The sequence below is a fragment of the Actinomadura terrae genome (genome assembly GCF_022751215.1).
Classification (GTDB): domain Bacteria; phylum Actinomycetota; class Actinomycetes; order Streptosporangiales; family Streptosporangiaceae; genus Spirillospora; species Spirillospora terrae.
Genome location: NZ_JAICDG010000002.1, coordinates 568,643 through 1,484,427 on the forward strand (window position 1 = coordinate 568,643; position 915,785 = coordinate 1,484,427).

The 915,785-nt window shown below is 71.7% G+C and carries 804 protein-coding genes, 2 tRNA genes, 1 other RNA gene, 4 pseudogenes, 3 CRISPR repeat arrays and 3 riboswitches (1 of these 817 cut by a window edge); of the genes and pseudogenes, 483 read left to right on the forward strand and 328 right to left on the reverse strand.

What is annotated here, in order from left to right; all coding sequences use genetic code 11:
* The 3 genes from K2F47_RS12830 to K2F47_RS12840 form a co-directional block, all read left to right on the forward strand.
* A protein-coding gene (locus K2F47_RS12830; RefSeq protein ID WP_308198428.1) for an ATP-binding protein crosses the window boundary here: on the forward strand, positions 1-813 show its 3' portion. Its footprint begins 375 nt before the window's first position; only the last 813 of its 1,188 coding nucleotides appear in the window; its start codon lies beyond the left edge, outside the window; the stop codon is at positions 811-813.
* Positions 810-1,451, forward strand: a complete 642-nt coding sequence (locus K2F47_RS12835) for a LuxR C-terminal-related transcriptional regulator (RefSeq protein WP_308198406.1) — start codon at positions 810-812, stop codon at positions 1,449-1,451. Before K2F47_RS12830 ends, K2F47_RS12835 begins: the two co-directional genes overlap by 4 nt.
* 228 nt (positions 1,452-1,679) lie before the next feature.
* Positions 1,680-2,399, forward strand: a complete 720-nt coding sequence (locus K2F47_RS12840) for a DUF4190 domain-containing protein (RefSeq protein WP_242903073.1) — start codon at positions 1,680-1,682, stop codon at positions 2,397-2,399.
* An 88-nt stretch (positions 2,400-2,487) separates the two neighbouring features.
* Here the strand turns inward: K2F47_RS12840 and K2F47_RS12845 are convergent, their stop codons facing one another.
* From K2F47_RS12845 to K2F47_RS12855, 3 genes are all read right to left on the reverse strand, one after another.
* A complete protein-coding gene (locus tag K2F47_RS12845; RefSeq protein ID WP_242903074.1) occupies positions 2,488-3,669 on the reverse strand; it encodes an FAD-dependent monooxygenase in 1,182 nt (393 codons plus the stop codon).
* A gap of 120 nt (positions 3,670-3,789) precedes the next feature.
* A complete protein-coding gene (locus K2F47_RS12850; protein ID WP_242903075.1) occupies positions 3,790-4,680 on the reverse strand; it encodes a serine hydrolase in 891 nt (296 codons plus the stop codon).
* Between the two features lie 202 nt (positions 4,681-4,882).
* Positions 4,883-5,563, reverse strand: coding sequence for a PIG-L deacetylase family protein (locus tag K2F47_RS12855; RefSeq protein WP_242905941.1), 681 nt, complete (start codon positions 5,561-5,563; stop codon positions 4,883-4,885).
* 169 nt (positions 5,564-5,732) lie between these two features.
* On the opposite strand from K2F47_RS12855, the gene dhaK reads away from it, so the two are divergent.
* From dhaK to pcrA, 4 genes are all read left to right on the forward strand, one after another.
* Entirely contained in the window at positions 5,733-6,728 is a 996-nt protein-coding gene (dhaK, locus tag K2F47_RS12860) for a dihydroxyacetone kinase subunit DhaK (RefSeq protein WP_242903076.1), read from the forward strand.
* Positions 6,725-7,357 (forward strand): dihydroxyacetone kinase subunit DhaL, encoded by a 633-nt coding sequence (dhaL, locus tag K2F47_RS12865; RefSeq protein WP_242903077.1) that lies wholly within the window; start codon positions 6,725-6,727, stop codon positions 7,355-7,357. Before dhaK ends, dhaL begins: the two co-directional genes overlap by 4 nt.
* Positions 7,354-7,758: a dihydroxyacetone kinase phosphoryl donor subunit DhaM gene (dhaM, locus tag K2F47_RS12870; RefSeq protein ID WP_242903078.1), complete on the forward strand. Its 405-nt coding sequence runs from the start codon at positions 7,354-7,356 to the stop codon at positions 7,756-7,758. The genes dhaL and dhaM overlap by 4 nt, the downstream gene beginning before the upstream one ends.
* Before the next feature lie 105 nt (positions 7,759-7,863).
* Positions 7,864-10,170 carry a DNA helicase PcrA gene (pcrA, locus tag K2F47_RS12875; protein ID WP_242903079.1) on the forward strand — a complete coding sequence of 769 codons (2,307 nt, stop codon included), beginning with the start codon at positions 7,864-7,866 and terminating at the stop codon, positions 10,168-10,170.
* Here the strand turns inward: pcrA and K2F47_RS12880 are convergent.
* A complete protein-coding gene (locus K2F47_RS12880; RefSeq protein WP_242903080.1) occupies positions 10,146-11,054 on the reverse strand; it encodes an Lrp/AsnC family transcriptional regulator in 909 nt (302 codons plus the stop codon). The two genes, pcrA and K2F47_RS12880, sit on opposite strands and share 25 nt — an antisense overlap.
* Before the next feature lie 4 nt (positions 11,055-11,058).
* On the reverse strand, positions 11,059-11,562 hold the full coding sequence (locus tag K2F47_RS12885) for a MaoC family dehydratase (RefSeq protein ID WP_242903081.1): 504 nt from the start codon (positions 11,560-11,562) through the stop codon (positions 11,059-11,061).
* A gap of 78 nt (positions 11,563-11,640) precedes the next feature.
* Between K2F47_RS12885 and K2F47_RS12890 the strand changes: the two genes are divergently transcribed.
* Positions 11,641-13,698, forward strand: a complete 2,058-nt coding sequence (locus K2F47_RS12890; RefSeq protein ID WP_242903082.1) for a serine/threonine-protein kinase — start codon at positions 11,641-11,643, stop codon at positions 13,696-13,698.
* An 83-nt stretch (positions 13,699-13,781) separates the two neighbouring features.
* Positions 13,782-14,549 (forward strand): TSUP family transporter, encoded by a 768-nt coding sequence (locus tag K2F47_RS12895; RefSeq protein ID WP_242903083.1) that lies wholly within the window; start codon positions 13,782-13,784, stop codon positions 14,547-14,549.
* Positions 14,550-14,561: 12 nt separating this feature from the next.
* Here K2F47_RS12895 and K2F47_RS12900 read toward each other — a convergent pair whose 3' ends face one another.
* The gene (locus tag K2F47_RS12900) at positions 14,562-16,058 is read right to left on the reverse strand and encodes a glycoside hydrolase family 15 protein (RefSeq protein ID WP_242903084.1); all 1,497 of its coding nucleotides are present in this window, start codon (positions 16,056-16,058) and stop codon (positions 14,562-14,564) included.
* Between the two features lie 455 nt (positions 16,059-16,513).
* On the opposite strand from K2F47_RS12900, the gene sucC reads away from it, so the two are divergent.
* From sucC to K2F47_RS12915, 3 genes are all read left to right on the forward strand, one after another.
* On the forward strand, positions 16,514-17,692 hold the full coding sequence (sucC, locus tag K2F47_RS12905) for an ADP-forming succinate--CoA ligase subunit beta (RefSeq protein WP_242903085.1): 1,179 nt from the start codon (positions 16,514-16,516) through the stop codon (positions 17,690-17,692).
* Positions 17,692-18,579: a succinate--CoA ligase subunit alpha gene (gene sucD / locus K2F47_RS12910; RefSeq protein WP_214618589.1), complete on the forward strand. Its 888-nt coding sequence runs from the start codon at positions 17,692-17,694 to the stop codon at positions 18,577-18,579. Before sucC ends, sucD begins: the two co-directional genes overlap by 1 nt.
* Positions 18,580-18,724: 145 nt before the next feature.
* Positions 18,725-20,779 carry a cell division protein PerM gene (locus K2F47_RS12915; RefSeq protein ID WP_242903086.1) on the forward strand — a complete coding sequence of 685 codons (2,055 nt, stop codon included), beginning with the start codon at positions 18,725-18,727 and terminating at the stop codon, positions 20,777-20,779.
* Positions 20,780-20,786: 7 nt separating this feature from the next.
* Here K2F47_RS12915 and K2F47_RS12920 read toward each other — a convergent pair whose 3' ends face one another.
* A complete protein-coding gene (locus K2F47_RS12920; protein WP_242903087.1) occupies positions 20,787-21,227 on the reverse strand; it encodes a hypothetical protein in 441 nt (146 codons plus the stop codon).
* Between the two features lie 87 nt (positions 21,228-21,314).
* Between K2F47_RS12920 and purN the strand changes: the two genes are divergently transcribed.
* The 3 genes from purN to K2F47_RS12935 all read left to right on the forward strand — a co-directional run bounded on the left by purN (position 21,315) and on the right by K2F47_RS12935 (position 24,019).
* The gene (purN, locus tag K2F47_RS12925) at positions 21,315-21,977 is read left to right on the forward strand and encodes a phosphoribosylglycinamide formyltransferase (protein ID WP_242905943.1); all 663 of its coding nucleotides are present in this window, start codon (positions 21,315-21,317) and stop codon (positions 21,975-21,977) included.
* Complete coding sequence (gene purH, locus K2F47_RS12930) at positions 21,958-23,520, forward strand: bifunctional phosphoribosylaminoimidazolecarboxamide formyltransferase/IMP cyclohydrolase (RefSeq protein ID WP_242903088.1); 1,563 nt, start codon at positions 21,958-21,960, stop codon at positions 23,518-23,520. The genes purN and purH overlap by 20 nt, the downstream gene beginning before the upstream one ends.
* Positions 23,521-23,839: 319 nt before the next feature.
* Complete coding sequence (locus K2F47_RS12935) at positions 23,840-24,019, forward strand: hypothetical protein (protein WP_242903089.1); 180 nt, start codon at positions 23,840-23,842, stop codon at positions 24,017-24,019.
* A gap of 5 nt (positions 24,020-24,024) precedes the next feature.
* Here the strand turns inward: K2F47_RS12935 and K2F47_RS12940 are convergent, their stop codons facing one another.
* Positions 24,025-24,618, reverse strand: coding sequence for a GNAT family N-acetyltransferase (locus K2F47_RS12940; RefSeq protein ID WP_242903090.1), 594 nt, complete (start codon positions 24,616-24,618; stop codon positions 24,025-24,027).
* Positions 24,619-24,699: 81 nt separating this feature from the next.
* Positions 24,700-24,784: riboswitch (ZMP/ZTP riboswitch) on the forward strand.
* A gap of 28 nt (positions 24,785-24,812) precedes the next feature.
* Between K2F47_RS12940 and K2F47_RS12945 the strand changes: the two genes are divergently transcribed.
* Positions 24,813-25,661 carry a bifunctional methylenetetrahydrofolate dehydrogenase/methenyltetrahydrofolate cyclohydrolase gene (locus K2F47_RS12945; RefSeq protein WP_242903091.1) on the forward strand — a complete coding sequence of 283 codons (849 nt, stop codon included), beginning with the start codon at positions 24,813-24,815 and terminating at the stop codon, positions 25,659-25,661.
* A 470-nt stretch (positions 25,662-26,131) separates the two neighbouring features.
* Here K2F47_RS12945 and K2F47_RS12950 read toward each other — a convergent pair whose 3' ends face one another.
* Entirely contained in the window at positions 26,132-26,866 is a 735-nt protein-coding gene (locus K2F47_RS12950; RefSeq protein WP_242903092.1) for an FHA domain-containing protein, read from the reverse strand.
* A gap of 272 nt (positions 26,867-27,138) precedes the next feature.
* On the opposite strand from K2F47_RS12950, the gene K2F47_RS12955 reads away from it, so the two are divergent.
* The 6 genes from K2F47_RS12955 (at position 27,139) to K2F47_RS12980 (ending at position 36,625) form a co-directional block, all read left to right on the forward strand.
* Complete coding sequence (locus K2F47_RS12955; protein WP_242903093.1) at positions 27,139-27,567, forward strand: DUF3017 domain-containing protein; 429 nt, start codon at positions 27,139-27,141, stop codon at positions 27,565-27,567.
* A 127-nt stretch (positions 27,568-27,694) separates the two neighbouring features.
* On the forward strand, positions 27,695-28,912 hold the full coding sequence (locus K2F47_RS12960) for an NADP-dependent isocitrate dehydrogenase (protein WP_242903094.1): 1,218 nt from the start codon (positions 27,695-27,697) through the stop codon (positions 28,910-28,912).
* A 346-nt stretch (positions 28,913-29,258) separates the two neighbouring features.
* The gene (locus K2F47_RS12965; protein ID WP_242903095.1) at positions 29,259-30,248 is read left to right on the forward strand and encodes a malate dehydrogenase; all 990 of its coding nucleotides are present in this window, start codon (positions 29,259-29,261) and stop codon (positions 30,246-30,248) included.
* Positions 30,249-30,497: 249 nt separating this feature from the next.
* Positions 30,498-31,967: an amidohydrolase family protein gene (locus tag K2F47_RS12970; RefSeq protein WP_242903096.1), complete on the forward strand. Its 1,470-nt coding sequence runs from the start codon at positions 30,498-30,500 to the stop codon at positions 31,965-31,967.
* A 192-nt stretch (positions 31,968-32,159) separates the two neighbouring features.
* On the forward strand, positions 32,160-33,929 hold the full coding sequence (locus K2F47_RS12975) for an HSP90 family protein (RefSeq protein ID WP_242903097.1): 1,770 nt from the start codon (positions 32,160-32,162) through the stop codon (positions 33,927-33,929).
* Positions 33,926-36,625: a hypothetical protein gene (locus tag K2F47_RS12980; RefSeq protein ID WP_242903098.1), complete on the forward strand. Its 2,700-nt coding sequence runs from the start codon at positions 33,926-33,928 to the stop codon at positions 36,623-36,625. The genes K2F47_RS12975 and K2F47_RS12980 overlap by 4 nt, the downstream gene beginning before the upstream one ends.
* Before the next feature lie 241 nt (positions 36,626-36,866).
* Here K2F47_RS12980 and galK read toward each other — a convergent pair whose 3' ends face one another.
* Both galK and galE read right to left on the reverse strand, forming a co-directional pair.
* Positions 36,867-38,006: a galactokinase gene (gene galK, locus K2F47_RS12985; RefSeq protein ID WP_242905946.1), complete on the reverse strand. Its 1,140-nt coding sequence runs from the start codon at positions 38,004-38,006 to the stop codon at positions 36,867-36,869.
* Positions 38,003-38,956: a UDP-glucose 4-epimerase GalE gene (gene galE, locus K2F47_RS12990; protein WP_242903099.1), complete on the reverse strand. Its 954-nt coding sequence runs from the start codon at positions 38,954-38,956 to the stop codon at positions 38,003-38,005. Before galE ends, galK begins: the two co-directional genes overlap by 4 nt.
* Positions 38,957-39,285: 329 nt before the next feature.
* Between galE and trpS the strand changes: the two genes are divergently transcribed.
* The 3 genes from trpS to K2F47_RS13005 all read left to right on the forward strand — a co-directional run bounded on the left by trpS (position 39,286) and on the right by K2F47_RS13005 (position 42,073).
* Positions 39,286-40,365: a tryptophan--tRNA ligase gene (gene trpS, locus K2F47_RS12995; protein ID WP_242905948.1), complete on the forward strand. Its 1,080-nt coding sequence runs from the start codon at positions 39,286-39,288 to the stop codon at positions 40,363-40,365.
* Positions 40,331-40,948 carry a 2'-5' RNA ligase family protein gene (locus tag K2F47_RS13000; protein ID WP_242903100.1) on the forward strand — a complete coding sequence of 206 codons (618 nt, stop codon included), beginning with the start codon at positions 40,331-40,333 and terminating at the stop codon, positions 40,946-40,948. Before trpS ends, K2F47_RS13000 begins: the two co-directional genes overlap by 35 nt.
* A gap of 90 nt (positions 40,949-41,038) precedes the next feature.
* Entirely contained in the window at positions 41,039-42,073 is a 1,035-nt protein-coding gene (locus K2F47_RS13005) for a YihY/virulence factor BrkB family protein (protein WP_242903101.1), read from the forward strand.
* Positions 42,074-42,088: 15 nt separating this feature from the next.
* On the opposite strand, the gene K2F47_RS13010 is transcribed toward K2F47_RS13005, so the two are convergent.
* Positions 42,089-43,297: a D-alanyl-D-alanine carboxypeptidase family protein gene (locus tag K2F47_RS13010; protein WP_242903102.1), complete on the reverse strand. Its 1,209-nt coding sequence runs from the start codon at positions 43,295-43,297 to the stop codon at positions 42,089-42,091.
* 494 nt (positions 43,298-43,791) lie between these two features.
* On the opposite strand from K2F47_RS13010, the gene K2F47_RS13015 reads away from it, so the two are divergent.
* The 12 genes from K2F47_RS13015 (at position 43,792) to K2F47_RS13070 (ending at position 58,252) form a co-directional block, all read left to right on the forward strand.
* On the forward strand, positions 43,792-44,958 hold the full coding sequence (locus K2F47_RS13015) for a glutamate--cysteine ligase (RefSeq protein ID WP_242903103.1): 1,167 nt from the start codon (positions 43,792-43,794) through the stop codon (positions 44,956-44,958).
* Positions 44,959-45,319: 361 nt separating this feature from the next.
* Positions 45,320-46,708: an amidohydrolase gene (locus tag K2F47_RS13020; protein ID WP_242903104.1), complete on the forward strand. Its 1,389-nt coding sequence runs from the start codon at positions 45,320-45,322 to the stop codon at positions 46,706-46,708.
* A gap of 208 nt (positions 46,709-46,916) precedes the next feature.
* Positions 46,917-47,987, forward strand: coding sequence for a BMP family lipoprotein (locus K2F47_RS13025; protein ID WP_242903105.1), 1,071 nt, complete (start codon positions 46,917-46,919; stop codon positions 47,985-47,987).
* Positions 47,988-48,063: 76 nt separating this feature from the next.
* Entirely contained in the window at positions 48,064-49,602 is a 1,539-nt protein-coding gene (locus tag K2F47_RS13030; protein ID WP_242903106.1) for an ABC transporter ATP-binding protein, read from the forward strand.
* Positions 49,599-50,933, forward strand: a complete 1,335-nt coding sequence (locus K2F47_RS13035) for an ABC transporter permease (RefSeq protein WP_242903107.1) — start codon at positions 49,599-49,601, stop codon at positions 50,931-50,933. The genes K2F47_RS13030 and K2F47_RS13035 overlap by 4 nt, the downstream gene beginning before the upstream one ends.
* On the forward strand, positions 50,930-52,279 hold the full coding sequence (locus K2F47_RS13040) for an ABC transporter permease (protein WP_242903108.1): 1,350 nt from the start codon (positions 50,930-50,932) through the stop codon (positions 52,277-52,279). The genes K2F47_RS13035 and K2F47_RS13040 overlap by 4 nt, the downstream gene beginning before the upstream one ends.
* A 32-nt stretch (positions 52,280-52,311) precedes the next feature.
* Positions 52,312-52,719 (forward strand): cytidine deaminase, encoded by a 408-nt coding sequence (locus K2F47_RS13045; RefSeq protein WP_242903109.1) that lies wholly within the window; start codon positions 52,312-52,314, stop codon positions 52,717-52,719.
* A 9-nt stretch (positions 52,720-52,728) separates the two neighbouring features.
* Positions 52,729-54,006, forward strand: a complete 1,278-nt coding sequence (locus K2F47_RS13050; RefSeq protein WP_242903110.1) for a thymidine phosphorylase — start codon at positions 52,729-52,731, stop codon at positions 54,004-54,006.
* Positions 54,007-54,095: 89 nt separating this feature from the next.
* Entirely contained in the window at positions 54,096-55,961 is a 1,866-nt protein-coding gene (locus K2F47_RS13055; protein WP_242903111.1) for a Xaa-Pro dipeptidyl-peptidase, read from the forward strand.
* 841 nt (positions 55,962-56,802) lie between these two features.
* Positions 56,803-57,621 carry a helix-turn-helix domain-containing protein gene (locus K2F47_RS13060; protein WP_242903112.1) on the forward strand — a complete coding sequence of 273 codons (819 nt, stop codon included), beginning with the start codon at positions 56,803-56,805 and terminating at the stop codon, positions 57,619-57,621.
* A complete protein-coding gene (locus tag K2F47_RS13065; RefSeq protein ID WP_308198407.1) occupies positions 57,543-57,830 on the forward strand; it encodes a DUF397 domain-containing protein in 288 nt (95 codons plus the stop codon). The genes K2F47_RS13060 and K2F47_RS13065 overlap by 79 nt, the downstream gene beginning before the upstream one ends.
* A gap of 152 nt (positions 57,831-57,982) precedes the next feature.
* Entirely contained in the window at positions 57,983-58,252 is a 270-nt protein-coding gene (locus tag K2F47_RS13070; RefSeq protein WP_242903113.1) for a DUF397 domain-containing protein, read from the forward strand.
* Between the two features lie 305 nt (positions 58,253-58,557).
* A CRISPR array of direct repeats spans positions 58,558-58,844; the repeat unit is 26 nt; unit sequence GTTGCGAACCCTCGCAGGGGCGATGA.
* A gap of 213 nt (positions 58,845-59,057) precedes the next feature.
* Here the strand turns inward: K2F47_RS13070 and tgmC (K2F47_RS13075) are convergent.
* Genes tgmC (K2F47_RS13075) through K2F47_RS13085 form a run of 3 tightly spaced genes read right to left on the reverse strand, consistent with a single transcriptional unit; the run spans position 59,058 to position 61,590 of the window.
* Positions 59,058-60,275 (reverse strand): ATP-grasp peptide maturase system methyltransferase, encoded by a 1,218-nt coding sequence (gene tgmC / locus K2F47_RS13075; RefSeq protein ID WP_242903114.1) that lies wholly within the window; start codon positions 60,273-60,275, stop codon positions 59,058-59,060.
* 5 nt (positions 60,276-60,280) lie between these two features.
* Positions 60,281-61,225 carry an ATP-grasp ribosomal peptide maturase gene (tgmB, locus tag K2F47_RS13080; protein WP_242903115.1) on the reverse strand — a complete coding sequence of 315 codons (945 nt, stop codon included), beginning with the start codon at positions 61,223-61,225 and terminating at the stop codon, positions 60,281-60,283.
* 23 nt (positions 61,226-61,248) lie between these two features.
* On the reverse strand, positions 61,249-61,590 hold the full coding sequence (locus K2F47_RS13085) for a putative ATP-grasp-modified RiPP (RefSeq protein ID WP_308198408.1): 342 nt from the start codon (positions 61,588-61,590) through the stop codon (positions 61,249-61,251).
* 125 nt (positions 61,591-61,715) lie between these two features.
* On the opposite strand from K2F47_RS13085, the gene tgmC (K2F47_RS13090) reads away from it, so the two are divergent.
* Complete coding sequence (gene tgmC, locus K2F47_RS13090) at positions 61,716-62,933, forward strand: ATP-grasp peptide maturase system methyltransferase (RefSeq protein ID WP_242903117.1); 1,218 nt, start codon at positions 61,716-61,718, stop codon at positions 62,931-62,933.
* Between the two features lie 105 nt (positions 62,934-63,038).
* Positions 63,039-63,593: direct repeats of the CRISPR family, unit length 30 nt; unit sequence GTTGCGAACCCTCGTAGGGGCGATGAGGGC.
* Positions 63,594-64,045: 452 nt separating this feature from the next.
* On the forward strand, positions 64,046-65,671 hold the full coding sequence (gene abc-f / locus K2F47_RS13095) for a ribosomal protection-like ABC-F family protein (RefSeq protein ID WP_242903118.1): 1,626 nt from the start codon (positions 64,046-64,048) through the stop codon (positions 65,669-65,671).
* A gap of 626 nt (positions 65,672-66,297) precedes the next feature.
* Here the strand turns inward: abc-f and K2F47_RS13100 are convergent.
* Both K2F47_RS13100 and K2F47_RS13105 read right to left on the reverse strand, forming a co-directional pair.
* Entirely contained in the window at positions 66,298-66,834 is a 537-nt protein-coding gene (locus K2F47_RS13100) for an NUDIX hydrolase (RefSeq protein ID WP_242903119.1), read from the reverse strand.
* Between the two features lie 155 nt (positions 66,835-66,989).
* The gene (locus tag K2F47_RS13105) at positions 66,990-67,172 is read right to left on the reverse strand and encodes a hypothetical protein (RefSeq protein ID WP_242903120.1); all 183 of its coding nucleotides are present in this window, start codon (positions 67,170-67,172) and stop codon (positions 66,990-66,992) included.
* A gap of 628 nt (positions 67,173-67,800) precedes the next feature.
* Here K2F47_RS13105 and K2F47_RS13110 point away from each other — a divergent pair.
* The 5 genes from K2F47_RS13110 (at position 67,801) to K2F47_RS13130 (ending at position 72,250) form a co-directional block, all read left to right on the forward strand.
* Entirely contained in the window at positions 67,801-68,571 is a 771-nt protein-coding gene (locus tag K2F47_RS13110) for a CPBP family intramembrane glutamic endopeptidase (RefSeq protein ID WP_242903121.1), read from the forward strand.
* A 15-nt stretch (positions 68,572-68,586) separates the two neighbouring features.
* On the forward strand, positions 68,587-69,819 hold the full coding sequence (locus tag K2F47_RS13115) for a sensor histidine kinase (RefSeq protein ID WP_242903122.1): 1,233 nt from the start codon (positions 68,587-68,589) through the stop codon (positions 69,817-69,819).
* Between the two features lie 5 nt (positions 69,820-69,824).
* Entirely contained in the window at positions 69,825-70,517 is a 693-nt protein-coding gene (locus K2F47_RS13120; RefSeq protein ID WP_242903123.1) for a response regulator, read from the forward strand.
* A 340-nt stretch (positions 70,518-70,857) separates the two neighbouring features.
* Positions 70,858-71,373, forward strand: coding sequence for a hypothetical protein (locus K2F47_RS13125; protein WP_242903124.1), 516 nt, complete (start codon positions 70,858-70,860; stop codon positions 71,371-71,373).
* 406 nt (positions 71,374-71,779) lie between these two features.
* The gene (locus K2F47_RS13130) at positions 71,780-72,250 is read left to right on the forward strand and encodes an HAD domain-containing protein (protein WP_242903125.1); all 471 of its coding nucleotides are present in this window, start codon (positions 71,780-71,782) and stop codon (positions 72,248-72,250) included.
* Positions 72,251-72,767: 517 nt separating this feature from the next.
* Here K2F47_RS13130 and K2F47_RS13135 read toward each other — a convergent pair.
* The 3 genes from K2F47_RS13135 to K2F47_RS41710 form a co-directional block, all read right to left on the reverse strand.
* The gene (locus K2F47_RS13135; RefSeq protein WP_242903126.1) at positions 72,768-74,876 is read right to left on the reverse strand and encodes a DUF6973 domain-containing protein; all 2,109 of its coding nucleotides are present in this window, start codon (positions 74,874-74,876) and stop codon (positions 72,768-72,770) included.
* An 80-nt stretch (positions 74,877-74,956) separates the two neighbouring features.
* On the reverse strand, positions 74,957-76,189 hold the full coding sequence (locus K2F47_RS13140; protein WP_242903127.1) for a glycosyl hydrolase family 18 protein: 1,233 nt from the start codon (positions 76,187-76,189) through the stop codon (positions 74,957-74,959).
* Between the two features lie 16 nt (positions 76,190-76,205).
* The gene (locus K2F47_RS41710; protein ID WP_372490847.1) at positions 76,206-76,460 is read right to left on the reverse strand and encodes a hypothetical protein; all 255 of its coding nucleotides are present in this window, start codon (positions 76,458-76,460) and stop codon (positions 76,206-76,208) included.
* A gap of 378 nt (positions 76,461-76,838) precedes the next feature.
* Between K2F47_RS41710 and K2F47_RS13145 the strand changes: the two genes are divergently transcribed.
* The 4 genes from K2F47_RS13145 to K2F47_RS13160 all read left to right on the forward strand — a co-directional run bounded on the left by K2F47_RS13145 (position 76,839) and on the right by K2F47_RS13160 (position 80,193).
* Positions 76,839-77,441: a hypothetical protein gene (locus K2F47_RS13145; protein ID WP_242903128.1), complete on the forward strand. Its 603-nt coding sequence runs from the start codon at positions 76,839-76,841 to the stop codon at positions 77,439-77,441.
* Positions 77,438-77,812 (forward strand): winged helix-turn-helix domain-containing protein, encoded by a 375-nt coding sequence (locus K2F47_RS13150; protein WP_242903129.1) that lies wholly within the window; start codon positions 77,438-77,440, stop codon positions 77,810-77,812. The genes K2F47_RS13145 and K2F47_RS13150 overlap by 4 nt, the downstream gene beginning before the upstream one ends.
* Before the next feature lie 119 nt (positions 77,813-77,931).
* Complete coding sequence (locus K2F47_RS13155) at positions 77,932-79,296, forward strand: glycoside hydrolase family 15 protein (RefSeq protein ID WP_242903130.1); 1,365 nt, start codon at positions 77,932-77,934, stop codon at positions 79,294-79,296.
* A gap of 552 nt (positions 79,297-79,848) precedes the next feature.
* The gene (locus tag K2F47_RS13160; RefSeq protein ID WP_242903131.1) at positions 79,849-80,193 is read left to right on the forward strand and encodes a hypothetical protein; all 345 of its coding nucleotides are present in this window, start codon (positions 79,849-79,851) and stop codon (positions 80,191-80,193) included.
* Positions 80,194-80,426: 233 nt separating this feature from the next.
* Here the strand turns inward: K2F47_RS13160 and K2F47_RS13165 are convergent, their stop codons facing one another.
* The 5 genes from K2F47_RS13165 to K2F47_RS13185 form a co-directional block, all read right to left on the reverse strand.
* A complete protein-coding gene (locus tag K2F47_RS13165) occupies positions 80,427-81,566 on the reverse strand; it encodes a methyltransferase domain-containing protein (RefSeq protein WP_242903132.1) in 1,140 nt (379 codons plus the stop codon).
* 243 nt (positions 81,567-81,809) lie between these two features.
* Entirely contained in the window at positions 81,810-82,175 is a 366-nt protein-coding gene (locus tag K2F47_RS13170; protein WP_242903133.1) for an Mth938-like domain-containing protein, read from the reverse strand.
* A gap of 166 nt (positions 82,176-82,341) precedes the next feature.
* Positions 82,342-82,782, reverse strand: a complete 441-nt coding sequence (locus K2F47_RS13175) for a VOC family protein (protein ID WP_242903134.1) — start codon at positions 82,780-82,782, stop codon at positions 82,342-82,344.
* A gap of 201 nt (positions 82,783-82,983) precedes the next feature.
* Positions 82,984-84,405 carry a caspase, EACC1-associated type gene (locus K2F47_RS13180; protein ID WP_242903135.1) on the reverse strand — a complete coding sequence of 474 codons (1,422 nt, stop codon included), beginning with the start codon at positions 84,403-84,405 and terminating at the stop codon, positions 82,984-82,986.
* Entirely contained in the window at positions 84,389-84,745 is a 357-nt protein-coding gene (locus K2F47_RS13185; protein WP_242903136.1) for an effector-associated constant component EACC1, read from the reverse strand. Before K2F47_RS13185 ends, K2F47_RS13180 begins: the two co-directional genes overlap by 17 nt.
* A gap of 228 nt (positions 84,746-84,973) precedes the next feature.
* Between K2F47_RS13185 and K2F47_RS13190 the strand changes: the two genes are divergently transcribed.
* On the forward strand, positions 84,974-85,390 hold the full coding sequence (locus K2F47_RS13190; RefSeq protein WP_242903137.1) for an arsenate reductase ArsC: 417 nt from the start codon (positions 84,974-84,976) through the stop codon (positions 85,388-85,390).
* A gap of 82 nt (positions 85,391-85,472) precedes the next feature.
* Here the strand turns inward: K2F47_RS13190 and K2F47_RS13195 are convergent, their stop codons facing one another.
* Together K2F47_RS13195 and K2F47_RS13200 are read right to left on the reverse strand one after the other, a co-directional pair.
* A complete protein-coding gene (locus K2F47_RS13195; RefSeq protein ID WP_242903138.1) occupies positions 85,473-86,048 on the reverse strand; it encodes a dihydrofolate reductase family protein in 576 nt (191 codons plus the stop codon).
* Positions 86,049-86,103: 55 nt separating this feature from the next.
* A complete protein-coding gene (locus K2F47_RS13200) occupies positions 86,104-87,135 on the reverse strand; it encodes an RNA polymerase subunit sigma-70 (protein WP_308198429.1) in 1,032 nt (343 codons plus the stop codon).
* Between the two features lie 30 nt (positions 87,136-87,165).
* Between K2F47_RS13200 and K2F47_RS13205 the strand changes: the two genes are divergently transcribed.
* Positions 87,166-87,510 carry an avidin-fold protein gene (locus K2F47_RS13205; protein WP_242903140.1) on the forward strand — a complete coding sequence of 115 codons (345 nt, stop codon included), beginning with the start codon at positions 87,166-87,168 and terminating at the stop codon, positions 87,508-87,510.
* A gap of 91 nt (positions 87,511-87,601) precedes the next feature.
* On the opposite strand, the gene K2F47_RS13210 is transcribed toward K2F47_RS13205, so the two are convergent.
* Positions 87,602-87,922: a helix-turn-helix transcriptional regulator gene (locus K2F47_RS13210; protein WP_242903141.1), complete on the reverse strand. Its 321-nt coding sequence runs from the start codon at positions 87,920-87,922 to the stop codon at positions 87,602-87,604.
* 283 nt (positions 87,923-88,205) lie between these two features.
* On the opposite strand from K2F47_RS13210, the gene K2F47_RS13215 reads away from it, so the two are divergent.
* The 4 genes from K2F47_RS13215 (at position 88,206) to K2F47_RS13230 (ending at position 90,432) form a co-directional block, all read left to right on the forward strand.
* Positions 88,206-88,535 (forward strand): STAS domain-containing protein, encoded by a 330-nt coding sequence (locus K2F47_RS13215; RefSeq protein ID WP_242903142.1) that lies wholly within the window; start codon positions 88,206-88,208, stop codon positions 88,533-88,535.
* Between the two features lie 152 nt (positions 88,536-88,687).
* Positions 88,688-89,545 carry a S1 family peptidase gene (locus K2F47_RS13220; RefSeq protein WP_242903143.1) on the forward strand — a complete coding sequence of 286 codons (858 nt, stop codon included), beginning with the start codon at positions 88,688-88,690 and terminating at the stop codon, positions 89,543-89,545.
* Between the two features lie 89 nt (positions 89,546-89,634).
* Positions 89,635-90,009: a bleomycin resistance protein gene (locus K2F47_RS13225; RefSeq protein WP_242903144.1), complete on the forward strand. Its 375-nt coding sequence runs from the start codon at positions 89,635-89,637 to the stop codon at positions 90,007-90,009.
* Positions 90,010-90,075: 66 nt separating this feature from the next.
* A complete protein-coding gene (locus K2F47_RS13230) occupies positions 90,076-90,432 on the forward strand; it encodes a cupin domain-containing protein (protein WP_242903145.1) in 357 nt (118 codons plus the stop codon).
* Between the two features lie 85 nt (positions 90,433-90,517).
* Here K2F47_RS13230 and K2F47_RS13235 read toward each other — a convergent pair whose 3' ends face one another.
* Positions 90,518-91,582 (reverse strand): S1 family peptidase, encoded by a 1,065-nt coding sequence (locus K2F47_RS13235; RefSeq protein WP_242903146.1) that lies wholly within the window; start codon positions 91,580-91,582, stop codon positions 90,518-90,520.
* 882 nt (positions 91,583-92,464) lie between these two features.
* Here K2F47_RS13235 and K2F47_RS13240 point away from each other — a divergent pair.
* From K2F47_RS13240 to K2F47_RS13265, 6 genes are all read left to right on the forward strand, one after another.
* Positions 92,465-92,629 carry a hypothetical protein gene (locus K2F47_RS13240; protein WP_242903147.1) on the forward strand — a complete coding sequence of 55 codons (165 nt, stop codon included), beginning with the start codon at positions 92,465-92,467 and terminating at the stop codon, positions 92,627-92,629.
* 130 nt (positions 92,630-92,759) lie between these two features.
* Positions 92,760-95,939, forward strand: a complete 3,180-nt coding sequence (locus tag K2F47_RS13245) for a lantibiotic dehydratase (protein ID WP_242903148.1) — start codon at positions 92,760-92,762, stop codon at positions 95,937-95,939.
* Between the two features lie 39 nt (positions 95,940-95,978).
* A complete protein-coding gene (locus K2F47_RS13250; protein WP_242903149.1) occupies positions 95,979-97,295 on the forward strand; it encodes a lanthionine synthetase C family protein in 1,317 nt (438 codons plus the stop codon).
* Between the two features lie 45 nt (positions 97,296-97,340).
* Positions 97,341-97,904: a flavoprotein gene (locus K2F47_RS13255; protein ID WP_242903150.1), complete on the forward strand. Its 564-nt coding sequence runs from the start codon at positions 97,341-97,343 to the stop codon at positions 97,902-97,904.
* Between the two features lie 23 nt (positions 97,905-97,927).
* The gene (locus tag K2F47_RS13260) at positions 97,928-98,428 is read left to right on the forward strand and encodes a GtrA family protein (RefSeq protein ID WP_242903151.1); all 501 of its coding nucleotides are present in this window, start codon (positions 97,928-97,930) and stop codon (positions 98,426-98,428) included.
* Between the two features lie 78 nt (positions 98,429-98,506).
* Positions 98,507-99,592: an adenosine deaminase gene (locus tag K2F47_RS13265; RefSeq protein ID WP_242903152.1), complete on the forward strand. Its 1,086-nt coding sequence runs from the start codon at positions 98,507-98,509 to the stop codon at positions 99,590-99,592.
* Here the strand turns inward: K2F47_RS13265 and K2F47_RS13270 are convergent, their stop codons facing one another.
* Genes K2F47_RS13270 through eccCa form a run of 3 tightly spaced genes read right to left on the reverse strand, consistent with a single transcriptional unit; the run spans position 99,593 to position 105,005 of the window.
* Positions 99,593-100,642, reverse strand: coding sequence for a DUF6177 family protein (locus K2F47_RS13270; protein ID WP_242903153.1), 1,050 nt, complete (start codon positions 100,640-100,642; stop codon positions 99,593-99,595).
* Positions 100,639-101,013, reverse strand: a complete 375-nt coding sequence (locus K2F47_RS13275; protein ID WP_242903154.1) for a hypothetical protein — start codon at positions 101,011-101,013, stop codon at positions 100,639-100,641. Before K2F47_RS13275 ends, K2F47_RS13270 begins: the two co-directional genes overlap by 4 nt.
* A complete protein-coding gene (gene eccCa / locus K2F47_RS13280) occupies positions 101,010-105,005 on the reverse strand; it encodes a type VII secretion protein EccCa (protein WP_242903155.1) in 3,996 nt (1,331 codons plus the stop codon). The genes K2F47_RS13275 and eccCa overlap by 4 nt, the downstream gene beginning before the upstream one ends.
* Before the next feature lie 98 nt (positions 105,006-105,103).
* Between eccCa and K2F47_RS13285 the strand changes: the two genes are divergently transcribed.
* On the forward strand, positions 105,104-105,985 hold the full coding sequence (locus tag K2F47_RS13285) for a hypothetical protein (protein WP_242903156.1): 882 nt from the start codon (positions 105,104-105,106) through the stop codon (positions 105,983-105,985).
* Here the strand turns inward: K2F47_RS13285 and K2F47_RS41345 are convergent.
* The 5 genes from K2F47_RS41345 to K2F47_RS13310 all read right to left on the reverse strand — a co-directional run bounded on the left by K2F47_RS41345 (position 105,975) and on the right by K2F47_RS13310 (position 110,420).
* Complete coding sequence (locus K2F47_RS41345) at positions 105,975-107,141, reverse strand: nucleotide-binding protein (protein ID WP_242903157.1); 1,167 nt, start codon at positions 107,139-107,141, stop codon at positions 105,975-105,977. The two genes, K2F47_RS13285 and K2F47_RS41345, sit on opposite strands and share 11 nt — an antisense overlap.
* 10 nt (positions 107,142-107,151) lie before the next feature.
* On the reverse strand, positions 107,152-108,477 hold the full coding sequence (locus K2F47_RS13295) for an EsaB/YukD family protein (protein WP_242903158.1): 1,326 nt from the start codon (positions 108,475-108,477) through the stop codon (positions 107,152-107,154).
* Between the two features lie 61 nt (positions 108,478-108,538).
* The gene (locus K2F47_RS13300; protein ID WP_242903159.1) at positions 108,539-109,480 is read right to left on the reverse strand and encodes a TNT domain-containing protein; all 942 of its coding nucleotides are present in this window, start codon (positions 109,478-109,480) and stop codon (positions 108,539-108,541) included.
* 230 nt (positions 109,481-109,710) lie between these two features.
* Complete coding sequence (locus tag K2F47_RS13305; RefSeq protein WP_242903160.1) at positions 109,711-110,016, reverse strand: pore-forming ESAT-6 family protein; 306 nt, start codon at positions 110,014-110,016, stop codon at positions 109,711-109,713.
* Positions 110,017-110,084: 68 nt separating this feature from the next.
* Complete coding sequence (locus K2F47_RS13310) at positions 110,085-110,420, reverse strand: hypothetical protein (protein ID WP_242903161.1); 336 nt, start codon at positions 110,418-110,420, stop codon at positions 110,085-110,087.
* 283 nt (positions 110,421-110,703) lie between these two features.
* On the opposite strand from K2F47_RS13310, the gene K2F47_RS13315 reads away from it, so the two are divergent.
* The 6 genes from K2F47_RS13315 to K2F47_RS13340 all read left to right on the forward strand — a co-directional run bounded on the left by K2F47_RS13315 (position 110,704) and on the right by K2F47_RS13340 (position 116,240).
* Positions 110,704-111,015 (forward strand): hypothetical protein, encoded by a 312-nt coding sequence (locus K2F47_RS13315; protein ID WP_242903162.1) that lies wholly within the window; start codon positions 110,704-110,706, stop codon positions 111,013-111,015.
* Positions 111,012-111,365 carry a DUF6507 family protein gene (locus K2F47_RS13320; protein WP_242903163.1) on the forward strand — a complete coding sequence of 118 codons (354 nt, stop codon included), beginning with the start codon at positions 111,012-111,014 and terminating at the stop codon, positions 111,363-111,365. Before K2F47_RS13315 ends, K2F47_RS13320 begins: the two co-directional genes overlap by 4 nt.
* Positions 111,366-111,511: 146 nt before the next feature.
* Positions 111,512-113,899 (forward strand): collagen-like domain-containing protein, encoded by a 2,388-nt coding sequence (locus K2F47_RS13325; RefSeq protein ID WP_242903164.1) that lies wholly within the window; start codon positions 111,512-111,514, stop codon positions 113,897-113,899.
* A gap of 36 nt (positions 113,900-113,935) precedes the next feature.
* Positions 113,936-114,580 (forward strand): hypothetical protein, encoded by a 645-nt coding sequence (locus tag K2F47_RS13330; RefSeq protein ID WP_242903165.1) that lies wholly within the window; start codon positions 113,936-113,938, stop codon positions 114,578-114,580.
* A 19-nt stretch (positions 114,581-114,599) separates the two neighbouring features.
* On the forward strand, positions 114,600-115,550 hold the full coding sequence (locus K2F47_RS13335; RefSeq protein WP_242903166.1) for a hypothetical protein: 951 nt from the start codon (positions 114,600-114,602) through the stop codon (positions 115,548-115,550).
* 27 nt (positions 115,551-115,577) lie between these two features.
* On the forward strand, positions 115,578-116,240 hold the full coding sequence (locus tag K2F47_RS13340; protein WP_242903167.1) for a PH domain-containing protein: 663 nt from the start codon (positions 115,578-115,580) through the stop codon (positions 116,238-116,240).
* On the opposite strand, the gene K2F47_RS13345 is transcribed toward K2F47_RS13340, so the two are convergent.
* The 3 genes from K2F47_RS13345 to K2F47_RS13355 are packed head-to-tail and all read right to left on the reverse strand — an operon-like array spanning position 116,237 to position 119,166.
* Complete coding sequence (locus K2F47_RS13345) at positions 116,237-117,880, reverse strand: phospho-sugar mutase (RefSeq protein ID WP_372490848.1); 1,644 nt, start codon at positions 117,878-117,880, stop codon at positions 116,237-116,239. The two genes, K2F47_RS13340 and K2F47_RS13345, sit on opposite strands and share 4 nt — an antisense overlap.
* Complete coding sequence (locus tag K2F47_RS13350) at positions 117,877-118,677, reverse strand: purine-nucleoside phosphorylase (RefSeq protein ID WP_242903168.1); 801 nt, start codon at positions 118,675-118,677, stop codon at positions 117,877-117,879. Before K2F47_RS13350 ends, K2F47_RS13345 begins: the two co-directional genes overlap by 4 nt.
* Before the next feature lie 36 nt (positions 118,678-118,713).
* On the reverse strand, positions 118,714-119,166 hold the full coding sequence (locus tag K2F47_RS13355) for a gamma-glutamylcyclotransferase family protein (RefSeq protein WP_242903169.1): 453 nt from the start codon (positions 119,164-119,166) through the stop codon (positions 118,714-118,716).
* Between the two features lie 127 nt (positions 119,167-119,293).
* On the opposite strand from K2F47_RS13355, the gene K2F47_RS13360 reads away from it, so the two are divergent.
* Positions 119,294-120,679 carry an NAD(P)H-quinone dehydrogenase gene (locus tag K2F47_RS13360; RefSeq protein WP_242903170.1) on the forward strand — a complete coding sequence of 462 codons (1,386 nt, stop codon included), beginning with the start codon at positions 119,294-119,296 and terminating at the stop codon, positions 120,677-120,679.
* Between the two features lie 13 nt (positions 120,680-120,692).
* Here the strand turns inward: K2F47_RS13360 and K2F47_RS13365 are convergent, their stop codons facing one another.
* The 3 genes from K2F47_RS13365 to K2F47_RS13375 form a co-directional block, all read right to left on the reverse strand.
* Complete coding sequence (locus tag K2F47_RS13365) at positions 120,693-121,010, reverse strand: DUF5313 family protein (RefSeq protein ID WP_242903171.1); 318 nt, start codon at positions 121,008-121,010, stop codon at positions 120,693-120,695.
* Positions 121,010-122,359: a hypothetical protein gene (locus K2F47_RS13370; protein ID WP_242903172.1), complete on the reverse strand. Its 1,350-nt coding sequence runs from the start codon at positions 122,357-122,359 to the stop codon at positions 121,010-121,012. The genes K2F47_RS13365 and K2F47_RS13370 overlap by 1 nt, the downstream gene beginning before the upstream one ends.
* Before the next feature lie 138 nt (positions 122,360-122,497).
* Positions 122,498-124,270, reverse strand: a complete 1,773-nt coding sequence (locus K2F47_RS13375) for an acetyl/propionyl/methylcrotonyl-CoA carboxylase subunit alpha (protein WP_242903173.1) — start codon at positions 124,268-124,270, stop codon at positions 122,498-122,500.
* Positions 124,271-124,474: 204 nt separating this feature from the next.
* On the opposite strand from K2F47_RS13375, the gene K2F47_RS13380 reads away from it, so the two are divergent.
* The 7 genes from K2F47_RS13380 to K2F47_RS13410 all read left to right on the forward strand — a co-directional run bounded on the left by K2F47_RS13380 (position 124,475) and on the right by K2F47_RS13410 (position 130,177).
* A complete protein-coding gene (locus tag K2F47_RS13380; protein WP_242903174.1) occupies positions 124,475-125,509 on the forward strand; it encodes an SPFH domain-containing protein in 1,035 nt (344 codons plus the stop codon).
* A 7-nt stretch (positions 125,510-125,516) separates the two neighbouring features.
* Complete coding sequence (locus tag K2F47_RS13385) at positions 125,517-125,846, forward strand: hypothetical protein (protein ID WP_242903175.1); 330 nt, start codon at positions 125,517-125,519, stop codon at positions 125,844-125,846.
* 171 nt (positions 125,847-126,017) lie between these two features.
* Positions 126,018-126,560, forward strand: coding sequence for a hypothetical protein (locus K2F47_RS13390; protein WP_242903176.1), 543 nt, complete (start codon positions 126,018-126,020; stop codon positions 126,558-126,560).
* A 291-nt stretch (positions 126,561-126,851) separates the two neighbouring features.
* A complete protein-coding gene (locus K2F47_RS13395; RefSeq protein ID WP_214618355.1) occupies positions 126,852-127,124 on the forward strand; it encodes a WXG100 family type VII secretion target in 273 nt (90 codons plus the stop codon).
* 76 nt (positions 127,125-127,200) lie between these two features.
* The gene (locus tag K2F47_RS13400; RefSeq protein WP_242903177.1) at positions 127,201-127,434 is read left to right on the forward strand and encodes a hypothetical protein; all 234 of its coding nucleotides are present in this window, start codon (positions 127,201-127,203) and stop codon (positions 127,432-127,434) included.
* On the forward strand, positions 127,431-129,596 hold the full coding sequence (locus K2F47_RS13405; protein ID WP_242903178.1) for a hypothetical protein: 2,166 nt from the start codon (positions 127,431-127,433) through the stop codon (positions 129,594-129,596). The genes K2F47_RS13400 and K2F47_RS13405 overlap by 4 nt, the downstream gene beginning before the upstream one ends.
* 329 nt (positions 129,597-129,925) lie before the next feature.
* Complete coding sequence (locus tag K2F47_RS13410; RefSeq protein WP_242903179.1) at positions 129,926-130,177, forward strand: hypothetical protein; 252 nt, start codon at positions 129,926-129,928, stop codon at positions 130,175-130,177.
* 287 nt (positions 130,178-130,464) lie between these two features.
* Here K2F47_RS13410 and K2F47_RS13415 read toward each other — a convergent pair whose 3' ends face one another.
* On the reverse strand, positions 130,465-134,895 hold the full coding sequence (locus tag K2F47_RS13415) for an FtsK/SpoIIIE domain-containing protein (RefSeq protein ID WP_242903180.1): 4,431 nt from the start codon (positions 134,893-134,895) through the stop codon (positions 130,465-130,467).
* Positions 134,896-135,284: 389 nt separating this feature from the next.
* On the opposite strand from K2F47_RS13415, the gene K2F47_RS13420 reads away from it, so the two are divergent.
* From K2F47_RS13420 to K2F47_RS13465, 10 genes are read left to right on the forward strand one after another with little or no spacing between them, the layout of a single operon-like run.
* The gene (locus K2F47_RS13420) at positions 135,285-136,181 is read left to right on the forward strand and encodes a CpaB family protein (RefSeq protein WP_242903181.1); all 897 of its coding nucleotides are present in this window, start codon (positions 135,285-135,287) and stop codon (positions 136,179-136,181) included.
* A 2-nt stretch (positions 136,182-136,183) separates the two neighbouring features.
* Positions 136,184-137,146 carry a hypothetical protein gene (locus tag K2F47_RS13425; protein ID WP_242903182.1) on the forward strand — a complete coding sequence of 321 codons (963 nt, stop codon included), beginning with the start codon at positions 136,184-136,186 and terminating at the stop codon, positions 137,144-137,146.
* Entirely contained in the window at positions 137,147-138,445 is a 1,299-nt protein-coding gene (locus K2F47_RS13430) for a TadA family conjugal transfer-associated ATPase (protein WP_242903183.1), read from the forward strand.
* A gap of 46 nt (positions 138,446-138,491) precedes the next feature.
* Positions 138,492-139,475 (forward strand): type II secretion system F family protein, encoded by a 984-nt coding sequence (locus tag K2F47_RS13435; RefSeq protein WP_242903184.1) that lies wholly within the window; start codon positions 138,492-138,494, stop codon positions 139,473-139,475.
* Positions 139,472-140,389: a type II secretion system F family protein gene (locus K2F47_RS13440; protein ID WP_242903185.1), complete on the forward strand. Its 918-nt coding sequence runs from the start codon at positions 139,472-139,474 to the stop codon at positions 140,387-140,389. Before K2F47_RS13435 ends, K2F47_RS13440 begins: the two co-directional genes overlap by 4 nt.
* A 38-nt stretch (positions 140,390-140,427) precedes the next feature.
* Positions 140,428-140,649: a hypothetical protein gene (locus K2F47_RS13445; RefSeq protein ID WP_242903186.1), complete on the forward strand. Its 222-nt coding sequence runs from the start codon at positions 140,428-140,430 to the stop codon at positions 140,647-140,649.
* A 23-nt stretch (positions 140,650-140,672) separates the two neighbouring features.
* Complete coding sequence (locus tag K2F47_RS13450; protein ID WP_242903187.1) at positions 140,673-141,113, forward strand: TadE/TadG family type IV pilus assembly protein; 441 nt, start codon at positions 140,673-140,675, stop codon at positions 141,111-141,113.
* Positions 141,110-141,583: a TadE family protein gene (locus K2F47_RS13455; RefSeq protein ID WP_242903188.1), complete on the forward strand. Its 474-nt coding sequence runs from the start codon at positions 141,110-141,112 to the stop codon at positions 141,581-141,583. The genes K2F47_RS13450 and K2F47_RS13455 overlap by 4 nt, the downstream gene beginning before the upstream one ends.
* Positions 141,580-142,050 (forward strand): TadE/TadG family type IV pilus assembly protein, encoded by a 471-nt coding sequence (locus K2F47_RS13460; protein WP_242903189.1) that lies wholly within the window; start codon positions 141,580-141,582, stop codon positions 142,048-142,050. The genes K2F47_RS13455 and K2F47_RS13460 overlap by 4 nt, the downstream gene beginning before the upstream one ends.
* Positions 142,010-145,120, forward strand: coding sequence for a BTAD domain-containing putative transcriptional regulator (locus K2F47_RS13465; protein WP_242903190.1), 3,111 nt, complete (start codon positions 142,010-142,012; stop codon positions 145,118-145,120). The genes K2F47_RS13460 and K2F47_RS13465 overlap by 41 nt, the downstream gene beginning before the upstream one ends.
* Before the next feature lie 3 nt (positions 145,121-145,123).
* Here K2F47_RS13465 and K2F47_RS13470 read toward each other — a convergent pair whose 3' ends face one another.
* From K2F47_RS13470 to K2F47_RS13485, 4 genes are all read right to left on the reverse strand, one after another.
* On the reverse strand, positions 145,124-146,314 hold the full coding sequence (locus K2F47_RS13470; protein WP_242903191.1) for a YncE family protein: 1,191 nt from the start codon (positions 146,312-146,314) through the stop codon (positions 145,124-145,126).
* Positions 146,315-146,424: 110 nt separating this feature from the next.
* A complete protein-coding gene (locus K2F47_RS13475) occupies positions 146,425-147,501 on the reverse strand; it encodes an NYN domain-containing protein (protein ID WP_242903192.1) in 1,077 nt (358 codons plus the stop codon).
* 138 nt (positions 147,502-147,639) lie between these two features.
* Positions 147,640-147,918: an acyl-CoA carboxylase subunit epsilon gene (locus K2F47_RS13480; RefSeq protein WP_242903193.1), complete on the reverse strand. Its 279-nt coding sequence runs from the start codon at positions 147,916-147,918 to the stop codon at positions 147,640-147,642.
* Positions 147,899-149,491, reverse strand: coding sequence for an acyl-CoA carboxylase subunit beta (locus K2F47_RS13485; RefSeq protein ID WP_242903194.1), 1,593 nt, complete (start codon positions 149,489-149,491; stop codon positions 147,899-147,901). The genes K2F47_RS13480 and K2F47_RS13485 overlap by 20 nt, the downstream gene beginning before the upstream one ends.
* 122 nt (positions 149,492-149,613) lie before the next feature.
* Between K2F47_RS13485 and K2F47_RS13490 the strand changes: the two genes are divergently transcribed.
* On the forward strand, positions 149,614-152,208 hold the full coding sequence (locus tag K2F47_RS13490) for a phosphoenolpyruvate carboxylase (RefSeq protein ID WP_242905953.1): 2,595 nt from the start codon (positions 149,614-149,616) through the stop codon (positions 152,206-152,208).
* A complete protein-coding gene (locus tag K2F47_RS13495) occupies positions 152,208-152,651 on the forward strand; it encodes a GNAT family N-acetyltransferase (protein ID WP_242903195.1) in 444 nt (147 codons plus the stop codon). Before K2F47_RS13490 ends, K2F47_RS13495 begins: the two co-directional genes overlap by 1 nt.
* Here K2F47_RS13495 and K2F47_RS13500 read toward each other — a convergent pair.
* Positions 152,648-153,418: an enoyl-CoA hydratase/isomerase family protein gene (locus tag K2F47_RS13500; RefSeq protein ID WP_242903196.1), complete on the reverse strand. Its 771-nt coding sequence runs from the start codon at positions 153,416-153,418 to the stop codon at positions 152,648-152,650. The genes K2F47_RS13495 and K2F47_RS13500 overlap by 4 nt on opposite strands.
* A gap of 170 nt (positions 153,419-153,588) precedes the next feature.
* Here K2F47_RS13500 and K2F47_RS13505 point away from each other — a divergent pair, with 170 nt between their 5' ends.
* Positions 153,589-154,431, forward strand: coding sequence for a biotin--[acetyl-CoA-carboxylase] ligase (locus tag K2F47_RS13505; RefSeq protein ID WP_242903197.1), 843 nt, complete (start codon positions 153,589-153,591; stop codon positions 154,429-154,431).
* Between the two features lie 107 nt (positions 154,432-154,538).
* Positions 154,539-155,549: an adenylate/guanylate cyclase domain-containing protein gene (locus K2F47_RS13510; RefSeq protein ID WP_242903198.1), complete on the forward strand. Its 1,011-nt coding sequence runs from the start codon at positions 154,539-154,541 to the stop codon at positions 155,547-155,549.
* A 58-nt stretch (positions 155,550-155,607) separates the two neighbouring features.
* On the opposite strand, the gene bfr is transcribed toward K2F47_RS13510, so the two are convergent.
* Both bfr and K2F47_RS13520 read right to left on the reverse strand, forming a co-directional pair.
* Positions 155,608-156,102, reverse strand: coding sequence for a bacterioferritin (gene bfr, locus K2F47_RS13515; protein ID WP_242903199.1), 495 nt, complete (start codon positions 156,100-156,102; stop codon positions 155,608-155,610).
* 107 nt (positions 156,103-156,209) lie between these two features.
* The gene (locus K2F47_RS13520; protein WP_242903200.1) at positions 156,210-156,524 is read right to left on the reverse strand and encodes a (2Fe-2S)-binding protein; all 315 of its coding nucleotides are present in this window, start codon (positions 156,522-156,524) and stop codon (positions 156,210-156,212) included.
* 339 nt (positions 156,525-156,863) lie between these two features.
* Between K2F47_RS13520 and treY the strand changes: the two genes are divergently transcribed.
* From treY to K2F47_RS13540, 4 genes are all read left to right on the forward strand, one after another.
* Positions 156,864-159,128 carry a malto-oligosyltrehalose synthase gene (treY, locus tag K2F47_RS13525; RefSeq protein ID WP_242903201.1) on the forward strand — a complete coding sequence of 755 codons (2,265 nt, stop codon included), beginning with the start codon at positions 156,864-156,866 and terminating at the stop codon, positions 159,126-159,128.
* Positions 159,125-160,867: a malto-oligosyltrehalose trehalohydrolase gene (gene treZ / locus K2F47_RS13530; protein WP_242903202.1), complete on the forward strand. Its 1,743-nt coding sequence runs from the start codon at positions 159,125-159,127 to the stop codon at positions 160,865-160,867. Before treY ends, treZ begins: the two co-directional genes overlap by 4 nt.
* A gap of 174 nt (positions 160,868-161,041) precedes the next feature.
* Positions 161,042-161,713, forward strand: a complete 672-nt coding sequence (locus K2F47_RS13535; protein WP_026402549.1) for a response regulator transcription factor — start codon at positions 161,042-161,044, stop codon at positions 161,711-161,713.
* Positions 161,714-161,809: 96 nt separating this feature from the next.
* Complete coding sequence (locus K2F47_RS13540; RefSeq protein WP_242903203.1) at positions 161,810-163,087, forward strand: ATP-binding protein; 1,278 nt, start codon at positions 161,810-161,812, stop codon at positions 163,085-163,087.
* A 183-nt stretch (positions 163,088-163,270) separates the two neighbouring features.
* Here the strand turns inward: K2F47_RS13540 and K2F47_RS13545 are convergent, their stop codons facing one another.
* Complete coding sequence (locus K2F47_RS13545; RefSeq protein WP_242903204.1) at positions 163,271-163,888, reverse strand: GtrA family protein; 618 nt, start codon at positions 163,886-163,888, stop codon at positions 163,271-163,273.
* A gap of 377 nt (positions 163,889-164,265) precedes the next feature.
* On the opposite strand from K2F47_RS13545, the gene K2F47_RS13550 reads away from it, so the two are divergent.
* Together K2F47_RS13550 and purE are read left to right on the forward strand one after the other, a co-directional pair.
* Complete coding sequence (locus K2F47_RS13550; RefSeq protein ID WP_242905955.1) at positions 164,266-165,399, forward strand: 5-(carboxyamino)imidazole ribonucleotide synthase; 1,134 nt, start codon at positions 164,266-164,268, stop codon at positions 165,397-165,399.
* A complete protein-coding gene (purE, locus tag K2F47_RS13555; RefSeq protein ID WP_242903205.1) occupies positions 165,396-165,884 on the forward strand; it encodes a 5-(carboxyamino)imidazole ribonucleotide mutase in 489 nt (162 codons plus the stop codon). Before K2F47_RS13550 ends, purE begins: the two co-directional genes overlap by 4 nt.
* 7 nt (positions 165,885-165,891) lie before the next feature.
* On the opposite strand, the gene K2F47_RS13560 is transcribed toward purE, so the two are convergent.
* The 5 genes from K2F47_RS13560 to K2F47_RS13580 all read right to left on the reverse strand — a co-directional run bounded on the left by K2F47_RS13560 (position 165,892) and on the right by K2F47_RS13580 (position 171,195).
* The gene (locus tag K2F47_RS13560; protein ID WP_242903206.1) at positions 165,892-166,302 is read right to left on the reverse strand and encodes a CoA-binding protein; all 411 of its coding nucleotides are present in this window, start codon (positions 166,300-166,302) and stop codon (positions 165,892-165,894) included.
* Positions 166,303-166,511: 209 nt separating this feature from the next.
* Positions 166,512-167,846: a UDP-glucose dehydrogenase family protein gene (locus K2F47_RS13565; protein ID WP_272496897.1), complete on the reverse strand. Its 1,335-nt coding sequence runs from the start codon at positions 167,844-167,846 to the stop codon at positions 166,512-166,514.
* A gap of 205 nt (positions 167,847-168,051) precedes the next feature.
* A complete protein-coding gene (locus tag K2F47_RS13570; RefSeq protein ID WP_242903207.1) occupies positions 168,052-168,558 on the reverse strand; it encodes a hypothetical protein in 507 nt (168 codons plus the stop codon).
* Between the two features lie 99 nt (positions 168,559-168,657).
* Positions 168,658-169,446: a thioesterase family protein gene (locus tag K2F47_RS13575; protein ID WP_242903208.1), complete on the reverse strand. Its 789-nt coding sequence runs from the start codon at positions 169,444-169,446 to the stop codon at positions 168,658-168,660.
* Between the two features lie 63 nt (positions 169,447-169,509).
* Complete coding sequence (locus K2F47_RS13580) at positions 169,510-171,195, reverse strand: LCP family protein (RefSeq protein ID WP_242903209.1); 1,686 nt, start codon at positions 171,193-171,195, stop codon at positions 169,510-169,512.
* 250 nt (positions 171,196-171,445) lie between these two features.
* Between K2F47_RS13580 and K2F47_RS13585 the strand changes: the two genes are divergently transcribed.
* Both K2F47_RS13585 and K2F47_RS13590 read left to right on the forward strand, forming a co-directional pair.
* Positions 171,446-172,534: a glycosyltransferase family 2 protein gene (locus K2F47_RS13585; RefSeq protein WP_242903210.1), complete on the forward strand. Its 1,089-nt coding sequence runs from the start codon at positions 171,446-171,448 to the stop codon at positions 172,532-172,534.
* A gap of 66 nt (positions 172,535-172,600) precedes the next feature.
* On the forward strand, positions 172,601-173,464 hold the full coding sequence (locus K2F47_RS13590) for a hypothetical protein (RefSeq protein WP_242903211.1): 864 nt from the start codon (positions 172,601-172,603) through the stop codon (positions 173,462-173,464).
* A gap of 18 nt (positions 173,465-173,482) precedes the next feature.
* Here K2F47_RS13590 and K2F47_RS13595 read toward each other — a convergent pair whose 3' ends face one another.
* Together K2F47_RS13595 and ispD are read right to left on the reverse strand one after the other, a co-directional pair.
* A complete protein-coding gene (locus tag K2F47_RS13595; RefSeq protein ID WP_242903212.1) occupies positions 173,483-174,235 on the reverse strand; it encodes a glycerophosphodiester phosphodiesterase in 753 nt (250 codons plus the stop codon).
* Positions 174,232-174,933 (reverse strand): 2-C-methyl-D-erythritol 4-phosphate cytidylyltransferase, encoded by a 702-nt coding sequence (gene ispD / locus K2F47_RS13600; RefSeq protein WP_242903213.1) that lies wholly within the window; start codon positions 174,931-174,933, stop codon positions 174,232-174,234. The genes K2F47_RS13595 and ispD overlap by 4 nt, the downstream gene beginning before the upstream one ends.
* Before the next feature lie 316 nt (positions 174,934-175,249).
* Between ispD and K2F47_RS13605 the strand changes: the two genes are divergently transcribed.
* The 4 genes from K2F47_RS13605 to K2F47_RS13620 all read left to right on the forward strand — a co-directional run bounded on the left by K2F47_RS13605 (position 175,250) and on the right by K2F47_RS13620 (position 178,892).
* Positions 175,250-175,993, forward strand: a complete 744-nt coding sequence (locus K2F47_RS13605) for a phosphocholine cytidylyltransferase family protein (RefSeq protein WP_242903214.1) — start codon at positions 175,250-175,252, stop codon at positions 175,991-175,993.
* A gap of 91 nt (positions 175,994-176,084) precedes the next feature.
* Positions 176,085-177,158 (forward strand): iron-containing alcohol dehydrogenase family protein, encoded by a 1,074-nt coding sequence (locus tag K2F47_RS13610; protein ID WP_242903215.1) that lies wholly within the window; start codon positions 176,085-176,087, stop codon positions 177,156-177,158.
* A complete protein-coding gene (locus K2F47_RS13615; RefSeq protein ID WP_242903216.1) occupies positions 177,148-178,014 on the forward strand; it encodes a CDP-alcohol phosphatidyltransferase family protein in 867 nt (288 codons plus the stop codon). Before K2F47_RS13610 ends, K2F47_RS13615 begins: the two co-directional genes overlap by 11 nt.
* A 23-nt stretch (positions 178,015-178,037) precedes the next feature.
* Entirely contained in the window at positions 178,038-178,892 is an 855-nt protein-coding gene (locus tag K2F47_RS13620) for a glycosyltransferase family 2 protein (RefSeq protein ID WP_242905960.1), read from the forward strand.
* Here K2F47_RS13620 and K2F47_RS13625 read toward each other — a convergent pair.
* The 4 genes from K2F47_RS13625 to K2F47_RS41350 form a co-directional block, all read right to left on the reverse strand.
* Positions 178,885-179,526, reverse strand: a complete 642-nt coding sequence (locus K2F47_RS13625) for a TetR/AcrR family transcriptional regulator (protein ID WP_242903217.1) — start codon at positions 179,524-179,526, stop codon at positions 178,885-178,887. The two genes, K2F47_RS13620 and K2F47_RS13625, sit on opposite strands and share 8 nt — an antisense overlap.
* Before the next feature lie 331 nt (positions 179,527-179,857).
* Entirely contained in the window at positions 179,858-182,338 is a 2,481-nt protein-coding gene (locus K2F47_RS13630) for a HelD family protein (protein ID WP_242903218.1), read from the reverse strand.
* Between the two features lie 139 nt (positions 182,339-182,477).
* Positions 182,478-182,960, reverse strand: coding sequence for an SRPBCC family protein (locus K2F47_RS13635; RefSeq protein WP_242903219.1), 483 nt, complete (start codon positions 182,958-182,960; stop codon positions 182,478-182,480).
* Positions 182,961-182,993: 33 nt separating this feature from the next.
* Complete coding sequence (locus tag K2F47_RS41350; protein ID WP_242903220.1) at positions 182,994-183,599, reverse strand: HD domain-containing protein; 606 nt, start codon at positions 183,597-183,599, stop codon at positions 182,994-182,996.
* 135 nt (positions 183,600-183,734) lie between these two features.
* On the opposite strand from K2F47_RS41350, the gene K2F47_RS13645 reads away from it, so the two are divergent.
* Positions 183,735-185,747, forward strand: a complete 2,013-nt coding sequence (locus K2F47_RS13645) for a PQQ-binding-like beta-propeller repeat protein (RefSeq protein ID WP_242903221.1) — start codon at positions 183,735-183,737, stop codon at positions 185,745-185,747.
* Positions 185,748-185,757: 10 nt separating this feature from the next.
* Here K2F47_RS13645 and K2F47_RS13650 read toward each other — a convergent pair whose 3' ends face one another.
* The 3 genes from K2F47_RS13650 to K2F47_RS13660 all read right to left on the reverse strand — a co-directional run bounded on the left by K2F47_RS13650 (position 185,758) and on the right by K2F47_RS13660 (position 189,817).
* Complete coding sequence (locus tag K2F47_RS13650; protein WP_242903222.1) at positions 185,758-186,891, reverse strand: glycosyltransferase family 4 protein; 1,134 nt, start codon at positions 186,889-186,891, stop codon at positions 185,758-185,760.
* A 187-nt stretch (positions 186,892-187,078) separates the two neighbouring features.
* Complete coding sequence (locus K2F47_RS13655; protein ID WP_242903223.1) at positions 187,079-188,341, reverse strand: nucleotide sugar dehydrogenase; 1,263 nt, start codon at positions 188,339-188,341, stop codon at positions 187,079-187,081.
* A 21-nt stretch (positions 188,342-188,362) separates the two neighbouring features.
* Positions 188,363-189,817, reverse strand: coding sequence for a glycosyltransferase family 4 protein (locus K2F47_RS13660; RefSeq protein WP_242903224.1), 1,455 nt, complete (start codon positions 189,815-189,817; stop codon positions 188,363-188,365).
* Positions 189,818-189,841: 24 nt separating this feature from the next.
* Between K2F47_RS13660 and wecB the strand changes: the two genes are divergently transcribed.
* From wecB to K2F47_RS13675, 3 genes are read left to right on the forward strand one after another with little or no spacing between them, the layout of a single operon-like run.
* Positions 189,842-190,945 carry a non-hydrolyzing UDP-N-acetylglucosamine 2-epimerase gene (gene wecB / locus K2F47_RS13665; RefSeq protein ID WP_372490849.1) on the forward strand — a complete coding sequence of 368 codons (1,104 nt, stop codon included), beginning with the start codon at positions 189,842-189,844 and terminating at the stop codon, positions 190,943-190,945.
* Positions 190,938-191,618 carry a hypothetical protein gene (locus K2F47_RS13670; RefSeq protein ID WP_242903225.1) on the forward strand — a complete coding sequence of 227 codons (681 nt, stop codon included), beginning with the start codon at positions 190,938-190,940 and terminating at the stop codon, positions 191,616-191,618. The genes wecB and K2F47_RS13670 overlap by 8 nt, the downstream gene beginning before the upstream one ends.
* Before the next feature lie 11 nt (positions 191,619-191,629).
* On the forward strand, positions 191,630-193,915 hold the full coding sequence (locus K2F47_RS13675) for a glycosyltransferase (protein ID WP_242903226.1): 2,286 nt from the start codon (positions 191,630-191,632) through the stop codon (positions 193,913-193,915).
* A gap of 85 nt (positions 193,916-194,000) precedes the next feature.
* On the opposite strand, the gene K2F47_RS13680 is transcribed toward K2F47_RS13675, so the two are convergent.
* A complete protein-coding gene (locus K2F47_RS13680) occupies positions 194,001-195,026 on the reverse strand; it encodes a CDP-alcohol phosphatidyltransferase family protein (protein ID WP_242903227.1) in 1,026 nt (341 codons plus the stop codon).
* Positions 195,027-195,249: 223 nt separating this feature from the next.
* Between K2F47_RS13680 and K2F47_RS13685 the strand changes: the two genes are divergently transcribed.
* The gene (locus K2F47_RS13685) at positions 195,250-196,869 is read left to right on the forward strand and encodes a hypothetical protein (protein ID WP_242903228.1); all 1,620 of its coding nucleotides are present in this window, start codon (positions 195,250-195,252) and stop codon (positions 196,867-196,869) included.
* On the opposite strand, the gene K2F47_RS13690 is transcribed toward K2F47_RS13685, so the two are convergent.
* The 7 genes from K2F47_RS13690 to K2F47_RS13720 all read right to left on the reverse strand — a co-directional run bounded on the left by K2F47_RS13690 (position 196,856) and on the right by K2F47_RS13720 (position 209,580).
* Positions 196,856-198,829, reverse strand: coding sequence for a glycosyltransferase family 2 protein (locus K2F47_RS13690; protein ID WP_242903229.1), 1,974 nt, complete (start codon positions 198,827-198,829; stop codon positions 196,856-196,858). The two genes, K2F47_RS13685 and K2F47_RS13690, sit on opposite strands and share 14 nt — an antisense overlap.
* Positions 198,830-198,838: 9 nt before the next feature.
* On the reverse strand, positions 198,839-202,246 hold the full coding sequence (locus tag K2F47_RS13695; RefSeq protein WP_242903230.1) for a CDP-glycerol glycerophosphotransferase family protein: 3,408 nt from the start codon (positions 202,244-202,246) through the stop codon (positions 198,839-198,841).
* A gap of 124 nt (positions 202,247-202,370) precedes the next feature.
* Positions 202,371-204,584 carry a bifunctional glycosyltransferase/CDP-glycerol:glycerophosphate glycerophosphotransferase gene (locus K2F47_RS13700; protein WP_242903231.1) on the reverse strand — a complete coding sequence of 738 codons (2,214 nt, stop codon included), beginning with the start codon at positions 204,582-204,584 and terminating at the stop codon, positions 202,371-202,373.
* 59 nt (positions 204,585-204,643) lie between these two features.
* A complete protein-coding gene (locus tag K2F47_RS13705) occupies positions 204,644-205,729 on the reverse strand; it encodes an acyltransferase family protein (RefSeq protein WP_242903232.1) in 1,086 nt (361 codons plus the stop codon).
* A 135-nt stretch (positions 205,730-205,864) separates the two neighbouring features.
* Complete coding sequence (locus K2F47_RS13710) at positions 205,865-207,040, reverse strand: acyltransferase family protein (protein WP_242903233.1); 1,176 nt, start codon at positions 207,038-207,040, stop codon at positions 205,865-205,867.
* A 40-nt stretch (positions 207,041-207,080) separates the two neighbouring features.
* The gene (locus K2F47_RS13715; protein ID WP_242903234.1) at positions 207,081-208,502 is read right to left on the reverse strand and encodes an LCP family protein; all 1,422 of its coding nucleotides are present in this window, start codon (positions 208,500-208,502) and stop codon (positions 207,081-207,083) included.
* A gap of 157 nt (positions 208,503-208,659) precedes the next feature.
* A complete protein-coding gene (locus K2F47_RS13720) occupies positions 208,660-209,580 on the reverse strand; it encodes a TIGR03089 family protein (RefSeq protein WP_242903235.1) in 921 nt (306 codons plus the stop codon).
* Positions 209,581-209,733: 153 nt separating this feature from the next.
* Here K2F47_RS13720 and K2F47_RS13725 point away from each other — a divergent pair, with 153 nt between their 5' ends.
* The 3 genes from K2F47_RS13725 to K2F47_RS13735 are packed head-to-tail and all read left to right on the forward strand — an operon-like array spanning position 209,734 to position 214,072.
* Positions 209,734-211,821 (forward strand): hypothetical protein, encoded by a 2,088-nt coding sequence (locus tag K2F47_RS13725; RefSeq protein WP_242903236.1) that lies wholly within the window; start codon positions 209,734-209,736, stop codon positions 211,819-211,821.
* 39 nt (positions 211,822-211,860) lie between these two features.
* Positions 211,861-212,895 carry a glycosyltransferase family 2 protein gene (locus K2F47_RS13730; RefSeq protein ID WP_372490850.1) on the forward strand — a complete coding sequence of 345 codons (1,035 nt, stop codon included), beginning with the start codon at positions 211,861-211,863 and terminating at the stop codon, positions 212,893-212,895.
* 4 nt (positions 212,896-212,899) lie between these two features.
* Positions 212,900-214,072: a glycosyltransferase family 4 protein gene (locus K2F47_RS13735; RefSeq protein WP_242903238.1), complete on the forward strand. Its 1,173-nt coding sequence runs from the start codon at positions 212,900-212,902 to the stop codon at positions 214,070-214,072.
* On the opposite strand, the gene trxA is transcribed toward K2F47_RS13735, so the two are convergent.
* Positions 214,047-214,370 (reverse strand): thioredoxin, encoded by a 324-nt coding sequence (trxA, locus tag K2F47_RS13740; RefSeq protein ID WP_214618389.1) that lies wholly within the window; start codon positions 214,368-214,370, stop codon positions 214,047-214,049. The genes K2F47_RS13735 and trxA overlap by 26 nt on opposite strands.
* The gene (locus K2F47_RS13745) at positions 214,367-215,401 is read right to left on the reverse strand and encodes a lysylphosphatidylglycerol synthase transmembrane domain-containing protein (RefSeq protein WP_242905964.1); all 1,035 of its coding nucleotides are present in this window, start codon (positions 215,399-215,401) and stop codon (positions 214,367-214,369) included. Before K2F47_RS13745 ends, trxA begins: the two co-directional genes overlap by 4 nt.
* Before the next feature lie 65 nt (positions 215,402-215,466).
* Between K2F47_RS13745 and K2F47_RS13750 the strand changes: the two genes are divergently transcribed.
* The 5 genes from K2F47_RS13750 to K2F47_RS13770 all read left to right on the forward strand — a co-directional run bounded on the left by K2F47_RS13750 (position 215,467) and on the right by K2F47_RS13770 (position 220,847).
* Positions 215,467-216,177, forward strand: coding sequence for a class I SAM-dependent methyltransferase (locus tag K2F47_RS13750; protein ID WP_242903239.1), 711 nt, complete (start codon positions 215,467-215,469; stop codon positions 216,175-216,177).
* 131 nt (positions 216,178-216,308) lie between these two features.
* On the forward strand, positions 216,309-217,466 hold the full coding sequence (locus K2F47_RS13755; protein ID WP_242903240.1) for a glycosyltransferase family 4 protein: 1,158 nt from the start codon (positions 216,309-216,311) through the stop codon (positions 217,464-217,466).
* Positions 217,467-217,514: 48 nt separating this feature from the next.
* On the forward strand, positions 217,515-218,582 hold the full coding sequence (manB, locus tag K2F47_RS13760) for a mannose-1-phosphate guanylyltransferase (RefSeq protein ID WP_242903241.1): 1,068 nt from the start codon (positions 217,515-217,517) through the stop codon (positions 218,580-218,582).
* Positions 218,575-219,582: a DNA-3-methyladenine glycosylase family protein gene (locus K2F47_RS13765; protein ID WP_242903242.1), complete on the forward strand. Its 1,008-nt coding sequence runs from the start codon at positions 218,575-218,577 to the stop codon at positions 219,580-219,582. Before manB ends, K2F47_RS13765 begins: the two co-directional genes overlap by 8 nt.
* A gap of 308 nt (positions 219,583-219,890) precedes the next feature.
* Positions 219,891-220,847 (forward strand): LysR family transcriptional regulator, encoded by a 957-nt coding sequence (locus tag K2F47_RS13770; protein WP_242903243.1) that lies wholly within the window; start codon positions 219,891-219,893, stop codon positions 220,845-220,847.
* On the opposite strand, the gene K2F47_RS13775 is transcribed toward K2F47_RS13770, so the two are convergent.
* The 3 genes from K2F47_RS13775 to cofD form a co-directional block, all read right to left on the reverse strand.
* Entirely contained in the window at positions 220,831-223,380 is a 2,550-nt protein-coding gene (locus K2F47_RS13775; RefSeq protein WP_242903244.1) for a bifunctional FO biosynthesis protein CofGH, read from the reverse strand. The two genes, K2F47_RS13770 and K2F47_RS13775, sit on opposite strands and share 17 nt — an antisense overlap.
* A 257-nt stretch (positions 223,381-223,637) precedes the next feature.
* Positions 223,638-224,924 (reverse strand): coenzyme F420-0:L-glutamate ligase, encoded by a 1,287-nt coding sequence (locus tag K2F47_RS13780; protein ID WP_242903245.1) that lies wholly within the window; start codon positions 224,922-224,924, stop codon positions 223,638-223,640.
* Entirely contained in the window at positions 224,924-225,877 is a 954-nt protein-coding gene (gene cofD, locus K2F47_RS13785) for a 2-phospho-L-lactate transferase (RefSeq protein WP_242903246.1), read from the reverse strand. Before cofD ends, K2F47_RS13780 begins: the two co-directional genes overlap by 1 nt.
* A gap of 179 nt (positions 225,878-226,056) precedes the next feature.
* Between cofD and K2F47_RS13790 the strand changes: the two genes are divergently transcribed.
* From K2F47_RS13790 to K2F47_RS13805, 4 genes are all read left to right on the forward strand, one after another.
* A complete protein-coding gene (locus K2F47_RS13790; RefSeq protein WP_242903247.1) occupies positions 226,057-227,046 on the forward strand; it encodes a hypothetical protein in 990 nt (329 codons plus the stop codon).
* Positions 227,047-227,247: 201 nt separating this feature from the next.
* On the forward strand, positions 227,248-227,511 hold the full coding sequence (locus K2F47_RS13795; protein WP_021594342.1) for a WhiB family transcriptional regulator: 264 nt from the start codon (positions 227,248-227,250) through the stop codon (positions 227,509-227,511).
* 273 nt (positions 227,512-227,784) lie between these two features.
* A complete protein-coding gene (locus tag K2F47_RS13800) occupies positions 227,785-231,024 on the forward strand; it encodes a glycosyltransferase family 2 protein (RefSeq protein WP_242903248.1) in 3,240 nt (1,079 codons plus the stop codon).
* The gene (locus K2F47_RS13805; RefSeq protein ID WP_242903249.1) at positions 231,021-232,475 is read left to right on the forward strand and encodes a DUF5719 family protein; all 1,455 of its coding nucleotides are present in this window, start codon (positions 231,021-231,023) and stop codon (positions 232,473-232,475) included. Before K2F47_RS13800 ends, K2F47_RS13805 begins: the two co-directional genes overlap by 4 nt.
* On the opposite strand, the gene K2F47_RS13810 is transcribed toward K2F47_RS13805, so the two are convergent.
* Positions 232,476-232,919 (reverse strand): metallopeptidase family protein, encoded by a 444-nt coding sequence (locus tag K2F47_RS13810; RefSeq protein WP_242903250.1) that lies wholly within the window; start codon positions 232,917-232,919, stop codon positions 232,476-232,478.
* Between the two features lie 196 nt (positions 232,920-233,115).
* Here K2F47_RS13810 and K2F47_RS13815 point away from each other — a divergent pair, with 196 nt between their 5' ends.
* The 10 genes from K2F47_RS13815 to K2F47_RS13860 all read left to right on the forward strand — a co-directional run bounded on the left by K2F47_RS13815 (position 233,116) and on the right by K2F47_RS13860 (position 243,683).
* Positions 233,116-234,870, forward strand: a complete 1,755-nt coding sequence (locus K2F47_RS13815; protein WP_242903251.1) for a substrate-binding and VWA domain-containing protein — start codon at positions 233,116-233,118, stop codon at positions 234,868-234,870.
* Positions 234,858-236,111 (forward strand): sensor histidine kinase, encoded by a 1,254-nt coding sequence (locus K2F47_RS13820; RefSeq protein ID WP_242903252.1) that lies wholly within the window; start codon positions 234,858-234,860, stop codon positions 236,109-236,111. The genes K2F47_RS13815 and K2F47_RS13820 overlap by 13 nt, the downstream gene beginning before the upstream one ends.
* Positions 236,112-236,131: 20 nt before the next feature.
* On the forward strand, positions 236,132-236,794 hold the full coding sequence (locus tag K2F47_RS13825) for a response regulator (RefSeq protein WP_242903253.1): 663 nt from the start codon (positions 236,132-236,134) through the stop codon (positions 236,792-236,794).
* Between the two features lie 141 nt (positions 236,795-236,935).
* Positions 236,936-237,313 carry a DUF3499 domain-containing protein gene (locus tag K2F47_RS13830; RefSeq protein WP_190860159.1) on the forward strand — a complete coding sequence of 126 codons (378 nt, stop codon included), beginning with the start codon at positions 236,936-236,938 and terminating at the stop codon, positions 237,311-237,313.
* A gap of 105 nt (positions 237,314-237,418) precedes the next feature.
* Positions 237,419-238,774 carry a phosphomannomutase/phosphoglucomutase gene (locus K2F47_RS13835; protein WP_242903254.1) on the forward strand — a complete coding sequence of 452 codons (1,356 nt, stop codon included), beginning with the start codon at positions 237,419-237,421 and terminating at the stop codon, positions 238,772-238,774.
* 8 nt (positions 238,775-238,782) lie between these two features.
* Entirely contained in the window at positions 238,783-238,965 is a 183-nt protein-coding gene (locus K2F47_RS13840) for a Trm112 family protein (RefSeq protein ID WP_242903255.1), read from the forward strand.
* Complete coding sequence (locus K2F47_RS13845) at positions 238,962-240,107, forward strand: SIS domain-containing protein (protein ID WP_242903256.1); 1,146 nt, start codon at positions 238,962-238,964, stop codon at positions 240,105-240,107. Before K2F47_RS13840 ends, K2F47_RS13845 begins: the two co-directional genes overlap by 4 nt.
* Positions 240,108-241,088 carry a cation diffusion facilitator family transporter gene (locus K2F47_RS13850; protein ID WP_242903257.1) on the forward strand — a complete coding sequence of 327 codons (981 nt, stop codon included), beginning with the start codon at positions 240,108-240,110 and terminating at the stop codon, positions 241,086-241,088. It abuts the gene before it with no gap.
* A gap of 372 nt (positions 241,089-241,460) precedes the next feature.
* Complete coding sequence (locus K2F47_RS41355; protein ID WP_242903258.1) at positions 241,461-242,996, forward strand: sensor histidine kinase; 1,536 nt, start codon at positions 241,461-241,463, stop codon at positions 242,994-242,996.
* 12 nt (positions 242,997-243,008) lie between these two features.
* Positions 243,009-243,683: a response regulator transcription factor gene (locus tag K2F47_RS13860; RefSeq protein WP_242903259.1), complete on the forward strand. Its 675-nt coding sequence runs from the start codon at positions 243,009-243,011 to the stop codon at positions 243,681-243,683.
* On the opposite strand, the gene K2F47_RS13865 is transcribed toward K2F47_RS13860, so the two are convergent.
* Positions 243,684-244,049 carry a MerR family DNA-binding transcriptional regulator gene (locus tag K2F47_RS13865; RefSeq protein ID WP_242903260.1) on the reverse strand — a complete coding sequence of 122 codons (366 nt, stop codon included), beginning with the start codon at positions 244,047-244,049 and terminating at the stop codon, positions 243,684-243,686. It abuts the gene before it with no gap.
* A 123-nt stretch (positions 244,050-244,172) separates the two neighbouring features.
* Between K2F47_RS13865 and ahcY (K2F47_RS13870) the strand changes: the two genes are divergently transcribed.
* The 4 genes from ahcY (K2F47_RS13870) to K2F47_RS13885 all read left to right on the forward strand — a co-directional run bounded on the left by ahcY (K2F47_RS13870) (position 244,173) and on the right by K2F47_RS13885 (position 249,226).
* Entirely contained in the window at positions 244,173-245,603 is a 1,431-nt protein-coding gene (gene ahcY, locus K2F47_RS13870) for an adenosylhomocysteinase (protein ID WP_242903261.1), read from the forward strand.
* 254 nt (positions 245,604-245,857) lie between these two features.
* Positions 245,858-247,114 (forward strand): adenosylhomocysteinase, encoded by a 1,257-nt coding sequence (gene ahcY / locus K2F47_RS13875; RefSeq protein WP_242903262.1) that lies wholly within the window; start codon positions 245,858-245,860, stop codon positions 247,112-247,114.
* A gap of 6 nt (positions 247,115-247,120) precedes the next feature.
* Positions 247,121-247,702: a hypothetical protein gene (locus K2F47_RS13880; protein WP_242903263.1), complete on the forward strand. Its 582-nt coding sequence runs from the start codon at positions 247,121-247,123 to the stop codon at positions 247,700-247,702.
* A 276-nt stretch (positions 247,703-247,978) separates the two neighbouring features.
* Positions 247,979-249,226, forward strand: coding sequence for a M14 family metallopeptidase (locus K2F47_RS13885; RefSeq protein WP_242903264.1), 1,248 nt, complete (start codon positions 247,979-247,981; stop codon positions 249,224-249,226).
* 302 nt (positions 249,227-249,528) lie between these two features.
* Here K2F47_RS13885 and K2F47_RS13890 read toward each other — a convergent pair whose 3' ends face one another.
* A complete protein-coding gene (locus tag K2F47_RS13890; protein WP_242903265.1) occupies positions 249,529-250,554 on the reverse strand; it encodes an RDD family protein in 1,026 nt (341 codons plus the stop codon).
* A gap of 70 nt (positions 250,555-250,624) precedes the next feature.
* On the opposite strand from K2F47_RS13890, the gene K2F47_RS13895 reads away from it, so the two are divergent.
* A complete protein-coding gene (locus K2F47_RS13895; RefSeq protein ID WP_242903266.1) occupies positions 250,625-251,620 on the forward strand; it encodes a stage II sporulation protein M in 996 nt (331 codons plus the stop codon).
* A 6-nt stretch (positions 251,621-251,626) separates the two neighbouring features.
* Here the strand turns inward: K2F47_RS13895 and K2F47_RS13900 are convergent, their stop codons facing one another.
* The 5 genes from K2F47_RS13900 to K2F47_RS13920 all read right to left on the reverse strand — a co-directional run bounded on the left by K2F47_RS13900 (position 251,627) and on the right by K2F47_RS13920 (position 257,556).
* On the reverse strand, positions 251,627-252,919 hold the full coding sequence (locus K2F47_RS13900; protein WP_242903267.1) for a DUF58 domain-containing protein: 1,293 nt from the start codon (positions 252,917-252,919) through the stop codon (positions 251,627-251,629).
* On the reverse strand, positions 252,919-253,887 hold the full coding sequence (locus K2F47_RS13905; protein WP_242905967.1) for an AAA family ATPase: 969 nt from the start codon (positions 253,885-253,887) through the stop codon (positions 252,919-252,921). The genes K2F47_RS13900 and K2F47_RS13905 overlap by 1 nt, the downstream gene beginning before the upstream one ends.
* A 152-nt stretch (positions 253,888-254,039) precedes the next feature.
* A complete protein-coding gene (locus K2F47_RS13910) occupies positions 254,040-255,227 on the reverse strand; it encodes a DUF4350 domain-containing protein (RefSeq protein ID WP_242903268.1) in 1,188 nt (395 codons plus the stop codon).
* Positions 255,221-255,898: a DUF4129 domain-containing protein gene (locus tag K2F47_RS13915; protein ID WP_242903269.1), complete on the reverse strand. Its 678-nt coding sequence runs from the start codon at positions 255,896-255,898 to the stop codon at positions 255,221-255,223. The genes K2F47_RS13910 and K2F47_RS13915 overlap by 7 nt, the downstream gene beginning before the upstream one ends.
* A complete protein-coding gene (locus K2F47_RS13920) occupies positions 255,895-257,556 on the reverse strand; it encodes an ICP22 family protein (protein WP_242903270.1) in 1,662 nt (553 codons plus the stop codon). Before K2F47_RS13920 ends, K2F47_RS13915 begins: the two co-directional genes overlap by 4 nt.
* 422 nt (positions 257,557-257,978) lie before the next feature.
* Between K2F47_RS13920 and mtrA the strand changes: the two genes are divergently transcribed.
* The 5 genes from mtrA (at position 257,979) to hpf (ending at position 265,628) form a co-directional block, all read left to right on the forward strand.
* Positions 257,979-258,656 carry an MtrAB system response regulator MtrA gene (mtrA, locus tag K2F47_RS13925; RefSeq protein WP_021598338.1) on the forward strand — a complete coding sequence of 226 codons (678 nt, stop codon included), beginning with the start codon at positions 257,979-257,981 and terminating at the stop codon, positions 258,654-258,656.
* A gap of 147 nt (positions 258,657-258,803) precedes the next feature.
* Positions 258,804-260,588: an MtrAB system histidine kinase MtrB gene (mtrB, locus tag K2F47_RS13930; protein WP_242903271.1), complete on the forward strand. Its 1,785-nt coding sequence runs from the start codon at positions 258,804-258,806 to the stop codon at positions 260,586-260,588.
* A complete protein-coding gene (locus K2F47_RS13935) occupies positions 260,585-262,363 on the forward strand; it encodes an LpqB family beta-propeller domain-containing protein (protein ID WP_242903272.1) in 1,779 nt (592 codons plus the stop codon). The genes mtrB and K2F47_RS13935 overlap by 4 nt, the downstream gene beginning before the upstream one ends.
* Before the next feature lie 477 nt (positions 262,364-262,840).
* Positions 262,841-263,149, forward strand: a complete 309-nt coding sequence (locus K2F47_RS41360) for a ComF family protein (RefSeq protein ID WP_242903273.1) — start codon at positions 262,841-262,843, stop codon at positions 263,147-263,149.
* A gap of 1,846 nt (positions 263,150-264,995) precedes the next feature.
* Positions 264,996-265,628, forward strand: a complete 633-nt coding sequence (gene hpf, locus K2F47_RS13945) for a ribosome hibernation-promoting factor, HPF/YfiA family (RefSeq protein WP_242903274.1) — start codon at positions 264,996-264,998, stop codon at positions 265,626-265,628.
* Between the two features lie 346 nt (positions 265,629-265,974).
* Here the strand turns inward: hpf and K2F47_RS13950 are convergent, their stop codons facing one another.
* Positions 265,975-266,394: an ester cyclase gene (locus K2F47_RS13950; RefSeq protein ID WP_242903275.1), complete on the reverse strand. Its 420-nt coding sequence runs from the start codon at positions 266,392-266,394 to the stop codon at positions 265,975-265,977.
* A gap of 125 nt (positions 266,395-266,519) precedes the next feature.
* Here K2F47_RS13950 and K2F47_RS13955 point away from each other — a divergent pair, with 125 nt between their 5' ends.
* The 6 genes from K2F47_RS13955 to K2F47_RS13980 all read left to right on the forward strand — a co-directional run bounded on the left by K2F47_RS13955 (position 266,520) and on the right by K2F47_RS13980 (position 273,203).
* Positions 266,520-267,146: a TetR/AcrR family transcriptional regulator gene (locus K2F47_RS13955; protein WP_242903276.1), complete on the forward strand. Its 627-nt coding sequence runs from the start codon at positions 266,520-266,522 to the stop codon at positions 267,144-267,146.
* 572 nt (positions 267,147-267,718) lie between these two features.
* Positions 267,719-268,333 (forward strand): class I SAM-dependent methyltransferase, encoded by a 615-nt coding sequence (locus K2F47_RS13960; protein WP_242903277.1) that lies wholly within the window; start codon positions 267,719-267,721, stop codon positions 268,331-268,333.
* 107 nt (positions 268,334-268,440) lie between these two features.
* Complete coding sequence (locus tag K2F47_RS13965; protein WP_242903278.1) at positions 268,441-268,923, forward strand: nuclear transport factor 2 family protein; 483 nt, start codon at positions 268,441-268,443, stop codon at positions 268,921-268,923.
* Between the two features lie 1,000 nt (positions 268,924-269,923).
* Positions 269,924-270,691 carry a response regulator gene (locus tag K2F47_RS13970; RefSeq protein ID WP_443611971.1) on the forward strand — a complete coding sequence of 256 codons (768 nt, stop codon included), beginning with the start codon at positions 269,924-269,926 and terminating at the stop codon, positions 270,689-270,691.
* 234 nt (positions 270,692-270,925) lie between these two features.
* The gene (locus K2F47_RS13975; protein WP_242903279.1) at positions 270,926-271,954 is read left to right on the forward strand and encodes a maleylpyruvate isomerase family mycothiol-dependent enzyme; all 1,029 of its coding nucleotides are present in this window, start codon (positions 270,926-270,928) and stop codon (positions 271,952-271,954) included.
* A gap of 52 nt (positions 271,955-272,006) precedes the next feature.
* Positions 272,007-273,203 (forward strand): winged helix-turn-helix domain-containing protein, encoded by a 1,197-nt coding sequence (locus K2F47_RS13980; RefSeq protein ID WP_242903280.1) that lies wholly within the window; start codon positions 272,007-272,009, stop codon positions 273,201-273,203.
* A 167-nt stretch (positions 273,204-273,370) separates the two neighbouring features.
* Here K2F47_RS13980 and K2F47_RS13985 read toward each other — a convergent pair whose 3' ends face one another.
* Positions 273,371-273,799 carry an HGxxPAAW family protein gene (locus tag K2F47_RS13985; protein ID WP_242903281.1) on the reverse strand — a complete coding sequence of 143 codons (429 nt, stop codon included), beginning with the start codon at positions 273,797-273,799 and terminating at the stop codon, positions 273,371-273,373.
* 263 nt (positions 273,800-274,062) lie between these two features.
* On the opposite strand from K2F47_RS13985, the gene secA reads away from it, so the two are divergent.
* Positions 274,063-276,960: a preprotein translocase subunit SecA gene (gene secA, locus K2F47_RS13990; RefSeq protein WP_242903282.1), complete on the forward strand. Its 2,898-nt coding sequence runs from the start codon at positions 274,063-274,065 to the stop codon at positions 276,958-276,960.
* Between the two features lie 66 nt (positions 276,961-277,026).
* Here the strand turns inward: secA and K2F47_RS13995 are convergent, their stop codons facing one another.
* The 4 genes from K2F47_RS13995 to K2F47_RS14010 all read right to left on the reverse strand — a co-directional run bounded on the left by K2F47_RS13995 (position 277,027) and on the right by K2F47_RS14010 (position 281,956).
* Entirely contained in the window at positions 277,027-277,761 is a 735-nt protein-coding gene (locus tag K2F47_RS13995; protein WP_242903283.1) for an Rv3235 family protein, read from the reverse strand.
* Between the two features lie 203 nt (positions 277,762-277,964).
* Entirely contained in the window at positions 277,965-279,341 is a 1,377-nt protein-coding gene (locus K2F47_RS14000) for a PTS transporter subunit EIIC (protein WP_242903284.1), read from the reverse strand.
* Between the two features lie 21 nt (positions 279,342-279,362).
* On the reverse strand, positions 279,363-280,103 hold the full coding sequence (locus K2F47_RS14005) for a GntR family transcriptional regulator (protein ID WP_242903285.1): 741 nt from the start codon (positions 280,101-280,103) through the stop codon (positions 279,363-279,365).
* A 536-nt stretch (positions 280,104-280,639) separates the two neighbouring features.
* Complete coding sequence (locus K2F47_RS14010; RefSeq protein ID WP_242903286.1) at positions 280,640-281,956, reverse strand: PTS transporter subunit EIIC; 1,317 nt, start codon at positions 281,954-281,956, stop codon at positions 280,640-280,642.
* 266 nt (positions 281,957-282,222) lie between these two features.
* Between K2F47_RS14010 and nagA the strand changes: the two genes are divergently transcribed.
* The 7 genes from nagA to ptsP all read left to right on the forward strand — a co-directional run bounded on the left by nagA (position 282,223) and on the right by ptsP (position 287,886).
* Positions 282,223-283,284, forward strand: a complete 1,062-nt coding sequence (nagA, locus tag K2F47_RS14015; protein WP_242903287.1) for an N-acetylglucosamine-6-phosphate deacetylase — start codon at positions 282,223-282,225, stop codon at positions 283,282-283,284.
* Positions 283,281-284,321, forward strand: a complete 1,041-nt coding sequence (locus K2F47_RS14020) for an SIS domain-containing protein (RefSeq protein ID WP_242903288.1) — start codon at positions 283,281-283,283, stop codon at positions 284,319-284,321. Before nagA ends, K2F47_RS14020 begins: the two co-directional genes overlap by 4 nt.
* Before the next feature lie 99 nt (positions 284,322-284,420).
* Positions 284,421-284,654 carry a PTS sugar transporter subunit IIB gene (locus tag K2F47_RS14025; RefSeq protein WP_156215729.1) on the forward strand — a complete coding sequence of 78 codons (234 nt, stop codon included), beginning with the start codon at positions 284,421-284,423 and terminating at the stop codon, positions 284,652-284,654.
* A gap of 14 nt (positions 284,655-284,668) precedes the next feature.
* A complete protein-coding gene (locus K2F47_RS14030; protein WP_242903289.1) occupies positions 284,669-285,118 on the forward strand; it encodes a PTS sugar transporter subunit IIA in 450 nt (149 codons plus the stop codon).
* Positions 285,109-285,777, forward strand: a complete 669-nt coding sequence (locus tag K2F47_RS14035) for an HAD family hydrolase (RefSeq protein ID WP_242903290.1) — start codon at positions 285,109-285,111, stop codon at positions 285,775-285,777. The genes K2F47_RS14030 and K2F47_RS14035 overlap by 10 nt, the downstream gene beginning before the upstream one ends.
* A gap of 128 nt (positions 285,778-285,905) precedes the next feature.
* The gene (locus K2F47_RS14040) at positions 285,906-286,178 is read left to right on the forward strand and encodes an HPr family phosphocarrier protein (protein WP_242903291.1); all 273 of its coding nucleotides are present in this window, start codon (positions 285,906-285,908) and stop codon (positions 286,176-286,178) included.
* Positions 286,171-287,886, forward strand: a complete 1,716-nt coding sequence (ptsP, locus tag K2F47_RS14045; RefSeq protein WP_242903292.1) for a phosphoenolpyruvate--protein phosphotransferase — start codon at positions 286,171-286,173, stop codon at positions 287,884-287,886. Before K2F47_RS14040 ends, ptsP begins: the two co-directional genes overlap by 8 nt.
* On the opposite strand, the gene K2F47_RS14050 is transcribed toward ptsP, so the two are convergent.
* The 3 genes from K2F47_RS14050 to K2F47_RS14060 form a co-directional block, all read right to left on the reverse strand.
* Positions 287,874-288,383 carry a hypothetical protein gene (locus tag K2F47_RS14050; RefSeq protein WP_242903293.1) on the reverse strand — a complete coding sequence of 170 codons (510 nt, stop codon included), beginning with the start codon at positions 288,381-288,383 and terminating at the stop codon, positions 287,874-287,876. The two genes, ptsP and K2F47_RS14050, sit on opposite strands and share 13 nt — an antisense overlap.
* 175 nt (positions 288,384-288,558) lie before the next feature.
* Positions 288,559-290,166 carry a glycoside hydrolase family 3 protein gene (locus tag K2F47_RS14055; protein ID WP_242903294.1) on the reverse strand — a complete coding sequence of 536 codons (1,608 nt, stop codon included), beginning with the start codon at positions 290,164-290,166 and terminating at the stop codon, positions 288,559-288,561.
* 445 nt (positions 290,167-290,611) lie between these two features.
* Complete coding sequence (locus tag K2F47_RS14060) at positions 290,612-291,832, reverse strand: N-acetylglucosamine kinase (RefSeq protein ID WP_308198413.1); 1,221 nt, start codon at positions 291,830-291,832, stop codon at positions 290,612-290,614.
* Between the two features lie 61 nt (positions 291,833-291,893).
* Here K2F47_RS14060 and K2F47_RS14065 point away from each other — a divergent pair, with 61 nt between their 5' ends.
* From K2F47_RS14065 to K2F47_RS14095, 7 genes are all read left to right on the forward strand, one after another.
* Entirely contained in the window at positions 291,894-292,856 is a 963-nt protein-coding gene (locus K2F47_RS14065; protein ID WP_242903295.1) for a MurR/RpiR family transcriptional regulator, read from the forward strand.
* Entirely contained in the window at positions 292,853-293,749 is an 897-nt protein-coding gene (locus tag K2F47_RS14070) for an N-acetylmuramic acid 6-phosphate etherase (RefSeq protein WP_308198414.1), read from the forward strand. The genes K2F47_RS14065 and K2F47_RS14070 overlap by 4 nt, the downstream gene beginning before the upstream one ends.
* Positions 293,750-294,020: 271 nt before the next feature.
* Positions 294,021-294,656, forward strand: coding sequence for an HAD family hydrolase (locus K2F47_RS14075; protein ID WP_242903296.1), 636 nt, complete (start codon positions 294,021-294,023; stop codon positions 294,654-294,656).
* Positions 294,657-294,673: 17 nt separating this feature from the next.
* The gene (locus tag K2F47_RS14080; RefSeq protein WP_242903297.1) at positions 294,674-295,165 is read left to right on the forward strand and encodes a DUF6912 family protein; all 492 of its coding nucleotides are present in this window, start codon (positions 294,674-294,676) and stop codon (positions 295,163-295,165) included.
* A 1,399-nt stretch (positions 295,166-296,564) separates the two neighbouring features.
* Entirely contained in the window at positions 296,565-298,196 is a 1,632-nt protein-coding gene (gene pruA / locus K2F47_RS14085) for an L-glutamate gamma-semialdehyde dehydrogenase (RefSeq protein WP_242903298.1), read from the forward strand.
* A 453-nt stretch (positions 298,197-298,649) separates the two neighbouring features.
* Positions 298,650-299,360 carry an HAD family hydrolase gene (locus K2F47_RS14090; RefSeq protein WP_242903299.1) on the forward strand — a complete coding sequence of 237 codons (711 nt, stop codon included), beginning with the start codon at positions 298,650-298,652 and terminating at the stop codon, positions 299,358-299,360.
* Between the two features lie 387 nt (positions 299,361-299,747).
* Positions 299,748-301,736, forward strand: coding sequence for an acetoacetate--CoA ligase (locus tag K2F47_RS14095; RefSeq protein WP_242903300.1), 1,989 nt, complete (start codon positions 299,748-299,750; stop codon positions 301,734-301,736).
* 104 nt (positions 301,737-301,840) lie between these two features.
* Here K2F47_RS14095 and K2F47_RS14100 read toward each other — a convergent pair whose 3' ends face one another.
* On the reverse strand, positions 301,841-302,434 hold the full coding sequence (locus K2F47_RS14100) for a hypothetical protein (RefSeq protein WP_242903301.1): 594 nt from the start codon (positions 302,432-302,434) through the stop codon (positions 301,841-301,843).
* Between the two features lie 241 nt (positions 302,435-302,675).
* Here K2F47_RS14100 and K2F47_RS14105 point away from each other — a divergent pair, with 241 nt between their 5' ends.
* The 3 genes from K2F47_RS14105 (at position 302,676) to K2F47_RS14115 (ending at position 313,584) form a co-directional block, all read left to right on the forward strand.
* Complete coding sequence (locus tag K2F47_RS14105; RefSeq protein ID WP_242903302.1) at positions 302,676-304,199, forward strand: serine/threonine protein kinase; 1,524 nt, start codon at positions 302,676-302,678, stop codon at positions 304,197-304,199.
* 1,490 nt (positions 304,200-305,689) lie between these two features.
* A complete protein-coding gene (locus K2F47_RS14110) occupies positions 305,690-310,573 on the forward strand; it encodes an NAD-glutamate dehydrogenase (protein ID WP_242903303.1) in 4,884 nt (1,627 codons plus the stop codon).
* A gap of 2,000 nt (positions 310,574-312,573) precedes the next feature.
* The gene (locus K2F47_RS14115) at positions 312,574-313,584 is read left to right on the forward strand and encodes a DUF8094 domain-containing protein (RefSeq protein ID WP_242903304.1); all 1,011 of its coding nucleotides are present in this window, start codon (positions 312,574-312,576) and stop codon (positions 313,582-313,584) included.
* A gap of 505 nt (positions 313,585-314,089) precedes the next feature.
* Here the strand turns inward: K2F47_RS14115 and prfB are convergent.
* Positions 314,090-315,199, reverse strand: coding sequence for a peptide chain release factor 2 (gene prfB, locus K2F47_RS14120; RefSeq protein WP_242903305.1), 1,110 nt, complete (start codon positions 315,197-315,199; stop codon positions 314,090-314,092).
* A gap of 126 nt (positions 315,200-315,325) precedes the next feature.
* On the opposite strand from prfB, the gene K2F47_RS14125 reads away from it, so the two are divergent.
* Positions 315,326-316,378, forward strand: coding sequence for a DUF8094 domain-containing protein (locus K2F47_RS14125; protein WP_242903306.1), 1,053 nt, complete (start codon positions 315,326-315,328; stop codon positions 316,376-316,378).
* Between the two features lie 117 nt (positions 316,379-316,495).
* Here K2F47_RS14125 and K2F47_RS14130 read toward each other — a convergent pair whose 3' ends face one another.
* The gene (locus K2F47_RS14130; RefSeq protein WP_242903307.1) at positions 316,496-316,678 is read right to left on the reverse strand and encodes a hypothetical protein; all 183 of its coding nucleotides are present in this window, start codon (positions 316,676-316,678) and stop codon (positions 316,496-316,498) included.
* 454 nt (positions 316,679-317,132) lie between these two features.
* Here K2F47_RS14130 and ftsE point away from each other — a divergent pair, with 454 nt between their 5' ends.
* The 5 genes from ftsE (at position 317,133) to ssrA (ending at position 322,272) form a co-directional block, all read left to right on the forward strand.
* On the forward strand, positions 317,133-317,822 hold the full coding sequence (gene ftsE, locus K2F47_RS14135; protein ID WP_067453578.1) for a cell division ATP-binding protein FtsE: 690 nt from the start codon (positions 317,133-317,135) through the stop codon (positions 317,820-317,822).
* A gap of 162 nt (positions 317,823-317,984) precedes the next feature.
* Positions 317,985-318,890: a permease-like cell division protein FtsX gene (gene ftsX, locus K2F47_RS14140; protein WP_242903308.1), complete on the forward strand. Its 906-nt coding sequence runs from the start codon at positions 317,985-317,987 to the stop codon at positions 318,888-318,890.
* Positions 318,891-319,106: 216 nt separating this feature from the next.
* Positions 319,107-319,580 (forward strand): SsrA-binding protein SmpB, encoded by a 474-nt coding sequence (gene smpB, locus K2F47_RS14145; RefSeq protein WP_242903309.1) that lies wholly within the window; start codon positions 319,107-319,109, stop codon positions 319,578-319,580.
* A gap of 30 nt (positions 319,581-319,610) precedes the next feature.
* The gene (locus K2F47_RS14150; protein ID WP_242903310.1) at positions 319,611-321,590 is read left to right on the forward strand and encodes a penicillin-binding transpeptidase domain-containing protein; all 1,980 of its coding nucleotides are present in this window, start codon (positions 319,611-319,613) and stop codon (positions 321,588-321,590) included.
* A 308-nt stretch (positions 321,591-321,898) separates the two neighbouring features.
* Positions 321,899-322,272, forward strand: a transfer-messenger RNA (tmRNA) gene (gene ssrA, locus K2F47_RS14155).
* A 364-nt stretch (positions 322,273-322,636) separates the two neighbouring features.
* Here the strand turns inward: ssrA and K2F47_RS14160 are convergent.
* The 8 genes from K2F47_RS14160 to K2F47_RS14195 form a co-directional block, all read right to left on the reverse strand.
* A complete protein-coding gene (locus K2F47_RS14160; RefSeq protein ID WP_242903311.1) occupies positions 322,637-323,188 on the reverse strand; it encodes an EF-hand domain-containing protein in 552 nt (183 codons plus the stop codon).
* A gap of 288 nt (positions 323,189-323,476) precedes the next feature.
* Complete coding sequence (locus tag K2F47_RS14165) at positions 323,477-323,950, reverse strand: TetR/AcrR family transcriptional regulator (protein WP_242903312.1); 474 nt, start codon at positions 323,948-323,950, stop codon at positions 323,477-323,479.
* 45 nt (positions 323,951-323,995) lie between these two features.
* Positions 323,996-324,385, reverse strand: coding sequence for a carboxymuconolactone decarboxylase family protein (locus K2F47_RS14170; RefSeq protein WP_242903313.1), 390 nt, complete (start codon positions 324,383-324,385; stop codon positions 323,996-323,998).
* 21 nt (positions 324,386-324,406) lie between these two features.
* Positions 324,407-325,240 (reverse strand): tryptophan 2,3-dioxygenase, encoded by an 834-nt coding sequence (locus K2F47_RS14175; protein WP_242903314.1) that lies wholly within the window; start codon positions 325,238-325,240, stop codon positions 324,407-324,409.
* Positions 325,234-326,535 (reverse strand): pyridoxal phosphate-dependent aminotransferase, encoded by a 1,302-nt coding sequence (locus K2F47_RS14180; protein ID WP_242903315.1) that lies wholly within the window; start codon positions 326,533-326,535, stop codon positions 325,234-325,236. Before K2F47_RS14180 ends, K2F47_RS14175 begins: the two co-directional genes overlap by 7 nt.
* Before the next feature lie 78 nt (positions 326,536-326,613).
* The gene (locus tag K2F47_RS14185; RefSeq protein WP_242903316.1) at positions 326,614-328,098 is read right to left on the reverse strand and encodes an amidase family protein; all 1,485 of its coding nucleotides are present in this window, start codon (positions 328,096-328,098) and stop codon (positions 326,614-326,616) included.
* Positions 328,099-329,023: 925 nt separating this feature from the next.
* Positions 329,024-329,647 carry a DUF4360 domain-containing protein gene (locus K2F47_RS14190; protein ID WP_242903317.1) on the reverse strand — a complete coding sequence of 208 codons (624 nt, stop codon included), beginning with the start codon at positions 329,645-329,647 and terminating at the stop codon, positions 329,024-329,026.
* Between the two features lie 83 nt (positions 329,648-329,730).
* Positions 329,731-330,645: a LysR family transcriptional regulator gene (locus K2F47_RS14195; protein WP_242903318.1), complete on the reverse strand. Its 915-nt coding sequence runs from the start codon at positions 330,643-330,645 to the stop codon at positions 329,731-329,733.
* Between the two features lie 106 nt (positions 330,646-330,751).
* Between K2F47_RS14195 and K2F47_RS14200 the strand changes: the two genes are divergently transcribed.
* From K2F47_RS14200 to K2F47_RS14215, 4 genes are all read left to right on the forward strand, one after another.
* Entirely contained in the window at positions 330,752-331,162 is a 411-nt protein-coding gene (locus K2F47_RS14200; protein ID WP_242903319.1) for a hypothetical protein, read from the forward strand.
* Positions 331,155-332,750, forward strand: a complete 1,596-nt coding sequence (locus tag K2F47_RS14205; RefSeq protein WP_242903320.1) for a multicopper oxidase family protein — start codon at positions 331,155-331,157, stop codon at positions 332,748-332,750. The genes K2F47_RS14200 and K2F47_RS14205 overlap by 8 nt, the downstream gene beginning before the upstream one ends.
* A 320-nt stretch (positions 332,751-333,070) precedes the next feature.
* Positions 333,071-333,382: a hypothetical protein gene (locus tag K2F47_RS14210; RefSeq protein ID WP_242903321.1), complete on the forward strand. Its 312-nt coding sequence runs from the start codon at positions 333,071-333,073 to the stop codon at positions 333,380-333,382.
* Between the two features lie 175 nt (positions 333,383-333,557).
* The gene (locus K2F47_RS14215) at positions 333,558-334,592 is read left to right on the forward strand and encodes a LacI family DNA-binding transcriptional regulator (protein ID WP_242903322.1); all 1,035 of its coding nucleotides are present in this window, start codon (positions 333,558-333,560) and stop codon (positions 334,590-334,592) included.
* A gap of 80 nt (positions 334,593-334,672) precedes the next feature.
* Here K2F47_RS14215 and K2F47_RS14220 read toward each other — a convergent pair whose 3' ends face one another.
* A complete protein-coding gene (locus K2F47_RS14220) occupies positions 334,673-335,137 on the reverse strand; it encodes a cupin domain-containing protein (protein ID WP_242903323.1) in 465 nt (154 codons plus the stop codon).
* 227 nt (positions 335,138-335,364) lie between these two features.
* On the opposite strand from K2F47_RS14220, the gene K2F47_RS14225 reads away from it, so the two are divergent.
* Genes K2F47_RS14225 through K2F47_RS41365 form a run of 4 tightly spaced genes read left to right on the forward strand, consistent with a single transcriptional unit; the run spans position 335,365 to position 340,654 of the window.
* Positions 335,365-336,921: an ABC transporter substrate-binding protein gene (locus K2F47_RS14225; RefSeq protein WP_242903324.1), complete on the forward strand. Its 1,557-nt coding sequence runs from the start codon at positions 335,365-335,367 to the stop codon at positions 336,919-336,921.
* A gap of 43 nt (positions 336,922-336,964) precedes the next feature.
* On the forward strand, positions 336,965-337,966 hold the full coding sequence (locus K2F47_RS14230; RefSeq protein WP_242903325.1) for an ABC transporter permease: 1,002 nt from the start codon (positions 336,965-336,967) through the stop codon (positions 337,964-337,966).
* An 11-nt stretch (positions 337,967-337,977) separates the two neighbouring features.
* A complete protein-coding gene (locus K2F47_RS14235) occupies positions 337,978-338,877 on the forward strand; it encodes an ABC transporter permease (RefSeq protein ID WP_242903326.1) in 900 nt (299 codons plus the stop codon).
* Position 338,878: 1 nt separating this feature from the next.
* On the forward strand, positions 338,879-340,654 hold the full coding sequence (locus tag K2F47_RS41365) for an ABC transporter ATP-binding protein (RefSeq protein ID WP_242903327.1): 1,776 nt from the start codon (positions 338,879-338,881) through the stop codon (positions 340,652-340,654).
* 43 nt (positions 340,655-340,697) lie between these two features.
* Here the strand turns inward: K2F47_RS41365 and K2F47_RS14245 are convergent, their stop codons facing one another.
* Positions 340,698-341,102, reverse strand: coding sequence for a nitroreductase family deazaflavin-dependent oxidoreductase (locus tag K2F47_RS14245; RefSeq protein WP_242903328.1), 405 nt, complete (start codon positions 341,100-341,102; stop codon positions 340,698-340,700).
* Between the two features lie 129 nt (positions 341,103-341,231).
* Between K2F47_RS14245 and K2F47_RS14250 the strand changes: the two genes are divergently transcribed.
* The 11 genes and pseudogenes from K2F47_RS14250 to K2F47_RS41910 all read left to right on the forward strand — a co-directional run.
* The gene (locus K2F47_RS14250) at positions 341,232-341,864 is read left to right on the forward strand and encodes a Crp/Fnr family transcriptional regulator (protein WP_242903329.1); all 633 of its coding nucleotides are present in this window, start codon (positions 341,232-341,234) and stop codon (positions 341,862-341,864) included.
* A 69-nt stretch (positions 341,865-341,933) separates the two neighbouring features.
* Complete coding sequence (locus K2F47_RS14255; protein WP_242903330.1) at positions 341,934-342,677, forward strand: hypothetical protein; 744 nt, start codon at positions 341,934-341,936, stop codon at positions 342,675-342,677.
* The gene (locus K2F47_RS14260) at positions 342,674-344,860 is read left to right on the forward strand and encodes a hypothetical protein (protein ID WP_242903331.1); all 2,187 of its coding nucleotides are present in this window, start codon (positions 342,674-342,676) and stop codon (positions 344,858-344,860) included. Before K2F47_RS14255 ends, K2F47_RS14260 begins: the two co-directional genes overlap by 4 nt.
* Before the next feature lie 47 nt (positions 344,861-344,907).
* Positions 344,908-345,777, forward strand: a complete 870-nt coding sequence (locus K2F47_RS14265) for an SDR family NAD(P)-dependent oxidoreductase (protein ID WP_242903332.1) — start codon at positions 344,908-344,910, stop codon at positions 345,775-345,777.
* Between the two features lie 23 nt (positions 345,778-345,800).
* Positions 345,801-346,610, forward strand: coding sequence for an EI24 domain-containing protein (locus tag K2F47_RS14270; protein ID WP_242903333.1), 810 nt, complete (start codon positions 345,801-345,803; stop codon positions 346,608-346,610).
* Between the two features lie 66 nt (positions 346,611-346,676).
* Positions 346,677-348,173, forward strand: coding sequence for a flagellar basal body-associated FliL family protein (locus K2F47_RS14275; RefSeq protein ID WP_242903334.1), 1,497 nt, complete (start codon positions 346,677-346,679; stop codon positions 348,171-348,173).
* 41 nt (positions 348,174-348,214) lie between these two features.
* A complete protein-coding gene (locus K2F47_RS14280; RefSeq protein WP_242903335.1) occupies positions 348,215-350,035 on the forward strand; it encodes an MmpA family trehalose lipid delivery protein in 1,821 nt (606 codons plus the stop codon).
* Positions 350,032-350,166: a hypothetical protein gene (locus tag K2F47_RS40660; protein WP_272496907.1), complete on the forward strand. Its 135-nt coding sequence runs from the start codon at positions 350,032-350,034 to the stop codon at positions 350,164-350,166. Before K2F47_RS14280 ends, K2F47_RS40660 begins: the two co-directional genes overlap by 4 nt.
* Positions 350,167-350,179: 13 nt before the next feature.
* Positions 350,180-351,028, forward strand: coding sequence for a glycosyltransferase (locus tag K2F47_RS14285; RefSeq protein ID WP_242903336.1), 849 nt, complete (start codon positions 350,180-350,182; stop codon positions 351,026-351,028).
* Positions 351,025-352,386, forward strand: a complete 1,362-nt coding sequence (locus K2F47_RS14290) for a glycosyltransferase family 4 protein (protein WP_242903337.1) — start codon at positions 351,025-351,027, stop codon at positions 352,384-352,386. The genes K2F47_RS14285 and K2F47_RS14290 overlap by 4 nt, the downstream gene beginning before the upstream one ends.
* A gap of 10 nt (positions 352,387-352,396) precedes the next feature.
* Positions 352,397-355,471 (forward strand): annotated as a pseudogene (locus tag K2F47_RS41910) (alpha-(1->3)-arabinofuranosyltransferase domain-containing protein); the annotation flags it as partial.
* Between the two features lie 991 nt (positions 355,472-356,462).
* Here the strand turns inward: K2F47_RS41910 and K2F47_RS14300 are convergent.
* Positions 356,463-357,641, reverse strand: coding sequence for an acyltransferase family protein (locus tag K2F47_RS14300; protein ID WP_242903338.1), 1,179 nt, complete (start codon positions 357,639-357,641; stop codon positions 356,463-356,465).
* 275 nt (positions 357,642-357,916) lie between these two features.
* Between K2F47_RS14300 and pgfA the strand changes: the two genes are divergently transcribed.
* Positions 357,917-358,906, forward strand: coding sequence for a cell envelope lipid trafficking protein PgfA (pgfA, locus tag K2F47_RS14305; RefSeq protein ID WP_242903339.1), 990 nt, complete (start codon positions 357,917-357,919; stop codon positions 358,904-358,906).
* 35 nt (positions 358,907-358,941) lie between these two features.
* Here pgfA and K2F47_RS14310 read toward each other — a convergent pair whose 3' ends face one another.
* Positions 358,942-359,310: a hypothetical protein gene (locus K2F47_RS14310; RefSeq protein ID WP_242903340.1), complete on the reverse strand. Its 369-nt coding sequence runs from the start codon at positions 359,308-359,310 to the stop codon at positions 358,942-358,944.
* Positions 359,311-359,651: 341 nt separating this feature from the next.
* Between K2F47_RS14310 and K2F47_RS14315 the strand changes: the two genes are divergently transcribed.
* The 3 genes from K2F47_RS14315 (at position 359,652) to K2F47_RS14325 (ending at position 362,557) form a co-directional block, all read left to right on the forward strand.
* Positions 359,652-360,122 (forward strand): MarR family winged helix-turn-helix transcriptional regulator, encoded by a 471-nt coding sequence (locus tag K2F47_RS14315; protein WP_242903341.1) that lies wholly within the window; start codon positions 359,652-359,654, stop codon positions 360,120-360,122.
* 268 nt (positions 360,123-360,390) lie between these two features.
* Positions 360,391-360,762 carry a DoxX family protein gene (locus tag K2F47_RS14320; RefSeq protein ID WP_242903342.1) on the forward strand — a complete coding sequence of 124 codons (372 nt, stop codon included), beginning with the start codon at positions 360,391-360,393 and terminating at the stop codon, positions 360,760-360,762.
* Between the two features lie 151 nt (positions 360,763-360,913).
* Positions 360,914-362,557: a serine/threonine-protein kinase gene (locus K2F47_RS14325; protein ID WP_242903343.1), complete on the forward strand. Its 1,644-nt coding sequence runs from the start codon at positions 360,914-360,916 to the stop codon at positions 362,555-362,557.
* Here K2F47_RS14325 and K2F47_RS14330 read toward each other — a convergent pair.
* Positions 362,487-363,755 carry an MFS transporter gene (locus K2F47_RS14330; RefSeq protein ID WP_242903344.1) on the reverse strand — a complete coding sequence of 423 codons (1,269 nt, stop codon included), beginning with the start codon at positions 363,753-363,755 and terminating at the stop codon, positions 362,487-362,489. The two genes, K2F47_RS14325 and K2F47_RS14330, sit on opposite strands and share 71 nt — an antisense overlap.
* Before the next feature lie 80 nt (positions 363,756-363,835).
* On the opposite strand from K2F47_RS14330, the gene K2F47_RS14335 reads away from it, so the two are divergent.
* The 3 genes from K2F47_RS14335 to K2F47_RS14345 all read left to right on the forward strand — a co-directional run bounded on the left by K2F47_RS14335 (position 363,836) and on the right by K2F47_RS14345 (position 365,940).
* Positions 363,836-364,726: a LysR family transcriptional regulator gene (locus K2F47_RS14335; protein WP_242903345.1), complete on the forward strand. Its 891-nt coding sequence runs from the start codon at positions 363,836-363,838 to the stop codon at positions 364,724-364,726.
* 15 nt (positions 364,727-364,741) lie between these two features.
* Positions 364,742-365,509, forward strand: a complete 768-nt coding sequence (locus K2F47_RS14340; protein ID WP_242903346.1) for an SDR family oxidoreductase — start codon at positions 364,742-364,744, stop codon at positions 365,507-365,509.
* Positions 365,510-365,649: 140 nt separating this feature from the next.
* The gene (locus tag K2F47_RS14345) at positions 365,650-365,940 is read left to right on the forward strand and encodes a Fe-S cluster assembly protein HesB (protein WP_214618467.1); all 291 of its coding nucleotides are present in this window, start codon (positions 365,650-365,652) and stop codon (positions 365,938-365,940) included.
* Positions 365,941-366,019: 79 nt separating this feature from the next.
* Here K2F47_RS14345 and K2F47_RS14350 read toward each other — a convergent pair whose 3' ends face one another.
* Complete coding sequence (locus tag K2F47_RS14350) at positions 366,020-366,160, reverse strand: hypothetical protein (RefSeq protein ID WP_242903347.1); 141 nt, start codon at positions 366,158-366,160, stop codon at positions 366,020-366,022.
* Positions 366,161-366,193: 33 nt separating this feature from the next.
* Here K2F47_RS14350 and K2F47_RS14355 point away from each other — a divergent pair, with 33 nt between their 5' ends.
* The 6 genes from K2F47_RS14355 to K2F47_RS14380 all read left to right on the forward strand — a co-directional run bounded on the left by K2F47_RS14355 (position 366,194) and on the right by K2F47_RS14380 (position 372,972).
* Positions 366,194-366,844, forward strand: coding sequence for an MBL fold metallo-hydrolase (locus tag K2F47_RS14355; protein WP_242905970.1), 651 nt, complete (start codon positions 366,194-366,196; stop codon positions 366,842-366,844).
* Complete coding sequence (locus K2F47_RS14360) at positions 366,841-367,500, forward strand: HAD family hydrolase (protein WP_242903348.1); 660 nt, start codon at positions 366,841-366,843, stop codon at positions 367,498-367,500. Before K2F47_RS14355 ends, K2F47_RS14360 begins: the two co-directional genes overlap by 4 nt.
* 151 nt (positions 367,501-367,651) lie before the next feature.
* The gene (locus tag K2F47_RS14365; protein ID WP_242903349.1) at positions 367,652-367,855 is read left to right on the forward strand and encodes a PspC domain-containing protein; all 204 of its coding nucleotides are present in this window, start codon (positions 367,652-367,654) and stop codon (positions 367,853-367,855) included.
* Between the two features lie 123 nt (positions 367,856-367,978).
* Entirely contained in the window at positions 367,979-371,209 is a 3,231-nt protein-coding gene (locus K2F47_RS14370) for a DEAD/DEAH box helicase family protein (protein ID WP_242903350.1), read from the forward strand.
* Between the two features lie 61 nt (positions 371,210-371,270).
* Positions 371,271-372,365: a winged helix DNA-binding domain-containing protein gene (locus K2F47_RS14375; RefSeq protein WP_242903351.1), complete on the forward strand. Its 1,095-nt coding sequence runs from the start codon at positions 371,271-371,273 to the stop codon at positions 372,363-372,365.
* A 55-nt stretch (positions 372,366-372,420) separates the two neighbouring features.
* A complete protein-coding gene (locus tag K2F47_RS14380) occupies positions 372,421-372,972 on the forward strand; it encodes a hypothetical protein (RefSeq protein WP_242903352.1) in 552 nt (183 codons plus the stop codon).
* Here the strand turns inward: K2F47_RS14380 and lysX are convergent.
* On the reverse strand, positions 372,969-376,256 hold the full coding sequence (lysX, locus tag K2F47_RS14385) for a bifunctional lysylphosphatidylglycerol synthetase/lysine--tRNA ligase LysX (protein WP_242903353.1): 3,288 nt from the start codon (positions 376,254-376,256) through the stop codon (positions 372,969-372,971). The two genes, K2F47_RS14380 and lysX, sit on opposite strands and share 4 nt — an antisense overlap.
* Before the next feature lie 185 nt (positions 376,257-376,441).
* Here lysX and K2F47_RS14390 point away from each other — a divergent pair, with 185 nt between their 5' ends.
* From K2F47_RS14390 to K2F47_RS14400, 3 genes are read left to right on the forward strand one after another with little or no spacing between them, the layout of a single operon-like run.
* On the forward strand, positions 376,442-378,436 hold the full coding sequence (locus K2F47_RS14390; RefSeq protein WP_242903354.1) for a serine/threonine-protein kinase: 1,995 nt from the start codon (positions 376,442-376,444) through the stop codon (positions 378,434-378,436).
* 54 nt (positions 378,437-378,490) lie between these two features.
* On the forward strand, positions 378,491-380,227 hold the full coding sequence (locus tag K2F47_RS14395) for a serine/threonine-protein kinase (protein ID WP_242903355.1): 1,737 nt from the start codon (positions 378,491-378,493) through the stop codon (positions 380,225-380,227).
* A gap of 22 nt (positions 380,228-380,249) precedes the next feature.
* Entirely contained in the window at positions 380,250-381,578 is a 1,329-nt protein-coding gene (locus K2F47_RS14400; RefSeq protein ID WP_242903356.1) for a serine/threonine-protein kinase, read from the forward strand.
* A 21-nt stretch (positions 381,579-381,599) separates the two neighbouring features.
* Here K2F47_RS14400 and K2F47_RS14405 read toward each other — a convergent pair whose 3' ends face one another.
* From K2F47_RS14405 to K2F47_RS14430, 6 genes are all read right to left on the reverse strand, one after another.
* The gene (locus K2F47_RS14405) at positions 381,600-382,205 is read right to left on the reverse strand and encodes a response regulator (protein WP_242903357.1); all 606 of its coding nucleotides are present in this window, start codon (positions 382,203-382,205) and stop codon (positions 381,600-381,602) included.
* 103 nt (positions 382,206-382,308) lie between these two features.
* Complete coding sequence (locus tag K2F47_RS14410; protein ID WP_242903358.1) at positions 382,309-382,974, reverse strand: response regulator; 666 nt, start codon at positions 382,972-382,974, stop codon at positions 382,309-382,311.
* A complete protein-coding gene (locus K2F47_RS14415; protein ID WP_242903359.1) occupies positions 382,971-384,269 on the reverse strand; it encodes a sensor histidine kinase in 1,299 nt (432 codons plus the stop codon). The genes K2F47_RS14410 and K2F47_RS14415 overlap by 4 nt, the downstream gene beginning before the upstream one ends.
* An 87-nt stretch (positions 384,270-384,356) precedes the next feature.
* Positions 384,357-385,625: an alpha/beta hydrolase gene (locus tag K2F47_RS14420; RefSeq protein ID WP_242903360.1), complete on the reverse strand. Its 1,269-nt coding sequence runs from the start codon at positions 385,623-385,625 to the stop codon at positions 384,357-384,359.
* A 1-nt stretch (position 385,626) separates the two neighbouring features.
* Complete coding sequence (locus K2F47_RS14425) at positions 385,627-386,769, reverse strand: alpha/beta hydrolase (protein WP_242903361.1); 1,143 nt, start codon at positions 386,767-386,769, stop codon at positions 385,627-385,629.
* Positions 386,770-386,968: 199 nt separating this feature from the next.
* A complete protein-coding gene (locus K2F47_RS14430; RefSeq protein WP_242903362.1) occupies positions 386,969-387,877 on the reverse strand; it encodes a cytochrome P450 in 909 nt (302 codons plus the stop codon).
* 174 nt (positions 387,878-388,051) lie between these two features.
* Here K2F47_RS14430 and K2F47_RS14435 point away from each other — a divergent pair, with 174 nt between their 5' ends.
* Complete coding sequence (locus K2F47_RS14435) at positions 388,052-388,189, forward strand: hypothetical protein (protein ID WP_242903363.1); 138 nt, start codon at positions 388,052-388,054, stop codon at positions 388,187-388,189.
* Positions 388,190-388,198: 9 nt separating this feature from the next.
* On the opposite strand, the gene K2F47_RS14440 is transcribed toward K2F47_RS14435, so the two are convergent.
* Positions 388,199-388,573 carry a hypothetical protein gene (locus tag K2F47_RS14440; protein WP_242903364.1) on the reverse strand — a complete coding sequence of 125 codons (375 nt, stop codon included), beginning with the start codon at positions 388,571-388,573 and terminating at the stop codon, positions 388,199-388,201.
* Positions 388,552-389,019 (reverse strand): ATP-binding protein, encoded by a 468-nt coding sequence (locus tag K2F47_RS14445; protein ID WP_242903365.1) that lies wholly within the window; start codon positions 389,017-389,019, stop codon positions 388,552-388,554. Before K2F47_RS14445 ends, K2F47_RS14440 begins: the two co-directional genes overlap by 22 nt.
* Before the next feature lie 137 nt (positions 389,020-389,156).
* On the opposite strand from K2F47_RS14445, the gene K2F47_RS14450 reads away from it, so the two are divergent.
* The 5 genes from K2F47_RS14450 to K2F47_RS14470 all read left to right on the forward strand — a co-directional run bounded on the left by K2F47_RS14450 (position 389,157) and on the right by K2F47_RS14470 (position 391,568).
* Positions 389,157-389,963, forward strand: a complete 807-nt coding sequence (locus K2F47_RS14450; RefSeq protein ID WP_242903366.1) for a helix-turn-helix domain-containing protein — start codon at positions 389,157-389,159, stop codon at positions 389,961-389,963.
* The gene (locus K2F47_RS14455; RefSeq protein WP_242903367.1) at positions 389,954-390,139 is read left to right on the forward strand and encodes a DUF397 domain-containing protein; all 186 of its coding nucleotides are present in this window, start codon (positions 389,954-389,956) and stop codon (positions 390,137-390,139) included. Before K2F47_RS14450 ends, K2F47_RS14455 begins: the two co-directional genes overlap by 10 nt.
* Positions 390,139-390,324 carry a DUF397 domain-containing protein gene (locus K2F47_RS14460; RefSeq protein ID WP_242903368.1) on the forward strand — a complete coding sequence of 62 codons (186 nt, stop codon included), beginning with the start codon at positions 390,139-390,141 and terminating at the stop codon, positions 390,322-390,324. The genes K2F47_RS14455 and K2F47_RS14460 overlap by 1 nt, the downstream gene beginning before the upstream one ends.
* Before the next feature lie 515 nt (positions 390,325-390,839).
* The gene (locus K2F47_RS14465) at positions 390,840-391,373 is read left to right on the forward strand and encodes a hypothetical protein (protein WP_242903369.1); all 534 of its coding nucleotides are present in this window, start codon (positions 390,840-390,842) and stop codon (positions 391,371-391,373) included.
* 87 nt (positions 391,374-391,460) lie between these two features.
* Positions 391,461-391,568: a DUF397 domain-containing protein gene (locus K2F47_RS14470; RefSeq protein WP_242903370.1), complete on the forward strand. Its 108-nt coding sequence runs from the start codon at positions 391,461-391,463 to the stop codon at positions 391,566-391,568.
* 16 nt (positions 391,569-391,584) lie between these two features.
* Here K2F47_RS14470 and K2F47_RS14475 read toward each other — a convergent pair whose 3' ends face one another.
* Positions 391,585-392,403 (reverse strand): hypothetical protein, encoded by an 819-nt coding sequence (locus K2F47_RS14475; RefSeq protein ID WP_242903371.1) that lies wholly within the window; start codon positions 392,401-392,403, stop codon positions 391,585-391,587.
* 489 nt (positions 392,404-392,892) lie between these two features.
* Between K2F47_RS14475 and K2F47_RS41370 the strand changes: the two genes are divergently transcribed.
* Complete coding sequence (locus tag K2F47_RS41370) at positions 392,893-393,693, forward strand: DUF192 domain-containing protein (RefSeq protein ID WP_242903372.1); 801 nt, start codon at positions 392,893-392,895, stop codon at positions 393,691-393,693.
* Positions 393,694-393,753: 60 nt separating this feature from the next.
* Here the strand turns inward: K2F47_RS41370 and K2F47_RS14485 are convergent, their stop codons facing one another.
* On the reverse strand, positions 393,754-394,593 hold the full coding sequence (locus K2F47_RS14485) for a GNAT family N-acetyltransferase (protein WP_242903373.1): 840 nt from the start codon (positions 394,591-394,593) through the stop codon (positions 393,754-393,756).
* Between the two features lie 285 nt (positions 394,594-394,878).
* Between K2F47_RS14485 and K2F47_RS14490 the strand changes: the two genes are divergently transcribed.
* On the forward strand, positions 394,879-395,244 hold the full coding sequence (locus K2F47_RS14490) for a hypothetical protein (protein ID WP_242903374.1): 366 nt from the start codon (positions 394,879-394,881) through the stop codon (positions 395,242-395,244).
* Positions 395,245-395,454: 210 nt separating this feature from the next.
* On the opposite strand, the gene K2F47_RS14495 is transcribed toward K2F47_RS14490, so the two are convergent.
* Positions 395,455-395,892: a winged helix-turn-helix transcriptional regulator gene (locus K2F47_RS14495; RefSeq protein WP_242903375.1), complete on the reverse strand. Its 438-nt coding sequence runs from the start codon at positions 395,890-395,892 to the stop codon at positions 395,455-395,457.
* A gap of 83 nt (positions 395,893-395,975) precedes the next feature.
* Between K2F47_RS14495 and K2F47_RS14500 the strand changes: the two genes are divergently transcribed.
* The 3 genes from K2F47_RS14500 (at position 395,976) to K2F47_RS14510 (ending at position 398,478) form a co-directional block, all read left to right on the forward strand.
* On the forward strand, positions 395,976-397,373 hold the full coding sequence (locus K2F47_RS14500) for an FAD-dependent monooxygenase (protein ID WP_242903376.1): 1,398 nt from the start codon (positions 395,976-395,978) through the stop codon (positions 397,371-397,373).
* 315 nt (positions 397,374-397,688) lie between these two features.
* Positions 397,689-397,913, forward strand: a complete 225-nt coding sequence (locus K2F47_RS14505) for a phospholipase D-like domain-containing protein (RefSeq protein ID WP_242903377.1) — start codon at positions 397,689-397,691, stop codon at positions 397,911-397,913.
* Between the two features lie 25 nt (positions 397,914-397,938).
* The gene (locus K2F47_RS14510; protein ID WP_242905971.1) at positions 397,939-398,478 is read left to right on the forward strand and encodes a GNAT family N-acetyltransferase; all 540 of its coding nucleotides are present in this window, start codon (positions 397,939-397,941) and stop codon (positions 398,476-398,478) included.
* 75 nt (positions 398,479-398,553) lie between these two features.
* On the opposite strand, the gene K2F47_RS14515 is transcribed toward K2F47_RS14510, so the two are convergent.
* Complete coding sequence (locus K2F47_RS14515) at positions 398,554-399,711, reverse strand: serine hydrolase domain-containing protein (protein WP_242903378.1); 1,158 nt, start codon at positions 399,709-399,711, stop codon at positions 398,554-398,556.
* 148 nt (positions 399,712-399,859) lie between these two features.
* On the opposite strand from K2F47_RS14515, the gene K2F47_RS14520 reads away from it, so the two are divergent.
* Together K2F47_RS14520 and K2F47_RS14525 are read left to right on the forward strand one after the other, a co-directional pair.
* Positions 399,860-400,489, forward strand: coding sequence for a LysE family translocator (locus tag K2F47_RS14520; protein ID WP_242903379.1), 630 nt, complete (start codon positions 399,860-399,862; stop codon positions 400,487-400,489).
* A gap of 65 nt (positions 400,490-400,554) precedes the next feature.
* A complete protein-coding gene (locus K2F47_RS14525) occupies positions 400,555-401,163 on the forward strand; it encodes a TetR/AcrR family transcriptional regulator (RefSeq protein WP_242903380.1) in 609 nt (202 codons plus the stop codon).
* 18 nt (positions 401,164-401,181) lie between these two features.
* Here K2F47_RS14525 and K2F47_RS41375 read toward each other — a convergent pair whose 3' ends face one another.
* Complete coding sequence (locus tag K2F47_RS41375; protein ID WP_242903381.1) at positions 401,182-403,011, reverse strand: D-alanyl-D-alanine carboxypeptidase family protein; 1,830 nt, start codon at positions 403,009-403,011, stop codon at positions 401,182-401,184.
* Positions 403,012-403,252: 241 nt separating this feature from the next.
* Here K2F47_RS41375 and K2F47_RS14535 point away from each other — a divergent pair, with 241 nt between their 5' ends.
* The 3 genes from K2F47_RS14535 (at position 403,253) to K2F47_RS14545 (ending at position 405,412) form a co-directional block, all read left to right on the forward strand.
* Positions 403,253-403,861, forward strand: a complete 609-nt coding sequence (locus tag K2F47_RS14535) for an RNA polymerase sigma factor (RefSeq protein ID WP_242903382.1) — start codon at positions 403,253-403,255, stop codon at positions 403,859-403,861.
* A gap of 2 nt (positions 403,862-403,863) precedes the next feature.
* Positions 403,864-404,910, forward strand: a complete 1,047-nt coding sequence (locus tag K2F47_RS14540) for an LCP family protein (RefSeq protein ID WP_242903383.1) — start codon at positions 403,864-403,866, stop codon at positions 404,908-404,910.
* An 82-nt stretch (positions 404,911-404,992) separates the two neighbouring features.
* The gene (locus K2F47_RS14545; protein WP_242903384.1) at positions 404,993-405,412 is read left to right on the forward strand and encodes a CBS domain-containing protein; all 420 of its coding nucleotides are present in this window, start codon (positions 404,993-404,995) and stop codon (positions 405,410-405,412) included.
* Positions 405,413-405,524: 112 nt separating this feature from the next.
* Here K2F47_RS14545 and K2F47_RS14550 read toward each other — a convergent pair whose 3' ends face one another.
* Positions 405,525-406,685, reverse strand: a complete 1,161-nt coding sequence (locus K2F47_RS14550) for an aminotransferase class V-fold PLP-dependent enzyme (RefSeq protein WP_242903385.1) — start codon at positions 406,683-406,685, stop codon at positions 405,525-405,527.
* Between the two features lie 139 nt (positions 406,686-406,824).
* On the opposite strand from K2F47_RS14550, the gene K2F47_RS14555 reads away from it, so the two are divergent.
* Positions 406,825-408,705 (forward strand): ABC transporter ATP-binding protein, encoded by a 1,881-nt coding sequence (locus K2F47_RS14555; RefSeq protein WP_242903386.1) that lies wholly within the window; start codon positions 406,825-406,827, stop codon positions 408,703-408,705.
* Positions 408,706-408,980: 275 nt separating this feature from the next.
* On the opposite strand, the gene K2F47_RS14560 is transcribed toward K2F47_RS14555, so the two are convergent.
* Both K2F47_RS14560 and K2F47_RS14565 read right to left on the reverse strand, forming a co-directional pair.
* Complete coding sequence (locus K2F47_RS14560) at positions 408,981-410,027, reverse strand: CU044_5270 family protein (protein WP_242903387.1); 1,047 nt, start codon at positions 410,025-410,027, stop codon at positions 408,981-408,983.
* Complete coding sequence (locus K2F47_RS14565) at positions 410,024-410,614, reverse strand: RNA polymerase sigma factor (RefSeq protein ID WP_242903388.1); 591 nt, start codon at positions 410,612-410,614, stop codon at positions 410,024-410,026. The genes K2F47_RS14560 and K2F47_RS14565 overlap by 4 nt, the downstream gene beginning before the upstream one ends.
* Before the next feature lie 429 nt (positions 410,615-411,043).
* Between K2F47_RS14565 and K2F47_RS14570 the strand changes: the two genes are divergently transcribed.
* Positions 411,044-411,349 (forward strand): hypothetical protein, encoded by a 306-nt coding sequence (locus tag K2F47_RS14570; protein ID WP_242903389.1) that lies wholly within the window; start codon positions 411,044-411,046, stop codon positions 411,347-411,349.
* Between the two features lie 65 nt (positions 411,350-411,414).
* Here K2F47_RS14570 and K2F47_RS14575 read toward each other — a convergent pair whose 3' ends face one another.
* From K2F47_RS14575 to K2F47_RS14585, 3 genes are read right to left on the reverse strand one after another with little or no spacing between them, the layout of a single operon-like run.
* Entirely contained in the window at positions 411,415-411,831 is a 417-nt protein-coding gene (locus K2F47_RS14575) for an SRPBCC family protein (protein WP_242903390.1), read from the reverse strand.
* Complete coding sequence (locus K2F47_RS14580) at positions 411,828-412,142, reverse strand: ArsR/SmtB family transcription factor (RefSeq protein ID WP_242903391.1); 315 nt, start codon at positions 412,140-412,142, stop codon at positions 411,828-411,830. Before K2F47_RS14580 ends, K2F47_RS14575 begins: the two co-directional genes overlap by 4 nt.
* Positions 412,143-412,144: 2 nt before the next feature.
* Positions 412,145-412,297, reverse strand: a complete 153-nt coding sequence (locus K2F47_RS14585) for a VOC family protein (RefSeq protein WP_242903392.1) — start codon at positions 412,295-412,297, stop codon at positions 412,145-412,147.
* 126 nt (positions 412,298-412,423) lie between these two features.
* Here K2F47_RS14585 and K2F47_RS14590 point away from each other — a divergent pair, with 126 nt between their 5' ends.
* The gene (locus K2F47_RS14590; protein ID WP_242903393.1) at positions 412,424-413,350 is read left to right on the forward strand and encodes an NADP-dependent oxidoreductase; all 927 of its coding nucleotides are present in this window, start codon (positions 412,424-412,426) and stop codon (positions 413,348-413,350) included.
* 3 nt (positions 413,351-413,353) lie between these two features.
* On the opposite strand, the gene K2F47_RS14595 is transcribed toward K2F47_RS14590, so the two are convergent.
* The 4 genes from K2F47_RS14595 to K2F47_RS14610 are packed head-to-tail and all read right to left on the reverse strand — an operon-like array spanning position 413,354 to position 417,307.
* Positions 413,354-414,241, reverse strand: coding sequence for an ROK family protein (locus tag K2F47_RS14595; protein ID WP_242903394.1), 888 nt, complete (start codon positions 414,239-414,241; stop codon positions 413,354-413,356).
* The gene (locus tag K2F47_RS14600) at positions 414,238-415,110 is read right to left on the reverse strand and encodes a carbohydrate ABC transporter permease (RefSeq protein ID WP_242903395.1); all 873 of its coding nucleotides are present in this window, start codon (positions 415,108-415,110) and stop codon (positions 414,238-414,240) included. Before K2F47_RS14600 ends, K2F47_RS14595 begins: the two co-directional genes overlap by 4 nt.
* Complete coding sequence (locus tag K2F47_RS14605; protein ID WP_242903396.1) at positions 415,107-416,054, reverse strand: carbohydrate ABC transporter permease; 948 nt, start codon at positions 416,052-416,054, stop codon at positions 415,107-415,109. Before K2F47_RS14605 ends, K2F47_RS14600 begins: the two co-directional genes overlap by 4 nt.
* Positions 416,055-416,056: 2 nt before the next feature.
* Complete coding sequence (locus tag K2F47_RS14610) at positions 416,057-417,307, reverse strand: extracellular solute-binding protein (RefSeq protein WP_242903397.1); 1,251 nt, start codon at positions 417,305-417,307, stop codon at positions 416,057-416,059.
* A gap of 522 nt (positions 417,308-417,829) precedes the next feature.
* Between K2F47_RS14610 and K2F47_RS41380 the strand changes: the two genes are divergently transcribed.
* From K2F47_RS41380 to K2F47_RS14625, 3 genes are all read left to right on the forward strand, one after another.
* Entirely contained in the window at positions 417,830-419,797 is a 1,968-nt protein-coding gene (locus K2F47_RS41380; protein WP_242903398.1) for a sensor histidine kinase, read from the forward strand.
* A 75-nt stretch (positions 419,798-419,872) separates the two neighbouring features.
* Positions 419,873-420,493, forward strand: coding sequence for an RNA polymerase sigma factor (locus K2F47_RS14620; protein ID WP_242903399.1), 621 nt, complete (start codon positions 419,873-419,875; stop codon positions 420,491-420,493).
* Positions 420,490-421,494, forward strand: coding sequence for a CU044_5270 family protein (locus tag K2F47_RS14625; RefSeq protein WP_242903400.1), 1,005 nt, complete (start codon positions 420,490-420,492; stop codon positions 421,492-421,494). Before K2F47_RS14620 ends, K2F47_RS14625 begins: the two co-directional genes overlap by 4 nt.
* Here the strand turns inward: K2F47_RS14625 and K2F47_RS14630 are convergent.
* The gene (locus K2F47_RS14630) at positions 421,491-422,096 is read right to left on the reverse strand and encodes a response regulator transcription factor (protein WP_242903401.1); all 606 of its coding nucleotides are present in this window, start codon (positions 422,094-422,096) and stop codon (positions 421,491-421,493) included. The two genes, K2F47_RS14625 and K2F47_RS14630, sit on opposite strands and share 4 nt — an antisense overlap.
* 107 nt (positions 422,097-422,203) lie before the next feature.
* Between K2F47_RS14630 and K2F47_RS14635 the strand changes: the two genes are divergently transcribed.
* Complete coding sequence (locus K2F47_RS14635) at positions 422,204-422,935, forward strand: ABC transporter ATP-binding protein (RefSeq protein ID WP_242903402.1); 732 nt, start codon at positions 422,204-422,206, stop codon at positions 422,933-422,935.
* Positions 422,932-425,331 (forward strand): FtsX-like permease family protein, encoded by a 2,400-nt coding sequence (locus tag K2F47_RS14640; RefSeq protein ID WP_242903403.1) that lies wholly within the window; start codon positions 422,932-422,934, stop codon positions 425,329-425,331. Before K2F47_RS14635 ends, K2F47_RS14640 begins: the two co-directional genes overlap by 4 nt.
* On the opposite strand, the gene K2F47_RS14645 is transcribed toward K2F47_RS14640, so the two are convergent.
* From K2F47_RS14645 to bla (K2F47_RS14660), 4 genes are all read right to left on the reverse strand, one after another.
* Entirely contained in the window at positions 425,220-425,705 is a 486-nt protein-coding gene (locus K2F47_RS14645) for a DUF6463 family protein (RefSeq protein ID WP_242903404.1), read from the reverse strand. The genes K2F47_RS14640 and K2F47_RS14645 overlap by 112 nt on opposite strands.
* 57 nt (positions 425,706-425,762) lie before the next feature.
* On the reverse strand, positions 425,763-427,838 hold the full coding sequence (locus K2F47_RS14650) for a sensor histidine kinase (protein ID WP_242903405.1): 2,076 nt from the start codon (positions 427,836-427,838) through the stop codon (positions 425,763-425,765).
* 1 nt (position 427,839) lies between these two features.
* The gene (locus tag K2F47_RS14655; protein WP_242903406.1) at positions 427,840-428,520 is read right to left on the reverse strand and encodes a response regulator transcription factor; all 681 of its coding nucleotides are present in this window, start codon (positions 428,518-428,520) and stop codon (positions 427,840-427,842) included.
* A gap of 161 nt (positions 428,521-428,681) precedes the next feature.
* Complete coding sequence (bla, locus tag K2F47_RS14660; protein WP_242903407.1) at positions 428,682-429,671, reverse strand: class A beta-lactamase; 990 nt, start codon at positions 429,669-429,671, stop codon at positions 428,682-428,684.
* 190 nt (positions 429,672-429,861) lie between these two features.
* Between bla (K2F47_RS14660) and K2F47_RS14665 the strand changes: the two genes are divergently transcribed.
* Entirely contained in the window at positions 429,862-432,048 is a 2,187-nt protein-coding gene (locus tag K2F47_RS14665) for an MMPL family transporter (RefSeq protein ID WP_242903408.1), read from the forward strand.
* A gap of 69 nt (positions 432,049-432,117) precedes the next feature.
* Here K2F47_RS14665 and K2F47_RS14670 read toward each other — a convergent pair whose 3' ends face one another.
* On the reverse strand, positions 432,118-434,907 hold the full coding sequence (locus K2F47_RS14670; protein WP_242903409.1) for an AAA family ATPase: 2,790 nt from the start codon (positions 434,905-434,907) through the stop codon (positions 432,118-432,120).
* 352 nt (positions 434,908-435,259) lie between these two features.
* On the opposite strand from K2F47_RS14670, the gene K2F47_RS14675 reads away from it, so the two are divergent.
* Positions 435,260-435,841: a TetR/AcrR family transcriptional regulator gene (locus K2F47_RS14675; protein ID WP_242903410.1), complete on the forward strand. Its 582-nt coding sequence runs from the start codon at positions 435,260-435,262 to the stop codon at positions 435,839-435,841.
* Positions 435,842-436,011: 170 nt separating this feature from the next.
* Positions 436,012-436,986, forward strand: coding sequence for a hypothetical protein (locus K2F47_RS14680; protein ID WP_242903411.1), 975 nt, complete (start codon positions 436,012-436,014; stop codon positions 436,984-436,986).
* Between the two features lie 72 nt (positions 436,987-437,058).
* Here K2F47_RS14680 and K2F47_RS14685 read toward each other — a convergent pair whose 3' ends face one another.
* Positions 437,059-437,781, reverse strand: a complete 723-nt coding sequence (locus K2F47_RS14685; RefSeq protein WP_242903412.1) for an SDR family oxidoreductase — start codon at positions 437,779-437,781, stop codon at positions 437,059-437,061.
* A 20-nt stretch (positions 437,782-437,801) separates the two neighbouring features.
* On the reverse strand, positions 437,802-438,785 hold the full coding sequence (locus K2F47_RS14690) for an aldo/keto reductase (RefSeq protein WP_242903413.1): 984 nt from the start codon (positions 438,783-438,785) through the stop codon (positions 437,802-437,804).
* Positions 438,786-438,948: 163 nt separating this feature from the next.
* Here K2F47_RS14690 and K2F47_RS14695 point away from each other — a divergent pair, with 163 nt between their 5' ends.
* Complete coding sequence (locus tag K2F47_RS14695) at positions 438,949-440,145, forward strand: MFS transporter (RefSeq protein WP_242903414.1); 1,197 nt, start codon at positions 438,949-438,951, stop codon at positions 440,143-440,145.
* A 1,434-nt stretch (positions 440,146-441,579) separates the two neighbouring features.
* Positions 441,580-441,946: a CRISPR direct-repeat array (repeat unit 30 nt; unit sequence GTTGCGAACCCTCGAAGGGGCGATGGAGAC).
* 256 nt (positions 441,947-442,202) lie between these two features.
* Here the strand turns inward: K2F47_RS14695 and K2F47_RS14700 are convergent.
* The 4 genes from K2F47_RS14700 to K2F47_RS14715 form a co-directional block, all read right to left on the reverse strand.
* Positions 442,203-443,678 (reverse strand): HNH endonuclease signature motif containing protein, encoded by a 1,476-nt coding sequence (locus tag K2F47_RS14700; RefSeq protein WP_242903415.1) that lies wholly within the window; start codon positions 443,676-443,678, stop codon positions 442,203-442,205.
* Positions 443,679-444,636: 958 nt separating this feature from the next.
* Entirely contained in the window at positions 444,637-445,794 is a 1,158-nt protein-coding gene (locus tag K2F47_RS14705; protein WP_242903416.1) for a serine hydrolase domain-containing protein, read from the reverse strand.
* A gap of 202 nt (positions 445,795-445,996) precedes the next feature.
* Entirely contained in the window at positions 445,997-446,746 is a 750-nt protein-coding gene (locus K2F47_RS14710; RefSeq protein WP_242903417.1) for a protein-L-isoaspartate O-methyltransferase family protein, read from the reverse strand.
* Between the two features lie 315 nt (positions 446,747-447,061).
* Positions 447,062-448,336 carry a cytochrome P450 gene (locus tag K2F47_RS14715; RefSeq protein ID WP_242903418.1) on the reverse strand — a complete coding sequence of 425 codons (1,275 nt, stop codon included), beginning with the start codon at positions 448,334-448,336 and terminating at the stop codon, positions 447,062-447,064.
* Between the two features lie 145 nt (positions 448,337-448,481).
* On the opposite strand from K2F47_RS14715, the gene K2F47_RS14720 reads away from it, so the two are divergent.
* Genes K2F47_RS14720 through K2F47_RS14740 form a run of 5 tightly spaced genes read left to right on the forward strand, consistent with a single transcriptional unit; the run spans position 448,482 to position 456,010 of the window.
* Positions 448,482-449,372, forward strand: a complete 891-nt coding sequence (locus K2F47_RS14720; RefSeq protein WP_242903419.1) for a TauD/TfdA dioxygenase family protein — start codon at positions 448,482-448,484, stop codon at positions 449,370-449,372.
* The gene (locus K2F47_RS14725; RefSeq protein ID WP_242903420.1) at positions 449,373-452,291 is read left to right on the forward strand and encodes a type I polyketide synthase; all 2,919 of its coding nucleotides are present in this window, start codon (positions 449,373-449,375) and stop codon (positions 452,289-452,291) included.
* A 55-nt stretch (positions 452,292-452,346) separates the two neighbouring features.
* Complete coding sequence (locus K2F47_RS14730) at positions 452,347-454,287, forward strand: non-ribosomal peptide synthetase (protein ID WP_242903421.1); 1,941 nt, start codon at positions 452,347-452,349, stop codon at positions 454,285-454,287.
* Entirely contained in the window at positions 454,284-455,024 is a 741-nt protein-coding gene (locus K2F47_RS14735; protein ID WP_242903422.1) for a thioesterase II family protein, read from the forward strand. The genes K2F47_RS14730 and K2F47_RS14735 overlap by 4 nt, the downstream gene beginning before the upstream one ends.
* Positions 455,021-456,010, forward strand: coding sequence for an alpha/beta hydrolase (locus tag K2F47_RS14740; RefSeq protein ID WP_242903423.1), 990 nt, complete (start codon positions 455,021-455,023; stop codon positions 456,008-456,010). Before K2F47_RS14735 ends, K2F47_RS14740 begins: the two co-directional genes overlap by 4 nt.
* A gap of 1,316 nt (positions 456,011-457,326) precedes the next feature.
* On the opposite strand, the gene K2F47_RS14745 is transcribed toward K2F47_RS14740, so the two are convergent.
* Complete coding sequence (locus K2F47_RS14745) at positions 457,327-458,391, reverse strand: hypothetical protein (RefSeq protein ID WP_242903424.1); 1,065 nt, start codon at positions 458,389-458,391, stop codon at positions 457,327-457,329.
* Between the two features lie 1,112 nt (positions 458,392-459,503).
* Complete coding sequence (locus K2F47_RS14750) at positions 459,504-460,757, reverse strand: ATP-grasp domain-containing protein (RefSeq protein WP_242903425.1); 1,254 nt, start codon at positions 460,755-460,757, stop codon at positions 459,504-459,506.
* A gap of 88 nt (positions 460,758-460,845) precedes the next feature.
* Between K2F47_RS14750 and K2F47_RS14755 the strand changes: the two genes are divergently transcribed.
* On the forward strand, positions 460,846-462,084 hold the full coding sequence (locus tag K2F47_RS14755) for a glycosyltransferase family 4 protein (RefSeq protein WP_242903427.1): 1,239 nt from the start codon (positions 460,846-460,848) through the stop codon (positions 462,082-462,084).
* Positions 462,085-462,143: 59 nt separating this feature from the next.
* Here K2F47_RS14755 and K2F47_RS41385 read toward each other — a convergent pair whose 3' ends face one another.
* Entirely contained in the window at positions 462,144-463,244 is a 1,101-nt protein-coding gene (locus tag K2F47_RS41385; RefSeq protein WP_242903429.1) for a helix-turn-helix domain-containing protein, read from the reverse strand.
* A 398-nt stretch (positions 463,245-463,642) separates the two neighbouring features.
* On the opposite strand from K2F47_RS41385, the gene K2F47_RS14765 reads away from it, so the two are divergent.
* The 5 genes from K2F47_RS14765 (at position 463,643) to K2F47_RS14785 (ending at position 469,589) form a co-directional block, all read left to right on the forward strand.
* Positions 463,643-465,217, forward strand: coding sequence for an ROK family transcriptional regulator (locus K2F47_RS14765; RefSeq protein WP_242903431.1), 1,575 nt, complete (start codon positions 463,643-463,645; stop codon positions 465,215-465,217).
* A 675-nt stretch (positions 465,218-465,892) separates the two neighbouring features.
* The gene (locus K2F47_RS14770; protein ID WP_242903433.1) at positions 465,893-466,192 is read left to right on the forward strand and encodes a hypothetical protein; all 300 of its coding nucleotides are present in this window, start codon (positions 465,893-465,895) and stop codon (positions 466,190-466,192) included.
* A 240-nt stretch (positions 466,193-466,432) separates the two neighbouring features.
* Positions 466,433-467,239, forward strand: a complete 807-nt coding sequence (locus K2F47_RS14775) for a phytanoyl-CoA dioxygenase family protein (RefSeq protein WP_242903435.1) — start codon at positions 466,433-466,435, stop codon at positions 467,237-467,239.
* A gap of 41 nt (positions 467,240-467,280) precedes the next feature.
* Positions 467,281-468,339, forward strand: coding sequence for a polysaccharide deacetylase family protein (locus tag K2F47_RS14780; RefSeq protein ID WP_242903437.1), 1,059 nt, complete (start codon positions 467,281-467,283; stop codon positions 468,337-468,339).
* Positions 468,333-469,589, forward strand: coding sequence for a D-arabinono-1,4-lactone oxidase (locus tag K2F47_RS14785; RefSeq protein WP_242903439.1), 1,257 nt, complete (start codon positions 468,333-468,335; stop codon positions 469,587-469,589). The genes K2F47_RS14780 and K2F47_RS14785 overlap by 7 nt, the downstream gene beginning before the upstream one ends.
* Before the next feature lie 51 nt (positions 469,590-469,640).
* Here K2F47_RS14785 and K2F47_RS14790 read toward each other — a convergent pair whose 3' ends face one another.
* Together K2F47_RS14790 and K2F47_RS14795 are read right to left on the reverse strand one after the other, a co-directional pair.
* The gene (locus K2F47_RS14790) at positions 469,641-470,681 is read right to left on the reverse strand and encodes a polysaccharide deacetylase family protein (RefSeq protein ID WP_242903440.1); all 1,041 of its coding nucleotides are present in this window, start codon (positions 470,679-470,681) and stop codon (positions 469,641-469,643) included.
* Positions 470,682-470,817: 136 nt separating this feature from the next.
* Complete coding sequence (locus K2F47_RS14795) at positions 470,818-472,032, reverse strand: glycosyltransferase family A protein (RefSeq protein ID WP_242903442.1); 1,215 nt, start codon at positions 472,030-472,032, stop codon at positions 470,818-470,820.
* A 244-nt stretch (positions 472,033-472,276) separates the two neighbouring features.
* Between K2F47_RS14795 and K2F47_RS14800 the strand changes: the two genes are divergently transcribed.
* A complete protein-coding gene (locus K2F47_RS14800; protein ID WP_242903444.1) occupies positions 472,277-474,187 on the forward strand; it encodes a glycosyltransferase in 1,911 nt (636 codons plus the stop codon).
* 18 nt (positions 474,188-474,205) lie between these two features.
* Here K2F47_RS14800 and K2F47_RS14805 read toward each other — a convergent pair whose 3' ends face one another.
* Positions 474,206-475,114, reverse strand: a complete 909-nt coding sequence (locus K2F47_RS14805) for an aminoglycoside phosphotransferase family protein (protein WP_242903446.1) — start codon at positions 475,112-475,114, stop codon at positions 474,206-474,208.
* A gap of 218 nt (positions 475,115-475,332) precedes the next feature.
* Here K2F47_RS14805 and K2F47_RS14810 point away from each other — a divergent pair, with 218 nt between their 5' ends.
* The 4 genes from K2F47_RS14810 to K2F47_RS14825 are packed head-to-tail and all read left to right on the forward strand — an operon-like array spanning position 475,333 to position 481,184.
* A complete protein-coding gene (locus K2F47_RS14810) occupies positions 475,333-478,395 on the forward strand; it encodes a non-ribosomal peptide synthetase (protein WP_242903448.1) in 3,063 nt (1,020 codons plus the stop codon).
* Positions 478,392-479,432, forward strand: a complete 1,041-nt coding sequence (locus K2F47_RS14815) for an ABC transporter ATP-binding protein (RefSeq protein ID WP_242903450.1) — start codon at positions 478,392-478,394, stop codon at positions 479,430-479,432. Before K2F47_RS14810 ends, K2F47_RS14815 begins: the two co-directional genes overlap by 4 nt.
* 53 nt (positions 479,433-479,485) lie before the next feature.
* Positions 479,486-480,283 (forward strand): ABC transporter permease, encoded by a 798-nt coding sequence (locus K2F47_RS14820; RefSeq protein WP_242903452.1) that lies wholly within the window; start codon positions 479,486-479,488, stop codon positions 480,281-480,283.
* A gap of 1 nt (position 480,284) precedes the next feature.
* On the forward strand, positions 480,285-481,184 hold the full coding sequence (locus tag K2F47_RS14825; protein WP_242903453.1) for an ABC transporter permease: 900 nt from the start codon (positions 480,285-480,287) through the stop codon (positions 481,182-481,184).
* On the opposite strand, the gene K2F47_RS14830 is transcribed toward K2F47_RS14825, so the two are convergent.
* Positions 481,174-482,445, reverse strand: a complete 1,272-nt coding sequence (locus tag K2F47_RS14830) for a helix-turn-helix domain-containing protein (protein ID WP_272496909.1) — start codon at positions 482,443-482,445, stop codon at positions 481,174-481,176. The two genes, K2F47_RS14825 and K2F47_RS14830, sit on opposite strands and share 11 nt — an antisense overlap.
* A gap of 321 nt (positions 482,446-482,766) precedes the next feature.
* Here K2F47_RS14830 and K2F47_RS14835 point away from each other — a divergent pair, with 321 nt between their 5' ends.
* From K2F47_RS14835 to K2F47_RS14895, 13 genes are all read left to right on the forward strand, one after another.
* Entirely contained in the window at positions 482,767-484,767 is a 2,001-nt protein-coding gene (locus tag K2F47_RS14835; RefSeq protein ID WP_242903457.1) for an elongation factor G, read from the forward strand.
* A gap of 222 nt (positions 484,768-484,989) precedes the next feature.
* Positions 484,990-485,685, forward strand: coding sequence for an HAD family hydrolase (locus K2F47_RS14840; RefSeq protein ID WP_242903459.1), 696 nt, complete (start codon positions 484,990-484,992; stop codon positions 485,683-485,685).
* Between the two features lie 34 nt (positions 485,686-485,719).
* A complete protein-coding gene (locus tag K2F47_RS14845) occupies positions 485,720-486,883 on the forward strand; it encodes a hypothetical protein (RefSeq protein ID WP_242903460.1) in 1,164 nt (387 codons plus the stop codon).
* The gene (locus K2F47_RS14850) at positions 486,880-487,548 is read left to right on the forward strand and encodes a hypothetical protein (protein WP_242903462.1); all 669 of its coding nucleotides are present in this window, start codon (positions 486,880-486,882) and stop codon (positions 487,546-487,548) included. The genes K2F47_RS14845 and K2F47_RS14850 overlap by 4 nt, the downstream gene beginning before the upstream one ends.
* A gap of 59 nt (positions 487,549-487,607) precedes the next feature.
* Positions 487,608-488,567: a diiron oxygenase gene (locus K2F47_RS14855; RefSeq protein WP_242903464.1), complete on the forward strand. Its 960-nt coding sequence runs from the start codon at positions 487,608-487,610 to the stop codon at positions 488,565-488,567.
* Positions 488,564-489,091, forward strand: coding sequence for a dCTP deaminase (gene dcd / locus K2F47_RS14860; RefSeq protein ID WP_242903466.1), 528 nt, complete (start codon positions 488,564-488,566; stop codon positions 489,089-489,091). The genes K2F47_RS14855 and dcd overlap by 4 nt, the downstream gene beginning before the upstream one ends.
* Positions 489,088-489,612: a dCTP deaminase gene (locus K2F47_RS14865; RefSeq protein ID WP_242903468.1), complete on the forward strand. Its 525-nt coding sequence runs from the start codon at positions 489,088-489,090 to the stop codon at positions 489,610-489,612. The genes dcd and K2F47_RS14865 overlap by 4 nt, the downstream gene beginning before the upstream one ends.
* Positions 489,609-490,682, forward strand: a complete 1,074-nt coding sequence (locus K2F47_RS14870) for a glycosyltransferase family 4 protein (protein ID WP_242903470.1) — start codon at positions 489,609-489,611, stop codon at positions 490,680-490,682. Before K2F47_RS14865 ends, K2F47_RS14870 begins: the two co-directional genes overlap by 4 nt.
* Positions 490,679-491,089 carry an HIT family protein gene (locus K2F47_RS14875; protein WP_242903472.1) on the forward strand — a complete coding sequence of 137 codons (411 nt, stop codon included), beginning with the start codon at positions 490,679-490,681 and terminating at the stop codon, positions 491,087-491,089. The genes K2F47_RS14870 and K2F47_RS14875 overlap by 4 nt, the downstream gene beginning before the upstream one ends.
* Before the next feature lie 134 nt (positions 491,090-491,223).
* Positions 491,224-492,078, forward strand: a complete 855-nt coding sequence (locus K2F47_RS14880) for a glycosyltransferase family 2 protein (RefSeq protein ID WP_242903474.1) — start codon at positions 491,224-491,226, stop codon at positions 492,076-492,078.
* Positions 492,079-492,101: 23 nt separating this feature from the next.
* The gene (locus K2F47_RS14885) at positions 492,102-493,229 is read left to right on the forward strand and encodes a glycosyltransferase family 2 protein (protein WP_242903476.1); all 1,128 of its coding nucleotides are present in this window, start codon (positions 492,102-492,104) and stop codon (positions 493,227-493,229) included.
* A 16-nt stretch (positions 493,230-493,245) separates the two neighbouring features.
* Positions 493,246-494,223: a UDP-glucuronic acid decarboxylase family protein gene (locus K2F47_RS14890; RefSeq protein ID WP_242903478.1), complete on the forward strand. Its 978-nt coding sequence runs from the start codon at positions 493,246-493,248 to the stop codon at positions 494,221-494,223.
* A gap of 16 nt (positions 494,224-494,239) precedes the next feature.
* The gene (locus tag K2F47_RS14895; RefSeq protein ID WP_242903479.1) at positions 494,240-495,112 is read left to right on the forward strand and encodes an alpha/beta fold hydrolase; all 873 of its coding nucleotides are present in this window, start codon (positions 494,240-494,242) and stop codon (positions 495,110-495,112) included.
* Here K2F47_RS14895 and bla (K2F47_RS14900) read toward each other — a convergent pair.
* Positions 495,105-496,010, reverse strand: coding sequence for a class A beta-lactamase (gene bla, locus K2F47_RS14900; protein ID WP_272496910.1), 906 nt, complete (start codon positions 496,008-496,010; stop codon positions 495,105-495,107). The genes K2F47_RS14895 and bla (K2F47_RS14900) overlap by 8 nt on opposite strands.
* Positions 496,011-496,205: 195 nt before the next feature.
* Between bla (K2F47_RS14900) and K2F47_RS14905 the strand changes: the two genes are divergently transcribed.
* Positions 496,206-497,441 (forward strand): MFS transporter, encoded by a 1,236-nt coding sequence (locus K2F47_RS14905; protein WP_242903482.1) that lies wholly within the window; start codon positions 496,206-496,208, stop codon positions 497,439-497,441.
* 102 nt (positions 497,442-497,543) lie between these two features.
* On the opposite strand, the gene K2F47_RS14910 is transcribed toward K2F47_RS14905, so the two are convergent.
* Positions 497,544-498,818: an amidohydrolase family protein gene (locus K2F47_RS14910; protein ID WP_242903484.1), complete on the reverse strand. Its 1,275-nt coding sequence runs from the start codon at positions 498,816-498,818 to the stop codon at positions 497,544-497,546.
* 80 nt (positions 498,819-498,898) lie between these two features.
* The gene (locus tag K2F47_RS14915) at positions 498,899-499,522 is read right to left on the reverse strand and encodes a hypothetical protein (RefSeq protein WP_242903486.1); all 624 of its coding nucleotides are present in this window, start codon (positions 499,520-499,522) and stop codon (positions 498,899-498,901) included.
* A 267-nt stretch (positions 499,523-499,789) separates the two neighbouring features.
* Here K2F47_RS14915 and K2F47_RS14920 point away from each other — a divergent pair, with 267 nt between their 5' ends.
* The 3 genes from K2F47_RS14920 to K2F47_RS14930 all read left to right on the forward strand — a co-directional run bounded on the left by K2F47_RS14920 (position 499,790) and on the right by K2F47_RS14930 (position 502,509).
* Positions 499,790-500,989, forward strand: a complete 1,200-nt coding sequence (locus K2F47_RS14920) for a DUF5753 domain-containing protein (protein ID WP_242903488.1) — start codon at positions 499,790-499,792, stop codon at positions 500,987-500,989.
* An 85-nt stretch (positions 500,990-501,074) separates the two neighbouring features.
* Positions 501,075-501,896, forward strand: coding sequence for an SAM-dependent methyltransferase (locus K2F47_RS14925; protein ID WP_242905972.1), 822 nt, complete (start codon positions 501,075-501,077; stop codon positions 501,894-501,896).
* An 88-nt stretch (positions 501,897-501,984) separates the two neighbouring features.
* Positions 501,985-502,509, forward strand: a complete 525-nt coding sequence (locus tag K2F47_RS14930; protein ID WP_242903490.1) for a pyridoxamine 5'-phosphate oxidase family protein — start codon at positions 501,985-501,987, stop codon at positions 502,507-502,509.
* A 1-nt stretch (position 502,510) separates the two neighbouring features.
* Here the strand turns inward: K2F47_RS14930 and K2F47_RS14935 are convergent, their stop codons facing one another.
* On the reverse strand, positions 502,511-503,647 hold the full coding sequence (locus K2F47_RS14935) for a 2Fe-2S iron-sulfur cluster-binding protein (protein ID WP_242903492.1): 1,137 nt from the start codon (positions 503,645-503,647) through the stop codon (positions 502,511-502,513).
* Positions 503,648-503,664: 17 nt separating this feature from the next.
* Positions 503,665-505,146: a phytoene desaturase family protein gene (locus K2F47_RS14940; RefSeq protein WP_242903493.1), complete on the reverse strand. Its 1,482-nt coding sequence runs from the start codon at positions 505,144-505,146 to the stop codon at positions 503,665-503,667.
* A gap of 172 nt (positions 505,147-505,318) precedes the next feature.
* Here K2F47_RS14940 and fabG point away from each other — a divergent pair, with 172 nt between their 5' ends.
* The 16 genes from fabG (at position 505,319) to K2F47_RS15020 (ending at position 560,070) form a co-directional block, all read left to right on the forward strand.
* Positions 505,319-506,074, forward strand: a complete 756-nt coding sequence (gene fabG / locus K2F47_RS14945) for a 3-oxoacyl-ACP reductase FabG (protein WP_242903495.1) — start codon at positions 505,319-505,321, stop codon at positions 506,072-506,074.
* Between the two features lie 42 nt (positions 506,075-506,116).
* Entirely contained in the window at positions 506,117-506,368 is a 252-nt protein-coding gene (locus K2F47_RS14950) for an acyl carrier protein (RefSeq protein ID WP_156215879.1), read from the forward strand.
* A 2-nt stretch (positions 506,369-506,370) separates the two neighbouring features.
* Complete coding sequence (locus K2F47_RS14955; protein WP_242905973.1) at positions 506,371-507,567, forward strand: beta-ketoacyl-[acyl-carrier-protein] synthase family protein; 1,197 nt, start codon at positions 506,371-506,373, stop codon at positions 507,565-507,567.
* The gene (locus K2F47_RS14960) at positions 507,564-508,595 is read left to right on the forward strand and encodes a beta-ketoacyl synthase N-terminal-like domain-containing protein (protein ID WP_242903497.1); all 1,032 of its coding nucleotides are present in this window, start codon (positions 507,564-507,566) and stop codon (positions 508,593-508,595) included. Before K2F47_RS14955 ends, K2F47_RS14960 begins: the two co-directional genes overlap by 4 nt.
* Before the next feature lie 227 nt (positions 508,596-508,822).
* Entirely contained in the window at positions 508,823-519,520 is a 10,698-nt protein-coding gene (locus tag K2F47_RS14965; protein WP_242903499.1) for a non-ribosomal peptide synthetase, read from the forward strand.
* Positions 519,521-519,527: 7 nt separating this feature from the next.
* Positions 519,528-530,321: a non-ribosomal peptide synthetase gene (locus K2F47_RS14970; protein ID WP_242903501.1), complete on the forward strand. Its 10,794-nt coding sequence runs from the start codon at positions 519,528-519,530 to the stop codon at positions 530,319-530,321.
* Positions 530,318-542,854: a non-ribosomal peptide synthetase gene (locus K2F47_RS14975; protein ID WP_242903502.1), complete on the forward strand. Its 12,537-nt coding sequence runs from the start codon at positions 530,318-530,320 to the stop codon at positions 542,852-542,854. Before K2F47_RS14970 ends, K2F47_RS14975 begins: the two co-directional genes overlap by 4 nt.
* The gene (locus K2F47_RS14980; protein ID WP_242903504.1) at positions 542,854-553,098 is read left to right on the forward strand and encodes a non-ribosomal peptide synthetase; all 10,245 of its coding nucleotides are present in this window, start codon (positions 542,854-542,856) and stop codon (positions 553,096-553,098) included. Before K2F47_RS14975 ends, K2F47_RS14980 begins: the two co-directional genes overlap by 1 nt.
* 23 nt (positions 553,099-553,121) lie before the next feature.
* On the forward strand, positions 553,122-553,880 hold the full coding sequence (locus K2F47_RS14985; RefSeq protein WP_242903506.1) for a sulfotransferase-like domain-containing protein: 759 nt from the start codon (positions 553,122-553,124) through the stop codon (positions 553,878-553,880).
* A 97-nt stretch (positions 553,881-553,977) separates the two neighbouring features.
* Entirely contained in the window at positions 553,978-554,190 is a 213-nt protein-coding gene (locus tag K2F47_RS14990; RefSeq protein WP_242903508.1) for an MbtH family protein, read from the forward strand.
* Between the two features lie 43 nt (positions 554,191-554,233).
* Positions 554,234-555,022 (forward strand): phytanoyl-CoA dioxygenase family protein, encoded by a 789-nt coding sequence (locus K2F47_RS14995; RefSeq protein ID WP_242903510.1) that lies wholly within the window; start codon positions 554,234-554,236, stop codon positions 555,020-555,022.
* Positions 555,023-555,030: 8 nt separating this feature from the next.
* Positions 555,031-555,837: an alpha/beta fold hydrolase gene (locus K2F47_RS15000; protein ID WP_242903512.1), complete on the forward strand. Its 807-nt coding sequence runs from the start codon at positions 555,031-555,033 to the stop codon at positions 555,835-555,837.
* Between the two features lie 39 nt (positions 555,838-555,876).
* A complete protein-coding gene (locus tag K2F47_RS15005) occupies positions 555,877-556,812 on the forward strand; it encodes a TauD/TfdA family dioxygenase (protein WP_242903514.1) in 936 nt (311 codons plus the stop codon).
* A gap of 26 nt (positions 556,813-556,838) precedes the next feature.
* Positions 556,839-557,882, forward strand: a complete 1,044-nt coding sequence (locus K2F47_RS15010) for a MupA/Atu3671 family FMN-dependent luciferase-like monooxygenase (protein WP_242903515.1) — start codon at positions 556,839-556,841, stop codon at positions 557,880-557,882.
* Positions 557,879-559,564, forward strand: coding sequence for an MFS transporter (locus K2F47_RS15015; RefSeq protein ID WP_242903517.1), 1,686 nt, complete (start codon positions 557,879-557,881; stop codon positions 559,562-559,564). The genes K2F47_RS15010 and K2F47_RS15015 overlap by 4 nt, the downstream gene beginning before the upstream one ends.
* Entirely contained in the window at positions 559,561-560,070 is a 510-nt protein-coding gene (locus tag K2F47_RS15020; RefSeq protein ID WP_242903519.1) for a flavin reductase family protein, read from the forward strand. The genes K2F47_RS15015 and K2F47_RS15020 overlap by 4 nt, the downstream gene beginning before the upstream one ends.
* A gap of 54 nt (positions 560,071-560,124) precedes the next feature.
* Here the strand turns inward: K2F47_RS15020 and K2F47_RS15025 are convergent, their stop codons facing one another.
* Together K2F47_RS15025 and K2F47_RS15030 are read right to left on the reverse strand one after the other, a co-directional pair.
* Positions 560,125-561,981, reverse strand: coding sequence for an AfsR/SARP family transcriptional regulator (locus K2F47_RS15025; RefSeq protein ID WP_242903521.1), 1,857 nt, complete (start codon positions 561,979-561,981; stop codon positions 560,125-560,127).
* A 625-nt stretch (positions 561,982-562,606) separates the two neighbouring features.
* Entirely contained in the window at positions 562,607-565,744 is a 3,138-nt protein-coding gene (locus tag K2F47_RS15030; protein WP_242903523.1) for an AfsR/SARP family transcriptional regulator, read from the reverse strand.
* Positions 565,745-565,828: 84 nt separating this feature from the next.
* Here K2F47_RS15030 and K2F47_RS15035 point away from each other — a divergent pair, with 84 nt between their 5' ends.
* From K2F47_RS15035 to K2F47_RS15045, 3 genes are all read left to right on the forward strand, one after another.
* Positions 565,829-567,055 (forward strand): MFS transporter, encoded by a 1,227-nt coding sequence (locus K2F47_RS15035; protein ID WP_242903525.1) that lies wholly within the window; start codon positions 565,829-565,831, stop codon positions 567,053-567,055.
* A gap of 349 nt (positions 567,056-567,404) precedes the next feature.
* Positions 567,405-568,187, forward strand: coding sequence for an ABC transporter ATP-binding protein (locus K2F47_RS15040; RefSeq protein WP_242903527.1), 783 nt, complete (start codon positions 567,405-567,407; stop codon positions 568,185-568,187).
* A 4-nt stretch (positions 568,188-568,191) separates the two neighbouring features.
* Positions 568,192-570,690 (forward strand): ABC transporter permease, encoded by a 2,499-nt coding sequence (locus K2F47_RS15045; RefSeq protein ID WP_242903529.1) that lies wholly within the window; start codon positions 568,192-568,194, stop codon positions 570,688-570,690.
* A 55-nt stretch (positions 570,691-570,745) separates the two neighbouring features.
* On the opposite strand, the gene K2F47_RS15050 is transcribed toward K2F47_RS15045, so the two are convergent.
* Positions 570,746-573,124: a beta-glucosidase gene (locus K2F47_RS15050; protein WP_242903531.1), complete on the reverse strand. Its 2,379-nt coding sequence runs from the start codon at positions 573,122-573,124 to the stop codon at positions 570,746-570,748.
* A gap of 33 nt (positions 573,125-573,157) precedes the next feature.
* A complete protein-coding gene (locus K2F47_RS15055) occupies positions 573,158-574,246 on the reverse strand; it encodes a glycosyltransferase family 2 protein (RefSeq protein WP_242903533.1) in 1,089 nt (362 codons plus the stop codon).
* Between the two features lie 226 nt (positions 574,247-574,472).
* Between K2F47_RS15055 and K2F47_RS15060 the strand changes: the two genes are divergently transcribed.
* The 3 genes from K2F47_RS15060 (at position 574,473) to K2F47_RS15070 (ending at position 579,405) form a co-directional block, all read left to right on the forward strand.
* Positions 574,473-575,294 carry an isoprenoid biosynthesis enzyme family protein gene (locus K2F47_RS15060; RefSeq protein WP_242903535.1) on the forward strand — a complete coding sequence of 274 codons (822 nt, stop codon included), beginning with the start codon at positions 574,473-574,475 and terminating at the stop codon, positions 575,292-575,294.
* A gap of 300 nt (positions 575,295-575,594) precedes the next feature.
* Entirely contained in the window at positions 575,595-576,911 is a 1,317-nt protein-coding gene (locus K2F47_RS15065; RefSeq protein WP_242903537.1) for a cytochrome P450, read from the forward strand.
* A 97-nt stretch (positions 576,912-577,008) separates the two neighbouring features.
* Complete coding sequence (locus K2F47_RS15070; RefSeq protein ID WP_242903538.1) at positions 577,009-579,405, forward strand: nitrate- and nitrite sensing domain-containing protein; 2,397 nt, start codon at positions 577,009-577,011, stop codon at positions 579,403-579,405.
* 36 nt (positions 579,406-579,441) lie between these two features.
* On the opposite strand, the gene K2F47_RS41715 is transcribed toward K2F47_RS15070, so the two are convergent.
* Positions 579,442-579,693: an alpha/beta hydrolase gene (locus K2F47_RS41715; RefSeq protein ID WP_372490851.1), complete on the reverse strand. Its 252-nt coding sequence runs from the start codon at positions 579,691-579,693 to the stop codon at positions 579,442-579,444.
* 335 nt (positions 579,694-580,028) lie between these two features.
* Here K2F47_RS41715 and K2F47_RS15075 point away from each other — a divergent pair, with 335 nt between their 5' ends.
* The 3 genes from K2F47_RS15075 (at position 580,029) to K2F47_RS15085 (ending at position 582,158) form a co-directional block, all read left to right on the forward strand.
* A complete protein-coding gene (locus tag K2F47_RS15075) occupies positions 580,029-580,415 on the forward strand; it encodes a hypothetical protein (protein ID WP_242903540.1) in 387 nt (128 codons plus the stop codon).
* Between the two features lie 125 nt (positions 580,416-580,540).
* Positions 580,541-581,227, forward strand: a complete 687-nt coding sequence (locus K2F47_RS15080) for a S1 family peptidase (RefSeq protein WP_242903542.1) — start codon at positions 580,541-580,543, stop codon at positions 581,225-581,227.
* Between the two features lie 121 nt (positions 581,228-581,348).
* Positions 581,349-582,158, forward strand: coding sequence for an SAM-dependent methyltransferase (locus K2F47_RS15085; protein WP_242903544.1), 810 nt, complete (start codon positions 581,349-581,351; stop codon positions 582,156-582,158).
* Between the two features lie 61 nt (positions 582,159-582,219).
* Here K2F47_RS15085 and K2F47_RS15090 read toward each other — a convergent pair whose 3' ends face one another.
* Together K2F47_RS15090 and K2F47_RS15095 are read right to left on the reverse strand one after the other, a co-directional pair.
* A complete protein-coding gene (locus K2F47_RS15090; RefSeq protein WP_242903545.1) occupies positions 582,220-583,053 on the reverse strand; it encodes an ABC transporter permease in 834 nt (277 codons plus the stop codon).
* A complete protein-coding gene (locus K2F47_RS15095) occupies positions 583,050-584,015 on the reverse strand; it encodes an ATP-binding cassette domain-containing protein (RefSeq protein ID WP_242903547.1) in 966 nt (321 codons plus the stop codon). Before K2F47_RS15095 ends, K2F47_RS15090 begins: the two co-directional genes overlap by 4 nt.
* Positions 584,016-584,142: 127 nt before the next feature.
* Here K2F47_RS15095 and K2F47_RS15100 point away from each other — a divergent pair, with 127 nt between their 5' ends.
* The 3 genes from K2F47_RS15100 to K2F47_RS15110 are packed head-to-tail and all read left to right on the forward strand — an operon-like array spanning position 584,143 to position 585,647.
* Positions 584,143-584,895: a TetR/AcrR family transcriptional regulator gene (locus K2F47_RS15100; RefSeq protein WP_242903549.1), complete on the forward strand. Its 753-nt coding sequence runs from the start codon at positions 584,143-584,145 to the stop codon at positions 584,893-584,895.
* 31 nt (positions 584,896-584,926) lie between these two features.
* The gene (locus tag K2F47_RS15105; protein WP_242903551.1) at positions 584,927-585,130 is read left to right on the forward strand and encodes a hypothetical protein; all 204 of its coding nucleotides are present in this window, start codon (positions 584,927-584,929) and stop codon (positions 585,128-585,130) included.
* 7 nt (positions 585,131-585,137) lie between these two features.
* On the forward strand, positions 585,138-585,647 hold the full coding sequence (locus K2F47_RS15110; protein WP_242903553.1) for a Clp protease N-terminal domain-containing protein: 510 nt from the start codon (positions 585,138-585,140) through the stop codon (positions 585,645-585,647).
* Between the two features lie 57 nt (positions 585,648-585,704).
* Here the strand turns inward: K2F47_RS15110 and K2F47_RS15115 are convergent, their stop codons facing one another.
* Positions 585,705-587,117: an MFS transporter gene (locus K2F47_RS15115; RefSeq protein ID WP_242903554.1), complete on the reverse strand. Its 1,413-nt coding sequence runs from the start codon at positions 587,115-587,117 to the stop codon at positions 585,705-585,707.
* 157 nt (positions 587,118-587,274) lie between these two features.
* Here K2F47_RS15115 and K2F47_RS15120 point away from each other — a divergent pair, with 157 nt between their 5' ends.
* Both K2F47_RS15120 and K2F47_RS15125 read left to right on the forward strand, forming a co-directional pair.
* Positions 587,275-588,138: a helix-turn-helix domain-containing protein gene (locus tag K2F47_RS15120; RefSeq protein ID WP_242903556.1), complete on the forward strand. Its 864-nt coding sequence runs from the start codon at positions 587,275-587,277 to the stop codon at positions 588,136-588,138.
* A gap of 123 nt (positions 588,139-588,261) precedes the next feature.
* Positions 588,262-589,443, forward strand: a complete 1,182-nt coding sequence (locus K2F47_RS15125; RefSeq protein ID WP_242903558.1) for a zinc-dependent alcohol dehydrogenase — start codon at positions 588,262-588,264, stop codon at positions 589,441-589,443.
* A gap of 124 nt (positions 589,444-589,567) precedes the next feature.
* Here the strand turns inward: K2F47_RS15125 and K2F47_RS15130 are convergent, their stop codons facing one another.
* Entirely contained in the window at positions 589,568-590,932 is a 1,365-nt protein-coding gene (locus K2F47_RS15130; protein WP_242903560.1) for a carbohydrate-binding protein, read from the reverse strand.
* Positions 590,933-591,307: 375 nt separating this feature from the next.
* On the opposite strand from K2F47_RS15130, the gene K2F47_RS41390 reads away from it, so the two are divergent.
* The 3 genes from K2F47_RS41390 (at position 591,308) to K2F47_RS15145 (ending at position 595,920) form a co-directional block, all read left to right on the forward strand.
* The gene (locus K2F47_RS41390) at positions 591,308-592,273 is read left to right on the forward strand and encodes a helix-turn-helix transcriptional regulator (RefSeq protein WP_242903562.1); all 966 of its coding nucleotides are present in this window, start codon (positions 591,308-591,310) and stop codon (positions 592,271-592,273) included.
* On the forward strand, positions 592,274-593,695 hold the full coding sequence (locus tag K2F47_RS15140; protein WP_242903564.1) for an MFS transporter: 1,422 nt from the start codon (positions 592,274-592,276) through the stop codon (positions 593,693-593,695).
* A 425-nt stretch (positions 593,696-594,120) separates the two neighbouring features.
* Entirely contained in the window at positions 594,121-595,920 is a 1,800-nt protein-coding gene (locus K2F47_RS15145) for a thiamine pyrophosphate-requiring protein (RefSeq protein ID WP_242905974.1), read from the forward strand.
* An 18-nt stretch (positions 595,921-595,938) separates the two neighbouring features.
* Here K2F47_RS15145 and K2F47_RS15150 read toward each other — a convergent pair whose 3' ends face one another.
* From K2F47_RS15150 to K2F47_RS15165, 4 genes are read right to left on the reverse strand one after another with little or no spacing between them, the layout of a single operon-like run.
* Positions 595,939-596,853, reverse strand: a complete 915-nt coding sequence (locus K2F47_RS15150; RefSeq protein ID WP_242903565.1) for an SDR family oxidoreductase — start codon at positions 596,851-596,853, stop codon at positions 595,939-595,941.
* Positions 596,854-596,912: 59 nt separating this feature from the next.
* On the reverse strand, positions 596,913-598,595 hold the full coding sequence (locus K2F47_RS15155; RefSeq protein WP_242903567.1) for a glycoside hydrolase family 15 protein: 1,683 nt from the start codon (positions 598,593-598,595) through the stop codon (positions 596,913-596,915).
* Positions 598,592-599,668: an enolase C-terminal domain-like protein gene (locus tag K2F47_RS15160; protein WP_242903569.1), complete on the reverse strand. Its 1,077-nt coding sequence runs from the start codon at positions 599,666-599,668 to the stop codon at positions 598,592-598,594. Before K2F47_RS15160 ends, K2F47_RS15155 begins: the two co-directional genes overlap by 4 nt.
* Complete coding sequence (locus tag K2F47_RS15165; protein WP_242903570.1) at positions 599,665-602,277, reverse strand: FAD-binding and (Fe-S)-binding domain-containing protein; 2,613 nt, start codon at positions 602,275-602,277, stop codon at positions 599,665-599,667. Before K2F47_RS15165 ends, K2F47_RS15160 begins: the two co-directional genes overlap by 4 nt.
* 197 nt (positions 602,278-602,474) lie before the next feature.
* Between K2F47_RS15165 and gvpJ the strand changes: the two genes are divergently transcribed.
* Genes gvpJ through K2F47_RS15205 form a run of 8 tightly spaced genes read left to right on the forward strand, consistent with a single transcriptional unit; the run spans position 602,475 to position 605,908 of the window.
* Positions 602,475-602,912, forward strand: coding sequence for a gas vesicle protein GvpJ (gene gvpJ, locus K2F47_RS15170; protein ID WP_242903572.1), 438 nt, complete (start codon positions 602,475-602,477; stop codon positions 602,910-602,912).
* Positions 602,909-603,655, forward strand: a complete 747-nt coding sequence (locus K2F47_RS15175; protein WP_242903574.1) for a GvpL/GvpF family gas vesicle protein — start codon at positions 602,909-602,911, stop codon at positions 603,653-603,655. Before gvpJ ends, K2F47_RS15175 begins: the two co-directional genes overlap by 4 nt.
* Before the next feature lie 3 nt (positions 603,656-603,658).
* Positions 603,659-603,919: a gas vesicle protein GvpG gene (locus K2F47_RS15180; RefSeq protein WP_242903575.1), complete on the forward strand. Its 261-nt coding sequence runs from the start codon at positions 603,659-603,661 to the stop codon at positions 603,917-603,919.
* Between the two features lie 3 nt (positions 603,920-603,922).
* Positions 603,923-604,186, forward strand: a complete 264-nt coding sequence (gvpO, locus tag K2F47_RS15185; RefSeq protein WP_242903577.1) for a gas vesicle protein GvpO — start codon at positions 603,923-603,925, stop codon at positions 604,184-604,186.
* Between the two features lie 6 nt (positions 604,187-604,192).
* Positions 604,193-604,609, forward strand: a complete 417-nt coding sequence (locus K2F47_RS15190) for a gas vesicle protein (protein ID WP_443611972.1) — start codon at positions 604,193-604,195, stop codon at positions 604,607-604,609.
* Positions 604,606-605,385: a GvpL/GvpF family gas vesicle protein gene (locus K2F47_RS15195; protein ID WP_242903580.1), complete on the forward strand. Its 780-nt coding sequence runs from the start codon at positions 604,606-604,608 to the stop codon at positions 605,383-605,385. Before K2F47_RS15190 ends, K2F47_RS15195 begins: the two co-directional genes overlap by 4 nt.
* The gene (locus K2F47_RS15200; RefSeq protein ID WP_242903581.1) at positions 605,382-605,618 is read left to right on the forward strand and encodes a gas vesicle protein; all 237 of its coding nucleotides are present in this window, start codon (positions 605,382-605,384) and stop codon (positions 605,616-605,618) included. The genes K2F47_RS15195 and K2F47_RS15200 overlap by 4 nt, the downstream gene beginning before the upstream one ends.
* A complete protein-coding gene (locus K2F47_RS15205) occupies positions 605,615-605,908 on the forward strand; it encodes a gas vesicle protein K (protein ID WP_242903583.1) in 294 nt (97 codons plus the stop codon). Before K2F47_RS15200 ends, K2F47_RS15205 begins: the two co-directional genes overlap by 4 nt.
* On the opposite strand, the gene K2F47_RS15210 is transcribed toward K2F47_RS15205, so the two are convergent.
* From K2F47_RS15210 to K2F47_RS15245, 8 genes are all read right to left on the reverse strand, one after another.
* Positions 605,862-607,649 carry a complex I subunit 5 family protein gene (locus K2F47_RS15210; RefSeq protein WP_242903584.1) on the reverse strand — a complete coding sequence of 596 codons (1,788 nt, stop codon included), beginning with the start codon at positions 607,647-607,649 and terminating at the stop codon, positions 605,862-605,864. The two genes, K2F47_RS15205 and K2F47_RS15210, sit on opposite strands and share 47 nt — an antisense overlap.
* Positions 607,650-607,668: 19 nt before the next feature.
* Positions 607,669-608,022 (reverse strand): sodium:proton antiporter, encoded by a 354-nt coding sequence (locus K2F47_RS15215; RefSeq protein ID WP_242903585.1) that lies wholly within the window; start codon positions 608,020-608,022, stop codon positions 607,669-607,671.
* Positions 608,019-608,738, reverse strand: coding sequence for an MnhB domain-containing protein (locus K2F47_RS15220; RefSeq protein ID WP_242903587.1), 720 nt, complete (start codon positions 608,736-608,738; stop codon positions 608,019-608,021). The genes K2F47_RS15215 and K2F47_RS15220 overlap by 4 nt, the downstream gene beginning before the upstream one ends.
* Entirely contained in the window at positions 608,735-609,019 is a 285-nt protein-coding gene (locus tag K2F47_RS15225; protein WP_242903588.1) for a Na(+)/H(+) antiporter subunit B, read from the reverse strand. Before K2F47_RS15225 ends, K2F47_RS15220 begins: the two co-directional genes overlap by 4 nt.
* On the reverse strand, positions 609,012-609,317 hold the full coding sequence (locus tag K2F47_RS15230; RefSeq protein ID WP_242903590.1) for a monovalent cation/H(+) antiporter subunit G: 306 nt from the start codon (positions 609,315-609,317) through the stop codon (positions 609,012-609,014). The genes K2F47_RS15225 and K2F47_RS15230 overlap by 8 nt, the downstream gene beginning before the upstream one ends.
* Positions 609,314-609,541 carry a monovalent cation/H+ antiporter complex subunit F gene (locus K2F47_RS15235; protein ID WP_242903591.1) on the reverse strand — a complete coding sequence of 76 codons (228 nt, stop codon included), beginning with the start codon at positions 609,539-609,541 and terminating at the stop codon, positions 609,314-609,316. The genes K2F47_RS15230 and K2F47_RS15235 overlap by 4 nt, the downstream gene beginning before the upstream one ends.
* Positions 609,542-609,566: 25 nt before the next feature.
* Positions 609,567-609,887, reverse strand: coding sequence for a hypothetical protein (locus K2F47_RS15240; RefSeq protein ID WP_242903593.1), 321 nt, complete (start codon positions 609,885-609,887; stop codon positions 609,567-609,569).
* 79 nt (positions 609,888-609,966) lie between these two features.
* A complete protein-coding gene (locus K2F47_RS15245; protein ID WP_242903595.1) occupies positions 609,967-610,749 on the reverse strand; it encodes a SigB/SigF/SigG family RNA polymerase sigma factor in 783 nt (260 codons plus the stop codon).
* Positions 610,750-610,926: 177 nt separating this feature from the next.
* Between K2F47_RS15245 and K2F47_RS15250 the strand changes: the two genes are divergently transcribed.
* The 3 genes from K2F47_RS15250 to K2F47_RS15260 all read left to right on the forward strand — a co-directional run bounded on the left by K2F47_RS15250 (position 610,927) and on the right by K2F47_RS15260 (position 613,149).
* On the forward strand, positions 610,927-611,385 hold the full coding sequence (locus K2F47_RS15250) for a cupin domain-containing protein (RefSeq protein ID WP_242903596.1): 459 nt from the start codon (positions 610,927-610,929) through the stop codon (positions 611,383-611,385).
* A 67-nt stretch (positions 611,386-611,452) separates the two neighbouring features.
* On the forward strand, positions 611,453-612,583 hold the full coding sequence (locus K2F47_RS15255; protein ID WP_242903598.1) for an FAD-dependent oxidoreductase: 1,131 nt from the start codon (positions 611,453-611,455) through the stop codon (positions 612,581-612,583).
* A gap of 65 nt (positions 612,584-612,648) precedes the next feature.
* Positions 612,649-613,149, forward strand: coding sequence for a DinB family protein (locus tag K2F47_RS15260; RefSeq protein WP_242903600.1), 501 nt, complete (start codon positions 612,649-612,651; stop codon positions 613,147-613,149).
* A gap of 12 nt (positions 613,150-613,161) precedes the next feature.
* Here the strand turns inward: K2F47_RS15260 and K2F47_RS15265 are convergent, their stop codons facing one another.
* The 3 genes from K2F47_RS15265 to K2F47_RS15275 all read right to left on the reverse strand — a co-directional run bounded on the left by K2F47_RS15265 (position 613,162) and on the right by K2F47_RS15275 (position 616,575).
* Entirely contained in the window at positions 613,162-614,517 is a 1,356-nt protein-coding gene (locus K2F47_RS15265) for a tetratricopeptide repeat protein (RefSeq protein ID WP_242903602.1), read from the reverse strand.
* A 179-nt stretch (positions 614,518-614,696) separates the two neighbouring features.
* Complete coding sequence (locus K2F47_RS15270; protein WP_242903604.1) at positions 614,697-615,818, reverse strand: sensor histidine kinase; 1,122 nt, start codon at positions 615,816-615,818, stop codon at positions 614,697-614,699.
* A 370-nt stretch (positions 615,819-616,188) separates the two neighbouring features.
* A complete protein-coding gene (locus tag K2F47_RS15275; RefSeq protein WP_242905976.1) occupies positions 616,189-616,575 on the reverse strand; it encodes a BlaI/MecI/CopY family transcriptional regulator in 387 nt (128 codons plus the stop codon).
* Between the two features lie 92 nt (positions 616,576-616,667).
* Between K2F47_RS15275 and K2F47_RS15280 the strand changes: the two genes are divergently transcribed.
* Positions 616,668-617,288 (forward strand): phosphatase PAP2 family protein, encoded by a 621-nt coding sequence (locus K2F47_RS15280; protein WP_242903606.1) that lies wholly within the window; start codon positions 616,668-616,670, stop codon positions 617,286-617,288.
* A gap of 14 nt (positions 617,289-617,302) precedes the next feature.
* On the opposite strand, the gene K2F47_RS15285 is transcribed toward K2F47_RS15280, so the two are convergent.
* The gene (locus tag K2F47_RS15285; protein ID WP_242903607.1) at positions 617,303-618,370 is read right to left on the reverse strand and encodes an SDR family oxidoreductase; all 1,068 of its coding nucleotides are present in this window, start codon (positions 618,368-618,370) and stop codon (positions 617,303-617,305) included.
* 162 nt (positions 618,371-618,532) lie between these two features.
* Here K2F47_RS15285 and K2F47_RS15290 point away from each other — a divergent pair, with 162 nt between their 5' ends.
* Entirely contained in the window at positions 618,533-619,462 is a 930-nt protein-coding gene (locus tag K2F47_RS15290) for a helix-turn-helix transcriptional regulator (protein WP_242903609.1), read from the forward strand.
* Here K2F47_RS15290 and K2F47_RS15295 read toward each other — a convergent pair.
* Complete coding sequence (locus tag K2F47_RS15295) at positions 619,402-620,847, reverse strand: MFS transporter (RefSeq protein WP_242903611.1); 1,446 nt, start codon at positions 620,845-620,847, stop codon at positions 619,402-619,404. The two genes, K2F47_RS15290 and K2F47_RS15295, sit on opposite strands and share 61 nt — an antisense overlap.
* A 33-nt stretch (positions 620,848-620,880) precedes the next feature.
* Between K2F47_RS15295 and K2F47_RS15300 the strand changes: the two genes are divergently transcribed.
* Entirely contained in the window at positions 620,881-621,852 is a 972-nt protein-coding gene (locus tag K2F47_RS15300) for a helix-turn-helix transcriptional regulator (RefSeq protein WP_242903613.1), read from the forward strand.
* 27 nt (positions 621,853-621,879) lie between these two features.
* Here K2F47_RS15300 and K2F47_RS15305 read toward each other — a convergent pair whose 3' ends face one another.
* The 5 genes from K2F47_RS15305 to K2F47_RS15325 form a co-directional block, all read right to left on the reverse strand.
* Positions 621,880-622,761, reverse strand: coding sequence for a serine protein kinase RIO (locus K2F47_RS15305; RefSeq protein ID WP_242903615.1), 882 nt, complete (start codon positions 622,759-622,761; stop codon positions 621,880-621,882).
* A 210-nt stretch (positions 622,762-622,971) separates the two neighbouring features.
* Entirely contained in the window at positions 622,972-623,496 is a 525-nt protein-coding gene (locus K2F47_RS15310) for an AMIN-like domain-containing (lipo)protein (protein WP_242903617.1), read from the reverse strand.
* 255 nt (positions 623,497-623,751) lie between these two features.
* Positions 623,752-624,687: a hypothetical protein gene (locus K2F47_RS15315; protein WP_242903619.1), complete on the reverse strand. Its 936-nt coding sequence runs from the start codon at positions 624,685-624,687 to the stop codon at positions 623,752-623,754.
* 321 nt (positions 624,688-625,008) lie between these two features.
* Positions 625,009-625,167 carry a hypothetical protein gene (locus K2F47_RS15320; protein WP_242903621.1) on the reverse strand — a complete coding sequence of 53 codons (159 nt, stop codon included), beginning with the start codon at positions 625,165-625,167 and terminating at the stop codon, positions 625,009-625,011.
* Between the two features lie 301 nt (positions 625,168-625,468).
* Positions 625,469-626,107, reverse strand: a complete 639-nt coding sequence (locus K2F47_RS15325; RefSeq protein WP_242903623.1) for a TetR/AcrR family transcriptional regulator — start codon at positions 626,105-626,107, stop codon at positions 625,469-625,471.
* Between the two features lie 119 nt (positions 626,108-626,226).
* Here K2F47_RS15325 and K2F47_RS15330 point away from each other — a divergent pair, with 119 nt between their 5' ends.
* A complete protein-coding gene (locus K2F47_RS15330; RefSeq protein WP_242903625.1) occupies positions 626,227-627,015 on the forward strand; it encodes an SDR family oxidoreductase in 789 nt (262 codons plus the stop codon).
* Positions 627,016-627,111: 96 nt separating this feature from the next.
* Here the strand turns inward: K2F47_RS15330 and K2F47_RS15335 are convergent, their stop codons facing one another.
* Positions 627,112-627,303 carry an FxLD family lanthipeptide gene (locus tag K2F47_RS15335; RefSeq protein WP_242903627.1) on the reverse strand — a complete coding sequence of 64 codons (192 nt, stop codon included), beginning with the start codon at positions 627,301-627,303 and terminating at the stop codon, positions 627,112-627,114.
* 162 nt (positions 627,304-627,465) lie between these two features.
* Between K2F47_RS15335 and K2F47_RS41925 the strand changes: the two are divergent.
* Together K2F47_RS41925 and K2F47_RS41930 are read left to right on the forward strand one after the other, a co-directional pair.
* Positions 627,466-627,582: pseudogene (locus tag K2F47_RS41925) on the forward strand (hypothetical protein); the annotation flags it as partial.
* A 29-nt stretch (positions 627,583-627,611) separates the two neighbouring features.
* On the forward strand, positions 627,612-627,791 hold the full coding sequence (locus tag K2F47_RS41930; RefSeq protein ID WP_504912730.1) for a hypothetical protein: 180 nt from the start codon (positions 627,612-627,614) through the stop codon (positions 627,789-627,791).
* A 158-nt stretch (positions 627,792-627,949) separates the two neighbouring features.
* Here K2F47_RS41930 and K2F47_RS15340 read toward each other — a convergent pair whose 3' ends face one another.
* Positions 627,950-628,918 carry a TetR family transcriptional regulator C-terminal domain-containing protein gene (locus tag K2F47_RS15340; RefSeq protein WP_242903629.1) on the reverse strand — a complete coding sequence of 323 codons (969 nt, stop codon included), beginning with the start codon at positions 628,916-628,918 and terminating at the stop codon, positions 627,950-627,952.
* Between the two features lie 256 nt (positions 628,919-629,174).
* On the opposite strand from K2F47_RS15340, the gene K2F47_RS15345 reads away from it, so the two are divergent.
* The 3 genes from K2F47_RS15345 to K2F47_RS15355 all read left to right on the forward strand — a co-directional run bounded on the left by K2F47_RS15345 (position 629,175) and on the right by K2F47_RS15355 (position 630,911).
* Positions 629,175-629,687: a hypothetical protein gene (locus K2F47_RS15345; protein WP_242903631.1), complete on the forward strand. Its 513-nt coding sequence runs from the start codon at positions 629,175-629,177 to the stop codon at positions 629,685-629,687.
* Positions 629,688-629,803: 116 nt separating this feature from the next.
* Positions 629,804-630,271 carry a hypothetical protein gene (locus K2F47_RS15350; protein WP_242903633.1) on the forward strand — a complete coding sequence of 156 codons (468 nt, stop codon included), beginning with the start codon at positions 629,804-629,806 and terminating at the stop codon, positions 630,269-630,271.
* 238 nt (positions 630,272-630,509) lie between these two features.
* Complete coding sequence (locus K2F47_RS15355) at positions 630,510-630,911, forward strand: DUF2637 domain-containing protein (protein WP_308198416.1); 402 nt, start codon at positions 630,510-630,512, stop codon at positions 630,909-630,911.
* Between the two features lie 385 nt (positions 630,912-631,296).
* Here K2F47_RS15355 and K2F47_RS15360 read toward each other — a convergent pair whose 3' ends face one another.
* The 4 genes from K2F47_RS15360 to K2F47_RS15375 form a co-directional block, all read right to left on the reverse strand.
* Positions 631,297-632,103 (reverse strand): class I SAM-dependent methyltransferase, encoded by an 807-nt coding sequence (locus K2F47_RS15360; RefSeq protein WP_242903635.1) that lies wholly within the window; start codon positions 632,101-632,103, stop codon positions 631,297-631,299.
* Entirely contained in the window at positions 632,100-633,356 is a 1,257-nt protein-coding gene (locus tag K2F47_RS15365) for a radical SAM protein (protein WP_242903637.1), read from the reverse strand. Before K2F47_RS15365 ends, K2F47_RS15360 begins: the two co-directional genes overlap by 4 nt.
* Positions 633,353-633,508: a hypothetical protein gene (locus K2F47_RS15370; protein WP_242903639.1), complete on the reverse strand. Its 156-nt coding sequence runs from the start codon at positions 633,506-633,508 to the stop codon at positions 633,353-633,355. The genes K2F47_RS15365 and K2F47_RS15370 overlap by 4 nt, the downstream gene beginning before the upstream one ends.
* A 1,038-nt stretch (positions 633,509-634,546) precedes the next feature.
* On the reverse strand, positions 634,547-635,104 hold the full coding sequence (locus tag K2F47_RS15375) for a hypothetical protein (protein ID WP_242903641.1): 558 nt from the start codon (positions 635,102-635,104) through the stop codon (positions 634,547-634,549).
* Positions 635,105-635,757: 653 nt separating this feature from the next.
* On the opposite strand from K2F47_RS15375, the gene K2F47_RS15380 reads away from it, so the two are divergent.
* Entirely contained in the window at positions 635,758-636,330 is a 573-nt protein-coding gene (locus K2F47_RS15380) for a DUF3558 family protein (RefSeq protein ID WP_242903643.1), read from the forward strand.
* Positions 636,331-637,078: 748 nt separating this feature from the next.
* On the forward strand, positions 637,079-637,420 hold the full coding sequence (locus tag K2F47_RS15385) for a hypothetical protein (protein WP_242903645.1): 342 nt from the start codon (positions 637,079-637,081) through the stop codon (positions 637,418-637,420).
* A gap of 99 nt (positions 637,421-637,519) precedes the next feature.
* Here the strand turns inward: K2F47_RS15385 and K2F47_RS15390 are convergent, their stop codons facing one another.
* Positions 637,520-638,674 carry a hypothetical protein gene (locus K2F47_RS15390; RefSeq protein ID WP_242903647.1) on the reverse strand — a complete coding sequence of 385 codons (1,155 nt, stop codon included), beginning with the start codon at positions 638,672-638,674 and terminating at the stop codon, positions 637,520-637,522.
* Between the two features lie 809 nt (positions 638,675-639,483).
* Here K2F47_RS15390 and K2F47_RS15395 point away from each other — a divergent pair.
* Positions 639,484-639,867 (forward strand): HNH endonuclease family protein, encoded by a 384-nt coding sequence (locus K2F47_RS15395; protein WP_242903649.1) that lies wholly within the window; start codon positions 639,484-639,486, stop codon positions 639,865-639,867.
* Positions 639,868-640,408: 541 nt separating this feature from the next.
* Here K2F47_RS15395 and K2F47_RS40700 read toward each other — a convergent pair.
* Positions 640,409-641,704 (reverse strand): DUF2201 family putative metallopeptidase, encoded by a 1,296-nt coding sequence (locus K2F47_RS40700; protein ID WP_272496913.1) that lies wholly within the window; start codon positions 641,702-641,704, stop codon positions 640,409-640,411.
* 136 nt (positions 641,705-641,840) lie between these two features.
* Here K2F47_RS40700 and K2F47_RS15405 point away from each other — a divergent pair, with 136 nt between their 5' ends.
* The 6 genes from K2F47_RS15405 (at position 641,841) to K2F47_RS15430 (ending at position 646,059) form a co-directional block, all read left to right on the forward strand.
* Positions 641,841-642,701: a DUF4129 domain-containing protein gene (locus tag K2F47_RS15405; protein ID WP_242903652.1), complete on the forward strand. Its 861-nt coding sequence runs from the start codon at positions 641,841-641,843 to the stop codon at positions 642,699-642,701.
* The gene (locus K2F47_RS15410; RefSeq protein WP_242903654.1) at positions 642,698-643,159 is read left to right on the forward strand and encodes a hypothetical protein; all 462 of its coding nucleotides are present in this window, start codon (positions 642,698-642,700) and stop codon (positions 643,157-643,159) included. The genes K2F47_RS15405 and K2F47_RS15410 overlap by 4 nt, the downstream gene beginning before the upstream one ends.
* A 2-nt stretch (positions 643,160-643,161) precedes the next feature.
* Positions 643,162-644,121, forward strand: coding sequence for an AAA family ATPase (locus K2F47_RS15415; protein ID WP_242903656.1), 960 nt, complete (start codon positions 643,162-643,164; stop codon positions 644,119-644,121).
* Positions 644,118-645,338: a DUF58 domain-containing protein gene (locus tag K2F47_RS15420; RefSeq protein WP_242903658.1), complete on the forward strand. Its 1,221-nt coding sequence runs from the start codon at positions 644,118-644,120 to the stop codon at positions 645,336-645,338. The genes K2F47_RS15415 and K2F47_RS15420 overlap by 4 nt, the downstream gene beginning before the upstream one ends.
* Positions 645,335-645,601: a hypothetical protein gene (locus K2F47_RS15425; protein ID WP_214618047.1), complete on the forward strand. Its 267-nt coding sequence runs from the start codon at positions 645,335-645,337 to the stop codon at positions 645,599-645,601. Before K2F47_RS15420 ends, K2F47_RS15425 begins: the two co-directional genes overlap by 4 nt.
* Before the next feature lie 176 nt (positions 645,602-645,777).
* Entirely contained in the window at positions 645,778-646,059 is a 282-nt protein-coding gene (locus K2F47_RS15430; RefSeq protein WP_242903660.1) for a hypothetical protein, read from the forward strand.
* Positions 646,060-646,138: 79 nt separating this feature from the next.
* Here the strand turns inward: K2F47_RS15430 and K2F47_RS15435 are convergent, their stop codons facing one another.
* Together K2F47_RS15435 and K2F47_RS15440 are read right to left on the reverse strand one after the other, a co-directional pair.
* On the reverse strand, positions 646,139-646,645 hold the full coding sequence (locus K2F47_RS15435) for an SRPBCC family protein (protein ID WP_242903662.1): 507 nt from the start codon (positions 646,643-646,645) through the stop codon (positions 646,139-646,141).
* Positions 646,642-646,965, reverse strand: coding sequence for an ArsR/SmtB family transcription factor (locus tag K2F47_RS15440; protein WP_242903664.1), 324 nt, complete (start codon positions 646,963-646,965; stop codon positions 646,642-646,644). Before K2F47_RS15440 ends, K2F47_RS15435 begins: the two co-directional genes overlap by 4 nt.
* 924 nt (positions 646,966-647,889) lie before the next feature.
* Here K2F47_RS15440 and K2F47_RS15445 point away from each other — a divergent pair.
* The 3 genes from K2F47_RS15445 to K2F47_RS15455 all read left to right on the forward strand — a co-directional run bounded on the left by K2F47_RS15445 (position 647,890) and on the right by K2F47_RS15455 (position 649,294).
* Positions 647,890-648,138 (forward strand): hypothetical protein, encoded by a 249-nt coding sequence (locus tag K2F47_RS15445; RefSeq protein WP_242903666.1) that lies wholly within the window; start codon positions 647,890-647,892, stop codon positions 648,136-648,138.
* A 413-nt stretch (positions 648,139-648,551) separates the two neighbouring features.
* Positions 648,552-648,899, forward strand: coding sequence for a MarR family transcriptional regulator (locus tag K2F47_RS15450; RefSeq protein ID WP_242903668.1), 348 nt, complete (start codon positions 648,552-648,554; stop codon positions 648,897-648,899).
* A complete protein-coding gene (locus K2F47_RS15455) occupies positions 648,896-649,294 on the forward strand; it encodes an STAS domain-containing protein (protein ID WP_242903669.1) in 399 nt (132 codons plus the stop codon). Before K2F47_RS15450 ends, K2F47_RS15455 begins: the two co-directional genes overlap by 4 nt.
* 218 nt (positions 649,295-649,512) lie before the next feature.
* Here K2F47_RS15455 and K2F47_RS15460 read toward each other — a convergent pair whose 3' ends face one another.
* The 5 genes from K2F47_RS15460 to K2F47_RS15480 are packed head-to-tail and all read right to left on the reverse strand — an operon-like array spanning position 649,513 to position 654,245.
* The gene (locus tag K2F47_RS15460; RefSeq protein WP_242903671.1) at positions 649,513-651,327 is read right to left on the reverse strand and encodes a PP2C family protein-serine/threonine phosphatase; all 1,815 of its coding nucleotides are present in this window, start codon (positions 651,325-651,327) and stop codon (positions 649,513-649,515) included.
* Positions 651,324-652,409, reverse strand: coding sequence for an ATP-binding protein (locus K2F47_RS15465; protein ID WP_242903672.1), 1,086 nt, complete (start codon positions 652,407-652,409; stop codon positions 651,324-651,326). Before K2F47_RS15465 ends, K2F47_RS15460 begins: the two co-directional genes overlap by 4 nt.
* Complete coding sequence (locus K2F47_RS15470) at positions 652,406-652,954, reverse strand: ATP-binding protein (protein WP_308198417.1); 549 nt, start codon at positions 652,952-652,954, stop codon at positions 652,406-652,408. Before K2F47_RS15470 ends, K2F47_RS15465 begins: the two co-directional genes overlap by 4 nt.
* Entirely contained in the window at positions 652,951-653,349 is a 399-nt protein-coding gene (locus K2F47_RS15475; RefSeq protein WP_242903674.1) for an STAS domain-containing protein, read from the reverse strand. The genes K2F47_RS15470 and K2F47_RS15475 overlap by 4 nt, the downstream gene beginning before the upstream one ends.
* Positions 653,350-653,354: 5 nt before the next feature.
* Entirely contained in the window at positions 653,355-654,245 is an 891-nt protein-coding gene (locus K2F47_RS15480) for an STAS domain-containing protein (RefSeq protein ID WP_242903676.1), read from the reverse strand.
* A 207-nt stretch (positions 654,246-654,452) separates the two neighbouring features.
* On the opposite strand from K2F47_RS15480, the gene K2F47_RS15485 reads away from it, so the two are divergent.
* Complete coding sequence (locus K2F47_RS15485; RefSeq protein WP_242903678.1) at positions 654,453-654,893, forward strand: MarR family winged helix-turn-helix transcriptional regulator; 441 nt, start codon at positions 654,453-654,455, stop codon at positions 654,891-654,893.
* A 432-nt stretch (positions 654,894-655,325) separates the two neighbouring features.
* Here the strand turns inward: K2F47_RS15485 and K2F47_RS15490 are convergent, their stop codons facing one another.
* On the reverse strand, positions 655,326-655,817 hold the full coding sequence (locus tag K2F47_RS15490; protein ID WP_242903680.1) for a MarR family winged helix-turn-helix transcriptional regulator: 492 nt from the start codon (positions 655,815-655,817) through the stop codon (positions 655,326-655,328).
* 104 nt (positions 655,818-655,921) lie between these two features.
* Between K2F47_RS15490 and K2F47_RS15495 the strand changes: the two genes are divergently transcribed.
* Both K2F47_RS15495 and K2F47_RS15500 read left to right on the forward strand, forming a co-directional pair.
* A complete protein-coding gene (locus K2F47_RS15495) occupies positions 655,922-657,091 on the forward strand; it encodes a PP2C family protein-serine/threonine phosphatase (RefSeq protein WP_242903682.1) in 1,170 nt (389 codons plus the stop codon).
* A gap of 306 nt (positions 657,092-657,397) precedes the next feature.
* Positions 657,398-658,006 carry a hypothetical protein gene (locus tag K2F47_RS15500; RefSeq protein WP_242903683.1) on the forward strand — a complete coding sequence of 203 codons (609 nt, stop codon included), beginning with the start codon at positions 657,398-657,400 and terminating at the stop codon, positions 658,004-658,006.
* A 14-nt stretch (positions 658,007-658,020) separates the two neighbouring features.
* Here K2F47_RS15500 and K2F47_RS15505 read toward each other — a convergent pair whose 3' ends face one another.
* From K2F47_RS15505 to K2F47_RS15580, 16 genes are all read right to left on the reverse strand, one after another.
* Positions 658,021-659,424, reverse strand: a complete 1,404-nt coding sequence (locus K2F47_RS15505) for a tyrosine-type recombinase/integrase (RefSeq protein WP_242903685.1) — start codon at positions 659,422-659,424, stop codon at positions 658,021-658,023.
* Positions 659,421-659,621, reverse strand: a complete 201-nt coding sequence (locus K2F47_RS15510) for a helix-turn-helix transcriptional regulator (protein ID WP_242903686.1) — start codon at positions 659,619-659,621, stop codon at positions 659,421-659,423. Before K2F47_RS15510 ends, K2F47_RS15505 begins: the two co-directional genes overlap by 4 nt.
* 77 nt (positions 659,622-659,698) lie before the next feature.
* The gene (locus K2F47_RS15515) at positions 659,699-659,848 is read right to left on the reverse strand and encodes a hypothetical protein (RefSeq protein ID WP_242903688.1); all 150 of its coding nucleotides are present in this window, start codon (positions 659,846-659,848) and stop codon (positions 659,699-659,701) included.
* A complete protein-coding gene (locus K2F47_RS15520) occupies positions 659,845-660,168 on the reverse strand; it encodes a pyrophosphohydrolase domain-containing protein (RefSeq protein WP_242903689.1) in 324 nt (107 codons plus the stop codon). Before K2F47_RS15520 ends, K2F47_RS15515 begins: the two co-directional genes overlap by 4 nt.
* Before the next feature lie 260 nt (positions 660,169-660,428).
* A complete protein-coding gene (locus K2F47_RS15525) occupies positions 660,429-662,810 on the reverse strand; it encodes a DNA translocase FtsK (protein WP_242903691.1) in 2,382 nt (793 codons plus the stop codon).
* Positions 662,810-663,187 (reverse strand): hypothetical protein, encoded by a 378-nt coding sequence (locus K2F47_RS15530; RefSeq protein WP_242903692.1) that lies wholly within the window; start codon positions 663,185-663,187, stop codon positions 662,810-662,812. The genes K2F47_RS15525 and K2F47_RS15530 overlap by 1 nt, the downstream gene beginning before the upstream one ends.
* A 77-nt stretch (positions 663,188-663,264) precedes the next feature.
* Positions 663,265-663,645 (reverse strand): hypothetical protein, encoded by a 381-nt coding sequence (locus K2F47_RS15535; RefSeq protein WP_242903693.1) that lies wholly within the window; start codon positions 663,643-663,645, stop codon positions 663,265-663,267.
* Positions 663,645-663,971 (reverse strand): hypothetical protein, encoded by a 327-nt coding sequence (locus K2F47_RS15540; RefSeq protein ID WP_242903695.1) that lies wholly within the window; start codon positions 663,969-663,971, stop codon positions 663,645-663,647. Before K2F47_RS15540 ends, K2F47_RS15535 begins: the two co-directional genes overlap by 1 nt.
* On the reverse strand, positions 663,968-664,171 hold the full coding sequence (locus tag K2F47_RS15545) for a hypothetical protein (protein ID WP_242903696.1): 204 nt from the start codon (positions 664,169-664,171) through the stop codon (positions 663,968-663,970). Before K2F47_RS15545 ends, K2F47_RS15540 begins: the two co-directional genes overlap by 4 nt.
* A complete protein-coding gene (locus tag K2F47_RS15550) occupies positions 664,168-664,962 on the reverse strand; it encodes a hypothetical protein (RefSeq protein WP_242903697.1) in 795 nt (264 codons plus the stop codon). The genes K2F47_RS15545 and K2F47_RS15550 overlap by 4 nt, the downstream gene beginning before the upstream one ends.
* A gap of 230 nt (positions 664,963-665,192) precedes the next feature.
* A complete protein-coding gene (locus K2F47_RS15555) occupies positions 665,193-665,639 on the reverse strand; it encodes an ATP-binding protein (RefSeq protein WP_242903699.1) in 447 nt (148 codons plus the stop codon).
* Positions 665,636-666,085: a hypothetical protein gene (locus K2F47_RS15560; RefSeq protein WP_242903701.1), complete on the reverse strand. Its 450-nt coding sequence runs from the start codon at positions 666,083-666,085 to the stop codon at positions 665,636-665,638. The genes K2F47_RS15555 and K2F47_RS15560 overlap by 4 nt, the downstream gene beginning before the upstream one ends.
* Positions 666,082-666,351: a hypothetical protein gene (locus K2F47_RS15565; RefSeq protein WP_242903703.1), complete on the reverse strand. Its 270-nt coding sequence runs from the start codon at positions 666,349-666,351 to the stop codon at positions 666,082-666,084. Before K2F47_RS15565 ends, K2F47_RS15560 begins: the two co-directional genes overlap by 4 nt.
* Positions 666,351-667,463 (reverse strand): hypothetical protein, encoded by a 1,113-nt coding sequence (locus K2F47_RS15570; RefSeq protein ID WP_242903705.1) that lies wholly within the window; start codon positions 667,461-667,463, stop codon positions 666,351-666,353. The genes K2F47_RS15565 and K2F47_RS15570 overlap by 1 nt, the downstream gene beginning before the upstream one ends.
* A complete protein-coding gene (locus tag K2F47_RS15575; RefSeq protein WP_242903707.1) occupies positions 667,460-668,080 on the reverse strand; it encodes a hypothetical protein in 621 nt (206 codons plus the stop codon). Before K2F47_RS15575 ends, K2F47_RS15570 begins: the two co-directional genes overlap by 4 nt.
* Positions 668,080-668,304 carry a BldC family transcriptional regulator gene (locus K2F47_RS15580; protein ID WP_242905978.1) on the reverse strand — a complete coding sequence of 75 codons (225 nt, stop codon included), beginning with the start codon at positions 668,302-668,304 and terminating at the stop codon, positions 668,080-668,082. Before K2F47_RS15580 ends, K2F47_RS15575 begins: the two co-directional genes overlap by 1 nt.
* Positions 668,305-668,568: 264 nt before the next feature.
* Between K2F47_RS15580 and K2F47_RS15585 the strand changes: the two genes are divergently transcribed.
* The 5 genes from K2F47_RS15585 (at position 668,569) to K2F47_RS15605 (ending at position 672,590) form a co-directional block, all read left to right on the forward strand.
* The gene (locus K2F47_RS15585; RefSeq protein WP_242903709.1) at positions 668,569-669,312 is read left to right on the forward strand and encodes a GntR family transcriptional regulator; all 744 of its coding nucleotides are present in this window, start codon (positions 668,569-668,571) and stop codon (positions 669,310-669,312) included.
* A gap of 10 nt (positions 669,313-669,322) precedes the next feature.
* Positions 669,323-670,159 (forward strand): phosphoribosylaminoimidazolesuccinocarboxamide synthase, encoded by an 837-nt coding sequence (locus K2F47_RS15590; RefSeq protein ID WP_242903711.1) that lies wholly within the window; start codon positions 669,323-669,325, stop codon positions 670,157-670,159.
* Positions 670,160-670,161: 2 nt separating this feature from the next.
* Positions 670,162-670,389, forward strand: a complete 228-nt coding sequence (locus K2F47_RS15595) for a hypothetical protein (protein WP_242903713.1) — start codon at positions 670,162-670,164, stop codon at positions 670,387-670,389.
* A 477-nt stretch (positions 670,390-670,866) separates the two neighbouring features.
* Positions 670,867-671,424, forward strand: a complete 558-nt coding sequence (locus K2F47_RS15600; protein WP_242903715.1) for a DUF4365 domain-containing protein — start codon at positions 670,867-670,869, stop codon at positions 671,422-671,424.
* Positions 671,421-672,590, forward strand: a complete 1,170-nt coding sequence (locus K2F47_RS15605) for a hypothetical protein (RefSeq protein ID WP_242903716.1) — start codon at positions 671,421-671,423, stop codon at positions 672,588-672,590. Before K2F47_RS15600 ends, K2F47_RS15605 begins: the two co-directional genes overlap by 4 nt.
* 160 nt (positions 672,591-672,750) lie before the next feature.
* Here the strand turns inward: K2F47_RS15605 and K2F47_RS15610 are convergent, their stop codons facing one another.
* Both K2F47_RS15610 and K2F47_RS15615 read right to left on the reverse strand, forming a co-directional pair.
* Positions 672,751-674,250 carry a winged helix-turn-helix domain-containing protein gene (locus tag K2F47_RS15610; RefSeq protein ID WP_242903718.1) on the reverse strand — a complete coding sequence of 500 codons (1,500 nt, stop codon included), beginning with the start codon at positions 674,248-674,250 and terminating at the stop codon, positions 672,751-672,753.
* A gap of 146 nt (positions 674,251-674,396) precedes the next feature.
* A tRNA-Arg gene (locus tag K2F47_RS15615) sits at positions 674,397-674,468 on the reverse strand.
* A 130-nt stretch (positions 674,469-674,598) separates the two neighbouring features.
* Between K2F47_RS15615 and K2F47_RS15620 the strand changes: the two genes are divergently transcribed.
* The 13 genes from K2F47_RS15620 to K2F47_RS15675 all read left to right on the forward strand — a co-directional run bounded on the left by K2F47_RS15620 (position 674,599) and on the right by K2F47_RS15675 (position 689,107).
* Positions 674,599-674,961 (forward strand): response regulator transcription factor, encoded by a 363-nt coding sequence (locus tag K2F47_RS15620; RefSeq protein WP_242905979.1) that lies wholly within the window; start codon positions 674,599-674,601, stop codon positions 674,959-674,961.
* A 357-nt stretch (positions 674,962-675,318) separates the two neighbouring features.
* Positions 675,319-675,678, forward strand: a complete 360-nt coding sequence (locus K2F47_RS41720) for a DALR anticodon-binding domain-containing protein (RefSeq protein WP_372490869.1) — start codon at positions 675,319-675,321, stop codon at positions 675,676-675,678.
* Complete coding sequence (lysA, locus tag K2F47_RS15625) at positions 675,675-677,063, forward strand: diaminopimelate decarboxylase (RefSeq protein WP_242903720.1); 1,389 nt, start codon at positions 675,675-675,677, stop codon at positions 677,061-677,063. The genes K2F47_RS41720 and lysA overlap by 4 nt, the downstream gene beginning before the upstream one ends.
* Positions 677,064-677,086: 23 nt before the next feature.
* Positions 677,087-678,373: a homoserine dehydrogenase gene (locus K2F47_RS15630; RefSeq protein ID WP_242905980.1), complete on the forward strand. Its 1,287-nt coding sequence runs from the start codon at positions 677,087-677,089 to the stop codon at positions 678,371-678,373.
* Positions 678,374-678,431: 58 nt separating this feature from the next.
* Positions 678,432-679,499 (forward strand): threonine synthase, encoded by a 1,068-nt coding sequence (gene thrC / locus K2F47_RS15635; RefSeq protein ID WP_242903722.1) that lies wholly within the window; start codon positions 678,432-678,434, stop codon positions 679,497-679,499.
* A gap of 168 nt (positions 679,500-679,667) precedes the next feature.
* Positions 679,668-680,621 carry a homoserine kinase gene (gene thrB, locus K2F47_RS15640; RefSeq protein WP_242903724.1) on the forward strand — a complete coding sequence of 318 codons (954 nt, stop codon included), beginning with the start codon at positions 679,668-679,670 and terminating at the stop codon, positions 680,619-680,621.
* A 454-nt stretch (positions 680,622-681,075) separates the two neighbouring features.
* On the forward strand, positions 681,076-683,247 hold the full coding sequence (rho, locus tag K2F47_RS15645) for a transcription termination factor Rho (protein WP_242903726.1): 2,172 nt from the start codon (positions 681,076-681,078) through the stop codon (positions 683,245-683,247).
* Positions 683,248-683,491: 244 nt separating this feature from the next.
* A complete protein-coding gene (locus K2F47_RS15650) occupies positions 683,492-684,892 on the forward strand; it encodes a sensor histidine kinase (protein ID WP_242903728.1) in 1,401 nt (466 codons plus the stop codon).
* 105 nt (positions 684,893-684,997) lie between these two features.
* Entirely contained in the window at positions 684,998-685,651 is a 654-nt protein-coding gene (locus K2F47_RS15655; RefSeq protein WP_242903730.1) for a response regulator transcription factor, read from the forward strand.
* Positions 685,652-685,907: 256 nt separating this feature from the next.
* Positions 685,908-686,126 carry a 50S ribosomal protein L31 gene (gene rpmE / locus K2F47_RS15660; RefSeq protein WP_021598595.1) on the forward strand — a complete coding sequence of 73 codons (219 nt, stop codon included), beginning with the start codon at positions 685,908-685,910 and terminating at the stop codon, positions 686,124-686,126.
* A 123-nt stretch (positions 686,127-686,249) separates the two neighbouring features.
* A complete protein-coding gene (gene prfA / locus K2F47_RS15665) occupies positions 686,250-687,311 on the forward strand; it encodes a peptide chain release factor 1 (RefSeq protein WP_242903732.1) in 1,062 nt (353 codons plus the stop codon).
* Entirely contained in the window at positions 687,308-688,168 is an 861-nt protein-coding gene (gene prmC / locus K2F47_RS15670) for a peptide chain release factor N(5)-glutamine methyltransferase (protein WP_242884629.1), read from the forward strand. The genes prfA and prmC overlap by 4 nt, the downstream gene beginning before the upstream one ends.
* A gap of 87 nt (positions 688,169-688,255) precedes the next feature.
* Entirely contained in the window at positions 688,256-689,107 is an 852-nt protein-coding gene (locus K2F47_RS15675; RefSeq protein ID WP_372490852.1) for an L-threonylcarbamoyladenylate synthase, read from the forward strand.
* A gap of 250 nt (positions 689,108-689,357) precedes the next feature.
* Here K2F47_RS15675 and K2F47_RS15680 read toward each other — a convergent pair whose 3' ends face one another.
* From K2F47_RS15680 to K2F47_RS15705, 6 genes are all read right to left on the reverse strand, one after another.
* Positions 689,358-690,167, reverse strand: coding sequence for a hypothetical protein (locus K2F47_RS15680; protein ID WP_242903736.1), 810 nt, complete (start codon positions 690,165-690,167; stop codon positions 689,358-689,360).
* A gap of 65 nt (positions 690,168-690,232) precedes the next feature.
* Positions 690,233-691,165, reverse strand: coding sequence for an ABC transporter ATP-binding protein (locus tag K2F47_RS15685; protein ID WP_242903737.1), 933 nt, complete (start codon positions 691,163-691,165; stop codon positions 690,233-690,235).
* 152 nt (positions 691,166-691,317) lie between these two features.
* A complete protein-coding gene (locus K2F47_RS15690; protein WP_242903739.1) occupies positions 691,318-691,782 on the reverse strand; it encodes a hypothetical protein in 465 nt (154 codons plus the stop codon).
* 194 nt (positions 691,783-691,976) lie between these two features.
* A complete protein-coding gene (locus tag K2F47_RS15695) occupies positions 691,977-692,306 on the reverse strand; it encodes a hypothetical protein (RefSeq protein WP_242903740.1) in 330 nt (109 codons plus the stop codon).
* Between the two features lie 109 nt (positions 692,307-692,415).
* A complete protein-coding gene (locus K2F47_RS15700) occupies positions 692,416-693,087 on the reverse strand; it encodes a response regulator (RefSeq protein ID WP_242903742.1) in 672 nt (223 codons plus the stop codon).
* Complete coding sequence (locus tag K2F47_RS15705; protein WP_242903743.1) at positions 693,084-695,021, reverse strand: sensor histidine kinase; 1,938 nt, start codon at positions 695,019-695,021, stop codon at positions 693,084-693,086. The genes K2F47_RS15700 and K2F47_RS15705 overlap by 4 nt, the downstream gene beginning before the upstream one ends.
* A gap of 436 nt (positions 695,022-695,457) precedes the next feature.
* Between K2F47_RS15705 and K2F47_RS41725 the strand changes: the two genes are divergently transcribed.
* Both K2F47_RS41725 and K2F47_RS15710 read left to right on the forward strand, forming a co-directional pair.
* Entirely contained in the window at positions 695,458-695,655 is a 198-nt protein-coding gene (locus K2F47_RS41725) for a BTAD domain-containing putative transcriptional regulator (protein ID WP_372490870.1), read from the forward strand.
* Between the two features lie 104 nt (positions 695,656-695,759).
* Entirely contained in the window at positions 695,760-696,254 is a 495-nt protein-coding gene (locus K2F47_RS15710) for an RNA polymerase sigma factor (RefSeq protein ID WP_272496914.1), read from the forward strand.
* Positions 696,255-696,433: 179 nt separating this feature from the next.
* Here the strand turns inward: K2F47_RS15710 and K2F47_RS15715 are convergent, their stop codons facing one another.
* Together K2F47_RS15715 and K2F47_RS15720 are read right to left on the reverse strand one after the other, a co-directional pair.
* Positions 696,434-696,883, reverse strand: coding sequence for a hypothetical protein (locus K2F47_RS15715; RefSeq protein ID WP_242903746.1), 450 nt, complete (start codon positions 696,881-696,883; stop codon positions 696,434-696,436).
* Positions 696,884-697,091: 208 nt separating this feature from the next.
* Complete coding sequence (locus K2F47_RS15720) at positions 697,092-699,068, reverse strand: sensor histidine kinase (RefSeq protein WP_242903747.1); 1,977 nt, start codon at positions 699,066-699,068, stop codon at positions 697,092-697,094.
* Between the two features lie 120 nt (positions 699,069-699,188).
* Here K2F47_RS15720 and K2F47_RS15725 point away from each other — a divergent pair, with 120 nt between their 5' ends.
* From K2F47_RS15725 to K2F47_RS15790, 14 genes are all read left to right on the forward strand, one after another.
* Positions 699,189-700,205, forward strand: a complete 1,017-nt coding sequence (locus K2F47_RS15725; protein WP_242903749.1) for a DUF2207 domain-containing protein — start codon at positions 699,189-699,191, stop codon at positions 700,203-700,205.
* A 97-nt stretch (positions 700,206-700,302) separates the two neighbouring features.
* Positions 700,303-701,481, forward strand: a complete 1,179-nt coding sequence (locus K2F47_RS15730; protein WP_242903751.1) for a glycosyltransferase family 4 protein — start codon at positions 700,303-700,305, stop codon at positions 701,479-701,481.
* Positions 701,482-701,916: 435 nt separating this feature from the next.
* Entirely contained in the window at positions 701,917-702,336 is a 420-nt protein-coding gene (locus K2F47_RS15735) for a Cg1360 family ATP-synthase-associated protein (RefSeq protein ID WP_242903752.1), read from the forward strand.
* 108 nt (positions 702,337-702,444) lie between these two features.
* Positions 702,445-702,669: an AtpZ/AtpI family protein gene (locus tag K2F47_RS15740; protein WP_242903754.1), complete on the forward strand. Its 225-nt coding sequence runs from the start codon at positions 702,445-702,447 to the stop codon at positions 702,667-702,669.
* Positions 702,670-702,730: 61 nt separating this feature from the next.
* Entirely contained in the window at positions 702,731-703,525 is a 795-nt protein-coding gene (gene atpB / locus K2F47_RS15745) for a F0F1 ATP synthase subunit A (protein WP_242903756.1), read from the forward strand.
* A gap of 100 nt (positions 703,526-703,625) precedes the next feature.
* Positions 703,626-703,859 (forward strand): ATP synthase F0 subunit C, encoded by a 234-nt coding sequence (atpE, locus tag K2F47_RS15750; protein ID WP_242903758.1) that lies wholly within the window; start codon positions 703,626-703,628, stop codon positions 703,857-703,859.
* Between the two features lie 34 nt (positions 703,860-703,893).
* The gene (locus K2F47_RS15755; RefSeq protein WP_242903759.1) at positions 703,894-704,451 is read left to right on the forward strand and encodes a F0F1 ATP synthase subunit B; all 558 of its coding nucleotides are present in this window, start codon (positions 703,894-703,896) and stop codon (positions 704,449-704,451) included.
* Positions 704,448-705,275, forward strand: a complete 828-nt coding sequence (locus tag K2F47_RS15760) for a F0F1 ATP synthase subunit delta (RefSeq protein ID WP_242903761.1) — start codon at positions 704,448-704,450, stop codon at positions 705,273-705,275. Before K2F47_RS15755 ends, K2F47_RS15760 begins: the two co-directional genes overlap by 4 nt.
* Positions 705,276-705,315: 40 nt before the next feature.
* Positions 705,316-706,953, forward strand: coding sequence for a F0F1 ATP synthase subunit alpha (gene atpA / locus K2F47_RS15765; RefSeq protein ID WP_242903763.1), 1,638 nt, complete (start codon positions 705,316-705,318; stop codon positions 706,951-706,953).
* A gap of 6 nt (positions 706,954-706,959) precedes the next feature.
* Entirely contained in the window at positions 706,960-707,856 is an 897-nt protein-coding gene (locus K2F47_RS15770) for a F0F1 ATP synthase subunit gamma (RefSeq protein WP_242903764.1), read from the forward strand.
* A 2-nt stretch (positions 707,857-707,858) separates the two neighbouring features.
* Complete coding sequence (gene atpD / locus K2F47_RS15775; protein ID WP_242903766.1) at positions 707,859-709,289, forward strand: F0F1 ATP synthase subunit beta; 1,431 nt, start codon at positions 707,859-707,861, stop codon at positions 709,287-709,289.
* 76 nt (positions 709,290-709,365) lie between these two features.
* Entirely contained in the window at positions 709,366-709,746 is a 381-nt protein-coding gene (locus K2F47_RS15780) for a F0F1 ATP synthase subunit epsilon (RefSeq protein WP_242903768.1), read from the forward strand.
* 23 nt (positions 709,747-709,769) lie between these two features.
* A complete protein-coding gene (locus K2F47_RS15785; protein WP_242903770.1) occupies positions 709,770-710,237 on the forward strand; it encodes a DUF2550 domain-containing protein in 468 nt (155 codons plus the stop codon).
* A gap of 125 nt (positions 710,238-710,362) precedes the next feature.
* Positions 710,363-711,871: a M28 family peptidase gene (locus K2F47_RS15790; protein ID WP_242903772.1), complete on the forward strand. Its 1,509-nt coding sequence runs from the start codon at positions 710,363-710,365 to the stop codon at positions 711,869-711,871.
* Here the strand turns inward: K2F47_RS15790 and K2F47_RS15795 are convergent.
* On the reverse strand, positions 711,861-712,796 hold the full coding sequence (locus K2F47_RS15795) for a LysR family transcriptional regulator (protein WP_242903774.1): 936 nt from the start codon (positions 712,794-712,796) through the stop codon (positions 711,861-711,863). The two genes, K2F47_RS15790 and K2F47_RS15795, sit on opposite strands and share 11 nt — an antisense overlap.
* 117 nt (positions 712,797-712,913) lie before the next feature.
* On the opposite strand from K2F47_RS15795, the gene dnaE reads away from it, so the two are divergent.
* Positions 712,914-716,465 (forward strand): DNA polymerase III subunit alpha, encoded by a 3,552-nt coding sequence (gene dnaE, locus K2F47_RS15800; RefSeq protein WP_242903776.1) that lies wholly within the window; start codon positions 712,914-712,916, stop codon positions 716,463-716,465.
* A 15-nt stretch (positions 716,466-716,480) separates the two neighbouring features.
* On the opposite strand, the gene K2F47_RS15805 is transcribed toward dnaE, so the two are convergent.
* The gene (locus tag K2F47_RS15805; RefSeq protein WP_242903778.1) at positions 716,481-716,978 is read right to left on the reverse strand and encodes a tautomerase family protein; all 498 of its coding nucleotides are present in this window, start codon (positions 716,976-716,978) and stop codon (positions 716,481-716,483) included.
* Positions 716,979-717,071: 93 nt separating this feature from the next.
* Here K2F47_RS15805 and K2F47_RS15810 point away from each other — a divergent pair, with 93 nt between their 5' ends.
* Positions 717,072-717,563 (forward strand): winged helix-turn-helix transcriptional regulator, encoded by a 492-nt coding sequence (locus K2F47_RS15810; protein WP_242903780.1) that lies wholly within the window; start codon positions 717,072-717,074, stop codon positions 717,561-717,563.
* 14 nt (positions 717,564-717,577) lie between these two features.
* Here K2F47_RS15810 and K2F47_RS15815 read toward each other — a convergent pair whose 3' ends face one another.
* From K2F47_RS15815 to K2F47_RS15835, 5 genes are all read right to left on the reverse strand, one after another.
* Entirely contained in the window at positions 717,578-717,961 is a 384-nt protein-coding gene (locus tag K2F47_RS15815) for a DoxX family protein (RefSeq protein ID WP_242903781.1), read from the reverse strand.
* Positions 717,962-718,027: 66 nt separating this feature from the next.
* A complete protein-coding gene (locus K2F47_RS15820; RefSeq protein ID WP_242903783.1) occupies positions 718,028-718,948 on the reverse strand; it encodes an RNA polymerase sigma-70 factor in 921 nt (306 codons plus the stop codon).
* A gap of 6 nt (positions 718,949-718,954) precedes the next feature.
* Entirely contained in the window at positions 718,955-719,899 is a 945-nt protein-coding gene (locus K2F47_RS15825; protein WP_242903785.1) for an NAD-dependent epimerase/dehydratase family protein, read from the reverse strand.
* Between the two features lie 211 nt (positions 719,900-720,110).
* The gene (locus K2F47_RS15830; RefSeq protein WP_242903787.1) at positions 720,111-720,380 is read right to left on the reverse strand and encodes a DUF397 domain-containing protein; all 270 of its coding nucleotides are present in this window, start codon (positions 720,378-720,380) and stop codon (positions 720,111-720,113) included.
* The gene (locus tag K2F47_RS15835; protein ID WP_242903789.1) at positions 720,377-721,207 is read right to left on the reverse strand and encodes a helix-turn-helix domain-containing protein; all 831 of its coding nucleotides are present in this window, start codon (positions 721,205-721,207) and stop codon (positions 720,377-720,379) included. The genes K2F47_RS15830 and K2F47_RS15835 overlap by 4 nt, the downstream gene beginning before the upstream one ends.
* 122 nt (positions 721,208-721,329) lie before the next feature.
* On the opposite strand from K2F47_RS15835, the gene K2F47_RS15840 reads away from it, so the two are divergent.
* The 3 genes and pseudogenes from K2F47_RS15840 to K2F47_RS15850 form a co-directional block, all read left to right on the forward strand.
* Entirely contained in the window at positions 721,330-721,572 is a 243-nt protein-coding gene (locus K2F47_RS15840; RefSeq protein WP_242903791.1) for a hypothetical protein, read from the forward strand.
* Positions 721,573-721,604: 32 nt separating this feature from the next.
* Positions 721,605-722,036: an ATP-binding protein gene (locus tag K2F47_RS15845; RefSeq protein WP_242903793.1), complete on the forward strand. Its 432-nt coding sequence runs from the start codon at positions 721,605-721,607 to the stop codon at positions 722,034-722,036.
* Between the two features lie 102 nt (positions 722,037-722,138).
* Positions 722,139-722,339: pseudogene (locus tag K2F47_RS15850) on the forward strand (BldC family transcriptional regulator); the annotation flags it as partial.
* Positions 722,340-722,351: 12 nt separating this feature from the next.
* Here the strand turns inward: K2F47_RS15850 and K2F47_RS15855 are convergent.
* The gene (locus K2F47_RS15855; RefSeq protein ID WP_242903795.1) at positions 722,352-722,708 is read right to left on the reverse strand and encodes an NUDIX domain-containing protein; all 357 of its coding nucleotides are present in this window, start codon (positions 722,706-722,708) and stop codon (positions 722,352-722,354) included.
* A 33-nt stretch (positions 722,709-722,741) separates the two neighbouring features.
* The gene (gene arsM / locus K2F47_RS15860; RefSeq protein WP_242903796.1) at positions 722,742-723,551 is read right to left on the reverse strand and encodes an arsenite methyltransferase; all 810 of its coding nucleotides are present in this window, start codon (positions 723,549-723,551) and stop codon (positions 722,742-722,744) included.
* Between the two features lie 112 nt (positions 723,552-723,663).
* On the opposite strand from arsM, the gene K2F47_RS15865 reads away from it, so the two are divergent.
* From K2F47_RS15865 to K2F47_RS15875, 3 genes are read left to right on the forward strand one after another with little or no spacing between them, the layout of a single operon-like run.
* Entirely contained in the window at positions 723,664-724,059 is a 396-nt protein-coding gene (locus tag K2F47_RS15865) for an ArsR/SmtB family transcription factor (RefSeq protein ID WP_242903798.1), read from the forward strand.
* Positions 724,056-725,189: an ACR3 family arsenite efflux transporter gene (gene arsB / locus K2F47_RS15870; protein ID WP_372490853.1), complete on the forward strand. Its 1,134-nt coding sequence runs from the start codon at positions 724,056-724,058 to the stop codon at positions 725,187-725,189. The genes K2F47_RS15865 and arsB overlap by 4 nt, the downstream gene beginning before the upstream one ends.
* Positions 725,182-725,583, forward strand: a complete 402-nt coding sequence (locus tag K2F47_RS15875) for an arsenate reductase ArsC (protein ID WP_242903800.1) — start codon at positions 725,182-725,184, stop codon at positions 725,581-725,583. The genes arsB and K2F47_RS15875 overlap by 8 nt, the downstream gene beginning before the upstream one ends.
* Before the next feature lie 56 nt (positions 725,584-725,639).
* Here K2F47_RS15875 and K2F47_RS15880 read toward each other — a convergent pair whose 3' ends face one another.
* Complete coding sequence (locus K2F47_RS15880) at positions 725,640-726,566, reverse strand: DUF4097 family beta strand repeat-containing protein (protein WP_242903802.1); 927 nt, start codon at positions 726,564-726,566, stop codon at positions 725,640-725,642.
* A 118-nt stretch (positions 726,567-726,684) separates the two neighbouring features.
* Entirely contained in the window at positions 726,685-727,278 is a 594-nt protein-coding gene (locus tag K2F47_RS15885; RefSeq protein ID WP_242903804.1) for a cob(I)yrinic acid a,c-diamide adenosyltransferase, read from the reverse strand.
* Positions 727,279-727,350: 72 nt separating this feature from the next.
* Between K2F47_RS15885 and K2F47_RS41395 the strand changes: the two genes are divergently transcribed.
* Positions 727,351-728,967: a GMC family oxidoreductase gene (locus K2F47_RS41395; protein WP_242903805.1), complete on the forward strand. Its 1,617-nt coding sequence runs from the start codon at positions 727,351-727,353 to the stop codon at positions 728,965-728,967.
* 339 nt (positions 728,968-729,306) lie between these two features.
* Here the strand turns inward: K2F47_RS41395 and K2F47_RS15895 are convergent, their stop codons facing one another.
* Together K2F47_RS15895 and K2F47_RS15900 are read right to left on the reverse strand one after the other, a co-directional pair.
* Complete coding sequence (locus K2F47_RS15895) at positions 729,307-730,806, reverse strand: aldehyde dehydrogenase family protein (RefSeq protein ID WP_242903807.1); 1,500 nt, start codon at positions 730,804-730,806, stop codon at positions 729,307-729,309.
* 164 nt (positions 730,807-730,970) lie between these two features.
* Positions 730,971-731,792 carry an SDR family oxidoreductase gene (locus K2F47_RS15900; protein ID WP_242903809.1) on the reverse strand — a complete coding sequence of 274 codons (822 nt, stop codon included), beginning with the start codon at positions 731,790-731,792 and terminating at the stop codon, positions 730,971-730,973.
* Between the two features lie 134 nt (positions 731,793-731,926).
* Here K2F47_RS15900 and K2F47_RS15905 point away from each other — a divergent pair, with 134 nt between their 5' ends.
* Positions 731,927-732,595: a TetR/AcrR family transcriptional regulator gene (locus K2F47_RS15905; RefSeq protein WP_242903811.1), complete on the forward strand. Its 669-nt coding sequence runs from the start codon at positions 731,927-731,929 to the stop codon at positions 732,593-732,595.
* 164 nt (positions 732,596-732,759) lie between these two features.
* Entirely contained in the window at positions 732,760-733,257 is a 498-nt protein-coding gene (locus K2F47_RS15910) for a DUF11 domain-containing protein (RefSeq protein WP_242903813.1), read from the forward strand.
* Positions 733,258-733,370: 113 nt separating this feature from the next.
* On the opposite strand, the gene K2F47_RS15915 is transcribed toward K2F47_RS15910, so the two are convergent.
* The 3 genes from K2F47_RS15915 to nucS all read right to left on the reverse strand — a co-directional run bounded on the left by K2F47_RS15915 (position 733,371) and on the right by nucS (position 735,534).
* Positions 733,371-734,159 (reverse strand): site-2 protease family protein, encoded by a 789-nt coding sequence (locus K2F47_RS15915; RefSeq protein ID WP_242903815.1) that lies wholly within the window; start codon positions 734,157-734,159, stop codon positions 733,371-733,373.
* A gap of 88 nt (positions 734,160-734,247) precedes the next feature.
* Positions 734,248-734,655 (reverse strand): DUF3224 domain-containing protein, encoded by a 408-nt coding sequence (locus K2F47_RS15920; RefSeq protein ID WP_242903817.1) that lies wholly within the window; start codon positions 734,653-734,655, stop codon positions 734,248-734,250.
* Positions 734,656-734,853: 198 nt separating this feature from the next.
* Complete coding sequence (gene nucS / locus K2F47_RS15925) at positions 734,854-735,534, reverse strand: endonuclease NucS (RefSeq protein WP_242903819.1); 681 nt, start codon at positions 735,532-735,534, stop codon at positions 734,854-734,856.
* A 224-nt stretch (positions 735,535-735,758) separates the two neighbouring features.
* Here nucS and K2F47_RS15930 point away from each other — a divergent pair, with 224 nt between their 5' ends.
* Positions 735,759-735,974: a hypothetical protein gene (locus K2F47_RS15930; RefSeq protein WP_242903821.1), complete on the forward strand. Its 216-nt coding sequence runs from the start codon at positions 735,759-735,761 to the stop codon at positions 735,972-735,974.
* A 15-nt stretch (positions 735,975-735,989) separates the two neighbouring features.
* Here the strand turns inward: K2F47_RS15930 and K2F47_RS15935 are convergent, their stop codons facing one another.
* Positions 735,990-736,976, reverse strand: a complete 987-nt coding sequence (locus K2F47_RS15935; RefSeq protein WP_242903823.1) for an LLM class flavin-dependent oxidoreductase — start codon at positions 736,974-736,976, stop codon at positions 735,990-735,992.
* Positions 736,977-737,032: 56 nt separating this feature from the next.
* Between K2F47_RS15935 and K2F47_RS15940 the strand changes: the two genes are divergently transcribed.
* Genes K2F47_RS15940 through K2F47_RS15950 form a run of 3 tightly spaced genes read left to right on the forward strand, consistent with a single transcriptional unit; the run spans position 737,033 to position 739,718 of the window.
* Complete coding sequence (locus K2F47_RS15940; RefSeq protein WP_242903825.1) at positions 737,033-738,592, forward strand: 3-hydroxyacyl-CoA dehydrogenase family protein; 1,560 nt, start codon at positions 737,033-737,035, stop codon at positions 738,590-738,592.
* Positions 738,593-738,636: 44 nt separating this feature from the next.
* On the forward strand, positions 738,637-738,948 hold the full coding sequence (locus K2F47_RS15945; protein WP_242903827.1) for an Rv1322 family protein: 312 nt from the start codon (positions 738,637-738,639) through the stop codon (positions 738,946-738,948).
* A 53-nt stretch (positions 738,949-739,001) separates the two neighbouring features.
* The gene (locus tag K2F47_RS15950; RefSeq protein WP_242903829.1) at positions 739,002-739,718 is read left to right on the forward strand and encodes an alpha/beta hydrolase; all 717 of its coding nucleotides are present in this window, start codon (positions 739,002-739,004) and stop codon (positions 739,716-739,718) included.
* Between the two features lie 10 nt (positions 739,719-739,728).
* On the opposite strand, the gene K2F47_RS15955 is transcribed toward K2F47_RS15950, so the two are convergent.
* The 3 genes from K2F47_RS15955 to mce form a co-directional block, all read right to left on the reverse strand.
* Entirely contained in the window at positions 739,729-741,192 is a 1,464-nt protein-coding gene (locus tag K2F47_RS15955) for an AI-2E family transporter (RefSeq protein ID WP_242903831.1), read from the reverse strand.
* A 174-nt stretch (positions 741,193-741,366) separates the two neighbouring features.
* A complete protein-coding gene (locus K2F47_RS15960; RefSeq protein ID WP_242903833.1) occupies positions 741,367-742,683 on the reverse strand; it encodes a DivIVA domain-containing protein in 1,317 nt (438 codons plus the stop codon).
* 317 nt (positions 742,684-743,000) lie between these two features.
* The gene (gene mce / locus K2F47_RS15965) at positions 743,001-743,423 is read right to left on the reverse strand and encodes a methylmalonyl-CoA epimerase (protein WP_242903835.1); all 423 of its coding nucleotides are present in this window, start codon (positions 743,421-743,423) and stop codon (positions 743,001-743,003) included.
* A gap of 125 nt (positions 743,424-743,548) precedes the next feature.
* Between mce and K2F47_RS15970 the strand changes: the two genes are divergently transcribed.
* On the forward strand, positions 743,549-744,739 hold the full coding sequence (locus K2F47_RS15970) for an acetyl-CoA C-acetyltransferase (protein ID WP_242903837.1): 1,191 nt from the start codon (positions 743,549-743,551) through the stop codon (positions 744,737-744,739).
* A gap of 10 nt (positions 744,740-744,749) precedes the next feature.
* On the opposite strand, the gene K2F47_RS15975 is transcribed toward K2F47_RS15970, so the two are convergent.
* Positions 744,750-745,445 (reverse strand): DUF4230 domain-containing protein, encoded by a 696-nt coding sequence (locus K2F47_RS15975; protein ID WP_242903839.1) that lies wholly within the window; start codon positions 745,443-745,445, stop codon positions 744,750-744,752.
* 125 nt (positions 745,446-745,570) lie between these two features.
* Here K2F47_RS15975 and K2F47_RS15980 point away from each other — a divergent pair, with 125 nt between their 5' ends.
* A complete protein-coding gene (locus K2F47_RS15980; protein ID WP_242903840.1) occupies positions 745,571-745,873 on the forward strand; it encodes a DUF3817 domain-containing protein in 303 nt (100 codons plus the stop codon).
* Positions 745,874-745,876: 3 nt separating this feature from the next.
* On the opposite strand, the gene K2F47_RS15985 is transcribed toward K2F47_RS15980, so the two are convergent.
* A complete protein-coding gene (locus K2F47_RS15985; protein WP_242903842.1) occupies positions 745,877-747,217 on the reverse strand; it encodes a hypothetical protein in 1,341 nt (446 codons plus the stop codon).
* Positions 747,210-748,061: an ATP-binding cassette domain-containing protein gene (locus tag K2F47_RS15990; protein ID WP_242905982.1), complete on the reverse strand. Its 852-nt coding sequence runs from the start codon at positions 748,059-748,061 to the stop codon at positions 747,210-747,212. The genes K2F47_RS15985 and K2F47_RS15990 overlap by 8 nt, the downstream gene beginning before the upstream one ends.
* Positions 748,062-748,497: 436 nt before the next feature.
* Between K2F47_RS15990 and K2F47_RS15995 the strand changes: the two genes are divergently transcribed.
* The 3 genes from K2F47_RS15995 (at position 748,498) to K2F47_RS16005 (ending at position 751,661) form a co-directional block, all read left to right on the forward strand.
* A complete protein-coding gene (locus tag K2F47_RS15995; RefSeq protein ID WP_242903844.1) occupies positions 748,498-749,457 on the forward strand; it encodes a tetratricopeptide repeat protein in 960 nt (319 codons plus the stop codon).
* Positions 749,458-749,512: 55 nt separating this feature from the next.
* A complete protein-coding gene (locus K2F47_RS16000) occupies positions 749,513-750,157 on the forward strand; it encodes a cytidylate kinase-like family protein (RefSeq protein ID WP_242903846.1) in 645 nt (214 codons plus the stop codon).
* A 100-nt stretch (positions 750,158-750,257) separates the two neighbouring features.
* Entirely contained in the window at positions 750,258-751,661 is a 1,404-nt protein-coding gene (locus tag K2F47_RS16005) for an NAD-dependent malic enzyme (protein ID WP_242903848.1), read from the forward strand.
* Positions 751,662-751,934: 273 nt separating this feature from the next.
* Here K2F47_RS16005 and K2F47_RS16010 read toward each other — a convergent pair whose 3' ends face one another.
* Complete coding sequence (locus K2F47_RS16010) at positions 751,935-752,573, reverse strand: hypothetical protein (RefSeq protein WP_242903850.1); 639 nt, start codon at positions 752,571-752,573, stop codon at positions 751,935-751,937.
* Positions 752,574-752,765: 192 nt separating this feature from the next.
* Here K2F47_RS16010 and K2F47_RS16015 point away from each other — a divergent pair, with 192 nt between their 5' ends.
* The 7 genes from K2F47_RS16015 to K2F47_RS16045 all read left to right on the forward strand — a co-directional run bounded on the left by K2F47_RS16015 (position 752,766) and on the right by K2F47_RS16045 (position 758,802).
* The gene (locus tag K2F47_RS16015; RefSeq protein WP_242903852.1) at positions 752,766-753,341 is read left to right on the forward strand and encodes a YqgE/AlgH family protein; all 576 of its coding nucleotides are present in this window, start codon (positions 752,766-752,768) and stop codon (positions 753,339-753,341) included.
* A 10-nt stretch (positions 753,342-753,351) separates the two neighbouring features.
* Positions 753,352-753,612 carry a DUF3039 domain-containing protein gene (locus K2F47_RS16020; protein ID WP_214617220.1) on the forward strand — a complete coding sequence of 87 codons (261 nt, stop codon included), beginning with the start codon at positions 753,352-753,354 and terminating at the stop codon, positions 753,610-753,612.
* Positions 753,613-753,946: 334 nt separating this feature from the next.
* Positions 753,947-754,837, forward strand: coding sequence for a zinc metalloprotease (locus K2F47_RS16025; protein WP_242903853.1), 891 nt, complete (start codon positions 753,947-753,949; stop codon positions 754,835-754,837).
* A 26-nt stretch (positions 754,838-754,863) separates the two neighbouring features.
* Positions 754,864-756,606, forward strand: a complete 1,743-nt coding sequence (locus tag K2F47_RS16030) for a DEAD/DEAH box helicase (protein ID WP_242905984.1) — start codon at positions 754,864-754,866, stop codon at positions 756,604-756,606.
* Between the two features lie 723 nt (positions 756,607-757,329).
* A complete protein-coding gene (locus K2F47_RS16035) occupies positions 757,330-757,650 on the forward strand; it encodes an Imm21 family immunity protein (RefSeq protein WP_242903854.1) in 321 nt (106 codons plus the stop codon).
* A gap of 167 nt (positions 757,651-757,817) precedes the next feature.
* Positions 757,818-758,270 (forward strand): SUKH-3 domain-containing protein, encoded by a 453-nt coding sequence (locus K2F47_RS16040; protein ID WP_242903855.1) that lies wholly within the window; start codon positions 757,818-757,820, stop codon positions 758,268-758,270.
* A 52-nt stretch (positions 758,271-758,322) separates the two neighbouring features.
* Complete coding sequence (locus K2F47_RS16045) at positions 758,323-758,802, forward strand: SMI1/KNR4 family protein (RefSeq protein ID WP_242903856.1); 480 nt, start codon at positions 758,323-758,325, stop codon at positions 758,800-758,802.
* A 37-nt stretch (positions 758,803-758,839) separates the two neighbouring features.
* Here K2F47_RS16045 and K2F47_RS16050 read toward each other — a convergent pair whose 3' ends face one another.
* Genes K2F47_RS16050 through K2F47_RS16060 form a run of 3 tightly spaced genes read right to left on the reverse strand, consistent with a single transcriptional unit; the run spans position 758,840 to position 761,308 of the window.
* Positions 758,840-759,355 (reverse strand): gluconokinase, encoded by a 516-nt coding sequence (locus K2F47_RS16050; RefSeq protein WP_242903857.1) that lies wholly within the window; start codon positions 759,353-759,355, stop codon positions 758,840-758,842.
* A 2-nt stretch (positions 759,356-759,357) separates the two neighbouring features.
* Positions 759,358-759,936 carry an isochorismatase family protein gene (locus K2F47_RS16055; RefSeq protein ID WP_242903858.1) on the reverse strand — a complete coding sequence of 193 codons (579 nt, stop codon included), beginning with the start codon at positions 759,934-759,936 and terminating at the stop codon, positions 759,358-759,360.
* A 19-nt stretch (positions 759,937-759,955) separates the two neighbouring features.
* Entirely contained in the window at positions 759,956-761,308 is a 1,353-nt protein-coding gene (locus K2F47_RS16060) for a nicotinate phosphoribosyltransferase (RefSeq protein WP_242903859.1), read from the reverse strand.
* 95 nt (positions 761,309-761,403) lie between these two features.
* Between K2F47_RS16060 and clpS the strand changes: the two genes are divergently transcribed.
* The 14 genes from clpS (at position 761,404) to rdgB (ending at position 771,414) form a co-directional block, all read left to right on the forward strand.
* Complete coding sequence (clpS, locus tag K2F47_RS16065; protein ID WP_242903860.1) at positions 761,404-761,700, forward strand: ATP-dependent Clp protease adapter ClpS; 297 nt, start codon at positions 761,404-761,406, stop codon at positions 761,698-761,700.
* 10 nt (positions 761,701-761,710) lie between these two features.
* Positions 761,711-762,253 (forward strand): DUF2017 domain-containing protein, encoded by a 543-nt coding sequence (locus tag K2F47_RS16070; RefSeq protein WP_242903861.1) that lies wholly within the window; start codon positions 761,711-761,713, stop codon positions 762,251-762,253.
* 156 nt (positions 762,254-762,409) lie between these two features.
* Positions 762,410-763,303 (forward strand): MEDS and STAS domain-containing protein, encoded by an 894-nt coding sequence (locus K2F47_RS16075; protein WP_242903862.1) that lies wholly within the window; start codon positions 762,410-762,412, stop codon positions 763,301-763,303.
* A 55-nt stretch (positions 763,304-763,358) separates the two neighbouring features.
* The gene (locus tag K2F47_RS16080; RefSeq protein WP_242903863.1) at positions 763,359-764,180 is read left to right on the forward strand and encodes an MEDS domain-containing protein; all 822 of its coding nucleotides are present in this window, start codon (positions 763,359-763,361) and stop codon (positions 764,178-764,180) included.
* Complete coding sequence (locus tag K2F47_RS16085) at positions 764,177-765,181, forward strand: anti-sigma factor RsbA family regulatory protein (protein WP_242903864.1); 1,005 nt, start codon at positions 764,177-764,179, stop codon at positions 765,179-765,181. The genes K2F47_RS16080 and K2F47_RS16085 overlap by 4 nt, the downstream gene beginning before the upstream one ends.
* A 58-nt stretch (positions 765,182-765,239) precedes the next feature.
* Positions 765,240-765,668 carry a M67 family metallopeptidase gene (locus tag K2F47_RS16090; RefSeq protein ID WP_242903865.1) on the forward strand — a complete coding sequence of 143 codons (429 nt, stop codon included), beginning with the start codon at positions 765,240-765,242 and terminating at the stop codon, positions 765,666-765,668.
* Between the two features lie 117 nt (positions 765,669-765,785).
* Positions 765,786-765,914 (forward strand): hypothetical protein, encoded by a 129-nt coding sequence (locus tag K2F47_RS40715; protein ID WP_272496916.1) that lies wholly within the window; start codon positions 765,786-765,788, stop codon positions 765,912-765,914.
* Between the two features lie 132 nt (positions 765,915-766,046).
* A complete protein-coding gene (locus K2F47_RS16095) occupies positions 766,047-766,319 on the forward strand; it encodes a MoaD/ThiS family protein (RefSeq protein WP_242903866.1) in 273 nt (90 codons plus the stop codon).
* Positions 766,320-766,340: 21 nt separating this feature from the next.
* Positions 766,341-767,288: a PLP-dependent cysteine synthase family protein gene (locus tag K2F47_RS16100; protein WP_242903867.1), complete on the forward strand. Its 948-nt coding sequence runs from the start codon at positions 766,341-766,343 to the stop codon at positions 767,286-767,288.
* 122 nt (positions 767,289-767,410) lie between these two features.
* Positions 767,411-768,199: a thioesterase family protein gene (locus K2F47_RS16105; protein ID WP_242903869.1), complete on the forward strand. Its 789-nt coding sequence runs from the start codon at positions 767,411-767,413 to the stop codon at positions 768,197-768,199.
* Positions 768,200-768,385: 186 nt separating this feature from the next.
* Positions 768,386-769,252 carry a glutamate racemase gene (gene murI, locus K2F47_RS16110; protein WP_242903871.1) on the forward strand — a complete coding sequence of 289 codons (867 nt, stop codon included), beginning with the start codon at positions 768,386-768,388 and terminating at the stop codon, positions 769,250-769,252.
* Between the two features lie 30 nt (positions 769,253-769,282).
* Positions 769,283-770,032 carry an MBL fold metallo-hydrolase gene (locus K2F47_RS16115; protein ID WP_242903873.1) on the forward strand — a complete coding sequence of 250 codons (750 nt, stop codon included), beginning with the start codon at positions 769,283-769,285 and terminating at the stop codon, positions 770,030-770,032.
* 57 nt (positions 770,033-770,089) lie between these two features.
* The gene (gene rph, locus K2F47_RS16120) at positions 770,090-770,809 is read left to right on the forward strand and encodes a ribonuclease PH (RefSeq protein WP_242903875.1); all 720 of its coding nucleotides are present in this window, start codon (positions 770,090-770,092) and stop codon (positions 770,807-770,809) included.
* Entirely contained in the window at positions 770,806-771,414 is a 609-nt protein-coding gene (gene rdgB, locus K2F47_RS16125) for an RdgB/HAM1 family non-canonical purine NTP pyrophosphatase (RefSeq protein ID WP_242903877.1), read from the forward strand. Before rph ends, rdgB begins: the two co-directional genes overlap by 4 nt.
* 115 nt (positions 771,415-771,529) lie before the next feature.
* On the opposite strand, the gene K2F47_RS40720 is transcribed toward rdgB, so the two are convergent.
* A complete protein-coding gene (locus K2F47_RS40720; RefSeq protein ID WP_272496917.1) occupies positions 771,530-772,240 on the reverse strand; it encodes a hypothetical protein in 711 nt (236 codons plus the stop codon).
* A gap of 1 nt (position 772,241) precedes the next feature.
* On the opposite strand from K2F47_RS40720, the gene K2F47_RS16135 reads away from it, so the two are divergent.
* Both K2F47_RS16135 and K2F47_RS16140 read left to right on the forward strand, forming a co-directional pair.
* A complete protein-coding gene (locus tag K2F47_RS16135) occupies positions 772,242-772,760 on the forward strand; it encodes a SigE family RNA polymerase sigma factor (RefSeq protein WP_242903879.1) in 519 nt (172 codons plus the stop codon).
* Positions 772,750-773,268, forward strand: a complete 519-nt coding sequence (locus tag K2F47_RS16140; protein ID WP_242903881.1) for a hypothetical protein — start codon at positions 772,750-772,752, stop codon at positions 773,266-773,268. Before K2F47_RS16135 ends, K2F47_RS16140 begins: the two co-directional genes overlap by 11 nt.
* A gap of 2 nt (positions 773,269-773,270) precedes the next feature.
* Here the strand turns inward: K2F47_RS16140 and K2F47_RS16145 are convergent, their stop codons facing one another.
* The 5 genes from K2F47_RS16145 to K2F47_RS16165 all read right to left on the reverse strand — a co-directional run bounded on the left by K2F47_RS16145 (position 773,271) and on the right by K2F47_RS16165 (position 777,948).
* Positions 773,271-774,122 carry an MEDS domain-containing protein gene (locus tag K2F47_RS16145; RefSeq protein WP_242903883.1) on the reverse strand — a complete coding sequence of 284 codons (852 nt, stop codon included), beginning with the start codon at positions 774,120-774,122 and terminating at the stop codon, positions 773,271-773,273.
* A 90-nt stretch (positions 774,123-774,212) separates the two neighbouring features.
* A complete protein-coding gene (locus K2F47_RS16150; RefSeq protein ID WP_242903885.1) occupies positions 774,213-775,130 on the reverse strand; it encodes an anti-sigma factor RsbA family regulatory protein in 918 nt (305 codons plus the stop codon).
* Positions 775,131-775,149: 19 nt separating this feature from the next.
* Entirely contained in the window at positions 775,150-776,136 is a 987-nt protein-coding gene (locus K2F47_RS16155; RefSeq protein ID WP_242903887.1) for an MEDS and STAS domain-containing protein, read from the reverse strand.
* An 80-nt stretch (positions 776,137-776,216) separates the two neighbouring features.
* A complete protein-coding gene (locus K2F47_RS16160; RefSeq protein WP_242903889.1) occupies positions 776,217-777,209 on the reverse strand; it encodes an anti-sigma factor RsbA family regulatory protein in 993 nt (330 codons plus the stop codon).
* Positions 777,210-777,318: 109 nt separating this feature from the next.
* Positions 777,319-777,948 carry a TetR/AcrR family transcriptional regulator gene (locus K2F47_RS16165; protein WP_242905985.1) on the reverse strand — a complete coding sequence of 210 codons (630 nt, stop codon included), beginning with the start codon at positions 777,946-777,948 and terminating at the stop codon, positions 777,319-777,321.
* Between the two features lie 76 nt (positions 777,949-778,024).
* Between K2F47_RS16165 and K2F47_RS16170 the strand changes: the two genes are divergently transcribed.
* Complete coding sequence (locus K2F47_RS16170; RefSeq protein WP_242903890.1) at positions 778,025-779,569, forward strand: MFS transporter; 1,545 nt, start codon at positions 778,025-778,027, stop codon at positions 779,567-779,569.
* Positions 779,570-779,617: 48 nt separating this feature from the next.
* A tRNA-Leu gene (locus tag K2F47_RS16175) sits at positions 779,618-779,701 on the forward strand.
* Positions 779,702-779,714: 13 nt separating this feature from the next.
* Here the strand turns inward: K2F47_RS16175 and bcp are convergent.
* Positions 779,715-780,182, reverse strand: coding sequence for a thioredoxin-dependent thiol peroxidase (gene bcp, locus K2F47_RS16180; protein ID WP_242903892.1), 468 nt, complete (start codon positions 780,180-780,182; stop codon positions 779,715-779,717).
* 177 nt (positions 780,183-780,359) lie between these two features.
* On the opposite strand from bcp, the gene K2F47_RS16185 reads away from it, so the two are divergent.
* Entirely contained in the window at positions 780,360-780,671 is a 312-nt protein-coding gene (locus K2F47_RS16185) for a DUF3618 domain-containing protein (RefSeq protein WP_242903894.1), read from the forward strand.
* A 70-nt stretch (positions 780,672-780,741) separates the two neighbouring features.
* On the opposite strand, the gene K2F47_RS16190 is transcribed toward K2F47_RS16185, so the two are convergent.
* From K2F47_RS16190 to K2F47_RS16205, 4 genes are read right to left on the reverse strand one after another with little or no spacing between them, the layout of a single operon-like run.
* Positions 780,742-781,413, reverse strand: a complete 672-nt coding sequence (locus tag K2F47_RS16190; RefSeq protein ID WP_242903896.1) for an SIMPL domain-containing protein — start codon at positions 781,411-781,413, stop codon at positions 780,742-780,744.
* A gap of 39 nt (positions 781,414-781,452) precedes the next feature.
* The gene (locus K2F47_RS16195; RefSeq protein WP_242905987.1) at positions 781,453-782,637 is read right to left on the reverse strand and encodes an amino acid deaminase/aldolase; all 1,185 of its coding nucleotides are present in this window, start codon (positions 782,635-782,637) and stop codon (positions 781,453-781,455) included.
* A 59-nt stretch (positions 782,638-782,696) separates the two neighbouring features.
* Positions 782,697-783,017 carry a DMT family transporter gene (locus K2F47_RS16200; RefSeq protein ID WP_242903898.1) on the reverse strand — a complete coding sequence of 107 codons (321 nt, stop codon included), beginning with the start codon at positions 783,015-783,017 and terminating at the stop codon, positions 782,697-782,699.
* Positions 783,017-783,664, reverse strand: coding sequence for an FMN-dependent NADH-azoreductase (locus K2F47_RS16205; protein ID WP_242903900.1), 648 nt, complete (start codon positions 783,662-783,664; stop codon positions 783,017-783,019). The genes K2F47_RS16200 and K2F47_RS16205 overlap by 1 nt, the downstream gene beginning before the upstream one ends.
* Positions 783,665-783,772: 108 nt before the next feature.
* Between K2F47_RS16205 and K2F47_RS16210 the strand changes: the two genes are divergently transcribed.
* The 5 genes from K2F47_RS16210 (at position 783,773) to K2F47_RS16230 (ending at position 787,733) form a co-directional block, all read left to right on the forward strand.
* Positions 783,773-784,399 carry a TetR/AcrR family transcriptional regulator gene (locus K2F47_RS16210; RefSeq protein ID WP_242903902.1) on the forward strand — a complete coding sequence of 209 codons (627 nt, stop codon included), beginning with the start codon at positions 783,773-783,775 and terminating at the stop codon, positions 784,397-784,399.
* Positions 784,400-784,410: 11 nt separating this feature from the next.
* Positions 784,411-785,286, forward strand: a complete 876-nt coding sequence (gene purU / locus K2F47_RS16215) for a formyltetrahydrofolate deformylase (RefSeq protein WP_242903904.1) — start codon at positions 784,411-784,413, stop codon at positions 785,284-785,286.
* Positions 785,287-785,393: 107 nt separating this feature from the next.
* Positions 785,394-786,392, forward strand: coding sequence for a right-handed parallel beta-helix repeat-containing protein (locus K2F47_RS16220; protein ID WP_242903906.1), 999 nt, complete (start codon positions 785,394-785,396; stop codon positions 786,390-786,392).
* Between the two features lie 161 nt (positions 786,393-786,553).
* The gene (locus tag K2F47_RS16225; protein ID WP_242903907.1) at positions 786,554-787,168 is read left to right on the forward strand and encodes a DUF6286 domain-containing protein; all 615 of its coding nucleotides are present in this window, start codon (positions 786,554-786,556) and stop codon (positions 787,166-787,168) included.
* A 1-nt stretch (position 787,169) separates the two neighbouring features.
* Positions 787,170-787,733, forward strand: a complete 564-nt coding sequence (locus K2F47_RS16230; protein ID WP_242903909.1) for a hypothetical protein — start codon at positions 787,170-787,172, stop codon at positions 787,731-787,733.
* Here the strand turns inward: K2F47_RS16230 and K2F47_RS16235 are convergent.
* Positions 787,730-788,233 (reverse strand): DUF3592 domain-containing protein, encoded by a 504-nt coding sequence (locus tag K2F47_RS16235; RefSeq protein ID WP_242903911.1) that lies wholly within the window; start codon positions 788,231-788,233, stop codon positions 787,730-787,732. The genes K2F47_RS16230 and K2F47_RS16235 overlap by 4 nt on opposite strands.
* A gap of 157 nt (positions 788,234-788,390) precedes the next feature.
* Positions 788,391-789,767, reverse strand: coding sequence for a cation:dicarboxylate symporter family transporter (locus K2F47_RS16240; RefSeq protein WP_242903913.1), 1,377 nt, complete (start codon positions 789,765-789,767; stop codon positions 788,391-788,393).
* Between the two features lie 217 nt (positions 789,768-789,984).
* Here K2F47_RS16240 and K2F47_RS16245 point away from each other — a divergent pair, with 217 nt between their 5' ends.
* The 11 genes from K2F47_RS16245 (at position 789,985) to K2F47_RS16295 (ending at position 796,685) form a co-directional block, all read left to right on the forward strand.
* A complete protein-coding gene (locus tag K2F47_RS16245) occupies positions 789,985-791,589 on the forward strand; it encodes a sensor histidine kinase (protein WP_242903915.1) in 1,605 nt (534 codons plus the stop codon).
* Positions 791,586-792,257 (forward strand): response regulator transcription factor, encoded by a 672-nt coding sequence (locus tag K2F47_RS16250; protein WP_242903917.1) that lies wholly within the window; start codon positions 791,586-791,588, stop codon positions 792,255-792,257. The genes K2F47_RS16245 and K2F47_RS16250 overlap by 4 nt, the downstream gene beginning before the upstream one ends.
* A 61-nt stretch (positions 792,258-792,318) precedes the next feature.
* Positions 792,319-792,513: a hypothetical protein gene (locus K2F47_RS16255; RefSeq protein WP_242903919.1), complete on the forward strand. Its 195-nt coding sequence runs from the start codon at positions 792,319-792,321 to the stop codon at positions 792,511-792,513.
* Positions 792,514-792,704: 191 nt separating this feature from the next.
* Positions 792,705-793,139, forward strand: a complete 435-nt coding sequence (locus K2F47_RS16260; protein WP_242903921.1) for an Asp23/Gls24 family envelope stress response protein — start codon at positions 792,705-792,707, stop codon at positions 793,137-793,139.
* Positions 793,136-793,417, forward strand: a complete 282-nt coding sequence (locus tag K2F47_RS16265; RefSeq protein ID WP_242903923.1) for a hypothetical protein — start codon at positions 793,136-793,138, stop codon at positions 793,415-793,417. The genes K2F47_RS16260 and K2F47_RS16265 overlap by 4 nt, the downstream gene beginning before the upstream one ends.
* A 5-nt stretch (positions 793,418-793,422) precedes the next feature.
* Positions 793,423-793,620, forward strand: coding sequence for a hypothetical protein (locus K2F47_RS16270; RefSeq protein WP_242903925.1), 198 nt, complete (start codon positions 793,423-793,425; stop codon positions 793,618-793,620).
* The gene (locus K2F47_RS16275) at positions 793,617-794,018 is read left to right on the forward strand and encodes an Asp23/Gls24 family envelope stress response protein (protein WP_242903926.1); all 402 of its coding nucleotides are present in this window, start codon (positions 793,617-793,619) and stop codon (positions 794,016-794,018) included. The genes K2F47_RS16270 and K2F47_RS16275 overlap by 4 nt, the downstream gene beginning before the upstream one ends.
* 13 nt (positions 794,019-794,031) lie before the next feature.
* Positions 794,032-794,598 (forward strand): DUF6286 domain-containing protein, encoded by a 567-nt coding sequence (locus K2F47_RS16280; protein ID WP_242903928.1) that lies wholly within the window; start codon positions 794,032-794,034, stop codon positions 794,596-794,598.
* Positions 794,598-795,164 carry an alkaline shock response membrane anchor protein AmaP gene (gene amaP / locus K2F47_RS16285; RefSeq protein ID WP_242903929.1) on the forward strand — a complete coding sequence of 189 codons (567 nt, stop codon included), beginning with the start codon at positions 794,598-794,600 and terminating at the stop codon, positions 795,162-795,164. Before K2F47_RS16280 ends, amaP begins: the two co-directional genes overlap by 1 nt.
* A 589-nt stretch (positions 795,165-795,753) precedes the next feature.
* Positions 795,754-796,056 (forward strand): hypothetical protein, encoded by a 303-nt coding sequence (locus K2F47_RS16290; RefSeq protein WP_242903931.1) that lies wholly within the window; start codon positions 795,754-795,756, stop codon positions 796,054-796,056.
* Between the two features lie 182 nt (positions 796,057-796,238).
* The gene (locus K2F47_RS16295; RefSeq protein ID WP_242903932.1) at positions 796,239-796,685 is read left to right on the forward strand and encodes a winged helix-turn-helix transcriptional regulator; all 447 of its coding nucleotides are present in this window, start codon (positions 796,239-796,241) and stop codon (positions 796,683-796,685) included.
* 307 nt (positions 796,686-796,992) lie between these two features.
* On the opposite strand, the gene K2F47_RS16300 is transcribed toward K2F47_RS16295, so the two are convergent.
* Positions 796,993-798,195 (reverse strand): tyrosine-type recombinase/integrase, encoded by a 1,203-nt coding sequence (locus K2F47_RS16300; protein WP_242903934.1) that lies wholly within the window; start codon positions 798,193-798,195, stop codon positions 796,993-796,995.
* A gap of 289 nt (positions 798,196-798,484) precedes the next feature.
* Here K2F47_RS16300 and K2F47_RS16305 point away from each other — a divergent pair, with 289 nt between their 5' ends.
* Complete coding sequence (locus K2F47_RS16305) at positions 798,485-799,978, forward strand: hypothetical protein (protein WP_214617194.1); 1,494 nt, start codon at positions 798,485-798,487, stop codon at positions 799,976-799,978.
* Between the two features lie 86 nt (positions 799,979-800,064).
* On the opposite strand, the gene K2F47_RS41730 is transcribed toward K2F47_RS16305, so the two are convergent.
* The 8 genes from K2F47_RS41730 to gcvT form a co-directional block, all read right to left on the reverse strand.
* Positions 800,065-800,292 carry a DUF397 domain-containing protein gene (locus K2F47_RS41730; RefSeq protein WP_372490855.1) on the reverse strand — a complete coding sequence of 76 codons (228 nt, stop codon included), beginning with the start codon at positions 800,290-800,292 and terminating at the stop codon, positions 800,065-800,067.
* A 225-nt stretch (positions 800,293-800,517) separates the two neighbouring features.
* Positions 800,518-800,799: a hypothetical protein gene (locus tag K2F47_RS16310; RefSeq protein ID WP_214617192.1), complete on the reverse strand. Its 282-nt coding sequence runs from the start codon at positions 800,797-800,799 to the stop codon at positions 800,518-800,520.
* A 34-nt stretch (positions 800,800-800,833) separates the two neighbouring features.
* The gene (locus tag K2F47_RS16315; RefSeq protein WP_214617191.1) at positions 800,834-801,688 is read right to left on the reverse strand and encodes a helix-turn-helix domain-containing protein; all 855 of its coding nucleotides are present in this window, start codon (positions 801,686-801,688) and stop codon (positions 800,834-800,836) included.
* A 2-nt stretch (positions 801,689-801,690) separates the two neighbouring features.
* On the reverse strand, positions 801,691-802,206 hold the full coding sequence (locus K2F47_RS16320) for a DUF6879 family protein (protein WP_242903935.1): 516 nt from the start codon (positions 802,204-802,206) through the stop codon (positions 801,691-801,693).
* A 656-nt stretch (positions 802,207-802,862) separates the two neighbouring features.
* The gene (locus K2F47_RS16325; RefSeq protein ID WP_242903937.1) at positions 802,863-804,236 is read right to left on the reverse strand and encodes an L-serine ammonia-lyase; all 1,374 of its coding nucleotides are present in this window, start codon (positions 804,234-804,236) and stop codon (positions 802,863-802,865) included.
* Between the two features lie 53 nt (positions 804,237-804,289).
* Complete coding sequence (glyA, locus tag K2F47_RS16330) at positions 804,290-805,561, reverse strand: serine hydroxymethyltransferase (RefSeq protein ID WP_308198418.1); 1,272 nt, start codon at positions 805,559-805,561, stop codon at positions 804,290-804,292.
* 3 nt (positions 805,562-805,564) lie between these two features.
* Complete coding sequence (gene gcvH, locus K2F47_RS16335) at positions 805,565-805,969, reverse strand: glycine cleavage system protein GcvH (protein ID WP_242903938.1); 405 nt, start codon at positions 805,967-805,969, stop codon at positions 805,565-805,567.
* A gap of 21 nt (positions 805,970-805,990) precedes the next feature.
* Entirely contained in the window at positions 805,991-807,094 is a 1,104-nt protein-coding gene (gene gcvT, locus K2F47_RS16340) for a glycine cleavage system aminomethyltransferase GcvT (RefSeq protein ID WP_242903940.1), read from the reverse strand.
* Positions 807,095-807,168: 74 nt separating this feature from the next.
* A riboswitch (glycine riboswitch) is annotated at positions 807,169-807,259 on the reverse strand.
* Between the two features lie 4 nt (positions 807,260-807,263).
* Positions 807,264-807,359, reverse strand: a riboswitch (glycine riboswitch).
* Positions 807,360-807,554: 195 nt separating this feature from the next.
* Between gcvT and K2F47_RS16345 the strand changes: the two genes are divergently transcribed.
* Positions 807,555-808,853 carry a M50 family metallopeptidase gene (locus K2F47_RS16345; protein WP_242903942.1) on the forward strand — a complete coding sequence of 433 codons (1,299 nt, stop codon included), beginning with the start codon at positions 807,555-807,557 and terminating at the stop codon, positions 808,851-808,853.
* Positions 808,854-808,862: 9 nt separating this feature from the next.
* On the opposite strand, the gene cds1 is transcribed toward K2F47_RS16345, so the two are convergent.
* Positions 808,863-809,966: an L-cysteine desulfhydrase Cds1 gene (gene cds1, locus K2F47_RS16350; RefSeq protein ID WP_242903944.1), complete on the reverse strand. Its 1,104-nt coding sequence runs from the start codon at positions 809,964-809,966 to the stop codon at positions 808,863-808,865.
* A gap of 101 nt (positions 809,967-810,067) precedes the next feature.
* Between cds1 and K2F47_RS16355 the strand changes: the two genes are divergently transcribed.
* Positions 810,068-810,982 carry a hypothetical protein gene (locus K2F47_RS16355; protein ID WP_242903945.1) on the forward strand — a complete coding sequence of 305 codons (915 nt, stop codon included), beginning with the start codon at positions 810,068-810,070 and terminating at the stop codon, positions 810,980-810,982.
* A 12-nt stretch (positions 810,983-810,994) separates the two neighbouring features.
* On the opposite strand, the gene K2F47_RS16360 is transcribed toward K2F47_RS16355, so the two are convergent.
* Positions 810,995-812,533: an ATP-dependent DNA ligase gene (locus K2F47_RS16360; protein WP_242903947.1), complete on the reverse strand. Its 1,539-nt coding sequence runs from the start codon at positions 812,531-812,533 to the stop codon at positions 810,995-810,997.
* 117 nt (positions 812,534-812,650) lie between these two features.
* Between K2F47_RS16360 and K2F47_RS16365 the strand changes: the two genes are divergently transcribed.
* Positions 812,651-813,430 carry a hypothetical protein gene (locus K2F47_RS16365; RefSeq protein ID WP_242903949.1) on the forward strand — a complete coding sequence of 260 codons (780 nt, stop codon included), beginning with the start codon at positions 812,651-812,653 and terminating at the stop codon, positions 813,428-813,430.
* Positions 813,431-813,820: 390 nt separating this feature from the next.
* On the opposite strand, the gene K2F47_RS16370 is transcribed toward K2F47_RS16365, so the two are convergent.
* Positions 813,821-814,684 (reverse strand): SDR family NAD(P)-dependent oxidoreductase, encoded by an 864-nt coding sequence (locus K2F47_RS16370; RefSeq protein WP_242903951.1) that lies wholly within the window; start codon positions 814,682-814,684, stop codon positions 813,821-813,823.
* A gap of 89 nt (positions 814,685-814,773) precedes the next feature.
* The gene (locus tag K2F47_RS16375; RefSeq protein WP_242903953.1) at positions 814,774-815,406 is read right to left on the reverse strand and encodes a TetR/AcrR family transcriptional regulator; all 633 of its coding nucleotides are present in this window, start codon (positions 815,404-815,406) and stop codon (positions 814,774-814,776) included.
* Positions 815,407-815,488: 82 nt separating this feature from the next.
* Here K2F47_RS16375 and K2F47_RS16380 point away from each other — a divergent pair, with 82 nt between their 5' ends.
* Positions 815,489-816,958, forward strand: coding sequence for a flavin-containing monooxygenase (locus tag K2F47_RS16380; RefSeq protein WP_242903955.1), 1,470 nt, complete (start codon positions 815,489-815,491; stop codon positions 816,956-816,958).
* A gap of 11 nt (positions 816,959-816,969) precedes the next feature.
* Here the strand turns inward: K2F47_RS16380 and K2F47_RS16385 are convergent, their stop codons facing one another.
* Positions 816,970-817,617 carry a TetR/AcrR family transcriptional regulator gene (locus tag K2F47_RS16385; RefSeq protein WP_242903957.1) on the reverse strand — a complete coding sequence of 216 codons (648 nt, stop codon included), beginning with the start codon at positions 817,615-817,617 and terminating at the stop codon, positions 816,970-816,972.
* 433 nt (positions 817,618-818,050) lie between these two features.
* Positions 818,051-818,623, reverse strand: a complete 573-nt coding sequence (locus tag K2F47_RS16390; protein WP_242903959.1) for a hypothetical protein — start codon at positions 818,621-818,623, stop codon at positions 818,051-818,053.
* On the opposite strand from K2F47_RS16390, the gene K2F47_RS16395 reads away from it, so the two are divergent.
* Positions 818,604-818,924: a hypothetical protein gene (locus tag K2F47_RS16395; protein WP_242903961.1), complete on the forward strand. Its 321-nt coding sequence runs from the start codon at positions 818,604-818,606 to the stop codon at positions 818,922-818,924. The genes K2F47_RS16390 and K2F47_RS16395 overlap by 20 nt on opposite strands.
* Before the next feature lie 24 nt (positions 818,925-818,948).
* Here the strand turns inward: K2F47_RS16395 and K2F47_RS16400 are convergent, their stop codons facing one another.
* Positions 818,949-819,596 carry a TetR/AcrR family transcriptional regulator gene (locus K2F47_RS16400; protein WP_242903962.1) on the reverse strand — a complete coding sequence of 216 codons (648 nt, stop codon included), beginning with the start codon at positions 819,594-819,596 and terminating at the stop codon, positions 818,949-818,951.
* A 40-nt stretch (positions 819,597-819,636) separates the two neighbouring features.
* Positions 819,637-820,491: an aggregation-promoting factor C-terminal-like domain-containing protein gene (locus tag K2F47_RS16405; protein ID WP_242903964.1), complete on the reverse strand. Its 855-nt coding sequence runs from the start codon at positions 820,489-820,491 to the stop codon at positions 819,637-819,639.
* 175 nt (positions 820,492-820,666) lie between these two features.
* On the opposite strand from K2F47_RS16405, the gene K2F47_RS16410 reads away from it, so the two are divergent.
* A complete protein-coding gene (locus K2F47_RS16410) occupies positions 820,667-821,200 on the forward strand; it encodes a MarR family winged helix-turn-helix transcriptional regulator (RefSeq protein WP_242903966.1) in 534 nt (177 codons plus the stop codon).
* Positions 821,201-821,219: 19 nt separating this feature from the next.
* Here the strand turns inward: K2F47_RS16410 and rpsD are convergent, their stop codons facing one another.
* Entirely contained in the window at positions 821,220-821,825 is a 606-nt protein-coding gene (gene rpsD, locus K2F47_RS16415) for a 30S ribosomal protein S4 (RefSeq protein ID WP_242903968.1), read from the reverse strand.
* A gap of 67 nt (positions 821,826-821,892) precedes the next feature.
* Here rpsD and K2F47_RS16420 point away from each other — a divergent pair, with 67 nt between their 5' ends.
* A complete protein-coding gene (locus tag K2F47_RS16420) occupies positions 821,893-822,729 on the forward strand; it encodes a DUF2470 domain-containing protein (RefSeq protein ID WP_242903970.1) in 837 nt (278 codons plus the stop codon).
* Positions 822,730-823,029: 300 nt separating this feature from the next.
* Here the strand turns inward: K2F47_RS16420 and K2F47_RS16425 are convergent, their stop codons facing one another.
* Together K2F47_RS16425 and K2F47_RS16430 are read right to left on the reverse strand one after the other, a co-directional pair.
* Positions 823,030-824,181: a DUF5925 domain-containing protein gene (locus K2F47_RS16425; RefSeq protein ID WP_242903972.1), complete on the reverse strand. Its 1,152-nt coding sequence runs from the start codon at positions 824,179-824,181 to the stop codon at positions 823,030-823,032.
* A gap of 67 nt (positions 824,182-824,248) precedes the next feature.
* Positions 824,249-825,019, reverse strand: a complete 771-nt coding sequence (locus tag K2F47_RS16430; RefSeq protein ID WP_242903973.1) for a lysophospholipid acyltransferase family protein — start codon at positions 825,017-825,019, stop codon at positions 824,249-824,251.
* A gap of 138 nt (positions 825,020-825,157) precedes the next feature.
* Between K2F47_RS16430 and K2F47_RS16435 the strand changes: the two genes are divergently transcribed.
* Positions 825,158-826,027, forward strand: a complete 870-nt coding sequence (locus tag K2F47_RS16435) for a hypothetical protein (RefSeq protein WP_242903975.1) — start codon at positions 825,158-825,160, stop codon at positions 826,025-826,027.
* Between the two features lie 13 nt (positions 826,028-826,040).
* Here the strand turns inward: K2F47_RS16435 and K2F47_RS16440 are convergent, their stop codons facing one another.
* The 4 genes from K2F47_RS16440 to lpdA all read right to left on the reverse strand — a co-directional run bounded on the left by K2F47_RS16440 (position 826,041) and on the right by lpdA (position 830,369).
* Positions 826,041-826,718, reverse strand: a complete 678-nt coding sequence (locus tag K2F47_RS16440; RefSeq protein ID WP_242903977.1) for a uracil-DNA glycosylase — start codon at positions 826,716-826,718, stop codon at positions 826,041-826,043.
* Positions 826,719-826,811: 93 nt separating this feature from the next.
* Positions 826,812-827,849, reverse strand: a complete 1,038-nt coding sequence (locus tag K2F47_RS16445) for a hypothetical protein (RefSeq protein WP_242903978.1) — start codon at positions 827,847-827,849, stop codon at positions 826,812-826,814.
* A gap of 10 nt (positions 827,850-827,859) precedes the next feature.
* Positions 827,860-828,774 (reverse strand): dimethylargininase, encoded by a 915-nt coding sequence (gene ddaH / locus K2F47_RS16450; RefSeq protein WP_372490856.1) that lies wholly within the window; start codon positions 828,772-828,774, stop codon positions 827,860-827,862.
* 191 nt (positions 828,775-828,965) lie between these two features.
* A complete protein-coding gene (gene lpdA / locus K2F47_RS16455) occupies positions 828,966-830,369 on the reverse strand; it encodes a dihydrolipoyl dehydrogenase (protein WP_242903980.1) in 1,404 nt (467 codons plus the stop codon).
* Between the two features lie 333 nt (positions 830,370-830,702).
* Between lpdA and K2F47_RS16460 the strand changes: the two genes are divergently transcribed.
* From K2F47_RS16460 to K2F47_RS16495, 8 genes are all read left to right on the forward strand, one after another.
* Positions 830,703-831,200 carry a hypothetical protein gene (locus tag K2F47_RS16460; RefSeq protein WP_242903982.1) on the forward strand — a complete coding sequence of 166 codons (498 nt, stop codon included), beginning with the start codon at positions 830,703-830,705 and terminating at the stop codon, positions 831,198-831,200.
* Positions 831,201-831,275: 75 nt separating this feature from the next.
* A complete protein-coding gene (locus K2F47_RS16465) occupies positions 831,276-832,658 on the forward strand; it encodes an MFS transporter (RefSeq protein WP_242903984.1) in 1,383 nt (460 codons plus the stop codon).
* Positions 832,659-832,957: 299 nt separating this feature from the next.
* The gene (locus tag K2F47_RS16470) at positions 832,958-834,367 is read left to right on the forward strand and encodes a family 2B encapsulin nanocompartment shell protein (RefSeq protein ID WP_242903986.1); all 1,410 of its coding nucleotides are present in this window, start codon (positions 832,958-832,960) and stop codon (positions 834,365-834,367) included.
* Positions 834,367-836,592, forward strand: coding sequence for a terpene synthase family protein (locus K2F47_RS16475; RefSeq protein ID WP_242903988.1), 2,226 nt, complete (start codon positions 834,367-834,369; stop codon positions 836,590-836,592). Before K2F47_RS16470 ends, K2F47_RS16475 begins: the two co-directional genes overlap by 1 nt.
* On the forward strand, positions 836,589-837,959 hold the full coding sequence (locus K2F47_RS16480; RefSeq protein WP_242903990.1) for a family 2B encapsulin nanocompartment shell protein: 1,371 nt from the start codon (positions 836,589-836,591) through the stop codon (positions 837,957-837,959). The genes K2F47_RS16475 and K2F47_RS16480 overlap by 4 nt, the downstream gene beginning before the upstream one ends.
* Positions 837,960-837,978: 19 nt before the next feature.
* Positions 837,979-839,028 (forward strand): family 2 encapsulin nanocompartment cargo protein polyprenyl transferase, encoded by a 1,050-nt coding sequence (locus K2F47_RS16485; RefSeq protein ID WP_242903992.1) that lies wholly within the window; start codon positions 837,979-837,981, stop codon positions 839,026-839,028.
* 20 nt (positions 839,029-839,048) lie between these two features.
* On the forward strand, positions 839,049-840,428 hold the full coding sequence (locus K2F47_RS16490) for a serine/threonine-protein kinase (protein ID WP_242903994.1): 1,380 nt from the start codon (positions 839,049-839,051) through the stop codon (positions 840,426-840,428).
* Positions 840,429-840,468: 40 nt separating this feature from the next.
* Complete coding sequence (locus K2F47_RS16495) at positions 840,469-841,365, forward strand: S66 peptidase family protein (protein WP_242903996.1); 897 nt, start codon at positions 840,469-840,471, stop codon at positions 841,363-841,365.
* Between the two features lie 108 nt (positions 841,366-841,473).
* Here the strand turns inward: K2F47_RS16495 and K2F47_RS16500 are convergent, their stop codons facing one another.
* Positions 841,474-841,851 carry a hypothetical protein gene (locus K2F47_RS16500; protein ID WP_242903998.1) on the reverse strand — a complete coding sequence of 126 codons (378 nt, stop codon included), beginning with the start codon at positions 841,849-841,851 and terminating at the stop codon, positions 841,474-841,476.
* A 151-nt stretch (positions 841,852-842,002) separates the two neighbouring features.
* Here K2F47_RS16500 and K2F47_RS16505 point away from each other — a divergent pair, with 151 nt between their 5' ends.
* The gene (locus K2F47_RS16505; protein WP_242904000.1) at positions 842,003-842,545 is read left to right on the forward strand and encodes a hypothetical protein; all 543 of its coding nucleotides are present in this window, start codon (positions 842,003-842,005) and stop codon (positions 842,543-842,545) included.
* On the opposite strand, the gene K2F47_RS16510 is transcribed toward K2F47_RS16505, so the two are convergent.
* From K2F47_RS16510 to K2F47_RS16525, 4 genes are all read right to left on the reverse strand, one after another.
* Positions 842,509-843,234, reverse strand: coding sequence for a class I SAM-dependent methyltransferase (locus K2F47_RS16510; protein ID WP_242904002.1), 726 nt, complete (start codon positions 843,232-843,234; stop codon positions 842,509-842,511). The two genes, K2F47_RS16505 and K2F47_RS16510, sit on opposite strands and share 37 nt — an antisense overlap.
* 307 nt (positions 843,235-843,541) lie before the next feature.
* Positions 843,542-844,402: a helix-turn-helix domain-containing protein gene (locus tag K2F47_RS16515; RefSeq protein ID WP_242904004.1), complete on the reverse strand. Its 861-nt coding sequence runs from the start codon at positions 844,400-844,402 to the stop codon at positions 843,542-843,544.
* Between the two features lie 316 nt (positions 844,403-844,718).
* Complete coding sequence (locus K2F47_RS16520) at positions 844,719-846,470, reverse strand: glycoside hydrolase family 3 protein (RefSeq protein ID WP_242904006.1); 1,752 nt, start codon at positions 846,468-846,470, stop codon at positions 844,719-844,721.
* 111 nt (positions 846,471-846,581) lie between these two features.
* The gene (locus K2F47_RS16525; RefSeq protein WP_242905992.1) at positions 846,582-847,769 is read right to left on the reverse strand and encodes an ABC transporter substrate-binding protein; all 1,188 of its coding nucleotides are present in this window, start codon (positions 847,767-847,769) and stop codon (positions 846,582-846,584) included.
* A gap of 202 nt (positions 847,770-847,971) precedes the next feature.
* Between K2F47_RS16525 and K2F47_RS16530 the strand changes: the two genes are divergently transcribed.
* The 4 genes from K2F47_RS16530 to galT are packed head-to-tail and all read left to right on the forward strand — an operon-like array spanning position 847,972 to position 852,564.
* A complete protein-coding gene (locus K2F47_RS16530; protein ID WP_242904013.1) occupies positions 847,972-850,494 on the forward strand; it encodes a sensor histidine kinase in 2,523 nt (840 codons plus the stop codon).
* Between the two features lie 6 nt (positions 850,495-850,500).
* On the forward strand, positions 850,501-850,878 hold the full coding sequence (locus K2F47_RS16535; protein ID WP_242904015.1) for a DUF742 domain-containing protein: 378 nt from the start codon (positions 850,501-850,503) through the stop codon (positions 850,876-850,878).
* On the forward strand, positions 850,859-851,473 hold the full coding sequence (locus tag K2F47_RS16540; protein ID WP_242904017.1) for a GTP-binding protein: 615 nt from the start codon (positions 850,859-850,861) through the stop codon (positions 851,471-851,473). Before K2F47_RS16535 ends, K2F47_RS16540 begins: the two co-directional genes overlap by 20 nt.
* A 32-nt stretch (positions 851,474-851,505) precedes the next feature.
* The gene (galT, locus tag K2F47_RS16545; RefSeq protein ID WP_242904019.1) at positions 851,506-852,564 is read left to right on the forward strand and encodes a galactose-1-phosphate uridylyltransferase; all 1,059 of its coding nucleotides are present in this window, start codon (positions 851,506-851,508) and stop codon (positions 852,562-852,564) included.
* Here galT and K2F47_RS16550 read toward each other — a convergent pair.
* Positions 852,561-852,998 carry a hypothetical protein gene (locus tag K2F47_RS16550; RefSeq protein WP_242904021.1) on the reverse strand — a complete coding sequence of 146 codons (438 nt, stop codon included), beginning with the start codon at positions 852,996-852,998 and terminating at the stop codon, positions 852,561-852,563. The two genes, galT and K2F47_RS16550, sit on opposite strands and share 4 nt — an antisense overlap.
* 93 nt (positions 852,999-853,091) lie before the next feature.
* On the opposite strand from K2F47_RS16550, the gene K2F47_RS16555 reads away from it, so the two are divergent.
* Complete coding sequence (locus tag K2F47_RS16555; protein WP_242904023.1) at positions 853,092-854,003, forward strand: WD40 repeat domain-containing protein; 912 nt, start codon at positions 853,092-853,094, stop codon at positions 854,001-854,003.
* Positions 854,004-854,294: 291 nt separating this feature from the next.
* On the opposite strand, the gene K2F47_RS16560 is transcribed toward K2F47_RS16555, so the two are convergent.
* Positions 854,295-854,438 carry a hypothetical protein gene (locus K2F47_RS16560; protein WP_242904025.1) on the reverse strand — a complete coding sequence of 48 codons (144 nt, stop codon included), beginning with the start codon at positions 854,436-854,438 and terminating at the stop codon, positions 854,295-854,297.
* Positions 854,439-854,655: 217 nt separating this feature from the next.
* Between K2F47_RS16560 and K2F47_RS16565 the strand changes: the two genes are divergently transcribed.
* Entirely contained in the window at positions 854,656-855,189 is a 534-nt protein-coding gene (locus K2F47_RS16565; RefSeq protein WP_242904027.1) for a hypothetical protein, read from the forward strand.
* A gap of 84 nt (positions 855,190-855,273) precedes the next feature.
* Entirely contained in the window at positions 855,274-855,804 is a 531-nt protein-coding gene (ybiA, locus tag K2F47_RS16570) for a riboflavin biosynthesis intermediates N-glycosidase (protein ID WP_308198419.1), read from the forward strand.
* Here the strand turns inward: ybiA and K2F47_RS16575 are convergent.
* Positions 855,801-857,972 carry a terpene synthase family protein gene (locus K2F47_RS16575; protein WP_242904034.1) on the reverse strand — a complete coding sequence of 724 codons (2,172 nt, stop codon included), beginning with the start codon at positions 857,970-857,972 and terminating at the stop codon, positions 855,801-855,803. The two genes, ybiA and K2F47_RS16575, sit on opposite strands and share 4 nt — an antisense overlap.
* 150 nt (positions 857,973-858,122) lie before the next feature.
* Here K2F47_RS16575 and K2F47_RS16580 point away from each other — a divergent pair, with 150 nt between their 5' ends.
* The 5 genes from K2F47_RS16580 to K2F47_RS16600 all read left to right on the forward strand — a co-directional run bounded on the left by K2F47_RS16580 (position 858,123) and on the right by K2F47_RS16600 (position 862,742).
* On the forward strand, positions 858,123-858,515 hold the full coding sequence (locus tag K2F47_RS16580; RefSeq protein WP_242904036.1) for a phage holin family protein: 393 nt from the start codon (positions 858,123-858,125) through the stop codon (positions 858,513-858,515).
* 116 nt (positions 858,516-858,631) lie between these two features.
* Complete coding sequence (locus K2F47_RS16585) at positions 858,632-859,144, forward strand: 2Fe-2S iron-sulfur cluster-binding protein (protein WP_242904038.1); 513 nt, start codon at positions 858,632-858,634, stop codon at positions 859,142-859,144.
* The gene (locus K2F47_RS16590; RefSeq protein WP_242904039.1) at positions 859,141-860,115 is read left to right on the forward strand and encodes an FAD binding domain-containing protein; all 975 of its coding nucleotides are present in this window, start codon (positions 859,141-859,143) and stop codon (positions 860,113-860,115) included. Before K2F47_RS16585 ends, K2F47_RS16590 begins: the two co-directional genes overlap by 4 nt.
* Positions 860,112-862,169, forward strand: coding sequence for a xanthine dehydrogenase family protein molybdopterin-binding subunit (locus K2F47_RS16595; protein WP_242904041.1), 2,058 nt, complete (start codon positions 860,112-860,114; stop codon positions 862,167-862,169). The genes K2F47_RS16590 and K2F47_RS16595 overlap by 4 nt, the downstream gene beginning before the upstream one ends.
* Before the next feature lie 111 nt (positions 862,170-862,280).
* Positions 862,281-862,742: an STAS domain-containing protein gene (locus K2F47_RS16600; protein ID WP_242904043.1), complete on the forward strand. Its 462-nt coding sequence runs from the start codon at positions 862,281-862,283 to the stop codon at positions 862,740-862,742.
* A gap of 9 nt (positions 862,743-862,751) precedes the next feature.
* On the opposite strand, the gene K2F47_RS16605 is transcribed toward K2F47_RS16600, so the two are convergent.
* On the reverse strand, positions 862,752-863,258 hold the full coding sequence (locus tag K2F47_RS16605) for a nuclear transport factor 2 family protein (protein ID WP_242904045.1): 507 nt from the start codon (positions 863,256-863,258) through the stop codon (positions 862,752-862,754).
* Positions 863,259-863,345: 87 nt separating this feature from the next.
* On the opposite strand from K2F47_RS16605, the gene K2F47_RS16610 reads away from it, so the two are divergent.
* The 3 genes from K2F47_RS16610 (at position 863,346) to K2F47_RS16620 (ending at position 867,046) form a co-directional block, all read left to right on the forward strand.
* The gene (locus K2F47_RS16610; protein WP_242904054.1) at positions 863,346-864,458 is read left to right on the forward strand and encodes an ADP-ribosylglycohydrolase family protein; all 1,113 of its coding nucleotides are present in this window, start codon (positions 863,346-863,348) and stop codon (positions 864,456-864,458) included.
* A 7-nt stretch (positions 864,459-864,465) separates the two neighbouring features.
* Complete coding sequence (locus K2F47_RS16615; RefSeq protein WP_242904061.1) at positions 864,466-865,872, forward strand: SPFH domain-containing protein; 1,407 nt, start codon at positions 864,466-864,468, stop codon at positions 865,870-865,872.
* A gap of 193 nt (positions 865,873-866,065) precedes the next feature.
* Positions 866,066-867,046, forward strand: a complete 981-nt coding sequence (locus K2F47_RS16620; RefSeq protein ID WP_242904063.1) for a LysR family transcriptional regulator — start codon at positions 866,066-866,068, stop codon at positions 867,044-867,046.
* 136 nt (positions 867,047-867,182) lie between these two features.
* On the opposite strand, the gene K2F47_RS16625 is transcribed toward K2F47_RS16620, so the two are convergent.
* The 4 genes from K2F47_RS16625 to K2F47_RS16640 form a co-directional block, all read right to left on the reverse strand.
* The gene (locus tag K2F47_RS16625; protein ID WP_242904065.1) at positions 867,183-867,989 is read right to left on the reverse strand and encodes a hypothetical protein; all 807 of its coding nucleotides are present in this window, start codon (positions 867,987-867,989) and stop codon (positions 867,183-867,185) included.
* The gene (locus tag K2F47_RS16630; protein WP_242904074.1) at positions 867,989-868,501 is read right to left on the reverse strand and encodes a papain-like cysteine protease family protein; all 513 of its coding nucleotides are present in this window, start codon (positions 868,499-868,501) and stop codon (positions 867,989-867,991) included. The genes K2F47_RS16625 and K2F47_RS16630 overlap by 1 nt, the downstream gene beginning before the upstream one ends.
* 274 nt (positions 868,502-868,775) lie before the next feature.
* Positions 868,776-870,032, reverse strand: a complete 1,257-nt coding sequence (locus K2F47_RS16635; RefSeq protein WP_242904076.1) for a sensor histidine kinase — start codon at positions 870,030-870,032, stop codon at positions 868,776-868,778.
* On the reverse strand, positions 870,032-870,703 hold the full coding sequence (locus K2F47_RS16640) for a response regulator transcription factor (RefSeq protein WP_242904084.1): 672 nt from the start codon (positions 870,701-870,703) through the stop codon (positions 870,032-870,034). The genes K2F47_RS16635 and K2F47_RS16640 overlap by 1 nt, the downstream gene beginning before the upstream one ends.
* A gap of 170 nt (positions 870,704-870,873) precedes the next feature.
* Here K2F47_RS16640 and K2F47_RS16645 point away from each other — a divergent pair, with 170 nt between their 5' ends.
* From K2F47_RS16645 to K2F47_RS16660, 4 genes are read left to right on the forward strand one after another with little or no spacing between them, the layout of a single operon-like run.
* Positions 870,874-871,419, forward strand: a complete 546-nt coding sequence (locus K2F47_RS16645; protein ID WP_242904086.1) for a hypothetical protein — start codon at positions 870,874-870,876, stop codon at positions 871,417-871,419.
* On the forward strand, positions 871,416-872,489 hold the full coding sequence (locus tag K2F47_RS16650; RefSeq protein WP_242904101.1) for a peptidoglycan-binding protein: 1,074 nt from the start codon (positions 871,416-871,418) through the stop codon (positions 872,487-872,489). The genes K2F47_RS16645 and K2F47_RS16650 overlap by 4 nt, the downstream gene beginning before the upstream one ends.
* The gene (locus tag K2F47_RS16655; RefSeq protein ID WP_242904103.1) at positions 872,486-873,163 is read left to right on the forward strand and encodes an ABC transporter ATP-binding protein; all 678 of its coding nucleotides are present in this window, start codon (positions 872,486-872,488) and stop codon (positions 873,161-873,163) included. The genes K2F47_RS16650 and K2F47_RS16655 overlap by 4 nt, the downstream gene beginning before the upstream one ends.
* 5 nt (positions 873,164-873,168) lie before the next feature.
* Positions 873,169-874,380: an ABC transporter permease gene (locus tag K2F47_RS16660; protein WP_372490871.1), complete on the forward strand. Its 1,212-nt coding sequence runs from the start codon at positions 873,169-873,171 to the stop codon at positions 874,378-874,380.
* Between the two features lie 70 nt (positions 874,381-874,450).
* Here K2F47_RS16660 and K2F47_RS16665 read toward each other — a convergent pair whose 3' ends face one another.
* From K2F47_RS16665 to K2F47_RS16675, 3 genes are all read right to left on the reverse strand, one after another.
* Positions 874,451-876,274: a choline/carnitine O-acyltransferase gene (locus K2F47_RS16665; protein ID WP_242904107.1), complete on the reverse strand. Its 1,824-nt coding sequence runs from the start codon at positions 876,272-876,274 to the stop codon at positions 874,451-874,453.
* A gap of 82 nt (positions 876,275-876,356) precedes the next feature.
* Positions 876,357-877,163 carry a class I SAM-dependent methyltransferase gene (locus K2F47_RS16670; RefSeq protein ID WP_242904109.1) on the reverse strand — a complete coding sequence of 269 codons (807 nt, stop codon included), beginning with the start codon at positions 877,161-877,163 and terminating at the stop codon, positions 876,357-876,359.
* 13 nt (positions 877,164-877,176) lie between these two features.
* Entirely contained in the window at positions 877,177-878,013 is an 837-nt protein-coding gene (locus K2F47_RS16675) for a HalD/BesD family halogenase (RefSeq protein WP_242904111.1), read from the reverse strand.
* A 352-nt stretch (positions 878,014-878,365) separates the two neighbouring features.
* Here K2F47_RS16675 and K2F47_RS16680 point away from each other — a divergent pair, with 352 nt between their 5' ends.
* Together K2F47_RS16680 and K2F47_RS16685 are read left to right on the forward strand one after the other, a co-directional pair.
* A complete protein-coding gene (locus K2F47_RS16680) occupies positions 878,366-880,156 on the forward strand; it encodes a serine/threonine-protein kinase (protein WP_242904113.1) in 1,791 nt (596 codons plus the stop codon).
* A gap of 79 nt (positions 880,157-880,235) precedes the next feature.
* Complete coding sequence (locus tag K2F47_RS16685; RefSeq protein ID WP_242904115.1) at positions 880,236-881,477, forward strand: PP2C family protein-serine/threonine phosphatase; 1,242 nt, start codon at positions 880,236-880,238, stop codon at positions 881,475-881,477.
* 98 nt (positions 881,478-881,575) lie between these two features.
* Here K2F47_RS16685 and K2F47_RS16690 read toward each other — a convergent pair whose 3' ends face one another.
* The 3 genes from K2F47_RS16690 to K2F47_RS16700 form a co-directional block, all read right to left on the reverse strand.
* Positions 881,576-882,922, reverse strand: a complete 1,347-nt coding sequence (locus K2F47_RS16690) for a hypothetical protein (RefSeq protein ID WP_242904124.1) — start codon at positions 882,920-882,922, stop codon at positions 881,576-881,578.
* Positions 882,919-883,182 (reverse strand): hypothetical protein, encoded by a 264-nt coding sequence (locus tag K2F47_RS16695; RefSeq protein ID WP_242904126.1) that lies wholly within the window; start codon positions 883,180-883,182, stop codon positions 882,919-882,921. Before K2F47_RS16695 ends, K2F47_RS16690 begins: the two co-directional genes overlap by 4 nt.
* Before the next feature lie 100 nt (positions 883,183-883,282).
* A complete protein-coding gene (locus K2F47_RS16700) occupies positions 883,283-883,582 on the reverse strand; it encodes a hypothetical protein (protein ID WP_242904128.1) in 300 nt (99 codons plus the stop codon).
* 273 nt (positions 883,583-883,855) lie between these two features.
* Between K2F47_RS16700 and K2F47_RS16705 the strand changes: the two genes are divergently transcribed.
* Both K2F47_RS16705 and K2F47_RS16710 read left to right on the forward strand, forming a co-directional pair.
* Entirely contained in the window at positions 883,856-884,392 is a 537-nt protein-coding gene (locus K2F47_RS16705; protein WP_242904130.1) for a DUF892 family protein, read from the forward strand.
* A gap of 51 nt (positions 884,393-884,443) precedes the next feature.
* The gene (locus tag K2F47_RS16710) at positions 884,444-885,412 is read left to right on the forward strand and encodes a TIGR03557 family F420-dependent LLM class oxidoreductase (protein ID WP_242904137.1); all 969 of its coding nucleotides are present in this window, start codon (positions 884,444-884,446) and stop codon (positions 885,410-885,412) included.
* A gap of 11 nt (positions 885,413-885,423) precedes the next feature.
* Here the strand turns inward: K2F47_RS16710 and K2F47_RS16715 are convergent, their stop codons facing one another.
* Together K2F47_RS16715 and K2F47_RS16720 are read right to left on the reverse strand one after the other, a co-directional pair.
* Positions 885,424-885,699 carry a MerR family transcriptional regulator gene (locus K2F47_RS16715; protein ID WP_242905996.1) on the reverse strand — a complete coding sequence of 92 codons (276 nt, stop codon included), beginning with the start codon at positions 885,697-885,699 and terminating at the stop codon, positions 885,424-885,426.
* A gap of 718 nt (positions 885,700-886,417) precedes the next feature.
* On the reverse strand, positions 886,418-887,215 hold the full coding sequence (locus K2F47_RS16720; RefSeq protein ID WP_242904140.1) for a nuclease-related domain-containing protein: 798 nt from the start codon (positions 887,213-887,215) through the stop codon (positions 886,418-886,420).
* A 142-nt stretch (positions 887,216-887,357) separates the two neighbouring features.
* On the opposite strand from K2F47_RS16720, the gene K2F47_RS16725 reads away from it, so the two are divergent.
* From K2F47_RS16725 to fxsT, 6 genes are all read left to right on the forward strand, one after another.
* Positions 887,358-887,903, forward strand: coding sequence for a hypothetical protein (locus K2F47_RS16725; RefSeq protein ID WP_242904142.1), 546 nt, complete (start codon positions 887,358-887,360; stop codon positions 887,901-887,903).
* A gap of 106 nt (positions 887,904-888,009) precedes the next feature.
* Entirely contained in the window at positions 888,010-888,837 is an 828-nt protein-coding gene (locus K2F47_RS16730; protein ID WP_242904150.1) for a VOC family protein, read from the forward strand.
* A 375-nt stretch (positions 888,838-889,212) separates the two neighbouring features.
* Positions 889,213-889,392, forward strand: coding sequence for a hypothetical protein (locus K2F47_RS16735; RefSeq protein ID WP_242904152.1), 180 nt, complete (start codon positions 889,213-889,215; stop codon positions 889,390-889,392).
* 17 nt (positions 889,393-889,409) lie between these two features.
* Positions 889,410-891,659 (forward strand): FxsB family cyclophane-forming radical SAM/SPASM peptide maturase, encoded by a 2,250-nt coding sequence (locus K2F47_RS41400; protein WP_242904159.1) that lies wholly within the window; start codon positions 889,410-889,412, stop codon positions 891,657-891,659.
* A gap of 140 nt (positions 891,660-891,799) precedes the next feature.
* Positions 891,800-892,996, forward strand: coding sequence for a TIR-like protein FxsC (locus K2F47_RS16745; RefSeq protein WP_242904174.1), 1,197 nt, complete (start codon positions 891,800-891,802; stop codon positions 892,994-892,996).
* 13 nt (positions 892,997-893,009) lie between these two features.
* Positions 893,010-896,939 carry an FxSxx-COOH system tetratricopeptide repeat protein gene (fxsT, locus tag K2F47_RS16750; protein ID WP_242904182.1) on the forward strand — a complete coding sequence of 1,310 codons (3,930 nt, stop codon included), beginning with the start codon at positions 893,010-893,012 and terminating at the stop codon, positions 896,937-896,939.
* Here fxsT and K2F47_RS16755 read toward each other — a convergent pair.
* Entirely contained in the window at positions 896,908-897,837 is a 930-nt protein-coding gene (locus K2F47_RS16755; protein WP_242904184.1) for an alpha/beta fold hydrolase, read from the reverse strand. The genes fxsT and K2F47_RS16755 overlap by 32 nt on opposite strands.
* Before the next feature lie 235 nt (positions 897,838-898,072).
* Here K2F47_RS16755 and fusA point away from each other — a divergent pair.
* Positions 898,073-900,092 (forward strand): annotated as a pseudogene (gene fusA / locus K2F47_RS16760) (elongation factor G).
* Positions 900,093-900,149: 57 nt separating this feature from the next.
* On the opposite strand, the gene K2F47_RS16765 reads toward fusA, so the two are convergent.
* Complete coding sequence (locus K2F47_RS16765; protein ID WP_242904186.1) at positions 900,150-900,980, reverse strand: helix-turn-helix domain-containing protein; 831 nt, start codon at positions 900,978-900,980, stop codon at positions 900,150-900,152.
* 55 nt (positions 900,981-901,035) lie between these two features.
* The gene (locus K2F47_RS16770; RefSeq protein ID WP_242904187.1) at positions 901,036-901,818 is read right to left on the reverse strand and encodes an ABC transporter ATP-binding protein; all 783 of its coding nucleotides are present in this window, start codon (positions 901,816-901,818) and stop codon (positions 901,036-901,038) included.
* Positions 901,819-902,029: 211 nt separating this feature from the next.
* Here K2F47_RS16770 and K2F47_RS16775 point away from each other — a divergent pair, with 211 nt between their 5' ends.
* The 4 genes from K2F47_RS16775 to K2F47_RS16790 all read left to right on the forward strand — a co-directional run bounded on the left by K2F47_RS16775 (position 902,030) and on the right by K2F47_RS16790 (position 907,272).
* Positions 902,030-902,737 carry a response regulator gene (locus K2F47_RS16775; protein WP_242904189.1) on the forward strand — a complete coding sequence of 236 codons (708 nt, stop codon included), beginning with the start codon at positions 902,030-902,032 and terminating at the stop codon, positions 902,735-902,737.
* A 165-nt stretch (positions 902,738-902,902) separates the two neighbouring features.
* Positions 902,903-904,510, forward strand: coding sequence for a carboxylesterase/lipase family protein (locus K2F47_RS16780; RefSeq protein ID WP_242904191.1), 1,608 nt, complete (start codon positions 902,903-902,905; stop codon positions 904,508-904,510).
* A gap of 89 nt (positions 904,511-904,599) precedes the next feature.
* On the forward strand, positions 904,600-905,523 hold the full coding sequence (locus tag K2F47_RS16785; RefSeq protein WP_242904193.1) for a LytR/AlgR family response regulator transcription factor: 924 nt from the start codon (positions 904,600-904,602) through the stop codon (positions 905,521-905,523).
* A 159-nt stretch (positions 905,524-905,682) separates the two neighbouring features.
* Positions 905,683-907,272 (forward strand): outer membrane protein assembly factor BamB family protein, encoded by a 1,590-nt coding sequence (locus tag K2F47_RS16790; protein ID WP_242904195.1) that lies wholly within the window; start codon positions 905,683-905,685, stop codon positions 907,270-907,272.
* Positions 907,273-907,352: 80 nt separating this feature from the next.
* Here the strand turns inward: K2F47_RS16790 and K2F47_RS16795 are convergent, their stop codons facing one another.
* From K2F47_RS16795 to K2F47_RS16810, 4 genes are all read right to left on the reverse strand, one after another.
* A complete protein-coding gene (locus K2F47_RS16795; RefSeq protein ID WP_242904203.1) occupies positions 907,353-908,006 on the reverse strand; it encodes an ArsR/SmtB family transcription factor in 654 nt (217 codons plus the stop codon).
* On the reverse strand, positions 908,006-908,521 hold the full coding sequence (locus tag K2F47_RS16800) for a cupin domain-containing protein (RefSeq protein WP_242904205.1): 516 nt from the start codon (positions 908,519-908,521) through the stop codon (positions 908,006-908,008). Before K2F47_RS16800 ends, K2F47_RS16795 begins: the two co-directional genes overlap by 1 nt.
* Positions 908,522-908,606: 85 nt before the next feature.
* Positions 908,607-909,422, reverse strand: coding sequence for an SAM-dependent methyltransferase (locus K2F47_RS16805; RefSeq protein WP_242904207.1), 816 nt, complete (start codon positions 909,420-909,422; stop codon positions 908,607-908,609).
* 88 nt (positions 909,423-909,510) lie between these two features.
* Positions 909,511-910,245 carry a TetR/AcrR family transcriptional regulator C-terminal domain-containing protein gene (locus tag K2F47_RS16810; RefSeq protein ID WP_242904219.1) on the reverse strand — a complete coding sequence of 245 codons (735 nt, stop codon included), beginning with the start codon at positions 910,243-910,245 and terminating at the stop codon, positions 909,511-909,513.
* Between the two features lie 129 nt (positions 910,246-910,374).
* Between K2F47_RS16810 and K2F47_RS16815 the strand changes: the two genes are divergently transcribed.
* The gene (locus K2F47_RS16815; protein ID WP_242904220.1) at positions 910,375-911,892 is read left to right on the forward strand and encodes an MFS transporter; all 1,518 of its coding nucleotides are present in this window, start codon (positions 910,375-910,377) and stop codon (positions 911,890-911,892) included.
* 22 nt (positions 911,893-911,914) lie between these two features.
* Here the strand turns inward: K2F47_RS16815 and K2F47_RS16820 are convergent, their stop codons facing one another.
* Complete coding sequence (locus K2F47_RS16820; protein WP_242904237.1) at positions 911,915-912,883, reverse strand: DUF5954 family protein; 969 nt, start codon at positions 912,881-912,883, stop codon at positions 911,915-911,917.
* A gap of 215 nt (positions 912,884-913,098) precedes the next feature.
* Between K2F47_RS16820 and K2F47_RS16825 the strand changes: the two genes are divergently transcribed.
* A complete protein-coding gene (locus K2F47_RS16825; RefSeq protein ID WP_242904239.1) occupies positions 913,099-914,103 on the forward strand; it encodes a glycosyltransferase family 2 protein in 1,005 nt (334 codons plus the stop codon).
* Between the two features lie 161 nt (positions 914,104-914,264).
* On the opposite strand, the gene K2F47_RS16830 is transcribed toward K2F47_RS16825, so the two are convergent.
* Positions 914,265-915,098: a glycosyltransferase family 2 protein gene (locus K2F47_RS16830; RefSeq protein ID WP_242904241.1), complete on the reverse strand. Its 834-nt coding sequence runs from the start codon at positions 915,096-915,098 to the stop codon at positions 914,265-914,267.
* A gap of 44 nt (positions 915,099-915,142) precedes the next feature.
* Between K2F47_RS16830 and K2F47_RS16835 the strand changes: the two genes are divergently transcribed.
* Positions 915,143-915,754 carry an acyltransferase gene (locus K2F47_RS16835; protein ID WP_242904243.1) on the forward strand — a complete coding sequence of 204 codons (612 nt, stop codon included), beginning with the start codon at positions 915,143-915,145 and terminating at the stop codon, positions 915,752-915,754.
* Positions 915,755-915,785: the final 31 nt, after the last annotated feature.

Sequence of the window (915,785 nt, forward strand, 5' to 3'; positions counted from 1 at the left end):
GCGATCCTGTGGCAGCAGGCCGACCGCGACCAGCGGCAGCGCTGGGTGCTGCCGCTGCGCCAGCGGTGGCTGCGCAGCCTGCTCGGCCTGCTGCTGGTCGTCGGCGGCATCGGCGGGTTCGTCGCGCAGAAGGTGGACGCGGGGCAGGCGCGCTCGGTCGTCATCGCCATGCTGATCATCCTCACCGGCGTCGCGGTGATCGTCACGCCGTGGGTGGTGCGGCTCTGGCAGGACCTGGACGCGGAACGGCACGAGCGCATCCGCTCCCAGGAGCGCGCGGAACTCGCCGCGCACATCCACGACTCGGTGCTGCACACGCTGACGCTCATCCAGCGGAACGCGGCCGATCCCCGCGAGGTGCAGCGGCTCGCGCGGTCCCAGGAGCGGACGCTGCGGACGTGGCTCTACCAGCCGCGCGCCGACCCCGACCAGACCTTCGCGGCCGCGATAAGGGAGGCGGCGGGCGAGGTCGAGGACGACCACGGCGTGCCGATCGAGGTCGTCTGCGTCGGCGACACCGCCCTGGACGAGCGGCTCGGCTCGGCGCTCCAGGCCGCGCGGGAGGCGATGGTGAACGCCGCCAAGTACGCGGAGGCGCCGTCGGTGTCGGTGTACGCGGAGGTCGAGGGGGACGAGATCGCGATCTTCGTCCGCGACCGGGGCAAGGGTTTCGACCTCGACCAGGTCCCGGAGGACCGGATGGGCGTCCGGGGGTCCATCATCGGACGTATGGAGCGCAACGGCGGCAAGGCGACCGTGCGGACCGCGCCGGGCGAGGGCACCGAAGTGCGTTTGGAGATCAGGAAATCGTGAGCGAGGCGTTGAGGCGGGTCGTGCTGGTCGACGACCACCAGATGTTCCGGACCGGCGTGAAGGCGGAGCTCGGCGGCGGCGTGGAGATCGTCGGGGAGGCGGGCGACGTCGACGAGGCGGTCACCGTGATCAAGGCCGTCCAGCCGGACGTGGTGCTGCTGGACGTACACCTGCCCGGCGGCGGCGGGATCGAGGTGCTGCGCCGCCTGCACGGGAGCGTCGCGTCCAAGTTCCTCGCCCTGTCGGTGTCGGACGCGGCGGAGGACGTGATCGGCGTCGTCCGGGGCGGCGCGCGCGGCTATGTGACCAAGACCATCTCCGGGGTGGAGCTGACCGACGCGATCGGCCGCGTCGCGGACGGCGACGCGGTGTTCTCGCCCCGGCTCGCGGGCTTCGTGCTGGACGCGTTCGCCGCGACCGACGTCCCCGCCGTCGACCCGGAGCTCGACCAGATCACCCAGCGGGAACGCGACGTGCTGCGGCTGATCGCGCGCGGCTACGCCTACAAGGAGATCGCCAAGGAGCTGTTCATCTCCGTGAAGACGGTGGAGACGCACGTCAGCAGCGTGTTGCGCAAGCTCCAGCTCTCCAACCGGCACGAGCTGTCGCGCTGGGCCGCCGCCCGCCGCCTCGTCTGACCCGCCGCCCCGTCCGAAACGCCCGTCTCGCGTTTCGCCAGGATGCAACGGTTCGGGTGCGACTGTGAACAAATCGTAATGTTCCTACCTTCGGCTTAAAGATCGTGCGGTGCCGGAGGTATGGGACAGTCGCTCCTCATGACGTATCCCCCCGAACCCGGACATCCGGGAATCGATCCGCCCCCGCCGTCCCCTTATCCCATGCCGGGCCCGCCCGGGGCGCCTGTCATGCCCGGTGGGCCCGGCGGGCCCGGCGGGCCCGGCATGGGACCCGGCTTCGGACAGCAGCGCGACGACGACAAGACCAACGGCATGGCCATCGCCGCGTTCGTCACCGGCCTGCTCGGCTGCCTCGGCGTGCTCGGCCTCATCCTCGGCCTCATCGCCCGCCACCAGATCAAGGAGCGGGGCGGCAAGGGCGGCGGTCTCGCCACGGCGGGCATCGCCCTGTCGTCACTCTGGGTGGCGTTCGGCCTGATAGCGACGGTGTACTCCGTCACCAGCGGCGGGTCCGACGGTGATGACAAGGGCGGCGCCAAGCCCACGGTGACCTCGACCAAGCCGAAGAAGGTCGACGCCAGGAAGATGAAGGTCGGCGACTGCATCAACGACAACAGCGGCGCCGCCACCACCACGGCCTCGGAGGGCCCGGTGGAGGTGGAGAGCGTCAAGATCGTGCCGTGCGCCGGCCCGCACGACGGCGAGGTGCTCGCCACCTTCAAGCTCGGCGGGCTGTTCCCGAGCGAGAACGAGATGAGCCGGAAGGCGTCGGCCGGCTGCAAGCGGCTGATGGCTCCCCGGCTGCGCCGCGAGCCCGCCGCCCGCAGCCTCGCGACGTCCTACTACTACCCGACGGCCGAGTCGTGGACGCGCGGCGACCGCGCGGTTACCTGCGTCGCGGTGCACGCGACCGAGGGCAGGAAGCTCACCCGTCCGATCCACCGCTGACGGACGCGTACCTCCCGCACGCTGGGCGGCCGGCCCGCCGCCCGGTCCAGGGACACGCCCCCGCAGCATCCCCGACCGGCGGGACCCCTCAGTAGGACTTGAGCTTGTAGGAGTTGGCGACGGCCGCGAGGTCGATCAGCTGCTCCTCGCCCGGCCCCTCGGGCGCCTCCCCAGCCGCGAGCTTGGCGAGTTCCGCGTCCATGTCCTGCATTCCCCTCTCCCCGAGCGCCTGGTTCGCCGTCACGTAGCCGCGCAGCTCGTCCTCGTAGGCGGCGAACGCCTTGACGTGGTCGCCGCCCGCGGCCTTCAGCTCCCCGGCCAGCACGTACGCGCCGACCATGGCCATGCTGGTGCCCTGCCCGGACGCGGGGGACCCGCAGTACCCGGCGTCGCCGACCAGCGCGACCCGTCCCCGCGACCAGGCGTCCAGATGGACCTGGGCCAGCGAGTCGAAGTGGAAGTCGGGCGCGTCCGCCATCGTGTCGAGCAGCCGCCGCACGTCGCCGTCCGCACCCGCGTACCGCTCCATGAGCAGCCGCTGGTGCGCGGGCACGTCGCGATGGTCGTAGTCGACCGGGTCGGGGGAGTTGAAGCCCATGTAGACGCGCAGCTCGGAGTTCTCGCGGGCGCTCATCATCATCGCGCCGTAGGTCCCGTTGTCCGGCGCGTAGATGACCGTCTGCCAGTGGTCGAGGTCGAAGATGTTCGGCGCCGTCCACACCGCGAGGTAGCCGCCGAGGTAGCGCAGCGGGGTCGGGTCGTCGAAGGCGAGCCGGCGCGTGTTGGAGTGCAGCCCGTCCGCGCCGACGACCAGGTCGAACGTGCGGGTCGTCCCGCTCTCGAAGCCGACGCGCACCCCGTCGCCGTCCTGGTCGAGGGTCGCGATCGAGTCGCCGTAGCGGCGCTCGACCCGGTCGCCGGACGCGGCGTCCAGCAACCCTGCGAGGTCGTCCCGCAGGATCTCGACGTCGGGGCCGGCGATCTCGCCGCCGCTCACGGTGAACGCGGTCGTCCGGTAGAGCTCCTTCCCCGAACGGTCGACCACCGACATCCCGCGCAACGCGGTGTTGTTCCGCCGCAGGTCGTCGAGTATCCCCATCCGCTCTGCGACGTCGAGCGCGGACCCCCGCACGTCGATCGCCTGCCCGCCCGGCCTCAGCCCGGGCGCCACCTCCACCACCGTGACCTCGAACCCGTGCCGGTCGAGCCAGTACGCCGTGGCCGTCCCCGCGATGCTCGCGCCGGAGACCAGAACCGTCGTTTTCCGCATCAGGCACCCCTCATCTCGTTGTGCCTGAAGGGTCGCCGCCCGCGCTGAGACCGCACTGACAACGCGGCGTCGGGGACGGTCACGCCCCTGACGCCGCGCTGATATCCCGAGCTGAGCGGCTCAGCGCCGCATCGTGGACACGACGAGATCGGCGACGTGCTCGACCGTGTCCACGCCCGACTCCATGGTCGGGTTCTCGCGGCTGCACACCGCGACGAGGAAGTCGTGGTCCGGGCCGGTGATGCGGCCGATGCTGTTGACCGCCCAGCCGTGCCCCTGCCGGTGGACGGGGGTCCAGCCGTTCTTCAGCGCCACCCGCTCGCCCGGCCGCGCCGCCGCGCTCACGCCCCACGCCTGCTCGCGGATGACCGAGCCCATGAGGCCCAGCACGTATCCGCGGCCGGACGCGCCGAGCGGGCTGCCGGGGGAGGCCAGCGTCGTGAGCAGGCGGACCTGGTCGGCCGGGCTGGTGAGGGAGGAGCCCCACGACGACTGGAACGGCGTGGTCTGCGTCAGGCCGAGGCGCCGGTTCCACCTGCCGATGCCCGAGCGGTCGCCGGACCGCGCGTACAGGGCGTCGGCGGCGGTGTTGTCGCTCTCCCTGATCATCTGCCCGGCGAGGTCCCGCTCGTCCGCCGACAGGTTGCGGCGTTGCTGCTGCCGCTGCATCAGCAGCCCGGTCAGGATGTCGACCTTCATGATGCTCGCGGACACGAACCGGCCGCTCTCGTTCTCCCCGAACGAGCGCCCGGTGCGCAGGTCGGTCGCCATCACGCCCGCCTTGCCCGGACGCGTCGCCGCGTAGGCGCGCACGCTCCGGCGCAGCGCGGCGGTGTCGAGCGGCCGACGCGCGGCGACGGCGCCGGCGTCGCGTTCAAGGGGCGCGGTGGCCCCGGCCTGGACGCCCTTGCGCTCCGGTCCGTCCGAGAAGATCCAGTGGGCCGTGAGCCCGGCCCCTGCGGTGAGCGCCGCGCCCGCCGCGACCGCGGGCATGATGAGCTGGCGTCGCATCGATCCCCCGATTCGCGCGACGGCGGCGGCCCCCCCGAGCCGCCATGATCACTGGCGGCCCTACCCGGGGTGCTCGAACGCTCACCTTGCGGCGTTACACCCGTACGGACTCTTTGTCGTCCATTACCGGCTTGCGGGGAACCGACCGCCCAATCCGGAAGCGGCGCCGGGCCGGTCGGCGGAGGGGATCAGGCGAAGAGGATCAGGCCGTTTCGACGACCTGGAAGGGCTCGGCGTACCGTCCCTCGGGCAGGCCCGCCGCCGCTGCCGCCGCGCCCATCCAGCCGCGCAGCATCTCCTGGAGCCCGTCGCCCATGTGGGCGGTCTGGCTGGCGTGCGCCCGCAGCGCGTTCAGCTTGCGCTCGAACTGGTCGGTGATGTCGACGTGGTGGTTCGCAGCCGAGCCGCCCGCGAGCCACACCTCGCGCACCGTCCACGCCTCCAGGCCCTCGGCACGCAGTTCGGGGAAGGCGTAGGGGTTGCGCGCGTCGGGGTAGACGGCGTCCAGCGCGGCGGAGCCGACGGCCCGGTGGTCGGGGTGGCTCGGGTAGATCCGCTCGTAGTTGCGCTCCGGCGTCGGCATGACGACCCGGTCGGGCCGGACCTGCCGGATCACCCGGGCGATGTCGCGGCGCAGGTCGAGCGTCGCCTCGACCCGCCCGTCGGGGTAGCCGAGGAACCGGACGTCGCCGACGCCGACGCACTTGGCCGCCGCGCGCTGCTCCTCGCGCCGCAGCGCCGCCATCTCCGGCCGGGTGAGCCCGTCGTCGAACCCGCCCGCGTCGCCGTCGGTGACCATGAGGTAGACGACCTCGATGCCCCGGTCGGTCCAGTTCGCCACCGATCCCGCCACGCCGAAGTCGACATCGTCGGGATGCGCCATCACGGCGAGGATCCGCTGCACCTCGCCGTCGTCCAGAACGTTGGTCACCGTTCAACCCTATGCGGCGATCAAGGTTGCTCGCCCCCGCCAGAGTGCGGTCGTGCGCCGGTTCCGGCATTGATCGCGATTGGGCCTGGGACGCGGCGCGCTGCCGGGGTAGAGCTGAGACATGCGCAAACTCATCAACGCCCCGGCGGACGTCGTCTCCGACGCGCTGCGCGGACTCGCCGCGGCCCACCCCTCGCTGCGGGTCGACGCGGCGAGCGGGACGGTCCGCCGCGCGGACGCGCCGCGTCCGGGGAAGGTCGGCCTGGTCTCGGGCGGCGGTTCGGGCCACGAGCCGCTGCACGCCGGGTTCGTCGGGTACGGGATGCTGGACGCGGCGTGCGCGGGCGAGGTGTTCACCTCCCCGGTGCCCGACCAGATCATCGCCGCGACCATGGCGGTGAACGGCGGCGCGGGCGTCCTGCACGTCGTGAAGAACTACACCGGCGACGTCCTCAACTTCCGGATGGCGGCGGAGCTGGCCGAGGACGAGGACATCGAGGTCGCCTCCGTCGTCGTGAACGACGACGTGGCCGTCGAGGACTCCACCTTCACCGCCGGGCGGCGCGGCACCGGCGCGACGCTGTTCGTGGAGAAGATCGCGGGCGCGCTCGCCGAGGAGGGCGCGGACCTCGGCGCGGTCGCCGCCGTGGCGCGCGAGGTGAACGAGCGCAGCCGGTCGTTCGGCGTCGCGCTGTCGCCGTGCACGGTGCCCGCCGCCGGGGAGCCCACCTTCGAGCTGGGCCCGGACGAGATGGAGCTCGGCATCGGCATCCACGGCGAGCCCGGCCGCGAGCGGGTCAAGGCGGGGACGGCCGCCGAGATCGTCGACGCCTCGCTCAGCGCGATCGACGCCGACCTGCCGGTGGCGGGCGCCGAGCTGCTCGTGCTGGTGAACGGGATGGGCGGGACGCCGCTGATCGAGCAGTACGTCGCCTACGCGGCGGCGGCGGAATGGCTGGAGGGGCACGGCGCGAGCGTCGTCCGGCCGCTGGTCGGGCCGTTCGTCACGAGCCTGGAGATGGCGGGCTGCATGATCAGCGTGTGCCGGCTGACGCCCGAGCTGACCCGGCTCTGGGACGCGCCCGTGCAGACCCCGGCGCTGAGGTGGGGACGGTGAACGCCGCCGCCCTCGCGGCCTGGATCCAGCACGCCGCTCACCTCGTCTCCGCCGACGCCGAGCACCTGACCCGGTTGGACGCGGCCGTCGGCGACGGCGACCACGGCCTCAACCTCGACCGCGGGTTCGGCGCCGCGGCCGAGGCCGTCGATGCGCTGTCCGACGACGTGACGCCCGGAAAGGTGCTGATCACGGCTGGTCGCGCGATCGTGTCCAAGACCGGCGGCGCGTCCGGCCCCCTCTACGGGACGGCGCTGCGCCGCGCGGGCAAGGCCCTCGCCGACCGGACGGACGTCGACGCCGCCGCCCTCGGGTCCGCGCTCGCCGCCGCCTTGGAGGGCGTGCAGGAGTTGGGCGAGGCCGCCGAGGGCGACAAGACGATGGTGGACGCGCTGATCCCGGCCGTCTCCGCATACGAGGGCGCGCTCGCGGGCGGCGCCGACCTCGCGTCCTGCGTGCGCGCGGCCGCCGACGGAGCGGCGAAGGGCGCCGAGGCGACCGTCCCGCTCCAGGCGCGCAAGGGACGTGCCAGCTACCTCGGCGAACGCAGCGTCGGCCACATGGACCCGGGCGCCGCGTCCACCGCGCTCATCCTGCGGGCGCTCGCCGACGTCACCGTGGAGGGATGACGCGCATGGTCGGAATCGTGCTGATCTCGCACAGCCCCGCGCTCGCCGAGGGCGCCGCCGAACTCGCCCGCGCGATGGGCGTCGGCAAGGCCGTCGTCGAGCCCGCCGGGGGAGATGTGGACGGCGGGCTCGGCACCAGCATCGAGTTGGTCGAGGCCGCGGTGGCTCGCGCCGACGCCGGTGACGGCGTGCTGCTGCTGGCCGACCTCGGCAGCTCCGTGCTGACCGCGCGGACCTTCATCGAGGACGCCGAGGACGCGGGAGACGTCGCCGTGTTCCTCGCCGACGCGCCGCTGGTCGAGGGGGCGGTGGCGGCCGCGTCGATGGCCGCGACCGGCGCCGACCTCGCCGCCGTCCGCGACGCCGCCGAGTCCGCCCGCGACCACCGCAAGCTGCGCTGATTCCGTCGGGGGCCGCGCCCGTTACCCCGGGAAGGCCCTCGGGAAACGCGCTGGTACCGGTGAGGGCGCCGAAAACGTCCGCGCCGCGCCGTACACTCGCACGTGATGTCGAAGACCGAATCCCAGCCCCTGCTCGACGGCCTCAACCCGCAGCAGCGCGCCGCCGTCGTGCACTCCGGCGGCCCCCTGCTGATCGTCGCGGGCGCCGGTTCGGGCAAGACCCGCGTGCTCACCCACCGCATCGCCCACCTGCTCGGCGAGCGGGACGTGCATCCCGGCCAGATCCTGGCGATCACGTTCACCAACAAGGCCGCGGCCGAGATGAAGGAGCGCGTGGACGCCCTCGTCGGCCCGCGCTCGCGCGCCATGTGGGTGATGACGTTCCACTCCGCCTGCGTCCGGATCCTGCGCCGCGAGGCCAAGCGGCTCGGCTTCCCGACGAGCTTCTCGATCTACGACCAGGCCGACGCGAACCGGCTGATGGCACTGGTCTGCCGGGAGCTCGACCTCGACCCGAAGCGGTATCCGCCGAAGTCGTTCAGCGCCCAGGTCTCGAACCTGAAGAACGAGCTGATCGACTACGAGACGTTCAAGAACCGCGCGTCCACCCACATGGAGCAGACGCTCGCCGAGGCCTACGAGATGTACCAGGCGCGCCTCCAGCAGGCCGGCGCGATGGACTTCGACGACCTGATCATGATGACGGTCAACCTGCTCCAGGTGTTCCCCGAGGCCGCCGAGCACTACCGGCGCCGCTTCCGGCACGTGCTGGTGGACGAGTACCAGGACACCAACCACGCCCAGTACGAACTGGTGCGTGAGCTGACCGCGCCTATCGCGGTTGCCGGGGGGTCTGGGGGGTCGTCCCCCCAGGAAGGGCACGAGGGCGTCGGGGCGGCGGAGCTGTGCGTGGTCGGCGACGCCGACCAGTCGATCTACGCGTTCCGGGGCGCGACGATCCGCAACATCCTGGAGTTCGAGCGCGACTACCCCGAGGCCACCACGATCCTGCTGGAGCAGAACTACCGCTCGACGCAGACGATCCTGTCGGCGGCGAACGCGGTCATCGAGCGCAACGCCGACCGCAAACCCAAGAAGCTCTGGTCCGACCAGGGCGCGGGCCACAAGATCACCGGCTATGTGGCCGACAACGAGCACGACGAGGCCGCGTTCGTCGCCCACGAGGTCGACAAGCTCACCGACGCCGGTGACGCGCGGCCCGGCGACGTCGCCGTGTTCTACCGCACCAACGCGCAGTCCCGTGTCTTCGAAGAAGTGTTCATCCGCGTCGGGCTGCCCTACAAGGTCGTCGGCGGCGTCCGCTTCTACGAGCGCAAGGAGATCCGCGACCTCCTCGCCTACCTGCGCGTGCTCGCCAACCCCGAGGACACGGTGTCGCTGCGCCGCGTCCTGAACGTGCCCAAGCGCGGCATCGGCGACCGCGCCGAGGCGTGCGTGGAGGCGCACGCGTCCCGCGAGCGCGTCTCGTTCTGGCAGGCGCTCCGCCGTCCCGAGGACGTGCCGGGCATGGCGACCCGCTCGATCAACTCCGTCCGCGAGTTCGTCGCGCTGCTGGACGAGCTGCGCGAGGCCGCCGAGACCGCGACCCCCGCCGACCTGATCGGCCAGATCCTGCACAAGAGCGGCTACCTCGCCGAACTCCAGAACTCCAAGGACCCGCAGGACGAGACCCGCGTCGAGAACCTCCAGGAGCTGGAGGCCGTCGCGCGCGAGTTCGAGGAGCGCCTCGACGGCGAGTCCGCCGAGGGCCGGCTGCCCGACTTCCTGGAGCAGGTCGCGCTCGTCGCCGACGCCGACTCCATCCCCGGCGGCGCCAAGGGCGGGCCCGTCCCGCCGGGCGAGCAGCCCGAGGAGACCGACCACGGCGTCGTCACGCTCATGACCCTGCACACGGCGAAGGGCCTGGAGTTCCCCGTCGTCTTCCTCACCGGCATGGAGGACGGCGTCTTCCCGCACCTGCGCGCCATGAGCAACCCCAAGGAACTCGAAGAGGAGCGCCGCCTCGCCTACGTGGGCATCACCCGCGCCCGGCAGCGCCTCTACCTCTCCCGCGCCGCGATGCGCAGTTCGTGGGGCGCGCCGCAGGTGAACCCGGCGTCGCGCTTCCTCGGCGAGGTCCCGAACACGCTCGTCGAGTGGGAGCGCGAGGCGTCCTCGACCTCGTCCTCGGCGATGTCGCGGATGGCGGCCCGCCCGGGCACGCGGTCCCCGGGCAACCGCGACGTCCCGTCCCTGACGGCGGGCGACAAGGTCACCCACGACTCGTTCGGCCTCGGCACGGTCGTGTCCGTGGACGGCGCGGGCGAGAAGGCCGCCGCCAGCGTCGACTTCGGCGGCGAGTACGGCGTCAAGCGCCTCGTGCTGCGCTACGCCCCCGTGGAGAAGCTCTGACGCTCTGCTCGCGCAGGGCCGGGTAGCGGCCCGGAGCGTTTCAGCGTGCGGAGCACCGGCGCGGTCTCCAGCGACCGGATTCCCTCCAGGGGGCCGAGCCGCCGCGTGAGGTAGCGGTGCAGGTCGGCGTACCCGGCGCAGAGCGCCTGCGCGACCAGGTTGGTGGGGCCGGTCGTCGTCGCGACGACGGCCATCTCCTCGTGCCCGGCGACGGCCGTGGCGACCTCGTCCAGCCGCGCCGGGACGACCGACATCCACAGCAGCGCCTGCGTCCGCGCGCCGAGCAGCCGCGACTCGACCTCCACGTCGAAGTAGACCGATCCCCTGGCGCGCAGGGCGGCGAGGCGCCGCGCGGCGGTGGCCCGCGACCAGCCGGTCGCCTCCGCGAGGTCGGCGAGCCCGGCGCGCCCGTCCCGGCCGAGGACGTCGAGCAGGGCCCGGTCGGCGGAGGTCGGCGGCCGGTCGTCGGAGGTGTCGAAGGACGGCCGGAGCCGCTCCCGCTGCCGCTCGTCGAGGGCCCGGGTGAGGCCGCGCCAGGCCGTGGGCCCGCCGAGGTAGGTGTGCAGGAGCGCGTGCGCGGACACGCCGGTGATGCCGCCCCGGCGGGGGACGTCGCGCAGCAGCATCGCGTGCGCGAGCTCCGCCTCGTCCGGCATGTGGACGATCGCGAAGATCTCCGTCCCGCCGGAGGTCAGCTTCACCCACGACGTGTCGGACCGGCGCGCGAGCGAATGCGCGAGCGCCTGCGTCGCGGACGGCACGCACGTCAGCCGGACCATCCACAGTGTCTCCGCCCCGCCGTGCCGGTTCAGGAGCCCGACCACGCGCAGCCCCGCCTCGGCCCGCAGCCGCCGGTAGCGGCGCGCGACCGTCTGCGTGGACACCTCCTCATGCGCCGTTGACCGTGGGACGGCGGCCCACGAGGTTCATCGGGTGGACGTCCAGCACGACCCGGTCGTCCTGGTTGAGCAGCTCGACCCGGGTGCGGACGAGGCCGCGGTTGGGCTTGGAGCGGGACGGGCGCGCCTCGATGATGGTCACCCGCATCCGCAGCTCGTCGCCCGGACGGACGGGAGCGGGCCAGCGCAGCTCGTCCACCCCGGGCGAGGCGAGGCTGGCGACGCTCGACAGGAAGTGGACCGCGAACAGCCGCATCATGATCGAGCTGGTGTGCCAGCCGCTGGCGATGATCCCCTGGAACGGCCCCGTCTCGGCGTAGCCGGTGTCGATGTGGATGGGCTGCGGATCGAACCGCCGGGCGAACTCCAGGATGTCCGACTCGGTCACGCTTACATACCCGTACTCATAGGTCGCGCCCGGCTCGTAGTCCTCGAAGTAGCGGTCCCCGGTGGGCGCCGCGAAGTCCTCCCCGAGCGCACGAGTGATCGTCATGCGACCCAGCATGGCCGAGCGGCGGGGGCGAACGGGAATCCCCTCCCGACCCGTCGCGCAAGGTGACATCGTGGTCGCATGACGGAGTCGCGGGTCGGCGAATACGTGCTGCGCGGCGTGCTCGGGCAGGGCGGGCAGGGGGTCGTCCACCTGGCGGAGGACGGATGCGGCCGGAAGGTCGTCGTCAAGGTCCTGCACGCGCACATGGCGGGGGACGAGCGCGAGCAGCGCCGTTTCGTCAACGAGGTGCGGGCGATCCGGCGGGTCGCGGAGTTCTGCACCGTCCGCGTGCTGGACGTCGGCGTGACGGACGGGCGGCCCTACATCGTCAGCGAGTACGTCGAGGCCGAGTCCCTCCAGGACGCGGTCCGCCGGGACGGGCCGCGCGAGGGCGCCGCGCTGCACCGGCTGGCGGTCGGGACGGCCGCCGCGCTCGCGGCCATCCACAACGCGCGGGTCGTCCACCGCGACTTCAAGCCGCACAACGTGCTGCTCGCGTCCGACGGGCCGCGTGTCATCGACTTCGGCATCGCGCACGCGCTGGAGTCGGCGACGACGACCACGACCGGCCGCATCGGGACCCTCGCCTACATGTCCCCCGAGCAGATCACGGGGCCGGTCGCCGGGGCGCCCTCCGACGTGTTCTCCTGGGCCGGGACCATGGTCTTCGCCGCGACGGGACGCCCTCCGTTCGGGCAGGGGCACCCCGGGGCGGTCATGCACGGCATCCTCGACCGCGCCGCCGACCTGGGCGGTGTGCCCGTCTCGTTCCGCGGCCTGCTCGACCGCTGCCTCGCCAAGGACCCGGCGGTCCGTCCGACCGCGAAGGAGCTGCTCGGGCGCCTGCTCGACGAGGACCTCGCGCGGACCGAGGACGAGACCGACCTCGGACGGCTCCTCCACGAGGCCATGGCCCACGCCCAGCCCCCGTGGCCCACGGCCGCCGCGACCGCGCCGGACAGACCCGTCCCCAAGCCGCCCCCGCCGGAACTGCCCGCCCCGCCCGCGCGGACGAGCCGCCGGGCCGCGCTCGCTGGTCTCGGCGGGCTGGTGGCGGCGTCGGTGCTCCTGCCGCAGGGCGAGCGGGCCGACTCCCGGAGCGCCGCCCGGGTGTTCTGGAAGCCGCTCGGCGGCCCCGTTCTTGCCTCGGACACGGCGGTCCTGGCCGTGTCGCTGCTGCCCGTCCCGGGCGGGCAGGTGGTCCTCAGCACGCACACCGACGGCATCGGACGCCTGTGGGAGCCGGTCACGGGACGGCACGTGCGCGACCTCGCCGACGAGGACTCCACCACCCAGGTCGCCCGGGAGGCGGCCCGGATGATGTTCTCGGTGTCGGCGGGCGGCGCGTCGCGGGTGCTGAGCGCCTACCTCGACACCCCGCCCCGGCTCTGGGACGTGGGGACCGGCCACCGCCTGCGCACCCCGTTCGTGAACAGCGGCAACTGGACGGGCGGCGGCTGGCGCGGCGGCGAGGCCCTCATCGGGCTCACGACGCTGGACGGCCGTCCCACCGCCTACTTCACCTCCGAGCTGAGGTCCTCGTCCGCGCCGGTCACGATCGCGGCCCGCGACCTGATGAGCGCGCAGACCGTCCAGAAGGCGTGGGCGATCCCGCGCGCCGAGTCCGCCGACATCGTGGACGTCGAGATCGCGGGGCCGTCGCTGCTGCTCGTCCATCTGGACGGGGACGTGGTCGAGCCGTGGGACGCCTCGTCCAGGAGGCCCGTCGGGGGGCAGGTGAGCACCAAGGCGGGCGGGGCGAGCCCCGAGCGGTCGGTGCTCGCCCGGGTGCTCGGCCGGTTCATGCTGCTGTGCGCCTACGAGGACGGGACGATCCGCCGCTGGGACACCACCGAGGACCGCCAGTGGCCGCCGCTCACCGGGCACCGGGCCGCGGTGACCGCGCTGTGGACGGGACGGCTCGCGGGCCGGCAGGTGGCGATCTCGGGCGACGGGGACGCGGTCGTCCGGCTGTGGGACCTCCAGACGGGAGCGGCCTGGGGCGACCCGCTGGCCAGCGGCCTCGGGAAGGTGAACGCGGTGACGGGCGGGGCGGCCGGCGGGCGGCCCATCGTGGTCGCGGCGGGGGAGAACGGCATGCTCCGGCAGTGGGCCGTGGACCCGCGCGCCGCCTGATCCGCACGGCGAGCTCTGGGGTCGCCGGAGGATAGAGTCATCTGCGTCTCCCCTGTGACTCCTTACCTCCCCCGGAGCGCCCCGTGCACGTCGAGCAGGTGTTGTTGCTGTTGCTGGCCGCCACGGCGGCGGGCTGGGTGGACGCCGTGGTGGGCGGCGGCGGGCTGATCCAGCTGCCCGCGCTGCTGGTGCTCAACCCGGGGCAGCCGGTCGCGACGGCGCTCGCCACCAACAAGCTGGGGTCGATCGCGGGCACCTCGTCCGCCGCCGTGGCCTACCTGCGCAAGGCCAAGCCCGACCTGCGGGTCGGGCTCGCCGCGGCGGGACTGGCGGTGTGCTGCGCGGCGGGCGGGGCCGTGTGCGCGGCGGCGATCTCCTCGGAGGTGCTGACGCCGGTCATCATGGTCGTCCTGCTCGCGGTCGCGGCGATCGTGGTGCTCAAGCCCGATCTCGGCCGGACGCCCCGGCTGGTGCTGCGGACGCGGCGCCGCGTCGCGGCGGCGGTGTTGGTCCCGGGCGTGCTGATCGCCTTCTACGACGGGCTCGTGGGGCCCGGCACCGGAACGTTCCTGGTGATCGTGTTCACCACCCTGCTCGGCCTGGACTTCGTCAACGCCTCGGCCACCTCGAAGATCATCAACACCGGGACGAACCTGGGCGCGCTCGTGGTGTTCGCCGTCCAGGGGCATGTGCTGTGGGCGATCGGGCTGGCCATGGCCGTCTGCAACATCGTCGGCGCGCAGGCCGGGGCGCGGATGGCGATCAGCAGGGGAGCGGGGTTCGTGCGCGTCGTGCTGCTGTGCGTGGTCTCCGCGCTCGTCGTCAAACTCGGCTACGAACGCTTCGCCTGACTGCGACGTGCCTCACCCGGCGGGCGGGACGGGCAGCGGATGCTTCAGCGCGGACAGACTGAGCACGACCAGCGACGCCGTCCAGCCGAGGGGCGCGACGCTCGCCGGGGCGCCGCGTTCGCCGACCTTCTCGGGCAGGGCGCCGAGCGAGGTGCGGTGCGCGGTGAGCCAGTCCAGGCGTCCGAGCGCCGAGTCGACCCGGCCCGTGCTGGCGGCGTTGAGGGCGAACAGCGCGGTCTCGGGCGTCCAGGCGACGAGCTTGTTGCCGCCCCAGCGCTCGCCCGGCAGGACGCCGCCGTTCGGCAGCTCCTGCCGGAACCCGGCGTTCTCGACCGCCGCCGCCACCCGCGGGTCGGGCGGCGCGAACGGCGGCGCGACGAAGGTGACCGAGGTGTCCATCAGGCCGCCGCGGACCGGCGAGCGCGGATACCCGTAGGGCGCGAACTGCCGGTTCAGCGCGGCCGTGAGCCGTTTGGCCGCGGCCCGCCACTGGGTTGCCTTGGCCCGGCCGCCGTAGCCGTCGGCGAGCGCCGCCGCCGCGCGCAGCCCGGCGAGCACGGGCCCGACGACGCCGAGCGTCGGGCGGCGCGGGTCCTGCTCGCGGTCGTGGTCACGTTCCCAGTAGTCGGACGAGGCGGGCGGCAGGCCCTCGGCGTCCAGCGAGTGCGCGAGCTGGTCGGCGGCGCGCTGCACCATCGGCCACAACTCCGGCAGCTCGCCGTTGTCGGGCGACTGCACCCGGTAGAACCAGCTCGCCCACAGCACCCAGCCGAGCGAGTCGAGCTGCGGGTCGCGGCCGTCGGCGACCGCCGTCCCGTCGGGGTTGTAGCGGGCGGCCCACAGCCCGTTCTCGTGCTGGACGTCGGCCAGGAACCGCAGGACGCGGCGCGCCTCCGGCATGTGGCCGGTCACGGTGAACGCGGCGGCGGCGAACGCCGAGTCGCGCGGCCAGCAGTACCGCCACTGCCCGTACCAGGACGCGAGCGACGCCCCGTTCGGACGGGTGAGCAGCCGCAGGTCGAGCAGCGCGCGCGAGGCCATGTCGCGGTACTGGTCGCCGTAGCGGCTCCGCTCGTTCCAGCCGTCGCCGGGGACCGCCCCGTCGGCGAGCCAGGCGCGGTCGGAGCGGACGGCGGCGGCCACCTCCGGATCGTCCGGCGGGACGATCACCGAGGTCTCCGAACCGGAGGGGACGAGGCGCACCCGCCCGTCCGCCAGCCGGACGGCCGAGCTGCCCTCCAGATACGTGGCCCCCTTCGCCTCCGACACCGGCAGCGGGACGCCGATCACCGGCCAGCCGCTGCCGCCCACCAGCCCGGGACCGGCCCAGCCGGGGCCCGGGCGGGCGGGGATCGTGGAGCCGGTGGTCGCCACGAGGCCGGCCGCGACCAGCAGCGCGGCCGCGCGCCTGAAGCGCCGGACACCGCGCGGCGCCGGGTACGTCCGGCGCGGCGCTGCCTGCGGCGCCGGGCGTATCCGGTACGGCGCCGGGCGCCGCCCGTCGGCCATGGCGGTCCGTCCCCTTTCGGCGAGGTCTGGGTGCGCTCGCGGACGGTGCGGAGCACGCGATCCGGGCACGTTAATGCCTGAGCGCGAATAAGTACATCAAACTATGTCTATTGGTTCATCCCTCTCAGGGGCCACTCCGCTTCCCCTCCCTGGTTCGACACTCCCCGTTGAGCCGCGCCGAAACCTGGGCCGTCCCGACCGGCCGCCACCCCGCCGAGCTGCGCCTTCACCAACCTCAGGAACACCGCGAAACCCCTGTGTTCACCCGGTCGAGGCCCTCCCGTTCACTCCACGTGGCCGACACGGGACGGTGGAACCGACCCGGCGGCATGACCATGGACGCGGGTTGACTAGGCTGCATCGACGGAGCGGACCGCAGAGTGCCGGCCGCACGGAGAACCGTGTACCCCCACTCGTGTGGTCATCAGGCTGTCGATCCGTATAAAGGACGCCTCGTGGACCTGTTCGAACATCAGGCGAAGGAACTCTTCGCCGAGTACGGGGTACCGGTGCCCACCGGCAAGGTCGCCCATACCCCCCAGGAAGCCCGGGCGATCGCGGCGGAGCTGTTCGCCGCGGGAAGCTCGAAGGTCGTGGTCAAGGCCCAGGTCAAGACCGGTGGCCGGGGCAAGGCCGGCGGCGTGAAGCTGGCCGACACGGCCGACGAGGCGCAAGCGCTCGCCGGCCAGATCCTCGGCATGGACATCAAGGGCCACACGGTCCACAAGGTCCTGATCGAGGAAGGGAGCGCGATCGAGCAGGAGTACTACTTCTCGTTCCTGCTCGACCGCGCCAACCGCACGTTCCTGTCGATCTGCTCGGTCGAGGGCGGGGTGGAGATCGAGGAGGTGCCGCACGACCGGCTCGGCCTCGTCCCGATCTCGCCGCTGGACGGCGTCGACCGGGCCAAGGCCCGCGAGATCGCCGAGCAGGGCCGGCTGCCGGAGGAGGCCCGCGAGGGCGCCGCCGAGCTGATCGAGCGGCTGTGGGCCGTGTTCGTCGACGAGGACGCGACGCTCGTCGAGGTCAACCCGCTGATCCTCACCAAGGGCGGCGAGGTCAAGGCCCTCGACGGCAAGGTCTCCCTCGACGACAACGCCGCCTTCCGCCAGGAGCACGACAAGCTGGAGGACAAGGCCGCGGCCGACCCGCTGGAGGCGGCGGCCAAGGCCAAGGACCTCAACTACGTCAAGCTGGACGGCACCGTCGGCATCATCGGCAACGGCGCGGGCCTCGTCATGTCCACGCTGGACGTCGTCTCCTACGCCGGCGAGGAGTTCGGCGGGCAGCGCCCCGCGAACTTCCTCGACATCGGCGGCGGCGCGTCCGCCGAGGTCATGGCCGACAGCCTGGAGATCGTGCTGTCCGACGCCGCCGTCAAGTCGGTGTTCGTCAACGTCTTCGGCGGCATCACGGCCTGCGACGCCGTCGCCAACGGCATCGTGACGGCCTACAAGCTGCTGGCCGACCGCGGCGAGACCGTCAACCGGCCGCTGGTCGTCCGGCTGGACGGCAACAACGCCGAACTCGGCCGCAAGATCCTCAACGACGCCGGGCTGCCCGGCGTCCAGCAGGTCGACACCATGGACGACGCGGCCAGGCGCGCCGCCGAACTCGCAGCGGCAGGTGCATGATGGCCATCTGGCTCACCGAGAACAGCAAGATCATCGTTCAGGGCATCACGGGGTCGGAGGGCACCAAGCACGGCCGCCGCATGCTCGCCTCGGGCGCGCAGGTCGTGGGCGGCGTGAACGCCCGCAAGGCCGGGCAGACCGTCGACTTCGACGGCACCGTCCTGCCGGTGTTCGGCACCGTCGCCGAGGCCATGGAGCGCACCGGCGCCGACGTCTCGGTCGTGTTCGTCCCGCCGAAGTTCACCAAGGACGCCGTCGTCGAGGCCGTGGACGCGGGCATCCCGCTCTGCGTCGTGATCACCGAGGGCATCCCGGTCCACGACACCGCCTACTTCTGGGCGTACGCGGAGTCCAAGGGCAACAGGACCCGGGTGATCGGGCCGAACTGCCCCGGCATCGCGTCCCCCGGCAAGTCCAACGCGGGCATCATCCCGGCCGACATCACCTCGCCCGGCCGCATCGGGCTCGTGTCCAAGTCGGGCACGCTGACCTACCAGATGATGTACGAGCTGCGCGACATCGGCTTCTCCACCTGCGTCGGCATCGGCGGCGACCCGGTCATCGGCAGCACCCACATCGACGCCCTCAAGGCGTTCCAGGACGACCCCGAGACCGACGCGATCGTCATGATCGGTGAGATCGGGGGCGACGCCGAGGAGCGCGCCGCCGCCTACATCGAGCAGCACGTGACCAAGCCGGTCGTCGGCTACGTCGCCGGGTTCACCGCCCCCGAGGGCAAGACGATGGGCCACGCGGGCGCGATCGTGTCCGGCTCCGCCGGCACCGCGCAGGCGAAGAAGGACGCCCTGGAGAAGGTCGGCGTCCGCGTCGGCAAGACCCCGAGCGAGGCGGCCGTGCTGATGCGGGAGATCATGAAGAACCTCTGATCACCCGATCCACCGCCGAAAGACGCCCGAGCCGCCCGTCCGCGGCCCGGGCGTCTTTCGTTGCCGTCACCCGACCCGGACGACAAAGGCGACACGCCGGGCGAGGGACCCGCCCGCGCGGCGACGTGATGCCAGCATGGACCGCGTGAGCGACGTGAGCCCGGGACGGCGCAGGGCGGAACCGCCGAAAGCGGGTCGGACTCCCGAGGCGGGACGCGGCCTCGGCGGACGCGCTCCCGAGCCCCGCCGCGCCCCCTCCAGCGGACGCGCCCCCGACGGCCGGCGCAGCCCCGACGCGGTGCGCGGTCCCGCCGACCGCGGTCCCGAGGCGGGACGCGCTTCCGAAGCAGGGCGCGGTCCCGAAGCCGGGCGGAGTCCCGGCGGACGCGGCCCTGAGGCGGGGCACGGGCCAGAGGCCGGACGCGGTCACGGCGGGCGCGGTTCCGAGAAACAGGGGCCCGGGGGGCGGGGCGGGCGGCCGCCGGTCCAGCCCGGCGCGGCGGGGCGTCCGCTCGCGGTGGCGGGGCTCGTGGCGGCGTTGTGGTGCGTCGGCATCGGGCTCGCCGTGCTCACCACGATCACGCTGATCGGCTGGATCGCCGCGCCGAAGACCGCGCTCGGCCACGGCATGTCCGGCGTGTTCCGGACCGTCGTCAACTTCTGGCTCGTGTCCCACCACGCGGGCTTCTCCGGCTCCCACGGACGGGTGGGCCTGCTGCCGCTCGGGCTGCTCGTGCTGCCCGGGGCGCTGCTGCACCGGGGCGGCGCCTGGATGATCCGCGGACTCGGCCTGCCGGAGCGCCCCCGCGTCGCCGTCGTGCGCGTCGCCCTCGCGCTCGCCGTCCCGTACGCGGCGCTGGCCGGGCTGCTGGCGCTCGCGGCCTCCTCGTCCGCCGTGCGGCCCTCGGCCTGGCAGGCGCTGGTCGCCTGCTTCCTCGTCGCGACCATCGCGGGCGGGCTCGGCGCGGCCCGCGCGGTCGTCGCGGCGCAGGTCGCGGCGGCGGACAAGGCCGAGCGGCTCAGGTCCGGGCTCGGCGCGCTGCTGCGGCTGCTGCCCGACCGCCCCCGCTCGCTGGTGATCGGCGTGGCGGGCTCGCTTAGCGTGCTGTGCGCGTCCGGGGCGCTGCTGGTCGGCGGGTCCCTCGCGACCCACATGTCGGACGCGGACGGCCTGTACGACGTCCTCGCCCCCGGCATCGTCGGCGGGGTCCTGCTGCTCGTGGTCGAGTTGGCCTACCTGCCCAACGCGGTGATCTGGGGCATGGCGTACGCGATCGGCCCCGGCTTCTCCGTCGGGGCGGGCACGAGCGTCTCGGCCACCGGCGTCTTCCTGGACTCGGTGCCCGCGTTCCCGCCGCTGGCCGCGCTGCCCGAGCCGGGCCCGGCCCCGGCGGTGTCGCTGCTGGCGCTCGCCGCGCCGTTCGTCGCGGGCGGGGTCGGCGGCGTGCTGACGGTCCGGTCGCTGCCGACCTCGACGTCCGAGGGCGCGCCGCTGTGGGGCTTCGTCTCCGGGGCGCTGACCGGCGCCGTCCTCGCGCTGCTCGCGGCCCTGTCGGGCGGCCCCCTCGGCGGCGGACGGATGGAGACCGTCGGCCCCTCGTTCTGGCAGGTCGGGCTGATGGCGGCCCTGGAGGTCGGGATCTCCGCCGCGATCGCGGCGTGGCTGGCGAACTGGATCGTCCTGCGCCGCCGGGCCGGTGCCGACGCCGACGTGGTGCGGCGCCCGAAGAAGAAGCGCAAGGCCGAGCCGCCTCCCGCCGAGAAGCGCCCCGCCAGGCAGCGCCCCGCCGTGCCGGTGGCGGCCGAACCCGAGCCCCCAGCGGTAATGCCGGTACCGGCCACCGTCCCGGACGTCCCGTCCGCGCCGCCGCCGTCGCCCTACGCGCCCGGCCCGCTGGAGTTCGAGGAGGCCGAACCGGTCCTCGCGCCCCGCCGCAGGGCCCGCGCCCGGAGCCGGGACCGCGACCCGCTGCCCGACCTCGCCGAGGAGACCCGTCCCGCGCCGACGCCCCCACCAAGCGACGGGACGGTCGTCCTGGAAGGCCATCTGGACGACGAACCCCCGCCGCCGCCCGAACGCGCACCCGACCCCGAGCCGGTCGCCGCCGAACCCGTCCCGCCGCCGCGCGAGGACCCCGAACGCACCGAGAACCGCGGCGGCGCGATCTACGTCCTGCGGGAGGAACCGCCGGGGGAGTGACCCGCGGTCACAGGTCGAAGCCGAAGTCCTCCATCGTCCCCTTGGGCAGGTGCAGCTTCCGGTCCATCTTCGGGTAGTAGTGCTCGCGGCACGCGTCCTTGTCGGCGATGGTGTTGGAGCCGTTCACGCACTTCTGGTAGCCCCCCACCTCCGGCGCCAGATACGCCGCGCTCACGACCGCCAGCAGCGAGACCGCCAGCCCGATCGAGCCGAGCACGATCCCCGCCGTGGCGCCCGGCGCGACCCCGCTCGCCCGCCGCGCCAGCCGCTGCGCCTTGATCCCCACCACCAGCGACGCGATACCGAGCGCGAACCCCAGCGGAAAGAAGAAGAACGCGGTCAGCAGGGCGAGGCCGCCGAGCCACAGGGCCCGCATGCCGGTCCGCTCGACGGGAGGCTGCCCGGCCGGTGCCGCGCCGCCGCTCCCTTGTCCCTGCCGGTCGCTCACGTCCGATTCCTCCCGTGGATTCCTGGGCGTCGAGCGAGGCCGATAGGCTTCGTGCGAACCGAACCGTCCCACGTCCGCCAGGGAGTCATGGTGCCCGCCCGGCTCGTCGTCCTCGTCTCCGGCGCGGGGACCAACCTACAAGCGCTGCTCGACGCGTGCGCGGACCCAGCCTACGGCGCCCGCGTGGTGGCCGTGGGCGCGGACCGGTCCGGCACCGGCGGCATCGAGCGCGCCGAACGCGCCGGCCTCCCCACCTTCACCCGCGCGATCCCCGACTTCGCCTCCCGCGACGCCTGGGACGAGGCGCTCACCAGCGCGATCGCCGCGTACGAGCCCGACCTCGTCGTCTCCGCCGGGTTCATGAAGATCCTCGGGCCGCGCTTCCTCGCGAGCTTCGGCGGACGCACCGTCAACACCCACCCCGCGCTCCTGCCGTCCTTCCCCGGCGCCCACGCCGTACGGGAAGCCCTGGCGTACGGCGTGAAGGTGACGGGCTGTACGGTGCATTTCGTCGACGAAGGTGTGGACACCGGCCCCGTCATCGCCCAGGAGACCGTCCAGGTGCGGCGAGACGACGACGAGGAGTCCCTGCACCAGCGGATCAAGCGGGTGGAGCGCCGCCTCCTGGTCGACGTCGTCGGACGGCTCGCCCGCGACGGCTGGACGGCGGAGGGCCGCCGGGTTTCGATGAAGAGCAGTGATTCGTCCGAATACGAGGGGAGCTCGGCCGGTGAGTCGGGTGGCGATTAGGCGCGCGCTGATCAGCGTGTACGACAAGACCGGGCTGGAAGAACTCGCCCGGGGCCTGCACGAGGCCGGGGTCGAGCTCGTCTCGACGGGCTCGACGGCGGGGCGGATCGCCGCCGCCGGGGTCCCGGTCATGAAGGTGGAGAAGCTCACCGGGTTCCCCGAGTGCCTGGACGGGCGGGTCAAGACCCTGCACCCCAAGGTCCACGCGGGCCTGCTCGCCGACCGGCGCAAGGACGACCACCTCCAGCAGCTCGACGACCTTTCCGTCGAACCCTTCGACCTCGCCGTCGTCAACCTGTACCCGTTCGCCGAGACCGTCCGCTCCGGCGCGACGCCCGACGAGTGCGTCGAGCAGATCGACATCGGCGGCCCCACGATGGTCCGCGCCGCCGCGAAGAACCACGCGTCGGTCGCGGTCGTCGTCGACCCGTCCGCCTACGGCACCGTCCTGGACGCCGTCCGCGCCGGCGGCTTCACGCTGGAGGAGCGCCGCCGCCTCGCCGCCCAGGCGTTCGCGCACACCGCGTCCTACGACGTGGCGGTCGCGTCCTGGTTCGCCGGCGAGTACGCCCCCGACGAGACCGCCACCGAGACCCGCTGGCCCGACTTCCTCGGCGCCACCTGGCAGCGCGCGAACGTCCTGCGCTACGGCGAGAACCCGCACCAGCGCGCCGCCCTGTTCACCGACGGCTCCGGCGGCGGCCTGGCCGGGGCCAAGCAGCTCCACGGCAAGGAGATGTCCTACAACAACTACGTGGACGCCGACGCCGCCCGCCGCGCCGCCTACGACTTCGACGCCCCCGCCGTCGCGATCATCAAGCACGCCAACCCGTGCGGCATCGCCGTCGGCACCGACCTCGCCGAGGCCCACCGCAAGGCCCACGCCTGCGACCCCCTCTCGGCCTTCGGGGGCGTCATCGCCGTCAACGGCCCCGTCACCGCCGACCTCGCCGCGCAGATCGCCGAGATCTTCACCGAGGTCCTCGTCGCCCCCGACTTCGACGACGCCGCCGTCGAGATCCTCACCCGCAAGAAGAACATCCGCCTCCTGCGCTGCCCGAAGGCCCCCGCGAACGCCACCGAGTACCGGCGCATCGACGGCGGCGTCCTCCTCCAGGACGTCGACCACCTCGACGCCCCCGGCGACGACCCGTCCGCCTGGGAGCTCAAGGTCGGCGCCCCCGCCGACGAGGCCACCCTCCGCGACCTCGCCTTCGCCTGGCGCGCCGTCCGCGCGGTGAAGTCCAACGCGATCCTCCTCGCCGCCGACGGCGCCACCGTCGGCGTCGGCATGGGCCAGGTCAACCGCGTCGACTCCGCCAAACTCGCCGTCACCCGCGCCGGAACCGACCGCGCCGCCACCGCCGTGGGCGCCTCCGACGCCTTCTTCCCCTTCCCCGACGGCCTGGAAGTCCTCACCGCCGCTGGCGTCCGCGCCATCGTCGAACCCGGCGGCTCCGTCAACGACGACAAGGTCATAGCCGCCGCCGAAAAAACCGGCACAACCCTCTACTTCACCCACACCAGGCACTTTTTTCATTAGGCACCCTCGGCGTCGGGCCTGGGGGCCCTCCTTCAACGGGCGCTTGTGCGATCGCTGCATCGCTCCGACCTCGCCTGGCGGCTCGCTTCGCGATCAGTTTCTTGCTTCGCTCGAAACTGCCTTCGGACGCGATCGCAACGTTCCCGTCGGTTGACGGCTTGGGCTAGAACGGCCGGTGGCTGAGGCCTAGTACTGCGGGTGGGGCTGCGCCCCACCCGCACAGCCTGGTCTCTTTACGTTTTTTCGTTGGTAGCCTCTGGCTGGCCGCGCCCCTGAACCCTCCCTCTGACCCCTTTGGGGCGTCGCTGCTGGAGGTGCGATGGACGTGGTGGTGGGCCTGTTCGCCGGGTCGGTCATCCAGGCCGACGGCCTGTTGATGGAGTCCCGGCAGGTGATCGGGTTGATCGCCGCATTCCTGGCAGCGATGCTCGCGGCGCAGCTCGGGTGGCACGGCACCGATCGGCTCATCGCCTGGCGCCAGCGTCCCGACGAGGACTGAGCGGCTCAGCGCAGCCGGGCGCGGAGGGCGGCCCTCGCCTCCGGCCAGTCGTCGTCGGTCATGCCGTAGACGGCGGTGTCGCGGACCGAACCGTCCGCGCGGATGCGGTGCTTGCGGTGGACGCCCTCGAACGACGCGCCGAGACGCTCCAGCGCCCGCCGCGACCGCTCGTTGGACACGTGGGTGTGCCAGCCCACGCGGATCGCGCGCAGCTCGTCGAACGCGCGGCCGAGCAGCAGGAGCTTGGCCTCGGTGTTGAGGCCCGTCCGCTGCCAGCGGGCGCCGAGCCAGGTGTGGCCGATGCACAGTCCGCGGTGGGACGGCAGGACCTCGTAGTACGAGGTCTCTCCCGCGATCTCCCCGGTCGCGACGTCGATCTGGGCCCACGGCAGCCGGACGCCGCGCTCGCAGTCCGCGAGCGCCTTCCCGATCGCCGCCCGCGTCTCCTCGACGCTCCGGGGCTGGGCGCCGTTCTGCCACGTCCAGATCGAGGGGTCCTTGGACGCCTCGAAGAGGCCCTCGGCGTGCTCGGCGGACAGGGGCTCCAACCGCACATAACGTCCGCTCAGAACCGGTCGGTCGTACCAGGAACTGCTCATCCGCCCACGCTAGGACGCGCGCCGCGGCCTCCGGCAGGGCCACTTGAAAGCTATTTCGGCGGGCCACTCGGCGGATAGGATGGCGGTCGACGTGACTGGCGCGGGCAAGGTGGATCACCACCGGGGAGCGAACACAGTCCGGACACCGCGCGCCTGGGTGGACGGGGCCCTGGCGACACAGCGCGGAGGAACACATGACGGCACAGATTCTGGACGGTAAGGCCACCGCCGCCGAGATCCGCTCGAACCTCAAGACCCGCGTGGAGGCGCTCCGCGACCGCGGTATCTCCGTCGGCCTCGGGACGGTGCTGGTCGGCGACGACCCGGGGAGCCACTCCTACGTCAACATGAAGCACCGCGACTGCGCCGAGGTCGGCATCGAGAGCATCCGCCGCGACCTCCCCGCCACCGCCACGCAGGACGAGGTGGAGCAGGCCGTCGCCGAGCTGAACGCCGACCCCGCCTGCACCGGCTACATCGTCCAGCTCCCGCTGCCCAAGGGCCTGGACGAGCAGCGCGTGCTGGAGCGCATCGACCCCCTCAAGGACGCCGACGGCCTGCACCCGGTCAGCCTCGGACGCCTCGTCCTGATGCAGCCGGGCCCGCTGCCCTGCACGCCGAAGGGCATCGTCGAACTACTGCGCCGCTTCGACGTCCCGCTGAGGGGCGCCGAGGTCACCGTCGTCGGACGCGGCATCACCGTCGGCCGCTCCCTCGGCCTGCTGCTGACCCGCCGCAGCGAGAACGCGACCGTCACGCTCTGCCACACCGCGACCCGCGACCTGGCCGCCCACACCCGCAAGGCCGACATCGTGGTCGCCGCCGCCGGCGTCCCCGGCCTGATCACGGCCGACATGGTCAAGCCCGGCGCCGCCGTCCTGGACGTGGGCGTCTCCCGCGTCGACGGCAAACTCGCCGGAGACGTCGCAGCCGACGTCAAGGACGTAGCAGGCTGGGTCGCCCCCAACCCCGGCGGCGTAGGCCCCATGACCAGGGCAATGCTCCTGGCCAACGTAGTAGAGGCGGCAGAAGCCACCGCCTGACCCCGGCCCCGCTGTCGCCCGTAGGCTCAGCTCCCGTTGACCGAACGTTGCGACCGCCAGACCTGGTTCTAAGCCCACCCCGCGCCTACGCGCGGTGTCGTCCGTAGGCTCAGGTCGCGGCGGCCGACGGGTTCCGATCGCGTCCGAGGGCAGCGGCGAGCGAAGCAAGCACTTGATCGCGATCGTCCAGCCCCAACCGCACCCCGCGCCGACGCGAGCGGTGTCGTTCGTAAGCTCAGCCGACAGCGACCGAAACGTTGCGATCGCGTCCGAAGGCAGGTTCGAGCCTGCGAGAACCTGATCGCGAAGCGAGCCGCCAGGCGAGTTCGGAGCGATGCCAGCGATCGCCGCGTTGTCCGTGGAAGGAAGGCGCTCTAGCGCCTGACGCCGAGGGCAACGCAATAAATACAACCGAACACGGTCGCCCTCTTGGGTGCGCTGCCTGTTGAGGGCGACCGTGTCGGCTTGGTTCAACTCGCTCTGCGACCGGCGGCGTGGGCCGGGCGGCCCGGTGCGGTGACGTGTCCGGAGGTGTGCCCCGGGGGGCCGGGTCTGCGCGGCTCGGCGCCCCGGACCCCGTTCGTCGCCCGGCCGTCCATGGGGCGGCCCTGCTGGGGGACGTGCACCGGGGGCAGCGGTCGGACAAGGCCCATTGCGATGACCTCGTTCGCCAGCCGGGTCCGGCGGTTGGCCCCTTCGGGGATCCGGAACTTCTGGTAGAGCCGCAGCAGATGCTGCTTGACGGCCGCCTCGGTGACCACCAGTTCGCCCGCGATGTCGCGGGCGGTGGCGGGTGCCACGAACGCCTCGTCCGAGAGGGCGGGGCGGCAGAGCGCGGTCAGCACGTCGACCTCGCGGCGGGTGAGCTCGGGAGCGACGGCACGCCGCAGCTCGACGTCCGGGTCGACCTCCTCACGGGGGATGCCCCCCATCCGGCAGCGCGCCGTGCCGAAGCTCACGACGTCGCCGTCCTCCAGGACACGGCGGGCGATGGGCCGGCCGTTGACTCGTGTTCCGTTGCGGGACAGGCCCATGTCGACCACGTACACATACGGGCCGCGTCGGACGATCTCTGCGTGCAAACGGGACACACTCGGATCGTCGAGGCGGATGTCGACTCCTCTCCCTCTCCCGACCGTCGTAACGTCGGGGCGCAGCGGCACCACCAGCCCGCTGTCCTCGATCCGCATGAACGGCCCCTCCACGGCAGTCCTCCCAGCTAGTTAGCGACCCCTGTCCGACGGGTTACCCGGGCGCGTCACCGTCACACCCTCCTACTGGTGAGTAGCACCGACGGCACAAGGCATTCAGGGCCCACGGGCACCCCGTGCGCCCCATCCGTTTCCATCGCCGGGCGGCGGTCCGGGACGCGTCCCGCGCCCGGTGAGCTCGGGAGTTGTCCACAAGCGTGCGGACGGTGTCGTGTCGCGCGCCGAATGGCATTACCGTGAAGGTTCACGAAGGGGGCGGACAGGTCATGAGCACGGAGGTGCACCGGCGCAGACGGCGGGCGCCGCGCCGCAGGGGGGCCGCGCCGCACTGGCTCGGGCGGTTGCCGTACCTGCTCGTCCTCAGCGGTGTCGCGGGCGGTCTCGCGCTGTGCGCCGTGGACCACTTCCGCAAGGGGTCGGGGCTGATGGCCGCCGCGCTGCTGCTCGGCGCGCTCGCCCGGCTGCTGCTGCCGGAGTCGCAGCTCGGGCTGCTGGCCGTCCGCAGCCGCTCGGTCGACTGCTGGACGCTCGTGATCCTCGGTGAGATGGTCGCGTTCGTGGCGTTGAGCATCCCCCCGATGGACAAGACCGGTCTGGTCCTCGCCGGGGCGTTCGGCGTTCTGATCGCCGCGGCGATGGTGGTGCGTGGCCTGCGGTTGCTGATCTCGGGACGGCGGGAGACCCCACCGGGTTGACCCCGTCCGCGCGAGGCGGGAAGCGCCAGGTCCGGGCCAGGTCTCGACCTGGTCACAGCCTCGGCTAGCCTAGCCGGGCGAACCTTACAAGGACTGCTGGCCGGTGTAGGAAAGGGACAGCAACAGCATGCCCAAGATCAAAGTAGCGGCCCCCGTCGTCGAGCTCGACGGCGACGAAATGACGCGGATCATCTGGAAATTCATCAAGGACCAGTTGATCCTGCCTTACCTGGACGTCGACCTGAAGTACTACGACCTGGGGATCGAGTACCGTGACGCCACGGACGACCAGGTCACCGTTGACGCCGCCAATGCCATCAAGCAGTACGGCGTGGGCGTCAAGTGCGCCACGATCACTCCCGACGAGGCGCGCGTCGAGGAGTTCGGCCTGAAGAAGATGTGGCGGTCCCCGAACGGGACGATCCGCAACATCCTCGGCGGTGTGATCTTCCGTGAGCCGATCGTCGCGTCCAACATCCCGCGGCTGGTCCCGGGCTGGACCAAGCCGATCATCATCGGCCGGCACGCGCACGGCGACCAGTACAAGGCCACCGACTTCGTCGTTCCCGGGCCGGGCAAGGTGACGATCACCTACACCCCCGAGGACGACTCCGAGCCGATGGAGTTCGAGATCGCGAACTTCCCCGGCGGCGGCGTCGCGATGGGCATGTACAACTACGACGACTCCATCAGGGACTTCGCCCGGACGAGCATGCGGTACGCGCTCAACCGGGAGATGCCGCTGTACATGTCGACGAAGAACACGATCCTGAAGGCCTACGACGGCCGGTTCAAGGACCTGTTCCAGGAGATCTTCGAGGCCGAGTTCAAGTCCGAGTTCGAGGCCAAGGGCCTGACCTACGAGCACCGGCTGATCGACGACATGGTCGCCGCCGCGCTCAAGTGGGAGGGCGGCTTCGTCTGGGCGGCCAAGAACTACGACGGCGACGTCCAGTCCGACACCCTCGCGCAGGGCTTCGGCTCCCTCGGCCTGATGACGTCCGTGCTGATGACGCCCGACGGCAAGACCGTCGAGGCCGAGGCCGCGCACGGCACGGTGACCCGCCACTACCGGCAGCACCAGCAGGGCAAGCCGACCTCGACCAACCCGATCGCGTCGATCTTCGCCTGGACGCGGGGCCTGGAGCACCGCGGCAAGCTGGACAACAACTCCCAGCTCATCGGCTTCGCCAAGGCCCTCGAAGCGGTCTGCGTCGAGACCGTCGAGGCCGGTCAGATGACCAAGGACCTGGCCCTGCTCGTCGGACCCGAGACCCAGTGGCTGACCACGCAGGAGTTCCTCGAGGCCCTCGACACCAACCTTCAAAAGAAGATCAACGGCTGAGAGACGCTTCAACTGTTAGTGTTCGAGTTGTGACTCCCCGCACATGTGGGGGTGGTCCCGACCTTGCCTTGCTGGTTGGGGGCGACACAGAGTGCTCCCCGTGCATGCGGGGGTGAGTGTTCGCGAAGGCCGTCCCGGGTTCGTCCTGGGGCGGCTTTCGCGCGTTTTCAGACCCGTCCGGGCACCTGGCCGTCGGCCGGGACGGGCCGCGCGATAGCCTGGCCTCGCAACTGTCTCGACGGCGAGAGATACCCGCGGCGGCGCGGCTCTCCGGCGGTCGGGTTGGAAGGATCTCGCAGGATGGCCGCCTGAGCCCCGTCAGGTTCCTCAGCAGGAGAAGAAGGTAATGACGCGCACCCCAGTCACCGTCACCGTCACCGGCGCCGCGGGCCAGATCGGCTACGCGCTGCTGTTCCGCATCGCGTCCGGCCAGTTGCTCGGCGCGGACGTCCCCGTCCGGCTGCGGCTGCTGGAGATCCCGCAGGCGGTGAAGGCCGCCGAGGGTACCGCGATGGAGCTGGACGACTGCGCGTTCCCGCTGGTGTCCGGCATCGACATCCACGACGACGCGACCAAGGCGTTCGAGGGCGCGAACGTGGCGCTGCTGGTCGGCGCCCGGCCGCGGACGAAGGGCATGGAGCGCGGCGACCTGCTGGAGGCCAACGGCGGCATCTTCAAGCCGCAGGGCGAGGCGATCAACGCGGGCGCGGCCGACGACATCAAGGTCCTGGTGGTCGGCAACCCGGCGAACACCAACGCGCTGATCGCGCGGTCGCACGCGCCGGACGTCCCGGCCGAGCGGTTCACGGCGATGACCCGCCTCGACCACAACCGCGCGCTCGCGCAGCTGTCGAAGAAGGCGGGGGTGTCGGTCGCCGAGATCCGCCGGATGACGATCTGGGGCAACCACTCCGCGACCCAGTACCCCGACGTCTTCCACGCCGAGATCGCGGGCAAGAACGCCGCCGAGACGGTCAACGACCAGGCCTGGCTGGAGAACGACTTCATCCCGACCGTCGCCAAGCGCGGCGCGGCGATCATCGAGGCGCGCGGCGCGTCGTCGGCGGCGTCGGCCGCGTCCGCGGCGATCGACCACGTGCACACGTGGGTGAACGGCACCGCCGAGGGCGACTGGACGTCGATGGCGGTCGTGTCGGACGGCTCCTACGGCGTCCCCGAGGGCCTGATCTCGTCCTTCCCCGTGACCACGAAGGACGGCGAGTGGTCGATCGTCCCGGGCCTGGAGATCGACGACTTCTCCCGGGCGCGCATCGACGCGTCGGTGAACGAGCTGTCGGAGGAGCGCGACGCCGTCCGCAAGCTGGGCCTCATCTGACCCCGGTTCTTCTTTTCGAGCCCCGGACCCGGGAGGGTTCGGGGCTCGACCGCGTCCAGCCCCCATCGGCCTTTTCGGTTGTCGTCGACCCGCGTTGACCAGCCAATTCCCTCCCGTGTCGAAAATTTCGCCGATTCGGCCCCGTTCTTTCTCGACCTCAGAGCAGTAGGCTCAAGTTCGGGTAGATCATCGTTTGCGGCCACTCCACTGTCATCGCTTATGAACACCTGATGAGAGTGGGGTATTTCAATGTCCGGTCAACAGAACGGCGGCGAGCGGGGATTCGACCAGGCACCGCCGGAGGACGGCGGCGTCCGAGGACGGCGCTACGTCATCCGCGGCGGAGCGGTGATGTCGATGGACCCGGGGGTGGGCGACTTCGAGGTCGGCGACGTCCTGGTGGAGGGCAAGAGGATCGTCGCGGTCGGCCGAAACGTCGACGCCACCGGCGCTAGTGTGATCGACGCGCGCGGCCGCATCGTCATGCCGGGGTTCGTCGACACGCACCACCATTTGTTCGAGACGGCGGAGCGCGCGTTTCTCGCCAACGCGCTGCTGCTGGACGACCGGTCTGGTTCACCGAGCGCGAATCCGAACTACGTCGACCACATTCTCGGCAAGTTCCGGCCCGGCTACCGGCCCCAGGACGTGTACATCAACGACCTTTTCGCGCGGTTGTCGCAGCTCGACGCGGGTGTCACCACCGTCCTCGACGTGTCGCAGATCCATCACACGCCGGAGCACAGCGACGCCGCGGTCCGGGCGTTCGTCGACGCCGGGGCACGGACTGCGTTCGGCTATTTCGAGGGCGTCGACGGCGCCGGATACCGGTATCCGGAGGACGCCCGCCGCATCAGGAGCCGCTGGTTCTCCTCCGACGACCAGCTGGTCAGCATGGTGATGGGCGGCGAGGTCTACCTCGGCGCGGAGGCGTACCGGGCGTCCTGGAGGCTCGCCCGCGAACTGGGAATCAGAATCGCGGCGCATTCGGTCGGCGCGTTCGGGATGCGGCCGATCTTCGACGCCCTCGCCGATGGAACCGCCGGGGTCGAGGTCGGGCCCGACAATCTCTTCTTCCACATGACCGGGATGACCGATGAGATCTGGAAGAGCTTCCGGGAGGCCGGAGCCCAGGTCTCGATCGCCTTTCCGATCGAGATGGTCATGCGAATCGGCACCCCGCCGATCCTCGAGATGCAGGAGTTCGGCATGGAGCCCTCGCTGAGCTCCGATGTCGAGACGACGATGGCCGCGGATCCGTTCACGCTGATGCGTTCGGCGATGACCATGCAGCGCATGCTCGTCAACCAGGCGGTCCTCGATCAGGGTTCCCCGGTGCCGCCGAACAACTGGCCGACGCCTGTGGAGGGCACTCCGGAGCTCCTCACCGTACGCGACGTGCTGCGGTTCGCGACCGTGAACGGCGCCGAGCACCTGGGGCTCGCCGCGAAGACGGGCACGCTGACGCCCGGCAAGGAGGCCGACATCGTCCTGCTCGACGCCACCGCGCTCAACGTGGCGCCGCTCAACAACGTGCCGGGCGCGGTCGTCACGCTGATGGACCGCTCGAACGTGGAAACCGTGATCGTCGCGGGCAAGGTCCGCAAGTGGCGGGGACGGCTGCTCGACGCGGACCTCGACCGGCTGCGGCGTGAGCTTGAGGCGTCGCGGGACCACCTCTTCGAGGCGGCGGGCGTCCGCCGGGACCTGTTCGGATAGCGCTCAGCGCAGCCCGGAGGAGGCCGACGCCGTCCGCGGGCTCGACCCCTTCCGGCGCAGCGCGCACCTGAGCCCCGGGCGTGGATGTCCCTTGTCCGCCCGGGGCTCACGCATGTGGAAAACTCAGTCAAGATGCCGGTATCGGCCGCTATGGTGTGATCCGCTCTTATCGGTGATCGTGGAGGCGGCGGGGTGGCAGAACAGGCATTCCAGGTCGATCTGCGCGGAGTGGTGGATCTGCTGAGCCGCCATCTCTACGCGAGTCCCCGGGTGTACTTGCGGGAGCTGCTCCAGAACGCGGTGGACGCGATCACCGCGCGGGGCGACGGCGACGGCCGGGTCGTGATCGAGACCGGCGGCGGGACGCTGCGGGTGCACGACGACGGGATCGGGCTGACCGAGGCCGAGGTCCACACGCTGCTGGCCACGATCGGCCGCTCGTCCAAGCGCGACGAGCTGGGGTTCGCGCGGCACGACTTCCTCGGCCAGTTCGGGATCGGGCTGCTGTCGGCGTTCCTCGTCGCGGACGAGATCGAGGTCGTCACGCGGTCGGCGCGGGGCGGCCCGGCGGTCCGCTGGACGGGCCTGTCCGGCGGAAGCTACCGGGTCGAGCCCGCCGAGCGCGACGAGCCCGGGACCACGGTGACGTTGCGTGCCCGGCAGGGGTCGGCGGAACTGCTGAGCCCGCAGGTCGTGGCCGAACTGGCGCGCTCCTACGGGTCGCTGCTGCCGGTCGAGCTGGTGGTGGACGGTGTCCGCGTCACCGGCGCGGGCCCCGCGTGGCAGGCCGCGCAGCGGGACCCGGCGAGTCGGCGCCGCGCGCTGGAGCAGTACTGCGAGGAGCTGTACGGGTTCACGCCGTTCGACGTGGTCGACCTCGACGTCCCGGAGGCGGGGCTCACCGGCGTCGCGTTCGTCCTGCCGCATCCGGTCGCGCCGACCGCGCGCGCCGCGCACCGCGTCTACCTGAAGCGGATGCTGCTGGCGGAGGGCGTGGAGGGGCTGCTGCCCGAGTGGGCGTTCTTCGCGCGCTGCGTCGTGGACGCGGGGGAGCTGCGCCCGACCGCGAGCCGCGAGGCCCTCTACGAGGACGAGCTGCTCGACTCGGTGCGGGCGGGCCTCGGCGACGCGCTGCGCCAGTGGCTGGTGCGGCTCGCCGAGACCGATCCGCCGAGGCTGCGCGGGTTCCTGCGGCTGCACCAGCTCGGCGTGAAGGCGATGGCGCTGCACGACGACGACATGCTGCGGATCGTGGACCGCTGGCTCGACTACGAGACGTCCGCCGGGCCGATGACGCTGGCGGAGTTCCGGCGGCGGCACCCCGAGGGCCGGTTCACGCCGAGCGTGGACGAGTTCCGGCGGCTGTCGGCGGTCGCGGCGGCGCAGGGCGTCGGGCTGGTCAACGGCGGCTACGTCCACGACACCGAGATCATCGAGCGGCTGCCGGACATCGACCCCGACATCCGCCTCACCCGCCTCGACACCGCCGAGCTGACCACCACGTTCGGGGTGCTCGACCCGGCCGCGGAGCTGGCGCTGCGCCCGTTCATGGCGGCGGCGCAGCGGGCGGTGGAGCGGCTCGGCTGCGAGGTCGTGCTGCGCGACTTCGACCCGGCCTCGCTGCCCACGCTGTATCTGACCAGCCGCGACGCGCAGTTCCAGGAGGAGCTGTCGCGGGCGCGGGACGAGGCGGGCGAGCTGTGGGCCGACGTGCTCGGCGCGGTCGGCGCGACGGCCGCGCCGGAGCGTCCGAGGCTCGTCCTCAACCACCGCAACCCGCTGACCAGGCGGGTGACGGCGCTCGCCGAGGACGGCCTGATCGAACTGGCCGTGCAGGGCCTCTACGGGCAGGCGCTGCTGCTCGGCCACCATCCGCTGCGGCCCGCCGACACGGCGGTGCTGAACCGATCCTTCATCGGCCTGCTGGAGTGGGCCGTCCACGCCCCGGAGGCCCCCCAATGAGCATCGACGAGGTCTACGCGTTGATGACGCGGTCCGAAGAGCTGCCCTACGGGGAGGCGCGGACCGTCCTGGTGGAGGACGCGCTGCGCCGCGCCGAGGCGGCGGACGACGACGTGCTGGCGTTCCAGGTGCGGATCCGGCTGACCAACGCCTACCGCTACGGCGGCGAGCCCGCGAAGGCGTTCGCGACGTTCAGCCGGACGCTCGCCGACCACGACCGCGACCCGTCCCGCTTCGACGAGCTGCGCGGGCTGCTGTGGCAGATGAAGGGGATCGTGAACTCGCTCACCGAGTTCCCCGAGGTCCCCCTCGACCGGACGTACGCGGTCCTGGACGACATGGAGCGGCGCTACAAGACGGCCGGATACAGCCTCCAGGCCGTCTACCACTACCGGAACCTGGTGGCGCGGCACGTCGGCGACCCCGCCGCCGAGGACTGGTACGAGCGCTGGCGGGGCGCGGCGCGCGACGACCTGTCGGACTGCGCGGGCTGCGACCCGTCCGGGATGGTGAACCACCTCGTCCGGTACGGGCGGCACGAGGAGGCGTTCGCGGTCGCCGCGCCGGTGCTGGACGCGGAGCTGACCTGCAACGAGCAGCCGCAGGGCATCCAGACCGCGATGCTGCCGGTCTACCTGCGGACGGGCCGGATCGAGGAGGCGCGCGACGCGCACCGCCGCGCCTACCGGGCGCACCGGCCGCAGCTCGCCGACCTCAGCGACATCGCCGAGCACGTGGCGTTCTGCGCGACCACCGGGAACGAGGCGCGCGCCCTGGAGATCGTCGCGCGGCACCTGGGCTGGCTCGACCGGGCGCCGAGCCCGTACGCGGAGATGCGGTTCGCGGCGGCGGCCGCGCTGGCGCTGCGCCGGATCCTGGACGCGGGGCACACCGACATGACGATCCGGCGCCTCGCGTCGGGCGACCGTCCGGCGGCCGACGTCCCGCTCCGCGACCTGCACGTGGAGCTGACCGCCCGCGCGACCGACCTCGCGGCGCGGTTCGACGCCCGCAACGGCACGTCCTGCCAGGGCGAGCAGGTGCGGGAGGTGCTGGAGGCGGAGCCGCTGGTCGACTTCCTGCCGCTGGGCGAGCACCACCGCCGCAGGCCCGCCGCGCCGCCGGTACCGGACGCCCCGCACGACGACCTCGCCGCCATCGACGATCTCGACGCGCTGCTGGACGAGGCCGAGCGCTCCCGCCGCGCGGGCGACCTGCCCCGCGCGATCGCGGCCTGGGAGCGGTTCGACGCCGTCGCGGTGGACCCCGCGCCCGGTCAGCGCGGCCGTCGCGTGAACGGACGCGCCATGGAACTGGCCGCGGACGGCGACCTCAAGGCCGCGATCGAGCACTGGCACCAGGCGATCGAGCTGTACGGCGAGGCGGGCGACGACGTCCGCCGCGCGCTGGCGCTCAGCCGCGTCGGCGCGGCGCGCATCCAGGAGGGTGACGAGGCCGGGCTGGACGACCTGGTCGCCGCCGCCGACCACCTCGCCGGGAGGCCCGGGGACGAGAGCGGCGGCCTCGAATCGGCCGCGGCGCTGATCCGGCTCGCGGGCGGCTGCCTGGAGCTCGAACGTCCCGCCGAGGCCATCGCGGCCCTGGACCGCATCGAGATCACGGCCGAGGGCGGGACGGCGGCGGAGGCGCGCGCCGAGACCGCCCTGCTGCGCGGCGGCGCGCTCGCGATGACCGGCGACCTCGACGCCGCGCTCCCCACCCTGCGCGGCGGCATCGAGACCGCCCGCACGCTGGGCGACACCGACATGCTGCCGCGCCTGACGCTGACCTACCTGCGGGCGCGGGCCCATCTGGCGCGCGTCCTGGCGGGCGAGGGGCAGGAGCCCGCGCCCCCCGGCGAGGAGGAGTTCGCGCTGCTCGGCGAGGCGCTCGAACGGCTGCCCGCCGCGTCCACGCTGGCCACGCCCCTGCACACCGAGCGCGGCCTGGCGCTGATGGAGGCGGGCCGTCCCGCCGACTCCGTCGCCGACCTCGCCGAGGCCGTCGCGGGCTGGACGGCGATGGGCGCGCACGAGCAGGCCGTCCGGCTGCGGGTGGACCTCGCCGCCGGGTACCTCGCGGCGGGCCGCCACCTGGAGGCGGCGGAGGTCGCGGAGGAGGCCCTTCCCGAACTCGGCGGCCTCGACGAGCGGCGCTGCCGCCTGATCCTCGGGCACGCGCAGAAGGAGATGCTGGAGGCGGAGGGCGCGGCGACGTTCCTGTCGCTGGCCGAGGACGCCGCGAAGGAGGAGGACCACGGCACGGCGGCGCACTTCCTCGCGGAGTCCGCCGAGATCCTCACCGCGCTCGACCGGGACGCGCTCGCCGCCGAGCGGTTCGCGCGGGCCGCCGAGGCGTCCGGCGCGGCGGGCGACCCCTACGGCCTCGTGCGGGGCCGCCGCCGCGCCGCGATGTGCCTGCTGTGGAGCGGGCAGTCGGAGGAGGCCGCCGCCGCGATCGAGTCGGCCCGCGACGCGCTGCCCGGCCTGCCCGCCGACAACGAGCCCGCCCGGATCTGGGAGACGGCGCTCGTCGCCTTCGACCAGGCCCGCATCCTCGCCCAGAGCGGCCGGCTCGCGGAGGCGGAGTCGCACGCGTCCGCCGCCGCCGACGGCTTCACGACCCTCGGCGAGACGGACGCGGCCCAGTCCGCGACCCAGCTGCTCGCCGACCTCAAATCCGCCCGTCCTGACTAAGTTCGGCCCAAGGCACTCGCCGGGCGGCTGTGTTCATGAAGTCCCGGCCCACATCCCTCGCCTGGCGGGTGTGTTCATGAAGTCCCGGCCCAAGGCACTCGCCTGGCGGCTCGTGCCTTGACCGTGCCTTTGGCGGGCGCGGAATCGCTTCGCGATCTTCGCGGTGGGGCCTCGCCTCCGGCTTCGGCCCCACCGCTCAGTTACGCGCCCGCGTGACGGCTGAGCTCGCTGGGGGCCGTGGTCAGGCGCTGCGGCGCGCGCCGGGGGACGGGGCCGCTTCGAGGAACGCGGGTGGCGGCCAGCCGCGCTTCGCGTAGGTCGCGGCGATCCCGTCGCGGACGCGGGCGGCCCGGTCGGTCGCGGTCAGGACGATCACCGAGCCGCCGAACCCGCCGCCGACCATGCGGCCGCCGCGCGCGCCCGCGCGCAGCGCGGCGTCCACGGCCGCGTCGGCCTCGGGCCAGGAGATCTCGAACTGGTCCCGCAGCGACATGTGCGAGGCGTTGAGCATCGCGCCGAGCTCGGCGACGGCCCCGGCGCGCAGCAGCCCGACCGTCGCCTCGACGCGGTGGTTCTCGGTGACCACGTGCTGGACGCGGCGCCGCAGTACCGGATCGCGCAGCGAGCCGAGGGCGCCCGCGAGGTCGGTCACGTCCCGCAGGGCGGCGACGCCGAGCTTCGCCGCCGCCTTCTCGCACTCGGCGCGGCGCTGCCCGTAGCCGCCCGTGGCCAGGTTCCGGTTCGCGCGGGTGTCGACGACCAGCAGCGTCAGCCCGGCGTCGGCCGTCGCGAACGGCACCTTCGACGACAGGCCGCTGCGGCAGTCGAGCATCAGCGCGTGACCGGCCGTGCACAGCAGCGACGCGGCCTGGTCCATCAGCCCGCAGGGCACGCCGACCTGCTCGTTCTCGGCCCGCTGCACGAGCCGGGCCAGCTCGGCGCGCTCGATCTCCACCCCGTGCAGGTCGCAGAGGGCGAGCGCGGTCGCGCACTCCAGCGCGGCCGACGACGACAGCCCGGCACCCTGCGGCAGGTCCGAGTCGATCAGCAGGGACGCGCCGCCCGTTCCGTGTTCGCGCAGGACGCGGGCCACGCCCACCGGATAGGCGGCCCAGGCCCGATCAGGCGGCCAGCCCTCCGAGTCGACCGTCCCACCGTCCACGGACGCGCGTACGATCCCGCCCCCGGCCTGCCGGGAGGCGACCTCGACCACGCCGTCGTCGCGCCGCGCGGCGGTCACCGAGACCCCCTGCGGCAGCGCGAACGGCAGCACGAACCCGTCGTTGTAGTCGGTGTGCTCCCCGATGAGGTTGACCCGCCCGGGAGCGTGCCAAACCCCCTCCGGGGAGCGCCCGAAGAGCTCAGCGAAAGCCTCGGTCATCGCGAGCGGAGGAAGGTCCACGCGTCGGCGACCATGGTCTCCAGGTCCCGCTCCACCTTCCAGCCGAGCCGCGACCTGATCTTCTCCGAGGACGCGACGAGCACGGCCGGGTCGCCGGGACGGCGCGGGGCGACCTCGACGGGGATCTCCCGTCCGGTGACCTCGCGGCAGACCTCCAGGACCTCGCGGACCGAGTTGCCGGTGCCGCTGCCCAGGTTGAAGATCTCGTGGGTGCCGGGCGCGCAGGCGTCCAGCGCCAGCAGGTGCGCGCGGCCGAGGTCGGCGACGTGGATGTAGTCGCGGACGCAGGTGCCGTCGGGGGTCGGGTAGTCCTCGCCGAACAGGCGCACCGCGTCCCGCTCGCCCTGCGCGGTCTTCAGCACGTTCGGGATCAGGTGGGTCTCGATGTCGTGCCGCTCGCCCTGCCGCCCGTAGGCGCCCGCCACGTTGAAGTAGCGCAGCGAGACCGCGCCGATGCCGTGCAGCCGCGCGTACTCGGTGAGCGTGGTGTCGATCGCCAGCTTGGACGCGCCGTAGGGGTTGGTCGGACGGGTCGGGTCGGTCTCCAGGATCGGCGTCGACTCCGGCTCCCCGTACACCGCCGCCGTCGAGGAGAACACGATGCGGGGGACGCCCGCCAACCGCATCGCCTCCAGCAGCGCCAGCGACTCGCCGAGGTTCTTGTTCCAGTACAGGCCGGGCTTCTCCACCGACTCCCCGACCAGCGACTTGGCCGCGAAGTGCAGCACGGCGTCGAACCCGGCGCCGCCGAGCACCTCCGCCGCCGTGTCCCGCAGCGTCCCGCGCACCAGCCGGGCGCCCTCGGGGACGGCGTCCTCGTGCCCGGTGGACAGGTCGTCCAGCACGACGACCTCGTGCCCGGCCTCCAGGAGCAGGGCGGAGACGACGCCGCCGATGTACCCGGCGCCTCCGGTGACGAGCAGCTTCACGAGCGACCTCCAGTGGACGGCTGAACAGACGGCGCTGAACAGACGGCTATCGAACGGCTTTCGAACTGCGGCTTGTCGAACCGCGGCGGGGGTGCCGTCCAGGCTATCCGCAACCGGGATCGGGGAAGGCTCAACCGCGGGACTGGGGCCGTCCGGGCCCCAGAGCCGACATAGGCGGTGAATATGATGTGCGGGACGCGCAGGCGCGGCGACGCTGCAGACCGTGCCGTCGACGCGCGCCCCCGCCCGCGACCCCGCGGGCGGTCGCCCCGCATGAGGCGCCGGCCCGCGAGGGGCCCGGCGGCACCTGAGAGAATCGGTCCGTGGACATGTCCGTAGCTTCCAACCCCACCGGCGGAGCCTCCTCCGAGAGCGGCTCCGCGCTTCCCCGCGTCTTCTCGGGGATCCAGCCCACCGCCGACTCCTTCCACCTCGGCAACTACCTGGGCGCGCTGCGGCAGTGGGTCGCGATGCAGGACACGCACGACGCGTTCTACTGCGTGGTCGACCTCCACGCGATCACGATCGAGCACGACCCGGCCGTGCTGCGCCGCCGGACGAAGGTCGCCGCCGCGCAGCTGCTGGCGATGGGCGTCGACCCCGACCGCGCCACCGTGTTCGTGCAGAGCCACGTCCCCGAGCACGCCGAGCTGGCGTGGGTCCTCGGCTGCCTCACCGGCTTCGGCGAGGCCGGGCGGATGACCCAGTTCAAGGACAAGTCGTCCAAGCAGGGCTCGGCGGGCACCAGCGTCGGCCTGTTCACCTACCCGGTCCTCCAGGCCGCCGACATCCTGCTCTACAGCCCCGAGCCGGGCCCGGACGCCCGCGCGCTGCGCGTCCCGGTCGGCGAGGACCAGCGCCAGCACCTGGAGCTGACCCGCACGCTCGCCGGACGCTTCAACCACCGCTTCGGCGAGACGTTCGTCGCGCCCGAGGCGTTCATCCCCAAGGACGCCGCGAAGATCACCGATCTTCAGGAGCCGACCGCGAAGATGAGCAAGTCGGCGTCCTCGCCGCAGGGCATCGTGGACGTCCTGGAGGACCCGGGCCCGATGCGCAAGAAGATCATGCGCGCGGTCACCGACACCGGCTCCGAGGTCGTCTACGACGAGGAGAAGAAGGCGGGCGTCACCAACCTGCTGCGGATCTACTCCGCGCTGGAGGGCACGTCCGTCGCCGACCTGGAGGCCCGGTACGCGGGCGCGGGCTACGGCCAGTTCAAGAAGGACCTCGCGCAGGTCGTCCTCGACACCTTCACACCGATCAGGGAGCGCACGCACCAGCTCCTGGACGACGAGGAGCGGCTCGAACGGCTCCTCGCGCACGGCGCGGACCGCGCCTCGGCGGTCGCCGCGCGCACGATGGAGATCGTCCGTGACCGGGTGGGATTCGTGGGACGTGGTCGCTGAGCGGGCGGACGCGGGAGGCCGCGGGACGGGCCGGCGCCCGCCCGGCGTCCGCGTGATCGGGGTGGCGATTCCGATCCCGGACCCCCACGGCGCGCTGCTCCAGCGCAAGCGCGCCTCGTTCGGCGATCCGCTCGCGGGCGCGATCCCGACCCACATCACCCTGCTGCCGCCGACCGAGGTGGACGCGGCGGCGCTCGCGGCCGTCGAGGCGCACCTGCGGCAGGTCGCGCGCACCGAGCACCCGTTCCGCATCCGGTTGCGTGGCAGCGGAACGTTCCGTCCCGTCTCACCGGTCGTGTTCGTGGCACTGGCCGAGGGGATCGGCGGCTGTGAGCGGCTTCAGGCGCGTGTTCTGTCGGGGCCGCTCAGCCGTCCGCTCGACTACCCGTACCACCCGCACGTGACGATCGCCCACCACCTCCCCGACGACGTCATGGACCAAGCTTTCAAGGACCTCGCCGGATACGCCGCCGACTTCGACGTCTGGGGCTTCTCCCTGTACGTGCACGGCGCCGACGGCGTGTGGCGCCCGCAGCACGACTACGAGTTCGGCGCGCAGGCACCCCCGGACGCCGCGTCCTGAGCTCGGACGACCCTGCTCCGGGCAACGGAATGTTCAACCCGTGATTACCCTGCGCTGCATCGGTCGGTCGGATGTGGGTAGGTTGCGTCCATGCGCCAGGTGATCACCAAGGTCAGGCAAGGGACGGAGACCTGGTTCCAGGCACGCCTGAGCGCGGGACGCGAACTGCTGCGCCGCTGGCGCGCGCGCTCGAAGTGGTTCGACCACATGGGCCGCGCGTTCGAGCGCTACACCGACCGGCGCGGGGAGCGGCTCGCGGCCGTCCTCACCTACCACGCGTTCCTGTCCTTCTTCCCGCTGCTCGCGCTCGCGTACTCGCTGCTCGGCTACCTCGTCGGCGTCAGCACGCAGGCGCGGGACTACTTCGTGAAGGCGGTCAACTCGCTGCTGCCCGGCCTGTCCGACGAGCTCCAGGTGGAGCAGATCGCCCAGTCCAAGACGGCCGTCGGCCTCGTCGGCCTGGCCGCGCTGCTGTTCACCGGCCTCGGCTGGGTCGACGTGCTGCGCGAGTCCCTGCGCGACATCTGGGACAACAAGCCGACCGGCGGCGGCAACTTCGCCACCAAGCGGCTGTGGGACCTCGCCGTCCTGGTGTTCCTCGGCGTGACGCTGATCTGCGGCATCGCGGTCTCGACCGTCACCACCTCGGCGACGCACACCGTCCTGTCGTGGGTCGGGTTGCAGGACGTCACCGGCGCCGGGACGAGCCTGCGGCTGCTGTCGCTGGTCGTCGCGATGGCCTTCGACACCGTGATCTTCCTGGTGCTGTTCACCCGGCTCTCGGGCACCCGCGCGCCCTGGCGGCGGATCGCCCGCGGGGCCCTGTTCGGCGCGGTCGGCTTCGAGCTGCTCAAGCAGCTGGCGACGCTGCTGATCGGCCGCACGACGCAGAACCCCGTCTACGCCTCGTTCGCCGTCCTGGTCGGGCTGATGATCTGGATGAACGTCGTGTCGCGGTTCGTGCTGTTCGTCGCCGCCTGGACGGCCACGCGCCGCGTCGTGCTGAGCGCCGACGAGGGCAACCCGGAGCGCACCGACCCTGGCGCCGCCGAGCCCCGGGAGAAGGCCGCCGAACCCCGGGAGAAGATCGACCCGATCCAGAACCGCCCGGCGACCGCCCGCTGAGCCCCGCGGCGGAGGCTACGGGTTCGGGTCCTCGAAGGACGGCTCGCCGGACGCTCCCGACGCGCCCGTCCGCGCGGCGGGCGGCGGCCCGTACCGGTACCGCCGACGCCGCCGCAGCACCGCCGTCAGCACCCCGATCGCGAGCGTGGCGCCGACCGCTCCGCCGCCCACGAGCAGCCACATCCGGGTCGAGTTGTCCGAGGCCAGCGGGGCGTCGGGCAGCAGGCCCCCCGAGTCGTCCTTGCCGGGGGCGGGCGCGTCGCCGGGCGGCACCAGCGTGCCCACCGGCTTGGTCTTCCCGCGCGCCGCGAACCCCCAGTCCAGCAGCTTGACCGCGTACGGCGAGGGCGGCTGGTCGGCCCGCATCAGCGAAATGATGATCGTGTGCCCGCCGCGCCGGGCGGCGGCCACGTAGGTCTGCCTGGCCGCGACCGTGTAGCCGTTCTTGCCGCCCAGCAGGCCGTCGTATCCGTACCGCTCGCCCGGCAGCAGCTTGTTGTGCGTGTGGATCGGGTACCCGCCGACCTTCTTGCCCTTCTTGCGCTCGTTCTTGGTGGGCGGCGCGGGGAACTGGAAGTCGATCGCCTGGACGTAGCGCCGGTAGTCGGCGCTCTTCAGCCCCTCGCGCAGGATCAGCGCCAGGTCGTAGGCGGAGGTGTGCTGGGTCCGCACGTCCAGCCCGAGGTCCTTGTCGAGGCCGTTCGGCGACCCGGCGAGCGTGTCGCGGGCGTTGATCCGCTTCGCCTCGCCGTTCATGTCGGCGATGGTCTTCTTCAGCCCGCCGTCGGCCTCGGCGAGCGTCACCGCCGCGTCGTTGGCGGACATCATCATCAGCGCGTGGAACAGGTCCGACACCTTGTACGCCATCTTCGGCGTCATCCCGACCTTGGTGCCCTCCACGTCGCACGCCTTCTGCGAGGGCCGGACGAGCCGGTCGGGGTCCAGGCGCGGGACGAGCGTCAGCGCGGTCAGCGTCTTCAGCGTGCTCGCCGGCAGGTACTGGCCGTGCGGGTCCTTGGCCGCGAGCACCTCGCCGGTGTCGCCGTCCGCGATCAGGTAGGAGGACGCCTTGATCCGCGGCAGCGCCGGGACGCCCGCGAGCTGGTTCACGACGACGCCGCGTCCCGCGAGCTGCGGCCCTCCCACCGGGTCCGCCGGGGGCGCCGCGAGCGCGGGCGGCGCGGTGAGGGTTGCCGCCAGGAGCGGCACGGCGATCACCGTCACGGCGCGGCGCGTACCGGCCCGCGACGCCTGTAGGTCTGGTAGCAAGCTCCCGCCGCTCCTAGCTTCCGCAGCTCCGCGGCTGCCCCCAACGCCCATGACTCCCCCGAAGACTAGGCGACGCATCCGGAGGAGGGGTACCCGGACCGGAAGACACCATCCTCGGACGATTCGGAACTCACCGAACGTAGGGGACACCCGTCATCCGTTACAGTCTGTCATGCACGGTATTTTGGGACGGGCTGACTAGTTCGATCTAGTGGTGTCGCGGACGAGTTCGATGACCGAAAAGTGTGGCCAGGTCTTGTTCGCCGCCCGCCCGTACGAGTCAATTGGTCCACAAAGGGCATGGAGACCCGGCGAGGCGGCGGGCGCGGGCGCCATCATGGAACGAACACGTGACCTGGACCGGCGTTTGTCCAGGCTTAGGGACCCGCTGGCTGAATTGCGCCACGTGCCACGCAACGACCTGCAAGGATTGTGGACGGAGGTTGGCCGTGGCCATTGACTTCAACGCATCGAACGGGGCGACGCTCGGAGTCGAGTGGGAGCTCCAGCTGGTCGATGCGGAGACCAGGCACCTGCGGCAGGACGCCCGCGAGGTGCTCGCCGCCCTGCCCGTCCTCGGCGAGATCGCCGGGCTCCCGAAGATCCGGCACGAGCTGATGGAATCGACCGTCGAGATCGTCACCGACGTCTGCCACACCGTGGGGGAGGCCAAGAACGACCTCGCGGGCACGCTGGCGGCCCTGCGCGGCGCCGCCGCCGAACGCGACCTGACGCTCGCCTGCACGGGCACCCACCCGATCAGCGACTGGCGGGACGCGGTGATGGCGCCGATGGGCCGCTACGCCCAGCTCATCGAGGAGATGCAGTGGCTCGCCCGCCGCATCCAGACGTTCGGCGTGCACGTCCACGTGGGCGTCTCCGACGGCGCCAAGGCGATCCCGATCGTGAACGCGCTGTCGGCCTACCTGCCGCACTTCCTGGCGCTGACCGCCTCCAGCCCGTTCTGGAGCGGCAGCGACACCGGACTGGCCTCGTGCCGCGCCGTCGTCTTCGGTCAGCTTCCGACTGCCGGACCACCCCACTTGCTGGACGACTGGGCCGCGTTCGAGGATTACATGGACACGCTGCTGAGGGCGGGAACGATCCGCAGCATCAAGGAGGTCTGGTGGGACATCCGTCCACATCCGGACTTCGGCACCGTCGAGATCCGCATGTTCGACGGTATCCCCACGATGCGCGAGGTGGGCATGGCCGCGGCGCTGTGCCAGAGCCTGGTCACGCTCTTCGACCAGCAGCTCGACCGGGGTTACACGCTGCCCCGGCCCGCCGCCTGGGTGGTCCGCGACAACAAGTGGAGGGCGACCAGATACGGACTCGACGCCATCGTCATCACCGATGACACTGGGGGTACCGCACCACTCCGCGACGACATCTACGAGCTGATCCGCGAACTGGAGCCGGTGGCCGACCGCCTCGGCTGCGCGGAGGAGCTCAAGGTGGCGGGGGAAGTGCTCGAACACGGGGCGCCGTACGAACGGCAGCGCGCGATCCGCGCCGAGGGCGGCACGTTGGAGCACATCGTCGACGCGGCGATCATCGAGCTCGCGGAGGACAGGTTCGTCACACTGGGGGAGGTCGCACATGCCGGGACCTGAGGAACCGGCCGGCGCAGGAGAGAAACCAGGGGGCGCCCGGCCCCGGCGACCCGGCCCCCGGCCGGGAGATCGGGCCGTTCCGGGGGGTCGTCCCCCCGCGGAGGGCCGGTCCGGGCCCGACGCCGGCTCCGGGGGCGGGGCCGACAACGGCTCGGACACCGGATCGGACGCGCAGTCCGGCGCGGGAACCGGTGCACCACGGGCGGACGACCCGGCTCCGCGCACGAACAAACCGGTCCCGCACGCGAACAAGAACGTGGGCGCCGGTGAATACCAGTACGAAAACGAAGGCGAGAACAGCACCACCGACCAGACCACCGGGCGGACGCCTCTCGGCTCCGCCCTCGCGCAGGGGGCGCACATGACACATCCGGGACACGGGGTGATGCCCGGTCTTGAACCTCCCACCGCCCCGGGCCCCGAGGGCTCGCAGGACGACGACGCCGGGATACCCGCCGTGTCCGGCGCCCCAGGGGCGCCGGCCGGGGCGGGCGGCGCCGCGTCCGTCCTCGGCGGCGCGGCGCTGCAACCGCAGCTCGACGCGTTCCTCACCGGTCACGAGGACGCGCTGATCTCCTTCCGCCGCGACCTGCACGCCCACCCCGAGCTGGGCTACGCCGAGCACCGCACGACCCGGCGGATCGCCGAGCGGCTGCGCGCCGCCGGGCTCGAACCGCGAATCCTCCCGCGCGGCACCGGCCTGTTCTGCGACATCGGCCCCGCCGACGGCACGACCGTCGCGCTGCGCGCCGACATCGACGCCCTCCCCCTCCACGACGAGAAGGAGCACGCTCCCTACCGCTCCACGGTCCCCGGCATCGCCCACGCGTGCGGCCACGACGCCCACACCACGATGGTGCTGGGCGCGGGCCTGTTCCTCGCGCAGCAGGCGGAGGCGGGGCTGCTGCCCGGCCGGGTCCGGCTGCTGTTCCAGCCCGCCGAGGAGACGCCGGGCGGGGCGCTGGACGTGATGGCGGCCGGCGGCATCGCGGGCGTCGACCGCGCGTTCGCGCTGCACTGCGACCCGCGCATCGAGGTCGGCCAGCTCGGCCTGCGCACCGGGCCGATCACCGCCGCGTGCGACAAGGTGTATGTGAAGGTCACCGGGCCCGGCGGGCACACCGCCCGGCCGCACCTGACCGCCGACCTCGTGTACGCGCTCGCCAAGATCGTCACTGAGCTCCCGTCGGCGCTGTCGCGGCGGGTCGACCCGCGCTCCAGCCTGTCGCTGGTGTGGGGGCGGATCTCGGCCGGGTCGGTCGCGAACGCGATCCCCGACGACGGGATCGCCGAGGGCACCGTCCGCTGCCTGGACGACGACGCCTGGCACCGCGCGCCGGAGATGATGAAGGCGCTGCTCCAGTCGGTCGCCGCCGCCTACGACGTGGAGGCGTCGCTGGAGTACGTCCGGGGCGTCCCGCCGACGGTGAACGAGGCGACCAGTGTGCAGATGTTCCGCGACGCCGCCGCGCAGGTGCTCGACGAGGACGGCGTCGTGCCGACCCCGCAGAGCCTCGGCGGCGAGGATTTCGGCTGGTACCTGGAGTCGATCCCCGGGGCGCTGGCGCGGCTCGGCGTCCGCACGCCCGGCTCGCCCGGCGAGTACGACCTGCACCGCGGCGACTTCGACATCGACGAGCGCTGCCTGGCCGTCGGCGTCCGGGTGCTGGCCGCGACCGCGCTGACCGCGTTGTGGGAGGCCGGACGCCCCGGCGACGCCGAACCGATCGAGGGCGCGGCCCTGGCCTAGCCGTCCCGCCGCACCGCGCGGCGACCCACCCCCGGGACGACCGCCGTCCCGGGGGCTTCTGACCTGTGGCGATATGCCTACGCGTTGGTAACGGACCTGTTGCGAAACGGTGCACACAGGGAGCAATCAGCCAACGGCCAGGTAGCGTCCGATCGATTTCGGTCGCCGGACCGGCCGACCGTGGGTGGGGAACGGAAGGAGCGCTACCGTGCGCCGTGGTTTGAAGCGCCGTGGTTTGAAGATCTCGCTCGCCACCGTGACGGCCGCGGCGCTGTCTCTCGGCGCCGCCGGATGCGGCGGCAAGAAGGCCGGGGAGAGCAACGACGGCGACGGCAAGAAGACGCTCAAGATCGGGCTCGCGTTCGACATCGGCGGCCGCGGCGACCAGTCGTTCAACGACTCGGCGGCGGCCGGCCTGGACAGGGCCAAGAAGGACCTGAACGTCACCACCGAGGAGATCTCCGCCAAGCCCGACGAGCCCGACGCCGACAAGGAGTCGCGGCTGCGGCTGCTCGCCAACAAGGGCTACAACCCGGTCATCGGCGTCGGCTTCTCCTACACCTCGTCGCTGATCAAGGTCGCGAAGGACTTCCCGAAGACGAAGTTCCTCGTCGTGGACGCCGACCAGTGCAAGGTGTCCGGCGCGAACGTCAAGGGCGCCTGCTTCTCCGAGGAGCAGGGATCGTTCCTCGTCGGCGCCGCCGCCGCGCTGAAGTCCAAGACGGGCACGATCGGGTTCATCGGCGGCGTGAACGTGCCGCTGATCAACAAGTTCGAGGCCGGGTACACCGCGGGCGCCAAGAAGGCCAGGCCGGGGATCAAGGTGCTGCCCGCCAAGTACCTGACCCAGCCGCCGAACTTCGACGGGTTCAAGAACCCGGCGCTCGGCAACGAGGCCGCCAAGGGCCAGCTCGACGCGAACGCCGACGTGATCTACCACGCGGCGGGCGGCGCGGGCATCGGCGTGATCAAGACCGTCGCGGCGGCGAAGAAGTGGGCGATCGGCGTCGACTCCGACCAGTACAACCTGCCCGCCGTGGCCGGGGCGAAGGAGTTCATCCTCACCTCCATGGTCAAGCACGTGGACCTCGCCGTGTTCGACTTCGTCGAGAGCGTCGCCAAGAACACCTTCCAGCCCGGGACGAAGACCTACGACCTCAGCAACGACGGCGTGGGCTACGCGACGTCCGGCGGCAAGGTCGACGACATCAAGGCCAAGCTGGACGCGCTGAAGGCCGACATCGTCGCCCGCAAGATCACCGTCCCGACGAAGCCGTAGCGATCGGCCCGGGCCCGCGCGCCGCCGCGCGCGGGCCCGGTGATCCGGTGACGTCCGAGGCAGGAGGGGGGAACTCGTGTCCGACCAGGTGGCGGCCGTCCGGCTGACATCGATCACCAAGCGGTTCCCCGGCGTGGTCGCCAACCGCGACATCAACCTCACGATCGAGCGCGGCGAGGTGCACGCGCTCTGCGGTGAGAACGGCGCCGGGAAGTCCACGCTGATGAAGATCCTCTACGGGATGCAGCGGCCGGACGAGGGCGGCATCGAGGTCGACGGGGAGAAGGTCGCGTTCCGCTCGCCGGCGGACGCGATCGCCCGCGGCATCGGCATGGTTCACCAGCACTTCAAGCTGGCCGACAACCTGACCGTGCTGGAGAACGTGATCCTCGGCGCCGAACCCCGCGGCAAGGGCCGGCGGCGCGGCCGGATCGACTTCGCCGCCGCCCGCGAGAAGATCCGCGAGATGTCGCGCGCCTACGGGCTGCGCGTCGACCCCGACGTGCTCGTCGAGACCCTCGGCGTCGGCGAGCGGCAGCGCGTCGAGATCCTCAAGGTGCTCTACCGGGGCGCCCGCGTGCTGATCCTGGACGAGCCGACCGCCGTGCTCGTCCCGCAGGAGGTCGAGGAGCTGTTCGGCAACCTCCGCGACCTGCGCGCCGAGGGCCTGACCGTGCTGTTCATCTCGCACAAGCTGGACGAGGTGCTGTCGGTCGCCGACACCATCTCGGTCATCAGGCGCGGCACCACGGTCGCGACCCGGCTCGACCCGGCGCGGGTCACCTCCCGGCGGCTCGCCGAGTTGATGGTGGGCTCGGAGCTTCCCACCCCGGAGCTCCGCGAATCCACCGTCACCGACGAGGTCCAGCTGGAGCTCGCCGGGCTGACCGTCCTGACCCCCGGCGGCCGTCCCGTGGTCGACGAGGTGTCGCTGCGCATCCGGCGCGGCGAGATCGTCGGGCTCGCCGGGGTCGAGGGCAACGGGCAGAGCGAGCTGATCGAGGCGATCATGGGCATCCGGCACGCGGACGCCGGGACGATCACCTACGGCGGCGACGACGTCACCAACTGGACGACCCGCCGCCGCCGCGAGGCGGGCATCGCCTACATCCCCGAGGACCGGCACCGGCACGGGCTCGTCCTGGAGGGGACGCTCTGGGAGAACCGGATGCTCGGCCACCAGACGCGGCGCCCGAACGTCCGCGGCCCGTGGATCGACCGGCGCGGCGCGCGCCGCGACACGACCCGGATCGTCCGCGAGTACGACGTCCGGACGCCGGACATCGACGTGCCCGCCGCCGCGCTGTCGGGCGGCAACCAGCAGAAGCTGATCGTCGGACGCGAGATGTCGGGCGAGCCGCGGCTGCTGATCGCCGCGCACCCCACCCGCGGCATCGACGTCGGCGCGCAGGCCGCCATCTGGGACCACCTGCGGCAGGCCCGCGCGGACGGGCTCGCCGTGCTGCTGATCAGCGCCGATCTTGAGGAACTCATCGGAATGTCCGACACCCTGCACGTGATCCTGCGGGGCCGGCTCGTCGCGGAGGTCGACCCGCGGGAGGTCACCCCGCAGGCGCTCGGCTCCGCCATGACCGCCGCGGGAGACCCGTCGTGACCGCCCCCGACGACAAGCCCCCGAACGCCGCCGACAAAACCCCGGACGCCGCAGGCGAGACGCCAGAACCCCCTGCCAACTCCCCGGGCGCCGCAGACGAGACGCAGGAGTCCACCGACAAGGCCCCGAAGCCGTCCGAAAGCGGCCCAAAGGACGGCGGGCCGGAGACGGTCCCCGCGTGGAAGGCCGTCCTGCAAGGGCTGGGCCCGCGCGGGCTGGCGCTGAAGATCGGCGCGCCCGTCGTCGCGCTGCTGATCTCGCTGGCGATCACGGCGGCGCTGCTGCGGATCACCGGCGCCGACCCGGTCAGCTCGATCCAGAGCATGATCGACTACGGCACCACCGAGAACTCGATCGTCGACATCCTCAACCGCGCGACCCGCTACTACCTGTCGGCGGTCGCGGTCGCGATCGGCTTCCGGATGGCGCTGCTCAACATCGGCGTGGACGGCCAGTACCGGCTCGCGGCGTTCCTCGCGGCGGCGCTCGGCGGCGCGCTGACGCTGCCCGCCCCGTTCGGCCAGATGCTGGTGATCATCGCGGCGATGCTGATCGGCGGGCTGTGGGCCGCGATCGCGGGCATCCTGAAGGTCACCCGCGGGGTCAGCGAAGTGCTCTCCACGATCATGCTGAACGCGATCGCGACCGGCCTGATCGCCTACCTGCTGAACGACAAGCGGCTCGCCGAGGTCCGGCCGGGCAGCAACAACGTCGCGACCCCGAAGATCCCCTCCGACGGACGGGTCGGCCCGCTGAACGGGTTCCTGTCCTCGATCGGCCTCGACCTGCCCGGCCACGTGTACGGGCTGCTGCCGCTCGCGATCGTCGTCGGGATCGTGTTCTGGATCGTGATCAACCGCACCCGGTTCGGCTTCGACCTGAAGGTGTCGGGGCTCTCGCCCTCGGCCGCGCGGGCGAGCGGCGTCAGCGCCCGCCGGATGGTCGTGATCACGATGATCGCGTCCGGTGCCGTCGCGGGCCTCATCGGCATGCCCGAGCTGCTCGGCGCGTCGTATGAGTACTCGCTGAACTTCCCCGCCGGGCTCGGCTTCACCGGGATCACGGTGGCGCTGCTCGGCCGCAACCATCCGGTCGGCATCGCGCTCGCCGCGCTGCTGTTCGCCTTCCTCGACCAGACCTCCGACGTCCTCCAGGAGGTCGACGTGCCGAAGGAGATCGTCGGGGTGATGCAGGGCGTGGTCGTGCTGACCGTCGTCATCGTCTACGAGCTGATGCGCCGCTGGGAGATCAGGCTCCAGCAGCGGACCGTCGCCGACGAGCTGGCCACCGGCCACGACCTGGCCCGCGAGTCCGCTGGGAGCGCCTCATGACCGCGACCGAAGCCGTCGCCAAGGTGAAGGGCGCGGCCCCGGCGCGCCTGCGCTGGCCGCACTACCTGCTGATCGCGGCCGGGCTGCTGGTGCTGCTCTCGCTCGTCCGGGTGCTGGACGACGCCGACGACGTCACCTCCAGCGGGACGGTCAGCGCCGCCCTCCGGCTCGCCGTCCCGATCTTCCTCGCCGGGCTCGGCGGGCTGTGGTCGGAGCGTTCCGGCGTGATCAACATCGGCCTCGAAGGCATGATGATCCTCGGGACGTGGACGGGCGCGTGGGCCGGATACCAGTGGGGCCCGTGGGTCGGCGTCCTGTTCGGCGTCCTCGGCGGGATGCTCGGCGGCCTGCTGCACGCGATCGCGACCGTGACGTTCGGCGTCGACCACATCGTGTCCGGCGTCGCGATCAACATCCTCGGCCTCGGCCTCACCCAGTTCCTCGCCGGGCTGATCTTCAACACCGGGCACGCGAAGTCGCTCGGCGGCGGCCCCCGGCAGTCCCCGCCGATCGACCCGATCGGGACGCTGACGCTGCCGGTCCTGTCCGGCGGCGACATCGGCGGCTGGCACAGCCCCGACTGGCTCGGCTCGCTGGAGCGCCACCACTGGTTCCTCGTCTCGGACGTCGCAGGCATCCTGCGCGGCCTGACCAGCGGCATGTCGCTGCTGACGCTGGTGGCGATCCTGCTGGTCCCGGCGAGCTTCCTCGTCCTGTGGAAGACGGCGTTCGGGCTGCGCATCCGCTCCTGCGGCGAGGACCCCTACGCCGCCGAGTCGCTCGGCGTGCACGTCTACCGGATGAAGTACGCCGCCGTCATGATCTCGGGCGGCTGCTCCGGCCTCGCGGGCGCGTTCCTGGTCACCGTCGCCGCCCCGCTCTACCAGGACGGCCAGACCGGCGGCCGCGGCTTCATCGGCCTGGCCGCCATGATCTTCGGCAACTGGCGCCCGGGCGGCCTCGCCGCCGGTTCGCTGCTGTTCGGCTACACCGACGCGATGAACGTGCGCGGCGGCGGCCAGTCCGTGCACGCGCTGCTGCTGTTCGTCGCCGTCCTGCTGGTGGCGGTGGCGGCGTGGCAGGCCGTCCGCGCGAACCGGATCCGCCCGCAGGTCACCACCGACCTCGCCCGCCGCGAGGCCCGCAACGCGACGATCGGCGCCGCCCTGGCGCTGGCCGCGGCGGCGGGCCTGCTGGTGTGGTTCCTGCTCAGCGACCGCGTCCCGGGCGAGCTGGTGTCGTTCACGCCGCACCTGACGACGCTCCTCGTCCTGGCCCTGGCGAGCCAGCGCCTCCGCATGCCCGCCGCCGACGGCCTGCGGTACCGCCGGGGCGAGGCACGTTAGGACCGGGGCTCCGAGACGGGGATCATGGACGTATGACGGACATCGACTGGCCCGCCCTACGCGACGCCGCATGGGTGGCGATGGAACGGGCCTACGCCCCGTACTCGAAGTTCCCCGTCGGCGCCGCCGCGCTCGTGGACGACGGACGCGTGATCACCGGCTGCAACGTCGAGAACGCCTCGTACGGCCTCGTCCTGTGCGCAGAATGCGCCATCGTGTCGGCGCTCTACGGCCCGGGCAAGTCGGAGAACCCTCGCCTCGTAGCGGTCGCGGTCGTCGACCGCAACGGCGACCCGCTGATGCCGTGCGGACGCTGCCGCCAGCTCCTCTGGGAGCACGGCGGCGCGGACATGCTGCTGGAGACGGCGCGCGGCGTCCTGACCATGAGGGAAGTCCTGCCGGACGCGTTCGGCCCCGAAGACCTGACCACCCGCACCTGAGAGGATTCTGTGGACGCCATCGATGTCATCCGCGCTAAGCGGGACGGCGCGGAGCTGACCCCCGAGCAGATCGACTTCGCGGTCGACGCCTACACGCGCGGCGCGATCGCCGACGAGCAGATGTCGGCGCTCGCGATGGCGATCCTGCTGAACGGGATGACCCGTCCCGAGGTCGCCCGCTGGACGGAGGCGATGATCCGCTCCGGTGAGCGGATGGACTGGTCGGCGCTCGACCGTCCGACCACCGACAAGCACTCCACCGGCGGCGTCGGCGACAAGATCACCCTGCCGCTCGCGCCCCTCGTCGCGGCGTGTGGCGCGGCCGTCCCGCAGCTCTCAGGACGCGGCCTGGGCCACACCGGCGGCACCCTGGACAAGCTGGAGTCGATCCCCGGCTGGCGGGCGTCGCTCTCCAACGACGAGATGCTGGACGTCCTTTCTGAAGCGGGCGCGGTGGTCTGCGCCGCCGGAACCGGCCTCGCCCCCGCCGACCGCAAGCTCTACGCGCTCCGCGACGTCACCGGCACCGTCGAGTCGATCCCGCTGATCGCGTCCTCGATCATGTCCAAGAAGATCGCGGAGGGGACGGGCGCGCTCGTCCTGGACGTCAAGGTCGGCTCCGGCGCGTTCATGAAGACCGCCGCCGACGCCCGCGAACTCGCCGAGACCATGGTCGCGATCGGCACCGACAACGGCCTGCGGACGGTCGCGCTGCTGACCGCGATGGACCGCCCACTAGGAAACGCGGTCGGCAACGCGGTAGAAGTCGCCGAATCCGTCGAGGTGCTGGCGGGCGGCGGCCCGTCCGACGTGGTCGAACTGACCGTCACCCTGGCCCGCGAGATGCTGTCCGCCGCCGGAATCACCGACCGCGACCCGGCCGACGCTCTCGCCGACGGCACCGCCATGGACGTCTGGCGCCGGATGATCATCGCCCAGGGCGGCGACCCCGACGCCCCGCTGCCGTCCGCCGCCGAGTCGCACCAGGTGCTCGCCCCGTCCTCCGGCGTCCTGACCAGGCTGGACGCCTACGGAGTCGGCGTCGCGGCCTGGCGCCTGGGCGCGGGCCGGGCCCGCAAGGAGGACCCGGTCTCCTTCGGCGCGGGCGTCATCTGCCACGCCAAGCCGGGCGAGAAAGTGACACAGGGTCAACCCCTTCTCACCTTGCACGCCGACGACGCGTCCCGTTTCGACCGCGCCCTGGAGTCGCTGGACGGCGCCTACGAGATCGGCTCCGCCGACAGCGTCACCGACCTCCCACCCCTGGTGATCGACCGGATCTCCTGAACTGGCAGGTTTGTTAACTATCACCGTTGACGCGCGTCGCGCCCCCTCGGAAGGCTGATCAGGTTTCGTTCAGCTTCAGAGGAGCAACGGTGCGACTCTCACTACTCTCCGTGGCGGCGGTCGCGGGCGCCACCGGCCTCATCGCCGGCACGATGCCCGCGTTCGCCGACACCGGACGTCCCGACGCGGGGCGTCCCCACATCGTCGTCAAGGACGGCAAGACCCAGCCGGTGTTCTCCTACCAGGACGCCGTGCGCGAGAAGGTCTTCGTCGAGACGAACGTGGACAGCGACAACGACGGCAAGCGCGACCGCGTCTCCGTCTACGTCACCCGTCCCAAGGAGACGAACGGCGGCCTGAAGGTCGCCTCGATCATCGAGGGCAGCCCGTACTACGGCGGACTCCAGGACACCCCCTACCACCCGGCCGACGTCACCGACTACCCGCGGCTCGCCGCGTGGAACGTCCCAACCGCCCCGCCGGGACCGCCGAACTACGCCTTCCCGTACTACGACAACTACTTCGTCTCCCGCGGCTACGCCGTCCTGTCCGCCGACACCCTCGGCACCGGCGACTCCGACGGCTGCCCCACCGCCGTCGGCCCCAACGAGGCCGAGGGCATGACGCAGGTCATCAAGTGGCTGACGGGCAAGGCCACCGCGTACGACGCGTCCGGCAAGAAGATCCGCGCGGACTGGTCGACCGGCGACGTCGCGATGGCGGGCAAGTCCTACGACGGCACGCTCCCGCTGGCCGCCGCCGCGACCGGCGTCCGCGGCCTGAAGACGGTCGTGTCGATCTCCGGCGTCTCCAACTGGTACGACGAGTACCGCGCGAACGGCGGCGTCGTCGCCCCCGACGGCTACAACGGCGAGGACCTCGACCTGCACGCGAAGGTCGTCCTGTCCCGCAAGAACCCGGGCATCTGCGAGCCGGTCATCCGCAAGCTCGAAAAGGGCATGGACCGCGTCACCGGCGACTACAACCGCACCTGGGACCTGCGGAACTTCGCCAAGCGCGCGCCCAACTTCAAGGCCAGCGTCTTCATGGTGGGCGGCCTCGCGGACTGGAACGTCAAGCCCATTCAGATGTCCGGCCTCTGGGAAGGACTGAAGAAGGCGCACGTCAACCGCAAACTGTGGATCCACCAGGCGGCCCACGACGAGCCCCTGGACGTCCGCAAGGGCGAATGGCTGGAGGCTCTGAACCTCTGGTTCGGGCACGAACTGTACGGCGTCCGCAACGACATCATGCGCCAGCCCCGCGTCGACCTGGAGCGCACGCCGGGCCAGTGGGAGACGCACCGCGACTGGCCCGACGCGTCGGCCCGTCCGGTGAAGCTGGGCCTGTCGTCCGGTGTCCTGGGCGAGCGCGGCCACGGCACTGAGTCTTGGGTGGACGCGCCATCCCGTACGGCGGAGGAGTTGGCGGCGAACGAGGACAAGCAGGACCCGAACCGCCTGATGTACCTCACGCCCAAGCTGGAGAAGGCCACCAAGCTCAGCGGCACCGCGAAGCTCAAGGTGCGGGCCTCGGTCGACGGCAAGTCCCCGTACCTGTCGGCGCTTCTGGTCGACTACGGCACGGACTCGCGCATCTCCGGCTTCGGCCCCACCTCGGGCACCTGGTGCTACGGCGACTCCATCCCCGGCAACCAGGGCTGCCGCACGAACCGCGGCTACACCACGGCCGTCACCCCGTTCAAGATCGTGACGCGTGGCTGGATGGACGTCCGGAACCGGCACAGCGCCTCGGTGACCGAGCCCATCAAGGCGGGCAAGGACTACACGTTCTCCTGGACGATGCAGCCGTACGACTACGTCTTCAAGCCGGGCCACCGCATCGGCCTGGTGCTCCTGGCGACCGACCACGCCTACACCCTCCGCTACCCGGCGGGGACGAAGGTCGAGGTAGACCTGCACGACTCCTCCCTGACCCTCCCCTTGACGAAGTAGCAGCGCGTTGAAGGCCCCGCCGCCCGCTTGGGCGGCGGGGCCTTTCCTTTGGGAATTCCCGTCAAGTCCGAGCCAGTTCCCGGACGACGAGCGCCACGGCATACGCAACGTCGCTAACCGGAGTGATCCGCCGCCCGTCACCCCAGGTGAACCACCAGGCGCCCTCGAAGAAGTCGCATCCGACCTCAATGAGCCGCTGCGGCCGCCCGCGCCACACCACGCTCAATGCCGCCGGTTCCCCACGCCGCTCAACGACCCCGCACGTCAGCTCAGGACGTGCATCCAGGACGGTTCGCAGCGCGCCCAGATGCGCCTGCCGTTCACTCAGGGGGACGGGATACGCCTGCCAGCTCACACCCATGACACACCCATGCCGGTTCACCTCACAGTTGTCGGTAAGAAGCGGCGCGGCCGGTGGATCCGGGGGGCGGGACCACCGACCGCGCCGCGCTTCATCCAGACCCACCCGCGCGCTGACGCGCCCGCTGAGCCTGCTGATCGAGGGCCTCACGCAACAGCGACGCAGAAGGATGCATGAGCGTCGGCTCCACACCCGCCCTCGGGTCGTGCAGGCTGGCGACCCACTCCCCGAGCCGACCGTCCTGTCGCACGGCCCGCCAGATCCGCCACCCACCGAAGTCGCCCCGCAGTGACTCCAGCTCCCGCTCGTCCCGCGCTCGCCCGTCCATCACCCGACCCCCTGCCCGCTCACCTGCCCGATTCGTGCGACAACCTTCACACGCTCGACTACGTTGGGGAATCGACCGTGCACCACCAGCGACGTACCAGAGGCAAGATCGATCGCACCCGGCGTCCGGGTGCAGGCCCCCCGGAGGTCGAGATGCCAGCGCAGTCCGAGCCCTACGAAGCCCCCGCCATCGTCACGTTCGCGAAGGAACTCGAATGGCGCCGGACGCAGGCCGGGCTCAGCAAGAAGGAACTCGCCGAAAAGCTCGGCTTCGCCGACTCCTACGTGGGCCAAGTCGAGCTGCGCAAGAACCTGCCCTCCGAAGAGTTCGCTGCCGCCCTCGACACGTTCTTCAACGCGGACGGCCTGTTCGTCCGCCTACTGGAACGCATCAACGAGACCAAGCACCAGGCGATCCTGCCGCCCGGCTTCACCGAGTATCTCGGCTACGAGCGCAGGGCTAGCCACCTCCGGATCCTCAGTGCCAACCTGGTCAGCGGACTTTTTCAGACCGAGGCGTACTCCACAACGGTGATCAGTACGCTGATGGGGTCAGCTACGCCAAGGGTTGTAGCCGAGCGCATGGAGCGGAAGTCAATCTTCGATCGAGAAGACCCGCCGCACACGTTCCTTACCTTCGACGAGAGCGTAATCCGCAGGACCGTGGGTTCCAAGGATGTCATGCTTGAGCAACTCGGACTTCTTCTTGAGGTTGGAAGGCGCGAAAGAACGCAACTTCAAATCGTCCCATACGATGCGGGATTTCATGTCGGGCTGACGGGCAGTTTTATCATCCTAGGGTTTGAGGACGAGCCCGATATCGCCTACATAGAGGCCGCTGGAGAGGGCGTGCTTTTGAAGCGGCGCGACAAGGTCGCGTTCAAAGCCCTAACATGGGACTTGATCCAGGGCCGCACGCTCTCCACCGAGGAGTCGTTGGCCATGATTCAAGACGCGATGGAGAAGCTTTGAGCATTTCAGACGTGTCAGGTACCCGGTGGCGCAAGAGCACCCGCAGCGGGCCTGAAGGTGGTGAGTGCGTGGAGATTGCGGACGCGACGTCCGCGATCATGGTCCGCGACTCCAAAGACCCGCACGGCCCTCACCTCGCCTTCACCATCACCGCCTGGCAGACGTTCACCAACAACGTCAAAGCAGGGCGCCTGGACGTAGAAGGCTAGCCGTCCCGCCACCAAAGTGCCGCCTCCTTGGCGGCGCTCGACTGTGCTTCTCTGGGAAGAGGGTCGGTGATGGACGCTTGGTAGAAAATCCACCAGTTCGCTCGCTGGCCCTAAATGAACCATCTCCCCCGGAAAGGCGTGGCGGCGAAGTCATGAATACCTCGAATGTTTCAAGTATCCGATGGCGTAAGAGTGGTCGCAGCGCTCACCAGGGCGGCGAGTGCGTAGAGGTTGGCCAGTGGCGCAAGAGTAGCCACAGCGGGCCTCACGGCGGCGAGTGTGTGGAAATCGCTGACGCCAGCGCCGCGATCATCGTCCGAGACTCCAAGAACCCGAACGGTCCTCGCCTGGCCCTCACCCCCGTCGCCTGGCAGATGTTCACCAACAACGTCAAAGCAGGACGCTTGGACGTAGAAAGCTAGCCACCCCGCCGCCAAAGCGCCGCCTCCTTAGCGGCGCCTGGCTGTGCTTCTCTGGGAAGGGCCGGTGACCGGCGCTTGGTAGGAAATCAAGCAGTCCGTTCACCGGCCCTACGAATGTGCTTTTCCAGAACTAAAATCCTCGCCATGAGGGATTTAGCTCAGAGCCATCCGCGACTTGTCGTAAACCCTTCAGGGGTGATGAGTGTCCCTGGGCGATCTGGGAGAGCCGCTACGGCGCCACGTTGCGAACCTCGCAGGGGCGATGAGGACGACCTGCTGTTCTCCGAACCACCGACGATGACCGTGTTGCGAACCCTCGCAGGGGCGATGAGGACCGCCGGGTTCGGCGGCGTGCTCATCCGCATCGGGTTGCGAACCCTCGCAGGGGCGATGACGCCCTGATGCCCGAGATCCTCGTCCGCTACCACGGCTCGTAGTTGCGAACCCTCCGAGGGGCGATGAGCGACGAGTCAGCTCCGGAACTATGACGCCTTCGCCGGGGTTGCGAACCCTCGCAGGGGCGATGAGGACCGCGCGATCGCGCGGCCCGCGCGGGCTGCGGCCACGTTGCGAACCCTCGCAGGGGCGATGAGGACCCCACGGTAAAGCCACAGGCCTTTGAAGGGAAGCGCGGCCTGTGGGACGGGGATTTTTCAGCGATCCGCCGGTTGTGTCGTCGGGCCCGGTGTGTCGCTGAACAACGTTGCCTACGAGCTCGGCCGCTCACAGAGTGCAAGTCTCGCAGGGGTGATGAGGACCAGCCGAGTGGCCCACGCGGTGAAGTCGTGCGGCGCTCTCGCGGAGGTCACGCGAGTGTGAACGTCAGCCCTGGTACGCCCGGGTGGGCGATGGTCTGGCGCCCGTTGTCGATGTGCATGCGGAAGGTTTCGGGGCCGGGCCGGCCTGCCCGGTCCCAGGTGTCCCATGCCGCTTCGACCGCGTCCCACAGCCGTAGCGGCCCGGCCTGGCGGACGCACCAGTCCTCACCGCCCGAAGTGCCATCGGGGGTGAGGGTGGCGGCCGACCCGGTTGTGACGTTGATCAGGTGGACGGTGTCGCCCTCGGGGTCGGTGAGCTGCTGGGCGTTCGGGGCCGCGAGTTGGGCGAGGAACCGTGCGAAGAACGCTTCGTCGCTCGCCTCGTCCAAGCGACCAGGGCCGTAGCGGGCCGGATGGCCTGGGGTGTCGCGGGTGAGCGCGTCCCAGTCGGTGGGATTGCCGGGCGCGGGACGTTCCTGGGCGCGGGCGGCCATGAAGGAGATGGTGCCGGGCAGTAGCGGTCCCTCGGCGGTGCCGTCCTCGCGGGTGGTGAGCAGGACGCGGGCATAGCCGTACAGCCACCCCGAAAGGGTGGCCAAGATCTTGGCGCCGGGCCGGGCCTGGGCGAGCCACGCGGCCGGGACGGTCCGGACTGAGCACGCCGCCACGATGCGGTCGTAGGGGGCGTGCGGCCAGTACCCGTGCAGGCCGTCGGCGACCGCCAGCCGCACCGCGTACCCGCTGCCATACAGTGCGTCAGCGGCCTGGCGCAGCCGGTGGTCGTCCACCTCGATCGAGGTTATTTCGCCGTGCTCGCCGAGCCGTTCGCAGGCCAGCGCGGTCGAATAGCCGGTGCCCGTGCCGATCTCCAGCACGTGGTGCCCCTCGTGCAGGTCGGCGTCCAGCCACATCCGCAGTACCAGCGAGGGCAGCGTGGACGAGGACGTCGGGGCGCCCCCGGTTCGCGGGGCAGGATGGTCCCAGTCGGGTTCCGTCCCGTCGAACTGGGTGATCAAGGTGGTGTCGGTGTAGGCGGCTGCAAGCCACCGGCCGGGGTCGGTGTACTCGGTGATCGGTTCCCAGACCGTCAGCCCGTGCTCGTCCCGCCGTCCGGTGTCGGCGTAGAAGCCCGGCACAAACCGATGGCGCGGCACCCTCTCCACCGCGTGCCGCCAGCGGGCGTCCGCCAGTAGCCCTTGCGCGGCCAGTTCGCGGACGAGTTCTCGCCGCAGCGAGGCGGCGTCGGCGGACACATCAAAGGACACAGTCCTCATCCTGCCTGCAAGAGCGAGGCGAACGCATCGGCGATGGCATCGGCGTCGGGAAGAAAACCCCATTGCCCGTTCGGATTGCACTCGATGAAGGTGAGATGTCCGGTCCGCCGGTCGATAGCGAAATCGAAGCAGCCGAAAAGCAGACCGAACCGCTCAAGGTAGGCGTGGAGTTGTTCGCGCAGACCTTCGGGTGGGTCGAGCGGCGTGTAGGTCAACTGCTCCCAGTCGCCTGCTCGCCAGTCCAGCGGCGCACCCGGCGCCTCGATCATCGAAGCGAACACGCGGGGGCCGACCACGGTGATCCTTGCGTCGGCGACCTTGTCGATCTCCTGTTGGAACAGATGAGCGGTCACGTTGACGGACTTGTCCAGGTCGGTGGCGGCGATGCGCTGGGTCCAGATGGCACCGGTGTGACCGTCGGCGGGCGGGACACCGCGCAGACTCTTGTACACCACTGGGCCGTGATCGGCCGCGAACTCACGGGCGGCGCGAAGGTCGTTGGTGATCAGTGTCGCCGGTATCGTGAAGCCCAGGTCGGCGGCGACCTGTAGCTGCGCTGGCTTGTACTCGGCCCGCGCGGTCGCCGAGGGCGCGTTCACATGCACGATGGGCAGGTGGAACAGCACGCCTGCCAGCCCATGCTGAGCCTCGCGCCGGGCGAAGTCGCGGACGCGTCCTTCCAGATGGTCAAACCGCCACGGACTCGGTCGCCGGTGATAGACCGACCGGACCCGGCCGAGATCCAGGACGCGGCAGGGAGCCCGCAACTCCCCGCCCCACCGGTCCTCGTCCGCGCCGATGCGGGCGGCGAAGACGAGCCCGCCGCCGGTCATGGGGTCGATGTCGGCCGGGTCGACCCGTACGACCGGCACATCCCGTTGCCCCAGCTCCGCGATCACCAGGTCGGCGGTCACGTCCTCCAGGCTGGTGAGCACCAGCACGGCAGGTTGCTCTGTCACCGAAGCTAGTCCGAGGCGTAGTCGGTGGTGTTGTCGTCTTGAACCTGTTCCTGTGGTCCGTTCCCATCGCCGCCACCGGACTTGGACGCAGTCCCGAAGGTCTTGCTGGTGCCATGCTTGCCCATCCCCACGATCTGCCCCGCAGCGTCGTAGAACCGCGCGCACTGGGTGGTCGGGTCCAGCTCAACCCGCGAGTAGGGCAGCGGCTCCATCGGAAGCCGGTCGCTCATCCGTCCCCACCCCCATGGTGCTCCTGCCCCGTCCGGGCAGCCCGCTTCGTTCCTCATTCTGATCTCCTTCCGCCGCCGGGGATCTGGGCCGGGGAGTCGCCTCCCCTCCGTCCTCATCCGATGTCATACGGTGACGCTCTCCGTGAAGGTATGGCTGGACGGTGAGAAGTATGAACTCCCGACCGTCCTGCCAAGCCTGCTCGCGCATCCCGGCCGTTCCGAGAGGCGACGAGGAGACTCCCGTGAGTGATGACGTGACCGCCGCCGACCCGCCGGACGCCGTCCAGCTTCGCCGCGCCCTGGCCGACCAACTGGAGACCACCGGGGATCTGCGGAGCCCGGCGTGGCGGCAGGCAGTGGAACGGGTCCCCCGCGAGGGTTTCCTGGGCGAGCGAGTTTATGACCGCCACGACACCCCGTCCGGCACCCTCCGGGACCCCCTCACCTCCGCCCGCGTCGGCGAAGCCAGGTGGCTGGAGTTGGCCTACGAGGACACCACCTGGGTCACCCAGCTCGACCGCACCACCATGAGCGGCCACCCCTCCAGCAACGCGATCCAGGGCGTGCCGACCTCTTCTTCGACGCTGCCGGGCCTGGTGGTGCGGATGCTGGAGGAACTGGACGTCCAGGACGGGCACCGGCTGCTGGAGATCGGAACCGGCACCGGCTACTCCACCGCGCTGGCCTGCCACCGGCTCGGCGACGACCGCGTGACCTCCGTCGAGGTAGACCCCGACATCGCCGCCCGCGCCGCCACCGCACTCACGGCCGCAGGTCACCGGCCCACCCTGATCATCGGTGACGGACTCGCCGAGCACCCCCCGGACGCCCCCTATGACCGGATCATCGCGGCCTGCTCAGTCCGCACGATCCCCACCGCATGGATCACCCAGAGCGCTTCCGGCGCGCGGATCCTGACCACAGTCTCGGGCTGGCTATACGGCTTTGGACTGCTGGCACTTCAAGTGACCGGAAATGGCTACGCCGAAGGCCGGTTCCTGCCGGACACCGTTTCGTTCATGCCCGCCCGCACACACGCCGCACCGCCCCCGCCCACCAACCTCCCGGCACCCCATGGCGACACCCGGCCCGCCACCTACCCCGCGAGCATCCTGGATGAGTGGATGGGCCGGTTCCTAGCCCAGCTCGCCGCCCCAAACGCTCAACGCCTCCACCTGCCCGGCGACGCTTCCACCCCGTCCAGCGATCTCCTCATCGACCAGACCACCAACTCACACGCCTGGCTCACCAGCGCCGACGCAGGTTGCCTCGTTCAGCAAAACGGCCCCGTCCACCTATGGGACAAGATCGAGCACGCCTACCACCTGTGGAATCAGGCTGGAAAGCCCACCCAGGACCAGTTCACCGTGCACATCACCCCGCACGCCCAGACCGTCCGACTAGACACTCCAGACGGCCGATCAGCCTCATGGCCGCTGCCCCCCGCCCCGGAAACATGACCCTCCAGAATCAACAGGTCATAGGTGCCGAGGCGCGGCGTCCTACATCCCTCGCAGGGGCGACGAGGACCCGCCCGGCTGGGCCGGGAACGCGGGCCATCTGTTGTTGCGAACCCTCGCAGGGGCGATGAGGACCCGGTGCGCAGCTCGACGGCGCACATGACACGCACGTTGCGAACCCTCGTAGGGGCGATGAGGGCCTGAAGATCCAGCTACGACGACTGCGCGAAGAACTGCGTTGCGAACCCTCGTAAGGGCGATGAGGGCGTGGAGCCGGGGGCGAAGTAGGCGCAGTACTGGCACCAGTTGCGAACCCTCGTAGGGGCGATGAGGGCCCGGCGACGACACCGAGGACTGGCAGGCCAAGTAGTTGCGAACCCTCGCAGGGGCGATGAGGGCCCAGGCAACGGCGGACATGTGGCCGAACTTCGCGTGGTTGCGAACCCTCGTAGGGGCGATGAGGGCCCTGACCTGGGGCTGTTCGTGGCGTTCGACAACTCGTTGCGAACCCTCGTAGGGGCGATGAGGGCACGCGATGCAGCTGGCCCTGGACTACCGCCTCCAGTGTTGCGAACCCTCGTAGGGGCGATGAGGGCACTTCGGGTTCGTGCACGCGGCCGGTTACATGATGTTGCGAACCCTCGTAGGGGCGATGAGGGCCCCACGGTAAAGCCACAGGTCTGTGAAGGGAAGTGCGGCCTGTTGGACGCGTAGTTTTCAGCGATCCGCCGGTTGTGTCGTCGGGCCCGGTGTGTCGCTGAAATCGTGGCCTAGGAGCCCGGCCGTTCACAAGTTACAGGCTCCAGGGACGATGAGCCACCGAGATTGACGCCGATGCGAAACGGTTCGCCACTCCACGTGCCCGGACAGTCGCGAAGCAGGGGCGGTGTCGTGGGTGTCGTCCGGGGGTTGTCGCAGGACGATCTTTCTGGTAACTGTGGCTGCATGGGAACTCTGTGATCGTCGCAGCTGACGCGCACCTTTAGGCGTAGAGCCGCCGCTCCGCCGCGCGTCGCCGTGCTTTAGCCGGGCCGTCCGGGTCTCCCTTGACCTTGCTTGCCTCGGCGCGCGGTTGCGACCTTCCCTGTTGCAGCGATTCTTCGGAGGCGCTCTTGCGCACCGCCCAATTCGTCCTGTCCGACATCACCCTGCGTTTCGACGATCACGTCGTCCTCGACCGCGTCTCCCTCACGATCAAGCCTGGCGAGCGGGTCGGCGTGATCGGTGAGAACGGCGCGGGGAAGACGACCCTGCTCAGGCTCATCGCGGGCCGCGAACGTCCCGGCAATGGCACCGCGCGGATCACGGCGCCCGGCGGCGTCGGGTACCTGCCCCAGACGATCGAAGCGTCGTCCTCGGCGACGGTCCAGGCCGCCATCGACCTGGCGCTGGCCGACCTGCGTGACCTGGAGGCCCGGATGCGCCGGGCCGAGGCGGCGCTCGGCACGGCCACCCCCGATCAGGTCGCCCAGTACGGCGACCTGGTGGCGGAGTTCGAGGCCCGGGGCGGCTACGAGGCCGACACCCGCGTCGAGATCGCGGCTCGCGCCCTCGGCGTCCCGGGCCTGGACCGCGCCCGTCCGCTCGGCACCCTGTCCGGCGGCGAGCGCTCGCGGCTGATGTTGGCCGCGACCCTCGCCGCGTCCCCGGAACTGCTTTTGCTGGACGAGCCCACCAACGACCTCGACGACGCCGCCGTCCACTGGCTGGAGGACCACCTGCGTCATCACCGCGGAACCGTGGTCGCCGTGACGCACGACCGCACGTTCCTCGACCGGGTGACGTCGACCATCCTTGAGGTGGACGAGCGGACCGTCCGCCGGTACGGCGACGGCTACACCGGCTACCTGGCCGCCAAGGCCGCGGACCGGAGGCGACGGCGGCACGAGTACGAGGCCTGGCGGGACGAGAAGCGCAGGCAGGACAAACTGGCCGACACGAACATCGACCGCCTCTCCGCCATCCCCCGCAAGGCTCCGGCCGCCTTCAGCGGCGCGGGCGCCTTCCGGGCCAGGTCCCGTGCGCACGGCGCGATGAGCCGGATCAGGAACGCTCGGCAGCGCGTTCGGGAACTGGCCGAGAACCCGCTCACGCCCCCGCCGGACCCGCTGCGGTTCGACACGACCCCGGCGGGCGGAACCGTCGCGCCCGGCCCGGCGGCCGAACTGGCCGGCGTCGACGTTCCCGACCGGCTCCACGTCGAGTCGCTGCGCATCGAGCGAGGTGAACGCGTACTGGTCACCGGTCCGAACGGCGCGGGCAAGACAACGCTGATGCGGGTCCTCGCGGGCGACCTGACGCCTTCCGCCGGACGTGTCCAGCGCTGCGCGGACGTCGGCTACCTGCGTCAGGAGGAATCGGAGGCCGTCGGCGGCACGCTCCTGCGGGCTTTTGCCGCAGGCCGTCCGGGCGAGACGGAGGAGCATGCCGCCGAACTGCTCTCCCTGGGGCTCTTCCGCCCGGCCGACCTGACCAGGCCCGTCCGCCATCTATCGGCAGGTCAGCGCCGCAGACTGGAGCTCGCCCGCCTGATCACCGGATCGGCGGGCCTGATCCTGCTGGACGAGCCCACCAATCACCTCTCACCCCTGCTGGTAGACGAACTGGAGGAGGCCTTGGCGGACTACACCGGCGCCCTGGTCATCGTCACGCACGACCGCCGCATGCGGGCGGCGTTCGGCGGACGCCGCCTGGAACTCGACCGAGGAACTCTGCACGAACGGGAAAAGGCCGCCTGAATCCGGGAGGATCTTCGGTCAGGAGGTCGAGGGAAGATGGGGCGATGGGTCGGCGGAGTTGGTGAGGATCTCGGGCACCTCTTCTCCGCCACCACCCGGCCGGGGAGCTTCGCGAGCCGCGCGCGGTCGGACGTCCGTCAGCACCTCGATCCGGCGGCGGGTCTTGCTCTAGAACTCGTCTGCCACGCGGGCACCCCGGCTGGTCAGGGCGATCCCCACCCGCCCGGCCGTCTCCTGATCCAGTTTCGGAGTCCGCAGATCAAGGCCCTGGACGAGGCGTGCGGGACCGTGACGTCGACGACGACGGCCAGGCACTCGAGGTGCTCCATGAGCTGCCTGGCCCCGACCTGCGGTGGTGGGGACGGCGCCCCCGTGTCTCACCGCAGCCCTCGGGCGATCGCTTCGCTTGACCGTGTCGCGGACGTGAACCAGTGCCCATAAAGGTTGCGGGGCCGTCCGACGCCCACGAGGACGCGCCCCGCCCGTCACCACACCGGCGAGCCCCGAGTGCTGCTCAGCCTTCGTTAATCCAACACGGCAGTTCGCTGCGCAGGGGAGCGGCGCGTCCGCCAAGATTTCGCTGAGCTGCAAGACGGCTTACTGAGAACGAGCTGCACCCAATGAAATCACCGGTGGGTGAGATCACTCATGCCCGACTGTTGGAAGGGTGGGCTTATGACGATGGGGGCGGCGGCCGGGCCGTCCGGCCAGAGCCATAGGGCGCCTGCGGTGGTGCGGTCGTTCAGGTAAGCGATGGTCGGATCTTTTCGGGGGCTGAACCGGTGTGCCGCAAGCCGGGCGACAGCCTCCTCCAACGGGATCCAGGCGGCCTCCAGCACCAGCCCGTCGGGGTCGGCGACGTCGATCCTGCCTTCGGGCTGTCCGGTGGCGAACGCGAAAACCGTCCACTCACCGTCCCAGCCGGGCTCACCGGTGACGGTGTACTGGGCGATGAAGGCGAGGGCGGCGGGGCCGGCCACCGTCAGTCCGGTCTCCTCGCGTACCTCCCGAACAAGTGCCCGATGTACGAGCTCACCGGGCTCGGCCATGCCTCCCGGCAGGACCCACTGCGGGGGTTCGCCAGGATGCTGCTCACGGACCATGAGCACTTGGCCGTCCTGTTCGACGATCGCGGAAACGATGATCCCTGAGGTCATCGGCATGGTTGCAAACTCTCCAGGGGCAATGAGCGACGCCGGGTGGCGAGCACCGCGCCGAGGTCGCGAGTGTTGCGAACCCTCCGAGGGGCGATCAGGACCCGTGGTACCTCGCCTTGCGATGCCCGTGGCAGGGACGCCGAATGCTTGTGCGGTCGGGTTCAGGCAGGTGCGGTGACCTCTGCCTGGCAGGCGAGGCACATGAGTGTGTGCTCCACCACGTGGCCCTGCTCGAACCGTTGACCCAACTCGACGGCGTACTCGTCGCACTCGGGGCACGTCCAAGGGCCGGACTCGCCCTGCTTCGCCGAACGAATGACGTGATTCCACTCATCGTCGCGCATTGCGGGAGCCTACCGCTCTCCGGGGCGTCGGCTCAGGGTGAGATGCCGGCTCCCATGAGCGGCGGCCTTGTGCACGTCGATCTGGTGGAGGTCCCCGCGAGGATAGGACGGTTCCGGTGGAGTTGTCCGGGTCCGCCGAAGTCGCCGCGCACCCGACGACCTCCTCACGGTGTCGGAGCTGTTACGGCTCTGCCGCGACCAGTCAGACATCCACGCCGTGCGGCGACTGGTGCCCTGCTCACGGTGTCGCCTTAGCCGTCCTGACCGGACCGCTGGCGAACTCCCACGCCTGGCCGCCGACGCCGGCCGCCACCATCACCGCCCTGCTCAGCCGCCGTCCAGTTCCAGCGCGACTTGCAGGATGAACTCACCATTTTCGGGACGCATCCCCCGCGAGAGCTACCGGAGCTGTCCATGTGCGGGTGATTTGCGGACGGCGCCGAATTTCTAGCGTGGTTGCAGGTCGCACAGCCTGTGCGACCGCTACAGGGAGGCCACGATGAGTACAACGTCCACCGCACGGCAGGCCGGAGGCCCCGGCCCGGACACGAGCCCCGATGGTCACGACGCTCGCGGCGGCCGTCTCCACCGGATCTTCCGCTCTCCGCTCGGCTGGATGCTGACGGGAATGGTCGGCGTCGGCTTGGTCTCGGGCCTGACCGCCACGGGGCCCGGTCCGGTTCCGGCGCTGGGCGCGGTGGCCGCGGTGGTCGTGTACTCGCTGGTCATACGCCGTGTCGCGGGATATTCGACGCCGGAGATCGCCCGGCGGGGAGCCGGCCGGGAGGCGCTGCTGGGCGGCGCGATCGGCCTGGGCTTCGTTCTGGTGTCCGTCTCGCTGATCACGGCGTTCGGGGGCTACTCGTTCTCCTGGGCGGGCGATGGCTTCATGGCGGTCGTCTGGTCCGCGGTCATGGTGCAGATCGGCGCCGCGGTCACCGAGGAGCTGATGTTCCGCGGTCTCGCGCTCCAGGCCCTGGAGCAGCTGTGGGGCAGCCGGGCCGCCATCGTGATCACCGGACTGTTCTTCGGCATCGTCCATCTCGGCGCTCCGGGAGCCAATGCGTGGAGTGCGCTGTCAATCGCCCTGGAGGCAGGCGTGATGCTCGGCGCCGCGTTCCTGTGGCGGCGTAACATCTGGTTCGTCGCGGGTCTGCACTTCGCCTGGAACACCACCGAGCAGCTGTTCGGAATCCCGGTCTCCGGGCACACCTCCGAGGGCCTGTTCACCGTCGACGTGCATGGGTCCGCCGTGCTGACCGGCGGTGGCTTCGGTCTGGAGGCGGCGCTGGTGTCCGTCGTCATCGGTGTGCTGCTCGCCGTCCGGATGTTCGCCCTCGCCCGCCGCGGCGGCCGTCTGCTGCCCCGTCGATCCGCACGACACACCCAGGCCGGCTGACCGGAGGAAACGGTAGTGATATCCCCTCAGGCGCCCTGGAGCCGTACGCTGCTCCGGGCGCCGCTCAACTGGTGGGAGGAGCGGGACGCCCTCCTCAAGGACGGCGTTTTCGCGCTGGTGCTGGCCCTGCTGGCCTTCGTGCCCACCCTGTCCGACATCGGCGGGCAGATCGGGGATCTGCCCGAGCGGCCGGCGAGCGCGCTGAGCGTCGGGCTGATCCTGGCCCAGACCCTGCCGCTGGCGGCCCGCCGGCGGTGGCCCGCGGGCTGTCTGATTGTCATCGCGACCGCGTTCGCCGCCTACCAGGCGCTGGGCTTTCCGACGACGTTCGCGAGTCTGGGGCTCTATCTGGCCCTGTACTCGGCCGGGGCCCACCAGGTCCGCTTCCGCCATGGTCTGGCGGGCGTGGTGAGTGCGGGCTATGCCGTGCTGGCCCTCGTCCTGAACCGCCTCGGCTCACCACAGAGCATTGCGGACTATCTCGCGTTCTATCTGATTCTGGCCGTGTTCTGGCTGGTGGGGAGCACTGTGCGCACACGGCGGACGGAAGAGGCGCAGCGGCGGCGGCTGGCCGCCGAAGTGGCCACGGCCACAGAGCGGGCACGGATCGCCAGCGAACTGCACGACGTGGTCACCCATCATGTGACGGCCATGGTGGTCCAGGCGGACGCGACACAGTTCCTGCTCACCTCCGCGCCCGACAGAGCCGGCGAGGGACTCTCGGCCATCAGCGACACCGGCCGCCGGGCGCTGACAGAGCTGCGTTACCTGCTCAACGTGCTGGAGGCGACCGGCGAGTCGGCGTCCGCGGACCCGGCGCGCGCGGACCAGGCACCCACCCTGGGACGGCTGGGGGACCTGGTCGAACAGGCCCGCAGGTCGGGGCAGCCGGTCGAGTTCAGCGAGCGGGGCGAGCGGCGAGCGCAGTCCGTGGACGTGGAACTGGCCGCGTACCGGGTGGTGCAGGAGGCGCTCACCAATGCGATGAAGTACGCCGCCGGCCAGACGACACAGGTCCTGGTCCGGCACGGTGAGGAGCGCATCGAGATCAAGGTGACCACCGACGGGCCCGCCGCCTCCCCGGCAGCCGCACCTGCCGTCCGGGAGTCGGACCTCGCAGGTGGGCGTGGACTGGCGGGGCTGCGTGCACGGGCGCGGATGGTCGATGGTGAACTGGAGGCCGGACCCCGGCCCGAAGGCGGGTTCGAGGTCCGCGCCACCATTCCGTCCAAGCCCGCATCGGAGTGACCCCCGTGAGCGATGCGCCGCCACCGATCCGTGTGCTCGTCTGCGACGATCAGGCACTGGTGCGCACCGGCTACGTCACCATCTTCTCCGCCCAGCCCGACATGGAGGTCGTCGGAGAGGCCGAGAACGGGCACGAGGCGGTCCAGGCCGCGGAACGCCTGCGTCCCGATGTGGTGGTGATGGACATTCGGATGCCCCTGCTCGGTGGCATCCAGGCGACCCGGCAGCTGGCCGGTCCGGACGCCGAGGCACCACCGAAGGTGCTGGTCGTCACCACCTTCAACGTTGACGCCTACGTCTACGACGCGCTGCGTGCCGGGGCCAGCGGCTTCCTCCTCAAGGACGCGCCCCCGGCGGAGCTGGTCAACGGCATTCGGACGGTCGCCAGGGGCGAGGCCCTGCTGGCCCCCGCCGTCACCCGCCACCTCATCGGCCACTTCGCCGAACACCTGCGTCCGGCCGATACTGCCCGGCCGGCCAGGGAGAACGTGGTACGGGCCCTGACCCCGCGCGAGCTGGAGGTGCTCCAGCAGATCGCTGAGGGGCTGTCGAACGCGGAGATCGCCGCGGAGCTCTTCATCACCCCCGAGACGGTCAAGACCTACGTGTCGAGGATTCTGGCCAAGCTCGGCCTGCGCGACCGAGTCCAGGCCGTCGTCCTCGCCTACCGGATCGGACTGGTGTCCTCCACCGGCTGAACCCACGCGCCCGTCGACCTGGACACCGAGACGGGCACGACCCACGCCGACTGGCCGGGCTCCTGTGGCCGGACGGCGCGACCGGGCTGACCGGCGCCTCATACGGTCCTCGCAAGGAAAGCTGACACTGGCGAACCACACGAACTCTCCGCTCAGCGTCGCCGAACACCGCTCGCGGACATCCGGCCAACGCGGCTGCCAGGTCAAGTCCATGAGACGTTGTGAACCCTGGTAAGGGCGACCTGCCGTCCGCCCTGGTCGCCGTCGTGACCGAGACGGGCCCGCCGTTCTGACCAGTTTGGACGGCCATAGGCCTCATAATGGATGTCCGATAAACGGGATGATCCTGCGCTGCGATTATTTTCCTCGTGCCGGGAACACCATCGCCATGTCCATCCATCAACAGCAGTATTCGGAAAGCAGCACCGCCCCTGCGGGTGCGTCGATGCCCCGCGCCATCGACATGGCATCGAAGTTGATGGTCCTCGGCGCAGTGGTATCCGTCGCCAACACGATCATTGCACTGGCCGCTCCGGGCGTGACCCACACCAGCACCACGAACAACGATCACACGCACAGCGCCGCCGTCTATGGCCCGGCCGCCGTTATCGGCGGCCTCCTCGGACTCGCGTTCTGGCTGTTGATGGCCCGGCTTGTCCGCCGCGGCCGCAAAAGCGCGCGGATCGTGTCGACGATCCTCATGGTCCTCGGAATCCTCGGCGTGTCCCTCGATATCGCCGGTGCGGCGCCGCCATGGTTCAAGGTCCTCGCCGTCATCCCCCCTCTGATCGGGGCCGTGTCGGTCGCCCTACTGTGGCGCCGCGATTCATCGGCCTTCTTCGACCGGACGCGTTGACCCTGCGACGCCGTCGGACGGCGCCCTCGCAAAGGGTGACGTCCTGACCTCGTCTCGCTTCCACGCGGTCGCGGGTACCGCGCCGACAAGTGCCCTAGCACCCGGTTTTCCTCATTCGCGTCCCTTACCTGGCCCTTCAGGTAAGGGACGCGAATGAGGACCGAAAGCGTCCACGCCGATCGCACGGTCACCATGGGCCTGTGGCGAACCCGCGCAGAGACGATGAGGTCCGTAGACAAAACCACACTCAGGCTGGCAAACGCGCGCCGTCATCAGCAACGGAGACCTGAACGCCTACTGGGCCTACCACCTGGCTCGCGAGCACCATCGCGTTCACCACGCCTACGACCAAGCCAAGTACGGCCTCACCGCCCCACCGCCGGAAACAGCGCACCATACTGGACTCGTGCCCCGCCCCGTCCTCCTGCTCGATGTCGACGGCGTCCTGAATCCCTACGGCACCACCGAGTGCCCGGCGGGGTTCATCGAACACGACCTGTTCCCCGGGGAAGACCCCGTCCGCCTCTGCCCGGCACACGGAGAATGGATCGACCAGCTCCAGCAGGTCTTCGACATCGCGTGGGCCACGGGCTGGAACGACGAGGCCAACCGCCTGCTGGCTCCGCTCCTGGGCATCCAGACGCTCCCGGTGGCCACCATGCCACCGATCCCCTTCCAGCCCCGCGACAAAGTACCGGCGATCGCCCGGTTCGTCGGGCGACGCCCCGCCGTCTGGATCGACGACCTGCACACGCCAGAAGCCTGGACATGGAGCACCACCCGCCGACAGCCCACCCTCCTCATCCCCGTCAGCCCCACCACGGGCCTGACCCGACAAGCAGTCAACCGGGCACTGACCTGGGCGAAGCAGGCTTAACACTGCTCCCTTCGGGAGAGCCGCACCTGGAGCGGTCAGCTTCACCGCCGAGCAGCTTGCCAGTTGCGCAGCTGATCTCGACAAGATTCGCGACGGTCTCGTACGGCAGCCGCCAATGCCCAACTGACCAGCGCGTATTCGCGGCCAAGTCGAGTGCGTTGGTAGAACCAGCGTGATCGCGCTCGGTGGCGCCGTTGCCGGTCGCGCCGGTGGGTGCCCCCGAAGGCGGCTGAACGATCGGTCCCGACGGCCACCGCCGTGACCTGTGCGCGGGTTCCGCGTACCAATGGATTGCGCGAAGCCCCGCGCCGGATCGACCGCCCAGCCGGCCTCGGTGCACATCACCGCTGTGGACGCCCGCGGACTTCGGCTCCATCGAGCCTGTCGTCAGCGCGGCGCTCGCGCACACCGGCCGGGCCGCCACCTGGTGGTCGAAACGCGTCACTCCTGCGCTCGTTGCACGACGCCGTACAGCACCGTGCGATCAGCGCCTGTGGGCGAGTGCGGGCGAGCCGGATCAGGTCGGGTCCCCTTCCAGATCGGTTCGCTTCTGCAACTCTCCGCGTGCCCACATCCGGCGGGCGGCGTCGAAGCACTGATACGGCGCGTTCACCTGGTCGGCGAGTTGCTGGCCCTTGGTGTTGTTGATTTCGTCGGCCTTGTTGTCCGCCTCGGTGCCCGGCCTCGCCTCTTCGTGTGCGTTGCCGAGCTGGGTGGCGAAGTCCGCGCCGAACGCCTTCTTCAGGTAGCACTGCCACAGCGCGTGGCGGACCGCGTTCTGCTCCTCGGCGTCCGTCATATGCCTGACTTCGAAATAGACGAGGGCGTAGACGAACAGGACCCGGTCCACGGGGACGTTCGAGCCCCGCACGACGTTGTACTCCTCCTCGGAGAAGTTCTTCCCGAACCATTCCACGTATTCTGCGAGCTGGGTGAAAGGATAACCTATGGTTTGCAGGCGGTTCGCCAGGTCGACCAGCCTCTGCGCCAGTTTCGTGATGAATTCATGGTAGATCCGCGTGACCATCGAAGGCGGACCCGACGGGGACGAGTCCCACATGAACTTCGAAACCCAGGCTGCGTCCTCGGGTTTCAGCCCCCCGTACATCGCCGCCGTCAACCCCGCCACGGTCGCCGGCTGTGGGGAGTTGTGCAGCTTGTACCACACTGCCGCCAGGAGACCTATTCCGGCGGCGAACAGCAGAGTGGTGGTGGCGATGAACCGCCGGTTCAGTTGTGCCGTCGAATCCATTGTGGGGTACACGTCCTGGGACGGAACGGTGTTACACACACACCAGAATCCTACCCCGGCGGGTACCTCCATGGTCATGGTCCAGTCGCCTGGCATGGGGTTCCTGATGACGAGGCACTGAATCGACGAACCCGACATGATCACCAGTTGGTTGTCGTCCTGGATGTCGTGGTCGTACACGGTTCCGTCAGGGCCGGTGGTCGTCATCACCGCGCCGACCGGGAATTCGGCGTTGTCGACACTCCTGGTGAGGACAACGTAGAGATACGGTGCCCCCTCCTCGACGGTCAACGCGTGGCTCGAAGTGTGCCTCTGGTCGGGGCCGTCGGTGTTGCCGCATTGACAGTAGGCGTATGAATTCCTGCCGTGCAGGTCGAACCAGGTGGAGCGGATGGCCGGCAGCGTCAGAGTCGAATAGAAGAGCCCGTTGGATGACGACTGGTGGGTCTCCACTGCCGACTGCGCGTTGCACGTGACCTTCGGGGCCTCGCCGTCGGTGTAATGCTGACTCACCTCGTCCTTCCATGTGATCAGGTCCACGTCGATTTGACCGGTGCCGCGGTACCAGAGCGTGGTGCCTGCCTGGGACTGGTGTACTTCTACGACCAGCCCGTCGTTGGTGATGGCGACGGAGGGGGTAATTCCTTGGTCGTATTCGATGCTTCCGCCCCAGTCGATTCTGTCGCCGTTGACCTTGCCGACGTGGTACCAGAGTGTGCTGGCGCCTTGTGACTGGTGTACTTCTACGACCACCCCGTCATTGGTGATGGCGACGGAGGGGGTGACTCCTTGGTCGTATTCGATGCTTCCGCCCCAGTCGATTCTGTCGCCGTTGACCTTGCCGACGTGGTACCAGAGCGTGTTGGCGCCTTGTGACTGGTGTACTTCTACGACCACCCCGTCGTCGGTGATGGCGACGGAGGGGGTAATTCCTTGGTCGTATTCGATGCTTCCGCCCCAGTCGATCCTGTCCCCATTGACCCTGCCAACGTGATACCAGAGCGTGTTGCTGGCCTGGGACCGGTGTACTTCCACGACCACCCCGTCATTGGTGACGGCGACGGAGGGGGTGACTCCTTGGTCGTACTCGATGCTTCCGCCCCAGTCGATCTCGTCGCCGTTGACCTTGCCGACGTGATACCAGAGCGTGTTGCTGGCCTGGGACCGGTGTACTTCCACAAGCACGTTTCCGGCATTCAGGGCGACGGCCGGTGATGTGCCGGTGTCGTAGCGGGCGGCGTCACCGAAGTTCTGATCTCCGACGGGCGAGCCCCCGTCAACGCCCGGGAGCATCGGCCTTGAGCCTGGATCATCCAGGATTCGCTTGATTGCAGTGTGCAACGGAAAACTGCTTATGGCCTCGGTCATGGCCATACCTCGCAATCTCTGATTGCCGCGATGAAGGAGAGATGGAACTCAACCAACTCGACCCGCGCGATGCGAAAATGGAGGTGCTAGAACTTGTCCAGGTCGATCGCCCATGTCATTGTTCCGCCCAACCCCATTTTGATCACGTAACTGACCTTGTAGCCGAGCGACCTCTCATCGTCGTAACTGACGAACAGGCCGGTCTCGGTGCTGTAGGCGTAGGGGGTCAGGGTCGGTTCGTCCCACCGCTGAACGTCGAGTTCCCCACTCGCAATCTTGTCGAGGATCTCGTAGTAGGCGAGAATGCCGGGAGTAGCGGTGGCCGGCCCGGCCGGCCCTGCGCTGCTGAATGGCTTCCCGTAGCCGTCGGCGTCCTGGGTGACAACATAGGTCCGCCCGTAGGTCGGCATCCCCAGCACGATCTTCTCCCGGGGAATGCTTGCTTTGAGGTAGGATTCCACCGTGTCCTTGACGTCAAAAGTTCCGCCGGGTGAAGAATCCTGCAGGAGAGGCGCGTTGGCGCCCGTTCCGGCCTGCGGATCGTCAAATGCCCCATGGTAGTCGTATGCCATGACGTTGAACCAGTCCAAGAACGGGGCGCATTGAGCCAGCCATTGGAAGAACGCGTCGCCGGTTCTGCTGCCTTTGGGGACGGCGGCGGAGGCCATCGTGATGAGGAAATCCTGCCCGGCCGCCTGGCGAAGTTCACTCAGTAGCGCGAGGCAGTTGTCGTAGTCGGCGTCCTGACCGCCGCGTGCCGGGTCCCCCGGGTATTCCCAGTCGATGTCGATACCGTCGAAACCGTAACGTCCGGCATAGTCGATCACAGAATCGATGAACTGCGCCCTGCCACCCGGGTCGGCTGCCATCGCACTGAACAGCTTGCAGGTGAAAGGACCGTAGGGGTGTGCCGTCCCGGCCGTCTCGGGTGTGTCGTCGCACGAGTTGAAGCTCCAGCCGCCGATCGCCAGCAGCGTTTTCAGGCTGGGGTTCTGCTGCTTCAGTTCCTGCATCGCAGGGTACAGGACCTGCTGATCATTCCATTCCACGGGTTGGATCGTGTAGTCGCCCGTATAGCGTTGCTCTCCGGTTCGTGTCGGCGAGGGGTCGACGCTCCAACTGACGAACCCGATCATTCCAAAGGCAAAATTGACATGCGTGAACAGAGACGGATCGATCTGATCGGGAGTGAATTTGCCTCCGCCCTGACGATACTGTGCCCAGTTGCCAAAATACCCCACAGACCTGTAAGCCATTTCGGTTCCCCTCTCCGACTCTTCTGCTTTCGATCCCTGTTCTTCCAGATCCTGTTTCCGCAAGGGGCGCAGCCGCCGGTCAGCGGATCGGGGCTGGGACCGTACTGGCCGGCGGGCTGACAGCGGTGTCGGTGATGCCGTAGCGGTTCCCGCTGTCGAGAGGATCGCGCCGTCGCAGAGCGCCCCTGGCCAGAAGGTCGCCGCTAAGACTGGAGCGTTCCTGCGGAGAGCCGTCGCACCATTCGACGCTGTCAGGCCCGGTCACAGCCGCGATGTCGTTGACCCACCGGAGCAAGGCCTGATGAGTGACGGGGGAGCGTCGTCGGGGGGTCATCGGAACCTGGCCTCTCGTTCGGTTACGCGCCTGGTGCCGATCGGCATGTCAGTGCTGTCGAACCAGCAGGCGAACTGTCCACCCGGAGTCACTTCCTGGTTGACAGCATCGGTCTTGCCCAGGGTGCGCCACGCACCGTGATTGAGTCGATCCCCTCTGCTGGAAGGGCGAAGGTACAGCTAGCACTACCAACCGGAAACAGCATGGGGGTAGCTCCGGCGGGTGACTGCGTCGATCAGGTTTGGAGGGTGTGTTCCTCCTGATAGCGGGCCGTATCGGCAGCGCGTTCCCTGGGTCCGTCCGTGTAGGGATGCTTGCTGTCGTTCACTCTGCGATATAGAGTTCTCTGAAACGTAGACAACTCTAAGAAGTAAGGTGATGGCTGAGGGACCAGAGAGCTCGACGCAGACGGCACTTCAGGAAGTGGTCGAGGGCACCGAGCGGCTGCGGCGGCGGGTGCGCGGCGACCGGCATGCGTCTTCGGTGCCGCTGCTGATCTTCGGCGCGCTGACCCTTGTCGGCGCCGTGCGGGTGAGCGCCGCCGACTCGTGGGACGCCTACTGGTTGCTGGCCGGGCCGAGCGGGTTCCTCGGGACCTGGTGGTGGTACTCGCGGCAGGAGGCCCAGACCGGGGTCGGCCGGGGGCGCGGGTCCTACCTGCCGCTGGGTGTCGCGGTGCTGCTCGCCCTGCTTGTCCTGCCGCTGGGGTTCGTCGCGCCGATCCAGGCGGTCGCGCTCGGTCTTGTCGTCATCTCGATCCGGCAGCGCAACGCCTATCTCGGCCTGTGGGCAGTGATATTCGGAATCATCGGTTGGCTGGAAGGGCACTCCTACCTCACCAACAAATTCGATGAGCGCACCTACTCATCCGGGTACGACTTCGGCTACCTCGACCACTCGGGCCACGCGGTATTCGCGCTGACCGGTCTGGCCCTCCTCGCCGGCGGCGGGGCCGCGCTGTGGAAGGAGAGCCGTCCGTGACCGGGGCCAGTAGCGAGACCAGCGTCGATGCCGGTGAGGAGGGCGGCGGTCATCCGACCACGACGCTCAACGATGTCGTTCACCAGCGGGTCAGGCTCGGCATCCTCACCGTCCTACAGGAGACGCAGCGCGCCGATTTCGGCTATTTGAAGTCGGCTTTGGAGCTCACCGACGGGAACCTCGGGCGCCACATCGAGATCCTCGAAAAACAAGGTCTGGTGGCGACCACCAAGGGCTACCAGGGGCGACGGCCGCGCACCTGGGTCGAGATCACGGCCGACGGCCGGCGGGCGCTGGCGGTGGAGATGAAAGCGCTCAAGCGGCTCCTCACGCGGTTCGAGAACAGTGAGGAATCCGCCGGGAGCGACTGAATCCGGCCGCTCTTTCGTAGGCCGTGTTGGGAGCGTCCAACGAAGCATGCGCAGTTGGGGCGGCGTAAGCATGCCTGCAATTCCTGCCTTTCTTCCCTCTTTTGCTAGGATGAGTTACCTTGACCTTTCGCAAGTCATCCATGGGCGGGACCCGCCGCATGAAGACGCTCTACCCGCTCGTCGCCGCGGCTCTGGTCGTGACCGGTGTCGTCGTCACCTTCGATGAGCGGCCGGATCCGCCAGAACTGCTCGGCGGAGGGATCGCCGTCGGCCGGGACGGCAAGGCGATCGCGATACCGCCCGGGAGGCGCGGCCGCTACGTCCCGCATACGAGCTTCTTTGTTCCTGCCGACCCGCATCTGCTCAGTACATACGCCGTGCCGGCTGCGGGAGAGGCGCAGCGATCACTCGACTGGCTGAAGAAGGGGAACGTTCCCGGTTCCTCGGCCCCGTACGGTGAGATGGTCGAACGCGCCCTGCTCGACCTGCGGTTACTGACCAGCGACAACGGTGCGAGGGTCGCGGCCCTGCAACCGAAATGGCGTTATGTGTGGCCCCGTGACGCTAGCTTCACCGTGGCGGCCCTCAGTGTGACGCGGCATCATTTCGAGGCCCGGCAGATTCTGGACTTCTTGCGCAGGATCCACCCTGGCCAGGGAATTTGGCAGGCACGGTATCTGCCCGACGGATCCGGAAAGGTGCCGGACGACCGAGGTGAACAGATCGATGGTTCCGGGTGGGTGCCCTGGGCCGTCTGGGTGTGGTTCACCTCGAACACGGATCGGCGGAATGCGGCCCAGGCTCTGCAAGAGCTATGGCCCACCGTCGCCAGTTCCGCCGACGCGGCCGCACGCTCGCTGGGAAAGGAAGGCCTTCCCCCGGCGTCGGCGGACTACTGGGAGAAACGCGAGCGAAGGACCACCCTCGGGACTGCCGCACCGCTCCTGCTCGGCCTGCGGGCCGCGACCGACCTCGCCAGAAAGACCGGCCGGAATGCCGACGCCGGACGCTGGTCGCAGGCCGCGCGTCGGCTCGACGCCGCGATCACGAGCACGTTCGGAAGATCCGGTTATCCCCGGACCGCACCGGACGGCGGGGCGGACACAGCCGTCACCTTCCTCGCCCCGCCCTTCGCTCCGCACGACCCCGGCGTCGACCACGCCGTCGCCGAGGCCGCCGGGAAGCTCGCGCTGGCGAACGGCGGCATGAAGCCCGGTTCGGCCTGGAAACGCGATGGCATCGCCTGGACCGCCGAGACCGCGTTCTTCGCCCTGGCCGAGGCCTCCTCAGGTCGCGGGCAGCAGGCCCGGGGCCGGCTCGCGTGGCTGGCCGCGCACCGGACACCGCTGGGGGCACTGCCGGAGAAGGTCGACCCGGCAGGAAAGCCGGTCTCGGTCGCCCCCTTGAGCTGGAGCGCCGCGATGGTCGTGCTCGCCGCGGCCGCGCTGGAATCCAGCCTCGGTCTCGCCCCGCCCAGACAATGAACCTGGTCCCGGCGCCGGCACGATCATCACGAGTCGTAGCCTGATTCGTCGGTCGCGCGCGGACCAACGACAGACGACCCCGACGCCGGCCTTGGCGGTCATGGGGCTTGGCGGGAATTGAATGGCCATTGGCGTTAGCGAGCCGTCGCGGCTCGGACCATCGTCACTGGCCGTTCTGGTACTGAGCAGGCCCGGTCTGATGCGGTCGTGGTCCAGGGCTTCTTCGGTCTGATGGTAGTCGTTTCCGGGGCGTAGTTCCAGGCTGGGGAGTTGTTCGGTGATCCCTAGCGCGGTGCGGAGGGTGCGCGGCGGCATTTAGGGGGAGTCCGCGCTCCTGTTTCGGACGGGGAGAAGTCTCTTGGAGCTGGGGGTGCCCTGGCTTTGCAGTTTGTCCAGGCAGTGGAGGGAGTCGCCGGGGAGGGCGTGCCCGCGGGGAGCGAGTTTGGCGACTGCCCGGCAAGAATCCTGCATCCACACCGTTTATAGCTCTCCGTAGTCACCCATGCGCTAATTGCTACATCCGTTGACCCCCCGCACTTCGAGGAGCTTCAGATGAAGAAGATCGTCGCGCTAGTGGTGCCCCCGGCCCTCCTGGCGATCGGGCTGGCCACCGGCGTCGGCTCCGCCGGCGCCGCCCCCGTCGCGAGGCTGGACCTCTTCTCCGAGGACGACTTCTTGGGCAAGATCCACCACGTCACCGCCAAAGAGGACTGCGTGCCGCTCTCCCGGATGTTCGAGACCAAATCGGCCAAAAACACCTCCACCTACGATGCGGAGCTGTACGAGAACGCGACCTGCTCCGGGGCGAGCAAAGCGGAGGTCCCCGTCAATGGCGCAATCCCCAACCTGACTACCGCCATCAAGGTGCAGTCGGTCTACTTCACCTATCCCGACTAGTGAACAACCCCGAGCCTCACAGCCAGGGCGGGCGGCTGGATGACCTGACCCTCTGGCGCTGAAGGCAGAAGGCCCCTCTCCCGGAAGGCATCTGGGAGAGGGGCCTCAGGGATGTGCGGGCCTACTGCTGGCCAACAGTTGCTAACCCTCATGGGGGCCATAGGTGCTCACACGAGGTTTTCGTTTATGCACATTCGGGGGCGGTGGCCGTGCAAACGGCGTGTTCGTGGGCGTCAGGGAGTAATGATGTTGGACGGTTCGTCCCGCCAGGCCACCTGACGGTCGGGGCCCACGGTCATTCCGAAAGCGGCCTGGTCGGGGCGGCCCCATTCCACCCACCGCATGTACGCGCCGGCGACCTCGTCCCACAGGCGCCGCGGACCGGCCTGCCAGACCTGGTGCTCGCCGTCGCCCTGCCGGACCCGCGCCCAGGACGTGGCCGCCGTGTCCGCCAGCTCCAGCTCGATCACGCCGTCGCGAATGCGAGGGGCGCCCATGACGTCCGGGAGCGCGGCGGTGATCGCCACGTCCGCGCCGTGGCTGCCCGTTACCTCGCCGGGGTCGAGATGGGTGACGGTCGCCTCCGCGTCCGTGATGTCGTCGGGGATTCGCAGGGTGCTGCGCTGGCCCCGGAGGATCATGTAGTTGGCGCCGCCGACGAGCCGGCCGGACGCGCGGCCGTCGCCGGTGACGGTCAGCAGCGCCTTGTGGCCCCCGCCGTACTCCGGCATCCACGGGAGGACGAGGCGTCCGCCGGGCCGGGTCTGCTCGACCCAGCTGTAGGGGACGCGGTCGACGCCGCAGGTGACGTGGACGCCGTCGAACGGCGCATGGTCGGGGGCGCCGAACGTGCCGTCGGCGGTGATGACGTGCGGATCGAACCCGGCCATGGCCAGGGTCTCGCGAGCGGTGGCGGCGAGGCCGGCGTCGACCTCCACGGTGGTGACGTACGCGCCGAGCGCCGCGAGGAGCGCCGCCGTCCAGCCGGTGCCGGTGCCGATCTCCAGGAGCCGGTCACCGGGTCGGACGCGGAGCAGTTCCAGGAACGCGACGACGACGCCCGGCGAGGAGAGCGAGGACGTGGCCTCGGCAACGCCGCGGGCCGGGTCGCCGGCTCCGTCGTCTACCTGGGTGACGATGGACCCGTCGCTGTACACCGCGTCCCACCAGCCGCTCGGATCGGTGTCGCGGTCGATGCCGCGGCGGGGGCCGGGCCCGTCCGCCGCGTACCAGCCGCGGGTCGGCGCGAACAAGTGCCGGGGGGCGGCGTGCAGGGCGTCGCGGAGGCGGGGGCTGGTGAGGTGGCCGTCGACCTGGAGCGCGTCGGCGAGGGCCTCGGTTCGCGCGCCCGGGTCGGTGGTGTGGACGGTCATTCGCCCTTGCCCTTGCCGGGCTTGCCCTTTTCGTCCTTCTCGGCTGGTGGGATCGGCACACCCGGGCGGTGGGCGTCGCCTTCGCTCTTGTCGCCGTGCCTGCCCATGGAGGGTTCCCTTCGCGGCGGGGTCATGGTCGGCCTGATGTCCAGCAGACCAGGGACGTCACCAACCGTACTAGTCACATGACCGAGAGTGGCCAGTTACCGACGAAGCAGCTTGATCGGCTTTGGGCTGGGGCGGTCAGCACGTTGAATGGAAGAGGCCGCCGACGAGTTCGGTCTCCGCCAGTTCGTTGTAGAGCTGGACGGCGGCGGTCGTTTCCTCCATGCGCACTTCGATCCCTTGGGCTTCTAGGAGCTTCAGCGTCTCGGGCATGGTGTTCAGGCGCAGCTTCATGCCGCGGCTGAGCACGACCACCGTGCAGCCGTGGTCGAGGAGTTCTTGGACGTCGGCGGGCTGGATGCCCGGCTCATGCCGGGTGCCGTGTTCGGACCAGTCCCAGGGGCGGCCACCGCCTGGATACAGCGTGAAGTCCTTGCCCGGCGCCAGACCCTCGACCTCCATGCGGCCCCAGGACACATGGGTGATCCGAGGTGACCTGTCCATGCGTTTCCTTCCGTTCCGAATCGGCTCGGGACCCCATTACCGGCGACGAGATGCGGCGGGCCGCGGGTGGCTGCACGTCGATTTCGAGCCCTAACGCGACGCTTTTACGTTGACGCGTGCGGCTTTCGGCCTACGAAGGGGATCGGTGTAGCGCTGAAGGGCTCGGTCAGCTGAGCGGTTCGGCCAGGCCGACGACGATGCCCTCGGGGCCGCGGACGTAGCAGAGCAGGTAGGCGTCCTCGAATCGGACGATCTCGCCGACCAGTTCGGCGCCGTGGGACTGGAGACGGGCGACCACGTCATTGATGTCGTCGACGGCGAACATGACGCGGCGGATGCCCAGGGTGTTCGTGGGCGCGGGCTGCGGCTCCGGTCTGATGGGCGCCGGTTGGTGGAAGCGCGCGAGCTCGATTCCGCTGCTGCCGTCCGGGGTGCGCAGCATGGCGATGTCCTGCCGGACGTCGTCGAGCCCGATGACACGTTCCACCCACCGCCCCTCAAGCGGGCCCTTGCCCTGGAGCTCCAGGCCGAGTTCGACGAAGAACGCGATAACGGCTTCTAGGTCTTCGACGACGATGAGTACGTTGTCCATCCGCTGGATCGCCATGGGCCGAGCGTAGTGGACCCCGGTGACGAAACCTCCGCGCCGCGGTCATCGCCTGCGTGACAGCCAGGCCACCACCGTCCCCACCAGGATGAGGATTATTGCGGCGACAGCGGCGATGATGACTACTAGGAACTGCATGGAAATTTCCTTTGCGAGAGGCCCCGGAATCGATTCTCCGGGAGGGGGGTGGGCAATGCCGCGTCAGGGCCGGTTCGACTGAATCCATGGCGTCCCCGTTGTCGCCAGCTCTTCCAGTTCGCGGCCGTCTTGCAGTTGGTCGAGATAGCAGATGCGAATCCATCCGGACGTGCGGTCCTCCCATGGCGGGCGCCGAGAGGAATGACCCAGTCGTCGTGCCTGGTGAGGGGGCGGGGTCCAGGGGGCCTGCTTTTTCCACAGCATCAGGGTCGGGCGGGGGCGGGGCCCTCCCGTATTCGCCACTTCCAGTGCGCCGATCTCGTCCCAGCTATAGTCCGCTCGGCGCCTTCCCCACACGATGGAGACTCCTTCGGGGCGGATGCTCAGGTGACGAGGACCGGCCAGTTCGACCAACGTCATAACGAACTGGGCCATGATGAAGATGAGAAGTGCCAGAAGGGTTCCGAGCAGGATCCCGAACGTGATCAGGTCGACCGGTGAGGCGTCCACCGGGAGAAGCAGCGAGCACAGGATCGTGAGAACCACGAAGGAAATGTGCAGGGAGCCGAGTCGGGAGGTCACCACTTTGGCGGCCCGGATTCGGCTGGTGAAGACCGGTGGATATTGTCCAGGGGACGCTTTGACCGGCGGAGCCGCTGGGGACGGGGTGTCAAGAGTTGTCGGGCTTGACGTCGGCTCTGTGGCGTCGTTCGAAAGCCGGGGCGACCGGCCGTAGGCGGTGTTGCGGGCCAGGCCGAAGTGGTGGACGGTGTCGGTCCCGCGCTGGTTGGGACGGGGCAGCCCGCGGCGGTGCAGGCGGTGGGCCAGGCGGCCGTACAGGGTGTGGAAGGTGAGGAGTTCGGGCCCGTCCGGTAGGCCTTCGCCGATCAGGTCCAGCAATTCCTGGGTGAAGGACGTTCCGGTGGTGTGCTGCTGATTGAGCGGGACGACATGGGCCGGGCCTTCCGCGGCGGTCAGCGTGTACACGCCCTCGATGCTGGTGCAGTCGGCGACGGTGTCCAGGCCGCTCAGAGCGCTGATGGCCCGGCCTGAGTAGCAGCAGTCGAGGATGACGACCGAGACGCGCGCCGGGCTCGTGCTCAGCGCGCGTTGGACGTGGTGGAATTCGACGCCGGTCAGGTCGGGGTCGGAGCTGGTGGTGTCGGTCAGCGTGAGCGTGAGGTTTCCGCGTTCGCTGATGACGCCGTGGCCGACGTAGTAGAGCAGGAAGGTCCCGGTGGTGCTCTCGGTCATGCGCCGGATGCGCTGCACCAGCCACGCGGCGCCCTGGGGATCGGCGATGGTGGTGACCTGGTCGCGCGGCCAGCCGCCGCGGGCCGGGTCGGTGAGCATCTCGTACATGCCCGCCAGACTGTTGGCGGCGGCGGGCACGCCAGTGAACTCCGCGTCGTGGAAACGGGAGGTGCCGATCAGAAGGGCGCGGGAGTCGGCCAGATCGGTTCGCGGCTCAGTCGGAGGCGCCATGGTGATGCCGCAGCAGTTCCGCGATGAGACGTGGCGCCTCGGCTGCGTCCGCCGTCTCCAGTTCCAGTCGCTCTCCGTCCTCGGTGGTGAGGGTGAACTTCACCTTCGGGCGGCGGCTTCGGATCCAGGCCGGAAGGGTCTGGGCCAGCACGGCGGACACGCCGCCGGACCCGACCGCGACCATCACCGCGTCCAGCGTCCCGCCCAGTTCTTCTGCTCCCGGCGCCCGCCGCCGGACGCGGACGTGCCCGGCCAGCCGCCGGTCGGCGCGCAACCATTCCAGGAGCCGGGCGTGTTCACCGGCCTCGTCGCCGCCGGTGACCTCGATCTGAAGGTCCATTTATCTCCGACCCCGCCGCCCCGCCCCGCGCTCGTCAGCCTTCTTGATACGCCGTTCGCAGCATCTCAGGGAAGGCGGGTGCGGTGCAGGGAATTGGCCACGGAGCGCCAAGATCCGGTTTCTCGGCTCGCGAGGGCCGCCGGGCTTGGGCTTGGACGGCTCGTCCCGGGCCGGTCTATCTTGTCCTCGCCCGCCGAGGTCGTTTCGCATGCGAAGGGGTCCTTGCCCATGGCGTCCGGTAAGCCCAGCGTTCTTTTCGTGTGCGTCCACAATGCGGGGCGCTCCCAGATGGCCGCCGCGTTCCTCGCCCATTTGGCGGGGGACGCCGTGGAGGTGCGCTCGGCGGGGTCGGCCCCGGCGGGGGAGGTGAACCCGGTCGTCGTGGACGCGATGTCCGAGGTCGGCATCGACGTTTCCGCCGAAACTCCCAAGATCCTCACGGTGGACGCCGTTCAGGCCAGCGACGTGTGCGTCACCATGGGCTGCGGCGACTCCTGCCCCGTCTTCCCTGGTAAGCGCTACCTCGATTGGCCCGTGGCCGACCCCGCGGGGCAGGGGATCGAGGCTGTTCGGCCCGTTCGGGACGAGATCGAGAGGCGCGTCCGGGGCCTGATCGAGGAACTCGGCGTTCAGGGGCTCGCGTGAACCGGCGACGACCGGGAGGTCGGTGGGGCGGACCGGCGGCGATTCCGGTCCGTCGCACCGCGTCCAGGCGTTGTTCCAGCGGTCACCCGGCCAGCGGACGAGCGAGTGGTGCCCTCGTGTAGCGCGTGAGGACGGCGGCGCCGATCTGTTCCGACGACGCGCACGCGAGGTGCGTGGTCGGGCCGTCGACGGGGAAGAGGTGCTCGCCGGTGCCGAGGATCGTTGGGAAGACCAGCAGCCGGTACTCCTCGACCAGGTCCGCGGCCATCAGTGCCCGCCCGATGCTCAGGCTGCCGGCGACGATCACGTCGCGCCGCTCGCGCTTCACGGCGTCGATGAGGTCACCGTCGACGAGTCGCGAGTTCTCCCAGGCCGACGTGTCGGGCAGCGAGCGGGAGGCGACGAGTTTCGGGACGGCGTTCATGCGTTGGGAGAACGGGTCGTCGCGTCCCGGCCAGAGCTGCGCGAACGAGTGCCAGGTCTTGCGTCCCAGCAGCAGGACCCCGTCGTCCAGCGTGCTTCCGAGGCGGAACTTGTCGCCGTCCGCCGTGCCCGGGCCGTGCCGGAACGCCCAGCCGCCGGTCGGTGTCCCGTCGGCGCCGTCCGGGTCGGTGACGATTCCGTCCAGGGTGGTGAACGCGATGACGATGGTGCTCACGATGGTGTCCCTCCGGTTGATGCTCGCCCGTACATACCGGTGGCGTCGGCCGGACTCATCGCGACTCGGTGGAAGAAATCCTCTCGGGCAGGGCGAACGCCCGGAACACGTCCGGATCGGAGAACACGACGTTGCGCGCGAGCCGGCCGTGGACGACTGTGAAGACCTGCAAGGTGTGCATGCGAAGTTCGCCGTCGGGTGCCGGCGCGTATGCGGCGAGCGCTGGTTGGCCGTTGGCGGTCAGTTGCCGCATGGCCCAGCCGGGGCCCCACATCTCGAACACGCGGTCCATGAACAGGCCGTAGTCGCGGCTGCCCCGGTACCAGAGCGGCACCGGCGGCATCTCCATGACGGCGTCGTCGGTGAGGAGCCGCACGAGCGCCGGGACGTCGGCCGCCTCGAACGCGCGCGCGTACCGCTGAATCACCTCTTGGACGTCGGGATCGTCCGGCTCGGCGACCTCGTCCATGTCCCCCACGTCCGTGAGCGCGGCGCGGGCCCGTTGGAGCGTGCTGTTGACGGCCGGGACCGTGGTCTCCAACTGCGCGGCGACCTCCGCCGCGCGAAATTCCAGGACGTCGCGCAGGACGAGCACGGCCCGCTGGCGTGGGGGGAGTACCTGGAGCGCCGCCACCAGCGCGATCCGCAGGTCGGCCCGCATGTCCGTGTCGAACCGCGCGTCGGGGAACGGCTGGAGCCAGGGGACGTCGAGCGCCGGTGCGAGCGGCGCCCCGGGGTCGTCGCTCGGGGCTCCGAGCCCGGACGGCAGGGGACGCCGCGCGCGTCCCTCCAGCGCGGTCAAACACACATTGGTGGCGATCCGGTACAACCAGGTGCGGACGGAGGCGCGCGCGGCGTCGTAGCGGTCGCGGGCCTTCCACGCACGCAGCATGGTCTCCTGGACGAGGTCCTCCGCTTCGTGAAAGGAGCCCGTCATCCGATAGCAGTGCGCCACCAACTCGCCCCGGTAGGGCTCGAAGTCCATTCGCCCATCATCGCCTACCCGATGGTGCCGGACGGCGCGAGGGTTCGGCGGCGTCGCAGGTGAGGGCGGTCGGCTCGGCCCCGCCGCGCGCTGGGCGACGATGCCGCGGGCCCGGCGGGTACCGTGATGATCATGGGAACTGCTTCCTCACTGGACGGGCGGCGCTTCCGGGCCGTCCAGGACACCGTCGGCGGCGAGGTCGGCACCGAGACCGAGTTCACCTACCACGAGGACGGCGGCGAGGTCTGGGCCGAGTACGGCGGCGGTGGCGTCCGGCGGGGATTCCTGGTCGGGACCCGCGAAGGCGACCGGCTCGACTTCCGCTACAGCCAGCTCAACTCCGAGGGCGGGACGTCCAGCGGCCACTGCGTCACGGCGATCACCACCCTGCCGGACGGGCGGATCCGCCTCGACGAGACCTGGGAGTGGGAGTCGCGCCCCGGCTCGGGCACCAGCGCCGTCGAGGAACTGCGCTGACCCGCCGCGCCGAGTAGGCACACCGGAGCACCCCGACGCGCCAAATGCCGCGGACGCCCTCGCCGGGCGAGGGCGTCCTGCGTGGGCCCTCTCAGGCGAGGGCGGCGGCGTCCTGTCCGGCGAACAGTTCGATCAGTGCCTCCACGTCGTGGTCGGCCTCGGTCGGGTGCCGGAAGGGTTGATGCGCGTTGACGGTGTAGCTGTTGCGGCGTCCGATCCGGGTGCGGGTGATGTACCCCGCCTCCTCCAGGTCGTTGATGATGAGTTGAGCCGCGCGTTCGGTGATCCCGATCTCCTGTGCCACGTCCCGTACGCGTGCGTCGGGATCGCGGGCCAGATGGATCAGCACCCGTGCATGGTTGGTCAGGAACGTCCATGGCTTGGCGTTCGGCCGACTCGGCGTCGTCTCCATCCGTTCACCCCTCGTCCAGTACGCATCCTTGCACCCCGAGGGGGCAGCGGGGGATGCTCCCCGACGGGCGCGAGGTGTGGGTCACAGACATCATACGAGATTGATTTGACGAATAATATTTCAGGTATTAACTTTGCCCTGTTCGTCGTTGTCCTGTGTCTGTGACCGCTAGGAGAGTTCCGTGCTGGTGCGATCCAACGAGCCGCAGCTCGCGAGTTCCGGCCCGCCCCCGACAGGGGCGTCGCCGGACGGCCCCGCTCGTCCCGGACGAGGGGAGTTGAGGATGGAGACCTGCCACGAGGGCCGGTACACCGTCCTTACGCTGACGGGAAGCCTGGTGGCGGACACGGTGGTGACCGCCGAGGCCCGCGTCCTGACGACGATCGTCCTCGCGGAGGCGCCGCTGGCCCTCGTGCTGGACCTCTCCAAGCTGGAGATGGTCGACCTCCACGGCGCCCACCTGCTGAGCAAGGCCCAGTTCGCGGTCCGCGCCGCGCGCGGGACTCTGCACCTGATCGCGCCGCCCGGAGCCCCGGCCCGCGGCGCGCTGAGCCGGTACCTGCTCGGGTCCACGGTGGAGCGGCGAGAGGATCTCAAGCTGCTGACCGGCTGAGACGCGCCCCTGGTACAGGCTGCTGTACCGCGATTCGGCCCGCTGGCCGGATCGCCGCGCGGAGTCCGGGTCCCTAGCGTCGGGACGAACGATCATCTCGTCGCGCGGGGGCCGGGCGAGTCCTTCCCGGCCTCCGCCTCCCAGGAGGACCCGTGAAGTCCAGACCCTTCGCCGGAGGGGCGGCAGCCCGTCCCCTCCGGCTGGCCATGACCGCGCTCGCCGCGACCCTGCTGTGGTTCGGCGTATCGGCACCGTCCGCGCTCGCCTCGCCGGCTCCGCCCGGCGCGTCCACCATGATCATTGGCGGTTCGGACGCCACCGAGCCCTACTCGTTCATGGTCTCCGTCCAGGACGCGGGCGGGCACTTCTGCGGGGGCAGCCTGATCACCGGCGACTGGGTGGTCACGGCCCGGCACTGCGTCGAGGGCAGGAATCCCGCGGATCTACAGCTGCGCATCGGGAGCCTTCGCAAGGACGAGGGCGGGACGGTCCGCGGGGTCGAGCGCTTCGTCACCCACCCCGAGAGCGACACCGCGACCCACGACATCGCGCTCGTCAGGCTCGACCAGCCGGTCGCGGACGCGCCGGTTCCGGTGGACGTCCGGCAGCCCGCAGGCACCCCGGCCCGGCTGCTGGGATGGGGATGCACCCTCCCCGGCCAGGTCTGCGGCGAGGAGGGCAGGCCGGCGGTGCTCCAGCAGCTCGACTCGGCCGTCCGCGAGCCGACCGCCTGCACGAACCAGGTGACGCCCCTCGACCCGGCCTCCGAGGTCTGCACCGGCAACCCCGAGACCCAGGCGGGCCCCTGCTTCGGTGACTCCGGCGGACCGCTGCTGCGCCGGGACGGCACCGGCTGGAAGCTCATCGGCGCGTTCAGCCGCGTCGAGATCAAGCCCCCGGACCCGGGCCAGCCCAACGAGCCCCCGAACTGCCGCAGCGGAATGGGCATCTACACCGACGTCCCCGCCCACCGGGAATGGATCGACGGCGTCATTTCGTCGACGTCCTGAAACACCCACGCCCCGGCGCGGCGACCGACCCCGCGCCGGGGCGTTCGCGTGCCGGGAGCGCTGTCGGAGGCACGGCATAGCGTTGCGGTATGGAAGAACACGCGGTGCCCATCCTGCCCAGCCGGGACCTGGACGAGACGCGGGAGTTCTACGCGCGGCTGGGATTCGAGACGCACGGATCGTGGCTGGACGCCGGTTACCTCATGGTGGCGCGCGGGGACGTGCAGCTGCATTTCTGGCACCACCCCGAGGTCGATCCGCTGACCACCGCCGGCGCCTGTTATGTGTACGTCGAGGACGCGGACGCCCTTCATCGCGCGTGGGACGAGATCGGCGTCCCCACCGAGGAGGCCACCGGCAGCCGGCTCGTCCCGCCGCAGGACACCGACTACGGCATGCGCGAGTTCGCGCTCGTGGACCGCAGCGGCAACCTGCTGCGCGTCGGCAGCTCCGCGACCGCTTGATGGGACGTGTTGACGCAGGTCAACCCTGGTGCGAGCGTGGAAGGTGATGGTGAAAGGGGGACCATCATGTTGGAGATCAAGAGCATCGACAAGCCCGACGAGCGGCGCGACTTCCCGAAGGGGCATCTGGAGGTCCTCCAGATGACCGGCCTGGTGTTCGCCCGCGCGACGTTCGAGCCCGGCTGGCGCTGGACGGAGTCGCTCCGGGACATCGCGGGCACCGACCTGTGCGAGGTGCACCACAACGGGTACATCGTCCAGGGCCGATTGCGCGTCCGCATGCGGGACGGCGGCGAACAGGAGGGCGGCCCCGGCGACGCGTTCGTGGTCACGCCCGGGCACGACGCCTGGGTCGTCGGCGACGAGGCGTGCGTCGTGTTCGACTTCGCCGGGGGCATGGACGAGTACGCGAAGGCCGACTGAGCGCGCCGGGGCCCTGAACGCCGGGGCCCTGAACGCCGTGGCCTGAGCGCGGGGCTCCCGGGCCTCCGGGAGCCCCGCGTCCGGCCTACTTGAGCGTGAGGTTCTGCGACTGGAGCGCCTCGTCCAGCGGCTGGAAGTACGACTGGTAGTTGGCGCGGCAGGCACCGGTGGTGCCGCCGGAGACGATGCCGACGGCGACCGTGCCGGCCTGCAACGAGCCGCCGCTGTCGCCCGGCTGGGTGCAGGCGGTGGTCTCGATCAGGCCCGAGACCGTGCCCTCCTGGTAGTTGACCGTGCGGTCATAGCCGCGGATCGTCCCGGACGTCGTATTGGTGGTCGAGCCCTTCTTCTGGATCTGGGAGCCGACCGCCGGGCGCCCGACCGAGGTGAGCTGGGCGTTGTCGTTCTTGAGCGACCCGTTGGTCACCCGGATCGTCCCGTAGTCGTCGCCCGGGAATCTGCTGGCCTCCCGGGTGCCGAGGGTCTGGCCGTCCTTGGTCGTCCAGTCCGCGCTGATCCGCGTGCAGTGCCCGGCGGTGACGACGAACTCCGCGCCGCCGCCGACGGCGATCGCCGACACCGAGCAGCGCGAGCCGCCGGTGATGATCGCGTCGCCGGGCCCGACCATCGGACGCGGCGCCGCCGCCACCCGGCGGACCCGGACGATCTCGCCCAGCGCCCGCGCGCGTTTCACGAACGCCCTGGTCGCGGCGTCGTTGTCGGCGCGGGGCACATCGACGACGACGCTGTTGGAGACGACGTCGACGCCCCAGGCCAGCCCGGTCGTCCCCGGGGTGCCCGCGAGCCGGTCGAGCCTGGCCTTGGCGCCGGTCAGCTGCCGGATGCCGTGGGCGACGACGCGCGCCCGCGCTCCGGCTGCCGTGACCTGCCGCGCGGCGGCCGCGTCGGTGACGTTGACGACGAGGTTGCCCGCGCCGTCGAGGTAGGAGCCCGCCTGCCGGGCGCCGAGCCGTCCGGTGATCTGGTCGGCGAGCGCGGTCTGCCGGATCTGGACGTCCCGGTTCTGGACGTCCTGGACGGGATCCGTCCGGGCCGATGCCTGAACGGTCCCGAACGCCGGGAGCGTGATCAACGCCGCGGCACTCAGCAGGGGGATCGTCGCGCGTTTGAGGCGCATTCCACGGTTCACGTTCGTCCACCTTTCGCCGCCGGTGGGGCCGCTAGCACTCCGGCGGCAGTTCGGGGGTTGCGGGGGGCGTCCGGGTCACGGGAACTCTCCGGCACGAGCCTCATGACCGGCCGTCTGTGACAGGAAGGTACTTCGCGAAGCTGTCGGTAACCAGATTCCAGCCGCAACTGAAATTTCAGCCCGCCCTGAATATCAGTCAACCGCCGCAAGATCACAACGACTTCCATCGAAAAGCGATCGGGCTGCCGTGCTCGTCGGTTGGCCTCGTGCGGTGTACAAGGCGGTAGTTCCTGCTCCTGATGTTCGCCGTAAAAATCGATGCGCCGAAGCCACGACGCTCTGTTCAAACGCGGCCCCTGTCTCGGGCGCCTACGTTCCCCTTGATATCGGTCTTTGTTGCGATTCGGGTGCCGGCGGAGATTGGGTCAGGCCGCTGCTGTGCCAGGCGAGGTGTTTTATCGACAACGACTTCGAGTGACTTTTCGCGTTCCTCAAGTTCGGGTGACGTTGTGGTGTAGATCACAACTTCTTGGAATCTGGCTTCGACGTGCTGCTCGTCGCCGAAGGCGGCTGAACGTCGATTGTAGGGAAAGTGTGCGGAAGAGTGACCATGATCGCGGAGGTCATGTTTGCGGAACGAATCAACCGTTCATCGCCAGTCAAGTAGGGTTCGGCTCGTGGCGGGCATCTCTGCGTGCCATAAAATCGCTCCTAAGCGGCCCTCAAGCTGGGGTCATTACATATGGTAAAAACGTGATTGGAGCACATCCACGATGCGGTGCGGCTGGCAAAGCGGTGTTGACCGGGTTTCGTGCTTATCGTTAACCTATAGTTGCTTCGCGGGGCAATTCGGTCATGACATCCCACAGAGGAGACACTGCCGTGCCTTTCAACGAGAACTCGATCGCTGAGCTGGATGAACTCACCGCCGACGAACTCACCGAGATTCTGGACCTCGACGTTCAGATCGACTCGGTCACCGATGCCCCCGCCCCGCAGCTGTGCGGCTTCACCCAGGCCTCTCAGCTCTGCACCTTCACCTGCTGAGGGCCTTAGCCGGCTGAGGTGAACCCAGCGGAGGTCCTCGGTGCGCGGTCTGTGCCCAGCACCGGGGACCTCCGCTTCCGGGCCGTTGACAAGGTCGCAGCGGAATGGGCCTTGGGAAGGAAGTGCGCAGGTGGCTGATCCGCCGATCATTGCGCCGGAAACCCTCGAATGCGCGGACTTCGCGCTTCTTCGGACCCCCGCGTATCCGCGTTCGGAAGCCGACCGGACCCTGGTGGACATTGTCCCGGGCCGCTCCGACGAGCGCGCCCTCTTGACCGGGCTGATCACCCGGCTGGTCGCCGACCAGCGACTGATGGAGGCCGTCGCCTTCTCAAGTCCCCCACTGTTTCAAGAAGCACGGGCCATCGCGAGCGGTGGAGGCGGCGAGCGCAAACTCTCGACGATACGGCGTGTCACTTACTCGCTTTCCAGCTATCTGCTGAGGATGTCGACCCGGGCGACTCCCTTCGGGCTGCTGGCGGGCGCGACGGTCGCTCACTTCGGTTCGAGGCCCAAGGCCGAGTATCGCGCGAACGACCGAAAGCATCCGCAGGTCGACCTCGCGTGGCTGCGAGACGTCCTGACCGGGCTGCGCGACGATCCTCGGGTTCTGGCCGGCCTGCCGGTCCAGGCGAACAAAGCGGTCCGGTTCAAGGGCGGGCGGATCATCCTGCCCTACCTGCCTCCGGCGGCCAGTGACGATCCCGCCGACCACAAGACCGGAAGCCTGTCGCTCAGGCTGACACCGGTCACCGCCGAAATCGTTTCGCAGGCGGCGGCAGAGGTGAAGTCGACCACCCTGGTGCAGCGTGTCGCTGAGAACCTGGGTGTGCAGCCGAAGATCGTGCTTGCGGTGGTTCGGCAGCTCATCGGCAACGAGATCCTGCTGACCGGGCTCCAGCCGTCACTGGTGGCGGCCGATGTGCTCGGCGAGGCCCTGGGGCGGCTCGAACACGTCCCAGATCATCCGGTCGTACGGTCGCTGCGCCAGCTGCATGACGCCCTGGTGCGCTATGCCGACGAACCGGACGAGAAGAGACTGGCGCTGCTTCAGCGGATGATCGAGCAGGCTGGTGAGCTGTCCCCGGCCGCGCACAAGCTACGGGTCGACCTCGAGATCGATGCGGATGTCACCCTGCCCTCCATAGTCGCCACCGAGTTGGCGGAGGCCGTCCGCGTCCTGTGCCGGGTCATGCCCGTGTACATCGGAGTGCCGGCTCTGCGCGGATTTCACCTGGCGTTCCTGGAGCGCTACGGCACCGACCGGCTGGTCCCGGTCAAGGACCTGCTCGACCCCGACATCGGGCTCGGTGCCCCCGCGGAATACCAGTGCCCGCCCAGCTCGCGCGATGATCCCGCCTTCACGCCCGACACGGCCACGCGGGACCAGGTGGTCGCCGAAATGGTCGCGGATGCGATCCGGACGGGTGCGCGCGAGGTGGAGTTGACGGATGAACTGGTCGAAAGGCTGGCCAGTCCGGAATCTGGTGCCCTGCCCGCCTCTCTCGACTTCTACGCTCATCTGGTCGCGCCCTCGTTGGAGGCAATGAGCACCGGGGACTTTCGGCTGGTGGCGAGCCCCGCACCAGGCGCACAACGGGGTGGGACGTCTTTTGGCCGGTTCCTGCACATGCTCGGGACGCAGGCGGGCCCGGTGATGGAGTTCGGCCGCGAGGTGCCGCTCGGGAACGGGGCGCCGCTTCCGGCGGACCTCGTCTACCACACACGCTTTCCGCGTGCTCTCAACGTGGTGCAGGCACCCCCCAGGTTCGACCATCGGATCACGCTCGGGGAAATCGACGCCAACGGTCCAGTGGAGGAGGTGGATCTAGATGACTTGGAAGTCGGCGCCGACATGAAAGGCCTGTTCCTGTACTCGAGGAGGAGGCGGCGCCGGGTCGTTCCCTCGGCCAACCATGTCCTCAACCCCGATCGCCAGGCCGCCAACCTCGCCAGGTTCCTGTCCGATGTCGGTTACGAGGGAACCCGCGTATGGACGGCATGGAACTGGGGAGAGTTGGACCGCTTTCCCTTCCTTCCCCGGCTTCGGTATCGGCGCACCGTGCTCTATCCAGCCACCTGGCGGATAAATGACCCGAGGATCACCGATTCCAGCGAGCATTTCGACATTTGGCGGCAGGCGCTCCTCGAATGGCGCAAGAACTGGGGGGTGCCCGACCGGGTTCAGCTCTGGTCCATCGGCGACCACCGGATCGTCCTTGACCTGACCAATGCATTTCACCTGCAGATCCTGCGGCGCGAGATCGGTCGAAGCTCCGAACTGGTGGTACGTGAGGTTCTCGCGGGTGAGGACTATCCCGACGGCTGGCTCACCGGACCCGGCGGCGGCTATGTCTGCGAGCTTGTCGTGCCGATGGTAAATACAACGATGAAGCGTCGCGAGCGTGCGCGCAGGACAGGCCCTTTGCCATCTCAGAACGCCGCGCCGCCACGCTGGGAGCGTGCGCTGAGTCACCTGCCCGGGTCCGACTGGCTCTGCGCGAACATATATTGCTCACCCGAGGCACAAAGCGCTCTGGTGGCCGGGCCGCTGAAGAAGATATGCCACACGGTGTCGAGTCGCGGTTGGGCTGATCGTTGGTTCTTTCTGCGGTACCGGGACCGGGCGGACCATGTGCGACTACGGTTTCACGGGGCTCGTGAAACAGTGACCGGACCGCTGCTTTCACAGTTTCACGAGTGGATGGCCGACCTGCATGCCGACGGTCAGATCGGGTGGCTCTCGTTGGAGTCGTACGAACCTGAGATCGAGCGGTACGGCGGGGTTCGTGCGATGAAGGCGGCCGAAGAGTACTTCACAGCCGACAGCGAGCTCGCGATGAATTTCGCCGCGCTTTTGCGCGGCCGTGCCCTGCCTCTCGATGAGACACTGTTGTGTGCCATCGGAATCGCGGATCTGGTCACCCGGTTCCGGCAGTCCCTCGAACAGTCGGCCCCACTCGCCCAGGACCCCGAGTACCGCCGTGCTTTCACTGACCGGCGCAGAGAGGCGGTGAAGCTGATCGATCCGGTCGCGAAGTGGACGGGGCTTCGAGCGACTCCGGAGGGCGAGCATGTGGTCGCGCTTTTGCGGGCGCGGTCTTCGGCACTGTGCTGCTACGCGACCACGATCAGGGAGTTGACCGCCGCCGGCCAGTGCAGTAACTCGCCTGAGAAGATCCTGGACAGCCTCGTCCACATGTTCTGCAATCGCGTCATGGGGATCGGCCAGGACCGTGAGCGGCGCGCGGTCGCCGTGGCGTTGGGAGCGCTCCAGGCCAACCTCGACAAGCGCCGCTTCATGGGCTGAGACATGTCGAGCCCATCTGAGAGTGCCATATACGAAGTCGTGCTGGAAACGGCAAAGCGGCTTCGAGACCCGCGTTCTGTCGCCACCATCATGCAGCGCGCGGCCAATGCGGACCCTCTGACGGCCGCCTCACTGTGGGAGCCGTGCACCCTCTCGCGCGGTTTTCCTGGTACCGCTGTCCTGTTCGGCTGGCTGTCCAGAATCGACGACCGATGGAGAAAGGTCGCCCATGAGCACTTGGAGGCCTCCGTGGGGGCGCTGCGCGCGGCCCCGTCCTTAGGGCTTTACTACGGAACCGGCGCAGTGGCATTCGCGGCACGGACGGCCGCGGTGCAGCCGGGGGACTACGCGACCCTCGTGCAGCGGCTGGAGGCCGCAGTCGCCCGTGACGTTCTTCGGCGACTCACAGCGATGGACGAGAGGGGTCCCTCGCTTGCCACTACGAGCCCATGGCAGGGTTACGACGTCATTACCGGAATGGCAGGGGTCGGGCGCCTTCTCCTGGAAGGGGCTGTTCGGCAAGACCATGATCACCTTCTCGCTGTGACGCAAATCTGCCATTACCTGGTCGGCCTGACGCGAAACGTGGCGGTGGAGGGGCATCAGGTACCCGGATGGTGGGTGCCGCACGCGCCGGGGGTGACACCTGGCGACGGCCACTTCAGTCCCGGCATGGCCCATGGTGTGGCGGGTCCGCTGGCGTTCCTGGCTCTCGCGCTCAAGCGTGGCATCGAGGTGGCGGGCCACCGGGAGGCCGTTGACCGGGTGGCCTCATGGTTGTGCGCTCGGCGCATCATTCACCAGGGTCGAACCTCTTGGCCGCTGCGGCTGAGCCTGACCGAGGAGCTGTCCGGCGCGGTCAACGAGGCCACTGCCACCCGCGCTGCCTGGTGCTACGGAACCGCCGGCACCGCGCTCGCTCTCTATTGGGCCGGTCGCGCGCTTGGACGGGGCGATTTCACGGATATCGCGGTGCAGGCACTACTGGCCGCTCTCCGGAGCTCTCCAAAGACGTGGAATCTTGAGGGCGTGTCGCTCTGTCATGGGCTGGCCGGACTTCTTGTGATCTCGTTGAGAATCTCCTTGGAGGCCGACCGCGAGGAGCTTCGGAACGCGGTGGGCGAGCTCCTGCCGAGGCTGCTCGACAGTTTTGACGAGGAGGCGCCGTTCGGTTATCGGCATCAGATGGCCGGCGTGAACCAGCCCTGGTCGGTGGATCGGCCGACTGCGGATGTGAACATCTGCGGTGTTCTCGAAGGGGCCGCGGGCGTCGCGCTCACGTTGCTCGGCTGGGTGATGCCGTCGATGTTGAAAGACGAGCCCCTTCCCTGGGACGCCGTATTGCTAGCCGGATAGGAGGCATGAGTCATCGCACCGGAACCCGAGCCCGTCGTCGACAGGATGCTGATCGGTATTACCGGATCCATCGGACTCCTGGCCATGCCGATGTACCTTAACGCTTTTCGCCTGTTCGTCGCCCGTGAGATCGATTTGATCGTCACCCGCAGTGCCGAGCGAATGATTCCTCGTTCCACGTGGGCGATACTCGGCAACAGCGTCACCTGTGAGAGCGACCCGCCGGCTCCAGAGCACGTGTCACTGCCGGCGGGAGCGGACCTGTTCCTCGTCGCCCCTGCCACGGCCAACGTGCTCGGCGCGGCGGCGCACGGGCTGGGGCCGTCCGTGCTGACCAGCGCCGTCCTGGCCAGCCCTGGTCCGGTGGTCTTCGTGCCCAACATGAACCGTGTGATGTGGGAGAAGCCCGCGGTGCAGCGGAACATCCGCGTCCTGCGTGAGGACGGGCACCAGGTGGTCGAACCGAATCACGGGTTCGCGTTCGAGGTCGCGACCCGGCGATTCGAGCGGCACTACACCCTTCCCGCTCCCGAGGAGTTGACCAGCACGTTGCGTGCGATCATCGCGGAGCGGGGCGATGGATCTCGGCGAAATGCCCACATGGGCTGAACGATCCCGTATAGCATTGCGGCATGACGATCGCCAACGCCGTGCTGGAGAAGATGCCCGAACAAGTGCGGCCAATTCTGATAAAACGGCGGGTATTGCTTAAGTTTGGCATAACCGGCGGACTTTGTTATGTTGTCACGACCATTATTTACTATGCTCTCAAGCTCACGTTACTGGAGAACAAGCCGGTGACGGCCCTCTTGGTCGCCACCGCCGTCGCCACCGTACTGTCCTATATTTTGCAGCGGCAGTGGGCGTTTCGAGTGACCGGCTCTCGGCGCCGTTTCGGTGAATTTCTGTTGTTCGTCCTGATCAATGCCATCTCAATGGGGATCAATGCGATACCGCTCTATGCGGCGCGGTACTGGTTCGGCTTGGAGCAGCCCCATGTGAGTCAGCAGGTGCAGGAGGTCTCGGACTTCCTGAGTGGAATGATTCTCGGCACGCTGTTGGCGATGCTGTTTCGGTGGTGGGCCTATCGCCGGTTCGTGTTCGGAGGCCGGGTTCTGGCGCAAGGAGCCTGAGGGCGCCTGATGTCCCGCGCAGGCTGTTCGGGGAGATCTGAGCAGGTGGAACGGCGATCGGGGCGGTAGTTTCTAGGGATGAGCGATCGGCCCACACTCGATGAGATCCGGCGCGCGCCCAAGGTGCTGCTGCATGACCATCTGGACGGCGGGGTCCGTCCGGCGACCATCGTGGATCTCGCACGGGAGAGCGGGTACGGGGCGCTGCCCACCGACGACGCGGAGAACCTGCGGCTCTGGTTCGAGGAGGCGGCCGACTCGGGGTCGCTGGAACGGTATCTGGAGACGTTCGACCACACGGTCGGGGTCATGCAGTCGGCGGAGGCGCTCACGCGGGTGGCCTACGAGTGCGCCGAGGATCTGGCGAAGGACGGGATCGTCTACGCGGAGGTCCGGTACGCGCCCGAGCAGCACGTCACGGGCGGGCTGACGCTGGAGCAGGTCGTCGAGGCCGTGCTGGAGGGGTTCGCGCGGGGGCGGCGCGACCACGGCATCCGGGTCGGGGCGCTGGTCACGGCGATGCGGCACCAGGCGCGGAGCAAGGAGATCGCGGAGCTGGCCGTCCGGTACCGGGACGCGGGGGTCGTCGGGTTCGACATCGCGGGCGCCGAGGCCGGGTACCCGCCGACCCGGCACCTGGACGCGTTCGAGTACCTCCAGCGGGAGAACGCGCACTTCACGATCCACGCGGGCGAGGGGTTCGGGCTGCCGTCGATCTGGCAGGCGATCCAGTGGTGCGGCGCCGACCGGCTCGGGCACGGGGTGCGGATCATCGACGACATCGACGTGGACGGCGGAGAGCCGAAGCTCGGACGGCTCGCCGACTACGTCCGGGACAAGCGGATCCCGCTGGAGCTGTGCCCCACGTCCAACATCCAGACCGGAGCCGCGCGGTCGATCGCGGAGCATCCGATCGGGCTGCTGCGGCGGCTGAGCTTCCGGGTCACGGTGAACACCGACAACCGGCTGATGAGCGGGACGTCGCTGTCGGAGGAGTTCGCGAAGCTCTCCGAGGCGTTCGGGTACGGCTGGGACGACCTCCAGTGGTTCACGGTGAACGCGATGAAGTCGGCGTTCGCGCCGTTCACCGAGCGGCTGGAGCTGATCAACGGGGTGATCAAGCCGGGGTTCGCGCAGCTCAAGTGGAGCCGTCCGCCGGCGTGATCAGGAGGTCTGCCAGCGGCCGGTGCCGGGCACGGGCGTCGTGAGGTGCTCCATCAGCGCCCGGTACCGCGCCCAGGCGCCGATGCCGTCGCCGGAGCCGTCGCCGTCCAGCGGGAACCACAGGCCGGGGGAGGCGGCGTCGCCGATCCGGCGGCCGGGCGTCTCGGCCGACAGCGCGTGCTCGATCCCGATCTCCGCGACGCCCTCCGGGCCGACGCCCATGGCCAGCGGGGTCGGGACGCCGAGCGCGCGGCTCGGGTAGGTGAGGTCGGGGAGCGCGGGCGTCCACTGGGCGTTGAGGGTCTTCAGGATGCCCGTCCGGGCGTACTGGTCCGCGAGCTTCTCCAACTCGGCGAGCGGCGGTTCGCGGTCGGCGGGGCAGGCGAGGGCGAACGCGATCACCTCCTTCACCCCCGAGGTCACCCGGGAGACCTGCACGGTCCCGCCGAAGGGCGGGACGTCGCCGCCGTGCGGGCCCATGAACACCAGCAGCGTCGAGGCGGGGGAGCGGCGCCGGCACAGCGCGGTCAGGTCCGGCGGCGACCACCGCGACAGCGCGGGCTCGGCCGTCCCCCAGCAGCGGGGGGCGGCGCCGGCGAGGGCGCGGCCCAGGTCCTCGATCACGGACCCGAGCAGCAGGCCGGACGCGGCGTCGTGGACGACGCTCAGGCTCACGATCAGGTGGTGGCCGAGGCCGTCGGACGGAACCTCCTGGAGGAACGTCGCGGACGGCCCCTCCTTCGCCTTCTCGGACGCGACGAACGCCGCGCCGTCCCACTCCAGCGGGAAACCGGTGAAGCCGTCGTAGTAGCCGTCGCCCGGTTCCTGCACGACCCACCGCGCCTGCGGCGTGCCCAGCATCATCCGGAGCGGGAAGGTGATCCGGGCGTCGTGCGGGGTGAGGACCTGGAACGCCTGGTCGACGCTCGCGCACTTCTCGATCGCGTCGGTCAGCCAGGACGACAGCGGCACGAGCGGGCGGTCCTGGATGGCGACCGCGCTCCTCGTCGTGACGATGTCGAGCGCCGCATGCGTGTTCGTCGTGGTCACCGCGTCTCCTCAGGGGCGTTCGAGGGCCAGACGGCGCCGCCCAGCCGCTCCACCATCGCGTCCGCGAACCGGTGCGCGATGCCCGGCGCCCTCGGGTCGCCGCCCGACGCGCGCACCTCCACCCACCAGTACGGGACGGTCAGCCCCGCGTCCACGGGGCCGCCGAGCACGCGCCCGACCTCTCCCTCCACGTCGACGCGCTGCGCCGACTCGATGCTGACCAGCGGCGATCCCGCGTCGTCGCGGAGCAGGATGAGGGCGCCGTCGCCGCCGCCGCGCACCCGCAGGGTCTCGCCCGCGGCGACCATGCTGTCGACGATCGCGCGCACGTCGGGCGCCCGCTGCGTCAGCACCACCATGTCGTAGGTCATCGCGCCTCCTCCCGTACCGGGGCCTCGGCCAGCGCGGTCTGGACGAGCCGCGCGCTCTCCCCTCGCCGTATCCACTGCGCGCGCCCCGGCGGCAGCGACTCCGCGTAGACGCGGGGGAACAGCTGCCCCTCCGACCGGTCCCCGGACATCACCAGCGCGCCCGTGCCGCTCTCCCGCACCGCCTGGAGGAGCGGGTCGTAGAGCCCCCGGGACGACCCGGCGACGCGGCGCGCCACGACGAAGTGCAGGCCGATGTCGCGGCCGCTCGGCACGAACGGCACGAACGGGGCGAGCGGCTGCTGGCCCGCCGTGGTCAGCAGGTCGTAGTCGTCCGCGAGCACGACGATCCGGGGCCCCTTCACCCCGGCGCCGTCGGGGACGGCGGACGGGTCCTCCGGCATGCGCTCCTTCAACTCCTTGGCGACCCCGCCCGCGAGCCCCGCGCAGATCCTCGGCGTCGGGGCGTAGCCGCCGACGTAGGCCTCGGGCGCCACGTCGCGCAGCGAGCGGCGCGGGTCCATCACCGCGAACACGACCTGCTCGGGCGTGTACCGGGCGACGAGCTGCTGGACGATCAGCCGCATCAGGTTGGTCTTGCCGGAGCCGCCGTCGCCGAGCACGACGAGGTTCTGGTCGACGTCGAACAGGTCGAGCAGCAGCGGTTCGAGCGCGCGCTCCTCGACCCCGAGCGGCACCAGCCGGGGCTCGCGCTCCGGATCGGGCAGCTCGGACACCGGGAGCCGGTGCGGCAGCACCCGCACGGGCGGCGTGGACTCGCCCGTCCAGGCATTGCGCACCGCCCCGACCGCCGCCTCGGCGGCAGTGCCCAGTTCGGTCGGGTCGGGGACGGCGCCGAGCGCGGGCACCGCGACATGGCCGAACAGCCCGGCGTCGGTGAGCGCGCGACCCGGCAGCTCGGCGCTGATCGTCTCGGCGAGCTTGCGGGCGACCGTCGAGTCCGACGGGTCGTTCAGCCGCAGCTCGACGCGCTGCCCGAACGTGGACTGCGCGGCGATCCGCACGTCGTTCCACCGCAGCATGCCCGCGACGATGTGGATGCCGTAGCCGCCGCCGCGCTGGAGCAGGTCGGAGACCATGTCGTCGATCTCCTCGAAGTCGCCACGGATCGCGCCGAACCCGTCCACGACCAGGACGACGTCGGCGCACGACAGTTCTGGCACGCTCCCGGCCGCGTGCATCTGCCGCAGCCGCTGGATCCCGTCGATGCCGTGCTGCCGGAACACCTCCATGCGGTGCTCCAGCATCCCGTGGACCTCCTCGACCGTCCGGCGGATGCGCTCCAGGTCGGTGCGTCCCGCGACGCCGCCCACGTTGGGCAGGCCGGACAGCACCTGGAGGCCGCCGCCGACCAGGTCGAGCCCGTACACCGCGACCTGGCGCGGCGTGTGCGTCAGCGCCAGCGACAGCACGAACGTGCGCAGCAGCGTGGTCTTGCCGGTCTGCGGACCGCCGATGATCGCGACATGCCCGCCCGCCGCCGTCAGGTCGAGGTTCCACACGCCCTGCCACTGGCGGCGCGCGTCGTCCAGCAGCCCGATCGGCACCCGCAGCGGGCCCGCCTGGGCGGGCAGCCGCATGCCCTGCTCGGTGATCCGGACGGGCCCGGTGACCGCGTCCAGCGTGGTCATGGCGGGCAGCGGCGGCAGCCAGATCATCTGCACCGGACGGCCGTGCCGGGCGAGCTGGCCCACGAGCACGTCGAGCATGGTCGGGCCGGTGGTCCGCTCCGGCAGCTCGGCCTCGTCGTCGGGCGCGTTCCGCACCGGCCCGTCGAGCGGCCCGGCCAGGTTGTAGGCGGTGAACGGACGCACCGGAAGCCGGTCGGCGCCCTCGGCCGGTGCCGCCACCGCGCCCCGGTACGGGCCCGACACGTAGCCGCCCTTGAACCGCAGGTAGATGCTGGTGTCGACCTTGAGGTAGCCGAAGCCGGGCAGCGCCGGGAGGTGGAACGCGTCGGGCGAGTCCAGGACGGTGCGGCTCTCCTCCTCGGAGAACGTCCGCAGCCCGATCCGGTACGACAGGTAGGTCTCCAGGCCGCGCAGCTTGCCGCTCTCGATGCGCTGGCTCGACAGCAGCAGGTGGACGCCGATGCTGCGCCCGATCCGGCCGATCGACAGGAACAGCTCGATGAAGTCCGGACGCGCGGTGAGCAGCTCGCCGAACTCGTCGATGATCACGAGCAGGTGCGGCAGCGGCGGCAGGTCGGGACGCTGCCCGCGCAGGTGGTTGTAGTCGCCGATGTTGGCGATGTTGCCCGCGTCGCGCAGCACCTGCTGCCGCCGCTGCACCTCGCCCGACAGGCTCGCGTAGACCCGCTCGATCAGCCCGGCGTCGTCCTCCAGGTTCGTGATGACGCCCGCGACGTGCGGGAGCCCGTCGAACGGCGCGAACGTCGCGCCGCCCTTGTAGTCGACCAGGACCATGCTCGCCTGCTCGGGCCCGTGCGTGGCCGCGAGCGCGAGCACCAGCGTGCGCAGCAGCTCGCTCTTGCCCGAGCCGGTCGCGCCGACGCACAGCCCGTGCGGGCCCATGCCGAGGCTGGCCGCCTCCTTCAGGTCGAGGATCACCGGGCGGCCCGCGTCGTCCAGCCCGACCGGGACGCGCAGGAACGCGCGCTCGCCGCGCGGCGCCCACAGCCGCGCCACGTCGAGGTCGCCGGGGTCCGGGACGCCCAGCAGCCCGGCGAAGTCGACCTCGCCGCCCTGCCCGGCGGTCTCGTCCACCGACTCCCGGGACAGCCGCAGCGGCGCGACCATCCGCACCAGGCCCTCCAGCATCGCCGCCGGGACGTCGTCGACCGTGCCGCTCATCTCCACCGGCTCGGGGCCGCGCAGGTCCTCGACGCGGACCCGGTCGCCCTCGACCGTGATCCGCACGCCGACGTCGCCGGGCTCGTGCGTCCGGTCCGCCAGCAGGTGGACGACCGTCGCGGCCAGGTCGGCGACCGGGACGCTCTCGTCCGGCCGGACGAGTTCGGCGGCCACCTCGCCGTGCGTGTCCTGGAACACCACCAGGCGGCGCAGCATCCTGAACGAGTCGCGCCGGTTCAGCCCGCGCCGCACCTCGGCGGCGTAGTCGCTGCGCCGCCGCAGCTCGTCGGCCAGCAGCGCCGCCAGCTTCAGCGGCGACGAGGCGATCAGCCGGATCGGCACCCCGCCGTCGCGGCGGTGCTGGTCGTGCACGTGCGGCAGCCACTTGAGCCAGTCCCAGTCGGCCGAGCCGCCGCCGTAGGCCGCGCCGATCGCGACGTCCTCGGGCGCGTGGAACGCGACGAGCTGGACGACCATGGCGCGCACCAGCCGCAGCACGTCCGGCCGGGAGCCGATCACGCTGACGTCGCCCGCCATGTCCAGCGGCAGCGTGAGCGGCATGTCCGGCGCGGTACGGAAGCGCTCCAGCACCGCGCGCGCCTCCGAGGACATGAACGGGTCCGTCGGGTTGAGCGCCGTGCCCTGCTCGCCCAGCTCCAGCGAGTGCCCGGGCATCAGACCGGTGCCGACCCTGACCCGCAGGAAGTCCTCGTGCGTGCGGCGCCGCTCCCACAGCCGCGACGGGTCGCGGACGACGTCGTACAGCGCCTCGGGCGGCGGGTCGAGCACGCGCGCCAGCGTCCGGTGCGCGCGCTCCTCCGCCGACAGCTCCTCCCGCAGCTCCTCCAGGAACTCCAGGTAGCGCTCGCGCTGGTTCTTGCGCTGCCGGGTGACCTGGCCCTTCCGGGAGAGCAACAGCGCGCCGCCGCCGAGGACCGCCACGACCAGCAGCACCGCGCCGAACGCCATGAACGCCGGGTTCCGCATGACCGTCATGATCGTCAGCGAGCCCATCATGCCGACCATGGGCAGGATCGTCATGAGCTGGTTGCCGGTCCCGCCCGCCTCGGGGAGAGTGGGAGGAGCCTCGACCTGCCGGGGCTCCGCGTCGGTCCTGGGGTAGACGGTCCGTGCGGGGCGGTGCACCAACCGGGTCGTCACGCCTGCCCACCCCTTCATGTCGAGCGATTGCCGTCCACCCTAATGTCGGACGGGGACAACGGTACGAAGATCAACTTATCGGGAGTATCGGGAGCGGGATGGACGAGCTGTTCGAGGTGTCGGCCGACGTGCACGCCCTCATCCAGGACCTGCTGCCCGTCATCAACCCCTCGGCCCGGTTCCAACCCGAATTGGCGCAGGTCGTGCTTCCCGTCGGACGGTTCGAGCCCAGTGCCACCACCTGGACGATCCTGGAGCGCTGCGCGCGGGCCGACCGCGTCGCCTGGCCCAGGCTCGTGGAGGAGTGGCTGGTCCATGTGAGCGATCGCGCGGCGCTGGCGATCGGCGACATCGAGCTTCTGGGGGACGTTCGCAAACGGCTGCGGATCCGCATGGTGCCCAAGCTCACCGAGTCCGAGCGGCAGGGGCTGGCGACCGTCTCCGCCGGAAGGCACTTCGACGCCGTGATCATGATCGACCATCCGGAGTACGGGGGGCCGCTCACCCTGGCCAGGGCCTCGCTGCTCGGCCTCACCGATCTCGGCGAGCTCGCCGTGCCGAACACCTACCAGGTGGAGTTGGCCGACGTCGACGTCCACGACCAGCCCCTCACGCTGACCGAGTCGATCCGTGTGATCCACAAGCCCGGCAGCCGGTACGTCTCCGCGCTGATGGCCGAGCTGCGTCATTTCCTCCCCGACGTGGGGAAGGCGGGCGCGCTGGTCGCCGTTCCGACGCACAGCACGATCCTCGCGTATCCGATCGTCTCGGCGGCCATGGGCGAGGTGTTCGGCCCGTTCCGCGAGCTGACGAAGGAGATGTACGCCGCGTCCGACGACCCCACGTCGCCGGACGTGTTCTGGTGGCGCCACGACCAACCGCTCGTCAAGCTCGACCCGGAAGCGGGCGCCCCGCCGGAGCTGGACCCGTCGCCGTCGCCCGCGCGCAAGCGCAGGTCGCGGTTCGGGTTCAGACGGTGAGGGCCAGCCGGAGCGCTTCGGCGGCGATGGCGATCGCGGTCAGGCGGGTGGCGTAGGCGAGCCGTGCGTGGTCGAGCGTCGTCCCGACGGCCAGCTGCCGGTCGAAGCCCAGCCTGATCGTGTTCACGCCGACCTCGGCGAGGATTCCGGCGGCGCGGTCCACGTCCACGGTCCCCGCCTTGTGCGGGGTGTGCGAGGTGAACACGACCAGCGTGCGCGGGAGCAGCGCCCGCAGGTCGCCCGAGCCCATCCAGTCCAGGACGCGTCCGACAGCCGCCGCGCCGTCCACGGTGGCGGGCGCGACGAGGATCTGCGCGTGCGCGGCCGCCAGAACGGCCCGGTGCAGCGGGGTCCGGGTCCCCGCGCCGTTGTCGGCGACCGTGACCCCGAAGAACCGGCTGAGCTGGACGCCCGCGGACTGGTAGCGGCCCGCGTCCACGAGCCCGCGGCCCGCGCCGACCGTCCCGTAGGTGGTCGGCAGCGCCCACAGCCGCTCGCCCAGCGGCACCAGGAACTGCCGCACCTGCTCGAACGAGGCGGTGCTGAGGTCCGCGCCCGCGAGATCGGCGACCGGATGCTCGTTGCGGACGCCCAGCCGGAGCGGCAGCGAGCCCATCTCCGGGTCGAGGTCCAGGGCCAGGACCCGGTCGTCGCGGTGGCGCGCGAACGCCGTCGTGACCAGCGCCGACACCGTGCTCTTGCCCGAGCCCTCGCGCACCCCCATCACCGCGATCCGCCTGCCGGTCGTCACCGGATGCGCGATCCACCGGCCGTGCTCGGTGACCTCGCGCACGTCGTCGGCGGACCGGAACGGATGCAGCGCCCCCCGCAGGACGCGCCGCATGACCGAGTCACCGTGCACCGGCCCCTGGACGAGCGTCTCCGGCGCCGTGGGCACGACCAAAGGCGCAGGCCGAGGCGGCGGCGCAGGGCTCGCCTGCGGCGGCGGGGGTGGGGGTGCCGGGTTCGCTCGGGGCGGGGGTTGGTCGGGGCGGGTGACCGAGAGGTCGGACGGCTGCCCGAACGCGGGCGGCGGCGACGTCGGCGGGGGAGGGGGAGGGGGCTGCGCCTGCGGGGCGTGCCGGTGCAGCTTGGGGGCGTCGACGACCGTCAGGTCAGGATCGGGCGGGGGCACGTCCCTGTCCTGGTCAGCCACCCGAGTCCTTTCAGAAGGTTTCCAGGAGCCGTTCGAAGGTTCCGAAGGTGCCGACGGCGACCGGGACGATGGCCACGACCGCGACCCCCTCGACCCGGTTCATGATCCGGCGCAGCCGCGCGCGCACGTGCTCGGGCTGCTCGGAGGTGAGCACCGCGACCGGGATCGACAGGCCCAGCAGGAGCATACCCAGCACGGCGGCGATCCCCCAGGTGACATGGTGCGTCCACTGGTAGGCGAGCGCGACGACGATCGCGAGTCCCGAGGCGAACAGCGCGGTCTTCTGGAGGATCAGCGGGAACATGCGGGCGCGGCTGCTCACGACGACGGCGAGCAGGCCCGCGAGCCCGGCCGTCCACGGGTCGAAGTCGGCGGCCGCGCCGATCCCGGCGACGGCGGCGGCGATCGCCACCGACAGGGTCGCGACGACCATGCTGCGGTGCGCGCCGTCCAGGGCCCGCATGACGTCGCCGCGCGCGACGACGCCGCCCGCACCGCGCCGGTCGTCCAGCGAGGTCAGCCCCGACAGCGAGAGCGCCACCCGCAGCAACGCGCTGAGCAGGACGACGCAGCTCAGCGCGAGGACGGCCCCCACGCGCCCGCCGTCCAGGCCGAACCCGGCGCCGATCATCCCGGCGGCGGTCAGCGCGACGGCCAGCCCGCCGCCGACGAGCCCGCCCCGGCCGAGCGGCGAGCCGAGCCCGAGCAGCAGGACGACACCGGCGGCGATCAGCCCGAAGCCGCCCCACCGCGCCCAGATCTCCCAGTCGTGCAGGTCGGCGGCGCGCCAGAGCGCGGGCGCGGCGGTGGCACCGCCCGCGAGGACCATCGCGGTCCCGAGGCGCTCCTGCCCGGCGAGCCCGAACACCAGGCCGCCGAGCGCCAGGAACGCCGCGATCCCGCCGACGGCGGCGGGCCCCGCGTCGCCGCTGACGCGTTCCAGCACGGCGATCGCGATGGCGAGCGTCAGCCCGACGAGGGCACCGGTCGCGTTCCAGCGGACCGCCGCCGGGCTCCACCGCCAGAGCCGTCCGTCGAGCGTGTCGCCGACGACCTCCGGCACCTCGTGGACGACGGGCGCGGGGATCGGCTCGTCCGCCAGCACGAGCCGCAGGACGGCGCCGTCCGGGACCTGCCGCTCGGCGAGCGAGGCGCCGGGGCTCAGCACCTCGCCGGTCGCGGTGACGAGGTGCCGGAGCCGGGGCGGGCTCTGCGGCGGGTCGCCGAGGAGTTCGAGCACCTCGGGCATCAGCGCGCCGATCGGCTCCTGGGCGGGGAGCACCATGTCCACCTTGCGGTGCTCACCGACAAGTGTGACCCGGCTCCACGCGGACATCGCACCCCTCCGTCGTCGGTCCGTCCGGCGGAAACGGACGGTTGATCCAGCTGGCCCCGGTCTATCGCGGTATGGCCGTGCCGGAGACCCGCTCAAGGTAGCCGCTCCGCAACAGCCAGCGGATCGTGGGGAGCGCGGGAGGTCGGGGGAACAGCCCCGCGTTCACGGTGAACCGGATGCCGCCGCCCGGGCTGCGCGCGGTCGGCGCGGACAGCGAGGCGGCGACCTGGAACGGCCGCACCACGCGGTAGCGCAGGTAGTTCGACGGGACGCCCGGGATCGTGCCCGTGCGCGCGGCCGGCGGAAGGCCGCGCTGCGCGAACGGCATGCCGAACGGGAACAGCAGCGAGCCGCTCTCCTGCCCGAACTGGTCCACGAACCGGCCCTGCGTCAGCAGGTAGGTGACGGCCGCGCCGCCGCCCATGTTGATCTTGGCGCGGGCGTCGGTCGCGAGCGCGCCGCCCTGCCGCACCGCGTCCGGCTCGGTCTGCGGCGTGAGGACGTGCGGCGGCGTCTCCTTGAGCGCCAGCTCCCCGTACAGCCAGCGGCTGGCCTCGTCCTCGGTCGGGAACTCGGCGGCGACGGTGCCCTGCTCGTACTCGACGATCCCGCCGGTGAAGCCGTCCTTGCTGCGCGCGATCATGTAGTAGCTGGACGTCCGGGACGCGGCCGGACGCGCCTGCCCCGGCAGCACGTAGAGGGTGCTCGGGACACCGGCGGTGCCGAGCGCGGCCCGCAACTGCCCGAAGTTGACCTGCGTGCCGACCCAGTCGGCCGGGACCGGCGCCGTCCCACCGGCGGGCGCGAGCGCCTCCTGCGCCTTCGCCCGCTCCTGCTCGTCCAGCCGCGAGCGCAGGAACGACCAGCCGACCGTCCCCGCGCACAGCACCGCCGCGACGCACAGCCCGGCGAGGATCTTCCCGACGTTCTCGTCGAAGGTGCGGCGCGTGCGCTGCGGCCCGAACAGCAGCGCGTCCCGGAGCCGCCGGCGCCGCACCGCCACCGACTCCAGCAGTTGGGTGTCGTAGTCGCGTGCCAGCGCGCGCCCCCCTTCAACCTCCCGGAACCGCTCGCCGCGGTACCGCTCGCCTGTACCCCGCCGGCGTGCGCCGGAAGGGACGCCCCGATACGGGACGCCCCTTCCGCCACCTGCCGGTCTTCACGCCGCGACGCCCGCTCCCGGACGGGCCGGAGCCGCCCCCCGGGCGGGCCCGTCCCTCGGACGGGCCGGACTCAGATCGCCTGGACGGCGGCGCTGGCCTTGCTCAGCGCGGTCTGGGCGTGCTCGTCGTTGCTCTCCAGCGTCGCCTTGACGAGGCGGATGATCTCACGCACCTCGTTGGCGGCGGTGTGCCACTTGATCTCCTTGGCGTGGTACTCGTGGTCCACGCCGGTGGCCTCGAAGTCGGCCATGGCGGTCTTGACGTCGGTGTCGCGCGTGCCGATCAGCGCCTCGAGACGCGACACGATCGTCTGGATGTTGGCCTGGGCCTCGCCGGAGGCCCCGGTGTCGTAGCTGCGGCGCCCGTTGGCTCCCACGTTGGTGTCCTTCCTGTCCTGGCGGTCCTGTGCGGTCGCGGTCCTCGCCGTCGCCTGCCGGAGGCGGGTCAGGCGGTCCGGAACTTGGCGCCGTCGAAGTTGGCCGAGGCCATCTGCCGACCGGCCTCCTCGGCCATCTGCTGGTCACCGGTGGAGAACGCCTTCTCCATCCCGATCTGACCGACGTTCACGCTGTTCAGGCCGACCTTCAGGTCGGCGGTGATCTGGTCGGAGCGGGCCTTGAAGCTGTCGAAGGCCGCCTTGCCCGCGCCGTTGAACTTGCCCGACAGCGGCTCCGCGGCCGCGATCAGCTGCTTGACCAGCCCCGCCAGCTCCTCGCCCGAGGTGCCGGTGTTCCTGGCCAGGGTGACCAGCGTCTCCTGCCCGTGGTCCCAACGTCCCATGGTGTCTCACCTGCCAGTTTGGTCGCCGTGCGCCGACGCGCCGATGAAGTGGATCTTCGACGATAGTTCGTCGCGACCCCCGGCGCCACCGGCCCGATATGAGACCGGCGTCTCCTTAGAGTAGGACGCGGCAATGACAGGGGTGGTTCCTTTCAGGCGTGCGTTCCTACTGGCGCGAAGTGGCTTTACATGTGTCCGACCCCATGGTCATCATGAGGAACCGGCATGGCAGGCTTGACGGGAAGTCGGTAGGAAAAGCATCTCCCCCGAAGCGGCGAGGTTCATGAAGTTCGAGGTGGTGGAGCCCCCCGAGGCGCCCAGGTCCGAGGTCGTGGTGGAAGCCCCCGAGGCGGCCCCCGCGACGGCGGTGGACGCCGGGGACGCGGTCGCCGGACTGGCCGCGGTGGCCGAGCGGCTGAGCGCCGACGTCGCCGCCGAATCCGCGCGGATCGACGCCTCGCTCGCCGAACTCGCGCAGGTCATAGCGGATTCGCGGGGTGTGGCGGAACAGGGCCCGGTGGCCGGGCCGCCCGGCAATTTCCGGGCCGATCGGTTCCGGTCCGCCGATGGCGAGGAAAGGGAACGGGGCGTATGACTGCGTACGACATCGACGGTCCCGGTGTGGGCGGCGTCGTGGGGAAGATCGGCGGCTATGTCGCCGGTGAGGGCGGAAAAGGCGAAGGTGGCCTGGTCAAACAGCTCTCCGATTTCGGCAAGCACGTCAGCGAGGCGGGGACGGCGGCGGCCAGCCAGCCGATCGGGACCGCGCTGAAGGAGTACGTGGAGCACACCACCCCCGGGCTCAAGGGCATGGTCACCAAGACGGCGGCCTGCATCGAGGGCGCGGTGAAGGCGGTCAAGGCCTACAACCAGGCCGACTACGAGATGGTCCAGGAAGCCCAGAAGGGGGCCGACGCGGCGCCGGCCCCCAAGATCGGCAAATAGCCTGGTTCAATGTGATTTATCTCACATGGACCTGGACGCTCGACGCGGCGTCCAACATGTCGTAATGATCTTGAAGGCCAGTAGGTGAGGGCCGGTGCCGGTTTCGGGGCGCGGTCGCGAGTGCGAGGGGTGCGACGTTGAGCGGTGTGATCGATCCGAGCGCGATCCCCATCCCCAAGGCGAACGTCGAGGGTGTCGAGTCGGCGGGCCGGGCGCTCAAGACCGACGGGACGACGATCTCGGGGACCGGCCACGACATCGACTCGGGCTGGCAGGCCCTGGACCCGCACTACAACGCGCCCGAGGAGCACCTGCTCCTGGCCGCCACCCATCCGGTGGCCGCCAACGGCGACGCGTTCAAGGGCGAGGTCACCACGGTCGGCGACGCGCTGATCTCCTTCGCCGGTGAGATCCGTCCGATCATCAACCGCCTCCAGACGCTCAAGACCAACGCGCAGACGTTCCGCAACAAGATCGCCGGCGACGACGACTGGCGCAAGGACGGCGACAAGGTCGACGAGCACAACAAGCTCAACAACGACGTCCTCGCCGCGGTCGCCCAGTACCAGGCCGCCGAGCGGACCTGCGCCAACAAGATCACCGGCATCTTCGGCGGGACGAAGTTCGTCCCCGCCGACGGCAAGCCGGGCAACGGCGAGAAGGGATACGGGCTCGGCAAGGCGCCCGAGAACGTCGAGACCCCCTGGGCCAAGCCCCAGGAAGAGGACAAGCCCTGGTACGAGGACGCCTGGAACGCCGCCTGGGACTACGGCAAGGGCCTCGTCACCGGCATCGCCGACCTCGTCGGCCTGCACGGTAAGAACGGCTGGATCTGGGAGGGCGACTCCCATTTCTGGGACAACCTGGGCGACGCCTGGATGGGCAAGCTCGAAGAGATCGCCGGCCTGGTCGGCCTGCACGGCGAGAACGGCTGGGTGTGGGAGAAGGACTCCCACTTCTGGTCGAACCTGGGCAACAACTGGAAGGAGGTCGCCCACTCCATCGTCCCCTGGCGCGAGTGGGGCGACCGGCCCGGCTACGTGATCACCACCACCGCCATCAACGTCGCGACCGTCGGCGTCGGCGCGATCGCGAAGAAGCTGCTGGGACGCAGGGGCGGCGGAAGGCACGGCGACGGCGACGGCGGCGAGAGCCGTCCCGGCGACCGCGACGGCGACGGCAGGATCGACGGCGACGCCGACCTGCCGAACAACGGCCGCGACCCCGACCTCGACGCCACGGCCCGCGAACTCCAGCAGCAAATGAACGATCTCAATGTCGATCCCAGCGATGTGAATCAGCTCCAGCGCACTTTGGACGACGCGGAGTCTCTCCCGGACCGCGAGCCCGCCCACGTAGGCGGCAACGACGACCCGCCCGGTTCGGGCGGCGACCACGGCGACAACGGCCCCGGCAAGCCCGAGGGCGAGGGCAAGCCGGACACCGGCGACGGCAAGCCTGACGGCGACGGCAAGCCGGATGGCGAGGATCAGCCGAACGGTGAGGGCAAGCCCGACGGCAATGGCAAGCCCGATGACGACACTCCCAACGGTGACGGTAAGCCCGATGGCGAGGACCAGCCGAACGGCGAGGGCAAGCCCGATGGCAACGGCGACGGTGCCCCCGACGGGGACGGCAAGCCGGACGGTCACGGTGATCAGAACGGCCCGAACGACCCGCCGAAGGACCCGCCCGGCGACAACGACCCGGGCGACGGCGATTCCGACCCCGACCCCGAGCATGAAAAGAAGATCAAGAAGGCCGACAAGCTCGAGGAGTCCCTGCACAAGGGTGGGCTGTCCGATGAGGACATCGAGCGGCTGCGCGGCGACAACCCGCGCGACGGCGACCAGTGGCAGCGGCTCGCCAAGGCGCTGGAGCAGCAGTTCGGCAAGAAGGCGCTCAAGGCGAACCCCGACCTGCATTCGGACGCGCTCCGCTTCGCGATGGACGGAGCACACAATCCGCGCGAAGTCGCTTACCGCTACGAGTACTACAAAGCGCATTATGACGAGACGCGGGCGCAGATCGAGCGGGAGATCGACGACGGCACGATCGAGCGGAACAACAGGAGCAACGACCAGATTGCCGCCGAGCGCTTCCGTGACGTCGATGTTCGGGCCGAGCTGGAGCATGATCACAGACAGGTCAGGGAGGCCCGGCCGAACCCGGATGAGGCGCGCATCGATCCGGAGCTCTCCGGGGACGCTAGGCTCGGCGCGATACGCCAGCACGCTGGGCAGATCGGCATGGGCCACGAAACGTCCACGGCCTACCACGTGCGCAAGCACTACAGCGAACTGCCGCCGGGGGAGCGAACCGGGGGCGGCCTCGTGCGGGACTTCCTCAACAGTGCGGAGCGCACTGTTCGAGAGGGGAGGATGGCCGATCGCAGGGTCGAGGCCGATGGCACGGAGCGCATGCTGTTCCACCGCAAGGTCGGGGACCAGACAATGGAGGCCCTGGTCCTCCTGCGCCCGGACGGAAAGCTCATCATGCTCACCTACGGCGCGGAGAAGATCGGACACCTGTAGTCTCCGCGGTCAAGCCATGAGTGGACGGTCGCAGGCGTGATTGACAGTGCGTGGCAGGATCGGCTCGACACGATGCGCGAACGCGCGGAGTGGCTTGAGGCAGTGGGCCCCGGCGGCGGGGACGACGTGGGCAGGGCTGTGATGAAGGCTCTGCTGGAGGTCTACGACCGCTTGGCGAAATGGGGCGCGGCCGACCCGGCCGAGGCGGAGGCGCTCCGGGCCCGCGTCCGACGCCCCGACCTCGCCGACGACCTGCGTGGCGAGCGTGCGCAGACCGCGCTGTCGGTCTATGCCAGCGAGGGCGAAAGGTACGCTTTGCGGGGGCGTAACGACGGCTACCGGCAGGCATGCGAATTCCGCTCGGCGATCAAGCTGCTGACGGATGACTACGACGAGGTGGTCGTCGATCCGTTCGCCCAAGAGGCGTTGGATGATTTCGACGAAGAACTCCGCGACGTGGCCGACGACGCCACTCCGGTGCACCGGAACCAGGTTCCCTCCTGGGCTCCCCGGTCGCACTGGTGGTGGTGGAAACCCGATCACATCGACATGAGCATGCGTGAGTACCGCGAGCGCCTCTTCACGGGCGACCTTGAGGAGTACGAGAGCAAGGCGCCGGGCGCGGCCGACTGGCTGCGGTGCGGGGACAAGGAATGCTGGTGCTTCACCGCGCCAGGCTGAGGAAGTACGGGGCGGACACATGGCGAACGAGCAGAGCTCCGGCGGAGCGGCGGCAGGAGCGCCGCGTATCGATCCGGGGGAGCTGAACAGGCGGCTGCATGCCGATGTCGCCGAGATCGAGGCGATGGGCCGCACCGGCGCGCGGGTCGACCTGGCGGCCGGGGACGCGAGCGTTCCCGCGCAGGTGCGGGAACAGGCGGCGCGGATCGGGTTCGAGTCGCCCGTCGATGCCGCCGCGCAGTCGTTGCGGCACATCACCGAGCTTCCGGCGGCCGAGCGGGGAAGCGGCTCGCCGATCGTCCCGTATCACACCGCCGCAGGGCGGACCATCAGCGAAGGAGAGCTGGTCGCCCACACCACCAGCGCGGGCGCGCGGCAGGTGGTGTTCCGGCGTGCGGCCGCGGTCGCGGCCGATGTCACGGTGACGTTGGAGGCGGCTGTCCGCGTGACGGCCGACGGGTTCGCCTGGCTGGACTCGTTCGGTTGGCCCGTTGTCGAGACCGACGTCCCGGTCCACGCATTCGCCGGTTCTCGTGCCGACTATCTCGGTGCGGCGGTCACCGGGTTGCGTCAGGGCGGCCCGTTCGATCAGGTCATGCTCATGGTGTTCGCCACCGCGCTCGGAGATTTCGGCGACGGTGGTGACGACGCGCGGCGGGGAGAGTTGGCGGGGCTCGTCGGGGAGCGTCCAGGGCAGCTGGCGGCCTATGTGTCGCAGGCCGAGACGTACGCGGAGTCCGTCCGGGCGAACGGGCCGTACGGCGCGTGCCTGTACCGGTCGGCATTGGAGAGCCTGTTCGAGAACTACCTGGGCAGCGCCGCACTCGACCTGGTCGATCAAGAGGACCTCGACGACCTCGATGAGGAACTCCGCGAGGGGATCCCCGAGGCCGACTCGCTGGCCCCCGAGGCGATTCCGGCCGGGACGCCCGTCCATCACTGGTGGTGGAACCTCGCGGTCCGGGTCTGACCGCGTGGGCCCTGGCATGATCGGGCCATGACCATTCGTTCCACCGGCGGGCGCATCGCCGCGTTCGCCTGGTTCGCGTTCGCCGTGCTGAACCTGCTGGATCTGGCGTTCAACATCACCGGCAAGGGCGATCCGCACTACACGGTGACGACGGGGACCATCGCGGCGCTGCTGCTGCTGGGCTGCGCGCTCGCCTACGTCCTCGGGCTGCGTCCGGCGATCATCGGGGACGAGGAGCGGGGCGTCGTCATCCGCAACCCGCTGCGGGACGTGCGGGTGCCGTGGCGCGCCGTCCGGGAGATCGAGGGGACGCACGCGGTGACGGTCCGGTTCGCCGGGCCGGACGGGGCGGAGCTGAAGGCGCGGGCGTGGGTGCACCAGACCTCGCCGCGCGCCCAGGCGAAGGCGGAGGCGCGGGCCCGGCGGGACGAGGCGCACGCGAAGGTGCCCACCGCGAAGCTCAAGGGCCGCACGCCCGCCGCCTACGCCGCGCAGCGGCTCAACGAGATCGGTGACCGGAGCCGTCCGCGGACGCGCTCGGGCGCGCCGGACAAGGCGGCGGCCGCGCGTGCGGCCGAGGAGGCGAGCCCCGCGCGGGGCGCCGTCACCTGGTCGGTTCCGGCGTTGGCGTCGCTGACCGTCCCGCTGCTGCTGCTCGTGGCGCTGGGGGTCGCCTCCGTGCTCAACTAGAGGCCCAGGGCGATCGATAGATCGGCCTTGAGGGCTTCGAGGTCGGCCGCGGCTTGGGCGCGGGGCGCGTCCGCCGGGAGGACGACCTCCAGATAGCACTTGAGCTTGGGCTCCGTCCCGGACGGCCGGACGACGATCCGCGCCCCTCCGTCGAGCCGGAACCGGAGGCCGTCGGTGGGCGGCAGCCCGCCCTCGCCCCGGGCCAGGTCGTCGGACGCGACGACCGCGCGTCCGCCCAGCTCGGTCGGGGGCGCAGCGCGCAGCCGGGCCATCGCTCCGGCGATCAGCGACAGGTCCTCGACGCGGACCGACAGCTGCGCGGTCGCGTGCAGCCCGTACCGGCGGGCCTGGTCGTCGAGGAGGTCGAGCAGCGTGCGGCCGTCGCGTTTCGCCTCGGCGGCGAGGGCGGCGACCGCGAGGGCCGCGCCGATGCCGTCCTTGTCGTTGACGAGGACGCCCCGGTCATCGCCGACGCAGTGGCCGAGGGCCTCCTCGTAGCCGAACACGAGCCGGTCGCCGGGCCGCGCCGCCTTCATGATCCACTTGAAGCCGGTGAGCGACTCGGCGAACCGGACGCCGTGCGCGGCGGCGATGTCGGCCAGCAGCGAGGACGACACGATCGTCGTCACGACCAGCCGATCGTCGCCGGTGGTGTGCCGCAGGACGTGCTCGGCGAGCAGGCCGCCGACCTCGTCGCCGGTGAGGGGCCGCCAGCCGTCCGGCGTGGGCACCGCGACCGAGCAGCGGTCGGCGTCCGGGTCGTTGGCGATCACCAGGTCGGCGCCGCGCGCGGCGGCGAGCGCGAGCGCCAGGTCGAGCGCGCCCGGTTCCTCCGGGTTCGGAAACGCGACGGTCGGGAAGTCGGGATCGGGGTCGGCCTGTTCCGGGACGACGACCGGCGCCGGGAAACCGGCCCGCTCGAACGCCTGGAGCAGCACGTCGCGTCCGACGCCGTGCATCGGCGTGTAGACGACGGAGATATCGCGCGCGTCGCCGAGGCGCAGGCTCGTGACCGCGTCCAGGTACAACTCGGTGTCGTGGTGGACGGGCCAGCGGTCGCCGAGGGGGAGGGCGTCGACGCGTCCGACGGCGTCGATCGCGGCGGAGATCTCGGTGTCCTGCGGCGGGACGATCTGCGCGCCGTCGCCCCAGTACACCTTGTAGCCGTTGTCGCGCGGCGGGTTGTGGCTCGCGGTCACCATGACGCCCGCGACGACGTCGTCGAACGCCTGCGTGAAGTGCGCGAGGACGGGCGTCGGGACCGGCTCGGCGAACACCTCGGGCCGCAGCCCCGCCCCGGCGAGGACGGCCGCGGTGTCGTCGGCGAACCGCCGGGAGCCGTGCCGGGCGTCGAACCCGACGATCACCCGGCCGCCGCGCGGCAGGCACGCCGCGAGCCCGGCGGCGGCGCGCATCACGGTCACCCGGTTCATCCGGTTGGGCCCGGCGCCCAGCTCGCCGCGCAGCCCGGCCGTGCCGAACTCCAGCCGCGCGCCGAACCGGTCGGCGAGGGCCTGCTCGTCGCCCGCGTCGAGGATCGCGCGCAGTTCCTCACGGGTCGCGGGGTCGGGGTCCTGCGCGAGCCACAGCTCCGCCTGGGCTCGAAGCTCGCTCATGGCTTGCGCACGGGGCTCGCTCATAGCTTGGACAGGACGGTGCGGAGGAGCGCGCCCATGCGCCCGGCGGACGCGCGGCCCGCCTCCAGGACCTCCTCGTGGTCCAGCGGCTCGTCCGACAGGCCCGCCGCGATGTTGGTGACGAGCGAGATGCCGAGCACGTCCGCGCCGCCCTCGCGGGCCGCGACCGTCTCCAGGACGGTGGACATCCCGACGATGTCGGCGCCCAGCGTCCGCAGCATCCGTACCTCGGCGGGCGTCTCGTAGGTCGGGCCGCGCAGCGCCGCGTAGACGCCCTCCGGCAGCGACGGGTCGACCTCCTTGGCGAGGGCCCGCAGCCGTCCCGAGTACGCCTCGGTCAGGTCGAGGAAGGACGCCCCGGTCATCGGGTTCGCGCCGGACAGGTTCAGATGGTCGGAGATCAGGACGGGGTCGCCGACGCGCTGGTGCTCGGGCCGCAGCCCGCCCGCCGCGTTCGTCAGCACGATCGTCTTGACGCCCGCGGCGAGGGCCGTCCGGACGCCGTGCACGACCGCGGCCGGGCCGCGTCCCTCGTACAGGTGGGTGCGGCCGAGGAAGACCAGCGTGCGGGGCCCGCCGCACTCCACGACGCGGATCTTGCCCGCGTGGCCCTCCACGGCGGGCGGCGCGAAGCCGGGCAGGTCGGTGACGGGGACCTCGGTGACCGGGTCGCCGAGCGCGTCGGCGGCCGGGACCCAGCCCGAGCCCATCACCAGGGCGACGTCGAAGGAGTCGGTGGACGTGCGGGCCCGGAGGGCGTCCGCCGCGTCCCGTGCCAGTGCGAATGCATCGTTGCTCACAAATGACAGACTATCGCCAAAAATGCCACACTCCGGTCAGTCGCCCAGCGAGGCGCAGGGACGGGTCCGCAGGTCCTTGACGTAGTCGTCGGGCGCGCCGGCCTTCTCCGCCGCGTCCGCGAGGATGCCCACGTACCGGGCGGACGGCAGGCCGCCCTCGTAGTCGTCCAGGACGTACATCCAGCACAGGACGTCGCCGTCGAGCGTGTGCACCCGGGCCCTGACCTTGCGGTACACCTCCAAGGACGCGCCCTCCCAGGCGTCCAGCTCCTTCTCGTCCCACGGGGGCACGTCGTAGATGACGACGAAGACCTGCTCGAACCGGTCCTCGACGACGGTCGCGAGCGCGCCGTCCCAGCCCTTGTCCTGGCCGCCGAAGGTCAACCGCCACCCGGTCAGCCACCCGGTGCCGCGCATCGGGGAATGCGGAGCCCGGGTCGCCATCTGCTCGGGGTCCATGTTTGATGCGTACGCCGCGTACAGAGCCACGTTGGCCAAGCGTACGCCACGGGCCCGCGCGCCGCCGGGTGTCGCGGCCGGGCGGTACGCAGGGTAAAGGCGCCCGGTTCAGGGGTCTCGGACGGTTCACTCCCGTACATAGGAAACAATGGGAAATGTGACCCGCATCGTGATCATCGGAGGAGGGCCGGGCGGCTACGAGGCCGCGCTCGTCGCGGCGCAGCTCGGCGCGGACGTGACCGTCGTCGAGCGCGACGGCCCCGGCGGGGCGTGCGTGCTCACCGACTGCGTGCCCTCCAAGACGCTCATCGCCACCTCCACCCGCATGGCGGTCATGTCGGAGTCGGCGGGGCTCGGCCTGCGCTTCAACGGCGGCCCCGACGGCGTCGTCGGCGGCCTGGAGGCCGACATCGCGACGGTCAACAAGCGCGTGAAGGACCTCGCGCGGGCCCAGTCGTTCGACGTCGCCGAGCGGCTCGCCTACGAGGAGGTCAAGATCGTCCGGGGCGAGGCGCGGCTGGTCGAGCCGCATGTCGTCGCGGTCGGCGAGCGCCGCATCCAGGCCGACATCGTGTTGCTGGCGACCGGCGCCACCCCGCGCGTGCTGCCCGGCGCCGAGCCGGACGGTGAACGCGTCCTCAACTGGCGCCAGCTCTACGACCTGCCCGAACTTCCCAAGGAACTGATCGTCGTCGGGTCCGGTGTGACCGGCGCCGAGCTGGCCGGGGCCTACCTCTCGCTCGGGTCGAAGGTCACGCTGGTGTCCTCGCGCGACCGGATCCTGCCCACCGAGGACGCCGACGCCGCGTCCGTCCTCCAGGACGTCTTCCTGCGCCGCGGGATGAACGTGATGTCACGTTCCAGGGCGGCGGGCGTCGAGCGCTCGGGCGACGGCGTGATCGTCACGCTGGAGGACGGCACCAAGGTCGAGGGCACGCACTGCCTCATGACGGTCGGCATGGTTCCCAACACCGGCGGCATCGGCCTTGAGGAGGTCGGCGTCCGCTGCGACTCGCGCGGGTTCGTCGAGGTCGACAAGGTGTCGCGGACGTCCGTCCCGCACATCTACGCCTCCGGCGACTGCACCGGCGTGCTGATGCTCGCCTCCGTCGCGGGCATGCAGGGCCGCATCGCCATGTGGCACGCGCTCGGCGAGGCCGTCCAGCCGCTCAAGCTCGGCTGGGTCGCCTCCAACATCTTCACCGACCCCGAGGTCGCCTCGGTCGGCGTGACGCAGCGGATGGTCGACACCGGCGAGGTCAACGCCCGCACCGTCATGCTGCCGCTGTTCACCAACGCGCGCGCCAAGATGCAGGGCTTCGAGGACGGGTTCGTCAAGCTGTTCTGCCGCCCGGCCACGGGCATCGTGCTCGGCGGCGTCATCGTGGCGCCGCGCGCGAGCGAGCTGATCCTCGGCGTGTCGGTCGCCGTCCAGCAGCACCTCACGGTCGAACAGGTCGCCCACACGTTCGCGGTGTACCCGTCGCTGTCGGGCAGCATCACCGAGGCGTCTCGCCGCCTGATGTCCGAGAAGGCGTACTAGCCGCCGATCCCGGTCAGCGGTCCGGCGGGGAGAGGCCGTGGCGGCGCAGGCGGGCGCGGCGCAGGTCGTTGGAGCCGATCGCCACCGCGAGCACGCTGCTCACCAGCGCCAGCAGCGGGACGCCGATCCGCGTCCACAGGGGGCCGGGCAGCAGCGCGAGTCCGGCGCAGATCGGGAGCATCACGGCCAGGTGCCGCAGCAGGAGACGCGTCCGCCAGCCCGCGTCGGTGAGGTCGTGCCTGACCCAGTCGCGGTTGCCCGGCGGGAGCCGGAAGCCCAGCGCGTACCCGGCCTGGCGGAGCGGGCCCGGGTCTCCTGGAAGGCGGCTCATCAGAACCCGCCGAAGTCTCCGCCCCCGCCGAAGTCCCCGCTGCCGAAGTCCCAGCCGCCGCCGACGTCGCCCCCGTCACCGCCGAACCCGCCGTCGCCCGGAGCGCCCGGGACACCGCCGAAGCCGCCGCCGAACCCGCCGCCCATCATCGAGCCGAGCATGGTGCCGACCATCATGCCGCTGAGCAGGTCGAACCCGCCGTATCCGGCGTAGTAGCCACCGGCATAGGGCGCGTAGGCGGGGCCCGCGTCCCAGTACGGCCGCCGTCCGTCCCCGTACGGCACCATGCGGATGTCGGGGTCCGTCCCGTGCAGGACGGCTTCCGCGTCCGCTTCGCACGCCGGGACGGAACGCGCCGTCCCGCCCGGGGGCGCCCATGTCACGTCCTGGACGGACGGCCCGTGCTGCGGGTTGAAGAAGCACGGCGGCCGCCGCTCGGGGACGGGCTCGCTCGCGAGACGCGCGCGCGTGGCCGTCATGTAGTAGCGGCCGTCCTCCAGCGCCTCCGTGACATGCTTCATGTCCTCGGGCCGGGCCGCGCGTGCGGTGGCCGCCTTGGCGCCGTCGTAGGAGTTCATGGCGCGCTCGTAGTCGGACCGGGTGTCGGGGTCGAGCTTTGGGTCCATGACGTCGAGGTCGAGCCGGGCGATGTCCTCGCCGAGGAGCGTCACGTCCTCCTCGACGCCGCGCTTCAGCTCGGCCATGCGCCGGGCGTCGCGCTCGCGGCCCCGCTTGCGAACCACCAGGAACGCGCCCACCGCGCCCGCCACCACCAGGAGCAGCACGCCGAGCGTCACGAACCCGGCGATCGCGCTGGAGCGCGCCTTGTCGTCGGCCTTGTTCTCGGCGAGGTCGCCGAACCGGATCAGCCGGTCCTTCAGCGGGACGCCGTTGGTGCGGGTGACGACCTGGTTGATCTCCTTGCTGTTGAGCTTCTTGGAGATCGCGCCCATGTTCCTGCCGTCGGCGGTGACGGCCACGTACGTCTGGCCCTTGCCGACGCGGTTCGCCACGGCCTTCAGCATCGGGCCCACCTGGGCCTTGGTGATGTCGTCGCGGACGACGACCGCGCGGATGTCGGCGTCGCGGTCGCGCCCCAGCGCCGCCTTGACCTCGTTCTGGTCGGCGGCCGAGAGCGCGTTCCCGGCGCCGCTGGTCACGTACAGGCGCGAGTCGATGAGGCCGTTGGCGATCTGCCCGACCGTGTCGTCCGCGCGAACGGTACTCGCCGGTGCGGCGGCCCGCGCCGGAGTGGCGGCCCGCGCCGGTGCGGCGAGGCCGAGCGCCAGCAGGACGGCGACGATGACGGTCGCGAACAGGCCGCGGCGGGCCCGCGTCTCGGAGCTCATGATGTCGATCAGCCCCCTCTACCTGCTACGACGTCCGGGCACGGCGACTCGTTCCCAAAGCACACCCTGCACCCTGCCCAGCAGGGCGTCCGGGAACCGTCGCGAGCCGGTCGTGAGGCGACCGGGACCGGTCGCGGGTCAGGAGTCCTTGATCTCGCAGATGACCGCGCCGCTGGAGACCGTCTGGCCGACCTCGGCGGACAGGCCGGTGATCGTTCCCGCCTTGTGCGCGGTGAGGGGCTGCTCCATCTTCATCGCCTCCAGGACGACGACGGTGTCCCCGGCGGCGACCGTCGAGCCGTCCTCGACGACGAGCTTGACGATCGTCCCCTGCATGGGGCTGACCAGCGAGTCGCCGGACGCCTGGACGCCGCCGCCCTTCGCGCCCCCGCGCCGCCTCGGCGCCGTCGCGGCCCGTCCGGGCGCCGCGGCCCCGGCCGAAGCGCCGAGCCCCGCCGGAAGGACGACCTCGATACGGCGTCCGCCGACCTCGACGGTGACGCGCTCGCGCTCGCCCGCGTCCTCCGCCTCGGCGGCGGGCGCCGCGTAGGGGGCGATCTGGTTGTCGAACTCGGTCTCGATCCACCGGGTGTGGACGGTGAACGGCGTGTCGTCGTCGGCGGGCACGAAGGCCGGGTCGTCCAGCACCGCGCGGTGGAAGGGCAGCACGGTCGGCATGCCGTCGATGACGAACTCGGCCAGCGCGCGCCGCGCCCGCTCGACCGCCTGCCGCCGCGTCGCGCCCGTCACGATCAGCTTGGCGATCAGCGAGTCGAACTCCTGCGGGACGGTCTGCCCCGCGCCGTAGCCGGTGTCCAGCCGGACGCCGGGGCCGGTCGGCGGCTCCCAGGCGGTCAGCGTGCCGACGGCGGGCAGGAAGCCACGTCCGGCGTCCTCGGCGTTCAGCCGGAACTCGATCGAGTGCCCGCGCAGCTCGGGGTCGCCGTAGCCGAGCTCCGCGCCGTCCGCGACCCGGAACATCTCGCGGACGAGGTCCACGCCCGCGACCTCCTCGGTCACCGGGTGCTCGACCTGGAGCCGCGTGTTGACCTCCAGGAAGGAGATCGTGCCGTCCTGCCCGACGAGGAACTCGCACGTCCCCGCGCCGACGTAGCCGGCCTCCTTCAGGATCGCCTTGGACGAGCGGTACAGCAGGTCCATCTGCGCGTCGGACAGGTAGGGCGCCGGCGCCTCCTCGACGAGCTTCTGGTGCCGCCGCTGGAGCGAGCAGTCGCGGGTGGAGACCACCACCACGTTGCCGTGCTGGTCGGCGATGCACTGCGTCTCGACGTGGCGCGGCTTGTCGAGGTAGCGCTCGACGAAGCACTCGCCGCGCCCGAACGCCGCGACCGCCTCGCGGACGGCCGACTCGTACAGCTCGGGGACCTCGTCCAGGTTGCGGGCGACCTTCAGGCCGCGCCCGCCGCCGCCGTAGGCCGCCTTGATCGCGATCGGCAGCCCGTGCTCGCGGGCGAACTCGACGACCTCGTCCGCGCCCGAGACCGGGTCGGTCGTGCCCGCGACCAGCGGCGCGCCGACCTTCTGCGCGATGTGCCGCGCCTGCACCTTGTCGCCGAGCGCCACGATCGCGGACGGCGGCGGGCCGATCCACGTCAGCCCCGCGTCCAGCACCGCCGTGGCGAAGTCGGCGTTCTCGGCCAGGAAGCCGTAGCCGGGGTGGACGGCGTCCGCACCCGACTCGGCCGCGATCCGCAGCAGCTTGCCGATGTCCAGGTAGCTTTCGGCGGCGCCGCGCCCGTCGAGGGCGAACGCCTCGTCGGCGACCCGAACGTGCAGCGCGTCCAGGTCCGGCTCGGCATACACCGCGACACTGGCCAGACCGGCGTCGCGGCACGCACGGGCTATACGGACCGCGATCTCACCGCGGTTGGCGATCAGGACCTTGCGCACGTGGGTCTCCTCCCTAACCTCGCACGGCAGTCTAGATAACCGCACCGTACGGATTTCGGAACCCCCTCTTTATTGCTGTTTTCGCTCACGAATGAAGTACCTGGCCCATACCCGCCCGGAACCCGTGGATCCGCGACAGACTCCCGTCCGTCTGATCAACGAACCGGCGGCCGGACGGCCGCGGGCCGGAGAGGAGCCGAGAACGTGGCCAAGAGTGAGTCGAGGGGCGCGGCGCTGCGGGCGCCGAGCAGGCGCAACGCCATCATCATCGCCGTGGTCCTGGTCGTGGTCGCGTGGCCTACGCTGAGCGCCCTGCTCGGCGGCTTCGAGCGGACGAGCGGCGGCGAGATCGCCGTCGTCCGCAACGGCGGGTTCTTCGACAACAACCGCATCCGCCAGGTCATCGACCCCGGCTCGGGCCGGACGTGGGTCGGCCTCTACTCCAAGGTCCACAAGTACCCGGCGCAGCAGCGCTTCTACACGATCACCTCCGACGCCCGGAAGGGCGATGAGTCGGGCGTGGACGTGGTCACCGTCCCGAGCGCCGACGGCGTCAACATGGGCATCGAGGGCACCCTCTACTTCACCCTCAACCAGGACCACCAGGCCCTCAAGGCGTTCGACGACAAGTACGGCACCCGCAAGTTCCGCAGCACGGACGGCAAGGGCTACTCGCCCTACGACGGCGACAAGGGCTGGTCGGCGTTCCTCGACCAAGTCGTCCGCCCGGTGATAGACAACGACCTGCGCAGCCAGGTCAACAGCTTCCGCTGCGCCGAACTGGTCTCGTCCTGCGCGCTGGTCCAGAACACCTCCACCAACGCCCCGGCGCGCCCGCAGCAGCCCGCCCAGCCGGGGCAGCCCGCGCAGCAGCCGCAGAGCAACAACGCCAACATCGCCAAGGTCCAGAACTCGATCAACACCAGCCTCGCCGCCGACCTGGACAGCACGCTCGGCGGCAAGTACGTCACCAACATCCACTTCAACCTCGTCCGCGTCACGCTGCCGGAGAAGGTGCAGGACGCCGTCGACCGCGCCCAGGCCGCGTTCGCCCAGGTCAGCGAGGCCCAGGCCAAGGTCGCGACGGCCAAGGCGGAGGCCGCCGCCAACAAGGCCCGCCAGGACGGCTACAACAAGTGCCCGACCTGCGCGAGGATCGAGGAGCTGAAGGCCCTCCCGCAGGGCATCACGGTCTACGCGCCCGGCAACCCGAACGGCTCGCTCCTTCCCCGGAGGTGACACGTCCGTGCGGTTCCTCATCATCCTGGCGATGCTCGCGGTGGCGGCCGTCGTGGTCGTCCTGCTGCTGTACGCGTTCGGCGGCCTGTCCTCCGACGGCCGGCGCCGGCGGGAGCCGACCGCCCGCTGGGAGCCCCACACCGAGTCCTCGGACGGCGTCACGACCGTCCTCGTCCGCCGGGTGACCCGCGACGCGTCCGGCGCCCTGGTGGCCGAACTGGGCCGCCAGACCGTCGCCGCCATCCCCGACGGCGACACCGACTGGGAGACCCGCTACCACGAGGCCATGGCCCAGGCCCGCTCCCGAGTGGCCGCCCTGGAGATCGAGTCCACCTGACCCCGGCCGCGCCCCGCCTGCCCGGGGCGCGGCCCCGGGGTGTCTCGCGGGGGACGGCCGGGTGGTCGGGGGGTGTGTCGGTACGGCGTCGCGGGCGGTGTCTCGACGGGGCCGGGCCGGTGTATCTTCGCCTCGGACTCGGCGGGGGAGGAACCAGCGGAGGGGAGGCCGATGGTGCGCGCGTGGACCCGGAGCGGCCTGGCGGTCGTCCTGGCCGGCTGCGTGCTGCTGCCGGGCTCGTCCGCCGTCCGGGAGCCCTCCCCGCGGGTGGACGCCGACACGACCCGGCAGCTGACCGCCGCCGCCCGCGTCCTGCTGGTGCGCCGGTCGGAGGCCCTCGTCCAGCGGCGGCACCGTGACCGGCGCACCCCGACCGAGGTGCTCGGCGTGCGGATCTCCCCGGGCGTGGCGCGGGTGCAGGAGCGTGCCGTCCGCGAGCTGGAGAACCGCAACCGCGCGCCGGTCGAGGGCGGCCCCGCCTACACCGGCGCCCGCACCCGGTTGGAGGAGGGCAAGGCCATCCGGACGGGCGACCGCATCACGCTGGAGGCGGTCGAGCACACCGAGGTCCGCTACGACACGGGCACGCTGGTCCAATCGGTCCGGCGCGGATTCGAGTTCCGGACACACGGCGAGCAGATCACACTGGTCGGCGAACGCGTCCTCGACCCCGCCGCGCACCCGGTCAACGACCCGGAACCCCCGGCCCGCTGATGTTACTTTCTGGCCAATGAACTGTTTCCCTGGGAAAAGGTCATCCAACGCGATCTGAAAAGACCTTGACGGACGGTAATGATGCACGTCACGAGATTGCGTAGCGTCACGCCCGAGTCGCGTAAACGCCCTTCTGCCCGGGGGCGGTGACCACAACCGGACAAGGCTGTAAGGTAGGAATGTGGCTGTTTAGGTAGGCCTGCGGGTGGATTTACGTGATCGAGTGGGCGTAGGCTGGCGCCATTCTTGATGGCACGGCAGGCAAATCGGTGGGCGACGAAAGGTCGAGCAGTGAGCGGTGACAGGCGCGGCGCCAACATCGGCGAACTGGAGGAGCTGTCCCGGATCTTCAGCAAGCACTCCCGCAATCTCGACGCGCTGATCAAGGATCTGAACGGACGCACGGTCAGTAGCTCCCAGGCCTGGTGGGGCCCCGGCGCCGACCGGTTCCGCTCCGCCTGGGCCGAGGCCAAGACCGCCTTCGACAAGATGGCGCTCGCCCTGGAACAGGGCGGCCAGGACATCAAGAAGGCCCAGCAGAACATCGAGGCCGCCACCCGCTGACGCCCGCCCCCCAAGACCGCGGGTCCCGGCCCATCCCCCCGAGGCCGGGGCCCGCACCATTCCCTGGAGGACGGGCGTGAACCAGGCCGAGGTCACCCGGCTACAGTTCCTTCTGAGTCATGTCCGGACGCTGTCCGACCAGCACTGGCACACCTTCACCGCGTCCCGCCGCGCCATGGACGACCGCGCCTGGGTCGGCGGCACGTCCCCCCGCGCGTTCGCCGCCAAGCTGGAACGCAACGACGCCGCCCTGCGCGCCGCATTACAGAAGGCGCTCCGGCTCGTCGAGGACGAACTCCGCCGCGCATGACCGCGGACGGCTGGCTCGGACCCGACGCCTGCGGCGTCAAGCTCACCGAGTTCGAACGCATGACCCAGGACATGAGCAGGGCCGCGCCCGCGCTCCGGCAACTCGCCGACGACCTCTGGCAGGCCCTGAACGGCGCCGGGGTCAGCACGGCCCCCGCGATGGAGATCAAGCGCATCGCCGCCTGGACCGAGGACGCCGCGTCCGACCTGCGCAAGCGCAACATGCTCGTGCACGACCTCGACCGGCAGCACCTCGCCTTCACCGTCTGCCGCGCCGACGGCACCTACCTGCGGCTCCCCGACCGCTACACCGACCAGATCGGCTACGCCGAGGGCCGCCGCGCCGCCGAAATGTTCCGCCGCGCCGTGTCCGGCGACGCCGCCGCCCGGACGGACCTGCGCCGCCTCCAGCCGCCCGACATCACCCCCCTGTTCGCCAAGGGCCTCCTCGAATCGATCAGCGCCGAGGAACTCCTCAAGCTCCCGATGCAGCTCGCCCTGAAACTCTCCGGCGACATCACCCAGCACCGCTCCGGCACCGACGCCAACGCCGCCGACACCCGCGCGATCCTCGCCCTCCTCGGCCGCGCCGTCGCGCTCGGCACCGACGGCCAGGGCAAGGGCTACATGGGCGAGGAGTACCTCCTCGCCCTCCGCCGCGCCGGCCGCACCACCTTCCCCCCGCGCGCCACACTGCCGAACGGCGTCGCGGGCTACGAGTCCCTCGCCACCCTGATCGCCTCGACGGACACCCGCTTCTCGTTCCACTTCATCAACGTCGTCGGCAACGACATGATCGCCTACGACAGCGGCATCCGGAAACGCCTGGGCCAGCTCCCCCTCCCCGACCTCGGCGCCCGGTACCGCCTGGGCAACGCCCTCGACCCGTCCACCACCGGGGTCAAAGAGGACGACCGCAAGACCGACTTCCTCTCCCCCCTCCTCGCGGCCGCCGCCGCGAGCGGCCCGGAGGCGGCCCAGGCCCTCCTCACCCACAACTGGTTCGGCCCCCAGCAGCTGGGCGCCGTGCCCGGCATCAAGGCCACCAACCTCGAATACCTCCTGCACGACCGCCGCGCCATCTGGGGCGAGTCCGACCACGGCGCGGCCCTCGGCAAGACCATCGAAACCGCGGCCACCGGCCAGGACCGCGAGTCGTCCCGCCTCGCCTTCGCGATCGCCAAGATCCTCGCGGACGACGCCCGTCCGAACTACCCGGTCAAGGACGGCAAGGTGACCGTCGGCGACAAATCCCCGTTCGCCGCCCTCAAGAGCGGCAACCTGGCCGACGCCATAGCCCGTCCGCACCACTACGACGAACTCTCCGGCCTCCGCCCCAACATGGCCAAGGTCCTCGTCGCCCACATGGACCGCCTGCACGACCTCGTCCGCCTGGCCAACTATGACGAGCGCCCCGGCTCCACCGGCCTGACCGGCGACGACCTCGACTACCTCCTCCTGGACATCACCCGCGACGCCCAGGCCTACGAAACCCTGATCATGGGCCAGCTCGCCCATTCCAAAATCACCATCGACCGCACCGTCGCCCGCAATGGCGACCTCTCCAACGCCATCATCGGCGAAGGCCGCATGTTCGGCCACCTCCTGGAAGCCCGCCACCAGTCCGTGGGCGCGGAAGAGGCCCGCCTGGCCGAAGACCTGGAACGTATGCGCAAATACGTCAGCTACGGCATGGGCCTGGTCCCCCTGGGCACCGACCTGGTCGCCTCGAAATCCCCCCTGGGCGGCAAGGCCTACGCCGCCGCCTCCACCCAGGCCACCACCCAAATGACCAACTGGCTAGCAAAACGCCTAGCCGACAAAGACAAACCTACCATAACAGCCCCCACCACCGAAACCGAAAATATAGAACGCCTCCTCAATCAGATGATCACCTCGTCCCTGATATCCCACGGCCGCCTCGATGGTCCGAAAATCGCGGGAAGGTCATTTGCTGAAGGAGGGAATCCGCCCAAAGTCCGTCCGCTTGAGGAACTCGGTTTGAATGAAATGGAGAAGCTTCTTCGATGGGCCGACGACGAGAAAAGGCTTTCGGATATTAATGACGCTGCAATGAATTCGATTTACAATGGCGCCATCAAGACTGCCGGCCATTATCGAGACAAAGGCGGACATAATATCGGTCCTTCAATCGAAAGATAATCTCCATGCGACCATTGTTGGTGAGTACTTGCGTCGCGGCCGGGTTGTTTGTCGCTGGATGTGATTCGAGTTCTCCGAAGGAGATGCCAACTCTCGACCTGCGTCCTGTGGCAGATAACGCTCCATATCTATGTGATTTGGTACCCGAAAAAGCATTTCGAGCCGTCACTGGGTTGAGTGACGTACTCGATGGTGACTGGTCTGGGCCGTCGACGAAGAATGGGATCTGCCTTGCGCGCGCGAAAGGGCGCGAGGCGCCCTTGGGGGTAGACTGGGCTTTTGATGGCGGCGATAGGGTCCTTGAGGCTCAGCGCGAAAGGTGGTCGAAGGTGGCCACCCATCCGCTTCCGGCCGATTTGGGGAGCGGTCTGGCGGTGATTAATCCGAGTTTGGGTTCCGTTCCGCGGCCTAATTATGTTATCAGCCAGTTCTTGTGCGGAAAAAGACGGCCCTGGATGAGTATTGACTTCGCGTTGGTGGCGCGGGGGCGGGACGCCGTGCGCGACATGATGGATTTCATGCGCATCGCTGAAAAGCGGTTCAGGGAGATCCACAAATGCACGCCGCCCCTCGCGGGGTGACAAGGCGGTTCGTTTTCGGCCGGAGGAGTGGGCGAGAGGCTCATCTCCCCTGTTGGCTGAGCTGAGTAGAAATCCGCCCGTAGTCATCCCTGGTTCGGGCGTCGTTCGGCGTCCGAATTATGTGATCGCGGCCTTCTCGTGTGAGAAGAAGCGGGCATGGATCAGTATTGATTTCGCGCCGGTGGTGCGGGGGCGGGATGCTGTGCGGGATATGGTGGATTTCATGCGGATTGCGGAGAGGCGGTTCGGGGAGATTCATAAGTGCACGCCCCGGCCCTCGTGAGGGGTTAGTCGGCGGGTGGGAGGGCTACTTGGATTTGGGTTGTCCGGCCGCCGGTGACGAATAGGCCGCGGCCGGTGAGGCCCACCAGGGGGGCGTTTCGGGGGAGGCGGAGGTTGAAGAGTTCGCCGTCGTCCGGGGACTCGATGGACAGGAGGACGCCGGAGCGGGAGCGGCGGGTGTCGGAGAGGAAGCCTCGGTAGCCGCGGGCCAGGTCGGCGGTGGTGCCGCCGATGACGACGGCGTGGTCGCCGTCGCGGGCGGTGCGCAGGACGTCGCAGAGGGCGTCGTCCAGGGCGGTCTCGTCGAGGAGTTCGGCGTCGTCGACGATGACGGCGTAGCGGTGTTCGTCGCCGATGGCCTTTTCCAGGTCGTCGGGTTCGGATTGGGTGGTGAGGACGCCCAGGACGCCGGGGCGGCCCTGGAGGAAGCGCAGGGGGGAGCGGCGGGGGGTGATGAGGACCACGGGGACCAGGCCGCCGCCGACCGCGGGGTCCAGGAGGGAGTGGACGATCGTGCGGAGGGTCGTGGAGCGGCCGGAGCGGGGCGGGCCTGCCACGGCGAAGCCCGGGCCCTCGTTCAGGAGGTCGATGCCCACGGGGGCGAGGGTGTCGCCGCCTACGCCGACCAGGGCCCAGAGGGGTGAGGGGGCGAGGAAGTCGGTGTCCAGGGCCATGGCCTCGCGGTAGGTGACGCGGACGGGGAGCTCGTCCACGCGGAGGGGGCGCTGGCGGCGGGGGAGGCGGCCGTAGCGGGTGACGGAGGCGCGGGCGATGTCCTGGAGGGCGGCGACCTGGGACGTGCCGGACGGGTCGTCCGAGAGCAGGCCGATCTGGGATTCGCGGAGCGGTGCGCCCGGGACGGTCGCCTCCAGGGCGCGGCCCGGGGGCATCGCGGCGGGTACCTGCTTCTCCTGGAGGCCCGCGTAGCCGTAGTCGTTCGGGTCGGACATGCGCAGGACGAGGCGGCGGTCGAAGACGGTGGAGATCTGCCCGCCGAGGCCGGAGCGGTCGCCGGTGAAGACGGCGCGCAGGCCGACGGCGGCGCCCTCGCGGAGGAGGCGGAGGGTCTGGTCGACGAGGCGGCCGTAGTCGTAGTGCTCGAACGCGCCGAGGAAGCCCTCCCAGCGGTCCAGGAGCAGGATCATCCAGGGGAGGCGGTCGGTGGCGGCGACGGCGGCGCGCTGTTCGGCGAGGGAGGCGAAGCCCGCTCCGGCGAGGAGTTGCTGGCGGCGGGCGACCTCGGCGGACAGGGCGGTGAGCAGGCGTTCGCAGCGGTCGAGCTGGTCGCGGCTGACGACGGCGCCGCAGTGCGGGAGGGAGATCAGGGGGAGGAGCGCGCCGGCGCCGCAGTCGATCGCGTACAGGTGGGCGTCGAACGGGGAGCACGCGCCGGCGAGGGCGCCGGCGATGGTGCGCAGGGCGGTGGAGCGTCCTGATTGTGCGGAGCCGGCGAGGTAGAGGTGGCCGCCGGTGGCGAGGTCGAGGGCGAGTTCCTCGCGGGACTGGACGGCGGGCAGGTCGGTGATGCCGAACGGGATCGGCGGGACGTCCGCGACCGAGCCCCCGGCGGCGATGCGGGGCGTCAGCCGGACCTGGTCGGGCAGCGGGTTGAGCCAGGGGGACGGCTGCCGGGCGATCCCGGCGCGCCGGGCGGCCTCGTCGATCGCCTCGACGAGGAGGGCGAGGTCGGTGGCGAGGTCGTCGGGTGCCTCGCGGGGTGCGGGGAGGGGGCGGCCGAGCTGCTGCCAGGGGAGCGGCAGCGTCGTGGTGCGGCGGTCGGTGGCGCCGGGGCGGCGGCCGCCGATCCGGGCGGACTGGACGGCGTGCAGCGAGCCGCCGGAGCGGACGTAGCAGCGGCCGGGCGTGGATTTCGAGATCTGCGCGGCCTCGGGGGAGTCCAGGACGTCGGTCGACTCGTCCGGGTCGGTGACGCGCAGCGCGACGCGCAGGTTGGTGTTGGCGCGGATGTCGGCGGTCACGACCCCGGCGGGGCGCTGGGTCGCGAGGATCAGGTGGACGCCGAGGGACCGGCCGCGGCGTCCGATGTCGACCAGGCCGGTGACGAAGTCGGGCAGGTCGGTGACCATGGCGGCGAACTCGTCGATGACGAGGACGAGGCGCGGCATCGGGGGCAGCCCGGGGTTGGCGGGGCGCAGGTCGTTGTAGTCGTCGACGTCCTTGGCGCCGTGGGCGAGCAGGACCTCCTCGCGGCGCCGCAGCTCGGCGGACAGGGATTCGAGGGCGCGTTCGGTGGCGTGGCCGTCCAGGTCGGTGACCATGCCGACGGTGTGCGGGAGGCGGGCGCAGTCCTTGAACGCGGCGCCGCCCTTGTAGTCGATGAGCACGAACGTCATCTCGTCCGGACGGTTCGCCACGGCCAGCGACGCGATGAGGGTCTGGAGCAGCTCGGACTTGCCCGCGCCGGTGGTCCCGGCGATGAGCCCGTGCGGGCCGTCGGCGCGCAGGTCGACGCGGTAGGGCTGGTGGGGGCGGCCGGTGCGGCTGCCCGCGCCGATGCCGATGGGGACGCGGGTGGTGCGGCCGCGGGTGCGCGTCCAGGTGCGCAGGATGTGGTCGGCGGTGGGCTCGGGCATTTCGAGGAGGTCCAGGAGCCGCACGTTGGACGGGATGGCCTCCTCGGCGTCCTCGCGGGAGACGTCGCGGACGGGGGCGAGCGCCCGTGCGACGCGATCCGTCCAGGACGGGGAGACCTGGTCGGCGAGCACGGGCCCGAGGACGTCCAGCCCCTGGCCGCGCAGGTGGAGGTAGGACGGGTACTGCGGGTCCCAGGCGGCGACGGCGGCGCACTCCTCGGGCAGGAGGCGTTCCTCGTCGTCCACGCATATGGCGTAGAGGCCGAACTCGGGGCCGCGCGAGAGCAGCATGGGCATGCCCGGGACGCGGCGGAGCGTGCGCGCCCCGTCCAGGACGATGAGGATGGTGTACGGGACGGCGTCGGCGGCCTTCCCCTGCCCGAAGAACTGCCCCCCGGCCTGCGCGGCGCGCCGCCGCTCGGTCACCCGGATCGCGAGTTCGGTGACGCGGTGCGCGACCGACTCGGGGTCGGTGCCGACGAGCGCGACGCAGTCCTCGCCCTCGCGCGGCGCGCAGTGCGGCAGCCAGCGCACCCAGTTCCATTCCTCGCCCGCCTCCGCGTCGGCGGACAGCACGACGACGGCCAGGTCGCGGGGGCTGTGCAGGGCGGCGGCCTGCGCGACGATCCAGCGGGCCAGCGCGCGCGAGGCGGAGCGCGGGCCGGTGAGCCCGAGCACGCCGAGTTCGGCGAGCGGCAGCGCGACCGGCACCTGCCGCGCGACCGGGACCGGGACGTCGCCGGTCAGCTCGATCCGCGCGGGCAGGTCGGCGAGGCCGAGCCGCAGGTGCAGGGCGTCGGGGTCGTCGCGGCGGCGCTCCCACAGGCGCCGCCGGGGGCCGGTCGCGGTCAGCAGCACCTCGGCGGGGTCGGGGTACAGGGCGCGGCGCTCGGCCTGGTCCTCGCGCCACAGCCGGTCCAGCTTTCCGTCGAATTCGCCCGCTTTGCGCTGGTACTCCTTCAACGCCTTCTTGTACGACTTGCGCCCGTGCATGCGGTCGCCGATCCACTCGCCGACCGTCATGGCGGGCCAGGCCAGCGCGAACAGCGCCCACCACCACTGGCCCATCGCGAACGCCATGACCAGCCCGAACACCGAGAACAGCACCGCGCCGAACAGCCGGAGCCGCTCGCGCGGGTTGCGCTCGGGGCGCTCGGGCACCTCCAGCGACCGCAGGTGGTGGCCCGGGTTCAGCCGGGGCGGACGGTTGAACGCCAGCCCGCCCTCGGGCAGCGGTTCCAGGTGCGTGTCGGGCGCGGCGCTCGGCATCAGCGCGAGGACGCTGGAGCCGACGGACAGCAGGCCCCCGAAGGGCCAGCGCGCCGGTTCGGTCAGCGGCTCGCCGTCCAGGGCCGCCCGGGTCATCGCGGACGGCTCGACCCGCACGTCCTCGACCCCGACCGTGATCCGCAGCGACCGCGCGGGCACGGACGGGTCGTCCAGCCGGACGTCCACGTCGTCGCCGAAGCCGATCGTGGCGACGCCGAGCCCGAGCCGGTGCACCGACCCCGCCGCCGGACCGCCGACGACCCGCACCTCCACGAGCCCGGACGGCTCGTCCCGCACGGTGGCGGCGGCACCGCGCCGCTCGACCGCGACGACCGCGCCGTCGCGCAGTTCCTTGACGGCGAGGGCCTGCGGGTCGAGCATCCGCCCGTCCATCCACAGCGCCTGCCGCTCCGTCTCCGCCCGCTGCGCCTCCTTGGAGAAGCGGGGCACCAGGCGGTCGTCGAGCGAGGCCGACAGCGACCGCGCGACCCCGTCCACGGTGGCGCCGGAGTCCACGGTGATCACGACGTCCCGGGGCCCGCCGCCGGTCAGCGCCGTGAACGAGATCCGCATCCGAGCCCTCCTTGCGCGCGGCCCTCCGCGCGTCCTCCACGCCGCCGCGCAACAGCTTAATTACCCGGCCTCCGGCAGGGTGCCGACTCGCGCCGGGTCGCCGCGCCGAGACGTCGCGCGGGACGTCGCGAGAGTGTGCCGCCGCGTGGCGTCCGATTGATCCTGAATGTGGTCAGTGACTCGTGTGACTGGTGGTAAGTCACGAAGTGACCGGGGGAATCGCAGGTCACGGCGGTGCGCTCCGGTGGGCGGCCGCTTCACCTCATCGAATCCATTGACGTGGCGTCGTCGGCACCGCAAGCATGGATCGCTCGGTGGTGCGGAGACCTCGCGGCGCGAGGGCCCGCGAGCCGGCGAAGCGGTGCGGGAAGGAGCTCGGTGGCGAGCGCATGAAGTCCAACCAGTCGACCGTCTCGGCGAGCCCGCCGGGCGGCACAGCGGGGCTGGGCCGGTCCGGACTCGGGACCTCGGGCGGGCAGCGGCTCCCCTCGTCCCCGCGCGAGCGCAAGCCGGCGCTCGCCGCGCTCGCGGTGCTGCTCATCCTCGGCGGCGCGCTCGCCAGCGCCTACCTCGTGATGGCGAGCGGGCAGCGGGTGTCGGCGATCCGGATCGCGCAGCCGGTCGCGGCCGGGCAGCGCATCCCGCCGGGCGCGCTGGAGGAGGCCCAGGTCGGCGACACCGGCATCCAGTACATCAACTGGTCGGAGCGCCAGAACGTGGGCCGCTACTTCGCGGCCGTCCCGCTGGTGAAGGGCGCGCTGCTGACCAACTCCATGATCAGCCGGGGCGACGACGCGGCGAAGGGCCGGGTCGTCGTCGGGCTCGCGCTCAAGCCGGGCCAGCTGCCCGCGCGCAACGTCGAGACCGGCAGGCGGGTGACGCTGTACGCGGTCGGCGGCGGGACGAGCGGCGGCCCCCGCGCCGGAACCGTGCTGTCCGCGGACGCGATCGTCGTCGGCGTCGGACGCGGCGGCGGCGACCGGTTGCGCTCCGACCAGACGTCGGTGGACGTCGCCGTCCTGCCCGCCGACGCGCCGCTGCTCACCCAGGCCGCGTCCGCCGGGACGGTCGCGCTCGCCCTCGTCCCGGAGGGGACGAAGGTCGCGCAGCCGCCCGCCGGGAAACAGCCGCCTCCCGCCACCGAGGACGCCCCGCCGCAGCAGCCCGGCGGAACGCAGTCGCAGAACCCGCAGAACCCGCAGAATCCCGGAACGCAGAATCCGGGAACCCAGAACCCCGGAACCCAGGGGCCCGGCGCGCGGTCCCCTGCCACAGGCGGGAACTGACCGTGGCCCTCATCGCGCTCGCGGCCGACAAGGGGGCGCCGGGCGTCACCACCGCCGCCGTGGCCCTCGGCGCCGTGTGGCCGCGTCCCGTGCTCGTCGCCGAGTGCGACCAGGCGGGCGGCGACCTCGTGTACCGGCTGCCCGCGGCCGCGCCGTCCGGCTCGTCCAAGGGCGACCAGGACCGCGACGGCGGCATGCTGAACCCGTCGCGCGGGCTGCTCAGCCTCGCCGCGACCGCCCGGCGCGGGCTGCGTCCCGAGCAGGTCGCCGAGCACTGCCAGCGGCTCGTCGGAGGCCTGGACGTGCTGGTCGGCCTCACCAACGCCGAGCAGGCGCAGGCCATGACGTGGCTGTGGGGCCCGCTCGGCCGCGCCTTCGCCGGCCTCGCCCCCGTCGACGTGATCGTCGACTGCGGACGGCTCGGCGCCGCCACGCCGCTCACCGACCTGCTGCGCGAGGCCGACCTCGTCGTCCTGCTGACGCGCGCGACGCTGGAGCAGGTCGCGCACCTGCGCGAACGCGTCGCCGCGCTGTCGGAGGACCTGCGCGGCGGCCCGCCGCTCGGCGTGCTCGTGCTCGCCGACCCGAGAGACTTCCGCGGCTCGATCGCCGAGGTCGACCGCATCGTCGCCGGTGCGCGCGGCCGGACGCCGGTGGACGCGGGCGCCGAGCCCGCCGGTCCGCCGCCGCCGACCGTCACCGTCCTCGGCGGGCTGGCGCTCGATCCCAAGGGCGCCGAGCTGCTGTCGGGACGCTGGGGCGGCCGGCTGGACCGTTCGCTGCTGATCCGCTCCGCCCGCGAGGTCGCCGGCGACCTGGTCGGACGGCTCCAGCCCGCGCCCGCCGCGCCCTACGGCCCCGCCCCGGGACGTCCCGCCGAATCCCCTGGCGTGCACGGCGTCCCCGCCGGGTACGCGGGCGAGCAGGTCCCCGCGGGCGGGCACCACGAGAAGGGGGAGCGGTAGATGGACCACGGTCTCGTCAAGCGGCTCCGCCAGGAGGTCGGCGACCGCCTCGCCCAGCAGCGCCGCCTCGACGCCGCGCACGGCATGCCGCCGATGACCGGCGAGGACGAGCGGCAGTTCGCCCGCGCGCTGATCGGGCAGGTGCTGGAGGAGTTCGCGCGCGGCGAGATCACCTCGGGTCGCCGCCCGCCGAACGCCGAGGAGGAGGAGGCGCTCGCGGCGGGCGTGCACGCGGCGCTGTTCGGCGTCGGCCGGCTCCAGCCGCTGCTGGAGGACCCCGAGATCGAGAACATCGACGTCAACGGCTGCGACCGGGTGTTCATCGGGTACGCCGACGGGCGCGAGGTGATGGGCGAGCCGGTCGCCGAGAGCGACGAGGAGCTGGTCGAGCTGATCCAGATCCTCGCCGCCTACAGCGGACTGTCCTCGCGGCCGTTCGACACCGCGAACCCGCAGCTCGACCTGCGGCTGCCCGACGGGTCGCGGCTCTCGGCGGTGATGGACGTGACGGTCCGCCCGGCGCTGTCGATCCGGCGCGCCCGCCTCGGCAAGGTGTTCCTCGCCGACCTGGTCGGCAACGGGACGTTCAGCCCCGAGCTCGGCCAGTTCTTCCGCGCCGCCGTGCACGCCCGCAAGAACATCATGATCGCGGGCGCGACCAACGCGGGGAAGACGACGCTGCTGCGCGCGGTCGCCAACGAGATCCCGGCGCACGAGCGGCTCATCACGGTCGAGCGGGCGCTGGAGCTCGGCCTGGACGCCTTCCCCGAGCTGCACCCGAACTGCGTGGCGTTCGAGCAGCGGCTGCCGAACTCCGAGGGGCAGGGCGCGATCTCGATGGCGGAGCTGGTGCGCCGGTCGCTGCGCATGAACCCGTCCCGGGTGATCGTCGGCGAGGTGCTCGGCGACGAGATCGTCACGATGCTGAACGCGATGACGCAGGGCAACGACGGCTCGCTGTCGACGATCCACGCGAACTCCTCCGTCGAGGTGTTCAACCGCGTCGCCACCTACGCGATCCAGTCTGAGGAGCGGCTGCCGGTCGAGGCGACGCACATGCTGATCGCGGGCGCGATCGACTTCGTCGTGTTCATCCAGAAGCACAACGACTACGCCACCGGCGGCCGGCTGCGCCGCTTCGTCGCGAGCGTCCGGGAGGTCACCGGCGTGGACGGGCGGGTGCTGTCGTCGGAGGTGTTCGCGCTCGGGCCCGAGGGGTACGCCGTCCCGGCCGCGCCGATCGCCTGCGCCGCCGAGCTGGCCGAGTTCGGCTACGACCCGTCCGGGGGTGCCTGGTGAGGGCGCCTCACGGCGCGGGCGGCCGCGCGGGGATCGGAGGCCGGTGATGGACACGCCGGACGTGCTGCTCGCCATCGTCGCGGGCTCGGTGGCCGGCGGCGGGATCGTGCTGCTGGTCCTGGCGCTGCGCGGCCTGCCGGTGCGGTCCCGCCCGGTGCGGGGGCGCAGCCGCGAGGAGCTCGTCCGCACGCTGACCACCCGGACGGCCGTCGCGGTCATCACCGGCGTGACCGTGCTGGTCGTGACCCGCTGGCCGATCGCCGCCGCCGGGACGGGCGTGCTCGTCCTCGGCTGGGACGGCCTCGCGGGCGGCGCCGCCGAGGAGCGCCGGGGCATGGCGCGGCTGGAGGCGCTCGCCGCGTGGACCGAGTCGCTGCGCGACACGATCGCGGGCGCGGTCGGGCTCGAACAGGCCATCCCCGCCTCGCAGCGTGCCGCCGCCCCTGCCATCGCGCAGCCGCTGCGCGGCCTCGTGGACCGGCTGCACACCCGCGTCCCGATGCCGGACGCGCTGCGCCGGTTCGCCGACGACCTCAACGACCCGTCCGCCGACCTCGTGATCGCGGCGCTGGTGCTGAACGCGAAGCTGCGCGGCCCCGGCCTGCGCGACATGCTCGGCGCGCTCGCGAACTCCGCCCGCGCCGAGCTGGACATGCGCCGCCGCGTCGAGGCCGACCGCCGCTCGACCCGGCGCAGCGTCCGCATCGTCGTCGGCGTCTCGGTCGGGACGGCGCTCGGCCTGGCCGTGTTCAACCACTCCTACGTCGAGCCGTACGACGACGTCCTCGGGCAGCTCGTCCTGTGCGTGGTCGTCGCGCTGTACGCGGCGGCGTTCCTGTGGCTGCGGCGGCTGGCGAAGTACGAGCTGCCCGGACGGTTCCTCAGCGAGCCCCGCAAGGCCCAGCCGGGCGTGCCCGGCGAGGTGCCGAGCACGGTCGCGGGCTGGCAGGGCGCCGCGTCCACGACCGGCTCGCAGGAACTCCCCCTACGCGGCCGCCACACCATGGACGCGGGCGGAGGCGCCTCATGACCGGGGCGATGATCGCTGGAGCGCTCGTCGGCGGCGGGCTCTATCTGCTGGTGCGGGCGTTGTTCCCGGCGCGGCCCGGGCTCGCCGCGCGGATGGCCGCGCTGGACGCGGCGCGGCGCCGCGACATGGAGGAGGCGCAGGCCGGGCGCCTGTCCCCGACGCTGGAGCGGGTCGGCGGGACGCGCGCGAAGGTCGGCCGCGAGCTGGTCCGGTTCTGCGAGGCGCGCGGCTGGAAGCTCCGCTCGATCCGCGCCGACCTCGCGATCACCGAGCGGTCGCTGGAGGGGTTCCTCGCGACCAAGTTCCTGCTGCCCTCGGCGGCGCTGCTGTTCATCCCGTTGCTCGTCGCGTGGTTCACGCTGCTCGGGCTCGGCACGTCCGTGCAGGTGCCCGCGTGGGTGGGGCTGCTGTTCGCGGTCGTGTTCTTCTTCCTCCCCGACATGCAGCTCCGCCAGGAGGCGCAGACCCGCCGGCAGGACTTCCGGCATGTCGTCGGAGCCTTCCTCGACCTCGTCTCGATGAACCTCGCGGGCGGGCGCGGCGTCCCCGAGGCGCTGATGACCGCCTCGAACGTCGGCGAGGGCTGGGCGATGCACCGCATCCGCGACGCGCTCGGCAACGCCCGCATCACCGGCCAGACCCCCTGGCAGGCGCTCGGCCGGCTCGGCGACGAGCTCGACGTCGCCGAGCTGCGCGACCTCGCCGGGGCGCTCGCGCTCGTCGCCGACGACGGCGCGCAGATCCGCAAGTCGCTGGCCGCGCGCGCCGCGTCCATGCGCAGCCGCGAGCTGTCGGACCTGGAGGGCAAGGCCGGCGAGCGGTCCCAGTCGATGCTGGTCGCGCAGCTGTTCCTGTGCGCCGGATTCCTAGTCTTCCTGGCCTACCCGGCCCTGATGCGGGTGCTCGTCTCATGACGCCCGCGCCAACCCCGCGACCTCCTGGAGGTGCCACGATGAGTCCGCTCAACCCCCTGAACGACCCGTCCGTCGTCTACCTGAGAGCCGTGCTCGGCGCCCGGCTGGCGCGGCTGCGCGCCCGGGAGGAGCGCGGGCGCGGCGCGTCCGCGATCGAATGGGCGATCATCACCGCGATCCTCGCGCTGATCGCGATCACGATCGGCGCGGTGATCCAGAAGAAGATCACGGAGAAGGCCGACAGCATCAAGACGGGCTGACCGGCGTGCGGCCCCGCACGCGCGTGTTGCGTGAGTTGCGGCGGCGGATCCGGTCCGACGCCGGGGTGTCGTCGATGGAATGGGCGCTGCTCACGCCGATCCTCATCTTCGTGATGCTCGCCGTCGTGCAGTTCGCGATGGTCTACCACGCGCGGCACGTCGCGCTCGCCGCCGCGCAGTCGGGCGCCCGCGTCGCCCGCACGCAGCCGGTCGGCGCGGGCTGGCAGGACGCGGCGTCCCGGCAGGCCGAGGGCGACGTCCGCAAGGTTGGCCCGAACCTGCTCGGCGGCCTCCAGGTGCGGACCGGCGAGGAGAACGACGAGCGCTGGGTCGAGGTGAGCGGCGAGGCGGTCCGGGTGATCCCGTTCATGACGTTCCACGTGTCGCAGCGCTCGCGCGGCCCGATCGAGTGCTTCCGCCCGGACGTCGGCGACGGCGTCGCCTGCCAGGAGTCCCCGCGATGATCCGCCTGCCCCGGGCCGTCCGCGAGCGCGGCTCGATGTCGCTGGAGATGGTGCTGGTCACGCCGCTGTTCGTCGCGTTCCTGCTGTTCCTCGCGGGCGCCGGACGGATGGTGGACGCGCAGAGCCAGGTGGACGGCGCCGCGCGGGACGGAGCGCGCGCCGCCTCCATCGCCCGCAGCGCGCCCTCCGCGGCGGACCTCGCGGAGGAGGCGGCCCGGGCGGGCCTGCGCGGCCACGACTGGTGCTCGGGCGGGCCCTCCATCAGCACCAACGTGAACGATTGGCGGCCCGGCGGGCGCGTCGAGGTCACGATCATCTGCAACGTCGATCTCGGCGACCTGTCGTTCATCGGGCTCCCCGGCTCCAAGCGCCTCCAGGGACGGGCTCTCGCCCCCATCGACACCTACACGTTCCGGGGCGGCGACGACGGCGACGGCAACGACGATGACGGTGGGGTCGATCCCGGATGATGCGCGCGTTGCGCCGCCGGCTCGCCGCGTCGCGCCATCGGCTCGCCGCGTCGGGACGCGAGCGCGGGTCCGTCGCGATGTACGTCGTGCTGTTCACCCCGGTCGTGTTCATGCTCGCCGGCCTGCTCGTGGACGGCGGGCTCGCGATCCACGCCCGGCAGCGCGCCGCCGACATGGCCGAGCAGGCGGCCCGCGCGGGCGCCAACGAGATCGACACCGAGGCGCTCCGCGACACGGGCAGGCCCGTCCTCGCGCCGGACCGGGCCCGCACCGCCGCCTGCGACCTGCTGGACGCCTACCGCGACCAGGTCGCCGCGTCCCGCTGCGACGCGACCGAACAGCAGGTGTCGGTGACCGTCGAGATCCGGGTGGAACCCCAGTTCCTCGGCATCATCCCCGGGTTCGGTGCGTTCCAGATGTCCTCCAGTGCCACGGCCCATCCCGTCACGGGAGGCGACGACCGATGAGTCGCGTGTCTACGATTGGGACGGCGACGTCCAGGGACCGGCGAACGGCGGCGACGCGATGGTGACAGGGCAGGGGCGGAGGACGCCCCAACGGACGGCACCCCCGCAGGGGCGGCACCGCAGCGCGGGCGACGTCGCGGCGGGCATCGGCGCGATCCTCGCGCTGGCCGCGCTGATCGGGGGCGTCCCGTACGCGCTGCTGACGTTCTTCGCCTCGGCGCTCCCCGACGGGATGCCGACCGCGTCCGACCTCACGCAGCGGCTCGGGCCCGGCGCGCTGATCACGGTGCTGGTCGTGCTGGTGTGGCTCGCCTGGCTCCAGCTCACGCTGTGCGTGATCGTCGAGGTCTACGCGGGAATCCGCGGCGTCGGCGTCCCCGCGCGGGTGCCGCTCGCGGGCGGGACGCAGTCGCTCGTCCACCGGCTCGTGGTGACGGCGCTGCTGCTGTTCACCGCGACGTCGGTCATCATGCCCGCGTTCTCGGGCGGCGGCCTGACGCAGCAGCGCGCGGCGGCGGCCGCGCAACCGCAGGCTCAGCCGCAGGCCCAGGAGTACCACCAGGTCCCGGACGCGGCGGAGCGCCCGGCGGCCGCGCCCGACGAGGTCGCCGAGCCGCTCGCCGCGAGCCCCACGGGCAACCGGACCACCAAGATCTACCGGGTGCAGCCGCCCGAGGGCCGCCACCACGAGAGCCTCTGGGAGATCGCGGAGAAGTGCCTCGGCGACGGCCGCCGCTACCAGGAGATCCACGATCTCAACAAGAACCGCGTCCAGCCGGACGGCAGCAAGCTCACGCACGCCAGCCTGATCCGCCCGGGGTGGGTGCTGGAGATGCCGGCGGACGCCAGGGGCGCGAAGGTCATCCCCGCCCAGGACCTGAACGACTACTACCGTTACGGGCACGCCGTCCCCGACAAGGAGCCCGCCAAGCCCGCCCCGGCCAAGCCCGCTCCGCCCCGGCAGGCCCCGTCCAAACCGGCGCAGCCTCCCACATCACACGCCCCGGCTCCGCAGACTCCGGCGCAGCAAGCCCCCGCCCAGCAGGCCCCCGCTCAGCAGCACGCCGATCCGCAGCGCGTCCCGCCCGCGGGCGGCGGCGCGGACGGCCCGTCCGGCGAGATGACCGGCGGCGCCGAAAGCGGCGGCGCGTCGGTCCCCGGCCGGAACACCTCCGCGCAGGAGCACGACAGGTCGATCGACCTCGGCTGGCCGCACGGGCTCGCGGCGGCCTCGCTGCTGGCCGCCGGGCTGCTGACCGTGCTCGGACGGCGGCGCCGCGTCCAGATGTGGAACCGCGCGTTCGGGCACATGGTCGTCCGGCCGGAGGGGGCGGCGGCGGAGGTCGAGCGCGCGCTGCGGCTCGGCGCCGACGCGTCCGCCGCGCGGCTCCTCGACCTCGGGCTGCGGCACCTGTCGAAGTCCATGGCCGCCGGGGGCCGCGCGCTGCCCACCGTCTACGGCGTGCACCTCGGCGTCGAGAGCCTGGACCTGTGGATCGCGCCCGCCGACCCCAATCCGCCCGCGCCCTGGCAGGCGTTCGACGACGGCCAGGTGTGGCGGCTGCGCGCGGTCGACCTGGACGCCGTCGAGGCGTCCGACCCCGCCGGAGCGGGCGACGTCCTCGCCCCCTATCCCGGGCTCGTGTCGATCGGCACGAACGACAACGGCCGCATCCTCGTCGACCTGGAGGCCGCGCACGGCCTGATCGCGCTGCGCGGGCCCGCCGACACCCGCCGCGCCGCGCTCGCCGCGATCGCGCTGGAACTGGCCACCAACCGCTGGTCCGACCACATGCGGATCACGCTCGTCGGGTTCGGGACGGAGTTCGGCGAGGGCATGGCGGAGATCGCGCCCGACCGGATCCGCGCCGTCCCGAACCTCGCGGACGCGATGCCGGAGCTGGAGGGCCGCACCGAGGAGGTGCGGCAGGCGCTCGCCGCCTCGGGCGTCGACTCCGTCCTCACCGGGCGGTGTCGGGGCGTGTTCGGCGAGGCGTGGATGCCGCACTACCTGATCATGGCGGACCCGCCGACCGAGCAGGAGGCCGACCGGCTGGTCGCGCTGGCCCGCACCGGTACCCGGATGGCGGCGGGCTACATCGTCCCCGGCGAGGTGCAGGGCGCCACCTGGACGTGGGACATCGACGCCGCCGGACGCCTGCACGCCGGCGTCCTCGGCTTCCAGGTCGCGGCGCAGCTGGTCCCGGAGGAGCATTACCACGCCGTGTTCGAGCTGTTCCGGACCGCCGGGCGGCTCGACGCGGTGCCGCTGCCCGAACCGGCCGGGGGCGAGGAGCCGCCCGCCGAGCAGCAGTCCTCGGCGCAGGTCCGGCTGCTCGGCCCGATCGAGGTCGAGGCGCCGGGCCCGATGGACGAGGACCGCCGCGCCCTGTGCACCGAGATCCTCGTCTACCTCGCCGCGCACCCGAACGGCGTGCACCCGACGGTGCTGTCCGGCGCGATCTGGCCGCGCGGGGTGACCGCCGCCGTCCGCGACGCGAGCGTGGCGCGCGTGTCGGACTGGCTCGGCCGCGACACGCGCGGCCGCCCGAACCTGTACTACGACGACCGGGGGCGGATCAAGCTCGGCTCGGAGGTCCGGGTCGACCTCGCGGTGTTCCGGTGGCTGGTGTGGCGGTCGGCGGCCGAGCCCGCCTCCGAGGCGGCCTACATGTCCTACGCGCTGGACCTCGTGCGCGGCCCGCTGCTCGCCGACCGGCCGCGCGGCCGCTACTCCTGGCTGGCCTCGCACGACCTGGAGTACGAGGCGGCGGCGCGGGTCGTGGACGTCGCGCACCGGCTCGTCGTGCTGCGGCTGGACGAGGGCGACCCGCACGGCGCGGTCGCCGCCGCGCGCGCCGGGCTGCGGCTCGCACCCGACGACGAGGGCCTGTGGCGCGACCTGCTCCGCGCGACTCACGCGTCCGGCGACGTCACGCAGATCGGGGTCATCGTGGACGAGATGCGCTCCCGCATCGCCCACGACCCCATGTTCGGGCAGCTCCAGCCCGAGACGGAGGCGCTGGTCGAGGAGCTGCTCCCGGGCTGGCACCGCGTCGGCTCCCGCTGACGGTCAGCGGTACAGGCCGGTGCCGCCCAGCGAGTACCGCCCGGGCTGCGGGTGGACGATCAGCCCCGACGGGTGCCCGCCCACCCGCACCTCGCGGAGCGTCCGTCCCGTCCGGGTGGAGACGGCGTAGACCATTCCGGCGGCGTCGGCGAGCCACAGCTGCGACCCGTCCGCCGAGATCCCGCCCGGTGCCGGGGAGCCGCCGCGCGGCAGCCGCCAGCGGACCGCGGCGCCGCGTCCGGTGAGGTCGAGCGCGGTCAGCGTGCCGTCGCCGACGACGAACAGCCGCCGCGCGTCCCGGTCGACCGCGAGGCCCCGCGCGCCCGGCGCCGTCGGCACGAACCCGGGCGGCCCGACCGTCGGCTGGGCGGCGATCACCCATACCCCGCCCCGGACCGGGTCGGCGACGTAGAAGCGCGAGCCGTCGGGCGAGAGCCGCAGGTCGCCGGGGTGCGCGCCGGCCGGAAGCCGGACCGTCCCGGTGATCCGCCGCCGCGCGACGTCCACGCGCAGGAGCCGTCCGGCCCGGCCGCAGCTCGCGAGGAGCGTCGTCCCGTCCGGGGTGAAGTCGGCGTGTCCGGCCGCGCAGGGCAGCGGCACCGAGACGCGCGGGCGCATCGTGCGCGGGTCGCGGACGTCGAGCCGGCGCGCCCGCCCGGCGAGGACGAGCGCGTCCCGCCCGTCCGGGGTGAAGTAGAGCCCGGCGGGTTCGGTGGCGGGGACCGGGCGGCCCAGCCTGCCGCTGCGCGGCGCGACCGGCGTCAGCGTCCCGTGCGCGAGGTCGATCGCCCACAGCCGCCGCAGGTCGAAGGACGGGACGAGCCGCGTCGTGGCCGGGCCCGCGCCGAACCGCCGGACGATCCGCGCCGTCGCCGGGTCGATGACGTCGATCTCCGGGCCGTTCGCGACGTACAGCCGTATGGGCGCCTGCCGCACCGGCGTGGTCGTTCCCGGGCCGGGCGGGCTGCCGCCGGGCGGGGGCGAGGGCAGGGGCACCCGCGGATCCGGAACCCCGGACGCCGCGGACGCCTTCGGCGGGACGTAGGGCGCGGCCCCGCCGATGGCCACCACCGGGGCGTCCGCCGTCGCTTCGCCGGGCGGGTAGAACGGGACGGGCGACTCGCAACCGGCAAGTGCCGTGGCCACGCCCAGCACGCCCGCGGCAAGCGCGGCGGCAGGTGATCGTCGTCGCATGCGCGGTCCCCCTTCCCGGCGGGGACTGTACCGGCGCGCGACTGCGTGTGTCCGAGTAATCGCGAGACGTGTCGGCGGGCGGTACCTCGGCCGCGGCGACACCCGGGGGATCAGTCGGACTTGCCGATCCCGATGCCGAACTCGCGGTAGACGCGCTCCCAGAAGCCGTCCCGCAGCCAGGTACGGGCCTCCTGGTAGGGCCGCAGCGACCCGCCGAGCTCCTTCTCCGCCTCGATCAGCAGCTCCTTGTCGATGACGGGCGGCAGGATCGGCCCGGGCAGCAGGTCGCGGATGTTGTCGCGGCCCCGCTCGAAGATCCACTTCTGGGCGACATGCTCGCCGATCTCCAGCATGTGGTCGCGGTCGGGGCCGAGCTTGCCGTCGGACGTGGCGGCGCTGGCGTTGTTCATCGACGCGGCGACGGTGGCGGGCGTCGCGTGCCCGGCCCCCACCGGGACGGGCGTGCGCGCGGCGGCGGGCGCCGGGGACGGCTTGATCGCCGGGGGCCGCCCCGCGAACACCTGGGACGGCGACGGGACGGCGGGCGTGGCGCGCTGCGCGGCGGCGGCGTCGGCGGCGTCCCGGACTGCGGCGGCGGTGCCGGGCGCGGGGACGGGCAGCACCTTGGCCTTGGTGAAGTAGGGGCGCAGGAAGTCGGCGGGCAGCACCTCGACCGTGTCGGACTCCCACACCAGCCACTCGGCCTGGTTCGAGCCGTGCGTCGGCTCGACGCCCCACAGGTGCACGCGGACGCCGTAGCGCTGCGCGGCCTCCACGGCGGGCAGCATGTCCTCGTCGCCGGCGAGCAGCACCGCGTCGGTGATCGCGCGGTGCCGGGCGAGGGCCTCCAGGTCGGCGCGGAGCTGGGCGTCCACGCCCTTCTGCTGGCCCTGCGCGTTCAGGTTGCCGAGCCGCAGCTTCACCAGCGGCAGGTTGGCGATGACGCGCTGGTCGACGGTCGGCTGCCGCTTGGGCGCCGCGTCGAACCAGTAGACGCGGAGCAGCTCGCCGAGCAGCTTGTCGTCGGCATGGCTGGTCAGCGCCTTGATCAGCTTCTCGGCGGCGACCCGGTACTCGCGCCGGGAACCGCAGCCGAGCAACAGGGCCCCGGAGGCCGCGTAGAGGTACCCCGCGTCGACGAATACGGCGTATCGCGCGGGCTGTGGGACGAACTCCGAGGTGGCCATGGCCTTCCACCTTATTCGTGCCGGAGCCCTCACCGGGCGCGAACCACGGTTACATCTCCCTAGGTGCCGTCACACCGCGTGCCCGTGAGGTGCCGAGATCCCCCTTGTCGTCCCCTCGCCGTCCCCCCGGGGCAGTGCTCAGCGCGGTAGCGCGGCGGCCTTCCAGGCGCCGGGGCCGCGCGGCGGGAGCGCCCCGGCCGCCGTCCCCCGGACGAGCCGGGAGCGGTCGGCCCAGCGGGAGGGGCGCGGCGTGTCGGCGCCCTCGCGCGCGTCGGCGGCGGCCCGGGCCCGGGCGGTCAGCACGGCGACGAGCGCCGCGACCTCCTCGGCGGACGGCTCGCCCCGGACGATCTGGAGAAACGGCCTGTCGTCGCTCACCGAAACCCCCTGAAGACGGTCACAACGGGATGTTTCCATGCTTCTTGGGCGGCAGCGTCCGGCGCTTCTCCCGGAGTGCCCGCAGTGCCCGCACGACCTGCCCGCGCGTCTCGGACGGCTTGATCACGTTGTCGACATAACCGCGCTCGGCTGCGATGTAGGGGTTGGCGAGGGTGTCCTCGTACTCGGTGATCAGCTCGGCGCGGCGGGCGTCGGGGTCCTCGGCGGCTGCCAGTTCGCGCCGGTACAGGATGTTGACCGCGCCCTGCGCGCCCATCACGGCGATCTGCGCGGTCGGCCACGCGAGGTTGACGTCGGCGCCGAGGTGCTTGGAGCCCATGACGTCGTAGGCGCCGCCGTAGGCCTTCCGCGTGATCACCGTGACCAGCGGGACGGTCGCCTCGGCGTAGGCGTACAGCAGCTTCGCGCCGCGCCGGATGATCCCGTTCCACTCCTGGTCGGTGCCGGGCAGGAAGCCGGGCACGTCCACGAACGTCAGCACGGGGACGTTGAACGCGTCGCACGTCCGGACGAACCGGGCGGCCTTCTCCGAGGCGTCGATGTCGAGCGTCCCGGCGAACTGCATCGGCTGGTTCGCGACCACGCCGACCGAGTGGCCCTCGACCCGTCCGAACCCGACGATGATGTTGGGCGCGAACTGCTCCTGGACCTCCAGGAACTCGCCGTCGTCCAGCACGTGCTCGATGGCGGTGTGCATGTCGTAGGGCTGGTTCGGCGAGTCGGGGATGAGCGTGTCGAGTTCCTCGTCCAGCTCCGACGGGTCGGCCTCGGCGTCGAAGACGGGCACGTCGGAGAGGTTGTTGGACGGCAGGTAGGACAGCAGGGCCTTGACGTACTCGATCGCGTCGGCCTCGTCCGAGCCCTGGTAGTGCGCCACCCCGGACCGGGAGTTGTGCGAGTGCGCGCCGCCCAGCTCCTCCATGCTCACCTCCTCGCCGGTGACCGTCCTGATCACGTCGGGGCCGGTGATGAACATGTGCGAGGTCTTGTCGACCATGACGATGAAGTCGGTGATCGCGGGGGAGTACACGGCGCCGCCCGCGCACGGCCCGAGGACCAGGGAGATCTGCGGGATCACGCCGGACGCGTGCACGTTCCGCTTGAAGATCTCCGCGTACAGGCCGAGCGCGACCACGCCCTCCTGGATCCGCGCGCCGCCGGAGTCGTTGATGCCGATGACCGGGCAGCCGACCTTCACCGCGTGGTCCATGACCTTGCAGATCTTCTCGCCGAACACCTCGCCGAGCGAGCCGCCGGAGACCGTGAAGTCCTGGCTGAACACCGCGACCGGACGCCCGTCGACCGTGCCGTGCCCGGTGACCACGCCGTCGCCGTAGGGGCGGTCCTTTTCCATCCCGAAGTTGGTGGAGCGGTGCCGCGCCATCTCGTCGAACTCGACGAACGAGCCCTCGTCCAGCAGCGCGGCGACCCGTTCCCGGGCGGTCATCTTGCCCTTGGCGTGCTGCTTCTCGACGGCGCGCGCGGACCCCGCGTGCACCGCCTGGGACCGCCGCCGCTCCAGGTCCGCGATCTTGCCCGCGGTCGTGTGGACGTCGGGGGCCGCCGAGGGCTCAGGGGCTTGCATCGCCATGCGCGCCAGGGTAACGGCACCTGAGACCGCGACAGGTCCCCGGGGGTCCGGCGGGACCGGCCGGGCGGGCCGCTCACTACGCTGGGCGGGTGGCTAAGACACGTGACATCCTCCGCCAGGACATGCCGGAACCGCTGCGCCGCGACGTCCGGCTGCTGGGCGCGATGCTCGGCGACGGACTCGTCGAGTACGGCGGCCGGGAGCTGCTGGACGACGTCGAGCGGCTGCGCCGGGCCGTGATCGCCGCCCGCCGGGGCGAGACGGGCATCGAGGAGGTCGCCGCACTCGTCGACGGCTGGACGCTGGAACGTGCCGAGCAGGTGGCGCGCGCGTTCACCGTGTACTTCCACCTCACCAACCTGGCCGAGGAGCACCACCGCATCCGGACCCTGCGGGAACGTGACACCGGCGGCGCCGTCCCCGGCTCGGTCGCCGCCGCCGTGGAGGAGATCCGCGGCTCGTCCGCCGACGGGCGGCTCGCCGAGGTCATCGACGGGCTGGAGTTCCGTCCGGTCTTCACCGCGCACCCGACCGAGGCCCGCCGCCGCGCCGTCGTCACCGCGATCCAGCGGATCAGCGACCTGCTCGCCGGGCTGAACGCGGGCCCCGGCGCGGGCGAGCGCGAGGAGGCCGAGCGGCGGCTCCGCGAGGAGATCGACGTGCTCTGGCGGACGGCGCTGCGCCGGGGGACCCAGATGGACCCGCTGGACGAGGTCCGTACCGCGATGGCCGCGTTCGACGAGACGATCTTCCGCGTCGTCCCGGAGGTGTACCGGTCCCTGGACCGCGCGCTGGACGGCGACGGCACCGGCACCCGCCCCCCGAAGGCCCGCTCCTACCTGCGGTTCGGCAGCTGGATCGGCGGCGACCGCGACGGCAACCCGTACGTGACCGCGCAGGTCACCCGGGACGCGGTCATGATCCAGTCCGAGCACGTGCTGCGCGCCCTTGAGGCCGCGTGCGCCCGGGTGGGACGGGAGCTGACCGTCCACGAGGTCACGACCCCGGCCTCGCCCGCCCTCCGCGAGGCCCTCGCCGCCGCGCGCACCGCCCAGCCCGCCCGGATCGATGAGATGACCAAGCGGTCACCGGGTGAGCCGCACCGCCAGTTCCTGCTCTACGTCGCGACGCGCGTCGCCGCGACCCGCGTCCGCGACGCCGACCTCGCCTACGCCTCCCCCGACGACCTGCTCGCCGACCTGCGGATCGTCCAGGACTCCCTGGCCGAAGCCGGGGCGAACCGCCAGGCGTACGGGCGCGTCCAGCAGCTGATCTGGCAGGTCGAGACGTTCGGGTTCCACCTGGCCGAGCTGGAGATCCGCCAGCACTCCGAGCTGCACGCGAAGGCCGTCGCCGAGCTGAACGCCGGGGGCGACCAGAGCGAGACGACCCAGGAGATCATCGAAACGCTCCGCGTCGTCGCGTGGATCCAGGGGCGCTTCGGCGTCCAGGCCTGCCACCGCTACATCGTGTCGTTCACCCGCTCCGCCGAGGACATCGCGAACGTCCACGCGCTCGCCGCCTCGCTCGGCGACGGCGCGCCCGTCCTCGACGTGATCCCGCTGTTCGAGACCGGCGAGGACCTGGAGCGCGCCCCGCACGTCCTCGAAGGCATGCTGGAGATCCCGGCCGTCCAACGGCGGCTGGAGGAGACGGGCCGCCGCCTGGAGGTCATGCTCGGCTACTCCGACTCCGCCAAGCAGCTCGGCCCGGCCAGCGCCACCCTCCGCCTCTACGACACGCAGGAGGCGCTCACCTCGTGGGCGGCGCACCACGACGTGAAGCTGACCCTCTTCCACGGCCGCGGCGGCTCCCTCGGACGCGGTGGCGGCCCCGCCAACCGCGCGATCCTCGCGCAGGCGCCCGGCTCGGTCGCGGGCCGCTTCAAGGTCACCGAGCAGGGCGAGGTCATCTTCGCCCGCTACGGCCACCCGCAGATCGCGCGCCGCCACGTCGAGCAGGTCACGAGCGCGGTGCTGCTCGCCTCCACGGGCGCCGTCCAGGACCGCGCCCGCGACGCCGCCGCCCGCTTCCGCCCGCTCGCCGACAAGATCGGCGAGGCGGCGAAGGCGTCGTTCCGGGCGCTGATCGAGTCCGAGGGCTTCGCGGCCTGGTTCGCGCGGGTGAGCCCGCTGGAGGAGATCGCCGAACTGCGCATCGGCTCCCGTCCCGCCCGCCGCAAGGCCGCCCGCGGCCTGGAGGACCTGCGCGCGATCCCCTGGGTGTTCGCGTGGACGCAGACCCGCGTCAACCTCCCCGGCTGGTACGGGCTCGGCAGCGGCCTCGCCGCCGTCTCGGGCGGCGGCCGCGACCTCACCGAACTTCGCGATGCCTACGAGGCGTGGCCGCTGTTCAACACGCTGCTGGACAACGCCGAGATGAGCCTCGCCAAGTCCGACCGCGCGATCGCCGAACGCTACCTGGCCCTCGGCGAGCGCCCGGAGCTGTCGGAGGCCGTGCTGGCCGAGTACGACCGCACGCGCTCGCTCGTCCTGGCGGTCACCGGCCACGACCGCCTGCTGGAGAACCGCCGCGTGCTGTCGCTCGCCGTCGGACTGCGCAACCCCTATGTGGACGCGCTGTCGCTGCTGCAACTGCGCGCCCTGTCCGCGCTCCGCTCGGGCGACGTCACCGACGAGGCCGAACGCGCCCACCTGGAGAACCTGCTCCTCCTCTCGGTGAACGGCGTGGCCGCCGGACTCCAGAACACCGGCTGATGGCGACGGTCAGAGCAGCCGCCCAGCACGACCGCGCCCGCGTGGAGCGGATCGTCGAGGCCGCCTACGCACCCTGGGTCGAGGTCATCGGCGCGCGCCCGCTGCCGATGGACGCCGACTACACGGCGCTGATCGGCGCGGGGCACGTCTTCGTCACCGGCGACGGGCCCGACGGGCTAATCGTCCTCGTCCCCGAGGACGGGGCGCTGCTGGTGGAGAACGTCGCCGTCGCGCCCGACCGGCACGGCCGGGGGATCGGCCGCCGCCTGCTCGCCTTCGCCGAGGACCACGCCCGCACCCTCGGACTGCCCGGGCTGCGCCTCTACACCAACGAGCTGATGACCAGGAACATCGCCCTGTACGAGTCGCTCGGCTACGTCCGTACCGGACGCGAGGACATCGGCGGCCGCCACATCGTCCACCTGGCCAAGACGCTGGCCTAGGACCAGTTCGGCGTCCGCTTCTCGTTGAACGCCGCGATGCCCTCCCGCCGGTCGGGGGAGCCCGCCGCCGTCCGCCAGGCGTTCTCCTCCAGGTCGAGCGCGGCGTCGAGGCCCACGCCCCCGCCGAGGCGCATGGCCCGCTTCGCGGCCCGGACGGCGGTCGGCGAGTTCCGCGCGATCTGCCCGGCGATCGCGAGCGCCTCCTCGCGCGCCGTCCCGGCGGCCACCCGGCGGTCGGCGAGCCCGTACGCCACGGCCTCGTCGATCTTCACCCGCCGTCCGGTGAACACCAGGTCGGCCGCCCTGCCGGGGCCGAGCCGGCGCAGCGCGAGCTGCGTCCCGCCCCCGCCCGGCACGAGCCCCACGCCCACCTCGGGCAGCCCGAACACGGCGGTCTCGTCCGCGACGATCATGTCCGCCGACAGCGCGAACTCGCACCCGCCGCCGAGCGCGTACCCGTGCACCGCCGCGATCACCGGCTGCGGCAGCCCGAGCACCCCGCCGAACGCGGCCCGGAACACCGGCCGCTGCGCGAAGATCTCCGCGTCGGTCATCCCGTTGCGCTCCTTGAGGTCGGCCCCCACGCAGAACGCCTTCTCACCCGCCGCCGAAAGCACCACGGCCCGCGCGGACGGATCGTCCCCGACCTCCCGGCAGACCGCCGCCAGCCGCCGCGCCATGGCCGTGGACAGGGCGTTCAACGCCTCCGCCCGATCCAGCACGATCTCCACCACATGCCCGTCCCGCACAACGCTCACACCGTCCATAAACCGCACCCTAATCGCACCGCAGACAGGACCACCGGACGCAGAGACCCCAGCCACCACCCCAGCCCGCGACGACCTGAAACCGTCGCGATCGCGCGCATTGCCCGTTGAAGGAAGGCGCTCTGCGCCTGACGCCGAGGGCAATGCAGGGAACACGGCAGTATGAACCCATGAGTTCTTACGGGGATCTTGAGCGGCCGCCGTTGCACGAGGGGGCGTTGCGGGGGGCGCTCGTCCGGCCGGGCGGGCTGTGGCGGGATGTGCGGGTGGTGCCGGAGACGGGGTCGACGAACGCCGATCTCGCGGCGGCGGCCGGGGACGGGGCGCCGGAGGGGACGGTGCTGGTCACCGAGGTCCAGACGGCGGGGCGTGGACGGCTCGGGCGGGGCTGGACGGCGCCGCCGAGGTCGGGGCTGATGTTCTCGGTGCTGCTGCGGCCGGAGGTGCCCGCCTCGTCGCTGGGGTGGGCGCCGCTGCTGGCCGGGGTCGCGGTGGTGACGGCCGTGCGGCGGATGACGGCGTTCTCCGAGTCGTCGGGCGAGGGCGGCGACGTGGCGGTGGACGCGCGGCTGAAGTGGCCGAACGACCTGCTGGTGGGGCAGCGGAAGCTGGCCGGAATCCTGGTGGAGAAGGTCGGGGACGCGCTCGTCGTGGGGGTCGGGCTGAACGTGGGGCTGCGGGAGGCGGAGCTGCCGGTGCCGACGGCGACGTCCCTGGCGATCGAGGGCGCGCCGCTGAGCGACCGGGCGCCGCTGCTGCGGTCCATTCTGCGCGGGTTCGAGACCTGGTACCGGGAGTGGACGGCGCTCGGCGGCGACCCGGAGACCAGCGGCCTGCGCACCGCCTACAAGGACCTGTGCGTGACGCTCGGACGGGACGTCCGGGTCGAGCTGCCCGGGGGCGAGGCGCTGAGCGGGACGGCGCGCGACATCGACGGGTCCGGCCGCCTCGTGGTGGACGGCCCGCGCGGGGAGACGACGGTCAGCGCGGGGGACGTCGTCCACGTTCGGTGAACATTGGTGGAAGCACCCGACAGCCTCCGGATCTGCACGGATATATCGTGGTGCCGGGCCATATCGTCGCAGGCGGGGCCCATGCCGGTGGACTGAGGGGCGGGCGGATGGCAGCGGGATTGCCGGATCCGAAGGAGATCGAAGAGCTCCTGCTCGGTGGCGAGCTGCGCTACACGCGGGTCGACGCCGTCCGGCTGTCGGGGGTCACCCGGGAGTTCTCCGGCCGGCTGTGGCGGGCGTTCGGCTACCCGTCGATGCCCGACGACGCCGTCGCCTACACCGAGGGCGACATCTCGGCGCTGTGCCGCATCCGGGAGCTGATGGACGACGGCGTCCTGGACGAGAACGGCGTGATCCGGCTCGTCCGGGCGTTCGGGCAGACGATGACGCGGCTCGCGGAGTGGCAGGTCAACCTGCTGCGGGAGATGCTCGCGCCGGGACCGGGGGAGCAGGCGTCCGAGAGCGCGCTGAACACGATCGTGGACATCGCCGAGCGGCACATCGGCGAGTTCGAGCCGCTGGTCGTGCACGCGTGGCGGCGGCAGCTCGCGGCGGCGGGGACGCGGGCGATGGCGGCGGCGGCCACCCGGGACGGTGATCCCTCCGGCCGTCCGATGACCACGGTCGGGTTCGCCGACATGGTGTCGTTCACGCAGGTCAGCCGGGAGCTGGAGGAGATCGAGCTGGCCCGGGTCGTGGAGTGGTTCGAGGAGACCGCCGCCGACATCATCGCGACCTGCGGCGGGCGGCTGGTCAAGACGCTCGGCGACGAGGTGCTGTTCAGCGCGGAGACGCCGCGGGTCGGCGCGGAGATCGCGTTGACGGTCGCGGCGGCCATCCAGGACGAGACGGAGGTGCCCGACGTCCGGGTCGGAGTGGCCTACGGGCCCGTCCTGCCGCTGATGGGGGACGTGTTCGGCACGACGGTGAACCTCGCGGCGCGGCTGACGTCGCTGGCCCGGCCGGGCTCGGTGATGATCGACGCGGAGCTGGCGGCGCGGCTGGAGCAGGAGCCGGCGTACGAGGTGACGCGGATCGTCCGGCGCCCGGTGCGGGGGCTCGGGATCATCCAGCCGTACGTCCTGCGGCGCAATCCGAAACCGCCCGATACGGCCTGAGCCTCCTTGCGGTGGGGCGACGCGAAGTCACGCGTGCCCCACCGGACGGGGCGGCGCTCTAGACGGGGCTGGGGTTCTCGCCCGGCGCGTCGGTGAGGCGCTGGAGGTAGTTCTGCTCGCCGAGGGCTCGGACGAGCCCGATCTCGGTCTCCAGGTAGTCGATGTGCTGCTCCTCGTCGGCGAGGATGTCCTCGAAGATCCGCGCCGAGGTGACGTCGCCGCGCGAGCGCATCAGGTCGATGCCGGGACGCAGCCGGGCGACGGCCTCCAGTTCGACCTGGAGGTCGGCTTCGAGCTGCTCGAAGACGGTCTGGCCGATCCGCAGCGTGCCGAGCTTCTGATAGTTGGGGAGCCCTTCCAGGAACAGGATCCGGTCGGTGAGCCGCTCGGCGTGCCGCATCTCGTCGATGGACTCGTCCCGGGTGTGCTTCGCGATCCGCGTGTAGCCCCAGTTCTCCTGCATCTTGGAGTGCAGGAAGTACTGGTTGATGGCGGTCAGCTCGGCGGTGAGCTGCTCGTTCAGCAGCGCGATGATGTCCTTGTCGCCTTCCATATCGCCCCATGCTTCCACGCCGCACCACCGGTGGACAGCAGTGACCCCCGCACGGCGTGTGTCCGCCCCGGTTTCGGACGGGCCGTGCGGGTGCCGGGAGACCGGTCTCAGGCGGCTGTGGGAGGCGCCGCTCCCTTCCTGTCCCTCTCCGATTCGGGCGCGATCGCTTCCGCCGGGATCTGCTCCGGCGCGGTCGGCTCGGGGACGGCGGTGAGGGGGTGCGGGCCGCCGGTGAGGGCGTCCGCCAGCTCGCTCGCGGTGCGGAACTCGCTGACCATGGCGTGGATACGCTTGGTGCAGGAGCCGCAACCGGGCTTCATGCCGCAGGCCGCTTTGACATCCTTGGCCGAGTTGCAGGCGCCGCTCGCCATGCAGCCGTACACGTCGTCCTCCGTGACGGCGTTGCAGATGCAGACGTACATGCGGTGGGGGAACCTCTCGTGCGGGCCATCAGGCGATCCTGTGGGCCCCTGACCTGCGGCGTTAGGGCCCCCTCAATAAGGTTAGGCTCCCCTAAGGTAACTCACGCTTGTCCGTTCTGGCCAGTGCCGTCCCGACCGGTGTGAGCCACCCCTCACGGGGAAGGGTTCCGAGGCGGTGGAGGGGAGTGTGGAAAAGTGACTCGGCTCTGCCGCGCCCTGCTCCGCGACGCCCCCGTCGCCGCGGAGCCCGCCCCCGAGGAACCGCGCCCAGACGATCCGCTCCCCAAGACCCCGCCCCCGCACCGTTCGCTCCCCGATCCGGAACCCCCAGAGGAAATCGTGTCCGAGGAACACACGGCCGAAGAGGCCGTCGCGGCCGAGGAACATTTCGCCGCGCCCCCGTCCGGAACGTACCGGCTCCAGCTCCGTGGCACGCCGGACGGTCATTTCGGCTTTGCCGAGGCCGCCGCGCTGGCCCCCTATCTCGCGGCGCTCGGCGTGTCGCACGTGTACCTGTCGCCGGTGTCGCAGGCGGCGCCCGGCTCCACGCACGGCTACGACGTGCTCGACCACACGCGGCTGTCGGAGGAACTCGGCGGGCCCGAGGCGTTCGGCGCGATGGCCGCCCGCTTCCGCGCGCACGGGCTGCGCCTGCTCGTGGACGTCGTCCCCAACCACATGGCGTTCCCGGGGCGCCGCGAGGCGGGCCCGCAGCTCGCCGACGTGCTCGCGCGGGGGCCCGACTCCCGCTACGCGGCGTGGTTCGACATCGACTGGGACGCGGGCGGCGGACGCCTCGTCCCGCCCGAGGAGGGGGAGCCGAACTTCCGCCGGTTCTTCGACATCTCCGGCCTGATCGGGCTCCGCCAGGAGGAGCCGGAGGTGTTCGAGCGGACGCACCGGCTCCTGCTCGGCCTCATCGAGGACGGCCTGGTCGACGGGCTGCGCGTCGACCACCCCGACGGGCTCGCCGACCCGCGCGGCTACCTGCGGCGGCTGGCCGAGGCCGCGCCGGAGGGCTGGCTCCTCGTCGAGAAGGTCACCGAGGGGGAGGAGCGGCTCCCGGCGGACTGGCCCTGCGCGGGCACCACCGGCTACGACTCGCTCGGGATGGTCGGCGGCCTGTTCGTCGACCCGGACGGGGAGAAGCCGCTCACCGACCTGTACGCGTCGCTGACCGGCGGCCCGGACGGGTTCGCGGACGTGGCGCGCGGCGGCCGCATGTACGCCGCCAGGCACGTCCTGAAGCCCGAGATCGGCCGGCTCGTGCGCGTCCTGCGCCGGGTCGCCGGGACGGGCCGCCCGGGCCTGGAGCGGGCGCTGGTCGAGCTGCTCGTCGCGATGCCCGTCTACCGCGCCTACGTCGTCCCGGGCGAGGACGCGCCCCAGCAGGCCGTGGACGTCCTGGAGGAGGCCGCCCACCGCGCCCGCCTCCACCTCCCCCGGGAACTCCACAGCGACCTGGAGACGCTCGTCGACATGGCACTGGGACGCGGCGAGGTCACCGACGCCGAGTTCATCGTCCGGTTCCAGCAGACGACGGCGCCGCTGGCGGCCAAGGGCGTGGAGGACACCGCGTTCTACCGGTGGAGCCGCATGGCCGCGCTGAACGAGGTGGGCGGCGACCCCGGGCGCTTCTCCGTCGGCCAGACCGATTTCCACTCGCACTGCATACGGCTCGCCCGGGACTGGCCGTTGACGATGACGACGCTGTCCACGCACGACACGAAGCGCGAGGAGGACGTGCGCGCGTGGCTGGCCGTCCTGGCCGAGCTGCCGGGGGAGTGGGCCGAGGCCGTCGGCCGGTGGTGGAACTGGTGGGGGCCGGGCGCGTCGCCCATGGAACCCGACCTGGAGTACCTGTTCTGGCAGACGCTCGTCGGCGCCTGGCCGCTCACCCCCGACCGCCTGACCGAGTACCTCTTGAAGGCGATGCGCGAGGCGAAGACGACCACCTCCTGGACCGCCCAGGACCCCGCCTACGAGGAGGCCGTCCTCATGTACGCGCGGCGCGTCCTGGCCGACCCCGACCTCGTCACCGACATGACGTCGTTCGTGCGGCGGCTCGCCCCCTACGCGCGGGTGAACACGCTCGGGCAGAAGCTCGTGCAGCTCGCGATGCCGGGCGTCCCGGACGTCTACCAGGGCTGCGAGCTGACCGGGCTCGCGCTCGTCGACCCCGACAACCGGCGGCCGGTCGACTACGGGCGGCGCCGCGAGAAGCTGCACCGCCTCGACACCGGGCGGCGGCCGAAGGAGGTGGACGACGAGAAGCTCCTGGTCACCTCGCGGACGCTGCGGCTGCGCCGGTCCCGGCCGGAGTGGTTCGGCCCCGGCTCGCGGCACGAGCCCGTCGCCGCGCGCGGGCCCGCCGCCGACCACGTCGTCGCGTTCGCCCGGGGCGAGGCCGTCGTGGTCGCGACCCGCCTGCCGGTCGGCCTGGAGCGGCGCGGCGGCTGGACCGGGACGACGCTGGACGTCGGCAGCGTGGGCTGGCGCGACGTCCTGACCGGCGCCACGCTGTGGGGCCCGGAACTGGACGCCGCGCACCTGTTCGCGCACCTGCCCGTGGCGCTCCTCGTCCCCCGGGCGATCGACCGATGAGATTTGAAGTGTGGGCGCCGGCGGCCGGGCGCGTCGCCGTGGCGGTCGCCGGTGTCCCGCACCCGATGAGCGCCGTGGACGGCCGTCCCGGCTGGTGGTCCGCCGACGTTCCGTTCGCGGGGCACGGCACCGACTACGGCTTTCTCCTGGACGACGCCGAGGAGGTGTTGCCGGATCCGCGCTCCGTGTGGCAACCGCATGGCGTCCACGATCTGAGCCGCGTCTACGACCATGACCGTTTCGCATGGACCGACCATCGCTGGCATGGACGCCCTCTCCCCGGCAGCGTCCTCTACGAACTGCACGTGGGAACGTTCACCCCCGAAGGCACCTTCGACGCGGCAGCCGAGCGCCTGGGCCACCTCGCCGCCCTGGGGATAGACGCCGTCGAGCTGCTGCCCGTCGCGTCCTTCCCCGGGCGGCACGGCTGGGGATACGACGGCGTTCACCTGTGGGCGTCCCATGAGCCCTACGGCGGCCCCGACGGATTGAAGCGCTTCGTCGACGCCGCGCACGCGCACGGCATCGCCGTCGTCCTGGACGTCGTCTACAACCACCTCGGCCCGGACGGGAACCGCCTGGCGTCCTACGGGCCGTACTTCACCTCGGCCCACACCACGCCCTGGGGCGAGGCGGTGAACTTCGACCAGGACGGCTCGGACGACGTGCGCGCATACGTCGTGGAGAACGCGCTGATGTGGCTGCGCGACTTCCATATGGACGGGCTCCGCCTGGACGCCGTCCACGCCATCAGCGACCACAGCGCCGTCCACGTCCTGGAGGAGATGACACGCGAGGTGGACGCGCTTTCCGCGCACCTGGGACGGGAACTGTTCCTCATAGCCGAATCCGACCTGAACGACCCGCGTCTGGTGACGTCCAGAGAAGCGGGCGGTTACGGCCTCGACGCCCAATGGAATGACGATTTCCACCACGCGCTGCACGCGGCGTTGACCGGAGAACGGCAGGGCTACTACTGCGACTTCGGCTCCATGGAAACCCTGAAGAAGGCCCTCACGAAGGTCTTCGTCCACGACGGGACGATGTCGTCCTATCGAGGTCGGCACCACGGCCGCCCCGTGGACCTCCACACCACACCAGCGCACCGGTTCGTGGCCTTCCTCCAGAACCACGACCAGGTGGGCAACCGCGCGACCGGCGACCGGATCGGCGCCTCGCTCTCCCCGGACCTCCTCAAGATCGGCGCGGCCCTGCTGCTGCTCGCGCCGTTCACGCCGATGATCTTCATGGGCGAGGAGTGGGGCGCGTCCACGCCCTGGTGCTACTTCACCGACCACCGCGACCCGGACCTCGCCCGCGCGGTGAGCGAGGGGCGGCGCCGCGAGTTCGCCCGGCACGGCTGGACGGGCGACGTCCCCGATCCACAGGCTGTGGAAACCTTCCGCCGTTCGGTGCTCGACTGGGCCGAGACCGCCGCGCACCCGCACGACGACCTGCTCGAATGGCACCGCGCGCTGATCGCGCTCCGCCGCGCGCGCCCGGAGCTGAACGAACCCGTCGCGCCCGCCGTCGAGACCGGCGACGGCTGGCTGACGATGCGGCGCGGCGGCGTCCACCTCGCCGCGAACCTGGGCGAGCGGCCGGCCCGCCTGAGCGTCCCCGACCGGCGGCTGCTGCTCGCCTCGAACCCGGCGATCGACCTTCAACCGGACGTCAACGGCGATTCCCGGACCGCCACCCTGGCCCTTCCCGGCACCTGCGTCGCGGTACTCGGCTGACCGCACGGCGCCACCACGGCGACCACGCGCCACGCGGTCGGCGGGCGACTTGGCGCCAACATCCCGGTTGAGCCGCGAATAGTGGTGTTCGAGGATGTACTACGAGTGGCAAACCGCAGGTCAAGAGCGCGGCGGCGACCGGGCAATGTTCAAGAATGGTCATACGATCGGTCCATGACCTCAGTACTGCTCGCCGAGGACGACACGTCCATCTCCGAGCCTCTCGCCCGCGCGCTCCGCCGCGAGGGGTACACCGTCGAAGTCAGCCCGGACGGACCGCAGGCCCTGGAGCGGGCGCTCGGCGGCGGTGTGGACCTCATCGTCCTGGACCTGGGCCTGCCCGAGCTGGACGGACTCGAAGTGGCCCGCCGGGTGCGTGCCGAGGGGCATGGCGTCCCCATACTGATCCTGACCGCCCGCGCCGACGAGGTCGACACCGTCGTCGGCCTGGACGCGGGCGCCGACGACTACGTGACCAAGCCGTTCCGGCTGGCCGAACTGCTCGCCCGGGTGCGGGCGCTGCTGCGCCGCGGCAGCACCGAGACCCCGATCGTCCAGGGGGTGCGGATCGACGCCGAGTCGCGCCGCGCCTGGATGGGCGAGCAGGAGCTCCAGCTCACCACCAAGGAGTTCGACCTGCTGCGCGTCCTCGTCCGCGACGCGGGCAAGGTCGTGACCCGCGAACAGATCATGCGCGAGGTGTGGGACACCAACTGGTGGGGTTCCACCAAGACGCTCGACATGCACATTTCCTGGCTGCGCCGCAAGCTCGGCGACGACGCCGGCAGCCCCCGCTACATCACGACGGTGCGGGGCGTCGGCTTCCGGTTCGAGCGCGGCGACTAGTCCCCGCCGCCACGGCCGGCGGCGGCACCCCGGGCCTTCCCGAGAGGCCCGGGGCGGTCTTCGCGCGGCCGTGGCCACACCCTCCAAGGAGCCCTGATGAGGCGCCGACTCCTGCTGTCGACGCTCGCGGTGGCGGTCGTCGCGATACTGCTGCTCGGCATCCCCCTCGCCTTCGCCACCCACAAGCTCATCTACGAGGAGGCCGGGCAGGCGCTGGACCGGGAGGCCGTCGCCATCGTCGGCGGCGTCGGTTACAGCCTCCAGACCCGCCAGCCCCTCACCGGCGACAAGATCGCCCAGGAGTATCCCGGCCGTGACATCGTCATAACGCTGCCGGACGGCCGGACGATCGTCGCGGGCGGCCGTCCGCGCCCGTCCGAGCGGATGCTGACGGCCTCGGCCTCCGGCGGGAACGTGCGGGTGCGCGTGTACCGTCCCGCCGCCGAGGTGCAGGACGAGTCGCTGCGGCTGCTGGCGCTGATCGGCAGCCTCGCGCTGTTCGGCGTCGCGGTCACGGTCGGGCTGGCGATGTTCCAGGCCCGCAAGCTGACGCTGCCGCTGATCGACCTCGCCGAGACCGCCGACCGGCTCGGCACCGGCAACGCGCGCCCGCGCCGCCGCCGCTACGGCATCCCCGAGGTCGACCGCGTCGCCGAGGTGCTGGACCGCAGCGCCGTCCGGATCGCCGACCTGCTGGCCGCCAGCCGCGAGTTCGCCTCCGACGCCAGCCACCAGCTCCGGACCCCGCTGACCGCGCTGTCGATGCGGCTGGAGGAGATGATCGACGCGGCCGACTATCCCGACGTCGTCCGGGAGGAGGGCGTCGCGGCGGTCGCGCAGGCCGAGCGGCTCGTCGCGGTCGTCGAGCAGCTGCTCGCCCGCGCCCGCCACGACCGCACCGGCGGCGCCGTCGCGTCCGCGGTCGACGACATCATCGCCCAGCAGGTCGAGGAGTGGCGGCCGATCTTCCGCCGGGACGGCCGCGACGTGCGGATGACCGGCGAGCAGGGCCTCGTCGGCGTCACCAACCCCGAGGGCCTCTCCCAGATCGTCGCGACGCTGCTGGACAACTCGCTCATGCACGGCTCCGGCACCGTCACGATCAACACCAAGCCCGCCGCCGGGTCGGTGGTCGTCGAGGTCGGCGACGAGGGCACCGGGATCGCGCCCGAACTCGAACCCCGGATCTTCGAGCGCAGCGTCAGCGGCGGCAAGGGCACCGGGCTCGGGCTCTACCTCGCCCGCTCGCTGGCCGCCGTGGACGGGGGACGGCTGGAACTCGTCCAGGCCCGTCCGGCGGTCTTCGGGGTGTTCCTCCGCGAGGCCACCGACGCGCGGCTCGCGTCCGAACGCGTGGTCATCGGCCCCGCCTGAAAGCCCGCGCCGTGGGCCCAGGGGCGTGATTTCGACATGCCTCAGCGGTCACGCGGGCGCGTTGGCTGAGCGGTGGGGCGACGCCGGAGGCGAGCCCCGCCGGGAAGATCGCGAAGCGATTTCGCGCCCGCCAAAGGCACGGTCACGTCCCGAGCCGCTAGGCGAGGGGCGTGGGCCGGGACTTTAGTTACCCTGCGTGACCTGGGCGTAGTCCTCGGCGGGGTGGGCGTCGAGCGGGTGCCCGAGCCGGGGGGACGCGGCGTCCGGGGAGCCCGCCCGATGCGCGCCGGGCCGCGCGTCCGGCACACCGTCCTGAGAGGGGTCGTGCGGCGCCTCGGGCAGCCCGGAGGCCGGGTCGACCTGCGGCGCGCTCGTCGGCAGGAAAACCCACTTCTTGTACGACCAGAAGCGGAACAGCGTGGCGAATCCGGTGCCGATCACCAGCGAGACGTTGTAGGGCAGCGCGCCCGACAGCCCCAGCACGTAGCGGGTGAAGCCGATGAACAGCTCCGTGATCACCAGGCCGATCCCGTTGAGCGCGAAGAACAGCACGTACTCGCGGGTCAGGCCGGTGCGGTCGCGGTGCCGGAACGTCCAGTAGCGGTTCGCCAGGTAGGAGAACGTGGTGGCGACGATCGTGGCGATGCCGTTGGAGGTCAGCGGGCCCATGTCGAGGCCGGTGTGCAGGAAGTTGCCGAGCCCGACAGTGATCACGAACGCGATGGCGCCCACGCTGCCGAACTTCGCGAGCTCGCGCACCAGGTGCGCGAACCGCCGTTGGAGATTGGCGACCAGGCTCACGAAACGGAACCGTCCCTTCCGGACTCGGACTTCGGCCAGGGGAGCGGCGGCGCGTCCCCAGAACGGGCGCCGCTCCCACCGCGGAGGTATGACGAGGATAGACGCACGGGACCCCAGTGGCGTCGGAACATGAACGTTTCAGGCCGTCCGTGCGGTTCCCTCCCCGTTGGCAGGACGTCCACACACGTTCGACGCGGGGGATGGGCGATTCGTTCGCTCCGGCCGCCGGATAGCCTTCTGGCGTGACATCTCCAGCTCAGCGCCGCGCGCGGGAAGCCGCCCCGGAGGCACCGGGGGAACCGCCGGGGGAAGCACGGCCCGCCACGGGCCGGGACGAGGCACCCCGAACCGTCGCGCGGACGACACCCGTCGTCGGGATGGCGGGCGGCGGGCAGCTCGCCCGGATGACGCAGCAGGCGGCGATCGCGCTGGGCGTGCCGCTGCGCGTGCTGGCCGGGAGGGCCGACGACTCGGCCGCCAAGGTCGTCGCGGACGTCCGCACCGGCGACGATCGGTCGCTGGGCGACCTGCGCGCCTTCGCCGAGGGCTGCACGGTCGTCACGTTCGACCACGAGCACGTGCCGGGGCCGCACATCGAGGAGCTGGAGAGGTCGGGCGTGGCGTGCCGTCCCGGCTCGGCGACGTTGTCCTTCGCGCAGAACAAGCTCGCCATGCGGAACCGGCTCAGCGAGCTCGGCGTGCCCTGCCCCGCATACGCGCACGTCCCGTCCTCGGCGCCGCTGGCGTTCCTGGAGTCCTGGGCCCGCGAGCAGGGGTGGCCGCTCGTCCTCAAGGCCACCAGCGGCGGCTACGACGGCAAGGGCGTCTGGGTCGTCGAGAACCTCGACCGCGACGCGGCGGCGCTCGTCCGGCGCCTGCTGGACGAGGGCGTCGACCTCATGGTCGAGCAGCATGTCGCGTTCCGGCGGGAGCTCGCCGCGCTCGTCGCCCGCTCGCCCTACGGGCAGGGCGCCGCGTACCCGATCGTGGAGACCGTCCAGGAGGGCGGGATCTGCACCGAAGTGATCTCGCCAGCGCCCGGCCTCTCCGGCGACCTCGCCGCCGAGGCGCAGCACCTCGCCCTCGACATCGCCGGACGGCTGGACGTCACCGGCCTGCTCGCGGTCGAGCTGTTCGAGACCGACGGCGGCCTGCTGGTCAACGAGCTGGCCATGCGCCCGCACAACTCCGGGCACTGGACGATCGAGGGCGCCCGCACCTCCCAGTTCGAGCAGCATCTGCGCGCCGTCCTCGACCTGCCGCTCGGCTCGACCGAACCGACCGCGCCGTACACGGTGATGGCGAACGTCCTCGGCGGCGACGCCCCGGACGTGTTCGAGCGCTACTTCCACGTGATGGCCCACGACCCGGCCGTCAAGGTGCACCTGTACGGCAAGGACGTGCGGCCCGGCCGCAAGATCGGTCATGTCACGGCGCTCGGCGCCGATCTGGACGAGGTCCGCGAGCGCGCGCGCCACGCGGCCGACTACCTGCGCTGGGGGAAGCGATGACGCTGGTGGGCGTGGTCATGGGCAGCGACTCCGACTGGCCGGTCATGCAGGCCGCCGCGGAGGCGCTGGAGGAGTTCGGCGTCCCCTACGAGGCCGACGTCGTCTCCGCGCACCGCATGCCGCACGACATGATCGCCTACGGCGAGCAGGCCGCCGACCGCGGCCTCGCCGTGATCATCGCCGGCGCGGGCGGCGCCGCGCACCTGCCGGGCATGCTCGCCTCGGTGACGCCGCTGCCGGTGATCGGCGTCCCCGTCCCGCTGAAGTACCTGGACGGCATGGACTCGCTGCTCTCGATCGTCCAGATGCCCGCCGGCGTCCCGGTCGCCACGGTCGCGGTAGGCGCCGCACGCAACGCCGGCCTCCTGGCCGTCCGCATCCTCGCCGCCACCGACAAGCAGCTCCAGGCGAAGATGAGGGCCTTCCAGCAGGACCTCTACGCCCAGGCCAAGGCCAAGGGCGCCCGCCTACAGGCCCAACGCTGAGCGGGCCTCAGCGGCGGCGGGACCACTCGATCGCGGGGCAGCGGTTCATGACGACGTCCAGGCCCGCGTCCTCCGCTCGTTGGGCGGCGGCCTCGTCCACCACGTCGAGCGGCAGCCACACGGCCTTCGCCCCCACGGCGACGGCCTCGTCCACGACCGCGCCCGCGAACTCGGCGCGCCGGTAGACGCCCACGACGTCGATGTCCCCGGGGACATCCGCCAGCGACGTGTACCCCTGCTCACCGAGGACGTCCGCTCCGTCCGGGTGCACGGGGACGATCTGCTTTCCGCGCCCCTGGAGCAGCCGCGCCTGGTTGTAGACCTCGCGCGCCGGATTGGGGCCCAGGCCCACGAAGGCCCAGACCTTGGTGTCGCTCAACAGCCGCTCGATGACGTCCGACTCAGCAAAATGCCCCATACCTCGCACAACACCCCCCACCCCGAGGGCGTTCCCGCCAGGCCAGGGCACCCAACGACCGCAGCCGTCACGCGGGCGCGCTAGCTGAGCGGTGGGGCCGAAGCCGAAGGCGAGGCCCCGCCGCGAAGATCGCGAAGCGATCCGCGCCCGCAAAGGCACGGTCACGGCCGCGAGCCGCCAGGCGAGCGGCCGTGGGCCGGGACTTAAAATTAAGGTCTGCCGAGGGCGCGGTAGTTCCAGCCGGCGGCGCGCCAGCGTTCGGGGTCCAGGGCGTTGCGGCCGTCGACGATGTTGCGTTCGCTGACCGCCTCGGCCAGCGCGTCCGGTTCCATGTCGCGGAACTCGGCCCACTCGGTCAGCAGCAGGACGACGTGCGCGCCGGCCGCCGCCGCCAGCGCCGACTCGCCGAAGTCCAGGGACGGGTGGGCGCGGCGGGCGTTGGGCATGGCCTGCGGGTCGTAGACGGTGACCTTGCCGCCCTGCGCGCGGATGGAGGCGGCCACGTCCAGCGCGGGGGAGTCGCGGACGTCGTCGGAGTTCGGCTTGAACGCGGCGCCGAGGACGCCGACGGTCCGGCCGATGAACGAGCCGCCGAGCTGCTGGCGGGCGAGGTCCACCATGCGGATGCGGCGGCGGATGTTGATCTCGTCCACCTCGCGGAGGAACGTGAGCGCCTGGTCGGCGCCGAGCTCGCCCGCGCGGGCCATGAACGCGCGGATGTCCTTGGGCAGGCAGCCGCCGCCGAAGCCGAGGCCGGGGCCGAGGAACCGGCCGCCGATCCGGTCGTCGAAGGAGAGCGCCTGTGAGAGCTTCGTCACATCGGCGTGCGCGGCCTCGCAGACCTCGGCCATCGCGTTGATGAAGGAGATCTTGGTGGCGAGGAACGCGTTCGCCGACACCTTCACGAGCTCGGCGGTCGGGAAGTCGGCGACCACGAGCGGGGTGCCCGCCGCCAGCGTGTTCGCGTAGACCTCGCGCAGCACCTTCTCGGCGTGCTCGGCGGCGCCCTGCTCGGCGGGGAGGCCGATCACGATCCGGTCGGGGCTCAGCGTGTCGTTGACCGCGAACCCCTCGCGCAGGAACTCGGGGTTCCAGGCCAGCACGGCGTCGCCGCCGACGGGCGCGAGCCGCGCCAGGGCGGCCCCGAGCCGCGCGGCCGTCCCGACCGGGACCGTGGACTTGCCGACGACCAGGCAGGGCCGGTGCAGCAGCGGCGCCAGCGCGTCGACCGCCGCGTCCACGTAGGTCAGGTCGGCGGCGTACTCGCCCGACTTCTGCGGGGTGCCGACGCAGAGGAAGTGCACGTCGCCGAACTCGGCGGCCTCCGCGTAGGACGTGGTGAAGCACAGCCGCCCGCTCTCCAGGCCCCGGCGCAGCACCGGTTCCAGGCCGGGCTCGAAGAAGGGCAGGTCACCGGCCGCGAGCCGGGCGACCTTCCGCTCGTCGGTGTCCAGGCCGAGGACCTCGAAGCCGAGGTCCGCCATACAGGCGGCGTGCGTGGCGCCGAGGTAACCGGTTCCGATGACCGTCAGCCGGTGGGCCAAGGCGGGCTCCTCTCGGTTCGCCGCCGCCGCGGGGTCTCCGCGGGAGGGGATGGCGGGCGGCGTGGGCGGGGGGTTCGTACACGATGCGCGTGTCCGAAATCCTACGGGGTACGGGCGCGGACGTGCTGGCGGTGGGTGACCGCCCGTTCACGTGGGCGCGCCCCCGTCCGGCACCGGACGGGGGCGCGGCCATGCCTCCCGGGCGTCAGTCGTGGGAGACCTGCAAGATGACCCTGCCGTTCGGGCCCTGGCGCGAGTTCAGCCTGACGTGGTTGAACACCGAGGTCATGCCGGTGGTGCTCGATCCGGTCAGCATGTGCGTGGCGCTCGTCTTCGAGCCCTTGTTCCGCACGGTGAAGGTGACCTGGCTCCCCCTGATCCTGACGCCGATCGAGTCGGCGCCGTACCTGCCGTCCAGCGGGATCTCCTGGCCGTCGCCGACCTCCACCTCGCAGGAGGCGTCCAGACAGGCGCCGAGGTCGGTGCCGTCCTTGGCCGCGGACGCGGGCTTCGGCTTGGCTTTCGGCTTGGCCTTGGGCTTGGCCGGGCCCGCCTCCGGCGAGTCCGGTTCGGGCTGGGCGGCCGGCGCGTCCACCACGGGATGGCCCCCGGGGGTCGGCGCGGCCGCGGCGAGATGGACGTCGCTGCCGCAGCCCGTGAGGGCCAGCGCGGCGGCGGATGTGGTGAGCAGGACGAGAACCCTTGCCGACATGCTGTGTGTCTCCTGACGGTCGCACGTGACTTCGCTCTGCCTGCCTATCATCACGGAGAGTAATCACTCAAGGATGGCCAGGTCAGGGCGGGTCGCGGCTCAGACCGGAGGAAGCTCGTCTACCAGGAGGGTTTGCAGGACGCGCCCGATGTCGCCGTCGCGGTCGGCGAGCGTGGCCTCGCAGAGCGCGCTGCCCCGCGCGCTGGTGTGCAGCGCGGCGTCCATGCACAGCCACTCGCCGACCGGGTCGCGGTGCAGCGCGACGGTCAGGTCGGTGTTGATGATCAGCCACTTGGCGAGGTCGAGCTGGCTGCCGACGCCGGACGCGCTGTCGGCCAGCACGAGCGCCCGGACGAGCGGCCTGTCGGCCTCGCCCGCGACCAGCGGGACGCGCTGCCGCGCCCAGACGGTGCCGGGCCCGGGGCGTCCGAGGGCGCCCTTGACGACGCGCCATTCCATCGCCGACAGGTAGCCGTCCAGATGGGCGCTCTCCCACGCCTCCAGCGGCGGGGTCGTGTCCGGCATGGGAGGCGGCGCGGGCGTGTGCCGCACCGAGGGGAGGCGTTCCGGCGCGGCGAGGATGCGCCAGGCGGTGGCACGTGCCACCGGCCGTCCGGCGTGCGTCATCTCCGCTTCGAGCAGCGTCACCCGCCGTCCCGGACGGACGACCCGCGCCGTCACCGCCACCTCCGCCACCGGAACCGGCCCGAGGATCTCCAGCGTCACCCGCGCCACCCGTGTGCCGGGCACCGGTTCGTGTCGTTCGAGGACGCGTCCGAACAGGCCCGCGACCGGCCCGGCGTGCTGCGCGTCCGGCGACCAGGGGCCCGCCGTCGCCGGGGTGCTCGCGAACAGCCCGCCGCCGAGCGGCCGGTAGAACGCCTCCACAGGACCTCCCTCGCTGCTAGAACCGCATTCTAGGCAGGTCCGGGTGCGGAGGGCGCCGTGCCGTCAGTCGCAGAGCTTCTGGGTCGCCGTGCCGGTCTCCACCGACGGGTCGCCCGACGAGCCGCCGGACGGGGACGGGCTCGCCGACGCGCCGGTCACCTTGACCTTCTTCACGCCGTCCCAGTCGGCGCCGACCAGCACCTGGAGGCGGCTCCCGAGCGTGGAGACCTTCTTCAGCCGCGCCCCCGGGATCGCGGCGGCGAGGGTCTTGGCCGAGTCCTCGCGGGACGGGCCGTACTGGATCTGCGTCGTCTGGAGCCCGCGCCGCGCCACGCCCGGCACGACCGTCGCGTGGAAGCCGGCCTTGTTCAGCTGCCCGCCCGCGCGGGTCGCGAGCCCCCGCGTGCCGATCGCGTTGAGGACGCGCACCTGGATCTCCTCCGGCGGCACGGTCAGCTCCTCGCCCGGCTGCTTCGTCGTCGGGGTCGTGCTGGGCTTCGGCTTCGGGGTCTCCTTGGCCAGCGCCTTGTCGCGCCGGATGCGGGTGAACAGGTCCCGCGCGCGGCGCTCGTCCCACTGGACGGTGGACTGCGGGGTCGGCGCGTTCCACAGCACCGCGTTGTAGTCGGGGTTGGCCAGCGGCACCTTCGCGAACGTCAGCCGGTCGGTCGAGAGGTCCTTCATCTGGTTGGCGAGCTTCGGCAGGTTCTTGGCGAGCTTCGGGTCGACGCGCAGCGACTTCAGCGCCGCGTTCAGGAACCGCGTCGACTTCACCGGGTCGCTCAGCGTCTTGGACGAGAGCGCCTGCTTCATCATCTGCGCCATGAACTGCTGCTGCCGGTCGATGCGCCCGAGGTCGCTGCCGCCGGTCAGCGTGTAGCGGGCGCGGGCGAACCCGAGCGCCTTCAGGCCGTCCACGTGCGACTTGCCCGCCGGGAGCTTCAGCCCGCTCTTGGCGTCGTCGATCGGCTGCTCGGCGCAGATGTCCACGCCGCCGAGCGCGTCCACCATGTTGACGAAGCCGTAGAAGTTGACCTCGACGTAGTGGTCGATGGACACGCCGGTGGCCCGCTTGATCGTGTCCACGGTCAGGTCGGGTCCGCCGAACTGGTACGCCCAGGTCAGCTTGCCCGGACGGGACGGGACCCGCGTCCCCTTCGCGCCCTCCGAGCCGTTCGAGTCGTGCGCGGGGATCGTGACGTAGGAGTCGCGCGGCAGGTTCACGATCGACACGTCGTCGTGGTCGCGGGAGATGTGCAGCAGCATCATCGTGTCGGACCGCTCGCCCGGTTCGTGCCCGAGCTTGGCCGCCCGCTGCTGCTCGCGGGTCAGGCCCTCGCGCCGGTCGACGCCCGCCACGAGGATCGTCATCGCGCCCTTCGGCGCGTCCTTGCCCTTGCCGAGCCCGCCGACCGACACCTTGTCGATCGCGCCGGTCACGTAGTTCTGGAACGCCCACGCGCCGCCGGCGGTCAGCAGCACGAACGCCGACATCGTCCCGGTGACCATCAGGAACCGGCGCTGCCGCCGGGCGCTCACCGCCGCGCGCGGGCTGAGTCCCGGCCCCGGACGGCGCGGCCCGCGGCCCTCCACCGGCACCCTCGGGGCGGGCATGCCCTCGATGGTCACGCCCTCGATGTCGCCGTCGTCGCCGGACGCCGCACCCTCCGCCGCACCCCCCGGCCGGGGCCGGAAGTAGTGTTCCAGCGGGTCGGAGTCGCCCCGACCTGAGTCGTGCCCGTCTGCCATGCGGCCGCCGCCTCCCCAGGGACATCCCGTCCAGCGCGTATCGACGCGAGTGCTCCCCACTCTAAAGTGGGAGACACCCGTCCGATGGCTACCTGGAGCTCGTGTCCTTGCAGTAACGTGGCGCCGACTTGACCACACCCGGCGGCCCGCACGTGATCCTGGGTGGCGTGGGCCGCGTCAGGCAAGCCAGCGAGAGAGAGGAAGGGGGGCCTCCTCCGGCCGGTAGGTCGAGGTGCGTCCGCGAGCCCATATGAACCCGTCTCCCCACGCCAAGCAGGCCCAGCAGACCGGAGCGCGGCCGGAACCGGAGCCGCAGCCGCGTGCCGCCGCCGGTGAGCGCACGTGGCCGGCCGTGTCGGTGGTGATGCCGGTGCTCAACGAGCAGCGCCACCTGACCGACGCCGTCCGGCGCATCCTCACCCAGGACTATCCCGGCGAGCTGGAGCTCGTGCTGGCGATCGGCCCCTCGCGCGACCGTACCGAGGAGATCGCGCGCGGGCTGGCCGGGGAGGACGCCCGCATCGTCGTGGTCGCGAACCCGACCGGGCGGACGCCGCAGGGCCTCAACATCGCGATCAAGGCCTCGCAGTACTCGATCATCGTCCGGGTGGACGGGCACTCGCTGCTGCCGGCCGACTACGTCCGCGCGGCGGTCGAGACGATGGAGGAGTCCGGCGCCGACAACGTGGGCGGGATCATGGCCGCCGAGGGCGTCACCCCGTTCGAGAAGGCCGTCGCGCGCGCGATGACCTCCAAGCTCGGCGTCGGCAACGCCCGCTTCCACACCGGCGGCGAGGCGGGCGAGGTCGAGACCGTCTACCTCGGGACGTTCCGCCGCAGCGCCCTGGAGCGGGTCGGCGGCTACGACGAGACCTTCACCCGCGCGCAGGACTGGGAGATGAACCACCGCATCCGGCAGAGCGGCGGGCGGATCTTCTTCACCCCCCGGATGCGCGTCACCTACCGCCCCCGGCCCAACCTGCGGGCCCTCGCCAAGCAGTACTTCCACACCGGACGCTGGCGCCGCGTCGTCGGCCGCGAGCACCAGGGCACGCTGAACCTGCGCTACCTCGCGCCGCCGATCGCCGTGCTGGCGATCACCGCGGGCGTGGTCGCGGGCGCGGCGGGCTTCTGGCCGGGCTGGATCCTGCCCGGCGGCTACGCGGCGGCGATGGTCGCGGGCGCCGCCGTCGAGGGGCGCGGGCTGCCGGTGTCGGCGTGGATCCGGCTTCCGCTGGTCTTCGCGACCATGCACCTCACGTGGGGTGTCGGCTTCCTCACCAGCCCGCCCGGTCTCGGCCAGCCGACTCCGGCCAAACCCGGAGAAGCCGTCCGATAGCGGGCACACCTCACCTCCCCTGAACCCCCGTGCGCTCAGGTACGTCTGAGGGTTAGGTTGGCGGTCATGCCGCCAACCCACGAGGAGGTGGGCATGTCCAACGGCGCACGTCACGCGATCGGCGTCTTGATCGGACTGATCGTCACTCCGCTGGTGGCAGCGGCCCTGATGTACGGGACCCAGAAGCTCGGCATGAGCGTCCGGGTCTCGATCGCGAACTACCGCTCCGAGGGCGGGAGCGACAAGTGGGTCGGGGCGGCGCTGCTGATCGCGGCCGCGGCCGCCCTCGGCGTGTCGGCGGGGTCGCGGCTCTCGCCGCTCGCCTCGCTCGTCCCCGGCCTCGCCTTCGCCTCCGTCGGCGCGCTGTGGGTCCTGGCGCCCAGTTGGGCGGCGGAGCACACCTTGCGCGACTCCCTTCCCGACCGGCTCGCGATGGGGTACCTGACGCTGGCGCCCTACGGCGGCTTCCTGATCATCGGGACGCTGCTGATCGCGGCGTCCCTCGCACCGTCCCGCTGGGCGGCGAGGAGCACCGCCGGTGCGGCGGCGCGCTTCGGCGGGCCGCCGCCCGCGCCGATGGGCCCGCCCCCGGCACGTCCGATGTCCGCCCCGATGGGCAACCAGATGGCGCCTCCGCCTCCGCTGGGCGCGCCGCCCGCGCCGGGCCACGCGGCTCCTCCAGGACGTCTCGCGCAGGACCCGGCGCCGTGGCAGTCGCCGAGCGGCCCCTACGGCCATCCCGCCCCCGGGGCCTCGGGGGCGCCGGGCAACTCGCCCAGCCCGTTCGCGCCGCCGCCCGTCCAGCCGCCGCAGTCGCAGCCGCCGAAGCCGTCGTCGTCGCAGGAGGGTTCCGGCGAGGGCGTCGGCGAGTGGACGCAGATGTACGGCGGCGACGACCTGCGCGGCGAGGGCAGGGATCGACCGTCCTGAGCCGGCGTTCGCAGAGGCTCAGCGCACGGCGGCGAGCACTCCCGGGACGTCGTTGACGACCATCGCGTCGACCCCGGCGGCCTTGTAGTCGGGCGCGCGCTCGGCGGACGGGCACCAGACGACGACGTCCAGCCCGGCCTTGTGGGCCTGCTCGACGCAGCGCTCCAGCGGGCGCAGCCGCGTGTCGGGATGCTCGAACCCGCACGACCCGGTGTGCGGCGCGACGGCCTGGAGCCCGAGGCCCGCCGCCGCCGGGACGGCGTGCCACAGCGGGAACCGCAGCCAGGTCAGCAGCCCCAGCGGGACGCCCGGCAGCTCGTCGCGCAGGAACACCAGCAGCGACGGGTCGAACGAGGTCACCAGCAGCCGGCGGCGCCGCGCCTCGCGCCGCAGCACGGGCAGCAGCAGCGCGCCGGTACGCCGGGACGGGTCGTCGGTCGCGTCCTCCAGGACGGTCTTGACGTCGACGTCCACGGCGACCTCGGCGGGCAGCCCGTCGAAGATCTCCTCCAGCGTCGGGAGCCCGGTGGCGGCGGCGGGCAGGTCGATCACGTGGTCGCCGTCCGCGGTCGTCGGGTCGTGCCGCAGGACGAGCCGGTCGTCGGCGGTGCGGGTCACGTCGATCTCGACCCACGGCGCCCCCGCCTCGGCGGCCGCGAGCATCGAGGCCAGCGTGTTCTCCGCGACCGGCGGGCCGCCGCCGGGCGGGGTGAGCGTGCCCGAGCCGAGGCCGCGATGCCCGATGACGGCGGGCGCGTGCTCGAAGATCACAGGGACTCTCCCGTGGCGAGGTGTTCGGCGATCACCACGTCCAGCGGACGGGTGACCTTGAGGTTGCGCTCGCTGCCCGCCACGACCCGGATCGGCACGTCCGGCAGGTAGCGGTGGACGATGCCGCAGTCGTCGGTCGCGCGCAGCCCCGGGTCGGCCAGCGCCAGCTCGTAGCCCTTGCGGATCGTGCCGAGCCGGAACCCCTGCGGCGTCTGGAACCGCACGGTCGTGTCGCGCGGCGGCATCGAGGCGACGAGCCCGTCCTCGACCACGACGATCGTGTCGGACGAGGGGACGCCCACCGCGACCGCCTCGTGCCCGTCCAGCGCGTCCAGCACCCGGTCGATCACGTCGGCGTCCACGAACGGGCGGGCGGCGTCGTGGAACAGCACCCGTGTGTCGTCGGCGCGGCCGTCCAGCAGGCGGAGCGCGGCGACCGACGAGGCGGTGCGGGTGTCGCCGCCCTCGACGACCGCGCTCACGCGGCGGAACGGCGCCGCGATCGCCGCCGCCTCCCGCAGATGCGCCGCCGCCATCACGACGACGACCTCGTCCACCGCCGGATGCGCGTCGAACGCGGCGATCGCGCGCGCGAGGATCGTGCGCCCGCCGACCTCGACCAGCTGCTTGGGGCGCCCCGCGCCCAGCCGGGCGCCGATCCCCCCGGCGAGTACCACCGCCACCGTCCGCGTCGCCATCTCACCCCGTTCGTCACGACCCGAAGTCATTCAAGCACTACGCTCAGCGCCCGCGTGCCACGGACCGGACCGCCCGGACGCGCGGGATCGAGTATGGTTACCTCGCCGTGTTGGGGTTTGCGCAGGGGAACTCGGCGCCCCTGTCCGCGCGCTGGTCGCGATCCGCGCGCCGGACCACCACGACACCGCGTACCGCTCCCGCCCGGGGCCGGGCGCGGGGCGGGTCCTTCATGCCGGGCTCGGCCGACAGGGCCGAACGCTCCCGGAGGGCCGGACGCGGCGCTGGTGTGACCGTCGACCTGGAGGAAGTAGAAGCATGATCGGCATGGTGCTGGCCGCCGGCGCGGGCCGGAGGCTGCGGCCCTACACCGACACCCTCCCCAAGGCGCTGGTCCCCGTGATCGAGTCCGCCGACGGCGCGACGACGATCCTCGACATCGCGCTCGGCAACCTCGCCGAGGTCGGCCTGACCGAGGTCGTCATCGTCGTCGGCTACCGCGCGTCGGCCGTCGAGGAGCGCAAGGCCGCCCTTGAGAAGCGGTACGGCGTGTCCATCACGCTCGTCCACAACGACAAGGCCGAGGAGTGGAACAACGCCTACTCCATGTGGCTGGCTCGGGAGTACTTCTCCAGGGGCGTCCTCATGGTGAACGGCGACACGGTCCACCCGGTCGGGGTCGAGAAGACACTATTGTCCGCTCGTGGGCCCGACATCCTCCTGGCCGTGGACAGTGTGAAAACACTGGCCGACGAGGAGATGAAGGTGATCCTCGACGACACGGGCCACCTGCGGACCATCACCAAACTGATGGACCCCTCCACCGCCGACGGCGAGTACATCGGCGCGACGCTGATCGAGCCCGCCGCCGCGCAGGCCCTGGCCGACGCGCTGAAGGCCACCTGGGAGCGCGACCCCGACCTTTACTACGAGGACGGCTACCAGGAGTTCGTCAACCGGGGCGGCCGCGTCGCCGTCGCGCCGATCGGCGAGGTCGACTGGGTCGAGGTCGACAACCACGACGACCTGGAGAAGGCCCGCCTGATCGCCAAGGGCTACTGAGCCCGGCCCTGCCCGGCCCGGCCTTGGCCCGTCCGGCTCCGAGCGACCGGACCGAGCGAGCGACACAACGATCGAACGATCGAGGAGGCCCATGCCCCTGCTGACGCGGATGCTGACCGCACCGCTGTCCATCGACGTGCGGCGCGGGGCCGTCGCGGCGTTGGGCGACCTGTTGGCCGACCGGAGGATCGTCACCGAGGGACGGGTGGCGATCGCGGTCGGCCCCGGCCAGGGCGACCACATCGCCGAGCACGTCCGCCCGTCGCTCACGGCGTGCGAGGTGTTCCAGGTCGAGGGCGGCACCGTGGAGGCGGCCGTCAGCCTCGGCTCCAAGCTGCGCGCCGGATCCTACGAGGCCGTCGTCGGCATCGGCGGCGGCCGCACGATCGACGCGACCAAGTACGCGGCGACGCTGTCGGGCATCCCCATGGTGTCGGTCGCGACCAACCTGTCCCACGACGGGATCTGCTCGCCGGTCGCCTCGCTCGTCCACGACAAGGGCAAGGGCTCGTTCGGCGTCGTGATGCCGCTGGCGATGATCGTCGACCTCGACTACGTGCGGGCCGCGCCGGAGCGCCTCGTCCGCGCCGGGATCGGGGACGTGGTGAGCAACTTCTCCGCCGTCGAGGACTGGCTGCTCGCCGCGCAGGAGGTCGGCGAGCGCATCGACCGGATGGCGCTCACCGTCGCCCGCACCGCCGCCGAGGCGCTGCTGCACCAGCCCGACTCGATCGAGTCGGACCAGTTCCTGACCGTCCTCGCCGAGGGGCTCGTGCTGTCGGGGATGGCGATGTCGTTCGCGGGGGACTCCCGGCCCGCCAGCGGCGGCGACCACGAGATCCTGCACGCCATCGACCAGCTGTACCCGGGCACGGCCAACCACGGCGAGCTGGCGGGCATCGGCGCGGCGTTCTGCTACCACCTGCGCGCGACCCGGCTCGGCGAGGGGGAGCGGCGGCTGGAGCAGATCCTCGCCTGCCTCGGCCGGCACGGGCTGCCCCGGTTCCCCGGCGACGTCGGCCTGTCGGTCGAGCAGTTCGCCGAGGCCGTCCAGTACGCCCCGCAGACCCGGCCCGGCCGCTACACGATCTTGGAACATCTCGGCCTCGACTCCGGCGCGACCCTCAAGGCGGTGGAAGAGTATGTCCAGGCCCATGGAGGCTGAGGCCCCCGATCACCAGGCCCCCACCGGTGTGCCGGACGGCGGCGACCACCGGCCCGATCGCCGCCGCGCGAGCGTCGCCGACATCCGCCGGTACGGGCAGCCGCCCGGCCTGAAGGACCGGCGCAACGAGGAGCACTGGGCGGGCCGCCTCTACATGCGCGACCTGTCCCCCTACTTCGCGTGGATCGCGCTGCGCCTCGGGTTCAGCCCGAACCAGCTCACCTACCTGATGATGCTCAGCGGCATCGTCGCGGGCGTCGTGGTGTCGCTGCCCGCCTCCGGCACCGCCGCGCTGTGGACGGCGCTCGGCGGCGCCGTCCTCATCCAGGTCTACCTGCTGCTCGACTGCGTGGACGGCGAGGTCGCCCGCTACCTGCGCCGGACGTCGGTCGCCGGGGTGTTCCTCGACCGCATCGGCCACTACCTCTCCGAGGTGTCCCTGCTCATCGGGCTCGGGTTCGCCGCGCAGGGCGGCTGGAAGAACGGCGGCTGGGCCGAGCTCGGGCTCGTCGCCGCGCTCGGCGCCGCGCTGATCAAGGCGGAGACCGACAACGTCGTCGTCGCGCGCGCCAAGTCGGGGCTGGCCGCCGACCCGTCCGGCGGCGACCGGGCGCTGCGGCCGCGCTCCACCGGCATCGCCCTGGCCCGGCAGGCCGCGTCCATGCTGCGCTTCCACCGGATCATCGGCGCGGTCGAGCTGTCGCTGCTGATCCTCGCCGCCGCCGCGCTGGACGCCGTGCTCGGCACCGACACCCCCGCGGCGATCCGCGTCCTGATGGTCGCCGTCGCCGCCGTCGCCGTATTGCAGACCCTGCTGCACCTGGTCAGCATCCTGGCCTCCCGGAGACTGAAGTGAAGATCAGCGTCGTCGTCCTCACGATGGGCAACCGCCCGGAGGAACTGGCCCGCGCCGTGCGGAGCGCGCTCGACCAGGAGCACGTGGACGTGGAGGTCGTCCTCGTCGGCAACGGCGCCGATCCCGTCGGCGCGGCCGCGGGCGCGGCGCCCTTCGACGACGAGCGCGTCCGGACGCTGAGCCTGCCGAAGAACGTCGGCATCCCTGCCGGGCGCAACCGGGGCGTCGAGGCGTCGTCCGGCGACGTCGTCCTGTTCCTGGACGACGACGGCTGGTACCGCTCCACCCGCCTCGGCACCTACCTGCGCGACCGCTTCTCCGCCGAACCCGACCTCGGCGTGGTCTCCTTCCGCGTCCGCGACCCCGAGGGCGGACGCGGCGAGCGGCGCCACGTCCCCCGGCTGCGCGCGGGCGACCCGGAGCGCTCGTCGCCCGTCACGACGTTCCTCGGCGGCGCCTGCGCGATCCGCCGCGCCGCCTTCGACGCGGGCGGCGGCCTCCCCGAGGACTTCTTCTACGCCCACGAGGAGACCGACCTCGCCTGGCAGATCCTCGACGCCGGGTACCGGATCGTGTACGACGCGTCCGCGGTGATGTTCCACCCCGCCGTCCTGCCGACCCGGCACGACATGTTCTACCGCTACAACGCCCGCAACCGCGTCTGGCTGGCCCGCCGCAACCTCCCGTGGCTGCTCGCGCTGACCTACCTCGCGGTGTGGGTGGGGATGACGCTGCTGCGCGAGCGCAGGCCGAGCGCCCTCAAGCCGTGGTTCAAGGGGTTCGCCGAAGGCTGGCGCAAGCCGGCTGGGCCGCGCCGTCCCATCTCGTGGCGCACCGCCTGGCGCATGACCCGGACCGGACGCCCGCCGATCATCTAGCGGTCGTGATGGCCGCGAGGATCAGGTGGGTCAGCTCGGCGACGACGTCGTCGAGGGGGATGTCCCGGCCGCGCGCCGACCAGTGGTGCACGAGGTTGTCGACGGCCCCGATGATCGCGATGACGGTCAGGTCGTAGTCGCGGTCGGCGGCCTCGCCGCGCGTGACCGCCTCCCGGACGATCGCCAGGATCGCGTCGGCCCACTGCGCCCGCCACCGGGCGCGGTGCCGCTCCAGGTTGGCGCTGACGCCGATGACCTCGACGAACGCGATGCGGGCCCAGCGCGGGTCGCTCGCGGTGACGGCGACGAACGCGCGGACGGTGCGCTCGGCCAAGGCGGGCAGGCCCGCGCCCGCCGCCTCCCGGTACGCCTCGACGAGGGCGTCCCGCGCGCGTTCGTTGATGTCGTGGTGCAGGGCGGTGAGCAGCTCCTCGCGGCCGGAGAACTCCTCATAGAAGTTGCGGGTGGACACGCTCGCCGTCGCGCACAGCCGCTCGATCGACGTGGCCGCGTAGCCGCGCGTCCCGAACAGCTCCAGGCCCGCGGCCAGCAGGCGCTCCCGCCGTTCGGCGCGGCGCTCCTGCGCCGAACGGCCGCCGTAGCTTCGCCGGGGGGCGGGATTTCGGCCGCTCATGGATCTCCGTCCACAGATAGGCGGGGGCTCGCTCGCGCGTCAGCCTAACTCGTGGTGTTCGCTGAAGTCCTGACCCACATTCCTCGCCTGGCCGCTCGGAACGTGACCATGCCTTTCGGGGGTGCGGCCGCGCGACGCGATCTTCGTGGTGGGACGGTCGAGGCCGCTGCGCGAGGCGTCCAGGGCGCTTTCAAAGTGGCCTCAGCCGTCACGCGGGCGCGCTAACTGAGCGGTGGGGCCGAAGCCGGAGGCGAGGCCCCACCGCGAAGATCGCGAAGCGATCCGCGCCCGCAAAGGCGCGGCCGTGGGCCGGGACTTAAATAAACACTGCCTAGGTCGTGAGGGTTCGCTGCCAGGCCTCGTCGGTCGTCAGGACGGTCAGGCGTTGGGTCGCGCGGGAGACCGCCACGTACAGCACGCGCAGGCCGCGCGGGGACTGGTCGGCGACGGTCTCGGGGGCGACGATCACGGCGGCGTCGAACTCCAGGCCCTTGGCCTCCAGGACGTCGAGCACCTGCACGCGTTCGGGCAGCCCGGCGCCGAGGCGGTCGCGGGCGGCGGCGTCCCACGGGGTGGTCTCGGGGAGGGCCGGGCCGTCCAGGGTCAGCTGGGCGTCCGCCTCGTCCAGCGCCATCGGGACGATCAGCCCGATCGTGCCCTCGACCTGGTCGAGCAGCTCCTCCACGGCCGCGCGCGCGGCGGCGGCGAGGCCGTCCTCCGGGACGACGCGGACGACCGGCTCGATCCCCGACGTGCGGACCGCCCGCGCCGGACGCGCCTCGGGCAGCGCGACCGCGAGCACCCGCGCGGACACGGCGGCGATCTCCGTGGAGTTGCGGTAGTTCGTGGTCAGCTCGTACTCGTGCCGGGCCCGGCGGGGGGCGGGCTTGGGGCGCGGCTTGCCCCGGCGCGACCGGCCCCGCTTGGGCGTAGGCTGCTCGCCGCCGAGCGCGGCCTCCATCGCCTGCCGCGCGGCGTCCAGGTCCTCCCAGGCGCTCTGGGCCGGGTCCTCCACGATGGTCCAGCTGGCCTGGCGGCCCCGGCGGCCGAGCATCCGCCACTGCATGGGGGAAAGGTCCTGCGCCTCGTCCACGACGATGTGCGCGTACTCCGGGCGCTCCTCGACCACGCCGTCGTCGACGCGCCGCGACCGCTCCAGCCGCTCCATCGACGTGGACAGCTCCTGCATCTCCGGCTCCCACGTCTCGTCCGCGACCTCCTCGCCGGTGAGGATGTTCACGCCGTCCACGACGAACGGGTCGCCCTCGGCGGGGGCGCGGCGCCGGGACGGGCGGGGCGGCGGGCCGAGCAGCGCGTCGATCTCGTCGAGGAGCGCGACGTCCTGGTAGCTGAGCGGGGCGCCGTCCCCGGCCCAGGACGCGGCGAGCGCCGTCAGGTCGACGCGGTCGAGGTCGCGGCCGGCGGCGTGCCGCAGCCGGTTCGGGTCGCCGAGGGAGCGCAGCACGTCCAGCGGGCGGCGGATCGGCCACCAGGCGACGAGGAAGTCGGTGAACGCGCGCTGCTCGCGGACCCGCGCGTCGAACTGCGCGCGCTTGCCGCCGTTGCCGTTACCCGAGCCCGAGCCGTTGCCGTTGGGGTGGCCGGGATCGTCGTCGAGCGAGGCCAGGCCGTCGGCCGCGAGGATCGCGTTCCACAGCCCGGCCTCCGCGCCCTCGGCCGCCTCGGCGGCCTCGGGCCCGCCGAGGTCGTTGAACCGCTCCCACAGGGCGTCGAGCAGCGCGTCGGCGGCGCGGCCGCGCGCGGCGTTGACCGACCCCCGGCTGCGCCGGTGGACCTCGCCGCGGATCCGGTCGAGCCGGCCCCGGTCCAGCGCGACGACGACGCCCTTGAACACCACGCGCAGCTCGTTCGGCGCGCCGGGGGCCTGGTCGGTGATGGCGCGGCGCAGCACCGCCGCCATCGGCTCGCCGCCCTTCAGCCGGGCCAGCCGGGGCGAGTCGTGGACGGTCGCGGTCACGCCGTCGACCAGGTCGCCGAGCGAGCGCAGCGTCGCCGACCCCTCGCCGAGCGAGGGCAGCACGCGCTCGATGTAGGCGGTGAAGCGGCGGTTCGGGCCGATCACCAGCACGCCGCGCGAGCCGAACCGGCGGCGGTGCCGGAACAGCAGGTAGGCCACCCGGTGCAGCGCGACGGCGGTCTTGCCGGTGCCGGGGGCGCCGCGCACGAGCACGGTGCCGTCGGCGGGCGCGCGGATCACCTCGTCCTGCTCGCGCTGGATCGTCGCGACGATGTCGCGCATCGCGCCCTCGCGGGTGCGGGCGAGCGAGGCGAGGAACGCGCCGTCGCCGACGACCGTCAGGTCCTCGGCGGCGGCCGGGTCGAGCAGGTCGTCCTCCAGGTCGACGACGGTGTGCCCGCGCGAGTGCAGGACGCGGCGCCGGACGACGCCGCGCGGGTCCTCGGGGGTGGCGCGGTAGAAGTCCTCGGCGGCGGGTGCGCGCCAGTCGATGACGAGCGAGTCGTGGTCGCGGGTCCGCACGCCGATGCGCCCGACGTAGCGGATCTCGCGGGAGGCGAGGTCGAGGCGGCCGAAGACCAGCCCGTCGTCGGCGATGTCGAGGGCCTGGGCGCGCAGCGCGGCCTGGTGGACCATCGCGTCCCGGTCGACGAGCGAGCCCTTGGTGCCGGCGAGCGACTGCCGGTAGCCCTCGCGGATCATGGCCTGGGCGTCCGCGCGCATCTCCTCCAGCCGCGCGTACGCGAGGTCGACGTAGCGCTGCTCGGTGGCGATCTCTTGGTCCTTGACGGTGCCGCCGGTACTGGACGACCGCCCGGTGACCTGGGACGACATGCAGGCTGCTCCTCGGATCCGCTGCCGGGGATGGCCCCCGGCGCCCCGGCGGGGCGAAGGAGACAGCTTATTCGCTCCCTCCGACGTTGAGCGTGGACCGGGCATCCGGCCCGTTCCGGGCCGCCCTCCGACCTGGCGCCTACCCCGCGATGCCCGTCCTGATGCGGTCGAGGGTGGCGCGCATGCCCGCCCGGTTGACCTCGGCCCGCCGCTCGGCCGGGACGCCGGTGAACACCTTTCCGAGCAGCGACACGAACGCGGCGCCGCGTCCGCCGCGCCGCAGGTCCTCCCAGTACTCGGCCAGGCGGGTGGAGCCGCCGCCGATGTCCTCGACCCGGTAGCCCCACAGCGCCACCGGCATCCCGAAGCTCGACACGCGGAACGCGAACGCCTGCCCCGGGACGGCGGCCGTCACCCGGCAGCTGGTGAACCAGAGCCGCCAGCCGATCCGGTTGAACCCGACGAACCGCAGCCCCGGCACGACCGCGCGGCCCCGCACCCAGACCGCGACGACCTCGGGGCTCCACTCGCGCATCCGGCGGGGGTCGGCGACCGCCGCGTAGACCTCCCTCGGGCCCGCGCCGATCGCGACGCTCTCCTCGACCACCCATTCGCGTTCCATGTCCGGCATCATCCCGCGAATGCGACCGCCCGGTCACCTCAGGTGGGCGAACTCCTCGCGCCACGTCGCGTACCACGCCGCGAACCACGGCTCGCCCTCGGCGAGCGGCAGGATGTAGGTCACGGTCTCGGCGTAGTAGCGGCGCTGGAAGTCGGGCGGCATCTGGTAGAGGCGCTGGACGTTGCTCGCCCGGTCGGCCAGCTTCACCACGACCGCCTCGCGTGGGGCGTCCCGCAGCCGCCGCAGGTAGGCGGACTTCGCGGCGCGCTTGGCCTGCCGTCCGGCGCCCGCGACGGGCGGCTTGGTGACCCAGTCGACCAGCTCCGCCACCTCGTCGCCGAACTCGGCCTCGACGTCGGTGAGGGTGGCGGCTGTGTCCTCGACGACGTCGTGCAGGAGCGCCGCGGCGAGGATCGCGGGATCGGTCTCGCCCGCGCCGCGCACCAGCACCTCCAGCGCCTCCAGCAGGTGCTCCACGTACGGGACGCCCGTCGGCCGCGTCTGGTCGCCGTGCCAGCGCTGGGCGGCGACGGCGGCCCGCTCCAGCCGGACGAGGTCGATACCGGACGCTGTGAGATCAGCCGCCGCGAGGGCGGTGCGCGCCTCGTCCCACGTCCGCCAGTGGGCGTAGACCTCCACGGTTCCTCCCCTTCTGCCCGGGCCGTGTCGCGCATGCGCCCGGCACACGGCATGGTTGGACACGTCTTCCCGCACCTTATGGGGAGCACGGAAGGACACGGAAAGAGCACAGCAGGGGAAGGAGGCGGCGCGGTCGTGGTCGGGAGCCGGCAGCGGCCCGGCGGCCGGGCCGGGCCCGCGAGCAGGATCAGGCTCGCGCTCGGCCTCGTCGCCGGCGCGGTGGCGATCGCGGTGTGCACCGTGCTCACCGACCGGTTCGTCCTGCACGCCGAGTGGTGGCAGGTGCGGCACACCGTCACCGCCGAGCCGGTCGCCCCGCAGAGCGCGATCGGCCCGCCGCCCGGCCCGCTCACCGCGAGCTGGGAGCGCACGATCCCGATGCACCACGGCCCGGTCGCCGGATACGACAGCGTCGCCTACGACGTCGCGCAGGGCCAGGTGGTCGTGGCCTCGGGCGACGGCCTGGAGGTGCGGGACGCGCGGACCGGCGAGGGCCGCTGGAGCTACCGCCGGTCCGGCTGGACGCTGCTCGGCTGGGCCTCCACCCGGTCCCGGCTGATCGCCTACTTCGAGCGGGACGGGCATCGCGGCGAGCGGCTGTTCGCGGGGTTCGACGCGCTGTCGGGCGGGCTGCTGTGGCGCCGCGAGGGCGAGCGGCCCGCCGCCGCGTCCCGGACGACGCTGCGCTTCCCCGCCGGGGCCGGGGTCGTGCTCGCGACCGACGAGGAGCGCAGGACGGTGTCGGGCCGGTCCGCCGAGACCGGCGCGCGGGTGTGGGAGCGGCGGCTGCCGGGGCGCTGCCGGCTGTTCGAGGGGGCCGCGCACCCGTCCGACGCCCGGGAGAAGCTCGCCGCGCTCGCCCTGGACTGCCCCGGCCGCAGCCGGTTGCTGGCGCTCGATCCGGCGACCGGCCGGATCGTCTTCGACCAGCCGCTCGGCTCTCCGGAGTCGCCCGAGGTGGCGATGCTCGACGGCGTGACGCTGGCCTCGGACGGGACGGCGCTGCGCGCGTTCGGCCCCAAGGGAGCCCTGCTCGCCGCCTGGAAGGGCGACACCGTGTGCGGCGACGAGATGTGCCCCGCCGTGATCGCGGACGGGCGGCTCGTCGTCGTCCACCATCCGGAGGGCGAGCGCAAGCCCCGCCGCGACGAGGGCGCGGAGGGCGAGGACGACCGGCCGACCGACGACGAGGAGGCCGACCAGGAGCGCTACGGGGACTCGGCGGCGCGTATGGAGGCGGTGGACGTCTCGTCCGGGCGGTCGGTGTGGCGGCGCGACGCCCCCGCGTACGCGGCGCTCGCGCAGGCGGGCGACCGGATCTACGCGCTGCGCCCCCGGCTGTCGGAGGCGCTGCTCCCGGCGGGCATCGACATCGTCTCGCCGGGCACGGGGGCCGGCACGACGGCGCCCGCGCCGCTCGCGGTCGATCCCGACCTGCCGGGCGTGCGGCCGTGGATGGCGGCGGCGGGCGGGCTGCTCTACGTCGCCTACGCCGAGTCCCCGCCGCGTCCGAAGGGGCGGGCGCGGCTGGCGGCGCTGCGCGGCGGGGCCACCGGTGCCGGCCCGGCCGAGCTGGGCGGCGTCCCGGAGGCGGACTGGCCGGACGCCTGCGAGCTGCTGAGCGGACCCGACCTCGCCACCGAGCACCTGGACTCCTACGTCCGGCGGCCGACCCGCGCCCGCGTCGGATCGGTGAAGATCCCGAACCCGGTGTCGTGCACCTACGAGCCGCCCGAGCCCGGGCATCCCAAGAAGAAAGATTCCGGCAAAAAAGACAAAAAGGTCAAGAAGCCGAAAAAGAGCACCGAACCCTCGCCCAGCGGCACGCGGAGCAGCGGCAAAGCGTCCGCCGGCCCGAGCGGGACCCCCGACCCCGCGAAGGAGCCGATCATCCGCGGGCTGACCGTGAGCATCCGCTGGGTCGCGCCGGACGAGGGCACGGCCGGGCGGCTGCTGGACGCCCTCTGCTCCACGCAGGCGCAGGTGCGCCAGCGCCGCGACCTCGGCGACGAGGCGTACCAGCTCGGCCAGACCACCGGGCCGATCGCGCTGCGCGTCGGCCGCGTGATCGTGGTCGTCGACACCGACCGCCCGCCGGGCGCCGCCGCCCGCGTCGCCTACCGCTTGCAGCACCACGCCCGGCCCTGATCGGGAGCGGTCAGAACTCGCTGATGGGCGCCGGGTCGCTGCTCGGACGGAGCGCGGGGGAGCGCCCCGCCCACGTTTCGAGCTGGGCGACGAACCGCTCGGCCTGGATGGGCCAGTGGAAGCGCGCGCGGGCCGTCTCGTAGCCGCGCTTGCCCATGCCGGTGCGCATCTCCGGGTCGTCCCGGAGGCGACGGACGGCCTCGGCGGCGGCGGCCGGGTCCGCGAACGGGACCACCAGCCCGCAGCCGGACGGCTCGACGATCTCCACGGCGGGCGGGTTCGGCGTGCAGACCACCGGGACGCCGCGCGCCATGTACTCCACGATCTTGGTCGGCATCGAGTGCCGGTAGTTCGGCTCGTCGTGCAGCAGCGCGAGCCCGGCCATCGCGCCCTCGGCGATGCGCAGCGCCCGGTCGTTCGGGACGAACCCGTACCAGCGCAGCAGGTTCTCGCGCTGCGCGTCGCGGAGCGCGGCGCGGACGTCGGCGTCGGCGGACCCGATCAGCTCGACCATGATCCCCTCGGGGGCCAGCAGCCGGGCCATCTCGATCATGTCGAAGGCGCCCCGGGCGGCCGACAGGTGCCCGACATAGACGACGCGGCGGCCGTCCGGCGCCCCGGGCGGCAGGTCGGAGACGTAGGTGGTGTTGGGCACCACCGGGTGCTCCTCGCGGAACCGCTCCCGGTAGCCGTCCTCGGCGAGCAGCAGCCGGTGCCGCCGCTCGCTGCGCCGCTCCAGCCGCCGCACGGCCGGGCGCAGCACGGGCCGCACCGGGCGCGGGACCCAGCCCTTGGCGGTGAGCGCGGCCGCGGTGTCCTCGTGGACGTCCCAGACGACCGTCCGCGCGCGCACCGAGCGCGGCATCGAGACGAGCAGCTCCGGGTCGTGCAGCAGGATCAGGTCGGCGTAGGCCGCGTGCTCGGCGAGCGCGCGATGGGCCGCGCGCAGGGCCCGGACGCGCCGCCGCCCCGTCGCCCGGGGCACGTCGACCGGACTGACCTCGCGCCACGGTGTCACGTTGCATGCCCGAAATGGCGCAATATATGTGACCTCGTGGCCGGCGTCCAGCAGCGCGCGTATCTGCCGGTGCAGAATGCGCGCATCCTCCGGGTGATGCACGATCGTGCAGACACAGACCCGCATTCCACTCACTCCGCAACGTGCCGAATTATCGCCTTGTGGCCGAGTCTTCGGCGGCGATGGAAATGGCTGATGAATCCCCGTCGTCCAGAAGGTGGCCAACGCCGGGCAGATCACCCTCGGTGGGGAACGGTCCCGTTCCCTCCGGTTTCCTGTGGGGGGACGACCCCCCACACCCCCCGGAACCCCCTTAAAGCAGCTCGACGGTTTCGCTCCGCAGGTCCCTGGTACGCCCGCGCGTGTCGAACAGCAGCCGGGAGTGCCGGGCCAGCGTCGCCGCGTCGTAGGCGGTGTGGTCGGCCAGGACGATCACCAGGTCCGCCGCCGCGAGCGCCGATGGCAGGTCCGCCCCCGCGTTGCGGACCTCGGCGCCCTCGACCTGCCACTCGTTCACGAACGGGTCGTGGAAGCTGAGGTCGGCGCCGAGGCGGGCCAGGCGGCGGGCGACGGGGCGGGCCGGGGATTCGCGCTGGTCGGCGATGTCGGCCTTGTAGGTGACGCCCAGCAGCAGCACCTTGGCGTCCTTGAGGGCCCGCCCTTCGCGGTTCAGCAGCTGCTGGGCCCGCTCGACGATGTACCGGGGCATCCGGTCGTTGATCTCCTGCGCGAGTTCCACGAACCGGAACGGGTAGCCCAGCGAGCGCACCTTGTACGACAGGTAGTTGGGGTCGATCGGGATGCAGTGGCCGCCCACGCCGGGGCCGGGGCGGAAGGCCTGGAAGCCGAACGGCTTGGTGGCGGCGCAGTCGATTGCGTCCCACAGGTCGATGCCCAGCTCGTTGCAGAACACGGCCATCTCGTTGACGAGCGCGATGTTGACGTGCCGGTAGGTGTTCTCCAGCAGCTTGGCCATCTCGGCCTCGCGGGTGCCCTTGGCCTCCACCACCTGATCGACGAACTTGCCGTAGAAGGCGGCGGCGGCCGAGGCGCACGCCGGGGTCAGCCCGCCGACGATCTTGGGCGTGTTCCGCACCCCGTAGACCGGGTTGCCCGGGTCGATCCGCTCGGGCGAGAAGGCCAGATGGAACTCCTCGCCCGCGATCAGGCCGGACTTCTCCAGGATGGGGCGGACGACCTCGTCGGTGGTGCCGGGGTAGGTGGTGGACTCCAGCACCACCAGCATGCCGGGCTCCAGGTGCCGGGCGACGGTCTCGGCGGCGCCGCGGACGGCGGTCAGGTCCGGCCCGCCCTCGGTCGAGAGCGGGGTCGGAACGCAGATCACCACCGTCCGCGCGCCGTCGAGGATGTCCTCGTGCAGGCTGGGCGTGAATCCGGCCTCGTTCATCTGCTCGACCTCTTCGGCCGAGACGTCGTCGATGTGCGACAGGCCCGCCTTCAGCCCGGCGACCACGCGTGCGTCGCGGTCCAGGCCGCCGACTTCGAGACCGGCCCGGCAGGCCTCCCGCACCAGCGGCAGCCCCACGTAGCCGAGTCCGATGACCACCAGATCCATGCCCGGCTCCCTTCGCGAGTTCTATGTGATGGCGTACGCCTCCCGGTAGCAGGCCGCCACGGCCCGCCACGTGCGTTCCGCCCTCACCCACTCCCGAGCCGACTGCCCGATTTTCCGGCGTCTCTCAGGAGCGTAAATGAGCTCATCCAGCGAAATAGCCCATGCTTCCGGGTCTTCCGGAGTTGTTAACGTGCCCGTTACGCCCGGTTCCACGATTTCGCGCAGAGCCTTGACATCACTTGCTATTACTGGGATTCCCCCGGCCATCGCCTCGATCGGCTTCAGGGGCGTGACCAATTGGCAGACCCGGTCGGCCCGTCGGGGGACCGCGAACACATCGAGGACGGCGTGGTGGCGACGAACGGCATCCATCGGCACGCGTCCGGTGAACACGGCGTGGACGCCGTGCCCGGCCGCGCGCCGTTCGAGCGCGCCGCGCTCGGGGCCGTCGCCGACCAGCAGCAGCGTGACGGGCGTGCCCCGCTCGCGCAGCAGCGCCGCCGCGTCGATCAGCGTGTCGATGCCCTCGTAGCCGTAGAACGACGAGGTCAGGCCGACGACCGGGGCGTCCGCCGGGATGCCGAGGGAGACGCGCAGGTCGGCGGCGTCGGGCAGCGGTTGCAGGAAGGCCTCGTCCACGCCGTTCGGCACCGTGAAGATCTTCTCGGCGGGGACGCCGCGCGAGGCGATCTCGGCGCGCATCGCCTGCCCGAGCGTGACGACCGCGTCGGCCTCGACCATCCGCCGCGTCTCCAGCTCCCGGGTGAGCCGGTAGAACTCGTCCGTCTCCCGGTGGGAGGGGTCGCGCGAGAGCCAGGAGTCCTCCAGGAACCCGCGCACCTCGTAGACGACGGGCAGATCGTGCCGCCGCCCGAGCTCCAGCGCGACGGCCGCGTTCAGGTGGTTGCTGACCGCGTGCAGCACGTCCGGGCGCAGCTCGCGGACGAGGCGTCCGGCCAGGTCGGCGCCCTTGTGCACCGCGCGGACCGGATTGGACGGCGGCAGCCAGGGGATCAGCCGGTGGTAGGGGACGCCGTCGACCTCCACGCGGGGCCGGGTGTCGCCGATGCCCTGGCTGAGCGGGTAGCCGAGCCGCGTCGCGACGTGGACCTCGGTGCCCAGCTCCCGCTGGGCGAGGGCGAGCCGGTGCGTGCGTACGGTGTAGCCGGCGTTCGTGCGCGGCAGGGCGTTGGTGACGAACTGGAGAACGCGCGTCCCCTCCGGGGAGGCGGCTTCAGGAGCGACGGGGGCGGGACGGGGCGGCGGCGTATGGGCCAGCAGCGCGCGCAGTTCGCTGGTCTCGCGTTGCAGGCCCCGGGGACGCGGGACGGCCAGGCGGGAGCGCCGCAGCCGCCCGCCGAGCGGGCCGGGCACGACCCGCGCCAGCAGCCGGACGGCGAGCCGGGGCGCCCGCCCCGGGTCGTCGCGCAGCTGCCGCCAGGTGAGTCCCAGCAGGTAGACGGGTTTTCTGAGCACGGCGGGCGAGCGTAGGCAACCCCGATGAACAGAAGGGAAATTGTGTTGGCACCCATCGTGCACGTCCTCGGGGCGCGGCCGAACTTCGTCAAGGCCGCGCCGGTGATCGCGGCCCTGCGCGCCGCCGGCGCCGAGCAGGCGGTGGTCCACACCGGCCAGCACTACGACGAGCGGATGTCGGAGATCTTCTTCGTGGAGCTGGGGCTTCCGGAGCCCGACGTGAACCTCGGCGTGGGCTCGGGCGGGCACGCCGAGCAGACGGCGGCGCTCATGATCGGGCTTGAGCGGGAGTTCACGAGCCGTTCACCCGCGCTCGTCATCGTGTACGGCGACGTGAACTCGACGATCGCCGCCGCCCTGGTCGCGGCCAAGCTGCACATCCCGGTCGCCCATGTGGAGGCCGGGCTGCGCAGCTTCGACATGACGATGCCCGAAGAGGTCAACCGGCGCCTCACCGACCAGCTCTCCGACCTGTGCCTGGTCACCAGCCCCGAGGCGATCGGGCACCTCGCCAACGAGGGCGTCCCGGTCGGGCGCGCGCACCTGGTGGGCAACCCCATGATCGACACGCTGCTGGCCAACCTGGACAGCTTCGACACCGGGAAGGTCCGCGCGGCCCACGACCTGCCCGAGCGCTACGTCCTGGCGACGATGCACCGACCCGCGAACGTGGACGCGCCCGAGACCGCCGCCGCACTCGTCAAGCACCTGCACGGCGTCGCCGACCTCGCCGACGTCGTGATCCCCGTCCACCCGCGCGGGCGCGCGAACCTGATCGCCGCCGGGCTGGACAAGCACCCGCGCGTCCACGTCCTGGAGCCGCTCGGCTACATCGACTTCATCGCGGCCGTGCGCGGCGCCGCCGCCGTCGTCACCGACTCCGGCGGCCTCCAGGAGGAGACCACGATCCTCGGCGTGCCGTGCCTGACCGTCCGGCCCAACACCGAGCGGCCCATCACGATCACGCACGGCACCAACCGCCTCGTGACGTTCGAGGAACTGGTCCCCGCCGCGCGCAAGGCGCTGGAGAGCGAAGGCAAGGACGCCGGGGACCGCAAGCCCCCGCTGTGGGACGGCCACGCCGGCCCCCGCATCGCAGATGTGATCATGGAGTTCCTCGGTGAGTGACGCCAAGGCCAACCGGCAGGTCGCGCGGCTGCGGGCCGTGCTCCGCGAGCGCGAGTCCCGGGTCGAGGAGCTGGAGCGGCGCCTCGCCGCGCTGGAGACCTCGACGACCCTCCAGTTCGGACGGCTCGTCGCGGGCGCCGCGCGCAACCCGAGGCGGCGCGGCGTGCGGCTGCCGAAGGAGCTGTACCGGCTCTGGCGCAAGCGGAACGTCCCGGTCTCGGAGTCCGGCAACGCCGACGGCGAGCGGATCACGCTCGACCGGATCGACCGTCCCGAGGACCGGCTGCTGATCGCGGCTCCGCACGAGGGCCTGGTCATCGCGGGCGTGCTCGGCGCGCGCGCGGCGGCCGTGCTCGCCGAACACGCGAAGGTGATCCGGCTGTACCCGCACGACGCCTCGATCGTGCTCGACAGCGCCGACGTCGACATGCTCGTCGTGGACGCGGCGGCGGGCGAGCCCGGCGGCCCCTGGGCCTACCTCGGCGTCCCCGGCATGTACGACCGGGACCGCGCGCTGAACGACATCCGCGAACTCGCCGTCGCCCGCGACCTCCCGCTCGTCCTGTGGGGCGAGGCGCCACCCGCCACGCTGTCCTGCCTGCACTGGGACGCCACCGTCACCGCACCCGGCCGGCTCGCCGACCTGCTCGCCGAACACGCCCCGGCCCGTTGAAAGGAACTTCTGTGCGACCACGCGCCCTCGTCTACGGCGACGTCGATCTCAACCTGATCGACGGCTCGGCGATCTGGGCCCAGGGCATGGTCCAGGCGCTGGCCCGCGCCGGCTGCGCGGTGACCTTGGTGCTCAAGGCCCCCGTGCGGACCGGCCGGCTCGTCGACCCGCTGCGCGCGCTCCCCGAGGTCACCGTGCGCAGCCCGCACGCCGAGGGCATGGTCTCCTTCGAGGGCGGCATGCCCGCCAAGGCCGCCGCCGCGATCCTCGCCCAGGTCGACGAGGAGGACCCCTTCGACCTCATCGTCGTGCGGGGCCGCCGCCTCGCGGGCAAGCTGTCGGCCGGTCCGCTCGCCGGACGGATGTGGACGTACCTGACCGACGTCCCCCAGTCGGCCGGGGAGTTCGACGGCTCGTCCAAGGGCGAGCTGCGCCGGATCGCCGACGCCTCCCGGGTGCTGCTCTGCCAGACCGAGGAGCTGCGCGGCTTCCTGGAGAGCGCCGTCCCCGCGACGGCGGGCAAGAGCGTGCTGTTCCCGCCCGTCGTCGTCCTGCCCGAGGGCCTCGCGGTCCGGCCGGACGGCGCGCCCGACGGCCGCGCGCTCAAGCTCGCCTACACCGGCAAGTTCGCGCCGCGCTGGAACACCTACGAGATGACCTCGCTGCCGCGCCTGCTCGCGATGCGGGGCGTGGACGCCGAGCTGCACATGGTCGGCGACAAGATCCACGACGACCCGCAGGACCCGGGCTTCGCGACCCGGATGCGGACGGCGCTGGAGAGCGGCCAGGGCGTGATCTGGCACGGCGGCCACCCGCGCGCCGAGGCGATGCGGCTGACGGCGGCCTGCGACGTCGGGCTGTCGTGGCGGCACCCCGAGATGGACGCGAGCCTGGAGCTGTCCACGAAGGTGCTGGAGTGCGGGACGCTCGGCGTCCCCGTCGTGCTCAACCGCACGCCGATGCACGAGCGGCTGTTCGGCGCCGACTACCCGCTGTTCGCCGCCACCGAGACCGACGTGCTCGACGCGCTGACGCTGATCGGCAAGAACCCCGACGTGTTCACGCTGGCCGTGGAGCGGTGCCGCGCCGCCGCCGCCGAGTTCACGCTGGACGCGGCGGCGGAGCGGCTGCGCGGCCACCTCGCCCGGACGTTCCCCGAGCCGTCCCCGCACGTGCTCGCGGCGGCCGCCGAGCACGAGCGCACCAGCGTGCGGGCGAGCGACATGGTCAGCGGCGCCACTCCTCCAGCGCCCTCGGGCGGGGACGGGCAGCGGCGGCTGCGCGTCGGCGTCGCGGGCCACGACCTCAAGTTCTTCAGCAGGTTGCTGGACTACCTGGAGTCGCGTCCCGACATGGAGGTCCGCGTCGACCACTGGGCGGCGCTCAAGGTCCACGACGAGGAGCGCAGCCAGGAGCTGGTCGACTGGGCCGACGTCATCGTCTGCGAGTGGTGCGGCCCGAACGCGATCTGGTTCGCGCAGCGCAAGCGGCCGGGGCAGCGGCTCGTCGTCCGGCTGCACCGGTTCGAGCTGTACGCGCGCTGGCCGCAGCACCTCGACATCGACGCGGTCGACGAGATCATCTGCGTCAGCCCGCACTACGCCGACCTCACCCGCGAGATCACCGGCTGGCCCGCGTCCAAGGTCACCACGATCCCCAACTGGGTGGACGACCAGCAGCTCGACCGCGCCAAGCTGCCCGGCGCGCAGCACCATCTCGGGATGATCGGCATCGCGCCGTCCCGCAAGCGGCTCGACCTGGCGCTGGACGCGCTGGAGGAGCTGCGCCGCGACGACCCCCGCTTCACCCTCTTCATCAAGAGCAAGCTCCCCTGGGAGTACTGGTGGATCTGGCAGAAGGAGGAGGAGCGCGCGCACTACGAGAAGGTGTTCCGCCGGATCCGCCGCTCGCCGCTGCTGGCGGGCGGGGTCGTGTTCGACTCCTACGGCCGTGACGTGGCATCCTGGCTGCGGCGCATCGGGTTCGTGCTCTCGACCAGCGACGACGAGAGCTTCCACCTCGCGCCCGCCGAGGGCATGGCCGCGGGCGCGGTGCCGGTGCTGCTGAACTGGCCGGGCGCCGACACGATCTACGACCAGCGCTGGATCCACGCCGACCCGTCGGCGATGGCCGCCTCGATCGCCTCGACCGTGTCGCTCGGCCGCTGGGAGCAGGACCGGCTGCTCGCGCGCGACCAGGTCCGCGCCGCGTACGGGCTGGACGAGGTGTGCCGCCAGTGGACGGACATGCTCGCCACCACCGGCGCCCCGGCGGCCCGCCCGGCTCGCACCGCCTGACCCCGCCGTAACTCGTCTGGGGACGAGCAAAGTCCCCGTGGAGCCGCGCTCCACGGGGACTTTGCTCGTTCGGAACCAGGGAGGATCAGCCGGAGCTGCTGACACCCGCCTGCACCGTCTCGCGGTACTCGGCGGGCAGCTGCGCCCGGTAGCCCTCGATCGCGTCGTTCAGCTTGGCGAGGCTGCGGCTGTAGTCGCGGCTCGCCAGCCAGAACTTGTAGATGATGACGAGCTCGAAGGCGAGCAGGCCGGCCCCGCTCACCGCCACCACCGGGATCACCGCGCCGGGCACGATCGCGGCGACGATCGGCGCGACGATGAACACGCCCATCTGGAACTCGATGCCGCTGATCAGGTGCGGGCGGATGCGGCCCGCCATCAGCGCGTTGCGGATGCGCGCGTACCAGGGGAACTTCCGCTCGAAGCCCTGCTGCATCACGGCCATCGCGGGGTCGTCGGCGACGACCCGGTTCTCCATGTCGGCCTCGGGGTCCTCGCCGAGCGCGCCCTCGGCCGAGCGCAGGTCCGCGCCGACCTCGGCGGTGTCGACGACCTCGCCGTTGGCGCGGCGCGCGGCCAGCTCCAGCTCGGCGGCCTCCTCGCGCGCGGCGTTCAGCGTGACCCGCATCTGCGAGCGGACCTTGTAGATCTCCAGCGCGTCCATGTAGCGGAGCATGTCGAGGAAGACGACCGCGACGGCCGTCCACACGTAGGCGACGTTGCCGGTGGCGGCGTACTGCCCGGCCATCAGCGCGATCGCGCAGGCCAGCACCCGCACCCGGTCGAAGATGTAGTCGAGCCAGGCGCCGAACACCGAGCCGGTGCCCTTGAGCCGCGCGATCTTGCCGTCCATGCAGTCGAGCGTGAACGACAGGTGGTACAGCAGCGCGCCGAGCAGCAGCCACGGCCAGGACGCGACCGTGAAGCAGGCGCCCGCCGCCAGCCCGAGGACGAGGGCGCCCACGGTGAGCTGGTTGGGCGTCACGCGGGTGCGGTTGGCGGTGAAGCGCACCAGCCGGGCCGCGAGCGGATCGACCAGCAGGACCGTCCACCACGCGTCACGCGCCTTGTACGTCCGTTGCCGAACGTCGTCGAGCGTGAAGTTCGCCATGGATCGCTGTCCTTTCTGTCGCGCCCGGCGATTACCGTTTCATGCCGGGGCGCTCTGGGCCGGTGCCGATCGTATCCGCTGTCCGGATACGGACCCGGCCATTGTCGCCGAGTCGTGATCCACTGGTTGCCGCAAGTACCGGAACCCGATGCTCGCTTGACGAAGTCTTGCGTTAGAGGGCCGGTGGCGCGCTCGGGCATCCGGCCGTGGGTAGGCTTTCGGAGTGCGAGAGAAAGCCGGTCTGGCGGGCCGTTCCGCCCTGGCCCACCTGCCCTTCGTGTGCGTACTCGCGGTAGCGGTGTGGATACGGGTGGTCGCGGTCAAGGGCTATCCGGCGCCGATGTGGTTCGGCGACTCGCCCGGATATCTGCGGGCGGCGATCGAGCTGCGGCCCGGCGAGACGCGCCCGAGCGGCTATCCCCTCACGCTGTGGCTGATCAAGCCGTTCCACAGTTTCACGCTGATGGTGTCGGTGCAGCACGTGATCGGCGTCCTGACCGGCGTGCTGGTCTACGTGCTGGTGTGGCGCGCGGCGCGGGCGGCCTGGCCGCTCGGCCCGGACGGGGAGGCCGGACGCTGGGCCTGGCGCCGCCACGTCCCCGGGCTCATCGCCGCGCCGCTGACGTTGCCGGTGCTGCTGCCCGTCCACCAGGTCGCGCTTGAGCACATGCTCATGTCCGACTCGCTGTTCACGTTCCTGCTGCTCGCGGCCGTGACGGCGGCGCTGTGGCGGCGCCGCTCGACCTGGTGGCTCGGCGCCCTGGCCGGGTTCTTCGCCGCGTCCGCCGCGCTGACGCGGTCGGCGGGGCTGCCGCTGGTCGCGGTGATCCTCGTCGCGATGCTGCTGCGCCGCGCGGGCTGGCGCGCGTGCGCGGCGACGGTCGTCACGTTCGTCCTGCCGATCATGGGTTATATGGCGTGGTTCCACGCGGAGTACGGGCAGTACGGGCTGGCCAAGGCGAGCGGGGTGTGGCTGTACGGGCGCACCGCCGACTTCGCCGACTGCCGCGTCATCAAGCCGCGTCCCGAACTCGCCATCATGTGCCCGAAGCACAGCGACCCGCGCATCTCGCCCGCGTTCGCCTCGATGTGGACGCACGACTCGGCGTTCCACGACATCCCCGGCTGGATCACCGGCCCGACCGCCAACGACCTGGCCAGCGAGTTCGCCTGGGACGCGATCAAGGCCCAGCCCGGCGACTACGCCCGTGTCGTCGTCCGCGACACCTTCCGGTCGTTCGAGTGGGAGCGCAAGCCCTACCCCACCCCGTGGACGTGGCGGCAGTACGAGTTCCCCGAGGGCGAGGCGTGGGCCGAGAAGCAGGCGGTGGTCGCCGCGCGGTACGACCCGGGCGGCGGCGGGGAGCCGAGGGTCGTCGAGCCCTGGGCCGCGAAGATGCGCGGCTACCAGGACACCATGGTCATGCCCGGCACCTTCCTCGGCCTCCTGCTGCTCGCCGCGCTCGTCGCGGCGCTGCCCTACGTCCGCTCGGGCGGGCGGTGGCGGGTGCTCGGGCCCGTCCGGCACTGGGGGACGGGCGCGCTGCTGCCGTGGGCGACGAGCCTCGCGCTGCTGGTGATCCCGGCCGCGACCGCCGACTTCGACTACCGGTACGTGCTGCCCGCCGTCCCGTTCGCGTGCGTGGCGCTCGGGCTGGCGCTGCTGCCGCCGCCGCGCCGCCCGGCCCCGGCCGCCGCCCCGGCCGCCGCCCCGGTCGACCCCGGGCAGTCCGAGGAGCCCGATTCCGAGGAGCCCGATTCCGAGGAGCCGGAGGAGCCCGAATCGGAGAAGGCCGAGGAGCCGGAGGAGGCCGAGCCGGAGAGCGCGGCTACCTCCGGGTGAGACGGCGCCCCGCCGAGCGGGCCAGCGCCGTGACCTTCCCCCGGACGATGTGGACGGCTAGGTTCCCGCCGCCCGTCCGGTAGAACGAGGCGCGGCGCAGCCCCAGCGCCGCGCACGGCACGGGCGCGACCTTCGGCTGCCCCGCCTGCACGGGCACGCGCATCCGGGCGGTCTCACCGCCGACCGTGAACTCCAGCTGGACGTCCCAGCGCCCGACGGCCAGCCCGCGCAGGTCGGTGACGGCGGTGAACTCCAGCCGCTCCGCGCCCGGCAGCAGGCGGACCTCGGCGTCCTTCGTGCCGTCTCCGCCGCGCGCCTCCAGCCGGACGGCCACGCCGATGTGCGCCGCCGACCCAGGCGAGATCGGCACCGACCCCCGGACGAGCAGCCGCGGTATGCCGTCCCAGCCGACCGCCTCGACCCGCAGCAGCTTCTCCAGCGCGGCGGGGCCCGGCGCGACGGTCAGCGACAGGTTGTCATAGCCCTGGGTGAAGAACGGTGTGACGGACGCGCCCACCCCTTCCCCCGAGGCGTGGAACCGGCCCTTCGGGGCGGTGACGTCCTCGGCGCGGTCGGCGCCGAGCCGTCCCTCCTTGACCAGCCGGTCGTGTGTCACCTCGACGTGCAGGTCCCACGTCCCCGCGGGCAGCGGCGCTCCCGAGGCCGCCGTCGCCGGGTCGAGGTCCACGGTGAAGGTGTCGCCGTCCGCCGCGCAGGGCACCCGGTGCTCGCCGCCGGACTTCTTGTCGCGCAGCAGCAGCCCGACCGTCCGGTCGCCGGTGTCGAGCCTGCCGAGGGCCGCCGTCCCGGCCACGCGGAGCAGGTCGCCCTCCCAGCCGAGCGCGGTCAGGCTCCGCAGGACGCGCAGCCGGTCGGTGATGTCGAAGTAGGTGTCGGGGACGGACGCGCCCGGCTCCCGGAACCCCGGGTAGGCGACGTACGCGCGGGTCTTGTCGACCAGCAGCGGGACGGGCTCGGAATCGGTCACCCGCTCGACGATCCGCATCAGCAGCTCCCGGCGCCCGCTCCGCACGCTGTGCGCGAGGACGCGGTAGCGGGGCCGCATGCGCATCATGACCGCGGGGGTCAGGAAGTCCTCGCAGAGGCGGCGCATGCCGTCCATGACCTGGTCGACGACGTCCTCGGGGGCGGTGAGGAGACGGCGGTCGAGCCCGTACAGCACCTCCAGCTCGAAGTGCCGGACGAGCATCCGGTCGCGCGCCGGGCCGGGCCCCCGGTGCGCCATGACCTGCTCCAGCATCGAGCGGGCGACGTCGCCGTAGAACACCTCGGGCCAGCCGCCGCCCGCCTGCATGATGCTGCTGCCGTCCTCGCGCTCCACGAGGTAGTAGCAGTCGTGGTCGGCCACGACCGACACCCCGGAGGAGTGCAGGAACGCGTGCGCGGTGAAGACCTTGTCCTCCGCCGCGAGGATGCCCTCGGGGAACCGGATCCCGTGCCGGTCCAGCAGCTCGCGCCGGAACAGCTTGTGGGTGGTCAGCGAGGCGCCGAAGACGTCGGTGTCCGGGTCGTCCACGCTCACGCGGGCGATGTTCTTGGTGAACCGCGCGACGCCCCGCCCGATGCCGACGTAGCGGCCGACGACGACGTCCGTGCCCTGCTCCTCGGCCACCGCGCACATGCGCTCCAGGGCCTCGGGGCCGAGCCGGTCGTCGGCGTCCAGGAAGAACAGGTACCGGCCCTGGGCGCGCTCGATGCCGGCGTTGCGCGGCGCGCCGGGGCCGCCCGAGTTCGGCTGCCGGACGACGGTGAGCCCCGGCCGCGCCGCGGCGAGCCGGTCCAGCTCGTCACCGCTCCCGTCGGTGGAGCCGTCGTCCACCGCGACCACCTCGACCAGGCCGGGGTCGAGGGTCTGCTCGAACACCGACCCCAGCGCCTCGCCGAGGGTGGCACGGCAGTTGTAAACGGGCACGATCACACTGACCAAGGGGGGATTCACGGAAGGACCTCACGGTGTCGGGTCGAAGATCCGGTCGACGGTGCGGGCGGCGGCGCGGCCGTCGTCCAGGGGGCAGAACCGGGCCACGAAGTCCTCGTACCGCTTGCGGTGGCCCTCCGTGGCGGACTCGACGTCGCGGATCGCCTCGATCAGGTCGTCGGAGGTCTCCACGAGCGGTCCCGGCGACTCGGCCTCGAAGTCGAAGTAGAAGCCGCGCAGCCGGTCCCGGTAGTCCGCCAGGTCGTAGGTGAAGAACAGCATGGGGCGGCCGGTGTTGGCGTAGTCGAACATCACCGAGGAGTAGTCGCTGATCATCATGTCGGCGATCAGGTACAGCTCCGTGATGTCGGGGTACAGCGAGACGTCGCGGACGAAGCCGGACTCGTCCTCGGGGACGCCGTCCACGACGTTCGTGTGCAGCCGGACGAGCAGCACGTGGTCGTCGCCGAGCGCCTCCCGCGCGCGCTCCAGGTCGATGCGCATGTCGAAGCGGTAGCGGCCCTTGCTGTAGTACTGGTCGTCGCGCCAGGTCGGCGCGTACAGCACGACCTTCTTGCCCTCGGGGATGCCGAGCCGGGCCCGGACGTCCTTGGCGACGACCTCCGCCTCGGGGCTGTGCATCAGGTCGTTGCGCGGGTACCCGGCCTCGATGATCTCGCCCTTGAACGCGAACGCGCGGCGGAAGATCTCCGTGCTGAACGGGTTCGGCGACAGCAGGTGGCTCCACTCGGGGACGGTCGGGCCGGTGGTCTTCGTCTGGAGCGCGTGCTTCATGCCGGGCGCGTAGGCGAAGTGCACCTCCTTGATGTCCCTGCCGATCTTCTTCAGCGGCGTCCCGTGCCAGGTCTGGAGGACGATCTGGTCGGGGTGCCGCTGGAACCACTCGCCGAGCCGGTGGTTGGTGATGATGTAGCGGGAGGTCGTCACCGCCTCCTGCCACTCCTTGCCGTTCAGCCGCACCGCCTGGAGCGTGTCGGGCAGCTCGACCTGCGCGTCGTTGACGACCCAGAGCTGCTCCAGATCCGAGCCGCGCCGCACCAGCTCCTGGTGGATCGCCTTCGGGCTGTCGGAGTACTGCCGCCCGCTGAAGCAGGAGAACACCACGGCGTCGCGCAGGCCGTCCCGGTCGACGCGGCGGCGCGCCTCCTCGCGGATCTTCGGGCCCGCGTTCTTCTCCTCGCTGGAGACGTCGCCGGTCACCGCGACGACGAGCCGCCCGTCGCTGGACTCCAGGTCGTACTCGCGGCGGGCCACCTCCAGCGCCCCCGGCAGGCCCTTCTGCGCCGCGCGGGTGAGCCGCACGGTCAGCGCCCGCTCCCGGCCCCCGGCCGGGCGGAACAGCACGTCCCAGCGGCCCGGACGCAGCGGCAGCACGCCCGCGACGCTCGGCACCGCCGCCACCGGCACCTCGGCGCGCAGCGTCCCGGCCTCGCCGGGGACGAGGTCGAACGCGAACTCCTTGCGGCGCGCCCGGCCCCGGATCACGACCTGCCCGCCGCTGTGCGCGGCGTGCGTCGCGGTGAGCACGAGCGTCCCGTCCGGGCGCCACGCGCATTCGCTGACGATCAGCCGGGTCGTGGTCAGCCGCACCCGCAGGTACCCGCTCGGGCCGCGCCCGGCGTTCACCTCCAGCGCGCCGAACGGCCGCTCGGCGTCGTCGATGCCCTCGGCGAGGACGAGCGGGCGGCCGTCCGCCGACACCGTCCAGTCGCGGGTGTCGTCGATCGCCTCTGGAGGGATCGGTACGTCCGCCAGGGCGGCTGGATCGATGCGGGCGCGGTGCGTCCCGTCCTCGTCCACGACGGGGACCGCGACCGTCGTGTCGCCGAGCCGCAGCGTCAGCTCGGCGGGCGGACGCTCCGCCGCCGCGACGTCGACGACCAGCGCGTCGCCGTCCCAGCGCAGCCCGCTCGCGCGCACCCGCACCTTCTCGACCTTGACCCGCAGCTCGCCGTCCACGATCAGCGGGACGATCCGCACGTCGCCCGCGACGTACCGGTAGGGCGGGTTCGCACCGGTGCCCGACCCGCCGCCGCGCAGCGGGCCCTGCCGGAACACGCCCGCGTTCAGCACCGACGCCCGCACGTCCCAGGTGCCCTCGACCCACTGGCCGTGGTCGCGGAGCTTCCCGGCGTCGATCGAGAACTCAAAGCCCGACCAGCCGCCGGACTTCTTGCCCGGCTTCGGCGTCTGCTTGGCCCGCGCGGTGATCTTCCGGCGGCCCGAGCGCAGCGTGACGGCCTTCAGCGACGTCCAGCGGCGCCGCGAGCTGACCGAGTTGATGTAGGCCTCGCCGGTGACGGTGAGGCGGTCGCCCTCCCACGCCACCGCGTGGACGCGGCCGCGCAGCTTGACCTCGCCGCGCGCCCGGTACACGTCGCGGGGGACGTCGAGCGAGCCGTCCTTCCAGTACGGGTACACGACATAGCGGCGCAGCGGGTCGCGGACGATCGACGGCGAGGACTTGCCCCGCTCGTACCGCACGACCTTCACCAGCTCGCCCGTGTGCCCCGTTGAGGCGAGGTGCCACTTCAGCCGGACCAGCGCGGACGCCTCGGCGAACACCTTCGGCGAGATCCCCGCCGCGTACGCCGCGGCCTGCGCGACGACCTGCTCGCGCTCCTCGTCGGGCAGGTCGGGCAGCACGTCCAGGAACACGCGCAGGTCGGTGTTGACGGTCGCGAGCTGGAGGCGCCGCGCCTCCTTGGCGTCGGCGTGGGCGGTGAGCCAGCCCGTCGCGAGCGTGACCGCGCCGAACCCGTCCGCGATGTCCTGCGCGACCGTCGTGGACCCGTACCGGGGGTGCCGCCGCCGCAGCACCACCTCGGACAGCACGTCGATCCCCTTCGCCAGGTGCAGCGCCTGGACGGTCGCCGCGAGGTCGTCGTAGCGGCCGATGTCGGGGAACTCCAGCCCCGCCGACGTCCAGAACGACCGGCGGACGAGCTTGCCGGTGATCTGCCGGTTCAGGATCAGCTCGGGACGGCGCCGCAGGTCGGTGCCCGACGCGGGGGCGGCGGGCGTCGAGCGCGGCTGCCACGACCACACCTGGCCCGTCCGCCTCCGCACGGCCTCCGAGCCGAGCGCGAGGTCCGACCCGGACCTCTCCAGCGAGGTCGCGAGCAGTTCGAGGCCGTCCGGGGGCAGCTCGTCGCCGCCGTCCACGAACAGCAGGTACTCCCCGCCCGCCTCGGCTGCGCCGCGGCCGCGCGCCGCGCCCCGGCTGAGCGCGCCCTCCCGGACGAGCCGGAACCGCTCGTCCGGCAGCTCGACCCCGGCGGCGCCCCCGGCGCCGTCGTCCATGACGAGGACCTCGATCTCGCCGTAGGACTGCGCCGCGAGCGACTCCAGGGTGCCGGGGAGCAGCTCCCCGGCGCCGTGCGTGAGGACGATGACGCTGATCCGGCTACTGGACAAGCGACCCACTCCTTCAACCACCTAAGGACCCGGCGCCCCGCGCCGGGTCGTGAGACGACGTTTTCTGCGCGGCGGGCCCCGTGGGTGCCGGTGCCCGCCGGTGGTGCTGGAGCGGGGAGGTCGATCACTGCGGAGGGTTCGGGACCTTCTCGCCCAGGAACAGCCGGCGGACGGCGCGCTCGGCCGCGTGACCGTCGTCCCAGGGGCAGAACCGGGTCCGGAAGCCCTCCCGGGCCTTCTGCGCCGTGTCGCTCCACGCCGCCCGGGAGACGAACGCGTCGACCAGCTCGCCCTCCGTCGTGGCGACGACGCCCGGCGGGGTGGCGGTGAGGTCGAAGTTGACCCCGCGGGTCAGCTTGTAGGTCTCCCAGTCGTTGGCGTAGATCACGATCGGCTTGTCGAGGTTGGCGTAGTCGAACATGATCGAGGAGTAGTCGGTGAGCAGCGCGTCCGAGGCGATCGCGAGGTCCTCGACCGACCGGTGCCCGGACACGTCGATGACGCGGCCCTCCGGCCACCCCATGTCCGCCGCCATGTTCTTCAGCTTGTAGTAGTAGTGCGCGCGCACCAGCAGCACGTAGCCCTCGCCGAGCTGCTCCACGACCCGTCCGATGTCGAACATCGGCGTGTAGCGGCGCTGGTACTCGCGGTGCGTCGGCGCATACAGGATCGCGGTCCTGCCCTCGGGCACGCCCAGCTCGTCGCGCAGCCGCAGCCGCTCCTCGTCGGTGGCCCGCACCAGCCGGTCGTTGCGCGGGTACCCGATCTCCAGCATCTCGTAGTTGCACGGGAAACCGCGCTCCCACGCCTCGCTGGACAGCGGGTTGGACGAGACCAGGTAGTCCCAGCGGTCCGAGCGCTCGATCAGCGCCTTGAAGTCCATCTCCTTGGCGCCGACCGGATACTCCATCTGGTCGAGGCCCATCTTCTTCAGCGGCGTCCCGTGCTGCGTCATCAGGTGCACCTGGCCGGGGCGCTTGACGTAGTGGTCCGGGAAGTTGACGTTGTTGACGAAGTACTTCGCGCGGGCGATCGTCCGGTAGTAGTCGGCCGATCCGGCGAGGACGTAGTCGACGCCCTCCGGGATGTTCTTGCGGTTGGCCGCCTTCACCACCCACACGCCGTGGATGTGCGGTGCCAGTTCCTTCATCTTCTCGTAGATCGCCGCCGGGTTGCAGGAGTACCCGCGGTACCAGTAGGCGCCGAACACGGCCAGGTTCTCGTCGACGGCCAGGTGGCGCTGCATCTGGTAGAAGCGGTCCTTGGCCATCGCCTTGGAGGCCAGCACACCGCGCTTGCGGAGGTTGTTGGCCTTGCGGGCGGGCTTCTTGGCCTTGGCCTTCACCGAGCCCGGGCCGAGCCGCTGGAAGCCCCGGTAGTCGTTCTTCTGGATCAGCCGGTGCTTCTCCGCCAGGTGCGGCTTGTCGTCCGGCGGGACGTGCCCCTCCGGCCGGTACCGGTTGTAGGTCTTGGACATCTCGGCGAAGAACCGCTCGTTCTCCGACGGGTGCACCCGGTCGCCCCGTTCGATGATCACCAGCAGGTGCCAGATCGTCCGGTCGAACATCAGCTGCCGGAACTGGTCGGCCTCCGGGCCCATCTCGTCCATGAAGGCGAAGATGCGGTCGTACTGCGCGAACGCGTCGAAGTGCTTGGCGCCGGTCGTCCTCGTGATCGCGCCCCGGCGGCGCTGCCGGTAGATGTAGCAGACCCGGTCGAGCAGGCTGAGCCGCTCGGCCGCCATCAGGATCGGGTAGGTGACGTTGACGTCCTCGTAGTAGCCGCCGCTGAAGCGCAGCCCGAGGTCGATCAGGAACTGGCGGCGGATCGCCTTGTTCCACGCCGTCATCATCATCTCAAGGACGCTCGGACGCTCGGCCAGCGTGAACACGTCCGGCGCCGGCGGCTCGCGGAACAGGTCGTTGATGATGCTGCGCTTGACCTTGCCGTTCCAGTACGAGCGCGCGTAGTCGAAGACCAGGACGTCCGGGCGGGTCTCGGCGAGCCGCTCGCAGATCGCGCGGACGGCGCCCTCGGTGGCGTGGTCGTCGCTGTCGAAGAACCAGACGTAGTCGCCGGTCGCCGCGTCGAACCCGGTGTTGCGCGCCTGCCCGAGCCCGACGTTCTCGGTGAGGTGCAGGACGCGGACCCGGGAGTCGCGTTCGGCGTACTCGTCGAGGATCTCCCCGCATGCGTCCGGCGAGGCGTCGTCGACCGCGATCACTTCCAGGTTCGGAAGATCGGGATCGAGGATCGAGTCCATGCACTGCCGGATGTACCCCTGCACCTTGTGCACGGGCACGATGATGCTCAGAGAGATGTCATTACCACTGCTCACGGAACGCCAATCAACTTCTCGGTGAAATCTGGATCATACCCGCACACGGTAGTAAGAGCTTATGTCCGGGGATGCGAGGGCTTGAGCAGCCATCGGGCCTTGGGCTCCACTGCCCAGCGGGTGGCCCGCTGCACCGGGGCGGTGGCGAGCACCACTCCGAGTGCCAGCGCGGCCAGCGTGACCCCGACCAGGCCGAGCGGGTTGTGCAGGGCGGGCTTGGCCAGAAAGCCGGTGTAGTCGAAGGTCTTCACGACGAGGCCGTGCAGGAGGTAGACGTACATCGTCCGCGTCCCCATCGTCGTGTACCAGGCGTGGCCGCGCGGGATCGCGGCGAGGAACGCGGCGCCGAGGACGAGCGCCAGCACGACGGCGAGGACCCGCCAGCCCATGCCCTCGGGCGTGGAGTAGCCCATGTCCTCGTAGCCCATCGTCCACCAGATGAAGCCCTTGTCGATCTTCGGGACGACCGTGCCGCGCTCCCAGACGTAGGCGATCGGCAGCGCCGCCGCCAGCACGCCGAGGCCCGCCCAGCGCGCCCACGGGCGGCGCAGCACCTGCACGTGCCGGGGTTCGACGGTCAGGCCGAGGACGAAGAACGGCAGCAGCCCGGCCGTCCGGCTGAGCGTGGAGTCGGCGGTGAACGTCCACGTGCCCGCGACCAGCGCCAGCCCCAGCGACACCGTCACCGGGTGGCGCAGGTGCCCCCACAGCGGCGCGCTCAGCCGCCAGAACACCATCGCGACCAGGAACCACATCAGGAAATGCGGACGGAAAAGCGAGCTCAACCGGAAATCGGCGTCGTTGATGAGCGTGAGCTGCAACCGGTAAAGCACGATGAAAATCACATAGGGCACGACCAAGCTGGGGAAGATATTCCGGAACTTGTCCGTGGAGCGCATGAACCCGCGCGAGAAGTAGCCGGAGACGAACACGAACACCGGCATGTGGAATCCATACAGCACCATGTACGCGGCGTGGGCGGACTGGCTGTCCCCGAACTCGGCCCAGACGTGCCCGACGACGACGAGCAGGGCCGTGAAGAACTTGGCGTTGTCGAAGTAGGCGTCGCGGGGGCGTGGCTGCGGCACGGGCCCGCCGGCGGGTTCGCCGGCCGGAGGACGCGCCTGGGGGAGGGTTTCCGTCATGTCTCCGAAAGATTCACTTGGCACGGGATTCACTTGGCACGCGACGAACGTTCACGTGAGGGGATGCCGACTCTAGTGCCCCGCCGGAGGGCGCGGAGGGCGATGCGGCAGACTGCCGCGCGGGCGGCGATCACGTCAGCCCCGGGCGCGGGGCCGCCGCAGCGGCGTGAACACCCAGGTCATCTTGGGTTCCAGCGCCCAGCTCATGCAGCGCACGACCGGCCGCGTGCACAGGCAGGTGCCGACGACCACGGCGCCCGCGACGACCGCGACGACGCCCGCCGGGGTGTGCATCCAGTCCGCGCCCCACCAGCCGGTGAAGTTCAGCAGCCGCGTCACGAACCCGTGCAGCAGGTAGGCGTACAGGGTCGCGGCGCCGAGCGCGGTGAACCAGTACCGCCGCCGGGGGACGATCGCGAGGAACGCCGCGACCAGCACGATCGCGCAGCAGAACATGCCGAGCCGCATCACCGTCCCGGCGAAGTTGCCGACGCCGAGCTCGAAGTGCGCGTGCTTCCAGAAGATCCAGTCCCGCGACATGCGGTTCATGACGAGGTAGGAGCAGCCGAGCCCGACCGCGAGGACGGCGAACCCGATCGGCCGCGCGATCGGCCGCTTCAGCAGCTCGAAGTGCGCGGGCTTCAGGTTGAGCCCGAGGACGTAGAACGGCAGCAGCCCGAACACCCGGTGGATGTCGAAGGTCCCCCCGAGGTCGCTCATGTACGACAGCAGCGAGAACGTCAGCGCGACCGCCAGCGGCCACCGGATCTGCTGCCAGACCGGGGTGGACAGCCGCCACAGGAACAGCGCGCACAGGAACCAGGTGAGGTAGTACGGGTTGAGGAGGCTGATCTCCAGCTTGTTGTCGCCCGCCAGCCAGTCGTAGATGGAGTAGGCGAACTCGAACACCACGTACGGCACGCCGACGTTGGTGATGAGCTTGCGCGCCTTGCCGCCGGAGAACGTCCAGTTCCGCGAGAAGTAGCCGGTGATCACGATGAACAGCGGCATGTGGAACATGTAGATGAAGATGTACAGGCCCTTGGCCATCGGGACGTTCTGGAGGTTGGCCAGCGAGTGCCCGGCAACCACCAGCAGGATCGCGAGGTACTTGGCGTTGTCGAAGAACGGGTCGCGGGGCCTGCGCGCCGCGGCGGCCGGGCCCGCGGCGGCGCCGGCCTGCCCCGGGGCGGCGGGCGGCCCGTGCTCGGCGGCGGGCGCCGCCGCCGGGTCCGGGATCGCGGCGCCGGGCACCGAGGACCAGGGCTGATCGGGTCGCTCGACCGTTCCGGGCGCGGTGGTGTGCGTCATGGCTGCGTCACGGGCCGCACTGCGAACTGGGCTGCGCGGCTCAGGCTCCCTTGCAGATGTCGTCGCTTGCCTTGATCTCGCCGTTCTGCTTGGGGATTCCCCCCTTGGGGTTCTTCAGGACCGTCCAGTTGGAGCCGACGACCAGGTCCACGACGCCCGGCTTGGCGCCGGACGTGCGGGCCGTCGGCTGCGGCTTGCTCGGGATCATCCCGACGAGCGTCTGCGACTGCCGGTCGGCACCCGCACCGTACATGACCTTGGTGGTCGCCGTCGTGGGGGCGTTGCCGCCGACGGTGACCTTGAAGCCCTGCGACTCCAGGTCCTCGGCGACCCGCCGCGCCTGCCCCGCGATGCCGCTGGCGTTGAACACCCGCACCTGCACCTGGCTCGGCGGGATCTTGGCGCTGCCCTGCTTGGGCTCCTCGGGGACCGTCTTGTCGTTGCGGATCGTCGCGAAGAACGGCTGCGCGTCGGCGGTCATCGCCACCCGGTTCGGGTCGACCGGGTCGGGCCCCGACGGGACGGTGACGAAGCGCAGCTTGCCCGAGCTCATCCCCTGCATGCCCTGGCCGATCTTCATCATGACCTGCGGGGTGAGCTCCTTGTCGGTGGTGAGCGACTTCGTGGCCGCGTTCATCAGCGACAGCATCCGGGCGGGGTTGCTCAGCACGCCCGCGCTCATCGCCTTGTTCGCCAGCGCGCCCATGAACTTCTGCTGCCGCTTGATGCGGTCGGTGTCGGAGCCGTCCCCGAGGCCGTGCCGGACGCGGACGTAGGCGAGCGCCGTCTCACCCTTGATCGTGTGCTTGCCGCGCTTCAGGTTGAGCTTGGACAGCGGGTCGTTGACGTCCTTGGTCAGGCAGATCGGGACGCCGCCGACCGCGTTGGTGATCGACTTGAAGCCGTTGAAGTCCACCTGCATGAAGTGGTCGATGCGGATGTTGGACAGGCTCTCGATCGTCTTCATCACGCACGCGGCGCCGCCGTTGGTGAACGCCGAGTTGATCTGGGCGCGGGGCGAGGCGGGGATCGTCCGGCCGTCCCTGGTCCTGCAGGACGGCATCCGGACCATCAGGTCGCGCGGGAAGCTGATGCCCATCGCCTGGCCGCCGCCGGGCGACAGGTGCAGCAGGATCATCGTGTCCGAGCGCGGCGGCTCGTTCTTCATCGCGCGGCCGTACTTGGAGTTGGCCCCCGCCCGGGTGTCGGACCCGAGGAGCAGGATGTTCATCGCGCTGTTGAGCTTCTTCGGGCGGTTGGGGCCGAGCTGGGCGTTCACGTCCTCGTGGGAGATGTTCCCGAACGCCTTGCGGTACAGGCCGTAGGCGGTGAGCGACCCGACCACCATGACCGCCGACAGTCCGATGCACACCCAGCCGAGGATGCGCCAACCGCGTCGAGGCGACGCCTGCTGCGGATCGGCGTCGTCGACGTACTCCATGTACATCGGGTTGCTGTTCATCGGCTCCGTGGTCCGGGGGCGGGCCCGCTTTCCGGGGTTCGGTCGGCGTTGTGAGTCGTGGCGTGAACGGTGGTGGTGTGACGGTGGTGGTGGTGCGTGAACGTGTGAGTCGTGATCAGGGCGGCTGTGGTCGTGGTTGGAGCAAGGAGAGCGTAGGTCAGGCGAGCAGGCGCGGGGACCCGGATGCGTCTTTCCATCCGGGGAGCCCGGCCACCGCCGTCACATGCTCCAGCGTGACCCGCCGATCTAGGACGGCTTTGTCAAAGTTTCGTTGAATTATGACGGAAGCACCTGAGGCTAGTGGTGCGAGCAGGGACGCAAGTACCCCGTCCAGTGTGGTGAAGGACATGTCAACCAGGATCCGGCTCCGCGCGTCCAACTCCCATTTCCCGGCGGCCGCGCGGGCTCGCGCGACGATGTCCGCCCCGGTCAGTGTGGTCTTTGTCACATCGGAGCCGGGCAGCGGGGACGGCACCGTGAGCGTGGGAAGTTCGGGCGACACGCCTGGGTCGGGCACGAACCGGTCACCGTGGGCGCGGACCTCGACGGCGTAGTCGGTCACCCCGGACGGGCAGGCCGCGAGCGGGCCGCCCAGCGCGTGCAGCGACAGGCCCACGATCTCGTCCGCGTCGCTGTAGGCGCCGCCGTACGCCCCGCCGCTGAGCACGTCGTCGAGCACCTCCTCGGCCGCCGCCAGGATGTACGGCGCGGAGGTGCCGTCCGGTTCGACCGCCTCGCCGACCGCCGCACCCACCGCCTCGCCGGCCGCCTCCGGGTCGACGGGTTCGGCGACGAGCCCCGCCGACCAGCAGGCCATCAGCCACACGGCGGTCTGCCAGTGCGGCGGCAGCGCGAGCACCACCCGCGTGCCGGGTTCGGCGGCCAGCCCGTCCACCAGGAAGTTCGCGGTCTTGGCGACCCAGTTGTCGAACGTGCGCGCCGACAGCTCGACCCGCTCGCCCGAGGCGTCGTCGTAGAAGGTCACGAAGGGGCGGGACGGGTCGTCCGCGACGCGGGCGCGCAGCAGGTCGGCCGGTGCCGCTCCGCCGCCGGGGCCACCGCCGGCACGTGTGCTCATGGGGTGAGCGTAGAGCGCCGCACGTCGCGGCACCTCCCGGGGACGCGACTTAGCACGCGTCGGGAGTGCGTCCCGACATGCGTCCTGAGCAGGCGTCTGGTATGGCGCGGTCGCCCGCCGGAAGGTGGGCTCGGACCGCTACGCTCCGCTCCGATGAACTCCCACCGCATGGGCCTGAGCGCGGGCCGGCTGCTCACACGGGTCACCGTGGCGCCGGCGCTGCTGCTGGTGGCGTGGCTGGCGGTCTCGCTGCCGCTGCTGCTGGCGGGCGCGTTCCGGCCGGGCCCGGCGATCGCCCTGTTCGTGCCGGTCGCGGGGCTGGCGCTGTGGCAGGGGCTGCGGTCCCGCCCGCGCATGGGCAGGGAGGACGACGCGGATGTCCTGGACACTCCCGACCCGGGCGGGCTCGGCTCGGTGTCGTGGTGGACGACCGGCGCCGTCCTCGCGGTGACGGGAGCGTTCCTGGTCCTCCAGGTGGCGATGTGCTCCGAGCAGATCATCGTGCGCCGCGACCCGGCCTCGTACGTGCAGTTCGCGTCCTGGCTGACCGGGCACGGCTCGCTGCCGATCCCGCGCATGGAGGGGGCGTTCGGCGGGGACGACCGGGCGCTGGCGTACGCGGGCCCCGCGTTCTACGAGTACCACGGCTCGATCGTCCCGCAGTTCATGGCCGGGCTGCCGATCGTGCTCGCGCTCGGCGGCTGGATCGGCGGCACGCAGGGCATGCTGCTGATGGCGCCGCTGCTCGGCGCGTGCTGCGTGCTCGCGTTCGCGGGGCTGGTCGCGCGGCTGGTCGGGCCCCGCTGGGCGCCCGCGGGCGCGCTGCTGCTCGCGCTGACGCTGCCGATGCTGTGGGCCTCGCGCTCGACGCTCAGCGAACTGCCCGCACTCGTGCTGCTGCTCGGCGGGCTCGCGCTGCTGCACGACGTCCGGACCGAGGAGGCGCGGTCGGCGCGGGCCAAGGCGTTCCTCGCCGGGCTCGCGCTCGGGCTGGTCGTGCTCGTCCGCATCGACGGGCTGCGGGACGTGCTGCCGGTGGCGGCGTTCGCCGGGCTGCTCGTCGCGCGGGGCCGCCGCACCGGCTACCCGCTGGCCGCCGGGCTCGCGCTCGGCGCGGGCGGCGGGCTGGTCGAGGGGTTCGTGCTGTCCCGGCCCTACCTGCGCTACCTGCACACCTCGCTCTACCCGCTGCTGGTGCTCACCGCCGCCGTGGCGGTGGCGACCGGCGCCATGGTGCTGCTCCTGCGCTGGGAGCGCACCGGGTCCCGGCTGCGCGCGTTCGCGGCGGCCGCCGGGCGCGGGCGGCTGCCGGACGCCGCCGCCGTGCTCACCGTCCTCGTGATGCTGGCGTTCGCCGTCCGGCCGCTGGTGCAGACCGTCCGGCGCGTCCCGACCAACCCCGACGACAAGCTCAACGCCTACTTCATCGAGCAGGTCCAGCGGATCAACGGCATGGCGCTGGACGGCACCCGGCAGTACTCGGAGCTGTCGCTGTACTGGATGGTCTGGTACATCGGCGTGCCCGCGCTGCTGTTCGCCACGTTCGGCGCGGCGCTGCTGGCGCGGCGGCTGATGCGCGGCCGCTCGCCGGAATGGCTGCTGCCCTACGCGGTCATCGTCTGGACGACCGCGCAGGTGCTGCTGCGGCCCGGCATCACCCCCGACCACCCGTGGGCGTCCCGGCGGCTGCTCGGCCTCGCGATCCCCGGGCTGCTGCTGTTCACCGTGTTCACGATGGCCTGGATGGCGCGCCGGGTGCGGCGCCTCGGGTACGGGCCGCGCGTCGTCCGCCCGGTGGCGGCGGTCCTCGTGCTGCTGGCGCTGGTGCCGATCGTCATGACGTCCGGCAAGATCATGATCTCCCGCACCGACCAGCACGAGCGCGCCGCCGTCGACGGGCTGTGCGACAGGCTCGGTCCCGGCCGCTCGGTCGTGGTCATCGAGCGCGCCACCGCCGACCGCTTCCTCCAGGTGATCCGCAGCATGTGCGGGCTGCCCGCCGCGCGGACCGTCTCGTCGGCGCGACCCGCCGACGTACGGCGCGTCATCGGCCGCGTGTACGCCGCCGGCCGGCGTCCGGTGATCATGGGGGCGGAGCCGGGCCAGGTCGCCCGGTACGGCCAGGCGACACGCGCGCTCGCGCTGTCCACCCGGCAGGACGGCCGGACGCTGACCGGCCCGCCCGGCAGCACCTGGGGCCTCACCGTCGAGGTGTGGATCGCCGAGCCGCCCCGCCCGTAAGGCCGCCGCGCCCCGCGCGGGCGAGTATTCTCGCCCTGCGTGAGTACCCAGCCCGCCATGTCAACGTCCCAGCCCGCCGCACCGACGACCGAGCAGGCCGCCATGCCGGCTGAAACGGTGACGGAACCAGCGGTGCCGGCGCCCGATCCCGCGCTCGACTTCGAGCTCGCCGACCTGCCGCCCGAGCCCGTCCACGTCACGATCGTCCTGCCCTGCTACAACGAGCAGGACCACGTGATCGACGAGGTCGAGCGGATCACGGAGGCGATGGACGGCAGCGGAAAATCGTATGAACTCCTCGCGGTCGACGACTGCTCGACCGACGAGACGCTCGCCCGCCTCCGGGAGGCCGCGCCCCGCTTCCCGAACATGCGGATCATGGCGTTCCAGCACAACAGCGGGTCGGGCACCGTCCGGCGGATCGGGTCGCAGCAGGCCCGCGGCGAGATCGTCGTGTGGACCGACGCCGACATGTCCTACCCGAACGAGCGGATCCCCGAGCTGGTCGAGGCGCTGGACTCCGACCCCTCGATCGACCAGGTCGTCGGCGCGCGCACCAGCGAGGAGGGCACGCACAAGGCGCTGCGCGTCCCGGCCAAGTGGTTCATCCGCAAGGTCGCCGAGCGGCTCACCAACACCAAGATCCCCGACCTCAACTCCGGGCTGCGCGCGTTCCGCCGCGAGGTCTCGCTGCCCTACCTGCGGCTGCTGCCGCCCGGGTTCTCCTGCGTCACGACGATCACGATCGCGTTCCTGTCGAACCAGCACCCGGTGCGGTACATGCCGATCAACTACGCCAAGCGGGCCGGGAAGTCGAAGTTCCACTTCACCAAGGACGCCTACCGCTACATCCTCCAGGTGCTGCGGATGGTCATGTACTTCAACCCGCTCAAGGTGCTGATGCCGCTCGCGCTCTGGCTGATCGTGATCGGGCTGCTCAAGGGCGTGTTCGACATGGTCGTGCACTTCGGCTACTTCGCCAACAACACCATCATGATCTTCGTGACGGGATTGATCATCGCCTCGCTGGCGCTGCTGGCCGACCTCATCGTCCGCTCGCGCGGCGACGTCTAGCGGTATGGCCAGCGAGACGGGCAGGGCCTCGCTGCGGATCGCCGTCGTCGGCCCCGCGTTCCCGTTCAAGGGCGGCGGCGCCCACCACACGACCGAGCTGGCGCACCGGCTGTCGGCCGCCGGCCACGAGGTCGTGATCGAGTCGTGGCGCGCCCAGTACCCGGGGTTCCTGTATCCGGGGCAGCAGACGATCTCCGAGCCCGAGGGCGACCCGTTCCCGGGGACGCGGCGCCGGCTCGACTGGCGCCGTCCGGACGGCTGGTGGCGCACCGGCCGCTCGCTGCGCGACCGCGACCTGGTGGTGCTGGCGGTGCTGAGCCCCGTCCAGGTGCCGTCGTATTTGGGGATCTTGAGTGGGCTGCGGCGGAACACGCCCGTGGTGGCGCTGTGCCACAACGTGCTGCCGCATGAGCGCAAGCCGTACGACGTGCCGCTGATGAAGCGGCTGCTGCGTCGGGTGGACGGCGTGCTCGTCCACAGCGAGGCGCAGGCCGATCTGGCGCGGGGCCTGACGAAGCGTCCCGTCCGGGTGGCGGAGATGCCCGCGCACCTTCCGGCGGCCGCCAAGGCAGCGCCGCCGGACGGGAAGGTCCGCCGCAGGCTGCTGTTCTTCGGGATCGTCCGTCCCTACAAGGGCCTGGACGTCCTGCTCCGCGCGCTCGCCGCCGGGCCGGTCTCTTGCGGGGGGACGACCCCCCGCACCCCCCGGAGCGGCCTGGACGGCGTCGCGCTGACGGTCGCGGGCGAGTTCTGGGGCGGGCTGGACGAGACCCGCGCGCTGATCGCGGAACTGGGGCTCACCGACCGCGTCGAGCTACGTCCCGGCTACGTGCCCGCCGCCGACGTGCCGGGGCTGTTCGCCGCCGCGGACGCGCTCGTTCTGCCCTACCGGACGGCGACCGCGTCGCAGAACGTGTGGATGGCGCATGAGTACGGCCTGCCGGTGATCGCCACCGACGTGGGCGGGTTCGGCGAGCAGGTCCGCGACGGGGAGGACGGCATCGTCTGCGCCCCGGACGACGTCCCCGCCCTCACCCGCGCGCTCGAACGCTTCTACGCGCCGGGGGAGCCGGAGCGGTTGCGCTCCGGCGTCCGCCCGGTCGACCACGGCCCGGTGTGGGCCGCCTATCTCGACGTACTGACCGGCGCGATCAGAGGTGCGGTTCGAGGACCTTGAGCAGCGCGCGCTTCGGCTTGGCGCCGACGATCTGCTCGACGACCTCGCCGTTCTTGTAGAGCAGCAGGGTCGGCAGGCCCATCACGCCGTACTCCTGCGGCGTCTTCGGGTTGGCGTCGTAGTCGATCTTCGCGATCCGGATCTTGCCGTCCTGCTCCTGCGCGATCTGCTCCAGGATCGGAGCGATCATGCGGCAGGGACCGCACCAGTCGGCCCAGAAGTCGACCAGTACCGGAGTGTCGCTCTTGAGGACCTCTTCGGTGAACGTCGCGTCGGTCACGGTGATCGGGGCCGTCACGGTCCCTCCTTCGTTTGCGGTGTACCCCTGACAAGCGCCTCAGGGGCGGGTTCATTCCCGGGTTCGCCGGGCTGACCAGGCAGGCCAGGCTCGCCCGGCTCGGACGGTTCGGGCGACAGCGGCGCCGGGTCCCCGGGGCCCCGCCCCAGCAGCAGGGCGGCGCCCGCGTTCAGCAGGTCGGCGATCGTCAGCAGGACGCGGGAGGCGATCGCGACCACGACCGGTGCGCCCGCGGGCAGCACCGGCGTCAGCACGACGGTCAGCGCGGCCTCCCGGGCGCCGATCCCGCCGGGCGCGATGAAGACCAGGAACCCCGCGACGAACGCGAGCGCGTAGGCGCCGGTGGCGAGGAACGGCAGTCCCGCGCCGTCACCGCCCACCGCCACGCACAGCATCCACGTGTGGACGCCGAACAGCACCCACCCGAGCACCGTCCAGCCGACGGCGCGCAGCGTCACGCCGAGGCTGACCGGCTGCTCCAGCGGCGGCCGCCGGATGAGCTTCAGCATCGTGTCGAGGCACCACGTCACGATCTTCGGGTGCAGGGCCGCGAGCATGACGGGCGCGAGCGGGAACAGCCACCAGTACTTCTCGCGCGCGGCGGCGGAGGTCAGCGGCAGCGTCGCGGCCGCGACGGCGAGCCCGCAGGCCGTGGACGAGGCGACCGCCAGCAGCGTCGAGCCGAAGCTCCGCTCGGCGGGCACCTTGTGCTCGCGCGCCATCTCGATCTGGGTGACCAGCGCCCACACCTTGCCCGGCACGTACTTGCCGAGCTGGGAGATCGCGGAGATCCGGAACGCGGGGCGCAGCGCCAGCGGCGAGCCGAGCCCGGCGAGGAAGGTGCGCCAGCCGAGCATCCACGTGAACAGGCCCGCGAGGCCCACGGCGAGCGACCCGGCGAGCGTCGCCCAGGACATCTCCCGGAACGCCCGCGTCGTCGCGTCCCACTGGTCGACCACGCTGTAGGCGCAGAAGGCGAGCGCGAGCAGGACGAGCAGCACGCGGAGGGCCCGCATTGCGACGGCCTTCATCTTCACCCGCCCAGGGTAGGCGAACGTGACCTCCCTGCCACGCTCTCGCCCTACAGTTGGATGCGATGAAAATCTCGGATGTGGTCGCCTTCATGGGGCACCAGGTGCATGTGTGCCGCTACCGCGAGGCGGGGACGCTCCTGTCGTGGATGGGACGCGACCTGCGCGGTCGGCGTGTCCTCGACGTCGCCGGGGGCGACGGCTACTGGGCCGGGCAGGCCCGCCGGCGCGGCGCGGAGGCCGTCTCGATCGACCTCGCGCGCGGCAAGATGGTCTACGGCCGGACGCTCGCGAACGCGCCCGCGCTGATCGAGTGCGACGCGCTGCGGCTGCCGTTCGGCGACGCCTCGTTCGACGCGATCCTGTCGGTCTGCGCGATCGAGCACTTCGACGACGGCGGCAGATCGCTGGACGAGATGGCCCGGGTGCTCAAGCCGGGCGGTGAGATATTCATGTCCGCCGACGTGCTGAGCCGCGCCGACGCGTGGCCGAAGCTGCGCGACGCGCACAAGGCGAAGTACCACGTCCAGCACACCTACACCCACGGCAGCCTCGGGAAGCTGATGGACGAGCGGGGCCTGGACCTCGTCCGCCACTCCTACCAGTTCCGGACGGCGGCGACCGAGCGGCTCTACCTGTCGCTGTCCACCTACGGCGGCAAGGTCGGCTTCAACGCGGCCGCGCCGCTGGCCCCGCTGGTCGCGCTGGCCGACCGGTCGGCGCCGAACGAGCGCGGCAGCATCGTCCTGATCCACGCGCGCAAACGTCCCGTTTAGGTAAACCCGGGCGCGCGTGCCACAGGTCGCGCGAATCCGTCCCCGGCGGGGCGTAGGCTCGTCAGTAAAGAGTGATCTACGCCACTGCGGCCCCGGATCGCTGACCCGGGGCCGGGATGGGGGAGTGGACCGTGGCGCCTCGGATCCTGCTGGACACAACGGCCGTGCCCGCCGACAGGGGAGGGCTCGGCCGGTACGTCGACGGACTGCTGACGGCCCTGCACGCGCAGGGCGCCGATCTCGCCGTCGCCTGCCAGCGCGCCGACCAGGAGCGGTACGAACGGCTCGTGCCGGGCACCCGCATCGTCTCCGGGCCGCCAGGCCTCGCGCACCGCGCGACCCGGCTGGCCTGGGAGCAGACGGGCCTGCCGCACGTCGCCGCGAGCGTCGGCGCGGACGTGCTCCACCTGCCGACCTACACGATGCCGGTGAGCGCGAGCCTGCCCACCGTCGTGACGATCCACGACGTGACGCTGTTCGCCGAGCCGGAGAAGCACGACCCGGTCCGGACGACCTACATCAAGTCCGCGACCCGCACCGCCGCGCGGCGCGCGACCCGGCTGATCGCGCCGTCCCGGGCGACGCGCGACGAGCTGGTCCGCCTGCTCGGCGCCGACCCCGCGCACATCGACGTGGCCTACCACGGCGTCGACCACGAGGTGTTCCACCGTCCGACCGAGCCCGAGACCAAGCAGGTGTCCGACCGGCTCGGCCTGCACGGACGCCCCTACATCGCCTATCTCGGGGCGCTGGAGCCGCGCAAGAACGTCCCGAACCTGATCCGCGGCTGGGCGCGGGCCTGCGCCGGGCTGCCCGACCCGCCCGCGCTGGTGCTGGCGGGCGGCGGCGGGTGGGACGACGCGGTCGACGCGGCGATCGCGGCGGTCCCGCCGCAGCTCCGCGTGCTGCGCCCGGGCTACCTGTCGTGGTCGTCGCTGCCGGGCTTCTTCGGCGGCGCGCTGCTGGTGGCGCTGCCGAGCCTCGGCGAGGGGTTCGGGCTGCCGGTGCTGGAGGCGATGTCGTGCGGGGCGCCCGTGCTGACGACGCGGCGCGGCCCGCTGCCGGAGGTCGGCGGCGAGGCGGTCGCCTACACGACGCCCGACCCCGACGGGATCGCGTCGGCGCTGGCCAAGCTCATCGCCGATCCGGGCCGCCGCGCGAGCCTGGCCGAGGCCGCGCACGCCCGCTCGCACGAGTTCAGCTGGGCGGAGTCGGCCCGCGCGCACATCGCGTCCTACGGCAAGGCGGTGGAGGAGCACCGGGCGTCCCAGGGGTCGCGCACCCACTAGCCTGGCTCGCGTTACAGCCGCGAGCCAGGGCTTTGAGAAGGGACCTCCGTGGAAGCGATCCTGCTGGTGGGAGGGCAGGGCACCCGCCTGCGCCCGCTGACGATCTCCACTCCGAAGCCGCTGCTGCCGACGGCGGGCGTCGCCTTCCTCGCGCACCAGCTCGCCCGCGCGCACGCGGCCGGGGTCGACCGGATCGTGTTCGCCACCTCCTACCGGGCGGAGATGTTCGAGGCGGCCTTCGGCACCCACGCCTACGGCGTCGACCTGGCCTACGTCAGCGAGCACGAGCCGCTCGGCACCGGCGGCGCGATCCGCAACGCGGCGAAGGCGCTCACCGCCAAGCCCGACGACCCCGTGCTGATCCTCAACGGCGACATCCTGTCCGGGCACGACGTCCAGGTGCAGGTCGCGGTGCACGAGCGGGCGGAGGCGGCGGTGACGCTGCACCTCACCGAGGTCCCCGACCCGTCGCGGTTCGGCTGCGTCCCCACCGACGACACCGGACGGGTGACCGCCTTCCTGGAGAAGACCTCCCATCCCGTCACGAACCAGATCAACGCGGGCTGCTACGTGTTCCGCCGCTCCGCGATCGACACGATCGCCGAGGACGAGGTCGTCTCGGTGGAGCGCGAGACGTTCCCGTCGCTGATCGCGTCCGGCGCGGTCGTGATGGGCTACGTCGAGTCGGGCTACTGGCTGGACGTCGGGACGCCCGAGGCGTTCGTCCGCGGGTCCTGCGACCTCGTGCTCGGCAAGCTGGCCTCGCCCGCGATGCCCGGCGAGCCGGGCGAGCGGCTCACGCTGACCGGCGCGAACGTGTCCCCCGGCGCCGTCGTGCGCGGCGGCACCACGGTCGGCCGCGGCGCGGTCGTCGAGGCGGGCGCGACCGTCCTCGGCAGCGTCCTGCTGGACGACGCGTTCGTCGCCGAGGGCGCGACCGTGCGCGGTTCGGTGCTGAGCCGGGGCGCCCGGGTCGGGCCGGGCGCCGTCCTCGACGACGTGATCCTCGGCGACGGCGCGGTGGTCGGCCCGGGCAACGAGCTGCGCGGCGGCCTGCGCGTCTGGCCCGGGATCGAGCTGCCGCCGACGGCCGTCCGGTTCTCCACCGATGCCTGAACGCACGGCGCCTCCTGAGAGCACGGCGCCTCCTGAACGCACGGTGCCTCCCGAGGGCCTGGCGCCCGCGCGGGCCGGGGAGCCGACCGCTGGGCGGCTCCCCGAGCACGGATCGCAGCGGCGGGAGTGGCGCCCGCCGTGGCCGCTCGACCTGTCAGCCGTCCTCGCGCCGCATCGGCGCGGACCGCATGATCCGGCGTTCCAGGTCGACCGGAACGGTGCGACCTGGAGAACATCCCACACTCCGGACGGCGCGGGAACCATCCGCCTATTCCATAGCGGAGACGTCGTCTACTGCACGGCGTGGGGCCCGGGCGCCGGATGGCTGCTCGACGGGGTCCCCGCCCTGCTCGGGGAGGGTGACGCGCCGGAGGGGCTCCGCGCGCACCACGACATCGTCCGGGAGCAGATGGCGCGCCGTCCCGGGCTGCGCATCGGCCGGACGAACCGCGTCTTCGAGGCGCTCGTGGCCGCCGTCATGGAGCAGAAGGTGCTCAGCGAGGAGGCGTACCGCGCCTGGGGCTACCTGCTGCGCCGGTTCGGGGAGCCCGCGCCGGGAGCGCCCCCCGAGCTGCGCATGCGCGTCCCGCCGCCGCCCGCCGTCTGGGCCCGCGTCCCCTCCTGGGAATGGCACCGTTCGGGTCTGGAGGCCGTCCGCGCCCGCACGATCATCACCGCCGCGCGCGTCGCCGCCCGCCTGGAGGCCGACCCGGCCGAGGCCCGGCTGCGGACGCTGCCGGGCGTCGGCGTCTGGACCGCCGCCGAGACCCGCCAGCGCGCGGTGGGCGATCCCGACGCCGTCTCCGTGGGCGACTACCACGTGCCCGGGATGGTGGGCTGGGCGCTGATCGGCCGCAAGGTCGACGACGCCGGGATGCTCGAACTGCTGGAGCCGTACGCCGGGCACCGGTACCGGGTCACCCGGCTGCTGGAATCGTCCGGCAGGCGTCCGCCGAGGCGCGGCCCCCGGCTGCCGGTGCGGGACTATCGCTCCTTCTGAACCTGCGGGCGTAGGTGTCGCGGCGGCGCAGCCAGAATGCGTTGGGCGTCCAGTCGAGGCCGTCCCTGCTGTCGGCCCCGAAGAGGGGCCCGAGCACGGCCGCGGCGACGATGAGGCCTAGCATGATCAACATGTTCGTTCCTTGGGATCGCGTATGACCCCCTGAACCAGGGGTTCGGACGTTCCCGCGCGGGGCGACCGGGGGATCGGGGTCGCCGTCCCTTTCCTGTCGCATGTTCAGTCTGACTCGGTCCACCGTTCAGGTCCAGCGACCATTTCTGGACGAATTGTGTAAGAATCTCTTCACTATGCTGGACTTGGGCAGGTTGCGGGTGTTGCGGGAGTTGAAGCTGCGCGGCACCGTCGGGGCGGTCGCCGAGGCGCTCGGGTACAGCCCGTCGGCGGTCTCCCAGCAGCTCGCCCAGCTCCAGAAGGACGTGGGCGTCCGGCTGGTCGAGCGCGCCGGGCGGCGGCTGCGGCTCACCGAGGCGGGCGACGTGCTCGCCGGGCACGCCGAGGCGCTGCTCGCGGGCGCGCACCGGGCCGAGGAGGCGGCGCTGGCCGCCAGCGGACGCGTCGCGGGCGTCGTGCGGGTCGTCGGGTTCCAGACGGCGCTGGTGCACGTCCTCGCGCCCGCGCTGCCGGGGCTCACCGAGCGCTACCCCGAGCTGGTCGTGGACGTGCTGGAGGAGGAGTTCGGCCGGGTGCTCCAGGCGCTCGTCCTCCAGGAGATCGACGTGGTGCTCACCGACGAGTACTCGCACCTGCCCCGGCCGCGCCGTCCGGAGCTGAGCTCGGAAGTGCTGATCACCGAGAAGATGCGGGTCGCGCTGCCCGAGGCGCACCCGCTCGCCCAGGACCCCGGCCCGCTGCGGATGGCCGAGCTGGCGGAGACCCCGTGGGCGACCGGCCATGTCGGCACCAACCACGCCGACGTGATGGAGCGGACGTGCGTGGAGTTCGGCGGGTTCCGCCCGAACGTCCGCTACCGCTCCAACGACATGCTGGTCATCTTCGCGATGATCGCGCGGGGCGGGGCGGCGTGCCTGGCGCCCGACCTCGCGCTGGCGGAGCTGGAGGAGGGCATCGTCGTCCGCGACATCGCCGACGCCCGGGTGGACCGCCGTATGGTGCTGTGGACACGGACCGGCGCGGACGTCCGGCCGTCCGTCCGCGCCGTCCTGGACGCGCTGCGCCGCTCCGCCGACGAGCTGGCGGCGGGGCGGTCCACCCTCTTCCGCGGCCTCCCTAGCGCAGCGGAGTGAGGGGGAGGCGGCCGAAGGCGCCGATGCCGTCGGTGCGGCGGGCCGCCTCGACGCGCTCGGCCGGGACCTCGCCGTAGAGGGTCGTGCGCTGCCGCGCGGGACGGCCCGCGCGCGCCGCGATCGCCTCCAGTTCGCTGATGGCCTTGAACGAGCCGTTCTCCGACCCCGCCATGCGGCTGATCGTCTCCTCCATCAGCGTCCCGCCGAGGTCGTTGACCCCGCCCTGGAGGACGCGCGTGCACAGCTCGTCGCCGAGCTTCACCCAGGACGTCTGGATGTTGGAGATCGCGCCGTGCAGCAGGACGCGGGCCAGCGCGTGCACCGCGACGTTCTCCCGCGCCGTCGGCCCCGGGCGCGCCAGCCCCGCGAGGTAGATCGGCGAGTTGTGGTGCACGAACGGCAGCAGCACGAACTCGCTGAACCCGCCCGTCCGCTCCTGGATGGACCGCAGCAGTTTGATGTGCGCGACCCAGTGCGCCGGGGTGTCCACGTGCCCGTACATCATCGTGGACGTCGTCGGCATCCCGAGCTCGTGCGCGGTCGTGACGACCTCGACCCACTGGTCGGTGGGCAGCTTGCCCTTGGTCAGCACCCAGCGGACGTCGTCGTCGAGGATCTCGGCGGCGGTCCCGGGCAGCGAGTCGACCCCCGCCTCGCGCGCGGCCTGGAGCCACTCGCGGATCGACATGTCCGTGCGGGACGCGCCGTTGACGACCTCCATCGGACTGTAGGAGTGCAGGTGGATCTCCGGCGCCCGGCGCTTCACCTGCCGCGCGAGGTCGAAGTAGGCGGTGCCGGGCAGGTCGGGGTGGATGCCGCCCTGCATGCACACCTCGGTCGCGCCCGCCTCCCACGCCTCGTCCACCCGGTCGCCGACCTGCTGGAGTGACAGAGTGTAGGCGTCCGCGTCCGTGCGGCGCTGGGCGAACGCGCAGAAACGGCAGCCGGTGTAGCAGACGTTGGTGAAGTTGATGTTCCGCGTGACGACGTAGGTGACCTCGTCGCCGGACGCGTCGCGCCGCAGGTCGTCGGCCAGCCTCGTGAGCGCGTCGAGCTCGGGGCCCTCGGCGTGCAGGAGGGCGAGGGCCTCGTCGTCCGACAGCCCGGCGGGGTCCTTCTCGGCGGCGGCCAGCGCGGCCTTCACGTCGGCGTCGAAGCGGGCCGGGACCGCCATCCGCTCCTTGAGCGCGTCCCAGTCGCCGTAGACCTCGTCGAAGTCGTCGCGGCGGTCGGTCGTCCGGCCGGCGGTGTCGATCTCGGTGTGCAGGTCGGTCCGGCCGGACGCCGCGAAGCCGCCGTCGGGCTCCTGCCACGGCCGCCCCTCCAGCACGGCGTCCTCGCGCGCCAGGCCCGTCGCCGGGTCGGCGAGCGCCGCGACGTGCCCGGCCAGCCGCGGATCGAGCCACGGCTCCCCGCGCCGCACGTACTCGGGGTAGATCGTGAGCCGCTCCCGCAGCGCGAATCCCGCCTGCGCGGTCCGCTCGGCCAGCTCCTCGATCTGCGGCCACGGCCGCTCCGGGTTCACGTGGTCGGGCGTCAGCGGCGACACCCCGCCCCAGTCGTCGATCCCCGCCCGCAGCATCAGCGCGAACTGGTCGGCGACGAGGTTCGGCGGCGCCTGCACCCGCGCCTTCGGCCCGAGCACGAGCCGCGTCACCGCGATCGTCGCGGCCAGCTCCTCCAGTTCGGCGTCGGGGGTGTCGCGCATCTTCGTGTCGGGCTTCGCGCGGAAGTTCTGGACGATCACCTCCTGGATCGCCCCGTACTCGCGCATCGTCCGCCGGATCTCGAAGATCGCGTCCGCGCGCTCCGCCACGGTCTCGCCGATGCCGATGAGGATGCCGGTGGTGAACGGGACGTTCGTCCGCCCGGCGTCCTCCAGCACCCGCAGCCGCACGGCCGGGTCCTTGTCCGGCGACCCGAAGTGCGGCCCGCCCCGCTCGCTGAACAGCCGCGTCGCCGTCGTCTCCAGCATCATCCCCATGGACGGCGCGACCGGCTTGAGCCGCTGGAAGTCGCGCCACGTCAGCACGCCCGGGTTCAGGTGCGGCAGCAGCCCGGTCTCCTCCAGCACCCGGATCGCCATCGCCCGCACATAGGACAGCGTGTCGTCGTACCCGTGCGCGTCCAGCCACTCGCGCGCGGGACGCCACCGGTCCTCGGGCCGGTCCCCGAGCGTGAACAGCGCCTCCTTGCACCCCATCGCCGCGCCCTGCCGCGCGATCTCCAGCACCTCGTCCGGGCCCAGGTAGGGCGAGTCGAGCCGGTGCGGGACGGTCGCGAACGTGCAGTACCCGCACCGGTCGCGGCAGAGCCGGGTCAGGGGGATGAAGACCTTCCGGCTGTAGGTGATGACGCCGGGCCGCCCGGCGGCCTCCAGCCCGGCGTCCCGCGTCCGGGCGGCGTGGTCGAGCAGATCGTCGAGCTGCGCCCCGCGGGCGCCGAGCAGCGTCGTGGCCTCGGATCGGTCCAGCGTCTTGCCGTCACGCGCGCGGGCCAGGGCCCGCCGCACGGAGTTCTCAATGGCCTCCATGCGGGCACTCTATGCCAATCGTCATATTTTTTGGCGTCACCCTCGGCGGTCGGCGCTGGCGCGCCTCCCTTCAACGGGCGATGCGGCGATCGCTGGCATCGCTCCGAACTCGCCTGGCGGCTCGCTTCGCGATCAGGTTCTCGCAGGCTCGAACCTGCCTTCGGACGCGATCGCAACGCTGGGGTCGTTGACGGCTGAGGTTACGGACGGCGGCTTGCTGCTGGTGCAGCCGTTGGCGCTGGCTAGGTATTCCCGGGTCAGCGGAGTTCGATGAAGGTGTCGGGGGAGCGCGGGGGGCGCTCGCGGGGCGGGGCGGCGGGGTGGCCGAGGCCGACGGCGCCCATCGGGTCCCAGGTGCCGGGGAGGTCCAGGGCCTCGCGGACGACGTCGCGGCAGAACAACGTGCTCGACACCCAGCAGGAGCCGAGGCCCTCCACCGCCAGCGCGACCAGCAGGTTCTCCACGGCGGCACCGGCGGCGACCACGAACATCTCGCGTTCGGCCTGCGCGCGGCGCTCGTCGGGGTAGTCGTGCGAGCCGTCCATGACCAGGCAGGGGACGACCAGGTAGGGGGCGCGGCGCAGCACGTCACCGCGGCGCAGCCGCTTGGCGACCGACTCCTCGGTGAAGCCGTCGCGGCGCAGGTCGGCCTCCCAGGCGTCGCGCATCGCGTCCAGCAGCCGGACGCGCGACTCCGCCGACTCCAGCAGCACGAACCGCCACGGCGTCGTGTGGTGGGGGGCGGGCGCGGTGATCGCGGCGGCGACCGCGCGGCGCACCGCCGCCGGGTCGACCGGGTCGGCGGTGAACTCGCGGATCGTCCGGCGCGCGTGCAGCACCTCGGTCGAGCCGTAGCGGAACATGTCCTCGTCGGGCGGGCGGACCAGGACCCGCGCGCCGGGCCCGTCCTCGTCCGTGACCAGCGCGGACAGCCCCCGGACGACGGCGATCGGCACCCCGTCCAGCTTGCCCTTGACCAGCTCGCCCGCCGCCGCGATCTCGTCGGCGACCGCGGTGATGGTGGTTTCGAGGCGGTTGCCGTGCGTGTCGTCGCTTCCGCGCAGGTCGCTGATCGGCTCCAGGCCCGCGACGCCGATCGCGACGTCGGTGAGCCCGTTGCGCCACGGCCGCCCGAACGTGTCGGACACGATGACGGCGACGTCCACCCCGTGCAGCTCGCGCACCCGCGCGCGAATCCGCCGCGCGGACGCGTCGGAGTCCTCCGGCAGCAGCAGCACCGTGCCGGGCGCGGTGTTGGACGCGTCCACCCCGGCGGCGGCCAGCACCAGGCCCTGCCGGGTCTCCACGATCCGCGTCTCGCCGCGCGCGTGCGTGCGCCGCGCCACGACCCGCACGGTCTCGGCGTCGATCGCCTTCTCCCGGTCGTCGGCGACCAGGACCCGGCCCTCCGCCTTGCTCACGATCTTGGACGTGACGACCAGCACGTCGCCGTCCTCGACCGTTCCGGCGGGGAGCAGCGCCGCGATGTCGTCTCCCTCGGCCACCTCGGGCAGCCCCGGGACGCCGAACACGTTGAGGTTCATCAGGCGTCCTCCACCCGCTTCAGTTCGACGGCGAGGTCGAGTGCCGCTTGGGCGATCGCGGACGTGGCGTCGGCGTCGCTCATCAGCAGCGGGCGCGCGCGCACTTCGATGCCCTCGACCCGCACGTCCGCGTCGGCGTCGTCGACGAGCCAGCCGTCCAGCAGGCCGAGGCCGTAGTGCTCGGCCACCGCCTGCGCGGACGTCTCCACGCCGATCGCGGTCAGGCACGCGTCGGCCATCCCGCGCACCGGCGCGCCGCCGATGATCGGGGACACGCCGACGACGGTCTTCGCGGCGACCGCGTCCCGGATGCCGGGGATGGCGAGGATCGTCCCGATGCTCACCACCGGGTTGGACGGCGGGAACAGCACGACGTCCGCCTCCTCGATCGCGGCGACCACGCCCGGCGCGGGCTTCGCCTCGTCCGCGCCGACCGGGGCGATCGACACCGCCGGGGCGGACGCGCGCATCCGCACCCACCACTCCTGGAAGTGGACCGCGTGCCGGCCCCGCTCGGGGTCGTCGACCACCACGTGGGTCTCGACCTGGTCGTCGGTCATCGGGATCAGCCGGACGCCCGGCCGCCACCGGTCGCACAGCGCCTCGGTCACCGCCGACAGCGGGTACCCGGCCGCGAGCATCTGCGTCCGGACGATGTGGGTCGCGAAGTCGCGGTCGCCGAGCCCGAACCAGGACGGCCCGACCCCGTAGGCGGCGAGCTCCTCCTTGACCGCGAACGTCTCGGCGGCGCGTCCCCAGCCCTGTTCCTCGTTGATGCCGCCGCCGAGCGTGTACATCACCGTGTCCAGGTCGGGACAGACCCGCAGCCCGAACAGGGAGATGTCGTCCCCGGTGTTGCCGATGACGGTGATCTCCGCCTCCGGGGCCGCCGCGCGCAGCCCCCGCAGGAAGCGGGCCCCGCCGATGCCGCCCGCCAGCGCCACGATCTTCATGCGGTCAGCCTAGGCCGCCCGGCCGCGCGCCCCGGACACCGGTGACCGGAACCGGCGCCGGGCCGGGCGGCCGGGGCCGGTTCAACACCTCGCGGGGGACCGCGAGGACGCAGACGCGGATGGGCGTCATGTGCAAAGCTTTGCGTGTCATCCGATTGCCTCGATCTGGAGATGTTCCCGTGAACAAGGAAGCCGTCCAGCGCCTGCGCGAACCGGCCGCCTGGGTATTGCTCGCCGCGGCGGGTCTGCATTTGCTGGCAGGCATCATCCTGCTCCTCGGCGGCGACGGTGAATTCAGCTACCGCGCGCTGAACGAGACGGGCGGCGGTGTCTTCACCCAGTTCGCCGTGGTCGCGCTCGTCGTGCTCGCCGTCCTGCTGGTGACCTGGGGCGACGCCCCGACGCCGCAGGCCAGGAACATCACGATGGGCGGGCTCGGCGTGCTCGGCGGCGTCGCGTTGTTCGGCGTCATCTGCTGGCTCGGCGGGATGCTCGCCAACTCCCAGATCGCGGAGGCGGTGACCAAACTCTCCTACTTCCTCATCGGCGCCGGAAAACTCGCGGTCGTCGGCCTCGGTGCGTGGCTCGTGTTCACGATCTACCAGGGGATGCAGCCGCCCCGCCCGCAGGGCCAGCCGCAGATGCCGCAGGGCTACGGCGGCGGCGAATTCGGCTACCAGCAGGGCCCGCCCGGGCAGCAGCAGGGCTACGGCCAGGTCGGGCAGCAGGGTTACGGCCAGCAGCAGTACCAGCAATACCAGCAGTACCAGCAGGGCGCCGAGGGGCAGCAGGCCGCGCAGCCCGGGCAGCAGGGCTACGGCCAGCAGGCCGGGCAGCCCGGCTACGGGCAGCAGGGCTACGAGCAGCCGCAGTACGGCCAGCCGGGGCAGTCGCCCCAGCCCGGGCAGGACTACCAGCAGTACGGCGCCCAGGGCGGCTACCAGGCCGGTCAGCAGCCCGCCGCGCAGCCGGGGCAGCAGCCCGGCCAGCCGCCGGGGCAGCCGGGTCAGGGCGCCGAGCAGGAGGAGATGGGCGAGTGGACCCGCGCCTACGGAGGTAGCGGGCAGGAGCAGGGTCCGCAGGGCACCCAGGGCATGCCGCCGCAACCGGGCGAGCAGGGTGAGCAGGACGGTGGCGACTGGTACCGGGACAACCGACCCCCGCAGTGAGGCCCCGATTAACTGATCTTCATCCAAAGGCCGACCAGCACGTCCGGACATAACCCGCTATGCCTCCCCGGAAACTCGTTGCGCTTGACGGGGCGGGCACTACACGCGTGTAATTTCGTAGGTGTAGTTTCAATGCCTTCTCGGGGGAACAGCTCAGGGGAGGGCGTTGACCAGGGGGCTCCACGGGCAGGGAGGTGCGCTGTGAGCGAGGTAGTCATTCCGCTGGCGCACGGCACAGACGGTGAAGAGTTGGGCTGGCAGGAGCGCGCCCTGTGCGCGCAGACGGACCCGGAGGCGTTTTTTCCGGAGAAGGGCGGCTCCACTCGCGAGGCCAAGAAGGTGTGCCGGGCATGCGAGGTGCGAACGGAGTGCTTGGAGTACGCGCTACAGCACGATGAACGCTTCGGTATTTGGGGAGGGCTCTCCGAACGCGAACGCCGGAAGCTGAAGCGCCAGGCCGTGTGAGCACGGTCTGAGCGCCGTCTGAGCAACGTCCGAGCGCTGGACGAGCGTCGCCCGCGCGGGTCCGGCGGGCGGCGGCACCGAAGGGGAGCGGTGCGTCCGGCGCACAGACTGCGTCCGGCGCGAAGACTGCGTCCGGCGTAAAGACAGGGTCCGCTTTCCTCCGATCTCGGGGGATCCGGAGCGTGCTCACGCGACCACGCGTACAGTTGTCAGCCGTGTCGGCCCCCGGGTCGGCACGGCTGCTGATTGTCGTCCCACAGATCGCGCGGATCGTTGTCGCCCACTCTCGATCGCCACGTCGTCACGGCGGTCCTCGTCGCCCACGACGGCGCGCGCTGGCTGCCCGAGACGCTCAAGGCGCTGCTGACCCAGGCGCGGCCGGTGCAGCGCCTCGTCGCGGTGGACACCGGGAGCCGCGACCGCGGCCCCGCCGTGCTCGCCGAGGTGATCGGCGAGGGCCGGGTCCTCACGCTGCCCCGCACCACCGGCTACGGCGAGGCCGTCGCCGAGGCGCTGCGGCAGGACGCCGCGTCCGCCCCCGTCCCCGACGACGACCCCGGCTCGCCCCGCACCGAGTGGGTGTGGCTGCTGCACGACGACTCGGCGCCCGCGCACGACGCGCTCGCGCGGCTGCTGCGCACGGCCGACTCCGACCCCGGTATCGCGGTGCTCGGGCCCAAGGTCCGCGACTTCCACGACCGGCGCGTGCTGCGCGAGGTGGGCGTCGCGATGGACGCCGCCGGACGCCGCGCCACCGGCATCGACCGGCACGAGTTCGACCAGGGCCAGCACGACGGCGTCCGGGACGTGCTCGCGGTCGGCAGCGCGGGGATGCTCGTGCGCCGCGACGTGTGGAACCGGCTCGGCGGGTTCGACCTCGACTACGGGATGTTCCGCGACGACGTCGACTTCTGCTGGCGCGCCCACGCGGCCGGGCACCGCGTCGTCGTCGCCACCGACGCCGTCGTGTACCACGCGGAGGCGGCGCGGCGCGGCGTCCGCGAGGTCGGCATGACGGCGACGGCGCCGAGCCGCCTCGACCGCCGCAACGCGATGCGCACGCTGCTGGCGAACAAGCCGTTCGGCGCGATGGTGCGGGCGCTGGTCCGCAACGTGTGGGCGTCGCTGCTGCACGCGCTCGCGCTGCTGCTGACCAAGCGTCCGGACGCGGCGCGCCAGGAGCTCGGCGCGCTCGGCGACGTGCTGCGCGCCCCCGGACGGCTGCGGCGTGCCCGGGCCGCGCGCGCCGAGGGGCGCAAACGCGTGTACCGCAGCATCCGCCGGTTCCAGCCCCGGTGGGTCGTGGCGCGCCGCGCGGTCGAGGCCGTGTCGGAGTTCCTCGCCGCCCACGAGCGCGGCCGGGAGGAACGCGACGACGACCTCGCGCCCGACGAGCCCGGCCTGCTCCGGCGGCTCGTCGCGCGGCCGGGGGTGGCGCTCGTGCTCGCGCTCACCGCCGTCACGATCGCGGCCGAGCGCACGCTGCTCACGGCGGGCGGACGGCTCGGCGGCGGCGCGCTCGTCCCGGCGTGGGGCGGCGCGGGCGACCTGTGGGCGCAGTACGTCTCCGGCTGGCATCCGTCCGGGCTGGGCAGCGACGCCGGGAGCCCGCCGTATGTGGGCGTGCTCGCGGCGCTCTCGACCGTGCTGTTCGGCAAGCCGTGGCTGGCCGTGTCGGTGCTGCTGCTCGGCAGCGTGCCGCTCGCCGGGCTCACCGCCTACCGCGCGTCCCGCGTGCTGGTGCTGGCGCCGCCCGTGACCGGACGGCGCGCGCGGGCGAACCGCCGCCGGATTCCCGTCTCGGCCGTCCGGGTGTGGTTCGCCGCCGTGTACGCGCTGCTGCCCGCCGCGACCGGCGCCGTCGCGGGCGGGCGGCTCGGCACCGCGGTCGTGCTCGTGCTGCTGCCGCTGATCGCCGTGCGGGTCGCGCGGATGTACGGGCTGCCGCGCCCCGCCCCCGACCCTCGGACGCGGCGCAAGCGCGCGGCCCGCGCCGCGTGGGCGGTCGCGCTGCTGCTCGCGGTCGCGACGGCGTTCGTCCCGCTGGTGTGGCCGCTGGCGCTCGCGGGCGGCGGGCTGCTGTGGGCGCTGTTCGACCGTCCCGGACGGGTCGGACGCCGCAACCTCGCCATCGCGCTCGGCGTCCCGCCGCTGCTGCTCGGCCCGTGGACGGTCGGCCTGCTGCTGCATCCGTCCCGGTTCCTGCTGGAAGCGGGCCTGCACCGGGGAACGGCGCCCGCCGGTGCCGCCGACCTGCTCGCGCTGAGCCCCGGCGGGCCGGGCACGTCCGCGCGGTGGGCGCTGGCCGGGCTGCTGGCGGTCGCGGTGTGCGCGCTGCCGCTGCGGGCGCGGCGCAGCGCCGTCCTCGCCGGGTGGCTGCTGGCCCTGTTCGGGCTGCTGGTCGCGATCGTGACGAGCGCCGCCACCGTCACCAAGGGCACCGACAGCGGCTCGGCCTGGCCGGGCGTCGCGCTGGTCTTCGCGGGCGCCGGGGTGCTGCTCGCCGCGACCGCCGCCGTCCAGCGCGCCACCGAGGCCCTCGCGGGCACCCACCTGATCTACAAGGCGGGCGGCGCGGTCGTGCTGGCCGCCGCGCTGACCGCGCCGGTGCTGGCCGCCGCGCTGTGGATCGCGGGCGGCGCGGGCGGCCCCCTCGGCAGGACCGACCCGGACGTCATCCCGGCGTTCGTCCAGGCCCCGGGCGGTCCGCGCACGCTCGTGCTGCGCGGCGACGGCTCGGGAGGCGTGTCCTACACCGTCCTGCGCGGCGCACGGCCCATGCTCGGCGAGGCCGAGACGCCTACCGGCGGCGCGGCCAAGCGGCGGCTGGACGACCTCGTCTCCGGGCTCGCCGGGGGCCGCGAGGGCGACGAGGGGCCCGCGCTGACCCGGATGGGCATCCAGTACGTGCTGGTCCCGCGTCCCGCGTCCGACCAGGTCACCAGGGTCCTGGACGCCGCGCCCGAGCTCTCCCGCCTCAGCCGCACCGGCACGTTCGCGGTGTGGCGGCTCCAGGCGAACACCGCGCGCCTCATGCTGCTGGACGGATCGTCGACCACCCCGCTCCCGGCGGGCCGGACCGCCGCCCGCGTTCGCATTCCGGCGGGCAACGGCACCCGCACGCTGCTGCTGGCCGAACCGGCGGACGGCGGCTGGCATGCCACGCTCGACGGCCGCGACCTCAAGGCAAAGACCGTGGACGGCTGGGCCCAGGGCTATGACGTCCCCGCCGCCGGGGGCGACTTCGCGCTGACGCGCGGTATGACGCTGCGGCATGCGTGGGTCGCCGTCCAGGGGGTGGCCGTGCTGGTCGTCGCGGTTCTGGCGCTGCCGGGCGCGCAACCTGGCACGCTCCTGCCGACCGGGGAACGCTCCCGGGGCCGCCGCGCCCGGCGTGCCCGGCGCGGTCGCCGCGCCGCGCCGCCGACCGAGACGCTGGCCCTGCCCGAGCCGCGCGAGCCGCGCGAGAGTGCCGATGACGATGACGCGCTGGCCGAGGAGCACAGCCCATGAGAACCATGCTCCTCGTCCTCAGGTTCCGGTATGCGACGGCCGCGCTCGTGCTCGTCGCCGTCGCGGCCCTGTACGGCGCGGCGACGCTGTCGCGTCCCGCGGCGGGCAGCGCGGACGCGCGAGGCGTTCGCACGCCGGTCACCTCGGCCGTCGCGGTCTGCCCGGGGCACGAGGGCGGGCGGCTGAGCGTCCAGTCGGCGAAGGGCGGCCCCTCCGGCGGACGGATCGACACGTCCCCGACCCGCGGCGGCGCCCCGCTCGCGTCGATGACCACGGCCGGTCAGAGCTGGACGAAGGACACCGACGAAGGCGAGAACTCCTACACGGTCCGGGCGAGCGGCGGCATCGCGGCGGGGCTGGAGGCCGAGCAGACCACGCACTGGGACGGCGGGCCCGACCGGGGCCTCGCCGGGACGCGTTGCGCCGCGCCCGGCACCGACCTGTGGTTCCTCGGCCCGGGCCCGGCCGACGCCGACGCGCTCGACCTGTACCTGACCAACGTCGACTCCCAGCCCGCGTCCGTGGACCTCACGGCGCTGTCGGAGGCGGGCCCGCTGGACACCACCGACGGCCGCGCCACCCCCGTCGCCCCCTACACGACCGCGGTCGTGCCGATCGGCGGGTCGCCCGAGGGGCTCGGTGACATCGTCAAGACCGCGCACGACCTGGCGCTGCGCGTCCACACCACCGGTGGACGGGTCGCCGCGTCGCTGCGCGTCCGGATCGGGGAGAAGAAGGGCATCGAGTGGCTGCCGCTGTCGCCCGCGCCGTCCGCGTCGCAGGTCGTCCCGGGGGTACCGGGCGGGTCGGGGGAGCGGCGGCTGGTGCTCGCGGTGCCCGGTGACGCGGACGCGCGGGTCAGGGTCCGCGTGGTCACCCCCGACGGCGAGTTCACGCCGCGCGGGCAGGACGTCGTGGACGCCCCCGCCAACACCGTGACGCCCGTCGATCTCGGGCTGTCGAGCAAGCCGGCGGCGGTGCGGGTGGTCGCCGACCGCCCGGTCGTCGCCGCGTTCGCGGCCGAGCGCGGCGGCGACGTCGGCTACGGCGCCGCGACCGCGCCGCTCGGAACGCCCGACGGGCCGGGCCGGCTGACCTCGGGCGTCGTCGCCGACAACCGCTTCGAGTCAGTGCTGACGCTGACGGCGCTGTCGGGCGCCTCGTCCGTGCAGGTCACCACAGTCGGGGGACAGGGGCCGGGGCCGTCGCGCGAGGTCGCGATCCCGGCTGGACGGACGGTCGAGACGACTCTCACGCCCCCGCCCGGCGGCGATGGCGGCTTCGGCGCCCTGATCACGCTCAAGCCGGGTTCCGCGCCCGTCTACGCGGCGCGGATGATGTCCACGGGCAAGGGGGACGGGTTCCTGTTCACCGTCCTGCCGATCGTCCCGGCCGCCACCACGCAGTGGCTCCCGAGAGCAGCCGACACCCAGGGCACGCTGGTTCCCTAGTCAGTCGTCGGGGGAGTCGTAGCTCGGGTCGACGGACTCGGGGGAGAGCCCGAGCAGGTCGGCGATCTCCTCCACGAGCAGGTCGCGGACCAGCCGGCCGAGCTCCTGCTCGCCGCCCGCGCGGGCCTCCACGGGACGCCGGTAGACGACGATGCGCACGGGCGCCCCGCCCCGGCCGCGACGCTCCGGCCCGGCGAGGGTCTGGCCGAGCGGCACCGGGCCGTCGAACCAGGGCTCGACCTCGGGGACGTCCTCGACCGTGAACTCCACCCGCGCGAGCTCCCGGCCCCAGCGCCGGCCGAGGCGCCGCACCTCGTCGGCGACGAGGTCGTCGAACCGCTCCGCCCGGGATCGCGAGACGGGCGCCTGCGGGGGCGTCAGAGGGCCACGGAGGCCGCGACCGTGCCGATCGCGGCGCCGCACGCCTGCCACACGGGATCGCACCCGTCCAGACTACCCCGCCGGGCGCGGGCCGCCCCTTCCGGTCACGGACAGGTTCCTGGACCCGTAACTCCCAGTCCGGAACTCCCCCATAAAAGGGTGCCTTTATGTGGTTGTGTAGTTAAAAGAGTGGTTACAGTGGCGTCGCGGTCGCTTGCGGGCCCCGCGCGGCCGAGGGTGCATGAAGGGCCGACTACCCGTGCTTCCACCGTCCTCCGGGTCCCCCGCGCGGCGCGCCCGGCGCAGCCGCGACCGGCTCACGGTCGCCGCCGCGGTCGCCCTGATCATGGGGTTGATGCTCGGCGGCGGGGGCTGGGCGCTGGCGATGCGCGGCACCGGCTGTGACGGCCCCGGCCAGTGGCTCTCGGTCACGGCCGATCCCGCGCTCGCGCCCGCCGCGCTCGCCGCCGCCGACCGCTTCAACGCCGCCCGCCGGGAGGCCGGGGACTGCGCGGCGGTGAAGGTCGCCGCCGCCGACTCGGGGGAGATCGCCGGGGTCTTCCGCGACGGGCGCGGCACGCCGGACGTGTGGATTCCCGACTCCTCGCTGTGGCCCGACCTCGTCGGGAAGGCGCGCGCGGGACGGGCCCCGTCCGTGGCGTCCTCCCCGGTCGTGTTCGCGATGCCGAACGTCGCCGCGAACCGGCACCACCTGGAGCTGGAGCGCCGGTCATGGGGCGCGTTCCTGCCGGAGGGCGGCGGGACGTCCCCGGACGCCGCGTTCCGGCTCCAGCTGCCCGACCCCGCCCGGACCGGCACGGGCATGGCCGCGCTGCTCGCGCTCCAGGCGTCCTCCGGCGCGGGACGGGGCGCTCTGGGCCGGTTCACCACCATGCTCAGAACGGCCAAGACCCTCCCCTACGGCAAGGGCGTGGACGCGGCGTTCGACGACGCCGACACCTCGGTCGTCGCGGTCTCCGAGCAGGTCGTGTGGCGGCACAACCGGTTCGCGCGGAATGCGGGGCGGCGCGTCGCGACGATCTACCCGTCCGCCGGGACGCCCTATCTGGACTTCCCCTTCGTCGTCACCACCGCCGACGCGGGGCGCCGCCGCGTCGCGGAGCGGTTCCTCGCCGAGCTGCGTACCGCGAGGGCCGTGGCGGACCTGCGGCAGATCGGGCTGCGCGGCTCCGGCGGCGCGGACGGCTCCGCCAACGCCGCGCCGGTGGCGGGCACCGAGCCGATCGGCGGCACGCGGACGAGCCGGGACGCCCCGCGCGCGCTCCCGGTGGCGCGTCCGGGCGCGGCGGCCGAGATCCAGGAGACGTGGCGCAAGCTCGGGCAGGGGCTGAACGTCCTGGCCCTGGTCGACCCGTCCGGGCGGGCGTCCGAGCCCATGCCGCCGAGCGGCTCGCGCAAGCGGGGACAGCCCGAGGGGACGCGGCTCGACGCTATGCGGAAGGCGCTGTCCACCGGGTTCACCCTCGTCCCGGACAACTCGTCCTTCGGGCTGTGGACGCTCTCCGGCACCACCCTGGACGCTCCGTACCGGAAGGTGCTGCCCATGCGCGAGCTGGGCGCCCGCACGCCGGACGCCCGCAACCAGCGCCTCCGCCTACAGGAGGCCGTTTCCGGCGTGCGCGCGCGCCCAGGACGGCAACCCGGACTGTTCGACGCCATCGACGCGGCCTATTCCGAAGTGGAGCGCAACTACCGAAGCAACGAACTCAACATCGTGCTCGTTCTCACCGCTGGAGGCCCACACGGCCCACACGGCAAGGAACGGGAAGGGGTCGAACGGACGGTGCGGCGCCTGCGGGGAGCCTTCGACGCGAAGCGGCCGGTGAGCGTCGTCGTGCTCGGCTTCGGCGCCGACGCCGATCCGGCGCTGCGCGAGGTCGCGGCCGCCACCGACGGCGGCACCTACAAGATCGACAACCCGGGAACGGTGATGCGGCTCTTCCTGCGCACGGACCAGCTCCGCGTCTGCGACCACCCGCGATGTCCGGACTGATCACCGTCGCCCGGCCGGACGACCGGACCGTGCGGACCCGGCTCGCGGTGACGTTCCGCCTGCTCCTGCTGCTGCGCGGGCTGCTGCTCGCGATGGCGGTCGTGCTGCTCGCCGAGGACGCCCTCGGCCCCCGCCTCGCCGCCGGGGTCGCCGTGCTCGGCGTCGAGACCGTGATCGCCGGTGCCGCGTGGCGCCGGGTGCTGCCCGCCGTCCAGCGGATGCCGCTGCTGTGCTGCCTGGACGCGCTGCTCGTGTTCGCCGTCCTCGCCGAGGGCGGCGTGTTCGGGCCGTTCTTCCTGTTCACGGTGATGACCGCCGCGATCGCGGGCGTCCTGTACACCTGGGGCCCGGTACTGCTGGTCTGCGCGACGCAGATCGCGCTGTCGTTCGTCGCGATGGCCGCCGCCGCGCCCGCCGACCGGCACTCCCCGGGGCTGCTCATCGCCCTGCCCGTCTTCTACCCGCTCGCCGCCTGCGCCGGGGTCGCGCTGCGGGCCCTGTTCGACCAGTACGCCGAGTCCGAGGCCGTCCGCCGCCGCGCCGAGGCCGCCGTCGCCGCGGCCGAGGAGCGCACCCGCCTCGCCCGCGAGATGCACGACTCGCTCGCCAAGACCCTCCAGGGCATCACGTTGTCGGTGGCTGCCCTGCCCGTCTGGATCCGCGAGTGCCCCGACCGGGCCGAACGCGACGCCCAGGACATCCTCGCCGCGCTCCAGGTCGCCGCCCGCGAGGCGCGCGGGCTGATCGCCGACCTGCGCGAGGAGGCGTACGGGATGCCGCTGCCCTCGGCCGTCCTGCACGTCGCCGCCGGATGGAGCCACGCGAGCACCGTCCCGTCCCGCGTCGAGACGCAGGGCTGGTTCGCCGACGACATCCCGGTCGCCGTCCGATACGAGATCATCTCCGTGTTGAAGGAGGCGCTGACCAACGTGGAACGCCATGCCCGCGCGGGCCAGGTGGAGATCCGGCTGCTGTCGGCCCCCGACGCGCTGTACCTGACCGTCCGCGACGACGGCGCCGGGTTCGCCGCGCCCGCCGGGGGACGGCTCGACCTGCTCGCCCGCGACGGCCACTACGGGCTGGTCGGCATGGCGGAGCGGGCCCGACGGGTCGGCGGGCGGCTCGCGCTGCGCTCCGACCCCGGCGCGGGCACGACGGTCACGATCGTCGTCCCGCACGCCCCGGGCGCGGGCCGGGGCGGCGCGCCGGACGTCGCGGACGCCGAACGGCGCGCCTCGTGACCGCCCCGGTCGGTGCGCGCGTGCGGGCGCTCGTAGTCGACGACAACCCGGTGGTCCGCGCGGGCCTCGCGACGCTCCTGCGGGCCGGGGACGTCGACGTGGTCGGCGAGGCCGTGGACGGCGCGCACGCGCTGGAGGAGGCCGAGCGGCTGCGTCCCGACATCGTCCTGCTGGACGTGCGGATGCCCGGCGTGGACGGCGTCACCGCCGCCGGGCCGCTCAGCGCCCTGGCGAAGGTGCTCATGCTGTCCTACGACACCGACTCCGACGTGATCGGCCAGGCCATCCGCAACGGCGCGACGGGCTACCTCGTGCACGGCGCGTTCAGTGTGGACGAGCTGCTCAACGCCGTCCACGACACCGTCGCGGGCCGCTCCTCGCCCCTCTCGCCCCCGGCCTCCCGCGCCGTGGTGGAGGCGCTGCGCGGCGGCGAGATCCCCCCGCCTCCGCCACAACCCGCGCCGCCCCCGCCGCCCGTTCCCGTCGTCGACAACTGCGGGCTGTCGCCGCGCGAGGCCGAGGTGATGGACCTGATCGCCCAGGGCCACTCCAACGGCGAGATCGCCGCGCGGCTCGTCGTGTCCGAGTACACGGTCAAGAACCACGTGAACCGCATCTTCGCCAAGCTCGGCGTCCGCACCCGGGGCGCCGCGATGGCCCGCTGGCTCGGCACCGCGCGCTGAACGCCGACCACCCCCTACCCCGCACGGTACGACATGACAAGCTCACGGTATGTAGTTGTTACCTCGGAAATCGACCGGTAACGGCGACACGTGCGGCGGGGTGGTGGCGGACGCGCCGGAGGGGAGGTACCGTCGGCCATCGTGAGCCCCGTCCGCACTTGCTCCCGCACCGCCTGCAAGGCGCCAGCAGTCTTCACGCTCACGTACGTCTACCGCGACTCCACCGCGGTCCTGGGGCCGCTCGCCACGTACGCCGAGCCCCACTGCTACGACCTGTGCGCCGAGCATTCCGAGCGGCTCACCGCCCCGATGGGGTGGGAGCTGGTGCGGCTCCCCGTCGAGGAGGAGACCGAGCCCAGCGCCGACGACCTGGAGGCCCTCGCCGACGCCGTCCGCGAGGCCGCCAGGCCCGCCCCCGCCCCGGGCCAGGAGCCCGTCGGCCAGGGGACCGAGGTCGGCCGCCGCGGGCACCTGCGGGTGCTGCGCTCCGAGCCCGCGGGCACGCAGCCCCAGGAGTGAGACCCCAAGCCGGAGACCGGGCCGGAGGCGGGGCCGGTCGCGCCCTCGGTTCCCGGTAGGCTCGGGAAGATCCCCCTCGCGACAACACTCGGACAGGGAGCAGGAGTGGGCGACCTCGCCAAGATCTTCAAGGCGTATGACATCCGGGGCGTCGTACCCGACGAACTGGACGCCGAGACCGCCGAGGCGATCGGCGCGGCCTTCGTCCGCGTGACGAGCGCGGCCGCGGTCGTCACCGCCCACGACATGCGGGCCTCCTCGGTGCCGCTCGCCGAGGCGTTCGCGCGCGGCGCGACGTCCCAGGGCGCGGACGTGGTCGAGGCCGGGCTCGGCTCCACCGACCTCCTCTACTACGCCAGCGGCAGCCTCGAACTGCCCGGCGCGATGTTCACCGCGAGCCACAACCCGGCCAGGTACAACGGGCTGAAGCTGTGCCGCTCCGGCGCGCGCCCGGTCGGCCGCGACACCGGCCTCACCGAGATCCGCGAGCTGGTGGAGAAGGGCGTGCCCGCGCACGACGGCCCCGCCGGGTCCGTGACGCGCCGCGACCTGCTCCAGGGCTACGCCGACCACCTCAAGACCCTCGTCGACCTGTCGGCGATCCGCCCGCTCAAGGTCGTCGTGGACGCGGGCAACGGCATGGGCGGGCATACCGTCCCGTCGGTGTTCGCGGGCCTGCCGATCGACCTCGTGCCGCTCTACTTCGAGCTGGACGGCACCTTCCCCAACCACGAGGCCAACCCGATCGAGCCGGAGAACCTCCGCGACCTGCAAGCGAAGGTCCGGGAGACCGGCGCCGACCTCGGGCTCGCCTTCGACGGCGACGCCGACCGCTGCTTCGTCGTGGACGAGCGCGGCGAGATCGTCTCGCCGTCCGCGATCACGGCGCTGGTCGCGACCCGGGAGCTGGCCAAGCACCCTGGCTCCTCGATCGTGCACAACCTGATCACCTCCAAGGCCGTGCCCGAGATCGTCGCCGAGAGCGGCGGCACCCCCGTCCGGACGCGGGTCGGCCACTCCTTCATCAAGCAGACGATGGCCGAGACCGGCGCGGTGTTCGGCGGCGAGCACTCCGCGCACTTCTACTTCCGCGACTTCTGGTTCGCCGACTCCGGCATGCTCGCGGCGCTGCACGTGCTCGCCGCGCTCGGCGGGCAGGACGGGCCGCTGTCGGAGCTGCTCGGCGAGTACACCCGCTACGCCGCGTCCGGCGAGATCAACAGCGAGGTCTCCGACCAGGCGGCCGCCACCGGCCGCGTGCGGGCCGCGTTCGCGGCGCGACCGGGAGTTACCATCGACGAACTCGACGGCCTCACCGTCGCGGACGAGTCCGCGGGCTGGTGGTTCAACCTCCGCCCGTCCAACACCGAGCCGCTGCTCCGGCTGAACGCCGAGGCCGCCGACGACCGGGCCGTGACGGCCATCCGCGACGAGGTGCTGGCCATCGTGAGGGAGAAGTGACGCCGCACATGAGCATGAAGATCGACTCCTGGCTGCTGGAGATCCTCGCCTGCCCGAACTGCGGCGGCGGTCTGCGCGCCGACGAGCCGGCGGACGAGCTGGTGTGCACCGGCTCCTGCGGCTACGCCTACCCGGTCCGCGACGACATCCCCGTCCTCCTCGTCGACGAGGCGCGGACGCCCGCCCCGTGAGCCCGGCCCGGCTGGAGGGGGCCGAGGAGATCGAGGCCGCCGACCCCGGCGGGATGCTGCGGCAGGTGGCCTCCTCGGCCGCGCAGGTCAGGGAGGCGCGCCGCGCGGCGGCGGAGGCGGGCGTCGACGGCCTCGCCGAGGACGGCCGCCCCCGCGCGATCGTCGTCGCCGGCATGGGCGGCTCGGGCATCTCCGGGGACGTGCTGGCCGCCGTGTGCGGCATCGGCTGCCCCGTCCCGATGACGACCGTGCGCGGCTACCGGCTGCCCGGCTGGGTGGGCGCCGCCGACCTCGTCATCGCCGTGTCGTGCTCGGGCGCCACCGAGGAGACGCTCGCGCTCGCCGCCGAGGCCGCCCGGCGCGGCTGCCGGCTGCTGTTCGTCGGCGCCTCGGGTTCGCCGCTCGCCGACCTGGCCGAGCAGACCCGCGCGTTGTTCGTCCCGGTCCGGTCGGTGGGGCAGCCGCGCTCGACGCTGTGGGGGCTGACGGTCCCGCTGCTGCTCGCGGCCCGCACGCTCGGCCTCACCGACCTCCCCGACGCCGTCCTGGAGTCCACCGCGACCCTCCTGGAGGACGTCGCGCACCGCTGCCGTCCGGCGAGCGAGCCGTTCGTCAACCCCGCCAAGCGGGTCGCGCTCGACCTCGCGGGCGACGTGCCGCTGGTGTGGGGCTCCTCCGCGCTGGCGGGCGCCGCCGCGTACCGGCTGACCTGCCAGCTCAACGAGAACGCCAAGTACCCGGCGGTGTTCGGGGAGATCCCCGAGGCCGACCACAACCAGGTGATGGCCTTCGACGGCTTCTTCGCCCGCACCGCGTCGCTCGCGCCGGACCCCGGCTCCCTCGACCCCGAGGACTTCTTCCGCGACCGCGCCGACGACCCCGAGCACGGCCTCCACCTGGTCATGCTGAGCGACGCCGACGAGCACCCGCAGGTGCGCAAGCGGCGCGAGGCGTCGGTCGCGATGGCGCGCGACCGGGGCGTCGCGGTCACCGAGCTCGGCGCCGAGGGCGCGCATCCGCTGGAGCGGATCGCGTCGCTGATCGCGCTCGGCGACTATGTCACGGTTTACTTGGCCATCGCACTGGGCGTCGACCCCACACCGGTGCCCGCCATTCAAGAGCTCAAAGCGAGGATTGCGTAGATGAGTGCTGAGGGTGGAACGAAGGCCATCGTCGCCGCGTTGGCCGCCAACCTCGGGATCGCCGCGTCGAAGTTCGTCGCGTTCGTGTTCACGAGTTCGTCGTCGATGCTCGCCGAGTCGATCCACTCGGTGGCCGACTCGGGGAACCAGGCGCTGCTGCTGCTCGGCCGCAAGCGGTCCGAACGCGACCGGACGCCGAAACACCCCTTCGGCTACGGCCGGGAACGGTACTTCTACGCGTTCGTCGTGGCGGTCGTGCTGTTCACCGTCGGCTCGGCGTTCTCGCTGTACGAGGGCTACCACAAGATCTCCCACCCGGAGGACGTGAAGTCGCCGGTGTGGGCGTTCGCCGTCCTGATCATCGCGATCGGGTTGGAGGGCTTCTCGTTCCGCACGGCGATCAAGGAGTCGAACGGCGTGCGCGGCGACCAGTCGTGGTGGGCGTTCATCCGCCGCGCCAAGGCGCCCGAGCTGCCCGTCGTCCTGCTGGAGGACCTCGCCGCGCTCGTCGGCCTCGTGCTCGCGCTGGCGGGCGTGTCGATGGCCGTGGCCACCGGCGACGGCGTCTGGGACGGCGTCGGCACGGTCGCGATCGGCGTGCTGCTCGGCGTGGTGGCGACGATCCTCGCGATCGAGACCAAGAGCCTGCTGATCGGCGAGGGCGCCGACCCCGAGCAGGAGGAGCGGATCATCGCGGCGCTGGAGTCGGTGGACGAGGTCGACCACGTCATCCACATGCGGACCGAGTACGTCGGCCCCGAGGAGCTGCTGATCGCCGCGAAGATCGCCGTCTACCACGACGACACGGCGGCGGAGGTGGCGCGCGGCATCGACGCGGCCGAGGCGAAGGTCCGGGCGCTGATCCCGGAGGCGCAGCTCATCTACCTGGAGCCCGCGCTGGACGAGGCGTCCCGCAAGAATCCCGCCCCCGCGAAGAACACCGGGAACGCTTCGTCGGAGACGCCCACGACGTCCTCCTGAAGGGGACGCAGGGGAATAGCCAACGGGAATCCCTCGCCGGGCGGCCGACGACGTGCCGGTCGACCCCAGCCCAGGCAAGACCGGCGAGTGCCTCCGAGGAGGCGGTACCACGGCCGTCCGGCGAGGTGCTTCCCATGCTCCCCGCCCGGACCCCTGAGCCGGGCGGTTCTGGTGTGACCGCGGCAGCCCCACCGAACCCCCTACGTCGGCGGCGCCGCCTTCGCGGTCACGATTAAGACACTACGTTCGCGCAGGTCCCCAGGGCGTCCGCCAAAAGGAGGGAAACGGGGTCGTCCTCCAGGGGGATGGGGCCTCGTCGCATAGCCCCGCATGGTGAGGTGTCCTCCTCCCCCCAGCGGTCAGTATGGAGGGGTGACCAGCGACGACCACACCGACAAGGCCCGGCCGGCGCCCGATCCCGCGGGGTTCGGCCCCGCCATCGCGCATCACGCGTGGCGGCTGTCCGGCCGGATCGTGGCGGGCGTGGGGCAGCTCCTCCTCTGGATACTCACCGGGCTCGGCAGGCTGCTGCGCCCGGTGGCGGCCCGCCTCACCGGCCGCCTGACGGGCGCCTCACGTCCCGCACCCGGCGGCGCGACCGCGCCGCTGCCGCGGTGGCTCGACACCTGGGGCGAGATCACCGGCTCCTGGTACTTCGCGCCGCTGACGGGCCTCGCCCTCACCATCGCCGCGCTGGCGGAGCTGGCGCCGAGCGAGGGGACGCCGCTGAGCCTCGCGGGCGGCTTCGCGGTCGCCTCGACGCTCCCGCTCGTCTGGCGCCGCGAGTACCTGCGCCCGGTCGCGGCGGTGGCGCTCGGCGCGTTCGCCGCCGGGCTGCTCACCGGGCAGGTGCTGCTGATCACCACGACGTTCGGCGCGCTCTACACGCTGTTCGCGCTCGGCCGGCAGCTGCCCCGGCAGTCGGCGGGCGTGCTCGTGGTGGGCTCGGTCGCGACCGTCGCCGTCGTGTACCTCGCGACCTCGACGCTGGACGACGTCCCCTGGCCGGCCCCGATCATCGCCGTGATCGCCGCGATCGGCCTCGGCGACGCGCGCCGCGTCGTGGAGACCGCCGGTCGCACCGAGGCCGAGGCCGAGGAGCGCACCAACGAGACCCTCACCCGGCTCATCGCCGTCCAGCGGGAGCAGGCGGTGATGCGCGAGCGCGCCAGCATCGCCCGCGAGCTGCACGACGTCGTCGCGCACTCCGTCTCCATGATCGCCGTGCAGGCGGAGACCGCCCCGTACACGATGCAGGACCTCTCGCCCGAGGCCCGCGCCGGCTACACCGAGATCGCCAAGACGGCGCGGGAGGCGCTGGTGGAGATGCGGCGGCTGCTCAGTGTGCTGCGCGCCGACGCCAAGCCCGAGCCCGACGCGGCCAACACCCCGCAGCCCCGCCTCGACCGGCTGCCCGACCTGATCGACCAGCATCGCGGCGCGGGCGGCGCGGTCGACCTCGCCGTCCACGGCGACCCGCGCACGCTGTCGACGACCGTGGAGCTGTCGGCGTACCGGATCGTCCAGGAGGCGCTGACGAACGCGCGCCGCCACGCGCCGGGGGCTGAGGTGCGCGTGGATCTGACGTTCCTGCCCGACCGGCTGGCCGTCCGCGTCCGCGACGACGGCGCGTCCGCGCGGACGATGGTGCTGAACCGCGACGCCGTCGGCGCGCCGGGCGATGATCCGGCGGGTCCGACCCGGTTCGACACCACGTCAGAGCCGATCTCCGAACCGGCGGCCGGATCCGGAGGCGGACATGGCCTCGTCGGCATGCGCGAACGTGCGACCATGCTGGGCGGACGGTTCTCCGCCGGTCCCGCCACCGAGGGCGGGTTCCTGGTGGAGGCCGAGCTTCCGCTCAACAGGGAGGAGTCGGCCGATGGGGGACGACGCGCGCGCGGATAGGGACCTGCTGCGGTGATCAAGGTACTGATCGTCGACGACCAGACGATCGTGCGGGCGGGGTTCGCCGCGCTGCTCGCCTCCCAGGACGACATCACGGTCATCGGCGAGGCGGGCGACGGGCGCGAGGCGGTCCGGCTGGCCGAGCGCAACCGTCCCGACGTCGTCGTCATGGACATCCGCATGCCCGGCATGGACGGCATCGAGGCCACCCGCCGCATCCTCGCGCTGCCCGGCGCCGAGAGCGTGCGGGTCCTGGTGCTGACCACCTTCGACGTGGACGAGTACGTCTACGAGGCGCTCGCCGTCGGCGCCAGCGGCTTCCTGCTGAAGGACGCGACCGCCGACGAGCTGGTCTCGGCCGTGCGCGTCGTGGCGCGCGGCGACTCGCTGCTCGCCCCGCAGGTCACCGGGCGGCTGATCCGCGAGTTCACCAAGCAGCGGCGCGGCCGTCCGCAGGCGCCCTCCGAGCTGGCCACGCTGACGGCCCGGGAGAGCGAGGTGCTCGTGCTCATCGCGGGCGGCCTGTCCAACGGTGAGATCGCGCAGCGCCTCGTGGTCAGCGAGCACACCGTCAAGACCCACGTGGCCCGCGTGTTCACCAAGCTCGGCCTGCGCGACCGCGCCCAGGCCGTGATGCTCGCCTACGAGTCCGGCGTCGTCGTCCCGGGCGAGAGCACCTCCAGCTGACTAACGGCGGCGGAGCAGGCGGAGCGCCTTCTCCTTCTCGAAGTCGAGCGCGCGGGTGGGCGGCGCCGAGAGCCGTCCGATGCGCTCGCCGAGCTCGCGGACGTGCGCCTGCACCTGCGGCTCGGCCAGCACGCGCAGCCCGAACGCCAGCTCCGCCGGGCCGATGTCGTAGCGCTTCTCCAGCGCCAGGGCGAGCGCCACCGCCCGCAGTTCCGCGTCCCCGAACCGCCGGTGGCCGTTCCCACGTCGGGCGACCCCGCCTGGCAGCGCCGATTCGCGCGTCGCGGGCAGCAGTCCGAGCGTCTCCCGGTAGCGGAGCATGCGGGGCGAGGTACCGAGCCGCCGGGCGGCCTCCGTGATGCGCATGAGCTGATTCTGACAAATCTGTGTCAGAAAGTCGCCCCCGGCGATGCCGAACCGGTCCCGCCCGCCATAGACTCGCGGCCGGACGCCAACACGGGCAGACGCGGACCAAGGAGCAACGTAAGCATGGACTACAAGGTCGCCGACCTTTCGCTGGCCGACTTCGGGCGCCGGGAGATCCGGCTCGCCGAGCACGAGATGCCCGGCCTGATGGCCGTGCGCAACGAGTACTCCAGCGCCCAGCCGCTGCGCGGCGCCAAGATCATGGGCTCGCTGCACATGACGATCCAGACGGCCGTGCTGATCGAGACCCTCGTGGAGCTCGGCGCCGACGTCCGCTGGGTGTCCTGCAACATCTTCTCCACCCAGGACCACGCCGCCGCGGCCGTCGTCGTCGGCAAGGCGGGCACGACCGAGAAGCCGCAGGGCGTACCGGTCTTCGCCTGGAAGGGCGAGACGCTCGAAGAGTACTGGTGGTGCACCGACCAGGCCCTGCGCTGGCCCGACGGCTCCGGCCCGAACATGATCCTGGACGACGGCGGCGACGCGACCCTGCTCGTCCACAAGGGCGCCGAGTACGAGAAGGCCGGCGCTGTCCCGACCGCCACCGAGGACGACCCCGAGGAGTGGGGCATCATCCTCGACACGCTCCGCCGCACGATCGCCGAGAAGCCCGGCCGCTGGACGGAGACCGCCGCCGAGATCAAGGGCGTCACCGAGGAGACCACCACCGGCGTCCACCGCCTCTACGAGATGGCCAAGGCCGGCACGCTCGCCTTCCCGGCCATCAACGTCAACGACTCGGTCACCAAGTCCAAGTTCGACAACAAGTACGGCTGCCGCCACTCGGTCATCGACGGCCTGAACCGCGCCACCGACGTCCTCATCGGCGGCAAGGTCGCCGTCGTCTGCGGCTACGGCGACGTCGGCAAGGGCTGCGCCGAGGCCCTCAAGGGCCAGGGCGCCCGCGTGATCGTCACCGAGATCGACCCGATCTGCGCGCTCCAGGCCGCGATGGACGGCTTCCAGGTCACCACCCTCGACGACGCCGTCGAGATCGCCGACATCTTCGTCACCACCACCGGCAACTTCAACATCATCACCGCCGCGCACATGGGCCGGATGAAGCACCAGGCGATCGTGTCCAACATCGGGCACTTCGACAACGAGATCGACATGGCCGGCCTCGCCAAGATCGACGGCATCGAGAAGATCGAGATCAAGCCGCAGGTCGCCGAGTGGCGCTTCCCCGACGGCCACTCCATCATCGTCCTCGCCGAGGGCCGCCTGATGAACCTCGGCTGCGCGACGGGCCACCCGTCCTTCGTCATGTCGAACTCCTTCACCAACCAGGTCATCGCGCAGATCGAGCTGTTCACGAAGACCGAGGAGTACCCGATCGGCGTGTACGTCCTGCCGAAGCACCTCGACGAGAAGGTCGCCCGCCTCCACCTCGACGCCCTCGGCGTCAAGCTCACCGAACTCACCAAGGAGCAGGCCGCCTACATCGGCGTCCACGTCGAAGGCCCCTACAAGCCCGACCACTACAGGTACTGAGTTGTTTGTATTGCCCTTGGCGTCGGTCGCTAGCGCTCCCTCCTTCAACGGGCAATACGCCGATCGCTGGCATCGCTCCGAACTCGCCTGGCGGCTCGCTGCGCGATCAGTTTCTTGCTTCGCTCGAAACTGGCTTCGCACGCGATCGTCGGGTGGGGGTCGCCGCGGGGCTGGGGCGTAGGCTCAGGTGGTCGCAGTGATTTACTGCCGGACGGGGGTTTCCCCGTCCGGCAGTTAGGGTTCGGAAGGGTTGTATGAGCGACGTCTCGGACGTGTCGCTTGCCTATCAGGGGGGCAGGCGGATCGAGTGGGCTGACCGGAGCATGCCCGTGTTGCGGCAGATCCGGGAGCGATTCGCCGCCGAGCGGCCGCTGGAGGGGTGGCGGGTGGCGGCGTGCATGCATGTCACCACCGAGACGGCGTGTCTGATCCGCACCCTTCAGGCGGGGGGCGCGAGTGTGGCGCTCGCCGCGTCCAATCCCCTTTCCACGCAGGACGACGTGGCCGCCGCGCTCGTGCAGGACGACGGCGCCGAGGTGTTCGCGCGCGCCGGGATCGACCGCGAGGGGTACTACGCCCATATCCACCAGGTGTTGGAGACCCGGCCCGATCTCGTCCTGGACGACGGCTGCGACCTCGTCAACACCTTGCACAGCGACCGGACGGATCTGCTCGACACCGTCAAGGCGGGATGCGAGCAGACCACGACGGGCGTCATACGGCTGCACCAGATGGCGCGCGAGGGCGCGCTGAAGTTCCCCGTCGTCGCGGTGAACGACACCGACACCAAGCACATGTTCGACAACCGGTACGGGACGGGCCAGTCCACGCTGGACGGCATCATCCGGGCCACCAACACCCTGCTCGCGGGCAAGACCATCGTGATCGCGGGCTTCGGGTACTGCGGGCGGGGGCTCGCCGAGCGGGCGCGCGGGCTCGGTGCCCGCGTGGTGATCACCGAGATCGACCCGGTCAAGGCGCTGGACGCGGCGCTCCAGGGGTTCGCCGTCCAGCCGATGGCGGAGGCCGCGCCGAACGGGGACGTGTTCATCACCGTCACCGGCAACCGGGACGTGGTGAACGCCGAGCACCTCGCCTCGATGAAGGACGGCGCGATCCTCGCCAACTCCGGGCACTTCGACGTGGAGATCGACGTCCGCGCGCTGGAGGAGCTGGCCGTGGAGGTGCACCACGGCGTCCGTCCGCAGGCCGACGAGTACGTGCTGGCCGACGGGCGGCGGCTGGTGCTGCTGGCCGAGGGGCGGCTGGTCAACCTCGCGGCGGCCGAGGGGCACCCCGCCGCCGTCATGGACATGTCGTTCGCCGACCAGGCGCTGACCTGCGCGTGGCTGGCGACCGCGCACGAGAAGCTGACCCCGGCCGTCCACGAGGTGCCGCGGGAGATCGACACCGAGGTCGCCCGGCTCAAGCTCGCGTCGATGTCGATCTCCATCGACCTGCTCACGCCCGAGCAGGAGGAGTACCTCCACTCGTGGCGGACGGGCTCCTGACGGCCCGTGCCGACCGGAACCTACGTCCATCTTGAGGACGACCTGGAGGAGCGCTTCCAGTGCGCGCCGGGGCCCGGCGGCTGGCGGTACACCTCGACGCGCTCCGACGGCGTCCGGACCGACCTCGTCGTCGACAGCCGGTGGCGGCAGATCCGGGTCGAGGTCGTCACCCCCACGTGGTGGGTGCGCGGCGGCGTGACCGGGCCCGAGGTCGCCTGGGTGCGCGGGGCCACGGAGTACGGGCACACGGAGTACGGCGAGCGGGCGTCCGGGTTCCTGACCGACTCGCCCGGCTTCCTCGTCGCGATCGCGCGCTCGCTCCAGACCGCCGGGCAGGACGCGGCGGACGTCCGGCTCGTGCGCCTCTCGGGCCCCTCGCTCGCGGCGCTCACCGCGACCTGGCGGTGGCGGCTCGCGGGCACCTCGTCCCATGGGACCGAGACCGGCCCGCTGCCCGTCGCGGAGTACGAAATCACCGACCTGGCCACCGGAGAACGCACCGCGTTCCATCTGGCCGGGGACGTCGTGCTGGCCGCACCGGGAATCGATCTGACCGAACTGGAATCGGTTCCGAACTTCCTGGGCTAGCGGGCTTTCAACAGGGCTGAAATTTCACATCCCGTTTGATTGGCGCTGGATCGCGCCCCAGATACGGGCTCCTGACCTGTGTATTTGTCATCTGGACCCGCGCTGCGTTGGTGAAAGTGTGCCCATTGTAAATCGGGCGTGCAGCGGTCATCGTGACGACACCGCATGCGTTCGTGACCCTCCTGAGGAGCCCCCGCCGCGTGCCCAGGCACGCAGATCCGAATGGCAGGTTACCCGTCAATGGTGAATTCCAGCAGACAGCGTTGTCTACTGGCGGTGCTCGCCGCCGGCGCCCTCGCCGTGGGCGTCCCGAGCACGGCCGGGGCGACCGCGCCGCGCCCGGCCGGGCCCGCCGCGCAGCCCCCGGCCGAGACGTCCAGCCAGTACATCGTCACCGGTGCGCGCACCGGCGCACAGCGCACCCAGGTCGCCCGGACCGGCGCGGCCATCGATCTCCTCCGCGCGGACGGCGTGCAGGTGAGCGCGATCCCGTCGGAGGTCGCCGCGATCCGCAGGCTCGGGTTCACGGTGAGCGCGCCGCTCCCGAAGCCCTCGCCGCAGCCGACGAAGTCCGCGGCCTCCTACCACACCTTCGCCGAGACGCAGCAGGAGGTCGACGCGGTCGCCGCCGCCCACCCGCAGATCACGCGCAAGTTCGTCGCGGGCAAGTCCGCCCAGGGCCGCGACATCTTCGGTCTCAAGATCAGCGACAACGTGGCCACCGACGAGAACGAGCCCGAGATGCTCGTCATCGCCAACATCCACGCCCGCGAGCGGCTCACCGCCGAGCAGGCCCTGGACTACATCGGCCAGCTGACCGGCGGCTACGGCACCGACAAGCGCATCACCGACCTCGTGAACGCGCGCGAGATCTACGTGCTGCCGATGGTCAACCCCGACGGCCAGGTCTACGACATGACCAGCGACACCCAGCCGGGCCGGATGTGGCGCAAGAACCGGGTGGGGTCGGGCACCGACCTGAACCGCAACTTCGCCTACAAGTGGGGTTGCTGCGGCGGGTCGTCCACCAATCCGTCGAGCGAGACCTACCGCGGCACCGGCCCCGAGTCGGCTCCCGAGACCAAGGTCATCGCGAACTTCGTGCGCAGCCGCGTCGTCGGCGGCAAGCAGCAGCTCAAGATGTTCCTCACCATCCACTCGGTGGCGGAACTCGTGCTTTGGCCGTTCGGCTACACCACGAACAACACCGTCCCCGGCTCGATGGACGTCGACGACGAGGCCGCCCACCGCACGATCGGGCGCGAGCTCGCAGGGACGAACGGGTTCACGCCCGAGCAGTCCAGTGACCTGTACATCACCGATGGCACGACCGACGACTGGACGTGGGGCGAGTACCGCATCTTCTCCTACACGTTCGAGCTCGGCGGCGGGAGCTTCTACCCGCCCCCGTCGGCCATCGACAGTGAGGTGCGGCGCAGCCGCGAGGCGTTGCTGCGCCTGACCGCCTATGCCGACTGCCCCTACCGGGCCATCGGCAAGGAGGACAAGTACTGCGCGGCCTGATCGGACGCCTGCCGCGTGGCCCCAAACGGCCCCTGGACCGGTCGCAGTGCCGGTTCCAGGGGTCGTTTCAGGGGGCGCGGGCGTCCCGTCCGGCTTCTTCCGAGTGGGTGAGAGGTGAGGGTGGTGTGCCGGCGTAACGGGTGCCGGGGGACACGATCCAGGTGGGACCGGTCCTTCCGGTGCGGTGCCGCCGCGCCACGGCCCGGTTCCCCGTGGTGCAGGAGATCGTGGTGGACGTCCCGGCGCCGCTCCGGCGGCCCCGCCGGGGTCAGGCGGATCTGGTCGGGCTGCCCCTACCGCCGCTAGGGATACCGCGGCGGCGCCGGATACTGACCGGGCGGTGGGCCCTGAGGCGGGCCTTGCGGGCCCTGGGGCAGGACGTGCTGGTAGGGGCCCGCGCCGTAGTTGGACGGCGGGAGGAAGCGCGGCTGGCCCGGCCCGGGAGCGCTGAACGGCGGCGGCATCGGAGGCCCCTGCGGGACGGGCGCGACCGGCGGCCCCCCGGCCATCGCCATCGCGGGGACCGGCGCCGGGGCCGCGGCGGGGTCGGTCTGGCCGAGGCGGCGCAGCCGGGCGGCGCGGCGCTGGGCGAGGCGCCACTCCTCGCGGCGGCGGCGCTCGGCGAGGATCGCCGACAGCAGGATCTCCGGGCGGACGCGCCCCGGCGGCGGCGGGCTCACCGCCGCGGCCACCTGGTCGGCGATGCGCTGGCCCAGCGAGTCCCGGACGTCCGGGCGCAGCTCCCAGAACCGCGACAGGTACTGCCGCGCCGTCATCGCGAGCTCGTCGGACAGCATCGACAGCTCCAGCGTCCGCGCCCACCCCGCGAGCTGCGGCGGCATCACCGCGACCGGCCCGAACACCGACGAGGGCACCCGCTCCTGGATGACGATCGTCCCGGCGAACAGGTCGCCGAGCCGCTTGCCGCGCTTGCTGCACAGCGACGCGATCAGCGCGGGCGCGCTGTAGAGCGTCCAGAACTCGATGAACCCGGCCAGCGCCCGCACGAGCGCCTGCCGGAACCGGATCGGCCCGCCGTCGTCGGCGACGACGCGCAGCCCGGCCGCCAGCTTGCCGAGCGTCCGGCCGCGCGACAGCGTCTCGAACGCGCACGGGTAGCCGACGATCACCGCCACCACGGCCGCCAGGCTGAGGCCCGTCGTCCACGCGTCGTCGGCGGCCGCCGTCGCCATCGACACGCCCACGATCAGGACGTTCATGATCACGAACTGGAACAGCAGGTCGAGCAGCACGGCGCAGCCACGGCTGGCCAGCCGCGCGACCCTGATGTCGAGCGCGACGGCCTCGCCGGTGACGAGTTCGGCCATGTCCTGTTCCTCCAATGCCGGGGCACGTCTATTTTGCCGGTTCGGCGGCGCGAGGCGTTAGTCTCCCGGGGTGGACGTCGACGCCTATGTGGCCGCGCACAACGCCGACTGGCTGCGCCTCGAACGGTTGATCAACCGGGGCCGCAGGCTCTCCGGCACGGAGATCGACGAGCTGGTCGAGCTCTACCAGCGCACCGCCACGCACCTGTCGGTGGTGCGCTCCAGCTCGCCCGACCCGCAGCTCGTCGGACGGCTGTCGTCCCTGGTCGCGCGCGGTCGCGCGGCCGTGGCGGGCGCTCAAGCACCGCTCTGGCGGGACGTCTCCCGGTTCGCGACCGTGTCGTTCCCGGCCGCGGCGTACCGGATGCGATGGTGGTGGCTCGGCAACGCCGTCCTCGGCAACCTGCTCGCGCTCGCGCTCGCGATCTGGATCGTGCACAGCCCCGAGGTGCAGTCGAGCATCGCGACGCCCGCCGAGATCCGCGAGATCGTCGACCACGACTTCGCCAACTACTACACCGAGCACTCGGCGGCCTCGTTCGCCTTCAAGGTGTGGATCAACAACGCGTGGGTGTCGGCGGTCGCGCTGATCTTCGGGATCATGCTGGGCATTCCCACCCTGTTCGTGCTGCTGATGAACCAGGTCAACCTCGGGGTGATGGCCGGGCTGATGTTCGCCTCCGGCAAGGGCTCGATCTTCTTCGGACTGATCCTGCCGCACGGCCTGCTGGAGCTGACCGCCGTCTACCTCGCCTGCGCGGGCGGCCTGAAGATGGGCTGGACGGTCGTCGACCCCGGCCGCCGCACCCGCGGGCAGGCCCTCGCCGAGGAGGGCCGCGCGGCGGTCAGCGTCGCGATGGGCCTCGTCGTGGTGCTGCTGGTGTCCGGCCTCATCGAGGGGTTCGTGACGGGCTGGGTCCATGTGACGTGGCTCCGCATCGGCATCGGTGTCGTCGCCGAGGCCGCGTTCCTCAGCTACGTGATCATCCTCGGCCGCCGCGCCACCCGCCAGGGCGAGACGGGCGACGCCGACCTCACCCCCGACCTCGTCCCCGTCTCCGGCTGACCCGGGTCAGAGGCGGCCGGCGGCCTTGAGGGCCAGGTAGGCGTCGGCGAGCGCGGGGGCGATCTCGTCGGGCGGCGCGTCCACCACCTCGACTCCGTGGGCGCGCAGCTCGGCGGTGAGGCGGCGGCGGTCCGCACGGGCGCGCTCGGCGGCGGCCGCGTCGTACACGGACGCGAGGTCGCCGCGTCCGGCCGCCATCTCGCCGACCCGCGGGTCCGCGACGGCGGCGATCATGACCAGGTGCCGGGCGGTGAGCTGCGGCAGCAGCGGCAGCAGCCCCTCCTCGATCGCGGCGGTGTTCAGGTCGGTCAGCAGCACGACCAGGCAGCGCTGCCGGACCCGCGCCATCAGCGTCGAGACCATCCCCGCCGCGTCGCACTCGAGCAGCTCCGGCTCCAGGGGCGCCATCGCGTGCACCATCGCGGGCAGCAGGTCGGTGCGGGACGCGCCCTCCACGCGGGTGCGGACGCGCCGGTCGTAGGCGAGCAGGTCGACGCGGTCGCCGGCGCGGGAGGCGAGGGCGCCGAGCAGCAGCGCCGCGTCCATCGAGCAGTCCAGCCGGGGGATGTCGCCGACGCGTCCCGCGGACGTGCGGCCGGTGTCAAGCACCAGGTAGATGCGCCGGTCCCGCTCGGGACGCCACGTCCGCACGACGACGTCGCCGCGCCGCGCGGTGGCCCGCCAGTCGATGGACCGGACGTCGTCGCCGTCCACGTACTCGCGCAGCGAGTCGAACTCGGTGCCCTGGCCGCGGATCAGCGCCACGTGCGCGCCGGTCAGCTCCCGCAGCCGCGCCAGCTTGGCGGGCAGGTGACGGCGCGAGGGGAACGCGGGGAGCGCCCGCACCGTCCACGGCGCGGGACGGGAGAGCTGCCGCGCCGCGAGCCCGAGCGGGCCCACCGACCGCACCACGACCGTGATCGCGCGCCGGTCGCCGCGCCGCGTCGGGGTCAGCTCCATCTCCACGCGACGGCGTTCCCCGGCGGGCACGTCCACCCGGACGGTACGGGGCGTGGCGCCCGCGCTCGGCGGCCACACGTCCCGCAGCCGGGCCTTGAGACGGCGCCTGCCGAGGTTCTCGACCGTCAGCGTGACGTTGGCGGTCTGGCCGAGCCTGACGCTGGTGTCGCCGGTCCGGTGGAAGCGCAGCGCCCGCACGTTGCCCGCGAGCGCGAGGTCGGCGACGACGCCGAGCAGCAGGACGCCCCACAGCGCGAGCAGCGTCCACCAGCTCGGCACCAGCAGCGGGACGAGCGCGCCGAGCAGCGCCAGCAGCCCCAGGCGTCCGGTCAGCGCCATCAGCGCGGCGCGGGGACGTGGGCGAGGATGCCCTCCAGCACGCCGTCGGCGGTCGCGCCCTCCAGCTCCGCCTCGGGACGCAGCTGCACCCGGTGCCGGAGCGTGGGCCTGGCCAGCGCCTTCACGTCGTCCGGCATCACGTAGTCGCGGCCGGACAGCCAGGCCCAGGCGCGCGCCGTCGCCAGCAGCGCCGTCGCCCCGCGCGGGGACACCCCGAGCTGGAGCGAGGGGGACTGGCGGGTCGCGCGGCACAGGTCCACGACATAGGCGGCGACGATCGGGTCCAGCAGGACGGCGCGCACCGCCGCCCGCCCCGCCGCCAGCTCGGCCGCGCCCGCGACGGGCTGCACCGCCGACAGGTCGCGCGGGTCGAACCCCGAGGCGTGCCGTTGCAGCATCGCGATCTCCTCGTCCCGGGTGGGGACGGGCACGGTCAGCTTCACCAGGAACCGGTCGAGCTGCGCCTCGGGCAGGGGATAGGTGCCCTCGTACTCGATCGGATTCTGCGTCGCGCACACCACGAACGGGTCGGGCAGCGGACGCGCCGTCCCCTCCACGGAGACCTGCCGCTCCTCCATCGCCTCCAGCAGCGACGCCTGGGTCTTGGGCGGCGTCCGGTTGATCTCGTCCGCGAGCAGGAGGTTGGTGAAGACCGGCCCCTCGCGGAACTCGAACTCCGCCGTGCGGTTGTCGTAGACCAGCGAACCGGTCACGTCGCCGGGCATCAGGTCGGGCGTGAACTGGACGCGCTTGAAGTCCAGGTCGAGGGCGCGCGAGAGCGTCTTGATGAGCAGCGTCTTGGCCGTCCCGGGGACGCCCTCCAGCAGCACGTGGCCGCGGCAGAGCAACGCGATGACGAGACCGGTCACCACGGAGTCCTGCCCGACGACGGTCTTGGCCACCTCCTTGCGCAGCGCCGTGAGCGCCGCGCGGGCGGTCTCGGACTCCCGCCGGAGCTCCTCGGGCAGCCGCTCGGCTCCCGGCGGCGTGTCCACGGGCACGCCTTGCCCGGCCCCGCCGGGGCCTTGCCCGCCGCCGGGGCCTTGGCCGGGCGAGCCCTGACCGGCCGCGCCGGACTCCGGGCCGGGCCCGTCGCCCTTCCCGAGCTCAACAGGGTGGTTCACGACTGTCGTACCTGCCTTTCCAGGTCGTCGAGGACGTCGGTGAGAGCGATCAGCCCGGCGTCGTCCACGGGCTCAGGACCGTACAGCGCCGAGCCCACGTACGCCTCCTCGCGGCCGGTGCGGAGCGCGACGGCGGCGACGATCTCCCGCGCGGCCGCCGGGTCCTGCGCGCTGCCGCGCGGCAGGCCCAGCAGCGGGACGATGCGCTCGCGGGCCCCCGAGCGCAGCGCGTCGGCGGCCCGGTCGCGGGCGCGGGCCGCCCGGTACAGCCGGGCCCGCCCCTCGACCGTCTCGGCGGAGCGCACCGCGACCGGCAGCGCCTCGGCCACCACCGGCCCGAGCCGCCGTGCCCGCCACGCCGCCACCACCAGCACGGTCAGGATCAGTTCGAGGAAGAACAGCCAGACGCCGAACGGGACCATGTCGGAGACCGTCTTGTCCCCGGCGTCGGAGCCCGCCGGGGGCTTGTCCGGGATCAGCCAAATGATCGAGGGCGGCAGCCCGATCACGTTCAGGGCCAGCGCCGCGTTCCCGTCCTCGGCGAGATGCTCGTTGGTGAGGAAGCCGGACGAACCGATCACCGTCACCGACCGGTTGCCCGCCATGGTGGCGACCAGCCGAGGGGAACCGGCCGCCTTGTAGCAGCCGACGCCGTCCTCCGGGTCGTCGTAGGTCTGGGAGTCGCCGAACCTCACCCGTCCGGCGACCTTCGCGTAGGGCATGGGGCAGTCCGGGTCGGCGCTCTCCTCGAAGCTCGGCCCGGCCGTGGTGATCCCGGGGGCCAGCGCCGCCAGGACGTCGCGCCCGGGCGCGAGCAGCAGCAGGTCGCCCGGCGCGGAGCGGAGCCGCTCGATGTCGTCGTCGGTGAGCCGCTCGCTGCGGGTCACCACCACCATGCTCAGGGGCACGGCCGCGTCGGCCGCCTCACTCGCGTGCCTGGCCACCGTCACCTGCCTCCCGCGCTGCTTGAGCAGCTCGGCGAGCGCGCGGGTGCCGTCCTGCTTGGCCGACGTCGGGTCCAGCTGCTCGTTCGAGCCGGACGGCCGCAGCGCCGCCAGCACGACCGCGATCACGGCCATGGCCAGCAACGCCGCGACGACGCCCCGCGCCGACCGCCAGCGCCGCCGCGCGACCTGCCCGGCGGACGGTTCCGCGGGCGCCTGGACCGGTGCCTGGGTCACCATCGCGGGCCCCCCTCCTCACCCGTCACGGCCGGGACGAGGTCGTCGTCCTCCAGTGGTTTCGGACGCGTCTCCTGCAACCGCTCGTCCAGGCCCTTGAGCCGCGCGTATCCCTCCGACGTGCCGGGCCGGTCGCCGTACCAGACGTCGTCGAAGACCCGCACGCCGCCGCGCAGCTCCTCGGCGAGCTGCGGCAGGGCCTCGCCCGCCTCGGCCGCCAGCTCGTCGGCCGTCCGTCCGGGACGCGGCGACACCACGGCCCGCTCCTCCAGGTCACGGGCGACGGCGCGGAGCCGCTCCCGGATCGCCTCGGCCCACTGCCCGGCGGCGGCGTGCGCCTCAGCCGCGTCCCGGTGGTCGAGCGCGGTGGACGGCTCGTCCTCCAGCAGCGCGTCCCCCCGCGACCGCGGGTTCCGCCGCCCCCACATCAGCCACGCGACCAGCGCGATCGCCACCGCCAGGATCAGGATGATGACCGCGACCGACACCCACCCGCTCCCGTTCCCCTGCGCGTTCGGCGCGGCCGCCCGCTGCAACAGGTCACCCAGCCAGTCGGTGAACCTCTCCCACTCCCGCTCCAACCAGGACGGCTTGTCCCGCTGATAGACCTGCTTGTCCAACTCCCGCCGCGCCATCTCGCGCGCCTCGTCCCGCCCAACCGGATCGAACCTCAAGCCCCAACCCCCCCTTCGCCCCCACCCCAAGGCTCCACCCCACCACCGGACGCGCCCCCGGGCCCGTTCCCGCGTGCAGGCGGAAAGTCGTCTTCAGAAGCGGGAGCTGTTCCAGAGCCAGCCGAGGTTCCGGGCCCAAACCCCACTCCCGGCGCAGGCGGAAAGTCAGCTTCGTACGCAGAATCCGGCCCGGACGCGCCCCCGGGCCCAACCTCAGCTCCAGACGCAGCCGGAAACCCACCCCCAGACGCGGGGTTCGCCCCGCTACCGGACGCGGCCTCGGGCCCAAACTCAGTTCCGGATGCAGCCGAGAACCCATCCCCGGGCGCGGGGTTCGCCGCGCTACCAGACGCGGCCCCGGGCCCGAGGCCGGTTCCGGGCGGGGGCGGGAAGTCGGCCCTGGGCGCGGGATTCGTCCCGGCGCCCGGCGAAGCCCCCAGACCGAGGCCGGTTCCGGGTGCGGGCGGGAACTCACCCCCAGGCGCGGGGTTTGGTTGGTAGGCCGAGCCTGTCCAGGGGGTGGGGGGTGCGGCGGGCGCTGGGGCGGGTGGGGGTTCTGGTCGCAGGTGGGGGGCGGACGGGGGGCCCATGCCCGGCGTGGTCGGCGGGGGCGTCGTGAAGCCCGCTCCGGGGGGTGGGGGCGTGCGGGTGGGGCGCCACAGGTCGATGAAGCCCTCGCCGCCCTCGCCGCCCTCGCCGTCGCCGGCCAGGGCCGCGGCGGAGCGGCCGCGGGTGCGCAGGTCGAGGTCGAGGCCCTCGCGGCGCATGCGCCGGTCGATGTACAGCAAGGCGATCACCCCCGCGTCGAAGGGCAGGACGACGGACCAGCTCACGATCCGCCCGAGCGTGTCGACGGCCAGCGCCGCGACGGCGGCGCCGCCCTCCGGCTTGGTGCCGAAGAACACCAGTTCCACGATCAGGAACGGGATTCGCAGGGCGAAGAACCCCATGAACACCGTCACCAGCAGCGCGAGCAGGAGCGTCCCGCAGCTGCGCAGCCAGCGGCCCTTGGACAGGGTCCTGGCCCGGCCGAGCGCCCCGCCGACGCCCTGCCGCTCCAGCACCACCGCCGGAACCGCCTGGACGAGCATGATGTACAGCCACACCATCAGCCCGACCCCGACCGGGATTCCGAAGAGCCCGGTCAGCACGATCAGCGCCGGATGCGCGCCCGCCGCCAGCAGCAGGAGGAACGGCACCGCGGGCAGCAGCAGCGCGAGCAGCGGCACCGCCATCACCACGCCGGCGGTGGCGGCCAGCCGACCCAGCCGCGGCCGGACGTCCCGCCACGCCCGTCCCGGCTCGACCGGCAGGCCGAGCAGCTCGCGCCCGAGGATCGGCGCCATCATCCCGGCCATCAGCAGGATCCCGTACGCCGACAGCACCAGCCCCGCGAGCCCGAGCGTGACCTGTGCGCCGATCGAGTCCAGCAGCACGTCCGGCGTGACCTCGCCGCGCGCCTCGTCCCCGATGAAGAAGTACGCGGCGACCGACCCGGCCACCTGAACCACCGTACTGATGGCCACCGACATTCCGAGCGTCGTCCGCGGCCGCCGCCTGATCCCGGCGATCGCGCCGTCCAGCATCTCCGAGATGGACATGGGGCGGAACGGGACGGCGCCGTCCACGTCGTCGTCCCAGCCGTCCGGTCCCGGCATCTTGGCTCCCTGCGATCTCTGACGGGGGTCCCGGCTCGCCCGCGTCCCCGGTCCGGGCGCTGGCCCCGGTCTCGGGCCCGGGCGGTGGCCCCGGTCTCGCCGCGGCCGCCGGTCAGGTCATCCTGTCACGGGCGAGCCGCCGTAAACGCCGCTCGGCGGTGATCGGCGGCCCGGGTTACGACAAGTCGGACCAATACGGCCCAACCCGTCAACCGGGTGTCCGTCTCGGGAGTCCCCTTTACAATCCGTCCCTTGGATAAGGGACGGATAAGACGTGGCGTGCTCGGACACGGTCCGGGAGGAGTCATGTACGACGCAAACGCGGGTAACCTTGCACGCCAAGGCATATCTCTCCCTGGCGAGGTGGGGCCGGAGCGTCTCACCCCACTCCACCGAACCCCGACTTTGTGACGATGAGGGCCATGAGAGGACGTGTACTGGTCGTCGACGACGATCTCGCGCTCGCCGAGATGCTCGGCATCGTGCTGAGAGGCGAGGGTTTCGAGCCCTCGTTCGTCCACGATGGCGACAAGGCACTGGAGGCGTTCCGGGAGACCCGGCCTGACCTGGTGCTGCTCGACCTGATGCTGCCGGGGGCCGACGGCATCGACGTCTGCCGCCAGATCCGCGCGGAGTCCGGCGTCCCGATCGTGATGCTGACCGCCAAGAGCGACACCGTGGACGTCGTGCTCGGGCTGGAGTCCGGCGCCGACGACTACATCGTCAAGCCCTTCAAGCCCAAGGAGCTGGTGGCCCGCGTACGCGCGCGTCTGCGACGCACCGACGAACCCGCCCCCGAGACCCTCCAGATAGGCGACATCACCATCGACGTCGCCGGGCACTCCGTGAAACGGGGCGACCGGCACATCCCGCTCACGCCGCTCGAGTTCGACCTCCTGGTCGCCCTGGCCCGCAAACCGCGCCAGGTGTTCACCCGCGAGGTCCTGCTCGAACAGGTGTGGGGCTACCGCCACGCCGCCGACACGCGCCTGGTCAACGTGCACGTGCAGCGGCTCCGAGCCAAGATCGAGAAGGATCCGGAGCGTCCCGAGATCGTCGTCACCGTCCGCGGCGTCGGCTACAAGGCCGGTCCCGCCTGACCGTCCGGATCCTCCCGTCCCCCGGAACGGCGCGCTGATGACGACCCGACTCCGCCCCGCGAACATCCCACCCGCAACCGCCGGTGGGGCGCTGAGCGACGCCGTTTCCGACCGTGGACGGCGCGCTGACGCGGGCCGGGTGCGGACATGAGCGGCCCGGGCGGGACGAACGGCCAGGGCGGCGCGAACGGCCGGGGCGCCCCGGACGGCACCGCTGCGCAGAACGACGCCACCGCACAGGGCGGGGCGAGCGCGCACGCGGGGGCGAGCGTGCAGGGCCGTGCGAGCAGGAGGAGCGGCCTGGGGAGGCGGTTCAAGCGGTTCGTCCGGCGCGGGCTGAGCGGCGTGCGGCGCGTCGTGCGTGGGACGGCCCGGCGCGGTTACAAACGGTGGCGTCGCTCCATTCAGGTACGGATCGTCACGTCCACGCTCTGCATCTCGGCGATCGTCGTGGCGATCCTCGGCATGTTCCTCATGCAGCAGGTGTCGTCCGCGCTCATGGACGGGAAGGTCAAGGCGGCCCGTCTCCAACTGGACGAGGGCCTGGCCCAGGTGCAGCGCGACAGGGCGGGCGCCTCCGCCGAGAACGGAAACTGGCTGAGTTCCACGGTCGACCGGCTGAAAGCCCGTAGCGGACCGTCCGGCCTCTATGAGGTCTACATACGCGACACGACGGAACAGTACGTCGGCGGATACGCGACCAACGACCTGCGTGAGGAGAGCATCCCCAGGCGGCTGCAAGAGGAATTGCAGCACGCACCGGCCGGTTCACGTGCCTACACCTACGGCAAGCTCACCTATGTCGACCACCGTCCGTCCGAGCGCGGGCTCATCGTCGGCGGCCGGACGGGCCAGTTCGAGCTTTACTACCTGTTCCCGCTGGAGCAGGAGCAGCACACCCTCACCAACGTGGGCCGTTCCATGGCGGGAGTGGGGATCGTCCTGGTGCTCCTCCTGGCGGCGATCGCCTCACTGGTCACCCGGCAGGTCGTCATCCCCGTCCGGCTGGCCGCGCAGGGAGCGCAACGTCTCGCGGCCGGACGCCTCGAAGAGCGGATGAGGGTCCGCGGCGAGGACGACCTTGCGCGCCTCGCCCGCTCCTTCAACGACATGGCCGCCAACCTCCAGGAGAAGATCGGCGAACTGGAGGACCTCTCCCAGGTTCAGCGCCAGTTCGTCTCGGACGTCTCCCACGAACTCCGCACGCCCCTGACCACCATCAGGATCGCGGCCGACATGCTCTACGAGAACCGCGACACGTTCGACGATCCCGCCGTCGGACGCTCGGCGGAGCTGTTGCAGAGCCAGCTGGAACGGTTCGAGTCCCTCCTGGCCGACCTCCTGGAAATCAGCCGTCACGACGCGGGCGCCGCCACACTCGACGCGGAGTCGCTCGACATGCGCGACCTCGTCCTGCGCACCGTGGGCGACATCCAGGAGCTGGCCGAGCGCAAGGGCAGCAAAGTCGTCCTGCAACTTCCCGGCGAGCCTTGCATGGCGGAGGTGGATCGGCGCAGGGTAGAGCGCATCATGCGGAACCTGCTCGTCAACGCCGTCGAACACGGCGAGGGCGAGGACATCGTGGTCTCCGTGGGCGCCGACCGCGACGCCGTGGCCGTCGCCGTACGCGACCACGGTGTCGGCCTCAAACCGGGGGAGGGGCAGATGGTCTTCGACCGTTTCTGGCGGGCCGACCCCGCGCGCGCCCGCACGACGGGCGGCACGGGCCTGGGCCTGTCCATCTCCCGCGAGGACGCCCAACTCCATGGCGGCTGGCTCCAGGCGTGGGGCGAACCTGGAGCCGGATCCCAGTTCCGCCTGTCGCTGCCCCGCGTCGCCGGTGCGGAACTGCGCGGCTCCCCGCTGCCGCTCGTCCCGCCGGGCGCGGGTGACGCGCGTCCCCTCTTCGCGGAACTGGAGGCGGGCGATTGACCGTACGTGTGTGCAGGCTGCTGGCCCTCGCGGCCTTCGTCCTGGGTGCTTCCGCATGCGCGAACGTCCCCACCGGCGGACAGGTCGTGACGGGCAAGCCCGCCGAGCGCGCCGAGCGCGTGGACGACCCGTACGTGCGGCTGATCCCCGTCGGCCCGCGTCCGGAGTGGGGACCGGAGCAGATCGTCTCGGGCTTCCTCGCCGCGTCCGCCGGATTCGACGACGACCACAGGGTCGCCAAGGAGTACCTCGGCGGCCAGCTCTCCTGGAAACCCGGCCCGCGCCCCTACGTGACCGTCCTCCAGAGTCGCATCCCCGACCCGCATGTGGACAAGGCGTCCAGCGGCCAGGCGACCGTCAAGGTGACCGCGGAGCAACTGGGGACGATCAGCTCCGACGGCCAGTACACCGCCGCCCCGAAGGACCTTGAGGCCACCTTCCAACTCGCCAAGAACGCGCAGGGGAGATGGCGCATCACGAACCTCCCCGGCGAGGAGAAATCCGGGCTGCTACTGACCAAGAACGACGTGGAGCGCACCATGCGCCCCGTCAACCTGTACTTCTTCGCCCCGGACAAGCGCACCCTCGTCCCCAACGGCATCTTCCTGCCGGTCGTGGCCAGGCAGACGCTTCCGGCGCGCCTCGTCCAGGCGCTCCTGACCGGACCCACGTCCTGGCTCAACGGCGCCGTCGAAAGCGCCTTCCCCACCGGGACGCGGCTTCGCGGCCTCAGCATCGAGAAGGACGTCGCCACCGTCGACCTCAGCGGCGAGGCCGCCGGAGCCAGCGTCGAACGCATGTCGGCCCAGCTCGCCTGGACGCTGCGCCAACTCTCGGGCATCCAGTACTTCCGGCTCAGGATCGACGGCGACTCCGTCAGCCCCCAGAACAGCGACGCGACGCAACCCGTGAGCGGCTGGGCGGGCAACTCCCCGGACGGACGGGACCTCACAGGGCAGACCCACCAGAACGCCTACGTCACGGGCGTGCCGGGCTTCCTAGGCACCCTCGTACGCGACCACGCCCAACCCGTGGTCACCGGCCCCGCCGGCCACCTCTCCCACCCCGCCGTCGCACCCGACTACCAGGAGCTGGCCGGTCTGAGCAGCAAGGGCGACCAGCTCCTCACCGCCGCCCCCGTCACGGGCTCACCCTCCGCCCGCCTGCTACTGACCGCCCATCGCGGCGCACGCTTCACCGCCCCCTCCTGGAGCAGCGACGGCACCCTCTGGGCGGTGGAGAGCAAGGCGAACCAGTCCTGGCTCTGGGTACGCGCACGCGGCGAACGCCCCGTCCTCGCCGCGCACTGGGGCCTCGGAGGCCGAGAGGTCCTCGCCTTCCGCGTCGCCCGCGACGGTGTCCGCGCGGCCGTCATCGTCCGTATCGACGGCCGTCCACAGGTCCAGATCGGCCGCATAGCCCACGCCCCGGACGGCTCCCTGGACGTCGGCTCGTTCCTGCCCGTCAGCTCCGAACTCCAGGACGCGATCGATCTGGCCTGGCGCGACTACGGCAACCTGGCCGTCCTAGGACGCGCGAAACGCGACAACCTTTCCCTCCCCTACATCATGCCGGTCAGCGGCAGCGCCATCACGCCCCTGGGCGTGGGCGCCCTGGGCGAACCCCGCACGATCGCCGCCGCCCCCGGCGAACCCGTCCTGATCGGCACGCGCTCGAACGGCCGGGACCAGGTCTGCCGCCAACGCTCGGCGGACAAGTCATTCCGTGAATGGATCTGCCCCACCGCAGCCCGAGACCCGAACTACCCCAACTAGCCCCAAACCTCACAACACCCCAGGTCAGAGACCCCCAGCCGACAGTTATCCACAATTGCGCCAAGGGGTTACGGCCAAAGGTCCCAAGCCGTCATCGTCGTGGACATGAACTTCCTCCACGACTTGATCGACCTGCTCCTCCCGCAACTCTGCGCGGGCTGCGGCGAAGAGCCCGCCCTTCTGTGCAACACCTGCGCGGCACCCCTCCTAAGCACCCCTCGCCAACTCTCGGCTCCGCCCGGCGTCCCGCCCACCTGGACGATCGCGCACTACGAGGGCCCCGTCCAAACAACCTTGGTGAACTACAAGGAACGAGGCCGCACCCCCCTGGCCGACCCTTTAGGCCGGGCACTGGCTAACGCGATCGAGGCCGCCCACAAGCCCCCCGCACCCTCAGGCCGCCAACTGATCGTGGTCCCAGTGCCCTCAAACCGAGGCACCACCCGCCGCCGAGGCCACGACCCCCTGGGCGGAGTGGTGGACGCGGCTCTCCACCACCTCCGCGCACACGGCGTGAACGCGACCAAGACCCCCGCGCTGCGGCAGCGCCGCCGAGTGGACGACCAGGCGGGCCTCAACGCAACGGAGCGCGCGGCGAACCTGGCCGGAGCCCTGGAGGTCAACCCCCGGACCGACATGACCGGACGCCGCGTCCTGCTGGCCGACGACGTGATCACCACCGGAGCCTCACTGGCCGAGTCCGCACGAGCCCTGCGGGCAGCCGGAGCCGAGGTGACCGCCGCCGCCACAGTCGCAGCCACCCCCCTCCGCAGACCAAGACGCTAAAACCCGCGACCGAGCCCCCAGCCGTCGGCTGCCTTCACACCCAGCTCAACCCAAGGCAGCAGGCCCCTGCGACCAAGCCCCCAACCACCAGCCACACCCACCCCTCGAAAGCAGACCAAAGTGGTGACCCCCCAGGACCGAGCCCTCACAAGCAGCCGCGTCTACGCTCCCAGACCAAACCAGGGCGCAAGGTCCACTCAGCACCAAGTCCCGCCCGTCGACCGCCCCCACGCCCACAGGCAGACCAAGAGGAGGGCGCCTAGAGACCGAGCCCCCGGCGGGCGGCCGCGCCTACGGCCACGAGCAGACCAAGATGGCGGCCCACCCGGGACCAGGCCCTCAGTGGGCGGCAGTGCCCATGCCTACGGGCAGACCAACATGGAGGCAGCCTAGGGACCGACTCCCCGGCGCGCGGCTGTGCCTACGGCCGCGGGGCAGACCAAGGTGGCGAGTCCCTCGGGACCAAGCCCTCGGGGGCGGCAGGGTCGACCCCTCGTGCAAGCCAGGGTGACGGGTCCCCCAGAACCGAGTGCCGGATGGACGGCCGCGGCCGCGCCTCCGGACAGATCAAGATGGCGGCCCCACACGAGACTGAATCCCCGCCGGGTGGCCGTGCCCAGGCCTACGGGCAACCCAACATGGCGGGCACCTCGGGACCGCGTCCGGGTGGACGACCGCAGCCGCGCCTCCAAACAGACCAACATGACGGCACCTCGGGATGCGTCCCCGGCGGGCGGCTACAGCTACGCCTCCGAACCGACCAAGGTAAGGGCCCGGGAACCGATTGTCGGAGGGGCGGCGGCGTCCGCGCCTTCGCAGCAGGCCAAAGGTGGCGGCCGCCGGAGCCAACTGCCAGCCAAGCTAGGAGGAGCAGACCCGTAAACGGTAGAAGTCCCTCCAAGCCGCCCATAGCTCGTTGAGCAGGTTCGAAGCCTACACAACCGCAGGACACGACCGACCGCAGAACACGGCCAGGTGCAGAACACGGCCAAGTGCAGAACACGGCCAGGTGCGGGATGGGGCCGGGCGCGGGACGGGGGCGGACAAGACAGGGCCGGCGCAGGACGGGGGCAGGCGGAGAGGGGCCCGGCGGAGCGGGGACTGTAGCGCCTCTTCAGGGGCGACCGGCTGCGCAGCCAGCATGACCGCTTCAGCACACTTCAAACATCGACGCTCTCATCCCAACTGCCCATCACCATCCGTAGTTGTTCTGTCCCCCCGTGCCAACATCGCCATCGCAACGGAGGTAACAGACGTCACAATGCGGCCACAAAAGGAAGGGAGATCGCGAAACTCACTAGATCGCCAGTTTGGACTGACCTGCGGACGGGCCGGGTGCGCAGCCCCGGCGTACGGGGGGTTCCGGCCGTCCAAAGGGTCCTCGACGGACCCGCCGAGACCGCGCTGCGGCGGTCGTCGATGACGGTCAGTGAGTTTTTCCTCGGCCCACCCCCCTGACATTCGAGGCGGAAGGGGTTAGCGTTCCTGACATGGCACCCGCCCGGGTCCGTGGTTGCGTTGGATCGCAGTGCTCATCAGGAGCACGGCAGACGATCCGGCTAGCCGATGCCAGGCGCAGGCGAAACGGCCCACGTAAGGCGACTTCTCGTCGACCGATCACGGTGCGCCTTAGAGGTAAGTCCTGCCCCGTCGAGGGATCCGATATCCCCCGAACCGGGAGAAGGGCAGTAGTGGCGAGAGCGCCGCGAGCCCCTCAGCAGGCGGATGTGGGGACGAAGACCAGGTCGGCCGGGCGGGTGCGACCCACCGTCCTGTGGAACCCGGCCGGAGCCGCCATGGCTTCCGGCGCGGGTAGGTATCGCAATCGGGAGAAGGGGGGTCCCGCGTGGACATCATCGTGAGGGGCCGGCACACCGACATCAACGACAGGTTCCGCCGGCACGCCGACACCAAACTGGCCAAGATCGAGCGGCTGAACCAGAAGGTCATCCGCGTGGACGTGGAGGTGTCCGAGGAACGTAACCCGCGACAGGCCGATCAGCGCGAACGAGTAGAACTGACGATCCGCTCCCGGGGCCCGGTGATCCGTGCCGAGGCCGCCGCCGACGACCGCTACGGTGCCCTCGACCTGGCCCTCGACAAGCTCGAATCGCGGCTGCGCCGAGACAGCGAGCGACGCAAGGCCCACGGCGGTAAGGCCCGCGCCAAGCTCACCCCCGCGGAGCCGCTTCCCGAACCCCTACCTGAGCGGGCGCCCGAGGCCCCGGCCGCGGAGGCCGCCCCCGCACCCTCGGAGGACGAGCACCTCGTCCCGATCCCCATGGAGGGCGACGGCCCCATCGTCGTCCGCGAGAAGTTCCACGAGGCCGAGCCGATGGGCATCGAGCAGGCCCTCTTCGAGATGGAACTCGTCGGCCACGACTTCTACCTGTACCGGGACAAGGCCACAGGCCATCCGTCGGTCGTCTACCGGCGGCGAGGCTGGGACTACGGAGTCATCAGGCTCGTCGAGGAGTAACGCCCCGCCCACCCACACATTGACCCCGAAACCGTCCAACCGCCGACCCACACACCATCACCCACGGCGCGGGCCGCGTGAAACAGACCGACCCGGCCCGCGCCGATAGGTGCAATGCGTTGGGGTCGAGCAGAGGGTCGTCCTGCCCCGCTCATCCGTGTCTGGAGCGAGTGAGCGGGGTGGGCACCCCCCATAGCTGCGTGAGGGCCGAGCTGGTGCGCGCCGTCGGGTGCAACGCGTTGGCTTGCAAGAGTCGAGCACCGGCGGTGTCGGTGTGGGGAGGGCGACGATCTCATTGGTCGCAGGGGCGGCCGCTTAGGAGCCTGGGCGGTGCTGCTGGGGTGGATCAGCCACCCGTTGATCGGCGCGCTCGCGAGCCAGTGGCGGTCGTCGGTGAACGGTCAGAGGCGAGGGTAGGGGCCTCGGTGATCCCCCAGGCCTCCGCGAGCCGACCGTTGTCGATGCGGAAGATCTCGATCAGCATTGGCGGCTGCGTGTCGCCGTCCGCGGCCGCCACGCCCTCGACGGACGAGCGAATGGCGACCTTGTCACCGTCGACCAGGATGTCGTCGGCGACGACGCGCATGTCAGGAAACTGGGCGACGACCTCACGCCAGGCGGCCCTGCCCGCGTCGAACCCGGTGGCGCCGAGAGAGTGGTTGGCGAAGTCGGGGGTGAACAGATCGGCTGCCTGGTCGAACTGTCGGGTGTTGAAGCACTCCTGCATCCGCAGCACCAGAGCGCTTGCTTCCTCACGTGTGGTCATCGCAGTGCTCTCCGCGTGGCTGGTGGGCCGGTCATGGTGAACGACGCGTGTGCCAATAACGGGGCGTCGCCCCGATTATCGCGGGGTCAGCATACGGGGCGGCGCCCCGGTTATGCTAGGGCGCGATGTCCAGCCGACCGTCTGAGCGCGCTGCGGCCGAGTCCGCGATGGCTCCCGGGAATGACCGGGAGTTGCGAGCCGATGCGCGCCGCAATCGCGAGCGGGTGCTGCGGACCGCGCAACAGTTGTTCGCGGCCGAGGGCCTTGGCATCTCGCTCGACGAGATAGCTCGCCGCGCGGGTGTGGGGCCGGGCACCGTCCACCGGCACTTCCCCACCAAACAGGCGCTGTACCTTGCTGTCGCGATCGATCAGCTCAGGCAGTTGGTCGCGGAAGGGGAGGCCCTCGCTCGTACGGACGATCCCGCTGCGCTGTTCACTTTCCTGGCTTCGATGATGGCTTCGGGCGCGGAGAACGCAGCGGTGAAGAGCGCGCTCGCGGCCGCCGAGTTCGACTTGCGCAGCGCCGCCCCGAGCGTTGCGGCAGACCTCACGCGCCAGGTCGCGGGCCTGCTCGATCGCGCGCATTCCGCCGGTGTCGTGCGCCACGACCTCGCTGTCGATGAGGTGATGGCACTCGTTGCCGGTGCCTTCGCTGCGATCCGTCACGCCGACGTGGAGAACAACCGCGCACGCTCGGCCCACATCGCTCAGATCATCGTCGACGGTCTACGGCCCCAGCCGCGACTGTAGGCGGTCAAGACTCAGGACGTTGCTGAGACCCGTGAGCACAGCGGTCCGATGATCGAGGGGGTTGCGCACGCTCATCGACGAACCGTGCCGCTGAACGCGACGAATCCCGAGGGCTTGTGGGCGAAGCCCGATGGCTTGCGGACGCTGAGGGCTTGCGGACCCCGAGGGGTGCGGACGAACCCTGATGGCTTGCGGATGTAGCCCGAGGGGCTGCGGCGTTACCGGTTGGTTGGCCTTTTCTGGCATGCGTGAGGTGGAAGACGACGGCCTGCTGGATCGCCCTGGCCGGGTGGGGTGTGTCGGCGTGTGTGTGCTGGCAGCCGTTCACTTTCGCTGAGGGGTTGAACGGTGACCGCGGCCTCACCTGGCGGGGCCGTTGTCGAACGGTTCGGTGAGTGCCGGGGCATGGTGGGTGTGGCGCTAGGGCGACGTTGCTGGTTCGTGTGCTGGGGAGCGCCGCGTGTGTCAGGTGCAGGGGTGATGGGAGGGCGGACGATCGCGCTGCGACTGGGTGTGTGGGACGTTCTTGAGAGGTAGGGCGTGGGGCTGTGGCGTGCCCCTACGGTGATTGGATGCGCCGATCTGACCTGTCGCCGTATTGGAACACCAACGTTGCTCGTCATCCGGGCATATTGCGTGCTGTCCCGGAGGGGTGCGGGGACGCGCTGGACGTTGGTTGCGGGGACGGGTTGCTCGTGCGCAAGTTGGTCGGCAAGGCGAAACGCGTCACCGGGGTCGACAGTTCATCGATGATGATCGAGCGCGCACGGGAGCTCGCCGCGGGGGAGCCGGACGTCTCGTTTCTTGAGGGCGACTTCCTCACCCTCGATCTTCCGGTTGAGGGCTATGACTTCGTCTGCTCGGTGTCCACGATCCATCACATGGACTTCGAGGCGGCTCTGACCCGGATGCGTGAGTTGCTGCGTCCTGGCGGCACGCTCGTGGTGGTCGGCCTGGCCCGCGAGAGGAGTCCGGGGGAGTGGGCGACGGCGGTCGCGGCCGCTCCTGCCGTGCGGGTTATCAAGGTGCTGCGCCGTGCGCACGGTCCGGAGGGAATGCCGGTCGCTGATCCGCAGATGAGCTACGGGCAGGTGCGGGCCGCGGCGCGGCGGCTGCTGCCCGGCATGCGCTATCGCCGGCACATGCTCCGCCGATACTCGCTGACTTGGGGAAAGCCCGCTCCCTAGCCGATGTGCCTCTAGGACTCCGTCTTCTGGGGGCGGTCGGCTGTGGGCTGCAACCGGGGTCGGTCAGGCGGGGTTACGGGTGTGACGGCTGGTGAGAGGAGCGGGCGATGGTCGGGGGAAAGACCGTGTCAGAGGACGCGTGGGCGGTGATGGAGAAGTTCTATGCGGCCGAGGCGGCGTATGTGGCCGCAGGTGGATACGGCAAGGCCAGTTACGAGGAGGCTGCGGCTTGTCTGGATCCCGAGGTGGTGCTGCACCAGGCTCCGGGCCTGCCGTTCACGGGGACTGGGACGTGGCAGGGCCGAGAAGGCATGGAGCGCTTTCTGGCCCGCTTCAGCGAGGTCTGGGAATCGATGGAGTTCCTGGAGCAGGAGCACTGGGGCGAAGGCGACACGGTGTTGGTGCGTAATCGGGTGCGGTTCCGGGCTCGGGCCACCGGCCGGGAGGTCGAGACGTTGATCCTGCAACAGATCAGGGTCCGGGACGGCCGCATGCTCGAATGCCGTCCCTTCTACTGGGATCCCGCCGCCATCGTCGAGGCGTGTGGCTGGACGATGCGGCAGGGAGAAGGCGAGCTTTCCGCGAGGTGAGCATTCGGCTGCGGTCCCGGGCGTTCAGAACGGTTTCTGGTGGGTTTGGCGGGAGCCGAACAAGGGAGTAGGACTCCGGTTTCGGAGGGTGAATTCAAGGCGTTCGTGGTGGGTGCGGATGCCTCGGTCGCCATGGTGCAGGGCCTTGGTTGTGCGCTTCTTCGGAACGATGCACACCTGGTGTGTGGTGGAGTGGTAGCTGATGGTTAGTAGGGGTGTGTCCCCGTCTGCGCTGTTCTGGGGTTAGTGCTGCTCAGCGGCTTGTGTAGAGGGCCTCCGGCCTGCTCTGGAACCTTTTCGGAGGCGTAGCAGTTCACTCGTGGACCGGGTGTAGTCCCCGAGGTTGTGCGGGGTCGGCCCGTGATCAAGTTTCTTGGGGGGTGTCGCCCATGACGCCCGGAGGTGCCGGAAAACAGTTTCCCGATTCCTGCCCGCTTCGTGAGAGTCCATAGGGTTCGAAGTCGCTGAGGCGCCTGGAGTTCTGGCCGGGGAGGCGAGGTCGATTTGGGTGAGCCGACATCGGCCATTCAGGTGTCGCCGGGGATGAGGCCGGCTCCGCCCTTCCGGGGTGGACGGAGCGGGTGCGGCGGGCCGGTCGCCAGGGCATCCGTCCCGGCGCGTGTGAGGGGCGCCGGGGCGGGACGGGGCGAAGCGTACGAACCCGACCCAACCGGCGGGGACGGGCCCAGCGGCACGCGGGCGTGGCCGGGCGCCGGGCGCCGGGCTTGGAAAACCCGGAAGATTCCAGGGCGCGTCAGGGGGTGTGGTCGTCCCGCAAGTAGAAGACACTTGGATCAGCGAACCGTACAAGCCGGGGCAACCCCGGAGCCGGTGTGTCGTCCGGGAGTGATTCCGGGGACGCGGCGGTCCGGGCGACCCCCAAGTGCAAGAAATTGGACGACCCGGGGCCGTAAGGTGCCGGAACCGGGCTTGTCCAGGCCGGGTACAGATCATTGACAGCGAAGGGGGGAAGCGGCGTCTCCTCCACGCCGCGACTCAGGTGAGCGAGAAACCCGAGGCTCGCGGCGCCGCGGCCGTACCCCGTCAGGCCGGCGCCGGTGCGACGCCCGCCGCCCGCGAGGCGGCGGATCCGGCCGGGGCCGCCGACCCGATCCGGGTGCTCATCGTCGATGACCACGCGCTGTTCCGCAGGGGGCTGGAGATGGTCCTCCAGGGCGAGGACGACATAGAGGTCATCGGCGAGGGCGGCGACGGGCACGAGGCGGTCGAGATGGCCGGCGACCTGCTGCCGGACGTCGTGCTGATGGACATTCGGATGCCCCGGCGCAGCGGCATCGAGGCGTGCACGGCCATCAAGGACGCGGCGCCCAGCGCGAAGATCGTCATGCTGACCATCAGCGACGAGGAGGAGGACCTCTTCGAGGCGATCAAGGCGGGGGCCAGCGGCTACCTGCTCAAGGAGATCTCGATCGACGAGGTGCCGCAGGCGGTCCGCGCCGTCCACGGCGGGCAGTCGTTGATCAGCCCGTCGATGGCGTCCAAGCTGATCACCGAGTTCGCCGCGCTCGCCAAGCGCAGCGAGGAGCGCACGCAGCAGGTGCCGGCGCCGCGTCTCACCGAGCGTGAGATGGAGGTGCTGCGGCTGGTCGCGCGCGGGCTCGGCAACCGGGAGATCGCCCGGGAGCTGTTCATCTCCGAGAACACCGTGAAGAACCACGTCCGCAACATCTTGGAGAAGCTCCAGTTGCACTCGCGGATGGAGGCGGTCGTCTACGCCGTCCGGGAGAAACTTCTGGAGATCACCTAGGAGCTGTATCCGGCGGCACCCCGTTTCGGACGAGGCGCCACCGGCCGCTCCGGCGAGGACGTTCGGGCGCCGGTGGCGGGGCTTCCCGAACGTTGACGTGCTGGCCTATTTCCAGGAGCGCACGTACGGTCGGATGGCGGCCTAGCTGGGTCTGGCGGAGGGCACCGCGAGATCGCGCATCAGGACGGCCCCGCGCCGCGTCGCCGACGCGCGGGCGGAGGAGGTGGTCACGCCATGATTCCCATGCACGAGCACGTCGCGTCACTGCTCGGCGCCTGGGCGTTGGGCGCGTGCTCGGACGATGAGACGCGGCTCGTCATGGACCACGTCCCGCACTGTCCCGCCTGCATGGAGGAGAGCCTCCTGCTCGGCGGCGTCGCGGGGCTTCTCGACGGTGTTCGCCCCGGGCCCTCCCTACGGGAGCGGACTCTCGCCGGCGCGCGCGCTCGGCGGCGGCCGGTGGCGCCGTCCGTCCCGTCCTTTGCGGCGCCCTATGCGGCCCTGGTGTCGATGCTGGACGCGCTGCTGGCCGAACTGTCGCCCGGCGCGTGGTCCACCAACGTCATCTACGACTGGACCGTCCAGGACGTCGTCGCTCACCTGTCCGCCACCGACTCCCTTCTGGCGGATCAGCTGAACACGCAGGCGGGTGCCCCCGGATTGGCACGTGCCGAACCTGCGCAGGGCGCAGCCGAATGGGACGTGGACGCGCGCACGGCCCTGGTCATCGACCAGCAGCGCGGACGGCCCCACGAGGAGACGCGGGCGTCCTGGCGCACCCAGGCGGAAGCGTTGTGCGCGCGCCTGGACGAGCGATCCGGCTCCGGCATGGTGACTCTCAAGTTCCCGATGCGGACAGCCGTCGCGGTGGTCGGCCGCGCGTTCGAGACGTGGATCCACGCCCGCGACATCGCCTCGGCGACCGGGCACTCGCTGCCCGCGCCGCTGCCCGATCATCTGCACGCCATCGCGGGCCTGGGCGTCCGTGCGCTCCCCGCCGCGCTCGCCCTGCGCGAGGGTCGGGCCGCGGACGGCGAGAGCGTCCACGTCGATCTGAGCGGCCCTGGCGGGGGAACCTGGGAGCTGCCCCTCGGCCCGTCCGCCCCCGACCGGCCGACCGTGACCCTCGCCCTCGATGCGATGGACTTCTGCCTCCTCGCCGCGGAACGTCTCCGACCAGGCGAGATACGGGCCGAACTGGGCGGGGACGTACCGCTCGGCCGCCGCCTCCTCGCCGCCGCGTCCGCCTTCGCGGGCCCCTGACCTGGCGACCGGCATTCCCCTTTTGTCGGTGTCGTGCCCTAGCATCGCGGACGTGGACGAGGTAGAGCTCAGCGCGGACGAGGCACGGCGGCTGCAACTGCGCGCCCAGGGGTTCCTGGGGGCGCGGCCCAAGGGCGGTGTGCCCGCCATGCTGGAGAGGCTGGGGGCTGTCCAACTGGACACGATCTCGGTACTGGCACGGTCCCATGAGCTGGTGCCCTATGCCCGGCTTGGTGCGGTAGGTCGGAACGCAGTCGAAACCGCCTATTGGGGGAACGGCACGTATAGGGCGTTCGAGTATTGGGCCCACGCCGCGTCCGTAATACCGATGGCCGACTGGCCGCTGTTCGAGTTCCGCCGCCGCGCCTACCGGAGCCGGGGATGGCGCTGGCACAAGGTGCCGGAGGGCGTCTGCGACGAGATCCGGGCACGCCTCCGGTCGGACGGGCCGCTCACCACCAAGGAACTGGGCGGCGCCAAGGCCAGCTCCGAGTGGTGGGACTGGAGCGACCACAAAATCGGCATCGAGTGGCTGCTCGACATAGGCGAGGTCGTCTGCGTGGAGCGGGTGGGCTGGCGGCGCGTGTACGACTTGGCGGAGCGTGCCGTCCCGGAGCATCTCCGCACGCAGGAACCGGACGACGACGCCTGCCTGACCGCCCTCGTCGCACGCGCGGGCAAGGCCCTCGGCGTGGCGACACGCGGTGACCTCGCCGACTACTACCGCGTCCGGCAGGACCAGGTGGACCAGGTCATCGAGGCGACGGGCCTCGTCAGGGCGTCCGTGAGGGGATGGGCGCAACCCGCATGGGCCGACCCCGAGGCGCTGGACGTCCCGCCGAAAGGCAGGCACGTCACGACGCTGCTCTCGCCCTTCGACTCCCTCGTGTGGGACCGGGCCCGCGCCTCACGCGTGTTCGGTTTCGACCACCGGTTGGAGGCGTACGTCCCCAAGGCCAAGCGCGTGCACGGCTACTTCGCCATGCCCCTGCTCGCGGGAGGACGCCTCCTCGGACGCGTCGACCCCGCCAGGGACGGACGCACGCTCATCGCCCGCCAGGTCACCTTCGAGCCCTGGGCGGTCAGGACGGCGCCGCGCGCGGAGACGGCCGCGGCCGCGCTGGCCACGGCCCTCTGGCGCGCCGCCTCATGGGTCGGATGCGACGACGTCCGGGTCGAGCGGATCGTCCCGGACGGCGTCGACCGAGCCCTCCTCGACGCGGCCCTCAAGTCCGCCGCCACCGGCTAGCGGCCGCCCCGAACTGGAACGCGCCACCAAACGGCGGCCACCCCTGACTGGAACGCGCCACCGAGCTGGAACGCGCCGAAGCCGCTCAGCCGTGAGGCGTGTACGACGGGCCGCCCAGTAGCCGTCCTTGGCTGGAACGCGTCCCAGTTGGGATGTGCCGGGGGTGCCTAACCGTGTGGGGTCTGCTGCGGGTCCGTGGCGACGGGACGGTCGAGGGCCTCGCCCTGCTCGCCGCCGCGCCGCTTCTCGGTACGCGAGCCGAACAGCGAGTAGTCGACGATCTCGGGAATCACGCGCGGCGCGTCGACCACGACGTCCGAGAACAAGTGGACGACCCCGCTCACGATCATGCCGACGACGATGATCGCGACGCCCACCCAGAACATGATCCAGGCCGGACCCAGGCAGATCGCGAGGCCGCCGACGACGAACCCCGCGAAGATGATCGCGACCGCGACCCACGAACTCGGCCGACCCGCGTGCGAACCATGCGAGCCGTGCGACCCGTGCGAACCCGCGTCCGACGAGCCACGCGACTCTCCCCCGGACGCGCCGGACGCGCCCACCGGTTCCCTGGCGTAAGATTCCTGTGACACTCTGCCACCAGACCGGCGCGCTCCGTGCGACTCGGACCCCTGAGACCCGTACGAGTCTCCTGTCTGCGCTTCTTCGGACACCACGCCTCCCCTTCCGTGCCGTTGGAGACCTATCCGGTACCCGAACGGTCAAACGGAACGTTCTGTGGATTGCGTTGCGGAGTGACCTAGACCATTCTGGATCTCGCCTACGATGGGCATCGTACGTGTGGTGTGCGCGCCGCCAGGAGCGGTGACCCACGATCTGCAAGGAGTCTTCGAGAGTGCCGCCAGTCATCGACAAGATCCTTCGTGCGGGCGAGGGAAAAATCCTGCGCAAGCTCAAGAAGCTCGCGGATCAGGTCAACTCGATCGAGGACGACTTCCTCGAGATGAGCGACGCCGAGTTGCGCGAGCTGACCGACAAGTACCGGGAGCGTCTCGCCGACGGCGAGACCCTCGACGACCTGCTCCCCGAAGCCTTCGCGACCGCCCGCGAGGCCGCCAAGCGCGTCCTCGGTCAGCGCCACTACGACGTCCAGATCATGGGCGGTGCCGCGCTGCACCTGGGCAACATCGCGGAGATGAAGACCGGTGAGGGCAAGACCCTGACCTGCGTCCTCCCGGCGTACCTGAACGCCCTTGAGGGCGACGGCGTGCACGTGGTCACGGTGAACGACTACCTGGCCAAGCGCGACGCCGAGTGGATGGGCCGCGTCCACCAGTTCCTCGGCCTCGAGGTCGGCGTCATCCTCCCGCAGATGACCCCGGACGAGCGCCGGGCCGCCTACAACGCCGACATCACCTACGGCACCAACAACGAGTTCGGCTTCGACTACCTGCGCGACAACATGGCCTGGAGCCTGGAGGAGTGCGTCCAGCGCGGCCACAACTTCGCGATCGTGGACGAGGTCGACTCCATCCTGATCGACGAGGCCAGGACCCCGCTGATCATCTCGGGCCCGGCCGAGCAGAACTCCAAGTGGTACTCGGAGTTCGCGAAGATCGTCCCGCGGCTGAAGCGGGCCGAGCTGGTGAGCACCGCGGGCCAGGTCGACGAGTACGGCCCCGGCGACTACGAGGTCAACGAGAAGAAGCGCACGGTCGGCATCACCGAGGCCGGGGTCGAGAAGGTCGAGGACTACCTCGGCATCGACAACCTCTACGACTCGGTCAACACGCCGCTGGTGAGCTTCCTCAACAACGCGCTGAAGGCCAAGGAGCTGTACAAGCGCGACAAGGACTACGTCGTCATGAACGGCGAGGTCCTGATCGTTGACGAGTTCACCGGGCGCATCCTGCACGGCCGCCGCTACAACGAGGGCATGCACCAGGCCATCGAGGCCAAGGAGGGCGTGTCGATCAAGGACGAGAACCAGACGCTCGCCACGATCACCCTCCAGAACTACTTCCGCCTCTACAACAAGCTGTCCGGCATGACCGGTACGGCCGACACCGAGGCGGCGGAGTTCAACAAGACCTACAAGATCGGCGTCGTCCCGATCCCGACGAACAAGCCGATGATCCGCGACGACGTCGCCGACGTCGTCTACAAGACCGAGCAGGCCAAGTTCGAGGCCGTCGTCGACGACATCGCCGAGCGGCACGAGAAGGGCCAGCCGGTCCTGGTCGGCACCACGTCGGTGGAGAAGTCCGAGAAGCTGAGCAAGATGCTCAAGCGGCGCGGTATCCCGCACCAGGTGCTGAACGCCAAGCACCACGAGCAGGAGTCGGCGATCGTCGCCGAGGCGGGCCGCAAGGGCGGCGTCACCGTCGCGACGAACATGGCCGGCCGCGGCACCGACATCATGCTCGGCGGCAACCCCGACTTCCGCGCCGACCTCGAACTGCACCAGCGCGGCCTGTCCCCGCTGGAGACGCCCGAGGAGTACGAGGAGGCCTGGCCCGAGGCCCTGGAGAAGGCCAAGGAGGCCGTCAAGGGCGAGCACGAGGAGGTCGTCGAGGCCGGCGGGCTCTACGTCCTCGCCACCGAGCGGCACGAGTCGCGGCGCATCGACAACCAGCTGCGCGGCCGCTCCGGCCGCCAGGGCGACCCGGGCGAGTCGCGGTTCTACCTCTCGCTTGAGGACGACCTGATGCGGCTGTTCAACTCGGCCCGCGTCGAATCGATCATGACCCGGCTGAACATCCCGGACGACACGCCGATCGAGTCCAAGATCGTCTCCAACGCGATCCGCTCGGCGCAGACCCAGGTCGAGCAGCAGAACTTCGAGATGCGCAAGAACGTCTTGAAGTACGACGAGGTCCTCAACCGGCAGCGCAAGGTCATCTACGCCGAGCGTCGCAAGGTGCTGGAGGGCGAGGACCTGCACGTCCAGGTCCGCCGGATGATCGACGAGGTCGTGCACGGCTACGTCGCGGGCGCCACCGGCGAGGGCTTCGCCGAGGACTGGGACCTCGACAAGCTCTGGAAGGCGTTCAAGCAGCTCTACCCGATCTCGATCACTGTGGACGAGCTGGTCGAGGACGCCGCCGACGGCGACATCTCCGGCCTGGACGCCGAGACGCTCGCCGCGAAGATCCGCGACGACGCGCAGGAGGCCTACGAGAAGCGCGAGGAGGAGCTCGGCTCCAACGTCATGCGGGAGCTGGAGCGCCGCGTCGTGCTGTCGGTCCTCGACCGCAAGTGGCGCGAGCACCTCTACGAGATGGACTACCTCCAGGAAGGCATCGGCCTGCGGGCCATGGCGCAGCGCGACCCGCTGGTGGAGTACCAGCGCGAGGGCTACGACATGTTCAACGCGATGCTGGACGGCATCAAGGAGGAGTCGGTCGGCTACCTGTTCAACCTCGAGGTCGAGATCGAGGAGCAGCCCGAGGCCCCGGCGGTCGGCGCCGCGCCCGTGTCCGTCGCCAAGTCGGCCCCCGCCGACGTGAGCGAGGACGCCGTCGACGACGAGGAGGCCGAGGAGACCGACGACGTCCCCGTGGACCAGCTCCCCGTCGACGAGGCCCCGGCGATCAAGGCCAAGGGCCTCGACAAGCCGAGCCGTCCGTCCAAGCTGGAGTACTCGGCCCCGACCGTCGACGGTGAGGGCGGCGTCGAGCACCACAGCGAGGAGACCGAGGACAAGTACGCGGGCGTCGGACGCAACGACCCGTGCCCCTGTGGCTCGAAGAAGAAGTTCAAGCGCTGCCACGGCGACCCGCGCAACAACTGACACCTGCACGCGAGCGGCCTCCCGGACCAGGTCCGGGAGGCCGCTCCCTTTCGCGGGGACGCCGCGTCAGGGCCCGGTGGTCTCCACGGCGGTGCAGCGCCAGCGCCCCCGCACCAGCTCAAGCCGGAGCGCGAGCGCCCGCACCCGCCCCGCCACCACGACCACGGCCCCCACCTCCGCGACGTCCGGCGCGGGCCGCTGCAACCAACTGGACAAAACCCGCCCCGGCACAACCCGCCCCGTCTGGTGGGCGCCCGGCGGGACGGTGCTTCCAGAGGAGGCGGCGCGCTGTGGGGCGGTGCCGCGTCCGGGGGTGGCGGGGCGTGAGGGGACGGCGCGTCCGCGGGGTGGGTAGAGGCGTTCCAGTTCCTGGCAGACGGCCGGTACCGCCACCTGGGAGAGCTGGTGGCCGGGGCGTGCTCCGGACAGGACGTCCACGATGATGCGTACCGTCGCCTCGGCGCGTGCGCGCAGTTCGGTCTGCACGGTCTCGCCCGGCTGGACGAGGCGGAGCGGACGCGGCGGACGCGCATGCGACGGCGTCTGGTTCAGCGCGAGGGCGCCGTCCGTCTCCGGGGCCTCGGACGGCCTCCATCCGGAAGGGGCGCCAGAGGCGCGTCCCGCCGTGAAAGAGGCGGCCGGTACCTCAGGCAGGGGCCGTGCCGCGCCGGTTCCGCCACGTCCAGATGAGGCCGTGCTGGACGGCCGCGCGCCGTCGTCCCCCCACCGGGCGGACGACAGGACGGGCGTGTAGCGGACGATGCGAACGACGGACACCGGCTGGACGGGGCGTCGGCCCACGGGTACCTCCTCGAATCGGGTTCGAGAAAAGGAGTCCTGAGCGGCCGAAAAAATACATGCTGACCACATGCGGCCAATTCCGCATCCCCAAATATCCGCGGATATCCAGGAGAAAAGGGCGGCGGCGGGGCGGTGGAGCGCCCCGCCGCCGCGTGGAGGGAGAGTCCCGGACGGGGTGTGGGGAGGTTCCGGGGCTCTCGGGGTCAGCCGGAGGCGGGGGAGTCCTGGGACGATCTGCGGCCGGAGCCGCGCGCGGGTTTGGCGCCCGCGGCCAGTTCCGGGTTGGAGCTCGGATCGGCGGCCACCGACTCCTCGCCCTCGGGTTCTCGTCCCGGCGTGGCGAAGTTGAATCTCACGATGAGGAACTTGAACACGAAGTAGTAGACGAAGAAGTACAGGACCCCCAGGCCGATGATCAGCGGCAGGCCCTTGGTGTTGTCCTTGGACGCGTTCAGCAGCATGTCGATGCCGCCCGCCGAGAAGCCGAAGCCCATCTGGGCGCCGACGGCCTCCATCAGGGCCATGGAGAGGCCGGTCAGCACGACGTGCACCGCGTACAGGACGGGCGCGACGAACATGAACGCGAACTCGATCGGCTCGGTGACGCCGGTGACGAAGGCGGTGAGCGCGGCGGAGATCATGATGCCGCCGACGGCGGGGCGGCGGTGCGGGGGCGCCGCGCGCCAGATGGCGAGGGCGGCGCCGGGCAGGCCGAACATCAGGACGGGGAAGAACCCGGCGGTGAAGCCGCCCGCGTGCGGGTCGCCGGCCAGGTAGCGGTTGATCTCGCCGTGCACGACGCTGCCGTCCGGGCCCTTGTAGTCGCCGAACACGTACCAGATCAGGGAGTTCGGGATGTGGTGCAGGCCGAAGGGGAGCAGGAGCCGGTTGACGACGCCGTAGACGCCCGCGCCGAGCGCGCCCGCGCCGGTGATCCAGTCGCCGAAGTCGGTCAGCCAGTTGCCGAAGACGGGCCAGATGAAGCCGATCACGACGCCGAGGCCGAGCGACGCGACCGCGGTGATGATCGGGACGAACCGGCGGCCGCCGAAGAACGCCAGGTAGGTGGGCAGTTTCACGCGGCTGAAGCGCTGGTAGAGCAACGCGGCGACGACGCCGATCAGGATGCCCCCGAGGACGTCGGTCGGGTTCTTCGCGCCGAAGTCGATGACCTGCTTGGTCGCGCCGTCCTGGACCTTGGTGATCAGCACGCCGTCCTTGAGGTCGGCGGAGTGCGAGAACATGATCTTGGTGACCTGGTCGAAGACGAGGTACCCGGCGAGGGCGGCGAGGGCGGTGGAGCCGTCGGACTTCTTCGCGAACCCGATGGCGACGCCGACCGCGAACAGCAGCGGCAGGTGGTCGAACAGGGCCTGCCCCGCGCCGCCGACGACCTCGGCGACACGCGTCCAGCCGAGCCCGTCCGCGCCCAGCATGTCCTTCTGGCCGAGCCGGAAGAGCAGGGCCGCGGCGGGCAGGACGGCGATCGGCAGCATGAGGCTGCGGCCGATCCGCTGGAGCACCGCGAGGATGCTCGACCCTCGGCGCGGCGCGCCCGCGTCCACGGTTGTCGAAGTCATCGGGGGTTCCTCCTCAGGGGGTTAGGAGTGCGGCGGGGGGTTTCCGAGGGCCGTGTGGATCTGGTAGCGGTCCGCCCTGTAGGTCGAGACGCCGAGCTCGGCGCAGATGCCGCCGGTGTAGGAGCGGCGTTGCAGCATCAGGACGGCGCTGCCGCGGGGGATCTGGAGGTTCCGGGCGTCGGCGGCGTCGGCGAGGCCGGCGTCGATGGTCTGGTCGCCCGCGTCGAAGACCAGGCCGTACACCGCCTCCAGGACGCCGTAGAGGGAGCGGTCGGCGAGTCGCCGGTCGAGCAGGTCGGGGGCGAGCGAGGCGAGGATATGGGCACGTTCCAGAGCCATCGGCTCGCCGTCGGCGGTCCGCAGCCGCTCGATGATGTGGATCTCGGTGCCCGGCTCGACCTCGAAGATGCGGGCGAGGCGGGCGTCGGCGGGGACCGTCCTGCGGTCGAGGTCCACGGCGCCGGGCCGCAGCCCGCGGCTGAGCATGTCCTCGGTGAAGGAGACGAGCCGCAGCGGCATCTCGATCTTGGGACGGGCGACGAACGTGCCCTTGCCGGGGACGCGGTAGAGCCGCCCCTCGGAGACGAGCTGGTCGACGCCCTGGCGGACGGTCATGCGCGACAGCTCGTACCGGACGCACAGTTCGCGCTCGGACGGGATCGGTGCGTCGACGGGCAGCTCGGCGCTCTCGATCAGGTCCAGCAGGATGGCGCGGAGCTGGAAGTACTTCGGTACCGGGCTGTGCGGATCGATGGCTGTCACGGGGGAGTCCTCGATGGCCGGGGCCGGAGCGACGGGGTCGGCGGGCGGGCGGACGGATGGTCTCGGACGGGCGGCGGCTCGAGCGGGCGGCGAACCGGGACGGTCGGCTCGGGGTGGCCCGAGCCCGGGGATTCGTCCCCCCGGACGCGTCCCCCGAACGTGCTGAACCGTTCCAACGCCCGCGAACGTCCCCGAAAGGCCTCCGGACCACCGGGACGCGCGTAGGCGACACGCGCGGGTGACGCACGCACGCGACGCGTCCGGGCGCGACCGGTCCGGCGGTGGCCGGTGGTGAACGCGACCGGGTCGGTGCGACCGGCAGGGGGTTGCCGGGACGGCCGCACAAAGGGCGTGACCAGGTCGGACGTCGTCCGGGGCGCAATGCTACGGAGGGGACAGGGGTTTTAGTTGTGATTTGGCTTGGTTCGTACTGGTCTAGGCCGGACTAGACCACATTCGGGAAAGACATGTCAATGCACAGATCCGTAACGAGCAGGTCACGGCTCCATCCTCTCAAGATCGAATGAATGCGCAGGTCAGGTGGCCGGTTCGGCACCCTCTCCGGCGCCCGCTTCGGGCGGTCCGTCCTCCTCCCGTTCGCGGCCGGGTGTGGGCAGGTCGAACTTCTTGATCACGAACATGAACACCGTGTAGTAGAGGAAGAAGTAGACCACTCCCAGCGCCACGACCAGCCACAAATGCCGTGTGTTGTCCTTGGTGGCGTTCAGCAGCATGTCGATCAGCCCGGCGGAGAAACTGAAGCCGAGCTGCGCGTCCGCCGCCGCCAGAACGTACATCGAGATACCCGTGAGCAGGACATGGATCACATACAGCAGCGGCGCGACGAACATGAACGAGAACTCGATCGGCTCGGTGACCCCGCAGACGAACGCGGTGAGCGCCGCCGAGATCATCAGGCCGCCGACCGCGCCGCGCCGGTGCGGCGCCGCCGAGCGCCAGATCGCCATCGCGGCGCCGGGCAGGCCGAACATCAGCACGGGGAAGAACCCGGCGAGGAACTTGCCCGCGTGCGGGTCGCCCGCGAGGTAGCGGTTGATCTCGCCGTGCACGACGCCGTCCGGCCCCTTGTAGGTGCCGAACACGAACCAGATCAGCGAGTTCAGGATGTGGTGCAGGCCGAACGGGAGCAGCAGCCGGTTCGCGACGCCGTAGATCCCGGCGCCGACCGCGCCGAGCCCGGTGAGCCAGTCGCCGAAGTCGTCGATCCAGCCGCCGACCGTCGGCCACACGAAGCCGAAGACGACGCCGAGCACCAGCGCCGCCCCGGCCGAGATGATCGGGACGAACCGCCGCCCGCCGAAGAACGCCAGCCACGACACCAGCTTCACGCGGTAGAAGCGCTGGTAGAGCAGGGCGACCATGAGGCCGACGACGATGCCGCCGAGCACCTGGGTCGGGTTCTTCAGCCCGTACCCGATCGTCTCCTGGAGCGAGCCGTCCTCCTGGCGGACCATCTCCACGACCGTGCCCTTGAGCTCGCTGGTGTGCGAGAACATCACCTTGGAGACGCGGTCGAACACGAGGTAGGCGGCGACGGCGGCGAGCGCGGTGGACCCGTCGGACTTCTTGGCGAACCCGATCGCCACGCCGACCGCGAACAGCAGCGCGAGGTTGTCGAGCAGCGCGCCGCCCGCCGCCGCGAAGACCTCGGCGACCCGGTTCCAGCCGAGGCCGTCGACGCCGAGCAGGTCGTCCTGGCCGAGGCGCAGCAGGATTCCCGCCGCGGGCAGGACGGCGATCGGCAGCATGAGGCTGCGGCCGATCCGTTGCAGCACCCCGAACGTGGCGGACCACGCCCCCCGCATTCCTCCGGCCTCGGTCGTGGCACTCATGAGCGGATGACCCTCCCCCGAGAGGCCCGATCCCGGACGAGTTCGGGCCGACGTCTTCAGCTCGCTTCACTAGGTGAGATAAGGTGCGTACTGGTCTAGTCCGGACTAGACCAGTACGCCCCGGCGGCGACGTTCCGCGATCGTCGCGTCACAGAGAGCGCGCTCCAATGGCATCACTACTGATCAGCGCTGAGCACATGATCACTACCCCCGAGGGTGGTCCTACCCGCGTACTCTCCCCGGGATTCGTCCGAGCGGAGAACGGCGTGATCACCGAGGTCGGGGAGGGCCGCCCGCCCGGCGTGCCCGACGCCGACCTCGGCGAGGGCCTGCTCGCCCCCGGGCTCGTCGATCTCCAGGTGAACGGGTTCTTCGGCTACGACATGGTCGACGCCGATGTGGACCAGTGGCGCACGGTCGTCTCCCGCCTCCCCGAGACCGGCGTGACCGCGTTCATGCCGACGTTCATCACCGCCCCCGTCCAGGTGCAGGCACAGGCGCTGCTGCGCACCCGCGACCTGCTGCCCGACCTCGCGTCCGGCACCAAGGTCCTCGGCGTCCACCTCGAAGGGCCGTTCCTGTCGGAGAAGCGGAAGGGCGCGCACAACGCCGCGTACCTGACCGACCCGACGCCCGAGGCGATCGCGACGCTGCTGGAGACCGGCCTGGTCAAACTCGTCACGCTGGCGCCCGAACGCGACGGCGCGCTGGAGGCGATCCGCACGCTGGACGCGGCCGGGGTGCTGGTCAGCGTCGGGCACAGCGACGCCTCCGCCGCCCAGACCGCGGCCGCCGCCGACGCGGGCGCCCGCATGGTCACCCACATCTTCAACGCGCAGAGCGGCGTCGGGCACCGCGACCCGGGCGTCGCGACGCAGGCGCTGATCGACCGGCGGCTGCACCCCGGGCTGATCCTCGACCTGCACCACGTCTCCCCGGAGGCGGCGAAGCTCGTCTTCCAGGCGGCGGGCGGACGGGTGCTGCTCGTCACCGACGCCGCCTCCTCCGCCGGGATGCCGCCCGGCACATACGAACTCGGCGGCGAGCCGATCACGATGCCCGAGCAGGGGCCGCCGCTGCGCGCGGACGGTACGCTCGCCGGGTCCGGCCTCCGGCTGGACGAGGCGCTCGGCAACGCCGCCGCCCTCGGCATCGACACCGCGACGGCCGTGGACGCGGCGACCCGCGTCCCCGCCGACCTGGTGGGCCGGGCCGACATCGGCCGCATCGCGCCGGGCGCGGCGGCCGACCTGGTCTGGCTCGGCCCCGACCACCGCGCGCATGCGACCTGGATCAACGGGCAGAAAGTCTTCGGAGGGGGATCATGACCAGTCAGATGCGCGCCGAGATCGGCCAGCAGCCCGACGCGCTCGCCCGGACGGTGGGCGCGCTGCTGCCGCGGCTGCCCGAGATCGCGGAGCTCGCCCGCGAGACCCGGCAGGTGCTGTTCATCGCGCGCGGCTCGTCCGACAACGCCGCCGTGTACGGGCGCTACCTGGTCGAGGCGCACACCGGACGGCTGTCCACGCTGGCCGCGCCCTCGATCGCCACGACCTACAAGCGGCGCGTCGACCTGACCGGCGTGCTCGCCGTGGCGATCAGCCAGTCCGGCAAGACCGAGGAGATCGTCGAGACGCTCGACTGGGCCGCCGCGGGCGGCGCCCGGACCGTCGCCGTCACCAACGGCGCCGGGTCCCCGCTGGCCGAGGCCGCGGAGGTCGCGCTGCTCACCGAGGCGGGCGACGAGATCGCCGTCCCGGCCACCAAGACCTACACCACGCAGCTCGCCGCGCTGTCGGTGCTGGCGCTCGGGCTCGGCGCCGACGTCCCGGTCGACGACCTGCGGCGCGTCCCGGACGAGGTGGCGCGGCTGATCGCGCTGACCGAGGCGTCCCCGGCGCTGGAGCAGATCGTCGAGGCGCTGGCGCAGGTCCCGGGCGCGGTCGTGTCCGGACGCGGCATCGCGTTCGGCACCGCGCTGGAGCTCGCTCTCAAGATCAAGGAGGCGTGCTACCTGCACGCGATGGGCCTGTCCTACGCCGACCTGCTGCACGGCCCCATCGCCGTCGTCGACGACCAGACGCCCGCGCTGCTGGTCGCCGCCGACTCGGGACCGACGCTGCCCGGCACGATCGCGCTGGCCCGCCGGGTCGAGGGCGCGGGCGCGCACGCGTTCGGCGTCGGCGGCGGCTCCGGGCTCGCCGAGGCGTGCACGGCCGCGCTGCCCGGCCCGGGCCTGCCCGAGTGGGTCGCGCCGCTGGGGCTGATCGTCCCCGGCCAGATCCTGGTCGAGAACCTGGCCCGGCGGCTCGGCATCGACCCCGACGTCCCGCGCGGGCTGAACAAGGTCACGCAGACCGACTGAGCCGCGCCGGCGGCCCCGGCACGTCCCCGGGGTCGCCGACCAGGCCGCCCACCTGGCAACTTGGAACGAGCCAGCCACCCCGAACGAAACGAGAGAGCAATGGACAAGGCCGAGGCCATCGTCGCCGCGCTGGGCGGCGCCGACAACATCGTGGAGATCGAGCCGTGCGCGACCCGGTTGCGCACCGAGGTCAGCGACGCCGGACGGGTCGACGAGGCCGGCCTGAAGCGGGCTGGCGCGTTCGGCGTCATGCGCAGCGGCACCGTCGTCCAGGTCGTGGTCGGCCCCGAGGCCGACACCATCGCCAGCGACATCGAGGACATCCTCGAGTGAGAGGAGCGCTCACGATGACCCGAGTGCTGTCGCCCGTCACCGGCCGCGCCGTCGGCCTCGCGGGCGTCCCCGACCAGGTGTTCGCGCAGGCCATGGTCGGCCCGGGCACCGCCGTCGACCCCGAGCGCGGGCCCGGCTACGCGATCGCGCCGGTCACCGGCAAGATCGTCAAGCTGCACCCGCACGCCTACGTCGTCGTGGACTCCGAGAACCACGGGGTGCTGGTCCACCTCGGCATCGACACCGTCCAGCTCAAGGGCGCCGGGTTCGAGCTGCTCGCCACGCAGGGCGAGGCGGTCACCGCCGGGCAGCCGCTGGTCCGCTGGGACCCCGCCGTCATCGAGGCGGGCGGCCGGTCGCCGATCTGCGCGGTCGTGGCGCTGGACGCGGGCGACGGCGCGCTCACCGACGTCGTCGAGTCGGGCGAGGTGACGAAGGGGGCCGAGCTGTTCACATGGAGCTGATCCCCCTGCGCGCCGCCGTGTTCGACCTCGACGGCACGCTCATCGACACCGAGCCCCGCAACCGCGTCATGTGGGGGCTCCTGTTCGAGGCGCACGGCGTCCCCTACGACGACGACCTGATCACCTCGTTCGCGGGACGGCGCGGGCTGGAGGTGCTCCAGGAGCTGGAGCACCGGTTCTCCGGGCCGACCGCCGAGGAACTGCTCAAGGAGGCGCTCTCCTACGGCAAGCGGCCGGACATGCCCGCCGACGTGCCGGTGCCCGGCGCCGTCGAGCTGATCAGGGCGCTCGCCACCGCGGACGTCCCGCTCGCCGTCGTCACCTCCGGGCGGCGCGGCTACGCCGAGGGGCTGCTGGATGGGCTCGGCGTCCGCGACCTGCTCGACATCGTCGTGACCGCCGGCGACGTCGTCAACGGCAAGCCCCACCCCGAGGGCTACCTGGCCGCCACCCGCGACCTCGGCGTCCCGCCGGAGGAGGCGATCGGGTTCGAGGACGCCCCGGCGGGCATCGCGGCCGTGAAGGCCGCGGGCATGACCTGCGTCGGCATCACCACCTCGCAGCCGGTGGAGGCGCTGGCCGAGGCCGACCACCTGGTGGCCGACCTCAAGGAACTGGACGTCGCGCCGGGCCCCGCGCTGCGGGTGCCCGGCCGGTGACGTCCGTGGCAGCGGCGGCCCGGGCCACCCGGGCGCGGGCCCGGTTTTCCGGGCTCGAAGGCCGACAGTGATGGCCGTGACCGGCGGCCAGCGACGGCCGTGACAGACGGCCCTTTGAGGAGCATTCCGTGACTGAACGCACTATCAAGATCATGTCCAGGGTGGGGCTGCACGCGCGGCCGGCCGCGCTGTTCGTCCAGACCGCCGCCAAGGCGCCGGGCGAGGTCACCGTGGCCAAGCGCGGCGCCGGACCCGTCAACGCCAAGAGCATCCTCGCCGTCCTCGGCCTGGACGCGCGGCACGGCGAGGAGATCGTCATCGCCGCCGACGGCGAGGACGCGGACGAGCTGCTCGACACGCTGGAGGCCCTGCTGTCGACGCCGGAGCCCGAAGGTGTCTGAGCACCACGGGCCCGGTGCCGAGTCGCCGCGGGGCGAGGGCGGCGAGGTGCTGCGCGGGGTGGGCGTCAGCCCGGGGGCCGGGGCGGGCCCCGTGCTGACGATCGCGGGCGCCGTCCCCGAGCCGCCCGCCGGTTCCCGGCACGGCGGCGACGCGGGCGCCGAACGCGACGCCGCGCTCGCCGCGCTGGAGGCCGTGGCCGCCGACCTGGAGGATCGCGGCGCACGCGCCGCCGAGGCGGGCAACACCGACGGGCGCGACGTGCTGAACGCGCAGGCGCTGATGGCCCGCGACCCGGGCCTCGCCGACGGTGTCGGCGCCAAGGTCGAGGAGGGCGTCGCCGCCGCGCGCGCCGTGTTCGAGGCGTTCGGCGTCTATCGGGAGCTGCTCGCCGGGGCCGGCGAGTACATGGCGGCGCGCGTCACCGACCTCGACGACATCCGCGACCGGGCCATCGCCCGGCTGCTCGGCCTGCCGGTGCCCGGCGTCCCCGAGTCCGCCGAGCCGTTCGTGCTGGTCGCCCGTGACCTGGCGCCCGCCGACACGGCCGTCCTCGACCCCGCCCAGGTGGTCGCGTTCGTGACCGAGGAGGGCGGCCCGACCAGCCACACCGCGATCATCGCCCGCACCATGGGCGTGCCCGCCGTCGTGGCGCTGCCCGGCGCGACCGCGCTGACCGACGGCACCCGCGTCCTCGTGGACGGCGCCGCCGGGACCGTCGCGGTCGACCCGTCCGACGCCGAGGTCGAGGCGGCGCGCGCCGCGTCCGCCGCCCGCGCGTCCGCGCTGGCCGAGTTCACCGGTCCCGGCGCCACCAAGGACGGGCACGCCGTCCCGCTGCTGGCCAACATCGGCGGCCCGCAGGACGTCGCGTCCGCGCTGGCGGCCGGTGCCGAGGGCGTCGGCCTCTACCGCACCGAGTTCCTGTTCCTGGATCGGTCCAAACCGCCGTCCGACGCCGAGCAGGAAGAGGCGTACCGGAAGGTGCTGGAGGCGTTCCCCGAGGGCCGCGTCGTCGTCCGGACGCTGGACGCCGGAGCCGACAAGCCCCTCGCCTTCCTCCCGCCTCCCGGCGACGAGCCGAACCCGGCGCTCGGCGAACGCGGCCTGCGGATGATGCGCCGCCATCCGGACGTGCTCACCGCCCAACTGTCCGCGCTCGCGCGCGCCGCCGCGGGACTGACCGTGAAACTCCAGGTCATGGCCCCGATGGTGACCGACGTCGACGAGGCCGCCGGGTTCGCCGCCGCGTGCCGGAACGCGGGCATCGAGCATCCCGGCATCATGATCGAGGTCCCCGCCGCCGCGCTGCGCGCCCGCGACCTCTCGCCGGAGGTCGGGTTCTTCAGCATCGGCACCAACGACCTCACCCAGTACGCCCTGGCCGCCGACCGCCAGATCGGCGGCCTCGCGCACCTCCAGGACCCGTGGCACCCGGCCGTCCTCGACCTGGTCGCCCCGGCGGCGGACGCCGGAGTCCCCTGCGGCGTCTGCGGCGAGGCCGCCGCCGACCCCGCCCTCGCCTGCGTCCTCGTCGGCCTCGGCGTGACCTCGCTGTCGATGAGCGCGCCGTCCCTGCCGCTAGTACGTGCGACCCTCGCCCAGCACACCCTGGACGAATGCCGTGAAGCGGCCCGCGCCGCCCGCGCCGCGCGGACCCCCGCGCAGGCCCGGGAGGCGGCCCTGGCGGTCCTGGGTCAGGAGGGCTGATCCCGATCGGCGATGAGCCAGCGCCCGCCGGTCCTGCGGAGGGTGAAGCTCGCGGCGAGCACCCCACCCCGACCGGCGGGCGCACCGCGCCACTTCAGATCCTCGAAGCGGACGGTGACCTCGCCCGCCCCGGGCCCCGCCGCACCGGTCGGCACCGTGACCCCGCGAAGCGCCGCCAGATCCTGAGGACGCAGCTTCGCCCGCGCTCGCCCCAACCCGGCGCGGCAGCCCCCCGTCCTGCCGAAGGTCGCGCGCTCGTACCCGGGCCCCAGGTACGCGCAGACCGCGACATTCCCCTTGGCCACACCCCGCAGAAACCGATACAGGACGAGCCGCGCCGGCAACGTCTCCTCCCCGTCCGCGCCGCCGGTATCGCCCAGCCGCGAATCGGCCGGCTCAGGCGTCAACGGCGGCATCGCGACCCCGCCGTCCCCACCGCCGCACGCGGCCAGCGCGGGCAACAGCACCACAACGGCGAGCGACGGCCGAACCCGCACGGCAACCTCCTGGGGGGACAAGGCGCCCGATCTTCCCAGCCCACCCAACCCCCCGTCCACAACCCCACCGCCCCACCCCCACCCCCGCCCGCGCTGCCTCGTTGGTTGGCATACCGGGCCTCGCGGGGACGTCCGTGCGAGTCATTCCTGCGCAGGGACGGTGTGCCTCGCGTGGCTAGTAGCTGAGGCCGTGTCCGACGGGCTTGCCTCCTGCGGGGACCGGCAGGCGGCCCACCGGTTTCACCCTGCCCGTCAGCACCTTCGCCAGTGCCTCGATCGCGACGGGCTGCGAGGAGTAGACGGCCAGCGTCGCCGCCGCGCCGCGCGCCGCGTCCAGGTCGTAGGGGCGGCCGAGCGCGGCCACCACGACCGGCTTCGACCCGAGCGACCTCACCCGGGACGCCGTCGCCGAACCGGCGTTGAGGGTGGTCAGGACGGTGACGTCCGCCGACCCCGGTGGAGCCGTCCGGACGCCCTGCCGCCGGAGCGCCGCACTCAGCGCGGCGCTGTCCGGGCCGGACACGCCGACCGTCCTCCCCTTGAGCGGCAGCAGCTTCCCCTCGTTGCGGACGAGGGTCACCGCGTGCTCGGCGACCGTCCGCGCCGCCGCCCTGTGCGCGGACGTGCCGATCGTCGCGTCCGCCTTCGCCGGGTCAACGCGCGTCCCCTGGAACAGGCCGCGCTTCTGCTTGAGCCGCAGGATTCGCGCGACCGACTCGTCCAGGCGCCGCTCGGGAATCCTGCCCGCGCGCACCGCCTTGAGCACCGCGTTGTAGGCGCGCGGCAGGTCCGGCGGCATGAGCAGCTGGTCGGCGCCCGCCGCGATGGCCCGCACCGGCACGACCGCGTCGCCGTAGGCGCGGCGCGCGCCCGCCATCTCCAGCGAGTCCGTCACGATCACGCCCTGATAGCCGAGCGTCCCGCGCAGCAGCCCGGTCAGCACCGCCGGGGAAAGCGTGGACGGGTCGCCGGACCGGTCGAGTTTCGGTACCACGATGTGCGCCGTCATGATCGCGTCCACGCCGGACGCGATCGCGGCCCTGAACGGCGGCGCGTCCAGGCGCTCCCACGTCCGCCGCGAATGGGTGATGACCGGCAGCCCGGTATGGCTGTCGGTCGCGGTGTCGCCGTGCCCGGGGAAGTGCTTGGCCGTCGCGGCGACCCCCGCGTCCTGGTAGCCGCCGATCGCCTCGGTCAGCATCGCCGACACCCTCGCCGGATCGGACCCGAACGAGCGCAGCCCGATCACCGGATTGCGCGGGTTGACGTTCACGTCGGCGTCGGGCGCGTAGTCCTGGTTGATCCCGATCGCCCGAAGCTCCGTGCCCGTGACCCGCGCCTGGACCCGCGCGTCGGCCGGACGTCCCGTCGCGCCGAGCGCCATGTTCCCGGGGAACCGCGTGATGAACGGCGTCCGGGACACGATGCCCTGCTCCTCGTCCACGCCCAGCAGCAGCGGCACCTTCGACGCCTTCTGCAACGCGTTCGACTGCGCCGCCGCCCGGCTCGGCGTGCCCATGTTCTCCGGAAAGTAGATGAGCCCGCCGACGTGGTAACGCCTGACGATCGAGATCCCGTCGGCGCGGCTGGAGAACCGGGTCACGAAGAGCTGCCCGACCTTCTCGGCCAAGCTCATCTTCGCGACATGACCGGGCACCCACGCGTCCGGCGCACGACTTACGGACATTCCGCCGGACGCCTTGGGCCGGGCACTCTTCTCACCGCCCTTGGTGTCACCGTCCCCGCAGCCCGCCAGCGGCACGGCCAACACCGCCGCCGCCACGAGCGCGAATGGACGTGAAACACGCACTGACCAGGCCCCCCGCCATGGTCGACAGCTCGCCTCCGGACGCCCGCGACGCTAACGCCTCCCCGACCCCCTGTCGACCCACCACCACCTCGTGTCTCACCATCGCGCCTCGCGCACCCCACGCCTGGCCAGCCCTTACCGGCACGGCCACGCAACCGCGGGCCACCAGCGTCGCCCGAACCGGACGAAACGGAGCAGCGGACATCCACCGGCCGCCTTCGATCGGTCCCAAGCAACACGGCGCCATCAGGACAGCGCAACAAGACCCCACGTCCCCCTGGCCACAGCCCCGATCACGATGGACCCCGTGGTCGCGATCGCTCGCGGATCTTCTGGGGTCCATCGTGATGGAGTCTGGACGGCCGTGGCGCCGTCCTCGCCTCGGGCGGGCCCTACCGGGTCGCCGGCCAGGGGCGGCTCAGCCGGGCAGCGGGTGGCCGAGTCGGCGCAACGCCAGCCCGGCGGCGCCCACGGCCCCGTCTCCCGCGCTGCGGGGTGCCTCGGCGAACCGGTCGCGCAGTCCGGTCCGGACGGCCTCGGCGACCGGGCCCTCGCGCAGCACCGAGCCGTGCATCACGACCGGGGCGCAGGGGTCGGAGAGGGCCGGGCGCACCGCGTCGACGTCGCGGAGGAGCCATTCGGCCGCCTCCTCGGTGATGCGCCTGGCCACGGGATCACCGGCGGCAGCGGCCGCCGCGACCACCGGGCCGAGCCGCCCGAGGGCCGCGGGCGGACGGCCGTAGACCTCCTTGATGATCGCCTGGGCGAGCTGCGGGTTCGGCGGCGTCCCGGACATCTCCGGATGGTGCGGGCCGTCCGGGTCGCCGGAACGTCCGGGCGGCCCGGGCCCACCGACGTCGTGCCGTGGGACGGACGACTCGGGGATCAGCACGGCGGTGCTCGTGCCGCCCCCGGCGGGGGAGGGGAACGCGGAGGCGAGCGGGACCTGCTGCGGCAGCGCCGAGGCGGCGCCCGGCGGCCCCGGCGCGGCGCCGGCCATCGCCAGCTCCCGCCGCGGCCGGGGCCGCCGCCGTGCCGAGTCGATCTCCGCGACCACCGTCGGGCCGAGCAGCGCCCGGGGGACCGAGTCGGTGAGCAGCGTCGGGGAGCCGCGGCCGTCGTAGGCCGCGAGCGCGGCCCTGACCGCCTCCTTCCCGAGCCACACCGCCGAACCCTCGTCCCCGACGAGCCAGCCGTAGCCGTCGGCGCGCTGCACGATCGTCCCGTCACTGATCACCGCCGCCCCGGCGCCGGTGCCGGAGAACACCACGATCCCCTTGGGCTCGCTGGTTCCGGCGGCGAACGCCACGGCGATGTCGGTGACCACCGCGGGGGAGCCGCGCAGCCCGACGGCCTGCCACGCCTGCCGCGCCGCCGCGACGGCGGCGGGACGGCCGGCCGAACCGGCACCGGCGATGCCGAAGACGCCGGTGAGGATGCGGGTCCGGTCGAGATCACCCAGCGCCTCCCGCAGGGCGGTGGTCAGCGCCCCCACGGTGTCGCCTCCGGAGTTGGGGTTGGCCCCTGGGCCGGTGCCGGAACCGGCCAGGGCTCCCCCGAGCGTCAGTACGACACAGCGGGTCTTCGTGCCACCCGCGTCTATACCGACCACGTAAGGACCGGCCAAATGGGTCAACACATGGCGACCGTAGCCTTTTCTACCGTTGACGTGACATCCTGGCAGTAAGAAAATTCCTTACATGAGGAAACCCATCGGCCCCGAGAGCGGGGGCACAGGGGAGGCCGGTACGTCCAGGGAAGACGCGGCGTCCAAGGACCAGACGCCGCTGAGCACCGTAGTGCGGGTGCGCTCGCTGCTGCCCTCGCTGCCTCCCGCGGAGCGACGTGTCGCTCAACGCGTCATCGACGACCCGGAAGGGGTCGCCAACTCCACCATCACCGAACTCGCCCAGACCTGCGGCACCTCGGAGACCACGGTCATCAGGTTCTGCCGGGCGATCGGGTTCCATGGTTATCCAGAGCTCCGACTGACCCTCGCCACCGAGGCGGGCCGCGCGCAGAGCGCCAGCGGGGGCCGGGTCATCGGCAGCGACATCAGTCCCGACGACTCCCTCGAACAGATCGTGGAGAAGGTGACCTTCGCCGACGCGCGAGCCGTGGAGGAGACCGCCTCGCAGCTCGACATCAAGATGCTCGAACAGGTCGTCGACGCCGTCGTCGCCGCCGACCGGGTCGACGTCTACGGCGTGGGAGCGAGCGCCTTCGTCGCGGCCGACTTCCAGCAGAAACTGCACCGGATCGGCCGGGTCTGCTCGGCGTGGTCGGACGCCCACATCATGCTCACCAGCGCCGCGGTCCTCGGCGCCGGGGACGTCGCCATCGGGATCTCGCACACGGGCGCGACGGTGGAGACCATCGACGCGCTGCAGGTCGCCAGGAACAACGGAGTGAGGACCGTGGCGCTGACCAATTTCCCGAAGTCCCCGATAGCGGAGGTGGCGGACCTGATCCTGACGACGGCGGCGCGGGAGACCACCTTCCGCTCCGGCGCCACCGCCAGCCGACTGGCGCAGCTGACCGTGGTCGACTGCGTGTTCGTCGGTGTGGCGCAGCGCACCTACGGGTCTACCCGCAAGGCCCTGGAAGCCACGTTCGAGGCGGTCCGCGGCCGGACCGTGCGACCCGACCGGAGGCGTCGGTGATCGATTGCGAGCTCCCCACCGAGGGCAGGAACCCCCGAACCCTCGACGTCGACATGCTGCCGACCCTGGAGGTGCTGCGCCTGATCAACACTGAGGACGCGACGGTTCCGATGGTCGTCGCGTCCGTCCTGCCCGAGGTCGCCCGGCTGGTCGACCTCGCGGTGGACTCTCTACGCGCCGGCGGGCGCGTGCACTACTTCGGCGCCGGGACGTCCGGTCGGCTCGCGGTGATCGACGCCGCCGAGCTGCCCCCGACGTTCGGCATCTGGGGCCGCGTCGTCGCCCATCACGCCGGCGGGCCCGGCGCGCTGTCCCAGGCGATATCCGACGTCGAGGACGACGTCGAACTCGGCGCCCGCGACGCCCGCGACGTCCAGCCGGGCGACATCGCCATCGGCATCGCCGCGTCCGGCCGCACCCCCTACGTCGTGGGCGCCCTGCGCGCGTCGGCGGCCGTCGGCGCGCGCACCGCCCTGATCAGCTGCAACCCGCACACACCGTACGGCGACGAAGTGGAGGTGCACATCGGCCTCGCCACCGGCCCCGAGGTGATCACCGGCTCGACCCGGATGAAGGCCGGGACGGCGACCAAACTCGTCCTCAACTCCTTCTCCACCACCCTCATGGTCAGGCTCGGCCGCACCTACTCCAACCTGATGGTCAGCGTGAACGCGCTGAACGCCAAACTGCGCGCCCGCCTGGTCCGCATCCTCACCGAGGCGACGGGCATGGACGCCCGCACCTGCGAGAACGCTCTCACCGAGGCCCACGGCAACACCCGCGTCGCCCTGGTCTCACTGCTCGGCGAGGTCCCAGCCGCCCGAGCGACGATCGTCCTGGAAGAGACCGACGGCGGCGTCAGGGAGGCGCTGCAAAGACTGAGATCCGCCTAAGGCGCCCCGTGATCATGCGATCGCCCCCGCACCGATCGCATGATCACGGCCGCCCCACCCACCCCCAATCCCCCCACCGCGCCACAAGGAGTAGGCGTGGCGCGACTTGGTGTGCGCCATTCGAGGTATGGCGAGCGCAATCAGCCGCCTAGCTCAGGGTCGTCACGTGTAGCCATGGAGGAACGGATGCCGCGCCTCGGGGCGTCTCATAGCCGAGGGCCTCCCTGAACAGGATTCGGTCGTTCGTTAGCGGATCGCTTACCATCGGGCCGTGACCGTCAAAGCTGTGATCACCGATTGGGGCGGTGTCCTCACATCCCCGCTGAATGAGGCGGTCGCCACGTGGCTGGCAGCCGACCGTATCGACGTCGAGCGCTACGGCGCGGTGATGCAGGCCTGGGTGACGCAGGCCTATGAGGGCTCCGGCCAGAATCCGATCCACGGGCTTGAGGACGGCTCGCTCGCTCCGGAGGAGTTCGAGCGACTCCTCGCCGCCGAACTGCACACCGTGGACGGCGGCCCGGTCACCGCCACCGGCTTGATCGCCCGCATGTTCGGCGCGTTCGCTCCCGTCGAGCCCATGTACGCGGCGCTCCGCACGGCCCGCACCGCCGGTGCCCGGACGGCGCTGCTGTCCAACTCATGGGGCAATGACTACCCGCGCGACCTCTTCGCCGACCTTTTCGACGCGGTCGTCATCTCCTCCGAGGTCGGCATGCGCAAACCTGACGAGCGGATCTTCCAGCACGCGCTCGAACTGCTCGGCCTGGACGCCGCCGAATGCGTCTTCATCGACGACATTGAGTACAACATTCGTGCGGCCAAGGCCCTTGGCATGCTCGGAATCCACCACACCTCCACGGACGCCACGATCGCCGAACTGCGCGATCTCGACCTCCTCCCATGACAGACTGACTGATCGTCATGCGCGTCTACCTGCCTTCCACGCTCACCCTCCTCGCCGCCGTCCAGGCCGCCCGGGAGATCGGCCCCGCGCCACTCGCCGCCCACGCCGTCACGCCTGCCCTCCGCGAGTGGTACGCGGAAGGCGACCTTGAGGAGATGGAGTACGCGGCCATGACCGCCGCCGCCCGCGCCTCACTGCGCCTGCTCGCCGCCGATCCAGCCGCTCCCCGGCGTCGCCTGGTGCTTGCCGCCGAGGTCGCCGACCAGGCGGTCCACTGGTCCCGCGACACCGCCGACCGTTCCCTGGTCGAGATCACCTCCACAGTCCCATGGAAGAAGATCGCGTCCGCCCACGTGGACGACCTCTCGGCCATTCCCGACGTCACTGCCGCCTCCGAGGCACTCTCCGCAGCCGACAACGGCGACGACGACGCCCTCTTCACCGTAGACAGCGCCGAAGGCCATGAACTCCTCTGGTACGCCACCCAGGAACTTCCCCACCTCCTCTGACTCAGAAGTCGCCGTACCACATCCTCGAATCGCCCTCCTTTGCGTCCTCAGAGGCTGTGGCCCCGCACCCCGCGTGCGTCAGCTGCCGACAACCGCACGAACGCCGATGGATTGAGCATTACGTCACGTGTGCGTGCTCCTAGGCGTCCGAGCCCTCGGTCCTGGCAGTAGGGCCGAGGCTTTCGTGCGGATTGCGGGCGCTGAGGGCGAAGCCGTGCTCCTGAACTCGCTGCCTGGCCGTGGCACCGAGTTCGTCCGGCGTGGGTTTCACGGCCGAGGGCGTGGCACCCGCCTGGTCAGACAGCGCCGGACTGGCCGGCGGCGCCGGACTTAGCAGTTGGAAGGCGAGGCGCTAGGGGTGCAAGACGCGGTGCCGTGGCCGAGCCGCAGCACCCGTCGAGCCGCAGCACCCGTCGAGCCGCAGCACCCGTCGAGCCGCAGCACCCGTCGAGCCGCAGCACCCGTCGAGCCGCAGCACCCGTCGAGCCGCAGCACCCGTCGAGCCGCAGCACCCGTCGATGCGATTCGGAGAGTCTTCTCGTGCTCCGCTCCCTTCGTGCTCCTTCCATGCGTCCTAACTGCTTCTAGGGCGAGCCTGCCTCTGTTTGTGGGCCGCGGTGGCTGGCCCGGTTGATGGCCGGGCATGCTGGTGGACGATCCCTGTCCACGGCTTCCCCCGGAGCGGTGCCCTGGTGTTGTTTGCGTCAATGTCGCTAGTTGGGTTCAAGTGGACGCTTGATCCAGACATTTCTGGACGACGGTTGCGCTGGTCGCACGCCCGGGGAGCACATCGTGTCCGTACCTTTACGGCGGACCTATGCCCTGCTGGCAACCGGTCACTGTTGCAGGCGTCAGGCTGACTGGCACCCTTCCCAGCATGGCCGGGACGGGCGTGACGGTGCACGTCCGACGTCCAGCGGGCCGGGGTAGCAGGTATGCCCCGCGAGTCGTCGCTGAGCAGACGGACGGAACGATCACGAAGCTGGCGCCTTCCTCGAGGAGGGGATTCGACCAGGCCACACCTTCCCGAGCATGGCCGGGACGGGTATGGCGGTGTACGTCTGACGGCCAGGGGGCCGGGAACGCAAGCGTGCCCCGCGAGTCGTCGTCGAGCGGACGGACGGAACTACCACGAAGCCGGCGCCTTCCTGGAGCAGGGGATTCGCCCAGCCCGTAACGGGTGGCGAGGGGCCGGTGGGCCGCGGGTTCTGGCTGCTGTTGCCTTCCGAGCTTTGGTGCGTGGAGGTGATGGAAAGGGGGCGGGCGCGTGCCAGTGGTGTCCTGACTCGTGCGGCCGGACGGGTGCGGCGAGGGACTGTCGGGTCGGTATTCGGTGGCGGACGGACGGGTAGGTCACCGCACGTTGACAACGCTGTCGGATTCGTAGGGGAGCGACCAGATGGATGCCGTCACCAATGTGCCGGAACCGGTGAACGAGCCGGTCAAGGGCTATGCGCCGGGCAGTGCCGAGCGGGCCGCGGTCGAAGCCAAGATCAAGGAGCTCGGCGGCGAGCAGGTCGAGCTGACGATGACGCTCGGGGGCGAGCAGCGCATGGGCGCCGGACCGCCGATCGACGTCGTCGAGCCCCATAACCACGGTCACATCCTCGGCCGGATGGGCAACGCCACCGACGCGGACGTGGCCGAGGCGATCGCGGCGGCGCGCACTGCGGCGGCGGGCTGGCGGGCGATGCATCCGGACGATCGTGCCGCGATCTTCCTGCGTGCGGCGGACCTGCTCGCGGGCCCGTGGCGGTCCACACTGAACGCCGCGACGATCCTCGGCCAGTCCAAGTCCGTGCAGCAGGCGGAGATCGACTCGGCCTGTGAGCTGATCGACTTCCTGCGGTTCAATGTGGCCTACGCGCAGGAGATCCGCGAGAAGCAGCCGAACTCCACGCCGGGTGTCTGGAACCGGATGGAGTACCGTCCGCTGGAGGGGTTCGTCCTCGCCATCACTCCTTTCAACTTCAGTGCGATCGCCGGTAACCTGCCGACCTCGCCCGCGCTGATGGGCAACGTCGTCGTCTGGAAGCCGTCCCCGACCCAGCAACTCGCCGCGCACTACACGATGCGGCTGCTGGAAGCCGCCGGACTGCCGCCCGGAGTGATCAACCTGGTGACCGGCGACGGGCAGGCGGTCTCCAACGTGGCACTCCGGCACCCCGAGCTCACCGGACTCCATTTCACCGGCTCGCCGCCCACCTTCCAGGCTCTGTGGCGGACGATCGGGGAGAGCATCGCGGGATACAAGCACTACCCCCGCATCGTGGGCGAGACCGGGGGCAAGGACTTCATCGTCGCGCACCCGTCCGCTGACCCTGCCGTGCTGAGAACCGCCCTGATCCGCGGCTCCTTCGAATACCAGGGGCAGAAGTGCTCCGCCGCCTCCCGCGCGTACATCCCCCGCTCCATCTGGGACGGGATGCGCGACGACTTCTGTGACGAGGTCAACGCGCTCACCATGGGCAACGTGGCCGAGGACCTCTCGGTCTTCATGGGGGCGGTGATCGACGACCGTGCGTTCGCCAAGCATCGCCGCGCTATCGAGCGGGCGCGCGACATCGACACCGTGCGGCTCCTCGTGGGCGGCGAGCTCGACGATTCGCAGGGCTACTTCGTCAGGCCGACCGTTCTGGAGTCGTCCGACCCGACCGACGAGATCTTCACCACCGAGTACTTCGGACCGATCCTCGGCGTCCACGTCTACGACGACAACGACTATGACTCCGTGCTCACGCAGATGGAGAGCGTCTCCGAGTACGGCCTGACCGGCGCGATCATCGCCCAGGACCGTGCCGCGATCGCCGCGGCCACCGAAAGCCTGCGCTTCGCGGCGGGGAACTTCTACATCAACGACAAGCCCACCGGGGCGGTCGTCAGCCAGCAGCCATTCGGCGGTGCCCGGGCGTCCGGTACGAATGACAAGGCCGGTTCCGTCTTCAACCTCCTTCGATGGACGAGCGTCCGCTCCATCAAGGAGACCTTCGTCCCGCCGACCGATTACCGCTATCCGTACATGGGACGCTAGGCGGCGTATTAAAGCTCCGATCTGGGCCGCTCGCCTGGCGATTCGGGCGGTGGTCGTGCCCTTGCGGGCGCGGCATCGCTTTACGATCTTCCCGGCGAGGCTCGCCCCTGGCGTCGCCTCACCGTTTAGATCGCGCGCCCGCGTGAACGCTGAGGCCACCTCGAACACCCCCTGGTGTGGTGAGGAGGTTGGGGGGACGGTCTGGTGCCGGGTGTGATGGCGCCGTTGGGCTGGAGAGCGGCATGCGGCTGGTCATGATCGGTTCGGGCAGGGTGGTTGCAACGCCGTTGGTCAGGTGCCGGGGTGCGAAGGTCGTTGGACCCAGAGGGGGAGTCGCCGCTCTGCCGGGGTTGGTTGCACTCGGAGGGCGCGAGGGCCGACGATAAGCTCGCCGCACGCCGCGGGTGCCGAACGGTGCTCACGGACGCTCCTCCAACCGGTCATGGGAACGGGATGTCGACGCTGAACCGTCTGGTGTTGTGGAACATCGATCACACTCTGGTCGACGTCGGGCGGGTCACTCGGGAGGCCTACGCCGAGGCGTTCCAGCGGACGATCGGACGACCCCTCATCCGGCTCGCTCCCACCCCCGGCCGGACGGAATCGGAGATCATCTTCGAGACGCTGGCGTTCAACGACGTCGTCACCACCGATGATCATCTGCCCGCGTTCGTAGCTGCGCTCGCCGAGGCGTTCGCGACCCGCCGCGCCGAGCTGCGCACTCACGGCCGCGTGCTCGCGGGCGCCCAGGAGGCCGTTGCCGCGCTGGCCCATGTTCCGGGCGTGGTGCAGTCCGTCCTGACCGGCGCCGTCCAGCCGAACGCCGTGCTGAAGGTGACCGAGCTGGGGCTGGCCGAGCACCTCGACCTCGACTCCGGGGGCTACGAGAACGGTGTCTACAGCAAGGCCGCGTTGCTCGAACTGGCCCGCACGCGGGCAGGTGAGCGCCACGGGACGCGTTACCCCGAGTCCGCGACCGTCTACATCGCCGACTCCCCGCGTGACGTCCAGGCCGCCCACATCGCCGGGTCGCCGATCATCGCCGTCGCCACCGGGAGCGCCACCGAAGCCGAGCTGCGCGCGGCCGGGGCCGATCATGTTCTGGCGACCCTCGCCGACACCCACGCGGTCGTGAGCGCGGTCGCCGACCTGACACGTCTCTGACCGGCGGGCCAGACGACCGGAGCTCGACGGCGCGGCGTTCGCCGCTCGCGGGGCCGAGGCTTGGCCTCTTTCGTGATCGCCTGCGGTTCGTTTCGTGTGCGGTGGTCGGCATGGTCGGTGTCCCTTCCGCTGCGGCTGGGGGAGGAACCGGTGCTTGACCGGCCCGTTCGTGGCCCCTCCGACTTCCTCTCTTAAGTGTCGGGTGCCTCGACCGGCAGCGGAACTGGAATGGGATTCTGTGGAAAACCTGGGCTCAAGGACTTCGACGAGGAGGGGCCGGAAGCGGCGGCGCGGAGCGGCTGACGTGCGGAGGAGGCAGGCGGACACCCCAAGATCAGGGAGGTTGCGCGGGGTGCGCGGCGGGGCCGATATTGGGGGTGTCGCGCGATGGGGCGTGGCGAGGAAGGGAGAGAGATGTCCCGTGACCATGAGGTTTCCGAGGGCTCGCCGTTGTGGGAGCCGTCGGAGGAGGTCATCGCGAATGCGCGGGTGACCCACTTCGTCCACTGGCTGTGGGATCGGGGCGTTCACACGGAGTCCTACGACGATCTCTGGCGATGGTCGGTCACGGAGGTCGACGCGTTCTGGGACGCGGTGTGGTCGTACTTCGACGTCGTCGGCCAGAGGGGCGACGGCCCGGTGCGCGCGGGCGGCCCGCTGCCCGTGGACGGATTGAAGTGGTTCCCCGGCGCGACGCTCAACTACGCGGCCAACTCCCTACGCCGAGCCTCGGAGGAGCCGGACCAGGTCGCGGTCGTCTTCCGGTCGGAGGCGGGCGGGCACCGGGTGCTCACCTACCGCGAGTTGGCGCTTCACGTAGCGGAGGTCCGTGCGGGGCTTGCGGACTTGGGCGTCGGCAAGGGGGACCGGGTCGCCGCCTACATCCCGAACATCCCCGAGGCGCTGATCTGCTTCCTGGCGACGGCGTCGCTGGGAGCGATCTGGTCGTCCTGCTCTCCGGACTTCGGCGCGTCCTCGGTGATCGACCGGTTCGCGCAGATCGAGCCGAAGGTGCTCATCGCCGTGGACGGCTACGCCTACAACGGCAAGCGGTTCGACCGGCAGGCCACGGTCGCCGAGATCGAGGCGGAGCTGCCGAGCCTCGCCGCCACAGTCCTGATCCCTTACCTCGATCCGGCCGTCACCCCGGACGGACTGCGGGTCGGTATGCATTATCGCGACCTGCCCCGCCCCGACAATAACGGGCTGGAGTTCGAGGACGTTCCATTCGACCATCCGCTGTGGGTGGTCTATTCGTCCGGGACGACAGGGCTTCCCAAGCCGATCGTGCATGGGCATGGTGGGGTCGTCCTGGAGCACCTCAAGGCGCTTTCGTTCCACCAGGACATCGGCCCGGAAGACGTCTTCTTCTGGTACACCACGACCGGCTGGATGATGTGGAACTACCTCATCGGCGGCCTGCTGGTGGGGTCCACCATCGTCATGTACGACGGCGCTCCGCTCGACCTATGGTCGCTTGCCGCCGACAGCGGCGTCACGTATATGGGAGTGGGCGCGCCCTACATCACCGCGTCCGCGAAGGAGGGGCGACGTCCCGGACGGGACGTCGACCTCTCCCGTTTGCGCGGTATCGGTTCCACGGGCTCACCGCTACCCCCCGAGGGGTTCGCCTGGGTGTACGACTCCGTCGGCAAGGATCTGCTCCTCGGGTCGATGTCCGGCGGCACCGACCTCTGTACCGCCTTTGTGGGGCCGTCGCCCCTGCTGCCTCTGCGCGCAGGCGTTATCCAGTGCCGCTGTCTGGGCGCCAAGATCGAGGCGTACGGTGACGAGGGCAAACCGGTCGTGGACGAGGTCGGGGAACTGGTCATCACCGAGCCCATGCCGTCCATGCCCGTCGGATTCTGGAACGACGCGGACGGCGAGCGTTACCGCGAATCCTATTTCGGGATGTATCCAGGTACCTGGCGCCATGGCGACTGGATCAAGGTTCTGCCGGACGGCGGTTGCGTCATCTACGGTCGCTCCGACTCCACCCTCAATCGGGGTGGGGTTCGGATGGGCACTTCCGACTTCTATCGTGTGGTCGAGGCGTTCGACGAGATCGCCGACAGCCTGGTCATCGACACCGGACGGCTGGGGCAGGAAGGCCGCCTTCTGCTGTACGTCCAACTCGCTCCGGGCGCGTCCCTTGGCGATGAGCTCGTGAGCAGGCTCAAGCGACAGATCCGGTCCGCGCTGTCGCCCCGTCATGTCCCGGACGAGATTCACGAGGTCCCCGGTATTCCGCGCACGCTGTCGGGTAAGAAGCTGGAGGTTCCCGTCCGGAAGATACTCCAGGGCACCCCGGTCGATAAGGCCGCGAACCGCGACTCCATGGCCAACCCGGAGGTTCTCGAGCACTTCACTCCGTGAGGGGGCGGGTCGTTCCGAATCCCTGGCGCCGATCGGGCGTCGATGAATCCGGGTTTCGGTTTTGTAGGGCCCTGTAATCGGGTGTTGGAAAGGCCGGGCTGGGATTATCCGCGTTTGGCTGCATAGGACTCGATATCGCGGCGGCGATAGAACCGCCGGACTCGTCCGCCACCCAACTGTTCCACGCGGGCCGGTTCGGGCCAGCCCGCCGGTGGGCGCTTCGGATAGACGGTGACGCTCGTCTGCGCGAGCCCGAGGATTCGGGCGGCCTCGGCGAGGGTGACCAGATCGTCAGGTGCGTCCTCGGATGGGCGTTCGATGTGGGACGTGTACCAAACGGCCCACTCCTCCTCGTTCCAGTACAGGGCCTTACCTGCGCGATGGGCGACGTCGGGGTGGCCGTTCGACTCGCGGTCCGCCCACAACTGCTTGAGCCGGTGGCGGCTGACGCCATGCCGGGCGGCGAGTTCGTCCCGGCCGGCCAGCCCCGGCGGGACGGTGGCGGAGCCCCGCGAGGCGTACCAACGGTCCCAGGTGTCGGCGTCCCACACGAGTTGTGATCCGACTGTCCCGGTCGGCTCCGGATGGCCGTTGCGGTCGCGCTCGCGGAACCACTTCTCCAGTGTGCTGCGCCCCAGCCCGTGCGCGACCATCAAGTCGGCGCGCGTATAGACGGGACGTCCGTCGAGTGTGGTCACCGGCACAGTCTCACCTACGCGAACCGAGGTTTGTGCGGTGTCGTGCCGGGGACGGCGGTATTAGGCTGCTCTTCGAGCCCAAATGTGTCCGATCGGGTGCGGGGCGTCAGAACGCGCCGTAAGGTCGCAGGCGGGTGAACTTTTTTGGGGTTTGGGGCGTCATACAGGCGGTGCGCTGGCCTGCGAAAATAGGTCTGTGGCCCGTTTCGGTCCGTCGAGATGGAGAGGGACGGTTTCACGTATGGAGGTTGGGGCGCTGCGATCCGGTGACCCGGAGCGGCTTGGCTCGTACGCCCTGACAGGCCGGGTCGGCGAGGGCGGCCAGGGCACCGTCTTCCTTGGTGAGGACGAGAACGGGCGTCAGGTGGCGGTCAAGCTCCTGCACGCCGAACTGACGTCCGATGACAAGGCGCGCGCCCGTTTCCTACGGGAACTCGAAGTCGCCAAGCAGGTGGCGCCGTTCTGCACGGCCCAGGTCATCGACGCGGACGCGACGGGCGACCGCCCCTACATCGTCAGCGAGTACGTCCCGGGCCCCTCCCTCAACCAGTACGTCACGCAGGACGGCCCGCTCAGCGGCGCGGCCCTGGACAGGCTCGCGATCGCCACGGCGACGGCGCTCGCCGCGATCCACCAGGCGAAGATCATCCATCGCGACTTCAAGCCGCACAACGTCCTGATCGGCCCGGACGGCCCCCGCGTCATCGACTTCGGCGTTGCACGTGCCATCAGCGGCTCGACCACGCTGACCAGCCGGGTCATCGGCACCCCGTCCTATATGGCGCCCGAGCAGATTCAGGGCGAGGACGTCGGCACCGCCGCCGACGTCTTCTGCTGGGCGGCCACGCTGGTGTTCGCGGCCACCGGTGAGCCGCCGTTCGGCCAGGACACGATCCCCGCGGTGATCAACCGCATCCTGCACGAGGAACCGGACCTCGGTGACCTCAGCGGCCCGCTGCGCGATCTCGTCATCGCCTGCCTGCGGAAGGACCCGGCCGGGCGTCCGTTCGCGCGGCAGGTTCTGATGCGGCTGCTCGGCCACGAGGACGCCGCTCCGGTGCCCGACTTCGCCCCTCCGGTAAGCGACACCGACGAGACGGCGATGCTCGCCGCAGGTAGCGTGCTGGCCTCGGAGGGCGCCGACGACCATTCCCACGCGGCCGGCGGCCTGCCACCCGCCGATTTCTCGCCCGCCGCCCAGGCCGGCGCCGGAGCGTTCGACTCCGCCGGACGAGCCGTCCCGGACGCGACCCAGGGCGTCGCCGGACGGCTGCCGACCCCCGCCGAATGGGCCGCCGGCAACACCCTGCCGCCTCAGCTCGCGCCAGAGAAGCGCGGCCTCCGGAAGGCCGTCGCCGGTTCGGGACGCTCGGCCGCGCTCGCCGGTGCCGCCGCGCTGGTGCTGGCGGTCGTGGTGGTCTCGGCGGTGCTCGCGCTGAGCTCGGGCGACAAGGGCAAGGCGGGACAGAAGGTGAGCGACCCCAGCGCCCCGCCCAAGACGAGCGAGGTCGCGCCCAGCCCGACCGCGCCAAGGACCCATGCGCCGATCGAGGAGGCGCCCGAGAGCCCGTCCAGCCCGACTCCGTCGTCGAGCCCGTCGCCGAGCGATACTCCGCTTCCGTCCGACACCCCGACGCCGTCCGACACGCCGTCGTCCCCGACACCGACGCACACGACGGAGAGCCCGGACCCCACCCCCGGCACCCCGACCAGCACGCCCACCACCCCCACCACTCCAGCGGGCAAGAACGCTCCTCGCAGCTAGCTCGGTTCTCCGTCGGTCGGCGCGCGGTCGCGGTGGGCACACGGCTCGTGCGCCCTGCCGCTGGTCGATGACTGAGCAGGTTGCCTCCTTCGAGTGCGTCCCATGGGCCCCGCCTGCGGTTTCCCGCTCGCGGTCGCTGGGGCCCCGACGGTGGACGCCGCGCCGCTCGCGCCCGCCGCGTCCGCGGTCCGCAGCCGAGCCGAGTAGGAGAGGCGCCCTCCAGCACCCGGCGGGCCCCGCCTAGGACGTGGTTCACAGCGCCCGCAACGGTCACGTGAGCGCGTCACCAGCCCACATGGGGCAAAGCCGAAGGTGAATCCCACGGCCCCACCGGCCCCAGGCCGCGGAGCGATCCCCAGCTCGCCTCAGCCACAACCCAGCTGCGAGGCGAGGATCGCGCGCCAGGACCTCGGAAACACAGTCGCAAGGCGTGGGCGGCGAACCGTGCCTCTGCCAGGCGCAGCTCATGACCTACGGGCTCCACGAGGTGCAGGCCTTCATAGGCACGCTGCCTTCGCATCGGCGTACTCCTGACATTTGGACGGTGCTGGGGTCTGGCGCCCGAGCTGTGTTCCGCGCGGCGCGGCTCTGGCCGAGCCTCGGGTCGGGGGCGCCGGGCGGGTGCTCGGGCTGTTCCCCCTGCGCGGCGCGGGTTTGGTCGGCCTTCACGTTGGAGGCACGGGCGCCCGGGCGATCGGGCTGGTGCCCTGCGTGGCGCGAGTTGGTCCGCCCTCCGAGCCGGGGCAGGGGTGGGCCGGGTGTGCGAGCTGCTCTGCGGCATGGCGCAAGTTTGGTTCGGCCTCGGGGCGGGGGCGTGGGCGGCCGTGTGCTGGGGCTGTTCCCCTGTGCAATGTTGGTTGGGCCTTCACGTTGTGGCGCGTGTGGCCGGACGCTCGGGTTGCTTCCTGAGTGGCGGGTTGGTTCGACCTCGGGACGGTGGCATAGGTGGCCAGGTGCTCGGGCTCCTTCCCTGTGCGGCGCGGGTTTGGGGGCCTTGGGTGGGGCCGGGGGGTTGGGCTGTTCTTTCTGTGCGGTGTGGGGGTGGTTGGGCCTCGGGTTGGAGCGCGGGGGGCCTGGGCGGGGACGGTTGGTTGCACGGGTTTGGCCTCCTGGGTTGGCGCGGGTTGAGGGGGTGTTCAGGATGGTTTGGCTTTGGGTGGTTGCGTCAGGGGGTTATGGGGAGTGGAGAGGCACGACCAAGGTGGGACTTGGGGGTGTTTGCGGATGCGGCCGCGTGGTGGGTGCGGAGGCGGTGGGTGGACGGGGGATGTGGCGGTTCGGTTTGGTTTCGGCCGTCGTCGTGTGTGCGGGCGGGGCGGGGGAGCGGGCAGTTCGGCGATCTTCGGGCGAGGGTGCGGGAGGGCCTGGCAGGGTGGGCAAGGCCACGTCCACCTCGTCGCCGAGCAGGTCGGCTTTGGGGGATTTCCTGGCTACGCTGGCGCAGTGAGCGGCGCCACAACGAGGTGGCGCATTCTCTAGGGGAGTTGTTGATGGGCGGCAAGCTCGACCAAGCGAAGGACGACCTGCTCAGGAGGGCCGCGGAGACATGTGCCCAGCGCCCCGGGGGCAAGGGCGGGGACGTGGAGGAGGCCGTCGCCTACCTCCGCCTCTACTACCGGCACGTGGCGCCCGAGGACCTGCTGGCGCGGGACCCCGCCGACATCTGCGGCCCGGCGATGGCGCACCGGCTGCTCGGCGAGGAGCGGCCGCAGGGGCGCGCGAAGGTGCGGGTGTTCACGCCGACGCTTGAGGAGTACGGCTGGGACCCGGGCCACACGGTCGTTCAGGTTGTCACCGACGACATGCCGTTCCTGGTCGACTCGGTGACGATGGAGCTGAACCGGCACCAGCTCTCCACCCATCTGATCGTCCATCCCCTGCTCGGCGTGGACCGCGATGTCGCGGGCCAGATGCGGGCGTTCCGCGGCAAGCTCGACAGCGCCACCGACATCGACGAGTCGTGGATCCACATCGAAGTGGACCGCACCAGTGACCGTGCGCGACTGGACGTGCTCGAAAAGGATCTCCTTCGCGTCCTGCAGGATGTTCGGGTCGCCGTCGAGGACGAGCCGAAGATGCGCGCCCGCGCCGGGGAGATCGCCGCCGCGATCCGGGAGGCCGCGCCGCCGCTGCCCGCCAAGGAGCTCGCCGAGGGCGTCGAGCTGCTCGACTGGCTGGCCGACGGCCACTTCACCTTCCTCGGGTACCGCGACTACACGCTGACCGAGGGCACGGACGCCTCCGAGGGGCGCGGGACGCTCGGGCTTCGGCCCGAGCCGGGCACGGGGCTCGGCATCCTGCGCAACGACAAGCGCGAGTCCGACAGCTTCGCCTCCCTGCCGCCGGAGGTCCGCGAGAAGGCCACCGAGAAGCACCTGCTCGTGCTCACCAAGGCGAACTCGCGCTCGACCGTCCACCGGCCGCTGTACCTCGACTACATAGGGGTGAAGAAGTTCGACGAGTCCGGGGAGGTCATCGGCGAGCGCCGGTTCCTCGGCCTGTTCACCCACGTCGCCTACAGCGAGTCGATCGCGCATGTGCCCGTCCTCAAGCGGAAGCTCGAGGAGGTGCTGGAGGAGGGGGGGTTCACCCCCGACAGCTACGACGGCCAGGACCTCATCGAGATACTGGAGAGCTACCCGCGCGACGAGCTGTTCCAGATCTCCGTCGACGACCTGCTGTCGATCTCGCTGGGCGTGCTGCGGTTGCGCGAGCGCAGGCAGCTGAAGCTGTTCCTGCGCAAGGACCTGTACGGGCGCTACATGTCGTGCATGGTCTACCTGCCGCGCGACCGGTACACCACGCAGGTCCGGCTGCGCATCCAGCAGATTCTGCGGGACGCGTTCGAGGGCGTCAGCGTCGACTACAGCGCGAACGTGACCGAGTCGATGCTCGCGCGGCTGCACGTGGTGGTGCGGGGTGAGCGCGGCCGTCCGCTGCCCGACGTGGACGTGGACGACCTGGAGGCGCGCCTGGCGAACGCGACCCGCTCGTGGGGCGATGACCTGGCCGACGCGATCGTCGAGCAGTGCGGCGAGGAGAGTTCCGGAACGCTCGCGCGACGCTACGCCAACGCCTTCCCCGAGGGGTACAAGGCCGACTTCCCGGCCCGTACCGCGGTCGCCGACCTGCGCCGCCTCGACGTGCTGACCGGCGACGAGGACACCTCGATCAACCTGTACGAGCCCTACGGCGCCGAGCCCGGCGAGCGGCGCCTGAAGATCTACCGGCTGGGCGAGCCGATCTCGCTGTCGCGGGTGCTGCCGCTGTTGCAGAACATGGGCGTCGAGGTCATCGACGAGCGGCCGTACGAGATCGCGACCGGCGACGGGCAGCGGTACTGGATCTACGACCTCGGGCTGCGGTACGTCCCGCCCGTGGACGTCCCGGAGGAGGCCATCAAGGGCCTGTTCCAGGAGGCCTTCACCGCGCTCTGGCGCGGCCAGATCGAGAACGACGGCTTCAACGCCCTCGTCCTGCACGTGGGGCTGACCTGGTGGCAGGCGATGATCCTGCGCGCCTACGCGCTGTACCTGCGCCAGACCGGCACCACCTTCTCCAAGCGCTACATCGAGCAGGTGCTGCTGCGCAACGCGCAGATCACGCGGCTGCTGATCCGGCTGTGGGAGAGCCGCCTCGACCCCACGCTCGCGGGCGGTGAACAGGAGCGCAGCCTCGGCATCACCGAGGAGCTCCAGGGCAAGCTGGACGAGGTCGCCAGCCTCGACGAGGACCGCATCCTGCGCGCCTACCTGGCGATGATCCAGGCGACGCTGCGCACGAACCACTACCAGCGCAAGCCGTACCTGGCGGTCAAGTTCGACCCCGAGGGCATCCCGGACCTGCCCCAGCCGCGTCCCATGTACGAGATCTTCGTGTACTCGCCGAAGGTCGAGGGCGTGCATCTGCGGTTCGGGTCCGTGGCGCGCGGTGGGCTGCGCTGGTCGGACCGGCGGGAGGACTTCCGCACCGAGATCCTCGGCCTGGTGAAGGCGCAGGCGGTGAAGAACACCGTCATCGTGCCCGCGGGGGCGAAGGGCGGCTTCGTCGGCAAGCAGCTCCCCGACCCCGCGGCCGACCGCGAGGCATTCATGCAGGCGGGCATCGCCTGCTACAAGGACTTCATCTCCGGCCTGCTCGACATCACCGACAACCTGGTGGACGGCAAGGTCGTCCCGCCGCCGAACGTCGTTCGCCACGACGGCGACGACACCTATCTCGTGGTCGCCGCCGACAAGGGCACCGCGACGTTCTCCGACATCGCCAACGGTGTCGCCGCCGAATACGGATTCTGGCTGGGCGACGCGTTCGCGTCGGGCGGCTCCGTCGGATACGACCACAAGGCCATGGGCATCACCGCGCGCGGTGCCTGGGAATCCGTCAAGTACCATTTCCGCTCCCTCGGTAAGGACATTCAGCGCGAGGACTTCACCGTCGTCGGCATCGGCGACATGTCCGGCGACGTGTTCGGCAACGGGATGCTCCTGTCGGAGCACATCAAGTTGGTCGCGGCGTTCGACCACCGGCACATCTTCCTCGACCCGGACCCCGACCCCGCCGCCTCGTTCGCCGAGCGGCGCCGCGTGTTCGAGCTGCCCCGCAGCTCGTGGGCCGACTACGACACCTCCCTGATCTCCAAGGGCGGCGGGGTCTTCCCCCGGACCGCCAAGTCGATCAAGCTGAGCCCGCAGATCAGGGCCGCCCTCGGCATCGAGGACGGGGTCAAGGCGATGACCCCGTTCGAGCTGATCCGCGCCGTGCTGAAGGCGCCGGTCGACCTGCTGTGGAACGGCGGCATCGGCACCTACGTCAAGTCGTCGGTCGAGAACAACGCCGACGTCGGCGACAAGGCCAACGACCCCGTCCGCGTGAACGGCGAGGAACTGCGCTGCAAGGTCATCGGTGAGGGCGGCAACCTCGGCCTGACCCAGCTCGGCCGCATCGAGTTCGCCCGCGAGGGAGAGCGCCGCGGCGCCGGGGCCCTGGTCAACACCGACTTCATCGACAACTCCGCCGGCGTCGACACCTCCGACCACGAGGTCAACATCAAGATCCTCCTCGACCAGGTCGTCCGGGACGGGGAGCTGACGCGCAAGCAGCGCGACGGGCTCCTGTACGAGATGACCGACGAGGTCGGCCGGCTCGTGCTGCGGGACAACTACGCCCAGAACGTGACGCTCGCCGCGTCTCGCGCGCAGGCGGCCGCGATGCTGCACGTCCACGCCCGCCACCTGCGCAAGCTGGAGCGGGACGGGCGGCTCAAGCGCAGGCTGGAGTTCCTGCCCGACGACAAGGCCCTCGCCGAGCGGCGCCAGTCGGGCCTCGGGCTGACCAGCCCCGAGTTCTCCGTCCTGCTGGCCTACGCCAAGCTCACCCTCGACGCCGAGATCGTCGCCTCCGACCTCGCCGACGACCCGTACCTGGAGTCGTGGCTCGTCGACTACTTCCCGACCCCGCTGCGCGAGCGGTTCCAGAGCTACATGGACCGCCACCCCCTACGCCGGGAGATCATCACCACCGCCGTGGTGAACGACCTGGTCAACAACAGCGGCTCCACGTTCGTGTTCCGGATGAACGAGGAGACCGGGGCGTCCTCCTCCGACATCGCGCGCGCGTACCTGGTGGCCCGCGAGGTCTTCGAGATGCCGCGGTTCTGGCGGTCGGTGGAGTCGCTCTCGCACCAGGTCGAGGAGTCCACGCAGGTCGCGATGCTGCTGGAGGCCCGGAAGCTGACCGAGCGCGGAGCGCGCTGGCTGCTGCACAACCGGCGGCCCCCGTTCGACATCCGCGAGACGATCGACTACTTCTCCGGCGGCGCGGCCACGCTCAGCGGACGCCTTCCCAAGGTGCTCGTCGGCTTGGACCTCAACGCGTTCGAGCAGCGCAGGGACGGCTTCGCCGAACTCGGCGTGCCGGACGACCTGGCCGAGCAGTGCGCGATGCTGGTCGCCGCCTACTCCACGTTCGACCTGGTGGGCATCGCCCACGAGACGGGCCGTCCGGTCGAGGAGGTCGCCGAGGTGTACTTCGACCTCGCCGACCGGCTCCAGCTGTCCCGGCTCCGCGAGCGGATCATCGCACTGCCCCGCGACGACCGCTGGCGCTCGATGGCCCGGTCCGCGCTCCGCGACGACCTGTACGCCGCTCATGCCGCCCTCACCCGCGACGTCCTCGTCACGAGCGAGCCCGGCGGACAGCCCGAGGAGCGCATGGTGCGCTGGGCGGAGAAGAACCAGACCGCGGTGCTGCGCGCCCAGCAGACGCTCAGCGAGATCTGGGAGAGCGACAGCTTCGACCTCGCGACGCTCTCGGTCGCCCTCGGTTCCATCCGCACCCTCGTCACGGCCAGCTCCCTCCCGTCCACCGAGGCCTGACCGGCCCCGGCTCGACTCCGTGCCGCCCGCCCCACCTGGGGCCGGGCGGCACGCTCGTCTCCATCTTCGACACCACGAGCCCACCCCAAAAGTGGAACGCCATTCTGTGGATAACCCCCGCCCCCGAAGATGATCAACCCCCTTGCCCCGCCGAACCACGCACGCCCACGGCCGGGTGCCCATGGGCGGCGACAATGCTCGGGGCATGGTGGATGCAGCGCGTCTGCTGGTGATGTAGCGAGAGTTGCCGAGTGTGCTGGAGGCGGGCGGATTAACCGACGGTGCGCGACGACGTGGCGGGCGATGGCGGGTGCGCAAGACGTGGTGAGCGGACGGCGGGTGTGCTGGAGTTGGGCCAAGCGCTGGCGGGCTGCGCTGGGAGCGGCGGCATATGAGGACGTGTCTGTCCGTGCCTGGCGTGCTGGCGGTGGGTGGGCGTGGCCATCGGCGGTGGGAGAGGACGTGAGACGGCGTTGAGGCCGTCCTGGGCGAGGGGTCAAGCAGGCGGGCAACGGCGGTATGCGAGGACGTGACGGTTCGTTGGCTCGCGTACTGGAGGCGTGGCGGGCGATGGCGGGTGTGCTGGAGCCGGGGTGAGTGGACGGCGGGTGTGCTGGAGATGGGCCAAGCGCTGGCGGCGGCGGTATGCCAGGACGTGTTTGGCCGTGACTGGCGGGCTGGATGTGGGCGGGGTGGTGGGCAGTGGCGGTGGGGGAGGACATGCCACGGCGTTGAGGCCGTCCTGGGCGAGGGGTCAAGCAGGCGGGCAACGGCGGTATGTGAGGACGTGACGGTTTGTGGCTCGCGTACTGGAGCTGGGGCGCGCGGGTGTCGGAGTGGGGCAGGGTGAGCGGGCGGCGTGCGAGGACGGCGCGTCGGGGGTGGCCTGAACGGTGCCGAGCAGGGGGAGGGTGGTGAGCGAAGCGGTACGGCGATGTGATGGACGTGGCGCACATGGCGATCGGCGATGAGCGCGAGGTCTGGCCGGACGTGGTGGTTGTGGTGGGTGGGGCAGTGGCGGTGGGGGAGAACATGCCACGGCGGTGAGGCCGTCCTGGGTGAGGTCAAGCAGGTGGGCGGCGGCGGTACGCGAGGGCGTGCCGGTTCGTTGGCTCGCGTGCTGGAGGCGGGGCGGGCGGTGTTGGGGTGGGGGCACGGTGAGCGGGTGGCGTGCGAGGAGGTGGCGTGCGATGTCGCCGTAGGGGCGTGGTGAGCGGAACGGTGCGGCGGTGTGATGGACGTGGCACACATGGCGTTCGGCGACGAGCGCGGAGTTCGGCCGGACGTGGCGGTTGTGGTGGGTGTAGCCAACGTCCCTGCATGGCTAGCGATGGCGGCGGGACAGACGGTGAGCCGCGCAGGTACGGCGGGGGCACGGCGGGCGATGTGAGGAGTGTGGTCGGTGCCGCGTAGCGAATGGTGGAGGGGGAGGGCAGGGGACGGCGCCGGTACGGCGGGTGGCGGCGGTGTGGCAGGCGGGGGTAGTGCGGTGAGTGGTGGCGTGGGAAGGCGAGCGGCCGTGGTGTGTGGCGGGTGGCGGTGGTGCGGCGGGTATCGGCGGTGTGGCGAGTGGTGGTGGGGGAGGGAAGGTGCAGGGACGGTAGGGCGAGTGGTGGCGGTGGGGCGGGTGGGGTGGTGCGGCGACCGGTGACGTGATGTGGCGAGCGGGCGTGGTGTGGCGAGCGGGCGTGGTGTGGCGAGCGGGCGTGGTGTGGCGAGCGGTGGCGTGAGAGGGCGAGCGGCCGTGGTCTGGCGCGCGGTGGCGGTGTGGTGGGCGGTGGTACGGGAGCGTAGGTGCAGGGATGGTACGGCGAGTGGCCGCAGTGTGGGGGTGGGCGGTACGGCGTGGGAGGGCGCAAGGGGCGGTGCGGCGGGTGGCGGCGGTGTGGCGGGGGTGTTGCCAGTGGAGGTTAGGGGCAGTGCGGCGGCGCGGGGTGGGGCATTTAGCGGACATTCTACATTCGCTGAGTGACAACACGGTTACTCTGCGATGATGCTCCGTGGACCGGACCACCGTCTCCACTTCGGGGGGCTTCATGCCCAAACGTGTCATCACCATTCTGTCGCTGGGTCCCTGCCTGGTCGTCGCCGCGTTGGCGGCGGGCTGCGGGGGAGAGAGTTCGTCCGCAGGGACGGATCCGCCGGCGTTGACCAAGGCACAGGCGCAGCAGGTGCTCACGTCGTTCACCGACGGGGCGAATCGCGCGGGCAAGACACTTGACCGCAGCGAACTCACAGGAATCGAGGCTGATCCGCAGCTGTCGATGGACGGGGCGTCGTTCAAGCTCCGCAGGGTCATCCGCCAGCGGCCGCCTACGCTGCGGTTCGACCGTGCCGCGTTCTACATTCCGCGCATGAGCGGATATCCGCGCTGGTTCGCCGCCGACGCCAGTACCGGGGCGGGTAAGCAGTCGACGCGGCATGCGCTGCTGTTCACGCAGGCCACGGCCGGGGCGCCGTGGCTACTGGCCGCGGACCCGTTTCCGTCGGACGCCGCACTGAGCCGTGTGGCGCTCGACGCGGAGGGGTACGCGACTTCGGTAAGCCCAGGGGCGGGGGAAGGGCTTCCCATAGCGCCCGCGAAACTGCCCGATACGCATGCGGCGCTGCTGATGGGCGGGTCGTCCGCGCCCGGCTCGTCCGTTCTGGCGGACGGACCGAGGACGAGCCAGACCGTCGAGGCGCTGCGGCAGGGCAGGACGATGCTCGCCAAGCGGGGGATCTCGCTCTCGTCGAGGTTCTCGGCGGCCCCGTACGGGGTCTATGCGCTGCGTACCAAGGATCGCGGCGCCCTCGTCTGGTATGTCCTGAAGCAGAGCGAGGCGTATTCCACCGCGAAGCGGGGCAGGCTGGCTGTGAGCGGAGATCTTGTCGGGCTCGCTCCCGCCAATTCCGTCCGGAACCGCATGGACTCGACAGTCCTCGTGCAGTATCTGGCCACCGTTCCGCCCAAGGGCCAGGTGACGGTCAGCGGTATGTACCGCAAGGCCGTTACCGCACACGGTTCCTGAACTCCGTCGGGTGCCGGGGCGTTCCCGCTCTTCTGACCGCTGCAGCGGGACCGCCACCGGCATCCGACGGGCCTGTCCGATGGCGCCGCCACCACGGCCCCCGTCCGATGACGCCGTGCCCACGGGCCCCGTCCGATGGCGGTGTGCCGAGGCCCCTCCGAGTGTGGCGTCCCGATGCGCCTGTTCTCCGGGGGCGTGCGGCCGGGCCTGTCGGATGGCGGCGTGCCCAAGGGTCTCTCCGAGGGTGGCAGGCCGACGCGATTGTTTTGCGGTGGCGTGCTCACGGGCCCGTTCTACGGCGGTGTAGCGGCGCGTCCAGCCGATGATGGCAGGCGGCCCAAGGAGTCTTGACGCGCGTTCGTCGACGACCGGGTCCGTTTGTGGCAGACGGCCTAGTCAGTGCTCACGCGCCTGATCTGAGGCTGTGGCGAGCCAATGCGACCGGATCGGGGTCGCGTGTCTCAGTGACGGAAGCCCGCCCCTTCGCCTCGTGCGGACGGCCCGGTTACGCGGTCTCCTGCTGGCGCATCCAGCGGATTTCCGCCTCGATGAACTCGTCGATGTCACCGTCCAGGACGGACGTCGGGTTGCCGACCTCGACCCCGGTGCGCAGGTCCTTGACGATCTGGTACGGGTGCAGGACGTAGTTGCGGATCTGCGTGCCCCAGCTGCTGGTGCCCTCACCGCGCAGCGCGGACATCTTCTCCGCCTCCTCCTGGCGTTTGCGCTCCAGCAGCTTGGCCTGGAGCACGTTCATGGCGGTGGCCTTGTTCTGGAGCTGGCTCCGCTCGTTCTGGCACGACACCACGATCCCCGTCGGGATGTGGGTGATGCGGACGGCGGAGTCCGTCGTGTTGACGCCCTGACCACCCGGCCCGGACGAGCGGTACACGTCCACCCGGAGTTCGCTCTCGTCGATGTCGACGTGGTCGCTCTGCTCGACCACCGGGACGACGTCGAGCCCGGCGAACGAGGTCTGGCGGCGGCCCTGGTTGTCGAACGGCGAGATGCGGACGAGGCGGTGCGTGCCGTGCTCGCCGCGGAGCGTTCCGTAGGCGTAGGGGGCCCGCACCGTGAACGTGGTGGACTTGATGCCGGCCTCTTCCGCGTAGGAGGTGTCGTAGACCTCCGTCGGGTAGCCGTGCCGCTCCGCCCAGCGCAGGTACATCCGCTGGAGCTGCTCGGCCCAGTCGGCCGCGTCCACGCCGCCGGCCTGGGCGTTGATCGTGACGAGCGCCTCGCGGGCGTCGTACTCGCCCGACATCAGCGTGCGCACCTCAAGTTGCTGGACGGCCTTCTGGAGGGAGACCAGCTCCTCGTCGGCCTCGCTGCGCGTGTCGGCGTCGTCCATCTCCTGGGCGAGCTCGTAGAGGGTCGCGATGTCGTCGTGCCGCTGGCGCAGGCCCTCGACCCGGCTCAGCTCGGCCTCCAGGTACGACAGGCGGCGCGTCACGGTCTGGGCGCGCTCCTGGTCGTTCCACAGGTCGGGGTCGGCCGACTGCTCGCGCAGCTCGGCGATGTCACGCCGCATGCCGTCGAGATCCAGCACCTGCTCGATGCCGGTGAGTGTCGAGCCGAGCTCCTTGAGCTGCTCTTCGGGTTCGATGGCTGCCACAACCCCGAGCCTATCGCCGTCCCGGTAGTGCCCGAGCGTCCTGACATTACGCTGTGGATGGCAGAATCACGAAGAGGTCGATCATCGCGATCGGCGTGGGGTTGTTTCCGGCCGGGGGATGGAGCTGTGCGGAGGATCTCTCGGGCCGTCGTGGCGGTCGTGTTGCTGCTCGCGGCCGCGGGTTGCGCCGAGGAGAAGAAGTCCAGCGTGCCGCCTGCTACTCCCATGCCCACGCCTTCACCGACGCTTCCCGTGCCGCTGACCCCTCAGGTGGCGGAGAAGGCGTTCAACACCTACATCACTGACGAGGACGTGGCGCGCGCTGCTGGGGACGAACGCCTCGCCATGACCTGGACGTCGGGCGGGCAGGCCCTGCTGACCGCCGCGGAGTTCCGCAAGGCGGCCTTCGACGGTGACCCCGTCCGACGCTTTTCCTATAAGAAACCCAAGCTGTACGTACCGAAACTGAAGCCGGACGGATACCCGCAGTGGTTCATGGCGTCGGTGCAGCGGTCCGTCCAGGGCAAGGACAAGAGCGAACGTACCGCGCTGATGGCGTTCATCCTGCGCTCGCCGTCCGACCGCTGGCACCTCACGATGGCGACGCTGCTCTCGAAGAAGGCCAAGGAGCCGAAGGTCGTCGTCGACCGCGAGGGGTACGCGGAGGCACTGGGCAAGGACGACACGTCGGTGGTGATCCGCCCCAGGGACGTGAGCGGTATCCAGGCGACGATCGCCGCCGAAGGCGGACGCAGCGTGGCGGCGAAGGTGATGCGGCACGGGTCCGTCACCACCGGCTACTACCAGCAGGCGAGGCGTGACAAGAAAAAGGCCAAGGAGAAGGGCCTCACGCTGCAAGTCGTATACACGGCGACGCCGTATCCGTACTTCGCGCTACGCACGGAGCACAACGGTGCCCTGGTGCTCTACTCCCTCTTCCGCAGCACGTCGCTCGTGGCCAAGGATCCGAAGACGCCCAAGCCCGAGATCCCGTCCGACGCGGAACATCTCCTGGACGGGACCGTCGAGGGCAACGAGGTCGACACCTCGTCCGTGCTGCATTTCGCGGCCCTCGACCCGGCCCGGGCGAAGAAGGGCGAGTCGCAGTCCAAGGCCAGCGTCATCGCCGATGACGGCGCGGTCTCCAAGGCCACGACCCCGCCCCCGAAGAAGCCCTAGCCCCGTCCCGAAGAAGCCCTAGCCCAGTCCCGAAGAAGCCCTAGCCCAGTCCCGAAGAAGCCCTGGCCCGTCGCCGCAGCCAGGTCAGTGGACCCTGGGCAGACCCTGGGCCACCCCTCAGTAGACCCGCTGGAGGACGAGCGCGACGAACAGGAGCGCGACCAGGCCCGCCAAGACGAGGGCGGGCGGTATCGAGGGGCCGTGGCGGTGCAGTTCGGAGCGGGCGGCCCGGCAGGTGGGGCAGCGGCCCTCGACCACCGGGTTCGAGCACCGGGCGCAGATCAGATGTTCGCAGCTCATGTCGTGGGCCCCAATCTCCGTGAACGGCACGTGGGTCCGTGCGGGTGAGAACGTCGATCGACGACCTATTAGGTATCTTTCGCCATCATCCAGCGTAGCCGGACTGTATGGTCGTTCCGGCAAGTCCGGGAGCTTGACGGCATGAAACAGGCCTGACGTCGGGAGACGGTTGCATGGCACTGATTGGATGCAGGGCAATGATCGGACACCATCACCCTCCCCGGCGTGTCGCGGTCCGGCGGGCGGCCGACACGCCGTTACGGGCCGCCATTCCCGGTCATGCGCGCCACGTCGAGCGGGACGAGGTAGTTGACTGTCCCCTCTACACTGCTCGAAGGCTCCACGGTCCACCCGGCCGCGAAGCCCGGCGACCAGGCCGTGGGCCACGGATTTCGTCCGTGGTCACAGGTCGGGCCGCTCCCCAACCCCTAGACTGAACCGCCGTGATGCAGCCGTGATCCATTTCGACAACGTCACCAAGGTCTACCCGAGCCAGAACCGGCCCGCCCTCCAGCACGTGAACGTCGCCATCGAGAAGGGCGAGTTCCTGTTCCTGGTGGGGCCCTCCGGTTCCGGCAAGTCGACCTTCCTGCGCCTCGTCCTCAAGGAGGAGCGTCCTTCCCAGGGTCACGTGCATGTGGCGGGCAAGGACCTGAGCAGGCTGAGTAACTGGAAGGTGCCGCACCTGCGCCGCAGGATCGGCTGCGTCTTCCAGGACTTCCGGCTGCTCCCCAACAAGAACGTCTTCGAGAACGTCGCGTTCGCCCTGGAAGTGATCGGCAAGCCGCGGCGCTTCATCGGCAAGGTCGTTCCCGAGGTCATCGACCTGGTCGGTCTGGAGGGCAAGGCCCATCGGATGCCGGACGAGCTGTCCGGCGGCGAGCAGCAGCGCGTCGCCATCGCGCGGGCGTTCGTGAACCGGCCGATGATCCTGCTGGCGGACGAGCCCACCGGCAACATCGACCCCGCCACCTCCATCGGCATCATGAAGGTGCTGGACCGCATCAACCGGACCGGCACCACCGTCGTCATGGCCACCCACGACGCCGCGATCGTCGACGCCTTCCGCAAGCGCGTCGTCGAGCTGGAGGACGGACGGGTCGTCCGCGACCAGTCGCGCGGCGTCTACGGCCAGGCCTACTGACATAACGGGGGCCTGACCGGAAAGGCCGCCGCCACCCCATCTGAACCCAACGATTCTTGCCGGGGCGTACGACACCCCAGACGTACGAGACACCCGCAGCGGGCCCGCGCGGCGCGGCGCCCACGCTTCCGGCGGGACACAGGCGATCAAGGACAGCGAGGCATGCGCGCACAGTTCGTTCTCCAGGAGATCTGGATCGGTCTCCGCCGGAACATGACGATGACGATCTCCCTCGTCATCACCGTCGCCATCGCCATGGCACTCTTCGGCACAGGGCTGCTCCTGCGCAACCAGGTGGACGCGTCCAAGAGCTACTGGTACGACAAGATCGAGGTCTCGATCTTCCTGTGCGCCAAGACGAGCTCCAACGACAGCTGCCAGAAGCAGGACGTCACCCCCGAGCAGCGGGACGCGCTCAAGACGCAGCTGGAGAAGATGCCGCAGGTTTCGAGCGTCCAGTACGAGAACAAGCAGCAGGCGTTCGCGCGGTTCAAGGACCGTTTCGCCGGTTCCCCCGGATTCGTCCAGAGCACCCGCGAGGGCGACATTCCCGACTCGTTCCGGGTGAAGCTGAAGAAGCCCGACGAGTACAAGGCGGTCGCCCAGGCGATGCTCGGCCAGAAGGGCGTCGACACCGTCATCAACGAGCAGGAGATCCTGAAGAAGTTCTTCCGGATTCTGAACGGGCTCCAGGTCGCGGCGCTGCTGATCGCGCTGATCCAGGTGGTCGCGGCGGTGCTGCTGGTGGGCAACACGGTCCGCCTGTCGGCGTTCAACCGGCGCCGGGAGACGGGCATCATGCGGCTGGTCGGCGCGTCCAACACCTATATCCAGATGCCCTTCATCCTGGAAGGCGCGATCGCGGGACTGATGGGCGGGCTGATCGCCTCGATCCTGCTGGTGTTCAGTAAGATGTTCCTGATCGACCGGCTCGCCAAGGACCTCCAGATCGTCAGCAAGCTCGGCTGGGACAATGTCATTCTGGTGATCATCCTGTCGATATGCTTCGGCGTGCTGCTGTGCGCCCTGGCCTCGTTCCTGACGCTGCGGAGATACCTCAGAATCTGATCGGCGCCGCTGGGCCGGGAGACCGGATCGGCCGGACCGGCCCAGCCGTCCAGGATCGATCCGGGTGAACCGGACGCGGCAGGTCGCCGTCTGAGGAGAGCGGGCGGCGCCGAAAAAGCGGTTCCACCCCCACCGCGCGGCCCTCGTAAGATCGCGTACGGACGGGAAGGGGCTCGGTGCAGGAACCGATGCCGGACAAGGACCGAGGCTGATCACGTGCCACGCGACACAGGGCGCAAGCTCATCGCCCAGAACAAGCGGGCCCGCTACGACTACCACATCGACGACACCTGGGAAGCGGGCATGGTGCTCATGGGCACCGAGGTCAAGGCGCTGCGTGCCGGACGCGCGTCCCTCGTCGACGGCTACGCCCACGTGATGGACGGCGAGGTGTGGCTGGAGCACGTCCACATCCCCGAGTACACGCAGGGCACCTGGACGAACCACGCGCCCCGGCGGCGCCGCAAGCTGCTCCTGCACCGCCGCGAGATCCAGAAGATCATCGCGAAGTCGTCGGAGCCGGGGTGGACTCTGATCCCGCTCGCGCTGTACTTCAAGGACGGCAAGGCCAAGGTCGAGATCGGGCTGGCCCGTGGTAAGAAGGCCTACGACAAGCGCCAGGCCATCGCCAAGCGGGAAGCCGATCGGGAGATGCAGAAGGCGGCGGCCGCCCGGTTCAGGAGACGGTGAAGGGTGTCGATGATCCAGCGAGGCCGGTCGATGGACGAACCAGGCGAGCCGGATCTCCAGCGCGCCGACGCGCGGCCCCGGCGCGGACGCCGCCGCGCCCCGCGCAGCTCGCGCGCCGTGTGGCGCCGGGCGACCGCGATGGTGGCCTGCGGTGGACTCGTCGGCGGGCTGACGACGGGCTGCTGGGCGGAGCCGTCCGCGATGCCCGCCGTCCGCGACTTCCTCATCGCCTGGGAGGTCGGCAACTACCCGGCGGCGGCGAAGCGGACCATCGGCGCCGACCGCGCGCAGGTCTCCGCCGCGCTCGGCCAGGTCCGGGCTCAGCTGGACGCGGCGTCCCTGCGCCTCGCGCTGGGCGTCACCGGCCAGGACAGCGACGCCAAGGCGATCGACAAGAAGGGCGACGAGGCGGACGCCAACTTCTCGGTGAAGGTCGACCTCGGCGAGAACGGCCAGCCCTGGACGTACAAGGGGCAGATGCACCTGCGCCGCAAGGGCGGCAAGTGGAAGGTCGTCTGGGACCCGTCCATCATCAACCCGATGCTGAAGCCGGGGCAGCGGCTCGCGGTGCAGACCGACGTGCCCAAGCGCGCCCCGATCACCGACACCCAGGGCCGCTCGCTGCTGCGCGAGGTCGGCGCCTACAACGTCGGCGTCTTCCCCGGAAGGCTCGCGAACCCGCAGCGCACGCTGGAGGAGCTCTCCCGGCAGACCAAGATCGACGGCGGTCGGCGGCTGGACTCCGAACGCCTGCTCGGACGCGTCAGGTCCGCGCCGCCGCAGCGGTTCCTGCCGCTGGTGACCCTCCAGGTCCCCGAGCACAACGCGTTGATCCAGCGGCTCCGGCAGGTCAACGGGCTCGCCTTCCAGGGGGTGCACGTCCCGATCGCGCCCGTGTACGCGCCGGAGCTGGTCGGCACCCTCGGCCCGGCCACCGCCGACCGGCTCCAGCAGGTCGGCGCCCCTTACCAGCCCGGCGACACGATCGGCGTCAGCGGCGTCCAGCTGCTCCAGCAGCGCCGCCTGGCGGGCACCCCGACCGTGCGGATCGTCGCGCAGGACCCGAGCGGCAAGAACACGCAGGTGCTGCACGCCTGGAACGGCCAGCAGCCCCAGGAGGTCCGCACCACGATCGACCCCGGCTACCAGCGCAGGGCCGACTACGCCCTGAGCGGGCTGACCGTCCCCGGGTCGCTGGTGGCGCTGCGTCCGGCCACGGGTGAGATCCTCGCCGTGGCCAACCAGGGGACGAACGGCCGCAACCTGGCGTTCGAGGCACACTATCCGCCCGGTCTGACATTCGGGATCGTGTCCGCCGAGGCGCTGTTCGCCCACGGCGGGATGACCCAGTCCACCAAGACGACCTGCCCCGGGACCGTCACGATCGGCGGCCTGACCTTCACCAGCAAGGCACGTCCCGCCGCCAGCTTCGCGAACCAATTCGGGGCGTCCTGCCGGACGGCCCTCGCCCAGCTGGGGAGCAAGCTCGACGCCAAGACGATGGTCGCCGAGGCGGCCAGGCTCGGCATCGGCAAGGACTGGGGGCTCAACGTCCCCGCCTTCACCGGCTCGGTCCCGCCGCCCGCCAACGACGCCGAGAAGGCCGCCACCATGGTCGGCGAGGGCAAGGTCCAGGTCAGCCCGCTCGCCATGGCCCTCGTGGCCGCCGCCGCCCAGAACGGCACCTGGAAGGCCCCCTACGTCCTCAAGGACCTCTCCAAGGCCGACCAGATCCCGCCCACCAACCTCCAGTCCGAGGCCATCTCCAGCCTCAAGAAGCTGCTCTCCAGCTCCGTCCGGACGGGCCTCGCCGCCCCCGCCCGCGTCTCGGGCGACGTCGTCGGCGTCGCCGCGCTGCCGACCATCACCGAGAACGGCCGCCAGAAGGAGATCTCCTGGTTCGTCGGCTCGCGCGGCGACCTGGCCGTCGCGATCGCGATCGAGGGCCACGTGTCCGCCGCGAACCGCGCCGCGAAGTTCTTCACCGCCCCCGCCGGCCGGGCCCGCTGACGCGGTTTTGACGAGCCTTTACCCGCCCGGACGCAACCACCCCGCCCTCCGCCTGCGTCTTCCTGGGTGACTGGGCCTCCGCTCGGGGGGTTGCGGAACCCAGTCGCCGTGATGAGACCAGAGCCTCGTCTCGGGGGAGGCTCTGCCGTCCGGGCCGGCCCGACCCTGCCGGTCGACCCCGGTGGGCGCGCCCAACCACGCGCCCACCGGGGTTCACGCGTCCCCCGGGAATACACGTTGCCGGACGCAGCGTTAGCTTGTAACGTCGTCGTTCGGACGTCTTCGACGGCCGTTTGACAACTCAACATGGGGGTGACCGGCTTCGACTTCGGTCGATCGAGCCAGGGGAAGCGGGTCGAGGGTTGCTGTCGTGACCTCGTAAATCCTGTGACAGCAAACCAATAACTGCCAACAAGAAGCAGTCCGAGTTCGCTCTCGCCGCCTGAGGCGAGTAGCGAACTCTGTCAGCCCGGGAGCGTCTCCGACCCGGGGTCTGGCATCGTAAGGAGACTCCACCTGCAAGCCCGGTCGCGGGACCTGTAGGGAAACCAAACAGCGACTGAGCCCGTCGGCGACACGCCTGCGTGAGCGCCGGGGCTGAGAAAACGCCAAGCAGGCTGCACCCGGAGAAGCCCTGACTCATTACCGAAGGACGCGGGTTCGATTCCCGCCACCTCCACTCTGGGCGACGTGTGCTCAGGCCCGCTTCGCGGGGCCTTCGCCGTGTCGTTCCGTTGTGTTTTCTGGGGGGCGACCCCCAGACCCCCGGTGTGGGGGCTCCGCCCCCACGCCCCCTCCCGGCTCGGGTTGTTGATTTCGCTTGGGTTTTGGCCGTGCACGCTCAGCGTGCACGGCTTTTTTTTTGTGTGTCCGCCGGGGCTCGTTGTTGGCGGGCTTGTCGGGCGAAGACAGCCTTGCGCCCGGTGGCTCTAGGTGCCCGCGTAAGCAGGGCGCGTCCGGTCGTGGAGCGGCAGTCGTAGCGACGTGTGATTGTGGCGTCGGTTCCGCTCTACCCGCCAGCCTTGCCCTCGCGCTTTTGAGCTGCGTCAGGCGTTCTGGGGGCTGCCTAGGAGCCAGTTGCCGGGGGCGTCCTCGTCGGGGCTGAGGTAGAACTCCGAGATGGCCGTCCGGAACTCGTCGTGGCTGATCGTGCCGTCGCCGTCCCGGTCGAGGCGGCGGAAGGCCTCGCCCGAGGTACGCGGGTCGATGCCGAGGGCGTCGTACATGCGGACGTACTCGTCCTCGCTCAGGACGCCGTCGCGGTTGACGTCCAGGGCGCTCATGAGCGAATTGACGATTCCCATGATGATGCGGTCGAAATTCGCCGGTGCGGTGACGCTTGCGAGCATGGTCCCGATGAACTCCTTTCGGCCCACCTCCTCGTCGGGGTGCTTGTCGCCGTCCTCTCGCAGCAGATCCCACCACGCCATGAAGGCGTGCTTTATTGCGGACTTGTTCTCCTCGTCGTCCGGAGAGGCGAGGGCGACGAACAGTTCCGCCATCTGCTCGAAGTCGCCCAAGGTCAGCCATCCATCGCCATTCTGATCGATCCACTGGAACAGCGTGGTGAACTTCTTGACCTGTGCCGTTGTCGACATGAGAACCTCCCGGGAGGGATTCGCCGTGTCATCATTACAACACGAACGAAGTCGACCGACTACTCCTTGCCTACGGATACCGGAAGGTATATTGAATCGGTCGCAAGACCTGAGAATCATTGAAAGCGAAAAGAGCTGGTTGCGGCATGATCCCCCTTTTCAGGGTGCCGGTCACCGCCGGTCGGCGCATGTCCAGATCGACGAAGGCGGTCAGTACGTAGTGGCCGGCGTCGGCAGGGTGCGGCGATCGTGGTGCGCTGCCGGGGGGTGGGTGGACGCGGTCGGGCGTTAGTCCGCTGCGACGGCGCGCTGGACGGTCTCGCGGAGCAGGGCGCGGCGTCGATCATGTGCTTCGGCGGGTTCCCGGGCGGTCGCCGCGTAGACGTTGCTGACGGGTGACCAGGCCATGGACATGGCGATGACCAGGGCCATCACGTCGAACGGGTCTCCCTGGCGCACCCGGCCGGCGGCCTGGGCCTCGGCGATGGCGCGCAGTTTGCCGTCGTCGACGCGGTCGTGGTCGTCGACGAGATGGCCGGACGGGCGGCGCTCCAGGCGCGCCCAGGTGGCCAGCCGGATCAGGTCGGGGCGGCGCAGGTACTCGTCGTAGAGGCGCACGGCCCAGTCCGCCAGGTCGGTGGCGTCGATCGGCGCGACGTTCATGATCCGCTCCAGCGAGCCGAAGAAGATCGTGTCGAAGAGCTTCTCCTTGTTGCCGAAGTAGGCGTAGAGCTGCGCCTTGTTGGTGCGTGCGGCGGCCACGATCCGCTCCCTGCGACCAGTGCCCCAGGCAACTCGGGGCTCCCCTCATTCTGGTGCGGACCGTTCGTCCATTACCTTCTTGGCCTGTTCGACGGCCTGAAGCACGCGCGGGAACCCGATGTAGGGCAAGCATTGGGTGAAGACCTCGATGATGTCGGCCGGCTCGACACCGACGTTCAGTGCCGAGTTGACGTTGGCCTTCATGGGCTCGTAGTCGACTCCAAGGGCCGCCAGTGCTGCCAGGCGCACGAGCTGCCGCTCGCGCATGGGCAGCCGCGTCCGGCTGTAGACGTCGCCGAACACGAATTCCAGCAGGTAGCGTTCGAGGTCGGGGGCTATCTCGGCGAGTTCGTCGAGCATCCGCCGGCCGTCGGTCTCGTTGACCTGTCGCATCGTCTCCAGGCCGCGCTGGTAACGGTCGCTCGGAACATCCACCAGGACTCCCCGCCGTAGTGCTCACTCATCAGGACCGATCACGTCACGCGCCGCGAAGATCTCCGGAAACAGCGGGGCGTTCACCAACTCGGTGAGATAGGGGACGCCTCTCGTCCCTCCCGTGCCCGGCCGCTCGCCGATGATACGGCGCACCGTCCGCATGTGCCGGAAACGCCAGAGCTGGTGCCTTTCTTCCAGTTCGACGAGTCGCTCGGCCATTTCGTACTCGGCCGTGTACCGGTCGCGGTGCTCATAGATGTGACGCAGGACGGCGACGACGGCCTCGTCAGGCTCCTGATCTCCGGAGTACCGGCGGTCCCGGCAACCGCGCGGTAGGGGATGTCCCGCGCGCAGCAGGAACCAAAGGAAGTCGTCGTACAGCGTCGGCTCGTGCAGCGCGCGCTCAAGCAGCCGCCGCTGCATCGACCATTCGTAGTAGTCCAGATATTCTGGACGCTTGTTGCCGAGTCTGAATTCCACTGCCCGCAGTTGAGCAGACTGGAAGCCGCTGGCCCCGCCCAGTACGGAGCGAAATTCGGTGAAGGCGTCCGGGGTGAGCGTCGCGATCACGGTCCACTGGCTGATCATCTGTGCCTGGATGGCGTAGACGCGGTCGACCACGCGGAAGGTGCCGGCCAGATCGTCCGCGCTGAGCAGGGATTGGACGCGGGACATCTCGTGCAACATCAGCTTGGCCCACAGTTCGGCCGTTTGGTGCTGGATGATGAACAGCAGTTCATCTGGGTGCGGTGGCTCCGCGAGCGGACGCTGCGCGGTGAGGAGCCGGTCCAGGCTCAGGTAGCTCTCGTAGGTCAGGTCGTCGCCCTGGCCATTCCGGCGTGAGCGCTTCAACATGTGCGGCCCCACGAGAAGCCCGCCGCGCTGAGGCGGCGCAGCGCGGTCTCGACGGTATCGCGGGACGGCGCCAAGAACATGCGCACGAAGGGGAACGGGTTGGGCGCGCCTCTGTCCGCGGACGGCTCGGGGGTCATGGTCCCCGCTCCGAGCAGCACCCCGGTTTCGGCCAGGCACTCGCGTCGGAACCTGGTCACACCGTCCTGGATTCGCCGGTATGCTGGTGGCAGCGGGAATACCAGATAGCTGGTGCAGTTGCCCAAGTTAAAGGAGCCGACCGGGTAGTCGAGTTCCCGGACGAGAAAATCGGCAACTAACGCTCGATTCTCGGTGCAGATCCGCCGGAACCACTCCAGATAGTCCTGTGACTCCGGGCTCTGCAACCATCGCGCCATGGCATATTGCAGTGGGACCGCGCAGGTGAAGGATCGATTCAACATATTCTCGTTGACGAGCCGATCGATCGTATCCGGCGATCCGGTAACGGCTCCGATCCCCCATCCATTGCAGTTGAACTGCTTGCCGAGCGAGCGGACCGCCAGCCACCGCCCTGCTGGACGAGGGTGATCTTCCAGGAGTAGCCGCAGGGCGGGAGTGGCAGTGATGCCCACATCGGCCACGCCGAAATAGGCGTCATCGATCAGGATGCCCGCACCGGCATCGACGGCGGCGCCGAGGATCTGCCGGACGTTGTCCGCGTGCCAGTTGATCCCCGTGGGGTTGTGCTGGGCATTGACGACGACGATGGCGTCGCCTGGATGATCGAGGTTCCGCAGCGCCTCCGCCACCTCCGCGGAGTCGGGCTGAAACGACTCCTCGGCGCGCAGCGGCAGAAAGTTGAACCGGAAGCCCAAACCGCTGAACACGCCGTGATAGTCCCAGCCGGGGGAATGCGTGATAACCATCGGGTGGTGGCGGGCTTCCTTCCGAAACAGTCTTCCGAAGTCGTACATGCTGTTGCGGGTTCCCGAGCAGGCGACCGCGACGTCGAAGTCCGCACTCGCGTCGGGCGCCGTGGGAAGCCCTGCCGTCTCGGGGATGTACGTGCGCAGGGTGTGCTGCAACAGGGGCAGCCCGTACTGCGAGATGACGTAGCCGTGGACATGCTGGGGAAGATCGACGCTGAGCAGCCGCGTCAGGCCGTCCGGTGCCTGGCACCACGTCTCGCCGATGCTGAGGAATATCGGCTCGCCGTGCTGCGAACCGGCCTTGAGGTAATCGTCCACCCACACGGCATCCACAAAGCGGCGACGGACGCTTGCGTCCTCGATTACTTCGGGCAGGATCGATGGCATGTCCGGCCTCCGCTCTTCACGATCGGAGTCGCAAAGTAGAACACGAGCATATTTGCTTCCGTCATAATGCTGATCACCTCATCCGGTGTCGGATGCCGGGCTGTTCCAGGCGCGAGCACAGTGGGCGGCGATGGCCAGCAGCCGCCGGTCGGACCCGGGCGGCCCGTCCAGCAGTAGCCCTACCGGCAGGCCCGCCGTGCCGGAGCCCGCCGGAACGGTGACCGAGGGCCAGCCCGCCACCGGGGCGAGCGCGGTGTTGCGGACGTAGGTGGAGAAGGCCGGGACGTCCCGGCCGTGCAGGCGGACGCTTTCCCCCGTGCCCAGGGGCGGGGCGCCCAGCACCGTGGTCGGGCGCAGGTAGGCGTGGGCGCGGTGCGCGGCGAGTGTGCGGGCCATGGTCGCGGCGACGTCGTGGTGGATCCGCAGTGCGTCGCGATACTGCCGCGGTGTCACGACGGGGCCGCGCAACAGCGGTGTGAGCAGTCGTCGCACGTCGGTGCCGGCGATCCGCTCGATGAGGTCCGCGGGGCCGAGGGGCGTGGGGGCCAGATAGGCGTTCAGCCCCGCCCAGGTCTCGTACAGCGGTACCGGGAAGACGGCCTCCGCCAGAAAGTCGCGGGCCGGCAGGTCCAGACGCACGTCGATCAGTTTGACACCGGACTGCCGCAGCGCGGCCTGGCAGCGGTCAACCACCTCTGTGACCTGGGAGTCGGCGTCATCGCGCAGGACGAGGAGGCGTGGCGGCCCCTTGTCCCGAGCGGTGTCCACGGCCGGCGCCTCGGCGGCGAGCAGTACGTCCAGGAATCGGAGGTCCTCCACGGTGCGGGCGAGTACACCGGCGGTGTCGTAGGTGGAGGAGATCTTCAGCATGCCGTCGCCCGGATAGCGGCCGGTGGTGGGACGCAGGCCCGCGATACCGCACAGCGCGGCGGGCACGCGCACGGAACCGCCGGTGTCGGTGCCGAGGCCCGCCGGGACGAGGCACGCGGCGACGGCCGCGGCGGTGCCGGAGCTGCTGCCACCGCTGAGGTGGCCGGGCGCGGCGGGGTTCAGAACCGGGCCGAAGGCGGCGTTGTCGCCGGTGATGCCGTAGGCGAGCTCGTGCATGTTGGTCTTGCCCAAGACGATGGCTCCGGCCTTCGCCAGACGCCGCCAGACGCCCGAGTCACGTTGAGGGACGTGCCGCAGCGCAGCCGTCCCGGCTGTCGTGGGCAGCCCCGCGACGTCGAGGTTGTCCTTGATGACCAAGGGGACGCCGCGCAGCGGGCGCGAGGCTCCCGGACGAGTCCGGTCGGCGGCTCTCGCCTGGGCGGTGACCAGCTCGGGATCCAGTGTGATGAAGGCGTTCACGTGCTGGTGCGCGGCGCAGCGATCCAGAAGAGTGCGGGTGTACTCCTCAGAGTCGACGTGGCCACCGCCGACCAGGCGGGCGGCTTCGACCAGCGTCCAGGTGTGGGGCGGCCCGGACTCGCGCGGCGCGCGGTTCCTCATCGACATCGCCTCGGTCGCCTCCAGCCGATACGACTCATCGAAACCCTCGTCCTTCCCTTGTCGCCTCAGCACGCCGTGTGTTCCGGTACGGCCGCGGGGCGGGGGTTGAGCGGGGCCCGCGGCACCTCGCTGTTACGGACACCGGTTGGAGGGCCTCCCGGCGACCACCCACCGAGCCGCTGCGAAGCCAGTCGCTCCAGCCCTGTTGTCCGCCGCCGCCCCAACCGGTAGGCCCCAGCCTTGACTGCTCCAGCCGGGACCGCCCCAGCTCTGCTGTCCGCCGCCCTGGATTCCGCCTGTGCCGGCCATGAGGTCACCTGCTCCTTCCGAGGGATGGTTTCGTTGCTCCTTGGTACGACCCGACAAGATCATTGTCAAATATGCAGATAAGGGCAGCGAGAGCAAGTTTTTTCATACGTCAATAGTCACATAGGTGCCGTATCATCTCATGGGATGCGGAAACTTGGATTTCTCGATTCCGCGGCTGACCCTCGGTAAGGCGGATCTGACCACGAAGTCATCTATGCATGGCTTCAGTAGTCATTGCCGGACGTACGGCGCCGGTCCCAGGCGTGTCGCCCGACACCGGGGTCGCCTCCTCGACCGGGCAGGTGTTGGACCTCACCTTGTCCGCACACTGAACTGGTCCCGGCGGTACTGACGCGGTTCCTCCGGGCCATCGACGATGGGGTGACTCGGTGGGAGGGGGTCCGCGGTGGCGGAGATCAGGGTCAGTAGCTTCGGGCGGCGGCAGACGGGGTTGGGCGCGGTCACCGATGAGGCGGCCGCCTACGGCCGGATTCTGCTGGCGATCGTCGGCGCCGACGGCGAGGTGTCGGAGCCGGAGTTCGACTGGCTGGTGGCCCATCAGCGTTCGTTCGGCACATCGTCGCCGTCCTGCACCACATGGTCACCGCCGAGACCGCCCTGGACGCGGTGCGCACCGTCCTGTTCCACACCGCGGCGGGCGGCGGGAATTGAGGCGGCCGCAGGCGCTTCAGCAGTGCAGCCAGTAGAAGCGGTAGGTGCTGTTCAGGGTGGTGTCGGTGGAGTCCAGGCTCATGAAGCTGACCTTGGTCGTGTCGGATGTGCCCGCGTCCACTCGTAGTTCGGTGGCGAGGGTGGTGAAGCTGGTTTCGCCGCAGGGTCTGACGATTACTTCGGGGAGATCGCTCTGTTCGGTGAAGTGCCAGTTTTGGGAGTAGCGACCGGGAATGACGTGCTCCGTGCTCGCGGGTGTTTTCCGGCTGGAAAGGGCGAAGGTTGACTTCAGGGTGCCTGAGGCGCCTTCTTGTATGTCGGCGAAGCCGCTGTGCTCTACGCTCATGATGCCGTAGGTGTATTCCGGCGGGTGTCTGACCTTCACGCTGATCTGGCAGTTCTTCCGGAAGGCCGGCGGTGGCTGGCCCTGGCCGACGAATGCGCTGTAGTTGCTGTAGCGGAACCTGAAGAGTTCGGTATCGGAGTCGACTGACACGGTGCCCCGAGGGCAGCCTGAGTCGTTCAGGGTCGCGATTTCGACGGCGACGCTTCCAGGGGGCGGGATGTGGGCGGCCGAGGCCGGGGCGGGGACCAGGGTGAGGGCGGAGCCCAGGGCTGCGATGCTTCCGGCCTTTATCATGACGGCCTTCCGGTGGGGTGGAAAGTCTGCCGGTATTATAATTTTGGCCTATGGGCCAGTCAATGTTGATTTCTTTTCTGTTGTTATTCACTTTCAACTTTTGGCGCGCCGGTGGTCCAGTCCCAGGTGGTGAGGGTGGTGCGCATCAGTTCGGCCGCGGTGGAGAGGTGGCCGGCGGCACGCCAGTACAGGGTCAGGGTGCGGCGGCAGCCGGGGGCGTCCACGGTGATCCAGGCGACGGGGGCGTGGGTGGTGGCGCGGCCGGTCATCGTGCGGCGGGCGATGTCGGGGACGAGGCCGAGGCCGAGGCCCGCGCTGATCAGGTCCGCCATCGCGGACGACTCGTCGCCCTCGCAGACGATCTTCGGGGTGAGGTGCTCGGCGGCGAAGAGGCGGTCGAGGAGCTGGCGTTGCCAGTGGCCTTTGCGGGCGCTCACGAAGGGGTGGTCGGCGAGGTCGCGGATGGATACCGAGGTGCGGTCCGCCAGGGGGTGGTCGGGTGGGGCGGCCAGCCAGACCTCCTCGTCCAGGAGGCGGGCGCTCTCAAGGTTCTCGGCGTGGATCGGCTGGGACGCGGCGCACAGGTCGATGTCCTGGGCGCGCAGGTGGCGGGCCATCCGGTCGGCGGCCATCTGGTGGAGTTCGATCTCGATGGTGGGGTGGGTCCGTTTGTAGGCCGTGAGCGGGCCGGTGAGCGTGAGGAAGGTCTCCGACGCCAGCCGGACGGTGCCGAAACCCCGGCTGGCGGCCTCGGCGACGGCGCGGCGTCCCGCGTCGAGTTCGCCCAGGGAGCGTTCGACGTAGCCGCGGAAGAGGCGTCCGGCGTGGTTCAGCCGGAGCCGTCCGCCCCGGTCGAACAGGGGTGTGCCGAGTTCGTTCTCCAGGCGGGCGATCGTGCGGCTCAGCGACGGTTGGGCGACGTGAAGTTCGTCGGCGGCGCGGCTCAGGTGCTCCAGGCGGGCCACGGCGAGGAACTGCGTGAGCATGTTTAGGTCCAACGGGTCTCCTTCATGCTCGTCAGAGCATAACGTCATAGCGATATTGATCTTAGACAGGATAACTTCTGCGTCATAGCCTCATGGGCGATCGAGAGGAGGTCGCCCTATGGCCGCTGTGGCCGGCAGTGTGGGCCGGACGAGGCCCGTCGAGTGGGTGATGCGCGCGGTCGTCAGCGCGCACGCGTTTTTGATCTTCGGGCAGCCGGTGTTCGCCGGTGTGTATCTGAGCGGTGACTTCGACGGTCTGCGCTGGCACGCGGCCGGTGCGAACGTCGTCACCTCGGTCGGGTACGTGCAGGTCGTCGTGGGGATCGTGGTCTGGGTCCGGTTGCGCCGGGCCTGGCAGTTCCTCGCGACGCTGGCGCTGGTGGCGGCGGAGACCGTGCAGTACTTCGCCGGTCTGGGCGGCGCGTTGTGGCTGCATATCCCGCTGGGCGTGATCACCATCGTCGCGCTCGTCGTGATGTTCATCGCCGTCTGGTGGCGGCCCGTCCGGCGGGAGGACGCGGATGCCTGAGCGGGCGATGGGCAGGCGGCAGGTGCTCGGCATCGGCGGCGCGCTCGGGCTGATGGCGGCCTCCGGGCTGTCGATCTCGGCCGCGTTCTCGCGCCGTCCGGCGGAGACCGGGGCGGAGTTGCGCAGTGCGGTGCCGCTGCCGGACGCGTTCCGGGTGCCGCTGCCGATTCCGAAGGTTTTGAAGCCGGTGAGCTCCTCGGGTGGGGTGGACCGTTACGAGATGACCCAGCGTGCGGAGAGCGCGGAGATCCTGCCGGGGCTCAGGACGCCGCTGTGGACCTACGACGGAACGTTCCCGGGGCCGACGATCGAGGCGCGCCGGGGTCGTCCGATCAGCGTGACGCATCGCAACGAACTGCCCGTGCCGACCGTCGTCCACCTGCATGGAGGACGGACACCGCCGGAATCCGACGGTTATCCGACCGACCTCGTCCTGCCCCAGGAATGGCAGGAGGGCCACGGCATGCACGGCATGCACGGCGGCGGGCACAAGATGAGCGATCCCCGGGCCGTGGTGTCCAGGCTGACGCGCGAATACAAGTTTCCGATGGACCAGCGGCCGACAATGCTCTGGTATCACGACCACCGGATGGATTTCACCGCTCCCGCGATATGGCGTGGGCTCGCCGGGCTCCATATCATCCGGGACGACGCTGAGGACGCGCTCGGCCTGCCCTCGGGACGCCGCGAACTGCCCTTGATGATTACGGATCGGGCTTTCGGGGACGGTGGCGCGCTCGTCTATCCCACCGTCGATCCGACGCTGCGGAACCGGCCCGGTGTTCGCGGTGCCTACCTCGCCGGGGTGCTCGGGGACGTGATCCTGGTCAACGGCGCTCCGTGGCCCGTGGCCGAGGTCGATGCCGCTCGGTATCGACTGCGGGTGCTGAACGCCTCGAACGCCCGGCACTACGACCTTGAGGCGATCGGGCCCGACGGACGCCGCCTCGATCTCGTCCAGGTCGGTTCCGACCAGGGGTTGCTCGCGGCGCCCGTGACGCACCGGCGGCTGCCGATCGCCCCGGCCGAGCGCTACGACGTGGTCATCGACTTCGCGAACGTCCCGGTCGGCGGCCTGGTCAGGCTCGCCAACCGGCTGGGATCGGGCCGCACCACCGACGTCATGGCGTTCCGGGTCGCGCGCAAGGCCGCCGACGAGAGCCGCGTCCCGCGCGTCCTGTCGACCGACATTCCGACCTGGCGCCGGTCGGACGCCGTGCGGACGCGCGAGTTCTCCTTCCGCGCCGGACGGATGCACGGGGAACACGGCTGGCTGATCGGCGGGCTGCCGTTCGATCCCGCGCGTTCGGACGTCAAGGTCGGTCTCGGCGAGGTCGAACTGTGGCGGCTGGTGGCGGACATCCACCATCCCGTCCATCTGCATCTGGTCGGTTTCCGGGTGCTCTCCCGCAGCGGCCGGACGCCACTGCCACAGGACGCGGGCCTGAAGGACACCGTTTCCCTGCGTCCCGGCGAATCGGCGGAGATCATCACCCGGTTCGACGGCTACCGGGGTCGCTACCTCTTCCACTGCCACAATGCCGAACACGAGGACATGGGGATGATGGCCAACCTGGAGATCACCTGACGGCGCGGAGGCGTTGGCACGCCGGGTTCGGCGCATTGGACCACGGTGATGAGGGCGGTGTCGTGATCTCAGAGGGCCAGGTAGCCGCTGGGTGACAGCATCCTGCCTCCGTGCGACGGACTCTTGTCCGTATGTGAGGGGAGAGTTACCGTCGGTGGCATGCGCAGCAGTTGTAGCGGTTTGATCGAAGTGGATCATCTGTAGCGCTCTGGGGGTCTTCCTCGGCGGAACCGGCGTACGCCGTCCGGCTCCGGAGCGCGCCAGGCCGGGCGCTCGGCCGCTGCGCCGAACGGCACCCCACCTCTCGAAAGGAAGGTCCCATGGATCTGCCGAACATACAGTCGGACCTGGCAGGCGTGACCGAGCGCGACGTCGACGCCGTCTTCACCGGCACGGCCACCTTCACCACCCACGGCCAGGTCATCCTCACCGCCACCTCAGGCGTGTTCACGCCCAACTCGCGGGTCACCGCGTCCATCACCGAGCTCGACGCCAACGGCGTCCCGTTCATCGGGGCGGCCCGCCTGACCATCCACAACGTCTCGCCGTTCCAGGGCGGAGTGCGGGTCTGGGCCAACATCGAATGGGGCTCCAACCTGCGTGTCCGGGTCAGCTTCTTCTGGGAGAACTGACCCAGTCCGCCTGACGGTGCGGGCGGCCCGGCTTCGGCGGGCCGCCCGCACCCGCATGGTCTCGGGGCGCGGGCCGCCGTTCCGCACGTGCCCTAAAATGAGGGGTGACCACGTCACGGGCGGTGGCGCGGGACGGATCCCGGAGTCCCGGGCGACAGTGACAGGGAGCAGGAGCGTGGGAGGCGACAGCACGGCGCGTCCCGCGCGCAGGCCGACGCTCCTCGACGTCGGACGCCTCGCGGGCACCTCGACGGCCGTCGTCAGCTACGTGCTCAACGGCGGGCCGCGTCCGGTGTCGGCCAAGACGCGGGTGAAGGTCGAAGAGGCCATTCAGATGCTCGGCTACCGGCGCAACCCGCTCGCCGGGGCCTTGAGCGGCGGCCGGTCCAACCTCGTCGGCCTGCTGGTGCCCGACACCGCGAACGCCTTCTTCGGCGAGCTGTCGCGCTACATCGAGGCGGAGGGACGCCGCCGGGGCCTGCTCACGCTGCTCGGCAACACCGGGTACGGGACGTCGCTCGGGGACGAGTACGCCGAGGCGTTCTCCGACCTGCGTCCGCGCGGGATGTTCGTGACGACCGGCGAGCAGGCGCGGCAGGACGACGAGACCCCCCGCGTCTACATCCAGTGGGCCGCCCCCGACACGACCTCGCCGAGCGTGACGTTCAACGACTTCCAGGGCGCGCGGCTCGTCGTCGAACACCTGCTCCGGCATGGCTACGAGGACATCTTCTGCGTCGCCGGGGAACTCGACGCGGGTCCGGCGGTGGGCCGGGAGGGCGGCTGGCGCCGGGCGATGGAGGGCGCGGGCCTGCCCACCGAGGACAGGCTCGTCCGGGTCTCCTTCGACCGGGTCGAGGCGGAGACGGCGGTGCGGCCCGTTCTCGCGGGGGAGGACCGGCCGCGCGCGATCTACGCCACGACCGACGAGCAGGCGCTCGTGACGATCCGCGCGGCGACGAGCCTCGGGCTGCGCGTCCCCGAGGACGTCGCAGTCGTCGGATTCGACGGCATCAGGGAGGCGCGGCTCGGCAGCATTCCGCTGACCACCGTCCGGCTCCCGCTCGAAGAGCTCGCCGTCCGCGCCTTCGATGTCCTGGAGGAGACCTTCTACGAGGGCGGCCCCGCGGGCACCTCGGTCGTGCTGGACGGCACGCTCAGCATCGGCGTGACCTGCGGATGCGGGCACGGCGCGTCCGGCGACCGCTGACCGTCCCGAACCGCGCCCAGAAAGCAAGGTCGGTCCCGCCGCGAGGGCCACGCGGCGGGACCGACGTCTGAGGGGACGGGCTACGGCTTGGGCTCGTGCTCGTCCGACTGGTAGTTCGGGCTCAGCGACAGGGCGCTGAAGCGGAACGGGCGGTCGACCCGGTTGAAGCCGAGCGGGCAGTGCCGGACGCCCGCGGGGAGGTAGACGGCGCCGCTGGTCGTGATCGTGTGGCGGACGCCCTCGATGTCGAGGTAGATCTCGGCCCCGAGGTCGTCCACGTCGTCCGGGTCGTTGCCGTGCCAGATCAGGACCTCGTCGTAGTCGTGCTCGTGCTCCTTCACCCACTGGACGGGCTCGTCGCACTCGCCGATCCAGGTGTAGGTCAGGTGGATCTTGCTCTGCGGGACCTCCTGGGCCCGCATGAGGGCGAGCGCCGCGCCGACGTTGTCGGGTTCGACGACACCGGCGGCGGCTCCCTCGTTGACGAGGTCGTCGATGCAGCTCTGCATCTTCCTCACGAACAGGTGCTCGTACGGACTGGCCATCGTCCCTCTACTTCCCTGTGCTTCCCTTGCCCGGTCCGCGCAGACGCTAGCACTGTTCTAATCGATTAGATACACCTCCGGGACGCGTGAAACAGGTTCGTAGAACCCTCTTCCCCCTGGCCAGAAGGCGACGTACCCTGGTGCGACGTTCGTTCGGGGTCATGCGAACGCCAGTTGATCTAATGGATTAGATGGGCGCCCGCCCCACTCGGAACTGGAGTCAGCCAGTGTCTCGTCGCCCCCTACGCTCACGACCCGCCGCCGCGTCAGGCGCCCGCTCGTTCACACTGCTCGGCGCCGCGACCGGCGCCGCCCTCACCGCCGCGACGCTCGCGGGCTGCGCGCCCGCCGACCGTGCGGGCGGAGGAGCGAGCGGCACGCTCCGCATCGCGGCCGCCACCGACGCGGGCGAGAGCCTCAACCCCTACGCGAGCAACCAGAGCCCCACCCAGGAACTCCGGAGCGCGCAGCTCTACGAGGGCCTCACCCACCTGGACCCCACCGGGAAGCTCGAATGGGGCCTCGCCACCGACATGACTCCGAACGCGGACTTCGACGAGTGGACGATCAAGCTCCGGCCGGGCGTCCGGTTCACCGACGGAACCGAGTTCACCTCCGCCGACGTCGTGGCGAGCATCAAGTACCTGCGCGATCCGAAGCACGCCGCCCAGGGGCAGGCGTTCATCGAAAGGGTCGATCCGGACGCGGTGAAGGCGGTGGACAAGCTCACCGTCCGGGTCGGTCTGACCAAGCCCTTCGGGCCGTTCAAGGAGATATGGGCGAACGTCTTCCTGCCCATGACCAAGGCGGGATCGGTGCCCGGGAAGCCGATCGGGACGGGCCCGTTCGCGGTGAAGAGCTTCACCGCCGGACGGCAGTCCAGGTTGGAACGATTCGATGGCTACTGGGGGACCAAGCCCAAGGTCGGGACCGTCGACATCATCGAATACCAGAGCCAGCAGGCCCAGGCGAACGCCCTGCTGTCCGACCAGGTGGACGTCGCCTCCGGCGCGACCCCGACCATCGCGCGGACGCTCGGCGGCCGGAACGGCGTCAAGCTGCTCGACAGCAAGGGCGACTTCACGCTGCGGATCGGATTCAACACGACGGTCGCGCCGTTCGACGATGTGCGGGTGCGGCAGGCGCTGCGCCTTCTGGTCGACCGGCAGCAGGTCGTGTCGAACGCGTTCGGGGGATACGCGCGGGTGGCGAACGACCACGAGGGAGGGACGCCGCGCTGCCCCGCCCCGGCCGTTCCGCAGCGCACGCAGGACATAGAAAAGGCGAAGCGGCTTCTCGCGGACGCGGGGCAGAGCGGGTTGTCGTTCTCCATCACGACCGACGGCCTGCTGCCCGGCATGCAGGAACTCGCCCAGGTGTTCTCCGAGAACGCGGCGAAGGCCGGAGTGAAGGTCAAGGTCAACATCGTCACGGTCCCGGAACTGCTGTCGAAATGGGGCCGGTGGCCGGTGTTCATCGACTTCAACACGCTGCCCTACCTCCCGACCGTGATCGGGACCCTCCTTCCCGAACGCGTCGGAAACGCCACCCACTGGAACAACGCCGCCTTCGCCAAGCTCGCCGGCGAACTGTTCACCGCACCCGAATCGCGGCAGTGCTCGATCATGAACCGGATGCACGAGATCGAGTACGAGCAGGGGGCGACGGTGACGCCCGCGTTCGTCAACGCCCTGCTGCCCTATCAGGGCAAGGTCCGCGGTCTCGTACCGGACGTGAGCGGCCGCCCGCTCTCCTTCCTGACGAACGTGACGGTCGGGAACTGACAGTTCACGTTCTTCCCACCCCACGCGAACGACAGAGGTTGTCATGTCTCAACTCGCGACGCGGAAACGCATTCTCCATCGCGGTTCACCACCGGACGCCGAGGGCGCGACGATGCGGTGGCTGGCGGGCCGCCTCGTCCTCGGCGTGGTCGTGCTGTTCCTGGTCTCGCTGCTGCTCTTTCTCGTGACGCAGGCGCTGCCGGGGGACGTGGCGCGGATCATCCTCGGCAAGGACGCGACGGCCGCGCAGGTGGCGAGCCTCAGGCACCAGCTCCGGCTCGACGAGCCGCTCGCCTCCCAGTACTGGCACTGGCTCACCGGCGTCCTCACGGGACGGATGGGGAACTCCCTCCAGAACGGCGAGCCGGTGGCCGACGTGGTCGGCCCCAGAATGTTCAACTCGTTCACGCTGGGATTCGTCTCGCTGGTGCTGATCATCCCGCTCGCGGTGGTCGTCGGTGTGGCGAGCGCCCACCGGCGCGACAGCGTCCTGGACAAGGCCTTCGTCGCCGTGTCGTCGCTTTTCACGGCACTTCCCGCGTTCGTCGTGGGAATGCTGCTGATCGCGTTCTTCGCCACGTCGGTGCTCGGTGTGCTGCCCGGGGTCTCGAACATTCCGCCGGGAGACATGCCCTGGTGGCATCCGGCGTCGCTCGTCCTTCCGGTCGCCACGCTCACGCTCATGGGCGTGATGTATCTCGGACGCCTGGTGCGCGCGTCGTTCATCGACGCGATGAACAGCGAATACGTCCAGACGGCGAAACTGAAGGGGCTCGGACGGCGCCGCGTCCTTTTCCGGCACGCCCTTCCCAACGCGGTCGCGGCGAGCCTTCCGGCGGCGGGCCTCGTCGCGGCGATCACCATCACGGGCGTCGTCGTGGTCGAGTACGTCTATTCCTATCCCGGCCTCGGAACGGCGGTCGTCGCCGCCGTGAACTCCCACGACCTGCCCGTGATGCAGGCGTGCCTGCTCACGCTCGCGACCTCCTACTACCTCTTCAACCTTCTCGCGGACGTGTTCGCGGCCATGAGCGGGCCGCGATGAAGGAGGCGGCGATGACAACGGACCAGGCCCCGGTGATCGCGGTGCGGAATCCGGCCGACGCGCCGATGGACGAGAGAAGCGGCCTTTCGGTGCTCGGACGCGCCGTCCGCACCGGGCAGGGGCGGCTCGGCGTCGGGCTGCTCGCGACGGTCGGGCTGCTGGCCCTGTTCGGTCGCCTTCTCGCTCCGCACGCGCCGGACGCCATCGTCGGACGCCCGCTGGAGGGGCCGAGCGGCGAATTCCTCCTCGGCACCGACCTGCTCGGCCGGGACGTTCTGAGCCGCCTTCTCTACGGTGGCCTCAGCCTTACGTGGATGGCGGTTCTCGCCGCCGGAATCGGCGTTCTCCTCGGCACCCTCGTCGGCCTCACCGCCGCCTACAAGGGGGGAGCGATCGACGTGCTGCTCATGCGCGCGATGGACGTCCTGCTGAGCTTCCCCGAAATCGTGTTCGTGCTCCTCTTCGTGTCCATGCTCGGCCGGAACACGCTGCTGACCTCGGTGCTCGTCGGCGTGGCGTTCGTGCCCGGGGTGTCGCGCGTGATGCGCGGGGCGGCCATTCCGGTGGCCGGAGGCGACCACGTGCTCTGGGCGAAGGCGAACGGGCTGCCGTCCGCGTGGATTCTCTTTCGGGAAGTGCTGCCGGGGGTGACGTCGCCGCTCATGGTGGAGGCCGGAATGCGGCTGGTCTGGGCCGTCGGCGCGATCTCCTCGCTGAGCTATCTCGGTTTCGGTATCGCGCCGCCCGCGGCGGACTGGGGCCTGATGGTCGGGGAGAACCAGGACGGGCTCGCGGCCGCGCCCCTTCCGGTTCTCGGGCCGATCGCACTGATCCTCATGATGGCGCTCGGGGGCAACCTCGTCGCCGAATCCGTCGCCCGGACGGTCGGCCGCACGGAAGGGAAGGGCTGAAGTGGCGAAAGAGGTGCGGGTCTCCGGCGTCACCGTGACGGTCGACGCGACCGGGAACGACATCGTCCAGGACATCTCCTTCGAACTCGGCCGGGGCGAGGTCATGGGCGTGGTCGGCGAGTCGGGCTCCGGAAAGAGCACGCTCGCGCTCGCCCTGCTCGGATTCGCGCGCCAGGGCGCGACCATCACGGGCGGACGGGTGGTCATCGACGGGGTCGATCTGCTCGCCCTCCCCGAAGCCGAGTTGCAGCGCGCGCGGGGAAGCCGGGTCGCCTATGTCCCGCAGGACCCGGCGACCGCGCTGAATCCGAGCCTGAGCCTTTCGACGCAGCTGACCGAGGGGCTGCGAATGCCGAAACGCGAGGCGCTCCCGCGCGTCCGGAAACTGCTGGAGAGCGTGGGGCTGCCGAGTGACGACGCGTTCCTCAAACGCCGTCCCCGGCAGCTCTCCGGCGGGCAGCAGCAACGCGTGGCCATCGCGATGGCGATCGCGGCGGGCCCCCGGCTGATCGTGCTCGACGAGCCGACGACCGGGCTCGACGTCTCCACCCAGGCCCGCGTGCTCGAAATGGTGCGCGAACTGTGCCGCGAACACGACATGGCGGCGATCTATGTTTCGCACGACCTCGCGGTCGTGGCCGACGTCGCCGACTACGTCACCGTCATGTACGGCGGTGAGGTGCTCGAAAGCGGCACCGACCGGGACGTGTTGATCCGCCCCGCGCATCCCTACACCCGCGCGCTGCTGGCCGCCGTCCCGTCCGCGTCGCACCGGCACCGGCTCGTCTCCATTCCCGGGCGCGCCCCGAGCGCCGCCGAGAAGCGGAACGGATGCGTTTTCGCGCCGCGCTGCGACCACGCGATCGATGAATGCGGGACGACCCGTCCAGAACTCCTGCCCGGCCCCTCGCAAACGCTGGCGCGCTGCCTGCGCATGGACGAGGTGGCGCGAACACCCAGAATCCAGCCACGTCCGAACGAGACGCGCGCGGCCACAGACGGGGAACACGACATGTTTTCCGTCTCCAAGCTCAACGCCGGATACGCGGGCAGGCAGATTCTCTTCGACGTCTCCTTCGGCCTCGCCCAGGGCGAATGCCTGGCCCTCGTCGGCGAGTCGGGCAGCGGCAAGACCACGATGTCGCGCTGCCTCGTGGGGCTGCACGAGGAGCAGACGGGAACCCTGACCTTCGAGGGCGCGCCGATCCCGGCGCGGGCGGCCGATCGCGGTAAGGAGACTCGCCGCGGATTGCAGTACGTGTTCCAGAACCCATACGCCTCGCTGAATCCGCGCCGCACCGTCGAAAGCAGCCTGGCCGTCCCCCTACGGCACTACTTCGGTATAGGCGGGAGCGAGGCCAGGAAGCGGGTGGCGGAGGCCCTCGAACGCGTGGAGATGTCCGCGCGCCTCGCGGGCCGTTACCCGGCGGAACTGTCGGGAGGGGAACGCCAGCGCGTCGCGATCGCGCGCGCACTCGTCTGCGAACCGACACTTCTCATCTGCGACGAGGTGACGTCGGCCCTGGACGTGTCGGTGCAGGCGGCCGTGGTGGAACTGCTGCGCTCGCTGCTCACCGACGGATTGTCGATGGTCTTCGTCACCCACGATCTGGCGGTGGTGCGCAGCATCGCGGATCGCGTCGCGGTCCTGAGCGAAGGGCGGCTCGTCGAGTCGGGCAGCGCGGAAGCGGTGCTCACATCGCCGTCGCACCCGTACACGCAGGCCCTTGTCGCGGCCACGCTCGAAGTGCCCGACCCCTACGAACGCGCTGTTTAGGTGACGCGGGCGGCCCCGGTTCCGGCGGGTCGCCCGCGCTCTCTCAGATCCGGTCCAGGAACACCACCGGGATCTCGCGGTCGATCGACGTCCGGTACTTCTCGTAGTTCGGCCACACGGCGACCATCTTGGGCCACACCGCCGCGCGCTCGGCGGCGCTCGCGTCCCGCGCCCTGGCGGCGAACCTGTCGCCTTTGACCTGCACCTTCACCTCGGGGTTCGCCTTGAGGTTCCGGTACCAGTTCGGGTTGACCGGGGCGCCGCCGTCGGACGCCACGAGCACGTAGGCCCCGTCGTGCTCCTGGTAGATCAGCGGGCTCTTGCGGTCCACGCCGCTCCTGCGCCCCGTGGTGGTCAGGATGAGGACGGGCGCGCCGTTCTCCCAGTCGTGCCCGACCTCGCCGTCGGTCTCCTCGTAGCGGCGCACGTGCTCGGGGCCGTACAGCACCGGGTTTCCCTCCCGTCGATGATCATCTTCTCGGCCCAACATACGCCGCCCTTTCCCGCGGTGGGCGTCCCGCTGAGACAGGGACACCCGCACCTGGTCCGGGACGGAGGTCTGTGGCACACAGGAAGGGTGGACGTCTCGGCGGATATGTGGACCCGGCTGATCGCGGAGGGCACCGAACGGCGGTTCGGCGCCGGGGAGGTCGTGCTGCGGCAGGGGGATCCGCCGACGCATGTGCTGGTCCTGGTGTCGGGACGGGTGAAGGTGCTGCTCACGCTGCCCCAGGGCGAGGTGCTGCTGCTGGCCGTCCGCGGGCCGGGGGAGCTGCTCGGCGAGATCGCCGTGCTCGGCGGGGACGACCGGTCGGCGACGGTCGTGGCCATCGACGCGTGCGAGACGCGGGTCGTGGCGGCGGAGCGGTTCCGCGCGCTGGTGCGTTCGACCCGGTTGCAGGACGAGCTGCTGCGCCGCGCCGTGCGGCGGTTCCGGGAGGCGGAGGCGTGGCGGGGTGAGATCGCCACGCTGCCCGCCGGGACGCGGGTAGCGCGGGCGCTGCTGAGACTTGCCGCGGCCTCGGGGGAGACGGTGTGGCTCGGCCAGCTGGAGATCGGGCAGGCGGTGGGGCTGTCCCGCGGGGTGGTCGCCGCCGAGCTGGCGCGGTTACGGGACCGGGGGCTGGTCGTGACCGAGCGGGGGAGGGTCGTCATCCTCGACCGTCCGGGGCTGCGCGCCCTGGCCGATTCGGGACACGGTTCTGTCTGATTCCGGACACACAGGGTGTTCGGACGGCTGCATGGTGGACGGGACATCCAGCCCCCGGGAGAGACGATCATGGAAACGTTCCGCGCGCTGCTCGTCGTCGACGCCGAGCGGTTCAGCGCCCACACCGACGCGCAGCTGCCCGGGCTGCACATGGCGATCCGGCGCGCGCTCGGCGCCGCGTTCGACCGGAGCGGGCTGGCGGAGGCGTGGAGTTCCGTCCGGTTCGTGGAGAGCACGGGCGACGGAATCCTCGCGATCCTGCCGCACGAGGTGGCGCCGCGCCTCGTCGACCCGTTCCCCCGCCACCTCCAGGACGAGTTGCGCGCGGCGGCGCCGAGGCTGCGGGCCGCCGAGATGCGGTTGCGGCTGCGGGTGGCGCTGCACATCGGGTTGGTGGACGACGATCGTCCGGAGGCGCCGGGCATCTCGACCGCGACCATCGACGTCAACCGGCTCCTCGACGCCGATCCCCTGCGCTGGGCCCTGGAGCGCAGCGACCCGGCGGTGACCTACGCGGCGTTCCTGCTGTCGGCGGAGCTGTTCAGCGTCTACGTCGCGGGCGGACGGACGGGCCTGCGCGAGAGCCAGTTCACGGAGGTCGCGGTCAAGGTGAAGCAGTTCGAGCGTCCGGCCTACCTGTACGTCCCCACCCCGTCCCGGGGGCCCGGCGACCAGGGCGGCCCCCCGGCGAAGCCCGCGCCGCCGCCCCCGCCTCCTGGCCCGTCGATCAGCGGCATCACGATCTCCGGTGACGACGTGCAGGCGGCGATCGGCAACACGGTCGCCGGTGACCTCAGGCAGGAATGGCGATGACGCAGCCCATCGAGGACGTCACGATCAGCGGGGACGGGGCGCAGGCCGCGATCGGGAACCGGGTGTCGGGCGACCTCGTCCTGACCCAGCTCCATTTCGTCACGCGGCAGCCGTCGATGGTGCTGTCGGAGGGGGAGATCGCCGACCGGGTCGCGGGGTACGTGCCCGTGCCCAACCACGAGGAGATCGTCGGCACCCTGCACGAGTACCACGCGGTGGGGCTCGTGAGCGCGCCCGGGACGGGTGCCACGACGACCGCCGTCGCCGCGCTGCGGCAGCTGCGCCCGGACCTGAAGATCCGGCAGTTCTCCATGGATAAAGAGGACGTGGAGCAGATCGGCGTCCTGAAGCCGCAGGGCTATCTCGTGCGCGCCGGGGACGAGGGCGACTCGCGGTTGCGGGCCTGCATGGAGGCGGTGCAGGCGGCCGGGGGATATCTGCTCGTGGTGGGGTCGGCGGCGGACCTGGAGGACGTCAAGGAGTTCCTGCCGGTGTACCCGGTGTTCCCGCCGCCGCCGGAGGCGGTGTACCGGGCGTGGCTGTCGCGCCGGGGCCTCGCCCGGACGGGCTGGTGGAACTGGTCGCGCGCACCGGCGCTGCTCCGGAACGCGACGCCCGCCGACGCGCGCCGCCTCGCCGAGCTCGCCGCCTCGATCGGCGACGAGCATGAGGTCGAGCAGGTCTACCTCCGGTGGAACGAGCAGTTGCGCACCTGGTTCGCCAAGAACAACGAGCCCCGGGACCAGGCGTTGATGATCGCCGCCGCGACGATCGCGCCGGCGGACGAGACCAGCGTGTACGGGGCGGCGATGTCGTTGGCTCGCCAGCTCAACATCCGGCCGGAGGGCGGCGGGCTCGTATGGTGCCCGTCCACCGGGTTGAACGAGCTGCTCGGCGCCGAGCGGGCGGGCGACCGGCTCGTGTTCCGGCGCCAAGGCTACGCCGAGTCCGTCCTGCGGCACGTGTGGGACGACTACCCGCTGACGCGGACGGACCTGCTGACCTGGCTGTCGGCGCTGCCCCTCGACGACGACGTGGACCTGCGTTTCGAGCTGCGCGGCAAGCTGGTCGAGGTGTTCGCCGACCTCGCCGCCGAGCACGACGCGGTGGACAAGATTCTGCGGAAGGCGGCGGCGTGGGCGGACCGGCACATGGCCGCCGACCTGTCCTACATCGCTCTGGCCAGGACGTGCCTGCACCCGCGCGTGGGCGGGCGTGTGCGGCGGCAGCTCTACGCGTGGTCCACGGAGCGGCGGACGTCGCAGACGCTGAAGCTGACGGTGGCGCAGGTCTGTCAGGTGCTCGGGCAGACGCACGTGTCGGTGGCGCTGACCCGGTTGAAGCACCTCGGCACCTACGGCGACGAGGTCGTCCAGGACGAGGTGTTCAAGGTGGTGCGGGCGCTCGCGGCCGTCCACCCCGAGCAGGTGTTCCAGACGGTGCTGATCTGGTGCCGGACCGCCATGAACCTCCAGTCGCAGAAGGACATGTTCAACCGGGCGCGGATCGGGCTCCAGATCCTGCTCGCCGAGCACGACCGTCCGCTGCCCTCGGAATATCAAGCGCCGACACCCGACAGGACGCGGCTGCGGACGGTGCTGGAGGTGATGGAGCAGCTCGCGGCGTGCGGCGAGCGGGTCCGTCCGCTGGTGGTGGAGGCCGCGCGGACGCTGGCGGGCGGCGGGTACCGGGCCCACGTCCTCCAGGCGGCGCTGGTGTGGGCGGAGCGTCCCGGCCCGTCCTCGGTGCTGGGCACGGAGATCTTCCTGATGCTGGCCGCCGAGCGGTCCCCGGACGGCGTCCCCGTGCTGCTGCTGGAGCCGGGCGCCGTCGACCCGGTCGCGTGCGCCCCGGCGTGGGCGGTGGCGATCGCGGCGCAGGCGATGGGCCAGGGCGGATTCGCCGGGTTCGAGGGCGCATTCCGGCTGTGGCTGGACACGGCGGCCCGGTTCCCGGAGCTGCGCCCGCGCATCGTGGCGATGATCGAGGGGGCGGCGGGCGGCGACCTCCTGAGCCGGGCGGTCGTGCTCGGCATCGTCCGGCGGTGGGTGCTGACCGGCCCAGGCCGGAACGGGGTGAAGAACGACGTCCTGGTCCGGCTGCTCTACCCGGAGTGGAAACGGCTGCTGTTCATGCTCTGGGTGTGGGTCAGTTCGCTGTTCGTCCGCGACACCTCTGACTGACGACGCGCGGGGTTGCCGGGGGGTCCGGGCGGTGGTGGGGTGGGGGGATGCAGAGCGGGATCGCGATCGTGACCGGCGGGACGTCCGGGATCGGGAAGGAGATCGCGCGGGGCCTGGCGCGGCGCGGATTCCTGGTGGGGATCGTGTGCCGGAGCGAGATGCGGGCGCGGACGACGGTCGAGGAGTTCGCGGAGGACGTTCCGGGGGCGCGGGTCGAGGCGTTCATCGGCGACCTGTCGGTGCAGCAGGACGTCCGCCGGGTCGCCGCGTCGCTGGAGGAGCGGTTCGACCGCCTGGACGTGCTGGTCAACAACGCGGGCGCGCACCTGGTCCGCGCCAAGGTCAGCGCCGACGGCTATGACCGCATGGTCGCGACCAACCATCTGGGACCGTTCCTGCTCACGAACCTGCTGCTCGGGCTGCTGGAGCGGGCGGCGCCGTCGCGGGTGGTCGTGCTGGCGTCGGAGGCGCATCGCGGCGCGGGACGGCTCGACGTGGAGCGGATGGCGGAGCCCGGGACCTACGGGAAGGCCGGGTCCTTCCGCGTGTACGGACGGACGAAGCTGCTCAACATCCTGTTCGCGCAGGAGCTGGCGCGGCGGATGGAGGGCAGCGGCGTCGCGGTGAACGCGGTGTGCCCCGGCGTCGTCGCGACCGGGCTGGGCCGGGACGTGCGGGGCACCGAGCGGCTGGGGTCGCTGCTGGCGCGGACGCCCGTCCTGCGGACTCCGGAGCAGGGCGCGCGGATGGCGCTGCGGCTCGCGGCCGACGCCGAGTTCGAGGGCCGCAGCGGCGGGTTCTACAGTTCGGCGCCCGGCGCGGGGATGCTTCCGGTCACCGGCGCGTTGAAGGACCCGGAACTGGGACGGGCGGTCTGGGAGCGTTCCGCGCGCCTTGTGGGGCTCCCCGCGAGTTAACGCAGCCCGATAGCGTGGCCCGTGTGAACGACGTGGATCCTCCCCGGCCGTCGGCCCTCAAGGACCTGTTCGAGGGCGCCGGATACCTGGCGCGCGGCATCGCGTGGACCGCCCGGCATCCCGCGCAGTGGCTGTTCGGCCTGATCCCCGCGCTGATCGTCCTCGCCGTGTACGGGACGGCGCTGGCCATGCTCGCGCTCCACCTGGACGACCTCGCCGGGTGGGTGACGCCCTTCGCCGACGGCTGGTCGGACGGCGCGCGCTCGTCCGCCCGGGTCGTCGCCGGGATCGCGATCTTCGGGGTGTCGGTGTTCCTCGCGGTCATCACGTTCACCGCCATGACGCTGCTGGTCGGCGACCCCTTCTACGAGGCGATCTCGGAGCGGGTGGAGGAGTCGGAGGGCGGCGCCCCGCCGGACCTGGACGAGGCGTCGCTGCTCGCCAGGATCGGGCGGGAGATCGTGGACGCGGTGGCGCTCGCGTCCGTGGCGCTGGTGTTCGCGGTCGTGTTCTTCGCGTGCGGGTTCCTGCCGGTGGTGGGGCAGACGGTCGTCCCGGTGGTCGCGGCGCTGGTGTCGGGCTACTTCCTGGCGGGCGAGCTGACGTCGGTCGCGCTGGAGCGGCGGGGGCTGCGGCGCCGGGAGCGGTTCGCGCTGCTGAAGCGGAACCGTCCGCTCGCGCTCGGCTTCGGTGTCGCGACGTTCGTGGTGTTCCTCATACCGTTCGGCGCGGTGCTGGCCATGCCGGGCGCGGTCGCGGGCGGCACGCTGCTCGCGCGGGAGCGGCTCGCGGAGGCGGTTCCGGCCGGTTCGGGGGGACTCGTCGCGGGCTAGGCATTGTGTCCGGAGCGTGATTGGTCGTCCGGACGGAAAGGATGATCTTCGCGTAACGTGTGCCGCATGTCCGATCAGGGGGAGCGCGGCGTGCGCTGGACCGAGGCAGATGAGGGCGATACCGGCGGCGAGCCGAAGGACTCGCAGGCAGGGGCGGAGACCGACGTCCCGCGGATGGCCTTCCCCGAGGCCAAGGTGCCCGAGGTGCGGGTGCCCCCGCCCGCGGGCCGCACCGAGTTCTCCGAGCCGGTCGACCCGGCCGCGCCCGCCCGGCAGCCCGCACCCGCCCAGCAGCCCGGGCCGGTTCCGCACGACGTCTGGGGGAAGGTCGAGGGCCCGCCCGCGCCGCCCCCGGCGCCTGCTCCCGCCGCGCCCGAGCCGGAGTTGCCCGAGGCCGTCCTGCCGGAGCTGACGCCGCAGCCGGAGCCCGCGCCACCCGCACCGCCCGCGCCCGAGCCGATGACGTTCCCGCCTGCGCCGCCCGAGTTCGCGGCACCCGCCGCCCCGCCTAGCCAGCCCGGCCAGCCCGGCCAGCCCGAGCCGCCTGCGCCCGGTGAGGCCGAGGACGTGAAGGTCGCGCCGGTCCCGGAGGAGTCCGCCCAGCAGTGGGAGGGGTCCCTGTTCGAGGACGGCGAGGGGGGCGACCCGCGCTACCAGACGGCGGTCCCCACGGGGGTGGGCGGTCCGGCGCGTCCGGGCAAGCCGAGCAGCGGCAACTGGCAGATGCCGGACTGGATGGCGGACGAGGCCGCCGCCGACGCCAAGCTCGGCGGCTCGCCCGCGCCCGCGCGCGACGAGCTGGACGGCGGCGGCAAGGGCCGGATCGCGCTGTTCGGCGGTGTGGGCCTGCTGGTCGTCGCGCTGGTCGCGGCGGGCGGGCTCTACCTGCTGAAGGGCGGCGACGAGGAGAAGGCGAAGCCGCAGGGCAAGAAGAGCCATCCGCCGGCGGCGCGGCAGGAACCGCAGCCGCAGCCCCAGAACACGCAGGTGAAGATGCCGCCCGACAAGCGGCTCCGCACGTTCTCCGGACGTCCGAGCCGCGTGCTCGGACGGGTGACCGACGCGCGCGCCGGCCTGGCGTGGCCCCGGCTGGGCCCGCCGTGGCAGGTGCCGGGCAAGCGGGCCAAGGTGGGCACGCCCGGCTGGTCGGGTCAGCAGGTGATGGTGTCCGAGCGGCGCGGCCGGCGGGTCGGTTACGGGCAGTTCCTCACCAACGTGCTGCCCCCGGCGTTGCAGGGCGAGTACCAGGGCCCGGGGAACGTGAAGAGCGTCGCGGGGCAGGCGGCCAAGCAGTTCGAGGAGCAGTACTACGGCTTCCCGCACCGCACGACGCCGCTGGCCTCGCAGGCGCTGACGGTCGACGGGCACCGGGGCTGGCTGGTCGCGTCCTACCTCACCTACAAGCGCAGCGGCGTCAAGGCGACCGGCGAGATCGTCGCGACCGCGGTGATCGACACGGGCCGTCCGACACCGGCCGTGGTGCTCGCGTCGCTGCCGAACACCAGCAAGCAGGTCTGGCCGGACCTCCAGCAGTTCTTCGCTCAAACGAAGGTCGTCGCCTGACGGCCGACCGCGCCGCTCCGGTCGGGTAGCGTCCTAGCGCTATGCGCTATGGACGGGCGTTCCGCGTGACCGGCCGGACGCGGCATCTGGTGGCCGCGCTGACCGGGCTGGGGCTCGGGCTCGTGGTCCTCGGGCCGGGGCTCGCGCCCGGTTTCGTCCTGTCGTACGACATGGTGTTCGTGCCCGATCCGGCGTTCACGCCGATGACGTTCGGGCTGACGGGGACGGTGCCGCGGCACGTCCCGAGCGACGCGTTCGGCACCGCGCTCGCGACGGTGGTCCCGGCGGAAGCGGCGCAGAAGCTCGTGCTGCTGGCGGTCTTCGTGATGGCGTGCGCGTCGGCGGCGTCGCTCGTCCCGTCGGAACGGCTGTTACCGCGCCTGGCCGCCGGGGTCTGCTACACGTGGAACCCGTTCGTCGCGGAACGGCTGCTGCTCGGCCAGTGGGCGCTGCTGCTCGGTTACGCGGCGCTGCCGTGGGTGCTGACGGCGGCCACCGGGGTCAACGAATCAGGCGGCGGGCGGCGCCTCGTCCGGGCGCTGATACCGGCGGCGATCGGCGGTTTCGCGGCGCTGACCGTCTCCGGGATCGCGGCCCTCACCGCAGCGCTGGTCACGGGCCGGGCGCGCGCGGGGCTGCGGGTGGTCGCGGCGGTGGGCGTGCTGAGCCTGCCGTGGCTGGTGCCCGGGCTGCTGCGTCCCGCCGGGATGCCCGAGGACGGCGGCGCCGTCGAGACGTTCGCGGCCCGTGCCGACACGCCGTTCGGGACGCTGGGCAGCCTGCTCTCGCTCGGCGGCGTCTGGAACGCCGAGACCGTCCCGGACGGATACGGCAACCCGGTCATGGCCACGTTCTGGTTGCTTCTCGTGCTCACCGCTCTCGCCGTTTACGCGACCGCCCTGCGGCGCAACACCGAGGCGCAGGGCGTCTCGCGGGGGATCGCGGCGGCCGGGCTCGTCGGGTTCGCCGTCGCGGCGCTCGGGGCGGTGGCGGCGCCCGTCCTCGAAGCGATGATCGACCTGTGGCCGGGGTTCGCGGTGCTGCGCGACGGCCAGCAGTACGTCGCGCCGCTGGCCGTGGTCGTCGCGGTCGGGCTCGGGATCGCCGCCGACCGCGCCGCCGAGCTGCGGTTGCCGCTGGTCCCGGCCGGGGCCGTGCTCGCGCCGCTGATCCTGCTGCCGACGCTGGCGTGGGGCGCGGCGGGCGATCTGCGCGCCGTCCACTACCCGGCGGACTGGGCCCGCGCCCGGCAGATCATCGAGGCCGACCGGACCCCCGGGGACGTGCTGGTACTGCCGTGGGCGGCCTACCGGAGCTATCCCTGGAACCACGGCCGACGCGTCCTCGACCCGTTACCGCGTTACCTGCACCGCCGCGTCATCGTGAACGACGCCGTCACCGTGCGGCGCGCGGGCGACGCGACAGGCGACGCGACAGGCGACGCGACAGGCGACGCGACAGGCGACGCGACAGGCGACGCGACGGGCGACGCGACGACGGTGCGGCCGGAAGATCCTCGGGCGGTCCGGCTCGGACGGATCATCGCGTCCGGGCCCCTCACGGCGGACGCACTGCGTGTTCAAGGCGTCCGGTATGTCGTATTTGATACTGAAATATTCACAAGTCGTATACGCGGCGCGACCCCCGTACTCCGTAGCGCTGACCTGGCCGTGTACCGGGTCGACGGGACGGTTCACATGCGCGAGGCGCGGGTTTCGGTGGTGTCTGTTGTGACGGTATGGGTCATCGTGGGGGTATTGGTCCTCTGGTCATGCCTGACAGCGGCGAATAGCCTGGGCCTTCCTCTGCTTGGCAACAGCACGAGCATCACCCCCCGCCACCCTCCTAGAAGGGCAGAATGATGCGTATCGCCATTGCCGCTCTGGCCGGAATCCTGCTGGCCGGCGGCGCCTCCATCGGTGCGGTCCAGCTCGCCGGCGCCTCCCAGAAGGACTCGGTCGTCCAGCCGGCGTACGACTACGGCTCGCGCTGACCGACCCGTCCTGATGGGGACGCGGCACGACAGCCCCGCCCCGCTGGAGATCGTCATCCCCGCCTACAACGAAGCCGTCCGGCTTCCGGCGGGGCTGGGCCTGCTCAGTGACAAGCTCGCCACGCTCCCGGCGAGCGCGCAGATCGTCGTCGTGGACAACGCCAGCACGGACGGGACGGCAGAGTTCGTCCGGTCCTGGCGCGGACCGGTTCCCGTCCGGCTGCTCCGCTGTGAGCGGCGCGGCAAAGGAGCCGCCGTCCGCACCGGCCTGCTGGCCACGTCCGCCCCGTACATCGGGTACATGGACGCCGATATGGCCACCGACCTCGCCGCACTCGACGCCGTGCTCACCCTGCTCCGGCAGGGCCACCCGGTCGTCGTGGGCTCCCGGCGGCACGGCCGGTCGGTCGCCGAGGGTTACAAGCTGCCCGCGCGGCGGCTCGGCGCCCTCACCTTCAACCGCGTCGTCCGCGATCTCGCGGGCGGCATCCCCGACACCCAATGCGGGTTCAAGTTCTTCTCGGGCCCGCTCGGCCGCGCCGCCGCGGCCGACCTGCGAACCGCGGGATTCTCCTTCGACGTCGAGCTGCTCGCGCACTGCGTGCGGCGCGGCGTCACCGTGACCGACATTCCGGTGGTCTGGCGTGACCGTCCGGGATCGACGTTCTCGGTGCGGCGGCACTCGTTGCAATGCGTGTTCGAACTGGCCCGCATCCGCTCGCGCGCCAGGCGACCCGCTAGGCGGCCTGTCCCGAGGCCACCTCGCGCGGCCGTCCCCGAGCGGGCGGATCCGGACCTCGCGGAGGGACTCGTCCTGCCCGACGGCGGGCTGCCCTCCACCTCGGGCGCCGGACCGGGATGAGAGCCCGCTCGCATCCCGGTGACACCTCGGTCGCGGGTCTGCGGCTGGCGGTCGTCAACTGGCGCGATCCGTGGCATCCCGCGGCCGGCGGGGCCGAGCGCTATGCATGGCAGGTAGCGCGCGGTCTCGCCGGTCGCGGGGCCCATGTCAGGTATCTGACATGTCGGGCGCCGGGCCGGCATCGCAGGGAACGGGTCGAGGACGTGGAACTCGTCCGACTCGGGGGACGGTTCACCGTCTATCCCCTCGTTCTCCTGTGGATGCTGGCCCGGCGCCGCTCTTTCGACGCGGTCGTCGACTGCCAGAACGGCATCCCGTTCTTCACGCCGTGGGTGCTGCCCCGCCGCGTCCCCGTCTTATGCGTGATCCACCACGTGCACGACGCGCAGTTCAGCGTGTACTTCCGGTCCTGGCGCGCATGGCTCGCGTGGCTCGGACGGGCGCTGGAGGGCCCGGTGAGCCGCTGGACGTACCGGCGGCATGCGTACGTGGTCGTTTCACCGTCGACGCTGCGGGCCGTCCGGGAGAGGTTGGCCTGGACGGGGCCCGTGTACGTGGTTCCCAACGGAAATCCCCGTGAGCATCGGTCTTTTCCGGTCGCGCCGGGGTGCGGTGGGACGGAACTGGTCTGCGTGACGCGGCTCGTCCCGCACAAGCGGCTCGACCTGTTACTCGACCTTGCCTCGCGGATCGCGGAGAGCCGTCCCGGGCTCCGCGTCCATGTCGTCGGGGACGGCCCGGAGCGTCCCGCGCTCACCGCCGAGATCGCGCGGCGCGGCCTCGGCGGCACGGTGATCGTCCATGGCTATGTCGCCGAGGACGCCAAGGCCGCCCTGGTCGCCCGCGCCGACCTGCATCTCAGCACGTCGGAGGGGGAGGGCTGGGGGCTCAGCGTGATCGAGGCCGCCGCGCTCGGCGTCCCGACCGTCGCCCGCGACGTGGACGGGCTCCGCGACGCCGTCCGCGACGGCGTCACCGGCTGGCTCGCCGGCCCGCACGAGCGGACGGACGAGGCCGTCGAACGCGCCCTCAAGGAACTGGACGACCCGTCCCGGCGGAAGGAGGTCGCCGAGGCGTGCCGGGCCTGGGCGGCGGAGTTCGCCTGGTCGCGGACCACCGACCGGATGGCGGCGCTGCTGGCCGCCGCCGTGCGCAGGGGTTCGTCCTCGACGAAGGACGACCGGGCGCACGTCGTCCACCGGTACGGTGACGAGCACCCGAGGGTGGTGGAGGGCCCGGTGCGCGACGAGCTGGTCGCCCTTCCGTACCGGACGCTCCGGCCCGCGACCCCGTCCGAACGCCTCCTGGGCCGCCCCGCCGACCCCGCCGCGTCACGCGAGCGGCCGGGCCGCTCGTAGGAGGGGCGAGATGGCGGTAAGAGAGGCGAGCCCGGCCCGCGCGGAGACGACGCGGGCCGTGGACGACGGCCTGGCGGAACGGTTGCGCGAGCGCATCCGCGTCGTCGCGTGCTGCCTCGGACTGGCGGCGCTGGCGTTCGGTACCCGTCCCGGCGCGGTCCTCGCCGACACCAAGATCGACATGGCGCTGGACCCGCTCGGCTTCCTCGGCCGCGCGCTGCATCCCTGGGATCCCGAGCAGTTCGGCCAGCTCCAGAACCAGGCGGTCGGCTACCTGTTCCCGATGGGCCCGTTCTCCGCGCTCGGCGACCTGGCCGGGCTGCCGCCGTGGATCACCCAGCGGTTGTGGCTGGCGCTGCTGATGTGCCTGGCGTTCACCGGCGTCCGGCGCCTCGCGGAACGGCTCGGCCTCGGCACCCCGACGACGCGCCTTCTCGCCGCGCTCACCTACACGCTCGCGCCGAACGGGCTGGCGACGCTCGGCCAGATCTCCTCGGAGTACCTGCCGGTCGCGATGCTGCCGTGGATCGTGCTGCCGCTGGTCGCGGCGGCGTCCGGCGAGTGCGGACGGGTCCGCGCCGCCGCCCGGTCGGGGCTGGCGGTCGCGTGCTGCGGCGGGATCAACGCGACCGCGACCGTCGCCGTCCTGGTCTTCCCTTTTCTTTACGTGGTGACACGGCCGCGTGGTTCGTTTCGTCCGCGCCTGCTCGCGTGGTGGTCGGGCGCGGTCGCGGTGGCGAGCGCGTGGTGGCTGGTCCCGCTGCTGCTCACCGGCCGGTACGGGTTCTCGTGGCTGCCCTACACCGAGCGGGCGTCCACGACGACCGGGCCGACGGGCCTGGTCAACGTGCTGCGCGGCGCCGAACGCTGGGTCAACTACCTGGTCGTGGACGGGCAGGTCTGGTGGCCGGTCGGGCACGGGCTCTCGATGGACCCGCTGCCGATCCTGTGCACGGGCGCGCTCGCGGCGCTCGGCCTCGCGGGCCTGCTGGTGCGGCCGCTGCCCGAGCGGACGTTCCTGTTGCTCGTCCTGCTGGCCGGGGTCGCGATCCTGTCGGCCGGTCATGTCAGCGACGTGCCGGGGCCGCTGGCGGCTTCGACACGCGATCTGCTGGACGGCCCGCTCGGCCCGCTGCGCAACCTGCACAAGTTCGACGCGGTCGTCCGGCTGCCGTTGGCGCTCGGGCTCGCGGCCCTGCGGTTTCCTCGCGTCGCGTGGGGGCGGGGTTGGGTGAGCGCCCCGGCGGCGGCGTTCGTCGCGCTCGGCGGAATCGGGCTGACGGCGCTCTCGCACGGGCTGGCCGGGCCGGGCGACTTCAAGGAGGTTCCCCGTTACTGGCGGGACGCGGCGTCCTGGCTGAACGCGCGCGCCGGACACCAGGGCGTACTGGCCCTCCCGGGCACACCGTTCGGGGAGTACCTGTGGGGCCGTCCGATGGACGACATCATGCAGCCGCTCCTGGACGCGCGGTGGGGCGTGCGGCAACTCGTCCCGGTCGGTTCGCCCGGGTATACGCGCGTGCTGGACGCGATCGACCGCCAGACCCGGACAGGGCGGCCTTCCCCGGGGCTGGCCACATTCCTGGGGCGGATGGGCGTTCGGTACGTCCTGCTCCGCAATGACCTGCGGCGCGAGACGTTGCGCGGTGCCGTCCCGTCACGGCTGCACCAGGCGTTGGACGGCTCGCCCGGCCTGCGGCGTGCCGCCGCGTTCGGCGGGCCGGTGGGCGGGGACCTGGTCGATGACGCGGTGTCGGCCGTGGACCAGCCGCGTCCGGCGCTGGAGGTCTACGAGGTCGCTTCGCCCGGCATCGTGACGTTGGCGGGCGCGTCCCGTCCGGTGCGGGTGTTCGGCGGGCCGGAGTCGCTGCTGACGATGGCGGATGACGGCGCGCTGCCGCGTGGGCCCGTGCTGATGAACGACGACGCGTCCGACCTGCGCGGCACCCCGGTAGTAACCGACTCGCCCCGGTTGTCGCGCCGCGCTTACGGCGAGTTGCACCAGTCGTCGCCGACGCTGTCCGTGGCGCAGGGGGCGCAGGACGGCTACGCGACCGACGTGCTGGATACCGGCTGGGACCGCTACACCACTCACGTCACTTACGGCGGCGGCGTTCGCGACGTCACGGCGTCCAGCTCGCTCGGCGGTGACAACGTGATCCCGCAGGCCCGCGAGCCGGGATCGGTCCCGTTCGCGGCGCTCGACGGCGACCCGGCCACGGCCTGGCGGACCGGCGGCTGGAACGGCCCGCTCGGGCAGTGGCTCCGCGTCGACTTCGACGGCCCCCGCGAGGTCGGATCGCTGTCGGCCGCGTTCGTCGGTTCCGGGCCGCCGGTCGCGCGGGTCGCGGTCGAGACCGAGCGCGGCGCGGTGGAGCAGGCCGTCAGCGGCCGGTCGCTTCGTGTTCCGGACGGGCCGACGCGCTGGCTCCGGTTGCGGATCACCGGGCTCGCGTTTCCTGCCGTTGCCCCCGCGCTCACCAGCGCCGGTGTCTCCGAGCTGTCGATCGGCGGCGTGGAACCGACCCGCTCGTTCACGCTGCCCGCGCCCGCCGGGGCCGCCGCCTACGTGATGGGCCGGGCGCCGGACGCCGCGTCCGCCTGCATGAAGGGCAGCCTGCGGTGGGTGTGCTCGCCGTCCCTGCTCGCGGGTGACGAGGAGGGATCGGGCTTCGACCGGACGTTCGTCTCCGCCGCGTCCCGCCCCGCGCCGCTCACCGGGACGGCCGTGCTCACCGACCAGCGCCTCATCGACCGGTACACGGCGCCCAAGGGCCGGACGGCCGTCACCGCGAGTTCGGCCCTCTCCACTCACCCCGCCGACCAGGCGCGATCGGCCTTCGACGGCGATCCCGCCACGGCCTGGATCTCCGGCGAGCGCGACCGGGCGCCGGAGCTGACCGTCCGGTGGCAGGGGCGCAGGCGGGTCTCGGCGGTGACGGTCACACGTCCGCCGGGGGCGTCGGGGCCGGTCCGGGTGCGGGTCGAGGGCGGGCGCGGCGAGACGCGCGACGTTCTGTCGGACGCGTCGGGCAGACTGACGTTCGCGCCCCTGACCACCGACCGCCTCACGCTCACGTTCCGTAGAGACCGGCGCCTCCAGCCGGTGCAGATCACCGACCTGTCCGTGCCGGGCGTGCGGCCGCTCGGCGATGTCGCCGCGTCTCCGCTCACGCTGCCGTGCGGTTCCGGGCCGGAGTTGAAGCTCGGCGGCTCGGCCGTGGAGACAAAGGCGACCGGCAGGCTCGGTGACCTGCTGGCGGGCCGTCCGCTGCGGTTCACCGCCTGCGGGCAGCCGCGCCTGGCGGCGGGGCCGAACCGGCTGGCGGTCGCGCCGCTCGGCCCCTTCCGCGTGGAGACCGTCACCGTGGGCGGCGCGGTTCCGGACGCCGCCGCGCCGCGTCCGGTCACGGTGCGGGACTGGGGATCCGGCTCCCGCACGGTCGACGTCGACGCCGCCGAACGCTCGTTCCTCGCCGTCAACGAGAACTTCAACGCCGGATGGCGGGCGAGGATCGGCGGCACGGAACTGCGACCGGTCCGGCTGGACGGATGGAAACAGGGCTGGCTGGTGCCCGCCGGGACGAAGGGCGCCGTCCAGCTGACCTACGGGCCGGACCGTCCGCAGCGCGCCGCGATCGCCGTCGGCCTGGGCATGCTCGCCCTGTTGCTGCTGGTCGCGGTATGGCCGGGTGCGCGGCGCGGCTCGGCCGCCGGTGCCGCCGGGACGGGCTGGCCCGCGTGGGCCGCGGTCGGGCTCGCCGCCGCCCTCGGCTGCTGGATCGCCGGACCGGCCGGGCTCGCCGTCGCCGCCGCGTCCGCCGCCGCATGCGGCTGGGCCCGCACCCGCCGCTCCCGCCCCGCCTGCCTTCTGGCCTCACCGTGGGTGATCGCCGTCCCCATGCTCGCCGGGACGGCCTGCCTCGCCGCCGGGTCTTGGCTGGACCGGCTCGGCAACCCCGGCTCGCCGTCGGGCCTGCTCGGCGACGTCGCGCCGCAGCTGCTCGGCGTCGCCGTCGTCGGACGCGTCGCCGCCGAACTGTGGCGGCCCCGCCCGTCCGGCGGCCGGATCGAGCTCAACTGGACGGCGCCGGGGCCTCCCGCTCCCGACCCCGATCACGACGCGGCGAGCGGCGCAGCCCCAGCCGCCGCAGCGGCTCCTCCACCAGGTGGAGGCTCAGCGTCGCCGCCGCGACGGACGCCGCCGCCAGCAGCGGCAGGTCCGTGGCCACCTCCCCCCGGAACAGCCGGCCCGTCCACTCGTACCAGCTCACAATGATCAGCATCTGCCACAGGAACAAGCCGTAGGAGATCCGGCCGAGGAACCGCGCGACCGGGTTGCCGAGCACCGCCTCCAGCCCCGGATGCCCGGGCGGCGCCAGCGCGACCGGCGCGACCAGCGCGGCGGCGCAGAGCCCGCTGAGGACCAGGTCGAGCAGCGACGTCCAGAACACGTCGGGCGTCAGGAAGGTGATGGGCCCGGTCGCGGGAGTGGAGGCGATGACGTACAGCATCGCGGCCGCCGTCCAGCAGGCGATCCACGAGTCCGCGACGGCGCGGCAGAGCGCGGCCACCGGGCGCCGCTCGTCCAGCCGCGCCCACACCGTGACCACCGCGAGCGCCATCCCGATCGCGAACCACGCGAAGTACCGGGGGAGCCACAGCCCCATTTGTGAATGCGTGCCAGATTGGAACACGACGGCGGTGAAGGGCACCGACAGCGCCGCGTAACCGCCGATCCCGCACAGCAGCCGCCTGGCCCGCACGCCGATGTCGCCTGTCGTTTCGCGCCGCGCGTACCAGCCGAGAAGCGCAGCCGTGGGCGGCAGGAACAGGTACCAGGCGACCTCGACCGCGAGGCTCCACGCCTGCCCGAGATGCGCGGGGCCGAGGTCGCCGTTCCACCAGTGGTGCGGGAGATAGGTCTGCGTTAACGTCAGCAGCGCGCCCCAGGTAACGGGATCGCCGATATGCCCGCGCCCGGCCGTGACCATGTACACGACGACCAGGGCCCAATAGGCGGGCAGAATTCGCAGCGCACGCTTACGGAAATACCGGCCCACCCTAGGCGCGGAACCGCCCAGCGTGGCGGCGGCCCAGGGCCGGTAGAGCAGCAGCCCGGACAGCGTGAAGAAGATCGGAACCCCGATCTGCCCGCCGTTGTAGAGCCAACTCGCCCCGGCCGGATTCAGGAGCGCCCCCGCGGAACTCGCCACATGGAACACCAGGACGGCCAGCGCCGCGACCGCCCGCAAACCGTCCAGCGTGTTCTGATGCCCCGATACGGGCGGCGCCCCCGCCTTCATAACCCGGCGCCCCGCTCACGCGCCGACGCCGCTCGATACCGCTGGGACGCCGATGCCATTGGGGAACCTCACGCAGACTCTGGGCGTGGACGTACGCCGGACCCTAGCCGCCCGATTCCCCGCCGAACAGCGCACTGCATGCCGACCTGACCGGACAGCAGAGCGGTAACGTACCCGCTGCCGCCGGACGCGGTGCCCGGCGGCGGCGTCCCCCGGAGGTGCGCATGCGGCGATCCGTCGGCTTGGTCCTGGTCGCCGTGGGGGCCTTCTTCCTCACGCTCGCGCCGCTCGTCCGCTACTACGTGGCCGACCGTGTCGCGCTCGCGCCGCTGAACCGCTTCCAGACGACGCGGTCAGAGGCGTCCAACGCCGCCTACTACGACGGCGCGATGCTGAAGCTCCGCGACGGCGTCTCGCTCGTCGCGATCACCACGGTCCGCGGCGACGTCCGCGCCAACGGCGGCGACGACCGCATCGCCGTCTGGGACTCCACCACCCACGTCTACGACAACGCCGCCCCCGGCAGGCCCGTCCAGATCCAGGGCCACCGCTTCGCCTTCGACCGCCGGACGGCCCGCCTCGTCACCTGCTGCGGCGCCAACGCCGACGGCGACGACACCGTGCGGATGTCGGGCTACGGCCCGCTGTTCCCGGGCACCGGCGTCCACCGGCGCGACTACCCGTTCTTCGACATGCCGACCAGACGGCTCGCGCCGATGCGCTTCGACGGGGTCGAGGACGTGCGGGGCCTCACCGCCTACCGCTTCACCCAGCACGTCCCGCCGACCCGGACGGCCGCGCTCGACACCCGCGTCCCCGCCAGGCTGCTCGGCCTCGGCGGCGCCGACCGGGACGTCGACCGCTTCACCGAGGCGGACAACACGGTCTGGGTCGACCCCCGGACGGGCATCCCGGTCAAGCACCGCGAGAGCGTCCGCGCGACGCTCCAGACCCCCGACGGCAAGGGCCGGATGGTCGCCACGCGGGCCGACTTCGTCACCGTCCCGAAGGACCAGCAGGCCCTGGTGGACACGGCCAACGCGACCGCATTCCGCATCGCGCTCGTGCGGGCCTACGTCCCGGCCGGAGCCGTCGTCCTCGGGCTGGTGCTGCTGCTCGTCGGCGGCTACTACGGCCTGGTCCGCGGCGCGCCGTCCGCGCCCGTGGCGTCCCGCCGTCCGGACGGCAGATTCGGCGCCGCGGCCCGTGCCTAGGCGATCTGTGCCTAGGCGACCAGGGAGCTGGGCGGTCAGAAGCGGACCACCCACGACAGGACGCGCGCGAGCAGGTAGTAGGCGGCGCCCGCGATGGTCCAGTTGATGTAGAGCTGTTCCTCGGGGTCGTTGCGCGTGAACACATCGTGGAAGGGCGTCGCGAGCCACCGGCCCGCGTCGAGCACGGCGTCCACGACGCTGTTGCCCGGATTGGCGTCCGCCCAGGTCAGCAACATGCCGAAGGCGAGAATCGCGACGGCCGCCCAACCGGCCGCGAGGATCATCGCGCTCACCGGGTTGGTCCTGCTGCTCCACCAGTGCCGCGACCTCCGCCGGTGCGCCACGGGCCGGTCGGCCACGGTGGTGTCGGTCCCCTTCGCCGTGCTCGTGTTCCTCTCCACCATCCACCGAGGCCAGAACCGGCGCCTCGCCGGAGCGTGCCGCTTGCGTCCAAGGTGCAGGGCCATGACGGTCATTCCTCTCATTGAGGTTGTCGCGTCCTGCTGTCCCTCGACCCTCGCCCCGCAAACACACCCCGCCCTTTCGGACGTCCCATTAAGGGGCATAGGACGCGACCGACCGCAGATACTCCCGCGCGTGGCGCAGGGTGAAAAGCTGGGCATCGGGCCGTCCGGCATGGCTGGTAGGTGGTTGAGGACGCCGCGTAACCGACCTAGACTCTCCTGGTGAGAGTCGCTCTTGTTAAGTGTTTCTCTATGTGAGAGATTATAGAAGAGGTGAAGGCATGGCGACCCCGGAGCGCGAGCGGATGGCGAACGAACTCCAGATGGAGACGCAGCGCGGCACGATGTTCACGGTTCTGCTGCATCACGCCACCGCGAGCAAGGCGGGCATGAACGTCACCGACGCGCAGTGCGTGAACGCGCTGTCGCTGGACGGCCCGCAGACCCCGGGGCAGCTCGCCCAGCTCATGGGCATCACCACCGGCGGCGCCATCACCGCCGTGATCGACCGGCTGGAGAAGGCCGGATACGTCCGGCGCACCCGCGACCCCGACGACCGCCGCCGCGTGATCGTCGAGCTGGTCGAGGAGAACCTCGCCCGCTTCGGCCGCTACTTCGCGCCGATCGGCCGCCACTTCCAGGAGCGGCTGGAAGGCTTCACCGACGAGCAGATCGCGTTCCTGCTCGCCTGGATGCGTGACAACAACGCCACGATGCCGAAGATCATCGAGGAGATTCGCAACCTCCCCTGACCCGGCACGGCATGTGTCCGGGGACGGTCGCGGCGGTCCCCCCGGCCGCGACGGCCGTCCCCGGAGTCTCCGCCTCGGGTGCGATGTCCGTCCCCGGGTGCGCGCCTGTGGGGCGGCAGCGCACCCGGCCAGCCCCTTTAGCGGACAAAACGCCGAGATGGTGACACTAGAGACCTGACCGGGATGCGAACCGTCACACCCCACCGCCGGGTGACCTCCGTCACAGCCCGTGTGCCGGGACGATCCGTCCACCTGCGAGACTGCAACCATGACCGACTCGTCACGCGCAGCGTTCGGGCTCGTCGCGCTCATGGGCGGGATGGGCGCGGCGCACCTGCTCGTCCCGCGCCCGTTCGACACGCTGGTGCCGAGTCGGCTTCCCGGACGCCCGCGATTCTGGACGCTCGCCAGTGGCGCTTCCGAACTCGTCTGCGCCGCCGCCGTCGCCCATCCCCGCACCCGCAGGGCGGGCGCGCTCGCGACGGCGTGGCTGCTGGTGGCGGTCTTCCCCGCGAACCTCAAGATGGCGCGCGACTGGCGGACCCGGTCCTCGCTCCTGCGAGCCGCCGCCTACGGCCGCCTCCCGCTCCAGGTGCCCTTGATCGCCTGGGCACTCCGCGTGGCGCGCGAGGCCGAGTGACCCTGATGCCTGACAGAACCTGCCCTCGCCGTAACCTGACGGCGCAGACGGCGTGATCGCGGCCGGAACGGGCGCCGTATCCGGTGTGACGACCCGCCGCGCTTGCCCGGAATGAGATCATTCCGGCCATGCGTGGAACACGAACGGGTCGGTGACGGTGGAGCCGCTGCGTCCTGAAGATCCGTCCACTATCGGCGGTTACCCCTTGCTCGCCCGGCTCGGCGCGGGCGGCATGGGGCAGGTGTACCTGGGGTTGACCGGGGGCGGACGGCATATCGCGCTCAAGGTCATCCGCGAGGACTTCGAGGGGCCGCAGGCGCTGGCCCGGTTCCGGCGCGAGGTCCAGACGGCCGAGCGGGTGCGCAGCCGGTCGGCGGCGGCGATGGTCAGCGCCGGGCTCGACACGCCGCCGTACTGGCTGGCCACCGAGTACGTGCCGGGGCCGACGCTCAGGCAGGCCGTCGCCGAGCACGGTCCGATACCCCCTGACACATGCCTGCGGCTGCTCGGCGCGCTCGCGACCGGGCTGCTGGAGATCCACCGGCAGGGCGTCCAGCACCGCGACCTCAAACCGGGCAACGTGATCCTGGCGCCGGACGGACCGCGCCTCATCGACTTCGGCATCGCGCGCGGCGAGGACCAGACGCAGATCACCCAGACCGGCGTGTGGAACGGTACGCCGGGATATGTCGCGCCCGAGGTCGTCCGCGAGCAGGAGCCCGTCCCCGCGTCGGACGTGTTCTCGCTGGCGGGCACCATCGCCTACGCCGCCACCGGGCGTCCGCCGTTCGGCGGCGGGCGGATCGAGGCGATCCTGCACCGGACGTTGAGTGGCGACATCGACCTGGACGGCGCCGACCCGCGCGTCGCCGAACTCGTGGCGCTGTGCGCCGCGAAGGACCCGGCCGACCGCGCCACCCTCGAACGGTTGCTCCAGCTCACCGCGCCCTACGGCACCCTCGCCACCGACCCCGCGTACCGGCGGCTGGTGGGCGTGCTACCGCCGCTACCCTCTGGCGTGCCGGAGGCGGTCACGCTCGGGCTCGTTCCGCCCGGCCACACACGGGTGTCCGGCGGGCTGCTGAGTCATTCCCGCGCCGTCATCATCTCGGCGGTCGCGGCGGTGGTCGCGGTCGTGCTGGCGGGTTCGCTCGCGGCGCGTTTCCTGATGGACGGCGGGGACTCCGGAACCGGCGCGGGCGGCCCGCCCAGCGGGTCGCCGGAGCAGCGCCGGGGAGCGAGCACCCCGGCGGCGAAGGGCGGCACGTCAACCGCGCCGAACGGGACGGGCGCGACGGGTGCGACGGGTGCGACACGGTCGCCGGGTGGTCCTCCGCCGGACGTGATCCTCCTGAAGGAGCCGACCGACGAGTTCGACGCGGTCCGGTGGACGAAGGCCAACTTCCAGTGCCAGCCTGCCGTCCGTCCCGAGGACATGCGGTACTCGAACGACCTCCAGACGTCCGCGCCGCGCCAACCGTACGCCGCGCCCACCGTGGACCTCAGCATGCGGTTCAAGTACGCGCGGCCGTCCGGCTACTACGTGGCCGCCGAGATCCGCCCGCCCGCCGAGCAGCAGGGGAACGGCGTTACCGGAGTCGTCAGGAGCAAACCGCACCTGTACCCGAAGGGGGACGGTGACCTGACGCTCCACTATCCGGCCGATTTCAAGTGGCAGGGTTCCGGTAGCGAGGCGTATCCGCTGATGAAGGGCGACTGGACGGTCATCTGGTTGCACGTCCGCTCCAACGGCGACGCTTACTACCTGGGCTGCGACGGCTTCCCCGTACGCTGACCGCTGCGCGCTGCTCCCCGGGCATGCGGACGGCGGCCAGCAGGGCGACGGCGAGCAGGGCCAGGACGTACAGGCTCGTCCCGTCCCAGTGCCCGTTGTCGTAGGCGTAGCCCCCGGTGGTCCCGCCGATGCTGCTGCCGAGGTAGTAGGCGAACAGGTACAGGGCGGACGCCTGCGCGCGGGCGGACGCGGCGCGCCGTCCGATCCAGCCGCTCGCCACGGCGTGCGTCGCGAAGAACCCGACGGTGAAGACCAGCAGCCCGGCGCCGACGACCGGCAGGACGGGCGGCACCATCAGCGCCAGCCCCAGGGCCGCCAGCAGCAGCGCGCCGACCAGCACCTTGCGGCGTCCGGCCCGGTCGGCGAGGTGGCCCGCGCGGGCGGAGGCGACCGAGCCCGCGAGGTTCGTCACCGCGATCAGGCTCGCCACCGCCTGCGGGAGATGGAACGGTCCATCAAGGAGCCGGTAGGTAAGGAAGTTGTAGACGGTGACGAACCCGGCCATCGCGGTCATCGCGATCAGATACAGGCGCCGCAACCCGGGATCGGACAGGTGGGCGAGCAGCGGCCGGTACCCCACACGCGACCGGCGGAAAAAGCGCGACTGCGGAAGCAGCAACCAGAACGCGACCGTGAAAGCCACCGCGAGCACACCGGTGACGGCGAGCGCCCAACGCCATCCGGCGAAGCCCGCCACGACCCCGGGGACGAGGCGTCCGAGCACCCCGCCGATGCCGGTCCCGGCGACGTAGCGGCCCATCGCGCCGCCGAGGTGCGCGCCGTCCACCTCCTCGGCGAGGTAGGCCATCGCGACGGCGGGCACCCCGGCGAGCGCGAGCCCCTGGACGGTGCGGACGGCGGCGAGCTGCCCGAACGTCGAGCACACCGGCACCAGCAGCCCGACCAGCGCGGACGCGACGGACGAGACGATCATGACGCGGGTCCGCCCGAACCGTTCCGACAGTGAGCTGACCGGGATCACCGCGAGCGCCAGCGCGCCCGTGGACAGCGACACGAGGAGGCTGGCCCGCGCCGGGGAGACGTCGAACCCCTTCGAGAGTTCCGGCAGCAGCGCCTGCGTGCAGTAGAGCGACATGAACGTGGTGAGCCCGGCCGCGAACAGGGCGAGGTTGACGCGGCGCAGGCCGGGGGAGCCGGGGCGGTGGCGCGCGAGGGCCTCCGGAGGGGCGAGGGTCATGGGATACAGCGTCAACGCGAAAGAGTCATGCGTCCAATGAAAGTTTGCTTCCACATTGATGCGCGTACATCATGAATGCCATGGATCTGGTGACGGTGCGGTGGTTCCTCGCCGTCGCGGAACTCGGGCATGTGACGAACGCCGCGACGGAACTGCGCGTCTCGCAGCCCGGCCTGTCCCGCGCGATCGCCCGGCTGGAGCGCGAGCTGGGCGTCCCGCTGTTCGACCGGGCGGGACGCGGCGTCGTCCTCAGCCGCTACGGGGAGGTGTTCGCCGAGCACGCCCGCCGCCTCGTCGCCGAGGAGGAACAGGCCCGCCGCGCGCTCGCGCAGGCCGCCGACCCCGACCGCGGCGAGGTGTCGCTGGCCTTCCTGCACACCCAGGGCCCGTCCTTCGTCCCCGATCTGATCCGCCGCTACCGGCTCGACCACCCCGGCGTGACGTTCCGGCTCAGCGAGGGCCGCTCCGAGCGCATCCTCGGAATGATCCTGGACGGGAGCGCCGACCTCGCCATCACGAGCCCATGCCCGGACGACGCGTCCCTCGTCTGGCACCCGCTCGTCGTCGAACGCCTCCAACTCGCGGTGCCCGCGTCCCACCGTCTGGCGGGCCGCCGCCGCGCCACCGTGCGCGACGTCCTCGACGAGCCGTTCGTGGCGTTCCTCAAGGGCGCCGGCCTGCGCGTGATCGCGGAGGAGCTCTTCCGGCTCGCCGGCGCCCGGCCGAAGATCGCGTTCGAGGGCGAGGAGACCTCGACGGTCCGGGGCCTGGTCGCCGCCGGTCTCGGCGTCGCGGTCGTGGCGCCGCTCCGCCCGGACGAGGAGGTCCCCGGCGTCCGGCACATCACGCTCTCCGAACCCGCCGCCGTCCGGACGATCGGCCTCGCCTGGGCGAAGGCCCGCACCCGCCCCCCGGCCGTCGAGGGCTTCCGCAGATTCGTGACAGGCGGAGATCACCCGCCGATACAGTGATCGCGAGGGGGGCGAATGCACACGGGCCTACAGGGGAAAACCGCGCTGGTCACCGGGGCATCTCGGGGAATCGGTAAAGCAATCGCGACCGCGCTCGCCGCTGAGGGCGCGTCCGTCGTCCTGTCGTCCCGCAAACAGGAGGCACTGGACGAGGCGGCCCGCGAGATCCGCGCCGCGCATCCCGGCGCCCGCGTCCTCGCCAAGGCCGCCCACGTCGCCCACCGCGACGAGGCCGAGGCCTGCGTGAACGCCGCGATCACCGAGTTCGGCGGCCTGGACGTCCTGGTCAACAACGCCGGAACGAACCCCTACTACGGCCCGATGGCCGACATCGACCCGGCCGCCGCCGCGAAGACCGTCGAGGTCAACCAGTTCGCGCTCGTCCAATGGACCCAATTGGCCTGGCGCGCGTCCATGCGCGAGAACGGCGGCGCCATCGTCAACATCGCCTCCGTCGGCGGCATGGTGACCGAGCACGGCATCGGCTACTACAACGCCACCAAGGCCGCGGTCATCCACCTCACCCGCCAGTTCGCGATGGAACTCGCCCCCGCCGTCCGCGTCAACTGCATAGCCCCCGGCCTCATCAAAACAACCCTCGCCCGCGCCCTCTGGGAAAACAAAGAAGACCAGATAGCCGCCTCAACCCCGCTAGGGCGCATCGGCCAACCCGAAGACATAGCGAACGCCGCCCTCTTCCTGGCAGGCGAAACCGCGTCCTGGATGACCGGCCAAACGCTGGTGATAGACGGCGGCACCACAATCCGCCCCACCCTCATCTGACCCCGGCATCGCGGGGTGTGCCGCCCGCCTCCAGCGGGACGAAGGCGGGGGAGAGTTCGGGGGCGGAGGTTTGCGGGTTGGGGCAGCGGGGAGGGTGGGGCAGATCCGATCCCGAACGAACGAGACGTGAGGAGCTGATCGTGCTCACGCTGACCAGCGGTGCCGTCCAGGTCATACGTACCGTCACCGCCAACCCCGAACTCCCGCCGGACACCGGGATCCGCATCGAGTCAGGGACCGATGGTTCGGACGCGCTGCGCCTCTCGGTGGCGCCCGCCCCCGAGGCGGGCGACCAGGTCGTCGAAGAGGAGGGCGCGAAGGTCTATCTGGAACCGGCCGTCGCCGTGATGCTCGACGACAAGAAGCTCGACGCCCAGGTCGATCCGCAGGGGGATGTGGCCTTCACCATCGCGGAGGGCACCGAGATCTGAGCCGCGTCCTGGTCGCCCCGTTCGACCAGGACGGAGGTGAGACCGGGGCGCCGATCGCGCGGGTCGGCGTCCCGGTCTCTCATTCAACGGCCAGCACGACCGCGACGATCGCGAACACGAACGCGGCCGTGGTGAGGACCAGGAACGCGCCGACGACGGCGCAGGCCAGGCCGCGCGGCTGGTCGTGCCAGTTCCTGCGGCGCTCTTCCGGGGAGGTCACGGCACCAGTGTGGCACCGTGAAAAGATCGGATGATGCGTCTCACCAAGCTCGGCCACGCCTGCGTCCAGATCACCCGGGACGACCGGACGATCATCATCGACCCCGGGTCGTTCAGCGGCGCCGCCGGCGCGCTCGCCGCGTCCGACGCCGTCCTGATCACGCATGAGCACTTCGACCACTTCGACGCCGACGGCCTGCGCGCAGCCATGGCGCAGCGTCCCGCGTTGGAGGTGTGGACGTCCCGGGTCGTCGCGGAGAGCCTCGCGGACCTCGGTGGGCGTGTGCACCAGGTCGGGCATGGGGACGCGGTCACGATCGCCGGTTTCGACGTCCATGTGTATGGCGAGGAGCACGAGATCCTCCATCCGGACGTCCCGCCCATCCCGAACGTGGGTTTCCTCGTGGACGGGGAGGTCTTCCACCCCGGGGACGCGCTCACCGTGCCGGCGGAGCCGGTTCCGACGCTGTGCCTGCCGGGCAACGCGCCGTGGATGAAGATTCCGGAGCTGTACTCGTATGCGCGGGCGGTGCGTCCCGAGCGGGCGTTCGTGGTGCATGACGGGCTGCTGAACGACGTCGGGCTCATGGTCATGGAGAAGCACGTCGGCGCGGCGGGCGAGGAACTGGGCAAGGACTTCCGCCGGTTGGAGCCGGGCGAGTCCGTCGAGCTGGGCGCGGCATGACCGCCGTCCGGGCCGTCTTCTTCGACATCGGCGAGACGCTCATCGACGAGGGCGAGATCTACGGCCGCTGGGCCGACTGGATCGGCGTTCCGCGGCACACCTTTCTCACCAAGTTGGGCGCGCTGCTGGCGACCGGCGGCGACCAGATGGACCTGTTCCAGCACTTCCGTCCGGGATTCGACCTTGAGGTGGAGGAGAAGCGGCGCGCCGAGGCGGGCGTGCCGAACGGATTCGGGCCGGACGATCTCTATCCGGACGCGCGGGCATGCCTGGCGGCGCTCCACGACCAAGGCCTCTACATCGGGATCGCGGGCAACCAGCCGGTGGAGGCCGGCGAGCGGATGGCGGCGCTCGGCCTCGCCGCCGACGCCATCGGGATCTCGGACGTGTGGGGCGTCGCGAAACCGTCCCAGCAGTTCTTCGAGCGCTGCGCCCGGCTCGCAGGCGTGCCCCCCGAACACGTCCTTTATGTAGGGGACCGAATCGACAACGACGTCAGGCCCGCGGTGGCATACGGGATGCAAGCGGCCTTCCTGCGGCGCGGCCCATGGGGGCACATCCAGAAGGACGACGCCGCCCTGAGCGAATGCCTGTTCGTCCTGGACGGTCTGGACGTCCTCCCAGGGCTGGTCGCGCGGCACAACGCCACCCCCTAAGGGTGATCCCCTAATTCGGGAGTATGGCGCTGAACAGGCCGAATGGTCGATGTGGCCGGGGGCGTCCGGTTCGTAGCGTGGGGTATGTGGCCATCGCGGCCACGGCCGCCGGACAAGCGGCCGACCACCATCGAATCGGGGAGAGAAGCTCATGAACGGCCTTTACCGTCCGCGCCACGGCAGGATCATCGCCGGTGTCTGCGCCGGTCTGGCTCAGCGGTTCGGCATGGCGCCCTGGACGGTCCGGCTGCTGGCCCTGCTGTCCTGTCTGCTGCCCGGACCGCAGTTCGTCGTCTACCTCGTCCTGTGGGTGATGCTGCCCAGCGAGGACCGCTACGTCGCCCGCACGCACTAAGCCACGCGCCAGGCCCCCCGCGCGAGCCGCCGCACCGCATGATCATTGGAGGCTCTTGGCCCGGCCCCCCGCTGGGTGTTAGATCGTGGCACACCGTTCCCCAGTGGGAGGGAAGGAGCCGCGGTGCCGGACGAGGGCCCGGGTATGACGGACGAGGGCCCGGAGGCGGGTGCCGAGCGGGCGGCCCGCCTGCTCGGATACCTGCGCGACCTGGCGCGGGCGCGGCTGCGGCCCGCCCGCGAGCTGGCCGAGCACGACCAGGTGCACTGGCTCGCCGAGCTGCCCGGCGACGTCTATGTGGAGGTCGACGCCGGGCCCGGCGACGTGCTGTTCAGCGTGCCGGTCATTCCGCTGACGCCCCCGGCGGTGCTGGAGGAGTTCGACGGCTGGCTCGGCCTGCGGCACTGGTACCGCGTCCTGCGCGACCTGGCCGAGCAGGAGCCGGGGCGCGGCCAGGAGGTCGTGCTCGCGACCGGGCTGCTCTCCTGGGGGCCCGACGGCGGCGACCCGGTCCACGATCATCTGCTGAACACCCCGGTCCGGGTCGTGGTGGACGGGCGGACCGAGCGCGTCGACGTCGTCCTCGCCGGTCCCGCGACGATCCGCGACCGCGAGCTGCTCGCCGGGCACGACGGGAAGGCCGGGTGGGTGTGGGACGCGGTGCAGGCCGGGCAGGGCTTCGGGCTCAACGCCTCGGTCGGCGACGTCCTGCGGAAGTGGTGCGCGGAGACGTTCCCGGACCCGGTCGACTACCGGGAGGACTGGCCGCCCGGACCGGACGGGCCGCTGCCGCCGTCGCCGCGGCTGCGGCTCGCGCCCGCGCTGGTCGTCCGCCCGCCGGGCCGGGGCGCCGTCGCCGACTACCACGCGCGGATGATCGGGATGCTGGCGAGCGGGACCCCGGTCCCGGGCGGCCTCGCCCGGTTCATCGCGCGCGGCGGCGGGCAGCTCGTCAAGCACGTCGAGGAGGCGGACCCGGATACGGTCCGGGACTTCCTCGCGGGGGTCCTGGTCCTCGGCATGCGGGTGCTGGTCGCCACGTCCGGCGCGACCGCGTCGGGCGCGCTGCGCGCCGCGCTCCCGCCGGGGCTCGCGGCCCTCACGGCCGCCGACCCGGCCGCCGCTGGCCAGGTCGCGGAGGCGATCCGCAACAAGACCGGCCCCAAAGCGGATCAGGAGGCGCTCGCCGAGCGGGAGGCGGTCACCGAGCGCGAGGTCGCCGGGCTGCGCGAGCGGCTGAGGGAGGCGGAGGCGACCGGTGCGACCGATCTCGGCTCCGGCTACCGGGGCGGGCGCGGCGAGCTGGCGCGGCGGCTGCGCGCCGAGGCGTCCGAGCTGTCGTGGATGCCGGTCCGGGCGGAGCTGCCGCCGGTGCCGCCGATCTCCCGCGCCGAGGCGTCCGAGCTGATCGTGCTGCTCGCGGAGGAGACGCCCGAGCGCAAGGCCCGCACCGTGCAGCGGGACGTGGACCCCGGCGCGCTGCCGAGCCCCGCCTACGTCCGGACGCTGTTCGAGGCGGAGGCGGCGGCCGCCGAGCGCGCGGCGCGCTCGGAGACCGACCTGTCGCGGCGGCTGCGCGGCCTGGACGTCGCGCTCCTCGCCCGCCTCGACGCCGCCGCCTCGGTCGTCGACGCCGCGCTCGGCGATCTCGGGCTGGGCGGGCATCCGGGCGGCTGGAACCCCGCCGACCTGGCCGTCCTCGCGTTCGGCGACGCGCTCGCCCAGCACCGCCCGCTCGTCTGGACACGGGTCGCGGAGATGGCGAACCGCGCGCAGTGGGCCGGCCGCGCGGTCGCGGGCATGGCCGGGCACCGGATCGAGCTGCCGCCCGAAGCGCACCTGCGCAAGCTCGCGACCATGGCCCAGGACCTGCGCGGATACCTCGCCGACGGCGGCAGCCTGCGGCGCGGCCCGCTGCGTCCGGCGGTGCAGCGGCAGGCCGAGCCGCTGCTGACCGGCGCGACCGTGGACGGCGCCGCGCCCACCACCCCGGAGCTGCTCGACCTCGTGTTCACCGAGGTCATGGTGCGGATGACCTGCCAGGAGCTCCAGTACGTGTGGGAGGCCGCCGGGATCTCCTTCCCCGCCGACCCGCCGCTCGCCGACCGCGTCGCCCGCTTCGTCCGGGCGCACGCGCGGCTGGCCCGCGTCCGGGAGGCGATTCCGTCGGTGAACGAGACCGCCGACCTCCTCGGGCACGCGTCCGTGACGATCCCGTTGAGCCATCCGATGCAGTGGCACGCGTACGTGTCCGCGTTGCGGAGCGCGATGGAGGGCCTCGCCGTCAACCGCGCCCGCGCCGACCTCGACGCGCTCCGCGACTCCATCGGACCGGTGGACGGCGACGACCCGCCCGAGTTGGCCGACGCGCTCGCCGCCATCGACGACCGCGACGCCGCCGCCTACGGCCGCGCCCTCGGCGCGCTCGCCGAGGGACGGCACGAGCGGGCGTTGCAGATCCGCTGCGAGGAGCTGCTGAAACGCGTCCGCGCGGGCCATCCCGACCTCGCGAACCTGCTGGTCGCGACCGACGGCGACGCGAGCTGGCAGGCCCGCGCCGAGCGCTGGGACGAGGCGTGGGCCTGGGCGCGGGCGTCGGCGCGGCTCGCCGAGACCGTCCCGTCCCCGGCCGAGGAACGGCTGCGCGCCGACCTCGCCGAGGCCGAGGACCGCCTCCGCACCGCCAAGGACGAGCTGGCGTCCGCCCGCGCGTGGGCGGCGGTCCGGCCGTCCCGGTCGAGCGACCCGGCCGAGATCGTGCCGGCCTGGATCCTGCCGCTGTGGCGCATCCCCGACGCGCTCCCGCCGCGTCCCGGCTCGTTCGACGTCGTGATCGTGGACGGGGAGCACGGCGCGGGCGCCGAGGCCCTGTTCCTGCTCTGGCTCGCCCCCCGGATCATCCTCGTCGGCCCCTCGGGTCCGGAGCTTCCCCTCCCGGACGGGCCCGTCCCGGCGACCCCGCTCCCGGACGTCCTGGAGGGCAGGATCACGCCCACGACCCCGCTCTTCGAGGCCCTGACCTCCGAACCCGACAAACCTGAACGCCTGCGAGCCGCCGCCCCGGAACCCGAACCGGCACCGCCACCGGCCCCGGAGCCGACCCCGGCGCCGAAGGCATCCCAGCAGGTCACCGAGCGGCCGCCGGAGGCCGTCCGGCGCGGCCGGTCGATCGCGAGCTACAAGCGGGCCGAGCTCGTCGAGCTGGTCGGACGGATCGCCGCGCGCGAGCCGAGCCTGTCCGACGACCAGCTGGTGGAGCTGGCGTCCCGGCTGCTCGCCTGCCCTCCCGACGAGGCGCTCCTGGTCGGCGCCCGCCTCCGCTACGCGGTGGAGGTGTTCCGGGCGGGCGGCTAGTGGAATGACTCGTTCCGTTCCGCTATTATGGAACGGAACGATATGTTCCTATGGAGGGCCGATGCCGCGCACGCTCGACCAGCGCACGCTCAACCGCACGACGCTGGACCGCCAGTTGCTCCTCGCCCGCTCCGCGATGCCGCCGCTGGGCGCGGTCGAACGGCTCGTCGCACTCCAGGCGCAGGACCCGAACCTGCCCTACTACGGCCTGTGGTCCCGCCTCACCGGCTTCCACCAGCAGCAGCTCACCGACCTGCTCAACGACCGCTCGGTGGTCCGCTCGTCGATCCTGCGGGGAACCCAGCACGTCGCCACCGCCGAGGACTTCCGCTACGTCCGGCCGCTCGTCCAGCGGAGCCTGCTGAGCGGGCGGCAGGCCGCTTTCGGCCGCACCACCAAGGACTGGGACCTGGACGAACTCGCCGCGCGGGCCCGCAAGCTCCTCGAAGGCCGGACGCTCACGCGCCCCCAACTCGCCCGCGAACTCGCCGAGATCTGGCCCGGCCGCGACCTCCAGGCGCTCGGCTGGTCGGTGCAGGCGCTGGTCCCGGTCGTCCATCCGCCGCCCAGCGGGACCTGGAACACCTGGGGCGCCACCCCGTTCGCGCTCCCGGAGGACTGGATCGGAAAGCCTCCGCACGACGATCCCACCCCCGACCACCTCATTCACCGGTATCTCGCCGCATTCGGCCCCGCCTCGGTCAAGGACTTCCAGATGTGGTCGGGCATGCGCCGGATGGACGCCGACTTCGAGCGCCTGCGTCCCGGCCTCCGCGTTTACCAGGACGAGAACGGCGTGGAATTGTTCGACCTCCCGGAAGCCGCATTGGTGGAGGACGCCCCCGCACCCGTCCGTTTCCTTCCCGACCTGGACAATCTCCTCCTCGCCTACGCCGACCGCACCCGCGTCATGACCAACGAGCAGCGAAAAGTCATCTGCGTCGGCGCGTGGGTGAAGGCGACCCTGCTCGTGGACGGCCGCGTCCACGGGATCTGGAGTCTCAAGCACGACCGGAAAGCACTGCACGCGAAGCTCACCATCGAACTCTTCGCTCCACTCCCGGACGAGCAGCACGTTCAGGAGGAGGCCGAAGCGCTCCTGCGATTCGCCGCCCCCGACTCCGAACACGAAATCCACATGGCCCCACTCCGGTGAACCGGTCACGCGAATCGTCGTACGAGTGTCATGGGGAGTCGGTAGAAATGTCCGTGTGACGGGATGGGACGAGGAGGCGATGGCGCGCCTGCGGGCCGCCGCGCAGCGCGGCGACGGTGCCGCCGGGCTGGCCGCGCTGGACGATCGCCCCCTTGAACCCGTCCTCCAATATGCGGGCGACGTGCTGCTGGCCGCCCTGGCCGAGGGCCGCCCAGCCGAGGAACGAGCCCGCCACGTCCTAGCAGAACTGAACGGACGCGACCTCCCCGGCGACGCCGAACTGGCCGACCAGCTGTCGACGGCACTGGGAACCCCGCGAACCGACGAGCCCCTGACACCCATCCCGGTAGATCTCGGCGCGCTAGCCGCCGCCCTAGAGGACGACGAGCCGCACCTCCTCGACCTGCACCGAGGCGACGTCCTCCCCGCGACTGACCTGGCGGACGAGCCCACCCTCGACGCGACCGACCCGTCCTACGACCCCGACCGCTGGCTCCTCATCCCGCCCAACAGCCGACCCCCCGACACCTCCGAGGAAGTCCGCCGCGCCGCAGCCCGCCACTGGCTCGCCGCCCAGAACCTCCGCCCCGCCCCCCGCACCCTCTAGGAACCAGGCCGGACAAGCGGGAACGGGATCGTCTCGCGGATGCTGCGCCCGGTCAGAGTGATCAGCAGCCGGTCGATCCCCATGCCCATCCCGCCCGCCGGAGGCATCGCGTACTCCAGCGCGCGCAGGAAGTCCTCGTCCAGCTCCATCGCCTCGGGGTCGCCCCCGGCCGCCTGGAGCGACTGCTCGGTGAGCCGCTGCCGTTGCAGGATCGGGTCGATCAGCTCCGAGTAGGCGGTGCCGAGCTCCAGCCCGAAGACGATGAGGTCCCACTTCTCGGCGAGGCGCGGGTCGTCGCGGTGCGGGCGGGTCAGCGGCGACGTCTCGGCCGGGTAGTCGCGGACGAACGTCGGCTCGGTCAGCCTCTCCTCGACCAGCGCCTCGAACAGCTCCTGGACGACGCGTCCCTGCCCCCAGACGGGGTCGAGGTTCAGCCCGGACCGCTCGGCGAACGTCCGCACCTTCGCCGCCGGGGTGTCGGGCGTGACCTCCTCGCCGAGCGCCTCCGACACCGACCCGTAGACGGTGATCTCCCGCCACGGCTGCGCCAGGTCGTACTCGACGCCGTCGCGCACCACGACCGACGTGCCGAGCGCCGCCTTCGCCGCGTCCACGACGAGCGAGCGGGTGAGGTCGGCCATCGTGTCGTAGTCGCCGTAGGGCTCGTAGGCCTCCAGCATCGTGAACTCGGGGTTGTGCTTCTGCGACACGCCCTCGTTGCGGAAGTTGCGGTTCAGCTCGAAGACCCGTCCGACGCCGCCGACCAGCAGCCGCTTCAGGTACAGCTCGGGCGCGATCCGCAGGTAGAGCTGCATGTTGTAGGCGTTGATGCGGGTGGTGAACGGCCGCGCCGCCGCGCCGCCGTGGATCGGCTGGAGCATCGGCGTCTCGACCTCCAGGTAGCCGCGCGCGCGCAGCCCGTCCCGGACGGCGGCCACCGCGTCGCCGCGCATCCGCAGCATCCGGCGGGCCTCGTCGTTGACGATGAAGTCGACGTAGCGCTGCCGGACGCGGGCCTCCGGGTCCGACAGGCCCGACCGCTTGTTCGGCAGCGGCCGCAGGCACTTGGCCGTTAGCCGCCACTCCTCGGCGAGCACCGACAGCTCGCCGCGCCGGGACGTGACGACCTCGCCCCGCACGCCGACCTGGTCGCCGAGGTCGATCAGCGACTTCCAGTATCCGAGCGACTCCTCGCCGAGCGCGTCGGCGGTCAGCATGACCTGGATGTCGGCGGTCTCGTCCCGCAGCGTGACGAAGATGAGCCGGCCGTGCTCGCGGGCGAGGACGACACGCCCGGCGATCGCGACGTGCTCACCGGTGCGGGTGTCGGGCGGCAGGCACGGGAACCGGTCGCGGACGGCGGCGGCGAAGTCGGCGCGCTCGAACGACAGCGGGTAGGGCTCCATGCCGCAGGCGCGGATCTGGTCGAGCTTGGCGTGCCGGACCCGCTCCTGCTCCGACAGCCGCCGCTGCGGCGCGCGGGCCGACTCGGCGGCCTCCTCGATCTCCTTGATCCGGTCGACGAGGCCCATCGTCGGCACCATCGCGGCCGCGCGGTCGAGCTTCGGGCGGTTGAAGCTTGGCAGGAACCCCTCGGCGCGCGCGTAGGCGAGCCCGAGCCGGACGATGTGCCGCCCCTGCTGGTAGCAGATGAACCGGGGCCGCCAGTGCGGCAGGTACTTGGCGTTGGCCAGGTACAGCGACTCCAGCTGCCAGAACTTCGACGCGAACGACAGGAACCGGTAGTAGGCGCGCGCGACGGGCCCGGCGCCGATCTGGGAGCCGCGCTCGAACGCCGAGCGGAGCATCGCGAAGTTCAGCGAGAGCTGCTGCGCGCCGACCGCCGCCGCCTTCTCGGCGAGCTTGGCGACCATGTACTCGTTCAGCCCGTTCTCGGCGGCGCGGTCGCGGCGCATCAGGTCGAGGGACAGGCCCGTCCGGCCCCACGGGACGAAGCTGAGCAGGCCGCGCAGCTCACCCTCGGCGTCGAACGCCTCGACCATCACGCAGCGCCCGTCGGTCGGGTCGCCGAGCCGCCCGAGCGCCATCGAGAAGCCGCGCTCGGTCTCCTCGCCGCGCCAGGCGTCCGCGCTGCGGATCAGCTTGGCCATCTCCCAGCCGGGGATCTGCGAGTGCCGCCTGATCCGCACCGTGTACCCGGCCCGCTCGACCCGCCGGACGGCCTGCCGGACCTGCCGCATCTCGCGTCCGTCGAGGTTGAAGTCGGTGAGGTCGATGATCGCCTCGTCGCCGAGCTCCAGCGCGTCGAACCCGTGCCGCTTGTAGATGTGCGCGGCGCGCTCGCCGACGCTGACCGCGCCCGGGATCCACGCGTGCGCGCGGCACTCGCCGAGCCACGCCTCGATCGCCTGGTCCCACGACTCGGGATCGCCGAGCGGGTCGCCGCTGGCCAGCGAGACCGAACCCTCCACCCGGTAGGCGATGGCCGCCTTACCGTTCGGCGCGACGATGATGTCCTTGTCCCGGCGCAGCGCGAAGTAGCCGAGCGAGTCCTGGTCGCCGTACTCGGCGAGCAGCGCGCGCGCCGCGAGCTCCTCCGGCGGGCTCAGGACGGGGTCGCGGCGGCCCGGTTTGAACAGCGCCCAGAACGTCCCGACGAACAGTCCGGTGCCGAGCACCCACAGGATCACGTCCACGTAGAACGGGACGTGGACGTCGATCGGCTTGCCCGTGACGCGCGGCCCGAGGACGGTCTGGGTGATCGCGTAGACCGGGTGCGTCCAGAAGTCGCCCTTGGAATTGCGGTCGGTGACGGTGACGAGGAAGGTGCCGATGCCGCAGGTCACGACCAGCAGGCAGGTGAAGACGATCGCGGCGAGCCGCCGGTTGGCGCGGTCGGGCAGGGTGGTGAACTGCCCGCGCGCGGCGACCAGCAGGCACAGCACCGCGAGGTACACGGTCGCGGTGACGATCAGGCCGACCGGGGTCGGCCGGTCGGGGTCGAACAGGGTCGTGAGCACGCCGGTGACGCTGAGCACGGCGGGCAGGCAGAACATCAGCACGAGGATCCGCCAGGCGGCCTTCTTGCGCCGCCGCACGCCCATCGACAGCAGGATCCAGACGAGCCCGACGGGCACGCTCGGGAACCAGCCGAGGTACCCGATCCAGCGCAACGCCCAGATGTCGGCTATCTCGAGGATGAGACCATAGGAGACCCACGCCAGCAGTGACAGGATGCCGGAGAGACGGGTGTACCAGAAGAAGATCGTCGGCGCGGCCATGACGAGCCGCCGCCACTCGCCGGTCATGCCCTTCTCCGGCATCGTCCCCCCGTCGGCACGCTGTGCAACTCTCTTATTTGTACCGGGTGTCACGTCGATCACGCTTCCGTCCGCACTCCCTCGCCCTGTGGCGAACCGCGGAGTGGTGCCGGGCGTCGTACGGGTAGGGGGTTGTGGCTTGCAAGCTCGGTCCAAGGTTCTCAGTAAAAGTCGATATGGTCGCGGATATGCCAAATGAACCCGGTGAGCGGTTGCTCGCCCGCCGCTACCGACTGGTAACCCAGGTCGGCCGAGGCGGCATGGGGACGGTCTGGCAGGCACACGATGAGGTCCTCGGTCGGGACGTCGCTGTGAAGGAGGTCATCCTCCCGCATGGTCTCACCGATGAGGAGCGCGCCGTCCACCACAAGCGGACCTTTCGGGAGGCGCGCACCGCGGCGCGGCTCGGCCATCCCGGGGTGGTCACCGTGTACGACGTCGTCGAGGAGGACGACCGCCCCTGGATCATCATGGAGCTCATCCGCGCGCGCTCCCTCGACCAGGTGATCAAGCAGGAGGGGCCGCTCGAACCGCGCCGCGCCGCCGAGATCGGCCGGCAGATGCTCGCCGCGCTGCACGCCGCGCACGAGGCCGGGGTGCTGCACCGCGACGTCAAGCCCAGCAACGTGCTCGTCACCGGCAGCGGCGGGGCGGGCGACCGGGCCGTGCTCACCGACTTCGGCATCGCCACCGCCTCCGGCGACGCCACCCTCACCCAGACCGGCCTGGTCATGGGCTCGCCCGCCTACATCGCGCCCGAGCGGGCGCGGGGCCGCGTCGCCGGGCCCGCCTCCGACCTGTGGTCGCTCGGCGTCACGCTGTACGCGATGCTGCACGGCAAGTCGCCGTTCGAGCGTCCCGAGCCGATGGCCGCGCTGGTCGCCGTCATCTCCGAGGACCCCGACCCCCCCGAGAAGGGCGGCCGCCTCGTCCCGGTCATCGAGGGCCTGCTGGCGAAGAACCCCGACCAGCGGATGGGCGCCATCGAGGCCGGGGCGCTGCTGGACGACATCGTCCGCCAGGAGACCATCGACACCCAGCGCACGATGGCCGTCGAGTACCCGCTGGAGGCCCCGGCCGCGCAGACGCGGCTGACCCCGATCCCCGAGCTCCCCGACACGCCCGAGATCCCGGACGTGTCGGCCCCCGACAACGCGCGCCCCGACCAGCTCACCCGCTTCGACCCGGTCAAGAAGCCCGCCAAGCCGCACCGGCCCCGTCCCGTGACGCCGCCCGCCGGTTCGCGGCCCGCGGGCCCGCCGCCGGGCGGTCCGCGAAACGACCCGCCGAACAGGGCGCGCGGGCCGGCGGGGCCGAGCGACACCGCGCACGACGAGCCGCGCCCGGACACCACCGTCCTGGACGACTCCACCCTCGCCGCCGCGGCCGGCACCGCCCCGGTGGGCGGCGGCACGTCCTGGCAGGCCGGGCCGCCGACGCGTCCGGCGGGAGCCGTCCAGCAACCGCCGCCGCCGGGCCCGCCCGGCGCGCCCGAGGGTCCGGGGCGTCCCGCGATGCCGGCGCTCACGCTCAACCGGAACGCGCTCATCATCGGCGCGGTCGTGCTCGTCATCATCGTGGTCATCGCCGGGATCGCGATGGCCAGTTCGGGCGGCGGCTCCGACGACCCCGGCAAGAAGGGCGCGCAGCCGCCGACGAAGTCGCCGTCGCCGTCGGCGCCCGCGACGTCCGCGAAGCCGAGCGGCACGCCGAGCCCCGCGCTTCCGGCCGGGTTCCACATGCACCGCGACCGCAGCGGCTACGCCGTCCCCGTCCCGGACGGCTGGAAGGGCCCCGAGCGCAAGACCGGTGGCGACTTCTTCTACTCGCCCGACCGCTCGACCTACGTCCAGATCGGCCAGACCAGCAAGCCGGGCGCGAGCGCGATCGGCGACTGGCGGGACGCCGACGCCGGCGGCCCCGGCTTCCCGGGCTACAAGAAGATCAAGATCGTGCCGACCGGCGACCAGCCGCCCGTGCCCGACACGGGCAACGGCGACAAGTCCGCCGACTGGGAGTTCACCTTCGACGGCGACGGCGGGCGGCTGCACATCCTCAACCGCGGCTTCGTCGCGAACGGGCACGGCTACGCGATCCTCGTGCGCGCCCCCGACGGCCGCTGGGGCAAGGAGCTCGCCGCGCTCCAGCCCGTGTACCGGTTCTTCGAGGCCGCCAAAAAGTGAACGCAGGATCGGTGTATGCCGATCTGTTAAGTGAGATCGGTAGGGTCGCGACACATGTCGGACGCGGAACACGCGGATCACACGGACGGGCGGCTCCTGGCCGGCCGGTACCGCCTGCTGTCGGTGGTCGGGAGCGGGGGGATGGGCACGGTGTGGCGTGCCCGCGACGAGACCCTCGCGCGCGACGTCGCGGTGAAGGAGGTCGTGCTGCACGCCTCCCTCAGCGCCGAGGATCGCGAGAACCGGCACCGCAGGACGCTGCGCGAGGCGCGCGCGTCGGCGCGGTTGAACCATCCGGGCGTCGTGACGGTCCATGACGTCGTCGACGAGGACGACCGCCCGTGGATCGTCATGGAGCTGGTGCGGGCCCGCTCGCTCCAGGACGTCATCGACGAGGACGGGCCGCTCCCGCCCGGGCGCGTCGCCGCCATCGGGCGGCAGGTGATCGGCGCGCTGCGCGCCGCGCACGCGATCGGCATCCTGCACCGCGACGTCAAGCCCGCGAACGTGCTCGTCACCGAGGACGACCGCGCCGTCCTCACCGACTTCGGCATCGCGCAGATGGCGGGCGACGCGACGCTGACCAACACTGGGTTGATCATGGGGTCCCCGGCGTACATGCCGCCGGAGCGGGTCAACGGCGAGCCCGCGATCCCCGCGTCCGACCTGTGGGCGCTCGGCGCGACGCTCTACGCCGCGTGCGAGGGCCGCGCGCCGCACCACCGCAGCGACGCGATGGCGGTGCTCGCGGCGGTCATGACGCAGGAACCGCCGCCGCCGCGCAACGCCGGGCCGCTCGCGCCCGTCCTCGCGGGGCTGCTCCAGCGCGACCCCGTCCGGCGGCTGAGCGCCGACCAGGCGGAGGAGGCGCTCGCGGCCGTCGCGTCCGGGCACGCGGCGAGCCAGGCCGCCGCGCAGCTCGCGATGCAGGCGGGCGGGAGGGGCGAGACCGCGACCGACCGGCACTGGACCACCGACCAGCACTGGAACACGGGGACGGCGGTGGACGGCGGCGCCACGCTGGCCGCGCCGCCCGCCCCCGTCCCCGACCACTACGCGACGCCGACCGGCGGCCCGTGGACGGCCGCCGCGCCCGCCGCGCCCGCCGCGACCGGTGCCGCGCCGAAGGGCCGGTCGAGGCTGCCGATGATCCTCGGCGCGGTCGCCGTCGTCGTGCTGCTCGTCCCGGTGGCGATCTTCCTGTGGCCGGACGGCGCGTCCAGCGGCGGGCCCCGCACCTCGGGTTCGCCGGTCGCCAACCCGCCCGCGAGCACGGGCGTGAGCGACCCCACGCAGCGGACGACGTCGCCGTCCCCGACGCCGCCGACCCCGACGGTTCCGACCCCGGCGCGGCTTCCGACGGGCCTCGTCCGCGCGTCCGGCCCCGGCTACACGATCGGCGTGCCGGACGGCTGGAGGCGCACGGCAGAGGGCAACCGCGTGTCCTGGATCGACCCCGCGTCCGGCGCCTACGTCCAGGTCGACCGGACCCCGTGGACGGGCGACCCCTACGACCACTGGGTCGCCTGGGAGCAGCAGGCGCTCGCCGACGGCAAGCTGGAGGGCTTCCAGAAGCTCGGGATCACCCGCACGACCGTCGGGTCGCTGCCCGCCGCCGACATCGAGTTCCTGTGGTCGCGCCAGGGCGGCACCCGGGCCCGCGACCGCGGCGTGATCGTGAACGGCACCCCGTACGCCGTGATCGTGGCGCTCCCGGCCGCCAGGTGGAACGACCGGGCGGCTCTCGTGAACAATGTGCTCGACAGTTTCCGCCCCGCCGGGGCGGGTTGAGCATCAGGGAGACCGTTCAGGAATGGCACAGGAGGCGCGGCTGCTCGGCAACCGCTACCGGCTCGACTCGGTGGTCGGTCGCGGCGGCATGGGCACCGTGTGGCGCGCCTACGACGTCATGCTCGACCGCGAGGTCGCGGTCAAGGAGGTCGTGCTCCCGCCGGGGCTGAGCGACGCCGAGCGCGCCGTCCTGTACGAGCGGACGTTCCGCGAGGCGCGGGCGTCGGCGCGGCTGAGCCACCCCGGCGTGGTGATCGTCCATGACGTGGTGGAGGAGGCCGACCGGCCCTGGATCGTGATGGAGCTGGTCAGCGCGCCGTCGCTCCAGGACCTGCTCGACCGCGGGCCGATCGGGCACCGCCGGGTCGCCGAGATCGGCCTCCAGATGCTCGCGGCGCTGCGGCACGCCCACGAGAAGGGCATCCTGCACCGCGACATCAAGCCCAGCAACGTGCTGATCACCGACGCGGGCCGGGTCGTGCTCACCGACTTCGGCATCGCGCAGATGGAGGGCGACGCGACGCTCACCCAGACCGGGCTGGTCATGGGCTCGCCCGCCTACATCCCGCCCGAGCGGGCGCAGGGGGAGCGGGCGGTGCCCGCGTCCGACCTGTGGGCGCTCGGAGCGACGCTGTACGCGGCCGTCGAGGGGCATTCCCCCTACGAGCGTTCGGACGCGATGGCCTCGCTCCAGGCCGCGCTCACCGAACCCGTCCCGCCGGCGCGCAACGCGGGCCCGCTCGCGCGCGTGCTGGACGGCCTGCTGGCCCGCGAGCCGGTGCACCGGATGACCGCCGCGCAGGCGCAGCCGCTGCTCGTCCAGGTCGCGACGCTGCCCGCGGCGCCGATGACCGCGGCGGACGCGACGATGCTGGACGAGCCGTCCGGCCGCTTCCCCGGGGCCGCGAAGGGCGAGGACGCCGCCGACACCGTCCTGGACCCGAGCGAGATCGAGGCGGCCACCCGGCACGACGGCACGAACCAGCACTTCCCGGGTCCGGCGACACCGCGCAAGGCGCAGCCCGAGCCGAAGACGCTGCTGGAGACCGACTGGGCCCCGCCGCCCCCTCCCTCGAATCTCCAGCCGCCCCAGACGCCGCCGCCGTGGGAGCAGCCGCGCCAGCAGTCGAACTGGCAGCAGCCCCCGCCGCCCCCGACCGTCGACGACACCGGTCGGCACGTCCAGGGCGAGCGCCGCAGGACCGTGCTGATCGTCACGGTCGCGGTGATCCTGGTGATCGTGGCGGTGCTGGCCGGGGCGTTCATCCTGCGCGAGAAGCTCCACTCGGGCGCCCTGGACGCGACCCGCGCCCCCCGGACCTGGACGATGACGCCGGACCCGAAGGCCTGAAGCCCGGTTTCAGGGAACGGGTCAGGAGCCGGCGGTCAGCGCGTCCAGCGCGCGGCGCAGCTCGGCGACGTGGTCCTCCAGGTCGCCGGGCCCGTCGCCCGAGCGGAGCCGGGCGACGTCGTCCTCGACGAGCGCGAGCCGCTCGTCCAGCGCCTTGAGGAGCCGTTCGCAGCCCTCGGCACCCTCGGTGGCCTCGGCGAGGGTGGTGCGCAGCAGCGCGGCCTGCCGGGCCAGCTCCAGGTTGCGGTGGTTGAGGTCGACGAACACCTGGACCTTCGCGCGCAGCAGCCACGGGTCGAACGGCTTGGTCAGGTAGTCGACGGCGCCCGCCGCGTAGCCGCGGAACGCCTGCTCGCCGGCCTCCCCGGCGGCGGTCAGGAAGATGATCGGGATGTCGCGGGTACGCGGTCTGGCCTTGATGTGCCCGGCGGTCTCGAACCCGTCCATTCCCGGCATCACGACGTCGAGCAGGATCAGCGCGAAGTCGTCGTTGAGCAGCTCCTTGAGCGCGTCCTGACCCGAGGAGACGGGGACGACCTCCACCGGCAGCGCGTCGAGCACGGCCGCGAGGGCGGTCAGGTTCTCCTCCCGGTCGTCGACGGCCAGAATCCTCGTGGCGTTCGGCACCGCACCCCTCCGCGTCGGTGACCTGCGTCGGTGACCTGCTATGCGTCCCACCTTGTCATGTCAGTGCGGGCCACGACAGTCAATCGCCCCAGAGTGCCGATTTCTAGGGCAGCCAACCGGGCTTGACGAGCCCCGACTCGTAGGCGAACACGACCAGCTGCGCGCGGTCGCGGGCGCCGAGCTTGACCATCGTGCGGCTGACGTGGGTCTTCGCGGTCGCGGGGCTGACGACCAGGCGCGCCGCGATCTCCTCGTTCGACAGTCCCTCACCGACCAGCGCCATCACCTCCCGCTCCCGGTCGGTCAGCGCGTTCAGCCGGGGCGAGGGCGCGGGCTCCTTGGCCCGGGTGGCGAACTCGGCGATCAGCCGCCGGGTCACGCTCGGCGACAGCAGCGCGTCCCCGGCCGCCACCGCCCGGACGGCGTGGATCAGCTCCACCGGCTCGGTGTCCTTGACGAGGAAGCCGCTCGCGCCGCCGCGCAGCGCCTCGAACACGTACTCGTCCAGCTCGAACGTGGTGAGGATCACGATGCGCGCGCCGTCCAGCCGGTCGTCGGCGGCGATCTGGCGGGTGGCGGCGAGCCCGTCCAGGCCCGGCATGCGGATGTCCATGAGGATCACGTCGGGACGCAGCGTCCGCGCCAGCCGGGCCGCCTCCGCGCCGTCGCTCGCCTCGCCGACGACCTCGATGTCGGCCTGGGCGTCCAGCAGCGCCCGGAAACCCGCCCGCACCAACGCCTGGTCGTCGGCCAGCAGGACCTTGATCACCGTGCGCCCCTCTCCAGCGAAGCCTCGTCCGCGGGACCGCCCCCCGGCTCCTCGTCCAGCGGCAGCCGCGCCACCACGCCGAACCCGCCGCCCGACCGCGGCCCGGCGTCGAACGTGCCGCCCAGCGCCGCGGCCCGCTCGCGCATGCCCCGGATCCCGCTGCCGCCCGGACGGTCGTCCAGCAGGGCCGCGCCGCGCCCGTCGTCCTCGACCCGCACCTCGATATCGCGTTCACCGTAGGCGATCCGGACCCGCGCCGTCACCGGCCCCGGCCCCGCGTGCCGCGTGACGTTGGTCAGCGACTCCTGGACGATCCGGAACGCGGCGAGGTCGGTGCTCGCGTGCAGCGGCCGGCGCTCGCCGGTGACCTCGGTCTCCACCCGCAGCCCCGCCGACCGGGCGCGGTCGAGGAGGTCGTCGAGCCGGTCGAGCCCGGCGGTGGGGGAGCGCGGGGCGCTCTCGCCCTGCGCGCGCAGCGCCCCGATCACCCCGCGCATCTCGGTCAGCGCCTCCTTGCTGGCCTCCTTGATCGCGGCGAGCGCCGTCCGCGCCTGCTCGGGGTGCTCGTCCATCAGGTGCAGCGCCACGCCCGCCTGCACGTTGATCATCGAAATGTTGTGCGCGAGGACGTCGTGCAGCTCGCGCGCCATCCGCAGCCGCTCCTCGCTGGCCTGGCGGCGCTCCTCCTCGGCGCGGACGCGGGCGGCCTCGGCCGCCTTCTGCCCGCGCGCCCGCAGCAGCTCGGCGGCGATCAGCACGACCAGCGCCCAGCCGATCACGAAGATCGTCGAACCGAGGCTCGGCCGCTCCACCGGGAACAGCCCGCTCTTGCCGCGCTGGTCCCGGTCGACGCCGATCAGCAGCGTGAGCCCGAAGTAGGCGGCGAGCCCGGCGCCCGTCCCCGCCCACGCCGCCGTCCGGTGCCCGGCCGCGACCGCCGCGAACAGCGCGACCGCGAGCGAGAACGGCGCGGGCCCGTAGGTGTAGGCGCGCAGCAGGTAGAGGAAGGTGACCAGCGCGGTGGCGGCCAGCGTCGCGACCGGGTTGCGGCGCCGGAACAGCAGCAGGACGGGACCGGCGAGCAGCAGCGCGAACCCCAGCGGGTCCAGGGGCGTGTCATGGTCCTCCCCCCAGCCGTGCGGGCCGCCGTGCCTGCTCTCGGCCCCGCCGGGGGGGCCGTGCTGCGCCGCGAGCGACCCCAGCACCTGGACGAACGCCAGGAACAGCGGGACGACCCACACGGGCCACCGGGCCGGGTTCGGCAGCCGCGGCCCGTGCGGCGGAGAGGTGCTCATGTCAGCACGTTAGGACACCGATGGGCGAATCCTCGTCGGCTGGGGGGAGTCAGCGCGCCTACTCCTCGGGAGGTAGCCGGCCGCGCCCTACTCGGCTCGCAGGTGCGCGCTCAGCCATTGCAGGACCTGCGGCAGGTAGGGACGCCAGTCCGCGAGCGTCCTCAGCTGCGCGGGGATGATGGTCCGGGACGCCCACATCGGCGGCCGGGTGAGCGCGACGAGCCGGTCGGCCTGCCGCTGCTCCTCGCCGCCCGCCGGGGTCGTGGCGAGGACGGCGACGGGCGGCGGCGGCAGGTGCTCCAGCCGCCACAGCAGGTCGTTGTCCTGCCGGTAGACCGCGCTGCCGCCGTAGGGGTCGCCCTTCGCGCCGGGCAGCCCGTAGTGCCGGGGCTTGTGGTGCTTCTTGTGCTTCTTGGGATTCCCCGCCTCCAGCGGCGAGTCGCTCGCGGGCGGCGGCGCGTCGCCCGCGGGCAGCGTCGGCTCGCCCGTCCCGGCCGGGGGCTCGGACTTCGCGGGCGGGCCGGGCGGGTCGAACCGTCCGCCCATGCTCGCGGCGGTCGCGAACCGGTCGGAGTGCAGCATGGCGAGGCGCGCGGCGCACCGTCCGCCCTCGCCCAGCCCGGCCAGGCCCCACCCCTTGCGGGTGAACGGCAACCGGTAGGTGGACGCCAGCGCGGGCGGAAGGTCCTGGGCGAGGAAGGTCTCGGGGAGCCCGCCGCGCCGTCCGGGGGTGTCGACGCAGCCGCGCGGCGCGCCGACCATCACGTAGACCATCGGCTGCGCGGTGCGGTCCCCGGCCGCCTTGTCCGCGGTGGCGGGCAGTCGCGCCTGCTTGATCCACGCCATCGCGGACGGTCCGCCCGACAGCAGCACGATCACCGGCAGCCGCTTCCCCGCGTACGCGGGCTGGAAGTACTGCGGCGGCAGGTACACATACGCCTCGGTGTCGATCCCGCTGCGCGGGCCGCGGATCTCCAGGTGGTCGACCCGTCCGTCCTTGGCCGGGCCCTGCTCGCGGCCCCGGTGCTCCGGCGCGAGGTCGGTGGTCGTGCGGCGCACCAGCTCCGCCGGGCCGGCGCGCCCGCCGCCGGTCGGCTGCACCTGGTTGACCTTCACCTTCGCGACGTCGCTGCCGAACAGGTCGTTCCAGGTCGCGTAGAACACGAAGTACTTGTTCGTGATCAGGACGATGGCCGCCGTCAGCAGCGCCTGCGTCGCGATCAGCACCCCCGTCCGCGACACGAGCGTCTTGGTCCCGGACCCGGCGAGCCGCGGCCACAGCATCACGGCGGCGACCACGCAGGCCAGGGCGACCCCGCACACCAGGAAGAGGAAGGCCCCGCTGACCGGTTCCATGTCACTCCCCCTTCAGGTGGTCGCTGAGCCACCGGATCGAGGGCGGGATGTACTTGCGGAACGTCTTGAAGTTGTGGCCGCCGCTGGGCAGCAGCATCTTGTCCACCACCAGCGGCGGGCGCGCCTCCGCCATGAACCGCTGCGCCGACGGGAACGTCTTCTCGCCCACGTCCGCCGACGCCACCAGCACCGAGATCGGCGGCTGCGGCAGGTTCTTCAGCCGCCAGATCAGGTCGCTGTTGTTCCGCAGCTCCGCGCTGTTCGCGTACAGGTCGCGGGTCGTGGTGTCGAGCAGCGCGTGGAAGTGGCCCGCCATGCTCACCGCCGCCGCGAACCGGTCGGAGTGCAGCATCGCGATCTTCGTCGCGCAGTAGCCGCCGGTGGAGTACCCGGCCACGCCCCAGCCCGCCCGGTCGTGCGCCGTCCGGTAGGTCTCCGAGATCGCCTCCGGGACGTCCTGCGCGAAGAACGTCTCGACCTTCGGCCCGCCCGGGACGTCGGCGCACTCGGTGTCCCACCCCTTCTCGACGGTGGGCCGCATCATCACGTAGATCATCGGCTGGAGCTGCCCGGCCTGCTGCGCCTTCGCGACGTCGGCGGGGATGTGCCCCTTGCTGATCCACACGAACTTGTCCGACGCCGGATAGCCCGCGATGAACATCACCACGGGCAGCCGCTTATTCGCGTACTCGGGCTGGAAGTACTGCGGCGGCAGGTACACGAACGCGTCCGACGTGAGCCCCGTGCGGATGCCGCGGATGTCGAGGTGCTCCACCTGCCCGTCCCGCTCGGGGACGCGGCCGTGCCCGAGCGCGGGCCCGAGACTCGCCCGCACCGTCCGGACGACCTGCGACGCCGCCGCCGCGTTCGGGTTGGGCGGCGGCCGGTCGCGCAGCTCCTGGGCCTTGCCGCCCGCCGCGCCCGCGAGGTCGGCCCACGACCCGTAGAACAGGTAGTAGCTGTTCAGCGACGTCACCAGCGTGAGCAGCACGGCGAGCTGGCAGCCGACCAGGATCAGCACGCGGGCGCCCACCGGGCGCGCGCCGGACGAGGCGACCCGTGGCCACGCCCACACGGTCACGGCCATCAGGCCGGACGTGATGAATATCAGCAGACCGAGCAGCCCCCAGCTCGTCAGTCCCACTGCCGTCTCCCCTTTTGCCGAAGGCACATCCACCCGGAGGTGCGTAAGGAGCGATCGAGCACGAATACGGCGCGATCACGTTGGGCGTTCAGCGGTTGCGGGCAACCGTGAACAGCGGGGTAAGGCAGGCCGCGCTCAAAACGGCCGGCACGCGGCAGAAATGCCGCGGCAAATCAGGCGAAGACGCCGTGCCCGCTCTTCAGCCGGTCCATCGAACGGGGAGCCGCTCGAAGCCGTGACGGGCGCTTGACCGCAATAGTACCGGTTCTCCGGCGGGACGAACACGCCCAGGCCGGTCCAAAAGCGCGACCAGCAGGGCCCGCAGATGGACCCGCGCCAGCGCCGCCCCGGTACACGCCCGCTCGCCATAGCCGAAGCTCAGATGCGGTCGGACGCGCTGCTCCCGCAGCCGCCGCCGCGCCGCCCGGGACGACTTCCCCCCGACCGCGACGCCCCGGAACCGGTCGGCGACGAACCGTCCCGGCTCGGCGAACACCGCGTCGTCATGGTTGGCGGACGCGAGCCACAACGCGACCCGCTCCCCGGCGAGCAGCGGCACCCCGCCGATCACGGTGCCGCGCCGCACCGTCCGCCATACCTGGATCACCGGCGTCCACCAGCGCAGCATCTCCTCGACGGCGCTGTCGAGCAGCCCGTCGTCCGACCTGCGCTCGCGCAGCCGCTCGTACTGCCCGGGATGGCGCAGCAGCGCGTGCACGCCCCCGGCGAGGGTGTTGCGCAGCATCTCGGGGAGCCCGGTGAGGACGTCCCCGACGAAGTCGACGGGCGCCTCGTCCGGCATCCGGTCGAGCATGGCCCGCGCCGGAGGCTCCAGGTCGATGGCCGAGGCCTCCTCGGGGACGGCGTGAAGCTCGCCATCCGTCTCCGGGGTGAACAACGACGGATGCGCCAGCGCGTGCCGGACGTCCTCGTAGCGCAGCACGGCCCACGCGCCCGGGAAGTCGGAGAGCCGCCCGTCCAGCCAGACCACGGGGGTGCGCGCCCGCAGCCGTTCCAGCCGGTCGTAGGGGACGCCGCGCGCGTAGGTCTCCGGGCAGTCGAGGACCTCGGCATCGGAGATGGGCAACGCGCCTCGGCGCTGAGGCATGGGAAACCTCCTCCCTCAAGCGGACGCTAACGCGTCCGGGGCAGACCCGGTATGTCCGGTTTCGGCCGCCTCCGGGTCTGGACGCGAGTGCCGAAGCGGTTGCCCAGCGCAGCGAAGCACCCTGGATTGTGTTAGATTTCCCCTGCTAGTCGGGGGTTTGAAGGGGTGCGCGGGTTGAATCGCAAGAAGCTCGGCCTGTTGGCCGTCGCGTTTGTTCTGACCATCGCTCTGATGGAGGTCCTGGCGCTCAAGCTGGGCTCGATGGATTTTCTGGCGCCGCAGAAGAAACCGGCGATCGCCGACCACCGCTAAAACGCTCCGCTAACCGCCGTCCGCCCCATGTCTCACGCGGACGGCCCCGTTGAGCACGGCGTCAATCCGATCCGCCGCAGCCTCCGGATCGTCGCAGGGCGCAAGAAGCCCATGCCGCTCCTCCGGCCCATCGATCCGGTAGTAGGCCCAGGTCCGTCCGGGCGCCGCGTGGACGATCATCACGACCTTGAGCCGCTCGTCCGGCCGGGGAGTGCACACCCACAACAGCAGGGGCCGGGTAGGAAACTGCTCGGCCCGATACAGCTTGAGGCACCGGTAACCCCTTTTTCCGAGCGCGTGGGCGAGCAGATCCAGATGCCCGATGGCAGCAGCCCGCCCCCAAGGAACCTGGAGCGCCCTCCTCAAACGGCGCAGCGCGCCCATACGATCTTCCCCTCCTCGTTCAGCGGCCGGACACCCCAGTCATGGACGAGCGCGGCCACCAAGTGCAGCCCACGCCCACAGAGGTCATGAAGCCTGGCGGCCCGAATCACAGGCATCCCGGGCCCCTGATCCCAGACCTCGATCCTCGCGAGCCCGTGCCCCTCTTCCGGGACGACCCGGACAACGATGTGCCCGAATCCCACGTGCTTGTAGCTATTGGTAACCAATTCGGTGACCACAAGCCGCCCGACATGATCGTCGGCAACCCCGATCTCCCGAAACCGCGCCCCCACAAACCGCCGCGCACACGCAGCCGCAAGATCGGAAGGCACGAGAACAAGAGCCGAAGGCTCTGGCACAAGAGCTATCGCTGGCATCGGAAACCCCCCTCCAGCGTGGGTGGCAAAGATGATCTCGGACGAAGTCCTCATCACAAGCCGGACCATCCCGCCCAAAATCACTCTGTGTTGTCGATCGGTCACCATCAAGCCATAAGGCGGCGTAGGATCTCCGGAGAGCAGCGAAGGAGCCACATTCGGGTAGCGGCTACTGGCGCGCTATTAGCAGGTGAGGGAGATCTTGTATGTCTCCAAGTAGCAGCGACGGACCGAAGATCGACCCTGAACTGTTGGGCTTCGGGAGCGAGGTCAAGCGCTTCCGGGAGGCGAGTGGCCTCAGTCAGGGTGAGCTCGCCCAAGCCGTCAACGTCGCGCGGTCATACGTCAGCCATGTCGAGTGCGGTCGCACCAAGTGCCGCCGGGACTTCGCTGTACGCCTCGACCAGGCACTCAACGCTGGAGGCGCGATCGTCGAGGCATGGGACGATCTCCTGGAGAAGATCAAACAGATCCGATACCCGACCCACTTTCTGGCCTTCCCCAAGGTAGAAGCGCTGGCAGATCAGTTGCGGGTGTATGAGAGTCACCTGGTCTATGGACTGTTCCAGACCGAGGCGTATGCTCGTGTCCTGCTCGTCGATGATGAGGCGGTTGCTGCCAGGATCAGACGTCAGAGCCTACTCACTAGGATTCCTCGGCCGATGATCAGTGTGGTTTTGGAGGAGAGCATCCTGTACCGCCAGGTCGGATCGAAGGAGGTCATGCGGGAGCAGTTCGACTTCTTGGTCGAGTTGTCTCGGCGGGAGGGAATCTTCTTGCAGATTGCGAAAACCGCCCACTATCGAGGGACCCGAGCCTCGTTTCACATCGCCACACAACCTGACCGTAGCGAGATCGCGTACGTCGTCAAGGCGACCGGTGGTGAGACGACACGCGACCCGGCGGAACTCTCAAGGATGAGCGCCGTGATGCATACGCTCAATGCGCAGGCGCTGAACACGGAAGATTCTCGAACGCTAATCAATAAGGTGGTTAGAGAAAGATGGACCTGAGTGTTGCGGTTTGGCGGAAGGCGTCGCGGAGTCACGAGGACGGAGATGCCTGTGTGGAAGTGGCAAATTTGGCTGAGTTTGTCACCGTCCGCGACAGCAAGGATCCCGAAGGCCCCAAGCTTATCTTGAGCCGGGACGACTTCCGCCGCTTCGCCTACGTCCTCAAGGAGGCCTGATGGACCTGAGCAACGCGACATGGCGTAAGGCTTCGCGCAGTACGGCGGAGAACGACAACTGTGTTGAGGTCGCAGGTGTGGCTGGGGTTGTTGCCGTTCGCGACAGCCAGGATCCGGACGGGCCGAAGGTGGTGTTGAGCCGTGGCGAATTCCGGACCCTGGCCGAGGCATTGAAGGACGTCTAGCCAGGGATGAGTGATGGCCGCCGGGTCGGTGGTGTGGGCGTATCCGGTGGCATGGCCAGATAGTCCCAGGGCCCGGTGGGCGCTGGGCCTGGTGGCCGCGCGGGAGTGCCGGCAGCGCGGCTGCGAGCACGGCCGATCGATCGAATGCGCGGGAGACCCGGCCGATCTGATGGCCGCCATGCCCGGGGACATCAGCGTCCACCCCGACCCGGTCGTGGGAGCCGGGCGTGAACAGCGGCCAGTCCTTCGTGGGTGGCTTGGACGCACGAGCAAATCAGCCGCAGGGTGGGTGCACCATGCCGACTTCGGCGGAGCGGACGTCCCCGGAAACGCCAGGTTCATTAAGGCGACCTTCCTCGACCACGCCCTTGGCCACGCGGTCTCTCGATATGAGAACGCACCAGCCCCACTAGGGCCCTAGGGCCCTAGTTGGCAGATCCAAGCGACCGTATTGTCACGAGACAGGGCCCAACGGGGCCAGGTAGCCGTGTTCATAGTGTTGACATGGAGGGAAAATGCGTCGATACATCATGGCAGGCGGTCTGCTTGTCGGTTCGCTTGCCGCATTGACACTGCCGGCGATACCGGGCAGCGCCAGCACCCGCGCTCAAACCACTGCGACGGAAAAAGTGGGGGCGGCCAAATCTCTGCGTTCATCGATCGTCTCCATCGCTCGCTCGGAACTCGGCCAGCAGGAGCGGCCCCCCGGAAGCAACTGCACCAAGTACGGGCCGTGCGAGGTTTGGTGCGGATACTTCACCATGTGGGTGAACAAGATGGCGGGCGCGCCGTACATCAGCAGCGGCCATGTTCCGACTATCCGCAGTTGGGCGCTCAGCGTGGGAAATGCCCACCTACCTCAGAACGCCAAGAAGGGTGATCTGATCTTCTGGGACCCAGACATCATCCAATGGCATAACGGGATCGTCGTATCAGTATCGGCCGACAAGAAAAAAATCCGAGTCATCTCGGGAAACGTCGGAGAAGCCGTGGTGGAGAAGACTTACAAGCGACAGACGTTTGATGTCGCGATCAGTGTTGTTCCGTAGGGGGCTTCGTCAAAGTGAACGCTCGGGCCGCGGCAGCGACGCGCTCGACCCGGCCACCTCGGTGAGCCATTGGAGAAGGTCGCAGGTGTGGCTGGGGTCGTCGGCGTTCGCGACAGCCAGGATCCGGACGGGCCGAAGGTGGTGTTGAGCCGGGGCGGGTTCCGGACCCTGGCCGAAGCGTTGAAGGACGTCTAGCGCCGCGCTCGGACCGTTAGCGGCCGGGGCCGGGACCGCAGACGATCTTGCCGGAAATGGTGTAGCCGGCGGCCTCAGGCTTGAGGGCGGTAACTCTCCAGTCGCTCTGGCTGATGGTGTGAGGCTTGCTGGATCTCAGGGAAGCGCCCGCGGTGAACGTGACACCGATGCTGCTCACCCCTGCCGGGCAGGCCCAGAGGGGTCCCCGGTCGTTGGTATGGGAACTCTCCCATTGGTCGAGCCAGTAAGAGCTGCCGTCATAGGCGGTAGCGCAGATCGTATAGACGTCGACTTCGACGGTATCGGCCTTGGTCTGGATGCCCCTCGCGCTGGCGTAGGTGATTTTGCTGGACTGGTTCATCCATATGTCGCTACCGGTCAGCGCCGCGCTGGGGCCCTTGGCTTCGCCGCCGACGTTCACCATGTACTCGTACGGGTAGTTGGCGATTGCGCAGGTCTGCCCAACGCCTCCTCCGCTGGGGACGGTCGCCGACTTTTTGATGATCCTGTAACCGGGTGACGGGGTGGCGCACATGGCGTACGCGGTCATCTCGAAGGGTGAGGCGTCCTCGGTGGTGGGGCGGGCCTTGATCAGCCAACCGGTGTCGGCGATGGGGTAGGAGGCGGCCACGGTGTGCTGAATGGGGAGGTCGAAACCGCCTCCCAGGGGCTGCTTGCCCGGGGGGCAGTGGGCGATCAGGGCCTTGTAAGGCGAGACCTTCCCGGTTTCTTGCACCATTTGCAGGTCGGAAACGCGATGCGGGGCGGGGGCGGCCGTGGAGGGGGCGTTCGAAGCCCCGGCGGGCGACGCACCGGCGATGGCTGTGGCGACCATCAAGGCGAGTGCGGCGGCCAGGGCGCGGCTGCGCGCTAAGAGGCGGGTGTGGGAGCGTCGGGACGGCAAAACGGGCTCCTTTCCGTGAAGGCACCGCTACCGGATCCCGCTGGGAGGACCCGGTGGGCGGTGAGCATCTCACCGCCCACCCGCGCCGCCAAGACCCCGCGATTTCTGGCTTTCACCGCCCTCCGCCTCGCCCGGTTACGGCCCCCGGGAAGTCGCTTTGACGTGCGGAAACTTCGCCATGACGCCCTCGCGGAGGCAGTCCGAAACCGCCGCCGTCCCGAGCACACCGACAGAGCAGGGCCGCCTCGCTCGGCCTCGCCCGTGCTGGCCCATGGTGGTCAGGGGCGAACGGAGCGTGGGCGGTGTGCGTCACAGTTCTGACTGACGCCCCCCGCCTCCGATTCGCGCGGAGGGGACATGATTGTTCTCGGCAGGCTGGCTCCGTTACTGCTGCTGTCTGGGTGCGGTTTCGTCGGCGGCGTGAGTTATCAGCCGCCCATGCTGCCGCTGGTGTTCAGCATCGACCAGGACGGAATGTTCGCCGTGAAGATAGGCGGCAGCGTCGCCACCCCGATCGGGCGGTTCGGCATCGACGGCGGGCTCAAGGAGGCGGGCAAGCACGAGATGGTGATCGGGCTGTCGCGGGACGGGCAGCTGGGCGAGCAGAGATTCCTCCTCAAAGGGCGGACGAGCGTCGCCGTCTGCTCGGACGGTCCGTCCATCACCTACGTGACGGCGGGCGCGGTGCGGGTGACCGTACGCCGTGCCGCGACCACGGTGCGGCTGGTGCAGGCGAACCGCGTCGCGCAGGACTGCGCGGGAACCCCGCAGGCTGAGACCGTGCCGGGCGGCGGGTCCGGGTCGAGGATCGTCCCGCAGATCCAGACGCCCACCCGACGACTGGACCCGGCCGCGTTCGCCACGGTCGAGTTCAGGCTAGGGGGCGGCCTGTACCGGATGGCACTCGCGGACACTCCCCAGAAGATTTCCCTGGGAATGCTCGGCTGGACGAGGAGCGACCTCGGCGGACGGGACGGAATGCTGTACCGGTATCCGGGCCCGACCTATGGATCGCACATCATCGTGGGTTACACATTCACCACCGACCTGCTGTTCTTCGATTCCGCCGGGAGGCTTGTCCACGGGTTCACGGGACAGCCGTGCATGGTGGGGTCGCCCTCCTGCCAGCAGTACGACCCCGGCTTTCCGTTCTCGTACGTCATCGAGGCGCCCAACGGGAGCCTGCCGATCCTGCCCTTGGGAACCCTGCTGAGCTTCTAGGCCATGCCCCATCCCCAGGCTGTGGATAAGTCTCACAGGCGTCTCGCGAAGAGAGGTGGTTCAGGGGTTGATGGCGTGCTCGGTGAATTGTCCGCAAGGGCGGAAACCCAGGCGGCGGTAGACCGGTTCGCCATCTGCTGACGCCTGCAAGACCGCGACGCGGTGACCGCCGTCCCGGGCCGTGCGGAGTGCGGCGAGCGTAATAGCGCCTCCATAGCCGCGTCGGCGGTGGGCGGCCAGCGTGCAGATGTTGTATATCCCGGCGACCCCCGCGTGATGGAGCACTTCGGCCGAACAGACCGGACGGCCCTCCACATACCCGACCAGGTACCGGGCCGGGCAATGCGCGGCCAGAGCCTGCGGTGCGGCCTGGGCGAAGAATCGCCGGACGGTGTCAGCCGGCGGGTCCCAGTTCGCGGCGAGCACCATGGCGTAGTCGGCGAGCTGCTCAGGCGTCGTCACCTTTCGGACGTCCAGCCCTTCGACAGCGGACAACGGCGGGGTGTCGTCCAACTCGGCCCACATCGCCGTCTCACATTCGGACGCGGGCAGACCGGCCTCCGTCAACCGGACGCTGAGGTCCGGTGGCGTCGAGGTAGGCCCCACCCACCAGGAGAACGGGCGGCCGGTGTGAGCCAGCGTCCGAATGGTCTCGGTTATACGTGCCGACGCGGTGACGACGGCGAAGCGAGCCAGGGCGACGATATTGAAGGTGTCGTCGTCCAGGCCGCTGTCGGCGACCAGGAGGTCACCGGTCTCCGCGACGCTAGCCCCGGCCATGCTCCGATGCAGGTGACAGGCGTGTTCCGCCAGATTCCGTTCCATCCTGTCCGCCAGGTCGGCGTCGTCGAAGTCACGGACATCCATAGCGAACGATCCCAGCACGGCCAGCCAGGACACGCACGTGTTTTTACTCTGCCCTCAACAATGTGGCGCTGGTGACCACAACACCCGCCGCTGCCCAGGCCGCCTGATCGACTCGCCTGGCCGTCGCCCGCAGCCCATGCACAGGTCGCGACCGAGGTTGGCAGGAAGCGCGGACGACTTCACGCCGACTCGCCGGGTCAGACACGTGATAGTCACGTGCCCGGGTGTAACGCCGTCCCACCCCTATCACTCATTGTGATCGCAAGATCGCTATATGCAATCTATGGGGGATCGCACCCCCGACCAAGGAGAGCCCACATGCGGAACCTCATCCTCGCCACGGCAATGGCCGTCGGCGCAATGGCGCCGGTCGCCCTGCCCGCCGCGGCACACGCGGCTCCCCCGCCCGGCCCCATCGTCCACCAGTCGACGGCCACCTACATCATCCAGGCGCCCAGCGCCGACCAGCCGCCGACCACTCCCACCGACCAGCCCCCGAGCGCGGCCCAGCCCCCGAGCACTCCCACCGACCAGCCGCCCAGCGCCGCTCAGCCGCCGAGCACCCCCACGGACCAGGCGCCCAGCGCCGCTCAGCCGCCGAGCGCCACGACCGACCAGCCGCCCGGCGCCACGGCCGAGGAGCCGACCGGGGACGACGCCCCGGACGGAAGGCCGGGTTCCTGACGCTGGCCTTCCGCTCAGGCGCACCACGTCAACACCCGCCGCGCACAGGCTCCCGGAGCGCGGCGGGTGTTGACGTCTGCCGGCGATGCCCACGCACGTGAAAGTGCCTTTTGTAGGCCCTCGCTTACTCACTCATGATGGTGTTACGCACTCCTGGTGAGGTGAGGAAGATGGTCGAGCAGGCGGCACGATGCGAGGGGTCGCAGTTCGTCATCGAGAGTTCGAGTTCTGCTCCGACGCCTTGGCCGCGGCCTTGGCTCGGCCCACTCCGGTCAGTTCGCTGGCGGCCCGGTTGCCCGCGATCTCGCTGTGATGGGTGGCGGCCCACTCCGCCATCGCCATCACCGCGTCGATCAGCGACCGGCCCAGGTCCGTCAGCTCGTATTCCACCCGCGGCGGGACCTCGGCGTACGCGGTCCGGGTGACCAGGCCGTCGCGCTCCAGATGCTTGAGCGTCTGGGTCAGCATCCGCTGGGAGATCCCGGGGATGCTCGCCTGCAAGTCGGAGTAGCGCAGCGATCCGGCGCCCAGGGTGCTGACGGTCAACATCGTCCACTTGTCGCCGATGCGGTCGAGCACCTCACGGATGAAGGCGCCGTCCTCCGGCCACGCCTGGCACGGTCCGCTGATCTGTCGCGTTGACGCCATCCCCATTACCTCTCATCCGTCTGCAACCGCACTACCAGTATGTAACGCCCACGTCATACCGCAAAGCAACGGAGATGATCACTATGAACGCACACGACACCGTCGTCGTCGGCGCGGGTCCGGTCGGGCTGTGGACGGCGGCGGAGCTGGCCCTGGGCGGTGGGCGACCGCTGGTCCTGGAACGGGCCGAGCGGCGCAGCCCGCACTCGAAGGCGCTCGCCGTCCACCCGCGCACGATCGAGGTACTGGCGATGCGCGGGCGGGAACAGGCCTTTCTCGACGGCGGACTGCCCGTGCCGGACGGGCACTTCGGCATGCTGCCCGCTCGCCTGGACTTCCGAGGATTGGACACGCCGTTCCCGTTCGTCCTCGCGCACCCGCAACGGCGTACCGAGGAACTGCTCGAACAACACGCCCTGGCCCTCGGGGTGGTGATCCGGCGCGGGCACCAGGTGTCCGGACTGAGCCAGGACGAACAGGGCGTGACGCTGCGAGTCGCCGGGCCGGACGGCGAGTACGAGATCACCGCCGACCACGTGGTCGGGGCGGACGGCGCGGGCAGCACCGTGCGCCACGCGGCGGGCATCGACTTCCCCGGCACCGACTCGACCGTCTTCGGCTTCCTCGGCGACGTCGAGCTGGCCGACCCGCCGGAGCGGCCGGGCTCCTGGCACAACGAACACGGCGCGCTGATCGTGGTCCCGCTCCCCGGCGGGCGCTACCGCGTCACCGGGTCCGCCCCGTCAGACCCCGCGCCGACCCTGGAGTCCCTGCGGGAGACGACGAAGCGGATCGCGGGCACGGACTTCGGCCTGCACTCCCCGGTGTGGCTGTCCCGCTTCGGCAACGCGACCCGGCTCGCGGCGGAGTACCGGAAGGGCCGGGTGTTCCTGGCGGGCGACGCCGCGCACATGAACTTCCCGGCGGGCGGCGTCGGGCTGAACGTGGGAGTGCAGGACGCGATGAACCTGGGCTGGAAGCTGGCCGCCGTCCAGCGGGGCCGGGCCGACGCGGCCCTGCTGGACACCTACCACCCGGAGCGCCACCCCGTCGGCGTGGCCTTGGGCGAACACACCAAGGCCCAGACCGCCCTGATCGCCGCCACCACCGAGGAGGGCCGGTCCCTGCGCCGGTTCATGGCGGACCTGCTGCGCGCCCATCCCGACGTGGCGACCGCGCTGGCCGCCACGCTGACCGCGCTGGACGTGCGCTATCCGGGCACCCACCCCCTGGTGGGCCGGCGCCTCCCGGCCACCCGCGAGCAACTGCACCTGTTGCGCGAGGGCCGCCCGGTGCTGCTGGCCCAGGAGACCGACCCGGCGTTGAAGGACCTGGCCACGAGCGCGGACCTCCAGCTGTACGAGACCGAGCTGCCCTGGTCCACGGCCGCCGTACTGATGCGCCCGGACGGCCACGTATGGGCCGCCGGGGACACCGCCGAACAGTTGGCGGACGCCATGGCGGAACTTCCCCTCGCCTGACTAAAGCGGCGGCGATCAAGCCCTATCGGTGCCGGAGAATGCGAAGCCGGTAATCGGTTTCTGCCGAGCCGAACTTCGAATCGAAATTGACTTGCTGTTTGCCCTGGCCGGAATGTGAGGGGCGGGGCGCACGGGTAGCGGTATCGATGAAAGCCTGCCGAACCGCCGGCCGCGGGGCCTGGGCATGGATGCGGAGGAACGGGAGCCAAGGACACGGTCGAGGGGAGCACCTACACCTGGCCCAAGCTCGCCCCGGAGGCGTACACGGCCACGCTCAAGCAGCCGCCGCTGAGCAAGCAGCCCCCGAAGAAGGGCGTGATCGGAAGCGCCGCGTTCTCCGTTCTCAACGCGAGCGGCTACATCTACAACAAGGTCCCCTCGGCGCCCGGCAACCATGCGAAGGTGTCGGACAACCTGTATCCGGGCTACCTGTCGGAGTTCAACTATCTCGTCGAGGGCGACGATGCCGTACGGGACCTGCTCAAGACATATTGGGATCCGATATGGAAGTACTCCGGGAAGAACGCCGTAAAGGCATAGCCGCTAATATTGATCCGTGTCTGCGATGTCTTCACGGGTCGAACTGCGTCCGCTCACTCTTGGTGATGAGGAGGAGTTCTGCTCGCTTGCACGGGCCAGTACCGAGCTGCACCGGCCCTGGATGCGGCTTCCCGTCGGCGGGCCGGAGTTCCGGGATTGGATGCGCCGCTTCGAGGACGGCACCAACCTGGGGTTTCTGGTGCGGATCCGGGAGAGCGGTGCCGCCGCCGGGATGGTCAACATCAACTCGATCATTCGCGGCCGCTACCAGGGCGCGGCTCTCGGATATGCCGCGTTCGCCCCGTCCGCCGGGCGGGGGTACATGAGCGAGGCCCTCGCCGCCACCCTGCGCCATGCCTTCGACGACCTCCGGCTCCACCGGCTGGAGGCCAATATCCAGTCGGGGAACAAGGCGTCGCTGGCGCTGGTCCAACGCCTCGGCTTCCGGTACGAGGGCCTTTCCCCCTCCTACCTCTACATCGACGGCGCCTGGCGCGACCATGAGCGCTGGGCCATCACGGCCCCGTCTCCCTGGACGCCGGACCCGTCCCTTCCCGAGGTCTGAGCACCGGCCCGGTCATGACCGGGTTCGCAAATCCGCGGCCGTCCGTGGTCAACGGGTACCGGTCCCCGGCGCGTGTCACCTCGTGTCGCAGAGGGCGTGGTTCGTCAGGGCGACGAAGGCCCTGGTCTGGCGGATCGCGTTGTCCGGGTCGGTGACGTCCTCGGTCGACCAGGACGTCACCACACTGCGGCGGCCGTCCTCGGTGACGCCGTTGTCGTTGCCCCAGCCCGGGTCGGAGCCGCTGTTGCTCCAATAGCTTCCGCCGCATTTCAGCGGGATGTTCATGATGCCCAGGCCATAGGTGGCACCGGGGAAGACTCTCTGGACGCTTTCATCGGTGTTGACGGTGTGCTGCATTTCCTTGAGTTGCGCCTTCGGGAGCAGCCGTCCGCCGATGAGGGCGCGGAAGAAGGTGTTGAGGTCGGCGGTGGTGGTGACGAGCCCGCCCGAGGCGTCCACGTTGACGGTGCGGGTGACGTCGACCAGCGGGCCGCCGGGTTCGAAGCGTTTGTAGGCGGTGGCGTGGGGGCGGGGCAACTCGGGGGAGCGGCCGGGCCAGCTGGATTCCCGCAGGTCGAGCGGCTTGAAGACGCGGTTCTCGACCTCGCGGTACCAGGGGTCGCCGGTGGCCTTCTCGATGATCATTCCGAGAATGACGTAGCCGGTGTTGGCGTAGCTCCAGCCCTTGCCCGGCTCGAACAGGCGTCTGTGCCGCATCGCGTTCGCGACGATCCGCTCGGGCGGGGTGGGCCGGAAGCGCGTCCGCTCGAACTCCTCGGCGGTCTGGGGCTGCGGATAGTCGACATCGTCGATTCCGCTGGTGTGCTGGAGAAGATGCCGGATGGTGATCGTGCGTCCGTCGTTGTCGCTGCCCTGGACGACGCCGGGCAGCCATTTCTCCGCCGTGTCCTCCAGCGAGAGCGTCCCTTCCGCTACCAGTTGCAGGACGACGGTCGCGGTGAACGTCTTGGTGGTGCTGCCCATCCGGAAATGGCCCCGGGTGGAGACGGGCCTCGGGCGGCTTATGTCGGAGACGCCGCTCCGCGCGGTGCGCTGGGTGCCGTCCGGGGCGACGGTTCGGGTCTGGGCGCCGGTGTCGCCGAGCGCGACCAGGGCGTCGAGGTCGCGTTGCAATCGTCCGTGGTCGTTCGCCGTGGCCGGGGCCGCGAGGCCCACGACCAGCGTGGCGGTCAAGGCGGTGGCCGACCATGGGCGCCGGAATACTGAAGTCATGGCTGTGAACGCTAGGACGCCGATCCGGGGGCGAATATGGAGCCATCCGGAGCATCGGGGTAGGGGCAACCCCCGGGGTGAATGGCCTGGAAATAAGGGCGCCGAATGGCTCTACTGGTCGGCGGGCGGGGTCCGTAGCGTGGCGGCGGTGACCAACCCACTGCTGTTCTTCCTGGCGGCGCTCACGCTCGTCGCCATTCCCGGGCCCAACCACCTGTACATCACCACCCGCAGCATCGGGGAGGGACGTCGCGCCGGGTTCATGTCCGCGTTCGGGGTTGAGACCGGCACGCTCGTGCATGTCGCGGCAGCGGCGGCGGGATTGTCGGCGGTCGTCGCCGCGTCCGCGACCGCGTTCGGGATTCTGCGGTACGCGGGCGCCGCGTACCTGCTCTATTTGGCCGTTCGGACGTTGCGCGGCGGGGACGGCCACGAGGAGATCCGGCTGAAGCCGCAGCCGCTGCACCGCGTCTATCTGGACGGCGTTCTCGTCAACGTCCTCAACCCGAAGGTCGTGCTGTTCTTCCTGGCCTTCCTGCCGCAGTTCGTCGACCAGGACGCGGGGGCCGTCCCGGCGCAGATCGTGGTGCTCGGGCTCGTGCTCACGCTGATCGGGCTCACCGTCGACCTGATCTACGCGGCGGCGGCCGGGTCGATCGGCGGGTGGCTGCGGTCGCGGCCCGCGTTCCGGCGCCGCCAGCGGTACGCGACGGGGATCATCTATCTCGGGCTCGGCGCCGCCACCGTCCTCGCGGGCCCGTCCACCCGCCGGACCTGAGCCGTTCCCGGGGCGTTCCGGCGGCCGATTGACCGCGCCCGCGCCCGGCCCCTACGGTGATCCGCATGACGAGCGAGCCCGGGCGGGAGCGGGTTCTGGACGCGGCGACCCGGCTGTTCGCGGCCCTCGGCTACGACGGCACGTCCACACGGATGATCGCCGAGGCGGCGGGGCTCAACATCGCCTGCTACACGGGCGGCAAACGCGACCTCTACCTGGCCGTCATGGAGCGCGCCCACGTGATGGAGCGATCGGCGCTGGAGGCGGCGGTCGCGGACATGACCCCCGACGCGGCCGGTGTCCTCGGCCTGCTGGACCGCTATATCGACTTCTGCGTGGCGCACCCCGAGATCCCCGCGCTGTGGATGCACCGCTGGCTGTCGGACGCCGCCGACGTCGCCCACCTGGAGGCCCTCTACGTCCGGCCGCTCATGCGGATGGTCACCGGCGCCGTCGACGGCCTCCTCGGCGAAGGCGCCGACGTCGAGTACCTCGCGTGGACGATCGTCTGGTGCACGCACGGCTTCGCGCGCGGCGGCGTCCTGGACGGCGACGGCCGCCGCCACGGCATCGACGACCCGCACGAGCTGGCCCGTTTTCGCGCCCACCTGCGCGGCCTCGTCGCCACCGCGCTCCGGCAGGAGCCGGTCATTCCGTCCGAGCGCGATGCCTGACGGCGAGCGGATCGGCGGTCAGCTGAGGCGGGTCAGCCGTTTCAGCGGGGACGGCGCGTCCAGTGGGCCGCCGAGGACGAGCGGTACCCGCGCCGCGCCCGCGGTCAGCACGCCGACCTTGTCGCCGCGCTTCCCCGTGGTCGGCGGGTCGCCGCCGACCACCACCGGCACCGAGAGCCCGGGCCACCCCACCACGGTCACGGCGGACGCGGCGCGCGCCGGGACGCCGCCGCCGAGCCCGTCGTCGATCTTCGCCACGGCGGCGTTCGCGGGCGCCAGCGTCGCGGCCGTCAGCGCGCCCTCCGCCGCCGCGACCAGCTGCTGGCCCGCCGTCACCGCGCCCATCGCGCTCGGCGACCGCTGCGCCATCACTGCGCCCACGATCAGCGTCGGCACGCCCCCGACCCGCTTGCGCGCGGCGAAAACGAAGTTGCCGCCCGCCGCGTCGGTGTAGCCGGTCTTGCCGCCGACCACGCCGTACTGGCCGAGCAGGATGTTCCCGCCCGGACGCGGCGCGCCGCCGCCGTCGGGCACGTAGGCGGGATGGTTGACGATCTCGCCGAACGCGGGGACGCGCATCGCGGCGCTCAGCAGTTTCACCTGGTCGGCGGCGGTGCTCACGGTGCGCGAGTCGTAGCCGCTCGGATCGGTGTAGGTCGTGCTGGTCATGCCGAGCCCGCGCGCGGTCGCGTTCATCTTCGCCACGAACGCGCGCTCGTCCCCGGCGTCCCAGCGCGCCAGCTCGTGCGCCACGTCGTTGGCCGAGATGATCATCAGGGCCTCCAGGGCCTTGCGCTGGGTGAGCCGCTGGTTCGCGGTCACCCCGAGCAACGACTCCTGGCGCTGCCTGCGCATCGGGATCTGCGCCGCCGCCTGCGGCGACACCGTCAGCATCGGGCCGGGCTCGCCCGTGCGCAGCGGATGGTCGCGCAGGTAGACGTAGGCGGTCATCACCTTGGCGACGCTCGCGGTCGGGGTGGGCGCGGAACCACCGGACGCGCCCATCGTCCCGAGCCCCTCCACGTGCACGACCGACTGCCCCTGTGCGGGCCACGGCAGCGCCGGTGCCGCCCCGGGGAAGGTGTGGGTAGACGCGGACAGGGTCATCTTCAGCGTCGGGTCGGGCGCGGGCCGGATGAGCTGACCTGCCACGACACCCGCGACCAGGACCGCCGCAGCCAGGGCGATGATCAGGACGCGCCGCTTCCGCCGGGGGCGCCGCTCGGCCACCGGCGGCGTCGTTACCGGTGTTTCGCGGAGCGGCACGGGCTGTGGCGCCGGGACCAGGGCCGAGGACGGCGGCGCCGGTTCGGGTTCGGCTGTTTCCCAGGGCACCGTCCACTGCCCGGACGACCGCGTTCCGGGCGCGGGCGGCGCGGGCGGCGCGGGCTGCGGGGGCGGCGCGGGCGGAGTGGACGGCGCGGACGGCGGGGGCGCGGCCTCCCAGGGGCCCTGCGGCACGTCCGCCGGAGCGCCGGGCGGTTCGGGCGGCGGCGCGGCGGGCGTTTCCGGCCTCGGCGCGGCGGGTGTTTCGGGCCTCGGCTCCTCCCGCGTCTGCTGGGAGGACATGTCGAAGACGGTCGCATCCGGATTCCGCCGGACGGAGATGTCCGGACGGGTCAGCGAGGCGGCCTTCTTCCGCTCCCGCTCGGCGCGGATCTCCTCGTCCTCCTCCGGCTCCGACTCCGGCTCTGCTTCCGGTGTTTCGGACGGCTCGGACGCCTCGGCGGGCGGCTCAGGTGGCTTGGGCAGCGCGAACTCGGCGGTGTTCATGCGGTCCGGGCTGTCCGTACTGTCGGGACCCTCGGCCTGCTCGGCCGTCTCCGGTTCCCGCTGGGCGTCGTCCACGGCACGACCCTCCTCGACTCGGTGTCCTGACACGTGGACAGGACGGTCGCGGGCAGCGCGCCCCCACGCCGTCGACCCGTGCACCCTGAAGGATGCGCAGTTTAGCTGGAAGGTTCACTTCGTTACGCATTAGTGATCATGAGACGGCGGTTCCGCCGTGAACCGGGACGCGGCGTCGCGGAGATACACCGGCGAACACAAGTCCCCACGGAAGGCCGGTTCGCATGCCATGGTGTCAGCGATGACAGCACCTCCGGCCGGTATCCCCGTCACCGGCGCGGCCGCGGGCCCGGTCTGCGACGCCGACCTGGTCGCCCGCTCGCTGGAGGAGCCGGAGGCGTTCGCCGCGCTGTTCGACCGCTACTCGGCGATGCTGTACCGCTACGTCTCGCGCAGGATCGGCCCGGAGGCCGCCGAGGACCTCGTCGGCGACACGTTCCTGACCGCCTTCAGCAAGCGGCACCGCTACGACCTCGCCCACCGGGACGCGCGGCCGTGGCTGTTCGGCATCGCGACGAAGCTGGTCGCGCGGCATCACCGCGCCGAGGCCGTGCGGTACCGAGCGCTGCGCCGCAGTCCGGTGGACGGCCCGGAGGAGGGCCTGGCCGAGCGGGTGGCGGAGGGGGTGACGGCCTTCGCGGCGCGCCCGCTGCTGGCCGAGGCGCTGGCCGGGCTGCCGCGCCGCGACCGGGACGTGCTGCTGCTGATCGCCTGGGGCGACCTGAGCTACGAGGAGGTCGCGCAGGCCCTGCGGATACCGATCGGCACCGTCCGCTCGCGGCTCAACCGCGCCCGGCGCAAGGTGCGCGGCGTGCTCGGCGACACCAACCCCATGCACGAGGAGGAGTAGCGGTGGACGATCTCGAACTGCTGCGCGGCCTCGGCCGGGAACTGGAGCACGAGCCGCCCGCGTCGCTCGTCCGGCAGCGGCGGCGCCTGCTGGACGCGGCGGACGGCAGCCGCGCCACGTCCATCCGGCGCGGACGGCCCCGGCAGCCGCGCGGCCCCGCCCGCTGGAGCCTGATCGGCGCGGTCGCGGTCGTGACGGCCGCGCTCGTCCTCGTCCCGGCCGTGCTGCTGCGCGGCGGCGAGGGGTCGGTGCTCGGCGGCGCCAAGCAGCTCGCGTTCGGGACGGGCAAGACCCTCAACGTCCTGCTCGTCGGCTCGGACTCGCGCGGCTCCGGCCCGGCGCGCTCGGACACGCTCGTTCTCGTCCACCTGCCCGCAGACCGCAAGGACGTGCGCGCGGTGAGCATCCCCCGGGACACGCTGGTGCGTATGCCGTCCTGCAAGGTCGACGGCGGGAAAGTCATTCCGCCTCGTGTGGCTGCGGTGAACTCGGCGTTCTCGCTGGGCGTCGCATGCACGCACCGCACGGTGGAGTCGGTGACGGGCGTCCAGGTCGACACCAGCGTCGTGGTCGACTTCAGGGGGTTCGCGCAGCTGGTGGACGTGCTCGGCGGCGTCGAGATCACGATCCCCCGGGGCGCCGTGGACACGAAGTCGGGCCTGGCGCTGCGCGCGGGGAAGCAGCGGCTCGACGGGCGGCAGGCGCTCGCCTACGCCAGGGCCCGGCACGGCCTCGGGGACGGTTCGGACCTGTCCCGGATCGGGCGCCAGCAGAGGCTCATGGCCGCGATCCTGAAGGAGTCGAGGGAGCAGCGGCTGCGCAACCCCGCCGCGTACGCGAAGTTCCTGGCCGTCGCGGCGCGGTCGGTCTCGACGTATCCGCGGATGGACGTCGGCGCGCTGGAGGCCGTCGCGCGCGGCATGGAGAAGACGGGCCCGGACGCGGTGCGCTTCTCGACCGTCCCGGTGCGGCCCGCGCCGCAGGACGTGAACCGGCTCGCCCTCGACAGCGCCGCGGCCGAGCAACTCTTCGCCGAGTTCAGAAAATAGCCGCCGATGAGTGATCCCTTCTTCGTCGGGTAGGGCCCGAGCCGTCCCCAGGGCCAGGAGAGCGACCCGCAAGGAGTGAGGCATGGCCACGAAGATCCGCGACATCATGACCGGTTCCCCGACGTCGGTGTCCCCGGAACTCGACATCGTCACGGTGGCGCGGGCGATGCGCGACGAGGACATCGGCGCCGTCCTGGTCGCGGAGGGCGACGAGCTGCGCGGACTCGTCACCGACCGCGACCTGGTGGTGCGCGGCCTGGCCGCCGACGGCGACCCCCGCCAGGCCAAGATCGGCGGCATCACCAGCAGCGTCACCGCGACGATCGGCCCGGACGACTCCCCGCAGAAGGCCGCGCAGATCATGCGCGAGCGGTCGGTCCGGCGGCTCCCGGTGCTGGAGGACGGCCGTCCGGTCGGCATCGTCTCGATCGGCGACCTCGCGGTCGAGGAGGACTCCGGCTCGGCGCTGGCCGACATCAGCGCCGCCCGCCCCAACCGCTGACCTCACCCCGCCCCCCTGACCCCGCCCGACCCGCCGACCCCCGGCCGGTCGGCCGAGCCCAGGCGGTCGACCGAGTCCGGACGGTCGGTGGGGTCGGGCGGTCAGCGAGCAGTCAGCGGGGGAGGGCCGACATCAAGAGGTCGAGCTCCTCCTCCGTGTTGTAGTAGTGGACGGACGCCCGCACCGCCGACGCCAGCGCCCGGGGGTCATACCCGTGCGCGCGCGGGCTCGTGGTGTTGACGTTGACGCCGCGTTCCCGCGCCGCCTTCTTCACGGCCGCCGCCTCGTGGCCGTCCACGGTGAAGGTGACGATGCCCGACGGGCGCTCGCCCCTGTCCAGGACGGTGACCCCGGAGCGCGCGGCGAGCCGTTCCCGCAATGCGTCCGCGAGCGTGAGCACCCGCTCCTGGATCGCCTCGATGCCCAGCTCGGACGCGTAGTCCGCCGCGACGCCCAGGCCGATCTGGCCCGCCATGTAGCGCTCCCACGTCTCGAAGCGCCGCGCGTCGCCGCGGACCTCGTAGTCGTCCGGCGCCTTCCAGGTCGCCGCGTGCAGGTCCAGGAACGGTGGCTCCAGCGTCGCGATCAGCTCCCGCCGCACATAGAGGAACCCCGTTCCGCGCGGCCCGCGCAGATACTTGCGGCCGGTCGCGGACATCATGTCGCAGCCGATCTCCTCCACGTCCACGCTGATCTGCCCCACCGACTGGCAGGCGTCCAGTAGATAGAGGACGCCGTGCTGGCGGCACAGCCGTCCGACGGCGGCGGCCGGGTTCACCAGCCCGTTGTGCGTGGGGACGTGGTTGATCGACACCAGCCGGACGTCGCCGCGCGCCAGTTCGGCGCTCAGCGCGTCCAGCGACAGCACGCCGTCCCGCCCGTCGGGGAGGACCTCCACCTTGACGCCCTTCGCGGCCGCGACGTGCTGGTAGGCGATCGCGTTGCTGGAGTACTCGCTCGTCGTGGTGAGGATGCGGTCGCCCGCCGCGAACGGGATCGCGTAGAACGCCATGTCCCAGCCCCGGGTCGCGTTCTCCACGTAGGCGATCTCGTCCGGACGGGCCCCGATCAGCCCCGCCACCGCCTCGTAGAACCGCTCGATCGCCGCCGCGTTCCGCTCGGCCGCCTCGTAGCCGCCGATGGTCGACTCCAGCGCGAGATGCTCCGCCACCGCCTCGATCACGGGACGTGGGGGCAGCGCCGCCCCCGCGTTGTTGAGATGGGCCACGTTCGCGCAGCCAGGGGTGTCCTTGCGCGCCGCGCCGATGTCCACATGATGCCCTTCGTCGAAGATCGTCTATCGATCCTGTCGTACCCATGTGGGAGGTTGTGCACGGCCGGCGAGTTGACCTCAATCTTTGTTGAGGTTCCAAGCTGTTCTTGGCGAGATCCTCCAGAGAGAGTGGTAACCGATGGACATGGAAGTGACCGCGTGGATGTCGCTGCACCACGCGATGAACGCCAAGAACGACCGCCGGCCGTTCTCCAAGGCGACCTTGCGGCGGATAGCGCGGTTCGCGCGTCCGCACAGACGGCCGCTGTACGCCTTCCTCGGATTGAGCGTGCTGCTCGCGGTCCTCGCGGTCGCGACGCCCGTGCTGGCCGGACGCGTCGTCGACGCGATCGTGGACGACTCCGCCAGCTCGACCGTGGTCAACCTGGCCATCGTGATCGCGGTGCTGGCGCTCGCGGAGGGCGGGCTCGGGCTGGCCAACCGGTGGCTGTCGGCCCGCATCGGTGAGGGGCTGATCCTCGACCTGCGCACGGCCGTGTTCGACCACGTCCAGCGGATGCCGGTCGCCTTCTTCACGCGCACCCGCACCGGCGCGCTGGTCAGCCGCCTCAACAACGACGTGATCGGGGCGCAGCGCGCCTTCAGCGACACGTTGTCCGGCGTGGTCAGCAACCTCGTGATGCTGGTGCTCACGTTCGCGGTGATGATCGGGATCTCCTGGCAGATCACGCTGCTCGCGCTGGTCCTGCTGCCCGTGTTCGTCCTCCCGGCCCGCCGCATGGGCACCCGCCTGGCCCGCCTCGAACGCGAGGCCGCCGCGCACGACGCCGCGATGAGCACGCAGATGACCGAGCGGTTCTCCGCCCCCGGCGCGACGCTGGTCAAGCTGTTCGGACGGCCCGCCCGCGAGTCCGCCGAGTTCGCGGCCCGCGCGCGCCGCGTCCGCGACATCGGCGTCCGTACCGCGATGGTGCAGCACGTCTTCATCACGGCGCTGACCATGGTGTCCGCGCTCGCCCTCGCGCTCGTCTACGGCCTCGGCGGCTGGTTCTCGCTGCGCGGCTCCCTGGACGCCGGCGCGGTCGTGTCCCTCGCCCTGCTGCTGACCCGCCTCTACGCCCCGCTGACCGCGCTCGCCAGCGCCCGCGTCGAGGTCATGAGCGCGCTCGTCAGCTTCGAGCGGGTCTTCGAGGTGCTCGACCTGAAGCCGCTGGTCGCCGAGAAGCCGGACGCCCGCGCCGTCCCCGAGGGGCCGGTCGCGGTCGAGTTCGACGACGTCCGCTTCGCCTACCCGTCCGCCGACAAGGTCTCCCTCGCCTCCCTGGAGGAGGTCGCCACCCTCGACACGCGCGGCGGCGTCGACGTCCTGCACGGCGTGTCGTTCCGCGCGGAGCCCGGCCAGATGGTCGCGCTCGTCGGCTCGTCCGGCGCGGGCAAGTCGACGATCGCGCAACTCCTCCCGCGCCTGTACGACGCCGACTCCGGCGCGATCAGGCTCGGCGGCGTCGACGTCCGCGACCTCAGCTTCGAGTCGATCCGCGACACGCTCGGCATGGTCACCCAGGACGGGCACCTGTTCCACGAGTCGATCCGCGAGAACCTGCTGCTCGCCCGTCCCGAGGCCACCGAGGACGACCTCTGGGACGTCCTGCGCCGCGCCCGCCTCGCCACGCTCATCGAGGGCCTGCCCGACGGCCTCGACACGATCGTCGGCGAACGCGGCTACCGCCTCTCGGGCGGCGAGCGCCAGCGCCTCACGATCGCCCGCCTCCTGCTGGCCCGCCAGCGCGTCGTGATCCTGGACGAGGCCACCGCCCACCTGGACTCCACGTCCGAGGCCGCCGTCCAGGAGGCCCTGGCCGAGGCCCTCGACGGCCGCACCGCCGTGGTCATCGCCCACCGCCTCAGCACCGTCCGCGCCGCCGACCTGATCCTCGTCGTCGAGGCCGGCCGCATCGTGGAACGCGGCACCCACACCGAACTGCTGGCCACCGGAGGCCGCTACGCCGACCTCTACCGCACCCAGTTCAGCGAGACCCCACTGGAACCGGTCGCCTAACCCACCCCCACCCCGGCCCGCCCCAACCCCGGGGCGGGCCCCACGCCTGGCGGCGGGCGCTGCGCGCGGTGCCCCGGTCGCGTACGCTCTCGCGCCCGCGGACCTGGTCATCATGCATCCTGCGCCCGGGGTGGCGGTGCGGGACGCCGGACGACGCGCTCTGGTTGTTCGACGGCGCGGACTCCGACTGCGTGCTGCCGCAGGCGCGGGTGGCCGGGTTCGGGGAGGGCTTCCTCCTCGAACCCGGCCTGGTCAGCTCCGCGGCCTGGCCTGACTCACCTGAGACCGGGCTCGCCGACCACGCGGAGGGCGGTCTGGGCGGTCCACCCAAGGACCGTGCCCTTGTTGACCGTGCCCTGGCCGCCGCCTGGCGAGTGCTCCTTGATGGCGTAGGAGTACGTGCCGAGGAAGCGGTACGTGGTCGGGTCGAGGATGATCATCTGACGGTTCCAGCCCTCGAAGGTGTGGGTGAACGCGATGCCCTGCCGGCCCGCGGCGTCCCGGACGTTCCGCTCGACGCCGACGCCGCGGATCTGGGGCAGCGCTCGGTAGAGGGCGGCGCGGAGCGCGGACGGGAGGGGGCGCCGCAGCAGTTCGGCGATGGTGTCGAAGACCGATCGAGCCGCCTGCCTTCCACCCGCGGGCGGCACCGGCGTCGCGGGCCCTGGGCCGCCGGACCCGGTTTCCTCGGAATCCCGGTACGCCATCTGCATGGTCTTCGAGTCGTACAGGGCCCGCAGCAGGGCGCGCGGCTCGGTCGGCAGCATCTTGGTCAGGCGGTACCCCGCCTGGTCGGGCGACTTGTAGGCGACGGGCTTTCCACGCTTGTCATAGCGCCAGCCCGTCTTGGTGACCTGGAGCCTGCCTTCGACGACCTCGGCCGATTCCCGGCCGTCGACGCGTTCCCACCTCTCGACGGTGTTCAGCCTGCGGGTGTCCATGCCCTTCCACCAGGAGTTCATGTCGCCCTTGTATTCGGCGTTCCGGCTCTGGGCGTAGATCCACTGGCGCGGGCCCGGCCCCTTGTCAGGTGTCTTCTCGACCGCTACGGCCGCCCGGTCGCCGAGCTCGGCCGCGCTGGCGACGGAGAGAGTGTGCTCGCCTCCCGGGAGCTGGCTGACGGTCACCGCCGCGACGATCGTGACGCCGAGGACGCCGGCGACGGCGACCCGGGTCATCGGCCTGGGCATCGTCCACCTGCGCGCGGGACGCGGGACGGCCGTCCACTCGGCGTGGAGGCGGGCCCGGGCGGCGGAGGCGGCCTCGGGAGTGATCTGCGGCGTGCTACTGCGCAGGGACTCGATCATTTCCAGGTCGTTCATGCGTCTTCTCCCAGGGTGGGGTCTCCAAGGGCCGCGCGAACCTGGCGGCGGGCGCGGTGCAGCCGTGAGCGGACGGTGCCGACGGGGACGTCCAAAGCGCGGGCGGTCTCCTGGTAGGTGAGGTCGCCCCAGGCCACCAGGAGCAGGACGTCGCGGTCGCCCCGGGACAGCCCCGCCAGGGCACCGGCCAGGTGGCGCTCCTGGTCCTGGGCCGCCACCCGGCTGACCACGGTGTCGGCCATCGGTTCGGGCACGGGGTCGGAACCCGTACGGGCCAGCGCCCGGAAGTAGCGCTCCTCCGCCCGGCGGTGCCGCGCGACCAGGGTGGTCGCGATCCCGTACAGCCAGGGGCGGGCGAGCGGCTGGTCGAGGTCGTAACTGTGGCGGCGGCGGAAGGCGATGAGGAAGGTCTCGGCCACGATGTCGTCGGCGGCCTGGGTGCCCAGCCGGCGGGCCGCGTAGTGGTGGATCCGGCGGTGGTGCCGGTCGAAGAGTTCGGCGAACTGTTCGGGGTCGGTCAGGGAGAGTCGGATGACCTCGGAGTCGGACAGGTCGTTGCCCACCTCCGCCGCCAGCGCCGGCCTCATGAAGCGCCTTCGAGTCGATGCACCGGTGCGGTCCCTTCGGGGTCGGGTGAAACACCCGGTTGTCTCCCGAAGCACCTCGGGGGGTTCTCACTCCCATCCGCCGGGAGCGGTCCGGCAGGAGAACCCGATGATCCACGCCGTGGACCACGGCGGGCTCGCAGACGGCTCCTGAGACCCGGCCCGCGCCGACCGGCAGGCCACCAAGCCAGGGCGGAGTTGCTGGCGCGCCCTCGGGGGTCACCACCGGGAGATGGTGTGTTACTTCCGTCGGAAAGTAACATTGTGCAACAGATCCACTGTATAGCGTTAATACAGCGTGGTAGTCGGTGTGCGTCGTTCTGCGGTCCCCCGCCGCTCCAGGTAACGGGAGAGGTCCCGCCGCCGGACGCGACACCGACCGCTACGGCCCCCCAGCGAAAGGAAGACCTCATGCACATCGCCCGTCCCGCGATCGCGCTCGGCACCGCGACGATCGGGCTGCTGGCCCTGGCGCCCCTCGGCCCCGTCGCGTCCGCCGACGACATTCCCACCTACACCTGCGAGTTCACCCAGGAGGATTCCGGCGTCGTGCGCGGCAGCACCGCGTGCCACGCCTCGGATGGCGCGGTCGTGCAGGGCGGCTACGTCGGGCCGTCCGTCGTGCGCGGCTTCAAGGGCCCCAGCTACGACTGCCAGGTCGGCGGCGTTGCCGACGTCCCCGAATTCGTGGTCGCCTTCGGCTGCACCGAGGACTGAGCCACCACGCATCCCGGCAGGGCGCCTTCCCGCCGGGAAGGCGCCCTGCCCGCTCATCTCCCGGCCTAGGCGAGGACGGTGTGGAGTGACTTCAGCACGTGGGAGCGCCAGCCGTTGTTCATGCCACGGAACGCGAAGGCCTGGGACGGGTCGTCCATGTCGAAGCCCGCGTGGCGGATGAAGAGCCGCGTGCCGCGCCCTTCGGGGACGAGGCGCCAGGTCACGGTCGTGTCGAGGGAGCCGCCGCCCCAGCTGATGCGCAGCAGGCGCCCCTCGTCCAGGTCGAGGACGCGGCACCGGATCGTCCCGTCGAACCCGGCGCCCGGGATCGGACGGGTGGTGAAGGTGAACCGGTGCCCCACGACGGGCTCGAAGTCGTTCGGCATCAGCCAGCGGGCCAGCAGATCGCGGTCGGTGAGCGCCCGCCAGACCTTCGCGGGCGGGTGCGGGAGGAACTCCTCGACCTCGATGTCGGCGGTCATGCCGGGGGCTCCTCGTCCAGGACGTCGCGCAGGTCGGCCAGCCGTTCGCGCCAGAACCGCTCGTACGGGGTGAGCCAGTCCGAGACGTCCATCAGCGGTCCCGGTTCCAGGCGGTAGATCCGGCGGCGGCCGTCGCGCCGCTCGGTGACGAGCCCGGCGGTGCGCAGGACGCGCAGGTGTTCCGAGACGCTCGGGCGGCTCATCTCGAAGTGGGCGGCGAGCTCGTTCACCGAGCGCGGGCCGTCCAGCAGGAGGCGGGTCAGCTCCAGCCGCACCGGGCTCGCGAGCGCCGCGAAGACGTCGGTGACCATGGTCAGCGCGCCGCGGGGGCGAGCTGGAGCCAGCGGACGGGGCCCATCGCCTGGTCTCTCACCACCTCGAACCCGAGGGTTCCGGCGTAGAAGTCCTTCGCGGCGTCCTGGTCGGAGACCGGCACCGTCAGCAGCCGTACAGACGTGATGTTCATGGGCCCGAAGATACGTAGGCGTTTCCCTACCTGTCAAGCGTAGGGAGTTGCCTACGCGAGCCCGGTGGGTTCGGACGGCGTTCCCGGTGGCAGGCTTTGGAAGGGTCCATTGATCGGAGGGAAGATATGCGCGCCGTCACCTATGACTCCTATGCCGACGACAACTCACGCCTGAAGGTGGGGGAGGTGCCCGATCCGAAGGTCGCGCCGAGCAGCGTGCTCGTCGAGGTGCGCGCGGCCGGGGTGAACCCCGTGGACTGGAAGGCGATGGCCGGGGGCCTCGACCCGCTGATCGACACGGTGTTCCCCGTCATCCCCGGCTGGGACGTCGCCGGGGTCGTCGTCCGGCCGGGTCCCGACGCTCCCGAGTTCGCGCCCGGCGACGAGGTGTTCGCCTACGCGCGCAAGGACGTCCTCCAGGCCGGGACGTTCGCGCAGTACGTCGCGGTGCAGGCCGCGCACATCGCCCTCAAGCCCGCCAACCTCAGTTGGGCGCGGGCCGGAGGGCTGCCGCTCGCCGGGATGACCGCGCAGCGCGTCCTCGACCACCTGGACGTGGGCGAGGGCGACACCGTCCTGGTGCACGCGGCGTCCGGTGGCGTGGGGAGCCTCGCGGTGCAGATCGCGCGGGCGCGGGGTGCGCGGGTCATCGGCACCGCGTCCGAGAAGAACCACGACTACCTGCGGAAACTCGGTGCCGAGCCGGTCGTCTACGGGGAGGGGCTCGCGGGACGCGTCCGCGAACTCGCGCCGGACGGGGTCTCCGCCGTGGCCGACCTCGCCGGGGGCCAGCTCGACACGACGCTCGCCGTCCTCGCGCCCGGCGGGCGGCACGCCTCGATCGCCGACCCCGCCGTCGAGGAGCACGGCGGCCAGGTGGTCTGGGTCCGCCCGGACGGCGCCAAGCTCGCCCTGCTCGCCGACCTCGCGGAGCGGGGCGCGCTCGACGTCGAGGTCGCCGGCTCCTTCCCCCTGACGGAGGTCGGAGCCGCCTTCGACCTCAGCCGGGACGGCCACACCCGGGGCAAGCTGGTGATCGACCCGACCGCCTGACGCTCAGCGGAGGCGGGAGGCGAGGATCGTCGCGCCCTTGACGCCGGCCTGGTCGTCCAGCTCCGTGTGGACGAGCGGCGGCGCCGGACGGAACGTGAGCCGCTCGGCCAGGCGGGACGCCAGCGGCGTGAGCAGCGTCGCGCCCGCCTTGCCGAGCCCGCCGCCGATGACGAACAGGCCCGGGTCCAGGAAGAGCGTGGCGGAGGCCAGGCTGTCGGCGAGGCAGTCCAGTGCCTCGTTCCACACCGCGGCCGCGTGCGGGTCGCCCGCGGTGGCCAGCGCGACCACCTTCTCGGCCGGGACGCCCGACCCGTGCCGCCGGGTCAGCGCGGCGGCGGAGGCGTACGTCTCAAGGCAGCCCCGGTTGCCGCAGGCGCAGGGCTCGCCGCCCGGGCGGACGACGATGTGCCCGATCTCCCCGCTCCAGCCGGACGTGCCCGGATAGGGGGAGTCGTTGAGGATCAGCGCGGCGGCGATGCCCGTCCCGATGGCGACGAACACGAAGTCCGACACCTCGCGTCCCGCGCCGAGCTCGGCCTCCGCGAGCCCGGCGGTGCGGACGTCGTGGCCGATCGCGACCGGGATGCCGAGCCGCTCGACCGCGAGCCGCCGCATCGGGACGTCCCGCCAGCCGAGGTTCGCCGAGTGCACGGCGGTACCGGACGGCTCGTCCACGATGCCGGGGAGCACGATGCCCGCCGCGGCGGCGGGGGAGCCGGTGAGCTCCTCCGCGCGCGCGGCGAGGTGGGCGGCGAAGTCGAGCACGCCGCCCACCGGGTCGGCCTGGTCCGTCGGCCAGGAGAGGGTCGCGAGGACCTCCCCGCCCGTGTCCCCCTTGGCGATCTCCGCTTTCATCGACGTGCCGCCCACGTCCAGGCCGATCAGCGTCACTTGACCGAGCCCGCGGTGAGGCCGCCGATCAGGTAGCGCTCGACGAACACGAACAGGATGACGACCGGCACGATCGCGATCAGCGACGAGGCGAACAGGTACTGCCAGTGCTCCTGGTACTGGGTCACGAACGACGGGACGGCGACGGTGAGCGGACGCCGGTCGGGCGACGCGGTCACGGTCAGCGCCACGATGTACTCGTTCCACGCCGCGATGAAGGTGTACACGACGGCGGTGACGACGCCCGGCATGGAGATGGGCAGGGTGACGCGGGTGAGCGCCCCGACCCGTCCGGCGCCGTCCAGGAACGCGGCCTCCTCCAGTTCCTTGGGAATGCTGGAGAAGTAGCCGTGCAGGATCCAGACGCAGAACGGCAGGTTGAACGCCGCGTTCACAAGGATCAGGGCGAACAGCGTGTCGGTCAGGTTGAGCGCGACCATTTCCCGGTAGATGCCGATGACCAGCGCGGTCGGCGCGAACATCTGCGTGACCAGGACGAGCAGCAGGTAGAGGCCCCGGCCCCGGAAGCGGTAGCGGGCCGTGTAGTACGCGGCGGGCAGCGCGCACGCCAGCGTGACGACGGTCGCGGCCACCGCGACGATGAGCGAGACCCGCAGGTAGGTCCACAGCGGCGCCGCGTCCCAGACGTCGACGAAGTTCGACCAGGTCCAGTGGTCGGGCAGGTAGCCGCCCGGCGACTTGGTCAGGTCCTTCTCCGACTTGAGCGAGGTCAGCGCCATCTGGAGGTAGGGCAGCAGGAACCCCACCGCGACCAGCCAGCCGACGGCGGTCAGCAGGGCCGTGCGGAGCCGGAGCGGGCGGCGCCGCGCCGTGCCCACCGGGGTCGTCCCCTCGGACGGGCGCGTCATCGGACCTCCTCCCGCCACCGCGAGGCGCGCAGGTACATCAGCACCATGACGAGGATGAGCACGAAGTTGACGACCGCCATCGCGCCGGACTCACCGACATTCTGGTCGTAGAAGGCGAGCTTGTACATGAACGTGGTGGTGGTGTCGGTGGAGTGCCCGGGGCCGCCCCCGGTCATCGCCCAGATGATCGGGAAGCTGTTGAAGACGTTGATCACGTTGATGATGGAGGCGATCATGATCGAGGGGCGCAGCAGCGGCAGCGTGATCCCGAAGTAGGTGCGCAGCGGTCCGGCGCCGTCGACGCGCGCGGCCTCGTAGACGTCCTCGGGGATCGTCTGGAGCCCGGCGAGGATCACGAACGAGGCGAACGGCAGCGACACGAACACCGCGACCCACATCATCCACAGCATCGCCTGCCAGGGATGGGACAGCCAGTTCACCGGCTCGTCGATCAGGTGCAGGTCGAGCAGCACCCGGTTGACGAGGCCGGAGTAGTTGTCCAGCATCCACTTCCAGATGAGCGAGGTCATCAGCACGGACGCGGCCCACGGGACGATGACCGTCCAGCGGACGACGCGCCGTCCCGGGAAGCGGCTGTTCAGCAGCTGGCCGATGGCGAGCGACAGCACCATCGTCGTGATGACGATGCCGGCGACCCAGCCGAGCGTGCGCAGGACGACCGGGATGAGGTCGTCCTCGTCGAACAGGTCGGTGTAGTTCGTGAGTCCGTTGTTGCCGAGCGTCACACCCGACGAGCTGATCTTCAGTAGCGAGGTGCGGACCATCTCGACGACGGGCCACAGGACGACGACGGTGATGAGGACGAGGGACGGGCCGAGCCAGACGAGCGGGGTCAGCGCCCGTCCGGCCCGCCGGAGTGCGGAGGGGCGGGACGGCCGGGCCGAGGCGCCGGCGTCCCGCTCCCTCGTTTCGAGGTCCTGCACTCTCAGCCGCTCTTCTCGGCCGTCTTCTGGATGTCGTCCAGGACCTTCTTCGGGTCCTTGCCGGCGACCGAGGAGCCGAGGTCCTGCTTGACCGCGCCCGCGACGGCCGACCACGCCGGGTTGCTGGTGGGCGCGAACTTGGACGAGGGCAGCGCGTCCACGAACTGCTTCATGTACGGGTCGGCGCTGAGCGCGTCACCGGCCGACTTCGTCACCGGGAGGAAGCCCTCCTTCTTGAGGAAGGCGGAAGTGTTCTCCTTCTGGTACAGGAAGTCGATGAACTTCTTGAGGGCCTCCTTGTTCTTGCCGTCGTTCTTCTTGAACGCGGCGAGTACGTCCATGACGCCGAGCGTGTTGTGCTCGTTGCCGCTCTTGCTCGGCAGCGAGGTGACGCCGAAGTTCAGCTTCGGGTTGATCTTGTCGATGAATCCGGCCTTGGTGAACGGACCGCCGATCGCCATGCCGATCTTGCCCTGCGCGAACTGGTTGAACACCGTCTTGCGGTCGGTGGTCTCGGGGTTCGGCTGGGTCACCTTGGCGTCCCGCAGGCCCTTGAGGAAGTTCAGCGTCTCGACATTGGCGGGCTGGTTGATCGCCCACTTGCCGGACGCGTCGACCCAGCCGCCGCCGTTGTTCATCGCCCAGGAGTAGAACTCCGCCTGCGACTCCTCGGGGCCGAGCGGCAGCCCGTAGCCGGTGACGCCGGTCTTCTGGATCTTCTCCGCGTCGGACTTGACCTCGTCCCACGTCTTCGGGGGGCCGGCGATCTTGGCCTTGGCGAGCAGGTCCTTGTTGTAGAACAGCAGGCGGGCGCTGGAGATGAACGGCAGCGCGTACTGCTCGCCGTTGTACTTGGACTGCTCGACGAACGTGGGCGTGAAGTCGCTCAGCGTGGTCGGCGAGGTGACCTCGGACGCCTTGTAGATGAGCCCGTCCCGCGCGAAGTCGGAGAACGAGTTGTAGTTGAGGAGGTCGGGCGCCTGCTTCGTCTGGATATAGGTCTTGACCTTGGCGTCCATCTGGGTCCAGTCGACCATCTCCAGCGACACCTTGTAGCCGGAGTTCTTGGCCTCGAAGTCCTTGATGAGCGCTTTCCAGTAGGGCTCGGCGTTGCTGTCGTAGATCGCCGCGACGAACTTGATCGTCTTGCCGTCGGAGCCGCCGTCGTCCGACGAGCTGCCCTTCCCGCATCCGCTCACGCCGAGGGCCACCGTCAGGCCCGTGGCGATGGCGACCGTGAGGTGCCGTTTCATCTGTCCCCGCCTTCTCCGGCTTGCTTCTTCTTCGGGGCGCCCGCGCGCCCGTGCCGACTGTCGATCCGCTAGCTGCCGCCGACCCTCGCGCAAGGGTCGCGCGGCCTCTCCCGCCGCGGTCGTTTGGCGCGATGAGTCTCGTGGGTACGGCTTCCCGGGCGGTCTCGGTTCCGCCCGGCGTACCCCCTCGCGCGCATGAACATTTGTGCGCGGGGCGAATGCTCATTGAGCACAAACGCGCGTTGGACCCAGAAGATATGAGCTGGTCCGTACCAGTTCAAGAGGTCTATTCCGCAAGAGTCTTAACTGTTACCGGGCGTGGGACCTGCGGAGATCTGGTCCGGTGTGCACGCTGGACTGGTCTAGTCCAGCTGTCAGGAGCGTCTTGCTGTTCACTCTCAGCGAACCTTGGCCTTTCGGGCCGAAACGGACCGGAGGTGACCCCGAGGTGACCCCCGGGTGTCGGGGAACGGCCCACATGGGATGATCCGAGGCGGGCGCGACTGCGATGTGAGGGGACCGGTGGCCGTCGAGGGGATCACGGCGTCCGGCCGGGCGCGGCTGGTCGCCGGGCTCGTCATGGCCTCGTTCGCCGGTGTGTACGCGCTGGGCGCCCCCGCGCGGACGGACGGCGCGCCCCGCGTCGCGGTGACGATCGTTCTCGTCGTGGCGGTGCTCGCTCTGCACCTGCTCTGGCTCGTGCCGCGGATTCCCGGCAACCGGTGGGCCGCCGTCGCCGCGCAGGCCGCGTGCGCGTACGGCGCGGTGGCGCTCGGCACGTCGGTCGGGCTGCTCGGATTCGTCGCGGGCTCGCTGATGCTGGCGGCGGCGTGGCCGGTGTCGGTCGCGGTGCTCGGGACCGCCGCCGTCGTGGCCGCGCCGCGCGACGGCTCGACCGCCGACGCCACGGTCTCGGCCCTGCTGGTCGGCCTCGTCGTCTACGGGCTGGTGCGGCTCGCCGACCGGGTGGACGACACGGCGGCGGCGCGGCTGCCGCTCACGATGGCGGCGGTGGCGCGGGAACGGCTCCGCATCGCCACCGAACTCGACCGGGGCCTCGGCGAGGGGCTCGCGACGATCACCGAGGGCAGCCGTCGTGCGCTTGACCAGCCCGAACGCATCGGTGAGGTCCTGGACGTCGCACGCCGCTCGTTGAACGACGCGCGGGCGGCGGCGGCCGGTTTCCGGAGCATGTCGCTCGCGCCGGAGGTGGCGGCGGCGCGGGCGCTGCTGGAGGCGGCGGGCGTCGAGGCGGAGGTGCGGAGCGGGCACGGGGAACCGCTGGGCCCGGCCGGGGCGCTGCTGGCGACCGTCCTGCGCGAGGCGGTCACCGACGTGGTGCGCGGTGACTCCGCGAAGCGCTGCGTCATCGAGACGTCCGAGCGCCGGGGCGTCGTCAGGCTGCGGGTCGTGAACGATGGCGTCCGGACGGCGGCCGAGGGCGAGGAGGGCCTGGCGGACGCGGCCGAACGCGTCCGCGCGGCGGGCGGGACGTTCGCCACGGGCCTCGGCGACGACGGCCGCTTCACGGTGGAGGCCGCCGTCCGGGCCGCGCGGCGACCCGTGGTCACCCCCGACCGCAACGCCTACCGGCTGTCGGTCACGCTGCTCGCGGCGGTGCTGGCGGGGTTCGCGCTGAAGGGCCTGGTGCAGGCCCCGTCGGGGCTGTGGCTGGGGGCGGCCGGATTCCTCGTCGGGGGACTGCTGGTCGCGCTGCCGCAGTGGGCCGCGATCCCGCTGGTCGCGGCCGTGATCATAGGTGTCGGTGCGACGTCCCCTGGGCAGGACGCCGCCGCGACGGTCAACGCCATGATCAGCACGTTGGTGACCGGGCTCGTGCTGTACGGGCTCGTCCGGCTGACCCGGCTGGTGCGCGATCTGCGGGTCGCGGGCGAGGAGCTGGCGCGCGCCGCGACCGTCCAGGAAAGGCTGCGGGCGGCGCGCGACCTGCACGACCTGCTCGGGCACAGCCTCGCGGCGATCCTGCTGAAGTGCGAGCTGGCGCGGCGGCTGGCGGCGGCGGACCCGGCCCGCGCCAGGGCCGAGCTGACCGAGGTCGTCGCGATGGCCGAGCAGGCGCACGAGGATTTGCGCGCCGCGACCGGCGGCACGTCCGCGCTGGTGCTGGACGCGGAGATCGCCTCGGCGCGGTCGGTGCTCGCGGCGGCGGGCGTCGAGGTCGAGGTGGACGCCGGGCACGCGGGCCTCCCGTCCGAGGCGTCGGCGGTGCTCAGCGTCGTGCTGCGGGAGGCGGTCACCAACGTCCTGCGGCACAGCGCCGCCCGGCACTGCGCGATCGTCACGGCGCGGGACGGCGCGGGCGTCCGGCTGACCGTCCGCAACGACGGCCTCGACCCGCACGCCCGCCGCACGCCGCCCGGCGCCGGGATCGGCAACCTCACCACGCGGCTGGCCTCGCACAACGGGGCGCTCAGCGCGCGCGCCGACGGAAACGGCGACTTCGTCCTCGAAGCGCGCCTACCGGCCTGAGCGCGCCGCGACATTGTGATCGGTGTCACGGGAACTCCCCGCGGTCTCGTGACAGGACACGATGTGGAGTCGTCATTGCGAGCCCGGCTGCGAGCCGGGGATCAGGACGCGTTCGCGGAGATCTTCGACGAGCACGCGGGTGTGGTCTACCGCTATGCGGTCCGGATGGTGGGGGACAGGGCGGCGGCCGAGGACGTGGTCTCGCTCACCTACCTGGAGGCGTGGCGGCAGCGGGAGCGGATCCGCCCGGACGGGGAGAGCCTGCGGCCCTGGCTGCTGGGCATCGCGGCCAACGTGCTGCGCAACACTGCGCGCGCGGCTCGGCGGCACCGGGCGGCGCTCGCCCGGCTGCCGCGCGGCGACACGGTGCCCGACTTCGCCGACGATCTGGTCGGACGGATGACCGACGCCGAGCAGCTCGCCGCCGTCTGGGCCGCCCTGAGCCGGCTGCGCCCGAAGGAGCGCGAGGTGTTCACGCTCGTGGTGTGGTCGGGCCTCGACTACGCGGAGGCGGCCGAAGCCCTGGGCGTCCCCGTCGGGACGGTCCGGTCACGGCTGTCCCGGGCCCGCAGGCGGCTGCGCGAGCTCGCGGACGCGGCCCTGAGCGAGGAGAACATGGAACCGAACGTCCCGGACGGACAGCTGGATGGTGACCGCGTCGAAGCGGTCCGGTCGACTCAGGAGAAGTACCGATGAACCGCATCCGACGGCAGAGCCCGAGCCCCGCCGAGCGCGAGGAGCTGGCGGGACTGCTGCCCGCCGGGGGCGACCGGGAGCTCTCCGAAGGTCGCCGCCGCATCCTCAAGGAGCACTTCATGCAAGAGATCCAGGAGTCCGAGCACGCCCCGGCCCCCCGTCCGCGGGTGCGCCGGCGCCGACTCGCCATCGGCGTCCTGGCGGCCTCGGTCGCGGCCGGAGCCGTGGGGGCCGGGGCCATCGCCGTCGCGGGCGGCGGCGACGAACCCGAGAAGGCGCCGCTGGTCGCCCTGGGCGGGGATGCCCCGACCAACGCGGTCGCGCTGCTGGACCGCGTGTCGCTGGCCGCCGCGCACAAGCCCGCCGTCACTGTGCGCGACGACCAGTTCATCTACACCCGCACCAAGGGCACCTACGGCGTGATCGGTAACGGGCCCGCCAGGACGAAGGTGACGGAGCAGAAATCGGTGATCGATGAGACGTGGACGTCGCCGCTGCCGAAGGTCGATGGGCTGGGCCGTAAGAACGGAGGCAAGCCCTTCATGATCCACGGAGAGAACGTCTACAGCTACAAGCGTCTGTCGACGTTCCCCACCGACCCGGACGCGATCCTGCAACGCATCTACAAGGAGCACAAGGCGCAGAAAGGATACGACCAGAGCAAGGAGGGCTTGGCCTTCGAGGAGATCGGCCTACTGGTCAACGGCAATCTGATGCCGCCGGCCCTCGCCGCCGGCCTCTACCGGGCCGCGGCCAAGATCCCGGGTGTGACGCTGGTGCCGGACGCCGTCGACGCGGCGGGGCGGCACGGAATGGCCGTCGCGAGGGTGCAGGGCCCCGAGCGGACCGAGTGGATCTTCGACAAGAAGACCTACGACTACCTCGGTCAGCGGTCCGTCCTCGTCAAGGACGGCGAGGCGGGCAAGAAGGGGACCGTCATCAGCCACAGCGCGGTGCTCGCGGTCGGTGTCGTCAGCAAGCGCGGCCAGTCCATGGGCTAGAGCCACCCGGCCTCGCCCGCGATGCGCGCCGCGTCGGTGCGGTTGCGGGCGTTGAGCTTGGCCACGACGGACGTCAGATGGTTGCGGACCGTCCCGGGCGACAGGAACAGCCGCTCGGCGATCTCGGTGGCCTCGGCGCCCTCGGCGGCGAGCCGCAGCACGTCGGTCTCGCGCGGGGTGAGCGGGTTGTCGGCGAGGTCCCAGGCGGTGACGGCGAGCTTCGGGTCCAGGACGCGGCCGCCCGCCGCGACCTCGCGGATCCCGGCGGCGAGCTCCTCGGGCGGGGCGGTCTTCAGCAGGAACCCCCGGACGTGCGCGGCGAGCGCGCGGCGCAGGTGGGCGGGCTTGCCGTGCCCGGTGAGGATCAGCGTCGCGGTCGCGGGCAGCTCCTCGTGCAGGGCAGCGGCGGCGGCGAGGCCGTCCATGCCGGGCATGTCCACGTCGAGGACGGCGACGTCGGGACGGTGCGTCCGCGCGGCGGCCACCACCGCGTCGCCGCGCTCGACCTCCGCCACCACGTCAAGGTCGGGCTCCAGGTTCAGCAGCGCGACGAGCGCGCCGCGCACGACGTGGTGGTCGTCGGCCAGCAGCACCCTGATCACGTCTCATGTCTACCAGCCGCGGTCACGGCGGCACCCATGACGAGGTCACGGGTGTTCGGTGACGGCGTCTCTGGTGGGTGAACCCGCAGGTCAGAAGACTTGAGGGCATGGACGAAGCGGTGCGTTTGGACGCGGTGAGCAAGGTCTACGGCAGGGGCGGCGGCGCCGTCGCGGCGCTGCGGGAGGTGACGGCGGGGATTCCGCGCGGCCGGTTCACGGCCGTGATGGGGCCGTCCGGATCGGGGAAGAGCACGTTCCTGCACTGCGCGGCGGGGCTGGACACGCCGACGTCGGGGACCGTCCGGCTCGGCGGCACCGACCTGTCGGCGATGAGCGAGACGCGGCTGACCGAGCTGCGCCGCGAGCGCGTCGGGTTCGTGTTCCAGGCGTTCAACCTGGTCTCCGCGCTGACCGTCGAGAAGAACATCACGCTCCCGCTGCGGCTGTCCCGCGCGCGCGTCGACCGGGCCTGGCTGGAGGAGGTGGTGGCCCGCGTCGGCCTGCGGGACCGCGCCGCGCACCGGCCCGCGCAGCTGTCGGGCGGGCAGCAGCAGCGGGTGGCGATCGCCCGCGCCCTCGTCACCCGGCCGGACGTGGTGTTCGGCGACGAGCCGACCGGCGCGCTCGACACGATGACGGCGCGCGACGTCCTCACGCTGCTGCGCGACGTCGTGGACGGGATGGGCCAGACGGTCGTGATGGTCACCCATGATCCCGTCGCCGCGTCCTACGCCGACACGGTGCTGTTCCTCGCCGACGGCCGGATCGTCGACGTGCTGGACGCGCCGTCCAGCGACGGCGTCGCCGCCCGCATGACGCGGCTGGGGGCCTGGAAGTGATCGCGCGGAAGGCCGGTCTCGTCGGGGCGTTCGCCGCGCTGCTGTGCGCCGCCGCGCTCGTCTGCGCCTGCGGAATCCTGCTGGACACGGGGCTGCGCGGGTCGATCGCGCCGCAGCGCTACGCGGGCGCGCCGGTCGTCGTCGGCGGCGACCAGTACGTGCACGCGGTCAAGAAGAAGAAGGGCAAGACGAAGCACAAGGCGAAGGTGCTCGGCGAGCGCGTGTGGATACCGGCGTCGCTGGCGGACCGGATCCGCTCCGCGCCGGGCGTCCGCGCGGTGACGACCGAGGTCAGCTTCCCGGCCGAGATCGCGGGCCGGGGCGGCGAGTCGTGGGGGCACGGCTGGGAGTCGGCCGCGCTCACCCCGTTCACGCTGCGGGACGGGCGGGCGCCCGCCGCCGACGACGAGATCGTGGTGGACGCGGCGTCCGCCCGAGAGCGGGGGCTCCGGCCCGGCTCGCGGGTGCGGGTCGAGTCGGCCGAGCCCGGCGCCTACCGCGTGGTGGGCGTGACCCGGCAGGCGCTCAGGGACCAGACGGCGATCTTCTTCAGTACCGCGCGGGCGGCGCGGCTGGCGGGACGTCCCGGCATGGTCTCCGCGATCGGCGTGGACGGGCCGGAGCGGGCGGTGCGCGACGCGGTGCGCGGCACGCCGGTGACCGTCCACACCGGGGACGGCCGGGGCAAGGCCGAGTTCCCCGGCGCCGAGCGTTCCCGGATCAAGCTGATCAGCATGGGCGGCGCGCTCGGCGGGACGGCGCTGCTGGTGGCGGTCCTCGTCGTGTCCGGCACGTTCGCGCTGTCGGTGCAGCAGCGGGAGCGGGAGATCGCGCTGCTGCGCGCCATCGCCGCGACGCCGCGCCAGGTCCGCCGGATGATCGGCCGGGAGGCGCTGGCGGTCGGGCTCGTCGCGGGCCCGCTCGGCGCCGCCGCCGGGCTGCCGCTGGCGTTCTGGCTGCGCGACCGGTTCCGGAGCCTCGGCGCGCTGCCGACCGGTCTCGACCTCGTGACCAGCCCGTTCCCGCCGGTCGTCGCGGTGCTCGCGGCCGTGGCCGCCGCCTGGGCGGCGGCCCGGGTGGCCGCGCGGCGGACGTCGCGGATCCGGCCGGTCGAGGCGCTGGGGGAGGCCGCGCTGCGTCCCGCCCGGCTGGCGGCGGGGCGGGTCATCGCCGGGCTCGGCTGCGCTGCCGGGGGCGTCGCGTTGACGATCCTGCTGGCCCACCTGAACGTCGAGGCCGCGGCCAGCCCGGTCACGATGCTGACCGCGATCGTCTGGACGGTCGCCGTGGCGCTCCTCGGCCCGGTGCTCGCCCGCGCCGGTGTCGCGGTCCTGTCGGTGCCGCTGCGGATGTTCCCGGTGGGCGGCGACCTGGCCGCCGCGAACCTCGGGACGGACGCGCGGCGGCTCGCGTCCGTCGTCACGCCGCTCACGCTGATGGTCGGGCTGACCGCCACGATCCTGTTCGCCCAGACGACGATGGGCCACGCCGCGACCCGCCAGGCCGCCGACGGCACGATCGCCGCGCACGTGGCCGGGCCGGAGGTTCCGCACGCGGTCGCGGACGAGATCCGCCGCTCGCCCGGCGTCACCGCCGTGACCGAGGTCGTGCGCGGCACCGTCCGGGTCGGGCTGGAGAACTACCAGATCCAGGGCGTCACGCCCGCGGGCCTGAACCGCACGCTCGACCTCGACGTCCGCTCCGGTTCTCTGGACGGGTTGACCGCGTCGACCATCGCGGTCAGCGAGACCGCCGCCGGACGGCTGCACGTCCGGCCCGGCGACCGGCTCCGCCTCACGCTCGGCGACGGGACGCCGATCGCCCCCATGGTGATCGCCGTCTACGGGCGGGGCCTCGGCTTCGGCGACCTCACCGTCTCCCGCGACCTGCTCGCCGCCCACGTGGACGACCCGCGCGGCACCGTGCTCGTGGCCGGGAAGCCCCCGCGAATCCCCGGCCTGACGTTCACCGGCGCGGCCGACGTCGCGTCGGCGAGTGCGTCCACGAACGCGGAGGTCAACCAGGTCGCGATGGTCCTGATCATCGCGTTCACCGCGATCGCCGTGGTGAACACGCTCGCGATGGCCACCTCCGCCCGCGCCCGCGAGTTCGCGCTGCTGCGGATCGTCGGGGCCACCCGCCGCCAGGTCATGGGAATGCTCGGCTGGGAGACGCTCGCGACCGTGCTCGTCGCGGCCGTCCTCGGCACGGCGATCGCGCTCGGCACGCTCACCGCGTTCGGCCGGGGCATGACCGGCGGCGCGCCCCACGTCCCGCCGCTCACCTACCTGGGCGTCCTCGGCTGGGCCGGGGTGCTCGCGCTGGTGGCGACCGTGCTCCCGGCGCGTCTCGCGATGGCGCCGCGCCCGGCCGACGCCATCGGCGCGGGCGAGTGAGCCCGGTAGCTGGAGGTCAGCGACAGCGCGCCGATGACCAGCAGCAGCCAGCCGCCGGTCGCCGGGAAGTAGAGCGCGACGAGCACGGCGCCGATCAGCACCATCGTCCAGCCGGTCTCGGCGGGCATGCGTCCCGTCCGGGTGGCGACCGAGCGCGACAGGAGCCCGGCGAGCACCAGCGTCGGGGCGGCGAGCAGGAACCACACGCTCGCCTCGCGCTTCCAGAAACCGGCCGCGCCGTCGTCGGCCACCGCCCGGAAGAAGCCGTCGCGGGCGATGTCGCCCCAGGCGTTCGGCTGGACGAACGCGAACAGCACGTGGGCCACCGCCGTGGCGAAGATCAGGCGGATCGTCCAGCGGGTCAGGGTGTCCATGATTACCTCCTGACCTGGGACGTTACGGCCGCGCCCCGCGCGCCCGCGAGGGCGTGGTCACCCGGTTCCGGGTACGGTTTCGCGCCCCTGCCCGGTGGTGCCCGCACGAGTCACGGGCACGCGCCCCCGGACGGTGGTCCCCGTGCCGACGGACGAGCGGATCTCCAGCCGTCCGCCGACGGCGTCGATCCGGTCGCGCATGTTGCCGAGCCCCGACCCCCGCGCGGTCGCGGACGCGTCGAACCCCGGCCCGTCGTCGGACACCGCGAACTCCAGCACGTCGCCGTCGGCGTCCAGCCGGAGCCGGGGTGTGCTCCCGGCGGCGTGTTTCGCCGCGTTCTGGAGGGCCTCCAGGCAGCAGAAGTACACCGCCGCCTCGACCTCCGGCGCGAACCGCCGTCCCGCGAGGCCGGGCCCCACCGTGACCTCGGCCGGGACGCGGATCGCGTGCGCGCGCAGCGCCCGGGCGAGGCCCTGTTCGGCGAGGATCGCGGGGAAGATGCCCCGGGCGAGGTCGCGGAGGGTTTCCAGCGCTGTTGCGGTGTCGCGGCCCAGCTCGTCCAGCAGCGCCTTGACCTCGGGGGACGCGTCGCCGATCAGCGCCCGCGCGAGCGCGGTCTTCGCGGCGACCGCGAGCAGGTGCTGCTGCGCGCCGTCGTGCAGGTCGCGTTCGAGGCGGCGGCGCTCGGTGTCCTGCGCGGCGACCAGCCGCCGCCGCGACTCGCGCAGCTCGGCGGCGCGGGCGACGTCGCGGAACGCGATCGCGGCGTGCGCGGCGAGGTCGGCGGCGAGCGCGGAGTCCCGCGCGGTGACCGGGTCGCCCGGCGGCTTGACGATCGTGATCGCGCCGAGCGTCTCGGCGCCGTCGCGCACCTCGGCGACGGCGTCCGGGGCGCCCTCGGGCGGGGCGGCGGCGTGCGGGGGGTGCGCGGCGGCCAGGCGCAGCTCGTCGCCCACCCGGATCCAGACCTCCGTCCGGGACGCGCCGGTCGCGTCGGCCAGGGCCCGGGCCAGCGACGGCAGGAACTCCTCGATCGGCGCGGCCGCGGCGAGCCGCTCCGACAGCAGCGACAGCGTCTCGTAGGGCGTCGCCCTGACCCCGTGGACGAGCCGGTCCGCGACCTGCCGCGCGCGGGCGCGCACCGGGCCGAACCCGAGCGCGGCCAGGGCCGTCGCGACGAGCGGCAGCAGCGTCCCGCCGCCGAGGCGGGACTCGACCAGCGATCCGGCGCCCACGACCACCGCGACGTACACGACCGTGATGAACGCGGCCAGCGTCGCGTACACGATGGTTCCGCGCAGGACGGCGTCGATGTCGTACAGCCGGTACTTGGAGATCGCGAACCCGATCGCGACCGGCGTGCCCGCGCCCAGCACGAGCAGGGATGCGGTCCACGGGTCGGGCGTCGCGACCGGCCGGGCGAACTGCACCGCGACCGCCGCCGCGCCGAGCAGCACGCTCAGCCCGAACCAGCGGAGCTGCGCCCGCTCGTCCCCGCGCGCCCGCACGTACCGGCCCCGGCTCGCCACCGCCGCCAGCGCCGCGCACAGCCCGGCGACGGCGGCGGGCACGGCGATCAGCGCCACGTCCACGGGCTCGCTCACCTGCGGATGGAAGTCCGGCGGCCCGGCCCCGGCCGAGACGGCGCCGAAGCAGACCGAGGCCACGGCGAGGTTCGCGGCCGACAGCCACCCGACCGCGCGCCAGCGCCGGGACGGGAGCCGCCCGTCCGGGAACAGCAGGGGCAGGAACGTTCCCGCCGGGAACACCGCGTAGATCCACGTCCAGGTCCCGGCCCAGCCCGCGAACCCCCCGAACGGCAGCGACCCCGGCCGTGTCATCAGCGCGTAGACGGCATAGGACTGCCACAGGCCCGTCATCGCGATCGCCGCGCCGATGCCGCCGAGCAGCCAGCCCACCGGGTTCGCGGGACGGCGCGGCGTCACGACCGCGCCGACCGCCGCGAACGCCACCGCCATCAGCGACAGCCCGACCGGGTAGGCGGGACCGAGCCCGGTCGCGTCCCTCCCGTTCAGGACGGCGAGGAGCAGGTTCGCCGAGGCCGCCGCCACCGTCCCGAGCCACAGCCCGTGGCACGCCCATCGCGTCCATCGCGCCTTGTCGATGCCCATATCAGCCGGAGGCGAGCAGGCCCTCGTCGTCCAGGAACAGCAGGACAGCCTTCACCCGGCGGTGCACCACCGGCTCCTCCGCGATGCCGAGCTTGCCGAACACCGCGTTGATGTGCTTCTCCACGGCCCGCACCGACACGGTCAGGTCGGCCGCGATCCGCGTGTTGTTCTTGCCCTCCGCCATCAGCGCCAGGACCTCCCGCTCGCGCGGCGACAGCGCGCCGAGCGGCGAGTCGGACGCGCGCCGCCGCGAGGCCAGCAGCGCGGCGACGATCTCCGGGTCGAGCGCCGAGCCGCCCCGCGCCGTGTCCTCCAGCGCGCGGACGATCTGCCCGACGTCCCCGACCCGCGACTTGAGCAGGTACCCGAGGCCCTCCGCGCTCTCGCCCAGCAGGTCGTAGGCGAGGCCCGGCTCCGCGTACTGCGACAGGACGACCACGCCGACGTCCGGATGCTCGCGGCGGATGGTGCGGGCCGCGCGGACGCCCTCGTCGGTGCCCGTCGGCGGCATGCGGATGTCGGTGAGGACGGCGTCCGGACGGTGCTCGCCGACCGCCGCCAGCAGGCCCGGCAGATCGGCGGCGGTCCCGGCGACCTCCACGTCCCCGGCGCGCGCGAGCAGCGCGGCGACGCCCTCCCGCACGAGGTAGTCGTCGTCGGCCAGCACGACCCGAAGTGCCATGCCGGCGATGATATGGCTGCTGGTGCGCGCCCGACTCGGAAGGGCCCGGCCGGCCCGCGTGACCCCCTCGATCACGCGGGCCGCGACAGCCGGCCTCTGGGTACCGTCCTTTCGTACCCCTTCCGGACGGCCGGTTGAACCTCACCGTCGGTGAGATCTCACTATGCGGGACGCGAGACGGAACGCGCGCCGAGGCCCTCCGCCAGGATCGCGGCGGTGTCGGCGATCGCCTTCTCATCCGCCGAGCCGTCCGATGCCCGCCGGTTGGTGGTGATCGCGAAGATCAGCGGGGCGCCGCCGGACGGCGGGTAGGCGATCGCGATGTCGTTGGCCGTGCCGTAGGTGCCGCCGGTGCCGGTCTTGTCGCCGACGCTCCAGCCCGGGAGCCCGGCGCGGATGCGGGCGCCGCCGGTCCCGGCGGCCTTCATCCACCCGATCAGCCGGGCCCGGTCGGCGGGGACGAGCGTCCGGCCGAGCGTCAGTTCGCGCAGGTCGCGGCCCCACGCGCGCGGCGTGACGGTGTCGCGCCGCTCGCCGGGGCTCCACAGGTTGAGGTCGGTCTCCCAGCGGTCGTGCCGGCTGACCCGGTCGCCGAGCGAGCGGAGGAACGCGGTGTGCCCGGCGGGCCCGCCGATCTGCCGCAGGACGAGGTTCCCGGCAGTGTTGTCGCTGACGGTGATGGCCGCGTGGCACAGGTCCGCGACGGTCATTCCGGTCTCGACGTGCTCCTTGGTGACGGGCGAGTTCGGGACGAGGTCGGCCGCCGTGTAGTGGATCACGCGGTCCAGCAGCCCCGGGTCGGACCGGCGCGCCTTGTGGAGCACGGCCCCGCACGCGATCGCCTTGAACGTGGACAGGAACGGGAAGCGCTCGTCCGCCCGGTGGGTGAGGACCCGGCCGGTGCCGGTGTCGAGCGCCCACGCGCCGATCCGCATCTGGTGGGTCTTCTCCAGCTCGGCCAGCCGTCTGCCGACGGCGCCCTGGGACGGCGCGGGACGTGTCTGGGCCTGGGACGCAGTCAGCGGGGCCGTGTCACTGCGCGGTGCAGCCGACGTGGAGCCGCCGGCGCCGCAGGCGGTCACGCCGGTGAGAAGGACCGCCGCGACCCCGGCGGCGACCCGGGCCCGGAACCGGAAAGGTGGAGTTCGCATGCGGGCAGAAGATCAGACCTCCGCCGATGATGTCCAATACAGATATTGGTTCCTGACCGATACAGGTTTATATATCAACCCAGGTGGTGCACCAGGTCGCGAGCGCGATGCATGATCCGCTGGACATAAGGTGAATTATGGTTCATGATAAAGGTGAACCGGCGTTCGACTTATGGAAGGGCGACCTCACGTGGCTGCGATCCTCTACCGGGTCGGCGCCTGCTGCTTCAGGCGGCGCCGCCTGGTCTGCGGGCTCTGGGCACTGCTGGCCGTGCTGGCGATCGCCGGGGCGGCCGCGCTCGCGGGCGAGACGTCCAACACCGTGACGATCCCCGGCACCGAGGCGCAGCGGACCCTCGACCGGCTGGACGAGCGCTTCCCCGAGGCGAAGGTCGGCGACGCCTCCGCGCGGGTCGTGTTCGTCGCGCCGCCCGGCCGCCGCCTGTCGGACGAACCGAACCGGGCCGCGGTCGAGAAGGTGGTCCAGGGGATGCGCGAGGCACCCCGGGTGGTCGCGGTCCTCGACCCGTTCCAGGCGAAGGCCCTCTCGCGGGACGGCAGGTTCGGCTACGCGCAGGCGACCTACGACGTCCCCGCCGCCGACCTGAAGAAGGACGAGCAGGAGGCGCTCAAGGCCGCCGCCGCGCCCGGCCGCGCCGCCGGGCTGACCGTCGAGTTCGGCGGCGACGCCGTCACCGGCAAGCCCGTGACCGGCGCGGTCGAGCTGATCGGCGTGCTGGTCGCGGCCGTGGTGCTGCTGGTCACGCTCGGCTCGCTGATCGCCGCCGGGCTGCCGCTGCTGATGGCGGTCCTCGGCGTCGGGATCGGGATGAGCGGCGTCGCGATCGCCTCCGGCCTGACCGACCTGAACGTGAACACCGGCGTGCTGGCGCTGATGCTCGGGCTCGCGGTCGGCATCGACTACACGCTGCTGATCGTGTCGCGGTTCCGGTACGAGGTGGCGGAGCGGCCTCCCGAGGAGGCGGCGGCGCTGGCGGTCGGCACCGCCGGGTCCGCGGTCGTGTTCGCCGGGCTGACCGTCATGATCGCGCTGGCCGGGCTGTCGGTCGTCGGCATTCCGGTGCTGACCGCGATGGGCCTCGCCGCCGCCGGGACCGTCGCCGTCGCGGTGCTGCTCGCGCTGACGCTGCTCCCCGCGCTGCTCGGCTTCGCCGCCCGGCGCGTCTCGGCCGCGCGCCGGGGGCGGGTCGAGCCGGGCGCGGTCCCGCACGGGGAGCGGTGGGCGCGGTTCGTCGTCCGGCGGCGGATTCCCGTCCTGCTGGTGGCGCTGGCGGGCCTCGGCATCGCCGCGATCCCGGCCGCCGACCTGCGGCTCGGCCTGCCCGACGACTCGATGCTCCCCGCTGACTCCACCCAGCGCAAGGCGTTCGAGCTGGTCAGCGAGGGGTTCGGCCCCGGCTTCAACGGCCCCCTGGTAGTGGTCGTGGACGGCGGACGCGGTGGCGGCGCCGCAGCCGCGGGCCAGGTCGCCACGACCCTCGGCCGCATGGACGGCGTCGCCGCCGTCACCCCGCCCACACCGAACCGCGACGGCGGTATCGCGCTGCTGACGGTGTTCCCGGAGACCGGGGCGACCGAGCAGGCCACGACCGACCTCGTCCACCGCATCCGCGACCGGCGGGGCGAGCTGCGCGCGGCGACCGGCGCCTCGATCGCGGTGACCGGCCTGACCGCCGTCAACATCGACTTCTCCAGGAAGCTCGACGACGCGCTGCCGCCCTACCTCGGCGTCGTCGTGGGCCTGACGTTCCTGCTGCTGATGCTGGTGTTCCGGTCGCTGATCGTCCCGCTGAAGGCCGCGCTCGGGTTCCTGCTCAGCGTCGCCGCGACGTTCGGCGCGGTCGTCGCGGTGTTCCAGTGGGGCTGGATGTCCTCGGTGCTCGGCCTGGACGCGACGGGCCCGACCGCGAGCCTGCTGCCGATCGCGCTGATCGGCATCCTGTTCGGCCTCGCGATGGACTACGAGGTGTTCATCGTCGCGCGGATGCGGGAGGAGCACGTCCGCGGCACCGCCCCCGACGAGGCCGTCGCGACCGCGTTCCGGCACAACGCCCGCGTCGTCACCGCCGCCGCGATCATCATGATCAGCGTGTTCGCCGGGTTCCTGTTCTCCACCGAGCAGCTCAGCCGGTCGATCGGCTTCGCGCTGGCCGTCGGCGTGCTCGCCGACGCGCTCGTCGTCCGCATGACGATCGTCCCGGCGGTGATGTCGCTGTTCGGACGGGCCGCCTGGTGGCTGCCCGGCCCGCTGGAGCGGATGCTGCCCGCCGTCGACGTCGACGGCGAGCGGCTGGCCGGGAACCGCGACCCGGCGCGACGACCATCGGAGCCGGACGTCGCCGCCCCCTCCGGCTGACCCCGACTCCCCTCCCAGGCCCCGCCGCCCGTCCGTCCTCCCGTAGTGAAGGGCGGCGGGGCCGCCCCGTCAGGAGCCGTACCGCGTCAGGAGCGAGCCGTACCGCTCCGAGAGCGGGGGGTTCGCCTCGGACGGGAGCGCCGACGGCAGGTCCGACCGGCGGCTCAGGCGCAGCTTGCGGTAGACGCGGGTGAGGTGCTGCTCGACGGTGCTGACCGTGATGAACAGCTTCGCGGCGATCTGCCGGTTGGTGTAGCCGTCGGCGGCGAGCGCGGCGACCCGCAGCTCGGCGTTGCTGAGCTCCTCGACGCCGGGCCGCGCCACCGGGGCGGGGACGTCCTCGGTCGCGGCGGGCGGCTGCGCCGCCGCCGGGGCCAGCGTGCACGGCGAGCGGTCCCGCACCTGCGCGCCCGACGCCTCGGCGAGCCGGTCGGCGCGGCGCGCCGTCCGGCGGGCGGTGCCGGGTTCGCCGAGGCCGCGCTGGACGCGGCTGAGGTCGTGGAGCGCGCGGGCCAGCTCCAGCCGGTCGTGCGAGCGCTGGAGCACCTCGACGGCCTCGGACAGCAGCTCGCGGCGGACCGGCAGGTCGCTGGTCCGGGCGAGGGCGCGCAGCGTGATCCCGCGCGTCCGGCGGTCCCAGGACGGGAGCATGGCGAGCTGCTCCTCGGCCAGCGCCCGGCCCTCGGCGAGGCGGCCCAGCCCGGCGTAGGCGTAGGCGGCCGAGGAGCGCCACGGCACGACCGCCGGGATGTCCAGCTCCCACCGCGCCATCAGCTCGCCGCACACCTGGAAGTCGCCGAGCGCGGCGTGCAGCCGTCCGGTGGACATGTGGAACCAGCCGCGCGCCTCCAGGTAGTGCAGGCCCGCGCGGGTCTGGAACATCGCCTCGGGGACGGCGGTGCCGAGGCACGCCTCGGCCCCGTCCAGGTCGCCGAGCCCGAGGTCGGCCGCCACCATGCTCGCCAGCGGCAGCCCGATCGCCACGCCCCAGCTCCGGGCGGGCATGACCGCCAGCGCCCGGGACGCCTGCCGGTGCGCGGCGCGCAGGTCGCCGCGCCGCAGGTCGGCCAGCGCGCCGATGCCCGCGAGCAGCCCCTCCCAGACGGGCGTGCGGCGCACCCCGGCCTCGGCGGCGAGGGACTCGCGCCAGAACTCCGCCTTGTCCAGCGACCCGCCGTAGATCAGCGCGGCGAGCGCGGCGATGACGGGGATCAGCGCGGAGTCGTCCGGCCGCGCGCACTGGAGCACCTTCTCGGCGCTCGTCAGCAGCTCGTCGGCGTCGTCGGAGAGCGTGTGCACCGCCGACAGGTGCGGGGCGAGCGACGGGCGCCCCGGCGCGGCGTCCGCGTCCGCCCACGCCGGGGGCACGGTGTCGGGGTAGTGGGCCCGCAGGCGGTGCAGTGCCTTGCCCGTGGCCCGCGCGTCGTGGTGGCGCAGCTCGCCGAGCAGCTCCGCCGCGTCCTGCGGGCGGCCGTGCCACAGCAGGTAGTCGACGGCTCGGACGGCGTACCGGCCGGTGAGCAGCCCCCGCCGCACGGCGCTGCCCAGCTCGGGCAGGAGCCGTTCGGCCCCGGCGGGGTCCAGGAGCCACTCGGCGCGCGCGATCAGGGACGTGGCGACCGCGTGCTCGCGCTCGTCGGCGCTGTGCCGCCGCGCCCGCTGGAGCAGCAGCAGCGCCCGCCGCCCGTCGCCGTCGTCGAGGGCCTGCTCGGCGGTCTCGCGCAGCACCGCCACCTCCCACGGCTCGCGCGGGCCGCCCCCGCACAGCAGGTGCTCGGTGACGGTGCCGATGGGGAAGCCCGCGTTGTGCAGCGCGGTCGCCGCCGCGGCGTGCAGCGCCGCCCGGTCGTCCGGCGGGATGCTCCGCAGGACGGCGACCAGCGCCGCCCCGTCCCGGAACCGCATGCCGTCGAGCAGCCCGGCGACCGTCAGCGTCTCGACGGCCTCGGCGACCGGGTGGCGGCTCAGCCCGAGCGTCGCCGCCAGCAGGTCGGGGGACGCGGCGTCGCCCAGGATCGCGATGGCACGTGCCACGTCGAGTTCGGGCGACTCGTACCGGTGGAGGCAGCGGACGACGGCCTCCTGGAACGCCTCGCCCGGCGCGGGCGCGCTCATCCCGCGCACGGGGTCGAGCGAGTCCTTCAGCAGGGCCTTCACCAGCAGCGGGTTGCCGCCGGTGCTGCGGTGGAACGCACCGGCGAGCCGCTGCGCGCCCGGACGGCTCGTCCGCTGGGACAGCAGCGTTCCGACCGCGAACGGCGACAGCGGCTCCAACCGGATGTAGCGGCAGTAGGGCTGCCGCATGACGTCGGTCTCCAGGATCGGATGCCGCCGCCGGGGGCCGAACAGCTCGGCGAACACCACCATGACCCGGTCCGAGCGCAGCCGCCGGACGAGGTAGAGCAGGCACCGCAGGGACAGGTCGTCGGCGTACTCGACGTCGTCGACCGCGATCAGGACCGGCCGGTCCCCGGCGAGCCGGTGCAGCCTGCACAGCAGGTCCCGGACGCTGGGCGAGGCCAGGTGCGCGGTGGCGTCGAGGCCCGGCGAGGACAGCGCGCGGGTGAGCGCGTCGTCGAGCGGGGACAACTCGGGCTCGATGTCGCCGTCCGCCGACTCGACGTTGCGCAGCAGTTGGTCGAGCACGCCGAGCGGCAGGGCCTGCTCCGCGCGCGACGCCGCCGCGCTCAGCACCAGCGCGCCGGCGTCCACCGCCCGCTCGGCGAGGGCGTGCAGCAGCGCGGTCTTCCCGCTCGCGACCGGACCGCCGACGATCGCGACCCGCACCGAGCCGCCGGCGCACTCCTCGAACATCGCGTCGAGACTGGACAATTCTTTGTAGCGTTCCGCCAGGGTCACAGGTCGGCCTCGTCAATTCCAAGTGAAAGGACACCCGGCTCGCGACCGGGTGGGACGGGATTCAGCAGGGCGAAATGGCCGTGGGGGCGCCGAGAGTTCACACCAAGAGAACAAGGGAGCCGGTTCATTAAATGTTCACTCTAACCGCTGGTATGGATAGCCCGCTCCCAGGCTCGGGCGGTGGCCTGAAGTGGTCGGGAACGGTGCGGAGGGCCACGGAGCCGTGCGCGGCGGACCGCCGCGCCGCGCGCCTCGCACCCGGCGGGACCTGCGACCATGACGGCTCCGGCGCCGCACGGCGGTGTAGTGTGAACCATGGTTCATCTTGTAAGGGCACGGAGGACGGGCGCGCATGGAGAGAACACCGGGACTTCGGGCCGACGCCACCCGGAACCGGGCGAAGATCCTGCGGGCGGCGCGTGACCTGATCACCGCGCACGGCCCGCAGATCGGGATGGACGAGATCGCGCGCTCGGCCGGGGTGGCGGTCGGCACCCTCTACCGCCACTTCCCGACCAAGAACGCCCTGGTCAACGCGATCATGATCGAGATCGAGGCCGGGGTGGTCGCCGGCCTGGAGGAGGCCGTCGCCCGCATCGAGGCCGGCGGCGGCGCGCTGCGCGAGATCGAGCTGCTGCTGCACCGGCTGGCCGTCGACCTGGCCGACGACCGGGCGATGCGCGCGGTCGCGACCCGCATCGGCGCCTACTCTCCCGACAACGTCCGCCTGCACGGCGAGGTGGCGCTGGCCCGGATGGTCGCGGCCGCGCACGCCGCCGGGGCCCTGCGTCCCGACGTCACCCCCGAGGACCTCGGCCTCCTCATCGGCACGATGCCCGGCGCCGAGATGCCCGAGCCCGCCCGCCGCCGCTGGGTGGAACTGACCCTGCGCAGCATCACGCCGTCCCCGGCCCAGGACGGCACGCCCTCCTGACCGCGGTAGGTCCCCTGCGCTTAACCCCGGTGGGTGGCGTTGTACGGGGGCGGGGTCGTCGCCTGAGTCTTCAGTTTTGTGAAGCGGGGTTTGGACGCACTCGGCAGTGCCGTATCCGTTTAGGGCAGACCGGAGTTTCAGATGGTGGCGGAGGTCGAAATTCTCTGCTCTTGGCGGTGTGGACGGGCGGTGAGACGCTCACCTCCACTTCGCGAAAGGAGACCATTTTGCTGTCTCGACGCTCCCCGGCCAGACCCCGCCGCCTCGGCAGGCCGCGTGCGCGCAGCCGAGTTCTTGCCGCTGCGCTCACCGTGACCGTTGCCGCGGCCGTCGTCGGTGCCTCGCCCTCCGCCTCCGTCGCCTCGCCTGCCCTGGCCCCCGTCGTCACCGCCAAGTACCCACCGGCCGAGTTGGAAATGGTGGAGGAGAGCGGGCTGGCCTCGCCCTACGAGGCCAAGATCGCCCACTGCCCTCGCGGCAAGCAGCCCGTGGGAGGCGGCTTCGACCTGCCCGAGGGCCACAGCGTGGCCGCCTCCTACCCCGTCGCCGACTCCGGCTGGCTCGTCAAGGCCCGCTCGGACCGCGGCGACCCGGCCCCCTTCGAGATGACCTGGTACGCCATGTGCTCGATCCCGTCGAAGGGCTACAGGATCGTCAAGACCTCCGCGAAGGACGTGCCCAACAGGCATGGCGTCGGACTGGACTGCTGGAACGACGCACCCCCGTACCCCCGCCGCGAGGCCATGGTGAACGTCGGAGGCGAAGCCAAGGGCTCCACCGCAGCACTGACCGCTATCGAGATGTCGTACCAACCGTCCCGCACCTACATCTCCGGCTTCGCCGGAGGCGCTCGAACCGACGCCGACACCGTGGAGGTCGACCTCTACGTGATCTGCATCGAGCAACCCGACGGCAGCGGCGACTGGTTCCATCAAGAACGAGGTTCCTATCGCAACGGCGACGGGCCCACCTGGACCTGCCCGCGGGACAACAACGTCGTCGGTGCCGGCTTCTTCAGTTGGGAGGCATTCCTGAGGACCAGTAAGCCGCGCTCCACCGGGAACAGTGACTGGGAGCTCACCGGCGTCAATCCCCTCGCCTCCGAGTACGAGATAGACGGTCACCTCATCTGCGAACGTTATTGACCCCCATACCGCCGACCGGTCTGAGGGCGGTCCGAAGACAAGGGCCGCCCTCAGCAGGCACGCCCGCGGTTCCTAGACGACTTGGGCGGTGGACGCGAGGACGACCTCGCGTATGCACACCTTCTGCGGCTGCCGGTACACGAACAGAACGGTCTCGGCCACGTCCTCCGCCGCCAGCCCGCCGCCCGCCGCCTGCTGCGACTCCGCGTGCTCGACCCGCAGGCCGTCGTCCGCGATCAGGTCGCCCATGCCGGTCGCGACGTAACCGGGCGCGACGGTGATCACCCGCGTCCCGTGCGGGGCCGCCTGCTGCCTGATCCCCTCCGACAGGATGTGCGCGGCGGACTTGGTCGCGCTGTAGACCGCCTCCACCCCCGCCGTCTTGTACGCGGCGATCGACCCGATCGTGATCACGGTGCCGCCGCCGCGCTCGATCATCCCGGGCAGGACGGCCTGGACGCAGCCGAGCACGCCCTTGATGTTCACGTCGACCATCTGCTCCCAGTGCTCGCGCGACTGCGCGGCCGCGACCCCCGGTTGCAGGACGGCCGCGCTGTTGACCAGCGCGTCCACCGGCCCGTACGCGGCCTCGGCCGCCTTGACCGCCGCCGCGACGGCCGCGCCGTCCACGACGTCGGCGGCCCGGCACAGCGCACGCGGCAGGCCGAGCGCCTCCAGCCGCTCGGCGCGGCGGCCCAGCAGCAGCAGCGGGTGGCCCTCGCGGGAGAAGGCGCGCGCGGTGGCGGCCCCGATCCCCGAACCGGCACCGGTGACGACGACGAGCGGCTTGTCCATGGCTTCCTTCCGAACGCGGGTCACCAGCGGTGATGTACCTGGGGACGGATGCGGGCGTCGTACAGCTCCGCCAGTGCCGTGAGGGTGCCGGCGTCCAGCTCCGGCAGGTCGGCGGCGGCGGAGTTGGCGCGGGCCTGGTCGACCGTCCGCGCGCCGGGGATCACGGTGGTCACCCCCGGCTGCTGGACGATCCACCGCAGCGCCGTCTGCGCCGGGGTCGCCCCCTCGGGCGCCAGCGCCGCGAACGCCTCCGCAGCCTCGACGCCGGTGTGGAAATCGACCCCGGAGAACGTCTCGCCCACGTCGAACGACTCGCCGTTGCGGTTGTAGGTCCGGTGGTCGTCGGCCGCGAAGACCGAGTCGTGCCGGTACCGTCCCGACAGCAGCCCGGACGCGAGCGGCACCCGCGCGATGATCGCGACACCCTTCTCCCGCGCCGCGGGCAACACCCGCTCCAGCGGTTTGCGCCGGAACGGATTCAGGATGATCTGGACGCTCGCCACGCCGGGGCGCGCGATCGCGGCCAGCGCCTCGTCGCACGTCTCGACGCTCACCCCGTACCCGGCGACGCGCTTCTCCTCGACCAGGGTGTCGAGCGCGTCGTAGACCTCGCCCTTGTGGAACACCGCCGTCGGAGGGCAGTGCAGCTGGACGAGATCGAGGGTCTCGACGCCGAGGTTCGCGCGGGACCGGTCCGTCCACGCGCGGAAGTTGTCCAGCGTGAACGCGGACGGATCCTGCGGGCCGCGCCGTCCGAGCTTGGTGGCGACGAACAACTGCCCGCCCGGCCTCCCAGCCGTGTACGCGCCGATGAGTTTCTCGCTGCGGCCGTCCCCGTACACGTCGGCGGTGTCGATGAACGTCACACCGGACGCGACGGCCGCGTCCAGGATCGCCAGCGCGTCGTCCTCCGAGACGTCGCCCCAGTCCGCGCCGAGCTGCCAGGTGCCGAGGCCGACGACCGACGCCGTCCGGCCGAGCCTGTCGAACGATCGTTGCTCCATTGGGAACCGTCCTCGCGATGCCGGGTTCTGGCAAGAAGATTGACACAACCCTCTTCTCCCGACAATGGCCGCCTGTGCCTTTGGCAGTTAGATGCCACGTCAGGACGTTGTTGCGCTAGGCACACTGTGGCAACGTCCTGGCCACACCGATTTGGGGGTCGCGATGACTCACACCCAAGAACGCCCCACCCGGACGGCACCCCCGCGCCCCCCGGCGCCCGGCGCGCTCTGGGCGGCCCGCGCACCGTTCCTGGCGACGGGCCTCGTCCTCGCCGGCTTCTTCGTCCGGGTGCCGTCGCTGAAACTCGCCTTCGGCCTCTCGGACGGACGCCTAGGACTCCTGCTGACGCTCCCCGTCCTGAGCGGCCTAGCGGCAATGCAACTGACGGGCCGCCTCGTAGCCCGCTTCGGTAGCGCCCCGATAGTCCGCGTGACAATGGCGGCCCTACCGATATCGCTCCTCTTCGTAGCGACATCCGGAGGCCAGACCCGCCTGGCCCTCGCCCTGCTCCTCTTCGGCGCCTTGGACGGCCTGGTGGACGTCTCGATGAACGCCCACGCCATCACCGTCGAACGCACCCTGAACCGCCGCGTGATGAACAGCTGCCACGCGTCCTGGAGCATCGGCGCCGCGGCAGGCTCCATCCTGGGCGGCCTGGCGATAAAGGCGGGCCTTTCCCTGACCGAGCATTTCCTGATCGTCGCCCTGACCTTGGTCGCGTTCACGGCCGCGACGGGCCCTTACATGCTGACGTCCAGCGCCGACCGCCTCCCGGACCGCGCCCCGAAACCGAACCACCGAACAGGCTGGACACCCCGAGTCCTCATGTTCGGCGCGGTCGGCACGATCGTCCTGGTATGCAGCGGCGTAGTCGGCAACTGGAGCGGCATCTTCCTGCACGACGAACTGGGCATGTCCCTGGCAGCGGCGTCCCTCGGCTACATCTTCTTCAGCGCCTTCGAAACAGGAGGCCGCCTGGTAGGCGACCGCCTCCAAACCCGCTTCGGAGCACCCCTCCTGATCCGCTGCGGAGCCGCCCTGGCAATCATCGGCCTGGCCACAGTAGTCCTGAGCCCCCTACCGTCCCTGGCCGTGGCAGGCTTCGCCATATTCGGCCTGGGCCTCTCCGTCCTACTCCCCATAATCTTCAGCGCGGTAGGCCACAGCGGCGCCGACACGGAAGGCGCAGCCTCGGCCCTGGCAAAAGTAAGCACCCTCACCTACACGGGCCTACTACTAGGCCCCATGGCGGTCGGCCTAATAGCCGAAAAAACCGGCCTAACAACAACTTTAACGGGCCTACTGGCCCTACTAACAACAACCCTGGCCCTATCCCTACGCCTATTCCCCCGCCCCTAACCCCTCACCCGGGCGCGACGACCCACTGCCACCCCCGAAGCCCAGCGGAGAAGCCGACGCCGATGCTCCCTCGTCCAACCCACCGCGTATTGCCCACCATCCCCTCGGCCACGGGGGTGACGAAAACTCCGTGCGCAGCACTACCCGCCGCTCATCCCCAAGGCGGCGACGCGAGACGGCGGCCGCAAACCGTGAGGCCTGGACGATGACGCGTCCGGCCGACGCGGGCATCTCGGCCGGGACACTCGGACCGCCTCACGCGGAATGCGGCCCACCGGAAACGGCGGATGGACACTGCGCCGCCGATGCCACGTCCGTGCCTGCCAAGAGTGCAGCGTCCCCGGCGCCAATGGCTTCGACCATTCGGGCGAGGGCGGGATGACATGGGAGCGGTGGCGGCCCCCGTGCCACGCCCCCTCGCGAGCGCGCCCAGCAGGTTGCGAACCCTGCTGGGAGCGATGAGGACGATCCCCTGGAAGGAGCACGACCCGTGAACATAATGGCGTTACGAACCCTCATGGGGGCGATGAAAATTCGGCCGGATAGTTGGCCGGCACGTTGGAGTCCACGAATTGCGAACCCAACTGGGGGCGATGAGGACCGGCCAGCCCGGAATCCTTCACGTCCCGCAAGTCACTCTGTTGCGAACCCCGCTGGGGCGATGAGGACGTGGCCCAAGCCAAGGGGCATACTCCCGCCCTGGCCAAGGTTGCGAACCCTCAGGGGCGATGTGGACAGCGCCGCCCCGCACGCCGATCCGATGAGGACGGGTTGCGAACCCTCGTGGGGGCGATGGGGACGAGCGATCACGAGCGAGCAAGCATGGAAGCAACTGTTGCAAACCCTCGCAGGGGCAATGGGGACACGACAGCGGTGAGTGGTCAGTGAACTACACAAAGACGTTGCGAACCCTCGTAAGAGCGATGGGGACGCGCCATCCAGCACTCTACTGGCGGACGTCCCGCTCAAGTTGTGAACCCTCGTGGGGCGATGAGGACCCGTCAGAAGAGCGCGCCGAGGCAGCGCTTACCCCGTGGCGAACCCTCCCAGGATGATGAGGAGCTGCACTACCGGGACCGTGATGCGGCGCGCCCGCATCGGTTGCGAACCCTGCTGGGGGTGATTAGGAGGCCTTTACGTGCGCGAGTCGACGAAGAGGCTGGTCGTGTTGCGAACCCTCGAAGGGGCGATGGGGACCCGATGCCGGTCAGGGCGGCCGAGGTACTCCCGGTGTTGCGAACCCTCGAAGGGCCGATGGGGACGAGGTGCGGCACGTCCGGCGGGTGCTGGCGGCCGCATTGCGAACCCTCGCAGGGGGCGATGAGCACATGAACCGCAGGTCAGGGCCATTCTCGCCGGGCTATCGTTGCGAACCCTGCTGCGGGCGATAGGGACACGGCTGGATGTGGGGAGTCCTCGGACTGGCCGGAGCGTGTTGCGAACCCCGCTGGGGGCGATGGGGACCGGCGCAGCCCGCCGCCGCCGGGGACGTCCTCCCACCGTTGCGAACCCTCGAAGGGGCGATGGAGACGGGTCGAGCAGGAGGCCAAGCAGACCCGTATCGCCGCGTTGCGAACCCTCGAAGGGGCGATGGAGACCGGAGAGGAGCTCACCGGCAAGGGCGCCATCATCGCCTGCGTGTTGCGAACCCTCGAAGGGGCGATGGAGACCCGACCATTCTTCTGCCAAGAGCGTGTGATGAGGGTTGCGAACCCTCGAAGGGGCGATGGAGACTTCCGGCCCGCCAGGCAGCCGAGGCCCTGGGCATCACGTTGCGAACCCTCGAAGGGGCGATGGAGACCCCACGGTAAAGCCGCAGGTGTGTGAAGGGAAGAGGGGGCCGCTCGGCGTGGGTTTTTCAGCGTTCCGTCGGTTGTGCTGTTGGGCCCGGTGTGTCGCTGAAAAATGATCGACTTGTTGTTCTGGTCGGCTGGTTGGTGAGGGTACAGGGTGTTGGCGGCGATGCGGTCGTGCGTGGGGGACGGCGCATGGCACGTGCGGCACGGTCGGTGGCAAGGGGTGGTGCAGCGGGGCCCGGCCGGCGGGTCGCGTGCGTGTTATTGGTGGTGGGGGTGGGTGGTGTGCCAGGTGCCGGTTGGTGTGGTCCAGATGAGGAGGCCGGGCCAGGGGTGGTGGAGGGTCCAGCCGGGGGTTTGTTTGAGGCGGTGGTGGTGTCGGCAGAGGGGGGCGAGGTTGCAGGGGCAGGTGGTGCCGGGTTGCCAGGGGATGGTGTGGTCGAGGTCGCAGTGGGTTGATTGGCGGTTGCAGGTGGGGAACACGCAGGTGGGGTGGCGTGTCTCGATCTCGCGGCGGAGTGCGGCGGGGGGTCGGTAGCCGGGGTGTCCGTGTGTGGCGTCCTGGCCCTGGCAGGCGGCGTGACGGCTTTCGGTGAGTTGAGTGGTGATCGTCCGGGCGGCGTGGGTGATGGCGGCGGGGAGGTGGGCGGGGTGGACGCGTTGGCGGACGTGGGTGAGGCGTTGGTCGATGGCGTCCGCCAGCTCCGTGATCACGGAGGACTCGTCGGTGGTGCCCGGTGGAGCGTCCGGGTGGGGGTTGAGTCGAGCGCGGCCTGATGCCAGGGGAAGGTGCCGGGTGACCGCGCCCGCTAAGGAGGGGTGGAGCGCCAGCTTGTTCCCGGCGGCGGGCGGGGGGTGCGGGTGAGCGGGTTGGCGGGGGTGGGGCCGCGCGCCGGGAGCGTCCGCGAGCGGCTCAATCTTGGAGGGTTTGCCCTGGCCCGGGGTGGTGGGGGCGGCGGTTGAACCGTGAAGGTTTGCGGGCTCGCGTGTGTGGTTGGGGTGGGGAGCAGCTGTGTCGGCCGGTGTTGGGGCGGGTTCCTCGGTGGTGGTGAGGAGGGTGTGGGTGGCGGTGGGGAGGTTGTCGCCTTGTAGGAGGCGGGTGGCCAGGTCGGCGCGGATGTTGTCGAGGGGGCGGGTGTCGCCGTCGTGGCGGAGGCCGTGGGCGGCGGCGGTGATTTTGTTGTAGATGGCGTGGGCCTGGTCGGAGGGGAGGTCGCGGACGGCGAGGTCGGCGGTGCCGGAGGGGGTTTCCCACAGTTCCAGCCGCCGTTTGCGTTCGGCTGCGCGTCGGCGTTCGGTGATGCTGGAGGGGTCCAGGCGGTGGGCGATGCGTTTGATGCGGCGGCGGAGTTGGCCGGTGGTCTGGGTGGGGGCCTTGGCTAGGGCGGCGGTTTGGAGAGTGTCGGCGACCTGGTTGGGGAGGTTGTCGGTGGCGTCGCTGATGATGCGGGCCTTGGGCAGGTCGATGCGTCCGGCCTCCAGGGCCCGGCCGGTGGCGGCCAAGGGGCCGGTGAGTTGTTCGGCCAGGTGGAGCAGGGTCGCGGCGGCCTGGCTGGTGAGGGTCAACGCGGCGGCGACTTCCTCCACGGTCGACTCGTGGGCGGGCAGGACGCGGTAGTCGGGGTCACCGGAGGCTTCGGCGTTCTCGCGGCGGCGGGCCAGTTCGGCGACCGCGGCCAACTCCCGGGATTGGGCCCAGGACGTCTGACGGCGCGCGGCGGCGGCGACCTGCAACAACTGGTCATCGGACAGGTCAGCCAGTCTTTCTCTGCTGCCGGAAAGGCATATGGCGAGCTGGGGGCCGGGAGGAAACCACCCCCGGTCGTCCCATTCCTGGGAAACGGTGGCTGAGAGTGTGGCGATTGCTGGCAAGGTAATCACCCCCCGGACCTCCTGTAGCTCATTTAATTATAGGGCAGTACAGCGTCGGAACCCATGGACAATTCGGACAGGTCATACTTCTGTGGCCTGAATTTCGAGGCAGCCGGATCGCCGTCCTAGCCGAAGCCTGGGGTGCGAGCGCGAAGCGCGAGCATGCAAGCGCAACCAGGCACCTACCAGTCAGAAGAGCACCCGACCTAAACCCACCGACCTCAACCCCGTGACAGCAACCGGCGATGACCCAAGCGAGATCACTTACCTGCGGGAGGCGCCGCAACCAGCAACCCACCCCAACCAAGAATTTACCGATAAAATAGACCTCAGCCACAGATAACCTGACAGGGATCAGCGGAGCATGGTGTTTCTGCTAGCCCTCCCTCAACCCGTCAAGCCGAGCGCGCAGCCGATCCGCGATGCGTCCCGCATGGGGAATGCCCGCCTGAACAATGCGGTCACTGCCCTAGCTGTAGAGCAACCGCACCGCACCGTTCCGCCCGAACGCGAGACCGTCCGCTCCTCGAGGGTCCAGGGAGAGGTTGGGGTGGCTGGCTAGGTCATCGGGCGGAGATCTCTGAGTAGTTCCATCCAGGCGGATTCTGTCGGAGCTCCAGGAGGAAGCGTCGGCCTCGTGCTCGGCTGTATGTGCCCGCGCGGTTGGGGAGTTGTCGCAGGGGCTGGACGCTGTCCGCTGGACGTCCACCAGTGGGGGGCCTACTCCGCCGGGGCTGGTCCGGTTGGGAGACGTCAGGGCGGGCGGCCAGGTGCGGTTGCCGGGGCTGGGGTCGGTGGTCGGCGGGGTAGGACGGGGTGCGGGTCAGGTTCTTGATCGGGTGATGAGGTCTCGTGCCAGCTGGACGATGGGCGTGATGGGGTCGGAGTAGTTGCCGAGGACGATGGCCACCCAGTTCTGTTCCGGGAAGATGTCGATGTTGGTCGCTCCGCCCACGGTGCCGCCCGAGTGGCCGAGTACCTGCTTGTCGTTGACGATGACGGAGCGGAACCCGTAGCCGTAGGATCTGTACGGGCTCGGGTCGGGTGGTCCGTCCGACGGGGTCAGGGGCACCTTGGCGCTGGTGACCAGTTCGGTGAACGCGTGGTTCAGTACCGCGCCCGACCGCAGTGCTTTCGCGAAGTTGAGCAGGTCCAGGGTCGAGGAGTAGGCGCCGTCGGCGGGGCCGCCGATGAACCCGAAGTATTCGCTCTCCGTAAAGTCGATGCGTTCACCGGTCCGGGATATCGGGTAGCGATGCGCGATGTCCTCGGCGGCCAGCACCTGGGGCTTAGTGTAGAAGTCCGAGCGGGACATTCCTGCCGGGGCGAACACATACCGGCGAACGTAGTCGAAATAGGAGAGCCGGGAGACCTGGGCGACGAGTGCGCCGAGGACGAAGAACCCCGAATTGCTGTAGGCGTGCCGTATGCCGGGTGTGAACCGGAGGTCAGACCGCCGGATGATGGCCATCACGCCGTCCATCATCTCGTCCGCGCTGCGCCATTTCTTCAATCCCTCTTGGAACTCCTTCGCCTCGCTGTAATCACCCATACCTGAGGTGTGGGTGAGCAGCTGATGGACGGTGACCCTGTCCGCGATCTCGGCCGGGAAGCCGTCGAGGTAGGTGCCCAGCGTCTGGTGGAACGCCACCTTGCCCTGGTGGGCGAGCCGCGCGACCGCCAGGCCGGTGAAGCATTTGGTCACCGACGCGAGGTTGAAGAGGGTGCCCATCTGGTTGGGCAGCGACCGCTTCTTGTTGGCCATCCCGTACGCCAGGGACAGTACGGGTCGGCCCGCGTGGGCTAGGAGCACGGTCCCGGAGAAGGCGTCCTCGGCGGCGCGGCGCGCGACGAACCGGTGGAACTTCCCGCCGGGCCGCAGGGCCGGTGGTGACCCGAGCCCCTCGGCAGCGGCGGCCGGGGCCGGGGCCAGGGACGGGGTCAGGCCGGCCCCGACGGCGAGGGGAGCGGCTCCCAGCAAGCCGAGTGCGGAGCGGCGGGACGGTTGAAGCCTCGGTGAAATCGGTCGTGGGGTCACCTGCGTGGTCTCCTTCGGTGAGAATCCAGCGGTGCCATGCTTAGACCACGACAGGTTTCTTCCTTGTTAGCTCGCCCCGGCGCGCTGGGCGGGCGCTGCACCTAGCCGCGACGCGGGGGCGGCCGGCGTCACCCCCCGGCCGACTTCAGTCTCGCGAGTAGGTGAGGGTCTGGCCGGATCTGCTCACCTCTATGCGTAGGTCGTCGTGGTTCTCGATGGCTTCTCGATTCACGGGTGAGAGGCCCTGGCCGCGTAGGGGCATGAATGAGGCTGTGCCTTCCAATCCGCCCGAGGCCACACCCGCGGAGACCGTGAGGACCAGCAGAGCCCATTTGTGGGCCTCCCCGGTATAGGGGGTGACGATAAGACCCCCCTCGGTGCATTGTTCTACCCAGCAGTACGGGACGATACGGGCCGCGGCGGTGGAAAGTATCCGGTCGAACGGCGCGTATTCGGCTGCGCCTTGTTCGCCGTCGCCGGTGACGACGGTAACTTCCGGGTGTCCCGCCTTGCGCAGGTTGGTGCGGGCTCGTGCGGCGATATCGGTATCGATCTCGACGGACACCACCTCGGCGCCGAGGGCGGCCAGGCACGCGGCGTTCCATCCCGTTCCGGTGCCTATTTCGAGGACGCGCGTCCCCGGCGCCAGCCTCAGTGAGCTGATCATGTTCGCCATGACCCCGGGGGCAGAGGACGACGACACCGGCCAGATGCCGTCCTTGATTTCTGTTATCACCGCCTCATCGGAGGCCACCAGGCTTTCCCACTTGAGGGGGTCTTCCCGGCGTGACAATCGGGCCCATGCGTCGTTCTCGACGATCCAGATGTCGTCGGGGATGAACGGGCGGCGGTCTACCGGCGGGAGGTCGGGGAACGTGATGGCCTTCTCGGTCACGCGTTCCCTGATCCGTTGCACGACGGGCAGGTTATCGTTCTGGTCGCGCGCCCGTCATTGCCGTCAGTTGTCGTGTCGACCTTCCCGCTGCCGCCACACGTGGCACAAGCGTCCTTTTTGCTGTGTTTGCCCATCTTGCACCCCTGACCCTGTTGTCCCGATCACCGGCCGCCGACATGGCGAATGCCGCGCGTGGTGGCCAAGTGTGCCATCGAGGGCCGAGGGATGGAGGGTCGATGGTGGAAAGCGATTGAAACGATCTAGGTTTCAGACGTCGCCGCTCTGGCTTTGGCGATCTATGCCAGCCTGAGAGTCTCACTTGCCGGTGATGCGGACGGGAAGGTGCTCGGGGCCGTTCACGGTTATCGAGTGGACGGGAGTCAAGGGCCCTGCGGGTTCTATGGATTCCACGCAGTCCAAGAGCTCTGAGAGAAGGATTCTGGCCTGGGCGCGGGCCAAAGTGGCGCCCAAACAGAAGTGTTCACCGGAGGCCAGAGCCAGATGCCGGTTCGGTTTCCGGGCTATGTCGAACGTGAAGGGAGAAGGGAAGACCGATTCGTCGCGGTTCGCGGATGGGACCCAGACCACCACCTTGTCGCCCGGCTCTATCTGTTGACCGTGGAGGGTTACGGGTTCGGTGGCGGTACGCATGCTGTGGGTCGCGCTTGACGTCCAGCGCAGGGTCTCCTCCACAGCCGATGGGAGCAGGGAGCGGTCTTCGCGTAGGCGCACCCATTCGCCGGGGTTCTCCAGGAAGGCCTGCATCGCGCCCGCCAGCGCCAGGCGGCCGTTTTCAGTGGCGCCCACCAGGTTTTCGCAGTTGAGGAGGACTTCCTCCTCCGACAACAGCGAGCCTTCCACGACGCCGCCCAGCAGCATGCTCACCAGGTCGTCGGCCGGGTTCGCGGTGCGGCGGTCCATCAGGTCTATGAAATAGAGCATCAGTTCCTGGTGGGCGGCCAGGGAGACACCGGCCTCGAACGCCTCGTTCGTCCAGCGGAAGAGGGTCTCGTGGTCCGATTCGAGGACGCCCATCATGTGGCCGATCGTGTAGATCGACAGACGCCCCGCCACGTCGTGGACGAAGTCGGCCTCTCCCGCCTCGATGACCTGGGCGAGGACGGCGCGGACCATGCCGCGCATGGCGTCCTCCAAGGCACGGACGGAGCGCGCCGTGAACCAGTCCGCCACGACCCCCCGCAGCTCCTTGTGGCGGGGCGGGTCGGTGAGGGCGAGGGTCATTCCGGCGCCCGGGTCCTCGCGCAGCTCGGTCGGACGGAGCAGCACCCCGCTCGCCGAGCTGAACCGCCCCGGGTCGCGGTAGACGGCGCGGACGTCCTCGTAGCGGGTCAGGGACCAGAACGCGGGCAGGTGGGTCGGCTCATGCCGATGGACGGGGGAGTGCTCGCGCATCCAGCGCCAGATCTCGTGCTGGGCACCCGTCGCGTGCAGGGCGGGGTCGACCAGGCGAGCGGCCTGCGGGGCGGGGTCGACCAGGTCGGCGGCGTTCGGAGCCGGGGCGACCGGGCCGGCGGCGTGCGGAGTCGGGTCGATCGGGCCGGTGGGATCCAGGGACGTTGCAGCCGTCATGGGCTCCTGCCAACTCTTTTTCCAATGTTGAGTCAAAAGGTTGCCAGATTCTTGGCATATCAGGCAAGATGGCGTCGTCCGCCTGGTTCGCACGGTCGGCGGGACCTCCCCGCCCGGTCGTCACCTGGTCGAAAGGGGTCCGCACATGACCGTCCTGTCCCCGACCGGCGTCGGGATCACCCGGCTCGCCGGCAATATCGGCGCCGAGATAACCGGGGTGGACGCGAGCCGTCCGCTGGAGGCGGAGGTCGTCGCCTCGGTCCGCGCGGCGCTGCTCCGGCACAAGCTCATCGTCCTGCGCGACCAGGAACTCGACTACGACAGCCAGGTCGCGTTCGCGCGGCGGCTCGGGGACCTGACGCTCGGCCACCCGATCTACGACGCGCCGAAGGGCCGTCCGGCGCTGCGGGAGATGGACTCGCGGCAGGGCACCCGCGCCAACCACTGGCACACCGACCTCACGTTCATCGAGCGGCCGCCCGCGTTCGCGCTGCTGCACAGCAAGATCATTCCGCCGGTCGGCGGCGACACGATCTGGGCCAACACCGCGAGCGCGTACCAGAGCCTTCCGCAGGAGCTGCGCGACCTCGCGGACCGGCTGCGGATCGTCCACAGCAACGACTCCGACTACACCGACGACACCGTCGCGGCGCGGGGGGACTACATCTCGGTCCGGTACGAGGCCGAGCACCCGGCCGTCCGCGTCCACCCGGAGACGGGGGAGCGGTCGCTGCTGCTCGGCGGGTTCGCGCGCAGCGTGGTCGGGCTGCCGCCGCAGGCCGGACGCGACCTGATCAGGGTGCTCCAGGAGTATGTGACCAAGCCGGAGCAGACCGTCCGGTGGAAGTGGCGCGTCGGCGACCTCGTCATCTGGGACAACCAGGCGACGATGCACTACGCGATCTACGACTACGGCGACGAGCCCCGGCGCGGCGAGCGGCTCACGATCATCGGGGACGTCCCGGTCGGCGTGGACGGGCGCCCCGGCCGGGCACTGGCCGGTGACACCTCCGCCTACAGCGGCGGGACGGTCTGAGTGCCCCGCGACCGCTCGCTCGACATCGCCGTCACCGGCATGTCCGGCCGCTTCCCCGGCTGCGCCGACCTCGACGCGTGGTGGTCGGCGCTGCTCGCCGGGCGCGTCCTGACCCGGCGGTACGAGCGGCGCGACCTGCTGGCCGCCGGGGTCGCGGCGAGCCTGCTGGACGAGCCGGACTACGTCCCGGTGCACGGCCATCTCGACGGCGCCGACCGCTTCGACAACGTGCTGTTCCGGGTCAGCCCGCGCGACGCGGAGATGATGGACCCGCAGCACCGGCTGATGCTGGAGGTGGCCTGGTCCGCCCTGGAGGACGCCGGAAACGCAGGCTCCGCGGGTGACGTGGTCACCGGCGTGTACGCGTCCGCGAGCGGGAGCGGGTACCTGCGCGCGATGGTCGCGGGCGGGATGCTCGACCCGCTCACGCTTGAGGACGCGGTGCACGGCACCGAGCCCGACTTCATGGCGAGCCTCATCTCCTACCGGCTCGGCCTGACCGGGCCCGCGCTCGCGGTGCAGACGGCCTGCTCGTCGTCGCTGGTCGCCCTGCATCTGGCGGGGCAGGCGCTGCTGAACGGCGACTGCGACCAGGCGCTGGTGGTCGCCGCTGGCATCGCTTATCCCCAGGCCGGACATCTGCACGTGCCGGGCGGAATCCACTCCCCGTCCGGCGCGTGCCGTCCGTTCGACGCGCGGGCGGACGGGGTGGTCGCCGGGTCCGGTGTCGCGGCGGTCGTGCTGCGGCGGGCCGCCGAGGCCGAGGTCGCGCCGCACGGGATCATCCTCGGCACGGCGATCAACAACGATGGCGCGGCGAAGGCCGGGTACTACGCGCCGTCGGTCGCGGGCCAGGAGGCGGTGATCCGCTCGGCGCTGCTCGCGGCGGACGTGGAGGCCGCCTCGATCGGATACCTGGAGTCGCACGGCACCGGCACGCGGGTGGGGGACCCGATCGAGTGGTCCGCCGCGTCCGCCGCGCTGGGCGGGATGGGCGCGGCGCCGGGGCAGATCGCGGTCGGCGCGCTCAAGGCCAACGTCGGGCACCTCGACAACGCGGCCGGGCTCGCGTCGCTGATCAAGACGCTGCTGGTGCTGCGGGACGGGACGGTGCCGCCCGTCGCCGGGTTCACCCGCTTGAACCCGCTGCTGGACGCGGACGACTCGCCCCTGTACGTCCCGGCGGAGGCGCGGCCGTGGAGCGGTCCCCGGCCGTGGCGCGCGGGGGTCAGCTCGTTCGGCATCGGCGGTACCAACGCGCACGTGATCGTCGAGCGGGCCGTCGACGTCCCCCGGACGAAGCGCGACCGGCCCGGGCTCGTGCTGCTGTCCGCCGCCGATCCTGAGGCGCTCGCGCGTTCCGCGTCCCGGCTCTCCGAGCGGTTGAGCGACGACGACCTCGATCTAGGGGATGTCGCCTACACCCTCGCCACCGGACGGGTCGCGCTCACCGAACGTCTCGCGGTCTCCGGACGTAGCGCCGCCGACGTCGCCAAAAGCCTCGCCAGCGGGGACGGGGTCGCGCGGGGCAGCCGTCCGGCCGATGGGCCCGCACCCGTCGTGTTCCTGTTCCCGGGGCAGGGGTCGCAGTATCCGGGGATGGCGCTGCCGTTCGCCGAGGCCCTGCCCGGTTTCGCCGACGTCCTCGACAAGACCCTCGACACCTTCGACACACCGCTCGCGGAAAGGCTGCGGCGCGCGCTGCTCACCCGGGAGTGCTCCGAGGCGGAGCTGCGGGAGACGGAGCTGGCGCAACCGGCGCTGTTCGCCGTCGAGTACGCGGCCGACCGCGCGCTCCGCGACCTCGGTGTCGTCCCGGTCGCGGTGGCGGGGCACAGCCTCGGTGAGATCACCGCGTTGTGCGTCGCCGGGGTGCTCGACCTGCCCGCCGCCGCGCGGTTCGTGGCCGCGCGCGGGCGTGCGCTCCAGGGCTGCCCGTCCGGTGCCATGCTCGCGCTGGGCTGCGACGAGGCGGCGGCGCGCGAACTGCTCGCCGCGTCCGGGGCCGCCCTGGAGATCGCCGCGATCAACACACCCGACACCTGCGTGGTCGCGGGCACCGCCGACACGGTCGACACGTTCCGGACGTGGCTCGGCGACCGCGTCTTCTCCCGCCCGCTGCGGACCGGCCGCGCCTTCCACACGTCCCTCGTCGAACCCGGCCTGCCGGAGCTGGCCGCCGCGCTGGCGGACGTCGAGACGCGCGCGCCGAGCGTGCCCTACGCCGCGAACGCCACCGGACGGCTCGTCCCGGCGGGCACCCGGGTCGAGCCGGACGACCTCGTCCGCGCCGCGCGCGAGCCGGTGCGGTTCGCCGACGCGATGGCCGCGATCGCCGCCCGCCACCCGGGGGCCGTCGCCGTCGAGATCGGCCCTGGCCGGGCGCTCACCGGCATGGCGGACGCGGCGGGCCTCACCGCCGTGGCGCTCTCCCCGTCCCGCACCGCACGTCCGGACGAGGAGGTCAGGACCGCCCTCGGCGCCCTCTGGACGCTCGGACAGCCCCTCGCGACGGAGGCGCTGATCGAGCCCGGACACCTGCTCCACCTGCCCACCTACCCGTTCGCCGGGCCGAGCTGGATCGCTCCCGAGGCCGCCCCGAAGCCGCTCCCCGACGCCGAGCAGCCGAACCCCCCGAAGCCCCCGGAGCCCGAGCCGGAGAACAACGAGGACGCGTCCGCCCTGCTCGCCCGGCTGTGGACGGAGCTGCTCGGCCACGCCGACCTCACCGCCGAGTCCGACTTCTTCAAGCTCGGCGGCGACTCGCTGCTCGTCACGCATCTGGCGCGCAGGGTCCACCGGGAGCTCGGGGTCCGGGTGCCGATGCGCGACATGCTCGCGGGCCGGACGCTCGGACGGCAGACGACGATCGTGCTCGACCTGCTGGAGCCCTCGCGATCCGGCGGCCCGCCCGGCTAGGCGGACGGCGCACGGCGGCCGTCGCGGGCCACGAACACCGAAGCGGAGGAATCTGATGTCATCGCCGGAACACACCGGTCCCTCGTCGGCCGGCCTGGCGCGCCTGGACGGCACGCGCCTCGACGGCCCGCACCTCGGACGCGGCGCCCCGCTTCCGCCGCCGCCCCGGACCCCCGTCCATGAGCTGGTGACCGGGGTCGCCCGCGCCCATCCCGAGCGCCCCGCCTTGCGCTGCGGCGGGCGAACCGTCAGTTACGGCGAGCTGGACGCCTGGTCGGCCCGTATCGCGGCGCGGCTCGCGTCGGCGGGCGTCCGGCGCGGCGATCATGTCGGGCTGCTGGCGGAGCCGTCGGCCGCGATGGTGGCGGCGGCGTTCGGCGTCCTGCGCGCCGGGGCCGCCTACGTCCCGGTGCATCGGGAGAACCCCGATCGGCGGGTCGCCGAGATCCTGGCCGACGCGAGCGTCTCCTGGACGGTCGCCACCGAAGGCGAGTCGCAGCGGCTGAGAACCCTCGGCCTCCCCTTCCTCCCGGCCGAGGACGGCGACGACGCACCGACACCCCCCGACACACAGGTCAACGACAATGACCCGGCATACCTCATCTACACCTCCGGCAGCACGGGCGAGCCGAAGGGCGTGCTGGTCGAGCACGGGCAGCTGTCCGCCTCGACGCTCGCGCGGCACGGCGTCTACCCGGGCGCGCCGGTGTTCCTGCTGGTGTCGCCGATCGCGTTCGACTCGTCGGTGGTGGGGCTCTGGGGGACGCTGACCGCCGGAGGCTGCCTGGTCGTGGCCACCGCCGACGAGGTCCGCGACCCCGCGCGCCTCGTCGCCTTGATCGAGGAACACCGGGTGACGCGGACGCTGTGCGTGCCGTCCCTGTACCGCGTCCTGCTGGACGCGGCGGAGCGGGATCACCACCTCGACCGCCTGGCCTCGCTCGACACCGTGATCGTCGCCGGTGAGCCGCTGCCCGAGCCGCTGGTCGAGCGGCACTTCGCGCTGCGTCCCGGGCCGGTCGCGCTGGTCAACGAGTACGGCCCGACCGAGGCGACGGTCTGGGCGAGCTACCACCGCTTCGACGCGCCGGGCCCGGTGTCGATCGGCGGGCCGATCCCCGGCGCGTCCCTCTACGTCCTGGACGAGGAGCTGCGGCCGGTGCCGCCCGGTACCGAGGGCGAGCTGGTGATCGGCGGCGCCGGGGTCGCCCGCGGCTACGTCGGCGACCCCGAGGCCACCGCGCGCGCTTTCGTCAACGATCCCTTCTCCGAGACCCCAGGCGCCCGCATGTACCGGACGGGTGACCGCGTCCGCTGGAACGACGCGGGCACGCTCGACTTCCTCGGCCGCCGCGACCAGCAGGTCAAGATCCGCGGACACCGGGTGGAGCTGGGCGCGGTCGAGGCGGCGCTGCGCGGCGCGCCGGGCGTCCGCGACGCGGCGGCCGTCCCCGACCCGGCCGGGACACGCCTGACCGGCTTCGTCGTCGCCGCGTCCGACACGAGACCCGAGAACGTCAGGGCGCACGTCGCGGAGCGGTTCCCCGACGTGATGGTGCCCGCCCGGATCCAGATCCTGGACGCCTTTCCCCGCACCCTCAACGGCAAGGTCGATCGTGCCGCGCTGCTCGCCGCGGCGGAGGAGACACCGTCCGGGACGGGGGCGCCGACGGGCGTCGCCGCCGCGTGGGCGGAGGTGCTGAAGATCTCGGAGGTGCCCGCCGAGGTCAACTTCTTCGACCTGGGCGGCAACTCGCTCACGATGTTCCGCCTCCAGGACGCGCTGGAGCTGCACACCGGCACCCGTCCGTCGATCGTGGCGCTGTTCCGGCACACGACGGTCGCGGCGCAGTCCGCGCTGATCCGCGACGGCGGCGCGGCGGACGCGTCCCCCGGCGCCTCCCGCCAGGCGGCGGCCCGCCGCGCCCGCGCGGCCCGTGCGCGCCGCCAGCGCACCACCCCCGACCCCCGCACGACACAGGAGACAGGGCGATGACCCACGACCCCTCGACCTGGCTGAGCTGCCCGGCGCCCGACCCCGACGCCCGGCTGCGGCTCGTCTGCTTCGCGCACGCCGGAGGCTCGGCGTCGTTCTTCCGCGAGTGGACCATCCCGGGCTGCGAGGTGCACGGCGTCCGCTACCCGGGCCGCGCCGAGCGCATTGACGAGCCGTCCCCGACCGACCTGCGGCGACTCGCCGACGACATCGCCGCCGCCCTGATGCCGCTGGCCGACCGTCCGCTCGCGCTGTTCGGGCACAGCATGGGCGCGGCGGTGGCGCTGGAGACGGCGCGGAGCCTGGAGGCGCGCGGCGTCGTCCCCGCGCACCTGTTCGCGTCCGGCTCCCGCGACGCGCCGCTGCCCGGCCCGGAGGAAATGGTGCTGGAGGACGACGCGGACGTGCCCGAACGTCTCGCCCGGCTCGGCGGCACCGACCCGGAGCTGGCGTCCGACCCGTTCTTCCTGGAACTCGTCCTGCCCTACATCCAGGGCGACGGACGCATGTTCCACGACTACGAGCACCGCGCCGAGCCGCCGCTGCGCTGCCCGGTCACCACGATCGTCGGGGACGCCGATCCGGACGCCGATCGGCGTCCCTGGCACGAACTGGCCGCCGGGGGCTTCCACGAGAGGACCGTCACCGGAGACCACTTCTACCTCGTCGCCGACCCGCCGTTCGCGCTGCTCGCCGACTGCCTGGGCGGGTTGAGCCCCAGCGAAGGAGCACGATGACCGAGGCCCCCATCCGTCGGCTGGCGCCGCCGCCCCTCGACCACGAACTGGCCGCGCCGCTGCGCGCGATCCTCGCCGACCTGACCGTCCCGCTGACGCCCGCCCTGATCGCGGACCGGCGGGAGCGTTCCCAGCGAGGACGTTTGTCGGACGCCGAGATCCGCAGGGGCGGCACGTTCGAGCTGGAGGAGCGCGTGGTGCCCGGCCCCGCGGGCGCGCCCGGCGTCCCGGTGCTGATCTGCCGTCCGACCGGCGCGGTGGGCCCCCTCCCCGTCATCTACAACACGCACGGCGGCGGTATGGTCGCGGGCCACAACCGCACCACGGAGCTGGCAGGCGAGCTCGACCGCGCCGAGGAACTGGGGCTCGCGGTGGTCGCCGTCGACTACCGGCTCGCCCCCGAGAACCCCCACCCCGCGCCGGTGGAGGACTGCTACGCCGGACTCCTCTGGGTCCACGAACACGGCGCCGAACTGGGCCTCGACCCGGACCGCGTCATCATCAGCGGCAACAGCGCGGGCGGCTGCCTCGCCGCCGCCGTCAGCCTCCTCGCCCGCGACCGCCAGGGCCCACCGCTGCTCGGCCAGATGCTCCAGTGCCCGATGCTGGACGACCGGTGCGACACGGTCTCGGCCGCCCAGATGGACGGCGTCGGCCTCTGGGACGGCCGGTCCAACCTCGCCGGATGGACGGCGCTGCTCGGCGACCGCGTCGGCACCGCCGACGTCCCGTCCTACGCCGCGCCCGGCCGCGAAACGGACCTGACCAACCTCCCGCCCGCCTTCATCGACGTCGGCACCGTCGAGGCGCTGCGCGACGAGGCCATCGCCTACGCCACCCGGATCAGCCAGGCCGGAGGCGACGCCGAACTGCACGTATGGGCCGGCGCCTTCCACAGCTTCGACGAATGGGTACCGGACGCCGTCGTCTCCCGAACCGCCCAACGCGCCCGAGCCGACTGGCTACGCCGAATCCTGTCAAGGTGAGCAACCACCCCCGACGCGAGCACGCCGCCCGGTTCGCCGAGCTGGCGACCCTGCCGCTGCCACAAACCGTCCGCGACCTACCCCGCCGCGCACGCCCCGGCGGTGACGGCACAGGATGCCCATCTGCGGCACCGTTCACGATCACGCAGCGCCCCGCAACGCGGACCTGCGGTTGACGATGGTGGCCGCGCGGACGGTGCCTGGCTGCGTCCAGGGCCCCATGCGCCGTTGACGATCGCGTGTCGGCCCCCGCCTGACGGCCCCCCACGCGGGCATGTGGGTGCCGATGGTGGACGGCACATGGTGCCCGCCTGCTGCGCCGTCGCGATCGCGCGAAGGCCCTTGCCTAGCGACCCACACGCGGATGTGTGGCTGACAGCGGTGGACGCACGAATGGTGCCCGTCTGCATCCAGCGTCCCGGTGCGCTGTTGACGATCGCGTGGCGGCTCGCAACGCGGACCTGTCGATGACGATGGGGGACGCGCGGATGGTGCCTGGCTGCGTCCCGGGTCCCCTGCGCCGTTGACGATCGCGTGTCGGCCCCCGCCTGACGGCCCCCCACGCCGACGTGTGGGTGCCGATGGTGGACGGCAGATGGCGCCCATCTGCGGCACCGTTCACAATCACACAGCGGCCCGCGCCTCGCAGCCCGCCACGCGGCCCTGTAGCTGGCGATAGTGGACGCACGATTGATGCTCGTCTGCATCCAGCGTCCCGTGCGCCGTTGGCGAGCGCGCAACGGGCCCCGCGGCCTCGCTGCCCCTTACGCGGATGTGTGGGTGACGGCAGTGGACGGCACATGGTGCCCGACTGCGGCATCGTTCGCGATCGCGCAGCAGCCCGCGCCTAGCGGCCCGTCACGCGGACCTGGGGGTGACGGTGGTGGACGCACGAATGGTGCCCGTCTGCGTCCAGCGTCCCGGTGCGCCGTTGACGATCGCGAGGCGGCCCGCAACGCGGACCTGTCGATGACGATGGGGGACGCGCGGACGGTGCCTGGCTGCGTCGAGCGTCCCGGTGCGCCGTTCGTGATTGCGTGGTGGCCCGTCACGCGGTGCTGTGGTCACGAGCGGCGACCCGGGCTGTTCCGCCGGGCGGGGGAGGAGGAGGCGCGGCGGTTGCTGTGCCGCCAGTTCGTGAACCTCGTGGACGCCTGCATGCGAGCGCGAGGGCCGCGACCCCGCGTCCCTCGGCAGGCTCGTCAAGGTGGGTCGTGTCGTGGACGTTCCGTACGCGTCGCCGGAGCGGTTCACCAACAGCGTCGTGGGTGACCGGGGGCGGACTTCGAGCGCGCGGTCCTCCTCGGCGGGGCCGGTCAGCCGGTGAGCCCGGTGGTGAAGCCGGTCTCCGTCAGCTCAGCCGTCTCCGCCGAGTACGTGGCGAGCAGCGACGGCGGCAGCGGCATCCACGCGCAGCCCCCGACGGCGAGCGTGTGCAGTCCGGCGCGCTCGATCGCCGGGGCGGCCGGTGGGGCGCCGAAGCCCGGGAGCGTGCGCAGCGGCACTCCGGAGCGGACCGCCGTCCCCATGAGGTAGGACGTCAACCACACCGAGAACACGAACAGTTCGCCCAGGTCGTCGGCGGTCTTCTGGAGCCGGGGGCTCGGCGCGGTCAGCCGGTCGAAGCTTGCCCTGAGGTCGCGCGCGTCCAGGCCGTGGGCGGCGGCCATGTCGGTCCAGGGGCGCTGGATCCACAGCTGGCGGCCGTTGTGGACGGTCCGCGCGAGCACCAGCGCGCGGCACTTGTTGAGCCACGGGCAGAAGTCGATCGAGTGGGCCAGCGCCTCGTGGGACGGGTCGTAGGCGGGCTCGGCGGTGAACCAGGCCGCGCGCCGCTCGCCGTGGTCGCCGTTCCCGGCGATGCTCTCCAGGCCGCAGTGCTCGACCAGGCTCGGCACCGACACGTAGGCCTCGATGCCGCGCGATTCCAGGAACTCGCGCATCACGTCGTCGTCGTCCCGCCACCAGCAACTGAGCGTGGTCGCGAACTCCACGAAGTCGCCGACGTATTTCGTGGGCAGGACGAGGGCGAGCGTCGGGAAGTACTCCGTGCCCATCTCCTGGACCCAGGTCGCGCCCGCCGCGCCCGCGAGCCGGATCGCGGCGCCGTTCATCGAGCTCCAGTTGGCGTAGAAGGTGAGCGCGGCGTCCGGGAACAACCGCACCCCCGTCTCGACCCGGCGCAGGAACTCGGGGGACAACTCCACGTCGTCCTGGACGACGAGGTGGTGGGTCGCGCCCGGCTCGGCGGCGCCCCACGCGAGGATGGCGGTCCGCAGCGGGAACTGCCGCTCGGGAGGCGACGGGTCGGTGACGACCCTGGCCCCGTCCAGCCGCCCGGCGAGGGCGGCGGCCTCCCGGGCCCGCTTGGAATGGCTCATGATGGCGATGCTGACCCGGGGGCCGCCCGACTGAAGTCCCATCTCACCCGCCTTTTCGATCTTTGCATCGAGTGTGGGCGATATTGGCAATCTTGGCAAGGTCAACTTGCCAAGTTGCCTTCGCGTCGGCGAGCGGCGGCGAAGCCCTGCGCGGTGAACGTCCCGGAGAAGTACAGCCCGAGCGCCTGCCGCCCACCGCCGGAAGCGCCGCCGCCCACCTCGCAGGTGCTGGGAGCGCGGGCCGCGTGTTGCTGGGCCACCTCGTGCCGGTCGGGGGACGCCCCGCCGCTTGTGCCGGGCGTGCCGCGAGCCGGGGCCGCGCGTTGCTCGCCACGTTGCACCGACCGACGGCCGCCCTGGTGCCGGCGTCGCCCCGCCTCTCCGGTTGACGCGCAGCCCCCGCTGGACGTGTCGCGAGCTGAGCTGCGCGGCTGGGGGCGTCGTGCCGGACAGGGCCGCGCCTGCGACCAGTACGCCGCCCACCGCCAACCCGCAGATCTGCATGAGGCCGTCGGTCATGGCGAGGACGGGCCGTCCGAGCAGGTAGCCCTCCGCCGCGAAAACGTCGGTGAGCAGCCCGTGCCTGACCCGCCGATCGGTGGAGGCGCCGCGACTTGCGCCGCCCGTGCCGCGAGTCCGGGCCGTGCTTTGCCTCGCCAGGTCGCACCGATCGGCCGATGCGACCGGCAGGAGCGGACCGGCCGCGATCACCAGGTAGGGCGCGCCGAGCAGCGCGTACAGCAGGACGATGAGCCACCCCCGCCACGCGTCCGGGACTAAGCGTCCGACTGCCGACATCCCAAGGGCGGAGTAGGCGAACAGCCCCCCCGCGTCCCGGGGCGCGTACAACACGAACAGCAACTCGCAGCCGACGACGAGCCCCTCCGGCAAGCCCAGCGCGAGGTAGACGCGCTGCTATCCCGACCGCGTCCACAGCTGCCGCGTTGCTCCGCCAGGCCGCGCCCACCATCGGACGCGCCGCCACCCGTCCCGGACGTGCTGCGAGCCGGGGCCGCGCGTTGTTCGGCCACGCTGCACCGACCAAGGGCCGCCCCCGCGTCGCCCGCGACCAGTACGCCGTCTGACGCCGGGGGTCGAGGACGGGGCGTGGGTTAGCTGAGCTGGAAGACGTGGTCCTTCAGGTCCTGGACGAGTCGGTAGTCGCGCATCATCGCTTCGTCCGTTTCGGCGCGCAGGTAGACGCGCATGGTGCTTGTTCGCAGGTCGACGGTGGGACGGATACGGTCGCCCTCCCGCAGTTTGAGGAGCACGCCGTACACGCCGGGTAGGTTCTCGATCTGCTTCACGACCGTCCAGTCGATTCGGGCGACGACGCCGTCCTGAGTGGTCGGGGTCGCGTAGACGCCTGCGGCGAGGAGGCGGGTGTAGCGGCGGCCTGCGCGGTCGCGGAGGAACGTTTCGGGGCTGGTGTAGGCGAGTGCGGTCAGGGCGGCCTGGTTGCCGCCTAGGCACTCGTCGTGGAAGCCGGGGTCCAGGTGGCTCGCTAGGCGGGCGCCGGCCTCGATTAGTGTCGGGCCGTCCGGGGTGACGATCACCTCGGCGTGGGCGGGGCCGTGGTCGATGCCGAGTGCGTCGAGGGCGCTGCCGACGTAGGGGATCAGGTCCGCCACCACGTCCTCGTCTGGAGCGACGAGGAGTTCGAGATCGTAGGCGTTGCGGGTGCCGAGCAGCCGCTTCTGCGACCGCCAGACCCCGCAGGTGTAGCGGGCGCCCCGGCAGCACACCATGTCGACGACGTACTCGGTGCCCGCCAGATACGACTGGACGAGGACGGCCGTGTTCGGCTCGCCGTAGACGGTCCGGGAGCGGAGCACGGTCTCCGCCGCGTCCCGGACCTGGTCGGCGTCCGCGCAGATCTCCACGCCGTCGGTACCGGACGAGGCCAGCGGCTTGACCACCACCGGGTAGGCGCCGCGGCTTTCGGCCCAGGCGACCGCTTCCGGTGCGTTCGAGGCGCGGACCTGCTCGGCGCATCGGACCCCGGCCCGGCGCAGCGCCTCGGTCATCTCGAACTTGTCGCGGCGGGCCGCGGACAGCGCCGTGCCGTTGGTCGGCAGGCCGAGGCGCTCGGACAGCTCGTCCGCCAGCGGGACGCCCGGCTCCTGCCCGGCGCCCACCGCGATCGGGTCGAGCGCGGCGAGCCGGGCGGCCGTCGCCGCGGGGTCCGCGCAGAGCAGGGAGGGACGGTAGGCGGCGAGGCCCGTCCCGGCGATGGTGCTCCGGACGTGGACGACGTCGACGCCGAGCCGGTCGAAGGCCGAGGGCAGGAAGCTGCCGATGGAGGAGGCGTCCACCAGGACGGCGGTCGGGCGGGTCGGGGGCGGGGTGCGGTTCGCTGCTGCCATGACGCTGCCTGCCTCGTGCGGGAGCCTGGTTGACAGAAGGTTGCCAGATGGCTTGCCTTGTTGGCAATCAGAGAAGCCGGAGGCGGCCATGCGAGTTCTGATCCATTCGGCGTTCCCGCCGTTGCGCGGCCGTCCGACCGGCGGCGCCCAGCGTTACGCGGACGGCCTGCTGACCGCGCAGGAGGGCAGCGGCTTACGGTTCACCTGGGCGTGCCCGCCCGTGCCGGACGCCCAGCGCCCCTTCGTCCGGCGGGACGTGAAGGTCGTCGACGAGCTGCGCGCCGTCGACGGCCTGCGGGTGGCGGGCGCGCCCGGCACCGCCGAGACGACCGGTCCCGTCGAGGTCCACCACGACCTGTGCCTGCTGGCCCGGCTCGCCGTCGACGCGGACGTCGTGGTCACCATCGACGTGCACTTCCCGCTGCGCACCGGCGTGCCGGTCGTCCTGTGGCTGAACAACCTCGGCTACCCGCCGGAGACCCGCAGCGTGTTCGGCCTGAACTGGGACGCGGCGGTCGTGCCGTCCGACTACCTCGCCCGCTGCCTGCGCGCCTACCTGCCCGCCGAGCGCTGGTGCGGCGTGCCGCCCCCGGTGCGGGTGATCAGCCCGGGCCTGGACGTCCACGAAATGGACGCGCCGAACCCGGACGACGGCCCCTGCCTGACGTTCCCGCACCGTCCCGACCCGGGCAAGGGGTTCGGCACGGCGGCGCGGGCCGTGGCGGAGCTGCGCCGTCGCGGACATGGCCACCGGCTGCTCGTGCCCGAGCCGCCGCCGGGCCGCCTGCTGCCCCAGCACCGCGAGCACGTCCGGGAGCGCCGGGCGTTGGTGCGGCGGCTCGGGCTGGAGGGCGCGGTCGCCTTCCACGACTGGGTCCCCGGCGAGCGCATGCCCGGCTACCTGCGCCGCGGGCAGTGGGCGCTGTGCCCGAGCGAGCTGCCGGAGTCGTTCGGGCTGGCGATGGTCGAGCCGCTCGCGGTCGGCGTCCCGGTGATCGCGACGCCCGCGGGCGCGGTCGCCGAGACCGTTCCTCCGGGGCACGGGGTCGAGCTCGTCGAGTTCGGCGACTGGCACGCCGTCGCCGACCGCGTCGAGCGCGGCCTGCCCCGGGAGGAGGTCGAGCGGGGGCGCGCCTACGTGGCGCGCGAACTCGGCTGGGAGCGCTGCGCCTCAGGCTGGCGGGACGCCTTGGCCGCGACTCGCAAGTCCTACGCCCAGCTCGTCCCCGGGCCGGTCGCGTCCGATCCGCCCTGGATCCGGACAATGCCGTCGGGACGGCGGTGGCACGACTACGAGCAGCGCTTCCTGCCCGAGGACGAGGGGTAAGGACGCGCCCGTCAGCTCACGATGCCGGGCCGGGGCCGGTGTGGTCTCGGCCGCGCCGGTCAGGTCACGATGCCCGGGCCCGGGCTGGCACCGGGGCCTAGCGGCCGTCCACGGGTGCCGGACGGTGTGGTCTCGGCCGCGTGTTCGCCGTCGTCGGGCCGGTCGCCCTCCGAACGGAGAATGCCGCGTTCCACCGCCCGCACCCCCGCCTGGAACCTGCTCCGCGCGCCAAGCATCTGCATCAGCTCGGCGGTGATGCGGCGCGTCGTCCGCAGCGACACCCCGAGGCGGCGCGCGATCGTCTCGTCGGTGTGCCCGTCGGCGAGCAGCCGCAGCACGGCCAGCTGCTGCGGGGTCAGGTCGTCGCCGCCCCGCCGCCGGGGATGGCTGAGGCTCAGCTCGGCGGACTTGTCCCAGACGGCCTCGAAGTGCTCGCACAGCGCGTTGACGATCCCGGTGCCGCGCACCAGCAGCGCGCCCGAGGACTCCTCGTCGGGGTCGACCGGGACGAGCGCCGCCTCCCGGTCGTAGATCAGCAGCCGCTGCGACAGCGCGCCGTAGGTGCGCACCAGCGCGCCCGCCTCCGAGAGCCACTGCGCGTACTCAAGGGTGAGGCTGTCGTTGTAGATGCTCTGCACGTACACGGTGCGGACGAGGACGCCGCGCCGCAGGATCGCCTGGTCGAGCGGGCGGCTCGCCTCCATCGCCTCCCGGTTCTGCGCGCCGCGCGGCGCGAACGCCATCAGCTCCGCCTCGCATGCGGCGGCGAGCTCCTCGATGCGCAGCCGGACCTCGTCCAGGCCCGCCAGGTGCTCGACCTCGGGATGCTGGAGGTGGCGCTGCCGGGAGTGCTGTTCGATCAGTTCCATCACGGCGCGCCGGTTGGCGGCCAGCTCCTGCTGGCGCCGCAGCAGCTCCTGCTCCTCGCGGGCGAGCAGGGAGGAGAAGCCCACGGCGGGGTTGACGGCGAGCAGCGTCTCCGGCTGCTCCCACGAGGGCCGCACCAGCGACAACTCCGCGAGCTCGTCCAGGACGCCGCGCACCTGTTCCGGGGACCAGCCCAGCAGGTCGCCCAGTTGGCCGACCCCGTACTTGGGGTTGTCGAGTATCGCCCGGTACAGCCTCGCCGCGTCCGACCGCAACCCGATGGACTCGAACACACCGCCTCCCTGGGCACGCGTCGGGTACCACCGAGTCTCTCGTGCGGCGTGTTTGTTAGCAACCTTTACAGTCAAGCCATAATAATCTTCTATCCGTTCCGGCTATCACCAGGCCGTTGATGAAACGGTAGTGGAGATGCCCCCCGTGCCCAGGTGCCTGACCTGGAAGGATGGTCATGGCCCACCCTTTTCGGGCAGCCGATTAGGGGGCGGCCCGCCGTGGCGCGACGGTAGGGGTTGACATGCGGCGCCGGTTCTGATTCGCCCGGACGGGTGGGAAGCGTGTCACTTTCCTGCCACTGCATGCATCTGACAGCGCGCCATGGCACCCGTGTTTTTGCATCAATTTTAAGCTGGTCAGGATAGGCCAGCGGCGGTCGATGTCGACCAGGGATCGAATGGTGTACATAGTCAAAGCCAGACTGACCGGTCAGTCACCCGGGGGCGCGCAGCGGATCGCCTCCAGCCTGCGGACCTTCGTCGCCCAGGGCAACGGCGTGGAGCACCTGCACGCCAAGCTCGAACCGGACGCGACGGAGGTCGTCTTCTTCCTGCTGGCGGAGACGGCGCGCCGGGCCGAGGCGATGACCGTCGAGATCTGCCTGCGGGCGATGCGCATGGCGGGCTGCCAGGACTGGTCCGTCGCGCAGTGCATGGTCACGGTCGTCGACCAGGCCGAGGAGCTCATCCTGTCGGACCGCCCCCCGCCCGAGGACGAGCCCAACGGCGGCGCCCCGGCCCGTCCGGCCGCCCCGGCCGACCCCTGCGACGCCGGGCATCTGGACGAGCCGTGCGTCGGCGCCGACGCCTGCGCCGCCGAACCGGACCCCGCCCCGCCGCCGTCCGCGCTCGGCGGGCGGGCGCCGAGGATTCCGGCGCGGGTGCCGTCCACGCGGATGCTCAGGTCGATGAACGAGCGGTACGTGCTGAGCCTGATCAGGCAGCTCGAAACGGTGTCGCGCGCCGACCTGGCGCGGCTGTCGGGGCTGTCGAAGCCCACGGTCTCCTCGGTGGTGGCGAACCTGGAGACGCGCGGCCTCGTCGAGCGGTCCGGGCACCGGGCGGGCTGCCCCGGCCGGGCCCCCACGCTGTTCACGGTTGGGCACAACGCCGGCTGGGTGCTCGGCGTGGAGGTGCGGGACGGCGCCGCGCACTGGGCCGTCTCGCGGATCGACGGCAAGGCGCGCTCGACGCGGGTGTCGGCGCTGCGCGGCGAGCAGACCCTCGCCGGCGTCGCGGCGGAGGTCGATCTCGTCTGCCGCCAGGCCGAGATCACGCGGGCCGACCTCGCGTGCGTGGTCGCCGGGTTCTCCTCGGCGCCGTGCGAGACGGCGGACGCGCCGCCGCGCCGGACCTGCCACGCCACCCTCGACCGCGCCCTCCACCGGCTCTTCGGCCCGCGCTACTCGGCGCGCCGGGGCGTGGAGATGGAGGTGCTGTTCCGCTACCGGGAGGGCCGGCGGGCTCCCGCCGCGTCAGTGAGCACCACCGTCTACGTGACGGTGGAGTCGTCGGTCGACATCGGCGTGCTCAACGACGGCGCCCTCCACCCGCCGGACGCCTCGGTCTGCACCCCCGGGGCGTCCCGGGGGAGCGCGCCCTCCGATCTCGAACGCATCGTGGCGGCGCGCGGCGGCGGGCCCGTCATGCGTCCGCGGGAGCTGGCGGACGCGGTCGGACGCGGCGACGCGCGCGCGACGGAGCTGCTCGCGGAGCTGGCGGTGCTGACCGCGCGGCTGCTGCGCCCGGTGCTGGCGATCGCGCGCCCCGGGCTGCTGGTGTTCGCCGGACGGCTCGCGGAGGTGCCGGGGTTCGTGGACGCGGTGCGGGCGGAGCTGGCCGGAACCGCGCCCGGCGGCATGCCGCCGATGGAGGTCGGCGGGGGCGGCGGCGAGGCGGTGCTGGACGGCTGCCTCGTCGAGGCCTGCGACCTGGCCTGGCAGCACATATTCGACGGGCTGGCGGGGGTGTGAGCGGGCGCCGCGCCGCCCCCGGCGAGTACTCCGGGCGACCGGCCCTTGATCAGCCAGTGACATGCTAATGCCATTGCAGGGTCGTGACACTCGCCGCCTCTTGGCTTCCGATTGGAACCTATCAAGAATCACCTGTGAAAGAACTTCGAGGTTTCAAGGGAGTGGAACAGTGATCATCACGATGCTTCGGAGCGGTCATTTCATGTTCACCTCCGAAGGAGGAGATTCGTCGGGCACCAATGGCTGGGGTTGAAGCGCGACGGGGTCCGTGGCGGAGAATCCGATGCGTCTCGCCTGGAAAGGCGCAGGGTCGTGAGGGGGCCGCGGGGCCGCGCGGCGGAGGCCCGGGCGGCGCCAGGGGCGGCCTGCTCCCACGCGGCGACGGCGGTGGCCGCGCCCCGGCCGGGCCCGGCCTGCCCGGCCGCGACTCCGGCGGCGCCCGCCCTCGGCGGATGTGCGCGGCCGCGCGGTGTGCTCGATCATCAGGGGGTATGGGATTTCATCGCACTTGTCCTTTTCTGTGGCGCGTGCGGTGTCCTCGACGCTTCCCTGCGCGCCCAGGCGGCGGCCGTGGAGCGGATTAGCGGAAAGCGCCTCGCGCCCGCGCCGCGCGGAGCGCGGCATTCCGGAGCCCCGGGGCCGCTCCTGGCGGCGGCGGTCGGCCTGGGAGTGGCGATGACCGCGGACGAGGGCCCCGTGGCCGAGGACGTCCTCGGCTACCTGCTGCTGGGCCTCGGCCTCGCCGACACGGTCCCCGCGCACGGCGGGGCCGGGTCGCCGCCCGACCCGTCCAGCAAGCCCAACTCGCCCGCCAAGCCCAACCCGCCCAACCCGCCCAACTCGCCCGCCGAGCCCAGCACGTCCGGCGCGCCCGTCCCGGCGTGCCCGTTGCCGAAGTCGGCATCCGGTTGGCACGACCGCCTCACCCGCGAGCGGACGCCGCCCATGGACGGACTGGAGATCGACTGGCCGTGAGCGGCCACTAAGGGGATCGGCGAAGGCCGGCGGCTGACGAGCCGCCGGCCTTCCGTGCTGCCTGGACGCGGCCGGCCCGGGAGGCCGCCGCGCCCGCGCATGGTCACAACCGGTCTTTGGCACCTTCTTGCCAACTTAGGCAAACCTGTGCCAACATCGGTTGCCAGAAGCTCCGGGGGCGCCCCACCGAGCCCGACATCACGGCAGCACGCGTATCACGACGCGGAGCGGAGGCCCGGCATGACCTCGCGAACCTCATTCGCCCCGGAGCGGCCCTTTCCCCTGGAGGCCGCCCAGATCGACCGGTTCACCCGGCTCGGTTACCTCGTCCTTCCCGCCTTCCTGCCCGATGACCTGGTCGAACGGCTGAAGCCCGAGGCCGACCGCTGGGTGGACGAGGGCCTGCGGGACGCATCCATCCAGGCCTGCGTCGACCCCGCCGTGCAGGGCCCGCCGCCCGTCCTGGAGATCGAGCTGGCGGCGCACGGCGAACTCGTCGGCCACCCGCCGCTGATGGACGTCCTCGCCCAGCTCATGGGCCCGGAGTTCGTCTTCCACCACATGCACTCGCACCGGCAGGACCCCGGGGTCCCGGGCAAGAACTGGCACCACGACTACGAGCAGAACCCGCAGGCCGAGCGCACCCACACGATGATCCACACGCTGCACTACCTGGACGGGATCGACGCGGGCACGGCGCCGCTCGCGGTGCTGCCCGGGTCGCAGCACGAGGTGGCGGCCAAGGACGCCCGCGACGGCCACGGCACCGCCGAGCTGCCGGGCGAGGTCGTCATCGACCGGCTGCCGCCCGGCTCGACGGTCGTGCTGCACTCCGCGCTGTTCCACGCCCGGCGCCCGAACCCCCGCCAGGGCGACCGGCCCCGCTACCTGATCGACACCTCGTACTGCCAGGTGGGCCACCGCTGGCCGCCGGTCAAGCCGTTCTGGCGCCACATGCTGCGGCGCGGCCGGGACCTCGGGCTCGACCGGGGCCGCCCGGAGCTGTTCGCCGAGCGCCACTTCGAGGAGTACGTCCGGCCGGCCTGACCGGCGTTCGTCATCCGACCATCTGTTCAGGGAGGAACTGGATGCTGTACTCGGGAGTGTCCTGGGGAGCCACCGGCTACGAGGTCGAGGTGGTGGACCGGGACGGCAGGCAGGTGGCGCCGCCGACGCGCTTCGGCGCGGACCGGGTCGACGACATGATCGGCTTCCTGCGCGACACTGGCCGCGCGCACGCCGACACCGACATGGCCACGGTGGTCGACAGCACGAACGGCGTGCTGGACGGCCGCATGATGGCGGCGGGCCTGACGATGTACCGGGCGGACCCGCCGGCGCTGCCGGAGCGTCCGGTGTTCGGGTCCGTCCCGGCGGGCGCGCTGGCCCGCGCGGCGGCCCGCGACCTGTCGGCGCTGGCCAGGCTGGAGCGGACGTCGGGCACGCAGACCGGGCGCGAGGACGTCCTTCGCGCCGACATCGCGGCGAGCGCCGAGCGCACCGCCGCGCTGACCGGCGCGGGACGCTGCCTCGGCCACGGCGACCGCTCCCGCCGCGAGGTCGCGCTGACCTTCGACGACGGCCCGCTGCCGCCCTACACCGGCCGGGTCATGGACGTGCTGGAGCGCTACGGCGTCCCCGCCACGTTCTTCTGCGTCGGCATCAACGTCGAGGCGGGCTCGGAGGAGGTCGCGCGCATGCGCGAGCAGGGCCACACGGTCGCCAACCACACCTGGTCGCACCCGTTCCTGCCGGAGCTGACCCGCTCTCAGCTCGCCGCGCAGATCGACCGGACCAACGAGGCCGTTGCCGGTGCGTCCGGCGGTGCGGCGCCCACGCTGTTCCGCCCGCCCTACGGCTCGCGGACCCCGCAGGTGCTCGACTGGCTGGAGGCGATGGACCCGACCGTCGTGCTGTGGGACGTCGAGCCCGACGACTGGTCGATGCCCGGCGCGGACGAGATCGCGCGCATCGTCCTGGACGGCACGCGCCCCGGTTCGATCATCCTGTTGCACGACGGCGGCGGCGACCGCTCGCAGACCGTCGACTCGCTGTCCCCGATCATCGAGGGGCTGCTCGCCGACGACTACACGTTCGTGTCGGTTGAAGACATGACGGCCGCTGCCCAGGGGGTGGCGGCGTGCTGACCACGCGTCCCGCCGCGAACTGGGCGGGCAACGTCGTGTTCCAGGCCGCGCGGGTGCACCGCCCCACCTCCCTGGACGAGCTGCGCCGCCTCGTCGCGGGCGCGACCCGCGTGAAGGCGCTCGGCAGCGGCCACTCCTTCAGCGCGGTCGCCGACACCACCGGCGACCTCGTCCGGGTGGACGGGCTGCCCCGCGCGATCGAGATCGACGCGGCGAACGCGACCGTGACGGTGTCGGCCGGGCTGCCCTACGCCGACGTCGCCGCCGCGCTGCACCGGGCGGGGCTCGCGCTCCCGAACATGGCGTCGCTGCCGCACATCTCGGTCGCCGGGTCGTGCGCGACCGCGACGCACGGGTCGGGGAACGCGCTGCGCGTCCTCGCCTCGTCGGTGTCGGCGCTCCAGCTCGTCGGGCCCGGCGGCGACCTGGTCGAGCTGAGCCGCGCCGCCGACCCGGACACGTTCCCGGGCGCGGTCGTCGCGCTCGGCGCGCTCGGCGTCGTCACCCGGATCACGCTGGACGTCGAGCCGGGGTTCGAGGTGACCCAGCGCGTCCGCCTGGCCGTGCCGCTGGAGGAGGTGGCCGAGCGGTTCGAGGACGTGTCGGGCGCCGCCTACAGCGTCAGCGTGTTCACCGACTGGCGCGACCCCGACGCGTCGGTGTGGCTCAAGCACCGCGCCGACCGGCCGAGCAGCGGCTGGGACGGCGGAATCGCGGCGGACGCCCCCGTCCACATGGTGCCCGGGATGCCGACCGAGTCGTGCACCGGGCAGATGGGCGTCGCCGGGCCGTGGCACGAACGGCTGCCGCACTTCCGCCCGGGCGTCGTGCCCGGCGCGGGGGAGGAGCTCCAGTCGGAGTACTTCCTGCCGCGCGAGGCCGCCGCGCCCGCGTTCGCCGCGCTGCGCGGCCTCGGCGACCTGCTGGAGCCGGTGCTGCACATCGCGGAGGTGCGCACCGTCCGGGCGGACGAGATCTGGCTGAGCCCCGCGTTCGGCCGCGACTCGGTCACGCTGCACTTCACCTGGGTCCGGGACGCGGCGGCCGTGGCGCCCGTGCTGGCCGCCGTCGAGGAACGGCTGGTCCCGCTGGGCGCCCGGCCGCACTGGGGCAAGCTGACCGCGCTGACCGGAAAGGAGATCGCCGCCCTCTACCCGCGCGCGGACCGGTTCGCGGCGCTGCTGCGCGACCACGACCCGGAAGGAACGTTCCGCAACGACCTCCTGGACGAACTCTTCCCGCCCGGCTGATGCCGAACGACTCCTGAGGGGGCCGCGCGGCTCCCTCAGGAGGTCGGCCGATCAGATGGCGAGCTTCAGCTCGTCCAGCAGGACGAACCGGTACCCGCGCTCCTGCAACCCCTCGATGATCAGCGGGACGGACGCGACCGTCCGCGACCGGTCCCCGCCGCCGTCGTGCAGCAGGATCACCGACCCGGGCTCGGTCTTGCGCAGCACGTCGGCGGCGATCTTCTCGGGGCTCGGCAGCGTCCAGTCCTCGGCGTCGACGTCCCAGGTCACGGTCGTCACGTCCTCCTCGGCGAGCCAGCCGACGACCTCCGGCGACCGCGAGCCGTAGGGCGGGCGGAAGTAGCGGACGGGTTCGCCGTCGATCCGCGGCAGCACCTCGAACGTCCGCGCGAGCTGTTCGCGGAGCTGCTCCTGGGTGAGGTCGGGCAGGTAGGCGTGCGACCAGGTGTGGTTGGCGACCGTGTGGCCGGCGGCCAGCATCCGCCCGGTCTCCTTCGACCGTTCCAGCGCGTTGAGCCCGACGCAGAAGAACGTGGCGGGCACGCCGTAGTGGTCGAGGATGTCGAGGACCTGGCCGGTGTAGGGCGGCTGCGGGCCGTCGTCGAAGGTCAGCGCGACCACCCGCTCGTCGCGGGCACCGTGGGTGAACCAGCGGCCCGCCGCGCGCAGCGGCGCCTCGGCCGCCGCGCTCCTCTTCATCGTGGCGAGCTGCTCGTCCACGCGTCCGGTGAGCGTCCCGTCGTCGATGGTGAGCCGGTCGAGCTGGGCGAGGTCGCGGCGGGCGGCCTCGGCGAGGTCGGCGGCGCGCACCGAGCCGAGCACGGGCCGCTCGGGCAGCGACCACGGGTCCGCGCGGTGCACCCGCAGCCCGACGGCCATCAGCAGGCCGTCGATGATGCCGTTGGTGCTGTCCACGACGCTGACCAGCTCCTCGTCGGACCGGTCGGCGACGCTCCGCAGGTGGGCGACCAGGGCGTCGCGCTCGGTCGAGCCGAACCGCTCGGACGGGACGGGCGCGCCCCCGGAACCGGCGTCGCGGGTGAACATGACCTCGTAACCACTGGAGTGCCAGGCGACACCGGCGTACAGCATGGGGGACTCTCCTTCTTTGGGGCGCGGCGGTCGAAGACCGGAGACGAAGCGGGGTGGGACCAGGGGTGGGAGGGGAACGGGACGGGCGGGCGCGCGACGGCCGGGGCCGCGCGCACCCGCCCCGCGTACATACCCGTCAGGCGGTCTCGATCGGCGCCGCCGGGACATCAGTTGACACGGCACCCGACGAGACGCGTCCGGCTTCGGCCAGCACCGTCTCCCGGTAGCGCTCGCTCAAGCCCAGCACGGACGGCAGCACGCGGCACTCGCCGAGGTCGCCGTCGCCGAACGGGAGCGCGAGCCCGAGCAGCGGCAGCACGTCGAGGGAGTCGGCGTCGTCGAACAGGTCCGAGACGTCCGGCGCCGGGACGCGGGTCCGGGAGTCGATCTCGGCGCCGACCACGAGCAGGTCGGTGCCCTCGGCCTTGCCGCGCACGACGCCGAGCGTGCGGCCGTGCCCGGAGACGGCGGCGGCGACCTCGTCGCGGACCTCCGGGTAGAGCCGGTTGCCGTCCTCCCAGCCGTAGGCGCGGGTGATCTCGACGTCGAGCGTCGGCCACTTGGCGAGGAAGTAGCGGCTGTTGGCGCGGTAGGACTCCTGGTCGGTGGCGGCGTCGCGGTTGTGGGGAAGGTGCATGCCGTACACGTCGTCGCCGAGCACGAGCGGGGTGCCGGTCGCGTAGACGCGGTACCCCCACTCCTGGTCCTCCGAGCCCCAGCCGCGGAAGTTCTCGTCGAACATCAGGTCGTGCCGGCGGACGGTCTCGGCGGGCAGCGCGACGAGGCCCGTCCAGACCAGCGACCACGGCAGCGGGACCGACTCCAGCACCTTGCGGTCGTCGGCCCACACCTCGCCGGCCTGCTCCAGGTCGTCCAGCAGCGCGCGGTGGCCGCCGTAGGCGAGGACGCCGCTCGCGTCCTGGCCGGACATCGTGAGCTCGGTGCCGTTGGGCGCGTGCTCGACGACGCAGCTGTAGCCGAGCGCCTTCCCGAGGACGCACACGTTCTGGTGCCCCGCGAAGTACCGGTCGTAGAGGGTGTCGAGCACCTGCGGGGGCAGCACCATGTCGGCGTCGAGCAACATGATGATCCGGCCGGTCGCCTGCCGGATCGCGAGGTTGCGCGCCTGGGCGACGTTCCACTCGTCGTCCGACAGCACCGAGGTCAGGTTCAGCTTCCCGGTGAACTCGCGGCAGGCCGCGACGTACTCCTCGCTGTACTCCATGGCGCCGACGACGACCTCGAACTCCGCCGCGTCCATGGTCTGTTCGGCCAGCGAGCCGAGCACCGATCGGATGTTGTCCAGCCGCTGCTTGTAGGGGATCACGACGCTGATCTTCAGGTCGGCCATCTGCGCTCCTTGCCGGATCGGCGAGTTGCCAAACTTTGGCAATATAATGCCATCCGGGCAGCGAAATCACCATAGATCGCGGGGGACGGCTCCCTCCAGTGTCGGGGACGCCGCGGCGCGCGGCGGGCGAAGCCGTGACAGCCTCCTGCCACGGCACCAACTTGACAGCCCCTTTCCTCGTCTTGCCGACCGCCGGACGCACACAATCGGGAACGCGAGGCCGGTGACACCTTGGGAGAGTGGCATGCCGCAGACACGCGACGACCTGATCCGGCACGACCCGACCGACACCTCCGCCGCGAACGGCGACGGGGCCGCCGCGCGGACGCTCGCCGGGCGCTGGCACTTCACGGGCCCCGACGAGACCGTGAACGACGCCCTCTACGCGGCGGTGACCGGCGGCCCCGTGACGCGGAGCCGCACGAGCCTGACGCTCGCGCCCGGCACGAGGGTCTCGGGCAACGCCTTCTTCGGCCGGTTCCCCGCGACCTACTGGCAGCGCTGGACGGACGCCGACGAGGTCCGCGTCGAGCTGACCGTCACCGGTTCCGGACGGCTGTCGGCCGCCGCGTCCGACGTGCGAGGCCCCGCCCGCGTCGTGACCGCGCGCACCGTGAGCGACGCCGACCGGGAGCGGGTCGTGCTGGCGGCGCCGCTGGACCTGTACGCCGACGGCGGCGCGATCTGGGTCGAGCTGGAGACGGCGGACGGGCAGCGCCTCACGGTCGAGGACGTGCGCTGGACGGTCGCGGCGCCCGCGTCGCGGCGTCCGACCTCGCTCGCGTTCGCGACCTACAACCGCCCCGACTACTGCCGCGACCTGCTGCGCGCGCTGGCCGCCGACGACGTGGCCCGGGCCCGGCTGGAGCGGATCTACATCGTCGACCACGGCGACCACGTCACCGCGCAGGACTGGTACGCGGAGATCGCGGCCGAGTTCGGCGACCGGCTCCAGCACACCCCGCAGCCGAACCTCGGCTCGTCGGGCGGCTGCAACCGGGGCCTGTACGAGGTGGCGCGGCACGCCAGCGAGAACGCGAACGTCATGTTCCTGGACGACGACATCCTCCTCGAACCCGAGGTGGTCGTCCGGCTGACGGCGTTCGGCGACCATGTCACCCGGCCGATGATCGTCGGCGGGCAGATGATCAACATCTTCCATCCGACCGTGCTGCTCGCCGACGCGCAGCGCACCGACATCGACGGCATCCAGCCCGGCAAGCCGATGCCGCACGCCTACGACGACGCGGACCTGCTCGTCCCAGACCCGGCGACCGGGCGCCCGCCGCTCCAGGAGCGCCGCCTCGACGCCGGGTACACGGCGTGGTGGGCCTGCCTGATGCCGATCGAGCTGGTCGACCGCGTCGGGTACATGCTGCCCGTCTGGGGCCAGGGCGAGGACGCCGACCTGTGCGCGCGCGCCCGCAAGAACGGGATCCCGACGATCATCCTGCCGGGCGCGGCCGTGTGGCACACCGACTTCTCGATGAAGGACCTCGACGACGTCAAGACCTACTTCATCCGGCGCAACTACCTGATCGTCGCGGCCCTGCACGGGAAGTTCCCGGTCGGCGCGCTGACCCGGCGGCTCGGCTCCGAGATCGCCCAGTGCATCCTCGACATGCGCTACGGGCTCGCCGCGACGATCCTCAGCGCGGTCGAGGACTTCCTCGACGGCCCGGACGACCTGTTCGACGGCGGCGCCGAACGCCTCCAGGACATCGCGAAGATGCGGTCCCGCTACCCCGAGACGCAGCGGCATCCCGCGACGGACGCGCCGGGCGCCCCGTCCAACCGGCTGGAGATCGTCACCCCCGGCCCGCCGCCCCGGCTGCCCGCCGCCGCCGCGGTCGGGCTCGCCGCAGCGCGGCTGCGCGGGCGGCACCGGTTCCAGCTCGGCGAGGTCGCGCACGACGAGGCGCACTGGTGGCACGTCGCCCGGTTCCGCACGGCGGTCGTCACCGACGCGTCGCAGGAGGGCGTCCGCGTCCGCCGCCACGACCAGGACGCGACCGTCGAGCTGAGCGTCCGCGCCGCGCGGACGCTGCTGCGCTTCAGCCGGACGGCGCAGGACGCGCGCCGCCGCTACTTCGAGGCGCTCCCCGAGCTCACCGGCCGCGCCAACTGGTCACGCCTGTACGAGACGGGCGAGTAGCGCATGCGGATCGGGGGGTCAGGAGGCGGACAGGTCGGGCGTGCGCTCGGCGAGGACCTCGCCGATCACATGCCGCGCCTGCGCGGCGATCGAGGGGTTGGTGTCCTTGTAGTAGGGGAGCTGGATCAGCGCCATCGACAGGGCCCAGCCGCGGCCGCGCGTCCAGGTCGCGTCGTCGACGCCGAGGCGCGCGCGGAACACCTCGCGCGCGTGCGCGGGCAGCAGGTACCAGGCGGCGATCATGTCGCAGGCGGGATCGCCGACGCCGGTGGTGGCGAAGTCGATCACGGCGCTGAGCCGCCCGCCGCTGGTCAGCAGGTTGCCGGGCATCAGGTCGGCGTGCACCCAGACGGGCGGACCGCTCCAGTTCGGCGCCTCCAGCGTGGCCTCCCACGCGGCGGTGGCGGCCGGGACGTCGACCAGGCCGTCGAGCTCGGCGAGCGCGTGGCGGCACTCCTCGTCCTGCGTGATGAGCGGACGGGTGCGCGCCGCGCGCGGTCCGCCCTCGGCGTCGATCGCCTGCAACGCCGTTATGAAACCCGCGAGGTCTTCGGCGAGCGCGACCGGATCGGTCAGCGTCTCGGGGGTGGGGTTCTCCCCGTCCAGCCAGCGGTGGACGGACCACGGCCACGGGTACTCCTCGGTCGGCGTCCCCTTGCCGAGCACCACCGGGACCGGGACGGGCAGGTGCGGCGCGAGCCGGGCGATCCAGCGGTGCTCCTTCGCCACGTCCTCGACGCCGCCGGGGATGCGGGGCAACCGCACCGACATGTCCTCGCCCAGCCGGAACAGGGCGTTGACGGTGCCCGCGGACGGGAACCGCTCGATCGGCAGGTCCGCCCACTCGGGGAACCGCGCCGCGAGCAGCCGCCGCACGAGCGCCTCGTCGATGTCCAGTTCGTCGGCGTGCATCTTGCCAGCGGCCATCTGCGTCCTCTCCGGTCGGGGCCCGGCCGGGGCGGCCGGGCGACGGCCATCGGACCTCACCCGCCCGAGCGTGTCAACCTCGCCGCCGGACCTGCGTCCCCTCACATTGCCATATATGGCAATATATGGCACTATTTTGGAAATCTTGGCAAGGATCTGCTGACCCCGATCGGCCCGGAGGAAGTGGGAAGCCGGTGCAGCCAGACGTGAGTTGGATCATGGGTTCGCCGTGCACCGCGCGCGACGAGGGCCTGCACGAGACGGTCGCGCGGCTGGCCGCAGCCCGTCCCGGCGCGAACGCGCTGGTCGCGGGCCGGAACACCATGACGTACGCGGAGCTGGACCGCACCGCCGACGCCTGGGCCGCGCGGCTGGCGATGGCGGGCGTCGCGCCCGGCGACCGCGTGTCGGTGCTGCTGCCGCGCGGCACCGAACTCGTCGTCGCGCTGCTCGCCGTGCTGAAGGCGGGCGCCGCCTACGCGCTGCTGGACCCGGCCTGGCCCGAGCGCCGCCTCCGCGAGCTGACCGCGCGGCTCGGCTCGCCCGTCGTGGTCGCGCGGCGCGGAACGGGCACGGGCCTCGGGCGCCCGGTGTGGACGCCTCCCTCCGGCTCGGTGACCCCGGTCGCGGGGTTCCATCCGGTGGCCGTCCGTGGGGCCGATCCGTGCTGCGTGTTCTTCACGTCCGGGACGACCGGCGAGCCCAAGGGCGTCCTCAGCCCGCACCGCGCGACCGCCCGGCTGTTCCAGGCGGGCGGGTTCGCGCGCTTCGACACCGGCGCGGTCGTCCCGCTGGCCGCGCCGATGTCATGGGACGCGTTCTCGCTCGAACTGTGGTCGATGCTGCTCAACGGCGGTGCCAGCCTGATCGTGGACGAGCCGTACCTGTCCGCCGCGTCGCTGCGCGAGGCGGTGGCGGCGCACGGCGTCCGCACGGTCTGGCTCACCGGCAGCCTCTTCAACATGATCGTGGACGAGGCCGTGACCGCGTTCGACGGCCTGCACCAGGTCATGATCGGCGGCGAGCGGCTCTCGACCGGGCACGTCGCCCGGTTCCTGCGCCGCCATCCCCGGATCACGCTGATCAACGGGTACGGGCCGGTCGAGAGCACGGTGTTCGCCACCACCCACCGCGTCACGCAGGCCGACTGCGAGCGCCCCGGCGGCATCCCGATCGGACGGCCCGTCCCCGGCACCGGCGTCCACGTGCTGGACGGCACCCGCCCCTGCGCGGTCGGCGAGGTCGGCGAGATCTGCATCTCCGGCGACGGGCTCGCGCTCGGCTACCTTGGCGACGCCGACCTCACCGACGCCAAGTTCGCGCAGGTGCGGGTCGACGGAGAGCTGCTCCGCGTCTACCGGACGGGCGACCTCGGTACCTGGGACGCCGACGGCCTCCTCCACTACCGCGGACGCGACGACCGGCAGGTCAAGATCCGCGGCCATCGCGTCGAGCCCGCCGAGGTCGAACGGCAGATCGAGCGGCTGCTCCCGGAGGTGCGCGCGTGCCGGGTGCTCGCGCGCCGCGACGCGTCCGGCGCCGCCCGCGACCTGGTCGCGTTCTGCGTCCCCGCCGACGCGGGCGATCCCCTGGACGGCGCGCTCGCCGCCCTGCGCGATGACCTCGTCCAATACCAGCGTCCCGCCGCCGTCGTGAGCGTGGCCGCGTTCCCCATGACAGAGCGTGGCAAGCTCGACGAACCCGCGCTGCTGGCGCTCGCCCCCGCCCCTTCCTCGGCAGGCCCCGTCGCGGCCGCCGCAGACCCGACGGCCCGCCTGGTCGCGGAGGTCTTCGCCGAGGTGCTCTGCCGCGACGGCGTCCCGGCGGACGTGCCGTTCGTCGAACTCGGCGGCGACTCGCTCGGCGCCGGACGCGTGTGCGCCCGGCTCAGCGAGCGGCTCGGCCGCCCCGTCCCGGTCTCCTGGCTCTACCGCGACCCGACCGCCACGGCGCTCGCCCACCGGCTCGACACGACCACGCCCATGGAGGCCGACACGCACACCATCGACGCCCCGCACACCATCGAGGACATGGACGCCGAGACCCCGCTGACGTCCATGCAACTGGTGTACCTGACCCGCCACCTCGTGGACCCCTTCGACCGGACCGCCCACTGCCTGCTCACCTGGCGCATCGAGGGCGCCCCGGACCACGCGGCGCTGGAGGCCGCGATCGCGGAGGTGCACCGGCGGCACGAACCGCTGCGCGCCGCCTACGTCCCCGACCCGCGTCCGGTGGCGTGGCCGGTGGACGTGCCGCCGCCCGAGCTGACCGTGCTGCCCGCGCAGCCGACCGCCGAGGCCGCCGCGACCGCGCTGCGGAAGGAGCTGGCCCGGGGCCTGGAACCCATGGACGGCGACGTGTGGCGGACGGCGCTCGTCCCCGTCGGCGACGGCGCGACCGCGCTGTTCGGATGCGCCGTCCACCACATCGCCTTCGACGGCTGGTCGGAATCGGTGCTCGCCGACGACCTCTCCAGAGCCTACGGCGCCGCCGCACCGCTGGAGGAGGCGCCGTCGATGGCCGCCGTCCACCGCGAGCACGCCGAACGGCTCCGGGAGGACGACCTCACCGTCCACCTCGACCACCTGCGCGAGGAGCTCACCGACGTGCCGCCGCTGCGATGGCCGCCGGGCGCGACGGAGACGCCCCCGGTGGAGCCCCGACATATCGAGGTCCCGCTGTCCCCGGCCGTCGTCGCCGGGGTGGACGCCCTGGCCGCGGGCGCCGGGGTCACCCGGTTCGGCGCGCTGCTCGCCCTCTACGGCGCGTGCCTCGCCGAGGTCACCGGGCAGGACGACCTCGCGGTCGGCGTCCCGGTCGACCAGCGGCACGGCCGGGGCCTGGAGCGGTCGGTCGGCTGCCACATCACGATGCTGTGCGTCCGGCTGCGCGGCGCCGCGCTCGGCGGCGGCCCGGCGGCGGTCGTCGCGACCGGACGGATCGCCGCCCGCGCGTTCGCCGCGCGGGACGTGCCGCTCGACGACGTCCTGGCCCTGGCCGAACCCGCCGACGGCTCCCCCCTCTACCGGACGCTGTTCGCCCTCCAGGACAACGCCGTCCCCCGCCTCACGCTCACCGGCCTGCGCACCGCGTTCATCCGACAGCCCTATCTGAGCCTGCCTCTCGACCTCCACGCCGAGCTGTGGCCGGATGACCATGGCGGCATGACACTCATCGTCTCCTACCGTCCCGAGGCCGTGCCCGAGGCGGCCGCACGCGAACTCGCCAAGCGCTTCGCCGACCGGCTCCGTACCGTCCCCGGGGAGAGCGCGCGATGACCGCACGCGAGTCGGAGTTCGCGATCGAGGCGCGCGGGCTCGTCAAGACGTTCCGGACGGCCCGCCGCCGCCCCGGCGCGCTCGGCATGCTCCGCGCGCTCGTCGCGCCCGAGCGGGTCTCGACCACGGCGGTCGCCGACGTGTCGTTCTCGGTGGGGCACGGCCAGCTGCTGGCGCTGCTCGGCCCGAACGGCGCCGGGAAGTCGACCACGATCAAGATGCTCACCGGCATCCTGACCCCGTCGGCCGGGCACGCGAGCGTGATGGGGATCGTCCCCTACCGGGAGCGGGTCCGCAACGCCCGCAACATCGGCGCCGTGTTCGGGCAGCGCACGCAGCTCTGGTGGGACCTGCCCGCCCGCGAGTCGTTCCGCATCCTGCGCGACATCTACGGCGTGGCCGACGGCGACTACCGGTCCCGGATGCGCGAGTTCGACGAGCTGCTGGAGCTGTCGAGCTTCTGGGACACCCGCGTCCGGCACCTCTCGCTCGGCCAGCGCGTCCGCTGCGACCTCGCCGCCGCGCTGCTGCACGACCCGCCGGTCGTGTTCCTGGACGAGCCCACGATCGGCATGGACGTCGTGGTCAAGGAGCAGGTGCGGCTGCTGCTGCGCGACCAGGTCGAGCGGCGCGGCCAGACCGTGCTGCTCACCACCCACGACATGACCGAGGTGGAGCGGCTCGCCGAGCGCGTCGTCCTGATCAACCACGGCCACATCGTCCTGGACGGCACGCTCGCGGAGATCCGCACCCGGTTCGGCAGCGGGTGGCGGGTGAACGCGACCCTCGTCCAGACCGAGCCCGCCGCCGGACGCTGCCCGCCCGGCCTGCGCGTCGTACGCCAGGACGGCGCCCGCGTCATCTTCGAGCCCGACGGCACCGACGAGGTCGCGCCGCCGCAGGCGCTCAAACGCGTCATCGACCGGTACGAGGTCACCGACATCCACATCCAGGAGAGCGACCTGGAGGACGTGATGCGCGCGGCCTACCTCGACCAGCGCACCGACCGGCAGCTCGACGGGGAGACGGTCGCGTGAGCGTCTCCACCGCCGGCCGGGCAGGGCCTCCCGGGCGTTCCGGGTGGAGCGCGATGCGCGAGGGCTGGAGCACGGCGGGCATCACCGCGCTCGGCGAGCTGCTGTCGCCGAGCCGCCTCACCGGCACGGCGGCGCGGCTGTCCGTCCAGCTGTTCCTGGTCGTGTGCCTGTGGCACGCCCTGTACTCCGACACCGAGACCAGCGGCGGGCTGGACGAGGGGCAGGCCGTCGCCTACGGCGTGCTGGCCGTCCTCGCGCTGCGGATCCGCGACACCGACCGCTGGATCGGCCGCGACATGGTGATCCAGCAGATCGAGTTCGGGACGATCGTCTACTGGTTCCTGCGCCCGCTCGCGCCGTGGCGCTACTACCTGCGGCGCGCGGTCGGCGACCAGCTCTACGGGTTCACGTGGGCGGCCGCCGGATACGTCGTGTGCCTGCTGGCGGGGGTGATGGACCCGCCACCCTCGGCGGGCGCGGCGGGCGCGTTCGCGGTGACGTTCCTGCTCGGCCAGTCGGTGCTGTACTACCTGGTGCTGCTCACCGACCAGATGTGCTTCTGGGCCGTCCGCAACGACTCGGCGGTCGAGATCCTCCAGTTCGCGCAGAACCTGCTGTCGGGCGGGTACGCGGCGCTGTGGTACTTCCCCGGCTGGTTCCAGACGATGAGCGCGCTGCTGCCGTTCCAGGCGACGCTCAGCGTCCCGCTGTCGTTCTACGTCGGCCGCCTCCCGGTGGACGACCTGCCCCGCCACCTCGCCGTCCAGGTCTTCTGGGTGGTGTCGCTGGCCGCGCTGACCCGGCTGGTGTGGCGGCGGGCCGAACACCGCGTCGTCTCGCAGGGAGGCTGAGGTGCGCGACGTCCAAGAGGTTGTCCATAGGAAACAGCACGGCGACGCGCGGCGGCCCGACTTCCGGGTCACGCGGCACGGCGACCTGCGGCTGACGCGGCGGGCCGACCTGAAGCTGACGCTGCGGATCGTCGGGCTGACCTTCCGCGCCCAGGCCGAGTACCGGGCCGAGTTCCTGCTCAAGGTCGCCTTCGGGGTGGCGTGGCAGGTGTCGATCATCGTGTTCGCGTCGGTGCTGCTCGGCCGGTTCCCCGGGATGGGCGGCTGGCCGAGCGACGCCGTGCTGCTGATCGCGGCGATGCGGATGCTCAGCCACGGGGTGTTCGAGCTGTTCTGCGGGCGCGCCACCGAGCTCTCCACGATCGTCCAGGCGGGCAAGATCGACGCGTATCTGCTGCGCCCGCTGCCGGTGTACCGGCAGGTGCAGCTCTCGATCTTCCCCAGCAACGCGCTCGGCGACCTCTTGGTCGGCGTGTCGATGTTCGCCGGAGCGGTCGCCGCCCTCGACACCGAGTGGACCCCGCTGCGCATCGGCTACGTCGCCGCCGCGCTCGCGGGCGGCGCGCTGATGGAGGGGGCGATCTTCACGCTGCTGTCGGCGCTGCAACTGCGGCTCCCGGCGGGGCTCTCCTGGAGCCGCTGGGTGGAGGAGCTGTTCAGCACCTTCGGCAACTACCCGCTGAAGATCCTGCCCGGGGCGGTCAACGGCGCGTTCACGTTCGTCCTGCCGCTGGCGTTCGTCGCCTACTTCCCGGCCGCCACGATCACCGGCAACACCTCCGGCCTCGGCGTCCCGGCCGCGCTCGCGGCGGCCGCCCCGCTGGCCGGGCTCGCCGCGTTCGTCGGGTCACGGCTGCTGTGGAACTTCGCCCTGCGGCACTACACGGGGGTCAACGGCTAGTGCCCGCGCGCGGTCTGGACGCGGCGTCGTGATCGTCGCCCCCGTAGGCGTCGGCGAGGGCCCGCGCCAGGCCGCGCCACACCTCCGCCGCGAGCTCCACGTTCAGCGCCCGCTGCGCCTGCTCGGCCAGCTCGTTCAGCACGCGGGTGCCCTCCTCCACGTCGCCGCGCAGGATCGCGAGCTGCCCGCGCAGCGCCTGGAACCGGACGCGGTCGCGGAACGACAGCCGCAGGCCCGCCTCGTCGACGCGGGCGCACAGGGTCCGGGCGTCCTCGACGCGGCCCTCCTCGAACGCCAGGTGCGCGTGCAGCGTCACCAGCTGCTGGCGGTGCAGCTCCGTGCCAGCCAGCTCGGCGACCGGCGCGACCTCGTCGAGCATCGCGCGGGCCTGGTCGGTCGCGGCGGGGGAGACCTGGAGGTACAGCGAGGCCGCCGCGAGCCGCAGCCGCAGCCACAGCACGAGGTCCTCGTGCGGGTCGGCGCGCCGCAGCGCGTTCTCCAGCGCCTCGCGCGCGGCGGTGTAGTCGGCCTGCCGGATCGCGACCGTCGCCGACGCCCACAGCGCCCGCACCCACGCCGCCCCGCCGAGCGGCTCGGCGAGCGCGCACCACTGGTCGGCGTGGCCGCGCGCCTCGGCGAGCCGTCCCGCCTCGGCCTCGGCCGACACCAGCACCTGGAGCACCGCGACCTGGTCGGCGACGCCGAGCCCCTCGGCCTGCTGGTGCGCGGCGAGCGCGTGCGCCCGCGCGGCGGCGTTGTCGCCGAGCGTCTGCGCGCACCGCGACAGCCGCGCCCGGGTGCGGACCGCGAGCTCCGCGACGCCCATCCGGTCGTTCAGCTCGACGAGCTCCTCCAGCAGCATGCGCTCCTGCTCGTAGCGGCCGCCCGCCGCCCGCAGCCGGGCCAGCAGCCACAGCCCCTGCCAGCGCAGCGCCACCTCGGCGCCCGGCTCGGCGCGCAGCGCCTCGGCGAGCGGGTCGGCCAGCGCCTCGGGACGGCCGTCCTCCTCGGGGGCGGACGCGACCGCCGCGATGATCTGCGCCAGCGAGTGCGGCTCGGACGTCGCCTCGAACGCCGAGACCGGCACGCCGAGCCGCGCGGCGAGGAACTCCACGGCGCGCGCCGTCGGCGGCCGCGCCCCCGACTCCAGGCGCGACAGGTAGCCCGTCGACACCCCGCCCTCGGCGACCGCGGCCTGTGTCAGCCCCCGTTCGAGCCGCAGGGCCTTCAAACGCCGACCGAAAGCCGGTTGCTCCAGCATGTCGTCACTCGCAGAACTGATCAGGCGAACGGTTGCGGCGTTCCCCTTCTGATCATCGGTTACTAGCGGTCAAGGTACTCGATGACAACATGATGCCAGAGACTCGCCCGCCGATGGCAGCACCGGACAGGTAGGCCTGACAAGCCCTGACCGGGAGACCGGCATATCCGGTTGACGAGAGGGCACCCGTCTGTTGTCGTTCGGGCAAGGCCGCGGCGTCCCGCCGCGGCCGTCCACACGAGGAAGGCAGGGACGAGATGAGGACGAGCGTCATGTCCAGCACACCGGTGATCGTTGCCAGCGCAGAGGAGATGACGCTTCGTGAAAAGGCTGAACCTGGGCATCCTCGCCCATGTCGACGCCGGTAAGACGAGCCTGACCGAGAGGCTCCTGCACCAGGCCGGGGTGATCGACGAGATCGGCCGCGTCGACGACGGCAGCACCCAGACCGACACGCTCGCGCTGGAGCGGCGGCGCGGCATCACGATCCGGTCCGCGGTCGTGTCGTTCACCGTCGGCGGCACCTCGGTCAACCTGATCGACACCCCCGGCCACCCCGACTTCGTCGCCGAGGTCGAGCGGGCGCTCGGCGTGCTGGACGGCGCGCTGCTGGTCGTGTCCGCCGTCGAGGGCGTCCAGCCGCAGACCCGGGTGCTGTGGCGCGCGCTGCGCCGCCTCGGCGTGCCCGCGCTCGTGTTCGTGAACAAGATCGACCGGCGCGGCGCCGATCCCGAGGGCGTGCTGCGCGGCGTGTCCGCGCGGCTAACCCCGGCGGTCGTGCCGATGGGCGCGGCGTCCGGGGCGGGGACGCGCGACGCCCGCTTCACCCCGTTCACCGATGACGACCCCGCCTTCACCGCGCGGCTGCTCGACCTCCTCTCCCGCCACGACGACGACCTGCTGGCCGCCTATGTCGACGACGAGGCCGCCGTCGGGTCGGGACGGCTGCGCGCGGCGCTCGCCGCGCAGACCGCGCGGGCCGTGGCGCACCCGCTGTACTTCGGCTCGGCGATGACCGGCGCCGGTGTGCCCGCGCTGATCGACGGGATCACGGCGCTGCTGCCGGGCGCGGCGGTCGACGCCGGGGGGCCGCCGTCCGGGACGGTGTTCAAGGTGGAGCGCGGTCAGGCCGGGGAGAAGATCGCCTACGTCCGCATGTACTCCGGGACGGTGCGTCCGCGCGACCGCGTCCGCTTCGGCTCCGCCGGCGGCACGAAGGAGAACACGGAGGAGAAGGTCACCGACGTGGGCGTGGTCGACCACGGCGCGGAGGTGCTGCGCGCCCCGGTCACCGCCGGGCGGATCGGCAAGCTGTGGGGCCTCGGCAGCGTGCGGGTCGGCGACCACATCGGGGAGCACCCCGCCGCCTCCGGCGCCCGCCACTTCCCGCCGCCGACGCTGGAGACGGTCGTCGCGCCGGTGCGCCGCGCCGATCGGGGCGCGCTGCACGCCGCCCTCACCCGGCTCGCCGAGCAGGACCCGCTGATCAACCTGCGCGAGGACGGCCCCGGCGAGATGTCGCTGCTGCTTTACGGGGAGGTGCAGAAAGAGGTGCTCCAGGCGACGCTGCTCGACGAATTCGGCGTCGAGGTCGCCTTCCGCGAGTCCACCACGATCTGTGTCGAGCGGCCGGTCGGCTCGGGCGCGGCCGACGAGGCGATCGGTGCCGATCCCAATCCTTTTCTCGCGACCGTCGGGCTGCGCGTCGAACCCGCTCCGCCCGGCACCGGAGTGCGGTTCGGGCTGGAGGTCGAACTCGGCGCGATGCCGCCCACGTTCTTCCGCGCGGTGGAGGAGACCGTCACCGAGACGCTCCGCCAGGGACTGCGCGGATGGCAGGTCGTCGACTGCGCCGTCGCGATGACGCATTGCGGGTACTGGGCGCGGCAGAGCCATTCCCACGGGACCTTCGACAAGAGCATGTCGAGCACCGCCGGGGATTTCCGCAACCTGACACCGCTCGTTCTCATGGCCGCCTTGAAACGGGCGGGCACCCGGGTACACGAGCCGCTGCACGGGTTCAGCATCGAGACCCCGGCGAGCACGGTGCGGGCGCTGCTGCCCGTCCTCGCGCAGCTGCGCGCCGTCCCCCGCGACCACCGCACCAAGGGTGGGACGGCCCTGCTCGAAGGCACGATCCCGGCGGCGCGGGTGCACGAGTTGCAGCGGCGCCTACCTGGGCTGACGCATGGTGAGGGCGTCCTCGAATCGGCCTTCGACCGCTACGCGCCGGTGCGCGGGGAGGCGCCGAGCCGCCCGCGCTCCGGCGTGGACCCGCTCGACCGCGAGGAGTACCTGCTGCACGTGGTGCGCCGCGTCTGACACCGCCGCGTCCGACACCCCCGTGACAGCTCACTGCCATTGCCCCATGCTGCCGCCTTCGCACGCTAGCCGCCTTTCTCGGGAATCGTGCACGCTGTAACCGGAGCGGCCGCCGCGCACGCGGCGGCGCGGCACTTCTCCATGCACGCCGTTGGAAGGGAATTTCAGGGCGGATGGATCGCTGACATGAACCTCACCGGAATCGCACCTGCCATTGACCGAATGATCACTGTGGGAGGCGTCACGGGCGTACAGGCCGTCGTCTTCGACTTCAACGGGACCATCACCGACGACGATGAGTTCCAATTCATCGTCTACGCCGAAACCGTCGCCGCGAAAATGGGCGCCGAACTCGACCGCGCCTTCTTCTTCGGGCTGCGCGGGCTCAACGACCCGGACATGTTCCGCGCGATGTACGCCCACCACGTCGGCGGGACGCCGTCGCCGGAGTTCGTCGAGACGCTCTGCCGGGACCGCCTCGACCGCTACGTCGCGCGCGTCCGCGCCGTCTCCCCGGTCCGGCCGGACGCGGCGGCCTTCATCCGCGCGCTGGCCGCGCGCGCCCCGCACGTCCCGCTGGCCGTGGTCACCGGCGCGCCCCGCGCCGAGGCCGCGCCCGTGCTCGCCGCCGAGGGGCTGCTCGGCCTGTTCGTGACGGTCGTGACCGCCGAGGACGTCACGCACGGCAAACCCGACCCCGAGGGGTTCCTGTCAGCGCTCGCCACGCTCCGCGCGGACCGGCCCGGACTGCGCGCCGACGAGGTGCTCGTCTTCGAGGACGCGACGGTCGGGATCACCGCCGCGCGCCGCGCCGGGATGCGCTGCATCGGCGTCCACCTCCAGGGGCCCGAGGCGGGCGTGGACGCCGACGAGGTCCACGACGTCATGGGCCCGCACCTGCTCCGCACCGCCGACTGACCCCGCACCGCAAGATCGAGAGGAGGTGGCCGACATGCAGGTCAGCGTCGCGGTGATGTACCACCCGAGCCGGGAGCGCAGCGCGCGGGCGGTCGCGCGCGGGTGCGCGGAGCTGTCGCCGGTCCTGGTCCCCGACCCCGACCCCGGCGGGCCGCCGAGCCCGCTGCGCACGGCCAAGCGCGCCTGGGCGGCCTGCCCGCCGGACGCCACGCACCACCTGGTCCTCCAGGACGACGTCGTCCTCGCCGCGGACTTCGTGGCCCAGCTGACCGGCGCGGTGCGGCTCCGCCCCGGGCACGCGATCGCGCTCTACGCCAACCGCAACAGCGTCCGCAACTCCTACCTGCTGCGGCGCGCGGCGGCGCTCGGCTCGCGGTGGGCGCCGCTGTCGCGCTACGAGTACACGCCGACGCTCGGCCTGCTGCTCCCCGCCGAGCACGCGCGGGCGCTGGCCGAGTACCTGCGCGCGTTCCCCGACGACTACCGCGACGACGACGAGGCCGTGACGGTGTTCTGCCGCGACCGCGGCGTCCCCGCCGTCGGCACGGTGCCGAGCCTGATCGACCACGGCGACCTGCCGAGCGTGGCGGGCAACGGCACGCACGGCACCCGGCACGCGGCGGTGTTCGCCGACCACGCCGGGGTGGACGCGCGCTACTGGAACGGCGCCGAGTCCGCCGCGATGCCGGGCGCGCGGGCTCGGCTCCCGCACACGCTGGAGCTGCACGACTCGCGCTGCCTGATCCGGTTCGCGCGTCCGGCGGCCGAGGAGCCGGTCGACTCGCTGTTCGGCTGGTACTGGCACGACTGGTGCGAGCTGCTCGGCGCGTCGCCCGACGCCGTTCTGGACGGCTGGGCCGAGCACCTGGAGGGCGGCGACGCGTACGCGTCGATGGGCATCGCCGAGGCCATGGTGTTCCCGGTCGAGGCCGCGCTGGAGGTGTGGGCCGCCGGGTACCTGCTCGGCGTCGACGTCTCCGCCGACCCCGGCGCGACCGTGCCGGAGGTCTCGCCGGTGTTCCGCCGCTCGGTCGAGACGTGGCTGGACGCGGGCCTCAGCGAACCCGACAAGGAGCGGCTGGACGCGTCCGGACGCGCCGGGCTCGTCGAGACGTGCCTCGCGGGGTTCCGCGCGGGCGTCCTCGCCGACCTGGCACCGGCCGCGCCCGGCGATCTGTGCGGAATCGAGGTGCCATGACTGCGTCGTTCGCGGCGGCGGCCGCGATGGCGGCGCGGGAGGCCGCCGCGTTGACCCTCGTCCCGGACCTGCGGGTCAGGACCGACGGCCCCGAGCCCGAGATCCTGTTCCGTCCCGTGGACTGCCCGTGGTGCGAGGTTGCCGCGCCGTGCCCGCCGCCGATGCGCGAGGTCGCCTTCACCGGTCCTGAAAGTCTGCCCGTGCTGTCGCTGCTGGCGTGCGAGGAGGTCACGGCGCGGGCGCTGCTTCCGCTCACGCTGATCCGCTCGTCCGAGCCGTCCGCGCCGCCGAGGTTCGTCACGCGGGGCGTGTTCTGGGCGCGGACCGTCGGCACCGGCTCATGGGACGACCTGGCCCCCGGCCTCGCCCTCCTCGACGCCGCCGAGCGCTGGTTCGACGACCTGCTCCCCGCGTTCCGGTCGGGCGGCGCCCACTGGACGCACCCGGGGGAGGTGCCGCTCCCGGCGTCCGTCCGCGCCGCGCGTCCGGCACCGGACGGACGGCGTGCCGGGGCGGTCGCCGCGTCCCGCCGCGGCCTGCACTTCCTCACCCCGCACGCGCACGGGGAGCCCGCCGCACGCCTCAACCACGCCTACCTGGCTGCGCGGGCGGACGCGGTGCGCGCCGACCTGACCGTCCACGACCATCCAGCCCTCGCCGTCTGACCCGTTGTCCGCCCTCGACCTCAGGTACCGCACGCCAGGAGTGAATGAGGAGCACCGACATGACGATCACGTCCGACGCGCCGGGTTCGGCCGACTCCGGCCGGGACACATTGCGGCGGCTCGTCGCGGCCTGGCCGCGTCGCGCGACCATCCGCACGGACCTGGACAAGGTGACCGACCCGGGGCCCTACGACCCCGCCCTGATGGACTACCCCGTCTCGCTGCTGCCGTTCGCCGAGCACCCGGGCTATCTGGCGGCGTCCGAGGAGCAGCGCCTCCAGGTCAACACGCTCGCCTGGCTCGCCTACAACGAGCGCGTCATCGCGGCGGAGGAGCACGTCGCCAACCCGACGTTCGAGAAGCTCTCCCACGGGGTGTTCCCGGGCGCGGACGGCATGGACGCCCGCGAGGCCATCCAGCAGTCGCACATCGACGAGGTGTGGCACACCTACATGCACATGCTGGCGATGCAGCGCAGCCGCGAGGCCCGCCAGGTGACCGCGGAACCGAACGACTACCTCCACCCGGTCACCAACCGCAGGCTCTACAGGCTGGCGGACGAGGCGTCCGAGCAGTGGGAGCGCGACCTGCTCTACCTGCTGTGGACGGTCGTCGGGGAGGTCAGCATCAACGCCTTCCTCGACCTCGTCGCGGGGGACCGCACGATCCAGCCGGGGCACGCGCTCGTCGCCCGGCTGCACGCCCGCGACGAGGCCGCGCACGGGCCGATCTGCGCCGAGGTGATGAAGGACGTGTTCGTCCACCTCAACGCGGCGCAGCGGGACCTGCTGGTCCGGCGGCTGCCCGAGGCCGTCACCGCGTTCGGCGCCGAGGACTACGAGCTGTGGCTGCGCATCCTTTCCTTCGCCGGGTTCGCCGACGCCCGCGCGATCGTCGAGGACAGCCGCGCGCTGCCCGGCGCGGAGCTGATGCTGACCGACTTCGCGCCGATCCAGCGGCTGATCCGCGAGCTCGGCGTCGACCACCTGGTGGACCTCGACCTGCCGGCGCCGTCATGATCCTCACCGGCCCGGAGATCACCGAGGCCGCGGCCGACGGCCGGATCACGATCTCCCCGTTCGTCCCCGAGCAGGTCAACCCCAACAGCTACAACGTCCGGCTGGGCGAGACGCTGCTGGCCTACACCGACGAGGTCATCGACCCCTACCGCTCGAACCCGACCAGCGCCGTGACGCTCGGCGAGGAGGGCCACGTGCTGCGGCCCGACCAGCTCTACCTCGGCCACACGGTCGAGAGCGTCGGGTCGGACGTCTACGTCCCGCTGCTGTTCGGCCGCTCGTCGGTGGGCCGGCTCGGGCTGTTCGTGGAGATCACCGCGCCGATCGGCGACATCGGGTTCGTCGGGCAGTGGACGCTGATGCTCTCGCCCGTCCGCCCGCTGCGCGTCTACCCGGGGATGAAGATCGGCCAGATCATGTTCTTCGTCTCGCTCGGCCGGATCGACCTGTACGACGGGAAGTACCAGGGGTCGGAGGGCCCGCAGGCGTCCCGGTACTGGGCCGACCGGATGGCCCTTCCATGATCCTCACCGGACCGGCGATTCGCGCGGCCGTCCGGCTCGGCGACATCGTCATCGACCCGTTCGATCCCGCGCGGGTCTCGCCGAACGCCTACGACTGGCGGCTCGGCGACACGATCCGCGTCTGCGACGTCGACCTGGACGCGGCGGCCTCCACGGAGCTGCCCGAGCAGGTCATCCCGCCCGAGGGCATGGTGCTGCTGCCGGGCCTTCTCTACCTCGGCATCACGCACGAGCGCACCGGGTCCGAGCGGTACGCGCAGTTGCTGAACGGCGACCACACGATCGGCGGGCTCGGGATCTGGGTGCACGTGTCCGCGCCGCTCGGGCACGTCGGCCACGCGATCCGCTGGACGCTGGAGATCCGGGTGGCGCGTCCCGTCCGGGTCTACCCGCGGATGACGTTCGGGAAGGTCGTCTTCCTGGCCGTGCACGGGTCGCGGCTCAGCTACCAGCAGGTCGCGGCCAAGTACGCGCGCTCGGACGGCATCGACATCTCCCACCTGTACCGGGAGCTCCAATGAGAGTGATCACCGGGGTCGACCTGCCGCCGGACAGCCCCGGCGGCAGCGTCGAACTCCTCCGCGACCTCTACCTCGGGCCGGGCCGCCCGATCGAGGCGGACGTGTTCATGCTGGGCGATTCCGGTGGTGCCGATCCGGCGTTGCTGGACGTCAAGGGCAAGTGCCTGGACGGCCCCGACTTCTGGCGCTACGTGGACGACCTCGCCGGTGCCGTGCGGCGCCGGTTCGGGCCCGCCGAGCACGGGGTGCTGCACCTCCAGCACCTCGCGTTCGGCGCGACGCCCGCGCTGCTGCGCGCGTTCCCCGGCCGGCCGGGCCTCGCCCTCGTCCACGGGACCGACCTGCTGTTCGCCGTGGACCACCCGACGCAGGGCGAGGTGCTCCGCGAGGCGGCCGCCGCCGCGCACGCGATCGTCGTGCCGACGCTGGCCATGGCCGACGTGCTGCACGGCCTGGCGCCGGGGGCGGTGCGCCGCGTCGAGCACGTCCCGTGGGGCGTCCCCGACCACCTGCTCGCCGCGCCGCCGGAGCGCGAGCCCGCCGAGCCCGGCCTGCCCCGGCTGCTGTACGCGGGGCGGCTCACGGCGGAGAAGGGCGTCGAAGCCCTGATCGTGGACGGCGCGCGCCTCGAAGGCGTCTCGGTGTCGGTCGCGGCCCCGGCGGCGCAGTACGCGGCGCTGCGCGACCGGCACGACCTGTCCGGCGTCCGCTACCTGGGCTGGCTGTCCCGGCCCGCGCTGTGGCGGACGTTCGCGCGGCACGACCTGCTGCTCGTCCCCTCCACCCGGTTGGAGGCGTTCGGGCTGGTGGCGGTCGAGGCGCAGGCGTGCGGGCTGCCGGTGCTCTACCAGCCGGTGCCGGGGCTGACGGAGGTGCTCGGGGACAGCGCCGTCGCGGTGGACTTCACCGACCCGTCCGGCCTGGCGAACACGGTCGCGTGGCTGCGCCGGGACGAGGCCGCGCTCGCCGACCTGCGGGCCGCCGGGCGCCGCAACGCGGCCCGGTTCGCCCTGTCGCGGACGGCGGCGGAGCTGGCCCGGCTGTCCGCCGCCATCGAGGGAGGGCCATGACCGACGGCTGCGTCTTCTGCGCGATCATCGCGCGCCGGGAGCCCGCCGCGCTGCTGTACGAGGACGAGCTGACGCTGGCCTTCCTCGACATCACCGCCGTCACCGACGGGCACACGCTGGTGATCCCCCGGCCGCACCGCGCCGACCTGTGGGAGATCGAGGAGGAGCTGGCGGCGGCGGTCGCGCGGACCGTCCACCGGATGGCGCGGCGCATCCGCGACGTCCTGGAGCCGGACGGGCTGACGCTCTTCCAGGCGAACCGCGACGCGGGCTGGCAGGACGTGTTCCACCTGCACGTCCACCTGGTGCCGCGCGCCGCCGGCGACCGGCTGACCAGGCCGTGGACGGCGGCGCCCGTCCCGCTGGAGACGCTCGCGCCGACCCGCGACCGCCTCCGCCTGCTCTGAGCCGACCCCGCCAGGCATCTAGTTGCCAATGTATTGCCAAAAATTGCCTTCCCTGGCACCATGAAGGCACTGGGACATGTCCGTGCCGCGCCTCCCGACCCCGGTCGGCGCGTGCCCCCGAGGAGGATGACCCGATGCCGCAGGACCCGATATCGGTGGTGACGCTCACCCGCTGCCGCCCGGAGATGCTCCGCCGCGCGATGGACTCGGTGCGCGCGCAGGACTACGAGGGCGAGATCGAGCACGTCATCGTCATCGACGACGACGCCGACTCGGTGCCCACCGCCGAGCAGGCCCCGTCCCGGCTGGGGCTGCGGGTCGTGCCGCACCTGGTCCGCCGTCCGGCCGAGGAGGTCGGGAAGCCGCACGAGCGCCGCTACACCTACCCGCGCCAGGCGCGGCTGTTCAACGAGGGCGCCCGGGTCGCCTCGTCCCCGTGGGTGACCTACCTGGACGACGACAACGAGTACGAGTCCGACCACCTGCGCACGCTCATGCGGACGGCCCGCGCCAGCGGCGCCTCCGCCGTCCACTCCGGCCGCAAGATGCTGTTCCCCGACGGCTCGCCCTACCTCGACGAGCTGTGGCACACCGCGCGCCACCGCGACCTCGACGAGGCCGCCCGCATCTACAACATGATGTGCGACCGCGGCGTCTGGGTCCGCGGCACCAACCACCTGATGGACCGCGCCGACCCCGTCCGGCGGAAGACCTGGCGCCCGAGCACCGTGATCGAGCCCGGCGACCCCGTCTACCTGGTCGACCAGAGCTCCTGGCTGATCCGGCGCGACGTCCTGATGGAGCACCCGATCCCCGAGACCTACACCGAGGAGGACCACGCCAACAACATGGCGCCCGACGACAAGCTCCTCCAGGTTTTGCTGAACAACGAGGTCCGCATCGTCCCGACGGGGCTGCCGACCGTCCGCTACTACCTCGGCGGCGTGTCCAACCTCATCGAGGCCCCGGCCGCGGCGCACGCCGGGTGAGGCCGTCGCGAGGACGAGACGTCGTGGACCTCAGCATCGTCATCCCCTACAAGCGGCGCCCGCGGACGCTGGAGATCGTCCTCGCGTCGCTCGCCGAGCAGACGATGGAGCGCTCCCGGTTCGAGGTCGTCGTCGGCGCGCTGGAGTACTCGCCCGAGTACGTCGCGCTCTGCGCCCGGTTCGCGGACCGCCTCACGATCCGCTCGGTGCTGTCGGAGGAGCCGTGGAACGTCAGCCGGGCCCGCAACCTCGCGATCCGGCAGGCGACCGGGCGGGTGATCGTCACGCTGGACGCCGACGTCGCGCTCCCCGCCGCCACGCTGGAGAACCTCTACGAGCGCTATTTCGCGAAAGAGGACGAGATCTGCGTCCTCGGCCAGTCCATCGGGTACAGCAGCCGCCGTTCCGGCGATGGTGGGCTGGAGCCCTTCGACCATTACCGGAAGGTCCTCGCGGACCTGGACCCGCGCGAGGCCCCGCCCGATCCGCGCCGCCGCGTGGACCCGGTCGTCCTCCCCTGGACGCTCGTCTGGTCGGGCTTCGTGGCGCTGCCCGCCGCGCTCGTCCGCGCCCACGGCCTGCTGTTCGACGAGGGGTTCCGCGGCTGGGGAATCGAGGACCAGGAATGGGGCTACCGCATCCAGGCCACCGGCACCCCGATCACCATGGCACCGGACGTCTTCGGCCTGCACCTGCCCCATCCCCGCGACAACGCCGCCAACACCGTCAGCTTCGACGGCAACGGCACCTACTTCCTTTCCAAATGGCCGTCCCTCGACGTCGAGCTGTTCCGCGCCTTCGGCATGTACGAGGCGAACGAGTGCTACCTCGACGCCGTGGAGAACGTGCGCCGCTGCGTCCCGGCCGGACGCGTCCCCGGCGTCGTGCGCGGCCCCTCCCAAGGCACCGACCTCCTCGTCGTCGGTGCCGAACTCGACGCGGACGGTGCCGTCCGCGACAGCGCCGTCACCGCCCTGTTCGACGGCCCCGTAGAGGCGTCGCCGCTGGTCGGGCTCGCCCTTCCGCACCCCGACGGCGGCGTGGACGCATGCGTGCTCCGGCCGCCGGTCGCGCGGCTGGGCGAGCGCTACCGGGACGCGGTCCTGCGCGAGGCGCGGCGGGTCTCTCGCGGCGCCGTCACATCTGCGTGAACAGAAGGGAGCGTCAATGCGTGTTGTTGTCACCGGCGGCGCCGGGTTCCTCGGCTCGCACCTGTGTGAAGCCCTGCTGGAACGCGGCGACCAGGTCGTGTGCGTGGACGACCTGAGCACCGGAAAGCTCTCCAACATCGAACCGCTCATCGCCGACCCGTCGTTCGTCTTCGTCGAATGCGACGTCGCGCTCGGCCTGGACATCGACTATTCCGTCGACGCCGTCGCCCATCTGGCGAGCCCCGCCTCCCCGCCCGACTACCTCCTCCGCCCGCTGCAAACCCTGAGGACGTGCAGCCGCGGCACCGAGCACGCCGTTTCGCTCGCGAAACAGCACGGGGCGCGTTTCGTGCTCGCGTCCACCAGTGAGGTCTATGGAAGCCCCGCGTTGCACCCGCAGCCAGAGGACTACTGGGGAAACGTCAACCCGATCGGGCCGCGCAGCGTGTACGACGAGGGAAAGCGCTACGCCGAGGCGCTCACGTCGGCATTCCGCCGCGCCCACGACGTCGACACGGGAATCGTCCGCATCTTCAACACCTACGGCCCCCGCATGGACGCGGGCGACGGCCGCGTCGTCTCCACGTTCATCTCGCAGGCGCTGGCGGGGGAGCCCCTCACCGTCCACGGCGACGGCACCCAGACCCGGAGCTTCTGCTACGTGGACGACCTCGTCCGCGGCCTGCTCTCCATGATCGACTCGACGGAGCCGGGCCCGGTCAACCTCGGCAACCCGCAGGAGTACTCCGTCCTGGAGCTGGCGTCGATCGTGTGCCGGCTGACGGGCTCGACCTCGCCGATCCGCCACCACGGCCTCCCGCAGGACGACCCGCCCCGCCGCCGTCCCGTCATCGAGCGCGCCGCGCAGTCGCTCGGCTGGTCCCCGAAGACCGACATCGAGGACGGTATCGGACGCACGATCACCTGGTTCCTGAACGAGGGCGGGGCGCGGCGCCCCGGAACGCTGACCCGCCAGGCCACCACCGCCGACTAGGGGCGATCATGGGGGGATGTTCGAGGGCTTCACCGAGTTCGACATCACCACGTCCGGCACGACGATCCACGGCCGCCGGGGCGGCGACGGCCCCCCGGTCCTCCTCCTGCACGGCATCCCCGAGACCCACCTGATGTGGCACCGCGTGGCGCCGCGGCTCGCCGAACGCCACACGGTCGTCGTCACCGACCTGCGCGGGTTCGGCGACAGCGGGACGCCGCCGAGCACACCCGACCACGCCCCCTACGCCATGCGCGCGATCGCCCGCGACCAGGTCGAGGTCATGCGCGCCCTGGGCTTCGACCGGTTCGGCGTGGTCGGGCACGACCGCGGCGCGCGCTGCGCCTACCGCATGGCGCTGGACCACCCCGCGACCGTCGACCGCCTGGCGGTGCTCGACATCGTCCCCACCGGCGAGGCGTTCCGCCGCGCCGGCATGGACTTCAGCCTGGGCTACTGGGTGTGGTCGTTCCTGGCCGCCCCCGCGCCCGTCCCCGAACAGCTGATCGCCGGGGCGCCCGAGACGTTCGTCGACCACATGCTCGACTCCTGGTCGGACGCCCCGGACGCCTTCCCCGCGGCCGTCCGCGCCGAGTACGCCGCCAAGTTCCGCGACCCCGCGACCGTCCACGCCATCTGCGAGGAGTACCGCGCCGCCGCCACCCTCGACCACCGGCACGACGAAGAGGACCGGGGGAGGAACCGCATCGCCTGCCCGGTCCTCGCCCTCTGGAGCGCGACCGGCGCCGTGGCCGCCTGGTACGACCCGCTGGAGATCTGGCGGACCTGGGCCGACGACCTCCGGGGCGCCGCCCTCCCGTGCGGCCACTTCCTCCCCGAGGAGGCCCCCGCCGAGACCACCCGGCACCTTCTCGACTTCCTCAGCTGAACTCGGAGACGACGAGCCGCGTGGCCTCGGCGATCGCCGCCTCCTTCGGCGGCGTGCTGTAGCCGTCCCGGTCGGTCATGACCGCCAGGACGAACGGCGCCTTGCCGGGCGGCCACACCACGGCGACGTCGTTGGCCCGGCCGTAGTCGCCGGTCCCGGTCTTGTGCGCCAGCCGCCAGCCCTTGGGCAGCCCGGCGCGGATGCGGGCGGCGCCGGTGACGCCGCGCTCCATCCACCCCCGGAGCAGCGCCCGCTTCTCCGGGGGCAGCGCGTCCTCCAGCACGAGCCGCCGGTGGTCGGTGGCGATCGCGTGGGGAGTGGTGGTGTCGCGCGGGTCCTTCGGCCGGTCCCGATTCAGCTCCGGCTCGTAATTGTCCATACGACTCACGGAGTCCTGAAGCCGGCGCATATAGGCGGTCAGTCCCGCCGGGCCGCCGGCATCGCGCATGAGCAGATTGCCCGCCGTCCCGTCGCTGTAAATGACGGCCGCCTCGCACAGCCTCTGGATCGTCATTCCCGTCCCGATGTGGTCCTTGGTGATCGGGGAAATGGAGTTGACGTCGGCCCGCGTGTAGGTGACGCGCTTCTCCAGATGGCTGAGCGGATTGTTGTGCAGGACGGCCGCCGCCGCCAACGTCTTGAACGTGGAGCAGAACGCGAACCGCTCGTCCGCGCGATAGGCGAGCGCCGCACCACTATTCGTCGCCACGGCATAAACCCCCAGTCGAACCCCGTACCGCCGTTCGAGCGCCGCGAACTTGGGCCCCACCGCAGGACGAGCCGCGGCCGACGACGACGCCGCCCTCGGCCGTTCGTCCGACCCGCACCCCGCCAACGGCAGCAACGCCGCCCCCACCAACAACGCGCGCCGCGACGCGCCGTACCGCTCCCCAGCCATAGGACCCCCGCTCAGACGGCGATGCCGCCCAGCAGAGCAGAGCCGATCACGCGATGTCCAATATTGATATGGCACACACATTTATAGCCAAAGAAATATCGACCCTCCTCAGACGCAGCGGAACGCCCCTCCGCCCGCCCCTCCGAACCATGATCGGTTCGCCGCCCGGTATGCCGTTCTGGTGTGCTACGTCCCGTGACCGTCGCCACCGCCTCCCCGCCCGCCACCGCCGCCGACCCGTCCGGGCGGCGGGTGATCGTGACGGTGGTCGCCGTCCAGCTCGCCGCCTGCCTGGGCTTCTTCGCGGTGACGGCGCACCTCGTCGCCCACCTCAGGCACGACCTCGGCCTCCTGGCCGGGACGGTCGGGCTGGTCCTCGGCGTCCGGGTCGGCCTCCAGTACGCGCTGCTGCTGCCGGTCGGCGCGGTCACCGACCTGCTCGGCCCGCGCCGCACCGGCGCGATCGCCTGCGCCGTGCGCGCGCTCGGCTTCCTCCTGCTCGGTGCCGCCGGTGACGTGGGCGCGCTGCTGTGCGCGGCCGTCTTCCTCGCGATCGGCGGCGCGCTCTACAACCCCGCCGCCCAGACCCTCCTCGCCGGCGTCGGCCCCGACCGCAGGCCCGGCGGGTTCGCCGCCTACGTCGCGGCCCAGCACGTCGCGACCGTCGCGGGCCCGCCGCTGGGCCTCGTCCTGCTGTCGCTGGGCCCGGGTTTCCCGCTGCTGACGGCCACGGCCGCCGCCCTCTGGACGGTCGGCGGCGCCCTGTTCCTCCTCCTGCCCCGCCGCACACGGCGCGGGGGAGACGCGCGCGACATCCTCAGCGGCGTGCGGACGGTGGTCCGCGACCGGGGCTTCATGCTGTTCGCGCTGATGACGGCGCCGACCACGCTGCTCGCCAACGAGATCATGACCTCGGTGCCGCTCCTCGGCTTCACCCCCGCCGCCGCGACGCTCTGCTTCTGCGTCCTGGCGGCGGTCGCCGCCGCCGTCCAGCCGTTCGTCGCGTCCGGCCGCCGGGGCGAGCGCCCATGGGTGCTGCGCGCCGGGCTGCTGTGCGCGGCGGCGACGTTCTTCGTCCTCGCCCCGCTGGACGGCACCCAGACGGCCCCGCTGATGCTCGCGGCGGTCCTCAACGGCGTGGCGAACGGCCTGGTCCAGCCGTCGATCTTCCAGCGGGCGTCCCGGCACGCCCCGTCCGGGAGCTTCGGCTCGTACTACGGGGTGCTGGCGTTCTGCGCGGGCATGTTCGCCTTCGCCGGCGACCTGGTGATCGGCCGCCTCTTCGACCTCGGCTCGACGGCGGCGACCACGGCCCTCGCCGGAGTCGGCGTCTTCGCGCTCGTCGCCGCGTTCGGCACACGCGGCCCGGGAGACCGGACCGCACGGGGGCACCCCACGCGAGAGTCACCGTACCGACGGACGCGAAGGTGACGGCCCGGTCCCGTGCCCCCATTCTGACCTCCGCCTTCGTCCAAGAACACGGTTAAGCCCTGTCCGCAACCGGCCTAACCCGCGCCGGACCGGCAGGCACGGTCAGGGGGCGGGGGTTTGGCTTTTGAGGCGGGTGACCGCCTTGGCCGCTTCGGCCAGGAGGGCGGTGTCGTCGGTTGCGGGGCGGCCGTTCTGGAGGAGGGGGCGGCCGTCCACCAGGACGGTGTCCACATGGGCCCGGTCCATTTGCAGGACGACCGTGCTGTAGGGGTCCAGGACGGGGGCGACGTCGGGGCGGGACGCGCGGAGGGCCAGCAGGTCGGCGCGCTTGCCGGGGGTCAGGGAGCCGGTGCGGTCGCCCAGGCCGAGGGCGCGGGCGCCGGCGAGGGTGGCCATGTGCAGGACGTCCCGGACCGACAGCCCGGGGCGGTCGTGGACGCCGTGCTCGGCGTGGCGGCCCGCCTGGTAGGCCGCGCGCATCTGCGTGAACATGTCGGCGGGCACCGTGACCTCGACGTCGGTGCTGAGGCTGACCGGGACGTGGCGGCGGGCGCTCAGCATCGGGTAGCCGTGGCCCATGATCAGCTCCACGGCGGGCGAGACCGAGACGCCGCCGCCGGAGTCGGCGATGATCGCGAGTTCGCCCTCGTCCACGCCGTTGGCGTGGATGAACGTGGTCCCGGGGACGAGGGCGCCGATGTCGCGGAGCCGGGCGACCGACTTGCCGACCGAGAGGTGCCGGGCGGCGCGCAGGCCGAGGTCGCGGGCGAGGGCGGCGTTGCGGCGCTCGACGTCGTCGTCGCCTCCCTCGGTGACGAGGGCCATGGTGACCAGGCCGTTCGAGGCGGGCAGGAGGTCCGCGCGGACGCGGCGGACGTCGGCGGGCAGCGCGAAGCCGTCCCGCATCAGGGCCGGGAAGCTCCTGCCGTAGGCGAACACGGTGCGCAGGCCGGAGTCGAGGTGCGCGGCGATCACCGCGTCGGTGATCTCCGGGCTCTCCTGCACGTTCGAGACGTCCTGGACGGTGGTGATCCCCGACGCGAGCGCGGCGCGGGCGCTGAGCAGCGTGCCGAGGTGGAGGTCGTGCGGGCCGAGCGCGGGGGCGAGCCGTCCGAGGACGTCGGACATGTAGTCGTCCAGCGTGTGGCCCGGCGCGATGCCCCGCAGCAGCGCCTCCCACATGTGCCGGTGGGTGTCGACGAAGCCGGGCAGGAGGATGCCGTCCGGGATGTCGATCACCTGCGTGTCGGGGGGCGGGGTGAGGGTCGTGCCGACGGCGGCGATGCGGTCGTCCTCCAGGAGGATCTCGCCGGGGGAGTGGTCGCCGACGTCCGGGTCCATGGAGAGGAGGTGCGCGGCACGGAGCAGGGTGAACATCGAGTCTCCTTGTTGGGGTGCACACTGGGGATTGCGCCGTCAGGCCGTCCGCGCGGAGGCCCTCGCGCTCGCCGGGACCGTCACCGCGCTACCGGACGGGCCCGGGGGAGCCACAGGTGAGCGTCCGCCCGGGTCTCCTTGCAGGTGAAGCGCAGAGGGCGGTAGGCGTCGCGGCTGATCGGCCAGGCGGGCGGTGCGGCGCTGCGGAACAGGTGGTCGGAGACGAGCAGGCCCACGTCCGCGTCGGCCGCCGCCATCGCGGCCTTGAACGGCGGCGCGTCCAGCATGCGGGCCACCTGGATGAACGGCCGCCCGAACGTGCCGTACTCGTCGAGGTTGACGGCGCCGACGTCGGCCGCGAGCCGCAGCCGCAGGCGCTGGACGTCGCTTGTCCCGTGGTTCGCGTGCCGCAGCAGCGCGTGCAGGCGCGGCGGCAGCGCGTCCAGGACGCCGGCCGCCCGCGTGCCCGGCGGCAAGACGATCATCGCGCCGTCGCCCCGGTCGTCGCGGCGGCAGCGCGGCCAGGGCAGGCGGCTGGCCCCGGCCGCGCGCTCCAGCGTGCCGTACATGGTCCGGCGCAGGTAGGAGTGGACGCCGTCGTCCCGCCGCACATCGGCGAACGAGGTGATATCGGCGCCGAGCACGATCGTCCTCCCGCTCGGTGCCGCCTCGGGACGGGCGATGGGACCGCCCCGGCTACTCATATGAGACATTTTCCTCCATTTTGACAGCACCACATGTGCGCCGACATCGGTCCCTCACAATGCCGGACGACCATCGCGTGGTTATGAGAATTACCGGCTTTCGGACACACTCGGATGTACTCGGTGGTATCCGGATGGCGTCCGAGGATGTCCGACCTGCGGAAAGCGAGAGGTGGGGCTACCCTGAGCGGGCAGCAGCGCGACATTGAATCTGATCAGAATAAATGTGCGTCGTGTGACATAACTCGTGGCGACCCCACTGGGATCATGGCAGGCGACGGCCGGCGGACGGACGCGGCGACGATGAAACGGATCGACGATATGCCGGACGACCATCGTGGAAACGCATACGAGGTGGTGACCGCCGCCTTGGCCTACAACCGCTTTCTGGCGGGCAAACCCGCCTTCAACGAGATCGCCAGGGTGTCGTGGAAGCTGGCGCAGCGCCCGCATCCGGTCCGCGACGTCCGCGTCGGGCACCTGCCGAAGTCGACCGCGCACGAGCTCGTGCGGGGCAAGTACTCGCGCGTCCGCCGGTGGGATCTCGTGGCGTCGCTGTGGGCCACGCTCGCCGAGATCGCCGAGCGGGCCGGCCGGGACGTCTCCGAGTTGATCTCGCTGGAGGAACTGCGCCTGCACCATGACGCGGTGGGCAGACCGCCGCGCCCCGAGGCGGCCCCGGCGGCCCGGACCGCGGACGCCGGAGCCGCCGGGGAGGCCGCGGGCGGGGCACGGGTGCGCTCCGCCCCACCGGTGGCGCAAGCCGGTCACGACGCCCTCCCGGCGCCGGCCGGCCGGACGGCCGCCGCGCGCCTCTGGCTCCTCGCCGACACGAGGCGGCGCGGCGGGCAGGCGTGGTGGCGGCCCTACGGCGACGTCGTCCCCTGCTACGACGAGATCCGCCTCACGTTGGAGCCGGAGCTGAGCGTGATCAAGATCTACGCCCCCGACCGCGTCCCCGAGCTCCTGCGGACCGAGTACTACGCGCACATCATGGCCGGCATCGATTTCCCCGGCGCGAGCGACGGGAAGCGGGCGCGGATGGTCGAACTGTGCCGGCGCCGCCAGGAGATCCTGCACCGCCCCGACCCGCCGCAGCTCTGGGTGCTGCTGGACGAGCGGGCGCTGCGCACGGCGCTCGGCGGCTCGTTCATGATGCGCGGCCAGCTTTCCCGGCTCATCGAACTCGCGCGCCTCCGGCATATCACTTTGCAATTGGTTTCGGCGGAATCGGCCGAACATGCGGTGACCGAAGGGCCGATCACCATCATGCAGCTCCCCGAGAGGCATCATCCGTATCTCGTCTACATCCAGCAACGCGCGTACGGCCTGTATCCGCATGAATCGAATGACGTCGACTATTTCGTCCACGCGTTCGGCGAGCTCGCGATCTCCGCGGCGCCGCCGGACAAGACGGTCGAGCGCCTGCGCGGCATGCTGGAACGGCCCTGGGCGACGGGCGGGTAACCGTTCCCTCGGCATCGGCGATCTGGTCTGATGGGCGGTGAGCCCGTGCACCCCGACGCCTTCGCCCGAAAGGTCACGATGCGTGATGACCAATGAGGAGTTCTTCGCCGCCGCCGAACGGGAACTGACGGCGGAAATCGATACCAGCGTCCCCCATTCGGCGCGAATCTGGAACTACTGGCTGGGTGGCAGTGACAATTTCGCCGTCGACCAGGAGGCGGGCGACGCCTACGCCCGCGTGTTCCCCGCGATCACCACACTGGCGCGGCTGTCGCGGGAGTTCCTCGGCCGCGCCGTCCGGTACCTGGCGGCGGAGCGGGGCGTACGCCAGTTCCTCGACATCGGCACCGGCCTGCCGACCGAGGAGAACACGCACCAGGTCGCGCAGCGCGTCGCGGCCGACTCCAAGATCGTCTACGTCGACAACGACCCGCTCGTCCTCGTGCACGCGCGGGCGCTGCTGACGAGCAGGCCGGAGGGCGCCACCCACTACATCGACGCCGACCTGCACGATCCACCGGGCATCATCGAGCGCGCACGCGCCTACCTGGACTTCGACGAGCCGATCGCGCTGATGCTGATGGGCATCCTCGGCCACGTGTCCGACGACGCGGAGGCACAGTCGATCGCGCGGCGCCTGCTCGACGCGCTACCGTCCGGAAGTTTCCTCGTCCTCTACGACGGCACCGCCACCGACCAGGCGTTCATCGAGGCGCAGCAGGGCTACGACGACACCGGCGCCGTCCCCTACCGGCTGCGCCACCCGGACACGATCGCGAGCTTCTTCGACGGCCTCGACCTCGTGGACCCGGGCGTGGTGCCGCTGCCGCTGTGGCGGCCTGACCCGAGCCCGGCGGAGCCGCCCGGCGCGGCCGACGCCTACTGCGGCGTCGCGCGAAAGCCCTGACCCTCGGACGCTCCGACGCCCACCGATGAGTTTCCGGGCGGGCGCTGGTCCACCCTGTGTGAACGGCGACACGACCGGAGGCGATCACATGGGCGTCAGCGAGCCCGTCGAGACCACCAACCTCGACCGTTACGGCAACAAGCCGCTGCCCTGGAGCAGGGCGCACGAGCGGCTGAAGGTCGATCTGTCCAAGCTGAGCACGGCGGCGTTCCTCGCGACGACCAGGCCGGACGGCCGCCCGCACTCGGCCGGGATCGGCGCGCTCTGGCTGGACGATGACCTCTACTTCACCAGCGGGCCCGGCACCCAGAAGTCGCGCAACCTGGCCGCGAACCCGGCCTGCGTGTACTCGGTGCGGCTGGAGGGCCTCGACCTGGTCCTCGAAGGGGAGGCGGCGCGGGTCACCGACGGCGCGACGCTGGAGCGGGCCGCGGAGACCTACGACCGGGACGGCTGGCCGGCGCGCGTCGACGGCGACGCGCTGACCGCGGAGTTCAGCGCGCCCAGCGCCGGCCCGCCGCCCTGGTACCTGTACCGGGTCGCGATCCACACGGCGGTCGGCGTCGCGACCGTCGAACCCTACGGCGCGACCCGCTGGCGCTTCCGCGCCTGAGTCACACGTCCAGCTCGACGTCGGTGAGCGGGTAGGCGACGCAGCTGTGGACGTGGCCGGAGGCGTGGTCGGACAGCCGGAGCCGCGCCTCCTCGGCGCTGTGCACCTCGCCCTTCAGCACGCGGACCCGGCACAGGCTGCACTCGCCCGACCGGCACGCCGACTCGGGACGGACGCCGTTGTCCTCCAGCGCGTCCAGCAGGGGGCGCCCGCGCGGGGTCCGGAAGGTCGTGCCCCGGACGGTGACCGTCACCTCCTCCTCCGGGGAGAGGTCCTGCGGCCAGTGCGGCTGGTCCTGCGGGCGGGCCGGGGCGCCGTTCGCCTCGAAGCGGGTGCGGCGGCGCGGGTGGCGGAGCCGCGTGAGCTGCTGGAGGGCGTAGGGGTAGAGGGCCTGCGGGCCGCACACGTAGACCATGCGTCCGGCGAGGGGCCCGGCGATCGCCGCGATGGCCGCCGAGTCGATCAGGCCGGTGCGCCCGGTCCAGCCCGGAGCCGGGTCCTGGACGACGTGGTCGACGCGGATGTTCGGGTGCGCGGCGGCGACGGCGGCCAGCTCGTCCGCGAAGATCACGTCGTCGGACGAGCGCGAGCCGTAGATCAGGTGCAGACGGCGCGCGAGCCCGTGCCCGGCGATGTCGCGGATCATGCTCATCGCGGGCGCGACGCCCGACCCCCCGGCGAGGAACACGACGTCCTCGCCGTGGAAGAGCGGGTTGTGGTGGAACGTGCCCATCGGGCCGGTGCTGGTGAGCGTGTCGCCGACCTTGAGCGTGTCGAGCAGCAGGTTGCTGATCCGGCCGCCGGGCACGCGCCGGACGGTCAGGTCGTAGCGGTCGAGCGCCTGCGGGCCGGAGGAGATCGCGAAGGGGCGGGTGGTGCCGTCCACGAAGAGCGTGACGTACTGGCCCGCGAGGAAGGGCGGCAGTTCGCCGCCGTCCGGCCGCCGCATGCGGAACGCCTTCGCCGTCGCCGTCTCGACGACGATCTCCGCGACCACGAGCGCGAGGCGCCTCGGGTGGTGGGCCTCGATCCGGCGGCGGGTCTGCTCCGCGTGGTCGCGCCGGTCCGGCGGGCGCGCCTCGATCTCGGCTCTGACCTGCTCGTACCCGTCGTACAGCTCGGCGGTGGGACGCGTCATCGGTGCTCCATGGATGCTCAGGCGGCGCGGACGTGCAGGAGCCGGAGGGCGAGCCGCGCCCCGGCCTCCAGGGTCGGCTGGAAGCCGCCGACGCCGGTCCACGCCCCGGCCGTGTGCAGGCCGGGCACGTGCGTCCGGCTCGCGTCGCGGAACAGCGGGCTCTCGGTGGCGTCCTGGTCGTAGCCGTAGATGGCGCCGCCCGGATGCCCGAGGTAGCGGGTGAGGGTGAGCGGCGTCGCGACGTCCACCTCCTCGATGGCGTCGCGGATGCCGGGCGTCACCTGCTCGGCGAGGTCGAGCACGGTCTCGGCGTAGGCGAACTTGGCGCGGGCGTAGTCGGCGGGACGGACCGCGTCCCACGCGTCGGCGTACTGCAAGGTGAGCAGGCTGACGTGGCTCGCCCCGGACGGCGCGAACCCGATCGGGTGCACGTCGTAGGCGGTGGCGCAGATCCCGCGCGCGCCCTCCAGCGTGCGCATCGAGGCGAACGTGCGGTCGTCGTCGGCGTCGGCGGCGAGGAAGCTCGTGGCGGCGGTGAAGCCGAGTTCGCCCGGCGTCGCGTCCAGGCCCATGTGCAGGACGAACGCGGACACCCCGACACGGCGGCTGCCGAGGTCGCGGCGCGCGGCGGCGGGGACGTCGGCGGGGTCGAGCATCGCGTAGGTGAGGGGGAGGGACGCGTTCGAGACGATGTCGGTCGCGGTCGCCTCCTGCCCGTCGTCGGTCCGGACGCCGACCGCGCGGCCGCCCTCGGTGAGCACGCGCTCGACCGTCGTGTTGAAGCGGACCTCGCCGCCCGCGTCCAGGAACGCGCCGAGGATCGCCGAGGACAGCGCCTGCGAGCCGCCGCGGATGTGCCACGGCTTGAGCCCGATGTACATGACGAGGATCTGCGCGAGGTCCTGGAAGGTGACCCGCGACGGCGGCTGCCCCAGGTAGTGCCAGTACGCGCCGAGGACGGACTTGATCCGCTCGTCGTCGAAGTGCTCGTCCAGGACGTCCCGGTAGGGACGCAGGCCCTGCCGGAACACCTCCGGTTTGATCCGGCGCGCGGGACGTCCGCGCAGCACAGCGTTGTATCCGGCGACGACGTCCTTCAGCAGCTGGAAGAACCGCTCGACGCGGGCGCGGTTGCCGGGGAAGGCGTCCTCCAACGCGTCGGCGGCGCCGTCCCAGTTCGCGGGCAGCGTCACGTCGTAGAGGCCGGGGACGGCGGCCCGGTAGAGGTCGTCCTCCCGCACGAGTTCGAGCTTGTCGGTGATGCCGAGCTGGTGGAACAGCCCGCGCAGCGAGAACGGCTGCCCCTCCTCGCCGACGCCCGAGAGCTGGTGCAGCGCGACCTCGAACTCGAACCGGCCGCGCCGGAACGACGTCGCGCATCCGCCGGGGACGTTGTGCCGCTCGATCAGCAGCGTGCGGGCCCCGGCCCGTTGCAGGGTCGCCGCGGCGGTCAGCCCGGCGTTGCCCGCCCCGATGACGATCGCGTCGTAGTCGACCACGGTTCCGCCTCTCCCTCGCCCCGGCCGGTGCACCGGGACGGCATGGCCGGAGAGTAGGGCGGCGGTCTATCAAGGAACTGGGAGGAATCGTATAGGAGCGCCATAGCGGACACTGCGAGGCTCCGGGCCAGTGACTGATCCGGCCAGTGACTGATCCGGGAGGGGCCGCAACATGGCAAACGCATCCGCCGACGGCGCGCCGTGCGCGCTGGTCACCGGCGGCTCGCGGGGTATCGGACGGGCGATCGCGGTACAGCTCGCGCGCGACGGCTTCGACGTCGGCTTCTGCTACCGCAGCGACGTCGCGTCGGCGGCCGACACGGCCGCCGAGATCGAGTCGCTGGGGCGCCGCGTCCACCACCAGGCCGTGGACGTCGCGGGCTTCGACGCCGTCCAGGAGTTCGTCGCGGCGGCGGAGGAGAAGCTCGGCCCGGTGACGGCGGCGGTCTCCTGCGCGGGGATCACGCGGGACAAGTCGCTCGCGCTCATGCCCCCCGAGGACTGGTCCGCCGTGCTGCGCACCAACCTCGACGGATCGTTCAACCTCGCCCGCGCCGTGATGTTCGGGATGATCAAGCGGCGGGCCGGGACGCTGGTCCTGGTCTCGTCGGTGTCGGGCATCATCGGCAACGCGGGGCAGGCCAACTACGCCGCGTCCAAGGCGGGGATGCACGGGCTCGGCGCGTCGCTCGCCCTGGAGGTGGCCGGACGCGGCGTCCGGGTCAACACCGTCGCCCCCGGCCTCATCGAGTCCGACATGGTCGCCGCGATGCCGGCCAGGGCCCGCGCCAAGTTCGAGGCGGACATTCCGATGGGCCGGTTCGGCGTCCCGCAGGACGTCGCCGACGCCGTCTCCTTCCTCGTCTCCGACCGCGCCGCCTACATCACCGGCACGGTCCTGCGGGTCGACGGCGGCCTCGCGCACTGACGCGCCCCGACCGGCGGGCGCACCCTGACCTAGGAGAAACGCATGCAGAACACCGTGGCCGATCGCATGGCCGAGATCCGCGACCTCACCGCCGACATCCTCAGCGCGGAGCCGGAGGAGGTCGAGTCCGCCCACTCCTTCATCGAGGAGCTGGACGCCGACTCGCTGGTGGCCATCGAGCTGCTGACCCAGCTCGAACGCAAGTACGGCCTGGAGATCCCGCAGGAGTCGGTGCAGCGGATGACCAACCTCAAGACCACCTACGAGGTGGTCGCCGAGATCGCCGGCTGGTGATGATGAGGCGGGTGGTCATCACCGGCATGGGCCCGGTGTCCAACATCGGCATCGGCCTCGCCGACTTCACCGAGGCGCTGCGCCTCGGCAAGAGCGGCACCGGCCCGATCCGCAGCTTTGACCCGACCGGGTTCCCGCACACCCTCGCGGGGGAGGTGCCGGGCTTCCGGCCGGAGGACCTGCTCACGCGGATCGACCCGGCGGAGTGGGGACGCTCGTCGCAGTTCGCCGCGGCCGCCGCCCGCCTCGCCGTCGCCGACGCGGGCGTCGACCCGGCGGACGCGCGGACCGCGATCGCGGTGGGCACGACCAACGGCGAGCTCGCGCCGCTGGTCGACATGATCGAGGAGTGGCACACCGGCGTGCCGGGCCCGCCCGACCCCCGCGCCGCCGCGCAGATCCCCGGGTCGCGGCTCGGCCTCGCGGTCGCGCACGAGCTCGGGGTGTCCGGCGAGACCACCGTCCTCGGGACGGCGTGCTCGGCGGGCAACTACGCGCTCGGCTACGTCTACGACCTGATCAGCATGGGCGAGGCCGACCTCGGCGTCGCGGGCGGCGCCGACTCGGTCACCCGCTTCACCCACGCCGGGTTCCACCGGCTCGGCGCGGTCGCCGAGGAGGCGTGCCGCCCCTTCGACCGCGACCGGGACGGGATGCTCACCGCCGAGGGCGGCGTCGCGCTCGTCCTGGAGCCCCTCGAGGCCGCCCGCGAACGCGGCGCGACGATCTACGCGGAGGTGCTCGGGTACGGGATGACCTGCGACGCGATCCACCCGACCGCGCCCGACGCCGACAGCATCGCCCGCTGCACGCGGGTCGCGCACGAGCGCGCGGGCGTGCGGCCCGAGCAGGTCGACTACATCTGCGCGCACGGCACCGGCACCCGCACCAACGACGTCGTGGAGAGCACGGCGATGCGCGCGGTGTTCGGCGACTCGCCGCCGCCGACCAGCTCGATCAAGTCGATGATGGGGCACACGATGGGCGCCGCCAGCGGGTTCGGCGCGATCGCCAGCGCGCTCAGCATCGCCGAGGGCTTCCTGCCCCCGACGATCAACCACCGCGCGCTCGACCCGGAGATCCCCGGGATCGACCCGGTGCCCAACCAGAGCCGCCCCGCGACCGTCCGGGTCGCGCAGAACAACGGGTTCGCCTTCGGCGGCAACAACGCGATCGTCCTGCTCGGGAGCGTGGCGTGAACGACATCGTGATCACTGGGATCGGTGCGCTGCGTCCTGGCGGCGCGGTGCCGGTGCCCGCCGAGGGCCGCACCGGCGGCAAGATCGACTGGGCGCCGCCGGCGGGGCCCGCGTGCCTGGTGGACTTCGACGCGAAGGCCGAGCTCGGACGCAAGGCCGTGCGGTTCAACCACCGCTCGACCGTCCTCGCGATGGGCGCGTTCGAGCGGGCGCTGGCCGACGCGGGCCTCACCGTCACCGACGACAACCGCGACCTCATCGGCATCACGGTCGGCACGACGCTCGGCAGCGTCGCGGGCGTGACCGAGTTCGGCGTCGATTCGTTCGACCGCGAGCGTCCCTATGTGGTGGACGCGGCGCGCTTCCCCAGTGCGGCGCTGAACTGCGCCGCCGCGGCGCTGGCCATTCGGGCGGGGCTGCGCGGGGTCAACGCGACCGTCGCCGGGGGACCGCTGTCGGCGGTCGGCGCGCTCCGGCACGCCCAGGTCATGATCCGCGCGCGGCACGCGCAGGGGGTCGTCGCGGGCTCCTCGGAGGAGTTCAGCGCGCCGGACGCCTGGTGGGGACGCACCCACCGCGCGACCGGCACGCCCGGCGAGGGCGCGGCGATGTTCGTGCTGGAGGACGCCGAGGCCGCGGCCGCCGCCGGACGTCAGGCGCGCGGCCGTCTCGCGGGGACCGTGGTCCGTTCCGTCGGCGTCTTGGACGCCGACTCCGTCTCCCGAGTGGTTCGGGAGGCGCTGGAGTTGTCGGGCGTCGCGGCCGGCGACATCGCCACGGCCGCCGTGCGGGCGACCGGGGTGGAGGAGGTCGACGCCGCGCAGACGGCGGGCCTGACCTCGGTGCTCGACGTCGAACCGCGCTTCGACGAGGACTCGATCGGCGACTGCTACAGCGCCCACAGCGCCCTCCAGCTGGCGGACGTGCTGGAGCGCAACCCGGGGGAGGCGGCCCTCGTGCTCGCCGCCGACCCGGACGGCGCCCTCGGCGCCGCCGTCGTCACCGCCGCCGTCGTCACCGCCGCCTGACCGGCGGTCGACGCCGGCGGTTCGCCCGGCGGGCTAATTCGGTAAGCGTTCTTATCGAATTAACCCGCCGGGCGATATGGCATGCCCGCTTTCCGGGCGGCGGGCCAATGATGCTCGCGTATAGATGGCGAAGAGAAACGGCTGGCAACGTGATCGTGTGCCCGGGGGACGCCTGTCGTGAGCCCGGCGCGTGATGGACGGCAGTGACGCGGAGAGGCGAAGTGCGCATGTCTGACGTGGGGGATGGCCGGCTGGACGCCCTGGACGCACAGGTCGGCGTCTGGGTGGCCTCGCGGCTCGCTCCGGACAGCCCCGCCTACAACTGCGGCGGCTACGCCCGGCTGACCGGGCACATCGACGTCGCGCTGCTGGAGGAGACGACCCGCCGGATGATCGGCGAGTCCGAGGCGCTGCGCGTGGTGTTCGAGGAGCGCGACGGCGTCATCGCCCAGACGGTCGGGCCCGTCCCGGCGAACCCGCTGGAGCACGTCGACCTCTCGGCCGCCGACGACCCTTTCGGCGCCGTCCTCACCTATATGCAGGCCGACCTCGTCGAGCCCGCGGTGCCGGGGCGCGACGTTCTATATCGGCACGTCCTGTTCGATCTCGGCGCCGAACTCGTGCTCTATTTCCGCTGCCACCACATCGTCCTGGACGGCTACTCCCAGGCCCTGCATTTCCGTCGGTTCGCCCGCGTCTACACGTCGCTGCTGGAGGGCCGCGAGCCGCGCCCGACCCGGTTCCGCCCGCTCGCCGAGGTGGTCGCGGACGAGGCCGCCTACCGGGACACCGCCGAGTGGGAGGCCGACCGGGACTACTGGCTGCGGACCTTCGCCGACCAGCCCGAACCGGTCAGCCTCGCGGGCCGCACGGCGCCGCCCTCGCCGGTGCCGATCCGGCTGTCGGCCGACGTCCGGTCCGCCGCGCTCGCGCCCTCGCTCGGGCTCGTCCAGGGCGTCCTGAACGGCTGGTCGGTGCTGCTGATCGCGGCCACCGCCGTCTATATGCGGCGGATGACCGGCAAGGACGACATCGTCCTCGGCCTCCCCGTCACCGGCCGGACCAGCACGACCGCGCGGTTCACCCCCGGCATGCTCGCCAACGACCTCCCGCTGCGGCTGACCGTGACCCCGTCGATGACCTACCGGGACGTCGTCGCCCAGGCGTCCACGCGCGTGGTCGAGGCCCTGCGGCACCAGCGGTACCGCGCCGAGGACCTGACCCGCGAACTCGGCCGCTCCGGCGGCGACGGCGGCCTGTTCGGCACGACCGTCAACGCGATGTCGTTCCTCGGCGGGCTGCGCCTCGGCGACGTCCCGCTCGACATGGTGTTCCTCGCGTCCGGACCGGTCGCGGACCTGTCGATCGTCGCGTCCGGCGACCCGGACGGCAGCGGCGGCGTCCGCCTCGACCTTGAGGCCAACCCCGCCCTCTACAGCCGCGACGACGTCGCCGCGCACGCCGGACGCCTCGTCCGGGTGCTGGAGGCGATGGCGCAGGAGCCGGACATGCCGGTGGGACGCGTCGATGTGCTGGGCGCGGCTGAGCGCGAGCGGGTCGTGTCGGAGTGGAACGCGACGGCTTTGGACGTCGCGCCCGGTTCGGTGCCGTCGCTGGTTGCTGGGCGTGGCGAGGGTGTCGCGTTGGTGTGCGATGGCGTGGAGCTGTCGTATGCGGAGCTGAACGCTCGGGTGGACGCGTTGGCTCGGGTTCTGGTGGGCCGGGGTGTCGGCGCTGGTGATCTGGTCGCGGTTGCGTTGCCGCGTTCGGTTGAGCTGGTGGTGGCGCTGCTGGCGGTGATGCGGTCTGGGGCGGCGTTCGTCCCGATCGACACCTCGTATCCCGCCGACCGGATCGCGTTCATGATCGAGGACGCCGCTCCGGTTCTGGCTCTGGTGGACGGGTCGACGCGCGATGAGGTGCCCGGCGTTCCTCATCTGCTGGTGGGCGAGCCCCACGAAGCGGCCGATGTGGTGCTTCCGGAGATTGATGCTTCTCAGCCTGCGTACGTCATTTTCACGTCGGGTTCGACGGGGCGTCCCAAGGGCGTTGTCATTCCGCACGGGGCACTGACGAATTTCCTCGCGTCGATGCAGGGCCGGTTCGGTTTGGACGCCGGGGATCGGCTTCTGGCCGTGACGACGGTCGGGTTCGACATCGCGGGTCTGGAGTTGTTCCTGCCGCTGACCACCGGTGCCGGTGTGGTGCTGGCGACCGGAGATCAGGCCGCCGACCCGGGCGAATTGGTCGGGCTGGTTGCGCGCTATGGCGTGACGGCGTTGCAGGCGACGCCGGGGTTGTGGCGTGCGCTGGTGGAGCATGACGTTTCGGCGTTCTCTGGCGTTCGGGTGCTGGTGGGCGGTGAGGCGCTGCCGTCCGATCTGGCCGGTCAGTTGGCCAAGGCCGGGCGTTCGGTGACCAACCTGTACGGCCCGACGGAAACGACGATCTGGTCGACGGCCGACGATGTCGAGTCCTCGGATTTCTCCATCGGTCGCCCGATCGGCAATACGCAGGTGTATGTGCTGGACGCGGGCCTGTCTCCGGTCGCGCCGGGCGTCGCGGGCGAACTGTACATCGCGGGGGACGGTCTCGCGCATGGGTATCTGAACCGTCCGGCGTTGTCGGCTGAGCGGTTCGTGGCGTGCCCGTTCGGGGCGCCCGGGACGCGGATGTACCGCACCGGTGACCTGGCCCGCTGGAGCAGTGACGGCGAGCTGGAGTATCTCGGGCGCCTCGACCACCAGGTGAAGATTCGCGGCTTCCGGATCGAACTCGGCGAGATCGAAACCGTCCTCGCCGACCACCCACACGTCTCCCGTGTCGTTGTGGTCGCGCGGAATGCGCGCCTCGTCGCCTACATCGTCCCCAGCGGGACGATCGATGTCGGAGAACTGCGCGGGCACGTCGCGTCGGCGCTTCCGGCCTACATGGTGCCGTCGGCGTTCGTCGAGCTGGACGAACTGCCCCTCACCCCCAACGGCAAGATCGACCGCAAGGCGCTGCCCGAGCCCGAACTCGGAACGGTCGGCGCCGGACGCGAACCGCGATCCCCGCGCGAAGAAATCCTCTGCCGACTGGTCGCGGACATCGTCGGCGTTCCCCACGTCGGCATCGACGACGGCTTTTTCGAGCTTGGCGGAGACAGCGTCCAGGCCCTGCGTCTGGTCGCGCGCGCCCGGCACGCCGGAGTCGAGTTCAGCGCCCGCGACGTGTTCGAAGGCCGGACCGTCGCGGCCCTGGCGGAACGCGCGCGGACCTCGTCGTCCACGGGCCGGATCGTGGACCTGCCCGACCCGCTCCCGGCCGGGGAGCTCCAGGCGCTGCGCGACCGCGAGCCGGAACTGCTGGACGTGCTGCCGCTGGCGCCGCTCCAGGAGGGGCTGCTCTTCCACGGCCTCTACGACCAGGGCGGCGCGGGCGAGGTCTACACGATCCAGGTCGTCCTCGACCTCGAAGGACGCGTCGACGAGGCGGAACTCCGCGCCGCGGCCGCCGCGCTGCTGGACCGCCACCCGAGCCTGCGGACGAGCTTCCGCTACGAGGGCCTGACCAACCCCGTCCAGGTCGTCGCGCCCGACGTCCCCCTCGACTTCACCACCGCGGACGGCCCGACCGAGGACATCCTGGCCGCCGACCGGGCGCGGGGGTTCGACCTCACCCGCCCGCCGCTGATCCGCTTCACGCTGGTCCGGCTCGGCGGCGACCGGCACCGGCTCGTCCTCACCATGAACCACACGCTCGTGGACGGCTGGTCGGTCCCCATCCTGATCCGCGAACTGCTCGCGCTGTACTCCGGCTCCGCGCCGCTTCCCGAGGTCCGCCCCTACCGCGACCACCTCGCCTGGCTCGCGGGTCAGGACCACGACGCCGCCCGGCGCGCCTGGACCGAGGCCCTCGCCGGACTGGACGAGCCGACCCGCGTCGTCCCCGTCGACCACGCGCGGTCGCCGATCGCCCCCGGACATCACGAGTTCGACCTGCCCGAGCCGATCGCGGCGGCGCTCACCGAGTACGGCCGCGCACGCGGACTCACGTCCAACACCATGGTCCAGGCGGCCTGGGCGCTCCTGCTCGGCAGGCTGACCGGACGCACCGACGTCGTCTTCGGCACGACGACGTCCGGCCGCTCCCCGGAACTCGACGGCGTCGAGAACATGGTCGGGCTGTTCATCAACACGCTGCCGCTGCGCGTGCGGCTGGACGCCGGTGAGCCGCTGGGCGACCTCCTCGCCCGCGTCCAGCGCGAACAGGTCCGCCTGCTCGACCACCAGCACCTCGGCCTTCCCGAGGTGCAGCGGCTGGCCGGGCACGGCGAGCTGTTCGACACCTCCACCGTCTTCGAGAACTTCCCCCTGGACGCGGCCGAGCTGGGCAGCGCCGCCGGGGCCTGCGGCTTCGACCTCGTCGGCGGACGGGTCGGCGACGCGATCCACTACCCGCTGGCGCTGGTCGCGGTTCCCGGCGAGACGTCCCTGTCCTTCCGGATGGACTACCAGCCGGACCTGTTCGACCTCGCCGCCGTGAGCACGATCGCGGACCGCCTCGTCCGGGTGCTTGAGGCGATGGCGCAGAACCCGGACATGCCGGTGGGACGCGTCGACGTCCTGGACGCGGCCGAGCGCGAGCGGGTCCTGTCGGCCTGGAACGCGACGGCCTTGGACGTGCCATCCGGCTCGGTTCCGTCGCTGCTCGCCGAGCGTCGCGAGGGCGTGGCGCTGGTGTGCGATGGCGTGGAGCTGTCGTATGCGGAGCTGAACGCGCGGGTGGACGCGTTGGCTCGGGTGCTGGTGGGCCGGGGTGTTGGCGCTGGTGATCTGGTCGCGGTGGCGTTGCCGCGTTCGGTTGAGCTGGTGGTGGCGCTGCTGGCGGTGATGCGGTCGGGTGCGGCGTTCGTTCCGATTGACACTTCATATCCGTCCGACCGGATCGCGTTCATGATCGAGGACGCCTCGCCCGTTCTGGCCCTGGTGGACGACTCGACCCGTGACGCGGTACCCAACGTTCCGCATCTGCTGGCGGATGAAATCCCAGATGCAGGTGAAGTCACGCTGCCGGAGATCGACGCCTCCCAGCCCGCGTACGTGATCTTCACGTCGGGTTCGACGGGTCGTCCCAAGGGCGTGGTGATCCCGCATGGTGCGTTGACGAACTTCCTCGCCTCGATGCAGGGCCGGTTCGGTTTGGACGCCGGGGATCGGCTTCTGGCCGTGACGACCGTCGGGTTCGACATCGCGGGCTTGGAGCTGTTCCTGCCGCTGACCACCGGCGCCGGTGTGGTGCTGGCGACCGGCGACCAGGCCACCGACCCGAACGCACTCGTTGAACTGATCGCCCGCCACGGCGTCACGGCATTGCAGGCGACACCGGGCCTCTGGCGCGCGCTGGTCGAGCAGGACGTCTCCGCCTTCTCCGGCGTGCACGTCATGGTCGGCGGCGAAGCGCTCCCGCAAGACCTGGCCGGTGAGCTGGCCAAGGCCGGGCGTTCGGTGACGAACCTGTACGGCCCGACCGAGACGACGATCTGGTCCACGGCCGACAACGTCGAGTCCTCGGACTTCTCCATCGGCCGCCCGATCGGCAACACGCAGGTCTACGTCCTGGACGCGGGCCTGTCCCCGGTCGCGCCGGGCGTCGCGGGCGAGCTGTACATCGCGGGCGACGGCCTGGCTCACGGCTACCTCAACCGTCCCGCCCTCAGCGCCGAACGATTCGTCGCCTGCCCGTTCGGGTCGTCTGGCAAGCGCATGTACCGCACGGGTGACCTGGCCCGCTGGACCAGCGACGGCGAGCTGGAGTACCTCGGACGTCTCGACCACCAGGTCAAGATCCGCGGGTTCCGCATCGAACTCGGCGAGATCGAAACCGTCCTGGCGTCCCACCCGCAGGTCTCCCGTGTCGTCGTGGTCGCCCGGGACGCGCGCCTCGTCGCCTACGTCGTCCCCACCACGAACATCGAAATCGGCGGGCTGCGCGAGCACGTCGCCTCGGCGCTGCCCGACTACATGGTTCCGTCGGCCTTCGTCGCGCTGGAAGAGCTGCCGCTCACCCCCAACGGCAAGATCGACCGCAAGGCGCTGCCCGAGCCCGAACTCAACGCGGGCGGCGGCCAGGGCAGGACGCCACGCACCCCCCGCGAAGAAATCCTCTGCGAGATGGTCGCGGACATCCTCGGCGTCCCCGAGATCAGCATCGATGACGACTTCTTCGAGTTCGGCGGCGACAGCGTCCTGGCCCTGCGCCTGGTCGCCCGCGCCCGCCACGCGGGAATCGGCCTCGGCGCCCGCGACGTCTTCGAGGGCAGGACCGTGGCCGCCCTGGCGGAACGGGCACGCACGTCACCGTCCACCCGCAAGGAAGCCGAACTCCCCGCCCCGCTCCCCGCAGAAGAACTCGAATCGCTGCGCGCGAGCAAGCCAGAACTGGAAGACGTCCTCCCCCTTTCGCCCCTCCAAGAAGGGCTGCTCTTCCACGCCCTCTACGGCGACGCGAACGACGACTACACGATGCAGTTCGTCGTCGACCTGGAAGGAGAACTCGACGCCCCGGCGCTGAAGAACGCCGCCGAAAGCCTGCTGAAGCGCCACACCAGCCTGCGCGCCGGATTCGCCTACGAGGGCCTGTCCGCGCCGGTGCAGCTCATCTTCCGCGAGGTGCCCACAGATTGGCGGGAAATCGACCTCGCCGGGCCGGACGACGAAAAGGCCCTGGCGGAGGCGATGGCCGCCGACCGCGACCGCCCGTTCGACCTGACGCGCCCGCCGCTGGTCCGCTTCACCCTCATCAAACGAAGTGGTGACCGGTACCGGTTGGTGCTGACCAACCACCACATCGTCTCGGACGGCTGGTCGCGGCCGGTGCTGCTGCGCGAGCTGCTCGCCCTCTACGCGGGGAACACGCCGCAGCCCGTCCGGCGGCAGTACCGCGACTTCCTCGCCTGGACGGCCGCGCAGGACCGGGACGCGGCGCACGAGGCCTGGCAGGACGCCCTCGCCGACCTGGAGGAGCCCACGCTCGTCGCCCCCGGCGCCGAGCGCTGGACGCGTCCCGAAGAGCTGGCCGACTCCGAACTCCCCGAGGCGACGACGAAACGGCTGGCGGACCGGGCGCGCGGCCTCGGCCTGACGCTGAACACCGTCGTCGAGGCGGCGTGGGGGCTGCTGCTGAGCCGCCTCACCGGACGCGACGACGTCGTCTTCGGCGTCACCACGTCCACCCGCCCGGCCGACTTGGACGGGTCGCAGGACATGGTCGGCGTCTTCGTCAACACGCTGCCGTTCCGCGTCCGCACGGGCCCGGCGCAGACGCTCGCCGAGCTGCTCGGGACCGTCCAGCGGGAGCGGCTGCGCCTCCTCGACCACCAGCACGCGGGCCTCGCCGAGATCCAGCGGCGGACGGGCATGAGCGCCCTGTTCGACACGGCGATGATGTTCGAGAACTACCCGCTCGACGCGGCGGCCCTGGCGTCCCTCGCGTCCGACGCGCGGCTCGACATCACCGGCGCGTACGGCCACGACGCGACGCACTTCCCCCTCGGTCTCATCGCCGTCCCGGGCCCCTCACTCCGCCTCCGCCTGCGCTACCGCCCCGAGGCGTTCGGCGCCGAGGGAGCGAAGACGATCACCGAACGCCTCCTGCTCATCCTGGAGGCCATCGCCGACGACCCCGCGCTCCCCGTCGGACGCCTGGACGTCCGCACCGCGACCGAGCGCGCCGACCAGCCGCCCGCGATCACGAAGCCGACCCCGCCGGTCACGCTGGCCGAGCTGTTCAAGGCGCAGGCCGCCCGCACCCCCGACGCGATCGCGGTCACCTGCGAGGGCGGCACGCTCACCTACGCGCAGCTGGACGAGCGGGCCGGACGGCTCGCACGGCTGCTCGCCGAGCGCGGGGCCGGGCCGGAGCGGCGGGTGGCGCTGACGCTGCCGCGCTCGTCCGACCTGGTCGTGGCGGTGCTGGCGGTGCTGAAGACCGGGAGCGCCTACGTCCCGATCGACCCGCGCTACCCGGCCGAGCGCATCGCGCACATGGTCACCGACTCGCGGCCCGAGCTGCTGGTCACGACCGCGTCCGCCGGTGTGGAGGCCCCCGGGCCGCGCCTGCTGCTGGACGACCCGGACACGCGCCGCGCACTGGCCGCCGCCGTCCCCCTCGAAGCGCCGGGCACGCATCCCGACCACCCCGCCTACGTGATCTACACGTCCGGTTCGACGGGCGCGCCGAAGGGCGTCGTCGTGACCCACCGCAACGTGGTGCGGCTGTTCGAGGAGACCCGGGACGACTTCGGGTTCGCGCCCGACGACGTGTGGACACTGTTCCACTCCTACTCGTTCGACTTCTCGGTCTGGGAGCTGTGGGGGCCGCTGCTGCACGGCGGACGCCTCGTCGTCGTCCCCTACGAGGTCAGCCGATCGCCCGAGGAGTTCCACGCGCTGCTGGTCCGCGAGGGCGTGACGGTGCTGAACCAGACGCCGTCGGCGTTCTACCAGCTCATGGCGGTGGACGCGGAATCTGAGGGCCTCGCCCTGCGGACGGTCGTGTTCGGCGGCGAGGCCCTGGACCCCGCCCGCCTGGCGGACTGGTACCGGCGGCACGGCGACTTCGCGCCGCAGCTCGTCAACATGTACGGGATCACCGAGACGACCGTGCACGTCACCTACCGGGAGCTGCGGAGCGCCGACGAGCGCGCCGGGAGCGTGATCGGTGACGGCATTGACGACCTGCGCGTGTACGTCCTGCAATCCGGTCTGCGTCCCGCCCCGGACGGCGCGGTCGGCGAACTCTACGTCGCGGGCCCCGGCCTGGCGCGCGGCTACCTGAACCGGCCCGGCCTGACGGCGGAGCGGTTCGTCGCCGACCCGTTCGGCCCGCCCGGGTCGCGGATGTACCGCACCGGCGACCTGGCGCGGCGCACGCCCGCCGGGGAACTGGAGTACCTCGGCCGCGCCGACCACCAGGTCAAGGTGCGCGGGTTCCGGATCGAGCTGGGCGAGATCGAGGCCGCGCTGGCGGCGCTGCCGCAGGTCGCGCAGTGCGCCGTGGTCGCGCGGGAGGACGGACCGGGCGGGAAGCGCCTCGTCGCCTACGTGGTCACCGAGGCCGACGGCACCGCGCTCCGCGACGCCCTGAACGACGTCCTCCCCGCCTACATGGTCCCGGCCGCGTTCGTCCGGATGGACGCGCTGCCGCTGACCCCGAACGGCAAGCTCGACCGCCGGGCGCTGCCCGCGCCCGAGCCGGACGCGCCGTCCGCCGGGCGCGCGCCGAGCGGCGACCGCGAACAGGTCCTCTGCCAGATCTTCGCCGAGCTGCTCGGCCGCGCCGAGGCGGGCCCGGACGACGGGTTCTTCGCGCTGGGCGGCGACAGCATCCTGGCGATCCACCTGGTCAGCCGGGCGCGCACGGCGGGCATGGCGGTCGCGGTGCGGGACGTCTTCGAGCACCAGACCCCCGCCGAACTGGCCCGCGTCGCCGAAACCGCCGGCACCGGGCGGAACGACGACACCCCCGACACCGCCACCGGCCCGCTGACGCCGACGCCGATCGTCCGGTGGCTGGCCGCGCACCGGGGCCCGATCGACGGCTACGCGCAGTCGATCGTGGTGCGCGTCCCGGCGGAACTCGACGCCGGACGCCTGCGCGCCGCCCTGCGAACGGTCATCGACCGCCACGACGTGCTGCGCCTGCGGCTGACCGGCGGCTGGGAGCTGGAGGTCCCGCCGCGCGGCACGGTCGAGGCGTCGGTGCGGGAGGTCGACGCGTCCGACCTGGACGCCGCGACGCTGGACGCCCGGATCGGCGAGCTGGCCGAGGAGGCACGCGGGGAACTGGCGCCCGCCGACGGCCAGATGGTGCGGGCCGTCCACCTCGACCGGGGGATCGCCGAACCCGGCTACCTGATCCTGATGCTGCACCACCTGGTGGTCGACGGCGTCTCGTGGCGGACGATCGTCGAGGACCTCGCCGCCGCCTGCGCCGACCCCGCCACCGAACCGGTCGCGAGCACCTCGTTCCGCCGCTGGGCCGAGCGCCTCCACGAGGCCGCGCACACCCCCGAGCGCGAGGCCGAGCTACCGCTGTGGACGCGCGTCGCGGCCACCGCCGACCCCCTGCTCGGGGACCGCCCGCTCGACCCGGCGCGCGACACGTTCGGCACCGCGCGGGAGCTGACGCTGCGGCTCGCGCCCGAGACGACCCGGGCCGTCCTCGGCACGGTCACCGACGCCTACAACGCCGAGATCAACGACGTGCTGCTCGCGGCGCTGGCGCGGGCCGTCCGCAGCTGGCGCGGCACCGGCCACGACGGCGTGCTGATCGACCTTGAGGGCCACGGACGCGAGGAGCACGTCGTGGCCGGGCACGCCGACCTGTCCCGGACGGTCGGCTGGTTCACCACCGTGTACCCCGTCCGCCTGGACCCGGGCCCCGCCACCGACACCCCGGGCGCCGCGCTCAAGAGGGTCAAGGAGCAGCTCCGCGAGATCCCCGACAAGGGCATCGGCTACGGGATGCTGCGCCACCTCAACGAGCGCACGGCGGCGGCGCTCGCCGCGTCCGCCGCCCCGCAGATCGGCTTCAACTACCTCGGCCAGGTCGACGCGCCGTCGGACGAGCCGTGGACGGTCGCCGCGACCGGCGTCGGCGGCCGCGCCGACGCGGGCCTGTCGCTGTCGCACGTGGTCGAGGTGAACGCCCGCACGGACCGCACCGCCGGCGGCCCCGAGCTGGTCGCGACCTGGACGTGGGCGGGCGGCCTGCTCACCGAGAGCCGGGTCCGGGCGCTCGCGCAGGGGTGGTTCGCGGCGCTGGGCGACCTCGCCGACGACGCCGAGCGTCCCGACGCGGGCGGGCTGACCCCGTCGGACGTGGCCTTGGCCCTGCTCAGCCAGGACGAGATCGAACTCCTCGAAGCAGAGTTGGAGTAGTGCACCGGTGACCCGTCGAGCACGCAATATCGAGGACATCCTCCCGCTGTCCCCCCTCCAGGAGGGACTGCTGTTCCACAACGTCTACGACGAGCAGGCGCCGGACGTCTACAGCACCCAGCTCGCGGTGGAGTTCGAGGGGCGCTTCGACGCGGCCGCCATGCGCGAGGCCGCGTCGACGCTGCTGCGCCGCCACGCGAACCTGCGCGCCGGGTTCCGGCACGAGGGCCTCAGCCGCGCCGTCCAGGTGATCATGCGGGAGGTCGAGCTGCCCTGGCGGGAGGTCGACCTGTCGGGCCTCGGTGAGGACGAGCGCCGCGCCGAGCTGGCCCGGGTCGAGGCGGAGGACCGCTGGCGCCGCTTCGACCTGCGCACGCCGCCGCTGCTGCGGTTCACGCTGGCCGGGCTCGGCGGCGACCGGCACCGCCTGGTCCTCACCAGCCACCACATCCTCTGGGACGGCTGGTCCACCGCGATCTTCCTGCGGGAGCTGCTCGCGCTCTACACCGGCGCCGGGGACGCGCTGCCGAAGGTCCGCCCCTACCGCGACTACCTGGCCTGGCTCGCCGCCCGCGACGCCGACGCCGCCAAGGCCGCCTGGAGCAAGGCCCTCGACGGCCTGGAGGAGCCGACGCTCCTCGCCGGGCCGCACGCCACCACGGACACGAGCGCGCCGGACCACCTGGAGTTCACGCTCCCCGCCCCGGCCGTCACCGCGCTCACCGAGGCGGCCCGCGCCGCCGGGGTGACCGTCAACACCGCCGTCCAGGTCGCCTACGCGCTGGTCGTCGGCGCGCTTACCGGCCGCCGCGACATCGTCGTCGGCGTCACGGTGTCGGGCCGGTCGCCGGAGCTGCCCGGCGTCGAGTCGATGGTCGGGCTGTTCATCAACACGCTCCCGCTCCGCGTGCGGACGAGCCCCGGCGAGCCCGTCGGCGAGCTGCTCGCGCGGGTGCAGCGGGAGCAGGCGGCGCTGCTCGCCCACCAGCACCTCAGCCTGCACGAGATCCAGCGGCAGGCCGGGCTCGGCGCGCTGTTCGACGCGTCGATGGTGTTCGAGAACTACCCCCTGGACAGCGCCGAGCTGAGCGGCATGGCCGCGGCCGGGGGAGCGCGCGTCCTGGACGTCGAGCACCGCGACGACACCCACTACCCGCTCGGCATGCTCGTGACTCCGGGCACCGAGTACCGGTTCCGGCTCGACCACCGTCCCGAGACCGTCGGCGCGGCCGCCGCGCGGGGCGTCGCCGACCGCCTCGTCCGGCTGCTGGAGGCGTTCGCCGCCGACCCCGCGACCCCGGTCGGGCGGCTCGACCTGCTGACCGCCTCCGAGCGGCGGGCGCTGGACGGCTGGAACGACACCGCGCGCGACGTGCCGTCCGGCCACCTCCCCGCGCTGTTCGAGCGGCAGGCCGCCGCGACCCCGGACGCCGTCGCGGTCGCCTCCGGTGCCGCCGAGCTGACCTACGCCGACCTCAACGCGCGCGCGAACCGGCTCGCGCGGCTGCTGATCGAGCGCGGCGCCCGGCCCGAGACCCGCGTCGCCGTCCGCGCGCCGCGCTCGGTGGAGCAGGTCGTGGCGCTGCTCGCGGTGCTGAAGGCGGGCGCCGCGTACCTGCCGGTCGACCCCGGCTACCCGGCCGACCGGGTCGCGTTCATGCTGGAGGACGCCGCGCCGCTGCTCATGCTCGGCACCGGCGAACCGCACCCGGGCATCGACTTCCTTCCCCTGGACGACCCCGCCCTGACCGGCGAAGGCCTCACCGGGTACGGCGCTCACGACATCACCGACACCGACCGCCTCGCGCCGCTCGACGTCGCCAGCCCCGCCTACGTCATCTACACCTCGGGCTCCACCGGACGTCCCAAGGGCGTCGTCGTCACCCACCGGGGCATCGCGAGCCTCGCCGCCGGGCAGATCGAGCGGTTCGCCGTCCGGCCGGGGGACCGGGTGCTCCAGTTCGCGTCGCCGAGCTTCGACGCCGCCGTCTCCGAGGTGTGCATGGCGCTGCTCGCGGGCGCCCGCGTCGTCCTCGAACCCGCCGACCGGCTGCTGCCAGGGCCCGCGCTGATCGACACGCTCGCCGCGCACGCGGTGACGCATGTGACGCTGCCGCCGTCCGCGCTCGCCGTCCTGCCCGAGGACGCGCTCCCGCCGGAGACCGTCCTGGTCGTGGCGGGCGAGGCGTGCCCGGCCGACCTCGTGGCCCGGTGGGCGCCCGGCCGCCGGATGATCAACGCGTACGGGCCGACGGAGTCGACCGTGTGCGCGACGATGAGCGACGCGTTGCAAGGCTCCGGGACGCCGCCGATCGGCCGCCCCATCGTCAACACGCGCGTGTTCGTGCTGGACGAGGGCCTGCGCCCGGTCGCGCCGGGCGTGGCCGGTGAGCTGTACATCGCGGGCGCGGGCCTGGCGCGCGGCTACCTGAACCGCCCGGGGCTGTCGGCCGAGCGGTTCGTGGCCTGCCCGTTCGGGTCGTCCGGTGAGCGCATGTACCGGACGGGCGACCTGGCGCGCTGGAACGCCGGCGGCGAGGTGGAGTTCCTCGGCCGCGTCGACCAGCAGGTCAAGCTGCGCGGGTTCCGGATCGAGCCGGGCGAGATCGAGGCGGCGCTGACGTCCCACCCCGGGGTCGACCGCGCGGCCGTGCTCGTCCGCGAGGACCGACTCGTCGCGTACGTCGTCCCGTCCGCGCCGGAGGGGCTGCGCGACCACCTGGCGGCGGCGCTGCCGGACTACATGGTGCCCTCGATCTTCGTCGCGCTGGACGACCTGCCCCTCACCCCCAACGGCAAGCTCGACCGCCGCGCCCTGCCCGCCCCCGAACTCGGGGCGGACGCGCACGGCCGCCGCCCCCGCACGCCCCACGAGGAGATCCTCTGCGGGATCTTCGCCGACGTCCTCGGCGTGCCCGCCGTCTCCATCGACGACGACTTCTTCGCGCTCGGCGGCCACTCGCTGCTGGCGACGCGGCTGGTAAGCCGGGTGCGGTCGGTGCTGGGCGTGGAGCTGGCGGTCCGGGAGGTGTTCCAGGCCCCGACGGTCGCCGGGCTGTCGAGCGTGCTGGCGTCGGCGGGCGGTGCCCGGGCCGGGGTCGCCGCCGTGGCGCGTCCGGAGCGGGTGCCGCTGTCGTTCGCGCAGCGCCGCCTGTGGTTCCTGCACCAGATGGAGGGGCCGAGCCCGACCTACAACCTTCCGGTGACGGTCCGGCTGGAGGGCGACCTCGACCGGGTCGCGTTGCAGGCGGCGCTGGCCGACGTCGTCGGCCGCCACGAGGTGCTCCGGACGGTCTTCGCCGAGGACGCCGACGGCGCCTACCAGGTCATCCTCCCCGCCGACTCCGAGCAGGCGAGCCCGCGGCTCACCGTCCTGGACGACCCCGACGCGTTCGAGGAGGCGGCCCGGCACGGGTTCGACCTCGCGAACGAGATCCCGATGCGCGCGTGGCTGCTGGAGGAAGGGCCGCGCGAACACGTCCTGCTCTTGCTCGTCCACCACATCGCGGGGGACGGCTGGTCGCTGCCCGTCCTCGCCCGCGACGTCGCCACCGCCTACGCGGCGCGCTCCGCCGGGACGGCCCCGCAGTGGACGCCGCTGCCCGTCCAGTACGCCGACTACACGCTCTGGCAGCACGAGACGCTCGGCACCGACGACGACCCCGACAGCATCCAGTCGCGCCAGCTCGACCACTGGAAGCAGGCCCTCGCCGGGCTGCCCGAGGAGCTGGACTTGCCCGCCGACCGGCCGCGCCCGGCGGTCGCGTCGCATCGCGGCGGGACGGTCGCGTTCGAGGTGCCCGCCGAGGTGCACGCGCGGCTGGCGGCCCTGGCCCGCGAGACCCAGTCCAGCATGTTCATGGTCGTGCGGGCCGCGCTCGCCGCGCTGCTGTCGCGGCTCGGCGCGGGCACCGACATCCCGCTCGGCACGCCGATCGCGGGCCGCGACGACCGAGCCCTTGAGGGCCTCGTCGGGTTCTTCGTCAACACGCTCGTGCTGCGGACGGACCTGTCCGGCGACCCCGCGTTCCGCGACCTCGTCACCCGCGTCCGGGAGGGCGACCTCGCCGCCTACGCCAACCAGGACGTGCCGTTCGAGCGGCTGGTCGAGGTGCTGAACCCGGCCCGGTCGATGGCCCGGCACCCGCTGTTCCAGGTCGCCGTCACCGTCGACCCCGGGACGGCGCCCGCCGCGCTCGGCGGCTGCCCCGGCCTGGAACTGTCGGTCGCGCCGCGCGAGTCCGGCGTGGCGAAGTTCGACCTGCTGTTCGCGCTGGTCGAGCAGCACGACGTCACCGGCGCCCCGGTCGGGCTGCGCGGCGAGGTCGAGTACGCCGCCGAGCTGTACGACGCGGAGACCGTCGCCGCGATCGCCGGACGGCTCGTCCGCCTGCTGGACGCCGCCTCCGCCGACCCCGCCACCCCCGTCGGACGGCTGGACGTCCTCGACCAGGCCGAGCGGGAGCGCGCGACCGCGCCGTGGGAGCGGCTCTACGCCGCCGACACGCTCGTCGACCTGTTCGAGGCCCGCGCCGCGCAGGCCCCGGACGCGGTCGCCGTCACGTCCCCCGGCCACGACGCCCTCACCTACGCGGAGCTGAACGCGCGCGCCAACCGCCTCGCCCGGCATCTGGTCGAGCGCGGCGCGGGCCCGGAGAAGTTCGTCGCGGTCGCGCTGCCCCGCACGCCCGACCTGGTCGTGGCGCTGCTGGCGGTGCTGAAGTCGGGCGCGGCCTACATCCCGATCGACCCCGGCTACCCGGCCGCGCGGATCGCGTTCATGCTCGAAGACGCGGCGCCCGAACTGGTGGTCACCACCGGCGACACCGACACCGAGACCGGCGTCCCGCGCGTGCTCGTGGACGACCCCGCGCTCGCCGCCCACGACCCCGGCGACCTCGCCGATGTCGCGCGCGACCCCGAGCACCCGGCCTACGTCATCTACACGTCCGGGTCGACCGGCCGTCCGAAGGGCGTGCCGGTCACCCACCGCAACGTGGTGCGGCTGATGGCCGCCACCGACGGCGACTTCGGCTTCGGCCCGGACGACGTCTGGACCCTCTTCCACTCCTACGCGTTCGACTTCTCGGTCTGGGAGCTGTGGGGCGCGCTCGCCTACGGCGGCCGGCTCGTCGTCGTCCCACAGGCGGTGACCCGCGCGCCCGAGGAGTTCCTCGACCTGCTGGCCCGCGAGCGCGTCACGGTGCTGAACCAGACGCCGTCGGCGTTCTACCAGCTCATCCGCGCCGACGGCGCGGACCTGCCCGCGCTGCGGTACGTGGTGTTCGGCGGGGAGGCGCTCGACCCGTCCCGCCTCGCCGGGTGGTACGCGCGGCACGGCGAGCGCACCCGCCTGGTGAACATGTACGGGATCACCGAGACGACCGTCCACGTCACCTACCGGCCGCTGGACGCCGCGTCCGCCGGACGGGCCCGCAGCGTCATCGGCCGCCCGCTCCGCGACCTCGCCGCCTACGTGCTGGACGCGTCGCTCCAGCCGGTCCCGCCGGGCGTCGCCGGTGAGCTGTACGTGGCGGGCGGCGGACTCGCGCGCGGCTACCTGAACCGGCTCGGCCTGACGGCGGAACGGTTCGTCGCCGACCCCTACGGCCCGGCCGGGACGCGGATGTACCGCACCGGCGACGTCGCCCGCTGGACGGCGGACGGCGAGCTCGAATACCTCGGCCGCGCCGACGACCAGGTGAAGATCCGCGGGTTCCGGATCGAGCTGGGCGAGGTCGAGTCCGCGCTGGTCGGCTGCCCGGGGGTCGGCGAGGCCGCCGTGGTCGTCCGCGACGACGCGCACGGCGACCTCCGCATGGACGCCTACCTCGTCCCCGCCCAAAGCGCGGAGGGACTGGTGGAGGCGGTCCGCGAGCGGCTCGCCGCCGACCTGCCCGGCTACATGATCCCCGCCGCGTTCGTCGTGCTGGACGCGCTGCCGCTGACCGCGAACGGCAAGCTCGACCGGCGGGCGCTGCCCGTCCCCGAGCGCGCCGCCCGGCCCGCCGGACGCGCCCCGCGCACCCCGCGCGAGGAGGCGCTGTGCGCGATCTACGCGGACGTGCTCGGCGTCCCCGAGGTCGGCATCGACGACGACTTCTTCGAGCTGGGCGGGCACTCGCTGCTCGCCACCCGCCTCGCGGGACGTATCCGCTCGGCGCTCGGCGTGGACCTGCCCGTCCGCCGCCTGTTCGAGGCGCCGCGCATCGCGGACCTGGTCGACCTGCTCGAACCGGCCGCCCCCGCCACCGGAACGCTCACCGCCGGGACGCGTCCGGGCCGTGTCCCGCTGTCGTTCGCGCAGCGGCGGCTGTGGTTCCTCGACCGGTTCGAGGGGCCGAGCCCGACCTACAACCTGCCCGCCGCGCTGCGCCTGACCGGCCAGCTGGACGCGGCCGCGCTCCAGGCCGCCCTGCACGACCTGGTCGCGCGGCACGAGGTGCTCCGCACGGTGATCGCCGACGAGGACGGCACCCCCTACCAGCGGATCCTGGACGAAGCGCGCCCCGAGCTGGTCCGCGTCCGCACCAGCGAGGGACGGCTGCCCGGCGAGCTGAGCGCCGCCGCGCGGCACGCGTTCGACATCGGCGCCGAGATCCCGCTGCGCGCCTGGCTGTTCGAGCCGGGCGGCGACCAGCACGTGCTGCTGCTGCTCGTCCACCACATCGCGGGCGACGGCTGGTCGCTGCCCGTCCTCGCCCGCGACCTCGCCGCCGCCTACACCGCGCGCCGCGCGGGCGGCGCCCCGGACTGGGAGCCGCTGCCGGTCCAGTACGCCGACTACACGCTCTGGCAGCGCGACACGCTCGGCGCCGAGGACGACCCCGGGAGCCTCGTCTCCCGCCAGCTCGCCTACTGGAAGGACGCGCTCGCGGGCCTGCCCGAGGAGCTGGAGCTGCCGACCGACCGGCCGCGCCCGGCGACCGCGTCGCAGCGCGGCGACACGATCGGGTTCGACGTCCCGGCCGACGTCCACGCCCGCCTCGCGGCGCTCGGGCGGCGGCACCGGGCGAGCACGTTCATGGTCGTGCAGGCCGCGCTGGGCCTGCTGCTGACCCGGCTCGGCGCGGGCACCGACGTCCCGATCGGCACGCCCGTCGCCGGGCGCGGCGACCGCGCGCTCGAAGACCTCGCCGGGTTCTTCGTCAACACGCTCGTGCTGCGCACCGACACCTCCGGCGACCCGACGTTCGCCGAGCTGGTCGAGCGCGTCCGGGAGCGGAACCTGGAGGTCTACACCCACCAGGACGTCCCGTTCGAGCGGCTGGTGGAGCTGCTGAACCCGGCCCGCTCCACCGCCCGGCACCCGCTGTTCCAGGTCGTGCTGGCCTTCGACAACGACGGGACGGGCGGCGCCCCCGAGCGGTTCGGCGACCTCGCCGCCGTGCGCGAGCCCACCGACCTCGACATCGCCAAGTTCGACCTGGTGTTCTCCTTCAGCGAGGGGCCGGGCGGGCTCGCGGGGTCCGTCCAGTTCGCGACCGACCTGTACGACGCGGGGACGGTCGAGACGATGGCGGCGCGGCTGGTCGGGCTGCTGGCGGCGGTCGCGGAAGACCCGTCCGCGCCGGTCGGGAAGTTCGACGTGCTGACTCCCGCCGAGCGCGAAAAGGCGCTCGTGTCCTGGAACGACACCGCCACGCCCGTCCCGGCGGCGACGCTGCCCGAGCTGCTGGAGACCCGGGTCGCCCAGGCGCCCGACGCCCCGGCGGTCATCGCCGCGTCCGAGACGCTGACCTACGCGGAGCTGAACGCGCGCGCCAACCGCGTCGCGCGGCGGCTGATCGGGCTCGGCGTCGGGCCCGAGCGGATCGTGGCGCTCGTCCTGCCGCGCTCGGTCGACCAGGTCGTGACCGCGCTCGCCGTGGTCAAGGCGGGCGGCGCGTACCTGCCCGTCGACCCCGGGTACCCGGCCGACCGGATCGCGTTCATGCTGGAGGACTCCGCGCCCGCGCTGGTCGTCGCCGACCGCGACGTCCCGTCCGGTGGCGCTCCCGTCCTGAGCCCGGACGACCTGGACGGGCCCGGCGACGAGACCGACGTCATCGATGCCGAACGGCTCGCGCCGCTGCGGGCCGCGCACCCCGCCTACGTCATCTACACCTCCGGGTCGACGGGGCGCCCGAAGGGCGTCGTCCTCTCGCACGCGGGCATCCCGAGCCTCACCGCCGCCGAGGCGGACACGCTCGGCGCGGGCCCCGGCGACCGCGTCCTGCAACTCGCGTCGCCGAGCTTCGACGCGTCGGTGATGGAGCTGCTGATGGCGCTCCCGAACGGCGCCGCGCTCGTGATCGCCCCCGACGGCCCGGTCGTCGGCGACGACCTCGCCGACGTGCTCTCGACGCACGGGGTGACGCACGCGCTGATCCCGCCGACCGTGCTCGGCAGCGTCCCCGCCACCGACCTGCCCGACTTCCGGATGCTGGTCGTAGGCGGGGAGGCGTGCTCGGCGGAGCTCGTCGCCCGCTGGTCCGCCGACCGGACGATGATCAACGCCTACGGCCCGACCGAGGTGACCGTTGCGGCCACGATGAGCGGCCGCCTGACCGGCGAGGGGCTCCCGCCGATCGGCCGCCCGATCGCGAACACCCGCCTCTACGTGCTGGACGAGGGGCTGCGGCCCGTCCCGCCGGGCGTGCCCGGTGAACTGTATGTCGCGGGACCCGGCCTCGCGCGCGGCTACCTGAACCGTCCGGGCCTGACGGCGGAACGGTTCGTCGCCGACCCGTTCGGCGGCCCCGGCGCCCGCATGTACCGGACGGGCGACCTCGTCCGCCACCGCCCCGACGGCACGCTCGACTACGCCGGCCGCGCCGACGACCAGGTCAAGATCAGGGGCCTGCGGATCGAGACCGGCGAGATCGAGACCGCGCTCGCCGCGCACCCCGCCGTCACCCAGTGCGCCGTGGTCGCCCGAGAGGGTCGGCTCGTCGCCTATGTCGTCCCCGACGTCCCGTCCGGCGAGCTGCGCGAGCACCTCGGCCGGACGCTGCCCGACTACATGGTGCCCGCCGCGTTCGTCCCGCTCGACGCGCTGCCGCGCACCGCGAACGGCAAGCTCGACCGGCGCGCGCTGCCCGCGCCCCCGCCGCCCGAGCAGGCCGCCGCCGCCGAGCCCGGCACGCCCCGCGAGGAGCTGCTGTGCGGGCTGTTCGCCGAGGTGCTGGGCCTGGAGCGGGTCGGCGTCGACCAGGGCTTCTTCGACCTCGGCGGCGACAGCATCTCCTCGATCCAGCTCGTCAGCCGGGCGCGCAAGGCCGGGCTGGTGATGTCGCCCAAGGACGTCTTCGAGCACAAAACCGTCGCCGCTCTCGCGCGGACAGTCACCACGGCCGACGGCGAAGCAGGCGAAGCGCCCGGCGCGGGCGTCGGCCCGCTGCCCGCCACGCCGATCATGCGCTGGCTCGCGCGGCGCGGCGGCCCCGTCGACGGGTTCCACCAGTCGATGGTGCTGCGGACGCCCGCCGGGCTCCGGCACGAGCACCTCCTCGCCGCCGTGCAGGCGCTGCTCGACCACCACGACGTCCTGCGGCTGCGCCTCGACCCCGACGGGAACCCCGTCATCGAGGGGCCCGGCGCGGTCAAGGCCGCCGACTGCCTCCGCCGCGTCGAGACCGACGCGACCGACGGGACCGGCATCGAGGCGATGCGGCCGCACGCGCTCGCCGCCCGCGACCGGCTCGACCCGGCCTCGGGCGTCGTCGTCCAGGCGGTCTGGTTCGACCACGGCCTGAACTCGCAGGGACGGCTGCTGCTGACCGTGCACCACCTCGCCGTGGACGGCGTCTCCTGGCGGATCCTCGGCCCCGACCTCGCCGAGGCGTGCCGGGCCGCCGCGAACGGCGACGTCCCGGCGCTGGAGCCGGTCGGCACGTCGTTCCGGACCTGGGCGCACCGGCTGGCCGACGCGGCGCTGGAGCCGTCACGGGTCGCCGAGGCCGCGCTGTGGAGGCGCGTGCTGGAAGCGCCCGCGCCGCAGCTCGGCGACCGTCCGCTGGACCCGGAACGCGACACCCACGCGACCGCCGGGCACCTGTCGCTGACGCTGCCGACCGACGTCACCGAGGCCGTGCTCACCCGCGTCCCGGCCGCCTACAACGCGGGCGTCAACGACGTCCTGCTCACCGCGTTCGCGCTCGCCATGCCCGGCGGCCCGGACGGGGTGCTGCTCGACCTGGAGGGCCACGGGCGGCAGGAGCAGGTGGCGGGCGCCGACCTGTCCCGCACCGCCGGCTGGTTCACCAGCATGTACCCGGTGCGGCTGGACCCCGGCGGCACCGACCCGGACGCGGCGCTCAAACGGATCAAGGAGCGGCTCCGGGAGATCCCCGACCAGGGGATCGGCTACGGGATGCTGCGCTACCTCAACCCCGAGACGGCCGAGGCCCTCGCGGGCCTGCCCGAGCCGCGCGTCGGGTTCAACTACCTCGGCCGGTTCGCGGTCGGCGCGGAGGAGACCGACTGGTCGGTGGTGCCGGAGGCGGCCGGGCTCGCGCCCGCCGAGGACGGCGCCGCGCCCCTCGCGCACGTCGTGGAGGTCAACGCGCTCACCCAGGACGGCGCGGACGGCCCCGAGCTGGTCGCCGGCTGGACGTGGGCGACCGGGGTGATCGGCGAGGCCCGCGTCCGCGCGATGGCCGAAGGCTGGTTCGCGGCCCTGCGGAGCCTCGCCGAGGCCGCGACACGGTCGGGTGCGGGCGGGCTGACCCCGTCCGACGTGGTGCTGGACGCCATCAGCCAGAGCGAGATCGAAGAGTTCGAAGAGAGTCTGGAAGCCGAGTGGGGGACGTGGGAGTGAGTCAGCAGCAGCGGATCATCGAGGACATCCTGCCCCTCTCCCCGTTGCAGGAGGGGCTGCTGTTCCACAGCTTCTACGACGAGGACGCCACCGACGTCTACACCGTCCAGCTGTCGTTCGACCTGACCGGCGAACTGGACGTCGAGACGGCCAAGGAGGCGGCCCGCAGGCTCCTGGAGCGGCACGCGACGCTGCGGGTCGCGTTCCGGCAGCGCAAGTCGGGCGAGTGGGCGCAGCTGGTGGCGCGCCGGGTCGCGCTGCCCTGGACCGACGTGGACCTCTCCGGCCTGACCGCCGGGCAGCGCGACGCCGAGGCCGGGCGCCTCGCGGACGAAGACCGCGCGAAGCGGTTCGACATCTCCCGCCCGCCGCTGGTGCGGTTCACGATGCTGAAGCTGGAGGACGAGCGGCACCGGCTGATCGTCTCCATCCACCACACGGTGATGGACGGCTGGTCGCTGCCGATCGTGATCCGCGAGCTGCTGGCCCTCTACCTCGGGCAGGGCGACACGCTGCCGCCCGTCCGCCCCTACCGCGACTACCTGCGCTGGCTGACCGCGCAGGACACCGCCGCCGCCGAGAACGTGTGGCGGCAGGCCCTCGCCGGGCTGGACGGCCCGACGCTCGCCGCCTCGCCCGGCCCCGGCTACGCGCCCGTCACGCCCGAGCGGCTGGAGTTCGGGCTGTCCGAGCGCGCGTCCGCCGCGCTGTCGGAGCGGGCCCGCGCGCTCGGGCTGACGCTGAACACGCTCGTCCAGGGCGCCTGGGCGATCGTGCTGAGCCGGATGACCGGACGCTCCGACGTCGTGTTCGGCGCGACCGTGTCGGGCCGCCCGCCGGAGGTGCCCGGCGTCGAGTCGATGGTCGGGCTGTTCATCAACACGCTGCCGCAGCGGCTCCGGCTGGAGGAGTCCGAGACGCTGCCGCAGATGCTGATGCGGCTCCAGAAGGAGCAGCACCCGCTGCGCGACCACCCCTACCTGGGCCTCGCCGACATCCAGCGCGCGTCCGGGCACGGCGAGCTGTTCGACACCTCCGTGGTCTTCGAGAACTTCCCGCTCGAACGGTTCGAGGACGCGAGCGAGCAGGCCGAGGACGGCCCGCGCTTCGCCAGCCCGAAGGCCGTGTCCGCCAACCACTTCGCGCTGAGCCTGTGCGCGCTGCCGCAGGAGACCCTGCGGTTCCGCCTCTTCTACCAGCCCGAACTGTTCGACCGCGAGCAGGCCGAGGCCGTCGCGGACCGGGTGCTGCGCGTCCTCGACACGATGGTCGCCGAGCCGGACCTGCGGGTCGGCGCCGTCGACGTCCTCGCGCCGGACGAGCGGGCGCGGCTGCTGCGTCCCGCCGAGCGCGAGGAGGAGACCGGCGCGACGCTGGTCGAGCTGTTCCAGGAGCAGGCCGCCCGCACCCCCGAGGCGCCCGCGCTCACCGCAGGGGACGCGACGCTCACCTACGCCGAGCTGAACGCCCGCGCCAACCGCCTCGCCCGGCGGCTGGCCGAGTTGGGCGCCGCGCCGGAACGGTTCGTCGCGCTCGCCATGCCGCGCTCGGCCGACCTGGTCGTGGCGATGCTCGCGACCGTCAAGGCCGGTGCCGCGTACCTGCCGGTGGACCCGGCCTACCCGTCCGACCGCATCGCCTACATGCTCGCGGACGCCGCGCCCGCGCTGGTCCTCACCACCCGCGAGCTGGCCGCCGACCTGCCGCCGGTGGACGCGCCCGTCCTGCACGCCGAAGACCTGATCACCGACGACGGCGACGCCTCCGACCTCGCCGAAGCACCAGCTTCCGACCGGCATCCCGCCTACCTGATCTACACCTCTGGCTCGACCGGCCGTCCCAAGGGCGTGGTGGTCGAGCACCGGTCCGTCGGCACGTACCTGCGGCGCGCCCGCGACACCTACCCGAGCACGCGTGAATCGGCGCTGGTCCACTCGCCGGTCGCGTTCGACCTGACCGTGACCGCGCTGTACACGCCGCTCGTCGGCGGCGGGCACGTCCACCTCGCCGAGCTGGACGAGAACGCCCCGGCCGGGACGGCGTTCATGAAGGCCACCCCCAGCCACCTGACGATCCTCGGCTCGCTGCCCGACGAGATCTCGCCGACCGGCACGCTGATCCTCGGCGGCGAGGCGCTGTCGGGCGACGTGCTGGACGGCTGGCGGTCCCGGCATCCCGGCGCCACCGTCTACAACGCCTACGGCCCGACCGAGGCGACCGTCAACTGCCTCGACCACCGGCTCGACCCGGGCGACCCGACGCCGGACGGCGCGGTCTCGATCGGGCGGCCGTTCTCCTACGTCCGCGCCTACGTGCTGGACGCCGGGCTGCGGCCCGTCCCGCCCGGCGTCGCGGGCGAGCTGTACATCGGCGGCGCGGCGCTCGCGCGCGGCTACCTGAACCGGGCGGCGCTGACCGCCGAGCGGTTCACCGCCGACCCCTACGGCCCGCCCGGCGCCCGCATGTACCGCACCGGCGACCTCGCCCGGGTCCGCGCCGACGGCGACCTGGAGTTCGCCGGGCGCGCCGACCACCAGGTCAAGGTGCGCGGCCACCGGATCGAGCCGGGCGAGATCGAGGCGACGCTCGCCGCGCACCCCGGCGTCGCGCGCGCCGTCGTGATCGTCCGCGAGGACGAGCCCGGCGACCCGCGCCTGGTCGCCTACGTCGTGCCCGCCGGTGACGCCCGCCCGGAGGCGGCGGAGCTGCGCGAGCACGCGGCCCGGACGCTGCCCGAGCCGATGGTCCCCTCGGCGGTCGTCACGCTCGACGAACTCCCGCTGACGCCGAACGGCAAGCTCGACCGCGCCGCGCTCCCCGCCCCCGAGGACGACGCGCCCCGCGCCACCGGACGCCCGCCGCGCACCCCGCAGGAGGAGATCCTGTGCGGGCTGTTCGCCGACGTGCTCGGCCTCGCGCGGGTCGGCGTGGACGACGACTTCTTCGAGGTCGGCGGGCACTCGCTGCTCGCGATCCGGCTGGTCAGCCGCGTCCGCTCGACGCTGAACGTCGAGCTGGCGATCCGCCAGGTGTTCGAGACGCCGACCGTGGCGTCGCTGGCGGCGGCCATCGGCGGCGTCGACGGCGCCGGCCGTGAGCCGCTGACCCGCGCCGAGCGTCCCGAGCGGGTGCCGCTGTCGTTCGCGCAGCGGCGGCTGTGGTTCCTCAACCAGCTCGACGGCCCCAGCCCCACCTACAACATCCCGGCCGCGCTCCGCCTCAGCGGGCCGCTGGACCACGCGGCGTTCCGCGCCGCGCTCGCCGACGTCACCGACCGGCACGAGAGCCTCCGGACGGTCTTCGCCGAGGACGCCGACGGCCCGCGCCAGGTGATTCTCCCCGCGGGCTCCGGCCCGGACCCCGTCATCGAGGACGTCGCGGAGGACCGCCTCCAGGAGCGGCTCGGCGAGGCCGTCCGCTCCGGGTTCGACCTGTCGGCCGAGCCGCCGCTGCGCGTGTGGCTGCTCCGCACCGCGCCCGACGAGCATGTCCTGCTGTTCGTGGTGCACCACATCGCGGGCGACGGTTGGTCGATGCCGCTGCTCGTCCGCGACCTGACCGTCGCCTACGAGGCGCGGGTGGCGGGCCGCCTGCCGAACTGGGCGCCGCTGCCGGTGCAGTACGCCGACTACGCGCTCTGGCAGCGCCGGGTCCTCGGCTCCGAGGACGACCCGGACAGCCCGATCTCCCGGCAGCTCGCGTACTGGGAGGAGTCGCTCGCCGGGCTGCCCGAGGAGCTGGCGCTCCCGTTCGACCGGCCGCGCCCGGCCGTCTCGTCCCACCAGGGCGACACGGTCTCCTTCGACGTCCCCGGCGACCTGCACCGCGCGCTGCTCGGCCTCGCCCGGGAGAGCCAGGTCAGCCTGTTCATGGTGGTGCGGGCCGCGCTCGCGACGCTGCTGTCGCGCATGGGCGCCGGGACGGACGTGCCGATCGGCACGCCCATCGCGGGCCGCACCGACGAGGCCGTCGAGGACCTCGTCGGGTTCTTCCTCAACAACCTCGTGCTGCGCGCGGACCTGTCGGGCGACCCGACCTTCCGCGAGCTGGTCGGGCGGGTCCGCGAGAACGACCTCGCCGCCTACGCCAACCAGGACGTCCCGTTCGAGCGCATGGTCGAGGTGCTCAACCCGGCGCGCTCGATGTCGCGGCACCCGCTGTACCAGGTCGCGCTCGCCTTCAACAACAACGACTGGCGCTCGGCGTCGGACTCGGTCGCGCGGCTCGCCGGGCTGACCGTCACCGGCAACCCGGTCGGCACCGGCATCGCCCGGTTCGACCTGTCGCTCGCGGTCGAGGAGCGGCACGCCGAGGACGGCGCGCCCGACGGCCTGTCGGCCGCGCTCGTCTACAGCACCGACCTGTTCGACCGGGAGACCGTCGAGGCGCTCGCGCGGCGCTTCGTCCAGGTGCTCGCGGCGGTGACCGCCGACCCGGGCCTGAAGGTGGCCCGCGTCGACGTGCTCACCCCGGACGAGCGCCACCGCCTCCTGCCCGCGCCGCTCCCGGCGTCGGACGACGACTCCGTCGTGGCGCTGTTCGAAACCCAGGTCCGCCGCACGCCGGACGCGCCCGCCGTCATGGACGCGTCGGTCACGCTCACCTACGCCGAGCTGAACGCCCGCGCCAACCGCCTCGCCCGCCTCCTCGCCAAGCGCGGCGCCAAGCCGGAGAGCTTCGTCGCGCTGGCCATGCAGCGATCGGTGGGCCTCGTCGTCGCGCAGCTCGCGGTGATGAAGGCCGGGGCCGCGTACCTGCCGATCGACCCCGGGTATCCGGCCGACCGGGTCGCGTTCATGCTCGACGACGCGCGCCCCGGGCTCGTGATCACCACCGGCGAGGACGCCCCGGCCGGGGCCGAGGTGCTGCGCCTCGACACCCCCGAGACCGCCGCGCTCCTCGACGCGCAGCCCGGAACCGACCTCGGCCTGGACGTCCCGCCCGGCCAGGCCGCCTACACGATCTACACCTCCGGCTCGACCGGCCGCCCCAAGGGCGTCGTCGTCGAGCACCGCGCGCTCGGCGCCTACCTGCGCCGCGCCCGCGACGCCTACCCGAGCGCGGCCGGGACCGTGCTCGTGCACTCGCCGGTCGCCTTCGACATGACGGTCGCGGCCGTCTACACCCCGCTCGTCGGCGGCGGCCTCGCCCGCCTCGCCGAGCTGGACGAGGACGCCGCGTCCGGCCCGCGCCCCACGTTCATGAAGGCGACGCCGAGCCACCTGACGATCCTCGGCGCGCTGCCGGACACCGCCGGGCCCTCGGACACGCTGGTGCTCGGCGGCGAGGCGCTGATCGGCGAGGCGCTGGCGGACTGGCGCGACCGCAACCCCGGCGTCGCCGTCGTCAACGCCTACGGCCCGACCGAGGCGACCGTCAACTGCCTCGAATACCGGATCGAGCCGGGCGAGAAGGTCGCGGCCGGACCCGTCCCGATCGGCCGCCCGTTCGACAACGTCCGCGCCTACGTCCTGGACGCGGCGCTCCGCCCCGTCCCGCCCGGCGTGCGCGGCGAGCTGTACGTCGCGGGCGCGTCGCTGGCGCGCGGCTACCTGAACCGGCCCGGCCTGTCGGCGGAGCGGTTCGTCGCCGACCCGTTCGGCGCGCCCGGCACCCGCATGTACCGCACCGGCGACCTCGCGCGGTTCCGCGCGGACGGGAACATCGAGTTCCTCGGCCGCGCCGACGACCAGGTCCAGCTACGCGGCTTCCGCATCGAACTGGGCGAGATCGAGTCGGCGCTGACCGGGCACCCGGACGTGGCGCGCGCCGCCGCCGTGGTCCGCGAGCCCGAGCACGGCGACCAGCGCCTGGTCGGCTACGTCGTGCCCGCGTCCGGCGCGCGGCTCGACCCGGCGGCCGTGCGCGCGCACGCCGCCGCGTTCCTGCCCGACTACATGACGCCCGCCGTCGTCGTCGCGGTCGCCGACCTGCCGCTGAACGCCAACGGCAAGCTCGACCGCGCCGCGCTGCCCGCACCGGAAGACCTCACCGGCGACGCCGGACGGCGGCCGCGCAGCCCGCGCGAGGAGATCCTGTGCGGGCTGTTCGCCGACATCCTCGGCGTCCCGCAGGTCGGCCCGGACGACGACTTCTTCGCGCTCGGCGGGCACTCGCTGCTCGCGATCCGGCTGGTCAGCCGGGTCCGGAAGGCCTTCGGCTGGGACCTCGCGATCCGCCAGGTGTTCCAGACGCCGACGGTGGCGGGCCTCGCCGCCGCGCTGGACGGCGCGGGCGAGGACCGCCCGCGCCTGGTCGCCGGGCCGCGCCCGGACCGCGTCCCGCTCTCCTACGCGCAGCGGCGGCTGTGGTTCCTCGGCAAGCTGGAGGGGCCGAGCCCCGCCTACAACATCCCGGCGGCACTGCGGCTGACCGGCGACCTCGACCGCGACGCGCTGTTCGCCGCGCTCGACGACGTCGCCGTCCGGCACGAGAGCCTCCGGACCGTCTTCGCCGAGGACGACGACGGTCCCCACCAGAAGGTGCTGCCGCCCGAGCGGGCCCGCCTCCGCCCGGTGATCCAGAAGATCACCGAGGACGAGCTGGACGACGCCCTCGGCCAGGCGGCCCGGCACCCGTTCGACCTCGCCGCCGAGATCCCCGCGCGGGTGTGGCTGTTCGAACTGGGCCCGCAGGAGCACGTGCTGCTGGTCCTCGTGCACCACATCTCCAGCGACGGCTGGTCGATGCCGCTGCTGGCCCGCGACCTGACCACCGCGTTCGCTGCCCGCCGCACCGGCGCCGCGCCGGTGTGGACGCCGCTGCCCGTCCAGTACGCCGACTACACCCTCTGGCAGGACGAGAGCCTCGGCTCCGAGACCGACCCGGAAAGCCCGATCTCCCGGCAGCTCGCGTTCTGGAGCGAGAACCTCGCCGGGATTCCGGAGGAGCTGGCGCTGCCCGCCGACCGGCCGCGTCCCGCCGAGGCGTCCCACCGGGGCGGCCGGGTGCGCTTCGACGTCCCCGCGGACGTGCACGCGCGGCTCGCCGCGGTCGCCAGGGAGCGCAACGCCAGCGTGTTCATGGTCGTGCACGCCGCCGTCGCGGCGCTGCTGACCCGGATGGGCGCGGGCACGGACCTGCCGATCGGCACGCCCGTCGCCGGACGCGCCGACGAGGCCCTCGACGACCTCGTCGGGTTCTTCGTGAACACGCTCGTGCTGCGCACCGACACGGCGGGCGACCCGACGTTCGCCGACCTGCTCGACCGCGTCCGCGAGAGCGACCTGGCCGCGTACGCGCACCAGGACGTCCCGTTCGAGCGGCTCGTGGAGGTGCTCAACCCCGTCCGGTCGATGGCGCGGCACCCGCTGTTCCAGGTCATGCTGGCGTTCAACAACAACGACCAGAGCGCCGCGCCGCGCGGCGCCACCGAGCTTCCCGGGCTGACCATCGCCGGGACGCCGGTCGGCGCGGGCGTCGCCCGCTTCGACCTGATGTTCGCGCTGGTCGACCTGCACGACGAGGACGGCGCCCCGGCCGGGCTGACCGGCGCCGTCGAGTACAGCGCCGACCTGTTCGAGCACGGCACGGCGGAGGCGCTCACCGGCCGCCTGCTGCGGCTGCTCGCCGCCGTCGCGGACGACCCGTCCCGCCGGATCGGCGACATCGACGTCCTGGACGACGACGAGCGGCGCCGCGTCCTGCTCGCCTGGAACGACACCGCCCGTGAGGTGGCCGCCGGGTCGCTCGCCGGGCTGGTCGAGCGGCACGCCGCCGCCACCCCGGACGCCGTCGCGGTCGAGGACGGCGACACGGCGCTGACCTACGCCGAGCTGGACGCGCGCGCCAACCGGCTCGCGCACCTGCTGATCGGCCACGGCGCCGGGCCGGAGCGGTTCGTCGCTGTCGCGCTGCCGCGCTCGCCCGAGCTGGTCGTCACGCTGCTCGCGGTGCTGAAGGCGGGCGCCGCGTACCTGCCGGTCGACCCCGAGTACCCGGCGGACCGGATCGCGTTCATGCTGGGGGACGCCGCGCCCGCGCTGGTCGTCGCCGACCGCGACGTCCCGTTCGACGGCGCCCCCGTCCTGCGGCTGGACGAACTGGACCTCACGGCCCACCCGGCCACCGCGCCCGAGGGCGTGTCGCGTTCCCCCGAGCACCCGGCGTACGTGATCTACACGTCCGGGTCCACGGGACGCCCGAAGGGCATCGTCATGCCCGCCGGTTCGCTGCTGAACCTGCTGGCCTGGCACGGCGGTGCGGTGCCCGCCGGGACGGCCGCGCAGTTCACCGCCGTGAGCTTCGACGTGTCCGTGCAGGAGATCCTCGGCACGCTGGCGGGCGGCGGACGCCTGGTCGTCTGCCCCGAGGACACCCGCCGCAGCCCCGAGGACCTCGCCGCCTGGATCCGCGACCACCGGATCGAGGAGCTGTTCGCGCCCAACCTCGTCATCGACGCGCTCGCCGACGTGGGGGAGGAGCTCCCGACCCTGGCGCACATCGCGCAGGCGGGCGAGGCCCTCACGCTCAACGCGCCGCTGCGCGAGCTGTTCGCACGGACGCCGGGCCGCAGGCTCCACAACCACTACGGCCCCGCCGAGACCCACGTGGTCACCGCGACCACGCTGCCCGAGGACCCGGCGGACTGGCCGTCCACCCCGCCGATCGGCCGCCCCATCGCCAACACCCGCGTGTACGTGCTGGACGAGGGGCTGCGCCCGGTGGCACCGGGCGTCGCGGGCGAGCTGTACATCGCGGGCGCGTCGCTGGCGCGCGGCTACCTGAACCGTCCGGGCCTGTCGGCCGAGCGGTTCGTGGCCTGCCCGTTCGGCTCCGCCGGTGAGCGCATGTACCGGACCGGCGACCTCGCCCGCTGGAACGCCGGCGGCGAGCTGGAGTACCTCGGCCGCGCCGACCAGCAGGTCAAGCTGCGCGGGTTCCGGATCGAGCCGGGCGAGATCGAGAACGTCCTGGCCGGGCACCCGGAGGTCGCCCGGGCGGCGGTGCTCGTGCACGACCAGCGGCTCGTCGCCTACGTCGTCCCGTCCGTGCCGGACGGGCTGCGCGACCACCTGGCGGCGGCGCTGCCGGACTACATGGTCCCGCCGGTCTTCGTGCCGCTGGACGACCTGCCGCTCACCCCCAACGGCAAGCTGGACCGGGCCGCGCTGCCCGTCCCCGACCCGGCCGGTTCCCGCGACGGGCGCCGTCCGCGCTCGCCGCAGGAGGAGATCCTCTGCGGGATCTTCGCCGAGCTGCTCGGCGTGCCCGCCGTCTCCATCGACGACGACTTCTTCGCGCTGGGCGGGCACTCGCTGCTGGCGACGCGGCTGGTGAGCCGGGTCCGGTCGGTGCTCGGCGTGGAACTGGAGGTTCGAGAGGTCTTCCAGTCGCCGACGGTCGCGGGCCTGTCGGGGGTCCTGACCTCGGCCGGTGGCGCCCGTGCGGGCGTGTCGGCCGTGGAGCGTCCTGAGCGGGTGCCGCTGTCGTTCGCGCAGCGCCGCCTGTGGTTCCTGCACCAGATGGAGGGGCCGAGCCCGACCTACAACCTCCCGGTCGCGGTCCGGCTGGAGGGCGACCTCGACCGCGAGGCGCTGAGGGCGGCGCTGACCGACGTCGTCGACCGCCACGAGGTGCTCCGGACGGTCTTCGCCGAGGACGCCGAGGGCGCCTACCAGGTGATCCTCCCCAGCGGCACGCGCCCGGACCTGACCGTCCTGGACGACCTCGCCGAACTCGACGAGGCCGCCCGCCACGGATTCGACCTCGCGACCGAGATCCCGTTCCGCGCGTGGCTGTGCGAAGCGGCGCCCGGCGAGAACGTCCTGCTGCTGCTCGTCCACCACATCGCGGGCGACGGCTGGTCCATGCGGCTGCTGTCGCGCGACCTGACCGCCGCCTACACGGCCCGCCGGGAAGGAGCGGAGCCGGACTGGGCGCCGCTGCCCGTCCAGTACGCCGACTACACGCTCTGGCAGCACGACCTCCTCGGCGAGGACGACGCGCTCGTCTCGGAGCAGCTCGACCACTGGCGGACGGCCCTCGCCGGACTCCCGGAGGAGCTGGCGATCCCCACCGACCGGCCGCGTCCGGCGACGGCGTCCTACCGGGGCGAGGCGATCCCGTTCGACGTCCCCGCCGACGTCCACGCGCGGCTGACCGACCTCGCCCGCGACGACAGGGCCAGCGTGTTCATGGTCGTGCAGGCGGCGCTGTCGGTGCTGCTGAACCGGCTCGGCGCGGGCGAGGACGTCCCGATCGGTACGCCGGTCGCGGGCCGCACCGACGCGGCCGTCGAGGACCTGATCGGGTTCTTCGTGAACACGCTCGTGCTGCGCGGCGACCTGTCCGGCGACCCGACGTTCCGCGAGCTGGTGCGCCGGACGCGCGAGGTCGACCTCGCCGCCTACGCCAACCAGGACGTGCCGTTCGAGCGGCTCGTCGAGGAGCTGAACCCGGCGCGGTCGATGTCCCGGCACCCGCTGTTCCAGACCATGCTGACCTGGAGCAGCGACGCCCAGGCGGAGGAGGACGCGCTGTCGGGGCTGTCCGCCGCCCGCGAGGGCACCCGCACCGGCGCCGCCAAGGTCGACCTGTCGTTCAGCCTGGAGGAGCGCTTCGACGCCTCCGGCAAGCCCCTCGGCCTCGCCGGAGCGTGCATCTACAGCACGGACCTGTTCGACCGGACGTCCGTCGAGACGCTGGTGGAGCGGTTCCGCCGCGTGCTCGTCGCGGTCGCCGAGACGCCCGAGCTGCGCGTGTCGGACGTCGACGTCCTCGACGCGGCCGAGCGCGAGCGGGTCGTGTCGGGCTGGAACGCCACGGCGGCGGCCGTCGCGCCCGGCTCGGTGCCGGTCTGGTTCGAGGAGCGGGCCACCGACGCCCCCGGCGAGACGGCGCTGGTGTGCGGCGGCGAGCAGCTCTCGTACGCCGACCTCCACGCCCGGGTCGACGCGCTGGCCCGGGTCCTGGTCGGACGCGGCGTCGGCTCCGGTGACCTGGTCGCGGTCGCGCTGCCGCGCTCGGCCGAGCTGGTGGTGGCGCTGCTCGCGGTGATGCGGGCCGGGGCGGCGTTCGTCCCGCTCGACACCGCCTACCCCGCCGACCGGATCGCGTTCATGGTCGAGGACGCGGCGCCGGCGCTGGCCCTGGTCGCCGACCGGACCCGCGACGCGGTGCCGGGCGTCCCGGCGCTGGTCGTCGGCGAGGCTCCCGAGGCACCCGAGGTCGCGCTGCCCGAGGTGTCCGACCTGGACCCGGCCTACGTGATCTACACGTCCGGGTCGACGGGCCGTCCCAAGGGCGTGGTGATCCCGCACCGGGCGCTGGCGAACTTCCTGTCGTCCATGCAGGACCGCTTCGGCCTGGACGCGCGCGACCGGCTGTTGGCGGTCACGACGGTCGGGTTCGACATCGCGGGCCTGGAGCTGTTCCTGCCGCTGGTCACCGGCGCCGGTGTGGTGCTGGCGACCGGCGACCAGGCCGCCGACCCCGCCGAGCTGACCGCGCTGGTCGCCCGGCACGGCGTCACGGCCTTGCAGGCGACGCCGGGGCTGTGGCGGGCGCTGGTCGAGCACGACGCGGCGGCGTTCTCCGGCGTCCGGGTGCTGGTCGGCGGCGAGGCGCTGCCACCGGACCTCGCCGGGGAGCTGGCCGGGGCCGGACGCTCGGTGACGAACCTGTACGGCCCGACCGAGACGACGATCTGGTCCACAGCCGCCGACGTGACGTCCCCGGACGCGCGGATCGGCCGCCCGATCGGCAACACGCAGGTCTACGTGCTCGACGCGGGCCTGTCCCCGGTCGCGCCGGGCGTCGCTGGCGAGCTGTACATCGCGGGCGACGGGCTGGCGCGCGGCTACCTCAACCGTCCGGCGCTGTCCGCGGAACGGTTCGTGGCCTGCCCGTTCGGAGCGGGCGGCGAGCGGATGTACCGCACCGGCGACCTCGTCCGCTGGACGGCGGAGGGCGAGCTGGAGTACCTCGGCCGCGTCGACCACCAGGTCAAGATCCGCGGATTCCGGATCGAACTCGGCGAGATCGAATCGGTCCTCGCCGGGCACCCCGGGGTGTCGCGGGTCGTGGTGGTCGCCCGGGACGACGGCGCGGGCACCGCCCGCCTCGTCGCCTACCTCGTCCCGTCCGGCGGGCCGGTGGACGTGCAGGACCTCCGCCGCCACCTCGGCGGCACGCTCCCCGCGTACATGGTGCCGTCGGCGTTCGTCGAGCTGGACGAACTGCCGCTCACCCCCAACGGAAAGATCGACCGCAAGGCGCTGCCCGAACCGGAACTCGGCACCGCCGGGCAGGGCCGCGCGCCCCGCACCGAGCGCGAGGAGATCCTCTGCGGGCTGTTCGCCGACATCCTCGGCCTGCCCAAGGTCTCCATCGACGACGACTTCTTCGTACTCGGCGGACACTCCCTGCTCGCGCTGCGGCTGGTGAGCCGGATCCGCTCCACATTGGGCCAGGAGATCAGCGTTCGCGGCTTCTTCGAGGCCCCGACCGTGGCCGGGCTGGCGGGACGGCTCGACCGTCCGGCCAAGGCCCGTCCGGCGCTCCGGCGGATGCCCAGGAACAAGGAGAGCTGATGATCCCCCTTTCCTACGCCCAGGAGCGGCTCTGGTTCCTCCACCAGCTGGAGGGCCCCAGTCCCCTGTACAACCTCCCGACCGCGATGCGGCTGACCGGCGCCCTGGACCGCGCCGCGCTCCGGGCCGCGCTCGGCGACCTCGCCGAACGGCACGAGAGCCTGCGGACGCTCGTCGCCGACAAGGGCGAGGGCCCCGAACAGGTCATCCTGGACGGCGTCCAGCCGGAACTGGCCGAGGTCCGCAGCACGCCCGACCGGATCGACGCCGACCTCGGCCGGGCCGCCCGGCACGGCTTCGACCTCACGGCGGAGATCCCGCTGCGGGCCACGCTGTTCGAGACCGGGCCGGACGAACACGTGCTGCTCGTCCTCGTGCACCACATCGCCGGGGACGGCTGGTCGATGCCGCTGCTGGCCCGCGACCTGATGACCGCGTACGCGGCCCGGCTGTCGGGCGCCGCGCCCGGCTGGGAGCCGCTGCCGGTGCAGTACGCCGACTACACGCTCTGGCAGCGCGAGGTCCTCGGTTCCCCCGACGACCCCGAGAGCGAGATCTCCGGACAGCTCGCGTTCTGGATGCGGGCGCTCGCCGGGCTCCCCGAGGAACTCGACCTGCCCTACGACCGGCCGCGCCCGGCCGAGCCGTCCTACCGGGGCGACGTGCTCGCCTTCAACGTCCCCGCCGAGGTGCACGTCCGGCTGCACGACCTGGCGCGCGAGCGGCGCTCCAGCGTCTACATGGTCGTGCAGGCCGCGCTCGCGGTGCTGCTCAACCGGCTCGGCGCGGGCGAGGACGTCCCGATCGGCACGCCGGTCGCGGGCCGCACCGACGAGGCCATGGAGGACCTCGTCGGCCTGTTCGTCAACACGCTCGTCATGCGCACCGACCTGTCGGGCGACCCCGCGTTCCTGGACCTCCTCGACCGCGTCCGCGACTACAGCCTGGACGCCTACGCGAACCAGGAGACCCCGTTCGAACGGCTCGTGGAGGAGCTGAACCCGACCCGCTCCATGGGCCGGCACCCGCTGTTCCAGACCATGCTGACCTGGAACAACAACGACCGCTCGGCCGCCGAGAACGCCGCGTCCCGGCTCGGCGGGCTCACCGTCGCCGGACACCCCGCCGAGACCGGCACCGCGCGCTTCGACCTGTCGCTCAGCCTGGAGGAGCGCTTCGACGCCTCCGGCAAGCCCCTCGGGCTCGCCGGGGCCTGCGTCTACAGCACCGACCTGTTCGACCGCTCGTCCGCCGAGGTGCTGGTGGAGCGCTTCCGCCGCGTCCTCGCGGCGGTCGCCGAGGCACCCGAGCTGCGCGTGTCGAAGATCGACGTCCTGGGCGCGGCCGAGCGCGAGCAGATCCTGTCCGCCTGGAACGCCACGGCCTTGGAGGTGGCGCCTGGTTCGGTGCCGTCTTTGCTGGCCGGACGCGGCGAGGGCGTCGCGCTGGTGTGCGGCGAGGACGAGCTGACGTATGCCGAGCTGAACGCTCGGGTGGACGCGTTGGCTCGGGTTCTGGTGAGCCGGGGCGTCGGTGCTGGTGATCTGGTCGCGGTGGCTCTGCCGCGTTCAGTTGAACTGGTAGTCGCGTTGCTGGCCGTGATGCGGTCTGGGGCAGCGTTCGTTCCGATCGACACCTCGTATCCGTCCGACCGGATCGCGTTCATGATTGAGGACGCGTCGCCGGTTCTGGCTCTGGTGGACGACTCGACTCGCGACGCAGTGCCGGGCGTTCCGCACCTGTCAATGGGGGAATCGCGCGAGGCGGTCGAGGTCGCGCTGCCGGAGATCGACGCGTCCCAGCCCGCGTACGTGATCTTCACGTCGGGTTCGACGGGTCGTCCCAAGGGCGTGGTGATCCCGCATGGCGCGTTGACGAACTTCCTCGCCTCGATGCAGGACCGGTTCGGTTTGGACGCCGGGGATCGGCTCTTGGCCGTGACGACGGTCGGGTTCGACATCGCGGGTCTGGAGTTGTTCCTGCCGCTGACCACCGGTGCCGGTGTCGTGTTGGCGACCGGCGACCAAGCCGCCGACCCCGGCGAGTTGGTCGAGCTGATCGCCCGCCATGGCGTGACGGCGTTGCAGGCGACTCCGGGCCTGTGGCGTGCGCTCGTCGAGCACGATGTCTCGGCGTTCTCCGATGTCCGGGTGCTGGTGGGCGGTGAGGCGCTGCCGTCCGACCTGGCTGGCCAACTCGCGAAGGCCGGGCGTTCGGTGACCAACCTGTACGGCCCGACCGAGACGACGATCTGGTCCACGGCCGACGAGGTCGAGTCCTCGGACTTCTCCATCGGTCGCCCGATCGGCAACACGCAGGTCTACGTGCTGGACGCGGGCCTGTCCCCGGTCGCGCCCGGTGTTGCAGGCGAGCTGTACATCGCGGGCGACGGCCTGGCCCACGGCTACCTCAACCGTCCCGCCCTCAGCGCGGAACGGTTCGTCGCCTGCCCGTTCGGGACGTCCGGCAAGCGCATGTACCGCACCGGCGACCTGGCCCGCTGGACCAGCACCGGCGAACTGGAGTACCTCGGACGCCTCGACCACCAGGTCAAGATCCGCGGATTCCGCATCGAACTCGGCGAGATCGAAACCGTCCTGGCGACCCACCCGCAGGTCTCCCGCGTCGTCGTGGTCGCGCGCGAGGACGGCGTCGGCGCCTCCCGTCTCGTCGCCTACGTCGTCCCGGAGAAGGAACCCGTGGACGAGCAGGAGCTGCGCCGCCACCTCGGCGCTGCGCTCCCGCCCTACATGGTGCCGTCGGCGTTCGTCGAGCTGGACGAACTGCCGCTCACCCCCAACGGAAAGATCGACCGCAAGGCCCTGCCCGAGCCCGAGTTCGGCATGGTCAAGGCCGGACGCGAGCCGAGGTCCCCGCGCGAGGAGATCCTGTGCGGGCTGTTCGCCGAGGTGCTGGGCCTGCCGAAGGTCTCGATCGACGACGACTTCTTCCAGCGCGGCGGGCACTCGCTGATGGCGCTGCGGCTGATGAGCCGGATCCGGTCGACGCTGGACGTCGAGCTGCCCATGCGGCGGCTGTTCGAGACGCCGACCGTCGCGGGCCTCGCGGACGTGCTGGAGACCTCCGGCGGCGCGCGCGAGGGCATCGTCGCGGGCCCGCGTCCGGCCCGGCTCCCGGTGTCGTTCGCGCAGCGCCGCCTGTGGTTCCTCCAGCAGCTCGAAGGCCCGAGCCCCGTCTATAACGTCCCGACGGCGCTGCGGCTGTCGGGCGCGCTGGACCGCGCCGCGCTCCAGGCCGCGCTCGGCGACCTCGTCCAGCGGCACGAGACCCTCCGCACGGTGTTCGCCGAGGACGCCGAGGGCCTGCACCAGGTCGTGCTGGAGGGCGCCCGGCCCGAGCTGGTGGTGGCGCGGACGACCGAGGAATTCCTCGACCGCGACCTGGAGCGCGCGGCGGGCCAGCCGTTTGAGCTGGCGGCGGAGATCCCGCTGCGCGCGTGGCTGTTCGAGCTGGGCCCCGACGAGCACGTGCTGCTGCTGGTCGCGCACCACATCGCGAGCGACGGCGGCTGGTCGGCGCCGGTCATGATCCGCGACCTGACGACCGCCTACACCGCGCGGACGGCCGGGCGGGCGCCCGGCTGGGAGCCGCTGCCGGTGCAGTACGCCGACTTCACGCTGTGGCAGCGCGACCTGCTCGGGTCCGAGGACGACCCGGACAGCGTCGTGTCGAGGCAGGTGGCGTTCTGGCGGGACGCGCTCGCCGACCTCCCGGCGGAGCTGACGCTCCCGGCCGACCGGCCGCGCCCGCCGATGCCGACCTACCAGGGCGGGACCACCCCGGTCACGCTCCCGGCCGACCTGCACCGGCGCCTGGTGGAGCTGGCGCAGGCCCGGCAGGCGAGCCTGTTCATGGTCGTCCAGGCGGGAGTGGCGGCGCTGCTGTCGCGCCTCGGCGGCGGGGAGGACGTCCCGATCGGCACCCCGGTCGCGGGACGCACCGACGACGCCCTCGAAGACCTCATCGGGTTCTTCGTGAACACGCTGGTGCTGCGCACCGACGTGTCCGGGAACCCGACGTTCGCCGACCTCGTGGACCGCGTCCGCGAGAGCGACCTGGCCGCCTACGCCCACCAGGACGTCCCGTTCGAGCGGCTGGTCGAGGTGCTGAACCCGGCGCGGTCGATGGCGCGGCACCCGCTGTTCCAGACCATGATCGCCTTCAACAACGTGGACCAGCAGGCGACGATGGGCGGGACCGTCCGGCTGCCGGGGCTGAGCGTCGCGTCCCAGCCGGTCGGGGCCAGCGGCGCCCGGTTCGACCTGCTGTTCGCGCTCGGCGACGCCTACGCCGCCGACGGCTTGCCCGCCGGGGTGAAGGGCCACCTGGAGTACGGGTCGGACCTGTTCGACCCCGAGACCGCGCGGGCGATCGCCGACGGCCTCGTCCGCGTCCTGGAGTCGGCGGCCGAAGCGCCCGACACCCCGGTCGGCGACCTGACGCTGCTGGACGGCGCCACCCGCGACCGCGTGCTGGTCGAGTGGAACGACACGGCGCGTCCGGTGCCGGAAGCGACCATCGCCGAGCTGTTCGAGCGGCAGGCCGCCGCGACCCCGGACGCGGTCGCGCTGGTGCACGGCGACACGTCGCTGACCTACGCCGACCTGGACGCGCGCGCCAACCGTCTCGCCCGCCACCTGGTGGCGCGGGGCGTCGCGCCGGAACGGTTCGTGGCGGTGGCGATGCCGCGTTCGCACGAGGCGGTCGTGGCGCTGCTGGCGATCCTCAAGGCCGGTGGCGCGTACCTGCCGGTCGACCCGGGCTACCCGGCCGACCGGATCGCGTTCATGCTGGCCGACGCCGACCCCGTGCTGGTGCTGACGGCGCGCGCGACGGCCGGGCTGGTGGAGGGCGGCGGCCTCGTCCTGGACGACCCGGACGTCGCGTCCGCCATCGCCGCCGAGTCCGCCGACGCGCCCGAGCGGAGCGCGGAACTCCTGCCCGCCCACCCCGCCTACGCGATCTTCACGTCCGGCTCCACGGGACGTCCCAAGGGCGTCGTGGTCGAGCAGCGCAGCGTCGGGGAGCTGGCCGCGTGGGCCGCCGCCGAGTTCGGCGGACGGCTCGGGCACGTGCTCGCGACGACCTCGCTCAACTTCGACGTGTCGGTGTTCGAGATCTTCGGCCCGCTGCTGTCGGGCGGGACCGTGGAGATCGAGGCGGACCTGCTCGCGCTGTCCGGGCGTCCGCGGATGGCGACGCTGGTCAGCGGCGTCCCGTCGGCGTTCGCTGAGCTGATCGCGGGCGGGCTGCTCGACACGACGGCCGACTGCGCCGTGCTCGCGGGCGAGGCGCTGTCGGGCAAGGCGGCGGCCGAGATTCGCGCGGCGGTCGGCGCGTCCCGGATCGCGAACATCTACGGCCCGACCGAGGCGACCGTGTACGCGGCGGCCTGGTACTGCGACGGGCCGGTCACCGGCACGCCGCCGATCGGGCGGCCGATCGACAACACCCGCGGGTACGTGCTGGACGCGCGGCTGCGTCCCGTCCCGCCCGGCGTCGTCGGCGAGCTGTACCTGGCGGGCGGCGGGCTCGCGCGCGGCTACCTGAACCGGTCCGGCCTGACGGCGGAGCGGTTCGTCGCCGACCCGCTCGGCGGGCCGGGGGAGCGGATGTACCGCACCGGCGACCGCGTCCGCTGGACCCGCGACGGCGAGCTCCAGTACCTCGGCCGCGTCGACCACCAGGTCAAGGTGCGCGGGTTCCGGATCGAGCCCGGCGAGATCGAGGCCGTGCTCACCGCGCACCCCCGCGTCTCGCGCGCCGTGGTCGTCGAGCGCGAGGACCAGCCCGGCGACCGCCGCCTGGTCGGCTACGCGGTCGCGGCCGAGGGCATGGCGCCCGACCCGGCCGCGCTGCGCGACCACGTCGGGCTGTCGCTGCCCGAGTACATGGTGCCCTCGGCGGTCGTGCTGCTGGACGGCCTGCCGCTCACCCCCAACGGCAAGCTCGACCGGGCCGCGCTGCCCGCGCCCGAGTACGCGACGACCACGTCGGGACGGGAGCCGCGCACGCCCGGCGAGGAGGTGCTGTGCCGCCTGTTCGCCGAGGTGCTCGGCCTGCCGAGGGTCACGGTGGACGACGACTTCTTCGCGCTCGGCGGGCACTCGCTGCTGGTCACCCGGCTCGCCGGGCGGATCCGCTCCGAGCTGGAGATCGAGGTGTCGGTCCGGCAGATCTTCGACGCGCCGACCGTCGCCGCGCTGGCCGCCACGCTCGACGAGCTGGGCGGCGCGCGCGCCCCGCTGACCCGGACCCCCCGTCCGGACCGGCTGCCGCTGTCGTTCGCGCAGAACAGGCTGTGGCTGCTGCACCGCATCGAGGGCCCGAACCCGACCTACAACCAGCCGGTCGCGGTGCGGCTCACCGGGTCGCTGGACGTGGACGCGCTGCGCGACGCGCTCGCCGACCTCGCCGACCGGCACGAGAGCCTCCGGACGGTCTTCGCCGAGGACGCGGGCGGCCCCTTCCAGCGGATCATCGCCGCGGGCGAGGCGCGTCCCGAGCTGACGGTCACCACCGCCACCGAGGACGAGCTGGACGCCGAGCTGCGCCGCGCCGCCCGCGTCACGTTCGACCTGGAGACCGACCTCCCGCTCCGCGCGCACCTGGTGGAAACGGCGCCGGCTTCTTGTGGGGGGACGACCCCCCACACCCCCCGGAACGACTCGCACGACCACGTCCTCCTCCTGGTCGCGCACCACATCGCGACCGACGGCTGGTCGATGCCGCTGACCGTCCGCGACCTGATCACCGCCTACACCGCACGCTGCGCGGGCGGTGCCCCGGCCTGGGCGCCGCTGCCCGTCCAGTACGCCGACTACACGCTCTGGCAGCAGCGGACGCTCGGCTCCGAGGACGACCCCGACAGCCTCGTCTCCGCGCAGCTCGCCCACTGGCGCGACGCGCTCGCCGACCTGCCGGAGGAACTCGCGCTGCCGTTCGACCGGCACCGCCCGGCGACGCCGTCGCACCAGGGGGAGCGGCTCCGGTTCGAGGTGCCCGCCGACGTCCACGCGGGCCTGAACGAGCTGGCGCGGCGGCACCGCGCGAGCCTGTTCATGGTGGTGCAGGCGGGCGTGGCGGCGCTGCTGTCGCGGCTCGGCGCGGGCGAGGACGTCCCGATCGGCACGCCGGTCGCGGGCCGGTCCGACGACGCGCTCGAAGAGCTGATCGGGTTCTTCGTGAACACGCTGGTGCTGCGCACCGACACGTCCGGGAACCCGTCGTTCGGCGAGCTGCTCGACCGGGTCCGCGAGACCGACCTGGCCGCGTTCGCCAACCAGGACGTGCCGTTCGAGCGGCTCGTCGAGGTCGTGAACCCGGCGCGGTCGATGGCGCGGCACCCGCTGTTCCAGACGATGATCGCGTTCAACAACAACGACGCGCGCGGCCTGGAGGGCTCCGGGCAGCGGCTGCCGGGCCTGACCGTCGCCGGGCACCCGGCCGCGACCGGCGTGGCCCGCTTCGACCTGCTGTTCGTGGTCGAGGAGCGGCGCTCGGCCGAGGGCGGCATCGGCGGGACGCTGGAGTACAGCGCCGACCTGTTCGACGCCGAGACCGCGCGGGCGATCACCGACCGGCTCGTCCGGCTGCTCTCCCAGGTCGCCGCGCGTCCCGACCTGCCGCTCGACCGGATCGAGGTGCTGGACGAGGGCGAGCGCCGCCGCGTCCTGCACGACTGGAACGCCACCGCGCGCCCGGTCCCCGCGCGGCTGCCCGTCGAGCTGATCGAGGACCGGGTGGCCGCCGCCCCCGACGCGATGGCCGTGGCGACCGACACCGACCTGCTCACCTATGCCGAGCTGGACGTTCGCGCCAACCGGCTCGCGCACCTGCTGGCCGGCCGGGGCATTGGGCCGGAGCGGGCGGTCGCGATCGCGCTGCCGCGCGGCCTCGACCAGGTCGTCGCGGTGCTGGCCGTGCTGAAGACCGGCGCGGCCTACCTGCCGCTCGACCTCGGCTACCCGGCCGACCGGCTCGCGTTCATGCTCGCCGACACCCGGCCCGACTGCGTGGTCACGACGGCGGACGCGGCGCTTCCCGCCGAGGGACTGCCGCGCGTGCTGCTCGACGACCCCGGCCTGCTCGCCGGGCTCCCCGAGCACGCGCCGGACGGCGCCGCCCGCCACCCCGCCCACCCGGCCTACGTGATCTACACGTCGGGTTCGACGGGACGCCCCAAGGGCGTGGTCATGACCTCCGGCGCGCTCGCCAACCTCGTGGCCTGGCACAACGCCGACAGCCAGGGCCCCGGCACCCGGGTCGCGCAGTTCGCGGCGCTCGGCTTCGACTCCTCCGCCCGGGAGATCCTCACCGCGCTCGCCGGCGGCAAGTGCCTGATGATCATGGACGAGGACGTCCGGCGCGACCCGCGCGCGCTCGCGGGCTGGCTGGAGCGGCACCGCGTCCAGGAGATCCGGATGCCGAACGTCATGCTCGCCGCGCTGTGCGAGGCAGCGGCCGAGGACGGGCTCACGCTCCCCGACCTGCGCGACATCGGCCAGGGCGGCGAGGCGCTGCGGCTCACCCCGCAGGTCAGGGAGTTCCTGTGCGCCGTCCCCGGCCGGACGCTCCGCAACAACTACGGCCCGAGCGAGACCCACGCGGTCACGACCGCGCTGGTCGACCCCGAGTCCGACGCGGACGCGCCGATCGGGCGGCCGATGTGGAACACGGGCGCCTACGTGCTGGACGCGGCGCTGCGTCCGGTCGCGCCCGGCGTCGCGGGCGAGCTGTACATCGCGGGCGACGCGCTCGCGCGCGGCTACCTGAACCGTCCCGGGACGACCGCCGAGCGCTTCGTCGCGTCGCCGTTCGGCGGCCCCGGCGCCCGCATGTACCGGACGGGCGACCGCGTCCGCTGGACGCGCGGCGGCGACCTGGAGTTCCTCGGCCGCGCCGACGACCAGCTCAAGATCCGCGGCTTCCGGGTCGAGCCCGGCGAGATCGAGGCCGTGCTCGCCGCGCGCTCGGACGTCGGCGACGCGGCCGTCGCGGCGGCGGGCACCCCCGCGCGCCTCGTCGCCTACGTCGTCGCGCGCCCCGGTGCGACCCTCGACCTCGCCGCCGTGCGCGGCGGGCTCGCCGCGCGGCTGCCCGACTACATGGTCCCGGCCGCGTTCGTCGAGCTGGACGCGCTGCCGCTCACCCCGAGCGGCAAGCTCGACCGGCGCGCGCTGCCCGAACCCGCCGAAGACGTCGCCCCGGGACGCCCTGCGATGAGCCCGCACGAGGACCTGCTCTGCGGCCTGTTCGCCGAGGCGCTCGGGCTGGAGCACGTCGGGCCCGAGGACAACTTCTTCGAGCTCGGCGGCCACTCGCTGCTCGCCGCGCGGCTGATGCGCCGGGTCGAGGCGACGCTCGGCGTGAAGCTCGCGGTGCGGCGGCTGTTCGAGGCGCCGACCGCCGCCGGGCTCGCCGACGTGATCACCGCTGACCACGCCTACGACTCCTACCAGGTCGTGCTGCCGCTGCGGACGGCCGGGACGCGCCCGCCGCTGTTCTGCGTCCACCCCGCGTCCGGGCTGAGCTGGTGCTACTCGGTGCTGCTGCACCACCTCGGCGCCGAGCACCCGGTGTACGGGTTGCAGGCGGTCGCCGGCGACCCCGGCGGCCTGCCCGGCACCGTCGAGGAGATGGCCGCCGGGTACGTCGAGCGGATCCGCGAGATCCAGCCCGAGGGCCCCTACCGGCTACTCGGCTGGTCGTTCGGCGGCAACGTCGCCTACGCGATCGCGACCGAGCTCCAGCGGCGCGGCGCGGAGGTTGAGCTGCTCGCGCTCGTCGACTCCTACCCGAGCGGGCGGGACCGGGGCGTCCCCGAGCCCACCGAGCGCAGCGTCGTGGAGATGATCCTCAAGGCCGTCGGCTTCGACTACGACGAGAGCGACCTGGAGGCGGGCCGCTTCCCCGTCGAGCGGTACCTGGAGTACCTGCGGCAGGAGAACAACTCGGCGGGCTACCTCGACGAGGACGAGCTGTTCGCGATGAAGGACGTGTTCCTCAACAACGCCCGGCTGCTGTGGCACTCGACACCTGACCGCTACCAGGGCGAGGTGCTGTTCTTCGAGTCCACCGGCCCGCTCGGGCGGGACCTGTGGGAGCCCTACGTCGACGGCGCCATCGACGGCCACGACATCGACCGGGGCCACGAGGACCTGCTGACCGACCCCGCGTCGGTGGAGCGGATCGGCGCCGAGCTGTCCCGCCGCCTGCGATGAACGAAAACGCGAAAGGAAACCTCATGAAGGACGGCACGAAGGAGCCCGTGCGGATCGCCGGATGGTCGGGGCCGCGCAACATCTCCACCGCGTTCATGCGGGCGTGGGAGAACCGCGAGGACACCGTCGTCGTGGACGAGCCGCTCTACGCCCACTACCTCGCCGCCACCGGCCTCGACCACGTCGACGCCGACAAGGTGATCGCCGAGGGCGAGCCCGACTGGCGGGCGATGGTCGACCAGCTCCTCGGCCCGGTCCCGGGCGGGCACCCCGTCTACTACCAGAAGCACATGGCGCACCACCTGCTCCCCGGCATGGACCGCTCCTGGATCAAGGAGCTGACCAACGTGATCCTGATCCGCGACCCGCGCCAGGTCGTCGCGTCCTACGTCAAGACGGCGATCAAGAACGCGGAGCTGGCGGTCACGCCCGAGGACATCGGCGTCCCGCAGCAGGTGACGCTGTTCGACGAGCTGACCGAGATCGGTGCCCGGCCGCCCGTCGTGGACGCGATGGACCTGCTCAACGAGCCCGAGGCCGTCCTGCGGGCGCTGTGCGAGCACGCCGGGATCGAGTTCACCGACCGGATGCTCTCCTGGCCGCCCGGCCCGCGCCCGACCGACGGCGTCTGGGGCGCCTCCTGCTACGAGCGCGTCTGGAAATCGACGGGATTCGAGCCCTACCGGCCCCGCACGCAAGAACTGCCGGCCAGTGCGGAACGCACCGTGAACGCGTGCCTACCGCACTACGAATATCTGCTTGAAAACCGGATCAAAGTCTGAGAAGAACCGCAATAGACGCGATATAGAAATTATCTAGCGCGGGCTGAATAAAATGCCTTCGCCGGTGTGATGTGCGAGCGCGGGAGGAGCGCGGAAAATGACGAATCCGTTCGAGGACGCGGACGGCAGGTACCTGGTGCTGGTCAACGACGAGGGGCAGCACTCGCTGTGGCCGTCGTTCGCCGAGGTGCCCGAGGGCTGGAGCGTGGCGCTGCCCGAGACCGGCCGCCAGGAATGCCTCGACTACATCAACGAGAACTGGACCGACATGCGTCCGAAGAGCCTCGTCGCGGCCATGGAGCGTGGCTGAGATCGGGCGGCGGAACGAGCCGGACAGCGGAGGGACGGCGCGGATGAACCACCCCACAGCGCTCGCCGACAGCGTGGCGGAGTACGAGGCGAACGGCTGCGTCGCGGCGGGCCGGCTCGACACCGCCACCGTGGACGAGCTGCGCGCGAGCATCGACCGGATCAGCAAGGAGACGCGCCCCGAGGTCGTCTACGAGGAGGGCGGCGACGTCGTCCGCGCGCTGCACGGATGCCACCGCTTCGACGCCGCGTGCGCCGAGCTGGTGCGGCACCCGATGCTGCTCGACCTCGCCGAGGCCGTGCTCGGCGGGCCGGTCTACGTCTACCAGTTCAAGGTCAACGTCAAGCAGCCCCGCGAGGGCAAGGAATGGCCCTGGCACCAGGACTACCCGTTCTGGCACCACGAGGACGGGATGCCGGCGCCCCGCGCGCTCAACATCGGGATCTTCCTGGACGACGTCCACGAGCACAACGGGCCGCTGACCGTCCTGCCCGGCACCCACCGGCTCGGCATCATCGAGTCGCCGGGCGCGGTGCCCCCGGCCAAGGGCGGCGACTGGCGCGACCACGTGTCGGCCAAGCTGACCTACACCGTGGACAACGCGCGGGCGGCCGAGCTGGAGCGTGACCACCCGGGCCGCGCGCTGCTCGGCCCGGCGGGCACCGTGGTCGCCTTCCACCCGAGCCTGCTGCACTCCTCGACCAACAACCCGTCCGACACCCGGCGGGCCCTGCTCCTGATCACCTACAACGCGGTGGACAACGTGCCCGCGCACGTCACCCGGCCCGAGTTCCTCGTGGACCGCGACACCACCCCGCTCGAACGGCGCTGAGGCACCCCATGCCCCTGATCCCGGTCAACGGTGTCCGGCTCCACTACCTCGACGACGGCGACGGCGACCCCGTCGTCATGGTCATGGGGACGGGCGGCGGCGCGCGGGCCTGGCACCTGCACCAGGTCCCGGCGCTCACCGCCGCGGGCTACCGGACGATCACGCTCGACAACCGGGGCATCGCGCCGAGCGACGAGTGCGCGGACGGGTTCGGCGTCGACGACCTGGTCGGCGACGTCGCCGCGCTGATCGAGGCGCTGGAGCTCGGGCCGTGCCGCCTGGTCGGGACGTCGATGGGCGCCTACGTCGTCCAGGAACTCGCCCTCGCCCGCCCGGACCTCGTGTCCCGGGCGGTGCTCATGGCGACCCGGGGCCGCAGCGACGAGATGCGCGACGCGCTCGCGCGGGCCGAGGCCGAGCTGTACGACGCGGGGGTGGCGCTGCCGCCGTCCTACCTCGCGGCCGTGCGGGCGACGCAGAACCTGTCGCCGCGCACGCTGGACGACCCGCAGGCCGTCCGCGACTGGCTGGACGTGTTCGAGGCGACGCCGCCCGCCGGGCCCGGCGTCCGCGCCCAGCTCGGGCTGGAGCCGATCCCCGACCGGCTCGCCGCCTACCGCTCGATCGCCGTGCCCTGCCACGTCATCGCGTTCGCCGACGACCTGCTCACCCCGCCGCACCTCGGCCGGGAGCTGGCCGCGACGATCCCGGGCGCCACGTTCGAGCTGATCGGCGGCTGCGGCCACTACGGGTACCTGGAGGACCCCGAGGCGGTCAACAAGAGCGTCATCGAATTCCTCCGCAAGCCCGCGTAGCGACGAATTCAGGCAATTACGTTAATGGAGGATGTTCCCATGTCCGAAAGCCGTGAATGGCTCCCCCTGGAGGTCCACGCGGACGCGGAGGGCCTGCCTTCCGGCGCGGACGGCGTGCTGGAGTACGTCCGATCGGGAGACTTCGGCGACCTGCTGGTGAAGTCGAAGGCGGTCGTGTTCCGCGGCTTCGGGCTCACCGAGGACACCCTCGAACCGGTGATGGACGAACTGCTGCCCGGCCGCCTCGCCTACCTGCACGGGACCTCCCCCCGCACCAAGGTCGGGAACAACGTCTACACCTCGACCGAGTACCCGCAGGAACTGACGATCTCGATGCACAACGAGCTGTCGTACGCGCACAAGTGGCCGTCGCGGCTCATGTTCTGCTGCACGACCACGCCCGGCAGCGGCGGCGCCACGCCCGTCGTGGACGGCGTCCGCTGGCTGGAGTCGCTGGACGCCGAGGTCCGCGACGCGTTCGCGGGCGGCGTCCGCTACACCCAGAACCTGCACGACGGCCTCGGCCTCGGGCTGAGCTGGAAGACCACCTTCGAGACCGAGAGCCGCGAGGAGGTGGAGAAGTTCCTCGCCGACACCGAGGCCGAGTGGGAGTGGCGGCCCGACGGCACGCTGCGGATCGTCCAGAACCGCCCGGCCACGATCCGGCACCCGGTGACCGGCGACGAGGTCTGGTTCAACCAGGCCGACCAGTTCCACCCCGCCGCGCTCGGCGACGAGACCGCCGCCGAGCTCGCCGAGATCCTCCCGCCGGAGGAGCTGCCCCAGTCGGTCAGCTACGCCGACGGGACCCCGATTCCCGCGGACCACGTGATCCACGTCCGGGACGTGGCGCTCGACGTGGCGGTCGACGTCGACTGGCTCGCCGGCGACCTGATGATCATCGACAACGTCGCCGTGGGCCACGGTCGCCGCCCGTTCACCGGGGACCGGCGGGTGCTGGTCGCGATGTCCTGACCCACGCCGATCTCGCGGGAGACCCCATGGACCTCAGCCTGTTCTACTTCGCCAACGACAGCACCGCCTCCGGCGGCGGCGGGCGCTACGACCTCCTGATGGAGGGCGCGCGCTACGCCGACGTGCACGGCTTCTCCGCGGTGTGGACGCCCGAGCGGCACTTCCACCCGTTCGGCGGCTCCTACCCGAACCCCTCGGTGCTCGGCGCCGCCGTCGCCGCCATCACCGAGAACGTCGCGATCCGCGCGGGCAGCGTCGTCTCGCCGCTGCACCACCCGCTGCGCATCGCCGAGGAGTGGTCGGTCGTCGACAACCTGTCCGGCGGGCGGGTCGGGCTGGCGTTCGCGTCCGGCTGGAACGCGGTCGACTTCGCCCTGGCGCCGGACGCCTACGAGGGGCGGCGGCAGACCGTCATCGACTCGGTCCACACCGTCCGGAAGCTGTGGCGCGGCGAGACCCTCGCCGCGACCGACGGGCGCGGCCGGGACATCGAGGTCCGCGCCTACCCGCCGCCCGTCCAGGACGAGCTGCCCGTGTGGGTGACGGCCGCGCGCGGCATCGACACCTTCCGCGCCGCCGCCAAGCTCAAGGCCGGGGTGCTCACCCACGTCCTCGGGCAGTCCCCCGAGGAGCTGGCGGCGAAGATCGCCGAGTACCGGCGGGTCGCCGCGGCCGAGCACGACGGCTGGCAGGGGCACGTCGTGCTGATGCTGCACACCCTGCTCGGCGACGACCTGGACCAGGTCAGGCGGCACGTCGACGCGCCGTTCCGCGCCTACCTCAAGAGCTCGCTGCACCTGTTCGCCTCCTCGCTGGTCGGCGGCGAGATCGATGTGTCCACGATGAACGCCGACGACGTCGACTTCCTCATCGAGAAGGCCTTCGAGCGCTACTTCCCGAGCGGCGGGCTGTTCGGCACGATCGAGCAGGCCGTCGAGGTCGTCGAGATGGCCGCCGCGATCGGGGTGGACGAGCTGGCCTGCCTGATCGACTTCGGGGTGGACGGCCTCGCCGCCCTCGCCGGCCTCGAGCATCTCGGCAAGCTCCATTCGGTGCTGCCCCGGGGATGAGCAGGGACAGCACCCGAGGTGCCCGCCGCCGCACCCGCGCGACCCGCGGGAGCGGCGGCGGCGACGGGCTCCGCCCGCTCCGGAAGAACAGGGACTACCGCCTCCTGTGGAGCGGCGCCTGGGTGTCGTTCCTCGGCTCCCGGGTCGCCCAGGTCACCTATCCGCTGCTGGTCCTGTGGGCCACCGGCAGCGCCGCCTACGCGGGGATCATCGCGTTCGCCGCGTCCGCCCCGAACCTCGTGTTCCAGCTCCCCGCCGGCGCGCTCGTCGACCGCTGGGACCGCAAGCGCGTCATGGTCGTGTGCGCGCTCGGCCGCTTCCTCGTGCTCGGCAGCGTGCCGCCCGTCCTGCTGGCCGGGACGATCAACCTGGTCCACCTGGTCGTGGTCGTCTTCGTGGACGGCTCGCTGACCATCTTCTACACGCTGGCCGAACGCGCGATCATCCGCCAGGTCGTCGACCGCCGCCAGCTCCCCGACGCGCTCTCCCAGAACGAGGTCCGCAGCCGCGTCGCCGGGCTGGTCGGCGGGCCGCTCGGCACGTCCATCTTCGGGCTCGCCAAGGGCGTGCCGTTCATGGTCGCGACGCTCGCGCACCTGATCTCCGTCCTCGCCATCATGCGCATCCGCGCGAAGAAGCCGGAGGCGCGACCACCGAAGCCGCAGCAGCCCGCGCTGGCCGCACCCGCCGCACAGCAGAAGGCGCCGCAGAAGAAGCCGTCGCTGATGTCGGACATCCGCGAGGGCATCGTCTGGCTCTGGCGGCAGAAGACGCTGCGGATCGCGATCCTGCTGTACTCGATCACGAGCGCGCTGTTCCCGTTCATCAGCCTCGGCGTCCCGGTCATCCTGGTCGTCGAGGAGGGCCGCGGCCCGGCCACCGTCGGCGCCGTCTCGGCGGTCAGCAGCATCGGCGGCATCATCGGGTCGGCCGCGACGAACTGGCTGATGAAGCGGTTCGGCATCCGGCCGCTGTTCATCGGCGTCCACGTCAGCTGGTTCCTGCTGATGGTCGCGATGGCGTTCGCCCGGACGCCGATGGCGATCGGCGCGGTGTTCGCCGGGCTCAACGTCGTCACCGCCCTGTTCGGCGTGGTCGGCGCCGTCTACCAGATGAAGGTCACCCCCGCCGACATGCAGGGCCGGGCGGGCGCCACCGTCGGCCTGCTCGTGCTCGGCGCGACCGCGCTCGGCTCGCTCGGCGCCGGGTTCGCGCTCCAGGGCCTCGGCTCGGTCCACACGATCTGGGCGGTCAGCGGCGTCATGCTGTTCCTGACCGTCATCGCGATCGTCAGCCCCGGGCTGCGTGCGGGCGCCCGCGACCCCGCCTTCACCGTCTACGCGGGACGGCACCGCCGCGAGGAGCGGGCCGAGGAGATGGACACCTACCTCACGCAGGCCCGGACGCTGCGCGTCCCGGTGTCGGCGGAGAGCCTCACGATCCCGCTCAAGCTCCCCAACCTCGGCGCCGCCCACCCGTTCGCGCCGCCGCCCTACATCCCGAACCAGCACGACCCGTCCGACCCCAACGCCACGCGCTGGGACATCCCGGTCATGAGCCCGCAGCAGCAGCCCGCCGAGGAGAAGCGCGTCGCGGGAGACCCCGCCCCGGCCAAGACCACCACGCGGAGCGACATCCCGCTCCCGCGGCGCCGTCCCCCCGGTGACATGGAGCGCACATGAGCAACCTGACGACCCGGACGAGCGCCCCCGCCGACGAGTTCCGCGAGGTGATGTCCCACGTCGCCAGCGGCCTGGTCGTCATCGCGGGGCTGCGCGGCGGCCGTCCCGCCGGGCTGACCGCCAGCAGTTTCTTCTCGGTGTCGATGCGGCCCCGCCTCGTCGGCTTCTGCGTCGCGACGGCGTCCCGCACCTGGCCCGGGCTGGCCGGGGACGGCGGCGCCCTGTGCGTCAGCCTCCTGTCGTGCGACCAGCGCTCCGTCGCGGACGCGATGGCGAGCCGGGAGCCCGACAAGCACACCCGCGTCGAGTGGACGCTGTCTCCGGCGGGCCAGCCCGCCGCGACCGGCGCGATCGCGGCGATCGACTGCGAGGTCGCCGCCGCCGTCCCCGCCGGGGACCACCTGATCGTGACCGCGCGGGTCACCGCGATCACGCACTACCGGGAGCGGGAGCCGCTGCTCTACCACCGCCGCGGCTACCACGGCCTCGGCCCGCGCATCCCCTAGACATGAAGAACCGGCCAGGACCGAGACCTGGCCGGTTCTTCGCCGGGGGTGGGCTTAACAGACGGCCGTCAGGCGGACGTCCGCGATCTCGGGGAGCGGCGGGCACGGGCGCAGCGAGCCGACGCCGCTGACCGCGCGCTCCCGGCCGAACTCCCGGTACAGCCCGTGGAACCGGTAGCGCGGCATGCCCGTCAGCGGGCAGATCCCGACCTGGAGCATCCAGGCGTCCACGAGCGACTCGACGATCTCCTCGGCGACGTCCTCCGGGACGTCGAGGACGAGCGAGGCCGTCCGCGCGGAGAACTCCTCGGCGTCGAGCAGGCTCAGCAGCGCGAACGCCTCCCGCGCCCGCTCGTCCAGGTCGTCGTAGTCGGCCTGGATGCGGGCGCGCAGGTCCATCCGCCCGTAGCGCAGCTCGTCGAGCCTGCTGCCGGACGCGGCGATCCGCTGCGCCACCATCGCGAGGCTCCAGTGCGGCTTCGCGCACAGCCGGGAGCCGAGGATGCGCAGCGCCAGCGGGTGCGCGCCGCACAGGTCCACGAGCCGCCGCGCGTGCTCGGGGTCGCGCGCCACCCGCTCCTCGCCGACGATGCGGCTCAGCATCGCGACGCCGCCCTCGGTGCCGAGCGTGTCCAGCCGGATCGTCCGGACGCAGGCGTGGGTGGCGAGGTCGCGGCGGGTGGTGACGATCGTCCGGCACTCCTGGCCGCTCGGCAGCAGCGGCGTCACCTGCGTCTCGTCGGCGGCGTTGTCGAGCACGACCAGGACGCGGCGGTCGGCGACGAGGCTCCGGAACAGCTGGACCCGCTCGGCGAGCCCCTCCGGGATCTCCGCGTCGGACATGCCGAGCGCGCGCAGGAACGACAGCAGCACGGTCGCCGGGGGGACGGGCCGCCCGTCCGCCGTGGCGAGGTCGCCGTAGAGCTGCCCGTCGGGGAACTGGTCCCGCACGGCGTAGGCGGCGCGGACGGCGAGCGCCGTCTTGCCCGACCCCGCCATCCCCGTGATCTGGAACGTGGCGGGAGCGGAGTTGTCGCGCGAGGTGAGCAGGTCGAGGAGGCCGTTCAGGACCTCGGTCCGCCCGGCGAAGTCGACGGCGTTGGGCGGCAGCAGCCGGGGCCGGACGGCGTCGCGCGGCCCGGTGACCCGCGCCGGCTCGCCCCCCGGGACGTGCTTGAGCGAGGCGTCGTTGGTCAGGATCGCCTGGTGGATGTCCAGCAGCGCGGCGCCCGGGTCGATGCCGTACTCCTCGGCGAGCATCCGCCGGCCCTCCTGGAAGACCGCGAGCGCGTCGGTCTGCCGGCTGCTGCGGTACAGCGCGATCATGAGCTGGCCGCGGAACCGCTCGCGCAGCGGGTACTCCGACACGAGGCCGGTCAGCTCGGAGATCAGCCGCAGGTGGTCGCCGAGCGCGAGGTCGGCGTCGATGCGGTGCTCCAGGACGGCCATCCGCGCCTCTTCGAGCCGGGGCAGCTCGGTCTCGGCGAGGAACTCGGTCACGTTGGCGAGGGCGGGCCCCCGCCACAGCGACAGCGCCTCCCGGAAGCGGATGCTCGCCTCGCGGTAACGCGTCTTACCAATGTCGTCCACGCCCGCCTCCGACAGCCGGAGAAAGCGCTCGTGGTCGAGTTCGGAATGGCCGATGCGCATCATGTAGCCGGGCGGCTTGCGGGCGATGCTCACCTCCGACCCCAGATATTTACGGAGCCGGGAGACATAGGTGTAGATCTGCGCGCTGGACGTCGCGGGAGGGTTCTCCCCCCACAGCAGCGCGCTCAGCCGGTCGTCGGGAAGGATTCCCTCCCGCGCGAGCAGCAGGGAGGCGAGGACGGTCTTCTGCTTGGCGCCGTCCAACGCGATGAGGCGCCCATCGCGGCGAGCTTCGATGGAGCCGAGAATGCGAAATTCCACGCTGGATATCCCCCAGTAGTAGTCGCTGCCGACGGAGCCGAGCCGGCGCCCGCGTCGCCCGCACACTGGGCGACGTCCGCGCGGGCGCCATCGTCTCCGTCCACCGGCGGCCGGCTTCCCCGCCCGGCCACCGCCTTCGGTGCCCCGTACACCGTGTTCTGCCTTCTTCACCCCTCATGCGGTGCCGCGGCCCGCGTCCTGCCGCGGCTCGTGTCGTGTTCTGTTCTGTGCTGTGTCGCGCTGAGCACTGTGCCGGTCGGCGTGCCGGTCAGCACTGTGTTCCAGGTGCGTTGTGTTTCGGTTGGAACTCTGAGTTTCAGGTTGGGTCGTGGTCAGGCGGCCGCGGGGGAGCCGCCGTGCCTCCGAGCGCGCGGGGGAGGGGCGGGCACGGCCGCCTACCCCGGAGCCCTCGCCGGTGCTCCGGCGACGTCAGGACGTTCCGACCCGCACCGCCCACCGGGACGACCCGGGGGCACGGCGGGGAACGGCGGCGCGTCGCGGGGAGCACGATGGCGACGGCCCGGTGACGACTCTGGCGGAGGGCACACATCAAGTGTTGCGGTCGTCCCTTACAGATCGCTTACCACCCGCCCGCGCACCGCCTCCGTGTCGCCTCAGCATCCGGTCACCCCTCACCGAGCAGGGACTTCACGTTCTCGGCGGCGTCGGCGTCCGCCAGCCGCTCGAACATGCCGAGCGCCTCGCGCCACACCTTGGCCGCCGCGTCGTCCGCGCCGGTGCCCCGGTAGGCGTGGCCGAGGGCGGTCAGCGCCTCGGCGAGGAACGCCTGCCAGCCGCGCGCCCGCCACAGCCGCACCGACTCCTCCAGCGCGTCCACGGCCTCCGCCGGACGGCCCGCCGCCAGCTCCAGCTCGCCCAGCACCTTCAGCGCGTCGGCGAGATGGTGGTTCATCCTGTACCGGCGGCTGATCGAGATGACCGTGCCGATGGCGGGACGCACCCGGGGGTCGTCCATCGCCGCGTACAGCTTTCCGAGGTACAGCAGCGAGAACGCCTCGGCGTAGCGGTCCTGGAGGGCGTGGCAGAGGTCCAGCGAGCGCACCAGCAGGTCGTGGCCCTCGCCGACCCGCCCGGTGAGGCACTGCGCGACGCCGAGGAACTGCATCGCGGTCGCCTCGACCCGGGGGTTGTCGAGCAGCCGGGCCAGCTCCAGGCTGCGCTTCAGCTCGGCGGCGGCCGCGTCCGCGTGGCGCTCGCCGTAGGCGAGGCCCATCAGGTGGTGGGCGCGCGCCTCGCCGCCGAGGTGGTCGGTCTCCCGGGCCAGCTCCAGCGCCCGCCGCGCCGACTCCATCGCCCGCTCGGGCTCGCCCATCGCCGCGAGGCCCCAGCCGCGCATGACCAGCGCGTCCGACATCCCGCGCCGCTCGCCCGCCGCCTCGAACAGCCGGAGCAGCTCGCCCGCCCCCTCGTACAGGTTGACCATCGCCTCGCCCGGACGGTCGGTCGCGAGCCAGGTCGTCACCTCGATCAGCCCGCGCGCCAGCACCGCCTCGCCGAGCACGTTGCCCGACGCGCGGCACAGCCGCGTGGCGCGCTCGTGCATCAGCTGCCAGCTGGACGCCATGCCCTTGATGTCGAGGTACTTCTCCTGGGACGCGGCGAGGTCCCAGGCCAGCTCGTCCAGGCCGAGGTCGCACGCCTGGAGGACCCCGGCCGACAGCGCGTCCCGCTCGGCGTCGAACCAGGCCATCGGGTCGGCCAGCAGCCGCTCGGCCACCCGCTCGGGCAGCGGCACCCGCGTCGCGGTCCCGTGGATCAGCGCGTAGCAGGGGCCCGGCACGTGCTCGGCGGCGCGCTCGGTCAGCCACAGCCACGCCCCGAGCGCGCGCCGGACGGCCGCCGCGCGGGTCTCGCCGTCCTCCTCGTTCGCGGCCAGCTCGCGCGCGTACAGCCGGACGAGGTCGTGGTAGCGGAAGCGCGGCGCGCCCGTCTCGTCGACGCCCGCGACCGTGAGCAGCTGCGCGTCGACCAGCGCCTCCAGGTGGTCGCGGCCGGTCTCGAACGGCACCTCCAGCACCGCCGCCGCGATCCAGTCGGCGAAGTCCGGCGCGTCCAGCAGCGCCAGCAACCGGAACAGCCGCCGCGTCGCGGCGGGCAGCCGCGCGTAGCTCAGCTCGAAGCACGCCCGCACCGCGAGGTCGCCGGTGCTCAGCTCGTCGAGCCTGCGGCGCTCGTCGCGCAGCGTGGCGGCGAGCTGCTCCAGCCGCCAGTGCCGCCGTCCCGTCAGCCGCGCGCCCGCGATGCGGACGGCGAGCGGCGTGTAGGCGCACAGCCGCACGATCTCGGCCGCCGCCTCGGGCTCGGCGGCGAGCCGGGCGGGTCCGATGATCCGGCCGAGCAGCCGCACGGCCTGCTCGGAGGTGAAGGCGTCCAGGTCGGCGGACGCGGCGCCCTCCAGCCCCGTCAGGGGGACCCGGCTGGTCACGATCGCCGCCGAGCCGCTGGAGCTCGGCAGCAGCGGGCGCACGTCCCGCTCCGAGAGCGCGTCGTCGAGCACGACCAGCACGCGGCGGCTCGCGAGCAGGCTCCGGTACAGCGCCTCGCGGTGCTCCTCGGACGGCGGGATGTCGCGCCCCGCGATGCCGAGCGCCCGCAGGAAGCCCTCCAGGACGCGGCCGACGTCCGCGTGCCCGCCGTCGGGCGCGCGCATCCGCGCGTACAGGGTGCCGTCGGGGAACGTCGCCGACTGCGTCTGCGCGACGTGCAGCGCGAGCGTCGACTTGCCGACCCCGCCCATGCCGGTGATGACTATCACCGACGGCGTGCGGCGGCGGGCGAGGGCCCGCGACAGCTCCGCCACCTGCTCCTCGCGTCCGACGAAGTCGGGCACCGGCGGCGGCAGCTGCGCAGGTACGGGGATCGTGGGCGCGCGCTCGTCCTCGGCGGGCTCGCGCGGGCGCGGCGGCTCGGCGCCCCGCCCGTCGCGGCTCAGCGCCGACAGGTACACCCGGTGGACGCGCTCGCCCGGCTCCACGCCGAGCTCCTCCACGACCCGGTCGCGGAAGACGCCGTAGCGGCTGAGCGCCTCGGCGGCGCGCCCGTCGTGGGTCAGCAGCTCCAGCAGCCGTCCGGCGAGGCCCTCGTGCAGGGGGTACGCCTCGGCCAGTGCGGTGAGCCGCCCGATCGCCGTGCCGGGACGTCCCGCCGCGAGCGCGAGCCCCGCCAGCTCCATCGCCGCCGACTGCACCTCGTCGTCCACCGACCGGAACAGCGGGTCGGCGAGGTCGGCGGCGGCGAGGTCGGCGAGCACGGGCCCGCGCCAGGGCGCGAGCGCCGACTCCAGCGACCGGAGCCGCTCCAGCACCTGCCGCGCCTTGGTCGCGCGCCGCACCGACGCGCGGAACCGGCCGAGGTCGACCGCGCCCTCGGGCAGGCGGAGGTGGTAGCCGACGCCGTCGTTGGTCAGCGTCCAGGTGGTCTCGGTGGACGGCCCGAACCGGCCGAGCCAGCGCCGCAGCCGGGACACCGCCACCTGCACCGCGCCCGGGCCGACGCGCTCGGCCCGGTCGTCCCAGACGAGGTCCATCAGCCGGGCCGTGCTCAGCGGCCGGTCGCCGGCGATCAGCAGCGCGCCGAGCAGCCCCCGCAGGATCGGTGAGCGCGGCGGCGGCACCGGGGCGCCGCGCGCCTCGATGCGCAGCGGGCCGAGGACCTCGAAGCGGACGGTCCTGGCGAGGAGGTCGGGGGTTGTATCAGTGGTCGTGTCAGTCGTCGTGTCAGGGGGAGCTTCATCGGGTGTCACCTCTGGCATGCCAACCCGTGTCTTTACACACCGACGGCCGCGTTCCAGCGCTGTCGCGGATCTGTCCCTGTATAGCATGGCGCGATGTCCGATTTCGGGGTTGCGGCCACGGGGGAAACGACCTCAGGGGCCGTCCGTTCCGACCGGAGCGGGGTTTTCGCGGTCTATGCGATCTATGCGGCGGAAGGGCTGTCGTTCGCCGCGGTGACCTCCCGCGCTCCGGAGCTCCAGCTAGCGCACGGGCTGAGCGACGATGCCATCAACCTCCTCGTGGCGTGCGTGCCGGTCGTGGCGATCGCCGGGGCCCTGCTCGCCGCGCGGGTGGCGGCGGGCGTCGGCCCCGGCCCGCTGCTGCGGACCGCGCAGGTGCTGTTCCACGCGTCCGTGCTGGTGCTCGGCCTGGTCCACGGCGTCCCCGCGCTGATCGCGACGCTGGTCGTGCTCGCGCTGGCGGTCGGCGCGCTGGACGCGGCGATGAACGCGCAGGCCGTCGCCGTCCAGGCGCGCGCCGGGCGGAGCGTGGTCAACGGCTTCTTCGCGGTGTGGAGCGCGATGGGCATCGCGGGATCGCTGTGGATCTCGCTGGCCAACGGCACCGGCGTCTCGCTGCCCGCCGGGTTCGCGCCGCCCGCCGTGCTCGGGCTGCTGGTCGCGCTCGTCACGCTCCGCTGCCGGCTCCCCGCCGAGACCGGCGCGGCGGAGCCGGAGGTGGACAAGCCCGGTTGCCCCGCGGTGCCCTGGCGTCCGCTCCTGGCCATCGGGGGCGTGCTGGCCTGCGCGTACGTGGCCGAGGGCGCGGTCACCGGCTTCGCGGTGAAGTACGTCAGGGACGGGCTGCACAGCTCCGCCGCCGTCGCGCCGCTGGCGATCGCGGCGTTCGCGCTCACCACCGTCCTCGGCCGCTGCCTCGCCGACCGCGCGATCGGCCGCTGGGGCGCGCCGCGGCTGGTCCGCGCGGGCGCGCTCGTCACGACGGCGGGCCTCGTCGCCGTCGCCGCCGCACCCGGCCCGGCGGTCGCCATCGGCGGTTTCGCGCTGGCCGGGCTCGGGCTCTGCTCGATGGCGCCGAGCGCCTACGCCGCCGCCGGACGGCACGACCCCGGCGGCCGGGGCGTCGCCGTGGCCCGGGTCGGCGTCTTCAACTACATCGGGTTCGTGTGCGGCGCGGCGATGGTCGCGGCCGTGCATCCGCTGTCGGGCTACCGCGCCGGGTACGCGGTCGCCGCGGTGGCCCTCGTCGTGGTCGCGGCCTTCGCCGGACGGCTCGCGCCCGGCCCGGCCCAGCGGCGGGCGCGGCTCGCGACGTCCTGATCCCGCCATCGCCCGCACCGCCTTTCCCTCTGTGAGCGTGCTTTACCTCCGCCGAAGAACAAGGGAAGCACGCGGAAAAACGCTGACGCTATACTGGTGCTATATTCACTGGTGAGTCGCGGTGATTCGCGGAGCGGGGCGACGGGCATTCTGAATGGCCCATATATAGGTTCGCCGGGGCGAATTCAATACTCCGCGGGAATGATTTTCCGGTACCTCTCGGGTCGTATCCGGGCGTGTTTTGTCCGCCGCGTTGACGAGGGAATCAATAGCCGTACGGTGGATGCCCGGGACGGCGCGGATACCTAGCGTCGTCGTAAGGAGCAGTCCCCTCGCCGAAGGAGCCACCGTGACCAGCGCGTATGCCAGCCCGCCCGGCGGACATCCCCCCGCCGCCGCGCCGCCCGCGCCGCCGGCCGTGGTCGCGACCGAGGTGTCGAAGGTGTACGGCTCGGGCGACGCGGCCGTGCACGCGCTGCGCGGGGTCAGCGTCGGCTTCGCCAAGGGCGTCTTCACCGCGATCATGGGCCCGTCGGGCTCGGGCAAGTCCACGCTGATGCACTGCCTGGCGGGGCTCGACACCGTCAGCGGCGGGCAGGTCCGGCTCGGCGACTCCGAGATCACCCGCATGAGCGACAAGCAGCTGACGCTGCTGCGCCGCAACCGGATCGGCTTCATCTTCCAGGCGTTCAACCTGCTGCCGACGCTGACCGCCGAGCAGAACATCAAACTTCCTCTGGAGCTCGCCGGGCGCACGCTCGACCAGCGCTGGTTCGACCAGGTCGTCGGCGTCGTCGGCCTGCGCGACCGGCTGAACCACCGGCCGAGCGAGCTGTCGGGCGGCCAGCAGCAGCGGGTCGCGTGCGCCCGCGCGCTCGTCGCCCAGCCCGAGGTCATCTTCGCCGACGAGCCCACCGGCAACCTCGACTCGCGCGCGGGCGCGGAGGTGCTGGGCTTCCTGCGCTCCTCCGTCCGGGAGATGGGGCAGACGATCGTGATGGTCACCCACGACCCGGTCGCCGCGTCCTACGCCGACCGCGTGGTGTTCCTGCGGGACGGGATGGTCGTCACCGAGTTGACGCGCCCCACCCCCGACGCCGTGCTCGACACGCTCAAGCGCCTGGGGGCCTGAGCCGATGCTGAAGACGGTGCTCGCGGGCCTGCTCGCCCACAAGCTTCGCCTCGTGCTGACCGGGGTGGCGATCACGCTCGGCGTCGGGTTCATCTCCGGGACGTTCGTGCTGACCGACACGGTGGAGAAGGGCATCGACGAGCAGTTCGCCGCGTCCGCCGACCGGGTGGACGTGGCGGTGCTGCCGAAGAAGCCGGGGCCCGAGCTGCCCGCCGCGCTGCTGGCCCGGGTCCGCGCGGTGCCCGGCGTCAAAGAGGCGCACGCGATGGTGCAGGGCGAGGCCGCGCTGGTCGGCGCCGACGGCAAGGTCGTCGGCGACAGCCCCACCGCCGGGCTGTCGGTGTCGAACGGCACCCTCCAGCGGTACGAGATCAAGCAGGGCCGGGCGCCGCGCGGGCCGTCCGAGGCCGTCGTCGACGACGGCACGGCCGCGTCGCAGAAGTTCAAGCTCGGCCAGAGCATCACGATCCTGGACAAGCGCGAGCGTCCGCACCGGTTCACGATGGTCGGGGTCGTCGACTTCGGCGTCGCGTCGGGCACGGCGATGAACGGCGCGGTCGGCTTCGACACCCCGACCACGCTGCGCATGACCGGGATGCGGACGCTCAAGGAGATCGACGTCCTGGGCGGGGACAAGGCGGCGGTCGCGGGCGCGGTCGGCGGCTCGTTCGACGTCCTGACCGGCAAGGAGCTCGGCGACCGGCTCGTCGCCGAGGTCGGCGGCGACACCGAGATCATCCGGATCGGGCTGCTGATCTTCGGGCTGATCTCGATGCTGGTGTCCGCGCTGGTCATCTACAACACGTTCTCGATCCTGATCGCCCAGCGGACGCGGGAGATGGCGCTGCTGCGCTGCGTCGGCGCCAGCCGCAAGCAGGTGTTCGGCAGCGTCGTCGCCGAGTCGGCGGCGGTGGGCCTCGCCGGGTCGGTGTTCGGCGTCGTCGCGGGGCTCGGCCTCGGGCACGGGTCGATCGCGGTGTTCAACGCGATGGGCGCCGAGATCGCCGCCGCCGGGTTCGGGCTGTCCCCGCGCACGATCGTGATCGGCCTGCTGGTCGGCGTCATCGTGACCGTCGTGTCGGCGCTGCTGCCCGCCCGCGCCGCGACCCGGGTCGCGCCGATCGCCGCGCTGCGCACCGACCACGAGCCGGGCGGCGGGCGGTTCCGGCTCGCCTGGCCGCGCGCGACCGTGGCGGGTGTGCTCGGCGTGGCGGGCCTCGGCCTCGGCGTGCACGGCTCGATGGTCATGGACAAGGGCGGGTCCGCGATCTCGATGGTGGGCATCGCGGGACTGCTGGTCTTCCTCGCGATCATTGCGATGATGCCCGCGTTCGTCCGTCCGCTGGGATGGCTGGTGGGCGCGATCCCCGCGCGGATCGGCGGGGTGCCCGGACGGCTCGCGGTCGAGAACGCGCGCCGCTCGCCGCGCCGCACCGCCACCACGACGATCGCGCTGACGATCGGCATCGGCCTGATGAGCCTGTTCGCGGTGATCGCCGCCAGCGCCAAGGCCAGCACGTCCGCGCAGCTCGACAAGGAGTTCCCCGTCGACTTCCAGCTGGAGGCGCAGTTCTCCGACGCCGAGACGGCCCGCACGATCCCGCACGAGCTGGCGGCGGCGTTGCGCGGGGTGCCGCAGGTGGGCGAGGTCGGCGAGATGCGCGTCCGGCAGACGGACGTGGACGGCAAGCCCGAGGAGGTCGGCACGCTCAACGCCGCGTCGCTCGGCACGATCATCAAGCTCGACTTCTCCAAGGGCGCGCTCGCCGACCTGAAGCCGGGGACGGTCGCGGTGAACAGCGACGTCGCCAAGTCCCGCGGCTACGGCCCGGGCGCCACCATCAAGATCAAGACGCGGCGCGGCGTGGTCCCGGCGCGGGTCACCGGCGTCTTCGGCGGGGACGCCCCGGCGCCCTCGATCCTGATGACCGAGCCCGACTTCGGCCGCCAGTTCGGCGCCGTGGACCCGACGGAGATCTACGTCAACGCCAAGGAGGGCGTCGCCGCCGCCGACGCCCGTTCGGCCGTCGAGCAGGCCTCGGGGCCCTACGCGACCGTGAAGGTGCGCTCGGTCGTGGAGGTCAAGAAGGAGCTGACGAAGATCATCGACATGGTTCTGATGATCTTCGCGGGGATGCTCGGGCTGGCGATCATCATCGCCCTGTTCGGGATCGCGAACACGCTGACGCTCTCGGTCGTGGAGCGGACCCGCGAGTCCGCGCTGCTGCGCGCCCTCGGCATCACCAAGCGCCAGCTCCGCCGCATGCTGTCGGTCGAGGCGCTGGTGATGGGCGTGATCGGCGCGCTCACCGGGGTCGGCTTCGGCATGACGCTCGGCTGGGCCGCGACCAACGCGATGGCCAAGAGCGCCATCTTCGCCGTCCCCGTCCTCCAGATCATCGGCTTCGTCGTGCTGGCGGGCGCGGCCGGGATGCTGGCCGCCGTCCTCCCGGCGCGCCGCGCGTCCAAGGCGTCGATCGTGGAGTCGCTCGCTTCCGAGTGAGCCCGAGTGAACAGACCAACGGCCCCGCCACATGTGGCGGGGCCGTTGGTGTGCGTCAGCTCGGGTCGTACTCGACGTCGAGGCGCAGGTCGGCGCTCGACCTGCCGATTCGAACCGTGTGCGGGCCGGGCCGCGTGCGCCAGCCGGGGAGGTCGGTGTCGTAGTCCTGGAACGTCCGCCGGTCCAGCGGCACCTCGACCGTGACCCGCTCCCCGGCGGCGGCGCGCACCGTCGCGAAACCGGCGAGCCGGGGCCCCTCCGCATACACCTGGACGACTTCCAGGGCGTCCCGCTCGGCGGTGTTGCGCAGGGTCACGGCCACGGTGTCGCCCTTGACGGCGGCGGACTCGTACTCCCACCGCCCGTACCCGAGGCCGTGCCCGAACGGGAACGCGACACCGTCCTGCGCGTAGGCGCGGTACCCGACCGCCGTCTCGTCGTAGCGCAGGACGCCGTCGACCGGCATCACGTCGAAGATCGGGACGTCCGCCTCGGACGCGGGCAGCGTGGTCGGCAGCCGCCCGGACGGCTCCCGCGCGCCCGCGAGCACGTCCGCGATCGCGTCGCCGCCCTCCTGCCCCGGGAACCACGACCACAGGACCGCCGCGACCTCGTCCCGCCACGGCAGCAGCATCGGGCCGCTGGCGTTGACGACGACGACCGTCCGCGGGTTGGCCGCGGCGACCCGCCGGACCAGCTCGTCCTGGCGGCCCTGGAGCGCGAGGCCCGCCCGGTCGCGGCCCTCGGCCTCGCCCTCGTCGTCGGTCCCGACCATGACGACCGCGACCTCCGCCCGCCGGGCCGCCGCGACCGCCGCCTCGATCTCCGCGTCCTCGTCCGGGTGCGGCGCGCCGTACCCGAGCCCGAACGCGGCGATGCCGAGCTGGACGAACAGCTCGTCGCGGACGTGCCGCATCTCGACCGCCACCGGCACGCCCGCCGTCAGCTCCACCGCCACGCGGTGCTCGGGCGGGCGCGTCATCGTGTCGAGGTAGTCGCCCGCGGGCTTCAGCGTGAACGTCTCCGAGGTGTCGCCGACCTTCAGCGTGTAGACGCCGACGCCGCACACGGAGAACATGTGCGTCCCGGACTCGGCGGGGGTCAGCACGCCCCGCGCCCGGATCTCGGTCGTCTCCGCCGTCAGCGTCCCCGCGTAGACGAGCCGCGCCGACCCGCGGTTCTCCGAGCCGACGAGCCCGCCGGTCGCGTCGAGGTAGTCGAGCCGCAGCCCCGGCTCGCCGGTCTCGGGATCGCGGCACTCCTCGACCGGCAGCACCTCCAGCAGCCGCCGCGGACGGCACCCCTGGTGCAGGGTGACCTCGGTGTCCGGGCCGAGCGCGCGCCGCAGCCCGTCGTAGGGCGCCACGACGTGCTCGGGGTGGATGAGCGAGCTGCCGCGCCCCTGCGCCGTGAGCGACACGGCGTTGGGGCCGATGAGCGCGACCGACTCCGGGGACGCCAGCGGCAGCACCCCGTCGTTGCGGAGCAGGACGCAGGCCCGCGCGGCGAGCATCCGCAGCTGGTCCCGGTAGTCGGAGGGGAGCGGCGCGGGGGCGAGCTCCGGGCCGTCCTTCAACGCGCCGACGCGCGCGGCCAGCCGCAGCAGCCGCGTCACCTTGTCGTCCACCGCCGACTCGGGGACGTCTCCGGCGCGCACGGCCGCCACCAGCTTGGGGCCCCACTTGTTGTTCGGCCCCGGCATGATCAGGTCGAGCCCGGCGTTCGCGCTCGCCTCGGTGGTGCGGGTCGCCGTCCAGTCGGAGACCACGACGCCGTCGAAGCCCCACTCGTCCTTCAGCACGCCGCTGAGCAGCCGCTCGTTCTCGGTCATCATCGTGCCGTTGACCCGGTTGTACGAGGCCATGATCATCCACGCGCCCGCCTCGACCACCGCCTCGAACGGGCGCAGGTACACCTCGCGCAGCAGCCGCTCCCCGATCCGGACGTCGTACTTGAGCCGCTCGGTCTCGGAGTCGTTGCACACGAAGTGCTTGACGGCGGCGGCGACGCCCGCCGACTGGATGCCGGTCACGAACCCGGCCGCCATCCGCGCGGTGAGCAGCGGGTCCTCGGAGAAGCTCTCGAAGTTGCGGCCGCCGATCGGCGTCCGGTGCAGGTTCAGGACGGGGGCGAGCAGCACGTGCGCGCCCTTGGCCCGCGCCTGCGCGCCCATCAGCCGTCCGGCGAGGCCGGTCAGCCCCGGGTCCCAGGTGGCGCTCAGCGCGGTCGGGTTGGGGAACAGCAGGCTCGGGTCGCGTTCGTCGTAGGTCGTGCCGAACACCCCGGCGGGGCCGTCGCACATGACGACGGTCTCCAGCCCGGCCTCGGGAATGGCGGGCAGCCGCCAGTAGTCGATGCCGGTGAGGGCCTCGACCTTCCGTTCCAGCGGGAGCCCGGCGACACGCGCCCGCAGCTCCGTCTCGTCGTTCCGCATGTCGGGGTCTCCCGTATTCGTTCTTCTCGGGTGCTATCTGGTTCGCTCGGCGTCCGACGCGATGGCCCTGCCGCCGCGCCGGCGGACTGCCTCGTGCACGACCGAAATCCGGGCGTTGTCGCCCTCCCAGAGGAACGCGCGCAGCCGCTCCGCGTGGGCGGCGTCGACGCACCGCAGCGGGCGCACGAGCACGAACTCGCCGCCGTCCTCGACGTAGTGCAGGTCCCCGAGCATGCGCTGGTCGCGGCCGTTGAGGGCGTACCACCTCAGCTGCTCGTAGACCTGCTCCATGTCGACGTCGTCGGCCTTCCGGAGCCGGTCCGACGCGGCCATCGACCGGTACCAGCCCACGGTCATCTCGGCCCAGGACTGCCGCAGCCTGTCCTGGCTGGCGTCGGAGAAGACCTCTTCCAGGACGGCCTTCGCGTCGTCCTCCGTCGCGACGGCGCCGAGCGGGATGTGGTCGGAGATGGCGGTGGTGTGCCGCCGCGACCCGGGGTTCAACCGCATCACGGCCGTGTGCTCGGACGCGACGGTGAAGTTCTCCCCGCGGTCGGCGAGCCGCAGCCACAGGTCCCAGTCCTCCATGCCCGTGACCCCGGTGGGCCACCCGCCCGCGTCCTCGACCAGCCCGCGCACGTGCCCGACCCGCGTCGGCTCGTACAGCGGCCAGACGAGCTGGAGCTGCGGATGCCACACGCGGTTGAGCAGGTCGGAGCGGGTCACCTCCGCGCCGTCCGCGTCGACCGCGATGCTCCCCATGACCACGAGCCGCGCGCCCGCCTCCAGATGCCGGAGCAGGCCCTCCAGATGCCCGGGAAGCCACCGGTCGTCGCTGTCGAGATAGGCGACGTAGGGCGCCTCCGCCGCCGCGAGCCCGATGTTGCGCGGCCCGCCGGGCGCCCCGTGGTGCTCGGCGCGGACGAGCCGCACGCGCGGATCGGAATAGGAGCGGACGACCTCGTCGGTGTCGTCGGTGGACCCGTCGGAGACGACGGTCAGCCGCCACTCGCCGACCGTCTGCGCCAGGACGCTGTCGATCGTCTCCCGAATGGCGCCCGATCTGTTGTAGGCGGGGCAGATCACATCGATCCGCGCCGGGGGAGCCTCTTCACCCATCATTCGGAGCACGCTGGCAGCCGCCTCTATACATCACCTATAAACCCCGCCGTCATCGGGGGGCCGCCTGGGCATGGCGGGGGCGCCTGTCCGCGCCGGGTACCGGCCCGGCCCGCCGAACCGTTCCGTGCGATACTTCCCGTGGCCTTTACCCCGAGGGAGTCCGGTGGAGAGCAGCCCGCGTCATTCGAGCCTTGCGCAGGAAATACAGGCGGACTTGCAGCGGTGCGTGAAGACCTATCCCGACCTTTTCTCGGCGCCGCCGATGGCGGCGGTGCCCGGCCGGCTGGCCGGGGCGATCGCCGCCGGCGCCCCCGAGCACAGCGCGGCGGAGCTGCGTCCCGCCGCCCGGACCTCGCTGTGGATCTTCGGGGTCGACTACCTGATCGACCACCGGGCCGTCACCGGCGACGAGGTCACCGGCATCGTCACCCGCTGCTTCGCGGACGGCGGCGACGCGGACGGCGGCGACGACGACCTGACCCGCTTCCTGGCCGAACTGCGCGCCGACCTCGCCGCCGCCCCGGCGTTCGCCGACCTGGAGCCGGTGTGGCGCGAGGAACGCGACCGGATGCTCCTGGCGATGTCCCACGAGTTCCGCTGGAAGGAACTGCTCGGCCTGGTTCGCGGAGCGCCGCGGCGCCCGGTGCCGGGCTTCCAGGTCTCGCTGGACGACTACCTCGCCAACTCCGACAACTTCGGTTCGACCTGGGTCAACACCGCCCACTGGATCGCGCTCGGCGACCCCGGCGAGCTGGAGCACCTGGCGGAACTGCGCGCCGCGAGCCGGGTGGTGCAGACCGCGCTGCGCCTGCTCAACGACCTCGCCACCCGCGACCGGGAGGCCGACTGGGGCGACCTCAACGCGCTGACGCTCGGCGCGGAACCCGCGTGGGTGCGCTCTCAGATCGACGAGTTGGCCGCGCGGGCGCGCGCGATGGTGGAGCCCCTGCGCGCGCCCTGCCCGCGGGCCGCCGCGTACCTGCTCCGGCAGTTCGACTACAGCGACGGCTTCTACTCGCGGGGCCAGGACTACTGGGGGCAGCTCTGAGGCGGACGGAGCGGCTGGGCCACCTGGTTTTCGCGGTGCGGTCTGGCTTGGGCGTTGCAGGAACCTAACTGTTAGGTGACCTGTTCGGAAAAGACCGTTAAGGCATACTTTTCTGTGGTTTGTCCAGCTCTGTTGAAGCATTTCGCATTCGATGGGGCTACCCGCTAGGCGATTCGGTCAACCGGCCCCGCAGACCCAGCGACCCCCGCACCCCTGGGAGGCTCACCCATGTCGACCGCCATCGGCCCCCGTAGCGACACCGGATCCACCGCCGCCGGATCCGGGGCTCCGCGTCCGCCCATGACGGTGCCGCTGTACCGGTTGCTGGGCGACCTGCGGCGGGGCGGCCCGCTCGCCCTGCTGAACCGCGTCTCGGACGAGGCGCCCGGCTCCCTCGTCCGGCTCGATCTGGGACCGTTCCGGCCCTACCTCGTCTCCCACCCCGACGACCTGAAGCAGATCCTGCGCACCAACAAGGGCAACTACGTGCGGGGCGCGGCGATGTGGAGCGCGCTCAGCAGACTGGCCGGGAACGGCATCGGCGGCGAGGGCGCGCGGTGGGCCACGTCCCGCGCCGTCCTGGAGCCCCTGTTCTCCGGCAGCCACCTCAACGACAGGCTCGACGAGATGGTCGCCTCGATCGTCGCGGGCGTCGACGACCTGGGCGAGCGCGCGGCGGCCGGACGCCCGATCGTCTCCAGCGTCGAGATGACCCGTCTCGTGCAGGGGGTCATCAACCCGGTGTTCTTCGGGGGACGGGTGCCCAAGGAGAGCGGCGAGCGGCTCGGCGTCGAGATCTCGACCGCGATGCGCAGCCTGCTCTGGCGGATGGCGCTGCCGTTCGTGCCGCTGCCCGTCCCGCTGCCCGGCGACCGCGCCTACCGGCGGTCCACCGCCGCCGTCCACGACCTGCTGCGGCCGGTCGTCACCGCCACCCGCCGGGAGGCCGGGGAGTCCGGCGACGTGGTCACCCGCCTGCTCGCCTCCACCGGCCCCGACGGCGCGCCGCTGACCGACCAGCAGGTCTGCGACGACGTCGTCGCGCTGTTCATCGCGGGCTCGGAGAGCTCCGCCATCGCCCTGACCTGGGTGTGGGTGGTGCTCGCGCGGTATCCGGACGTGGCCGCCCGGGTCGTGGAGGAGATCGACCGGGTCCTCGGCGGCGCGCCGCCGCGCCGGGACACCATCCGCCGCCTCACCTACACGCAGATGGTCCTCAACGAGGTCCTGCGGATCTACTCGGTCGGCTGGGCGGTACCCCGCATGGCCCTGCGCGACGACGTGATCGGCGGCGTCCCGGTCAAGGCGGGCACCACGCTCGTCCTCAGCCCCTACCTGACCCACCGGCTGGGCTCGGTGTGGGAGCGGCCGCTGGAGTTCGACCCCGAGCGCTTCACCCCCGAGCGGGTCAAGGCCCGCCACCGGCTGGCCTACCTGCCGTTCGGCGCGGGCGCGCACGCCTGCGTCGGGCAGGCCCTGTTCGAGCGGGAGGCCGCGGTGATCCTCGCCACGGTGCTCAGCCGCTACGAGGTCGAGGTCGAGGGGCCGGTCGAACCGCAGGTGAGCCTGACCCTCCAGCCGCGCGACCCGGTGAAACTCATTCTGCGCCGCCGTTGACGATTCCCAGACCGATGAACGGAATCGACGAATGCACCCAAAGCCCCATTGCTAGGGTACTCCCTGGCCTTCCCCCGTATCCGTTGAGGACTCGTCGATGCGTCTGCGTAGATCGTCCGCCGCCGCCCCCGGCAATATCCGTCTGCGCTCCAAAATCGGGGTCATGCTGGTCTCGCTGGCGGCGTTGTGGGCCTTCGCGGCCTGGGTGACCGTGGAAGACGGCATCAACCTGTTGCAGACCGGCAAACGCGACACCTATGCGGGCCGTCCGACCAAGACGCTGCTCAACATTCTGCAAGACGAACGCCGGATGACCATGGTCTACATGGGCGGCAAACGTTTCGGCGCCGACCCCTCCGCGCTCGCGGCGCAGCGGCGCCGCACCGACCAGGCCGTCGACACCTGGCGCCGGACCACCCGGCGCGCGCCGGGCAGCGAGATCAAGGAGTACATCCAGGTCACCAGCGCGCGGCTCGACGGCCTCGGGCGCGTCCGCGCCGCCGTCGACCGCGGCACCCTCAGCCGGGACGCGGCGATGCGGCCGTTCAACGACGCGATCGACAGCGCGTTCCTGATCATGGACGTGAACACCCGCCTGGACGACCAGGGCGTCGCCGCCGACGGCCGCGCGCTGGTCGCGCTGACCCGCGCGCGCGAGCTGCTGGCCCGCGAGGACGCCTACCTGGCCGGCGTGCTCGCGCAGGGCCGGCTCGGGGGCCCCGAGCTCACCGGGTTCGCGCAGGCCGCGGCCGTGCGCGGGGCCGCCGAGGCCGACGCCGCCGCCCGGCTGCCGCACGGCGACCGCGCCCGCCTGGACGACCTCCGCCGCGGCGGCTCCTACACCGGTCTCCAGACGCTGGAGAACCGGGTCCTCCAGCAGCCGCACCCGAACGGCCGTCCGGGCGTGACCGCGGCGCAGTGGCAGTCCGCGACCCGCTCGGTGCTCACCGAGCTCGACCAGACGATCGACGCCGACGGCGACGAGCTGCTCAAGCGCGCGACCCCGGTCGCGCAGGTGGTGATCGCCAAGCTCGTCGGCGCCGGGCTCATCGGCCTGATCGCCGTCCTCGCGTCGATCTGGCTGGCGGTCGCCAGCTACCGGCAGCTGCTGAGCCAGCTGTACCGGCTGCGGGACGCCGCCCAGGACCTCGCCGACCGGCGGCTGCCCAAGGTGATGGCGCTGCTCGGCGCCGGCGAGAAGGTGGACGTGGCGGTCGAGGCGCCGCCGCTGGAGTTCGGCGACGACGAGATCGGCCAGGTCGGCCTCGCCTTCAACCAGGTGCAGCGGGCCGCGATCGAGGCAGCCGCCGCGCAGGCGAGCCTGCGGGAGGCCAACCGGCGGATCCTGCTGGACCTCGGGCTGCGCAGCCGCGGCCTGCTGTCGCGGCAGCTGAGCCTGATCGACGCGATGGAGAAGCGCCGCGACATCGACGTCCAGGGCCTGAAGGAGCTGTTCCGCCTCGACCAGCTGACCGTGCGCGGGCAGCGGCTGATGAACAACCTGACCTTCCTCGCGGGCGGGAAGAACACGGTCAGCGCCCCGCACAACCAGCCGCTGATCGACGTGCTGCGCGTCGCGGTCGGGCAGGTCGAGGCCTACGAGCGGGTGCGGATCCTCCAGATCGAGGACGAGTACATGGCCGGGTTCGCCTTCGAGGACGTGGTCAGCCTGTTCGCCGAGCTCATCGACAACGCGCTGAACTTCAGCCCGCACATGGTCGACATCGACACGCAGGTGACCGCCACCGGGATCGCGGTCACGATCGACGACCGGGGCCTCGGCCTGGAGGACGAGGAACTCCAGCGGATCAACCACTTCTTCGAGACCGCCACGGAGTTCCGGGCCACCGAGTTCGACACCCAGCGCGGCGTCCGGCTGGGCCATTTCGTGGTCGCGCTCAGGGCCAGGAACCAGGACATCACGGTCACGCTCAAGCGCAGCCCGTACGGGGGTGTGACCGCCGTCGTCCTGCTGCCCCGCAAGCTGTTCGTGGCCAAGCCGGAGCCGATCACCCCGCCCGCGCCCGCCCGGCCCGCCGCCGCGAACGTCCAGCCCCTTCCGGACCTCGACGCCGCGCGCATGCCGGCGGACAGCAACGTCGCCGTCCTGCACCGGGACCGTCCCGCGCCCGTCGCGACGCTGGTCGCCGCGCCGGAGCCCGCCCCTGAGCGGACGCCCGACCCCGAGCCCGCGGGCCCCGCCGAGGAGCCGTCGGACGCCGAGCCCGAGCAGACCCCGAACGGCCTCCCGGTCCGCCGCCCGCAGGAGCACCTGGTCGAGGCGCTGAAGTCGAACGACCCGAACACCGAGCCGGACGAGGACGCCGCCGACCCGCGTCCCGAGGGCCGCACCCCGGAGGAGATCAGGAAGGTCATGAGCTCCTACCAGCGCGGCACCCGGCAGGCCCGCGAGGAGACGGCGGGCAAGGAGGCCCCGTCCGCCGCCCCGCACGACTCTGCCGGAACGGAACCCGAGGAGAACGGCTCCGCCTGAAAAGAGCCACGAACGATTTCAGGTGGACGGCCGGGTTCAGCGGGCGGTGCCCCTCGGAGGTACCGCCGGGCAATGGGTGCCGGGCGGCGGGGTGCTCGGCGTCATCAGATAGCGCCCGATCGCGTCGGCGACACAAGGGCTGATGGAACAGAGGTCGTGGCCGACGCCGTCATAGGTGAGCAGGACGGAGTCCGCCCAGCCGACGGGGTTGACGCGGGTGCGGGGCGCGACGCGGCGGCCAGCTCCCGCACGTCGTCGAAGTCGCCGAAGGGAAGCGCGAATCGCCATTTTCCGGCGATGGCCAGGCCGATTCTCATCTGGACCTCGTATTCGGCTGGGAGCGACGGCGCGACGGCCGTCCGGCACGTTCTCGATATCGCGGCCGATCGGCCCCGTCCATGCGCCTGACCTGGATCGGACAAAGTGCCCAAAATAGGGGTCAATTGGACAGTGTTCGGTATTGTTCGCGCCCTTGCCCGGCCGGAGCCCGCGCGTAGGGTGGATGGTGGCGGAACAGCGCCGAACGGCCGGTCGTGGTCGGGGGCTGTTTCGGCCTGACCCGTCCCTCTAGGGTGGGGTGATCGCTCAGGGTGGCTGGCGGTTCGTTCGGGCAGGGGTGAGTGATGTATCCGGTTTCTCAAGGCGGCGTCGAACCCGTTCTGCTCCAGATCGGCGACATGGCTCTGACGAGCACGCATGTGCTTCTTCCGTACGGCCGCTATCCGCTGCACGGCGCCACCTGGACCGTCCAGGACTCCACCCAGGTCACCGACGGCATTCCGGTGGTGGCCGTCGTGCTGACCATCATCTTCGTCTGGTTCTGCCTGCTCGGCCTGCTCTTCCTGCTGATGAAGGAACGGCGTTACCTCGGTTTCGTGTCGGTGTCGGTGACCGGCCCCGGCTTCCACCACACCGCGCAGTTCCCGGCGGGCCCGCAGTCGGCCGGGTGGGCCGCGAACGTGGTGGCGCAGGCGCGCGCCATCACCGCCGCCGCGCCGCCCTACATGTAGCCGGGCCGCGACCTTCTAGGGCAAGAGAACGCCGGGTGAAAAACCAGGGCGCGCTCGAAGGGGCGTGAAAGTCGGCCGCTGGTCTATTTTGACGGGGCTCATGCATACCAGCAAAGGAGCTGTGCATGCCTCCCCGACGCGCCATTGCGCTGATGGGCGCCGCGCTGGCCCTGCTCGGCGGGATCGCCGTTCCCGCCGCCGCCGACGGCCCGCGCCCCCCGGCCCCCATCATCGGCGGTGACTTCGTCACCGACGCCCCCTGGGCCGCCTCGATCTACGTGCGCGGCAATTTCACCTGCTCGGGCACCATCATCGCGCCGACCTGGGTCCTGACCGCGGCCCACTGCGTCGGCTCCGGACTGACGGTCAACGTCGGCAGCGTCTACCGGTCGCGCGCCACCACGATCAACGTCAGCGACTACCAGGTCGCGCCCAAGGGCGACCTGGCGCTGGTGCATCTGGCCGCCGCCCACCAGACCACCTACTCCCAGCTCGCCGACGCCGATCCGCCGGTCGGCTCGACCAACCAGATCTGCGGCTGGGGCCGGACCAGCACCAACGGCCCCTTCCCCGACCAGCTCAAATGCGCCGACGTCAAGGTCACCTCCACCACCTGCTACGACCACCGCTACGGTCCCGCGATCTGTAGCAGCAAGATCACCGGTACCGCCTGGAGCGGTGACTCCGGCGGCCCGCAGCGCTACGAGGGCAAGCAGGTCGCCGTCGCCTCGACCGCCGACGGGCGCTCGGAGCAGACTTATGGGAGCGTGGCCCCGAGTCGCGCCTGGATCCGCACCACGGCCGGAGTCTGACCGCCGGCCGCCAGGACGCCCGGCCGGCTCCCCTCCCGGCCGGGCGTCCGGCCCCTCTCGAATCGATTCGGTAGGACGCGTATCGCCTTTCTGCAATGATCTCCCGGTGGAGGTGGCTTTCATGTCGGAGAGCTCTAATGTGAACACCCGGATCGACTCGAACGTGCCGCATTCGGCGCGGATCTGGGACTACTGGCTGGGCGGCAAGGAGAACTACCCGGTGGACCGCGAGGCCGGCGAGGCCGTGCTGCGGCACGTGCCGGGGATCGCCCTGTCGGCCCGGCAGGACCGGGCCTTCCTCGGACGGGCCGTGCGCTTCCTGTCCGGGAACGGCATCCGCCAGTTCCTCGACCTCGGGACGGGGCTGCCGACCGTCGACAACACCCACGAGGTCGCCCAGCGCACCGACCCCAGGTCCCGGATCGTCTACGTGGACAACGACCCCCTCGTCCTCCTGCACGCGCGGGCGCTGCTGACCAGCACGAAGGAGGGCGCCTGCGACTACATCGAGGCCGACATCCGCGACACCCGCGCGGTGCTGGACGGCGCCGCCGCCACCCTGGACCTCGACCGCCCGGTCGCGCTGATGATGCTCGGGGTGCTCAACCACATCCTCGACGACGACGAGGCCCACGGCCTCGTCGCGGAGCTGCTGGGCGGGCTGGCGCCCGGCAGCTACCTGGTGATCTCCCACACCTGCGACGCCACCACCGAGGAACTCGACGGCGAGGCGATGCGGCGCGCCGTCCGCGAGGTGATGGAGCGCGGCGGCACCCCCATCCGCGCCCGCGGCCCGAAGGAGATCGAGTCGCTGTTCGGCCCGGCCCGCCTGCTGCCGCCCGGCGTGGTCTCGTGCTCCCGCTGGCGCCCCGACCCGTCCCCGTGGACCGAGCCGGAGGTCCCCCACTTCAGCGGCGTAGCCACCATCTGACCCCGGCGCCCCCGCCGGTCACGCTCCCTCCGCGGAATTGCCCGCTGACCGGCGCGCGGGATCAGCGGCGGCCGGCGACGCGGAAGCGCCACACCGCGACCGGCGCGCAGACGGCGATGATGCCGACCGACCAGAGCACGGTCGCGATGATCGGATGCTGCAACGGCAGGGCGGTGTGGGGCTGGTCCATGCCGGGGTTGCCCCAGAGCTGCCGGCACGCGGCCGTGACCGCGCTGACCGGGTTCCAGTCGGCGATGACGCGCAGCCAGGCGGGCATGCCGTCGGTCGGCACGAACGTGTTGGCGATCATGCTGATCGGGAACAGCAGCGGGACGGCGTGGTCGGCGCTCGACTCGTCCTTGAACGACAGGCCGACGGCGACGCCGATCCAGCCGGTGGCGTAGCGGAACAGGCACAGCAGGCCGAACGCCGCGAGCAGCAGCCACACGCCGCGATGCGCGCGCCACCCGACGGCGAGCGCGCACAGCGCCGCGCCGAGGAAGTTGATCAGGCCGGTGAACAGGGAGGCGGTGGTGTGCCCGACCGGTACCGCCGAGCGGGCCATCGGCATGGCGCGGAACCGGTCCATGACGCCGCGGGAGAGGTCGCCCGCCACGGTAGTGATCGTGACGCCGACGCCGCTGACGGCCTGCATGGCGAACACGCCCGGCAGCAGGAACTCGCGGTAATCGCCCCCGCCGGGGACGTCGATGGCGCCGCCGAACACGTAGCCGAACAGCAGGACGATGATCGCCGGCAGCGCGAGCTCGCTGGCGAGGTCGGAGGGCCTGCGCAGCAGGTGCTCGATCTGGCGGCGGGCGAGGACGCCGCCGTCGACGAGGATGCGGATCGGGCGCGCGCCCGGGGACGCGGGCAGCGTGTCGAGGGCCGTCATGCCGCGGCCTCCGGCCGTCCGGCGGGATGACCGGTGAACCTGAGGAACACGTCGTCCAGGCTCGGACGGCGCACGTTGAGGTGCGCGATCACCACGCCCGCGGCGTCGAGTTCCCGCACGAGGCGGGCGACCTCCCCGGGTGCGCCGCTCATGCCGGTGTCCAGCGTGCGCGTCTCGGGACGGAGCACCGGCTCGATCCCGGTCGCGGACCGGAGCGCGTCGGCGGCGGGCGCCAGGTCGTCCACAGCGAGCACCGTGACCTCCAGGCGTTCGCCGCCGGTCACGGCCTTCAGCGCCTGCGGTGCGCCCCGCGCGACGACCCGACCGGAGTCGATCACCGCGACCAGGTCGGCGAGCTGGTCGGCCTCCTCCAGGTACTGGGTGGTGAGCACCACCGTCGTCCCGGTGGCCACGAGGTCGCGGATGGCGTCCCACACCTCGGCGCGGCCGCGCGGGTCGAGGCCGGTGGTCGGCTCGTCCAGGAACAGCACCGACGGGGACACCACCAGGCTCGCGGCGAGGTCGAGCCGGCGGCGCATCCCGCCGGAGTAGGTCTCCACCACCCGGTCGGCCGCGCGGGTCAGCTCGAAGCGCTCCAGCAGCTCGTCGGCGCGGCGGCGGGCCTGCTTCGGTGAGAGCCGGTAGAGCCGGGCGAACATGCGCAGGTTGCCGCGCCCGGTGAGCCGCTCGTCCACGGCCGCGTACTGGCCCGCAAGCCCGAACCTGAACCGGGCCCGCTCGGCGTCGGCGACCACGTCGATCCCGTCGACGAGCGCGCGGCCCGCGTCCGGGAGCAGCAGCGTCGTGAGGACGCGGATTAAGGTCGTCTTCCCCGCGCCGTTAGGGCCGAGGACGCCGCACACGCTGCCCTCCGGCACCTGGAGATCGACGCCGCGCAGTGCCTCGGTGGCGCCGAATCTTTTCACCATGCCCTCGACGAGCACGGCCGCCTCATCTGCCATGGGTCGTCCCCTTAGTAGTCTGAGCTCGTACGACGTACTTCATCCGTACGATCTACGCCCACCGTACGGTGTACATCTCGCGTACAGCGTACATACGGCGGATCGTGCCTTCAATGGGGAACCGGGGATGGCTGGTCGCGACGTGAAAAAGGCGGAGGGCAAGGGCGGCGGCTACCTGTGGGACGAGGAGCCGCCCCCGCCGGGGCCGCGCCCGCTCCTGAGCCGCCAGAAGGTGGTCGAGGCCGCCATCGCCAAGGCGGACACCGAGGGGGTCGACGCGGTGTCCATGCGCCGCCTCGCCACCGGCCTCGGCGTCGGCACGATGACGCTCTACCGCTACGTCCCGAGCAAGGACGACCTGCTCGTGCTCATGAACGACGCGGTGCTGGGCGAGGACGAGCCGCCGGACCGCCCGTCCGGCGACTGGCGCGCCGACCTCATGCGGGTCATGCGCCTCCAGCGGAGCGTGGCGCGGCGCCATCCCTGGTGGGTCGAGACCGCCGTGGGCCGCCCGCCGATCGGGCCGAACGCGCTGCGGATCAACGAGTTCGCGCTCGGCGCGCTCGCCCGCTTCGACCTCGACATCGCCGTCATGCAGGCGCTGGTCGCGCTGCTGAAGTCCTATGTGCTGGGCGCCGTCACGTCGGAACTCGCCGAGGAGAGCGTCGTGCGGGAGAGCGGGGCCGACGCCGAGGAGCGGCGGGAGTCGCTGGTGCCGTGGGCGCGGCGCCTGGTCGCCGAGGGCCGCCACCCGCTGACCGTCCGGTACATGGCCGAGGCCGAGGGCTGGGACGGCGACCGCACGTTCCAGTTCGGCGCCGACCGCGTGCTCGACGGCATCGCCGCCATGCTTCCCGACGTGGACGTCAAATCAGGTTGACGAGTTCGAACCGTCAAATTAATCTGACGGTATGACGGAGGAGAAGGACGGGGTGCCCGGCCGCCCCGTCGATCCGGCCACCGGCCTGCGGGCCGTGGTCGCGCTGCGCCGCCTCGCCGAACGTCTCGAAGCCGTCCAGGTGGCCGAAGCCCGCGCGCAGGGCTGGTCGTGGGAGCAGATCGGCGACGCCCTGGGGCTGTCCAAGCAGGCGATCCACACCAAGCACGGGAAGTGAGGCAGCGATGTTCGGCGGTTTCCCCAAGGAGATCCGGGAGCTGGTGGCCGCCGCGGTCGAGGAGGCCAAGGTGCGCGGCGACCGCCGGGCCGGTACCGAGCACCTGCTGCTCGCCGTCCTGCGCGACCCCGGCGCACCGGCCGCCGACGCGCTCGGGGTCGACCTCGACGGCGCGCGCGGTGCCCTGGACCGGATGGACCGGCGCGCGCTGGAGGAGGTCGGCATCCGGCTCGGGGAGCCGCCGCCCCCGCTTCCGCCGTCGGACGAGCGGCTCCCGCTGACGGCCGCCGCGAAGACCGCGCTGGACCGCTGCGTCAAGGAGGCGTTCCGCAGCAGGCAGCCCCAGCTGGAGGCGCGGCACCTGCTGCTGGCCCTGCTCGGCGCGCGGTCCCACGACCCCGTCCTGAACTTGCTCGCCGAGCTCGGCGTCGACCGCGACGCGGTCCGCCAGAAGATCCGCACAGATCTCCCGGCCCACAACTGGCGGGCCCGCGGGGGCACAGGGACATCTGCATGATCGCTTCTAGGTCCGCGACGCCACCGAGGTCCTGGAGCCCGATTCGTACCGCTTGAATCAGCGGCGCGGTAGCAGGGTCCGGGCGGTGAGGGCGCTCGCGCACAGCAGACCGGCGGCGATGAGCAGGCTCGCGCGCATCCCCGGGGCGAAGCCGCCCGCGAGGAACGCGCCGAAGGCGGCGATGCCGAGTGCCCCGCCGGTCTGGCGGCAGGTGTTGAGCAGCGCCGCCGCCGCACCCGCCCGCTCGCCGGGGACGCTGTCGAGCATCAGGGAGGTCAGCGCCGGCATCGCGAGGGCGCCGCCCGCGCCCAGCGGGATCATGAGCGCGGCGGTCGGCCACAGCGGCGTGCCGGCGTCCACCGTGGCCAGCCCGGCGGCGCCGAGCGCGCCGGTCAGCAGGCCCAGCACGATCACCGGCCGCGCCCCGCGGCGCGCGACGAGCCGGGGCGACAGCCAGTTGAGGCAGGCGGTCGCCAGCGCCATCGGCACGAACATCAGCCCGGCCGAGAGCCCCGACTGCCCCCGCTCCTCCTGGAAGAACAGGCTCAGCACGAACACCCCGCCGTAGAAGGCGGCGTTGAGGGTGGAGCCCGCGACGACCGGCACGGTGACGCCGCGCTCCCGGAACATGCCGAGCGGCAGCATCGGCGCCCGCCGCCGCGCCTCGACGGTCCCGAAGGCGATCCCGGCCGCCGCCGCGGTCCCGGCCGCGACCGGCACGGGGCCGGTGAACCCCCGGTGCCCGCCCTCGATCACCGCGTAGGTCAGCGACGCCAGCGCGACCACCGCCGTGAGCTGCCCCGGCAGGTCGAGCGCGGCGGGACGGCGCGGGGAGCGCGCCGTCCCCCGGAGGGCCAGCAGCCCGGCCAGCCCGGCGGGGACGTTGAGCAGGAACACGGCCCGCCACGTCCACTGCGTGGTGAACAGCCCGCCGAGGACGGGCCCCGCCGCGACGGCGACCGCGCCGCCGATCGTCCACAGTGCGATACCGCGCGCCCGCTCGGCCGGATCGGTGAACGTCTGCCGGATCAGCGCCAGCGAGGCGGGCACCATCACCGCCGCCGCGGCGCCCTGCGCCACCCGCGCCGCGACCAGCGTCCCAAGCGTCGGCGCCGCCCCGCAGGCCAGCGAGGCGACGCTGAAGGCGGCGAGGCCCCAGGAGTAGGCGCGCCGCGCGCCGACCGCGTCCGAGACCGTGCCGGCGGACAGCATCAGCGCCGCGACCATCAGCGTGTACCCGTCGGCCACCCACTGGAGCCCGGCCAGCGAGCCGCCGAGGTCGTCCCCGATCGCGGGCAGGGCGATGGTGACGCCGGACACGTCGAGCGTGATCACGAAGAAGCCGAGGACGGCGGCGGCCAGCGTCGCGGTGGGGGAGTCCGGCCGCTCGGGCGCGCCTCGCGCCTTCCGTTGAGGCGCGTTCGCTCCCCGCTCGGCCGTGCTGTCCGGTCCCGGCCGCATCGTGCTCATCGTCGCTCCTCGCCGCGGTCCTCGGCGCACCGGACGCCGCGTCCGGCGAAGACCACGCGAGCCAGCGTGGCCGGTGCCCGCGGCCCCAGGGAGACCGGGCCGTTCCGGGCCCTGACACGGCCTCCCAGGCCGCGCGGCCTGCTGCGACAATCGAGGGATGGCTGACGGGACGGAGCTGGGGCGTTTCCTGCGCGCGCGCCGCGCGGTGATCCGCCCGCACGAGGTCGGGCTGCCCGAGGGGACGGGACTGCGCCGCACCCCCGGGCTGCGCCGCGAGGAGCTGGCGACGCTGGCCGGGGTCAGCGTCGACTACTACACCCGGTTGGAGCGCGGCACTGAGACGCGGCCCTCGCCCGCCGTCGTCGCCGCACTGGGCGAGGCGCTGCGGCTGCCCGCCGACGCGCTGCGCAGGCTGCACGAGCTGGCGGCGCTCGCGGCGGGGCAGCCGCCCGCCCCGCCCCAGGGCCCGGCGCGCCAGGTGCGGGAGTCGGTGCTCACCATGCTGGAGACGCTGCGTCCGATACCGGCGTACGTCGCCAGCCGCGCCAACCATCTGCTGGCCGCCAACCGGCCGGGGCTCCGCCTGTTCCCCGGCCTCACCGACTGGCCGCCGGAGCGGCGCAACCTCACCCGCTACATGTTCCTGCACCCGCGGGCCCGCACGCTGTACCGGGACTGGGAGACGCTCGCCGCGCACAGCGCGGCGCACCTGCGCGCGATCGCGGGCGCTGACCCCGACGAGCCGGAGCTGGTCCGGCTGGTCGGCGAGCTGGTGGTGAAGGACCCCGACTTCGCCCGGCTCTGGGAGCGCTACGACGTCCAGCTCCGCCCCCGGGCGCGGAAGTGCTTCCAGCACCCGGAGGTCGGCGCGATGTGCATGGACGTCGAGGTGATGGCGATCCACGGCACCGACGGCCAGCGCCTGGTCACCTACCAGGCGCGGCCCGGCACCCCCGACCACGACGCGATGCTGCTGCTGGACATGGCGAGCCCCCGCGAGGAGGAACCGGCCGACCGCTGATCGACCCGCTGATAGGGGGACGCCGGGTTGTTTAGGCGGCCGGACGCCGGGCAGCCCTCGTCCCCACAAGCGGCGGTCGGCCGAGACCGCGGCTCGTTCGGTGTGCCGGTCGGAGGCGATCACATGAAGGCGCTCACCTGGCAGGGGAAGCGGGACGTGCGGGTGGCGGACGTCCCGGATCCGGCGATCAAGGAGTCCACCGACGCGATCATCCGCGTGACCAGCAGCGGGATCTGCGGCTCCGATCTGCATCTGTACGAGGTGCTCGGGCCGTTCCTCGGGCCCGGCGACATCCTCGGGCACGAGGCGATGGGGGTGGTGGAGGAGACGGGCGCGGACGTCACCCACATCCGCCCGGGTGACCGTGTGGTCATCCCGTTCAACATCTCCTGCGGGCACTGCTACACGTGCGGCCTCGGCCTGTTCGCCCAGTGCGAGACGACGCAGGTGCGCGAGTATGGCATGGGCGCCGCGCTGTTCGGCTACACGAAGCTGTACGGACAGGTGCCGGGCGGCCAGGCCGAGTACCTTCGGGTGCCGCAGGCGCAGTTCGGCCCGATCAAGGTGCCCGAGGGGCCGCCGGACGAGCGGTTCGTCTACCTGTCGGACGTGCTGCCCACCGCGTGGCAGGCGGTCCAGTGGGCGGACATCCCCGAGGGCGGCACGGTCGCGGTGTTCGGGCTCGGCCCGATCGGGCAGATGTGCGCCCGGATCGCCGCGCACCTGGGCCGCCGCGCGATCGGCGTGGACCTCGTCCCCGAACGGCTGGACATGGCCCGGCGGCACGGCGTCGAGGTGGTCGACTCGGCGCGCACCGACGACGTGCCGGAGGCGATCATGGCCCTGACCGGCGGACGCGGCGCCGACTCGGTCATCGAGGCGGTCGGCATGGAGGCGCACGGCTCGCCCGTGGCCAAGGTCGCGCACACCCTCACCGGCCTGCTGCCGGACCGGGCCGCCGCCCCGCTGATGAGCAGGGTCGGGGTGGACCGGCTGGCGGCGCTGAACCAGTCGATCGGCGCGGTCCGCCGCGGCGGCACGATCTCGGTCATCGGCGTGTACGGCGGCATGACCGACCCGCTGCCGATGCTCCAGATCTTCGACAAGGGCCTCACGCTGCGGATGGGCCAGGCGCACGTCAAGCGCTGGATCGACGACCTCATGCCGCTGGTCACGGGCGACGCCGACCCGCTCGGCGTCCTGGACCTCGCGACGCACCGGCTGCCGCTCGCCGAGGCCCCGCACGCCTACGACATCTTCCAGAAGAAGCAGGACGGCGCCATCAAGGTCCTCCTCAACCCCTGAAGTCCCGGAAAGCAGACCTCCCCCCAGCGCGCGAGGCGCTGGGGGGAGGTCCGGAGGAACGGCGCACCGGGGGTGAACCCGGCTCTGGGACGCCGTTACAGGTGCCGTATGGCGGCCGTCACCGTCACACCTGCTCCCAGAGTGCCGGCACGTTCGCAGGGGTCCAGCCAGGCTGCGCCTGGTGGCCCTGAACGCACCGGTAACTTGCGCCGTTGTAGGTCACGACGTCCCCGGTCTTGTAGACGGTGCCGACGGCCCACGTGCCCGTCGGGTCGGGGTCGCCAGGGCCGGGGCCGTTGTCGCCGCTGGTCTTGAGCGTCACGCCGTAGGCCGACAGGGCCGGGTTCACCGGCTGGAAGTACGTCGTCCCGCCGCGGCTACAGTTGCCGTCGCCGCCGGAGGTCATGCCCTGCGCCTGCGTACCGGAGATGAACGAGCCGCCGGAGTCCCCCGGCTCGGCGCACACGTTCGTCTGGGTCACCCCGTAGACGGTGCCCTCCTGGTAGGTGACGCTGGTGTTGAGCTGCTGGATGTTCCCGCAGTGCCAGCCCGTGGTGGAGCCGGAGCGGCACACCTGCGAGCCCTGCTGCGCGACGGTCGACCCGGTGACGTCGCGGTCCGCGACGGTGCCGTAGCCGTTGACCTTCGCGGTCGGGGTCCAGCTGCTGTTGACCGCGACCCAGGAGTAGTCGTTGCCCGGGAACGTCGATCCCTGGAAGCTGCCCTGCGCGGCCTGGTTGGAGCCGGTGGTCGACGTGCCGGGGCGACCGCAGTGCCCGGCGCTGACGAACCCGGACCGGCCGCTCTGCGTGACCGGGAAGCCGATCGAGCAGCGGCCCTGGCCGTTCATGTAGTAGGCGTCGCCGCCCCGCAGGTCGTACAGCGGGCGCGGCTTGATGGCGGAGCGCTTGATCGCGACGTCGGAGGCGCCGAGACCGGCCGCCTTCACGAACGCGCGCGCCTGGGCGGGAGCGGAGCTGAGCAGCACGACCCGGTTGCTGCTGACGTCCACGTACCAGACCGGGGAGCTGGTCGTCGCGTGGCTCTTGCTGGCACGGTCCAGCTTGGCCTTGACGGCGTCGAGCGAGGCGAGGCTGTGGCCCACGACCTTCGCCGTCGCGCCCTGGGCGGTGATCGTGCGCGCCGCCGCGGGGTCGGTGGTGGCGACGGTCAGCGTCTCACTCGTCCTGCCGCTGACCCAGCTTCCGGCGAAGCTGCCGCCGAGCCGCAGTTGCAGCTTGCCCGCGGTGACACCGGCGTCGTACTGGTTGACCAGCGCCTGCTTGGCCTGGGCGGGGGTGAGGCCGAGGTCGCGCTGCATGGCGTTGAGCACATCGGCCGGAACGTTCGCGGCGGTGGCCCGGGAGTAGGGCGCGGGGTGCGACGGTCCGGCGGGTGCCGCCTCGGCGGTACCGAAGCCGGGGATGCCGACCGCGCACAGCGCGCCTACCGAGAGCACGGCGACGCGTAGTCCGCGTCTGTTGGACATGATCTCTCCTAGGGGTGGGGGGTGCGGTAAACGTAGAAGCATTTCCATTTGGAGAGAAGACCTTTCCGTGACCGGGTTATGGCGAGTTATCGCCGCTGTCGGTAACTCGCCATCCATGCGCTTGCCCGGCCCGCCGCGACGGCGGAAAATGGGCTGACTCGTCGTTAGTCCGGCCCGCCGCGAAGGCGGAAGAATTCCGGCGCGGGTCCGCGTTCGAGAAGAATTTTGCGGCTGCGCGCCTGGTCGTGCGGCCCGTAGCCGCAGGGCTCCTGGCCAGGTTCAGCCGCTTTGAGCTGCCCAGACTTGGCGGCCCCAGGCGGCTGCTGGATAATCGCGTCCATGCTCCCCGTGACCGCCCCCAGCGAGAATCCATTCGTGGCTCTCGGTGTCACCGCTGCGCAACAGACCATTTACACAACGCTGCTGTATCACCCGGGCAGCACGCTCAGCGACCTGACCCGGCTGACCGAGCAGCCGCGCGCCCGGCTGGCCGGGCTCCTGCTGGAGTTGCAGGCGCTCGGCATGGTCGGCGTCGACGGGTCCGCCGAGCCCGCCTACACCCCCTATCCGCCGGACGCCGTCGTCGAGACGCTCATCCGCAAGCGCGAGACGGAGTTCATCCGCGCCCGCATCGAGGCCAAGCGCCTCAGCGGCGACCTGCTGGCCGCCGAGCAGCGCGGCAACCCCGAGAAGCTGGTGGAGATCATCGACGGCCGGGAGGCGGTGGCGCAGCGCTGGGAGCAGGTGCAGCGGGGCGCGTCCCGGCAGGTCAAGACCATCGACAAGCCGCCCTACGCGACCGACCCGACGCGTCCGAACGAGATCGAGCGGGACCGGATCGCCAACGGCATCGAGTACCGCGCCATCTACACCCCCGACGCGCTCGCCATCCCCGAGCGGCTGGAGATCGCCCGCGACGACACCGCCTGCGGCGAGCGCGCCCGCGTCCTGGAGAACCCGCCCGCCAAGCTCGTGATCGTCGACGACGAGCTGGCGCTGATGCCGCTGCGCGGCGACGAGCCGGGGATCACCGCGCTCATCCGTCCCTCCACCCTGCTCGACATCCTGATCAGCGTGTTCAACACCTGCTGGGAGCAGGCGACCCCGCTGCGCTTCGACGACGAGGAGTCGAGCCCGCCGGGCGTCTGGCCCCGGCTGTCGGACGCCGACCGGCACCTGCTCACGCTGCTCGCCGCCGGGCTCAAGGACGAGGCCGTCGCCCGCCACACCGGCATGGGCTCGCGCACCGTCAGCAGGCACGTCGCCCGCCTGCTGCGCACGCTGAACGCCCGCACCCGCTTCCAGGCGGGCGTGCACGCCGCCCGCCGCGGCCTCGTCTGAGTGGCCGAGGGGCGGGCCGCCGCACGGCCGCTGGTGCCCGCGCTGATGTTCGTCGCGCTCGTCGTCGCCGTGGTCGGCAGCCTGGGGGCACCGCTGATCACCGAGGTCGCGGGCGAGTTCGAGGTCTCGCTCGCGGCGGCGCAGTGGACGCTGACCGCGCCGCTGCTGGTCGGCGCGCTTGCGACCCCCGTCCTCGGACGGCTCGGCGCCGGGCCGCACCGCCGCCGGGTCGTCCTCGTCACGCTCGCCGTGGTCGTGGCCGGCAGCGTGCTCACCGTCGTCCCGCCGTCGTTCGGGTGGCTGCTGGCCGGACGCGTCGCCCAGGGCACCGGCCTCGGCCTGACCGCGCTGATGATGGGCGTCGCCCGCGACCACCTGCCCGCCGGACGCTCGGGCCCGGCGATCGCGCTGCTGTCGGTCGCCTCGACCGCCGGGATCGGCATCGGCTACCCGCTCGCCGGGCTGCTCACCGGCGTGGCAGGGCTGCCCGCCGCCTACGGGCTCGGCCTGCTGATCACGGCGGTCGCGCTGGTCGCGGCCTGGCGGACGGTGCCGCAGGCGCCTCCTGGACGGTCCGCCTCCGTGGACGTGCCGGGCGCCGCGCTGCTCGGCGCGGCCCTGCTGGCGCTGCTGCTCGCGATCAGCCAGACCACCCTGTGGACCGACCATCCGGCGGTCCTCGCCGTCCTGCTGGCGGCATCGGCGGTGCTGCTGGCCGCCTGGGTGCGGCGCGAGCGCCGGTGCGACGCCCCGCTGGTCGATCTCGCGCTGCTGCGGCATCCCGCCGTGGCCGGCGCGAACGCGATCATGCTCCTCGGCGGCGTCGGCATGTACCTGCTGCTGACGCTGGTCACCCGCTACGTCCAGACGCCGGGCTCGGCCGGGTACGGCTTCGGCGTGGACGTCTTCGTCGCGGGCCTCGTGCTCGTGCCGTTCTCGGCGCTCGGCTTCGCGGGCGGCAGGCTGGTGCCGGTCGCGCGCGGGCGCCTCGCCGCCACGACGCTGCTCGCCGCCGGAGGCGCCGTCGTCCTCGCGGCGCTGCTGGTGTTCGCCTCCGCCCGCGGCGGGCTGTGGCTGGCGTTCGCCGTGATGGGCCTGCTCGGGCTCGGCGTCGGCGTCTTCTGCGCCGCGATGCCGGCCGCGATCCTCGCCGTCACCCCGGCCGGGGAGACCTCCAGTGCGATGAGCTTCAACCAGGTCGTCCGCAGCGTCGGGTTCTCGGTGGGCAGCGCGCTCGGCGGCCTGGTGCTCGAAGCGCATACCGGCCCCGGCGCCACCTTCCCGGACGAGTCCGGCTACACCGTCGCCGCGCTGGCCGGGGCGGCCGCGATGGCGGTGACGATCCTGATCACCCTCCTGCTGAGACGTCCCGCCGGGGCGCGGGCCGCAACGCCCCCGCCGGGGAGGTGCACAACTTCCTGACCCGGGACGGCACGCCGCCGTCCCGGCTGCGCGAGCTCGGCCGCGCGGAGCTGGCGTCCTACCCGACGGTCCAGGTCCGCACCGCGGCGCTGTGGGGCCGGTCGGCCTTCCACTGCCCCTGCTGCCACGGCTACGAGTGCACCGGCAGGCCGGTCGCGGTGATCGGCGCGACGGGCGCGCGGGTCCGCCTGGCGCTCCAGCTCAGCCGGTTCGCCGCCGACGTCGCGCTCTGCACTGCCGGGGAGCCCCTCGACGCGGCGCCGCACGCGAAGCTCGAATCGAACGGCGTCACCGTCCGCCCCGAAGCGATCACCCGCCTGGTCGGCGCGGACGGCCCGTGGCGGGCGGCCCGTGGTAGGGGGGCGGTGGGCTGGGTAGGCGGGACGAGACGTCTGAACGACGGGCGGGGAAAGGAGAGCCGATCCATGGCATCGACGACTGTCGGCGATTACCTGCTGGCGCGCCTGCGCGAGTGGGGGGTCGAAAAGGTGTTCGGGTACCCGGGCGACGGGATCAACGGGCTGATGGCCGCCTGGGGGCGTGCCGACAACGAGCCGCAGTTCGTCCAGGCGCGGCACGAGGAGATGAGCGCGTTCGAGGCGGTGGGGTACGCCAAGTTCACCGGACGGGTCGGGGTGTGCGCGGCGACGTCGGGCCCGGGGGCCATCCACCTGCTGAACGGGTTGTACGACGCCAAGCTCGACCATGTGCCCGTGGTCGCGATCGTCGGCCAGACCAACCGGACCGCGATGGGCGGCTCCTACCAGCAGGAGGTCGACCTGCTGTCGCTCTACAAGGACGTGGCGGGCGACTACGTCCAGGTGGTCACCGTGCCCGAGCAGCTCCCGAACGTGCTGGACCGCGCGATCCGCGTCGCGATGGCCGAGCGGACGCCGACCGCCCTGATCGTCCACGCCGACGTCCAGGAGCTGGAGTACAGCCCGCCCGCGCACGCGTTCAAGATGGTCCCGTCCAGCCTCGGGGTGGCGCTGCCGTCGGTCGCCGCCGACCCGGACGCGGTCGCGCGCGCCGCCGAGGTCCTCAACGCCGGCGAGAAGGTCGCGATCCTCGCGGGCGCCGGGGCCAGGGGCGCCGCCGCCGAGCTGCGCCAGGTGGCGGACCTGCTTGGCGCGGGCGTCGCGAAGGCGCTGCTCGGCAAGGACGTCCTGTCGGACGCGCTGCCCTACGTCACCGGCTCGATCGGGCTGCTCGGCACCCGGCCCAGCTTCGAGCTGATGAACGGCTGCGACACGCTGCTCACGGTCGGCTCCAGCTTCCCCTACACCCAGTTCATGCCGGAGCTGGACCAGGCGCGCGGGGTGCAGATCGACATCGACCCGAAGCTGATCGGCATGCGCTACCCCTACGAGGTCAACCTCGTCGGCGACGCGGCCTCGACGCTGCGCGCGCTGATCCCGCTGCTGGAGCGCAAGGACGACCGGGGCTGGCGGGAGACCGTCGAGGCGAACGTGCGGCGCTGGCGGCAAACCGTGGCGGAGGAGGCCATGGTCGACGCCGATCCGATCAACCCGATGCGGCTGTTCCACGAGCTGTCCCAGCGGCTGCCGGACGACGCGATCGTCGTCGCCGACTCGGGGTCGGCGGCGAACTGGTACGCCCGCAACCTCAGCTTCGGCGACGGCGTGCGCGGCTCCCTCTCGGGGACGCTGGCCACGATGGGTCCCGGCGTCCCGTACGGGATCGGGGCGAAGTTCGGCCACCCCGGACGGCCCGTGATCGTGTTCGAGGGCGACGGCGCCATGCAGATGAACGGGATGGCCGAGCTGCTCACGATCCGGCACTACTGGCAGCAGTGGGAGGACCCGCGCCTGATCGTCGCCATCCTGCACAACAACGACCTCAACCAGGTCACGTGGGAGATGCGCGCGATGCAGGGCGCGCCGAAGTTCGCCGAGTCGCAGACGCTGCCCGAGTGCGACTACGCCGCGTTCGCGGCGAGCAACGGGCTCAACGCGATCAAGGTGGAGGAGCCCGGGCAGATCGCCTCGGCCTGGGAGGCGGCGCTCGCGGCCGACCGGCCGACCGTGCTGGACGTCCTCGTCGACCCCGACGTCCCGCCGATCCCGCCGCACGCCAGCTTCGAGCAGGCCAAGGACACCGCCCTGGCGATGGCGAAGGGCGACGAGAACCGCCGGGGCGTCGTCCAGAAGGGCCTGAAGGTCAAGATGCGGGAGCTGCTGCCGCACCGCTCCGGCGGAAGCTGACCGTCACGAGCGGCCGGGTCACGAGCGGCCGGGACGCCAGGTCTGGAGGCTGAGCAGCAGGCTGCGCGGCTTGGCGCTGTCGTCGAAACCGCCGTGCGCGCCGTGGTCGCGGTCGGCGTCGAGCGGCTCCCACAGGTTCCCGGCGTCGACCTCGGGCCGCCGGTCGCCGGTCTGCTGCGACTTGTACCCGGTCCGGCCGAGGTAGCGGTCGAGCAGCCCAGGGACGACCTTCTCGGCGAGCAGCGTGGCGATCGTGGAGCCGCCGACCCAGCGTTCCCGGCGCCGCGGGTGCTCGGCGGCGTGGACGACGGCGCGGGCCGCGACCTCGGGCTGGTAGATCGGCGGCACCGGCTGCGGGCGGCGCGGCAGCCGGGAGCGGACCCAGTCGAACTGGGGCGTGTTGAGCGCGGGCAGCTGGACCATCGTGATCTTGACGGCGCTGCGGTCGTGCAGGAGTTCGGCGCGCACCGACTCGGTGAAGCCCTCGACGGCGTGCTTGGCGCCGCAGTACGCCGACTGCAACGGGATGCCGCGGTAGGCGAGCGCCGAGCCGACCTGGACGATCACACCCGCGTCGCGCGACTTCATCCGGGTCAGCGCGGCCCGCGTCCCGTGCGCGGTGCCGAGGTAGGTGACCTCGGTGACGCGCCGGTACTCCTCGGGCGTGATCTCGTCGAACGGCGCGAAGACGCCGGTGAAGGCGTTGTTCACCCACACCCCGATCGGCCCGAGCACGCGCTCGATCCGGTCGGCGGCCGTCTCCGCCTGCGCGGGGTCGGCGACGTCCACGACGATCGGCAGGGCGGAGCCGCCCAGTTCCTCCACCTCGACCGCCGCGGCCTCCAGCCCGGCCGACCCGCGCGCGAGCAGCGCGACCCGCGCCCCGCGCGGCGAAGGCCCGCGCGACCGCGCGGCCGACTCCCGCGCTGGCACCCGTGATGACGACGACTTGATCCTGCACCGGATTCCCTCCCTTTCCTCGTTCTCGATGCCTACTGGTTGAGGCGTGCCGCGCATTCGAGCAGCAGCGCGTGCACGAAGGCCTGCGGAAGGTTCCCGCGCAACTGCCGCTGCTCGACGTCGTACTCCTCGGAGAGCAGCCCGGCGGGCCCGCACGCGGACCGGTTGCGCTCGAACCAGCGCAGCGCGGACGGCACGTCCCCCCGCTGGTGGGTGGCGAGCGCGACGAGGAACCCGCAGAGCAGGAACGCGCCCTCGGCCTCGCCGAGCGGCCGCTCGGCGTGCCGGAACCGGTAGGCGTACCCGTCGTCGGTGAGCTCGGCGACGTAGGCGTCGAGCGTGCGCAGGCTGCGCGGGTCGTCCTCGGGCAGGGCGCCGCGGATCGCGGGCAGCAGCAGCGCGCCGTCCAGCCTCGGGTCGCCGGGCGAGCGCTGCCAGCGCCCGGACGGGTGGAGGGCGCGGGACGCCGTCGCCGCCACGATGGCGTCGGCCCGCCCGGCCTCCCCGACGGCCCGCAGCCCGGCGGCGCAGTTGAGGGCGCTGTGCGTCCACCTGCGGTTCTCCAGTTCCCAGATGCCCGCGTCCCGGTCCCGCCAGCGCTCGTCGACGGCGGCGACCGCCGTGCGCAGGGCGCGGCGCCCGTCGGCGTCGAGCCGGTCGCGCCGGGACGCGGCGCCCAGCAGCAGGAGCGCGTCCCCGAAGGCGTCCAGCTGGAACTGCTCGGTGACGTGGTTGCCCACCCGGTCGTAGCCGCCCGGATAGCCCGGCAGCTTCAGCACGCTCTGCTCGGGCACCGGCCCGCCGGTGCTGGTGTAGGCGGGTTTGAGGCGCGGGCCGTCCTCCAGGAGCCGCGCGGTGACGAACCGCACCGCGTCGTCGAAGAGCCGCTCGGCCCCGGCGGCGTCCGCCGCGAGGCCCGCGAAGCACTGGTCGCGGATCCAGACGTAGCGGTAGTCGTAGTTGCGGCCCGCCTCGCTGCGCTCGGGCAGGCTCGTGGTCGCCGCCGCGACCATGCCCCCGCTCGCGCCGGTCATCCCGCGCATGACGGCGTGGGCGTGCCGCGCGTCCCGGTCGGCGATCGTGCGCGGGCGCGGCACCGCGCGGTGCCAGGCCACTTCGGTGGCGTGCCAGGCGCGGTCGGCGTTCGGCGGTTCCTTGCGCAGAGGCCGGTCGGCGATCTCCAGGATCAGGTCGTGGCGCGTTCCAGCCGGGACGGTCAGGTCGAGTTCCAGGCCCTGCCCCGGTCTGGCCCTGGGCGCGCCCGTCCAGCGGAACCACAGCCCGCCCGCGTGCGCCTTCCACGCGTCGTGGAAGTCCGGACGGAAGGCCCCGAACCCCGGACGCGGGTCGCACACCACATGGACGCGCGCGTCCCCCTCGCGGGCGATGATCTGCCGGAGCAGCACCGCGCGGCCGGGCTCGCCCGGAAACGCCAGCGCCTCGCGGCACTCGATGATCCCGTCGTTGGTCACCCACCGGCTGCGCCAGATCAGCGTGCCCGGCTCGTAGGCGCCGCCCCACACGAACCGCTCCCGGGGCGTGACCGCGTAGATCCCGGGGCCGCCGATCAGGGAGGCGAACACCGCGTCGCCGTCCCAGCGCGGCGCGCACATCCAGCAGAACTCCCCGCGCGGGCCGACGACGGCGCCCCGCTCGCCGTCGGCGATGAGCGCGTACTCCCGCAGCACCTGCGGGGGATAGCGGTCGTCGTTCATGCCACCCGGTACTCCTCCGCGTCCCGCCTGCGGAACTCCAGGCCGATCCCCGGCGCGTCGTCCCGCGGCCGGACGGCACCGCCGGCCGGGACGAGCGCGCCGTCGAACAGCATCGACTCGATGCGGACGTGGTCGTGGAACCACTCGATGTGGCGGGCGTTCGGCACGGCCGCCATCACCGCCGCGTGCAGGTGCGGGGCGCAGTGCGCGGACAGGTCCCGGGCGTGCGCGCGGGCGAACGCGGCGACCCGCAGGAACTCGGTGATCCCGCCGACCCGCGTCACGTCGGCCTGCGGGCAGTCGACGGCGTCGATCAGCCGGACGTAGTAGGGCAGGTCGTAGCCGTACTCCCCGGCCGCGACCTCGCACGACACCGCGTCGCGGACCGCGCGGAGCCCGGCGACGTCGTCGGAGGACACCGGCTCCTCGAACCACCGCAGGTCGGGCGCCGCCTCGGCGACCCGCACGGCCTGCTTGGCGTTGTAGGCGCCGTTGGCGTCGGCGTACAGCTCGGTATCCGGGCCGATGGCGTCGCGGGCGACGCGCAGCCGCTCCAGGTCGCGGCCGGTCAGGGTGCCCCACGCCTCGCCGATCTTGATCTTCACTCGCGGGATGCCGAGGTCGCCCGCCCAGCCGCCGAGCTGGTCGCGCAGCCGCGCGTCGTCGTAGGTCGTGAAGCCGCCCGAGCCGTACACGGGGACCTCCTCGTGGACGGCTCCGAGCAGCCGGTGCAGCGGCAGGCCGAGCCGCCGCGCCTTCAGGTCCCACAGCGCGCAGTCGACCGCCGAGATCGCCATGGCGCAGCCGCCGGGACGTCCGGCGTTGCGGACGGCGCGGCACATCCGCTCGTGCGCCCCCGGCGGGTCGAGCACTCCAGCGTCGCGGACCACCGGCGCGAGCAGGCCGCGTATCAACTCGGTGAGGGCCGCCGGGCCGTACGTCCAGCCGAGGCCGGTCCACCGCTCGCAGGACGCCTCGACGAGCACGAGCGTGGTCGAGTTCCAGGCCAGCGTGCCGTCCGCCTCCGGCCCGTCCGTCGGGATCGTGTACGCGGTGGCGGCGAGGTCGATCACAGCAGCTCCGCGAGCAGTTCGGCGAGGTGCCGGGCGCGCACGCCGGTGCCGTCGGCGATCTGCGTGCGGCAGGAGAACCCGTCCGCCAGCACGGTCGTCCCCGGGTCGGCGTCGCGGACCCGGGGCCACAGCCCCAGCTCGGCGGCCCCGACCGAGACCTCGTAGTGGCCGCGCTCGAAGCCGAAGTTGCCCGCCAGGCCGCAGCAGCCCACGTCGAGGACCTCGGCCTGGACGCCCGCGCGGCGCAGCACCTCCGTGTCGGCGTCGAACCCCCAGATCGCGTGCTGGTGGCAGTGCGGCTGGGCGATGGCGGCGCGTCCGGTGCCGGGCGGCGGCGCGGTGATCGCCTCCGGTGCCCGGTCCAGCAGGAACTCCGACAGTGAGTGGGTCCGCTTCGCCACGAGTTGGACGTCGGAGTCGTCCGACAGCAGCTCGGGGGCGTCGGAGCGGAACACCGCCGCGCAGCTCGGTTCGAGCGCGACCACCGGCGTCCCGGCGCGCTTGATCGCCCGGTCGAGCAGCGGCGCGTGGGCCAGCGCGTTCACCGGGCCCGGCGCGAGCGCCGCCAGCCGCGCCCACACGGGGAGCCAGCCCATCGAGTAGTGCGCGGGCGGGCGGATCCGGCGGCGGTAGTGGTGGGAGAGGAACTCCGCCTTGTAGGTCGCCATGTCCACGTTGACCGGGCAGTCGCCGCGGCATCCCTTGCAGGCCAGGCACAGGTCGAGGGCCTCGTGGACGTCCTTGGACCGCCAGCCGTCCTGGACGGTGGAGTCCGCCCCGCCGTCGGCCATGCCGCGCATCATCTCCAGCAGCAGCCGTGCCCGCCCGCGCGTGGTGTGCTTCTCCTCGTGGGTCACGCGGTAGCTCGGGCACATCACGCCGCCGGACGATGACCGGCACCGCCCGATCCCGACGCAGCGCGCCGCCGCGTGCGTGAAGCGGTTGTGGTCGGCGGGGAAGTGGAAGTGCGTGTGCGGCTCGTCCGGGTGGTAGCCGCGCCGGTCGAGGTTCTCGTCCAGCCGGTACACGCCCGGGTTCTCTGACAGCGGCCCGGCCTGCACGGGCGCGGCGACCTTCCCCGGATTCATCCGGTCGCCCGGATCGAAGATCCGCTTGCACCGGCCGAACAGCGCGACGACCTCCTCGCCGAACATGATCGGCAGCAGCTCGGCGCGCGACTGGCCGTCGCCGTGCTCGCCCGACAGCGACCCGCCGTAGGAGGCGACGAGGCGCGCGGCGCGGTCGGCGAACCGGCGGTAGGTCTGGACGCCGTCGGAGTCCTCCAGGTCGAACGGGATCCGGGTGTGGACGCAGCCCTGCCCGAAATGCCCGTACAGCGCGACCGGGTCGTAGCCGAACCCGGCGATCAGCGCGCGGAAGTCGCGCAGGTAGTCGCCGAGCCGCTCGGGCGGCACCGCCGCGTCCTCCCAACCTTCGTGGGTGTCCACGCCGCCCGGCGGGTACGCGGTCGCGCCGAGGCCCGCCTCGCGGACCTTCCACAGCCGCTCCTCCTCGTCCGGGTCGTCGAGGTAGGCGACCCGCGGATCGTACTCGGAGCGGTGGACGCCCTCCAGCAGCGCCTCGGCCCGCTCGTCGGCCTGCTCGCGGGTGTCGCCGCCGAACCGGACCATGAGCCACCCCGCGCCGTCGGGCACGTCGCGCAGCGTGCTCTCCTTCGACACGTGCTCGGTGCGGGCCAGGTCGATGAGCGTCTGGTCGATTCCTTCGAGCGCGAGCGGCTGGTGCCGCGCCACCTCCGGGACGGCGTCGCCCGCGTCGGCGATGTCGTCGAAGCCGAGCACGACCAGCGACTGGAACGGCGGCACCGGGAACACCGTGATCTCGGCCTGGAGCACGGTGACCAGCGTCGACTCGCTGCCGACGAGCGCGCGGGCGAGGTCGAAGCCGTTCTCGGGCAGCAGCGAGTCCAGGTTGTAGCCGGAGATCCGGCGCGGGATGTCGGGGTAGCGGGTGCGGATGAGGGCGAGGTTCGCGTCGACCAGCTCGCGCAGCTCCCGGTAGATCTCCGCGCGGCGCCCGCCTTCGGCGATGATCCGCTCGTACTCCGCCGCGTCCGTGGGGCCGACCCACATTCGGGTGCCGTCGTAGGTCAGCACCTCCAGGCGCACGACGGAGTCGGCCATCTTGCCGTACGCCTGCGCGGACGCGCCGCAGGAGTTGTTGCCGACCATCCCGCCGATCGTGCACGCGTCGTGCGTGGACGGCTTCGGCCCCACCATCAGCTCGTGCGCGGCGAGTTCGGCGTTCAGGTCGTCCAGGCAGGCCCCGGGCTCGACGACCGCGCGGCGGCGGTCGGCGTCCAGCGAGACCAGCCGGTCGCAGTACCTGGACCAGTCGATCACGACGGCGGCGTTGCAGCACTGCCCGGCGAGGCTCGTCCCGCCGCCCCGGGACAGCACGGGCACGTCGTGCTCGCGGCAGACCGCGACCGCCTCGACGGCGGCGTCGACATCGCGGGGGACGACCACGCCGATCGGCGGCTGCCGGTAGCTGGACGCGTCGTGCGCGTAGATCGCCCGTGACCCGGCGTCGAAGCGCACCTCGCCGTCGACCCTGGCCGTGAGATCGCGTTCCAGCGTGGCGAACATACGTCGGCAACTACCCGGGCCGCCGATTCTAACCTCGCACCCGCCGCCGGCAGGGCCTACGCGCAGGTCAGTGCGGGGGTTGCGGGCTTGACCCGGCGATGACCGAAAGGGGGTGGGCCGTTTAGGCGATCTCAAGTGGGTAGACGTTGCGGCATGTCCACTTTGGACATATTTCTCCGATCACAGGAGGGGATGACATGACTGGGCCGATCGCCCAGCAGGCACCGAACACCGCCCAGAGCGGCAGGTCCGGCAGCGGGCTCGTCGACGTCGTCGACCTGATCCTGGAGAAGGGGCTGGTCATCGACCTGTACGCGCGGGTGTCGCTGGTGGGGATCGAGATCCTCACGGTGGACGTGCGGATCGTCGTCGCCAGCGTCGACACCTACCTCCGGTTCGCCGAGGCCGTGAACCGGCTCGACATCGCCCACGACGGCACCTCGCAGGGGCTGCCGCAGTTCGTCGAAGGCCTGGAGGAGGGGGGCGCGAAGAAGAAGACGCGCGGTGCCCTCCAGGGCGCTTCGGAGAAGCTGAAGGAGACCTTCGGCGGCGGCGACTCCGACGATTCCGACTCCGAGAAGGAATCGGAGCCCGCGCGGCGCCGCTCCCGCAAGAAGGAGGACGACGACTCATGACGACCCCGCAGTACGTGTACGGGGTGACCCGCAAGGGGAGGGCGCTCCCCGACGGCGTGACCGGGCTGGACGGCAAGCCGGTGACGCTGGTGGCGGACGGCGAGTGCGCCGCGCTCGTCTCCGACCTGCCGGCCGGCCGGGCGCTCGGCGAGCGCGCCGACCTGGAGGCGCACCAGCGGGTGCTGAACGCGCTGGTCGAGGCGGGCACCGTCGTGGTGCCGCTGCGGTTCGGGGCGGCGATGGCCGGGCCCGAGGCCGTGCGGGACGAACTGCTCGCCGCGAACTCCGACCGGTTCGCCCCCATGCTGGACCGCCTGGAGGGCCGGGTCGAGCTGCGGCTGCGCGGCACCTACGTCCAGGAGACCGTGCTCCGCGAGATCATGACGGCCGACCCGGAGATCGCCGAGCTGTCGAAGCGGCTGCGCGAGGTGCCCGCCGACGCGGCCGACGCCGTCTACTACGACCGGATCCGGCTCGGCGAGCTGATCGCGGGCGCGATGGAGCGGCTCCGCGAGAACGACGCCCAGGCGCTGCTGGAGGGCGCCGCCCCGCTGGCCGAGGCCGTCCTGCCGAGGCCGCCCGCCCGCGAGGAGGACGTCGTGGACGCCTCCTTCCTCGTCCGCACCGAGCGGCGCGCCGAGTTCGACGCGGCCGTCGAGGAACTGGGCCGCGCGCACGCCGACCGCGTCCGGCTCCGGCTCGTGGGGCCGCTGCCGCCCTACGACTTCGTCCCGGAGGCGTGAGCGATGGGGCTGTTCACCGGACTGCTGACGCTGCCGCTCGCGCCCGTGCGCGGCGTGACCTGGCTGGCCGAGACGCTGGTCACGCAGGCGGAGGAGCGGCTCTACGACCCGGGGCGTATCAACGCCGAGCTGCAAGGGCTCGCCGACCGGGTCGCCGACGGCGAGCTGACCGAGGAGGAGGCCGCCGCGCTGGAGGACGAGCTGTTCGAGCGGCTGATCGAGGGCCGCCGCCGCGCCGGGGCCCTGGGCGGGGCGGGTGGATAGCCCATGCCGATGGACGCGTCCAAGGCCGCCGCGCGCGCGGTCGAGCACGTCACCGCCATGACCGGCCGCAGCGCCGAGTCCGTCGTCGGGATGGAGCGCACGGACGGGGACGGCTGGCGGGTCACGGTCGAGGTCGTGGAGACCCGCCGCATCCCCGACTCCGCCGACATCCTGGCGGTCTACGAAACCGAGGTGGACGCGGACGGCGAACTCGTCGCCTACCGCCGCGTCCGCCGCTACCCGCGCGGCCGGGTCGAAAGGGAGTGAACGGGGTTGAGTGAGATGTCCTGGACCGGTGCGCGGTCGCCGCTCGCCGGGGGGAGCCCGCCGGGCGGCGGGTCGGCGAACCTGGCCGACCTGCTGGAGCGCATCCTCGACAAGGGGATCGTGATCGTCGGGGACGTCCGGGTGAACCTGCTCGACATCGAGCTTCTGACGATCAAGCTGCGGCTGCTGGTGGCCTCGGTCGACCGCGCCAAGGAGATGGGCATCGACTGGTGGGAGCACGACCCGTCGCTGTCGTCCAGGGCCCGGCGGGAAGACGGCGTCGAGGGCGGCCGCGACCGGGAGCTGGAAGAGGAGAACCGGCGGCTGCGCGAGCGGCTCGCCGCGCTGGAGGCCGGTGCCTCGGAAGCCGGTGTCTCGGAAGCCGGTGAGGGCGCCGAGCCGCGGAGGGGGAGCGGATCATGACCGAGGCGCAGGTGTCCGGCGGCACGGCCGTCTACCTGTACGGGGTGGCGCGCGACCTGGACCCGGCCGCGCTGCCCGTCGCCGGGGTGGCGGGCGCGCCCGTACGGGGCGTGCTCGCCGCCGGGCTGACCGCGCTGGTCAGCACCGTCCGGCTGGAGGAGTACGGCGAGGCGGCGCTGCGCGCGAACATGGAGAACATGGCCTGGCTGGAGGCGACCGCCCGCACCCACCACGAGGTCGTGGACCGGGCCGCGCGGGCGGCGCCGACCGCCCCGGTCCGCATCGCGACGATCTACAGCGACGACGACCGGGTGGCCGAGGTCCTGACGGCCGAGGGCGACCGCTTCGGCGAGATCCTGGACCGCGTCGCCGGGCGGACGGAATGGGGCGTCAAGGCCTACGCGGTTCCCGCTCCGGTTTCGGACGGCGGGGACGCCCCGTCCGCCGATACCGGTTCGGGTACCGCCTACCTGCGCGGCCGCCAGCGCGAGCAGCGCCGCCGCGCCGACGCGGGACGCCGGCTCGCCGAACTGGCGGGCGAGCTGCACGCCGAGCTCGCCGGGCGCGCGGTGGCGTCCCGGCACCACCCGGCGCAGGACGCGCGGCTGTCCGGACGCGCCGACGTCCAGGTCCTCAACGCCGCGTACCTGCTGGACGACGACCGGGTGGAGGAGTTCCGCGCGGCTGTGCGGGCGGCGGGGGAGCGGGTGCCCGACCTCGACGTGGAGGTGACGGGCCCGTGGCCGCCCTACTCCTTCATCGAAGGGGACCGGTGACCACCAGCCTCGACACCGGCCTCGACACCGGCCGCGGCGCCCCGATGGAGCGGATCGCGCTGGTCGACCTGCTGGACCGGCTGCTGGCCGGCGGCGTCGTCATCGCGGGCGACCTGGTGATCTCCGTCTCCGGCGTCGACCTGGTGCGGGTGTCGCTGCGCGCGCTGATCACGACCGTCCTGGACGAGACGTCCGACGAGTGGCTGTCCGGAGGAGGAGGAGAGGCATCGTGACCCGTCCGAGCGAACCGGCTTGGAAGCTGCGCACCGACCCCGAGTCCGTCGAGCGGGACCTCGTGAAGCTGGTGCTGACGCTGGTGGAGCTGATCCGGCAGCTGATGGAGCGGCAGGCGCTGCGCCGCGTCGACGGCGGCGACCTGTCCGACGAGCAGGTCGAGGAGCTGGGGCTGGCGCTGATGCGGCTGAACCACGCGATGACCACGCTCAAGGACCACTTCGGCCTGGACGACCACGACCTCAACCTCGACCTGGGCCCCCTCGGCCCGCTCCTCCCGCCCGACTGAGCGTCACCCCCAGGGGAGCTGGAGGAGGGCGAGGGCGCCGACCCCGGCGACCAGCCAGGCGACGTAGTCGCCGACGTGCCCGGAGTGGGCCGCGCGGAGCCGGTCCAGCGCGCCGTGCACCGGCGCTGGCGGACGGAGGTCGCGCGTGCCCAGCCAGCCGACCGCCACGGCCAGCGCCGCCGCTCACCGTCCACAGCTCCAGCGGGTGCCCGTGCGGCGGGGCGTGATGGCCGTGGAGCACGGTGGCGCCGTAGCCGTCGGTGAACGCCTCGACGGCCGCGGTCATGGCCCGGCCGGGCAGCAGGACGAGCGCCGCCGTCCCGGCGGTGAGCAGGAGGCCGGGGGCGAGCATCGTCCAGGGCAGGTCGATCAGCCGGGGCGTCGTCTCCGGATCCTCGTGGGCCTCCGACTGATGTTGCGCCGGACGTCCCACACCGTGGAAGACGTGCAGCCACACGCGCAGCACGGCCCCGCCGGTCAGCGCGGACACGAGGACCCCCAGCGGGGCCACCCACCACCAGCCGGTGGCCTGCGCGGCGTGCTCGGTGACGGCCTTCCCCGTCCAGGTCCCGAGCGGCGGCAGCCCGGCCAGGCCGAGCCCGGCCAGCAGGAACACCCAGCCGGTGACGCGCAGCGGCCGCCCCCGGCCGTGCAGCTCGTCCTCGTCCACGGTCTCGAACCGGTTGAGCAGTGCCCCGGCCCCGAGGAACAGCGCGGCCTTCACGCCCGCGTGCCCGGCGACGTAGTACGCGACCCCCGCCAGCGAGTCCTCGTCGAGCGGGGCCAGGCCGAGGATGAGCAGCCCGACATGACTGATCGTCGAGTACGCCAGCAGCCGTTTGATGTGCCGCTGCGACACGCACAGCACCGACCCGAGCAGCGCGGTCACCGTCCCGGCGACGACGAGGGTCCGGACGACGGCCGGGTCGGCGATCGCCTCGTGGAACGTCGCCCAGTACAGCCGCGCGACCCCGTACACGCCGAGTTCGACCATCACCCCGGAGAACAGCACGCACACCGGAGTGGGCGCGACGGCGTGCGCGTCCGCCAGCCAGAAGTGGAACGGCACCACGGCCGCCTTGACCAGGAACCCGGTGGACACCAGCACGAACCCGGCCACCACCACCGGACGCGGCGCGCCGCCCAGCTTCTCGCCGAGCGCGGCGAACCCCAGCTCGCCGGTCTGCGCGTACAGGACGCCGATGCCGGTCAGCGAGACGTACGCGCCGAGGGAGTTGACGACGCCGAAGTTCAGCGCGCCGTGCACGGTCCTCGGCTCCTCGGCCAGGTAGCCGGTGAGCGCGTAGGCCACCACGCTCATCAGCTCGAAGAACACGAACGCGTCGAACAGGTCGCCGGTCAGCGTGAACGCGCACATCGCCCCGGCGAACAGCAGCAGCAGCGCGTGGAAGACCGCCTGCACCTCGGCGAAGTACCGCCAGGTGAACACCATCGCGGCCAGCGTCAGCAGGACGACCAGCAGCGCCAGCCCGGCCGACAGCGGGTCCGCGACGAGCGGGATGCCGTTCCCGGCCGTCCCGCCCCCGGGACGCCAGCCGCCGAGCCACTCCACGACCGTGCCGTCGAGCGAGTCGTGCAGCACCAGGCCGAGCAGGGCCGCGGTCGCCAGCGCCGCGAGGAGGGCCAGGGAGTCCACGATCTGGCGCGGCAGCCACCGCCCGCCCGCCGCCAGGACCGCCGCCGTCACCACCGGGACCGCGAAGGCCGCCTGAAGGATCACCGCTCCCGCTCCACGGACATCACCGCTCCCGCTCCAGGGACCGCAGCGCGTCCGGGTCGAGGGTGCCCCGGCGCTTGGCCACCTGCACGGCCAGCGCCAGCAGCAGGGCGGTGACGGTCGAGCCGACGACGATGTCGGTCAGCGTGAGCGCCTGGACGACCGGGTCCACGACCGGCGTCCGCGAGTCGGTCAGGTCGGAGAACACCGGCGCGGTGCCGCCCTTGCGGTAGCCGATGCTCGGCAGCAGCACGTAGGTCGAGGACTGCGCCACCGACAGGCACACGACCGCGTGGACGAGATGGTGGCTGGTCACCAGCCCGTAGACGCCGACGAGCATGATCCATCCGGCCGCCAGGTAGGGGATCAGGCTCACGTCCGCTCCGTCCGGCCGCCGTTGATGAGCAGCGCCTGCTCGAAGAACCGCGCCAGCACCAGCACCAGCGCGCACCCGACCTCGGCTCCGACGGCGGCGTTCAGCGCGGGGACGCTGTGCGTGCCGCGCGCGTCCGGCGCCAGCGTGCTCGCCGCCAGCGCCAGCAGCACGAACACGGCCGCCGCGGACGCCTCGCCGACCTCGAACGCGGGCATCGGCCGCAGCCTGCGCAGCGTCGGGTAGTCCCCGGCCAGGTAGAGCAGGTGGACGGCGGTGCCGAGCACCACGCCGCCCTGAAAGCCCCCGCCGGGCGAAAGGTTGCCGTGCGCGATGACGTACACGCCCACCACCAGCGTCACCGGCAGCAGCACCAATCCCGCCAGCCGCAGCGCGTCGGACACGTCCGCCGGTCCGTGCCGCAGTTCCCCGCCCGCCGCCTCGTACTCGTCCCGGACGGCCCGCAGCAGCACCACCGCGCCCAGCGCCGCCGCGAGCAGGATCAGCTCCTCGCCGACGGTGTCGAAGGCGCGCTGGTCGAAGTTGACCGAGGAGACGATGTTCTTGGTGTCCTGCGCCAGCCCGGCGGGCACCGCGCGGTCGGAGTAGGGGTGGAAGGCGCCGCCGAACTCCGGCAGCGCGCGAAACGCCTGGACCACCAGCGCCGCCGTCGCGCCCGTCCCGGCGGCGAACAGCGCCAGCCGGCCCCGGGGCCTCACCGCCGGTCCCGGTCGTGTCCCTGATCGTGCTGCCGGTCGTGTCCCTCGAAGCGGCGCGCCGCGTTCAGCGCCAGCACGACGATCAGCGGGAGGATCACGGTCCCCACCCCGAACTGCGACATCGCCACGTCCGGCGCCTGGAGGACGACGAAGAGCACGCCGAGCGCGAGGCCATACCCCGACAGCACGATCGCCTGCCGCGCCGGGTCCCTGACCAGCACCACCGCCGTGGCCATCACCGCCGCCAGCAGCACCGAAGCCGTCACCAGCGCGTCAGCCATGCCGTCCCGCCTTCTCCTCGATCGGCTTGTACGCGGCCCGCGCCGTCGCCACCACCGTCGCGGGACCGGACGCGAACACCAGCACGCCGATCAGAACCAGCTTGAGCACGTCGTGGTAGGAGCTCCAGATCCCGGGCGCCACCGCCAGCCCGGCGATCAGCGGCGGCACGCCGAGCGTCGTCCCGACGCCGACCAGGTGCAGCCGCGTGAACACCCCGCGCGGCAGCGGCACCGCCAGCGCCGCACCGCCCACGACCGCCACCCCGGCCCAGACCAGGACGTACGAGAGCGCGGTCACAGCGTCCTCCCGAGGAACCGCGCGTAGACCAGAATGCCCGCGACCGACAGGACGGCGAGCACGAGCGCCGCGTCCAGATAGGCGGAGCGGTGGTAGGCGGCCGCCAGCACGACCAGCAGCAGCGACGTCGCCGGACCGGCCGCCGCGAGCGCCGCCAGCCTGCTCACGGGTTCGCCGCGCAACGTCCCCGCCAGGCACGGCACCAGCCCCGCGACCAGCAGCACGAACCCGCCGCCGCGAACGTCGTGTTCACCCGGCCCGCCCCCTCGGCACCCGTCCCCTCGACACCGGCCGCTCCACGAAGCCCGTCCTGTGATGGACGATGAGGACGTCGCGCTCCGGATCGACCTGCGCCACGTACGCCGTCGGCCATACCGACCGTCCGAGCGTGACCAGGCCGCGCCACAGGTCCCCGCCCAGGACCGGACGCGCGGCCACCGCCACCGCCGCCGCCACGGCCGCCGTCACGCAGGCGATGATGATCTCGGACGGGATCACGGCCGAGACGATCGCGAGATAGCCGCCCGCCAGCGCGCACCACCACGCCGTCCCCGCGATCAGCCGTTCCATGTCACGTCCTGACTCCCGCATCCCCCGACGCCCTACCCGGTGGACGGATTTCAACCGCGCGCGCCACCGGGGCCGGGGGTCAGCGATCCACCGTCATGCCGGCGCGGAGCCGTTCGAGGGTGCCGCGCAGGAGCCGCGAGACGTGCATCTGGGACAGGCCGATCTCCTCGGCGATCTGCGCCTGGGTCTTGTTGCCGAAGAACCGCAGGAGCAGGATCGTCCGCTCGCGTTCGGGGAGGTCGTCGACCAGCGGCCGGAGCACGTGCGCGTCGATGACGGTCTCCAGCGCGGAGTCGTCGGCCCCGAGGCGCTCGCCGATCGTGCCGTCGTCCTGGTGCGCGTCGTTCGGCGCCTCCAGCGAGAGCGGGCGGTAGGCGTCGCAGGCGCCGATGGTCTCGATGGTCTCCTCCTCGGTGATGCCCATCCGGGAGGAGATCTCCGCGGTGGTGGGGGAGCGCCCGTGGTCCTGGGTGAACTCCTGGACGGTGCGCTGGAGCACCGGGCGCAGTTCCTGAAGCCGCCGGGACACGCGAACGCTCCAGGTCTTGTCGCGGAAATGGCGTTTCACCTCCCCGAGCATCATCGGATAGGCGTAGGCGACGAACCGGTCGCCGATCTCGGGGTCGAACCGGTTGATGGCCTTGATGAGCCCGACATAGGCGACCTGTTGCAGGTCGTCGAGCGGCTCACCGCGGTCGGCGTACCGCCGTGCCACGCCTCGGACGAGCGAGGCGTGCAGGTCGACGACGCGGCTACGGAGCCGTTCGCGGTGCGGATCGTCCTTCGCGAGCCGGTTCATCTCGGCCAGGAGGTTCTCGGTCTGCCCATCGTCGAACCGCTGCGCGGCCTGCGTCATTGTCATCTGGGGGGCCTTTCCGCTCGGGGCGAGCGAGTTTCCGCTCCAACTCTCGGCTACCCACGGAAAAGCGCTTCATACGACCCGCTCCGGCCGAGGGCCTCGAAGTTCGTCGCGTTCTGGACATGGGGACCGTGGTCCGTTTAAGCTAACCGGACCACAGTCCGAGTAAGGAGTGTTCGTATGCGCATGCGCCATCTCATGGTCGCGGCGGCGGTGGGCGGCCTGCTGCTCACCGCCTCCGAAGCGTCCGCCCAGCCGTCCGCCGAGACGCGCGCGACCGCCGACAAGCCGGTCTACGTCCCCCTCCACGGCGGACGGTGGCTGCCCTGCGACGGGCTCCCCGGCTGCACGTACAAGCCGCTGCGCGGCAACCCGGAGACCGGCCCGTCGGAGAGCGTCTACCGGCTGAAGGCGGGCACGAAGTTCGACCCCCACTGGCACACGAGCCCCGAGCACGTCCTCGGCATCTCGGGCAGGCTGGCCTGGAACGTCGAGGGCGGTGTGCGCGCCCGTATCGGGCAGGGTGACTATCTCTACTACCCCTCGAAGGCCGTTCACTGGGGCAAATGCCTGAAGGGCGCGGACTGCGTTTACAAGGTCTACGACGACCTCCCCTACGACTTCCACGCGGGCCGCTAAGGGGGCACCCTCGCGGCCCACCGGACATGAGTAGATTCTGTTCGGGACGTCGAAAGGAAGGGCCGCGATGGGCACCTTTGCCGTCGTCGGGGCCGGGCTCACCGGCGCCGCGACCGCCTGGCAGCTGGCCCGGCGGGGGCACGAGGTCACGGTGCTGGAGCGCTCCACCCCGGCCAACGCCGAGGGCGGCTCGCACGGCTCCGCGCGGATCTTCCGCTACGGCTACCCCGACCCCTTCTACGCCCGGCTGGTCGTCGACTCGCGGGCCGAATGGGACGAGCTGGAGCGCCACTCCGGCGAACGCCTCCTCACCCGGACGGGCTCGCTCGACTTCGGCGCCGCCCGCGCCCCCGCCGCCCTGGCCGCCGTGTTCGAGCGGGTCGGCGTCGAGCACGAGCTGCTGACCACCGCCGAGGCGGCCGAGCGCTGGCCGGGCTTCGCCTTCGACGGTGCCGCCGTGCTGTGGCACCGGGCGGCCGGGGTGATCGACGCGGAGGCGGCGGTGGCGGCCATGCTGCGGCTGGCGCGGGCCGGCGGCGCCCGGATCGCGACCGGCCGGCCGGTGACCTCGATCGTCCGGGCGGGCTCCGGTTACCGCCTGGTGAGCCCGGACGGCCGCGTCGAGGAGGCCGAGAAGGTCGTCGTCACCGCCGGCGGCTGGCTGCCCGACCTGCTCGGCGACCTCCCCTTGCCCGCGCCGTTCCTGTCCGCCTTTCCGGCACTCCAGGTAATGCAGGAGAACGTCTACCACTTCCCTTACCGCGACGCTCCGGAAGGGCCGTGGCCGACGTTCATCCACAAGAAGTCGGCCATTCTGGTCTACGGCCTGCCCGGCGGGCGCGACGCCGCCCTTCCGGACGGCCGGTCCGGTCTGAAAGTGGCCGAGTTCAACGGCGGACGGCCCCTCCGGAGCGCCGCCGCCCAGAACGGCGAGATCGACCCGGCCAACCGCGAGCGGCTCGTCGCCTACGTCAGGAGGGCCCTGCCCGGCCTCGTCCCCGCCCCCTACGCCGAGACGACCTGCCTTTTCACGAACACCCCCACGGAGGACTTCGTGATCGACGGCGTCGACGGAATCACCGTGGCCTCGCCGTGCTCGGGGCACGGCGCCAAGTTCGCGCCGCTCCTCGGACGTGTCATCGCCGATTCGGCATCGGGTGAACGCGCGGCTCCGGAACGCTTTCGCCTGGCCATATAGCGTTCGCGAGCGCGAGAGCGCAATGGGGCATGGGCAGCTCCGGCGGGCTGTGCCATGATGACACGATGGTTGACAACAGGGTCATTCCGCCGCTGGCGGGCGAAGAGCGCGCCGTTCTGACCGCTTTCCTCCAGTACCAGCGCGACACCCTGGGCAGGAAATGCGAGGGCCTGACCGCCGAACAGGTCAAGCAGAGGTCCGTGCCGCCGTCGAACCTGTCCCTGCTCGGGCTGGTCCGGCATATGGCCGAGGTCGAGCGGATCTGGTTCCGGATCAGACTGTCCGGCGAGGACGTTCCGCTCCGGTGGAAGCGGACGCCCGGTGATGACCTCGACTTCGATGTCGATGACGCCGACCCCGAGGAGGCGGCCGAGGCCTGGAACGAGGAGTGCGCTCGATCCCGTGAAATCGAGCGGAACGCCGAATCCCTGGACATCACCGGGCACGTCAGCGGCAAGGACGTCTCTCTCCGCTGGATCCTCACCCACATGATCGAGGAGTACGCGCGGCACAACGGCCACGCCGACCTGCTCCGCGAACGTATCGACGGCGTCACGGGGGAGTGAGCGGACCTGCGGTCAGGTGGCCTTGCCGCGGGCGATGTAGACGTTCATGCCGGTGAAGTCGAGGGTGACGTTGTACGGCTTGTAGAAGCAGTGCGAGAAGTGCGCCAGCACGTCGAACCCCTCCCCGGGGGGCGGGTCGTCCGCCACGGCCGCGAACGCGTCGCTTCGCGCGTCCGCGGAGGCGAAGCCGCCCGCGCCGCCGCCCTTGTCCGCGTAGCAGTAGACGTACTTCGCGGAGGCGTCGCCGAGGCGGATCTCCTTCGGATAGCAGGGGTAGCTGACGACCGGCTGGCCTCCGGCGTATGCCTCCAGTGGACGGTCGTAGTCGGTGTGAATACGTAGCCGCTGGGCCGTTTCGACGGCCATTCCGGCGGCCATTTCGCTGGTCCCGCCGACGTCCATGGCCACCACCCGCGCTCCGGAGTCGGCGATGCTCCCCCTGCTGTGCAGCAGGTGCTCGCGGGCCAGCCACAGCGGCAGGGGCTCGACCCCGGCGCGCCTGGCGTCGGCGCGCGCCTTCCCGGCCGACTCGGGGGTCCGGCGGCGCAGGATCAGCGACCGGCCCGCGTAGTCGACGGTGGTCAGGAAGTGGTACAGGATCCACGTGCCGATGATGCCCTCGGGGGACCCGGCGGCGTTGTCCTCCTCGCCCGTCCACTGGACGGGGACGTTGCGCAGTTCGATGTCCCCCAGCTTGAAGGACTCCAGCACCCCGAAGTAGTGCCAGATGACGCGGCCCGCGTACTCGATCTTCTGGCTGGTCACGGCCTCCAGCCCGGCCTCCCTGGCCACCTTCGCGGACAGGCCCAGCCACGGCACGCGGGTGTAGAACGTGAAGCGCTTCGGCGGCCCGCCGTTGATCGACACCGGCAGCAGCGGGAACGGGTCCAGCTCCGTCCAGGCCACCCGGCCGACGTCGCCGTGGACCTGGTACGCCTCACCGCGAAGCGCCCCGAACCATTTGGCGTAGACGTCCTCGCCGGCCGCCTGCCAGCGCGGTACGGCGAGGGAGAACTTGTCCTGCCGGATATAGCAGTCGCCCAGAAGCCGGTTGGTCTCCTTGTCGGCGGGCGCCAGTCCCAGCGCCATCGTGAGGTACTTCTCCGCGTCGGGGAACTTGTTGCCCAGTAGCCCGACATAGCCGCGCTGGCGCGCCGCGTGCAGGTTCTTGGGGTCCTTCTTCAGGATCTCCTCATAGGCGCGACCGGCCCGCTCGAACTCCCCGGCCTTGAACAACGCGTCGGCGTCACCGCCCTCGGCTCGCGCCGAGGCCGCCGCGCCCAGCAGCGGCGCGGCCGCGGCGGCACCGGCCACCACGGCGGCGCCCCGCAGCAGCGACCTGCGGCCCCATTCCCCGTCTTCGGCCATATCCCTCTCCCCTTTTCACAGGCACCTTCCAGAGCCGGGGCGGCATGCACCCGGCGCTGAACGCATGCCTTCACCCAAGGGGAGAGGCTGTCGCGGCGGCGTATGCGCTTTTCGATACACCGGCGATACGTCCGACACCCGTGACGCATCCGCCCATGCGAGCCGCTAATGGACGCCGTTCAACGCCGGTGCTGCGACGCGCCGGGAATCCGGACCGTCACGACGAGACCGCCGGCGGGACGCGGCGTGATGTCGAGCGTCCCGTCGTGGGCGCGGACGATGCTGTGCACGATGGCCAGCCCGAGCCCGACGCCCGCGTGCTCGTTGGTGCGGATGCGCCGCGTTCCGCGCTGGAAGGGTTCGGTAAGCGTCGGTACCAGATCCGCTGGGACCAGCGGGCCGGTGTTCTCGACCCGCAGCACGCTCGCGCCGTGCTGCGATTCGGTGTGGACGGTCACGGTGCCGTCGGCGGGGAGATTGTGGACGATGGCGTTCTGGACGAGATTGGTGGCCACCCGCAGGATGAGTTCCTCCGACCCGACGATCTGCGCCCTCTCACCGGTGACGTCGAGGGTGATCTGACGCTGTTCGGCGAAGGGCAGCAGCGTTTCGGCGGCTTCTTCGGCGACGAGCGAGAGGTCGACGGTCTCGCGGGTGAAGCTCCTGCGGTCACTGCGGCTGAGCAGCAGCAGGGCCTCGGTGAGGTCGATCGCCCGGGTGTTGACGGTGTGGAGCCGTTCGAGGAGTTCGCCGTGGTCCCGGGTGGGATCGCCGCGCGCCACGTCCAGCAGCGTCTGCGAGATCGCCAACGGGGTGCGCAGTTCGTGCGAGGCGTTCGCGGCGAACCGCCGCTGCTCGTCCACATGGGATTCGAGTTGCTGGAGCATCGTGTCGAAAACGTCGGCGAGTTCGCGGAACTCGTCGTTGGGGCCCCGCATGCGGATGCGGTGGGCCAGCGACCCGTCCGCGGCCAGCCGCGCCGCGTCCGTGATCTGGGTGAGCGGCGCGAGCATCCGGCCGGCGAGGACCCATCCGCCGAGAAGGCCGAACAGCAGGAGAAAGGCCATCGCCTGGATGGCGCGGGGCACGAAGGCGCGCTGGAGGTCGGAACGGTTGGGAATCCACGGCGGCCCCGGCCCCCACCGTCCCTGCCCCGGCCCGGGCGTGATGTTGCCCTCGGGGACGTAGCGCAGCAGGAACACCCAGACCACGGCCAGCAGAAGGGCACCGGCGAGCATGAGGAAGCCGGCATAGCTGAGCGTGAGCTTCAGCCGGACGCTGAACCCAGGACGCCTGTTCACGCGCGCCACCGGCACGACCGGTGCCGAGACGATCGCAGACCGTCACCATTGGCCACGGCCAGGCAAAGCTCCTCCAGGATCAGCACGCACATACTCCGAAGACTAGGCAGCACGACCTATCGCCGGCATATGCAAACCCGGCGGCGTCATGAGTTCCAACCAGCTGAAACGCCGCCGCGCGCCCTTCGAATTCCTCGCCGGACGCCCACCTGGCTACTGACCGTGACCGGCATGGCCCTAGCCCTGGCCAGCACGTCCACCCTCGCGTTCCTCGCGCGGCGCACGACGGAGCGACCGACCTGCACCACTCCATCGAGCGAACCCACCCGCCCCAGAGACGCGGCCGGACGGGTCAGGGGGCTGAGCCGGACTAGGGCGTGGGGCCGCCCGCGTCGTCCGCACGGTGGATGAGGGAGCGCAGCAGCCGCTCGTCGTCGGCGTCGAGGTCGGAGACGAAGCGGGCCAGGACGCTCGGCCGGTCGGTGCCGCTCTCCTCCAGTTCCCTGAGCATGCGCCGGGCGATCAGCGCGGCCGGGTCGGCCACCACGGGGGTGTAGGCGTAGGTGCGTCCGGCACGCGCGCGTCGCAGCAGGCCCTTGGCGGTCAACCGGGACAGGATGGTGGTGATGGTCGTCCGGGCCAGGCCGCCGCCCACGGCGGTCTGGACTTCGCGCACGGTCATCGGCCCCGCGGCGGCCCAGAGAACGTCGAGCACCGCGGCTTCGAGTTCGCCTGCGGGACGGCGGGCATCGGGCATCACGAACCGAGTGTGTCACACGGGCGTCTACAGTCATGTAGTCGTCTACAGTGATGTAGACGGACACTCTGTGTGACGATCGGACGTCCCTGATGAGCGTTGCCCTGTCCCTGCTCGGTCCCCACGCGTTCGACGCGGGGCTGTACGGCGAGGTGATCCGGCTGGCCGGCCGGTCCCCGCGCGTCCTGGACGACGCGATCGCCCTCTACGGCGCGGCCGGGCTGGCGCTGTTCGCGGTGATCATGGTCGCGGGATGGTGGCTGGCCCGCGCCGCCGACGGCGCGACGATGGCGCGGGCGCTCGCGGCCCCGGCGGTGGTGGCCCTGGTCTACGGGACGAACACCCTGTTCAAGGGGGTCGTCCGGGAGAGCCGTCCGTGCCGGGCCATCCCCGGCAGCATCACGTTGGAGAAGTGCCCGTCGGCGGGCGACTGGTCGTTCCCGAGCAACCACGCCGCCATCGCCTTCGCGGCGGCCGCCGCGCTCTGGGCGGTCAACCGGTGGCTCGGCCTGCTGGGGAGCGTCGCGGCCGTGCTGATGGCGGCCGCCCGGGTGTGGGTGGGCGCCCACTACCCGCACGACGTCGCGGTCGGCGCGCTCGTCGGCCTCGTCCTCGCGGCGCCGCTCACGGTGGCCGCCGGGCGGACGGCCCCGCTCGTGGAACGCGCCCGCACCGGTCGCCTCCGCTTCCTGCTCTCCGCCCCCACCGCGTGAACAACCGCCCGAGGTCAGGGCACGTACTGGAGCCGGCGCAGCCGCGTGAGGTGCTCGACGAAGCTCGCATGGGAGTCGACGCAGTCGGCGAACCCCGCCTGGCGGATCTTGATCGTGCTCTGGACCATGTCGAACCCGGCGTTCCACACCCCGTCCGCGAATCCCCAGGAGACGATCTCGTCGTACGGGACGGGCCGCAGCCGGTGGCGTTCGACGAGCGCGTCCCAGGCGGCCCGCTTGTCGGTCATCTGATCGGTCAGGCTCATCGGCTGGGGCGGAGCGGTGGGCATGTCGAAGGCGGCCGCGATGTCCGGCCACAGGTGCTGCCAGCGGAACAGGTCGCCGTTGGTGACGTTGAAGACCTCGCCCTCGGCCCGCTCGCTGGTCAGCGCCCACTCGGCGGCCGACGCGAGCAGATCGGCGTCGGTGATCTGGTGCAGCGCCGTCCACGCCTGCGCCGAGCCGGGGAACCGCAGCGGTACCCCCGCTTCCTTGGACAGCGCCGCGAACACGGCGATGCAGTTCAGCAGGTTCATCGGCGAGCCGGTGTTGAACCCGATGACGGCGTCGGGACGCAGCACCGTCCAGCCGAAGCCGTCGGCACGCGCCCGCTCGGCGAGCAGGTCCTCCTGGTCGTTGTAGAAGACCGGGCCGAGGAACCGGGGATCGGACTCCTTCGCCGGGGTCTTGTAGGGACCGAGGTGCTCGCCGTAGGACTTCCCGCCGCCGATCAGCACGACGCGCTGGAGCGGCGCGCCCGCCGCCCGCAGGGCGTCCAGCGTGTTGGCGAGCATGGCCACGTTCGGGCCGACCGTCTCCGCCATGGTCGGACGTTCGACGTAGGCGGCGTAGACCACGTGCGTGATCCGCGTGAGGTCGCCGAACGCTGCTCGGGCGGCCTCGGCGGCGAGCAGATCGACGCTGACATGACGCCCCCCGGACTCCTCGGCGCGACGCCGGGACGCCGTCGTCAACCGCCATTCGGCGCTGCCCCTCAGCCGTTCGGCAATGGCCGACCCCACAACCCCGTGCGGGCCGACGAGCAGAAGCGCGGGGGCGCCGGACCGATCGGAAATGGTCATGCCCTGTCTTCCTTTCAGGAGTGATTCAGGACGCACCGTCCTGCGCTCCCACTCTGGAAGAGGCTGCGCGCCCGCCGCCACACCCGGCCGATCCGACCACCACGCTCCCTACCACCGACAGGGACAGGCACACACTTCCGTCGCGTTGGCACAATGAAACGCATGAGCGATTCGGACGCGCCGACCGCCGGTGCCCTAGGTGATTTCCTTCGCGGCCGCCGGGCCCGGCTCAGCCCCGAGGACGCGGGAATCGTGTCCTACGGCATCCGCCGCGTCCCCGGGCTGCGCCGCGAGGAACTCGCCCAACTCGCCGGTATCAGCCCCACCTACTACACCCGTCTTGAGCAGGGGCAGAGCACGAACGCGTCCGAAACGGTCATCGACGCGATCGCCCGCGCGCTCGACCTCGACGACGCCGAGCGCACCCACCTGCACGACCTGGCACGGCCGGCACGTAGCAGGCGGCGGCGCCCCGCGCGGCCGGACGCCGCCCGCCCGAGCACGATGCGCCTGATCAACGCGATGGCCGACGTCCCCGCGGTCGTGCTGGGCCGCCGTACCGAGGTCCTGGCCTGGAACCGCCTCGCGCACGCGCTGCTGGCCGGACACCACGACTTCACCGCCCCGGGACGCCCGGCCGACCGTCCCAACCTGACCCGAATGCTGTTTCTGGACCCCCACACCCGCGAGCTGTACGCCCGCTGGGACGAGGAGGCCGCCCGCGACGTCGCGTCCCTCCGCCTGTTCGCCGGCCGCTACCGCGACGACCGCGAACTGGCCGACCTGGTCGGCGAACTGACTCTCAAAAGCAACACGTTCGCCACCCTGTGGGCCAAGCACCCCGTCTACAAATGCCAGTCCGGACGCAAGTACTTCCGGCACCCGGAGGTCGGCGAATTCGAGCTGGAATTCGAGGTGCTGCACCTGCCCGACGACTCCGGGCACCGGATCCTGACCTACACCGCGATCCCCGGCACCCCGTCCGAACTGACGCTACGACTCCTGGCCGCCCACACCGCCGACCCGGGAATTCACCGAGGCTCCGCCGCCGCCCTCGGAAGCGCCATCATCACGAGGGCCGCCACGACATAAAGCGCCCCGGAAATGACGAGAACGGTGCTGAGGGCGTCAGCGTAGTCGTCCAGTCGCGGCGCGCCGGTCGCCGATTCGCCCACGCCGCTGAAGAAGATCGTGCCGAGGGCGGCGATGCCGATCGCGCCGCCGATCTGGTTGACGGTGGAGAGCACCCCGCCCGCGGCTCCGGCGTCGCGTCCGGGAACACCGGCGAGGACGACGTTGACGAGGATGGGCGCGGCGAGGCCCAGCCCGAGCCCGCCGATGAGGAGGGCGAGGGCGAGCGGCCAGTAGCCGGGGTCGTCGCCGTCCCTGACGACCGTCCACAGGACGAACTGGGACGCCGCGATCGTGACCGAGCCGCTGATCAGCAGGGCCCGGCCGGCCTTGGCGGCGAGCGCGACCCCGAGCCCCGAGGTGGTGATCGAGCCGAGCGCGTAGGGCAGGATCACGAGGCCGGTCTCCCACGCGGTCCGGTGCGTGCCGTTCTGGAGGTAGACCGACAAGGTCAGGAAGAACGAGCCGAGGCCGCCGAAGAAGAGCACGGACGCGCCCAGGCCGCCCGCGAACGCGCGGATGCGCAGCAGCGCCGGATCGAACACGGGCGCGCTCCCACGTCCGGTGAGGCGACGCTCGTGAACGAGGAAGATCGCCAGCAGAACGATCCCGCCGCCGAGAAGCGCGTAGCTGGCCCAGCCCCACCCCCACGCCTGGGTCTGGATGATCGGCAGCAGCAGAAGCAGGATGCCCGAGGCCGCGAGCAGCGCGCCCGCCACGTCCAGCCGCGCGGACGAGCCGGACCGCGACTCCGGCAGCGCCCGCGCGCCCATGACGAGCGCCGCGATCGAGACGGGCACGTTGATCCAGAAGATCGTGCGCCACCCCAGCCCGAACAGGTCGCCGTCGACGAGCAGCCCGCCCAGCAGCGGACCCGCGACCGCCGCGAGCCCCTGGACCGCCCCGTACGCGCCGAACGCCTTGGCGCGCTCCCCCGGGGCGAAGGACGCCCGGATGATCCCGAACACCTGCGGGACCATGACCCCTGCCATCAGCCCCTGCGCGGCGCGCATGCCGATGAGCATTTCCGGGCCGGGGGCCAACGCGCAGAGCGCGGAGGTGAGCATGAAGCCGGCCAGTCCGATCATGAACATGCGCTTGCGGCCGTACTGGTCGCCGAGCCGTCCGCAGGTGATCAGGCCCGCGCCCAGGGCGAGGACGTAGGCGGCGATCGTCCACTGGAGCTGGGCGTCGTCGGCCCGCAGGTCCCGCGCCATCGCCGGGGCGGCGACGGTGACGATCGTCGCGTCGAGCAGATCCATGAACGAACCGAAGAGCACCACGACGAGCGCCATGGACCCGACGGGCGCACGTGCGCCCTCCTGGGAAATCGATGAAGCGGTCATGCCGGACACCATGGCCGATATAGTTGCCACCGAATGACCGCTTTGGGGGACGTCATGGCCGTGACCTCCGCCCGGGCGCTCAAGCTGCTGTCGATCTTCGGCACCGGCGCGACCCTGACCGCCGGAGAGCTCGCGTCCAGGCTCGAAACATCGGTGCGGACGGTGCGCCGCGACATCGACACGCTCAGGGAGCTCGGCTACGAGATCGAGGCGGTGCGCGGAGCGGGCGGCGGCTACCGCCTCGGCCGCGCCACCCGGTTGCCCCCGGTCGTCTTCGACGAGGACCAGGCGGTCGCGGCGGCGGTCGCGCTCCAGACCGTCCCCACGATCCTGTCCGGCATCCACGAGAACGCGGCCCGCGCCCTCGCCACCCTGCGGCAGGCGATGCCCGCCCGCAGCCGCGCCCACGCCGAGGCGTTCACCGTCTCCGCGGCCCGCAACTACTGGGAGTTCCCCGCCGAGCCCATCAACGGCGAGATCATCCGCGTCCTGGGCAGCGCGATCAACCGGCGCCACCTGATCCATCTGGCCGAACCGCCCCTCACCCTGGAACCGCACGCCCTAGTCGTCTGGGCCGCCCGCTGGTACCTCGTCGCATTCGAACCGTCCGCCGACCGCTGGCGCGCGATGCGCGTCGACCGCCTCGAACCGCGCATGCCGACCGGACGAACCTTCGAACGCCGCGAAATCCCGCACGGCGATCCGGTCGCCTTCGTCATGAGCACCCACGACCGCGGCGACACCCCGGCCGAATGGCCCTGCCGCGGCTCGGCCCTCATCGCCCTCCCCGCCCCTGTGGTCGCCCAGTTCGCCCCCGGCGGCTCGACGGTCGAGTACGAAACCGACTCCAGCTGCCGCCTAACGCTCGGCGCCTGGTCCTGGGCGGGCCTGGCCGGCCTCCTCCTGACCTTCGACGCCGACCTCACCGCCATAGAACCACCAGAACTAAGACAAGCACTACGCGCCCTGCACACCCGAATAAACAAATCCCTAAAACCCGCCTGAGCCCTGTGCGTCCGGCGGAGCGTGCCTTCAGAACACCATCGCGAGCAGGTCGGCGAACAGCTCCTGTTCGTCGATCTCCAGCCCGCGGTTCGTGAACCACGTGGCCATGTTGTGGCAATCGCGCATCAGGAAGTCCATGCCCTTCGGGTTGCCGACGACGTTGACGACCTGGGGCAGGTCGATCATCACGATCCGCTCGGTCTGCGCGAGGACGTTGTACGGCGAGAGGTCGCCGTGCGCCAGCCCGGCAGCGGCCAGTTCGCGCATGCCATTGCGGAGTTGCTCGAAATACACACCGAGCAGTTCCTTCGACGGCCGGACCTGGGCGAGCCGGGGCGCGGCACCGCCCTCGCCGTCGTCGATGAACTCCATCAGCAACTCGGTGCCGTCCACCTGCACGGGATAGGGCACCGGAACGCCCGCCTTCCACAACCGGTTGAGGGCGTCCCATTCGGCGTACGCCCACTGCCCGGCCGCGACACTGCGGCCGTGCGCGGTCTTCTTCGCCATCGCCCGGCTGTCGCGGCTGTTGCGGGTACGGCGCCCTTCGACGTACGACGTACTGCGGTGGAAGGACCGGTGCTCTTCGGTGCGGTACCGTTTCGCGGCCAGCAACGAAGATCTCGCCGGATTGTCGCCGATCGCTTCCACGGCCCGTTCGAGCAGGAAGACGTCGGCTTCCTTACCGGTTTTGAGGACGCCGAGTTCGGTGTCGATCGCGGCCTGGTCCGTCACGACCCACGAGGGGCGCGGTTCCGGGCCGCGAGCGCCGCGCTCGACGTCCAACCAGGTGGACCACCGCTGATCCGGGCCCAGCCTCTCCTCGATCGAATGGAAATCGATGGCGAAGTCGGACTCGCGGGAGCCAGGACCGGAGTGAGCATCAGAAAAGTCGTACTCGGAAGACAACGGTTTTGCTCCTGAACAAAGAGAGGTGACTGTTGCGGACACGCCGCAGCGCAGTGATGGCCATCCGTCACCCCTCCTTAGTCCAGGCGGCATTCGCCGCTGCTCGGTCGACCCATCATCCCCGTACGTCTGGCACCTCGCAACGTATTTACCGGAGCCGCGACGGCGGTCCCGCACTCGCGGGTGCGGGACCGCCGGACGGAATCTCGCCTACCAGGTGTGGGCCACGTCGATGATGAGCCGCGCGCCGCCCCCGTCACGCGGGAGCGTGAGAACCCGGAACGGCAGCCGCGCCCGCACCCCCACACCGATCGTGGTCTGGCCCTCGAACGACCCCGCCCCCGCCACCTGTCGGAACGTGGAGTACCCGCTGACATTCGCGAGCTCGGGCGAGACGGCCGGGAACCCGCTCGCGGCGGCGGCCTGGACGATGACGCGCAACTTGGCGCCCCCGCGCAGCGGGACGGGCTTCCCCGACCCGTCCTGCACCACCTCGTCGACATACCCGGCGAGGTAACCGAACCCCGACCCGGCCACCTCGATCACCAACCGGTCGTAACAGTCCTGCCGTCCGGTGCGGACCCGCTCCAGCGGCCCCTCCGCGTGGTCATGCAGCGTCCCCTTGTCCTGTGACCCCCAGGCGGTGGCACAGGCGGCCGACGCGGGCGCACCCAGCGTCCCGACCAGAACCACCGACAGCACGAGAGACAACAGCGCCCCAATCAATGCGCGCATCCCGAACCCCCATCACGTAATCCGACATCGATTGCTAGGGAAGACGCCCCATGCCCACCGCGAGTTGGCACACCGCCGTGTCCGGATGCGGCAGCGCCCGAGTACGCGCAGGTGTCAAGCCGCTACCGAACAACCGCGCAAACCCGCCTCAATGGAATAACGCCGCGAACAAAGAACACCAATTCACCGACCGGGAGTCGGGTCGCCGCCGGAGCGGGAGCCGGGTCTGCGGCTCCCGCGACGGTCGTTGATGGGTCAGGCCCAGGGGGCGAGGGGGTACCAGTAGTCCTCGAAGATGGACGGGAGGCGGACGTCCCAGTACAGAAGGAGGAAGACGCCGGCCGCGATGAAGCTGACGGTGGTGATGGCGGCGGCTCGGCGGGGTGAGGCGGCCAACCACCGGCCGACGCGGCCGCCGGTCAGCAGGGCGATCGCGATGAGGAGGGCCGCCATGATGACGATGTTGCCGAGTGATTGCAGGGTGAAGGCGGCCGCGCCGTACAGCGGGTTGTGGCTGTCGGCCGCGTCCTGGAAGAGCTGCCGGAACAGGGGGAAGGGCCGTCCGATCAGGAAACCTCCGATGAGGACGCCCATGACGACCAGCCGCGCACCGGGGCGGCGTGCCTCCAGCGGCGCCAGCGGGTCCTTGATCACGCCGGCCGAGGCGAGACCGAGCACGATCATGATCAGCCCGATCACGCCATAGACGATCATCGCCTGGACCAGCCGCGGCGGGATGCCGTCACCGGTGGTCGTCTTGAACTGGGGCATGCCGGTGCCGACGACTCCGACGAGGGCGCCGTACAGCGCCGAGACCGGGATCATTCCGGCTGCGAGCAGGCCGAGCGGCCGGACCGTTCCGCGGACCCGGTCTCCTTTCGTCGCCCCCGCCCGGGTCATGGTCGGGGTGAGAGCGCTGAACGCGGCGATGTTGCAGGCGGTGAAGGTGCCCGCCACCCCGGAGACCAGGGCGAACAGGACTCCGGTGGCCATCCCGGTGATGGGCGTCGCCTTCGCGTCGTGGCCGAGCAGGGTGTTGGCGATGTTGTCGCCGACGGTCTGGTCCACGAACTCCGCCGACCAGATCACCGTCAGCGCGAACCCGATCAACGCGCCGACCGCGATGAGCAGGAGCCGCCGCTGCGGCGCCGCCGGCGGTGTCACGGGCGGGTTGTTCACGAGCTGGGTCATGACATGACTCCTGACCTCGAACGATCTCTGCCGCCGTCAGGCTGACGCCCCCGCCCACCCTGACCTTCCTCCCAGAATGCGATCTTCCCCGCCACCAGGGGAAGCGCACTTCAGGAGATGCGGCCAAGGGCGGCCACCACAGGAATGAGATCGACCTCTGGTCAAGCAACGCCTCCCGCGTCCCCCGCACCTGACCCACACCTGAGTCTTGGGCACCGAGACCGTCTCGAAGGAAGGACCCAAACCGGGGCTACGTGACCTCGCATTCGATCCAGTTCAGCCAGGATGCGTACATCTTTCCGGTCATCAGGTCCACAGCGGTCAGCATGTGCCGGACCCCGCCGTAGCGATGGAAGGTCGCGCGCCGCCGTGGGTCACACCGCGCACGTATTCCGGCGAGCAGTCCAGCAGATGCGCGATGTCGGTCACAGGCTGTCCCCGCGCCGACATCAGCCCCACGATCGCCCGCCGCAGCTTCACCGGCTCCTTGGCCGTCCGCAGCCAGGGCCGTATCCCACTAAAGATCAATTACCCGAAGAACGTTTCTGGACGAGGCGCTGGTTTGTGAGATCACCTTTTCACCTTCGCCCAAGGAACGTCCCGTAATCGGCCCTATGCTCGATCGACCGTGATGCCGGGGGCTATCGGGTACGCCTTCACAATGAAGGCGGCAGTCCAAGGAGCTTCGGCACTGCCTGGGAGCGAAGGTGAACTCGACAGGACGGCGGGCCTGCCTTGCCGGAGGTATCGGTGGTACGTAGTGCGGTGGGGCGCTGGTGTCTCAGGCGCTCTGGGTCCCCGGCGCGCCGTATCGGGCGAGCATGGTCAGCACCGCTTGGTCGACCGCGTTGGTGATGGCGGAATCGTCGGGCTCCCAGCGTGCGAGCAGCATCCGCGGCCAGAACACGTAGTTGGAGATCATCCCGAGGAATTGGGTCGCCGCCATCTCGGCATCGTCGAGCCGGGCTGTACCAGCGTCGTTTTCCGCTGCCAGGTAGCGGCGGACCGATTCGAAGTAGGGCATCTTGCCGAGCCTGAACTGAGTCTCGCCGAGCTCGGGGAAGCGCGGTACCTCGGCGATGACGATGCGGAAGAGGGCGGCCATGCCGGGTTGGGTGAGAAGGGCCGCGTATCGGCGTCCGATGGTCTCAAGCCCTGCGCGGAGGTTCCCCGGCTCGGGGAGGGGCGCCCCCTCGTCGTCGACCTTCCAGTAGTCGGTGACGATCGCCTCGAACAGGGCCGCCTTGGTGGTGAACTGCTTGAACAGAGTCGCCCTCGACACTCCGGCCGCCTCGGCGATGCGGGCCAGCGAGGTCCCGTCGTATCCGGAGTCCAGGAACAGCTTCGTCGCTGCCTCGATGATGGACGTCCGCTTCTGCGCTGCCACGCGCCGGTGGTACTCCGAAGGCTGTGCCGTCATGCCCTCCAGTATGCCTCGCTACGAGGCGAGTCACTTGACTCACTTCTAGCCCTACTCCTACCTTGAGAGAAGAGGTGAGTCACTCGGCTCACCTTAAGCCAAGCCTGGAAGGATGCCTCATGGAACGCTTTGAGGGCCAGACCGTCATCGTCACGGGCGGCAGCGGAGGCATGGGCAGCAGTCATGTGCGGGGCTACCACGCCGAGGGCGCGAACGTCGTCATTGCCGGCCGCGACGACGACGCGGGCCGCGATCTCGCTGCTCAGCTCGGTCATCGGGCTCTGCCCGTTCACCTGGATGTCGCCAGCGAGGACGACTGGGCGACGGTGGTGCGAGAAGTCGAAGGCCACTTCGGGGCGATCACCATCCTGGTGAACAACGCGGGAGTCCAGAACCCGGCGGTCCCCATCGAGCACACCGAACTCCGCACCTGGGAGCGCACCTTCAGCGTCAACGTCACCGGCCAGTTCCTCGGCATCAGGGCCGTGGCTCCGTCGATGCGCCGGGGCGGTGGCGGAACCATCGTCAATATCGCCTCGACCACGGCCCACGTCGGCACGGCCCTCTACGCCCCCTACACCGCCAGCAAGTGGGCCGTGCGCGGGCTGACCAAGACGGCCGCGCTGGAACTGGGGCGGGACAACATCCGGGTCAACTCCATCCACCCCGGTGTCGTCTCCACACCGCTGATCAACGAACCCGCCGTCGCAGGCCAGCCGGCCATCGCCGACTTCTATTCGCCCGACCCCTTCGCCATCCCCCGCCTCGCCGAACCCTCTGAAATCACCCGCCTGTTGCTCTTCATCACCTCCCAGGACGCATCTTTCGCCACGGGCTCGGAATTCGTCCTGGACGGGGGCCTGCTGCTCGGCCCCGCACTCCAACCCGAAGCCGACATCGCAACTTGAGCCGGCATCAGTACGGAGGGAGCGGTCGCGGGCGCCCACCTTGTTCAAGGCGAGTCCGGTGATGGGTGGTGGCAGCTGACACTCGGGGCCGTCGCCCTAGGAGGTCGTGCAGGCACCGGAGCAGGAACTGCCGCAGGTGTCGCCCATGCTGCACATCAGCACTGTCTCGGCCGCCGGAGTGCCCTCGATGAAGGTGATGTCGAGCTCGAACGGCGCGAACTCTAAGCCGGCGGTGTCGAAATCGCTCCGCTGCTGGCCGGTCTTCTGCTGGACGCTCGGCGAACTCATGACCTGTGCTCCGTCCACTCGGGAACCCGGACACGGTGATCCCGCGCCATTGTCTGGCGCGCCGATCAACGTTTCGGCTCCAGTGAACGACGGCCGACCCGCAGCCGACTACCGTCTGGGGTGTCGCAGAGCGTTTAACCGGTGTAACCGAGTGGGGTCGCGATGCCCAGGGCACCAGAGCAGCGCTCTCCCAACCACCGTCTCCGCGAGGTGATCATCGAGTGTGGCCTGAGCTACGACGCTGTGGCCCGCACCATCGTCCGAGTCGCCGCCGAGAACGGCGAGATGGTGCGGACGAACAGTCCGCGGTGGCGCACTGGGTCGCAGGTACCCAGCCCGGCGAACGAACGGTCGCCTACCTGGCCAAAGCACTGTCGAGACGGGCCGGGCGACCGCTGACCCCCTCCCGTCTCGGTTCACCGTCGCTGCCGCCCGATTCTGGCAGACGCCCAGCCGATGGAGACCGCGTCCTTACTCAGTCGCGCTGACCTCGACCACCCCAGCTTTTTATTGCCCGTTCCCAATCTGGTGATCTTCGGCGGTTCCGCGGAATCTTAGCTGGATTAGTGGCTGCGGAGATACGACGTCGCAGAGTGGGGTCTGCGGTAAAGGGTGGACCGGTTTCCCGCGGGCCTGTCAGCATCCCTCACGATGGCGCGGGGGCCACGTAGCGCCATGTGGTGGTGAGGTCCTCCCAGGTCCGCTGGAGCGGAGGGGTCTGCGTGGGATGGGTGTAGACCATCGCCTCGACGGCCTGTTCCAGGGTCAGTCCGTCGGCTTGGTCGGCTCGTTCGATGCATCCTCGGATCAGTGCGAGGAGGGCGGTTCCTGCCAGGGTTCGTCCTTTGGCGCGGTCGATGATGCCGGTGTCGGGGGCGGCCAGGGCGTGCAGGGCGACTCCTTCCATGACCGCCGTGATCAGGTCGACGAAGGTCTCGATCGTGATCCCGGGGCGTAACCGGCCTCCCCGGGCCGACAACAGCTCGGCGCAGATCTCCTTCCACGGCTCCAGAATCTCCTGATAGGTCTCGGCCATCGCCTTCTGGATCACCTCATCGCCCTCGGCCGCAGCGGTGGCGATCAGTTCAAGGCGGAACCGGGGACGGTCGACCAGGGTCAGGACGTTCCAGAACCCCATCCGGTGGATGGCCTCGACAAAGTGCGGTCCGTCGAGGATCTGGCCGAGGATGTCGGCTGCCTCCGTGGCGTCGCAATGGTTGGGGTGGTAGGCCCACAGGCCGAATCGCAACAGGTCGGCGATGTAGTCCGAGTGGTGGCTCCAGGTGGACCGCAATGTCGACACGCTCCCCCGCTGCGGGAAGGGAGTCGGATTGTTGCCGACCTCGGCGGCCACGGAGCGCTGGGACAGGAAGCTGAGCAGGGGCCGCTCGATCGAGTTCTCATCCTCGGGGTCCACCGGCGTCCGGACGGCTTGCGGCCCGAGATGGGTTTCGATCAGCCGCATCCCGGCCGCCAGGTAGGCCGCAGTGACCGGATCATTGGCCAGCCTGCCCCTACTGGCCGGCGTACGCCGGTTCAACCGCCGCAGCACCCCCGACAGATCCTGGTCGTAGGGGTAGGGGAGTTGATGCTTCAAACCCTGGCCTCTGTTCATGCCTTCAGCCTCATCGGCCCTGGCTGGCTTGTACAGGTGCGCACCCGCGCGCTAGTACGCACCCGCGCTCTCCTGAACGCGTCCTCGCGCCTGCGCAGCAGACAACGCCTCGCCCATGCGGCTTTATGTGAAGGGCACGAGCAAAACATCACCTTCACCGAAGAGAAAAGGAGGCCACTCGAATCCTGGCGCGCGCCATTCGGTTAACCGTTCGCGCTTGGTAGGTGCAGGGCGGCGCCCTAGTGGAGGCTCGCGCTTGGATTTGCCGAGTTATGGTTCCGAAAAATTCCACAGATCCGATGTTCCGGGAGTTGATCAACTGATGCGTTCTATTCTCTCAGCTGCTGCTGTCTCGGAGGGTGGATTGAAGAGACGCAGAGCCGCAGTAATCGCTGTCGCGGGGGCGACGGCCGCCGTATCGCTCATCGGGGTTCCCGCTGCCCAGGCGCGAACAATCTTCGCTCAGAAGTGGAACACCAATGCGAAGGAAAGGGCCAGCAAGGACTTCGTACCGCATCGCTCGCAGATCAAGATCGGCGGTCACTGCAAACCCGGCGGAAGTGCCCGCTCCTTCTACACTCAACTGAAGTGGGGAAGGGGACAGAAGAAGATCTTCTCTTCTTACAGCTATCCATGCGAAGGAAAAAAGTACATTGATGATCGCTGGGTGAAAGTCAGAAAGGGTGACTCCTACTACCTCAAATGGTTTGGCACGGATAAGGACAGTAGACGCTACTCCCCAGGGCAAGGCGTCTTCGCTGCAATCTGACAATGGGCCTTGAGTGGAAGTTGCACCAGCCGTACCCCGCGCCCTCGCCAGCGCCGGGTACGGCCCCGTCCGATGAAGGGAGGATGCCCGTGAGGGCCATTAAGATCCTCGTCCCGATGGCGATTTTGCTCACCGGATGCTCGGCGTCAAGCGACAGCGAAACGGGGCCACCGTCGAGCGGCAGCCAGATCGTCGCGTCCGTCCATGGTACTCACGACGCCATCGACTGGAGAGTCGACCTCGTCAAGAAGAATACCGAACTCTGCACGCTTGCGGTGGTACAAGGAAAAGAACAGTCCTTTGACTGCCCACCTCCGGTCGCAGATAGCCCTCCGCTCAACTTCAGCATCAACGACGCCGATGCAGGGATCGAGCTAGTCTCCGGCGTCGCCACCCCTCAGGTAAGTCAGCTTCTTGCGATCACCAAGGACCGACAGCGCTTACGTCCAGAACTGAGGAGCATCGGCGCCGTCAAATTCTTTGCATACGCGGTGCGACCGGGAACCGCGCTCGATCTCATCGCAAGGGACTCGCGTGGTGCAATAGTCGCCTCTGGACATGACAAGCTCAACGAGTCCGGATAGGCGTCAGTCGCACGCCACCCGAAACTGAACGGTGACAGATGGCGGCTTTCGCTGGCATATGGCTGCACAAACAACGAACCCCGGTCGCTGGCGTCGTGCCAGGTCGACCGGGGTTTGGCTGTTCTGAGGATGTGCCCCCTGCAGGGCGTGCAGAACATGGGAACGGGCTCGGCCAAGCTGCTCATCGTTGAAGAGCGGTTCTCCCTACCTGGTACGCCGCGTGGGAGGGAGCGCGGTCGTGACTGAGACGCCACGAGGCTGGAGCGATCGGGCGATCCGGTGGACGACCACCATCAGCGTCGTCGTGCTGGCCGGGATTGCGGCGGTGCTGTCGTATAAGCACATGTACATGCTGGTCCGCCAGTACGGCGAGACCTCGTGGACAGCGGCGTTGTTGCCGGTGTCGGTGGACGGGATGATCGCGGTTTCGTCCATGACTTTGCTGGCCGACTCCCGGCAGGGGCGGCGCAGTGGCCTGCTGCCGTGGGCGCTGCTGGTGACCGGCAGCACCGCCAGCCTGGCGGCCAACGTCGCGGTGGCCGAACCCTCGCTGGTGGGACGCCTGATCGCCGCGTGGCCCTCGGCCGCGTTGATCGGCTCTTATGAGCTGTTGATGCGACAAGCAAGTAGGAACCGGTGATCCCGCACGCGCTGGGCAAGAAATGCAGATCGTGCACATAGCGTTCCGGCCGAGCGCGGCCAGGACGAGCAACTCCCGTTGCGGACGCTCGCGCACACCGTTCGCCCTCGCCGACGCGGCGGCGAACAGGACGGGCGACTCGACCACCGGCAGTGCCACTAGACGCTAGACGCCCGCCCAGGAGGGGCCGTCGGCCGCTAGCGGTGGGAGGCGCCGCTAAGGACGTCCCCGCCCGCTAGAGGACATCTCAGCGCGTCCCCGAGTCGTCCCCCCAGGACGTCCCGAACAGGCGGGGATGAACATCTGAACAAGGAGACGACGGCGCCTCGCCAGCCGAAGAAGAACGTCGCGGACGCGTAGCTGACCGGCGAGCAGACGAATCCGGTCATCGTGCTCGAAGTTCGAGCCACAGCATGTCTGCGATGGCCGCCGCGAGTCGCGTTTGTTGGAGCCGTTCATCCCACCTGCACAAGGTTCGACGGGCGGTGGGTAGACGGTCCATCAGTGGGTCGGCGTAGGGGGGAGGGGCGATGCTGCCGACGGCGGTCACGTTCAAAAGGTGGAAGAACCGGTTTGCGGCGTGGATCAGCTGACGGGCTGACCAGTACGAGATCGGGCAGTCCACATCGCTGATGCGAACGGTTTGCGGTGAGCGATGCCATCGTGGTGCGATGCCGCGTCCGGTCGCCAGATGCCACATCAGATCCCATGCGCACCGCGAGGACAGGGCGGACACGACGGCTACCCCTCCTGGGCGCATTGCTGCCCGGATGTTGCGTAGCGCCTGTTCGAGATCTGAGACGAAGTTGAGTGGGCCAAAGCCCAAGAGGACGCCATCCAGGAGCTGCCCAGCGATCTCCGGCAGTCGTCCGGGCGCGAAACCGTCGCCCTGCCACGTTATTACCGCCGAACCGACTCCGGCCTGGTCGACAGCCTGCCGCGCCATAGCGATCATGGACGGCGAGCAGTCGACGGCCAATACCTGGAAGCCATGCCGCGCGAGCCAGACGCTGTCTTGGCCCGGCCCGCAACCGACATCAGCGATGAGAGCAGGCGCGTGGAAGGACCTCGCATAGACCATGTGGGCCCGGCGGCGCGCGTCTGCGGCGAGCTCATTGTCGATGAAGCTGGCGGCATACCCGTGGGACAGCCCGTCGAACGCGGCGGCGACCGCCTTTGTATCTTCCGTCAACGCTGCCGGGTCGCAGACAACTTGACCGGCACAGGACTTCGGCGATGCCCCTTGTCGGCGACGGCCAACTGCAGCTCGCACAGGTAGCCGCTCTCGGACCGTTGAAGCTCTTCCGCCCGCCCCTGGTCCAGAGTCGACGCCGTCGACGCAAGTTCCGCAAGCCGGGTACTACCGTAGAACCCGTCCCACCACTTGGTTGCGGCCTCGTGCAGGAGCACCCCGCCTGTCGCTTCGAAGAACTGCTCGCGCATGTTGCAAGGCTTCAAAATCCCCTGGTGGGAGACTGCCACGTATCCGACCTGTGACTGACAGAGTGGTTCGAACCCAATCTCTGCCTCGGGATTCGGGGAAGCGACGCGATCATCCCGGCTGACTGCAAAATCCTGTTCCCACTGCTGATCGGGGATATCGCGTGCGAATCCTGTCCGGGTGACGGGGTCACCCTTAAACCGGACGCCGAGTTCAACAGTAAGCTTGGCAAGGTCGGCCATCAGTGGCCGGTTTGCTGACGTGACGACTGCTGATACCTGTGTCGGAACGCCCATCGCGACAAGCTTTCGGATGGCTGACAGCGCCCGCGCGTGAGACCCCTTGCCGCGAACGCTGTCATGGTAGTCAGCAGTGGCGCTATCCATAGAAATCTGGACCTGCTTGATATCGAACTCGGCAAGACGCGCGGCTATCTGGTCAGTTATGTACGTCCCGTTCGAGTTGATCTCGACGACCAGCCGCGGCGCGGCCCACTCCAGCATACGAACGAAACCTCGATGGAGGAACGGCTCGCCGCCGCTGAATAGCACCGCACGCAAGCCATGCCTGTACATGCCGCCGAGCACTTCAATCCACTGTTCCGCAGACAGTTCGTCTTTGGATCGGTTCACCTCTGCGTAGCAGTACACGCACTTCAGGTTGCACCTGTTGGTGACCTCGACGTCTGCTCGCGTTGCCTTCAGTACCGACGGATGTTCCACGAAGGAGATCCGTGGGCCTGGCGGGGGCGTCGGCTCTCCTACGTACCCGCGCTCCTGAAGTGCGGCGAGAAGGGCTTCAACGGCGCCTGCTTGCTGGCCGCGGTTCGCTCCCCACTGCACGGCGTCACCGCGGGACATCGGATGGTTAAGCGCCAGAAGGAGGCCAGTGCCGGTCTTGTTCACCACATCGAAGCGATTGCGCTTCCGGTTGACCAGGAAGGCGCCGAATGGTTGAAGAACGACTTCGCAGGCGCTGGTGATGCCCAGAAGATTAGATGTCATGAGGTGGCTTCGGACATGTCATCGCATCCGGGTGACTGGCCCGTGGTCGAGCCACCGCCGCCGTTGCATTTATTGCTCATAATGTCGGGAACCTGCCCGGACCGTGCGAGTTCGTCCGCCATGCCGTCCAGATCGTAACCGTGTTCGTCCATCCGGAAGCCTCCCTTTCTGCTACGCGTGTGTACTTGACCGACCATACAGGGCACTTGAGATCGAAGCAAGAAGTTGATATCGGATGGCGCAGAATTAACGTTTCGGCACGGAGTAGATGGCGAGAAGGTATGGCTGTCGACCCCGGCAGTAACTCTCTGGCCAGGGTTCTTGGAAGTCCAATAACAATGATCGCTTTCTCTGGTAGATGCAATAGGCGAAAAGTGGATCAATAGCCTGGAGCCGGCGCGTCCTCAGCTGACCGCCCAGCAGTGGCGGTGCGCCGTACCCCCGGTCACCGCCAGGCGGTGGGCCGGTCCCCGCGTTCGCGACATCATCGCGGCCTGCCTGGCTGCCGACTTGGTCTACAGGTCTGTCGGCGAGGAAACCGGCCGCTGGCCTCGACTGGACCGCCTCTCTCTGTTGGCGAAGGCCTCTCCATCCCGGGACGTGCGCGCTCACACGTCGTCTTCGTCGTCCTCGATGGCGTCCAGATCGCGCAGGTCGCGGATCGCGCCGGGCGGCAGGTCGGGCGGCACGAAGCTGTACGCGCCGTGGACCCCCAGGTGCCGGCACACGAACGGCGACAGCGACCAGCCGCGTCACCGTGGTCGCTCCCGGCAGCAGCACGTCCGGCCATGCGCTGCCGCCTCATCATCAGTCAGGAAATCCACCGGCATGCGCGCAAACTAGGGCCGACCCACCGATAACCCGCTCACAGTAACCAAATCAGCACTGACCGCATCATGCCACAGCACCTCAAGCACCACTCAGCGCACGACCCGCATCGGGCCGGTGGACGGTGGTAACTCCGCCCAACCGAATCCGCTAACGCCGTTGGCCGGTCGGTTGTTGCTCAAGGGCCGTGTCGTCAGGAAACCGGGCGGACCGGCGACGCAAGGTCGATCAGGCATGGCGAAGTGCCGCGAACGAGGGAACTGAGCGAAGCCTGGGAACGCACGTTCGCTGCCCTGATCGGCGTCCCCGAGTGGGCCAACGGCACGATGACCGACGTCGCCAGAGACCTCCAAGAGCGGTCGCTAGCTCGACTTCCAGCCGCCACGAGGTTGGATCATCTGTCCCCCGCGGTACAGGTTGCCGTTGCAATCGCGCCAGTCGGCCGGGGCGTGCGACACGATTGGCGGCTCGGGGCCGAAACCACCCCCGCCGCCACCGCCGTCATCTCCGCCGCGCAGAAGCGCCAAGCCCGCCATGACCAGCACACCCAACAACACCAACAGAACCGAGGGGTGCGAGCGCATGAACTGCACTGCCTCGTACAGAACAAGGAAGACAAGAAGCCCGATGATAAGGCTGGCCTCGATGCCCAGAATGATGTACGCCGCCCGGCGTCCAGGCGTGGGCTGCGGCTGGCCAGTAACCGCAGGCGCTTCCTGACCGTACGACGGCTGCTCGTAGGACTGGGCGTACACCTGACTGTAGAGCTGGCCGTAAGAGTCGGTGACCCAGCCAGACGGCGTCCAGTGTGCCGTTGCGCCACTGCTGTGATAAGCCCAGGCGCCGCCGAGGTTGTGAACGACGGTCGTGTAGCTCCCGTCGGGATGCCAGTACCGGTTCTCGTGTGCCGCAGTCGTCATGACAGGCCCCCTTGAAAGGAGTATGCGCTCGCAAAAGTCCTCTTTCCCCGTTGTGGCCGGACCAGGCCCTCAGACTGCAAGATCCCCAGTGCCCGGAAACGCAAGCGGCCTCCTTATCCCGTCGTGCCCGGACCCGAAGCCAGTCGGCGAGCGGGAAGCGACGTGTACGGGTTGTGACCTGCGCAGGCGGTCCGGACTTGCGGCTCATCGCACAATGGTTAGCGGCACCCCAACTGCGGGCCCGGGTATGGGAGCTGATCACCGTGGTGGCCGCCGCGCAGGGAATGACCCGGGACCTGCTGGCGCAGGCCCAGGAGGTTCCCAAGCGCAACGCGTATCGGCGTCCTCCTCCCGAAAGTGTCCCCAGCCGCCAGGTAGCGGAACGTGATCGGCAACTCGACATAGTGTCCGGACCCGACCGGCGCCCGGAGCGCGCGGCCGCCGTCGCACACCCGCCCTGACCTACGGCGGTTTCATGAATCCGACCACCTCCGAGGCACCCGGTCCAGCCCGCCGCGAACGGCCGGTGGATCGTGATGGATTGCTGGGACCGGTGGGCGGTTTCGTCAGCGATCTGCGCCCCGTCCCCGCCGTTGAGCATGCTGCAACCCTCCTTGGGACCCCTCCCGGCCGCCACTCCTTACGGTGCGGGCATGATGCCGCTTGATCCTGTCCGACGGTCTCGATCTGCCCTGATCACGGCTAGCTACGTCGTTCTCGCCGTCAGCATGTTCGGCGCCGGATGCTCGGGTGGGCACAACTCACCGCGGGCATCGTCACCGACGTCCTCCGGCCAGCCGGTGTCGCCCTCCGGGCCGCAACTACGCAAGTACCCCCTCGATCGGCTCAAGCAGCAGCCGTGTCTTTCGCTCGATGCGCGCGACCTCGCGGCACTCGGCGTTACCGGCCAGGGCAAGGAGGAATCGGGCCGGAGCGGAAAGACTTGCCTGTGGAAAATCGCCGGTCAGAACGTCAGTCTCGATCTGGACGTCCAGCTGTCGTACGCCAAGACCATGACCAAGCACGGGCGTGTCTCGCGGGTGCCCGTCGGGCACCACACCGCCGTCCAGTCCGAATTCCAACACATCTGCTTCATCTTCGTCGCGATCGACGCCCCCGAACATCCGATCGGGACCACCACCATCCCCGAACCTGGAGCCCCGCAAGAAGGGGCCTGCCAAGCCGGAGCCTCGGTCGTCGCCGCAGCCCTGACCCACCTCGAATGAGCCTTGCCATCGGGCACGTGGTGTGTGGGGTACTGGTGTGGCGGTCCCGCCCGCGGGCGGAAGGATGCCGGTTACACCGGCTGGGCGCCGCTGCTAGTGACCCCCCCTTGGCCGCCGTGTGGCCGCCGTTGCCGACTGGTCCTACCGCCCGGCATCGAGGGGCCGGATCCGGAGTCGGCCGCAGGTGCCCTGCTGGGCTGGATCAGCTTGCTGGATTGGATCGGTGAGCCGAGTCGCGACCATCAACGGGTCGAAGGTCAGCGCGACCCGCGCCGGGGCGGTCGGAGCCGGTGTTGGTGGGGCCTGGGGCAGTGTGATCTCGGGGGAGCAGCGAGGGATCTGCTTCGAATTTCGCTTGCGTTTGATCTGCAGCTATGACCATCCGACGCTCCCAAGGGATCTTGTGGTCGGCGTGGCGGGCATCGCCGTGGCCGCAGATCCAGCAGATGCCCGAGCACGCGTCGAGGCCCTGGAGGCGGGACCGCCTCCAGGGGCGGCCTTGGCTTGCCGTCTGGCAGTACGGGCGGCCACGGCGGCCTCCCCTCACGTCACGGACGGGCCGGTTACGGGCGGCGCTCCATGACCGGTGCGCCGTCCCGCTCGCGCGCGCCGGTCACGGTGAACCCGTGGCGGGCGTATCAGCGTTCCAATCGTGCGGAATCGACGTCCCGGTCACCTTCAATCGGCTCGATCGCGAGGCGGAGGGGAGACCCCAGGCGTCGGCGAGGATGATCGACCACAGCCAGCGGTGCAGCTGCTGATGGTCGTCGGTGGTCGCGGTGAGTGTTGCGGCGGGTACGTCGATGCCGTCGATGGTGGCGTCGGTGCGGGCGGTGACCGCCGTGTAGAGGGTGGCGGGCAGTTGGTAGGCGCTGTCGCCCTCCCCCGCCCGGATCCGCAGGCGCGCGAGGTTGACCAGAACTCATCCCGCCTCGACATCGTCGCCGCGATGAACGGGGAGCGCCGAGAACATGCCCTTGAAGCGCAGGCCGCCGTATTCAGGCAGCAATCAAGCTACGCCCTTATGCCTTTTTCGAATTGTATCGATTTTTTGTCGGCTCGTTGCTTGTCTGTGTCACTGATGCTTTGAGCCAGTTGGTGAGGCGGGTCTCGCTGCGTTCCGTGAGCACGGCCGACCACCAGGTCACCGAGGCGGGCATGCAACGCTCGCCACCATTCATGGCATGAGTCAGATGGTCAGGACCTGCTGATAGCGGCTGGGGAAGTCCGGCGGCAGCTTGTCGGCCACGGCGTCCATCACGATCGCCAACTGCACTCCCCTCGCCAGACTCGCCTGCCGGGCGGCGAGCTGTTCCGGCGTGCCGACCACCACGGCCAACAGACCCGGCGGGCTCGGCGCAGGCAGCAGAACGAGGGCGACCCCGAGGCTTTCCAGCGGCGCCCGGCCTAGCTCAGCGAGGTGCTGCCCTGTCAGCTCATCAGGTACCACGATGTGCACACCGTCGGACTCGTAGAAATCTTCGTCGTCCATCAACAACGTCGCCGCGACGCCGGCGATATGCGCCACCGCGTCGAACCACCGGTCTGAGCCACGCAAGGCCGCCAGCGGGCCGACGTCGTCGGACAGCGCTGCCAGTACGACGGGCTGGACGCCATCCTCCACGTCCACAGCGGGCTCGGAACTCACATCTGGGCTGCCCGGGATCGTCTTGACGTTCGCCCATGCCAGGGCGACCTGCCGCCGGTCGATCAGCGACTTCAGGAGTGCCGGGCTGGTCCCGGCCGTGACGTCCACCGCGGTCGTCACGCCAACTAGCACCGCCTTCTGCCTTCGGATCTCCAGCGCATTGAAGTCGGGCGCCGTGCACCACCAGACGCCTAACCTGCCTCGGTCGGAACCGAAGGTGATGTTCAAGGTGCTGCCATCCAGCGACCCGGTGAGGCCGGGCAACGTCGCCGACCGCTCGGGCCACCCGTGCTCCATCCCGGCGACGAGCCAGGGGGTCAGGCTGGCCAGTCGCCACCCGGTGTCGGTGGAGACCAGTTTCGCCACCTCGCATGAGGGGTTGACCAGAAACACCGTCAAACCCTCACCCTCACCACTCACGGTGAACCCGCCCGAGCGCCAGCTCGGGTGCGATCCGAACCAGGGCAACCGGGCCGCGAACTCCCAACGAGGGCCTTGGCACCGCCGGTGATGCAGGGCCACCTCAGCGAATCCGCCGCTCTCGGTGACGGTGAGCGACGGCTTGCGCCGGCCGAGCGGCTGGTTGCACGTCTGGCAGTCGATAGCCCAGAGATTCGTCCGTAGCTCGGCCAACAGCTCGGGACCGAGCCGGTTCCGGATGGTCGTATCGGTCCGGACCCGTCGAACCTTCGCCATTTTTCCGCGCAACCTGCATCACCGCCACGTCCGAGGCTGCCGTGCCATCGCAGGACCACCCTGCACCCCACCCACCGGGACCCGTCCCGCCCGGCCTCCCCACGTGGTCGGCGAATACGCCGGAAACAAGCCATCGCGCAGGCCGGAGGGACTAATCATTGAGCACCGGGTTGAGCACGGTGGGTCAGGCTTGTAGTCCGGGCCCGCGCCCGCTCGACTTCCTCACCCGCCTGGGAAAAGAACACCTACAGCCGCCCGAGCCAAGATCAGTGGCCTGAACTGTACATACGCGGTGCTCTTGATCGACGTCGAACGCGACTGCCGTAGTCGCGGTTCAAGGGTCGGTCAAAATTGCTGGGTGCTAAAGCGCTCGTCGGGTTGGCGGGCGTGGCGTATTGCTTGGCGGGGCCTGGTCACACCCGTGCTGCACTGGTTCGAAAAGAACGTCTAGGCCAGCGCCGCCCTGACGGTGAAGGTCACCCAGGAGCAGATCTTCGCCCACTACGCCGATCTATTCCCCCGCCAACAGGAGATCGGCGTCGACATGGCCACCGAACTGCACCGCATACGCGTCGGCCATCCGGCGGTCATCGCGCTGGGGCACGGGCCAGGGGTGCCAGCCCGACTCCGGGCGCTGATCGGCCCGACCGACCCGGCGCAAGGCGGCAGGCACACCATCCGCGGTTGCTACGGCATCGACACCCTGTCCGCCGGCCAAGCCGACCGACCTAGTGACCGGATTGCTGTAGCAGCCCTACTTCCGCACTCGCACCCACCTCGCAGCTCTGACCGTCGCCGACGAAGGCAGCATGGACGGCTACAGCCGCCAAGCGTTCCCGCACTGGACAAACCAGGGCAACAACTGCAACACCCGCGAGACCGTCCTCAAACGCGACGGCGACGGTGTCACGACCGACTCGCAGTGCCGTGCCACCTCCGGCTCGTGGACCAGCCCGTATGACGGCGCGACCTGGACGCAAGCCTCCGACCTCGACATCCACCACATGGTCCCGCTGGCGCAGGCGTGCAGGTCCGGGGCAGCCGCGTGGACGACGGAACGCCGCCGTCAGTTCGCCAACGACCTGGAGCCCTCGCAGCTGCGGGCGGTCACCGACAACCTCAACCAGGCCAAGGGCGACAAGGGCCCGGCGCAGTGGTCGCCGCCGCTGAACGGCATGCTCGACACGTGCTGAACCCCTGGGCCCTGCCGTTAGGTCCCTGCCGTTAGGTGGTCGCCCAGCTTGGGCACCTCCGGGCGGTGAACAGTTGGACGAGGTCGGCAGTGGTGAGGCTCCCGGGTCGCGAGGACGGCCTCGAGTTCGGTGAGCGGGCTGGATTTCTCCCTGAGCGAGCCGCACCCAGCGTGCTTTCTCAGCTGATCGTGACAACGCGGGCCCCGTGCGGCGGGTCGTCCGGGGCATAGTCGGGGTTGTCCCCCTCCACTGCGCTCGCTGGACGGGGGAAGAGGCCCACTACGGTGCGGCAGGGGGGTGGCTCGGCGGGCCAGGGCGTCTGGCCGTCGGTCAGGGCGACGATCACGTCCGGGCGGGGCCGGGGCGGAGGGCCCGGGTGAAACCCGAGCGCAGATCCGTTCCTCCGCCACCGAACAGCTCGAGGTGCTCGGCTCGGCAGAGTGGAACGGCGACCCTGGCCGCGTCGCAGGAGCACACCGGGGACGGCGGCCGAGCGCCGGGACGGGTGCCGTAGCTGTGGTCTTCTCCTGCTCCAGGGGCTCTAGCTGCCGAGCGGACCGTTGCCGCCAGCAACTGCCGCCACGGCTGAGGCGGATGGAACACCGCGTCCGCCCAGCGGCGCCAGCCTTCCGGCGCCTCCGCCCGGCCGCCCCTTGATTTCCTCGGCGACCCGGAAGCGCACCGCGTCCCGCTGCTGTCTGCTTAGACCGTGCGCCCCCTCGGGCCCCAACTCCCACGGACACTCCTGTCCGTCGGCCTCGCTGCCGCAGTCCAGCCAGGCCAGGTCCGGCGTGAGTGCGGAGAGCGAAGTCGTTTGCAGGTACTCCTCCATGAGCATCCCGTCGGGCAGCCTCAGCATCGGCGGCAGGACCACCCCGGCGGGCCGGGGAAGACCGTCACCGTAGATGTCGTCGTTGATCTCCAAGTCGGCGGCGATGTTGCGCCGCAGCCGCTGGCCCGGCTCGTTCTCCCCCTGCTCCCTCGCGTACCGCTCTCCGCGTCCGTGATGGTTTCGCAGCAGGTGGGAGACCTCGTGCACCCAGACGCCTGCCAGCTCCTCCACCGGGGTGCGCGCGACGAAGCCGGGGGAGACATAGCAGCGCCAGAGCGCGTCCACCGCCATCGTCGGCACTGAAGGGTCCTCCACCACGTGCAGCGCGAACAGCGCGCTCGCCAGGTAGGGACGGACCTTCACCGCGTGCAGTCGAGCGCCCAGCAACTTCTCCAGTTCCAGTGGGAGGCCGGGCGGTTCGTACGGCTCGCCGGAACCGGTCGGGCGTGCCGGGACGGCGGCCCGCACCCGGCGCGGCGGCGCGGGCCGGGCACCGGAGACTTCGAGGTCCTCGTCATCGGCCCACCCCGGCCGTGCGCCCGGCCTCGGCCGACCCCGTCGCCCGCCGTACCGACTGATCAGCCCGCCGGGCGAGACCGACCACTCCGGCCAACCGTGCCACCGACTCCGGCACTTCCCAGTCCTCACGCCGCAGCGAGGCCAGGACCTGCGCCGGGGCGACCAGCAGGTCCGCGGGACCGGGCTCCAGCGCCCGGACCAGTACCGCCCAGCCCGCCTCCCAGCGCTCCGAGCTGCGGCGCCGCGACCGTTTCCGGACCCGGTGTGCCGGGATTGCGGTGGGGCGATGGTGCTGGAGGCCGAGTCCGGTTTTCTGTCGTGCCCGGACGGGGGCTGCTTCGGGGCGGGTGTGCAGGTGTGGTTGTGGCGGGCGAGCGATGCCGCTGTCGCCGCAGGTGCGCCCGACCGGTGCCCGGCGGGGTGGCCACGCCCAGGCCAGAGCCGCAAAGGCGCCGAGTTGGGCAAGGACCACCTCGGCAGGGGCATCGGCGCCTGACCTGGAAGTCGCCTACCTCCGCTGCCGGGCTCGGCCGGGACCGGTCACGCTCGTCCACGACGATACTTCGATCATGTCGGCAGAATGCAGGCACGAGAAGAGTCCGCGGCGGCGAAGGTGGGCGCCATGCATCGGGGCAACGGCCGGGCCGACCTGCGGCGCCTGGCGGCGGTCGGTGCTCTCCTCGTCCTGGCGGGACTCGCCCTCGCGCTGCGTCGGGACCACCGTTTACCCGGCCCCGGTGACCGGTCCGCGGGGATCGTCGCCGGTGTGCTCGTCCTCGTGGTCGCGTGCTGGGTCGTCGCCTATCTGTTCTTGGCGAGGACGAGTCGGTCCAGAGTTACCGCTCTCGCCTTCTCCACGGCGGCGTTCGGTGTGCTCGCCGTCGTGGTGATGGTCTCTGCTCCGTCCCGGTCACCGTCGGCCGAATGCGAGACGGTCGGGACGCACTGCGAACAAGAGCCGATGCCCACCCCCACCAGTCCCGCAGTCTTCGAGACGCCCAGACCGCATCACCGGGCGGGAAGGGGCACGGTTCCCATCGGTGTCCTGCTGCTGGGAGCCGCCGTCATCACCGTGGTCGCGGTCGCCGCGCTCGGCTATCGCCGTCGGTCGGCGCGTGTCGCGGAACCGTCCGGCGATGAACCCCGTTCGGGCGCCCTGCGCACGGCCGTCGAAGCGGCCGGATACGCGCTGAGCACCGGTGACGCACCCCGCGAAGCCGTGATCGCGTGCTACGCGGCGATGGAACAGGCTCTCGCCCGGTCCGGGGCCGGGCCCAGACCGTCCGACAGTCCGGCCGAGGTGCTCGGCAGGGCCGCCGCCCGGGGCCTTATCCGCGGCGAGAACGCCGAGGCTTTGACTGAGCTGTTCCGGCGGGCCCGCTTCAGTCGTCACCCTGTCACCGACGACGACGTGCGGCGGGCGCGGGACGCCCTTGCCGCCGTCCGCGACGATCTGGGCGGTGTCCTCGGGGAGGTGCCGTGACCTGGAGGAACATCGCCGTGCTCGGCCCGGTGGCGGTCGGGGTCGGCGTGGTCGCGGGGCGCGCGGTGGGCGCGGTCGCGGCGGCCACGGGGCTCGCGGTCGTCGTGATGGTCGCGGCCTTGCTGGCGACACCGCGCACTCCCCGATCCGGTGGCGGGTACGCCGCGCCCGAGCCGGACCCGCTCGCCCCGTTCGTCACCTACCGGAAGATCGAGACGTCGCTCGGCTGGGCGAACACCTCCGGGACGCACTACGACCGGGTCGTGCGCCCGCTGCTGGCGCGGCTGCTCGCCGAGCGGCTGCTCGAACGGCACGGCGTCGACATGGCCGCGCGTCCCGACCTCGCCCGCGACCTCGTGGGCCCCGAACTGTGGCCCTACTTCGACCCCGCCGGGACCGGCGCCCGCACCGGCGACGCCGCGCTGCGCCGTCTCGTGGAACGGCTGGAGGAGGTATGACCATGAACCCGTTACAGGCAGGGGAGAAGGCGCGGCTGATCCTGGAGGAGGTGGAGCGCGCCGTCGTCGGCAAACGTCCCGTGCTGGAGCAGATCCTCTGCGGGATCCTCGCGGGCGGGCACGTCCTCATCGAGGATCTCCCCGGGCTCGGCAAGACGCTGGTCGCCCGCTCGTTCGCGACGGTCCTCGGGCTCGGCTTCACCCGGATCCAGTTCACCCCCGACCTGCTCCCGGCGGACGTGACGGGTGCGCCCGTCTACGACCCGCGCACCAGTGACTTCGCGTTCCGGCCCGGGCCGGTCTTCACCAACGTCCTGCTCGCCGACGAGATCAACCGCACCCCGCCGAAGACCCAGGCGGCCCTGCTGGAGGCGATGGCCGAGGGCCAGGTGAGCATCGACGGGGTGACGCACCCGCTGCCCAGCCCGTTCGTCGTCCTCGCCACCGACAACCCGATCGAGTACGAGGGCACCTACCCGCTGCCGGAGGCCCAGCTCGACCGGTTCCTGCTGCGCGTTCGCGTCGGCTACCTGCCGCCCGAGGACGAGACCGACCTGCTGCGCCGCCGCCTCACCGGAGGCGGGCTGCCTCCTCGGCTCGAACCCGCGGTGGACGCGGCCGAGATTCTCTCGATGCGCGCCGCCCTCGAACTCGTCGAGGTGGACGACGACCTGCTCGGCTACGTCGTCCGGCTGCTCGCCGCGACCCGCGACCACCCGCAGGTGCTGGTCGGCGCCAGCCCGCGCGGCGGCCTCGGCCTGGTCGGGCTGGCCCGCGCACGCGCGCTCCTCGCCGGCCGCGACTTCGTCGTTCCGGAGGACGTGAAGGGCATCGCCGGTGCCGCGCTCGCGCACCGCGTCAGCGTGCGGCCCGAGCTGTGGGTCCGCCGCGTGACGGGTGACGACCTCCTCGCCGAGATCCTCGGCGAGGTGCCCGCGCCGCGCGCCGAGACCGTCCGGTGAACCGGCACGACCTGGACTGGCGCGCCTCGCCGCACGCCGTCCGGTTGGCGGCGGTCGCGCTCGTCGCGCTCGCCGTGGCCTTGGTCACGGGGGAGGGTGCGGCCCTGATCGTCGCCGTTCCTCCGCTGGTGATGCTGGCCGCGGCCCGCCCTCCGACGGTGTCCACGCTCGACGCGGAGTGGAGACTCAGCACCGAACGGTGCTTCGAGGGCGAGACCGTGGAGCTGCACCTGGTCGTCCGCGCCGTCGGCCGGCTCGACCAGTTCGCCCTCACCCTCGTGCCCGGCCCGGTCAAGCTCCTCGGCCCGGCCACGGTCACCGTGACCGAAGGCTCATGGGCCGAGGCGACCTGGACACTGGCCGTCGACCGCTGGGGCCGCCGCCCCGTCGGCACGATCGAGATCACCTGCCTGGACGCTGGACGCACCCGCCGCGCGAGGCTGTCGTTCCCCGCCGGGGAGCTTGGTGTCTTCCCCGTCCCCAAGCCGTCCCGGACCGGCGTCCGCCCGGCCGATCTGCTCGCTCGCCTCGGCGACCACACCAGCCGCGTGGCCGCCGAAGGCGTCGAGTTCACCGGAATCCGGCCCTACGTCCCGGGCGACCGGCCACGCCGCGTCAACTGGGCGGTCAGCTCCCGGCGCGGTGAGCTGCACGTGAACCAGCAGTCGGCGGAACGGGCCGCCGACGTGGTCGTCCTGCTCGACACGCTCTCCGAGGCCGGAGTCCCCGGCGACACCACGCTCGACCGGGCCGTGCGCGGCGCCGCCGCCGTGGTCCGGGCCCAGCTGCGTCGCGCGGACCGGGTCGGTATCGTCGTCCTCGGCGACCGCATCCGCTGGCTGCGTCCCGACCTGGGCGAACGCCACTTCTACCGGATCGCCGAAGCCGTACTCGACGCCTGGCGCGAACCCGGTTACCGGCGGCCGCACGTCACCCGCATCCCGCCACCCGCGCTGCCGCCCGGCGCCCTCGTCCTGGTGTTCTCGCCGCTGCTCGACCACGACGCGGTCGAGGTGATCCGCAGCCTGCGGGAACGCGGCTTCGAGACCGTCGTCGTGGACGTCCTCCGTGAGGAGCCCCCGCGGCCCGCCGACGACCTGGCGCTGCGGCTCTGGCGGCTGGAACGGGCGGGCCTCGTACGGCGGATGACCGACCTCGGCATCCCCGTCGTCCCCTGGACCGGGCCCGACACCCTGCGGACCGGGGTGCGCCCATGACCACGCTGCTGCTGATCGTGTCGGCCTACGTCGTGGTCGTTGCCCTACTGGCCGGCGAGCTGCGCGCGACCGCCCCCGCCGACCGCCGCGCCTGGCTGCGCCAGCACGCCCCGCTCCTCGCCTGGACGCTCCCGGTCACTGCCGCCGTGACACTCTTCACCCTCGCCGACACCGCGCCCCTGCCCGATCAGGCGGCTTGGGCGGTGATCGTCGCTCCCGTCGCGGCGGCCGCCGCGTTCCTCCTGGCGGTCGGCCGCCGCTGACAAAAGACCGAGCGGGCCCGCAGAGACGGCCGCGGCGAACCATCAAGTAAGCGCTATTCTTTGGATATTCAAACCAAATTCAGAGAAGGTCGTTGTCGCCGCTCGGCAGCGCACCGCTCGCGGGGCAGCAGCGCGGTACCGAGCGGGCCGAGCGTGAGACGCCGTCGACGAATGGTATGTCGGCAAGCCCTACCGGCTGCTCGGCGTGCAGTTTCCCGGTCATCGTCCGGACGTGCGACCGCCCCTACGACGCCCTCGTGCACTGCCGCCGCCGGTGGCGCAGCCTTCAGGAGACACCCCCCGTGCTGCGCTGGGCCGACTGCCGCGCCGAGGACAGCCTCGAACAGCTTTACGCGTCATTCCAGAACTCCGAGCCGCACGCCATGCTGATGGTCGGCTATCCGGTACCGGCCGATGTCGGACTGGGCGGCCTGTTCCTTGAGGTTCACATCGCATGAGGGCGGAGCGAACGCCGGTCTCGGTGGCGGGGCTATCGGGGTCGGGTCAGTCGGCCGGTCGGTTCAAAGCCTCGGCGATCTACTCGGGTGACAACGTCGCCCGCGCGGCCATCGTCGTGGCGAGGCGACCGAGCGTGCCGGTCCAGCCGGCCTCGACGTTGCGGGCGACCTCAGGCAGCGCGGCGGCGAGTCCGTCGAGCCGATCATGCACCAGCGTCAGGTGCGTGCCGTCGCCGACCGCGCGCAGGGTCACGGTCAGCCGGGAGGCCTGGTCGCGCTCGATCTCCCGGGTCGGACCGACGAACCACCAGTCGAGCACAATGCGCTCGTCGGGCACCAGCTCGACGATGCGGCACTCGGGGCCGCCTGCCTGTTCTTGCGGGTCGAGGTGTTCTTGCGGGTCGACGTGCCAGGCGCGCAGGTGCCCGCCGACGCGCTCGTCCACCTCGACGCGCACCGCCTCCCAGCCCGACGGCGCGAACCAACGTCGGAGAATCTCCGGGTCGAGCCACGCGCGGTAGACCTGCGCAGGCGGCGCGGGGATCGTGCGCTCGAGGCGGACCGCCGTGCCGGTGGGGATTGTCATGTCTCCTCCTGATCGGGATTCGATGGGGTGAACAGGTCTTCGAGGGCATCGAGCCGCTCGTTCCAGTACTGCTCGTAGACCCGCAGCCAGGCGATGGCGCTCGCCAGCGGCCCGGGGTCGAGACGACACCAGTGGATGCGCCCGACAACGGTCCGGCGGACCAGCCCGGCCCGTTCGAGGACCTTGACGTGCTTGGAGGCCGCCGCCAGCGACATCGACAGCGGCGCCGCGAGCTCGCTGACGGTGCGCTCCCGGGCGGCGAGCCGGTCGAGCATCGCGCGGCGCGCTGGGTGCGCGAGCGCGCCAAAGACCGTGTCCATCCCAGCGGAATGCTCAACCATAAGGTTGAACATAGAGCGCAGGCCAGTCGATAGTCAACCTTTAGGTTGAGCTTTCTCGGCCTCGGGTTCCTCGCTCGTGATCGACACCGCTGCAACCACCGCGCATGTCATCGCCGTTACCGACGTCCTCGCACGCCCGGGCGCGGGATTCGAGGCGACGGGCGAGGTCCCGCAGCGGCAGAACGGCGCCGTTCCCCGGCTGAGACAGGGCTAGTGGGCAATGGCGCGATCGACACAGCGTTCCTGATGCCGCTTCATGAGCGGTCTCTCCGGCTCGGCGTCCGAGGTGCTCGGGACCGTAAACGCAGAAGCAACTGTGACGTGGCGTCTGCACCACGTAGCCGATGCCGGTGCATACACTGCACGCTCATCGCGAGTGGCGCCCAGTGCACCACTGAAGCGATCCGCCGGACGTCGCCGCCGGCCCCGGGACTGCGCCGGAAGCTCAGCTGAACCCGGGGCTCGATCTTCCCGGACGTCTGAGTATGTGCCACAAGACGCATTGAGGCGCAAAAACGCGTGTGCCAGAGGTAGTGTTCCTCCCCTTTATCAAGGGGAGGATTCCTCACCCTTGCGCGATCATGCTCAGGCGATCACGCGAAGGGTGCGAGCGAGCCTCCGAACGTCCTCGGCGACGATTGCAGGGGGGGTTGAGGAGCATCTCCGACACGATGGACCGGGCGAAGATCGAGAAGGCGAAGGTGTCTCCGGACAACTTGTCGGCCTTGTCCATCAGGTGAACTGCGGCGACGGGGCTTAGGCATCGGCCCTGTTCCTTGCTCCTCGGTGACCTAGACAATCCCAGGCTAAGGTGCAGGGCCGAACCACGTCATGCGTTATGGGTGGGGAAGCAGTACATCACGGGCGGGTCCGATATTCGATTGGTCCCACTCCCAGCGGCATATGGGTCAGACCGGCAATTTAGGGCAGAGGCGAACGCGCGACGCTCACACTGGCAACCTGATCCCGTGCGACTGGGACGCGGCCAGCATCGACACTTACGCCGAGATCGAGCACCAGGTCCAGTTTGAGCATCCGCTGATCCTCGACGTGCGAGTCGCCGCCGAGTACGGCGAGATGGTGCGGACGAACAGCGAGCGAACGGTCGCCTACCTGGCCGAAGCACTGGCGAGTGGGCCGGGCGACCGCTGACCGCCTCCCAGTTCGGGTTCACCGCCGCCGCTCCGGTTCTGGTCGGCACAGATCCCGAGGAGCTGATCACGTCACGAAACGGCGATTTCACGATCAGGGCTTTGATCGTTGGAGCACGTGATCACTCGGAGGCCGTTGCCTGGGTCGCTTTCCCCATCCACAAACGTCGCCCGCGTCATGAATCGTGATCAATGCAAAGGCTGAGTCGCCAGCTGAGACGAAGGTTGCCGGGACGGCCGTCCCGGCCTGCCCGGGAGCGAGATCGTCTGGTGTGCGCAGTGTGCGCAGTGTGCGCAGTGTGCGCAGTTTGCGGAGCTGTCGACGCGGTCGGAGCGAGGCTGCTTCCCCTGCGATCCATTACCTGAAATAATGTTCGCTTGAGTGGCTGGGCGCGTTTCCGGGGAGGTGATCGTGTGGCGTTCTCGAACGGCGCGGGACGAGGTTGGAGCTTCCTGACCAACCACGCCCGGGTGCTGATCGCCATCGCCCGCGATCCGCAGATCCGTATCCGGGATCTGTCGGGCTGCATCGGCATCACCGAACGCACCGCTCAGACGATCGTCAACGACCTGGTCGAGGCGGGTTATCTGGTCCGGGCTCGCGTCGGCCGCTGCAACGCCTACACCGTGCAAGCCGGGCGGCAGTTCCGGCACCCCGCCGCAGTGGGCCGCCGCGTCGAAGCGCTGGTGGGCCTGTTTCTTCGACAGGGCCAGACCCGCCCCGGCGCGCAAGGCCATGCATCCTGCGGCGGTCCCCGGTGAACGCCGAACCTGCCTTGGCCCTCCAGCGGTCGGCTCTGGGGGGCTATGCGCTGGTCGCCGCCACCGGGACGATCGATGCCCGCACCCATCTCCTGCTGGCCGAGTGCCTGAAAGCGGCGATCGCCGAGACCGACTTGGCGGTGATCGTGGATATGGGGGGCGTGGAGTTCTGCGATTCCAGCGGCCTGAGCACCTTCGCCCGCGCCTACCATCGCGCGGAACGCCGCGGCGTCAGCCTGGTCGCCGTTGGGCTGCATGACCGCGTCCGCCGCGTCTTCACCATGACCGCTCTGGATCGAGGCGTCCACCTGCAATCGGATGTGGGAACCGCCGTGCGGTGGCTGGACACCGGTAGCTGCGCCACCGCGACAGGCTCAGGGAAAGCTGTGTCCTAACCCTTAGGCCCGTAAGGGAGCTTCCTCTATTACCCCGGCGCCATACCGCGTCCGGGGCCTTCGCCGTGCTTCTGGCCGCGCGGACTCTGGCCGAGAGCGTTGCGGGGCCTGCTGGAGGCCGAGGCCGCACGTCCATGGTGTTGAAGTGGCTGGACTCTGGCTTCTCGTCCGCCACAGGCGGGCCTTTGGCTATATAGCGACCCTGGGCGACGATGCCGTCATGTGCTGGGTTCTGCCACTGTTTTCGGGGGTTGGTTGGTGTCGTGGGGGGTCAGGGCGATGGGAGGTAGGTGGCAGAGCAGCAGGCAGGTGTCGTCCTCCCGGTTGCTGTCGGTGAGCATGGCGTCCAGGAGTTGGTCGGCGATGGTTTCCAGGTCGCCGGTTGCGGTGGCGAAGGTCCTTGCGAGTCGCTGGGTTCCTTCGTCGAGGGTGTTGTCGCGGCGTTCGATGAGGCCGTCGGTGTACATCAGCAGGGTGCTGCCGGGGAGGAGCCGGGTGTGGTGGGTGGGGTGGGTGATGTCGGCGAAGGGGGCGCCGAGCAAGAGGCCGCGGCCCTTGAGGGTATGCACCTCTCCGTTGCCATCGCGCAGGAGGGGCTGGGGGTGGCCGGCGGTGGCCCAGAGGAGGCGGCCGTCCGGGTGGAGTTGGGCGATCAGGGCCGTGGCGAGGTCGTCGGGTTGCAGATGAATGAGGTGCTGATGCATGTGCGTCAGGACGTCGCCGGCGCTGGGGGTGTTGAGGGCGTAGGCGCGCAGGGTGGTGCGCAGTTGCCCCATGAGGGTGGCGGCGTGCAGGCCGTGTCCGGTGACGTCACCGATGGCGGCGATGGTGTGGCCTTCGGGGTGGTGGAACACGTCGTACCAGTCGCCGCCGACGTTGAGCCCGGCCTCGGCGGGCAAGTAGCGGGCGTGGAAATGCAACTTTTGCGCGGGCGAGAGGTGGGGCGCCTGGGGGGTGGGCGTGGGGGTGGGCAGGTCGGTGAGCATCGCCTGCTGGAGGTGGTGGGCGACATCGTGTTCGTGTTGGTAGCGCTGCGCGTTGTCCAGGGCCACGGCGCTGAGTCGCGACAGTTCGCCGTAGACGGCCACGTCTTCAGGGGTGAAGGCGCCGTGCAGTGGACGGTAGGTGATCACTCCGAGGGCCTGGGCGCGGGAGATCAGCGGTATCGCCAGCAGTTCGTCGGGTGCGGTGGTGACGACCGGGCCGCCGGTGGTCGCCGTTCGTGGTGGATGAGGGGTGGCGTGGTGAGAGATTTTGGAGGTGTGGGCCAACCGGGCGAGGCTGGGCGGTCCCTCTATGGATTGGGCGTCGTGGGGGAGCAGGGCGCAGGGGTCGCGGCCGAGCCAGATGGTCATCTGCGCCAGGTTCTGGACGTCGATGAGGGCGCACAGCCGTCCGAGGATCTGCTGGTCGTCCAGGGAGGCGGAAAGGGTCGCGCCGGCGTGTGCCAGGAACGCCAGGCGTGATCGCGCGGCTTCGGCGGCGGCTCGCGCGTGCCGTTCGGCTTTCAGCAGACGGGCTTGGGTGCGGCCGGCCTCGCGCAGGCGTTCGGTGGCTTGGGAGAGTTCCTGATGCAGTTCCAAAGTGCCTCGGTCGGTGCGCTCCAGTTCCTGGACCAGCCATTCCATGCGGCTGCGCTGCTCCGACAGCAGGTCCAGCAATCGCAGCGCCTGGTCGGCGGGGTCGCTGTGCCGGGCGGCTCCGAGGTCGGCGCGCAGTGCGGGCGAGGGGGCGGGCGGTTCTGGTAGCGGGACGGAGGCCAGTATCTCCTCGGTGGGAGAGTGCCGCCCGGTGGTCAACTGCAACCGCCACCCGCCTGCGGGATCGTCACCGGTATCGGCTTCGGAGACCTTGAGGGCGAGTCCGGTGCCCGGCTGGGGTCGTATCGCTTCGAAGGCGGCGGTCACCAGGTGGACCTGTTCGGCCGCCGGTAGCTGGTAATGCCGGGAGGCGGTCAGCACCATGGCGACCGCTTTGAGCGTCTGCGCCTGGTCGCGCGGTGGGGAAACCCGGAAGACTTCTTGCTTGCTCATCGCGTGTCCTTCTGGGGGAGGGCCACCACGACGGTGGCGTCGTCGGTTCCGCGGTGTGCGTCGCGCCACACGAGCGCGGCCAGGACGGCTGGGTGGTTGCGGTGGACGCCTGGGTAATGGGCCAGGTCGTATCTCCCGATGCCGTCGGTGGTGACCACCAGGACGCCCGGCCGGTTCCAGGGCATCGGCGGGCAGGGGATCGAGCGCCGGAGCGGTCCCGCGCCGACGACGCCCGGCCGTGAGGCGAGCGACCGGTTCCCAGCGGCCGACTGCATCTGGGCCTGGATGTTGCCGATCCCCGCGAACTCCACCAGGGCGTCGGATGAGAGGTGCGCCTCGATGCGCGAGAGCGCGATGGCGGCGCCGCGGGTGTCGCGCAACGGCTGGTCGAGGGCGGCCAGCCGCTGTCGCAGATCCGTCTCGGGTTGCTGGACGATGAGATCGAGGGCCCGGCGGGCGGCGTGAGCGGCGTGCGGGCCGTGGCCCAGTCCGTCCGCCACCGCGATGGTCAGGGCCGAGGCGTCGTCGGGGAGCATGGCGCACCAGCCGTCACCGCTGACGGCTTGATGCGGGTGAGGGGTGAGGACACCGCCGACCTGGATCGACTGGGCTTGCCTGCCTCGATGACCGCTCGGCCCGTTCCCGCCGACCGGTTCGTCTCCACCGTCGGCGGGACGTCGGATCTGTGCGAGCGCGACGGTGCCCTGCCCGGGCAGGCTGTACAGGTCGAACATGGTGGCGGCACGGCGACAGGCCCCCAGCCCCCCGCCCAGGGACCCGGCGGTGGAGAAGCCGTCGGCCATGCAGGCCGTGATGTCGTTGATGCCGGGTCCATCGTCGACCGCGGCCAGCTGCAACGTGCCGGGGACGGGGTCGATGATGTTGATGAGCAGGTGGCCGCCCCGGGCATGGCGGAGCAGATTGGTCGCGAGTTCGGCGGCCACGAGTTCACTGGCCGCGTGTTCGCGCCCGGACAGCCCGGCGGCGTCCGCCGCCCGCGCCGCCAGGTTGCGGACCGTGTGCAGGTCGCTGGGGTCCCGGATCGGTGCCACCTGCCCGGCGGTCATCACAATGCGCGTCACCAGCGCGCCCCGATGCCGCCCTGATCACTGTCGTGGAGGGTGTGGAGGGCGGCGCCGCGGCTCGGGCGGCCCGCACGTGCCCACGAGGCGATGACGACGGTGGTGCCCGAGCCGGGGGTGGTGTGCAGCCGGAAGTCCTCGACCAGGCGGCGGGCCCCGCCCAGGCCGAGTCCGAGGCCACCGCCCGAGGTGTAGCCGGCGGTCATCGCCTGTGCCACGTCGGCGATGCCGGGCCCCTGATCGGTGAACACCAGCCGCACCCCGCGCTCCTCGGCGTCCGTGCCGGCCCGTCGCAGCTCGATGATCTCGACTTGACCGCCGCCTCCATGAACCAGCGTGTTGCGGGCCAGTTCGCTGGCGGCCGTCATGAACTTGGTCTGTTCGATCAGCGACATCCCCGACCGGGCCGAGCGCTCACGCACGACACGGCGCAACTCGACGAGATCGGCGTCCGTGCGTATCTGCCACACCGTGCCGGACCGCATGCCGGACCGGTCTGTCCCCGACTCGGCGGCGCCGCCCTGACCGGGATGCGGGCCGGTCAAACCGCGTCCTGCGGTGCAGGCCCGGCGGAGGGGGGCGGCGAGAGGGCATCAGGGGCCAGGATCCGCAGGGCGTGAGCCAGCGACCGGGCCGTGGCGACGCCCGGAAGGTCCAAGCCCATCTCCACCATGGTCACGGCGACCGCCGGGCTCATCCCCGCCACCACCGTGCGCGCCGACAGCAGCCGCAACGCCTGCGCCGTCTCGGTCACCACCCGCGACAGGTAGGAGTCGAACACCTGGACGCCGGAGATGTCGATGACCACACCGCGGACCCCCCGCACGATGACCTGCGACAGCAGTTCTTCGCGCAGGGCGACGACCACGTTGTCGGTGACCTCGGTTTGGACGCTGGCCAGCAGCACCTGTCCCAGCGGCAGCACGGGAACCCGCTCCATCGGCCTCACCGGTTCCCCGAGGCGCCAAGGTGGGCCAGCGCCCATTCCAGCGCGTCGGCCAGCGACGCCTGGGTGCGGACTTCACCCAGGTCGATGCCGAGTGCGGCGATGGTCTGGGCGATCTGCGGGCGGATGCCGCTGATCACGCACGCCGCGCCCATCAGCCGCACCGCCATGGCGGTGCGCATCAGGTGCTGGGCGACCACCGTGTCGACCATCGGAACGCCCGTGATGTCCAGGATCGCGACGCTGGCCCGCTGCTCGACGATGCCCTCCAGCAGCGTCTCCATCATCACCTGGCTGCGCGCGCTGTCCAGGGTGCCGATGACCGGCACGGCCAGCACCCCGTCCCACAGCCGCAGCACTGGCGTGGCGATCTCCAGCATCTCCTGCCGCTGCCGGGCGATGATCCCGGCGTCCCTGTTCGTCATGGTCTGGGCCAGGACCAGCCGTAGCGTGCCCATCAACTCGGCGGCGGTCACCACCGCCTCGTCGGCGCCGCCTGGCGTGCCCTGCCCGGCATGCACCCCAGTGGGGCCGAACCGGTCACGCACCAGCGCGATCACTGGACGGCGCAGTTCGGCGACCTCCATGTGCACCTGTTCGGCCGAGGTGCCGGCCGCCGCCCGCACCGCGACGATCCGCGCCAGGTCGGGACGCACCCGGTCGAACCCCGGCGCGGCCGGATCGGTGCACCGGCCCGCCGCGGCGACGTCGGCCAAGGCCGCGACCAGCCGGTGCGCGGCCGCGACCGCCTGATCGCGGCTGTCGACGAACACCGTCTGGAACAGCGCCGCATCCGCCCACCGCTGAGCCAACTGTTCCCGCCGGGCTCGCAGGATCTCCGCCACCGCCGTCACAGCCTCCCCGGCCCCCGACACCCCCGGGGAGCTCACGAACGCATCCAGCGGGACAGAGGCGGGCTCAGTGGACATCGCACCGTTGTCGTTCACCGGGTACCTTTCTTATGGGCGTCATTGGGCCGGGCAGCGGCCAAGGGAGACAGGCGCCATGAGCGGACAAGGGAAAGACCCAGCGCACCACAACTGAAACCGGGAGTTCCCGTGTCATCGCGTACCACCCGTGAGCCAATCGACTCTCCGATGGCAGCCCCCCCTGCCGAGGGATCGGAGGCGCAGCAGCTGGCGGAGCTGGGCCGGGCCTTCGTCGCCGTCTGGTTTCAGGCCCAAGAGCACGTGGCAAACCATCTTCCGCCGTCGCAACTGCGCGCTTTGCAGGTCGTCGCCGACAGGCCGGGTATCAGCGTCCGCGAACTGGCCGCGGAACTCGGCGCCATGCCGTCCTCGGTCAGCCGCCTGTGCGACCGGCTGGTCGTCGCCGCACTGCTGGACAGGTCCCCCGCCGACGTCGACCGTCGCCAGGTCACCCTGCGGCCGACCGCCGAAGGCACGCAGCTGCTGCACGACATCACGTTGCAGCGACGCGTCGATCTGGCCAGGGTCCTGGCCCGCATGTCCGCCGAGCAGCGCACCCATCTCCAACAAGGCCTTGCCGCCTTCGCCGCCCACACCGCCGCCCCCTGAAGCCGGTCACGGCACCCTCCCCCAGATCGTTGCCTAACGACATTAATTGTCGCGTGGAACCTACCACGCCAGGCAACCCCGCGGAACATCAACGCCGCGGCGCGCTCCCGGTCCCCAGACCGTTTCAGCAGCGATGAAGGCTCGCCGTACCTAGATTCGACACGCGCGCGGCCCCGGCCGTCCGCGGCTCAAAGAAGCCACTCGCTACGCCTCCGGCGATCGAGGGACCACTGCGTCGCGATCGGGGCGTCGGTACTGCGCAGCGCCTCAGACCTTGCCCGCAGCCCCGGCCCACCATCGAGCAGAGCTCATCGCGGCAGGCTCCTCATCCCATCAATTCAAGGAGAGATTCGTCCGCATGCGGAAAATACGGAGGATCTCCTTCCCTGACCCCTGGCGACCGCGCGGGGCTGGACGCCGGTGACGGAGCGGTCACTCAACCGACCCTCGGTAAGGGCCTTCTGGCATGTCAGAGACTGGGGTAACTTGAAGGGCTGCCTGAAGGTCAGAAAGACCGTGAAGCAGGGCGGTGCGACCGGTAGTCGACATCCGGGCCACGAGCATGGCCAGATCGCGTCGGCGCCGGTGGGCGATCTGGTGGAGGAGTTGCCGCCCGTGATGGGTGAGGGACAAGACCGTCTTGCGGCGGTCGACGGCGTGCGATTCCCTTTCGAGCAACCCGGTGGCCTGGAGGCGGTCACAAAAACGCGTTGCCGACGAGGGGCGGACGGCCAGCAGATCGGCGAGTTCGTTGAGAGTCAGACCCGCGTTTCGCTCGATGGCCCACAAACAGTGGAGTTGCGGGTCCGACACGGACGGTGTGGCGTCCTGGCGGGCCTGGTCCCATACGCGCGTGAGATGGTCAGCCGCGTGCATGACCTCAGCAGGGATGGTGCCTGGTGCGAGACCGTCCAGGCCGATCATGGGTGCTCCCCCCCAACGGCGGTGTCAGTCGTTGACGACCCGACCACTACCCTTCACCGAGAGTCCGACGCACCCCACCTGACAGCAACCGCGGGGGCGGGGCGATGACCACCCTCTCCCGGCCGGCCGAGGTCGAACGCGCGATCAGGTCGGCGCCGGCGCACTCCCTGCCGGAAGCCTTGGAAAAGGCACTGATGGCACAACTCCCGGTCGTGGTGGCCGCTCAACTGCTCCTCGCCGATTACCGCCTCAATGTGCTACTTCCCGTCCAGGACAAACACGGGGCCGAGGCGCTCAGAGTGCACGGCACTCCGGCAGGGCAGGCGTTCGCCTCCCGCCGGCCGGTAGTTCAGCAGAGCACCTTGGCGCAAGAGCCCGCGTGTCAGATCTTCGCCCCCGTCACCGCGCGAGGCGAGCGCCTGGGTGTGCTCAGCGTGCTCACCAAGGCCCCCGACGCCGACCAACTGGTCGATGAGCTGGTCGAGATCGGCGAGCTGGTCGGTGCCGCACTGAAAGTGGCGTGGAACCATACCGACCGCTATGAACGCGTGCGGCGCCGGCAGCGGCTTACCTTGGCCGCGGAAATTCAGTGGCAGTTGCTACCCGGGTATGAAAGCACCTGCAAGGAATTCTCCCTCGCCGGGCACCTCGAACCCGCGTACTCGATCGCCGGCGACAACTTCGACTGGTCCACTGAACAAGACCACCTGACGTTGACCGTGACCAACGGGTCGGGAACCGGCATCCAAGCGGCGCTGCTGACCGCGCTGACCGTGGGAGCGCTTCGCAACTCACGGCGGTCAGGTGAGGATGTGGCCGAGCAGGCCGGCCTCGCCGGCGCCGTGGTCAACGCACGGTATCGCGGCGAGGAGTTCACCGAGACGGTGCTGCTGCGCATTGACCTGGCCGATGGCCGGGTAACGGCCGTCGACGCGGGATCACCCCACATCTTCCGGATGCGCGGGCTGGAAGTGGCGCCGATCGAGTTGGAGCACCAGATGCCACTGGGAATGTTCCCGGACACCGAGTACAAGGCCCAGAGGTTCACACTCGACCCCGGGGACCGTCTGGTGATCGTCAGCGACGGTGTCTACTCCGCCGTCTCGCCGCACGGCGACGGCTTCGGCACCAGGGTGCTGCAACAACAGATCCTCAACAGCCGCCTCCAGGACCCCGCCGAGGTGCCGCTGTCGATCCTCTCCAGCCTCATCGACTACCACGAGGGGCAGGAACTCGTTGACGACGCCGTCGTGCTCTGCCTCGACTGGAAATAGTCAACCAACCATTAGGGCCGACCCGGCGTTCAATCACACCGTCTCAAAAACTCCTCCAGTTGTAAGCTGCTCCAGCCCCGGGCCACGAAACTGGAAACGGGGTCCGGTCTCGTAAGCGTGCAGCAACTATCTTGGGATGGCTTCTGTGAACACACCGGGCAAGGCTGGAATATCGGGCCTATACCCTACGGGTACCTAGCCAACAAATGCCCCCAACCCGTGCTGGCCAGGCGCGCTGAAGGCAAAACCAAAACGCGACTGCTGCCCGATTCATCCAAGGGGCCCACAGTCACGACCATCTTCCAGATGCGGGCGTTGGAACGCCTGGGCTATGAGGACATCGCCGACCGGCTCAACACTGACCTCACCAGCCACCCGTCACCAGAGCCGGCCGACCCGAGCCGCGCGGTCGGCCGGTGGACCGGCTCGGCGGTCCACCGGCAGTCCATCCAGCGACGCTTCATTGAACTGACCACCACTCGACGCGCCAAGCAGGCGGAGGTCGACGGCCTCAACGTTGATGCGCCGCCGGCCGGTGACGATGCCGAGCTTCTGAACCTTCTTCCGAGCCTCCCGCTCCGCCTGGCTGAGCTGCCCGAAGATCTGGAGCGTCAGCTCCATGAGGCCTTCCAACTCCAGATCCGCTACAACCGGACTCGTCATGAGGTCACGATCCGAGTGACGGTGCGAGAGGATACGGTGGAGATGCTCGCGAAAGCCACGGAGAGAGGGTCGGAGATGCAGAAGGAACAGAGCCGAAATCACGGCGGTCTGTTCCCATCTTCTGTGTGCCCCCTGCAGGATTCGAACCTGCGCACACGGCTCCGGAGAGGTCGCGCGAACAAAGCTTTGACCAGCGGGGATACCGCTTCTGGCACGAATTTGTTTCACGGGTGGTCCCTGAGCCGCTGTTGAGGGGCGCCCGGCGGTCACTGGTTCTTCCCTTCTTCGGAGGCGGGCTGACTGCTCAGCACGTCGTTCATCCGTTGGAACCAGACGTCGTCGAAGCCGGCGACGACCTTGGCGTAGATCTTCTGGAGCACTTCGAGGCTGTGGCCCGCCCACTCGGCCACCTGCGGAGCCGGGACGCCCGCGTACAGGCGCCAGGACACGCCTCCGTGGCGGAGGTCGTACGGGCGTCCCAGGACCGGTGAGTCCTGCTCGTCGGGGTCCAGGCCGATTGCGCGGGCGCGCTGCCAGACGCGCCAGTACGTCGAGGGGTGGATGATTCCGCCGTTGACGGAGCGGAAGAGCCGTCCGTCCGGGGCGACGCCGAACCGGCGGATGTGCTCTCGGAGAAGGGCGATCAGCTCGGGCGGGATCGGCACCACGCGGACCTCGCGGCTGCCGCGGCCCTTCAGGCCCCGGTCCTCGTGCACCTGGCCGCTGTCCGTCCACGCCTTGCCGGCGGCGGGTTTGCTGTGGGCCAGGATGAGCTTGCCCCAACCGCTGGGCGGTAGGTGGCAGTCCTTGCGGCACAGGCTGGTGACCTCGGCGGGGCGGAGCATGCCGTAGTACATGCAGCCGAAGAACGCGACGAACCGCGGGCCCTGGGTGCGGCCGACGTAGCTGACCGCGGTGAGCATCTGGCGCATCTGTGCTGGGCTGCCGACCACTCGCGGGTCGACTTCGTCGACGACGCTGTCCCGGGAAGGCGGGTCCCAATCGAGATCCGGGTCGTTGAGTGGGTTGGCGGCCAGCCGCTTCCGAGAGACGGCGTACTTCAGGACGTTGAACAGCACGCGTCGCCGGCGGCTTAGGTAGGACGGCGCGGACGGCTTGCCGTCGAGGTTGGTCGCGCAGGCGTCCAAGACATCGCGCAGTACCGCCAGGTCCGCGAGCGCGGAGATGGAGGGGGACGCCTTGGCGACCCACTTCAGAGCCGCTTCGGCGTCCGGCGGACGGGGGAGGGGCCGCTGCTTGGGGTTGAAGGCCCATCGGCGCAGCGCCGTCCGGAGCGTTTCGGCGTTGGGCTGGCCGCGCTCTCCTGCCGCTAGGGCGGTGGTCACAGTCACCAGGGTCTCCACCATGGAGATCCGGTGATTGGCGGACGCGGCAGGCCACTTTTTGTCGATGTACTCCGTGGCGTGCTGGAACCAGGAGATGTTGTGCAGCGAGCGCAGCTTGGACTGGGGCCAGCCTGTCTTGGTGTCGAAGCCCTCACCGCGACGGGCGGCCTGGAGGAGTCCGGAACGCTCGCTGTCGGCCAAGCCGTCGGTGGTGTACCACTTCGAGAACGGCTCGCCCGCGACCTTCCAACGCACGCCGTAGGGTCGTGGCCGTCCGGCGCGGTACTGAAGCTTGTAGATCCGGACGTCGTAACTGAGGTTCACCTGGAGCCGACCTCCTCCAGCGAGTCGAGCCAGGCGTCGTAGTCGGCGCGGCGAATGCGCAGTTCGCCGTTGGGGAGGCGTTTGCACCTGGGCGTCCGGCCGAGCGCTCGCCATTGCTGCCAGGTCCGGCGCGGGATACCGAGATCGTCGAGGATTTGCTGGACGGTCAGCCAGCCTGAGTTCATGCGACGTGCCATGGTGGGGGTGCTCCTTTCGGTAGGGGCACGCGGTCCCGGCGCTCGATGCTTGGCGGTGTTGGCGCCGGGACCGCCTGTTAGAGGCGGATCTCGATGTAGACGAAGACCTGACGGCTCTGGCCGCGTAGCGGCCGGTGGGCCGAGATGTCGATGACGTTGAAGAGCTGCTTGAGGCGTTCGGTGGCCTGGTCGACCTCGTCCGGCAGGCCCATCAGGCGGATCTTCATGGCGTGCCTCCGTCCGGGCGGTCTCGCCAGCCGCGAGTGAGGATGTGCCTGGCCTTGGCGCGCCAGGCGGCGTCGAGGTCGATGTCCAGGACGTGGGCGGTGACGTAGGCCGTGATGACGACGTCGGCCAGCTCGTCCTGGACGTCGGCGAAGTCGCCGGTGCGCCGGGCCATACCGGCCCAGCGGCGGTAGGCGCCGACGAGTTCGCCGACCTCCTCGGCGAGCGTGAGGACCTGGCGGTGCCGTTCCTCGGCGGCCGGGAAGTGCTGGCGGATGTTCTCGGCGACTACGGCGCCGAGGGCCGCGAGATCGTCCGGCACCGCTTCGTCAGCGGGCTGAGTTTCAGGGTGAGGCACGTGAGTGATCCCTTCTGGGCGCCGTGACAGGGGTTGGTGTCACGGGCGGGGGTTGGGGGAGGGAGTTACAGGTCAGAGGGCGTGTGGCACCCGTGACACCTGCGTGACAGGTGGGCGTGACGCGCGCGTGACAAGATCATCCGCGCGGGCGCGGGCGTTCCCACGCGCAGCCGTACGTGTGCGAGGGCGGGGGATGGCCGCGCTGCGGACCCGTGTGTGGGCGTTCACGCGGCGCGGCCGAGGCCAGGGTCGTCCAAGGGCGTCAGGTCGGCGACGGTGAACGTGGTGGCTGATCCGGTCTCGTCCTTGGTGAGGACGCCGTCGTCGACCAGCCGCTTGAGGGCCTTGTAGATCCAGGGCCGCTTGCGTCCAGCCTTGGTGCGGATGGTGTGCAGCTCGTCTTCACCGGCGGTGAAGGTCGGCTGCCCGATGGCATGGCGATGGCGGATCCAGTCGCAGACCAGGCCGAACGCTTCGTCCGGCGGCATTTGGCGCTGCGGTTGCCCGTCGTCGGAGGTCTGGAAGCGCTCGGCTTCTTCGTCGGTGAGTTCGATCGGGTCGCTGGGGCCAGCGGTCACGTTCGGGTCCGGATCGTCGGTGCGGAGGTACTCGCTGACCGTGTCGCCTTCGCGGCGGAGCCTCTCGACTACGGCCTGGGCCGCTGGGGCGTCGTCGGCCGATACCAGCACTGGCCTGCTGTCCTCGGTGCCGTTGCGGGGGCCGATGACGCCCTTGCGCTCCAGGGCCTCCAGGACGCGCAGGCACTTGGCGTGGGACAGGCGGAGCTTGCGTTGCAGCATCGCCGCCGAGGCGAACTGTGTGGTGATGACCAGCTCGGCCGCGTCGCCGAGTAGCTCGCCGAAGTCGTCGCGCGCCTCGGTAGGACGGTCGCTCGGTTCGTTGTTGTGGCCGTCGATGGTGGCGGCCTGGTCCTCGTTGTCGTCCTCCCACTGGGCATCAGCCCACCGGCCGGACGGGGCGGCGGCCGCGGTGCCGGCAGCGGGCATCGGGATCGCGTCACCGCCTGTTGGGTCGGACGCTGCCGAGCTGGAGGGGGCGGCCAGGCGTCGGGTGAACTCGTCTCCGGCGCGGTCGCTGGCAGGGTAGGCGGCGGCGTGTGCGCGCATCGCGGCGTTGGCGGCGTTGTTGGTCTTGCCCCAGGAGAAGGTGCGCAGCGGCATGGCGTAGTGGGTGGGCCGGATGGACTTGGCGTCCAGGTAGGCCATGCCGGGGTAGAAGTCCTCCCACTCGTGCGGGTGCACTCCGGCCTTGCGCTGACGTGCGGAGACGCCGTACTTGACGTCCTCGGGGTCCGACAGCCCGAAGCACATCTTGGCCATCTGGGAGCGGATCAGGGTGGGGATCTGGGTGTAGTCCGCGCGCTGCAGCGACAGCAGGAGCGACCCGCCCGCCGAGCGGATCTCCTTGACGATCTCCTCCAGCTTCTCGGCGTCCTCGCTGCTCAGCTCGCTGAACAGCTTGGCGACCTCTTCCAGGTGCAGGTACCAGTAGGTCAGCCCGCAACCGGGCTCCCATGCCTGGTAGCCGCGCTCGGCCAGCCACTTGGTGCGCCGGGGGATTTCGGCGTGCATCTGCCGGATCAGGGCGACGGCTCCGGTCTTGGTGGTCTCGAAGCGGTGCAGCGCTGGGCGGAGGGGGCCCATGGTCTGGTCGTCTTTGGAGATGTCGATGGAGAACACCGCGGCGTCGCGGCGGGTGATGATTTCGGCGACGTAGTTCCACGCTCCGCCGATCGACTTGCCGGATCCGGTCCGGCCCATGATCTGCAGGTGGTGACCGGTGAAGCGGTGCTCGACGTAGTCACCGTCCTGGTAGAGGGCGACCCGGAGCGGTTCGCCCACCGATGCGCCTGGGCGGGACGGTCCGGGCCAGGGGATCGGCTGCTTGATCCGGCGGGGGTCGGAGAAGGTGATGTGCGCCTGGGAGGCGTCGTCCTCGTCTTGGGCGACGATCACGCTGCCGGGTGGCAGTTTCATGCCCGATTCCATGTGGTCGGTGTTCTTGATCGCGTCCTCTGCGGTCTTCTCACCGGCGGGCAGCGCCATCTTGCCCTTGACCTTGTGCTCGGTGACCTCGGTGGTGCGCACCTTGGCACCCTTGAGCCCGAACGAGACTTTGGCCTGGTCGAACAGCGTGGCCAGCGGGTCACCGCTGTGCGCGGCGTCCGATGGCGTCTGCCGGATGACGGCGCGGATGTTCCACCCGATGGCCAGCGTGGCGCCTCCGAAGGCCAGCAGCATGAGCGTGACCTGCTGGGTGATCCCGGTGATGGTGGCGATGGTGAACCACAGACCGGCGCCGAAGGTCGTCAGCGTCGAATGGGTGCGGCCCAGCAGACCGCGCTGGTGAGAGACGGCCCAGGTCAGGCCCGTGAGGGTGACGGTGGACAGGGTTCCGGCCATCGTCGCCCACGTCACCGCCGGCGGTGCTCCCCAGACGGCGTGTGCGATCGCCGCGGCGATGGTCAGCAGGCCCAGCAGGGCCCACGGCGGGACGAGGACGCCCACCTTCGACACCGCTGAGACGGCGATGCGCTCCATGGTCGCGTCCTGCGCGATCTGCAGGGTCGGGGTCTTGCGCGCCATCACAGATCGACCCTTCCGGTGTAGCGGCCGCCGCGTCGGCCGCGCATGTCTGCGGGGCCGACGGCGAGGAACTCCTGGCGGTACTGGACGTGGAACTTCACCGACTCGGCGCTGATGGCCAGCGCCAGCTCCTGGGCCTTGCGCAGCTTCCCGGCCACACGTCCGGCGCGGATTTTCACGTCGATGCCGAACAGCAGCGGATGTCCCTCCAACTGCTTCATGGCGGCTTCGGCGGCAGTGGCGGCGTTGTCCAGCTCGTAGGCCAGGTCATGGCCGAACCGCTGGGTCGCCCTCGCGTACGCGGCGACGTGCTTGCCGACCTTGCCGCGAAACTCGATGTCGCCGATCCGGTCGATCATCTGTTCACCGGTTCCCATGACTGACCTCCTCAGATAGCAGTGCGAACCTGACGGCCCGGGGAGTCGGCCAGGTGGACGACTCCCCGGGGGCGCGATCACTCTTCGGCCGCCTCGGCGTCCTTCTCGGCGTCCTCGATGGCCTTCTCGACGTCCTCGCGGTGCGCGGCCTCGGAGAACTGGCGGCGGTAGGCGCGGTGGAACTTCTCGCCCTGCTCGGCCAGACCGGCGGCCAGGTCCTGCGCGCGCTGCAGCCGCTTGGCCACGCGCCGGGCCCGAACACGTGAGTCCAGCCCGAACAGCAGGAGGTGTCCGCGCAGTCCCTCCATCGCCGCCCGCGAGTCGGTCGCGGCGGCTCCCAGCTCGAACTTCCACCGGTTGGCCAGCGACTCCAGTTCCTTGCCGTAGCTCTGGAACGCCTCACCCAAGCGGCCCTCGAACTCCACGTTCGCCAGTTCGGTGATCTTGCGGTGGGCCATCAGGCGCTCCTTCGGCTGGACGTCCGGTCGTCCCGGACGTCGTCCTCGATGACCTCGGCCTCGACCGCTCCGGCTCGGCCCGCCCGGAACTCATCGCCGAGGACCTGGCCGACCGTGCGGATCCGGGGCGCCAGCGGAGCCGTGCCAACGAAGGCGGTGACCAGCGCGTCGAGTGCGGTCGCCAGTAGAACCAGCACCGCCCACGCGCCGCGCAGGAAGGGGCCGAGGCGCTCCCACAACCCCGGCTCGGGCGGCGGCAGCAGCCGGAAGTGGGTCGACAGGCCAGCGCGGCCTTCGGTGGTCTGGCCGGGGACGGTGCCGCTCATCGCCGCCCCCGCTCGGTGAAAGGGCGCCGGAAGCGGTGCGCGGCCCATCCCGCCGCCAGGGCCGACACCAGGCACTTGGCGTCGCCGTACATGCCCGTCCACACCGTCAACGCCGTCCACACGGCCAGGAACACCACCATGAACAGCAGCACGGCCGCGCTGAGCGAGCGTCGCGTCGGGTACTTGGTCCGCGCGCTCATCGGCCCGACTCCTCGTGACCGTCAACCGGCGCGCTGTCGCAGCGGCGCCCGGCCGAGGAGCCGTTCGGGTTGTCGGTGCGGCGGCGGTTGGCCAGCCACAGCGCGGCATACGCGCCGACCAGCACGGCCACCCCGAGCCGGAGTCGCCCACCACCGGCCAGCCCGGGGACTACAGCCGCGGCGGCGATCAGGCAGAACACGGTCAACACCGCCAGCCGCGGCGGCAGGAACCACGGCTCACGCCAGCCGTCGTCCCCGACCGCCAGGCGCTCTTCGCTGACGGCGAGTCGGGTCAGGGCCTCGGCCGCGGTGGGGTCGGTGTGTTCGGCGACCATGGCGGCCAGGCTCCGCAGGTGGACGGCGCGCTGCGCGGGATCGGCGGTCGCGGCCAGCAGCGTCCACTCGCGCAGCTCCGGCGCCCGGTCATCGGGGGCGTGGTCCCAGCCGAGCCACTCCGGGAACGCGCCGATCACCGCGCGCTCGGTCGCGGCGACCATCCGCAGCAACGAAGCCGCAGTGGACAGAGACACCGCCATCGGACGCCCGGCGGCGTCCTCCTCGCGGCCCCAGCACTGGGTGTGCAGTCGGCCCAGCTCGTCAGTGGCGTCGGCAGCGAAGTCGATCAAGATTGCACGGAGATCCCGGTCACTGGTGCGCGACAGTTCGCCGAGCGTCTCGCCCAGCGCGCCGGACCAGTCGATGTAACTGCGCCGGGCCGCTCTGCGCTCCAGGAGGCTCGTAATGATCGTGGGAAGGAAGAAGAACATGGGGGTGACCTCCTCAAAGGCCATGGGAGAAAGATCAAGTCGTGGTGGGTTGGGGGCGTCGAGCCGACCCGTGCCACGCAGAGCGCAGCGCCAGGCGGTTCGGCTCCGGGAACCCCGCGAGCACAGCGGACGGGTGGCTGCGACAGCACGGGCCCGGCGGGTGCGGGCGCACCTGCCGTGTGCTCCGGCACGCGCCGGTGTCCGCAGGCCAGAACCCGCACACCGGTGCCAGCCGCCGCGCTCGCGGGACGCCATCAGTCCGCGCTCCCATCAGCGAGGTGCGCCGACGGGCTCGACACGGCAGCTCCGGCCGGGCGGGGAAGATCGACCCAGATACGGCGGCCGCCGCCGGTGCAGACATGGCTCAGCGCTCCGAGCTGGGCGCAGATCCACAGTCCGCGCCCGGACTCGCCTCCGCCGAGCCGGACGTCAGGAGCATGCGCGGCGCCTTGGTCGACCACCTCGACGTGCGCATGGTCGCTGTGGACCTGGAGAACGACCTGGTACGTGCCGCCCGGTTCCCCCGAGCGGGTGTGCCGGGCGGCATTGGTGGCCAGCTCCGACACGCACGTCAGCGCATCGCACACCGTGTCCTCGGCCAACCCTGAAGCAGCCAGGGTCCGCCGAGCCCAGCGCCGCGCCTCGGCCACCGTGCGCGCGTCGTCGCCAGCGAACGCGGCCTCGAAACGGTTCGGCATCATGACCGACCCCCGTCCCGACGCAGGGGTGTCACTGACGCCAGCCCCGGCGCGGCAGCGCTGGCCTCGGCACCGCCCGGCGCGGCGGCCTGGCCCTCGTTGCCACCCGCCTTGCTCTGCCGCGCGGCCAGTCGCCTGCGCGAGCGGAACACGCTGGTCAGCCGCCGCCACCAAGGCCGCCGGACTGCGGTGATGGTGTCGGTCAGCTCGCGCATGTCGTCCGCCATAGCGCTGAGCTGGTCGGCCACCTCCGAACCGGTCTGCGCCAGTTGCGCGCGGACGGCCAGCACGGCGAACCCGATCCCGACCAGCGCATGCTCATCCGGGCTCATCGCCCCGACATCGGAGGCGGCATCGGTCAGCGCACACTCGGCACCGTGCGCGAGCGCGTGCGCCAGGTCGTCCGACAGCGCGGCCTGCCAGTCGAAGAACTCACTGTCGTGCGTCACAGCGCACCCCCGAACTGCCGGTCGGTGTCCGCAGTGCGAGCGAACGCCTCGGCGACCAGCCGCGAGGCCGACACCCCGTCCGCCGGCAGCTGCCCGCGCTCCTCCAGGAACCCGACCAGGTGCACGATCGGATCCAGCTCGCCATCACGGGCGGCAGCCACCGCAGCGCGCACGTGCGCCAGCAGCTCGGCGTACTCGACGCTCAGCAGCGCCAACTCCTGCCGCAGCGAGGCCTCGGTACGCGAGGTGTGCAGGGTCGTCGCCATCACCGCTCACCCCCGCCCGCACCGGCCAGCGCCGGTTCCGCATCCTCACCCGCAGTGCGGCCCTCGCTCTGCGAGGCGGCATCCTCATCCGCGGACTCGGCCTCGGTCCGCTCCGGCCCGTCCGTGTGCGCCGAGCCGAACCCGTCAGCCCGTGCGGGCGTCTCGTCCGCACCGGGCCCCGTGCGCAACGCGGTGTTGCGGGCCTGCGACACCACACCCTCACACCACCGGCGCTTACGACCGGTCCGGGTCATCAGCGCCGGATAGTCCGGAGACCATTTCCCGCCGGCCTCGACGGCAGCGAGGATTTCGCTGGTCAACTCCGCCACGACCGCATCACGATCGACCGGCTCCCCGGCGCTCGGCGCGGCCCCGCGCATCCCGCGAACCAGACGCGGAACGGACGAACCCACGTCCGCACCCCGCACCGTGCGGACTGGCGCGACCGGACGATGCGGGATCCGTACGCCACCGTGCGGAACACCGTTTGCGGGGCCGTCCGCACCGTCCCCACCCGTGCGTGCGGACGACGGCACCACGGCCAGAGACCGGGTGGTCGGCTCAGGCGCCATCGCCCGCAACGCGGCCGCGCGCTCGGCGGCCTGGCGGTGCGCGACGGTGACCGCCTCAGTGATCCGCTGCCGGATCGTCACCACGGCCTCGGCCGCGCAGAACACCATCGCGGGCGGTACCGAGTGCAGCAGGATCGCCGCTGGATTCAGCGCGGCCCACGCCGACCAGGTGTTCATCGCATACGTGCAGCCCAACGCGACCCACTTGGTCGTGCGGACCCACCGGCCAGCGTCCAGACCATGTCGGTTGATGAGCTGCTCACCCATCAACACCCCGATCAGGACCAGCGACACCATCGGGTCCAGCAGCCACGCCGTGACCCACACCAGCGACCCCAGCGGCGCCCCGTCCGCGGCGAAGCGCGCGACGTTGGCCATGGTGAACAGCAGCCCCAGGACCATCCCAGTCCAGATCAGCCGGTCCACCCAGCCCCGCACCCGCTCCACACGCAGCGCCACCACGTCCGGGTCGGTCTGGTAGGCACGCACCTGCGCGGCCGCGTCCGCGGCGGCCTTGAGCTTGGCGGCCTTGCTCGTCATCGCAGCCGCCCCCCGTCCAGCTCCTCCAGCACCGGCCCGACCAGAGCGTTCAGCTCCGCGACCAGCGCCGAGACCATCGCGCGAGCGGCCCACTCGACGCCATCGCGCGGCCCGCAGGGAACCGCGGGAAGCCGATGCATCGGCACCGGAAGACTCAGCGCGACACTGGCCTGCAGGAAAGGCCGCCGAGTCACGTCCTCCTCCATCGGGTGGACGAACTCATAGCCCTCCCCGCGCAGCTCGGTAGGCCAGTCCCGCCAGGACAGATCCCCCTGCCACCGGTAGGAGCGCAGGAGCCGCTCCGGCCAGGGAGCGACCAGGCTGACCGAGCCGATCAGCGACCCGTCCCAGGCGCTGCGATGCACCTGGGCATCAAGGACGCGAGTGTGCGAGCGGACGTACCCGGGCGCCATCACCGGCCCCGACGCCGTCCGCCAGGACGCCGAAGCGAACTCGGCCAGCCGGACCCCCGGCGAGTCCCCGAAGTCCTCCCAGCACTCAGCGAACGCGCTGCTCAGCCGGTCACGGACATACGCGCCGAACCGAGACACACCATCGCTGGCGTACTCACGGTCGTAGTCCTCATCGACCCAGAACGGCGTAGAGGAGGCAGCCATCAGAGACCACCGCCCGCCGCGGCCGACTCCTCGGCCAGGAGCGCCCGGATGTCGGCCTCGAAGAATCGGCGATGTCCGCCCGGCGTGCGGATGCTCGCGAGACGTCCCGCCGCCGCCCATCGGGACGCCGTCTTGCGGTCGACCCGGAAGAGTTCGGCCACTTCACCGGGGGTGAGAAGACGTCCCCGGCCATGGAGTTTGGGAGTCGCGGTCTGGTCCGCCATGCTGTTGTCCACGGATCGTTCCTCCTGCTCACGTTGGGAATCGAGCGATCCGGCGGCCTCGGCGGGTGCCACCGCCGAGGCCGCGCTGTTGTGCGAGATCGGACATCGGGTCATTCCGCGACCTCCGATCCCTCCGAAGGCCATACAGGCCAACGCGAGACTAATGGTAAGCAGTGTGCTAGCACACCGTCAACCACCCGGAAGATATGTCCTAGTTGGTGTGCTAGTACACTCCCTCTGAACTGCCAGAAAGGAGGCGGAGACATGGCGCCAGCCATCCAGCGGCCTGACCCGCCGTACATGCAGGTCGTGACGACCATCCGAGCGCAGATCGAGTCTGGGGAGCTGCGCGAGGGCGACATGCTTCCATCGACGCGCCAGATAGCGCAGGACTGGGAGATCTCCCATGCGACTGCCACGAAGGTGCTGGCCGCCCTGCGTTCGGAGGGCCTGGCCAGAGGTGTTCAAGGTGTCGGAACGATCGTCACCACGTCAGGCAACAAGCAGGCGGCGAAGGACCGGATGCTGGCGGTACGCCGGACCGGGCGGGTCTACCCCCCGGATCAGCACGCGGTGATCAAGTCGGCCGACCTCGTCGAGGCGCCGAAGCACGTCGCCGATGCGCTCCGCCTTGAACCCAGCGCGCGTGTCATCAGGCGCCACCGCGTGACCTACCGAGAGCAGCAAGTACTCTCGTCCTCGGTCTCGTGGTTTGACGGCGCGTTGGCAGAGACGGCCCCGCGCCTCTTGGAGACCGAGCGGATCCGCCAGGGGACCTTCGGCTACATCGCCGAACAAGCAGACCGCGCCGTTAAGAACGGCCAGGAGCAGAAGGCCGCTGACGCTGCGACTGAGCAAGACGCCGAGGACTTGGGCGTCGAGCCGGGAGCCCCCGTCCTGCGAGGCAGGAATTGGGTCTACGACGCTGAGGGCAACGTGCTGGAGTACGGCGAATCCGTCGCTCCAAGCGGGCAATGGGCGTCCTACGAATACGAGATCACTAACTGAAGGGCCGACCATGGAACTCGTGCACAGCGGCAAGGTCCGGGACGTTTACGCTGACGGCGACGACCTGATTTTGGTGGCGTCGGACCGGGTCAGCGTCTACGACGTCGTACTGCCCACGAAGATCCCCGACAAGGGAAAGATCCTCACTCAGCTATCGCTGTGGTGGTTCGACCAGCTCGCGGACGTGGTGCCCAACCATGTCATCTCGGCGACTGACGTCCCGGAGGAATGGGCAGGCCGGGCGGTGCGGTGCCGACGCCTGGAAATGCTGCCGGTGGAATGGATCGCCCGCGGCTATCTGGCCGGGTTGGGCTTGAAGGAGTACGAGCGGGACGGCGCAGTCTCCGGCATCAAGCTTCCGGCCGGCCTCGTCGAAGGCTCCAAGCTGCCCGAGCCCATCTTTACCCCGACCACCAAAGCGACCGAAGGCCATGACGAGTTCATGACCTACGACGACGTGGTGAACGAAATCGGAGCCGACACCGCCGAACGGCTGCGCAAGGTCACTCTGGAGGTCTACCAACGCGGTGCCGACCTGGCCGCCGAGCGCGGCGTCATCATCGCCGACACCAAACTGGAGTTCGGACGCGCGCCCGACGGCGAGCTGGTCCTGGCGGACGAGATCCTGACATCAGACTCGTCCCGCTTCTGGCCGGCCGACCAGTGGAAGCCCGGAGGCCCCCAGTACGCGATGGACAAGCAGTTCGTCCGCGACTGGTCGTCCACCATCACCGACTGGGACCGCACGCCACCCGGCCCCGAGATCCCCCAGGACATCGTCGAGGCCACCCAAGCCCGCTACGTCGAGGTCTACGAGCGCATCACCGGCCAGCGCTGGGAGGGGTGACCATGGAACCCAGGTACGACGTCGACCGCTTCCTACGCGAGGTCAAGGAACTGCTACGCATCGCAGATGTCGAGACCTCGAAGCCACTAGGGCCCGATCACCCGAACCCTCAGGTCGCAGCCGCCCTCCTGCTGCGCTCCCTAGGCGTCAGGCCTGTCGCCGACCCGGTAGCAACGCTGCAGCGCACGATGGACGATCCGTGGGTCGATCGCGACGACCGCTCAGAATAACGCAGCTCCGCCCCACTAAGGCCCGGCCCCACGGCCGGGCCTTCGTCATCGAGACCTAGTCCGGCCACGACGCTGCTTCTACCTCTGCAGCGGGGTACACCTTCCGGCGTGGACGCTCCCCGGATAGTCGTCGATCCTGATCTTCCCGAGGGTGTGCGCACTTTGCTTACGGACTGAGAACACCGAGGTCAAGCACTACGACCCGCGAGACCTTCGCCTGTTGTAGGAGGACGACCGCTGGCTTCCCACATCAACACAAAAGCCACGGCCACGGCCGTAGGCAGGGCCGCGCTGGACACGCTCCTGACCGTCGCCGGCGGCTGGGGCCTTGTCGGCTTCCTGATTCTCCTCGCCATCCCACTGCTGACTGGCCTCGGCAGCCCGCTCCGGTCACTTCGTAGCAGCGCAAGCCCTGGCCTACAGCGCCTTAATCTGATATTTGTGTATATCTCCGGGGGGACAGGACGCGGGAACTCAGTGGAAGATCACAAGGATCAGTGGGGCCTACGGTGGACCCCCAACGGAGCGCCGTATGGAACACTGCATTCCACGCAGTGCAAAGAGCAGTTCAGCCTTGCTTTTACACATGCTGTAACTGCCGCTGCGCGCTGTACCGTCTCAGACCTCAGGGTCGATGCCGAACGTATCGACTACACCGTGAGACAGAGCGCGAGGCACAGACGTTACACGTCTGCCCAGATCGACGTACAGATGAAGTGCACCGAGCAGGACGTCCTCAAGGACGACGGGGTGCACTGGCAGCTATCTATCGATCACTATGACTGGCTTCGCGACCCGGACACGTACAACCACAAGATTTTGGTTGTGCTCATGGTGCCTACCATGCTAGAGGAGTGGGTAGAGCTAAGCGATGCTGGCATGTTGCTTCGCAAGGCGGCCCACTGGGTGTGCCTCGAGGGGGCAGAGCCCGTTAACGCCAACTTTAAGACAGTTCTCCTCCCTAAAGCCAATGTTTTCTCGGTAGAACAGCTGCTTGAAATGCTTCAACGTGTGGGCGACGGAGGTAAGCCGTGAACGTCGCAGAGGGCCACCACAGCAGATCGTTCGAGCCTGCGGAAGATCTAACTCCGAAGGCAATCGAGGCATTTCTTCGGCAAAGTGGTTGGAAATGCGAGGAGGTTCGGGAAGGGATCAGTTCGATATGGTCTCTTGATCAAGCCGATGCAAGCATCATGTTGCCTTATAATCGCCGTTTTCGTGATTTTAGGGCCAGGCTATTCAATGCGCTAGACGTAATTGCGGATGTCTACAATATTCGCAATAGTGATGAACTTGAACTGAAGATTGCGGGCGCAGGAAGCGATATCTTGCTCTTGCGAGCGGATCAAGCGACGATAAATGGATCAATACCACTTGACGAGGCCAAAAATCTTTTGACTGGCGTCAGTGTGATGCTCATGGCTGCAGCTTGTAGTGCCATTAAGCCCAGTGCGTCTATTCCAAGACGGCGACCTGATATGGCAAAAGAGTTCATGTCAGAGGAAGTGCGCATGGGTCATACACTGCGCGGGAGTTTCGTCCTGACGATTTATGCGCGTCACGCTGATGGCCAGGTGGAGGAGTTGCCTGAGGCAGAGAACGTCGAGGCGAGTCAAGAATCTCAGCCGCAGATCGGCACTTACTCCAGACGCGTGATGGAGACTCTTTCGACAGGATTGGAGGCGTCGAAGGAGCTTCTCAATGATGATCCCGCTATCACTCTGGAGGAAGCTGTCCAACATGGCGCCAGTGCCGAGATGATTGACTCGTTGGGAAATATGAGTCAACACCCGGGATTGCGTGCCCTGGATATGGCCTTTCGGTGGTCGCCGGCGCAACCTGCTCCTGCGCAGCGAGTGGCAAGCAGGGTGGTCCTTCCAAGGCCCCAGCCGGAGAGAATCGAATTCGTGCGGGATTCTCTAAAAAGTCAGCCAGTCGCAGAGCGAGGCGAAATAATTGGCCATGTGGTGCGCTTGGAGCGTCCCGAAGGTCACGACAGCGGCATCGCGGTAATTGATGGATACGTTGGAAAGTCTCGGAAGCGAGTAAAAGTAGAGCTTTCGGGGGAAAGTTACCTCATTGCGATCTTTGCGCATCAAGAAAGGCGTCTTGTTGTCGCTTCGGGCCGCTTGGCGCTCGAAAGAAGGTCCTGGTGGCTCAAGGGCAGAATTTCACTGAGGATCTATGGATCGCTGAAATAGCTTCCGAGGCCCGCAGGCCGCAAGCCTCTGGTGGCAAGGCCCTTCAGGCGGCCGGGCGACGAAGCCTGCCGGGCCCGGACGACACAGGCCCTATGACCGGCGTACCGCGGCGGGCCCACCGGCGACGCGTAGCGGTCGCCTTGAAGGCGCGGGGAAAGTGTCATCCGGTGGGGGCTGGTGTGTGGTGGGCCGAGATGATCGCTTCGCGTTCGACGTCGGTGCGAGCTTTGAGGAGTTGACGTGCAAGCGCGGCGTAGGGACGTCCGTCGATGGTCGCCGGCCTGGTGGCATGGAGTGCTTGCCAAATGGTGTGCCTGTTTTGCTCCTTGGGGTATCGCGCTGGTGAGGTGGGCTTCCGGCGATCTGGTGTATGGCTGTGGGGCTCGGTGGATGTTCCGTTAGTCAGGCAGGGGGCTGGCTCGCTGTGTTTGAGTTCGGTGACCTGAGCGCAGGCTTTGCAGGGGGTGTTCAGGTCTAGTTGGTGGCCGTCTTCGCAGCGGACGTCCGGGCAGTGATGGCCTCGGCGCACGAGGCGGGTGGCTACTGCTACGGGGTCGCGGATGGGGTCGGTGTCGGTGATGTGGTAGCGCCGGTGGTCCCAGTTGCGGGTGATGCGGTTGGCCAGTTCGGCTGGCGTGCGGTGCTGCAGCTCGGCGGCGATGGCCTTCAGGACGCGCTGGGAACCGTGCTCGGGGATCTGGTGGGTCAGGGCAGGCGGCAGGGCTCGGTAGAGGTCGATGGCGGCTCGGGGGATGCGGGTCGGCGTTCGACGGTCTTGCTGGTGGTGTGTGGGCTTCCCGGCTTTGCCGGTTTCCGGCGTTTGCGCGCTCTGGTTGCTGTAGGCGCCTGCGGCGGGAAGCGGCGGTGGCTCCTCGGGGGGTGAATAGGTGGGGGGTGTCTCCTGTGGAGTACCGGTTGTTGGGAGGGGTGTGTGCCGGTTCTTGAGCGGGGTGAGTGCCGCTACGTGAGAGGGGTTCCGGTGCGGGTTGGCGTGGCGGCGGCCGTGGGTGGCGTAGTGCTCGGCGGTCTGGGTGGCGTCGTCTTCTTCTAGGACGACGCGGAGGGTGAGCCAGCCTCCTGGGCGTGCTGTTGCCTCTATGAGGCCGGCCGCCTCTAGTTCGGCCAGGCGGCGTCTGGCGGTGGGTTGGGAGGTGTTCAGGGCGGCGGCTAGGCGGGCTGTGGTGGTGTCGAAGGGGGTTGGTTTGCCGTTGCGGTGGGCTCGGTCGACGGCGGCTGTGTAGAGGCGCCAGGCTTCGGCGGAGATGGTGCCGGCGGGGCGGTGGCGTCCGGCCCAGACCATGTCCAGGGTCCAGGCCGGGACGGGGGCGTAGCGTTCGCCGGTCTCGCGGGGGCGGCGCAGGGCGGCGTGCAGGACGCTGCGTTTGGCGCCTCGGGGTGTGGAGCGGGAGAGGTAGGGGCCGTCCTGGGTGGGGGTCAGGAGTTGGCGGCGGGCGTCGTCTAGGGCGGTGGTGGAGGTGTTCGCGCGTTCGGCTAGGAAGCTGCGGCGGGCTATGGCGGGGGCGCGGGTGCCGTTTAGGGCGTGGGGCATGAGGGTCTCGTACATCGCCCACGTCCAGACGGCCAGGGCGCTGTGGGTGGGGGAGTAGATCAGGGAGCGCGGGATCTGGACGTGGCCGCGGGGGGCCTTGGCGCGCGTCATTGGTGAGCCGCCGGAATGTCTGTTTCACGGTGAGCCCACAGATGGTCGCCAATGGCGGCCGCCGGTTGCATCGGGCCGCACAAATGGAAAAACCCGTCCGGCCTGTTCTCGCAGGTCGTAACGGGTTCTTGCTGGTTATTTCTGGGTGCCCCCTGCAGGATTCGAACCTGCGCACACGGCTCCGGAGGCCGTTGCTCTATCCCCTGAGCTAAGGGGGCTTGCGCTGCCTTGGGCTGCGCGTGAAGAAGGTTACCAGGGTTGGCCGGGTGACGCGCACGTGCGGCGTTCGCCGTGCGTCCGGGGGGTTGGTCGGCTAGCTTCTAGGCCGTGACCGAGCCACTGGGACGCGTGCTGGTCGTCGATGATGACGAGGTGATCCGCCAGCTCATCGCCGTGAACCTGCAACTGGAGGGGTTCGAGGTGGCGACCGCGGTGGACGGGCAGGACTGCCTGGACAAGGTGGTGGGGGTCGCGCCCGATGTGATCACGCTGGACGTGATGATGCCGCGGCTGGACGGGTGGGTGACGGCTACGCGGTTGCGGGAGGGGCCGGAGACGGCGCATATCAGGGTGGTGATGATCACGGCTCGGGCGCAGGAGCACGATGTGCGGCGGGGGCACGAGATAGGCGTCGACGCCTATGTGACGAAGCCGTTCGATCCGAACCAGCTGATCCAGACGGTGCGCAAGCTGGCGGCAGTGTCCAGATAGTGGTCGGATAGTCTCGCGAGGGTGACTCCAGCCGGTGTGAGCGATGCCCTTGTGGCCGCGGTGCGGGATGCCGTGGCGCAGGGGGAGCTTGATGTCGCCGTGCCTGAGGACGCCCTTGTTTTTTGTGTGGGTGCTGGGGTTTTCGAGAGTCCTGTGGCTTTGCGGTTGGGGATCGATCCTCGGGTTGTGGCGCGGAGGGTCGGGGGGAGCGTTACAGGGCGGGGGTTTGTGCGGGTTGAGGTTGCGGTTGGGGCGGTTGTGGACGGGGTGCTGCGGGAGCCCGGGTACGGAGTTGCGCGGGTTCCTGGGGGTGGGTGGAGTGAGTGGCCCAGGACGTTCGAGAATCCTGGGTTCTCGGTGCGTTACGCATACGCGAGGGCTTGCTGGGTGGGGCGTTGGGCGCGGGACGTTGGGGTCTCGCAGGGTGTGTTCAGGGGCGGGGCTCCTGAGGAGTTGGGGTTGGTGACGGCTCTGGGGGACGTTCCCGGGCGGGCGGCCCAGGCCGAGCGGGAACGGGACGCCGGGCCGCTGGTGTTGTGCCTGGAAAGAGTGGCCGGGGCGTACCACGATGTGCACGAGCGGTGTCCGGCTGTTCCCAGGGGCGACGAGAAACCCTCGGCGGTGCATGCGGGACGCGTCAGTTTGGCGGAGGCCGCGCGCATCGCCCTTGGCAACGGCCTGAACATGATTGGCGAGACCCCAAGAGAGCGGATATGAGTCGAGTTCACCCTGCCGGGCCCCGGCATGCTGACGTCCTGCCCGAGGACCACCCTGTTGGTCCGGCGGACGACCTCAACGTGCTGGACCCGCACATCTGGCCGCGCAACGCCGGACGGGACGGTGCCGTCACCCTGGGCGGTGTCGACGTGAGGGACCTGGCGCGGGAGTACGGGACGCCCCTTTTCGTCTATGACGAGGACGACGTGCGGAGCCGGGCGCGGGATTACGCGGCGGCGTTCCATGACGGGGACGTCCACTATGCGGGCAAGGCCTTCCTGTGCGTGGCCATGGCGAAGTGGTTGAACGAGGAGGGGCTCGGCCTGGACGTGTGCAGTGGGGGTGAGCTCGCGGTCGCGTTGGCGGCGGGCTTCCCCACGGAACGCATCACGTTGCATGGGAGTAACAAGGCGCCCTGGGAGCTGGAGCGGGCTCTTGAGGTGGGCGTCGGACGGATCGTCCTGGATTCGTTCGAGGAGATAGCGCGGCTGGGTTATCTGGCCCAGGAGCGTGGGGCGCGGCCCAAGGTGATGGTGCGCGTCACCACGGGGGTCGAGGCGCATACGCATGAGTTCATCGCGACGGCCCATGACGACCAGAAGTTCGGGTTCTCCAGGAGTTCCGGGGCGGCGCTGGAGGCGGTCCGGAGGGTGCTCCGGCTTCCGCAGCTGGAACTGGTGGGGCTGCACAGCCATATCGGGTCGCAGATCTTCGACGTGGACGGTTTCGAGGTCGCGGCCCACCGGCTGGCGGAGCTGCTCGTCGCGATCCGGGACGAGCACGGGGTCGAGCTGCCGGAGCTGGACCTTGGGGGCGGGTACGGGATCGCCTACGTCCCCGGCGAGGAGCCGCACGACCCCAAGGCCATCGCGGACGGCCTGAGAGCCATCGTGGCGCGCGAATGCCGCGCGTACGGGCTCGAGATGCCGCGGCTGACCGTCGAGCCGGGACGGGCGATCGTGGGGCCGGGGGGAGTGACCCTGTACGAGGTCGGAACGGTCAAGGACGTCGAGGGCCTGCGGACGTACGTGTCCGTGGACGGGGGCATGAGCGACAACCTCCGCACCGCCCTGTACGGCGCCGAGTACACCGCCGTCCTGGCGAGCCGGACCTCCGACGCGGCGCCGATGCTCAGCAGACTTGTCGGCAAGCACTGCGAAAGCGGCGACATTGTGGTGCGCGACCTGTGGCTGCCCGAAGATCTTGCGGCGGGGGACCTGGTGGCGGTCGCGGCGACCGGTGCGTACTGTCGATCGATGGCCAGTAACTACAACCACGTCCCGAAGCCCGCCGTCGTGGCGGTGCGGGACGGCAGGTCGCGCGTGATCGTCCGCCGGGAGGGCGTGGAGGACCTGCTGCGGCTCGATGCGGAGGTCGAAGCGTGAAACCCGAACGTGGCCCGCTGCGGGTGGCGCTGCTCGGATGTGGCGTCGTCGGCACGGAGGTCGTCCGGCTGCTGCGGGAGCAGGCCGTCGATCTGGCCGCGCGCGTCGGGGTCCCGCTGGAGCTCGCGGGGATCGCGGTGCGGCGCGCCGACAAGGTCCGCGCCGGTGTCGCGAAGGAACTGCTGACGACGGACGCGCACGGCCTGGTGACCCGGGACGACGTCGACATCGTGATCGAGGTCATCGGCGGCATCGAGCCAGCCAGGACGCTGATGCTGGAGGCGATGAAGACCGGCAAGTCGGTCATCACCGCCAACAAGGCGTTGCTGGCCGAGGACGGCGCCACCCTGTTCGCGGCGGCCCGGGAGTACGGGGCCGACCTCTATTACGAGGCGTCCGTGGCGGGGGCCATTCCTCTGCTCCGTCCCCTGAGGGAGTCGTTGGTCGGCGACCACGTCCACCGGGTGCTGGGCATAGTGAACGGCACGACCAACTACATCCTCGACCAGATGGACACCTACGGCGCCGGATTCAACGACGCCCTGGAGGAGGCCCAGGCGCTCGGGTATGCGGAAGCGGACCCGACGGCCGATGTGGAGGGTTTCGACGCCGCGGCCAAGGCGGCGATCCTCGCGCAGCTCGCCTTCCATACGCCGGTGGTCGCGGCGGACGTCCACCGTGAGGGCATTACCGAGGTGAGCGCCGCGGACGTGGCCGGCGCCAAGGGCATGGACTGCGTCGTCAAGCTCCTGGCCATCTGCGAGCGCGTTCCCTCCGAGGACGGACGGAACGGACGCGGCGTGTCGGTGCGCGTGTACCCGGCGATGATTCCGCGGTCCCATCCGCTGGCGAGTGTCCGCGAGGCGTACAACGCGGTTTTCGTGGAGGCGGAATCGGCGGGATCGCTCATGTTCTATGGGGCGGGTGCTGGGGGAGCTCCAACGGCGTCCGCGATTCTGGGCGATCTGGTCGCGGTCGCGCGCAACGTCGTCGGCGGAACGCCCGGACCGGTCGAGGTCACCTACGCGAAGCTTCCCGTCCTGCCCATGGGGGAGACGGTCACCCGCTACTACATCCAACTGGACGTCGCGGACGAGGCCGGCGTCCTCGCCACGGTCGCGGAGGAGTTCGCCCGGCACGGCGTGTCGATCCAGGCCGTCCGCCAGGTGGGGCTGGGCGAGGAGGCGCAGCTCGTCGTGGTGACCCACCGCGCGCCGGACGCGGCGCTGTCGGCGACGGTGGAGGTGCTGCGCGGGCTGGAGATGGTCCGCGAGGTCGCGAGCGTCATGCGGGTCGAGGGCGAGGAGTGACTGCGAGGTCACCCCGGTAGAATTCCGCACGACATCGCAGGTCATCAAGGAGAACGACGTGAACGCGAACGCTCGGGTGTGGCGTGGCCTGATCCAGGAGTACCGCGACCGCCTGCCGGTGACGGAGGCGACGCCCGTCGTCACCCTGTTGGAGGGCGGCACGCCGCTTCTCCGGGCGAACAGGCTCTCGCAGTTGACCGGCTGCGAGGTGCACCTCAAGGTGGAGGGCGCGAACCCCACCGGCTCCTTCAAGGACCGGGGGATGACGGTGGCCATCAGCAAGGCCGCCGAGGACGGCGCCAAGGCCGTCATCTGCGCGTCCACGGGGAACACCTCCGCCTCGGCCGCCGCGTATGCGGTACGGGCCGGGATGACCTGTGCGGTCCTCGTCCCCAACGGGAAAATCGCCATGGGCAAGCTCGCGCAGGCCCTGGTGCATGGCGCCCGGCTCCTCCAGGTGGACGGCAACTTCGACGACTGCCTGGAACTCGCCCAGAAACTGGCGGTCGACTACCCGGTGGCCCTGGTCAATTCCGTCAACAAGTACCGCCTCCAGGGGCAGAAGACGGCCGCGTTCGAAATCGTGGACGCGCTGGGCGACGCGCCGGACGTCCACTGCCTTCCCGTGGGGAATGCGGGCAACATCTCCGCCTACTGGATGGGCTACAAGGAGTACGCCGCGGACCGCATCTCGTCCGGGACGCCCCGGATGCTCGGCTTCCAGGCGAGCGGCGCGGCGCCCTTCGTGAAGGGCGAACCCGTCCTGAAGCCGCAGACGATCGCGACCGCCATCCGGATCGGCAACCCCGCGTCCTGGAACCTGGCGATCGCCGCGCGGGACGAGTCGGGCGGTGCGATCGACTCCGTCACCGACCGTCAGATCCTGGCCGCCTACCGGCTGCTGGCCAGGGAGGAGGGCGTGTTCGTGGAGCCCGCGTCGGCCGCGAGCGTGGCGGGGCTGCTCCAGGCGAGCGAGCGGGGTGTCGTCGAGCCCGGCTCGAAGGTCGTCTGCACGGTGACCGGCAACGGCCTCAAGGACCCCGACTGGGCCATCTCCGGCGCGCCCGCCCCGACCGTCGTCAAGGTCGACGCGCATGCGGCGGCGTCCGCCCTGGGACTCACCTGAGCGCCGCACGAGGCGACCTTGAGTGCCGCGTTAGGACGGTCTAGGCCGCGCCAAGGCGATCCTCAGGGCCGCGTTAGGGCGGCCTGAAGGCGGCGTTAAGGCGGTCTCCACTTTCGGTAGCGGCGTCCACGCTGTTCTACTGCGAAGCTTCACTGCGAAGGGGCGGCGATGAGCTGGCCGACAAATCCCGTGCTGGTACGGACTCCGGCCACCAGCGCCAACCTGGGCCCGGGTTTCGACTCGCTCGGCCTCGCGCTGTCGCTGCACGACGACGTCGAGGTCGCGGTCACCGGCGACGAGGTGTCCATCGAGGTCGACGGCGAGGGCGCCGAGGTCGCCGACCGGGGCGAGCGGCACCTCATCGTCAAAGTTCTGCGCCATACGTTCGAGGTCCTGGACGAACTCTCCGCGGCGCGGGGCGCGCCCGTCATGGGGCAGCCGAAGGGGATTCGGCTGCGGTGCCGCAACCGCATCCCGCACAGCCGCGGTCTCGGATCGTCCTCGGCCGCGATCGTCGCCGGTATCGTCGCGGCGCGCGCGCTGCACCCCGGCGGGAAACTGCTCGGTGACGAGGGCGCGTTCCGTCTCGCGACCGAGCACGAGGGGCATCCCGACAATGTCGCGCCCTGCCTGGCGGGCGGTCTCACAATCGCGTGGACGGGTGCGGCGGGCCCCAGGCTCGTGCGCCTGAAGTCGCGGATCGAACACGTCATTGCGTTCGTCCCAGAGCAGCGTCTCGCCACCGAGCGCGCGCGCGGACTGCTGCCGGAAACCGTCCCGCATGCCGACGCAGCCGCGAACGCCGGACGCGCCGCGCTGCTTATCGCCGCGCTCACCGGAGGGCTCGATCCCACGGTGCTGCTGGACGCGACCGAGGACCGTCTCCACCAGGACTACCGCGCCCCCGCCATGCCCGACTCGGCCGCACTCGTCGCGCGTCTGCGTGCGGCTGGTGTGCCGGCAGTGATTTCCGGGGCGGGGCCTACTGTCCTGGCCTTCACAACCGCATCACAAGTTGATTCGATGGGCTGGGAAGTGGGTAATGGGTGGCACGAACACCCGTTGGACGTCGCGACCCGTGGCGCCCGTGTCATGGCCGGTGAGGCACAGCTCCGGTACTGACGCCGGCGCGGGGGGCGGAGCCGCCGCGCCGCTCCGGCCGGTGTGGGATCCGGCAAGATCCAGCTAGGTAAAATGCGAAGACATCGACCTCTGGGGAATAGCAGTGTGCCCTGGTGATGTTAGGCTGAATGCCGCACCAGATGCCCCGTTCGGGGCAGCGTGCTCGTCAGCCGCGCGTCACCTGTTCGGCCCTCCGGCCGTGTCGGTCCCGCGTACTAGGCTCCCCGACACCGTGACATCCCGTTGTCAGGCATTCCAGCGAAACTTCGGACGTGGCGGTGACGGGGGTCGCGCACGAGCGAACCGTCCCGACCACCATCTGGCTGTACCCAGAACCCGCCGATCGCGGTGCCATCGTGATCAGCGGAGCCCGACTCGGCGCCCCCGCCGGGCCGCACCACCGGGTTGACTGGCCGAACGCCGGCCAACGCCCGCTCCCTGGGAAGGACCCTTAGTGAGCGAATCCAGCGAACTCCTTACGGACGCATCCAGCACGGCACCCGCGGCCGACGCCGCCCCGGCCGGCGCGCAGCCCACCGCGGAGCCCGCCGCCACCCCCCGGCGCCGCCGGCAGGGCACCGGCCTCTCGGCCATGGTGCTGCCCGAACTCAAGGCGCTCGCGTCCAGCCTCGGCATCACCGGTACGACCGGGATGCGCAAGAGCCAGCTCATCGCCGCCATCCAGGAGAAGCAGGGCGGCCAGGCGCAGGGCTCGGCGGGGGAGCAGGGAGCCGCTGCCACGGCGAAGACCGAGCGCACCGAGCGCACCCGGCGCACCCGCGCCGCGGCCGCCAAGCACGAGGTGTCCGACGACCAGGTCACCATCGCCGAGGCCGCGCCGGCGGCCGAGCAGAGCGCGCCGGCGGCGCAGGCCGCGCCGGTCGAGCAGCCCGTCCAGGCGCAGGCCCAGACGCAGGCGCAGCCTCAGAACCAGACGCAGACCGCCGTGGCCACCGAGCAGGGCGACAGGGCGTCCGACAAGCCCGCGGACAAGGCGACCGACAGGCCCGAGCGGTCCGGACGCGACGAGCGGCAGGGCGGCCGCCAGGGCGCGCGGTCCGGCGACCGGCAGGACCGGGGGACCTCCGACCGGGGCGAGCGCGGCGACCGGCAGTCCCAGCACCGCGAGCCCGCCGCCGCGCAGGGCGGCGCCGAGGACGGCGAGTCCCAGGGTGGCGGACGCGACGGCGGCCGTGAGGGCCGCGAGGGCGGCCGCCAGCGGCGCGGCCGCGAGCGCGGCGAGGCCCGCGACCGGAGCGACCGCGGCGAGCGGGGCGACCGGAACGAGCGGGGCGACCGGAACGACCGCGGTGACCGCGGCGAGCGCGGTGACCAGAGCGGGGGCGGCCGCCAGCGCGGCCAGAGCCAGGGCGGCGGCCAGAACGACGACGACGAGAGCGGCGGCAGGGGACGGCGCGGACGCCGGTTCCGCGAGCGCAACCGGGGCCGCGGCGGTCGCGACCGCTTCGAGGAGCCGGTGATCACCGAGGACGACGTCCTGATCCCGGTCGCGGGCATCCTCGACATCCTCGACAACTACGCGTTCGTGCGCACCACCGGGTACCTGCCCGGCCCGAACGACGTGTACGTCTCGCTCGCGCAGGTCCGCAAGAACGGGCTGCGCAAGGGCGACGTCATCACCGGCGCGGTCCGCCAGGCGCGCGAGGGCGAGCGGCGCGAGAAGTTCAACGCGCTCGTCCGCCTCGACACCGTCAACGGCATGGAGCCCGACCAGGCCAAGGGACGCGTCGACTTCAGCAAGCTGACCCCGCTGTACCCGCAGGAGCGGCTGCGGCTGGAGTCCGACCCCGGCATCCTGACCACGCGGATCATCGACCTGGTGTCGCCGATCGGCAAGGGCCAGCGCGGCCTGATCGTGTCGCCGCCCAAGGCGGGCAAGACCATGGTGCTCCAGGCGATCGCCAACGCGATCACCAAGAACAACCCGGAGTGCCACCTGATGGTCGTCCTGGTGGACGAGCGTCCGGAAGAGGTCACCGACATGCAGCGGACGGTGAAGGGCGAGGTCATCCACTCGACCTTCGACCGTCCCGCCGAGGACCACACCACGGTCGCCGAGCTGGCCATCGAGCGCGCCAAGCGGCTGGTGGAGCTGGGCCACGACGTCGTCGTGCTGCTCGACTCCATCACCCGTCTGGGCCGCGCGTACAACCTGGCGGCGCCCGCGTCCGGACGCATCCTGTCCGGCGGTGTCGACTCGACCGCGCTGTACCCGCCCAAGCGGTTCTTCGGCGCGGCGCGCAACATCGAGAACGGCGGCTCGCTGACGATCCTCGCCACCGCCCTGGTGGAGACCGGGTCCCGCATGGACGAGGTCATCTTCGAGGAGTTCAAGGGCACCGGCAACATGGAGCTCAAGCTCAACCGGTCGCTGGCCGACAAGCGCATCTTCCCGGCGGTGGACGTCGACCAGTCCAGCACCCGCAAGGAGGAGATCCTCATGGCGCCGGAGGAGCTGCGGGTCGTCTGGCAGCTCCGCCGGGTGCTGCACGCGCTCGACACCCAGCAGGCCTTGGAACTGCTCATCGAGAAGATGAAGGAGACCAAGTCCAACGCCGAGTTCCTGCTCCAGGTCCAGAAGACCACGGTCTCCGACGACCGCTGAGCCTTCGCACGACCGCCGAGCGCCCCCGTCCGCCTCACCGGACGGGGGCGTTCCGCATTGGAGTGCTCAGGGCCTGGTCGGGAGGCGGTCGGGGTTGGAACGATCCGGGCATCCGGCCTTGGGAGATACCGCAGGGGGCATGGTGGGGCTAACCCCACCATGAAACCGGCGGCGGACTTCATGGTGGTCAGGCGGCGTGACCGGCAGGCTTGGGGCATACGGTTGAACGGCACGGAGGGACGACGTGGGCGAGCTGAGCAGGGACTCCGGCACCCCGATGGGCGCGGTGCGGGGCGGGGCGCGCAGGGCCGCCGCGCGGGTCGGTGACGGCGTGGCGAAGGGCTTCACCGGCGGCGTCATGGACGGCGGCTGGTCCCCGCTCGCCATGGTGACCTCGTCGCTGACGTGGCGCTCGGCCCTCTATCTCGCCGTGAGCCTGGTGTTCGGGCTCGGCTGGTTCGTCGTCCTGGTCGTGGGCCTCTCGCTCTCGCTCGCCCTGATGATCGTCTGGGTGGGGCTGCCGCTGCTCGCGATGCTGATGATCGCGTGGCGGTTCGGCGCGGTGCTGGAGCGCGGCCTCGTCCGCGCCGCGTTCGGCGTCTCGATCCCGAGCCCGTACCGGCGGATGCCCGCCGGCCTCAACCCGCTGAAGAAGCTGAGGACCATGGCGGCCGACCCCGCCACCTGGAAGGACCTGCTCTACCTGGGCCTGCTGTTCCCGATGACGCTGATCGAGTTCGCGGTCTCGGTGGTGCTCTGGGCGGGGACGATCACGATGCTGTTCATGCCGCTGATCATCCTGTTCGACGACAACGGCGGCGTGGAGGTCAATTTCGGCCCCGTCTCGTACTGGGCGGGCAACCCGGTGGAGGCCATTCCGATCTCCGCCGGCGGGCTCGTCTTCCTCGTCCTGGCGATCTACGCGACGCGCGTGCTGGCCATCGGCCACGCCGTGGCCGCCAAGGCCCTCCTCGGGCTGAGCAAGTCCCAGGCGGAGAACAGGCAGCTCCGGGAGCGGACGGCCCACCTCCAGGCCAGCCGCGCGCGCGGCGTCGACGCGGCCGAGTTCGAGCGCCGCCGCATCGAGCGCGACCTGCACGACGGCGCGCAGCAGCGGCTGCTGGCGGTCGCGATGGACATCGGACGCGCCCGCGCCAAGCTGGAGGACGACCCCGAGGGCGCCCGCGCCCTGATCGAGCAGGCGCACTCGGGCACCAAGGAGGCGATCTCCGAGCTGCGCGACCTCGCCCGCGGCATCTACCCGGCGATCCTCACCGACCGCGGCCTCGACCCTGCCCTGTCGGGCCTCGCCGCCCGCGCGCCCGTCCCCGTCGAGGTCGAGGTCGACCTGCCGGAACGTCCGCCCGCGGCGGTCGAGAGCATCGCCTACTTCATCGTCGCCGAGTCCCTGGCCAACATCGCCAAGTACGCCCGCGCGACCCGCGCCTCCGTCCGCGTCGCCCGCGAGGACGCCTGGGTCGTCGTCGAGGTGGTCGACAACGGCGTCGGCGGCGCGACGGCGCGCCCCGAGGGCGGGCTGGCCGGCCTGGCCGACCGCGCCGCGACCATCGACGGCATGCTGATCGTCGACAGCCCTCCCGGCGGTCCGACCATCATCCGCGCCGACCTCCCCTGCACCTGGTAGCCCCGCCGCCTCTGGCCGCCGGACGTCCTTCGGGGGGAGGGCGTCCGGCGGCGCCTTTTTCGGCGCGGGGGCCCGTGGGGTCGGTGAGGCCCGATAATGGGGCGCATGCGGGTTGTGATCGCCGAGGACTCGGTGCTGTTGCGGGAAGGGCTCGTCCGGCTGCTGGAGGACGCGGGGATCGAGACCGCGGCGACGGTGGGGGACGGCCCCGGCCTGCTCGGCATCGTCGACGAGCACAAGCCCGACCTCGCCATCGTGGACGTGCGGATGCCGCCCTCCTTCACCGACGAGGGGCTGCGGGCGGCGCTGGCGGTGCGGGAGCGCAGGCCGGGGACGCCGATCCTCGTCCTGTCGCAGTACGTGGAGGAGCGGTACGCGACGGACCTGATCGGCGGCGGCGCCGAGGGGGTCGGCTACCTGCTGAAGGAGCGGGTGGCGGACGTCGCCGAGTTCATCGACGCGGTCCGCCGGATCGCGGCGGGCGGGACGGTCATCGACCCCGAGGTCATCGGCCAGCTGCTCGGACGGCGCCGCACCGGGGACCCGTTGCAGGCGCTGACGCCGCGCGAGCAGGAGGTGCTCGGGCTGATGGCGCAGGGACGCTCCAACGGCGCCATCGCGGGCGACCTGGTCGTCACCGAGGGGGCCGTGGAGAAGCACATCTCCAACATCTTCATGAAGCTGGACCTCCAGCCCGCGCAGGGCGGGCACCGCCGCGTCATGGCCGTCCTGGCGTATCTGGGCCGCGCCGACGTCTGACCCCGCCGCCGCGAGCCCGCTGCCCGCGAGTCCGCCGCCCGTGAGCCCGCTGCCCGCGAGCTTGACGGCTGAGCCCGGACGCCTGCCGGCGCGCGGAGGGGCAAGATCGGGAATGACCGGTGACCTCGGCACGTTCGGGTATCTGGCACACTTGGAGTGCAACCGCTGCGGTACCGGTTCACGCTTCCCACATCTCCCATGGCCGCGCCATGCGGATGGGGGCGCCCGGCGACCGCTCGAAGCGAGGAGAGAACCCATGAAGCCTGACATTCACCCGAACTACGTCGTCACGACCGTGACGTGTACGTGCGGCAACACCTTCGAGACGCGGAGCACCGCGGAGAACGGCGTGATCCACGCCGACGTGTGCTCCAACTGCCACCCGTTCTACACGGGCAAGCAGAAGATCCTCGACACCGGCGGCCGGGTGGCGCGCTTCGAGCAGCGCTTCGGCAAGAAGAAGGCCGGCAAGTAGGGACGGACGCCGCACCGCGAGCACAGTACCGCGAGCACAGGGACGGCCCGGGGACTCACCAGGTTCCCGGGCCGTTCGGAGTCGGCACCCGCGCTCGGGGGCCGGGACGGGCCAGGACACACCGTGAATCTCGACGATCTCATCAGCGAATACGTCGGCATCGAGGGTCGGCTCGCCGACCCGTCCGTCCACGCCGACCAGAACCTCGCGCGCAAGCTCGGCAAGCGCTACGCGGAGCTGCGCCCCATCGTCGAGACCTACCGCGAGCTGTCCACGACCGGGGACGACCTCGCCGCCGCGCGCGAGCTGGCCGGGGAGGACGAGGCGTTCGCCGTCGAGGCGGGCGAGCTGGAGCGGCGCCGGGAGGACCTGGAGGAGCGGCTGCGGCGGCTGCTCGTCCCGCGCGACCCGAACGACGACAAGGACGTGATCCTGGAGGTCAAGGCCGGGGAGGGCGGCGAGGAGTCCGCGCTGTTCGCCGGCGACCTGCTCCGGATGTACCTGCGCTACGCCGAGCGCGTCGGGTGGAAGACCGAGGTCCTCGACTCCCATCCGTCCGACCTGGGCGGCTACAAGGACGTCACGGTCGCGGTGAAGGCGAAGGGCCAGGAGGACGGCGCCTGGACGCGGCTGAAGTTCGAGGGCGGCGTCCACCGGGTGCAGCGGGTGCCCGCCACCGAGTCCCAGGGGCGCATCCACACGAGCGCCGTCGGGGTGCTGGTGACGCCCGAGGCCGAGGACGTGGACGTCCAGATCGACCCGAACGACCTGCGGATCGACGTGTACCGCTCGTCCGGCCCCGGCGGGCAGAGCGTGAACACCACCGACTCCGCCGTGCGCATCACCCATCTGCCCACCGGCGTCGTCGTCTCGTGCCAGAACGAGAAGAGCCAGTTGCAGAACAAGGAGCAGGCGCTGCGGATCCTGCGGTCCCGGCTGCTGGCGATGGCGCAGGAGGAGGCGGACGCGGCGGCCGCGGCCGAGCGCAAGAGCCAGGTCCGCACCGTCGACCGGTCCGAGCGGGTGCGCACCTACAACTATCCCGAGAACCGGATCTCCGACCACCGCGTCGGCTACAAGGCCTACAACCTCGACCAGGTCCTGGACGGCGACCTGCACAACGTGACCCAGGCGCTGGTCGACGCCGACATGGAACGCCGGCTGGCCGAAGCCCAAGGATCATGAAACTGCTGCTCGACGAGATCGCCAGGGCCACGGCGCGGCTCGCCGACGCCGGGGCCGCCTCCCCGCGCGCGGACGCCGAGGAGCTGGCGGCGGCCGTGCACGGCGTGAAGCGCTCGGAGCTGCACGGCGTCCCCGACAGCTCGTTCGACGCGCGGTTCTGGGAGTTCGTCGCGCGGCGCGAGGCCGGCGAGCCGTTGCAGCACATCACGGGCCGCGCGTTCTTCCGCTACCTGGAGCTGAAGGTGGGCCCGGGCGTGTTCGTCCCCCGTCCGGAGACGGAGGTGATGGTCGGGTGGGCGCTGGAGACGCTCCGCGACATGGACGTCCGCGACCCCCTCGTCGTCGACCTCGGGACGGGGTCGGGCGCGATCGCGCTGTCGATCGCGCTGGAGGCGCCCCGCGCGCGCGTCCACGCGGTGGAGAAGGACCCCACCGCGTTCGTGCACGCGACCCGCAACATCGAGGAGCTGGACGAGCGCGGCCGCGTCCGCCTGCACCTGGACGACTTCGGGACCGCGCTCACCGAGCTCGACGGCACCGTCGACCTCGTCGTCAGCAACCCGCCCTACATCCCCATGAGCGAGTGGGAGTACGTGCCGCCCGACGTCCGCGACCACGATCCCGCGGACGCGCTGTGGGGCGGCGGCGACGACGGCCTGGACGCGATCCGGGTCGTGGAGCGCACCGCGCGCCGCCTGCTGCGTCCGGGCGGGTACGCGGCGGTCGAGCACAGCGACCTCCAGGGCAACGGCGTGTACTGGATCTTCGCGGAGGAGAACGGCTGGCGGGACGTCCGCAACCGGCGCGATCTGACCAACCGCGACCGGTTCGTCACGGCCCGGCTGCGGTCCGACTGAGCCGGGGGGCGCGTTCGGCCTGCGAGCACGGATATCCTGAAGCGTGCTGTACCGACGAGCGCCGCGCAGATGGGAAGACGGGCGACCGTGAGCCGACGTTATGACTGTTCCGAGCCGATGGAGCGCACCCGGGGAATCGCGGAGGCGTTCGCCGCGGCGCGGCGCGGTGAGCTGGTCGTCCTGCCCACCGACACCGTGTACGGCGTCGGCGTCGACGCGTTCATGCCGCCCGCCGTGGAGGCGCTGCTCCAGGCCAAGGGACGCGGCCGCGAGATGCCGCCGCCCGTCCTGGTCGGCTCCGTCCGCGCCGCGACCGCCCTCGTGGAGGATCTCGGCACCTACGGGCAGGACCTCATCGACGAGTTCTGGCCGGGCGCCCTCACGCTGATCTGCCGCGCGAACCCGAACCTCATGTGGGACCTCGGCGAGACCAAGGGCACGGTCGCGCTGCGGATGCCGATGCACGAGCTCGCCGTCGAACTCCTCAAGGAGACCGGCCCGCTCGCGGTCAGCAGCGCGAACCTGAGCGGTCAGCCCGCCGCGCGCACCGCCGCCGAGGCGGAGAAGATGCTCGGCGACTCGGTCTCGGTCTACCTGGACGGCGGCCCGTCCGGGCACGCCGAGCCGTCCACGATCGTCGACCTGACCGGCTCGGTCCCGCGCCTGCTGCGCGCCGGCGCGATCTCCGAGGAGAAGATCCGCTCCGTGGTCGGCGTCCTGCTGACCGACGACGACGACGCGCCAACCGGCGACAGCGACGAGAAGGGCGCTGAGGACGCCGCTGACGCCCCGTCCGAACCGGCCGAGGCCAAGCCCTCCCTCACCAAGCCCGCACCCGCGGACGAGCCCACGGACGCCGCGGACGGCGACCCCAAGCCCGACACCCCCGCCGCCAAGCCGTCCCTCACCAAGGACACCCCCGCGGAACAGGTCGACTGAGCCGCCCGGGCGACGAGACGCGCCGACGATCCCGGAGAGACTCGGCTGAGACGGCCCCGTGTTCGGCTTGTTCGTGGTCGCACGGTGAGGCGAGCAGCATGCTCTCCGGAACCGGGCGCCTGCTGGTCAGCAGGCTCGCGCTGGAGGACGGTCCCTTACCGCGAAGGCTCGTCGAGACGGCGTTCTGGCCCGACCTTGAGCAGCGGACGGCGGCCCGGCGGCTGAGCCGGCCGCTCTGGCGGATCCGCAGTCACGGGTCCCGGCGCACGGCGGCGAGCAGTGCGAGCGCCAGCAGGCCGCCCGCGACGAGGAGCGCGTAGACCACCGCTCCGGCCGACCCGTACGGCACCCGGGACCCCGCGTCCGGGTTCGTGAGCGCGCCGACGGCGGTGAAGGGCGACCAGCCCGCGAGGAAGCCGCCGACGCGCGGCACGAGGCCGAGGCCGCTCTCGCCCACCATCGCCCAGATCAGCAGTGCGCTGGTCGCGCCGGCTCCGTTGCGGACGAGGGTGCCGACGCTGACCCCGACCACGGCCGCGAAGGACCAGGTCACGCCCGTTCCGAGGAGCACCACCCACTCACCGGCCGTGTCCGGGCGCGGGACGGGCGGCGCCGCCGTCAGGGCGGTGACGCCGAAGCTCGCGAGAGCCAGGCAGACCGCCAGGACGCCGCCGGTCGCCGCCAGCAGCAGGGCCTTGGCGGCGATGAACGGCCGGCGCACCGGGATCGCCTGGTAGGCGAGGCGGACCGTCCGGTACTTGTACTCGCCGGTGACCGACAGGGCCGCGACCACGAGGATGACCATCTCGCCGATGGACAGGCCCGCCACGGAGTCGGCGACGGTGACCGGCTTCCCCTCCGACTCCGGGACGCGGGCGGCCAGCAACGCCGACCCCAGCGCCAGGGCCACCGCCACGCCGAGACAGCACCAGGTCGACCGGCTCGCCGCCAGCCGGATCCGCTCGGCGTCGATCGCGCCCCGGAACGCACCCCCGGACGCGCCCCCGAAAGCGCCCCGAAACACGCCGCCTGACACCGCGCCCCTCGCATGCTTGGACATCCGCCCCATTCCCCGCTCCGTCGCCATCGCCGGACCCTCCGTCTCCCGATGCCCCCGCGCCGCCGTCATGCGGCACCCCCTTGAGGGACGGCCCCCGCCGAGGAGCGGTACTCGACCGCCTCGCGGGTCCGCTCCATGAACGCCTCCTCCAGCGAGCCGTGGTCCGTGCGCAGCTCGCTCAGGACGAAGCCGTGTTCCAGCGCGATCTCACCGATCCGCGTGGAGGACACGCCCGCGATGTTCAGCGTTCCGTCCGGGGCGCCGCGCACATCCAGACCGAGCCTCCTGAGCAGGCCCTCGAACCGCCCGGCCTCCAGGGCGCGGACGACCACGCTGGGACGCACCGCCTCCTCGATGAACTCCCGTACGCCGCCTTGGGCGATGAGCCTCCCCTCGCCGATGACCACGAGCTCGTCGGCGGTGAGCGTCATCTCCGCCAGCAGATGGCTGGAGACGAGCACCGTGCGTCCCTCGGCCGCGCTCTCCCGCAGGAACCGCCGCACCCAGTGGATCCCCTCCGGATCGAGCCCGTTCATCGGTTCGTCCAGCAGGAGCACGTGCGGCCGGCCGAGCAGGGCGGTGGCGATCCCGAGGCGCTGCCGCATGCCGAGCGAGAAGTCGCCCACCCGCTTGCGGGCCACCGGCGCGAGGCCGACGGCTTCGAGGACCTCGTCGGCGCGTTCCGGCGGTGTGCGGGTGAGGCTCGCCATCCAGCGCAGATGCGTTCGCGCCGTGAAGGTGGGGCGTACCCACCCCGCGTCGAGCAGCGTGCCGACGACCGAGGAGGGATGGGGGAGCTCGTCATATCGCGCCCCTTCGATGAGCACCCGCCCCGCGTCCGGCCGGTCCAACCCGACGATCATGCGCATTGTGGTGGACTTGCCCGCCCCGTTCGGCCCGAGGAAGCCGGTCACCGTCCCGGGTCGCACGGTGAACGAGAGGCGGTCGACGACCGTCCGCCGCCCGTAGCGCTTGGTCAGGCCATCTACGACGATCAACGCTGTCTCCGTCCGTCCGTGCCGTCGTGCGTTTCTGTGGCCAACAACCTCATGCCCCCGATATCGCTTGTCTTTTCCGTCGGCCGGACGGCTGGGAGCCGAATGCCTTGATCTCGGCTCCCAGCCGCCCATTGGCTCACTTGCTCATCGGCTCATTCGGCCATCGGCGCTAGTGGCGCAGGAAGTTGTAGAGCTCCCATTTGAGGGTTTCCCAGCCGGCCGCCTTGAGCGCCCACCGCAAGAGCCGCGGCAGCTTGTCGAACCACTTCTGGAATGCCTTCCAGCCCTGCTTGGCCGCCTTGATGGCGCCCTTGAGCTTGCCCGCCTTCTTGAGGATGTTGATAAGGACGCTCAGCTTGCCCTTTGCTGGCGGCCTCCTGCTGGAGCTGCTGGATCTCCTGGGAGGAGAAGCCGACCTGCTGGAGGGCCGCGATTTCGGCCGCGCTGAACGACCCGGCGCCGGTCTGCGGAGCCGCGGCGGCGGGCGCCGCGGCGGCGGGCGCGGCGGTTCTGCCCGCCTCCACCGTGGCGGCCGTGGCGGGGCCCGCGACACCGAGCCCCAGCACGGCCGCCATGGCGACGCCCGCGGTGCGCGCGGCGATACGCTGTTTACCCATAGGAGACTTCCTCCTCGATCTGGCGGAGCCGGTCCGCCGCGGGCCGCTCTGGCCCGTGGAGACAGAGCAGCAGCCCGGCGTCTCCGTCATGCCTCCCGGAAGTCGCCTCGGCGACTCGCCGTTGTCTCCTCGCGAGAATGATCGGGGATTTCCCGCAGGTCAGCGGCGAACCAAGAAAACTGCGAGGAACGCGGTCAGAAGAGTTCGTCCCTGGCGTGGGTGATGGCCACCATGAACAGGGCCCCGACGGCCACGGTGATCAGCGTTTCGTACGCGCGCCGGCGAACGGCCCGCACGATCACCACCGCGCCGACGACCGCACCGAGTATCCCGAGCACGAGAGCCGCCCAGCCCCAGACGCCGTCCTCGCTGACGGCCCGGGCTCCTCTCGCCGCGAGGAAGAGAATGGCCGGCGGAAGCCACTCGGCGTCGAATTCGTGCTCCGGTTCCGCGTCCTCCCGGTCCTGATCATTATGGTGTTCCCTTTCCTCGCCGGTCCCCGACATCGTTTCCCCCTGCGCCATGAGTCAAGGGAACCGTGGGGAGTGCCGCCCGCGCTTCCTGCGGGAGAACGGAGCGCGCTCGATCGTCCGGCAGGGAGCGGGTCAACCCTGGGATGGAGGCCGGAGGCGGTCAGGACCGCTGGCCCCCGGGCCGGACGAGCCCGGTGTCGTAGGCGAAGATCGTGGCCTGGACCCGGTCGCGCAGGTCGAGTTTTCCGAGGATCGCGTTGACATGGGTCTTGACCGTGGCGGTACCGATGTCGAGCGCCGCGCCGACCTCGGTGTTGCTGAGCCCCCGGGCCACGTGGACCAGGACGTCCCGCTCGCGGCGGGTGAGGAGTTCCAGCCGCTCGTCCGCGGCCGCCGGTGGGAGGACCTCCCCGGTGGCGAACGCGTCGATGAGGCGGCGCGTCACGGTGGGGGCGAGCAGCGCCTCCCCTCCGGCGACGGTCCGGATGGCGTCGACGAGCTCCTGCGGGTGGCAGTCCTTGAGCAGGAACCCGGACGCTCCGGCGCGCAGCGCGCCGTAGACGTACTCGTCGCGGTGGAAGGTGGTGAGCACCAGCACCCGCGCGGGGGAGCGGCGGGCGGCCAGTTCCGCGGACGCCGTCAGGCCGTCCATGCCGCTCATGCGGATGTCCATCAGCACGACGTCGGGCCGTGCCTCGGGCACCATGCGCAGGGCCTCGGCGCCGTCCCCGGCCTGGCCGACGACCGTCATGTCCGGCTCGCCGTCGACGATCGCGGTGAAGCCCGCGCGGACGATGACCTGGTCGTCCACCACCAGGACCCGGATGCTCACGCCTTCTCCTCCAACGACTCCAGCAGCCCGCGCATGTCGGTGAGCGCGGCCCGCGCCTGCCCTGCGACCACGTCGAGGGCCGCCCGCGCCTCGCCGTCGCCGCCCGCGAGGCCCGCCTCGGCGGCCCGCGTCAACCGTGCCGTGCGCTCCAGGACGGTACCGCTCAACCCCGCCGCGACGCGGGTCCGCTCGGCGTGGACGGCCTCGCCCGTGCGCGCGGACGCGGCGTCCAGGGCCGTGCTCTCCCACCGGCGGCTCCGCCTCGCGACCGCCGCGCCCCAGGCCCACACGGCGGCCATGAAGGGGACGGTGACCAGGCAGGCGGCGGCGAGGCCGAACAGGAGCGGGAGGGGCGCCGCGCCGTCCGCGGCGACCTCCGGGTCGACGGCCAGTGCGGTGCCGAGGCCGAGGCCCCAGGGGAGGGTGGCGAGGGGTGCCGCGTGCCAGGTCCGCCGGACGTCCCGCCCGTAGCAGGCCACCGAGTAGACCATGACCAGCTGCGCCGGGCAGCCGAGCAGGAACAGCGCGAGCGGATCCACGTGCTCCAGCGCGCTCGTGACGGCCAGGACCGCGTCCACGGCGGTGAGCACCCCCAGCGCGGCGTACGGGGCGCGGCGCCGCCACCACAGCGGGACGCCGCGGACGGCGAGCGCCGCCGCCACCAGCACGAGGCCCGCGCCCGACCATCCCGAGGCGAGCGGTTCCGGGGGGACGAGGCCGAGGGCGGGCAGGGCCGCGCAGAAGGCGATCGTCACCGCGTCCAGGATCTCCGGCCAGCCCGCGCCGTGTTCGGACGGCGTCGTCGTCGGCAGGCGGGCGGTCACCGCCCAGCCGCCCGCCGGTGTCGGCCCGGCGTCCAGCGCGCCGCCGATCCGGGACGCCCGCTCCCGCATGCCGGGGATGCCGCGTCCGGTGCCGAACGCCGGGACGGCGTGGGAGTACGCGGGCAGGTCGTTCTCGACGGCCATCTCCACCGCTCCGGCGAGATAGCGGACTCTCACCCGGACCGGGCCGCCGGAGCCGTACCGCATGACGTTCGTGAGGGACTCCTGGACGATCCGGTACGCGGCCGTGGTCACCTCGGCGGGCAGCTTCCGCGCCCGCCCCTCCACGGCCAGGGACACGGGGACGCCGAGCCGGTGCAGCCCCTGGCACAGCGGCGGGAGCAGCTCCCTCAGCCCGCCGCCCTCGGCCTGCGGGCTCACGACGTCCACGAGCCGGCTCAGCGACGCCAGCACCTCGCGTCCCGTCTCGGCGGCGACCGCGAGGGCCCCTCGGACCAGTTCCGGGTCGCCGCCGCGGGCGGCGGCACCGCTGTGGACGACGACGGCGCTGAGGTGGTGCCCCGCGACGTCGTGCAGGTCGCGGGCCAGCCGTTCGCGTTCGGCGGCGGCGGCCTGCCGGTGCTCCCGGCTGATCCCGGCGAGCCGGCGGCGCCGGACGGCCTCGCGCTGCCGCCGCAGCTGGCCGAACGTGATGATGGCCAGGTAGTAGACGGCGTCCAGGACCTCGGTGGTCACCAGGTCGCCCGCCCCCCGGCTCTGGGGCAGGTAGGCGGCGAACGCGACGGTGAAGGCCAGCAGGCAGCCGGCGACCGCCTGCCGCCCGGGTCGCGCCACCGCCAGCGAGTAGAGCGCGACGCCGTCGGCCATCCCGCCCGCCGGAGCGTCGGTGCCCCCTGCCGCCACGATGCCGTATGCGCTGAGCAGCACCGCCGTCACCAGGACCGGCCACGGGGCGATCCGCCGCCATAACAGCGTTATGGCCGCTAGGACGCCCGCGCCGGTGACGGCGGTCCAGCGGGCCCGCCCGAACGGTTCACCGGTGCCCTCGGTGAGGAGCCAGGTGGCGGCGAGCTGGGCGCACACGAGCAGGAGCGGCACGCCCCAGTCGGCGGCGCGCGGCCAACGCCCGACGTTCCCGTCCGCCCGCACAGGGATGACCTTACGTGAGTTCGGGTCGCGCGGCCGGTCCGCCGAAATTCCGGACGTGGAACATGGCCCGCATCGGCCGGACCTCGGCGCCGTTGCATGCCCGCGCGGCCGGAACCGGGCGCTGAACAGCGGAACTCGCCGACTCGCCGGAGCAGCGTGAGCGCGCGTCAAGGCGTCCAATGTGCATGGACGATGAAGGAACCGACGGACGCGGCGGGGGGCGCCGCCGTCCGGCTGGAACTCCTCCCGTCCTTCCGCTGCCAGGCGGGAGGACGGGAGGTCAGGCTGTCGGAGCGGCTCTGCTCGCTGGTCGTGACGGTGGCGCTGGAACAGTCCTGGACCGCCCGGCGTTCGGTCCAGGCCGAAATATGGCCCGACGCGGAACCCGGCGTCGCGGCGAAACGGTTGCGGCAGGCGCTGTGGCACGGTCGACGCGCTGGCGCTCGCCGGAGCGGCGGCGGGGGTCGACGCCTTCGGCGAGGTGCCGCACCGCATCATGGCCTCCGCCTATCTCGGACGCGGGGACCACGCCAGCGCGTGGCGTGTGTACGCGCGTTATCAGCGGCTTCTCAAGCGCGAACTCGGGCTGGAGCCGAGCACGGAATTCCGTGCTCTGGTGGAGGCCCTCAAATAGGGGGCCACGTTTCGCCGGGATTCGGACTACTATGAAAATGACCAACCGTCAAGTTCCGAGTCACCTCCCGATTGATCGGAGCGCACGCACCGCTGGGACCCCCTTTGAACATTCCCCATGGCCGCGATCTCGTCGCCCTCTACGAGCAACATCAGATCATGCTCGTCCGAATGGCCGCCCGGTTCGTCGGGGACGAGGCCACCGCCGAGGACATCGTGCAGGACGTCTTCCTGCGCATGCACAAGAACGCGCCGAGGCTGCACCGGGAGGGCAGCCTTCTCGCCTACGCGCGCGCGGCGGTGCGGAACCGCTGCCGAATGGTGCTGCGGCGGCGCCGCGTGGCGTGGCGGCACAGTGAGCCGCACCCGCCGCCCGCCCTGTCGGCGGAGGCGGCGGTCATGGCCCGGGAGGACCGGCGGGAGGTGGTCGCGGCACTGGCGCGGCTGCCGCGCCGGCAGCGCGAGGCGCTGGTCCTGCGGTACTACTTCGACCTCACCGACGACGAGGCGTCGAAGGTCATGGGCATCCGGCTGGGGTCGGTCCGCTCCACGCGGGCGAGGGCGCTCGCCGCGCTGACCCGCGAGTTGAAGGCGCGCTGACCGGCCCCGTCCGGCCGTTCGCCCTTCGGCGGGCGGCCCCGACGAAAACAATTCATTGGGCCCGGCCATCACGGCGGCCGAAATTCGTATGGCGACAAAATTTCGGGATGCGGACATGGAGAGGGCCCCGCCGGGGTGCGGCGGGGCCCCTGTGACTCAATGCGGGGTGTGGCGCGGGATCAGAAGAGCTTCTTGCCCTTGCCGTAGTAGTACTTTCCGGTCTTCTTGTTACGGCCGCACTCCTGGACGTACAGGTGGCTGCCGTAGGAGGAGCTGGCCGCGATCGAGACGGTGGCCCGGCCGTCGTAGTTGTACTGCGTGCCGTTCTGGCTCACGCCGACGATCTTGTGGCGGGACCAGTAGCTCCGGCTGCCCTCGGTGAACAGGAAGCGGACGCAGGCCGTCCAGCCGTTCTTCTTGTCGTCGGCCAGGTAGCCCTTCACGTAGGTGTTGCCACCGGAGCGGCTGTAGGTGCCCCACGCGCGGATGCTGCCGTAGGAGTTGTACGGCACCCACTTGTGGGCGGCGGCCGCCTTGGTGGTGACGGTCGCGTTGGCGGGGGTGCTGACGACGGCCATGCCGGTCATCAGGGTTCCGGCAGCCAGCGCCACGGCTGCGATTCGCCGCATTGGTCCCTCCATATTCTGATTTCTCGGGTTTAGCGCGGAAACCTAGCAGCACCAGCAAGATCATTTTTATCGGGAGCTTAGGCCGGGGCGGGTTGGCCGAAACCGGCGATCCGGCGAACCGCTACGCCCTGGGGGCCGTCCAACGGTCCTGGAGGGGGTCCGCGCGGGCGGCGCCGGGGCCCGCGCTATGACGAGAATCACATGGATGTCATTCGCGTTCGAGCGCGTCGAGCAGGGCCCGCATGTCCAGCAGCGCGGCGCGCGCCAGCTCGGTAACGGCGTCCAGCGCGGCGCGTGCGTCCTCGCCGGTGCCCGACAGCCCCGCCTCGGCCGAGCGCACCAGCCGCGCGGTGTGGTCGAGGACGGTGGCGCGCAGCCCGAGCGCCACCCGGTTCCGCTCCGCCTGGACGGCCTCGCCCTCGCGCGCCGCCATCGTCTCGCGTGCCGTCGCCTCCCAACGGTGGCCCCGTCCGGTGACGGCCCGGCCCCACGCCCAGAACGGCAGCAGCACCAGCAGGCCGAAACCCCAGCCCGTCCCGAGCCCGAACGGGATGACGCCGGACGTCTGCTCCGTCTCGGGGTCGGTGACGATCAGCGTCGTGAACACCACCGCCCACGGGACGGCGCCCACGAACGGCGCGGGCCAGGTCGGGCCGCGCCGGGCGTGCCCCGCGACCGCGTAGACCGCGACCATCTCGGCGGGGGCGCCGATCACCAGCAGCGCGAGGAGCTGCTGGGAGTGCGGCCCCACGGTGAGCGCGGCGGCGATGTCCAGGGCGGCGAGCGCGCCGAGCGCCAGGTAGGGGGCGCGGCGGCGCCACCACAGCGGGACGCCGCGCAGCAGCAGCAGGACGATGACCAGCGCCGCCAGGCCGGGCGAGGCGTCGCCGAGGAGCGGATCGGGCGGGGTGAAGGCCAGCAGCGGCGGCGCGGTCGCGCAGGCGGCGGCGACCGTCGCGTCCAGTACCTCCGGCCAGCCCAGGCGGTGCCGCGCGTTCCCGGCCGAGGTCGGCAGCGAGGCGCGCACCGTCCAGCCGCCGCCGGACGGGCCCGCGTCGAGGGTGCCGCCGAGCGACCGGGCGCGCTCGCCCATGCCGGTGATGCCGCGCCCGGTGCCGAGCGCCGGGACGGTCGCGTCCTCGCCCGGCGCCTCGTTCGCGACCGTCAGCTCGACCGCCCCCGGGACGTGCCGGACCTCGACCGTCACCGGCGCGCCCGGCGCGTACCGCATCGCGTTGGTAAGGGACTCCTGGACGATCCGGTAAGCGGCCGTGTCCACCTCGGGACGCAGCCGCCGCACACGTCCCTCGACCGCCAGCGAGACCGGCACGCCGAGCCGGGTCAGGCCCTGGCAGAGCTGGGGAAGGCTGGCGTCGAGGCCGCCCTCGGGGACGTCCGGGCCCATCACGTCCACCAGCCGGGTCAGCGCCCGCAGGACGTCGCGCCCGGTGTCGGCGGCGGCCGACAGCGCCTCCCGCGCCATCTCGGCATCGCCGCCCCGGGCGACGGCGCCGCTGTGCACGACGACCGCGCTGAGGTGGTGGCCCGCGACGTCGTGCAGGTCGCGGGCGAGGCGTTCGCGCTCGGTCCCGGCGGCGGCGCGGTGGGCGCGCTCCGCCTCGGCGAGCTGCTCGGCGAGGGCCTGCCGCCGCCGCTTGTACTCCCGCCTGAGCTGCCCCAGAGCGGTGATCACCACGGCGGCCAGGACGCTCAGCACGGCGTTGAGCGCGAAGTCCGCCGGGCCGTGCAGCAGGGGCGCGGTCGAGGCGACCGCGACCCCGCCCATGAGCGCCCCGCCGACCATCGCCGGACCCCGGCCCCGGTGGACCGCGAGCGAGTAGAGGGCGACGCCGTCCGCCAGGCCGCTGACCAGGCTGTCGGTGGTGCCCATCGCGAGGACGGCGACGGCCGAGCAGGCGATGGCCGCCGCGAGCACCGGCTCGGGCGCCGTCCGCCGCCAGATCAGCGCGACGCACCCGGCGACGACGCAGGCGATCGCGACCATCCAGCGGCCCTGGGCCAGCCGCAGGTCGTTCAGCTCCGCGAGCCCCCAGTTCCCGACGAGCTGGAAGACCGCCAGCGCCGCGGGCACGGCGAAGTCGGCCACGCCCGGCCACGGCGTCGCCCCCCTCGGCACCCCCGGCGGCCGCGTGGCCTCCACCTCCGGCTTCCCCCGTTTCCCCACGCGAACGACCCTACGGGTGATTTGCTCCGCGCTGACGTCCCGCGCGAGGACGGGGCGTGAAGGCCGAGCGGCCGGGTAGTCGTCCCGTTACGCAGACCCCTCGACCCATTCGGTGAAACTATGCCTGACGTGCGTGGTTGTGTCCGTGGGACGGCGGTCGCGGCGGGGGTCCTGCTGATGCTCGCCCTCCTCGGCCTGCCCGCCCGCGCCGCCCCGCCCGGCGATCCGGAGCCCGTCGCGCAGGAGAGCATCCCCACCTACGACGTCCGCCTGACGCTGCGCACCGACGGCATCCTCCAGGTCAGGGAGACGATCACCTACGACTTCGCGCGCGACGGCGAGCACGGGATCGTGCGGCGCGTCCCGTTCCGGCACGCGGACAGGCTCTACGACGTCCGCGACGTCCGGGCCAGCTCCTCGACCGGCGCCCCCGCCCGGGCGCGGACGATCAAGCTGCTGCACGACGTCCAGATCAGCGTCGGCGACCAGCACCGCGAGGTGCGCGGGCGGCAGGCGTACGTGGTCGAGTACGACATGGCGTGGGTGCTCACCCCCTACCCCGACCACGACGAACTGGTGTGGGACGCGATCGGGGACGACTGGGACGTCCCGATCGGGAACGCGGCGGTGCGGGTGGAGGCGCCGGTGCCGCTGCGGCACGTGACCTGCCGGGCGGGCGCCCCCGGCCTGACCACCCGGTGCATGCGCGACCGCGACGGCCCCTACGCGGTGGACTTCACCCAGAGCGGGCTGCGCCCGCACGAGGGGATGACGGTCCGGGTCCGGCTGCCCAAGAAGGCGATCGCGGTGCCGCCGCCCCGGTACGCGCCCCCGCACTGGACGGGCACCTGGGCCGGGACGGGGGTGCTCGCGCTGGCCGTCGGCGCGATGGCGCTGGCGGCGCGGCGTCCGGTGCCCTACCGGCGGGCCGGGCGCGCGCTCGTCGCGACCGGCGCGCTGCTGGTCGTGGCGGACGTCGGCGACGACGTGGCCGAGCACGGCCCGTGGGCGTTCTCGCTCGGCGACCGCTGCCTGGCCGGGCTCGCCCTCATGATCGTCGGGACGGCGGTGGCGCGGGCCCACCGGCACCGGATGATCCAACATGCGGCGGGCACGCTCGGGGAGGACTACAGTTGATCGGTCGCCGGGCGAACCGATCGCCCCGCGCGATCGTCTACCAAGTGTCAAGCGGGCGTGTGGACCGGGCCAACACGGCGGAGGGGGGCGCAGGGGAGTGCGGGAGTACCTGCTCACCATCCTCGTCGCCGCCCTCGTCGCCTACCTGCTGACCCCGACCGTCCGGCGGTTCGCGGTGTGGTTCGGCGCGCAGGCCGTGCCCCGCGACCGCGACGTGCACGTCATCCCCACCCCGCGGCTCGGCGGCCTCGCGATGTTCGGCGGGATGGTGGCCGCGCTGATCGTCGCCTCGGGCCTGCCGGAGATGCGCAAGTACCTCGGCGACGGCGAGGTGGACGTCGGCCGGGCGCTGCTGATGTCGGGCGGCCTGATCGTGCTGATCGGGATGGCCGACGACCGCTGGGAGGTCGACGCCCTCACCAAGTTCGCGGGCCAGGTCGCCGCCGGCGGCATCTTCATCATGCAGGGCATCCAGATCTACGCGCTGCCGCTGCCCACCGGCGAGGCGCTGACGCTGGCGCCCGCCTACGGGGTGCCGCTCACGGTCTTCATCGTGGTCGCGACGATCAACGCGGTGAACTTCATCGACGGCCTGGACGGCCTGGCCGCGGGCGTCGTCGGGATCGCCGCGCTGGCCCTGTTCACCTACGCCTACCTGCTGTCCAAGAGCCACGGGATGACGACGCTGAGCGGCGCGACGCTCACCGCCGCGATCCTGTTCGGGATGTGCGCGGGCTTCCTGCCGCACAACTTCAGCCCCGCCAAGATCTTCATGGGCGACACCGGCTCGATGCTGATCGGGCTGCTGCTCAGCGCGTCCACGATCATGCTGACCGGACGGTTCGACCCGGCCGTCCTCGCGGGCGGGCTGTTCCCCTTCTACGTGCCGCTGCTGCTGGTCCCGGCGGTCGCCGCCGTTCCGTTCACCGACATGCTGCTCGCGGTGTGGCGGCGCACCAACCAGGGCAGGTCGCCGTTCTCGCCCGACAAGCAGCACCTGCACCACCGGCTGCTGGAACTCGGGCACTCCACCCGCCGCGCCGTCCTGATCATGTACTTCTGGGTGGGCCTGCTCGGCTCCGGGCTGATCGCGCTCGCGGTGGTCAAGCAGACGCTGGTCACGCTGCTGGCCACGCTGGCGGTCGCGCTCGGCGGGATGCTGCTGATGCTCGCCACCCCGGGGCGGCGCCGCCGCCGGAAGAACGGCGCCGCCGACCGGGGAGCGCCGGCCGGGGACGGCGACCGGTCGGCGGACCGTCCCTCGATGCCGGTTTAGTCCCGTCCTTTTATCCCGGTCTGGTGGGCCTAGTCCGATCCATCTAGTCCGATCGCGCCGGTCGGCCCGGGGATGCCTCCGGACTTGGTGGGAAATGTCCGGAGAGTGACTGTTCGCCGAACATTGTCCAACCGAGTGTGAGACCCGCCGAGCGGGGTAGATGGTCGGGAAATCCCCTCGTGGTGACGCAAACCACCCCCGGTTCGTCACGCGGTGTGTTCGCTCCCGGTCCTCCGCACCGGCGGAGGCGTTCGGGGCGTCCGCCGGAATCTCCCTCCTGACCTGGGTTAAGGTCCGTGGTGCGAGCGCGGCCGCCCGGCGGGCCCGGCGGTGGGTCCATCGCGTTACCTCTAGGGTAATTGTGGACATTCCGGACGCTTGTGATACCTTTCACGAACAAGAGACGGACACTGACCGTGACCAGCCGGAGCCCTCATGCAACCTTCCGACGCCCGGATTCTCCGCGGCGCCGCGATCCCGACCGCGGTAGTCGGGGTGGGCGCCATTCTGATCGGCCTGCTGGCCGCCGGCGCCAAGGGCGCTCTGGCGGCGGCGTTCGCCGCGGTCGTGGTGACCGCCTTCTTCTCGGCCAGCGCCCTCGTGGTGGCCTGGGCTTCCAAGATCTCCTCGCAGACCATGATGCTGGCCGCGCTCGCGAGCTACGTGGTGAAGATCCTCGTGGTGATGGTGCTGGTCACGACCATGGACCGGGTCTCGATCTGGAACACCACCGTCTTCGGCTGGACGGTCGTCGGGCTCGCCCTGACCTGGATCGCCGCCGAGTTCCGCGTCGCCATGCAGCGGGGGAGGCCCTACATTGACGAGCCCGAGAACGTGCTCGACCGGAGTCCGTGATGAACCGTGCGCGGACCGCACCGGCTCCAGCCCCGGCCCCGCGGCCGGACCCGTCGGACTACTCCAATATGACCACCGCCGGGATGGCCTGCTATCGTCCGGAGCGCGATGAGCGAGCAGAAACGTCGGCCGGAGGACGGCCAACGGGAATTCGCCGACGCCGCCTGGTCCGCGCCCAGCTACCTTCTCTCCGGGATGGCTATTTGGGGCGGTCTCGGCTGGTTGCTGTCCAAGTGGACGGGACTGATCTGGTTCACCCCGATCGGCCTGGTCATCGGCGTCGTGCTCGCCATCTACCTGATCTACGTGAAGTACGGCCGCCATCCCCTCTGAGCGGCCTCGCCGCCGAGGAAGCCTACGTGATCCATCACCACATTGATGAAGGGAACGCCGCGTGAACGCGCTGACGGTCCTCGCCTCCGGAGGGGAGGAGTTCGAAGCCCCGGGCCCCGAGCTCTTCGACTTCCCGCCGTTGTTCTCCGGCGGCCCGGAGTGGCTCACCAAGCCCCTTGTCTTCTCGGTCGTCGGCGCGCTCGTCGTCTGCGTCTTCTGCTGGAGCGCGTTCGCGAAGCCGAAGCTGGTGCCCCGGGGCGTCCAGAACATCGGCGAGTACGGCTACGTCTTCGTCCGCGACCAGATCGGACGCCCGTTCCTGGGCAAGGACACCGAGCGGTGGATGCCCCTGCTCATGTCCCTGTTCTTCCTGATCTGGACCTGGAACATCTTCTCGGTCGTCCCGATCATCCAGTTCCCGATCGCCTCGCACATCGCGTTCCCGGTCGTGCTCGCGGTCAGCGTGTACTTCCTCAAGGTGTACCTCGGCATCAAGAACCAGGGCCCCGTGAAGTACTTCACGAACCTGATCCCCAAGGGCCTGCCCAAGCCGATCTACGTCCTGCTGGTGCCGATCGAGTACCTCTCGACCTTCATCCTGGCGCCGTTCACGCACGCGGTGCGGCTCTTCGCCAACATGTTCGCCGGACACATGATCCTGGCGTTCTTCAGCCTCGTCGGCTTCTGGTTCATCTTCGAGAAGCCCACGGCCCTCGGGTTCGGGGTCGGCGTCATCGGCGTGGTCATGACCTGTGTGATGACCGCGTTCGAGATGTTCATCCAGTTCCTGCAAGCGTTCCTGTTCACGATGCTCGCCGCCATGTACATCCAGAGCGGCCTGCACGCGGACCACTAGGACCACGGGACGCGGAGCCCAGGGGCGCGCGGCCCGAACGACCAGCTCGACAAGCCAGACCGGCGGACACTCCGCCGGCCGACAGAAAAGGAAAGAACCCATGACGGGAGTCCTCGCCGCCGTCGAAGGCAACGTCACCGCGATCGGGTATGGCCTCGCCGCCATCGGCCCCGGTATCGGCGTCGGCATCATCTTCGGCCAGGGCGTGAACGCGATGGCCCGCCAGCCCGAGCTCATCGGCACGATCCGCACCAACATGATGCTGGGCTTCGTCCTCACCGAGGCGCTCGCCCTGATCGGCCTGGTCGCGCCGTTCCTCTTCAAGAGCGTCTGATCACGGGTCCTGAACCCGAGGAAGGGCTGAAGACATGATCACAGCGGCTTCCGTTCTCGCGGCGGAGGAGAACAACCCCCTCGTCCCGCACCCGTACGAGCTCGTCGTCGGGATCTTCTCGTTCCTCGTCGTCCTGGTCGTCGTCGGCAAAATCCTCACCCCGCGCATCCAGAAGACCCTTCAGGAGCGCACCGAGGCGATCGAGGGCGGGCTGCTGCGGGCCGAGAAGGCCCAGGAGGAGGCGCGCCAGACGCTGGAGAGCTACCAGGCTCAGCAGCGTGACGGCCAGCTCGAGGCCTCCCGGCTGCGCAAGAAGGCCGAGGAGCAGGGCGCTCAGATCATCGCGGAGATGAAGGAGCAGGCCCAGGCCGAGGCGCGCCGGATCATCGACGCCGCCAAGGCGCAGATCGAGGCGGAGCGCCAGCAGGCGCTCCAGTCGCTGCGGGCCGAGATCGGCGCGATGTCGGTCGACCTGGCCGGTCGCGTGGTGGGCGAGTCCCTGGAGGACAGCGCCCGCCAGAGCCGGGTGGTCGACCGGTTCCTCGAAGAGCTTGAGGAGCGCGCGCGCACGCAGGAGCAGATCACATCATGACCATCACGGGAGCGGTGAGCAGGGCGTCGCTGGCCGAGGCCAGGGAGCAGTTCGAGTCGGTCGTTGACTCGGGCGGTCCCGACCTGGCCCAGCTCGGCGGCGACCTGTTCGCGGTGCTGCACCTGATCGACCGCGAGCACGGTCTGCGGCGGGCGGTCTCCGACCCGGCGCGCGACGGCGCCGACAAGGCGCAGCTCGTGCGGATCCTGCTGGAGGGCAAGGTGTCGCCGGCCGCTCTCGGGCTGGTCGCCGACATCGTCCGGCTGCGCTGGTCGAAGCCGTCGGAGCTGTCGGACGCGGTGGAGACCCTCGCGGTCACCGCCGAGGCCGCGCGCGCCGAGGCCGAGGGGCGCATCGACGACCTGGAGGACGAGCTGTTCCGGTTCTCCCGGGTCATCGAGAGCGAGATCGCGCTGCGCGGCGCGCTCGCCGCGCCCGGCCTGCCGGACGAGCGCAAGCTGGGCCTGGTGCAGGCGCTGCTGGAGGGCAAGGTCACGCCGTCCGCGCTGGCGCTGATCACCGAGCTGGTGCTGCGCCCGCGAGGACGTAGCCTGGAAGGCGGGCTGGCCGAATACGGCAAGACCGTCGCCCAGCGCCGACAGCGGCTGGTGGCGCTCGTCCGTACCCCGGTCGAGCTGTCGGAGGAGCAGCGCGCCCGGCTGGCCGCGGTGCTCGCCGCCGCCTACGGCCACGACGTACACCTGAACATCGAGCTCGACCCCACGGCGATCGGCGGCCTGTCGATCGAGATCGGGGACGAGATCATCGACGGCACGATCGCCGGACGGCTGGACGATGTCCGCCGGCGGCTCGGCACCGGCTGACGCCGGGCCGGGCTGACCCCAAGGGAGCAAGAGAGGAATCATGGCGGAGCTGACGATCCGTCCGGACGAGATCCGGAACGCGCTGGAGCGCTTCGTCCAGTCGTACGAGCCTGAGGCCGCCGCGCGCGAAGAGGTCGGCACCGTTGTCGATTCCGGCGACGGTATCGCCCACGTCGAGGGGCTGCCCTCCGCGATGGCGAACGAGCTCCTCGAGTTCGAGGACGGTACGCGTGGCCTGGCTCTGAACCTGGACGTCCGTGAGATCGGCGCCGTTGTCCTGGGTGACTTCAGCAAGATCGAGGAGGGCCAGAAGGTCCGCCGGACCGGCGAGGTCCTCTCGGTCCCGGTCGGCGACGGCTTCCTCGGCCGAGTCGTGGACTCGCTGGGCAACCCGCTGGACGGCAAGGGCCCGATCGAGAGCACCGAGCGCCGCGCGCTCGAACTACAGGCGCCCACCGTCGTGCAGCGCCAGTCGGTCAGCGAGCCGTTGCAGACCGGCATCAAGGCGATCGACGCGATGACCCCGATCGGCCGCGGCCAGCGCCAGCTGATCATCGGTGACCGGCAGACGGGCAAGACGACCGTCGCCGTGGACACCATCATCAACCAGCGCGAGGCGTGGGAGTCGGGCGACGAGAGCAAGCAGGTCCGCTGCATCTACGTCGCGGTGGGCCAGAAGGGCTCGACGATCGCGAACGTCCGCCGCTCCCTGGAGGAGGCCGGCGCGCTGGAGTACACCACGATCGTGGCGGCCCCCGCGTCCGAGCCGGCGGGCTACAAGTACATCGCCCCCTACACCGGGTCGGCGATCGGCCAGCACTGGATGTACCAGGGCAAGCACGTCCTGATCGTCTTCGACGACCTGTCCAAGCAGGCCGAGGCCTACCGCGCGGTGTCGCTGCTGCTGCGCCGCCCGCCGGGCCGCGAGGCCTACCCGGGCGACGTGTTCTACCTGCACTCGCGTCTGCTGGAGCGCTGCGCGAAGCTGTCGGACGACCTCGGCGCCGGTTCGATGACGGGTCTGCCGATCATCGAGACCAAGGGCAACGACGTGTCGGCCTACATTCCGACGAACGTCATCTCGATCACCGACGGCCAGTGCTTCCTGGAGACCGACCTGTTCAACCAGGGCGTCCGGCCGGCGATCAACGTCGGTATCTCGGTGTCCCGGGTCGGCGGCTCGGCGCAGATCAAGGCGATGCGCAAGGTCGCCGGTACGCTGCGCCTCGCGCTGTCGCAGTTCCGCGACCTGGAGGCGTTCGCCGCGTTCGCCTCCGACCTGGACGCGGCGTCCCGCGCCCAGCTCGACCGCGGTGCCCGCCTCGTGGAGCTGCTCAAGCAGCCGCAGGGCAGTCCGTTCCCGGTCGAGCAGGAGGTCGTGTCGGTGTGGGCCGGCACGTCCGGCGCGCTGGACGACGTGCCCGTCGCCGACATCCGCCGCTTCGAGCGGGAGTTCCTCGACCACGTCGAGCGCGAGGAGGGCGGTCTGCTGACCTCCATCCGCGAGACGGGCCAGCTCTCCGACGACGGCCTCACCAGCCTCAAGAACGCCATCACGGAGTTCAAGAAGGGCTTCCAGACCAGCGAGGGCGACCTGCTGGGCGCGGAGGAGGCCGTCGAGGCGATCGACGACGAGGCCGTCCAGCAGGAGACGATCACCCGCGCCAAGAAGAGCTGATCGACGATGCCCGCTCAGCTACGCCAACTCCGGCAGCAGATCAAGACGGTCAAGTCGACCGCCAAGATCACGCGCGCCCAGGAGATGATCGCCACCTCGCGGATCGTCAAGGCCCAGCAGGCGGTGGCGGCCTCCAAGCCGTACGCCGACCAGATCACGCAGGCCCTGTCGGCGCTGGTGAGCCATCATGTCGGCGTCGACCATCCGCTGCTGCACGAGCAGCCGACCGACAACCGCAGCGCGGTCCTGATCGTCACCAGCGACCGCGGGTTCTGCGGCGCCTACAACGCCAACGTGATCCGCGAGGCGGAGGCGCTGATCACGTCCCTGCGGGAGGCGGGCCGCGAGCCCGTCCCCTACGTCGTCGGGAACAAGGGCATCACCTGGTACCGGTTCCGGGGCCGGGAGGTGGCCGAGACCTGGCACGGGTTCAGCGACCGGCCGACGTTCCCGCAGGCGGAGCGGATCGGGCAGCGGCTCACCGAGGACTTCCTGAAGACCGACGCCGAGGGCGGGGTCGGTGAGATCCACGTGGTCTACACCGAGTTCGTCTCGATGCTGACGCAGGCCGTCCAGGTCCGGCGGCTGATGCCGCTGGAGATCGAGGAGCGCGAGACCGATGGTGTCGCGCCGTCGTATGAGTTCGAGCCGTCCGCGCAGGCGGCGCTCGACCTGCTGCTGCCCAACTACGTCGAGAGCCGCATCTACCACATGCTGCTCCAGTCGGCGGCGTCCTTCCAGGCCTCGGTCCGGCGGGCGATGAAGTCGGCGACCGACAATGCCAACGAACTGCTCGGGGTCTACACGCGCCAGATGAACCAGGCGCGGCAGGCCGCGATCACCCAGGAAATCAGCGAGATCGTCGGTGGCGCTGACGCGCTCGCCGATTCTGGCGGGGAGTGAGAATGACAGCTCAGATCGAGGAGGCGACCGCGACCGGGCGCGTCGCCCGCGTCATCGGACCGGTCGTCGACGTGGAGTTCCCCGCCGACGCCATCCCGGAGATTTACAACGCCCTGCACGTCCAGGTGACGCTCGGCGGCGAGGAGAAGACCCTGACCTTCGAGGTCGCCCAGCACCTGGGCGACAACATGGTCCGGGCGATCTCGATGCAGCCGACCGACGGCCTGATCCGCGGCGCGGCGGTCACCGACACCGGCCGCTCGATCGCGGTGCCGGTCGGCGACATCACCAAGGGGCACGTGTGGAACGCCCTCGGTGAGGCGCTGGACGTCCCGACCGCGTCGCTGGAGGTCAACGAGCGCTGGGGCATCCACCGCGGCGCCCCGCCGTTCGACCAGCTGGAGTCCAAGACCGAGATGCTGGAGACCGGCATCAAGGTCATCGACCTGCTGGCCCCCTACGTCAAGGGCGGCAAGATCGGGCTGTTCGGCGGCGCGGGTGTGGGCAAGACCGTCCTCATCCAGGAGATGATCCGCCGCGTCGCCCGCAACTTCGGCGGTACCTCGGTGTTCGCCGGTGTCGGCGAGCGCACCCGTGAGGGCAACGACCTCTGGGTGGAGATGGACGAGGCGGACGTCCTCAAGGACACCGCGCTCGTGTTCGGCCAGATGGACGAGCCGCCGGGCACCCGCCTGCGGGTCGCCCTCGCCGGGCTGACGATGGCGGAGTACTTCCGCGACGTCCAGAACCAGGACGTGCTGCTGTTCATCGACAACATCTTCCGGTTCACCCAGGCGGGTTCGGAGGTGTCGACGCTGCTCGGCCGCATGCCGTCCGCGGTGGGCTACCAGCCGACGCTCGCGGACGAGATGGGCGTGCTCCAGGAGCGGATCACCTCGACGCGCGGCCACTCGATCACCTCCATGCAGGCGATCTACGTGCCCGCCGACGACATCACCGACCCGGCGCCGCACACCACGTTCGCCCACCTGGACGCGACGACGACGCTCGCGCGGAGCATCTCCGAGAAGGGCATCTTCCCGGCGGTCGACCCGCTCGACTCGACCTCGCGGATCATGGACCCGCAGATCCTCGGGACCGAGCACTACGAGGTCGCGCAGGAGGTCAAGCGGATCCTCCAGAAGTACAAGGAGCTCCAGGACATCATCGCGATCCTCGGTATCGACGAGCTGTCGGAGGAGGACAAGGTCACCGTCCAGCGGGCGCGGCGCATCGAGCGCTTCCTGTCGCACCCGATGTACGTGGCCGAGCAGTTCACCGGCCAGCCCGGCGTGACGGTCTCCAAGGACGAGACCGTCGCCTCCTTCAAGGCGCTCGCCGAGGGCAAGTACGACCACCTGCCCGAGCAGGCGTTCTTCATGTGCGGCGGCATCGAGGACGTCGAGAAGAAGGCCAAGGAGCTGGAGAAGTAGTCCGCTCCGGCGCGGCCGGGCCTTTTAGTAGGGGCCTGGCCGCGCCGGAACAGCTCCAGTATTCGGAGGAGAGACAGTGGCAACCCTGAAGGTCGGGCTGGTGTCGCCGGAGCGCGAGATCTGGTCCGGCGAGGCCAGGATGGTGGTCGCGCAGACCATCGAGGGCTCGCTCGGCATCCTGCCGGGCCACGCCCCGGTGCTGGGCGTTCTCCTCGACGGCAGCGTGGTCAAGATCGAGCCCGCCGACGGCGGCGAGCCGATCGTCGCGATGGTCGGCAGCGGCTTCTTCTCCGTCGCGGCGGACGAGGTGTCCGTGCTGGCCGAGCAGGCCGAGCTGAGCGACGAGGTCGACGTGTCGGAGGCGCGCCGGCAGCTTGAGGAAGCGGCCGGCGGCGACGACGCGACGGCGGAGCGGCGGGCCCGCGCGCGGCTGCGCGCCGCGGGCATCGAGGCGTAGTTCCGAGCGGACGGTAGGGGGACTTGGGCGGGCACCTGGCACTGGATGCGGGCGGGGTGCTCGCCGCCGTCGTCGTGGCGGCGGCGCTGGTGTTCGTCGCGATGACCGTCCGCCGGTGGCTGTTCGTCCGCGGCGGCGGGGCGGTCGAGTGCAGCCTGCGCGTCCTGCCCGCGGACGGCGCGCCCGGCGCGTGGCGGCTCGGCATCGGCCGCTACAAGGGCGACGTCCTGCACTGGCATCGGGTGTTCGGCTTCCGCCGCAGGCCCCGGCAGGTGATCCACCGCCGGGGCCTCGTCATAGCCAACCGGCGCAGCCCCGAGCCGGGCGAGGCCGAGGGCCTGCTGCCGGACGTGAGCGTGATCGAGGTGCGCGACGGCGACCTGACCGTCGAGCTGGCGATGGGCGCGTCGGCGCTGACGGGGTTCCTGGCGTGGCTGGAGGCGGCGCCGCCCGGCTTCCCCGTCGATCTCCACCCTCCCGACCAGCCCTGACCCAGGATTCCGCCACGGGCGGGTAATGCTTCGGTCTGCGCCGCTCGTGTCGGCGCGGGCGCGGGAGCGTGGGGGAGCAGGATCGCGAGGTCCGCTCTCCCTCTTCCCGTTTCGCAGGAGTGCACGTGCGCAAGCTCCTCATCGGCGTCGCCGGGTCGTCCGCCGCGCTGGCCCTGACGGCCGCCACGATGGCCGGTCCTCCGGCGGGCGCCGCGCCCGCGAAGCCGAACCTGGCGAAGCTGGTCGCGCTCAAGGACGTCCGGCGGCATCTGGCGGCGTTCCAGGAGATCGCCGACTACAACGGCGGCAACCGCGCGGCCGGGCGCCCGGGGTACGACGTGTCGGTGAAGTACGTGGCGGGACGGCTCAGGGCGGCGGGGCTGAAGCCGGTCGTCCAGAAGTTCACGTTCCCGTACTGGGGCGAGCGGTCGGGGGCGGCGCTCGCGCAGGCCGCGCCGCACAAGGCGTCCTACCGGCGCGGGCACGACTTCCTCACGATGCGGTACTCGGGCTCGGGCGATGTCACGGGAGCCGTGACGGCGGTGGACGTCCCGTCCTCGGGCGAGGGCACCAGCGGCTGCGAGACCGCCGACTACAAGGACTTCGCGCGGGGCGCGGTCGCGCTCGTCCAGCGTGGCGGATGCACGTTCGAGGCGAAGGCGGAGCGGGCGCGGGCGGCCGGGGCCGCCGCGCTGCTGGTCTTCAACACGACCGCGGAGAAGGGGCCGATCAACGGCACCGTCGAGCGGGCGCAGGCCCTCCCGGTGCTCGGCGTGACCCACAAGCTGGGCGCGGGCCTCGTCAAGGCGTCTAAAAGCGAACTCAGACTCCGGGTGAAGACCGACATCACGCAGGGCAGGAAGACCACGTCCAACGTCATCGCCGATACGCGGCAGGGGCGGCCCGGCAACGTCGTGCTGCTCGGCGCGCACCTGGACAGCGTCCGCGAGGGCCCGGGGATCAACGACAACGGGACCGGGTCGGCGGCGCTGCTGGCGATCGCCGAGAAGATCTCCGCGCTGGGCAAGGCCGGGCTGCGCAACCGGGTGCGTTTCGCCTGGTGGGGGGCCGAGGAGGAGGGGCTGCGCGGCTCCATCCACTACGTCCGGACGCTGAGCCCCGCCGCCCGCTCGGCGATCGCGCTGAACCTGAACTTCGACATGCTCGGCTCGGTGAACGGCGTCCGCGGCGTGTACGACGGTGACCACTCCGCGCGGTCCGGGGTCAAGGCGCCCGCCGGGTCGGGCGCGATCGAGAGGATGTTCCGGTGGCACTTCGCCGGGCTCGGCCTCCCGACCAAGCAGAGCCCGTTCAACGGGACCTCCGACTACGGCCCGTTCATCGAGCACGGCATCCCGACCGGCGGCATCGACACCGGTGCGAACGGGACGAAGACGGCCGCCGAGGCCAAGAAGTTCGGCGGCCGCGCCGGGAAGGTGTACGACCCCTGCTACCACGCCAAGTGCGACCGGCTGAAGAACGTCGACCTGAAGCTGCTGGACACCAACACCGACGCGATCGCCGCCGTCACCCAGCACCTGGCCGAGACCACCGTGGCCGTCAACGGGCACGCGCAGCGGCTGGAGTCGGCCGGCCCGGCGCCGCTCTACCGGGGCGGCCAGCTCATCCGCTGAACGCGGCGCGGTCGGGCGGCGGGAGCCACTCGGCGGACGGGTCGAACGGCCTGCTCCCCGCCGTGACGTGCTCGATGAGCGGCGCCAGCGCGGGATGCCGGTTCTGCGCGTGCCACATCAGCGACCACGGGAACACCGGTGTCGGCTCGACGATCGGGAGCCGCCGGATGTCCGGGTGCGGCGGCAGGGGGATGTCCTCCCCGACGATGCCGTAGCGGGTGTCGGACGTGGCGATCCGCTCCACGTAGTGCTCCAGCCCGAAGTTGGGGCCGGACGGGTCGGTGCCGATGCCGAGGTCCGCGCTGAGGAAGCGGTAGAACTCGACCCACTCGCTCTCCCGTGCGTTGCCGGGCATCCACGCCGTCGTGCCCGCGAGTTCGACCGCCCGGACGTGTTCGTGGTCCGCGAGCCGGTGGCCGCGTCCGACGAGGACGTGCAGGGGCTCCAGGTAGGCGGGGGCGTGGCGGATGCCCTCGTCCAGGCCGGTGGCGGCGCGTCCGAGGAAGGCGTCGAGCGCGCCCGCGAGCAGCGCGGGCGCGGCGGTGGCGAGCCCGTCCGAGGTGAGGATCTCGATCTCCACGTCCGGCCGCGCCTCGTGGAAGCCGCGGACCAGCCGGGTCGAGGCGAGGCGGGTGCCGAGCACGTCCACCCGCAGCGGGCGCGGGCCGCCGCGCGCCTGCTCCACCGCCTGGTCGGCGAGGACGAGCAGCGCGCGGGCCGGGACGAGGAACGCGCGCCCCTCCGCCGTCGGCGCGGCGCCGCCGCGCGTCCGTGCCAGCAGCGTCACGCCGAGGCCGGCCTCCAGCCGGGCGACGCGCTTGGACACCGCCTGCTGGCTGAGTCCGAGCCGGTCGGCGGCGGCGCTGAACGACCGGTCGCCGGCCACCGCGACGAACGCCCGCACCGCGCCGAGATCCAGATCCATCCAGCCTCCTCCTACAACCCCGGGTTGTGTTGACCGCCGTGTCGATTGTTGGACACCCCGCCCTGATCGGCGATGGGATGCGGCAGCCGACGGAAGGCTACAACCCCGGGGTGACAGATGGATTCGTTCGTACACCTGCACGTCCATACGGAGTACTCGATGCTGGACGGCGCGGCCAAGGTCGCCCCCCTCATGGACGAGGTCGCGCGACAGGGCATGCCCGCCGTCGCGATGAGCGACCACGGCAACGTGTACGGCGCGTACGAGTTCCACCGGACGGCCGTCGCCCGGGGGGTCAAGCCCGTGATCGGCATCGAGGCGTACGTGGCGCCCGCGTCCCGGCGGCACCGCGAGCCGGTGTTCTGGAGCGAGGACCGGGCGCTGCGCAGATCCGATGACACGACCGGCGCGGGCGGCGACGTCTCCGGGCGCGGCCTCTACACGCACATGACGATGTGGGCCGAGTCCGCCGAGGGGCTGCGGAACCTGTTCCGGCTCCAGTCGCGGGCGTGGCTGGAGGGCCGCGCCCAGAAGTACCCGCGGATGGACGACGAGCTGCTCGCCGAGCACGCGCGCGGGATCATCGCCACGACGGGCTGCCCGTCCGGGGAGGTCCAGACCCGGCTGCGGCTCGGCCAGTACGACGCGGCCGTCGCCGCCGCGTCCCGCTACCGCGACCTGTTCGGCGGCGGGAACTACTTCCTGGAGCTGATGGACCACGGCCTGCCGATCGAGCGCCGCGTCCGCGACGACCTGCTGCGCGTCGGCCGCGACCTCGCCCTGCCGCCGCTCGCCACCAACGACTCCCACTACGTCACGCAGGACCGCGCCGAGGCGCACGACGCGCTGCTGTGCATCGGCACCGGCAAGCAGCTCGCCGACACCGACCGGTTCCGCTTCGGCGGCAGCGGTTACCACCTGAAGACAGCGGGGGAGATGCGCGCGATGTGGGACGCGGAGGTCCCCGGCGCCTGCGACAACACGCTGCTGATCGCCGAGCGCGCCGGGGACTACGCGCCGGTGTTCGCGCACCGCGACCTGATGCCGAAGTTCCCCGTCCCGGACGGGGAGACCGAGGCGTCCTGGCTGCGCGCCGAGACCCTGCGCGGCGCCCGCCGCCGTTTCAAGGGCGATCCGCCGCGCGAGGTCCTGGACCGCATCGACTACGAGCTGTCGGTCATCGAGGGAATGGGCTTCCCCGGCTACTTCCTGGTCGTCGCCGACATCTGCCGCCACGCCCGCGCCGAGGGGATCGGGCTCGGCCCCGGACGCGGCTCGGCGACCGGCTCCATGGTCGCCTACTGCACCGGCATCACCGAACTGGACCCGATCGAGCACAAGCTGATCTTCGAACGGTTCCTCAACCCCGAGCGCGTCACGATGCCCGACATCGACCTGGACTTCGACGACCGCCGCCGCGACGAGATGATCGAGTACGTGACCCGCCGGTACGGCGGCGACCGCGTCTGCCAGATCGTCACGTTCAGCACGATCAAGGCGAAGGCCGCCGTCAAGGACGCGGGCCGCGTGCTCGGCTACCCCTACGCGCTCGGCGACCGGATCACCAAGGCGTTCCCGGCGGCGGCGGGCGGGCAGGAGATCCCGCTCGCCGCCGTCCACGACCCCGCGCATCCCCGCTACGCGGAGGCGTCCGAGCTGCGCCGGATGTACGCGGACGAACCCGACGTCAAGCGCGTGATCGATACCGCGCTCGGTGTCGAGGGCCTGACCCGCGGCACCGGCGTCCACGCGGCGGGCGTGATCCTCTCGTCCGACCCGCTGATCGACGTGCTCCCGCTCGCCCGCCCGAAGGCCGACGGCCCGGTCGTCACCGGTTTCCCGTTCACCCAGGCCGAGGACATGGGCCTGCTCAAGATGGACTTCCTCGGCCTGCGCAACCTCACGGTCATCAACGACGCCGTCGCAGGTGTGAAGGCCAACAAGGGCGTGGAGATCGACATCCTGAACGTCCCGCTGGACGACCCCACGACCTACGAACTGCTAGCACGCGGCGACACACTCGGCGTCTTCCAACTGGACGGCGGCGGCATGCGGACACTCCTCAAACTGATGCGCCCGACCGAGTTCACCGACATCGCCGCCGTTTCCGCGCTGTACCGGCCGGGCCCGATGGAGATGAACGCCCACACCAACTACGCGCTCCGCAAGACCAGGCGGCAGAAGGTCGAGCCCATCCACCCCGAACTGGGCGACGCGCTGGAACCGATCCTCGGCGACACCTACCACCTGGTCGTCTTCCAGGAACAGGTCATGGCGATAGCCCAGCAACTCGCAGGCTATTCGCTCGGCGCCGCCGACCTGCTGCGCCGCGCGATGGGCAAGAAGAAGAAGGAAGTCCTGGACGCCGAATGGGACCGGTTCCGCGCGGGCATGCGCGAGCGCGGCCACTCCGACGAGGCCATTCGCGCGGTGTGGGACGTCCTGGTGCCGTTCAGCGGCTACGGCTTCAACAAGTCCCACACCGCCGGATATGGGCTGGTCTCCTACTGGACGGCCTACCTGAAGGCCAACCACCCCGCCGAATACCTGGCCGCGCTGCTGACGTCGGTAGGCGACGACAAGGACAAGATGGCCGTCTACCTCTCCGACTGCCGCCGCCTGGGCATCCGCGTCCTGCCGCCGGACGTGAACCAGAGCGCGCTCGACTTCACCGCCGTCGGCGACGACATCCGCTTCGGCCTGGGCGCCGTCCGCAACGTCGGCGCGGGGGTAGTCGAGGGAATCGTCGGCGCCCGCGAGCGAAGCGGCGCGTTCACCGCCTTCGCCGACTTCCTCGACCGCGTCCCGGCCCCCGTCTGCAACAAACGCGTGATCGAGTCACTGGCGAAGGCAGGCGCGTTCGACGGCCTGGGCCACCATCGCCGGGGGATCGTCGCCGTCCACGAACAGGCGGTGGACGCGGCCATCGACGTCAAACGCCACGAGGCCCACGGCCAGGACGCCCTGTTCGGCGGCTCGGCCGAGCCCACCGAAGGAATCGGAATCACCGTCCCGGAAGGCGAATGGGACCGCGCCACCCTGCTCACCCACGAACGGGAAATGCTCGGCCTCTACGTCTCAGGCCACCCCCTGGACGGCGCGGAACGCGCCTTGGAGGCCCACCGCGACGTCGCCCTGGCCGAACTACTGGCCTCCGGTCGAACCGACGGCCCGGTGAAGGTGAGCGGCATCATCGCGGGTCTCCAACGCAAGGTCACCAAGCGCGGCGACACCTGGGCGATCGTCACTCTCGAAGACCACGACGCCTCGGTGGAATGCCTGGTCTTCCCCAAAAGCCACCTGCTGTTCGGCGCCCTCCTGGCCGAGGACCGGGTCGTCTCACTCCGAGGCCGCGTGAACGTCCGCGACGAAACCCTGAGCATCCACGTGGACGACGTCACCGTCCTGGACCTGGAAGCCCCCGGCGCCGGAGACGCCCCGCCCGTAGTGATCGCGGTAGCCGAGGCGAAAGTGACGCTCACCCTCGTCCGCGACCTGCGCCAGCTACTAACCGCGCACCCCGGCGAAACCCCCGTCCACCTGCGGATGCGTCGCCCACGCGGCGCCGGAGACGTCCTCTTCGACCTGCCGAGCTTCAGCGTCACGCCGACCCCGGCCTTCTACGGAGACGTGAAATCCCTCCTAGGAGCAGGCTGCGTCACGCACTAACCACCGCAAGCACCATCAGGGGAGGCGGGCGTGTTCGGCTCGGGTGGCGGCGATCCGCTCACGCGCGAGGGTGCGGGCCCGCTCGGTGTCGTCGCCGGTGAGTCGGGTGAGGATCGTTGCGAGCGGCGTGATCTGCCCCCGGCCGCCCCAGTGACCCTCGGGGATCTCGGTGGGGAACACCCAGATCCGGCCGGCGTCACGCGGCCAGGCGCCGTTCTCCGCGTCGAGGATCGCCTCGGTGACCTCGGCGATGACGCTCGCACGCCTGCGCTCGTCGAGCTGGCCCTCGGGGACGGACGGGACGACCTTGTAGCGAGGTGCGTCCGCGGGTTCTCCGCCGACGTAGACGCCGGCCGGTCGGTGCAGCCAGAGCCAGGAGACGGAACGGGTCACCGGGTCGGCGGGGTCGAATCCCTCGTTGCGGACGAGGATCTCGGTGATGCGGTTCAGCAGCGCCGCCTCGGCGTCCGGCTGAAGCGCGCCGTCGGGTATGTACACGTCGAGCATGGGCATGGTCGATCTCCTCAGTGAGTTTAGTTTTTCAACTCAGGCCGGAGCCTACGAGGCTAAGTACAACTTGTAAACCCAGATGGGTACACTCGTCCCATGGAGACGCGGCGAATCGACCCGGTGAACTGCTCGGTGGCGCGCGCCCTCTCGGTGGTGGGGGAGCGCTGGTCGCTGCTGATCGTTCGTGAAGCGCTGGACGGCGCGCGCCGGTTCGGAGAGTTCCACTCCCGCCTCGGGATCGCCAGAAATCTCCTGGCGACTCGGCTCGAGACCCTGGTGACTGCGGGAGTGATGCGCCGCGTGCCCTACCAGGAGCCCGGGGATCGGCAGCGCTTCGCCTACGAGCTCACCGAGCAGGGCCGGGCGTTGCGTCCCACGCTCGTGGCGCTCCTGGAGTGGGGCGACGCCTACCTCGCCGACCCGCAGGGCCCCTCGGTCATCGTCCGGCACCGGCCCGTCGACGATGCGGGCTCCTGCGGCGAGCCGGTCAAGATCGTCCTCGAGTGCGCCGCGGGGCACAGCCACCTCGCCCCGGGCGACGTCTGCCGCACGCCCGGACCGGGCGCGCGCTTCGTGGAAACCTCCTGAGATCTGGCGAATGGTCAGCCGGTGAAGGACTCGGGACCGAAGCGGCCCCAGGCGATGAACGCCGCGAGCGCGAGGTAGACCAGGGTCAGTGCCGCGAACCGGAACTCGCCGCGGCGACTGTGAAAGGTCACCGCGCCGACCATCAGCAGGACCCAGCACAGGGCGGTCACCGGCACCAGAACCGGTGCGACATCGACCACGGCCGGCAGGATCAGGCCGAAGGCGGCCAGGATCTCCAGGGCGCCGAGGCCCTTGACGAGGCCGGATCCGACGTCCTGGACCCAATCCCCGCCGGGGGACGCGGCCAGCTTCTCCGGTGGCGTGGCCGCCTTGATGATGCCGCTGGCCAGGGCCACCACGGCCAGCAGTCCGGCGCAGATCCACAGTGCGAGGTTCATGAGGGATGTCTCCAATGGCGAGCTTGAGTGCGACCGGTTGCGCATGGCCCGGTCGGGCCGGGTGGTTCAGTCGTTCTGGGCGGGCTTGGCGTTGACCAGGTCGCCGAGGTTGCCGACCCGGTCGAAGTGCCGCAGCTTGTCGGGGTTGACGACGGAGTGGATCGTCTGGACGTGGCCGTCGGCGATGTCCAGCCCGATCACCGCGACCAGCAGGTCGCGCGCGTCGAACACCAGGGCGCCCGGCTGGCCGTTGACCTTGGCGGGGTGGAAGCGCACGCCGCCGGCCCGCGCGAGCACGCGCGCCATCGCCGCCAGGACGCGGGCGACCTGCTGCCGCCCGTTGAGCGGCCGCCCGAGCGCGGGCACTTTGCCTCCGCCGTCCCCGTGCATCGCCACATCCTGCGCCAGCAGCTCTTCGAGCGCGGACAGGTCGCCCTCCTGGACGGCGGCGAAGAAGCGTCCGGCCAGTTGTTGTTGCTGCTGCCGGGTGGCGTGGTAGCGCGGACGGCGCTGCCGGAGGTGCTTGCGGGCCCGCGCGACCAGGTGCCGCGTGGTGTCCACGTCCGTGCCGATGATCTCGGCGACCTCCGGATACGGGTACTGGAACACCTCGCGCAGCAGGAACGCGGCCCGCTGCTGCGGCGTCAGCGTCTCCAGCAGCACCAGGACGGCCAGCGACAGCGAGTCGGCGGCCTCGGCATGCTCGCCCGGGGACGGATCGCCTGCCAGCGGCTCCGGTAGCCACTCGCCGACATACGCCTCCCGCCGCACCCGCGCCGAGCGCAACTGGTCGATGGCCAGCCGCGTGACCAGGGTGGCGACGTAGGCCCGCGGCGAGGCGATCGCTTCGCCTCCCCGCTGGGTCTGGTGCATCCTCAGGAACGCCTCCTGCACCACGTCCTCGGCTTCGCTGACGCTGCCGAGCATCTGGTAGGCGATGGCGAAGGCGCGCGGCCGCAGTTCGTCGTACAGCTGCGAGGTGGACATGCCGCCTCAGCTCAATCCGTCGGTGAAACCGGTGCGCCAGCTCGGGTACCGCGGCTCCCAGCCCAGCTCGCGCTTGGTCTTCTCGGTGGAGATTCCCCGGGCGCGCGTCATCATGTCCACCGCGCCCGCCCCTGCCAGCGGCCGGACCAGCCAGCCCGGGACGCGCCTCGGCGGTTTGGCGCCGAGCGTCCGGGCGAGGTAGGGCACCCAGTCGCGCAGCGCTGCCGGGTCGTCGTCGGCGACATGGTAGATCCCGGGCCTGCCGCGCTCGATGGCCGCGACCGTGGCGGAGGCGGCGTCGGCGATGTGCACCAGCGACCACACTCCGCCGCCGCCACCGACGATCGGGAACTTCCGCTTGCGGAGCTCCCGGGTCATGAACGCGTCCGGCGCCGCGCTGACGCCGGTGCCGGGTCCATAGAAGGCACCGTAGCGAAGCACGATGCCATCGGCCCAGGTGATGCCGGTCACCGCGGCCTCCAGATGGAGCAGCGCGGCCACCGCCGGTGCGGCGTCCGCGGGCGGATTCGGCTCGATCCGGCCGCTCTCGTCGACGACCGGCCCGCCGGTGCGTTCCATCCACAGGGCGTTGCTCTGCGCCACGAACGTCCGGACCCCGACCGCGCGCGCCGCGGACAGCAGGTGGTCGGTGCCCTCGGTGCGCAGCCGGTTGGTCGCGGCCGCCATCCGTTTCACGTTCCGCATGCTCATCTCGCCGCTGAGCGCGGTGAGTTGATGGACGATCACCTCGGGCTCGGCCTTGGCCACCATGTCGGCCACCGCGTCGGGGTCGAGCGCGTCGACCACGACCGGCTCGGCGCCCAACGCACGCAGCCTTTCGGACTTGCCCGGCGAGCGGGTCGTCCCGACGACCTCGTGCCCGCCCTCGACCAGTTGGGTGACGAGCTGACTTCCGATCGCGCCGGACGCTCCAGCGATAAGGACTCTCATGACGTCTCCGTTCGTCGCTCACCAACAAAGACGAAACGCCCCCACCCCCCATGAACAGCAGTAACCCAGATCACACGACCCAACACCGGGCAGCAAGAAGCCCCTCGACCCGTGCTCGATCGAGGGGCTTGCTCGTGTGTTGGCTAGAGGTCGAGTTCCCCGGCCTTGATCTGGCTGAGGAGATCCCGCCAGCGCCTCGGGTTCGGGGGAGTCAGGCGAGGTCGTGTTCGCTTGCCTTGATCTGGCGGGTGAGCGTGCGCCACGAGGCGGCGCTGAGGAGCAGTTTCGGTCCGTCTGGATCTGTGGAATCGCGCACGCCGATCGCCGGAGCGAAGTTGGCGACCTCTACGCAGGTCTCCGCTTCTGTAGCGCTATGGGTCGACTTTCGCCACTCGGAACTGGGAGCGAGGTCGGCGACCTCGACGCAGGTCACTTCCTCTGTGCCGCTATGGGTTGACTTCCGCCACACGGGACCGTTCATGTGAACGCCTCCATCACCTTGCGGACAAGGTCCAACGACGGACCTTCCATGAGCGCCTTCGCGCTGATGTGCTCGTACCTTACGTCATACGACCTGACCTCTGAAGGGGAGGAGACCAGGCGTCCAGCCCCCGGTGACGCGGTAAAGGCGACCTCGCCGAAGTCGCCGCCGGTGAGCAGCTGGAACGATCCGCCGAGTCCTGCGTGAGCTCCTACATCCCAGGAGCGGGGTACCACTCTGATCAGGGCGTTCGGCCATTCCGCGACTTCAAGCACTCGCGCGAGCTGAGCGCGCATGATCTCGGGATTCCCCACGGGCCACTCAATCGCGTTCTGGGAGATGATCACCATCAGGTGCGGCGGCGGGTTCCGCGTGAGAACGTTCTGGCGCTGTAGTCGTTCCATGAGCACCATCTCGAGGTCGGGCTCGATACCTGCCTGAAGTAGCGCCCGCGCATAGTCCTCCGTCTGGAACAGCGCAGGGATGACGTTCCCTTCGTAGATCTTCGCCGTCTCCGCGCGCTGCTCAAGCTCCATGTACTGCGCGAACCACTGCGGATCGTGCCCGATGCTGGCATACCAGACGAGCAGCCCGAAAATGCCGCATGTGCCCCACGCCTTGTCGAGGGCCCGGGCCTGTTTCCAGTCGAGCCTGTCCTTGCCGATCTCTATCCGGGACACCTTGGCCTTGCTGATGCTGAGAATCTGGCCGACGGCTTCCCCTGACAAGCCCTTCTGAAGTCGAAGAGACCGCAGGTACCAGGCGATGAGGTCCCACATGTTGTTCTTCGGCTGGGGCAGCTCTTCCGGCGTGCGCTTCCGGGCCATTGGTGATCTCCATGTCTCTTCTTGTCACTGATAGAGATCGGACACGGACAAAGTACTTCGGCCGGGCCATGCTCGCCAGTGAAAGGCAAAAAGTCGTGGCATCGGATGGCAGGTGACATCTAATGGACTCAGGCGCACACAAACATCCCGAAGATCAGGCCCTTGCCCGACTTCGCACGGATTTCACCGGACACCGGATATTCCGGGCGGTTCGGTCGAACGGATCGCTGGGTGAATGGGTGGCGAGCCTGCACGACCCGCGCGCGGGCGTGGACGCGACGGTGATGTGTCCGACGGCCGAAGAACTGCGTAGGGCGCTGGACGAGGAAGCCGAGCGCGCCAAGAAGCGCGCGCGGTTCCAGTGACCGCGATTCTGCACGCCATGCGAGGCGTGCCCATGGCAGCTGTCCGCCACAAAGTCGCCAGTACGCCGAGCGTGCTCCCCGACGTCCGGTGCCTGGTGAGGGCGGCGGCCGACACCTTCAACCTCGGCCTGGACACGACAGAGTACGCGGTGCTCGTGGCCGTCGAACTCGTCACCAACGCGATCCGCGCGACCGACAAGCCGATCACACTACGAATGTTCGTCGGACGGAACGGATTCCACATCGAGGTCCACGACCACTCCGAGGCCGAACCCAAGAAGTGCGTACCCGACCTGACGATGCCCACCGAACCGGTCCCCGACGACGCGCCCGACCCGCACGGCTGGGGCCTGCGCATCGTGGAGGAACTCTCCCGGGACCACGGCGTCAGAAATGAGCGCGGCGGCAAGACGACCTGGGCGGTGCTGCGCATCACCTCCGTCCGACGCCACGCCCTTCCTTGAGTTCCTCCGGGCACACGGCGTCCGTAATCGCGGCTGGGGAGTTCGCGTGACGGGGCCCACGCCGTGTGCCCGGAGGCCCCCTTCAACCGGAGACCCCCAGACATGCCACAGAACACCCCCCACATCGACGCGCTGCTCACGCCCGGCGAGGTCGCCACGATGTTCCGCGTGGACGCCAAGACCGTCAGCCGATGGGCCAAACTCGGCAAGATCCCCTTCGTCTGGACCCTGGGCGGCCACCGCCGCTACCCCGAAAAGGCCGTCCGAGAACTACTCGCGCGAAACATGACCCAGCGAAAGGACGACACCGCCGCGTCACAGACCGATGTTGCCCTTGAGGCCCATGTAGGACCCGACGCCGGGAAAGCCGGCCCGGACCAGCTCTCCGAACCCCAGCCCCACCAGCTCTGAGACCTCCACGAACTTCACCCCGCGAATCTGCCGACTATCGGCCCCGCCCACATCCTCCCCGAGCATGCCCCCGACCCGTCGAGCCTCAAAGGTGATGTGTAAGACGTGCACACCACCCTCAGGCAGGTGATCACAGGCATACAGCAGCCGCCCAACGGCGACATCGACGCCGGTCTCCTCGCGCATCTCCCGAACCAGGGCATCGGCGAGGGCCTCACCCTCTTCCCCGCCCCGGCGACCGGCGCCCAGTTCAACGTGCAAGGAGCCCGCCATCGACCCGTCGCCTGGCGTGGCTCAGCGGGTGGTGGCCTTGATGATGGCCGAGTGCATGCCGTCGGCGACCCGGTGGGTGGCGGTGATCTCGATGCCGGTGAATCCGGCGGCGTGCAGGCTGTCGCGGTACTCGGTGAAGGACAGGGCGCCGGCGATGCAGCCGACGTGGTCGCCGCGTTCGGCGCGCTGGCCGGGGGTGAGGTCGTCGTCGGCGACGACGTCGGTGATGCCCAGGCGGCCGCCGGGTACCAGGACGCGGCGCATCTCGGCGAACACCGCGGGCTTGTCGACCGACAGGTTGATGACGCAGTTGGAGATGATGACGTCGATGGTCGCGGCGGGGAGCGGGATGGCCTCGATGGTGCCCTTGAGGAACTCGACGTTGGTCGCGCCCGCCTTGGCGGCGTTGGCCAGCGCCAGCGCCAGCATCTCCTCGGTCATGTCCAGGCCGTAGGCCCTGCCGGTGGGGCCGACGCGGCGGGCCGACAGCAGCACGTCGATGCCGCCGCCCGAGCCCAGGTCCAGCACCCGCTCGCCCTCGCGAAGTTCGGCGACGGCGGTCGGGTTGCCGCATCCCAGCGAAGCCGCGACCGCCTCCAGGGGCAGGGCGCCGCGCTGGTCGGCGGTGTACAGCTCGGCGCCGAAGCCCTCCTCGACGGTGACGCCCGCCGCGGCCAGGCCGTCGGTGAGGCCGTCGGCGGGGCCGCAGCACGACCCGCTGCCCGGCCCGCAGGGCGCCCCGGAGGTGGATCCGGTCTGGGTGACCTGGACGGCGGCGGCCGCGTACCGCTCGCGGACGGTCTCGCGCAGATCGGTGGACTGCTCGGTCATGATCAGCTCCTGGTCCTGGTTCCGGAGTGCGGACGCACGGCCCGGAACGGCCTGTATCGACGTTCGTTGATGCAACATTGCCTTCTGAATCGAGAACCGTCAATATAGAAGCATGCCGAATCAAGAACCGGATTCCGTCGTCACGGACGCCGAGTGCTGCCCGGGGCTGCTGTCGGCGCCGCTGCCCGCCGACCAGGCCGAGGAGTTGGCCCGGGTGTTCAAGGCGCTGGGCGACCCGGTCCGGTTGCGGCTGCTGTCGCTGATCGCCTCACGGGCGGGCGGCGAGGTCTGCGTCTGTGAACTCACCCCGGCCTTCGAGCTGGCGCAGCCGACGATCTCCCATCATCTGAAGCTGCTGCGCCAGGCCGGGCTGATCGACTGCGAGCGCCGGGGTACCTGGGTGTACTACTGGCTGCTGCCCGAGACGACCGACAAGCTCGCCGCCGTCCTCACCCGCCCCGCCGGTGCCGGCGACCGGGTGCCCGAGCCGTCCGGGGCCGCCCGGTGAGCACGGACACGCGCCCGGGCGCGCGTGAGAGCACGGACGCGGGTGCGGGCGGGCCGGTCACCGTCCGCCTGCCGTTGCTGGACCGGTTGCTGCCGGTGTGGATCACCGCCGCGATGGCGGTCGGCCTCGGACTCGGACGCGCCATCCCCGGCCTGGACGGGACGCTGGCCAAAGTCGAGATCGGCGGCATCTCACTGCCCATCGCGCTCGGCCTGCTGATCATGATGTATCCGGTGCTGGCCAAGGTCCGCTACGACCGGCTCGACACCGTCACCGGCGACCGCCGCCTGATGCTCTCCTCGCTGGCGCTGAACTGGATCATCGGACCGGCGGTGATGTTCGCGCTGGCCTGGACCTTCCTGCCCGACCTGCCCGCCTACCGCACCGGTCTCATCATCGTCGGGCTTGCCCGCTGTATCGCGATGGTCATCATCTGGAACGACCTGGCCCGCGGCGACCGCGAAGCCGCCGCCGTCCTGGTCGCGCTGAACTCGGTGTTCCAGGTCCTGGCGTTCGGTGTCCTCGGCTGGTTCTACCTCAAGGCGCTGCCCGGCCGGCTCGGCCTGGACACCGACGACGCGCACTTCTCCACCGGCAAGATCGTGGTGAACGTGCTGGTGTTCCTCGGCGTCCCGCTGCTGGCCGGCTACCTCACCCGCCGCCTGGGCGAGAGGGCCCGCGGCCGCGACTGGTACGAGACGCGGTTCCTGCCGCGCATCGGACCCACAGCGCTGTACGGGCTGCTGTTCACCATCGTCATCCTGTTCGCCCTCCAGGGCGACACGATCACCTCCCAGCCCGCCGACGTCGCCCGCATCGCGATCCCGCTGCTGGCCTACTTCGCGCTGATGTGGGGCGGCGCGTTCGCCCTGGGACGCGCCGTCCGCCTGCCCTACCCGCGCACCGCGACCCTGGCCTTCACCGCCGCCGGCAACAACTTCGAACTGGCCATCGCCGTCGCGATCGGCACCTTCGGCGTCGCCTCCGGCCAAGCCCTGTCCGGCGTCGTCGGCCCGCTGATCGAGGTCCCCGTGCTGGTCGGGCTCGTCTACGTCTCGCTCTGGCTGCGCCGCGGCTTCACCGCCGCACCCGACCAGCCCACCTCCCGCGACGGAGCCCGTGATGCCTGACAAGCCCAGCGTCCTGTTCGTCTGCGTCCACAACGCCGGACGCTCCCAGATGGCCGCCGCCTACCTCACCCACCTGGCCGGCGACCGCATCGCAGTCCGCTCCGCCGGATCGGCGCCCGCCGACCAGGTCAACCCCGCCGTCGTCGCGGCCATGGCCGAAGAGGGCATCGACATCTCCGCCGAGATCCCCAAAGTCCTCACCGCCGACGCCGTCCGGGCCTCCGACGTCGTCATCACCATGGGCTGCGGCGACACCTGCCCCGTCTTCCCCGGCAAGCGCTACCTCGACTGGACCCTCGACGACCCCGCCGGCCAAGGTATCGACGCCGTCCGCCCCATCCGCGACCAGATCCGCGCCCGCATCGAGAAGCTAGCCGCCGAACTCACCCCCTGACCACCAAAACACCCTGCCGAGAACTGCGCACAACTGACTCCGCGCCGGCCGGGGAGTCAGGACGGGGTGATGGTGATGTCGCCGTCGTTGGTTCTGGCTTTGAGGTGGCGTTCGGCGGTGGAGTCCTGGTGGATGGCCGGGGCGATCTTCTTGGAGCCGGTGTGGGTGCCGGCGTCGATCGCGTAGGCGGGGCCGCTGGGGAGGCGGAGGTTGACGTCGCCGGTGTTCGTGGTGGCCTGGACGGTGGTCGGTGGGGTCACGAGGCTCAGCGTGATCGTGCCGTCGTTGGTGCGGGCGACGACCCGGTCGGCGGTCAGGGAGTCGGCGTCGATGCGGCCGGTGCCCGTGCGGAGTTCGGTGAGCGTCGCGCGGCCGGACAGGCGGATGCGGCCGTCGTTGGAGCGGGCGCTGAGCCGGTCGGTGGTGAGGCCGGTCGCGGTGATCGAGCCGGTGCCGGTGCGCAGGTCGGCGGTCGTGGCGCGGCCCGACACGCGGAGGGGGCCGTCGCGGACGTCCAGGGCGAGTGAGGTGGCGCGCAGGTCGGTCGCGGTGATGCCGCCGGTGCCGGACTTCAGCCGCACCGCGCCCGCGAGGCCGGAGACCGTGATCGAGCCGTCGCTGTTCTCGACGTCCACCGCCATGGAGCGCGGCACCTCGACGCGGTAGGAGATCGAGCAGGCGTTCATGCCGATGACCTGCCGGGCGCACTTGGACGACAGCGAGAGCGTCCGGCCCTCGGTGACGTGCTGCGCCTGCGGCTTGTTGTTCTTGTTGGACCAGCGGAGCTTCTCGTGCACCTTGATCCCGGACGCGTCGGACGCGACGATCTCCACCTTCCCGTCACCGGACCGCACCTTCAGCCGGTCGATTCCGGCGGGCCCGTCGTAGGTGCGGGTCTCCTCGTGCCGGCCGAAGTCCAGCCCGCATCCGGTCACCGTGGCCGCCAGGACGGCCAGCACCGCCACACCGCTCAGGGTCCTCACGTCGCCTCTCCTGTCGTCTGTTCCCCCGTACGGCAACCAGGATCCTCCGGCGGAAGGCGCCTCACCAGGAGGAGGACCGGCCTGTCGGGGGTGGGGTTAGCCCCACCCCCCGGCCCTCTCAGCGCTCGCCGCCGGGCTTCCACAGGACGTCGCCGTGCCCGGCGTTCGCGACCCGGCACAGGATGAACAGCAGGTCGGACAGCCGGTTGAGGTACCGGGCGGTCAGCGGGTTGACGCCGTCGCCGTGCGCCTCGATCGCCGCCCAGGCCGACCGCTCGGCGCGCCGCGTCACCGTGCGGGCGACGTGCAGGAGCGCGGCGCCGGGCGTCCCGCCGGGGAGGATGAAGCTGCGCAGCGCCGGGAGGTCCGCGTTGTGCTCGTCGCAGTCGGATTCCAGCCGCTCGATGTAGGACGGGTCGATCCGCAGCGGCGGGTACTCCGGGTCGGGCACGACCGGCGCGCACAGGTCGGCGCCCACGTCGAAGAGGTCGTTCTGGACGCGGGTCAGCAGCGCCGCCAGCGGTTCGGGCAGCGAGCCGAGGGCCAGCGCGACCCCGATCGCGGCGTTGGCCTCCTCCACGTCGGCGTAGGCCGCGAGGCGCGGATCGGTCTTCGGGGTACGGGACGCGTCGCCGAGCGCGGTGGTGCCGTCGTCGCCGGTCCGCGTGTAGATCCGGGAGAGGACGACGGGATTGTCCCTGTTCTTCGCCATGGCCGCACCTTAGCCGCGGCCTGGCCCGAAACGACGTTCGGTAGTGTTTGCGGCGAACCCCCGGAGGTCGCCGTGTACGACTACGTCATCGTGGGAGCCGGCAGCGCGGGCTGCGTCCTCGCCGCCCGGCTGACCGAGGATCCGTCGCTGCGGGTCCTGCTGCTGGAGGCGGGGCCTCCCGACGACGCGCCCGAGATCCATATCCCGCTGGCCGTGGCCACGATGATCAAGGGCCCCTACGACTGGGACTACGCCACGGTCCCGCAGGTCCACGCCGCCGGACGCAGCGTCTACTGGCCCCGGGGCCGGACGCTCGGCGGCAGCTCGTCCACCAACGCGATGATCTACATTCGCGGGGCCCGGCACGACTACGACACCTGGCGCGACGCCTACGGCTGCGACGGCTGGGGCTATGAGGACCTGCTGCCCTACTTCGTCCGCGCCGAGGACCAGCAGCGCGGCGCGATCCCCTACCACGGGGTGGGCGGGCCGCTGCGCGTGGAGGATCTGCGCTACAAGCATCCGCTCACGCAGGCGTGGGTGCGGTCGGCGAAGGAGTTCGGCCTGCCGGGCAACGCCGACTTCAACGGCGCCGAGCAGGACGGCGTGGGCTTCTACCAGGTCACCCACAAGCGCGGGAAGCGCTGGTCGGCCGCCGCCGGGTACCTGCATCCGATCGCGAACCGGCCGAACCTGACCGTGGTGACCGACGCGCTCGTGACCCGCGTCCTGATCGAGGGCGGCCGGGCGACCGGCGTCCGGTACGAGGTGCGGGGCGAGACCGTCGAGGCCCGTGCGGAGGCCGAGGTCGTCCTGTCGGGCGGGGCGGTGAACAGCCCGCAGTTGCTCATGCTGTCGGGCATCGGGCCCGCCGACCATCTGCGTTCGCACGGCATCGACGTGCTGGTGGACTCCCCGGTCGGGCAGGGGCTCCAGGACCACCCCTACGTGAACGTCATGTTCGCCACGCCCCGCACCAAGCCCCTCTGGGAGCTGGCCAACGCCCGCGCGCTCGCGCTGTACCAGTCGCTCGCGCGGGGCCCGTACGCGTCCAATGTCGCGGAATCGGGCGGATTCGTCCGGACGAGCGAGGACCTGCCCGCGCCCGACCTCCAGTACCACGTGCTGCCGACGCCGTTCATCGACCAGGGCCTGGTCGAGTCGTCGCAGCGGCTGCTGTCGATCCTCGTGGCGGCGGTCGCGGTCGCCAGCCGGGGCGCGCTGACGCTGCGCTCCGCGAGCCCCCACGCCAAGCCGCTGATCGACCCCGCCTACCTCTCCGACCCGGCCGACTTGGACGTCCTGGTCGCCGGGGTCCGGCAGACCCGGCAGATCGCCGCCACCGGCCCGCTCGCGTCGCTGGTCGGCGGCGAGTGGTCGCCCGGCGAGCAGGCGGGCGACGACGCGGCGCTCGCCGAGTTCGTCCGCCGCGACTGCGCGACGCTGTTCCATCCCACCAGCACCTGCGCGATGGGCTCGGGCGACGCCGTCTGCGACACCGAACTGCGCGTGCGGGGCGTCGAGGGGCTGCGGGTCGTGGACGCCTCGGTCATGCCGTCGGTCCCGCGCGGGAACACCAACGCGCCGACGATCGCCATCGCCGAGCGCGCCGCCGACCTGATCCGCGGGAACGCACCGCTGGCCCCCGCGAACGCAGCCGCGCCGCTCACCGTCCCCGCCGGGAAATGAAAAACGCCCCCGTCTCGCGACGGGGGCGTTGTCGGGTGGGACAGTGCGGCGGCGTCACCGCTTGAGGGCCTTCGCCAGCCGGACGCGGCGGGCGTGCTTGGCCTCGGCGCGCAGCGCGGCCACTCGGTCGTTGACCAGGTCCCTGGAGATTTCCGGGCGGATCATGTGCTTCTCCTTGTTCCTGCCGGGCCCCCTCGGCCCGACAAGTACAAGGTTCTCGCTAAGGCGCCCCTCCCGGCATCGGGACTAAGCCTTATCTCCCGGCCTCAGAACCGCCTTAGGCGCGGCGCTCGCGGGCCGGACGTCCTAGGCGGCGGCCTAGTGCCTTAGGCCAGGGCCTCAGCGCTTGTAGCGGCGGCCGTGGAGCATGGTGATCAGCCCGAGGACGCGGGCCATCTCCTTCTCCGTCCGGGCGAACGAGGTCAGCGTCGTCGAGCCGAACCGCTGGCGGGTGATCGCCTTGGCGCGGCTGAACTCGCGCAGCCCGTCCGCGCCGTGCACGCGGCCGAACCCCGACTCGCCGACGCCGCCGAACGGCAGCGCCGCGATGTTCGCGAACGCGGCGAAGGAGTTGATCGAGGTCATGCCCGAGCGCATCCGCCGGGCGGCCTCCAGCGCGCGCGACCGGTTGCCGGAGAAGATCGTCCCGGCGAGGCCGTAGGCGCCGCGGTTGGCCCGCTCGATCCCCTCGTCGAGGTCCTTGACGCGGTGGACGGTGATCGTCGGCCCGAACGTCTCCTCGCTCACGGCGGACGAGTCGTCCGGCACGCCCGTGAGCACGACCGGCTCCACATACGGCTTGCGGACGGACTCCACGCCCCCGACGACGGCCTTGCCGCCCTTGTCGAGCGCGTCCCTGATGTGCCGCTCGATGACGTCGAGCTGCCCCGGCATCGTGATCGGCCCGTAGGCGGCCTCCCGGTCGAAGCCCGGACGCAGGTCGCGGGCCTTGTCGGTGAGCAGGCCGAGGAATTTGTCGTACACCTCGTCCACGACGTAGATCCGCTCGACCCCGATGCAGGTCTGGCCCGCGTTCGCCATCGCGCCCCACAGCGCGGCGTCGGCGGCGGCGTCGAGGTCGGCGTCGGCGTCCACGAGGCAGGCGTCCTTGCCGCCGCACTCGGCGACGAGCGGGGTGAGGTTCGCGGCGCAGGCGGCCATGACGCGCTTGGCGGTCCGCGCCGAGCCGGTGAACGCGATCTTGTCGACGCCGGGGGAGCCCGCGAGCGCCGCGCCGGTCGCGCCGTGCCCGGTGACCACCTGGAGGACGGGCTGCTCGGGGACGACCCCCGCGACCAGGCTCGCGAGCAGCTCGCCGACGCCCGGGGTGAACTCCGACGGCTTGAACACCACCGTGTTCCCGGCGGCGAGCGCGTAGCCGATCGCGCCCATCGGCGTGAAGACCGGGTAGTTCCAGGGGCCGATGACGCCGACGACGCCGAGCGGCTGGTACTCCACGACGCAGCGCTGGTTGATCGACATCAGGCCCGGGAAGACGGTGCGCGGCCCGAGGACCTTCTCGGCGTTGCGGGCGGCCCAGTCCAGATGGGTGATCGCCATGACCGTCTCGAGCTGGGCGTCCTGGAGCGGCTTGCCGGTCTCCTGGTGGATCAGCTCGGCCATCCGGTTCAGGTGCCGGGTGAGCGCGCCCTTGACGTTCAGCAGCCGGAGCCGCCGCTCCTTCCAGCCGAGGGCGCTCCACCAGGCGGCCGCCTCGCGGGCTCTCCCGACCGCCTCGGCCACGGCCGCCTCATCATGGACGGGATGCTCGGCGACGACCTCCCCGGTGGCCGGGTTGAGGGACGCGAACGTCTCGGCGTGCTCCGTGGCCACGGACATGGGAACCTCCCGGGAGGGGCCTTATAAGGACGTGCCTGAAGTTGTGAACCCGCTTAGAAGAGCACTCTACGGCCGCCCGGTCATGTCGATGCGCCGCGAACGGATCGGGCGGGCCCTCCAGGAGTTGGAGGACCCACCCGTGAACCGAAGGTCGCGCCGGTGGATCAGCGGAAGTCGTCGGCGTGGTCGGCGGCCCACTCGGCGAACGTCCGGCCGGGGCGGCCGGTGATCCGCTCGACCTCGGGCGAGACCTCGGGCGGACGGTGCTCGGCCTCCTTGCGGAGCTGGAGCAGAACGTCGACGATGCCCTCGCGCATGTAGGGCATCTTGAGCATCCGCTCCCGCGCCTCCTCGGGGCTGATCTCCTCGAAGCGCGTCGGACGCCCCACCGCCTCGCCGATGAGCCGCACCATCTCCGGCTGGCTGATCCCCTCCGGGCCGCTCAGCACCGGCTTGGCGCCGACCAGGTCGTCGGTCAGCAGGGCCCGCGCGGCGACGGCGGCGATGTCGCGCTCGTGGATCGGCGTGTCGCGCGCCGCCGCGTACGGCTCCCGCACCGGCTCCCCGGCGCGGATGTCCTCACGCCATCCCAGCGCGTTCGACGCGAACTGGCCGGGACGCAGCAACGTCCACTCCAGGCCGGACTCCTCGACGGCCCGCTCCATCCGCAGGTGCTTTCCGGCCAGCTCGTTGTCGGGTTTGGGGTCGGCGGCGGCGGCCGAGGACAGCATCACGATCCGCCGGACCCCGGCGTCCCGGGCGCGGTCGAGCAGGTCGCCGAGCCCGTTCCAGAACACGGCGGGGTTGAGGAAGAGGGACGTGACGCCGTCCAGCGGCATCTCGTCGGTACGGGCCACCTCGGCGTCGGCGGGCAGGTGCGCGGTCGCGGGGTCGCGGGTCAGCGCCCGGACCGGGGCGCCCGCGCCCAGCAGCTCGCCTACCAGGTGGCGGCCGACGTTTCCGGTGGCTCCGGTTACAAGGATCATCGTTCCGGTTCTCTCGATCATGTCGATACGGGGATGTACCCCCACGAAGGGGGCACACCCAGGTTCAACCAAACGGATAAACTTGTCAACCAACCGGATGGCTGAATCGGACGTCGGCCGGTTACGATGAGGCCGTGTCCGAAACCACGAGGCCGCGCCGCCGCGCACCCGAGCCCACCGAACGCAAGGTCGACGCGGAGCGCTCGCGGCGGCTGCTCCTCGAAGCGGCGCTGGACGAGTTCTCCGCCAAGGGGTTCGCGGGCGCCCGCGTCCAGGACATCGCCGACCGCGCCGGCGTGAACAAACAGCTGATCAACTACTACTTCGGCGGCAAGGAGGGCCTGTACCGCGCGATCGGCCGCCGCTGGCTGGAGCGCGAGGCCGAGTTCAACGACCCGGCCGTCCCGTTGGACGAGCTGATGGTCCGCTACCTGCGGCACGCCCTCGACGACCCGCGCGGCTCGCGGCTGAACGTCTGGCGCGGCCTCACCGAGGACGCCGACCGGGTCGCCGACGAGATCCCGGAGGAGTTCGTCGAGGACCTCTCCGACATGGAGCGCCGCAAGGCCGAGGGCCAGATCGCCGACGACCTCGACCCGGCCGCCGTCATGCTGCTGATGATGAGCGCGGTCGCGGCCCCCGTCGTGATGCCGCTGGCCGTCCGCCGCGTCTTCGGCGTGAGCGCCACCTCACCCGAGTTCCAGGACCGCTACGCCGACCAACTCCGCCGCATCATCCGCCGCCTGGCGGCAAGCCCGCAGGACACCCGGCCCCCCGGCACCGGAGACGCTCCCACCTCCTGAAGGCCGGGATTCACGCCGAGGACGACGAGGCCGCCGCGCAATGGCGGCTAACGCAGCACGCGCGCAATGGCGGCGAAACGCGGGACGCCGCGACCGGCTATGGCCAATTTTGTTGATCTTGTGTCGGTTAGGATTTCTGCTGCCGCTCTCCGAAAGGAATCCCGATGAAGCGCATGTCCCTTATGTTAAGTGCTGCCCTGGTGGGCTCGGCGCTCCTCCCGGCCGCCCACGCGACCGCCGATGAACCGCCGACCGCCGACCTCAAGGTGACCTTCGCCGGTCCCGCGACAATCACCGTTAACGTCCCGGTCACCTACCGGCTGACCGTTCGGAACGAAGGCCCCGCCACCGTCCAGCAAACCAGTTTCTCTGGAATTCACTCTACCGGCATCGGCATTTTGAACAGCAGTATCACCGGTGCCACCGGCTGGTGCGGTTTCGGTCCCAACGACTTCGGATGCGCGATCGCCGGAGCGCTGGCTCCCGGTGAAACCAAGATCGTCGCCTTCAAGGGCATCGTGCGCTCGCCGGACATCCCGCTGGTCTCGTTCACCATGCGCGTACCGACCACGAACGGCGAAATCGTCGATCCCGTACCGGGCGACAACAGTGCACAGGTGATATCCGACGTCGTGTCGGCGGCCCCGGTCGCCTCACACTGACCGGCGCCGAACCGACGGCCGTCTCCGAACCGAGGCCATTGTTCGGAGACGGCCGTCGGGAGCACGGCTCACTGAGGGCGTGACGCTCCGCGGGACGTGGGGCGTGACGCGTATCAGTCGTTCCAGAAGGTGAAGAGGGAATGGCCGAGGGCGACCGCGAACTCGCCCACGCCGAGCGCGTCGGTGATGTTGTAGACGCCGTCGAAGAACGCGTTGTTGATCGGCCTGATCCACAGGATCGCGATCAGGACGAGGAACGCGTAGCCGCCGTACGCGGCGGCCTGGTCGGCCCAGCGGCGCGGCAGGTAGGGCTCGATGATGCCGAAGCCGTCCAGCCCCGGAATCGGCAGCAGGTTCAAGATCGCGGCGGTGACCTGGAGGAACGTCAGGAACGCGATGCCCAGCCAGAAGACGCCGTGGTCCTGGTGGGCGAAGTTCTTGTAGAGCACCGCCAGCATCACCGCGAAGATCGCGTTGGACAGCGGGCCCGCCGCGGAGATCAGGCTGTGCCGCAGCCTGCCCCGGATCGAGTGCCGCTCGATCCACACGGCGCCGCCCGGCAGGCCGATCCCGCCGAGCAGGATGAACACGACCGGGATCACGAAGCTGAGCAGCACGTCGGAGTACTTCAGCGGGTTCAGCGTGAGGTAGCCCTTGGCGGCGACGCTGCGGTCGCCCGACCGGTAGGCCATGTAGGCGTGCCCGAACTCGTGCACCGACAGCGACAGGACCCACGCGGACAGCACGAACCCGAACAACGCGATCCGTGCGGGCTTATCGGGGTTCTCCCCGTATCGCCAGGCGATCAGCCCGAACAGGACGGTCGCCCCCACGATCGCGAGGAACACCGGGCTCGGCTGGATCGCCGACCTCCCGGGCGCCGCCCCCTTCGTCATCCGCATTCTCAAGGCCCCTCTCGCCCCGTCCGATCGCCCCTCGACGCTACCGCCTGACCCGTATGCCCCGTGTCAGTCCCCGGCGGGCCGCAGGTCAGTCCAGCGTGTACTCCAGCGTCCAGGAGTGCGAGCCGTCCTCGCCGACCGTGATCGTCCCGGACCCGCGCAGGCCGGCCAGCTCGCCGGTGCCGGTCGTCGGGACGATCTGCCAGCGCAGCCACTGGGTATCGGACGTGCCGTCCTCGCTGCCCGCGCTGTGCTGGAGGACGAACGTCCCCTCCCGCCCGTGCAGGATGCCCTGGACGTGCTCCACCGCCACGTAGGCGACCGGCCCGGCGGCGGACTCCACGGCGATCATCTCCGTCGTGCTCGTGCCCACCAGGTCGCCGTGGAAGGTCTTGCCGATGTGCGCCCGGGACAGCTTGTTGCCGCCCTGCTCGTCATAGGGCTTCTCGCCGTCCCAGGAGGCGATGTCGAAGGTGCCGCTGGCGTGAAGGGTCATGCCGCCATGATGCCGGACGGCGACGACAACCCCGGCCACCTGAACAAGGCGACCCCGGCCCGCACGCGAGCGCGCTACCTGAGCGGTGGGGCGAAGCCGGAGGCGAGCCCCACCGCGAAGATCGCGAAGCGATCCGCGCTCGCACAAGATCGGTCGAGGGGGCGAGCCGCTAGGCGAGCCCCCTCGGGCCGAGATTGATCAAAATAGAGTGCCCTCGTGCTCGATGCCGCGGAGGGCGTCGTAGTCGAGGGTGACGCAGTGGATGCCGCGGTCCACCGCGAGGACGCGGGCCTGCGGTTTGATCTCCTGCGCGGCGAAGATCCCGCGGACGGGCGCGAGGTGCGGGTCGCGGTTGAGCAGTTCGAGGTAGCGGGTGAGCTGCTCGACGCCGTCTATCTCGCCGCGCCGCTTGATCTCGACGGCGACGGTGGCGTTGCCCGCGTCCCGGCAGAGGATGTCGACCGGGCCGATGGCGGTCGGGTACTCGCGGCGGATCAGGGACCAGCCGTCCCCGAGCGTGGTGATGTGCTCGGCGAGCAGTTCCTGGAGGTGCGCCTCCACGCCGTCCTTCTGGAGGCCGGGGTCCAGGCCGAGTTCGTGGCTGGTGTCGTGCAGGACCTCCTCGATGGTGAGGATGAGCCGTTCGCCCGACTTGCCGTGCGTGACCGTCCAGCGGGCGATGGCGCCGTTCTCCTCGAACGGCTCCTCGCGCAGCGAGCACGGCGGGTTCATCCAGTTGAGGGGCTTGAAGGCGCGGTCGTCGGCGTGGATGCTCACGCTTCCGTCCGCCTTGATCAGGATGAGCCTGGGGGCCATGGGGAGGTGGGCGGTGAGCTTTCCGGCGTAGTCCACGCTGCACCGGGCGATTACGAGACGCACGCTGCCCCACCTTAGTGACGCCGCCGACCGCACGCGTCCCAACCGCCGACGCCGACGTCCTAGGTGCTGTTGGCGCCGCTGTGACCTGCGTAAGTACGGCTAAGGCGGTGAATCTAGGGCGTCGTCCTCATGTGCCGGCACCCCCCTTAGGACGAGTCTGTACTTACCGGGCCGGAACCAGCGGCCCGAAGACGGAGGGGTAGGCCGTGATCCACCACGACATCATGAGTTCGGTCGCGCGGGAGCGGGTGCGCGACCTGCGCGCGGAGGCGGCCGCCGGACGCAGGGCCGGGATCGTCCGCCGGGCCCGCGCGTTCTGGGAGGAGCGCGCCACGGTCCTGGCGGCGCGCCCGGCCCGGCGGCGGGTGTCCGCGGGCGGCCCCCGCAGCGCCGCGCAGGGACGCTGCGTCCCGAGCCGGGGCACCGTCCAGGCGCGCTGACGGCGGGCACATCGATCAGGGGAGGGAGGTCCGGACCTTGGGGAGCACTTCGGCGCCGAGGCGGGCGATGTTGTCCAGCGTGGCGCGGTGGGAGCCGGCCGCCTCGACGAGCAGCAGCAGGTGCCGGACGCCGGTGCGGTCGGCGGTCGTGACGAGCGACTCCACGCAGTCGTCCGGCGAGCCGACCGGATGCAGGTCGCACATGCGGCGCGTGTAGGCGACGGGGTCGCGGGGCGGGCGGGGGCGGTCGTCGACGGGGACGTAGCCGTCCAGCCCGGGGCCGAGCCAGCGCGGCATCTCCGCGAGCAGGGTCGCGACGGCCTCCTCGCGGGTGTCGGCGACCTGCGCGACATGGGTCGAGACGTGGGGGGCGTCCGGCAGGCCGTGGCGGGCGACGGCGGCGGCCTTCTCCTCGTCGCCGACGTGCATGCCGAGCAGCATCGGCAGGCCGCGTTCGGCCGCGATCCTCTCGGACGCGGCGGACGTGCACGCCACCACCACCGGCGGAGGAACCGCCGCACGCGGCACGACCGGCACCTCGCGGAACCGGAAGTGCTCGCCGTGCCAGGCGAGCCGGTCCGAGCGCAGCCAGGTCAGGAGCAGATCGAGGGATTCGGCGAAACCGGTCTCGTACCGGGGCAGGCCGGTGCCGAAGACCTCCAGGTCGCGCCAGGGGCCGCCGCGTCCGACACCGAGCCGGAACCGGCCGCCCGACAGCAGCGACAGCAGCGCCGCCTGCTCGGCGAGCGCGACCGGGTGCTGGTTGGACAGGACGCTGACGGCCGTCCCGACGTGGACGCGGCGGGTCAGCGCCAGCAGGTGCCCGGCGAGGACGGTCGCCGACGGGACGACCCCGTAGGACATGAAGTGGTGTTCGGCGAGCCACACGTCGTCGAACCCGGCGTGCTCGGCGGCGACGGCGGCCTCGACGGTGCGGGCGAGGGCGGCGGCGTCGTCCTGGTGGGGGAATCGGGCGGCGAGGAGGAAGATTCCGAAGCGCACATCTCCTCTCGTACCCGGCATGGGCGGGGGGCGTGCGCTCTGCGAGACTGCCGTTCATGACTGGGACGTTCAGCAGGGTCGGGGTCGTCGGGCTGGGCACGATGGGCGCGGGCATCGCGGAGGTGCTGGCGCGCGGCGGCCTGCCGGTCGTCGGCGTCGAGGTGGACGCGGACGCGCTGGAGCGGGGACGCGGGCACCTGGAGCGCTCGACGGGACGCGCGGTCAAGCGCGGCAGGCTGACCGAGGAGGCCCGGCAGGAGATCCTGGGCCGCGTCACGCTGTCGGTCGACTTCGCCGACCTCGGCGACTGCGACCTGGTCGTCGAGGCCGTCCCGGAGCGGCTCGACCTGAAGCACCGCGTGTTCGCCCGGCTGGACGGGGTGTGCCGCGACGACGCCGTGCTCGCGTCCAACACCTCGTCGCTGTCGGTCACCGACATCGCGGTCGCGACCGGGCGTCCCGCGAAGGTCGTCGGGGTGCACTTCTTCAACCCGGCGCCGGTCATGAAGCTGGTCGAGGTCATCCGGACGGTGCTCACCGAGCCCGAGGCGGTGGAGCGCGTCGCCGCGCTCGCCCGGGACCTCGGCAAGACGCCGGTGACGATCGGCGACCGCGCCGGGTTCGTCGCGAACCGGCTGCTGTTCGGGTACCTGAACCAGGCCGCGCACATGCTGGAGTCCGGGCACGCGACCCGCGACGACATCGACACCGCCATGAAGGACGGCGCGGGCCTGCCGATGGGCCCGTTCACGCTCATGGACCTGATCGGCCTCGACACCTGCCTCCAGGTGCTGGAGGCGATCTACGCCGAGACCCGCGACCGCCGCCACGCGCCCGCGCCGGTGCTGCGCGAGCTGGTGACCGCCGGGCTGCTCGGACGCAAGACCGGGCGCGGCTTCTACGACGGGCAGGAGGCGGCCGCCGAGGAGCCCGCCGACGCCGCGCCGACGCCCACCGTCGGCGTGCTCGGCACCGGCCCGCTCGCCGACGCGTTCGCCGCCCATTGCGACAGCGCGGGCGCCCAGGTCAGGACCGCCGAGGCCGACCTCGGCGAGTGCGATCTGATCATCGAGTGCGCGCAGGACGCGGCGGCCGGGCAGGCCCTGCTCGCCACCGCAGCCGAGGCCGCCAAGGACGGCGCCGTGCTCGCCACCGCCTCGGGGCCGGTGATCGCGCGCGCCATGGCGACGGGACGTCCCGGCGACGTCGTCGGACTGCACCTGCCCGAGGCCGGCGGCGCGCTCGCCGAGATCGCCGCCACGGCTGCGACCGGGCCCGGCGTCGCCGACCGGGCCGCCGGGCTGGCGCGGCGGATCGGCCTGACCCCCGTCCGCTGCGGCGACCGCGCCGGGTTCATCGTGGACGCGCTGCGCTTCCCCTACCTCAACGACGCCGCGACGATGCTCGGCGCCGGATACGCGGACGCCGACGCGATCGACGCGGCGATGACGCTCGGCTGCGGGTACCCGTCCGGGCCGGTCGCCGATCTCGACCGGCTCGGGCTCGACCGGGCGGTCACCGTCCTGCGCGCGCTGTACGACGAGACCCGCGACCCGGCGTTCGCCCCGGCGCCGCTGCTCGCGGCGCACCGCGCCGCCGGCCGCCCGCTCCGCTGACCGCGCGCGTTCCGTTCGCGCATCCGGCCCCTATCCTGACAATCATGAGCCCCCGCAAGAACCGCCGCGCCGTCTCGGGCCCCCGCCCGCGACCCGGCGGCTGGGCCGAGGCGTCAGAGGACGGCCCGGACGGCTCCTGGGTCGTCCGGATGATCGCGGGGGCGAACGCGACGAAGCCGTACCGGTGCCCCGGATGCGACCAGGAGATCCCGCCGGGCGTCGCGCACGTCGTGGCGTGGCCCGCCGACGGGCGCGGCGGCGCCGACGACCGGCGGCACTGGCACCGGCCGTGCTGGCAGGCACGGGGCCGCCGCGCGCCGCGCGTCCGGCGGTCGAGGGACGCGCCGCGCTACTGAGGGCACGCCACTGAAGCCGCGGTACCGAGGCCACGGCACTGAAGAGGAGAACGATGGGGGACATCAGGGCGTCGAGCGTGCTTCCGGCGCGGCGCGAGGACATCACCCTGCACACCGCCGACGGGCTGGAGCTCGTCGGCGAGCTGGCGCTGCCGCCGGAGCGGCCGCCGGTCGCGACGCTGGTCTGCCTGCATCCGCTGCCGACCGCCGAGGGCATGATGGACAGCCACGTCCTGCGCAAGGCGTCCTACCGGCTGCCCGCGCTCGCCGACCTCGCCGTCCTCCGGTTCAACACGCGGGGGACGACCTCGGCGCGCGGTACAAGCGAGGGCGAGTTCGGCGAGGGCGAGACCGAGCGGTACGACGTCGCGGCGGCGCTGGAGTACACCGAGTACCACGACCTGCCCCGGCCCTGGCTGCTCGGCTGGTCGTTCGGTACCGAGCTGGCCCTCAAGTGGGGGCGCGACCCGCTGGTCGAGGGCGCGATCCTGCTGTCCCCGCCGCTGCACCGCGCCACCGACGCCGACCTGGACGCGTGGGGCGCCGACGGGCGTCCGGTGGTCGCGCTCATCCCCGAGTTCGACGACTACCTGCGTCCGGACGAGGCGCGCGAGCGGTTCAAGCGCGTCCCGCAGGCGGAGGTCGTCGCGGTCGAGAACGCCAAGCACCTGTGGGTGGGGGAGCCCTACGTCCGGAGGGTGCTGAACGAGATCGTCCAGCGGGTCGCGCCGGACGCCCACCCCCTGCCCACCACGTGGGACGGCCCCTGACCGCCCCCGTCTACAGCGTCTCCTGCCGGGGCATGAGCACCTCGCGGATGATCAGGGAGATCGCGGCGGCGGTCGGGATCGCCAGCAGCGCGCCGACCACGCCGAGCAGCGCCGCGCCGATGAGCGCCGCCACGATCGTCACCGCGGGCTGGACGTCCACCGTGCGCTTCATCACGCGCGGGTAGATGAGGTAGTTCTCCACCTGCTGGTAGATCACGTAGAAGGCGATGCAGATCGAGCCGTCGGTGACCGTCCCGGTGAGGAAGGCGACCAGGCACACCACGATCGCGCCGACCGTGGCGCCGACCAGCGGGATCAGGTCGGTGACCGCGACGATCAGCGCCAGCGCGAGCGCGTACTTCACGCCCATGATCTCAAGGAAGATGTAGGACGACAGGCCCGCGATGAACGCGATCGTGAACTGGCCCGCGACGTACCCGCCGATGCGGTCGAGGATCTCGTCGCCGAGCAGCGCGACCCGCGCCCGCCGCGAGCGCGGCGCCAGCTGGTAGAAGAACGTCTTGATCTGCGGCAGCGAGCTCAGGAAGTACAGCGTCAGGATCAGGATCGTGATCGTCTGGAAGACGCCGTTGATCGCGACCTTGCCGATCCCGGTGGCGGTGTCGGTGAGGCCGTCCTGGAAGCCCTTGCTGTTGACGGCCTTCTGCGCGCGGTCGAGCAGCCCGTAGCGCTTGTCCCACTCGGCGAGGCGCTTGTTGTGCTGGAGCTGCGTGACGTAGTCGGGGATGTTCTTGCGCAGCTCCGTGACCTGCTCGGACACCGGCTGGACGAGCGAGGCGACGAACCCCGCGAAGAACGCGATCACGCCCAGGAACACCGTGCCGACCGCGAAGCCGCGCGGCAGCCCGAGCCGCCGCAGCCGCTCCACCGCCGGGTTCAGCCCGACCGCGAGGAACATCGCCACCACGATCATCACGATCACGGACTTGGCGTTCGTGGCGGCCTTCACCAGCATCCAGGCGGTGATCACGCCGAGCGCGGCGGTGAACCCGAAGACGAACGGGTGCGAGCGGCCGAGCGGCTCGCCGGGCCGTCCGAACGGGAACCGGTGGTCGACGCCCGCCTCGCGGCGCCGCTGCTCGATGTCGTGCGCGGGGTCGGGCGCGCCCGGCTCGGGCTTGACGGGCTTGGCGGCGTCCTCCTCGCGGGGCCGCTCCACCGGCCCGCCGGTCGCCGGATCGCGCTCGCCGAACGGTTTGTCGGCCTTCTCCGGATCGAGCGCGCCGCTCGGCATCTTCGCCTCCTCGGCGGGACGGTCCGGACCGTCCTCGGCGCCCTCGTCCCCGCCGGAGCCGCCCTCAGCGGCCCCGCCCTCGGGGATCTCGTCCTCGGGCGCGTCGTCGGTGGCGGTGCCGGTGCCGGTGTCGGCGGGCGGGGACGGTGCGGGGACCGCGCGGCGGCCTTCGCCGGAGGCCGCCGCCGGGCGGTCCTCGTGGGGGGTCTCGTCGGGCACGCCGATCTCTCTTCCTCTTCCGTCCTGCCATCCGCCGGGCGTGTGGCCTGGGCCGAAGGCCACCTCACATCGGGTAGATGACGGAAAGCCTAGAGGCAGTTCACGCCTCTAGGCTTTCCGATCACACGGCTTACCCGGTCGCGGCCGGTCAGGTGCCGGTGGGCACCCCGGTCGTCACTCCTGCCACCAGTCCTCGTCGTCCTCGTCGGACTTCTTGCTCTGCGCCTGCTTGGCGGGCCCGGCCTTGGCGGCGGCGGGCTGCTTGGCCTGCACCGGGGCGGGCTTGGGCTCGGCGGCCGGAATCGCCGCCTTCTCCGGGGGCGCCGCCAGCTCGGGGTCGCCGCCCATCGCGGGCGCCACCCCGCCGATGAGCTGGCGGAGCTGGTTGAGGTGGCTGGTGATGCTGTCGCGCTGCCGGGTCAGCTCGTCGACCTGGCGCTGCGCGGCGGTGCGGACGCGGTCGGCCTCGGCCTTGGTCTCGGCGAGCAGCTGCTCGGCCTGCGACTTGGCCTCGGCGATGACGTTGTCGGAGTTCTTGCGGGCGTTGGCCATGAGCTGCTTGGCGTGCGAGTCGGCCTCGCGCCGGGTCTGCTCGGCCTGCTGGGTCGCCTTGGCGGCCCGCTGCTCGGCGGACGCGGCGCGCTGCTCGGCCTCGGCGACGAGCTTCTGCGTGGCGGCCTGGGCGTTGGAGTGGCGCTCGGCGTCCTGCCGGTCGGCCTCCTCGCGGCGCGCGGCGAGCTGGATCTCGAACTCGGCCTCGGCCTGCGCGCGCTGGGCCTCGCTCTCCTCCAGGATGCGCTGGGCCTGGGCCCGCATCTCGTCGGCCTGCCGCTTGGCGGTCGTGAGGATCTCGTCGCGCTCGCGCTTGGTGGAGGCGCGCAGCTGCGCGACCTCGCGCTCGGTCGTGGTGCGCAGCTTGGCGATCTCGCGCTCGGCGCCGGCGCGCTTCTCGGCGACCTCGTGGTCGGCGGTGGCGCGCAGCTTGGCGACCTCGCGCTCGGTCGTGGAGGTCAGCTCGTCGGCCTCGCGGCGGGCGGAGGTGCGCACCTCCTCGGCCTCGCGCTCGGCGGCGCCGCGCATGTCGTCGCCCTCGCGCTGGGCGTTGGCGCGCAGCTCGGCGGCGTCGTTCTCGGCGGTGGCGCGCTGCTCGGCGGCGTCGACCTTGGCCGCCGCCTTGATCTCGTTGGCCTCCGAACGGGCGGCCTGGACGAGCTCGGTGGCCTGCTCCTCGGCGAGCCGCAGCAGCTGCTCGATGCGGGCGCCGAGGCCGGAGTAGGTGGGACGCTCCTGTTCCTGGAGCTGGCGATGCGCGTCCGACAGCTCCCGTTGCAGGGCCTGGGTCTGCTCGCGGGTCTGCCGGACCTCGTTGTCGAGCTGCTTGATGTGCTCGTCGACCTGGTGCCGGTCGTAGCCGCGAAGCACCACGTCGAACTCGCGCGGGGGCGTGTCTTCAAAGAAGTTGCTGAGCTGGGCGTCGATGTCGGACTGCATGTGGCTCAATCCTGATGTGACGGGGCTACGGGTAGTTCCGGGGACCGGTTGAACGCCTGGCATGACGGGCGCTGTGCCCCAGACCTCTTCCGGCGAATGAAGCGTACTCCGGACACTGCCGTGTTGGGGGCTCATCTTGACGCGCTGCGTGTTTTGTCGCTTTTGTAGCGTTGCCCTTTCCTGGCCCGGCGCCCCAGGTACAGGCCCCCAAAATGCACCAGATGTGGCTGAACGGTCACAGAGTGACGGTCCGTACCGGCGTGCTCGCAGGGGTGATATCGAACACGTCACGATCCACGGGCGTCCGCGCGGGCGCGTCAGGGCTTCTGGACGAGCTCGGTCAGCACGCCGTGGCAGTCCTTGGGGTGCAAAAAGTTGATCAAGGAACCCATCGAGCCCTTCCGCGGCGTGTCGTAGAGCACGCGGACCCCCTCGTCCCCGATCTGGTCGGCCTCCTCCTGGACGGTCCGGTCGGTGCCGAACGCGATGTGGTGGACGCCCTCGCCGTTCTTCGCCAGCCACTTCGCGACGGGCGAGTCGTCCCGGATCGGCTGGATGAGCTGGAGGTAGCTGGCGGCGCCGTCGCCGGTCTCGTTGATCTTGAGCATCGCCTCCCGGACGCCCTGCTCCTCGTTGACCTCCACGTGCACGTCGTCGAAGCCGTAGGTCCGCCGGTAGAACTCGACGGTGGCGTCGAGGTCGTGGCAGGCGATCCCGATGTGGTCGATGCGGGTCAGCATTGGCGGTGCTCCCTCATGACAGGGTCCCCCGAACGACCGCGGGGACAGGGCGACAGGGAGGGCGTTCCCTCCTGCTGGGTATGGTGGCAAACGTCGCCGCAGCGCACCATTCGGGAGGCCCCCTCATGACCGCCACGTCCGTGATCGTCGCCGGCGCGCGCACCCCCGTCGGCCGCCTGCTCGGCTCGCTGAAGGACTTCACCGCCGCCGACCTCGGCGCGCACGCGATCAAGGCCGCGCTGGAGCGCGCCGGGGTGTCCGGCGACCAGGTGCAGTACGTGATCCTCGGCCAGGTGCTCCAGGCGGGCGCCGGGCAGATCCCGTCCCGCCAGGCGGCGGTCAAGGCGGGCATTCCGATGACGGTCCCGTCGATCACGATCAACAAGGTCTGCCTGTCCGGGCTGGACGCGATCGCGCTCGCCGACCAGCTGATCAGGGCGGGCGAGTTCGACATCGTCGTCGCGGGCGGCATGGAGTCGATGACGCAGGCGCCGCACCTGCTGCCGAAGTCGCGCGGCGGCTACAAGTACGGCTCGGTCGAGATGCTCGACCACATGGCCCACGACGCGCTCACCGACGCCTACGACGGCATCGCCATGGGCGAGTCGACCGAGCGGCACAACGGCAGGCTCGGCATCACCCGCGAGGAGCAGGACGAGTTCGCCGCGCGCTCCCACCAGCGGGCCGCCGCCGCCATCAAGAACGGCGTGTTCGACGAGGAGATCGCCCCGATCGAGGTCCCGCAGCGGCGCGGCGAGCCGGTGCTGTTCGCGACCGACGAGGGCGTGCGCGGCGACACCACCGCCGAGTCGCTGGCGCGGCTGCGTCCCGCGTTCAGCAAGGACGGGACGATCACGGCGGGCTCGTCCTCGCAGATCTCCGACGGCGCCGCCGCCGTCGTGGTGATGTCCAGGGCCAAGGCGGAGGAGCTCGGGCTGAGCTGGCTCGCCGAGATCGGCGCGCACGGCAACGTCGCGGGCCCCGACAACTCGCTCCAGTCGCAGCCGTCCAACGCGATCAGGCACGCGCTCGGCAAGGAGGGGCTCAGCGTCGACGACCTGGACCTCATCGAGATCAACGAGGCGTTCGCCGCGGTCGGCGTCCAGTCGATGCGCGACCTCGGCGTCGGGCCCGAGAAGGTCAACGTCAACGGCGGCGCGATCGCGCTCGGCCACCCGGTCGGCATGTCCGGCGCCCGGATCGCCCTGCACCTGGCCTACGAGCTGAGGCGGCGCGGCGGCGGCATCGGCGCGGCGGGCCTGTGCGGGGGCGGCGGCCAGGGCGACGCGCTCGTGCTCCGCGTCCCCGCTCCGTAGGCGCGCGGGGTCATTGGGCGGCGGTCTGCTGGACCGTCACCGTCTTGAAGCCGAGGGCGCGCAGCATGCTCTCCAGCATGAGCCGGGTGTTGGCGTCCGCGCGGCGGCGCAGGGTGCTCTCGGTCGCCGCCGCCTGGATCTTCTGGCTCGCCAGGACGTAGAGCTGCCGCTGGTCGTTCGGGTTGCCGCTGAAGAAGTCGCCGAAGCGGTTGAACAGGCCGCGTTCGGTGGCGAAGACGTAGCTGCGCTTGGGGTCGAGGTTCGTCGGCTCCAGCCGCGCCGGGGGCAGGCTGATGGTGGCGGACGTCCGGTCCTCGTTTACCTTGACCGCGCCCGAGGCCAGCGTGGAGAAGTCCACGTAGGCGTCGACGGAGCCGTTGCCGACGAACAGCGTCCGCTTGCCGCGCAGCGCGCCGGGCAGGAACTTGGCGTCCTTCTCCAGGTCCACGACGACCTGGAAGTCGCCGCTGGCCGCCTCGTAGCGGTGCAGGTCGCGGATCGACTGGAGCAGGGCGGGGCCGCTGCGGTCCTTGGTCTCCTCGGCGAACGGGTTCAGCCAGTGGGGCAGCATCCGGAGCGTCTGCTGCGCCACCAGGACGACCGCGATGGTCGCCACGACCAGGAGCAGGGGTGTGCGGGCGGCGCGCCAGGGCACCGTCCTCGCGGGCTTGCGGGGGGAGTCGTTGCGCGATTCCGAACCGGCCATGTGCGGGGCATTCCCGGACGCACGCGTCATCCACCCCCAACCGAATTTCGGGCCCACCGATTCTGTGTGAGGAGTGCCATACGCTCCGTCCGAAACCGGAACCGGTGTCCGAGCGTTGACGGGCCGTGGACATCGTTCGTGCCTTCCGTATCGTCTCCATCGCCGAGGCGGTCTCGTTCCTCGTGCTGCTGCTGATCGCGATGCCGCTGAAGTACATGGCGGATGCTCCGGTGGGGGTGCAGGTCATGGGCCCGCTGCACGGGGTGCTGTTCCTCGCCTACGTGGGCATGGTGTTCTTCGTCCGCGAGAACCTCCGCTGGAGCGTCGGACGCACCGTCCTCGCCCTGGGGGCCGGGGTGCTGCCCGTGGCGCCGTTCCTCGTGGAGCACTTCTGGGCCAGGCCCAGTGAGGCGCCCGCGCGGGCGTGAGGCCTACCGGGCGCTGAGGTCCATTCGCTGCCCGGCCCGGGGCGTGACCGCCGGTGTGGCGAACTTCGGGAACAGCCTGGGCGGGACGTCCCACCCGTCGAAGTCCTGCGGGCCCAGTGCGCATGCGCGGTAGAACGCGAAGTGCAGGCGCAGCCAGGTACGGCGGCGCCGCTCGTCCCAGGACGTGAAGCGGTGCGCCGCGCGCATGTCCGGGATCGCGGGCGGCTCCTCACCGATCAGCCACGCGTCGACGAGCCTCCGGTAGCCCTCGGAGACGGGACGCCGCGGCGCCGCGCACGCGTTAGCGTCCAACAGCCCGTCCCTGATCTGCCGGACGGCGCGCGCCTCGAACCCGGGCCCGAGGTTCTCGTCGAGGTGGACGGCGGCGACGCCGCCCGCCACGGTGACCGGCGCCCACGACGGACGCTGCTCCACGCGCGTGAACGCCCCGGGCGTCCCGTCCAGCCGGGAGGCGAGCGGGGTCGCGGCGGCCGTCAGCGCGGGCAGCGCGCCGCGCAGCGCCGGGTGCACGCAGATGGTCAGCGGCCATGTGCGGCACACCGGTTTCGCCGGCGCGGGCGACGTCGCTCCGCCGCCGTTGCCGTGCAGGCGCAGCGTCGCGGTGACGATCGCGGCCATCACCAGCACGAGCGGCAGGACGAGCAGCGCCCGCCGCGTCGCGCACACGACGTAGGCCAGGACGAGCGCGCCCGTCACACCGATCGTCCAGACGGCCTGGTCGGCGAGCACCGCCGGGCGCAGCGCCGTGAACAGGGGGATGTGCGGGAACGCCGCCGGGGGCAGCAGGCTCAGCCAGGACACGCCGGGCGCGCGCAGGGCGGCCCACAGGGACGTGGCCGCGAGCACGACCGTCGCGGTGGTCCGGTGCGGGGCGACCCGTCCGGACAGGTACCCGGCGACGATGTGCAGCACGAGCGCCCCCGCGCCCACGGCCAGGCCCAGCGGATGCGGCTGGCCCGCCTCCTGCCGCAGCAGCGCCACGACGACCACCGCCGCCGTCACCACGAGGTAGGAGACGAGCGCGGCGGCCGACAGCAGCAGCAGGTCGAACAGCACGCCGGTGGCCGGGGAGCGCGCGGTCAGCTCCCGGAGGTAGTCGAGCGGGCGCTCGCGCACCGCCGTCCACGCGGCGAGCCCGGCCGCGACCGGGCCGAGCAGCCGCACGGCGTTGAGCAGCGTGACGAGCGACTCGTCCCAGTAGGCGACGGACGCGACGAACGACGGCACCGACGCGGCGATCCCGACCAGGGTGAGCAGCGGCACCGCGACCAGCAGCGCCGCGCGGCGGGCGTCGAGCCGGAGCACGCGCCCCAGCTCAGACACCGGCGCCGCTCCCGGCGGGCGCGCGCGGCGCCCGGAACCTCGTCAGCTGCGCCGGCACGGGCCGGGGCCGGCGCCGCCGCGCGGCCTCCTCCACCGCCGCCGGCGCCGGCGCGTCCCGCGCCTGCGGGACCGGGCGGACGGCCGGCTGGGCGGCTGGGCGGGAGGCCGGCCGGGCGGCCGGGCGGGCGGGCGTGCGGGCGGCCGTGCGGGTGGAGAGCGCGGTGAGCCTGCCCCGGCTGAGCCCGAGCAGGAGGTCGCACCAGCCGGTGAGCGTCGCGGCGGCGTCGGCGGTGACGACGACGGTGGGCGCGAGCGAGCGCAGCACCGGGATCAGCTCCGCCACGGCGGCCGCCCCGTTCCCCGGCTCGGCGCCGGGCGCGCGCAGTTCGGCGAACGGATCGTCCAGCAGGACGATGCCGGGCGAGTGGACGCACGCCGCCGCCACGCCCGCGCGCAGCCGGACGTCCGGCGGCAGCAGGCACAGCTCCGTGCCCGCCGCCTCGGCGAGGTCGAGCCGGCCGATCACGTCGCGCGCGGCCGAGGCGCCGACGCGCTGGTAGTAGGCGGCGTAGGAGACGAACTCTCCCGCCGTCATGTGCTGCTTGCGCGACAGCCCGCCGGGCAGGTAGCCGATCCGGGCCCGCGCGGCGCGCAGGCCGGCGGCGTGCGCGGTGTCGTGCCCGAGAATGTGCAGCGCGCCGGTGTGCGGCCGGCGCAAGGTCGCGAACGTGGCCAGCAGAGTGGATTTGCCGACACCGGGTGGACCGGCAACGCCGACCACGCCTTCGGGCACGCCGAAGGACACCGGGCGCAGGAGCCACCGCCCCCCGCGGCGGACACCCATTCCTCGGGCCACGATCGCGGAATGCTCCGCGATCACTTGTTTCCCCCCGTTGATCGTCGTGCGGTCGCGGCGGACGGACCTGGCGCACCGGCGCTCCCCTCGCCGCGCGGTGCCCGCCGCGGCGGACGGGACGCTGGTGACCGTCCCGGGCGCCGGGGCCCCGTTTGCCGTGCCGCGATGCATCGACGTCGTGACTATAACCGGGCTTGGTGATGGCTGTCAGCAATCTTTTTGCCTTTACGGCAGAGCGCCTGAATTCTTTGCCTTGCCCGGCGGACGGAAGAATTCGTAAATGCCCGGACAATGGCCACGACGGCGGATGGATCAGGCGAGCCGGGCGTCGATCAAGGGCCCCGGGCGCCCCGGAGGGCACGGCGCGCTCCGCTGGGAGCGGACGGACGTACAGGCGGGGGCGGTCATGGGGCAGGATGGTCCCATGCCTTCTCGGGACTTTTCGTTGCACGGGGCCATCGACCTGGGGGCCCGCCAGGCCGCCACCAGGAAGCAGCAGGAACGCCAGGCGCAGGGCGGCGGCGCGGCCGCGGGCGCCGCGGGGGGCGCGGCCGGCCAGTACGTCGTGGACGTCACCGACGAGACCTTCAACACCGAGGTCGTGGAGCGGTCGCAGTCCGTCCCCGTCCTCGTGGACTTCTGGGCGGAGTGGTGCGGGCCGTGCAAGCAGCTCGGCCCGATCCTGGAAAAGCTCGCCACCGAGGCCGCGGGCCGGTGGGTGCTGGCCAAGGTCGACATCGACGCCAACCCGCAGCTCGGCGCGTACATGCAGCAGATGGGCGTGCGGGGCATCCCGTTCGTCGCCGCCGTCGTCGGCGGGCAGCTGCTGCCGTTCCTGAACGGCGCGGCCCCCGAGGCGCAGGTGCGCGAGGCCATCGACCAGCTCTTCGAGGCGCTGCGCAAGGAGGGAATCCTCCCGGACGCGCCGGAGGGCGAGCAGGCCGCCCCGGGCGCCGCGCAGGACGCCCCGGCCGACTCGCCCTACGCGGCGGCCGAGGACGCGCTCACCCGCGGCGACCTGGACGCGGCCAAGGCCGAGTTCCAGCGGATCCTCGCCGCCAACCCGCGCGACGTCCAGGCCAAGCAGGGCCTCGGGCTGGCGGAGCTGAGCCTGCGGGTCCGCTCGCTCGACCCCGAGCGCGCCGTCCAGGAGGCGGGGGAGAAGCCGGGCGACGTCCAGGCCCAGATCAACGCCTCGGACGTGGAGATCATGTCCGGCCGGGTCGAGGACGCCTTCACGCGGCTGCTCAACGCCGTCCGGGGCAGCGCGGGCGACGACCGCGACGCGGCGCGCAAGCACCTGCTGTCGCTGTTCGACCTGCTGCCCTCCGACGACCCGCGGGTCGCCAAGGCGCGCCGCTCGCTCCAGGCGGCCCTGTTCTGACCTCCGGGTTCGGGGTGCTCGGGGTGCTCGGGGGCGGAACGGGCATGGGACGTACGTGAACGCACGAGTAGTGACGATCTCGGCCACCTTCGGCGCGGGCGGCGCCACCGTCGGCCCGATGGTGGCCGACGCCCTCGGCCTGCCCTTCCTCGACCGCGCGATCCCCGAGATCGTCGCGGGCGAGATCGGGTGCACGCTGGAGGAGGCGCTCGCCCACGACGGGCGCGCCGAACGCGGCATCGGGCGCATCCTCGCCGGGGCGGCGCGGCTGCCCACCGTGGCGATGGGCGCGATGGAGGTCTACCTCCCCGACCGGACGATCGTCCCGGCCGAGGAGTTCGTCGAGCACACCGAGCGGATCATCACCCGGGCCGCCGACTCCGGCGGCGTGCTGCTCGGCCGCGCGGCGGCGGTGGTGCTCGCGGACCGTCCGGACGCGCTGCACGTCCGGCTGGACGGGCCCCGGGAGCGCCGGGTGCTGCTCGCCGCGTCCGAGATGCCGGGTGGCGGGAGCGGGGCACCGGAGCGCGATGTGGAGCGTATGCTCGATGACAACGACCGCGCCCGCACGGCCTACGTGAAGCACTTCTACGGGGCCGACCCCGCCGACCCGCGGCTCTACCACCTCGTGATCGACACGACGAGGCTGCCCGTTCCCGCCGCGGCCGCCCTGATCGTCGACGCCGCACGGGCGTGCTGAGCCGCGCGAGAGGCCGGGCCGCGGCCCCCGGAACGCCGTCCCCTCGTGGGACGATACGGCCGGGACAGGGACGTACCCGGTAGCAAGGGAGCAGGTTGTCGTGGCGAGCGTGCCGAGCGTGTCGTACTCCATCACCGTCCGGCTGGAGGTTCCGGCCGGTGGACGGGCCGTCAGCCAGATCACCCACGTGGTCGAGAACGCGGGCGGCATCGTGACGGCCCTCGACGTCAACACCGCGGGCCACGAGACGCTGCGCATCGACGTCACGATCGCCACCCGCGACACCCAGCACGCCGAGGCGATCGCGTCGGCGCTGGAGCAGATGGCCGACATCAAGATCCACAAGGTCAGCGACCGCACGTTCCTGATGCACCTCGGCGGCAAGATCGAGATGCAGTCCAAGGTGCCGCTGCGCACCCGCGACGAGCTGTCGATGGCCTACACCCCCGGCGTCGCTCGGGTATCGCTGGCGATCGCCCGCAACCCCGAGGACGTCCGGCGCCTGACGATCAAGCGCAACAGCGTCGCGGTGGTGACCGACGGGTCGGCGGTGCTCGGCCTCGGCAACATCGGCCCGGAGGCGGCGCTGCCGGTGATGGAGGGCAAGGCGGCGCTGTTCAAGCGGTTCGCCGGGATCGACGCGTGGCCGATCTGCCTCGACACCCAGGACACCGACGAGATCGTCCGCACCGTCCAGATCCTCGCGCCCGCGTTCGGCGGCATCAACCTGGAGGACATCTCCGCCCCGCGCTGCTTCGAGGTCGAGGCCCGGCTGCGCGAACTGCTCGACATCCCCGTCTTCCACGACGACCAGCACGGCACCGCGATCTGCGTCCTGGCCGCGCTGACCAACGCGCTGCGCGTCGTCGGCAAGGACATCGCGGACGTGCGGATCACGATGGCGGGCGCGGGCGCGGCGGGCAGCGCGATCCTGAAGCTGCTGATCCACGCGGGCGCGCGCAACCTCGTCGTCTGCGACTACCGGGGCGCGGTCCACCAGGGCCGCGACGACCTCGACGACTCGCTCCGCTGGATCGCCGAGCACACCAACGAGGCCGGCTACGCGGGCGACCTACGCGGCGCGGTGAAGGACGCCGACGTGTTCGTGGGCGTCTCCGCGCCCGGCATCCTCACCGGCGACGACATCGCGACGATGAACGACGACGCGATCGTGTTCGCGCTCGCCAACCCCGAGCCCGAGGTCTCCCCGGACGAGGCGCGCGAGCACGCCGCCGTCGTCGCCACCGGCCGCAGCGACTACCCGAACCAGATCAACAACGTGCTGGCCTTCCCCGGCGTCTTCCGCGGCCTGCTGGACGCCCAGGCCGACGGCGTCACCCAGGCCATGCTCGCCGCCGCGGCCCAGGCGCTCGCCGAGGTCGTCACGCCGGGCGAGCTGGGCCCGAACTACATCGTGCCGAGCGTCTTCCACCCGGACGTCGCGGGCCGCGTCGCCGGCGCCGTCCGCGAAGCCGCCGGCGGCCGCCCCCGCACCGAAGTCTGACCTGTAGTGATTTAAGTCCCGGCCCAAGGCACTCGCCTGGCGGCTGTGCTCATTGCAATCTCGGCCCAGCGTGCTCGCCCGCTGACCGATCTTGTGCGAGTGCGCAATCGCTTCGCGATCTTCGCGGTGGGGCCTCGCCTCCGGCTTCGGCCCCACCGCTCAGCTACGCGCCCGCGTGCCCGCTGAGGCCACGTCGGTGCCCCAGGCTCCGCGCCCGGCCCGACGGCGGCTGGCCGGTCGGTCAGCCGCTCGGTCGGTCAGCCGGTCGGCCCGTCAGTCGGTCTTCTTGGCGAAGATCCGCTCGCGGCGGCGGGGCCAGATCCCGCCGTACCAGAAGATGATCAGGCCGGTGAGCACGATCGCGCCGCCCGTCGCGGCGCGCGCCCACAGGACGCCGTTGTCGGGGCCGGTGTGCGGCAGCCGGCTCGGCGGGGTCTCGGGCGGCGCGCCGCCGCCGCCCGCCTTCTTGCAGTTGGCGCGGAGCGTCCGCGTCTCGACCGGCTTGTTCGCCCAGCTGACCTGGACGCGGGTGCGGCGGTCCTCGCGGAGCCGGATGGTGACGGTCTTGGTCGTCCGGGCGGCGATCTTCCCGGCCACCGGGCCGCTGTCGTCGTTGCGCTCGACGCCGTAGTCCTCGCGCTGGCTGCCGGTGTTGCGGATGGTGACCCGCACCTCGCGGGACGGGCAGGACACGCCCCCGATGGACGCCGTGAGCGGCTGCCCCGGCGGGGTGGACGGCACGTTCGAAGAGGAGGGCGCGGGCGAGGCGCCGTCGCCGGACGGGCTGGGAGACGGCGTCTCCGAGGTGGCCGCGCGGGAGTCCGACGACGTGGCCTTCCACACCGCGGGGACGGCGATCAGCGCCGCGATGACCAAGAACACGCCGGCGATGACGACCCTGGGCAACTGCATCGCGTTCCTCCCCGGCCCGCACGGGCCTCTCCAGCCCGGGGGGCCGAAGGACCGCACGGGTGGCCGATGATCCTAGATCATTCTGGGACGTAGGTCCTTGCCGTGCCGATATCCCCATCGATAGGAATGCGTAACAGGCTAACGAGTGCGGGGACGTGCCGCCGGGGGTCCGGGCAACGCATGATGGGGACCATGGAAGACGGCATCAGGGTGGGCCTCCTGCTGGTGGCTACCCCCCAACTCGAGGATCCCAACTTCAGGCGCAGTGTCGTCCTGGTGGTCGAGCACGACCTGGAGGGGGGCACACTGGGGGTTGTCCTCAACCGGCCGACGGAGGTTCCGGTCGACCGGGTCCTGCCTCCCTGGGCCGAACTCGTCACGGGTCCGTCCGTGGTGTTCCAGGGCGGCCCGGTGGCGCTCGACAACGCGCTCGCGCTGGCCCGCCTCCCCGGCGAGGACGAGCCGCTCGGCTGGCGGGCGCTCGACGGCGGCACGGAGGTGGCCAGGGTCGGGCTCGTCGACCTGGACGCGCCGCCCGCGCTGCTGGCGCCCGAACTGCTCCAGTTCCGGGTGTTCGCCGGCTACGCGGGCTGGTCGGCCGGCCAGCTCCGCTCGGAGATCGAGGACGGGGCGTGGTACCTGGTGCAGGCCGAGGCGGGGGACGTCTTCGCGGCCGACCCCGACCGGCTGTGGCAGGAGGTGCTGCGGCGCCAGGACGGCGACCTGGCCTTCGTCTCCACTTTTCCTGAGGACCCGACGCTGAACTAAGGTGATTTCCGTGAGTACGAAGATCCTTCCCGACAGTGACACCCAGAGCGATGTCAAGCCAGATCTCTCGCATGGTGACGGCGACCATGAGCGGTTCGCCCACTACGTGAAGAAGGCCAAGATCACCGAGAGTGCGGTGGCCGGCACGCCGGTGATCGCGCTGTGCGGCAAGGTCTGGGTGCCCAACCGGGACCCGAAGAAGTACCCGGTCTGCCCGGAGTGCAAGGAGATCTACGAGTCCATGCAGCCGGGCAAGCAGGGCGACGACTGAACGGGCACACTGAACGGGCACTGAGCACGACCGGTATGGACGGCCGCTGACGAGCGGCGACATGCCCGGTTGATCCCGCGGTCGGCGGGTGGCGAGCCGACCGCGGGATCATCGCGTTTCACCGAGGGATCGCCGGACGACCGTACGGGGGGAATGGATGCGGCGGTTTGCCGTGGCTTCGCTATGCGCACTGATGGTCACACTATGTACCACGTCAAGCGCGAAAAGTAACGACCTGCACCAGAACAAGGCTCCTTGCGCAACCTCCAACCACCCCGGTACGGCCAGACACACCGGGACGAGACGCGACGGGGACGACCTCGATCCCCGCCAGGTGGACGCCCTGCTCGCCGACCTCCGCCGGACCCTCCGGCAGAAGTTCGGCACCGACGACGAGGAACGGATCGACTCGACGCTCCGGACGAGCCGCGGCGTCGTCGTCCCCGTCCGCTTCCACTCGATCACCGACGGGCGGCAGGGGAGGGTGCCGCCGTCCACCGTCCGGCGGCAGATCTCCACCCTCAACGCCGCGTACGGGGGCGGGCGGGGCGGCGCCGACACGAGGGTCCGTTTCCGCCTGGCCGGATACGACGTCACCGACAGCGAATCGTGGTTCTGGCACCCGCAGCGTCACGAGAGCGAGATGAAACGGCGCCTGCGCAAGGGCGGCCCCGGCACGCTGAACATCTTCACCGCAGCCGTGGGGACGGAGATGCTCGGCTTCTCCACCTTCCCCCAGTGGTACCGGGGCGAGCCCCGCAAGGACGGCGTCGTCATCGACTACCGCAGCCTGCCGGGCGGCTCCAACCGCGGATTCGACCGCGGCTACACGGCCGTCCACGAGATCGGGCACTGGCTCGGCCTGCTGCACACGTTCGAGAACGGCTGCGAGCCGCCCGGCGACGGCGTGGCCGACACCCCGTACGAGGCGGAGCCCGCGACGGGCTGTCCGGGCGGCCGGGACTCGTGTCCGCAACGCGGCGGCGATCCCGTCCACAACTTCATGGACTACGCGCTGGACGCCTGTATGCGCGAGTTCACCCCGGGCCAGGGCCGCCGCATCCGCGCAGCGTGGGCGGCCTACCGGTCCCCGTCCCACCGCTCCATGTCTCGTGCGGGAGGACGACCTTCCACGCCCCCCGGAAATGCTCGTCGGCTGTGGATCTCGGCACAGAACCCGCCGGGACGGCGCGATCTGTCGGTGGGGCTCGGTAGCCTTCAATGACCGTGAGCACCTTCGCCGCATCGAGCATGCCCCCCGCATTCCCCGAGCGGGCCGCCTGGGGGACCGCGTCGTCCCTGCGCGCCTGGCAGCAGCAGGCGCTGGAGGCCTACTTCGGGGAGAGCGGCCAGGAGCCGGGCCCGCGCGACTTCCTCACCGTCGCGACGCCCGGCGCCGGGAAGACGACGTTCGCGCTGCGCCTCGCGCGCGAGCTGATGGAGCGCCGCGCGATCGGCGCGATCACGATCGTCTGCCCGACCGAGCACCTCAAGCGGCAGTGGGCCGAGTCCGCCGCCCGCGTCGGCATCAAGATCAATCCGGAGTACCAGAACGGCGACGGCCCCGTCGGCAAGGACTTCCACGGCGTCGCCGTCACCTACGCGACCGTCGCGGCGCGTCCTGCGCTGCACCGCAACCGCACCGAGTCGCGCAAGTCGCTGGTCATCTTCGACGAGGTGCACCACGCGGGCGACGGCCTGTCCTGGGGCGACGCCGTCCGCGAGGCGTTCGAACCCGCGACGCGCCGCCTCGCGCTCTCGGGCACGCCGTTCCGCACCGACATCAACCCGATCCCGTTCGTCCAGTACGAGGAGGGCCCCGACGGCATCCGCCGCAGCCGGGCCGACTACACCTACGGCTACGGCCCCGCCCTCGCCGACGGCGTCGTCCGCCCGGTGATCTTCCTGGCGTACGCGGGCGAGATGCGCTGGCGCACCCGCGCCGGCGACGAGATCACCGCGACCCTCGGCGAGCCGCTCACCCAGGACCAGACGTCCCAGGCCTGGCGCGCCGCGCTCGACCCGAAGGGCGACTGGATCAAGCAGGTGCTCGCCGCCGCCGACCGCCGCCTCACCGAACTGCGCCGCGCCATCCCCGACGCGGGCGGCCTGGTCATCGCCTCCGACCACGAGGCGGCCCGCGCCTACGCCAAGATGCTCCGCGCCGTCACCGGCCAGGGCGCGACGATCGTCCTCTCGGACGACCCGACCGCGTCCAAGAAGATCAAACAGTTCGGCGAGACCGACGACCGCTGGATGGTCGCGGTCCGCATGGTGTCCGAGGGCGTCGACATCCCGCGCCTCGCGGTCGGCGTGTACGCCACGTCCACCAGCACGCCCCTGTTCTTCGCCCAGGCCATCGGACGCTTCGTCCGCGCCCGCAAACGCGGCGAGACAGCCTCGGTCTTCCTGCCCTCGGTGCCCACCCTCATGGGCCACGCGTCCGAGATGGAGACCGAGCGCGACCACGTCCTCGACCGCCCCGTCCGCGAGGACGGCCTGGACGACGACCTGATCGCCGAGGCCAACCGCAAGCAGGACACCCCCGACGTCGGCGAGGAACTGGCCTTCGAGACCGTCGAGGCGTCCGCGACCTTCGACCGCGTCCTGTACGACGGCGGCGAGTTCGGCATGCACGCCCAACCCGGCTCCGCCGAGGAAGAGGAGTACCTGGGCATCCCCGGCCTCCTCGAACCCGAACAGGTGACCGCCCTCCTCCGCAAACGCCAGGCCGAGCAGATAGCGGGCGAACGCAGGAAGAAGACCGGCGACCCCCGCGCCGACCGCACCACCGCCGAAGACCTCGCCACCCTCCGCCGCGAACTGAACGGCCTCGTCGGCGCCTGGAACCACCGCACCGGCCAGCCCCACGGCGTGATCCACAGCGAACTACGCCGCTCCTGCGGCGGCCCCGCCATAGCCCAGGCCAGCGCCGAGGACATCCGCAAACGCATCACCAAAATCCGAGAATGGGCCACCAAACGCCGCCCCTGACACAGGACGGCCAACAATCCGGTCCGGCCATGCTGAACAAGTCGGTGGAAGGAACCGATACCAACGCCGATAGCTCCACCTACCCGGAAGCCGCGAGACGGCTATAGGGCTGGATGTAAACCAGGTGATGCCTCGTGACGTGGCGAGAAGCAGCGGCGTGATTATGCGAATCAAGTTCGTTCCAGGATCCCTGTTCAAAGTTCCAGTTCAGGGCCGTGATCACGCCTTTGCTTTGATGTTGTCCGAGTTTCCGTACATTGCGTTTTATGCAAAGGACACATCATTTGACGACGGGGGTGCTCCCGTTGATGATCCAATGTTCACGATTCTCGTGGAGAGATCGGCTTATGTGTCGGGGGGTTGGGGGAGGCCGATTCGGAAACTGGCTGAAGATTCCATTCCAGCAATACCTCGATTCTTTTGGCAGAGCCCCGTCAAGAAGTATGACTGTAAGATAATCGAACCAATCAGGCGGAGGGTTTCGGCAACTCCGAGTGAGTGTGCCGGCCTAGAGCCTGAGGCGATATGGGCTACCGAACATATTGTCTCAAGAATCGTCGATACCTACGAGGGGCGGCCCAATGCCTTCGTCGAGTCATTGCGAGTGAAGCTGTAAGAGCTCAGCAGTCCCAGCGGCCTTCACGAGAACACCTAGAAATAATGCCGGAAACGCTCTGCAATCACTACCGGCAGCCTTGATGCGGCCGAAGCCCAGGAGGCCCTATGTGGGTAGAAACGCAGGGAGGGCCACTGATCCTCGTTCCCGAGTCGGCACTTCTGCTTTGGGAAGGGTCTAGATACTCAGAGACGGATAAAATTGAGGAATGGGGCGACTATGGTCGCGCCTGCGGTGTTGACGGCCATGCTGGCGTGATCGGAGTCGGCGCCGCCGAGGCTCTCGTTCTGGCGGAAGAGCCCGCTGCGACCACCTACTTCGATCCACTTGGGATACTCGTTCGTCTGCTCGCAGGAGTCGACTTCGATATAAGCTCCTTGGAGAACTTTGATGTCTCAGGCGTCCTATGGGACCTGGTAACGGAGTGAGAAGTGGATGGGGCGGTAGTACTTTTCGATCCGGTTCTCCCGGGTTCTAAGGTTACTCGCCGTGATTCGTTGACGATTTCATTGCTCGAGGGGAGAGTTCTTGTGGAGGCGGCGCGTGAAGAAGTTGAGCCGGACGATGACACTGCCTTGCAGTTGCTTCGTCTGAAATGTCTCGGCTAGTGGAGGCGGCGGAGATTCTTCTGCGGGCGGGATGGACGCCTGGTCGGTGCGTTGATGTGTCGGGTTGGCGTGCCCGATTGGAAGAAGACGGGTTCGTCATGCATGAGGCGGCTGAGAAGTTTCTTGCCGAGTTCGGCGGCCTGACTTTCGAGTACGGCGGTCCTGGGATCTCGCGAGCGCGGGAACCCTTCGAACTTGATCCACTACTCGGGCTCGGCGAGGAGGATAGATTTCGCGAGTGGGGCGAGTTGATCGGAGCCTCGCTTTTCCCGATCGGCGAGCTGGATCAAGGGAGGTACTTCCTCGGTCTCGACGGCGCGGGAGAAATCTACCTCGTGGCTGATTGGCTGGCGCGATTCGGGGCCGGAATGAGTGGGGTGGAGAGCTTGATCTTGGGGGTCGCGCCGGAGGTGCTCTACGATAGATTTCAGCAACTTTGACGACCGGGCTCAGGTTGGCTTCGGGCACAAGCTGCGCCTGTGAGGGGTGGTCATGCTGGTTGGCTCTTTGTTTGAGGAGATCGACCTCTACACCGGCCCGGAGTTAGGGCCCGCCTTGGTCGGGCGAGCGGAGAAGCGCCTCGGGTATCGGCTGCCTCGGCGTTATGTTGAGGTGTTGTTCGAGCGGAACGGCGGGGTGCTCAAAAACCGCTCTTACCCTACGGGGTTCCCCACCTCTTGGGCTCCGGACCACTTTGCCGTCGATGTCTTGCTGGGCATTGGCGGTGAGTGGGGTATTGATTCGCCATCCGGCATGGGGAGCGCGTGTTTGATCAGGGAGTGGGGCTACCCGGATATCGGCGTGGTTGTTTTCATGACGCCGTCCGCTGGTCATGATGCTGTGATGCTGGATTATTCAGGTTGCGGGCCGCTGGGAGAGCCGGCGGTTGCCTATGTGGATGAGGATCGCGTCCCCCGTCCGGTGGCCAACTCATTTCATGAGTTCATCGAAAGACTCGTCCAAGAGCCATAAGAACGCCCTAGGTCGTTTGCGCATGTGAGGCGGTATTTTACGAGTGGGGTTTGGTGGTGGTTTGGTTGATTATTTGGGTTGCTGTTTCTTCGGGGGTTGCGGTTATGGGGAGGGTTAGGATGTTTTCGGTGGGGGCGGGGGGTTCTAGGGTTTCTAGTTGGGTGTCCAGGAGCTTTGGGTTGAAGAAGTGGCCTGTGCGGGATTTCAGGCGGGATTCCAGGGTTTCTCGGTCGCCGGTTAGGAGGACTATTTGGACTTCGGGGCGGCCGTGGGTCAGGAGTTCTCGGTAGGAGCGTTTTAGGGCTGAGCAGGTTACTACGCCTGGGCGGTTTGTTTTCAGGTGGTCGTCTATCCAGGCGGCTATTGACTTCAGCCAGGGGAGGCGGTCTTCGTCGGTTAGGGGGTGGCCCTCGCTCATTTTGGCGATGTTGGCGGGGGAGTGGAACGTGTCGGCTTCCGCGTAGTCCCAGTTGAGGCGCTGGGCCAGGAGGGTGCCTACCGTTGTTTTGCCGCTGCCGGAGACGCCTGCTACCAGGATGATCTTGGGAGGCATTGTCAGGGGCTCACTACGGGGGTGCCGGTCAGGGTGACGCCCTTGTCCCTTAGTTCGTCCAGGGCTCTGTCGGCGGTGGGCCTGGCTACGGCGGCGGTCAGGGGGAGGAGGACCGTGGTGTTCAGGCCCGCGTGGACGGCGTCTATCGCTGTTGCTCGGACGCAGTGGTCTGTGGCTATGCCGACGATGTCTACTTCGTCTATGTGGCGGGCTGCCAGCCAGTCGGCTAGGGGTGTCTCGTTGTCGGTGGTGCCCTCGAAGCCGCTGTAGGCGGCGGTTTCGCGGCCCTTGCTGAAGACGGCCTCGATGGGGGCGAGCGTCAGGTTGGGGTGGAAGTCGGCGCCCGGGGTGCCGATGACGCAGTGCGGCGGCCAGGTGTCGACGTAGTCGGGGGTCTCGGAGAAGTGGCCGCCGGGGTCCAGGTGGAAGTCGCGCGTCGCGACTATGTGCGCGTAGTCGCCGCGGTGCGCGGTGACGTGTTCGGAGATCGCCGTGGCCACGCCGGCGCCGCCCGCCACGGCTAGTGAGCCGCCCTCGCAGAAGTCGTTCTGCACGTCCACGATGATCAGAGCCTTGGCCATGGCCGTTCCTTTCGCTACCTCAGTGGCGTGGGCCGCCTTCGATGAACTCGGTGGGGATGGCCGGTTCGCCCTTGGAGAGCTGGAGTGCGGTGGGCGGGAGTTCGGCTATCGCGGCGGTGTGGCGGGCTCGGGCGTCCTTGAGCGGTTCGCGGCCCACTATCTCGCCGTCCCGCACCAGGGGGACGTGCAGGACGCGGTCGCGGGGGCCCGGGGTCGGTTCTCCCGTCGTCACCATTTCGGCGCACGCGGTGCCTCGGCCGTCCATGCGGCGGACGGCTGCCTTGCGGCCCCCTCTGCTGGGCTTGCCCACGGAGCGCTTCGCCACGGGACGCAGGGGCGCGGTCGGGGCGGGGGAGTCGGCGCGGGCCACGAGTTTGTAGACCAGGGATGCGGTGGGGGCACCTGAGCCCGTTACCAGTGAGGTGCCTACGCCGTAGCCGTTGACCGGGGCTGCGGCTAGGGCGGCTATGCCGTATTCGTCCAGGTCGCCTGTGACGACGATGCGGGTGTCGTGTGCTCCCAGGGAGTCGAGCTGGTCGCGGACGCGGCGCGCCATCACGCCCAGGTCGCCGCTGTCGATCCGGACTGCCCCCAGGGAAGGCCCTGCTAGTTCTACCGCGGTGCGGACGGCCCGTTCCACGTCGTAGGTGTCGACCAGGAGCGTTGTGCTCTCGCCCAGGGACGCCAGTTGGGCCTCGAACGCGTGGCGTTCGCTGTCGTGCAGGAGCGTGAACGAATGCGCGCTCGTCCCGGCCGTGGGGACGCCGTAGAGACGTCCCGCCTCAAGGTTGGAGGTCGTCGCGAAACCGGCGATGTACGCGGCGCGGGCCGAGGCCACGGCGGCGTGTTCGTGGGTGCGGCGGGAGCCCATTTCGATGAGGGGACGGTCCTGCGCGGCCTGCGTCATCCGGGACGCGGCCGACGCGATCGCGCAGTCGTGGTTGAGGATCGACAGCGCGAGGGTCTCCAGCAGGACCGCCTCGGCGAACGTCCCTTCGACCACCAGGATCGGCGAGTCCGGGAAGTAGCAGTCGCCTTCCGGGTAACCCCAGATGTTTCCGGAAAAGCGGTAGTTCTCCAGCCATTGCGCGGTGGGCTCGTCCACGATGCCGTTCGCGGTCAGGTACTCCAGTTCCGCGGGGTCGAACCGGAACGCCTCGATGGCGTCCAGCAGCCGTCCCGTACCGGCGACGACGCCGTAGCGGCGGCCGGCGGGCAGGCTGCGGGCGAACACCTCGAACACGGCGCGGCGGCCCGCGGTGCCGCCGCGCAGCGCCGCCTGGAGCATCGTCAGCTCGTACCGGTCGGTCAGCAGGGCGGTGCCGTCACCAAGGTCCACAAGTGGAACCTTACGGCTCACTGTGTGCACCATGGACGTGCGGGCCATCACACGCGGCCGGACGCATAGCATCGGGGACTGGGCGGACCGACCGACGGGGAAAGGGGAGACACGGCCAAATGAGCGCCATGAGCACGGCGCCCGCGCCGGTCGAGCTGGAGCGGCCGGACGCGGCGGAGGACGTGAGCGCCGACCGGCCCTGGCTGGCGATCGTCTGGAACGACCCGATCAACCTGATGTCCTACGTCACCTACGTCTTCCAGACCGTCTTCGGATACGGGAAGTCCAAGGCGGAGAAGCTGATGCTGGACGTCCACCACAAGGGCCGCGCGGTCGTGGCCAACGGCACCCGCGAGGAGATGGAACGAGACGTGGAGATCCTGCACTCCTACGGGCTCTGGGCCACCGTGAAGCGGGACGACTGAGAAGCCCTCGATGAGCGATGTGAAGAAGACCCGGCACGGGGTCAGGGTCCGGCTGGAGGCCGAGGAGACCGCGCTCGTCCGGGCGCTGATGGAGCAGCTGATCGCGCTCATCGGCGACACGCCCGGCGACACCGGCGAGGGGCTCGCCTCGATCGGGATCTCCGAGAACGCCACCAAGCCCGACGACCCCGTCCTCGCCCGGCTGTTCCCCGACGCCTACCGGGACGACGGCGAGGCGGCCGGGGAGTTCCGCCGCTACACGGAGATGGGCCTGCGCGACGGCAAGCGGGAGGTCGCCGCCACCGTGCTCGGCTCGCTCGGCGACACCGGTTCCGACACCCGCTCCGAGATCGTCCTGGACGACAAGCAGGCGCAGGCGTGGCTGCGCGCGCTGAACGACGTGCGGCTCGCGCTCGGCACCCGGCTCGACATCGGCGAGGAGTGGTACGAGGAGGCCGCGCGGCTCGATCCGCGCGACCCGCGCACGCCGATGTTCGCCGCCTACGACTGGCTGACGATGTTGCAGGAGAGCCTGGTCCGCGCGCTCTGGTGATCGCGGCCGCCGGGCCCGGCCGCACTCGGCCACCGATGACATGACCGATTGTCGGGACGCCGGTGCGGTGCGTGGCTAGCGTGGGACGTGGCATCCCGCCCCGCCGGTGGGATCCCCTTCCGTTCGGACGAGCCGACACGCACCCCGGAGGCCCCCATGTCCGCAGCGCACAAGGCCGTCGGCGACATGAGGCTCGGCGACCACCTGGCCCTGTTCTTCGACGACGACGAGGAACGACGGTCGATCATGGCCGACTACGTCCGGGACGGCGTCCGCGCGGGCCACAAGGTCATCTACGTGTCCGACGCGGTCTCCGCGCCCGAGGTGTTCCGCTGGCTGTTCGGTGAGAAGGACGCCGCGCCCGACGACATCGCCGAGGCGATGGACGCGGGCCACTTCGTCGTGCGGACAGCCGAGGAGACCTTCCTCGCCAGCGGGCGCTTCGACCCGCAGGAGAGCCTGGAGCTGATGGCGACGGAGATCGACCTCGCGCTCGTCCAGGGGTACGGCGGGGTGCGGATCGCGGGGGAGGCGCGGTTCTCGCTGCGCCGCTGGCCCGGCACCGACCAGCACGGGGACTTCGAGCGGATGCTCGACGAGGTCTTCATGACCACCGACCTGAAGGCGATGGCGATCTGCCAGTTCGACCGGCGCTGGTTCGGCGCCGCGCGGCTGGCCGACCTGGAGTCCTGCCACATGGGCCGGGTGCGGGTGAACGACTACCACGACGACGGGACGCTGCGGATCACGCCGATCTTCGGGCCGCCGGGCGCGCAGCTTTCCGGGGTGCTCGACGCGGCGACGCGTCCGGCGGCCGAGCGGGTGCTGGAGTCGATCTCGACCGACACCGGGCTCCTCTGCCTGGACCTGCGCGGCCTCACCGGCTGCGACGAGGGCGGGCTGCGGATGCTCACCCGCGCCGACCGTCCGGGCCTCGGGCCGGACCGGGGGCTGCTGCTGCGCGGGGTGCCGCCAGTGATCGCCGAGCGGCTCCGCTCGTCCGGGCTGGTGGGGATGCCGGGCGTGGCGGTCGAGGACGCGCCCGGCTGATCCTGCCCTCCATTTGCCGCCTTGGCGGTTGACCGGCGCTTCCTGAGGAGGTCGCATGGCGCACCCCGAGCAGTCCCGCACGGCGGTCGGCGCGATGCGTCCCGGCGACCACGCCTGCCTCGCCTACGACCATCCCGCCGAACGTGACGCGATCATGACGACGTTCGTCTGGGACGGGCTGCGCGCCGGACACGCCGTCCTCTACCTCACCGGCGCGGAGTTGGACCCGGCGAAGGCGCGGCTGCGCGCGATGTTCGGCGCTGACGACCGCGTCGAGGTCCTGTCCGCGTGCGGCGACCCGGGCGAGGCGGCCTGGTCGGCGTTGCGGCGGGGGTACGCGGGCGTCCGGCTCACCGTCGAGGCGTCGCCCGCGCCGCGCGGCTGGCCCGGCACCGCGCGGTTCACGGCGTTCGAGGACGCGGTCGACCGGCTGGTCGCGGCGGCCGGGTCCCGGGTGACGGCGCTGTGCCAGTACGACCGGCGCTGGTTCGACGCCGGAGGGATGCGCGCATTGGAGGAGCGGCACGGCGCGGGCGTCCGCGCCGACGCGCTGTTCGACGACGGCGTGCTGCGGATCGCGCCGCTGTTCGCGCCGCCCGGCCTGCGGCTCTCGGGCGTGCTGGACGCCTCGACGCTGCCCGCGCTCGCCGCGGCGCTGCGCGACCTCGACGACGGCGCCGCGCACCTGTGCATCGACCTGTCCCGGCTCGACTTCTGCGACCTGGAGGGCGTGCGGGGCCTGGTCGAGGCCAACCGGTCCACCGCCGTGCTCGACCGGCAGGTCATCCTGCGCGCGACGCCCGGCTGCGTGGAGCTGATGCTGCGCGTGTCCGGCTGGCGGGACGCGCCCGGGATCGTCCTGGAGGCGACCGGATGATCGGGTTCTCCGCCGAGCCGCCCGTGCGTCCGGCGGCCGACGACCAGGCCGCGCCCGCCCCGGGAGATGGCGCCGACGTGCTCGTCCATCAGGCACTCGTCTACCGGACGCGGCGCGAGCTGGAGCTGACCGCCGTCCCCTACCTGCGCGCGGGATGCCGCGGCGGCGATGCCGTGGTCGTCGTCGCCGAACCGGAGGTCACCGCGTTCCTCGACGGGCGGCTCGGCGCCGAGACCGCCGCGCGGGTGGAGTTCGTCGAGGCCGCGGGCTGGTTCCAGGGCCCGATGCACGCGCTCGCCACCTGCTACGACCGGACGCGCGCCGACTGGTGGCCGCGCGGGCGGGCGCGGCTGCTCGTCGAGCCGGTCTGGGCGGGCCGCACGCCGCTGGAGGTCCGCGAGTGGAAGCGCCACGAGTCGGTGCTCAACGTCGCGTTCGCCGGGACCCCGACCTCGATCATGTGCCTGTACGACGCGTCCGTCCTGCCCGCGCATGTCGTGGACGACGCCACCCGCACCCATCCCGAACTCGCCGGGCCGGACGGCGGCGTGCGCAGCGAGCGCTTCGTCGACCCCGCCGAGTTCTACGCCGCGTGCAACGCGGTCCCGCTGTCGCCGCCGCCGACGGCGGCCGTGCGCAAGGCGTTCTCGACCGGCGAGCTGCCCGGTCTGCGGGACTTTCTCGCCGCCGAGGCCGACCGCCTCGGGCTGCCCGGCGACCGCTCGCTTCCGTTCGTCCTGGCGGTGAACGAGGTCGCCACGAACATCATCCGCGAGGGCGGTGGGCGCGGCGCGCTGTGGGTGTGGGCCGAGGGCGGCGAGCTGCTCTGCGACGTCAGCGACCCCGGCCGCGTCCTCACCGACCGCTTCCTCGGCTACGCGCCGCCGCACGGGCGGCGCCGGCACGAGGCCGCGATGTGGGCCGTCCGGCGGCTGTGCCACATCGTCGAGATCCGCACCGGCGTGGACGGGACGCGCGTCCGCATGCACGTCAAGCTGTGACGATCGCCGCGCGTCCCGAGGCTGGGGCGCTCCGGCGCCGCCCGGTAATCTTCGAGGCATGCTGACGATCGAACGCGCCCTCGTCGACAAGATCATCGCGCATGCCCGCGCCGACCACCCCGACGAGGCGTGCGGGCTGGTGGCGGGGCCCGCCGGGTCGGACCGGCCCACCCGGTTCATCCCCATGATCAACGCCGAGCGTTCGCCGACCTACCACAACTTCGACGAGCGGGAGTGGCTCCAGGTCTACCGGGAGATGGACGACAACGACGAGGAGATGATCGTCCACTACCACTCGCACACCGCCACCGAGGCCTACCCGTCCCGCACCGACCTCGACTACCTGCGCTCCTCGCTGGCCGACCCGCGCGTCCACCGGCTGCTGGTCTCCACCCGCGACCCCGACGAGGTCGAGGTCCGCTCCTACCTGCTGGTGGACGGGGAGATCTCCGAGGAAGAGGTCGAGATCGTCGAGTCCTACGGCTGACGGATCGCGTGCGCGGACGTCCGGAGAGGCGCGCAGACGCGCGGGAAAGACGTGCGGGTGAGCGGGACAGGCGCGCGGGCGCAGACGTGCGAGGGAAGGGCCGGTAAACTGGTCGTCATGGGGACGAGCGGGCACAGGGCGGGCGCACGGCGCCGTGTTCGCGCCGCGCTCACCGCCGCAGTGCCGCCCGTGCAGAGCTACCTGTTCGGCCACTCGCGCGCCGAGGTCGTCTACGACTGTCGCTGACGCGTGTCGTCGCAGCCAAGCGCAGCGCCGTGCCGCTGCCGCGCCCGAATCCAGCGCCCGGAATTCCCGCGCGCCCCGCCCGGTTGTCACGCTGGGGCGGGGAGCCCCGTACGACCTAAGGAGATCATCGCGATGGCGATCGAGGTCCGGATCCCGACGATCCTGCGCAACCTCACCGACGGCGCCAAGGCCGTCGACGGCAAGGGCGGCACGCTCGACGAGCTGTTCGCCGACCTGGACGCGCGCCACCCCGGCCTGCGCGGCCGGCTGGTCGAGGACGGCAAGCTGCGCAAGTTCGTCAACGTCTACCTCAACGACGAGGACGTGCGCTTCCTCGGCGGCCTGGAGACCCCGGTCGGCGACGGCGACAACGTCACGATCCTGCCCGCCGTAGCCGGCGGCTGACCCGGTCCGCGGGCAGAACCCATGCGCTTCGACTCGCTGCTGGACTCCCTCGGCGGTACGCCGCTGATCGGGCTGCCGCGGCTCTCGCCGTCCGCCGACGTCCGGCTCTGGGCCAAGCTGGAGGATCGCAACCCCACCGGCTCGGTGAAGGACCGGCCCGCCTTCCACATGATCGAGAAGGCGGAGAAGGACGGGCTGCTGACGCCCGGCTGCACGATCCTGGAGCCGACGTCCGGGAACACCGGCATCTCGCTCGCGATGGTCGCCAAGCTGCGCGGCTACAACATGATCTGCGTGATGCCGGAGAACACCTCCGCCGAGCGCCGCCAGCTGCTGGAGATGTGGGGAGCGCGGATCATCTCCTCCCCGGCGGCGGGCGGCTCGAACGAGGCCGTCCGCGTCGCGAAGGGCCTCGCCGCCGAGAACCCCGACTGGGTGATGCTCTACCAGTACGGCAACGAGGCCAACGCGCTCGCGCACTACGAGACGACGGGCCCGGAGATCCTCGCCGACCTGCCGTCGGTGACCCACTTCGTCGCCGGGCTCGGCACGACCGGCACGCTGATGGGCGTCGGGCGCTTCCTGCGCGAGCACGTCCCGGGCGTGCGGATCGTCGCGGCCGAGCCCCGGTACGGGGAGCTGGTGTACGGGCTGCGAAACATCGACGAGGGCTTCATTCCCGAGCTCTACGACGACTCGGTCCTGACCACCCGCTACTCCGTCGGCTCCCGGGACGCGCTGCGCCGCACCCGCGAGCTGCTCGAACAGGAGGGCGTGTTCGCGGGGATCTCCACCGGCGGCGCGCTGCACGCGGCGCTCGGCATGGCGGCCAAGGCCGTCAAGGCGGGCGAGCGCGCCGACATCGTGTTCGTCGTCGCGGACGGCGGCTGGAAGTACCTGTCCACCGGCGCCTACGGCGGCACGCTGGAGGAGGCCGAGGCACGCCTCGAAGGCCAGCTCTGGGCCTGAGTCCGGCAGGGGCCTTCCGAGCGAACGCGGTTCGGTCGGCACGGTAGAGTCTCGTACTTGAACGTGATTCTAGTACCGTGCCGGCCGCCGCACGCCGCCGCGCGGGACCGGGGAGGGTACGGATGAGCAGGTTCGGGGACGCCACCGCCGTCCGGCGGGTGGGCGAGGGCAGGTACGAGCTCGTCCTGGACGGGGCGTACGGGTTCGCCGACGCGCTCAACGGCGGCTACCTGATGGCGATCCTCGGCCGCGCCGCCGTGGACGTCTCCCCGCACACCCACCCCGTCTCCACCGCGGCGACCTTCCAGCACGTCGCGCGCCCCGGCCCCGCCGAGGTGATCGTCGAGCCGCGCAAGGTCGGCCGCACCGCCGCGACGTCCCTGGTCACGCTCGTGCAGGACGGCCGCCGCCTGGTGGACGCGCTGATCACCACCGGCACGCTCGATGCCGCCGTCGAGCCGGAGTGGAGCGGCGCGCCGCCCGTCCCGCCGCTGCCGCCGCTGGAGGAGTGCGCCCACTACGAGCCGGAGCCGGACGACGAGGGCATCGCCACGCAGCTCGACATGCGCTTCGACCGCGCCACGATGGGCTGGCTGGACGGGCATCCGAGCGGCCGCCCGGAGATCCGCGCCTGGTTCCGCCTCCGCGACCCGCACGAGCCCGACGTGTTCGCGCTCGCGCTCGCGGTGGACTCGCTCCCGCCCGTCGCGTTCAACCTCGGCGTCAAGGGCTGGTCGCCCACCGTCGAGCTGACCTGGCACCTGCGCGCCCTCCCCGCGCCGGGCTGGCTCGCCCTGCACGGTTCGGGACGGCTGCTGTCGGGCGGCTGGTTCGACGAGGAGGTCGAGGTCTGGGACTCCGCCGGCCGCCTCGTCGCGCAGAGCCGCCAGATCGCCCGCGAAGGCCGCTGACCGCTTCCCCTCCTCCGGACCGCAGGCCGCCCCGACCCGGCGTGAGGTGTTTCACCGGCTTTCGCCACGTCCGGCCAAACGACCAGGCAAGACCCGTCTGAGCTGCGCCTATTTCCTGGGGATGACAGTGTGATGTACGCCGCATGGCGTGCTTCCGGATGGTGAACTCGCCTAGCCTTGAACACCATGTCAACATCACCGGGCGACGATGCCCCGATCGGCATCTTCGACAGCGGCTTCGGCGGGCTCACCGTCGCGCGGGCCATTCTGGACCAGCTCCCCGACGAGCCGATCCTGTACCTCGGTGACTCCGCACGGCAGCCCTACGGGCCGCGCCCGATCGCCGAGGTCCGCGCGTTCGCGCTGGAGATGCTCGACCGGCTGGTCGAGGAGGGCGTGAAGATCCTGGTGATCGCCTGCAACAGCGCCAGCTCCGCGATGCTGCGGGACGCGCGCGAGCGCTACGACGTCCCGGTCATCGAGGTCATCAACCCCGCCACCCGGCGCGCGGCCCGCGCCACCCGCAACGGCCGGGTCGGGCTGATCGCCACCGAGGCCACCGTCAACAGCCGCGCCTACGAGGACGCCTTCGCCGCCGCCCCGCACATCGACCTCGTCAGTGCCGCCTGCCCGCGCTTCGTCGAGTTCGTCGAGGAGGGCGTCACGATGAGCCCCGAGCTGCTGGACGCGGCGCGCGGTTACCTCCGCCCGATCGTCGACGCCGGCTGCGACACCCTCATCCTCGGCTGCACCCACTACCCCCTCCTTACCGGTGCGATCTCCTATGTGGTCGGCGATGGGGTGACACTGGTATCCAGTGCCGACGAGACCGCCAAGGACGTGTACCGGGTGCTGCATGACCGTGGGCTCGCCCGCGCGGAGCCCGTGCCGGAGCCTCGGCACCGCTTCCGCGCCACCGGAGACCCCGACGTCTTCGCCACGCTCGGCCGCCGGTTCCTCGGGCCGGAGATCGGCGCGGTGGAGCCGGGCATCGTCCCCCTGCGCCGTCCCCCCTCGGCCGGTACCGCCCTGAGCAAGGCACTGACCACCTGATTCCTCGGGGACACAAGAGGAGGAGCGAGCGTGCGGGTCACTGTGATCGGCTGCTCCGGCAGTTTCCCTGGGCCGGACAGCGCCGCGTCCAGCTACCTCGTCGAGGCGGAGGGGTTCTCCATGCTCCTCGACATCGGCAACGGCTCGATCGGGGCGCTGCAACGCTTCCACGGCGTGCTCGACATCGACGCCATCTGCATCACGCACCTGCATCCCGACCACTGCCTCGACCTCACGGTCTACTGGATCGCGCGGACGTACTGTCCCGGCGGCCCGGCCCCCCGCATCCCGGTCTACGGCCCGCGCGGCACCGCCGAGCACATGATCAAGGCCTATGAGCTGGACCCGAACCCGGGGATGACCGACACCTTCGACTTCCGCGAGCTCGTGACCCGGCCGACGGCCATCGGCCCCTTCACCGTGACCGCCGCGCGGATGAACCACCCCATCGAGGCGTACGGGCTGCGCGTCGAGCACGGCGGGCGGGTGTTCACCTACTCCGGCGACACCGGGCCGAGCGAGACCCTCGTCCGGCTGGCGGGCGGCTCCGACCTGTTCCTGTGCGAGGCCGCGTTCGCGCAGCGCCCGGGGCTCCCGCCCGACATGCACCTGAACGGCCGGGAGGCGGCCGAGCACGCCGAGCGCGCCGAGGCGGGACGGCTCGTCCTCACCCACCTGCTGCCGTGGAACGACCCGGCGCAGACGCTCGCCGAGGCGAAGGCGAGCGGCTACCGGGGCCCGATCGAGCTGGCCGAGGTCGGCGCCGTCTACGACCTCTGAGACCGGGCCGCCGCAGCCGGGCGTGCTCCCGGCGGGCGTGCCACTAAGGTGGGCGGCATGCCTCGCCCCGATGATCGCGCATCCGACCAGCTCCGTCCCGTCCGCGTGCAGCGCGGCTGGCTCGACCACGCGGAGGGGTCGGCGCTGATCGAGTTCGGCGGCACCCGGGTACTGTGCGCGGCGTCCGTCCAGGACTCGCTGCCCCGCTGGCGGCGCGAGAGCGGCCTCGGCTGGGTCACCGCCGAGTACGCGATGCTGCCGCGCGCCACCAACACCCGCAACGACCGCGAGTCGATCCGGGGCCGGGTCGGCGGCCGCACCCACGAGATCTCCCGGCTCATCGGCCGCTCGATCCGCGCGTGCGTGGACTTCAAGGCGCTCGGGGAGAACACCGTCCAGCTCGACTGCGACGTCCTCCAGGCCGACGGCGGCACCCGCACCGCCGCGATCACCGGCGCCTACATCGCGCTCGCCGACGCGGTCTCCTGGATGCGGGGCCGCCGGCTGCTGCGCGGCGAACCGCTGATCACGTCGGTGTCGGCGATCAGCGTCGGGCTGGTGGACGGCGAGGCCCGCCTCGACCTGTGCTACGAGGAGGACTCGGCCGCCGAGACCGACATGAACGTCGTCTGCACCGGCGACGGCCGGTTCGTCGAGGTGCAGGGCACCGCCGAGGGCGCCCCGTTCGACCGCGCCGAGCTGGACGCGCTGCTCGACCTCGCGGCGGGCGGCTGCGCGGAGCTCGCCCGCCTCCAGGCCGAGGCCCTCGCACGGTGACCCGGATCGTCCTCGCCACCCGCAACGCGGGCAAGGTCGCCGAACTGCGCCGCATCCTGTCCGGTATCGACGTCACCGGCCTTGACGCTTTTCCGGACGCGCCCGAGGTCGCCGAGACCGAGTCGACCTTCGAGGGCAACGCGCTGCTCAAGGCCCGCGCGATCGCCGCGCACACCGGCCTGCCCGCCGTCGCCGACGACTCCGGCCTGTGCGTGGACGAGCTGAACGGCATGCCGGGCGTGCTGTCGGCCCGCTGGTCGGGCCGGTTCGGCACCGCGTCCGGCGACCGGGACGCCGCGAACCTCCAACTCGTCCTCGACCAGCTCGCCGACGTCCCGGACGCCCGGCGCGGCGCGTCGTTCGTCTGCGCCGCCGCGCTCGTCCTGCCGGGCGGCGTCGAGCACTGCGTCGAGGGCCGGATGCGCGGCGCCATCATCGGCGCCCCGCGCGGCACCGGCGGCTTCGGCTACGACCCGATCTTCGTCCCGGACGGCGACACCCGCACGACCGCCGAGATGCCCCCGGCCGACAAGGACGCGATCAGCCACCGCGGCCGCGCCTTCCGCGCCCTCGCCCGCATCCTCCCGGACGCGCTTTCTTATTAAGTCCCGGCCCAAGGGGGCTCGCCTGGCGGCTCGCCCCCTTGACCGTGCCTTTGCGGGCGCGGATCGCTTCGCGATCTTCGCGGTGGGGCCTCGCCTCCGGCTTCGGCCCCACCGCTCAGCTAGCGCGCCCGCGTGACGGCTGAGGTCGCTGGGGGGTATTTCCCGGAAAATCGGACGCGTGACAACCTGTGTCCGGGGGGCGGGGGTTATTGGGGGTGTACCGATGACCTCCCTCTAGGAGCAACATGATCGACAAGGGTCGCGTCCGCCGCGGGCCGATGCTCATACTGGCCGTGCTCGGCGGGACGGGGGTGCTGGCCGCCGGGCTCTGGCTCGCGACGGGTTCGAGCGGGTCGCCCGAGGCCGCGCCGGTGGCCGCGAAGGGCGCGCTGGCGACGCGGACGGCGAAGCCCAGGCCCGCGCCCACCGCCGCGCCCGCCTGCCCCACCCCGACGGCGAAGACCCCGCGTCCGGCGCCGCCGACGACGAAGGCGCCGCATCCGAGGCCGACCGCGTCGAAGCCGCCGCACCCGACGCCGACGGCCTCGAAGCCGCCGCGTCCCACGCCGACGGCGTCCAAGCCACCCCGTCCCACGCCGACGGCCTCGAAGCCGCCGCACCCGACGCCGACCGCGTCGAAGCCGCCGCGTCCGACGCCGACCGCGTCCAAGCCGCCGCGTCCGACGCCGACGGCCTCCAAGCCACCGCGTCCGGTGCCGCCGTCGAACGCGCCGCGTCCGACGCCGACGGCGAAGGTTCCGCACCCGACGCCGAGCGCGCCGTGCGGCCCGACGTCCGGGCCGCGGGGGTAGGTGCCCCTGTCCACCGTGAGCACCCAGGAGACCCGCGTGGCGGAGCGCACGTTCGAGGAGTTCGTGCACGCCACCGCGGGTCGTCTGCTGCGCACCGCCGTGTTCCTCGTCTATGACCGCCACCTCGCCGAGGACCTGCTCCAGACCGCCTACGAGCGGGTCGCGCGGCGGTGGCGGCGCGTCGCGGCGGGCAATCCCGAGGCGTACGCGCGCAAGGTGCTGGTCAACCTCGCGATCGACGAGAACAAGCGGCGGGCCAGGCGGCGGGAGCGGCCGGTCGGGTCGGTCGCGGACGTGGAGCGCCTCGTCGCGTCCGCGCCGCCGGGGGCCGGCGGGGGCGAGTTCGACGAGGTGCTCGGCTCGCTGCCCGCCAAGCAGCGGGCGGTGGTCGTGCTGCGGTACTGGTGCGACCTGAGCGAACAGGAGATCGCCGACGCGCTCGGCATCTCCCGGGGGACGGTGAAGAGCCACGCCTCGCGGGCCATGGCGGCGTTGCGGGAGCATGTGAAGGAGGGCCGGGTCCATGGACGATGACCTCGACGCCCTGCTGCGCGAGCACTACCGCGCGGCCGCCGACCGGATCGAGGTCGATGCCGAGACCGTCCGCCGGTTCCAGGACGCGGGCCGCGACGCGGACCGGGGCGCCGCGCCGCTGCGGAGCGTCGCGCGCCGCTGGGCGCCCCCGCTGCTCGCCGCCGCCGTCACGGCGGCGGTCGTGGTGGCCGTGGCGTTCCTGCTGTGGCCCGGCCCGGGCGGGACGCCGCGTCCCGAGCCGCCGCGCCCGCTGGCGCCGCCCGGGTCGCCGGCGACGTCCGTGCCGCCGGTGCCGTCGGTCTCGCCGACCTCGCCCACCCCGTCGCGCCTGGGGGAGACGCCGATGCCGTCGAATTCTTCAAGCAAGCCGGGCTCGCACGGCCCGACCAAGCGGCCGCGACCGCCGACGCCGACGCCGACGGGTTCGTCGACGCCGACGTCCTCTCCCGATCCGGAGCCGACGAGCCGGTCCGTGCCGCCGACGGCCCCGGCGTCGAAGGGGCGCTGAGGTCAGCTCTCGCCGAGGCGCAGGCCGGGGAGCATGTCCCAGCCGACGGTCTCCAGCACGGCGCGGAGCTGCGGCGACACCCGGTCGAGGACGATCCCGCCGGGCCCCTCGTGGCGGCCCGCCGCGGCGGCGAGGATGTTGATGGCGCCGAGGTCGATGAAGTCGAGCCCGGCGAGGTCGAGGTGGATCTCGCCGGTGCCGGCGCGGGCGGCCGACGCGGTGAGCGCGCGGTCGAGCACGGAGTGCCGGGACGCGTCCAGCTCGCCCGCCAGCGCCAGCCCGGCGGGACGGAACGTCCGGACGATCCGGAGCACCGCGTCCTCGAACTCGGGGTCGGGCGCGGCGAACACGGTGTGCCCCTCGCCGAGCGCGTCCAGCTCGCCGGGGTGGCAGCGGCGCCGGTCGAACTGGCACAGGGCCATCAGGTGCGTGCTCGGCGGCACGGCCCGCTCCAGGTGGCGCTCGAAGAACATCACCCGCTCCAGGCCCGCGGGGGAGCGCAGCGCGCGGGTCAGGTCGGCGGCGACGCGGATCGCGCGGAAGCCGGCCCGCTCGGCGGCGGCGATCTCGGCGGTGACGGCCGCGACGGCCGCCGCCGGGTCGAACGCGTCGCCCTCGCGGGGCCCGGCGGGCAGGAACGTCAGCGTTCCGGCGGGCGCGTCGGCGGGGACGCCGGGGACGGCGTCGTGCGCGGACCCGGCGAGGTAGATGACCTTCTCCTGCACGAGCAGCCCGTCCCGGACGAACGCGCCGGTGATGTGCCGCTGCTCGTCCTCGCCGCTGTAGGCGAGGCACGCGTGATCGCCGGGCCGCAGGTCGCGGACCGGCCGGTGGACGGACCAGAGGGTCTCCATGACGCCCTCCAGGTTACGGCGCGGCGCCTCTCCGCCGGGGAGGCTCACCCACCGGGGTTTGCCGCTATCTGAGAGCCAGAACGAAACCGGTCACCGGCGGATGCGCAGCCGCACGAACGTGCCGTCCCACCCGGCGCGCAGCTCCATCAGGTCGACCAGGAGCCGGACCGTCCACAGCCCGAAGCCGCGTTGCAGCGCCGAGCCGGGCGGGATGAAGCCGGTGAGCGGGCTCGGCCGCCAGAAGCCGTTGTCGCCGATCTCGCAGACGAGGTCGGCGGCCTCGCGCCACACCCACAGCCCCATCGGCGGGACGCCGTGGTGGAGCGCGTTCGCCGCGACCTCGTTGACGGCGGTGACGAGGTGCTGCGCGGGCTGCCTGGCGAGGCCGTGCGTCAGCGCCCGCTCGGCCACGAAAGAGCGCAGCGCGTGCAGGTCGGTGCCGTCGATCGCCAGGTACTCGGCGTCGCGCGGACGCGCCGGACGGCGCTCCCGGTCGCATTTCGCGCCGAACGTCGCGGGATCGACGTAGGAGTCGTTGCAGCCGGTGCGCCCGCCGCACAGCAGCAGCGGATGCGTGCGCCGCGCCTCGTCGAGGACGCGCGGGGGCAGCGAACCGGTGTCGTAGGGGCACAGCGCCCGGGCGCCCGAGCCCGCGAACACCACGTTGATCAGCGACTCGTAGCGGATCCACTCCAGCGTCTGCCGGTCGTCCCAGCCGTCCCAGACGGGCTCGGCCAGCGCGCACACGCGGCGCGGCGCGCTCTGCGACACGATCGTCTGGTAGTCGCGCAGCGTGCGGACGGGATGCCGGTAGAACTCCGCCGAGTCGAAGTAGGCGATGGCGGCGCCCTCCGCGCCGAGCGTCTCGCGCAGCGCGGTCAGGTTGGGCTCGCGCACCACCACCACCACGGCCTGGTCCTGCTCCAGCCCCGACCGCACGTAGGGGACGGTGGCCGCGAGGAAGTCGGCGGCGTCGTCGTAGAGGAACGCCCGGTGCTCCAGCGTCATCAAGGGTGCTCCAGCGTCATCAGCGGGCGTCCTCCGTCTCCGAGAGCCCGTCGCCGCCGCGGGTCAGCCCGGGCAGCCGGTGCCACCCGACCATTTCGATCACGTGCTCCACGTCCGGCGGGAGGTGGTCGAGGACGAGCGCCTCGTCGGCGTGCAGCCGGGTCGCGTGCTGCGCCAGCAGGCCGAGCCCGCCGAGGTCGATGAAGCAGAGCCGGGAGAAGTCGAGGTGGACCGGCCGCCGGGCGGTGCTGACCTGGGCGAGCTTCTCGGCGAACACGGCGTGCCTGGCGGCGTCCAGCTCGCCCTCGACGCGCAGCCCGTTGGGCTCGAAGGTGCGCACGATCTTCAGAATCCCGTCGTCGAATTCGGGGTTCACTTCCACCAGTACCTCGTGGGTATCCCGTAGGGCGAGCAGCTGGTCGCGCGGGCGGGCGCGCCGGTCGACCTGGCAGATGGCCATCGCCATCGTGCTCGGCGACACGGCGTCGCCCACGCGGTGCTCGCAGCCGAGCATGCGCAGCAGGCCGGACGAGCCGGGGGCGTTCAGTACCCAGCTGTGGTCGGCCGTCAGCCGGACGGCGCGGAAGCCCTGCCCGAACGCCGCCTCCACCTCGCGGGAGAGGGTGTCGAGCATCATCGCGGGCTCGAAGCCGCCGTGCCGGTCGAGGCAGGCGTCGCGGCGGGCGATGACGCGCAGCTGGCCCGTCCGGGTGTAGGCGGCGAGGCTCGCGTGCAGGTCGGCGCCGTCGCCGGCGGCGCTGTCGCCGGCGGCGCTGTCGCCGGCGGCGGTCGGGCGGGTGCCGGGGCGGGGCGCCGGGGTCAGGCCCGGCAGCGACTCGGGCGGCAGGTCGGTGACGTAGACGACCTTCTCGTTCGTCTGGAGGCCCTCGCGGACGAAGGTGCCGATGACGGCGTCGCGCTCGGCCGGACCCGAGTAGGCCAGCCAGGCGTGATCGCCCGGTCGTACGGCGCTGACGGGTCGCTTGGCGAACCAGGGTGTCTCCATGGCCTGCCCATCGGGGTTGTCACGGGTCCGTCCAGGGTACGCGGGTCCCGTGGTTTTGGAAGCCCAACGCATAGGTTCGATCACGCTCCGTTGACGCTCGGCGCGGGAACGGCGGGCAGTGCGAGCCTCAGCCGGACGGTGGTGCCGCCGTCGCCGGTGCGGATCTGCACGATCGAGCACAGCAGCCGGACCGCCCACAGCCCGAACCGTCCGCCGCCCTCGTCGCCGCCCGGCGCGTCCGGGGTGGTGCGGGGCGGGACGAGCCCGTGGCCGGTGCCAGGCGGCCACCGGCCCTCGTCGGTGACCTCGCACACCAGCGCGGGCTCGCCGGTCGCCTCGGTCCACAGCCGCAGCACGATCGGCGGCTCGCCGTGCCGGAGCGCGTTGGTGACGATCTCGGTGACCGCGACCAGCAGCCGCTGCACGCCCTCCTCGGGCAGCCGCGTGTGCCGCGCGTAGTCGCCCACGTAGGCGCGCAGCCAGTACAGGTCGGGACGGTCGATCTTCAGCGCGTCGGCGTCGCCGGGCGGGGGCGGCAGCGGTTCGCTGTCGCAGAGCGCGCTGTAGGCCCAGGGGTCCATGTAGCCGGGGTTCGGCACGGCCCGGGCGCCGCGCAGCGTCTCGGGGTGGGTGCGGCGCGCGGCGGCGACGACGCCCGCCGGGAGCGAGGCCGCGTACGGGCACAGCAGCGACGCGCCGGTGCCCTGGAACGCCACGTTCAGCATCGCCTCGACCCGCTGCCACTCGACGACCTCCAGCGGCGGGCGCGTCGCCCACACCGGGTCGCCGAGGACGCGCAGCCGCCGCCCCTGCCAGGCGGTGTTGTCGGCGTCGCCGAGGCAGTCGGCGAGCGTCCGGGACGGGTGGGCGTACCACCCGGCGGCGTCGGCGAACTCGACCCCGGCGGCGGCCGGGCCGAGGGCGTCGCGCAGCAGCTCCTCGCGTCCGACGCCGGTGACCGCGACGACCCGGTCGCCCGCCTCCACGCCGTCGCGCAGGAAGGGCAGCGCGCCGCCGAGGAACTCGTCGGCCCCGTCGTACGGCAGTACGCGGTGGGTGAAGGAAGCGCTCACGGTGGCCCACCCGGTCCTGATCATGATGATCATGGCGATGCCGTCCGCCCCGGCGCGGGCGGACGCACCCAGCGTAGGCCGCGCGGCCCCGCGGCGCAGGCCGGGAATTTCACATACCGCGATTCGGGACAGGACCGAAACGTCCGTCGGGTCGTGTTCGCCGTGAAAGCGCGGCCCGGAGCCCCGGCGCGAACCGCGCGATTAATTCATCCGCGGTCATCGAGGCGACCGGTTCCACGCCCAGCACGTAGCGGGTGAAGATTACTCCCGCGAGCTGGGTGGCGAACGCGGCGGCGCGGCCCCGGGCGTCGGCGCCGCCGATGTGCTCGGCGATGCGGTCGACCATCTCGTGGCCGACGACGTCGCGCAGCAGCCGGATCAGCTCGGGGTCCTGGATCGCGGCGGTGACCATCAGGTGGAGCTGCCGTCCGCTGGCGGGGTCGTCCCAGGCGCCGAGCAGCGCCCGCAGGACGCGTTCGGGCAGCGTGGCGGGGTCGCCGGGCAGCGCGGCGGCCAGCACGTCGGGCGGGTTGGCCATGAGCCCGAGGACGGCGCCGAACAGGCCCTTCTTCGAGCCGAAGAAGTAGCTGATCAGCGCCGCGTCCACGCCGGCCTCGGCGGCGATGGACCGCATCGTGACCGGCCCGTACCCCTCGGCCAGGAACCGGCGGCGCGCCACCGCGAGGATCTCCTCCCGGGTGTGCGAGCCGCCCGCCCGCCGCCCCCGCGATTTATTCATCACGGTTGAAATATAGCCCGCCGGAGGACGAGATTCGAGGTGCCGAACAGGCAGGTCCAGCTCAAGGAGGCTCTCGATGGCCATCACCCCACCGGCACCGGACGGGACGCGGCGCGGCGTGCTGCCCGCCGTGATGCTCGCCCTCGCCACCGTCGTCTCGGCCGTGGCGTCGCTCAACACGGCGGTGCCCTCCATCGCCCGCGACACCGGCGCCACCCAGACGCAGCTCGCCTGGATCATCGACGCCTACGCGCTCGTGTTCGCCGCGCTGCTGCTCCTCGGCGGCGCGATCGGCGACCGCTACGGCCGCCGCCGCGCGCTCGCCGCCGGCCTCGCGGTGTTCGGGGCGGGGTCGGCCGCCGCGATGTTCGCGAGCGACCCCGGCTGGCTGATCGCGATGCGCGGCGTCCTCGGCGTCGGCGCGGCGCTGGTCATGCCCGCGACGCTGTCCACGATCACCTCGACGTTCCCGGCCGAGCGGCGCACCCGCGCGGTCGGCGCCTGGGCGGGCGTCGCGGGCGCGAGCGCGATCTTCGGGCTGCTCGTCTCGGGCGGCCTGCTGGAGGCGTGGTCGTGGCGCTCGGTGTTCGCGCTGAACATCGCGTTGTCGGTGGTCGCGCTGGCGGCGACGCTCGCGGTCGTCCCCGAGTCGGCCGACGCGGCGGCGCCGCGGCTGGACGTGACCGGCGCCCTGATCACCGTCGCCGGCCTCGGCGCGGGCGTCTACTCGGTCATCGAGGCGCCCGCCGAGGGCTGGACCAGCGCCCGGACGCTGCTCGGCCTCGCGGTCGCGGCCCTCGTCCTCGCCGGTTTCGTGGTCTGGGAGCTGCGGCGGCCGAACCCGCTGCTCGACCCGAGGCTGTTCCGCGTCCGCGCCTTCTCGGCGGGGGCCCTCTCGCTCACCGTCCAGTTCTTCGCGTTCTTCGGCTTCGTGTTCGTCATCCTGCAGTACATGCAGCTGGTGCGGGGCGACAGTGCGCTGGTCGCGGCGGTGGGCCTGCTGCCGATGGCGGCCACGATGATGCCGTTCGCGCGCGGCGCCGCCCCCCGGCTGGCGGCGCGGGCGGGGGCGCGGCCGGTGGTCGTCGTGGGTCTGGCGCTGGTCGCCTCGGGCATGCTCGTGTTCTCTTTGCTGGACGAGTCGAGCGGCTACTGGACGCTGCTCGCCGGGCTGGTCCCGCTCGGCGCGGGGATGGGCCTCGCGATGACCCCGGCCACGGCGGCGGTCACCGACGCGCTGCCGCCGGAGAAGCAGGGCGTGGGCTCGGCGATGAACGACCTGGCGCGCGAGCTCGGCGGGGCGCTCGGGATCGCGGTGCTCGGCAGCCTCGTCCAGTCCACCTACCGCGCGAACCTGGACCCCGAGGGCCTGCCCGCGCCCGCCGCCGAGCAGGCCAGGACGTCCCTGGCGATGGCCGCGCGCCTCGGCCCGGACGTCGCGGACCAGGCGCGGACGGCGTTCGCGGACGGCATGCACGTCGCGTTCCTGTCGGCGGCGGTCGCGCTCGCGGTCACGGCGGCGCTCGTCGCGGTGCTGCTGCGGCGTCCCGCGTCCCGGGACGGCGGGCTGCCCGGGACGGACACAGACCCGTCCCGGGCGCGCTCTAATCTCATTGCCTGACCGGCGGTGCGGAACGCTAAGCTGAACGCGCTCCCTGGCGGAGCGCCCGCGGGCGTGGCGAAGCAGGTATACGCGGCAGGTTTAGGTCCTGTTGGTGGAGACACCGTGGGGGTTCGAATCCCCCCGCCCGCACCTTCTCAGAACGTCAGATGCCGAGGTCGCGGCGGAGCCGGTCGACGTGGCCGGTGGCCTTCACCTTGTAGTACGCCTTCTCGATCCTGCCCTCGGCGTCCAGGATGAAGGTCGAGCGGAGCACGCCGACGACGGTCTTCCCGTAGAGCTTCTTCTCGCCGTAGGCGCCGTAGGCGCGCAGCACCTCGGCGTCGGGGTCGGACAGGAGCGGGAACGTCAGCCCCTCCTTCTCGCGGAACTTGGCGAGCTTGGCGGGGGCGTCCGGGGAGATCCCGACGACGGTGACGCCCGCGGACTCCAGGTCGGCGAGGCTGCCCTGGAAGTCGACCGACTCCTTGGTGCAGCCGGGCGTCATGGCCGCCGGGTAGAAGTAGAGGACCACCCGCTTCCCGCGCAGCGAGGTCAGCGACACCGGCGTGTCGTCCGCGTCGGGAAGCTCGAAATCGGGGGCGACGTCGCCCGGCTCTAGCCGCTGGGACACCCTGACCCGCCTTTCGCTCGGTGTGGATCCACTCGGTTGGTCGATCCAACGGTACCGCCCGGGGTGCGGGCGGGCGTCCGGGGGGAAGACCTGCGACACTGTTCGGATCATGCATGAACCTTGGAATCATGCATGATTTTTCGGATCACGCATGGCCGGACACGATAAGGACACGGCATGGCTGACAGGGCCCGCGACCCGGAGGCGCTGGAGCGGCAGATCGAGCGCACCCGTCTGGAGCTCGCCCGCACGATCGACGAGCTCGCCGACCGGGTGAACCCGAGGAACGTCGCGCAGCGGGGCGCCGACCGGCTGAAGGAGGAGGCCGCGCACGTCGCGCAGGCCGTCGGCGCGCTCGTGCGGCCGGACGGGGACGATGACGACGAGGTGCCCGGCGGCCCCGACCGGCGGCTGCTGCTCGCGGGCGCCGGGGTCGCGGTCACCGTGACCGTCCTCGTGCTGTGGCGCCGCAGGCGCAAGCGCCGCTGAGCCGGGTGGACGAGGCGCCGGTCCGTGGTCTGCGGCCGGCGCCTCGGCCTGTCGCGCCGGCCGACCGTGGTCAGTCGAGGGCCGGGGCGGTCGCGGTGAAGCGGGCCTCGACGGCGGCGCGGACGATCTGCGTGGCCGGCTCCAGGTCGATCGCCTCGGGCTCGCCCGGCGCGCCTCCGGCCGGGGCCCCGTAGGCGGCGGCGAGCGCGACCCGCGGGCCGGCCGAGTCGTGGGTGGTGAGGCCCTCGTCGGCGAGTTCGACCAGGCCGGTGAGGCGGGCGCCGAGCGCCTCGGCGTAGCTGCGGGCGCGGGCCACGGCCTCGTGCGCGGCCTGCCGGGCGGCGCGCCCGTGCACCTCGCTGTCGCGCCGCAGCGCCCATTCGGGGCCGTTGACGGCGGTGCGCTCCTGGTCGCCGAGCCGGGTCACCAGCTCGCCGAGCACCGCGAAGTCCACGACGGTGATCTTGATCCAGGCGGTGCCCTGGTAGGCGCGGATGTCGCCCTCGCGCCGCCGGTACTTCAGCAGTGGAGTGATCGACAGCCCGCCGGTCTCCACCTTCTCCACCGCGTCGCCGTAGGACCGGACGAGGTCGAGGCAGCGCTGGTTGCGCTCGACGAGGTGGTCGAGCGCGGTGCGCCGGTCGTTCTCCTGCGACTGGACGTACACCGACAGCCGCGCGATCTCCGGCTCGACCTCCAGGACGGCCTCGCCGCGGACACTGATCAGGGGAGCGTCGCTCATACCGCCCAACCTAGACCGTCGGGACCGGCGGCAGGCGCGTCACAGGAACGCGCGGCCCTCGCCACGGTAGGTGGGGACGGTCCGGACGAACCGGTCGCCCTCGATGAGGTGCACGCCCGCGAACCGCTCGCACAGCTCACCGGCCTTGGTGTGGCGGAACCAGACCCGGTCGCCGATCTCCAGCGTGGCGGCGGCGCGGCCGAGCAGCGGCGTCTGCACCTCGCCCGCGCCCTCGTCGCGGTGGTAGGACAGCCCGGTCGGCAGGTAGGGCTGGGGCAGCCGGACGTGGTCGCCGGGCCCCGAGGCGAGGTAGCCGCCGCCGAGGCAGGTCACGACGCCGGGCCCGGGACGCCGGACGACGGGCAGCGCGAACAGCGCGGCGGGCCGTCCGGTGAAGGCGGAGTACTGGTCGAACAGGTGCGGGTGGTAGAGCCCGGACCCGGCGGCGACCTCGGTGACCGCGCGCTCGGCGGCGGTCGACTCCAGGCTGCCGGTGCCGCCGCCGTTGACGAACTCCAGGTCGGTGAGCTCGCGGACGGCGCGGACGATCGCCGCGCGCCGCCGGGCCAGCTCCAGCCGCGACCGCCGCTGCATGGCGCGGATGGCGCGGGCGCGCGCGGGCCGCCCCGGCGGGACGTCCCCGACCCCCGCGATCTGCGACTCGTAGGCCGTCAGCCCCGCCAGCGTCAGCGACGGCCGCTTGAGGATCTCCTCCGCGAACACCCTGACCTGCGCGGCCGTGTGCAGCGGGGAGCGCAGCGCGCCGAACCTGACCCGGCCGCCGAGCGTCCGGTAGGAGGCGTCGATGTCGATGCAGACGCGGATCGGCCGGCTCCCGCCGACCCGCTCGATCATGTCGAGGTGCTCGGCCGAGTCGACCATCAGCGTGATCGCGCGGGCCGCCCCGGGGTCGGCGGCCAACTCGGCGATCGCGGTGCGGTCGGCGGTGGGGTAGGCGACGAGGACGTCGTCGCTGATCCCCTCCCGCACGAGCCACAGCGCCTCGGGGAGGGTGAACGCCATGATCCCGGCGAACCCGTCCATCGCGAGGACCTCCTCCAGCACCGCCCGGACGCGCACCGACTTGCTCGCCACCCGGATCGGCTTGCCCGCCGCGCGGCGGACGAGGGCGGCGGCGTTCGCGCGGAGGGCGGCGAGGTCGACGACGGCGAACGGCGCCTCAAGGCCGCTGGTCGCGGCGTCGTAGCGGTCCCGGAGGTTCATGGCGGTCACGCCGCAAGCGTACGCCGAATATGAAATGATCTCATGTCTGGGCCATGGGCTCATTCCGGATTGGTGACGCGGGCCAGCACGAGCCCGCCGATGATCAGGCCGAGCGCCGCCGCCCGTCCGGCCGTGATCGGGTCCTTCTGGACGAGGATGCCCACGGCGATCGCGCCGACCGCGCCGATCCCGGTGAACACCGCGTAGGACGTCCCGACCGGCAGCGTCCGCATCGCGTACGAGAGCAGGTAGATCGACAGCGCGCCGAGCGCGAAGCAGACGAGCGTCGGCAGCGGGCGGGTGAAGTTCTCCGTCGGACGGATGCTCTGCGAGAACGCGATCTCGACGAGCCCCGCCAGCCCGAGCACGAGCCAGGCCATCAGTACCGCCCTCCCAGGTCGCGCGCCGCCGCCACCGCGTCGGCGTACGACTTCGCGTGCTGGGCCAGCCGCCCCGCCAGCGCCGGGTCGAGGCGGCTGTTGACCAGCTCGGCGGCCACGGCCGCGACGTCCTCGACCCCGAAGTGGCCCGCGATGAAGTCGCGCAGGTAGCGCTCCTGGTGGTCGTAGGGCTCGCGCGGCGCGCCCGGCACGTAGGAGCCGCCGCGCGCCGAGGCGATCACGAACCGGCGTCCGGCCAGCGACATCTTGGGGAAGGTGACCTGGTCGATCCACGCCTTGAGCGACGCCGGGACGGAGAAGTTGTACATCGGTGTGGCGATCAGGACGACGTCGGCGGCGACCAGCTCGTCCAGCAGCGGCTCGACGACGGCCCACGCCTCCGCCTGCGCGGGGGTGCGCACCGCCTCCTTGTACCGGCCGATGTCGGTGATCTGGTTGGCCAGGACGTAGTCGCACAGCTCCGTCCACGCCTCGCCGATGAAGGGCACGGGGTCGGCCGCCAGATCCCGGTGGACGTAGGACCCGGACGGGTTCGCCCGCCGCCACGCGTCCGCGAACGCGTCGCCGACCTCGCGGCTGACGGAGGCGCGGCGGGCACTGGAGTCCAGGTGGAGCAGCGTGGTCATAAGGGTCTCCTCATTAAGTGGACATGATGTCCGGTTCATTCGCCGCCGACTGTACCCATCATCCGGACATGTTGTCCACTTATTGCCCGGTCGGTTACAGTCGGCGGGATGGAACGCCGCACCGACCTGCTCACCGGGCATCCCGCCGGGGCGGCCGGACGTCCGCGCGAGCGCGCCGACGCCGCCCGCAACCGCACGAAGGTCCTCGACGCCGCCGCCGCGCTGTTCGCCGCCGGCGACCCGCGCGCCGTCACGATGGACGACATCGCCAAGGCGGCGGGTGTGGGGCGCGGCACGCTCTACCGCCGCTATCCCGACACCACGTCCATCGCCCTCGCGCTGCTGGACGAGCACGAGCGCCGCCTCCAGGGCGAACTGCTGCGCGGCGCCCCGCCGCTCGGCCCCGGCGCCCCGCCGCGCGACCGGCTCGCCGCGTTCTACGCCGCGATGGTCGAACTACTCGAAGCACACATCTCGCTCGTCCTCGGCGCCGAGGCGGGCGGCGCGCGGCTGACGACCGGCGCGTACGGGTTCTGGCGCGCGCACGTCCGGATGCTGCTGGCCGAGGGTGGCGTGCCGGGCCCGGACGCGCTCGCCGACGCGCTGCTCGCGCCCCTCGCGTCCGAGCTCTACTCCCACCAGCGCGACCAGGGCCGCACCCCGGCCGAGATCACCGCCGCGCTCACCACGCTCGCCTACGCCGTTCTTCCCGAGGGACCGGTCCAGTCGACATAGGCTTGGGGGCGATGTCCGAGGCGGCGAGAGATGAGATCGTGAACGAGTACGTGCTGACCCTGTCGTGTCCGGACCGGCCGGGGATCGTCGCCGCCGTGTCGGGGCTGCTCGCCGAGCGCGGCTGCAACATCGTGGAGAGCCAGCAGTTCGGCGACCGCGAGTCTGACACGTTCTTCATGCGGGTGCAGTTCGCGGCGCCGGACGGAGCCGACCCCGACGAGCTGCGCGGCGCGTTCGCGTCCCTGGCCGCCGACCTCGGCCTGTGGTGGCGGCTGCACGACCTCGCGTCCCGGCCGCGCGTGCTGATCATGGTGTCGAAGGGCGGGCACTGCCTGAACGACCTGCTCTACCGGCAGCGGTCGGGGCTGCTCGACATCGACGTCGTCGCCGTCGCCTCCAACCACCCCGACCTGCGCCCGCTCACCCAGTCGTACGGGATCGACTACCACCACCTGCCGGTCGGCCCCGGCGGCAAGCAGGCGCAGGAGGCCGAGATCCTGGCGCTGGTCGAGCACTACGGCGCCGACCTCGTCGTGCTCGCCCGCTACATGCAGATCCTCTCGGACGACTTCTGCGCCAAGCTGCCCGGCATGATCATCAACATCCACCACTCGTTCCTGCCGAGCTTCAAGGGCGCCCGCCCCTACCACCAGGCGCACGCCCGCGGCGTCAAGGTCATCGGCGCGACCGCGCACTACGTCACCGCCGACCTGGACGAGGGGCCGATCATCGAGCAGGAGGTCGCGCGCGTCGACCACACCCACAGCCCCGAGGAGATGGTGGCGGTCGGCCGCGACGTCGAGTGCCTCGCGCTGGCCCGCGCCGTCCGCTGGCACGCCGAGCACCGCGTGCTGCTCAACGGCGACCGCACGGTCGTCTTCCGCTAGGGCCGCCGGGCCGCCCGTTCGGGGCCCTAGGGCCCTGGGACGGCGTGCTCCCGCTCCGTAGCGTCCTTGCCGACCAGTCGGAAGGATCGTCAGCGAGGAGCAGTCGAATGCGCAGGCGCGGAATGCTGATCGGCCTCGCCGCCACCGTCGTCGCGGGCGCCGGGGGAGCGGGCGTGGCGGCGCTGGGCCCCGGTTCGCTACGGACCACCCCCGCCAGTGCCAAGGAGGGCGGCTCCGTCGTCGTCCACGTGGCTCCGGGCGGGGAGGTCGCGTCCCTGGCGGAGGCCCAGAAGGTGCTGGAGGAGAGGAACGCCGTCAAGGGCGTGGTCCTCGTCAAGGGCGGGACGTACAAGAACGAGTCCGTCGCATGGACGTACTCGCCCGAGGGAGGGTCCATCACCATCCGCGCCGAGCCCGGGACGGGACGCGTCGTCTATGACGGCCGGGGCCGCGACGGCTACTGGGTGACGGTGGGCGCCGGCGGCGCGAGGACGCACTTCAGCGGCATCACGGTCCAGAACTACACCGCCGGGGGCATCCTGTTCAGGGGCGACAAGGAGGCCGGGGAGAAGATCACCGGCGGCTCCGTCCGCGGCATGGTGTTCCGCAGGCTCGGCACCAGGCACGCCCGCGGCAAGGAGGGGTACGGCGCCGTCCACATGTACAACTCCTGGAGGATGCGGATCGAGGACAACCACTTCGAGCAGCTGGAGAACAGGACGCCCAAGACCTACAGCCGCATCCACGGCGTCTACTTCTCCAACGGCGCGAGCGAGAACACCGTGTCGGGCAACACCTTCTCCAAAATCAGCGGCGACGCCGTCCGCGCGAGCGACGGCGCCAGCCGCAACCGGGTGCTCGACAACCGGTTCCAGACCACCGGCTGGTACGGGCTGTTCTCCTACTTCAGGTTCCCGCGCGACCCCGTCTGCGGGAAGGGCAACTACTTCGCGGGCAACACCTACGGGAAGCCGTATCCGCGTCCCGGCCGTAGCAAGAGCTTCAAGGGGCAGCCGGTGGACTGGGACAAGCGCGGCAAGCCGGGCGCGTGCCATCCGGACCCGATCAAGGTCGGCCGGAACCACTACGCGCCCGCCGCGCGCTGACCACCCGCCGAGTCCAGGAAATTTCACGACGAACCACCCCAACTCACCGGGCGGATGCGCGTTGGTCGCGTGGGATGTCGGCATGGCGTGTTTCACTCCTCGTGACGATGCCTCACCATGGGTAGCGATGTCCGACGTGCCGAGGCCTCACGGGGGTGGCTATGGCCGAGTCTCTGGTCAGGGACGTGATCCAGGAGACGCAGAGCAGGCAGCGGGCGCGGCGGCTCGCCGCACGGGAGTTCCGGCCGCGCCGGGCACTCGCCGGGCTGGCCGCCGCGCTGCTGCTGACCGTCGCCGGAGGGGCGGCCGGTGTCGAGCTGGCCGCCGAGGCGCTCGGTTCCGGCGTGCATCCGGTTCCAGGGGCGGAGGGGGCGATCGACGCGCTCGAACGGCTGCCCTGGAGCCACCCGGGCGTGCGCGCGGTGGCCGCGGGCGTCGCCGTCCTCGGGCTCGCGCTGGCGCTGGCGGCGATACCGGGCCGGATACGCGGCGTGCCGCTCGACGGCTCCGACCCGCGGCTCGCGGGCGCGCTGCGCCGCTCCGCGCTCCGCCGGTCCCTCGCGGACGCGGCGCTCGGCGTGCCCGGCATCGAGCGCGCCCGCGTGCGGGGCGCGGGCCTGGTCCGCAGGCGCGTCGTCGTGCGCGCCGCGACCGGCTACCGCAACCCCGCCAACCTGGAGGAACTCGTCCACCGCGCGGTCGACGACCGGCTCGACAGCATCGAGCCGATGTTCCGGCCGCCCGTCGACGTCCGGCTGAGCTGGCGGAAGGACTGACATGAGGGTCGCTCTGGCGGTGACCGGCGCCCTGCTGTTCGGCTGCGGCGCCGTCGCCCTCGCAGCCGGGCTCGGCGGCTTCGACGGGCTGGGCGCCCTGTCCGGGCGCCCCCCGCTCGACCCGGCGCTGGTCCGGTTCACGGGCTCGGCCCCCTGGTTCGCCGGCGTGCTCGCGGCCGTCGCCGAACTCGTCTCGCTCGCCGGTCAGCTGTGGCTGGTGGTGCAGGGGCGCGCACTCGTCCAGCGCTGGTGGCCCGAGATGGACGCGGGCACCCGCGTCCTGTCCCGGTCCGCCGCCGCGAACCTGGCCAGGGACGGGGAGGCGCTGCCCGGCGTCCGCGCGCTGCGCGTCCGGCTCACCGGCACCATCACCCGGCCCAGGCTGGTGGTGACCGTGGCCTGCGAGGGCGACGCCGTCCTGAGCGAGGTGTTCGGCGAACTGGGCGCGGGCCCGGTCGAGCGCTACCGCCGCACGATGGGCATGCCCGACATGGACGCGGTGATCCGCCTGCGCCCCGAGTTCCCCAAACGCCACCGCCGCGCCCCAGCCGTCGAGGCCGCCTAGCCGGGAGGCTTCCTTCGCCCGAGGCGTTTGGCGAGCCCTCGGAACCTGAGTCCCGTCGCACCGGCGAAGACCAGGCCAAGGGCGCCGGAAATGCCTCTTTTGTACCACCCTGGGGTTGATGATCCAATTGACGCCCCTTGGGGATAATTGGGGCGATACCGCACGCGGACGCTGTGGTCGACCGGGGTGTCGTCGTCCGCCCAGAAGGAGACGCGCCTGCCGTCGGCGGCGGTGAACTCCACCAGCGCCTTGCGGACGCTCTGGTCCTGCGGAGGAAATCCGCTGACGTAGTTGTTGACGTACCGTTCCGCGCGGACGGTGCCCGACGTATGGACGGCATCGTCGTCGACCGGCCAAGCCGCGCCCACGATGGAGACCAGGGCCAGGCCGGCGAGCGAGAACGTGATCGGTAACTCCACCTTGAGGGGAAGGGGGGAGGGGGCGGACTCCGAGGTGTCCAGGATGGAGTCGGACGAATCCACGGATGTCGGCACGACCATTCGGGTGCTCCCCACCGACTGATGGTCCGACGCCCTCCGACCCGTGTCAAGGCCGCTTAGGGCGCGATGCCCAGCGGCCTCGACCCGGCGTCGAAGAAGAGCACGCCCGGCGCCAGAAGGGAGCTTGGGAGCGGGGGAGCTGGCGCCGGGCGGCTGGTCAGGTGGCCGGTCGCGGACGCTCGGCGAGCGCGGTGGCCGTGGCGGGTTGTGGCTGGTGGACGGGTGTCGCGTCGGGTGCGTCGAGCAGGGTGGCCTCGTTGAAGGGCTCTTCGCCGGCCAGCACGTGGTGGGCCCGCTCGGCGTCGAACTCGCCCGTCCAGTGGCCGATCACCACGGTCGCGACGGCGTTGCCCGCGAAGTTCGTCAGCGCGCGCGCCTCGGACATGAACCGGTCGATCCCGACGATGAACCCGACGCCGTCCACCAGTTCGGGCTTGTGCGACTGGAGGCCGCCCGCCAGCGTCGCGAGCCCGGCGCCGCTGACGCCCGCCGCGCCCTTGGAGGCGACGACCATGAACAGCAGCAGCGGGATCTGCGCGCCGACCGACAGCGGCTGGTCCTGCGCGGAGGCGATGAACAGCGTCGCCATCGTCAGGTAGATCGCGGTGCCGTCCAGGTTGAAGGAGTACCCGGTCGGGACCGTGATCCCGACGACCGGGCGGCTCACCCCGAGGTGCTCCATCTTGGCGATCAGCCGGGGCAGCGCCGACTCCGACGACGAGGTCGACAGGATCAGCAGGAACTCGCGGGCCAGGTAGCGCAGCAGCGTCACGATGTTGATCCGCGCGACCAGCCACAGCACGGCGCCGAGCACGCCGAACACGAACAGCACGCAGGTCACGTAGAAGCCGAGCATGATCACAGCGAGGCTGCGCAGCGCCGACCAGCCGCTCGCGCCGACCACGGCCGCGATCGCCCCGAACGCGCCGACCGGTGCCGCCCACATGATCATCGCCAGGATCCGGAACACCAGGCGCTGCGCGTGCTCGATGCCGCGCAGCACCGGTGCTCCGGCCGGTCCGAGGCTCTGGAGGGCGAACCCGGCGAGCAGCGCGACCAGCAGCGTCTGCAACACCTGGCCCTCGGTCAGCGCCGACACCAGCGTGGCCGGGATGATCCCCAGCAGGAAGTCGGTCGTCCCCTCTGCGTCCGCTGCCTGCTTGTGCGCCGTCGCGACCGAGGCCGGGTCCAGGTGCACGCCCTCGCCCGGATGCAGGACGTTGCCGACCACCAGTCCGATGGCCAGCGCGAACGTCGACATCACGAGGAAGTAGCCGATCGTCACCAGGCCGACCCTGCCGACCTTGGCGGCCCGCGCCACCGAGCCGATGCCGAGCACGATCGTGCAGAAGATGATCGGCGAGATCATCATCTTGATCAGGTTGACGAAGCCGGTGCCGAGCGGCTTGAGCTCGACCGCGGTGTCCGGCGCGGCGATTCCGACCGCGATGCCGAGCACGACGGCCGCGACCACGGCCAGGTACAGGTAGTGGACGCGATCGTGCGCGGCACCGGTTGCACTCGGTGCGGGCACGGGCGGGCTCCCTCACGGATCGGGGCGGCGGCGCGGCGCGGGATGCCGCACATCAGTGACTATGGCGGGGTCTGTGACGCCGGTCACGTTTGTGTACATTGCGTTCACGGGCCGGGAATCTCCGGTCCGTCCGTGATCCGGCAGACGAGGACCCGTGACCCCCCGAACCAGCGAGAGCCCTCCCCGGCGGTGGTGGCGTGCCCCCAACAGGTGGAGCATGGCGCGGCAACTGCTCGTGCTCCAGGCGGCGCTCGTCGGGCTGCTCGTCGCGGTCGGCGCGACGCTCGCCTTCCTGGACGCGCGCCGCGCCGTCGACGACCGCGCCGCCGGAATGGCGCGGGCGGTCGCGGTGAGCATCGCGGACGCGCCGGACGTGCGCGCCGCCCTCGCCGCACCCGATCCGAGCCGCGCGTTGCAGCCCTACGCCGAGCGCGTCCGCCGCGACACCGGCGTGGACTTCATCACGATCATGAGCCCGGCCGGAATCCGCTACACCCATCCCGACCCCGCCCGGATCGGGCAGCGGTTCATCGGCAACACCGCGCCCGCGCTGGCCGGACGGCCGTTCACCGAGACCTACACCGGCACGCTCGGACCGTCGGTCCGCACGGTCGCGCCGGTCTTCGGGGACGGGAACCGGGTCGTGGCGCTGGTCGCGGCGGGCATCACCGTCCAGGCGATCTCCGCCGAGCTGCGCGGCCGCCTCGCCTCGCTGGTCGCGGTCGCGGTGGCGGTGCTGGCGGCGGGCGTGGCGGGGAGCTCGCTGGTGGCCGCGCGGCTGCGCCGCCAGACCCGGGGCGTGGCACCCGGCGAGCTGCGCGAGATGTTCGAGTACCACGAGGCGATCCTGCACGCCGTCCGCGAAGGGCTGCTGCTGCTCGACCGCGCCGGACGGGTCGTGCTGTGCAACGACGCCGCCCGGGAGCTGCTCGGCCTGTCCGCCGACCCGCGCGGACGGCCCGCCGCCGCGCTCGGCCTGCCGGGCGAGCTGGCCGCCGCGCTCGCCTCCGCCGACCCGAGGGCGGACGAGATCCATGTCGGCGACACCCGCGTGCTGGTCGTCAACACCGCGCCCGTCCGGTCGCGGGACCGCGCGATGGGCAACGTGGTCACGCTGCGCGACCACACCGAGTTGCAGGCGCTCACCGGCGAGCTGGACTCGGTCCGCGGGTTCGCCGAGTCGCTGCGCTCGCAGGCGCACGAGGCCGCCAACCGGCTGCACACCGTGGTCTCGCTTGTGGAGCTCGGCCGTCCCGACCAGGCCGTCGCGTTCGCGACCGCCGAGCTGGAGACGGCGCAGCGGCTCACCGACCAGGTGGTCGGGTCGGTGCGCGAGCCGGTATTGGCCGCGCTGCTGCTCGGCAAGTCCGCCGAGGCGGCCGAGCGGGGCGTCGAGCTCGTCGTCTCCGACGACACGGCGGTCGAGGGCGCCGTCCCGGCCCGCGACCTGGTCACGATCCTCGGCAATCTCATCGACAACGCGGTCGACGCGGCGGTCGAGGGCGCCGCCGACCGTCCGCCGCGCGTCACCGTCACCGCCCGCGCGGACGGCGGCGACCTCGTGCTCGCGGTCGCCGACAGCGGGCCCGGCGTGGACCCGGCCGCCGTCCCGGAGCTGTTCCGGCGCGGCTGGACGACCAAGACCTCCGGTGGACCGGCCGGGCACGGCATCGGGCTCGCGCTGGTCGGGCAGGCCGTCCGGCGCAACGGCGGCGACATCACGGTCGGCGCGGACCCCGGCGCGACCGGGGGAGGCGCGGGTTCCGGCGAGGCCGCGGGAGGCGCGGTGTTCACCGTCCGGCTGCCGCTGGACGCGCGATGATCAGGGTCCTGGTGGTCGAGGACGACCCGGTCGCCGCCGAGGCGCACCGCGCCTACGTCGAGCGCGTCGCCGGGTTCACGGTCGCCGGGGTCGTGCACTCCGGCGCGGACGCGCTGCGGTTCTGCGAGCGGGCCGAGGTCGACGTCGTCCTGCTCGACTTCTACCTGCCCGACACCCACGGGCTGACCGTGTGCCGGGCGCTGCGCGCGGCGGGCCGCGACGTGGACGTGATCGCCGTGACCTCCGCGCGGGACCTCGCGGTGATCCGCTCCGCGGTCGCGGTCGGCGTCGTCCAGTACCTGCTCAAGCCGTTCACGTTCGCCTCGCTGCGCGACCGGCTCGACCGGTACGCCCGGTTCCGGGAGCGGGCCGTCCAGGCGGGGGAGGTCAGCGGGCAGGCCGACGTCGACGGGATGCTCGCCGCGCTCCGCGCCCCCGGGCACCGCACGCTGCCGAAGGGCATGAGCGGCGAGACGCTCCAGTCGGTCACCGAGGCGCTCGCCGGTGCGCCGGACGGGCTGTCGGCCGCCGCCGCGGGCGACCTCACCGGCGTCTCCCGGGTGACCGCCCGCCGGTACCTGGAGTACCTCGCCGAGAACGGGCTGGCGCGCCGCCGGCCCCACTACGGCCAGGTCGGACGGCCCGAGGTCCGCTTCTATCCCGCGTAGATCCGCACGTCGCGGGGTACCTAGGGAGCGAACGATTCGTCAGTGACACGGGGGAGTTGTCGTGAACGACAAGGCGGACCGCGAGACGGAACGGGTTCAGGAGAGACCGGAGCGCGAGCGCCCGCGCGGGGACCGACGCGGCGAGCGGCGCGAGGGACCCACCGGTCGCGAGGGTTCCACGGGTAAGGGCGCCGGGGACGACAAGAGGAAGCTGAGCGACGCCGCCAGGAAGATGCGGGCGATGTTCGAGAAGTAGGTGCGCCCAGGGGCCCGGCCGCATGCGGGACGCGGCGGCCGGGCCCCGGCGAAAGCGGTCTTCCGTGACCGAAGCTGCGTTCCCTAGTTAAAGCTGCGTTCGTTGGCAAAGCGGCGTTGACCAGCCCAACGGTTTCGCTTTCACCCCCTGTGAGCATGAACGGCGCAATGGTGACGCATCGGGGGGACGCCATGAGTCAGGACACAGTGGCCGGACAGCAGCGCGGCGGGTCGAGCGACCTGGTGACCTCGGGGGGCCGCACCCGGATCGCCGACGACGTCGTCGCCAAGATCGCGGGCATGGCGGCGGGCGAGGTGGGCGGCGTCCACGCGATGGGCGGGTCCGGGGCGCTGGACAACGTCCGCGACCGCCTGCCCGGCGGCGGCTCGCCCAACCGGGGCGTGTCCGTGCAGGTCGGCGAGCGGCAGGCGGCCGTCGACCTCGAACTCGTCGTGGACTACGGGGTCTCGATCCCCGAGCTGGCGGGCACCGTCCGCTCCAACGTGATCGGCGAGGTCGAGCACATGTGCGGGCTGGAGGTCGTCGAGGTCAACATCGCCGTCGAGGACGTCCACGTCCCGGGCGACGGCGGGGACGACGACCAGGGGGAGTCCCGGGTGCGATGAGCGGAGCCGCGCCGGCCGACGAGGCCGAACGGATCGCCGAGACCGCGCTGACCTGCCCGGACGTCCCCTCTCTCACGGCGGGCCCGCACGCCCGCATCGTGACCTACCGCGTCGGCCGTCCGCTGCCCGGCGTGGCCGTCCACCCGGACCGGATCGAGGTCGGCATCGTCGCCCGCCGCGTCCGTCCCCTGTTCGAGACGGCCGAGGACGTCCGCCGCCGGCTGCGTCCTCTCGCCCGAGACCTGCCGATCGACATCATGATCGGCGACGTGGAGTGATCGCCATGCGTCCTCTCTGGCCCCTGGTGGGGCTCGCCTTCGGCACCGCCCTCGGCTTCGCGGGGGCCTTCGGCGGCTTCGGCGCGTTCTTCATCGTGTTGTTCCTCGGCGCCCTCGGCTTCCTCGCGGGCCGCGTCATCGAGGGTGAGTTGGACCTCGGCCAGCTCTTCTCCTCCATCAACCAGGGCAGGCGGCCGCGATGACGGCGGCGACCGCGCCGCCCGAACAGCCTGCGACGGACCCCGCGGACCTCGCGGACCGCGCGCGTCGGGGGCGGACCACGATCAGCGACCGCGCGGTCGAGCGGATCGTCGGGCGGGTGCTGGACGAGGCCGCCGACTCCGGCGCGATCACCAGGACGATGCTCGGCGTGCCGCTGCGCGGGCGGCACCGCTCCCGCACCGACGTCCGCGTGGACGGCGAGATCGTCACCGTGCGGACGGCGATCTCGGTCACCTACCCCCGTCCGGTGCGGGCGGTCGCCCGGCGCGTCCGGGAGAGCGTGCGCGGGCGGGTGGAGGAGCTGACGGGCCTGAGCGTCCGGCAGGTGGACATCGAGGTCGCCGAGCTGGCCCGGTCCCAGGACAGGACGCTGGCATGAGCGGGACGCCGGCATGAGGACGCGCGCCGACCGGGCCGCCCGGCACGCGTTCCGCGCGCGCCGCGTCTGGCCCGGCATGATCGCGGCACTGCTGCTCACCGCCGCCGGGGTGCTCACCGCCGCGGAGATCATCTCGGCGTGGGCGGGCAGCCCTTTGCACATCGTCGCCTACGGGCGCGTCCGGAACTGGGCCGACGACACGGCCTGGAAGGACTGGCAGGCGCTCGCCGCCGCGGGCGGCCTGACACTGCTCGGCCTGGTCTTCCTGCTGGCCGGGCTGCTGCCGGGCAGGTCCCGGCTCGTCCCGCTGCACGGTGACGACCCGGACCTGCTGATGGGCGTGACCCGGCGCGGGCTGAAGAGCGCCGTCGCGTCGGCGGCGGGGGACGCGCCGGGCGTGTCCGGCGTGCGGCGGGTGCGGTTGCGGCCCCGGCGCGTCAAGGTGGTCGCGGAGACGCCCGTCCGCGAGTCGTCCGACCTCGACGCGCGGGTCGGCGCTGCCGTCGGCGACCGGCTCGGCCGCCTCCAACCGGTACCGGACCGGTCGGTGTCGGTGCGGCTGAAGCACCGGGAGGTCTGATGGACCGGCGTCCGGCCCACCTCAACCGCACGGGCCTGGTGATACTCGGCCTGATCCTGGCGCTGCTGGGCGCCGCGGCGCTCGCGCGCGGGCTCGGCCTGTTCGGGGACGGACGAGCGTCCGCGCCGCTCCTGTCCGGGCAGGTCCACCGCTACGTCGACGATCACTCCTGGTTCTGGCCCGCCGTGACCGCGGCGGCGATCGTGCTGGCGCTGCTGGGCCTGGCGTGGCTGCTGGCGCAGGGCCGCTCGGCCAAGCTGGCGGCCCTCACCCTGGAACCGGACGGCGCCGGGGGCAGGACCCGGCTGCCCGCCAAGGCCGTGACCGAGGCGCTGGAAGCGGAGATCGAGGAGTACCCGGGCGTCCGGAGCGCGCGGGCGCGGCTGCTCGGCACCTCCCGCAACCCGGAGGTGCGGCTGAAGGTGGCCTACAGCGGGCGCGCCGACCTGCCCGACCTCCGCCGCCGCATAGCGGACGAGGCGCTCCGCCGCCTGTGCGCGGCGCTGGAGCGCGACCGGGTCCGGGCGATCGTGCGGCTCCGCCTCGTCCCGGGCGATCGTCTCTGACCCTTGACTGCGGTTTTGTCGGCGATTGGAGGCATATTTCGGGGTGCGTGACTAATATGTGAAGTGTCCGTGTTGTCGAGGGCAAGGGAGGCAGAGTTGACCGATCACCAGCACCGGGCGGCTCCGCTGTGGGGCCCAACGACGCATGGAGGGAACTGACGGACCACGGCATGGGCCCCTTCCGTAGAGTGGCCCGATGGCCCGGGGCCGCGACGCGAGTCGCGGCCCCGGGTTTTTCTGTGCTCGCCTCCGGCGCGAAACCACATAGCACCTGGTAGAAGCCAAGTCGCCATGCAGAAAGCGCCCAGCTGACAAGCGAGCCCATCGCGATAGCCAAATTGCCCTAAATCGATACATCAAGTGAAATTGGCGCCCCCCGCCTAACGTTCCGAACCAGGCGAGATGGCTTGGCTCCATAAGGGGCGCGAAACCTAGTGCAACACGACCGCCGCCGTGGCCGGTTCAGGGTCGAAATCGGGCCAGGCCCCACTAACCGCGAGACAGCAGGCGGTCACCGTCAAGTCACTTTCAGTGGCGCTTCATCGGGCAGTAACCTCAGGTGTCCCAACAATTACAAGGAGTGAATGACATGAAGCGCCGTGTCTCCATCGTCGTAGGCGGCCTGGCCAGCGCCGCAGTGCTCTCCCTCGCCCCCAACGCCCAGGCCGCGCCCGCCCCGCACGCGCACCCGCACGCCGCCCCGCCGGCCCCGGGCCACCCGGGAGGGTCGGGCAACGTCGGGAACAACGGCGGCAACAGCAACCTGACCGTCCCCGTGAACCTCGGCGTGTGCGGCAACAACATCCCCGTCCTCGCGATCCCGGTCCCCATCCTGAACGGTGGCAACCAGGACGTCGGGGAGAACTGCGCCTCCCAGGGCGGCGTGCGCTAGTCCAGGACGCGCGGTCCGGCCCGTGAGGTCGATCGGCATGATGTCGAGGAGGCACGCCCGCGCGGCGTCGCCCTCCGACGTGCCGGTCCCTCGCGGGCCGTCGGCGCGTGGGCGCCATGCCCGAGCGGGCTCCGGCCGCGAGCCGGACAAGGCCGTCCCCGGCGGCGGTTAGGCTTCCCGGTATGCCGAGGGACGCCGATCCGCGCGACTGCTCCATCGCCGACACCCTGGACCTCGTCGGCGAACGCTGGAGCCTGCTCGCCATCCGCGAGCTCAGCTACGGGGTACGGCGGTTCGACCAGATCGTCCACAACACGGGCGCCTCCCGCGACATCCTGACGGCCCGGCTGCGCAAGCTGGAGTCGGGCGGCGTCATCCGCCGCGAGCGCTACAGCGACCACCCGGTGCGGCACGAGTACCACCTCACCCCGGCGGGCGCGGAGCTGTACGACGTCCTGCTCGTGCTGATGCGCTGGGGCGACCGCCACCTGAACGCGGGCGACCCGCCCGTCCGCTGGCAGCACTCCTGCGGCCACCCGGTGGCACCCCGCGTGGTCTGCGCCCACTGCGGCGACGAGGCCCGCACCGGCACCCACTCCCCAACCGGCCGAGGCGCCCGCACCCCCTGACCCCTCCGCCCGATCGCGGCCGAGCGCTCAGCGCTCCCGCCGAGGCGCGACGTGCAACGCCGGTCGAGGAGTGCGGCGTCCTCGGCCAGCACCTGGGCCGTGCACCGCACGCACCCGCGCGCGGTGCTCTCGGTGTGGTACCACGCGGCTCTGTGGTGGGGGTCAGCATTCGATGACGTTGACGGCCAGGCCGCCGCGCGAGGTCTCCTTGTACTTGTCGAGCAAGGACATGGTGATCAAGGGAACCCCAGGTAGACAGGGGTTCCCTGCCTAGAGACAGTCCCGTGGGGAAGCCCACGGGAAACCTTCAGCCATCCAGCCGTGCGAACCGGGCGTTGACCCGGTTCCTGAGACGAGGATCATCGTTGTCCCAGTGATCCCCGTACTCGTTGAGGGTGACCGTGATCGCTGAGTGGTTGAGGGCGGCCTTGACCTCAGCGGGGGAGGCCCCATCCTCGATGAGACCGACAGCGAAGGCATGCCGTAGGCGGTGAGGCCCGTTGCCCTTACGAGGCCATGCCAGAGCATCCAGCGTCCGGTACCAGGGATCTTGAAAGAGCTGCTCGTAGAGGACGAGACCGGTCTTGGAGACCGTGACCATCTCCACCTCTTCGGGTTCGTGCTCGTCGTGCTCCCACTCCACCACCATCCGCTTCGCGTGCTTCCGATGTGCGCGAAGTGCCTTCACGGTCACGGGTGGCAGCAGGGCCGTGAAAGGACGAAGTGACTCGCCCCTCTCTCCCTTCAGGGAGCAGAACCTCCCGTCTTGTACCTGACGATCGACATAGGCTGTTCCGGCTTCCAGATCAATCCGGTCCCAGGTGAGAGCGAAGGCTTCGCCGCAACGCATACCTGTCGTGGCCAGGACGAGAGTCAGGGGCTTGACCCATTCGTCAATTGTCTTGACGATTAGATCAGTCTCAGCGTCCTTGAATGGGCGGTTCTTGCTCTTACGTCGGCGCGGCAGCTTGATTCCGTTGGCCTTGCCTACGGGGACTTTATCAAGAGCACCGTCACGCTCTGCCTGGTGAAGCAGCGCTGAGATAGCGAGCATAATCGTACGAACGGTCCCCGGTGCGCGCTGGCCCTCTAGCCAGATAATGAACTCCTGAACGTCCGAAGGAGTGATTTCATGCACCCACTTCCCACGGAAGTACGGAATAAAGTAATTGCGTACGGAGTTCGTGTAGTTCCGGGCCGTGTTGACCTTGCGCTTGGCCTGAAGGCCGAGCCACCGTTCGCCGTAATCTTCTGCCTTGGCCCGCTTGGCGTCCTTGACTGCCTGAGCTGCTGCCGCCTCTTGATTGCGAAGATAGTCGGGGTCATTGATCTCCCGATCCTTCGCCTTCATGTTACTTTCGCATATCGTCTTCGTAGTGAAAGTTCCACCTGAAAGAAGACGAGGCTTACCGCTCTTGGTGGCGGTCTCGGAGCCTGGTTCCTCGTATTTGAAGAACCACTTGCCGTTGCGCTTATACGGACCGAAGGTGTTGTAGTTCTTCTTCGGCAAGAGACGTTCCTTCCAGAAGAACGTCTCCCCGTTTCCCTATCGACTTGTCAAGAAGCAGCGCCCCGGTTGGGGGAGCTTCATCGTAGCGGCATGATCCTCCTCAACCAAGCCCTGATCTATGAGGCGCTCCCTGCCCTCCTGAGGCGCTCAGCGCCCCGTAGAGACCGTTTCAGGCACCCGGGGTAGTCAGGTAGCCTCCTGCGCAGGCAGCAGCCCTCATGCCCCCTGAAGCCCTAGCTTGACCACCCTGTCTAGATCGGGCCTCACCCACCCCCACTAGAGGTGACACATGCAGAATCACGAAGACGTCTTGGCCCTTGCTCGGGCAGTCGTCAAGCACGGAGGCAAGGCTCTACTCGTTAATGAGGACAACTCGCCTGGAGGGTGGGTCTCCATCGAGGAGGCTGTCAGGAGCGGCAAAGCCTTCGCGGTCGAGCCTAAGCCGGGGCTGATTGCCTTTGATTTGGACTCCCCCGAGCTTGTCGCTAAGGGGGTGATGATCAAGGAGTGGGCGGAGAAGTATCTCGAAGCTCAAACGGTTCTCGTGGCCTCGGGAAGAATTGGGCACAGGCATCTATGGGTTCGCCTTCCGGCAGGGATCACGGAAGAAGAATTTAAAGACCTTCTCCATCAAAACTACGAATTTCCGAAGCATAACTTTCGTCACTCGCAGGCCACAAGGCCGCCCCTTTCTCCGCACAGGGAAGGGCTTTCTGTATCACTAGAAGATCCGACCAGTGTCGCCGAAGCTCTAAACAGACTAGGGCCGACCGACGGCCCCGGAAAGGCACACCTGCCGAAGCAGCTCAAAGGCAAGTGGGCAAGACTGCTTCGGGACGGAGACACGGCCAATGAATACGATGGCCGCCATAATGTTGAGGCGGCTATAGCGTCCGCAGCCTATCTCGCTGGACTCTCCAAAGAGTGGTTCATCGGCGAAATGATGAACTCTCAAAACCAAGGGGCGGCGAAGACGCAGGAGATTGTAGCAAAGCAGGGACAGGCAGCGGGAATCGAGTATTCCGGCAGGACATATGACAATGCAGTCGAATGGGTTACTGCTAACAACGTCACACTCGGTTTCGATCACGAGGTCTTCCGTGAGAAGCTCGGCAACTATCGGAGAGTTGCTGAACAAGCTAACTTCCAACGGGCGACAGACCGAGATGTACTGCTGGCTCTCATCAGACACGGTGAGAAGCACTCCTCGTACTCGCCTATGGCGAGTGTGAGAGACCTGTCTATCGAATCAGGTAGAGCTATCGGCACTGTGAGTGCCGCTCTAGACAGACTGGTTACTCAAGGCTGGCTCACAAGAGGTGAGCCAGTAGTGAAGACTTACACCTACATCTTCAATCTTGAAATGGTTGACAAAACTAATACATACTCAATTCAAGGGGGGACAGAGAGAGTATGTACTAGAAATGTCACACATCCTCTGTTCACGTCCACCAAGGGCCTAGCTGGCAGAGCGGCTGAGGTGTGGGCGAAGGTGCCGTCGGTCTACCTGTCAATGAGCGAGGTCACGCGGTTGACGGGTCTGCCAGCGCAGCAGGCGCGCAGAGCCATGAAGCGCCTTGAAGCGTTCGGCCTTGCCGAGGTTGAGAAGGGGACAGGGCCTAAGGGAGGCGACCGGTACCGATGTCTGGATGCGAGCACGGAGGAACTCGACCTCTTGGCCGATGAGCTGAACCTTCATGAGGAACGATGGCTCAAAGGGGAGCAAGTCAAACGCCAGAGAGAGGCATGGGCGGAGATACAGAACCGTCCTGAGATCTCCTAGACCGAACGGGACTGCCCGGCCCGAGTGCTTCTCAGGCCGGGCCTCTCTCCGGCTCTCTGGTGCCTGCTGAGAGCCTCACGGAGCTACTAGAGCCTTCCGGCTCTCCACTCACCTACCAGCCGTCGCCAGTGCTTCTGGCTGATCCATAGGACCGGCCCGTCCGGGACTGTCGAATCACGCACGGCCACGCGGCCCGAGCCGCTGGCCACTTCAACGCATCCATCTTGATTCAGTGCCTCACAACGCTTGGCCTTCTTGAACTTGAGCATCTTGTTCCCTCCTCTCACTCGGGAGTAACGGGCATGAGCAGGCATAGGCCACGTAGAAAGTCGTGTCTATGCGGTAAGAGCAGTAACCGCGATCTATAGCTCTGACTGCATCTGCATAACGACGGTCGCCAGTAGTGCGCCCGTCGAACACAAGGAGATCTCTAACAGCTCTCAGAGCCGTATCCCGTTCATGCCGTTCAGGGAAGAACTGATACTTCCCGAGGCGAGATGTGCTCACGTGCCAATGGTCGGCCGTGCCAGGGAAGGCGCTCATTTGCGCCCAGCGGGCTTAGGAGAAAGCAGGAACGAAAGCCGTTCGCCAGCAGAGGCAACGAGCCTCACAGGGCAGATGACAGCTCCCCAGGAGTACAAGAAGCAGGGTTCGCCGCCGTAGGGGCCGACCGTGACGTTCTCCGCGAGCTGGCCAGCATCCATGTTGACCACTCGAAGGAACATGGGCCGATCTCGCGGCTGAATTATCTTCGCCGTGAGTCCACGGCTAGTAACGTCTTCCCTTAGCGCTTCGAGCCTATCCAGAGCAGTGTCGGTCATGCTTCCCAGATTGAGCCTGGACAGATGTCAACTGCTACGAAGTTGCTCGAAGTTGCTCTATCTCTTCTCGGCGCTGATCAATCAGCTCCCTTGCTTTGTCGCCATAGACGGCTTGCGACTGCAAGGTCTGAAAGGTCCGAACCATGAATGCAACGTCCTGAGGTTCTACGGTGCGAATGCGCCCTGCATAGGTTGAAGTGCGGGCCATCGAATCATCGAAGATGTAGAACCCCTCACCGGGGAAGATTCTTCGAATCGCATGCGGCGGGATGATCCCAAAGGACACACTTGGGAGGCGAGTCACCGTGTCGAGGAAATCTAGCTGCTCAAGCATCGTTTCGACACTGCCCATTATCGCAGTCAGCGCGCCATGCTCGATGACGAAAGAGTACCGGTGTTCGGAAGAGTAGAGCAAGGATTGACGTTCAAGTCTCGCTTCAACGGCGGCATTGATGTCGTCAGCCAGACCGAACATTGAGGCGTTTACCTCCATCACCGCCCGGACATACGATGGACTCTGCAAGATGCCGGGGGGGCATATCGACTCATAGGCTCTAAGTAGTCTCGTAGCCTTGTAGAGCGGCGTACCTTTTGCCTGTAGCCGTTTCTGTCCGCCTTTAAGCGAGTTACGATGCAACTCCCACATCTGGGCAATGTCGCGGACTGTCGCTATCAGCTCCGGTATCTGCTCCTCAGCATGGCAGGCAATACACCAAGCTCTGATGTCATCCTCAGAGGGGTTCTGTCGGCCGTGCTCAATCTTGCTGACTTTGGCAAAGTGCCAATTGTTGAGCGCAGCAAGTTGCCTGCCCGTGAGCCTGGCGTCCTTGCGGATATTTCTGAGCCTGCCACCGAATGACGCTCTCGCGGCGTGAGCCTGCTCTGTCACTGTTAAACGGGCTTGTACTCGGCGTGCTGAACTGACACAGCCCAAACGGATTCAAAGGCGTTGCGGCAGAACTTAACAACTTCCGTATCCGTGTATAGCTGTCGCTCGATGACGTTACCATCACCGCCAAAGACTCCGAAAACGACAGCGTCGTTATCGAAGAGCCAGAAGTCATTGCCCGGTAGCGGGATGGTTGACACGAGACGGCGAGGAACCCAACGTATATCTTCACCGGCATCAAGGTTCGGCTGAGTGATGCTGTATGCCCACTTCTGATAGTCCGTAAGGGGCTCCGAGACCACGCACGCACGCCGGTAGCGCTTCCCCTGTGCGATACCGCTTCGCACTCGATCACACCATGGCCTGAGCCATTCAAGGCTGTCCGGCTCACCGGCCTTCCAGCGCTCGACCTTTTCAAGATCTCCTGTATCGTAGAAGTCTCTCAACTCCAAGTGCAGGGCTTCCTGCTCGAAGGACTCGAAGAGCTTCTTACGGTCTTGTGCGGTAATCAGCTTCACAGCTCACCCTCCATGTACTTCTTGGCCAGTAGCCGCACCAGTCCATCGGGAATTTCAAGATACGTTTCGTTATCCGCAAGGTTCCTCAGTTGATCGCGGACTTTGGGATCGGCCATGCTCCACCCTTGAACAACCCACGTCCCTTGGTCCGTCCGGTAGAACGCCGGACAATCATCATCAGTACGGGAAGCGGGATCTTTGCATACGAAGGTAAGACGCATGACGGCTCTCCCTGTGGTGGTTGCTTGAGGTTGCTCGGTCCAAGCGTCCAAGCCTGCTGCGAGGTTCGTCAAGGGCGTTGCTCGGTGTTGCTTAACTTGGCCGAGCAGGAGGGGCGCCGTTTCTCATGAGTTGTGGTGGGGTTCCTTCCTTGGCGGAGTCCCAGACTCGTACCAGGTCAAAGCGCCCTGCCCCGGGCGGGGCCTGACAGTTGAGCGATCATTCATTACCCCAGGGAGTACACGTGTGATGAGTCGTTTGTCCGTTGTGTGGTCGTGGTCCTCTGAGAGGGCATGAGAAAACCCCGCACGGTCATTGCCGTGCGGGGCCCTGGTCACCTACTTCCCGGGAAGCCACGGGGAAACGAGGAGACGTGATGCGGGTTGGGTGGGTTGTGCGTGTTGGTCGGTTCGGGCCTGAAGGCCCTGGTCAGAGGATCAGCACTCGATGACGTTGACGGCGAGGCCGCCGCGCGAGGTCTCCTTGTATTTGTCGAGCATGTCGCGGCCGGTGTCGCGCATGGTGCGGATGGCCTTGTCGAGGGAGACGAAGTGGCGGCCGTCGCCGCGCAGGGAAATGCGGGCGGCGCTGATGGCCTTGATGGCGCCGACCGCGTTGCGTTCGATGCAGGGGACCTGGACGAGGCCGCCGACCGGGTCGCAGGTGAGGCCGAGGTTGTGCTCGATGCCGATCTCGGCGGCGTTCTCGACCTGCTCGGGGGTGCCGCCGAGGACCTCGGTGAGGCCGGCGGCGGCCATCGAGCAGGCGGAGCCGACCTCGCCCTGGCAGCCGACCTCGGCGCCGGAGATCGACGCGTTCTGCTTGAACAGCACGCCGATCGCGCCCGCCGTCAGCAGGAAGCGGACGACGCCCTCGTCGTCGCGTCCGGGGACGAAGCGGTCGTAGTAGTGCAGGACGGCGGGGATGATGCCCGCCGCGCCGTTGGTGGGGGCGGTGACGATCCTTCCGCCGGCGGCGTTCTCCTCGTTCACGGCGAGGGCGAACAGCGTGACCCAGTCCATGGCGTGCAGCGGGTCGGACGGCTTCTCCGCTGAGAGCTGGCGGTGCAGCTGGGGCGCGCGGCGGCGGACCTTGAGGCCGCCGGGCAGCAGGCCCTCGCGGGTGCAGCCCCGGGTGACGCAGGCGCGCATCACGTTCCACAGTTCCAGCAGGCCCTCGCGGACCTCCTGCGGGGAGCGGCCGAACGCCTTCTCGTTCTCCATCATCAGCGCCGAGATCGACAGGCCCGTCTCGCGGCAGCGTTCGAGGAGCTCGGCGGCGGTGTCGAAGCGGTAGGGCAGGACAGTGTCGTCGGGCTTGATGCGGTCGGCGCCGGTGGCGTTCTCGTCCACGATGAAGCCGCCGCCGACCGAGTAGTAGACCTTGGCGCGCAGCTCGTTGCCGCGCTCGTCGAGCGCGGTGAAGCGCATCCCGTTGGGGTGGCCGGGGAGCGACTCCTTGCGCTCGAAAACCAGCTGCTCGCCGGTCGTGAACGGGATCTCGTGGTCGTGGTAGAGCGTGATCGTGCCGCGCTCGCGGATCGTGGCGAGGCGGTCGTCGACGGTGTCCACGTCGACCAGCTCGGGCTTGTCGCCCTCCAGGCCGAGGATGACGGCCTTGTCGCTGCCGTGGCCCTTGCCGGTGAGGCCGAGCGAACCGTAGAGGGTCACCTGGACGGACGCGGTCTTCTCCAGCAGCCCGGCACGGTCCAATCCGCGGGCGAAGCGGTGCGCCGCCGCCATGGGGCCGCCGGTGTGGGAGGAGGAGGGGCCGATTCCTATCTTGAACAGGTCGAAAACGCTGATGGCCATTGCTACCTCTTCGTAGCGCCCCCTCCGCCGGGCGGAGGGGGCGGCTGGCGTTTCTAGATGCCGGGGTACAGGGGGTGCTTCTCCGCGAGCGCCTTCACCCGGGCCGCGAGCGCGGCGAGGTCGGGCGAGGGCTGGAGGGCCAGCGCGATCACGTCGGCGACCTCGGTGAAGTCCGGGGCGGTGAAGCCGCGGGTGGCGAGGGCCGGGGTGCCGATCCGCAGGCCGGAGGTCACCATCGGCGGCCGCGGGTCGTTCGGGACGGCGTTGCGGTTGACGGTGATGCCGATCTCGTGCAGCCGGTCCTCGGCGTCGCGGCCGGTCAGCTCGGAGTCGACGAGGTCGACCAGCACGAGGTGGACGTCGGTGCCGCCGGTCAGCACCTTCACCCCCGCCTTGGCCGTGTCGTCGGCGAGCAGCCGCTCGGCGAGGATGCGGGCGCCGTCCAGCGTGGCCTGCTGGCGGGCGCGGAACCCCTCCGAGGCGGCGAACCTGAGCGCGACCGCCTTGGCCGCGATCACGTGCTCCAGCGGGCCGCCCTGCATGCCCGGGAACACCGCCGAGTTGATCTTCTTGCCGTACTCCTCGCGGGCGAGGATCAGACCGCCGCGCGGGCCGCCGAGCGTCTTGTGCGTGGTGGTCGTGACGATGTCGGCGTGCGGGACGGGGGAGGGGTGCAGCCCCGCCGCGACCAGCCCCGCGAAGTGCGCCATGTCGACCATGAGCAGCGCGCCGACCGAGTCGGCGATCTCGCGGAACCTGGGGAAGTCCAGCTGGCGCGGGTAGGCCGACCAGCCCGCGACGATCATCTTGGGCCGGTGCTCGGCCGCGAGCGCGGCGACCTCGTCCATGTCGACCAGGCCGTCCTCGGCGCGGACGTGGTAGGGCACCACGTTCAGCACCTTGCCGGAGTAGTTCAGCCGCATCCCGTGGGTGAGGTGCCCGCCGTGCGCGAGGTCGAGGCCGAGGATCGTGTCGCCCTGCTGGAGCAGCGCGAAGTACACCGCCGTGTTGGCCTGCGCGCCGCTGTGCGGCTGGACGTTGGCGTGCTCGGCGCCGAACAAGGCCTTGGCCCGGTCGATGGCGAGCTGCTCGGTGACGTCGACGTACTCGCAGCCGCCGTAGTAGCGGCGGCCGGGGTAGCCCTCGGCGTACTTGTTGGTCAGGACGGAGCCCTGCGCCTCCAGGACGGAGACCGGCGCGAAGTTCTCCGAGGCGATCATCTCCAGCGTGCCCTGCTGGCGCCGCAGCTCGGCGGCGACGGCCTCGGCGACCTCGGGGTCGGCCGTGGCCAGCGGGTCGTTCAGGCCGAGGGTGTCGGAGACCACCGGTCAGCCCTCCTCGATCAGCTTGTTGTAGTCGGTGGCGTCGAGCAGGTCGCCCGGCTCGCCGGAGATCCGGACCTTGAAGATCCAGCCCTCGCCGTACGGGTCGTCGTTGATGACCTTCGGCTCGTCCACCACGGCCGCGTTGATCGCGGTGATCTCGCCGCTGACCGGCGCGTACAGGTCGCTGACGGACTTGGTCGACTCGACCTCGCCGCAGGGCTCGCCGGCCTCGACCGCGTCGCCCTCGTTCGAGTGGAGCTCCAGGTAGACGATCTCGCCGAGCGCCTCCGCGGCGTGCGCGGTGATCCCGACGGTGACGATGCCGTCCTCGGGCGCCTGGCCGGCGGGGCCGAGCCCGGCGACCCACTCGTGTTCTTCGCTGTAGCGGAGCTGCTCCGGAACGCTCACGATTATTTCTCTCTCCAGGTCTCAGGAACGCTTGTAGAACGGCAGGTCGACGATGTCGACCGGCTCGGGCCTGCCGCGGACGTCCACGGCGAGGCCGCTCTCCCCGGCGCCGCCGTCCAGGTAGGCCATGGCGATCGGCCTGCCCAGTGTGGGCGACGGGGCGCCGCTCGTCACGACTCCGCACGGCGTGCCGTCGGACGTGACGACCTGGTACCCCTTGCGGGGCGCGCGACGCCCCCGGGCCACCAACCCGACGAGCCTACGGCCCACGGGTGTCTGTGCCTGCGCCGCCAGTGCGGCCTTCCCGACGAAGTCGGCGGGCTTGTCGAGCTTCACGACGCGGCCGAGGCCCGCCTCGAACGGGCTGGTCTCGGCGGTCAGCTCGTTGCCGTACAGGGGCATGCCAGCCTCGAGCCGGAGCGTGTCGCGCGCCGACAGCCCGGCCGGGACGACGCCCTCGACGCCCGCCAGCTGCCGCCACAGCGCGACGGCGTCGGCGGAGTCGACGAACAGCTCGAAGCCGTCCTCGCCGGTGTAGCCGGTGCGGGCGACCAGCGCGTCGATGCCCGCGACCTTGTCGGCGAGGATCGCGTAGTACTTCAGTTCGGCGAGCGGCGCGCCGGTGAACCCCTCCAGGATCGCCTGGGAGCGCGGGCCCTGGAGGGCGATCAGCGCGTAGTCGTCGGACCGGTCCGTGACGGCGGCGTCGAAGCCCGCCGCGCGCTCGACCAGGGCCTCCCGGACGGTCGCGGCGTTGGCGGCGTTCGCGACGACCATCCAGGTCTCGTCCGCGAGCCGGTAGACGATCAGGTCGTCCAGCACGCCGCCGTCGGGGTCGCAGATCATCGTGTACCGGGCCTTGCCGACCTTCATCGGCGACAGGTTGCCGACCAGCGCGTGGTCGAGCGCGGCGCCCGCGCCCGGCCCGTCCAGGAAGATCTCCCCCATGTGGGACAGGTCGAACAGCCCGGCGCCGGTGCGGACGGCCTGGTGCTCGGCGGTCTCGCTCGCGTAGCGCAGCGGCATCAGGTAGCCCGCGAAGTCGACGAGGTTCGCGCCGAGGTCCCGGTGGACGTCGTGCAGGGGCGTCTTCTTCGCGTTGCTCGCGGTCGGTTCGGCGGACATCGGTTCGGCTCCTTCGTCGCGGACGCGCGTGGTCACATCGTCCCACTCGCGCACCGTGCGTCTCGGTGCCTCCCCCTCTGTCATCGGCGCCTGAGAGCTTCACCCGCTCCGTGCGTGCGGGCTTTCACCTTCGGCGGGGGACGCGGAGTCCCCGCTTTCCAGAGGTCGCCTGGTCCGTGCGGTCCGTGGGCCTGAGAGGTTCCGGGGAGGGTTTGCTCCTTCGGCGTCCCCCGCTGGCGGCCGGGGACTCTCCCGCACGGGATCATCGGCTCCGGCCAGGCTAGCAGCGCTCTCACCCTCCCGACCAGGCGCCGCGACCCGTTCTTGACCCCGCCTCGACCGTCCGCCGGGCCCTGCCGGACGCGGGCATGACAGGGCGCGGGGACGGGGGTATGACGTAGTCTGAGGGGATTGCTGGAGCCACCCCACGGGTGCGGGGTGCACGACCGGAGGGGCACGCATGGGCTGGCTGGCGGGAGTGCTGATCCTGTTCTTCGGCCTGCTGGCGTCGATCGCGCTGCACGAGCTCGGGCACTTCTCGTTCGCGAAGCTGTTCGGGGTCCGCACGACGCAGTTCATGGTCGGGTTCGGGCCGACGATGTGGTCGCGCCGCAAGGGCGAGACCGAGTACGGCGTGAAGTGGATCCCGCTCGGCGGCTACATCCGCATGATCGGGATGCTGCCCCCGCGCCGCGGCGACGCCCCGGGCCAGGTCCGGCGGATCAGCACCGGCCCCTGGCAGGGCCTCATCGAGTCGGCGCGCGGCGCGGCGCTGGAGGAGGTCAGGCCCGGCGACGAGAACCGCGTGTTCTACAACAAGAAGTGGTGGCAGAAGCTGCTGATCATGTTCGGCGGGCCCGCGATGAACCTCATCCTGGCCGTGGTCTTCTTCGCAATCCTGCTGATGGGCATCGGCATGCAGCGGGCCCAGCCGGTGATCGCGGAGGTCTCGCCCTGCATGGTCCCGAAGAGCCAGGCCAGTGTGGACCACTGCCCGGCGGGCGCGACGCCGACCCCGGCGAAGGCGGCCGGGCTCAAGGAGGGCGACCGCATCGTCTCCTACGACGGCCGGGCCGTCGAGGACTACAAGCAGCTCCAGAAGCAGATCCGCGACTCGGCCGGGAAGACCGTCCCGATGGTCGTCGACCGCGCGGGCACCAAGGTCACGCTGAACGTGCCGATCACCCGCAACCAGATGCGCGACCTGGACGACCAGAACAAGATCGTCGAGGTCGGGTTCCTCGGCATCACGCCGACCACCAAGATCGAGCGGGACGGCCCCGGCGCCGTCGCGACGACGATCGGCGACCTCACCGGGCACACGGTGGGCGCGCTGGTGCGGATGCCGCAGAAGATGGTCGGCATCTGGAACGCGGCCTTCAGCGGCGACAAGCGCGACCCGAACGGCCCGATCGGCGTCGTCGGGGTCAGCCGCATCGGCGGCGACGTCGCCGCCTCCGACCAGCTCACCGGCGGCGAGAAGGTCTCCTACTTCGTGATGCTGCTCGGCTCGCTGAACCTCGCGGTCGGGCTGTTCAACCTCGTCCCGCTGCTGCCGCTGGACGGCGGGCACATGGCCGGCGCCCTGCTGGAGGCGCTGAAGAAGGGGTTCGCCCGGGTATTCCGGCGTCCCGACCCCGGCTACGTGGACGTCGCCAAGGCGCTGCCCGTCACCTACGTGATGGCGGCCGTGCTGATCGTCATGGGCGGGCTGCTGATCTACGCCGACCTCGTGAACCCGGTCCGGTTCAACGGCTGACTCCGGCGCTCAGGGGGTGCCCGGCTCCGGGAGCTCGCCGGTCTTGAGGAAGGCCTCCAGCGCCGCCAGGTAGGGGCGGATGTCCATGCCCTGCTCGGCGAGCCACGCGTCCGACCCGTAGGTGCCCGCGTACCGCTCGCCGCCGTCGCAGATCAGCGTGACGACGCTGCCGCGCTCGCCCGCCGCGCGCATCTGCGCGATCAGCCCCGCCGCGCCCCACATCGCCGTCCCGGTGGAGCCGCCGACGCTGCGGCCGGTGACCTCGCTCGTCCAGCGCATCGCCGCGATGGACGCCGCGTCCGGCACCTGGATCATGCGGTCGATCACCGACGGCAGGAACGACGGCTCGACCCGGGGGCGTCCGATGCCCTCGATCCGCGAGCCCGCCGCCGTCCGCTCCGGGTCGCCGTCGGCGAACGAGCCGAAGAACGCCGAGCCCTCCGGGTCGACGACCGCGAGGCGCGTCTGGAACCGCCGGTACCGCGCGTACCGGCCGATCGTCGCGGACGTGCCTCCCGTGCCCGCGCCGACCACGACCCACGCCGGTTCGGGGAACCGCTCCAGCCGCAGCTGCTCGAAGATCGACTCGGCGATGTTGTTGTTGCCGCGCCAGTCGGTGGCGCGCTCGGCGTAGGTGAACTGGTCCATGAAGTGGCCGCCGCACGCCGCCGCCAGCCGGCGCGACTCGTCGTAGATCGAGGACGGGTCCTCCACCAGGTGGCAGCGCCCGCCGTGGAACTCGATCAGCCCGATCTTCTCCGGGCTCGTCGAGGCGGGCATCACCGCGACGAACGGCAGCCCGAGCAGCCGCGCGAAGTAGGCCTCCGACACCGCCGTGGACCCGCTGGACGCCTCGATGATCGTGGTGTCCTCCCGGATCCAGCCGTTGGCGAGCGCGTACAGGAACAGCGACCGCGCGAGCCGGTGCTTCAGCGATCCCGTCGGGTGCACCGACTCGTCCTTCAGGTACAGGTCGACGCCCCACTCGGGCGGCAGCGGGAACACGTGCAGGTGCGTGTCGGCGCTCCGGTTCGCGTCGGCCTCGACCTTGCGGATGGCCTCCGCGATCCACGCCCGGCACGCCGGGTCGCAGCGGTCCACGACGCGGCTCATCTCGACATTCCCTTGCTATTCCCCTCGATCGGGATCGTTCCGTGGCAAACCCCACGATATCCCCGCACGTCACAGGGCATGATGGAGCCCACGGGGGGAAGATGATCGACCTGTTCAACCAGCGCATCGTGGACACCGGACGGCTGCCGCTGTTCGGCTTCTTCGTCGCGTTCATCGTGACGTTCGTGCTCACGCGGGTGAACGTGCGGCTGATCCGCGCCAACTGCCGCTGGTGGTTCCGCAACGTTACCGCCGGCGACCTGCACATCCACCACGTCGTGTTCGGCGTGGTGCTGATGCTCGTGGGCGGCGTGGCGAGCCTCGCCGCACCGGACGCCTACGTCGGGCTCGACCTGACGGCCGCGGTCGTGTTCGGCATGGGCTCCGCGCTCGTGCTGGACGAGTTCGCGCTGATCCTGCACCTCAGCGACGTCTACTGGACGGAGAAGGGCCGCGCGTCGCTCGACGCCGTGTTCGTCGCGATCGCCGTGACCGGCCTGCTGCTGCTCGGCATCCACCCGTTCGGCTTCGGGGGCGTCACGCCCGACCCGGGCGCCTCGACGCTGAGCGGCCTCTATGTGACGTCGCTGGTGGTCAACCTGGCGCTCGCCGTCCTCACGCTGCTGAAGGGCAAGATCTGGACGGGGCTGATCGGGCTGTTCGTGCCCGCCCTGCTGATCATCGGCGCGATCCGGCTGGCGCGGCCCGGCTCGCCGTGGGCGCGCTGGCGGTACACGGAGGGGTCGCGCAAGCTCAGCCGGGCCGTCCGCAACGAGAGGCGGTTCCGGCGCCCGCTGATCCGCGCCAAGATCTGGGTGCAGGAGTTCATCGCCGGACGGCACGACCACATCACGCCCGAGCTGCTCCAGCGCCGCACCGCCGCCGAGCGCGTCCGCCGCCGCAAGGTCGCCCGCGCCCAGCGCAAGGCCGTCGCCCGCGCGCGGCGCCGCGCCGTCCACCGCAGCGGCCGCCGGGGCCTGGAGATCAGGACACGCCACTCCAAGACCGACCGCTGACGACTGCCCCTCTCAATCCAGGACGGGCGCGACCGCGCGGACCGTGTCGATCGTGTCGGCCTCCGCCGCCGACTTGTCGGGCCGGTACCGCAGCACGCGGGCGAAGCGCAGCGCGATCCCACCGGGGTAGCGGGGGCTGTGCTGGACGCCGTCGAACGCGATCTCGACCACCAGCTCGGGACGGACGTGGACGGTCCACTCGTCCTCCCGGACGGCCAGCTCGCGGAACCGGCGTGTCTGCCAGGCCAGCAGCTCGTCGGTGAGGCCCTTGAAGGTCTTGCCGAGCATGACGAAGCCGCCGGTCTCGGGGTCGCGGGCGCCGAGGTGCAGGTTCGACAGCAGGCCCCGGCGGCGGCCGTGCCCCCACTCGACCGCGAGCACGACCAGGTCGAGGGTGTGCCGGGGCTTGACCTTCACCCACCCGGCGCCGCGCCGCCCGGCCGTGTAGGGCGTGTCGAGGGACTTCACCACGACGCCCTCGTGGCCGCGCGCGACGGACTCGTCGAAGACCTCCTTGGCGCGCGCCGCGTCGCCGGTCACGACGCGCGGCATGCGCAGTTCGGCCGGAACGACCCCGGCCAGGGCGGCGTCCCGCTCGGCGCCCGGCGCGTCGAGGAGGTCGGCGCCGTCCAGGTGCAGGACGTCGAACAGGAACACCGAGAGCGGCACCGGCTCGGCGGTCTTGGTCGTGCGGGTCGCGGTGCGGGCGGAGGTGACCTGGAACGGGTGGGGACGGCCGTCAGGCCGCAGCGCGATCAGCTCGCCGTCGAAGACCGCGTCGCGCACCGGCAGCCCGCGCACCGCCTCCACCACCTCGGGCAGCCGGACGGTGATGTCGTCGAGCGTCCGGGTGAACACCCGCACCTCGCCGCCGGAGACGTGCACCTGCGCGCGGATGCCGTCGAGCTTCCACTCCACCGCGACCTCGGTCTCGGGGCCCGCACCGAGCTTGGCGAACGCCTCGTCCATGGACGGGGCCGCCGCCGCGAGCATCGGTTTGATCGGCCGCCCGACCTCCAGCGTGAAGGCGTCCAGCCCACGGGCGCCCTCGGCGAGCGCGGCGGTGGCGACCGGGCCGAGCGCGCCGCGCAGCATCACCGCGCGCCGCACCGCGGCCGCCGGAACGTCGGCCGCGGCGGCGATCGCCTCGGCCATCACGCCGTCCAGCGCGCCCTGCCGCAGCTCGCCCGCCAGCAGCCGGACGAGGAAGTCCTGCTCGGGACGGGTCGCGCGGCCGAGCACGGCGGCGACCAGCTCGCGCCTCCGCGCGACCGAGCCCGCCCCCGACACCGCGCCGATCTCGGTGAACGCGGCGTCCACCTCCGGGACCGTCAGCGACGGCTCGGCGGCGGGCGGCGGTGGCTCGCGCAGCGCCGCGTACCCCACGCCGATCTGCCGTTGCGGCAGCTCACCGGACAGGTAGGCGACCACGGTCGCGGCCTCCTCCGGCTCGGCGGCACGCAGGCATCCGGCGAGGGCGGTCACCTTGGCCTTGCGGCCCGAGGTGCCCGCCACCACCCGAGACGTCTCGGCCAGCTCTGCTACGCGCACGGTTCCATTGTCTCCACCCGGTCCGACATTGGGACCCGCCGGGGGGTTGGTCAGGGCCGCCGGGGCTGGCTACCGTGACCTGAGGTGGCGCCGACCGGGGGAAGTGAGGAGCGGGGAGTGAGGCTTCCGCGGCCGTCGGAACCGTTCGATCGCGTGTACTCGGCGCCGGAGCCGCCCGCTCCGGCGCGCCGTCCGAGGCGCCTCGTGCTGCTGGTCGCGGTGGCCTCGCTCGCGGCCGCCGCGGTCGTGGTGCTGCTCGTGCTGCCCCTGGGCGGGGACGACCACCCGCGCCGCACGCCGACCGCCGCCGTGTCGCCGTCCGCGCCGTCCGCGCCGTCCGGGTCCTCTGCGCCATCGGAGTCGGAGACGCCGTCCGAGTCGGCCACGCCCGCCCCCGGCCAGGAGCCGATCACCGCGCTCCCCGCGCCCTGCGGGATGGTCTCGGGCGGCACCGCCGGTTCGGTCGTGCCGGGCGCGCGGCGGCGCGAGAGCGCCAACACGACGCTGACGACCTGCACCTACTCCTCGGCGAGTCAGGCGTTTCGCTGGCTGCGGGTGGAGACGCGGCTGTACGCTCCCGGCAACAGCACCGATCCCGTGAAGGACGCCGCGAGCTCCTACCGCACCCAGTGGAACCAGGCGCACGACGCTCCGCTGACGCGGACGATCACGCTGGAGCGGGAGCCCGGCCTCGGGGACGAGGCGTACCGCTGGTTCAAGGCCGACAAGGGCCAGCCGACGGTGGTCGGCCAGGTGACCGCGCGGGTCCGCAACGCGCTGGTCACGGTCAGCTACAGCGAGAAGGCGCCCGGCGAGGGCGGCCTGGACGGGGCGGAGCGCTCGTGCCTGTCGAAGGCCGTTCGGGTCGCCCGGGAAGCGCTCGGCGCACTGCGCTAAATCATTTCTGACCTGAATCGGCCGATCATGGCATATTTTCTGTCAACACCTTCTAGGGTGATGACAGAAAAAGGGGAGGAGCGCGCTGAACACGCTCCCGTGAGATCAGTGTTCGGCGCGCGGAGTGCCTGGGGAGGAGGAGGTCATCGCCGTGACCGTTCGATTGGTCGGCGTGTCCTGGGTGTAGTTACACCAGGTCAAGCTACAGATTCCCGGTAGCAGGGGCCGCGAAGTGGACCTCGCTTCGCGGCCCGTCCCTTTCCCGAAGACAGTCCAATTTGCGACACCCCCCAGTATTTGAAAACTTCTTTAAAAATGCTGTATGTGGGATCGTATATGTAAAGTTTGACATCGTGATAAATATGGCCGACCCATCGGTTCGGTGCGTGGTCAGCTCTGTGCGATGGGTATCCGCGCCAGCAGCCGCAGCGACGCCGGCGAGATCCGCGACAGCGTGCGCAGCAGCCGCCCCTCGAAGTTGACCGGGATCATCGCCTTGTTCTTGATGATCGCGTTGACGATCTGCTCGGCGACCCGCTCCGGTGGGTAGTCGCGGAGCCGCAGCACCCGCTGCGCCCGGCTCCGCGCCCGTTCGCGCGAGGCCGCGTCCCCGCCCACGTAGGTGGCGTGCGCCACGATGTCGGTCCCGGCGAAGCCCGGGCACACGGCCGTGACGCCGATGCGGGACCCGGCCAGTTCGGCGCGCAGGCACTCGCTCAGCATCAGCACGGCGGCCTTGGTCGTGGAGTAGGCGGGTATGCCCCGCCAGGGCGCGTACGCGGCGGCGGAGGCGATGTTGACGATGTGCCCGCCGAAGTTGGGCTTGTCGGGCTTGTTGGGCAGCGCGTTGACGCGGTCCACCATCTGCTTGCCGAACAGGCGGGACCCGTGGACGACGCCCCACAGGTTCACGCCGAGGATGCGGTCCCAGTCCTCGACGCCGGTGTCGAGGAACGGGCCCGCCACGAGGATGCCCGCGTTGTTGACCACGATGTCGGGGACGCGGTGCTCCTCCCGCACCCGCGCGGCGAACGCCTCCATCGCCGCCGCGTCCGCCACGTCCACCCGGTGGGCGGCGCCGCCGGGGCCGAGCCCCTTGGCCAGCGCGATCGTGCGTTCGGCGGCGGGCAGGTCGACGTCGGCCGCGATCACCGTCGCGCCGCGTCCGGCCAGGGCCAGCGCGGTCGCCCGGCCGAGTCCGCCGCCGGCTCCGGTGACGACGGCGAGCGCGCCGTCGAAGTACGCGAGGGGCATGGAGACCTCCGTGGTGGGATGATCCAACCGTACTCAGCCCCGCCCGGCGCCTCGCTCGCTATCGGCATACCCGCCGGGCGTCTTCGCCGTCAGCGGAGGTAGGGGCCGAGGCCCTGGCGGCAGAAGTCGGTCATGTAGCGGGCCGCGTCCTCGACCGAGACCTCCGGGCGCCGCGTCCGCCACTGCGCGAGCCGCTCGCACGCGCCGATGATGATCTCGGTGTAGGCCTCGACGGCCTCCGGCGGCGCGGCCGGCGCGAACGTCGCGAGCGCCCCCGCGATCAGCGTGCTCTGCTGCCGGCGCGTCGCCTCGACCGCCTCGATCGCCTGCGGGGACGCGGCGAACGGCTCGCTCAGCAGCATCGCGAACGACCGGCTGTGCGCGTCGACGAACCCGAAGTAGGCGACCATCCCGCGCCACAGGACGTCCTCGGGGTCGGTGGCGCCCGCCATGGCCTTCTGGGTGACGTCGAGCAGCTCGGCCTTCGAGCGGGTGACGCAGGCGAGGAGCAGGCCGTCCTTGGAGCCGAAGTACTCGTAGAGCATCGGCTTGGACACGCCGCAGCGCTCGGCGATCTCGTCCATCGAGGCGGCCTGGTAGCCCCGCTCCCCGAAGACCCGCTCCGCCACGTCCAGCATCTGGCGCTCGCGGTCGGCGCGCGACATGCGGCGGCGCGGCGCGCGTGGTGGGCGTGGCGCGCGCGGCGGTGTGGCGTCACTCACAGGAGAATCCCCACTGTTGGACCTACCGTCAGTAACCTACTGCCGGTAACTTACCGCTAGTAGGTTACCCGGAAGGATGGACATGGCTGAGCGCACCCCCGCGATCGCGATCATCGGCTCCGGATTCGCCGGGCTCGGCATGGCGATCGGGCTCAAGCGGTCCGGCTTCCACGACTTCGTGGTGCTGGAGAAGAGCGACTCCCTCGGCGGGACGTGGCACGACAACACCTATCCCGGCTGCGCGTGCGACGTCCCCTCGCACATGTACTCCTTCTCCTTCGAGCTGAACCCGGGCTGGACGCAGATGTTCGCGCCGCAGCCCGAGATCCGCGCGTACATGGAGCGCGTCGCCGATGCCTACCGGGTGCGCGACCACATCCGCTTCGGCCACGCGGTCGAGAGCATGGAGTACGACGGCGCCGCCCGCCGCTGGAACCTCACGCTCGACGACGGGCGCGTCCTCACCCCGAGGGCCGTCGTGACCGGCGTCGGCGCCCTGCACATCCCCTCGTTCCCCGACCTGCCCGGCATCGAGCGCTTCCGGGGCACCGCGTTCCACTCCGCCGAGTGGGACCACTCCTACGACCTCGCCGGCAAGCGCGTCGCCGTCGTCGGGACGGGCGCGTCCGCGATCCAGTTCGTCCCGAAGATCGCCGGACGGGTGGACGACCTCGTCGTCTTCCAGCGGACCGCGCCGTGGATCCAGCCCAAGCCCGACCACGTGTTCTCACCCCGGACGCGCGCCCTGCTGAAGAAGGTGCCGGGCGCCGCGCGCGCGTTCCGCGACGGCATCTACTGGGTGCTGGAGGCCCGCGCCCTCGGCTTCACCATCGACCCGCGCCTGTCGGCCCCGCAGGAGCGGGTCGCCCGCTGGCACCTCCGCCGCCAGGTCCCCGACCCGGAGCTGCGCGCCAAGGTGACGCCCGACTACCGGATCGGCTGCAAGCGGATCCTGCTGTCCAACGACTACTATCCGGCGCTCGCGCGCCCGAACGTGCGGGTGGAGACGTCCGGCATCGCCGAGGTCCGCGAGCACTCCGTCGTCACCCGGGACGGGCGCGAGTACAAGGTCGACTGCCTCATCTACGGCACCGGCTTCAAGGTGACCGACGCCCTCGCCGAGCTGCGCGTCACCGGCCGCGACGGCGTCAAGCTCCAGGAGATCTGGGCGGACGGCATCGAGGCGCACCGGGGCACCACGGTCCCGGGCCTGCCCAACTTCTTCATGCTGCTCGGCCCCAACACCGGGCTCGGCCACAACTCGGTCGTGTTCATGATCGAGGTGCAGATCCAGCACGTCCTGAACTGCCTGCGGCTCCTCCAGGAACGGGGCGCCGACACCATCGAGCCGAAGCCGGAGGCGTCCCGCCGCTTCAACGACCGCATCCAGCGCCGGCTGCGCCGCGCGGTGTGGAACGAGGGCGGCTGCCGGAGCTGGTACCTGGACGGCCAGGGCGTCAACCGCACCCTCTGGCCCGGCCACACCTTCGAGTTCTGGGCCACCTCCCGCAAGGCGAACGCCGACGAGTTCACCTTCGGACGCGCCGGCTGAGGGGCGGCGGGCTACTTCGCGGGGGCGAACATCGGCTTGATGCCGGCGATGATCTGGCGGATCACCGGGCGCTGCTCGGCGGGGGTGCGGCCGCGCAGGTCGTGGATCGGATCCAGCCCGTCGTAGTAGGGCGCGAGCGCGAGGAACGGCAGCACGGTCAGGATCAGCGTGGCGAGCACGTCGAGGTCGGCGTCCTCGCGGATGTCGCCGTGCTCCTGCCACAGCTTCAGCGTCGGGTGGATGACCTGGAGGTAGTGCTGGTTCGCGGTCTCGCGGATGACCGAGCGGACGCTGTTGTCGAGCTCGAAGTTCGTCGCGGCCGTGACCGCGCGCTCCAGCGGGTGGTCGGCCATGTACTCGGTCCAGTCGCACAGGACGTCGAACAGCCACTCGTCGAAGGGCTGGTCGAGGTCGAGCCGGGCGATGCGGCGCTCCATCTCCTCGCGGATGCTGCGGGACGCCTCGTCGCAGACGAACGCGAAGAACTCCAGCTTGTCGCTGAAGTACTGGAACAGCGAGCCCTTGGCGATGCCGGCCTCGCGGGCGATGGTGTTCAGGCTGCCGGTCGAGTACCCGTGCTCACCGAACTCGCGCATCGCCACTTCGAGCACCCGCTCGCGCTTGGCGACGTTGAGCCGGAACCAGGTGGACGTTGGCATGGACCCCTTCGACTTTCCGTCAGGAAGCGGTAACCCAGAGGTCAGGATAACGGTCTGTGGCGCCCTGTGTGACCAGAACATCACCGGGCCGGTCGCGGTCCGCGGGGGCGGGCCGCTCCGCCGCCGTCCGGCCGCCTCCCGCGGCGGTCTGCGGCGGGCGAATCACTCCCGGCGAATACCGCATTCCGGGCGCCGCCTCCGGCGGGAGCGCTCCACGCGGCGGCCCGGATCTGCCGGGTGAGTGTTATGTGGTCGTGATATGGCCTGATTCGACCATCGCGCCGCAGGTCAGCGGCGTAATCCTGATCGGGATCGGGGCCGTAATCCGCTCCGGGCGCTGATCAGCCTGGTCAACGTGACGCGGGTCGAGCATTCACGAGAAATATCGGCGGTCGGGCTTGAAATCGCTATTCATCACGTGTTTCATCCCCTTCTAGGATGGGACGTACCGGACGACGGAGGTGAAGGCGGTGCGGTCACGGTCGATCGGCGGCAGGGTGCTCACGGGTGCGGGCGTGGCGGCGGTCATCGCCGTGTCCGCGGCGTCCCCGGTGGCCGCCAAGCCCACGCCCACGCCGTCCTCCTCGGGAGACTCCCCGGCGAGCCCGAGCCCGAGCAAGCCGAAGCCGACCAAGTCGACTCCGACGAAGCCGGAGCCCACCCCCACCAAGACGAGCCCGACCAAGCCGAGCCCCGACCCCACCCCCACACCGACGAAGACGAGCCCGGACCCCACCCCGACGCCGACCAGGCCCTCCGACCCGAGCCCCTCTCCGACGCCCACGGACACGGCGACGCCGACGCCCACCCCCACGCCGACCAGGACGCCGAAGCCCTCGGACAATCCGTCCGCCACGCCGGGCAAGCCGAGCGGGCCGAAGCCGCACGACTCCTCGAAGACGGGGCAGTCCCTGGTTCCGGGAGGGCCCGCGAAGCCGTCCGCGGCGCTGAGCCGCGCGGGCAGCGGGGCGCGCACCCCGACCGACGTGCCCTCGGCGGGCGGCAACGGCGATCCCGCGTCGAGCGTGATGCCGCCGCTCGTCAACAGCGGCTCGGTCACCGACCTGCGGGCACCGCAGGTCGCGCCGCCCGTCGCCGCGCCGGAGGTCGCGCCCGCACAGCAGAGGCCCGCCGCGGTGGCGGGACTGCGCGCGGTCCCCGGGGACGGCTCCGCCGCGATCGAGGACGTGGGCGCACTTCAGGCAGGCGCGCTGGCCGCGCTCGCGTCGTCGGTGACGCTGCTGCTGCTCAGGCTGCGGGTCGGCCGCGCCGGACGGGCACGCTTGCGCGGCGCCCACCGCCGCTGAGCGGCCGCTGCCCGGGCGCCCGGGTCAGCGGGCCAGCCGGATCAGGATCCGGCACACCTCGTCGATGATCTCGGCGGCCTCGGTCGCGCTCTCGGCGGTCGCGATCTCCCGTCCCGCCTCGCCGATCACGGTGGTGAGCACGAGGCTCAGCACCTGCCCCGCGCGTCCCGCCGGGGCCGCGCCGGACGAGCCGTGCAGGAGCTTGGTGTTCTGCGCCATCCACCGCTGCCTGCGGCTGCGGCGCATCAGCGACGAGCCGGACGGCCCCTCACCGCCGTGGAACAGCCGCGCCGCCTCCCGCCGCTCCCAGCACACCTGGAGGTAGGCGCGGGCGCCCGCGATGAACAGCGCGATCGGGTCGTCCTCGCCGCCCGCGCGCGCGTCGGAGACGGCCCGCGCCGCGCTGTCCTCCTGCTCGGCGGTCAGCTCCTCCCACAGCGCCACGTACAGCCCGGCCTTGCCGCCGTAGTGGTGGTAGAGGCTGCCGACGCTGATGCCGGAGCGCTCGACGATCTCGGCGATGCCCGCGCCCGCGTAGCCGCGGTCGGCGAAGACCCGCTGCGCGGCGGCCAGCAGGGCGTGCCGCGTCGCGTCGGCGCGCGCCCACTGCCGTCCGCCGCCGCCGTGCCCCTCTCCGGCGCCGCCCCCGTCGGGGGGCCTGCTCGTCCGCATCGCCCCATCGTCTCAGCTCGCGGACGCCTCTGACCTGTGCTCAGTACCAGTTGTGCGCCTGCCACCACGCCCAGGCACCGCACGGGTCCTTGTAGCGCGCCTTGATGTAGCCGAGCCCCCAGGCGATCTGGGTGGGCGAGCTGGTGCGCCAGTCCGCGCCGGAGCTGGCGAGCTTGGAGCCGGGAAGCGCCTGCGGTATCCCGTAGGCGCCGCTGGAGGGATTGACGGCCCGCTCGTTCCAGCCGCTCTCGTGGTTCCAGAGCGTCAGCAGCGAGGGCCAGCACCGCTCCCAGCCCTTGAGCGCGCTCATCTTCCGCCCGTACTTCCTGTTCTGCTCCGCGCTGGGGTTGGACTTGGCGAGCCGCTCGCGCTCCTGCTGCTCCTTCAGCTTCGCGCGGGCCGCCGCGTCCCGCTTCGCCTTCTTGCGCAGCTCCGCCATCTCGCGCTCGTGCTCCTCGTAGGCGCGCTTCTTGGCGGCGGCGATCGTGTCGGCGGCGATCGGGTCCATGTCGGAGCCGGTCAGCCGCGCGACCATGTCGTTCGTCGACATGTCGGGGGCCGCCATCTTCGGCGGCTCGGGCTCGCCGCCGAAGGAGTTCAGGTCCACCAGGACGAGCGCGGCGGCGAGCCCGCAGATCGCGGCGACCGTGATCGTCGCGTTGTGCGTCAGGAACCGCCACACCCGCCGCTTGCGGCTCGGGCGGTCGGGCGGGAACCCCGTCCCGTACGCGCCGCCGTCGAGCGGCCCGGAGCCGGGCGGGGCGTCGTCGAGCGCCGGACGCGGCGGCGGGACGCGCCGCCCGCCGCGCCTTCCGCGCTCGCCGCGTGACCGCCGGGAACCCGTGCGCGACGGGGTGGCGGTGGGACGTCCGTGCGTGCCGTGACTCTGTGGCATAGGAGAAGACTGCCTTATCGCCCGGGATTTGTATCGTCCACGCCGGGTGTACGGACGCGCGGTGACCTCCGGTTCACCGGCCGCGACCTGGACCGAAGTAGCCCGCCCACGAACTAGGCTTGGAGATCACGGAGCGGAGCGGCGCTCGCGCGGGCACGGCGGACCGGGGATCGAGATGAGCACGGTGACGGAACCGGGGGAGCAGCAGAGGGGCGCCCGGAGCGGGGTGGCCCTGCCGGATGGACTGCCGGACGGACTGCCGGACGCGCTCGTCCACGAGTTCGGGACGCTGCTCGGCGCCGCCGAGCTGCTGGAGCGGATCGCGGGCCGCGAGCTGGAGCGCCGCTGCGGCATCCGGCACGCGGTGTTCGAGGTGCTGCTGCGGCTCGCCGACGCGGGCTGCCCGCGCTCGATGGGCGGCCTCGCCGACGAGCTGATCCTCACCAGCGGCGGCATGACCCGGCTGGTCGACCGGATGGTGGACGCGGGCCTCGTCCGCCGCGAGCCCGCCCCCGGCGACCGGCGCCGCCAGCTCGTCGAGCTGACCGGCGCCGGGCGCGCGAAGCTGGAGGAGGCGCTGCGCGTGCACGCCGAGACCCTGCGCCGGCACTTCGCCGGGCCGCTCACCGAGGAGCAGCGGCACCTTCTCGTGGACGCGCTGACCACCCTGCGCGCCACCGCCCGCGAGGAGCTCGGCGCCCTGCACTGAGCACGCGGGGAGTGGGGCGTCAGCGCGAGTAGTGCTCCACGACGAGCTGCTCGTCGCAGATCACCGGGATCTCGCGGCGCTCGGGGAGCCGGGCCAGCCGCGCGGCGAGCGCGTCGTGCCGGACCTCCAGGTAGGGCGGGACGTTCTCGGCGTGCCCGCCCGCCGCCGCCACCTGGAAGGGGACCATCGCGCGGCTGCGCTCGGCGACCGTGATGACGTCGCCGGGGCGGAGCCGGAACGAGGGGCGGTCCACGCGGCGTCCGTTGACCAGCACGTGGCGGTGCACGACGAACTGGCGGGCCTGGTAGATCGTGCGGGCGAACCCGGCGCGCAGCACGAGCGCGTCCAGCCGGCGTTCGAGGTCGACGATCAGCGCCTCGCCCGTCTTGCCCTCGACCTTGGCGGCCTTGGCGAAGGCGTTGCGGAGCTGCGCCTCGCGGATGTTGTACTGCGCGCGCAGCCGCTGCTTCTCGCGCAGCCGCACCTTGTAGTCGGACTCCTGCTTGCGCGCGCGCCCGTGGACGCCGGGCGGGTAGGGCCGGGCCTCGAAGTACTTCACGCTCTTCGGCGTGAGCGGGATGCCCAGCGCCCGCGACAGCCGGACCTTGGGACGGGGGTTGTTCATCGCGCTCCTCAATGGTTAGGTGAACCTAACTTAGGTAAGCCTAACTTGGAACGTCAAGGAGGTCAGGGTGGGTGCGGAGAACGGGCGCGGCGGTACGGAGGGCCCGGTGTGCGGGCGGGTGTGCGGCCCCGCGCCGGCGGAGCGGGCGCGCACCCTCGCCTACGGCATGGCGGACGGGGCGCTCGCGGTGCCCGGCGTCCCCTACCAGCCCGTCCCGGCGTACACCACGGACCGGGACGGCCGGCCGCTGCTGCTCGTCGAGCGGGCCTCGCCGATCGTGGCGGAGCTGGCGGGCAGGGCGGACCTGGTCGCGACGCTGCGGATCAGCGACGTCGCGCCGGTCGCGATGGCCGACCGGATGCGCGGCCGCGCCTGGATCCACGGCTGGCTGACCGAGCTCCCGCTGGGCGAGCTGCGCGCCGCCGCGATCCGGCTGTCGCGCCCGCACCCGCGTCCCGAATTGCTCGACCTCGCGGACGGCAACGGCCGCCGCGAGTGGACGGTGCTCGCGCTGGAGGTCGCCGAGGTCGAGATCGAGGACGGCTGGGGCGGCGCGATCCTCGAACCCGAGGAGTACGCCGCCGCCGCGCCCGACCCGTTCGTCGCGATCGAGGCGGGCATGCTCACCCACCTGGACTCCTGCCACCGCGACGAGCTGGCGCACCTGCTGCCCCCGGCGGCGGAGACGGCCGACTCGGCCGAGCCGGCTGTGGCGGAGAACACACCGGAGCCGGTCGTCCACCCACTGGCACTCGACCGCTACGGACTGTGGCTGCGGCGCTGCGCTCCGCCGCCGGCCGCGGCCGGGTCGCACGACATCCGGCTCACGTTCGCCGAGCCTGTCAGTGATCTCCACGGGCTGCGCTGCGTCTACCGGCGCCTGTTCGCCTCCGCGACGCCCTAGCCACTACGGGTCGTGCTCCGGGTCGTCCGCGAGATGCCAGTGGTCCCCCGGATGGTGCGGACCGCCCCGCACGGGCGATGCTCAGGTCTCCGGCCGTGGGACGCCGACCGCGCACCGCCCGGAGACGACCCGACCGCCGGCTCATCCTCGCGGGGTGGATGAGTCGGTGGGAGGGCGACGGACCAGGCGGCGAGGCGACCGGTGTCCCCGGCCGGGCCGGTGGTCCGGCCGCGGTGGAGTGTGTTGACGGGGGGCGTGGTCCGGGCCACTGGCCATGAACCGGCCCCTTCCGGAATGGGGCTAGAGGTAGAAGCCGGTCGCGGACGACGGCGCGTTCTGCCCTTGCGGACGCTTCTCGCCCTTGCGGATCGCGGCCAGCTCGGCGAGCGTCGCGCCCTCCGCGCCGATCTCGGCCTCCGGAGCCTCGGAGTCGGCGAGCCACGCGGACGCCTCGTCCCGCGTCAGCGGCCCGACCTCGATCTGCGCCAGGCAGCGCCCCGGCCGCACGACCGCCGGGTGCAGCCGCGCGAGGTCCTCGTTGGTGGTGATCGCGACGAGCACGTCCCGGCCCTGCCCGAGCATCCCGTCGGTGAGGTTGAGCAGCCGAGACAGGCCCTGGCCCGTCGACTGCTTGGCCTCGCCGCGGATCAGCTCGTCGCAGTCCTCCAGGATCAGCAGCCGCCAGCGGCGGTCCTTCTCCTCCTCGTCGCCGACCGCGACCTCCATCAGGTAGCTGGGCGTGCCGAACAGCGCCTCGGGGTCGAGGACGCAGTCGGCCTGGCACCAGCCGTTCCAGGCGCGGGCGAGCGCCCGCAGCGCCGTGGTCTTGCCGGTGCCGGGCGGGCCGTGCAGCAGCAGGAGCCGCCCCGACACCTCCTCGCGGGTGAGGGCCATGACCTCCTCCAGCGCGGCCGCGACCGGGGCGGTGTAGTTGCGCCGGATCTCGCCCCACGCGTCGGCGGAGATCGCCCGCTCGGTGCGGACGGGCCCGTGCGCGCCCATGTGCCAGAAGCCCATCTCGACGTTGGTCTCGTCGGTCTTCGGCGGGTCGGTGGCGTCCTTGACCGACTCCTCCAGGATGCTGTCGGCCAGCTCCTCGCTGACCGCCGACACCTCGACGTACGCGCTGCCGTTCGTCCAGCGGTTCGTCAGCAGCGTCCAGCCCTCGCCCTCGGCGAGCACCGACTCCTTGCCCTTCTCGCGCGCGACGCGGACCAGCCGGCACGCGTCCGGGCGCAGCGGCGCCTCCGGACGGACGTGGTCGAGCCGCGTCGAGCGCGACCACGGCTGCTCACCGGTGGCGAACGGGCGCAGCTTCAACACGTCCAGCACGTCGGCCGGAGAGTTGTTGTCGTTCAAATTGAAGACCACCGGCACCGGTGAGCCCGCCTCCAGATCGGTCACGTTCTCCCGTGGCTCGACGAGGCGCAGGACGTCCTTGGGCATGGTCATGGCATTGATGATCAGGGCCGCCGCGGCGCCCCGTCCACCCAATTAGCCCGCCCGCGCCCGCCCATCGTCAGGACGCGTCGTCGCCGCGTCCCGCCGCCTTGCGCGCCTCGGCCTCCTCCAGGTCCATCTTCTCGGCCTGCCCCGGCGTCGGCGCCGACCCGCCGAGGTAGGCGGGCTGCCACCAGGTCTCGTCCGCGCGCGGGACGTCGGGGTACTCGCGCTGCGCCCGCTCCAGCATGTCCGAGAGCGTGGTGTGCAGGTCGCGCGTGACCTGGTCGTAGTCGTCGCCGCGCTTGGGATGCATCGGCTCGCCCACGAGGATCGTCACGGGGATGTTGCGCTGGAGCAGCCGCCGCTTGTGCCCCTTTGTCCACAGCCGCTGCGGGCCCCAAATCGTGAGCGGGATCAGCGGCACCTTGCCCGCCACCGCCATCCGCACCGCGCCGCTCTTGATCTCCTTCACCGTGAACGAGCGGCTGATCGTCGCCTCGGCGAACACCCCGACGATCTCGCCGCCCTTGAGCGCCTTCAGCGCCGCCGCGTAGGACGAGGCGCCAGCGTCGCGGTCGACCGGGATGTGATGCATGCCCCGCATCAGCGGCCCGCCGATCCGGTTGTCGAAGATCTCCTTCTTGGCCATGAACCGCACCAGCCGCCCCGCCGGGTGTGCCGCCGCCCCCGCGAAGATGAAGTCGAGGTAGCTGACATGGTTGCTGACCAGCACCGCGCCGCCGGTGCGGGGGATCTGCTCGGCCCCCTCCAGCCGGACCTTGAGGTTCAGGGCCTTGAACACACCGAGAGCCGTCTTGATCACCGGCGGGTACACGATTTCGGACATGCAAGCACCGTACTTGAGCGGCCCGTGATCAGCGAGTACGGCGCAGGATCGCGATGGATCACACAACCGGCCGGAACTCTGAGAAGGTTGGGTGGTGACGTGATCGGTGAAAGACGTGATCGGTGAAAGGGGATGAGCATGGAACCGTTGGACGCGGCGGCGGACGTACACGCGCTCATCCGTGACGTGCTGCCCGACCTCGCGCCCAGCGCCTGGTTCGACTCGGGCACCTCCGAGGTGGTGCTGCCCGTCGGACGCTCGGAGGCCCGCGCGTCCAGCTGGACGGTTCTGGAGCGCTGCGCCCGCGAGCCCCGCTCGGCCTGGCCCAAGGTCGTCGACGAGTGGGTCCGCGAGGTCGGCGACCGCGCGTTCCTCGCGGTCGGCGAGATGGAGCTGTTCGGCGACGTCCGCGAGCTGCTGCGGCTGCGGATCGTGCCGAAGCTCGCCCCCCGCGACCGGGAGGGCCTCGTGGTGGTGCCCGCGGGCGACCACTTCGACGCGATGGTGATGATCGAGCACCCCCGCTACGGCGGCCCCCTCACCAAGGCCCGCGCGGGCCTGCTCGGCCTGCGCAAGCTCGGCTATGTGATGACGAACACGCACGACCGCGAGCTGGCCGACGTCGCCGTCCGCGACCAGCCGCTGCTGCCGGGACGCGACGTCCGCGTCGTCACCAAGCCGGGCAGCCGGTACGTGTCGGCGCTGCTCAGCGAGGTCGACCAGTTCCTGCCGGGCCCGAACCGGCACGGCGCCCTCGTCGGCGTGCCCTGTCACAGCACACTGCTGCTCTACCCGATCACCTCGGTCGCGGTCCGCGATGTGCTCCCGGTCTTCGCCGACGTCGTCCGGGAGATGCACGCCGCCGCCGACGACCCCTGCGCCCCCGGCGTCTACTGGAGCCACGGCGAGCGCCGCCTGACCCCCCTGAACGCGACGTCGCTGCCCGCGGGCACGGGCGGCTCGGACGAGTTCTCCGCCCTGCTGCGCCGCCTCCCGGCCGACTCGTAGGGCTCCTGGGCTCCTAGGGGAGCTTCCAGTCGATGGGCTGCCCGCCCTGCTGCTCCAGCAGCTCGTTGGCGCGGGAGAACGGCCGGGACCCGAAGAAGCCGCTGTCGGCGGAGTAGGGGCTCGGATGCGGCGACTCGATGCACGGGACGTCGCCGAGCATCGGCCGCAGGTTGCGGGCGTTGCGCCCCCACAGGATCGCCACCAGCGGCCCGCCGCGCGCGGCGAGCGCCCGGATAGCCTGCTCGGTGACCTCCTCCCAGCCCTTGTCGCGGTGCGAGTTCGGCTTGCCCGGCATGACGGTCAGGGCCCGGTTCAGCAGCAGGACGCCCTGCTCGGCCCACGGCGTGAGGTCGCCGTTGGAGGGCTGCGGGTGGCCGAGGTCGTCGCAGTACTCGCGGAAGATGTTGACGAGGCTGGCCGGGAGCGGGCGGACGTCCGGCGCGACCGAGAAGCTGAGCCCGACCGGGTGCCCGGGCGTCGGGTAGGGGTCCTGGCCGACGATCAGGACGCGGACCTCGTCGAAGGGCTGGGTGAAGGCCCGCAGGATGAGGTTTCCGGCGGGCAGGTAGCGGCGGCCGGCGGCGACCTCGGCGCGCAGCCAGTCGCCGGCGGCGGCGATCGTGCCCGCGACGGGTTGCAGCGCGGACGCCCAGCCCGCCTCGACGATCTCCGGGAGCGGTCGTGCGGTCATGGCGCACCACACTAACGGCATGATCTTGCGCCCGTTCCTTGATCACGGTGATGGGTTTCCTGACCACATCAGGACGATTCGCGGTCGGGGCTGTCAAGGTCGGCCGAAATGTGCCGTGGTGACGCCGAGCGCCGCCCGGTGCCGCCACGCGAGCCGGAGCGCGGCGGCCCCGGCGGGCTGCATCGGCTCGGGGACCGTCCCGTCGAACGGCGCCATCGACACCGTCCCCTCGGCGTTGACGGCGACGAGGCCGCCGAACAGGGCGCGGAACGCCGCGTCCTCGACCACCACGACGGTGAGCAGGTCGAGCGCGAACGTCAGCGGGTCGACGCCGAGCCCGAGGAAGTGGGCGCGGACGGCCCCCTGCTCCCGGGCCTCGGTCAACTCCCGATGGAAGGGCCATTCGTCCTGGACGAAACCGGGGCCGTAGTCCTCGCCGCGTCCGAGGAACTCCTCGGCGTACTCGCGGACCATGCAGTGCCACAGGCTCAGGCCGTGCTCACCGTGCTCACCGTGCTCGCCGTCGAGGGGCTGGAACACCCCCACGGGCATCACCTGGTGGAGCCCGCCCGCGTGCGCGACCTTCGCCGGGTCGCGCCAGTGCAGCACATAGGAGCCGGACGCGGTGACGGTCACGGTCGTGATCGCGGGCAGCGCCGCCCGCCGCGCCAGGTCGAGCGGATCACCGACACGGGCCCGAACCGGGAGGCCGTCCCTCCTCGCCGCGAGTTCGTGCGCGACGGCCTCGCCGACGTTGACGCCGTCGAAGTAGCGGGCCGGGCCGAGGCGCAGGACGGGCGGGTCGGCGGCGAGCAACCGGTGGCTCGGCCGGTCCTCGAAGGTCGCGGGCTTGGCGAGCGCCGCCATCGCCGCGGCGTAGGTGCGGTACCCGGAGGGCAGCCCGTCGGACGGATCGCGGACGGACGGCGGGGCGGGATCGGCCTCCCACTCCAGCCGGACGTCCTCCAGCGGGATCGGCGCGTCCGGAACCCAGCCCTCCCGGCACAGCAGCGGCGTGCCCGCGACGCGCGGCACGTCGGGATACAGCCCGCCGGCGATCTCACCGAGGCGGGCGCGGCCCGCGTTCAGCGCGTCCCGCTCGTCCCGCCAGCGCTGCTCTTCGGCGTTCACGCCGCCCACCCTAGGGCGCCGGACGCAGCTCCAGCGTGCAGCACTTGGGTCCGCCGCCCGCCTTGCGCAGCTCCGACAGGTCGACGGGGACGGGCGTGTACCCGCGCTCGTCCAGCGCGCCGATCAGGCCCGTCGCCTCGGCGTTGACGACGACGTTGCGGCCGTCGCACACGGCGTTGAGGCCGAGGACCGCCGCGTCCCGCTCGCCGGCGATGATCGCGTCGGGGAACAGGCGCTCCAGCACCGCGCGGCTGCCCGGCGAGAACGCGCCGGGGTAATAGGCGACATCGCGCCCGCCGAGCGGGAACAACGCGGTGTCCAGGTGGTAGAAGCGCGGGTCGACGAGGCGGAGCGTCACGACCGGCCGTCCGAGGAATTCCTGCGCTTCCTGGTGCGCGGCCATGTCGGTGCGAAATCCGGTGCCCGCGAGGATGATGTCGTCCAGGGTGAGGAAGTCGCCTTCCCCTTCGTTGGTGTGCCGCGGCTCAAGTACGTCGGTGAAACCGTTGTTCCTGAGCCACTTCGCATACGCGGGCCCTTCCGCCTCCCGCTCGGGGAAGGCGAAGCGCGCGCCGTAGACGCGTCCGCCGACGACCAGCGCGCCGTTCGCGGCGAACACCATGTCGGGCAGCCCCTCGACCGGGTCGATCAGGCTGACCTCGTGCCCGAGGGCGAGGTAGGCGGCGCGCAGGGCCTCCCACTGCGCGACGGCCCGTCCCGCGTCGGCGCCCGCGTCCGGGTCCATCCAGGGGTTGATCGCGTAGGTCACGGCGAAATGCTCGGGACGGCACATCAGGAAGTGCCGCCGCCGCGCGACCCGTTCGGACCGTTCCGGGACGGTGCTCGACTCAAGCACGGCACTCGGCTCAAGGACGGTGCTCGACTCAGGGACGGCGCTCGGCTCCATTGCCGGCATGACGGTCATGCGCGTCTCCACAGGGCTACTGAAGGGGACTCGGGCTTACCGAAAGCCTAGGAACGCCGGGCTTGCAATCCAATCCGCCGACCTTGCGCCGAGGAGGTGTTTCGTTGCGCATTCCCGAAACGCAGCGATGAATCATTGCGCGCCGCGATTCGGCGTGTTCGCCCGGCGCAGGGCGAACACGCCGCCGCGGGTCAGAGGTTGATCATGTGGCCGGCCAGGCCGTGCACGGCCTCCTTGACGGCCTCGCCCAGCGTCGGGTGGGCGTGGACGTTGCGCGCCACCTCGTGGACGGTCAGGTCCCACTGCTGGGCCAGGGTCAGCTCGGGCAGGAGCTCGGTGACCTCCGGGCCGATCAGGTGCGCGCCGAGCAGCTCGCCGTACTTGGCGTCGCTGATCACCTTGACGAAGCCGTCGCCCTCGCCCATGCCGAGCGCCTTGCCGTTGGCGCTGTAGGGGAACTTGGCGGTCTTGACGTCGAAGCCGCGCTCCTTCGCCTGCGCCTCCGTCCAGCCGAAGCTCGCGATCTGCGGCTGGCAGTAGGTCGCGCGCGGGATCATCACGTAGTCGAGCTCCATCGTCTCGGCGCCCGCGATGGTCTCGGCGGCGACGATGCCCATCGCCTCGGCGGCGTGCGCGAGCATCAGCTTGGCGGTGACGTCGCCGATCGCGTAGATGTGCGGGACGGACGTGCGGCACCGGCCGTCCACGTCGATCGCGCCCCGCTCGGTCAGCGCGACGCCGGTCTTGTCGAGCCCGTAGCCGTCGACGTTCGGCTGGAACCCGATCGCCTGGAGCACCTTGTCGGCCTCGATGACCTGCTGCGCGCCGTCCTTGCCGGTGACGGTGACCTTGACCTTCTCGCCCGAGTCGTCGATCGCGTCCACGCGGGTGGAGGTCAGCACGTCCACGCCGAGCTTGCGGTACCGCTTGGCCAGCTCCTTGGACACGTCCGCGTCCTCGTTCGGGACCATCCGGTCGAGGAACTCGACGATCGTGACCTTCACGCCGTAGTTGTGCAGGACGTAGGCGAACTCCACGCCGATGGCGCCCGCGCCCGCGATGACGATGCTCTCCGGCAGCTCCGAGCTGAGGATCTGCTCCTCGTAGGTGACGACCCGCTCGGACAGGGACGTGCCGGGCAGCAGCTTCGTGTGCGCCCCGGCGGCGATGATGCAACTACCGAACGTGACCGTCTCGCTGGACCCGTCGGACCTCGTGACCCGGAGGGTGTTCGCGTCGGTGAACGTCCCCCGCCCGTCATAGGAAGTGATCTTGTTCTTCTTCATCAGGAACTGGACGCCCTTGACGAGCTTGTCCGAGACCTCCCGGCTGCGCTGGTAGGCCGCGCCGTAGTCGAAGGACACCTCGCCCTCGACCCTGATCCCGTACTTCTTCTGCTCCTGCGTGAAGATGTGCGCCAGCTCGGCGTTGCGCAGCAGGGCCTTCGAGGGGATACAGCCGACGTTGAGGCAGACCCCGCCCCAGTACCGCTCCTCGATGATCGCGGTCTTCAGCCCGAGCTGCGCCGACCGGATCGCGGCGACATATCCACCCGGGCCCGCGCCCAGGACCACGACGTCAAAGTGTTCGCTCATATCCATGGACGATATTCGCCGCTGGCCGGTGCTCGCATCCCGGATGGCCTGGGGGTGCTTCGGGTCACCCGCGGGCTGCTTCGGGTCACCGGTCACATCCTGTTAGGGTTTCGAGCGGCCTCCCGCCGGTGATCCTTCGCGGGGGGACGGCGGCGCGCGAGCGGCGGGCCGCCCGGCCGGCCGGGTGCGCGACGACCCGGCGGTGCCCGCTTCCCGCGGGCCGAGGCGGCCCGAGGTCCCGGCGGCCTCCGGATCCGGAACACGGCGCCCCGGCGCGATCGTTGAGGGCAGATCGGCCCGTCCCGTCACAAGCGAAAGCGGAGGAGAAGGCGAGTGAGGATCCCGAGGCGCGTCAACACCGTCCTGGACTGGATGGAGAAGCACTTCGTCGCGCTCGCGGTGGTCGTCGCGCTCGTCGTCGTGGCCCTGGCGGCCACGCTCGCGCCGCCGCTCGTCGGGCTGCCGGTCGCCGGGTTCATCGTCGGGCTGGCCGCCGGCGGGTTCCTCGTGCACGTCCGGATGAGCAAGCGGGTGGCCCGCGCCCGCGCGGAGATCGACGACCTGCTCCGCGAGAACGGCGCCCTCCGGCACCGCAACACCGTCCTCGCCAGCGGTGTGATCACGCGGGAGGCGCAGGAGACGCAGGCGTTCGTCGCCATCCCCGATGACGAGGAGATCCTCGACGGCGACCCGCAGCGCACCGCCGCCCTCCCCGAGCTGATCGACGACCTCATGGACGAGGACGAGGCCAAGCCCGCCGACGAGACCTTCGACGAGACCTTCGACGAGGACGAGGACGAGGACACCGCCAAGAACCGCCGCCGCGCGTAGCGGCGGGCGGCTGCGCCATCACCGCGCGTTAGCCCGGCCGGCCTCGGGGGAGATCGACTCCGGAGGTGGTGGCGGATGAGCGCGCACTCGGGAGCGGCACCGGGGCACGACCGCGCGGGGGCGGCCCCCGCCGAGGACGAGGCGAACCTGTCAGCCGTCCACAAGGCGGTGATCGCGTCCGCGATGGGCAACTGCATCGAGTGGTTCGACTTCGGCGTGTTCAGCGCCGGGGTGATGACCTCGATCATCGGCACGGTGTTCTTCCCGTCCAGCGAGTCGGGCGCCACGCTGCGCTCGTTCGCGCTGATCGCGGCCGCGTTCATCGCCCGCCCGTTCGGCGGGATGTTCTTCGGCCCGCTGGGCGACCGCGTCGGCCGCAAGCGGGTGCTGGCCACCACGATCATTCTGATGTCCGGTTCGACGTTCGTGATCGGAATCCTGCCCGGATACGGCACGCTCGGCGCGGCTGCGCCGCTGCTGCTGCTCCTGGTCCGGCTGACGCAGGGGTTCTCGACCGGCGGGGAGTACGGCGGCGCCGCCACGATGATCGCCGAGTACGCGCCGACGAACCGGCGCGGGTTCTTCGGCAGCTTCCTCGAACTCGGCACGCTCGCCGGCTACATCATGGGCGCCGGGCTGGTGCTGCTGGTCGACCTCGCCCTCGGGGACGACCGCATGCACGACTGGGGCTGGCGGCTGCCGTTCCTGATCGCGCTGCCGCTCGGCCTCGTCGGGCTCTACGTCCGGACGCGGATCGAGGACACCCCGGCCTTCCAGCGGATGGAGGACGAGGGGGAGAAGGCCCGATCGCCCCTGAAGGAGACGCTGGAGGGCCACTGGCGGACGATCGTCACGCTCATCGGGATCGTGCTGCTGCTGAACGTCGCCGACTACACGCTGCTGACGTTCATGCCGTCCTACCTCGTCGACTTCCTCGACATGGACGACGTGACCGCGCAGCTGATCACGATCGGGGTCGAAGCCGTGATGATCGCGGTGATCGTGCCGCTCGGCGCGCTGTCGGACCGGATCGGCCGCAAGCCGCTGCTGACCACGGCCGCGATCGGCTTCGCGCTGCTGTCTTTCCCCGCGTTCGCGCTCATGCAGACCGGCCATCCGGCGGGCGTCGCGCTCGGTTACGCGATCATCGGCGGGCTGCTGGTGCTGATCCTCGCGGTGATCGGGGCGACGTTCCCGGCGATGTTCCCGACCAAGGTGCGCTACGGGGCGTTCGCGATCGGCTACAACGTCTCGACGTCGCTGTTCGGCGGGACCGCCGCGGTGCTGGTCGGCTCGCTGATCAAGGTGACCGGCACCAACTACATCCCGGCCTACTACCTGATCCTGGTCGCGCTCGTGGCGCTCGTCCCGATCAGGCTGATTCCGGAGACGGCGCGGGTGCCGATCGACCGGATCGGAACCCCCGAGGCGCCGGAGGCGGCCGGTTCCGGCGCGTGATGGTCCGGGTCGGACGCCGGTCTCCGGGTCCCCCTATAGACCTCCCCTAGGCCTCTGCGCTGCATGGATTCCGAGCGGTATCTCGCGCGGGTTGGACTTGTATGGCGCCGAGGCAAAGAAGAGGTACGGGGGATAGCACATTGCACTTCGCCGATTACCGTAGGTAGCGTCACCGATGGCAAGACGACGGGCCAAGCAGGCATGAATCCCCCGAATCCTCGGTGTTTTCGGCTCTGCCTTCCCTTTTGTCTTCCCGCAGGCGCATAACAGGCATACAGCGACGAATCGGTGGTGTGCACGTGACGGAACAGCCCCAGGCCTCGGACCAGCGGTTGAGCCTCGATACCTCGGCGGCACGGAACCTGGCGACCACGACCAAGTCCGTCCCGCAGATGCAGGGCATCACCTCCCGGTGGCTGCTGAAACTCCTGCCCTGGGTCCAGGCGTCCGGTGGTGCCTACCGGGTCAACCGGCGCCTCACCTACACGCTCGGTGACGGCCGCGTGACCTTCGTGACCACCGGCGCCGACGTCCGCGTGATCCCGCGCGAGCTGGGCGAGCTGCCACCGCTGCGCGGCTACGACGACGAGCCGGCGCTGGACGCCCTGGCGGGCCGCTTCACCCAGCACGAGTACGAGCCCGGCTCCGTCATCGTCGAGCAGGGGACCCCCGTCGACCAGGTCGTCCTGGTCGTGCACGGCAAGCTGAGCCGGGTCGGCGCGGGCGAGTACGGCACCGAGGCCGTGCACGGCACGCTCGCCGACGGCGACTTCTTCGGCGAGCAGGTCCTCGTCCCCGGCGACGAGCCCGGCGAGTGGGACTACACCGTCAAGGCCGTCACGTCCGCCACGGTGCTGACGCTGAGCCGGGCCTCCTTCCAGGAGGCGCTCGGCCAGACCGACACGCTCCAGGCGCACCTGGCCGAGTTCCGCTCCGGCCCGGAACGTGCCACCAACCCGCACGGCGAGGCGGCCATCGAGCTCGCCTCCGGACACGAGGGCGAGCCCGTCCTGCCCGGCACGTTCGTCGACTACGAGGGCTCCCCGCGCGAGTACGAGCTGAGCGTCGCGCAGACCGTGCTGCGCGTCCACAGCCGGGTCGCCGACCTCTACAACGAGCCGATGGACCAGATCGAGCAGCAGCTGCGGCTGACGATCGAGGCGCTGCGCGAGCGGCAGGAGAGCGAGCTGCTCAACAACCGCGACTTCGGGCTGCTGCACAACGCCGACCTGTCCCAGCGCATCCACACCCGCAGCGGGCCGCCCACCCCCGACGACATGGACGAGCTGCTCTCCCTCGTCTGGAAGGACCCGGCGTTCTTCCTCGCGCACCCGAAGGCGATCGCCGCGTTCGGCCGCGAGTGCAACGCCCGCGGCCTGTACCCCGAGAGCGTCGACATCGGCGGCAACAAGGTCCCGGCCTGGCGCGGGGTGCCGATCTTCCCGTCCAGCAAGATCCCGGTCAGCAAGACCAAGACCAGCTCGATCCTGCTGATGCGCACCGGCGAGGTGTCCCAGGGCGTGATCGGGCTGCACCAGACCGGGCTGCCCGACGAGTACCAGCCGGGCCTGTCGGTCCGCTTCATGGGCATCGACGAGAAGGCCCTCATCTCCTACCTGGTCAGCGCCTACTACTCGGCCGCCGTGCTGGTGCCGGACGCGCTCGGCATGCTGGAGTCGGTCGAGATCGCGCACGGCGGTGCGGCGTAGTGCAGCCGTTCCGGCTCCCCGAGTTCTACATCGCTCATCCGGCCCGGCTGAACCCGCACGTCGACCGGACCCGTGAGCACTCGCTCGGGTGGTCCTACGAGATGGGCATCCTCGGGCCCGACCCCAGCGGGCCCGAGGTCTGGGACGAGGCCGACTACGACGCCCACGACTACGCGCTGCTCACCGCCTACACGCACCCGGAGGCGCCCGGCCCCGTCCTGGACCTGGTGAACGACTGGTACGTCTGGGTGTTCTACTTCGACGACCACTTCCTGGAGAGGTACAAGCGGCCCCGCGACATCGCGGGCGCCCGGGAGTACCTCGCGCGGCTCCCCGCGTTCATGCCGGTGGACGTGGGAGCCGGGCCGAGTCCCGAGCCGACGAACCCGGTCGAGCGGGGCCTCGCCGACCTCTGGGACCGGACCGTTCCGCTCATGTCGCGGGAGTGGCGCGAGCGGTTCGCCGTGAGCACGCACAACCTCTTGCAGGAATCGCTCTGGGAACTGGAGAACATCACCGACGACCGCGTCCCCAACCCGATCGACTACATCCACATGCGCCGCAAGGTCGGCGGCGCGCCCTGGTCGGCCGACCTGGTCGAGGTGGCGATCGGCTCGGAGGTGCCGCCGGCGGTCGCGGGCACCCGTCCGCTGCGGGTGCTGAAGGACACCTTCGCCGACGCCGTCCACCTGCGCAACGACATCTTCTCCTACCAGCGCGAGACCGAGAGCGAGGGCGAGGTCAACAACGGCGTCCTGGTGATGGAGCGGTTCTTCGACACCGATCCGCAGCGCGCCGCCGACATCACCGGCGACCTGCTCACCTCGCGCATGCAGCAGTTCGAGAACACCGTGTTCACCGAGCTCCCGCCGCTGTTCGAGGAGCACGGGCTCGACCCGTCCGAGCGGCTCGACGTGCTGCGGTACGCGCGCGGCCTCCAGGACTGGCAGTCCGGCGGCCACGAGTGGCACCTGCGCTCCAGCCGCTACATGAACGAGGGCGCGGTGACCGGGCGCCGGTTCGCCCCGTCCGGCCTGCCCGACCTGGCCGGGCTGCTCGGCCTCGGCACCTCGGCGGTGCGGCTCCGGTCGCTGACCCGCCCGCCGGGCCCCGCCCCGGATCCCATGTTCGAGGTCCCGGCACTGACGGCGTCCGGGGAGCCGCTGCTCAACCCGCGCCTTCCGGCGCTGCGCGGGCACGCCTCCGAATGGGCGGCGCGGACGGGCCTCGTCGGTGACCTTCCCGCCGTGTGGACGGCCGAGGCGTTCGCCGCCGCCGACTACCCGATGTTCGCCGCGCTGACCCATCCCGCCGCGTCCGGCCCCGAACTGGAGCTGGTCAACGACTGGAACCTGTGGGTGTTCGCGTTCGACGACTTCTTCGTCGAACGGTTCAAGCGGCCCCGCGACCTCCTCGGCGCCAAGGCCTATGTGAGCCGCCTCCGGGAGTTCCTGGCCGGACGCGGCGCGAAGCCGTCCGACCCCGTCGAGCACGCCCTCGCCGACCTCTGGGCGCGCACCACGGCGGCCATGCCCGACGGCGTCCGGGCCGATTTCGCCGCCGGGATCGGACGGTTCCTGGAGGGCGCGCTCTGGGAACTGGCCGGGCTCGCCCAGAACCGCGTCCCCGACCCGGTCGACTACATCGAAATGCGCCGCGACACCAGCGGGACCGCGCTGACCACGAGCCTCGTGCGGTACGCGCTCGGCACCGGCATCCCGGCGGAGCTGCTGGCGTCCAAACAGGTGCGGGCCCTGCACGAGGCGTTCGGCGACATCGTCGGCCTCCGCAACGACCTGCTCTCCTACCGCAAGGAGATCGAGGTCGAGGGCGAGCTGAACAACGCCGTCGTCGCCGTGCAGCGGTTCCTCGACACCGGTTCCCGGCGCGCGGCGGAGATCGTCGCCGACCTGGTCAGGGCGCGCACCCGCCAGTTCGACCGGGTCGCCGAGATCGAGCTGCCCGCCCTCGCCGACCAGCAGGGCCTCGACGCCGCCGGACGCGCCGCCCTCACCGGTCATGTCGAGGGCCTGCGCCGCTGGCTGGCCGGCGACCTGCGCTGGTCCACCACGACCGGCCGCTACCGGCGCGCCGAACCCGTCCCGGTGCGGGCCGACCCGTCCCGCGTCCCCACGCCCCGGCTCACGATCGGCCCCACCGGGCTCGGCACCTCCGCCGCCCGGCCGAGGCCGCCCCGAGCGACAACAGGAGGTAGCCGCACATGACCGAACAGCAGTTGAGCCTGAGCACGTCGGCGGCGCGCAACCTCGCGACCACGACCAAGTCCGTCCCGCAGATGCGGGGCATCACCCCCCGGTGGCTGCTGTCGCTGCTGCCCTGGGTCCGCGCCGACGCGGGCACCTACCGCGTCAACCGCAGGCTCACCTACCAGCTCGGCGACGGCGTCGTGTCGTTCCTCAACGAGGGCGCCGACGTGCGGGTCGTCCCGCCCGAGCTGGCCGAGCTGCCGCCGCTGCGCGACCTCGGCGAGCCCGGGCTGCTGGAGGGCATCGCCGGACGGTTCGTCCAGCGCGAGTACCAGGCCGGCGACGCGATCGCCGCCGCGGGCGCCCCGCTCGACCAGGTGATCCTGATCGCCTACGGCAAGGTCGCGCAGACCGCCGCCGGGCAGTACGACACCGACGTCCACCTCGACATCCTCGACGGCGGCGACTTCTTCGGCGAACACGCGCTGGTCGAGGACGCGGCCGTGTGGGAGCACACCTACCGCGCGCTCACGCCCGTCACCGTCCTGGCGCTGTCGCGGGAGGCGATCGGCGAACTGACCGAACGCGACGACACGCTGCGCGCCCACCTGGCAGGGTTTCGCGACGCGCCCGTCCCGCCGCGCACCCGGCACGGCGAGGCGGAGATCGAGCTGGCGTCCGGGCACGACGGCGAGCCGCTCATCCCCGGCACGTTCGTCGACTACGAGGCCGCGCCCCGCGAGTACGAGCTGGCCGTCACACAGACGCTGCTGAACGTCCACACCCGCGTCACCGACCTCTACAACCAGCCGATGGACCAGCTCGAACAGCAGCTCCGGCTGATCATCGAGGGGGTCAAGGAGCGGCAGGAGTACGAGCTGCTCAACAACCGCGACTTCGGCCTGCTGCACAACTGCCATCCGCGCCAGCGCGTCCAGACCCGCGGCGGGCCGCCCACCCCCGACGACCTTGACGAACTGCTCGCCCGGCGCCGCAAGTCCCGGTTCTTCCTCGCGCACCCGAAGACGATCGCCGCGTTCGGCCGCGAGTGCACCCGGCGCGGCGTGTACTTCTCCGGCGTCGAACGGGACGGGCGCCGCGTCCCGGCCTGGCGCGGGGTGCCGATCTACCCGTCCGACAAGATCCCGGTCACCCCGTCCGGCACCAGCTCGATCCTGGTCGTGCGCACCGGGGAGGACGACCAGGGCGTCATCGGCCTGCACCGCACCGGCATCCCCGACGAGGTGCAGCCGGGCCTGTCGGTGCGCTTCACCGGCATCGACGAGCGGGCGATCGCGACCTACCTGGTCAGCGCCTACTACTCGGCCGCCGTGCTGGTGCCCGACGCGCTCGGCGTCCTGGAGAACGTCGAGATAGCCCGCTGACGAGCGAGGAGGGACGGACATGGCCGTCGCACGAACCAGCCACTTCACCCGGGACGAGGCCCACATGTCCGCCACGGAGATCCTCGCGTGGAGCCGCGGGCTGCTCGATCCCGCGCTGCGGCAGACCGTCGACGCCATGCCCGACTCGATGCGGGACATCGTCTCCTTCCACTTCGGCTGGCGGGACGAGCACGGCCGTCCCGACACCGGGGCGGGCGGCAAGGCGATCCGTCCGGCGCTGACGCTGCTGGCGGCCGAGGCGGCGGGCGCGGCGGCCGAGTCCGCGCTGCCCGCCGCCGTCGCGGTCGAACTCGCGCACAACTTCTCGCTGCTGCACGACGACGTGATGGACGGCGACCGCACCCGCCGCCACCGCCCCACCGCGTGGAGCGTGTTCGGCGTCAACGCCGCGATCCTCGCCGGCGACGCGCTGCTCGCCGCCGCGTTCGAGGCCCTCGCCGCCGGACCCGCCCCCGCCGCCGGGGTGCGGGTGCTGAGCCGCGCCGTCCTCGACCTGGTCGAGGGCCAGAGCGCCGACCTGGCGTTCGAGACCCGCGCGGACGTCACGCTCGACGAATGCCTGGAGATGGCGGCCCGTAAGACCGGCGCGCTGCTGGGCGGCGCCTGCGCGCTGGGCGCCGTGCAGGCCGCCGCGTCCCCCGCGGTCACGGCCCGGCTCCGCACGTTCGGCGAGCGCCTCGGCCTGGCCTTCCAGCTCGTGGACGACCTGCTCGGCATCTGGGGCGACCCGGCCGTCACCGGCAAATCCGCGCATTCCGACCTGCGCAGCCGGAAGAAGTCCCTCCCGATCGTCGCCGCCCTCACCTCCGGTACCCCCGCGGGCGCCGAACTGTCCGCCCTCTACCTGCACGACGACCCGCTGACCGACACCGCCGCCGCCCGCGCCGCGTCCCTGGTCGAGGACGCCGGAGGCCGCGCCTGGGCGACCGCCCGCGCCGACGAACTGCTGGCCGAGGCCCTGGCCGAGCTGGACGCCGCCGAAACCGTCCCCACCGCCGACGCCCAGCTGCGAACGCTCGCCCACCTGATCACCCACCGCGACCACTGACGCCCCCTACACTGCTGGGCGTGCCGCCCCTGGAACCCACCGACCCCCGGCGGCTCGGCGTCTACCACCTCACCGAGCGCCTGGGCGAGGGCGGCCAGGGCGTCGTCTACCTCGGCCGCACCGACGGCGGCCCGCAGGTCGCGGTCAAGCTGTTCCACGCGCAGCCGCCGGACGACCCCGACGACATGTTCGGCCGCGAGATGGAGGCCGCCAAACAGGTCGCGCGCTTCTGCACCGCCCAGGTCCTCGACTCCGGCACCATCGGAAGCCGCCGCTACATCGTCAGCGAGTACATCGACGGCCCACCGCTCAGCCGCGTCGTCGCCGAAGACGGCCCCCGCAGGGGCAGCGCCCTGGACCGCCTCGCGATCGCGACCGCCACCGCGCTCGTCGCCCTGCACGACGCGGGCGTCGTCCACCGCGACTTCAAGCCGCAGAACGTCCTGCTCGGCGCGGACGGCCCGCGCGTCATCGACTTCGGCATCTCCCGCGCACTCACCGGCGCCCAGACAATGGTGAGCCGCGCGGTGGGAACACCCGCCTACATGGCGCCGGAGCAACTCCAGCCAGGCGAACTGGGCCCGGCAGCCGACGTTTTCGCCTGGGCCTCCACAATGGTGTTCGCCGCCACCGGCCGCCCCCCATTCGGCAACGAGTCGATTCCGATCGTCTTCAACCGAATAGCCCACGAGCCCCCTCGCCTCGGGACCGTGGAGGAGCCCCTACGAAGCCTCCTCACGGCCTGCTTCGCGAAAGACCCGGCGTCCCGCCCGTCCGCCCACGAGATCCTGGACCGCCTGGTCCGCCCCACAGGCAGCACTCCTCGGCCGCCCGCACTCGCGCCGCCGGACGCGACAACAACCCCCCACGGTCCGCCACCTGGCAAACGGAGAAGGCCTCTCATCGCCGCCGGAGCGGCAGCGGCGATCGCCACAGCCGCAATCGTCCTCGTAGTAGCCCGCCTGGCATCTGGCGACTCCCCGGACAAGACCGCGAGCGTGGTAACGCCAAGCCCGAGCGCCACGGCCGCAGCACCGCGCCCATCCGAGTCCACACCAAGACGCACCGCGACACCCACACGCAGCACGAGATCACAGGCGCCGAGCCCCTCCGCAACCCCTTCCCCGTCCCAGAAACCCAAGCCCAAACTCATCCGCACAGTGCTGGGTCCGGGCCACTTCAGCGCCTACTGCGTGAAACTGGGCTGGGAATGGGTCGAATACCGCGAAACCCCGACCCCCGGCGCGTACTGCGTGAAGAACAAGGGCGCCACCATGCGTCTGACGCAACCCCAACTGGACGCGGGCTGCCGCTGGCGCTTCACCGACCCCCGCGCCCGCCACTACTTCAAGGGCAAATCCAACTACTGCTACACGACAAAACCGGCTCAGACCTCGTGATCCGATGCTGAGGTCGCCGCGCTTGCGGCCTGGAGACCGCGTGCGGATCGTTTCTCCCGCCTGCCCACCGAGTCGGGAAGAGGTCACCCGGGGCGTCGAACTGCTCACCTCCTGGGGCCTGAAGGTCGAACTGGGCGAGCACGTCTTCGACCGGTGGGGTTACATGGCCGGCTGCGACGAGGACCGCGTCTCCGATCTGAACGCGGCGTTCCGCGATCCGGGTGTCCGAGCCGTGATCGCCGCCCGGGGCGGCAAGGGCACCTATCGCATCGTCGACGGCCTCGACACCGGCGCCCTCGGACGCGCCCCGAAGCCCGTCGTCGGCTTCAGCGACATCACCCACCTCCACTTCGCCCTCTGGTCACGATGCCGCCTGGCCTCGCTCCACGGTCCCTTCGCCAAGCGCGACGACCCGTTCACCGGCCCCGCCTCCGCCGAATCCCTGCGCCGCGCGCTGATGACCACGGCCCCTGTCACCCTCCACCGCGACCCGTCCGAGGCCACCGCGGAAGTCACCGTGGACGGCGCGGCGACGGGCGTCCTGCTGGGCGGCAACCTCGACGCGATCCGCACGGAGATCGGAGCCGGACTGCCCAGCCTGCGAGGGGCGATCCTCTTCCTCGAACACCGGCGAGGGACCGGGCTGGGCGAGGTGGACCGCGCGCTGACCCAACTCATCCGCTCCCGGGCGCTCGATGGCCTGCGCGGGATCGCCCTCGGCCAGTTCCTCGGCTTCGACCGCGATACCCACGATCCAGAACTCGGTGGATGGGGCGTCCAGGACGTCCTGCGCGACCGGCTGACCGCCCTCGGCGTTCCGATCCTGGGCGGGCTCCCCGCCGGGCACGGCAACGCCCCCCCGACGATTCCCCTCGGCACCCAGGCGACGATCGACACAACCACAGGAACCCTGACCGCCCTCCCGGCGGTCGTCTAAAGCTCGTCCCTTTCCGCATCGCGCCTGGCGTTTCCGCCCAACGCGCCCTACGCGGTCAATCGTGAACCGCGTAGGGCGCGCCTTCATGCGCCGATGATTCGCCGACGATCAGCGGCGCGCGAAGGAATAGATGATGACGTCTTCGTTGGAGCTCTTGCGATTGACCGAGATGCCCTGGCCCGAGCAGTTGATTCGCGGAAAGACCGTGAGGTCCTTGTCGCTCCGGTTGTTGACGGAGGCGAAGCCCGCCTGCCCCGGGCCGACGGTGAAGCAGATGCCGCGATTGGCGGGAGCGTCGGTGTCGCAGGTCGGCGGCCGGTAGCCGCTCTGGCGGTAGAGACGCAGCTGCCCCCCGGTGCAGCGGAAGTGGACGACCGGCCCGCGAGCGTCGGAGCGGGCGGCCTGCCCGTGAGCGTCGAACTGAACGGCCGCCGAGGCCGCAGGCGCGGCGCCGGTGGCCAGAGCGGCCGCGCTGAGCACGGACACCAAAAGGTGTGACCTATTCATGATTCTCCCTTTCTGCCCCCGATCGAGGGCCCCCGACATGAACGCCTCCACCTTCGTTTCAGGGCCTTCGGGACGTCCACCCATTTGCGCCCTGACGCAACAGGGTGGACAAAAGCGCCATGATGGGAGAGTGAGGATTCCCCACTACGCTCCCGGCGGAGCGATACCCCCGCCACGCCTCGTCGCGGCCTGGCTCAAGACCGGTGTCCTGGACGGGGGGACGGCGCCGCTCTGGGCGGCCCACTGGATCGCCGACGGCCTGGACGGCGAGGCCCTCCGCATGCTGGCCGGCCTGGACGGCTCCGACACCCGCGAGGTCTACGACCTCCTCCCCGCCGCCCTCGACGACGTGCAGGCCCCCATACCGGACGACCTCAAAGCCGCCGTCCAAGTCGTCTACGACGACCTCGCCGCCCTCTACCTGGCCGCCAAGATCGACACCGGCCGCCTGCTCACCGAGGTCGAAGTACTGGTGCTCGGCTCCGACGTTGACGGCGCCTACCTGGAACCGCCCCTCGCCTCCGTCCACGCGCTCCATGACGAGTGGACCGGCGGGTGGGGCCGCCCAAGGAAAGAATTGAAGGCCCTAGTCCACCAAGCCTGCCTGAAACAAACCAATATGAGCGCACCTGATGGTCACTCAGCCTCAGGCAGGCCACCACTTACGGCTTGACGGAGTGACTCATAAAACGAGTCGACGGCAGGCTGGCCGGTGTAGTTCGGCCCGGCATGATCGTCGGCTCCGAGGTAACGGTAGGGGAATTGCACCTGCCTGTGTCCGTGGTAGGAGATTCGACGGCGGGCGGAATCATAGGTGAACCCCTGCGCGCGCAACTGGGCGGTCAACCGGCGTCCAGCGGGTGCGCCGTTCGCGCGGCGGATCGAGCGAACGTCGAAGTTGGCGAGGAAGAGCCCATCGCCGCTGAGCCATGACGCGGCGCGGCTCAGGGCGCCGAGCTTGTCGCCCACGTAGTGCAACCCGTGAACGCAAGTGATCAGATCGAAGCGACCATCGGGCTCCCACCCGGTCACCGAGCCGCTGATCAGTCGCAACGACGACGGGAGCGGCCCTCCGACGAAGTAGTCCACGAGATCAAGCCCGATGATCTCAACCTGTTCGGCCATGCCGCGCTCACCCAGCAGCATGGCCGCCTCGACCAGCGCCCGTCCGCTCCCGCAGCACAGATCCAACCACCGTACGGGCGTCGACGCCCCGGTGCGGGAGCCCAACTCGGCCATGATGTCGATGCCGAGTTCACGGCCATATCCGTTGGAGCCGCTGAGTGACCGTTCGCGGTTCATCGCGCAGTTCGCCACAACCGAAGAACCCGCCAGCGCGCCGTCATCAAGCAGCCGATTCACACCGCCATTATGCCCCGCCAGGAAGAAGGCGGAGATGACCGAGCCCCCTGATCAGAACGACCTGCGGCCTGTTGAAAAGCCTATGGCCATTCGTTGATCGCGACGATGTGTACAGCGGCCCGGTCAGCTCTGCGGCCCGGCCCGCCTCACCTGAGTCCGGGCTTGCCGACCACGCGCAGGGCGGTCTCGACCGTGCCCTTCTTGTACTTCAGAGAGGAATTACTGATCGTGTCCGGCCTGGGCGTCGACGGCGGCCCTCCGACGATCCACGCCGTCCGGCGGCACGTGCGCCGGCGGCAGCGCCGCGTCAGATGATCGTCATGCCCAGGTCAGAGGGCGGGGCGGGGAGGGCGGTCAGTAGGCGGAGGGAGGTCGCGGCGTCGGAGCCGGTGGGGGCGCTGTAGATCATCATGGTCATGTCGGGGTCGTCGGGGGCGCGCATGGCGACGTAGTCGAGGGCGAGTTCGCCGAGTCGCGGGTGGGCGAAGCGTTTGCGGCCGCGGGTCTTGCCGTGCACGCCGTGGTCGGCCCACAGGCGGCGGAAGTCGGCGCTGTGCAGGGACAACTCGCCGATCAGGGTGGCCAGTCGAGGGTCGTCGGGGTGGCGTCCGGCGTCGAAGCGGAGGTTGGCGACGGTGTCGCGGGCCTTGCTCTCCCAGTCGGGGTAGAGGGCGCGGGACGCGGCGTCGAGGAAGACCAGCCGGGCCATGTTCCGGTCGGTGGCGGGCAGGGCGGGGAAGTCGGCGACCAGGAGGCGGGCCGGTTCGTTCCAGGCCAGGACGTCCAGGCGGCGTCCGATGATGTAGGCCGGGACGGTGGTGAGGGCGTCCAGGGCCTGCCGCATCTCCGGGCCGACCCGCTGCGGGCGGTCGGGGCGGTCGCGGGCGCTGCCGGGCCTGGCCAGGTTGTGCAGGTGGGCGCGTTCGTCGGCGTCGAGGCCGAGCGCACCGGCGACGGCGTCCAGGAACTCGGCGGACACGTTCCGGGCGCGGCCCTGCTCCAGGCGGGTGTAGTAGTCCACGCTCACCCCGGCCAGCAGCGCGAGTTCCTCCCGGCGCAGGCCGGGCACCCGCCGCCGGCCCCCGAAGACGCCCGCACCGGCCTCGTCGGGACGCAGGCGGGCGCGCCGGGTCTTGAGGAACTCGCTGAGCTGCTGCGCACGATCCATGATCCCCAGTATCGGCGACGCCGCCCGACCGGCGGGCTCGATCGTGTGTTCGAGTAGGGTGGTTTGTCGTGCTGGTGAGAGGGGCGGGGGGCACCCGCGAACACGTGCCGTCGCTGTGTCCGCGAGGGCATCGGTTGGAGGCCGGACGGGTCATCGTCGGATGGTCGCCGTGCGTGTGCCCGCCCTGCTCCGGACGTGGCCGGGGGCTGCGCGGGCACCGCACGTACCTGTGTCTCGACTGCCGCGACGAGCATGTGACGACGAAGTGCTACCTGCCGCACCATGTGCCGTCTCGCGGCGCGGACTTCCGCTGGCCCTAGTAGCGGAGGCCGTGGCCGTAGGGGTAGAGGTTCGCGATGGTGACGGGGAGGCGACCGCCGGGCTGGGCGCCGAAGACGACCTTGGCGGCGGCCGCGTGCATGGTCTGGTCGACGCGCAGGATGCGGGCGGTCGTGCCGTAGGTCGCGACGTAGGCCTTGACCTGCGGGTAGGACGTGAGGTCGTAGGGCAGGCCGATGGCGATCGCGGCGACGGGCTTGCCGGTCGCCTGGAGCGCGCGGACGAGTTCGGCCTGTCCGGCGGGGAGTTCGCCGGCGGAGTAGGTCGCGACGAGGACGCGGTCGGCGTCCCCGGCGCGGCGGACGGCCTCGGCGATCTCGGCGTCGGACGGGTTGGTCGTCGCCGACTGCCAGCTCGTCACCGGCCCCGCGGACGCGGCGGTCACCTCCTTCGCGAACGGTTCGATCTGCGCGGCGCCCGCGACGAACGTCCGGTCGCCCGACTTGGCGTCGAACGGCAGCACGCCGCCCTCGTTGCGGACGAGGGTCGTCCCCGCGACGCCCATCGCTAGGGCGCGGCGGTGGAAACCGGTGTTCCCGCAGACGCGTTCGGCCGTGCGCGGGTTGACGTAGCGGTGGTCGAACACGTCGTAGTCGCTCTTCAGAGCCAGGATGCGGAGGACGGATTCGTCCACGCGGGCCCGGGAGAGCTTGCCCGCGCGCAGGGCGTCGAGCAGCGCGCCGACCGCGTCCACGTGGGTGGAGAACTCACCGGTCGACATGATGATGTCGGCGCCCGCGTTGACCGCCATGACCGTCGCCTCGCGGACGCCCCAGTTCTTGGCGATCGCGTCCATGTCCATCGCGTCGGTGACGATCAGGCCCTTGAAGCCCATCTCGCCGCGCAGCAGGCCCGTGAGGACCTTGGCGGAGAGCGTCGCGGGCAGGTCCGGGTCGATGGTCTTCACGACGACGTGCGCGGTCATGATCGACTCGACCCCGGCGGCGATCGCGGCGCGGAACGGGGGGAGGTGGACGCGGTCGAGCGTCGCGCGGTCGTACTCCACGGCGGGCAGGCCGAGGTGGCTGTCGGTCTTGGTGTCGCCGTGCCCGGGGAAGTGCTTCGGCGTGGAGATCAGCCCGGCGCGGCGGTAGGCGCGCACCTGCGCCTCGACCAGTTCCCGGACGAGCTCGGTCCGCTCCCCGAACGAGCGGACGCCGATGATCGGGTTCGCCGGGTTGGTGTTGACGTCGGAGTCCGGCGCGTAGTTCCAGTGGAAGCCCATCGCCTGCGCCTCGGCGGCGGTGATGGCCGCCGCCTCCCGCGCGTATCGGACGTCGCGGGCCGCCCCGAGGCCCATCGCGTTGGGCAACGGGGTCGTGCCCTCGCGGACGTTGTGCGTCGTCCCGAACTCGAAGTCGCCCGACATCAGCAGCGGCAGGCCGAGCCGTGTGTCCTGCGCCCAGCGCTGCACGCGGTTGGAGTAGCGGGCGGCGAGGCCCGGCGTGCGCGGCTCGGACGTGATCACCGAGCCGATCATCAGCTCCTGCAACGAGCGGCGCGTCTCGTCGTTGGGCATGCCGTCCGGACCGTCATGGGTCACCGCCATGACCATCTGGCCGATCTTCTCCGCGTCGGTCATCCGCGCGAGGACGGCCTCGGGGTCGTGGCGGCGCCGCTTCGGGGCCGCCTGCGCGAGGGCCGCCTGGGTGAAAGCAGTGGGCGTCAGCGCGAGGCCGAGCGCCGCCGTCGTGATCGTGGACACCGCGGCCCGCCGTCCGATAGTCATCCCGCCTCCAAATGGGGTTGTCTACCGGTCTAGACCAGGCGATTCGACCCCCTGAGGGCAATGGAGAAACCTGCCAAGATCAGGTGAACGCGCGTTCACCGAAACGGCCGGTCAGCCCTTGATCTGCGTCCACGCCTCGGCCCAGCGCGAGTACTCCACGCACTTGGACCCGCGGTCGTCGCCGCAGTCCTTCGTCGGCGTCCGCCAGAACGCGAGGCGGCGGTAGAAGCCCGGGTCGCCGACGTGGTAGGTCGCGCAGAACCCGCGCGCGGTGTACGCGCACGCCTTCGGGTTCGCGGGCGCCTCGCCGAACCACTGCGCGACCTGCGCCTGGACGCGCGGCGTCGCCATCCAGCTCATCCACTTGTACATGCAGTTGGGATGCTGCGCCTTGGACGAGATCATCCACGTGTCGGACCACCCCGTCGCGCCCTCGGACGGCAGCGTCGTCGCCACCGGCGCCTTCTCGGTCGCGGCGAGGTTCGCGGTGACCTGCCACGCCGTCCCCGCGTAGTTGTCGGCGCTCTTGAACGACTGGAGTTCGTCGAGGTAGTTCGCCCAGTACTGGTTGACGTTGGGACGCTGCTGCCGGAGCAGCTCGACCGCCGCGTCGAACTGCTTGCCGTCCAGCGCGTAGACGTCGCGGATCTTCAGGTCGGGGCGGTGCGCCTTGAGGTAGAGCGCCGCGTCCGCGATGTAGATGGGGGAGTCGTAGGCGACGACGTGCCCGGCGGCGGGGGAGTCCGGCTTCCACACCACGTCCCAGGACGTCGGACGCTGCTGGAGCTTGTCCGTCCGGTACATCAGCATGTTCGCGCCGTAGCCGTGCGGGACGCCGTACATCCGCCCCTTCACCGAGTTGTACGGCTGCTGCTTCAGGTACGGGGCGATGTCGTCGTACCCGCTGACCAGGCCCGTGTTGACGGGCGCGACCGTGCCGCCGTAGATCAGCCGCAGGCTCGCGTCGCCGGACGCCGAGACGCCGTCGTAGCGTCCGGTCCGCATCAGCGCGACCATCGAGTCGGAGGTGTCGGCGACCTTCGCCGCGACGTGGCAGCCGGTGGCCCGGGTGAACGGCGCGACCCAGTTGACGCTCCGGTCGTTCGACCCGTTCTCGGCGTAGCCCGCCCACACGACGAGGTCGAGGCGGCCCTCCCCGGCGCCCACGTCCTGCTGCATCGGGACCTCCGGGACGGCGGTGACCTTGCCCTCCCCGCCGCCGCAACCACTGGCCAGTGCGGCGGCGGCCGACAGTACGGCGGCGAGCGTGAGCGTCCTGCGGTGCGGTGTTCGTCCCATCACGTCGAAGGATCGTAGGGGTATTTCGGGCATTCCCGCACACATAATGTGATGAGCTGGAAACTGTCGACACACGGCGGCGTGCCGTCCTAGGCTCTCCTGCGTTCCGCGCACCCGCCCGCCGTGTCGCGCGACCGCCCGCTGTGCGCCGCCCCGCACACCGCCGCACCGTCCCCTGCCGCCGACCGAAAGTTCAGCCCCAGTGCCACAACCAGGCCGCACCGTGGACTCCTCCGCCGAGCAGCGGCGGGCCGGTCCGAAGGCAGCCCGTTTTCGCTCGATCCGCTTCAAGGTCGTCCTGATGGTCACCGTGTCGGTGGTGTCGCTCGGCGTGCTGTGGGCGTTCGCCGCCAGCATCGCGCTCGGGGAGGGCCTCAACCTCCGGCACGTCGAGTCCGTCCAGGACCACTACGGCTACCCGTCCGGCGCGCTCGGCAGCGCGCTCCAGAACGAGCGCCGGCTGTCGATGGTCTACCTCGGCGGCCGCGCCGAGGGCGACCGCGCCGCGATGGAGTCGGGGCGGCTCGTCACCGACCGGCAGGCCGAGCTGTTCCGCTCGCTGGTCGGCGACCGGGGCGCGCGGGACGCGGCGCCGCCGCAGGCCAGCCGGCTCGCCGACAAGATCCTCGGCGGGCTGGACGCGCTGGCCGCCGGCCGCCGCTCGATCGACTCCGGCGCCACCGGCCGGGCCCGCGCGTTCGCCGACTACAGCGCCCTGCTCGCCGACGTCGGCTCGCTCCAGGGCTCGCTCGCCACGCTCGACAACTCCGAGGTCGCCAAGGACGCCCGCAACCAGGCGTCGCTGACCCGCGCCCGCGAGACGCTCGCGCAGGAGGACGCGCTGCTCGCGGGCGCGCTCGCCGCGGGGCGGATGACCCCCGCCGAGCACGCCCAGTTCGTCAAGCTCGTCGGGACGCAGCGCGCCCTCTACGGGTTCGCGGCGGCGGAGCTGCGCCCCTCCGACCAGGCGTACTACCAGCGCGTCGTCGGGATGCCCGAGTACACGCGGCTCCGCCTCCTGGAGGACCGGTTCGTCGGGTCGCCGCGGCTCGTGCGCCCGGGCGGCGCGCCCGGCGCCCTGTGGAAGACCACCGCCGACTCCAACCTGACCCGGCTGCGCGGCCTGGAGCTGTCGGTCGCCGCGAGCGCCGAGCGGCGCGCCAAGCCGATCTCCGACGGCATCATCTGGCGGGTCGTGCTGGCCGGCGCGCTCGGGCTCGTCGCGGTCGTCGCGTCCCTGGTCATCGCCGTGTGGGTGGCGCGCTCGGTGATCCGCGAGCTGGCCCGGCTGCGCCGCGAGGCGATCGACCTCGCCGACGCGCGGCTGCCCGGCGTGATCCGCCGGCTGCGCCGCGGCGAGGAGGTGGACGTGGCCGCCGAGGCGCCGCCGCTGGCCTTCGGCGCCCGCGAGATCCACCAGGTCGGCGAGGCGTTCAACGCCGCCCGCCGCACCGCGATCCAGAGCGCGGTCGAGGAGGCGGCGCTGCGCCGCAACGTCAGCGAGGTCTTCGTCAACCTCGCCCGGCGCAGCCAGACGCTGCTGCACCGCCAGCTCAAGCTGCTGGACGCGATGGAGCGGCGGATCGAGGCCCCCGACGACCTGGAGGACCTCTTCCGCGTCGACCACCTCGCGACCCGCATGCGCAGGCACGCCGAGGGCCTGATCATCCTGTCCGGGCAGCCGCCGGGGCGCGGCTGGCGCAACCCGGTCGCGATCGTGGACGTGGCGCGCGCCGCCGCGTCCGAGGTCGAGGACTACACCCGCGTCAACGTCGCGCCGATGACCCGCGCCGCGATCGTCGGACCGGCCGTCGCCGACGTCATCCACCTGCTCGCCGAGCTGGTCGAGAACGCCACCGCGTTCTCGCCGCCGCACACCACCGTCCAGGTGCAGGGGCAGGCCGTCTCGCACGGCTTCACGCTGGAGGTCGAGGACCGCGGCCTCAGCATGGACGAGCCGAGCCTCGCCGCCGCCAACGAGCGGCTCGCCACCGCCGCCGAGTTCGACCTGTCCGACAGCGCGCAGCTCGGCCTGTTCGTCGTCGGACGCCTCGCCCGCCGGCACGGCATCAAGGTCACGCTGCGCACGTCGCCCTACGGCGGGATGACCGCGATCGTCCTGCTGCCGGAGGAACTCGTCGTGCGCGGCGACGGCGAGAACCTGGACGACGCCGACGCCCCGGCCCTCACCACCCGCCGCGCGCAGGACGCGCTCGTCCCGGCGGGCGTCGTCGGCGCCCGGCCGCCGACGCCGAGCGGGTCGGTGCTGCAACTCCCGGCCGGACGCCACGCCGCCACCCCCGCCCCCGCCCCGGAGGAAGCCCCGGGCTCGGAGACGACGGGCCCGCGTCCGGTGTTCGAGGAGCCCGCGCAGGGCCCGCTCCCGCAGCCGCGGCAGGCCGGAACCGCGTGGGGCGAGCGCCGCGACCCGTCCTACGAGGCGGAGCTGGAGCGGTCCCGTTCCACGCCGCAGCGGCTGCCGCGCTCCCCGCGCGAGGTGCGGCGGCGTCCCCCCGGCGCGGGCGCGGCGGACCGTCCGCCGCTGCCCAAGCGCGTCAAGCAGGAGAACCTCGCCTCGCAGCTCCGAGAGGAGGCCGCCGCGACCCCGCCCGCCCCGGAGCCGCGCCCCGGCCGCTCGCCCGAGCAGCTGCGGGCGATGATGTCGTCGATCCAGCAGGGCACCCGGCGCGGCCGCGCCGAGACCCTCGACAACGAGGATTCGTGACGGGCGATGAGCGGTCCTGGCAGCGAGTGGATCGATGAGGAGGCCGGGCCGATCGTCCGGTCGTACGCGCTCACGCGCGGGCGCGCCCGGCCGGCCACCGGCGAGACCTTCGACATGATCACGATCGTGTCGACCGAGGCCAGACCCCGGACGGGCTCGCCGGGCCTCGGCCCCGAGCACCTGGACATCCTGGAGATGTGCCTCCAGCCGCAGCCGGTCGCCGAGATCGCCGGCCGGATGCGGCTGCCCCTGGTCGTCGTCCGCGTGCTGCTGGGCGACCTGCTGCACCACCGGCTCATCGCCGTCACCCGTCCCCAGCCGGAGAGCACGCTCTCCAAGGAACGCCTGCTCAGGGAAGTGCTCCATGGCCTCCAAGCCCTCTGACCCCGCACCGACCCCGGCCTCGGCCGCGCCGGTCGCGGTGAAGATCCTCATCGCCGGCGGGTTCGGGGTCGGCAAGACGACGCTCGTCGGCGCCGTCAGCGAGATCCGCCCGCTCCAGACCGAGGAGCTGCTCACCGACCAGGGCGTCGGCGTCGACGACACCGCCGGGGTCGAGCAGAAGACCACCACCACGGTCGCGATGGACTTCGGCCGCATCACGATCCGGGACGGCCTCGTCCTCTACCTGTTCGGCACGCCCGGCCAGGACCGGTTCTGGTTCATGTGGGACGAGCTGTCCTTCGGCGCGCTCGGCGCCGTCGTGCTCGCCGACACCCGCCGGCTGCCCGACTGCTTCCCGGCCGTCGACTACTTCGAGAGCCGCGGCCTGCCGTTCGTCGTCGCCGTGAACCGCTTCGACGACGGCTACGACTACACGCCCGACGAGATCCGCGAGGCGCTCGACCTGAGCGAGGAGATCCCCGTGGTGCTGTGCGACGTGCGGGAGCGGACGTCCGGCAAGGAGGTCCTGACGACGCTGGTGCGGCACCTCCTCGCCGTCCACCGGACGGAGAACGAGGGCGTGCCCGCCCTCTAGGCTGGGCCGCGTTCCACGACGGATGAGGTGACGTGAAGGTCACGCGCACACGGTTGTCGGACGGTCGCGAGCTCCTCTACTACGACGAGGCGCCCGGCCGGACGCCCGCGCCCGACCCGCGCGCGCTGCCGCCCGTCGAGCCGCTGTGCGAGGTCCGCCGCGACCCGCTCACCGGCGACCATGTGACGATCACCGCGCACCGCAACGCCCGGACGTTCCTCCCGCCCCCCGGCGAATGCCCGCTCTGCCCGGGCGGCCCCGCCTCGGAGATCCCGGACGCCTCCTACGACGTCGCCGTGTTCGAGAACCGCTTCCCGTCCTTCGACGCCCGCACCCCGGGCGTCCCGCCGGTGGTCGACGGCGCCGACGTGTTCCAGCGCGCGAAGGGCGCGGGACGCTGCGAGGTCGTGTCGTTCACCGACGACCACGCCGCGTCGATGGCGCGGCTGCCGGTCTCCCGCGTCCGGACGGTCATCGACGCCTGGGCCGACCGCACCGCCGAGCTGTCGGCGCTGCCCGGCGTCGAGCAGGTGTACGTGTTCGAGAACCGGGGCGTCGAGATCGGCGTCACCCTGCACCACCCGCACGGCCAGATCTACGGCTACCCGTTCGTCACCCCGCGCACCGCCCGCATGCTGGCGATGGCCGCGCGGCACCGCGCGTCCGGCGGCGAGCTGTTCGCGGACGTCCTCGCGGCGGAACGGGCGGGCGCCCGCGTCGTCACCACCGGCGACCACTGGACGGCGTTCGTCCCCGCCGCCGCCCGCTGGCCCGTCGAGGTGCACCTGATGCCGCACCGCCACGTCCCCGACCTGGTCGCGCTCACCGCCGCCGAACGCGACGAGCTGGCCGTCCTCTACCGCGACCTCCTCCAGCGCTGCGACGCCCTCTACGACGCGCCGCTCCCTTACGTCGCGGGCTGGCACCAGGCCCCGGTCGGCGAGGGCCGCGACCTCCTCCGCCTCCACCTGGAGCTGTTCTCCGTCCGCCGCGCCGCCGACAAGCTCAAGTACCTCGCGGGCTCGGAGTCGGGCATGGCCGCCTGGATCAACGACGTCCCGCCGGAGGACGTCGCCGCCCGCCTCCGCTAGAGCATGCGGTGCCGCTCGTCCAGCACCCGGACGGGCCTGTGCAGGAACGTCTCGCCCGCCGCGCGCCCGTACACGACGTTGAGCGTGACCGCGAGGTAGTACGGAGGGCCGCAGCACGGGGTGACCCGCTTGTTGATCCGCCACCGCAACGTCTGCCCGCGCCCCAGCGGGACGTCCCGCGCCCGCCCGTCGCGAAGCGAGACCAGCAGCCGCCCGTCCCGCTCCTCCAGCGCCACGTCCTCCGGAAGGACCCGCTCCACCGCATGGCGCGGCAGGAAATCCTCCGCCTCGCTCATCGTGACCCGGTGGACGAACGGCTGCGCCTCGTCGGGCAGCGGGAACGCCGCCGGAACCGCGTTGCGCCTAGCGGCGGCGCCCCCGCCGCGGGACCGCTTCGTCCAGGTGACGCGGATCCGCTGTACGGCAATGTCCATCCGGTCATGGTGATGTGGCCTCACCCCGACACGCCAGTGCTTTTCCCCCACAGCCAGTGGAACGCCGGAACTTGTTGCCCTAATCTCCGTCGCATGCCCGCAAGCGTGCCGGCCGGCCCGCCGGCGCCCGGAATGTTCGACGGTGTCGCGGCGACGTCCGCCGGCGCCCCCCTCGCCTTCACCTCCCAGAGCGGGACGGGGGCGAACCTCGGCCAGGCGTGGGACCTCGCGTCCGGCACCCCGCTCGGCCCGCCCGTCCCCGACTTCCCCGACGACCGTGCCGAATGGGCGTTCGGCCTCCCGGACGGCTCGCCCCTCGTCGCCTGGACCCGCCGCGACCGCATCCACGTCCACGACGTCCGCGCCGGCACCTACCTCACCCTCGAACCGGGGCTCGCCGCCCAACCCGAACTCGTCGGCCTCGCCACCCACCACGGCCGCGGCGCCGTCGTCGCCGTCTTCGGCCCCGCGCACGACGCGGAGGTCCTCGTGTGGGACGCCGCCACCGGCGACCGCCTCACCGAGTTCGGCCTGTGGCTCGGCCACGGCTCGGCCCTGGACCGCCGCCTGCTCCCCGCGACGGGCCCCCTGATCGGTCTGACCTGCGACGACGCCTGCCGTGTCACGGTCTTGGACGTGGAACGCGGCGAACAGGTCGCGACCCTGCCCTCCCTCGGCGCCCGCGCGGTGTTCGCCCGCGCCCGCAACGGCCCCGTCCTGATCCAGCCGACCGCCACGGGCCTGGTCGTCCGCCCGGTCGGCGGCGGCCCGGCCACGACGCTCCCGGCCCCCCACCCGTGCGACCAGCTCGCCGCCGCCTCGGTCTCCGGCCGCCTCCTCGCGGTCGCCGACACCCCCGACGGCACCCTCCTGACCTGGGACGCCGCGAACTCCGTCCGCCGCGTCCCGCTCCCGACCCCCGTCAACGACCTGGCCCTGGCCGCCGACGGCACCCTCGCCGCCGCCACCGACACGGGCCTCTACACCATCCCCCTATGCCCCTAGGGAACGTGCCTCGCCCAGGTTCCCGCCGTGCCCGGCCCGTCCTGTACCTGGACATCGACGGCGTCCTCAACCCGGACGCCCCGCGCGTCCACCACGAGGAGCACACGGTGGGCCGCCTGACCGTGCGCATCGTCCCGTCCCACGGCGGGCGCTGCGCCTCGTCCGCGTGGACCCCGCGCGCGGCCTCACCCGCCGCCACGTCGACCACCTCTGGCGCTGGTCCACGCGCTGGACCCCGTGAAACGCGACAGGGCCCGTCCGCGTGTGCGGACGGGCCCCGGAATGAACTGATCAGCGCACGGCGAGTTCGTCGTCGGACACCGCGGACTCCGCGTCGGCGGGACGTCCCGCCTGATCGCCGTCGGTGTCCACCGGCCGCCGCGACGGCCAGGCGTCGAGCTTCGTGCGACGAGGGTTCGCCAGAGGGTTGTCCATCGCTGCTGCTGTCCTCCCATGACTACAGGCGGCCGCGGATTCCAGGCATCCGGGCCGACCGAAAAGGAAATCTTCCCCGATGACCCACCAGGTTTAGCAACATGGTCTAGACCTGGGCGCTGCCATCAGTAACAACGCCCACCTTCCCCACCATTCCGATCACAGTCCCCTGACACGTCAGAAGTGACGAAGACGACACGACCCGAACGGAGGGCCGATGATGATCTACTGGTTCGAGCTTGAGGTCGGGGCGGTCGGCGACCTTGAGGAGGCCGCGGAGCGGTTGTACTCGCGTTGCGGTGACGCGCAGCTCTCCGGGGACGAGCATGGCGGCACCGTCGCGTTCTCGCGGGAGGCGCGCAACGCGACCGAGGCGATCCTGTCGGCCATCGACGACAGCGAGCGGAGCGGCCTGGCGGTGACCGGTGTCATGGAGGACCTGGTCACCGTCGACGACATCGCCGAGAAGACCGGCCGGTCGGCACCGGCGGTCGGGCACTGGACGACCGGTGAGCGCGGGCCCGGGGCCTTTCCCGACCCGGTCGTTCATCGCGGAAGCCGCGTCAAGCTGTACTCGTGGGCGCAGGTGTCGCGCTGGCTGGCCGACGCGGGGCTGGGGAGGGTCGACTCGGTGGCTGCCGAGGTCGCCGGGGCGGCGGCCGATGTGGACGCGCTGCTGCGCGCGCGGCAGGTGCTGCGCGACGCTCCGTCCGGCAGGCGCGAGGTCCTGGTGAAGCTGGTCGCTGCCTGACGGTCTTATTCGATCGCCCGGCGGAGTGGATCCGGCCTATCGTCCTGCGTGGGTTGGATCATCGCCGGTGCAGGGGAGCGGGTCGTGGAGAGTGGGTCGGGGTGGTCCGTGGACGCGTTGCGGGCCCGGGAGGAGCGGCTGAAGTTCGTGTTCTTCTGGCGTGAGATGGGGCGCACCGGGTGCCTCAGCCAGTGGGCGCGGATTCCCTTCACTGTGGACGGGACGACCTACGCCACCGCCGAGCACTACATGATGGCCGCGAAGGCGCGCATGTTCGGGGACGAGCGGGCCGCCGAGGCGATCGTGAAGGCCAAGCACCCGGCCAAGGCGAAGGAACTCGGGCGGCGGGTCCAGGGGTTCGACGAGGAGACCTGGGTGGCGCGGCGGCTCGGGGTGGTCGTGGACGGGAACCTGGCCAAGTTCGCGCAGCACCCCGAGCACCGCGCCTACCTGGTCGGGACGGGCACGCGCGTGCTGGTGGAGGCGAGCCCGCTCGACCGGATCTGGGGCATCGGGCTCGCCGAGGACGACGAGCGGGCCGAGCGTGTGGAGGAGTGGCGGGGGCTGAACCTGCTCGGTGAGGCGCTGATGATCGTCCGCGACTCGCTGGGCTAGCGGGTCAGGTGGAACGCCGAGGTGCCGAGGCCCGTGGGCTTGCGTAGGCCGGGCTTGAGCAGGCCGGGCTTGACGGGGAGGGGGCCCGCCGGGCGTTCGTCGTAGCGGTGGGTCTCGCGGTGCCACTTGAGGATGCCCGCCATCCAGTCGCGCAGTTCGGCGACGTAGGCTTCCAGGCCGGTGCGGGCGACCTCGTCGAGGCCGAGTTCGTCGGCGAGGATCGGCAGCTCGACGGTCGCGAGGTGCTCGAACTGGTGGCGGCGGGACGTCATCAGGTCGTTGACGACGCCGAGGGCCTCGTCGCGGCCGATGCCGAGGAAGTGCTGGACGGCGAGGACGCCGTTGTTCAGCTCGCCCTCGTACTCCATCTCCTTCTGGTAGGAGAAGACGTCGTTGAGCAGGCAGGCGTAGTCCATGGCGGACGCGTCGATCTCGCTCAGCGTGCGGGTGCGGAACACGTGCTCGGGGATCTCGGCGGCGTGCTCGATGCGGGAGAGGGCCATCGTGAGCTCGGAGCCGAAGGTGTGGCGGCGCATCTCCAGGTAGTCGACGGGGTCGGGGACGCGCGACTGGAGGTGGTTGTTCAGCTCCCACAGCCAGCTCTCCACCATGTGCTCGACGGCGGCGCGGAACTCGCGGCGGCCGCGTTCGGGCATGGGGGCGGCGGTGCGGTGCCACAGGTCGGCGAGGCCCGTCTCGAACGGGTTCTCCGGGACGGGCGTGGGCCCGCAGTCCAGCGGCATGAAGGCGGGGATGCGGGCGCTGAAGCGTTTCGCGCCGGCCATGTCGCGGTCGCGGTTGAACACGGCGGGGAAGTAGTCGTCGCCCCAGGTCCCCCAGGCGAGCCACTGGGTGGCGAGGTCGAGGGCCTCGGGGGTGGCGTCGGGGTCCAGCGACGCGGCGCAGACGGCGAAGTCGAACCCGGCGAGGGACTCCGCCGTCCACAGCGGGGCGGGGTAACGGGGCAGCGGGTCGTACATGCCCACCTCGCCGCACCAGGTGATGACGTTCTTCCGGGCGCGTTCCCGGTGCGGGTTCACGCGCGCGACGTAGGGCATGTCGAACTCGGGCAGCGGCGTGCGGCCGACCTTCTGGTACGGGACGTGCGGGACGCTGAACCGCGCCGACTTGAGCAGCCCCGGTAGGCGCGTCGCCGACATCCCGATCGGCGCGGCCTTGTTCATGTAGCGGCTGGAGCGCATGTGCCACTCCTGGCCGCCGGACTGCCAGTCCTGGAGGCCTTTCACGTAGGCGGCGACGGCCGCGCGCTCGGCCGGGTCCAGGGCGTGCTCCTCCTGGAGCGGCGGCAGTTCGGTGAACACGGTGTTCTCGAACTGGCGGAGGCGTGAGGTCAGCAGGTCGTTGACGGTGTCGGCGGCGGCCTGCGGCGCGACGTCCAGGAAGTGCTCGACGACCAGGACGCTGTTGTTGATCTCGCCTTCGGTCTCGGTCTCGCGCTGGTAGGAGAAGATGTCGTTGCGCAGGTGGACGCCGTCGGCGAAGGTGTCCTTCAGGACGCGCAGCGCGCGGGTGCCGACGAGGCGCTCGGGGATCTCGGCGTCGATCGCGACCTCGACCAGGTCGGCCGACCAGGGCGCGCCGCCGACCTTGCGGCGCATCTGCACGTACTCGACCGGGTTGGGGATGCGGTCGCCGCTGATGTTGGCCAGCTCCCACAGCGATTCGCGGAGGAGGTTCGCGGTGCTCTCGGCGAACCGGCGCCGCCACGCGTCCGAGCGGAACGGGACCGTGCGCGCCCACAGGTCGCGCAGGCCGCGCTCGACGGCGTTGGTCGGCTCGGGGGGCGGCGCGTCCGCCATGAAGAGCGGCAGCCGGTCGAGGTACTCCCGGGCGCCCTGCTGGTCGCGCGGGTGCTTGAAGACCTCCAGGAAGTGGTCGTCGAAGTAGAAGACCCAGACGTACCAGTCGGTGATGAGGTCGAGCGTGGGCGCGTCGCAGTCGGGGTGGGTGTAGGCGCACAGCAGCGCGTAGTCCATCGCGTCGAGCGCGGCCTCGGTCCAGATGTCGGGGGTGCCGGGGTCGCGGGTCTCGTCCAGCATGCCCATTTCGCGGGCCCACGCCCGGCTGTGCACCCGCGCGCCTTCGAGGCCCGCGTTCAGCCGCGCGGGGTGGGGGACGTAGAAGTCGGGCAGCTCGAACGGTTGCATGGACCGGGCCAGCCTCTCTCTCGCACGCCGGGGGGAGGTCGGCTCCGCGTCTCGGGAGCCCGGTTTCGCAACTTACAGCACCCGCTAAGTTGCCGATGGTGACAGCTTTGTGTCTTGATTTCATCGTCTTCTGACGGGTAAGCCCCGGTCATGAGCAAGTCACGCGAGGTGGCGAGGCCCGAGGACGATCCGGTGGCGCAGAACCTCGCGCTCGTGGGGCGCGTGGTCGAGGCCGCGCAGGCGGAGATGCTGGAGAAGGCCAAAAAGCGGCTGCCCGCACTGCGGCTGGGCGCGCTCGCGGGAGCGCTCGGGGTGATGGCCACCGCCGCCACATACCGGATGAACGTGCAGTTGCTGGAGCGGAAGCTGCCGCCGGAGCTGGCGTCGTTCGTCACGGCGCTGGCGTACGGGGGCGGGGCGGGCGCGGCGGCCATGGCGGCGTCCCGCAAGTGGCGGGGGCTTCCGGTGCCGCTGCCGTCGGACACGGTGCGGCAGGTCGCCGAGATCCTCACCGACCGGGAGGACCCCGACGACGAGGAGTGACCCGGCGCGGTCGTCCCGGGCGGAACTGATCCTTCCCGGACGTTCCTGACTTCAGTTCCGCGATCTGGGGTAGGTGCCCCGGCATGGACAGTGAAGCCACCCCGGTAAGAGCCCGGATGACCCTGCGCGTGAACGGGGCCGAGCACCGGCTCGACGTGGACACCCGCGCGTCGCTGCTGGACGTGCTGCGCGAGGATCTCGGGCTGACCGGTTCGAAGAAGGGCTGCGACCACGGCCAGTGCGGCGCGTGCACGATCCTGCTGGACGGGCGGCGCGTGAACGGCTGCCTCGCGCTGGCGGTCGCCCATGACGGCGCGGAGATCGTCACGGTCGAGGGCCTCGCGGAGGACGGCCGACTCAGCCCGGTCCAGGAGGCGTTCATCGAGCACGACGGGTTCCAGTGCGGGTACTGCACGCCCGGTCAGCTCTGCTCCGCGACCGGCGTGCTGGACGAGGCGGAGCGCGGCTGGCCCAGCGCGGCGACCGGCGACCTCGGCGCCGACCCCGTCTTGGACGACGACGAGATCCGTGAGCGGATGAGCGGGAACCTGTGCCGGTGCGGCGCCTACATGGGGATCGTCGCGGCGGTGCGGGAGGCGGCGGCGCGCAGGGAGGCGGCGCAGGCATGAGGCCGTTCGCATACGAGCGCGCCACCAGCGCGGAAGACGCCCTCCAGCGGCATACGGAGGGCACCGCCTACCTCGGCGGCGGCACCAACCTCGTGGACCTGATGCGGCTCGGGGTGGAGGTGCCCACCCGCTTGGTGGACGTCAGGCACCTCCCCTACGACCAGGTCCAGCTCGACCCGGACGGCGGCCTCCTCATCGGCGCCGCCGTGAGCAACAGCGACCTCGCCGCCGACCGGACCGTCCGCGAGGGGCATCCCGTCCTCGCGCAGGCCGTGCTGGCGGGCGCGTCGGGACAGATCCGCAATGTCGCGACCGTGGGCGGCAACCTGCTCCAGCGCACGCGCTGCTCCTATTTCCAGGATGCCGCCAAGCCCTGCAACAAGCGGAACCCGGGAAGCGGGTGTCCCGCGAAGGAGGGCGAGCACCACAACCTCGCGATCCTCGGGCACTCCGAGGCGTGCGTGGCGACGCATCCGTCCGACATGGCGGTGGCCCTCGCGGCGCTGGACGCCTCGATCCACATTCGAGGGCACGCGGGTGAGCGGACCGTCCCGATCGAGGACTTCTACCGGCTCCCCGGCGACGAGCCGCAGCGCGACACCACCCTGGAGCCGGGCGACCTGGTCACGGCGGTGGAGGTGCCGCCGCTCGGCATGCCGTCCCGCTACCGCAAGGTCAGGGAGCGCGCCTCGTTCGCGTTCGCGCTCGTGTCGGTCGCGGCGGCGCTGCGGGTGGACGGCGGTGTGGTCCGCGACGTCCGCCTCGCGCTGGGCGGCGTGGCGCACAAGCCGTGGCGGGCCAGGCGCGCCGAGGAGGCGCTGCGCGGGAACCCGGTCACGGAGGAGTTCTTCCTGCGCGCGGCGGAGGCGGAGCTGGAGGCGGCCGAGCCGCTGCGCGACAACGCCTACAAGGTGACGTTGGCGCGGAACCTGATCGTCCGGACGCTCGCCGACCTGGGGGAGGGGACATGACCGACCGGCTGGAGAGCCGCGAGAAGGTCACCGGGGAGGCGCGCTACGCGGTCGAGTACCCGGTCGAGGGCGTCGCCTACGCGGCGGCCGTGCAGGCGACCGTCGGGCGGGGCGAGATCACGTCGGTGGGCACCGAGGAGGCGCTGCGGCTGCCCGGCGTGCTGGCCGTCCTGTCGCACGAGAACGCGCCGGAGCTCCAGGACACCGGCGACGCCGAGCTGGCGCTGTTCCAGTCCCGGACGGTCTCCTACCGCGGCCAGTTCGTCGCCGCCGTCGTCGCCGAGACGCTGGACACGGCGCGCGAGGCGGCGCGGCTCGTCCGCGTCGAGTACGCCTCCGAACCCCCGGACGTGACGCTGCGCGCCGACCACCCCGGCCTCTACAAGCCCGACAAGGTCAATCCGGCCTTTCCCAGCGACACGGTCCAGGGCGAGCCCGACGAGGCGTTCGCGAACTCGGCCGTCCGGGTGGACGCGACGTACTCGACCCCGGCGGAGCACAACAACCCGATGGAGCCGCACGCCACCCTCGCCCAGTGGCACGACGACGGGACGCTGACGCTCTACGACTCCACGCAGGGCGCGTCGAGCGTCCAGCGCACGATCGCGAAGGCGCTCGGGCTGGAGCCCGCGCAGGTGCGGGTCGTGTCGCCGCATGTCGGCGGCGGGTTCGGGTCCAAGGGCGCGCCCCGGCCGAACGTGCTCGTCGCGGTGCTCGGCGCGCGGGCGGCCGGGCGTCCGGTCAAGTTCGCCGTGCCCCGGCAGCAGATGTTCGCGACGACCGGCTACCGGACGCCGACCATTCAGCGGATCAGGCTCGGCGCCGACGAGGACGGGCACCTCGAAGCGATCGCCCACGAGGTGGTCGAGCAGACGTCGGTCATCCAGGAGTTCGGCGAGCAGACCGCCGTGGTGACCCGCATGATGTACAAGGCGCCGCACCGGCGGACGTCGCACCGGCTGGTCAAGCTGAACGTCCCCACGCCGTCGTGGATGCGCGCGCCCGGCGAGACGCCCGGCATGTTCGCGCTGGAGTCGGCGATGGACGAGCTGGCCGTCGCCGCCGGGATCGACCCGGTCGAGCTGCGCGTCCGCAACGACACCGGCCACGAGCCCGAGAGCGGCCTGCCGTTCAGCTCCCGCAACCTCGTCGCGTGCCTGCGCGAGGGCGCGGCCCGCTTCGGCTGGGCGGCGCGCGACCCCCGGCCCGGCGTCCGGCGGATGGGCCGCAAGCTGCTCGGGACGGGCGTCGCCGCGTCCACCTACCCAGCCTACATGCGGCCCTCCGGGGCGACGGCCCGCGCCGAGCCCGACGGGACGTTCACGATCCGCGTCGCCGCCGCCGACATCGGCACCGGCGCCCGCACGGCGCTGACGCTGATCGCCGCCGAGGCGCTCAAGGTCGATCTCGGCCGGGTCCGGGTCGAGGTCGGCGACAGCCGGTTCCCGAAGGCGCCCGTCGCGGGCGGCTCCGCGGGCACCGCCAGCTGGGGGACGGCGGTCGTCCGCGCCTGCGAGGGGCTGCGCGAGAAGCTGAACGGGTCCGTCCCGCCCGGCGGCGTGGAGGCCTCCGCCGACACCACCGGCGAGCTCAAGGGACGCGACCGCTACGCGCGGCACGCGTTCGGCGCGCAGTTCGCCGACGTGGAGGTCGACGCCGACACCGGCGAGGTCCGCGTCCGCCGCATGCTCGGCATCTTCGCCGCCGGACGGATCGTCAACCCCAAGACCGCCCGGTCGCAGTTCATCGGCGGCATGACGATGGGCATCGGCATGGCGCTGCACGAGGAGAGCGTGATGGACGCCGAGTTCGGCGACTTCCTCAACCGCGACCTCGCGCAGTACCACGTCCCGGCCTGCGCGGACGTCCGCGACATCGAGGCGGACTGGGTCGAGGAGACCGACCCGCACCTCAACCCGATGGGCACCAAGGGCATCGGGGAGATCGGCATCGTCGGCGCGGCGGCGGCCGTCGCCAACGCCGTGCACCACGCGACGGGCGTCCGCGTCCGCGATCTGCCGATCACGCCGCCCCGGCTTCTGCCGCGACTGTGACGTTTCTGATTTTCCGTTCGCTGGCGGTTCAGAACGCGGGAACAGGTGAGAGCCTGGCATGAGCGGGCCGCCCACGGCAGGGCGCGCCCCGGCCGGAGGGCGGGGAGCGGGATGACGGTCTGGCGGATCACCGGCGAGGACGGCCCGGTGCGGAGGTTCGCCTCGGCTGAGGGCACCGGGCCGGCCGGACCTCCGGGTCCGCCGCAGGACGCCCCCCGGTACGACGTCGTCGAGTACGACACGGCGCTGCTACGGATCGTCTCCTCGTCCGGCTCGCCCTGGCTCCGCCTCACCGGCGACATCGACGTCTCCAACTCCGCCGACCTGGACGGCGTCCTGTGCGCGGCCGTGGAGCGGGTGCCCGGCGACCTCCACCTCGACCTCGCCCATGTCGACTTCGTGGACGTGGCCGGCCTCCGCGTCTTCACGAAGACCGGCCACGCGCTCGACGCGGGGCGGCGCATGCTCCTGCTGCACTCGGTCTCGCCGCACATCGACAAGCTCGTCCGCCTGATCGGCTGGGACCGGGCGCCGGGGCTGCTCGTCCACTGCAAGTCCCGCCCCCGGGCGTAGTCCCGGCGGCTAGGAGCCGCTGAGGCGCGCCAGCTCCGGATTGCGGATCGGCGGCTTTCCGGTCGTCCACGCGACCGTGAGCACGACGACCCGGAACCGCCACCCGTCCTCGGTCCGCACGACCTCGGCGTCGTAGTACCCGCCCGACTGCATCACCTCGCCCGGACGGTCGGCCCGCGCCGCCTGCGTCGAGTCCAGCTGCACATGGGTGTGGAGGGCGTCCCACCGCACACTCGCCCGGTCCCCATCCACCTCGACGAGCGGAATCCCCGCGAGGTGCTGGGTGCGGCCCCACATGTCCATGGTGAGGTTCTGCATCTTCGGGGCGACGTCGCGTCCGGCGAAGGTGCCCACGGGGAACCGGAAGCGCACGTCCTCGGTGAAGAACCGCCGCGCCCACGCCTCGTCGAACGGGTGCGCCTCCGGGTCGGCCTGCCGCTCGTCCAGCGACACGAAGAACCGGGCGACCAGCTCCCCGATCTCCAGCCTGTCCACCAGTTCCGCGATCTCAGTCATGATCTCCTCCTTCCCGGCCCACGCTAGAGACGGGCGAAAGGCGGGGAATCCGTCATCTGACTGGCCGATTTCAATAAGGTGTCGGGCATGCCTGATCTTTCGGTGTATCCCGACCCTGATCGGCTGCTGGGCTGCCTGCTCGGCGGGGGCATCGGGGACGCGCTCGGCGCGCCGCTCGAAAGCTTCGCGCTCGACGTCATCCGGGAGAAGCACGGCCCGGACGGCCCGGACGACTTCGTCCCCGAGCGGTTCGGACGCGGCGCGATCACCGACGACACGCAGCTCACGATGTTCACCGCGTACGCGCTCGTCCAGGCGTCCGCGCGGGCGCGGGCTGCTGTCATTGGGCAGGGGATCGGCGGCGCCGCACCCGGCCTGCTCCAGGCCGCCTACCTCACCTGGTTCCGCGGGCAGGGCGAGGAGTTCCCCGACCAGGGCATGGAGGTCGGCGGCTGGCTCACCGGCGTACCGGCGCTGATGACCCGGCGCGGCCCCGGCCGCTCCACCCTCGCGGCGCTGCACCGCGCGGCCGAGCGGCGCAAGCCCGCCATCCCGCTCGGGACGCCGCAGGAGCCCAACGGCGACTCCAAGGGCTGCGGCGGCGCGATGCGCGCCGCGCCGTGCGGGTTCGGGCACGCCGACCCGGCGGAGGCGTTCGAGCTGGGCTGCCGCGCCGCCGCCATCACCCACGGGCACCCGAGCGGATACCTCCCCGCCGGGGTCCACGCGGCCATGGTGTCGGCCCTGCTGCGCGGCGCCGAGCTGGAGGAGTCCCTGAACCTCGCGCGCGAGCAGCTCAAACGCCACCCCGGCAACCGCGAGACGCTGGAGGCGCTCGCGCGCGCCGCGAGCCTCCGGCACGAGGGGCCGGCGACGCCGGAGCGGCTCCAGACCCTCGGCGGCGGCTGGACGGGCGAGCAGGCCATCGCCATCGCCGTCTACGCGGCGCTCGCCCCGGGCGACGTCGAGAGCCGCCTCAAACTCGCCGTGACCCACACGGGCGACAGCGACTCCACCGGCGCCATCTGCGGCAACCTCCTCGGCGCCCGCTACGGCGCGGGCGCCTTCCCCGAGCGCTGGCGCGACGGCCTGGAGGTCGGCCCCGCCCTCACCCGGCTCGCCGCCGCCTGCTCCGCCGAGTTCGGCCCCAACCCGCCCGCAGACCCCGCCGGTTCCGGCGGCCACCCCATCGCGCAGTGAGGACCCCATGAGCACCCCCGACCAGGGCAACACCTACCTGGAGAAGGTCGTCGCGCAGCAGGCGGTGCTGGAGGACGACCTGCGCGCACGCCGGCCGCCGTCCCCGGCCGCGCCCGGCGCCGCGCCGCCCCCGCCGCAGGGCCCGATCGCGAAGCGGAGCCGCGCGCTCGGCGCGCCGCCCGCCGAGCCGTCCAGCCCCGGCCAGGTGGACGTGCGGATCAGCGGGTTCTGGCGGTGGAAGAACGTCCTCGTGCCGCCGAACGCGTTCGTCGTGCACACCCGGCGCGGACGGGACGAGCCGCTGCACATCGGGCTCGGCGTGTCGTTCCGGTTCAACCCGTCCACCGACTCGTTCCTCGTGGTGCCGGGTGCGACGCAGACCATCCTGATCAACGCGTACTGCATCTGCCGCGAGCTCCAGGGCGTGCTCGTCCAGGGCTACGTGCAGTGGATCATCCAGGACTTCGCGACCGCCTACCGCAAGCTCGACTTCGGCGCCGAGGACGACCCGATGCGGCTGGTGAACATCCAGCTCAGGGAGCAGGCGGAGGCGGCGATCAAGGACAAGGTCTCGATGATGGGGGTGCGCGACGTCCTCAGCGACAAGCAGCCGATCATCGAGGAGCTGACCGCCCGGCTGCGCGGCGTGGCCGAGGGCGAGGACGGCGGCGACCAGGGCCTCGGCCTGCGCATCGTCACCGTGCAGATCAAGGAGGCGGTGGTCAGCTCGTCCCGCCTCTGGGAGAACCTCCAGAAGCCCTACCGCGCCGAGCAGGGGCAGATCGCGCGGCTCGCCGAGCTGGAGGCCGAGGAGGTCGTGGCGCAGCGCGAGATGGCGGCGGCGCGGCTGAAGGAGACGCAGCGGCTGGAGCACGAGCGGGAGCTGGCCGAGCTGCGCGCCCGCAACGAGGCCGAGCGGTTCGACACCGAGGCAGCCGAGAAGGCCCGCCGGACGCGGCGCGAGCACGACGACGCCCGCGAGGTCGCCGAGCTGCACACCGAGACGACCCGGCACGCGCTGCGGATGGAGCGGGAGCGGCACACCGAGGAGGCCGAGACGGGACGGCTGCGCGCCGAGCGCGACGCCGAGCTGAAGCGCCTCGAACTGGACGCCGAGCTCGCCCGCTCCGACGCCCGCGCCCGCGCGCGCCACGAGCACGACCTGCTGGATCTGGAGCGGGAACGTTCCCGCGCGGCGGTGCAGAACGAGCGGACCCCGGTGGCGGTGCAGACCGAGCTGGTGCGCTCGCTCCCGGCGATCCTGGCGAAGCTCCCGAAGCCGGACGAGCTGCGCACCGTCCAGGTCAACGGCGCCGACCAGACGAGCGTCGCGGGCCTGGTCACCCAGCTCGCGGCCATTATCACCGCGCTGCGCGACGCGACCGCCGACCCCGGCTCGTCCGCGCCCCGCTGACCCCGGCTCGACCCCCGGTTCGCCACCGTCACGCACACGGCTGGTAGTCACCGCGGCCGGAAGAACAACAGGACGTAGCCGACACACCCGATGTAACCGGAATGGCACGCATTTCTATTCTGTGGGGGCGTGTCCGGGGTTAATATTCGCTTGATTCCAGTCGACGGGGCAGAGTCACGGTCAGGAGCAGCGCGTGGATCTCGGTCCCCATCACCTCAGGATGATCGAGGCCGTCGCCGCGACCGGCAGCATCAGCAAGGCCGCGGCCCGCCTCAACCTCACCCAGCCCGCCGTGAGCACGATGCTCCGCCGGGTCGAGGGCCACCTCGGCGTGCAGTTGTTCGTGCGCTCACCGGAGGGCGTCGTGCCGACCCCGGTGGGGGAGGAGGTGGCGACGCGGGCCCGAGCCGCGCTCGCCTGTATCGATGATCTGAACGCGGCCCTCGCGCACCGCCGCAGCGACCCCTCGCCCCTGCCGATGCTGCGGATCGGCGTGCAGGCGTGCCCGCCGCTGACCCGGCTCAGCGAACATCTGGACGTGGTCTCCCCGGGCACCCGGCTCCAACTGCGCGTGGACCAGGGCGGCGGGCGGATCCCGGCACTGCTGGCCTCCGGCGCGCTCGACATCGGCCTCTTCCAGGAGCCGGTGGACTACACCGCGCCCCCGCTGGAAGGGCTGGAGCGGCTCGTCCTGGTGGAGTGCGAGCCGGCGCTGGTCGGCATGTCCTCCAGCAGTCCGCTGGCCGCGCACGAGACCCTCGACCTCGCCGATCTGGCCGACCAGGACTGGCTGGACGACCCGCTCGACGACGGCCCCTACCCGGCCTACTTCCGGGGGGTGTGCGCGAGCGCGGGGTTCCAGCCGCGGGTCCGGTTCTGGTCGACCGACTGGCAGATCGCGGCCTCGCTGATCCGGTCGGGGCGCGCGATCGGCATCTACCAGCCGACCGCGGCCCCGCGCGACGGGATGGCGTTCCGCCGCATCACCGGAGACCCGCTGGGACAGCGGGTCGTCCTGGTATGGCGGCCCGAGGTGGAGCAGGCCGCAGGGCGCCTGAGGGGAATCTTCAACGACGTGTACATGCAACTCGTCCGCGCTCAACGCGTGTACGGCGAATGGTGGGACGAGCATCCCGAGGCACATCCGGCGTTGCCGGTCGTCACGTCGTCCTGAAGGGTCCACCTCTAGGCCTCCACCCCGAGCCGCCTGGTCAGTGCGGGTTCACAAGGGTCAACGGGTTGGTGAGGGGTGGTCGGCGGGTTCCGGGGCAGCGGTCCCCGGAACCCGCACGCTCATCGGCTGGTCGTCCCTACTCCTGCACCCGGCGGCGCCGCGCGACGGCGATGCCGGCCGCCGCCGCGACGGCGCCGCCGGCGCCCAGAGCGAGCAGGGCCGGTGCCGGGCCCCGATCCGGCGCCGGCCTGCTGACGCCGGTCGAGGGCGAGAACCCGCCCAGCCGCCCGGACTTCGCGTACTGCGAGCCCGGGAGTTTGTCGGCGTACCGCGTGTGGACCAGTCGCTGGTACGCCGCCACCGTGGCGCCCGTCTTGCCGACGGACGCGACGGCGGTGTCGTTGAGCCCGGTGACCCTGCCGTTGGCGAGCCGGTACCAGGCGTTGATCTGCGGTTCGGTGAACACGGTGCCGCCGGCGGCCTTGGCCGCGTACGCGGTCTCGTCCGCGCCCGAGGTGATGTTCCAGACCAGCCAGCTCTTGTTGTTCTTGTTCAGCCACATCGTGGCCTGCTGGCCGGACGCGGACCGCGCGGTGACGGCCATGTGGGAGAAGCGCGCGACACCCGCGCCCGCCTCGCCCTTCACGAAGGCGGGGTTGAGGGAGTAGATCGTCTGGGCGGTGCCCTCGATCCGCGGTGCCTGGGCGTCGGCCTGGGCCTTGGTGACGGTCTGGTTCGTCAGCTTGCCCTGGTTGTGCTGGTTCAGGTGGACGAAGAAGGAGCCCAGGCGCTGCTGGGCCGCCGGCTGCGCCGCGGCCTTGGAGGCCGCCGCCGCGTCGGTGGAGGGGCCCGCCGCCATCGCCGAGCCGCCCATCACGAACACCGTGACGCCGAGTCCGGCGGACACGGCAGCTGCGGAGAGCTTCGCAGTGCTACGCATCATCACGCTCCGACCCGGTAGAGGGCTTGTCCCCAGCGGAACTCGCCGTTGTTGGTGTACTGGCTGACCGTCATCTCGGAGTAGCGGGGGCTGGAGGGCCACGGGTCGCCGTAGGCGATGACCTGGGAGCCGTCGGTGTAGCCGTAGATGACCTGGGCGTGTCCGCCGCCGGCCGTCCAGTAGATTCCGGTCTCGATCGGACGGCGTCCGTCGATCTCGGTCTTGATGGCACTGAACCCGAGCGGGCCGCTGACGGTCCCGCGGGAGATACCGAGCTTCTGGAAGGCCGTCTGGGCCCATTCCAGGTATCCGGCCTGGTTCGGGCACTGGCCGCCGGAGCGGTTGCGCGCGAGGTTGCAGAATTCGTTCTGGGTGGTGCCCTTGCCGTGGAACTTGGCGATCGTGAGGCCGCTGGCGGCCCAGCACCACTGGTTCTGCTGCTGCACTTCCTGGTTGATCTGTAGTTCACCGGCCGAGGCGATCGAGGGCGAGGCCGTGATGGTGGCGGCTGCCACCCCGACGACTCCGCACGCGATGCGCCAACGTCCCCGGGCGGGTCGGGTACGCGTTGCCATTCGCTTCCGCCTTTTCTCCCGGCCTTACGGCGTTGGAACCCCGCGCGGGGTCAGGAGCAATTCCCCACCGGTGCCGGGGGAATTCCGAGCGGGGGAGGCCCGCGCGCGGGATCGAAGGAACGCAATAACAGTCTCATTTGCGACAAAAGCCAGGTAATGCCAGCAGGTCATAACCAAAGTGAATGGGGTTGTTCCACCGCGTTTTCGGGACCGGTCAGACCGGTCGAACCGATGCGGTGATCTGGGTCGTGACCTGGGAGGACGGCAGCATGACGGTCACCTTGAGCCCCCCGCCGGGACGCGGCCGCGCCGCCACCGTCCCGCCGTGGGCGCGGGCGATCGACCGCACGATCGACAGCCCGAGCCCCGCCCCGCCCGAGGTGATGACGCGGTCGGAGCCGAGCCTGCGGAACGGTTCGAACAGCGCCGGGACCTGGTGCGGGGGGACGGCGGGCCCCGAGTTCGCCACCTCCAGGACGGCGTTCCCGCCGTCCGCGCGGCATACGACCCGGACCCACCCGCCGGGTCCGGAGTTGTGCCGGATTCCGTTCTCCACAAGGTTCTGCACGACCCGCTCCAGGAGCAGCGCGTCGCCCGACGTCACGGCCTCGGTCGTCTCCGCCCGGACGGTCACGCCCGCCGCGTCCGACTCGGCCACGGTCTGCGCGGCGACGTGCCCGACCACGTCGGCGAGGTCGACCGGCGCGCGGTCGGTGACCTCGCTCTCCGACCGCGCGAGCAGCAGCAGGCCGGTGATCAGCCGCTCGTGCCGCAGGTTGATCTCCAGCAGCGTCTCGCCGAGCCGCAGCACGTCCGGCGACGCGTCCGCGCGGTGCATCGCGACCTCGACCAGCGCGCGGCCGAGCGTGAGCGGGGTCCGCAGCTCGTGCGAGGCGTTGGCGACGAAGCGGCGCTGCCCGTCGAAGGACCGGTCGAGCCGCTCCAGCATCGTGTCGAAGGTGTCGGCGAGCCGTTTGACCTCGTCGTCGGGGCCGTCCAGCGCGATCCGCTCGTGCAGGCCGCGGTCGGCGGCGGGCGCGCCCGCGATCCGCCGCGCGGTCTCGGTCACCCGGTCCAGCGGCGTGAGCACGCGCCCGGCGATCAGCCAGCCGAGGCCCGCCGCGACCCCGCCGACCACCAGCAGCGCGATCGAGCCCTGCGTGACCATCGAGGTCGTCGCGGCCTCGCGCATGTTGGCGCGCTGCCGCCGCATCAGCGCGTCCACGTCGCCCATGGCCTTCGCCTGCTCGCGGGCGGACTGCTCGGGGTCCTCCTGCGGCGTCCCGGGCCGGGTGATGGCGGTCTTGGCGAGCACCTGCGGGCCGCCGCGCGTGAGCTGCTGGTCGATCAGCGCGTAGGTGACGCCGAGCAGCACCAACCCCGCGGCGAGGAACAGCCCGCCGTAGGTCAGCGTCAGCCGGGCCCGCAGCGACAGGTGCCGCGGTCTGATCAGCGCGATACCGGGCCTCATCACGGGATGCGATACCCCGCTCCCTTGACGGTCTCGACGACGGGCGGATCGGCGAGCTTGCGCCGCAGCTTGAGGATCGTCAGCCGGACGGCGCCGGTGAACGGGTCGGCGTGCTCGTCCCACACCTTCTCCAGCAGCTGCTCGGCGGACACGACCGCGCCGTCCGCGCGCAGCAGCTCGGTCAGCACGGCGAACTCCTTGCGCGCCAGCGGGACGTAGCGGCCGTCGCGGAACACCTCCCGGCGCGCCGGGTCGAGCGCGATGCCCGCGCGGCGCAGCGTCGGCGGCGCGGCCGGGCGCGACCGCCGGCCGAGCGCGTGCACGCGGGCGGCCAGCTCGGAGAAGGCGAACGGCTTGGTGAGGTAGTCGTCGGCGCCGAGCCCGAGCCCCTCGACCCGGTCGGTGATCTCGGCGGCGGCGGTCAGCATCAGCACCCGGGCGGCCGTCCGGCCCTCCGCCGGCGCGCTGCCGACCAGCTCGCGGCAGACATCGTCGCCGTGCACGAGCGGCAGGTCCCGGTCCAGGACGACGACGTCGTAGCCGTTGACGGCGGCGCGCTCCAGCGCGGACGCCCCGTCGTAGGCGAGGTCGACCGCGTGCGCGTCGCCGCGCAGCCACTCCGCTATCGCTTCGGCGAGGAGCCGCTCGTCCTCGGCCACCAGTACCCGCATCCCGGCTCCCTTCGCCGTGCCTTCGGGCCGAATAGTGCCCGACGCGCTGTTTCCTCCGCGTTAGGAACGCACCCGGCTCCAGTGGGAAACGCGGGGGAAACGTCCGATCGCGTTGCATCGCTCTCCGTCGGCCCGGGACGAGCCCGGCGACCTGAAAATGGAGAAGACGGATGCGAATGTGGAGAACGGCGGCGCTGCCGCTCGTGCTGGCCCTGGCGCTCACCGGATGCGGTTCGGACGACGGCGACGAGGGCGGCGTCGCCTCCGTGGCGGGCGCCGCGAAGCCGGGGCAGAGCGGCGCGGCCGCGCCCGGAAAGAGCCTCAGCCCCGACGAGAGGAACGTGAAGTTCGCCGAGTGCATGCGGCAGAACGGCGTCCCGATGGACGACCCGAAGCCCGGCCAGGGCATCCAGTTCAAGGTCGAGGGCGGGACGAAGAAGGAGACCGTCGACAAGGCGATGGCGGCGTGCCGCAAGTTGAACCCGCAGTCGGACGGGTCGGGCAAGACGGATCAGCAGCAGCAGGAACGGGTCCGCAAGTTCGCCGAGTGCATGCGCAAGAACGGCGTCGAGTCCTTCGCGGACCCCAAGCCGGGCCAGCAGGGCATCATGATCGACAAGAAGCTGGCCGACGACCCCGAGTTCAACGCCGCGCAGGAGAAGTGCAAGGAGATCATGGCGGGTGGCGGCCCGGGCGGCGCGGGCGGCGGGAAGTGAGGAGGCGCACGCGGGTCGCCCTCGCCGCCGCCGTCCTCGTCGCGGCGGGCGGCGGCGCCACCGTCGCGGTGGTCGGTTCGGGCGGTTCGGGCGGGTCGGGCGGTGCCCGCGCCGCCGCGCTCCCGCCGGGCACCGCCAAGGTCACGCGCCAGTCGCTGCGCGACACCCGGACCGAGGACGGCAAGCTCGGCTACGGCCCGACGTTCACCGCGACGAGCCGCCTGCGGGGCACGGTCACCCGGGTCCCCAAGAGCGGCGACGAGATCACGCGGGGCAAGCCGCTCTACGAGGTGGACGGCGACCCGGTCACGCTGATGTACGGGTCGCGGCCGGCCTACCGGCCGCTGACGGTCGGGACGGAGGGCTCCGACGTCCGCCGCTTCGAGGAGAACCTGTCCAAGCTCGGCTACGACGGGTTCACGGTCGACAAGGAGTACACCGCCGACACCGCCGACGCCGTCCGCGAATGGCAGGACGACCTCGGCCTCCCCGAGACCGGCGAGGTCGAGCTCGGACGCGTGGTGTTCGCACCCGGCGCCATTCGGGTGGACAGCGTCCAGGCGGGCGCGGGCGACCCGACCGGCCCGGGCCAGAAGGTGCTCACCTACACCGGGACCGACAAGGCGGTGACCGTCGAGTTGGAGACCGCCGACCAGCGGATGGCGAAGAAGGGCGCGGCGGTCGAGGTCGCGCTCCCCGAGGACGAGACCGTCCAGGGCCGGATCGACGAGGTCTCCACGGTCATCGAGCCGGCGTCGAGCCAGGGCGAGGACCCGAAGACGAAGGTCGAGGTGACGGTGTGGCTGCGGTCGCGCAAGGCGCGCAAGGCCGCCGCCCCCTACGCCCTGGCGTCGGTCGACGTCACGTTCACGGCGGGACGGCGCGACAACGTCCTGACCGTGCCGGTGTCGGCGCTGGTCGCGCTGAAGGAGGGCGGCTTCGGGCTCGAGGTCGTGCGGGGCGGCGCGTCGTCCTACGTGCCGGTCGAGACCGGGCTGTTCGCGGACGGCCGGGTCGAGGTCTCCGGTGCGGGCATCGCCGAGGGCACGGTCGTGGGGACGCCCACATGATCGCGCTGCGGGACGTGACCAAGGAGTACGCGGGCGGCGTCCGCGCGCTCGGCGGCGTGACGCTGCGCGTCGAGCCGGGCGAGCTGGTCGCGATCGTCGGCCCGTCGGGGTCGGGCAAGTCGACGATGCTGAACGTCCTCGGCACGCTGGACCGGCCGACGTCGGGCAGCGTCCACATCGCCGGCTACGACGTCGGGCGGCTGCCCGACGCCAAGCTGTCGGCGCTGCGCGCGCACCAGATCGGCTTCGTCTTCCAGCAGTTCCACCTGGCCCAGGGGACGAAGGCGATCGACAACGTCGCGGGCGGGCTGCTGTACACCGGGCTCGGCTCCGGCGCGCGGCGGCGGCGCGCCGCCGAGGCGCTGGAGCGGGTCGGGCTCGGGCACCGGATGGGGCACGAGGCGCACGAGCTGTCGGGCGGCGAGCGGCAGCGGGTCGCGATCGCCCGCGCGGTCGCCGGGGACCCCGCGCTGCTGCTCGCCGACGAGCCGACCGGCGCGCTGGACTCGGCGTCCGGCGAGGGCGTGATGGCGCTGCTGCGCGGCCTGCACGAGGCCGGCACCACCGTCGTGATCATCACGCACGACCGGGAGATCGCCGCGAGCCTGCCCCGCCAGGTGCGGATGCGCGACGGCCTGATCACCGCCGACTCGGCGCTGGAGGTGCGGCGGTGACCACTGTGCCGCGCCCTCCCGGTGTGCTGCGCCCGGCGCGGCTCGGGCCGCGCGACGTCGTGCGGGTCGGCGCGGTCGGGCTGCGCACCCGTCCGATGCGGGCGTTCCTGTCCGCGCTCGGCATCGCGATCGGGATCGCCGCGATGGTCGCGGTCGTCGGGGTCTCCGCGTCCTCGCGCGCCGACCTCGACCGGGCCCTCGCCGCGCTCGGCACCAACCTGCTCACGGTCGCGCCCGGCAACACGCTGACCGGTGAGAAGGCCAGGCTGCCCCTCGAATCGGAGTCGATGGTCAGGCGGATCGCGCCGGTGCGGGAGGTGTCGGCGGTCGGGCTGGTGGACGACGCGAAGGTCTACCGGACGAGCCGCATCCCCGAGACCGACACCAAGGGCATCGCCGCCTACGCCACCCGCGCCGACCTGCGCGCCGCGACCGGCGCCGCGCTCCACAGCGGCACGTGGCTGAACGGGGCGACGGCGTCGTTCCCGGCGACCGTGCTCGGCTCGACCGCCGCGCGGCGGCTCGGGATCGGGCACGCGGGGCCCGACGTGCAGGTGCTCATCGGCCGGACGCTGTTCACGGTCGTCGGCATCCTGGACCCGGCGCCGCTCGCCCCCGAGCTGGACAGCGCCGCGCTCGTCGGCTGGCCGGTCGCGCAGGCGCGGCTCGGCTTCGACGGGCACCCGACGACGATCTACACGCGGTCGCGGGACGCGAGCGTCGAGCAGGTCCGCGAGGTGCTCGGCGCCACCGCGAACCCGGAGGCGCCGAACGAGGTGGAGGTGTCGCGGCCCTCGGACGCGCTCGCCGCGCGCAAGGCGGCGGGCGAGGCGTTCACCGGCCTGCTGCTCGGGCTCGGCGCGGTCGCGCTGCTGGTCGGCGGCGTCGGGGTGGCCAACACCATGGTCATCTCCGTGCTGGAGCGCCGCTCGGAGATCGGGCTGCGCCGCTCGCTCGGCGCGACCCGCGGCCAGATCCGCACGCAGTTCCTCTCCGAGTCGCTGCTGCTGTCGCTGCTCGGCGGCGCGGGCGGCGCGCTGCTCGGCGCGCTGGTGACCGCCGTCTACGCCCTCTACCAGGGCTGGCCGGTCGAGGTGCCGGCGTGGGCGGTGTTCGGCGGGATCGCCGCGACGCTGGTGATCGGCGCGGTCGCGGGCCTGTACCCGGCGATCCGCGCGTCGCGGCTGTCGCCGACCGAGGCGCTGTCGGCGGCCTGAGGGCGGGGGCCGGGCCGGGGCAGGACCGGGGCGGGGTCGGGCCGGGGCGTCGCGCCCCGGCCCGGTGCCGTCAGGCCCCGGCGGCGAGGAGGTCCTGAAGCTCCTGGACGGCGCGGCGCAGCTCGTCCGCGAACACGTGCATCGCGTCCGCGACGTGCTCGGGCGTGCTCAGGTAGACGGCGAGCCGGTCCGGCAGCAGCACGTAGGCGACGCCGATGCACTGCTCGCTGGTCGACCCGAAACCGAACGCCTGGATGTGGACGGACGGCGCCGAACTCGTGCTCAGGTAGTCGTCGCGCATGACCGTCCAGCCCGGCGAGTCGAACAGCGCGAGGTGCTCGGTCACGCCCAGCTCCGTGCCCCGCCGCTTCTGGATCAGCTGCAACTCCCAGAGGTGCTGCTCGGGCGCCCGGCCCGCCTGGCACTCCTTGGCCCGCCGGACGTGCGCCTCGGCGGCCGCGCGGAACGCCGCCGCGCGGGCCGCCGGGCCCGCGTCCGGGTCGTCCATGGCCTCCACGAAACGCAGCACCTGCGGGGTGACGACCCGCATCGCCTCGGTGCGCCCGGCCCGGAACTGCCGGGTCGCGATCGACTCGTAGGTCGCGCCGGTCAGGCCCTTCGCGCGCCGGTGCGCGAGCTGGTAGGCCATCTGCACGAACGCGTCCGGCGACATGCCGAGCGCCTTGGCGTTGTTCGCGCCGAAGTCGTCGAACGTCACGAGCCTCGTCGCGGTCGCGGCGGCGTAGGCGGCGAACGCCGCGTCGGCCTCGCGGATGTCGGTGCGGAGCGCGTCGTCCAGCACGAACGTGATCGGCTCCAGGTGGGGCGCGCCCTGCGACCGGGCGCCGGACGCGCGCGAGTGCTCCTTCGCCGGGGTGCCGAGCAGCGCGTCGACGAAGCCGAGGATCGTCGTGCCGTCCAGCTCGCAGTGCTCGACGTTGATCCCGGCGCGGCCGTCGCCGAACACGACCAGCGAGACCGCCTTGTCGAACCACCGGTTGCCGCTGCCGCCGTGCAGGAGGTGGTCGCCCGCCTCCTGCGCGTTCGCCGGGGCGAAGTCCTCCAGGCAGACGCAGAACAGCGCGGTCTCCACCGCGTCCAGCGCCGCCCTGTTCCCGGGGTGGACGGCCAGCAGCGCCTCCCGGCTCGCCGCCCACTCGGCCCGCGCCTTCGTCGTCAGCGACCCGGGGGAGGGCTCCAGCGCCGGGGACGCCTTCATGATCTGCTGGAGGGCGCCGGTCAGCTCGTCGAGCGTGTGCGGGCGCCCGTCGGGGCCCAGCACGTCCATCCTGACCATGTTGTCGCGGAAGAAGACCAGGATGTGCTTGGCGTCGGACGGTCCGGGGTGCTCCGCCGAGTACGGCGCGCGGACGGTGTCCTGCACGGCGCCGGGGATGCGGGTCGCGGAGTACAGGTACCGGTTCTGCGCCATCGTCTGCGGCCGCCCGCGCTGGAGGACGGGCGGCAGGCGCTCGGCGTCCAGCGCCAGCTTGTGGTCGAGCGCGCCCGCGATGAGCCCGGCGGCGCGCTCGGCCTGCCCCTCGCCGGTGTCGTGGAACAGGAAGAAGAAGTTCGCGTTGAGCGCGATCCGGTCGCGGCGGCCGAGGTAGCGGTAGGGCCAGAAGGTGTCGAGCCAGCTGTGCACGCCCTCGGTCGCGTCGTAGCGTTCCAGCGCCGCGTGCAGGGCCCGGCCGGGGCCGCCGGGTCGGGTGAACTCCGCCAGCGCCTCCCGCGTCCGCGCCAGCTCCGCCTCGGTGAGCAGCGGCGCGCACCACTCCAGGAACCGCTCGCCGGTCTCCTCCAGCGTGGGCAGCGGCACCCGGGGCAGGGCGTCCTCGTAGTCGAACGTGCGAGGGGAGGGTTCTGTGTCGGTGTCAGCCGGGCTCGCGTTCACGTTCCGTCCTCGATCCGAGATCACTGGGGGCGTGGCATGCGGTGCGGGTGCGGGTCATGCGGGGCGTCCTGTGCGGGGCGTCCTATGCGGGGCGGGAGATGTAGAGCTGGGCGTAGAGCCAGCCCGAGGTCTCCAGGCCGGTCGGGTCGATGCCGGCGTCCGACAGCCGGTCCAGGATGAGGTCGCGCTCCTGCGGCGCCGCGAACCGGCGCTGCCGGAACAGCCCGTCGTGCCGGACGGTGCGGTACCCGGCCTCGGCGAGCCGGGCCGCGACCGCGTCGAACGGGAACATCCGCAGCACGAAATGCGCCATCCACGGCGGCCGCCCGCCGCACGCCGCGACGATCCGCATGATCGTTTTCTCGGTGACATATCCGAGGCAGCCGGTGGAGATGGCGATATCGGTCTCGGCGAGCCGTTCCCGCTGCTCGTCGGACGGGTCGCCGCTCTCCAGGTCGGCCTGGACGGCGCCGTCCAGATAACCGGCCTCAAGGGCATAGGAAAGCGCGTTCTCGGAGGCGTCCAGGCCGAGGAAGCGGACGGGTTCGGCGGGTTCACCGGAACGGATCGACTCCCGATCTCGGGCCAGCAGGGAGGCGCGCGACTGCCCGTGGACATCGCCGCCGCTATACCGATCGTACAGCTCGCCCATCGTCGCGCCGTACTTCAGCAGTGCGGCATTGATTCCGTAGGAGCAGCCGATGTCGAGAACGGTCGGGTCCGTGACCCCGCGTGCCCGGCGGTATTCGGCGATAAGTCCGTTGAAGTGTGGTTTGGCCAACTCTGGTATAGAGTATTCGAGTTCGCGGAGAGTGCCGAAGTAGGCACGCGGATCGGGTCGCGTGTAGATGTGGCCGAGCGAGATCTTCCCGGACGTGTCGACGCGCACGATGGCGGTCCTCCTAATCCAGTAGCCGGTCGACCCGTACGGCGCGTCCCTCCGCCGCCAGGTGCTCGGGCAGCACGCGCCCGAAGAGTTGCCGCGTCCGCGCCACGCTGCCGATGACCCCGGGACGCTCGCTGTAGGCGAGGATCGCCGTGTGCCGCTCCCGCGTCCCGGCGACCGGGGTCACGCGGTGCAGCGAATAGCGTCCCTTGAACAGCTGGAGGTCACCCGGATTCAGCGTGAGCCGCCGGACGAGGTGCGCGCCGTCGCCGGTCAGCACGCTCCGCACCGCGCCGAAGTTCTCCTCCCGCGCGGTCCTGATGTTGGGGCAGTACTCGAACACGCCGCCCTCCTCCGGCTCCTGCGTCAGCAGCGACACCGTGAACTCGTTGGTGTCGAAATGCCACGGGTGCTCCATGCCGGGCCGGACGACGTTGAGGCACAGTCCCGACAGCGGGTCGCCGAGTTCGTGCACCCGGGGCAGGCCGAAACAACTCGCGACGAAATTCTGGAACAGCTTGTTCGAATAGAGCCGGTGTACGAGATGGGTGCTGGGAATGCGGTCCCGCGGGACGAAGGAATTGCCGCGCTGGACGGTGATGCGCGCCGGATGTCCGTCCGGCAGCGGGGAGCGGACATCGATGTTGTAGGCATTCACGGTTTCGACGCCGTCATGTGCCTGCGGGGCGATCGCCGCGCACTCCTCCCGCAGCGTCTCGCGCAAAGCCGGATGGATGAAATCGGCCAGTACGCTGCATCCGGATTTCGCCAGGTCGGCCCGGATGCGGGAAACGACGCTCCGCCACGCCCCGCCCTCCGGGTCCTCCAGTGGATAACCCTCTGTGTTGACCACCTGATCGACCGTGTGAGTGTCCGCCGCGGCCATGTGGTTCCTTCCGAGTGAGTCGACCTCAATCGGGTTTTAGCACAGGTCACTGGAGAATAAACGACGGCGTTTTCGGTCGGGTGTCAGCAAAAAGCGATAAGGCCCGCCCGTGACCTGTGACTTAGCACGTTCGCGTGCGGCGGCCGAGCGCCGCACCGAACCCGGTTATGTGTCCCACATCACCTTCCGGGCGCCTCGGGGGCGGCGTCGGGCGAGCCCCCGCCTCGTGGCCACGGACGATCTACCGTGAACAATCCCTTACGCGGCGGCGTCACCCTCTGGTGGAATGCCTGACCACAGGAACGAGCAAGGGGAACGCGTGGCGGACTGGCGGCTGTCGGAGTTCATCGAGGCGCGGGAGCTCGGGCGTGGGGCGCAGGGACGGGTCGTCCTCGCCCACCACGCCGAGGCCCGTACCCCCGTGGCGATCAAGTACCTGGCGCGCGGCGACGCCTCGGCGCTCGCGAGCCTGCGCGCCGAGGCGCAGATGCTCGGGCGGCTGACCAGCCCCTATGTCGCGCGCCTCTACCGATTCACCGAGAGCGAGCACGGCGCGGCCATCGTCATGGAGGCCGTCAACGGCGCGTCGCTGAAGGACGTGCTGGCCGAGAACGGGCGGCTGGAGCCCGAGGCGGCGCTGCTGGTGCTGAAGGGCTCGCTGCTCGGGCTCGCGGCGGCGCACTCGGTCGGCGTCGTCCACCGCGACTACAAGCCCGCGAACGTCGTCGTCCAGGCGGACGGGCTGAGCAAGCTCGTCGACTTCGGCGTCGCCGTGCTGGCCGGGCAGGGCTCGTTCGCCGGGACGCCCGCCTACATGTCGCCCGAGCAGTGGCGCGGCGAGCCCGCCACCCCGGCCACCGACGTCTACGCCGCGACCTGCGTGTTCGTCGAGTGCGTCACCGGGCAGCGGCCGTTCCGCGCGACCGAGCGGGCCGCGCTGATGAACCAGCACCTGACCGCCGCGCCGGACGTGGCGGACATGCCCGAGGCGCTGCACCCGCTCGTCGCCGAGGGGATGGCGAAGTCCCCGCAGGAGCGCCCGCCGGGCGCGGCGGCGTTCGTCTCCCGGCTGGAGGCCGCGGCCGCCGCCGCGTACGGGCCGGACTGGGAGCAGCGCGGCGTCCGCGCCCTCGCCGCCGCGGCGGTCGGCCTCGCGGCGCTGTTCCCGCTCGGCGCGCTGACCGTCGCCCCGGGCGCGGCGGGCGCCGCCGCCGGTACCGCGGGCGCCGGATCGGCCGCCGGGAGCGGCGGGCTCGGCACCGCCGGTACCGCCGGGACCAGCGTGAGCAAGGGCTTCCTCGCCACCGCCGCCGGGAAGAGCGCGATCGCGGTGGCGGGCGTCGCCGTCGTCGCCACGTCCGCGACCGTCGCCGTCCAGGCGACGAAGGGCTCCGACAAGAAGGAGCCGGATCCGGTCGCGGCCGTCAGGCTCGCGTCCCAGACCCAGACGATCGGCGGGCTCCAGATCGAGAACGCGCGGTACGTCACGGTCAGCGGGCTCGGCGACCTCGCGCTGGAGAAGCGCGTCAACCAGGAGCTCCGCGCGCCCCTCGACCGGCTGATCACGATCGGGAGGGGCACCCCCGGCCAGGTCAAGTGCAAGGGCAACTCCGTCAAGGTCTTCACGACGGCGCGGGCGGGGTTGCAGGGGCCGCGTCTCGTGTCCGTCCGGTACTTCATGCAGTCGGACTGGTGCAAGCAGGCGGACGGCGCGATCGGCGGCGAGGTCGTCACCGTCGACCTGCGCACCGGCAAGCGGCTCACCGCCACCGACGTCTTCCGGCCCGAGACGCTGACGGCGGCGGGTGTGGCGCGGCTCCAGACGCTGTTCACGCAACGCGACAACGGCCACGACCGCAAGTGGACCGACTGCAACTCCGACGGTCGGTTCGAGCGGACCGACTTCTTCCCGAACCGTTCCGAGGGCACGACGATCAAGGGGATGGAGATCGGCCCGCCCCGGCTGAGCGCGTTCCTCACCCCGGCCGAGTTCCGCCTGGCGTGGCTGCACGGGGGCAGCGACGGCTGCGGCAACCTGGACTTCGGTGCGTCCTACGCGAGCGTCCGCGCCCTGCTCAAGCCGGACTTCGCGGCACTTCTCCCGAAATAGCGCGGACGGTGACGCTCCCGTCCCATGGGTAGAGGATTCAGGAGGGTTCCACAGGGACGGGTGTGTCGAAGGGGCGGCGATGGACGCGAGCCGCGGCGAGCGGATGCTGAGCAGGCTGGTGGCGGCGAGTCACCTGATCGCCTTGGAGCAGTTGCCGGGCGTGGTCGTCGAGCACGCGGCCCGCGCGGGTCTCCACGACGTCCTGATCTACGTGGTCGATCTCCAGCAGAACGTCCTGAAGCTGCTGGTCGGGCAGGACGAGGGCGAGGGAGGCAGGTGGGGCGCGGAGGACGCCGAGATCCGCGTCGACGGGACGCTCGCCGGGCGCGCGTTCCAGAGCGTCCGGACGGTGGCCGGGCACCCCGCCGACGACGGGGCCCGCCACCACTGGGTGCCGATCCTCGACGGCACCGAGCGGCTCGGCGTCCTGCGGGTGACCGCCGCCCGCGACGACGAGACGGCCCTGCGGGACGCCGAGGACCTGGCCGGGCTGATCGCCCTGATCATCGTCAGCAAGGGGCCGGCCAGCGACTCCTTCTCCCGCCTGGTGCGCAGGCAGGACATGACGGTGTCGGCGGAGATGCAGTGGCGGCTGATGCCGCCGCTGACCTTCGCCACCGACCGGGTCGTGATCGGGGCGGCGCTGGAGCCCGCCTACAAGCTCGGCGGCGACACCTTCGACTACGCGCTCGCCGGCGACCGGGTCTTCCTCGGCGTCTTCGACGCCATGGGGCACGACACCGCCGCGGGTCTGTCGTCCAACCTGGCCGTCGCGGCCTGCCGCAACAGCAGGCTGCGGGACGGTGACCTCGCGGCGGCCGGCCGGGCGATCGAGGAGGTCCTGCTCGAACAGGACCGGTCGGGACGGTTCGTCACCGCCGTCCTCGCCGACCTCGACCTTCGCACGGGCATGCTGACCTGGGTGTCCTACGGGCATCCGCCGCCGGTGGTGATCCGCGGCGGGCGCTGGGCGACCACGCTGGACTGCTCGCCGGCCACTCCGCTCGGCACCGGCCTCGGCGTGGAACCGGAGCTGTGCCGCGAACAGCTCGAACCCGGCGATCGCCTGCTGCTCTACACCGACGGCATCGTCGAGGCGCGCGCCCCCGACAAGCAGGAGTTCGGCCTCGTCCGGTTCGTGGACTTCATCATCCGCCGCAACGCCGACGGGCTGCCCGTCCCCGAGACCCTGCGCCGCCTCATCAACAGCATCCTGGACCACCATGCCGGGCGGCTGGACGACGACGCCACCGTGCTCGTCCTGGAATGGCGCGGCCAAGCTCCACCGGCGAGCGCCGTCGAGGGCGTGGCCCAGACCTGAGGCGCCCCGCCGAGGCCGGCGCCGCCCGGGGGGCGAAACGCGAACGCGCCGGGCACCCCCCCTGGACGCGGGGTGCCCGGCGCTTCTCGGCCGGACGGTCAGGCGTCCGGGACGGGTTCGGGGGCGGGGCCGTTCACATAGCGGATGAGGAGCCGCACCAGCGCGCGCCCGAACTGGAAGAGGATCATCGCCAGGCCGATCAGCGGCAGCACGAGCAGCACGATCTGGAGGCTGGAGGTGACCAGCTGGAGCGCCCCGGCGCCCTGCGACGCCTCGGCCGCGAGCCGCCGCATCATCCACCAGTCCTTGGCGACCAGGTTCGGGACCTGCGTCGCGATCAGCACGAGCTGGAAGACCAGCACCGGGACGATCGTCAGCACCCAGAGCGTGACGAAGAACTGCGGCCAGCGCTTGAGGTCGTCCAGCCGGGCGTCGGCCGGGCGGCGCAGCAGCGTGCGGCGCAGGATCGGCCCGATGTAGCGGAACAGGTCGGGGACGCCGATCAGGTCCGACATGATGTAGTACCCGTCGAACCGCAGCGTCGGCAGCAGCTGCTGGAAGATCTCCAGGTTGACGTACAGCACGGCGACCAGCAGCGGCTCGAAGCCCGTCTGTAGGTACAGCAGCGTCAGCCCGACGATGAAGATGCCGTTGAAGTAGACGCCCGCGAGGTCGGCGCGCAGCCGTCCGCCGCGTCCGAGCCGGTAGGACTCGGTGATGTCGGTGTAGAAGGCGGGCCAGACCAGGTAGATCCCGCAGCCCATGACGCCGGGCCGCACGCCCCCGTACCGGCAGGCGGTCGCGTGCCCGACCTCGTGGAAGGCCACCGACGCGATCCCCAGCCCCATGATCAGCAGAATGCTGACCGGGTTCATGATCGTGTGCTGCATCGCCAGCGGCAGCGAGCGGGTCGTGAACACCCATGTCTCGCTCGCCACCACGGCGACGATCATGAGCGCGAGCGCGACCGGCCGGAACAGCCAGCCGAACAGCCCGCCGACGAACCAGGTCACCGACTCGGGGAACACCGCGATCTTGAACCGCAGCGCCAGGAACGGGTCGGCCTTGACCACGGGCGGCGCCGTGCCGTCGCTGTAGGTGGTGACGCCGAGCGGGGCGAGCTTGCGGTCGACGAGGTAGACGATCTGCTCGCCGGTCAGCCGCGCGCCCGCCGCCGCGCTGGCCTCGGCCGCCACCCGGTCGAGCGCGGACTGGACGTCCTCGCCGGGCCGGGGCTCGTGCTCGTGCAGGGCCTTGGCGACCAGGAACAGCACCGGCGGCAGCCGCACGAGCTGCCGGTTGGGCAGGCTGACCAGGTGGGGCTTCTCCCGGTAGCCCGAGTTCTTGAACTCGCCGACGAGTTCGGTGCCGTCGGCGAGCGTCGGCAGCGTGAGGGCCGCCGGCGGCTCGTCCCCCGCCACGTCCGGTGTCGCGGGACGGCTCATGAGTGATGGTGGTGGTGCAGGACGGTGGCCGGGACGCAGGTGAAGGAGGAGTAGGGCGCCTCCGCCATCAGGCCCGTCCCGAGCAGGCCGGTGGTGCCCGGGGAGTGGACCGCCTGGCAGGCGTAGACGATCGTCGTGTCGCCGGCGCCGGGCCCGGCCCGGCCCGCGCCGGTGGACAGCGCCAGCCGCTCCGGCAGGACCTCGGGAGCGAGCCGGTCGAGGTCGTCGTAACTGAGCGTGTGAGGGTGTGCGGAACGCATCGTGGTCGCTTTCGGATCGTCCGGAAAGAGGGGGAAGGGCCGGCGGGAGAACGCCGGCCCTTCCCATGCGGGCATGAGCCCGCGATCACGCTTGGCCGGGTCAGTGACCCGAGGCCACCACGGAGCTGCTCGCGCAGGTGAACGAGCTGTTGGGGTTCTCCGAGCTGAGGCCCAGGGCCCCGACGAGGCCGCCCTGCGAGTGGGTGATGGTGCCCTGGCAGTTCGGGACGACCGCCGTGGTGCCCCCGCCGCCGTGGCCGTGGCCGCCACCGGCGTTGAGGTTGGTGTTGGTGTTGTCGTTGTCGCTGCCGCCGCCGACGATGAGGGTCGACAGCACGGCGCGCTCGGGCAGGACCTCGCCGGCCAGCAGGTCGAGCTCGGTGTAGCTGAAGGACTTCATGAGGTTCCTTTTCTTTCCTGTCACGCCCGGGATCTCAAGGTGGATACCGGATGTCCCATACCTCGCCACGGGTCGAGGCGAAGTAGCTCTACGTATAGCAGATGTCACTGATGGTGGCCAAGCCTGGGGCGCGGCTCCGGTCGGTCGTGTCGGCCGTCCCCGGCGCACCGATCCCTTGCGCCCAGGGGCCTGTGGCATTTCGATCGGCGGAGGCATGTCGTTCACAGATTGGGTAGGCACCGAGGCGCAGGGCACCGATCAAGGAGGGGCGGCATGGCCGACAACAGCTTCAGCATCGATGTGGCGGCGATCAGGCAGCGGGCCCGCCAGAAGATGGACGACGGTCCGCTGACCGACGGGTACCGGCGCAGCGCGAGCGAGGTCGTGGGCGTGCTCAACGACGTCCTCGCGACCGAGATCGTCTGCTGGATGCGCTACTCGCGGCACGCCATCAGCGCGACGGGGATCGACCGGGCGCAGGTCGCGGCGGAGTTCCACGAGCACGCGGAGGAGGAGCGCGACCACGCGATGCGCGTCGCCGAGCGCATCAGCCAGCTCGGCGGCGACCCCGACTTCGACCCGAAGACGCTCGCGGAGCGCGCGCACACGACCTACGAGACCTTCTCCGACGACGACCTGAAGGGGATGCTGGAGGAGAACCTCGTCGCCGAGCGCATCGTGATCGAGTCCTACCAGGAGATCATCCGCTGGCTGGCCGGCGGCGACGTCACCACGCGCCGCCTGATGGAGCAGATCCTCGCCGAGGAGGAGGAGCACGCCGACGACATCATGGACCTCCTGGGCAGATGACCTTGGGCGAGTCTTGACGATTCAGTTCGGACCAGGGGGTACGCGGACAGCATGGAATTCGGATACACGCTGCTCTGCGAACAGACCCCACCGAAACAGCTCGTCACCGACCTCGTCGAGGCCGAGGAGGCGGGCTTCTCCTACTCGGTGATCTCCGACCACTACTTCCCGTGGCTGGAGGAGATGGGCCATTCCGCCTATGCCTGGTCGGTGCTCGGCGCGCTGGCCCAGGCCACCGACCGCATCCCACTGATGACGTTCGTGACCTGCCCGACCATGCGCTACCACCCGGCCGTGGTGGCGCAGAAGGCCGCGACCGTGGGCGTCCTGTCCGACGGCCGCTTCACGCTCGGCCTCGGCGCGGGCGAGAACCTGAACGAGCACGTCGTCGGGCGCGGCTGGCCTTCGGTGGACGTCCGGCACGAGATGTTCACCGAGGCCGTGGAGATCATCCGGGCCCTGTTCGGCGGCGACTACGTCAACTACCGGGGCCGCCACTTCACCGTCGACTCCGCCAAGATCTACGACCTGCCGCCCCACCCGGTCCGCATCGGCATGGCCGCCTCGGGCCCCCGCTCCGCCCACCTCGCCGCCCGGCACGCCGACGCCCTGATCTCCGACCAGCCGCTCGGCGACGTCGTCCGGCTGTTCAAGAACGAGGCCGGCGTGGGCAAGCCGGCCTACGGCCAGATCCCGATCGGCTTCGGCGACGACCTGGAGGAGGCCAGGCAGCGCGCCTACCGGACGTGGCGGTTCTCCGCCCCGGGCTGGAAGGTGATGGCCGAGCTCCCGGGCCCGGTCAACTTCGAGGCCGCCTCCGGGACCGTCCGCCCGGAGGACGTCCTGAAGTCGATCCCGTGCGGGAACAACGTCGAGGACTACATCGAGGCCGTCCAGCAGTGGTCGGACGCGGGCTTCACCCACGTCTCCTTCTGCCAGAGCGGCGCCGGCCACCAGAAGGACTTCCGGACGTGGGCGGAGTACGACCTGCTCCCCGCCCTCCGCGAACGCTTCCCCTGATCGGCCGCGCGTCAGTCCCGGGCGGGGTCCTGGTCGAGACGCCGTTGGAGACCCGCGTTGATGCGCTGGGCCTCGGCGAGCTGGTCCTCAAGGATGATGATGCGGCAGGCCGCGTCCAGTGCGGTGCCCTCGTCCACCAGGTCGCGGGCGCGTTGGGCCAGGCGCAGCTGGTAGCGCGAGTAGCGGCGGTGGCCGCCGGCGGAGCGCTGCGGGACGAACAGCTTCGCGGCGTCCAGACCGCGCAGGAACGCCGGGGTGACGCCGAGGATCTCGGCGGCCCGCCCCATGCTGTAGGCGGGGTAATCCTCATCGTCCAGCTTGCCGTCCAGGCCGCCGTCCGGCACCGGATCGGCGTCGGGGGCCCGGGTCTGAAGCGGCTGAGGTGGTTTCATAAACCCTTCCGTACTGTAACCGGGCGGACGCGCCCAGATCCGTCGGGGAAACGCCGACGGGCCCCGGCGCCGCAGGGCGGCACCGGGGCCATGAGGTACAACACCATCTAGCCGGCCTTATGGCCGGTTCGTATCCGCACTGGCCGCCAGAGGCGGGGGTGCGGGGATCGCGGATGCGTGACCGTAGACCACCGTCCAATCTGTGGGGCTGCGGTACCCGCGCGGCGTGACTGGAGCCTGCGACGGGCGATCCCGATGGTGCCGAAGACCTCCTTTCGAATGTTTCCCACCTGCATTGACAACTGTTGCGACTTGCCTTCATGCGCCCGGTGGCCCGTTGGCCACCGGGTGTGCGGCCCGCTGTCGGAGTCCCTTGCACTGCGTTGACCCCGGCACGGCCGGGCCGCGCCATCCATCTGTCCCGGCAGTTCGTCATCTGCCGCATCTCATGGACTTGTTCCTCTTCGATGACAGGAACACTACCCCACCCCGCACCAAAAATCTACCTCGATCAACATAGGTTTTCGAAGATCCATCGATGCGGTTGTCTGTCGTGGACGCGTCTGATCCGGCTCCGGCCCCGAGGGGCGCACGGTTTCCGCAGGACAGGGGATCAGCCGCGACGTCCGGGCCGGCGGCTCGCGTGGAAGTTGTGGTCCCGCCGCACCAGGTTGACGATCTTGTCCTGGGTCGCCCGGTCCAGGTTCCCGGCCCTCCGGCGGACCTGTTCCAGCAGGTAGGGGGTTCCGACGCTGAGGGCGTCGACGCCCATCCCCTGGCATCTGCCGACGCCCGCCCGATCGTGCATGACGACGACCGCGGTGTGCACCGGGACGTTGGCCCCACGCGAGCGCAGGAACTTCTCCAGGTCCGCGGCGATCTCGGAGACCTGCCGCCCCCAGCTGCGGCCCCGGCGGTCGGCCAGCGCGCCCGTCTCGACGAGGTTCCCGTAGCGGTCGAACTTCTCGAACCACCACTCGTCGCCGCTGACGTGGACCCGGACGCCCCGTCCCTTGACCTCGATCGCCCAGACGCCGAACGGCCCGACCAGCAGATGGTCGACTTCGCCGCGCCGGTTGGCGTAACCGCGGAAGAGCGTCCAGTCCCCGGGCAGAGAGCGTTGCAGGTCGTGCGTCACGCGTTCCTCGGCGTCGACACCGGCCTGCTGCTGAGCCCGCCTGTGCAGCGCGGAGGTGTCGACCGCCGGGGCCTGCCGCAGCAGCGCCTGCAACTCACGGGCATGCCGTATCCACAGGCCCAACTGCCACCACCGGCGCGAAGCCCGCTGCCGCCGACGGAGGGCGTCCACGGCCTGGGCGTGCCCGGCGACCTGGCTCTGCGTACGGGCGATCGCGGCGTCGGTGCCGCGAAGCTGCGCTGCGGGATGGTCGGACAGCACCTCGATCCGCATCGGTACAAGATAACGCCACGAACCCCCCGTTTCCGGCTCCACCGAGGGTGGCCGTTGGTGGCCAGGGGAGGCGTCCGGGGGTGGGGTTTCTGTCGTGGCGTGGTTGTACGGTCCCGGGCATGTGTCATGGGGAGTGCCGGGGGTGAAGGGGTTTGCGCGGCGGGAGTTTCAGCTCGTCCTGTTGCGGCGTATGGCCGACTACCAGCCCGGCATGGTGGACGAGGCGATGCGTGCGCTCGGGGCGTCCCGGACGGAGATGCGGGAGGTCAACGCGCGCTGGCAGCGGATCGTGCGGTCGCGGACGTTTCCGCGCGGGCGGCGCAGGTACGAGGCCGTGCTCGGGCCCGCGGAGACGGCGGCGCGGCGGGTCGGGGACGTGACGTGCGAGGTCGCCTCGTGGCCGCCGCTGCCGCTGTGGCCGGAGCTGCGCTTCGAGATCATGATGGCGCCGGACGGGTCGGTCGTGCAGGAGTGGCTCGTGCGGGAGGGGGCGGCGCCGCCGGAGTCCGTCGACGAGATGGTGCCCTGGTCGTGCGTTGTCGGCGATCTGGACGGGCGGCTCGGCACGGTCGTCCATCGGGACGGGGACGCGCCCAGCCGGTGGCAGGTCACGATCTCCACGCCGGACGGTTCCACCTGTGTCGCCCATTTCGTGTGGGGGCTCCTCCAGCGCGTGGACGCCGTCTGAAATGGCGAACGTTTGTGTGATCTTGGCGAATTCGCGCACGGGGACTGCGCTGGTATTGCGTCCGCCTTCGTAGCGTGGTGCCCATGTGCGTTGGAGAAGGCCACCGATGCCGGAGGTGACCCGGTACGCCCACGGTGCTCCGTGCTGGGCGGATCTGGCCACGCCGGACCTCGGCGTGTCCATGGCCTTCTACCGCGCGCTGTTCGGCTGGGGCTCCTACACGCTGACCGTCGCCGCGACGGGCGATTACGAGGTGTTCACCCACGGCGGCCCGGACGGGCCCACGGTCTCGGGGATGCAGCCCCTCGTCGACGACACCGAGCCGCCGTCGTGGACGTGCTACGTCCACACCGACGACCTCGACCGCACGTTCCGCGCCGTACTGGACGAGGGCGGGACCGCGCTGGTCGAGCCCGTCACCGTCGCCAACCTCGGACGGATGGCCGTGTGCGTCGACTCGCAGGGCGCCGACTTCGGCATCTACCAGTCCTACGACCACCGGGGCGCGGACGTGATGGACGAGGCGGACGCGCTGTGCTGGATCGAGCTGTGGTGCCGCGACACCGAGGCCGCCAAGCGCTTCTACGGCGCGGTGTTCGGCTGGACGGGCGTCGACCGCGGCTTCGACCGCTGGAACGTCGCCGACCGGGTGTACCGTCCGGGGGTCTACACCGACTGGCTGCTGGGCGACCGTCCGCTCGCGGGGATGCTGCCGATGGACGGGTCGTCCCCGGCGCACTGGATTCCCTACTTCTGGGTCACCGACTGCGACGCGGCCACCGGCGAGGCGGTCGACCTCGGCGCCGGCACCGAGATCCCGCCGAACGACGCCGTGCACGGACGGTTCAGCGTCGTGGCCGACCCCACCGGCGCCCGCCTCGGCCTGTTCACGCCGAGCGAGGCCGTCAAGGAGTTCGTGCGGGCACGCTCATGATCCGCCGAATCCCGGGCGCCCGAAAAGTAGGTAATAGTCGGATTGTGCAAGATTCTCGGAAAAGACCATCGAGCGCGCGTGCACAAATCCGCACTTCTCGGCCGTGTCCGGCTCCGGCCATCGGGCCGGACGGCTTGACTCCGACAAGCGGCGTCAAACCACACAAGGACGGCGGGGCGGGGGGGCGATCGTTTGGGTACGCTGTAACTTTCTGTCGGTACAACCGTCGAGAACTTCGCACGTCCGGCGCGGCGGCGCGGGCGCGAGATTTTCGATCACACCGAGTTATCGCACCGAGCAAGTCTGGCCAGGATTGCCCGTACGCTGGGAGCGTACGGTCGTTGCATACCGTCAAAGAAGACTGGATGGACGAACATGAACAATCTGCTGGAAGTAGAAGCGCCGGGGCTCAAAGATCTGCACGACCTCACCCTGGACGAACTGGTCTCCGACGGCGAGGCGGCCCGTATCGCCGCCCGCCTGACCCGCACCGACGTCCCGGAGCGCGAGGGATCGGATCCGGTCCGGGTCGCGGCGTTCAACTCCTTTATCTAGGATAACAGAGTACGAACGTGCCAACATCCAACGTGTTCCGTCAATTCGTGCTCAAGGTGCACAGCAGATGTGATCTGGCATGTGACCATTGTTATATATTCGAGCACGCGGACCAGAGTTGGCGCGGCCGTTCGACCGAAATGGGCGTCGCGACGATGGCGCGGACGGCGCGGCGGATCGCCGACCACGCGGGACGGCACGGCCTGACCGAGGTCGGCGTCATCCTGCACGGCGGCGAGCCGCTGCTCGCCGGGCCGGGGCACCTCGCCGACCTGATCACCGCCCTGCGCGCGCCCCTGGAGGGCGTCTGCCGCGTCGATCTGCGCCTGCACACCAACGGCGTGCTGCTCGACCGGCGGTTCTGCGAGCTGCTGCGCGCGGAGGGCGTCCGGGTCGGGATCTCGCTCGACGGCGACCGGGAGGCCAACGACCGGCACCGCCGCTACCGCGACGGGCGCAGCAGCTACGACAAGGCGGTACGGGCCATCGGGCTCCTCCGGGCCGAGTACCCGGAGCTGTACTCGGGCATCCTGTGCACGATCGACGTGGCCAACGACCCCACCGCGGTCTACGAGGCCCTGCTCTCCCACGAGCCCCCGGCGATCGACTTCCTCTGGCCGCACCACACCTGGGACCGTCCGCCGCCCCGGACGTCCGCGACCCCCTACGCCGACTGGCTGGCCGTGATCGCCGACCGGTGGCTCGCGGACGGCCGTCCGGTGGCGGTGCGGATGTTCGACTCGATCATCAGCACCGGACGGGGCGGCGCGAGCTTCACCGAGTCGCTCGGCCTGGAGGCCACCGACCTGCTCGTCGTGGAGACCGACGGCGAGTACGAACTCGCCGATTCGCTCAAGACCGCCTACCACGGCGCCCCCGACACCGGCATGAACGTGTTCCGCCACCCGGTCGACGACGTCGCGGCCCACCCCGGCATCCGCGCGCGGCAGGGCGGCACGTCCGCGTTGTGCGAGAAGTGCCGGGAGTGCCCGGTCGTCTCGACCTGCGGGGGCGGCCTGTTCGCTCACCGGCACCGCGCGGGCACCGGGTTCGACAACCCCAGCGTGTACTGCGACGACCTGCTCGCGGTGATCCGGCACGTCCAGCGGCGGACCACCCGCGCCTCGCAGGAGCTCTCGCTGGACGCGCTCATGTCGCTGGCGACCGGCTACGGCGACCCGCCCGCGATCGCGCAGCTCAGGTCCGCCCAGACCACCGGATACCGGACGCTCATCGCCCGCGTCCGCGGCGAGAGCACCCCCTTCAGCGCCCCCTCCGAGGCGTGGACGCTGCTCAACCGCATCGGCTCCGCCCACCCGGAGGCGCTCGACGCGACGCTCGCGCACCCCTACATCCGCGCCTGGGCCGTCCACCGCCTCCGCACCCCCGCGCACCCGCCCGGCGAACCGGACGACGGGTTGCTCGCCACGGTCGCCTGTGTCGCGGCCGCGCGGGCGGGGGTCGCCGCGGCGCTGACCGTCCCCGTGCAGGACGGCGCGATCTACTTTCCCGCGGTCGGCCGCTACGCGGTGCCCGGCCGCGCGAGCACGACCGTCGAGGTTCGCGACGGCGAGCTGCGCGTCGAAGGCGTCACGACGGTCGAGCGCGTCCGCTACCTGACGGCCGGGACGTTCAGCGTCGCGCTGGACGATCTCGACCCGTTCCGCGACTGCCACGACCACCCCGCCGCCGGACGGCTCGACCGGCCCGGCTTCGAGGCGTGGCAGACGGCGTTCCAGGAGGCGTGGGCGCTGCTGGAGAAGCAGTACGCCGAGTACGTGCCCGCGATCGCCGAGGCGCTGACCACGATCGTCCCGCTGGAGGCGCCCGGCCCGGGACGCAGCGTCAGCTCGGCCGCGCGGGACGCGTTCGGCTCGGTCGGGATCGCGCTGCCCGAGAGCCCCGAGCTGCTCTGCCTGCTGCTGCTCCACGAGTTCCAGCACGTCAAGCTGGGCGCGGTGCTGGACTTCGCCGACCTGTACGACCGCCGGGACGACCGCACCTACCACGCGCCCTGGCGCGCCGACCCGCGTCCGCTGGAGGGGCTGCTCCAGGGCACCTACGCGCACATCGCGGTCGCGGACTTCTGGCGCAGGCAGGCGCGGTCCTCGCGGACGGCGGACGAGGCGCGCCGCCATTTCCACGCGTGGTATCCGGAGACGCTCGCGGCCGTCCGCACCCTTCAGCAGTCGGGCGCGCTGACGGGGCTCGGCGAGCAGTTCGTCGCCGCCATGCGCAGGACGCTCGAATCATGGCCCGCACCATAGGAACCGCAGACACCACCGGCAAGGACCACCTGAGGCGTCCCGAAGACGCCCGCCGAGCTCCCGGTAAAAGTACACATCTGTGACGTTGTCCTGGGTCGTTGAATGCCGCTATACAGGGGTGTGACCTGGAAGGGAGCGGTATGCCGGGCAGGATTCAGCCGGACGACCGGCGGCCCCACTTCTTCTTGAGTTATGCCAGGTCGCGCTACCAGCCGGAGTTATCCGACCGCTGGGTCGTGAAGTTCTTCAACGATCTTTGTACGGATGTCGGGCATGCCACGGGCATGCAGAATCCGGGGTTTATGGACAGGCAGATTCCGGCCGGCGGCGAGTGGCCGGATCTGCTCGCCGACGGGCTGGCGAACTGCCGCGTCTTCGTCGCCGTGTTCTCACCCGCCTACTTCCTCAGTGATTACTGCGGGAAGGAGTGGGCCGCCTTCCTGAAGCGCTACCAGGGGCAGGCCGCCGGTCTCGCCCGGCCGACGGCGATCATTCCCGCGATGTGGACGCCGATGGCCCTCAAGGAAATGCCGGAGAGCGTCCGGACCATGCAGAACGTCCCGCCGGGGTTCCCGCCCGCCTACTCGTCGGAGGGCCTGTACGGGATCATGAAACTGGGCCGGTTCCGCGAGCAGTACAAGGAGACCGTGCTGGAGCTCGCGAAACTGATCAAGGCGCGCGCGGCCGAGTGCGCGCTGCCGCCCAGCCCCGTCCCGACGCTGGAGACGCTGCGCAGCGCGTTCGCCGGCGACGCGCCGGACGCCCGCCGCCCCGCGGTCAGGCTCACGCTCGCCGCGCAGGCGATCGGCCAGCTCCCCGAGGGCCGCGGCCCCTACTACTACGGCAAGTCGGCCCGCGAGTGGACGCCCTACCGGGGCCCCGAGCACAGCATCCCGCTCAGCAAGTTCGCCGCGGACATCCTCGGCGAACTCGGCCACTGCGCCGAGATCAAGGGCGTGGACGAGCCCCCGCACGAGCCGGGGGAGGCGCCGAGCGTGCTGCTCGTCGACCCGTGGGCGGCCCGCGACGAGGCGATCGGCAAGCGGCTCCGGCAGATCGACCGCGACCCGGTCACCATGATCGCGCCGTTCAACTCCGGCGACGCCGAGACGGTGGCGAAGTCCGACGAGCTCGCCGAGGGGCTGAACGAGGTGCTGCCGAGGAGCGGCGCCCTCCAGGGCTCCGCCAAGCGGGTCTCGTCCGCCGGAGCGTTCCGCAGCGCGCTCCCGAAGGCCGTCCACGAGGCCGTCACCCGCTACCTGAAGACGACCAACGTCCATCCCCCTCGGACCCCGCCGTCCATGGGCCGTCCGACGCTGCAAGGGCCCGAGTTCTGAGGCGAGGAGAACCATGACGAACGATGGCACGATCGTCACCTTCTACTCCTACAAGGGCGGGACGGGCCGCACCACCGCGCTCGCCAACGTCGCCTGGATCATGGCGGCGGCCGGGTACAAGGTGCTCGTGGTCGACTGGGACCTGGAGTCGCCCGGCCTGCACAAGTTCTTCCACCCCTTCCTGGACCAGAACGTCGTGTCGGCGACGCCCGGGGTGATCGACATGCTCACCGACTACGCGTGGGCGGCGGCGGTGAAGCACGAGAGCGCCGAGGAGAACTGGCACGTGGAGTACGCGCGCATCCTGCGGCACGCGGTGACGCTGGAATGGGACAACTTCCCGGGCGAGGGGACCCTCGACTTCGTCTCCGCCGGACGCCAGAACCGCGACTACTCCTCGCTCATCACCAGCATGGACTGGGACAACTTCTACGAACGCCTCGGCGGCGGGCAGTTCTTCGACGCGCTGCGCGCCGACATGCGCCGCAACTACGACTACACGCTGATCGACAGCCGGACCGGGCTGAGCGACATCGCCGACATCTGCACCGTCCACTTCCCGGACGTCCTCGTCGACTGCTTCACGCTCAGCGACCAGAGCATCGACGGCGCCGCCGCGATCGCCGCGCACATCGACGAGCGCTACCGCGAGCGCGGCATCCGCATCCTGCCCGTCCCGATGCGGATCGAGTTCGGCGAGAACGCGAAGGTGGAGGCGGGACGCGCCTACGCCCGCGCGCGTTTCGACCGTTTCCCGACCGGGATGACGCAGCAGCGGGCGAACCGGTACTGGCTGTCGGTCGAGATCCCCTACCGGCCCTACTACGCGTTCGAGGAGACGCTCGCGACCTTCGGCGACGCGCCCGGTTCGCCGAACTCGATGCTGGCGGCGTTCGAGCGGCTCGCCGCCGAGATCACCGAGGGCCGCGTCGACGGCTACACGCCGATTCCGGAGGAGCTGCGGACCAGCACGCTCGAACGGTTCACGAGGCGCGGGCCGTCGGAGGTCTCGGACGTCCTCATCAGCTACGTCTCCGAGGACCGCCCGTGGGTGGACTGGATGGCCCTCGTCCTCGGCCGCGCCGGGTTCCGGGTCGTCACCCGCAGCGTCGACACCGGGCCGCAGGAGCCGCCCGACGACCGCACCGCCACCGGGCACACGATCGTGCTGTTCTCGCCCGCCTACGTCGTCTCGCAGCGGGCGCAGCGGGCCTGGGAGGCGCTGGCGGGCCGGACCAGCGCGCCGTACCGGCGGCTGACGACGGTCCGGGTGCTGGACGCGCCGCTCAGCGTGGGCTTCAGCGGGCCCGTCCCGCTCGACCTCACCGGGCTCGGCGAGCGCGAGGGCGCCGAGGCGCTCGTGCGCGTGCTCGGCCGGCCGGGGCAGAACGTCGAGTCCTCGGCGGAGCAGTCGCGGGTCGGGCCGCGCTACCCCGGCGGCGCCCGCACCGCGCCGCCGATCTGGAACGTCGATCGGCGCAACGCCGCGTTCACCGGACGCGGCGGCCTGCTGGAGCAGCTCCGCGACCACCTGCTCGGCACCACCCAGCGGCTCGTGCTGCCGCAGGCGCTGCACGGGCTCGGCGGCGTCGGCAAGACGCAGGTCGCGCTGGAGTACGCGCACCGCTTCAAGGCCGACTACGACCTGATCTGGTGGATCAGCGCCCAGTCGCCGGACTCGATCCGCGGCGGGCTCGCGGGCCTCGCCGAGCAGATCGGGCTGCGCGTCGGCGACAGCATCGCCGACGCCGCGACCGCCGCGCTGGAGGCGCTGCGCCGCGGCGAGCCCCACTGCCGCTGGCTGCTGGTCTACGACAACGCCGACAACCCCGAGGAGCTGAAGAACCACCTGCCCGGCGGCGACGGGCACGTGATCATCACCTCCCGGGACCCGGCGTGGACGCAGTTCGCGCAGCCGCTCGCCGTGGACGTGTTCACCGAGGAGGAGTCGGCCGCGCACCTGCTCCGCCGCGTCCAGGAGATCTCCGACGACAACGCCCGCGCGATCGGGACCGCGCTCGGCTACCTGCCGCTCGCGATCGAGCAGGCCGCGGCGTGGCTCGCCTCCACGTTCATGCCCGCGGGCGAGTACCTGGAGGCGCTGGAGAACGAGACGGCCTCGACGCTGGCGCTCAGCACCGAGGCGTTCTCCCAGCCGGTCGCGATGACGTGGAACGTCACGTTCCGGCAGCTCCGGGAGGCCTCCCCGGCGGCGGCGCGGCTGCTGGAGCTGCTGGCGTTCTTCTCCTCGGTGCCGATCTCGCTCGACCTGATCTACAGCGACGAGACCGCCGAGGTGCTGGCGCCCTACGACGAGACGCTCCGCGACAAGCTCGTGCTCGGCAAGCACGTCCGGGAGATCAGCAGGTTCGCGCTGGCGCGGGTCGACCAGGGCAACAACGCGATCCAGGTGCACCCGCTCGTCCAGACGGTGATCCGGCACGGCATGCGGGACGACCCGGTCCTCACCGAGCAGACCTGCCACGACGTCCACCGCATCCTGCTCGGCGCGCGGCCCAAGCACGGCGACACCGACGACCCCGCCAACTGGCCCGCGCTGGACGAGATCCTCCCGCACGTCCGGCCGTCGGTGGCGGCCGAGTGCGACGAGGAGAACGTCCGGCAGATGCTGACCGACCTCGTCCGCTACCAGTGGAAGCGCGGGAACTTCGAGAGCGCGATGGAGGCGGGGGAGGAGCTGACCGCCGCCTGGCAGGGCAAGCTCGGCAAGGACCACTGGCAGTGGCTGTTCCTCCAGTCGCAGATCGCGAACGTGCTGCGCTCGCAGGGCGACTACACCCGCGCCTACGCGCTCGACCAGGACGTGATGAACCGGCAGGTCAGCTCGCCGACGCTCGGCCCCGCGCACCCGCACACGCTGATCACCGCCGGGAACCTCGCGGCCGACCTGCGCGCGATGGGACGGTTCAAGGACGCGCTCGACCTGGACATCCGCACCTACAAGCAGGCGCCGGGGCCGTGGGGGGAGGAGCATCCGCGCACGCTGATGGTCGCGCACAACCTCGCCATCGACTACCGGCTGAACGGCGACCCCGCCAGCGCGTTCCGGTTCGACACCGACACGCTGCACCAGCGCCGGATCGCGCTCGGCGACGACCATCCGTACACGCTGTTCTCCGAGGCGAACGTGGCGCGCGACCTGCGGGAGGCGGGCCGGTACGCGGAGTCGGTCACGATCCTGCGCGATGTCTACCAGCGGTATCTGGACGTCCTCGGCGACCAGATCCTCGACACGCTGCGCACCGGCAAGAGCCTCGCGGTGTCGCTGCGCAAGGCGGGGCGCGCGGCGGAGGCGCTCGCGCTGGCCGAGGAGACCTACGCCCGCTACCAGCGGCACTTCCCCGAGTCGCCCGACACGCTGCCCGCCGACCTGGAGGTGGCGGCGGGCATGTCGGCGCTCGGCGACAAGGTCGGCGCCCGCGACCGGGTCCGCGCCGCGCTCGCGCGGCACATCGCGCAGATGGGCGAGGACCACCCGTACACGCTGATGATCGAGAACAACCTCGGCTGCTACCTGCGCGGCGCGGGGGAGCTGGACGAGGCGCGCGAGCGCGCGGCGCGGGTGGTCGCCGGCCTGGAGTCGCAGCTCGGCGCCGAGCACCCGTTCGTGCTGTCGGCGACGGTCAACCTCGCGAACTGCCTCGGCGACCTGCGGCGCTTCGGCGAGGCCGAGAAGCTGGAGCGGGGCACGCTGCCCCGGCTGGCGCGGGTCCTCGGCGACGACCATCCCGACACCAACGTGTGCCGCGCCAACCTGTCGGTCACGCTGGACGGCATGGGCCGGACGTCGGAGGCGGGCGAGCTGCGCGCCCGGGCGGCGAGCGGGCTGCTCGTCCTGGCCGTGGAGGGCCCGCACCCGACGCTCGTGGACGCGCGCGCCGGGGTCCGCGTCAACCGCGATCTCGAGCTCCAGCCCCTGTGACCACCGGGCCCCGCCGGGGCCAGGGCGCCTCGACCGGGCGGGCCAGCCAGGTCAGCATGTCGGGCAGCACGTCGAACGCTCCGAAGTGCGCCGACCCCGGCTGCACCACCACCGTGGACGTGGGGATCTGGTCGGCGAGCCACCGCGAGTGCCCGGCGGGGGAGAAGGTGTCGTTCGCGCCGTGCCACAGCATGGTAGGGGCGACGATGTCGCCGAGCTCGAACCCCCACGGCGCGCAGAACGCGAGCAGGTCGTCGATCCAGCCGTCGGCGGACGTGCGGAACGCCTCCCGGAAGGTCTCCAGCAGCATCCTGCGCATCCCGCCGTCGCCGACGACCCGCCGGTCCGACCCGGTCAGCTCCGCGTAGAGGTTCGCGACGTGCTGCGCCGGGTTCGCGCGGATCCGGTCGGCGACCGACCGCAGCCGCGCCGACACCAGCTCGCCCTGCCGCCGGACCGCCAGGTACTCGCGGGTGTTGGACGGCGCCATCCCCTCGAACCAGTCGAGCCCCTCCGCGTGCGCCGGGGCGAGCGCGACCAGCGCGGCGACGCGGCGGGCGCGGCCGGGCAGCAGCGCCGCGCAGGCGAGCGCGTGCGGGCCCCCGCCCGAGCGGCCGAGGACGCCGAACTCCGGCAATTCCAGGAAATCGGCTATTCGCCGAACGTCCGCCGCTATATCGCCGACGGCGCGTCCGATCCTGCGGTCCGAGCGCCCGTAACCCGGCCGATCGAAGGAGATCAACCGGATGCCGAGCTGGTAGAGGACCATGGGGCGCGGAATGGGCCCGAGCCTGCTGCCCGGGGTGCCGTGGAGCAGAAAGACCGGATGCCCCGCCGGTTCCCCCCACTCCTCGACCGCGAGCTCCCGCCCGTCCGCTGCGGGCACGACGAACGTCAAACTCCCACCTCCGATCGCGGCGATCCCCAATCCGCTTGTAACTGAACGCGTCCGCACACGTCAAGTGCATATGACGCAGTCCGGCTTTTCGTTAATTGCGGGCGCCGCCTACCCCCGGCCGGTGGAAAACCTTTGGTGCTTTTCGGACGCAGGCAATAGCGTCGCGCGTGCCGTATGGGGACGATCACGTCCCACGGCGGTCGTCCCCTCGACCGAGAGCGAAGGAGGATTCCCGATGACTGCCACATTCCTTGACCTGGTCAAGGTCCGCGGGCATCGGAATCATGGCGCACATAGACGCCGGCAAGACGACGACCGCCGAGCGCATCCTGTTCTACACCGGTGTCTCGCACCGGATCGGCGAGGTGCACGACGGCACCGCCGCGCTGGACTTCATGAAACAGGAGCGCGACCGCGGCATCACGATCACCTCCGCCGCGACGACCTGCCACTGGGACGGGCACACGCTCAACCTCATCGACACCCCGGGCCACGTCGACTTCACCGTCGAGGTCGAGCGCTGCCTGCGGGTGCTCGACGGCGCGGTCGCGGTGTTCGACGCCGTCGCCGGGGTCGAGCCGCAATCGGAGACCGTGTGGCGGCAGGCCGACCGGTACGGCGTGCCGCGCGTCTGCTTCGTCAACAAGATGGACCGCGCGGGCGCCGACCTGGACCGCTGCGTCACGATGATCGCCGACCGGCTCGGCGCGGTGCCGCTGCCCGTGCAGCTGCCGATCGGCGCCGAGGGCGGCTTCACCGGCGTCGTCGACCTGGTGGCGATGCGGGCGCTGGTGTGGTCGGGCGACGACTTCTCCGTACGCGACGTCCCGTCCGCGCTGGTCGAGGAGGCGAGACGACGACGCGGGCGGCTCGTCGAGACCGTCGCGGAGCTGGACGAGCCGCTCATGGGCCTGTACCTGGAGGGCGTCGAGCCGTCCGCCGAGCAGCTGGACGCCGCGATCCGGCGGGTGACGCTCGCCTCGGCGGCGACCCCGGTGTTCTGCGGCAGCGCGTTCAAGAACAAGGGCGTGCAGCCGCTGCTGGACGGCGTCGTCCGATATCTGCCCTCGCCCCTCGACGTGGGCGGGGACGATCGAGAGCGCCCACCCGAGGACGAGCCGCTGTCCGCGCTGGCGTTCAAGATCATGAGTGACCGGCACCTCGGGCGGCTGACGTTCGTCCGGATCTACTCCGGACGGCTGGTCGCCGGGGCATCGGTGTGGAACAGCGTCAAGGGACGGAGGGAACGCGTCGGCAAGCTCTACCGCATGCACGCGAACGCGCGCGAGGAGATCGCGTCGGCGGGCGCGGGCGACATCGTCGCGGTCATGGGCCTGAAACGGACCACGACCGGCGAGACGCTGTGCGCGGAGTCGCACCCGGTGGTCCTGGAGTCGATGGACTTCCCCGCCCCGGTCATCGAGGTCGCCGTCGAGCCCCGCTCGCGGGGCGACCAGGAGCGGCTCGGCGCCGCGATCGCGCGGCTCGCCGAGGAGGACCCGTCCTTCAGCGTGCACGGCGACGCGCGGACCGGCCAGACCGTCCTCGGCGGGATGGGCGAGCTGCACCTGGAGGTCCTCGTCGACCGGATGAAGGAGGAGTTCGGCGTGGAGGCGAACGTCGGCAGGCCCCGCGTCGCCTACCGCGAGACGATCCGCGGCCGCGCCGAGAAGGTCGAGTACAAGCACCGCAAGCAGTCGGGCGGCAAGGGCCAGTACGCGAAGGTGCTGATCTCGGTCGAGCCCTGCGACGTCCCGTACGAGTTCGTGAACCGGGTCACCGGCGGGCGGATTCCGCGCGAGTTCATCCCGTCGGTGGATGCGGGCTGCCAGGACGCGATGCGCTCCGGCGTGCTCGCCGGGTTCGAGATGACCGGGGTGCGGGTCACGCTGCTCGACGGCGACTTCCACCCGGTCGACTCGTCCGAGACGGCGTTCCGGATCGCCGGTTCGCTGGTCTTCCGGGACGCGGTGCGGCGGGCGGCGCCGGTACTGCTCGAACCGGTGATGGCCGTCGAGGTCGGCACGCCCGAGGCGCATCTCGGCGACGTGATCGGCGATCTCCAGGCCCGGCGCGGCCGGGTCGGGTCGATCGGCGCCGCCGGGGTCCGGGCCCGGGTGCCGCTGTCGGAGATGTTCGGCTATGTCGGAGATCTTCGGAGTGCGACGTCGGGCCGCGCCGTGTTCTCGATGCGGTTCGACTCCTACGCGGAGGTCCCCCCGGCCCGCGCCGAGGAGATCATCAGGACCGCGTGACCGCACGCCCCGGGGGCCCAACAGAGGTCGGGTCCCCGGGGCCACGGGTCCCCCGGGTCATCCGAACGCGCGCATGGCGGTGCTGATCATGTCGCGGCTGTCCGCGGGCGGCAGCGCCACGTCCTCGATGAGCTTCCAGGTGTCGGACAGGTCGCGGCCCGCGAGGTCGATGCCGAGCGCGCCGTGCACGAACGAGATCTTGTCCTTGATGACGGGGAACTCCAGCACGTCGAACGAGCCGTGCAGCCCCGCGTGCGCGCCCGCGCTGAACGGGATGACGCGCATGGTCGTGTGCTCGTCCTCCGACAGCTCCAGCAGATGGGCGCACTGCGCGAGCATGACCTCGGGCGGGCCGCCGCGCAGCGCGCTCTCGCAGAAGATCACGTCGAGCGTCCGGGGCAGGCCGCCCGGCCGGTGCCGCTGCCGGTGGGCGAGCAGCTCCCACTCCTCATCGACGTCCACCTCGGGGATGTGGTGCTCGAAGCCGAGCCGGGCGTAGGGCTCGGCGCGCACCAGCTCAGGCACCACCGGAATGCCGTAGGTGTGCACGGTCGTCGCCTCCGACTCCAGCGTGTACAGGTCGCGGACGAGGGCCTTCAGCCGTCCCGCGTGCGGGGCGAGCCACGGCGGCCCGGCCGGACGGGAGGCGAGGTCGATCACCACCGTCCGCATGTCGTGCGGGGGGACGCCGTAGCCGTCGAGGATCTCGCGGGCCTGGTCGGGGGTGACGTGCTCGAATCCGGTCTCCAACCGGATGAGCCAGTCCGCGTCGTGGCCGAGCCTCGCCGACGCGGAGTCGTAGGACAGTTCCAGCGCCTCGCGGATCTGCCGGAAGTGCAGACCCAGCCTGCGGGCGTTGATGTTCGGTGCGCGATAGTCAACCGGCATGTCCCTATCGTGCGCCACGGATGGACGCTGTGCGCAGCGAATCGGTAACACGGTGTCAGGAATTCTCGGCCGGGCCCCGCTCCGATCCGGGGTCGAAGCCTTTCATCCGTTCGAGCACCCGGTCGGCGGTCGGCGCCTCCATGCGGTCGACGATCCGCCCGTCGGACAGGAACACGACCTGGTCGGCGTACCCGGCGGCGGCGGGGTCGTGGGTGACCATGACGATCGTCTGGCCGAACTCCTGGACCGAGCCGCGCAGGAACGCCAGCACCTCCCCGCTGGAGCGCGAGTCGAGGTTGCCGGTCGGCTCGTCCGCGAACACGATCTCGGGACGCGACGCCAGCGCCCGCGCGCACGCCACCCGCTGCTGCTGCCCGCCCGACAGCTCGCTCGGCCGGTGCGAGAGCCGCGGCCGGAGCCCGACCGTGTCGATGATCCGGTCGACCCACGCCGCGTCGGGACGGCGCCCGGCGACGTCCATCGGAAGCGTGATGTTCTCCAGCGCCGACAGCGTCGGCACCAGGTTGAACGCCTGGAACACGAAACCGATCCGGTCGCGGCGCAGCGCGGTCAGCTGCCGGTCGCGCAGCGGTGACAGCGCCGTGTCCCCGATGTACACCTCGCCGCCGTCGACGCGGTCGAGCCCGGCCATGCAGTGCATGAGCGTCGACTTCCCCGACCCCGACGGCCCCATGACGGCGGTGAACCGGCCGCGCGGCATCGCGATCGTGACCTCGTCCAGGGCCGTCACGCCCGTCGCGTCCGAGCCGTAGACCCTGGTGACCCGCTCGGCCCGCGCCGCGGCCATGCCGGTGGTGACGTCCGCTGTGATGCTCATTCCGATCTCCCCTGTCGTGGCTGGGGGACCAGTCCAGCCCACGGCGCGGGACGGGCGTCAGCGCGCAACGTCGAGGGGGCGGGCGACTTACGTCGGTGGCGCGGGGCCGGGCGTCCGACTTTCGTAGGGCGTCCGCGCGCGGCGATCATCCCCGGCGATCCGCCGGGGTAGTCTCACCCCGAACGCTGCCGAAGGGGACGGATCACATCCGATGGGCGCCGGGCCGGTTTCTGGTGGGGGGGCGACCCCCCACGCCCCCCGGAACAGCTCTGTCAGGCTGCTCGTCGTCGACGACGAGCCGATGGTGTGCGCGCACCTGCGGACGATCCTCACCGCCGAGGACGGCCTGGACGTCGTCGGCGAGGCGCACGACGGCGCCGAGGCCGTCGAGTCCGTGCTGCGGCTCGCGCCCGACGTCGTCCTGATGGACCTGCGGATGCCGGGCGTGGACGGCCTGACCGCCATCGAGCGCATCGCGGCGCTGCGCCGCCCGCCGGTGGTGGTCGCGCTCACCACCTTCGACGCCGACTCCTACGTGCTGCGCGCGATGCGGGCGGGCGCGGCGGGCTTCCTGCTGAAGTCGACGCCGCCGGAGGACCTCGTCGGGCTCGTCCGGGTCGCCGCCGACGGCCACACGGTGATGTCCCCGGCCGCGACCCGCCGCCTGCTGGCCTCCGCCGACGACCGCCGCCGGGCCGACCGGCGCCGCGCGTCCCTGGTCGAGGCGCTGACCGAGCGCGAGACGCAGGTGCTGACCTGCCTGGGCGAGGGCCTGTCGAACGCCCAGATCGCGCGCCGCCTCCACCTCACCGAGGCGACCGTGAAGGGCTACGTCTCCCGGCTGCTGATGAAGCTCGACTGCGCGAACCGCACCCAGGCGGGCCTCCTGGCCTACGAGTCCGGCCTCTGTACCCCCTGAATCATCACATTGTGTGATGTGGAGGGCGGGCCGTTCGGCGATGGGGCGGTACCGCTCAGCGAGCGGTTGGCGGCGCTCTCCGCAAGGGATGCGCAGCGGGTGGGCCGTGCGCGGGTGGCGGTTTACGTTTCGGGCCTCTGTTGTCGCGTTTGAAAGGCGTTCAGCATGAAGCCGAAGAGATGGCGCCTGATGGTGGCCGCCGTCGCGTCGTTGGGCGCGGCGTCGGTGGCGTTCACGGTGTCGGGTCCGGCGGGCGGGACGGTGCTCAAGGCGCCCGCGTGCGCGGCCAATACCGTGGTGCAGACCGACCAGGGGCCCGTGTGCGGGACGGTGGGCGACGGCCTCCAGTCGTGGCTCGGGGTGCCGTACGCGGCGCCGCCGGTGGGCGATCTGCGGTGGGCCCCGCCCGAGCCGCACGCGAAGTGGACCGACACCTACCAGGCGACGGAGCGGGGCAGCTCCTGCCCGCAGCCGCAGGGCCTCGGGCCGGGTTCGACCAATGAGGACTGCCTGCGGCTGAACATCGTCCGGCCGCAGAACGCCGACAAGCCGCTCGCGGTGATGGTCGAGCTGCACGGCGGCGGGTTCCGGTTGGGCGGGCCGTCCGACGGGTCGCATCTGGCCAAGGACGGGAATGTTCTTCACGTCGGCGTCGGATACCGGCTCGGTATCTTTGGATTCCTCACGCACGAGGGTTTCGGGAAGAACGCCGGAAACTACGCCCTCCAGGATCAACAGGCGGCGTTGCGCTGGGTGCAACAGAACATCGCGCGGTTCGGCGGCGACCCGAAGAACGTGACCATTTTCGGCGCGTCCGCCGGTGGGTCGAGCGTGTGCGCGAACAGCGTGTCGCCGACCGCGAAGGGACTTTTCCAGAAGGGGATCTCCCAGAGTGGCGAGTACAACTCGCTGCGTGGCGTCGACACCCAGTGGCAGGCGCAGGACTGCAAGGCCAAGCTGCCGAGCGAAGCCGAGGCGCAGGCCGCCGGTAGGCGTTTCGCCACCGCGCTCGGCTGCGCGGACGCGGCGTGCCTGCGGAAACTGCCCGTGCAGAAACTGCTGGACCAGGCGGGCGGCGGCATCGGCGCCGACCGCGGGACGCAGGGTCCGGTCGTCGACGGCAGGACCCTGCCGCTCGCGCCCGGCGAAGCGTTCGCCAAGGGGAAGATCAACGACGTCTCGCTCATGCACGGCGTCGCCCGCGACGAGACGCAGCTCAGGGCGGCCACCACGCCCGCGGAGTACCAGGCGCTGATCAAGGAGCAGTACGGCGACATCGCCGACGAGGTCATGAAGCTGTACCCGATCAACCGCTACCCCGAGCCGTCGGCGTTCATCGCCTCCCGGACGATCATCGCCGATTCGAACTCGGTGTGCCCGGCGCTGCTCAACGACAAGCGGCTGGCCCGGCATATCAAGGTGTTCGCGTACCAGACCGACAACTCCGACGCGCCGCCCATGTTCTTCCTGGACAAGACGAAACCCAACGGTTCCTACCACATCAGTGAGAGCCCGTTCCTGTCGCCGTTCCCCGGCGGCGGCGAGCTGACCCAGAACCAGAAGTCGTTCGGCGCACAGCTCACCGCGCAATGGACGGGTTTCGCGCGCACCGGGAATCCGACCGTGGACGGAACGCCGTTCTGGTCGCCGTTCACCACCGCCGACAACGCGGTGATGAAGCTCGTTCCCGCAGGTGACAGTGAACTCACCCGGGAGATCGGCGAGCAGCACCACTGTGGATTCTGGGACCGGTACACCCCCTACCGCCGCTGAATTGTCGGGGAACGTCCAATGTTGTGCCCTACGTGCCAGAGCCGCACCTGCCCATTGATCGCTGGCGAGCACCTGGATTCCATGAGTGCATGCACGCCACTGTGGTCGCCGGCGCCTGCGGCCTCGCCGCGATGATCATCGGCATGCGCACCGTCGCCCGGCACCGACCGCCCGTGGGCGGCCGCACCCCCGCCGACCGCTCCCGCCACGGCGGGAGCCCGGCGGGGGGCGCGGCGCGGGCGATCGGCGGTGTCGCGCGCGCGGCACGGGCGCTCCACGGCGGCCCGTCCGCCGGCGGCGCCGAGGCCGCCGCGCGGCACCTGCGGGCGGCGCTCGGCTGCGCCGCCGTCGCGGTGACCGACGGCGAGCACCTGCTCGCCTGGGACGGCACGGGCACGCGGCACGCCCCAGAGGCTCCCGAGCACGCCCGCACCGGCGAGGTCCGGTGCGCCGACCCGCGCTGCCCCGTGCGCCGCGTCGTGGCCGTCCCGTTCGACGGCGGCACGCTCGCCGCGTACGGCCCGGCGGTGACCCGGGACGTCCTCGACGACGTCGTGTTACTGCTGAAACCCCGGGGCGGTTCCGCGGAGTGTGGGGCGACGTCCCCCCGCGAGGAACCGGCTCGTTCGCACGAACGCGCTACGGACGGGGCCCCGGGCCGCCCGCCCACCGCCGAGGTCATCCCCGCCGGGGTGGGCAGCGTGATCCGGTTCGTCCGCCGCGCGGACGTGCGCTATGCCGAGGCGCACGGCGACTACGCGCGGCTCTACACGCAGGCGGGCAGCCATCTCGTCCGGGTGTCGCTGGCGGCGCTGGAGGAGGCGTGGGGCGATGCCGGTTTCGTCCGCATCCACCGGTCGCACCTGGTGGCGCTCGCGCACGTCGACGAGATGGTCCTGGACCGCGGCCGGTGCACGCTGCGCGTCGGCGGCGCCCGCCTGACCGTCAGCCGTCGCAACACCGGCGCGCTCCGCGACCGCCTGGTCCGCGACATCCGTCCGGGCTCGCCCTGAGGCCCGGCCCCCCGAACCGGCCGTGTCCCGACGGGCCCAGCCCCGATCGACCTTCAAAAGGCCCGCCCGACCGGTGCGTTCGAGGGACAGCTCCCATACAGGTCCGGCCGGATTTCCCAGAGCGTCCGGCCGGAACCCCGCCAAGTGAAGGGAACGACGATGCATCCGATCGGACGCGGCCGCCTGCTGAAGGCGGCCGCCGTACTCGCCGCGGGCTGTCTGGCCGTGGCGTCGAGCGTGACGAGCGCCTCGGGCCGGCCGATGTCGGGCGACTGGCCCACCTGGCAGAAGGACATGCGCGGCTCCCGCTATGCCGCGCAGGAACGCCAGATCAACACCAGGAACGTCGGCGACCTGAAGCTGAAGTGGGCCTTCGGCTTCCCCCGCCAGGCCGGCGCCCCGCACAGCCAGCCGGCGGTGGTCGGCGACACGATCTACTTCGGCGGCCCCGACGGCCAGTTCCGGGCGCTGAACGCCAGGACCGGCGCGCCGAAGTGGCAGTTCGACCTGTCCACCGTCGGGACCGGGTTCACCCAGGTCCGGGACGGCGCGTCGGTGACCGAGGGGCACGTCTACTTCGGCGACACCCGCGGCTACATCTACTCGCTCGACCAGCGGAGCGGCAAGCTCGACTGGGCGACGCGGGTCGAGGACCACGTCAGCGCCACCGTCACCAGCTCGCCGATCGTGTTCCGCGGCCGGGTGTACGTCGGGGTGTCCAGCGGTGAGAACCTCATGGGCAAGGAGCACCCCTGCTGCACCTTCCGCGGGCAGGTCAACGCGCTGGACGCGCGCACCGGCAAGATCGATTGGAAGTTCTACACGGTCCCCGAGCCGAAGCAGGACGGGACGTGGCCGAACGGCGTGCCGCGCTACGGGCCGTCGGGCGCCGGGGTGTGGAGCACGCCTGCCATCGACCCCGAGACCCGGACGCTGTACGTCGGCACCGGGCAGAACTACAGCGGCAGCGGCGGGCACTTCGACTCGGTGCTCGCGCTGGACACCGACACCGGCAAGGCGCGCTGGACGCGCAAGATGACCGACGTCGACACCTGGCGGCGCGAGTGCAACAGCCCCTCCCCCGAGGACCAGAAGTACTGCCCGAACCTGCCCGACGGCACCGCGCTCGACTTCGACCTCGGCGCGGCGCCGAACCTGTTCACGGCCGGTGGCAAGCACCTGATCGGCATCGGCCAGAAGCTCGGCGTCTACCACGTCCTGGACGCGAGCACCGGTGAGATCGTCTGGCAGCGGCAGCTCTCCAAGCCGATGCCGGGCGGCGGGCTGAGCGGGATCCAGTGGGGCAGCAGCTACGACGGCCACCGCCTCTACATCGCGACCTACATGGGCAACCCCGGCACGCTGTACGCCATCGACCCGGCCAACGGGCACATCATCTGGAACACCCCGAACCCGGCGGACGGCTGCACGACCGGCGGCGCGGCGCAGTACCCGAACGTGTGCCGCCTCGGCCACCCGCCCGCGGTGAGCACCTCGCCCGGCCTGGTGTGGGAGGGCAGCATGGACGGCAAGCTGCGCGCCTACTCCGCCGAGGACGGCAAGGTCCTGTGGTCCTTCGACACGATCACCGACATCCCGACCGTCAACGGCGGCGTCGGGCGCGGCGGCTCCCTCTCCGGCGGGGGCGGCGCGGTGGTCTCGCAGGGCATGGTCTACGCCCTGACCGGTGACATGTTCACCCCCTACCCGAACGACAAGGGATCGGTGCTGCTGGCCTTCGGCCGCTAGTCACCGGCTGCGAACCGGGCGGCCCGTCGAAGACGCTCTCCCAGCCGGCGGGCCGCCCTCAGCCGTTCTCGACCTCGTTCTCAACCCCGTCGTACCGGACGGCCGGAGCGGTGCCAGCGCGCGAACCCGCCGTCCAGCGCACGGGCCTCGAAGCCGTGCTCGCGGAGCAGGCGGACCGCGTCGGGCGAGACCACGCAGTACGGCCCGCCGCAGTAGGCGACGATCTCGCCGTCCGGGGGAAGCTCGCCGAGCCGGTCCCGGAGCTGCTCGAACGGCACCGACACCGCGCCCGGCACGTGCCCGCGCGCGTACTCCTCGGCGGACCGGACGTCGACGACCAGCGTCCCGGGGTCGGACAGCCGCTCCGCGAGGTCGCCCGCCGCGACCGCCTCGACCCCGCCGCCGAGGTGGACGGCGACCGACGCGCGCAGGTCGGCGAGCCGGTCGTAGGCGAGGCCCTGCATCTCGTCCAGGAACCGCGAGATCCGCGGGTCCGCGACCCGGTAGTGGACGTGCGTCCCCGACCTGCGGGCGGTCACGAGGTGGGCGGCGCGGAGCCGCTGCAACTGCGCCGAGGTGTTCTTCAGCGGTATCCCGGCCGCCTCGGCGAGCTCCTCGACCGTGCGCTCCCCCTGGTCCAGGACGTCGAGCAGGCGCAGCCTGACCGGGCTCGCGAGCGCCTTGCCGAGCCGCGCGAGCTGCTCGTAGATCGGCTCCTCCGCGAAATCACTCATCACACCATGTACTGGTCGTGGCGCCGGTAGATGTCGGCCCACTCCTCCTCGCTCGGCCGCCGCCCCGATTCGGCGATCTCGGCCAGCTCCTCGAAGTAGCCCTCGCGCGGCGCACCGGGCGTGAACAGCAGCAGCATCGAGGCGGGTTCGCCGGACTCGTTGCGGAACCCGTGCACGCCGCCCTCCGGGACGAACATGAAGTCCCCGGCCGTGGCGTCCCTCCAGCCGGTCCCGTCGTGGAGCCGGACCGTCCCGGACAGGACGTAGAAGGACTCGGTGATCGTCCGGTGGAAGTGCGGCATCGGCCCGGACGGGCCCGGCCCCATCTCCCACCGGTACAGCCCGAACGCCCCGCCGGTGGACCCGCCCGTGGCCAGGTAGCCGACGCGGGTCCCGGTGTGCACGCGGTCGGCGTCGCTCGCCCCGATGACCAGGTCGGGCGCGGTGTCGCCGGGACGCACCACGGCGCTGCTCTCGCCGTGCTCCTTGAGATAACGCGGATCGGGATACGACATGACCTTTCCTCCCTAGTTCTACAGAATTTTGGAATGACCACCTCAGACGGCCGGGATCGAGCCCGGCACGCCGAAGGTCAGTGGATCACGGGACGCGGGCCACGCCGCAGAACGCGTCCACCGCGGGCGGCTCGCCGAACGGCGACGGCTCCGAGCGCCACCGCGACACCGGGACGACGCCGGGGTCGACCAGCTCCAGCCCCTCGAAGTAGGCGGCGATCCGCCCCGGCGGGCGCAGGTGGTAGGCGGTGCCGCCCGCCTCCACGTAGCGGCCGATCGCCTGGGCGCGGGCCGTCTCGTCGACGTCGCCGGTGGGCGCCCCGAACACGTCGGTCCCGTCGTTGATCACGACGAAGCTGCCCGGCGCGAGCGACTTCACGAGCCGCGCGAGGACGTCCTCGGGGTCGTCCTCGTCTGCCAGGTGCCCGAGGATGCCGAGCAGCAGCAGCGCCACCGGACGCAAGAAGTCGAGCGTCTCCGCCGCCTTGGCCAGGATCGACTCCGATTCGCGGATGTCGGCGTCCACGTAGGCGGTGGCGCCCTCCGGGGTGGAGGTCAGCAGCGCGCGGGCGTGCACGAGCACCAGCGGGTCGTTGTCGACGTACACGATCCGGGACTCGGGCGCGACGCGCTGCGCGACCTCGTGGGTGTTGTCGACGGTCGGCAGGCCGGTGCCGACGTCGAGGAACTGGCGGACGCCCGCCTCGCCCGCCAGGTACCGGACGGCGCGGCCGAGGAAGGCGCGCGAGTGCCGGGCGATGTCGACCTGGCCGGGGAAGATCCCGACGAAGGCGTCCCCCACCTCCCGGTCGATCCGGTAGTTCTCCTTGCCGCCCAGCCAGTAGTTCCAGATCCTGGCGGAGTGCGGGACGGACGAGTCGATCTCGGGGTGGTCGGCCATGGGCCCCTCCAATATCGTCGGCTGCCCCATCTTGCCCGCGCCGCGCCGCGACGGCCACCGGACGGTGCCTCCCCTCGGCCGTCCCAGGTCAGCGGCCCTCTTCGGCGAGCCACACCGCCAGGCCGTCCAGGATGCGGGCGAGCCCGAACTCGAAGCCGGTGTCGAGGTTCTTCTCCATGTCGACGTCGTTGTTGTCGCGCCACCAGCCGGTGAAGTTGGGGAGTTCGGTGCTGAAGCTCTCCACGTAGTCGTCCATCTGCCGGACGACCTCGGTCACGGGACGGCCCGTCCGCGCCGTGAACGTGCGCATGGCCGTCTCGGACATGACCGCGCCCATCGCGTGTTCGAGCAGCAGGGCGCTGGCCCAGGCGATCTCCTGGCCGGTGAGCCCGGCGGCGCCGAACAGCGCGACGGCCCGGTCGGTCGCCCGCATCGCGTTGGGCCCGATGGCGGGCGTGACGCCGAGAACGGCGACCGCCCAGGGGTGCCGGGCCATCATCGCGCGGAACTCGCGGGCGAACCCGGCGGCCGCCTCCCGCCAGCCGACCTCCGCCGCGTCGGGGATGTCGACCTCGCCCATGATCTCGTCGACGGCGAGCTCCATCAGCTCGTCCTTGCCCGCGACGTAGAAGTACAGGGACGTCGCGCCCGCGCCGATCGTCGCCGCGAGGCGGCGCATGCTCAGCCCGTCCAGGCCCTCGGCGTCGAGCAGGCCGACCGCCGCCGTCACGATCTCCTCCCGGCTGAGCTGCGGCCTGCCCCGCCGTGACCTGGGCGGACGTATCCAGACCGAGTCGGCGATCGGGTCGGTTTCGCGGGGCATGCGGGTCCTTGGGTACAGGCGTGGCGCGTCGGGACGCGGCCGGGGACCCTTCCAGGATACCGCCTTGCGAACGCTGTTCTAAGATTAGTACAGTGTGCGAAAATTCGTTCACCGTTCTAACGGAGAGCCATGTCGGCCCCACATCCCCGCCGGTGGTGGATCCTCGGCGTCCTCTGCCTGAGCCTCCTCGTCGTCGTCATCGACAACACCGTCCTCAACGTCGCGATCCCTTCGCTGATCGAAGATCTGGACGCGAGCAACTCCGACATCCAGTGGATCCTGGACGCCTACATCGTCGTGTTCGCGGGCCTGCTCCTGACCGCGGGCGCGCTGTCGGACCGGTTCGGCCGCCGCCGCGGCCTGATCATCGGCCTGGTGATGTTCGGCGGCGCCTCGGTGCCCGCCACGCTCGCCGAGACCTCCGGCCAGCTCATCGCCGCCCGCGCGCTGATGGGGGTGGGCGGCGCGTTCCTCATGCCGGGGACGCTGTCGATCCTCACCACCGTCTTCGACGACAAGGAGCGCAAGAAGGCGATCGCGATCTGGAGCTCGGTGCTCATGCTGGGCGCGCTCGGCGGCCCGGTCGCCGGCGGCCTGCTGCTGGAGCACTTCTGGTGGGGATCGGTGTTCCTCATCAACATCCCGATCGCGGCGCTCGCCGTCCTCGCGACCATCCTGATCATTCCGGAGTCGCGCGGCCCGGCCACGCGTCCCGACCTCGTCGGCGCGCTGCTGTCGACGGTCGGCATGACGGCGCTCGTGTGGAGCGTCATCTTCATCCCCCGCGACGGCTGGACGTCGGCGAAGGTGGCGGCCGGGCTCGTCCTGGGGGTCGTCGCGCTGGTCGGGTTCGCGCTGTGGGAGCGCCGCGTCGCCGAGCCCATGCTCCCGATCGGGCTGTTCAAGGACCGCAACTTCAGCGGGGCGAGCCTGTCGATCGTGCTGCTGTCGTTCTCCGCCGGCGGCCTGATGCTCGCGCTCACGCAGTACTTGCAGTTCGTCCTCGGGTACAGCCCGATCAAGACCGGTGTCGCGTTCATTCCGCTGCTGGTCACGGTGATGGCGTTCAACGGCATCGGCGTGGCGATCGACAAGAGGTTCGGCGCGCGCGTCGTCCTCGCGATCGGCTTCGTGTTCTTCGCCGGGGGCTTCGGCGTGCTCGCCTCGCTGTCGGCCGACGACGGCTACCCGCTGCTCGTCACCGCCTTGGTCGTGATGGGCGTCGGCAGCGGCCTGGCGGGCCCCGCCGCCTACGGGACGCTGCTCGCCGCACTCCCCAAAGAGCGGGCCGGGGTGGGCTCGGCCGTCAACGACACCGTGCAGCAGGTGGGGCAGGCGCTCAGCATCGCCGTCCTCGGCAGTGTGCTGACCGCCGCCTACACCGACGCGATGCCGAAGGGCGCCCCGGGCCCGGCCCGCGACTCCATCGGCGGCGCGCTGGCGATCGCGGGCGCCCGCGGCGACACCGCCCTGGCGGACGCGGCGAAGAGCGCGTTCGTCGACGCGATGTCGCTCACCGCCGTCGCCGGGGTCGCCGGCGGGATCGGCGCCGCGGTGCTGGCCTTCGTGGTGCTGCGGCCCGCCCCGCGCGAGGAGCGGGCCGCGGCGGCCGAGCATGCGATGGACGGCGAGCCCTCCACCCCCTGACCCGCCGCCCCGCCCCGTCCGGCTACCCGCTCATCGCCGTCCCGTTGAGGCCGTAGCGCTCCTGGTCGGACGGGCGGGGCGCCTCGGGCCCGTCCCGGCCGAGCCGCAGCATCCGGGAGATGCGCAGGATGCGGAACTCGCGGCCCAGCACCGTGAACGTGTGGCCGGTGCTGGCCTCGATCAACTTGGCCGCCTCGGTCCACTCGGCCAGCTCGTCCGGCGGCACGGGGTCGCCCTGGAACTCGCGGAACCGGGGGAGCAGGTCGGTGAAGTGCCGCGCGAGCCGCTCGCGCGCCTCCTCGGGGTGGTGGCCGCCGGTCAGCGGCTCCCAGCTGTCGCCCTTGACCTCCACCACCGTGAACGTGGGCGGGAGCAGCACGACGCCCGGGTGGGTGAGGATCGCGTGCCGGGCCTCGGTGCGGACGGTGTCCGGCGCCGGGCCCGGCAGCGCCACGAACCCGACCAGGTTCAGCCTGAGCTGCGCCTCCCACTGGCCGGCGGGCGCGCGCGGGTCGATCGGATAGCCGCGCAGCAGGCCGTCGGTGCCCTCCAGCGCGGAGTCGCAGCCGCGCGGCGGCTCCATCGTGCGGTGGCCGATCAGCGCGAACCGCTCCATCCGGATCACCCGGTAGCGGCGGTCGCCGACCTCCCACTCGTCCTTGGGGAGCTGGTCGCCCTCCTCGGGGTCGAGCCGGTCGGCGGCGGCGCGCATGGCGCGTGCCAATTCCGGGTCGTCCTGCTCGCGCGCCTCCATGCGGAGGTTGGCGGCGAGACCGTACCGGGCGCTCGCGGGGTCCATCGAGCCGGTGCAGCCGATCCGCCACTGCCGGCCGGTCTGCACCGCGTGCCCGAAATCGGGGGAACCGGCCGGGAGGAGTTTCGGATAGTCCCGGATCCGCTCGCCGAGCTCGGTGTCCCGCAGCGCCGTGCCGGGGTCGAGGTCGGCCACCACGTTGATGTGGTCGTAACCGGGCATCAAGGGGAATGCCATGTGCCCATCCTGGACACAGCGGCGGCGGCTGAGCAGGCACTTCGTCGATCCCGCCGGAGATTCTCCCGCGTCCTGACCAGTTATGACGGCATATGTAACGACATCATGGGACACCCTGACCACGACCGGTCAGACCCACGGTCATGCCGGGCGCGATGCGGCACCCTGGGTCCGACGATCTGCGACCGAGCAAGACGGTCCCCGGGGAGGACGCGGTGCGGCCCGAAACCAGCGACGGCGGATTCCTCGGCGCGGACGCGCCCGCGCCCGAGGGGGACGGCGTCTCGATCGTCCTCCTCACCTACCGCAGCGCCCGCTACCTGGAGGACTGCGTGGCCGCGCTGCGCCGCGCGACCGGCCGCCACCCGGCCGAGCTGATCATCGTGGACAACGACTCGGGCGACGAGACGCCGCAGGTCGCGCGGACCGTGGCGCCGGACGCGCGGGTCGTGGAGACCGGCCGCAACGGCGGCTTCGCCTACGGCTGCCACGTGGGCGCGGGCAAGGCCCGCTTCCCCTGGCTGATGTTCGTCAACCCCGACACCCTGCCCGCGCCCGGCAGCATCGAGGCCCTGGTCGACTGCGGGCGCGCCGACCCGTCCATCGGGATCGTCGGCGGCCGGTGCGTCGCGCCCGACGGCTCGGTCGACCCGCGCTCGTGGTGGGGACGGCCGGGCCTGTGGCCCACGTTCTGCTTCGCGTTTCTGCTGACCTCGGTGTTCCCGGGCAGCCGCGTGTTCGATCCGGAGTCGCCGCGCCCCTGGACCGGCGAGGCGCAGGTCCGTCCCGTCCCGGTGGTCACGGGCGGGTTCATGCTCGTCTCGCGGCGCGCCTGGGACGCGACCGGCGGGTTCGACCGGGGCTTCTTCATGTACAGCGAGGACGCCGACCTGTGCGTGCGCGCCGCGTCCCTCGGGTTCCGGCCCCACGTCACCGGACGCGGCGTCTACCAGCACGAGACCGGCGGCTCCTCGACCAGCGCGGGCAAGCTGGTGCTGCTGTTCACCGGCAAGGCCACGCTGCTGCGCAAGCAGCTGCCGCCGGGCCTGCGGCAGCTCGCCGTCGGCCTGCTGGCGTTCGGCGTGTTTGCGCGCGCGACGCTGAGCCGCCTGCTGTCGGCCCGCCCGGAACGGCAGGGCCGCCCGACCGCCCGGGGCGAGGACTGGCGCCGCCTCTGGTCGGCACGCCGCGAATGGCTCCCGGGCTGGCAGAGTTCATGAAGTCCCGGCCCACGTCCACTCGCCTGGCGGCTCGGGACGTGACCGTGCCTTGGCGAGTGCGGCATCGCTTCGCGATCTTCCCGGCGGGGCTCGCCTCCGGCTTCGCCCCGCCGCTCAGGTCACGCACTCGCGCGATCGTTGAGGTCGCCGCGCAAGGCGCTCTAGGTTCGGCTGCTCTCGTCTCGTTGCCAGGTCGTGTAGTTGCCTCGGCGGCGGGCCTGGCGGGCGCGGGCGAGCACCGTGATCGAGAGGAAGACCGCCAGGTGCGGGGCCAGCGACGGTTCGCGGCGCACCATGGCCACGAGGTCGGACGGGCTGGTGCGGGCCGAGCCGCCCGCCTGGTCGAGGTCCGCGCGTTCGAGCTGCTCGACCCCGGCGGCGGCGCGTTCGCGCCGGCGCAGGAGGTCGGCGAGCGTGCGCGGCGGATGGACGGTGACGGCCGCCGAGGCGACCACCGTCCGCTCGGCGGGGCCGAACGCCAGCGAGGACGCGAGGTCGTCGGCCATCACGCGGGGCAGCGCGGCGAGCCGCGCGTGGCCGCGCTCGGTGACGGCGACGACGCCGCGTCCGAACAGGCCGCGCCGGACCTCCGGCAGCCGCGTCCACACCCGGTAGTAGGAGCGGACGGGCCAGGGCCGGCCGGTCATGTCGAGCCGCCGGGACGGCGCCGCGGCGGCCACTTCCGGACGCTCCAGCGCGGCGGCGAGCGCCCGCACGTCCGCGGTGCCGAGTTCGACGTCGGCGTCGACGTAGAGGCGGGGGAAGCCGCGGGCGGCGCCGTCGCCGATCCGCAGCGCTGCCGCCTTGGACGCCTCGGACGACTCCACGACCCGGACGGCGGGCCCGTAGGAGGCCGCGACCTCGGCGGTCGCGTCGGTGCAGCCGTTCGGCACGACCACGATGTCCAGCTCGCCCGGCTCGGCGGCGCCGAGCAGCCCGTCCAGCAGGCGCCCGATGACGCGGGCCTCGTTGTGCGCGGGGATCACGATGCTCACCACAACGGCAGAGTATGAACCAGACATCCTCCGGAGGCACCCCCATGGACGAAGCGCGCATACTCGCGAGCGCCGACGTCGACGAGCGCGCGAAGATCGGCGCCGGGACGGCCGTGTGGCACCTGGCGCAGGTGCGCGAGGACGCCGTCCTCGGCGTCGACTGCGTGATCGGGCGCGGCGCCTACGTCGGGCCGGGCGTCCGGATCGGCGACCGCGTCAAGCTCCAGAACCACGCGCTCGTCTACGAGCCGGCGGTGCTGGAGGACGGGGTGTTCGTCGGCCCCGCCGCCGTTCTCACCAACGACCTCTACCCGCGCTCGGCGGACGTCGGCGGCGCCCTCAAGCGGCCGGGGGACTGGGACGCGCTCGGCGTGACGGTGCGCGAGGGCGCTTCGATCGGCGCGCGCGCCGTCGTCGTCGCCGGGCGGACGGTCGGCCGGTACGCGCTCGTCGGCGCGGGCGCGGTGGTGACCCGCGACGTCCCGGACTTCGCGCTCGTCGTCGGGAGCCCCGCGCGGCGGATCGGCTGGGTCGGCCGGGCGGGCGAGCCGCTGGAGGACGCGGGCGGCGGCCGGTGGCGCTGCCCCCGCACGGGCGAGGAGTACCACGAGGTCGGAGCGCAGGGCGAGCGACGCCTGATCTTGCCGAACAGGTGACGCGGCGGACGCCCGAGGCCACCACCGGCCA

What these genes read in the sequence shown, in the direction of transcription:
- K2F47_RS12840 (WP_242903073.1), top strand. Translation starts at nt 1,680, where the DNA reads ATGCCCGGTGGGCCCGGCGGGCCCGGCGGGCCCGGCATGGGACCCGGC.
- K2F47_RS12845 (WP_242903074.1), bottom strand. Translation starts at nt 3,669, where the DNA reads ATGCGGAAAACGACGGTTCTGGTCTCCGGCGCGAGCATCGCGGGGACG.
- K2F47_RS12850 (WP_242903075.1), bottom strand. Translation starts at nt 4,680, where the DNA reads ATGCGACGCCAGCTCATCATGCCCGCGGTCGCGGCGGGCGCGGCGCTC.
- K2F47_RS12855 (WP_242905941.1), bottom strand. Translation starts at nt 5,563, where the DNA reads ATGGCGCATCCCGACGATGTCGACTTCGGCGTGGCGGGATCGGTGGCG.
- dhaK (WP_242903076.1), top strand. Translation starts at nt 5,733, where the DNA reads ATGCGCAAACTCATCAACGCCCCGGCGGACGTCGTCTCCGACGCGCTG.
- dhaM (WP_242903078.1), top strand. Translation starts at nt 7,354, where the DNA reads ATGACGCGCATGGTCGGAATCGTGCTGATCTCGCACAGCCCCGCGCTC.
- pcrA (WP_242903079.1), top strand. Translation starts at nt 7,864, where the DNA reads ATGTCGAAGACCGAATCCCAGCCCCTGCTCGACGGCCTCAACCCGCAG.
- K2F47_RS12885 (WP_242903081.1), bottom strand. Translation starts at nt 11,562, where the DNA reads ATGACGATCACTCGTGCGCTCGGGGAGGACTTCGCGGCGCCCACCGGG.
- K2F47_RS12890 (WP_242903082.1), top strand. Translation starts at nt 11,641, where the DNA reads ATGACGGAGTCGCGGGTCGGCGAATACGTGCTGCGCGGCGTGCTCGGG.
- K2F47_RS12900 (WP_242903084.1), bottom strand. Translation starts at nt 16,058, where the DNA reads ATGGCCGACGGGCGGCGCCCGGCGCCGTACCGGATACGCCCGGCGCCG.
- sucD (WP_214618589.1), top strand. Translation starts at nt 17,692, where the DNA reads ATGGCCATCTGGCTCACCGAGAACAGCAAGATCATCGTTCAGGGCATC.
- purN (WP_242905943.1), top strand. Translation starts at nt 21,315, where the DNA reads ATGGTGCCCGCCCGGCTCGTCGTCCTCGTCTCCGGCGCGGGGACCAAC.
- K2F47_RS12935 (WP_242903089.1), top strand. Translation starts at nt 23,840, where the DNA reads ATGGACGTGGTGGTGGGCCTGTTCGCCGGGTCGGTCATCCAGGCCGAC.
- K2F47_RS12940 (WP_242903090.1), bottom strand. Translation starts at nt 24,618, where the DNA reads ATGAGCAGTTCCTGGTACGACCGACCGGTTCTGAGCGGACGTTATGTG.
- K2F47_RS12945 (WP_242903091.1), top strand. Translation starts at nt 24,813, where the DNA reads ATGACGGCACAGATTCTGGACGGTAAGGCCACCGCCGCCGAGATCCGC.
- K2F47_RS12955 (WP_242903093.1), top strand. Translation starts at nt 27,139, where the DNA reads ATGAGCACGGAGGTGCACCGGCGCAGACGGCGGGCGCCGCGCCGCAGG.
- K2F47_RS12960 (WP_242903094.1), top strand. Translation starts at nt 27,695, where the DNA reads ATGCCCAAGATCAAAGTAGCGGCCCCCGTCGTCGAGCTCGACGGCGAC.
- K2F47_RS12965 (WP_242903095.1), top strand. Translation starts at nt 29,259, where the DNA reads ATGACGCGCACCCCAGTCACCGTCACCGTCACCGGCGCCGCGGGCCAG.
- K2F47_RS12970 (WP_242903096.1), top strand. Translation starts at nt 30,498, where the DNA reads ATGTCCGGTCAACAGAACGGCGGCGAGCGGGGATTCGACCAGGCACCG.
- K2F47_RS12980 (WP_242903098.1), top strand. Translation starts at nt 33,926, where the DNA reads ATGAGCATCGACGAGGTCTACGCGTTGATGACGCGGTCCGAAGAGCTG.
- galK (WP_242905946.1), bottom strand. Translation starts at nt 38,006, where the DNA reads ATGACCGAGGCTTTCGCTGAGCTCTTCGGGCGCTCCCCGGAGGGGGTT.
- trpS (WP_242905948.1), top strand. Translation starts at nt 39,286, where the DNA reads ATGTCCGTAGCTTCCAACCCCACCGGCGGAGCCTCCTCCGAGAGCGGC.
- K2F47_RS13005 (WP_242903101.1), top strand. Translation starts at nt 41,039, where the DNA reads ATGCGCCAGGTGATCACCAAGGTCAGGCAAGGGACGGAGACCTGGTTC.
- K2F47_RS13020 (WP_242903104.1), top strand. Translation starts at nt 45,320, where the DNA reads ATGACACATCCGGGACACGGGGTGATGCCCGGTCTTGAACCTCCCACC.
- K2F47_RS13040 (WP_242903108.1), top strand. Translation starts at nt 50,930, where the DNA reads ATGACCGCGACCGAAGCCGTCGCCAAGGTGAAGGGCGCGGCCCCGGCG.
- K2F47_RS13045 (WP_242903109.1), top strand. Translation starts at nt 52,312, where the DNA reads ATGACGGACATCGACTGGCCCGCCCTACGCGACGCCGCATGGGTGGCG.
- K2F47_RS13060 (WP_242903112.1), top strand. Translation starts at nt 56,803, where the DNA reads ATGCCAGCGCAGTCCGAGCCCTACGAAGCCCCCGCCATCGTCACGTTC.
- K2F47_RS13065 (WP_308198407.1), top strand. Translation starts at nt 57,543, where the DNA reads ATGGGACTTGATCCAGGGCCGCACGCTCTCCACCGAGGAGTCGTTGGC.
- K2F47_RS13070 (WP_242903113.1), top strand. Translation starts at nt 57,983, where the DNA reads ATGAATACCTCGAATGTTTCAAGTATCCGATGGCGTAAGAGTGGTCGC.
- K2F47_RS13085 (WP_308198408.1), bottom strand. Translation starts at nt 61,590, where the DNA reads ATGAGGACGGAGGGGAGGCGACTCCCCGGCCCAGATCCCCGGCGGCGG.
- K2F47_RS13100 (WP_242903119.1), bottom strand. Translation starts at nt 66,834, where the DNA reads ATGCCGATGACCTCAGGGATCATCGTTTCCGCGATCGTCGAACAGGAC.
- K2F47_RS13105 (WP_242903120.1), bottom strand. Translation starts at nt 67,172, where the DNA reads ATGCGCGACGATGAGTGGAATCACGTCATTCGTTCGGCGAAGCAGGGC.
- K2F47_RS13110 (WP_242903121.1), top strand. Translation starts at nt 67,801, where the DNA reads ATGGTCGGCGTCGGCTTGGTCTCGGGCCTGACCGCCACGGGGCCCGGT.
- K2F47_RS13125 (WP_242903124.1), top strand. Translation starts at nt 70,858, where the DNA reads ATGATCCTGCGCTGCGATTATTTTCCTCGTGCCGGGAACACCATCGCC.
- K2F47_RS13135 (WP_242903126.1), bottom strand. Translation starts at nt 74,876, where the DNA reads ATGGCCATGACCGAGGCCATAAGCAGTTTTCCGTTGCACACTGCAATC.
- K2F47_RS41710 (WP_372490847.1), bottom strand. Translation starts at nt 76,460, where the DNA reads ATGACCCCCCGACGACGCTCCCCCGTCACTCATCAGGCCTTGCTCCGG.
- K2F47_RS13145 (WP_242903128.1), top strand. Translation starts at nt 76,839, where the DNA reads ATGGCTGAGGGACCAGAGAGCTCGACGCAGACGGCACTTCAGGAAGTG.
- K2F47_RS13160 (WP_242903131.1), top strand. Translation starts at nt 79,849, where the DNA reads ATGAAGAAGATCGTCGCGCTAGTGGTGCCCCCGGCCCTCCTGGCGATC.
- K2F47_RS13165 (WP_242903132.1), bottom strand. Translation starts at nt 81,566, where the DNA reads ATGACCGTCCACACCACCGACCCGGGCGCGCGAACCGAGGCCCTCGCC.
- K2F47_RS13170 (WP_242903133.1), bottom strand. Translation starts at nt 82,175, where the DNA reads ATGGACAGGTCACCTCGGATCACCCATGTGTCCTGGGGCCGCATGGAG.
- K2F47_RS13175 (WP_242903134.1), bottom strand. Translation starts at nt 82,782, where the DNA reads ATGGCGATCCAGCGGATGGACAACGTACTCATCGTCGTCGAAGACCTA.
- K2F47_RS13180 (WP_242903135.1), bottom strand. Translation starts at nt 84,405, where the DNA reads ATGGCGCCTCCGACTGAGCCGCGAACCGATCTGGCCGACTCCCGCGCC.
- K2F47_RS13185 (WP_242903136.1), bottom strand. Translation starts at nt 84,745, where the DNA reads ATGGACCTTCAGATCGAGGTCACCGGCGGCGACGAGGCCGGTGAACAC.
- K2F47_RS13190 (WP_242903137.1), top strand. Translation starts at nt 84,974, where the DNA reads ATGGCGTCCGGTAAGCCCAGCGTTCTTTTCGTGTGCGTCCACAATGCG.
- K2F47_RS13205 (WP_242903140.1), top strand. Translation starts at nt 87,166, where the DNA reads ATGGGAACTGCTTCCTCACTGGACGGGCGGCGCTTCCGGGCCGTCCAG.
- K2F47_RS13210 (WP_242903141.1), bottom strand. Translation starts at nt 87,922, where the DNA reads ATGGAGACGACGCCGAGTCGGCCGAACGCCAAGCCATGGACGTTCCTG.
- K2F47_RS13215 (WP_242903142.1), top strand. Translation starts at nt 88,206, where the DNA reads ATGGAGACCTGCCACGAGGGCCGGTACACCGTCCTTACGCTGACGGGA.
- K2F47_RS13225 (WP_242903144.1), top strand. Translation starts at nt 89,635, where the DNA reads ATGGAAGAACACGCGGTGCCCATCCTGCCCAGCCGGGACCTGGACGAG.
- K2F47_RS13230 (WP_242903145.1), top strand. Translation starts at nt 90,076, where the DNA reads ATGTTGGAGATCAAGAGCATCGACAAGCCCGACGAGCGGCGCGACTTC.
- K2F47_RS13255 (WP_242903150.1), top strand. Translation starts at nt 97,341, where the DNA reads ATGCTGATCGGTATTACCGGATCCATCGGACTCCTGGCCATGCCGATG.
- K2F47_RS13260 (WP_242903151.1), top strand. Translation starts at nt 97,928, where the DNA reads ATGACGATCGCCAACGCCGTGCTGGAGAAGATGCCCGAACAAGTGCGG.
- K2F47_RS13265 (WP_242903152.1), top strand. Translation starts at nt 98,507, where the DNA reads ATGAGCGATCGGCCCACACTCGATGAGATCCGGCGCGCGCCCAAGGTG.
- K2F47_RS13275 (WP_242903154.1), bottom strand. Translation starts at nt 101,013, where the DNA reads ATGACCTACGACATGGTGGTGCTGACGCAGCGGGCGCCCGACGTGCGC.
- K2F47_RS13285 (WP_242903156.1), top strand. Translation starts at nt 105,104, where the DNA reads ATGGACGAGCTGTTCGAGGTGTCGGCCGACGTGCACGCCCTCATCCAG.
- K2F47_RS13295 (WP_242903158.1), bottom strand. Translation starts at nt 108,477, where the DNA reads ATGTCCGCGTGGAGCCGGGTCACACTTGTCGGTGAGCACCGCAAGGTG.
- K2F47_RS13310 (WP_242903161.1), bottom strand. Translation starts at nt 110,420, where the DNA reads ATGGGACGTTGGGACCACGGGCAGGAGACGCTGGTCACCCTGGCCAGG.
- K2F47_RS13315 (WP_242903162.1), top strand. Translation starts at nt 110,704, where the DNA reads ATGAAGTTCGAGGTGGTGGAGCCCCCCGAGGCGCCCAGGTCCGAGGTC.
- K2F47_RS13320 (WP_242903163.1), top strand. Translation starts at nt 111,012, where the DNA reads ATGACTGCGTACGACATCGACGGTCCCGGTGTGGGCGGCGTCGTGGGG.
- K2F47_RS13335 (WP_242903166.1), top strand. Translation starts at nt 114,600, where the DNA reads ATGGCGAACGAGCAGAGCTCCGGCGGAGCGGCGGCAGGAGCGCCGCGT.
- K2F47_RS13340 (WP_242903167.1), top strand. Translation starts at nt 115,578, where the DNA reads ATGACCATTCGTTCCACCGGCGGGCGCATCGCCGCGTTCGCCTGGTTC.
- K2F47_RS13345 (WP_372490848.1), bottom strand. Translation starts at nt 117,880, where the DNA reads ATGAGCGAGCCCCGTGCGCAAGCCATGAGCGAGCTTCGAGCCCAGGCG.
- K2F47_RS13365 (WP_242903171.1), bottom strand. Translation starts at nt 121,010, where the DNA reads ATGAGCCGCCTTCCAGGAGACCCGGGCCCGCTCCGCCAGGCCGGGTAC.
- K2F47_RS13370 (WP_242903172.1), bottom strand. Translation starts at nt 122,359, where the DNA reads ATGAGCTCCGAGACGCGGGCCCGCCGCGGCCTGTTCGCGACCGTCATC.
- K2F47_RS13390 (WP_242903176.1), top strand. Translation starts at nt 126,018, where the DNA reads ATGGTGCGCGCGTGGACCCGGAGCGGCCTGGCGGTCGTCCTGGCCGGC.
- K2F47_RS13405 (WP_242903178.1), top strand. Translation starts at nt 127,431, where the DNA reads ATGACCGCGGACGGCTGGCTCGGACCCGACGCCTGCGGCGTCAAGCTC.
- K2F47_RS13415 (WP_242903180.1), bottom strand. Translation starts at nt 134,895, where the DNA reads ATGCGGATCTCGTTCACGGCGCTGACCGGCGGCGGGCCCCGGGACGTC.
- K2F47_RS13420 (WP_242903181.1), top strand. Translation starts at nt 135,285, where the DNA reads ATGAAGTCCAACCAGTCGACCGTCTCGGCGAGCCCGCCGGGCGGCACA.
- K2F47_RS13430 (WP_242903183.1), top strand. Translation starts at nt 137,147, where the DNA reads ATGGACCACGGTCTCGTCAAGCGGCTCCGCCAGGAGGTCGGCGACCGC.
- K2F47_RS13435 (WP_242903184.1), top strand. Translation starts at nt 138,492, where the DNA reads ATGGACACGCCGGACGTGCTGCTCGCCATCGTCGCGGGCTCGGTGGCC.
- K2F47_RS13440 (WP_242903185.1), top strand. Translation starts at nt 139,472, where the DNA reads ATGACCGGGGCGATGATCGCTGGAGCGCTCGTCGGCGGCGGGCTCTAT.
- K2F47_RS13445 (WP_242903186.1), top strand. Translation starts at nt 140,428, where the DNA reads ATGAGTCCGCTCAACCCCCTGAACGACCCGTCCGTCGTCTACCTGAGA.
- K2F47_RS13455 (WP_242903188.1), top strand. Translation starts at nt 141,110, where the DNA reads ATGATCCGCCTGCCCCGGGCCGTCCGCGAGCGCGGCTCGATGTCGCTG.
- K2F47_RS13460 (WP_242903189.1), top strand. Translation starts at nt 141,580, where the DNA reads ATGATGCGCGCGTTGCGCCGCCGGCTCGCCGCGTCGCGCCATCGGCTC.
- K2F47_RS13470 (WP_242903191.1), bottom strand. Translation starts at nt 146,314, where the DNA reads ATGCGACGACGATCACCTGCCGCCGCGCTTGCCGCGGGCGTGCTGGGC.
- K2F47_RS13475 (WP_242903192.1), bottom strand. Translation starts at nt 147,501, where the DNA reads ATGGCCACCTCGGAGTTCGTCCCACAGCCCGCGCGATACGCCGTATTC.
- K2F47_RS13480 (WP_242903193.1), bottom strand. Translation starts at nt 147,918, where the DNA reads ATGGAAACATCCCGTTGTGACCGTCTTCAGGGGGTTTCGGTGAGCGAC.
- K2F47_RS13485 (WP_242903194.1), bottom strand. Translation starts at nt 149,491, where the DNA reads ATGGCGATGCAAGCCCCTGAGCCCTCGGCGGCCCCCGACGTCCACACG.
- K2F47_RS13490 (WP_242905953.1), top strand. Translation starts at nt 149,614, where the DNA reads ATGCCGGAACCGCTGCGCCGCGACGTCCGGCTGCTGGGCGCGATGCTC.
- K2F47_RS13495 (WP_242903195.1), top strand. Translation starts at nt 152,208, where the DNA reads ATGGCGACGGTCAGAGCAGCCGCCCAGCACGACCGCGCCCGCGTGGAG.
- K2F47_RS13500 (WP_242903196.1), bottom strand. Translation starts at nt 153,418, where the DNA reads ATGGACGGTGTGAGCGTTGTGCGGGACGGGCATGTGGTGGAGATCGTG.
- K2F47_RS13505 (WP_242903197.1), top strand. Translation starts at nt 153,589, where the DNA reads ATGAGTTCTTACGGGGATCTTGAGCGGCCGCCGTTGCACGAGGGGGCG.
- K2F47_RS13510 (WP_242903198.1), top strand. Translation starts at nt 154,539, where the DNA reads ATGGCAGCGGGATTGCCGGATCCGAAGGAGATCGAAGAGCTCCTGCTC.
- bfr (WP_242903199.1), bottom strand. Translation starts at nt 156,102, where the DNA reads ATGGAAGGCGACAAGGACATCATCGCGCTGCTGAACGAGCAGCTCACC.
- K2F47_RS13520 (WP_242903200.1), bottom strand. Translation starts at nt 156,524, where the DNA reads ATGTACGTCTGCATCTGCAACGCCGTCACGGAGGACGACGTGTACGGC.
- treZ (WP_242903202.1), top strand. Translation starts at nt 159,125, where the DNA reads ATGAGATTTGAAGTGTGGGCGCCGGCGGCCGGGCGCGTCGCCGTGGCG.
- K2F47_RS13535 (WP_026402549.1), top strand. Translation starts at nt 161,042, where the DNA reads ATGACCTCAGTACTGCTCGCCGAGGACGACACGTCCATCTCCGAGCCT.
- K2F47_RS13540 (WP_242903203.1), top strand. Translation starts at nt 161,810, where the DNA reads ATGAGGCGCCGACTCCTGCTGTCGACGCTCGCGGTGGCGGTCGTCGCG.
- K2F47_RS13550 (WP_242905955.1), top strand. Translation starts at nt 164,266, where the DNA reads ATGGCGGGCGGCGGGCAGCTCGCCCGGATGACGCAGCAGGCGGCGATC.
- purE (WP_242903205.1), top strand. Translation starts at nt 165,396, where the DNA reads ATGACGCTGGTGGGCGTGGTCATGGGCAGCGACTCCGACTGGCCGGTC.
- K2F47_RS13560 (WP_242903206.1), bottom strand. Translation starts at nt 166,302, where the DNA reads ATGGGGCATTTTGCTGAGTCGGACGTCATCGAGCGGCTGTTGAGCGAC.
- K2F47_RS13570 (WP_242903207.1), bottom strand. Translation starts at nt 168,558, where the DNA reads ATGTCGGCAAGGGTTCTCGTCCTGCTCACCACATCCGCCGCCGCGCTG.
- K2F47_RS13580 (WP_242903209.1), bottom strand. Translation starts at nt 171,195, where the DNA reads ATGGCAGACGGGCACGACTCAGGTCGGGGCGACTCCGACCCGCTGGAA.
- K2F47_RS13585 (WP_242903210.1), top strand. Translation starts at nt 171,446, where the DNA reads ATGAACCCGTCTCCCCACGCCAAGCAGGCCCAGCAGACCGGAGCGCGG.
- K2F47_RS13590 (WP_242903211.1), top strand. Translation starts at nt 172,601, where the DNA reads ATGCCGCCAACCCACGAGGAGGTGGGCATGTCCAACGGCGCACGTCAC.
- ispD (WP_242903213.1), bottom strand. Translation starts at nt 174,933, where the DNA reads ATGGCGACGCGGACGGTGGCGGTGGTACTCGCCGGGGGGATCGGCGCC.
- K2F47_RS13605 (WP_242903214.1), top strand. Translation starts at nt 175,250, where the DNA reads ATGATCGGCATGGTGCTGGCCGCCGGCGCGGGCCGGAGGCTGCGGCCC.
- K2F47_RS13610 (WP_242903215.1), top strand. Translation starts at nt 176,085, where the DNA reads ATGCCCCTGCTGACGCGGATGCTGACCGCACCGCTGTCCATCGACGTG.
- K2F47_RS13615 (WP_242903216.1), top strand. Translation starts at nt 177,148, where the DNA reads ATGGAGGCTGAGGCCCCCGATCACCAGGCCCCCACCGGTGTGCCGGAC.
- K2F47_RS13620 (WP_242905960.1), top strand. Translation starts at nt 178,038, where the DNA reads ATGGGCAACCGCCCGGAGGAACTGGCCCGCGCCGTGCGGAGCGCGCTC.
- K2F47_RS13625 (WP_242903217.1), bottom strand. Translation starts at nt 179,526, where the DNA reads ATGAGCGGCCGAAATCCCGCCCCCCGGCGAAGCTACGGCGGCCGTTCG.
- K2F47_RS13630 (WP_242903218.1), bottom strand. Translation starts at nt 182,338, where the DNA reads ATGTCGTCCCAGGTCACCGGGCGGTCGTCCAGTACCGGCGGCACCGTC.
- K2F47_RS13635 (WP_242903219.1), bottom strand. Translation starts at nt 182,960, where the DNA reads ATGGAACGCGAATGGGTGGTCGAGGAGAGCGTCGCGATCGGCGCGGGC.
- K2F47_RS13650 (WP_242903222.1), bottom strand. Translation starts at nt 186,891, where the DNA reads ATGCGGGTCTGTGTCTGCACGATCGTGCATCACCCGGAGGATGCGCGC.
- K2F47_RS13655 (WP_242903223.1), bottom strand. Translation starts at nt 188,341, where the DNA reads ATGGATCTGGTGGTCATCGGACTCGGCTACGTGGGGCTGCCGCTGGTG.
- wecB (WP_372490849.1), top strand. Translation starts at nt 189,842, where the DNA reads ATGAACAGAAGGGAAATTGTGTTGGCACCCATCGTGCACGTCCTCGGG.
- K2F47_RS13680 (WP_242903227.1), bottom strand. Translation starts at nt 195,026, where the DNA reads ATGGCGAACTTCACGCTCGACGACGTTCGGCAACGGACGTACAAGGCG.
- K2F47_RS13705 (WP_242903232.1), bottom strand. Translation starts at nt 205,729, where the DNA reads ATGACGGAAACCCTCCCCCAGGCGCGTCCTCCGGCCGGCGAACCCGCC.
- K2F47_RS13710 (WP_242903233.1), bottom strand. Translation starts at nt 207,040, where the DNA reads ATGACGCACACCACCGCGCCCGGAACGGTCGAGCGACCCGATCAGCCC.
- K2F47_RS13715 (WP_242903234.1), bottom strand. Translation starts at nt 208,502, where the DNA reads ATGAACAGCAACCCGATGTACATGGAGTACGTCGACGACGCCGATCCG.
- K2F47_RS13720 (WP_242903235.1), bottom strand. Translation starts at nt 209,580, where the DNA reads ATGAGCACACGTGCCGGCGGTGGCCCCGGCGGCGGAGCGGCACCGGCC.
- K2F47_RS13725 (WP_242903236.1), top strand. Translation starts at nt 209,734, where the DNA reads ATGAACTCCCACCGCATGGGCCTGAGCGCGGGCCGGCTGCTCACACGG.
- K2F47_RS13735 (WP_242903238.1), top strand. Translation starts at nt 212,900, where the DNA reads ATGGCCAGCGAGACGGGCAGGGCCTCGCTGCGGATCGCCGTCGTCGGC.
- K2F47_RS13745 (WP_242905964.1), bottom strand. Translation starts at nt 215,401, where the DNA reads ATGAAGGCCGTCGCAATGCGGGCCCTCCGCGTGCTGCTCGTCCTGCTC.
- K2F47_RS13750 (WP_242903239.1), top strand. Translation starts at nt 215,467, where the DNA reads ATGAAAATCTCGGATGTGGTCGCCTTCATGGGGCACCAGGTGCATGTG.
- K2F47_RS13765 (WP_242903242.1), top strand. Translation starts at nt 218,575, where the DNA reads ATGCCTGAACGCACGGCGCCTCCTGAGAGCACGGCGCCTCCTGAACGC.
- K2F47_RS13770 (WP_242903243.1), top strand. Translation starts at nt 219,891, where the DNA reads ATGCTGGACTTGGGCAGGTTGCGGGTGTTGCGGGAGTTGAAGCTGCGC.
- K2F47_RS13775 (WP_242903244.1), bottom strand. Translation starts at nt 223,380, where the DNA reads ATGGAGGCCATTGAGAACTCCGTGCGGCGGGCCCTGGCCCGCGCGCGT.
- K2F47_RS13780 (WP_242903245.1), bottom strand. Translation starts at nt 224,924, where the DNA reads ATGAACCTCAACGTGTTCGGCGTCCCGGGGCTGCCCGAGGTGGCCGAG.
- cofD (WP_242903246.1), bottom strand. Translation starts at nt 225,877, where the DNA reads ATGAAGATCGTGGCGCTGGCGGGCGGCATCGGCGGGGCCCGCTTCCTG.
- K2F47_RS13805 (WP_242903249.1), top strand. Translation starts at nt 231,021, where the DNA reads ATGAGAACCATGCTCCTCGTCCTCAGGTTCCGGTATGCGACGGCCGCG.
- K2F47_RS13820 (WP_242903252.1), top strand. Translation starts at nt 234,858, where the DNA reads ATGTCCGGACTGATCACCGTCGCCCGGCCGGACGACCGGACCGTGCGG.
- K2F47_RS13840 (WP_242903255.1), top strand. Translation starts at nt 238,783, where the DNA reads ATGAGCATGAAGATCGACTCCTGGCTGCTGGAGATCCTCGCCTGCCCG.
- K2F47_RS13850 (WP_242903257.1), top strand. Translation starts at nt 240,108, where the DNA reads ATGAGTGCTGAGGGTGGAACGAAGGCCATCGTCGCCGCGTTGGCCGCC.
- K2F47_RS13865 (WP_242903260.1), bottom strand. Translation starts at nt 244,049, where the DNA reads ATGCGCATCACGGAGGCCGCCCGGCGGCTCGGTACCTCGCCCCGCATG.
- ahcY (WP_242903261.1), top strand. Translation starts at nt 244,173, where the DNA reads ATGGACTACAAGGTCGCCGACCTTTCGCTGGCCGACTTCGGGCGCCGG.
- ahcY (WP_242903262.1), top strand. Translation starts at nt 245,858, where the DNA reads ATGAGCGACGTCTCGGACGTGTCGCTTGCCTATCAGGGGGGCAGGCGG.
- K2F47_RS13890 (WP_242903265.1), bottom strand. Translation starts at nt 250,554, where the DNA reads ATGGCCGAACTCGTCACCGGCGAGGCCGTCGCGCTCGACATCAGGGTC.
- K2F47_RS13900 (WP_242903267.1), bottom strand. Translation starts at nt 252,919, where the DNA reads ATGGCGCTGACCGGACGCCTGGGGCTGCTGGCGCTGCTCGGCGCGCTC.
- K2F47_RS13910 (WP_242903268.1), bottom strand. Translation starts at nt 255,227, where the DNA reads ATGGTGACCCAGGCACCGGTCCAGGCGCCCGCGGAACCGTCCGCCGGG.
- K2F47_RS13920 (WP_242903270.1), bottom strand. Translation starts at nt 257,556, where the DNA reads ATGCCGGGACCGGACGGCTGGGACGACGACGTGGACGGCGCCGTCCCG.
- mtrA (WP_021598338.1), top strand. Translation starts at nt 257,979, where the DNA reads ATGAGAGGACGTGTACTGGTCGTCGACGACGATCTCGCGCTCGCCGAG.
- mtrB (WP_242903271.1), top strand. Translation starts at nt 258,804, where the DNA reads ATGAGCGGCCCGGGCGGGACGAACGGCCAGGGCGGCGCGAACGGCCGG.
- K2F47_RS13950 (WP_242903275.1), bottom strand. Translation starts at nt 266,394, where the DNA reads ATGACCACACGTGAGGAAGCAAGCGCTCTGGTGCTGCGGATGCAGGAG.
- K2F47_RS13955 (WP_242903276.1), top strand. Translation starts at nt 266,520, where the DNA reads ATGTCCAGCCGACCGTCTGAGCGCGCTGCGGCCGAGTCCGCGATGGCT.
- K2F47_RS13960 (WP_242903277.1), top strand. Translation starts at nt 267,719, where the DNA reads ATGCGCCGATCTGACCTGTCGCCGTATTGGAACACCAACGTTGCTCGT.
- K2F47_RS13965 (WP_242903278.1), top strand. Translation starts at nt 268,441, where the DNA reads ATGGTCGGGGGAAAGACCGTGTCAGAGGACGCGTGGGCGGTGATGGAG.
- K2F47_RS13975 (WP_242903279.1), top strand. Translation starts at nt 270,926, where the DNA reads ATGATTCCCATGCACGAGCACGTCGCGTCACTGCTCGGCGCCTGGGCG.
- K2F47_RS14000 (WP_242903284.1), bottom strand. Translation starts at nt 279,341, where the DNA reads ATGACTTCGACAACCGTGGACGCGGGCGCGCCGCGCCGAGGGTCGAGC.
- K2F47_RS14010 (WP_242903286.1), bottom strand. Translation starts at nt 281,956, where the DNA reads ATGAGTGCCACGACCGAGGCCGGAGGAATGCGGGGGGCGTGGTCCGCC.
- K2F47_RS14020 (WP_242903288.1), top strand. Translation starts at nt 283,281, where the DNA reads ATGACCAGTCAGATGCGCGCCGAGATCGGCCAGCAGCCCGACGCGCTC.
- K2F47_RS14025 (WP_156215729.1), top strand. Translation starts at nt 284,421, where the DNA reads ATGGACAAGGCCGAGGCCATCGTCGCCGCGCTGGGCGGCGCCGACAAC.
- K2F47_RS14030 (WP_242903289.1), top strand. Translation starts at nt 284,669, where the DNA reads ATGACCCGAGTGCTGTCGCCCGTCACCGGCCGCGCCGTCGGCCTCGCG.
- K2F47_RS14035 (WP_242903290.1), top strand. Translation starts at nt 285,109, where the DNA reads ATGGAGCTGATCCCCCTGCGCGCCGCCGTGTTCGACCTCGACGGCACG.
- K2F47_RS14065 (WP_242903295.1), top strand. Translation starts at nt 291,894, where the DNA reads ATGAGGAAACCCATCGGCCCCGAGAGCGGGGGCACAGGGGAGGCCGGT.
- K2F47_RS14080 (WP_242903297.1), top strand. Translation starts at nt 294,674, where the DNA reads ATGCGCGTCTACCTGCCTTCCACGCTCACCCTCCTCGCCGCCGTCCAG.
- pruA (WP_242903298.1), top strand. Translation starts at nt 296,565, where the DNA reads ATGGATGCCGTCACCAATGTGCCGGAACCGGTGAACGAGCCGGTCAAG.
- K2F47_RS14090 (WP_242903299.1), top strand. Translation starts at nt 298,650, where the DNA reads ATGTCGACGCTGAACCGTCTGGTGTTGTGGAACATCGATCACACTCTG.
- K2F47_RS14095 (WP_242903300.1), top strand. Translation starts at nt 299,748, where the DNA reads ATGGGGCGTGGCGAGGAAGGGAGAGAGATGTCCCGTGACCATGAGGTT.
- K2F47_RS14105 (WP_242903302.1), top strand. Translation starts at nt 302,676, where the DNA reads ATGGAGGTTGGGGCGCTGCGATCCGGTGACCCGGAGCGGCTTGGCTCG.
- K2F47_RS14110 (WP_242903303.1), top strand. Translation starts at nt 305,690, where the DNA reads ATGGGCGGCAAGCTCGACCAAGCGAAGGACGACCTGCTCAGGAGGGCC.
- K2F47_RS14130 (WP_242903307.1), bottom strand. Translation starts at nt 316,678, where the DNA reads ATGAGCTGCGAACATCTGATCTGCGCCCGGTGCTCGAACCCGGTGGTC.
- ftsX (WP_242903308.1), top strand. Translation starts at nt 317,985, where the DNA reads ATGCGCGCACAGTTCGTTCTCCAGGAGATCTGGATCGGTCTCCGCCGG.
- K2F47_RS14150 (WP_242903310.1), top strand. Translation starts at nt 319,611, where the DNA reads ATGGACGAACCAGGCGAGCCGGATCTCCAGCGCGCCGACGCGCGGCCC.
- K2F47_RS14160 (WP_242903311.1), bottom strand. Translation starts at nt 323,188, where the DNA reads ATGTCGACAACGGCACAGGTCAAGAAGTTCACCACGCTGTTCCAGTGG.
- K2F47_RS14175 (WP_242903314.1), bottom strand. Translation starts at nt 325,240, where the DNA reads ATGTTGAAGCGCTCACGCCGGAATGGCCAGGGCGACGACCTGACCTAC.
- K2F47_RS14180 (WP_242903315.1), bottom strand. Translation starts at nt 326,535, where the DNA reads ATGCCATCGATCCTGCCCGAAGTAATCGAGGACGCAAGCGTCCGTCGC.
- K2F47_RS14190 (WP_242903317.1), bottom strand. Translation starts at nt 329,647, where the DNA reads ATGATAAAGGCCGGAAGCATCGCAGCCCTGGGCTCCGCCCTCACCCTG.
- K2F47_RS14200 (WP_242903319.1), top strand. Translation starts at nt 330,752, where the DNA reads ATGGCCGCTGTGGCCGGCAGTGTGGGCCGGACGAGGCCCGTCGAGTGG.
- K2F47_RS14205 (WP_242903320.1), top strand. Translation starts at nt 331,155, where the DNA reads ATGCCTGAGCGGGCGATGGGCAGGCGGCAGGTGCTCGGCATCGGCGGC.
- K2F47_RS14210 (WP_242903321.1), top strand. Translation starts at nt 333,071, where the DNA reads ATGGATCTGCCGAACATACAGTCGGACCTGGCAGGCGTGACCGAGCGC.
- K2F47_RS14220 (WP_242903323.1), bottom strand. Translation starts at nt 335,137, where the DNA reads ATGGCCAGTCCGTACGAGCACCTGTTCGTGAGGAAGATGCAGAGCTGC.
- K2F47_RS14230 (WP_242903325.1), top strand. Translation starts at nt 336,965, where the DNA reads ATGTCTCAACTCGCGACGCGGAAACGCATTCTCCATCGCGGTTCACCA.
- K2F47_RS14235 (WP_242903326.1), top strand. Translation starts at nt 337,978, where the DNA reads ATGACAACGGACCAGGCCCCGGTGATCGCGGTGCGGAATCCGGCCGAC.
- K2F47_RS14255 (WP_242903330.1), top strand. Translation starts at nt 341,934, where the DNA reads ATGGAAACGTTCCGCGCGCTGCTCGTCGTCGACGCCGAGCGGTTCAGC.
- K2F47_RS14260 (WP_242903331.1), top strand. Translation starts at nt 342,674, where the DNA reads ATGACGCAGCCCATCGAGGACGTCACGATCAGCGGGGACGGGGCGCAG.
- K2F47_RS14265 (WP_242903332.1), top strand. Translation starts at nt 344,908, where the DNA reads ATGCAGAGCGGGATCGCGATCGTGACCGGCGGGACGTCCGGGATCGGG.
- K2F47_RS14275 (WP_242903334.1), top strand. Translation starts at nt 346,677, where the DNA reads ATGTCCGATCAGGGGGAGCGCGGCGTGCGCTGGACCGAGGCAGATGAG.
- K2F47_RS14280 (WP_242903335.1), top strand. Translation starts at nt 348,215, where the DNA reads ATGCGCTATGGACGGGCGTTCCGCGTGACCGGCCGGACGCGGCATCTG.
- K2F47_RS40660 (WP_272496907.1), top strand. Translation starts at nt 350,032, where the DNA reads ATGATGCGTATCGCCATTGCCGCTCTGGCCGGAATCCTGCTGGCCGGC.
- K2F47_RS14285 (WP_242903336.1), top strand. Translation starts at nt 350,180, where the DNA reads ATGGGGACGCGGCACGACAGCCCCGCCCCGCTGGAGATCGTCATCCCC.
- K2F47_RS14290 (WP_242903337.1), top strand. Translation starts at nt 351,025, where the DNA reads ATGAGAGCCCGCTCGCATCCCGGTGACACCTCGGTCGCGGGTCTGCGG.
- pgfA (WP_242903339.1), top strand. Translation starts at nt 357,917, where the DNA reads ATGCGGCGATCCGTCGGCTTGGTCCTGGTCGCCGTGGGGGCCTTCTTC.
- K2F47_RS14310 (WP_242903340.1), bottom strand. Translation starts at nt 359,310, where the DNA reads ATGGTGGAGAGGAACACGAGCACGGCGAAGGGGACCGACACCACCGTG.
- K2F47_RS14315 (WP_242903341.1), top strand. Translation starts at nt 359,652, where the DNA reads ATGGCGACCCCGGAGCGCGAGCGGATGGCGAACGAACTCCAGATGGAG.
- K2F47_RS14320 (WP_242903342.1), top strand. Translation starts at nt 360,391, where the DNA reads ATGACCGACTCGTCACGCGCAGCGTTCGGGCTCGTCGCGCTCATGGGC.
- K2F47_RS14330 (WP_242903344.1), bottom strand. Translation starts at nt 363,755, where the DNA reads ATGACCCTCGCCCCTCCGGAGGCCCTCGCGCGCCACCGCCCCGGCTCC.
- K2F47_RS14335 (WP_242903345.1), top strand. Translation starts at nt 363,836, where the DNA reads ATGGATCTGGTGACGGTGCGGTGGTTCCTCGCCGTCGCGGAACTCGGG.
- K2F47_RS14340 (WP_242903346.1), top strand. Translation starts at nt 364,742, where the DNA reads ATGCACACGGGCCTACAGGGGAAAACCGCGCTGGTCACCGGGGCATCT.
- K2F47_RS14355 (WP_242905970.1), top strand. Translation starts at nt 366,194, where the DNA reads ATGCGTCTCACCAAGCTCGGCCACGCCTGCGTCCAGATCACCCGGGAC.
- K2F47_RS14360 (WP_242903348.1), top strand. Translation starts at nt 366,841, where the DNA reads ATGACCGCCGTCCGGGCCGTCTTCTTCGACATCGGCGAGACGCTCATC.
- K2F47_RS14365 (WP_242903349.1), top strand. Translation starts at nt 367,652, where the DNA reads ATGAACGGCCTTTACCGTCCGCGCCACGGCAGGATCATCGCCGGTGTC.
- K2F47_RS14375 (WP_242903351.1), top strand. Translation starts at nt 371,271, where the DNA reads ATGCCGCGCACGCTCGACCAGCGCACGCTCAACCGCACGACGCTGGAC.
- lysX (WP_242903353.1), bottom strand. Translation starts at nt 376,256, where the DNA reads ATGCCGGAGAAGGGCATGACCGGCGAGTGGCGGCGGCTCGTCATGGCC.
- K2F47_RS14390 (WP_242903354.1), top strand. Translation starts at nt 376,442, where the DNA reads ATGCCAAATGAACCCGGTGAGCGGTTGCTCGCCCGCCGCTACCGACTG.
- K2F47_RS14395 (WP_242903355.1), top strand. Translation starts at nt 378,491, where the DNA reads ATGTCGGACGCGGAACACGCGGATCACACGGACGGGCGGCTCCTGGCC.
- K2F47_RS14400 (WP_242903356.1), top strand. Translation starts at nt 380,250, where the DNA reads ATGGCACAGGAGGCGCGGCTGCTCGGCAACCGCTACCGGCTCGACTCG.
- K2F47_RS14415 (WP_242903359.1), bottom strand. Translation starts at nt 384,269, where the DNA reads ATGAGCACCTCTCCGCCGCACGGGCCGCGGCTGCCGAACCCGGCCCGG.
- K2F47_RS14420 (WP_242903360.1), bottom strand. Translation starts at nt 385,625, where the DNA reads ATGGAACCGGTCAGCGGGGCCTTCCTCTTCCTGGTGTGCGGGGTCGCC.
- K2F47_RS14430 (WP_242903362.1), bottom strand. Translation starts at nt 387,877, where the DNA reads ATGCCTCAGCGCCGAGGCGCGTTGCCCATCTCCGATGCCGAGGTCCTC.
- K2F47_RS14440 (WP_242903364.1), bottom strand. Translation starts at nt 388,573, where the DNA reads ATGGGCGCGCTGCGCCGTTTGAGGAGGGCGCTCCAGGTTCCTTGGGGG.
- K2F47_RS14445 (WP_242903365.1), bottom strand. Translation starts at nt 389,019, where the DNA reads ATGGTCCGGCTTGTGATGAGGACTTCGTCCGAGATCATCTTTGCCACC.
- K2F47_RS14450 (WP_242903366.1), top strand. Translation starts at nt 389,157, where the DNA reads ATGTCTCCAAGTAGCAGCGACGGACCGAAGATCGACCCTGAACTGTTG.
- K2F47_RS14455 (WP_242903367.1), top strand. Translation starts at nt 389,954, where the DNA reads ATGGACCTGAGTGTTGCGGTTTGGCGGAAGGCGTCGCGGAGTCACGAG.
- K2F47_RS14460 (WP_242903368.1), top strand. Translation starts at nt 390,139, where the DNA reads ATGGACCTGAGCAACGCGACATGGCGTAAGGCTTCGCGCAGTACGGCG.
- K2F47_RS14465 (WP_242903369.1), top strand. Translation starts at nt 390,840, where the DNA reads ATGCGTCGATACATCATGGCAGGCGGTCTGCTTGTCGGTTCGCTTGCC.
- K2F47_RS14475 (WP_242903371.1), bottom strand. Translation starts at nt 392,403, where the DNA reads ATGGTCGCCACAGCCATCGCCGGTGCGTCGCCCGCCGGGGCTTCGAAC.
- K2F47_RS14490 (WP_242903374.1), top strand. Translation starts at nt 394,879, where the DNA reads ATGCGGAACCTCATCCTCGCCACGGCAATGGCCGTCGGCGCAATGGCG.
- K2F47_RS14495 (WP_242903375.1), bottom strand. Translation starts at nt 395,892, where the DNA reads ATGGCGTCAACGCGACAGATCAGCGGACCGTGCCAGGCGTGGCCGGAG.
- K2F47_RS14500 (WP_242903376.1), top strand. Translation starts at nt 395,976, where the DNA reads ATGAACGCACACGACACCGTCGTCGTCGGCGCGGGTCCGGTCGGGCTG.
- K2F47_RS14510 (WP_242905971.1), top strand. Translation starts at nt 397,939, where the DNA reads ATGTCTTCACGGGTCGAACTGCGTCCGCTCACTCTTGGTGATGAGGAG.
- K2F47_RS14515 (WP_242903378.1), bottom strand. Translation starts at nt 399,711, where the DNA reads ATGACTTCAGTATTCCGGCGCCCATGGTCGGCCACCGCCTTGACCGCC.
- K2F47_RS14525 (WP_242903380.1), top strand. Translation starts at nt 400,555, where the DNA reads ATGACGAGCGAGCCCGGGCGGGAGCGGGTTCTGGACGCGGCGACCCGG.
- K2F47_RS14535 (WP_242903382.1), top strand. Translation starts at nt 403,253, where the DNA reads ATGACAGCACCTCCGGCCGGTATCCCCGTCACCGGCGCGGCCGCGGGC.
- K2F47_RS14545 (WP_242903384.1), top strand. Translation starts at nt 404,993, where the DNA reads ATGGCCACGAAGATCCGCGACATCATGACCGGTTCCCCGACGTCGGTG.
- K2F47_RS14555 (WP_242903386.1), top strand. Translation starts at nt 406,825, where the DNA reads ATGGACATGGAAGTGACCGCGTGGATGTCGCTGCACCACGCGATGAAC.
- K2F47_RS14560 (WP_242903387.1), bottom strand. Translation starts at nt 410,027, where the DNA reads ATGAACGACCTGGAAATGATCGAGTCCCTGCGCAGTAGCACGCCGCAG.
- K2F47_RS14565 (WP_242903388.1), bottom strand. Translation starts at nt 410,614, where the DNA reads ATGAGGCCGGCGCTGGCGGCGGAGGTGGGCAACGACCTGTCCGACTCC.
- K2F47_RS14570 (WP_242903389.1), top strand. Translation starts at nt 411,044, where the DNA reads ATGCACATCGCCCGTCCCGCGATCGCGCTCGGCACCGCGACGATCGGG.
- K2F47_RS14575 (WP_242903390.1), bottom strand. Translation starts at nt 411,831, where the DNA reads ATGACCGCCGACATCGAGGTCGAGGAGTTCCTCCCGCACCCGCCCGCG.
- K2F47_RS14580 (WP_242903391.1), bottom strand. Translation starts at nt 412,142, where the DNA reads ATGGTCACCGACGTCTTCGCGGCGCTCGCGAGCCCGGTGCGGCTGGAG.
- K2F47_RS14585 (WP_242903392.1), bottom strand. Translation starts at nt 412,297, where the DNA reads ATGAACATCACGTCTGTACGGCTGCTGACGGTGCCGGTCTCCGACCAG.
- K2F47_RS14590 (WP_242903393.1), top strand. Translation starts at nt 412,424, where the DNA reads ATGCGCGCCGTCACCTATGACTCCTATGCCGACGACAACTCACGCCTG.
- K2F47_RS14600 (WP_242903395.1), bottom strand. Translation starts at nt 415,110, where the DNA reads ATGACGCGCCCGTCCGAGGGGACGACCCCGGTGGGCACGGCGCGGCGC.
- K2F47_RS14610 (WP_242903397.1), bottom strand. Translation starts at nt 417,307, where the DNA reads ATGAAACGGCACCTCACGGTCGCCATCGCCACGGGCCTGACGGTGGCC.
- K2F47_RS14625 (WP_242903400.1), top strand. Translation starts at nt 420,490, where the DNA reads ATGAACCGCATCCGACGGCAGAGCCCGAGCCCCGCCGAGCGCGAGGAG.
- K2F47_RS14635 (WP_242903402.1), top strand. Translation starts at nt 422,204, where the DNA reads ATGGACGAAGCGGTGCGTTTGGACGCGGTGAGCAAGGTCTACGGCAGG.
- K2F47_RS14645 (WP_242903404.1), bottom strand. Translation starts at nt 425,705, where the DNA reads ATGGACACCCTGACCCGCTGGACGATCCGCCTGATCTTCGCCACGGCG.
- K2F47_RS14650 (WP_242903405.1), bottom strand. Translation starts at nt 427,838, where the DNA reads ATGGGCATCGACAAGGCGCGATGGACGCGATGGGCGTGCCACGGGCTG.
- K2F47_RS14655 (WP_242903406.1), bottom strand. Translation starts at nt 428,520, where the DNA reads ATGGCACTTCGGGTCGTGCTGGCCGACGACGACTACCTCGTGCGGGAG.
- bla (WP_242903407.1), bottom strand. Translation starts at nt 429,671, where the DNA reads ATGCGAACTCCACCTTTCCGGTTCCGGGCCCGGGTCGCCGCCGGGGTC.
- K2F47_RS14675 (WP_242903410.1), top strand. Translation starts at nt 435,260, where the DNA reads ATGGAGAGAACACCGGGACTTCGGGCCGACGCCACCCGGAACCGGGCG.
- K2F47_RS14685 (WP_242903412.1), bottom strand. Translation starts at nt 437,781, where the DNA reads ATGGACAAGCCGCTCGTCGTCGTCACCGGTGCCGGTTCGGGGATCGGG.
- K2F47_RS14690 (WP_242903413.1), bottom strand. Translation starts at nt 438,785, where the DNA reads ATGGAGCAACGATCGTTCGACAGGCTCGGCCGGACGGCGTCGGTCGTC.
- K2F47_RS14695 (WP_242903414.1), top strand. Translation starts at nt 438,949, where the DNA reads ATGACTCACACCCAAGAACGCCCCACCCGGACGGCACCCCCGCGCCCC.
- K2F47_RS14715 (WP_242903418.1), bottom strand. Translation starts at nt 448,336, where the DNA reads ATGACGGCTGCAACGTCCCTGGATCCCACCGGCCCGATCGACCCGACT.
- K2F47_RS14720 (WP_242903419.1), top strand. Translation starts at nt 448,482, where the DNA reads ATGACCGTCCTGTCCCCGACCGGCGTCGGGATCACCCGGCTCGCCGGC.
- K2F47_RS14730 (WP_242903421.1), top strand. Translation starts at nt 452,347, where the DNA reads ATGTCATCGCCGGAACACACCGGTCCCTCGTCGGCCGGCCTGGCGCGC.
- K2F47_RS14735 (WP_242903422.1), top strand. Translation starts at nt 454,284, where the DNA reads ATGACCCACGACCCCTCGACCTGGCTGAGCTGCCCGGCGCCCGACCCC.
- K2F47_RS14740 (WP_242903423.1), top strand. Translation starts at nt 455,021, where the DNA reads ATGACCGAGGCCCCCATCCGTCGGCTGGCGCCGCCGCCCCTCGACCAC.
- K2F47_RS14745 (WP_242903424.1), bottom strand. Translation starts at nt 458,391, where the DNA reads ATGAGCCATTCCAAGCGGGCCCGGGAGGCCGCCGCCCTCGCCGGGCGG.
- K2F47_RS14750 (WP_242903425.1), bottom strand. Translation starts at nt 460,757, where the DNA reads ATGGCAGCAGCGAACCGCACCCCGCCCCCGACCCGCCCGACCGCCGTC.
- K2F47_RS14755 (WP_242903427.1), top strand. Translation starts at nt 460,846, where the DNA reads ATGCGAGTTCTGATCCATTCGGCGTTCCCGCCGTTGCGCGGCCGTCCG.
- K2F47_RS14765 (WP_242903431.1), top strand. Translation starts at nt 463,643, where the DNA reads ATGGTGTACATAGTCAAAGCCAGACTGACCGGTCAGTCACCCGGGGGC.
- K2F47_RS14770 (WP_242903433.1), top strand. Translation starts at nt 465,893, where the DNA reads ATGACCGCGGACGAGGGCCCCGTGGCCGAGGACGTCCTCGGCTACCTG.
- K2F47_RS14775 (WP_242903435.1), top strand. Translation starts at nt 466,433, where the DNA reads ATGACCTCGCGAACCTCATTCGCCCCGGAGCGGCCCTTTCCCCTGGAG.
- K2F47_RS14780 (WP_242903437.1), top strand. Translation starts at nt 467,281, where the DNA reads ATGCTGTACTCGGGAGTGTCCTGGGGAGCCACCGGCTACGAGGTCGAG.
- K2F47_RS14790 (WP_242903440.1), bottom strand. Translation starts at nt 470,681, where the DNA reads ATGCTGTACGCCGGTGTCGCCTGGCACTCCAGTGGTTACGAGGTCATG.
- K2F47_RS14795 (WP_242903442.1), bottom strand. Translation starts at nt 472,032, where the DNA reads ATGGCCGACCTGAAGATCAGCGTCGTGATCCCCTACAAGCAGCGGCTG.
- K2F47_RS14800 (WP_242903444.1), top strand. Translation starts at nt 472,277, where the DNA reads ATGCCGCAGACACGCGACGACCTGATCCGGCACGACCCGACCGACACC.
- K2F47_RS14805 (WP_242903446.1), bottom strand. Translation starts at nt 475,114, where the DNA reads ATGGCCGCTGGCAAGATGCACGCCGACGAACTGGACATCGACGAGGCG.
- K2F47_RS14810 (WP_242903448.1), top strand. Translation starts at nt 475,333, where the DNA reads ATGGGTTCGCCGTGCACCGCGCGCGACGAGGGCCTGCACGAGACGGTC.
- K2F47_RS14815 (WP_242903450.1), top strand. Translation starts at nt 478,392, where the DNA reads ATGACCGCACGCGAGTCGGAGTTCGCGATCGAGGCGCGCGGGCTCGTC.
- K2F47_RS14820 (WP_242903452.1), top strand. Translation starts at nt 479,486, where the DNA reads ATGCGCGAGGGCTGGAGCACGGCGGGCATCACCGCGCTCGGCGAGCTG.
- K2F47_RS14830 (WP_272496909.1), bottom strand. Translation starts at nt 482,445, where the DNA reads ATGCTGGAGCAACCGGCTTTCGGTCGGCGTTTGAAGGCCCTGCGGCTC.
- K2F47_RS14840 (WP_242903459.1), top strand. Translation starts at nt 484,990, where the DNA reads ATGATCACTGTGGGAGGCGTCACGGGCGTACAGGCCGTCGTCTTCGAC.
- K2F47_RS14845 (WP_242903460.1), top strand. Translation starts at nt 485,720, where the DNA reads ATGCAGGTCAGCGTCGCGGTGATGTACCACCCGAGCCGGGAGCGCAGC.
- K2F47_RS14850 (WP_242903462.1), top strand. Translation starts at nt 486,880, where the DNA reads ATGACTGCGTCGTTCGCGGCGGCGGCCGCGATGGCGGCGCGGGAGGCC.
- K2F47_RS14855 (WP_242903464.1), top strand. Translation starts at nt 487,608, where the DNA reads ATGACGATCACGTCCGACGCGCCGGGTTCGGCCGACTCCGGCCGGGAC.
- dcd (WP_242903466.1), top strand. Translation starts at nt 488,564, where the DNA reads ATGATCCTCACCGGCCCGGAGATCACCGAGGCCGCGGCCGACGGCCGG.
- K2F47_RS14865 (WP_242903468.1), top strand. Translation starts at nt 489,088, where the DNA reads ATGATCCTCACCGGACCGGCGATTCGCGCGGCCGTCCGGCTCGGCGAC.
- K2F47_RS14870 (WP_242903470.1), top strand. Translation starts at nt 489,609, where the DNA reads ATGAGAGTGATCACCGGGGTCGACCTGCCGCCGGACAGCCCCGGCGGC.
- K2F47_RS14875 (WP_242903472.1), top strand. Translation starts at nt 490,679, where the DNA reads ATGACCGACGGCTGCGTCTTCTGCGCGATCATCGCGCGCCGGGAGCCC.
- K2F47_RS14880 (WP_242903474.1), top strand. Translation starts at nt 491,224, where the DNA reads ATGCCGCAGGACCCGATATCGGTGGTGACGCTCACCCGCTGCCGCCCG.
- K2F47_RS14890 (WP_242903478.1), top strand. Translation starts at nt 493,246, where the DNA reads ATGCGTGTTGTTGTCACCGGCGGCGCCGGGTTCCTCGGCTCGCACCTG.
- K2F47_RS14895 (WP_242903479.1), top strand. Translation starts at nt 494,240, where the DNA reads ATGTTCGAGGGCTTCACCGAGTTCGACATCACCACGTCCGGCACGACG.
- bla (WP_272496910.1), bottom strand. Translation starts at nt 496,010, where the DNA reads ATGGCTGGGGAGCGGTACGGCGCGTCGCGGCGCGCGTTGTTGGTGGGG.
- K2F47_RS14910 (WP_242903484.1), bottom strand. Translation starts at nt 498,818, where the DNA reads ATGTTCACCCTGCTCCGTGCCGCGCACCTCCTCTCCATGGACCCGGAC.
- K2F47_RS14915 (WP_242903486.1), bottom strand. Translation starts at nt 499,522, where the DNA reads ATGAGTAGCCGGGGCGGTCCCATCGCCCGTCCCGAGGCGGCACCGAGC.
- K2F47_RS14920 (WP_242903488.1), top strand. Translation starts at nt 499,790, where the DNA reads ATGGCAGGCGACGGCCGGCGGACGGACGCGGCGACGATGAAACGGATC.
- K2F47_RS14925 (WP_242905972.1), top strand. Translation starts at nt 501,075, where the DNA reads ATGACCAATGAGGAGTTCTTCGCCGCCGCCGAACGGGAACTGACGGCG.
- K2F47_RS14930 (WP_242903490.1), top strand. Translation starts at nt 501,985, where the DNA reads ATGGGCGTCAGCGAGCCCGTCGAGACCACCAACCTCGACCGTTACGGC.
- K2F47_RS14935 (WP_242903492.1), bottom strand. Translation starts at nt 503,647, where the DNA reads ATGACGCGTCCCACCGCCGAGCTGTACGACGGGTACGAGCAGGTCAGA.
- fabG (WP_242903495.1), top strand. Translation starts at nt 505,319, where the DNA reads ATGGCAAACGCATCCGCCGACGGCGCGCCGTGCGCGCTGGTCACCGGC.
- K2F47_RS14950 (WP_156215879.1), top strand. Translation starts at nt 506,117, where the DNA reads ATGCAGAACACCGTGGCCGATCGCATGGCCGAGATCCGCGACCTCACC.
- K2F47_RS14955 (WP_242905973.1), top strand. Translation starts at nt 506,371, where the DNA reads ATGAGGCGGGTGGTCATCACCGGCATGGGCCCGGTGTCCAACATCGGC.
- K2F47_RS14965 (WP_242903499.1), top strand. Translation starts at nt 508,823, where the DNA reads ATGTCTGACGTGGGGGATGGCCGGCTGGACGCCCTGGACGCACAGGTC.
- K2F47_RS14980 (WP_242903504.1), top strand. Translation starts at nt 542,854, where the DNA reads ATGATCCCCCTTTCCTACGCCCAGGAGCGGCTCTGGTTCCTCCACCAG.
- K2F47_RS14985 (WP_242903506.1), top strand. Translation starts at nt 553,122, where the DNA reads ATGAAGGACGGCACGAAGGAGCCCGTGCGGATCGCCGGATGGTCGGGG.
- K2F47_RS14990 (WP_242903508.1), top strand. Translation starts at nt 553,978, where the DNA reads ATGACGAATCCGTTCGAGGACGCGGACGGCAGGTACCTGGTGCTGGTC.
- K2F47_RS14995 (WP_242903510.1), top strand. Translation starts at nt 554,234, where the DNA reads ATGAACCACCCCACAGCGCTCGCCGACAGCGTGGCGGAGTACGAGGCG.
- K2F47_RS15000 (WP_242903512.1), top strand. Translation starts at nt 555,031, where the DNA reads ATGCCCCTGATCCCGGTCAACGGTGTCCGGCTCCACTACCTCGACGAC.
- K2F47_RS15005 (WP_242903514.1), top strand. Translation starts at nt 555,877, where the DNA reads ATGTCCGAAAGCCGTGAATGGCTCCCCCTGGAGGTCCACGCGGACGCG.
- K2F47_RS15010 (WP_242903515.1), top strand. Translation starts at nt 556,839, where the DNA reads ATGGACCTCAGCCTGTTCTACTTCGCCAACGACAGCACCGCCTCCGGC.
- K2F47_RS15015 (WP_242903517.1), top strand. Translation starts at nt 557,879, where the DNA reads ATGAGCAGGGACAGCACCCGAGGTGCCCGCCGCCGCACCCGCGCGACC.
- K2F47_RS15020 (WP_242903519.1), top strand. Translation starts at nt 559,561, where the DNA reads ATGAGCAACCTGACGACCCGGACGAGCGCCCCCGCCGACGAGTTCCGC.
- K2F47_RS15035 (WP_242903525.1), top strand. Translation starts at nt 565,829, where the DNA reads ATGTCCGATTTCGGGGTTGCGGCCACGGGGGAAACGACCTCAGGGGCC.
- K2F47_RS15045 (WP_242903529.1), top strand. Translation starts at nt 568,192, where the DNA reads ATGCTGAAGACGGTGCTCGCGGGCCTGCTCGCCCACAAGCTTCGCCTC.
- K2F47_RS15050 (WP_242903531.1), bottom strand. Translation starts at nt 573,124, where the DNA reads ATGCGGAACGACGAGACGGAGCTGCGGGCGCGTGTCGCCGGGCTCCCG.
- K2F47_RS15055 (WP_242903533.1), bottom strand. Translation starts at nt 574,246, where the DNA reads ATGATGGGTGAAGAGGCTCCCCCGGCGCGGATCGATGTGATCTGCCCC.
- K2F47_RS15065 (WP_242903537.1), top strand. Translation starts at nt 575,595, where the DNA reads ATGACGGTGCCGCTGTACCGGTTGCTGGGCGACCTGCGGCGGGGCGGC.
- K2F47_RS15070 (WP_242903538.1), top strand. Translation starts at nt 577,009, where the DNA reads ATGCGTCTGCGTAGATCGTCCGCCGCCGCCCCCGGCAATATCCGTCTG.
- K2F47_RS41715 (WP_372490851.1), bottom strand. Translation starts at nt 579,693, where the DNA reads ATGGCGATTCGCGCTTCCCTTCGGCGACTTCGACGACGTGCGGGAGCT.
- K2F47_RS15075 (WP_242903540.1), top strand. Translation starts at nt 580,029, where the DNA reads ATGTATCCGGTTTCTCAAGGCGGCGTCGAACCCGTTCTGCTCCAGATC.
- K2F47_RS15080 (WP_242903542.1), top strand. Translation starts at nt 580,541, where the DNA reads ATGCCTCCCCGACGCGCCATTGCGCTGATGGGCGCCGCGCTGGCCCTG.
- K2F47_RS15085 (WP_242903544.1), top strand. Translation starts at nt 581,349, where the DNA reads ATGTCGGAGAGCTCTAATGTGAACACCCGGATCGACTCGAACGTGCCG.
- K2F47_RS15090 (WP_242903545.1), bottom strand. Translation starts at nt 583,053, where the DNA reads ATGACGGCCCTCGACACGCTGCCCGCGTCCCCGGGCGCGCGCCCGATC.
- K2F47_RS15095 (WP_242903547.1), bottom strand. Translation starts at nt 584,015, where the DNA reads ATGGCAGATGAGGCGGCCGTGCTCGTCGAGGGCATGGTGAAAAGATTC.
- K2F47_RS15100 (WP_242903549.1), top strand. Translation starts at nt 584,143, where the DNA reads ATGGCTGGTCGCGACGTGAAAAAGGCGGAGGGCAAGGGCGGCGGCTAC.
- K2F47_RS15105 (WP_242903551.1), top strand. Translation starts at nt 584,927, where the DNA reads ATGACGGAGGAGAAGGACGGGGTGCCCGGCCGCCCCGTCGATCCGGCC.
- K2F47_RS15110 (WP_242903553.1), top strand. Translation starts at nt 585,138, where the DNA reads ATGTTCGGCGGTTTCCCCAAGGAGATCCGGGAGCTGGTGGCCGCCGCG.
- K2F47_RS15115 (WP_242903554.1), bottom strand. Translation starts at nt 587,117, where the DNA reads ATGAGCACGATGCGGCCGGGACCGGACAGCACGGCCGAGCGGGGAGCG.
- K2F47_RS15120 (WP_242903556.1), top strand. Translation starts at nt 587,275, where the DNA reads ATGGCTGACGGGACGGAGCTGGGGCGTTTCCTGCGCGCGCGCCGCGCG.
- K2F47_RS15125 (WP_242903558.1), top strand. Translation starts at nt 588,262, where the DNA reads ATGAAGGCGCTCACCTGGCAGGGGAAGCGGGACGTGCGGGTGGCGGAC.
- K2F47_RS15130 (WP_242903560.1), bottom strand. Translation starts at nt 590,932, where the DNA reads ATGTCCAACAGACGCGGACTACGCGTCGCCGTGCTCTCGGTAGGCGCG.
- K2F47_RS15145 (WP_242905974.1), top strand. Translation starts at nt 594,121, where the DNA reads ATGGCATCGACGACTGTCGGCGATTACCTGCTGGCGCGCCTGCGCGAG.
- K2F47_RS15155 (WP_242903567.1), bottom strand. Translation starts at nt 598,595, where the DNA reads ATGAACGACGACCGCTATCCCCCGCAGGTGCTGCGGGAGTACGCGCTC.
- K2F47_RS15165 (WP_242903570.1), bottom strand. Translation starts at nt 602,277, where the DNA reads ATGTTCGCCACGCTGGAACGCGATCTCACGGCCAGGGTCGACGGCGAG.
- gvpJ (WP_242903572.1), top strand. Translation starts at nt 602,475, where the DNA reads ATGACTGGGCCGATCGCCCAGCAGGCACCGAACACCGCCCAGAGCGGC.
- K2F47_RS15175 (WP_242903574.1), top strand. Translation starts at nt 602,909, where the DNA reads ATGACGACCCCGCAGTACGTGTACGGGGTGACCCGCAAGGGGAGGGCG.
- K2F47_RS15180 (WP_242903575.1), top strand. Translation starts at nt 603,659, where the DNA reads ATGGGGCTGTTCACCGGACTGCTGACGCTGCCGCTCGCGCCCGTGCGC.
- gvpO (WP_242903577.1), top strand. Translation starts at nt 603,923, where the DNA reads ATGCCGATGGACGCGTCCAAGGCCGCCGCGCGCGCGGTCGAGCACGTC.
- K2F47_RS15195 (WP_242903580.1), top strand. Translation starts at nt 604,606, where the DNA reads ATGACCGAGGCGCAGGTGTCCGGCGGCACGGCCGTCTACCTGTACGGG.
- K2F47_RS15225 (WP_242903588.1), bottom strand. Translation starts at nt 609,019, where the DNA reads ATGGCTGACGCGCTGGTGACGGCTTCGGTGCTGCTGGCGGCGGTGATG.
- K2F47_RS15240 (WP_242903593.1), bottom strand. Translation starts at nt 609,887, where the DNA reads ATGGAACGGCTGATCGCGGGGACGGCGTGGTGGTGCGCGCTGGCGGGC.
- K2F47_RS15245 (WP_242903595.1), bottom strand. Translation starts at nt 610,749, where the DNA reads ATGACAATGACGCAGGCCGCGCAGCGGTTCGACGATGGGCAGACCGAG.
- K2F47_RS15250 (WP_242903596.1), top strand. Translation starts at nt 610,927, where the DNA reads ATGCGCATGCGCCATCTCATGGTCGCGGCGGCGGTGGGCGGCCTGCTG.
- K2F47_RS15255 (WP_242903598.1), top strand. Translation starts at nt 611,453, where the DNA reads ATGGGCACCTTTGCCGTCGTCGGGGCCGGGCTCACCGGCGCCGCGACC.
- K2F47_RS15260 (WP_242903600.1), top strand. Translation starts at nt 612,649, where the DNA reads ATGGTTGACAACAGGGTCATTCCGCCGCTGGCGGGCGAAGAGCGCGCC.
- K2F47_RS15265 (WP_242903602.1), bottom strand. Translation starts at nt 614,517, where the DNA reads ATGGCCGAAGACGGGGAATGGGGCCGCAGGTCGCTGCTGCGGGGCGCC.
- K2F47_RS15275 (WP_242905976.1), bottom strand. Translation starts at nt 616,575, where the DNA reads ATGCCCGATGCCCGCCGTCCCGCAGGCGAACTCGAAGCCGCGGTGCTC.
- K2F47_RS15280 (WP_242903606.1), top strand. Translation starts at nt 616,668, where the DNA reads ATGAGCGTTGCCCTGTCCCTGCTCGGTCCCCACGCGTTCGACGCGGGG.
- K2F47_RS15285 (WP_242903607.1), bottom strand. Translation starts at nt 618,370, where the DNA reads ATGACCATTTCCGATCGGTCCGGCGCCCCCGCGCTTCTGCTCGTCGGC.
- K2F47_RS15290 (WP_242903609.1), top strand. Translation starts at nt 618,533, where the DNA reads ATGAGCGATTCGGACGCGCCGACCGCCGGTGCCCTAGGTGATTTCCTT.
- K2F47_RS15295 (WP_242903611.1), bottom strand. Translation starts at nt 620,847, where the DNA reads ATGACCGCTTCATCGATTTCCCAGGAGGGCGCACGTGCGCCCGTCGGG.
- K2F47_RS15300 (WP_242903613.1), top strand. Translation starts at nt 620,881, where the DNA reads ATGACCGCTTTGGGGGACGTCATGGCCGTGACCTCCGCCCGGGCGCTC.
- K2F47_RS15310 (WP_242903617.1), bottom strand. Translation starts at nt 623,496, where the DNA reads ATGCGCGCATTGATTGGGGCGCTGTTGTCTCTCGTGCTGTCGGTGGTT.
- K2F47_RS15315 (WP_242903619.1), bottom strand. Translation starts at nt 624,687, where the DNA reads ATGACCCAGCTCGTGAACAACCCGCCCGTGACACCGCCGGCGGCGCCG.
- K2F47_RS15325 (WP_242903623.1), bottom strand. Translation starts at nt 626,107, where the DNA reads ATGACGGCACAGCCTTCGGAGTACCACCGGCGCGTGGCAGCGCAGAAG.
- K2F47_RS15330 (WP_242903625.1), top strand. Translation starts at nt 626,227, where the DNA reads ATGGAACGCTTTGAGGGCCAGACCGTCATCGTCACGGGCGGCAGCGGA.
- K2F47_RS15335 (WP_242903627.1), bottom strand. Translation starts at nt 627,303, where the DNA reads ATGAGTTCGCCGAGCGTCCAGCAGAAGACCGGCCAGCAGCGGAGCGAT.
- K2F47_RS15340 (WP_242903629.1), bottom strand. Translation starts at nt 628,918, where the DNA reads ATGAACAGAGGCCAGGGTTTGAAGCATCAACTCCCCTACCCCTACGAC.
- K2F47_RS15350 (WP_242903633.1), top strand. Translation starts at nt 629,804, where the DNA reads ATGGCGATTTTGCTCACCGGATGCTCGGCGTCAAGCGACAGCGAAACG.
- K2F47_RS15365 (WP_242903637.1), bottom strand. Translation starts at nt 633,356, where the DNA reads ATGACATCTAATCTTCTGGGCATCACCAGCGCCTGCGAAGTCGTTCTT.
- K2F47_RS15370 (WP_242903639.1), bottom strand. Translation starts at nt 633,508, where the DNA reads ATGGACGAACACGGTTACGATCTGGACGGCATGGCGGACGAACTCGCA.
- K2F47_RS15375 (WP_242903641.1), bottom strand. Translation starts at nt 635,104, where the DNA reads ATGACGACTGCGGCACACGAGAACCGGTACTGGCATCCCGACGGGAGC.
- K2F47_RS15380 (WP_242903643.1), top strand. Translation starts at nt 635,758, where the DNA reads ATGATGCCGCTTGATCCTGTCCGACGGTCTCGATCTGCCCTGATCACG.
- K2F47_RS15390 (WP_242903647.1), bottom strand. Translation starts at nt 638,674, where the DNA reads ATGGCGAAGGTTCGACGGGTCCGGACCGATACGACCATCCGGAACCGG.
- K2F47_RS15395 (WP_242903649.1), top strand. Translation starts at nt 639,484, where the DNA reads ATGGACGGCTACAGCCGCCAAGCGTTCCCGCACTGGACAAACCAGGGC.
- K2F47_RS40700 (WP_272496913.1), bottom strand. Translation starts at nt 641,704, where the DNA reads ATGCCCCTGCCGAGGTGGTCCTTGCCCAACTCGGCGCCTTTGCGGCTC.
- K2F47_RS15405 (WP_242903652.1), top strand. Translation starts at nt 641,841, where the DNA reads ATGCATCGGGGCAACGGCCGGGCCGACCTGCGGCGCCTGGCGGCGGTC.
- K2F47_RS15415 (WP_242903656.1), top strand. Translation starts at nt 643,162, where the DNA reads ATGAACCCGTTACAGGCAGGGGAGAAGGCGCGGCTGATCCTGGAGGAG.
- K2F47_RS15425 (WP_214618047.1), top strand. Translation starts at nt 645,335, where the DNA reads ATGACCACGCTGCTGCTGATCGTGTCGGCCTACGTCGTGGTCGTTGCC.
- K2F47_RS15430 (WP_242903660.1), top strand. Translation starts at nt 645,778, where the DNA reads ATGTCGGCAAGCCCTACCGGCTGCTCGGCGTGCAGTTTCCCGGTCATC.
- K2F47_RS15435 (WP_242903662.1), bottom strand. Translation starts at nt 646,645, where the DNA reads ATGACAATCCCCACCGGCACGGCGGTCCGCCTCGAGCGCACGATCCCC.
- K2F47_RS15440 (WP_242903664.1), bottom strand. Translation starts at nt 646,965, where the DNA reads ATGGACACGGTCTTTGGCGCGCTCGCGCACCCAGCGCGCCGCGCGATG.
- K2F47_RS15445 (WP_242903666.1), top strand. Translation starts at nt 647,890, where the DNA reads ATGGGTCAGACCGGCAATTTAGGGCAGAGGCGAACGCGCGACGCTCAC.
- K2F47_RS15460 (WP_242903671.1), bottom strand. Translation starts at nt 651,327, where the DNA reads ATGAGCAAGCAAGAAGTCTTCCGGGTTTCCCCACCGCGCGACCAGGCG.
- K2F47_RS15475 (WP_242903674.1), bottom strand. Translation starts at nt 653,349, where the DNA reads ATGGAGCGGGTTCCCGTGCTGCCGCTGGGACAGGTGCTGCTGGCCAGC.
- K2F47_RS15485 (WP_242903678.1), top strand. Translation starts at nt 654,453, where the DNA reads ATGGCAGCCCCCCCTGCCGAGGGATCGGAGGCGCAGCAGCTGGCGGAG.
- K2F47_RS15490 (WP_242903680.1), bottom strand. Translation starts at nt 655,817, where the DNA reads ATGATCGGCCTGGACGGTCTCGCACCAGGCACCATCCCTGCTGAGGTC.
- K2F47_RS15495 (WP_242903682.1), top strand. Translation starts at nt 655,922, where the DNA reads ATGACCACCCTCTCCCGGCCGGCCGAGGTCGAACGCGCGATCAGGTCG.
- K2F47_RS15500 (WP_242903683.1), top strand. Translation starts at nt 657,398, where the DNA reads ATGCGGGCGTTGGAACGCCTGGGCTATGAGGACATCGCCGACCGGCTC.
- K2F47_RS15510 (WP_242903686.1), bottom strand. Translation starts at nt 659,621, where the DNA reads ATGGCACGTCGCATGAACTCAGGCTGGCTGACCGTCCAGCAAATCCTC.
- K2F47_RS15515 (WP_242903688.1), bottom strand. Translation starts at nt 659,848, where the DNA reads ATGAAGATCCGCCTGATGGGCCTGCCGGACGAGGTCGACCAGGCCACC.
- K2F47_RS15525 (WP_242903691.1), bottom strand. Translation starts at nt 662,810, where the DNA reads ATGGCGCGCAAGACCCCGACCCTGCAGATCGCGCAGGACGCGACCATG.
- K2F47_RS15530 (WP_242903692.1), bottom strand. Translation starts at nt 663,187, where the DNA reads ATGGGAACCGGTGAACAGATGATCGACCGGATCGGCGACATCGAGTTT.
- K2F47_RS15535 (WP_242903693.1), bottom strand. Translation starts at nt 663,645, where the DNA reads ATGGCCCACCGCAAGATCACCGAACTGGCGAACGTGGAGTTCGAGGGC.
- K2F47_RS15540 (WP_242903695.1), bottom strand. Translation starts at nt 663,971, where the DNA reads ATGAGCGGCACCGTCCCCGGCCAGACCACCGAAGGCCGCGCTGGCCTG.
- K2F47_RS15545 (WP_242903696.1), bottom strand. Translation starts at nt 664,171, where the DNA reads ATGAGCGCGCGGACCAAGTACCCGACGCGACGCTCGCTCAGCGCGGCC.
- K2F47_RS15550 (WP_242903697.1), bottom strand. Translation starts at nt 664,962, where the DNA reads ATGGCCTTTGAGGAGGTCACCCCCATGTTCTTCTTCCTTCCCACGATC.
- K2F47_RS15555 (WP_242903699.1), bottom strand. Translation starts at nt 665,639, where the DNA reads ATGATGCCGAACCGTTTCGAGGCCGCGTTCGCTGGCGACGACGCGCGC.
- K2F47_RS15565 (WP_242903703.1), bottom strand. Translation starts at nt 666,351, where the DNA reads ATGGCGACGACCCTGCACACCTCGCGTACCGAGGCCTCGCTGCGGCAG.
- K2F47_RS15570 (WP_242903705.1), bottom strand. Translation starts at nt 667,463, where the DNA reads ATGACGAGCAAGGCCGCCAAGCTCAAGGCCGCCGCGGACGCGGCCGCG.
- K2F47_RS15575 (WP_242903707.1), bottom strand. Translation starts at nt 668,080, where the DNA reads ATGGCTGCCTCCTCTACGCCGTTCTGGGTCGATGAGGACTACGACCGT.
- K2F47_RS15580 (WP_242905978.1), bottom strand. Translation starts at nt 668,304, where the DNA reads ATGGCGGACCAGACCGCGACTCCCAAACTCCATGGCCGGGGACGTCTT.
- K2F47_RS15585 (WP_242903709.1), top strand. Translation starts at nt 668,569, where the DNA reads ATGGCGCCAGCCATCCAGCGGCCTGACCCGCCGTACATGCAGGTCGTG.
- K2F47_RS15590 (WP_242903711.1), top strand. Translation starts at nt 669,323, where the DNA reads ATGGAACTCGTGCACAGCGGCAAGGTCCGGGACGTTTACGCTGACGGC.
- K2F47_RS15595 (WP_242903713.1), top strand. Translation starts at nt 670,162, where the DNA reads ATGGAACCCAGGTACGACGTCGACCGCTTCCTACGCGAGGTCAAGGAA.
- K2F47_RS15610 (WP_242903718.1), bottom strand. Translation starts at nt 674,250, where the DNA reads ATGACGCGCGCCAAGGCCCCCCGCGGCCACGTCCAGATCCCGCGCTCC.
- lysA (WP_242903720.1), top strand. Translation starts at nt 675,675, where the DNA reads ATGAGTCGAGTTCACCCTGCCGGGCCCCGGCATGCTGACGTCCTGCCC.
- thrB (WP_242903724.1), top strand. Translation starts at nt 679,668, where the DNA reads ATGAGCTGGCCGACAAATCCCGTGCTGGTACGGACTCCGGCCACCAGC.
- K2F47_RS15655 (WP_242903730.1), top strand. Translation starts at nt 684,998, where the DNA reads ATGCGGGTTGTGATCGCCGAGGACTCGGTGCTGTTGCGGGAAGGGCTC.
- rpmE (WP_021598595.1), top strand. Translation starts at nt 685,908, where the DNA reads ATGAAGCCTGACATTCACCCGAACTACGTCGTCACGACCGTGACGTGT.
- prmC (WP_242884629.1), top strand. Translation starts at nt 687,308, where the DNA reads ATGAAACTGCTGCTCGACGAGATCGCCAGGGCCACGGCGCGGCTCGCC.
- K2F47_RS15680 (WP_242903736.1), bottom strand. Translation starts at nt 690,167, where the DNA reads ATGTCCAAGCATGCGAGGGGCGCGGTGTCAGGCGGCGTGTTTCGGGGC.
- K2F47_RS15690 (WP_242903739.1), bottom strand. Translation starts at nt 691,782, where the DNA reads ATGGGTAAACAGCGTATCGCCGCGCGCACCGCGGGCGTCGCCATGGCG.
- K2F47_RS15695 (WP_242903740.1), bottom strand. Translation starts at nt 692,306, where the DNA reads ATGGCGCAGGGGGAAACGATGTCGGGGACCGGCGAGGAAAGGGAACAC.
- K2F47_RS15715 (WP_242903746.1), bottom strand. Translation starts at nt 696,883, where the DNA reads ATGCGGCGAATCGCAGCCGTGGCGCTGGCTGCCGGAACCCTGATGACC.
- K2F47_RS15725 (WP_242903749.1), top strand. Translation starts at nt 699,189, where the DNA reads ATGCCTGACGTGCGTGGTTGTGTCCGTGGGACGGCGGTCGCGGCGGGG.
- K2F47_RS15735 (WP_242903752.1), top strand. Translation starts at nt 701,917, where the DNA reads ATGCAACCTTCCGACGCCCGGATTCTCCGCGGCGCCGCGATCCCGACC.
- K2F47_RS15740 (WP_242903754.1), top strand. Translation starts at nt 702,445, where the DNA reads ATGAGCGAGCAGAAACGTCGGCCGGAGGACGGCCAACGGGAATTCGCC.
- atpE (WP_242903758.1), top strand. Translation starts at nt 703,626, where the DNA reads ATGACGGGAGTCCTCGCCGCCGTCGAAGGCAACGTCACCGCGATCGGG.
- K2F47_RS15755 (WP_242903759.1), top strand. Translation starts at nt 703,894, where the DNA reads ATGATCACAGCGGCTTCCGTTCTCGCGGCGGAGGAGAACAACCCCCTC.
- K2F47_RS15760 (WP_242903761.1), top strand. Translation starts at nt 704,448, where the DNA reads ATGACCATCACGGGAGCGGTGAGCAGGGCGTCGCTGGCCGAGGCCAGG.
- atpA (WP_242903763.1), top strand. Translation starts at nt 705,316, where the DNA reads ATGGCGGAGCTGACGATCCGTCCGGACGAGATCCGGAACGCGCTGGAG.
- K2F47_RS15770 (WP_242903764.1), top strand. Translation starts at nt 706,960, where the DNA reads ATGCCCGCTCAGCTACGCCAACTCCGGCAGCAGATCAAGACGGTCAAG.
- atpD (WP_242903766.1), top strand. Translation starts at nt 707,859, where the DNA reads ATGACAGCTCAGATCGAGGAGGCGACCGCGACCGGGCGCGTCGCCCGC.
- K2F47_RS15795 (WP_242903774.1), bottom strand. Translation starts at nt 712,796, where the DNA reads ATGGATCTGGATCTCGGCGCGGTGCGGGCGTTCGTCGCGGTGGCCGGC.
- dnaE (WP_242903776.1), top strand. Translation starts at nt 712,914, where the DNA reads ATGGATTCGTTCGTACACCTGCACGTCCATACGGAGTACTCGATGCTG.
- K2F47_RS15805 (WP_242903778.1), bottom strand. Translation starts at nt 716,978, where the DNA reads ATGCCCATGCTCGACGTGTACATACCCGACGGCGCGCTTCAGCCGGAC.
- K2F47_RS15810 (WP_242903780.1), top strand. Translation starts at nt 717,072, where the DNA reads ATGGAGACGCGGCGAATCGACCCGGTGAACTGCTCGGTGGCGCGCGCC.
- K2F47_RS15815 (WP_242903781.1), bottom strand. Translation starts at nt 717,961, where the DNA reads ATGAACCTCGCACTGTGGATCTGCGCCGGACTGCTGGCCGTGGTGGCC.
- K2F47_RS15820 (WP_242903783.1), bottom strand. Translation starts at nt 718,948, where the DNA reads ATGTCCACCTCGCAGCTGTACGACGAACTGCGGCCGCGCGCCTTCGCC.
- K2F47_RS15825 (WP_242903785.1), bottom strand. Translation starts at nt 719,899, where the DNA reads ATGAGAGTCCTTATCGCTGGAGCGTCCGGCGCGATCGGAAGTCAGCTC.
- K2F47_RS15830 (WP_242903787.1), bottom strand. Translation starts at nt 720,380, where the DNA reads ATGAACGGTCCCGTGTGGCGGAAGTCAACCCATAGCGGCACAGAGGAA.
- K2F47_RS15835 (WP_242903789.1), bottom strand. Translation starts at nt 721,207, where the DNA reads ATGGCCCGGAAGCGCACGCCGGAAGAGCTGCCCCAGCCGAAGAACAAC.
- K2F47_RS15840 (WP_242903791.1), top strand. Translation starts at nt 721,330, where the DNA reads ATGGACTCAGGCGCACACAAACATCCCGAAGATCAGGCCCTTGCCCGA.
- K2F47_RS15845 (WP_242903793.1), top strand. Translation starts at nt 721,605, where the DNA reads ATGGCAGCTGTCCGCCACAAAGTCGCCAGTACGCCGAGCGTGCTCCCC.
- arsM (WP_242903796.1), bottom strand. Translation starts at nt 723,551, where the DNA reads ATGACCGAGCAGTCCACCGATCTGCGCGAGACCGTCCGCGAGCGGTAC.
- K2F47_RS15865 (WP_242903798.1), top strand. Translation starts at nt 723,664, where the DNA reads ATGCCGAATCAAGAACCGGATTCCGTCGTCACGGACGCCGAGTGCTGC.
- K2F47_RS15875 (WP_242903800.1), top strand. Translation starts at nt 725,182, where the DNA reads ATGCCTGACAAGCCCAGCGTCCTGTTCGTCTGCGTCCACAACGCCGGA.
- K2F47_RS15885 (WP_242903804.1), bottom strand. Translation starts at nt 727,278, where the DNA reads ATGGCGAAGAACAGGGACAATCCCGTCGTCCTCTCCCGGATCTACACG.
- K2F47_RS15895 (WP_242903807.1), bottom strand. Translation starts at nt 730,806, where the DNA reads ATGTCCGTGGCCACGGAGCACGCCGAGACGTTCGCGTCCCTCAACCCG.
- K2F47_RS15900 (WP_242903809.1), bottom strand. Translation starts at nt 731,792, where the DNA reads ATGATCCTTGTAACCGGAGCCACCGGAAACGTCGGCCGCCACCTGGTA.
- K2F47_RS15910 (WP_242903813.1), top strand. Translation starts at nt 732,760, where the DNA reads ATGAAGCGCATGTCCCTTATGTTAAGTGCTGCCCTGGTGGGCTCGGCG.
- K2F47_RS15915 (WP_242903815.1), bottom strand. Translation starts at nt 734,159, where the DNA reads ATGCGGATGACGAAGGGGGCGGCGCCCGGGAGGTCGGCGATCCAGCCG.
- K2F47_RS15920 (WP_242903817.1), bottom strand. Translation starts at nt 734,655, where the DNA reads ATGACCCTTCACGCCAGCGGCACCTTCGACATCGCCTCCTGGGACGGC.
- K2F47_RS15930 (WP_242903821.1), top strand. Translation starts at nt 735,759, where the DNA reads ATGAGTTCGGTCGCGCGGGAGCGGGTGCGCGACCTGCGCGCGGAGGCG.
- K2F47_RS15940 (WP_242903825.1), top strand. Translation starts at nt 737,033, where the DNA reads ATGACTGGGACGTTCAGCAGGGTCGGGGTCGTCGGGCTGGGCACGATG.
- K2F47_RS15945 (WP_242903827.1), top strand. Translation starts at nt 738,637, where the DNA reads ATGAGCCCCCGCAAGAACCGCCGCGCCGTCTCGGGCCCCCGCCCGCGA.
- K2F47_RS15950 (WP_242903829.1), top strand. Translation starts at nt 739,002, where the DNA reads ATGGGGGACATCAGGGCGTCGAGCGTGCTTCCGGCGCGGCGCGAGGAC.
- K2F47_RS15960 (WP_242903833.1), bottom strand. Translation starts at nt 742,683, where the DNA reads ATGCAGTCCGACATCGACGCCCAGCTCAGCAACTTCTTTGAAGACACG.
- mce (WP_242903835.1), bottom strand. Translation starts at nt 743,423, where the DNA reads ATGCTGACCCGCATCGACCACATCGGGATCGCCTGCCACGACCTCGAC.
- K2F47_RS15970 (WP_242903837.1), top strand. Translation starts at nt 743,549, where the DNA reads ATGACCGCCACGTCCGTGATCGTCGCCGGCGCGCGCACCCCCGTCGGC.
- K2F47_RS15975 (WP_242903839.1), bottom strand. Translation starts at nt 745,445, where the DNA reads ATGGCCGGTTCGGAATCGCGCAACGACTCCCCCCGCAAGCCCGCGAGG.
- K2F47_RS15990 (WP_242905982.1), bottom strand. Translation starts at nt 748,061, where the DNA reads ATGGGTGTCCGCCGCGGGGGGCGGTGGCTCCTGCGCCCGGTGTCCTTC.
- K2F47_RS15995 (WP_242903844.1), top strand. Translation starts at nt 748,498, where the DNA reads ATGCCTTCTCGGGACTTTTCGTTGCACGGGGCCATCGACCTGGGGGCC.
- K2F47_RS16010 (WP_242903850.1), bottom strand. Translation starts at nt 752,573, where the DNA reads ATGCAGTTGCCCAGGGTCGTCATCGCCGGCGTGTTCTTGGTCATCGCG.
- K2F47_RS16015 (WP_242903852.1), top strand. Translation starts at nt 752,766, where the DNA reads ATGGAAGACGGCATCAGGGTGGGCCTCCTGCTGGTGGCTACCCCCCAA.
- K2F47_RS16030 (WP_242905984.1), top strand. Translation starts at nt 754,864, where the DNA reads ATGCCCCCCGCATTCCCCGAGCGGGCCGCCTGGGGGACCGCGTCGTCC.
- K2F47_RS16035 (WP_242903854.1), top strand. Translation starts at nt 757,330, where the DNA reads ATGTGGGTAGAAACGCAGGGAGGGCCACTGATCCTCGTTCCCGAGTCG.
- K2F47_RS16040 (WP_242903855.1), top strand. Translation starts at nt 757,818, where the DNA reads ATGTCTCGGCTAGTGGAGGCGGCGGAGATTCTTCTGCGGGCGGGATGG.
- K2F47_RS16045 (WP_242903856.1), top strand. Translation starts at nt 758,323, where the DNA reads ATGCTGGTTGGCTCTTTGTTTGAGGAGATCGACCTCTACACCGGCCCG.
- K2F47_RS16050 (WP_242903857.1), bottom strand. Translation starts at nt 759,355, where the DNA reads ATGCCTCCCAAGATCATCCTGGTAGCAGGCGTCTCCGGCAGCGGCAAA.
- K2F47_RS16055 (WP_242903858.1), bottom strand. Translation starts at nt 759,936, where the DNA reads ATGGCCAAGGCTCTGATCATCGTGGACGTGCAGAACGACTTCTGCGAG.
- K2F47_RS16060 (WP_242903859.1), bottom strand. Translation starts at nt 761,308, where the DNA reads ATGGTGCACACAGTGAGCCGTAAGGTTCCACTTGTGGACCTTGGTGAC.
- clpS (WP_242903860.1), top strand. Translation starts at nt 761,404, where the DNA reads ATGAGCACGGCGCCCGCGCCGGTCGAGCTGGAGCGGCCGGACGCGGCG.
- K2F47_RS16070 (WP_242903861.1), top strand. Translation starts at nt 761,711, where the DNA reads ATGAGCGATGTGAAGAAGACCCGGCACGGGGTCAGGGTCCGGCTGGAG.
- K2F47_RS16075 (WP_242903862.1), top strand. Translation starts at nt 762,410, where the DNA reads ATGTCCGCAGCGCACAAGGCCGTCGGCGACATGAGGCTCGGCGACCAC.
- K2F47_RS16080 (WP_242903863.1), top strand. Translation starts at nt 763,359, where the DNA reads ATGGCGCACCCCGAGCAGTCCCGCACGGCGGTCGGCGCGATGCGTCCC.
- K2F47_RS16085 (WP_242903864.1), top strand. Translation starts at nt 764,177, where the DNA reads ATGATCGGGTTCTCCGCCGAGCCGCCCGTGCGTCCGGCGGCCGACGAC.
- K2F47_RS16090 (WP_242903865.1), top strand. Translation starts at nt 765,240, where the DNA reads ATGCTGACGATCGAACGCGCCCTCGTCGACAAGATCATCGCGCATGCC.
- K2F47_RS40715 (WP_272496916.1), top strand. Translation starts at nt 765,786, where the DNA reads ATGGGGACGAGCGGGCACAGGGCGGGCGCACGGCGCCGTGTTCGCGCC.
- K2F47_RS16095 (WP_242903866.1), top strand. Translation starts at nt 766,047, where the DNA reads ATGGCGATCGAGGTCCGGATCCCGACGATCCTGCGCAACCTCACCGAC.
- K2F47_RS16100 (WP_242903867.1), top strand. Translation starts at nt 766,341, where the DNA reads ATGCGCTTCGACTCGCTGCTGGACTCCCTCGGCGGTACGCCGCTGATC.
- K2F47_RS16105 (WP_242903869.1), top strand. Translation starts at nt 767,411, where the DNA reads ATGAGCAGGTTCGGGGACGCCACCGCCGTCCGGCGGGTGGGCGAGGGC.
- murI (WP_242903871.1), top strand. Translation starts at nt 768,386, where the DNA reads ATGTCAACATCACCGGGCGACGATGCCCCGATCGGCATCTTCGACAGC.
- rph (WP_242903875.1), top strand. Translation starts at nt 770,090, where the DNA reads ATGCCTCGCCCCGATGATCGCGCATCCGACCAGCTCCGTCCCGTCCGC.
- K2F47_RS16140 (WP_242903881.1), top strand. Translation starts at nt 772,750, where the DNA reads ATGGACGATGACCTCGACGCCCTGCTGCGCGAGCACTACCGCGCGGCC.
- K2F47_RS16145 (WP_242903883.1), bottom strand. Translation starts at nt 774,122, where the DNA reads ATGGAGACCCTCTGGTCCGTCCACCGGCCGGTCCGCGACCTGCGGCCC.
- K2F47_RS16150 (WP_242903885.1), bottom strand. Translation starts at nt 775,130, where the DNA reads ATGACGCTGGAGCACCGGGCGTTCCTCTACGACGACGCCGCCGACTTC.
- K2F47_RS16155 (WP_242903887.1), bottom strand. Translation starts at nt 776,136, where the DNA reads ATGGAGACACCCTGGTTCGCCAAGCGACCCGTCAGCGCCGTACGACCG.
- K2F47_RS16165 (WP_242905985.1), bottom strand. Translation starts at nt 777,948, where the DNA reads ATGAATAAATCGCGGGGGCGGCGGGCGGGCGGCTCGCACACCCGGGAG.
- K2F47_RS16170 (WP_242903890.1), top strand. Translation starts at nt 778,025, where the DNA reads ATGGCCATCACCCCACCGGCACCGGACGGGACGCGGCGCGGCGTGCTG.
- K2F47_RS16185 (WP_242903894.1), top strand. Translation starts at nt 780,360, where the DNA reads ATGGCTGACAGGGCCCGCGACCCGGAGGCGCTGGAGCGGCAGATCGAG.
- K2F47_RS16190 (WP_242903896.1), bottom strand. Translation starts at nt 781,413, where the DNA reads ATGAGCGACGCTCCCCTGATCAGTGTCCGCGGCGAGGCCGTCCTGGAG.
- K2F47_RS16195 (WP_242905987.1), bottom strand. Translation starts at nt 782,637, where the DNA reads ATGAACCTCCGGGACCGCTACGACGCCGCGACCAGCGGCCTTGAGGCG.
- K2F47_RS16200 (WP_242903898.1), bottom strand. Translation starts at nt 783,017, where the DNA reads ATGGCCTGGCTCGTGCTCGGGCTGGCGGGGCTCGTCGAGATCGCGTTC.
- K2F47_RS16205 (WP_242903900.1), bottom strand. Translation starts at nt 783,664, where the DNA reads ATGACCACGCTGCTCCACCTGGACTCCAGTGCCCGCCGCGCCTCCGTC.
- K2F47_RS16210 (WP_242903902.1), top strand. Translation starts at nt 783,773, where the DNA reads ATGGAACGCCGCACCGACCTGCTCACCGGGCATCCCGCCGGGGCGGCC.
- purU (WP_242903904.1), top strand. Translation starts at nt 784,411, where the DNA reads ATGTCCGAGGCGGCGAGAGATGAGATCGTGAACGAGTACGTGCTGACC.
- K2F47_RS16220 (WP_242903906.1), top strand. Translation starts at nt 785,394, where the DNA reads ATGCGCAGGCGCGGAATGCTGATCGGCCTCGCCGCCACCGTCGTCGCG.
- K2F47_RS16225 (WP_242903907.1), top strand. Translation starts at nt 786,554, where the DNA reads ATGGCCGAGTCTCTGGTCAGGGACGTGATCCAGGAGACGCAGAGCAGG.
- K2F47_RS16230 (WP_242903909.1), top strand. Translation starts at nt 787,170, where the DNA reads ATGAGGGTCGCTCTGGCGGTGACCGGCGCCCTGCTGTTCGGCTGCGGC.
- K2F47_RS16235 (WP_242903911.1), bottom strand. Translation starts at nt 788,233, where the DNA reads ATGGTCGTGCCGACATCCGTGGATTCGTCCGACTCCATCCTGGACACC.
- K2F47_RS16245 (WP_242903915.1), top strand. Translation starts at nt 789,985, where the DNA reads ATGGCGCGGCAACTGCTCGTGCTCCAGGCGGCGCTCGTCGGGCTGCTC.
- K2F47_RS16250 (WP_242903917.1), top strand. Translation starts at nt 791,586, where the DNA reads ATGATCAGGGTCCTGGTGGTCGAGGACGACCCGGTCGCCGCCGAGGCG.
- K2F47_RS16260 (WP_242903921.1), top strand. Translation starts at nt 792,705, where the DNA reads ATGAGTCAGGACACAGTGGCCGGACAGCAGCGCGGCGGGTCGAGCGAC.
- K2F47_RS16265 (WP_242903923.1), top strand. Translation starts at nt 793,136, where the DNA reads ATGAGCGGAGCCGCGCCGGCCGACGAGGCCGAACGGATCGCCGAGACC.
- K2F47_RS16270 (WP_242903925.1), top strand. Translation starts at nt 793,423, where the DNA reads ATGCGTCCTCTCTGGCCCCTGGTGGGGCTCGCCTTCGGCACCGCCCTC.
- K2F47_RS16275 (WP_242903926.1), top strand. Translation starts at nt 793,617, where the DNA reads ATGACGGCGGCGACCGCGCCGCCCGAACAGCCTGCGACGGACCCCGCG.
- K2F47_RS16280 (WP_242903928.1), top strand. Translation starts at nt 794,032, where the DNA reads ATGAGGACGCGCGCCGACCGGGCCGCCCGGCACGCGTTCCGCGCGCGC.
- amaP (WP_242903929.1), top strand. Translation starts at nt 794,598, where the DNA reads ATGGACCGGCGTCCGGCCCACCTCAACCGCACGGGCCTGGTGATACTC.
- K2F47_RS16290 (WP_242903931.1), top strand. Translation starts at nt 795,754, where the DNA reads ATGAAGCGCCGTGTCTCCATCGTCGTAGGCGGCCTGGCCAGCGCCGCA.
- K2F47_RS16295 (WP_242903932.1), top strand. Translation starts at nt 796,239, where the DNA reads ATGCCGAGGGACGCCGATCCGCGCGACTGCTCCATCGCCGACACCCTG.
- K2F47_RS16305 (WP_214617194.1), top strand. Translation starts at nt 798,485, where the DNA reads ATGCAGAATCACGAAGACGTCTTGGCCCTTGCTCGGGCAGTCGTCAAG.
- K2F47_RS41730 (WP_372490855.1), bottom strand. Translation starts at nt 800,292, where the DNA reads ATGCCTGCTCATGCCCGTTACTCCCGAGTGAGAGGAGGGAACAAGATG.
- K2F47_RS16310 (WP_214617192.1), bottom strand. Translation starts at nt 800,799, where the DNA reads ATGACCGACACTGCTCTGGATAGGCTCGAAGCGCTAAGGGAAGACGTT.
- K2F47_RS16325 (WP_242903937.1), bottom strand. Translation starts at nt 804,236, where the DNA reads ATGGCCATCAGCGTTTTCGACCTGTTCAAGATAGGAATCGGCCCCTCC.
- gcvT (WP_242903940.1), bottom strand. Translation starts at nt 807,094, where the DNA reads ATGTCCGCCGAACCGACCGCGAGCAACGCGAAGAAGACGCCCCTGCAC.
- K2F47_RS16345 (WP_242903942.1), top strand. Translation starts at nt 807,555, where the DNA reads ATGGGCTGGCTGGCGGGAGTGCTGATCCTGTTCTTCGGCCTGCTGGCG.
- cds1 (WP_242903944.1), bottom strand. Translation starts at nt 809,966, where the DNA reads ATGAGCCGCGTCGTGGACCGCTGCGACCCGGCGTGCCGGGCGTGGATC.
- K2F47_RS16355 (WP_242903945.1), top strand. Translation starts at nt 810,068, where the DNA reads ATGATCGACCTGTTCAACCAGCGCATCGTGGACACCGGACGGCTGCCG.
- K2F47_RS16370 (WP_242903951.1), bottom strand. Translation starts at nt 814,684, where the DNA reads ATGCCCCTCGCGTACTTCGACGGCGCGCTCGCCGTCGTCACCGGAGCC.
- K2F47_RS16380 (WP_242903955.1), top strand. Translation starts at nt 815,489, where the DNA reads ATGGCTGAGCGCACCCCCGCGATCGCGATCATCGGCTCCGGATTCGCC.
- K2F47_RS16385 (WP_242903957.1), bottom strand. Translation starts at nt 817,617, where the DNA reads ATGCCAACGTCCACCTGGTTCCGGCTCAACGTCGCCAAGCGCGAGCGG.
- K2F47_RS16400 (WP_242903962.1), bottom strand. Translation starts at nt 819,596, where the DNA reads ATGCGGACGAGCAGGCCCCCCGACGGGGGCGGCGCCGGAGAGGGGCAC.
- K2F47_RS16405 (WP_242903964.1), bottom strand. Translation starts at nt 820,491, where the DNA reads ATGCCACAGAGTCACGGCACGCACGGACGTCCCACCGCCACCCCGTCG.
- K2F47_RS16410 (WP_242903966.1), top strand. Translation starts at nt 820,667, where the DNA reads ATGAGCACGGTGACGGAACCGGGGGAGCAGCAGAGGGGCGCCCGGAGC.
- rpsD (WP_242903968.1), bottom strand. Translation starts at nt 821,825, where the DNA reads ATGAACAACCCCCGTCCCAAGGTCCGGCTGTCGCGGGCGCTGGGCATC.
- K2F47_RS16425 (WP_242903972.1), bottom strand. Translation starts at nt 824,181, where the DNA reads ATGACCATGCCCAAGGACGTCCTGCGCCTCGTCGAGCCACGGGAGAAC.
- K2F47_RS16430 (WP_242903973.1), bottom strand. Translation starts at nt 825,019, where the DNA reads ATGTCCGAAATCGTGTACCCGCCGGTGATCAAGACGGCTCTCGGTGTG.
- K2F47_RS16435 (WP_242903975.1), top strand. Translation starts at nt 825,158, where the DNA reads ATGGAACCGTTGGACGCGGCGGCGGACGTACACGCGCTCATCCGTGAC.
- K2F47_RS16440 (WP_242903977.1), bottom strand. Translation starts at nt 826,718, where the DNA reads ATGACCGCACGACCGCTCCCGGAGATCGTCGAGGCGGGCTGGGCGTCC.
- ddaH (WP_372490856.1), bottom strand. Translation starts at nt 828,774, where the DNA reads ATGACCGTCATGCCGGCAATGGAGCCGAGCGCCGTCCCTGAGTCGAGC.
- lpdA (WP_242903980.1), bottom strand. Translation starts at nt 830,369, where the DNA reads ATGAGCGAACACTTTGACGTCGTGGTCCTGGGCGCGGGCCCGGGTGGA.
- K2F47_RS16465 (WP_242903984.1), top strand. Translation starts at nt 831,276, where the DNA reads ATGAGCGCGCACTCGGGAGCGGCACCGGGGCACGACCGCGCGGGGGCG.
- K2F47_RS16480 (WP_242903990.1), top strand. Translation starts at nt 836,589, where the DNA reads ATGACCGAACAGCAGTTGAGCCTGAGCACGTCGGCGGCGCGCAACCTC.
- K2F47_RS16485 (WP_242903992.1), top strand. Translation starts at nt 837,979, where the DNA reads ATGGCCGTCGCACGAACCAGCCACTTCACCCGGGACGAGGCCCACATG.
- K2F47_RS16515 (WP_242904004.1), bottom strand. Translation starts at nt 844,402, where the DNA reads ATGGATCGTGCGCAGCAGCTCAGCGAGTTCCTCAAGACCCGGCGCGCC.
- K2F47_RS16520 (WP_242904006.1), bottom strand. Translation starts at nt 846,470, where the DNA reads ATGACTATCGGACGGCGGGCCGCGGTGTCCACGATCACGACGGCGGCG.
- K2F47_RS16525 (WP_242905992.1), bottom strand. Translation starts at nt 847,769, where the DNA reads ATGGGACGAACACCGCACCGCAGGACGCTCACGCTCGCCGCCGTACTG.
- K2F47_RS16535 (WP_242904015.1), top strand. Translation starts at nt 850,501, where the DNA reads ATGAGCGGTCCTGGCAGCGAGTGGATCGATGAGGAGGCCGGGCCGATC.
- K2F47_RS16540 (WP_242904017.1), top strand. Translation starts at nt 850,859, where the DNA reads ATGGCCTCCAAGCCCTCTGACCCCGCACCGACCCCGGCCTCGGCCGCG.
- K2F47_RS16550 (WP_242904021.1), bottom strand. Translation starts at nt 852,998, where the DNA reads ATGGACATTGCCGTACAGCGGATCCGCGTCACCTGGACGAAGCGGTCC.
- K2F47_RS16555 (WP_242904023.1), top strand. Translation starts at nt 853,092, where the DNA reads ATGCCCGCAAGCGTGCCGGCCGGCCCGCCGGCGCCCGGAATGTTCGAC.
- K2F47_RS16560 (WP_242904025.1), bottom strand. Translation starts at nt 854,438, where the DNA reads ATGGACAACCCTCTGGCGAACCCTCGTCGCACGAAGCTCGACGCCTGG.
- K2F47_RS16565 (WP_242904027.1), top strand. Translation starts at nt 854,656, where the DNA reads ATGATGATCTACTGGTTCGAGCTTGAGGTCGGGGCGGTCGGCGACCTT.
- K2F47_RS16575 (WP_242904034.1), bottom strand. Translation starts at nt 857,972, where the DNA reads ATGCAACCGTTCGAGCTGCCCGACTTCTACGTCCCCCACCCCGCGCGG.
- K2F47_RS16580 (WP_242904036.1), top strand. Translation starts at nt 858,123, where the DNA reads ATGAGCAAGTCACGCGAGGTGGCGAGGCCCGAGGACGATCCGGTGGCG.
- K2F47_RS16585 (WP_242904038.1), top strand. Translation starts at nt 858,632, where the DNA reads ATGACCCTGCGCGTGAACGGGGCCGAGCACCGGCTCGACGTGGACACC.
- K2F47_RS16590 (WP_242904039.1), top strand. Translation starts at nt 859,141, where the DNA reads ATGAGGCCGTTCGCATACGAGCGCGCCACCAGCGCGGAAGACGCCCTC.
- K2F47_RS16595 (WP_242904041.1), top strand. Translation starts at nt 860,112, where the DNA reads ATGACCGACCGGCTGGAGAGCCGCGAGAAGGTCACCGGGGAGGCGCGC.
- K2F47_RS16600 (WP_242904043.1), top strand. Translation starts at nt 862,281, where the DNA reads ATGACGGTCTGGCGGATCACCGGCGAGGACGGCCCGGTGCGGAGGTTC.
- K2F47_RS16605 (WP_242904045.1), bottom strand. Translation starts at nt 863,258, where the DNA reads ATGACTGAGATCGCGGAACTGGTGGACAGGCTGGAGATCGGGGAGCTG.
- K2F47_RS16610 (WP_242904054.1), top strand. Translation starts at nt 863,346, where the DNA reads ATGCCTGATCTTTCGGTGTATCCCGACCCTGATCGGCTGCTGGGCTGC.
- K2F47_RS16615 (WP_242904061.1), top strand. Translation starts at nt 864,466, where the DNA reads ATGAGCACCCCCGACCAGGGCAACACCTACCTGGAGAAGGTCGTCGCG.
- K2F47_RS16625 (WP_242904065.1), bottom strand. Translation starts at nt 867,989, where the DNA reads ATGATGCGTAGCACTGCGAAGCTCTCCGCAGCTGCCGTGTCCGCCGGA.
- K2F47_RS16635 (WP_242904076.1), bottom strand. Translation starts at nt 870,032, where the DNA reads ATGAGGCCCGGTATCGCGCTGATCAGACCGCGGCACCTGTCGCTGCGG.
- K2F47_RS16640 (WP_242904084.1), bottom strand. Translation starts at nt 870,703, where the DNA reads ATGCGGGTACTGGTGGCCGAGGACGAGCGGCTCCTCGCCGAAGCGATA.
- K2F47_RS16645 (WP_242904086.1), top strand. Translation starts at nt 870,874, where the DNA reads ATGCGAATGTGGAGAACGGCGGCGCTGCCGCTCGTGCTGGCCCTGGCG.
- K2F47_RS16655 (WP_242904103.1), top strand. Translation starts at nt 872,486, where the DNA reads ATGATCGCGCTGCGGGACGTGACCAAGGAGTACGCGGGCGGCGTCCGC.
- K2F47_RS16685 (WP_242904115.1), top strand. Translation starts at nt 880,236, where the DNA reads ATGGACGCGAGCCGCGGCGAGCGGATGCTGAGCAGGCTGGTGGCGGCG.
- K2F47_RS16690 (WP_242904124.1), bottom strand. Translation starts at nt 882,922, where the DNA reads ATGAGCCGTCCCGCGACACCGGACGTGGCGGGGGACGAGCCGCCGGCG.
- K2F47_RS16695 (WP_242904126.1), bottom strand. Translation starts at nt 883,182, where the DNA reads ATGCGTTCCGCACACCCTCACACGCTCAGTTACGACGACCTCGACCGG.
- K2F47_RS16700 (WP_242904128.1), bottom strand. Translation starts at nt 883,582, where the DNA reads ATGAAGTCCTTCAGCTACACCGAGCTCGACCTGCTGGCCGGCGAGGTC.
- K2F47_RS16705 (WP_242904130.1), top strand. Translation starts at nt 883,856, where the DNA reads ATGGCCGACAACAGCTTCAGCATCGATGTGGCGGCGATCAGGCAGCGG.
- K2F47_RS16710 (WP_242904137.1), top strand. Translation starts at nt 884,444, where the DNA reads ATGGAATTCGGATACACGCTGCTCTGCGAACAGACCCCACCGAAACAG.
- K2F47_RS16715 (WP_242905996.1), bottom strand. Translation starts at nt 885,699, where the DNA reads ATGGGGCGGGCCGCCGAGATCCTCGGCGTCACCCCGGCGTTCCTGCGC.
- K2F47_RS16720 (WP_242904140.1), bottom strand. Translation starts at nt 887,215, where the DNA reads ATGCGGATCGAGGTGCTGTCCGACCATCCCGCAGCGCAGCTTCGCGGC.
- K2F47_RS16730 (WP_242904150.1), top strand. Translation starts at nt 888,010, where the DNA reads ATGCCGGAGGTGACCCGGTACGCCCACGGTGCTCCGTGCTGGGCGGAT.
- K2F47_RS16735 (WP_242904152.1), top strand. Translation starts at nt 889,213, where the DNA reads ATGAACAATCTGCTGGAAGTAGAAGCGCCGGGGCTCAAAGATCTGCAC.
- K2F47_RS16745 (WP_242904174.1), top strand. Translation starts at nt 891,800, where the DNA reads ATGCCGGGCAGGATTCAGCCGGACGACCGGCGGCCCCACTTCTTCTTG.
- fxsT (WP_242904182.1), top strand. Translation starts at nt 893,010, where the DNA reads ATGACGAACGATGGCACGATCGTCACCTTCTACTCCTACAAGGGCGGG.
- K2F47_RS16765 (WP_242904186.1), bottom strand. Translation starts at nt 900,980, where the DNA reads ATGCCGGTTGACTATCGCGCACCGAACATCAACGCCCGCAGGCTGGGT.
- K2F47_RS16770 (WP_242904187.1), bottom strand. Translation starts at nt 901,818, where the DNA reads ATGAGCATCACAGCGGACGTCACCACCGGCATGGCCGCGGCGCGGGCC.
- K2F47_RS16775 (WP_242904189.1), top strand. Translation starts at nt 902,030, where the DNA reads ATGGGCGCCGGGCCGGTTTCTGGTGGGGGGGCGACCCCCCACGCCCCC.
- K2F47_RS16780 (WP_242904191.1), top strand. Translation starts at nt 902,903, where the DNA reads ATGAAGCCGAAGAGATGGCGCCTGATGGTGGCCGCCGTCGCGTCGTTG.
- K2F47_RS16785 (WP_242904193.1), top strand. Translation starts at nt 904,600, where the DNA reads ATGCACGCCACTGTGGTCGCCGGCGCCTGCGGCCTCGCCGCGATGATC.
- K2F47_RS16790 (WP_242904195.1), top strand. Translation starts at nt 905,683, where the DNA reads ATGCATCCGATCGGACGCGGCCGCCTGCTGAAGGCGGCCGCCGTACTC.
- K2F47_RS16795 (WP_242904203.1), bottom strand. Translation starts at nt 908,006, where the DNA reads ATGAGTGATTTCGCGGAGGAGCCGATCTACGAGCAGCTCGCGCGGCTC.
- K2F47_RS16800 (WP_242904205.1), bottom strand. Translation starts at nt 908,521, where the DNA reads ATGTCGTATCCCGATCCGCGTTATCTCAAGGAGCACGGCGAGAGCAGC.
- K2F47_RS16805 (WP_242904207.1), bottom strand. Translation starts at nt 909,422, where the DNA reads ATGGCCGACCACCCCGAGATCGACTCGTCCGTCCCGCACTCCGCCAGG.
- K2F47_RS16810 (WP_242904219.1), bottom strand. Translation starts at nt 910,245, where the DNA reads ATGCCCCGCGAAACCGACCCGATCGCCGACTCGGTCTGGATACGTCCG.
- K2F47_RS16815 (WP_242904220.1), top strand. Translation starts at nt 910,375, where the DNA reads ATGTCGGCCCCACATCCCCGCCGGTGGTGGATCCTCGGCGTCCTCTGC.
- K2F47_RS16820 (WP_242904237.1), bottom strand. Translation starts at nt 912,883, where the DNA reads ATGGCATTCCCCTTGATGCCCGGTTACGACCACATCAACGTGGTGGCC.
- K2F47_RS16835 (WP_242904243.1), top strand. Translation starts at nt 915,143, where the DNA reads ATGGACGAAGCGCGCATACTCGCGAGCGCCGACGTCGACGAGCGCGCG.